766 protein-coding genes, 5 tRNA genes and 2 pseudogenes (1 of these 773 cut by a window edge) are annotated in these 922,746 nt (G+C 63.7%); 394 read left to right on the top strand and 379 right to left on the bottom strand.

The window, feature by feature from the left end:
• Positions 1 to 284: 284 nt before the first annotated feature.
• Complete coding sequence (locus OPIT5_19720) at positions 285 to 443, bottom strand: hypothetical protein (protein AHF94537.1); 159 nt, start codon at positions 441 to 443, stop codon at positions 285 to 287.
• A 266-nt stretch (positions 444 to 709) separates the two neighbouring features.
• On the opposite strand from OPIT5_19720, the gene OPIT5_19715 reads away from it, so the two are divergent.
• Entirely contained in the window at positions 710 to 913 is a 204-nt protein-coding gene (locus tag OPIT5_19715; protein AHF94536.1) for a hypothetical protein, read from the top strand.
• A 132-nt stretch (positions 914 to 1,045) separates the two neighbouring features.
• Here OPIT5_19715 and OPIT5_19710 read toward each other — a convergent pair whose 3' ends face one another.
• Entirely contained in the window at positions 1,046 to 1,306 is a 261-nt protein-coding gene (locus tag OPIT5_19710; protein AHF92136.1) for a hypothetical protein, read from the bottom strand.
• A gap of 111 nt (positions 1,307 to 1,417) precedes the next feature.
• On the opposite strand from OPIT5_19710, the gene OPIT5_19705 reads away from it, so the two are divergent.
• Together OPIT5_19705 and gltA are read left to right on the top strand one after the other, a co-directional pair.
• Positions 1,418 to 2,179 (top strand): hypothetical protein, encoded by a 762-nt coding sequence (locus OPIT5_19705; protein AHF92135.1) that lies wholly within the window; start codon positions 1,418 to 1,420, stop codon positions 2,177 to 2,179.
• A gap of 100 nt (positions 2,180 to 2,279) precedes the next feature.
• Complete coding sequence (gene gltA, locus OPIT5_19700; GenBank protein AHF92134.1) at positions 2,280 to 3,590, top strand: type II citrate synthase; 1,311 nt, start codon at positions 2,280 to 2,282, stop codon at positions 3,588 to 3,590.
• Between the two features lie 210 nt (positions 3,591 to 3,800).
• Here the strand turns inward: gltA and OPIT5_19695 are convergent, their stop codons facing one another.
• Both OPIT5_19695 and OPIT5_19690 read right to left on the bottom strand, forming a co-directional pair.
• Positions 3,801 to 4,409, bottom strand: a complete 609-nt coding sequence (locus tag OPIT5_19695) for an isopropylmalate isomerase (protein AHF92133.1) — start codon at positions 4,407 to 4,409, stop codon at positions 3,801 to 3,803.
• Between the two features lie 132 nt (positions 4,410 to 4,541).
• On the bottom strand, positions 4,542 to 5,960 hold the full coding sequence (locus tag OPIT5_19690) for an isopropylmalate isomerase (protein ID AHF92132.1): 1,419 nt from the start codon (positions 5,958 to 5,960) through the stop codon (positions 4,542 to 4,544).
• A gap of 157 nt (positions 5,961 to 6,117) precedes the next feature.
• On the opposite strand from OPIT5_19690, the gene OPIT5_19685 reads away from it, so the two are divergent.
• The gene (locus OPIT5_19685; GenBank protein ID AHF92131.1) at positions 6,118 to 7,080 is read left to right on the top strand and encodes a LysR family transcriptional regulator; all 963 of its coding nucleotides are present in this window, start codon (positions 6,118 to 6,120) and stop codon (positions 7,078 to 7,080) included.
• On the opposite strand, the gene OPIT5_19680 is transcribed toward OPIT5_19685, so the two are convergent.
• Positions 7,065 to 7,382 (bottom strand): L-rhamnose mutarotase, encoded by a 318-nt coding sequence (locus tag OPIT5_19680; protein ID AHF92130.1) that lies wholly within the window; start codon positions 7,380 to 7,382, stop codon positions 7,065 to 7,067. The two genes, OPIT5_19685 and OPIT5_19680, sit on opposite strands and share 16 nt — an antisense overlap.
• Positions 7,383 to 7,405: 23 nt before the next feature.
• Entirely contained in the window at positions 7,406 to 8,449 is a 1,044-nt protein-coding gene (locus OPIT5_19675) for a GTPase (protein AHF92129.1), read from the bottom strand.
• A gap of 172 nt (positions 8,450 to 8,621) precedes the next feature.
• Between OPIT5_19675 and OPIT5_19670 the strand changes: the two genes are divergently transcribed.
• Both OPIT5_19670 and OPIT5_19665 read left to right on the top strand, forming a co-directional pair.
• Positions 8,622 to 9,158: a diguanylate cyclase gene (locus OPIT5_19670; protein ID AHF92128.1), complete on the top strand. Its 537-nt coding sequence runs from the start codon at positions 8,622 to 8,624 to the stop codon at positions 9,156 to 9,158.
• A gap of 240 nt (positions 9,159 to 9,398) precedes the next feature.
• On the top strand, positions 9,399 to 10,751 hold the full coding sequence (locus OPIT5_19665; protein AHF92127.1) for a beta-glucosidase: 1,353 nt from the start codon (positions 9,399 to 9,401) through the stop codon (positions 10,749 to 10,751).
• Between the two features lie 115 nt (positions 10,752 to 10,866).
• On the opposite strand, the gene OPIT5_19660 is transcribed toward OPIT5_19665, so the two are convergent.
• From OPIT5_19660 to OPIT5_19640, 5 genes are all read right to left on the bottom strand, one after another.
• Positions 10,867 to 11,406 (bottom strand): 50S ribosomal protein L9, encoded by a 540-nt coding sequence (locus OPIT5_19660; protein ID AHF92126.1) that lies wholly within the window; start codon positions 11,404 to 11,406, stop codon positions 10,867 to 10,869.
• Positions 11,407 to 11,462: 56 nt separating this feature from the next.
• Positions 11,463 to 11,966 carry a single-stranded DNA-binding protein gene (locus tag OPIT5_19655; protein ID AHF92125.1) on the bottom strand — a complete coding sequence of 168 codons (504 nt, stop codon included), beginning with the start codon at positions 11,964 to 11,966 and terminating at the stop codon, positions 11,463 to 11,465.
• A gap of 98 nt (positions 11,967 to 12,064) precedes the next feature.
• Entirely contained in the window at positions 12,065 to 12,361 is a 297-nt protein-coding gene (locus OPIT5_19650; protein AHF92124.1) for a 30S ribosomal protein S6, read from the bottom strand.
• Positions 12,358 to 12,942, bottom strand: a complete 585-nt coding sequence (locus tag OPIT5_19645; GenBank protein AHF92123.1) for an aminoacyl-tRNA hydrolase — start codon at positions 12,940 to 12,942, stop codon at positions 12,358 to 12,360. Before OPIT5_19645 ends, OPIT5_19650 begins: the two co-directional genes overlap by 4 nt.
• 81 nt (positions 12,943 to 13,023) lie before the next feature.
• Positions 13,024 to 13,734, bottom strand: coding sequence for a ribosomal 5S rRNA E-loop binding protein Ctc/L25/TL5 (locus OPIT5_19640; protein AHF92122.1), 711 nt, complete (start codon positions 13,732 to 13,734; stop codon positions 13,024 to 13,026).
• Positions 13,735 to 13,908: 174 nt separating this feature from the next.
• Between OPIT5_19640 and OPIT5_19635 the strand changes: the two genes are divergently transcribed.
• On the top strand, positions 13,909 to 14,415 hold the full coding sequence (locus OPIT5_19635; GenBank protein AHF92121.1) for a deacylase: 507 nt from the start codon (positions 13,909 to 13,911) through the stop codon (positions 14,413 to 14,415).
• 18 nt (positions 14,416 to 14,433) lie between these two features.
• Here OPIT5_19635 and OPIT5_19630 read toward each other — a convergent pair whose 3' ends face one another.
• From OPIT5_19630 to OPIT5_19575, 12 genes are all read right to left on the bottom strand, one after another.
• Positions 14,434 to 16,044 (bottom strand): radical SAM protein, encoded by a 1,611-nt coding sequence (locus tag OPIT5_19630; GenBank protein AHF92120.1) that lies wholly within the window; start codon positions 16,042 to 16,044, stop codon positions 14,434 to 14,436.
• Positions 16,045 to 16,209: 165 nt separating this feature from the next.
• Positions 16,210 to 16,974 carry a hemin ABC transporter ATP-binding protein gene (locus OPIT5_19625; protein AHF92119.1) on the bottom strand — a complete coding sequence of 255 codons (765 nt, stop codon included), beginning with the start codon at positions 16,972 to 16,974 and terminating at the stop codon, positions 16,210 to 16,212.
• A gap of 125 nt (positions 16,975 to 17,099) precedes the next feature.
• Positions 17,100 to 18,182 carry a heme ABC transporter permease gene (locus OPIT5_19620; protein AHF92118.1) on the bottom strand — a complete coding sequence of 361 codons (1,083 nt, stop codon included), beginning with the start codon at positions 18,180 to 18,182 and terminating at the stop codon, positions 17,100 to 17,102.
• Positions 18,183 to 18,432: 250 nt separating this feature from the next.
• On the bottom strand, positions 18,433 to 19,392 hold the full coding sequence (locus tag OPIT5_19615) for an ABC transporter substrate-binding protein (protein AHF92117.1): 960 nt from the start codon (positions 19,390 to 19,392) through the stop codon (positions 18,433 to 18,435).
• A gap of 61 nt (positions 19,393 to 19,453) precedes the next feature.
• Positions 19,454 to 20,353: a HutZ protein gene (locus tag OPIT5_19610; GenBank protein AHF92116.1), complete on the bottom strand. Its 900-nt coding sequence runs from the start codon at positions 20,351 to 20,353 to the stop codon at positions 19,454 to 19,456.
• Positions 20,354 to 22,475: 2,122 nt separating this feature from the next.
• Positions 22,476 to 22,568, bottom strand: coding sequence for a hypothetical protein (locus OPIT5_19605; GenBank protein ID AHF94535.1), 93 nt, complete (start codon positions 22,566 to 22,568; stop codon positions 22,476 to 22,478).
• A 927-nt stretch (positions 22,569 to 23,495) separates the two neighbouring features.
• A complete protein-coding gene (locus OPIT5_19600) occupies positions 23,496 to 23,627 on the bottom strand; it encodes a hypothetical protein (protein ID AHF94534.1) in 132 nt (43 codons plus the stop codon).
• Between the two features lie 476 nt (positions 23,628 to 24,103).
• Positions 24,104 to 25,246 (bottom strand): AraC family transcriptional regulator, encoded by a 1,143-nt coding sequence (locus OPIT5_19595; GenBank protein AHF92115.1) that lies wholly within the window; start codon positions 25,244 to 25,246, stop codon positions 24,104 to 24,106.
• 769 nt (positions 25,247 to 26,015) lie between these two features.
• A complete protein-coding gene (locus OPIT5_19590) occupies positions 26,016 to 28,028 on the bottom strand; it encodes a cell division protein FtsH (protein AHF92114.1) in 2,013 nt (670 codons plus the stop codon).
• Positions 28,029 to 28,100: 72 nt separating this feature from the next.
• A complete protein-coding gene (locus OPIT5_19585) occupies positions 28,101 to 29,273 on the bottom strand; it encodes a tRNA(Ile)-lysidine synthetase (protein ID AHF92113.1) in 1,173 nt (390 codons plus the stop codon).
• Positions 29,274 to 29,430: 157 nt separating this feature from the next.
• A complete protein-coding gene (locus tag OPIT5_19580; GenBank protein ID AHF92112.1) occupies positions 29,431 to 29,682 on the bottom strand; it encodes a 50S ribosomal protein L31 in 252 nt (83 codons plus the stop codon).
• 39 nt (positions 29,683 to 29,721) lie between these two features.
• The gene (locus OPIT5_19575; protein AHF92111.1) at positions 29,722 to 29,847 is read right to left on the bottom strand and encodes a 50S ribosomal protein L36; all 126 of its coding nucleotides are present in this window, start codon (positions 29,845 to 29,847) and stop codon (positions 29,722 to 29,724) included.
• Positions 29,848 to 30,343: 496 nt separating this feature from the next.
• Here OPIT5_19575 and OPIT5_19570 point away from each other — a divergent pair, with 496 nt between their 5' ends.
• The 5 genes from OPIT5_19570 to OPIT5_19550 all read left to right on the top strand — a co-directional run bounded on the left by OPIT5_19570 (position 30,344) and on the right by OPIT5_19550 (position 36,737).
• Entirely contained in the window at positions 30,344 to 31,627 is a 1,284-nt protein-coding gene (locus tag OPIT5_19570) for a seryl-tRNA synthase (protein AHF92110.1), read from the top strand.
• A 224-nt stretch (positions 31,628 to 31,851) separates the two neighbouring features.
• Positions 31,852 to 32,583, top strand: a complete 732-nt coding sequence (locus tag OPIT5_19565) for a multidrug ABC transporter ATPase (GenBank protein ID AHF92109.1) — start codon at positions 31,852 to 31,854, stop codon at positions 32,581 to 32,583.
• Between the two features lie 140 nt (positions 32,584 to 32,723).
• A complete protein-coding gene (locus OPIT5_19560) occupies positions 32,724 to 33,440 on the top strand; it encodes an ABC transporter permease (GenBank protein ID AHF92108.1) in 717 nt (238 codons plus the stop codon).
• Positions 33,441 to 33,482: 42 nt separating this feature from the next.
• Positions 33,483 to 35,435: an ABC transporter gene (locus OPIT5_19555; protein ID AHF92107.1), complete on the top strand. Its 1,953-nt coding sequence runs from the start codon at positions 33,483 to 33,485 to the stop codon at positions 35,433 to 35,435.
• Between the two features lie 72 nt (positions 35,436 to 35,507).
• The gene (locus OPIT5_19550; GenBank protein AHF92106.1) at positions 35,508 to 36,737 is read left to right on the top strand and encodes a hypothetical protein; all 1,230 of its coding nucleotides are present in this window, start codon (positions 35,508 to 35,510) and stop codon (positions 36,735 to 36,737) included.
• 162 nt (positions 36,738 to 36,899) lie between these two features.
• Here the strand turns inward: OPIT5_19550 and OPIT5_19545 are convergent, their stop codons facing one another.
• From OPIT5_19545 to OPIT5_19485, 13 genes are all read right to left on the bottom strand, one after another.
• Positions 36,900 to 38,135: a PUA domain containing protein gene (locus OPIT5_19545; GenBank protein ID AHF92105.1), complete on the bottom strand. Its 1,236-nt coding sequence runs from the start codon at positions 38,133 to 38,135 to the stop codon at positions 36,900 to 36,902.
• A gap of 322 nt (positions 38,136 to 38,457) precedes the next feature.
• Entirely contained in the window at positions 38,458 to 39,129 is a 672-nt protein-coding gene (locus OPIT5_19540) for a PhoU family transcriptional regulator (protein AHF92104.1), read from the bottom strand.
• 206 nt (positions 39,130 to 39,335) lie between these two features.
• Complete coding sequence (locus OPIT5_19535) at positions 39,336 to 40,208, bottom strand: phosphate ABC transporter ATP-binding protein (GenBank protein AHF92103.1); 873 nt, start codon at positions 40,206 to 40,208, stop codon at positions 39,336 to 39,338.
• A complete protein-coding gene (locus OPIT5_19530; GenBank protein AHF92102.1) occupies positions 40,202 to 41,299 on the bottom strand; it encodes a phosphate ABC transporter permease in 1,098 nt (365 codons plus the stop codon). Before OPIT5_19530 ends, OPIT5_19535 begins: the two co-directional genes overlap by 7 nt.
• 53 nt (positions 41,300 to 41,352) lie before the next feature.
• Positions 41,353 to 42,996: a phosphate ABC transporter permease gene (locus OPIT5_19525; protein ID AHF92101.1), complete on the bottom strand. Its 1,644-nt coding sequence runs from the start codon at positions 42,994 to 42,996 to the stop codon at positions 41,353 to 41,355.
• A gap of 69 nt (positions 42,997 to 43,065) precedes the next feature.
• Positions 43,066 to 43,884 carry a phosphate-binding protein gene (locus OPIT5_19520; GenBank protein ID AHF92100.1) on the bottom strand — a complete coding sequence of 273 codons (819 nt, stop codon included), beginning with the start codon at positions 43,882 to 43,884 and terminating at the stop codon, positions 43,066 to 43,068.
• Between the two features lie 40 nt (positions 43,885 to 43,924).
• Positions 43,925 to 45,223 carry a porin gene (locus OPIT5_19515; protein ID AHF92099.1) on the bottom strand — a complete coding sequence of 433 codons (1,299 nt, stop codon included), beginning with the start codon at positions 45,221 to 45,223 and terminating at the stop codon, positions 43,925 to 43,927.
• 252 nt (positions 45,224 to 45,475) lie between these two features.
• Complete coding sequence (locus tag OPIT5_19510) at positions 45,476 to 48,064, bottom strand: ABC transporter permease (protein ID AHF92098.1); 2,589 nt, start codon at positions 48,062 to 48,064, stop codon at positions 45,476 to 45,478.
• A 183-nt stretch (positions 48,065 to 48,247) separates the two neighbouring features.
• A complete protein-coding gene (locus tag OPIT5_19505; protein AHF92097.1) occupies positions 48,248 to 48,928 on the bottom strand; it encodes an ABC transporter in 681 nt (226 codons plus the stop codon).
• Positions 48,929 to 49,023: 95 nt separating this feature from the next.
• Positions 49,024 to 52,176, bottom strand: coding sequence for an acriflavine resistance protein B (locus OPIT5_19500; GenBank protein ID AHF92096.1), 3,153 nt, complete (start codon positions 52,174 to 52,176; stop codon positions 49,024 to 49,026).
• A gap of 26 nt (positions 52,177 to 52,202) precedes the next feature.
• The gene (locus tag OPIT5_19495; protein ID AHF92095.1) at positions 52,203 to 53,354 is read right to left on the bottom strand and encodes an RND transporter; all 1,152 of its coding nucleotides are present in this window, start codon (positions 53,352 to 53,354) and stop codon (positions 52,203 to 52,205) included.
• Positions 53,351 to 54,313: a beta-lactamase gene (locus OPIT5_19490; protein AHF92094.1), complete on the bottom strand. Its 963-nt coding sequence runs from the start codon at positions 54,311 to 54,313 to the stop codon at positions 53,351 to 53,353. Before OPIT5_19490 ends, OPIT5_19495 begins: the two co-directional genes overlap by 4 nt.
• A gap of 50 nt (positions 54,314 to 54,363) precedes the next feature.
• Complete coding sequence (locus tag OPIT5_19485; GenBank protein ID AHF92093.1) at positions 54,364 to 55,788, bottom strand: RND transporter; 1,425 nt, start codon at positions 55,786 to 55,788, stop codon at positions 54,364 to 54,366.
• A gap of 142 nt (positions 55,789 to 55,930) precedes the next feature.
• Here OPIT5_19485 and OPIT5_19480 point away from each other — a divergent pair, with 142 nt between their 5' ends.
• The 12 genes from OPIT5_19480 (at position 55,931) to ureC (ending at position 69,218) form a co-directional block, all read left to right on the top strand.
• Entirely contained in the window at positions 55,931 to 56,653 is a 723-nt protein-coding gene (locus tag OPIT5_19480) for a chemotaxis protein CheY (protein ID AHF92092.1), read from the top strand.
• Positions 56,650 to 58,026: a histidine kinase gene (locus OPIT5_19475; protein ID AHF92091.1), complete on the top strand. Its 1,377-nt coding sequence runs from the start codon at positions 56,650 to 56,652 to the stop codon at positions 58,024 to 58,026. Before OPIT5_19480 ends, OPIT5_19475 begins: the two co-directional genes overlap by 4 nt.
• Before the next feature lie 54 nt (positions 58,027 to 58,080).
• Positions 58,081 to 58,806 carry a GDSL family lipase gene (locus OPIT5_19470; protein ID AHF92090.1) on the top strand — a complete coding sequence of 242 codons (726 nt, stop codon included), beginning with the start codon at positions 58,081 to 58,083 and terminating at the stop codon, positions 58,804 to 58,806.
• Between the two features lie 329 nt (positions 58,807 to 59,135).
• Positions 59,136 to 60,143, top strand: coding sequence for a hypothetical protein (locus OPIT5_19465; protein ID AHF92089.1), 1,008 nt, complete (start codon positions 59,136 to 59,138; stop codon positions 60,141 to 60,143).
• A gap of 256 nt (positions 60,144 to 60,399) precedes the next feature.
• A complete protein-coding gene (locus tag OPIT5_19460; protein ID AHF92088.1) occupies positions 60,400 to 61,650 on the top strand; it encodes a branched-chain amino acid ABC transporter substrate-binding protein in 1,251 nt (416 codons plus the stop codon).
• 309 nt (positions 61,651 to 61,959) lie between these two features.
• Positions 61,960 to 63,666: an urea ABC transporter permease gene (locus tag OPIT5_19455; protein ID AHF92087.1), complete on the top strand. Its 1,707-nt coding sequence runs from the start codon at positions 61,960 to 61,962 to the stop codon at positions 63,664 to 63,666.
• 324 nt (positions 63,667 to 63,990) lie between these two features.
• Entirely contained in the window at positions 63,991 to 64,923 is a 933-nt protein-coding gene (locus OPIT5_19450) for an urea ABC transporter permease (GenBank protein ID AHF92086.1), read from the top strand.
• 53 nt (positions 64,924 to 64,976) lie between these two features.
• Positions 64,977 to 65,747, top strand: a complete 771-nt coding sequence (locus tag OPIT5_19445; protein AHF92085.1) for an urea ABC transporter ATP-binding protein — start codon at positions 64,977 to 64,979, stop codon at positions 65,745 to 65,747.
• Between the two features lie 86 nt (positions 65,748 to 65,833).
• Complete coding sequence (locus tag OPIT5_19440) at positions 65,834 to 66,532, top strand: urea ABC transporter ATP-binding protein (protein ID AHF92084.1); 699 nt, start codon at positions 65,834 to 65,836, stop codon at positions 66,530 to 66,532.
• Between the two features lie 45 nt (positions 66,533 to 66,577).
• Entirely contained in the window at positions 66,578 to 66,880 is a 303-nt protein-coding gene (locus tag OPIT5_19435; GenBank protein ID AHF92083.1) for an urease subunit gamma, read from the top strand.
• A gap of 168 nt (positions 66,881 to 67,048) precedes the next feature.
• Positions 67,049 to 67,378, top strand: a complete 330-nt coding sequence (locus OPIT5_19430) for an urease subunit beta (protein AHF92082.1) — start codon at positions 67,049 to 67,051, stop codon at positions 67,376 to 67,378.
• A 64-nt stretch (positions 67,379 to 67,442) separates the two neighbouring features.
• On the top strand, positions 67,443 to 69,218 hold the full coding sequence (ureC, locus tag OPIT5_19425; GenBank protein AHF92081.1) for an urease subunit alpha: 1,776 nt from the start codon (positions 67,443 to 67,445) through the stop codon (positions 69,216 to 69,218).
• A 9-nt stretch (positions 69,219 to 69,227) separates the two neighbouring features.
• Here the strand turns inward: ureC and OPIT5_19420 are convergent, their stop codons facing one another.
• Positions 69,228 to 69,989, bottom strand: coding sequence for a histidine kinase (locus OPIT5_19420; protein ID AHF92080.1), 762 nt, complete (start codon positions 69,987 to 69,989; stop codon positions 69,228 to 69,230).
• Entirely contained in the window at positions 69,986 to 72,001 is a 2,016-nt protein-coding gene (locus OPIT5_19415; GenBank protein AHF92079.1) for a histidine kinase, read from the bottom strand. The genes OPIT5_19420 and OPIT5_19415 overlap by 4 nt, the downstream gene beginning before the upstream one ends.
• A 292-nt stretch (positions 72,002 to 72,293) precedes the next feature.
• Between OPIT5_19415 and OPIT5_19410 the strand changes: the two genes are divergently transcribed.
• The 18 genes from OPIT5_19410 (at position 72,294) to OPIT5_19325 (ending at position 98,588) form a co-directional block, all read left to right on the top strand.
• Entirely contained in the window at positions 72,294 to 73,199 is a 906-nt protein-coding gene (locus tag OPIT5_19410; GenBank protein ID AHF92078.1) for a hypothetical protein, read from the top strand.
• A gap of 19 nt (positions 73,200 to 73,218) precedes the next feature.
• Complete coding sequence (locus OPIT5_19405; protein AHF92077.1) at positions 73,219 to 73,437, top strand: hypothetical protein; 219 nt, start codon at positions 73,219 to 73,221, stop codon at positions 73,435 to 73,437.
• A gap of 94 nt (positions 73,438 to 73,531) precedes the next feature.
• On the top strand, positions 73,532 to 75,832 hold the full coding sequence (locus OPIT5_19400; protein ID AHF92076.1) for a Crp/Fnr family transcriptional regulator: 2,301 nt from the start codon (positions 73,532 to 73,534) through the stop codon (positions 75,830 to 75,832).
• On the top strand, positions 75,829 to 77,553 hold the full coding sequence (locus OPIT5_19395; GenBank protein ID AHF92075.1) for a cyclic nucleotide-binding protein: 1,725 nt from the start codon (positions 75,829 to 75,831) through the stop codon (positions 77,551 to 77,553). Before OPIT5_19400 ends, OPIT5_19395 begins: the two co-directional genes overlap by 4 nt.
• Positions 77,546 to 77,920: a hypothetical protein gene (locus OPIT5_19390; GenBank protein AHF92074.1), complete on the top strand. Its 375-nt coding sequence runs from the start codon at positions 77,546 to 77,548 to the stop codon at positions 77,918 to 77,920. The genes OPIT5_19395 and OPIT5_19390 overlap by 8 nt, the downstream gene beginning before the upstream one ends.
• 107 nt (positions 77,921 to 78,027) lie before the next feature.
• A complete protein-coding gene (locus OPIT5_19385) occupies positions 78,028 to 79,137 on the top strand; it encodes a transcriptional regulator (GenBank protein ID AHF92073.1) in 1,110 nt (369 codons plus the stop codon).
• 94 nt (positions 79,138 to 79,231) lie between these two features.
• On the top strand, positions 79,232 to 80,083 hold the full coding sequence (locus OPIT5_19380) for an anchor protein (protein ID AHF92072.1): 852 nt from the start codon (positions 79,232 to 79,234) through the stop codon (positions 80,081 to 80,083).
• Positions 80,084 to 80,112: 29 nt separating this feature from the next.
• Positions 80,113 to 80,856 carry a hypothetical protein gene (locus OPIT5_19375; GenBank protein ID AHF92071.1) on the top strand — a complete coding sequence of 248 codons (744 nt, stop codon included), beginning with the start codon at positions 80,113 to 80,115 and terminating at the stop codon, positions 80,854 to 80,856.
• 127 nt (positions 80,857 to 80,983) lie between these two features.
• Positions 80,984 to 81,706 carry an N-terminal cleavage protein gene (locus tag OPIT5_19370; protein ID AHF92070.1) on the top strand — a complete coding sequence of 241 codons (723 nt, stop codon included), beginning with the start codon at positions 80,984 to 80,986 and terminating at the stop codon, positions 81,704 to 81,706.
• A 166-nt stretch (positions 81,707 to 81,872) separates the two neighbouring features.
• Positions 81,873 to 85,517, top strand: a complete 3,645-nt coding sequence (locus OPIT5_19365; protein ID AHF92069.1) for a glycoside hydrolase family 2 — start codon at positions 81,873 to 81,875, stop codon at positions 85,515 to 85,517.
• Between the two features lie 449 nt (positions 85,518 to 85,966).
• Positions 85,967 to 87,010, top strand: a complete 1,044-nt coding sequence (locus tag OPIT5_19360) for a GntR family transcriptional regulator (protein ID AHF92068.1) — start codon at positions 85,967 to 85,969, stop codon at positions 87,008 to 87,010.
• Positions 87,011 to 87,057: 47 nt separating this feature from the next.
• Complete coding sequence (locus OPIT5_19355) at positions 87,058 to 87,780, top strand: hypothetical protein (GenBank protein AHF94533.1); 723 nt, start codon at positions 87,058 to 87,060, stop codon at positions 87,778 to 87,780.
• A 41-nt stretch (positions 87,781 to 87,821) separates the two neighbouring features.
• Positions 87,822 to 91,208, top strand: a complete 3,387-nt coding sequence (locus tag OPIT5_19350; protein ID AHF92067.1) for a hypothetical protein — start codon at positions 87,822 to 87,824, stop codon at positions 91,206 to 91,208.
• 29 nt (positions 91,209 to 91,237) lie between these two features.
• Positions 91,238 to 94,597, top strand: a complete 3,360-nt coding sequence (locus OPIT5_19345) for a hypothetical protein (GenBank protein AHF92066.1) — start codon at positions 91,238 to 91,240, stop codon at positions 94,595 to 94,597.
• 13 nt (positions 94,598 to 94,610) lie between these two features.
• Complete coding sequence (locus OPIT5_19340; protein AHF92065.1) at positions 94,611 to 95,375, top strand: N-terminal cleavage protein; 765 nt, start codon at positions 94,611 to 94,613, stop codon at positions 95,373 to 95,375.
• A 75-nt stretch (positions 95,376 to 95,450) separates the two neighbouring features.
• Entirely contained in the window at positions 95,451 to 96,236 is a 786-nt protein-coding gene (locus tag OPIT5_19335; GenBank protein ID AHF92064.1) for a sugar phosphate isomerase, read from the top strand.
• Between the two features lie 37 nt (positions 96,237 to 96,273).
• Positions 96,274 to 97,524 carry a polysaccharide pyruvyl transferase gene (locus tag OPIT5_19330; GenBank protein AHF92063.1) on the top strand — a complete coding sequence of 417 codons (1,251 nt, stop codon included), beginning with the start codon at positions 96,274 to 96,276 and terminating at the stop codon, positions 97,522 to 97,524.
• A 230-nt stretch (positions 97,525 to 97,754) separates the two neighbouring features.
• Positions 97,755 to 98,588, top strand: coding sequence for a 5-carboxymethyl-2-hydroxymuconate isomerase (locus tag OPIT5_19325; GenBank protein AHF92062.1), 834 nt, complete (start codon positions 97,755 to 97,757; stop codon positions 98,586 to 98,588).
• Between the two features lie 9 nt (positions 98,589 to 98,597).
• Here the strand turns inward: OPIT5_19325 and OPIT5_19320 are convergent, their stop codons facing one another.
• Positions 98,598 to 98,948, bottom strand: coding sequence for a hypothetical protein (locus tag OPIT5_19320; GenBank protein ID AHF92061.1), 351 nt, complete (start codon positions 98,946 to 98,948; stop codon positions 98,598 to 98,600).
• Positions 98,945 to 99,184 carry a hypothetical protein gene (locus tag OPIT5_19315; GenBank protein ID AHF92060.1) on the bottom strand — a complete coding sequence of 80 codons (240 nt, stop codon included), beginning with the start codon at positions 99,182 to 99,184 and terminating at the stop codon, positions 98,945 to 98,947. The genes OPIT5_19320 and OPIT5_19315 overlap by 4 nt, the downstream gene beginning before the upstream one ends.
• Positions 99,185 to 99,328: 144 nt before the next feature.
• Between OPIT5_19315 and OPIT5_19310 the strand changes: the two genes are divergently transcribed.
• From OPIT5_19310 to OPIT5_19275, 8 genes are all read left to right on the top strand, one after another.
• Positions 99,329 to 100,012 (top strand): PTS sugar transporter subunit IIA, encoded by a 684-nt coding sequence (locus tag OPIT5_19310; GenBank protein AHF92059.1) that lies wholly within the window; start codon positions 99,329 to 99,331, stop codon positions 100,010 to 100,012.
• 313 nt (positions 100,013 to 100,325) lie between these two features.
• Entirely contained in the window at positions 100,326 to 102,386 is a 2,061-nt protein-coding gene (locus OPIT5_19305) for an NADH dehydrogenase (GenBank protein AHF92058.1), read from the top strand.
• Positions 102,383 to 103,399: an NADH dehydrogenase subunit 1 gene (locus OPIT5_19300; protein AHF92057.1), complete on the top strand. Its 1,017-nt coding sequence runs from the start codon at positions 102,383 to 102,385 to the stop codon at positions 103,397 to 103,399. The genes OPIT5_19305 and OPIT5_19300 overlap by 4 nt, the downstream gene beginning before the upstream one ends.
• 5 nt (positions 103,400 to 103,404) lie before the next feature.
• Positions 103,405 to 104,046, top strand: coding sequence for a hydrogenase (locus OPIT5_19295; GenBank protein ID AHF92056.1), 642 nt, complete (start codon positions 103,405 to 103,407; stop codon positions 104,044 to 104,046).
• 172 nt (positions 104,047 to 104,218) lie between these two features.
• Positions 104,219 to 105,751, top strand: a complete 1,533-nt coding sequence (locus tag OPIT5_19290) for an NADH dehydrogenase (GenBank protein ID AHF92055.1) — start codon at positions 104,219 to 104,221, stop codon at positions 105,749 to 105,751.
• A 9-nt stretch (positions 105,752 to 105,760) separates the two neighbouring features.
• Complete coding sequence (locus OPIT5_19285; GenBank protein ID AHF92054.1) at positions 105,761 to 107,296, top strand: hydrogenase; 1,536 nt, start codon at positions 105,761 to 105,763, stop codon at positions 107,294 to 107,296.
• A gap of 162 nt (positions 107,297 to 107,458) precedes the next feature.
• Entirely contained in the window at positions 107,459 to 107,959 is a 501-nt protein-coding gene (locus OPIT5_19280) for a GxxExxY protein (GenBank protein AHF92053.1), read from the top strand.
• A 143-nt stretch (positions 107,960 to 108,102) separates the two neighbouring features.
• A complete protein-coding gene (locus tag OPIT5_19275; protein AHF92052.1) occupies positions 108,103 to 108,915 on the top strand; it encodes a hydrogenase in 813 nt (270 codons plus the stop codon).
• 22 nt (positions 108,916 to 108,937) lie between these two features.
• Here OPIT5_19275 and OPIT5_19270 read toward each other — a convergent pair whose 3' ends face one another.
• Positions 108,938 to 109,780 (bottom strand): Zeta toxin family protein, encoded by an 843-nt coding sequence (locus OPIT5_19270; protein ID AHF92051.1) that lies wholly within the window; start codon positions 109,778 to 109,780, stop codon positions 108,938 to 108,940.
• A gap of 51 nt (positions 109,781 to 109,831) precedes the next feature.
• Positions 109,832 to 111,052, bottom strand: coding sequence for a glycosidase (locus tag OPIT5_19265; GenBank protein AHF92050.1), 1,221 nt, complete (start codon positions 111,050 to 111,052; stop codon positions 109,832 to 109,834).
• Between the two features lie 160 nt (positions 111,053 to 111,212).
• Between OPIT5_19265 and OPIT5_19260 the strand changes: the two genes are divergently transcribed.
• The gene (locus tag OPIT5_19260) at positions 111,213 to 112,298 is read left to right on the top strand and encodes a LacI family transcriptional regulator (protein ID AHF92049.1); all 1,086 of its coding nucleotides are present in this window, start codon (positions 111,213 to 111,215) and stop codon (positions 112,296 to 112,298) included.
• A gap of 26 nt (positions 112,299 to 112,324) precedes the next feature.
• Here OPIT5_19260 and OPIT5_19255 read toward each other — a convergent pair whose 3' ends face one another.
• On the bottom strand, positions 112,325 to 113,044 hold the full coding sequence (locus OPIT5_19255; protein ID AHF92048.1) for an N-terminal cleavage protein: 720 nt from the start codon (positions 113,042 to 113,044) through the stop codon (positions 112,325 to 112,327).
• Between the two features lie 18 nt (positions 113,045 to 113,062).
• Positions 113,063 to 114,046, bottom strand: coding sequence for an anchor protein (locus tag OPIT5_19250; GenBank protein ID AHF92047.1), 984 nt, complete (start codon positions 114,044 to 114,046; stop codon positions 113,063 to 113,065).
• Positions 114,047 to 114,188: 142 nt separating this feature from the next.
• Here OPIT5_19250 and OPIT5_19245 point away from each other — a divergent pair, with 142 nt between their 5' ends.
• From OPIT5_19245 to OPIT5_19235, 3 genes are all read left to right on the top strand, one after another.
• On the top strand, positions 114,189 to 116,645 hold the full coding sequence (locus tag OPIT5_19245) for a hypothetical protein (GenBank protein ID AHF92046.1): 2,457 nt from the start codon (positions 114,189 to 114,191) through the stop codon (positions 116,643 to 116,645).
• A 6-nt stretch (positions 116,646 to 116,651) separates the two neighbouring features.
• Entirely contained in the window at positions 116,652 to 120,083 is a 3,432-nt protein-coding gene (locus OPIT5_19240) for a hypothetical protein (protein AHF92045.1), read from the top strand.
• Positions 120,084 to 120,185: 102 nt separating this feature from the next.
• A complete protein-coding gene (locus OPIT5_19235) occupies positions 120,186 to 121,019 on the top strand; it encodes an IclR family transcriptional regulator (protein AHF92044.1) in 834 nt (277 codons plus the stop codon).
• Between the two features lie 598 nt (positions 121,020 to 121,617).
• On the opposite strand, the gene OPIT5_19230 is transcribed toward OPIT5_19235, so the two are convergent.
• The 4 genes from OPIT5_19230 to OPIT5_19215 all read right to left on the bottom strand — a co-directional run bounded on the left by OPIT5_19230 (position 121,618) and on the right by OPIT5_19215 (position 125,424).
• Positions 121,618 to 122,823 (bottom strand): hypothetical protein, encoded by a 1,206-nt coding sequence (locus OPIT5_19230; protein AHF92043.1) that lies wholly within the window; start codon positions 122,821 to 122,823, stop codon positions 121,618 to 121,620.
• Between the two features lie 69 nt (positions 122,824 to 122,892).
• Positions 122,893 to 123,585 carry a hypothetical protein gene (locus tag OPIT5_19225; GenBank protein ID AHF92042.1) on the bottom strand — a complete coding sequence of 231 codons (693 nt, stop codon included), beginning with the start codon at positions 123,583 to 123,585 and terminating at the stop codon, positions 122,893 to 122,895.
• A gap of 170 nt (positions 123,586 to 123,755) precedes the next feature.
• Positions 123,756 to 124,403, bottom strand: a complete 648-nt coding sequence (locus tag OPIT5_19220) for a transaldolase (protein AHF92041.1) — start codon at positions 124,401 to 124,403, stop codon at positions 123,756 to 123,758.
• Positions 124,404 to 124,500: 97 nt separating this feature from the next.
• The gene (locus OPIT5_19215; GenBank protein ID AHF92040.1) at positions 124,501 to 125,424 is read right to left on the bottom strand and encodes a carbohydrate kinase; all 924 of its coding nucleotides are present in this window, start codon (positions 125,422 to 125,424) and stop codon (positions 124,501 to 124,503) included.
• Between the two features lie 223 nt (positions 125,425 to 125,647).
• Between OPIT5_19215 and OPIT5_19210 the strand changes: the two genes are divergently transcribed.
• The 5 genes from OPIT5_19210 to OPIT5_19190 all read left to right on the top strand — a co-directional run bounded on the left by OPIT5_19210 (position 125,648) and on the right by OPIT5_19190 (position 132,538).
• Positions 125,648 to 126,538 (top strand): AraC family transcriptional regulator, encoded by an 891-nt coding sequence (locus OPIT5_19210; protein ID AHF92039.1) that lies wholly within the window; start codon positions 125,648 to 125,650, stop codon positions 126,536 to 126,538.
• Positions 126,539 to 126,969: 431 nt separating this feature from the next.
• Positions 126,970 to 128,091 (top strand): transcriptional regulator, encoded by a 1,122-nt coding sequence (locus tag OPIT5_19205; protein AHF92038.1) that lies wholly within the window; start codon positions 126,970 to 126,972, stop codon positions 128,089 to 128,091.
• Positions 128,092 to 128,195: 104 nt separating this feature from the next.
• Positions 128,196 to 129,005 (top strand): hypothetical protein, encoded by an 810-nt coding sequence (locus OPIT5_19200; protein ID AHF94532.1) that lies wholly within the window; start codon positions 128,196 to 128,198, stop codon positions 129,003 to 129,005.
• Between the two features lie 137 nt (positions 129,006 to 129,142).
• Positions 129,143 to 130,291: a hypothetical protein gene (locus OPIT5_19195; GenBank protein ID AHF92037.1), complete on the top strand. Its 1,149-nt coding sequence runs from the start codon at positions 129,143 to 129,145 to the stop codon at positions 130,289 to 130,291.
• A gap of 222 nt (positions 130,292 to 130,513) precedes the next feature.
• On the top strand, positions 130,514 to 132,538 hold the full coding sequence (locus OPIT5_19190; GenBank protein ID AHF92036.1) for a hypothetical protein: 2,025 nt from the start codon (positions 130,514 to 130,516) through the stop codon (positions 132,536 to 132,538).
• Positions 132,539 to 132,612: 74 nt separating this feature from the next.
• On the opposite strand, the gene OPIT5_19185 is transcribed toward OPIT5_19190, so the two are convergent.
• Positions 132,613 to 133,698 carry a LacI family transcriptional regulator gene (locus tag OPIT5_19185; protein ID AHF92035.1) on the bottom strand — a complete coding sequence of 362 codons (1,086 nt, stop codon included), beginning with the start codon at positions 133,696 to 133,698 and terminating at the stop codon, positions 132,613 to 132,615.
• 153 nt (positions 133,699 to 133,851) lie between these two features.
• Between OPIT5_19185 and OPIT5_19180 the strand changes: the two genes are divergently transcribed.
• From OPIT5_19180 to OPIT5_19165, 4 genes are read left to right on the top strand one after another with little or no spacing between them, the layout of a single operon-like run.
• Entirely contained in the window at positions 133,852 to 134,574 is a 723-nt protein-coding gene (locus OPIT5_19180; GenBank protein AHF94531.1) for a hypothetical protein, read from the top strand.
• 24 nt (positions 134,575 to 134,598) lie between these two features.
• Positions 134,599 to 135,288, top strand: coding sequence for an N-terminal cleavage protein (locus OPIT5_19175; GenBank protein ID AHF92034.1), 690 nt, complete (start codon positions 134,599 to 134,601; stop codon positions 135,286 to 135,288).
• Between the two features lie 33 nt (positions 135,289 to 135,321).
• Complete coding sequence (locus tag OPIT5_19170; GenBank protein ID AHF92033.1) at positions 135,322 to 137,547, top strand: hypothetical protein; 2,226 nt, start codon at positions 135,322 to 135,324, stop codon at positions 137,545 to 137,547.
• Positions 137,547 to 138,872: a hypothetical protein gene (locus tag OPIT5_19165; protein ID AHF92032.1), complete on the top strand. Its 1,326-nt coding sequence runs from the start codon at positions 137,547 to 137,549 to the stop codon at positions 138,870 to 138,872. Before OPIT5_19170 ends, OPIT5_19165 begins: the two co-directional genes overlap by 1 nt.
• A 170-nt stretch (positions 138,873 to 139,042) precedes the next feature.
• Here the strand turns inward: OPIT5_19165 and OPIT5_19160 are convergent, their stop codons facing one another.
• The 3 genes from OPIT5_19160 to OPIT5_19150 all read right to left on the bottom strand — a co-directional run bounded on the left by OPIT5_19160 (position 139,043) and on the right by OPIT5_19150 (position 153,805).
• Positions 139,043 to 150,379, bottom strand: a complete 11,337-nt coding sequence (locus OPIT5_19160) for a hemagglutinin (GenBank protein ID AHF92031.1) — start codon at positions 150,377 to 150,379, stop codon at positions 139,043 to 139,045.
• A gap of 68 nt (positions 150,380 to 150,447) precedes the next feature.
• The gene (locus tag OPIT5_19155) at positions 150,448 to 152,184 is read right to left on the bottom strand and encodes a peptidase S24 (protein ID AHF92030.1); all 1,737 of its coding nucleotides are present in this window, start codon (positions 152,182 to 152,184) and stop codon (positions 150,448 to 150,450) included.
• 523 nt (positions 152,185 to 152,707) lie between these two features.
• A complete protein-coding gene (locus tag OPIT5_19150; protein ID AHF92029.1) occupies positions 152,708 to 153,805 on the bottom strand; it encodes a lysophospholipase in 1,098 nt (365 codons plus the stop codon).
• 9 nt (positions 153,806 to 153,814) lie between these two features.
• Between OPIT5_19150 and OPIT5_19145 the strand changes: the two genes are divergently transcribed.
• The 5 genes from OPIT5_19145 (at position 153,815) to OPIT5_19125 (ending at position 161,476) form a co-directional block, all read left to right on the top strand.
• The gene (locus tag OPIT5_19145; protein AHF94530.1) at positions 153,815 to 153,937 is read left to right on the top strand and encodes a hypothetical protein; all 123 of its coding nucleotides are present in this window, start codon (positions 153,815 to 153,817) and stop codon (positions 153,935 to 153,937) included.
• 46 nt (positions 153,938 to 153,983) lie between these two features.
• Complete coding sequence (locus OPIT5_19140) at positions 153,984 to 154,835, top strand: IclR family transcriptional regulator (GenBank protein ID AHF92028.1); 852 nt, start codon at positions 153,984 to 153,986, stop codon at positions 154,833 to 154,835.
• Between the two features lie 25 nt (positions 154,836 to 154,860).
• Positions 154,861 to 157,467, top strand: a complete 2,607-nt coding sequence (locus OPIT5_19135) for a hypothetical protein (protein AHF92027.1) — start codon at positions 154,861 to 154,863, stop codon at positions 157,465 to 157,467.
• A 181-nt stretch (positions 157,468 to 157,648) separates the two neighbouring features.
• Positions 157,649 to 159,163: an arabinose isomerase gene (locus OPIT5_19130; GenBank protein ID AHF92026.1), complete on the top strand. Its 1,515-nt coding sequence runs from the start codon at positions 157,649 to 157,651 to the stop codon at positions 159,161 to 159,163.
• A 45-nt stretch (positions 159,164 to 159,208) separates the two neighbouring features.
• Positions 159,209 to 161,476: an alpha-L-rhamnosidase gene (locus OPIT5_19125; GenBank protein AHF92025.1), complete on the top strand. Its 2,268-nt coding sequence runs from the start codon at positions 159,209 to 159,211 to the stop codon at positions 161,474 to 161,476.
• A 140-nt stretch (positions 161,477 to 161,616) separates the two neighbouring features.
• On the opposite strand, the gene OPIT5_19120 is transcribed toward OPIT5_19125, so the two are convergent.
• The 3 genes from OPIT5_19120 to OPIT5_19110 all read right to left on the bottom strand — a co-directional run bounded on the left by OPIT5_19120 (position 161,617) and on the right by OPIT5_19110 (position 164,404).
• A complete protein-coding gene (locus tag OPIT5_19120) occupies positions 161,617 to 162,672 on the bottom strand; it encodes a stilbene synthase (protein ID AHF92024.1) in 1,056 nt (351 codons plus the stop codon).
• Between the two features lie 11 nt (positions 162,673 to 162,683).
• The gene (locus OPIT5_19115) at positions 162,684 to 163,265 is read right to left on the bottom strand and encodes a hypothetical protein (protein AHF94529.1); all 582 of its coding nucleotides are present in this window, start codon (positions 163,263 to 163,265) and stop codon (positions 162,684 to 162,686) included.
• 446 nt (positions 163,266 to 163,711) lie between these two features.
• Entirely contained in the window at positions 163,712 to 164,404 is a 693-nt protein-coding gene (locus OPIT5_19110; GenBank protein ID AHF94528.1) for a hypothetical protein, read from the bottom strand.
• A gap of 535 nt (positions 164,405 to 164,939) precedes the next feature.
• Here OPIT5_19110 and OPIT5_19105 point away from each other — a divergent pair.
• The 7 genes from OPIT5_19105 (at position 164,940) to OPIT5_19075 (ending at position 173,279) form a co-directional block, all read left to right on the top strand.
• A complete protein-coding gene (locus tag OPIT5_19105; GenBank protein ID AHF92023.1) occupies positions 164,940 to 165,962 on the top strand; it encodes an ABC transporter substrate-binding protein in 1,023 nt (340 codons plus the stop codon).
• A gap of 165 nt (positions 165,963 to 166,127) precedes the next feature.
• Positions 166,128 to 166,892: a short-chain dehydrogenase gene (locus tag OPIT5_19100; protein AHF92022.1), complete on the top strand. Its 765-nt coding sequence runs from the start codon at positions 166,128 to 166,130 to the stop codon at positions 166,890 to 166,892.
• Positions 166,893 to 167,005: 113 nt separating this feature from the next.
• The gene (locus OPIT5_19095) at positions 167,006 to 168,523 is read left to right on the top strand and encodes a lantibiotic ABC transporter permease (GenBank protein ID AHF92021.1); all 1,518 of its coding nucleotides are present in this window, start codon (positions 167,006 to 167,008) and stop codon (positions 168,521 to 168,523) included.
• A gap of 68 nt (positions 168,524 to 168,591) precedes the next feature.
• Entirely contained in the window at positions 168,592 to 169,533 is a 942-nt protein-coding gene (locus tag OPIT5_19090; GenBank protein AHF92020.1) for a sugar ABC transporter permease, read from the top strand.
• Between the two features lie 187 nt (positions 169,534 to 169,720).
• Positions 169,721 to 171,199 (top strand): mannitol 2-dehydrogenase, encoded by a 1,479-nt coding sequence (locus tag OPIT5_19085; protein ID AHF92019.1) that lies wholly within the window; start codon positions 169,721 to 169,723, stop codon positions 171,197 to 171,199.
• A 468-nt stretch (positions 171,200 to 171,667) separates the two neighbouring features.
• Positions 171,668 to 172,636: a DeoR family transcriptional regulator gene (locus tag OPIT5_19080; protein AHF92018.1), complete on the top strand. Its 969-nt coding sequence runs from the start codon at positions 171,668 to 171,670 to the stop codon at positions 172,634 to 172,636.
• Positions 172,637 to 172,841: 205 nt separating this feature from the next.
• Entirely contained in the window at positions 172,842 to 173,279 is a 438-nt protein-coding gene (locus OPIT5_19075) for a thioesterase (protein AHF92017.1), read from the top strand.
• Between the two features lie 227 nt (positions 173,280 to 173,506).
• On the opposite strand, the gene OPIT5_19070 is transcribed toward OPIT5_19075, so the two are convergent.
• Both OPIT5_19070 and OPIT5_19065 read right to left on the bottom strand, forming a co-directional pair.
• On the bottom strand, positions 173,507 to 176,254 hold the full coding sequence (locus tag OPIT5_19070) for a serine/threonine protein kinase (GenBank protein ID AHF92016.1): 2,748 nt from the start codon (positions 176,252 to 176,254) through the stop codon (positions 173,507 to 173,509).
• Between the two features lie 190 nt (positions 176,255 to 176,444).
• Positions 176,445 to 177,146, bottom strand: a complete 702-nt coding sequence (locus tag OPIT5_19065) for a peptidase (protein ID AHF92015.1) — start codon at positions 177,144 to 177,146, stop codon at positions 176,445 to 176,447.
• 291 nt (positions 177,147 to 177,437) lie between these two features.
• Between OPIT5_19065 and OPIT5_19060 the strand changes: the two genes are divergently transcribed.
• On the top strand, positions 177,438 to 179,228 hold the full coding sequence (locus tag OPIT5_19060; GenBank protein ID AHF92014.1) for an apolipoprotein N-acyltransferase: 1,791 nt from the start codon (positions 177,438 to 177,440) through the stop codon (positions 179,226 to 179,228).
• 181 nt (positions 179,229 to 179,409) lie between these two features.
• Here the strand turns inward: OPIT5_19060 and OPIT5_19055 are convergent, their stop codons facing one another.
• Positions 179,410 to 180,456: a LacI family transcriptional regulator gene (locus tag OPIT5_19055; GenBank protein ID AHF92013.1), complete on the bottom strand. Its 1,047-nt coding sequence runs from the start codon at positions 180,454 to 180,456 to the stop codon at positions 179,410 to 179,412.
• A 151-nt stretch (positions 180,457 to 180,607) separates the two neighbouring features.
• Here OPIT5_19055 and OPIT5_19050 point away from each other — a divergent pair, with 151 nt between their 5' ends.
• From OPIT5_19050 to OPIT5_19025, 6 genes are all read left to right on the top strand, one after another.
• Positions 180,608 to 181,354 (top strand): anchor protein, encoded by a 747-nt coding sequence (locus OPIT5_19050; GenBank protein AHF92012.1) that lies wholly within the window; start codon positions 180,608 to 180,610, stop codon positions 181,352 to 181,354.
• Positions 181,355 to 181,423: 69 nt separating this feature from the next.
• Entirely contained in the window at positions 181,424 to 182,212 is a 789-nt protein-coding gene (locus OPIT5_19045) for a hypothetical protein (GenBank protein AHF92011.1), read from the top strand.
• Between the two features lie 119 nt (positions 182,213 to 182,331).
• Entirely contained in the window at positions 182,332 to 183,966 is a 1,635-nt protein-coding gene (locus OPIT5_19040) for a beta-glucosidase (GenBank protein AHF92010.1), read from the top strand.
• Positions 183,967 to 184,111: 145 nt separating this feature from the next.
• Positions 184,112 to 186,718: an alpha-galactosidase gene (locus OPIT5_19035; GenBank protein ID AHF92009.1), complete on the top strand. Its 2,607-nt coding sequence runs from the start codon at positions 184,112 to 184,114 to the stop codon at positions 186,716 to 186,718.
• 60 nt (positions 186,719 to 186,778) lie between these two features.
• Positions 186,779 to 187,492: an N-terminal cleavage protein gene (locus OPIT5_19030; protein ID AHF92008.1), complete on the top strand. Its 714-nt coding sequence runs from the start codon at positions 186,779 to 186,781 to the stop codon at positions 187,490 to 187,492.
• Between the two features lie 385 nt (positions 187,493 to 187,877).
• A complete protein-coding gene (locus tag OPIT5_19025; GenBank protein ID AHF92007.1) occupies positions 187,878 to 190,349 on the top strand; it encodes an alpha-L-rhamnosidase in 2,472 nt (823 codons plus the stop codon).
• A 273-nt stretch (positions 190,350 to 190,622) separates the two neighbouring features.
• On the opposite strand, the gene OPIT5_19020 is transcribed toward OPIT5_19025, so the two are convergent.
• From OPIT5_19020 to OPIT5_19005, 4 genes are all read right to left on the bottom strand, one after another.
• Complete coding sequence (locus tag OPIT5_19020; GenBank protein AHF92006.1) at positions 190,623 to 192,941, bottom strand: isochorismate synthase; 2,319 nt, start codon at positions 192,939 to 192,941, stop codon at positions 190,623 to 190,625.
• A gap of 253 nt (positions 192,942 to 193,194) precedes the next feature.
• The gene (locus OPIT5_19015) at positions 193,195 to 194,784 is read right to left on the bottom strand and encodes a methionyl-tRNA synthetase (protein AHF92005.1); all 1,590 of its coding nucleotides are present in this window, start codon (positions 194,782 to 194,784) and stop codon (positions 193,195 to 193,197) included.
• Between the two features lie 71 nt (positions 194,785 to 194,855).
• A complete protein-coding gene (locus tag OPIT5_19010; GenBank protein ID AHF92004.1) occupies positions 194,856 to 195,497 on the bottom strand; it encodes a hypothetical protein in 642 nt (213 codons plus the stop codon).
• Between the two features lie 83 nt (positions 195,498 to 195,580).
• The gene (locus OPIT5_19005) at positions 195,581 to 196,411 is read right to left on the bottom strand and encodes an oxidoreductase (protein ID AHF92003.1); all 831 of its coding nucleotides are present in this window, start codon (positions 196,409 to 196,411) and stop codon (positions 195,581 to 195,583) included.
• Between OPIT5_19005 and OPIT5_19000 the strand changes: the two genes are divergently transcribed.
• A complete protein-coding gene (locus OPIT5_19000) occupies positions 196,410 to 196,517 on the top strand; it encodes a hypothetical protein (protein ID AHF94527.1) in 108 nt (35 codons plus the stop codon). The two genes, OPIT5_19005 and OPIT5_19000, sit on opposite strands and share 2 nt — an antisense overlap.
• A 91-nt stretch (positions 196,518 to 196,608) precedes the next feature.
• Here OPIT5_19000 and OPIT5_18995 read toward each other — a convergent pair whose 3' ends face one another.
• Entirely contained in the window at positions 196,609 to 197,559 is a 951-nt protein-coding gene (locus OPIT5_18995) for a cysteine synthase (GenBank protein ID AHF92002.1), read from the bottom strand.
• Positions 197,560 to 197,717: 158 nt separating this feature from the next.
• On the opposite strand from OPIT5_18995, the gene OPIT5_18990 reads away from it, so the two are divergent.
• From OPIT5_18990 to OPIT5_18955, 8 genes are all read left to right on the top strand, one after another.
• Positions 197,718 to 198,776: an iron dependent repressor gene (locus OPIT5_18990; protein ID AHF92001.1), complete on the top strand. Its 1,059-nt coding sequence runs from the start codon at positions 197,718 to 197,720 to the stop codon at positions 198,774 to 198,776.
• Between the two features lie 110 nt (positions 198,777 to 198,886).
• Positions 198,887 to 201,208: an iron transporter FeoB gene (locus OPIT5_18985; GenBank protein ID AHF92000.1), complete on the top strand. Its 2,322-nt coding sequence runs from the start codon at positions 198,887 to 198,889 to the stop codon at positions 201,206 to 201,208.
• Positions 201,209 to 201,354: 146 nt separating this feature from the next.
• Positions 201,355 to 202,383 carry a LacI family transcriptional regulator gene (locus tag OPIT5_18980; GenBank protein ID AHF91999.1) on the top strand — a complete coding sequence of 343 codons (1,029 nt, stop codon included), beginning with the start codon at positions 201,355 to 201,357 and terminating at the stop codon, positions 202,381 to 202,383.
• Positions 202,380 to 203,435 carry a LacI family transcriptional regulator gene (locus OPIT5_18975; GenBank protein ID AHF91998.1) on the top strand — a complete coding sequence of 352 codons (1,056 nt, stop codon included), beginning with the start codon at positions 202,380 to 202,382 and terminating at the stop codon, positions 203,433 to 203,435. The genes OPIT5_18980 and OPIT5_18975 overlap by 4 nt, the downstream gene beginning before the upstream one ends.
• Before the next feature lie 47 nt (positions 203,436 to 203,482).
• A complete protein-coding gene (locus tag OPIT5_18970) occupies positions 203,483 to 204,220 on the top strand; it encodes a hypothetical protein (GenBank protein ID AHF91997.1) in 738 nt (245 codons plus the stop codon).
• Positions 204,221 to 204,395: 175 nt separating this feature from the next.
• Positions 204,396 to 205,202 (top strand): hypothetical protein, encoded by an 807-nt coding sequence (locus OPIT5_18965; GenBank protein ID AHF91996.1) that lies wholly within the window; start codon positions 204,396 to 204,398, stop codon positions 205,200 to 205,202.
• 133 nt (positions 205,203 to 205,335) lie between these two features.
• Positions 205,336 to 208,758: an alpha-galactosidase gene (locus OPIT5_18960; GenBank protein AHF91995.1), complete on the top strand. Its 3,423-nt coding sequence runs from the start codon at positions 205,336 to 205,338 to the stop codon at positions 208,756 to 208,758.
• A 35-nt stretch (positions 208,759 to 208,793) separates the two neighbouring features.
• Complete coding sequence (locus tag OPIT5_18955) at positions 208,794 to 209,543, top strand: N-terminal cleavage protein (GenBank protein ID AHF91994.1); 750 nt, start codon at positions 208,794 to 208,796, stop codon at positions 209,541 to 209,543.
• Between the two features lie 296 nt (positions 209,544 to 209,839).
• Here the strand turns inward: OPIT5_18955 and OPIT5_18950 are convergent, their stop codons facing one another.
• Positions 209,840 to 210,742: an AraC family transcriptional regulator gene (locus OPIT5_18950; GenBank protein ID AHF91993.1), complete on the bottom strand. Its 903-nt coding sequence runs from the start codon at positions 210,740 to 210,742 to the stop codon at positions 209,840 to 209,842.
• Between the two features lie 538 nt (positions 210,743 to 211,280).
• Between OPIT5_18950 and OPIT5_18945 the strand changes: the two genes are divergently transcribed.
• The 4 genes from OPIT5_18945 to OPIT5_18930 all read left to right on the top strand — a co-directional run bounded on the left by OPIT5_18945 (position 211,281) and on the right by OPIT5_18930 (position 217,432).
• Positions 211,281 to 212,807 (top strand): fucose isomerase, encoded by a 1,527-nt coding sequence (locus OPIT5_18945; GenBank protein AHF91992.1) that lies wholly within the window; start codon positions 211,281 to 211,283, stop codon positions 212,805 to 212,807.
• Positions 212,808 to 212,908: 101 nt separating this feature from the next.
• On the top strand, positions 212,909 to 213,889 hold the full coding sequence (locus OPIT5_18940; protein AHF91991.1) for a ribokinase: 981 nt from the start codon (positions 212,909 to 212,911) through the stop codon (positions 213,887 to 213,889).
• 257 nt (positions 213,890 to 214,146) lie between these two features.
• The gene (locus tag OPIT5_18935; protein AHF91990.1) at positions 214,147 to 215,109 is read left to right on the top strand and encodes a fructose-bisphosphate aldolase; all 963 of its coding nucleotides are present in this window, start codon (positions 214,147 to 214,149) and stop codon (positions 215,107 to 215,109) included.
• A 214-nt stretch (positions 215,110 to 215,323) separates the two neighbouring features.
• Positions 215,324 to 217,432, top strand: coding sequence for a glycoside hydrolase (locus OPIT5_18930; GenBank protein AHF91989.1), 2,109 nt, complete (start codon positions 215,324 to 215,326; stop codon positions 217,430 to 217,432).
• Between the two features lie 172 nt (positions 217,433 to 217,604).
• On the opposite strand, the gene OPIT5_18925 is transcribed toward OPIT5_18930, so the two are convergent.
• From OPIT5_18925 to OPIT5_18895, 7 genes are all read right to left on the bottom strand, one after another.
• The gene (locus OPIT5_18925) at positions 217,605 to 219,686 is read right to left on the bottom strand and encodes a heparinase (GenBank protein ID AHF91988.1); all 2,082 of its coding nucleotides are present in this window, start codon (positions 219,684 to 219,686) and stop codon (positions 217,605 to 217,607) included.
• 13 nt (positions 219,687 to 219,699) lie between these two features.
• On the bottom strand, positions 219,700 to 221,895 hold the full coding sequence (locus tag OPIT5_18920) for a hypothetical protein (protein AHF91987.1): 2,196 nt from the start codon (positions 221,893 to 221,895) through the stop codon (positions 219,700 to 219,702).
• A 94-nt stretch (positions 221,896 to 221,989) separates the two neighbouring features.
• Entirely contained in the window at positions 221,990 to 222,829 is an 840-nt protein-coding gene (locus OPIT5_18915; GenBank protein AHF91986.1) for a hypothetical protein, read from the bottom strand.
• A gap of 211 nt (positions 222,830 to 223,040) precedes the next feature.
• Positions 223,041 to 224,126, bottom strand: a complete 1,086-nt coding sequence (locus tag OPIT5_18910) for a LacI family transcriptional regulator (protein ID AHF91985.1) — start codon at positions 224,124 to 224,126, stop codon at positions 223,041 to 223,043.
• A 39-nt stretch (positions 224,127 to 224,165) separates the two neighbouring features.
• Complete coding sequence (locus tag OPIT5_18905) at positions 224,166 to 224,873, bottom strand: N-terminal cleavage protein (protein ID AHF91984.1); 708 nt, start codon at positions 224,871 to 224,873, stop codon at positions 224,166 to 224,168.
• A gap of 126 nt (positions 224,874 to 224,999) precedes the next feature.
• Positions 225,000 to 225,572, bottom strand: a complete 573-nt coding sequence (locus OPIT5_18900) for a hypothetical protein (GenBank protein ID AHF91983.1) — start codon at positions 225,570 to 225,572, stop codon at positions 225,000 to 225,002.
• A 20-nt stretch (positions 225,573 to 225,592) separates the two neighbouring features.
• Entirely contained in the window at positions 225,593 to 225,967 is a 375-nt protein-coding gene (locus tag OPIT5_18895; GenBank protein ID AHF94526.1) for a hypothetical protein, read from the bottom strand.
• A gap of 321 nt (positions 225,968 to 226,288) precedes the next feature.
• On the opposite strand from OPIT5_18895, the gene OPIT5_18890 reads away from it, so the two are divergent.
• Both OPIT5_18890 and OPIT5_18885 read left to right on the top strand, forming a co-directional pair.
• Positions 226,289 to 227,560 (top strand): hypothetical protein, encoded by a 1,272-nt coding sequence (locus OPIT5_18890; protein AHF91982.1) that lies wholly within the window; start codon positions 226,289 to 226,291, stop codon positions 227,558 to 227,560.
• 38 nt (positions 227,561 to 227,598) lie between these two features.
• A complete protein-coding gene (locus tag OPIT5_18885) occupies positions 227,599 to 229,380 on the top strand; it encodes a beta-galactosidase (GenBank protein ID AHF91981.1) in 1,782 nt (593 codons plus the stop codon).
• A 323-nt stretch (positions 229,381 to 229,703) separates the two neighbouring features.
• Here the strand turns inward: OPIT5_18885 and OPIT5_18880 are convergent, their stop codons facing one another.
• From OPIT5_18880 to OPIT5_18865, 4 genes are all read right to left on the bottom strand, one after another.
• The gene (locus OPIT5_18880) at positions 229,704 to 230,633 is read right to left on the bottom strand and encodes a cell envelope protein TolA (protein AHF91980.1); all 930 of its coding nucleotides are present in this window, start codon (positions 230,631 to 230,633) and stop codon (positions 229,704 to 229,706) included.
• Between the two features lie 14 nt (positions 230,634 to 230,647).
• The gene (locus tag OPIT5_18875) at positions 230,648 to 231,082 is read right to left on the bottom strand and encodes a biopolymer transportern ExbD (protein ID AHF91979.1); all 435 of its coding nucleotides are present in this window, start codon (positions 231,080 to 231,082) and stop codon (positions 230,648 to 230,650) included.
• A 176-nt stretch (positions 231,083 to 231,258) separates the two neighbouring features.
• On the bottom strand, positions 231,259 to 231,945 hold the full coding sequence (locus OPIT5_18870) for a flagellar motor protein MotA (GenBank protein ID AHF91978.1): 687 nt from the start codon (positions 231,943 to 231,945) through the stop codon (positions 231,259 to 231,261).
• A 219-nt stretch (positions 231,946 to 232,164) separates the two neighbouring features.
• The gene (locus OPIT5_18865; protein ID AHF91977.1) at positions 232,165 to 232,530 is read right to left on the bottom strand and encodes a hypothetical protein; all 366 of its coding nucleotides are present in this window, start codon (positions 232,528 to 232,530) and stop codon (positions 232,165 to 232,167) included.
• 199 nt (positions 232,531 to 232,729) lie between these two features.
• Between OPIT5_18865 and OPIT5_18860 the strand changes: the two genes are divergently transcribed.
• The 3 genes from OPIT5_18860 to OPIT5_18850 all read left to right on the top strand — a co-directional run bounded on the left by OPIT5_18860 (position 232,730) and on the right by OPIT5_18850 (position 235,277).
• Entirely contained in the window at positions 232,730 to 233,026 is a 297-nt protein-coding gene (locus OPIT5_18860) for a hypothetical protein (protein AHF91976.1), read from the top strand.
• 106 nt (positions 233,027 to 233,132) lie between these two features.
• Positions 233,133 to 233,792, top strand: a complete 660-nt coding sequence (locus OPIT5_18855) for a peptide methionine sulfoxide reductase (GenBank protein AHF91975.1) — start codon at positions 233,133 to 233,135, stop codon at positions 233,790 to 233,792.
• 93 nt (positions 233,793 to 233,885) lie between these two features.
• A complete protein-coding gene (locus tag OPIT5_18850; protein ID AHF91974.1) occupies positions 233,886 to 235,277 on the top strand; it encodes a hypothetical protein in 1,392 nt (463 codons plus the stop codon).
• A gap of 9 nt (positions 235,278 to 235,286) precedes the next feature.
• Here the strand turns inward: OPIT5_18850 and OPIT5_18845 are convergent, their stop codons facing one another.
• Positions 235,287 to 236,642, bottom strand: a complete 1,356-nt coding sequence (locus OPIT5_18845; GenBank protein AHF91973.1) for a hypothetical protein — start codon at positions 236,640 to 236,642, stop codon at positions 235,287 to 235,289.
• Between the two features lie 220 nt (positions 236,643 to 236,862).
• Between OPIT5_18845 and OPIT5_18840 the strand changes: the two genes are divergently transcribed.
• The 4 genes from OPIT5_18840 to OPIT5_18825 all read left to right on the top strand — a co-directional run bounded on the left by OPIT5_18840 (position 236,863) and on the right by OPIT5_18825 (position 239,525).
• Positions 236,863 to 238,191, top strand: coding sequence for a trigger factor (locus OPIT5_18840; protein AHF91972.1), 1,329 nt, complete (start codon positions 236,863 to 236,865; stop codon positions 238,189 to 238,191).
• Positions 238,192 to 238,295: 104 nt separating this feature from the next.
• Positions 238,296 to 238,922 carry a Clp protease proteolytic subunit ClpP gene (locus tag OPIT5_18835; protein ID AHF91971.1) on the top strand — a complete coding sequence of 209 codons (627 nt, stop codon included), beginning with the start codon at positions 238,296 to 238,298 and terminating at the stop codon, positions 238,920 to 238,922.
• 76 nt (positions 238,923 to 238,998) lie between these two features.
• Positions 238,999 to 239,232 carry an addiction module antitoxin RelB gene (locus tag OPIT5_18830; protein ID AHF91970.1) on the top strand — a complete coding sequence of 78 codons (234 nt, stop codon included), beginning with the start codon at positions 238,999 to 239,001 and terminating at the stop codon, positions 239,230 to 239,232.
• Positions 239,229 to 239,525 (top strand): plasmid stabilization protein, encoded by a 297-nt coding sequence (locus tag OPIT5_18825; protein ID AHF91969.1) that lies wholly within the window; start codon positions 239,229 to 239,231, stop codon positions 239,523 to 239,525. Before OPIT5_18830 ends, OPIT5_18825 begins: the two co-directional genes overlap by 4 nt.
• Before the next feature lie 141 nt (positions 239,526 to 239,666).
• On the opposite strand, the gene OPIT5_18820 is transcribed toward OPIT5_18825, so the two are convergent.
• From OPIT5_18820 to OPIT5_18790, 7 genes are all read right to left on the bottom strand, one after another.
• Positions 239,667 to 239,852, bottom strand: coding sequence for a hypothetical protein (locus OPIT5_18820; GenBank protein ID AHF94525.1), 186 nt, complete (start codon positions 239,850 to 239,852; stop codon positions 239,667 to 239,669).
• A 215-nt stretch (positions 239,853 to 240,067) separates the two neighbouring features.
• A complete protein-coding gene (locus OPIT5_18815) occupies positions 240,068 to 241,057 on the bottom strand; it encodes a transposase ISSod13 (GenBank protein ID AHF91968.1) in 990 nt (329 codons plus the stop codon).
• 26 nt (positions 241,058 to 241,083) lie between these two features.
• Complete coding sequence (locus OPIT5_18810) at positions 241,084 to 241,443, bottom strand: LysR family transcriptional regulator (GenBank protein AHF91967.1); 360 nt, start codon at positions 241,441 to 241,443, stop codon at positions 241,084 to 241,086.
• A complete protein-coding gene (locus OPIT5_18805) occupies positions 241,425 to 242,405 on the bottom strand; it encodes a glycosyltransferase family 1 (GenBank protein ID AHF91966.1) in 981 nt (326 codons plus the stop codon). Before OPIT5_18805 ends, OPIT5_18810 begins: the two co-directional genes overlap by 19 nt.
• A 170-nt stretch (positions 242,406 to 242,575) precedes the next feature.
• Positions 242,576 to 243,268 carry a hypothetical protein gene (locus OPIT5_18800; protein AHF91965.1) on the bottom strand — a complete coding sequence of 231 codons (693 nt, stop codon included), beginning with the start codon at positions 243,266 to 243,268 and terminating at the stop codon, positions 242,576 to 242,578.
• Positions 243,269 to 244,259: 991 nt separating this feature from the next.
• Complete coding sequence (locus OPIT5_18795) at positions 244,260 to 244,859, bottom strand: ParB domain protein nuclease (protein ID AHF91964.1); 600 nt, start codon at positions 244,857 to 244,859, stop codon at positions 244,260 to 244,262.
• Positions 244,856 to 246,049: a phosphoadenosine phosphosulfate reductase gene (locus tag OPIT5_18790; GenBank protein AHF91963.1), complete on the bottom strand. Its 1,194-nt coding sequence runs from the start codon at positions 246,047 to 246,049 to the stop codon at positions 244,856 to 244,858. The genes OPIT5_18795 and OPIT5_18790 overlap by 4 nt, the downstream gene beginning before the upstream one ends.
• Here OPIT5_18790 and OPIT5_18785 point away from each other — a divergent pair.
• A complete protein-coding gene (locus tag OPIT5_18785) occupies positions 246,048 to 246,146 on the top strand; it encodes a hypothetical protein (protein ID AHF94524.1) in 99 nt (32 codons plus the stop codon). The genes OPIT5_18790 and OPIT5_18785 overlap by 2 nt on opposite strands.
• Positions 246,147 to 246,394: 248 nt before the next feature.
• Here OPIT5_18785 and OPIT5_18780 read toward each other — a convergent pair whose 3' ends face one another.
• From OPIT5_18780 to OPIT5_18770, 3 genes are all read right to left on the bottom strand, one after another.
• A complete protein-coding gene (locus OPIT5_18780; GenBank protein ID AHF91962.1) occupies positions 246,395 to 247,747 on the bottom strand; it encodes a hypothetical protein in 1,353 nt (450 codons plus the stop codon).
• Positions 247,748 to 247,788: 41 nt separating this feature from the next.
• Entirely contained in the window at positions 247,789 to 248,166 is a 378-nt protein-coding gene (locus tag OPIT5_18775) for an NADH-quinone oxidoreductase (GenBank protein ID AHF91961.1), read from the bottom strand.
• 92 nt (positions 248,167 to 248,258) lie between these two features.
• Entirely contained in the window at positions 248,259 to 249,356 is a 1,098-nt protein-coding gene (locus OPIT5_18770; protein ID AHF91960.1) for a beta-lactamase, read from the bottom strand.
• A gap of 235 nt (positions 249,357 to 249,591) precedes the next feature.
• Here OPIT5_18770 and OPIT5_18765 point away from each other — a divergent pair, with 235 nt between their 5' ends.
• From OPIT5_18765 to OPIT5_18755, 3 genes are all read left to right on the top strand, one after another.
• The gene (locus tag OPIT5_18765) at positions 249,592 to 249,912 is read left to right on the top strand and encodes an ion tolerance protein CutA (protein AHF91959.1); all 321 of its coding nucleotides are present in this window, start codon (positions 249,592 to 249,594) and stop codon (positions 249,910 to 249,912) included.
• Positions 249,913 to 249,941: 29 nt separating this feature from the next.
• Complete coding sequence (locus OPIT5_18760; GenBank protein AHF91958.1) at positions 249,942 to 250,097, top strand: hypothetical protein; 156 nt, start codon at positions 249,942 to 249,944, stop codon at positions 250,095 to 250,097.
• Between the two features lie 180 nt (positions 250,098 to 250,277).
• The gene (locus OPIT5_18755; protein ID AHF91957.1) at positions 250,278 to 250,946 is read left to right on the top strand and encodes a membrane protein; all 669 of its coding nucleotides are present in this window, start codon (positions 250,278 to 250,280) and stop codon (positions 250,944 to 250,946) included.
• Here the strand turns inward: OPIT5_18755 and OPIT5_18750 are convergent.
• Entirely contained in the window at positions 250,936 to 254,745 is a 3,810-nt protein-coding gene (locus tag OPIT5_18750) for an urea carboxylase (GenBank protein ID AHF91956.1), read from the bottom strand. The genes OPIT5_18755 and OPIT5_18750 overlap by 11 nt on opposite strands.
• 74 nt (positions 254,746 to 254,819) lie before the next feature.
• On the opposite strand from OPIT5_18750, the gene OPIT5_18745 reads away from it, so the two are divergent.
• Positions 254,820 to 255,185: a S23 ribosomal protein gene (locus OPIT5_18745; GenBank protein AHF91955.1), complete on the top strand. Its 366-nt coding sequence runs from the start codon at positions 254,820 to 254,822 to the stop codon at positions 255,183 to 255,185.
• Positions 255,186 to 255,248: 63 nt separating this feature from the next.
• Here OPIT5_18745 and OPIT5_18740 read toward each other — a convergent pair whose 3' ends face one another.
• The 14 genes from OPIT5_18740 to OPIT5_18675 all read right to left on the bottom strand — a co-directional run bounded on the left by OPIT5_18740 (position 255,249) and on the right by OPIT5_18675 (position 271,261).
• Positions 255,249 to 255,932, bottom strand: coding sequence for an urea carboxylase (locus OPIT5_18740; GenBank protein AHF91954.1), 684 nt, complete (start codon positions 255,930 to 255,932; stop codon positions 255,249 to 255,251).
• A gap of 26 nt (positions 255,933 to 255,958) precedes the next feature.
• Positions 255,959 to 256,762: an urea carboxylase gene (locus OPIT5_18735; protein AHF91953.1), complete on the bottom strand. Its 804-nt coding sequence runs from the start codon at positions 256,760 to 256,762 to the stop codon at positions 255,959 to 255,961.
• A 119-nt stretch (positions 256,763 to 256,881) separates the two neighbouring features.
• Positions 256,882 to 257,313, bottom strand: a complete 432-nt coding sequence (locus OPIT5_18730; GenBank protein ID AHF91952.1) for a CopG family transcripitonal regulator — start codon at positions 257,311 to 257,313, stop codon at positions 256,882 to 256,884.
• A gap of 113 nt (positions 257,314 to 257,426) precedes the next feature.
• Positions 257,427 to 258,788 carry a glutamine synthetase gene (locus OPIT5_18725; protein ID AHF91951.1) on the bottom strand — a complete coding sequence of 454 codons (1,362 nt, stop codon included), beginning with the start codon at positions 258,786 to 258,788 and terminating at the stop codon, positions 257,427 to 257,429.
• Positions 258,789 to 258,854: 66 nt separating this feature from the next.
• Positions 258,855 to 259,664: a creatininase gene (locus OPIT5_18720; protein ID AHF91950.1), complete on the bottom strand. Its 810-nt coding sequence runs from the start codon at positions 259,662 to 259,664 to the stop codon at positions 258,855 to 258,857.
• 142 nt (positions 259,665 to 259,806) lie between these two features.
• Positions 259,807 to 260,697, bottom strand: a complete 891-nt coding sequence (locus tag OPIT5_18715; protein ID AHF91949.1) for an ABC transporter — start codon at positions 260,695 to 260,697, stop codon at positions 259,807 to 259,809.
• A gap of 86 nt (positions 260,698 to 260,783) precedes the next feature.
• A complete protein-coding gene (locus OPIT5_18710; GenBank protein AHF91948.1) occupies positions 260,784 to 261,857 on the bottom strand; it encodes a nitrate ABC transporter permease in 1,074 nt (357 codons plus the stop codon).
• Between the two features lie 152 nt (positions 261,858 to 262,009).
• The gene (locus OPIT5_18705; protein AHF91947.1) at positions 262,010 to 263,023 is read right to left on the bottom strand and encodes an ABC transporter substrate-binding protein; all 1,014 of its coding nucleotides are present in this window, start codon (positions 263,021 to 263,023) and stop codon (positions 262,010 to 262,012) included.
• 312 nt (positions 263,024 to 263,335) lie between these two features.
• Complete coding sequence (locus OPIT5_18700) at positions 263,336 to 264,148, bottom strand: hypothetical protein (GenBank protein AHF91946.1); 813 nt, start codon at positions 264,146 to 264,148, stop codon at positions 263,336 to 263,338.
• A 104-nt stretch (positions 264,149 to 264,252) separates the two neighbouring features.
• Positions 264,253 to 264,720: a hypothetical protein gene (locus OPIT5_18695; GenBank protein AHF91945.1), complete on the bottom strand. Its 468-nt coding sequence runs from the start codon at positions 264,718 to 264,720 to the stop codon at positions 264,253 to 264,255.
• A 35-nt stretch (positions 264,721 to 264,755) separates the two neighbouring features.
• Entirely contained in the window at positions 264,756 to 266,186 is a 1,431-nt protein-coding gene (locus OPIT5_18690; GenBank protein ID AHF91944.1) for a multidrug transporter, read from the bottom strand.
• A gap of 27 nt (positions 266,187 to 266,213) precedes the next feature.
• Positions 266,214 to 269,363, bottom strand: coding sequence for a multidrug transporter (locus OPIT5_18685; GenBank protein AHF91943.1), 3,150 nt, complete (start codon positions 269,361 to 269,363; stop codon positions 266,214 to 266,216).
• A gap of 69 nt (positions 269,364 to 269,432) precedes the next feature.
• Positions 269,433 to 270,623, bottom strand: a complete 1,191-nt coding sequence (locus OPIT5_18680) for a hemolysin D (GenBank protein ID AHF91942.1) — start codon at positions 270,621 to 270,623, stop codon at positions 269,433 to 269,435.
• A 65-nt stretch (positions 270,624 to 270,688) separates the two neighbouring features.
• Positions 270,689 to 271,261, bottom strand: a complete 573-nt coding sequence (locus tag OPIT5_18675; protein AHF91941.1) for a transcriptional regulator — start codon at positions 271,259 to 271,261, stop codon at positions 270,689 to 270,691.
• Between the two features lie 163 nt (positions 271,262 to 271,424).
• Here OPIT5_18675 and OPIT5_18670 point away from each other — a divergent pair, with 163 nt between their 5' ends.
• On the top strand, positions 271,425 to 272,330 hold the full coding sequence (locus tag OPIT5_18670; GenBank protein ID AHF91940.1) for a LysR family transcriptional regulator: 906 nt from the start codon (positions 271,425 to 271,427) through the stop codon (positions 272,328 to 272,330).
• 1 nt (position 272,331) lies between these two features.
• Here the strand turns inward: OPIT5_18670 and OPIT5_18665 are convergent, their stop codons facing one another.
• From OPIT5_18665 to OPIT5_18645, 5 genes are all read right to left on the bottom strand, one after another.
• Positions 272,332 to 272,901 (bottom strand): nitroreductase, encoded by a 570-nt coding sequence (locus OPIT5_18665; GenBank protein ID AHF91939.1) that lies wholly within the window; start codon positions 272,899 to 272,901, stop codon positions 272,332 to 272,334.
• Between the two features lie 32 nt (positions 272,902 to 272,933).
• On the bottom strand, positions 272,934 to 274,337 hold the full coding sequence (locus OPIT5_18660) for a transporter (protein AHF91938.1): 1,404 nt from the start codon (positions 274,335 to 274,337) through the stop codon (positions 272,934 to 272,936).
• Between the two features lie 28 nt (positions 274,338 to 274,365).
• Positions 274,366 to 277,479 (bottom strand): acriflavine resistance protein B, encoded by a 3,114-nt coding sequence (locus OPIT5_18655; protein AHF91937.1) that lies wholly within the window; start codon positions 277,477 to 277,479, stop codon positions 274,366 to 274,368.
• 163 nt (positions 277,480 to 277,642) lie between these two features.
• Positions 277,643 to 278,773, bottom strand: a complete 1,131-nt coding sequence (locus OPIT5_18650) for an RND transporter (protein ID AHF91936.1) — start codon at positions 278,771 to 278,773, stop codon at positions 277,643 to 277,645.
• An 84-nt stretch (positions 278,774 to 278,857) separates the two neighbouring features.
• On the bottom strand, positions 278,858 to 279,439 hold the full coding sequence (locus OPIT5_18645; GenBank protein AHF91935.1) for a MarR family transcriptional regulator: 582 nt from the start codon (positions 279,437 to 279,439) through the stop codon (positions 278,858 to 278,860).
• Positions 279,440 to 279,666: 227 nt separating this feature from the next.
• Here OPIT5_18645 and OPIT5_18640 point away from each other — a divergent pair, with 227 nt between their 5' ends.
• Complete coding sequence (locus OPIT5_18640; GenBank protein AHF91934.1) at positions 279,667 to 280,638, top strand: acetyl esterase; 972 nt, start codon at positions 279,667 to 279,669, stop codon at positions 280,636 to 280,638.
• Positions 280,639 to 280,774: 136 nt separating this feature from the next.
• A complete protein-coding gene (locus OPIT5_18635; GenBank protein ID AHF91933.1) occupies positions 280,775 to 281,176 on the top strand; it encodes a flagellar motor protein MotB in 402 nt (133 codons plus the stop codon).
• Positions 281,177 to 281,776: 600 nt separating this feature from the next.
• Here the strand turns inward: OPIT5_18635 and OPIT5_18630 are convergent.
• On the bottom strand, positions 281,777 to 283,165 hold the full coding sequence (locus tag OPIT5_18630) for a hypothetical protein (protein ID AHF94523.1): 1,389 nt from the start codon (positions 283,163 to 283,165) through the stop codon (positions 281,777 to 281,779).
• The gene (locus tag OPIT5_18625) at positions 283,162 to 284,151 is read right to left on the bottom strand and encodes an AraC family transcriptional regulator (GenBank protein AHF91932.1); all 990 of its coding nucleotides are present in this window, start codon (positions 284,149 to 284,151) and stop codon (positions 283,162 to 283,164) included. Before OPIT5_18625 ends, OPIT5_18630 begins: the two co-directional genes overlap by 4 nt.
• Positions 284,152 to 284,275: 124 nt before the next feature.
• Here OPIT5_18625 and OPIT5_18620 point away from each other — a divergent pair, with 124 nt between their 5' ends.
• Positions 284,276 to 284,389: a hypothetical protein gene (locus tag OPIT5_18620; protein AHF94522.1), complete on the top strand. Its 114-nt coding sequence runs from the start codon at positions 284,276 to 284,278 to the stop codon at positions 284,387 to 284,389.
• On the top strand, positions 284,386 to 285,168 hold the full coding sequence (locus tag OPIT5_18615; GenBank protein AHF94521.1) for a hypothetical protein: 783 nt from the start codon (positions 284,386 to 284,388) through the stop codon (positions 285,166 to 285,168). Before OPIT5_18620 ends, OPIT5_18615 begins: the two co-directional genes overlap by 4 nt.
• Positions 285,169 to 285,209: 41 nt before the next feature.
• On the opposite strand, the gene OPIT5_18610 is transcribed toward OPIT5_18615, so the two are convergent.
• Complete coding sequence (locus tag OPIT5_18610; GenBank protein ID AHF91931.1) at positions 285,210 to 287,498, bottom strand: ATPase AAA; 2,289 nt, start codon at positions 287,496 to 287,498, stop codon at positions 285,210 to 285,212.
• Positions 287,499 to 287,562: 64 nt separating this feature from the next.
• A complete protein-coding gene (locus OPIT5_18605) occupies positions 287,563 to 288,264 on the bottom strand; it encodes a haloacid dehalogenase (protein AHF91930.1) in 702 nt (233 codons plus the stop codon).
• A 91-nt stretch (positions 288,265 to 288,355) separates the two neighbouring features.
• Here OPIT5_18605 and OPIT5_18600 point away from each other — a divergent pair, with 91 nt between their 5' ends.
• From OPIT5_18600 to OPIT5_18575, 6 genes are all read left to right on the top strand, one after another.
• A complete protein-coding gene (locus OPIT5_18600) occupies positions 288,356 to 289,540 on the top strand; it encodes a hypothetical protein (protein AHF91929.1) in 1,185 nt (394 codons plus the stop codon).
• Positions 289,541 to 289,567: 27 nt separating this feature from the next.
• Positions 289,568 to 290,425 carry a polyamine ABC transporter ATP-binding protein gene (locus OPIT5_18595; GenBank protein AHF91928.1) on the top strand — a complete coding sequence of 286 codons (858 nt, stop codon included), beginning with the start codon at positions 289,568 to 289,570 and terminating at the stop codon, positions 290,423 to 290,425.
• A 152-nt stretch (positions 290,426 to 290,577) separates the two neighbouring features.
• A complete protein-coding gene (locus tag OPIT5_18590) occupies positions 290,578 to 291,594 on the top strand; it encodes a mammalian cell entry protein (protein AHF91927.1) in 1,017 nt (338 codons plus the stop codon).
• A 238-nt stretch (positions 291,595 to 291,832) separates the two neighbouring features.
• A complete protein-coding gene (locus tag OPIT5_18585) occupies positions 291,833 to 292,459 on the top strand; it encodes a hypothetical protein (GenBank protein AHF91926.1) in 627 nt (208 codons plus the stop codon).
• Between the two features lie 109 nt (positions 292,460 to 292,568).
• The gene (locus OPIT5_18580) at positions 292,569 to 293,381 is read left to right on the top strand and encodes a LuxR family transcriptional regulator (protein ID AHF91925.1); all 813 of its coding nucleotides are present in this window, start codon (positions 292,569 to 292,571) and stop codon (positions 293,379 to 293,381) included.
• Positions 293,382 to 293,463: 82 nt separating this feature from the next.
• A complete protein-coding gene (locus tag OPIT5_18575) occupies positions 293,464 to 294,621 on the top strand; it encodes a glycosyltransferase family 1 (protein AHF91924.1) in 1,158 nt (385 codons plus the stop codon).
• A 3-nt stretch (positions 294,622 to 294,624) separates the two neighbouring features.
• Here OPIT5_18575 and OPIT5_18570 read toward each other — a convergent pair whose 3' ends face one another.
• The 6 genes from OPIT5_18570 to OPIT5_18545 all read right to left on the bottom strand — a co-directional run bounded on the left by OPIT5_18570 (position 294,625) and on the right by OPIT5_18545 (position 302,084).
• Positions 294,625 to 294,750, bottom strand: coding sequence for a hypothetical protein (locus OPIT5_18570; GenBank protein ID AHF94520.1), 126 nt, complete (start codon positions 294,748 to 294,750; stop codon positions 294,625 to 294,627).
• Positions 294,723 to 297,965 carry an acriflavine resistance protein B gene (locus OPIT5_18565; GenBank protein AHF91923.1) on the bottom strand — a complete coding sequence of 1,081 codons (3,243 nt, stop codon included), beginning with the start codon at positions 297,963 to 297,965 and terminating at the stop codon, positions 294,723 to 294,725. The genes OPIT5_18570 and OPIT5_18565 overlap by 28 nt, the downstream gene beginning before the upstream one ends.
• A complete protein-coding gene (locus OPIT5_18560) occupies positions 297,962 to 299,212 on the bottom strand; it encodes an RND transporter (protein ID AHF91922.1) in 1,251 nt (416 codons plus the stop codon). Before OPIT5_18560 ends, OPIT5_18565 begins: the two co-directional genes overlap by 4 nt.
• A 465-nt stretch (positions 299,213 to 299,677) precedes the next feature.
• On the bottom strand, positions 299,678 to 300,658 hold the full coding sequence (locus tag OPIT5_18555; protein AHF91921.1) for a dienelactone hydrolase: 981 nt from the start codon (positions 300,656 to 300,658) through the stop codon (positions 299,678 to 299,680).
• Positions 300,659 to 300,813: 155 nt separating this feature from the next.
• Positions 300,814 to 301,872: a hypothetical protein gene (locus OPIT5_18550; protein AHF91920.1), complete on the bottom strand. Its 1,059-nt coding sequence runs from the start codon at positions 301,870 to 301,872 to the stop codon at positions 300,814 to 300,816.
• 32 nt (positions 301,873 to 301,904) lie between these two features.
• A complete protein-coding gene (locus tag OPIT5_18545) occupies positions 301,905 to 302,084 on the bottom strand; it encodes a hypothetical protein (GenBank protein AHF94519.1) in 180 nt (59 codons plus the stop codon).
• 397 nt (positions 302,085 to 302,481) lie between these two features.
• Between OPIT5_18545 and OPIT5_18540 the strand changes: the two genes are divergently transcribed.
• Positions 302,482 to 303,696, top strand: a complete 1,215-nt coding sequence (locus OPIT5_18540; GenBank protein ID AHF94518.1) for a hypothetical protein — start codon at positions 302,482 to 302,484, stop codon at positions 303,694 to 303,696.
• A gap of 214 nt (positions 303,697 to 303,910) precedes the next feature.
• On the opposite strand, the gene OPIT5_18535 is transcribed toward OPIT5_18540, so the two are convergent.
• Positions 303,911 to 304,048, bottom strand: coding sequence for a hypothetical protein (locus tag OPIT5_18535; protein ID AHF94517.1), 138 nt, complete (start codon positions 304,046 to 304,048; stop codon positions 303,911 to 303,913).
• On the opposite strand from OPIT5_18535, the gene OPIT5_18530 reads away from it, so the two are divergent.
• The 8 genes from OPIT5_18530 (at position 304,047) to OPIT5_18490 (ending at position 315,668) form a co-directional block, all read left to right on the top strand.
• Positions 304,047 to 304,778, top strand: coding sequence for a hypothetical protein (locus OPIT5_18530; GenBank protein ID AHF94516.1), 732 nt, complete (start codon positions 304,047 to 304,049; stop codon positions 304,776 to 304,778). The genes OPIT5_18535 and OPIT5_18530 overlap by 2 nt on opposite strands.
• 359 nt (positions 304,779 to 305,137) lie before the next feature.
• The gene (locus OPIT5_18525) at positions 305,138 to 305,293 is read left to right on the top strand and encodes a hypothetical protein (protein AHF94515.1); all 156 of its coding nucleotides are present in this window, start codon (positions 305,138 to 305,140) and stop codon (positions 305,291 to 305,293) included.
• A gap of 446 nt (positions 305,294 to 305,739) precedes the next feature.
• Positions 305,740 to 306,057 carry a hypothetical protein gene (locus OPIT5_18520; protein AHF94514.1) on the top strand — a complete coding sequence of 106 codons (318 nt, stop codon included), beginning with the start codon at positions 305,740 to 305,742 and terminating at the stop codon, positions 306,055 to 306,057.
• A 586-nt stretch (positions 306,058 to 306,643) separates the two neighbouring features.
• Positions 306,644 to 307,897, top strand: a complete 1,254-nt coding sequence (locus tag OPIT5_18515; protein ID AHF91919.1) for a transposase — start codon at positions 306,644 to 306,646, stop codon at positions 307,895 to 307,897.
• 155 nt (positions 307,898 to 308,052) lie between these two features.
• A complete protein-coding gene (locus tag OPIT5_18510) occupies positions 308,053 to 311,556 on the top strand; it encodes a sugar-binding protein (protein AHF91918.1) in 3,504 nt (1,167 codons plus the stop codon).
• Between the two features lie 129 nt (positions 311,557 to 311,685).
• Positions 311,686 to 312,159, top strand: coding sequence for a membrane protein (locus tag OPIT5_18505; protein AHF91917.1), 474 nt, complete (start codon positions 311,686 to 311,688; stop codon positions 312,157 to 312,159).
• Between the two features lie 267 nt (positions 312,160 to 312,426).
• Entirely contained in the window at positions 312,427 to 312,786 is a 360-nt protein-coding gene (locus tag OPIT5_18495) for an acetyltransferase (protein AHF91916.1), read from the top strand.
• Positions 312,783 to 315,668, top strand: a complete 2,886-nt coding sequence (locus OPIT5_18490) for a uridylyltransferase (GenBank protein AHF91915.1) — start codon at positions 312,783 to 312,785, stop codon at positions 315,666 to 315,668. The genes OPIT5_18495 and OPIT5_18490 overlap by 4 nt, the downstream gene beginning before the upstream one ends.
• Positions 315,669 to 315,674: 6 nt before the next feature.
• On the opposite strand, the gene OPIT5_18485 is transcribed toward OPIT5_18490, so the two are convergent.
• From OPIT5_18485 to OPIT5_18465, 5 genes are all read right to left on the bottom strand, one after another.
• On the bottom strand, positions 315,675 to 316,682 hold the full coding sequence (locus tag OPIT5_18485; GenBank protein AHF91914.1) for a dehydrogenase: 1,008 nt from the start codon (positions 316,680 to 316,682) through the stop codon (positions 315,675 to 315,677).
• 68 nt (positions 316,683 to 316,750) lie between these two features.
• Positions 316,751 to 319,069 carry a heparinase gene (locus OPIT5_18480; GenBank protein ID AHF91913.1) on the bottom strand — a complete coding sequence of 773 codons (2,319 nt, stop codon included), beginning with the start codon at positions 319,067 to 319,069 and terminating at the stop codon, positions 316,751 to 316,753.
• Between the two features lie 61 nt (positions 319,070 to 319,130).
• Positions 319,131 to 320,564 carry an MFS transporter gene (locus OPIT5_18475; protein AHF91912.1) on the bottom strand — a complete coding sequence of 478 codons (1,434 nt, stop codon included), beginning with the start codon at positions 320,562 to 320,564 and terminating at the stop codon, positions 319,131 to 319,133.
• 31 nt (positions 320,565 to 320,595) lie between these two features.
• A complete protein-coding gene (locus tag OPIT5_18470; protein ID AHF91911.1) occupies positions 320,596 to 321,360 on the bottom strand; it encodes an N-terminal cleavage protein in 765 nt (254 codons plus the stop codon).
• A gap of 33 nt (positions 321,361 to 321,393) precedes the next feature.
• Positions 321,394 to 322,185 carry a hypothetical protein gene (locus OPIT5_18465; GenBank protein ID AHF94513.1) on the bottom strand — a complete coding sequence of 264 codons (792 nt, stop codon included), beginning with the start codon at positions 322,183 to 322,185 and terminating at the stop codon, positions 321,394 to 321,396.
• Between the two features lies 1 nt (position 322,186).
• Here OPIT5_18465 and OPIT5_18460 point away from each other — a divergent pair, with 1 nt between their 5' ends.
• Together OPIT5_18460 and OPIT5_18455 are read left to right on the top strand one after the other, a co-directional pair.
• The gene (locus tag OPIT5_18460; GenBank protein ID AHF94512.1) at positions 322,187 to 322,285 is read left to right on the top strand and encodes a hypothetical protein; all 99 of its coding nucleotides are present in this window, start codon (positions 322,187 to 322,189) and stop codon (positions 322,283 to 322,285) included.
• Positions 322,286 to 322,473: 188 nt separating this feature from the next.
• Positions 322,474 to 323,391 carry a LacI family transcription regulator gene (locus tag OPIT5_18455; protein ID AHF91910.1) on the top strand — a complete coding sequence of 306 codons (918 nt, stop codon included), beginning with the start codon at positions 322,474 to 322,476 and terminating at the stop codon, positions 323,389 to 323,391.
• Here the strand turns inward: OPIT5_18455 and OPIT5_18450 are convergent.
• The 4 genes from OPIT5_18450 to OPIT5_18435 form a co-directional block, all read right to left on the bottom strand.
• Entirely contained in the window at positions 323,384 to 325,516 is a 2,133-nt protein-coding gene (locus OPIT5_18450) for a glycoside hydrolase family 42 (protein AHF91909.1), read from the bottom strand. The two genes, OPIT5_18455 and OPIT5_18450, sit on opposite strands and share 8 nt — an antisense overlap.
• Before the next feature lie 76 nt (positions 325,517 to 325,592).
• Positions 325,593 to 328,940: a glycoside hydrolase family 2 gene (locus OPIT5_18445; GenBank protein ID AHF91908.1), complete on the bottom strand. Its 3,348-nt coding sequence runs from the start codon at positions 328,938 to 328,940 to the stop codon at positions 325,593 to 325,595.
• A 70-nt stretch (positions 328,941 to 329,010) separates the two neighbouring features.
• On the bottom strand, positions 329,011 to 329,766 hold the full coding sequence (locus tag OPIT5_18440) for an N-terminal cleavage protein (GenBank protein ID AHF91907.1): 756 nt from the start codon (positions 329,764 to 329,766) through the stop codon (positions 329,011 to 329,013).
• A gap of 110 nt (positions 329,767 to 329,876) precedes the next feature.
• Entirely contained in the window at positions 329,877 to 330,728 is an 852-nt protein-coding gene (locus OPIT5_18435; protein AHF91906.1) for a hypothetical protein, read from the bottom strand.
• 88 nt (positions 330,729 to 330,816) lie between these two features.
• Here OPIT5_18435 and OPIT5_18430 point away from each other — a divergent pair, with 88 nt between their 5' ends.
• Together OPIT5_18430 and OPIT5_18425 are read left to right on the top strand one after the other, a co-directional pair.
• Positions 330,817 to 331,884 (top strand): LacI family transcriptional regulator, encoded by a 1,068-nt coding sequence (locus tag OPIT5_18430; protein AHF91905.1) that lies wholly within the window; start codon positions 330,817 to 330,819, stop codon positions 331,882 to 331,884.
• Positions 331,885 to 331,942: 58 nt separating this feature from the next.
• A complete protein-coding gene (locus OPIT5_18425) occupies positions 331,943 to 332,032 on the top strand; it encodes a hypothetical protein (protein ID AHF94511.1) in 90 nt (29 codons plus the stop codon).
• A gap of 21 nt (positions 332,033 to 332,053) precedes the next feature.
• Here OPIT5_18425 and OPIT5_18420 read toward each other — a convergent pair whose 3' ends face one another.
• The 5 genes from OPIT5_18420 to OPIT5_18400 form a co-directional block, all read right to left on the bottom strand.
• Positions 332,054 to 333,721: a sialate O-acetylesterase gene (locus tag OPIT5_18420; protein ID AHF91904.1), complete on the bottom strand. Its 1,668-nt coding sequence runs from the start codon at positions 333,719 to 333,721 to the stop codon at positions 332,054 to 332,056.
• Positions 333,718 to 334,518, bottom strand: coding sequence for a hypothetical protein (locus OPIT5_18415; GenBank protein AHF91903.1), 801 nt, complete (start codon positions 334,516 to 334,518; stop codon positions 333,718 to 333,720). Before OPIT5_18415 ends, OPIT5_18420 begins: the two co-directional genes overlap by 4 nt.
• Before the next feature lie 27 nt (positions 334,519 to 334,545).
• Positions 334,546 to 336,639, bottom strand: coding sequence for a hypothetical protein (locus tag OPIT5_18410; protein ID AHF94510.1), 2,094 nt, complete (start codon positions 336,637 to 336,639; stop codon positions 334,546 to 334,548).
• A gap of 109 nt (positions 336,640 to 336,748) precedes the next feature.
• Entirely contained in the window at positions 336,749 to 337,666 is a 918-nt protein-coding gene (locus OPIT5_18405) for an anchor protein (GenBank protein AHF91902.1), read from the bottom strand.
• Positions 337,667 to 337,696: 30 nt separating this feature from the next.
• Positions 337,697 to 340,459, bottom strand: coding sequence for a hypothetical protein (locus OPIT5_18400; GenBank protein ID AHF94509.1), 2,763 nt, complete (start codon positions 340,457 to 340,459; stop codon positions 337,697 to 337,699).
• A gap of 99 nt (positions 340,460 to 340,558) precedes the next feature.
• Here OPIT5_18400 and OPIT5_18395 point away from each other — a divergent pair, with 99 nt between their 5' ends.
• The gene (locus tag OPIT5_18395; protein AHF91901.1) at positions 340,559 to 341,683 is read left to right on the top strand and encodes a LacI family transcriptional regulator; all 1,125 of its coding nucleotides are present in this window, start codon (positions 340,559 to 340,561) and stop codon (positions 341,681 to 341,683) included.
• Positions 341,684 to 341,713: 30 nt separating this feature from the next.
• On the opposite strand, the gene OPIT5_18390 is transcribed toward OPIT5_18395, so the two are convergent.
• Positions 341,714 to 344,761, bottom strand: coding sequence for an FAD dependent oxidoreductase (locus OPIT5_18390; GenBank protein AHF91900.1), 3,048 nt, complete (start codon positions 344,759 to 344,761; stop codon positions 341,714 to 341,716).
• A 160-nt stretch (positions 344,762 to 344,921) separates the two neighbouring features.
• Between OPIT5_18390 and OPIT5_18385 the strand changes: the two genes are divergently transcribed.
• The 4 genes from OPIT5_18385 (at position 344,922) to OPIT5_18370 (ending at position 349,655) form a co-directional block, all read left to right on the top strand.
• Complete coding sequence (locus OPIT5_18385; protein AHF91899.1) at positions 344,922 to 345,977, top strand: transcriptional regulator; 1,056 nt, start codon at positions 344,922 to 344,924, stop codon at positions 345,975 to 345,977.
• Positions 345,978 to 346,055: 78 nt separating this feature from the next.
• Positions 346,056 to 347,180: an autotransporter gene (locus tag OPIT5_18380; protein AHF91898.1), complete on the top strand. Its 1,125-nt coding sequence runs from the start codon at positions 346,056 to 346,058 to the stop codon at positions 347,178 to 347,180.
• A 37-nt stretch (positions 347,181 to 347,217) separates the two neighbouring features.
• Positions 347,218 to 348,960: a hypothetical protein gene (locus OPIT5_18375; protein ID AHF91897.1), complete on the top strand. Its 1,743-nt coding sequence runs from the start codon at positions 347,218 to 347,220 to the stop codon at positions 348,958 to 348,960.
• Positions 348,957 to 349,655 (top strand): hypothetical protein, encoded by a 699-nt coding sequence (locus tag OPIT5_18370; protein ID AHF91896.1) that lies wholly within the window; start codon positions 348,957 to 348,959, stop codon positions 349,653 to 349,655. The genes OPIT5_18375 and OPIT5_18370 overlap by 4 nt, the downstream gene beginning before the upstream one ends.
• 181 nt (positions 349,656 to 349,836) lie before the next feature.
• Here OPIT5_18370 and OPIT5_18365 read toward each other — a convergent pair whose 3' ends face one another.
• The 7 genes from OPIT5_18365 to OPIT5_18335 form a co-directional block, all read right to left on the bottom strand.
• Positions 349,837 to 351,597 (bottom strand): alpha-amylase, encoded by a 1,761-nt coding sequence (locus OPIT5_18365; protein ID AHF91895.1) that lies wholly within the window; start codon positions 351,595 to 351,597, stop codon positions 349,837 to 349,839.
• Positions 351,598 to 351,780: 183 nt separating this feature from the next.
• Entirely contained in the window at positions 351,781 to 352,005 is a 225-nt protein-coding gene (locus OPIT5_18360) for a hypothetical protein (GenBank protein ID AHF91894.1), read from the bottom strand.
• A gap of 231 nt (positions 352,006 to 352,236) precedes the next feature.
• The gene (locus tag OPIT5_18355; GenBank protein ID AHF91893.1) at positions 352,237 to 353,370 is read right to left on the bottom strand and encodes a sugar ABC transporter ATP-binding protein; all 1,134 of its coding nucleotides are present in this window, start codon (positions 353,368 to 353,370) and stop codon (positions 352,237 to 352,239) included.
• Positions 353,371 to 353,540: 170 nt separating this feature from the next.
• A complete protein-coding gene (gene malG, locus OPIT5_18350) occupies positions 353,541 to 354,443 on the bottom strand; it encodes a maltose transporter permease (GenBank protein ID AHF91892.1) in 903 nt (300 codons plus the stop codon).
• A gap of 182 nt (positions 354,444 to 354,625) precedes the next feature.
• On the bottom strand, positions 354,626 to 356,362 hold the full coding sequence (gene malF, locus OPIT5_18345; protein AHF91891.1) for a maltose transporter membrane protein: 1,737 nt from the start codon (positions 356,360 to 356,362) through the stop codon (positions 354,626 to 354,628).
• A gap of 14 nt (positions 356,363 to 356,376) precedes the next feature.
• The gene (gene malE, locus OPIT5_18340; GenBank protein ID AHF91890.1) at positions 356,377 to 357,564 is read right to left on the bottom strand and encodes a sugar ABC transporter substrate-binding protein; all 1,188 of its coding nucleotides are present in this window, start codon (positions 357,562 to 357,564) and stop codon (positions 356,377 to 356,379) included.
• Positions 357,565 to 357,681: 117 nt separating this feature from the next.
• Positions 357,682 to 359,385, bottom strand: coding sequence for a porin (locus OPIT5_18335; protein AHF91889.1), 1,704 nt, complete (start codon positions 359,383 to 359,385; stop codon positions 357,682 to 357,684).
• A gap of 121 nt (positions 359,386 to 359,506) precedes the next feature.
• Here OPIT5_18335 and OPIT5_18330 point away from each other — a divergent pair, with 121 nt between their 5' ends.
• The 5 genes from OPIT5_18330 to OPIT5_18310 all read left to right on the top strand — a co-directional run bounded on the left by OPIT5_18330 (position 359,507) and on the right by OPIT5_18310 (position 364,371).
• A complete protein-coding gene (locus tag OPIT5_18330) occupies positions 359,507 to 360,523 on the top strand; it encodes an AraC family transcriptional regulator (GenBank protein AHF91888.1) in 1,017 nt (338 codons plus the stop codon).
• 116 nt (positions 360,524 to 360,639) lie between these two features.
• Positions 360,640 to 361,560: an aldose 1-epimerase gene (locus tag OPIT5_18325; protein AHF91887.1), complete on the top strand. Its 921-nt coding sequence runs from the start codon at positions 360,640 to 360,642 to the stop codon at positions 361,558 to 361,560.
• A gap of 9 nt (positions 361,561 to 361,569) precedes the next feature.
• Positions 361,570 to 362,139, top strand: a complete 570-nt coding sequence (locus OPIT5_18320) for a preprotein translocase subunit TatA (protein AHF91886.1) — start codon at positions 361,570 to 361,572, stop codon at positions 362,137 to 362,139.
• Positions 362,140 to 362,185: 46 nt separating this feature from the next.
• Entirely contained in the window at positions 362,186 to 363,130 is a 945-nt protein-coding gene (locus OPIT5_18315) for a transaldolase (protein ID AHF91885.1), read from the top strand.
• Between the two features lie 332 nt (positions 363,131 to 363,462).
• Positions 363,463 to 364,371: an AraC family transcriptional regulator gene (locus OPIT5_18310; protein AHF91884.1), complete on the top strand. Its 909-nt coding sequence runs from the start codon at positions 363,463 to 363,465 to the stop codon at positions 364,369 to 364,371.
• On the opposite strand, the gene OPIT5_18305 is transcribed toward OPIT5_18310, so the two are convergent.
• The 5 genes from OPIT5_18305 to sucA all read right to left on the bottom strand — a co-directional run bounded on the left by OPIT5_18305 (position 364,358) and on the right by sucA (position 373,125).
• Positions 364,358 to 365,482: a cytidyltransferase gene (locus OPIT5_18305; GenBank protein ID AHF91883.1), complete on the bottom strand. Its 1,125-nt coding sequence runs from the start codon at positions 365,480 to 365,482 to the stop codon at positions 364,358 to 364,360. The two genes, OPIT5_18310 and OPIT5_18305, sit on opposite strands and share 14 nt — an antisense overlap.
• Positions 365,483 to 365,585: 103 nt before the next feature.
• Positions 365,586 to 367,355, bottom strand: coding sequence for an ABC transporter (locus OPIT5_18300; protein ID AHF91882.1), 1,770 nt, complete (start codon positions 367,353 to 367,355; stop codon positions 365,586 to 365,588).
• A 108-nt stretch (positions 367,356 to 367,463) separates the two neighbouring features.
• Positions 367,464 to 368,852: a dihydrolipoamide dehydrogenase gene (locus tag OPIT5_18295; GenBank protein AHF91881.1), complete on the bottom strand. Its 1,389-nt coding sequence runs from the start codon at positions 368,850 to 368,852 to the stop codon at positions 367,464 to 367,466.
• A 158-nt stretch (positions 368,853 to 369,010) separates the two neighbouring features.
• Positions 369,011 to 370,267 (bottom strand): dihydrolipoamide succinyltransferase, encoded by a 1,257-nt coding sequence (locus tag OPIT5_18290; protein AHF91880.1) that lies wholly within the window; start codon positions 370,265 to 370,267, stop codon positions 369,011 to 369,013.
• A 110-nt stretch (positions 370,268 to 370,377) separates the two neighbouring features.
• Complete coding sequence (gene sucA / locus OPIT5_18285) at positions 370,378 to 373,125, bottom strand: MFS transporter (protein ID AHF91879.1); 2,748 nt, start codon at positions 373,123 to 373,125, stop codon at positions 370,378 to 370,380.
• A 233-nt stretch (positions 373,126 to 373,358) separates the two neighbouring features.
• Between sucA and OPIT5_18280 the strand changes: the two genes are divergently transcribed.
• From OPIT5_18280 to OPIT5_18270, 3 genes are all read left to right on the top strand, one after another.
• Positions 373,359 to 373,613: a hypothetical protein gene (locus OPIT5_18280; protein AHF91878.1), complete on the top strand. Its 255-nt coding sequence runs from the start codon at positions 373,359 to 373,361 to the stop codon at positions 373,611 to 373,613.
• On the top strand, positions 373,610 to 374,035 hold the full coding sequence (locus OPIT5_18275; protein ID AHF91877.1) for a translation initiation factor SUI1: 426 nt from the start codon (positions 373,610 to 373,612) through the stop codon (positions 374,033 to 374,035). The genes OPIT5_18280 and OPIT5_18275 overlap by 4 nt, the downstream gene beginning before the upstream one ends.
• Before the next feature lie 183 nt (positions 374,036 to 374,218).
• Complete coding sequence (locus OPIT5_18270; GenBank protein AHF91876.1) at positions 374,219 to 374,935, top strand: chromosome segregation ATPase; 717 nt, start codon at positions 374,219 to 374,221, stop codon at positions 374,933 to 374,935.
• A gap of 170 nt (positions 374,936 to 375,105) precedes the next feature.
• On the opposite strand, the gene OPIT5_18265 is transcribed toward OPIT5_18270, so the two are convergent.
• The 8 genes from OPIT5_18265 to OPIT5_18230 form a co-directional block, all read right to left on the bottom strand.
• Complete coding sequence (locus tag OPIT5_18265) at positions 375,106 to 376,080, bottom strand: magnesium transporter (protein ID AHF91875.1); 975 nt, start codon at positions 376,078 to 376,080, stop codon at positions 375,106 to 375,108.
• Positions 376,077 to 377,045: a magnesium transporter gene (locus tag OPIT5_18260; protein ID AHF91874.1), complete on the bottom strand. Its 969-nt coding sequence runs from the start codon at positions 377,043 to 377,045 to the stop codon at positions 376,077 to 376,079. The genes OPIT5_18265 and OPIT5_18260 overlap by 4 nt, the downstream gene beginning before the upstream one ends.
• A gap of 199 nt (positions 377,046 to 377,244) precedes the next feature.
• Positions 377,245 to 377,994: a glycosyltransferase family 1 gene (locus tag OPIT5_18255; protein ID AHF91873.1), complete on the bottom strand. Its 750-nt coding sequence runs from the start codon at positions 377,992 to 377,994 to the stop codon at positions 377,245 to 377,247.
• Positions 377,995 to 378,105: 111 nt separating this feature from the next.
• Complete coding sequence (locus tag OPIT5_18250; protein ID AHF91872.1) at positions 378,106 to 378,828, bottom strand: transcriptional regulator; 723 nt, start codon at positions 378,826 to 378,828, stop codon at positions 378,106 to 378,108.
• Positions 378,829 to 378,974: 146 nt separating this feature from the next.
• Positions 378,975 to 380,888 (bottom strand): membrane protein, encoded by a 1,914-nt coding sequence (locus OPIT5_18245; GenBank protein ID AHF91871.1) that lies wholly within the window; start codon positions 380,886 to 380,888, stop codon positions 378,975 to 378,977.
• Between the two features lie 74 nt (positions 380,889 to 380,962).
• Complete coding sequence (locus OPIT5_18240) at positions 380,963 to 381,247, bottom strand: hypothetical protein (GenBank protein ID AHF91870.1); 285 nt, start codon at positions 381,245 to 381,247, stop codon at positions 380,963 to 380,965.
• A 49-nt stretch (positions 381,248 to 381,296) separates the two neighbouring features.
• Positions 381,297 to 381,767 carry a ribonuclease P gene (locus OPIT5_18235; GenBank protein AHF91869.1) on the bottom strand — a complete coding sequence of 157 codons (471 nt, stop codon included), beginning with the start codon at positions 381,765 to 381,767 and terminating at the stop codon, positions 381,297 to 381,299.
• Between the two features lie 42 nt (positions 381,768 to 381,809).
• Positions 381,810 to 381,947, bottom strand: a complete 138-nt coding sequence (locus tag OPIT5_18230) for a 50S ribosomal protein L34 (protein AHF91868.1) — start codon at positions 381,945 to 381,947, stop codon at positions 381,810 to 381,812.
• A gap of 220 nt (positions 381,948 to 382,167) precedes the next feature.
• On the opposite strand from OPIT5_18230, the gene OPIT5_18225 reads away from it, so the two are divergent.
• Both OPIT5_18225 and OPIT5_18220 read left to right on the top strand, forming a co-directional pair.
• Complete coding sequence (locus OPIT5_18225) at positions 382,168 to 383,034, top strand: hypothetical protein (protein AHF91867.1); 867 nt, start codon at positions 382,168 to 382,170, stop codon at positions 383,032 to 383,034.
• Positions 383,031 to 383,759 (top strand): SAM-dependent methlyltransferase, encoded by a 729-nt coding sequence (locus OPIT5_18220; protein ID AHF91866.1) that lies wholly within the window; start codon positions 383,031 to 383,033, stop codon positions 383,757 to 383,759. Before OPIT5_18225 ends, OPIT5_18220 begins: the two co-directional genes overlap by 4 nt.
• A 158-nt stretch (positions 383,760 to 383,917) precedes the next feature.
• Here OPIT5_18220 and OPIT5_18215 read toward each other — a convergent pair whose 3' ends face one another.
• Entirely contained in the window at positions 383,918 to 384,295 is a 378-nt protein-coding gene (locus OPIT5_18215; protein ID AHF94508.1) for a hypothetical protein, read from the bottom strand.
• Between the two features lie 94 nt (positions 384,296 to 384,389).
• Between OPIT5_18215 and OPIT5_18210 the strand changes: the two genes are divergently transcribed.
• The 6 genes from OPIT5_18210 to OPIT5_18185 all read left to right on the top strand — a co-directional run bounded on the left by OPIT5_18210 (position 384,390) and on the right by OPIT5_18185 (position 389,431).
• Positions 384,390 to 384,677, top strand: a complete 288-nt coding sequence (locus tag OPIT5_18210) for a hypothetical protein (protein ID AHF91865.1) — start codon at positions 384,390 to 384,392, stop codon at positions 384,675 to 384,677.
• 55 nt (positions 384,678 to 384,732) lie between these two features.
• Positions 384,733 to 385,668 carry a hypothetical protein gene (locus OPIT5_18205; GenBank protein AHF91864.1) on the top strand — a complete coding sequence of 312 codons (936 nt, stop codon included), beginning with the start codon at positions 384,733 to 384,735 and terminating at the stop codon, positions 385,666 to 385,668.
• A 29-nt stretch (positions 385,669 to 385,697) separates the two neighbouring features.
• The gene (locus OPIT5_18200; protein AHF91863.1) at positions 385,698 to 386,408 is read left to right on the top strand and encodes an N-terminal cleavage protein; all 711 of its coding nucleotides are present in this window, start codon (positions 385,698 to 385,700) and stop codon (positions 386,406 to 386,408) included.
• A 199-nt stretch (positions 386,409 to 386,607) separates the two neighbouring features.
• On the top strand, positions 386,608 to 388,545 hold the full coding sequence (locus tag OPIT5_18195) for a hypothetical protein (GenBank protein ID AHF91862.1): 1,938 nt from the start codon (positions 386,608 to 386,610) through the stop codon (positions 388,543 to 388,545).
• 233 nt (positions 388,546 to 388,778) lie between these two features.
• Positions 388,779 to 389,003, top strand: a complete 225-nt coding sequence (locus OPIT5_18190; GenBank protein ID AHF91861.1) for a hypothetical protein — start codon at positions 388,779 to 388,781, stop codon at positions 389,001 to 389,003.
• Entirely contained in the window at positions 389,000 to 389,431 is a 432-nt protein-coding gene (locus OPIT5_18185) for a hypothetical protein (GenBank protein ID AHF91860.1), read from the top strand. Before OPIT5_18190 ends, OPIT5_18185 begins: the two co-directional genes overlap by 4 nt.
• Positions 389,432 to 389,545: 114 nt before the next feature.
• Here the strand turns inward: OPIT5_18185 and OPIT5_18180 are convergent, their stop codons facing one another.
• The 3 genes from OPIT5_18180 to OPIT5_18170 form a co-directional block, all read right to left on the bottom strand.
• Positions 389,546 to 390,235: a glycosyltransferase family 1 gene (locus OPIT5_18180; GenBank protein ID AHF91859.1), complete on the bottom strand. Its 690-nt coding sequence runs from the start codon at positions 390,233 to 390,235 to the stop codon at positions 389,546 to 389,548.
• Positions 390,236 to 390,395: 160 nt separating this feature from the next.
• A complete protein-coding gene (locus tag OPIT5_18175; protein ID AHF91858.1) occupies positions 390,396 to 392,390 on the bottom strand; it encodes an alkaline phosphatase in 1,995 nt (664 codons plus the stop codon).
• A 40-nt stretch (positions 392,391 to 392,430) separates the two neighbouring features.
• Positions 392,431 to 393,159 (bottom strand): hypothetical protein, encoded by a 729-nt coding sequence (locus OPIT5_18170; protein ID AHF91857.1) that lies wholly within the window; start codon positions 393,157 to 393,159, stop codon positions 392,431 to 392,433.
• A gap of 143 nt (positions 393,160 to 393,302) precedes the next feature.
• Here OPIT5_18170 and OPIT5_18165 point away from each other — a divergent pair, with 143 nt between their 5' ends.
• Positions 393,303 to 393,728: an endonuclease gene (locus OPIT5_18165; GenBank protein AHF91856.1), complete on the top strand. Its 426-nt coding sequence runs from the start codon at positions 393,303 to 393,305 to the stop codon at positions 393,726 to 393,728.
• Between the two features lie 21 nt (positions 393,729 to 393,749).
• Here OPIT5_18165 and OPIT5_18160 read toward each other — a convergent pair whose 3' ends face one another.
• Positions 393,750 to 394,295, bottom strand: a complete 546-nt coding sequence (locus OPIT5_18160) for a hypothetical protein (protein ID AHF91855.1) — start codon at positions 394,293 to 394,295, stop codon at positions 393,750 to 393,752.
• A 313-nt stretch (positions 394,296 to 394,608) separates the two neighbouring features.
• Here OPIT5_18160 and OPIT5_18155 point away from each other — a divergent pair, with 313 nt between their 5' ends.
• From OPIT5_18155 to OPIT5_18145, 3 genes are all read left to right on the top strand, one after another.
• The gene (locus OPIT5_18155; GenBank protein AHF91854.1) at positions 394,609 to 395,496 is read left to right on the top strand and encodes a sugar kinase; all 888 of its coding nucleotides are present in this window, start codon (positions 394,609 to 394,611) and stop codon (positions 395,494 to 395,496) included.
• 279 nt (positions 395,497 to 395,775) lie between these two features.
• Positions 395,776 to 395,979 carry a hypothetical protein gene (locus tag OPIT5_18150; protein AHF91853.1) on the top strand — a complete coding sequence of 68 codons (204 nt, stop codon included), beginning with the start codon at positions 395,776 to 395,778 and terminating at the stop codon, positions 395,977 to 395,979.
• Positions 395,976 to 397,382 (top strand): hypothetical protein, encoded by a 1,407-nt coding sequence (locus OPIT5_18145; GenBank protein AHF91852.1) that lies wholly within the window; start codon positions 395,976 to 395,978, stop codon positions 397,380 to 397,382. The genes OPIT5_18150 and OPIT5_18145 overlap by 4 nt, the downstream gene beginning before the upstream one ends.
• A gap of 74 nt (positions 397,383 to 397,456) precedes the next feature.
• Here OPIT5_18145 and OPIT5_18140 read toward each other — a convergent pair whose 3' ends face one another.
• The 6 genes from OPIT5_18140 to OPIT5_18115 all read right to left on the bottom strand — a co-directional run bounded on the left by OPIT5_18140 (position 397,457) and on the right by OPIT5_18115 (position 403,303).
• Positions 397,457 to 397,918, bottom strand: coding sequence for a hypothetical protein (locus tag OPIT5_18140; GenBank protein ID AHF91851.1), 462 nt, complete (start codon positions 397,916 to 397,918; stop codon positions 397,457 to 397,459).
• On the bottom strand, positions 397,903 to 399,978 hold the full coding sequence (locus tag OPIT5_18135; GenBank protein ID AHF91850.1) for an excinuclease ABC subunit B: 2,076 nt from the start codon (positions 399,976 to 399,978) through the stop codon (positions 397,903 to 397,905). Before OPIT5_18135 ends, OPIT5_18140 begins: the two co-directional genes overlap by 16 nt.
• Positions 399,979 to 400,138: 160 nt before the next feature.
• On the bottom strand, positions 400,139 to 400,540 hold the full coding sequence (locus OPIT5_18130; protein AHF91849.1) for a hypothetical protein: 402 nt from the start codon (positions 400,538 to 400,540) through the stop codon (positions 400,139 to 400,141).
• Positions 400,541 to 400,678: 138 nt separating this feature from the next.
• Complete coding sequence (locus tag OPIT5_18125; protein AHF91848.1) at positions 400,679 to 401,314, bottom strand: nucleoside-triphosphate diphosphatase; 636 nt, start codon at positions 401,312 to 401,314, stop codon at positions 400,679 to 400,681.
• The gene (locus tag OPIT5_18120) at positions 401,289 to 402,470 is read right to left on the bottom strand and encodes a riboflavin biosynthesis protein RibD (GenBank protein AHF91847.1); all 1,182 of its coding nucleotides are present in this window, start codon (positions 402,468 to 402,470) and stop codon (positions 401,289 to 401,291) included. Before OPIT5_18120 ends, OPIT5_18125 begins: the two co-directional genes overlap by 26 nt.
• 71 nt (positions 402,471 to 402,541) lie before the next feature.
• On the bottom strand, positions 402,542 to 403,303 hold the full coding sequence (locus tag OPIT5_18115) for an inositol monophosphatase (GenBank protein AHF91846.1): 762 nt from the start codon (positions 403,301 to 403,303) through the stop codon (positions 402,542 to 402,544).
• A 518-nt stretch (positions 403,304 to 403,821) separates the two neighbouring features.
• Here OPIT5_18115 and OPIT5_18110 point away from each other — a divergent pair.
• A complete protein-coding gene (locus tag OPIT5_18110) occupies positions 403,822 to 404,658 on the top strand; it encodes a TatD family hydrolase (GenBank protein AHF91845.1) in 837 nt (278 codons plus the stop codon).
• Between the two features lie 31 nt (positions 404,659 to 404,689).
• Here the strand turns inward: OPIT5_18110 and OPIT5_18105 are convergent, their stop codons facing one another.
• Positions 404,690 to 405,757 (bottom strand): phospho-2-dehydro-3-deoxyheptonate aldolase, encoded by a 1,068-nt coding sequence (locus OPIT5_18105; protein ID AHF91844.1) that lies wholly within the window; start codon positions 405,755 to 405,757, stop codon positions 404,690 to 404,692.
• 130 nt (positions 405,758 to 405,887) lie between these two features.
• Here OPIT5_18105 and OPIT5_18100 point away from each other — a divergent pair, with 130 nt between their 5' ends.
• Together OPIT5_18100 and OPIT5_18095 are read left to right on the top strand one after the other, a co-directional pair.
• Positions 405,888 to 406,136 carry a regulatory protein gene (locus OPIT5_18100; protein ID AHF91843.1) on the top strand — a complete coding sequence of 83 codons (249 nt, stop codon included), beginning with the start codon at positions 405,888 to 405,890 and terminating at the stop codon, positions 406,134 to 406,136.
• Entirely contained in the window at positions 406,133 to 407,899 is a 1,767-nt protein-coding gene (locus tag OPIT5_18095; GenBank protein AHF91842.1) for a transporter, read from the top strand. Before OPIT5_18100 ends, OPIT5_18095 begins: the two co-directional genes overlap by 4 nt.
• Before the next feature lie 321 nt (positions 407,900 to 408,220).
• On the opposite strand, the gene OPIT5_18090 is transcribed toward OPIT5_18095, so the two are convergent.
• The gene (locus OPIT5_18090) at positions 408,221 to 410,134 is read right to left on the bottom strand and encodes a hypothetical protein (GenBank protein AHF91841.1); all 1,914 of its coding nucleotides are present in this window, start codon (positions 410,132 to 410,134) and stop codon (positions 408,221 to 408,223) included.
• A 190-nt stretch (positions 410,135 to 410,324) separates the two neighbouring features.
• On the opposite strand from OPIT5_18090, the gene OPIT5_18085 reads away from it, so the two are divergent.
• The 3 genes from OPIT5_18085 to OPIT5_18075 all read left to right on the top strand — a co-directional run bounded on the left by OPIT5_18085 (position 410,325) and on the right by OPIT5_18075 (position 413,732).
• Positions 410,325 to 411,821 (top strand): autotransporter, encoded by a 1,497-nt coding sequence (locus OPIT5_18085; protein ID AHF91840.1) that lies wholly within the window; start codon positions 410,325 to 410,327, stop codon positions 411,819 to 411,821.
• Positions 411,822 to 411,944: 123 nt separating this feature from the next.
• Positions 411,945 to 412,781, top strand: a complete 837-nt coding sequence (locus OPIT5_18080; GenBank protein AHF91839.1) for a biofilm PGA synthesis protein PgaB — start codon at positions 411,945 to 411,947, stop codon at positions 412,779 to 412,781.
• A gap of 204 nt (positions 412,782 to 412,985) precedes the next feature.
• Positions 412,986 to 413,732, top strand: coding sequence for an N-terminal cleavage protein (locus OPIT5_18075; GenBank protein AHF91838.1), 747 nt, complete (start codon positions 412,986 to 412,988; stop codon positions 413,730 to 413,732).
• Positions 413,733 to 414,368: 636 nt separating this feature from the next.
• Here OPIT5_18075 and OPIT5_18070 read toward each other — a convergent pair.
• Positions 414,369 to 416,063 carry a gamma-glutamyltransferase gene (locus OPIT5_18070; GenBank protein AHF91837.1) on the bottom strand — a complete coding sequence of 565 codons (1,695 nt, stop codon included), beginning with the start codon at positions 416,061 to 416,063 and terminating at the stop codon, positions 414,369 to 414,371.
• A 148-nt stretch (positions 416,064 to 416,211) separates the two neighbouring features.
• Between OPIT5_18070 and OPIT5_18065 the strand changes: the two genes are divergently transcribed.
• Positions 416,212 to 418,182, top strand: a complete 1,971-nt coding sequence (locus OPIT5_18065; protein AHF91836.1) for an ATP-binding protein — start codon at positions 416,212 to 416,214, stop codon at positions 418,180 to 418,182.
• Between the two features lie 108 nt (positions 418,183 to 418,290).
• Here OPIT5_18065 and ggt read toward each other — a convergent pair whose 3' ends face one another.
• The gene (gene ggt, locus OPIT5_18060) at positions 418,291 to 420,039 is read right to left on the bottom strand and encodes a gamma-glutamyltranspeptidase (GenBank protein AHF91835.1); all 1,749 of its coding nucleotides are present in this window, start codon (positions 420,037 to 420,039) and stop codon (positions 418,291 to 418,293) included.
• Positions 420,040 to 420,295: 256 nt separating this feature from the next.
• On the bottom strand, positions 420,296 to 420,952 hold the full coding sequence (locus OPIT5_18055) for a LuxR family transcriptional regulator (protein AHF91834.1): 657 nt from the start codon (positions 420,950 to 420,952) through the stop codon (positions 420,296 to 420,298).
• Between the two features lie 175 nt (positions 420,953 to 421,127).
• Here OPIT5_18055 and OPIT5_18050 point away from each other — a divergent pair, with 175 nt between their 5' ends.
• The 3 genes from OPIT5_18050 to OPIT5_18040 all read left to right on the top strand — a co-directional run bounded on the left by OPIT5_18050 (position 421,128) and on the right by OPIT5_18040 (position 423,323).
• Positions 421,128 to 422,486: a multidrug transporter MATE gene (locus OPIT5_18050; protein AHF91833.1), complete on the top strand. Its 1,359-nt coding sequence runs from the start codon at positions 421,128 to 421,130 to the stop codon at positions 422,484 to 422,486.
• Between the two features lie 109 nt (positions 422,487 to 422,595).
• Positions 422,596 to 422,781 (top strand): hypothetical protein, encoded by a 186-nt coding sequence (locus OPIT5_18045; protein ID AHF94507.1) that lies wholly within the window; start codon positions 422,596 to 422,598, stop codon positions 422,779 to 422,781.
• A 191-nt stretch (positions 422,782 to 422,972) separates the two neighbouring features.
• Positions 422,973 to 423,323: a hypothetical protein gene (locus tag OPIT5_18040; GenBank protein ID AHF94506.1), complete on the top strand. Its 351-nt coding sequence runs from the start codon at positions 422,973 to 422,975 to the stop codon at positions 423,321 to 423,323.
• 43 nt (positions 423,324 to 423,366) lie between these two features.
• Here OPIT5_18040 and OPIT5_18035 read toward each other — a convergent pair whose 3' ends face one another.
• Complete coding sequence (locus tag OPIT5_18035; GenBank protein ID AHF91832.1) at positions 423,367 to 424,092, bottom strand: glycosyltransferase family 1; 726 nt, start codon at positions 424,090 to 424,092, stop codon at positions 423,367 to 423,369.
• Positions 424,093 to 424,203: 111 nt separating this feature from the next.
• Here OPIT5_18035 and OPIT5_18030 point away from each other — a divergent pair, with 111 nt between their 5' ends.
• Together OPIT5_18030 and OPIT5_18025 are read left to right on the top strand one after the other, a co-directional pair.
• Positions 424,204 to 425,088, top strand: coding sequence for a phytochrome sensor protein (locus OPIT5_18030; GenBank protein AHF91831.1), 885 nt, complete (start codon positions 424,204 to 424,206; stop codon positions 425,086 to 425,088).
• 328 nt (positions 425,089 to 425,416) lie between these two features.
• Positions 425,417 to 426,100 carry a hypothetical protein gene (locus OPIT5_18025; GenBank protein AHF91830.1) on the top strand — a complete coding sequence of 228 codons (684 nt, stop codon included), beginning with the start codon at positions 425,417 to 425,419 and terminating at the stop codon, positions 426,098 to 426,100.
• A gap of 512 nt (positions 426,101 to 426,612) precedes the next feature.
• Here the strand turns inward: OPIT5_18025 and OPIT5_18020 are convergent.
• Together OPIT5_18020 and OPIT5_18015 are read right to left on the bottom strand one after the other, a co-directional pair.
• Positions 426,613 to 429,636, bottom strand: a complete 3,024-nt coding sequence (locus OPIT5_18020; GenBank protein AHF91829.1) for a glycoside hydrolase family 42 — start codon at positions 429,634 to 429,636, stop codon at positions 426,613 to 426,615.
• A 58-nt stretch (positions 429,637 to 429,694) separates the two neighbouring features.
• A complete protein-coding gene (locus OPIT5_18015; GenBank protein ID AHF94505.1) occupies positions 429,695 to 430,678 on the bottom strand; it encodes a hypothetical protein in 984 nt (327 codons plus the stop codon).
• A gap of 180 nt (positions 430,679 to 430,858) precedes the next feature.
• Here OPIT5_18015 and OPIT5_18010 point away from each other — a divergent pair, with 180 nt between their 5' ends.
• A complete protein-coding gene (locus OPIT5_18010; GenBank protein AHF94504.1) occupies positions 430,859 to 431,386 on the top strand; it encodes a hypothetical protein in 528 nt (175 codons plus the stop codon).
• 390 nt (positions 431,387 to 431,776) lie between these two features.
• Here the strand turns inward: OPIT5_18010 and OPIT5_18005 are convergent, their stop codons facing one another.
• Together OPIT5_18005 and OPIT5_18000 are read right to left on the bottom strand one after the other, a co-directional pair.
• Positions 431,777 to 431,956 (bottom strand): hypothetical protein, encoded by a 180-nt coding sequence (locus tag OPIT5_18005; GenBank protein ID AHF94503.1) that lies wholly within the window; start codon positions 431,954 to 431,956, stop codon positions 431,777 to 431,779.
• Between the two features lie 1,350 nt (positions 431,957 to 433,306).
• A complete protein-coding gene (locus OPIT5_18000; GenBank protein ID AHF91828.1) occupies positions 433,307 to 434,500 on the bottom strand; it encodes a transcriptional regulator in 1,194 nt (397 codons plus the stop codon).
• A 271-nt stretch (positions 434,501 to 434,771) separates the two neighbouring features.
• Here OPIT5_18000 and OPIT5_17995 point away from each other — a divergent pair, with 271 nt between their 5' ends.
• Entirely contained in the window at positions 434,772 to 435,959 is a 1,188-nt protein-coding gene (locus OPIT5_17995) for a glycerate kinase (protein ID AHF91827.1), read from the top strand.
• A gap of 124 nt (positions 435,960 to 436,083) precedes the next feature.
• Here the strand turns inward: OPIT5_17995 and OPIT5_17990 are convergent, their stop codons facing one another.
• The gene (locus tag OPIT5_17990; GenBank protein ID AHF91826.1) at positions 436,084 to 437,577 is read right to left on the bottom strand and encodes a peptidase S1; all 1,494 of its coding nucleotides are present in this window, start codon (positions 437,575 to 437,577) and stop codon (positions 436,084 to 436,086) included.
• Positions 437,578 to 437,580: 3 nt separating this feature from the next.
• Between OPIT5_17990 and OPIT5_17985 the strand changes: the two genes are divergently transcribed.
• Complete coding sequence (locus OPIT5_17985; GenBank protein ID AHF91825.1) at positions 437,581 to 440,211, top strand: leucyl-tRNA synthetase; 2,631 nt, start codon at positions 437,581 to 437,583, stop codon at positions 440,209 to 440,211.
• Between the two features lie 302 nt (positions 440,212 to 440,513).
• Here the strand turns inward: OPIT5_17985 and OPIT5_17980 are convergent, their stop codons facing one another.
• Positions 440,514 to 441,071: an elongation factor P gene (locus tag OPIT5_17980; GenBank protein ID AHF91824.1), complete on the bottom strand. Its 558-nt coding sequence runs from the start codon at positions 441,069 to 441,071 to the stop codon at positions 440,514 to 440,516.
• Between the two features lie 221 nt (positions 441,072 to 441,292).
• Here OPIT5_17980 and OPIT5_17975 point away from each other — a divergent pair, with 221 nt between their 5' ends.
• The 4 genes from OPIT5_17975 to OPIT5_17960 all read left to right on the top strand — a co-directional run bounded on the left by OPIT5_17975 (position 441,293) and on the right by OPIT5_17960 (position 445,068).
• Entirely contained in the window at positions 441,293 to 441,553 is a 261-nt protein-coding gene (locus OPIT5_17975; GenBank protein AHF91823.1) for a 30S ribosomal protein S16, read from the top strand.
• 152 nt (positions 441,554 to 441,705) lie between these two features.
• Positions 441,706 to 442,392 carry a tRNA (guanine-N1)-methyltransferase gene (locus OPIT5_17970; protein ID AHF91822.1) on the top strand — a complete coding sequence of 229 codons (687 nt, stop codon included), beginning with the start codon at positions 441,706 to 441,708 and terminating at the stop codon, positions 442,390 to 442,392.
• Entirely contained in the window at positions 442,389 to 442,754 is a 366-nt protein-coding gene (locus OPIT5_17965; GenBank protein AHF91821.1) for a 50S ribosomal protein L19, read from the top strand. Before OPIT5_17970 ends, OPIT5_17965 begins: the two co-directional genes overlap by 4 nt.
• A 325-nt stretch (positions 442,755 to 443,079) precedes the next feature.
• Entirely contained in the window at positions 443,080 to 445,068 is a 1,989-nt protein-coding gene (locus OPIT5_17960; GenBank protein AHF91820.1) for a transketolase, read from the top strand.
• 386 nt (positions 445,069 to 445,454) lie between these two features.
• On the opposite strand, the gene OPIT5_17955 is transcribed toward OPIT5_17960, so the two are convergent.
• Positions 445,455 to 445,685 carry a hypothetical protein gene (locus tag OPIT5_17955; GenBank protein AHF91819.1) on the bottom strand — a complete coding sequence of 77 codons (231 nt, stop codon included), beginning with the start codon at positions 445,683 to 445,685 and terminating at the stop codon, positions 445,455 to 445,457.
• Positions 445,686 to 445,982: 297 nt separating this feature from the next.
• Between OPIT5_17955 and OPIT5_17950 the strand changes: the two genes are divergently transcribed.
• The 8 genes from OPIT5_17950 (at position 445,983) to OPIT5_17915 (ending at position 453,434) form a co-directional block, all read left to right on the top strand.
• Positions 445,983 to 446,528: a hypothetical protein gene (locus OPIT5_17950; protein ID AHF91818.1), complete on the top strand. Its 546-nt coding sequence runs from the start codon at positions 445,983 to 445,985 to the stop codon at positions 446,526 to 446,528.
• A 326-nt stretch (positions 446,529 to 446,854) separates the two neighbouring features.
• Complete coding sequence (locus tag OPIT5_17945) at positions 446,855 to 447,421, top strand: Fur family transcriptional regulator (GenBank protein ID AHF91817.1); 567 nt, start codon at positions 446,855 to 446,857, stop codon at positions 447,419 to 447,421.
• 649 nt (positions 447,422 to 448,070) lie between these two features.
• The gene (locus OPIT5_17940) at positions 448,071 to 448,646 is read left to right on the top strand and encodes a hypothetical protein (GenBank protein AHF94502.1); all 576 of its coding nucleotides are present in this window, start codon (positions 448,071 to 448,073) and stop codon (positions 448,644 to 448,646) included.
• Positions 448,647 to 448,674: 28 nt separating this feature from the next.
• Positions 448,675 to 449,097, top strand: coding sequence for a chemotaxis protein CheY (locus OPIT5_17935; GenBank protein AHF91816.1), 423 nt, complete (start codon positions 448,675 to 448,677; stop codon positions 449,095 to 449,097).
• 195 nt (positions 449,098 to 449,292) lie between these two features.
• A complete protein-coding gene (locus tag OPIT5_17930) occupies positions 449,293 to 450,261 on the top strand; it encodes a transposase ISSod13 (protein AHF91815.1) in 969 nt (322 codons plus the stop codon).
• A 160-nt stretch (positions 450,262 to 450,421) separates the two neighbouring features.
• The gene (locus OPIT5_17925) at positions 450,422 to 450,946 is read left to right on the top strand and encodes a hypothetical protein (protein AHF91814.1); all 525 of its coding nucleotides are present in this window, start codon (positions 450,422 to 450,424) and stop codon (positions 450,944 to 450,946) included.
• A gap of 161 nt (positions 450,947 to 451,107) precedes the next feature.
• Positions 451,108 to 451,830: a histidine kinase gene (locus tag OPIT5_17920; protein ID AHF91813.1), complete on the top strand. Its 723-nt coding sequence runs from the start codon at positions 451,108 to 451,110 to the stop codon at positions 451,828 to 451,830.
• Positions 451,827 to 453,434, top strand: coding sequence for a histidine kinase (locus OPIT5_17915; GenBank protein AHF91812.1), 1,608 nt, complete (start codon positions 451,827 to 451,829; stop codon positions 453,432 to 453,434). The genes OPIT5_17920 and OPIT5_17915 overlap by 4 nt, the downstream gene beginning before the upstream one ends.
• Here OPIT5_17915 and OPIT5_17910 read toward each other — a convergent pair whose 3' ends face one another.
• From OPIT5_17910 to OPIT5_17845, 13 genes are all read right to left on the bottom strand, one after another.
• Complete coding sequence (locus OPIT5_17910; protein ID AHF91811.1) at positions 453,435 to 454,889, bottom strand: anchor protein; 1,455 nt, start codon at positions 454,887 to 454,889, stop codon at positions 453,435 to 453,437.
• A gap of 308 nt (positions 454,890 to 455,197) precedes the next feature.
• Positions 455,198 to 455,380: a hypothetical protein gene (locus OPIT5_17905; GenBank protein ID AHF94501.1), complete on the bottom strand. Its 183-nt coding sequence runs from the start codon at positions 455,378 to 455,380 to the stop codon at positions 455,198 to 455,200.
• Between the two features lie 361 nt (positions 455,381 to 455,741).
• Entirely contained in the window at positions 455,742 to 456,032 is a 291-nt protein-coding gene (locus OPIT5_17900) for a LysR family transcriptional regulator (protein ID AHF91810.1), read from the bottom strand.
• A gap of 1,673 nt (positions 456,033 to 457,705) precedes the next feature.
• A complete protein-coding gene (locus tag OPIT5_17890) occupies positions 457,706 to 458,593 on the bottom strand; it encodes an anchor protein (GenBank protein ID AHF91809.1) in 888 nt (295 codons plus the stop codon).
• Positions 458,594 to 458,881: 288 nt separating this feature from the next.
• Positions 458,882 to 459,889 (bottom strand): transposase ISSod13, encoded by a 1,008-nt coding sequence (locus OPIT5_17885; protein ID AHF91808.1) that lies wholly within the window; start codon positions 459,887 to 459,889, stop codon positions 458,882 to 458,884.
• 781 nt (positions 459,890 to 460,670) lie between these two features.
• Positions 460,671 to 461,315, bottom strand: a complete 645-nt coding sequence (locus tag OPIT5_17880; protein ID AHF91807.1) for an anchor protein — start codon at positions 461,313 to 461,315, stop codon at positions 460,671 to 460,673.
• Positions 461,316 to 461,384: 69 nt separating this feature from the next.
• On the bottom strand, positions 461,385 to 465,695 hold the full coding sequence (locus OPIT5_17875) for a hypothetical protein (protein ID AHF91806.1): 4,311 nt from the start codon (positions 465,693 to 465,695) through the stop codon (positions 461,385 to 461,387).
• 87 nt (positions 465,696 to 465,782) lie between these two features.
• Positions 465,783 to 465,935 carry a hypothetical protein gene (locus OPIT5_17870; protein AHF94500.1) on the bottom strand — a complete coding sequence of 51 codons (153 nt, stop codon included), beginning with the start codon at positions 465,933 to 465,935 and terminating at the stop codon, positions 465,783 to 465,785.
• Positions 465,936 to 465,947: 12 nt separating this feature from the next.
• A complete protein-coding gene (locus tag OPIT5_17865) occupies positions 465,948 to 466,799 on the bottom strand; it encodes a hypothetical protein (protein AHF94499.1) in 852 nt (283 codons plus the stop codon).
• Positions 466,800 to 467,352: 553 nt separating this feature from the next.
• On the bottom strand, positions 467,353 to 468,090 hold the full coding sequence (locus OPIT5_17860) for a hypothetical protein (protein AHF91805.1): 738 nt from the start codon (positions 468,088 to 468,090) through the stop codon (positions 467,353 to 467,355).
• 299 nt (positions 468,091 to 468,389) lie between these two features.
• Positions 468,390 to 468,698, bottom strand: a complete 309-nt coding sequence (locus OPIT5_17855; GenBank protein ID AHF94498.1) for a hypothetical protein — start codon at positions 468,696 to 468,698, stop codon at positions 468,390 to 468,392.
• 596 nt (positions 468,699 to 469,294) lie between these two features.
• The gene (locus OPIT5_17850; GenBank protein ID AHF91804.1) at positions 469,295 to 469,621 is read right to left on the bottom strand and encodes a transporter; all 327 of its coding nucleotides are present in this window, start codon (positions 469,619 to 469,621) and stop codon (positions 469,295 to 469,297) included.
• A 90-nt stretch (positions 469,622 to 469,711) separates the two neighbouring features.
• Entirely contained in the window at positions 469,712 to 470,452 is a 741-nt protein-coding gene (locus tag OPIT5_17845) for an RNA polymerase subunit sigma-24 (protein ID AHF91803.1), read from the bottom strand.
• A gap of 650 nt (positions 470,453 to 471,102) precedes the next feature.
• On the opposite strand from OPIT5_17845, the gene OPIT5_17840 reads away from it, so the two are divergent.
• Positions 471,103 to 471,210, top strand: a complete 108-nt coding sequence (locus tag OPIT5_17840; GenBank protein AHF94497.1) for a hypothetical protein — start codon at positions 471,103 to 471,105, stop codon at positions 471,208 to 471,210.
• 130 nt (positions 471,211 to 471,340) lie between these two features.
• Here the strand turns inward: OPIT5_17840 and OPIT5_17835 are convergent, their stop codons facing one another.
• Complete coding sequence (locus OPIT5_17835; GenBank protein AHF94496.1) at positions 471,341 to 471,469, bottom strand: hypothetical protein; 129 nt, start codon at positions 471,467 to 471,469, stop codon at positions 471,341 to 471,343.
• Positions 471,470 to 472,048: 579 nt separating this feature from the next.
• Here OPIT5_17835 and OPIT5_17830 point away from each other — a divergent pair.
• Positions 472,049 to 475,639, top strand: a complete 3,591-nt coding sequence (locus OPIT5_17830; GenBank protein AHF91802.1) for a hypothetical protein — start codon at positions 472,049 to 472,051, stop codon at positions 475,637 to 475,639.
• A gap of 73 nt (positions 475,640 to 475,712) precedes the next feature.
• Complete coding sequence (locus tag OPIT5_17825; GenBank protein ID AHF91801.1) at positions 475,713 to 477,623, top strand: glycoside hydrolase; 1,911 nt, start codon at positions 475,713 to 475,715, stop codon at positions 477,621 to 477,623.
• 42 nt (positions 477,624 to 477,665) lie between these two features.
• Here OPIT5_17825 and OPIT5_17820 read toward each other — a convergent pair whose 3' ends face one another.
• From OPIT5_17820 to OPIT5_17810, 3 genes are all read right to left on the bottom strand, one after another.
• The gene (locus OPIT5_17820) at positions 477,666 to 479,654 is read right to left on the bottom strand and encodes a sodium:solute symporter (GenBank protein AHF91800.1); all 1,989 of its coding nucleotides are present in this window, start codon (positions 479,652 to 479,654) and stop codon (positions 477,666 to 477,668) included.
• 23 nt (positions 479,655 to 479,677) lie between these two features.
• Entirely contained in the window at positions 479,678 to 480,367 is a 690-nt protein-coding gene (locus OPIT5_17815; protein AHF91799.1) for an N-terminal cleavage protein, read from the bottom strand.
• Positions 480,368 to 480,458: 91 nt separating this feature from the next.
• Entirely contained in the window at positions 480,459 to 480,746 is a 288-nt protein-coding gene (locus OPIT5_17810; GenBank protein AHF94495.1) for a hypothetical protein, read from the bottom strand.
• On the opposite strand from OPIT5_17810, the gene OPIT5_17805 reads away from it, so the two are divergent.
• The 14 genes from OPIT5_17805 to OPIT5_17740 all read left to right on the top strand — a co-directional run bounded on the left by OPIT5_17805 (position 480,745) and on the right by OPIT5_17740 (position 501,781).
• Complete coding sequence (locus OPIT5_17805) at positions 480,745 to 482,034, top strand: hypothetical protein (protein AHF91798.1); 1,290 nt, start codon at positions 480,745 to 480,747, stop codon at positions 482,032 to 482,034. The two genes, OPIT5_17810 and OPIT5_17805, sit on opposite strands and share 2 nt — an antisense overlap.
• Before the next feature lie 17 nt (positions 482,035 to 482,051).
• Entirely contained in the window at positions 482,052 to 482,762 is a 711-nt protein-coding gene (locus OPIT5_17800; GenBank protein AHF91797.1) for a lipolytic protein G-D-S-L family, read from the top strand.
• Between the two features lie 112 nt (positions 482,763 to 482,874).
• Complete coding sequence (locus OPIT5_17795) at positions 482,875 to 484,980, top strand: acetylesterase (protein AHF91796.1); 2,106 nt, start codon at positions 482,875 to 482,877, stop codon at positions 484,978 to 484,980.
• 53 nt (positions 484,981 to 485,033) lie between these two features.
• Entirely contained in the window at positions 485,034 to 486,308 is a 1,275-nt protein-coding gene (locus OPIT5_17790) for an MFS transporter (GenBank protein ID AHF91795.1), read from the top strand.
• Between the two features lie 153 nt (positions 486,309 to 486,461).
• Positions 486,462 to 487,262 carry a hypothetical protein gene (locus OPIT5_17785; protein ID AHF94494.1) on the top strand — a complete coding sequence of 267 codons (801 nt, stop codon included), beginning with the start codon at positions 486,462 to 486,464 and terminating at the stop codon, positions 487,260 to 487,262.
• Between the two features lie 130 nt (positions 487,263 to 487,392).
• A complete protein-coding gene (locus OPIT5_17780) occupies positions 487,393 to 488,514 on the top strand; it encodes a transcriptional regulator (protein AHF91794.1) in 1,122 nt (373 codons plus the stop codon).
• A 206-nt stretch (positions 488,515 to 488,720) separates the two neighbouring features.
• Positions 488,721 to 491,165 carry an alpha-L-rhamnosidase gene (locus OPIT5_17775; GenBank protein ID AHF91793.1) on the top strand — a complete coding sequence of 815 codons (2,445 nt, stop codon included), beginning with the start codon at positions 488,721 to 488,723 and terminating at the stop codon, positions 491,163 to 491,165.
• Between the two features lie 54 nt (positions 491,166 to 491,219).
• Positions 491,220 to 491,687: a transcriptional regulator gene (locus OPIT5_17770; protein ID AHF91792.1), complete on the top strand. Its 468-nt coding sequence runs from the start codon at positions 491,220 to 491,222 to the stop codon at positions 491,685 to 491,687.
• A complete protein-coding gene (locus OPIT5_17765) occupies positions 491,684 to 492,157 on the top strand; it encodes a transposase TRm2011 (GenBank protein ID AHF91791.1) in 474 nt (157 codons plus the stop codon). Before OPIT5_17770 ends, OPIT5_17765 begins: the two co-directional genes overlap by 4 nt.
• A 91-nt stretch (positions 492,158 to 492,248) precedes the next feature.
• A complete protein-coding gene (locus OPIT5_17760) occupies positions 492,249 to 493,337 on the top strand; it encodes a beta-lactamase (GenBank protein ID AHF91790.1) in 1,089 nt (362 codons plus the stop codon).
• A gap of 22 nt (positions 493,338 to 493,359) precedes the next feature.
• Entirely contained in the window at positions 493,360 to 497,583 is a 4,224-nt protein-coding gene (locus tag OPIT5_17755) for an acyl-CoA thioesterase (protein ID AHF91789.1), read from the top strand.
• A 55-nt stretch (positions 497,584 to 497,638) separates the two neighbouring features.
• Positions 497,639 to 498,496, top strand: a complete 858-nt coding sequence (locus tag OPIT5_17750) for an AraC family transcriptional regulator (protein AHF91788.1) — start codon at positions 497,639 to 497,641, stop codon at positions 498,494 to 498,496.
• Positions 498,497 to 498,607: 111 nt separating this feature from the next.
• On the top strand, positions 498,608 to 500,173 hold the full coding sequence (locus OPIT5_17745; GenBank protein AHF91787.1) for an alpha-N-arabinofuranosidase: 1,566 nt from the start codon (positions 498,608 to 498,610) through the stop codon (positions 500,171 to 500,173).
• A gap of 120 nt (positions 500,174 to 500,293) precedes the next feature.
• Complete coding sequence (locus OPIT5_17740) at positions 500,294 to 501,781, top strand: glucose-inhibited division protein A (GenBank protein ID AHF91786.1); 1,488 nt, start codon at positions 500,294 to 500,296, stop codon at positions 501,779 to 501,781.
• A 750-nt stretch (positions 501,782 to 502,531) separates the two neighbouring features.
• Here OPIT5_17740 and OPIT5_17735 read toward each other — a convergent pair.
• Positions 502,532 to 502,605 (bottom strand) — tRNA-Gln (locus OPIT5_17735).
• A gap of 165 nt (positions 502,606 to 502,770) precedes the next feature.
• Between OPIT5_17735 and OPIT5_17730 the strand changes: the two genes are divergently transcribed.
• The 3 genes from OPIT5_17730 to OPIT5_17720 all read left to right on the top strand — a co-directional run bounded on the left by OPIT5_17730 (position 502,771) and on the right by OPIT5_17720 (position 505,208).
• Entirely contained in the window at positions 502,771 to 503,280 is a 510-nt protein-coding gene (locus tag OPIT5_17730) for a peptidylprolyl isomerase (protein AHF91785.1), read from the top strand.
• Positions 503,281 to 503,371: 91 nt separating this feature from the next.
• A complete protein-coding gene (locus tag OPIT5_17725; protein ID AHF91784.1) occupies positions 503,372 to 504,106 on the top strand; it encodes a polyphosphate glucokinase in 735 nt (244 codons plus the stop codon).
• 88 nt (positions 504,107 to 504,194) lie between these two features.
• Positions 504,195 to 505,208: an inositol monophosphatase gene (locus OPIT5_17720; protein AHF91783.1), complete on the top strand. Its 1,014-nt coding sequence runs from the start codon at positions 504,195 to 504,197 to the stop codon at positions 505,206 to 505,208.
• A gap of 328 nt (positions 505,209 to 505,536) precedes the next feature.
• Here the strand turns inward: OPIT5_17720 and OPIT5_17715 are convergent, their stop codons facing one another.
• The 6 genes from OPIT5_17715 to OPIT5_17690 form a co-directional block, all read right to left on the bottom strand.
• Complete coding sequence (locus OPIT5_17715) at positions 505,537 to 506,523, bottom strand: integrase (GenBank protein AHF91782.1); 987 nt, start codon at positions 506,521 to 506,523, stop codon at positions 505,537 to 505,539.
• 118 nt (positions 506,524 to 506,641) lie between these two features.
• A complete protein-coding gene (locus OPIT5_17710; GenBank protein AHF91781.1) occupies positions 506,642 to 507,355 on the bottom strand; it encodes a nucleotide pyrophosphohydrolase in 714 nt (237 codons plus the stop codon).
• A 92-nt stretch (positions 507,356 to 507,447) separates the two neighbouring features.
• The gene (locus OPIT5_17705; protein AHF91780.1) at positions 507,448 to 510,279 is read right to left on the bottom strand and encodes an autotransporter; all 2,832 of its coding nucleotides are present in this window, start codon (positions 510,277 to 510,279) and stop codon (positions 507,448 to 507,450) included.
• A 176-nt stretch (positions 510,280 to 510,455) separates the two neighbouring features.
• Positions 510,456 to 511,250 (bottom strand): LuxR family transcriptional regulator, encoded by a 795-nt coding sequence (locus tag OPIT5_17700; GenBank protein ID AHF91779.1) that lies wholly within the window; start codon positions 511,248 to 511,250, stop codon positions 510,456 to 510,458.
• 23 nt (positions 511,251 to 511,273) lie between these two features.
• Complete coding sequence (locus OPIT5_17695; protein ID AHF91778.1) at positions 511,274 to 512,875, bottom strand: PhoH; 1,602 nt, start codon at positions 512,873 to 512,875, stop codon at positions 511,274 to 511,276.
• 204 nt (positions 512,876 to 513,079) lie between these two features.
• On the bottom strand, positions 513,080 to 514,177 hold the full coding sequence (locus tag OPIT5_17690) for a 3,4-dihydroxy-2-butanone 4-phosphate synthase (protein AHF91777.1): 1,098 nt from the start codon (positions 514,175 to 514,177) through the stop codon (positions 513,080 to 513,082).
• Between the two features lie 182 nt (positions 514,178 to 514,359).
• Between OPIT5_17690 and OPIT5_17685 the strand changes: the two genes are divergently transcribed.
• The 3 genes from OPIT5_17685 to OPIT5_17675 all read left to right on the top strand — a co-directional run bounded on the left by OPIT5_17685 (position 514,360) and on the right by OPIT5_17675 (position 519,601).
• Positions 514,360 to 515,457, top strand: coding sequence for an aminotransferase (locus OPIT5_17685; protein ID AHF91776.1), 1,098 nt, complete (start codon positions 514,360 to 514,362; stop codon positions 515,455 to 515,457).
• Between the two features lie 280 nt (positions 515,458 to 515,737).
• Complete coding sequence (locus tag OPIT5_17680; protein AHF91775.1) at positions 515,738 to 518,599, top strand: DNA topoisomerase III; 2,862 nt, start codon at positions 515,738 to 515,740, stop codon at positions 518,597 to 518,599.
• Positions 518,600 to 518,635: 36 nt separating this feature from the next.
• Positions 518,636 to 519,601 carry a tryptophanyl-tRNA synthetase gene (locus OPIT5_17675; protein ID AHF91774.1) on the top strand — a complete coding sequence of 322 codons (966 nt, stop codon included), beginning with the start codon at positions 518,636 to 518,638 and terminating at the stop codon, positions 519,599 to 519,601.
• 179 nt (positions 519,602 to 519,780) lie between these two features.
• Here OPIT5_17675 and OPIT5_17670 read toward each other — a convergent pair whose 3' ends face one another.
• Complete coding sequence (locus OPIT5_17670; GenBank protein AHF91773.1) at positions 519,781 to 520,338, bottom strand: DNA-3-methyladenine glycosylase; 558 nt, start codon at positions 520,336 to 520,338, stop codon at positions 519,781 to 519,783.
• A gap of 34 nt (positions 520,339 to 520,372) precedes the next feature.
• Between OPIT5_17670 and OPIT5_17665 the strand changes: the two genes are divergently transcribed.
• Positions 520,373 to 521,776, top strand: coding sequence for an MFS transporter (locus tag OPIT5_17665; protein ID AHF91772.1), 1,404 nt, complete (start codon positions 520,373 to 520,375; stop codon positions 521,774 to 521,776).
• A 336-nt stretch (positions 521,777 to 522,112) separates the two neighbouring features.
• On the opposite strand, the gene OPIT5_17660 is transcribed toward OPIT5_17665, so the two are convergent.
• Genes OPIT5_17660 through OPIT5_17645 form a run of 4 tightly spaced genes read right to left on the bottom strand, consistent with a single transcriptional unit; the run spans position 522,113 to position 525,051 of the window.
• Positions 522,113 to 522,964, bottom strand: a complete 852-nt coding sequence (locus OPIT5_17660) for a hypothetical protein (GenBank protein ID AHF91771.1) — start codon at positions 522,962 to 522,964, stop codon at positions 522,113 to 522,115.
• Entirely contained in the window at positions 522,954 to 523,838 is an 885-nt protein-coding gene (locus OPIT5_17655; GenBank protein AHF91770.1) for a hypothetical protein, read from the bottom strand. The genes OPIT5_17660 and OPIT5_17655 overlap by 11 nt, the downstream gene beginning before the upstream one ends.
• On the bottom strand, positions 523,835 to 524,746 hold the full coding sequence (locus OPIT5_17650) for an ABC transporter ATP-binding protein (protein AHF91769.1): 912 nt from the start codon (positions 524,744 to 524,746) through the stop codon (positions 523,835 to 523,837). The genes OPIT5_17655 and OPIT5_17650 overlap by 4 nt, the downstream gene beginning before the upstream one ends.
• Positions 524,747 to 524,775: 29 nt before the next feature.
• Positions 524,776 to 525,051 carry an acylphosphatase gene (locus OPIT5_17645; GenBank protein ID AHF91768.1) on the bottom strand — a complete coding sequence of 92 codons (276 nt, stop codon included), beginning with the start codon at positions 525,049 to 525,051 and terminating at the stop codon, positions 524,776 to 524,778.
• A 212-nt stretch (positions 525,052 to 525,263) separates the two neighbouring features.
• Between OPIT5_17645 and OPIT5_17640 the strand changes: the two genes are divergently transcribed.
• The 4 genes from OPIT5_17640 to OPIT5_17625 all read left to right on the top strand — a co-directional run bounded on the left by OPIT5_17640 (position 525,264) and on the right by OPIT5_17625 (position 528,578).
• Positions 525,264 to 526,052 (top strand): hypothetical protein, encoded by a 789-nt coding sequence (locus OPIT5_17640; GenBank protein AHF91767.1) that lies wholly within the window; start codon positions 525,264 to 525,266, stop codon positions 526,050 to 526,052.
• A gap of 222 nt (positions 526,053 to 526,274) precedes the next feature.
• Entirely contained in the window at positions 526,275 to 526,694 is a 420-nt protein-coding gene (locus tag OPIT5_17635) for an Mn2+-dependent serine/threonine protein kinase (protein ID AHF91766.1), read from the top strand.
• Positions 526,687 to 527,631 carry a protein phosphatase gene (locus OPIT5_17630; GenBank protein ID AHF91765.1) on the top strand — a complete coding sequence of 315 codons (945 nt, stop codon included), beginning with the start codon at positions 526,687 to 526,689 and terminating at the stop codon, positions 527,629 to 527,631. The genes OPIT5_17635 and OPIT5_17630 overlap by 8 nt, the downstream gene beginning before the upstream one ends.
• A gap of 272 nt (positions 527,632 to 527,903) precedes the next feature.
• Complete coding sequence (locus OPIT5_17625; GenBank protein AHF91764.1) at positions 527,904 to 528,578, top strand: prolipoprotein diacylglyceryl transferase; 675 nt, start codon at positions 527,904 to 527,906, stop codon at positions 528,576 to 528,578.
• 39 nt (positions 528,579 to 528,617) lie between these two features.
• On the opposite strand, the gene OPIT5_17620 is transcribed toward OPIT5_17625, so the two are convergent.
• Positions 528,618 to 529,520, bottom strand: coding sequence for a 5'-3' exonuclease (locus tag OPIT5_17620; GenBank protein ID AHF91763.1), 903 nt, complete (start codon positions 529,518 to 529,520; stop codon positions 528,618 to 528,620).
• Positions 529,521 to 529,638: 118 nt separating this feature from the next.
• On the opposite strand from OPIT5_17620, the gene OPIT5_17615 reads away from it, so the two are divergent.
• From OPIT5_17615 to OPIT5_17600, 4 genes are all read left to right on the top strand, one after another.
• Positions 529,639 to 530,049, top strand: coding sequence for a redox protein (locus tag OPIT5_17615; protein AHF91762.1), 411 nt, complete (start codon positions 529,639 to 529,641; stop codon positions 530,047 to 530,049).
• A 190-nt stretch (positions 530,050 to 530,239) separates the two neighbouring features.
• The gene (locus OPIT5_17610; GenBank protein ID AHF91761.1) at positions 530,240 to 530,500 is read left to right on the top strand and encodes a 30S ribosomal protein S20; all 261 of its coding nucleotides are present in this window, start codon (positions 530,240 to 530,242) and stop codon (positions 530,498 to 530,500) included.
• A 19-nt stretch (positions 530,501 to 530,519) separates the two neighbouring features.
• Positions 530,520 to 530,621, top strand: a complete 102-nt coding sequence (locus tag OPIT5_17605; protein AHF94493.1) for a hypothetical protein — start codon at positions 530,520 to 530,522, stop codon at positions 530,619 to 530,621.
• 344 nt (positions 530,622 to 530,965) lie between these two features.
• Entirely contained in the window at positions 530,966 to 532,636 is a 1,671-nt protein-coding gene (locus tag OPIT5_17600) for a 30S ribosomal protein S1 (protein AHF91760.1), read from the top strand.
• Between the two features lie 168 nt (positions 532,637 to 532,804).
• On the opposite strand, the gene OPIT5_17595 is transcribed toward OPIT5_17600, so the two are convergent.
• The 5 genes from OPIT5_17595 to OPIT5_17575 all read right to left on the bottom strand — a co-directional run bounded on the left by OPIT5_17595 (position 532,805) and on the right by OPIT5_17575 (position 538,336).
• Positions 532,805 to 533,497, bottom strand: coding sequence for an N-terminal cleavage protein (locus OPIT5_17595; GenBank protein AHF91759.1), 693 nt, complete (start codon positions 533,495 to 533,497; stop codon positions 532,805 to 532,807).
• 31 nt (positions 533,498 to 533,528) lie between these two features.
• Positions 533,529 to 535,706 carry an alpha-L-arabinofuranosidase gene (locus OPIT5_17590; GenBank protein ID AHF91758.1) on the bottom strand — a complete coding sequence of 726 codons (2,178 nt, stop codon included), beginning with the start codon at positions 535,704 to 535,706 and terminating at the stop codon, positions 533,529 to 533,531.
• A gap of 66 nt (positions 535,707 to 535,772) precedes the next feature.
• Positions 535,773 to 536,666, bottom strand: a complete 894-nt coding sequence (locus OPIT5_17585) for a hypothetical protein (GenBank protein ID AHF94492.1) — start codon at positions 536,664 to 536,666, stop codon at positions 535,773 to 535,775.
• A 165-nt stretch (positions 536,667 to 536,831) separates the two neighbouring features.
• Positions 536,832 to 538,073 carry a transcriptional regulator gene (locus tag OPIT5_17580; protein AHF91757.1) on the bottom strand — a complete coding sequence of 414 codons (1,242 nt, stop codon included), beginning with the start codon at positions 538,071 to 538,073 and terminating at the stop codon, positions 536,832 to 536,834.
• 146 nt (positions 538,074 to 538,219) lie between these two features.
• Positions 538,220 to 538,336 (bottom strand): hypothetical protein, encoded by a 117-nt coding sequence (locus tag OPIT5_17575; GenBank protein ID AHF94491.1) that lies wholly within the window; start codon positions 538,334 to 538,336, stop codon positions 538,220 to 538,222.
• A gap of 14 nt (positions 538,337 to 538,350) precedes the next feature.
• On the opposite strand from OPIT5_17575, the gene OPIT5_17570 reads away from it, so the two are divergent.
• Together OPIT5_17570 and OPIT5_17565 are read left to right on the top strand one after the other, a co-directional pair.
• Positions 538,351 to 540,579, top strand: a complete 2,229-nt coding sequence (locus tag OPIT5_17570; GenBank protein ID AHF91756.1) for an alpha-galactosidase — start codon at positions 538,351 to 538,353, stop codon at positions 540,577 to 540,579.
• 301 nt (positions 540,580 to 540,880) lie between these two features.
• On the top strand, positions 540,881 to 542,569 hold the full coding sequence (locus OPIT5_17565; GenBank protein AHF91755.1) for a heme ABC transporter ATP-binding protein: 1,689 nt from the start codon (positions 540,881 to 540,883) through the stop codon (positions 542,567 to 542,569).
• On the opposite strand, the gene OPIT5_17560 is transcribed toward OPIT5_17565, so the two are convergent.
• Complete coding sequence (locus OPIT5_17560; GenBank protein AHF94490.1) at positions 542,559 to 543,635, bottom strand: hypothetical protein; 1,077 nt, start codon at positions 543,633 to 543,635, stop codon at positions 542,559 to 542,561. The genes OPIT5_17565 and OPIT5_17560 overlap by 11 nt on opposite strands.
• 158 nt (positions 543,636 to 543,793) lie before the next feature.
• Here OPIT5_17560 and OPIT5_17555 point away from each other — a divergent pair, with 158 nt between their 5' ends.
• The 3 genes from OPIT5_17555 to OPIT5_17545 all read left to right on the top strand — a co-directional run bounded on the left by OPIT5_17555 (position 543,794) and on the right by OPIT5_17545 (position 548,128).
• Entirely contained in the window at positions 543,794 to 544,480 is a 687-nt protein-coding gene (locus tag OPIT5_17555; protein ID AHF94489.1) for a hypothetical protein, read from the top strand.
• Between the two features lie 137 nt (positions 544,481 to 544,617).
• Complete coding sequence (locus OPIT5_17550; protein ID AHF91754.1) at positions 544,618 to 545,283, top strand: N-terminal cleavage protein; 666 nt, start codon at positions 544,618 to 544,620, stop codon at positions 545,281 to 545,283.
• Between the two features lie 85 nt (positions 545,284 to 545,368).
• Positions 545,369 to 548,128 (top strand): laminin G domain-containing protein, encoded by a 2,760-nt coding sequence (locus OPIT5_17545; protein ID AHF91753.1) that lies wholly within the window; start codon positions 545,369 to 545,371, stop codon positions 548,126 to 548,128.
• A gap of 29 nt (positions 548,129 to 548,157) precedes the next feature.
• Here the strand turns inward: OPIT5_17545 and OPIT5_17540 are convergent, their stop codons facing one another.
• Positions 548,158 to 548,901 (bottom strand): hypothetical protein, encoded by a 744-nt coding sequence (locus OPIT5_17540; GenBank protein AHF94488.1) that lies wholly within the window; start codon positions 548,899 to 548,901, stop codon positions 548,158 to 548,160.
• A gap of 105 nt (positions 548,902 to 549,006) precedes the next feature.
• On the opposite strand from OPIT5_17540, the gene OPIT5_17535 reads away from it, so the two are divergent.
• Positions 549,007 to 549,624, top strand: a complete 618-nt coding sequence (locus tag OPIT5_17535) for an HNH endonuclease (protein ID AHF91752.1) — start codon at positions 549,007 to 549,009, stop codon at positions 549,622 to 549,624.
• A 175-nt stretch (positions 549,625 to 549,799) separates the two neighbouring features.
• Here the strand turns inward: OPIT5_17535 and OPIT5_17530 are convergent, their stop codons facing one another.
• The 4 genes from OPIT5_17530 to OPIT5_17515 all read right to left on the bottom strand — a co-directional run bounded on the left by OPIT5_17530 (position 549,800) and on the right by OPIT5_17515 (position 554,229).
• Positions 549,800 to 551,086, bottom strand: a complete 1,287-nt coding sequence (locus tag OPIT5_17530) for an N-acetylglutamate synthase (GenBank protein ID AHF91751.1) — start codon at positions 551,084 to 551,086, stop codon at positions 549,800 to 549,802.
• Positions 551,087 to 551,313: 227 nt separating this feature from the next.
• Entirely contained in the window at positions 551,314 to 551,967 is a 654-nt protein-coding gene (locus tag OPIT5_17525) for a hypothetical protein (protein ID AHF91750.1), read from the bottom strand.
• 80 nt (positions 551,968 to 552,047) lie between these two features.
• Entirely contained in the window at positions 552,048 to 553,103 is a 1,056-nt protein-coding gene (locus OPIT5_17520; GenBank protein AHF91749.1) for a hypothetical protein, read from the bottom strand.
• 52 nt (positions 553,104 to 553,155) lie between these two features.
• Positions 553,156 to 554,229, bottom strand: a complete 1,074-nt coding sequence (locus tag OPIT5_17515; protein AHF91748.1) for a LacI family transcriptional regulator — start codon at positions 554,227 to 554,229, stop codon at positions 553,156 to 553,158.
• Between the two features lie 146 nt (positions 554,230 to 554,375).
• Here OPIT5_17515 and OPIT5_17510 point away from each other — a divergent pair, with 146 nt between their 5' ends.
• From OPIT5_17510 to OPIT5_17500, 3 genes are read left to right on the top strand one after another with little or no spacing between them, the layout of a single operon-like run.
• Positions 554,376 to 555,137, top strand: coding sequence for an anchor protein (locus OPIT5_17510; protein ID AHF91747.1), 762 nt, complete (start codon positions 554,376 to 554,378; stop codon positions 555,135 to 555,137).
• Between the two features lie 22 nt (positions 555,138 to 555,159).
• Positions 555,160 to 556,452, top strand: a complete 1,293-nt coding sequence (locus tag OPIT5_17505) for a hypothetical protein (protein ID AHF91746.1) — start codon at positions 555,160 to 555,162, stop codon at positions 556,450 to 556,452.
• Positions 556,449 to 557,198 (top strand): N-terminal cleavage protein, encoded by a 750-nt coding sequence (locus OPIT5_17500; GenBank protein AHF91745.1) that lies wholly within the window; start codon positions 556,449 to 556,451, stop codon positions 557,196 to 557,198. Before OPIT5_17505 ends, OPIT5_17500 begins: the two co-directional genes overlap by 4 nt.
• 196 nt (positions 557,199 to 557,394) lie before the next feature.
• Here OPIT5_17500 and OPIT5_17495 read toward each other — a convergent pair whose 3' ends face one another.
• Together OPIT5_17495 and OPIT5_17490 are read right to left on the bottom strand one after the other, a co-directional pair.
• Positions 557,395 to 558,048, bottom strand: a complete 654-nt coding sequence (locus tag OPIT5_17495; protein AHF91744.1) for a DNA repair ATPase — start codon at positions 558,046 to 558,048, stop codon at positions 557,395 to 557,397.
• Positions 558,049 to 558,250: 202 nt separating this feature from the next.
• Positions 558,251 to 559,294 (bottom strand): LacI family transcriptional regulator, encoded by a 1,044-nt coding sequence (locus OPIT5_17490; protein ID AHF91743.1) that lies wholly within the window; start codon positions 559,292 to 559,294, stop codon positions 558,251 to 558,253.
• A 183-nt stretch (positions 559,295 to 559,477) separates the two neighbouring features.
• On the opposite strand from OPIT5_17490, the gene OPIT5_17485 reads away from it, so the two are divergent.
• From OPIT5_17485 to OPIT5_17465, 5 genes are all read left to right on the top strand, one after another.
• Positions 559,478 to 560,434, top strand: coding sequence for a lipase (locus OPIT5_17485; protein ID AHF91742.1), 957 nt, complete (start codon positions 559,478 to 559,480; stop codon positions 560,432 to 560,434).
• 275 nt (positions 560,435 to 560,709) lie between these two features.
• On the top strand, positions 560,710 to 561,435 hold the full coding sequence (locus OPIT5_17480; protein ID AHF91741.1) for an anchor protein: 726 nt from the start codon (positions 560,710 to 560,712) through the stop codon (positions 561,433 to 561,435).
• A 35-nt stretch (positions 561,436 to 561,470) separates the two neighbouring features.
• Positions 561,471 to 562,274: an N-terminal cleavage protein gene (locus OPIT5_17475; protein AHF91740.1), complete on the top strand. Its 804-nt coding sequence runs from the start codon at positions 561,471 to 561,473 to the stop codon at positions 562,272 to 562,274.
• Between the two features lie 193 nt (positions 562,275 to 562,467).
• A complete protein-coding gene (locus tag OPIT5_17470) occupies positions 562,468 to 564,351 on the top strand; it encodes a hypothetical protein (GenBank protein ID AHF91739.1) in 1,884 nt (627 codons plus the stop codon).
• A 136-nt stretch (positions 564,352 to 564,487) separates the two neighbouring features.
• Entirely contained in the window at positions 564,488 to 565,888 is a 1,401-nt protein-coding gene (locus tag OPIT5_17465) for an MFS transporter (GenBank protein AHF91738.1), read from the top strand.
• 85 nt (positions 565,889 to 565,973) lie between these two features.
• On the opposite strand, the gene OPIT5_17460 is transcribed toward OPIT5_17465, so the two are convergent.
• Positions 565,974 to 566,132, bottom strand: a complete 159-nt coding sequence (locus tag OPIT5_17460) for a hypothetical protein (GenBank protein AHF94487.1) — start codon at positions 566,130 to 566,132, stop codon at positions 565,974 to 565,976.
• 241 nt (positions 566,133 to 566,373) lie between these two features.
• Between OPIT5_17460 and OPIT5_17455 the strand changes: the two genes are divergently transcribed.
• From OPIT5_17455 to OPIT5_17445, 3 genes are all read left to right on the top strand, one after another.
• Positions 566,374 to 570,024, top strand: a complete 3,651-nt coding sequence (locus OPIT5_17455; GenBank protein ID AHF91737.1) for a pyruvate-flavodoxin oxidoreductase — start codon at positions 566,374 to 566,376, stop codon at positions 570,022 to 570,024.
• A 64-nt stretch (positions 570,025 to 570,088) separates the two neighbouring features.
• On the top strand, positions 570,089 to 570,514 hold the full coding sequence (locus OPIT5_17450) for a hypothetical protein (GenBank protein AHF94486.1): 426 nt from the start codon (positions 570,089 to 570,091) through the stop codon (positions 570,512 to 570,514).
• 331 nt (positions 570,515 to 570,845) lie between these two features.
• Entirely contained in the window at positions 570,846 to 571,376 is a 531-nt protein-coding gene (locus OPIT5_17445) for a hypothetical protein (protein AHF94485.1), read from the top strand.
• A gap of 100 nt (positions 571,377 to 571,476) precedes the next feature.
• Here OPIT5_17445 and OPIT5_17440 read toward each other — a convergent pair whose 3' ends face one another.
• A complete protein-coding gene (locus OPIT5_17440) occupies positions 571,477 to 573,564 on the bottom strand; it encodes a heparinase (GenBank protein ID AHF91736.1) in 2,088 nt (695 codons plus the stop codon).
• Between the two features lie 61 nt (positions 573,565 to 573,625).
• The gene (locus tag OPIT5_17435; GenBank protein AHF94484.1) at positions 573,626 to 573,790 is read right to left on the bottom strand and encodes a hypothetical protein; all 165 of its coding nucleotides are present in this window, start codon (positions 573,788 to 573,790) and stop codon (positions 573,626 to 573,628) included.
• Positions 573,791 to 574,729: 939 nt separating this feature from the next.
• On the opposite strand from OPIT5_17435, the gene OPIT5_17430 reads away from it, so the two are divergent.
• Positions 574,730 to 574,921 (top strand): hypothetical protein, encoded by a 192-nt coding sequence (locus OPIT5_17430; GenBank protein ID AHF94483.1) that lies wholly within the window; start codon positions 574,730 to 574,732, stop codon positions 574,919 to 574,921.
• Between the two features lie 81 nt (positions 574,922 to 575,002).
• Here OPIT5_17430 and OPIT5_17425 read toward each other — a convergent pair whose 3' ends face one another.
• Positions 575,003 to 575,740: a hypothetical protein gene (locus tag OPIT5_17425; GenBank protein AHF94482.1), complete on the bottom strand. Its 738-nt coding sequence runs from the start codon at positions 575,738 to 575,740 to the stop codon at positions 575,003 to 575,005.
• 153 nt (positions 575,741 to 575,893) lie between these two features.
• On the opposite strand from OPIT5_17425, the gene OPIT5_17420 reads away from it, so the two are divergent.
• From OPIT5_17420 to OPIT5_17410, 3 genes are all read left to right on the top strand, one after another.
• Positions 575,894 to 576,976: a LacI family transcriptional regulator gene (locus OPIT5_17420; GenBank protein ID AHF91735.1), complete on the top strand. Its 1,083-nt coding sequence runs from the start codon at positions 575,894 to 575,896 to the stop codon at positions 576,974 to 576,976.
• A gap of 92 nt (positions 576,977 to 577,068) precedes the next feature.
• The gene (locus OPIT5_17415; protein ID AHF91734.1) at positions 577,069 to 578,364 is read left to right on the top strand and encodes an MFS transporter; all 1,296 of its coding nucleotides are present in this window, start codon (positions 577,069 to 577,071) and stop codon (positions 578,362 to 578,364) included.
• Between the two features lie 43 nt (positions 578,365 to 578,407).
• The gene (locus OPIT5_17410; protein ID AHF94481.1) at positions 578,408 to 579,277 is read left to right on the top strand and encodes a hypothetical protein; all 870 of its coding nucleotides are present in this window, start codon (positions 578,408 to 578,410) and stop codon (positions 579,275 to 579,277) included.
• Here the strand turns inward: OPIT5_17410 and OPIT5_17405 are convergent.
• Positions 579,274 to 580,308, bottom strand: a complete 1,035-nt coding sequence (locus OPIT5_17405; GenBank protein AHF94480.1) for a hypothetical protein — start codon at positions 580,306 to 580,308, stop codon at positions 579,274 to 579,276. The two genes, OPIT5_17410 and OPIT5_17405, sit on opposite strands and share 4 nt — an antisense overlap.
• A 148-nt stretch (positions 580,309 to 580,456) precedes the next feature.
• Between OPIT5_17405 and OPIT5_17400 the strand changes: the two genes are divergently transcribed.
• The 8 genes from OPIT5_17400 (at position 580,457) to OPIT5_17365 (ending at position 591,402) form a co-directional block, all read left to right on the top strand.
• On the top strand, positions 580,457 to 581,290 hold the full coding sequence (locus OPIT5_17400; protein ID AHF94479.1) for a hypothetical protein: 834 nt from the start codon (positions 580,457 to 580,459) through the stop codon (positions 581,288 to 581,290).
• Between the two features lie 125 nt (positions 581,291 to 581,415).
• Entirely contained in the window at positions 581,416 to 582,606 is a 1,191-nt protein-coding gene (locus tag OPIT5_17395) for a hypothetical protein (protein AHF94478.1), read from the top strand.
• A gap of 11 nt (positions 582,607 to 582,617) precedes the next feature.
• Entirely contained in the window at positions 582,618 to 583,916 is a 1,299-nt protein-coding gene (locus OPIT5_17390) for a hypothetical protein (GenBank protein ID AHF91733.1), read from the top strand.
• On the top strand, positions 583,913 to 584,512 hold the full coding sequence (locus OPIT5_17385; GenBank protein AHF91732.1) for an N-terminal cleavage protein: 600 nt from the start codon (positions 583,913 to 583,915) through the stop codon (positions 584,510 to 584,512). Before OPIT5_17390 ends, OPIT5_17385 begins: the two co-directional genes overlap by 4 nt.
• 105 nt (positions 584,513 to 584,617) lie before the next feature.
• A complete protein-coding gene (glpK, locus tag OPIT5_17380; protein ID AHF91731.1) occupies positions 584,618 to 586,126 on the top strand; it encodes a glycerol kinase in 1,509 nt (502 codons plus the stop codon).
• A gap of 328 nt (positions 586,127 to 586,454) precedes the next feature.
• Positions 586,455 to 587,099 carry a hypothetical protein gene (locus OPIT5_17375; protein AHF91730.1) on the top strand — a complete coding sequence of 215 codons (645 nt, stop codon included), beginning with the start codon at positions 586,455 to 586,457 and terminating at the stop codon, positions 587,097 to 587,099.
• 101 nt (positions 587,100 to 587,200) lie between these two features.
• Positions 587,201 to 589,618 carry a hypothetical protein gene (locus tag OPIT5_17370; GenBank protein ID AHF94477.1) on the top strand — a complete coding sequence of 806 codons (2,418 nt, stop codon included), beginning with the start codon at positions 587,201 to 587,203 and terminating at the stop codon, positions 589,616 to 589,618.
• 203 nt (positions 589,619 to 589,821) lie between these two features.
• Positions 589,822 to 591,402 (top strand): 2-nitropropane dioxygenase, encoded by a 1,581-nt coding sequence (locus OPIT5_17365; GenBank protein ID AHF91729.1) that lies wholly within the window; start codon positions 589,822 to 589,824, stop codon positions 591,400 to 591,402.
• Here OPIT5_17365 and OPIT5_17360 read toward each other — a convergent pair.
• Complete coding sequence (locus OPIT5_17360) at positions 591,365 to 592,513, bottom strand: LacI family transcriptional regulator (GenBank protein ID AHF91728.1); 1,149 nt, start codon at positions 592,511 to 592,513, stop codon at positions 591,365 to 591,367. The genes OPIT5_17365 and OPIT5_17360 overlap by 38 nt on opposite strands.
• 174 nt (positions 592,514 to 592,687) lie before the next feature.
• On the opposite strand from OPIT5_17360, the gene OPIT5_17355 reads away from it, so the two are divergent.
• The 8 genes from OPIT5_17355 (at position 592,688) to OPIT5_17320 (ending at position 608,262) form a co-directional block, all read left to right on the top strand.
• Entirely contained in the window at positions 592,688 to 594,811 is a 2,124-nt protein-coding gene (locus tag OPIT5_17355) for a glycosyltransferase family 1 (protein ID AHF91727.1), read from the top strand.
• A gap of 47 nt (positions 594,812 to 594,858) precedes the next feature.
• Entirely contained in the window at positions 594,859 to 595,572 is a 714-nt protein-coding gene (locus OPIT5_17350) for a hypothetical protein (protein ID AHF91726.1), read from the top strand.
• A gap of 31 nt (positions 595,573 to 595,603) precedes the next feature.
• Positions 595,604 to 597,715: a raffinose synthase gene (locus OPIT5_17345; GenBank protein ID AHF91725.1), complete on the top strand. Its 2,112-nt coding sequence runs from the start codon at positions 595,604 to 595,606 to the stop codon at positions 597,713 to 597,715.
• Positions 597,716 to 597,727: 12 nt separating this feature from the next.
• Complete coding sequence (locus OPIT5_17340) at positions 597,728 to 598,453, top strand: N-terminal cleavage protein (protein AHF91724.1); 726 nt, start codon at positions 597,728 to 597,730, stop codon at positions 598,451 to 598,453.
• A 77-nt stretch (positions 598,454 to 598,530) separates the two neighbouring features.
• Positions 598,531 to 600,561, top strand: coding sequence for a sodium:solute symporter (locus tag OPIT5_17335; GenBank protein ID AHF91723.1), 2,031 nt, complete (start codon positions 598,531 to 598,533; stop codon positions 600,559 to 600,561).
• Positions 600,558 to 604,046 carry a hypothetical protein gene (locus tag OPIT5_17330; protein ID AHF91722.1) on the top strand — a complete coding sequence of 1,163 codons (3,489 nt, stop codon included), beginning with the start codon at positions 600,558 to 600,560 and terminating at the stop codon, positions 604,044 to 604,046. The genes OPIT5_17335 and OPIT5_17330 overlap by 4 nt, the downstream gene beginning before the upstream one ends.
• Positions 604,043 to 605,368, top strand: coding sequence for an acyl-CoA thioesterase (locus tag OPIT5_17325; protein AHF91721.1), 1,326 nt, complete (start codon positions 604,043 to 604,045; stop codon positions 605,366 to 605,368). The genes OPIT5_17330 and OPIT5_17325 overlap by 4 nt, the downstream gene beginning before the upstream one ends.
• On the top strand, positions 605,365 to 608,262 hold the full coding sequence (locus OPIT5_17320; GenBank protein ID AHF91720.1) for a hypothetical protein: 2,898 nt from the start codon (positions 605,365 to 605,367) through the stop codon (positions 608,260 to 608,262). The genes OPIT5_17325 and OPIT5_17320 overlap by 4 nt, the downstream gene beginning before the upstream one ends.
• 20 nt (positions 608,263 to 608,282) lie before the next feature.
• Here OPIT5_17320 and OPIT5_17315 read toward each other — a convergent pair whose 3' ends face one another.
• Entirely contained in the window at positions 608,283 to 609,176 is an 894-nt protein-coding gene (locus OPIT5_17315) for a histidine kinase (protein AHF91719.1), read from the bottom strand.
• Between the two features lie 195 nt (positions 609,177 to 609,371).
• On the opposite strand from OPIT5_17315, the gene OPIT5_17310 reads away from it, so the two are divergent.
• The 6 genes from OPIT5_17310 (at position 609,372) to OPIT5_17285 (ending at position 616,361) form a co-directional block, all read left to right on the top strand.
• On the top strand, positions 609,372 to 610,454 hold the full coding sequence (locus tag OPIT5_17310) for an oxidoreductase (protein AHF91718.1): 1,083 nt from the start codon (positions 609,372 to 609,374) through the stop codon (positions 610,452 to 610,454).
• Positions 610,455 to 610,594: 140 nt separating this feature from the next.
• The gene (gene fucU / locus OPIT5_17305; protein AHF91717.1) at positions 610,595 to 611,032 is read left to right on the top strand and encodes an L-fucose mutarotase; all 438 of its coding nucleotides are present in this window, start codon (positions 610,595 to 610,597) and stop codon (positions 611,030 to 611,032) included.
• Positions 611,033 to 611,204: 172 nt separating this feature from the next.
• Complete coding sequence (locus tag OPIT5_17300) at positions 611,205 to 612,251, top strand: aldehyde oxidoreductase (protein ID AHF91716.1); 1,047 nt, start codon at positions 611,205 to 611,207, stop codon at positions 612,249 to 612,251.
• A 90-nt stretch (positions 612,252 to 612,341) separates the two neighbouring features.
• On the top strand, positions 612,342 to 613,313 hold the full coding sequence (locus OPIT5_17295) for a sugar ABC transporter substrate-binding protein (protein ID AHF91715.1): 972 nt from the start codon (positions 612,342 to 612,344) through the stop codon (positions 613,311 to 613,313).
• 119 nt (positions 613,314 to 613,432) lie between these two features.
• Positions 613,433 to 614,998, top strand: a complete 1,566-nt coding sequence (locus OPIT5_17290; GenBank protein AHF91714.1) for a sugar ABC transporter — start codon at positions 613,433 to 613,435, stop codon at positions 614,996 to 614,998.
• 256 nt (positions 614,999 to 615,254) lie between these two features.
• Complete coding sequence (locus tag OPIT5_17285; protein ID AHF91713.1) at positions 615,255 to 616,361, top strand: ABC transporter permease; 1,107 nt, start codon at positions 615,255 to 615,257, stop codon at positions 616,359 to 616,361.
• A gap of 77 nt (positions 616,362 to 616,438) precedes the next feature.
• Here the strand turns inward: OPIT5_17285 and OPIT5_17280 are convergent, their stop codons facing one another.
• The 5 genes from OPIT5_17280 to OPIT5_17260 form a co-directional block, all read right to left on the bottom strand.
• Positions 616,439 to 617,236, bottom strand: coding sequence for a hypothetical protein (locus OPIT5_17280; protein ID AHF91712.1), 798 nt, complete (start codon positions 617,234 to 617,236; stop codon positions 616,439 to 616,441).
• 336 nt (positions 617,237 to 617,572) lie between these two features.
• Positions 617,573 to 618,868, bottom strand: coding sequence for a histidine kinase (locus OPIT5_17275; GenBank protein ID AHF91711.1), 1,296 nt, complete (start codon positions 618,866 to 618,868; stop codon positions 617,573 to 617,575).
• Positions 618,869 to 619,064: 196 nt separating this feature from the next.
• A complete protein-coding gene (locus OPIT5_17270; GenBank protein ID AHF91710.1) occupies positions 619,065 to 619,823 on the bottom strand; it encodes a ribonuclease H in 759 nt (252 codons plus the stop codon).
• A gap of 49 nt (positions 619,824 to 619,872) precedes the next feature.
• Positions 619,873 to 620,913, bottom strand: coding sequence for a ribonuclease HIII (locus OPIT5_17265; GenBank protein AHF91709.1), 1,041 nt, complete (start codon positions 620,911 to 620,913; stop codon positions 619,873 to 619,875).
• A 38-nt stretch (positions 620,914 to 620,951) separates the two neighbouring features.
• Entirely contained in the window at positions 620,952 to 621,044 is a 93-nt protein-coding gene (locus OPIT5_17260) for a hypothetical protein (GenBank protein AHF94476.1), read from the bottom strand.
• On the opposite strand from OPIT5_17260, the gene OPIT5_17255 reads away from it, so the two are divergent.
• From OPIT5_17255 to OPIT5_17240, 4 genes are all read left to right on the top strand, one after another.
• A complete protein-coding gene (locus OPIT5_17255; protein AHF91708.1) occupies positions 621,043 to 621,864 on the top strand; it encodes a beta-lactamase in 822 nt (273 codons plus the stop codon). The genes OPIT5_17260 and OPIT5_17255 overlap by 2 nt on opposite strands.
• Before the next feature lie 282 nt (positions 621,865 to 622,146).
• Positions 622,147 to 622,395 carry an exonuclease VII small subunit gene (locus OPIT5_17250; GenBank protein AHF91707.1) on the top strand — a complete coding sequence of 83 codons (249 nt, stop codon included), beginning with the start codon at positions 622,147 to 622,149 and terminating at the stop codon, positions 622,393 to 622,395.
• 99 nt (positions 622,396 to 622,494) lie between these two features.
• Positions 622,495 to 624,585 carry a 1-deoxy-D-xylulose-5-phosphate synthase gene (locus tag OPIT5_17245; protein ID AHF91706.1) on the top strand — a complete coding sequence of 697 codons (2,091 nt, stop codon included), beginning with the start codon at positions 622,495 to 622,497 and terminating at the stop codon, positions 624,583 to 624,585.
• A 115-nt stretch (positions 624,586 to 624,700) separates the two neighbouring features.
• The gene (locus OPIT5_17240) at positions 624,701 to 626,059 is read left to right on the top strand and encodes a sun protein (GenBank protein AHF91705.1); all 1,359 of its coding nucleotides are present in this window, start codon (positions 624,701 to 624,703) and stop codon (positions 626,057 to 626,059) included.
• A 50-nt stretch (positions 626,060 to 626,109) separates the two neighbouring features.
• On the opposite strand, the gene OPIT5_17235 is transcribed toward OPIT5_17240, so the two are convergent.
• From OPIT5_17235 to OPIT5_17215, 5 genes are all read right to left on the bottom strand, one after another.
• Positions 626,110 to 627,450, bottom strand: a complete 1,341-nt coding sequence (locus OPIT5_17235; GenBank protein AHF91704.1) for an MFS transporter — start codon at positions 627,448 to 627,450, stop codon at positions 626,110 to 626,112.
• Positions 627,451 to 627,790: 340 nt separating this feature from the next.
• Complete coding sequence (locus tag OPIT5_17230; GenBank protein AHF91703.1) at positions 627,791 to 629,710, bottom strand: sodium:solute symporter; 1,920 nt, start codon at positions 629,708 to 629,710, stop codon at positions 627,791 to 627,793.
• Positions 629,707 to 630,927 carry an N-acylglucosamine 2-epimerase gene (locus tag OPIT5_17225; protein ID AHF91702.1) on the bottom strand — a complete coding sequence of 407 codons (1,221 nt, stop codon included), beginning with the start codon at positions 630,925 to 630,927 and terminating at the stop codon, positions 629,707 to 629,709. Before OPIT5_17225 ends, OPIT5_17230 begins: the two co-directional genes overlap by 4 nt.
• Before the next feature lie 96 nt (positions 630,928 to 631,023).
• Entirely contained in the window at positions 631,024 to 632,040 is a 1,017-nt protein-coding gene (locus OPIT5_17220; protein ID AHF91701.1) for a hypothetical protein, read from the bottom strand.
• 37 nt (positions 632,041 to 632,077) lie between these two features.
• Positions 632,078 to 632,959: an anchor protein gene (locus OPIT5_17215; protein AHF91700.1), complete on the bottom strand. Its 882-nt coding sequence runs from the start codon at positions 632,957 to 632,959 to the stop codon at positions 632,078 to 632,080.
• A 156-nt stretch (positions 632,960 to 633,115) separates the two neighbouring features.
• Here OPIT5_17215 and OPIT5_17210 point away from each other — a divergent pair, with 156 nt between their 5' ends.
• From OPIT5_17210 to OPIT5_17170, 9 genes are all read left to right on the top strand, one after another.
• Positions 633,116 to 634,252, top strand: a complete 1,137-nt coding sequence (locus tag OPIT5_17210; GenBank protein ID AHF91699.1) for a GntR family transcriptional regulator — start codon at positions 633,116 to 633,118, stop codon at positions 634,250 to 634,252.
• A complete protein-coding gene (locus OPIT5_17205; GenBank protein AHF91698.1) occupies positions 634,233 to 635,009 on the top strand; it encodes an N-terminal cleavage protein in 777 nt (258 codons plus the stop codon). Before OPIT5_17210 ends, OPIT5_17205 begins: the two co-directional genes overlap by 20 nt.
• A 75-nt stretch (positions 635,010 to 635,084) precedes the next feature.
• Positions 635,085 to 636,674, top strand: a complete 1,590-nt coding sequence (locus tag OPIT5_17200) for a hypothetical protein (GenBank protein ID AHF91697.1) — start codon at positions 635,085 to 635,087, stop codon at positions 636,672 to 636,674.
• Positions 636,675 to 636,686: 12 nt separating this feature from the next.
• Positions 636,687 to 638,000, top strand: a complete 1,314-nt coding sequence (locus OPIT5_17195; GenBank protein AHF91696.1) for an N-acylglucosamine 2-epimerase — start codon at positions 636,687 to 636,689, stop codon at positions 637,998 to 638,000.
• A gap of 156 nt (positions 638,001 to 638,156) precedes the next feature.
• Positions 638,157 to 638,987 (top strand): oxidoreductase, encoded by an 831-nt coding sequence (locus OPIT5_17190; GenBank protein ID AHF91695.1) that lies wholly within the window; start codon positions 638,157 to 638,159, stop codon positions 638,985 to 638,987.
• A 5-nt stretch (positions 638,988 to 638,992) separates the two neighbouring features.
• Positions 638,993 to 639,853 (top strand): hypothetical protein, encoded by an 861-nt coding sequence (locus tag OPIT5_17185; GenBank protein ID AHF91694.1) that lies wholly within the window; start codon positions 638,993 to 638,995, stop codon positions 639,851 to 639,853.
• 77 nt (positions 639,854 to 639,930) lie between these two features.
• Complete coding sequence (locus OPIT5_17180) at positions 639,931 to 641,019, top strand: oxidoreductase (GenBank protein ID AHF91693.1); 1,089 nt, start codon at positions 639,931 to 639,933, stop codon at positions 641,017 to 641,019.
• Between the two features lie 231 nt (positions 641,020 to 641,250).
• Positions 641,251 to 642,063 carry a disulfide bond chaperone gene (locus OPIT5_17175; protein ID AHF91692.1) on the top strand — a complete coding sequence of 271 codons (813 nt, stop codon included), beginning with the start codon at positions 641,251 to 641,253 and terminating at the stop codon, positions 642,061 to 642,063.
• A 106-nt stretch (positions 642,064 to 642,169) separates the two neighbouring features.
• Positions 642,170 to 642,781, top strand: a complete 612-nt coding sequence (locus OPIT5_17170; protein ID AHF91691.1) for a crossover junction endodeoxyribonuclease — start codon at positions 642,170 to 642,172, stop codon at positions 642,779 to 642,781.
• 182 nt (positions 642,782 to 642,963) lie between these two features.
• Here the strand turns inward: OPIT5_17170 and OPIT5_17165 are convergent, their stop codons facing one another.
• Entirely contained in the window at positions 642,964 to 644,217 is a 1,254-nt protein-coding gene (locus OPIT5_17165; GenBank protein AHF91690.1) for a porin, read from the bottom strand.
• A gap of 367 nt (positions 644,218 to 644,584) precedes the next feature.
• On the opposite strand from OPIT5_17165, the gene OPIT5_17160 reads away from it, so the two are divergent.
• Both OPIT5_17160 and OPIT5_17155 read left to right on the top strand, forming a co-directional pair.
• Positions 644,585 to 644,773 (top strand): hypothetical protein, encoded by a 189-nt coding sequence (locus OPIT5_17160; GenBank protein AHF91689.1) that lies wholly within the window; start codon positions 644,585 to 644,587, stop codon positions 644,771 to 644,773.
• Positions 644,774 to 644,910: 137 nt separating this feature from the next.
• The gene (locus tag OPIT5_17155; GenBank protein AHF91688.1) at positions 644,911 to 645,363 is read left to right on the top strand and encodes a hypothetical protein; all 453 of its coding nucleotides are present in this window, start codon (positions 644,911 to 644,913) and stop codon (positions 645,361 to 645,363) included.
• A 129-nt stretch (positions 645,364 to 645,492) separates the two neighbouring features.
• Here the strand turns inward: OPIT5_17155 and OPIT5_17150 are convergent, their stop codons facing one another.
• On the bottom strand, positions 645,493 to 646,524 hold the full coding sequence (locus OPIT5_17150) for a hypothetical protein (GenBank protein ID AHF91687.1): 1,032 nt from the start codon (positions 646,522 to 646,524) through the stop codon (positions 645,493 to 645,495).
• Positions 646,525 to 646,640: 116 nt separating this feature from the next.
• Here OPIT5_17150 and OPIT5_17145 point away from each other — a divergent pair, with 116 nt between their 5' ends.
• The 6 genes and pseudogenes from OPIT5_17145 (at position 646,641) to OPIT5_17120 (ending at position 651,837) form a co-directional block, all read left to right on the top strand.
• Entirely contained in the window at positions 646,641 to 647,762 is a 1,122-nt protein-coding gene (locus tag OPIT5_17145) for a peptide chain release factor 1 (protein ID AHF91686.1), read from the top strand.
• A gap of 16 nt (positions 647,763 to 647,778) precedes the next feature.
• On the top strand, positions 647,779 to 648,741 hold the full coding sequence (locus OPIT5_17140) for a protein-(glutamine-N5) methyltransferase (protein ID AHF91685.1): 963 nt from the start codon (positions 647,779 to 647,781) through the stop codon (positions 648,739 to 648,741).
• A 67-nt stretch (positions 648,742 to 648,808) separates the two neighbouring features.
• Entirely contained in the window at positions 648,809 to 649,363 is a 555-nt protein-coding gene (locus tag OPIT5_17135) for a peptidoglycan-binding protein (GenBank protein AHF91684.1), read from the top strand.
• An 84-nt stretch (positions 649,364 to 649,447) separates the two neighbouring features.
• Positions 649,448 to 650,029, top strand: coding sequence for an NUDIX hydrolase (locus OPIT5_17130; protein ID AHF91683.1), 582 nt, complete (start codon positions 649,448 to 649,450; stop codon positions 650,027 to 650,029).
• A 202-nt stretch (positions 650,030 to 650,231) separates the two neighbouring features.
• Positions 650,232 to 650,434 (top strand): annotated as a pseudogene (locus tag OPIT5_17125) (hypothetical protein).
• Positions 650,431 to 651,837 carry a hypothetical protein gene (locus OPIT5_17120; protein AHF91682.1) on the top strand — a complete coding sequence of 469 codons (1,407 nt, stop codon included), beginning with the start codon at positions 650,431 to 650,433 and terminating at the stop codon, positions 651,835 to 651,837. Before OPIT5_17125 ends, OPIT5_17120 begins: the two are co-directional and overlap by 4 nt.
• Positions 651,838 to 651,925: 88 nt before the next feature.
• On the opposite strand, the gene OPIT5_17115 is transcribed toward OPIT5_17120, so the two are convergent.
• A complete protein-coding gene (locus tag OPIT5_17115; protein ID AHF91681.1) occupies positions 651,926 to 652,525 on the bottom strand; it encodes a Ni/Fe hydrogenase in 600 nt (199 codons plus the stop codon).
• Positions 652,526 to 652,944: 419 nt separating this feature from the next.
• Between OPIT5_17115 and OPIT5_17110 the strand changes: the two genes are divergently transcribed.
• The 3 genes from OPIT5_17110 to OPIT5_17100 all read left to right on the top strand — a co-directional run bounded on the left by OPIT5_17110 (position 652,945) and on the right by OPIT5_17100 (position 656,402).
• Positions 652,945 to 653,829 (top strand): acetylglutamate kinase, encoded by an 885-nt coding sequence (locus OPIT5_17110; GenBank protein AHF91680.1) that lies wholly within the window; start codon positions 652,945 to 652,947, stop codon positions 653,827 to 653,829.
• A 73-nt stretch (positions 653,830 to 653,902) separates the two neighbouring features.
• Positions 653,903 to 655,117, top strand: a complete 1,215-nt coding sequence (locus OPIT5_17105; protein AHF91679.1) for an acetylornithine aminotransferase — start codon at positions 653,903 to 653,905, stop codon at positions 655,115 to 655,117.
• Positions 655,118 to 655,484: 367 nt separating this feature from the next.
• Positions 655,485 to 656,402, top strand: coding sequence for a phosphoribosylaminoimidazole-succinocarboxamide synthase (locus OPIT5_17100; protein ID AHF91678.1), 918 nt, complete (start codon positions 655,485 to 655,487; stop codon positions 656,400 to 656,402).
• A gap of 183 nt (positions 656,403 to 656,585) precedes the next feature.
• Here OPIT5_17100 and OPIT5_17095 read toward each other — a convergent pair whose 3' ends face one another.
• Positions 656,586 to 657,176 (bottom strand): hypothetical protein, encoded by a 591-nt coding sequence (locus OPIT5_17095; GenBank protein AHF91677.1) that lies wholly within the window; start codon positions 657,174 to 657,176, stop codon positions 656,586 to 656,588.
• A 118-nt stretch (positions 657,177 to 657,294) separates the two neighbouring features.
• Positions 657,295 to 657,468 carry a membrane protein gene (locus OPIT5_17090; protein AHF91676.1) on the bottom strand — a complete coding sequence of 58 codons (174 nt, stop codon included), beginning with the start codon at positions 657,466 to 657,468 and terminating at the stop codon, positions 657,295 to 657,297.
• 244 nt (positions 657,469 to 657,712) lie between these two features.
• On the opposite strand from OPIT5_17090, the gene OPIT5_17085 reads away from it, so the two are divergent.
• Positions 657,713 to 658,477 (top strand): hypothetical protein, encoded by a 765-nt coding sequence (locus OPIT5_17085; GenBank protein AHF91675.1) that lies wholly within the window; start codon positions 657,713 to 657,715, stop codon positions 658,475 to 658,477.
• On the opposite strand, the gene OPIT5_17080 is transcribed toward OPIT5_17085, so the two are convergent.
• Positions 658,410 to 659,336, bottom strand: coding sequence for an AraC family transcriptional regulator (locus OPIT5_17080; GenBank protein AHF91674.1), 927 nt, complete (start codon positions 659,334 to 659,336; stop codon positions 658,410 to 658,412). The two genes, OPIT5_17085 and OPIT5_17080, sit on opposite strands and share 68 nt — an antisense overlap.
• A gap of 108 nt (positions 659,337 to 659,444) precedes the next feature.
• On the opposite strand from OPIT5_17080, the gene OPIT5_17075 reads away from it, so the two are divergent.
• From OPIT5_17075 to OPIT5_17010, 14 genes are all read left to right on the top strand, one after another.
• Positions 659,445 to 661,145 (top strand): hypothetical protein, encoded by a 1,701-nt coding sequence (locus OPIT5_17075; protein ID AHF94475.1) that lies wholly within the window; start codon positions 659,445 to 659,447, stop codon positions 661,143 to 661,145.
• A 71-nt stretch (positions 661,146 to 661,216) separates the two neighbouring features.
• Positions 661,217 to 661,996: a hypothetical protein gene (locus OPIT5_17070; GenBank protein ID AHF94474.1), complete on the top strand. Its 780-nt coding sequence runs from the start codon at positions 661,217 to 661,219 to the stop codon at positions 661,994 to 661,996.
• Positions 661,997 to 662,015: 19 nt separating this feature from the next.
• Positions 662,016 to 662,606: a hypothetical protein gene (locus OPIT5_17065; GenBank protein ID AHF91673.1), complete on the top strand. Its 591-nt coding sequence runs from the start codon at positions 662,016 to 662,018 to the stop codon at positions 662,604 to 662,606.
• A 21-nt stretch (positions 662,607 to 662,627) separates the two neighbouring features.
• The gene (locus OPIT5_17060; protein ID AHF91672.1) at positions 662,628 to 664,127 is read left to right on the top strand and encodes a hypothetical protein; all 1,500 of its coding nucleotides are present in this window, start codon (positions 662,628 to 662,630) and stop codon (positions 664,125 to 664,127) included.
• Positions 664,124 to 665,392 (top strand): Alginate lyase, encoded by a 1,269-nt coding sequence (locus tag OPIT5_17055; protein AHF91671.1) that lies wholly within the window; start codon positions 664,124 to 664,126, stop codon positions 665,390 to 665,392. Before OPIT5_17060 ends, OPIT5_17055 begins: the two co-directional genes overlap by 4 nt.
• A gap of 63 nt (positions 665,393 to 665,455) precedes the next feature.
• Positions 665,456 to 668,767, top strand: coding sequence for an alpha-mannosidase (locus tag OPIT5_17050; protein ID AHF91670.1), 3,312 nt, complete (start codon positions 665,456 to 665,458; stop codon positions 668,765 to 668,767).
• Between the two features lie 114 nt (positions 668,768 to 668,881).
• Positions 668,882 to 669,331, top strand: coding sequence for a hypothetical protein (locus tag OPIT5_17045; GenBank protein AHF91669.1), 450 nt, complete (start codon positions 668,882 to 668,884; stop codon positions 669,329 to 669,331).
• Between the two features lie 17 nt (positions 669,332 to 669,348).
• On the top strand, positions 669,349 to 669,762 hold the full coding sequence (locus OPIT5_17040; protein AHF91668.1) for a hypothetical protein: 414 nt from the start codon (positions 669,349 to 669,351) through the stop codon (positions 669,760 to 669,762).
• A gap of 432 nt (positions 669,763 to 670,194) precedes the next feature.
• Positions 670,195 to 671,247, top strand: coding sequence for an ethanolamine utilization protein EutJ (locus tag OPIT5_17035; GenBank protein ID AHF91667.1), 1,053 nt, complete (start codon positions 670,195 to 670,197; stop codon positions 671,245 to 671,247).
• Positions 671,244 to 672,134, top strand: coding sequence for an ABC transporter permease (locus OPIT5_17030; GenBank protein ID AHF91666.1), 891 nt, complete (start codon positions 671,244 to 671,246; stop codon positions 672,132 to 672,134). Before OPIT5_17035 ends, OPIT5_17030 begins: the two co-directional genes overlap by 4 nt.
• A 14-nt stretch (positions 672,135 to 672,148) precedes the next feature.
• Positions 672,149 to 673,123: a branched-chain amino acid ABC transporter permease gene (locus OPIT5_17025; protein AHF91665.1), complete on the top strand. Its 975-nt coding sequence runs from the start codon at positions 672,149 to 672,151 to the stop codon at positions 673,121 to 673,123.
• A gap of 9 nt (positions 673,124 to 673,132) precedes the next feature.
• Entirely contained in the window at positions 673,133 to 674,767 is a 1,635-nt protein-coding gene (locus tag OPIT5_17020) for an ABC transporter (protein AHF91664.1), read from the top strand.
• A gap of 31 nt (positions 674,768 to 674,798) precedes the next feature.
• Positions 674,799 to 675,353: a hypothetical protein gene (locus OPIT5_17015; protein ID AHF91663.1), complete on the top strand. Its 555-nt coding sequence runs from the start codon at positions 674,799 to 674,801 to the stop codon at positions 675,351 to 675,353.
• Positions 675,354 to 675,625: 272 nt separating this feature from the next.
• Complete coding sequence (locus OPIT5_17010) at positions 675,626 to 676,762, top strand: RNA methyltransferase (GenBank protein AHF91662.1); 1,137 nt, start codon at positions 675,626 to 675,628, stop codon at positions 676,760 to 676,762.
• 199 nt (positions 676,763 to 676,961) lie between these two features.
• Here the strand turns inward: OPIT5_17010 and OPIT5_17005 are convergent, their stop codons facing one another.
• The 4 genes from OPIT5_17005 to hemE all read right to left on the bottom strand — a co-directional run bounded on the left by OPIT5_17005 (position 676,962) and on the right by hemE (position 680,877).
• Complete coding sequence (locus tag OPIT5_17005; protein AHF91661.1) at positions 676,962 to 677,768, bottom strand: 5'-nucleotidase; 807 nt, start codon at positions 677,766 to 677,768, stop codon at positions 676,962 to 676,964.
• 26 nt (positions 677,769 to 677,794) lie between these two features.
• A complete protein-coding gene (locus OPIT5_17000) occupies positions 677,795 to 678,133 on the bottom strand; it encodes a zinc-binding protein (protein AHF91660.1) in 339 nt (112 codons plus the stop codon).
• A 65-nt stretch (positions 678,134 to 678,198) separates the two neighbouring features.
• Positions 678,199 to 679,671 carry a protoporphyrinogen oxidase gene (locus OPIT5_16995; GenBank protein AHF91659.1) on the bottom strand — a complete coding sequence of 491 codons (1,473 nt, stop codon included), beginning with the start codon at positions 679,669 to 679,671 and terminating at the stop codon, positions 678,199 to 678,201.
• A gap of 171 nt (positions 679,672 to 679,842) precedes the next feature.
• Positions 679,843 to 680,877 carry a uroporphyrinogen decarboxylase gene (gene hemE / locus OPIT5_16990; GenBank protein AHF91658.1) on the bottom strand — a complete coding sequence of 345 codons (1,035 nt, stop codon included), beginning with the start codon at positions 680,875 to 680,877 and terminating at the stop codon, positions 679,843 to 679,845.
• A gap of 199 nt (positions 680,878 to 681,076) precedes the next feature.
• Between hemE and OPIT5_16985 the strand changes: the two genes are divergently transcribed.
• The 3 genes from OPIT5_16985 to OPIT5_16975 are packed head-to-tail and all read left to right on the top strand — an operon-like array spanning position 681,077 to position 684,393.
• A complete protein-coding gene (locus OPIT5_16985) occupies positions 681,077 to 681,760 on the top strand; it encodes a PhoB family transcriptional regulator (protein AHF91657.1) in 684 nt (227 codons plus the stop codon).
• Positions 681,757 to 682,872, top strand: a complete 1,116-nt coding sequence (locus tag OPIT5_16980; protein AHF94473.1) for a hypothetical protein — start codon at positions 681,757 to 681,759, stop codon at positions 682,870 to 682,872. The genes OPIT5_16985 and OPIT5_16980 overlap by 4 nt, the downstream gene beginning before the upstream one ends.
• A 57-nt stretch (positions 682,873 to 682,929) precedes the next feature.
• The gene (locus tag OPIT5_16975) at positions 682,930 to 684,393 is read left to right on the top strand and encodes a hypothetical protein (GenBank protein AHF91656.1); all 1,464 of its coding nucleotides are present in this window, start codon (positions 682,930 to 682,932) and stop codon (positions 684,391 to 684,393) included.
• A 19-nt stretch (positions 684,394 to 684,412) separates the two neighbouring features.
• Here the strand turns inward: OPIT5_16975 and OPIT5_16970 are convergent, their stop codons facing one another.
• Genes OPIT5_16970 through OPIT5_16955 form a run of 4 tightly spaced genes read right to left on the bottom strand, consistent with a single transcriptional unit; the run spans position 684,413 to position 687,666 of the window.
• Entirely contained in the window at positions 684,413 to 685,480 is a 1,068-nt protein-coding gene (locus tag OPIT5_16970) for a glycosyltransferase (GenBank protein ID AHF91655.1), read from the bottom strand.
• A 22-nt stretch (positions 685,481 to 685,502) separates the two neighbouring features.
• Positions 685,503 to 686,627 (bottom strand): glycosyl transferase, encoded by a 1,125-nt coding sequence (locus tag OPIT5_16965; protein ID AHF91654.1) that lies wholly within the window; start codon positions 686,625 to 686,627, stop codon positions 685,503 to 685,505.
• A 32-nt stretch (positions 686,628 to 686,659) separates the two neighbouring features.
• Positions 686,660 to 687,406, bottom strand: coding sequence for a glycosyl transferase (locus OPIT5_16960; protein ID AHF91653.1), 747 nt, complete (start codon positions 687,404 to 687,406; stop codon positions 686,660 to 686,662).
• Positions 687,403 to 687,666, bottom strand: coding sequence for a hypothetical protein (locus tag OPIT5_16955; GenBank protein AHF91652.1), 264 nt, complete (start codon positions 687,664 to 687,666; stop codon positions 687,403 to 687,405). The genes OPIT5_16960 and OPIT5_16955 overlap by 4 nt, the downstream gene beginning before the upstream one ends.
• 99 nt (positions 687,667 to 687,765) lie before the next feature.
• Here OPIT5_16955 and OPIT5_16950 point away from each other — a divergent pair, with 99 nt between their 5' ends.
• On the top strand, positions 687,766 to 688,056 hold the full coding sequence (locus tag OPIT5_16950; protein AHF91651.1) for a transcriptional regulator: 291 nt from the start codon (positions 687,766 to 687,768) through the stop codon (positions 688,054 to 688,056).
• A 41-nt stretch (positions 688,057 to 688,097) separates the two neighbouring features.
• The gene (locus OPIT5_16945; protein AHF91650.1) at positions 688,098 to 688,874 is read left to right on the top strand and encodes a PhoP regulatory network protein YrbL; all 777 of its coding nucleotides are present in this window, start codon (positions 688,098 to 688,100) and stop codon (positions 688,872 to 688,874) included.
• 5 nt (positions 688,875 to 688,879) lie between these two features.
• Here OPIT5_16945 and OPIT5_16940 read toward each other — a convergent pair whose 3' ends face one another.
• The 6 genes from OPIT5_16940 to OPIT5_16915 form a co-directional block, all read right to left on the bottom strand.
• Positions 688,880 to 690,031 carry a glycosyl transferase gene (locus tag OPIT5_16940; GenBank protein AHF91649.1) on the bottom strand — a complete coding sequence of 384 codons (1,152 nt, stop codon included), beginning with the start codon at positions 690,029 to 690,031 and terminating at the stop codon, positions 688,880 to 688,882.
• Positions 690,028 to 691,146, bottom strand: coding sequence for a glycosyl transferase (locus OPIT5_16935; GenBank protein ID AHF91648.1), 1,119 nt, complete (start codon positions 691,144 to 691,146; stop codon positions 690,028 to 690,030). The genes OPIT5_16940 and OPIT5_16935 overlap by 4 nt, the downstream gene beginning before the upstream one ends.
• Before the next feature lie 81 nt (positions 691,147 to 691,227).
• Positions 691,228 to 692,247 carry a hypothetical protein gene (locus OPIT5_16930; GenBank protein ID AHF91647.1) on the bottom strand — a complete coding sequence of 340 codons (1,020 nt, stop codon included), beginning with the start codon at positions 692,245 to 692,247 and terminating at the stop codon, positions 691,228 to 691,230.
• A 204-nt stretch (positions 692,248 to 692,451) separates the two neighbouring features.
• Complete coding sequence (locus OPIT5_16925) at positions 692,452 to 693,381, bottom strand: nucleoside-diphosphate-sugar epimerase (protein AHF91646.1); 930 nt, start codon at positions 693,379 to 693,381, stop codon at positions 692,452 to 692,454.
• 41 nt (positions 693,382 to 693,422) lie between these two features.
• A complete protein-coding gene (locus OPIT5_16920; protein AHF91645.1) occupies positions 693,423 to 694,769 on the bottom strand; it encodes a lipid A biosynthesis acyltransferase in 1,347 nt (448 codons plus the stop codon).
• Between the two features lie 110 nt (positions 694,770 to 694,879).
• Positions 694,880 to 695,527, bottom strand: coding sequence for a hypothetical protein (locus OPIT5_16915; GenBank protein AHF91644.1), 648 nt, complete (start codon positions 695,525 to 695,527; stop codon positions 694,880 to 694,882).
• A gap of 230 nt (positions 695,528 to 695,757) precedes the next feature.
• Between OPIT5_16915 and OPIT5_16910 the strand changes: the two genes are divergently transcribed.
• Positions 695,758 to 696,675: a glycosyl transferase family 9 gene (locus OPIT5_16910; GenBank protein ID AHF91643.1), complete on the top strand. Its 918-nt coding sequence runs from the start codon at positions 695,758 to 695,760 to the stop codon at positions 696,673 to 696,675.
• Here the strand turns inward: OPIT5_16910 and OPIT5_16905 are convergent.
• From OPIT5_16905 to OPIT5_16895, 3 genes are all read right to left on the bottom strand, one after another.
• Positions 696,672 to 696,944: a hypothetical protein gene (locus OPIT5_16905; protein ID AHF91642.1), complete on the bottom strand. Its 273-nt coding sequence runs from the start codon at positions 696,942 to 696,944 to the stop codon at positions 696,672 to 696,674. The two genes, OPIT5_16910 and OPIT5_16905, sit on opposite strands and share 4 nt — an antisense overlap.
• 290 nt (positions 696,945 to 697,234) lie before the next feature.
• Positions 697,235 to 699,163, bottom strand: a complete 1,929-nt coding sequence (locus OPIT5_16900) for an amidophosphoribosyltransferase (protein AHF91641.1) — start codon at positions 699,161 to 699,163, stop codon at positions 697,235 to 697,237.
• A gap of 358 nt (positions 699,164 to 699,521) precedes the next feature.
• Positions 699,522 to 699,932: a peptide chain release factor 1 gene (locus tag OPIT5_16895; protein ID AHF91640.1), complete on the bottom strand. Its 411-nt coding sequence runs from the start codon at positions 699,930 to 699,932 to the stop codon at positions 699,522 to 699,524.
• Between the two features lie 3 nt (positions 699,933 to 699,935).
• Here OPIT5_16895 and OPIT5_16890 point away from each other — a divergent pair, with 3 nt between their 5' ends.
• From OPIT5_16890 to OPIT5_16845, 10 genes are all read left to right on the top strand, one after another.
• Positions 699,936 to 701,033 (top strand): ATPase AAA, encoded by a 1,098-nt coding sequence (locus OPIT5_16890; GenBank protein ID AHF91639.1) that lies wholly within the window; start codon positions 699,936 to 699,938, stop codon positions 701,031 to 701,033.
• Between the two features lie 96 nt (positions 701,034 to 701,129).
• Positions 701,130 to 702,062 (top strand): hypothetical protein, encoded by a 933-nt coding sequence (locus OPIT5_16885; protein ID AHF91638.1) that lies wholly within the window; start codon positions 701,130 to 701,132, stop codon positions 702,060 to 702,062.
• A gap of 179 nt (positions 702,063 to 702,241) precedes the next feature.
• A complete protein-coding gene (locus tag OPIT5_16880; GenBank protein ID AHF91637.1) occupies positions 702,242 to 703,318 on the top strand; it encodes a von Willebrand factor A in 1,077 nt (358 codons plus the stop codon).
• Between the two features lie 20 nt (positions 703,319 to 703,338).
• Positions 703,339 to 705,558, top strand: a complete 2,220-nt coding sequence (locus OPIT5_16875) for an aerotolerance regulator BatB (protein AHF91636.1) — start codon at positions 703,339 to 703,341, stop codon at positions 705,556 to 705,558.
• Positions 705,559 to 705,803: 245 nt separating this feature from the next.
• A complete protein-coding gene (locus OPIT5_16870) occupies positions 705,804 to 708,497 on the top strand; it encodes a hypothetical protein (protein ID AHF91635.1) in 2,694 nt (897 codons plus the stop codon).
• 86 nt (positions 708,498 to 708,583) lie between these two features.
• Complete coding sequence (locus tag OPIT5_16865; GenBank protein ID AHF91634.1) at positions 708,584 to 709,777, top strand: transcriptional regulator; 1,194 nt, start codon at positions 708,584 to 708,586, stop codon at positions 709,775 to 709,777.
• A 101-nt stretch (positions 709,778 to 709,878) separates the two neighbouring features.
• On the top strand, positions 709,879 to 710,631 hold the full coding sequence (locus OPIT5_16860; GenBank protein AHF91633.1) for a hypothetical protein: 753 nt from the start codon (positions 709,879 to 709,881) through the stop codon (positions 710,629 to 710,631).
• Positions 710,632 to 710,781: 150 nt separating this feature from the next.
• Positions 710,782 to 711,693, top strand: coding sequence for a hypothetical protein (locus OPIT5_16855; GenBank protein ID AHF91632.1), 912 nt, complete (start codon positions 710,782 to 710,784; stop codon positions 711,691 to 711,693).
• A 72-nt stretch (positions 711,694 to 711,765) separates the two neighbouring features.
• On the top strand, positions 711,766 to 713,238 hold the full coding sequence (locus tag OPIT5_16850; protein AHF91631.1) for a sodium:melibiose symporter: 1,473 nt from the start codon (positions 711,766 to 711,768) through the stop codon (positions 713,236 to 713,238).
• Positions 713,235 to 714,869, top strand: coding sequence for a hypothetical protein (locus OPIT5_16845; protein AHF91630.1), 1,635 nt, complete (start codon positions 713,235 to 713,237; stop codon positions 714,867 to 714,869). Before OPIT5_16850 ends, OPIT5_16845 begins: the two co-directional genes overlap by 4 nt.
• A 455-nt stretch (positions 714,870 to 715,324) precedes the next feature.
• On the opposite strand, the gene OPIT5_16840 is transcribed toward OPIT5_16845, so the two are convergent.
• The 3 genes from OPIT5_16840 to OPIT5_16830 form a co-directional block, all read right to left on the bottom strand.
• Positions 715,325 to 716,302, bottom strand: a complete 978-nt coding sequence (locus OPIT5_16840) for a hypothetical protein (protein AHF91629.1) — start codon at positions 716,300 to 716,302, stop codon at positions 715,325 to 715,327.
• 49 nt (positions 716,303 to 716,351) lie between these two features.
• A complete protein-coding gene (locus OPIT5_16835) occupies positions 716,352 to 716,480 on the bottom strand; it encodes a hypothetical protein (GenBank protein AHF91628.1) in 129 nt (42 codons plus the stop codon).
• A 315-nt stretch (positions 716,481 to 716,795) separates the two neighbouring features.
• Positions 716,796 to 717,794, bottom strand: coding sequence for an oxidoreductase (locus OPIT5_16830; protein ID AHF91627.1), 999 nt, complete (start codon positions 717,792 to 717,794; stop codon positions 716,796 to 716,798).
• A gap of 303 nt (positions 717,795 to 718,097) precedes the next feature.
• Between OPIT5_16830 and OPIT5_16825 the strand changes: the two genes are divergently transcribed.
• Positions 718,098 to 718,715, top strand: a complete 618-nt coding sequence (locus OPIT5_16825; GenBank protein ID AHF91626.1) for a flavin reductase — start codon at positions 718,098 to 718,100, stop codon at positions 718,713 to 718,715.
• Positions 718,716 to 718,894: 179 nt separating this feature from the next.
• Positions 718,895 to 719,374: a PTS glucose transporter subunit IIA gene (locus tag OPIT5_16820; GenBank protein ID AHF91625.1), complete on the top strand. Its 480-nt coding sequence runs from the start codon at positions 718,895 to 718,897 to the stop codon at positions 719,372 to 719,374.
• A gap of 136 nt (positions 719,375 to 719,510) precedes the next feature.
• Here the strand turns inward: OPIT5_16820 and acnA are convergent, their stop codons facing one another.
• Positions 719,511 to 722,213: an aconitate hydratase gene (gene acnA, locus OPIT5_16815; GenBank protein AHF91624.1), complete on the bottom strand. Its 2,703-nt coding sequence runs from the start codon at positions 722,211 to 722,213 to the stop codon at positions 719,511 to 719,513.
• Between the two features lie 171 nt (positions 722,214 to 722,384).
• Positions 722,385 to 722,858 carry a peroxiredoxin gene (locus OPIT5_16810; GenBank protein ID AHF91623.1) on the bottom strand — a complete coding sequence of 158 codons (474 nt, stop codon included), beginning with the start codon at positions 722,856 to 722,858 and terminating at the stop codon, positions 722,385 to 722,387.
• A 391-nt stretch (positions 722,859 to 723,249) separates the two neighbouring features.
• Here OPIT5_16810 and OPIT5_16805 point away from each other — a divergent pair, with 391 nt between their 5' ends.
• Entirely contained in the window at positions 723,250 to 724,773 is a 1,524-nt protein-coding gene (locus OPIT5_16805) for a hypothetical protein (protein ID AHF94472.1), read from the top strand.
• A 172-nt stretch (positions 724,774 to 724,945) separates the two neighbouring features.
• A complete protein-coding gene (locus OPIT5_16800) occupies positions 724,946 to 726,076 on the top strand; it encodes a sugar ABC transporter ATP-binding protein (GenBank protein ID AHF91622.1) in 1,131 nt (376 codons plus the stop codon).
• A gap of 57 nt (positions 726,077 to 726,133) precedes the next feature.
• Here the strand turns inward: OPIT5_16800 and OPIT5_16795 are convergent, their stop codons facing one another.
• Positions 726,134 to 726,559: a ubiquinol-cytochrome C reductase gene (locus OPIT5_16795; GenBank protein ID AHF91621.1), complete on the bottom strand. Its 426-nt coding sequence runs from the start codon at positions 726,557 to 726,559 to the stop codon at positions 726,134 to 726,136.
• Between the two features lie 15 nt (positions 726,560 to 726,574).
• Between OPIT5_16795 and OPIT5_16790 the strand changes: the two genes are divergently transcribed.
• From OPIT5_16790 to OPIT5_16775, 4 genes are all read left to right on the top strand, one after another.
• A complete protein-coding gene (locus OPIT5_16790) occupies positions 726,575 to 726,766 on the top strand; it encodes a hypothetical protein (GenBank protein ID AHF91620.1) in 192 nt (63 codons plus the stop codon).
• 88 nt (positions 726,767 to 726,854) lie between these two features.
• Positions 726,855 to 727,136: a septum formation initiator gene (locus OPIT5_16785; GenBank protein AHF91619.1), complete on the top strand. Its 282-nt coding sequence runs from the start codon at positions 726,855 to 726,857 to the stop codon at positions 727,134 to 727,136.
• Positions 727,137 to 727,243: 107 nt separating this feature from the next.
• The gene (locus OPIT5_16780) at positions 727,244 to 728,281 is read left to right on the top strand and encodes a UDP-diphosphatase (protein AHF91618.1); all 1,038 of its coding nucleotides are present in this window, start codon (positions 727,244 to 727,246) and stop codon (positions 728,279 to 728,281) included.
• 89 nt (positions 728,282 to 728,370) lie between these two features.
• Complete coding sequence (locus OPIT5_16775) at positions 728,371 to 728,976, top strand: XRE family transcriptional regulator (GenBank protein AHF91617.1); 606 nt, start codon at positions 728,371 to 728,373, stop codon at positions 728,974 to 728,976.
• Between the two features lie 83 nt (positions 728,977 to 729,059).
• On the opposite strand, the gene OPIT5_16770 is transcribed toward OPIT5_16775, so the two are convergent.
• Complete coding sequence (locus tag OPIT5_16770) at positions 729,060 to 729,749, bottom strand: oxidoreductase (protein ID AHF91616.1); 690 nt, start codon at positions 729,747 to 729,749, stop codon at positions 729,060 to 729,062.
• Between the two features lie 136 nt (positions 729,750 to 729,885).
• Here OPIT5_16770 and OPIT5_16765 point away from each other — a divergent pair, with 136 nt between their 5' ends.
• A complete protein-coding gene (locus tag OPIT5_16765) occupies positions 729,886 to 730,959 on the top strand; it encodes an integrase (protein AHF91615.1) in 1,074 nt (357 codons plus the stop codon).
• A gap of 194 nt (positions 730,960 to 731,153) precedes the next feature.
• Here OPIT5_16765 and OPIT5_16760 read toward each other — a convergent pair whose 3' ends face one another.
• Positions 731,154 to 731,519, bottom strand: coding sequence for a hypothetical protein (locus OPIT5_16760; GenBank protein ID AHF94471.1), 366 nt, complete (start codon positions 731,517 to 731,519; stop codon positions 731,154 to 731,156).
• A 1,025-nt stretch (positions 731,520 to 732,544) separates the two neighbouring features.
• On the opposite strand from OPIT5_16760, the gene OPIT5_16755 reads away from it, so the two are divergent.
• On the top strand, positions 732,545 to 732,931 hold the full coding sequence (locus OPIT5_16755) for a hypothetical protein (protein AHF94470.1): 387 nt from the start codon (positions 732,545 to 732,547) through the stop codon (positions 732,929 to 732,931).
• 425 nt (positions 732,932 to 733,356) lie between these two features.
• On the opposite strand, the gene OPIT5_16750 is transcribed toward OPIT5_16755, so the two are convergent.
• The 30 genes from OPIT5_16750 to OPIT5_16605 all read right to left on the bottom strand — a co-directional run bounded on the left by OPIT5_16750 (position 733,357) and on the right by OPIT5_16605 (position 750,282).
• Positions 733,357 to 733,662 (bottom strand): hypothetical protein, encoded by a 306-nt coding sequence (locus tag OPIT5_16750; protein ID AHF94469.1) that lies wholly within the window; start codon positions 733,660 to 733,662, stop codon positions 733,357 to 733,359.
• Positions 733,652 to 734,044 carry a hypothetical protein gene (locus OPIT5_16745; GenBank protein ID AHF94468.1) on the bottom strand — a complete coding sequence of 131 codons (393 nt, stop codon included), beginning with the start codon at positions 734,042 to 734,044 and terminating at the stop codon, positions 733,652 to 733,654. Before OPIT5_16745 ends, OPIT5_16750 begins: the two co-directional genes overlap by 11 nt.
• 37 nt (positions 734,045 to 734,081) lie before the next feature.
• Complete coding sequence (locus OPIT5_16740; protein AHF91614.1) at positions 734,082 to 734,270, bottom strand: hypothetical protein; 189 nt, start codon at positions 734,268 to 734,270, stop codon at positions 734,082 to 734,084.
• Between the two features lie 11 nt (positions 734,271 to 734,281).
• On the bottom strand, positions 734,282 to 735,043 hold the full coding sequence (locus tag OPIT5_16735; GenBank protein ID AHF91613.1) for a hypothetical protein: 762 nt from the start codon (positions 735,041 to 735,043) through the stop codon (positions 734,282 to 734,284).
• Entirely contained in the window at positions 735,040 to 735,240 is a 201-nt protein-coding gene (locus OPIT5_16730) for a hypothetical protein (protein ID AHF94467.1), read from the bottom strand. The genes OPIT5_16735 and OPIT5_16730 overlap by 4 nt, the downstream gene beginning before the upstream one ends.
• Complete coding sequence (locus OPIT5_16725) at positions 735,237 to 735,560, bottom strand: hypothetical protein (GenBank protein AHF94466.1); 324 nt, start codon at positions 735,558 to 735,560, stop codon at positions 735,237 to 735,239. Before OPIT5_16725 ends, OPIT5_16730 begins: the two co-directional genes overlap by 4 nt.
• Before the next feature lie 83 nt (positions 735,561 to 735,643).
• Positions 735,644 to 736,801 carry a hypothetical protein gene (locus OPIT5_16720; GenBank protein ID AHF91612.1) on the bottom strand — a complete coding sequence of 386 codons (1,158 nt, stop codon included), beginning with the start codon at positions 736,799 to 736,801 and terminating at the stop codon, positions 735,644 to 735,646.
• Positions 736,782 to 737,240 (bottom strand): hypothetical protein, encoded by a 459-nt coding sequence (locus OPIT5_16715; GenBank protein ID AHF91611.1) that lies wholly within the window; start codon positions 737,238 to 737,240, stop codon positions 736,782 to 736,784. The genes OPIT5_16720 and OPIT5_16715 overlap by 20 nt, the downstream gene beginning before the upstream one ends.
• A 3-nt stretch (positions 737,241 to 737,243) precedes the next feature.
• Positions 737,244 to 737,570, bottom strand: coding sequence for a hypothetical protein (locus tag OPIT5_16710; protein AHF91610.1), 327 nt, complete (start codon positions 737,568 to 737,570; stop codon positions 737,244 to 737,246).
• Positions 737,571 to 737,594: 24 nt separating this feature from the next.
• Positions 737,595 to 738,881 (bottom strand): hypothetical protein, encoded by a 1,287-nt coding sequence (locus OPIT5_16705; GenBank protein AHF94465.1) that lies wholly within the window; start codon positions 738,879 to 738,881, stop codon positions 737,595 to 737,597.
• Between the two features lie 4 nt (positions 738,882 to 738,885).
• Positions 738,886 to 739,452 carry a hypothetical protein gene (locus OPIT5_16700; protein AHF94464.1) on the bottom strand — a complete coding sequence of 189 codons (567 nt, stop codon included), beginning with the start codon at positions 739,450 to 739,452 and terminating at the stop codon, positions 738,886 to 738,888.
• On the bottom strand, positions 739,449 to 740,420 hold the full coding sequence (locus tag OPIT5_16695) for a hypothetical protein (GenBank protein AHF94463.1): 972 nt from the start codon (positions 740,418 to 740,420) through the stop codon (positions 739,449 to 739,451). Before OPIT5_16695 ends, OPIT5_16700 begins: the two co-directional genes overlap by 4 nt.
• A 2-nt stretch (positions 740,421 to 740,422) precedes the next feature.
• Positions 740,423 to 740,719: a hypothetical protein gene (locus OPIT5_16690; protein ID AHF94462.1), complete on the bottom strand. Its 297-nt coding sequence runs from the start codon at positions 740,717 to 740,719 to the stop codon at positions 740,423 to 740,425.
• Between the two features lie 5 nt (positions 740,720 to 740,724).
• Positions 740,725 to 741,021: a hypothetical protein gene (locus OPIT5_16685; GenBank protein ID AHF94461.1), complete on the bottom strand. Its 297-nt coding sequence runs from the start codon at positions 741,019 to 741,021 to the stop codon at positions 740,725 to 740,727.
• Positions 741,022 to 741,129: 108 nt separating this feature from the next.
• Positions 741,130 to 741,945: a hypothetical protein gene (locus OPIT5_16680; GenBank protein ID AHF94460.1), complete on the bottom strand. Its 816-nt coding sequence runs from the start codon at positions 741,943 to 741,945 to the stop codon at positions 741,130 to 741,132.
• A 47-nt stretch (positions 741,946 to 741,992) separates the two neighbouring features.
• Complete coding sequence (locus OPIT5_16675) at positions 741,993 to 742,151, bottom strand: hypothetical protein (GenBank protein ID AHF94459.1); 159 nt, start codon at positions 742,149 to 742,151, stop codon at positions 741,993 to 741,995.
• Between the two features lie 949 nt (positions 742,152 to 743,100).
• A complete protein-coding gene (locus OPIT5_16670; GenBank protein ID AHF94458.1) occupies positions 743,101 to 743,274 on the bottom strand; it encodes a hypothetical protein in 174 nt (57 codons plus the stop codon).
• 173 nt (positions 743,275 to 743,447) lie between these two features.
• On the bottom strand, positions 743,448 to 743,966 hold the full coding sequence (locus OPIT5_16665) for a hypothetical protein (protein AHF91609.1): 519 nt from the start codon (positions 743,964 to 743,966) through the stop codon (positions 743,448 to 743,450).
• Positions 743,966 to 744,337: a hypothetical protein gene (locus OPIT5_16660; GenBank protein AHF94457.1), complete on the bottom strand. Its 372-nt coding sequence runs from the start codon at positions 744,335 to 744,337 to the stop codon at positions 743,966 to 743,968. Before OPIT5_16660 ends, OPIT5_16665 begins: the two co-directional genes overlap by 1 nt.
• 23 nt (positions 744,338 to 744,360) lie before the next feature.
• Entirely contained in the window at positions 744,361 to 745,101 is a 741-nt protein-coding gene (locus OPIT5_16655; protein ID AHF94456.1) for a hypothetical protein, read from the bottom strand.
• A gap of 7 nt (positions 745,102 to 745,108) precedes the next feature.
• On the bottom strand, positions 745,109 to 745,261 hold the full coding sequence (locus tag OPIT5_16650; GenBank protein AHF94455.1) for a hypothetical protein: 153 nt from the start codon (positions 745,259 to 745,261) through the stop codon (positions 745,109 to 745,111).
• Positions 745,258 to 745,758: an RNA-binding protein gene (locus tag OPIT5_16645; protein AHF91608.1), complete on the bottom strand. Its 501-nt coding sequence runs from the start codon at positions 745,756 to 745,758 to the stop codon at positions 745,258 to 745,260. The genes OPIT5_16650 and OPIT5_16645 overlap by 4 nt, the downstream gene beginning before the upstream one ends.
• On the bottom strand, positions 745,755 to 746,093 hold the full coding sequence (locus tag OPIT5_16640) for a hypothetical protein (GenBank protein ID AHF94454.1): 339 nt from the start codon (positions 746,091 to 746,093) through the stop codon (positions 745,755 to 745,757). Before OPIT5_16640 ends, OPIT5_16645 begins: the two co-directional genes overlap by 4 nt.
• Entirely contained in the window at positions 746,090 to 746,443 is a 354-nt protein-coding gene (locus OPIT5_16635; GenBank protein ID AHF91607.1) for a hypothetical protein, read from the bottom strand. The genes OPIT5_16640 and OPIT5_16635 overlap by 4 nt, the downstream gene beginning before the upstream one ends.
• A complete protein-coding gene (locus tag OPIT5_16630; GenBank protein ID AHF94453.1) occupies positions 746,440 to 748,275 on the bottom strand; it encodes a hypothetical protein in 1,836 nt (611 codons plus the stop codon). Before OPIT5_16630 ends, OPIT5_16635 begins: the two co-directional genes overlap by 4 nt.
• Positions 748,272 to 748,529, bottom strand: coding sequence for a hypothetical protein (locus tag OPIT5_16625; protein ID AHF91606.1), 258 nt, complete (start codon positions 748,527 to 748,529; stop codon positions 748,272 to 748,274). The genes OPIT5_16630 and OPIT5_16625 overlap by 4 nt, the downstream gene beginning before the upstream one ends.
• A 90-nt stretch (positions 748,530 to 748,619) precedes the next feature.
• Positions 748,620 to 748,693, bottom strand: a tRNA-Gly gene (locus OPIT5_16620).
• Positions 748,694 to 748,789: 96 nt separating this feature from the next.
• Positions 748,790 to 748,875, bottom strand: a tRNA-Tyr gene (locus OPIT5_16615).
• 112 nt (positions 748,876 to 748,987) lie between these two features.
• Positions 748,988 to 749,761, bottom strand: a complete 774-nt coding sequence (locus OPIT5_16610) for a DNA repair protein (GenBank protein ID AHF91605.1) — start codon at positions 749,759 to 749,761, stop codon at positions 748,988 to 748,990.
• Positions 749,758 to 750,282, bottom strand: a complete 525-nt coding sequence (locus OPIT5_16605) for a hypothetical protein (GenBank protein ID AHF91604.1) — start codon at positions 750,280 to 750,282, stop codon at positions 749,758 to 749,760. Before OPIT5_16605 ends, OPIT5_16610 begins: the two co-directional genes overlap by 4 nt.
• Positions 750,283 to 750,403: 121 nt before the next feature.
• On the opposite strand from OPIT5_16605, the gene OPIT5_16600 reads away from it, so the two are divergent.
• Complete coding sequence (locus tag OPIT5_16600; protein AHF91603.1) at positions 750,404 to 751,243, top strand: dihydroxynaphthoic acid synthetase; 840 nt, start codon at positions 750,404 to 750,406, stop codon at positions 751,241 to 751,243.
• Positions 751,244 to 751,454: 211 nt separating this feature from the next.
• Here the strand turns inward: OPIT5_16600 and OPIT5_16595 are convergent, their stop codons facing one another.
• The 3 genes from OPIT5_16595 to OPIT5_16585 all read right to left on the bottom strand — a co-directional run bounded on the left by OPIT5_16595 (position 751,455) and on the right by OPIT5_16585 (position 754,394).
• A complete protein-coding gene (locus OPIT5_16595; GenBank protein AHF91602.1) occupies positions 751,455 to 752,147 on the bottom strand; it encodes an amidotransferase in 693 nt (230 codons plus the stop codon).
• 449 nt (positions 752,148 to 752,596) lie between these two features.
• On the bottom strand, positions 752,597 to 753,745 hold the full coding sequence (locus OPIT5_16590) for a hypothetical protein (GenBank protein AHF91601.1): 1,149 nt from the start codon (positions 753,743 to 753,745) through the stop codon (positions 752,597 to 752,599).
• A gap of 301 nt (positions 753,746 to 754,046) precedes the next feature.
• Entirely contained in the window at positions 754,047 to 754,394 is a 348-nt protein-coding gene (locus OPIT5_16585) for an XRE family transcriptional regulator (GenBank protein ID AHF91600.1), read from the bottom strand.
• Between the two features lie 353 nt (positions 754,395 to 754,747).
• On the opposite strand from OPIT5_16585, the gene OPIT5_16580 reads away from it, so the two are divergent.
• Positions 754,748 to 755,026: a twitching motility protein PilT gene (locus OPIT5_16580; GenBank protein AHF91599.1), complete on the top strand. Its 279-nt coding sequence runs from the start codon at positions 754,748 to 754,750 to the stop codon at positions 755,024 to 755,026.
• Positions 755,023 to 755,418, top strand: a complete 396-nt coding sequence (locus OPIT5_16575; GenBank protein AHF91598.1) for a twitching motility protein PilT — start codon at positions 755,023 to 755,025, stop codon at positions 755,416 to 755,418. Before OPIT5_16580 ends, OPIT5_16575 begins: the two co-directional genes overlap by 4 nt.
• A gap of 346 nt (positions 755,419 to 755,764) precedes the next feature.
• Here OPIT5_16575 and OPIT5_16570 read toward each other — a convergent pair whose 3' ends face one another.
• Positions 755,765 to 756,553, bottom strand: a complete 789-nt coding sequence (locus OPIT5_16570) for a cysteine protease (GenBank protein AHF91597.1) — start codon at positions 756,551 to 756,553, stop codon at positions 755,765 to 755,767.
• 318 nt (positions 756,554 to 756,871) lie between these two features.
• Here OPIT5_16570 and OPIT5_16565 point away from each other — a divergent pair, with 318 nt between their 5' ends.
• Together OPIT5_16565 and OPIT5_16560 are read left to right on the top strand one after the other, a co-directional pair.
• Positions 756,872 to 757,075 (top strand): hypothetical protein, encoded by a 204-nt coding sequence (locus OPIT5_16565; protein AHF91596.1) that lies wholly within the window; start codon positions 756,872 to 756,874, stop codon positions 757,073 to 757,075.
• Positions 757,072 to 757,470, top strand: coding sequence for a twitching motility protein PilT (locus OPIT5_16560; protein ID AHF91595.1), 399 nt, complete (start codon positions 757,072 to 757,074; stop codon positions 757,468 to 757,470). Before OPIT5_16565 ends, OPIT5_16560 begins: the two co-directional genes overlap by 4 nt.
• Before the next feature lie 75 nt (positions 757,471 to 757,545).
• Here the strand turns inward: OPIT5_16560 and OPIT5_16555 are convergent, their stop codons facing one another.
• From OPIT5_16555 to OPIT5_16545, 3 genes are all read right to left on the bottom strand, one after another.
• The gene (locus tag OPIT5_16555; GenBank protein ID AHF91594.1) at positions 757,546 to 757,953 is read right to left on the bottom strand and encodes a twitching motility protein PilT; all 408 of its coding nucleotides are present in this window, start codon (positions 757,951 to 757,953) and stop codon (positions 757,546 to 757,548) included.
• Positions 757,953 to 758,189 carry a DNA-binding protein gene (locus OPIT5_16550; GenBank protein ID AHF91593.1) on the bottom strand — a complete coding sequence of 79 codons (237 nt, stop codon included), beginning with the start codon at positions 758,187 to 758,189 and terminating at the stop codon, positions 757,953 to 757,955. Before OPIT5_16550 ends, OPIT5_16555 begins: the two co-directional genes overlap by 1 nt.
• 112 nt (positions 758,190 to 758,301) lie before the next feature.
• Positions 758,302 to 759,249 carry a hypothetical protein gene (locus tag OPIT5_16545; GenBank protein AHF91592.1) on the bottom strand — a complete coding sequence of 316 codons (948 nt, stop codon included), beginning with the start codon at positions 759,247 to 759,249 and terminating at the stop codon, positions 758,302 to 758,304.
• Between the two features lie 219 nt (positions 759,250 to 759,468).
• Here OPIT5_16545 and OPIT5_16540 point away from each other — a divergent pair, with 219 nt between their 5' ends.
• Positions 759,469 to 760,857: a transposase IS4 gene (locus tag OPIT5_16540; GenBank protein ID AHF91591.1), complete on the top strand. Its 1,389-nt coding sequence runs from the start codon at positions 759,469 to 759,471 to the stop codon at positions 760,855 to 760,857.
• A 1,706-nt stretch (positions 760,858 to 762,563) separates the two neighbouring features.
• Positions 762,564 to 762,719 carry a hypothetical protein gene (locus OPIT5_16535; GenBank protein ID AHF94452.1) on the top strand — a complete coding sequence of 52 codons (156 nt, stop codon included), beginning with the start codon at positions 762,564 to 762,566 and terminating at the stop codon, positions 762,717 to 762,719.
• A gap of 461 nt (positions 762,720 to 763,180) precedes the next feature.
• Here the strand turns inward: OPIT5_16535 and OPIT5_16530 are convergent, their stop codons facing one another.
• The 3 genes from OPIT5_16530 to OPIT5_16520 form a co-directional block, all read right to left on the bottom strand.
• Positions 763,181 to 763,330 (bottom strand): hypothetical protein, encoded by a 150-nt coding sequence (locus tag OPIT5_16530; GenBank protein ID AHF94451.1) that lies wholly within the window; start codon positions 763,328 to 763,330, stop codon positions 763,181 to 763,183.
• A gap of 2,447 nt (positions 763,331 to 765,777) precedes the next feature.
• Positions 765,778 to 765,873, bottom strand: a complete 96-nt coding sequence (locus OPIT5_16525; protein AHF94450.1) for a hypothetical protein — start codon at positions 765,871 to 765,873, stop codon at positions 765,778 to 765,780.
• A 2,262-nt stretch (positions 765,874 to 768,135) separates the two neighbouring features.
• Entirely contained in the window at positions 768,136 to 768,285 is a 150-nt protein-coding gene (locus tag OPIT5_16520) for a hypothetical protein (GenBank protein ID AHF94449.1), read from the bottom strand.
• An 839-nt stretch (positions 768,286 to 769,124) separates the two neighbouring features.
• On the opposite strand from OPIT5_16520, the gene OPIT5_16515 reads away from it, so the two are divergent.
• Positions 769,125 to 769,259: a hypothetical protein gene (locus OPIT5_16515; GenBank protein AHF94448.1), complete on the top strand. Its 135-nt coding sequence runs from the start codon at positions 769,125 to 769,127 to the stop codon at positions 769,257 to 769,259.
• A gap of 13 nt (positions 769,260 to 769,272) precedes the next feature.
• Here OPIT5_16515 and OPIT5_16510 read toward each other — a convergent pair whose 3' ends face one another.
• Positions 769,273 to 770,253, bottom strand: coding sequence for a transposase (locus OPIT5_16510; GenBank protein ID AHF91590.1), 981 nt, complete (start codon positions 770,251 to 770,253; stop codon positions 769,273 to 769,275).
• A gap of 61 nt (positions 770,254 to 770,314) precedes the next feature.
• Here OPIT5_16510 and OPIT5_16505 point away from each other — a divergent pair, with 61 nt between their 5' ends.
• Entirely contained in the window at positions 770,315 to 771,427 is a 1,113-nt protein-coding gene (locus OPIT5_16505) for a lytic transglycosylase (protein ID AHF91589.1), read from the top strand.
• A 97-nt stretch (positions 771,428 to 771,524) separates the two neighbouring features.
• On the opposite strand, the gene OPIT5_16500 is transcribed toward OPIT5_16505, so the two are convergent.
• Complete coding sequence (locus tag OPIT5_16500; GenBank protein ID AHF91588.1) at positions 771,525 to 772,043, bottom strand: peptidyl-prolyl cis-trans isomerase; 519 nt, start codon at positions 772,041 to 772,043, stop codon at positions 771,525 to 771,527.
• Positions 772,044 to 772,302: 259 nt separating this feature from the next.
• On the opposite strand from OPIT5_16500, the gene OPIT5_16495 reads away from it, so the two are divergent.
• From OPIT5_16495 to OPIT5_16485, 3 genes are all read left to right on the top strand, one after another.
• The gene (locus OPIT5_16495) at positions 772,303 to 772,821 is read left to right on the top strand and encodes an HIT family hydrolase (protein AHF91587.1); all 519 of its coding nucleotides are present in this window, start codon (positions 772,303 to 772,305) and stop codon (positions 772,819 to 772,821) included.
• A 90-nt stretch (positions 772,822 to 772,911) separates the two neighbouring features.
• The gene (locus OPIT5_16490; protein AHF91586.1) at positions 772,912 to 773,892 is read left to right on the top strand and encodes a PhoH; all 981 of its coding nucleotides are present in this window, start codon (positions 772,912 to 772,914) and stop codon (positions 773,890 to 773,892) included.
• A 36-nt stretch (positions 773,893 to 773,928) separates the two neighbouring features.
• Positions 773,929 to 776,538: a phosphohydrolase gene (locus OPIT5_16485; protein AHF91585.1), complete on the top strand. Its 2,610-nt coding sequence runs from the start codon at positions 773,929 to 773,931 to the stop codon at positions 776,536 to 776,538.
• A gap of 187 nt (positions 776,539 to 776,725) precedes the next feature.
• Here the strand turns inward: OPIT5_16485 and OPIT5_16480 are convergent, their stop codons facing one another.
• The 3 genes from OPIT5_16480 to OPIT5_16470 all read right to left on the bottom strand — a co-directional run bounded on the left by OPIT5_16480 (position 776,726) and on the right by OPIT5_16470 (position 781,375).
• Positions 776,726 to 778,006 (bottom strand): RNA methyltransferase, encoded by a 1,281-nt coding sequence (locus OPIT5_16480; protein AHF91584.1) that lies wholly within the window; start codon positions 778,004 to 778,006, stop codon positions 776,726 to 776,728.
• A gap of 208 nt (positions 778,007 to 778,214) precedes the next feature.
• Entirely contained in the window at positions 778,215 to 780,401 is a 2,187-nt protein-coding gene (locus OPIT5_16475; protein ID AHF94447.1) for a hypothetical protein, read from the bottom strand.
• A 155-nt stretch (positions 780,402 to 780,556) separates the two neighbouring features.
• Complete coding sequence (locus OPIT5_16470) at positions 780,557 to 781,375, bottom strand: indole-3-glycerol-phosphate synthase (GenBank protein AHF91583.1); 819 nt, start codon at positions 781,373 to 781,375, stop codon at positions 780,557 to 780,559.
• Between the two features lie 297 nt (positions 781,376 to 781,672).
• Here OPIT5_16470 and OPIT5_16465 point away from each other — a divergent pair, with 297 nt between their 5' ends.
• Positions 781,673 to 782,179, top strand: a complete 507-nt coding sequence (locus OPIT5_16465; GenBank protein AHF91582.1) for a hypothetical protein — start codon at positions 781,673 to 781,675, stop codon at positions 782,177 to 782,179.
• A 44-nt stretch (positions 782,180 to 782,223) separates the two neighbouring features.
• Here the strand turns inward: OPIT5_16465 and OPIT5_16460 are convergent, their stop codons facing one another.
• Together OPIT5_16460 and OPIT5_16455 are read right to left on the bottom strand one after the other, a co-directional pair.
• A complete protein-coding gene (locus tag OPIT5_16460) occupies positions 782,224 to 783,051 on the bottom strand; it encodes a histidinol phosphatase (GenBank protein AHF91581.1) in 828 nt (275 codons plus the stop codon).
• Between the two features lie 78 nt (positions 783,052 to 783,129).
• Positions 783,130 to 783,217 (bottom strand) — tRNA-Leu (locus OPIT5_16455).
• A 4-nt stretch (positions 783,218 to 783,221) separates the two neighbouring features.
• Between OPIT5_16455 and OPIT5_16450 the strand changes: the two genes are divergently transcribed.
• Both OPIT5_16450 and OPIT5_16445 read left to right on the top strand, forming a co-directional pair.
• The gene (locus OPIT5_16450; GenBank protein ID AHF94446.1) at positions 783,222 to 783,341 is read left to right on the top strand and encodes a hypothetical protein; all 120 of its coding nucleotides are present in this window, start codon (positions 783,222 to 783,224) and stop codon (positions 783,339 to 783,341) included.
• 670 nt (positions 783,342 to 784,011) lie between these two features.
• Positions 784,012 to 784,998 (top strand): phospholipase A, encoded by a 987-nt coding sequence (locus tag OPIT5_16445; protein ID AHF91580.1) that lies wholly within the window; start codon positions 784,012 to 784,014, stop codon positions 784,996 to 784,998.
• Positions 784,999 to 785,034: 36 nt separating this feature from the next.
• On the opposite strand, the gene OPIT5_16440 is transcribed toward OPIT5_16445, so the two are convergent.
• The 3 genes from OPIT5_16440 to OPIT5_16430 form a co-directional block, all read right to left on the bottom strand.
• Positions 785,035 to 786,081 carry a ribokinase gene (locus OPIT5_16440; protein AHF91579.1) on the bottom strand — a complete coding sequence of 349 codons (1,047 nt, stop codon included), beginning with the start codon at positions 786,079 to 786,081 and terminating at the stop codon, positions 785,035 to 785,037.
• A 90-nt stretch (positions 786,082 to 786,171) separates the two neighbouring features.
• A complete protein-coding gene (locus OPIT5_16435; protein ID AHF91578.1) occupies positions 786,172 to 786,555 on the bottom strand; it encodes a hypothetical protein in 384 nt (127 codons plus the stop codon).
• Between the two features lie 143 nt (positions 786,556 to 786,698).
• On the bottom strand, positions 786,699 to 787,472 hold the full coding sequence (locus OPIT5_16430; GenBank protein AHF91577.1) for a sugar phosphate isomerase: 774 nt from the start codon (positions 787,470 to 787,472) through the stop codon (positions 786,699 to 786,701).
• 237 nt (positions 787,473 to 787,709) lie between these two features.
• On the opposite strand from OPIT5_16430, the gene OPIT5_16425 reads away from it, so the two are divergent.
• The 4 genes from OPIT5_16425 to OPIT5_16410 all read left to right on the top strand — a co-directional run bounded on the left by OPIT5_16425 (position 787,710) and on the right by OPIT5_16410 (position 794,872).
• Positions 787,710 to 788,129: a hypothetical protein gene (locus OPIT5_16425; protein AHF91576.1), complete on the top strand. Its 420-nt coding sequence runs from the start codon at positions 787,710 to 787,712 to the stop codon at positions 788,127 to 788,129.
• 203 nt (positions 788,130 to 788,332) lie between these two features.
• Positions 788,333 to 789,649, top strand: a complete 1,317-nt coding sequence (locus OPIT5_16420) for a transporter (protein ID AHF91575.1) — start codon at positions 788,333 to 788,335, stop codon at positions 789,647 to 789,649.
• Positions 789,650 to 789,733: 84 nt separating this feature from the next.
• Positions 789,734 to 791,581: an RND transporter gene (locus OPIT5_16415; protein AHF91574.1), complete on the top strand. Its 1,848-nt coding sequence runs from the start codon at positions 789,734 to 789,736 to the stop codon at positions 791,579 to 791,581.
• An 81-nt stretch (positions 791,582 to 791,662) separates the two neighbouring features.
• Complete coding sequence (locus OPIT5_16410) at positions 791,663 to 794,872, top strand: heat-shock protein Hsp70 (GenBank protein AHF91573.1); 3,210 nt, start codon at positions 791,663 to 791,665, stop codon at positions 794,870 to 794,872.
• A 112-nt stretch (positions 794,873 to 794,984) separates the two neighbouring features.
• On the opposite strand, the gene OPIT5_16405 is transcribed toward OPIT5_16410, so the two are convergent.
• The 5 genes and pseudogenes from OPIT5_16405 to OPIT5_16385 all read right to left on the bottom strand — a co-directional run bounded on the left by OPIT5_16405 (position 794,985) and on the right by OPIT5_16385 (position 798,969).
• Positions 794,985 to 796,574 (bottom strand): hemolysin D, encoded by a 1,590-nt coding sequence (locus OPIT5_16405; GenBank protein AHF91572.1) that lies wholly within the window; start codon positions 796,572 to 796,574, stop codon positions 794,985 to 794,987.
• Positions 796,575 to 796,891: 317 nt separating this feature from the next.
• Positions 796,892 to 798,076 carry an AraC family transcriptional regulator gene (locus OPIT5_16400; GenBank protein ID AHF91571.1) on the bottom strand — a complete coding sequence of 395 codons (1,185 nt, stop codon included), beginning with the start codon at positions 798,074 to 798,076 and terminating at the stop codon, positions 796,892 to 796,894.
• Positions 798,077 to 798,105: 29 nt separating this feature from the next.
• Positions 798,106 to 798,439, bottom strand: a pseudogene (locus OPIT5_16395) (plasmid stabilization protein).
• A complete protein-coding gene (locus tag OPIT5_16390; GenBank protein AHF91570.1) occupies positions 798,436 to 798,687 on the bottom strand; it encodes a hypothetical protein in 252 nt (83 codons plus the stop codon). Before OPIT5_16390 ends, OPIT5_16395 begins: the two are co-directional and overlap by 4 nt.
• 90 nt (positions 798,688 to 798,777) lie before the next feature.
• Positions 798,778 to 798,969, bottom strand: a complete 192-nt coding sequence (locus OPIT5_16385; GenBank protein AHF91569.1) for a hypothetical protein — start codon at positions 798,967 to 798,969, stop codon at positions 798,778 to 798,780.
• A gap of 232 nt (positions 798,970 to 799,201) precedes the next feature.
• Between OPIT5_16385 and OPIT5_16380 the strand changes: the two genes are divergently transcribed.
• Together OPIT5_16380 and OPIT5_16375 are read left to right on the top strand one after the other, a co-directional pair.
• Positions 799,202 to 799,969, top strand: coding sequence for an N-terminal cleavage protein (locus OPIT5_16380; protein AHF91568.1), 768 nt, complete (start codon positions 799,202 to 799,204; stop codon positions 799,967 to 799,969).
• Positions 799,966 to 800,889, top strand: coding sequence for a hypothetical protein (locus OPIT5_16375; GenBank protein ID AHF91567.1), 924 nt, complete (start codon positions 799,966 to 799,968; stop codon positions 800,887 to 800,889). The genes OPIT5_16380 and OPIT5_16375 overlap by 4 nt, the downstream gene beginning before the upstream one ends.
• 10 nt (positions 800,890 to 800,899) lie before the next feature.
• Here OPIT5_16375 and OPIT5_16370 read toward each other — a convergent pair whose 3' ends face one another.
• Positions 800,900 to 801,001 (bottom strand): hypothetical protein, encoded by a 102-nt coding sequence (locus OPIT5_16370; protein ID AHF94445.1) that lies wholly within the window; start codon positions 800,999 to 801,001, stop codon positions 800,900 to 800,902.
• 268 nt (positions 801,002 to 801,269) lie between these two features.
• On the opposite strand from OPIT5_16370, the gene OPIT5_16365 reads away from it, so the two are divergent.
• Positions 801,270 to 804,449 (top strand): hypothetical protein, encoded by a 3,180-nt coding sequence (locus tag OPIT5_16365; protein AHF91566.1) that lies wholly within the window; start codon positions 801,270 to 801,272, stop codon positions 804,447 to 804,449.
• Positions 804,446 to 806,356: an endo-beta-mannanase gene (locus OPIT5_16360; GenBank protein ID AHF91565.1), complete on the top strand. Its 1,911-nt coding sequence runs from the start codon at positions 804,446 to 804,448 to the stop codon at positions 806,354 to 806,356. The genes OPIT5_16365 and OPIT5_16360 overlap by 4 nt, the downstream gene beginning before the upstream one ends.
• A 23-nt stretch (positions 806,357 to 806,379) precedes the next feature.
• Here OPIT5_16360 and OPIT5_16355 read toward each other — a convergent pair whose 3' ends face one another.
• A complete protein-coding gene (locus tag OPIT5_16355; protein ID AHF94444.1) occupies positions 806,380 to 807,642 on the bottom strand; it encodes a hypothetical protein in 1,263 nt (420 codons plus the stop codon).
• Positions 807,643 to 808,072: 430 nt separating this feature from the next.
• Here OPIT5_16355 and OPIT5_16350 point away from each other — a divergent pair, with 430 nt between their 5' ends.
• Complete coding sequence (locus OPIT5_16350; GenBank protein ID AHF91564.1) at positions 808,073 to 810,097, top strand: sodium:proline symporter; 2,025 nt, start codon at positions 808,073 to 808,075, stop codon at positions 810,095 to 810,097.
• 272 nt (positions 810,098 to 810,369) lie between these two features.
• Here OPIT5_16350 and OPIT5_16345 read toward each other — a convergent pair whose 3' ends face one another.
• The 3 genes from OPIT5_16345 to OPIT5_16335 form a co-directional block, all read right to left on the bottom strand.
• Positions 810,370 to 810,900 carry a hypothetical protein gene (locus OPIT5_16345; protein AHF91563.1) on the bottom strand — a complete coding sequence of 177 codons (531 nt, stop codon included), beginning with the start codon at positions 810,898 to 810,900 and terminating at the stop codon, positions 810,370 to 810,372.
• Positions 810,901 to 810,984: 84 nt separating this feature from the next.
• On the bottom strand, positions 810,985 to 811,731 hold the full coding sequence (locus OPIT5_16340; GenBank protein ID AHF91562.1) for a transcriptional regulator: 747 nt from the start codon (positions 811,729 to 811,731) through the stop codon (positions 810,985 to 810,987).
• Between the two features lie 274 nt (positions 811,732 to 812,005).
• Positions 812,006 to 813,037: an exosortase gene (locus OPIT5_16335; protein ID AHF91561.1), complete on the bottom strand. Its 1,032-nt coding sequence runs from the start codon at positions 813,035 to 813,037 to the stop codon at positions 812,006 to 812,008.
• Between the two features lie 424 nt (positions 813,038 to 813,461).
• Between OPIT5_16335 and OPIT5_16330 the strand changes: the two genes are divergently transcribed.
• Positions 813,462 to 814,778 carry an enolase gene (locus tag OPIT5_16330; protein AHF91560.1) on the top strand — a complete coding sequence of 439 codons (1,317 nt, stop codon included), beginning with the start codon at positions 813,462 to 813,464 and terminating at the stop codon, positions 814,776 to 814,778.
• A gap of 188 nt (positions 814,779 to 814,966) precedes the next feature.
• Here the strand turns inward: OPIT5_16330 and OPIT5_16325 are convergent, their stop codons facing one another.
• Complete coding sequence (locus OPIT5_16325; GenBank protein ID AHF91559.1) at positions 814,967 to 815,173, bottom strand: hypothetical protein; 207 nt, start codon at positions 815,171 to 815,173, stop codon at positions 814,967 to 814,969.
• Between the two features lie 181 nt (positions 815,174 to 815,354).
• Between OPIT5_16325 and OPIT5_16320 the strand changes: the two genes are divergently transcribed.
• The 5 genes from OPIT5_16320 to OPIT5_16295 all read left to right on the top strand — a co-directional run bounded on the left by OPIT5_16320 (position 815,355) and on the right by OPIT5_16295 (position 819,193).
• A complete protein-coding gene (locus tag OPIT5_16320) occupies positions 815,355 to 815,921 on the top strand; it encodes an anthranilate synthase subunit II (GenBank protein ID AHF91558.1) in 567 nt (188 codons plus the stop codon).
• Between the two features lie 56 nt (positions 815,922 to 815,977).
• Complete coding sequence (gene nrdR / locus OPIT5_16315) at positions 815,978 to 816,475, top strand: NrdR family transcriptional regulator (GenBank protein ID AHF91557.1); 498 nt, start codon at positions 815,978 to 815,980, stop codon at positions 816,473 to 816,475.
• Between the two features lie 560 nt (positions 816,476 to 817,035).
• Positions 817,036 to 817,545: a hypothetical protein gene (locus tag OPIT5_16305; protein ID AHF91556.1), complete on the top strand. Its 510-nt coding sequence runs from the start codon at positions 817,036 to 817,038 to the stop codon at positions 817,543 to 817,545.
• 102 nt (positions 817,546 to 817,647) lie between these two features.
• Positions 817,648 to 818,826 carry a hypothetical protein gene (locus OPIT5_16300; protein AHF91555.1) on the top strand — a complete coding sequence of 393 codons (1,179 nt, stop codon included), beginning with the start codon at positions 817,648 to 817,650 and terminating at the stop codon, positions 818,824 to 818,826.
• A 241-nt stretch (positions 818,827 to 819,067) separates the two neighbouring features.
• Positions 819,068 to 819,193 (top strand): hypothetical protein, encoded by a 126-nt coding sequence (locus tag OPIT5_16295; GenBank protein AHF94443.1) that lies wholly within the window; start codon positions 819,068 to 819,070, stop codon positions 819,191 to 819,193.
• A 269-nt stretch (positions 819,194 to 819,462) separates the two neighbouring features.
• Here the strand turns inward: OPIT5_16295 and OPIT5_16290 are convergent, their stop codons facing one another.
• Positions 819,463 to 820,254, bottom strand: a complete 792-nt coding sequence (locus OPIT5_16290) for an N-terminal cleavage protein (protein AHF91554.1) — start codon at positions 820,252 to 820,254, stop codon at positions 819,463 to 819,465.
• A gap of 156 nt (positions 820,255 to 820,410) precedes the next feature.
• Between OPIT5_16290 and OPIT5_16285 the strand changes: the two genes are divergently transcribed.
• Entirely contained in the window at positions 820,411 to 820,677 is a 267-nt protein-coding gene (locus OPIT5_16285) for a transcriptional regulator (protein AHF91553.1), read from the top strand.
• A 386-nt stretch (positions 820,678 to 821,063) separates the two neighbouring features.
• Here OPIT5_16285 and OPIT5_16280 read toward each other — a convergent pair whose 3' ends face one another.
• The 6 genes from OPIT5_16280 to OPIT5_16255 form a co-directional block, all read right to left on the bottom strand.
• The gene (locus OPIT5_16280; protein AHF91552.1) at positions 821,064 to 823,349 is read right to left on the bottom strand and encodes an AMP-dependent synthetase; all 2,286 of its coding nucleotides are present in this window, start codon (positions 823,347 to 823,349) and stop codon (positions 821,064 to 821,066) included.
• Between the two features lie 36 nt (positions 823,350 to 823,385).
• A complete protein-coding gene (locus OPIT5_16275) occupies positions 823,386 to 826,805 on the bottom strand; it encodes a membrane protein (GenBank protein AHF91551.1) in 3,420 nt (1,139 codons plus the stop codon).
• Between the two features lie 100 nt (positions 826,806 to 826,905).
• Positions 826,906 to 827,676, bottom strand: a complete 771-nt coding sequence (locus tag OPIT5_16270; GenBank protein ID AHF91550.1) for an AMP nucleosidase — start codon at positions 827,674 to 827,676, stop codon at positions 826,906 to 826,908.
• Positions 827,677 to 827,956: 280 nt separating this feature from the next.
• Positions 827,957 to 828,355 carry a 30S ribosomal protein S9 gene (locus tag OPIT5_16265; GenBank protein AHF91549.1) on the bottom strand — a complete coding sequence of 133 codons (399 nt, stop codon included), beginning with the start codon at positions 828,353 to 828,355 and terminating at the stop codon, positions 827,957 to 827,959.
• 9 nt (positions 828,356 to 828,364) lie between these two features.
• Entirely contained in the window at positions 828,365 to 828,796 is a 432-nt protein-coding gene (locus OPIT5_16260; GenBank protein ID AHF91548.1) for a 50S ribosomal protein L13, read from the bottom strand.
• Between the two features lie 156 nt (positions 828,797 to 828,952).
• The gene (locus OPIT5_16255; protein ID AHF91547.1) at positions 828,953 to 829,702 is read right to left on the bottom strand and encodes a hypothetical protein; all 750 of its coding nucleotides are present in this window, start codon (positions 829,700 to 829,702) and stop codon (positions 828,953 to 828,955) included.
• Between the two features lie 204 nt (positions 829,703 to 829,906).
• Here OPIT5_16255 and OPIT5_16250 point away from each other — a divergent pair, with 204 nt between their 5' ends.
• Entirely contained in the window at positions 829,907 to 830,308 is a 402-nt protein-coding gene (locus tag OPIT5_16250; GenBank protein AHF91546.1) for a hypothetical protein, read from the top strand.
• A gap of 78 nt (positions 830,309 to 830,386) precedes the next feature.
• Here OPIT5_16250 and OPIT5_16245 read toward each other — a convergent pair whose 3' ends face one another.
• The 7 genes from OPIT5_16245 to OPIT5_16215 form a co-directional block, all read right to left on the bottom strand.
• Positions 830,387 to 831,109 (bottom strand): UDP-N-acetylglucosamine diphosphorylase, encoded by a 723-nt coding sequence (locus OPIT5_16245; GenBank protein AHF91545.1) that lies wholly within the window; start codon positions 831,107 to 831,109, stop codon positions 830,387 to 830,389.
• Positions 831,110 to 831,156: 47 nt separating this feature from the next.
• Positions 831,157 to 831,233, bottom strand: a tRNA-His gene (locus OPIT5_16240).
• 122 nt (positions 831,234 to 831,355) lie between these two features.
• Positions 831,356 to 833,323 carry a peptidoglycan glycosyltransferase gene (locus OPIT5_16235; GenBank protein AHF91544.1) on the bottom strand — a complete coding sequence of 656 codons (1,968 nt, stop codon included), beginning with the start codon at positions 833,321 to 833,323 and terminating at the stop codon, positions 831,356 to 831,358.
• Positions 833,324 to 833,359: 36 nt separating this feature from the next.
• Positions 833,360 to 833,893 carry a hypothetical protein gene (locus OPIT5_16230; GenBank protein ID AHF91543.1) on the bottom strand — a complete coding sequence of 178 codons (534 nt, stop codon included), beginning with the start codon at positions 833,891 to 833,893 and terminating at the stop codon, positions 833,360 to 833,362.
• A 37-nt stretch (positions 833,894 to 833,930) separates the two neighbouring features.
• Complete coding sequence (locus tag OPIT5_16225) at positions 833,931 to 834,122, bottom strand: hypothetical protein (protein AHF91542.1); 192 nt, start codon at positions 834,120 to 834,122, stop codon at positions 833,931 to 833,933.
• A 53-nt stretch (positions 834,123 to 834,175) separates the two neighbouring features.
• Complete coding sequence (locus OPIT5_16220; protein ID AHF91541.1) at positions 834,176 to 835,027, bottom strand: rod shape-determining protein MreC; 852 nt, start codon at positions 835,025 to 835,027, stop codon at positions 834,176 to 834,178.
• Positions 835,028 to 835,126: 99 nt separating this feature from the next.
• A complete protein-coding gene (locus OPIT5_16215) occupies positions 835,127 to 836,143 on the bottom strand; it encodes a rod shape-determining protein Mbl (protein AHF91540.1) in 1,017 nt (338 codons plus the stop codon).
• Between the two features lie 217 nt (positions 836,144 to 836,360).
• Between OPIT5_16215 and OPIT5_16210 the strand changes: the two genes are divergently transcribed.
• The 3 genes from OPIT5_16210 (at position 836,361) to OPIT5_16200 (ending at position 841,726) form a co-directional block, all read left to right on the top strand.
• The gene (locus OPIT5_16210) at positions 836,361 to 838,595 is read left to right on the top strand and encodes a type II and III secretion system protein (protein AHF91539.1); all 2,235 of its coding nucleotides are present in this window, start codon (positions 836,361 to 836,363) and stop codon (positions 838,593 to 838,595) included.
• On the top strand, positions 838,592 to 840,346 hold the full coding sequence (locus OPIT5_16205) for a secretion system protein E (protein AHF91538.1): 1,755 nt from the start codon (positions 838,592 to 838,594) through the stop codon (positions 840,344 to 840,346). The genes OPIT5_16210 and OPIT5_16205 overlap by 4 nt, the downstream gene beginning before the upstream one ends.
• Before the next feature lie 75 nt (positions 840,347 to 840,421).
• Positions 840,422 to 841,726, top strand: a complete 1,305-nt coding sequence (locus OPIT5_16200; protein AHF91537.1) for a secretion system protein — start codon at positions 840,422 to 840,424, stop codon at positions 841,724 to 841,726.
• Positions 841,727 to 841,789: 63 nt separating this feature from the next.
• Here OPIT5_16200 and OPIT5_16195 read toward each other — a convergent pair whose 3' ends face one another.
• From OPIT5_16195 to OPIT5_16180, 4 genes are all read right to left on the bottom strand, one after another.
• The gene (locus OPIT5_16195; protein ID AHF91536.1) at positions 841,790 to 842,650 is read right to left on the bottom strand and encodes a hypothetical protein; all 861 of its coding nucleotides are present in this window, start codon (positions 842,648 to 842,650) and stop codon (positions 841,790 to 841,792) included.
• Positions 842,641 to 842,910: a hypothetical protein gene (locus OPIT5_16190; protein AHF91535.1), complete on the bottom strand. Its 270-nt coding sequence runs from the start codon at positions 842,908 to 842,910 to the stop codon at positions 842,641 to 842,643. Before OPIT5_16190 ends, OPIT5_16195 begins: the two co-directional genes overlap by 10 nt.
• A gap of 125 nt (positions 842,911 to 843,035) precedes the next feature.
• Positions 843,036 to 844,658 carry an alpha-isopropylmalate/homocitrate synthase family transferase gene (locus OPIT5_16185; protein ID AHF91534.1) on the bottom strand — a complete coding sequence of 541 codons (1,623 nt, stop codon included), beginning with the start codon at positions 844,656 to 844,658 and terminating at the stop codon, positions 843,036 to 843,038.
• Between the two features lie 114 nt (positions 844,659 to 844,772).
• Positions 844,773 to 844,862, bottom strand: a complete 90-nt coding sequence (locus OPIT5_16180; GenBank protein AHF94442.1) for a hypothetical protein — start codon at positions 844,860 to 844,862, stop codon at positions 844,773 to 844,775.
• A 180-nt stretch (positions 844,863 to 845,042) separates the two neighbouring features.
• Here OPIT5_16180 and OPIT5_16175 point away from each other — a divergent pair, with 180 nt between their 5' ends.
• Both OPIT5_16175 and OPIT5_16170 read left to right on the top strand, forming a co-directional pair.
• Positions 845,043 to 846,500: a transporter gene (locus OPIT5_16175; GenBank protein ID AHF91533.1), complete on the top strand. Its 1,458-nt coding sequence runs from the start codon at positions 845,043 to 845,045 to the stop codon at positions 846,498 to 846,500.
• A complete protein-coding gene (locus tag OPIT5_16170) occupies positions 846,497 to 847,600 on the top strand; it encodes an RND transporter (GenBank protein ID AHF91532.1) in 1,104 nt (367 codons plus the stop codon). Before OPIT5_16175 ends, OPIT5_16170 begins: the two co-directional genes overlap by 4 nt.
• A 52-nt stretch (positions 847,601 to 847,652) precedes the next feature.
• On the opposite strand, the gene OPIT5_16165 is transcribed toward OPIT5_16170, so the two are convergent.
• The 3 genes from OPIT5_16165 to OPIT5_16155 all read right to left on the bottom strand — a co-directional run bounded on the left by OPIT5_16165 (position 847,653) and on the right by OPIT5_16155 (position 849,991).
• On the bottom strand, positions 847,653 to 848,654 hold the full coding sequence (locus tag OPIT5_16165; GenBank protein AHF91531.1) for a phosphohydrolase: 1,002 nt from the start codon (positions 848,652 to 848,654) through the stop codon (positions 847,653 to 847,655).
• Entirely contained in the window at positions 848,647 to 849,288 is a 642-nt protein-coding gene (locus OPIT5_16160) for an isochorismatase hydrolase (protein ID AHF91530.1), read from the bottom strand. The genes OPIT5_16165 and OPIT5_16160 overlap by 8 nt, the downstream gene beginning before the upstream one ends.
• 121 nt (positions 849,289 to 849,409) lie before the next feature.
• Entirely contained in the window at positions 849,410 to 849,991 is a 582-nt protein-coding gene (locus tag OPIT5_16155; GenBank protein ID AHF91529.1) for a hypothetical protein, read from the bottom strand.
• A gap of 52 nt (positions 849,992 to 850,043) precedes the next feature.
• Between OPIT5_16155 and OPIT5_16150 the strand changes: the two genes are divergently transcribed.
• Positions 850,044 to 850,706: a metallophosphoesterase gene (locus OPIT5_16150; GenBank protein AHF91528.1), complete on the top strand. Its 663-nt coding sequence runs from the start codon at positions 850,044 to 850,046 to the stop codon at positions 850,704 to 850,706.
• 287 nt (positions 850,707 to 850,993) lie between these two features.
• Here the strand turns inward: OPIT5_16150 and OPIT5_16145 are convergent, their stop codons facing one another.
• Positions 850,994 to 852,163 carry an FAD-binding protein gene (locus tag OPIT5_16145; GenBank protein ID AHF91527.1) on the bottom strand — a complete coding sequence of 390 codons (1,170 nt, stop codon included), beginning with the start codon at positions 852,161 to 852,163 and terminating at the stop codon, positions 850,994 to 850,996.
• On the opposite strand from OPIT5_16145, the gene OPIT5_16140 reads away from it, so the two are divergent.
• The 5 genes from OPIT5_16140 (at position 852,144) to OPIT5_16120 (ending at position 860,374) form a co-directional block, all read left to right on the top strand.
• The gene (locus OPIT5_16140; GenBank protein ID AHF91526.1) at positions 852,144 to 853,832 is read left to right on the top strand and encodes a polymerase; all 1,689 of its coding nucleotides are present in this window, start codon (positions 852,144 to 852,146) and stop codon (positions 853,830 to 853,832) included. The genes OPIT5_16145 and OPIT5_16140 overlap by 20 nt on opposite strands.
• 227 nt (positions 853,833 to 854,059) lie before the next feature.
• Positions 854,060 to 856,882 (top strand): alpha-L-rhamnosidase, encoded by a 2,823-nt coding sequence (locus tag OPIT5_16135; protein AHF91525.1) that lies wholly within the window; start codon positions 854,060 to 854,062, stop codon positions 856,880 to 856,882.
• 293 nt (positions 856,883 to 857,175) lie between these two features.
• Positions 857,176 to 857,979, top strand: a complete 804-nt coding sequence (locus tag OPIT5_16130) for a 3-ketoacyl-ACP reductase (GenBank protein AHF91524.1) — start codon at positions 857,176 to 857,178, stop codon at positions 857,977 to 857,979.
• A 204-nt stretch (positions 857,980 to 858,183) separates the two neighbouring features.
• A complete protein-coding gene (locus OPIT5_16125) occupies positions 858,184 to 859,011 on the top strand; it encodes a type 11 methyltransferase (GenBank protein AHF91523.1) in 828 nt (275 codons plus the stop codon).
• Between the two features lie 178 nt (positions 859,012 to 859,189).
• Positions 859,190 to 860,374, top strand: coding sequence for a lysine 2,3-aminomutase (locus tag OPIT5_16120; protein ID AHF91522.1), 1,185 nt, complete (start codon positions 859,190 to 859,192; stop codon positions 860,372 to 860,374).
• A 93-nt stretch (positions 860,375 to 860,467) separates the two neighbouring features.
• On the opposite strand, the gene OPIT5_16115 is transcribed toward OPIT5_16120, so the two are convergent.
• The 4 genes from OPIT5_16115 to OPIT5_16100 form a co-directional block, all read right to left on the bottom strand.
• Entirely contained in the window at positions 860,468 to 862,129 is a 1,662-nt protein-coding gene (locus OPIT5_16115; GenBank protein ID AHF91521.1) for a ribonuclease BN, read from the bottom strand.
• Between the two features lie 34 nt (positions 862,130 to 862,163).
• Positions 862,164 to 863,009, bottom strand: coding sequence for a hypothetical protein (locus OPIT5_16110; protein AHF91520.1), 846 nt, complete (start codon positions 863,007 to 863,009; stop codon positions 862,164 to 862,166).
• Between the two features lie 222 nt (positions 863,010 to 863,231).
• Positions 863,232 to 863,495: an acyl carrier protein gene (gene acpP / locus OPIT5_16105; protein AHF91519.1), complete on the bottom strand. Its 264-nt coding sequence runs from the start codon at positions 863,493 to 863,495 to the stop codon at positions 863,232 to 863,234.
• A gap of 32 nt (positions 863,496 to 863,527) precedes the next feature.
• Positions 863,528 to 864,316 (bottom strand): 3-ketoacyl-ACP reductase, encoded by a 789-nt coding sequence (locus OPIT5_16100; protein AHF91518.1) that lies wholly within the window; start codon positions 864,314 to 864,316, stop codon positions 863,528 to 863,530.
• Between the two features lie 360 nt (positions 864,317 to 864,676).
• Here OPIT5_16100 and OPIT5_16095 point away from each other — a divergent pair, with 360 nt between their 5' ends.
• Entirely contained in the window at positions 864,677 to 865,222 is a 546-nt protein-coding gene (locus OPIT5_16095; GenBank protein ID AHF91517.1) for a GDSL family lipase, read from the top strand.
• Positions 865,223 to 865,318: 96 nt separating this feature from the next.
• On the opposite strand, the gene OPIT5_16090 is transcribed toward OPIT5_16095, so the two are convergent.
• The 4 genes from OPIT5_16090 to OPIT5_16075 form a co-directional block, all read right to left on the bottom strand.
• Positions 865,319 to 865,585, bottom strand: coding sequence for a hypothetical protein (locus tag OPIT5_16090; protein AHF91516.1), 267 nt, complete (start codon positions 865,583 to 865,585; stop codon positions 865,319 to 865,321).
• 21 nt (positions 865,586 to 865,606) lie between these two features.
• Positions 865,607 to 869,263, bottom strand: a complete 3,657-nt coding sequence (locus tag OPIT5_16085) for a hypothetical protein (protein ID AHF94441.1) — start codon at positions 869,261 to 869,263, stop codon at positions 865,607 to 865,609.
• A gap of 101 nt (positions 869,264 to 869,364) precedes the next feature.
• Positions 869,365 to 870,138 (bottom strand): N-terminal cleavage protein, encoded by a 774-nt coding sequence (locus OPIT5_16080; GenBank protein AHF91515.1) that lies wholly within the window; start codon positions 870,136 to 870,138, stop codon positions 869,365 to 869,367.
• Positions 870,139 to 870,225: 87 nt separating this feature from the next.
• On the bottom strand, positions 870,226 to 871,329 hold the full coding sequence (locus tag OPIT5_16075) for a LacI family transcriptional regulator (protein ID AHF91514.1): 1,104 nt from the start codon (positions 871,327 to 871,329) through the stop codon (positions 870,226 to 870,228).
• Between the two features lie 225 nt (positions 871,330 to 871,554).
• Here OPIT5_16075 and OPIT5_16070 point away from each other — a divergent pair, with 225 nt between their 5' ends.
• The 7 genes from OPIT5_16070 to OPIT5_16040 all read left to right on the top strand — a co-directional run bounded on the left by OPIT5_16070 (position 871,555) and on the right by OPIT5_16040 (position 879,463).
• Positions 871,555 to 873,387 carry an anchor protein gene (locus tag OPIT5_16070; GenBank protein AHF91513.1) on the top strand — a complete coding sequence of 611 codons (1,833 nt, stop codon included), beginning with the start codon at positions 871,555 to 871,557 and terminating at the stop codon, positions 873,385 to 873,387.
• An 87-nt stretch (positions 873,388 to 873,474) separates the two neighbouring features.
• Positions 873,475 to 874,047, top strand: coding sequence for a sugar-binding protein (locus tag OPIT5_16065; GenBank protein AHF91512.1), 573 nt, complete (start codon positions 873,475 to 873,477; stop codon positions 874,045 to 874,047).
• A 13-nt stretch (positions 874,048 to 874,060) separates the two neighbouring features.
• Positions 874,061 to 877,057, top strand: coding sequence for a hypothetical protein (locus OPIT5_16060; protein ID AHF91511.1), 2,997 nt, complete (start codon positions 874,061 to 874,063; stop codon positions 877,055 to 877,057).
• 148 nt (positions 877,058 to 877,205) lie between these two features.
• On the top strand, positions 877,206 to 878,228 hold the full coding sequence (locus OPIT5_16055) for a glycosyl hydrolase family 43 (protein AHF91510.1): 1,023 nt from the start codon (positions 877,206 to 877,208) through the stop codon (positions 878,226 to 878,228).
• Positions 878,147 to 879,010, top strand: coding sequence for a hypothetical protein (locus OPIT5_16050; protein AHF91509.1), 864 nt, complete (start codon positions 878,147 to 878,149; stop codon positions 879,008 to 879,010). The genes OPIT5_16055 and OPIT5_16050 overlap by 82 nt, the downstream gene beginning before the upstream one ends.
• Before the next feature lie 49 nt (positions 879,011 to 879,059).
• Entirely contained in the window at positions 879,060 to 879,209 is a 150-nt protein-coding gene (locus tag OPIT5_16045; protein ID AHF94440.1) for a hypothetical protein, read from the top strand.
• A gap of 77 nt (positions 879,210 to 879,286) precedes the next feature.
• Entirely contained in the window at positions 879,287 to 879,463 is a 177-nt protein-coding gene (locus tag OPIT5_16040) for a hypothetical protein (protein AHF94439.1), read from the top strand.
• 26 nt (positions 879,464 to 879,489) lie between these two features.
• On the opposite strand, the gene OPIT5_16035 is transcribed toward OPIT5_16040, so the two are convergent.
• Together OPIT5_16035 and OPIT5_16030 are read right to left on the bottom strand one after the other, a co-directional pair.
• Entirely contained in the window at positions 879,490 to 880,896 is a 1,407-nt protein-coding gene (locus OPIT5_16035; GenBank protein ID AHF91508.1) for a fumarate hydratase, read from the bottom strand.
• Positions 880,897 to 881,180: 284 nt separating this feature from the next.
• On the bottom strand, positions 881,181 to 881,600 hold the full coding sequence (locus tag OPIT5_16030) for a hypothetical protein (GenBank protein ID AHF91507.1): 420 nt from the start codon (positions 881,598 to 881,600) through the stop codon (positions 881,181 to 881,183).
• 131 nt (positions 881,601 to 881,731) lie between these two features.
• Between OPIT5_16030 and OPIT5_16025 the strand changes: the two genes are divergently transcribed.
• The 3 genes from OPIT5_16025 to OPIT5_16015 all read left to right on the top strand — a co-directional run bounded on the left by OPIT5_16025 (position 881,732) and on the right by OPIT5_16015 (position 886,465).
• Complete coding sequence (locus tag OPIT5_16025) at positions 881,732 to 882,703, top strand: magnesium chelatase (protein ID AHF91506.1); 972 nt, start codon at positions 881,732 to 881,734, stop codon at positions 882,701 to 882,703.
• A gap of 28 nt (positions 882,704 to 882,731) precedes the next feature.
• Positions 882,732 to 883,967 (top strand): hypothetical protein, encoded by a 1,236-nt coding sequence (locus tag OPIT5_16020; protein AHF91505.1) that lies wholly within the window; start codon positions 882,732 to 882,734, stop codon positions 883,965 to 883,967.
• Positions 883,968 to 884,110: 143 nt separating this feature from the next.
• The gene (locus tag OPIT5_16015; GenBank protein AHF91504.1) at positions 884,111 to 886,465 is read left to right on the top strand and encodes a transglutaminase; all 2,355 of its coding nucleotides are present in this window, start codon (positions 884,111 to 884,113) and stop codon (positions 886,463 to 886,465) included.
• Between the two features lie 152 nt (positions 886,466 to 886,617).
• Here OPIT5_16015 and OPIT5_16010 read toward each other — a convergent pair whose 3' ends face one another.
• From OPIT5_16010 to OPIT5_15975, 8 genes are all read right to left on the bottom strand, one after another.
• Positions 886,618 to 887,025: a hypothetical protein gene (locus tag OPIT5_16010; GenBank protein ID AHF91503.1), complete on the bottom strand. Its 408-nt coding sequence runs from the start codon at positions 887,023 to 887,025 to the stop codon at positions 886,618 to 886,620.
• Positions 887,022 to 887,483, bottom strand: a complete 462-nt coding sequence (locus OPIT5_16005) for a universal stress protein UspA (protein ID AHF91502.1) — start codon at positions 887,481 to 887,483, stop codon at positions 887,022 to 887,024. The genes OPIT5_16010 and OPIT5_16005 overlap by 4 nt, the downstream gene beginning before the upstream one ends.
• 69 nt (positions 887,484 to 887,552) lie before the next feature.
• Positions 887,553 to 888,353: a hypothetical protein gene (locus tag OPIT5_16000; GenBank protein AHF91501.1), complete on the bottom strand. Its 801-nt coding sequence runs from the start codon at positions 888,351 to 888,353 to the stop codon at positions 887,553 to 887,555.
• A 28-nt stretch (positions 888,354 to 888,381) separates the two neighbouring features.
• Positions 888,382 to 889,173 (bottom strand): ABC transporter permease, encoded by a 792-nt coding sequence (locus OPIT5_15995; protein ID AHF91500.1) that lies wholly within the window; start codon positions 889,171 to 889,173, stop codon positions 888,382 to 888,384.
• Positions 889,170 to 890,237, bottom strand: coding sequence for an ABC transporter (locus OPIT5_15990; GenBank protein AHF91499.1), 1,068 nt, complete (start codon positions 890,235 to 890,237; stop codon positions 889,170 to 889,172). Before OPIT5_15990 ends, OPIT5_15995 begins: the two co-directional genes overlap by 4 nt.
• 223 nt (positions 890,238 to 890,460) lie before the next feature.
• On the bottom strand, positions 890,461 to 890,856 hold the full coding sequence (locus tag OPIT5_15985; GenBank protein AHF91498.1) for a glycine cleavage system protein H: 396 nt from the start codon (positions 890,854 to 890,856) through the stop codon (positions 890,461 to 890,463).
• 159 nt (positions 890,857 to 891,015) lie between these two features.
• Positions 891,016 to 892,134: a glycine cleavage system protein T gene (locus tag OPIT5_15980; GenBank protein ID AHF91497.1), complete on the bottom strand. Its 1,119-nt coding sequence runs from the start codon at positions 892,132 to 892,134 to the stop codon at positions 891,016 to 891,018.
• A 110-nt stretch (positions 892,135 to 892,244) separates the two neighbouring features.
• Positions 892,245 to 892,748 (bottom strand): hypothetical protein, encoded by a 504-nt coding sequence (locus OPIT5_15975; protein ID AHF91496.1) that lies wholly within the window; start codon positions 892,746 to 892,748, stop codon positions 892,245 to 892,247.
• Between the two features lie 18 nt (positions 892,749 to 892,766).
• Here OPIT5_15975 and OPIT5_15970 point away from each other — a divergent pair, with 18 nt between their 5' ends.
• Positions 892,767 to 892,856, top strand: coding sequence for a hypothetical protein (locus OPIT5_15970; protein ID AHF94438.1), 90 nt, complete (start codon positions 892,767 to 892,769; stop codon positions 892,854 to 892,856).
• Between the two features lie 268 nt (positions 892,857 to 893,124).
• Here the strand turns inward: OPIT5_15970 and OPIT5_15965 are convergent, their stop codons facing one another.
• The 5 genes from OPIT5_15965 to OPIT5_15945 all read right to left on the bottom strand — a co-directional run bounded on the left by OPIT5_15965 (position 893,125) and on the right by OPIT5_15945 (position 899,516).
• Positions 893,125 to 893,802, bottom strand: a complete 678-nt coding sequence (locus OPIT5_15965; GenBank protein AHF91495.1) for a membrane protein — start codon at positions 893,800 to 893,802, stop codon at positions 893,125 to 893,127.
• Positions 893,803 to 893,849: 47 nt separating this feature from the next.
• Positions 893,850 to 896,243 (bottom strand): outer membrane protein assembly complex, YaeT protein, encoded by a 2,394-nt coding sequence (locus OPIT5_15960; protein ID AHF91494.1) that lies wholly within the window; start codon positions 896,241 to 896,243, stop codon positions 893,850 to 893,852.
• 7 nt (positions 896,244 to 896,250) lie between these two features.
• The gene (locus tag OPIT5_15955; GenBank protein AHF91493.1) at positions 896,251 to 897,699 is read right to left on the bottom strand and encodes a DNA helicase; all 1,449 of its coding nucleotides are present in this window, start codon (positions 897,697 to 897,699) and stop codon (positions 896,251 to 896,253) included.
• An 84-nt stretch (positions 897,700 to 897,783) separates the two neighbouring features.
• Positions 897,784 to 898,584, bottom strand: a complete 801-nt coding sequence (locus OPIT5_15950) for a pseudouridine synthase (GenBank protein AHF91492.1) — start codon at positions 898,582 to 898,584, stop codon at positions 897,784 to 897,786.
• 98 nt (positions 898,585 to 898,682) lie between these two features.
• Positions 898,683 to 899,516, bottom strand: a complete 834-nt coding sequence (locus OPIT5_15945; protein ID AHF91491.1) for a short-chain dehydrogenase — start codon at positions 899,514 to 899,516, stop codon at positions 898,683 to 898,685.
• A 100-nt stretch (positions 899,517 to 899,616) separates the two neighbouring features.
• Between OPIT5_15945 and OPIT5_15940 the strand changes: the two genes are divergently transcribed.
• The 5 genes from OPIT5_15940 (at position 899,617) to OPIT5_15920 (ending at position 907,012) form a co-directional block, all read left to right on the top strand.
• Positions 899,617 to 900,009 carry a 30S ribosomal protein S30 gene (locus tag OPIT5_15940; GenBank protein AHF91490.1) on the top strand — a complete coding sequence of 131 codons (393 nt, stop codon included), beginning with the start codon at positions 899,617 to 899,619 and terminating at the stop codon, positions 900,007 to 900,009.
• 397 nt (positions 900,010 to 900,406) lie between these two features.
• Entirely contained in the window at positions 900,407 to 902,533 is a 2,127-nt protein-coding gene (locus OPIT5_15935) for a membrane protein (GenBank protein AHF91489.1), read from the top strand.
• Between the two features lie 123 nt (positions 902,534 to 902,656).
• Positions 902,657 to 903,262: a hypothetical protein gene (locus OPIT5_15930; GenBank protein ID AHF91488.1), complete on the top strand. Its 606-nt coding sequence runs from the start codon at positions 902,657 to 902,659 to the stop codon at positions 903,260 to 903,262.
• A 349-nt stretch (positions 903,263 to 903,611) separates the two neighbouring features.
• Positions 903,612 to 905,120 (top strand): hypothetical protein, encoded by a 1,509-nt coding sequence (locus tag OPIT5_15925; GenBank protein ID AHF91487.1) that lies wholly within the window; start codon positions 903,612 to 903,614, stop codon positions 905,118 to 905,120.
• A 506-nt stretch (positions 905,121 to 905,626) separates the two neighbouring features.
• Positions 905,627 to 907,012, top strand: a complete 1,386-nt coding sequence (locus OPIT5_15920; GenBank protein ID AHF91486.1) for a membrane protein — start codon at positions 905,627 to 905,629, stop codon at positions 907,010 to 907,012.
• 88 nt (positions 907,013 to 907,100) lie between these two features.
• On the opposite strand, the gene OPIT5_15915 is transcribed toward OPIT5_15920, so the two are convergent.
• From OPIT5_15915 to OPIT5_15900, 4 genes are all read right to left on the bottom strand, one after another.
• A complete protein-coding gene (locus OPIT5_15915; protein ID AHF94437.1) occupies positions 907,101 to 907,820 on the bottom strand; it encodes a hypothetical protein in 720 nt (239 codons plus the stop codon).
• 21 nt (positions 907,821 to 907,841) lie between these two features.
• A complete protein-coding gene (locus OPIT5_15910; protein AHF94436.1) occupies positions 907,842 to 910,100 on the bottom strand; it encodes a hypothetical protein in 2,259 nt (752 codons plus the stop codon).
• Positions 910,101 to 910,159: 59 nt separating this feature from the next.
• Complete coding sequence (locus OPIT5_15905; protein ID AHF94435.1) at positions 910,160 to 911,041, bottom strand: hypothetical protein; 882 nt, start codon at positions 911,039 to 911,041, stop codon at positions 910,160 to 910,162.
• Between the two features lie 293 nt (positions 911,042 to 911,334).
• Positions 911,335 to 912,375, bottom strand: coding sequence for a LacI family transcriptional regulator (locus OPIT5_15900; protein AHF91485.1), 1,041 nt, complete (start codon positions 912,373 to 912,375; stop codon positions 911,335 to 911,337).
• 111 nt (positions 912,376 to 912,486) lie between these two features.
• Here OPIT5_15900 and OPIT5_15895 point away from each other — a divergent pair, with 111 nt between their 5' ends.
• The 5 genes from OPIT5_15895 to OPIT5_15875 all read left to right on the top strand — a co-directional run bounded on the left by OPIT5_15895 (position 912,487) and on the right by OPIT5_15875 (position 917,513).
• The gene (locus tag OPIT5_15895; protein AHF91484.1) at positions 912,487 to 913,776 is read left to right on the top strand and encodes a deoxyguanosinetriphosphate triphosphohydrolase; all 1,290 of its coding nucleotides are present in this window, start codon (positions 912,487 to 912,489) and stop codon (positions 913,774 to 913,776) included.
• Between the two features lie 177 nt (positions 913,777 to 913,953).
• Complete coding sequence (locus OPIT5_15890; protein ID AHF91483.1) at positions 913,954 to 914,784, top strand: permease; 831 nt, start codon at positions 913,954 to 913,956, stop codon at positions 914,782 to 914,784.
• The gene (locus OPIT5_15885) at positions 914,784 to 915,242 is read left to right on the top strand and encodes a hypothetical protein (protein AHF91482.1); all 459 of its coding nucleotides are present in this window, start codon (positions 914,784 to 914,786) and stop codon (positions 915,240 to 915,242) included. The genes OPIT5_15890 and OPIT5_15885 overlap by 1 nt, the downstream gene beginning before the upstream one ends.
• A 207-nt stretch (positions 915,243 to 915,449) precedes the next feature.
• Positions 915,450 to 915,770 (top strand): hypothetical protein, encoded by a 321-nt coding sequence (locus OPIT5_15880; protein ID AHF91481.1) that lies wholly within the window; start codon positions 915,450 to 915,452, stop codon positions 915,768 to 915,770.
• Positions 915,771 to 915,860: 90 nt separating this feature from the next.
• Positions 915,861 to 917,513, top strand: coding sequence for an ABC transporter (locus OPIT5_15875; GenBank protein AHF91480.1), 1,653 nt, complete (start codon positions 915,861 to 915,863; stop codon positions 917,511 to 917,513).
• 233 nt (positions 917,514 to 917,746) lie between these two features.
• Here the strand turns inward: OPIT5_15875 and OPIT5_15870 are convergent, their stop codons facing one another.
• Positions 917,747 to 918,853: a dehydrogenase gene (locus tag OPIT5_15870; protein AHF91479.1), complete on the bottom strand. Its 1,107-nt coding sequence runs from the start codon at positions 918,851 to 918,853 to the stop codon at positions 917,747 to 917,749.
• Between the two features lie 117 nt (positions 918,854 to 918,970).
• On the opposite strand from OPIT5_15870, the gene OPIT5_15865 reads away from it, so the two are divergent.
• From OPIT5_15865 to OPIT5_15850, 4 genes are all read left to right on the top strand, one after another.
• Positions 918,971 to 919,756: a gluconate 5-dehydrogenase gene (locus tag OPIT5_15865; GenBank protein AHF91478.1), complete on the top strand. Its 786-nt coding sequence runs from the start codon at positions 918,971 to 918,973 to the stop codon at positions 919,754 to 919,756.
• Positions 919,757 to 919,826: 70 nt separating this feature from the next.
• Positions 919,827 to 920,255 (top strand): mucin, encoded by a 429-nt coding sequence (locus OPIT5_15860; protein ID AHF91477.1) that lies wholly within the window; start codon positions 919,827 to 919,829, stop codon positions 920,253 to 920,255.
• A gap of 139 nt (positions 920,256 to 920,394) precedes the next feature.
• Positions 920,395 to 921,312, top strand: a complete 918-nt coding sequence (locus OPIT5_15855) for an aminotransferase class IV (GenBank protein ID AHF91476.1) — start codon at positions 920,395 to 920,397, stop codon at positions 921,310 to 921,312.
• Between the two features lie 250 nt (positions 921,313 to 921,562).
• Positions 921,563 to 922,609, top strand: coding sequence for an exosortase (locus tag OPIT5_15850; protein AHF91475.1), 1,047 nt, complete (start codon positions 921,563 to 921,565; stop codon positions 922,607 to 922,609).
• A 77-nt stretch (positions 922,610 to 922,686) separates the two neighbouring features.
• On the opposite strand, the gene OPIT5_15845 is transcribed toward OPIT5_15850, so the two are convergent.
• Positions 922,687 to 922,746, bottom strand: the 3' portion of a protein-coding gene (locus OPIT5_15845; protein AHF91474.1) for a hypothetical protein. The gene runs 1,458 nt beyond the window's last position; only the last 60 of its 1,518 coding nucleotides appear in the window; the start codon falls outside the window, past its right edge — the gene reads right to left on this strand; it ends in the stop codon at positions 922,687 to 922,689.

Genomic DNA, 922,746 nt, shown 5'->3' with positions numbered 1-922,746 from the left:
CGGGCTGCGGGCTGCGGGCTGCGGGCTGCGATTATAATCTGATCGTAACCGGCATATTTGTCAAGCACTTCCGCAATTTTCTCCGCCGTGTTCTCCGCCGCAATCCTCACGCAACCCGTGCCCGCAACCCGGCGGGCGGGAGCGGCGAGCGGCGCAGCGTGGCGGTGGTTGGCAGGCAGACGGTGGTTCACGGCAAAGCACACACTCTACCAGAATCCCCGGCAGGGGGGGAAGGGGGGTAAAACCCTGTATATGATTCGCACTAATGCTTAGTGTTTCTTTCGCTAGCGTTTGTCGGCAAGCCACATCCGCAAAAAAAACGCTCCCGGGTGAAAAGCCGTCCGAAAAGTTTTTTTCGGGTTTTCCGGATTTTTTTTCCCCTTTCTCCGCTTTTTGCCGTTTTGGTTTTTGGGAACTTCTAAAAATTCCCAAGAACCGGACAAAACAGGTCACAGAGCGGCGCAGCCGCAACCGAAAGGAGGAAGAGAGCTTCATAAAATTACACAGAGGGCACAGAGCTCGGACACAGAGGGCACGGAGGTCTGTCCGGCTGAATGTGGCGTTTATCTGTAAATCCCGGGATTTTTAGTTAATTGAAAAAGAGCCGGTACGGAAGGGATGAGGGGCGTGGAGTCGTTTGGACCTCCGTGCCCTCTGTGTCGGAGCTCCGTGTCCTCTGTGACCAAAATGAATTTCCAGATCCTCCCTTTTGCCGCTCTGGAGCGGAAAGCGGCAGAGGACTGCCGCACTCCAGGGCTGGCTTCGCCAGCAGCCGGAATCGTTCTCGTTCTCTTTCTCGTTCTCTTTCTCCGGTCCGGGTTCGTTCTCCTTCTCTTTCTCCTGCTCGTTCTCCGGATCGTTCATTCTCCTGCTCCGGCACTCGCACGGCACGTCGCAGCACGAAAAAGAGTAAGAGAAAGAGAAGGAGTACGAGAAAGAGTACGATCCGGAGAACGAGTAAGAGAACGAGAATGAGAACGAACGGGAGCGAGCGTTTGGCAGAAAAAGCCCGCGCCACGACGCTCCGCGTAACATTCGCCATTGATCATCCCCCGTAACCGGCCTTCGCCTGCAACCGCCGGATTTCCTCGAACTGTTTTTGCGACATCAGCCGGCGCGGCAGACGCGTTTCGGCCTCGGCGAGGAGTTTTTCCCAGTCCTCCCCCGTCACCGGAGCATAGGTTTCCCACGGCGTGTGGTGGCCCTGCTTGCGCTTCCACTCGATGTTGCCGCCGTGAATGATCACGCGGATCTGGTACTTGCCCTCCTCGGGATCACGCACCCACCAGCCGAATTCCATACTCATGACATCTGGCTACGCAGCCGCCTTCGCCTCCGCCAGCGCAAAAGCCCCCCTCCCCCCCCCGAATCCTTTCGGCTTGTGCAATCCCGCCCTGGCTGGCGATATCGGCCGACCATGATCTGGCTGCGGCGCGTTTGCGTCTACCTCGGCATTACCCTCTGCGCGACGGCGACAATGACGGCGGAAGATTTCGCCCGCGATCTCTCGCGCCTCCACGTCGACCGGCTCGGCGGCCTCGACGCCATCCGCCGGCTCACCGCCATGGAAGTCACCGGCGAAACCCGCATCGCCGGGCAGACCCTGCCCTTCCGCATGGTCGCCGCCCGCCCCGACCGCGTCTGGATCGAAACCCGCGCCCCCGGCTCCACGCTCGTCAGCGGCTACGACGGCAACGACCCTCCCTGGCAACGCGACCAGCCCGACCAACCCGCCCGCCGCCAGTCCGCCTCCGACGCCCGCGAATTCAAAGGCGACGCGCAGTTCGACGACCTCCTCATCGAGCCCGAACGCCGCCAGATCTCCCTCGACTACCTCGGCATGAACGAGCTCGACGGCACCCTCTGCTACCAGTTGCTCGCCACCGTGCGCTTCACCGACCAGTACTCGCTCTTCGTCGACGCCCGCACCCTCCTCATCGTGCGCCGCGATTCGGCCCGGCGCGACCGCACCGGCAAGCCGTTTGTCATGCGCATCCTCTACTCCGACTACCGCCCCGTCGCCGGCGTGCAGCAACCCTTCCGCATCCGCGCCTTCGCCGGCCAGGAGCTGTTGCACGAAACGATCATCACCCGCATCACCCCCAACCCGAAAATCCCGGACGGGCTTTTTTCCATGCCGGACGCCTCCTCCCCCCGCGCCGGTTCCGCACGTCGTTGACCCCGCAGACCGCGCGACCGCCTCTCCGACGCAAATTTGCACGGTTTTATGGCGAACTTTTCTTTGCAAGTGGTGGCAAATTGACTCTCTTTCGCGGCATATGGCCAACGACCAGACCGCAACCCTGACACTGGAAGGAAAAGAACTGAAATTGCCGATCATCGTCGGTACCGAAAACGAGAAGGCCTTCGATATCTCGAAATTGCGTTCCGAAACCGGATTTATCACCTACGACGACGGCTTCGGAAACACCGGTTCCTGTCACAGCAAGATCACCTACATCGACGGCGAAACCGGCATTCTCCGCTATCGCGGCTACCCGATCGAGCAGCTCGCCGAACACTCCGGTTTCGTCGAATCCTCCTACCTCGTCATCAACGGCGAACTTCCCACGCCCCGCCAGCGCGCCACCTATTCGCGGCTCCTCACCGAAAACGCCCCGCTGCGCGAGGGCATGATCCGCTTTATCCAGAGTTTCCCGCGCGACGCCCACCCGATGGCCGTGCTCTCCGCCACGCTCAACGCCCTCGGCGCCTACTACCCGCACCTCGCCAGCAACAATCACCAGAACGACCTCGAGCACTTCGAGGAGACCGTCGCCATCGCCATCTCCAAGGTCCGCACCATCGCCGCGCACACCTACCGCGTCGGCAACGGCCAGCCCTTCAACTACCCGCGCCCCAACTTCGGCTACTGTGAAAACTTCCTCCACCTGATGTTCTCCGAGCCGTGGAAGGAATACATCCCCACCGCCGAAGTCGCCCAGGCGCTCAACCTCTTCCTCCTCCTCCACGCCGACCACGAGCAGAACTGCTCGACCTCCGTCGTGCGGATGGTCGCCTCCGCGGGCGCCAACCTCTTCGCCTCCGTCTCCGCCGGCGTCAACGCCCTCTGGGGCCCGCTCCACGGCGGCGCCAACATGGCGGTCATCCAGATGCTCCGCGAAATCCACGCCACCGGCGACGACGGCACCCGCTTCATCGAGGCCGCCAAGAACGGCCAGGGACACCGCCTGATGGGCTTCGGCCACCGCGTCTACAAAAACTACGATCCGCGCGCGAAGATCATCAAGGCCAGCTTCTACAAGGCGCTCGGCTCGCTCGGCATCAAGGACGACCCGCTGCTCAACATCGCCATGAAGCTCGAGGAAGTCGCCCTGAACGACGAGTACTTCCTCTCGCGCAAGCTCTACCCGAACGTCGATTTCTACTCGGGCCTGATCATGCGCGCGCTCGGCATCCCGGAGAACATGTTCACCGTGATGTTTGCCATCGGCCGCATGCCCGGCTGGATCGCCCAGTGGCGCGAAGTCGCCGCCAACCCGAAACTCAAGATTTACCGCCCGCGCCAGATTTACAACGGCCACACCCGGCGCGACTACGTGCCCCTCGACCAGCGCAGCAGGGACTGACCGCCGGTCTTGACGGAGCGGCGGCATTCCTGCCGCTGCAGACGACGCGCAGCGTCGCCGGTCAGGTCAATCAGGTGAGGGACGGACGGGCGGCCGGTCGGTCAAGGTGAACGGCGAGGCACGGGGCGAGGCGCTGACGCGCCTCGTCGCAGCGGCAGGAATGCCGCCGCTCCGCAAGGCCTCCACCGACGGCGATCTGCACCGCCCGCTTCAAGCCGCCAGATACGGCAGCGTGGTGGCCAGTTCCAGGACCTTCGGCTTGCCTTCGATCAGTTCGCCGATGGCGTCCCAGCGGCCGTTGACGAGCGCGTCACGGGCGCTCTCGCGCTGGGTCACGGGCACGCTCCGGCCGCCGAAACGCACCTCCAGCTTCTCCACGTCGACGACGATTTCGAGTTGAGGATCGGCCTCGATGGCGGCGGCGATTCGGGCGATGTCCTCGCGCTTCGCGTTCACGCAGGGGATGCCGAGCGTGGTGCTGTTGCCGAAAAAGATCTCGGCGAAGTTTTCGGCGATGACGGCGCGGAAACCGGCCTTGTGGATCGCCTGCGGAGCGTGTTCGCGGGAGGAGCCGCAGCCGAAATTCGCGCCGGAGAGCAGAATCGTGGCGCCCTTGTGCTCGGGCTTGTCGATCGGATGCGCCGGGACGACGGGCTGGCCTTCGGGCGTGTGGCGGACGTCGTAGAATAAAAATTCGCCGAGCCCGTCGAAGGTGACGCACTTCATGAAGCGCGCCGGGATGATGCGGTCGGTGTCGATGTCATTGCCGGGCACGAACACGCCGCGACCGGTGACCTGGGTGATTTTTGCGAGAGCCATTTTTCAAGAGTGATTGATTGTTTTGTTAACCACGGATTTCACGGATGGACACGGATTGGGGAACCATGAGTCCCTTCATTCTCTGTATCCGTGAAAATCCGTGTAATCCGTGGTCGATCCTGTTTGCGGGTTTCAGTTGCTGGCGACCTCGAAAACCTCGCGGGCGTCGCTGACCTTGCCGGTGATGGCGGCGGCGGCGACCATGAGCGGGCTCATGAGGATCGTGCGGCCGGTGATGCTGCCCTGGCGGCCCTTGAAGTTGCGGTTGGAAGACGACGCGCAAAGCTGGTCGCCGATGAGCTTGTCGGGGTTCATCGCCAGGCACATCGAGCAGCCGGCGGCGCGCCATTCGAAGCCCGCCTCGACCAGCACCTTGTCGATGCCGAGCGATTCGCAGATCATGCCCACGCCCTGCGAACCGGGGACGGCGATGGCCTTGACGCCGGGAGCGACCTTCCTGCCCTTCACGAACTTCGCCACTTCCTGGAAATCGGAAAGGCGGCCGTTGGTGCAGGAGCCGAGAAAGGCGACGTTGATCGCGGTGCCCTTGATCGGGGCGCCGGGCGTCAGCTTCATGTAGGCGAGCGCTTCCTCGATGGAGGCTTTCTCGTCGACCGCGGTCGCTTTTGCCGGATCGGGAATGGTCTCGTTGATTGCAATGCCCTGGCCGGGATTGATGCCCCAGGTGACGGTCGGCGCGATCTCGGCGGCGTCGATCCTGACGACGTCGTCGTAGCTGCAACCGGGATCGGAAGCGAAGGACTTCCAGCGCTCGACGGCGGCCTCCCAGGCGGCGCCTTTCGGCGAGTAGGGACGACCCTTCAGGTACTCGAACGTGGTGGCGTCGGGATTGACGTAGCCGACGCGGGCGCCGCCTTCGATGGACATGTTGCACACGGTCATGCGCTCCTCCATCGAGAAGTTGTCGAAGGTCGTGCCGGCGTATTCGTAGGCGAAGCCGGTGCCGCCGTTGACGCCGAGCGTGCGGATGATGTGCAGGATCACGTCCTTGGCGTAGACGCCGGGCCGGAGCTTTCCGTTGACCTCGATGCGGCGGACCTTGAGCGGCGAGAGCGCCATGGTCTGCGTGGCGAGGATGTCGCGGATCTGCGTAGTGCCGATGCCGAAGGCGACCGCGCCGAAGGCGCCGTGCGTGGAGGTGTGCGAGTCGCCGCAGGCGATCGTCGTGCCGGGCTGCGTGATGCCCTGCTCGGGGCCGACGATGTGCACGATGCCCTGCTTGCCCGTGGCGCGGTCGAAGAAAGTGATGCCAAACTCGGCGCAGTTTTTCCGCAGCTCGTCCATCATGGCCTGGGCCAGCGGGTCGGCGTAGGGCTCGACGAGCTGGTCGGTCGGCACGATGTGATCGACCGTCGCAAAGGTGCGGTGCGGCATGACGACCTTGAGGCCGAGGTCGCGCAGCATGCCGAAAGCCTGCGGGCTCGTCACCTCGTGGATGAGGTGCGTGCCGATGAGGAGCTGGGTCTGGCCGTTGGCCAGGTTGCGCACGGTGTGCGCATCCCAGACTTTCTGGAACAGTGATTTAGCCATAGGAAACAGATATCGGGAGTGTGTGCGGTCGTTGCGGTCGCGGTGTTGGTCGTAACAGTGGTCGTTCGGCGGCGGCGAAGCCGTCGTGGTCAACTGACAGGAGAACGATCCTACCAGAACGTTGCGTTGCCGGGAAATACTTGTTTGCTCGCCGGTGATGCCACGCGAGTATCAATTCCCGTTCGAGTTGCGCCATCTGGTCTATTTCCGCGAAGTGGCGCGGTTGCTGCATTTTCGCAAGGCCGCCGAGTCGCTGGCAGTGGCCCAGCCCGCGCTCAGCCGGCAGATCGCGCAACTGGAACAGGCGCTCGACGCCCCGCTTTTTCTGCGTTCGCGCCGGCGCGTGGAGCTGACCGCCGCCGGCAAGGCGCTGGCCGAGCGGATCGAGCCGCTGCTGCGCTCGCTCTCGCTCGTCCCCGGCGAACTCCAGGCGCTGGCCGAAGGCGAGACCGGACACCTGCGGCTGGGCTTCACCGGACTGGCGATGGCCACGGTGCTGCCGGGGATTTTGCGCGAGTTTCACAAAAAACATCCGCGCATCCGGCTCGAACTGAACGAATCCCCCACCGCCACCCAGCTCGCCGCGCTCAAGGCGGGCGAGATCGCCTGCGGTTTTTTCCACCCCGACGCCACCGCCACGCCCGGCGTGCGCACGCGCCTGCTGCTGCGCGAGCGCAACGGCGTGGTGCTCCCGGCCGAACATCCGCTGCGGGCGCGCGAGGAACTGCGGCTGCGCGACCTCGGGGACACGCCGTTCGTGCTGTTCCCGCGCACCCACAACGCCGGTTTTTACGATCGCATCCTCGCGGCCTTCTCGCGCGCGGACACGACGCCGCGCGTGGTCGAGGAGGTGTGGCCGCGCTCCAACGCGATCGGCCTCGTGCGCGCCGGCATGGGCGCCACGTTCATGTGCCCGTCGGAGGCGCGCCAGCTTCCGCCCGAAGTGGTTTTCCGGCCGCTCGCCGGGCCGGCCCCCGAAAGCCGCCTCGTCATCGGCTGGCGGGCGGCGGCGGAGAGCGAACCGGCGCTGGCGGCGTTTCTCGACGCGGCCAATATCGGGCATCCCGGCGAACGCGAAAAACCGCCCCCTCCCGCCGCGCCCGGTCATTCCTCGAGGTGAAATACCTCGCGCAACTCCGTCGACACGGGGCTGTCGTCCGCGTTCGAAGGCATGAGTTCGCGCATCGATTTCCACCAGCGCCGGCAGACGTCCGTGCGCGCCACGTCCGCCCAGCGTTCCTCGCTCTCGATCTCCACGTAGCCGAAAAGCTGGCGCGTCTCCGCGTGCAGGAAGATCGAGTAGTGGCGAGCGCCGTGCGCCCTGAGCGTGGCCGCCAGCTCGGGCCAGATCGGCGAATGGCGTCGCTCGTATTCGGCCTCCTGGCCGGGATGCACGGACATGACAAAAGCCTTGCGAATCATGGCCGCGGACTTTGCCGGAAAACTCAGCCCTTGGCCAGCTCTCCGCGCAAGCGCGACATCCGGCGCGGCTGGCCGCCGTGCGCGATCACCTGACGGCGCAGTTCGGCCAGGAGGACGTCGATGCCGTCGCCGGTCAGGCACGAGATGCCGACGGGTTTGATTTTGTGGCGCCGCCGGAATTTTGCACAGTGGGCGGCCGCGCCTTCGATGTCCATTTTGTTGGCCACGACGATGCGCGGTTTTTTCAGCAGCGTGCGATCGTAGGCCTTCAGCTCGGCGAGCAGCGTGGCGTAGTCGTCGCCGGGTTCGCGCTCGTCGGTGCCCGCCATGTCGATGAGAAACATCAGGAGCGTGCAGCGTTCGATGTGACGCAGGAAACGGTGGCCGAGCCCGCGGTTCTCGCTGGCGCCCGCGATCAGCCCGGGCACATCGGCGATAAGCAGGCGGTCGAATGTATCCGCATACTCGATCACGCCGATCTGCGGATGCAGCGTGGTGAAGGGATACGGAGCCGTCTTCGGCCGTGCCTTCGTGATGCGTCCGGTCAGCGAGGATTTGCCGGCGTTCGGGAAACCGACGAGACCGATGTCGGCGATGGACTTGAGCACGAGCCGGTACGTGCCGCCCGCGCCGGGCTGGCCGTCGTTGGCGCGGCGCGGCGCCTGGTTCGTGGAGGATTTGAAGTGGTTGTTGCCCCACCCGCCGTTGCCGCCCTTGCAGAGCACGATGCGCTCGCCGTCCTCGATCACCTCCGCGACCGTCTCGCCCGTTTCCTCGTCGATCACGACGGTGCCGAGCGGCATCCTGAGGATGGCGGACGCGCCTTCGTGGCCGTTGCAATCGCTGCCGCGGCCGTATTCGCCGTCCTTCGCGTTCCAGTGCGGCTTGTATTTGTAGTCGATGAGATTGTTCGTGTCGTCGTCACCGAGGAGGACCACGTCGCCGCCCTTGCCTCCGTCGCCACCGTTCGGGCCGCCCCACGGTTCGTACTTCTCGCGCCGGAAGCTGACCGCCCCGCGACCACCGTCGCCGGCTTTGACCTTGATGACACACTCGTCGATAAACATCGGCGGAAGCGTGCAGAAACCGCCGCCCTTGCCAAGTGCCGCGCCGAAAGCCCGGAAGATTTCCTGCTCCCGACGAATAAAACCGCTTCACATTTGCGCCCCCGGTTCCAGGATCGGTCTCGCCATTCCCCGGCAATACGCTCTCCCGATAACCCTTAACCCCCTCGTCCCCATGATCATGGTCGAAACCTCCAACCTGGGCGCCTGGCTTGCCAACCAGCGCGGCCAGCTCCTGCTCACCATCCTCGATGAAGTGCGCGATTTCATTTTCGTCAAAGACACGAAAGGCAACTTCCTCTACAATAACCGGGCTCATCTCGAAAATCTGGGCCGGACCCAGGAAGAGACGCTCGGGAAAAACGATTTCGACCTGTTCCCGAAAGAAATGGCCGAGGGTTTTTTCTTCGACGAGACGCGGCTTTTCGAGACACACAGCCCCGTCATCAAGGTGCAGGAAACGGTCAACGCCCGGGGCGAGCTGTTTTTTGTGACGGCGCTGAAGCTGGTCGTCGGCAACCCGCGCGGCGATATCCTCGGCCTTGTCGGCATCGTGCGCCGCCTGCTCAGCAACGATCACGGCGGTCTGGAAAAAACCCACCGCGACATCCTCGAAGTGCTCCGTCGCGAACCCGGCACCACGCCCGCCCAGCTCCGCGCCTTCGAACTTTCGCTGCCCATGTTGCTCTCGCGTTGCCGACGGGAGAATTGAGCATCGGGATACAGAAGCTGAAACCGCTAAAGGACGCTAAAAATCGCTAAAGGAGAACAGATTGATCAGGGAATCAGGAGACCGGCCCTTCACCTGCCGGGTAAAGACATCCGTCGGGTCATCCTGCCCGGCTATGTTTTAGCGTCCGTTAGCGCCCTTTAGCGGTTCCCTCTGCCGCGGTTTTCAGGTTAAAAAGTGTTTCGCAGAACCTCCTCTTGTGGTTCCTGATTCCCTCCCGCCATGATAAAAACGCGTCCGCTCTCCTTCCCGAAAAACTTTGTCTGGGGCTTCGCCGCCGCTGCTCCCCAGATTGAAGGCGCCGCCTTCGAAGACAACAAGGGTCCGTCCGTCTGGGATACCTTTGCACGCCAGCCGGGCGCCATCCACAACGGCGACAACCTCGACGTCGCCTGCGACCACTACCATCTCTACAAAAAAGACTTTGCGCTGATGGCGAAACTCGGCGCGAAACACTACCGCCTCTCCATCGCCTGGCCGCGCATCTTTCCGACCGGCGCCGGCGCCGTAAATCCGAAGGGGCTCGATTTCTACAAGCGCCTCCTCGACTCGATGCACGACCACGGGCTCACCCCTTGGGTCACGATGTTCCACTGGGACCTGCCGCAAGCCCTCGAGGACCAGGGCGGCTGGCGCGTGCGCTCCACCGCCGACGCCTTCGCCACCTACGCCGACACCCTCGTCAAGGCGCTCGGCAGTCGCGTGAAACACTGGATCACGCTCAACGAAATTCTCTGTTTCACCCGGCTCGCCTACGGCATCGGCGAGAAGGCGCCCGGCAAGAAGGAAAGCGAGGCGGTCGTCAACCAGACCTACCACACCGCGCTCCTCGCCCACGGCCACGGCGTGCGGGCCGTCCGCGAGCATGGCGGACGCGGCGCCCGGGTCGGCCTCACCGACAACTCCTCCGTGCCCGTCCCCGTCACCGAGACCGACCGCGACATCGCCGCCGCCCGCACCGCCTTTGTCGCGGACAACATCCGCGTCCTCGATCCCATCTACCGCGGCCACTACTCCGCCACCTACCGCCGCATCACCGGCAAGAATGCCGCGAAGTATCAGAAAAAGGACTTCGATCTCATCTCCCTGCCCACCGATTTTCTCGGGCAAAACATCTACACCGGCTACTTCGTGCGGGCCGGAAAAGGCGGCAAGCCGGAAGCGCTCCCCTACCCCGCCAGCTACCCGCGCGCCGATGCCCCCTGGCTCGCGCACACGCCCCAGGCGATCTACTGGGGCCCGCGTCACGCCGCCGAAATCTACGGCGCCAGCTCGATCTATATCACCGAAAACGGCGCCGGCTACGACGACCTCCCGCCGGTCAAGGGCGAGGTGCATGATCTCCACCGCCGCGATCTCGTGCGCAATTACCTGAAGGAAGTCCACCGCGCCATCGGCGACGGCGTGCCGCTGAAGGGTTATTTCCTCTGGTCGTTCATGGACAACTTCGAGTGGCAGGATGGCTACAACCGCCGTTTCGGCGTCGTGTACTGCGATTTCAAGACACAGAAACGCACGCCGAAGACCAGCGCCCTCTGGTACAGCCGCGTCATGGCGGAGAACCGGATCGTGTGATACCGAAAGAGCGTTCCGAAGGAGCGGCGGCATTCCTGCCGCTCCCGTGCACAAAAAAACCGCCGCAGGCGGCACGGGCCCTCTGCGGCGGTTTGCTGAAAAACGGACTGGCGTCTTACTCCGCGCCGGCGGCTTTCTTCGACTTGCTCACGCGCTTCGGCTTCGGAGCTTCCTCGGCGGCGGGCTGCTCCTCGACGATCGGATTCTCCGAAACGACATCGAAACCGAGTTCGACGGTCACGTCGTGGTGCAGCTTGATCTTCACCTCGTGCTTGCCGAGGGTCTTCACCGGAGTGAAGAGGTGGATCTTGCGGCGGTCGATCTCGATGCCGGCCTCGACCAGCTTCTGGTGCAGGTCGACGGCGGTGATCGCGCCGAACATCTTGCCGCCTTCGCCGGTCTTCACCGCAAAGGCGATGGCGGTCTTCTCGATCCGCTTGCCGAGTTCCTGCGCGCCGGCAAGTTCGCTGGCCTCGCGCTCGGCGCGGCGCTTGCGGAGCGCATCGACGTGCTTGCGGTTGGCAAGATTGAGGGCGACGGCGTATTTCTGCGGAAGCAGGAAATTGCGGGCGTAACCGGCGCGGACTTTGACCTGGTCGCCCTCGGATCCGAGGTTTTCGACCGGCTTGAGGAGCAATACTTCACTGTATGCCATGGGAGTGTCTTTTGTTGGATTTGTTTAAGTTGAACGGTTCGTAACTGGCGGGTTGTTCAGAAGGGAACGTCGTCGTCAGCGATATCGGCGGCGGGTGCGGCCGGAGGCGGCGTGGAACGGGACGGGGCGCGCGGCGGGGGCGAGTGACGCTCGACCGTCTGGTCCACGCCATAATCGTCTCCGCCGGACGAGCCGGCGGGAGCGCCGCCGCCGCCAGGACCGCCTTCGCGGCCGCCGACAAACTGGAAGCTCTCCAGCACGACCTTGATCTTGCTGCGCTTCTGCCCGGAGGTCTTGTCCTCCCACTGATCGAACTTGAGCCGGCCCTCGACGAGGACGGACCGGCCCTTGGTCAGATACTTGGAGATGACTTCGCCCTGCTTGCCCCAGGCTTCGATATCAAAAAAGTTGGCTTCCTCGCGGGTCTGTCCCGATTCGTCCTTGAACTGGCGGCTGACGGCGAGGCCGAACTGGCAGATGGGCGTGCCCCGCGGCGTGACCCGCAATTCGGGATCGCGCGTGAGGTTGCCGAGGAGGATGACTTTATTGAAACCGGCCATGGTGTTCTGTGGATGCTGGGGCGGAGGCCGTGAGGCCCGCTTGCGGACGGCGACAGGCGCCGTGCCTGCGCGCGGGCGGCGACGAAATTCCGCGCGGGTTAGTTGTTTTCGATAAAAGTGCGATAGACGCTGCGGTTGAGGCGGAGCCGTTCCTTGAGGGCGGCGGGGGCGCTGGCGGGCGAGGTGAAGCTGACCTGCACGTAGTGGCCGGAAACCAGCTTCGGATTGGTGACGCGGATGAAGTCCTTGAGGCCAAGGTCTTCGATGGCGGTGACCTGGCCTTCGACGGCGGCGATCTCGGTTTTGACGCCTTCGATCAGTTTTTCGATGGTGTCTTCGGTGCCGCGGTTATCGAGAATGAAAGTCGCGCGGTAGTTGCGGGTGTTGGTGCTCATGTGATGGCTCTGCGGTTCAGAATGTTCATGGCCCGGTCGGGCCCCTCGTCGATGAGGAGCCGGAGGCCGGATACGTAGCGTTCGAGATTTTGTTCGAGGAGTGTTGTCTGTTCAGGTGTGAATCTGCCGAGGACGAAGTCCTTCAGGTCCATTTCGCGCGGAAGCTTCGGGCCGATGCCGAGGCGGTAGCGGACAAAACCGTCGCCGAGGCACTGGAGCAAGCTGGCCACGCCGTTGTGGCCGCCGGCACTGCCGGTGACGCTGACTTTTACGAGACCGAGGTCGATCGTGAGGTCGTCGTACACCGCGATGACGGCGCTGGCGGGGATTTTGAAAAACCCCGTGAGCGCCTGCACAGCGCGCCCGCTGTCGTTCATGTAAGTGAGCGGTTTGGCGAGGAGGACGGTGCGTCCGGGGACGGGGTCCCAACGGGCCACCTCCGCCTCGGCCGAACGGCGCTTCTCCCAGGAGAGACCGGTCTGGCGGGCGAGCGCCTCGACCACGATCCAGCCGATGTTGTGGCGGGTGGATTCGTAGTCGCGGCCCGGATTTCCGAGGCCGGCGACAAGCGTGATGGACATGACAAAGAACGTCGTCGCGGCCGGCGATGGCGGGCTTCCCGTTGCAGGGAAACGCGGCGCGTCGCCGGGGCGGCGGATGGATTATTTCTTGGCGGGCGCGGCGGCCGGGGCCTTGGCTCCAGCCGCGGGAGCGGCGGCCGCGGCGGCGGGTGCCTTGGCTCCGGCAGCAGGAGCGGCAGCGGCTGCTGCGGCGGCTCCGGGAGCAGGGGTGGCGGCGACTTCTTCCTCGACCACCTGGCAGGAAACGATGACGTGACCCGGAAGATCGCGCAGCTCGACGCCGGCGGGGGCCTTGATGTTGCCCACCTTGATGGATTCGCCGGCCTTGAGCTCGGTGACGTCCACCTCGATGTGCGGAGGCAGGTCCTTGGGCAGGCAGCGCACGCGCAGGGTGTGGGCGTTGATGTCGAGCACGCCGTTCTGGTTCTTGACGCCGAACGACTCGCCCGTGAGGGTGACAGGGACGTTGATGTCCATCTTCTCGTCGGCCTTCACTTCCTGAAGGTCAACGTGAAGGAAGCGGTCGGTGATGGGGTCGCGCTGGACTTCCTGGAGGAAGGAGAGCGCCTTTTCGCCCTGGTCCTTGCGGACCAGCTCGATGATCAACGAGCGGCCGGCCAAGGACTTGAGGAGTCGGGTGAACTCGGGAGCGTCGACGGCGAGCGTCTGGGGACTGGTATGCTTTCCGTAGAGGATCGCCGGGATCTGGTTGGCCTTGCGGACGCGGCGGGAGGCCGATCGGCCTGTCTGCGCACGGGGCGTGACGGTGAGGATGTGTTGTTCTTTGCTCATGGTTTTCGTTCCCCCTGTCCCTCCGGAATTGGAGGCAGGCGTAGTGGAAAAGGGGCGGATGCAACCGGGACCGGACCGTCTTGGCAACCAAAACTTTTTCACCGCATGAGAGGGAGAGATTGACGCCAGACCCCGACAGGAGACCATCGACCTTTTTTTCCCGACTTTTGCGATATGAAATGGTTTCGCCCCCGCATCGTTCTCCCCGGCTTCTTCCTGCTCGTTTCCGGCGCCGCTTCCTGTTTCGGCGGGATCGCGCCCGAATCCGTGACGGTCGGCGCGGGAAGCATGGAAATTTTTGATTCCCGGCAGACGACGGTCTTTACGGCAGAAGCCCGGTTCGCTCCCGTATTTTTCGATCTGAAACCGTGGATCGGCGGCTTCCTGACCACCGACGACGCCTGGTACCTGGGCGCCGGCCTCGTCTGGACGCTGGAGAAAAACGACCGGCCATGGTTCGCCGGCGTGGGCATCGGGGCCGGCTATTATGAGCAGGGCGACGGCAAGGACCTCGGCAGCCATTTCGAGGTGCTCAGTTTTGTCGAATGCGGCTACCGTTTCTCCGGCAACGTCCGGCTCACCCTGCGCCTCTCCCATATTTCCAACGCAAGCACGGCCTCCACCAATCCGGGGACCGAAATGCTCACGCTGGGCTGTACGGTGCCGCTGGGCGGGAGGTAACAGCCCGGCGGCGGGGAATCAGGCGCGATCCGGTTGGCCGAGCACCGCCTGCAAGGCGTGCAGCAACCGGTCGCTCCAGTATTGGCCGGCCACCGTGAGGCTCCACCTTTCGCCGCCGCCGGACGAGTCGCCCGCGGCAGGCTTCTCCAGCAGGCCGGCCTCGCTCCACTGGACGAACAGCCGCTCCGCCGAAGCGAGCGCCGCGGCGCTCACACCGGACCAGGCGGCCGGGACGAGCACGCACGCCTCGATCTGCGCGGAGAGGATTTCTTCCCACGCCGCGTCGGGCGTCGCGCTCCGGCCCAGGCAGTTTTTTTCGCCGGCCTTCACGGCGGCAAACCAGGCGTCGAGACCCGGCGTATTCACGAAACCATGACCGCCCCAGCGGCCGCCCGCCCCGCACCCGAGCGGCACGATATCGCCCGCGCCCTTGGCGAGCCGGTTGTAGACGCTCCGTTCCCGCGCACCCGGCCGCGCCCAGTGCCAGCGCGACAGCCGTCGCCAGCCGGCGATCCGCAATCGCTCCACCCCCCGGGCAAACCGCCGCGCCATCACCGCCTCGTCGGCCGGCGCGGCCCGCCCCGCCTCCGCCAGACGGGCCAGCGGACTGCCGGGGAAAACCTTCAGCCGGTAGAGATCGAGCCCGGCCACGGATTGTTCCGCGATGGCGGTTTCGAGATCGTGTTCCCAGCCGGCATCCGTCTGGCCGGGCAATCCGTAGATGAGATCCACGATGACCGGAGCCTCACCCGCCGCCGCGCCGATCTCGCGCAACCGGTCGAGCAGCGGCCCCGCGTCGAGCCGACGCCCCATCGCCCGGCGCACGTCGCCGTCGAAGGTTTGCACTCCGAGTGAAAACCGCGTGGCGCCGGCCGCGCGGCAGGCGGCGATTTTTTCCGCATCGAAGGTCGATGGCCGCCCCTCCACCGTGATCTCGGCGTCCGCCGTTACCGGAAATTTCTGGCGTATGCGCAGGATCGCCGCCGCCAGCGCCTCCGCCGGCAGGTCGCCCGGCGTGCCGCCGCCAAAATAAACCGCCTGCACCGGCGGACGGTCCGGCAGCCCGGCCAGCGGAGCGGCGGCGAGATCGATCTCGCACAGCAGCGCGTCGCGGTACGGACGCCAGTCCGCCGGATCGGCGTAGCGGTAAAAGGGGCAAAACACGCAGCGTGCGGCGCAAAACGGGAAATGCGCGTACACGGCCACCGGCCGGTTCGCCGCCTGCGGGCGCGCCGTCGTCGCCACCACCTCGCGCCATGCCAGCGCGGACGGCGAAACGCCGATGCCCGGACCGGTGCGAGGACGGTTTTTTTCCTTCTGTTCGGCGATTGCCTTTTCCAGCGAAGCGAGCGCGCGGAGCGCATGCGGCGGCAGCGTGGCCTCGATGGCGGCACGGGCCGCCGGATCGTCTTTCGCTGCCTGCAACGCATCAAAAATCCGGATCGCATGCGCGGGCATCGCCGCCTTCATCGCGGCCACCGGATCGACCTCCGGCGGCGTGGCCGGGGGCTCCGGTTTCTTTTCCGCGCGGTGGCGCGGCAACTCCGGCGCGTCAAATGCTCCGGTCAGCGGATCAACGCCCGTGCGGGCAAAATAACGGTCGAGATCGGGGGAGGTCGTCGTGGTCATGGTCGAGGGAAGGGAAAAGGAGGCGCTGAAGTGGCATGGGCTTCCAGCCCATGGGCGTTGCCTCTTCGCGTGGCACGGGCTTCCAGCCCGTGTTCCGGAGGGCGACGCTTCGCGCCGGCCACGGGCAAGATACCCGTGCCACGAAATACGGCCGTAACCGGACTTTCATGACACGGCTCCCGGGCCGAGGATGAAATGCGGCGGACAACCCGGCAGGGTGATCTGGCGCGCGTTGATGTTAAAAACCCCGCTCACCAGTTCCGGTGTCAGCGTGGCCTCGACCGGTCCCGCCGCCGCCACCCGGCCGGCCCGGATCACGAGCACGTCGTCGGCATAGGCCAGGGCGAGATTGAGGTCGTGCAGGATCGCCACCACCGTGACGCCGTCATCCGCCAGCCCGCGGGCGAGGGCGAGCGTGGCGTGCTGGTGCGAGGGGTCGAGGTTCGAGGTGGGCTCGTCGAGCAGCAAGGTGCGTGGCTCGCCCGTGTCCTCCCAGATCTGCGCCAGGGCCCGGGCGAGATGGACACGCTGTTTTTCGCCGCCGGAAAGCGTCGTGTAGGTGCGATCGCCCGCATGCGCCATGTCCACCCGCGCCAGTGCCTCGCGCGCGATGTCGTGATCACGCGCCGTCTCGCCGTTCGGCGAATGCGGCATCCGGCCGAGCAGCACGACTTCGCGCACCCGGAACGGAAAACTCAGCAACGACTCCTGCGGCAGCACCGCGCGCCGCCGCGCCAGCTCGATCGCCTTCCAGGTGCGCAGCGGCCGTCCGTCGAGCGAGGCCTCGCCCGCGTCGGGCGCGAGTTCGGCCGAGAGCACACGCAGCAGCGTGCTCTTGCCGGCGCCGTTGGGCCCGAGAATCGCCGTGAGCCGGCCGCGGCGGATCGCGCAGCTGACATTGTCGAGAATCGCCCGCCCGCCGCGACGCACGGTGGCGGCAGCCGCGACGAGATCGACCGACGCATGACCGCCGCCGGAATCCTCCTCCCGCCTGTATTCCGGCTCCTGTAGTCCTTGTTTCATTTCAGCTTTCCGTGTTCGGCTTTTCAGTTTTTTCAGCCCGCCGCCTGCCGGCGGTTGCGCAAGAGGCTGAAAAACACCGGCGCGCCGATCGCGGCCGTGATCACGCCCACGGGCAGCTCGGCGGGAGCGGCCAGGGTGCGCGCCAGGGTGTCGGCCGCGAGGAGCAGCGCGCCGCCGAAAATCGCCGAGGCCGGCATCACGCCGCGGTGATCCGGCCCGATGATCCCGCGCACCAGATGCGGCACGATCAGCCCGATGAAGCCGAGGCCGCCCGCCACCGAGACGCCCGCGCCCACGCCGGCCGCTGTCGCGAAAATCAGGATACGCTTGGTGCGTTGCAGGTCCACCCCGAGGTGCCCGGCCTCCGTCTCGCCGAGCAGCAGCGCATTGAGCGTCCGCGACTGGCGCATCACCAGCCAGAGCGCCCCGAGCAGCAGGGGCGCGGCGGCGGCGAGCTTGGGCCAGCTCACGTGGCCGAGGTTGCCGAGCGTCCAGAACGTGAACTGGCGGAGCTGGTCGTCGTCGGAAAAAAACAGCACCAGCCCGATGACCGCGCCGCCGAGGGCGTTGATGGCGATGCCCGCCAGCAGCATCAGGCCCACGACCGTGCGCCCCTCGACCACGGCGGCGCGGTGCATCAGCCAGGTCACGGCGAGGCCGCCCGCCAGCGCGCAGACCGGCAGGGCGAACAGCCCGAACGCGGCGGAAAACCCGGCGAGCAGCCCGGCGGCGAGTTTCAGGTAAAGCACGCTCCCGAGCGAGGCGCCGCTGGTCACGCCGATGAGTCCGGGGTCGGCCAGCGGATTGCGAAACAGCCCCTGCATTGCCGCGCCACAGACGCCGAGGATCGCCCCGATGGCCAGCCCGCCGACCGCCCGCGGCAGGCGGATTTGCCAGATCACCGTGCGCTCGGTGCCGGACAACGGCTCGCCGGTGCGCAGCAGCGCGTCAAAAATCCGTGAAAGCGAAATCTCCACCGCGCCGAGCCGCAGCGAGAGCAAAAACAGCGCCACCACCAGCACCAGACCCGCCACGAGAAAAATCCGGCGAAACACGGCCGGGTCCGGCGACGAGGCCGCCGGGCTTTCGCTGCGAACAGCCAGGGGAGGTGTCACTGTATTTTGCAAGGTGATACAGAAAAGTATGGATTTCCCCGGCAATCCGGAGCCATGGATTCCGATCCGGTTAGCCGCGAAAGGGCGCAAAAATCCTGACGCGCATGGAACCCTCCATCGCGCTTATAAGCGCGCGGGAGATTTACGACGGACAGAATGATCTTTGCGCCCTTTTGCGGCCATTCCTCCGCCTGCGGCGCAGCCGCGCCGGTTTTTCTGGCATGTTTTATGGGCATCTCTTCCGGTTGGTTCAGAGCGTGCGGCCTGTCACCGGGCACCGCAGGACGCCGCCGGTTCCGGGCTCCGTGCCGGCTTTCGCGGCGCTCGCGGCAGTCGCGGCCGTTTTTGAAGCAGCGGCTTCCGTCGTCGGGAAAAAGAGCTGCGAGATTTCCGCCGCCGCGTCGCCGAGGCGCGGGCCGAAAACGAGATGATAACCGAGGTCGAGCGCATGCACGCGCCCCTCGCGGCCCGCGCGCGTTTGCCCGAGCCAGTCCGGTTTGGGATGAGCGGCCGCGGCCGGATTGACGCCGTAGAGCACGATATCCGGATCGCGGGCAATCAGCGCCTCCGGGCTCACCGACTTGTAGTTTTGCACATCGGCAAAAACATTCTGCCCGCCGGCCAGGGTGATGAGCGCGTCGGCCGCCGTCCCCTGCCCCGCCGCCTGGGCGGTGGAATCGCTCGCGCCGAGGAGAAAGGCGACCTTGGGCGTGCGGCCGGCCGCAGCGGCGCGTTTTTGCACGGCGTCGATTTTTTCGCGGAGAGCGGCGGCGACCTTGGCCGCCTGCTCCTCCCGGTGCAGCGCGTTGCCGATCTGCGAGATCATCTCGACCGCCGCCTCGGCCGAAGGCCGGGAATCGACGTGCAGGAACGTGATCCCGGATTTTTCCAGAATCGCGACCTGGCTCTCCGGCCCCGTGCCGCGGGCGGCCACGATCAGGGTCGGATTTTGCGAGAGCACGCCTTCCGCGCCGATCGTGCGGAAGTAGCCGACGTCCGGCAGCGCCTGCGCTTCTTTCGGGAACACGCTGGAAGTATCGCGCGCCACGACCTCGTCACCGGCGCCGAGCGCATAAACGGTCTCCGTGACCGCGCCGCCGAGCGTGACGATGCGAGCGGCTTCGGCCGTTGCCGGAAACGTAAAGGCCGACACACAGAAAGCCGCCAGCAAGGCCAAGGGAAGCCGGAGGCGGCAAAGCGAATTGAGCATGAATGATGTCATTGGATTATAAATACGTTTTGCGGATGATCTGGCATCCGGTTGTTGGCGGTCAGCCTTTCCTGACCGCGTGCCCCACGTCATTGACATGGCTGAGTTGGGTCCAGTCGGCCGGATTGACCTCGTATGCCTGGCCGAACCCGGCGACGAGCCGGCCGCGCTCCGGAGTGAGCTGGAAGAGTTCGAAATCCACCATGGTTTCGAGGTGCTCCATCACCGGACCGAACTTTTCTTTCAGGATCGGGAGGATTTCGGTGAAACGTCCGGCATCGCGAGTCACGGGAGCGGCCGAACTGGCAAACGTCAGGCGGCGGCGGGCGAGAAGCTGGCGGGCGGAGGATTCGTCCTCGATCAGGAACACGCTGGCGCGCTTCGTGGCGCGGATGTTGTGCGTATGGTGCGAGAGGCCGCTGATATAGACGTAGAACGAGCCATCCACAAAAACCGCCGGGGCGACGGAGGCATCCGGTTCGCCTTCGGCAGAAACGGTGCCGAGGATGACGGTCCTGAAATTCTCGCGGAGAAAGGCGGCGGCTTCACGGGCGCGCCCGAACGCATCGCCGCCTGCAGGCCGAACGGGCGCGGAGGCATGCGCGGTGCCGGCCGTGTGCCCGGGAACCTGCGGCACGGCGGCACCGAGCGCAGTGGCCGCAGCGATAGCCATGTCAACGAGCACCGGATGGGCATCGGCCGGGCTGGAAAGCGGTTTGGCAAAACCGATAAAGATCGCCCGCACCTCGCCGGAGGGAAGCGTGGCGTCGAGGTAGATGCCGTTCTGGTCGATGCCGGTCAGAGTGGCGGCGATGGCCTCGGGCAGATTGCCGTAATGACGGACATAGCCGAGGTTGGCGCTGGCGTGATCCTCGTTCATGTGCCCGAGGATGCGGTCGAGATGCTCGGGCTTGAAAAAAGGTTCGGCGGAAGGATGGGGAGCGGTGGCAGTGGTGGTCATGCGAGTCGTATGGGAAGTTACTGGTGATACGGTTATATGAGCGTGATCACGCTGATATGGGTCGATGGAAACGGGAAAAGAGGAGCGGCTGCAGCCGCTCCTCTGAATCAATGCTTTATATGTGAAAGTTCGTTTTCAGATGTGGAAATCAGGCTTTGCGGCGACCGCGAAGCAGGCCTGCGGACAGCGCCAATAGAGCAAAGAGGCCAGCATAGGTAGAGGGTTCCGGAATTGCAGTCGTGATAACCAATTGAGGCCGTATTGACTCATCCGGGTTCCTGTTCGCTGCAAGTGCCGGGAAAATTGCCGTATTCGTTGCGTCACGAACCGACTCGGACTGGGTCAATAACAGTCCGTAATTCGCCAAGCTACCATCAAGCCATTCCTTGACTGTCGAGGTAACGTCAATCTCCAGCCAGTATCCAACGCTGGAAATATCTGATATCGAAGCGACAAGCGAGTCCGGAGCAGGCTGATTGCTCCAAGTAAGTGTTGTTTGATCCCAGCCAGCCGTAAGCGTATAGAAATCGATTGCGACCGGATATTCCTCCGATGGGTTCAAGCCAAACCCGATGGCAGAATTATCCAATACATACAAGCGAAGCGTCGCGCTTGAGACTGAAGCTGCATCTATCGCAGAAACAGATGAAAGATCATATTGGATATATGCATTCATGCTGTGCGGAGATGCAACTCCTGTATTGGTAGGAGCTATAAAATCCGGGTACAAGTCATAAAATACCCAACCAGTCAAGAATTCATAGGCCATGGTGTTTTGGCTGGCTCCCACAGTATACGTAGCGGCCTGGATGGCAGGAGCTGTGCCATTCGTAGCAACTACAACCCCTGCGCATGAGAGCATAAAAGCCACATTTCTATAAATACAATTTAAGTTCATAAGTATTCGATTCAGAAGTAAAAACCAAGTGTAAACTAACGATTCCAGCGCCGACGAACAATTGTGCTCGTCAAAACTATAAATCCCAAGACTGCCGCCCAAGTCGAAGGCTCGGGAATGGCAGAAAATACTGTGCCTTGATCAAGCTGTAACGCGTAAAGCTGAGAATGCTGTACACCAGTAAACGAAATATTGAACGACTCCACATTTTCGATGTCGCTAAAATCCCACTGAAGAAGATATGTATTATTATAAAGCGACTCTTCGCCTGAAGGCATAGTAACAGTACCATTATACTGCTGATAAATGACTGCACTATAGCTTGCCGTCAGAGTGTAAGCTGTGCTATCGCCCTGCACATAATAAATCAATGCGGGCAACTCATGATTAAAGAAATCATAGGTCCAAGCCTCACCGATCTCGATTTGGAATACGACATTAGACAAATCATCTATCGCCGTAGAGGTGACAGCCAGAGTCCCTCCCTCATTGTTAACATCTCCGGAAAAACCACCAAAGTAGATCGAACCACTGGCGGGATAAGGCCCACCACCGGTGCCGTTGCTAACCTTGAGCAATTCAGCGGTGCCAGTACTGCTGCCTTGGGAGGCGACTCCATTCGGCCAAGCGGCTGAGCCGGGGAAGCCTGTAGCAAAGCCTACACCAGTTGTGCTCAGGTCTGTCCACACGTCGTAAGTAGACCCCGCCCCTAGGTTGAGGGCGAGGAAGTGATCGCCGCCCGTGGCCGAATAGGCCAGCGAGGCGCATGTCAATGAAGCAGCGATCGCTGCAAGTTTTGTTATTGATGACTTCATAGTATTCTTCCGATTTATGATTATGGAGTATTCCCAAAAATGGGAGTGATGCTCCGAAAGAGACATGCGATTGCATGCAAAATCCTTCCAACGAGATTATGGAACGTTACCCATAGCGATCAGGAATATGATAGTCTCCGGTACCGCCACATGCCACCAAGCAGAACCAAGCACCCGGCAACATAAGAGAAAGTGGCTGGTTCGGGAACGGCCGCTACCGACGCATAGATGTCACTTTGATCAAGTTGCATCGCATATAGTTGTGCATGCTGAACACCGGTAAAATTAATGGAAAATGACGCAACAACCCCTGTGACAGCACCAAAGTCCCACTGTAGCAAATAATTATTTATATAGACTTGCTCCTCTCCACTCGGCATGGTAACAGTACCGTTATCAACCTTGCTTATTACTGATGCATATGTTGCCTCCAGATGATAAACTGAATCATCTCCTTCGATGGTATAAGTAAGCTCCGGCAAGACATGATCAAAAAAATCATAGGTCCATGCCTCGCCGATTTCTATCTGGAAAACGACCGTCGCGAGATTGTCAACCGGCGTATCATCCACAATACCCAATGTCCCTCCATTTTCATTTATATTGGGAGAAAGTCCTCCAAAATAAATAGATGCCGATGCCGCATAAGGACCTCCTGCATTATTCGTACCATTTGATATTTTCATCAACTTTGCCCCTCCCTGCTCGGTACTACCGGGTTGAGAGTTTTGGGGCCCCCACATGGTCGTTCCCGGAAACCCACCAGTCCCGGAAAGAGCAACACTCGAAAGATTGGTCCATTTATCAATAGTTGAAGTGCCCTCCAAGCTGACGTCGATAAGCTGCTGCCCGGCTTGGTATGCGGCAGATGCTGTGGAGACTCCCAGCGCAACAAAGACTAGCATCCTACACATGAACCCCATACCGTTTATCCTACCCAAACAATCAATATACTTTTTCATAAACCCCCAATTATATTAATAATAATATGCTTCAGACAAAAATCAATATTTGGCTCCCGGTCTGTGAGTAGGGTCATCATTTACCCTAGCAACTTCTGACCATAATCGCATGTCTCTCAATTGGCTGCAGGACATCAGTGACACATGCCCATCAAGGAAAGTCACCGCTGCACGTCCGCCCAGCCTATATGATATATAGCCGTATTCTCCATCTTTCGCTGGATCATCAGGGACCCCCATGATATCTTCGCTCCCTGCCCAATAAACCGATGCCTGTAGCTGCCAATATCCGGACTTAAGGTCCAAGGCGCGGTTAGCTGCAGAGCAAAAAACGATAAGCCCTTGAGGAAGGGATGCCTGTTCTACTCTGGTCACAGGATCATCTTCAATTAGCTCGCTCGAGCTATCACCGCCGACAAATCTTGTATTCATACCAAAACTCGGGCCTAAACTCAGATAATAATCTTTCATTCCACCCGAGGGATTTTCGGCAACCACTTCATCATACCGTTCAGCCTGTTCATTGATATATAAAACTGCCTTAAATCGATCCCCCAAATATGGCCGAAGACGGTGGGGCCATCGATGATTGGGTTCATTCATGGAAACATCTCCGCCGCCTTCGCTTGTCGCTTTGCCATCGCCATCATAACCCTTCATCAGAACACCACGATTTTCATCGGCTGCCACCATATAGGCAGTCATGAGCTGTCGCGCTGCCGACACTTCCCTAGCCTTGTAAGCCTGCTTCCGACAAGCAGCCACGGTTGGAATAACTATCGCCGCCAGTATTCCAATGATCGTGATGACTGTCAGTAATTCGATGAGTGTGAACGCAGCACAACCGGGGCAGGCGTGTTTGGTTGGCCGACTGGTGACCGTTTCCGACCGATATCTTTCCCGAGTGATGAGCATCCGCTTTTTTGAGACTGAGTCCCGATACTAGCAGATAATCCCGCCCATTTTCATCCGGTTGCTTCCGTTTTTTTTGTTATTTTTTACGAACGGCAGACCGAAAAAGGAGAAAGTGTCCTCTGAGCCGACAGACCGGGATACATCCTGCGTAAGTCAGCCCCTATCGGCGAGATGAAGCCGTCTGGACCCGGCGGCGGTGTTCGCCGGGAGGATAGCCGAATAGAGCCCGGAAGGTGTGGTTGAACTGCGCCAGGCTGTTGTAGCCCACGGCCATGGCCGCCTCGGTGACGTTGCAATCGCCGCGTTCAAGGAGGCGGGCGGCGTGCTCCACGCGGATGCGGCGCAGGTAGCTGGCCAGCTTTTCCCCAAACTGGCGGGAAAAAAGATGGCTCAGGTACGAGGGGCTGACACCTGCCGCCGTCGCAATCTCCGGGAGGGAAACGGCGTCGGTGTAGTGCGTGCGGATAAAGGCGACCGCCCGTTCCACCGCCGGATGCGGCCGGGTGCCTGTGCTTCCGATCTGCACCACCTCCGGCGCGTCTCCCGGATCACGGGTGTCACCGGCGCGATTGTCGCCGGTCGCGCGAAACGTGCCAACCGGGCACGAAGCGCCTTCGGGAGCGGCTTCCGGGTGGATCAGGGTGAGCAACTCCAGTAACTTGGAACCGTACCAGACTTCCTGCATGAGACCCCGGTGCGCCGTGCGCAGGGCCAGCGTCAGGGCGCGTAACTCGGGCGAAGCGGGCGCCGGACCCAGCATCGGCCAGGTGTCGACCGGCAGCGGGCCGCCCGGATGCCCGTACCGGTGACCGGAGCCGGCAGGGGGTGTGTGCCCCAGCACGGCATGGATCATGTCGAGGCGAAAACGCCAGAGCAGGAAATGCGCGGCCGGCTCTCCGGTCCGCGCCACGCGGAGCCCCGGGACGGCGACAAAGGCGGCAAACCGGTCGGGACCGAGGACACACTCGCAGGCCGCCGGAGGGAGCTCGCCACTGCCGCTGTTCTTGCCGGAGGCGGCAGCAAGGCACGAACGGGAGCCCGGACCGGTGTCGCCCGGCACGAGCCGCCAGCGCGTACTCCCGGAAAGACCGATGGCGACCAGAAAATCGCAGGCCTCGCTCCCGTTACCACCGGAACCGGGTGCGGACGGAAAAGAAGGACAGGAGCGGATGGTCGGCGTCTCGTCGGACACCGGTACGGCCGGAACGAAGTCCGACCCGATCAAGCGACACTCCTCCAACTGGTGGCCGTTGTCGCTGGCCCGGGTGAGCACTTGCCGGGTGGTTTCCATGGTAGTTTCCAAATCGGTTACGGTTTCGCCCTCCTGTTTGGCTCTCCGGCAGTCGAACGCAAGACGAGAGTGAGACCTAATCTCATTTTTAATAAGCAGACATTAGAGCGGTTCAATTAAAGCTGTAGCCGTTTTTAACCACGGATTTCACGGATTATCACGGATTCAAACCATGCCTTGCCGCTTCCTTCTTATCCGTGTGCATCCGTGATATCCGTGGTTCTGTTTTCAGGATCCTGTACGGCTACAATTTTTAAAAAAATGCTCTAACAAATGGATAAATTTCAGGATTCCGATCCGGTTGGCCGCGAAAGAGCGCAAAGGGTCTCTTTTGCAGGGAAACTCTCCCTGGCGTTTATAAACGCCACGCAACGCTTCATCGGCATGGAGACTTTTGCGTCTTTTCGCGGCCATTTCCTCCGGTCCGTTTGGCACAATCGCTCCGGCCTTCTTCCGGCTTCCGGATTCCGGATTCCTTCTTGCAGTCATTACACCAATTTCCCGAAGTCCCGGGATTTTTTACACAAAGATCGCGAAGGTCGCGAAGAAGCAGCGGGAAGAGGTTTTGCGGTTTTTGGTTCTTCGCGTTCTTTGCGAGCTTTGTGTAAAAGCAGGATCGGCAGGAGCACCGGGTATTACGCTCTTTTACGTCTCTCCCGACAAAAATCCGGTTTCACCCGAAGGAGGCGGAGCGGGTCTCCCGGGCACCGAAAAAGACGCCCCTGGTGGCGGCGTCTTCTTCAGTGTGTATCCAAATAACGGACACAACGGCGGCAGCGCGTCAGGCTGGCGTGGGCGCGGGGGCGCCGAGAGCGTCGGGGGCGGTGGTCTCGCCGGTTTTCTTCGGCGCGGGCTTGCCGTCGGAGCCGGTCGGCGGGATGGCCGGCGGGCTCGTGCGGATGACAGGCGAACGGATTTCGCCGAACTCCACGATCTCCTGCACGTGCTTGCCTTCGATCGTCTCGTACTCGAGCAGCGCCTCGGCGATCTTGTCGAGCGAGGCGCGATGCTCGGTGATGAGCTTCGTGGCGCGTTCGTACTGATCGTCGATGATGCGGCGGATTTCGGAGTCGATCTTCTGCGCAGTGGCCTCGCTCACGTGCGAGGTGCGCGTGATGTCGCGGCCAAGGAAAACCGTGTCCTGGTTGTCGCCGAGCGCCAGCGGACCGAGGTCGCTCATGCCCCAGTCGCACACCATGCTGCGGGCGATCTTGGTGATCTGCTTGATGTCGCCGGCGGCGCCGTTGGAGATGTCGTTCATCACCAGCTCTTCGGCAATGCGGCCGCCGAGGCCCATGGCGATCTGGTTGAGCAGGCGTTTCTTGTGCTGCGTGAGAATGTCCTTTTTCGGGATGAACATCGTGCTGCCGAGCGAACGGCCGCGGGGGATGATCGTCACCTTGTGGACAGGCAGGATGCCGTCGTCGAGGAGCGCCTGCACGAGCGCGTGGCCCGCCTCGTGCCAGGCGGTCATGCGCTTTTCCTCGTCGTCCATGGCGCGGCGGTGCTCGCGGCCGAAGAGGACTTTTTCGCGGGCGTCGTCGATGTCGATACGCTCGACTTTTTTCTTGTTGCGGCGGGCGGCGAGGAGCGCGCCTTCGTTGAGAAGGTTGGCAAGGTCGGCGCCGGAGAAACCGGAGGTGCCGCGGGCGATCTCGGTGAGGCTGACGTCCTCGCCGAGGTTGATCTTGCGGGCGTGGACCTTGAGTATGGCCTCGCGTCCGACGAGATCGGGCAGGTCGACAAACACCTGGCGGTCAAAGCGGCCGGGACGCAGGAGCGCCTGATCGAGCACGTCGGGGCGGTTGGTGGCGGCGATGATGATAACACCTTCGGAGGTGTCGAAGCCATCCATCTCGACGAGCATGGAGTTGAGCGTCTGTTCGCGTTCGTCGTTGCCGCCGCCGAGGCCGGCGCCGCGCTGGCGGCCGACGGCGTCGATTTCGTCGATGAAGATGATGCAGGGCGCGTTCTTGCGGCCCTGTTCGAACATGTCGCGCACGCGGCTGGCGCCGACGCCGACGAACATCTCGACGAAGTCGGAACCGGATACGCTGAAGAAGGGCACATCGGCCTCGCCGGCCACGGCCTTGGCGAGGAGCGTCTTGCCCGTGCCGGGAGGGCCGACGAGCAGGATGCCTTTGGGAATCTTGCCGCCCATTTTCTGGAATTTTTTCGGGTCGCGCAAAAACTCGACGACTTCGGAAATCTCCTCCTTGGCCTCGTCGCAGCCGGCGACCTGGGTGAAGGTGATCTTCTCGCGGTCGCGGTTGAGCAGCTTGGCGCGGCTCTTGCCGAAGGTGAGCGCGCCGCGGCTGGCGTTGCGGAGCTGGCGCACGAAAAGAAAATAGAGCAGGCCGATGAGGAGGACGATCGGCACGAAGTTCGTCAGGAAACTCGTCCAGAACGTGGTGGCGGGGCGCTCCTCGAAAACCTGTGATTTTTGCAGGATTTGCAGATTGTTATCGATGAGCGTGCCTTCGGCGCGGAAGGCCTTGGCCTTGCCCTTGCCGTCCGGAGAAACGGGCGCGACGCTGTCCTTGAATTCGCCGGTGACGACGACCCAGCCGATACCGCGGATGACGCCCTTGGCGATGTCGCCGTTGGCAGCGTGGTCCACGACCTGCTGGATTTTCAGCTCGGAACTGGCCTTGGGGTTGCCGGGGTTGAAATAGACAACCGCGAAGAGCGCGGCGAGAATGGCGGCCCAGATAAAGAGCACTTTCGGCTGAAAGCGGTCCGGAGGCTGGTTTTTCAGCGGGCGCCTTTTGGGTTCTTTGTTTGAGTCAGACATTAAGTAAAAGTTCGGGTTTGGGACTTGGGCAAACGGTGCAGGTTCCCTCTGGCAAGTCAACGTGGCCAGCACTTAATGACGCGGCCGGCCGCGCACCGAGGCCTTTTGCCAGGCGAGGTGTTTTTGGCGAATTATCGCAAAACCATGTTTTCCAAGACTAAAGCGGGTAGGCTGCGCGGCGGCGACTTTATCCAGTAATAAATCAAATCCCTGTCGGGAGAGATCTGTCGGCGTCGGCAAGGCGGCGAGCCAGCCGTGCAGCACGCGGCGGAGCACGGCACGCGGCGCGCCGGCGAGCGGCGCGAGCGGCAGGCGGCCGTCGGCCGCGGGAGTGGGAGCGGAGAGCCGGGCGGCCCAGTCCTCGAGCGCGGCGTTGTCCTCGTCGAGTTGCGCGCGGGTGAGCGCGGCGCCGGCGAGCGCGTCGCGGCCGTGAGCGGCGGCGAGCCAGCGCGGCAGGACGTCGAGACGGATGCGGTTGCGAAAAAAATCGCCGGCGCCGTTGCTCGCATCTTCCCGCCAGGTCGCGCCGGCGGCGGAAAGCGCGGCGACCAGGTCGGCCTTGGAGAGCGTGAGAAGCGGACGCAGGTGCACGCGACCGGTCCGGCGGCCGCCGATGCCCGGAAGCGCCTGCACGGGCCGCGGCGCGGCCAGCCCGGCCGCGCCGCTGCCGCGCGCGATCCGCATGAAGAGTGTCTCGGCGATGTCGTCGAGCTGGTGACCGAAAAACAGGCAGCGGATGCGGCGGCGCGAAAGTTGCGCGGCAAAAAAACCCATCCGCGCCTCGCGGGCCGCGGCCTCGCTCACTTTTTCGTTCGCGTTTACGCCACCGTCCCCCCTCGCCCCCCCCTGCCCTGCTTGCGAGTCGCGGGCACGTCGGGTCATCGGCAGGTCGCGCGCACCCGCGGCATACGCGACGCCGAGCGACGCGCAGACGGCGCGGCAAAAGCGTTCGTCCGCCGCCGATGCCCGTCCGCGCAGGCGATGATCGAAATGCAGGGCGAGCAGGCGCCCCCGCCGTTCCGGCCAATGAGCCCAGAGCAGGAGCAGCAGGGCCAGCGAATCCGCCCCGCCGGAAAAAGCCACCGCCCAGCGCTCGCGGCGCGCTCCGGCCCGGCCTGCCTCACCCGCCTCCGCCGCCGCGGCAAACGCCAGCACCGCCGGATGCAACCGCTCGCGCGGGAGCACGGCCGCGAGTCGGGCGGCGATGGCTGGCCAGCGATTCCGGTTGGAAGTGCGAACGGACATGGCGGGACGGATAAAGGAAATCCCGGTGGCAGGAAAACCGTCCGGATCAACAGGCTCCGGAGCGGCCCGGGCAACTCACAAAAAAACGCCCGGGGCAAAAGGCACCCGGGCGTCCGAAAAAACAGGAAGTCGTCCTGGAGTCCTGAAAAGCGGGGGCTTATTTCTTGCCGCCGCGACGGAACTTGGAGGTGAACTTCTCCACGCGACCGGCGGTGTCCACGATGCGTTTCTCGCCGGTGTAGGCGGGATGCGAATCCATGGTCACATCGCGCAACACGACGTGGTACTCTTTTCCGTCGATCTGCTCCTTGCGGGCCGACTTCATCGTCGACTTGGTCAGGAAGCGCTTGCCGGTGGCGACATCGAGGAAACAGACGTTGTTGAGAACGGGATGACCTTCAGCTTTCATGATATTATAATTCCCTGATAATTGGCCGATTGCGGCGGATTAACCCTGGCGGGCCTTGTAACGCGGGTCCGTCTTGTTGATGACGTAGATGCGACCTTTGCGACGCACGACCTGGCAGTCCGGGTGACGCTTCTTGGCAGACTTGATGGAGGAGACGACTTTCATAAAAAGGTCCAAAACACCGATCCGCGCTCCCCCTGTCAAACGGAATATTGGAGCGATTCGAAGGCGATTCTGAAAATACGTTTTTTGAACAGAAGAAAACGAAGGGAACGAAGATAAAATAAAGCGGGATAAGCGCCCTTGGGGAACTTCTAAAAATCCCCAAGAACCGGACAAAACAGGACACAGAGGACACGGGGCGCGGACACAGAGAACACGGAGGGCAGGATGACTCCGCAACAAACAAACGTTCCCTTCAGCCGGACAGCGCTCCGTGTCCTCTGTGTCCAAAATCAATTTTTAGAACCTCCCCTTGGTTGTTCTTCGTTCTCTTTGTTGCCTTCTGTTCAATTTCTGGAGGTTTCCTTAAAACCATTCCCGGATGCCTGGTTCCCCGCGTCGCCGGCTCCGTCCGCCTCCGGTGTTTCCGCTTTTCCACTTGCTGGTTCTCCCCGCCCGTCGTGAGAGTGGACCCTTTCAGGACACACTTACACGCGCCATGCTCGATCCGAAACTCCTCCGCGAATCGCCCGAACTCGTCCGCGCCGCGATTGCCAAAAAGCATCTCGACGTCGATCTCGACGCCCTCCTCGCGCTCGACTCCGCCTGGCGAGCCCAGCTCACCGAGGTCGAAAACCTGCGCGCCCGACAAAAAGCCGCCAACGCCGAAATGGCGAAGCTGCCCAAGGGTTCGCCCGAATTTATCGCCAAGGTGCAGGAAATGAAAACCGTCTCCGCCGCCGTGAAGGCGCGCGAAGCCGGGCTCGACGAGATCGGGGCCCGCCACAAGCAGGCGATGCTCACCCTGCCCAACCTCCCGCACGCCAGCGTGCCCGAAGGCCGCACCCCCGAGGAAAACGTCGTGTTCTCCACGTGGGGCGATCTCGCCGCCATCCCCGCCGCGGCCGCCGGCTCCGCGCGGCCGCACTGGGAAATCCCCGGTTTCGAAAAACTCTTCGACTTCGCCCGCGGCGCCAAGGTCACCGGCGCCGGCTTCCCCTTCTATGTCGGCGACGCCGCCCGGCTCGTGCGCGCGCTGCTCCACTTCTTCCTCGATGAAAACGGCAAGGCCGGCTACGAAGAGGTCAACCCGCCCATCTTCGTCAACGCCGCCAGCGCCACCGCCACCGGGCAGCTTCCCGACAAGGAAGGCCAGATGTACGAGGCCCCGGCCGACGGTTTCTACGCCGTGCCCACCGCCGAAGTGCCGCTGACCAATTTTTTCCGCGACGAGATCATCGACGAAGCCGCCCTGCCCGTCCGCCGCTGCGCCTACACCCCGTGCTTCCGCCGCGAGGCCGGCAGCTACGGCAAGGACGTGCGCGGCCTCAACCGCCTGCACCAGTTCGACAAGGTCGAGCTCCTCAAGTGGGTGCATCCGTCCACCAGTTACGACGAGCTGGACAAGCTGCGCGACGACGCCGAAAGCCTCCTGCGCAAACTCGGGCTGCCCTACCGCGTGCTCCTCATGTGCGGCGGCGACCTCGGCTTCGCCCAGTCGAAAAAATACGACCTCGAAGTCTGGTCCGCCGGCCAAGGCCGCTGGCTGGAAGTGTCGAGCTGCTCCAATTTCGAATCGTTCCAGGCCCGCCGCGCGCAGATCCGCTTCCGCGGCAAGGACGGCAAACCCGAACTCGTCCACACGCTCAACGGCTCCGGCCTCGCCGTCCCGCGCGTGCTCGCCGCCCTGCTCGAAAACAACCTCCAGCCCGACGGACGCGTCAAGGTGCCCGCCGCGCTCGTTCCGTATTTCGGCAAGGACTACGTGACCTTCCCGGCCTGACGTATCCGCCCGGCGGAGCGGCTGGCTTGTTTCAGACAATCCGCCGCCGGACGGGACGACAGTCCCGCGGGACCGGATCGGGCGCATTGCTCCCACCCTCGCCCCCGTTTCAATCGCCATCCGCTTGCCATGTTGATACGTTAGCAAAAATAAGCTGGAACCTTCGTCCGCCTGTGCTTTCCCATCCGTCCTTCTGTTTTCCTCTCTCCCCCGTTCTTCCAACCATGATTGAAGTCAAAGGCCTGGTGAAAAACTACGGCGCCAAGCGCGCCGTTGATAACGTCAGCTTCCGCGTCCGGCGCGGTGACATCCTCGGCTTTCTCGGCCCCAACGGAGCCGGCAAGTCCACCACGATGAAGATGATCACCGGCTACATCACCCCGACCGCCGGCACCGCTCTGGTCGCCGGGCACGACGTCCGCCAGGACCCCGTCGCCGTCAAGCGCGCCATCGGCTATCTCCCCGAAAGCGCGCCGGCCTACGGCGAGATGACCGTCGAGGAGTTTTTGCGTTTTATCGCCGAAGCCCGCGGTTTCCGGGGCCGCGACGAACGCCAGGCGAAGATCGACCGCGCCATCCAGCTCACCCGGCTCGGCAGCGTCCGCCACCAGACGATCGAAACGCTTTCCAAAGGCTACCGCCAGCGCGTCGGTTTTGCGCAAGCCCTGCTCCACGACCCCGCCGTCCTCGTCCTCGACGAACCCACCGACGGACTCGACCCCAACCAGAAAAACGAAGTGCGCACCCTCATCCGGTCGATGGCCGCCGAAAAGGCCGTGATCCTGTCGACCCACATCCTCGAGGAAGTCGAGGCCATCTGCACGCGCATCATCATCATCTCGCAAGGCAAGCTCGTCATCGACGAGACGCCCGAAGCCTTCCGCGCCCGGCAGCCCGGCGCCCGGCTCGACGAGATTTTCCGCACGCTCACGGAGGGCACGGAAGGCAAAAGCTGAAACGCCGAAACCGGTTCCTCCCGCTTTCAGCCGTCCGGCGTTTCCCGCCCGTTGCCGCCTCCTCCATTGCCGTTTTTCCCGTCCGCCACAGCCTCCTCCTTTCAGCCTTTCAGTTATCAGCTTTTCAGCTTTTTCCCGCCATGATCTGCCCAGTCTTCAAACGCGAATTCCTCGGTTACTTCCGCTCGCCGGTTGCCTATGTGTTCCTGATCGTGTTCCTCGTGGCCTCGGTCGGGCTCGCCTTCTTCATCGGCAATTTTTTCAAGAACAACACCGCCTCGCTGGAGAGCTACTTCATGTTCCTCCCCTGGCTGCTGCTCTTCTTTGCGCCCGCCGCCGGCATGCGCCTCTGGGCCGAGGAAAAACGCAGCGGCACCCTCGAGCTTCTCTTCACGCTCCCGATCACCACGCTCCAGGCCGTCGCCGGGAAATTCCTCGCCGCGTGGGCGTTTCTCTCGCTCGCGATCCTGCTCAGTTTCCCCATGGCCATCACCGTCGGCTACCTCGGCGATCCCGACTGGGGTGTCATCGCCAGCAGCTACCTCGGCGCCGTCCTCATGGCGGGCGGCTATCTCGGCATCTGCTCGCTGACCTCCGCCCTCACCCGCAACCAGGTCATCAGCTTCGTCCTCAGCGTCATCATCTGCCTCGTGCTCGTCCTCCTCGGCTGGAGCGTGTTCAACGGCGCGCTCGGCTCCTTCCTGCCCGTCCAGGCCGTGGACTTCGTCGCCAACTGCGGCTTCATCCCGCACTTTGACCCGTTCACCAAGGGCATCATCGATCCGAAGGACCTGATCTACTTCCTCTCGCTCATGGGCTTCACGCTCTTCCTCAACGTCATCGTCCTCGAACGCTGACCGGCTGCGCCGGAGTCACCCTTCCACCCACCTTTCCCAATCATGAAAACCGGAAGCAAAATCATCGCCGTCCTCCTCGTCGTCGTCGCGCTGATTCTCGTCAACTACCTCGCCTCGCGTCTCCCGTTCCGGGCCGATACCACCGCCGGCGGCGTCTACACACTCTCGCCCGGCACGAAGTCGCTCCTCGGCAAGATCGAGGAGCCGGTCACGCTGGACTTCTATTTCTCGCGCGACATCGACGGCCTGCCCACCTCCTACAAAAACTACGCCTCCCGCGTCCAGGAACTCCTCCGCCAGTACGTGCGCGCCTCCGGCGGCAAGCTCACGCTCAACGTCATCAACCCCAAGGCCGACTCCCCCGAGGAAGAACGCGCCGCCGGCGCCGGCCTCCAGCCGCAGACCATCCCGACCACCGGCGAAAATGTCTACTTCGGCCTCGTCGCCACCCAGGCCGACTTGCAGAAAAACATCCCCGTGCTCAATCCCCAGCGCGAGTCGTTCCTCGAGTATGACATCTCCCAGCTCGTCCACAGCGTGCAACTCATTGAAAAACCCAGGCTCGGCCTCATCACCAGCCTGCCCCTCGCCGGGCAGCAGCCCAACATGATGATGATGATGCAACAGCAGCAACGCGGCACCCCGCCCCAGTTCATCTACACCGAGTGGGAAAACGCCTACACCATCGTCCCCATCGAAGCCGCCTCCACGGAAACACTCCCCGACAACCTCGCCGCCCTCGCCATCATCCACCCGCAGGGCATCCCGGAAAAACTCGAATACCAGATCGACCAGTTTCTCCTCGCCGGCCATCCGGTGTTCCTCGCCGTCGATCCCGGCTCGCAATACTTCCGCCGCTCGGGCGGCCAGATGGCGATGATGGGCATGCCCCCGCAAAACATCTCCAGCGATCTCCCCCGCCTGCTCAAGGCCTGGGGAGTGAGCTACAACCCGGAAAACGTCGTCGGCGACCTCAAGCTCGCCACCCCGATCAACACCGGCCGCTCCGTCGAGCGCTACCCGGTCTGGCTCAGCCTCGTCCAGGACAACCTCGGCCATGACGCCCAGCCCACCGCGCAACTCAGCTCCCTGCTCTTCGCCGAGCCCGGCAGCTTCACCGTCGACACCGCCGGCAGCGGACTCGCCGTCACCCCGCTCGCCGAAACCAGCGACCAGGCCGGCGACGTGCCCTCCTTCACCCTGCAAATGGCCCAGCCCGAAGATGTGGCCAAACAGATCATCCCCTCCGGCAAAAAACTCCTCGCCGCCCAGCTCACCGGCGTATTCAGGACCGCCTTCCCCGACGGCCCGCCGAAGGCCGACAAAAAAGACGACGCCGCCGACAAGGACGGTGAAACATCCGACGACGACGCGGACAAAACCGCCGCCGCCGACAAGCCGGACAAAACCGCCGCGCCGGAAAAGCCCGCCGCTCCCGCGCTCAAGGAAGGCAAGTCCACCGTCATTCTCGTCGCCGACACCGACTGGCTCTTCGACGATTTCAGCATCCGCCGCTCCAATTTCCTCGGCACCGAAGTCGCCGAACCGCTCAACGACAACCTCGCCCTCGGCAGCAACATCGTCGACGCCATCGCCGGCGCGCCCGATCTCATCTCGCTGCGCGGCAAGACCAATGTCGACCGCCCCTTCACCGTCGTGCGCGACATGCAGGTGGTCGCCCAGAAAAAATACCAGAGCAAGCTCTCCGAACTCGAAGTCCGCCTCAACGACGTGCAGTCGAAGCTCAGCCAGCTCATGGGCAAATCCAACGAAGGCAACCGCCTCGTCGCCACGCCCGAGATGCAGAAAGCCATCGAGGATTTCCAGAAGCAGGAGATCGAGATGCGCCGCGAACGCCGCGAGATCCGCCGCTCCCTTCGCGAAGACATCGACGCCCTCGAATACAAGCTCGCCGCCGTGAACCTCTTTTCCATCCCTGCCGCCATCGTCATCTGCGGCCTTCTCTTCTACCGCAGCCGCCGCGGGAAAAGCTGAAATTCCCGCACCTCCCGCCACCGCATCCATCCTTTCAGCCTTTCCGTTTTCAGCGTTTCAGCTTTTTCCGCCATGAAGCTCAAGACCCTCCTCCTTACCGTCCTGATTCTCGCCGCCCTTTCCGGAGCCACCTGGTTTGCGACCCGCCCGCAAAAACCCGCGACTCCCGAAGGCAACGGGAACGTCGGCGCACCTGTCGCCCCCGCGGCGAAAATCGCCGGGGCCACCCGGGTCAGGATCACCGACGACGGCAAGACCGTCGAACTCGCCCGCCAGCCCGACGGCACCTGGCACGTCACCAGTTATTACGACCTGCCCGCCGACTTTTCGAAACTCACCCGTCTCGTCGCCGACCTCACCGGCGCGAAGATCGACCGCTTCGTCTCCGCCCGCCCCGAAGTCCTCAAGCGCCTCGAATTCAACGGCACGCAGATCGCCTTCTACGGCGCTGCCGACGCCGCGACCGGGGCCGCTCCTCTCTGGTCCCTCGACCTCGGCCGCACCGCCGAGTCGGGCGGCGGCCGCTACATCCGCTACACCGGCGAGGACAAGGCCTACCTCGCCAAACTCAACCTCTGGCTCGATACCGAATCGAAAAACTGGGCCGACAGCGCGCTCACCACGCTCAAACCCGCCGACATCGCCAAAGCCGAATTCACCTTCCCCGAAGGCGACCCGCTCACCGTCACGCGCAAGGACAAGGACGCGCCCTTCGAGGCCACGCCCGCCCGCGCCGGCCACACCGTCAAGGGTGATGCCATCACCACCCAGCTCAACAACCTCACCGGCCTGCGCCTGAGCAACACCACCGGGCCCGATGCGCCCGATGCCGTCGACGCCCGCAACCATGCCCGCACCGTCAAGCTCACCACGTTCGACAACCGCACGCTGACCATCGCCCTCGGCCGCCGGCCCGCCGAACCCGCCAAACCGGCTGCGAAACCCGAAACGGACAAATCCGCCGACAAGGACAAGGCGGCCGGTTCGGGCGAGACCCCGGCAACCGGCGAGCAGACCGCGCCCTCTTCCGATGCGGATCAACCTGCCGACACGCCTGCCGCCGCCGAACCGGGCAAGGAAGACACCGGCAAGCCCGCCGGTCCGGTGTATGTTTTTGTCACCGACACCAAGGCCGACGCGCCCGTCAATGCGCTCATGAAAAAGCGCGCGGTCGAGGTGTATGAATTCGTCTACACCAGCCTCCCGGCCAAAGCCGACGATCTCCTGGCGCCGGAAGAGCCGAAAAAAGAAGCGCCAAAGCCGGGAACTCCGGAAGCCGGCACCGCGAAGCCGGATCAATAACGTGGCACGGGCATCCCTGCCCGTGAGCGTTGCCTCTGCGCGTGGCGCGGGCTTTTTCCGCCAAACGCCCGCTGACGGCGAAGCCGCCGGGATTGGCAAGAAAAGTGGCACGGCCAACGCGTCCCCGCGTGTGGCTTGCGGGACGTCCTTGACCATCCCCTCTCACACCACCCGCGCCCAGAGCACCTTCAGGTAGCGGCTTTCCAGGCAATTCGAATACACCGGGTGATCCGTCCCCGGCCCGGTCTTCGCGAAAAACTGCAACCGCCGTCCCAGCCGGTGCGCCGCCTTGATGACGTGCTGCTCGAAATCCGGCTCCTCCAGCAGTCCCGAGCACGAACACGTGACAAACACCCCGCCCGGTTTCACGAGGCTGATGGCGAGCTGGTTCAGGTCCTCGTATTTTCTCCGGCCCTCGGCGTTGCCCGGATTCTCGCGGGTGAAAATCAGCTTGGGCGGGTCGAGCACCACGACATCCCACGACTCGCCGTTCTGCTGCATCTGCCGCGCGTACGCGAAGGCATCCGCATGGACAAAACGGATACGCGCCTGGTTGAGGTTGGCGTTGCGTTTCGCCTGCGCGATGGCCGCCTCGTCGAGATCGACCGCCGTCACCTCGCCCGCGCCGCCCGTCACCTTGGCGTTGATCGAAAACCCCGCCGTGTAGCAGCACAGGTCGAGCACGCGCGCCTCCGGTGTCACGAGTTGCGCAATCGCGCGGCGGTTGTCGCGCTGGTCGCAGAAAAAACCCGTTTTGTGACCCTCCGTGAAATCGACTTCGTAACGGATGCCGTGTTCGCGAATTTTGACCAGACGCGGCGCGGCGGCGTTGGTCTCGTTGAACCACGACGGCTTGATCCCTTCCAGGCTGCCGAGGTCGTGGTCGACATGGACGCGGGCGAACGTCGTGCCCGCCTGTTCGTGCAGCAGCGGCAGCCACTCCGGCAACCGCCGCGCCATGCCGAACGACGTCACTTCGCACAGGAGCGTCTCGCCGTAGCGATCGACGATCAGCCCGCTCAACCCGTCGCCGTCGGAATTGACGAGCCGGTACGCATCGCTCACGTCATCGAGCCGGAATACCTCGCGGCGCAGCGCCACGGCGCGGCGGATGGCCTTTTCGAAATACGCCTCGCCCAGCTCCGCCTCCGCGCCGTGGGCGACGACGCGCAGGACGATCTTGGCGCGGGGATTGTAGAGCCCGGCGCCGAGTTTTTGCCCGGCCTTGTCGTAAACGGTGACGAGATCGCCCGGCCGCGCATCGCGCGATACCTCGCCGAGCAGCCGCGGGAAAATCGCCGGCTGGAACGTGAAATATTTGAGCTGCGCCCACGGCGTGGGGCGTTCGGCAGGCGGGACGGAAGCGGGTGGCGCAGGCGGTTGTTCGGCAGGCGGCATGGATGGAATGCCGGAATTTGAACCAAATCTGCACGCAGGCGGTCGAATCAAAATCCCGGTCAACCGCCAAAGAATCCGCCAGAGCGCATGATTTCCCTCGGTGTCGATGCGTTCCGGATTCAAACCGGAACGGCCACAAAAAACACGAAATTCCCTTCTGTGCGACGAGAATCTCCCGCGCGCTTATAAGCGCGATGGAGGATTTCATCCGCGGCATGTCTTTTCGTGTTTTTCGTGGCCATTCTTTCTCTCCCTTCGGTTGCGGCACAGCCAATCCGTGCAATCCGTGGTCAGGAAGCTGGCAGTCGCGCCATCCTTGTTTTCAGGCCTTCTTTTTCAGCTCCCCGTCGTGCCGGACGTCGCGGGCCTGGGTGAGGAAGATCATCTCCTCGGCGATGTTGGTCGCGTGGTCGGCGATGCGTTCGATGGACTTGGAGATGAACATCAGCTCGAGCGCGCGGCTGATCGTGTCGGGACGCTCGATCATGAAACTGCTCAGTTCCCGGTAAACCTGCTTGTTCAGGATATCCACTTCCTCGTCGCGCCGGATGATCTCGACCGGTTTCTGTGAATCGGTCTCGATGAAACAGTCGAGCGCATCGCGGAGCATCGCCGTGGCGAGGCCGGCCATGCGCGGGATGTCCACGTAGGGCTTGAGCGGCGGTTCGACGGCGAGCTTTTTCACGCGCTTGGCGATGTTGGAGGCCTCGTCGCCGACGCGTTCGAGATCGTGCGAGGCTTTCATGCCCACGATGACGAGCCGCAGCTCGGTGGCGATGGGGGCGCGCAGGTTCATGTAGCGGATGGCCTCGTTGTCGATTTCGATCTCGAGGTGGTCGAGTTCGTCGTCGCTCGCGATGACCTTGCGGGCGAGGTCGATATCCGCATCGACGAGGGCCTTGATCGCCTGGTTGACCTGGCTGATCGCCAGTTCGCCCATGAGCAACAGGTGCGAGCGGAAGGATTCGAGTTCGGTGTCGAAGAAGCGTTTCATTTGAAAAGTTTTTTGGTGAACCAGAGAGGCACAGAGAACAAACACGGAGAGTTAACCACTGATGCACACTGATGGACACTAATAAGAGAAGAGGAGAATGGGGCGGCAAAGGGAGCCTGGATGCGTCACATTTTTATGGGTACTTCTTTCTCCGGTCATTAGTGTGCATCAGTGTGCATTAGTGGTTAAAAACGGTTTTGGTTTTTTTATCCGAAGCGGCCGGAGACGTAGGCTTCGGTTTGCGGGTTGGAGGGGTTCATGAAGATCGTGCGCGTGTCAGCGTATTCGATGAGCCGGCCCATGTAGAAAAAGGCCGTCCTGTCGGAGCAGCGGGCGGCCTGCTGCATGGAGTGCGTCACGATGATGATCGTGTAGTCGTTTTTCAGTTCGTGGATCAGCTCCTCGACCTTGGCTGTGGCGATGGGGTCGAGCGCGGAGCAGGGCTCGTCCATCAGGATGATGTCGGGCGACACGGCGATGGCGCGGGCGATGCAGAGGCGTTGCTGCTGCCCGCCGGAAAGGCCGAGGCCGCTCTCGTGCAGGCGGTCCTTCACCTCGTCCCAGAGCGCGGCGCCGCGTAATGATTTTTCAACGACTTCATCGAGCTTGCTCTTGGACTTCACGCCCTGGATGCGCAGTCCGTACGTGATGTTTTCGTAGATGGATTTGGGGAAGGGATTCGATTTCTGGAACACCATGCCCACGCGCTTGCGCAGCTCGATGGGATCGACGTCGGAGCCGTGGATATCGTGCCCGCGGATGCAGATCGAACCGCCGCCGATGCGCGTGCCGTCGATGAGATCGTTCATCCGGTTGAGGCAGCGCAGGAGCGTGGACTTGCCGCAGCCGGAAGGACCGATGAAGGCGGTGACGCGTTTTTCCTCGATGCGGAGGTTGATGTCGAAAAGGGCCTGTTTCTCGCCGTAGTAGAAGTCGAGGTGGTCGACATCGATCAGCGTGACGGCCGCGCCGGCGGCGCGGGGGGCCGGCGGACGGATGACCGGCCGCGAATCGGTCGCGGGAGCCCCGGCGGGGGCGGAGGCGGAAACAGGAGAGGTGGTGGTCGTGGTGTTTACCATTGGTAGCGGCCGCGGAGTTTGTTGCGAAGAAGGATGGAGCTGGTCGCGATGAGGCCGACGAGCAGGAGGAACACGAAGGCGGTGCCGTATTGCACGCGTTCCGTGTATTCGTTTTGCGGAATTTTCGAGGAGACGACGTAGATGTGGTAGGGCAGCGCCATGACACTCTGGAAGAAGAAGTCGCCGATCCTGTCGACCTCCCAGGGAAGTTTGTCGCGGACGACATAGGCGGCGGTGAACATGATCGGCGCCGTCTCGCCGGCGACGCGGGCGATGCCGAGAATCGACGAGGTGAGGATGCCGGGCATCGCGTACGGCAGGACGTTGGTGCGGATCGCCTGCCACTTCGTGGCGCCGAGTGCGAGCGCGCCTTCGCGGAAGCCGCGGGGCACGGCCTTGAGCGCCTCCTCGGAGGCGGTGATGACCACCGGCAGCACCATGAACGCGAGCGTGAACCAGCCGGCGAGCAGCGAGACGTTCCAGCCGAAAAAGATCACGAAGAGCCCGAAGCCGAAAAGCCCGAACACGATGGAGGGCACGCCGGCGAGGTTGATGATGGCGAGCCGGATGAAGCGGACAAAACGGCCGTCGCGCGCGTATTCGCTGAGATAGATCGCGCTGCACACGCCGAGGACGAGGGCGATGGTCATGGAGCCGATGGTGAGGAGCACGGTGCCGACGATGCACGGCCAGATGCCGCCGGCGGAGTGGGCGTAGCTTTCGGAACGGACCGGCGCGGGCGCGGTCTGGCCAGCGGCCAGCGCCTCGGCTTCGCGACGCTTGCCGAATTCGCGAAACTCGCGGTCGCCCATCTGCTGTTTTTTCCCGTCGAGCTCGAAGACGTGCAGCGTCTCGGGCGATTCGGCGAGAAAGGTGTTGGTGAAATACGGGAAGGAGGACGTCGCCCGGAACGAACCGAAGACGGTGCTGCTGCCCTTGAAGATGATGTCGGCAAAGATCAGCGCCCCGCAGAGCAGCACGGTGTAGGTGGCGATGCGGAAGATCCAGAAAAGCCCGCGCTCGGCGGTATCCAGCGCGCCGGGCCGGGCAGCGAAAGGATTGGGGGAAGAGACTGGTGATGGCGGGTTCAAGGATGAAGGTGTTTTCAGGATGGGCCGGAGCGGTCCGGTCCGGCCGGTGATTTTCAGCCGATGGAGATGCGGTATTTGCGGACGATTTTTTGCGCAAGCCAGTTGATCAGCAGGGCGAGGAAGAAGAGGACGAGGCCGACGACGAAGAGCGCGCGGTAGTGGATGCTGCCGCGCACGACCTCACCCATTTCCTGGGCGATGATGCCGGTCATGGTGTGCACGGGCTGGGTCACCACGCCGAGGCCCGCGGTGAAATCGGGGATGGCGATGCGGTTGCCTGCGCAAAGGAGCACGACCATCGTCTCGCCGATCACGCGGCCGAAGCCGAGCAGCGTCGCCGAAATGATGCCGGAGAACGACGCGGGCACGATGATGCGGATGATCGTCTGCAGGCGCGTGGCGCCGAGCGCGAACGAGGCTTCCTTGAAGGCGCGGGGCACGTTGTTGAGCGCGTCCTCGGCCAGCGTGAAGATCGTGGGCACCGCGATGAGTGCGAGCAGGCAGCCGGCGGTGAGCGCGTTGAGGCGCTCGGCGAACGGGAAGCCGGGCACCCAGGAAAGCCATGACACGCCGGAGAGCACGCGCAGCGCCTGGCCGAGAACCGCGATGCCGAAAAAGCCGAGCACCACGGAGGGGATCGCCGAGATGAATTCGATGGCGGGTTTGACGATCCGCTGCTCGCGCACGGTGGCGATCTGGTTGATGTAGATGGCGGCGCCGACCCCGAACGGCACCGCCAGGGCGAGCGCGATGGCGGAGACGAGGAGCGAGCCGGTGAACAGCGGCAGGATGCCGTACCAGTCCTGCCAGAAACTCGCGGTCAGCCAGCGCGTGCCGGTGAGGAAGGCGGTCAGCGATTTCCAGGCGGGAACGGGCGCGGCGGCGTCCCAGGTCTCGAGGCGGTGGAGCACACCGGGAAAGGTCTCGAGGTACTGGCGCGTGAGCTCGGCAAAGCGCGCCATGCGCTTGTCGAGCGCGGGGGAGGACATCGCGGGCGGCTGCGCGACGATCTCGCGGAGTTGTTCCGCAAGCGTGGCGGTGGCCTCCCTGAAGGCGGGAAGGGTGCCGGTGAGGAGCGCCGTCTCGGCCGCGAAGTCGATGGTCTCGGTCTCCACGGCGGCAGCCTCGGCGGTTTTTCCGGCGGCGAGGAGCTGGGCGCGTTCGGTGAGACGATCGGCGTTGGTCAGTTGACGGGTCTTGATCGCGACGGCCGCGTCGGCGAGATCGGAAACGAGGCCGCGGACGGGATCGATGCCGTCCGCAAAGCGGTTCGAGAAATCGTCGAAGGGCGCGAGACGGGCGTTGGCCTCGGCCAGCGAAAGGGGGGCGGCGGATGCAGGCGCGGTGAGTTCGCGCACGGCCTGCATGCGCACGTCGGAGAGATAACGGGTGAGAGCGGTGTGGCCTTCCCCGATCTCGCGCATGCCGTCCACGTATTCGAGGCCGGCCTGGCGGTAGATGCGGAGGTTGTCGCGGTTTTGCGTGAAAAACTCCGCGCCTTCGCGAAAGAGGAAGAGGGTGATGAGCGCCAGCACCACGACCGCCATGATGGCGTTGCCGCCGAAGAAACCCCGGATGCACTCGTCGAGCGTGAGCCCGAAGAGACGCGTACGCGCCTTGTTGATGGCGAAGGCGCGTGGAGCGGTTTCAGCGGCGGAAGGTCCGGATGGCGGTGGCGGCGTGAGGGTGGCGGGCATGCGCAGGTTTTTATGAGCCTTGCGAGCCCCGCGAGAATTTCGCGGGGCTCATGATGGATCTGCCGTCGTTCAGCGTATCGGCACGAACCCGATCTTCTCGGCGATCTGCTGGCCCTTGTCGCTGAGCGTGAACTCGAGGAATTTGGCGGCTTCGCCGGTGGGCTCGCCGTTCGTGTAGTAGAACGTGGGGCGGGCATACGGATACTTCTTGCCCTGCACCTCTTCCTTGCTCGGGGTGTGGCCTTCGATGGCCACGACCTTGATGCCGGGGGCGTTGATGTAGGCGAGGCCGACATAACCGATGCCGTTGGCGTTGCGGGCGACTTCGGAGACGATCTGCTCGTTGCCGGCCATCTTTTGCGAGGAGGCGGCATAGTCGCGCTTCTTCATGGCGAGTTCCTTCCAGTCGGAATAGGTGCCGGAGGAGGTGTTGCGGGTGTAGACCGAAATCGCGCCGGGCGTGCCGCCGACCGCGGACCAGTCGGTGACGTCGCCGGTGAAGATCTGCTCGACCTGGCGTTTGTTGAGGCCGGTGACGGAGTTGTTCGCGTTCACGATGAGCGCGATGCCGTCGTAGGCGACGATGGTGGGCTTGAGCGTCACGCCCTTGGCGCTGGCGCCGGTGATTTCGGTGGCCTTGGCGCGGCGGGAGGACATGCCGATCTGGGCGGTGCCGTCGATGATCGCGGAGATGCCGGTCGTGGAGCCTTCGGCGGCGATCTCGAACGAGATGCCGGGATGCTCCGCCTTGTATTCCTCGGCCAGCATGGGCACGAGCTTGGCGCCGAGCGTGTCGGAACCCTTGATGACGAGCTTCTGGGCGGAAGCCGATGCCGCGCCGGCGACGAGCGCGAGGGCGGCGGTGAAAAGAGTGATGGATTTTTTCATGACGTTAACAGTGATTGTAGTTTTGTAGCCTTACGAAGGTTCAGAAGTTGACCTGGAGCTGGGAGCGGATGCCGGAGACGGTTTCATCCGAGCCGGCGGCTCCGTTGATGGCGCCGCTGGTCTTGCCACCGACGTAGCCGAGCTGGAATTTCACATCGGTGCCGACGAAGTAGTAGTTCACGCCGGCGTAGTACTCATCCATCTTGTTGCGGAAGCCGGAACCGGCGGCGTACTTGATGCCGTCCGAAGCGCGGATGCCGCGTCCGTCGGTGTCGACATGGCTGTAGCGCAGGACGAGCTCGAGCTTGTCGGTCAGCAGGTACGAGGGCTGGATCCAGATGCCCCAGGGCGAGGCGTCGTCGGTGGCGCCGTAGGCGCCGTTGTCGACTTTGCCGGCCAGCACTTCGCCCGCGAGCGTGAAGCGGCCGATGGTGGTGGTGCCGTAGAGCGACGCGATGGTGAGATCATCACCCTGGCCGCGGCCACGCGGAGCAGCGCCGGCCCATCCACCCTGGTCGGGCAGGTAACCGAGACCGGCCCCGATGGTCCAGGTGCCGGAGGAGAACTTGCCGCTGTAGCCGGCGTTGACCCAGAAGGCGGGCATGTCGTTGTTCCAGAGATCGCTCTCGTCGTCACCGGTGGTCTTGTCGCCGGAATCGGTGCGCTCGGGATTGGTGATCGCCGCGCCGTAGAAGAAGCCGGTGGCCTTGCCGGCGGCGGCGGCGGAATTGAAGTCGGCGAAGGCGCCGATGCGGTAGCTGGCGGCGCCGAGGCGGCGGCCGTTGTTGTCCTCGACAAAGAAGCGGGTCGCGGCGGAGCGTTCGATCGCCTTCAGGCTGCCGGACGAGGTGTACTCTTCATAACCGACGTTGACCTTGCGCAGGCCGAAATCGAGGGCGAGGTCCTGGTCGAGGAATTCACCTTCCCAGCGAATGAAAGCCTTGTCGAAGCTGCCGTCGCCGGCGAAGTCGTAGTTGACTTCGGCCGACCAGGCGGGGCCGAGTTTGGCGCTGGCGCCGACGTAAATGCGGCGGAGGCCGAAGTGGTTGTTATGGGCGGAATTGTTGCTGTCGGTATCGAGAGCGTAATATTGCGCCTGGACGCGGCCGGTGATCTTGAGGCCGGTCGTGGACTTGCCACCGGAGACGGTGGAAAGGATGGAGGCGTCGGCCTCCTTGGTGAGGTCCACGCGAATTTCTTCGGCTTCCTGGTCGGTGAGGACACCTTTGCGGACGAGCGCGTCGAGGAGCGCGCCGCTGTCGCTGGCCAGAGCCGCCGTGGTGGTGGCGAGGGTGGCTGCGCCGAGGAGCGCGAGCCGTTTGGAGAGAATCGTAACCATATGTGTGGTGTGTTCCGGGTGTTGGTTTCTGGTTTGGCGCCAGCCCCGGACTTGCCGCGACTGGCGCGGACATACCTTCACAGGGAAATGTTACGATTCTGTGGCGGAATTGTTACGAAGGAGTGATAAAGAGGCCTTGGGCAGGTATTGGAGCGGCGGCGTCCCCGCCGCCGGACGGGGCAACTGCTCCGCAGGATCGGAAGGCGCGCTGTCGCGCGTCCGGCGGCGAGGACGCCGCCGCTCCGACGCGCCCTACTCTTCCTGCCGCAGCACCGCCAGCGGCGGCTGGCGCGTGAGTCCTCGGCCGGAAAGCAGCCCCGTGAGCACCGCCAGCGCGGCAACGCCCGCGACCGCCCCGGCCAGCAGGCCGGCGGGGAACGCCGGCGGCGCGGCGAAAACGAAGCGGGCCAGCGCGACATTGGCGGCCATCGCCAGCGCCGCGCCGGTCAGCGCGCCAAACAGCCCGAGCGCCGCGTACTCCGCGATCTGGATGCGCATGAGCTGCGCCCCCGACGCGCCGAGCGTGCGCAGGAGCACGATCTCGCGGATGCGCTGGCTCCGGCTCGTGAGGACCGCGCCCGCCAGCACGATGATGCCCGTGCCGAGCGTGAAAAACGCGATAAACTGCACCACCGCCTCCACTTTGGAAAAGATCGAGTCGAGCGTCTGCATGACCATGGCCAGATCGATGGCCGAGACGTTGGGCAGGGCCTGGGTCACGGCCTGCTGCACGCGCGCGGAATCGGCTGCGGTGGCCGTGCGCACGGCCATGACGTGAAACTGCGGCGCGCCCTCCAGCACGCCTTCCGGAAACACCACAAAAAAGTTGGGCGACAGTTGCCGCCACTCGACTTCGCGCAGGCTGGTGATGCGCGTCCGCATCGGCACGCCCTGCACGTCGAAAACCAGTTCGTCGCCGAGCCCGAGGTGCATGTCTTTCGCCAGGCCGGTCTCGAGGGAGATCGGGATAATGTCCTCGCCGCCGGCGTTGCCGGCAAAACGGCCGGTAAACTCGCCCGCGACCTGTTTTTCGGAAGCGGCCAGCGCGCCGCGATACGTGGAACGGTACTCGCGGCGGAGCGCCCAGCGCGGGATGTCGTTGCCCGGATCGCGCAGCACGTCGGCCACCGGCACGCCCTTGATCGAGGCGAGCTGCATGGTGACGATCGGGGCGGAGTCGCGAATCTCCGCCCCCTGCCCGCGCAGGATTTCCGTGAGCGGCGCCACCTGGTCTTCCTGGATGTCGAAGAGCATCAGGTTGGGGCGGTCGCGACCGTCGCTGCCGGAGAGCTGCGCCACCAGCGTGCTGCGCGCGAGCCCGAGCGTGAGCAGCAGGCAGGTGCCGAGGCCGAGCGAAAGCAGCAGGAGCAGCGTGCGGTTGTTGGGGCGATAAAGATTGGAAATGCCCTGCCGCCAGGCGTAACCGCCGGCAATCCCCGGCAACAGGCGCACCGCACGCCGCGCCGCGAGCATCAGCAGGCGGGCGATGCCGGCGAGGACGCCCAGCCCGGCGAGCAGGCCGCCGACGAAGCCGAGCGCATGCGTCCAGCGTCCGGTTTGCCAGAGAGCGAAACCGAAGACGGCGGCCACGATCAGCCCGTACACGCTCCAGCGCAACGGATCGAATTGCGGGGCCGGCGGCTCGAACGCGGCGCGCAATGCCCGGAGCGGCGGCACCCGGCGGACGGCCAGCAGCGGCAGCAGCGTGAACAGGAAACAGATGCCCAGCCCGGCCAGAAAACCACGCGCGACCGCCGGCCAGGAAACGAAAAACTCCACGTCCACCGGCAGCATCGCGTGCAGCGTCGTCGGCAGCGCGAGTTGCACGGCCACGCCGAGCGCCGCGCCGAGTCCGGCCCCGAACACGCCGAGCGCCAGACCCTGCGCGAGGTAGGCGGCAAAACATTGCCGCGAACTCGCGCCGAGGCAGCGCAGGATGGCGACCGTCGCCAGCTTTTGCCGGATGTGGACGTGGATCGCGCTGGCCACGCCGATCGCGCCGAGAAAGAGCGAGATGAAGCCGGTGAGGCTGAGGAAGGCGTGGATGTTCTCGATGGAGCGGCCGAGTTGTTCCTGCCGTCCGGAGACGGTCTGCAAGCGCAGGCGCAGCTCCTCGAGGCGGGGACGTTCGGCGCGGGCGAGCGCATCGACATCGGTGCCGGGCGGGAAACGGAAAAAGGCGCGGTGCCGCACGAGCGAACCGAAGCCGAGCAGGCCGGTTTCGGGCAGCGAGGAAAGCGCCACGACCACGCGCGGCGAAAGCGTGGCGACGGACATGGTTTCGCCGGGGATCTGGTCGAGCGCGCCGGCGATGGCATAGGTCTTGCGGCCGAGCCGGATCGGGTCGCCGACCTTCGCGCCGAACTGCACGAGCAGGGTTTTCTCGACCAGCGCCGAGCGGCCGTCGGCCAGCAGCGAGGACGCGCCGGCGGCGGGGGTCGCGGGTTCGGTGACGATATCACCATAAAACGGATACGCGCCTTCGAAGGCGCGGATGGTGGCCAGCCGCGTCTGCCCGCCGGATTGCGGAAAGGTGACCATCGAGGAAAACATCGCCTCGCGTGCCTGTTCGCTGCCGGGGACGCGGGCGGCGAGGTGGTCGAGCGCGGCGTCGATCTCCGGCGACCAGCCGCTGCGCGAGGTCACGGCGAGGTCGGCGCCGAGGAGCGAGCGCGCCTGCCGGTCGACGGCGCGGCGGAGGTTGTCGGCGAGCGAGCCGATGGCGACGAGCGCCGCCACGCCGAGCATGATCGCCGTGGACGAGAGAAAGAGGCGGCGGCGGGCGGTGCGCGAATCGCGCCAGGCAAAGAGGAGCGGGAACATCCGGGAAGTTTTAAAAATTCATTTTTGAACAGAAGGAAACAAAGGTAACGAAGGTAAAACAAAGAAGATTCTGAATAAGAAGTTATTGAATTTAATAAAGTTAACAGGAGTGACGCAGTAAGCCTCCTTGGTTGTTCTTCGTTCTCTTCGTTGCCTTCTGTTCAATTTTCAGAACCTCCCATCCGTGTAATTTTTTTGTATTTAATCTACCACGACACCGTCGCGCAGGCGCAGGCTGCGCTGGCAGAGGGAGGCGAGTTCGGAGTCGTGGGTGACGAGGACGAGCGTGGTGCCGCGTTCGCGGTTGAAGCCGAAAAGCAGCTCGATGACGGAGCGCGACGTGGCGTGATCGAGGTTTCCGGTCGGCTCGTCGCAGAAGAGGATGCGCGGCGTGTTGATGAAAGCGCGGGCGAGCGCCACGCGCTGCTGCTCGCCGCCGGAAAGCTGCACGGGATAATGGTCCGTGCGGGAGCCGAGCCCCACGCGTTCGAGCAGGGCGCGGGCCTCGCCGGAGCGTGCGCCGGCCTGACCGCGCAGTTCGAGGGGGACGAGCACGTTTTCGAGCGCGGTGAGCGTGGGGATGAGCTGGAAGTTCTGGAAGACGAACCCGACGTTTTCGTTGCGCACGCGGGCGCGGCCGTCCTCGGAGAGCGCGCCGAGATCGGCGCCGGCCAAGGTGACGCGTCCGGCGCCGGGACGGTCAAGGCCGGCGCAGAGGCCGAGCAGCGTGGTCTTGCCGCTGCCCGAGGGGCCGACGATGGCGAGCGTTTCCCCGGCATGCAGCGCAAAGCTCACATCGCGCAGCACGGTGAGAGGGCCGGCGGCGGTGGGATAGGTCTGGGTGAGTTGTTCGACTCTGAGGACGGGTTGTTCTTCGCTCATGCGTGCAGGGGTTCAGGAAATGCCGGCACAGGGTATGTTGCCAGCCCCGTGTGCAGATTGACGGCGGTTTTTCTCCCGCAGGGGCGCACCGGTCACTATTTTCCCGATACAGGCAGGCCGGAGGCGGCGGGCGGTTCGTACGCTTCCTGCGGTTTGCGGCGACGGAGGCGCTCCACCAGGCGGTCGAAGTACAGGTAGACAACCGGCGTCGTGAAGAGCGTGAGCAACTGGCTCAGGGCGAGGCCGCCGACAATGGCGTAGCCGAGCGGCTGGCGGAGTTCCGAGCCGTCGCCGTGCCCGAGCGCGAGCGGGATGCCGCCCAGCATCGCGGCGATGGTCGTCATGAGGATGGGGCGGAAGCGTTTCATGCAGGCCTCGAAAATCGCTTCCTCCGACGGCAGCCCGCGGCCCCGCTCGGCCTCGATGGCGAAGTCGATCATCATGATGGCGTTCTTTTTCACGATGCCGATCAGCAACAGGATGCCGATGATGGCGATGACGCCGATGTCGTGGCCGAAGGCCCAGAGAGTGAGCAACGCGCCGAGGCCGGCGGAGGGCAGCGTGGAGAGAATCGTGAGCGGATGGATGAAGCTCTCGTAGAGCATGCCGAGGATGATGTAGATCGTGACGACCGCCGCGAGGATCAGCCAGGGTTGCGAACGCAGCGAGGACTGGAACGCCTGCGCCGTGCCCTGGAAGCTGCCGGTCAGCGTGGCCGGCGCGCCCATCTCGCGGACGGTCCGCTCGACGGCAGACACGGCGTGGCCGAGCGCGACGTCGGGCGCGAGGTTGAAGGAAATCGTCACCGCCGGGTACTGGCCGAGGTGGTTGATCGAAAGCGGTTTCGAGGCGGCGGTGTCGAACTTCACCAGGGCGGAGAGCGGCACCTGCCCGCCCGTGAGCGGGGAGCGCAGGAAGAGGCGGTCGAACGTCGAGGGATCGGTCTGGAGCTCGGGCGGCACCTCGATGATGACCTTGTACTGGCTGACCTGCGTGTAGAACTGCGTGACCTGGCGCTGGCCGAAGGCGTTGTAGAGGGTGGCGTTGATGGCCTGCGTCTGGATGCCGAAGCGCGAGGCGGCCTGGCGGTCGATCTCGACGCTGAGGGCGGGCGCGGTGGATTGCTGGTCGGAGGTGACGTCGCGAAGCTCGGGGAGTTTTTCCAGGCGGTCGAGAATGCGCGGCGCCCAGGCGTTGAGCTCGTCGAGGTCGGCGTTGCGCAGGGTGTACTGGAACTGCGTCTTGGAAGAGATGCCGCCGACGTTGATATCCTGCTGCGCCTGCATGAAGAGGGTGATGCCCGGGATGCCGGCGGTGGCCTTGCGAAGGCGGGCGATGACATCCCAGGCGGAGTCGCGTTCGCCGCGTTCCTTGAGCGTGATCCACAGGCGGCTGTTGTTGGCCGAGGAACCGCCGCGGCCGCCGCCGCCGATGCGGCTCTGGAAAGCGAGCACGGCGGGATCGGCCTTGATGATCTCGCCGACCTCGAAGGCGCGCCGGCTCATGGCCTCGAACGAGATGTCGGGCGCGGCCTCGATGGTGGCGTTGAGGAAGCCGGTGTCCTGCTGCGGAAAAAAGCCCTTGGGCATCTTGATGAAGACGAGGGCGGTGACGGCGAAGGTGAGGAACAGCGAGGCGAGCGTGAGGCGCTGGTGCCGCAGGACGATGCGGAGGGCGCGTTCGTAAAGGCGCTCGATGCCGCCGAAGAATTTTTCCAGGACGGCATAAAACCGTTCGCGGAAGGTGCGGCGCGGGGAACCCGGCGCGGCGGGCTCCTGGTGGCGCAGGAAGCGCGAGCACATCATGGGCACGAACGTCAGCGAGATGAAGCCGGAGACGAGCACGGCGATGGTGACGGTGACCGCGAATTCGCGAAAGAGCCGGCCGACGATGCCGCCCATGAGGAGCACGGGGATGAAGACCGCCACGAGCGAGACGCTGATGGAGAGAATGGTGAACCCGATCTCGCTGGCGCCCCGGAGCGCGGCGTCCATCGGTTTCATGCCCTCCTCGATGTAGCGGTAGATGTTCTCGAGCATGACGATGGCGTCGTCGATGACGAAGCCGACCGAGATGGTGAGCGCCATGAGCGAGAGGTTGTTGAGGCTGTAGCCGAGCAGGTGCATGACGGCAAACGTCGCCACGATGGAGATGGGCACGACGGCGCTGGAAATGAGCGTGGCGCGGAGGTTGCGCAGGAACAGGAACACGACGCCGGTGACGAGCGCCATGGTGAGGACGAGGTGAAACTCGACTTCCTGGACGGAGGCGCGGATGGTGCGCATGCGGTCGCTGAGGACATCGATCCTGATGGCGGGCGGCATGGCGGCCTGGAGCTCGGGGATGAGCTCGCGGATGCGCTCGACCGTCTCGATGACGTTGGCGTCGGATTGCTTGCGGATGATGATGCCGACGCCGCGCTTGTTGTTGACGAGCGCGGCGGAGCGGACGTCCTCGGGCCCGGCGATGGCGCGGCCGACATCGCGCACCCGGATGGGGGCGCCGTTGCGATACGCGAGAATGAGATCGTTGTAGGGCCCGGCGTCCAGCAACTGGTCGTTGGCGTAGATGGAGAGGCTCTGGCGGGGGCCGTTGAGGCTGCCCTTGGGCGAGTTGACGGTGGAGGAGGCGATGACGCCGCGCACGTCCTCGAGACCGAGGCCGAGGGAGGCGAGCCGGGCGGGATCCACCTGCACGCGGATGGCGGGTTTTTGTTCGCCCATGATGTCCACCTGGGCGACGCCGCGGAGCTGGGAGAGCTGCTGGGCGACGACGATGTTGGCGTAGTCGCTGACCTCGGTGAGCGGGAGCACGTCGGAGACGACGCTGAGCAGCATGATGGGCGAGTCGGCAGGGTTGACCTTGCGGTAGGTCGGCGGGTTCGGCAGCTCGGTGGGGAGCTGGCCGCCGGCGGCGTTGATGGCGGACTGGACCTCCTGCGCGGCCGCGTCGATGTTCACATCGAGGTCAAACTGGATGGTGATGGAGACGCTGCCCAGCCCGCTGGAGGAAGACATCTGGGTGATGCCGGGGATGAGCGCGAGCTGGTTTTCCAGCGGCGTGGCCACGGACGAGGCCATGGTCTCGGGGCTGGCGCCGGGAAGACTGGCGGAAACCTGGATGGTGGGGAACTCGACCTGCGGGAGCGGTGCGACCGGGAGAAAGGGAAACGCGACGAGACCGACCAGAAAGACGCCGATCGTGAGCAGCGCGGTGGCGATGGGCCGCTTGATGAACGGCGTGGAGATGCCGGAATGGCTGCCGGTGTCGGGCTTCATGGCTTTTTCTCCTCCGTAACGGGAGCGACGGACGCGCCGGGCTTGAGCTTGCTCTGCCCGTCGCGGACGACGCGATCCCCGGGTTCGAGGCCTCCGATGATCGTGAAGCCGTCAACGGTGTAACCGGGTTTGACGGGGCGGGCCTCGACCGTGTGGTCGGCCTTGACGACGTACGCGAAGGGGCCGTCGAGGCCGGGCTGGATGACCTCGGTGGGGACGACGATGGCGTCCTTGCGCGTCGCCACCAGCACGCGGGCGGAGACAAACTGGCCGGGCCAGAGCGAGAGGTCTTCGTTGGCGAAGGTGGCCTTGAGGCGGAGGTTGCCGGTGGTGGTGTCGATCTGGTTGTCCACGAGGGCGAGCCGCCCTTCGGCGAGCACGCGGCCGTCGTCGGTGACCGCCTGGGTGAGGAGTTCCGGCGAATCGGGCCGGAGGTGGGCGCTGAACTCGTCGAGGTATTGCTGGGGAAGCGTGAAAAGGACCGAGACCGGCTGGAGTTGCGTGATCACGACAAGGCCCGCGCCCTGGTTGGCCGTGACGATGTTGCCGGCGTCGAGAAGGCGGACGCCGGTGCGCCCGGCGATGGGAGCGCGGAGAGTCGTGAAATCCAGATCGAGCCGGGCGGCATCGATCGCGGCCTGGTCGGCCTGGAGGATGGCGATCAGCTGGGATACGGTCGCTTCCTGCTGCTCCAGGAGGCGGCGGCTCTCGGCATCGCTTTCGACGAGAGCGCGCACGCGGGTGAGGTCGAGGCGGGCGTTGGCCAGGAGGGCTTCGTTCTGGGCCTTTTTGGCGAGGACCTGTTCGAGGGTGGCGCGGTAGGGGCGCGGGTCGATCCGGGCGAGGACGTCGCCTTCCTTGACGGACTGGCCCTCGGTGAAGTTGACCGTGTCGAGGGTGCCGCTGACCCGGGGGCGGACGGTGACGGTGTTGAAAGCCTGCACGGTGCCGAGGCCGGAGAGCCAGACCGGCACGTCGCGCCGGGTGACTTCGGCGAGCACGACGGGGACGGCGCGGGCCGCGTCGTCGTGGCCGTTGCCGTTGGCCGCGCCACCGGCCCCGGAGGGCCTGGCGGCGGAGTGACGCCAGGCGAAAAAAGCGCCGAGGGCGACGACGAGGACGAGCAGGAGGATCCAGCGGGTTTTCATTGTGGTAGAGCAGCGGTAACGGAGGCGAATTCGACGGGGACCCAGGCAAAGGCGTCACCGGCCTCGCCGGCGCGGACGTGACCGAGGCCGGGGAACGGAAGATGCGCGCCGGCAACCAGGAGTTTCCCGGAAACGGCGAGCGCGAAGGTTTTCTTGCGGGTGGCGATGGCCCGGGCCTGGTCGGTGTCAAAGGAGATGGCGATGTCCGGACGGGCGAACTGCGTGGCCTGGCTGTGCACGATGTCGCCCCAGACGAGGAGGCGCTGGCCGCGGGATTCGACGAGGTAGCTGGTGTGCCCCGGGGTGTGCCCGGGCGTGGCGATCGCCTCCACGTGCGGAAGCACGGGGCCGGCGGCATCGTGCGTCCTGAACCGGCCGGCGGCGATGTAAGGCGCGAGGGCGGCGCGGGCGCGCGCCGCGGCGGATTCCGGGGCATCGCCCAGCCAGTAATCGGCTTCGGGCCGGGACACGAGGACGGTGGCGCCGGGGAAAACGGGCTGGCCGTCGGTCGCGAGCAATCCGCAGACGTGATCGGGATGCAGGTGGGTGAGGATGACGGTATCCACCTGATCGGGACGGTAGCCGGACGCGGCCAGGTTTCGGGCGACCTGCCCGAGCGTGGGCCCGAGAGCGCCGCCTCCGCCGGTGTCGAAGAGGATGAGGCCGGCGCCCGTGTGGACGAGAAAGGCGTTGACCGAGGTGGCCATGGCCGGCGCGGCGGGGACGAAAGCGCGGTCGAGGAGGTCCTTTATCTCCGCCGGGTCGGCTCCGGTGAGGAGCCCGGGGTTCTGGTTGGAGTAACCGTCCGAAAGCGCGATGACCTCGAAGTCTCCGAGAGCCATCCGGTAGTAGCCGGGCGCCTGTTTTTTCTGCTGCGGGGGCGGCTCGGCCAGCGCGGCGACGGTGGCGGAGGAGGCGAGAAGGAGGGAAAGGACTCGGCGGAGAAGGTGTTTTTTCATCGGGATCGGCGGCAGGTTTTCCGGTAGCGGCGCAGGCAGGCGGCGGCAGGTCACCAGCCGCCTCCGAGCGCCTTGACGAGGATGACACTGGAGACGAGTTGCTGGCCGCGAAGTTGCACGGCGGCGCGTTCGTTGACGATGGCGGTGCGCTCGGCGTCGGTGACGTCGAGGTAGCCGACCTGGCCGGCGCGGTAACGCTCGAGGACGAGGGTGGCGGCCCGGCGCGAGGAAACCACGGCGCGGTCGATGACGACGCCGCGCTCGCCCAGCCGGCGCAGGTCGGAGAGGGCGGTCTCCACTTCCTGGAAAGCGACGAGCACGCTCTGGCGATAGTTGGCGAGGGCCTCCTCCCACACGGCCATGGCCTGGCGATAGCCGGCGGTGTTGCGGCCTCCATGGAAGATCGGGAGCGAGATGCCGGGGCCGAGCGACCATTCGCGGCTGCTCCGGCTCAGGAGCGAGTCGAGGTCGTTGCTGCTGTAGCCGGCGGAGCCGAAGAGCGTGATGGTCGGGAAGAAGGCGGCCTTGGCGACGCCGATGCCGGCGTTGGCGGCTGCGACGCTGCGTTCGGCCGAAGCGACATCGGGACGGCGTTCGAGCAGTTCGGAGGGCAGGCCGAGCGGGATGGCGGGCACGGCGGCGAGGGCGGCGGCGGGATCCTCGTCGAGTTCGAAGCCTTCGGGCAACTGCCCGCACAGCACGGCGAGGGAATGGCGGAGGGCCGTACGGTTGCGGTCGATCTCGATCAGGCTGTCCTCGGAGGTGGCGAGTTCGGTCTCGGCCAGGCTGGTGTCGAGCAGGCCGCTGGCCCCGAGGGCGTGGCGTTGTTGCACGATCTCGAGCGAGCGGCGGCGGCTTTCGACGTTGCGGGCCACGAGGGCGCGCTCGGCATCGAGAGCGCGGAGCGAAAAATACGTGTGGGCAACGTCGGCCTGCACGCCGAGCAGGACGTTGTGATAATCGGCTTCGCTGGCGGCGGCGCGGGCGCGCGCCCCTTCGTCGAGCCGGCGGACCCGGCCCCAGAGGTCGATTTCGTAGCTGAGGTCGAGCGGAAGCGTGAAGGTGTTGTCCGTATACGCAGAGGCGCCGGTGCGGCGATTGGGAGCGGTGCGACCGCGCTCGGCCTCGGCATTGACATCGAGTTGCGGATACAGTGCGGACGAATCGATGCGGGCGATGGCTCGGGCCTGGTCGCGGCGGGCGAGGGCGGCCCGGATCGTGGGACTGGCGGCGGTGGCCTGCGCCGCCAGGCGGTCGAGGACGGGATCGTTGTAAACGGTCCACCATTCCCCCTTGGGCAGGTGATCGCGCGGCGCGGAGACCTTCCACGGCCCGGGCTCGGCCCAGGCGGCAGGCGCCGGGGTGTCGGGTTTCCGGTAATCCGGGCCGACGGCGCAGCCCGAAAGGGAAATCAGGACAATAATGGACGGAAGCAGCGCGTGGCGGGAAGACATGGGACGATGGCGAACGCCCATGATAGCACGGCCCTGGCCCGAAAGTATGGCAGGGAGATGGTTTTTTGTAGCGAAGTGTTGCGGTTCGCCCGGTTGACACACTTTGCCACAATTTTCTCCGCGCAGTCGCCGCGTCCATGTGCCAGGCATGGAGGAACGCCGCATGGATCCGCTTCCCCATATAGCTGTCGTCGATGATCACCGGGACATCCGTGAACTCGTGGGCCGTTACCTGGGCCAGCACGGATACCGGGTGAGCACGATCGAGCATGCGGCGGCCTTCCGGCGACTCCTGGAACACTGCACGCCCGACCTGCTGGTGCTCGACATCATGATGCCCGGCGAGGATGGACTGGCCCTGTGCCGGCATCTGCGCGCCACCAGTCCGCACCTGCCGGTGATCTTTCTCACGGCGATGGCCGAGGATGCGGACCGGATCGTGGGCCTCGAAATCGGCGGCGACGATTATCTGGTCAAACCCTTCAATCCGCGGGAGCTCCTCGCGCGCATCAAGGCCGTGCTCCGGCGCGCCCGCGCGCTGCCGCCGCCACGCAGCGCCTCCCGGGCCGGCCGTGTGCGCTTCGGCGACCAGGTGCTCGACGCGAGCCGGCGCGAAGTGATCAGCGCCGACGGCGTGGCCACGCCGCTGAGCACGGCGGAGTTTCGCCTGCTGTCCGTGTTGCTCGAATACCCGGGCATGGTCCTCAGCCGCGACCAGTTGCTCGATCTCACCATCGGCCGCACGGCCATGGCCTGGGATCGCAGCATCGACAGCCAGATCAGCCGGCTGCGTCGCAAGATCGAGCCCGACCCGAAGGTCCCCGTCCTGATCAGGACGCACTGGGGCGACGGCTACTGTTTTACCGGAAAGGTCTCGCCCGAATGAAACCCTTCTGGATGCGAAGCCTCACGAGCCAGTGGATCGCCCTGATGCTGGCGGCCCTCGTGCTCTCGCAGGTGTTTTTTTTCGTCATCTACCGCAGCGAGCGCGTGCATGCGCTGCGCGAGGTGCAGCGCGACGATTTTTTCACCCGCACGGCCTCGGCGGCGCGCCTGGTGGACACCACGGCCGAATCGCTGCATCCCGAAATCCTGCGCGCGACCGGCACCATCGTGGCGCGCTACTGGCTGTCCGCCGAAGCTCCCGACGACACGGCCCTCTGGCAACAGACCGCGCGCAGCCAGCTGATGCGCTCGTGGAATGCGGCCGGCCGCGGGGTCGCCGAGGCGGACGTGCCGGTGATCGCCGGTGCGACGTGGACGATCCTCGGTCCGGCAGACTGGGCGGGAGAACGCCCGGCGCGTTTTTTGCAGCTCGATGCCTGGAACGGCTTCGGCCTCGCCCTGCGCACGCAGGACGGGCAGTGGCTCAACTGCGTCTACGCCAAACCGTGGGCGACGTCGGGGCCTCTTTCCTTCTATTATGTGTCGTTCATCATCACGGCGCTGCTGCTGTCGCTGGCGGCGGTGCTCGCGACGCGCCGCGTGGGGCGTCCGCTCGGGCGCCTGACCCGGTCGGCCGAGGCGCTCGGGCGCGGCGAGGAGGCGCCGCTCCTGCCGGAGGAGGGCGCCGACGACATCCGGCGCACGGCGGCGGCGTTTAACCGGATGCAGCTGCGCATCCGCCGCTTCGTCGAGGACCGCACGCGGATGATGGCGGCGATCAGCCACGACCTGCGCACGCCGATCACCTCCCTCCGCCTCCAGGCGGAATTTGTCGAGGACTCCGCCATCCGCGAAAAGCTGATCTCCACGCTCGACGAGATGAAGGCCATGACCGAGGCCACGCTGGCTTTCGCCCGGGAGGACGCCACGGTCGAACCCACGCGCACGGTCAACATCGACGCGCTCATCGAAAGCCTCTGCGACGACTTTGCCGACCTCGGCCAGAATGTGACGGCGACCGAAGTCAGGCGCATCGCGTGGCGTTGCCGTCCGGATGCCTTGCGCCGGGCGCTGCGCAATGTGATCGAAAACGCCGTCCGCTATGGTGACTGCGCGCGCGTGCGGATGTCGCCGACGGAGGAGTGGCTGGATATCCAGGTCGATGACGACGGGCCCGGCATCCCCGAGGAAGATCGCGAACGCGTTTTCGCGCCCTTCGTGCGGCTGGAGCGTTCGCGCAACCGCGCCACCGGCGGCGTGGGACTCGGGCTGGCCATCGCGCGCACGATCATGCACGCGCATGGTGGCGAGATTGCCCTCGCCAACCGCGAAGGCGGCGGCCTGCGGGTCGTGTTGCGCCTGCCCCGCGACTGAGCAGGAAGAGCGATCCGGCCGGGTGGCTCGACATTCCGGCGAGGTTGCTCACTCATGCTCTGCATGTGGTCAGCAACTGACGGTGTTGTTCGCGGTCCCGGCCTCCGCCGCGGACTCGCGTTGTTTTTCCTCGTGCTCGCGGCGACGGGCGGCGCGGTCCGGCCCGGCTCCGCGCAGCCGGCGACAACGCCCGCGACCCGCACGATCCTGTTTTTCGGCGACAGCCTCACCGCGGGCTACGGGCTGGAGGACCCGGCGACGCAGGCCTTCCCGGGGCTGGTGCAACAGCGGATCGAGGCCGCCGCGGCAGAAAACGCACCGGCGCCGGCCGGCGCCTGGCGCGTGGTCAACGCCGGCCTGAGCGGCGAGACGTCGGCGGGCGGGCTGCGCCGGATCGACTGGATACTCCGCCAGCCGGTGGACGTTTTTGTGCTGGAACTGGGCGGCAACGACGGCCTGCGCGGCCTCTCCCCGGAGATGACGAAACAGAACCTGCAAGGCATCATCGACAAGGTGCGCGCGAAAAATCCGTCCACGCGCATCGTGATCGCCGGCATGCAGATGCCGACCAGCATGGGCGACTACGCCCCGGCCTTCGCGGCGGTTTTCCCCGAGCTGGCGAAAGCCAACCACGCGACCCTCATCCCGTTCCTGCTGGAAGGCGTCGGCGGCCGGCCGGAACTGAATCTCGACGACGGATTCCATCCCAACGCCGCAGGCCACCGTCTCGTGGCCGACGTCGTCTGGAAGGCGCTCGAGCCGGTGCTGCGCGAGCCGTAGCAGGAGCCGGAGACCGGCGACCGGCGGCACTCGCGTTCGCAGCGACAACACGCAGCGGCGGAGAAATGCTGTTTCTGCCTCACGGTGTGCGACCTGCATCCCGGCCCCTCCCGCGTTTCCGGGTCCGCCCGCAACGGGCCTCCATGCCGGTTTGAGTGCTTTATCATACTAAGTATCATTCAGTTGAATTTTTTTCAAAAAGCCGGAGAGGCTGGCATCATTCTGGCTATGGGAATGTTGCCCGTTTCGCCAGGTCCAGTGGTTCCGGGATTTTTCCGAATCATCGGACAGGGACGTCGGGCAGACCAAAAAAAACCTGAACCATACCTATGAAAAACTGCCTGAAATTAGCCGGCCTCGGTCTCACCGCCGCAGCCGTAGCAGCCCCGGCCTTCGCCGAAGTAGCCATCAACGAATACCTGTCCGTCGATGGCTATGCCGTCGCCGCAGGCCTGATCACCGACAAGGATCCCGGCGCGGGGAAAAAGACCTCGACGCTGTTCAACTCCGGCGCCGAGCAATATGATTCCGCCAAGTTCGGCATCACCGGGAAATACCAGGACTTCACCGGCTACGTCAGCCTCCTCTACGTTCCGGGCCGGGATGACGAAAACGATTCGGGCATTCTCGACATCTACGCTTCGTGGACAACGGGCGATTTCACCATCACTGGCGGCAAGTTCCTGAGCTACCTCGGTTACGAATCGTTTTATCCCGTCGCCATGACGCAGATCTCCTACGCCTTGGTCGCCGGCATTCCCGGCTACCACACCGGCGTGAAGGTCGATTATGCCGGCAAGGATTTCGCCGTCGGCGTGGCGGTCCTCGACTCGCTGCAAGGCGGAGCGGACGGTTTCTTCGAGGGTGATGGCGATTTCAGTGATGTCGGCTTCGAGGCTTACGTCAGCTATACCGGCATCGACAGCCTGACGCTGTTCCTCGGCGTCGGCTTCGACACCGGCAACAACGATGGAATTAAAGGAAATCCCGATCCGGATCGTCCTCTCGAAGGCAGCCAGTTCGTCCTCGACTTCTGGGCCAGCTATGCGGTCAACGAGAAGCTCACCCTCGCCGGTGAATTCGCCTACGCCGAAAACCAGGCCAACTATTCCTGGCTCGTGCTCGCCCAGTACGCCTTCACCGACAAGGTGTCCGGCATTGCCCGGATCAGCGGTGTCGACGGTTCGGATGGCAACGACGACGGCTTCAAGTACACCGTCTCCCCCACCTACGCCTTCAACAAGTACCTGAGCGTTCGCGCTGAAGTTTCCTACACCGACTGGAAGGACAGCGACAGCGAATGGTTCTACGGCGTGCAGGCTCTCTTCCAGTTCTGAGCGCGGTATCCGTACCGCCTGGACATTCCGGGCGGCAGCGTGCTTCTTCCGCGCCTCTGCCGCCCTCCTGTATGACCGCCGCGCGCGGGCTTTCCTTGTGACATCCTGCGCGCGGCCGATTTTTCCCGGCGGCTGTGCCCGCAACCACAGCCGCTGTCATTCTGCCAGTTTTGTATCCATGCGCCCTTCACCCCGGTCAGGAAACCACCACCTGCCTGTCTGAAACCAACATCTGTAAAGTTCCGAACCTGAACCTATGACCGCAAAAATGAATCGCATGCCCGGCTCCCGCGCTCTCGCGCTCGCCGCCGCCGTCGCCGCCACCACCGCGACCCTCGCCACCGCTCCGCTCGCCCAGGCCCAGGACACCGTCAAGGTCGGCGTCCTCCACTCGCTCAGCGGCACCATGGCCATCAGCGAAACGTCCCTGCGCGACGTTCTCCTGTTCACCTTTGACGAGATCAACGCCGCCGGCGGCGTGCTCGGCAAGAAGATCGAACCCGTTGTCGTCGACGGCGCCTCGAACTGGCCGCTCTTCGCCGAAAAGGCCACCCAGCTCCTCGAACAGGACAAGGTCGCCGTGACCTTCGGCTGCTGGACCTCCGTCAGCCGCAAGTCCGTGCTCCCGGTTTACGAGAAGAACAACGGACTCCTCTTCTACCCCGTGCAATACGAGGGCGAGGAGCTTTCCAAAAACATCTTCTACACCGCCGAGGCCGTTAACCAGCAAGCCACGCCCGGCGTCGATTACCTGCTCGGAGAGCTCGGAAAGAAAAAATTCTACCTGCTCGGTTCCGACTACGTCTATCCGCGCACCACGAACCTCGTCCTCAAGGAGTACCTCGCCAGCAAGGGCATCCCCGAGTCGGCGATCATCGAGAAGTACACGCCCTTCGGCCACACCGACTACCAGCAGATCGTTTCCGAGATCAAACAGTTCGCCGCCTCCGGCGACGCCTGCGTCGTCTCCACGCTCAACGGCGACACCAACGTCCCGTTCTTCCGTGAACTCGCCAACGCCGGCATCGACTCCGCCGACTGCCCGGTGATGTCGTTCTCCGTTTCCGAGGACGAATTCCGCGGCCTGCCCACGAAGGACCTTGTCGGCCACCTCGGAGCCTGGAGCTACTTCATGTCGCTCGACACTCCGGCCAACGCCGAGTTCAAGAAAAAGTTCTTCGCCTGGCTCGAAAAGAGCACCGTCCCCGGCATCGAGAAAAAAGGCCGCGTGACCAACAGTCCCATGGTGCTCTCCTATGATGGCGTCTACCTCTGGAAAGCCGCGGTCGAGAAGGCCGGCTCCTTCGATGTGGACAAGGTCCGCGAGGCGCTGGAATCCGGTGACATCGCCTTCGACGGTCCCGGCGGCAAGGCCACCGTGCAAAAGAATCACCACGTCACCAAGAACGTCTATGTCGGCGAGACTCTCCCCGACGGCCAGTTCAAGATCCTCAAGTCCTATGAACAGGTCTACGGCGAACCCTTCCTGAAAGGAAAATTCAAGTAAGAAGGAGGAGTGGCGCGGGCGTCCCGCCCGCATCAGATGGCATGCACAGAGGCATGCCGCTACGTAGGCCACAGGCCTCGACTTTTCCAGCCGGAAAAGGCCTGTGGTGACGACGCGAAGCGTCGCCCCCCGCGCCCTCTCTTCCTGCCATCCCGCACCTCCAGTTTGGGGAATGAGATCATCTTGTTTCCCTGGTTTGTAGTTGTTGTTGCACGGGGACGGGCTCTTCCAGACCCGTCCCCGTTTTTTTCCCCGATCTCCGGCGCCAGGCGCGCTACCTGCTTGTTGTTCCGTGTTCCGTCATTGACCGTGATTTTTATCCGTTCCATTCCCCGCCTGTTTTTCCTTCTTCCGGTTGCGATTCTTTTCGCGAGCCGGGCTTCCGCCGAAGACAGCGCCCTCATCCGTGTCCTGCTCGCGCCGCCCGCTGAACAGCCCGCGCAAATCCGTTCCCTGCTCAACGAGGAAGACGCCCGCATCCGCCCCACCCTCGAGGCCTGGCGTTCCGGCGAGATTTATATCCACACCACGCCCGACGGGCAACGCATCCCGTTCACCCTCTCCGCCACCGCCAACCCCGACGGCACCCGCAATGCCCTTTCCATCGAAACCGGCCAGCCGCTCACCGCTCCGGCCGACCCCGCCGCCGCTCCCGATGCCGAACCTGCTCCCCTCGCCTTCCAGGCCAAGGCGGTCACCTCCATCGAGACCAATGCCGCCATCCGCCGCGCCATCCGCGATGTCAGCCAGGTCGTCGATCTCGCCGATCCTTCCCCCGCCGTCCGCCGCGCCGCCGCCGAGCGCCTCGGCATGACGCAGCGGCCCGACTACCTCCCCCTCCTCGAAACGCGCCTCACCCGCGAAAAAAAACGCGCCGTCCGTCGCGCGCTCGGCGACGGCGTCGCCCTCATCAACCTGAAAAACGGCAACGACACCGAAAAGATCGCCGCCATCCAGCAACTCCAGGCGAGCCACCACCTCGGCGTCGTCACCCAGCTCAAGGAGATCGTCGCGCGCGGGGACGTGCGACCCGCCGACCCCACGCTTTCACCCGCCCTTGTCCGCGCCGCCCGCACCGCCATCACGTCCATCGAACATCACTACATGTGGGTCAATTTCTGGGGCACCGCCTTTCGCGGCCTCAGCCTCAGCTCCGTGCTTCTCGTCACCGCGCTCGGCCTCGCCATCACCTACGGCCTGATGGGGGTCATCAACATGGCGCACGGCGAGATCATGGTCGTCGGCGCCTACGCCACCTACGTCACGCAAAATCTCTTCGCCGGCTGGTTTGGCGCCAGCGGCGCCGGTTACAACTACTACTTCCTCGCCGCCCTGCCTATCTCGTTCCTTGCCGCAGCGCTGGTCGGGCTCGTCCTCGAACGCAGCGTCATCCAGTGGCTCTACCGCCGCCCGCTCGAAAGCCTGCTCGCCACCTGGGGCGTGTCGCTCGCCCTCCAGCAGGGTTTCCGCACGGTCTTCGGCCCGGCCAATGTCCAGATCAACAGCCCCGCCTGGTTGCGCGGCAACATCGAGATCGCCGACCTCACCCTCACCTACAACCGCATTTTCGTGATCGCCTTCGCCGTCGTCGTGGTGGCCGGCGCCTGGCTCCTGCTCAACCGCACGCGCTTCGGCCTCTACATCCGCGCCGTCACGCAAAACCGCGCCATGGCCTCGTGCATGGGCGTGCGCACCGAACGCGTCAACATGCTCACCTTCGCCTTCGGCTCCGGCCTCGCCGGTCTCGCCGGTGCCTGCCTCGCGCAGATCGGCAATGTCGGCCCCGGCCTCGGCCAGTCGCACATCGTCGACTGTTTCATGGTCGTCGTCTCCGGCGGCGTCGGCAGCCTTGCCGGCACCGTTTACGCCGCGCTCGGCATCGGCTCCATCGACCAGATCCTGCAACCCTTCCTCGGCGCCGTCATGGGCAAGATCCTCGTCCTCGTCGCCATCATCCTCTTCCTGCAGTGGAAACCCGGCGGCCTCTTCCCCACCCGCAACCGCAGCCTGGACTGAAAACATGGGCCCGCCAGCCGGCCCCGTGAGACCCGTAAAAGCACCGTACCACTTGTGACTCCCGCGCGCACCACCTCCTCCCTCTTCACTCCGCTCCAGTGGACCGCCTTCGCCGCCGTCCTCCTCGTCCTCGCGGTCATCCTCCCGGTCTGCAACATCGCCTTCCCCTCCGGCCACACGCTGCACGTCAGCAACTTCACGCTCAACCTCTACGGCAAATACGCCACGCTCGCGATCCTCGCCCTCGGCATCGATCTCCTCTGGGGTTTCACCGGCATCCTCAGCCTCGGCCAGGCGCTCTTCTTCGCGCTCGGCGGCTACGCCATGGGCATGTACCTCATCCTCATGATCGGCAAGCTCGGCCAGTACAAGAACGACATGCCGGACTTCATGGTCTTCCTCGGCTACGAAAAAATCCCCCTCCACTGGCAGCCCTTCTACAGTTTCACGTTCGCGCTGCTCATGGTCTTCGCCGTTCCCGGCGCGCTCGCCTGGGTCTTCGGCTACCTCGCCTTCCGCTCGCGCATGAAGGGCGTCTACTTCTCCATCCTCACCCAGGCGCTCACCTATGCCGCCGCGCTCATGTTTTTCCGCAACGACTTCGGCTTCGGCGGCAACAACGGGCTCACCGATTTCAAAAAAATTCTCGGTTTCGACATCAACGACGCCGCCACCCGCCGCGGCCTCTACATCGCTTCCATTCTCACGCTCGCCGCCGTTTTCTTTTTCTTCCGCTGGCTCACCCGCACCAAGGCCGGCCAGATCCTGCAAGCCATCCGCGACGGCGAAAACCGCGTCCGGTTTTCCGGATACGACACCGGGCGCTACAAACTCTTCGTCTTCGTCCTCGCCGCCATGACCAGCGGCCTCGGCGGCTCGCTCTACGTCGCCCAGGTCGGCATCATCAATCCCTCCGAAATGACGCCCGACAAATCCCTCGAGGCCGTCGTCTGGGTGGCGGTCGGCGGACGCGGCACGCTCCTCGGCCCCATCATCGGCGCCGTCGGCGTCAACGCCCTCAAGAGCTGGGCCACCCGCGCCGCGCCCGAGCTCTGGCTCTTCATCATGGCCGCGCTCTTCATCGTGGTCGTGCTGCTCCTGCCCGGCGGCATCGTCAGCATCCCGGGGCGCATCCGAGCCTGGCTCTCCCGCCGCCGCAGCGGCACCCCTGTCTCCGAACCCGCCGCTCCCGTCGACAGCACGCCGCCCGTCGCCACGCCCGCGAGCGCACCCGGCCACAAACCCGGCTCCACCTGAATACCGGTTCCCGTTTCAGCTTTTCAGTTTTCAGCGTTTCAGCTTTTCCGAAAATGGTCCCGCTCACCACCCATCCGCGCCCCGTTCTCCTCACTGTCGAGGACGTCACCAAGACCTACGACGGCTTCCGCGCCATCAACGGACTCAACTTCTACCTGGATTCCGGCGAGCTCCGCACCGTCATCGGACCCAACGGCGCCGGCAAATCCACCTTCTTCGACCTGCTCACCGGCCGCGCCAAGCCCGACACCGGCAAGATCGAATTCGGCGACACCGATCTCACCGCGCTCGACGAATGCGCCATCAACGGACTCGGCATCGGTCGCAAGTTCCAGACCCCTTCCGTTTACGTCCAGCTCACCGTCTGGGACAACGTCCGCCTTTCCATCCGCGCCAAACGCGGTGTCTTCGCCTCCCTCACCCGCCGCGTCCCCCGCGAACACGCCGATCGCATCGACGAGCTCCTGCGTCTTGTCCGCCTCGATACACAATCCTCCCGCCTCGCCGGCGAACTCTCGCACGGCCAGAAACAGTGGCTCGAGATCGCCATGCTCCTCGCCCAGGAGCCCCGCCTCCTCCTCGTCGACGAACCCGCCGCCGGCATGACCGACGAGGAAACCCACCGCACGGGCGAACTCCTTGTCAGCCTCGCCGAAAAACACAGTCTCGTCGTCATCGAGCACGACATGACCTTCGTCAAACAGATCGCCCAGGGCCGCAAGGTCAGCGTCCTTCACCAGGGCAGCATCCTCTGCGAAGGCAATTTCGACGACGTCCAGCAAAACCCGAAAGTCCGCGAGGTTTACCTCGGCCGCGGCAAGTGAAATCTCCAGCAATGCCACCCGTTTCCGACAACCCTGAACTGCGGACCCCGAACACTGAACCGGCGACATCGTCGTCCCCGCCGCCCGTGCTCGCGCTCGCCGGCGTCGAGGCCAACATCGGCGGCTCCCGCATCCTGCGCGGTGTCACCCTCGACGTCCGTCCCAGCGAGGTCGTCTGCCTGATGGGTCGCAACGGCGTGGGCAAGACCACCACGCTGCGCTGCATCATGGGCCTGCTTCCGGTTCGCGCCGGCACGATCAGCCTCGACGGCCACGCCCTCAAAAACCAGCGCACCGACGTCCGCGCCCGCGCCGGAATCGGTTACGTCCCGCAAGGCCGCGATATTTTTCCGCACCTCACCATCGAGGAAAACCTTCGCGTCGGTCTCGCCGTCCACGGCCGCCTCGGCGCCGCCGGCCAGCCCGACCTCGACCGTGTTTACACGCTCTTCCCTGTGCTCAAGTCGATGGCCTCCCGCAAAGGCGGTGTCCTCTCCGGCGGACAGCAACAGCAGCTCGCCATCGCCCGCGCCCTCCTCACGCGCCCGAAGCTCCTCATCCTCGACGAACCCACCGAAGGCATCCAGCCCTCGATCATCGACGAAATCGGCGACACCCTGAAAAAACTCAAGGGCGAGCTTTCCATTCTCCTCGTCGAGCAGTACGTCGATTTCTGCCGCGACGTCGCCGACCGTTTTTATGCGATGGACCGCGGTGCCATCACCTACGCCGGCCCCATCGCCGCCCTCACCGACGACATCGTCCGCGAACACCTCCAGGTCTGATTCCCATATCTCCCATAGCTCCCATCCCTCCCATATCTCCCATCCATGCACCTGACGCCCCGCGAACGTGAAAAACTCCTCATCGTCGTCGCCGCCGACCTCGCCCGCCGCCGACAGGCGCGCGGCCTGAAACTCAACTACCCGGAAGCCATTGCGATCATCACCTACGAGATCATCGAAGGCGCCCGCGACGGCCGCAGCGTCGCCGATCTCATGAGCCACGGCACCACGCTCCTCAAACGCGACGATGTCATGGAAGGCGTCCCCGAGATGATCCACGACGTGCAAGTCGAAGCCACCTTCCCCGACGGCACCAAACTCGTCACCGTCCACAACCCGATCCGATAAAAGCGAAGGGTCGAAACCCTGAAGACTGAAACCCAAACCACCAAACCAACCACGGATTACACGGATCTCACGGATAAAACCTTCGCAGTGTCGAAGCGTCGCAGGATCGAAGTATCGAAACTCTGATCCGTGAAATCCGTGGTTAAAAAAACGCACCGCCCTGTTCCCATGATTCCCGGAGAAATCATCACCGCTCCCGACGCCCCTCCGCTCGAGGCCAATCAGAACCTCGCCACCGTCACGCTCGACGTGGCCAACACCGGCGACCGCCCCATCCAGGTCGGCTCGCATTTCCACTTTTACGAAGTCAACCGCGCCCTCGCCTTCGACCGCGCCGCGGCCCGCGGTTACCGCCTCGACATCCCGGCCGGCACGGCCGTCCGCTTCGAGGCCGGCGACACCAAAACCGTCCACCTCGTCGCCCTCGCCGGCGCCCGCGAGGTCTACGGTCTCAACGCCCTCGTCAACGGCCCCCTTTCCCCGACAGCCGCCCCATAACTCCCATTACTCCTACATCTTCCCATATCTCCCATCCTCCGCCCTCCATCCTCCGCCCTCTCCCATGAATCTCTCCCGCCGCCAATACGCCGAAATGTTCGGCCCCACCACCGGCGACCGCATCCGCCTCGCCGATACCGACCTCTTCGCCCAGGTCGAGCGCGACCTCATCGCCGAGGCTGCCGGCGGCTACGGCAACGAGATCAAGTTCGGCGGCGGCAAGGTCATCCGCGACGGCATGGGCCAGTCGCCCACCGCCACCGACACCGAGTCGCTCGACCTCGTCATCACCAACGCCCTCATCCTCGACCCGCTCCTCGGCGTCATCAAGGCCGACATCGGCATCAAGCACGGTCTCATCGTCGGCATCGGCCACGCCGGCAACCCCGGCATCCAGTCCGGCATCGGCTCCGCCTTCCCCGATCCCGTCACCGGCAAGACGAACCCCATGATCGTCGGCGCCTGCACCGAAGTCATCGCCGGCGAAGGTTGCATCGTCACCGCCGGCGGCATCGACACCCACATCCACTTCATCTGCCCGCAACAGATCGACGAAGCCCTTTCCTCCGGCATCACGACCATGATCGGCGGCGGCACCGGCCCCGCGCACGGCACCCTTGCCACCACCTGCACGCCCGGCGCCTGGAATATCGCCCGCATGCTCGAGGCAGCCGAAGCCTTTCCGATGAACCTCGGCTTCCTCGGCAAGGGCAACTGCGCCACGCCCGCGCCTCTCCGCGAACAGGTGCTCGCCGGAGCCATCGGCCTGAAACTCCACGAAGACTGGGGCACCACCCCCGCCGCCATCGACACCTGCCTCGGCGTCGCCGACGAACTCGACGTGCAGGTCGCCATCCACACCGACACCCTCAACGAGGCCGGTTATGTCGACGACACTCTCCGCGCCTTCAAGGGCCGCACCATCCACACCTACCACTCCGAAGGCGCCGGCGGCGGCCACGCGCCCGACATCATCCGCGTCTGCGGCGAGGAAAACGTCCTCCCCTCCTCGACCAACCCCACGCGCCCCTTCACGGTCAACACCATCGACGAGCACCTCGACATGCTCATGGTCTGCCACCACCTCGACAGCAAGATCCCCGAGGACGTCTCCTTCGCCGAATCGCGCATCCGCCCCGAGACCATCGCCGCCGAGGACCGCCTGCACGACCTCGGCGCCATCTCCATGATGTCGTCCGACAGCCAGGCGATGGGCCGCATCGGCGAGGTCATCTGCCGCACCTGGCAGACCGCGCACAAGATGAAGACGCAGTTCGGCACGCTCACCGGCAACCTCCATCCCGCCGCCGACAACTTCCGCATCCTCCGCTACCTTGCCAAGTACACGATCAACCCCGCCATCACGCACGGCATCGCCCACATTGTCGGCAGCATCGCGATCGGCAAACTCGCCGACCTCGTCATTTTCAAGCCCGCGCTCTTCGGCGTGAAACCCGAGCTCATCCTGAAGGGCGGCTTCATCGCCAGCGCCAACATGGGCGACCCCAACGCCTCGATCCCCACGCCGCAGCCCATGTTCTACCGCCCGCAGTTCGGCGCCTTCGGCCGCGCCCTGACCAGCACCAGCCTGACGTTCGTATCCGAATCATCGTTACATGCTCCCGGCGGCCTCCTCGCCGGCAACCCGCTTCGCCTCTCCCGCCGCCTCGAACCCGTGCAACGCTGCCGCGCGATCACCAAACGTGACATGGTCCACAACGACGCCCTCCCGAAAATCGAGGTCGACCCCGAGACCTACACGGTCAAGGCCGACGGCGAGCACCTCACCTGCGAACCGGCAAAAGTGCTCCCGCTCGCCCAGCGCTATTTCCTGTTCTGAGGCGCCTCTTCACAGTCCCGGCATCACCTGCCGCAAGGCGGGAATCTGACGCTCGCTCACCACAATCTCGCTGGCCGGCGTATCGTTCATCACCAGCAACAGCCCGCGCCGGAACCACGGGCGGATTTCCCGCACGTGCGCGAGGTTGACCAAAGCCTCGCGCCGGGCGCGGAAAAACGGGCTTCCCTCCAGCCGGCTCTCCAGCTCGGCGAGCTGAAAACTCACACTGTACGACTCCGTTTCCGTCCGGGCCTTCACGATCCCCTGGTCAATGGAAAAATACCGGATACCCTCCACCGGAAGGAGCAACACGCGGCCTTGCCGGCGGCCCACGATCTGGCGCAGCGGCAGCTTCACTTCACCGGCGAGCCGCGCAACCGCATGGCGCGCACGTCCGCCATCGTCCGCCCAGGCGTGCAGACGGCGGGCGCGTTCCACCGCCAGCGCGAGGTCCTCGCGGTCGACCGGCTTGAGCAGGTAGGCGAGCGCGTGTTCCCTGAACGCGCTCATCGCGTACTCGTCGTAGCCCGTGACAAAAATCACCAGCGGCAGCGGCTGCCCGGCCGGCAGCGCGCGCAGGGCGTCGAGGCCGTTGAGACCGGGCATCCCGATATCGAGAAAAACGAGGTCGGGCCGCAGGCTTTCCACCATCGCCACGACGGCCAGGCCATCCGCCGCCTCGCCCGCAATTTCCAGGCCGGCCTCGCCGGCGAGCAGGCGGCGCAGGCGGGAGCGGGCCGAGGGTTCGTCATCTGCGATCAGAACTTTCATGCGGTGGCGGGAAGGGCTTCGTCGGTGAACGGAATCATCAGCGTGGCCCGGCAGCCCGCCGGAGCGAGCGCTTCAAGCGCAAACGAGGCGCGCCCGCCATAGAGGGCTTCGAGCCGGCGTCGCACGTTGGCCAGACCCACGCCCGGCGAATCGGGACGCCGCGGCGCGGCAACAACGGGGTCGCGGACAGCGTCCGCGGCGTTGCCGACCCCGTCATCCTCAACCGTAAGCCGGATGTGACCGGCATCCTTCGACGCGGCGATCCGCAGGTGTCCGGCGCCGAGCTTCGGGCCGAGCCCGTGTTTGAGCGAGTTTTCCACCAGCGGTTGCAGGATGAGCGACGGAATGGCGCGGGTCACGGTTTCCGGATCGATCTCGAAACTCACCCGCAAGCGTTCGCCAAAACGCGCCTCCTCGATGTACAGGTAGCGGCGCAGGAAATCCATTTCCTCCTGGACGGAAACCAGCGGCCGGGTCGAGTGGGCGAGCACGTGACGGAATACCTGCGCAAGCCGCAACGTCATGGTCTCGGCGCGGGCAGTGTCCGTCACGATGAGGTCGGCGAGGGTGTTGAGCGAGTTGAAGAGAAAATGGGGATTCACCTGCGCGCGCAACGCCCGCAATTCGGACTCCACCACCTGCCGGAGCAGGAACTCCTCGCGGTGGTGTTTTTCGAGCAGGGCACGTTCATGGCGCAGCGATTCCCGGCGCGAACTGATCCGGGTGGCGACTTCCCGCAAAAACCCGATCTCGTGCGTGACGAGGCCGCGGCGTTTTCTCCCGGGAGCAATCGCCAGCACTTGGGTCAGTTCCCCGCGATCGGGGACGGGGACCAGCAACTCGACGCCGGCCGTCGGCAGCAACCCGTGCAAAGGATCGCCGGGCGCCAGTTCGACAAATCCGCGGGGGCACCGCCGTGGAAGCGAGACCGCGAGCCCTTCCGAAACCGTCACCACCCGCACGTCCTCCAGGTCCAGCACCTCGCGCGCGGTGGCGGTGACGGCCTGCCCGATTTCCTCCTCGTCCCGAAGGGCTGCAAGCCGCTCGCGCAACTGATCGATGACGAGCCCGTAATCGGGCGGGGGGAAAATATGGCGGTCAACCAGCCGGTTGAGAATCCGGCCGAGCGCAATGGTTCCGGCGGACAGAATCGTCACCGCCAGCCCGGCGAACAGAATCCGGACCGCTTCCGGCCCGTCCGGATCGGTCCACAGCCATACGCCCCCCTTCGCCTGCGAGAACACCGCGATCACGCTGGCAACGATCGCGGTCATGACGATGAAGAGGCTTTGATGGATGAAGCAGTCGGCGAATCGAAACTTCGAATACAGGAAAAGCGCTCCGCACAGGATGACCAGCGGCGCCAGGGCGATCAGCAACGACAGCGTATCGGTGACGCCACCCGAGGGGCACACGGCGCGCAACCCGAGCCCGAGGGTGAGGATGAGGATCCCCGCCAGGACAAGTCCGAAAGAGACCCGGATGACCCGGGGCAGCGATTCCGTTTTCCGGATGCTTCCGCTGATGACCAGCATCCCCGCGCCGCTCGCGGCCATCACGAAACGAAACGACTCTTTCAGTTGCGCCAGCGGCACCGGAAACCACCCGCCCCAAGCTCCGGCCAGATACGTGACGAGGTAAAACAGCGCCGCCAGCAACGCGACGCCTTGCAGCAGCCGCAGGCCGATCCGCTCCCAGGGGCGCTGCACGTAGGGCCGCCAGATCGCCATCATCGGCACGATCCAGATGATCGCGCCCGCCATCTTCATCGCCTGCGCCAGCAGCAGCCAGCGGTCTTCCGGGGAGGCGCCGAAGACTTCCAGCAAGCTGGACGTGATACCGCCCAGGCTCCACATGAACGCGCACAATGCCAGAATGACATTGGCGCGCGGCGCAACCACGGCGGAGCCGGCACGCAGCGAGAGTGTCAGGAAAATCGCCGTCACCAGCGTGGCGCAGATCAGCGTGATCAGCTCCACGCCGGTGAAGATTGCCGGATCGGTTGGTTGCATCGGTAGCGCGCCCCAGAGAGGCGCCGGCCAGCATCCGGGCGACGTCCGCCCGAAGTCAAATTTCCCCGTCCCGGCGCGGAAAAATCGACCCGGGCGCGGAGGACAGGCCGGACGGAGCGGCGCCTGGCGTCGTCACGGCGACAGGGATATCGCAGTTCCGTAGAGCCCTGTTTTTCGTTCCGCGCTGGCGTCCATTTTTTCCGCGCCCGGCCGAAAGCAGACGCGCCGGAACGGTCCGCGTTGGGTTTCCCCCGCCGCCGGACAAAGTCACCGCATCCGAATTTTTCCTGTCATGAAAATCCAGCACATCGCCTTCGGGCTCACCGCCGCCACCGCGTTGTCCACGGTCGGCCTTTTCGCCCAGGCGCCTTCGACCACGTTCCTCTCCGATTTCGGCTCGGTCGAATTCGTTGCCTCCGCCGGTTTTGTCGCCAACGCCGACACCGTCACCGGCGGCTCGAAAACCGGCGACGTCGATATCAGCCACTTCCGGATCACCGCCATCCAGCCCTATCGGCTGTCGCCGGCGATCACGCTCGAAGGCGGCATCCACGTCGACTACCTCGACATCAACACCAGCAGCGCGGCCGTGGCGCTGCCGGATGAACTGGTTCAGGTTGCGCTCGTCATTGGCGCCACCTGGCAGATCAACCCGGACTGGGAGCTCCTGGCCAATGTCCGCCCCGGCCTCTATGGTGACGGCGAAGTGAGCGACAGCGATCGCTTCAACGTTCCGTTCAACGTCATGGCGCGCTGGACCGTGAATCCGGCCCTCGCGCTGGTCTTCGGCGTGCGCGTGAATCCGTTTGCGGACGACGTCGTGATGCCCGTCGCCAGCCTGCGCTGGCAGATCAACGAATCGTGGCTGCTCACCGCCGGCGTGCCGCGCACCGAGATCGCGTACGCGGTGAACGACCGTCTCTCGGTTTTCGGCGGAGTGGGTGTGAACGGCGGAACGTATGCCACCGACGATCCCGGCATCCAGGCGCCGGCCGGCCGCAATCTGCGTAACACCAAAGTCGATGTCAGCGAGTTCAATGCGAGCGTCGGTGCGACCTGGAAACTGACGCCGCGCCTGTCCCTGCGGGTCGAAGGCGGCTACGTTTTCGAACGCGAATTCGATTATTATGACCGCAATGTGAAGGTCGAACCCGACGACGCCGCGTTCGTCTCCCTTTCGCTGACCGCATCGTTCTAGCAGTTGGCAGACACCTCCGATGATTACGCCCGTTCACCCGCCGGACCTGTCACTGGCCGAGCTTCTGGCCCTCCGGGATGAACTGGTCGAACTGGCCGCGACCCTCGACCTCGGCGGACGCTACACCAGTGCCTCGAGCGCGCTGACCCTGTCGCACTGGCTCGGCGCTCTCGCCGCCGGCAAGGAATGCGTTCGCGGCCACAAGACCGTGCTTCCCGGAGTGAAACAAGCGGGTTGACCCGATTTCGTTCATACAATCACGCGCCACAAAACTCGCACGGTATTTGCATACGGAATGCAACTTGCTACGCTTGCGTCCGTCCGCATTCACCGTGATTCCCGCCGGCTCTTCTTCTACCACACCGCCGCGGCCAGCCGCCTCCCCGCTCTCCGGAGGAAGCGTTGCCGTTGCCTCTCCCTTGTCATCCTCGGCCGCCGCCAGCGGGCCGGCCGCTGCATCCGCCGCGTCCGCGCTCGCCTCGCCCGGCAAATCCGTCGCCCTGCTCGGTCCGCTCCTGCTGCTCACCTTCCCCATCTACTGGGTGTTCGCCCGCAGCCCGGAAACGCCCGTCGGCCCCGGCACCTGGGCGCTCGTGTTCATCTCCGCCCTGGCCAACGTCATCGTCATCGCCTACCACTACATCATCCCCGCCCATCCGAAATTCCTGATGGTGCCGTGGCGGCGCCGGATTCTGCGGATACACATCCTCTCCGGCAGCATCGAACTCGTCGCCGGCTTCACTGCCTGCGTTACCGGCAATGTCCCCGCCGCCCTCGTCACGGCCTGCGCGGCGCTGTTTTTCCATGTGCCGTCGGCGTTTTTCCAGACTCCCGGCGTGTTCGGCAGCAAGGCCATCATGGTGCCCTCGTACCTGCTGTGCATCGTCACCCACGGTTTCTGCGCCGGCATGCTGCTCGCCCATCCGGAATCGCGTATGTGGGCGGTGAATACCTTTCTCGTTTTCAACATCTACGTCTGGTGCCGCATTTATTATTACATCTTCGACATGCTGAGGCTCTTCAGCCCGATGAAGTACTCCATCGCGATCCTCGCGGCCGGCGCCACCATGATCCCCGCCCTCTTCGGCTCGCTCGGCTTCCTCCTGCTGGTCACCTTCATCGGCGCCTACATCCTGCTCTACCGCCTCGTCTTCATCCGCACCCCGGCCGAATACAACGACTTCGTTCGCGAAAAAGCGCGCGACAGCACCCTGCCCCCCGACTCCGCCCATCTCTGGAGAGCCGCCACCCTTGCGGACTCTGCCGGCGAGGATGCCGCCCGCAACTGGTTCGACGGACTCGATCGCGACCATGACGGCCAGCTCGACGGCGAGGAGCTGCAACAGGCGCTCGCGCCCTGGGGCCTGTCCGCCGCCGCAGCCGCGGCCTGCGCCGACCGCCTGCTCGCCTCCGGCCCGGTCGATTTCGAGCGCTTCCGGCGCGATCTCTGGAGCATCGGCGCCATCCGTTCCCACGCGCTCCACGCCATCGCCGTCGAACGCGCCGTCACCGACCGCGACAAGGCCGGGCTCGTTTTCCGTCACCTCGACATCGACGGCGACGGCCTCCTCGGCGCCACCGAGCTCGACCTGCTCCTCCTCGAGTGGGGCCTGCCCGAATCGGAAACCGACCGCTACCTCGCCCGCACCGACCGCGATGCCGACGGCCGCATCACCTTCGCCGAATTTCTCCACAAGATGGAGCCCGTCTGGCGTTACATCTACCACGACGTCTTCCGCGCCACCTGGACGCGCCGCCCCCGCGAGATGATCGGCCGCGGCCTCTCCGCCGTCCTCGATGCCCGCAAGACCGACGCCCTCCGCGAGCGGGTCAAACGCGACCTCCTCCGCCGCGTCCCCTTCCTCGCCGGTGCGGGCGACGAACTCATCGGCGACCTCGCCGCCTCGCTCGTTTCCGAAACCTTCCCGGCCGGCGCCACCCTCGTCACCGAGGGCTCCGAGGGCGACAAATTCTACCTCGTCGCCGCCGGCCTCGTGCGCGTGAGCAAGGCCGGCGAAATCCTCGCCGATCTCGGCCCCGGCGGCTGCATCGGCGAAGGCAGCCTGCTCACCGACGAACCTCGCTCGGCCACCATCACCGCCGTCCATCCGTCAACGCTCTTCGCCCTCACCCGCGCCGCCTTTTCCTGGCTCACGGAAAATCACCCGCACATCCGCGCCCAACTCCGCGCCCTGCACGAAAACCGCCGCATCGACATCAACACCCGCGCCCTCCGCCGGCAACTCGCCGGCCGCGTCCCCTTCCTCCGCGACCTCAACAACACCGCGCTCGTGGCCGATCTTGCCGACGAAATGCAGCCGGTGTTTTTCAAGGGCGGCGAAACCATCCTCCGCGAAGGCGAACCCGGCAACAGGTTCTACATGGTCGCCACCGGCGCCGTCCGCATCAGCCGCAAGGGTGAGACTTTCGCCACCCTCCACGCCGGCGGCTGTTTCGGTGAAGGCGCGCTGCTTTCAGCCTCCGCCCGCCGCGCCGCCACGGCCGTCGCCGATGGCAACACCCGCCTCTTCTCGCTCGACCGCGAGGCCTTCGAAACGATCCTCGCCCGCCACCCCGCCGTCCGCGAAACCCTGCTCGCGCTCAATCGTTCCCGCGTATCCTCCACCCCATGACAACATCGCCGGCCACCCCAGCGTCCCCCTCCTCGCCCGCAACCCGCGCGTCCCGCCGCCCTGTCCGCGTGCTCGTCCTCGGCGGCGGCTACGTCGCCATCTGGCTCGTCAAACAGCTCCGCCACGCCGTCCGCCGCGGAGAGATCGATCTCATCGTCATCGACCAGAACAATTACCATACCTTCCACGGCCTCGTGCCCGAACTCCTTGTCGGCAAGATCCAGGCCGCGCAGATCATCTCGCCCTCGCGCCGCCTCTTTGCGCCCGGCCACTTCATCTGCGCCGAGGCCAATGCCATCGACACCGCCCGCAAGCAGGTCCACTTCACGCGCCACCTCGACGGCCGCCCCGGCACGGTCGATTACGACCATCTCGTCGTCAATCTCGGCTCCGTGGACAACCTCACGCGTTACCGCGGCGTCGGCGAGCACACCCTTCGGCTCAAGAGCTATCTCGATTGCCTGCGCGTGCGCAATCACCTGCTCGCCATGCTCGAACTCGCCGAGCCCGAGACCGATCCCGAAGAACGCCGCCGGCTCCTCCACTTCGTCATCGCCGGCGGCAACTACGCCGGCATCGAGGTCGCCGCCGAACTCGCCGGTTTTCTCGACGACCTCGCCCGGCGCGATTTTCCCGGCATCCGCCGCGACGAATGCCGCATCACCATCGTCCATTCCGGCAACGCCATCCTCCCCGAACTCGGTCGCCGCTTCCCCGCCCTCTCGCAACACGCCGCCGCCGTCCTCGGACGCCGCGGCGTCACGCTCCGCCTCGGCGTCCGGCTCAAGTCCGCCACACCCGTCGCCGCCCTCCTCTCCGACGATTCGCAGCTCGACACCCGCACCATCATCTCGTGCACCGGTACCGCGCGTCATCCGCTGCTGGATACGCTTCCTTTCGCGCGCGACGACCACGGCCGCCTCGTCACCGATCCCTTCGGCCGCGTGGATGCCGCGGCCTGTGTCTGGAGCGCCGGCGACTGCGCCGCCGTCCCGATGAAAAACGGCGAGACCGCGCCCGCGCTCGCGCTCTACGCCATGAAAGGCGGCGCCACGGTCGGGCAAAACCTCCTTCGCACCCTGCGCGGCCGGCCGCTCCGCCCTTATGCGTTTACCGGCATGGGCGACTGCTGCGTGCTCGGCGCCGGGCAGGCGGTCGGCCAGCTTTTCGGGCTGCCGCTGAAAGGAATCCCGGCCTGGCTCGTGTGGCGCTCCTGCATGATCGTTTACCTGCCCGCCTGGTCGAAACGCGTGCGCACCCTGCTCGACTGGATCACTGTGCCGCTCTTCGGCCGCGAGATCACCAGCGTGCAGAGCTCCGGGCAAACCGGAGTCACCCGCGAACTCTACGAACCCGGCCAGGTCATCATCCGCCAGGGTGACATCGGCCGCTCCATGTACCTGATCCAGTCCGGGAGCGTCGAGGTGCTTGCTCCCGGCGACGCCGGCCACGCCGGCGGTTCACAGGACGGCCAGCCTGTCGCCATCCTCAGCGCGGGCGACCATTTCGGCGAGATTGCCGTCCTGCACGACGTGCGTCGCACCGCCACCGTCCGCGCGCTGGAGCCGGTCGCGCTGCTCCGCATTTCGCGCGACGAAACCCGCCAGCTCGTTTCTTCGTTCAAGCCTTTCGCTGCCGTCGCCGAACCGCGAACGCCGCCACATTCCCCGGCCCCCGCGCCTGCCTCCGGCAACCTCCCGGCCGCTTCCGATCATGAGTGAATCCGCCATCCACCTGATCCTCTTCGCCATCGCCGCGCTTACGCTGGTCGCAGGCGTCGCCGCCCTTGCCCCGCGGACGGTCTTCGCGCGTCGTCTGCCGGCCGATACATTTGGCGCGGGTGGCTGGCTCGTCCTGCGTCACTGGGGCGTGCTGGTCGTGATCTGCGGCCTCCTGCTCTTCTGGGCCGCGCGCGATGCGACGGTCCGCCACCCGCTGCTCCTCGCCGTCGGCGCCGAAAAACTCGCCTTCGGCCTGCTCGTCCTGCGCCGGCGGACAACGCCGCTCGGCAAACTGCTCCTCCCCGGCGCCCTCTGCGACCTGCTCGCCTGCCTCCTCTTCCTCCTTTGCTGGCTGGCGGCACGCTGATTTATATCCCTCAAGAGCAGCGATCACATGGGTGCCACGCATCAGAAATAACGATGTTCAAAAAATCGGCTTGCATTTGACTACCAAAATAGAATTTTGGCTATCAAATGAACCCTGCCGAGACTCACTCCAAGCTCGATAATATTTTTTCCACCCTCAGGAACCGGATTGCAGACGGCCACTGGTCAATTGGCAGTCAAATACCCACCGAAATTGAACTGGCTGCCGAATTCGGCTGCAGTCGGTCCACGGTCAGCAAGGCCATTGCCCAGCTTGTCCACGCCGGTCTTGTCGAGCGTCGTACCAAAACCGGCACCCGCGTCCTGCGCAGCACCCCGTCCGCCTCCCGTCCTGAAATCGAACTCGATGCCTTCGCTTTCATTTATCCCAGCGATCAGCACGACGGCATCTGGCGCACGCTCAAAGGATTTCAAGACGCCGGCCGCAAAGCCGGACGCCGCATCGTCATGCTGCCCAGCGGCACCGATTATCAGAAGGAGATGGAATTCGTTGGCCGCCTCTCCGAGTTCGACGTCAAGGGCGCCGTGGTTTTCCCGCTCCTGCCCACCCCCGAAGACGTCGTCAATTTTTCACGCGCTCTCATTGCCTCGCGCCTTCCGATCGTCCTCACCGAAGTCAGCCTTCCCGCCATCGGCAGCCCCACGATCATCGTGGACGCCTTCCACGCGGCCTGCACCGTGACACGCCACCTGATCGAGCGCGGGATGCGCCGCATCGGCTTTCTCGCCAACTACGCCAACATCCCCGCCGTCACCGATGAATACCGGGGCTACCTCTGGGCGCTGGAAGAAGCCGGCCTCACGCCCCCGCCCGGCGGCGTGGTGCTCGACCCGGAAGTGCATCCCGACTTCGAAAACCCGTTGCGCGAATCCACCGATCTCGGCCATCGGCTCCTCGCCTCCGCCAACAATACGCTCGACGCCGTCGTCTGCGCCAACGACTACCTTGCGCTCGGCTGCCTTTACGCCGCCCGTGAACGCGGCCTCCAGGCCCCCCGCGACCTGCGCCTGGCCAGTTGCAACGACTACGGACTCACCGGCCCCGACGGCCTCACCCTGACCACCTACAAGATTCCGCGGGAGGAAATAGGCCGTCGCAGCTTCGAGATGCTCGATCAAATCGTATCCAGGAAACCACTCATTCACCACGAGGAGACTGTCCGGGGAACTCTCATCGCCGGGCACTCAAGTGCTTGATTCCCCACACGCCTTTTTTTCCCCCACACGCCTGCCATCGCCTTTTTTCGTTCGCCCAAACCACTGCCATCACAAGCCAACCCATATCAAAATTATGACTATAAAAACCCGCACCCTCGCCGTCCTGTCCGCCCTCGTCTGCGCCACGACGCTCGCCCAAGCCGACGCCACGCTTACGAACCGCTATGAGTTCAACGGCACTCTCAACGACTCCGTCGGTACGACCGGCGCCGCCGCCAGCGGAACCGGAACCTACTCCGAAGCCCCTGGTTTCGGCGGCGGCACCCCCACGGGCGCCACCAACCCCAGCCAATCGCTTCAGGTCGGACAAACCACCGACGTCCGCTCCGGTTTCACCATCAATAGCGCCGCCTATTCCGGGACAGGCTCCATCAGCCTCTGGCTCCGGTCTGATCTGGCCGCAACTACGAACAGTCAGGCGGACTACGTGTTCAACCAGGGCGGAGATTGGCAGAAAGGAATCAGACTCTTTCTCCGCGACAATAATAGCAACCAGCTCCGTTTCGCCATTGGAGACACGACCATCGGCACCTGGTCGGCGGGGGTGACGCAGGACACCTGGTATCATGTCGCCGTCACTTGGGACACGGCCAACACAAGCGCATTCTTCTATGTCAACGGTGCTCTCATCGGTAGCAGCACCAGCGTTGCCGCCAGCAAGTTCGCCACCACCAATATCAACGTCGGCAACTGGAGTTTTCCCGCCGGGACCAGCAGCAGCTATCTCGAGAACCAATTCAAAGGCGCTATCTACGACTTTCAGATATACTCGGGGCTGCTCGACGCCGGGCAGGTGGCCTTCCTCGCCGTCAACCCCGGACTCGCCATCGCCGTCCCCGAACCCGGCACCCTCGTACTTTTCCTCGGTAGCGTCTCCTTGGCCTGGACCGTAGCTTGCCACCGTCGCCGCACCCGCCGGGCCTGATCCCCTTTATCTTCACATCCTGTCAAGCCATGAACATCCCTCGCCTTGCCGCCATCCTGACCGGTATCCTTTGCGCCAGCACATCCGCCCATGCCACCGCTACGCTGACACATCGATACGAGTTCAACGGTAACCTGAATGATTCCATCGGCACCGCCAATGCCATTGCCGCCACCATTGATGGTTTGCCGGCAGCGTTGGCTTACGATGCCGCCCGCCCGCCCGAAGCCTCCGGTCCGGTCGCTTCCATTCAGATCGGGCAGGCTGCCGACAGCGTATCGGGATTCACCATTCCCGTTGTGGCATTGTCCGACGTGGGTTCGCTGAGCTTTTGGTTCAAGGCAGACCGAAGCAATGCGGGTGAAGGCGCGGATTACCTCCTCAACATGGGTGGCACCTACAACAAAGACCTCCGCATATCCATCGCAGCCGACAAAGACCGGGTGGAGATCAATGTCGCAAACACCAACACCCAACTCGGAAAAATCACCGAACATGCTTGGTATCATGTCGTCGTCACATGGGACAAGACCGCCCAAACGGCCAATCTCTATTTCAATGGTGCACTGGCCAAGAACAGGACGTGGGATGATCCCGCCCGTTTTTCCCTGGCCCCAGGGCGTGTAGGCAACTGGGCATTTTCACCCAAATACACCAACAATCAGTTCAAGGGCTCCATCTACGATCTCCAGGTATACTCCGGGCAACTCGACGCCTCCGAAGTGAAGCAACTTTACGCTGCGCCTGGCAGCGTCATCGGTTCCGTTGACTGACGCCAACAGGACCAGGTGACATACTCCCATAGAGGCAATTGGCCCCACTGCTCCGGCAAGAATTTCGAACGGAGAGAAAAACATCCCCATCACGAACACCTGAATCGACATTCCCGATACCCAACCGATGAAAACGTTACCTCACAACAAACAATTCGTCAGGCTTACCCGGAACCCCGGTTTTACATTGATCGAGCTCCTTACCGTGATCGCCATCATCGGCGTGCTGGCAGGGCTTATGTTGGCCACGCTCGGACGGGTCCGGAGCCATGCCCGCTCCACACAGTGCAAAAGCAATCTTCGCCAGATCGGTGTGGCTGCAGGGATGTATTCTGTCGATGACCGGGGATACATCGTGCCTGCGTTTGATCCGAGTGATCAAAACAACAAGCCGCTTCATAAAAATCATTGGACCGGATTGCTCGCCGCTTACATGGGGCGAAGTGCGACGGGTGATTTTTCCGGCTATCGGGAAGTCCCTGTATTCGTTTGTCCGGGCAAGGAGGGAGGATTTGGTTATGGGCATAACTACTTCTGGTTGAGCAAGGGCACGGGTGGTGTGCTGGCCGGGAGGATGAACATGTCGCAGGCAGACAATCCTTCCCGCACCGTATTGTTCACGGACCAATATCATGCCGATACGGTCGCATGGCGCGGCTTTGTTCGCCCGGCTGCGTGGGGGACCTGGAAAACACCTGACGATTATACCGTTTCCTTTCGCCATTCCGGTGACACTTGCAATGTTGTCTGGCTGGACGGGCATGTTTCTTCCGAGTCGAAAAATAGCAAATTCGCCAAATCAGATGATGTCTGGCGACTCTGGTCCGGACAGACGGAGCATTACCAGTAACTGACTGGCGGGTCCGGGGAGCGCACGCGTCTCGCGTGTTGTGTTCGGCGTCTCGCCGAACAGCTTCGGGCCGAGAGGCTCGGGCGGGACGCCCAAGCCGGCACACGAGACGCGTGCGCTCCCCGGACCACCTGCCGCGTCATACCAGTTAATTTACCCAAGGCCTATGAAGTCCCTTTCCCTCTACATTGTTTTGTGGCTCACTTTCGCTTGCGGAGGCGCCGCGTCTGGCGTTGTGCCGCCATTTTATCCGGAGCCCACGCCTTTGCCTCCCGCGTCCACCGCCATCACCCCGCGGGAGATCAAAGTGGCGTTGCCGGACGGCACGCGGATCGTCCCTGGTGATTTCAACGAGACCCGCTCGCTGAACGGGAACTGGAAACTTTCCCGTCTGGAACAGTCGGCTGCTCCCTTTGGCGAGCCCACGGCGCGCGACAGGGAATATGAAAAAACCGACTTCGACGATTCCGCCTGGGACGAGATTCCCGTGCCGTTGGACTGGTATCGGCAATACCCCAGGTTTCGCTCCAGGTCGCAGCCCTACGTCAAGGGCACTTATCGCCGCGCCTTCGACTTGTCCGGAGATGACCTCGCCCGGGGCAAACGGGTGCTGCTGCATTTCGGCGTCATCGGCTACGACGCCACGGTGTTCGTCAACGGTCGCGAGGTCGGCCGGCACAAGGGCGATTTCACGCCCTGCGAGTTCGATGTGACCGACGCCGTCCGCGCCGGTGAAAACCGGATCGCCCTCCGCGTCCTGACCGACTTCGGCCCCAACCGAGGCGACGTGCCGCTCGCCACCCACGTGTATGGCTCCCAGTGGGGTTTTGACGACATCAAAGGCGGCCTCTGGCAGTCGGTCTCCCTGCGGCTGGAGCCCGCCATCCGGTTCCGGCAGATTTTCGTTACCCCGGTGCTCGCCGACGACTCCCTGCGCATCGACTATGTGATCGACAACCGGACCGGCCGGGACGCCATGCTCGGCCTGGGCTTCGCGGTGAGCACCGCGCTCAAGGCCGATCCCAACCGCCTGAACGCCGCCGTCGGCCCGGGCGCGGTCTCGCTCAAGCCCGGCGACAACACCGGTTCGGCCACGATCAGGCTGGACCGCCCCGTCCGGTGGTCGCCCGACGAACCGTTCATGTATTACCTTAACGGATACATTCGGGCGCGAGACGGTCAGGTTGTCTCCGCCCGCGCCGAACGCTTCGGCTTCCGGGATTTTCGGATCATCGACGGCAAGTTCCACCTGAACGGCACGCGGATCTACCTCTTTGGGGAAAACTTCTCCTCCGCGACATACGGCGGACGGGGACGCACCCCGGAGGAAGACCGCGAGCAGCTCCGCGGCCGGCTGGCGCGCTTCAGGAGCCTCGGCGTGAATATCCTTCGCCCCGCGCACATGCCGCCCGTGCCCGACGCCCTTGAACTGGCCGACGAGATCGGGATCATGATCTACAACGAGTGGGGCTGGTCCTTCACCAACAGGATCGACGTGCCGGCCTTTCAGGAAAACAACGACCGCGAGCTGGCCGAGTGGCTGGCCCGCGACCACAACCACCCCTCGGTGGTCATGTGGAGCACGGGCAACGAGGTCATCCACAAGGACCGGCCGGAGATCAGGTGGCTGCTCGACCGCCAGGTGGACCTCGTCCGCCGGCTCGACCGGCAGGGCCGCCCGGTCGGGAGTTTCTCGGGGTCGGCGAGCTGGTTTTCCTACGGCACCGAGCCGCTCAACACGGACTTTCTCGACCTGCATGATTACGCCGGGTTTTTCCGGCCGTCGTGGACGGTCTTCCGTTCTGTCATGGACAAGAATTACGCCGGCTCGCTGGAGCACTACGGCCGGGAGGGCCGCGACCTCGGGATGCCCTATGTCATCTGGGAGTGCGTCGGCTTCTCCTGGGGCGGCCTGTCGGACCCGGAGTTCAGGCTGAACGACATCGAGGCCTACGCCAGATACGCACGCGCCCCTGCCAGTTGGGGAAAGCCCAACGGCATCGGCCTGGCGGGCACCATCGGCCTCGCCGCCGCGCTCGATCCGGAACGCGGGCTGCCCTACGGCCGGGCGAAATTCGGGCACCGGCTGCTGGAGCAGGTGCGGCAGGACCTCCGGGTCGACGGCTTCGCCCCCTGGTTCCTCTCCGACACCCTCGAGGCCGCGACCCTGTGGAATCAGCCGGTCCTGCCCGGCATCCGCAACGCAGCGGGCCTGCCCCCGGTGAATTTCTTTTCCGGCGACACCGACGAGGCCGAGCTCTTCGCCGTCAACAGCACGCCGGAGCCCCTGCGCGACGTCCATTTCCGCGTGTGGCTGCGGACGCCCGCAGGGGAAGATGTCGAGCTGGGCCGGTTTTCCCCGGGAGAGATAGCCCCCTGGCACAAGGCCGTCCTGCCGGTGAAGCTCTCGATCCCCCCGGTGTCATCTCCCTGTCCGCAAATCCGCATTACGTTGAACAACTCCGCGGGCGGCGTCATCGGCCGGAATTTCTACAACGTCGGCATCCGGGACCGCACGCTGCTCGCCGAACCCCTCGCCGTGGCGGAAACCGTCGCGCTGCTCGACACCGGCGATGCCGGCTCCGTGGACCGCACTGCGGGCATCCTCACCGCGTTGTCTGTGCCGTTCGACACCGTGCCCGTCGCCCGGCTTTCCTCGCAGCACACGGCCGCGATCCTGCCCGCCGCCTCGCCGGGCCCGGGCGGAGTCGCCGTGGACCACCGCGCGCTGCGCGCGTGGGCGCGGGAAGGCGGCAAGCTCCTCATTCTGGAGCAAGCCCCCTCCGACCGCAGCCTCCTGCCCGGCCTGAAAGTTGTCCCCTCCCATCTGGCCTACGTCGATCTGGCCATCCCGGAGCATCCGGTTTTCGCAGGGCTTTCGCAGCGGGATTTCGACCAGTGGAACAGCCCCGACGCCGGCTACGTCATCGACGCGGGCATTGAGCCTTTCACGACCAATGCCATCGCCGTGCGCGCCCCGCAGCTCTCGTCGAACAAGATCGAGAACGCCGTCATGGAAGCCACGGTGGGGCGCGGGCGGATTTTCTGGACGCAACTCAACGCCACCCGGCTCTGGGGCGTGGACAGCTCCGCGTCGCTGTATTTGCGAAACGTGCTCGGCTACATGCTGGGCGGCGCTCCGGCCTATGCCAAGGTGAAGCCGCTGCCGGAGAGCGGTGGCCAGCTTGCGGTCATCCCGGCCGGCCGCGAAATCTTTATCGACCTTTCCGCGCATGCGAACCAGGGCTTCGCCGATGACGGGAAGCGGGGGGGCTGGACTGCCCAGGGACCCGATGACTTTGCCGGCATGCCCACCGGGCTGCAGGAGTTGCGAGGCGTGCCGTTCCGGATCATCGACCCCGCCGCCAACGGCGGAAAATCCTGTCTGGTTCTCCGCGGCTCGGAGCGCCCCGGATTTCCGGCGCGGATCGATGGCCTGCCGGTGAACCGGAAACTGACCCGCCTCTTCTTCCTCCACGCCAGCGCGTGGCCGGGAGACGATGTCGGCCGCTACCGGCTCCACTACGAGGACGGCACGCACCACGACTACCTGCTGGTAAACGGGCGCAACATCGGCGACTGGCGCGCCCCCCGCGAGCTGCCCGAGGCGACTCCGGTCATCGTCCGGGGCAACCGGCAGGGAACGGGCCTGGTCGGCGTTTACCGGGCCGTGCTGGAGAACCCTCATCCGCAAAAGAAAATCCTCACCATCGATTTCCTCTCGTCCGGTTTCGACAACACCATCGAGTGGCTGCCCGGCATCGCTCCGGTTCCGATCCTGGTGGGCATCACCGGCGAACTGGCCCCGTAAGCGCAGCGGCTTTTGGTCTGGCCGGGGAAGCGGCGTTCGCAGGATCAGTAGCGCCGGCGCTCGACCGGGTGCGGCGCTAGCCCCTGCCCTGCCGCGCCTCGCTCGGCGTCTGCCCTGTGCGTTGCCTGAACACCCTGCAAAAAGTCGGCGTGTTCCGGTAACCGCTCAGGCACGCCACCGCGTCGATCTTGTAGCCGGTGGTTTCCAGCAGCGAACGCGCCTGCTGCTGTTTGCCCTGCCGCTTTCTTACCTGGGTGACAGTTGGCGGGCAAAAAACGTCGTGATGCCGCCCAATATCGCCGGTCGCGTCTAGAAACCTTCCTCTTCTCAGCCACCTCGCCCCCCCCCGACACCTTGCTGAGACATCAGGCAAAAGGGAGACTGCCCCGCTGACGAAACACTTTTGTGCTTGCTACATCATCAAAACAACCTCAACTGTTATAACTGTAATGCGATATCTGGATTCAATATGCCCCCCTGAATCACTGAGTGACTTCCGGCGCAACAGCACCGCCGGGATCCATCGGGAGCTTGCGCACTATCTTCAGGGGAAAATCGAATCCGGCGCGCTCCAGCCCGGCGAGAAACTCCCCTCCGTGCGGGAACTCGCCCGACTCTGGGGAACGAACATCTTTTCCGTCAAACTGGCGACCGACTCGCTGGTCAACACCGGGCTCCTGAACAAACAGCAGGGAAAGGGAATGTTTGTCGCCGCCCAAAATGGCGAAGTGCTTCGCGTCGGGATCTACATGTCGAAAGCCCCCGACTCCTTCTCCTTTTCCGACATCTCATTTGCCTTTGCCTTGCGCGACATGCTTTGCGCGAGGCTTCAGCGGCAAGGCATCGAATTTGTCCTTTATGACGACTACCGGCCAAGTGAAGAGCACCTGAAACCGCCCGCGGAACTGCAGGACGCGATCATCTCCAGCCGGCTGCAATCTGTTATAGGAGTTATAGTCAGATCCTATGATCAGAACTGGTTTAATCGTCTCCCTATCGGGAAAATCCGCATGATGCGGGACCCCCTGATCGATTTCGATGGCATCGCGGCAAAGCTCAAGCAGCGGGCTTGCCAACGCGTGGCGATGATTGCCCCGGCAGGCATACCCAAAAGAGAGGCGGACAGCTTTCTTGTCACCGGCCTGAAATCCGTTGGCGTGACGATTCGTCCGGACCGCCTGCGCCTGATCGAGGAAAGCGAAATCTCCCGGCATGGCTGGGGGGAAATCGGTTACCGCAACACCAGGGAACTGCTCTCCGCCAAACGCCGTCCGGATGCCTTGATCGTTTACCCGGACAACACGGTTCAGGGCGCGATTCAGGCCATCCTGGAATCAGGGATCAAGGTTCCCAAAGACCTCTTCGTTTTTTTCCACCGCAACGTGGAACTGAGTTATTACTGCAACTTCGACGCCGACTATATCGACGTCTCCATCTCGGACATCGCCGACAAGTTGATCCAACGCATATCGGACGGCGGCGAAAAACCCTGATCCCGCCAAATCCCCAAATTCCGTCAAAAAACCAAAATCGCCCTGCCATGAACCCAACATCAAAAATAAACCGTAAGACCCCGTGCGCCGCCGCCCTCCTGATCGGCCTCGTCACGTTTTTACTTCTCTCCGCCACCACTCAAGCGGCAACACCGCCCAGCCTGAACTGGAATGGCGATACCGGTGTCTATAGCTTTACTGTCGGCGGGAGTAGCACGAACAATTCGACTCCGGGCATGAAGATCACCCTGCCCGCCTACACGGAACTCAACCAGACCGGTTGGGAGCTAACCTCCTTCACTTGGCTGTCCAGCAGTGGCACAAGTGCCGCCCCTACTGGTCGCGGCTATGTTCTGATTTTCGACGATACCTTCGACCCAAATGGGAAGCCCCCCTCGACGGTTAACACTTCGACCACTGGCTTGATCGCCACTAGCGGTGAGTGGACGAAGGACTCCACCAAGATATATCCCTTTACAAACCGTGTGGTTTTGGAAGCAGGGGCATCTTATTACTTCCTGAACAACCAATCGGTCACCACCGCCCAAACGCCCGCGGCTCCCTATAATTACGGTTTCAATAATACGGCTACGATAGCAAACGTTGAGCGGTGGAACTTGAGCGGCGGCAATTGGATAGCAACAGTTGGGGCGCCCAATTTTTCGATGACGCTCACTCCGGTGATCTCCAACGTTCCGGAACCCGCGACGGTCACCACGGTCCTTGGTCTCGTCGGCATCGCTTGCTTTCTGTTCAAGCGCCGCCGCTGACCCGGTGACGTTCACGCGCACCTCCCCCCCCGCTACCCGTCATGATTTCTCCGCGTTCCTCCCGGCTACGCAGTTTTCTCGCCCTTGCCCTCGCCTCCGTCGGCATTTCCGGGATACCCATCATTGCCCGGGCGGCGGCTGAGGCCACGGTGCTCCGCGCCGAATACGACCCGCCTCTCCGGTGGGTCGCGTGGAACGCGGAGGAAATCGAATCCATCACGACCAACTCGGATGACCAGAAGCGCTCCACCAAGGGGCTCCTCAATGGTAAAACCAAGACCTGCACATTTTTCAAAAAACTCGAAGGCAGCGTCACTACCATCCGCTTCAAACAGCCCCGGCAAATCGGTCGTCTGGCCTTCTTGCAAGGAGGCTCTGAAAACTGGGCTCTGCCCCGCCAACTCACCGTCATCTTTAATGGCGACGAAGCGAATCCCCTGCGCATCGAACTCCAGAACGCTCGCGGCAAAATCCAGGCCATTCCCCTCAACCGCGCCGTCCGCCAACTCACCGTCCGCGTCGAAACCACATGGCGTGAATCCGGCAAAAGCATGACTTGGGGTGGCTTCTCCGGCATCGGCGAGGCCGACATCGCCCCCGCCGAGTGGTCCCTGCTCGAGAGCCCCCTTCAACCGCAGCAGACCCGGCTGCGCCTCAGCGTCACCGCCTCCGCTCGCACGCAGGCCAGCCTGACGGCCATGATCGACAACCGTATCACCTACGACTATCCCCCGCTCGACATTCAGGCTGGCACGCACGACTACGTCATCGATCTCGGCAAGCTCACCGAATCCGAACCCTACGACCTGCCCGCCCGCGCACAGCATCTGGACAAACTTATCCTGACAAGCACCGATCCCGATACCGCGCTCAAGATAGAGACTGTCACGCCGCTTGAAGCCGCGCTGCCCGAGGCCCGCTGGGACCCGCTGCCCCCCATCCATTTTCCCACGCGCCTGGTTGATGGCGAAACGTGGAAGGAAGGACACAGCTACCATACCGCCGGCCGCTTCGGCAACACTCCCTACAACGGACTCCTCACCGAACTCGTCGGCGCCTCGTGGTTCCGCGCCTACTCCGCCAATGCCGGGCAACTCGCCCGTCGCCAGGAATTCGACTTCTATGCCGATGGCCAGCAGACCGACGACACCGGGCGCGGCGAGGAGCTTTGGAAGATCAACATTCGCAAAACCGACGCAGACTCCGAGAAGATCAATGTGAACTGGACCACCATGAAAGTGGACCTGAAGATCGAAAATGACACGCTTCACTACATCTATGGCGTCCTTGCCCCCGGCTTCCTCGTCGATTCCCCCCGGGTCCTCAACCTTAGCTCCCGGGGCGGCGGCAACATCCCCATCCGCAGTGGCGCACCCGACGAGGAAGAGGACCGCTTCCAGACGCTCTCCTCCACGTCGGACTCCGGAGGATTTCCCCGGATCGGCCCCGCCGCCATCCTTACCAGCCAAGGTCTGCTGACCAAGCCGCAGGACATCCGGGACCTGAATGAGCCCTGGTTCGTGGGCATCTGGGGCATTGGCGATGACAACCCCACGTTCTGGGGAGACAAGGCCGTGGCCGTGCTCTTTAGCAGCGACGCCCAAGACCCTGTCAAATGGACCGCAGCGGGCCTCCGCCTGCCGCCCGGACGCTGGGCCATCAGCACCGCCTTCCATGGCCTGCTCAATGACAACTGGGACGCCGCGTTGCTCGCGGACCGCGCCCGCCTCCTCACCCGCTTCCTCCGCACCTATCCGGTAGACTGCCGCGAGTATTACAAAGTCGAGGACGACACCGTTCGCATTTTCAACGAATTCACCTACGAACGCTGGGGCCGTCCCGACTGGCAGGCGTCCGACTACGCCCCTATCCCGCCGATTTACAGTTGGGGCAAGGATTCTCGCGGCTGGCCCGGGATTCCCGGTGGCGCAGGCGTCTCGCCCGCAACCATTGCCTCTCCGCGTGGCACGGGCAACTCCCCCTCGGACATTCACACCCCCTTCGGCCCCTGGCGCTGGCAAAACGGCAACACCCTCGCCTACACGCTCCCCCGCTTCGCCACTCCACACGCCGCCTTCCCCCGCCGTCCCGAATTCGAAGACATCATCACGAAGGCCGAGGATGAGGTCCACGCCGTCATGACCGGTGCACCCGCGGATGGGAACGCCTTCCGGCAATACAACAACCACCCGTGGCATCTGGCCTACTTCAAGCGCTGGTCCCACGGACTCCTCGGCGGCAGCTTCTTCGGCGAGCAAGCCCGCGGCGATATCCTCGACGTCGCCCGGCCACTCGTCCACCGCATGTATGAACCCTCATCGTGGATTCCCCGCAAAGAACGTTTCAGCGGCGAACCCTACTACATCCGCGGCTGGCGCGACCGTCGCGCGCTGCCCGCGATGTTTGGCGATCCCAACTCCAATGTCGGCCAGGCTGCGTATTCACTTTATCTCTACGCCAAATACAGCGGTGACTGGACGCTGGTCGAAAAACTCTGGCCGCGCGTAATGGACACCCTGCGCATCTTCGAAGTCCTCAACGATTGGGCCGTCCCCCAGACCACCTCGCGCGAAGCCGTCAAATACGGCTCCATCGATATGGACACCATCGCCTATGCCGGCGTCGCCGCGATGGGCCGCATGGCTGAGGTGCTGGGCAAAACCGAGGACGCCGAACGCATTGCCTACCTCCAGGCCAAGCTCGCGGCCGCCACCGCGCTCCGTCTCAACTTCGCCCGCTATCTCGACCCGGAAAAAAAATTCCCCCGACTCTACGGAGCCGGCTTTGCCGAAGACGGGCCCTCCATCGAGACCGCCAAGGCCGGTTGGGGTGTGGGCCTGGATCACATCGCCATGTGCCTCACCTGGACCGGCGAGTTGCCCGAAATGTATTCCTTCCTTTTCAACGTTCTCGGTGCCGACTTCATGAGGGAATTCCAGTCCGACTTCATGGAAAAATATTTCCCGGACTGGCGCACCATGCCCACCAACACCGGGCGCAGTGCGGCCCATATCGCTGCCCGCAGTTACCTGCCCGACTGGCCCGCCGACAAAATAAAAGAGGACATCAACATCTGGCTGAAACACATCAAAAAAGGCCAACCTCCCTATACCACCGCCGGCATGATCGGTGCCTGGAGCGGCCACGACACCGGCGTCTCGCTCATCAACTGGGAGCCTGCCCGGTTCGTCTCCAGCACGTGGGAGCAGGCTCGCCGCCTCCTCACCGTCGAACTGACCGCGGACAAACCCTTCACCCTTGAATTCGCCGCGCCGGGTCGCGTCGCTGCCGTCGTTCTTGATGGGAAGCCGTTGCCCGCAAACGCGCTCACGCAGTCGCCCGCGCTCAACGCCGCCAATCCCGCCGCCCTTCACTACCGCCTGCAACTCCCGCGCGGCGGCAAGCTCTTGGTTACCTTTCACCCATAACCCGCCACACCCGTCCCCACTCGCCTCTCATGATGCCCCTCCGTTTCATCCGATTATGCCTCCGGCCTGACGCATTGACTGCCAGCGTGGCGCTCTGCCTTTGCGTTGCCCTGATGCCTGTCCACATCAGGGCTGCGGGTAATGCCCCCCCCCCCCTTCAGGCTGAATCCGAACTCCCGCTCAGTTGGGTGGCCTGGAATACGAACGAAATCAAATCCATCGTCACCATTCCCGCCGACCCAAAACGTTCCACTCGCGGTCTCTTCGACGGCAAACCAGAGACCTCGACACGCTTCAACAAACTCGAAGACGGCGGCGTCACCATCCGCTTCAAACAACCCCGCGACATTCAGCGCCTCGCTTTCGTGCAAAACAGCCGCGCCAATTGGGCGGCACCCCGTCAGCTTACCATTATTCTCAACGGCGACGCGACCGCGCCCCTCAACGTTGAACTCAAAAACGTTCGTGAAAAAATCCAGGCCGTTTCCCTCAACCGCAACGTCCATTCGCTCGAAATCCATGTCGCCTCCATCTGGCGCGGTTCCGGCAAGAACGCGGACGGGGGTGGTTTTTGCGACATCAGCGAAGCCATCATCACTCCCGCCGAATGGTCACTGCTCGAAACTCCGCTGCAATCCCACCAGACCACCCTTCGCGTCAGCATCACCGCCCCCGTTCGCACGCAGGGAAAACTGACGGCCATGATCGACAGACGTATCATCTACGATTACCCAGCGCTCGACCTTCAGGCAGGCACACACGACTACACTCTTGATCTCGCCAAACTCACCGAATCCCAACCCTACGACCTGCCTCCCCGTCCCCAGAATCTGGGCACACTTGCGGTGATAAGCACCGACCCCGATGTCGCGCTCGAAATCAAAAGTGTCACTCCGCTTCAGGCCGCGCTCCCCGAATCCAAATGGGCACCGCTGCCGCCCATCCATTTCCCCACCCGCCAAATCGATGGCGAAACGTATCGCGAAGGCATCAGTTACAACACCGCCGGACGCTTCGCAAACACCGCCTACAACGGACTCCTTACCGAACTCGTCGCCGCAACGTGGTTCCGCGCCTACACTGGCAATGAACGCCAGCGCACCCGCCGTCAGGATTTTGATTTCTATGCCGACGGCCAGACCGCCGACGCCACCGGACGCGCCGGCGGCGAATGGAAAGCCCGCGCCCGCGAGACCTACGAGGATTCCAAAAAAATCGAGGTCAACTGGACCACCATGAAAATGGACATGGGCGTTGAGAAAGACACCCTCCACTACACCTACGGCATCCTTGTTCCCGGGTTTCTCGTTGATTCACCCCGTCCCCTCAACCTCAGCTCACGCGGCGGCGGCAATCTTCCCGTCCGCAGCGGCGCGCCCGACGAGGACGAGGACCGTTTCCAAACTCTCTCCTCCGCGTCTGGCTCCGGCAAGATCTCCCGAATCGGTCCCTCCGCCATCCTCACCAGTCGGGGGCTTCTCAACAAGCCGCAAGACATCCGCAACCTGCAAGAACCCTGGTTCGTGGGCATCTGGGGCATCGGCGGACAAAAACCTTCCCCGACCTTCTTTGGCGACAAGGCCGTGGCCGTGCTCTTCACCTCCGACGCCCGCGGCCCTGTTCAATGGACAGCCTCCGGCCTTCGCCTGCCGCCCGGACGCTGGGGTGTCAGCACCGCCTTCCACGGCCTGCTCAACGACAACTGGGACGCCGCGCTCCTCGCAGACCGCGCCCGCCTCCTCGCCCGTTTCCTCCGCACTTATCCGGTGGATTGCCGCGAGTATTACAAAGTCGAGGACGACACCGTTCGCATTTTTAACGAATTCACTTACGAACGCTGGGGCCGGCCCGACTGGCAGGCGCCCGACTACGCCCCCATCCCGCCGATTTACAGTTGGGGCCGGGATTCACGTGGCTGGTCAGGCATCCCAAACGGTGTTTCAGGAAAAAATGCTGTCCGCGAAGTCAAGACCCAGATCGGCCCTTGGCGCTGGCAAAACGGCAACACGCTCACCTACGAACTGCCCCGCTTCGCCGCGCCTCACGCCGCGTTCCCGCGCCGTACCGAATTTTCCGGTACAATCGAGGCGGTTGAAGCCGGGATCCATGCCGTTGCGACCGCAGAACCGCACACCTATTACAACAACCATCCGTGGAAAGCCCCCTACTTCAAGCGTTGGTCCCACGGACTCCTCGGCGGCGGATTTTTGTCCGAACAAGCCCGGAACGAGTTGCTGGGAATCGCCCGCCCGCTCGTCGTGCGCATGTATGAACCTTCGTCGTGGATTCCCCGCAGAGAACGTTTCACCGGCGAACCCTACTATGTCCGCGGCTGGCGGGACCGCACCGCGTTGCCCGCGATGTTCGGCGACCCCAACTCCAACGTCGGCCAGGCCGCGTATTCAACCTACCTCTACGCCAAATACAGCGGCGATTGGGCGCTGATCGAAAAACTCTGGCCGCGTATCATGGACACCCTGCGGATTTTCGAGGTTCTCAACGACTGGGCAATCCCGCAAACCACCTCGCGCGAGGCCACCAAATACGGCTCCATTGACATGGACACCATCGCATACGCCGGCGTCGCCGCGATGGAACGCATGGCCGAGGTTTTGGGCAAGACCGACGATTTTGAGCGCATCGCCTACCTCCGCGCAAAACTCGCGGCATCCACCGCGCTCCGCTTCAACTTCGCCCGCTATCTCGACCCGGAGAAAAAATCCCCCAGACTCTACGGAGCCGGTTTTGCCGAGGACGGCCCCTGCATCGAGGTCGCCAAGTCCAATTCAGCCAGTGGCCTTGATCACATCGCCATGTGCCTTTCATGGACCGGCGAAATGCCCGAAATGTTCGGCTTCTATTTCAACGCCCTCGGCGCTGATTTTATGAGAGATTTCCAGGCCGTCTTCATGGACACATATTTTTCCGACTGGCGCGAGATGCCCACTAACCCCTCGCGCACGGCAACCCACATCGCGGCCCGCAGCTATCTCCCCGACTGGCCCGCCGCGAAAATCCAGGAGGACATCACCATCTGGCTAAAACACATCAAACGCACCGCGCCAAAATACGACGCGGGCGGCATGATCGGTGCCTGGAGCGGACACGACACCGGCGTCTCGCTCATCAACTGGGAACCCGCCCGATTCGTATCCAGTGATTGGATTCAAAATGAAAGGCGTCTTGTGGTTGATCTGGTCAACGACAAGCCCTTCGTCCTCGAATTTGCCGCGCCCCGCCGTGTTGACTCTGTTCTCCTGGACGACACGCCGCTGCCCGCCTCTGCCCTCGATAAAACGCCTGCGCTCAATGCCGCCAATCCCGCCGCCCTGCATTATCGCCTCCAACTTCCACGCGGCGGGCAAATCACGATCACCTTCCACCCGTAACATCCCCCCCGCCATGAACACCAACCCGATGCCACTACCCCTTCTTACTGACAGGAGACGGAGCTTCGCTCCGTCTCCTGTCAGACCTTCACGTGAAGGTCTCGGCCTTGCCCCGGCCCATGCCGCCTTCACGCTCATCGAACTCCTGACCGTCATCGTTATCATCGGCATCCTCGCTGCCATCATCCTTCCCGTGACCGCAAAGGTTCGCGAGAAAGCCCGCTCCGCAAAATGCCTCTCCGCCATGCGCCAATGGGGCGTGGCACTGCAAATGTATTTGCAGGACAGCAAAAGCATTCTCCCGGAATCCCACTATGGCGGTGCAAACCTCCACTCCACCCTTTCTCCTTATCTGGCCATGCCCAAAAATCCGACGCCTGCGCAAATTGCAGCTCGCGGTATAGGTTGCACGACGGACAAGTGGAAGCACGGTTTTAACGATCCTCTCAGCATGAACCCTCTTTCCAATGTGACGGAGCCAACCCGGCAGGTTTACGGCATCGATATATTCCAAATACGGGACCTTCGCTGGCTTACGACCGGCCTCTTTAGCGGCAAAAGCGATGCAAAGGCCCTCGGCGACGCCGTTCCGAAAGCGCATTCGGGGCGGGTCAGTGTGCTGTATGTTGCCGGCAACGTGGCTTCAAAAAAATGTAGCGAAATCATGTGGGGCGATGTCACCCGCGGTGCCGTTAACATGCGTAAGGTAACGCGTGACCCGTATTGGACTCCTGCCGACGATACGACGCCGATAGGCAGTCCCGAATTCGATCGCTGACATCCATCAAGCAAGCCGCCACGTCATCTTCCTGCCCTCCCCCCATTCCGCTCTGTTTTTGAAAAAATCTCACCGATGAACACACCAACCTCCTTCGATCTAGCCCGCAAGCTGGGCATCAAAACGTATTCGTTTCGCACGATCAAAGAGATCCCCGACCTGATCGCCGCCGTAAAAAAATGCGGTGTGGATGGCGTCGATCTCTCGGCCTGCCACGTCAATTACGACGACGTTGCGGAGCAGGAAAAACTGATCGGTCTTTGCCGCGAGTCGGGGATTCGCATCTCCGGAATCGGAGTCACCAATTTGAAAAACGACGAAGCCTTCAACCGCCGATTCTTCGCCTTTGCGCAACGCTCGCAGTGCGGCCTGGTGAGTTGTTCATTTGAACCCCAGGACCATGAAACCGTCATAAAAATGGTGGAACGATTCTGCGGCGAATACGGCGTGCACGCCGCCATCCACAATCACGGCGGCAGGCATTGGCTCGGCAATCCGACCGCCCTGCGCTATGTATTTGAGAAGTGTAGCAAACAGGTCGGCCTCTGTCTCGACACCGCCTGGTGCCTGCAAGCGGCGGGAAATCCGATGGAGTGGCTGGATATGTTCGGAGAGAGATTGTATGGCGTCCATTTCAAGGACCTCGCTTTCACCCGCGAAGGCAAATGCCAGGACGTCGTGGTGGGGCAAGGCGCACTGGATTTGCCGGCCTTCATCGAAAAATTCCGCAAGCTGCCATTCGACGGGTCAGTCGTGGTTGAGTTCGAGGGAGAAGACCCGGTGGAACAAAGCGCCCGTTGCGTGACGGCCATTCGCGCGGTTCTTGCCGGGCAACCAGTCCCGTCCTGCGCGAAAGCGTAACCCGCTCCGCTCTTTCAAAATCATCCCCAACTCACCCATGAATCGTCGTTCCTTCCTCCGCTTCAGCTTCGCTGCCACACTCGCCGGATCGCTCGCCGGATCGCTCACCGCGATTGCCGAAAAAACGGGACGCCGACCACGCATCCTTTTGCGCAATGCCTGGCAGAGCATGAATATCGGCGACATCGCGCATTATCTCGGACTGCTCGAACTGCTGGAAAAATTCAGGATCGATGCCGAGGTCCGCCTTTGGCCGAGCAACCTCGGGGATGGCGCCGACGCCCTGCTCGCCCGGCGTTTCCCCAACGTCATCGTGGTTTCAAACAAGAAGGACATCGCCACCGCGTTTCAGGAGTGCGATTTTTTCCTGCACGGCTCCTCCGCCGGCTTTGGGGCGTCTGAACATGCGGCGCGCTGGCATCGGGAAACCGGCAAACCTTTTGGCGTCATCGGCGTGACGCTGGTCGGGCGCGTTGACCAGAAGAAGATAGATACGGCGAGCAAGGCGGACTTCATTTTTTTCCGCGAAAGCATCTCGCTGAAGAAGGCGCGGAATCGCGGGTGCACCGCGCCGATCATGGAGTGGGGCCCGGACACAGCTTTTGGCGTCGTCACGCTGCGCAACGACAAAGCCGCCACCGCGTTTATGAGCGAGCACGGGCTGGAGGAGGGGAAGTTCATGTGCTGCATTCCGCGCTGGCGCATAACGCCGCACTGGCTCATCGGCGCCCACAAGGTCAACGAGGCCAAGCAGAAGCGGAACGAGGAAATGAAGGAGCACGATCACGCGCAGTTGCGGGCGGCGATCATCGCCATCACCCGCGAGACGGATTTGAAGGTGCTTGTCTGCCACGAGGACAAAACGCAGATCCAGCTCGGCAAGGAGATGGTTTTCGATCCCTTGCCCGACGACGTGAAGAAGAAAGTCGTCTGGCGCGATCATTTCTGGCTTACCGACGAGGCGCTCAGCACCTACGTGCGCAGCGCAGGGCTGTTCGGCAACGAAATGCACAGCCCCATTATGTGCATCGCCAGCGGCATCCCTGCCGTTGTCTGCCGCTTCGAGGAGCAGACGCAGAAGGGTTTTATGTGGCGCGACATCGGCCTCGACGAGTGGCTTTTCGATCTCGACAAGCCTGACGAGGTCACGCGGATCGTGCCGACCGTGCTCGCGATTGCCAAAGACCCCGCCGCAGCGAAAGCCAAGGCCGCCAAGGCGCGCGAAGTCGTGCTGGAGAAACAGCGCGAGGAGATGGCCGCCCTCACGAAGTCCCTCGCCCGCGTATAAACCCACATCCATTCACCCGCCCATAAACCTCCGGTCGAATACGAGGGTGACGATGCCGTAAACGCAACCGCCCGCTGCGTGGAGTCGATCCGATCGACGTGGGCGGGGTGACTCTGGCGAGGATTCGGGAAAAACCTGATCCGGACAGCCGGTGAGCAGGTGAGCGTGGGCGGACATGCACCCGAACAAGAGCTTGTCTGCCTCCCCCGCCTGTATCCTGCTCTTCCCTCATGCGCATTATCCGCCACCTTTCTTCCGATGGCCCGGCATGGGCCGCGCTCCGGCCCGACGGTTCGGCCCTCGCTATCGACGGTGATCTTTTTTCCGACAATCCCGGCCACGGCGCCGTCGATCCCGCGCGGCTCGTCACGGGCCGCGTCGTCACGCCCGGCAAGCTCCTCGCCCCCGTCCGGCCGCCCAACATCCTCGCCATCGGCCTCAACTACCGCAAACACGCCGAGGAGGGCGGCAAGGGCGTGCCCGAGCGCCCCATGCTCTTCCTGAAAGCCACCTCCTCCCTGCAAAATCCCGGCGACCCCGTCGAAATCCCCGTCGCCTGCGCCAGTCACGAAGTCGATTTCGAGGCCGAACTGGCCGTCGTCATCGGCCGCCGTTGCAAGAACGTCAGCCGCGAGGACGCCCTGTCGTATGTTCTCGGATACACCTGCGCCAACGATGTCTCCGCCCGCGACTGGCAGCAGCGCCTCGGCGGCGGCCAGTTCTGCCAAGGCAAGAGTTTTGATACGTTCTGCCCGCTCGGCCCGGTGCTCGTCACGCGCGACGAGATTCCCGACCCCGGCGCGCTGAAACTGCGCGCGCTGCTCAACGGCGAGATCATGCAGGACTGGACCACGTCCGACATGGTTTTTGATGTGGCCACGCTCGTCTCCTTCCTGAGCGGCAGCAAGACGCTGCTGCCCGGCACGGTGATCCTGACCGGCACGCCGCACGGCGTCGGTTTCGCCCGCAAGCCGCCCGTCTTCATGAAGCCCGGCGACACCATCAGCATCGAAATCGAAAAAATCGGCACCCTCACCAACCCGGTGATCGCCGAGCCGGTGTGACGCGGTGTGTCATCGCAAGCGCAACTTGAGATCGGTGGCGATCACAAGACGGCCGCTCCAGGTCTCGACCGGCTCGTTCCGGAAAAGGCGCAGCACGTGGCCCTCCAGCGCAGTCATCCCCGGTTCCTTGAGCCGGAGGAGCAGGATTCCTGCATGCGTTCCCGGGGTGAAGCGTCGCGCATCCGAAAAATCCAGATCTTGCGTCACCAGAAACCGGCCTTCGCCCTGCGCGCCCTGCCAGACCGCATCGTCGGGGCAACCGCAGAGATTCTCGTCCGCAACCGTGTCCGTATCGTGACCAAGCTGCCGAAGGGCAACCGCCAAGGATACGGGAAGATTTTCGTCGAGTTTGATTTTCACGCAACGGCGGGCAGTTGCGGGAGAGGGATATCTTCTTCGGCCGATGCTGCAGCGAAGGCAATGACCGCCCGCATTGCTTCGTCGCTCAGGCCCGGAAAATTTTTCAGGATATCTTCCACCCGATGACCCTCCGCCAGGCTCGCCAGGACCGTTCTTACAGGCACGCGAGTTCCCTTGATGACGAGTTGTCCTCCGCACACGCCGGGATTGCGTTCAAACCAAGCTGCATAGTTCATACGCGCATACTGTCCCGTCCTTTTGCCACTTGGCAACAGCAGTATGCCACCTTCCACCGGAGACCGCTACGTTCTTGCGAACCGGCCAATAATTTCCGAACCTCGGCTCCCTCACTCTCAAGGGGCCGTCGCGCCGTTTCCCGGATGTATCTCAATCTCATACAAGTTGCCGAATCGTTCGGAGTTTCCGAAAAAACCGTCGAAGACTGGATTGAACACGAGGGGCTCCCCAACACCCCGGATCGCGGCCGTCTCCTTTTCGACCGCACGCAAGTCGCCAACTGGGCCGCTGGTCGCGGTCTCGCCGCCCGCACCGGCTTTCTCGCCCCTTCCACCCCCGCGGTTTCTGCCAGCCTGCGCCTGGAACCCCTGCTGCGCGCCGGCGGCATCTGGCGCGACGTTTCCGCCGATGGCCTGACCGGCGTGCTCGACCAGGTCGTCGCCACCCTGCCCGGCGCCACCGATCCGATCCGCCGGCTGATCGTGCAACGGCTCCACACCCGGGGCGGCATCACCTTCGCTCCCATCGGCGACGGGCTGGCCATGCCCCACCCGAGCGCCCGCGTCGCCCTCGGGCGCGACTCCGGCACCCTCGCCCTGTTGTTGCTTCGCGAGCCGCTCGCGCTCTCCGAAGAGGCCCCTGACGGCGTCCCGATCACCCGGCTGTTTTTCTTCATCGCCCCGTCGCCGCGCGCGCACCTCGATTTTCTCGGCAAACTCTGCCGCCTGCTCGGGCGCGGCCCGCTGCGCGCCGCCGTGCTGCGCGGCGCAGAGGATGCCGAGATCCACGCCACCCTGGCCGAAGCGGAAAAGGAGGCCGGAGCTTGAACACCGCAATGGCCCTCACCGTGGCACGGGCTTCCAGCCCGTGTTCCGAAGTGGCGCGGGCGTCTCGCCCGCTTTCGTGGTGGCGCGGGCGTCCCGTCCGCAATCCGGAGGGCAGAGGACAGAGGCCGGAGGCCAGACAACCGGCAGCCGGAACCGGCCTTCTGTCCTCTGGTCTCTGGCCTCTGTTCTGCGGGCGTCCCGCCCGCTTCCCCGCACGGGCAGGCAACCCGTCCTGCTGCACAGACACGGGCCGGAGGCCCGTGCCACTCCGGAGCGGGCGGGACGCCCGCGCCACATTCCCCGCAAGCCGCCCATGATCACCGGCCTCCTCCTTTCCCTCGCCTTCCTCTCCCTCGTCGCCGCCATCGCCACGGCGTGGCGGCTGCCGCGCGGCGACTGGCTCACCCTTAACCTCGTCGCCTGCGCCGCCGGTCTCGGCGCGGCGCTTTCGATCCTCTTCGGCCCGGCGGGAGCAGGCACCGGCACGGATGCGGCGACCATGGTATGGCAATGGCGAAGCGCATTTCCCCTCGCCGGCGAGATCATCTCGCTCCGCCTCGACGGCGTAAGCGCGTTGTTCCTCGCCCTGCTCGCCGTGGTCGCCGGCGCCGGTGCCGTCTACTCGCACGAATACTGGAGCGACGAAGACCACCCCGACTCCGCCCGGCGCAGCCGGGTCTGGTGGAGCGTCATGGTGCTCTGCATCGGTTTCGTCCTGCTCAACGCCAACGGACTCCATTTCCTCATCGGCTGGGAACTCTTCGCCGTGGCCAGCTACTTCCTCATCACGCTGGAACGGCAGCGTGACGACGTGCGCGCGGCCGGCTGGCTCTACCTTGCGGCCTCCCACGCCGGCACGCTTTGCCTGTTCGCCTTCTTCGCCCTGCTGGCGGCGCGCACCGGCTCCTGGGAACTCGGCCCGATGCGCGACCACGCCGCCACCGGCGACGCCGGCCTCGCCCCGCTTTTCTGGCTCGCTCTCGCAGGCTTCGGCCTGAAGGCCGGGCTTTTCCCGCTCCATATCTGGCTGCCGTCGGCGCACGCGAACGCGCCGAGCCACGTGTCCGCGCTGATGTCGGGCGTGACGATCAAGATCGGCGTCTACGGACTGGTGCGTTTCAGCGGCTGGCTGCCCGTCCCCGAGGCCGCCGGCTGGGTGCTGCTCGGCGTGGGCGCGGTCAGCGCGCTGCTCGGCATCGCCTTCGCCTTTGCCCAGAACGACCTCAAGCGGCTGCTCGCCTACTGCTCGGTGGAAAACGTCGGCATCATCACCATCGGCCTCGGCGGCGGCCTGCTCGGCGCAGCCCACAATGACGCCGCCTGGGGACGCCTCCTGCTGGCCGGCGCGCTGCTGCATGTGTGGAATCACGGCCTGTTCAAGGCGCTGCTGTTTTTCGGCGCGGGCAGTGTGCTCCACGCCACCGGCACCCGCGAGATGAGCCGGCTCGGCGGTTTGTGGAAACGGATGCCGTGGACGGCGGCGGCGTTCGCGCTGGGCGCGGCGGCCGTGTCGGCCCTGCCCCCGCTCAACGGCTTCGTCAGTGAATGGCTGCTCTATCTCGGACTGTTCGACGTGGCCACCGGCGGCAGCGTGGCCATGTGGGCGGCGATGCCGGCGGTGCTCATGATGGCGGTCGCAGGCGCGCTCGCCCTGGCCACCTTCGTGAAGGCCGGAGCGACGGTCTTTCTCGGCGCGCCGCGTTCCGACGCGGTGGCGCATGCCCACGAATGCGGTCCCCTCATGCGCGGCTCGATGGCCGCGCTCGGCGGATTGTGCGTGCTGCTCGGGCTGATACCGGTGCTCGTCTGGCCGGCGGTCTCGCGCGCCGTCGGCGCGTGGCATCCGGCATGGGCGACGGAGGCCGCGGGCGCGCACCCGGCGCCGCTGGCGACACTCGGCCTCGTGCATGTCGCCCTGGCCATTCTTTTCGCCGGCGCGGGCGTGTGGCTGTGGCGTCGCGTCCGCGCCGGCCGCGGCGCGCCCGGCGAGGCGGATGCCGCGACGCTGCGGCGCGGCCCGACCTGGGATTGCGGATACGCCGCGCCGACGGCGCGGATGCAGTACACGGGCGGATCGTTTTCCGGCATCGTCGCGGAGTGGTTCGCGTGGATTTTCCGTCCGGAGCGCAGCCTGCGGCGTCCGCACGGCGTATTGCCGGCGCAGGGCGGGGCGAGCCTGACGGAGCGCGTGCCGGAAACGGTGCTGGAGCGCGTCATCGGCCCGGCGGCCCGCGGCGTCATGCGCATCAACGCTGCCGTGCGCCACCTGCAACACGGCCGGTTGCAGTTCTACATCGCATACCTGTTATGCGGCCTCGCGGTGCTGGGCATCATCACCTGGCTCGGCGGAAACGCGGGAGGAAGCGGACAATGACAACCGTTCTCTCCACCCTCCTCGACCTCGTGCTCCGGCTGGCGTTGTGGCTGCTGGTCGCCCCGCTGCTGCCCGGTATCGTCAACCGCGTGAAGGCGTGGGTCGCCGGGCGTCGCGGCCCGCCGCTGCTGCAACTCTACTACGACCTCGCCCGGCTCTGGCGAAAGGGCGTCGTGCTCAGCGACCTCGCCTCGCCCGGCTTCATCGCGGGGCCGGCCATCGCCTGGGTCGCCCTGCTCGGGGCGGCGCTGCTGATGCCGCTGGGCCCGGTGGGCGGCGCGCTCGATTTTCGGGGAGACGTGCTGCTGTTCGTTTACCTGCTCGCGGTCGCGCGGTTTTGCACGGCCTGGGCCGCGCTGGAAACCGGCTCGGCCTTCGAAGGCATGGGCGCGGCGCGCGAGGTGAGCTTTGCGGTGATTGCCGAGGCGGCGCTCATCACCGCCATCCTCGCGCTCGCGGTGCAGAGCGGCAGCGTGGCGCTCGATGCCATGCTCGACCATCCGCCGGGCGGCGGCGCGCTGATGCTCGCCGCGGGCCTGTTCACCGTGCTCCTCGCCGAAAACTGCCGCGTGCCGTTCGACGATCCCAACACGCATCTCGAACTCACCATGATTCACGAGGCGATGATCCTCGATCACAGCGGCCCGCCGCTCGCCATCATCCTGCACGGCGCGGCCATGAAACTGCTCCTCTTCGCGGTGCTGCTGCCGCAGACGGTGCTGCCGATGGGCGAATGGCCGCCGCTGGCGGCCGCCGGCATCCTCGCCGGATCGGTGCTCGTCGTGACGATCGGCGTGGGTCTGGTGGAATCGCTGCTGGCGCGGCTCGCGTTCCGGCAGGTGCCGCTGCTCCTGACCACGGCATTCCTGCTCTGCCTCTTCGCGCTGCTGCTCGCCCTCCGGAGCGGCGGCATTCCTGCCGCTGCCGACGACGCGCTGCGTCGCCCCGTGGCGACAACGGCAGGCGTCCCGCCCGGTCATTCCGACAACCCCATGGAAGGAGGCGCCCGGTGAGCGGCATGAGTTCGACCGCCAATCTCCTCATCGGCCTCGCCATGGGTCTCAACCTCGTGGCGCTGGCGAGCAGCCGGCTGCCCGGCGTGATCCGCGCCGTGGCCGTGCAGGGCATGGCGCTCGGCGTGCTGCCGCTGCTGCTGGAGGCGAAATTCGACTGGCGCGTGGGCCTCGTCGCGCTGACGACCGTCATCGTCAAGGGGTTTGTCATCTCGCATCTGCTGCGGCGGGCCATGCGCGCCGCCAGCATCGAGCGCGAGATCGAGCCGCTCATCGGCCAGGTGCCGTCGCTGCTCCTCGGCACGGCGGGCACCATCGCGGCCGTGGCGTTTGCGCGGACGCTTCCCCTGCTGCCGGAACATGCGGACACGCTCCTCGTGCCCGGCGCGCTGGCTTCCGTGCTGACCGGGTTTGTGCTTCTCATCGGCCGCACCAAGGCGATCTCGCAGGTATGCGGTTATCTGATACTGGAAAACGGCATCTACCTGTTCGGCCTGCTGCTCCTCCACTCCACGCCCCTGCTCGTGGAATCGGGCATCCTGCTCGATCTCACCGTCGGCGTGTTCGTCATCGGCATCATCGTGGACCGCATCCAGCGCACCTTCGACTCGCTCGACACGGGCAAGCTCACTGCGCTGAAGGAATAAAAAATGAACCACGGAGACACAAAGGTACGAAGAAAAACCACGGAGGGGATTTTTTGTATTTCCCGAAAATCCTTTCCCGACCGTCGTTTCGTCCGACCCATCAACGTATCTTCCGGACCCCGCCTCCTTCGTGGTCCCTCCGTGTCTCCGTGCCTCTGTGGTTAATTCATCCATGCTCGCCCACCTGCTCATTCTGATCCCTTTCGCCGGAGCCGCATTCGCGGCGGCGTGGCCGGGAAAAAATTCGCAGGCGCGCACGTGGCTGCTGCCGGCGACCGCGCTGGCGCACGCGGTGCTGGCGCTCTGGCTGCTGGTCAATCCCCCGGACGTGTCGCCGCGCGCATGGCTCGGTTTCGATGCGGTGGCGCGGGCGACGCTGCCGGCGGTGTCGCTGCTGTTTCTCGCCTGCGCGGCCTACGGCGTCGCCTACCTGCGGGCGCGGGCGGAGCGGCCCAACCGCGTCTTCGTGACGTTGCTGCTGTCGTTGCTCGGGCTGTTGAGCGCGGGGTTGCAGGCGCGACATCTCGGATTGTTGTGGATCGCCACGGAAGCGCTCACGCTCGCCACCGTGCCGCTGCTGCACTTCGCGGACACACCGCGGGCGTTCGAGGCGACCTGGAAGTACCTGCTCGTCGGCGGCACGGGCATCGCGCTGTCGCTGCTCGGTTCGTTCGCCCTCGGCTACGCGTCGCTGCACGGCGGCGGCGCGGGCGACCTGACGTTTGCCGCGCTCGCGGCCCAAGGCGCGAACCTCTCGCATCCGTGGGTGCTGATCGCATGGGTGCTGCTGCTCGTCGGCTACGGCACAAAAATGGGGCTGGCCCCGATGCACACATGGAAGCCCGACGCCTACGGCGAGGCCCCCGGCATCGTCGGCGCGGTCCTCGCCGGTGGCGTGACGACGGTGGCTTTCATCGCAATCCTGCGCGTGCGCGCCGTCGTGGACGCCGCCGGCGCGGGCGAAGTGGCCGGACACACGCTGCTGGCCATCGGACTGTTCTCGATGCTGGTCGCCGCGCTCTTCCTGCTCGGCACACGGGATTTCAAGCGGATGCTCGCGTATTCGAGTGTCGAACACATGGGCATCCTCGTCATCGCCGCCTCGCTCGGCGCGGCCGGCGTATGGGCGGCGCTGTTTCACGTATGGGCCAACGGCCTGACCAAGGGCGCGCTGTTCCTGAGCGCGGGCAACCTCCGGCGCGCGGCGGGCGCGAGCACGCTGGACGCCGCGCGCGCCATGTCGGCAGTGACGCCGCTCTCGGCGGCGGTCTTCGTCGCGGGGATGTTCGCCGTGACGGCGTGCCCGCCCTTCGGCCCGTTTTTCAGCGAACTGCGCGTGGTGCTGGCGGCCTTCGCAGGCGGACACGGCCTGACCGGCGGCCTGCTGCTCGGCTGCCTGCTGTTCGCGTTTTTCGGAATGTCGCGCGTGGTGTTCGCCGTCGTCTATGGAAAGACGGAGACAGACGGCGACAAAAAGCCGCCGGCGCCGCTGGTTCGCGAAACCGCCGGCGTGGTGGCCCCGCCGCTCGCGCTGCTCGCCCTCTCGCTCTGGCTTGGCCTGGCCACGCCCGCCGTGCTGCGCGATGCGTGGACGGGGGCGGTGGCGGAGCTGGTCCCGCCCCAAACATCCGCCAGCGCGCCTCCCCCCCCCGGCCACATCAGTCCCATTGGTCACATCACTCCCATTGCTCCCCTCAGTCCCTGAACCCGCGCCATGAGCCGCTCCACCTCCTTTGCCCTGCTCGCCAACGCCACGAGTCTCCCGCTGGCGGAAGTCCCCGAATGGCCGGTCGCGGAGTTTGTGCAACGCACCTCCGGCGAACTCGCCCGCGGCGCGCGGCTGTGCGCCTGGTTCGGCGTGCCGGAGGACGAGCGGACGCGGATCGTATCCGTCATCGCTTTCGATGCCGACAACACACTGGCCGTCGCCCGCAGCACGCCGCTCGCTCCCGGCGAGAGTTATCCGGCGCTGACGCCACGCCATCCACAGGCGCACCTTTTCGAGCGCGAGCTTTACGAGCAGCACGGCCTCGTACCCGCGGCGCACCCCTGGCTGAAACCCGTGCGCCTGGCCGCGGCAACGGACGCCGGCGTTCGCGACGGCGCGCCGCGCAACGGCGAATTTTTCCGTGTGGACGGCGGCGAGATTCACGAAGTGGCGGTCGGCCCGGTGCATGCCGGCGTGATCGAGCCCGGGCATTTCCGTTTCCAGTGCGCGGGCGAGGAAGTGCTGCACCTGGAAATCGCGCTCGGCTACCAGCACCGCGGCGTCGAGGAAGCCCTCGCCGGCGGTCCGCACCGTGCGACGATGGCACAGCTCGAAACCGTGTCCGGTGACACAACCATCGCCCACGCCACCGCCCACGCCAGCGTGCTCGAAGCCCTCGCCGGCGACGGAGGGGCCGAAGCGCCGCTGCGTGCCCAGTGGCTGCGGCTGATCGCGCTGGAACTGGAACGCCTCGCCAACCACACCGGCGATATCGGCGCGCTCGCGGGCGACGTGGCATTTTTGCCGACCGCTTCGGCCTGCGGAAAAATCCGCGGCGATTTTCTCAACCTCACCGCGCTGCTCTGCGGCAACCGCTTCGGGCGCGGACTCGTGCGGCCCGGCGGCTGCCGTCACGACCTCGAACCGGCGCGCGCCACGCAACTCGCGGAGCGGCTCCGCGCCGCGCTGGCCGACGTGGAACAGGCTGCCGCCTGGCTCTGGGACGCCGCCTCGGCGCGCGCGCGTTTCGAGGGCGTGGGCACCGTGACGGGACCACAGGCCGCGGAATCCGGTCTCGTCGGTCTCGCCGCCCGCGCCTGCGGGATCGTGCGCGACGTGCGTTACGATCATCCGGCGGGCTGGCACCGGCTCGCCCAGGCGCCGGTCGCGGTGTGGCCGGGCGGGGACGTATTCGCGCGCGCCCGCGTGCGCTGGCTCGAAATCCAGCGGTCGGGACAACTGATCCTCGAACAACTCGAATCGCCCGCCGAGGGCGCCATCCGGACCCGCGACGAAACCGGCGCCCCCCTGCCCTCCCCCGCTCCCGACTCGCTGGCCGTGACGCTCGTCGAAGGCTGGCGCGGCGAAGTCTGCCACGTCGCGATTACGGATGCCACCGGCCGCTTCCGCCGTTACAAGATCGTCGACCCGTCCTTCCACAACTGGACCGGCCTCGCCCTCGCGCTGCGCGGCCAGGCGATCTCCGATTTCCCGATCTGCAACAAAAGCTTCAACCTCTCCTACTGCGGCTTCGACCTGTGAAAACCTGACAGAATTTAACCACAGAGACACAAAGACACAGAGAAAGCACCGAGTGCAGTCATGAGATACAAACGCTACTTTCCCCCATTTCCTCTCGTTGGTTTGCCCCCTGTGTCTCCGTGCCTCTGTGGTTAATCTGAAACTGCCAGAAAGATTTTTCTTATGATAACATCACATGACGAAATTCAACGAACCAAGCTGAACGAACTGAGCCACCGGGTGATCGGCCTTTGTATGGAAGTTCATCGTGAACTTGGCCCCGGGTTGCTGGAGTCGGCCTATGAAGAAGCATTGGCCCACGAATTGGCCCTGGCCGGCCTGAATTTTGAACGGCAACGGGAAATGCCTCTCGTTTACAAGGGAGCGAGACTCGACTGTGGATACCGCCTCGATTTCATCGTGGAAAAAGAGCTGATCATTGAACTGAAAGCCGTCCAGTCACTGGAACCGGTTCATCATGCTCAACTCCTCACTTATCTGAAACTTGAACGGCGCTCGCTCGGCCTGCTGATCAATTTCAATGTGCCCACCCTCAAAGACGGAATCAAACGAGTGGTTGCCGGAAGCCTTTTCAAAAACGAAAAACGTATCCGCTCCGATTTTGGACAACTCGCCCTGTTCCTGTGCGCCTCGGCCCTACTCTGGTTCAGATCCAGATTCTAAAACCAAACCGGAGGTCAACCACAGAGATACGAAGGCACAGAAAGCACCAAGCGTATTCATGAAAACCAAACACTTCCTTTCGTCATCTCTTCTCTGTGGTTTGTTCTCTGTGTCTCCGTGTCTCTGTGGTTAATTTCCAATCCATGTTCGTCCTCGACACCATCGCTCATCGCCTGAAACGCGGCTGCGCCACGATGGCTTGGCCGCAAGGGCCGGCCCCGGCCTTGCCCGACCGGCATGGCGGCGCGCTGCGGATCGACCCGGCAAAATGCGACGGCTGCGCGGACTGCCTGCCCGCGTGTCCGACCAACGCCATTACGCGCACCGCCGATGGACGGCTCGCGTCGCTCGACCTCGGCCGCTGCCTGTTCTGCAACGAGTGCCTCGAAGCTTGCCCCGACGGCGCCATCGTGCCGACCGGCGACCACCGCATGGCCGTGCGCCGGCGCGACGACCTCGTCCTCGCTCCCGATCCCGGACGCGAACAACTCCGCCTTGCCGAAGCGCTCGATGCGAAACTCAAAAAACTCTTCGGTCGCTCGCTGAAACTCCGCCAGGTCAGCGCCGGCGGTTGCAACGCCTGCGAGGCCGACGTCAACGTTCTCGGCACCATCGGCTGGGATCTCTCCCGTTTCGGTATCCAGTTTGTCGCTTCGCCACGCCACGCCGACGGCCTGCTCGTCACCGGCCCTGTTTCCAAGGGCATGGAACTCGCGCTGCGCAAAACCTGGGACGCCGTGCCCGATCCGAAGCTCGTCATCGCCACCGGCGCGTGTGCGATTTCGGGCGGACCCTTCGCCGGCAATCCGCAGGTGCTCGGCGGCGCGGATACGACGGTGCCGGTCGATCTCTACATCCCCGGCTGCCCGCCCCACCCGCTGACCATTCTCGACGGCCTGCTTCGCCTGCTCGGACGGCTGGAAAACGAAAAACGACAACCCGTGCCGGTCGCCTGACAAACCGGCAGCCGGAATCCTCTCACGCCCGCCCGGCGGCGATTTCCTCGGGGAGAAATTCCCCGTTGGCTTCGAGGATGCGCCGGGCCTTGGGCGCCAGTTGCTCGGCCGGCACCTCCACGACCTTGCCGTCCCGATACTGGATGACCGGCAAGCCGAAACGCAGATTTTCGAGCACCGCATCGGCGTAGGCCTTGCGCATGGCGCGCATCGAGGCGCGGGTCTCCGCGGAACGCCCATACATCGCGCGTGCCTCGTTCATTTCACCGGAAGAAGCTTGCTCGTTCATAAAGGAGACACTGGCGGCCTGCTCGATGCGGTCAAGTACGATGGCGTCCGCTATGTCCAGTCGGCCATTTTCTTCTTCTGCCACCAGATGAGGATCTTCCTGTGTGTTTTCGTAAAGCCGCCAGTGGTCGAGCAGCGGGCGATAAAGCGTCACCAGATTCCGGATGCCGAGATGAAAACGCCGTTGCTGCACATCATCCGGGATGTCGTGCCCGCCCTTGTGCACACGCTGGCGGACCCGGTTGCGGGTGACGTCGAGGTCGGGAATCCACAAAAAATCGAGCCGGATGCGGTACCCCGCCACGCGTAGCTCGCGCAACAACGGCGCATAGGCGCGACCCGCCAGGGTCGTTTCGAACGAGAACGATGCGCGCCTCGCCGCCAGTTCCCGCAATCGCGCCAGCATCAGACGCCCCGCCTCGAAAGCGACGCTTTCGGGCGCGAAGGGCGAAAGTCCGGCGGCGATCAGGTCGGCGTTCACGAACTCCCGCGTCTGCATTTCTTCGGGCAGGAAACGACGCACGTAGGTGGTTTTCCCCGCGCCGTTGGGTCCGGCGATGATGAAGAGGTCGGGCATGACAACACCGACTCTGGTCATGCCCCGCCTTTATGGCGAGCCTGCTCTCGCTCACACCTGTTTCCGGTTCGCCCGGATGAGCGCGAGCCGCTGGTCCACGGCGCGGCGCGTGGTCAGCGCGTCCCCGGGCGTGTTCAGGCACCAGTCCACGAGCTTTGCCGTCGTCGTGCGCGCCACATAGCAGCGCGTGTCCGACGCACCGTAATAGAGCAGGATCGTCTTCGCCTTGTCGGGCAGTTGCACCCAGCCGTTGGTGAATGTCACGTTGGACACGTCGCCCACGCGTTCGCCCTCGTACGGTGCGAGAAAATGCCCGCCCGGCCGCGCGATGATTTTTGAAGGATCGTCAAGCGAGCTCATGAACGCGTAGAGCACGTAGCGCAGTCCCGCCGCGCAACCGCGCACGCCGTGCGCCATGTGGAGCCAGCCTTGCGGTGTCTTGATCGGCGCGGGGCCCTGGCCGTTTTTCGACTCCTTGATCGTGTGATAGGCCCGCTCGTCGATGATCTTTTCCGGACCAGTTTTTCCGGTCGTGATGTCCTTGCAGAGCGTCCAGCCGATGCCGCCGCCGCTGCCCACGTCGATAAACCCGTCCATTGGCCGCGTGTAGAACGCGTAGTGGCCGTCCACATACTCGGGATGCAGCACGACGTTGCGTTGCTGCGAGGCGGGTGTGCGCAGGTTCGGCAATCGCTCCCATTTCTTGAAATCGCGCGTGCGCACGATGCCGGCCTGCGCCACCGCCGAAGACAGGTCGGACGGCGCGGCCTTCGGGTCGCGCGACTCGGCGCAGAACACGCCGTAAATCCAGCCGTCCTCGTGCGGCGTGATGCGCATGTCGTACACGTTGGTTTCCGGAGCGATTTCCGGCAGATCGACCGGCTCCGGCCAGAAACGGAAACCGTCGATGCCGTTTTTCGACTCGGCGATGGCAAAGAAACTCTTGCGGTCGTAACCCTCGGTGCGAACGACGAGGCATACCTTGCCTTTCCACAAAAACGCGCCGGGGTTGAGCGTCGCATTGATGCCGAGCCGTTCCATGAAAAACGGATTGGTTTTCGGGCTGAAATCGTAACGCCATTCGAGCGGCGTATGGCGGTCCGTCACCACCGGATAACGGAAGCGCTCGAACACGCCGTTATCCCAAAGCGGATCGACGGGATTCTTGCGGCGCAGGAAAGCCTCGTGCGCAGCGCGGACTTTTTTGACCCGGACCGTGAAGGCGGCGGGCGTGGATGAAGATTTCGGGGTTCGGGATGCGGATTTGCTCATGGGCGGCATGGTGAGGGAAACGGATTTAACTTCCCGTAGCTGCCGACGTAAGTCGGCAGGCCGCCAGCCGGAAATCCGGTTACTGCCTTTCCCGTTATGCAACGCGTTGCGCAATGGGATTGCCGCTTTCGGACGAATCCCTCTGACTGGAGTGACATCCATGCCGCCCGCTCCCGACCGCACTCATCCGTCCGACAGCGCCCACGTGCCGCTCTCTGCGATTGCGCGCGAGGCCGGCGTCGCCACCAGCACGGTCTCCAGGGCACTCCGCGGCGACGCCCGCATCGGAACAAAAACCCGCCAGCATGTGCAGGCCGTGGCGCAACGTCTCGGGCACCGGTCGCATCCGCTGGTCTCCGCCCTCATGGCGCAGGTGCGCAACCGCCGCCCGCCCGTCGCGCGCTGGAATCTCGCCTGGCTGGATTTTCGTGATACGCCGCAGGACTGGCGCGCCAACCTCGTTTCGGCCGCGTTTCACAACGGCGCCCGCGCCCGGGCCGAAGCCTCCGGTTATGCGTTCGAGCGCGTGTGGACACGCGATCCACGCCTGTGCAATCATCCGGACGGTTTGTCCGCGCGGCTCACCGAAGTGCTGCTTGCCCGGGGCGTGCGCGGACTCCTTCTGCAAGGCTTCAGGGAAGGAGCGGACGGTTCCGCCACGGCCATTCCCGTGGATCTTTCAAAATTTGCGATTGCGGGAGTCGGCACGGCCTTCCACTCGCCCGCGCTCCACTTCGCGAGCAACGACCAGCACCTCTCCACGCAGCTTGCCGTGCGAGAACTCCGGAGTCTCGGTCATCGCCGCATCGGTTATGTCGGCGAACCGTTGACGGAGACGGTGGTTTCTCACCGGTTTGTCGCCGGCTATCTGGCCACGATGCAGCAGGAGTTCGGCCTCCGTCCGCTCCCGCCGCTCGTCACGCTTGCCGACGACATTCTGGTCGACTGGGTAAAAAAGCATCGTCCGACGGTGATCATTTCGACGGAGCCTCACATCCCGCGGGTGCTGCGTGCCCACGGGTATTCGGTGCCGCAGGACATCGGTTTCGCCCACCTGCACGTGGCGGAGGACGACGCCGTGACGACCGGCATTTGCCAGCAAAGCGAGGCCGTCGCCGCCGCCGCGACCGATCTGCTGATCGGCGCACTGTCGAACAACGAAACCGGCGTCCCCGCCCACCCCCGCGGCCTCCTCATCCCCGGCCGCTGGCGCCGGGGTAAAACGGTGAGAGACCTGCGCGCGTAATCCAGTGCATCGAGGCAACGCCTTTCTTACGGTTTGATCAAAAACAACGAGCGCCGGTAAGCCTGGTCGCTGTCGAGTCGCGCCTTGGGCAGTTGCTCCACGTGTCCGTCAACGAACACCACAGCCACCTTGCCCGTGCCGCGATCGCCAGGTGAATTACTCACTGCAATGCCATTGGCCCAATTCCATGTCTCGATAAACCAACTGCCAACCGGAGGTGTTTGCGTAGTTGTTTCCCCTGCTGCCGCCAAGACCGTGCGCGACGGACTGTTGGTGATTTGATGCAGGGTAATTTCACTTCCATCCGGTTTGAAAATTTCCCGGCTTGCTCCGTAATCTCCCACATTATGGTGACGGTCGGCAGCCAGCGTCGGGTCCACGTAAACCTCGTTGATCGAGTATTCCGTGCCCTTGTAGTCCACAAAACGCTTCCGCCCGGTCGTCGGGAGATATGTATTCAGACCCTTTTTCCAATCGGGGTAGCCGATGCCGGTATCCGTCCAGAGCGGTTCCGTAAACCCCGTGCCCTGTCCTAGCGGAGGAAACCGGTCCTTGTTATCCGCCAAGTAAAGCTGCACGGCCTGTCCGATGGATTTGAGGTTGGAGAGGCTGCGCGTCATGCGGGCGGTTTCCCGCACTTTTCCGACCGTGGGAATGATGATGGCCGCCAGAATGCCGATGATGGCGATCACCGTGAGAAGCTCGACGAGCGTGAAAGCGCGGGGGAGGGGGGGCGGGGGCTTCATTGCAGGAGGAGAGGGGGATCAAACCTGGCGGCAACGCCGACGCAGACCAACGCCAATCGCCAGGACGCCAAGGCCCAGCAGAACGGCCGCCGTCTTCGGTTCGGGGATGAAGGAGTTGGAGGTAATGCTCACATCCGTCAGCGTGATGGAGTCGAAGATGTTTTGATTGGAAAGCGTAATGGCAAAGGTGTCGAAGGTGGTGTAGGTTGAGGCCACGGACCAAGTGTGGCTGTAACCACTCAGCCCCCCGACTTCGAACAAGATACTCAGGGAGCTCGCATCGGTACGCGTGATCGTATAGGTGATGTTGTATTCGGTCCCGGATACAAATGTCCTGGCTGTGCCCGTTGTGCCGCCTGCCCCTCCCCCCGTGACCTCGGTATGGGCGCCATTGTTTCCAAGGGTAGCACTATCACCTGTTCGGGCACGGAGCCCTCCATCGAAAGGAGACTGAGTGGTGTTCACCCGTGGACGCACAGCGACCCGATAACCGGTGTAGCCACTGAAGGGACTCCCCGTGCCCCCCGTGCCTCCGAGGCCATCGGCGGATATCCGGCTGCCACCCGAATCATAAAGACCGAAGCCGAAGAGATTGGCCCCCCATGTGGAAGGGGTCCCCGTAAACGTCGCCGAAAACTTCAGGGACATGCTTACCGAATCGCCAACATTCGACAGGCTCGCCGGCGTGAAATAGGTGAGGACGTGCCGAACCGTGTCCGCAGTGCCGTCATTCGTGGTGAACTGCACGCCGTCGGTCACGGGGGTTCCAGGGCTGGTGGCGGAATACCAGACATCGGGCACGATGGTGGTCGCCTGCGCGAGAGGCAAAGCGACGAGGGCGGCGAAAATTGAGGCCAGGCCCCGGGAACGGCTGCAACTTTGGACGGGAGTTTTCATGGTGTTGAGTGAACCTTGTGGGTAGTGTTTACAATATACAAACGTTATCAAACTTTTGAGATTTCCTTCCGGGTAAGAGAAGGTCATGCGCAAGATAGCGCACATAAAAAACCTGCGAGTCAATTGTTTTTCGCTTTATTTTTAGAAAATCCAAACAAATATCTATTTCTGTTCTTATATTCTAAACACTAAAGCCGACATTTTCTTTTCCCTCCTCCCCGAATCTCTCCGGGACGCCTTTCCAGCCATGCAAAACCTCACCCTCGAAGTCTCGCTCAAGCCCTTCTACAATCTCGACGACGCGGCCACACTCGCCACCTGCGCCGAAGCCTTCCGCCAATGGGATCACCTCGCCCGCCACGCCTCCGCCATTTCAATTCTGTTCTGGGCTTCCGACGGCTCCGAAATCCTCGACTACACCGGCGACCTCGATGCCGAAATGGAATGGGCGCGCTACGTCGGCAACAGCAACGCCCACCTCGACAGCATCCCTACTGACCCCGAAAAAAAGAGCCTGCACTCACGCGCCTGGCTCTATCGTCCCGATGCCCGCCCCATCACTTACCGCCGCCTCTCCACGATCGCCCGCGCCTGGCGCGAAGCCGCGGCCGCCGCCCCCGCCACCAAGGGCAAGCCTTTCCGCGTCGGCCTCGCCTTCGATCCGGGCGGCGAATTCGCGCCCTCCGATTTCAAATACAAACGCCATCGCGAGATCTGCCTCTCCGACACCATGGGCAAGGCCAGCTTCGTCTGCTGCTATGGAATCCTGAATTCCGATACACGCCGCTACGCGGCCTTCCCCGAAGGCATCCCGCAGGACACAAGCATCGGCACCTTTCTCGGCCGCCAGTTTCGCCTTCTCGCCGCCGACATCGGGCTCGACTACCTCTGGCTTTCCAACGGCTTCGGCTTCGGGATGGAAACATGGCTCACCATCGGCCCGCTTTTCGACGGCACGATATTCACCGCCGCCGTCGATCCGCAAAAAGCCCGCGACACCCGCGATCGCATCCTCGCCTTCTGGCACGATCTCCGCAATGAACTGCCTCAGCACATTGGTATCGAAACGCGCGGTACCAATCTCGGCACGGCCACCGATCTCGCCAGCGACGCCACGCCCCTTCGCGAACTTTACGAGGGCAAATTCAACTTCGCCCCTCCCCCCAACTCTCCCTGGGCCGCCATCAACGGAGACTTCGGCATTGAGCTGGCCGGTTACATGAGCCGCATCGCCGAGCTGCCGCCGGAACGCACCGGTTTTCCCTTCCGCTACTACATCCATGACCCCTGGTGGCTCAATTCCCCCTGGCTCGACCGCTACGAAGGCCAGCCGCACGACATCTATCTGCCGCTCGCTACCGCCCGCGTCGCCGCCGACGGTCGCATCCAGACAGCCGATACACTCAACCTCCTCAGCATCGACGACTCGCACGGACGCATGCCTGAAACCGTTCCCAATCAATCGACGCCACATCTCCTCCGCGCCTGGGCCGAACGTCCCGACGCCCCCGGCCCCTTCGTCTGGCTGTATCCTTTCGATGAAATACACGATGCCATGTTTGGCAGTCAGCCCGCGCCCGGTCGCCTGTTCCACATCGACTGGTTTGTCCGCGAAGCCATCAACGACGGCCTGCCCCTGAATACGGTCATCAGCACCCGGGCCTTCGCCGCCCTTGCGGAACGCCGCGCCCTCGACGTGCTCGCCGGTCGTGTTCTCGTCACGCCAGCGCCCCTCGATCCTGCCTCCGAACAGCGTCTTCTCGACCGGGCCGACGCGGGCGGGTCGCTGCTCGTTTACGGTCCGCTCGACGCCGCCCCTGTTCTCCGATCCCGGCTTGGACTTGCGCCCGCCGCTCCCCTTTCGGGACGCCTCGACATCCAGTCCGCCCTGCCGGTTTTGGACTGTTTTCTCACGGACCCAGAGCGAACAAACCATTACGAGCACCGCTCCATTGCCTCCGCCGGGGCATTGACCGAGACCACTGCGCCGAACGCCGAAACGCCTCCGGTTGTCGCCGTGCGAGGCGGAGAATCACGCGCGCTGTCCGCGCACTTCCAGACGCCCGCCGGTGGCCTTGTCTGGTGGCTGCGCGCCCCCTTGCCTCTTACCATCACAAAAGGCTCCCATCTCCCCGTTCCCGACCGCAGAGAAGACGCCTTCCCCTTCTCCGAACTCGTCCGGCAGGCGATCACCCGCTTCGGCTGGCATATCGGCTGCTCCGCGGTTTCACCCGCCCAGCGACGCCCCATCCTTGGCATCCATCGTCATGCCAATGCCTGGTTTTTCTCTGGATACACACCCGACACCACGGTGGAGCTTGTGCTGCGAACCCCGTTTGGCGTCCCCTTGCTGGTTGGCTGCGAAACACTCCTCACCGAGGGAGGGGGCGCCTACCGTCTGCCTCGCGCCTGGCGCCACGAATGCCGGGTCTTTATCGACGGACAAACCACCGGCGTTGCCGGCTGCATCGAACGCCACCCCGCCCAGGTCGGCGTCACCCGCCGCCTTCGGGTCTCCGGTCTGCGCGACGCCACCCTCCGCTTCTTTCCGCCACCCGACGCCGGTCCCGTCACCGCCTTTGTCAATCTTCAATGGCCCTTCATATCCGGAGACACGGCTCCCCTCAAAACCATACACACGCCACACGGTACCATGCTCGAAACATCGGCCACGGTCTCCGGCGACATTTTCCTTTCCTGGTAACTCCATATGTATTCAAAATTCAAATTCAGAATGAAATCCCCCGTTATCCTCCTGCCGCTCCTGTCCGCACTCGCCATCGCGCCCCCTGCATCGTCCTTGCCGTCCGGACATCTTCAGCCGGTTTCAGACTCCGCCACCTTTTCCCTCGGAAAACACGCCGCGCTCGTGGCGCAGCCCGACGGCATCCTCCGCTTCGCCGATCTCACCCTGCTCCTCGATTACCGCGAAGCCGGGCGCGGCACCCAGCAAAACTCCGCCGGAGCCATTGCCGCCGCCCCCGGCCACCCCCGCCGCGATGGTGACCGCTTCTGGATACTCGAAGCCGACTTCAAGCCCAAGACCTCCCCCGCGCCGCTCGCCCTCCGGGAAACCCTCGAACGCAGCGGCCCCGGCTCCTTTCGCCTCACCGTGACACTCTCGGCCGTCCACGACGGCACCGCCGTGAACTCCCTCCGCTGGACCGTCCGCCTGCCCGCCGCTTCCTTCGCCGGAAGAACCCTCACCCTCGACACCCGTAGCATCCAACTCCCGGATACACCAACCGGTCGTTTCGACCTTGCCGCCGCCCGCACCGGGACCATCGGTATCCCCCTTGAAAACGGCACCCTCGAACTCCGCGCCCCCCTCCGCGCCCTCGTCGCCGACAACCGCCACTACGACCAGAGCCACTTCAGCCTCATTCTCGAACCCCGCGACCCACCCGACTCGACCGCCACCCGCACCTTTACCTGCGAACTCGCCTGGCGTCCCCACACCTTCGAGCCGCTCGACTTTCGTGTCACCGCCAATGTGGACTTCGCCGACGACGTGGCCGGCGACCGGGCCGGCGGCTGGACAGACGAAGGCAAGGACCACGACCTGCGCGCCTTCCCCACCGGTTCGCAAATCTTCGCCGGCATCCCCTTTTCAATTATCGACCCCGCCACGAACCACGGACGAGCCGCTCTCGCCTTCGCCGGCCGCCACCGCGACTATTTTTTGAAAACCGCCGAAGTCGCCCCGCCCGCCACCGCTCTCCGCACCCTGTATCTGCTCCACGCTTACGCCTGGGATCACCCGCAGCATGAACTCCTCGGCACCCTTGTCGCCACCCATCCCGACGGCACCACCACGAAAATCCCCGTGCTCGCCCACCGCGACGCCGGCAACTGGACATCTCCCCATGACGCCCCCAACGGTCTCCTTGCCTGGCGCGGCTCCAATCCCCGCTTCAGCGACATTGGCCTCTACCTCTCCCGCTTCGAACTCCCCGGAAAACCCGTTACTCACCTCACCCTCGAAGGTTCCGGACGTGCCGTCTGGATGATCGCCGGAATCACCGGCAGTCCCGACTCCCTCCCTCCCCTTCCCACCGCCGCCGCCAAACACCTCGTCCTCTCCGCCGGCCCCGACTGGCAGCCCCTCGCCTTCGAACACGACGTCGAACCCGGCAGCATCCTCGATTTTTCCCACCTCCTCGACGCTCCCGCCGGTAAACACGGCCCCCTCGTCATTCGCGACGGCCGTTTTTATTTCGAGAACCAGCCCGGCCAACGCGCCCGCTTCTTCGGCGCCAACCTGAATTTCCAGACCAACTACATCGATCGCAGCCTCGCCGACCGCCTCGCCCTCCGCCTTGCACGCATGGGCTACAACGCCGTTCGTATCCACCACTTCGATGCACTCCTCCTCAAGCCCGGCGCTGCCAGCAGTCACGACATCGACCCGGAAAAACTCGACCGCCTCGACTACCTTGTCTCCCGCCTCAAAGCCGCCGGCATCCATGTCAACATCGACCTCTTCAGCACCCGCTTCTTCCCCGCGGGCGAGATCGACGAACTCGACACCCGCACCCGCAACGGCATCAAGCCCGCCGTCGCCGTCTCTTCCTCCGCGCAACGCGCATGGGGACACTTCGCCCGGAAACTCCTCACCCACCGCAACCCCCATACCGGCCTCACCTGGGCCGAAGACCCCGCGCTCGTCGGCATCTGTCCCGTCAACGAAAACGTTCTCTCCGCCACCTGGACCTCCGACGCCTCCATCGCCCAACTCTACCAGCAACGCTTCGCTGCCTGGCTCGCAGCCCAGGGCCTTGGCAAACTCTCCGAACGCGACCGTTCCCTCGCCTTCGCCCGCTTCCTCTCCGAACGCCAGCTCTCCTCTCAGGCCGCCCTCGCCCGTTTTCTCAAAAACGGCATCGGCACCCACGCCCCGCTCACCGATATCAACCACCGCGACTACAAACCCCTCGCCCTCGTCCGCGACCATCTCGACTACGTGGACGTGCACCGCTACTGGGACCACCCCCGCTTCGTCGGCGCCTTGTGGGATCTCCCCTACCTCCACCTCGACGAACCCGCCCTGGCCAAGGACGCCGAACTGCCGCGCCAGCTTTTTCCGACACGCATCGCCGGACTTCCCTATACGGTAACGGAATTCAACTACACTTTCCCCAACCGCTACCGCGCCGAGGCCGGGCCGCTCTTCGGAGCCTACGCCGCGTTTCAGGATTGGGACGGCATCTGGCGTTTCGCCTACAACGGCGGCCTGGTGAACCACCTCACCGAGCCCTCGTCCATCGTCAGCTTCAACAGCTCCAACGACCCCGTCGCAACGCTCGCCGACCGCCTCATCGCCCTGCTATTCCTTCGCGGCGATGTCCGCCCCTCGGAAAACCTCATCGCCTTCGAGATCAATCCCTCCACCGCCTTCGCCTCCCCCGAAGCACTCGGCTCGTATTCCGATGATTTTTCCCGACTCGGCCTCGTCACCGGCCTCGGCACGGTCGTCACCGGCAACTATCGCGATACCGGACGCAAGCTCCTCGCCGCCGTCACCGAACCCGGCGGACACGGCACCCTCGACGTTCCCTCCTTCGAGGAAACCCCGCGACTCCCGCAACAGATCCTCGCTGCCGACGTCCTCCCGTCCGACCGCTTCAACCCCGCCACTCGCCGCTACCGCAGCGACACCGGCGAACTCGACCTCGACGTCACTGCCGGCCGCTTCTCTGTCGTCACCCCACGTACCGAAGCCTTCATGCTCACCCGCTCCGGCGAAGTCGGCGGAACCGTCCTCCACGTCCGCACCGACGGCCCCGCAATGGTCTCCGTTTCCGCCATGGACGACCATCCGCTCGCAACCAGCCGCCGTCTGCTGCTCCTGCACCTCACCGACGTGCAGAACACCGGGACCCGCTTCCGCACGCCGGAACGCAAGATCCTTGAAGAATGGGGCTCCACTCCGCTCCTCGTCCGCCGAGGTTCCGCCGACGTTACCCTTACCCTTGCCGCACCGGCGAACGCCTCCATCGCGCTGCATGCCCTCTCCACCGGCGGCAAACGACTTTACACCCTCCCCGTCACTCACGTGGATACCGCCCTGACCTTCGCGCTCCAAACCTCGCAAGGCAGCCATCCGCCCGTACTCGCCTACGAACTCGAAATCACTCAATAAGCAGGCTCGAACACCTCGTTACACAGGGACAAGGCTCGACGCTCCCCATTCATTTAGATTTCAGCCTTTCAGCCATTCAGTCCTTCAGGCTTTTCTTTGCGTATGCCCGTCGTCCTCACCCTCGACAAAAGTCTCAACCTTCTTGAAGCCGTCCTTCGCGCCGAGGCCGGCATCGGCACGCGCGCCCTCGCCCAGCAACTCGGCATCAACGTCGCTACCGCACACAACATCGCCATGACTTTTGTTGCGCGCGGTTATCTCCGGCAGGACGAAACCACGCGCCTCTTTTACCCGGGCATGCGCCTCATGCACCTGGGCAACCACCCCACCTACCATCAGTTCCTTTCGACGGCCTCCAGCGGCGTCGTCCAGCGTCTTGCCGACGAACTCAACGAAACCGTGCAACTCGTGGTCAACGACCAGGGCCGCTTCCTCAACCTCGCCTACGTCGCCGGCCAGCAGGCTCTCGCGGTCAACGACCTCAACGAGATCAAGCTGCACAACGCCCACGCCACCGGTTACGGCAAGATGCTCCTCGCGCACGCCAGCCCGGCCGTGCTGGAAAGCTACCTCACCCGCCACGGACTCACCCCGCACACCCCGCGCACGATCACCGACCCCGCCGCCTTCGCCACGGAACTGGCAAAAATCCGCGAGCAAGGCTTCAGCCGCACCTGCGACGAATTCAGCGAAGGCGTCAGCGCCCTCGCCGTCCCCGTGCACGATGCCTGGGGGACCGTCTTCGCCGCCCTCGGCGCCAGCGCCCCGACCATGCGCATGAACAAACCCGGCTACATCGACACGATCCTGGCCGGACTCCGCCAGTCCGCGGCCGAGATAGAAAAACTCTGGGACCACGGCTCGCAACTCCCCGCCAGCGACGCGCCCCCCGGCAACCGTCGCGGACGCCCCCGGAAAAACGCCGCCAGCCGCTGAAAACCGGTACCCGCCCCCCTCCCTGCACTCCGGCCGCGGACGCGAAACCGTCCTCCGGAGGCATCATACCAAAGCCCCAAAGCCTTCAGATTTTTACACAAAGGCCGCAAGGAGCGCAAAGGCTTGCCAGTTATCCCCTTCCCGTCCTTTGCGATCTTTGTGTAAAATCAAAAACATTCGGGACACTGGCATCAGAATACGGACGGGCGGCGACAATCCGGACACGTCTCCCCGAAGATGAGCACCCAATCTTCATCCTCCCCGGAAGCAGGCGGTACAAACACCTGCCCGGACGCGCCTCCGGCCTCTCCCGGCAAGCTCTTTCTCACTTCGCCCGTGCGTGGATCGAACCACCCTGTATCGACTCCCGCCGCGGAATTTTCCGGCCAGCCAGGAATCGCATCCGCGGATACGTGAAGCGACACTCGCCGTGTCTCGGTAATTGGTGAGCCTGAACTGGCCTTCGTCGAACCGGAGAAAAACATAACGCGCGGGCCGGACCGGACGCGGGTTGGCAGGGTCTGGCGGCGTTTCATGGCAGCAAACCGTGAAACCATGATCAGACTGCATTTTCGCCGCTGCTCATTGTTTCATTGTTTCATGCCGTCGCCTCCAGCAGGTGGGAAACGGGAGTCAGCGCGAGATCGCTGCGTCCGTACACGAAGGTGGTGTAACAGATGTAGCGGTCACCGTAACAGAATTGAGGATGCGGATGCGCGTGGTAGCGGGGAAGCGGCTCCGGGGGATATGGCATGTTCGTGACAATGTCCGCGGTGCGGCCGGTGGCGCGGTTGAGGAAGGCGACTTTGGCGGGGCCGGTGCGGGGGCCGGGGAAGCAGTCGGCAACGACAAGGGTTTCGTCGGCCGAGGTGTGGGCATGCGAGACGTAGTCGAGGGGCCAGATGTTTTCGGGGTCGGGATTGCCGGCTGGCCCGGAGGTGGTTCCGGGTTCGGACTCGGGATTGGGAATAAAGGGGTTCACGCGCATGACACCACGGCCGTAGTGGATGTACCAGACATGGCGGCCGTCGGCAGACCACCACTCGTGGCCGTGCATGTGGGCGACGGCGGCTTGCGCGTCGGGGTAGAGGGGGCGCAAGGGGTGGCCGCGGCGGAGGAGCCACATGCGGTTTTCGTAGTTGGGACACTCGCCGGTCACAGGATCGGTAGAGGAGTCCTGGTTGACGAGGATGAGGTCCGCGTTGAGGGGATCGGGGCAGAATTGGGCGTGGTTGTAGGCGCGGGTTGGCCTCGCCCAGATTTCGACGGAGGCGCCGTCGAGGGGGGCCTGGCCGACGAACCATTCGCGACCGATTTCGGCGTCGATGGCGAGGGCCTTGCGGTCGGCGGAGAAGGTGAGGTGGGTGGCGATGCGCCAGGGACGGCGGCCGCGCACGATTTCGGCGGGGAGCCGGTTGACGAGTTCGGGGCTGGCGTCTACCAAGGGGCCGCATTTCCAGATTTCAGGCCCGGTGCACCAGTACGCTTCACCGGTGCGCAGGTCCACGGCAGGGGAGGCGTCGAGGAACTGGGTTTCGGGGTAGTGGCGGATTTCCTGTCGTTCAAAATCAACGACAGCAAGGGTGCGACCGTAGTTGGCGTTGCCGGCGGGAGGGAAGCCGCAGTAGAACCACAGGTAGCGGCCATCATCGGTGAAACTGGGGTTGGTGTAATAAAACGACTGCTGGAGCGGCGCCACGCGCCGCTGGAGAACAAAGCTCTCCACGCCGGACAACGGATCGCACCACGGAGTGAAGAGAGAAGACGTTTCGACGGAAAAAGCGGCGGGCAATGGATGGTTCACGCGGGAGAGATGATAGGTAGAGAGTGAGGAACGGGAACTGCCGGCCTGGCAAGCGGCACGCGAGGGCAGCTATTCGCCGAACCAGAACATGGCTTGGGGGGTGCCGGGGGTCGGCCGGTTGGGGACGTTGAGGAGGGTCTGGTCGGTGAGAGCGGCGACGTGGCCGTCGAGGTAGAGGATGTTGGCCTTGCCGTTGTGGGGGGTTTCGGGGGGTTTCCCGGTGCCGATCAGGGCGTTGTAGTAGGTGGGGTCGTTGTCGCTGTCATTGCCGTCCCCGGCGCACACGGTCCGCGAGGGGGCCTGGAAGTGGTTGTAGTCCCTGGCGACGCGCTGGTTGGTGGCCAGTTCGCGAGTGAGGTCGCGGTTGATGGAGTAGGTGCGGTGCGCGCGTTTGTTTACCTCGATATCGTTTTTAACCATGAGGGGTTTGAGCCTGATTTGCACGGGGCAGCCGAAGGCGGCTCGCAGTTCGTATTTTCCCGCAGCTCCGTAGTCCTGCACCACGGCATCAATCCATTGTGTGGGTCCGTCCGGCGGGATACGTCCGCGGTTGTCTTGCACAGAGAGCATGTAGAGGTTGAATACTTGCCGAAGGTTGGAGGCGCATTGCGCGGCGTATGCGGTCTCGCGGACTTTGCCTACGGTGGGGATGATGATCGCGGCGAGAATGCCGATGATGGCTATGACCACGAGCAGTTCGACCAGCGTGAAACCACGACAGAAACCGTCAGCTCTGATCCGGATACGGCAGGATGTTTTCATAGGGCGGGTAACAGGCGATGAAGGGGAAACGGAGGATTTTTTCGTCTCGGGAAAACGGGTGAACTCCCGATAATGTATTTTAAAGATACAATTAGGGTCAAATCATTTCTGCCCGGGAAAAATCAGAGGCCGTCGTGCCGGAATCCATCCGGTACGACGGCCGGCTGTTTTCAATAAACGCTCAACGCTTCCCAGTCGCCATGGAAACCGGCCGCGGCTTCGTCGACCAGCGGCTGGCTCAGGAAGGAGGCGACATCCCGACCCCACACAAAGCAGGAACGGACGCCTTGCGCGGCATACACCGGAAATTCGGTTACGTCGTAAATGCCGACGCACAACTCCGCCGCGGATTTTTGGGCGTCGATGATCCGTTGCATCCTGACCACCTCCTCCATCTTGCTCGCCAGTCCCCGCTTCTGGAGCATGCCGCCGTACGGAGCGACAAAGCGCGCTCCGGCGGCCAGCGCAAAGACGAGCCACGAAGCCGTGGGCACGATCGTCGCCATCACCTGATGGTTACGCTTCGACAGGGTTGCGATTACCTCAAACCCGGCTCGTGTCGCCGGCACCTTGATCCGCATTTTTTCAGGATCGATGGCGAGAAAGGTTTCGGCCTCTTTCAGCATCCCGGCGGCAGAGGCGTCGCGCAACTGATACCAGGCGGCAGGCGCGATCCGGCACACTTCCCGGAAAAATTCGAGCGGCGGGCGCCCGGCCTCGGCCACAACTTTGGGATTGGTGATGACTCCGGAAAAAATCCCCGCAGGGAAATGTTCCTCGATCAGTTTCAGGTCAGCGCTGGCGAGCCATATTTTCATAGGAAGGTCGGAGTGAATGTCGGGAGTCGTTGGATGGTGGTGTCGTGCCGGCGGATGACAGAAGTCCGCAGGTCGGGTTACGGAAGAGCGGGGAGGATCACGGCGGCTTCATGCCGAGGACGCCATCCGGCGACGCCACCACGCTTGCGGCCACCGCGCACGCGGTTCGCACCGCCGCGGCAAAACCGGCTCCGCCATCGAGCGCAGCCAGCAAGGCTCCGTTAAAACTGTCGCCGGCTCCGATGGTGTTGACCACGCGCACACGGGGCGCGGGGACATCGAAACATTCGCCGGACAACGCGGGTATCCAGCGGGCTCCTTCGGCTCCGCGTTTGACGACAAGGTGGCCGGAAAACACCCGCCGCACGCGCCGGATCATTTCGTCTGGGTCGGCAGTTCCGGCGATTTTTCCAAGTTCGTATTCGTTCGCGAGAAGGAGCGAAAGGGAACCCAGCACCGGTCGCAGACTTGCCAGCGTCCAAGGGCGGCCGAGAATGGGACCGGTATCCAGCGCGGTAAACGCGCCGCGTCGGATGGCCCCGCGAAAGCCCCGTGCGATCGACGGGAGCGGAGGATGCGGAAAGCCGCAAACCAGTATCCACGAAGGCATTTCCTGCCACGTCGCCAGGCCGGATGGCATCGCCACGGGCTGGCCCGGATGAAAAAACGTTGCGCGCCCATGCCGCACATTGGCGGCGGTGACATTGACGGCCGTCGACGCCCCGGCCGTCCTGGAACCGCCTGCCACGCGTACCTCGCAGCCTGCCTCGTCAAGCCAGGAACGGGCAAGCCGGCCGGCGGCATCCGGACCGATCCGGGTATGCAGTTCAACACGGGCGCCACAACGCGCCGCGACCCAGGCCGCGTTGGCGCCATTGCCCCCGAGCGTCATGATCGGCGCCCGGGACAACAGGACGAGATTGTCCGGCGTCGATTCGGTGTGCCGTGGCCACTCCGGCAATCGCTTCACGCCGGGAAACACGATATCGACAACGGTATTTCCTGTGACGAGGAGGCTCATGGGATGCTTGCGGCCGTTTCCTGAGACCGGCAGGTTCCCCGATCATCCCGTCCTTCGCCGGTTGACGGACTGCCGGACGAGTCTTGCGGACTGTCGGCACTCATGTCGTAAACGGACGGATCGGCGGGCGGGTTCATGGGGATGGCGGATACGTTCGCAAAGCATGCCCGAATACGGCGGTTTTGTCTTTCCGTCCGTTGACTTAATTTTATGCTCCATTGATATGATCGAGCGCAAACGATGGAGCGACCTTGTCGGGGCCAGTGACTGGTTTCACCTCGCAAGAATCCGGTTTTTTTCAGGCCGCCTCTCGAAAATGCACACTCACGATTTTCCTGAACTCTTCTTCGTGGAAGAGGGTTCGGGACTTCACGAGATCAACGGACAGAATAAAAAACTATTCCACGGTGATCTCGTTTTCGTGCGTGCAAAGGATTGCCATCGTCTGGAGACCCGAAACGAGCGGAACGACGAGGGATTCGTCCTGATCAATCTGGCCTTTTCTCCAGCCCTGCTCCGCGATCTTTCCCGCCGCACTCCGGAAATCTCCATGCTGTTTCCTGCACATGACAAATTGCCCGTTCGCTGGCAGCTTTCCCCGACACAGGCCGAATGGTTTCGCGAGGAAGTGCGGCATCTTGCAGACGGGGGACGGCGCCGGCTGCCGGTCGAATTTTTCCTGCTCGGAATCGCCTTGCAACTCTCCTCCCGCGCCGCCGATCCCTTGATGATGGCGAGACCGGCGACGGCTCGCGATGATATCGCGCCTTTCTCCGCTCCCCTCCCCGACTGGCTGGCGCATGCCTGTACGGAAATCGGACGTCCGGAAAACTTCGCGCGAGGCGTTCCGGCATTCGTAAAACTGGCGGGCCGCGGACCCGAGCATGTGGCGCGCACCTGCCGCGCCCTGCTTGGCCAAAGCCCGACCGAACTGGTCAACCGGATACGAATCGGACATGCGGCGCGGGAGTTGCGGCTCGGCGAGAAACCGGTGACGGAAATCGCACTCGAATGCGGATTCGGCAATCTGGCCCATTTTTACGATCTGTTCCGCGCCGCCCATGGCCAAACGCCGCTGCGCTACCGCCGGGCCCACCAGCACGCCATGCTGTGACCGGCGATGTAATCGCTATTTCATGACACTGCTGACCGGTTTCCGCGCGCGAACCAGGTAACGGTGCAACGTCTTGCGTATCAGCCAGGACGCTACCAATTCCGATGCCGACAAGGAAAAATGATGCGCCGCAGACACCGGCTTGCCCAGCCGGTGGGCCGTGCCCGGAGCCACCGTCAGCGTCTCCCTCTCGCAATGATTGTTTGCAGGATTTTTTCGATTGTTCTTGGCAAATGTATCTTTTTAAGACAACTTGAGGATCGTTCCCGTTTTTCCATGCCAGTTTTCCCCGAAATCCCTGCACTCGTCGACTCCGCCTGGCCCGGCTGTTTCTGCCCGTCGCTCTCCTTTTCACACTGCTCGAAAGCTCTGTCCGCGATTCACCGCCCGACGGAAGATTGCCTGCATGGCCCGGACCGGAGGATTTGTTGATGATCATGGATCCATCCACCGAACTCCGGAATATCGACGAGGCCACCCGCTATCAGGCGGCCAAAAACATGCTGCGCCGCAAGGTCCTGAGCGGCGAGGTCGGGCATGGCGAGCAACTCCAGCCCGAGCTCGAACTGTGCCGCGAGATCAATCTCTCGCGCACCACCGTGCGCAAGGCCATCGCCGATCTCGTCAACGAAGGGCTGCTCGTGCGTTATCGCGGACGCGGCACGTTTGTGAACATCCGCCGTTCTCCCGTGCAGAAAAAGCTGCTCGCGCTGCTCCTCTGCCAGGCCGCCAACGTTTCCGGCGCCTACGACCTGCTGACCCAGGGCGCGCGCCAGGCCGCCTCGAAACTCGGCTACCAGCTTCTCCTCGCCAACTCGCAGAACGAGGAACAGGCCGCGCTCTCGCAGGCGATCATGCTCAACGAACACAAGGTCGCCGGCACGATCGTCGTGCCGCTCCAGACTCCCGCCCCGGATGTCTCCACCGAACAGGTCATTCGCGCCTTGGTGCGCACCGGCCAGAAAGTGATCATGGCCGACGGGTATTCGGGCAGCGACGACGTTCCCAGCGTATGCAGCCAGAACCGCGAGGCGATGTACACGCTCACCAGCCATCTGATTGCCCGCGGCTACCGTCGCATCGCCTTCCTCACGAGTTACCGCGTCGAGGTTGTCCAGGAACGCGAAGACGGTTTCCGGCGGGCGATGGCGGAGCACGGACTGGAAATCCCGCCGGAGTATTTTCTTGAAGTCGGCAGCCGCGATCCCGCGCGGCAGGGCATCCAGGAAGTCGATGTCTTTATGGCCATGCGCAAGCGCCCGGAAGCGATCGTATGCCTGCATGATCTGATCGCGCTCAATGTCATCCGGCGCTGTGAAGAACGCGGCTGGAGCGTGCCGCGCGATGTGGCGGTCACCGGCTTCGACGATCTCCCGCAGGCGGCAAGATCGGATCCGCCGCTCACCACCATGCACCAGCCTCTCAGGGCGCTCGGCACCCGCGCCGTCGAATTGCTCGTCCAGTGCCTGCGCGAAGAGCCGCTGCCCGTCCTTCACGAACGCCTGCCCTGCCGGTTGATTGTCCGCCAGTCCTGCGGGTCCTCTTCCGCCTGACACTCCCGGCTCTCCCGTTCACCCCATTTCCCCTCCCCCGTTCCTGACCTCGTCGAATCCCATGACCGCCAGATAACCCGAAACCGCCAAATCCTGATACTATCATGAAAACACCCAAAACCCTCGCAGGCCTCCTCGCCTTGCTCGCCGTCAGTCTCTGGCCGACCAACGCCAACGCTCAAACCATCCTCAATTCGGGCACCCTGTTGCTGGAAAATGGCCGTAACGTCACGATCGGCGAGACGACCGGAACCTACCAGGGCACCGTCACTGGTATCGGCGGTAATCTGACCGGTGCGGCATGGGACGGCTCCACCACATATTACCGCTTTGGTGCCAGCTTTGCGGCCAACTACAATACCACCACCCTGTGGCGGTTCAATGACAGCAGTGGGCTGGGCATCGGCACCATCGCAAACACCGCCGGGACGGAAACGCTCATCAACAGTGCGGAGCTTCGCCTGACGCCGGGACAAAGCGCGACCACCGGAGGCACTTTTTATGTCGCGCCGATTATCGCGGACTGGACTCAGCCTGCGTCCGCATCAGGTGCCGACGCGCCCCTGCCCGCCATCGACACCAGCAGAGCTGTCAGCGCGACTATCGCCTCGTTCACCTCGGGAACGCAGTTCACCTTTGATGTCACCAGTATCGTACAAGCGTGGATTAGCGGAGAACTGATCAACTACGGCTTTGCTATCTATACGCTCAACACCGGAACCAATGGCACGACTGATCCGGGTTCTTTTGTTTCCCAGGTGCACAACGAATACCGTGCCAATCTCGGGCAGAGGCCGCAGTTGTTTATCGACTACACAACCTATGCCGTCCCCGAACCCTCCACGTTTGCCATCCTCTTCGGGGCAGCCGCCATCGCGTTTGCCGCCCTCCGCCGCTCCCGCCCTCGCGCTTGATCCGCCTCTCCTCCCCATGCGTCCCCCCCGCCCCCCCCTGTCCGTCAAAAGACACGGGGGGCAAAAATCCAGTATCCCCGCCGCTCCCGCCTTCGTTTCTCCACCCCGCCTCATCCTTTCCCCGTAAGCATCTCACCATGAAAAATCGCACCACCGTATTTGCCCGCCTGACGACGGCCCTCGTCCTGGCGATCACCGTCGCCGCCCCCGCCTTCGCGCAGACCGGTCCCGCCGGCAACGCCGCGCAACTCAACCGCCTCGTCGACGAACCCGAAAAACCCTACCGCCACCAACTCTTTTACGACGGCCTCGATATCGACCCCGCCACCAGTTACAACGTCACTTTCCGGGCCAAGGCTTCCGCCCCGACACGCCTCGCCGTATCGACAAAAAACAGCCAGCCGCCGTGGGCATTCTTCGGAGTGCGCGAAAACATCGAAATCGGCACCACCTGGGAACTCCACACGCTCCCCTTTCGTGGTGCCGGAGCCATCCCCAATGCCTCCCGCCTGACCTTTAACTTCGGCAATGCCGACGCCGTAAAAATCTGGATCGCCGATGTCGCCATCACCCCCGCCGGGGGCGGCGCTAACGTGCTTCCCGACGGTCAGTTCACGAAAAAACTCGGTGACTGGCGCACCCGCGGCGGCGCCTGGGTGCCCGACGGCACGCAGGCCGGCGTTTACGAAGTCACCCTTGTTCCCGCCGCCGACGGCGCAGCCGCGTCCGCCCCCACCACGACGACTCCTCCCGCCTCTCCGGCCGCCACTGCCGTTACCAATAGCAATGCCCCCGCCGGCAATGCCGTGCAACTCGACCGCCTCGTCGAGGAACCCGAAAAGCCCTACCGCCACCAACTCTTTTACGACGGTATCAACCTGGACCCTTCCGCAAACTACACGGTCACCTTTTGGGCCAAGGCCTCCGCTCCGACACGCCTTGCCGTATCGACAAAAAACAGCCAGCCCCCCTGGGCCTTCTTCGGAGTACGCGAAAACATCGAGATCGGCACCACCTGGGAACTCCACACCCTGCCCTTTCGTGGAGCCGGAGCGATCCCCAACGCCTCCCGCCTGACCTTTAACTTCGGCAATGCCGACGCCGTAAAAATCTGGATCGCCGATGTTGCCATCACTCCCGCAGGTGGCAGCACCAACCTCGTGCCCGACGGACAATTCACCGGAAAACTCGGCGACTGGAAAACCCGTGGCGGTGCCTGGGTGCCCGAAGGCCGTCAGGCTGGCGTCTATGATGTCACCATCGCCCCCGCCGCCAGCGTGCCGTAAAGCCCGGCATTTAAAGTGGCATGGGCTTCCAGCCCATGATGTGGCACGGCCATCCTGGCCGTGTAGCTCGAGGGCCACAGGCGTCTCTCCTTCATTTTTGTAATACCAGACAAGATACAAAACAGAAATTCCCGATCCGTCCCGCCCCGCCAGGTTCCCGCATCCCCTTCTCCCTCCGGTTGCGACTTCGGCGTCCCGGACAATTCAAGACGAAAAACGACGATGGAAAACCCGATTAACAAACGACCTCTCGTATCCTCCTTATTCGCAGTGACGCTTTGTGCTTCCGCACTCGCCGCCGCCACCAGCGACATTTCGGCGGAGACCGATCCGATTGTGCCGCTAAAAATCGCCGGACAAAACTACGTTTCTCCCGACGGCAAAGAGGTGAAATTCTGGGGAGTTAATCTGGTTTCGTTTTACCCCGAAACGCCGGAAAAGGCGGAGGCCGTGGCGCGGAATTTGCGCTCGCTCGGCGTGAACCTGGCGCGGCCGCACCACAATTTGCGCCGCAGCCTCGACTGGAACCCCGACCTGCCCAGCGGCGCGCTTGTCACTTACGAAAACAATTCACGGACGTTCGAGCCGACCGCGCTTGACCGTTTCGACGCCATGAACGCCGCGCTACGCCGCAATGGGATTTACCTCGCGCTCTCCGCACACTTCACGCGCTCGTTCCTGCCAGGCGATGCGGACATCCTCTCCACAGCCGACGCCGCTGACAACGCGGCCTGGAGCGCGGCCATCGAAGAGCTGCGCAGACGTCACTGGTCGCAAGCGTTTGACGAATGGAAATTGCTCCCCGTCATCGACGAGCGCGCGGCACTTCTCACCGAGGAATTCATCAAAAACCTGCTTGTGCACAAAAATCCGTACTCAGGACGTGATTACGCGGGCGATCCGCAGGTGCTCAGCATCGAAGTGGTTAACGAGCATTCCATCGAATACGCGATCATCTGCGGCCACAAAATGCCCGCCTACTGGCAAACGCGCCTCGAAACACGCTGGCTCGAACACGCCGCCGCGGCGGGCGTGGCGGACGCTGTCGAGAGCGACCTGTATACTCCCCGCACGGACAAGATCATCCAGGCGCGATCCGCCTTTCTCACCGCGCTCGACGAGGTGTATTTCGAACGCATTCGCGCCGCCGTGCGCTCCACCGGCTGCACCGCGCCCATGACGTTCTCGAATTTGTGGCGCGGCGATTCCACGGCGGATATGCACGCCCGCAAAGCCGATTTCGTCGAACACCACGCCTACATCGATCCGCTCGTCGTGCGGGAAATCGACGACGGCTTCCACCTCGCCGCCCGCAGCGCCCTCGCCGGCAAGCCCTACTTTATCGGCGAACTCAACCAGGCCGAGGGCGAGAAAAACATTTTTGTGCAATCACCGCACCGGACGATGCTGCCGCTGGCGTCGGCGGCCTACGGTTCGCTGCACGACTGGTCGGGCCTGGTATGGTTCGCCTGGATCCATGGCGAGGAATCCCGCATCGGCGACGACGGCTGGGCCGTCTATGAGCGGCGCCGCTCGAACCTCGGCGGCATGGTCGCCGACGGCATGATGCTCGACCACATGCGCACCGCCGGAATGATCTACCGGCGCGGCCTCGTCGCCGCCAGCCGCACCCCCGTCACCCTCTGGACGGACGCCCCTTTCCATGCCGGCGGGTACAACGACCTGATGCGCGGCAAATACGACTATAAACCCGGCTGGCAGGACATTCACGCCATCCGCCGCGCCTACGGTCCCGTTCCCGATTCGCAGCCGGCAGCCCCCTGGATGGCCGCCGCCGCGACCTCGCCGCTCGTTTCCGACACGGGCGAGATCGTCAAGGATGTAACCCGCAAGCAACTGACCGTCGCCGCTCCGCAGACCGAAAGTTTCAGCGGCTTCCTCGACGGCAAGGCGCCGACCGGCCTGAAGCACCTTTCCCTCGCCGCTGCCGATGGCAGCTTCGCCACGGTCATCGTCGTTGCCGACGACGAGGGCAAACCGGTATCCGAAGCCACACGACTCGTGATCAGCCGCACCGCCATCGCCGCCGACGGCAAGGAAACCGACAACGCGCCCGCCATCCGCCTCGCCGGGATCGCGGCGCCTTCCGGCGGAGCAAAATGGACGTTCACGATCACCCGTCCGCGTTCGGAGGCGGGCAAGACCCTGCCCGCACCCTTCGATGCGACAGGTTCCCTAGCCCTGCCCGAACCGGACTGGCACGAGGCCGAACTCGTCCTGCGTTAACCGTACGACGATTTTCCCCGCTACAACTATTCTCGCCCGAAGGGAAACTTCGCACCATCGATGGCTATTTACATCTATGCACACACGCGTTTCGCCTGAATGAATTCTCCCTCGACCATCAGAATGCGCGGCACCCGCGGGATGCCGCGCTCGTTGGAGTTCATCAGCGAAATCAACAAATCCACCCCGGCCGCGCCGACCTGCGTCGAGTTCTGATCGATGCCGGAAACCCACATCCTGTCATGGGCAGGAACCGAGTCCATGTTAACCAGGCTCACCGCTACCTCGGGTGCGTTGCTTCTGGCATCGCGCGGTATCCATTCCAGCACCTCGGGGCCGGTGGTCAGAATGACGTCGGGCCGATGCGTTGCCCGCCATTTGCCAAACCGTTCGCGTGTCCAGTCTGCATCCAGCAGCATCGGAACCTGCTCAAGATCCCGAAACAGGCTGCAAGCGGACAGATAGCCGCCACGCCAGTTATGCCGCACCCGGGAATCCTGGTCCTCCTCCATCGCAAAACCGATGCGCCGATAGCCCTGCTTGCGGAGCTGTTCGACCAGCAATTGCATGGACTGAAACTGATGACTGCACGCGCGCGACAAGGCAGGCGACGGCAGTGAATAGCCCAGTTCCACGGCGGAAAACCACTCCCACGGGAAATCCTGAAACATCATCCGGGAAACAGGCAGCGGAGCGACGATCACCCCGTTGATGCCCCGGTTGCGAATCACATCGCCCAGACGTCTTTCGCTCATGCCCGGCTCGTTGAGCCAGAACTCCTCGAGCTTGTATCCGCATGCTTCCGCCCGCCGCGCGGCTCCCTCCCGATAGGCAACCTGCGTGGGGAATTTTTTCCATCCCTGGCGTGTGGCATGCGCCGTCAGGTAGGCGACCGTTGCGGGACGATGCACACGCCGCCGCGCGCGGATTTGCGCCATGACGCGTCCCACTTCGGGATCCGGCTGATAACCGAGCCGCGCCGCGATTGTCCGTATCCGTTCGCCGGTGGCCGCGGCGAGAGCGGGATGATTGCGCAACGCCAGCGATACCGTCATGCGCGAGACTCCCGCCGCCTCCGCCACCTCCTTCAACGCGATCCGCGGCCCCGCGCTCTCCTCGCTGCCACCGCCATTTCCGGCCGACTGTTTCCCGTTGTTCATGACGAAAGGCAGCCGAGCCTGTTCTCATGATTTTTACAATAAAACTCCGCCGGCATTGTCCCTTCATTTTTCCCCGGACAGCGTCTCTCCTGCAACGAATCGCGACCTCCGCGTCGCAGAGCACCCAACCACAAGCCGAACCCGCAAAATACCATGAAAACACGCGCCCGCCATACCCGCCGTCCACTCATCCTCTTCGCTCTCTCCACCGCGCTCCTTTTGCCCACTGCTGTCCACGCCGCCTTTACGGCCAGCATCCGCGCCAGCGCCCCGACCGAGGCGGAATCCTCCGTGTATGTCGTCACCCCCTACTCCAACCCTACGGGAGTCGCCTCCCGCGCACTCAGCGGGGAACGTCGCATCGGCCAAACCTTCACCGCCACTGAAAATCTCCTGCTCGAAGAATTGGTCACCCGCCTCTGGTCGGCCAACGATGCCGCCAAAAATGCCGAATTCAAATTCGAGCTCTTCGAGTTTTCCGGCCTTGCCCCCACCGGCACCGCTCTTTTCTCCGAAACCGCAACGCTCCCGGATTCCGCCACTCTCACCAGCAAAGGCACATGGCTCTCTCTCACCGGAATCAACGCCAGCCTCACTGCCGGGAAAACCTACGGATTTGTCTTTAGCTGGATCTCCTCCGGCCCCCAGATCCAGTTCATGGGCAGCAACAGCACCACCTTCTATACCGGTGGAGCCTTTATCTCCGCAGATGACGCTTCTTCCGCCTTCAGCACGGCGGGGGATGCCAAGGACATCACCTTCGCCCTCATCGGCACCAGCCAGATTCCCGAACCCTCCACCTGGGCGCTCATCATCGGTCTGTCCGGCCTCACGCTCGCTATCGTTCGGCGTATACGCAGTCATCGCGTTTCCTGAATTATCCTCCGTTCCCCCTGCATCATGAAATCGCCCCTTCTCCGCATTAGCCGCACCGTTCATTCCCACCGGGCAGCCTTCACCCTGATCGAGCTCCTCACCGTCATCGCGATCATCGGCATCCTCGCGGCTATCATCATACCCGTGACCGGCAAGGTCCGGGAGAGCGCTCGCGCCGCCACCTGTGCCGCCAACCTGCGCCAGATCGGCTTTGCTACCGGCCTCTATGCGGAGGACAACAAAGGCTGGCTGCCCGGCCACACTCCGCTTCCCGGATCGAACGACCCCGGCCTCTACGGCGGACAACGTGCCTACTACAACAACAAGCCCGGACAGGGAAACCTGACCCATTTTGTCGCCAGCTACCTCGGCTACCCCGCATGGGATACCCTTCCCTCCGGAGAGAATCGCATCCTTCCTCCCTTCCTCTGCCCCTCCTGGCGGGCCATCCGCGGATCAGATGGTGGCAAGGTTTTCACACTCACCACCGACCTCTATGGCGACCAGACCTGGAAAAAACCCTTCGGAGAATTTGGCAATACCAGCCCAAAAAATGCCGCCATGCGGCTCACCGACATCGACACCCCATCGGTCCGCAAGATGATGTGGGATGCCTCGAAAACAAACGACACCGATTACATCCCGCAACCCGCTCACGGCAACAAGCGCAACGTCCTCTACTTCGACTGGCACGTAAAAAGCGAAAAACAATAAATACACTCCGGAACGCCCGATACGTCATCTCCCATGTTCTCTCCCGGACGCATCGTCCCGATCCTCTTTCCGGCAACGCTTGGCGCGCTCCTCGCCACGCTTCCCGCTCCCGCCTCCCCCCTGACCATCACCGCCGGCTCCGACTGGGCGCCCTGGGAACATTCACTCGAAATCGAGCAGGGTGGCGTTTTTGATTTTTCCCGCTACGTGACGGCCGACGCCCCCGCCGGACGTCAGGGCCCCCTCATCGCCACCCCTGACGGGCACTTCGCCTTTGCCGAAGCCCCCGCCCGACGTGTCCGCCTCTGGGGTGTCAACCTCTGCTTCGGAGCTCTCTACCTTGAAAAAGACGAAGCCGACCGACTCGCTGACCGCCTCGCCCGTTCCGGCTACAATACCGTAAGGTTCCATCACTACGACGGCCTGCTTGTCCGGCGCGGTGGCAAATCCTGGGAACTCGATCCGCAAAAGCTCGACCAGCTCGATTACCTCTTCGCTGCGATGAAAAAACGCGGCCTTGCCATCAACATCGATCTTTTCTCCACCCGCGGCTTTCATCCCGACGAGATCACCGGATTCGGCATCGACGCCGCCAAAAAGGGCCGACGGATGAAATTCATTTTCAAAGGGCTCGTTCACATCTCCGAACCCGCCTTCCAGTCCTGGGCGCGGTTTGCCCGAAACCTGCTGTCACACAAAAATCCCTACACCGGCCTCACCTGGGCCGAGGACCCGGCCCTGATCGGCATTTGCCCCGTCAACGAAGATTCTCCCTACGCCCGCGTCGCCCGCGAACCCGATCTGCGTCCCCGCTACGAGAAGGCCTTCGCCGCCTGGCGCTCCCGCCCTGAAAACCGCAAGGACATTCCGGCCGATGAAACCGGACCACAACGTGAAGCCGCCTTCAACCGGTTCATTTTCGAGGAAAGCATCCGCTCCGACGCCCGCATGGCCGCGTTCCTGCGCTCGCTTGGCACCCGCGCTCTCATCACCGGATCCAATCACCGCGCCGCCCAAGGTCTCACGTATGTCCGGGAACACTACGATTACGTCGATAATCACCAGTACTGGGATCACCCGCAATTCCCCAAAACCTCATGGCAGCTCCCCTTCGCTTATCATCAGGGCAGTGCCATCACCGGTTTCGCCGATTCCGCCACCCCGCCTTCGGATGCCTCCGCCGGAGGCGCCTGGGTTCCGCTTGGCATCGCGCCCACCCGCGTTGCCGGAAAACCCTTTGTCATGACCGAGTTCAATTACGTCCGCCCCAATCGCCATCGCGCCGAGGGTGGTGTCATCATGCCTGCCCTTGCCGGGCTTCAGGACTGGGATGCGCTCTATAATTTTGAATACGCCATGACCCGTGAAGACGCCCTGCGCGGAGGTATCGGAAATCCCTTTTCCCTCGCCTGTGATCCCGTCGGCCTCATCGCGGACCGCCTTTCCGCGCTCCTGTTTCTGCGCGGAGACATCGCTCCCGCCCGCAATCTCGTCGCCTATGCGGTGCAGCCGGATGAAGCCTTCGCCAACCGCAACCAGCCCTTCCCCGACACCTTTCGCCGTCTCGGCCTGGTCACCCGCATCGCATCCCGGACCGGCTCTCCTTCCGATGTTCTGGCCGCCACCCGCGCAAATGCCGTCATCACCGGCGACATGCAGACTGCCCCCGGCACACCCGGCAGGTCATTTTTCTCCGTCATGCCGGGACTCGCGCACAACCTGCAGCGCGCCGGCATCCTGCCCGCCGGTTCCGTCAATGCCGACGCCACCCGTTACCGCAGCGATACCGGCGAGATCGAACTACACACCGACACCGGCACGATGAAAGTCGTCGCGCCCCGAGCCGAGCTCTTCGTCCTGCCTTCCTCCGCCAGGCTTGAGGGAAAGCATGCCACCGTCCGGAATGGCGATACTTTCGCCACCCTTTCCGTGATCTCGCTGGACGACCTTCCGCTGGCGCAAACTCGCCGCCTGCTCGTTGCCCATCTCACCGACGCGCTTCCTTCCGGCATGCGTTTCTCGGGTGAAGATCGCACTCTGATGGAGACATGGGGCAAACTTCCGCACCTCGCGCACCGGGGCTCGGCCAGCCTCGACCTCATCCTTCCGGATGGCGACTGGCATGCCTGGACAGTCGATGCCACCGGCAAACGGGTTCGCGAGCATCCGGTTGCCCGCACTGCCAGCGGCGCCTGGAAACTCGACGTCTCCACCGTCACCCCGGACGGCGTCCAGTTCGTCTATGAACTCGTCCGCTGATGCCCGACACCGATCTCACCACCTTTCTCGATGCCCCGCTTTTCACGCCCTGGCGTGATCCCTGCAGTGGCATCACCAGCTACATCCTCGGCGACGGTCCTGGTCGACGCCTGGCTGCGCATCAGCAGAGTTTTTACTACACCAGTCCGAGCCTGTTTGTCGGTCACGATGCCGCGAACAGTCCAAAACCGCTCCGCTACTGGTTTTATTGTTTCAATCCGCCCGAAGGCAGTGCCGCCTTCGGACGCACACTCGGCTCGCTCGATCTCGTCACCGGAAAACTCCGTCACTATCCGGAGACGTCGTTCAGCGAGGCCTCGCCAATGCTGGATACCCTCACCGGTGACATCTACTGGGCCAATCCCAACGGCATCCGGAAGCTGTCGCATCCTGACCCTGCTGCCGACAACCAGGCGTCCGCCCAATCCGCGCTCGTCGCCCGTTTCTCCGCCTCCCTGGTCGCCGGTCGAGAGGTTCGCCGTTATGCCACTCACCTTACCCTGTCCGCCGATCGCCGCGCGCTTGGTATCGACACCCGCATCGGCGATGAGTGTTTTGTGGGACAAGCCCTGCTCGATGGCTCCGGGCAGATCGAAATATGGGAAAAACTCTCCGGCGACCACACCTGGAATCACGGCCAGTTTCATCCGCGAATTCCCGACCTGCTCCTCTTTGCCCAGGATTTCCGTACCGATCCGGTCACCGGCCAGACCCGCCGTTACCAGAACCGCATGTGGACGATACGACGTGGCCAGAAATCAATCCCGGTCTATCCGGAAAACCCGTTATCCAACCGCCCTCCCGAAGAAGCGCAGGCCTACCGCAAGACGGCCACGATTTCCCATGTCGCCGACCTCGCCCGCACCGTTGTAACCGATCCTCGCGCCATGCACGGACACGAATGGTGGTCTGCCGACGGCGATCATATCTACTACATCCACTATCAGACCGGCATCGAACGTATTCCGCTCGCCCGGGCTGGCGCTGCCGATGCCGCCAAAGCCACCGAACTTGTCTGGCCGCATCGCACGGTCAGCCATGCGCACGCCAGCGCTGACGAAAAACGGATCGTACTCGATGCCTTGCCGCCCGATGCGCCGGACACTCACCATGTCCGCTTCGTCAATCTGGCCACTCGTCGCACGGTGGATATTGTCAGCCGATATCCCGCACCTGATCCCGAACTGCGCCGTTATCACGTTCACCCCCATCCGCAATTCTGCGCCGACGACCAGCTTGTCTGCTACACCACCACGGTCCTCGGCCGCGCCGATGTCGCTTTCGTACGCGTCGCGGAACTGGTCTCAGCTACGGAGAGTGTCTGATTTTGCTTTCTCCGGCAGCCCCGGCCAATTCCGGACAATGGCTCCCGGCGGCAAGTGCGGGAGCACAGATCTGCGTGCCGGTGGAGTCGACCCACCCTGCACAAAAAGGGCCGGATCCGGACGTCCCCTGACATCGTCCGGATCCGGCGGGCAGGTCAGCCAGCTCCTTTTCAGGGGACAAATTCCCAGGTGTCGGAATCGGCGGGCGCCTGTGTGGACGGCACCGCAAACGACGAGCTGTCGATACGATTCGTGCCGAGGACCCTGAACAATGCATCGAAGCCACGACCCGTCATCGACTCGATGATGATCGAATTGTAGAAGCTCGCATCGTTGCTGATGTAGCCTCCGACCAAGCGGTCATTCAGGGTGATGCCGGTCAGATCCTTGGCCTTGCCGATGAGATTGCGCACCTGGGCGAGATTGACCGAGTCGGAATCGATGTTGAGAAACGCGCCTGTAATCGCCGGAGTGGCGTCGTCAGGATTGCTGTTGACGATCTTCGCCGCGGCAAGGTTCACGGTGCCGCCATTGACCCGGTCGGTGGAAGAGTCGATGTGGGTCAAGACCAGTTCGTCACCGGCGAGATAACTCACCGAACCGTTGCCGGCGGTGGTCTTCGCACCGGGAGCCATCACGATGTCGTCCGTGGCGGTGACGGTGATCGAACCGCGGCCGTTGACTTCGAGGTCGGCATTCTGCTGCACGGAGTCGTCCGCGTTCAGCAAGATGCTGCCGCCGCCGAGGGCGGTAACGGGAGCATTGACGACGATGGTGTCCCCGTTGCCTCCGGTGTCGGTCGTGATGAGGGCGATACTGCCGTTGCCGGAATTGATGACGGGAGCGGCGACGGTGAGCTGGCCGGGCGTCCGCACGCCGATGTCGCCGAGCGTGGTCTGCACGCCGTCCAGGATGAGGCCGGCGGAGAGGTTGTTGATGTACACGCCGCCGGTACCGCCCGAAGCGGTGAGGCGGCCGGTCGTCACGTCGAGCGCATTGGCCGCCTCGCCCACGCCGGCGGTTGCCGTCAGGGAGAGGTTGGCTGCGGTGATGTTGCTGGCGTCGTCGTTACGGGCGTCGCGAATCGCGCCGCCGGCCGCGGCCAGCGTCACGGTCGCGCCGGGGGCGGTGGCTTCGATCGTGGAGACGTCGATGTTACCGGCCGCGGCGTTGATCGTGATGTTGCCGGATGGCGTGACCGCCGAAATCACGTGAATGCCCGAGTTCTCGTCGATGTGGATATCGCCCGCGCCGGTGGTGGCGACGAGAGAATCAACCGAGGTGTCGAGCGCGCGGGTGCCGGCGGCGCCGATCGCGCCGATGCCATCGGCGGCGGTCAGCGTCAGCGCCTTCGCGGTGATCCGGGTGGCGTTGTCGTTGTCGTCGGCGATGTAGCCGCCGGCCGAAATCGCAACGTCACCGTTGGCCGCGCTGATCTGCGTGAGGATGATATTGTCGCGCTCGGCGAGGTTGATCCCTCCGGTCGTCGAGGAAGCGGCAAGCGTGTTGGCCGCGATGTCAAGCGCGCCGGTGACGCCGATGCCGGCGCCGGCCTGGAGCGTGAGGACGTCGGCGACAATGTCGGTGCCCGCATCGGAAGGCGTGCGCTGGTTGATGGCGCCCGCCGCGACGAGGGTGACGTCACCGCTGGTTCCTTCGCCGGCCGCCACATAATCCACGACGATATCGCCGCCGGTCGAGGTCAGGTCGATGCCGTTGGCGCCGGCATCGGTCGCGGAGACCACGTTAACCGCGCTGATCGTGCCGCCGGCGGCGACCGTGATCGGGCCGTTGGCCGTCGTCACGCTGGTGAGCTCGATGGCGTCCTGCTCGTTGACGTTGATCAGGCCGACGTTGCTGACGGACGCGGTGAGCGAATCGACCGCGGTGTTGATCGCCGTAGTCGTCGTGCCGATACCGGTGACGGAGCTGGCGACGAAGTCCTTGCCGCTGACATGCGTGACGCCGGCCGCACCGGTGATGGAACCGGTACTGGCGGTGAGCTTCACATCACCGTCCTGCGCGGCGATGCCTTCGGTGATGACAAGGGAACCGGCGGACTTCACGACGATGTCGCCGCTGCCGGCGTGCAGGCCGGAGAGAGCCGGCTGGCCGAGGTTGGGCGTGACGCCGCCGATGGTGAGGTTGCCCGTCAGGTCGGTCACGTAAATGCCGCCGGTGGTGGTTTTGGCTTCGAGGTTGTCGACCGTCGTTTCCAGGGCATTCGCGGCGGAGCCGATGCCGGTGCCGGCCGTCATGGCCAGGTGGGCGGCGGTGATGTTGCTGCTGGCGTCGGCCGCCGCGTCGGTGATGGCGCGACCGGCCGAGAGCGTCACGGTGTTGCCTGCGCCGGCGGCGGTGATGGTGGTCACGTTGAGGTTGCCGGTGGCGCTGGCCAGGGTGACGTTGCCGTCGGGCGTGGTCACGGAGAGCACGTCAAGATTGTCGTCGTCGGTCACGTTGATCGCGCCGGCCGCGGTCACGGTGGCAGTGAGGCTGTTGACTGCGGTGTCGAGCGCGCGGGTGGCGTTGGCTCCGGTGGAGCCGATACCGTTGGCCGCGACGAGCGTGAGGGCGTTGCCGCTGATCTTTGTCGTGTTGTCGTTGTCGTCGTCGATGCGGTCGGCGGCAGTGAGCGTGATGTTGCCCGAGGTGGCGCCGGCCGTGATCGTGCCGGCACGGATGCTGCCGGTCGTCGCGGTGAGATCGATGGTGTTGGCCGCGGCATCGGTGGCGGAGACCACCTTGACGGCGTCGATGCTTCCGCCGGCCACGACCTTGACCGGGCCGTTGGCGGCGCTCACGTCGGTCAGCTCGATGGCGTCCTGTTCGTTGATATCGATGGAGCCCGCACCGGTCACGGCCAGCGTTGCGCGGTTGACCGTGGTGTCGAGGTCGATGCCCGCGGCGGCCGTGGCGGTGAGATTGTCGCCGGTCACGCGGCCACCGTCGCGGGTGGTGAGGGTGCCCGTGCCGGTGTTGGCGGTGAGCGTCACGTCGCCGGAGCCGGTGCCGGCATCGACGGTATCGATCACGATGCTGCCGCCGTTCGTCGCGGTGAGCGCGATGTCGTTAGCATCGTCATCGGTCGTGGAGACCACATTGACGGCACGGATGTTGCCGCCGGCGGTGACCGTGATCGGGCCGTTCGCCGTGGTCACGTTCTGGAGCCGGATGGCGTCCTGCTCGTCGATGGTGATGGCGCCAGAGCCCGTGACGGCCAAGGTCGCCCGGTTGACCGTCGTGGTGAGGTCGATACCGGCGGCGGCGGTGACGTCAAGGTGGTCACCGGTCACGCGGCCACCGTCGCGGGTAGTGACGGTGCCTGCACCGGTGTTGGCGGTGAGCGTCACGTCACCGGAGCGCGTGCCGGCGTTGACCGTGTCGATCACGATGCTGCCGCCATTCGTCGCGGTGAGCGTGATGTCGTTGGCGCGGCGGTCAGTGACGGAGGTCACATTGACTGCGGTGATCGTGCCGCCGGCGGTGATCGTGATCGGGCCGTTGGCGGTGGTCACGTCGGTCAGTTCGATGGCGTCCGCTTCGTTGAGGTTGATCGAGCCGGCGCCGGTGACGGCGGCGGTGAGCGTATCGACCGCGGTGTTCAGAGGCGTAGCTGTCGTGCCGATACCGGTTGCGGAGGTGGCATTGAAGTCCTTGCCGCTGACATGCGTGATGCCGGTGCGGCCGGTGATGGAGCCGGCGGTGGCGGTGAGTTTCACGTCGCCGTCGTCCGCCGCGATGCCTTCGTTGATGATGATCGAATCGGCTGCTTTCACCACGATGTCACCCGCCGTGGCCCGGAGGCCGGAGAGTTCGGGAAGGCTGAGGTTGGGCATGACGTCGCCGATCGTGAGGTCGCCGGTCTGGTCGGTCACGTAAATGCCGCCGGCGGCGACTTCGGCTTCGAGGTTGTCCACTTTCGTCTGCAGCGCCTTGTCGGCGGCTCCGATGCCGGCTCCCGCTCCCATGGCGAGGTTGGCGGCGATGACGTTGGCGTCGTCCTCGTCAGTCGCGTCGGTGATGGCGCCGCCGGCTCCGAGGGTCACGGTGTTGCCTGCGCCGTGGGCGGCGATGGCGGTCACGTTGAGGTTGCCCGTAGCGCTGGTCAGCGTGACGTTGCCGTCGGGTGTCGTCACGGAGAGCACGTTGAGATCGTCGTCCTCGGCCACATTGATGACACCGGCGGTGGTGACGGTCGCGGTGAGCGCGTTGACAGCGGTGTCGAGCGCGCGGGTGGCATCGTCCTCCGGAAGATCGAGGCCGACGACACCGATGCCGTTGGCGGCGGTGAGCGTGAGAGCATTGCCGGTGATCTTCGTGGTGTTGTCGTTGTCGTCGTTGATCCGGCCGGTCAGGGCGGTCAGGGCGATGTTGCCCGATGTGGAACCGGCAGCGATGGAGATGACCCGGATGTCGCCGGTGGTAGCGGTGAGCGTGATGTCGTTGGACCCGGCGTCGGTGGAGGAAACCACCTTCAGGGCATCGATGGAACCGCCGGCGGTGACGGTGATGGAGCCGTCGGCAGCGGTCACGTCGGTGAGTTCGATGGCATCCTGCTCGTTGATCCGGATCAGTCCGGCGTCGGTGACGGCGGCGGTGAGCGTGTCAACCGCGGTCTTCAGGGGCGTCGTATCGGTTCCGATACCGGTCGCCGCGGTCGCGTTGAAATCGGCGGAGCTGACATGCGTGATGCCGGCGCGGCCGGTGATGGAACCGGCGGTGGCGGTGAGCGTGACGTCGCCGTCCTGCGCCGCGATGCCTTCGTTGATGATGATCGAATCAGCCGCCTTCACCACGATGTCGCCCGTCGTGGCCTGGAGGCCGGAGAGCGCGGGGAGAGCGAGATTGGGTATGACATCACCGATCGTGAGATCGCCGGTCTGGTCGGTCACGTAAATGCCGCCGGCCGCGACTGCGGCTTCGAGGTTGTCCACCTTCGTCTGCAGCGCCTTGTCGGCGGCTCCGATGCCGGCTCCCGCTCCCATGGCGAGGTTGGCGGCGATGACGTTGGCGTCGTCCTCGTCGGTCGCGTCGATGATCGCACCGCCAGCGCCGAGGGTAACCGTGTTGCCCGCGCCGTCGGCCTGGACGCGCGTGATGTTGAGGTTGCCCGTGGCACTGGTCAGCGTGACGTTGCCATCGGGTGTGGCCACGGAGAGCACGTTGAGGTCGTCGTCCTCGGCGATGTGAATCGCGCCGGCAGCGGTGACGCTGGCGGTGAGGTTGGTGACCGCGGTGTCGAGCGCGCGGGTTCCGTTGGCGCCGGTGTCGCCGATGCCGTTGGCGGCGGTCAGGAAGAGGTCCTTGCCGGTGATCTTCGTGGCGTTGTCGTTGTCGTCGTCGATGCGACCGGTGGCGGTGAGCGTGATGATGCCTTCGGTTTCACCCGCGGCGATCTTGCCGACCCGGATGTTGCCACCGCCGTTGGCGGTGATCGTGACGGTGTTGGCGGCGGCGTCGGTGGACGAGACGACCTTGACGGCGTCAATGCTGCCGCCGGCCACGACCGAGATGACGCCGTTGTTGGCGGTGATGTCGGTCAGTTCGACCGCGTCGGTTTCGCGAAGGGTGATATTGCCGGCATCGGTGGAGCGGGCGGTGGCCTTCGCGACCTTCGTATCGAGTTCGATGTTACCGGTCGCGGTGGCGATCAGGGTGCCGCCGGTAACGTTGGTCGAGACACCGTTGTCGTCGATGATGTCACCCTCGCTGGTCAGGGTGACCGTATGCGTTTCGGTGGTATCGACGATGGCGGAGGAGAGTTTCAGATCGCCGGCATTGTCGAGCAGGATGTCGCCCGCTCCGCTCACGCCGGTGACACCGTCGATGGTATCGATCGTGAGAACGCCGCCGTCCTTGTCGTTGACGAAGCGGACGCCGCCGCCCGTGCCGCCGAAGGCGGCGAGGCGATCGACCTCGGTGTTGACGGCGTTGGCGACGCCGATGCCGTTGGCGGCAATGGCGACGAGATCATTGGCGATGAGCGTGCCGCCGCCGCCGAGGATGCCGCCTCCGGTGGAGGTCAGCGAGATGCGGGTCGGGCTGATGACCTCGCCGAGGACGTTGATGTCGCTGACAGCCCTCACGACGATTTCGGTGCCGGCGCCGACCGCCTCGATGTCACCGAGGCCGAGCTTGCCCGGAGATTCGAGGTAAACGCTGCTCTTGTTGAAGGTCTGGATGTTGACCTTCGAGGCCTCGACGCCGAGCGGCTGGGAAGCGGTGCCGATGATGTTGCCCGAAGCGGTGAGATTATAGGCGGTGACGGCCTGGGAGCGGACGAGTTCGCTGGCGTCGCGGGCGATTTCCGCCGCGGTGAGGGCGGCCTGGGCGATGTTGAGCGCGGTGTTGGTGGCCTTGAGAGAGGAGGTGCTGTTGGCCAGATCCGTCTGGGCGGTGAAGTAGGCGGCGCGGGCCACGTCGAGCGCATTGGCCAGATCGGCCACCTTGCTGTCCTGGGGACTGAGCGTGCTCAGGTTGTAAGCGAGCATGGCGGCGTCGGCGAGCGAGAAGGCCAGCGCCACGGCTGCTTCCGCCACGGAGGCGCCACCGTCACCGGAGAACGGAATGGCCTGGGCGCCGGCAGCCGGGAAGCTGGCCGCATCCTTGGCGACCTGGGCGGCGGCCCGGACGACGGCGAGAGTGTTGTAGATCGCCTGGTAGATTTCGAGTTTGGTGTTTTCAGTGTTATAGGTGCGCTGCGTCTGGTTGAGCTCGTTGAGGAGCAGGCGCTCGATCGACTGGGCAAGCGAAACGGTCTGCGCATAGACGTCGCGCATGCCGGTGAGGCTCTGCACGGTGGTGAGATCCGCGCCGGCCTCGGCGACCTTGCCGGTGTAGTCGGCAATGGCCATGTCGCGGATGAGTTCGGCGACGTACTCGGAGGGAGTCTTGCCCATCAGGGTGACGTTCTTGCCGATGATGTTGGTCGCGGAACCGTTGCCGTCGATGATGAGGCCGTTCTTCGATTCGACGTACACGTCGCCGACGTCATAGCCGGCATCGAGGAGACCGATGGTGATGTGCGAACCGGCGACGAGACGGATGCTGCCTCCGTTGGTCGTCTTGAGGTTGCCGGCGATGATCACGCCGCTGTTGCCCGGGAGGACGTTGTCCACATACGAGGCGTCGAGCGTGATGCTGCCACCGCCGGGGACGATGATGGTGTCGTTGGGATTCAGGAAGACGATGTTGCCTTTCTGCGCGATCAGCACGAGCGAGCCGCCCGCATCCATGGTGATGGTGCCGCCGTTGTTATCCAGGATGTAGATCGTGGGGGCGGTGATGTTGACGCCCGCAGCGCCCTTGCCGGTGAGCGAGGCGCTGTCCACCGACACGGGGCTGAGGTTGGCAGCGCTGACGCCGCCGGTGCCGCCGCTGGCGGAGAGGAAGCCGACATCGAAGGAGAGCGTGCTGTTGACGCCGACACCCTGGGCGCCGGCGATCTCGAGCGTCTTGGCCTTGACGTTGGGCACGGAGGTCGAGGTGCGCGCATCCTCGATGGCTCCTTCGCTGCTCAGGGAAACCGTAGCGCCGGCGGCCTCGATCGTGCCGAGCTGCACATCGCCCTTCGCGGTAATGCCGATGTTGCTGCCGGCCGCCTTGGCGGAAGTGAGACGGAGGACGGCGGGATCCGTCGAATTCAGGTAGAGCCCGCCATCGGTGGTCTCGGCCGTGAGTTGGCCGACGGCGATTTCGACGGCATCGGTCGATGTGCCAATCGAACGGCCCCTGATGTCGAGCGAACTGCCGACGATGTTGCGGGTGTTGCCATTGCCGTCGGTGATGTTGCCGCTGACGCTGAGGACGACGGCGTTGCCCTGGGCAACGATCTCGCCGAGAGTGGCGTTGCCGAAATTGGCAACCTTGACCGCACCGCCAGTCGCCTGGGCGGAGAGGAGGCTGATGTCGCCGCTGTTGCTGAGGTAAATACCTCCGTTGTCCGCCCTGGTGGCGAGGCTGCCGGAGACGGCGGTCGAGAGCGGAGAGGCATCGGTGCCAATGGAGCCGCCCGCATGGAGATCGGCCGAAGCGGCGGTGACGTTGACCGTACCGTCGGGATTGTCGCTGCTGCCGAGCAGGCTGCCGCTGGTGGCGAGCTTGACGGCGCCGGATGCGGAGACGGTCTTGAGCAGAAGATCACCACCCTGGGCAGCGACTTCGACGGCGCCGCCTGAATTCGCTGTCAGGGTCAGGTCGCTGCTGCCCTGCTGCGAAATATAGGAACCTCCACTGGTGCTGGTGAGGTCAAGCGATTTGACGTTGGTCAGGACCGGGGCTGCCGAGGAACCGATGTTTGTGCCGGCGACAAGCGTCGCATCATTGGCGACAATCGGCGTGCTCCCGCTCTGGGTGATGGAACCGAGTGCCTGGAGGCGGAGAGACTGCGCACCGAGGTTGAGACCGCCGACCATGATCTGGCCGCCCGAGTTGGTGAAATCGAGCGACGGCGCGGAGTCCGCCGTGAGCGAAAGCGCTCCGTTCGTCGGATTAAAGATGAGCGAGCCGCCCTGCTGGGCAACGTTGACGGCTCCGTTGTTGGTGCTGACGAGGAGCGAGGAAAGCGTGTTTTCCTCTTTCAGATAAATGCCCTGGCCAGTCGTGGCGGAGCGTGCCTCAAGTGCGGATACATTGGTGCCGATCGCACCGGTGCCGGCCGCGCCAATCGCTTTCTGCGCGTTGAGAACGGCGGTATCTGCAATGATGTTCACCGCCGTGCCGTTGTTGTCGATGATCGAGCCCTGCTTGCTTTCCACCGTGACGGCGCTGCCGTTTGCCGTGATCGAGCCGAGCCTGATGTCGCCGCTGTTGACGACGACAGAAACCTGGCTGCCGGCGCCGGACGCAGTGATGTTGCCGATCGTGAGGGCGTTGCTTTCCGTCAGGTAAATGCTGCCGCCGGAAGAGGCATTGAATGTCTCGACCATGGAGTCGATGGCGTTTCCGGCCTGGCCGACATCACCGGCAGCGTTCAGGGTGAGGGTGCGGGCGATGAAGTTGTTGGTTTCGGACGCGTCGTAAATCGAACCGCCGGCCGAGGTGAGGGTCAGTTCGTCGGGCGAGACGATTTCGTCGGTCAGGAAAATATCGCTCGCAGCCGAAATCCTGATGTCGTGGGTGCCGGCGGAACCACCGATGCCAAGCACGACGTTGCCGTCACCATCGATCAGGGGAGTGACGCCGCCTTCACGGACGGTAATCTTGCCGAGGCGAATCTGTCCTTCCTGATCGGCTACGTAGAAGCCGCCATCCTGGGTCGAGCCGGTGAGGACGGTGACATGGGTCTTGATGGCGGAGCCGGCCGTGCCGACGGCCTGGTCGGCCACGAGGTTGGCAGCCCAGCCGGTGATATTGGTCCCGGAGCCGGAGGCCGTGATGGAGCCATTCTGGGCGGTGAGGATGACACGGGTGGCGTCTTCGTCTCCCTTGTCGCCGCCTGTGTCGATGGTGCCAACAGCGACACCGCCGGCGGTATCGGTGATGACGATATGGCCGAAGTTGGCGTTCGCATTGAGGGTGCCGGCGTCAATCCTGAGCGCATTGCCTTCGGCGCCGATGGTGGCTCCTTGCCGGGTGGTCGTGAGGTTGAGGGTGCCGGCCGTGATCTGCCCGCTGCCCGACGTGGTGATGTTGCCATTGCTGGCCGCGAGGGCGGCCGTGCCGGAGGTCGTTACCCCGGCGGAAATACCGATGGAGGAAGCCTGATTGATCGTAATGGCGCCGCTGCCGGCATTGATCGTGCCCGCGACGGAGACGGCGCCGGTATTGCCGATATTCACCGCGCCGTTGCCGGTCGTGATGGCACCGACTGCCGTATTGTTGAAATTGATACCGGTCGAAGTGAAGGAGCCGCCATTGGTGTTGATGGCCGCGCCGACGCTGACGGCGCCGGAGCCGCTGGCCACGCCACCGCCCGTGGCGTTGTTGGCGTTGAGCGTGAGGTTGAGGGCGCCGCCGGTGGACGTGAGGGCGTTGTTGATGAAAATGCTGTTGTGGGCGTTGAGAGTGAGGCTGCGCGCGTTGATGCCCGTATAGGTCAATGCGGTAGCGAGTGTGATGTTACCCGCTTCCGATCCCTCATCCCCCGAAGTGGTGATGGCGACGTTGCCGCTCGCCAGTGCACCAAGAATGAGGTCGACGCCGAGCTGGGCGCCGTCGGCGGTGGAGGCAAAGGGATTGGCGGTGTCGATGCCGATATTGGTGCTGCCGGCAACGATGGTGATATTGTGCGGATCGATCAACCAGAGGCCCGCAGCGCCGTTGGCGGCGGAGACATCGGGCGTGGCGCCGATGGAGAAACTCTCGTAGCCGCTGGTTTCCACAAAACCGCCGTCGCCGGCGAGCGCGCCGCCGCGGGCGGCAAGCGTGGCGCCGGTGGCGATACGGGCAGAGTTTTCACCGACGATCCGGATGGAACCGCCGTCGCCGTTCTCGCCGGCGCTGGCAGTGGTCACGCTGTCGGCGCCGACCGCCACCACCTGGCTGGCGTGGAGATCGATCGAGCCGGCGTCGCCGTGGCCAAGGCCGTCGGCGGTAATGGTGCCGAACTGGCCGACGTTGCCGCCGCGCAGTTCCACCGACCCGGCGGCAGCTCCGTTTGCGGCAGAGGACACCGAGATGGAGCCGGTATTGATGACGTCACCGTCGCCGCGGGCGACCAGTTGCACGGAGCCGCCGAGACCGGCGATCGAGGTGGCCTCGACAATGCCGGTGTTGTTGACCACGGAGGTGACGATATCACGCGCGGCGTCGCCCGTGAGAACCACCCGGCCGCCGGGAGCGCTGATGGTGCCGTCGTTGCTGACGGTGCTGGCCAGCGTCCGGCCGTCGGGGCCTTTCACGCTGGAGGCGAGTTGGCCCGAAACGTCGAACTTGACGAGGCCGTCGCCGCCAAAGTCGACCGTGAAGCGATCTCCGGAAGCCAGGGCCACCTGGCCCATGTTGGCGACGATCAGGCCGGAGTTGTGCACGCTCGGAGCCACCAGATAGACGAAGCCGTTGTCACCGACGGTGATCTGCCCGCGGTTGATCACGAACGACGGATCGGCCGCCGGATTCTGCGCAAAGTTATATTTGCCCGCCATGAAACTGGCGTTGCTGATATCGAAGGTGCTCGCCATGAGCCCGGCCACATCGACCCGCGCACCGGCTCCGAACAGGATGCCGTTGGGGTTGACGAGGAAGATGTTTCCGTTGGCGGTGAGGGCTCCCTGGATATTGGACGTCTCTTTGCCCGTGACCCGGTTGAGCGCGACCGCCGCCGCTCCCGGCTGGATGAAGCGGACGGATTCGCCCGCGCCGATGCTGAAGCTGTTCCAGTTGATGATCGCCTTGTCCGAAAGCTGGTGAATGGAGGTCGAGGCGCCGTTCGCGGAGATGTTCGCGCTGCCGGCAACCACCTGGCCGCCTCCCGGTCCGGCGTAAGCCCGGATCTGGCCCAGAAGCGTGAGCGCACTCATGAAGACAGCGGAGACGAAACGGGTTTTGTGATTCTTTCTTGTCATAAAAATGTAGTCAAAATTCAGATACCCTGGTGATCAGGTGATGTGATACGTACAGCGGGCGGGTTTTCCTAGAACGTGTAGATGGCCTGGGCGTAGCAATAAACGCTGTCCCCGCTCCTGGGGCCGAGGGGCACGCCGACATCCACGCGTACATCGAGGTGCTCCAGAAGGTTGACGCGCACGCCGGCGCCCGTGCCGGACAGGCGTGTCCATTCGTCCTGACCGATAACCGGTTTTTTCGTGTGGACCTCGCCATGGTCGATGAATGCCGCGAGCTGGTAGCGGCTGGAATTCGGGAGCACGGAGAAGCGGGCTTCCAGATTGACGACAAAACCGTCGTCGCCGGCGTACACCGACTGGGGATGACCGCGAACCGAATCCGCACCGCCGATGGCGAGTTGCTCGCCGGCCACCAGGGAATCGAAGCCGTACTGCGCAAACAGACTGCCGAGCAGGTACAGCCGGGGGTGCAGGCTCTGGAGGCGGGTAACACTGGCGGTCAGCTTGGTGAAACGGTTGTCCGCTCCGGCGAAGCTGCGGCTGGACAGGGGATCGTCGTTATCCATCGCCCCGAGAATGTCGCCCAGGCCCTGATGGATGTGCAGGGAAACGAAGGTGCGTCCATAGAGATCGCGGTGGTCGAGGTTGATTCCGGCGCGGAGCTTGCGGATATGGTCCTTGCTGCTGGTGCTGCCGAGCATGTCCTGCTCCGAATCGCGATACTCGAACCAGCCTTCGATGTTGATCGAGGTGCGCGTGGAAAGGATAAAGTCCTGCGACAGACCCGTCCCCCAGGACAGATTGTCGCCTTCGATTTCCAGAGCGCTGAATTCATTGCCGACGCCGTAATTGCCCATCGAGAAATAGCTGCTGAACTTCGTGCCGGAAACGCCGAGAGGCGTCTCGTAGGCCGCCTGTCCGAAGTAGAGATTGTCGCCGTCGAGCGAAAATACGCCGAAGATGCTCAGCGCATCGCCGTGGCCGGTGAAATTGGGCAACGTCACGCTCGGGATGACGCGGTATTCACCCGTGTCCTCGCTGCCAAAATTGTCGATCTCGATGGAGCCGGTGATACGCCTGTCTTCCTTCACGTTGATATCGAGATCGGTGGAGCCGACCTCCCGGCCGGGTTTCAGGGTGGAGCTGGCCGTGATGCCGGAATTCCGGTTAAGCAGCAACATCGCCCGCTCCATGTCGGCGAGCTTGAACGGCTCTCCCGGCGTCACTTTGTCGAGCAGCGTCCGGCGCACCCGGTCCGCACTGAAACGACGGGTGCCGTCGACGGCGATCTCTCCCACCCAGCCCTCGAGAACACGGAATTCGAGGATGCGCTGCTCGCCGATTTCCTGCTTCGGGATGAGGACCCGGGTCAGAACGTACCCGCGGGAATGGTACCACGTCTCCACACGGGCGGCCAGAGCCTGTAACTGGCCGAACGAAAGTTCCTTGCCCAGATCGGCAGCCACCAGTGCCCGCAATTCCTCGTCGGTAAAAAGCGTGTTGCCCGTAAACCGCACACCCTTGACCAACAGACGCACTTCGCTTTCGCCTGCCGGCGTCGCCGGTGATCCGGAGTCGGCCGGCGGCGGCACATTCACCGGCGAGGCAGGGCTGTGTGGAGCGATGGGCATCGAAACGCCTTTCTGGAATGCGCCTTCGGCCCGGGGAACCTGAACCGGAACTGTCTGCTGGGCGTATCCGCAAATGGCCACAAGAGAAACGGCCAGCGTTTCCGGCAACCGCCGGAACAGCGCAGACCGATTGCAGAAATACGGACGGGGATTCTTCGATGAGACAGATAACATAAAATGATCCTGGTCTGCCCGGAGCGGGCGGGAAAAAGGAGGCGGGGGTTGTGGGGGAAAGGAGATGATTGTGGGGGAAGGAGATCAGAGTGCTATTTCCTTGCACAGGATCCGTCCAATCGGGCCGGGCCAGACACGTCCGGGCATCCGGCGTGAAGCCTCCTGGCAAGAGGACATGGTCGACGGAATTCCGCAAAGAAGGACTGGACAGAGAGAGCTGGAAGGCACGCGCCGCTTATTCTGGTCCGGTGCGAACGTATAAAGCCGATTTCGGTGAAACCGGCAATCGGATCGGCCAATCGCTGAAAAATTCCGGTGAAATTAATGGAACCTCCCGATGCCTGGTTTCCAACCACTTCACCGCAAGTAATGCAAAATTATTACAAAATTCACCCAGCCTGCGGCAGAACTACCGGAAACCGGGGATGGCCGCAAAAGCACCGACAGGGCACAGGATTCCACTGGCGTCCGACATATGCCGGCCCCCCCCCCCTTCCCTGCCCTCGCCGGCTGCTTCAGCGGTCTACTTCTGCAGCGCCGCCATCGCCCGTGTCAGCCGTTCCGCCATTTGCGCGAAACCGGCATCGTTCGGATGCACCGCCACCTTGTCGAACAGTGCCGGGTCGTGGTCGATCAGTTCCGGACCGTTCACGAGCACCATATGCGCGTCGCCTCCCGCCACACGTGCGGCCACGATCTCGCGAATGATTTCCCGGTAATCCTCCAGCGAATACTTCGCCGATTTCGGCCGCCACGACGGGGGAACCCATAAGGGCGTGATCACATACACCGGCGCATCCGGGTGCCCGGCACGCAGGCGGCCCAGGAGTTCGGTCATGTTTTTTCGGAAAACCGCAAGCTCTGTGCCGCCCTGCCAGTTGTTCACTCCGATCGCCACGGAAAAGACGTCGGCCTTCACGCCCGCCAGAAAATCTCCGTCCTTCGCCAACGCCGAGCGGCCGCCAATCCCCTCGTTGATGACCTGCCAGCCCTTCGCCTCCGCCACCTGAAACGGATATGAACCCGCCACCGAACTCGCCGTGAACCCGTGCGTCACCGAGTCGCCAAACGCCACCCAGCGCACCGCCGGACGCGCCGCCGGTTTTTGCCAACGCGCGCTGGAACTCACCTCCACTCCGAGCACATCCACGGCGTCGCCATAAGGTAAAATCAGCTCGTAATCGTGAAACGCCTTCTCGCCCGAAAGCGTATCCGGAACCGGCAACCGCACCGCCAGTTCCGCATCATAAGGCAGCTTTTTTCCGTCCACCTGCGGGCGCGTGAAAGACCACGCCGCCGTATCTCCGCGCCCGTCGACCCGCCAGAAACCGATGCTGTTGCACGCCGGCCCGACATGCCGTGCCGAATAACGCAGCCGCACCGTCACCGCCGCACTGTCCGTGCGAAACCGCACCCGCGCTCCCGGCGCATCCCAACGGTAGCCGCGCGCATTTTCCAGCACCCGATCCACCCGCGCCTCACCCGAATCCACGTCACGGATGACCTTCAGACAATCACTGAACTCGATCCGCGAATCGGCCGCGGCCACAAAATCGGCCGAAGCCGCCGTGGCCCCGGAACTCACAAGGGAAAAGCAGGCGCACATGAGGAATCTGTTCATGGGATAAGGATGATGTTCTTTATTCAAGAACGATTAATCGGATGCCTTGCCAAAGACAAATTTCCACTTGTTTCGTCAATATTCTTCTTGTCTGCCTTCCTGTTTTTCATTTTTAAAATTCAGATGTTCTAAATTAAAGAACACTTATTTTCTTCGCTGCACTTCCGATTTTCCCCGAATGACCACCGTCCTCACCCTTGAAAAAAGCCTTCACGTCCTCGAAGCCATCGTGCGCCACCCCGAGGGTATCGGCACGCGTCCCCTCGCCCAGCTTCTCGGGATCAGCGTGGCCACCGCGCACAACATCGCCACCACGTATACGCGTGCCGGATACGTCCGCCAGGATGAAACCACCCGTCTCTTCCACGCGGGCGTCCGGCTCATGCTGCTGAGTCGCCACCCGTCGTACCTGCGTTCACTGACCAACTCCGCCCGCGCCGTCGTCCACCGCGTCGCCGGCGAGCTCAACGAATCCGTCATGCTCGTGACCAGCGATCACGGCCGGCTGATCAATCTCGAATACGTCCCCAGCAAGCAGGCGCTCCGCGTGCAGGAGCCCGAGGACATGAGCGGCGTCGCCCATGGCACCGCCTTTGGCAAACTTCTCCTCGCCTGGTTTTCCGCTGCCGATCTCGACAGCTATCTCCGCCAGCACGGGCTTCCCCGCCACACCGCCAGGACCATCACGCACGAGGCCGCCCTGCGTCGCGAACTCGCCGCCATCCGCGAACAGGGTTTCAGCGAGACGCACGACGAACTCTGCGAAGGCATCAGCGCCCTGGCCGTCCCCATCCGCGACCCGTGGGGCACGGTGTTTGCCTCCCTCGGCGCCAGCGCGCCCACCGTCCGGCTCAACGAACCCGCCCAGATCCGGCTCACCCTCGACGGCCTCCGCGCCGCCGCCGCCGAGATCGAAACACTCTGGGCCCACAGCAATCCGCCCGTCGCCAGCGACGCCCCGCCCGGCAACCGCCGCGGAAGGCCGCGAAAAAATCCGAAAAAAAATCCGGCCTCTTCACCCGAACTCTGAACGCCAACCTCTGAACGCCAGACCCATGTCCACCATCGCACCCGTCACCTCGGTCACGCCCGGCGCCGGCCGCCGTTTCCGCCGGCTCATCCTCGAACTTTCGCCGAAACCCTTCCGCGATCCGTCGCCCGCCGGCACCGAAGCCGTCGCCCGCGAGATTCTCTCGCAGTACCACGCTCTCCTCCAGAGCGCCGATGCCCTTTCGTTTCTTTTCTGGACGGCCGACGGCTCCGAAATCCTCGACTACCGCGGCCGTCCCGATGACGAAATCCACTGGGCCCGCTACATCGGCATCGCCAACGACGCCCCTCCCGGCACCCTGCCCGGCACTCTCCACGGCACCGCCCGCGTCCCCTACTGCGACAACCCGCCGCCCCCTCCCCTCACCTACGGACGCCTGCGCGACATCATCGCCACGCTCCGCCGCAGTGTAGCGGAAACCACGGGAAAACCCGTCACCTTCGGCACCACCTTCGACCCCGGCCCCGAGTTCGCCGAATCCGATTTCAAGTACAAACGGCACCCCGAGATCAACAAAGGCGCCATCATGGGCCACAAACAGTGGCTCCACTGCGCCTCCAGCCTGCACGCCGACGATACCGCTTACGCCGGTTTCCCCGACGGCATCCCCGAAGGCACGCCGCTCGGCACCTTTCTCGGACGCCAGGCACGCCTCTTCATGCAGGACACCGGTTTCGACTACATCTGGTTTTCCAACGGATTCGGCTTCTCGCTCGATTCCTGGAATTGCACCGGCGAAGTTTTCGACGGTGAACGCTTCGACACCTCTGGCGCTCCCGCCGTCAACCGTTCCATCCTGAAATTCTGGCAAGATTTCCGCGCCGAGTGCCCCGACCATCGCGTCGAGACGCGCGGCAGCAACCTCTCCACCGCGATGGATCTCGCCGCCCATGCCTCTCCCGTGCGCGATATCTATACCGGCGGCTTCAACCTCATCGCTCCCGTCAACTCTCCCTGGGCCGCTCTCAATCACGATTACGGCCTCGAACTCGTCGGCTGGATGTCCCATATCGCGGAACTCCCCGGCGAAAAAGGTGGCGCGGGCGTCCCGTCCGCTTCTCCCGGCTACCCCTTCCGCTACTACATCCACGATCCCTGGTGGCTCAACAGCCCCTGGCTCGACCGCTACGGACGCGAACCGCACGACATCTACCTCCCCCTCGCCTGCAACCGCATCGGCCCCGATGGCGCGATCGTCCCGCCCGCCTCCCTCTCGCTCCTCACCATCGACGACTCTCTCGGACGCCTCCCGCGCGAGGTCCCCAACGAGATCACGCCGCACATCCAGCGCGCCCTCGCCGATTTTCCCGATGCCCCCGGGCTCCTCACCTGGGTGTACCCGTTCGACGAATACCATGACCAGACTTTCGCCACGCCCAGCCGGGCCAGCGAAGTCTTTTTCGGCGACTGGTTCATGCGAACCGCTGTCAATACCGGCCTCCCGCTCAACACGGTCGTCTCGGCGAAAAACTACCTCGCCACCCGCGCGGCCAAACCCGGCCTCTACGCCGGCACGGTTCTCGTCACTCCCGCCCCCGATGCCGGCACGCCCCTCGCCGCCGCGCTTCTCGAGCATATCCGCACCGGCGGCTTCCTCCTCCTCTACGGGCCTCTCACCCATACCTCGCCCGAGCTCCTTTCCCACCTCGGCCTCCGCACGGGAGCCGCGCCTCTCGACGGCGAACTCACCCTCGAAAGCGTGCTCGCGCCCGACGCCCACCGCGACGGCTCCGCCTTCCCGCAAAAGCTCAATTACCGCTCTCTCCTCAACGGCGGCCCCATCGACACCGACCGGGCCGACCGTGGCGCGGGCGTCCCGCCCGCAACGTGGCATGGGCATCCTGCCCATGATTCCGGCGTGGCACGGGCTTCCAGCCCGTGTCCCGCGGGCATCCCGCCCGCCTCCGTCGAAACCCTGGCCACCGTCACCGGTCCCGCCGGCGACACGCGTCCCTTCGCCGTCGCCGCCTGCGACGGCCGCCTGCTCTGGGTGCGTGGCGCACTCTCCGAAACCGTCAAAAAAGGCGGCGCTCATCTTCCCAAGCCCGACGATCCCGCTCAATGGGCGCACCCCGCACGCCTCATGCGCTGGGCGCTGGAAAAACTCGGCTACATCATCCGCTTCGACAAAAGCACGCCTGCGACCAAAGATCCGCTGATCCTCTGTGCCCGTTCCCGCGGTGGCTGGGTGTTTTCGGGATTCACCACCACTACGACAACCACCCTCCGCTGGCGATTCCCCCAAGGCGTCCCCGTCCCCACCGGAACCGACGTCCATCTCACTGGCACCGGCACCGTTGGCGAGACGCACACACCCGCCGCCTGGCACCGCGAATGTCGCATCCTCGTCGAGCAGGCCGGTCCCGGGGACGTGTCCTGCCGCGAGCACTACTCAGGCGAGATCGGCATCACCCGCCGCCTCCGCATCAGCGGCCTGAAAAACGCCATCGTCACCTTCCTGCCCGACACGGATTTTCCACCCGATGCCGTGCGTATCCAGAAAGACGAAGGCTACCTCGGCACCGGCCCGGCCATTCCCTTCCGCCGCACCGCCGAAGGCTGGTGCGTCACCACCGAACCCGTCACCGGAGAAATCTTCTGCTCCTGGTAAAAACATCTGAACAGAAGTTAAAAAGATCACGAAGGCACTCCCGTTCCCGCTCTCCGCAACGAGTGCCAAACTCTTGCAGATTAAAAAATCTCTCGTTTGCCGTCTGTCCATCCCGACAACCAGAGCCGCCTTCGTGACCTTCGTTATCTTCTGTTCAAAAAATCCTTTTCTCTAAAATCAAATGAGCACCACCAACACCACTCCCGCTCCCCTTTCCACCGCACCGGCCCCGCGCATCGCACGCCTGCATCCGTTGACTGCCCGCGCCGGCCTCGTCGGCATCGGCCATCACGTTTACTGGCCGCAATTCCCCGGGCTTCTCGACGAGATGATCCGCAAACAGGCCCACGTCCGCCAGCGCATCGAATCGCATGGCGTCACGGTCTCCGACTTCGGCATGCTCGACACCGCCCAGGCCGCCTACGATGTCGTCCCGCGTATCAAGGCCGCCGACATCGACATCCTCTTCGTGGACATGGTCACCTACGGCACCTCCTCGACCTTCGGCATCCTCTGCCGCGAGATCAACGTGCCCATCGTGCTCGTCGCCATCCAGCCCCTCGCCGCGATGGATTATCCCAACGGCACGACGTTCATGCAGCTCTGCAACGACGACTTCTGCTCCGTGCCCGAGTTCACGGGAGTTGCCATCCGCTTCGGACGCAAACCGCCCCCCGTCATCCTCGGTCACGAAAAGGACGACCCCGTCGCCGAAGCCGAACTCAAAAGCTGGTGCGGCATCGCCAAGGTCCTTCACTCGCTCCGCAAGGCCCGCCTCGGTCTCATGGGTCACGTTCTCGAGTCGATGCTCGACATGCACACCGACCCGACCGCCATCACCGCGGCCTTCGGTCCCCACGTCGTCCTCGTCGAACCCGGCGACATCCACAAACACTACCGCGCGCCCGACGCCTCCGCCGTTGAAAAGTGGAAGGAAAAAATCCTCGAATTTTTCGACACGCCCGATCCGAAGTCCGATCCGCTCACCGAAAAACTCACCGCTGCCGACCTCGACACCGCCGCCCGCGCCGCCGTCGCGCTCGAAGGCCTCATCGCCGACAAGAAACTCGACGGCCTCGCCTACTACTACGAAGCCGAGCCGGGCAGCGAACTGCGCACGCTCGTCACCAACCTCATCGTCGGCAACTCGCTGCTCACCGGCGCCGGTTTTCCGATGTGCGGGGAGTTCGACATCAAGACCTGCGTGGCGATGATGATCATGGACCGCCTCGACATCGGCGGCAGCTTTGCCGAGTTCCATCCCGTCGATTTTGCGATGGACAGCGTTCTTGTCGGCCACGACGGCCCCCACCACATCAACATCGCCGCGAGCAAACCCGTCATCCGCAGCCTCAAAAAATACCATGGCAAACCCGGCAGCGGCGCCGGCGTCGAGTTCCAGATCAAGGAAGGCCCGATCACGATGCTCTCGATCGGCCAGAAAGCCGACGGCAAGTTCAAGTTCGTGATTGCCGAGGGCGAGTCCGCCCGCCGCCCGATTCCACCGACCGGCAACACCAACACGCACGGCATTTTCAAGCCCGACGTGCGCACCTTCCTCAAACGCTGGGTCGCCGAAGGCCCCACGCACCACTTCGCGCTCGGCGTCGGCCACCATGCCGCCGAACTCGTCGAGATCGCCAAAATCCTCAACCTCGACTACGCTGTCGTCACGCCGCTCGAACGCGAATTGTAAAACCGGTTTGCCTCCATCCCGCACCGGACCCGCATCCCTCGCCCCATGACACCCATACCAACCGACGGCGCTCAACTCCTTCAACTGGCCAGGTGGATTGGCATGCCGGAACCACTACGGGCGCGCCATGCGCCGCTCTTCCGACGGGAATTTTCCATTGCTGCCCACATCCGTTCGGCCCGCCTCGCCATCTGCGGATTAGGCTGCCACGAAGCCTTCATCAACGGGCAACGTGTCGGCGACCATGTCCTGGACCCGGCGCAGACGGATTACGACATCCGTACATTTTTCGTCATGCACGATGTCACCCGCCTGCTTCGCCCCGGGGCCAACACCCTCGGCGTGATGCTCGGCGACGGCTGGTTCAATCAGGATCTCGTCTGGCGCCGCGATATGTCTTACGGAACCCCCCGCCTGATCGCCACACTGGAGGTTCACCTGAAAGACGGCTCCCGGTTTACACTCATCACCGACGAAGACTGGCGCTGCGCACGCGGTCCCATCACCAGCAACAACCTCTACGCAGGCGAAAATTACGATGCCCGCCTGGAGCAGATCGGATGGAACGAAAACGGATTCGACACGGCAAAACCCAGGCACGCCTCGCAATGGTTTGCCTCCGAAATCGTTCCCCCTCCCGGCGGACGGCTTGAGGAACAAACGATTCCTCCGATGAAAACCATCGAGGAAATCCGCCCCCGTACGATCCACGAACCGCAACCCGGCTACCGCGTCGTTGATATGGGGCAGAATTTTTCGGGCTGGGCGCGCATCCGCGTCACCGCCCCCGCCGGGACCTGCATCCGGTTGCGCTTTGCCGAGGCTCTTTTCGAGAACGGCATGGTGGACACCGCCAGCACCGGTGTCTTTGCCACGGGCGTCGAGCAAATCGACACCTACATCTGCAAGGGCGGTGGCCCGGAGGAGACCTGGGAGCCAGGGTTTACGTATCACGGATTTCGTTACATTGAAATTGTCGGCTGGCCCGGCCCGCTCCCCGCCAACGCCGTCACCGGCATCGTCGTCCACACCGCGCTGGCGACCGCCGGGGCATTCACCTGCCCGGACGAGCGCCTCAACCAACTGCAACGCATGGCGCTCTGGACGCACCGCAGCAACCTCCACGGTTTCCCCGAGGATTGCCCGGCGCGCGAACGCTGCGGCTGGCTGGGCGACGCCCACCTCGTCTGCGACTATTCCTTCTACACCTTCTCCGGCGCAGCCTTCTGGGAAAAATATCTCGGTGACATCGAAACCACCCGCCACCTCAATGGCGGACTTCCCCTCATGATCGCACCGGGCAGGCGCTCGGGCGGAGCGGCCAGTCCCGACTGGATGGTGGCCCTGATCCTGATCCCCTGGAGCCATTATGTTTTTTACGGAAACCGCGCGATACTCGAACGTCATTGGGACGGCATGCTCGCCGTCATGGCTCATCTTGAGAGTCTCTCTGTCGACGGACTGCTTCCCCATGGCCTCGGCGACTGGTTTGATCCCGGCGTCAGCGCCCAGCCCCGTTACACACCGCCGGTCCTGACCTCCACGCTTCTTTTCGGTCAATGCGCCCGCATCATGGCGGAAGCCGCCGCGCTCCTCGGCCATCAACAGGAAGCCCGCCGCCATGCCCGGCTGGTGGATGCAATCCGCGCCGCGCTCCATAAAACCCATTACAACCGCGCCGATCACACCTTTGGCTCGCAAACCGCCGACGCGATGGCGCTGCAACTCGGCTTTGCCCCTCCCGGCGAGGAGCAAGCCATCGCCGACAGCCTGGCCTGCGACGCCCGTGATACGCACGCCCTGCATGTGACAACAGGCATCATGGGCATCCGCTACCTCTTCGAGGCGCTGACCCGCCACGGGCATGGCGATGTCGCCCTCGCGCTGATGCACCAGGACTCTTACCCGAGTTTCGGAGACCTGATCCGGCGGGGAGCGACCACGTTGTGGGAATACTGGGGGGAGGCGGAAGTCGATGCCCGGCACGGCGCCCGTTCGCTCAACCACCCGATGTTCGCCGGATACGGTAACTGGTTTTTCAATACCCTGGCCGGCATCCGACCCGATCCCGGGCATCCCGGCTTCAAACGCTTCTTTCTCGAACCCCATCCCGTCCCCGGCCTGCAATGGGTAAACGCTCATCACGACTGCCCCCACGGACGCATCGTCAGCAACTGGAAAAATGAATCGGGCAAATTTTCGTGGGAGGTGACCGTCCCGCAAGGAACGGTGGCCCTCGCCCGGCTGCCGTGGACCGGAGAGTCTCTTGAACTGGCGGCAGGCGGTCACAAAATCGTTCGCACCGCCCCATGACACTCCGCGACATCCCTGGAGGAGCGACGCACGAACGCCCGTCCGGCGATCTTTTCCTCCCGGCGTGTCCGGCCGCCAGTGTTCCGGTCCTGCTTATTCACGAAGGCGCTGTCTGTCCGGTGATCCGGGCGGCAGCGATGTCAGGTAGGTGCGGATACGCCGAAACGGCAACCGTGCGCGCTGAAACCGGCACCGAAACTGACCAGCCACCAGTCTTCCGCCGGCCCCGGCTTCCCTCCGGCGAGCGCTTCCTCGAGCGCAAACAGCACGGACGGACTGCTCATGTTGCCACATCGCCGCAGTACCGCGCGTGTCGCATCGAGGGGATATCCGGGCACCGCCGCTTCGATCGCCTGGATGACATCGCGCCCGCCCGCATGAGCGATGATGCGGGTAATCGACCGCTCTCCCGATTGCGCCGCCTCGGTCGCGAACAACCGTGACACTGCGCTGGCCGCCAGCTCCGGCACGGAGGCGTGCAGCAGGTTGCGAAGCTTGCCGTCGCGCATTTCGAAACGGATGCGATCCCGGTGTTGCGGCTCGTGCAGCGAAGAAAACCCGTCGCAACGCAATCCGCAAGGCCCCGCCGTGTCGCGCCAGAGGGTGGCGGCGGCGCCATCGGCAAAAAGACAACTGCTGAGCAACACGCCCGGATCGTCATCCAGATAAAAGGCCGCCGAACATACCTCCACCGCGACGCAGGCCACCACCGCTCCGGGACGCGCCGCGAGCACACCCTGCGCCGCTCGCAGCGTGGGAATCGCCGCTGCGCAACCGAGCCCGGCGAGATCTTGCAGAAAAACATCGGAACGCAGACCCGCCTGCTCCGCGACATAGCTGCTCACGCCAGGGCAAAGGTAGCCGGTGCAGGTGCACACGAGCAACGCATCGAGTGCATCGGCGTGCAGTCCCGCCTGCTCCAGCGCGCGCTTCAGGGCGACGCCAGCCAGCCGCGGCGCGGCGTCGCGGAAGATGGCGTTGAGCTCGTCGGGAGTGCGTTCGAAAATCCGCTCGATCTCCGGCATCGCAAAGTGCCGCGTGGCGATACCCGAATCCCCCGTCAGCACGGATCGCAAAATCAACTGCGAACGCCGTTGCAGCCGGTGATAACGGTCGGAGGCGCGGACGATATCCCAGCACTCCCGTTGGGTAAAGGAATCGGACGGAAGGGCGGTGGCGAGAGCGTGAAGATGCACGTAAAATACGATTAACGGAGCAGGCGGTAAAAGGCGTTGAACGGCGCGCGGGCGCGGACGAGAAGCACAAGCAGACGTTGCCCGGCAGGGTGCAGCAGCAAGGGATGCAGGCATTTCGCAACGGCAAACCGCCGGCGGAAACGACTCCGGTGCGCCTCGTGAATTGTCCGGGCCGTGTCCTCCCAGGACACGACACCCGCCGCCCAGGCCACCAGCGGATCGACCGCCAACGATGCACTCGTAAAGGCCAGCGCCATGCCATGACCGGTGAAAGGAGGGATCATCGCGGACGCATCGCCCAGTTCCACCTGACGCACCTTTTCTGCGGGCTCCGGCCATCCGAACGCCAGTCCTGCGACTGCGCATTCCGACTCCGGGCGACGTTCCGCCGTTTCCAGACGCGCAGCCAGAGCGGCAAGGCCGGCGGCGCGCAGCGCATCCTCGAGAAATTCCTCGCGCGAACCCGCGCCGACGGCGCTCCGGTGAAAGAGACCGCACACATTGGTCCAGCCCTCCCCGACCGGACAAAGCCCGACATAAGCGCGACGCCCGAGGTGCAGCTCGAGATCGCCGTCGAGACGCAGACCGCGCACGTGGCATTTCCATCCGACCCAGGGTGACGGAGAGGCACGGCGACGTCCGCAAGCCCACACGCGCCCTGCCTCATCCGCTGCGGGATCCATCCGTGTTCGTGTAACCAGGCGGCCGCCAGCCGCGACGAATTCCTCGGCCATTCGTGTATCCAGAGTGTAGCGACTGATTCCGAGAGCCGCCGATGGCAGCCGCTGCCCGCCCGCGAAACGATCCCCGCAATACCAGCGCACTTCGCGATGCCGCAGCGCATGGGCCAGCAAATCTTCCGGGATCAGCCTTGCGGCAATCGCCTCATCCAGCCCGCTGATAAACTCACCGCAAACGCGATGCCGCGGATAATCGCCTGCCTCGAAAACCGTCACCGGCACGCCGGCCTGTCGCAGCCCGAGCCCGAGGGAAAGTCCCGTCAGCCCTCCTCCGACAATCTCGATCTGTCGCAACGGGCTCATCGGTGTTGTGCCGGTCTGGCGGCCGGGTTTTCCCGTTTCTCCGCAAGGAATCGGCAGCTTCCCGATACGGTATGCGCGGTCCGCCAGCGCCAGACATCCCGCCCGATCCCGAGGGATTCGGCCAATTCACCGTGGCGAAACCCGGCCGTGATGCTCACACGACCATCGTGACGTGTGACCGGGTGCGCTCCGATCAGGGGACAGACAAGGGCGAACAACCCCCCGGTGAGCCGGCAACGCAGCGGTTCGCTGGTGAGCACAACCCGGGCATGGGACGAAAGCCGTTCGCCGAGCCAGCGCAGTTGCGGCGCATCGAGGTGGTGCAGGAAGAGATTGGCGATCACGACCGGGTAGTCGCTCCACGCCTCGAAAGCGAACAGGTCGGTCCGGTGCCAGCGATACCGGGCATCCCACGCCGCAGGCCGCCCGCAACGATCGAGCCCGTCCACCGGAAACCCCCTGGCCTGCAACCCGGCGCCGATCTCCCCGCCTCCTGCGCCGAGCTCGAGCACGCGCTCACCGGGGTGGAGAAGGCGTTTCAGGCCTCGCTCGAACCAGCGGCGACTGCCAAGGAGGCGGTTGAGGACACGCAGGTCGCGCCGCGAATGCCGCGCGGCAGGCGACCCGTCGGGGAGCGAATCGAGCAATTCGGGCTGGAGCCTGCGTTCCATACCCCACCATGCGAACAACGGACCACAGAGCAACCGGCGCGTGCGTTTGGATTCGTGTAGGTGCCGGGCAAAAATGATGCTGGCCAGCGTCCCGCCCCGCAGCCTTCACCCGTCGCCGACTCCGCAATGGGCAACACCACACGCACGGTATTTTCAAGCCCGACGTGCACACTTTCCCCAAACACCGGGTCGCCGAAGGCTCCATACGCCACTTTGCGTCAGGCGTCGGTCACCACGCCACCGAACTCTTCGAGACCCCCAAAATCCTCAACCTCGACCACGCTGTGGTCACGCAAGGAGTCTGCACGATGACTGCCGAACGAAGGCACGCTGGGACCGGGGGACCATTCCCCGGGAAGCAAAATCACACGATTATGCCCGGAAATTTTTCTCGAAAAATGCCGCTTGACTTTTTGCTCAATAAACGGTCATTTGCTCATCGTAGTTTCCGAACCTCCGGTTCCGACCCGCCGCAGCCCCTGCTCCTCCGGCCCGGAACCGGCCAACCCGACCGCCACCCAACCCGACAAAAAATCCGTTAGCCCTTCCCGCCATGCACCACGCATCCTCCCACGCTCCTGCGTTCTCCCGCTCCGCTGCCGCGCGCCTCTCCGCGCTTGCGGCCGCCTGCGTTACCGCCCTCGCCCTCACGCTGCTTGCCTGCACCGCCCCCTCCGCCCGCGCAGCCGATAAAGTCGGTTTCGCCAACCGCACCCTCAACGGCGCCTACTTCAACGCCCTTACCGAATACTTCAAAATCAACGCCAAGGCCGCCGGTTTCGATACCGTCACCACCGACGCCAAGGCCGACCTCAACAAACAGGTCGCCGACGTCGAGGACATGCTCTCCCAGGGCATCAAGTACCTGGTCCTCAATCCGCAAGACCCCGTCGGTGGCGCCCGCATCGCCAGGATCGCGCAGCGGCGAGGCGTTCCGGTCATCACCGTCGACAGCGATATCGCGGACGACGCCCCGGTGCTCACCCGGATCCTCGGCGCCAATTTCAAGAACGGCAGCCTCGTCGGCGAATACGCCGTCAACCAGTTCGGCAACAAGGAGATCAACGCCGTCATCATCTCCGGCAACCAGGGCAACCTCGTCGGCGAAGCCCGCCGCACCGGTTTCATGGTCGGCGTCATCGAAGCCCAGCTCCGCAACACTAACCAGACCCGTTTCCAGGTCCTCACCCAGATGTGGGGCAACTGGGACCAGCAGGGCGGCCTCAAGGCCATGGAAGACGCGCTCGTCTCCCAGGGTGCCAAGGTCAACTGCCTCTTCACCGAGATGGACGACATGACCCTCGGGGCCATCCGCGCGCTCCGGGCCTCCGGCAAGCTCAAGAACGTTCGCGTGTATTCGCACGATGGCTACAGCAAGGGGCTCCTCGCCGTCAAGTCCGGCGACATCCAGGCCACCGCCATCAACGACCCCGAGGTCTTCGCCAAAATGGCCGTGGATGTCTGCAAGAAACTCGCCGGCGGCAACACGGATATCCCCGACGTGCTCTACACGCCCTCCATCCTCGTCACCAAGGACAACGTCGACAAGCACTACAATCCCGAGGCGCTCTACTGATCGACATCCGATCCCGGCGACGGCGGCCTCGACCCGGACCACCACGGGGCGCCGTCCCTCCCCTTTCTCCTTCTTCCCCGAAAACACCTTCACCTTTTCCCGTCGTCCCGGATCGCGGCCATGGCCGTGCCCTGCCGGGAAACCCGTTTCCGTCCGCAACCCGTCATGAGCCTCTTCAGCCTTCAGGATAAAATCGCCCTCGTCACCGGAGCCGGCAGCGGCATCGGACAACGCATCGCCGTGGGCCTCGCCGAAGCCGGCGCCTCCGTCGCCTGCCTCGACCTCTCCGCCAGCGCCGGCCTCACCGACACCGTGGCGCGCATCGAAGCGCTGGGCCGCCGCGCCCTCGCGCTCGCCGGCGATGTCACGCAGGAACCCGATCTCGCCGCCGCCATCGGGAAAACCGAATCCGGCCTCGGTCCGCTGGCCATCGCCATCAACTGCGCCGGCATCGCCGGCGACGCGCCCGCCGAGGACATGCCCCTGGAAAAATGGCGGCGCATGATCGACGTCAACCTCACCGGCATTTTCCTTTCCTGCCAGGCCGAGGCCCGCGCCATGCTTCCCCGCAAGAGCGGCAGCATCGTCAACATCGCCTCCATGTCCGGCCTCATCGTCAATCGCGGTGTCCTTCAGGCCCACTACAACACTGCCAAGGCCGGCGTCATCCATCTCACGAAAAGTCTCGCCATGGAATGGGCCGCGCGCGGCGTCCGCGTCAACGCGATCAGCCCCGGGTACACTGCCACGGCCATCACCCGGCGGCCCGAGGTGGCGGAGATGGTCCGCCGGTTCGAGGCCGAAACGCCTCTCGGCCGCATGGCATCCGTCGACGAACTCGTCGGCCCCGCCGTCTTCCTCTCCAGCGCTGCCGCCTCGTTCTGCACCGGCAGCAATCTCGTCGTCGACGGCGGCTTCGTCTGCTGGTAATACGTCTGTCATGACATCGTCGAAAGGTCGCCCGACACACCATTCCTGATATCAACCGTAAACCCTGAACGCCAAACCCTGAACCCTGCGGCGGCTCTGCCGCCGTCCTCCCCATGTCCACCGATTACGCCATCTCCATCGAACACGTCCGCAAGAGCTTCGGCGGCGTGCATGCGCTCCGGGATGTCAGCCTCCACGTGCGCAAAGGCACCATCCACGCCCTCGTCGGCGAAAACGGCGCCGGCAAGTCCACCCTCATGAAAATCCTCGCGGGCATCCACACCCGCGATGGCGGCATCATCCGCATCGACGGGCGCGACGTCGATTTCCGTTCCCCTCGCGACAGCCAGCGCGAAGCCATCGGCATCGTCCACCAGGAACTCGCCCTCGCCCCCGATCTCACCGTCGCCGAAAACCTCTACCTCGACAACCTCTCCCGCGGCTCCCTCTCCATCAACTGGCGCAAGCTCAACGAGTCCGCCGCCGCCGCCATCCGCGCCTTCGGCTTCGACATCGACCCGAAAACCCCCGTCTCCGAACTCGGCATCGCCCAGCGCCAGATCATCGAAATCGCCAAAATTCTCGCCCGCGACGTCCGCATCCTCATCCTTGACGAGCCCAGCGCCGTCCTCGCCGATCCCGAGATCGACGTCCTTTTCGCCAGCCTCAGACGCCTCCGCGAGCAGGGCGTCTCCATCATCTACATCTCGCACCGGCTCCAGGAAATTTTCCGCATCGCCGACGAGATCACCGTCATCAAGGACGGCCAGACCGTCACCACGCTCGACCCCGCCGCCTGCACCGAAGACGACATCATCACCAACATGGTCGGCCGCAAACTCAGCGCCCTCTTCCCGCCCAAAACCCCGCCCCCCCCCTCCGCTCCCGGCGAGCACCCGCTGCTCGAAATAAAAAACCTCTCCCGCCACCGCGTCCTCCGCGACATCCACCTGCGCCTCCGCGCCGGCGAAATCGTCGGCCTCGCCGGCCTCGTCGGCTCCGGCCGCACCGAGCTCGCCCGCTGCCTCTTCGGTATCGATCGTGCCGATACGGGAACGATCGCCAAAAACGGCGCGCCTCTCCGCCTCCCCCGCTCCGCCAGCCACGCCATGCGCTCCGGCATCGGCCTCGTCCCCGAGGACCGCAAGGGCCAGGGCGGCCTCCTCGAACTCCCCATCGCCACCAACGCCACCCTCGCCAGCCTGCGCAAGGTCACCCGCTTCGGTCTCATCAACCACCGCGCCGAAAACCGCCAGACCCAGGCCGCCCGCGAACGTCTCCATATGCGACTCGGCTCCATCCACGATCCCCTTTCCTCCCTCAGCGGCGGCAACCAGCAAAAAGTCATCCTCGGCAAGTGGCTCGATGCCGACTGCGACCTCCTCATCCTCGACGAACCCACACGCGGCGTGGATGTCGGCGCCAAGGCCGAGATTTTCAACCTCATCACCGAACTCTCCGCCCGCCGGCTCGGCGTGCTCATGATTTCCTCCGAACTCGTCGAGATCGTCGGCCTCTGCCACCGCGCCTACGTGATGTGCGAAGGCACGATCACCGGCGAACTCGCCGGCGACGAAATCACCGAGGAGGCCATCATGCGCCTCGCCCTCCCCAAACGCGCCGCTGCCTGATCCCGTTCTCCGTCATCTCCCCCCTCCCGCCCCCTCTCACTCTCTCCCGCCCACCTTTTCTCCCCGCCATGAACAAATTCAAACGTCTCCTCGCCGACAACACCCCCTTCATCACGCTCGTCGTCATGCTCGTGCTGGCGGGTTTTCTCTCCGAACATTTTTACTCCGGGGACAACATCACCAACCTCCTTCGCCAGAGCGTGCCGCTCGGCCTCGCCTCGCTCGGTCTCCTCTTCGTCATCCTCACCGGCGGCATCGATCTCTCCATCGGTTCGATCATGGCGCTCACCTCCGTCGTGGTCGGCCTCGCCATCCCCGAATTCGGACTCACCGGCGGCATCCTCATCGGGCTCCTCGTCGGGCTCGTTTCCGGCCTCGGCTCCGGCGTGCTCGTCGCGTGGTTCGGCATCGCGCCCTTCATCGCCACGCTCGCCTTCATGACGATCACCCGCGGCGCCGGCCTCATCGTTTCCAAAGGCCAGCCCGTCTTCATCGAGGTCGATTCCTTCAACGATTTCGGCATCAGCAGCTTTCTCGGAGTACCCGGCCCCGTTTACGTGCTCCTCGCGGTGTTCCTGCTCTGCATCTTCGTCGCCCGCAAGACGGTCTTCGGGCGCGTCGTGCTCGCCACCGGCTCCAACGAGACGGCGGTCCGTTTCTCCGGTATCCGCGTCGCGCCCTACAAGGCGGCCGTTTACGCGATCTCCGGTCTCGCCGCAGCGGCCGCCGGCATCATCTCCGCCTCCCGCACGGGCGTCGGCTCGCCCGTCCTCGCGATGGGTTTCGAACTCGACGTGATCGCCGCGGTGGTCGTCGGCGGAGCGCGTCTCTCCGGCGGACGCGGCACCGTCCTCAACACGCTCATCGGCGTCATCATCCTTTCCGCCATCTCCAATCTCATGAACCTGATGAACATCCCCGGCTATCACCAGCAGGTTGTGAAAGGCGTGATCATCATCTTCGCCGTCCTGCTCGAAGGACTACGCACGCGCCTGACCGCCCGCGCGTAAAAGCCGGGAAAACATTCAACACTTAACGCTCAACATTTAACACTCAACCAGCCGCCTGCCGACGTTCTTCATTAAATGTCAGGCGTTTAATGTTAAATGTTAGACGTTCTCCCCTCTCCTTCCTCCATTCCCTTCCCCTTTCCACATACCCTCCCGCTCCCCCTCCACTCTCCACTCACACCACGTCATGAAACTCACCAACGCTTCCCTCGCCTCGCTCCCCGCCGACGTCGCCCGCCCCGTCTATGACCGCGCCACCGTCAAGGCCGGCATCGTCCACTTCGGTGTCGGCGGTTTTCACCGCGCCCACCAGGCCATGTACCTCGACCGGCTCATGAACGCCGGCCTCGCCCTCGACCAGGGCATCTGCGGCGTCGGCATCATGCCGAACGACCTCGCCATGCGCGACGCCCTCCGCGCGCAGGACGGCCTCTATACGCTCGTCGTCAAGCACCCCGACGGACGCCACGAGGCCCGCGTCATCGGCTCCATCGTCGAGTACCTCTACGCGCCCGACGATCCCGCCGCCGTCATCGAAAAGATGGCCGATCCCGCCATCCGCATCGTATCGCTCACCATCACCGAAGGCGGTTACAACTTCCACCACGACACCGGCGAATTCAACCTCGACGATCCCGGCGTGCAGCATGACCTCCGGCCGGACGCCGTCCCGCAAACCGTTTTCGGCCTCGTCACCGAAGCCCTGCGCCTCCGCCAGCGGCGCGGCATCCCCGCGTTCACCCTCCTCTCGTGCGACAACATCCAGGGCAACGGCGACGTCGCCCGCCGCATGTTCCTCGCCTACGCCCATGCGAAGGACGCCGCCCTCGCCACCTGGATCGGGCAGCACGTCACGTTCCCCAACTGCATGGTCGACCGTATTACACCGGTCACTACCGAGGCCGACCGTGCCGATCTCCGCGAGCGCACCGGCATCGAGGATGCCTGGCCCGTCGTCTGCGAACCGTTCACCCAGTGGGTCGTCGAAGACCACTTCGCCGCCGGCCGTCCGCCCGTCGAGAAAGCCGGCGTGCAACTTGTCGCCGACGTCATCCCCTACGAGCTGATGAAGCTCCGCCTCCTCAATGCCAGCCACCAGGCGCTCTGCTACCTCGGCTACCTTTCCGGCTACCGCTACGCGCACGAAGTCGCGCAGGACCCGGCCTTCGCCGAATTCCTGCAAAGCTACATGGACGACGAAGGCACGCCCACGCTCCGTCCCGTCCCCGGCATCGACCTGGCCGACTACAAGCACACCCTCATCGCCCGCTTCGCCAACCCCGAGGTCAGGGACACGCTCGCCCGGCTCTGCGCCGAAAGCTCCGACCGTATTCCCAAGTGGCTGCTGCCCGTCATCCGCGAAAACCTCGCCAGCGGCGGCCCGATCGCCCGCAGCGCGGCGGTCGTCGCGAGCTGGGCCCGCTACGCCGAGGGCACCGACGAGCAGGGCCAGCCGATCAAGGTCGTCGACCGCCTCGCCGACCGGCTCACCGCCATCGCCGCCAACAACCGGGTGACGCCCGCGTGCTTCATCGAAAACCGCGCCGTCTTCGGCGATCTCGCGGACAATGCCCGCTTCCGCGCCGCCTACCTCGACGCCCTGCACCTTCTCCACACCGAAGGCGCCCGCGCCACGGTCGAGCGCTACCGGCATGCCGTCGCCTGACCCGCCCTGTCCTGTTTTACAGAAGATATTTTTGAACAGAAGATAAGAAGAGAACGAAGCTATTTTCCGTTTCCGCCACCCGCCCTGCATCCGAACCTTTTTTATGCCAACGCCTCAAAGCCTTCGGATTTTTACACGAAGGTCGCAAAGCGCGCAAAAGATTGTCTGTTATCGCCTTCGTGTCCTTCGCGAGCTTTGTGCAAGATCAAAGCCATTCGGGACACCCGTATTAAAGGAAAGAAAATGTCACCTCTGCCCAACCCACCACCCGCCGCCAGCGAGCCTTCGTTTCCTTCGTTATCTTCGTTATCTTCTGTTCAAATTTTCAGCTCTCTTATTGGTAGCTGTTTTCAAGCATGCCTCGGCCCGCCGGGTCCCCGGCTTCTGTGAGAAAATAATCCTTCCCTGCTTTCTTTCAGACTTCTGTAACCCGACCCGACAATCGCACACTCCCCTGCTCTCCTGATCATGAAAGACGTTCTCGACGCCAGCACCGACTGGCAGCAACAGCGCCGCCAGCTCACCATCCGCGCCGCGTGGCTCTACTACATCGGCTGCAACACCCAGGACCAGATCGCCACCCGCCTGAAGCTCTCGCGACCCGCCGTGCAGCGGCTCGTCGCCCAGGCGGTCGAGGAAGGTCTGGTCAAGTTCCGCATCGACCACCCGCTCGCCGACTGCCTCGAACTGGCCGGCGCGCTCGCCGAACGCTTCGGCCTCACCTACGCCGAAGTCGTGCCCGGCTCGGCGAAAGCCGAGATCATGAACGGCATCGCCATCGCCGCCGCCAACCGGCTGGAGCCGCACCTCGCCAGCCGCGACCCCATCGTCCTCGCCTTCGCCATCGGCCGCACGCTCTACGCCACCGTCTCGCAGATCCAGCGCATCGAACGCCCGCAGCACACGCTCATTTCCATCGTCGGCAACATCTCGCGCGACGGGCGCGCCGGCCCTTACGACGTGATCATGCGCCTGGCCGAGCGCACCTGCGCGGCCTGTTATCCGATGCTCGCGCCCGTCGTCACCCAGACGGCTGACGAATGCCGCGTGCTCCAGTCGCAACCCGCTTTTCAGACAATCCATCGTCTCGCCTCCGAAGCCCGCGCCGCGTTTGTCGGCATCGGCCACCTGCACGGCGACGACATCCCGCAACTGGCCGACGGTTTCATCACGAAGGATGAGCTCAAGATGCTGCACAAGCACCAGGCCGTCGGTGAAATCTGCGGCTGGTTCTACGACGCCGACGGCAAGATTCTCGAAACCGCGCTCACCGGCCGTCAGTCCGCCGTGCCGCTGTCCGCGCTGCCGCCCGGCGTCATCACCGCCGTGGGCGGTGGCCCCCACAAGGTGCAGGCCATTGCCGGCGCGCTCCGCGGCCGATTGGTCAGCGAACTCGTCACCGACGAGGCCACCGCCCGCGCCGTGCTGAAGCTGTAGGAGCGGCAGGAATGGCAGGCTGTCGGCCTGTGGCCTCGGTACCTGCCGCCGACGACGGCCACGCAGCGTCGCCGGTTCGGGTGTTCGTGGCTTCTCCGGCAAGGGGCGAGGCGCTTCGCGCCTCGTCGCAGCGGCAGGAATGCCGCCGCTCCGCTCTACCGGTTTGCCATCCCGCCCCCCGTGGGACAAGGATCGGCCCTTCGCCATGCTTACGCACCGTTCCACCGTCCAGGTCCGCTACGCCGAAACCGACATGATGGGCATCGTTTACCACGCCAATTATCTGCCGTGGTTCGAAATTGCCCGCACCGATCTGCTCCGGTATCACGGACTCCCCTACCGCGATCTGGAGGCGGAAGGTTTTTTGCTCCCCGTGCTGGAAGCAAACGTGCGCTACCTGAAATCGGCGCGCTACGACGACACCCTCGCCATCGTCGCCACGCTCGCGGAAAAACCGTCGCTGCGCCTGCGCATCACTTACGAGGTACGCCGCGGTGATCGCGGCGGCAGCCATGACAGCGACGGCGAACTGCTCGCCACCGGCTGGACAACCCACGCCTTCATCGACCGCGCCGGCAAGCCCGTGCGCCCGCCCGCCCGTTTTGTCGCGCGCATGAACGAGCTGTTCGCCGCCGGGTCGTAACGGATGCCACGCAGGCCGACGTGGCACGGCCATCCTGGCCGTGGACGGCGCTCCGCGCCGCAAACGTCCCCCCTCCCCCCCGACATCACGGGCTGGAAGCCCGTGCCACTCGCGGGGAGGCAACGTTCACGGGCAAGATGCCCGTGCCACATCGATCAGGTCGTAATGCAAGCGCATTACACGCGACGCCGGTTCCGCTCGCCGTGTGCCGTCAGAACGCCGGCAGATCAACCCGCCAGCTCCGTCTCCACCTGCCCGGTGGTGAGCTGCACGAGTTCATGCAACGAGGTGAAATGCTGCGTCAGGTCGAAGTCGCCGCCGAGACCGCCGACCAGCTTGTCGAACAGGTCGCGCTTCGTGGCTTTCAGCGCCTCGATGCGCTCCTCGATCGTGCCCGCCGTCACCATGCGGTAAACGAAAACCGTGCTTTTCTGCCCGATACGATGCACGCGGTCCACCGCCTGCGCCTCCACCGCCGGATTCCACCACGGATCGAGCAGGAAAACGTAGTCGGCCGAATGCAGCGTGATGCCCGTGCCCGCCGCCTTGAGCGACACCAGCATCGCCGCCGCGCCCTCCGCCCCCTGGAAACCCTGCACAGGCTTCAGCCGGTCGAGCGTCATGCCGGTGAGTTCGTAGCGCGGCAGGTCGGGGAACGCCTGGGCGAGCGCGATCTTCACGCGGTCGAGCAGCATCACGAATTGCGAGAAAATGACGACCTTGTGGCCGTTGGCGATCACCTCGGCGAGGCGCTCGACGAGCAGCGTGATCTTTCCCGAATCGGTCAGCGGCGCGTCCTTGATCCAGGGCAGCATGTCCGGATCGCAGCAAATCTGGCGCAGGCGCGTGAGGAGCGCGAGCAGGCCGAAGGATTTTTCACGCATGGCCGCGCCCACATCGTCACCGAGGCGTTGCAGGCCTTCGGCGCAGATTTTCGCGTACTCGCTGCGCTGCACCTCGGTGAGCGGGCAGATGAGCTCCATCTCGACCTTGGGCGGGAGTTCTTTCGCCACCTCGGTCTTGGTGCGGCGCAGGATGAAGGGCGCGAGCTGCGCGCGCAGGCGTTTCATCGTGCCGGCGTGGTCGGCGAGCAGCGCCGCCTCGAAGGCCGTGCGCGTGCCGAGCAGGCCGGGCAGCAGGTAGCGGAAGATCGACCAGAGATCGAGCTGGCGGTTTTCCAGCGGCGTACCCGTAAGGACGATACGGTGGGTGGCGCGGATGGCGAAGCAGGTCTGCGTGACCTTGGCATCCGGGTTTTTGATGAACTGGCCTTCGTCGAGGACGGCGTAGCCGAACTCGTACTCGTCGAGCAACGCCCGGTGTTTGCGCAACTGCGTGAAACTGGCCACCCACACGCGGGGCGGTTCGGTGTGGATCACGGAAAAATCGTTGCCGTTTTTCAGCACCTCGACGCGCGTGCCGGACCAGAAGCGCTCGATCTCCTCGCACCAGACGGGCACGACGCTCGCCGGACACACGATCAGCGCGGGCCGGTTGTTCGCCGCCGGGCGCGTCATGAGGAGCGCGATCACCTGGAGCGTCTTGCCGAGACCCATCTCGTCGGCGAGAAGGCCGTGGCAACCCTTGTCACAAAGGTGATGGAGCCACTCGACGCCGCGCCGCTGGTAGGGACGCAACACGGCGGGCAGGTCGGCCGCAGGCGCGGGGTGTTCGAGCACGCCCTGCCGCCAGGTCTCGAGTTCGGGCGAAAGCGTGAGCTTGAGCCGCGAGTCGTTGAAGAGGGAAAAAATCAGGTACGGAGGAATCTCGCCGGCGCCGGTGCGGGTCTCCTTCACGCTGCGCTGCCAGGCCGCGACCGAGGCGAGCTTCTCGACGGGCAGCGTCACGATGCCGACGCCGGGCAACATCGACGGCGCGCTGCCGCCGTTGCGGGTGACGAGCGCCACCTCGGCATCGGAGAGGAGGTGTTCGCCGGCGCGGAAGATCCAGCGCAGGTCGAGCCCTCCGCCCGCGCCGGCCGATCCGTTGCGGCGCGGCCCGGCCACGGCCTCGATGGTGATTTCGCGCGCGCCTGCCAGCAGGTTGGCGGAGGTGGCGCAGAGTTCGGTTTCGAAAAGTTTTTTCCAGGCCGGCAGCGTGGTCTTGAGGAAGTTCGTCACCTCCGCGACCGAGGCCAGCACATAGGCGCCGAGCTCCTGCGAGTAGGCGAAGTGGGCCCGGCGCGCGTAGGCCGCGAGGCCGATCAGCTTGGCGCGCTCCGCCGAGCTGGGCGGCTGGGCGCGGCCTTGCGCAGCGGCGCCGAGAGCGGGCACGCGCGAGCCGTCGTCATCCACCCAGAATGCCTCGAACCCCAGACCCTCCGCCCGCGTGGTAAAGGAAAGGAGCAGCGTCCGCGCGCCTCCCGGCGCGGGTGCCGGACCGGCCTGCGACGGTGCGGGACGTTGCGGATCCGGCTTCTGCGTTGCCGCGGGTGTCGAAGCCGACGCAGACATGCCGGAGGCCGGGGGCGACACCGGCGCAGGCGGAGGCGCGGGAGACGCGATGGCCGAACCGTTGGCCGCGACGGAGGCGGCGGGCGGCGCGGCGCGGCCGGGAGCGGGGACGGAAGCGACTCCGTCAACGGCAGGGTCGGCCGCAGAGGCCGCGGGAGAAAAAGGCGGGGCAGTTTCCGGCAGCGGCGAGATCTCGTCGGCGACGAGTTCCTCGATCTCGTGCAGGCCCGCGACGGCGAGGGCGCGGGAAGACTCCTGGTTTTCGGTCGAGGAACGCACCCGGAAGGTGCCGGCGGAACTCCATTCGATCACGGCATACTCGTCGCGCTTGTCGATGCGGCGGTGGATAATCGCATCCTTTTCAGTGAGTTCCACCTCGCGAACCTCACCCTCGCGATAAATGCGGTGGCCTTCCTCAAGTTGTTCACGGGTGAAGAATTCGTCCCAATCATGCTCCAGCTTGGAAAACCAGAACTCAAGGGACTGTGGGGTGTAAACGCGCTTCGGTCCGTGGGATTGCATCCGGCGAAAAGAAGAGAACGTAGAATGCCGGTTTGCTCCGGCAACCCCTATTTTGCGGACGGGTCGCAAAAGAATTGTAGCCGGCGTTGTTCCCGGGGATGCGCGGAGGGGTCACCGGTGCTCTCCCTTGCGCGGACAGCCCCTGTCAGGACCCGGCTTGCGCGGCGGCCTGCTACCGGGCGGACTCGTTTCACTCGCTCCGCCGGTTGCCGGCGAGGATGAGCAGAATGTGCAGCAGCGAACCGAGCGCGGCCACGAAGGCGGCCACATAGGTGAGCGCGGCGGCATCGAGCGTTTCGTTGACACCTTCCATTTCGTCGCGGCCGAGAATGCCGAGGTTGACGAGCTGGGCCTTGGCGCGGCGGCTGGCGTCGAACTCCACCGGCAGCGTCACGAGCTGGAAAAGCACGATCACACCGAGGGCGATGGCGCCGATCGTCAGCAGAGGGCCGCCCAGGGCGGTGCTGAAGAGAACGATACCGGCGATGATGATGAAGTTGGAGATGCCCGCCGCGATCTGCGTGGCGGGAGCCAGCGTCTGGCGGATGGTCATCATGGAGTAGCCGACCTTGTGCTGGATCGCGTGGCCCGCCTCGTGCGCGGCGACGCCGAGGGCGGCCAGGCTGGTGCCGTGGTAGTTGTGTTCGGAAAGCGCGAGGCGCTTGTGGATCGGGTCGTAATGATCGGTGAGCTGTCCGGGGACCTTGACGATCTGCACGTCGTTGATGCCGGCCGAGCGCATGACGGCCTCCGCCGCCTCGTAGCCGGTGATCCGTCCGCGCGAGGCCACCCGCATGTTTTTCGAGTAGGCGCTCTGCACGCGCATCTGCGCGTAGAGGCCGAAGAGCATGGGAACGATCAGGCAGATAATCCAGGGAAGATAGGCATTCATGGTCGGATGATGGAAATGAGATGGAAGTGGTGTGGCGAATGGCCGGACCGGTGCCGCCCGTCCGGGCCATGCGGTTTTCCGCCCGGCCGGGGACTACCCGGAAAACCGGGGAGGAAAGAGGCGGTAACAACGTGCCATCTTTGCGATCTGGCAAGTGGAACTTCGGGGTGTTGGAAAATCGGCCGGGAGTTATAGGGACGGCACAACGGGCTCCCCCGGGGGAGGGGGCGGATATTTATCCATGCGGTTTTCTTGACCTTGACGCGGCAGATGTCTCCAAACCCTTGCCAGATGTCAGGCTCGCCACACACCACCGGTACCGCCACCGCCTCCCCCGGGTTTCCCGACGAAACCGGTCTCGGCCCCCCCTGGTGGCAGCGGCACTCCACGCCTCTCGCAGCGGCGAGCGTGTTCATCGTCACCGTCCTCTTGACGATCCTGATGTTCCCCCCCGGGCGCGCGCCCGAAGCGGCCTACATTTTCGCGGCGCCCGCGCTTTTCTGGGCCTACCACTCGCCTCGCTGGAAACCGTGGCTCGCGGCGACACTCGGCTCCCAGGTCGTGGCCTGGACCTTTGTCCTCGGCTGGCTGCACAACGTGACGTGGCTCGGCCTGTTTTTGCTCGGGCCGGTCATCGGGGCGTGGGTCGGATCGTGGTTCGCGCTCGCCCGCTGGGTGATGCCGCGCATGCCCGGCCGGTCGACGCCCGTGCGCCTGCTCGCCATGTTCGGCCTGGCCGGCGCGTGGGTCGTCATCGAGTGGACGCGCACCTGGCTGCTCGGCGGTTTCCCGTGGGTGCCGCTCGCGGCCACGCAATGGGAGCGCGTCAGCATCCTCCAGGTGGCGGCATGGACGGGCGCCGGTGGCGTGTCGTTCGTGCTCGTCGCCGTCAACATCGGCACGGCCGCCTACGCGCACCGGCTGCTGCGCGAGAAGGCGCGCGGGTTGTCGCGGCGCTCGCAGGAATTCATGGCGGCGCTGTTTTTGCTGGTCGCCTGCCTCGCCGCCTTCATCCCGGAAGTGATCAATCGCGGCAAACGCGCCGTGCCGCTCGGCCGCGTGGCCATCGTGCAGCCCGCCATCCCGCAAACGCTCAAGTGGGACCCCGCCGAAGGCCCCGGCATCCTGAACGTGCTGCGCGAGGAAACGCTGGCGGCGGCGGCCACCCATCCGGATGTGATTCTCTGGCCGGAGGCCACCACGCCCTGGGCGACGCGTGGCGAGAAACCGATGCAGGACTGGGTCGAGGGGCTGGTGCGCGAGGCCGGCGTGCCGCTCGTCCTCGGCTCCATCGTCATCGAACACCCGCAGACGGAAAACGAGCAGTGGTTCAATGGCGTGCTGGTCGTCGACCCGAAGAACGGGCTGCACGAAAAATTTTATGCGAAACGGAAGCTCGTACCTTTCGGCGAATACGTGCCGTTTCGCCCCCTGATCGGATGGATCGGGAAATTCGTGCCGGTCGGCGACGACTTCAACCACGGCTCCTCCCCGGCCCTGCTGCCGGTCGTCCTTCCCGGGCGCACCGTGCAGATCGGCCCGCTCATCTGTTACGAAGACATTTTCCCGAACCTCGCCCGCCAGAGCGTGCTCGCCGGCGCCGATGTGCTCGTGGTCAACACCAACAACGGCTGGTTTGGCGAGGGCGGCGCGGCGCAGCAGCACGCGTCCAACTCCGTGCTCCGCGCCGTCGAGATGCGACGCCCCGTCCTGCGCGCCGGCAACAGTGGCTGGAGCGGCTGGATCGACGAATGCGGCGCCATCCGCGCGGAGCTCACCCGCACCGCCGACGGCGTGGTGCACGCGCAGGCGCGGAGCAGAGACACCGGGCGGGCCCGGAGTCGCGAAGGCGACGGCGAGCCCGGCACCATCTATTTCCGCGGTCATGCGACAATCAACGTCTCGGTCGACTCGCGCTGGGTCGGGCAATCGAGCGTGTATGTCCGCTGGGGAGACTGGTTCGCCGGCGTCTGCGCGCTGATGGGGGCGCTCGCCTGGCGGACGCTGCGCACACCGGCCGCCACTCCGGGAACCTCCCCGGCCTCGCGCTGGCTGCGCAGCCGCCGGGACACACCGTCCTGACTGATGTTACGCAGCACCCGGCAGTAAAGTGGCACGGGCTTCCTGCCCGTGGACGGCGCTCCGCGCCGCAAGCGCCCGTCCCCCCTCGGCCCACGGGCAAGGATGCCCGTACCACATGCCTGTCTGCCCGACATCAGATCCCGAATCGATCTGTAGTTGTAACCGCACACGCCCTGCTCTCTCACGCCCGTGCCCGCAGTGTTGGCCCGTCCGTCCACTCGCCGTCGATCATCGTGATCGTGGGTTTGGCCGGCAGCCCGATTTCGTTATGCAGCAGCGAACTCGCCACCATATCCACCGCTGCCCGTCCCATGCCCGGGTTGTCCTGCAACGTCCCCGCGACCTTTCCCACATTATTCGCTCCCACGTCCAGACTCGCATAACCCACATCCTCCGGCACCCGCAGGCCTCGTTCCCGCAACCACCGCAACAACTGGTGGCCCCACCCGTGAACCGTGATAACCGCATCCGGACGCTGCCGCCCGAACCACTCGAAAAACGGCGCCGGGTCCATCGGATCTTCCATGATCAGCACCGGCAGCCTCAACGCATGATAAATCTGTTGCCCGGCCAGAAAACCCGCCATCCAGATGTGCTCCATGTCATCCTCCCGGTAAATCGCCAGGCCGATCCTCCGGTAACCCAGCGCCCTCACCTTCGCGAAACATTCCCCCGCCCCGCGCAGGTGATGATGCACCACCCGGCGAACCTTCTTCTGGTCAAACGTGTAGCTGATTGCCACAAACGAAGCCGCCTCCCAGTCCAGTTCCAACGCCTTCATTCCCGTGACGGGCACAGGGGCGATGATTGCTCCGCGTATGCCGCGCGCCCGCATGATGCGCGCCACGTTCCGGGACCGGGCGCCCCAGGGCCCCAGCCACAACGCCTGCACACCGAAACCCAGCTCGCGGGCCCGTTCGCAAGCCCCCTCGTATTGCTCTTTCAATGACGGCGTGCGCAGCCAGTCATCCTCTTTATCGTAGGCATGCAGGTAGGCGATCACCTCGCCCGAGGGCCGCGCATGGACGGCGCGCTGGCGAACCTGCGTCATCAGGGCGTTGACCATGGCGCTCGGCCGGTAGCCGGCTGCCCGGGCGGCATCCAGCACGCGCTGCCTCGTCGCCGCCGCCACGCAGGGATGATGCCGCAAGGCATAGGAAACCGTCGCCGTGCTCAGACCGAGCCGCCGGGCCAGTTCGCGGATGGTGGGTGAAAAGGAATCACTCATGGGAAAAGAGGGGAAAACGGGAAATCTAACGTGTTAGACTTCGCTGCTCTTGTTTCCATCCGTCAACGGCCATTTACCGGAAACTGTTCCGAATCACGCCGCCTCAAGCCCGCGAAACGCGCTACTCCCACCTGAACAACATCCTTCCGTCATGAACCTCCTCCGCACCAAAACCTTGCTCACCGCCAGCGCGCTTCTTGCGACGCTTTTCACCGGCAGCCTGACCCGCGCAGACTCTTTGCCCGTCAGCATGTCCGCCGACACCTGGATTCGCAGTGACAACGCCACATTCAACGGCAACACTGCCCTGCTCGGCATCGGCCAGGTCGCAGGCGGAGGTGACCTCCGCTCCCTGCTGAGCTTTGATCTGGCGGGGGTCTCCCTTCCGGAAGATGCCACCTTCGTCTCCGCGTCATTGATGCTCTACTTCAATGGCCCGGACAGCACTTCGATCTCCACGACGCTGACAATCGACGTCCATGAACTGACGACCTCCTTCAGCGAAACGGCGGCGAACTGGAACAGCAACGGTACGACAGCCTGGGCCAATCCCGGTGGCGATTATGACAGCACGATTCTGGCCTCGGCCAACATCTCCACCAAGGCGCCGGCAGGCGCGGTCACCTGGAGCGACTCCTCTCTGGATTCTGTCGTCCAGACGGCGCTGACCAACGGCACGACGCTCAATCTCCTGCTCAAAGCCGGAAACGAAACCGGAAACACCGAGCGGCAATTACTCTGGTTTGCCTCGGGCGCCGACCACAGTGCCACGCGGCCAGTCGCCTATCTGGTCATCGACTACACGGTGATTCCCGAGCCCTCCACCATTGCCCTGCTCGGGGCGGCTGCAGCCCTGGTCGCCGCAACCTTCCTCCGCCGCCGCCACAGGGCATCCTGAATGATTCCCGGCAACCGTCTTACACCCGATCGCCTTTCCCGGCACACTGATTTTCCGTCTCCTTTCGTCATGATTTCCCGGATACTTTTCAGACACCACATCCCCTTGATTCGCACAAAAACCCTCGCCGTTCTTGTGGCGGGAGCGTTCGGCATCGCCGCGGGAACCGCAACGGCACGGGCCGACGCCTTTGTGCTCAACGACACCTTCACTCCGGGCCCCGGCACCGCGCCGGGCAATCCGGTCTGGGTGCCGCTGCAACCGGCTTCGGAATTCCGCTTCTGGTACGCCGCGGAAGCTGAAAGCTGGGTCTGGCAGGGCAGCGAAAAAGCCGACGCCAACTACCACATCCACCCGCTCCACGCCAAAAGCGTTCCCGGCCCGCAGACCCTGCGCCCGTGGCTCCATCGTTCGCTTTCCGACGGCAGCCCTTCCACCCAGGCGCTGCGCAAACCCACCCTCCGCGCGGACGTCGCCATGCGATGGGGCGACGACAAGGCCAGCGGACTCGCCTGGGCGCTCGCCCTGCTCAATGCCGACGGCAAGGGCTACGTCGCGGAAGTCGCCCGCTCGGGCCGCACCGCCCTCTTCCGGGTCGACGGCAGCCTCACCGATCCGGACGGATGGATTCAAATCGGCACCGGCCAGGGCGACTCTGGCAACCGTCAGGTTCTCAGCCTTTCCGTCATCGACGGCCAGGTTCGCCTCAACACGAGCCTGCGCCGCGGCATCATTGCCGCCGCCGCGGACTCGACCTATGAGACCTTCACCGGCATCGCCCTTTCCAGCTTCGTCAACGGCGGTGTGTTCATGGTGGTCTACGGCGTCAACCTCACCGGAGAACCCTCGGCCGAATAACCGGCATGCCCCAACCCCGCCCATAACAGCTCGCTCCCCCGCCAGGCACGAAGACAGAATCCGTCAGGACTCATCCTCCCCGCCTGGCGGATCCCTTGGAGTTCCCCACATTTTCCACCATGAAGCACCCGTTTTTCCATCTCCCCCTCTTTCTGATTCCCCTCGCAGCCGTTTCCTCGACCCTCACGCTGATTTCACCCGAAGATCATCTGATCGGGCCATCGGGAACGGAACGGCAGATCAGTATCAACATACTCAATACAGACGGCCCTGCGCAGGGAGGAGAATTGCGCGGCCTGCTTCGGCCCTATGAGGACAACGGAACACTTTCGCCCGACATCGTCGCCACCTTTACCGCTCCTGTTGCGCCGGCATCCGCGGCCAACGGCACTCAAACCGCAGGCGTCCTGACCGTTTCCCTGCCCACGCCCGGGCTTTATCAACTCGACATCCGCCATCACGATCACACCGGCCGTCAAATCGGTGGATACCTCACCACCCTGGCCTCCATCCCCGAACGCAACGGCCCCAACCCGGACGACTGGGGCGTCTGCACCCATTTTGCGCACGGCAAAGGCACCCTTCCCCGCTCACTGGAACTCGTGCAACTGGCCGGGTTTTCACGTATCCGGGACGAAGTCTATTGGCAGCATGTTGAACAGACCCCCGGGAAATTCGAATTCCCTCCCTACGCCGATGCGTGGATTCACACCGCCCGTGAACTCGGTCTTTCCCCCCTCGTCATCCTCGCCTACGGAAACGCCCGCGCCTGGCCGGATGAATTCGCCGGCAACAACGGTTTCCCGGCCAACGACAAGGCACGCGCCCTTTTTGTCCGCTACGTCCGGGAAATGGTCACTCGTTACCAAGGTGTCGTGAAACATTGGGAGGTTTGGAACGAGCCCCACTCATGGGGGAAAGCTTCGCCCGAGATTTACACTCCCCTGCTCAAGGAAGTCTATCCGGCGATCAAGGCGATCGACCCCACCGCCACCGTGATTTCCTGCGGCGGCGGAGGCGCTGGCGGCGGACCGGGCGGCGACTACATCTCCGGCGTCCTCAAACACGGCGGCCTCGATTACCAGGACGCCTTCAGTGTCCACCCTTACATGTCGCCCTACGATCCGGAAACCGGATACGGAGCCCAGGGCGCGCCGATCCCCCGTGTGAACGTCCCCGCGGTCTGGTCCCACCTTCGCCAATTCAGCGAACGGAATCCCCGCTCGGACCAAAAGCGCCTCGAAGTCTGGACCACCGAGATCGGCTGGCCCTCCCATCTCACGCGGCACCCGCCGGCCGGCGAGGTCGTCCAGGCCGCCTTCCTTACCCGCACCCTGCTCCTCTCCCGCCGGCACCCGGCAATGAAAGCCGTGTTCATCTACGATTTTCAGGACGACGGAAACAATCCACTCAACCAGGAGCACAACTTCGGCCTCATCACCACCGAATATGCCCCCAAGCCCTCCTTGGTGAGCATCGCGACGCTCGCCGGAGTCCTCGGCAACCGCCCGTGGGTCCGCAGCCTTGTCGAAAACGCACAGGTTCACGTCCACCAATACGGCCAGCTTCCCGACGGGGTCATCGCCGCCTGGGCGGTCGGCTTCGAAACGCAAACCGTGACCCTTGCCCTTCCTCCCGGCACCTACGTGCGGCGCGACTGGCAGGGACGGGGCACCCCTGTCATCGTCGGCCACACCGGACAGCTCGAAATCGAAGTCAGCCCGCTCCCCGTTTACCTGACTCCCCAACCCTGACCCTCCACCTTACATGCGGATTTTTTCCACCTTGCCGCATCTCACTTTTTTCATGCGCCTGTTTTCCATCCCCCCCTTTATCGCCGCCATGCTCGGCCTGCTGCCCTGCGCCCACGCCCTCTCGGGAGCGGAAGAAAGCCCGGCGATCCGCATGGTCCGCACCGACGATTTCTCGCAACTGCCCTCGTTCCAGGTTCGCAACGACACCGCCGCCGTCGTGGACGTCGTCGCCTCCGTCACGCTGGAAACCCCCGGCGGCGAGCTCACCACCCTCCCCCCGGTCAGGCGGACGCTCGCGCCCGGCGCGACCATCGATCTGGCCGCCGGTCCGGCCGGCTTCGCCCTCCCCGCGCCCACCGTGCTCTTTCGCGCCACCGTGACCACGGGGGATAAGACCGCGGAGTCGTTCTCCACCATCGTCGGCCGGCCGCAGCCGGTCGCCCGCGACGGCGATTTTTTCATCGGCATGAACGCCCATCTCCATCGCTACTCGCCGGAGGAACAGTGGCGGATGCTGCAACACATGCGCGACGCCGGGGTTCGCACCGTGCGGCTGGAACCCGGCTTTCGCACCCCGGATGAATCCGGCCGCTTTGCCATCGACCCGCGCATCGAACAATCCCAGCTCGCGATCGAGGCCTTTGGTATGAACACCCTGATGAGCCTGACCTTCTTTCCCCGGGAATACTACCTGTCCCCGGACAAGAACCGCATGGCCTGGGCCTGGGCGCGCCACCTCGGGGAGCATTTCAAGGGACGCGTATTCGATTACCAATACGGCAACGAAACCAATTCCGGCTGGGCCGGACACGGCGCGGCAGCGACCATGTCCGCGCACAACCAGGCCATGGCCCTCGGCACCCTTGCCGCCGATCCCTCCGCCCGCCCCGCCACCTTCGGCATCGCCGAGGCGCAACCTCACTATCTCGCCGAACTGCTCCGCAACGGCCTCTCCCCCTATATTCAGGCCGTGACCGTGCATCCCTACAGCGGCACCGCCGAGGCCGGCATCGCCAAGCTGGAGGCCAACCAGCGCGTCATCGCTGCCCATGCCGCCGCCACCGGACAACCCCCTCAGCAACTCTGGGCCACCGAGATCGGTTTCCACTTCCACGAAGGCGGCCCCGTCAATCCCGTCACCCGGCAACTCACCCAAGTCAACGGCTTCACCCTCGAACAACAGGCCGGCCAACTCGCCCGCCTCTACCTGCTCGCCCGCTCCAAGCGTATCGAACGCATCTACTGGTATAACCTCTACGGCAAAAACGACCGGGAAACCTTCTGGCTGCTCGACGAAAACTTCCTCCCCCGCCCCGCCTGGCACACGCTCGTCCACCTTTCGTCCTGGCTCAACGATTCCATCCCGCTCGGAGGCACCGTCAGCACCGAACCTGTTCAAAAACACCTCTTCCGCCGGGCCGACGGCACCCTCTTCCTCGCCGTCTGGGCGCTCCGCGACGGCGTCCGCGCCCCCCTCTCCCTCCTTCCCGGCGGCCACTACACCGCGATCGACGCCAACGGCCGCCCCGACTCCGCCAACACCGACGCACTCCAAAACCCGAGCCCCGAACTCACCCTCGGGGAGACGCCCCTGCTCATCACCGGATTCCCCGAAGACGCCTCCCGCCTTCTCACCGGCTACGACCACCTCGCCGTGCTGGCCAACACGCTCGACGCCCGCAACTGGAGCACCGCGCTGAACCGCTGGACGCTCAACCCCGGCGACACGGTCAGCATCCCCTGGGTGATCTTCAACTCCGGCGCCGCCCCGGTCACCGCCCGGCCCGTCGTCGTCAGCCGGATGCCCGGCTGGACCATCGAGCTGCCCGAACCCGTCGCGGTCGCCGCCGGCGAAACCGTCACGCGCGAAATTCGCCTCACCGCTCCCCGGAACGCCGTGCGAGGCGTCGAATATCGTTTCTCGTTTGCCACCGAAACCGAAGGCCCCCGACGCAGCTTGCCCTTCGAAACCCGCCTGTGGATCGACGGCCCCTTCCCCTATCGGGCGTTGCTCGCGGAATCGCCACAACAACCGCATTATCCGGTCCGCCTCCCCTTCGACGACGACAAGACGGAAAACTTCGGATGCCGCGAACTTCTCGCCCGCCGTGCCCCCGCCTCCATGACGCCCGATTCCATCGACGGCAACCTGTCCAAATGGACCGCCGACGAGTTTGTCACCCTCGATCAGGGGGGCCTGTGGATCCTCCGCGATCCCCAGCCGCCGGTTCGTGAAAACTGGTTTGGCCGCGTCGCCCTCCGCTGGGATGCCACCCACCTGTATTTCGCCTTCATCGCGCTCGACGACGACCTCAGCGTCGTGGACCTGACCAGCCGTGACTGGCGCGACGCCGACAACGTCCGCCTCTTCCTCAGCGCCGAACCCGATCCCGCCAAACGCTCGCGCACCATCACCGCGCGCGACCTCCTCCTGCTGATGACGCCCACGCGACAGTTTCACGACGAACCGCCCGCGCTCCTCGCCGCACCGATCGGCGGCCACGTCAGGCAAGACTTCGAGTCCCAGGTGAAGATTGCCAGTCGCGTATGGCAGGGCGGTTACCTGATCGAGGCCGCCATTCCCTTCTCCGCCATCGACGTCAAACCCGCCGCCGGCCTCCGGCTGGGGGCCAACGTGCTGGCCGACGACGCCGATCACGGCTTCCGCACCAACACCTGGATGACCTGTCTCCGGTCGGCCGACTACTGGAACAATCCGCAGACGCTCGGCACGCTCACCCTGCTGCCCTGACACCCTCTTTCGACATCCGGCAAACATCCCCTGCATTGCAAAACAAAAACCCGTATCGCCATGAAAAAGTATTCATACTCCAGATACACATATCAGACCCGCAGAATGTCGTCACAGGCATTCACTCTCATCGAGCTGCTCACCGTCATCGCCATCATTGGCATTCTTGCCGCCATCATTATCCCCACCGTCAGCAAGGTCCGCAAGACCGCCAAACGGGCCGTCTGTGCTTCCAACCTCCGGCAGATTGCGGCCGCGCACATCATGTACCGCAACGATCACAAGGGCAAAGCGCCTTTTTCTCCAACCCGGGACCCGCGCTTTATCATGAAAGGAGCCACTCCCGACGCTTTCTACGAACTCCTTCCCTACGTCGGTCTTCAGGCCATGTACGATACTCCGGCCAACATGTTGCGCCCGCCTCCGATATTCATGTGTCCGGAGTTTCGCGGAAACGAAATCGGCCAATGGAACCGGACCTCGGCGTCGGGAGATCTGATGGCCGGCTATTTCCTGAATCAATATGCCAAGCGTCCCGACACCAATTCGGCGGACGACTACACGGACGCCGACACCCCTCCGCGCCGCGTCATTGCGTCGGACATTAATTACTGGTGGGTCGCCAATCAGAGCCCCGGCATCACCAGCTTGGCCGCGCCGCACGACAACACCGGCTTCAACGCCGCCACCTGGGGTGGCAGCGTCCGCTGGATCAAAAAAGATTCTCTGGTTGGAACCGTGCAATGGGACTGGGAAGGACTGGACAAACACTAGGCAGACCCAATCCCGCCGTGCCTATCCGTCGCTCCCGGTGATGACACCGACCTCCGCCACCGAATGGGAATCCGGGCTGCATGCCATCACCCTCGATCGCGAAAACGGCATTCCGCTCCACCTTCAGCTTCGTGATGCGCTCCGGCAGGCGATCCGCTCCGCCCCGTCCTCGGTCGAAAAGGTGCCCTCGGAAACCATCCTCATGCGGACGCTGGGAATCTCTCAGGCCACCGTGCGCACCGCGCTCGAACGGCTGGTCCGCGAAGGACTCATCCGCCGCCAGCGTGGTATCGGCACTCTTCTCGTGCGTAACGTTCCCGCCCGAAACGTCTTCTCCGATAATGCGCTGGCGCCGCGCCCTCCTCCTGTGCGACAAACCGGAACCATGAACCCACTCTACCAGCGCAGCCGTCCCTCCTGCCTCGACATCCGGTGGGAGCCCGGCGCCGGGCTGATCTGGATGCAGGGCGAGACCCTGTTTTTCGAAAACCCCCGCAACCGCACCCTGCGGTTCCGCAAAACCTTTCACCTGCCCTTCGACCCCGTCTCGGCGGAACTGCGCGTTTTCGCCGACACACATTACCAGCTTTTCCTCAACGGAGCCCCCTGCGCACGGGGCCCCGGACGCAGCGATCCGACCTGGACTTATTACGATCACCTCGATGTCGCGCCCCGCCTTCACCGGGGTGACAACGACATCGCCCTGCTTGTCCTCTTCCAGGGTTTCGGCACCGGTTCCCGCATCAGCATCATGCAGGGCCTGCTTTTCCACCTGGTGATCCGCGGCGCCGACGGCGAACACCTCGCCATCGTCAGCGACCGCTCCTGGAAGGCCGCGCCTGCGGAGGAATTCCTCCGCCCCACCCCGCGGCTGCATGGCCCGCTCGGCTGTATCGAGGTCCAGGATACCCAACTCATTCCCGACGGCTGGCTGCGCCCGGGCTACGACGATTCCGGCTGGGCCGCGACGGACTACGTCAAATCCGGCCTCACCGTCACCCCGTGGTATCACTTTGTCCCGAGTCCGCTCCCCCTCCGGAGCGAGTCGGACGTCGAAACCCTCCCGCGCGCCCGCCTCGCCTCGGCCCACGGCCCCGCACCCGCGCCCGACGCACTCGGCCAGCCGCGCCCTGTCCCGGTTCCGGTTCCCGGCGACGGCGCGGTGTTTCCGGTCCGGCTGCCCGCCACCGCACCCGATACCGCGCACGTCGTCACCCTCGACCTTGCCCGCATCGAAAACGGCCTCCTCCGGCTGGAGATCGACGGACCCGCCGGCGCGGTGGTGGACGCCCTGTTCGCCGACTCCATCGCTCCGGGCGACGTCATTCCCAAACCCGAGCAGGCCCGCATCCTCACCGGGCGCTGGATTCTTCGCGGCGACCGGCAGACGCTGGAAGTCGCCTTCAACTGGCTGGCCTTCCGCCACGTGCAACTCTGGGTCTGGTCCCCCGGACCCGTCACCGTTCACCGGGCGTGGCTGCGCACGCTCTACTACCCGCTTCCCGTCGGCCAAGTCGAAGGCTTCCGGTGTAGTGACGACAGCCTTACCCGTCTCGACGCCATCTGCGCGCACACCGTCCGCCTCTGCTACCAGGACGGCATCGTGGACAGCCCCTCCCGCGAACAACAACAGTGGATCGGCGACGCCCGCCGCACCGCGATTTTCAATCACCACCGCTGGGGCGACGCCGCCCTGCACCGCAACCTCATCGAGCAGATCGGCCAGGGCATGGACTGGATGGGTTCGATGGTACCGCGCTATCCCTCGGGCAACCGCAACGTCAGCCCCATCCCCTCCTACTGCCTCGACTGGATCGGAGCCTTCGAGGAGTTTTATCAGTTCACCGGCGACGACAGCCTGCTCGCCCACTGGTGGCCCAATCTCCTGCTCGCCATCCGCTGGTTTTCCGCTTTCGAGCGGCCCGACGACGGCCTGCTCGCCCGCGTGCCGCACTGGATCTACATCGACATGGGGCGCGACGCCGCCGGACGCGGCATGGGCTCCGGCGAAGTGCTGGCCACGCTCAACCTCCAATACCTCTCCGCCCTCCGTGCCATCGCCGGCTACGCGAACCGGCTCGGCGACCAAGCCAGCCACGCATGGTTTGCAAGCCGCGCTGAACGCCTCGCCTCCTCCCTGCGCGAACAGTTCTGGAACGAGACGGAACATGGCTATGCCGACGCCATGACCGATGGCGTCCTGACTGAAGGCGTCTCCGAAGTCACCGCTGCCCATGCCCTGCTCTTCCTGGAATCCCCCGGCAGCCCGCGGGCCGCACAAATCATCAAGCGAGTTTTGGCCCGCGGCGGCAGCGATCCGGCCACGGTGGTTCGGGCCAGTCCGTTTTCCATCCACACCGTTTTGCAGGCGCTGCGCCTGCATGGCCGCGAACAGGACGCCCTCGACCTCATCCGCCAACGCTACCGGCCGCTGCTCGATGCGGGGGCGACCGCCACCTGGGAACACTGGGAACTGTCCGAACACGGACGCACGGACGCATCGTCGTATCCGCGCCACGCCTCCGCCTGCCACGCCTGGGGCGCGGCGCCGATGGCCTTCTTCACCGGAGTGGTCCTCGGCATCCGTCCGCAATCCCCCGGCTGGAAACAGGTGGAGATACGCCCGTTCTGCGGCGATCTGGAAGACGCATCGGGAGCCTGTCTCACTCCGCAAGGATTGCTGGAGGTTCGCTGGCATGTTCGCAGCGCGACCTTCACCCTGCACATCAAAGCCCCGTCCGGCATCGAAGGCACGGTCCTCATGCCCGACGGTTCCCGGCATCCCCTGCGCACCGGTCTGTTTACTTGCGAGAGCGCACCGGCAAAACACCGGGAACCGACAGGCAAGCCCCGCTGAGCCCGTTGCCGTTTGTCAGAGGCCAGAGACCGGAAGCCGGAGGGGAGGTTCTAAAAATACATTTTTAACCGCGAATGGACGCGAATGAACGCGAATCCAGAAAAAATGATGGAATGCATAATCATTTAGATATGATTTTATTGTGTTTTTATTCGCGTCCATTCGCGGTTGATTTGTCAGATTGGGAAAATGATTTTTTAGACCTCCCAAAGGTCTGAAATCTGCGATTCAAAATCTGAAATCCGACCCTCTGGCCTCTGGTCTCCGGCCCGGTCAGGACGATCCCGTCAAGGCGTCCTGCACGGCACGGAACTTGAGCTCCGTCTCCGCGTATTCGCGCTCCGGCTCCGACCCTGCAACAATGCCCGCGCCCGCGTAGATGCGGGCGGTCGCCCCGTCCACCAGCGCTGAACGCAACCCCACAAAAAACTCGCCGCCGCCGCGCGCGTTGATCCAGCCGAGCGCGCCGGCGTAGAGGCCGCGCGGGAAACCTTCCAGCTCGCGGATACGCGCCACCGCCGCCTCGCGCGGCGAGCCGCCCACCGCGGGGGTCGGATGCAGCCGCGCCAGCGCGTCGAGCAGCCGCACGCCATCCGGCAACACGGCGCGCACGGGCGTGTGCAGATGCTGGACGTTCGCCAGGCGACGCAGGCCGGGCGTATCCGGATATTCGGCACGCAGGCCGAGCGGAGCGAGACGGCGCAGGATGGAGTCGAGCACGAGCCGTTGCTCGCGCCGGTCTTTCTCGCTGCGCAGCAAGGCGCCTCCGGCGGCGGCATCCTCGCTTGCGCCGGCGCCGCGCGGCGCCGAGCCGGCGAGCGCCTCGGTTTCGAGCACGCCCTGGCTCACGCGCACCAGCCGTTCGGGCGAGGCGCCGATAAAACTCTGTCCGCGCCCGTTGGCCGCCGAAAACGCATAACAGTCCGGAAACCGCTGCCGCAGCGCATTGAGCACGCGCAGCGGATGGAGAGGCTCCGCTGCCACGACATCGCGCGCGCGGGCGAGCACGATCTTCTGGAACTCGCCAGCGGCGATCCGCTCCAGCCCGCGCGCCACCGCCGCGCGGTAATCGCCGACATCGGAAATGCGGAGCGTGGCACGGGCTTCCAGCCCGTGTCCGGAAGGTGGCACGGGCTTCCAGCCCGTGTCCGGAAAGTGGCACGGGCTTCCAGCCCGTGATTCCGGCGTGGCATGGGCATCTTGCCCATGAAGTTCCGGCGGCGCAGAGCGCCGTCCAGGAGCGGGATGCGGAGAGGCAACGCTCACGGGCAGGATGCCCGTGCCACTTTCCCGTCCACGGGCAGGATGCCCGTGCCACGTCATGCCACCAACCCAAGGCCATTCACGAAGTCCCCCCTTCTCCGGATTCTCCAGCGCGTACCGTACTGCATGCTGATAGTCTGCTTCGTCACGAATCAGGTGATCGTAATACTCGGGTTGCCAAAACTCACCCTTTCGTCCGAGAAGCCGATTCGCCCTGTTTGATGTAAAGGATTTCCATGAATGCAGGATGTCGTTCAGATGATAACCCTCATGCACTCGTAACACCACATGCACATGATTGGGCATGATGCTCCACGCATGAAGTTCATAACGCTTGCCCGCAAAATGCAGCAGTGTCTCCCGGACCAAGTCTGCAATCCGGGGATTTCGTAAATGGCATTCGCCCGCGCCCGAATCGAGAAATGCTTCGATTCGTTCCGAATAAAGATGGGCCAGTCGTTCCTGTTCGGAGTCGGAAAGCTCCCGTCCTTGCTGTCGGGCACGGGCCACGATGTCGTTCCGTTCCTCTTGCCATGCCGCCACGACATGGACCGGAAGTGCGTCGCCAAGACGGAAGGTTACGGCGTAGAATCCGCCGTCTCTCGTCCAGTGTGGCAGATAGGCTCCCTGACGGGTATCGACCTCGGAAGACACGGGCTGGAAGCCCGTGCCACGCGGAGAGGCAACGCTCACGGGCAGGATGCCCGTGCCACTTTCCTGAACACGGGCTGGAAGCCCGTGCCACGCGCCTTGCCTCTCCACCCGGTATTCGAAATTCGCAAACTTCCCGTGTGCCCGCCAGACGCGTTCCGTGAGCGCGGCGAGATCGGCATCGGGCGCGACCAGCAGGTTGGCCACGGCGGTCGTCACCCCGCCGGCCCGCGCCACCTGCCAGCGTGGCACGAAGACATGCGCGGCGGCAAACGGCTCGCCCGCCTCCACCTCGTCGTGAAACGTGAACGTCGTGAAAAAATGCGGTCCGCCGAAGGGCGCTTCCACATCGCCCACCGCGATTGTGTGCGCCAGTGTGTCGTCGATAAAGCGCTGCACCTGCGCGAAGCGTTCCGGCCCGTGCGCCGTGTACGCGACCGCGATCTCCGCTCCGGCGATCGCGCTCTCCATCCCCGGACGCTCCGTATAAAAATGCGGTTCGTCCGGCTCGAAAATCGACTCCAGCACCGCCAGCGGATCGAGCGCATCCACCGCCAGCGAAATGCTCACCAGCTTCGCCCGGCCATCGCGCGCCGCCATCTCCCGGCATTGCGCGAGAAACGCTCCCAGCGCCTCCGGCGTGGCATTCTCGGCGGGATGGATCGGGAGGATGGTCATTTTGCGAATCTCCGAAACGGAATTAACCACAGAGACACAGAGGCACGAAGCCCGGACGCCAAGGGAACTCCTGAAATTCCTTTTTTACCGCGAAGGACGCGAAGAGCGCCAAGTGCCAATGTCTCAATTTTTCTGGTCTTCGCATCCTTCGCGTCCTTCGCGGTTAATTTTTAAAACCTCCCTTTAGACGTTTCCCCTTGGTGAGTACCTCCGTGTCTTCGTGCCTCTGTGGTTAATTTCCGGGTTAACCCGGTCACTTCGATTTCGCATCCGTCTGCGGCCGCGGGAACAGGATCGCCGTCTCGGCCACCTTCGAGCCGGTGAGGCGATCGCCCCACACGAGTTCGTCACGCCAGCCGGCGCCGGCGGCGCCTTCAGGTCCGGCCGCCGGTTTGTATCCGAGGACACCGTACACCTTTTCGACCGTCGCGGGCATCACGGTGACGAGCAGCGTCACGCCCAGGCGCAGCGCCTCGGCCATGGTGGCGAGCGAGGTGCGCAGCAGGGCCTGATCGGCCGCTTCGGCGGACTTGCCGAGTTTCCACGGCGCACGCTGCTCGACGTAGCGGTTGGTCGCGGTGATGAAGCCGAAGGTACGCTCCAGCGCGATGTGGAACTGGAAGCCTTCGCTCAACTCGATCACTTCGGCACGCGTTTTCTCCCAAAGCGTTTTCAACTCGGTCTCGGGCGCGAGCGCGGCAGCGTCGAGTCCGTCCGCTCCGTCAGGGGCCGCCGCCGGAATCACGCCGCCGGCGAAGCGGTTGGTCATGTTGAGCGTGCGGTTGACGAGGTTGCCGAGGTTGTTGGCCAGTTCGGCGTTGTAACGGGCGAGGAACTGCTGGAGCGAGAAATCGCTGTCCTGCCCCACGCTCATCTCGCGGATGAGAAAATAGCGCAGCGCATCGACGCCGTACTGGTCGGCGAAACTCACCGGCTCGACGAAGTTGCCGGTGCTCTTGGACATCTTGCTGCCGTTGATCGACCACCAGCCGTGGGCCAGCAGCGAGCGCGGCGGCTCCACGCCGAGCGCCTTCAGCATGATCGGCCAGTAAACGGCGTGCGGCGGCACGAGGATGTCCTTGCCGATGACGTGGAAATCGGCCGGCCACACGCCCGGCTTGTCGATCACGGCGGAGTAGTAGTTGACCAGCGCGTCGAACCACACGTAGGTCACAAAATCCTCGTCGAACGGCAACGGGATGCCCCATTCGAGACGGTCCTTCGGACGCGAGATGCAGAGGTCGTTGAGCGGCTCGGCCAGAAACTCCAGCACCTGCTTCTGCCGGTAGCGCGGGAACACAAAATCCTCGTTGGTCCTGAGGAAATCGACCAGCCAGTCCTGGTAAGCGCGCAGCTTGAAGAAATAGTTGCTCTCGGTGATTTCCGTGACGTCGCCGAAAATCTCCGGCCAGGTGCCGTCGGGGTTGCGGTCCTTTTCCTGTAAAAACTGCTCCTGGCGCGTGGAATAAAAACCCTTGTACTCCGCTTTATAGATTTCGCCCTTGTCATGGAGTTTTTGCAGGAGCTCACGGACGACTTTCTTGTGACGCGGCTCGGTGGTGCGGATGAAATCGTCGTTGGAGATTTCGAGTTTGGCACACAGGGTGCGGAATTCTTCGGAGACCTCGTCGCACAGTTGCTGCGGCGAAATGCCGCGTTTCCGGGCGCTTTGCTGGACCTTCTGGCCGTGCTCGTCCACGCCGGTGAGGAAATACACCCGGTCTCCCATCGCGCGCCGGAACCGTGCAATAACGTCCGTCAGCACCTTCTCGTAGGCATGGCCGAGGTGCGGCGAACCGTTCACATAGTCGATCGCGGTCGTGATGTAGAATGTCTTCTTCATGCGTGGAAACCGTCCGAGGAAAACGGGCGGCGGACAAATGTCGAAGATTTTGCGGAAGACCCGCAAGGCGCTCAGCGCCAGGCGTAGTTGAAACTGATGCTGATGCGTTCGTCGTCACTGCGGTTGGCGGCGACCTCGTGGCGGAGCCAGCTCTCGAACAGGATCACGTCGCCGGCTTGCGCGGCGAACGTAGGGTGGGGCCGTTGCGCGGGCGGCGCGCTGGCGAGCCGGGGGGGCGCGGCCATGAAACGGTCGAGCCGCGGGTCTTCGAACTTGAGCCCCGGGCAGCCGGCCGGCGTGCGCACGTAATAGGTGCCGCTGATAAACGAAAGCGGATGCAGGTGAAGCGAATGCGCTGCGGTCGGCGGCATGATATTCACCCAGCAATCGGTCATGAAAACCTCCCGCCCGCGCAGGTCGAAATGGAGCGCCTTCGCGTAGGCGCGCACATGGCGGCCGATCTTTTTTTCGAGGTCGGTGAACGTGCTGGAAAAATGGTGAAGCTCGTTCATCGAGGCGTAGCTGGTGTAGCCGCCGGGGTAGTTTTTTTCGGACCATTTCCGGCCCGCGTCGTCGAATTCCCGCAGGCGCCCGCATTCGTCGGCGAGTTCGTCGTTGAGCCGGGCGAGGCCGTTTTTCTGCAACGGCGTGTGATAGATGAGCGTCGGAAACCAGGCGGTGACGGCGTGGGTGGCAGGTGGGATCGCGGACATGAGTGTAGCTGTTGGCGGTTGGTGTTGCGCGAAAAACGCCCGCCCTGCAATGCCGCACCTGCCGGAGGTGCGCCGGTCCGCAATTACCCGAGCAGCCGGATCAGCGACGCAAAATCGTCGTCCGCCCAGCCGCGCGCCTCCGCCTCGGCCAGCCGGGCGCGCACCGCGGCCAGCAGCGGAAAGCCCGCCGCCTCCGCCGTGCCGGCGGCCAGCCGCATGTCCTTGTGCATGTGTTTCACGGAAAACTGCGGGGCGAAATCCCCCGCGCGCAATTTTGGCTCCTTGAGCGTCACGAGGCCGGAATGGCCGACATTGCGCGCGAGCGCGCCGAAAAACGTGTCGTCGCCGATGCCGCCCCGGCGGGCGAGCGTGAGCGCCTCCGAAATGCCCTCCATCTGGATCGCAAGATTGAGGTTCATCGCGAGTTTCAGGATCGTGGCCTGCCGGTTGTCGCCGATGTGTAGTCGCGTGGCCGATACGAGGGAGAGCACCGGCTCCAGTTCGGCGATCAGCGCTGCGTCGCCGCCGAGATAAAAGACCGTCTTGCGCTCCTCCGCCGCCGGCTTGCTGCCGGTGAACGGCGCTTCGAGGTAGCGCGCCCCGGTGGCCGCGACCCGGTCGCGGAAACGCGTGCTGCTGTCGGGGTCGATCGTGCTCGACTGGACGACGACCTTGCCCGGCCCGAGCGCGGGCAGGATGCGGTCGATCACGCCCTGCACGGCCGGAGGATCGGCCACGACGATCTGCACGATGTCGGCGGCCGCCGCCACCGCTTCGGGCGTGTCGCGCCATTGCGGGAAATCCGGCTGCGGGGTGCGGTTCCATGCGCCGGCAAGAATGCCGGCCGCGTGATAGTGGCGAGCCCAGATGCCGCCGATGATGCCGAGTCCGAGAACACCGATTTTTTTGCTCATGATGATCGGTCCGGAATATAGCCCACGAAACACACGAAAGGACACGAAAAATCAAAAAGATCAAAAAACCGGAAACCCGGAAAACGGTCTGGCTGCGGCTGACTGACAGGACGTGCCTCCGGTCAACATTCCTCCCCGTATGACCGGTATTTTTTTCGTGTCCTTTCGTGTGTTTCGTGGGCCCGCTCCGTGAAAATTCACACCCGCACTTCCTGCCACGCCCGCTCGGCCAGCGCGGTCGAGATGTAGCGTTCGCCGCAACTGCAGGCGACGGTCACGATCGCCTTGCCCTCGAAGTCGGGGCGCGCCGCCACCTGCAACGCCGCCCAGACATTCGCACCCGTCGAGATGCCCCCGAGGATGCCCTCCTGCACGGCAAGCTGGCGGGCGGTGTTGAGCGCATCGTCGTCGGTCACGGCGATGATCTCGTCGATGATCGAGGTGTTGCAGTTCTTCGGCACGAATCCGGCGCCGATGCCCTGGATCACGTGACGGCCGGCCTTGCCGCCCGCGAGCACCGGGCTCGCCGCCGGCTCCACCGCGATGGCGCGCATCTTGCGACGCGACTTGATGACTTCCGCCACACCCGTGATCGTGCCGCCCGTGCCCACGCCGGCCACGAAGGCATCCACGTTGCCGCCGGTGGCTTCCCAGATTTCCTCGGCCGTGGTGCGGCGATGGATCTCGGGGTTGGCCGGGTTTTCAAACTGCTGCGGCATGTAGCCGCGCTCGCCGTGTTGCGCGAGGATGGCGTTGGCCTTGGCGATGGCGCCCGGCATGCCCTCCGAGGCCGGCGTGAGAACGAGTTCGGCCCCGAGCATCCGGAGCAGCACGCGGCGCTCCAGCGACATCGTCTCCGGCATCGTCAGGATGAGCTTGTAACCGCGCTGGGCACAGACGAAGGCCAGGGCGATCCCGGTGTTGCCCGACGTCGGCTCCACGATGACGCTCTCCGGCCCCACCTTGCCCTCCTTTTCCGCCGCTTCGATCATCGCGCGGCCGATCCGGTCCTTCACGCTGGAACACGGATTCATGAATTCGTTTTTCACATAAATCGTCCCCGGCAGCTTTGCCGCCATGCGGCCGAGCTTGATGAGCGGGGTGTTACCGACGGTGGAAACAATGTCCGGGAAGAGGGAGGATGCCATGACCGGCAACGTGGCCGGATGCATTCGCGAGGTCAATGCGGACGTCGCCGCCGGTGCCATGCCACGCCGGATGCGACTCCTGCGGATCACCGTTGCACAAATACGCTGCGCAGCTTTCTTTCCTCCAACGATTGACCACTTCCGAGAGCCGACCCGCCATGGCGATGCCTCCATCCCGCAGCAACGACAGTTCCGAGACGTCCGGACTTCCCGCCTCCATGCAGGCCTGGAAGCACACCGACCGTGAAACCGTCGAGGATGTGCTGCGCGCCATGCTGGAATGCGAATACCACCAGCAGACCGCTTCCGACGAACGCCTTGCCGGCCTCACCGGCGCCTCGCGCGAGGCCGTGCTCCACGCCCTTGCCCGCGCCCGCGAGGCCGGACTCGTCGCCACCGGCGACAACGCCGCCGCCACCCGCCCCACGCCCGCCGGCAGCGGCGGCCGGGGGCTCCTCCCGGCCGGTCGCGAGATCGCGCTCCTCATCATGCGCGCGCACCGGCTCGTGGAAACCCGGCTCGCCCGCGAATCCGGGCTGCAACCCGAACGCTGGCACGAGCTTGCCCATACCGCCGAACACCGTCTCTCGCGCGACGAAGTCAACCGCCTCGCCGACCGGCTCGACAACCCGCGCTTCGACCCGCACGGCGACCCCATTCCCACCCGCGAGGGCCACTGGCCCGGCGCCGGCGGCCGCCCCCTGCTCTCCTGGACGCCGGAGACCCGCGGTGTGATCGACCACGTCGAGGACGAGCCCCCCGCCCTCTTCGCCCGGCTCGCGCGCGCCGGCGTCTATGCCGGCATGCGTTTCACCCTCCACGACATCCACCCCGCCGGCTGCCGCCTCACCATCGAGGCCCGCAAGTTTGACCTGCCGCTGGAACTCGCCGCCATGGTCCGCGTCCGCCCGCCGCTCGATTCCGAAAAACCCGTCCCCGCCGGAGCCTGCCGCCTTTCCGACATCGGCCCCGGCGGCAGTGCCGACGTGCTCCTCCTCCTTCCCGGCTGCATCGGGGCGGAACGCTCGCGCCTGCTCGATCTCGGTTTTGTGCCCGGCAGCCGCATCGAGTACGCCCTGCAAAGCCCCTTCCAAGGTCCGGCCGCCTTCCGCGTCCGCGGCACCCTCGTCGCCCTCCGCCGCGAACAGGCCGACCAGGTGCTGGTGGCGGCAGAGCCGAAACCGGCGCCCGGAAACGCTGACGCGCTGAAAGGCTGAAATCCGGACCTCCAGGCAACCGGAACATCGTTCGACCCAACCAATCCTCACACACCACATCGCTCACTTCATTTCAGCGTTTCAGCATTTCAGTTTTCAGCATTTTCCGAATGTCCTCCGCCTGTCCGCCATCCGCCTGCTCCACCTGTGCTTCCGCCCCGCGCGCGGGCCTTGAACGGCTCGGCGTCAACCTCGACAAGTGGGACAGCGTCATCGCCCTGGCCGGCAACCCCAACACCGGCAAGAGCACCGTGTTCAACCGCCTCACCGGCCTGCGCCAGCACACCGGCAACTGGCCCGGCAAGACCATCGCCCGCGCCGAAGGCGGTTTTGCGTATTCGGACCGTCGTTACAAGATTGTCGATCTCCCCGGCACCTACTCGCTCCGTTCCGCCAGCCCCGACGAAACCGTCGCCCGCGAGTTTATCCTCTTTGGCCAGCCCGACGTCACCGTCATCGTCGTCGACGCCTCCTCCCTGGAGCGCAACCTCAACCTCGTCCTCCAGGTGCTCCAGATCACCGAACGCGCGGTGCTCTGCCTCAACCTCATGGACGAGGCCCGCGCGCACAACCTCGTCATCGACGCCCGCCGCCTCGCCGCCGACCTCGGCATCCCGGTCGTCCCCTGCGCCGCGCGCGGCGGCGAGGGCATCGATGCGCTCCTCGCCGAAATCCACGCGGTCGCCACCGGCGCCGTCACCTGCAAACCCTACCGTCTCCGGCTCGAGGTTCCCGGCCTGCGCGAGGCGCTCGACGACATCACCGCGCGTCTGAAAAAAAACTTCCCCGCTCTCGCCCATCCCGAATGGATCGGCCTGCGCCTGCTCGAAGGCGACCGCTCCATCGCCGACCTTGTCACCGCCGCCGCCGCTAACGCGGCGGTGATCGTTCAGGGTTCGGAGTTCAGTGTCCAGAGTTCCGAATCCCGCGTTCAGGGTTTCGACGAACTCGCCACTCCCCCCGGCCTCCCGACTCCACAATCGACAACAAACTCCAAACCCCAAACCCTGAACCCTGAACCGGGCGGCGAAGCCGCCGCCATCGTGGCCGCTGCCGAGGCCATCCGCTGGAAACTCCCCTCCAATTATCAGGACCGCCTCACCGAGGCCATCTATGCCGAGACCGCGCGCATCGTCGGCCGCGCCGTCGCGCGCAAGGGCGCCTCCCGTCGCCTCGACCTGCAAAATCGCCTCGACGCCCTGCTCACCGGTCCGTGGACCGGTTTTCCGGTCATGGGCATCGCCTTTGCCATCGTGCTCTGGCTCACGATCAGCGGCACCAATGTCCCCAGCGCTCTCCTCGGCGACCTGTTCCTCGGAAAGGTGTATCCGTTCCTCCACAACGTGGCTCACGCGCACCTCTGGTCCTGGCTGGCCGGGCTGCTCGTGGACGGCGTGTACCTCGCCACCGCCTGGGTCGTCAGCGTGATGCTCCCGCCGATGGCGATCTTTTTTCCGATCTTCACCATGCTGGAAGATTTCGGCTACCTGCCCCGCGTCGCCTTCAATCTCGACCGCCTCTTCCAGCGTGTCGGCGCGCACGGCAAGCAGTCGCTCACCATGGCGATGGGTTACGGTTGCAACGCCGCCGGCGTCATCGCGGCCCGTGTCATCGACTCACCCCGCGAACGGCTGATTGCGATCATCACCAACAATTTTGCCCTCTGCAACGGCCGCTGGCCCACACAGATCCTCATCGCCACGATCTTCCTCGGCGCGCTCGCGCCGGCCGGGCTCGCCGGGTTCACCGCCACCGCCGCGGTCTTCGGTGTGGCCGTCCTCGGCTTCGTCCTCGCCCTGCTCTCGTCGTGGCTCCTCAGCCGCACCGTGCTGCGCGGCGTGGCTTCGACCTTCAGCCTGGAACTCCCGCCCTACCGCCCGCCCAATATCCTGCGTACCCTGTACACCTCGCTGATCGACCGCACGCTCTTCGTGCTCTGGCGCGCCATCGTGTTTGCCGCGCCCGCCGGCGCCGTCATCTGGCTCGTGTCCAATGTCGCCATCGGCAACCAGAGCCTCGCCGCCTGGCTCGTCGAAGGGCTCGATCCGTTCGGCTGGTTCCTCGGCCTCAATGGCGTCATCCTGCTCGCCTACGTCATCGCCATTCCGGCCAACGAAATCGTCATCCCCACCGTGCTCATGCTGACGGTTCTCGTCACCGGCCATGCGGCTCCCGGCGGCGAGGCGGGCGTGCTCTTCGAGACGGACAACGACAGCGTGAAGACCCTGCTCACCCACGCCGGCTGGACAGTCCTCACCGGCGTGAACCTGATGCTCTTCAGCCTCTGCCACAACCCGTGCAGCACGACGATCTACACGATCTACAAGGAGACGCGTTCGGTGAAATGGACCGCGCTCGCCACCTTCATGCCCGTCGTCATCGGCTTCGTCCTCTGCGCCGCCGTCGCCCTCGCCTGGCGCCTGCTGCAATGACCGGAGGCCAGAGGACAGAAGACAGAGGCCAGAGGCTAGAGCCCGGAGGACAGATTTCAACGATGACGACTGCTGTTTTTCTGGCCTCTGTCTTCTGGCCTCTGTTTTTCTGGCCTCTGGCCTCTGGCTTCTGTCTTCTGTCCCCCATGCCTTCCGCCCGCCCAACCCAACGCGACATCGCCCGCGCCGCCGGCGTCACCCAGGCCACCGTTTCCCTCGCCCTCAACAACCACCCCCGCCTCTCCGCCGATATCCGCGAGCGCGTGCAGGCCATCGCGCAACAACTCGGCTATCGCCCCGACCCCTACCTCGCCGGCCTCTCCGCCTACAAAAAACAACTCCGTCCCCGCGGCTTTCAGGCCACCCTCGCCTGGGTCAGCAACTACCCGCCCGGCGGACGCGACTGGCGCGACATCACCACCTTCAAACACTACTTCGAAGGCGCCACCGCCCGCGCCGCCGAGCTCGGCTACCAGCTCGAGGCCCATGACCTCGCGGCTCCCGGCATGACGCCCGCCCGCATGGAGCAGATCCTCCGCGCCCGCAACATCCCCGGGATTCTCCTCGCTCCGCAGCCCGAACCGCTCATGCGGCTCGACCTGTCTCTCGACCGTTTCGCCAGCGTGACCTTCGGCTACTCGCTCGTTTCCCCGCGCCTGCACACGGTCACGCACCACCACTTCCGCTCCACCGAAACGCTTCTCCGCACGCTGCGCGCCCGCGGATATCAACGCATCGGCCTCGCTCTCGAGGCGGAAAACGAACTTCGCACCGAACGCATCCCCAGTTCCGCCTTTCTCAGCGAGCAGCTCGACTGGCCTGCCTCGCAGCGAGTCCCGCTGCTCAACGTCCCCAACCTTACCCGCGAGCGCTTCCTGTCCTGGTTTTCCCGTTACAAACCCGACGTCGTCGTCACGCTCTGGGATTTCGCGTATCCGTGGCTCGCCGACGCCGGCGTCCGCATTCCCGACGACACCGGCATCGCGCTCCTCTCCGTGCGTCACCGCGACGGTTTTTTCGCGGGCATGTGGGAAAACCCCGAAATCGTCGGCGCCCGCGCCGTCGAACTGCTGATCGACCTCGTCCACCGCAGCGAACGCGGCATCCCCGTCCTCCCTTCCTACCTCATGCTCGAAGGCACCTGGCTGGAGGGAAAAACCATCCGCTCCCGATGAACGCCCCCCGCCCCTCCCAGCGCGACATCGCCCGCGCCGCCGGCGTCACCCAGGCCACCGTTTCCCTCGCCCTCAACAACCACCCGCGCCTTTCCGCCGCGATCCGCGACCGCGTCCAGGCCATCGCCCGGCAACTCGGCTACCGGCCCGATCCTTACCTCGCCGGCCTCTCCGCCTATCGCCGGCAACGTCGCCATCCCGGCTTCCAGGCGACCCTCGCCTGGCTCACCGGCTTTCCCGACGGCGACCGCGGCTGGCGCGCCATCTCCACCTTTCTCCATTATTTCGAAGGCGCCAGCCAGCGCGCCGCCGAACTCGGCTACCGGATCGAAGAACACAATCTGGCGCGCCCCGGCATGACCTCCGCCCGGATGGAACGCATCCTCAGAGCCCGCAACATCCCCGGTATCCTTGTCGCTCCGCAGCCTCACCCCGGCGCGTGCCTCGATTTTCCCTTTTCCCGTTTTTCGTGCGTGACCATCGGTTACACGCTCGCCGCCCCGCGCCTCCATATGGTGACCAACCATGCCTGGCGCTCCGCCGACATGCTCATGACAGAAATCCGCGCCCGCGGTTATCGCCGGCCCGGTTTCGTCATGGAGGCCGAAGACGAACTGCGCATCAAACGCCTCTTCTCCTCCGCCTTCCTCCGCACGCAGCACGGTCTCCCGGCATCCCGTCGCCTGCCTCTCCTCGAAAAACGCAATCTCGACCGGGGCACCTTTCTCCGCTGGTACCGGCGCCACAAGCCCGACGTCATTGTCACGCTCTGGGATCTCGTTTACCCTTGGCTTGCCGACGCCGGCATTCGTGTTCCCGAAGAGGTCGGACTCGCCCTGCTTTCGGTACGCGAGACCGGTGACCCCTTTTCCGGCATGTGGGGAAACCCTTTTCTTGTCGGCGCCCGCGCCGTGGAACACCTTGTCGATCTCGTCCACCGCGGCGAACGCGGCATTCCCGAATCCCCGTCCTGCCTCCTCGTCGAGGGTTCCTGGCATGAAGGCCGCACCCTGCGCGCGGCACCTCAATCCACGGCCAGGTTATCAGTATAACCGTCGCCACATTTGGCAGACCCGCCGGCCGCGCTACGGTGGGTCCCATGCCCCCCGCATCCTCTTTCATTCGCCTGTGTTGCCTGTGCGGCGCCCTTGCCGTGGCCGGCGCGGCGACCGCCACCGCCGCCCCGCTGTTCGAGGACCCTTTCAACAACACCGCCAAAGCCGAGCGCTCCCTCGCCTCCATCGGCTGGTCCATCGCCAACACATCCTCGATTTCGGCCCCCCTCGCCATCCCCGCCAAAGGCAAGGGCAACGCCTTCGGCGTCCTCAGCGCCGCCCCCGGGACCGGTGACGGACAACCCGGCTACATCTGGACCTCGGTCGGCTCCGGCCAGATACGCATCTTCACCCGGCCGATATCCGGCCTCCCCCTCCTGACCGTCAGCTCCATCGGCACGATCACGTTCGATGCCGTCGTTTCCAATAGTGGCATTGTCAATACGCACATCCTCGTGCAGCTCGGCGGCAAGGACTGGTATCTTTCCGGTGTCGAACACCGCCCCGTTGCGGTCGGCAACCGCAAAAGTTTCTCCGATGCCCCCGACCCTGCGGCCGTCCGCCAGACGCTCGACTTCACGCCCGCCGCCGCCGGCTGGCAAAGCCTGACCCTGGCCGAAGACAGCCCCCTTGCCCTTGTTCCGGCCTCCGCCGACCTTCCCGCTGCCGCCCTCGTGACCGGCATCGGCTTCCTCGTCCACAACACCCGGGCCGACAAAGGCGGTGTCGTTGTCCGCCTCGACACCCTGGCCATCAGCGGCCGCACCGATGGAAAACCCTGAACACACGCGACTCCCGCCGAAAATACGTCCCCTCTCCGTTCCCCCCCCGGCTCGCAACCGGTTATCAGAATAACCATTCAAACCATTGGTTCCTCTTCCGAACCCCATACAAACCCGCACCAGCCCACCCGATACCAACCCTGAATCACCGACCGCCAGCCTCCACGCCTTTCATATGAATATGAACCACACACTCCACAAAACCCTGTTCCTCGCTGCCACCCTCGCCAGCCTTACCGCCACGGCGACAGCCGCGACCGTGCTCTACAGCCAGACCTTCGAGGCCTACGTCAATCCCTCGAGCGGCAATAATCAGGAGAAAAAATTCAACGAATGGGTCACCCTCACCAACCAGACCGGTTGGGCCTGCTATGACAACTCCACCGGCCTGCTCGCCGCTGGCGGCACGCCAGTCGTGCAGACGGGTTCTACCATTTACACCAGTGCCTCCACCAAAGGATTTACCTATCGATATGCGGCCCTCGATATCGCCCTCGCCGACTATCAAGACATCACCCTCTCCGTGGACACTGTCCAGACTTCCAGTACACAGCTAAGCCGCATGCGGTTTCTCATCCAGCTCGACAACGGCAACTGGTACGCCTCCACCACCCTGCTTCGTCCGATCAACAACTCCAGCTGGACGATACCGGAAGGCATCTCCCCCAACCTCGGCATCACCTTCACCACCGCCAAGGAAAACTGGTCCCTGTTCACAATGAACACAGACGACGCCGAGACGACCGACGTGAATGAAGCGGGCGTCGTACTGACCGCCCTCGACGCCGACCTCTCGGGAGCCAAAATCACCGGCGCAGGATGGTGGGTCTACACAGCAAGTTCCACGGTGATTACCCGCTTCGACAACTTCCAAATCGCCGCCACCCCCATCCCCGAACCTGCCGCTGCCGCCCTGGCGCTCGCCGGTTCCGCAATCTTCCTCTGCATCCTCATCCACCGCTGCCGCAGACCCGCGCCCTGACTCTTGGGTGCGAGAGCCATCCATTTTTCCAATTATTATTCAACGTTTAGCGCTCAGTTCCCGGCGTCTGATTTTCTGTAGTTTGCCTCTTGTATCTTACCTCCTTTCCTCCTTCCCCATACCCGCTCTCACCATGCATCGTACCCTCCTCCTCGCCCTTCCCCTGGTTGTCTTCGCCGCCGCCCGCGCGCAAACCACCCCTCCCCCCCACCCCCCGGATCCCCTCGACCGCGTCACCAGTTATTCACTACAAATCACTGAGGAGGCCAATGGCGATACCCGCGCCACCGACGACTGGTTTTACATGGGCTTCGTCCACGGCATCCCGCACCAGTTCGTACACATGGGCTTCAACAGTCGCCAAAGCACCTCGCGCGGCACCGCCCCCTTCCGCGGTGATCCCCTCCCCACACCCGGCGTTTGGCGCGATGCCCACGGCCTCCGCTATCACAGTCTCGCCTGGTCCGCCGAAAGCTTCGTCATGGCCCTCGACACTGCCAAAAAACGCGCCGTCAAAAATCAGAAACTCACCGAAGCCGAAGCCCGCCTCGCCGCCCTCCCTGAAGCGCAACCCCATCCCTCCGCTGGCAAACCCCTCATCCGCCGCGCCCGCATCAACCTCTTCGACCCCGCCACCCGCGAACTCCTCAACGACTACGTTCGCGCCCATGTCAACGCCTGGTCCGCCCCTACACCCGACCGCGCCACCGGTCCCCTCATCGACTACTGGGGCCTCGATAACGAATGGGAAGGCAACCACGACTACTCCCCCCAAGCCCGCGCCGCGTTCGCCGCCTGGCTCCGCGCCGCCTACAACAACAACATCGCCGCCCTCAACGAAGCCTGGTCCACCGACCTCCCCTCCGGTTCCGCTCTCTCCCGTCACCCCACCTTTGAAGCCGCTGCCAACAGTCCCGACATTCCCTCCCCCGCCGACTACGCCACCCGCCCCGGTGCCTGGCTCGACTGGATCACTTTCCAGAGCGAACACTTCACCGCCACCCTCGCCGAACTCGCCCGCGCCATGCACGATGCGGACCCGGAAAAACGCGGCGTCGTCCACAAGTCCACGCAACAGACGATCGAGATGCCGGTCACCAACCGCGCGCGCACCTTCGATCAGGAACATTTCGCCGAACTCATGCGCCCGATCAGCGGCGGCCTCCTCGGCGCCGACATGTACGGCAGCGGCGACCGCCAGGCCTACGAGCTGAACTATCTTTACAACGCCATCCGCCCCCTCGACCGCTCCCCCGGCTACGGCGTGTTTTTGCCTGAAACCAACAATCACAACGGCCCCGGCCATGCCTTTGCCTCGACCACCTGGCGCATGCTCGCCAACGGTCTCAAGGCCGCCGATTTTTTCACCCTCGGCTTCGCCGGCGCCAAAGACGACTGGGACAAGTTCGGCTTCCACAACTCCGCCACCGGCGCTCCCCGTGACAAACTCCACTACGCCGCCCGCTGGGCTCACATGGTCCATCGAACAGAAACCTTCTGGAAGAATGCCGTGCCCGCCGACGGCCTGCCTCGCATCGCCATGCTCCTGCCGCGCCGCGACGTGCTTCTCTCCGACAAGTCGCCCCGCTCCACTTCCCGCTGGGGTTATCCCCGCAACCACCGCTGGCTCGTTTACCGCTGGCTCCGCGAACAGGGCTACTGGGTGGACGTCATCCCCTCCACCAAACTCGATGCCGGCTACCTTCGCGCCTACGACGCCCTCGCCCTCATCGGCGCCGAGCATCTCGCCCCGGATGAAGCCGCCGCCATCACCCGCTACGTCCGCGAAGACGGCGGTACCCTGATTGCCGATACGCGCCCCGGCTATTACGACCCGCACCACCGCATCCGCGACCAACTCGCCCCCCTCCTCGGCGTCACGTTTGGCGGAAAAAGTGGAGCGGGCGTCCCGCCCGCTCCCGTTGCCCCTCCGCTTACCCGGCTCATCATCAACTCCGGTCACGCCCGGCAAACCCTCATCGCCGACACCTCTGTCACCGCCAGCGCCACCACCGCCCGTCCGCTCGCCACCGGATCGGCGGGAAAAGACCGTCGTCCTGTCGCCTTCCTCAACACGCTGCCCCAAACTCCAGACGCCAAGCCCCAAACCCTGAACGCAAAACCCGGCAGGGTCTTGTATTTCCCCTTCGAACTCGGCTCCACCATCCTGGAAAAACCGGCCGAGGCCATGAGCGCCTTCCTCCTCGACGGCCCCACCGCCGACCGCGAGGAATACGCCCGCCAGCAGGGCGAACTCGCCATCGGCCGCTGGCTCGGCGACCGCCTCCGCGAGGCCGGCCTTTCCCCCGCCATCGCCGCCGACAAGGCGCTCGCCGACACCGGCAATCTCCGCGTCGAACAACCCTTCACCGACAAGTCCGGCAACGTCGCCATCGTCATCGCCACCCGCGCCGATACCGAACCACGCCCGCTCCCCGCCGGCACCGTCACGCTCCCGCTGCCCGGCGGCCCCTGGACCACCGCCTGGTGGGCTCCCGCCGAGGATGACAGCTTGACCGCCCTCCCTGTCCGGCCCGTCACCGGCGACCGTTATGAAGTCACCCTGCCAGTCATACCGAGCGCCGGCGTTCTGTATCTGTTTCGCCAGTACTCCCCGGTCCTCTCCATTTCCCCTGTCGCATCCGCAACCCGCGCCGTTGACGGCCATACTGCCCGGCTCACCCCCGGCGCGCCCTTCCCGCTAACGGTGGAACTCATCAACACAACGGCCGCTCCTCTCCCGGCCGGCGTCCTCCGCGCCCAGGCGCTCGCCGGCTGGCAAATCTCTCCCGCCGCCACGGCGGACACTCCCGAGCTCGCTCCCGGCAAGAGCCACCAGGCGACTTTCACCGTCACGCCTCCGGCCGATGTCGCGCTGGTCAAACCCGACTGGCTCTATCCGCTCGTCGCAACGTGGCACGGGCTTCCAGCCCGTGAAAGTGGCACGGGCATCTTGCCCGTGTCCAATCCCCGCCCCGCCGCCATCCTCACCACCAACGTCGTCATGGACATCCCCGCGGAAAAAGCGCTCCACATCCTGACCGACAACGCCCACTACCCCGACACGTATCCCTACCGCACCCACACCGGAGCCACCTACCGCTACACGACACCTGCTGCTGACTCGCCTGCCTCCGCCGCCGTTTCCGACCCTGCCCGCAGCGACAAAAAGCTCCCTTCCGGCGCCGCTCTCACCAACGGCTTCAACAACAGGACGGGCCAGCGCAGCGCCGGCGGCCCCGGCCCTTACAACGCCTCCTATGCGACAAAAGACATCGCCGTGGACTTTGACCTGAAAGGCATCCGCTCCGTCCGCCGTGTCGTTATCAACGCCGGCCCCGGCGACCTGCTCCCCGTGCGACTCCTCCTCTCCACCAGCACCGATGGCGAATCCTTCACGCCGCAATTCACTCAACCCCTGTCCGTCGGCAATGCGGCCGTCCGCGAATACACGCTGACGCTCCCTGCTGCCGTTTCCGCCCGTCACGTTCGCCTCGCCGTCGAGTGGCCCCTCGCCGGCGGAACACTCGATGAAGTCGAAATCTGGGGCAACTAGTCCCCTTTCTTCTCACCCAAAACACAACATACGCCATGAATGCCGACAACGCCCCGATCCTTGCCACGACTGCACGCTTGTCCCGACAGACCCCGCTTCGCTTCGCCCGTCGGAGACTCCGCCGCGAAGTCCGTCACTCTCCGGCCTTCACGCTCATCGAACTGCTCACGGTTATCGTCATCATCGGCATTCTTGCTGCCATCCTGATTCCGGTGGTCAGCCGTGTGCGTGAATCCGCGCGCAAGGCCCAATGCATTTCCAACCTCCGGCAATGCGGCACGGCCATTCTGCTTTTCACCCAGGAAAACCGTTCCCGGTTTCCGGTGGGAACCGATTATGGCAAAGATGTCTTCGGCATCCGTGGGAGCGATGGAGGTTATTGGGGCTGGTATTCCTATATCGCACCCTACACCAACATGAAGCGGTCGGGGACAGCGAAAGTGAAAATCGTGCCGAGTTGTCCTGTCGAGCGCCCCGACCTTTCATCCGATTACCAATACTGGCACAACTACACCGGTTACAGCTGGAACAAACAACTCGGTTATGCGCAGGGAGGCGTGGCCTACTGCAAACGCCTCGAAAACATCTCGGCCCCCACTCGAACCCCCATGCTCTGGGAAGCACTGCAGTATTCGGAAGGCCAAAACCCCTACGATGGGGCGAAGTTTATTTTCCCTCACGGCAACACCGCCAACATCCTGATGGTCGACGGCCACGTCCTCCCCTTCAAACCGCAAGGCACCAATTCCAAAGCCGACTACCCCGAGTTCGTCTGGACTCCCTGAATCCTTGCGGCACGTCTCTTTGTTTTTCTATCCGGTTTCCGAAGCTCCACAGACCGACGTCATCTCTGCCGCCGAAACACCTTTGCCTGCCTGCATCTTCCGGCGGCGTTTTCCCATCTCTTCCTTCCATGCGGAAGATTCACTGCGGTCTTTTGCAAAAAGATAAGCGCGGAGCCATTGGCGATCCCTGGCGCTCAGGTTGTCAGCGATTCTCTTGAGTTCAGCTATCGACATGAACGATCACGGTAAGCCCCCGAAGTGTTCTGCCAGGTTTTTACTGACACTCTCCGGATTGCTCATGCCGGAGCAAAGCGCGCCGCCGCCCCTTCCCCCTTCCCGTCCGTCATGATCCGCTGCCGCCGTTGGCGAAACCCGGAAGGCGTCTCGCCTCGCAGGTCCAGGAACCGCCGGTTGAAATTGGAAAGGTTGTTGAAGCCGCAGGCGAAGGCGATCCCGGTGATCGTATGGTCCGTCTCCAGAAGTTGCCGGCAAGCCAGGCTGATGCGCAGCTCGTTGAGGAAATGGCTGAATGTCTTCTTCACCGTGCGGCGAAAGAAACGGCTGAAAGCCGCCTCGCTCAGCCCGGCAACCCGGGCCACGTCCGCCAGATAAATCTCCTGGTCCAGCCGTGCGGTGACATGGTCCAATACTTTGTTGATGCGGGCGGCTTCGCCCGGTTGCAGGGATGAACGATAGCCGGACGAGGCCAGAAAGCGGGCATTCCCGTCCCCGGCCGCGGTCTCGAGCAGGCCGAGCAGCGGCAGCAACCGGCGCTCGGCAGGCGTCTCCAGCAGGCGGGCGAGGTGATCCTGGATGCGGCTGCGGGTTGCCTTTCCGAAAACAAGGCCGCGCCGCGCACGGGTCAGCAATTCCCGGATATGCCTGGCTTCGGGCAACGTGAAAAAAGCCGGACCCAGGCAGTCTTCGCGAAACTGGAGCACCCGGGCCAACGCCCGTCGCCGCGACGAGGCGTCCATCCGGAAAAGATGCGGCAGTTCGGGCCCCAGCAGCACGAGGTGGCCATCCTGCAACTCGCCCGTCGCGTCGCCCACGATCCAGTGCCCGCGACCGCGCACGAAATGCGTGAGTTCGTATTCCGGATGCAAGTGCAGCGGGTTGCTGCATTCGCGCCCCGTGTAGGAGAGACAGGCGAAGGACATGCCCTCGGCATAAGGAATCTTTTCGAACCGGAGTTTCATCGGGAACACCCGGGCCTGAAATCAGAATTACCACAGAGAACACAGAGCGCAGACACAGAGGACACGGAGAGCCGTCCGGCTGTTTTCAAGGTTTGCCACAAATGAAAGTATTTGTAATTTAATGACATGAGTTTGATTAGGGGGGGGGGATACAATTTGCACCACAGAGATGGGGAGTGGGCGCAGAGAGCAATCCTGCAAAACCCTGAACAGGGATTGTATCTGTCGCCGGTAAGGATTGGCGGAGAGGAGGGGGCGTTTTTTTCTGATTCTGACCTCTGCGCCCACTCCCCATCTCTGTGGTGTAACAGGTTTGGTTTCTTTGGTTTTGGCTCGGCCAATCGGTGTCATTTTCAGAAGCTCTCTTCCCTCTTCGGTTGCGGCGGAGTCGCGCTGTGGTCTCTGTGATATAATTTATATGGGCATTCTATCGGTCAAAAAAGTATCATGTTTTGCCGATCCAGGCCAAGCGCAAAGGGGGGCCGGTCTGCTTGAATGGACGCCGCAATCCGGACGTTTCCGCAATCCCGTCATTCCCATGAATACCCGCATCCCGCCACCCGCGCTACCCGATCTCCCGTCTGAAGGCGTCGCCTCGCGCCTCCTCAAGGGCCTGTTCCCGCCGCCCGCCGTGAAGCCTGCGCGCATCGTCGTCCTCGGCTGCGGCACCGCCGTCCACTTCCCGTGGGACCATGCCTGCAAAATCTACGCCGAGGCCTCCGCGCAAATCAGGCAGGTGGTCCGGTCCGCCGGGCTGCCTGTCGAAATCGTCACCTGCGACGCCCCGTTCGAGGATCCTGTCGCGCTCGTCCGCACGCTCGACGAACTCCTCGCCACCAACATCGACGGCGTCATTCTCTTCCATGCCGCCTACACCTGCGGCGAGATCGGCTCCCACCTCGGCCGCTGGCTGCTCGACCACCCCGCGCCGCTCCTCAGCTGGTCGTGGCCCGATCCCGTCACGGGCGACGCCATCGTGGCCAACAGCCTGTGTTGCCAGAATTTCCTCCTCGGCATGATGGCCCGCCTGGGTGTGCGCTACGTGTGGATGCACGAGCCGGTGGACGCCTCGGCCCATCCCTTCATCGAACGCTTCCTGCGCAGCGCCCGCGCCAGGTCGCGCTTCAGGCACGGCAAACTGCTCCACGTCGGCGGCACGCGCGTCGAGGCGTTCTACGACGGGGAGACCGACGAACTCTCCGTCATGCGCCGCTTCGGCCTGCGCTTCGACCGCATCGACCTGCAAACCGCGCTCGACCGCTCCCGCAAGTTCTCCGATGCCCACATCCGCCCCCTCCGCGAGGCGATCCTCCAAAACACGCTCTGCACCAAGGTCGCTCTCCCCGACTCGCAGACCGACCAGACCCTGCGCTTCGGCCTCGCCATCCTCGATTACGCGCAGGAACGCGGCTACATCGGTTGCACCGTGAAAAGCTGGCCCGACCTCTGGTTCGCCTACCAGTGCTCCATTGATGGCGCCGTCTCCATGCTCAACGACTACGGCCTCTGCACCGCCGAGGAAGGCGAGATGAATGGCCTCATCTCCTCTCTCGCCCTCTGGGAAATCAGCAACGGCAAGGCCATCACCAGCATGATGGACCTCTCCGCCGCCAACGTTGCGAAAAACCGCATCGGGCTCTGGCACTGCGGAGCCTCGCCCACCCGCATGCTGCGCAAAGGCCGTACCTACGAGGCGCGCAAGCACGTCTGCCTCGAAAACGGCGACCCTTCCACCGCCGTCGGTCTCATGCTCGAATTTTTGCTGGAGCTCGGTCCCGTCACGGTCACCCGTTACCAGTCGCCCGATGCCGCCCGCTGCTTCACGTTCGAGGGCGACCTGCGCGATTGCGAACTCGCCTTCCGCGGCAACTACGGCGAGGTGGAACCGGTCGCCGGCCATACCGCGGCCGATGTCATGGGCTCCATCCTCGCCCACGGCATGGATCATCACTGGAGTTTCGGCTACGGCCACTGGGCTCGCGAACTCTCCATGCTCAACCACTGGCTCGGCGTCCGCGAACTGCCGCTCGTGCGCAGTCCGCAACTCCAGGGTTTTAGCCAATGATTCCTTAACCACTAATACACACTCATGGGCACTAATGGAAAATTCTGTCCGATTATTAGTGTCCATTAGTGGTTAAAATACAACTACACATCAAAAACGCCATGTCTCCCGTTTCGCCTCCGGATGCCCCTTACGATGTCGTCGTTCTCGGCATGAACGTCGTGGACGTGCTCACCGAAGTGCCCCGCTCCATCACTCCCGATGCCAAACACGAGGTCGAACAAATTCTCGTGCAAGGCGGCGGCCCGGCCTCGACCGCCGCGTGCCAGATCGCCGCCCTCGGCTGGCGCACGGCGTTTGTCGGACGCCACGGGGTCAACACCATCAGCGCCATCTCGGAGGCCGAGTTCGCCCGCTGCGGCGTGCATGCCGACCTCTTCCTGCGCGATGACCCCGCCGCCCAGCCCGCCGTGGCCATCGTCGAGGTGGACAGGGCCAGGCAGCAACGCACCGTTTTCTACTCCACGGCCGGCTGTCGCAAGCTCACCGCCGCCGATGTGCCTGCGGAGGCGATCCGCGCGGCGCGCGCCGTCCTCGTGGACGGCTACGAGACCGAGGCCTCGCTCGCTGCTCTCCGCATCGCAAAAAAAGCCGGCGTCCGCTCCGTGCTCGACCTGGAGACCGGAGACCCCGCCGTGCTCAAGGAACTGCTCGCCCTCGGCACCGATGCGATTTTGCCGATCTCCGCCGCCCGCGCTCTCACCGGCGCGGAGTCGCCCGACGATGCGTTGCGCGGACTCGCGCAATGGACCACCGCCCAACTCCTCGTGACCGATGGCGCCCGGGGCAGTTGGGCGCTCAATCCCGCCACCGGCGCAGTCCTGCATCAGCCGGCCTTCTCCGTCGCCGTGGTGGACACGACCGGATGCGGCGATTGCTACCACGCGGCCTGGCTCTCCGCCATGCTCTCCGGCTGGACGCTGCCGCTGCGCATGGAGTTCGCAAGCTGGACGGCCGCCTACGTCGCCGAGGCGCTTGGCGGACGCACGCATCTGCCCACGCGAGCCGCGCTCGCCGCCCGCGACCCGTCGATGCTCTCTCCCGCCCTGCGCGAACGCCTGTCCGCGTTCCTTTCCCGATAACCCGCATTCTGCAATGAACTATCCGGGCTAAAAATTGAACAGAAGGCAACGAAGAGAACGAAGAGCAACCAAGGACGCCTATCATTCATTCCTGTTTAACTTTCTTAATATAAATAGTTTTTGTTCATAGTCTTCTTTGTTTTTACCTTCGTTTTCTTCTGTTCAAAAATGAATTTTCAGGATGCCCCTCCTCCCCTCTTTTTTTCATCCTCCAACCTTTAGCCTTCAGGCTTTCAGCCCTTCAGCCTTTCTCCTCCATGCGCCTCCTTACCCGACGCTCCGACGTCATTGCCCGGCTCCACCACGCCGGCGAACAACACGCCCCCCTCCTCTGTCCCAACGCCGAAACCCCCGACGAGATGGAAGGCATCCTCCTCGGCGCGCAACGCCATGCCCGGGCCACCGGCGCCAGACAGGTCGCCATCGGCATCGGCTTCACGGGCGGCTATCCCGACCACCCGCAACTCGGCGGCCTCGCGCTTCCCGGTCGCGACCTCGCCGCCACCGCCGGCCACTGGCTGTATTGGCTCGACGGTTACGCCGGACGTCCCGGACTCTTCGACGAAGTCGAGGTCATCCCCTTCTTCGATCACGGCTGGGCGCCGCACGCTCCCGACCGCGAACTCATGGACGCCCCCTGGTTTCAGGACGCCGTGGGCATTCTCATGTTCGACGCCAGCGCGCATGACCTTGACGAAAACATTCGCCTCACCGCCGCCTTTGTCGCCCGTGCCGGCGCCCGGGTCGTTGTCGAAGCGTGTCCGGACAAGGTTTACGAACACGCCGAACTCGAGCGTAAACAGCTCCGGGAGGCCGATCTGCTCTCGCGACCTGAATCGGTGGAAAACTTCGTGTCTCGCACCGGCATCGATCTCATCGTTCCCAATCTCGGCACCGAACACCGCGCCACCGGCGCCGCCCCCCTGGAATACCGTCGCGACCTCGCCCGCGAGATCACCCGCCGGGTCGGTCCGATTCAGGCCCTGCACGGCACCAGCAGCCTCGGCGGCCGCCTCGGCACGGTCGGCGCGGATGGCATCTGCAAGATCAACTATTACACCGGCATGGCTCGCGCCGCCGCCACCGCCGTGCGAACCGCCCTCGACACCGCTCCCGATCCGCTCCCCGTCTCCCGCACCTGCGGCAGCTTCTCGCACCGCACCCGCCGCGAAGCCATCGCCGACAACATCGCCGGCGTTCTCGCCACGCTCCGCGCCTGATTCCCGGCTGTCGTCAAACCTGCGGGAACTTCCAAAAATTGAACAGAAGGCAACGAAGAGAACGAAGAACAACCAAGGACGTTTACCGTTCATTCCTGTTTAACCTTCTTAAAACAAATAACTTTTTGTTCAGAGTCTTCTTTGTTTTTACCTTCGTTTCCTTTGTTTCCTTCTGTTCAAAAATGAATTCACGGAACCTCCCCTGCTTCGCCCCATGAACCGTCCCCTTACTTTCCGTATCAACGGCCTCGTGCTCCGGTTTTACATCACCGCCGGCGAACCCGTGAAATTCACGGTGGACGCAGCCGGCACTCGCGCCTCCTCTCCCGGTTCCCCCTGGCTCAAGTGGGCGCGCCTCGTCGAGCTTCAGGCCGCCGGATACAACCCCGACGACCATCACGGCAACAAATACACCGGCACCTCGCCCGCCGACCTGTTACGCCACGTTTCCCATCGCAAGGCCAAGGGGCCGGAGGGCGGCGCGCGGCTCGAAGTCGTGCAGGCCGGAGGCGGCCTGCGCGTCGTCTCGCATTTTCACTTCATTCCCCGTCAGTCCGTCTTCCGCACCTGGACGGAGGTCCATAACACCGGGGATGCGTCGTTGCTGCTGGAATACGCAAGCAGCCTGGCCATCACCGGCCTTTCACGCGAGAGTGGCGGACGCTGGGCCGACAAGATGCGGCTGCACCTGCCCGACAACAACTGGTGCGGCGAATGCCAGTGGCGCTCGGGCCGGCCGGGGGACTTCGGACTGCATCAATTCTACGCCGCCGGGCGTCCCGGCTTCGGGATTTCGCGCATCGCGGTCTCCAACCAGGGCACCTGGTCCACCGCCGGCGCGCTGCCACTCGGCGTGATCGAAAACACCGGGAGCGGGCGGACGCATTTCTGGCAGATCGAGCATAACGGCTCATGGCACTGGGAACTCTCCGACATCGCCGGCGAACTCTGCCTGCGCGCCTCCGGTCCGACCTGGCGGGAGAGCCTGTGGTCGGAGCGCCTCGCGCCGGGCAAAACGTTCACCTCCGTGCCGGTGAGCTACGGCATCGTGGCGGGCGGCCTGCAAGAGGCGCTGCGCTCCCTCACCGGTGTGCGGCGGGCGATCCGTCGCCGTCATCCGGATACGGAAAAGCTTCCTGTCATATTCAACGACTACATGAACTGCCTCTGGGCCAACCCCAGCGAGGAGAAGCTGCTGCCCCTGATCGCGAAAGCGGCGGAGGCCGGCTGCGAGTATTTCGTGATCGACGCCGGCTGGTATGCCGAGGCCGGACGCTCGTGGTGGGATACCGTGGGCGAATGGCAACCCGTCACCAGCCGCTTTCCCCGCGGACTGGGCGCGGTGATCGACACGATCCGCGCACATGACATGGTCCCCGGACTGTGGCTGGAGATCGAGGTGATGGGCATCCATTGCCCCCTGGCAAAGACGTTGCCCGACGACTGGTTTTTCCAGCGTGACGGGAAGCGCGTGATCGACCACGGCCGCTACCAGCTCGACTTCCGCAACCCGGCGGTCCGTGCGCACGCCGACGGCATCATCGATCGCCTGGTGGCCGATTTTCGCATCGGTTACCTCAAGATGGACTACAACATCAACGCCGGCCCCGGAACCGACCGCGCCGCCGATTCACCGGGCGCCGGACTCCTCGCGCACAATCGCGCCTACCTGGAGTGGATCGAGGCCGTGTTCGGGCGCCACCCGCGCCTCGTGATCGAAAACTGCGGCAGCGGCGGCCTGCGCATGGACTACGCCATGCTCCGGCTGCATCCCCTGCAGTCGGTGAGTGACCAGTCCGACTACCGGTTGAACGCCCTGATTGCCGCTGCAGCGGCATCCGCCGTGGCGCCCGAACAGGCCGCCGTCTGGAGTTATCCCAAACCGGATGGCGACGAGGAGGAGACCATCTTCAATCTCGTCAACGTGCTGCTCCTGCGTGTTCACCAGAGCGGCTGTATCCGCGATTTGTCGACGCGCCGTTTCGCCCGGATCACCGAAGGGCTGGCGCTCTACAAAAAAATCCGCGCCGACATCCGCCGCGGACTTCCCTTCTGGCCGCTTGGCCTGCCGAAGCCCGGCGCCGGCTGGCTCGCCTTCGGCCTCGATTGCGGACGACGCCGTTATCTCGCCGTCTGGCGGCTGGATGGTCATGAGAAAACCTGCACGATTCCGCTGTCCCTGTCCGAAGCAGATTCGACGACGACGGAATGCATTTACCCGCTGGCGAAAAAAACGCGCTTCGCCTTCCGGAAGGGCGGACAGATTTTTTCCGTCACGTTGCCGCGCCGTTTCACCGCGCGTCTGTTCCGACTTGGCGGATGATTCAGGACAAGGCCTTTTCGATTGAATCCGGATCGGAATAAAGGACCGGGAGCCTGCCGCCATGAGCAGGCAGAATTATTCTTGTGGCAGGTTGTGACAATCCGGGAAGATTCCGAATCTTTGGTGGGATCGTCAACGTACGCTCTTCTCCACACAAGAGAGCCGCAGAGCACTACCGAAGGGGAAAAATTTCCGTTGTGAACGTAGCTTCGACACCGGTCTCCCCCTTCTCGACGTAGAATCCGCTGCGCTGGCCGGGAGGATAATCGGGAGATTTCCCCTGCCAGATCGCGAAGCGGCCCGGCGTGGCAATACGGACCCGCAGCGTGAGCACAGGAGAAAATCTTACGTCGATCACGGCTTCGTCCTCAAACAGGGCCCTCCGGACATCGCGCCAGTAACCGAACGGCTCCGGACGTCCCTGTGCGAATGCGGGGTCGGGCTGGAACCGGGAATCGAGGAGAGGCGTGCCTTGCAGATGCAGCGCGAGTCCGAGCAGCATAGCCGGAGGCGTTTGCCCCTCAGCAGCCCGGGTTGCAATGGAGACTTCGTCGATGAGCTTGTTCCCCTCGATCCTCAGTGTGCGGCGGGCGGAGGCGTCGGGCCGGTAGTCGGGCTGCGCGGCTGAAACGATGGCGCGACCGGCATCGAACAGGAGCAGTTCTCCCCGACGCCAAGGGACCTGCCCCTCGCCGTCGACGAGCGGGACGTTGTGATTGAGGCCGCGCCGGTAGTAGCCGTTGCTCATGGGTGAGCCGTAACCCACCGTGCCGGGGTCGTGCGTCACGTCGGTGCCATCGAAGGACGCCGACCAGTTGAGCGCCTCGGCCTGTGAATGCGAACGGTTGATCTGGCCGTAATGCAAAAAAACCTGCCAGGGGCCGCTCCGGAGGAGGGCAAAGCGGGAGCTTTCCATGGATACGGAACGCACCTCCGGGAGCGCTTCTGTCATCGCGTCCGGAGCGGTGCCGGCACCCGAAGCGACTTCGGCGGGCGGATCGACAAGGGTGTCCCACGAGCGATTGCCGGACGCCCGGACCAGGCCGACGGAAGTGGGAAATACGCGATAACCGCGGGCCAGCCAGCCGGAGGGAGCCACGGGAATGCGGGTGGTATCCGCCGGATTCGGCAACGTGCCATGGGGAAAACGGATCATGAGCGGGGCCAGCATCAGGTTCTGCACGACGGCAGCCTCGTGTTTCAAGCGGTCGCCGTGTCCGAGCAACCCGGCGACAAGAAAAAGCGGATACGTGGCCGCCACGATGTAATCGTTGTAACCCATCGATTGCTCATACCAGAGATAATCGCTGGTGACGCCGCGCCGAAGCTGGGCGCGAAGGCCGAATGGTCCGTCCACCACGCGGGACCACATCGCCTCGTCACCGGTGAGAAGCGCCACCGAAGCCTGCGAGGCGCGGTGCCAGACAGCGATGTTGTGAATGACCTGAAACGAGCGGTCGAGCAGCCCGGCTTGCGGCTTGAGCAGGTTGTCGCACCACGCCTTGAGACGTTCGGGCTCCACCTCGTCGCGCAGCAGACGGACGGCGTCGACGAAACGTGCCAGCCACACGGCATCCTCCAGGCTCTGGCAGCCGAGACGGGCATAATTGCCCTTGGGGTTTACGACCGGCCAGCGCTGGAGGTTCTCCGCGTAGAAATCAAGCTGCCCCGCGGCCCAGTCACGATAACGGGTGTCACCGGTAATCCGGTACAGACGGGCAGCCTCGGTGATCTGGTAAAGATGCTGCTCCCGGAATTTCATGACCCAGCCTCCGAAAATTTTCGGAGTCAACTCGACCTCGTGACCGCTGCGGCTGCGCAGCGTGTGGGTCTGCTCGCCGGGGATGTCTTCGGTCCAGACCAGGAACGAACCATCTTTGGGACTGACGAAATCGTGCGACCAGCCGGCGCGCCATTCGACGCGGTCACGGTTTTTCCGTATCCATGCATCGGTGACAGCCTGCCGTTTGCTCAGCCACTCACGCCAGGCGGGATCATCGGCAACGCGGACACGGGCGGCGGCCCAGTCTTCACGAGGCAACCGGATGAAGGCGCCATCGGGTTGTCTGATTTTGAGATCGGCGAACGCGCCCGAGGGATCGGGCTTCGGAAACTCCGGGAGCAGACGGACATCGCCCACCCACTGCATGGCGGCGGTGGGCAGACCGGCGCCGCCGGACGAAGCCCGGGCCAGGACGGCGAGACCCGGTGACAAAAAGACAGCGGCGAGGCGGATGATCACTCCGAAGTGCATAGGGCAACGACGATCACTCGCGCACGATTTCGTAGGCGAAGCGGGGTTTGTTTCCTGCGAGGGTTGCAGCCTTCAGGCGCCAGCCGGAGACAAGGTTGTTCCATTCCAGAGGCACCGCAGCGAGGCGGGTGCCGTCCATGTCCACCGCCCACGCCTGAAGCGTGGCGTCGGCCGGCAGGCGCAGGTCGATTTCGGCCGCGGCGCGTTCGACGAGGAGGGGCGGATGCCCCCGCTCTTCGAGAAGGGTGCGATCGGCCGACGAAAACCGTGCGCCGGAAGGCAGGGAATCGGAAAGCTGGAGCACGAGGATGCGCCGGCTCCCGGCGAGGTCATGGCTGTCGAGCGCGACAACCGTGACGGTGCAGGGCGTATCTGCCGTGTTGCGCACGGTGGCGAATTCGCCTTGCAGGCGGGCGGCGGCAGGAAGCACGAAACCTTCGCTGCGGGGCGTGACGAACCGGGCGGTGCCGGCCCTGGCATCAAGCGTGATCTGGCCGGTGTCGCTGCGGAAGGTGTGATCACCTTCGATGCTGCCGGACGGCAGATGGCCATCGGCAAGGAGACGCTCCGCAAGCGTGTCATCGGCAGGATAAATGCCCGTCCGGGGCGAAGCCGACGCCGACTTGGGGTCCACGACCACGGCGGCGAGATCCGGCACTTTTTCCCGGATGGCCGACGGACTGCCAACCAGCGAGCCGATCCGGGTGACCAGGCCAAGCCGGGAAAAAGCATCGTCAAAGTTTCTCTGGCGCTGGCTGAAGGCGGTATCGGGCTCGACGGCAAAGACGATCTTCCCGGCAGAGGGCTTGATGTCTCCCCGGAGAAACAGAAGGGCGGATACGCGATCGGCCAGCAGGCCGACGGGATCGCTGGCCAGGGAAAATCCGCCGGTTACGTCGCCGGCCGGAGACAGTGTCTGCGCGGTGCTGGCGTATTCAAAATTATAAAGCGCATCCCAGTCCTGGAGGCTGGCATAGGCGGGCATCAACACACCGCCCTCGGCACGATAACGATTGGGGCGCACAAAATTGAATTCGGTGACAGCGAAAGGTTTCCCCTCGATGCGGGTGGGCATGAGCGTGCGCGGAGCGCGGGCCAGGTCCCGCGTGGCGCTTTTCTGGTGGTACCGGAAGGGAAGCCTGAATCGTTGCCCCGGGAGAAACCCGGGATGATCCCAATACTGGTGATTATCCACATAATCGTAGGCAGAGCGCGGCCAGGCCAGACTTTGGAACGTCCTGTGGTTGGCGCCCGTGAGCGGCACACGAACGCCAAGATCACGCAAAAATGCGAAGAGACGGGCGTCGGTTTTCTGATGCGCCTCGATGAGAAAGCGCCCGAAGACGGCGCTGCGATTGGAGTCGGTGAGAAGTGCCCGGTGATCGTCGCGCTCCAGCCACGCGCCAAACTCCCGTTCATAGATGTGCTCCAGAAGGGGATTTTTTTCGATGACGGAGCTGTCAGTATCTTCGTTGACAGGACAAATTCCGATAAGGGCGGGATCCTCCGCCCAGGTCAGGCCGGTATGGGGATTGCGATGGAGCAGCAACGCGCGCGCGTAGGCGGCCCAGGCATCGAATGCGGCGGGGGAAAACCGGAGAGCCGTCTTGAAGAGCCGGGCAGCCTCGCCGCCGCTGAGACCGGCCGCGGCGTCGGGCTTGAGGCCAAACGAGATCATCTCCTGTGCGGAGAAAAGGCGCAGGGAGTAAAGGTCGATGTTGATGTAGAGCCCGCGTTTCTTGAGGGCGGCGAAGAGGTACTCGAGTTGGTCCAGACGTTCGGGGTCGAGCTGGCCCGATGACGCATAGTCTCCCGTGGCAGGATCGCGGGCGGCAAGGGCGCGGTCAATGTGGTGCAGCCGCACGGAATTGTAACCGGAGCGGGCGATCCGCTCCGCCACGCGGTCGGCGGTTTCACGGTCGAGATAGCAGGCGGAGGAAACGAGGTTGACGCCCCAAAAGCGGACGCGCACGCCGGGGCGGTTGGCGAACTCGAAATGACCGTCGGGAGTGACGACGACGGGCCCATGTTTGCCGGCGGGGGCGTCGTTCAGAAATGAAAAATCGAATACACTGCCGGGGACGATGGCGTTGGCGGGTTCGGCAAGCGGAGCCCAGGCGTCGCTCGCCGTGACGATGAAGGGTTCCGTAACGGAATCCTGCACCGTTGCGGCTGCCTTCGTATCGTCGGCAAGAGCAACCAGGGTCAAACAACAGAAGGCGAGGCGAGCGGACGCTTGATGCATTGTGGGGGCGGCGGGAAGATGAGGGTGACAGGGACAGGAAGGATGGACGAGGGGCCGGTCAGCTTCGCCCGGCGCGATGCCATCGGCGGATCCCCGCGATGGCAAGACCGGTCAGGGCAGCGACAAGCGCCTGGGCGGACGGTTCGGGAATGTTGGGCGCAAAGGTGGAGGTGATGGAAACATCATCGATACTGAGCGCCTGGTCCACACCCTCGTTGTTTTCATCGACCCAGCGAAACCAGATGGTGGCTCCCGAGGCAAGGGCCAGACCGGTGATGGAAGACGAAAGGGTCGTACCCGGTGCGACACTGCCGCCGGTCGAGGCCAGGGAAGCATAATTGGCTCCCGTGCCACTGTCGTACAGGCTGTTGAACGTCAGCGCGTCCACCGTCGTCCATATACCGGTGGTGAGTGAGGTGGCATCGAGAGAATACTGGAAGGTCAGGGCATCCGCTCCGCCGGTATTGTGCTGCCATTGCTGGCCGAAATAGCTCACCGCCAGTTCGGTGATGGTCTTGCCGGTGTTGTTGACGATCTGCACGCCGAAGGTGGTGAGACCGGTGTTCCCGGTCGTGCGATTAGTGCCGAGAGCGCCGCTGGTGCCGGAGGCGCGGGGGATATAAATGACGTCAGTTGGGGTTACGGCCATGTTGGTTGCCCGATACTGGGCAGGAGTACTGCCGTTAACGACAGCGTACCATCCGGCAATGCTGCTGTTGTCGGTCCACGCATAAGTGCCGGCGTCATTGATCATCGTATTCGCGCTCACGCCATTTTGTCCGGTCGTGAACGACTGCGAATAGCTGCCGTCGCCGGTGAGCGTGACCTGCGCATGAGCGGCGGTGAGGATGGCGAGAAATGCGAATAATGCGCGACTGAGGGTGAGGAGTGTTTTCATGATACGGGTTGTGTTGGTGGATTGGCGGGTAAATGGCCGAAGCCGGGGCCTGAGCTTCCGCAAGACGGACTCCCGGACAACGGTGCCGGCATTTATACAGATTAAACCTCCCTCTCGCCGGACCAGGTGCGACCACGCAGCCGCACCGGAACCGGGAATTCCTGCAAGGCCCGCTACGGCTACGGCATTCCCTGAAATTTTCTCCGGCGTATTACCCTGGCCGTGACGCCCTGCCCGCTTCGCGATTGCGGGGAAGCAGCGTGGTCCCGTCGCACCACGACCCCTCGACCAGCATGCAAACCTGCATGGCCGGGATGCCTGTTTCGAAGCGGTGGATCATGTCCACGACAAACTCCACCGCCTTGGCGCCGATGGCGCGCGGATTTTCACAGAGTCCGGAAAAGTGGCGATTGTCTTCCGGGACGGAAAGAAGAGCGAAACCGGTGTCCTGGGGAACGGATACGCCTGCCTCCGCCAGCCAGTCGCGAACGCACGGCCACATGGCAAGGACAACATCGGGGCGGTGACGGCGAAACCAGCCCAGGACGCGTTCGCGGGTGAGGTCGGCCTCGACGAGGGACGGAACGCGGCGGGCGGCAGGAAGGTGGTGGCCTTGTTCGCTCCGGAAAGCGGAGGACCAGTTGCGGTCGGAACGTTCGTCGGTTTCGACAGCCAGGGCGAGACCGGGACGCCGGTACCCGAGCGCGAGAAGCCTGCGAAAGGCCATCTCCATGGCCCGGAACTGATGCCAGGTAACAAGGTGAAGCCGGGGTTCGGCCAGCGTGTAGCCGAAGGTGACGGCGGAAAAATGATCGAAGGGGAAATCGTCGAGGCGGGAGCTCGGCTGAGGTTGGGGCGCCAGGAGGAGCCCCTGGATGCCGCGGGCCTGCAGGATGCCGGCAATACGCGCGGGAGTCATGCCGGAAGCGCGCAGATAATGGTCTTCGAGGCGATAGCCGAGTTCGGCGGCGCGGGCGGCGGCGCCGACGTGATAGGCTTCGAATGCGGGCCTGTTTTTCCAGCAGACGGAACCGTCGGCGTCATTGGAAAGCCAGGCGAGCGTGGCGCGCAGCTCCGGCGGACGAATGCGCTTGCGGTAGGAGGAGAGGCCGGAGAGGTACGGGTCGGGAGAGTAGCCGAGTTTGCGAGCGGCTTCGTGGACGAGCGCGACGGTTTCCGGTTTGATGGCGGGGTGGTTGCGCAGCGCGAGCGAGACGGTGGCCTGGGTGACGCCGGCGGCGCGGGCGATGTCTTTCTGGGTAGGGCGGCTGGAGGAGGGTTCCACGCTGCGAGGCATAGAGGTCGCCAGGCTGACAGCAAGCCTGCCGGGGGACGGCTACTCCTTGTTCAGCCAGAGGAGCGCAGGTTTGTCGTCGCCGTCGTTCCTGAAAGCGTCCACGGAAAGCCGGGCGGTGTGGCCATCGAAATAGACGAGGTTGGCCTTGTCGCCGTGGCGGTAGGCCACGATGTGCGTGGAGGAGGATGTCAGGGTCTCGAGCTCTTTCGTATAGCCGGTGGCTCCGTCCGCATAGAGTTGCCAGTCCAGACCGTCGGCGAAGGCCATGGTTTTCGAAGGACGCTGGATTTCCTCCATCCTGATCTGGCGCACGTATCCTTTCACCCACTCGCCGCCGCGGCCGTGGGCATTGCCCCCGTAGGTGAAAGCCTTGGGGTTGCCGAGCGAACGGGCCGTGGGACAGTTGAGGCTGTTTGCAAGCCGTTCGCTGGTGGCGCCGGTCCGCTCCTTGACGAGGTAGGCGAGAAAATCGGAATTCTGATACCAGTATATCGTCCTGGAAGCGTCATCCTTGTCGACGAGCAGGAGCGGCGCATAACCGCCTTTGTTGTCGTTGGCGTAAGCGATATTGGCCATCTGGATCTGGCGAAGGTTGCTGGCGCACTGGACGGCGCGCGCCGATTCGCGAACCTTGCCCACGGTGGGAATGATGATCGCTGCCAGGATGCCGATAATGGCGATCACGGTGAGCAATTCGATCAGGGTGAAAGCAGCGTGAGAATTTTCGGGAAACAGAGGGGGTTTCATCAGCCGGATGCTTTCCGGCCGCTCCCCGGCAGGCAAGGACACCGCCATTCATACAAATAAACATGGTTGGCGGACAGTTCGTGCGGGAGCGGCTTCGCCCCGTGGAACGGATAAACCCGGAACCGCTCACAACACCGCCGCCAGCCACGCCGGCAGCGGGCTGGCCTCGAACTGCCGTTGTCCGTTCCGCATGGTCAGAACCAGGCGATACGGCATCCGCGCCGAACTGTTGTCGAAAACGTGAACCTCCGGCACAAACAGGATCGCCGCCGCAAGGTTTTCGAGCGATTGCCGAAACCGGCGTTCGAGACGATCCGTCGGCACGTCGTGCCCGCCTTCCCGGACACGCTGAAAAACGCGGGCTTCGGAAAGCTGCGGACTCGCGATCCCGACAAAATAAAGCGTAACCCGGTAACCCGCTCCGATCGCCTCGCGCAGAAACCGGAGCTTCGCCCCTGCCGGATCGGAAAAAACCGTTTCGGTGACAAACGACCGGCGCTCCTTCACCCATTCCGCACGCACAGCGTCGGCCACTTCCGCAGCCTCGCGATTGGAAATTCCCAGCGCCGCCGTAATCCGGTCCGCATTCACAAACGGAAGTCCGCCGGATCCGGATTTGAGAAAAATTTCATAAAACGTCGATTTCCCCGCGCCGTTGGGGCCGGCCAGGAAAACCAGACGGGGGGCGCCTGTTGACATGCGGAAAGACAATTCGCCGGTCAGCCGACCGGAATGAACTGACGATGAGCAAAACGTCCCCGGCGCACCGTTCCGTCCGGCTGGCGTTCCACGACAAGCGCCGGATCATCCGGATCCGCTTCGTAAACCGGTCCGCCATGACGCGCGATCACGCTCCGGGCCTTTTTTCGCCCCGCTTCCGTTTGCGAAATGGTCACCACCCGGTCGAGATCGTCGACTCGACCGAGTTGCTTGACCTTGAGTGCGCTGGCTCCCGAGAGAACGGTGTCGAGCACCCGCCCCAACCTCGCCCAATGCTCGATCTGGGCGGTGGGCGGGCGGTCGGCCAGGGCCCCCGTGTTTCTGGCCTGGTGAATCAGTTCCGAATCGATACGAAGTGGAATGGTGGCTGCCATCGTAGCAAAAAGCTACGCGATCCGGATCGCCGAAGCAAGACCGGAAAAACCTTCCTTCGCTCCGCCACTTGGGAACTTCCGGAAATTGAAAACAAACCAACCGCGAATGAACGCGAGTAAAGATCCCCGGAGCAAGCTCCGGGGTATTATACCCAAAGGGAATAAATCACAAGAAACCTATATTCAAATAGTTATATATTTAATCAGTTTTCTGCATTCGCGTCTATGGCAGACTGTCGCTTCGCCCGGTACGCGTTCATTCGCGGTTAAAAATGTATTTCTGGAGCCCCCCGCTTATCTGTATCAATAACGCCGTTCTCGTTGGCCCGGCGGGATCAGGACAGGCTGGCCGGCATCATGCCTCCCGCCATTCTTTCTTCTCCTGTCGCTCCTGCGCCGGCCTCCGGCCTCGCCCTGTTTCCGCCCGCCATCGCGCTCACCCGCGGACCGCGACACCATTTTTTCGGGTATTACGAAAAATGCCCGTGGGATGCCTCCGGACGGCGGTTGCTGGCGATGGAATCGGCCTTCATGGACCGGCCGCCGACCGCGGACGATGTGCTCACACTCGGACTCGTCGATTCGCCCGCGGACGGAAGCGGCAGCGGCAGGTTCACACCCTTCGCCACCACCCGCGCATGGAACTGGCAACAGGGCTGCATGCTCCAGTGGCTCGGCGATGGCTCGTCAGGCCATGTGATTTTCAACGACCGGATCGACGGTCGTCCCGTTTCCCGTATTTTTAATATCGATACAGGCAAGGACCGCGTGATCGACCGCCCGGTGTATGCGGTCAACCGCAGCGGGACGACCGGCATATCCCTCAACTTCGCCCGCCTCCATCACCAGCGTCCCGGCTACGGCTACGCAGGTGTTCCGGATGCGTGGGTCGCGGTGAACGAACCGGAGGACGACGGGCTGTATGCCGTCGATCTGGCCACCGGAAAGAGCCGGCTGATCCTGAGCGTGGCCGCAGTGGCGCAGTTTCAAAGGGGACCGGATTTTGACGGACGCGTGCACCGGTTCAACCATGCGCAATTCGGGGCGGACGACCGCCGGTTTGCCGTGCTGCACCGGCGCAAGACACCGAAGCAGGAGGTCGGTTCCACCCGGCTGCTGACGCTCGATGTCGATGGCGGTGACCTGCGCTGCCTCACCGACCACGAGCTGGTTTCCCATTACGACTGGCGCGGCGACGACGCCATCCTCGCGTGGGCCAACCGCAACGGCAGCGGTCCGCATTATTACCTGTTTCACGATAACGACGAGGCCCCGGAGCGGCGCATCGAAATGATCGGCGACGGCGTGCTCACCTGCGATGGCCACTGCTCGTTCTCGCCCGACCGCCAGTGGGTGCTGTCCGACACGTATCCGGACAAGCGCGACCATCACCGCACGCTGTTTCTCTGGCACATGGAATCGGGAACGCGGATCGACATCGGGCGTTTTCTCTCGCCGCCGATGGAGTGGCAGATCCGCTGCGACCTGCATCCGCGCTGGGCGCGGGACGGGCGCAGCGTGTGCATCGACTCTATCCACGAAGGCACCCGGCAAATGTACCGGATCGATGTCAGTGAGATCGTTGGCAGATAGAAAATGATGTGGCGCAGGCGGCTCGCCCGTCTGATTCCTTGCTGCAACGGAAGCGGGCGTTTGGCAGAAAAAGCCCGCGCCACATTTTTATTTTCCTTATCATGCACACCCTTCGTCCTGTCTCCTCGCTCAACGGCCTCCGGGAGTTCGCGTTCCTCGGCGCGATCGACCCTGGTTCGTTTTCCCCATCGTCCGCCCCGGCGATCGCCTTTGAAAAGGCGCCCGTTCCCTCGGCCTTCGACGCGTTGCCCGCTCATGCCGGCAAGCGCGGCGCGGCGGTTTACCGCATGCGTTTTTCCGTGCCGGCCGGACGGCGTGCGCGACTGGAGTTTGGCGCCGTTTCGATGTGGTGCCGCGTCTGGATCGACGGCACGCTCGCCGCGGAGCATGCCTGCGGCTATGCGCCGTTCACCGTCGAGGTGCCGGCGCGGCGGGATGCGACAGAACGTGAACTGGTCGTCCTCGCGGACAACCGCTACGACTTCGAACGCGTGCCGATGCACGAGGAGTATTTCGATTTTTACCAGTACGGCGGCATCTTGCGCGAAGTGGCGCTGCATGTGCTGCCGGAGGGCGACGGAGCGTTTATCGACCACCTCCAGACCATCGTCGGCGCAGGTTATGCGGAAGGACGGTTCCGGCTGAACGTCCATCTCGCAGGCGGGAAAACCGGCAGCGTTGCGCTCGTCACACAGATCGACGGCGAGCCGGCCAACACTCACAAGGCGGTGCCGGTAAAGGATGCCGTGGCCACGCTCGACCTCGTGGTGAAGGCGCCCCGGGTCTGGTCGCCGGAGTCGCCGCAGTTGCACACCGTGCGCGTAACGCTCGTCAATGACAATGCGGGTAGTGCATCCTGTGATACGACCGAAATCCGTTTCGGCCTGCGCCATATCGAGGCGCGGGCCGGCAAACTCTGGCTCAATGGCCAGCCGATCAAACTCCGGGGCTACAACCGGCATGAATGGCATCCGAATTTCGGTCCCTGCACGCCGGCGCTCCAGATGATCGCGGACATCCAGCTCATGAAGGGGCTCGGCTGCAACTTCGTGCGCGGTTCGCACTATCCGCAGGACCAGCGGTTCCTCGATCTGTGCGACGAATTCGGCCTGCTCGTCTGGGAGGAAAATCTCGGGTGGGGCCAGCGCGAAAAAACCTTCGCGAGCGCAAAGTGGCGTGCCGATCACGCCCGCGCCTTGCGCGCGATGGTGCGCGCAAGCTGCAATCACCCGAGCGTCATCATCTGGGGGTTTCTCAACGAGGCGGGGACGGATGCCGATTATGTGCGACCGGTCTTCGAGGAAACGGCGGCGACGTTGCGCGCGCTCGATCCGTCGCGGCTGGTAAGCTACGCGTCGATGTTCGGCAAGGCGGACAAACATTTCGATCTGGCCGACCTGATTTCGCTCAACATCTATCCCGGCTGGTACGGCTGCGAGGGCGTTGAAAAACCGCTCGACCTGATCGCGCCGGCCATGCGCGAGTTTTTCGCGTCGATCGACGCCCGCGGGTTTGCCGACAAGCCGGTGATGATTTCCGAGATCGGCGCCGAAGGCCTTTACGGGTGGCGCGACGCGCACGACGACTTTTTCACGGAAGAGTATCAGGCCGACTACATCCGGCGCGCCTGCGAGGAGGCGCTGGGCAACCCGCGCAGCAGCGGCATCGCGCTCTGGCATTTCAGCGACGTGCGCACCTACGGTGGCGGCTGGTCGCTGAAGCGTCCGCGGGCCTTCAACAACAAGGGCACGTTCGACGAATACCGCCGCCCCAAGGCCGCGGCGCGCGTGGTGCGCGACGTGTTCGGCAAATCAGCCTGACGGCAGACCGGCCTGAATTTTACACAAAGATCGCAAAGGGCGCGAAGGAGCACATGGCTTCTCCTCCCCTTTGTCATGACCCGCCTTGGCGATCTTTGCGGCCTTTGTGTGAAATATCCGGGTAACAAGACTTCAATTTCCCGTTTTTGTGAAAAATTCTTAACCGCTAAATGACGCTGACGGACGCTAAAACCGGGCCCGGCGTGGACGAGTCCCCTTCCTCTGCATGGGAAAGGGCTTGGCTTTAGCGGATTTCAGCGTCCTTTAGCGGTTCCTTCGATCCGGAAAAAATTCATGTAATCCGCTGTCAACTACAAGCCGGCTCATCGCTCCTCGATCATGCGCAGCGTCAGCGAAACGGTGTCGCTCTTGCCGTCGGGACGCGGGCGCAGGCGGACGCGGCGCAGGGCACTCTCCACCGACCGGTCAAACTCCGCGTTGCCCGACGAACGCGTGACGCGAATCTGCGAGACCGTACCGCCGGCCGAAAGCATGAACGACACATCGGCCGACAGCGAATCACTCAGCCCGACCGGTTTTTCGTGGGCCCCCCGGATCTGCTGCGTCACCCAGGCAAAATAGCTGTCCATCGCATCCTGCTCCGCGCGCGACAGGACGTTGCCGCCGGCGCCGCGGCTGGTCGTGCCGGTGCCGTCGGCGAGGCCATCGCGAAAGCCTTTCGCATCGATTTTGCGCGGCGTCACGGCCGGCCGGCCGGCAGCCGGCGCCTGGGAAGCGCGGTTGGCCGGCGTGCGCGTGGCTCCGGGGTTGGCCTGCTGGAATTCCGTGTAGCTGACGGTCTTCCTGGGCTCGGGTGTCGCCGCTGCTGCCGGTTTGGGGGCAGGTTTATCGGCGGGCTTCGGTTGTTTTGCCGCAGGCGTCACGATCGTCGGCTTGTCCGCCGGCTTGATCGGGACGGGAGCCGGTATCGGTTCGGGCGGCGCCGGGGTCAGGGGCACGACGGCGGGGGGCGCGGGGGCCTGCGGCGGCGGGGCGACGGGCTCGGGGGCAGGCGGCTCGGGCGTGGGCGGGAGCGGCGGCGGTTTGTCGAACTCGATGCCTCCGGGGTCGCCGAGCCGGGGCGCTTCGGTGGCGTTATAGTCGTCGCCGGGTCCGGCCACGACCTCGAAGATCTTCGGAGCTTCCTCGGGCTTCTGGCTCGCCGCATTCCAGCCGATAAACACCGCCACCAGCACCACCGCCACATGCAGCAGCGCGGAGAGGGTGAAAGCGATGGGCGAGCGGGAGTTCACGGCACGATCCGGATTCAGGACCCTCCGACCTGGGTGTCGAAGCTGATCCGGTTGAGGTTCTGTTTCTGCAATTCGTCGAGCAGGCGGATGACGTATTGATAGGAAGCCTTCGAGTCACCGCGCACGCGCATGACCGGTTGCTTGCTCCGCGCGGCGTAAGTGCGGAGGCGGGTCTGGAGCTGGGTGAAGGTGACTGCTTCTTCGCCGATGAAATACTGGCCCCGCGCATCGACGGAAAGGAAAACGAATTCGGTCTGCGGATCGGCGGGCCGCTGGTCGCTCGGTGAAACGGTGGGCAGGTCGAGCGGGATCGTGCGCTCCTCGCTGTTGATGAGCGGCGTGGCGATCATGAAAATGATCAGCAGCGTGAACGCCACGTCGATGAGATTGGTGACGTTGAGCTCGGCGACCGCATGCATCGAGCGTCGGGTGCGAAAGGTACGTGCCATGGGCGGGAAGGGCTGAAGGGTCGGAGTTGGTAGTTGGTAATTGGTAGTTTGAAGTTTGAAGTTGGTAATTCGCAGTTTGTAGTTTTTTATTGATTACATTCGCGGGGACAAATTTCCAACTTCAAACTGCCAACTTCAAATTTCAAATTCCCGACTGCTCCCGGCGCAGCCGGGCATCAGCTTGATTCGAGTTCGATGCGGTCGGCCAGGGAACTGGCGAAGTTTTCGATCTCGGTGGTGAGTTGTTTGGTTTTTCCGAGGAGGAAATTATAGCCGAAAAGCGAGGGAATCGCCACCAGCAGGCCGGCTACCGTGGTGAGCAGGGCCGCAGACACGCCGGGGGCAAGCGTCTGGATGGAGGCCGTCTGCTGCCCGGCGACCGCGGTGAAGGCCTCCATCACGCCCCAGACCGTGCCGAGCAACCCCATGAAGGGCGCGCCGGTAACGACCGTGGCGAGGAAGATCATGCTCGATTCGTAACGCAGCACCTGACGCGCGATGGAGCGCTGGATGGCGTTTTCCGCATGTTCGAGCCGGGCGCGGGCGGCGGTCTCGCCGCGCTCGCGCAGGATCCCGTCAGCCCGCCAGTACGCGTCGATGGCGTCGGCGTACACATCGCCGTACGGGATGACGCGGCGGTTTTTGTACGACTCGGGCAGATCGAGCAGCGTGCGTTCGTCGCGCAGCCTCTGTTCGAAAACGAGATTCATCTCGCGGATGCGTTTCAGTTCGAAGTGCTTTCCGAACATCACCGTCCACGCCACGAGGCTGGCGAGGCAGAGGCTGAGCGTGATGATCTGTCCGACGAAGTCGGTGACACTGAAGACGTTGAAAATATTAACCGTGGCGAGAGCGGGCGTCATTGAAAGGCGGATGGTACCGGACAGGAAGGGTTGTGCGGAAGCAGGCGCACGTTCAACGGAAAATGCGGCGGATTACGAATGTCGGGTGGCGGAGGGCGGGAGCGGAAGCAGCGGGAGCCGGCGAACGGACACGAAGAAGCCCGGGAGGGTTCCCGGGCTTCTGACAAGCGCGAGGCGGGCTGGCCGCGCCCCGCGAAAGCGCAGACTGCGAGGCGGGTCTTACTGGAATACGTTCGGGAAGAACTTGATCGCCAGTTTTCCGATGATCGGCATCGGCGTCATCTTGCCCTGCGCGGCGGCGATCAGGCCCATGACCCAGAGGACCAGGAGAACAAGCATCCAGATCAGGCCGATGAAGGGAATCGCGACAAACAGCGAGGCGATGATGAACATCAGCATCTGGCGCAAATGGTAAGCGCCGAGCTGGGTCTTGTTCTTGCTGTGGAGGACGATCGCCACGATGAAACCGATCAGCGTGATGTAGCTGACGATAGCGACGGTTTTATCCTCGCTGCTGACGGCGGGAGCCGGAGGAACAGGTGCCTGGACAGGACCGGAATCGGGAGTTGTGTTTTCAGTGGACATAGGAATTCGGGAGTCTGGAACCGCCGACGTTGCCAATTTGTTGCGCCAAGTCAGCGAAAAAATCAGATACATCTGTAAAACCGATAATTGACGGATGAATCGACAATGTCGGCAGTTGCCTGCAAGACAGGTGTTCGCCGAAACCGGGATGTTTCCCGTCCGTTTCTTTTGTCCCGTACGCTTTTGGCCATCCGCGCGCATGCATCGTTTCATTCCCGATCCCGCCTCACCGCCTCCCCGGCTTCCCGATCCCGGGCATGCGGCCGCGATCAGGCGCTGGACGCGCGACTACCTGCGCCTGGCCGACGACGTGGCGGTGATCGTGAACGAACTGCCTTGCCTCGATCCGGGCTGTCCGCTGGTCCAGACCTCCATTGCGGTTTTCGAGACGGCGCCGGCCCGGACCCGCCACTGGACGTTCACCCGGCCGGCCGTGGCGGTGACCAGGGCGATGGTGCAGCAGACGCTCGCCACCCCTCCCCTGCCCCGCGCATGAAGACCGGCCGGAAGGTGTGTCGCGACTTGCGTGCGGAGGCGAGGTGAGTCCTTTTGCCGCACCGATGTCCCCGGTCTTCCCCGGTCACCGGCTGCCTGTCCGCCACATGAAACTCCACCGACTCTTTACCACGCTCCTTATGGCCCCTGTGATCCACGCCGCCGATACCGGCGGCACTCCCTCCGCTTCGGGTTCTCCCGACTCCGCTGCCGCCGCAGCCCCCGCCGGACCGGCGGCCACAGCCGTCACCACGGAAATCCTCGTCCTCGGCGGCGGCTGTTTCTGGTGCACCGAAGCGGCCTGGCAACTTGTCCCCGGCGTGAAAGCCGTGACCAGCGGCTACGCCGGCGGCCACGTGGCCAACCCGACCTACGAGCAGGTCTGCACCGGGACGACCGGACACGCCGAAGTGACGCGCGTGGAATTCGATCCGAAACAGGTCACCCTCGACCGGCTGCTGGATCTGTTCTGGACCATCCATGACCCGACCACGCTCAACCGGCAGGGGGCGGACGAGGGAACGCAGTACCGGTCGGTGATTTTCTACGCGACGCCGGAACAGAAAAAGATCGCCGAAGCCTCCCGTGACCGCGCCAACAAGGACTGGGGCGGCAAGATCGTCACCGAAATCACCCCGCTCGACACCTTCTGGCCCGCCGAGGCGTATCATCAGAATTATTACAAGGAGAACTCGCAGGAGGGTTATTGCCGCGTCGTCATCCGGCCCAAGCTCGACAAGCTGAAAAAGGAACTGGCCAGACCGTAGACCCGGCCGCGCCCGTTTCCGGCCCGCGGATTTCACGGGCCGGCCCAACTTGACGCTCGCCGGATGCGCCGGCGGTGTGCATACGCTGGGCACATGCTGTCCCCCCGCCGACCCGTTGCCGGACTCCTCGTCACCGTCCTCATCTCGCTCGTCCCCGTGCTTTGCCCCGCCCTGCGGGCCGCCGAAACCGTCCCGGACGACATGGCCCTCCCGCGGGCCGAAGTGCCGGATGCGCAAAACGCCCTCGTGCGCTGGCGCGCGCATTTCCCCGCCCTCCAGCCCGGCAATGACGGCATCTCGGGCCTGCTCATCGACCACCTCTCCCCGCTGCGCCCGGCCGTTGCCGACCCCGACGCCCTCCTCTGGCTGGACGGCGTCCGCCCGATCATCGGCGAACTCGGGCTGCGCGACGGCGAGGTGCTCCAGCTCCCCCGTATCGAAGGCCCCGATACCCCCTTCCCCGACCACGCGCCGCTTTACCAGGTCGCCGTCATCCGCGCCAACCTCGCCCGGCGCGCCTGGGCCGCCGGCGACCGTCCCGGCGCGCTGAAACTCGCGCGCGAAAACCTCGACTTCGCCCGCGCCTTCCTGCGCGCGCAGGAAGGCGTGATCGCCATGATCAAGGCCTCCGGCGTCTGGCAGGTGTCGCTCGACACCGTTTACTGGCTCGCGCGGCAGCCGCTCACCGCCGACGAGGCCGCCTCGCTGCAGGCTGACCTCGAAGCCGACGCCGCGCTGGCCCGCGAGACCATCGCCCGCGGATTTCGCGGGGAATACACGTTTTTTTACAAAACCGTCATCGGACGCATGCCGCAGACCCGCGACGCCGATCTGTTGTTGAGCAGCCTCGCCTCGCTCGCCATGCACCCGCCGACGCCCGTCGCTCCCGACGAGCAGCACCTCGCCCTCCCGCCCGAAGGCCGCGAGCCGCTGGATCGCGAGGCCACCCTGCGCGCCGGCGCGGAGGATATTCGCGGTTATCTGCGGGTGATCGAGCGGACCGGACGGTTCCCGCGCGGTTATCACACCGGCCACACGGCCGTCGCGCTCTCGGCCTGGTTGCGCGAACTCGGCGGGTTCTACACGTACGCGACCGACGAAGGGCCGTTTCTCCCGTCCGTGCTGGCCGAGGCCAACGCCGCCGTGCTGCATTCCGAAAATCCGGTGGGCAAGCTCTTCCTCGTGCTCAACACCCCGCAGTGGGAGCCGCTGATGGTGTCGATCTTCCGCCGCGAGGCCCAGCGCGCGGCGCTCGCCGGCATGCTCGCGTGGCGCCGCAACGGCCAGCCCGCGGCCTGGGATGTGCTCGTCCGGAAAGGGCTGCTCGCCGCCGAGCCGGTTGATCCGTTCGGCAATGGCGAGCCGCTCCGCAGCGATCTGCAAAAACCGCGCATCTGGAGCGTGGGCATCGACGGCGTGGACAATGGCGGTTTCGGCAACGGCGAAAACGTGGGCCAGCCCGACGACCTGGTGTGGCCGTGGTGACCGGCCCGCCTACGGCTGGTAGAGCCAGAACCGGCGCGTCTGCTGCTGCCACGCCAGGCACTGGTTGCGCCAGTTGCTCCGGAACGCCTCCAGGTTGACCTTCGCGCCATCGCGCCGGAGCGCGTCCCACCATGCCACGGAACCGACATGGATATTGAAGCTGCGGGCATCCTTGGCATCGAGCCGGACAAAGGGATTGGGAGGCGTGTACGTGCAGGCCAGCCGCATCATTTCGAAACTCAGCTGCGTCGGCTCCCAGGTGTCCCAGTTGGTGATTTCCACATAGAGCCCGCTCACCGTCTTGCCCTGCGCGTCCTTGGCCGTGATCTTGCGGAAGCCCACGCCGTTGATGCGGAGCGCGCCGAGATCGGTCGCGAGTTGTTCGGGGGTTTTGCCCTTGAAACTGATCGAGCGAAACGGAAACGCCTTGCCGAGACCGTGCCTGAAGCCGCTGTACTCGCACCCGAGCCCCACCATCGCGTAACCGATGACCGCCCCGAAATCCTGGACCAGCGGCGAGGTCGGCACGTAGGCGAGCCCCGTCTCCGGCCAGCGCATGGCGCGCCGCCAGCCGCGCATCGGCACGATGGTGAGCTTGCCCTTGGCGCGCGTCGCCTCCGGCACGGCCAGCATGCCCGGCGTCATGGCCGCGATCCGGGCGAGCTCGGCGATCGTCAGCCCGTGCACGTAGGGCATCTCGAACGCGCCCACCCCGCTCATCAGGCTCCGGTCGAGGGTCGGCCCGTCGACCTTCAGGCCGCCGAGCGGATTGGGCCGGTCGAGCACGATCACCTCCACCCCGTGCTCGAAACACGCCTCCATCGCGTAGCGCATGGTGACGTTGAACGTGTAGGAACGCACCCCGATGTCCTGCAAGTCGATGACGAGGGCATCCAGCCCCTTGAGCTGGGCCGCGGTCGGTTTGCGGTTGGCTCCGTGCAGCGACCAGACCGGCAGGCCCGTCGGCACATGCCGCACATCCCCGAAATTCTCCCCGGCCTTCACCTGCCCCGAAAGGCTGTGCTCGGGAGCGAACAGCGCCACCAGTTGGGTCTGCGGCGCGCGCCGCAGCACATCGATCGTGCTTTCGCCCCGCCGGTTGACGCCCGCCGGATGCGTGAGCAGCCCGATCTTCTTGCCCGCCACGGCCCGGAAGCCGGTTTCCGCCAGCACATCGATCCCCGGCATCACCGGCCAGGTCGCCGGAGCCGGCGCAGACAGGCCCGGCGCCGGAGCCGGGGGCACCGGAGCGGCCGGAGGCGGTGACGACGAAGCCGCCGGAGCGCCCGCCGCCTGCCCGGATTGGGCCACCGCCGCAGCCGCCGCCGGTTTCGCCTCCGGCTTCTTGCGGGCACTGCAGGCCATGAGCGCGAGCACCGGAAATACGACGACAGCAAGAAAGCGGATAATGGATGGGCGGGACAAACCGGACATGCGAAAGCCGCCCACTGTGAATCCGTCAGCCGATCCGTCGAGCAGGAACCTCCCCTTTTTCCTCCCGAATCCGGCATTGACCGTCCCGAATTCCGCCGCGTAGCGTGACCGGTTTCTACACTCGCAACCCGTTTCCTCTTTTCCAACACCCGTGAACATCGAAGTCCAGGACGTTTCCTCCACCCGCAAGAAGCTCGTCGTCTCGCTCGACGCCTCCGAAATCGACGCCGAACGTCAGGCCGTCGTCAGCGAAATCGCCCGCTCCGTGCGGCTTCCCGGCTTCCGCCCCGGCAAGGCCCCCGTGGCCATGATCGAAAAACGTTACGCGAAGGAAATCGACAGCGAGTTCAGGCAGAAAGTGCTCTCCAAAGCCTATCGCAACGCCCTCGAACAGCACAAACTCGAGGTTGTCCAGCTCGTCGATCTCGCCGGCGGCGACACCGTTGCCACCGGCGCGCCCGCCACGCTCACCCTCACGGTCGACATCCAGCCCGAATTCGAGCTCCCCGACTACACCGGCCTGCCCACGACGATCAACCCCGTCGACCCGACCGACGCCGAAATCGACGACGTGATCCAGAACCTCCGCACCGAACGCGCCGACTTCAAGGTCGCCGAACGCCCCGCGCAGAAAGGCGACTACGTCAAACTCTCCTACGAAGGCACCGTCGATGGCAAACCCGCCCTCGAACTCGTCCCCGACAAGCAGATCTACGCCTCCGTCCCGCAGACGTGGGAAGAAGTCGAAGGCGAACACGAAGGCCTCATCCCCGGCCTCGGCAAACACCTCGCCGGCGTTGCCAAGGACGACAAAAAGGACATCGCCATCACCTTCCCCGCCGAATTCACCGCCGCTCCCGCCCTCGCCGGCAAGACCGTGAACTACGCCGTCACCATCCAGGAAATCCGCGAGCGCGTCCTCCCCGAGCTCGACGAGGAATTTTTGAAGGCCCACCAGGCTGATACCGTCGACGCCCTGAAGGAAAACGTCCGCAACCAGCTCAAGCTCCGCAAGGAGAACGCCAACCGCAACGACCAGCGCCGCCAGGTCGCCGAGGCCCTCAACGCCAAAGTCGCATTCGAGGTCCCCGAAAGCCTCGTCGAGGCCGAGACGCAAAACGTCCTCCGCAACTTCATGGAGGAAAACCTCCGCCGCGGCGTCCCCGCCGAGCAGTTCGAGAAGGACAAGAAAGAGCTCTACGAAGGCGCGAAAAAAGCCGCCGCCACCCGCGTCAAGACCCAGCTCATCCTCGCGAAGATCGCCGGCAAGGAAGACCTCAAGGTCACCGAAGCCGACATCAATGCCTGGCTCTACCAGCAATCCGTGCGCAACGGCCAGCGGCCCGAGAAGCTCGTCAAGGAGCTCACCAAGGACCGCGAGCAGCTCCGCTCCATCCAGCAAGGGATCATTTTCGACAAGGCCCTTGAATTGCTCGTTTCCCGGGCTACCGTGACAACAACCAGTCCCGCCAAAGCCTGACCCGCCTCTGCCGCCGCCACCGCCGTTTCACACCGGCGCCAGCGGCGGCACCCGCATCCGGCCTCCGGCGGTCAAAACCACACCGTCCACCCAGGCACAACATCGTGAGCTACTACGTTCCCATCGTCCTCGAAAACACCGGCCGCGGAGAGCGGTCGATGGATATCTATTCCCGCCTCCTCAAGGATCGCATCATCTTCATCGGCACCCCGATCGACGATGGCGTGGCCAACGTGGTCATCGCCCAGTTGCTGTTCCTCCAGATGGAGGACCCGAAAAAGGACATCCATCTGTACATCAACTCTCCCGGCGGCGTCGTCACCGGCGGCATGGCGATCTACGACACGATCAACTTCCTCCAGTGCGACGTGGTCACCTACTGTGTCGGCCAGGCTGCCAGCATGGCCACCGTGCTGCTTTCCGCCGGCACGAAGGGCAAGCGGTTCGCGCTGCCCAACAGCCGCGTGATGATTCACCAGCCCAGCGGCGGCGCCGGCGGCCAGACGGCCGATATCGCCATCGCCGCCAAGGAGATCCTCCGCTGGCGTCGCACGCTCAGCGAGACCATCGCCCGCCACACCGGCAAGACCGCCGAGCAGGTGGACAAGGATTCCGACCGCGACTACTACATGAGCGCCCTCGAGGCCCAGGCCTACGGCCTCGTCGACCACGTGGTCGCCAGCACGCGCGACGCCCAGAAACTCGCCACCACCGAGGCCACCGCCGCCTGAAAACATTACCGGGATTTCTCCGGTTTTGAATCCTGCGTACTTGCCGCCAGGCGCGAATCCGGCAACGTTGCGCGCCATGCCGATGACAGTTGAACAGATTGTTGAGGAAACCAACCGATGGCCGGTTGATACCGTGGCCGAATTGCTGGATCGCATCACCTTGGCCCGACACGGCGGCCTGTCGGCAGAGCATGAAGCGGCCTGGGCGGAAACCGCCTTGCGCCGCGCCACCGAGCTGGATCGTGGCGAGGCGGTGCTCGTCCCGGGCCACGAAGTCAGTGCACGCATCCGCCAGATCGTTGGTCGATGAAGCCCCACGGATTTCATCGCGAGGCTGAAGAAGAATACGTCAAGGCTGCCGGGTATTACGCAAAAATCAGTCCGGATCTGGGCGAACGGTTTTACGACGAAATGGAACGGCTCATCGCGGAGGTATGCCGTTGGCCCCAAACTTATCGATACATTCGACGTCCCGTCCGTCGTCATTTTTCAACGCTGTTTCCTTACGGCATCCTTTATGAGGAAAAGCCTGATCATATTCGCATCGTTGCCGTCATGCCCTTGCACCGGGAGCCGGACTATTGGTTGCATCGGGTGGATTAGCCTCATTCCACGTTGGCCCCTTATGGCCCCCGATAACCAGATGTTACGCGGAGCGTCGTGGCGCGGGCGTCTCGCCCGCTCCCACTCGTTCTCTTACTCGTTCTCCGGATCGTACTCTTTCTCGTACTCCTTCTCTTTCTCTTACTCTTTCTTGTGCTGCGGCGCGTCGTGCGTGCGTGCGTCGTGCGAGTGCCGGAGCAGGAGAACGATCGATCCGGAGAAAGAGAAGGAGAACGAACCCGGACCGGAGAAAGAAAACGAGAAAGAGTACGAGAACGATTCCGGCGTGGCACGGGCTTCCAGCCCGTGAGCGTTGCCTCTCCGCAACGTCCGGAAACAAACGGGCGGCGCTGCGCGCCGTCCACGGCCAGGATGGCCGTGCCACGCCGACCCGGCGGCTTCGCCGCCAGCGGGCGAGACGCCCGCGCCACTTCCCCTCCGCACCGGCAGAACATTTAACACTTAACCCTCAACAAACGATCCCGTATCCGGTTTCCCGTTAAATGTTAAATGTTGAGCGTTAAATGTTGAATGTTCCCTATTCAGCCTCCGGCCTTCAGCGTCCCCGCCCCCTGCCAGAACGCCCGCGGCGTCTTCCCCGCATTCCGGTATCCCTCCTGCGGCTCCTCCCCGTTGTAGTGGCGCAGCCACTCCGCCAGTTTTTCCCGCAACCCGGCCAGCGCCTCCGGCGTCAGGTCTGCGCCGCACTGGTCCCCCCGCTGCAAACCCGGCAGCAGCGGCTGCACAAAACCGCTCGTGAACGCCTGCCTGAACCGCTCCATGAACCCGTTCATCGGCGGCATCGCGATCGCCCGCACCTCGTGCCGTATCCCCTGCATCCTCAGGTACGCCCCGAAGACATGCGCATCCCCTCCCCCATGATACACCCGGTTGCGGCTCGTCTCCACACACGCCACCTTCACTCCCTCCCGCCCGTAAAACGGCAACACCCGCCCGTGCAGGAAATCCACCGCCGCCTCCGTCGTGCCCTCGCCGTAAAGCTCCGCCATCGCCATCCCCCCGTACGTATCCACCGCCACATACGCATGCACCCACACCCGGCTCTCCGGCCCCGGCGTCATCACCGGGAAATGCGTCTGGCACACCCGCTCGCCCGGTCCCGCCGTCTCGCGTCCCCGCTCCCGCAGCGCCGGGTTGGCCAGCAGCAGCTTCCTGTAAAACCACTCCGACACCGGCCTGCCCTCCAGCAACGCCGCCTCCATCTCCGGCAACCGCCCCGCTCCCCGTCCGCATTGCACCCCGTGCCGCCGCAAGATGTTCGCCACCGTCGCCTGCGCCAGCCTCACCCCGTGCGCCGCCTGCGCCCGCTGGCGGATTTTCCCGTAACCGAGCCCCGGGTCCTCGCTCGCGATCGACACCACGGTCGCCACCACCGCAGGGTCCGTCGGCACCATCCCCTGCCACACCCGGGACTTCTCCCGCGCCGCCATGGCTGCCCGCCAGTCCGCAACAGCCGGGGACGACGACGGGGCGGATGGCGGCAGGAACGGCTCTTTGACGGGTGTTTTCATGGCGGCAAGGGAAGGTGCGGAGGGCATCAGGAAGGATCAGCGGCCGGCCCGTTTTCCCGTCCCGCTTTCCCGCCCGCGGTTTCCATGCTCTCCCGGATACGGTGCATTTCCCCCAGAATCACCTCCGCATGAAGCAGCAGCGCGACGCCTGCTTTCGTCAGCGTGCTGCTGCGCCAGAGCCGCCTGAACAACCGGGCCCCCAGGTCGTCTTCCAGCCAGAGAATATCCCGACTCACCGCCGATTGCGTCAGCCCCAGCAAGCGACCCGTCTCCGTAAAGCTGCCGACCTGCGCCAGCGTCCAGAACGCCAGCAGCCTCCGGCTGTCGATCACCCGGGCCTCACGGCGTCCGGTTGTTTTCATCCCGATCACCGGCAGATCACGCATGACGGATGACGAATGCCCCGAGCCCTCCGGCTGTTTCGTACCCACACACTGGTTACAAGCATCACCAGCCCCATCGCACCGGCCACCGTGCCCGGCTCAGGCACGGCCGTCAGGCTGGAGGCAACAACACGAAAACCCAGGTAGGAGTTCTCGAACGTAGCGGTGAAGTTGTTGCGCGCCGAGGAGGTGAGGCTGAGGTCGCCGTAGTTGAACGAGCCGCCACGCACACCACGTAAATTAGTATTTATAATGGCGTCGTTCCACTCCCAAACGTTTCCCCCCTGGTCAAAAGTCCCGTTCGGGTTCGCTGCGTAACTACCTGCATCCGTCGCCTTGTTCCCCGCTCCCGAATTCCAGTAGTTCGCGTCGCTGCCGCTGATCGTGTCTTTTCCCGTCGGATACAACGAATAGCTGTCCGCAGCCGGATTGTAATACGCGGCCTTGTACCACTCGTCCTCCGTCGGCAACGCCCAGCCTCCCGCCGCCCACGCCTCCGCATCCCGGCTCACGCTGGTATTGGCCGGATTCGCGGCCCCCCCAAAGTTGTACACCCCCACCTCCGTCTCCCCCGACGTCAGCCAGTTGCAGAACCTCGCCGCATCCCAGAAACTCACATACACCACCGGCTTGTTCTCCCACCCGGACGTCGCCGTGTACGTGTAGTTTCCCTCCGATCCCGAGCGCGTAATCCCGTAGCTCGCCATGTTCGTATTATACAGCGCATACGTGTCGCTCTGCGACGCCACCGCGTTCAGAAACGCCGCGTACTGCGCGTTCGTCACCTCCTTCGTCCCGATGTAGTAATCATAGGAGACGGCTCCGTAGCCGGTGCTGTCCGCGGAGTTGCCCCCGCTTATCTTCACCGTCTCGATCGGGATCGTCTGGGCGGTGGCCGTACCGGCTCCCAGCGCCGTCAGCGCCGCCAGCAGCGCGGCTGTTCCAGTCCTCTTGTGTGCGTTCATTGTACTTGTTGGTTTCTTGTTCGTTTTCACGACCGTGTTTTCACGGCCAAAGGCCACGCAGGGGCGCACTTCACGTGCGCCCGCGAATCGTATTTGTCGCTTTGTCCTGCAAACGGGCGCACGTGAAGTGCGCCCCGGCAACGTTCCCCGCTTATATCATTGACGCTTTATCATTCCGGTTTCGCCTGCACAAAGATGGCGGCTTCGGGCCCGACCTCTCCCACCGTCCTGTTCTTCACTATATACGTCGCACGGTATTTCCATTCCGTCAGCGCCTGCGGGAAAGGCGCAAGGTCTTCATGCGAGGCTCCCGTTATGTTCCCGATGATCTGCCACCCGCTCCCCCGGTTGACTTCCAGATACACGCCGTCCGCCCCTTGCTTGTGCCAGGTCACCTGCACCCGCGTGCTCCCGATCACCGCTGCCTTGAGGAGGGGGAACTTGCCGCTCCAGTCGGGCGGTGGCTTCGGCCCCACCACGATCCCCAGATCCCGCCCGATCGCCTCCGTATAGCCGGGGCTCGCCGTGATCAGCGCCACCACCCGCACGATCCGGTCCTTGATTCCGCCCGTGATCGTGCTGCCCGCCATCATCGGCAGCGTCTCGAACACCACGCTCGCTCCCTCCTCCCCGCTCAGCAGCGTGTTCTTCGCCGCCACATAGCTGTGCAGCAGGCTTTCCAGCCGCGTGACAGCCTTCTCGCTCTCGATCAGCGCCGTGTACTGCGTCTCCAGCTCCGTCACCTCCTCTTCCGCCAGGCCTACCTGCATGTAGACAAGCTGCAGGGTCGCCAGGAACTCCTGGTACCATTTGATAAAATCGTTCTCCCGAACGGGCATATAGGATGGATGGTGATTGGCCATGGTGACAGGAAATTAAGAATTAATAATTAATAATTGAGGGGGCGCGGAGCAGCCGGTTGCCGCAGGGAAACGGGCTGTTTACCGCAAGCGAGGCTCCGCCTCCCGCGAGCGGAGTGATATTTCCCGCGAGAGATCGCCCGTTTCCCGCGAGGGATGCGTCACTTCCCACGAGAGATACGCCATCTCCCCCGGGAAACACGCCCACTCTCCCGCGAGGGAACGCATCTCTCCCGGGAAACAAGACGCTTCTCCGGGGAAAGGGACCGCTGCGCAGGCGGAAAACCGTTTTCCCCGCGGCATCCGCGCCCTCTCTCCGGGAGAAGGCGCCCGGCGCGACGGTGCGCAGCCCCGGGTCGGTGCGGCGGTTGGAAAAAAGGGACGGTGTGACAGGATACATGGGAGGGAGACGGCCATCGCGCAGAGGCGGCTTTCCTTGTCTCCGCAGCGGCCGTTTCGGGTGACCCCTTGACAGGCTCCGGAAGCGCTTTGCCGGCTGCGAAGGCGCGAGATAACCACTCCTGCTCACGTCAACCACAATAACAACGCGAAACCGCCAAACCCCGAAAATATGTATATGTATTTTTTCACAAGTCGTTGCCCTGTCGCGACCGGTTTCCGGCGTCAGCATGAGCGAAACTCGAGTTTCATCGCCAGTGACTTGCGTCTGCCAGTCCGGCGCGGCCCGTTTTTCGCGAGATGGGCTGAGTGCCTGATGTCAAACGAATTAACCGGATATTTCACACGTTTCCGGACAATCATCACGGGACCCGGTCAGACACTCGCGGGAGTAGCCGGAAACCGGAAATCACACCGAGGGTACCGAGGAGGCACACGGAGCGCGGCAGCGCGGAGATGGCGCATCCGCAGGGGTGCGGCCTGGAGCGAAGCGCAAGGCCCCGGACTCTGTGCCTCCCCTCGATGCCCTCTGCGTAATTTTCAGAACCTCTCTTTAATTTCAAACGCTCTCCGGCATCACCCGTTGCCCCCGCCGTCACTCCCAGGCGCGGGAGAATTCCTCGTCGGCAAAGGCTTCGGCGAGGCCGGAAATCTGCCGCAGGCGCAGTACCTCGTCGGGGTCCATGTCGAGCTCCGTGCCGATGTGTTCGTTGGTCCAGTTGTGCTTTTTGAGGAGCGCCACGAGGCGCGCGGAAAGCTCCACCTGGTGGGTGCCGCGCGCCAGGTTGTGCCGCACGGTCGAGGTGACGCGGTCCTCCAGGCTCTTGTCCAGCCGCGTGACGGGGAGATAGCCTTTCAGGCTTTCCCGGATGTCGGCGTTGACGGCGCAGGCCACGGTGCGGTGAAAGCCGTCCACGACGACCCAGCGGTCGTCCTCCTTCTCGCCGGCCACGACCACGGGCATGGTCAGGCCGTCCTTGCGGATCGAGAGCGTGAGCAGCTGCATTTCGGGCGGAGCCACCTTGTTGGGGTTGTAGTCGTTGCCCTTCACCTGGCCGGCCGGCACGAGGGAGACGTTGAGCACGGGATGGGGCAACCCGACAAACTCGTAGAGCTGGCGGGAAACCTCGTTGTAGATGCGCACCTTTTCATCGAAGGGCGCGTTTTCATGTTGTTTCAGCAATTCGCGTATCATCGGTTTGAATACTTGAGGATGAGGGCCTGCTGCTGCTCCATCTCCCGCTTCGTCTGGCTGAAGGAGAGGCCGGTGCACCAGTAGTCATTTTTGAGGAGAACCTTGCAGATGCGCCGCCAGGAGGGGGCTTTTTTGCGGGCCTCGTCCACGGGACTGGCGGTCTGGGGGATGGGCGAGACGCCCTGTTTGGCCCACCAGGCGAGGAACCTGCCGATCTTTTTCCCGTAGTGGGCGCTCAGGTGGGGCGGCATCGTGCCGAGGAGAAACCGGGCGTAGATCTCGTAGGTGTACCCGGCGGGGAGGTTGACCCGGAAATTGCCGAGGGCGGTACGGTTGTACTGCGTGTAGCGGTTGCCGAAATTGGCGCCTTCCACCCGGCGCACGATCTTCGCCCAGGTTTCGGGTTCGAGGATCTTGAAGAGGTAAAGGCCCTTGCGCTGGTCGTCGCCGTAGGGTTGACAGAGGCGCTGCTGGTGGAGGGAGACGCCGGCCAGGTGCATCAGGTCGTAGATGCGGTTGTAGTCGTAGCGCTGCTTGCCGTTGGCGATCCAGACATCCCGCGTGCGCCAGTCGTAGAGGGGGTAAAAGTTGTAAAGGTGGCCGGTGATCGCCGTGCTCCACGGCTTGCCGTGAAAGGTCGTCTTGGTGGTGTGTCTGATGGTGCGGAAGCGGTTGAGACTTTCGTCGGAACGGATGCCGACGAGGCAGACGACGTCCCCGCCGCCGCCGAGCCACTGGCCGAACTCCGGAACAAATTCCTCGAACTCCATCCCCTTGCGGAAAAACGGGAAAAACGCCGGGTCGGTGATCACGCCGGGGTGGTCGGGGTAGTCGCGCACCCACTCGTCGCGCCGGTCGGGGTCCCAGCAAAGCCAGTGCGGCTGGAACTGGCTGACGGCGTTGCGCAGGTGGATCGGCAGGCAGACCCACCACGCTTTCACTTCGGGGCGGCCAGCCATGCGCATGAGGTAGTCGACCGTGTGCCGGTACTGGCCTTCGAGATCGATGATAAGCGTCTGCACGGGCAGGCGGCCCAGCTCGCGGGCGGCGTCGATGGCCATGTTGAGCAGCACGCCGCTGTCCTTGCCTCCGCTGAACGATACATAGACATTGGCAAAATGCCTGTAGATGTAACGCAGCCGTTCACGGGCGGCCTCGAACACATTCTGTGTCGTATAGATTTTGGCCATGGAGGTGTGGTACCTGAGAGACAAGCCGCTGCCGGGAGACGGCAGCGGCGACCAGCAAGCACTGCCCGTGACGGGATTTCCCGTCGAGTCATTTTGATATATCCCGGCAGCTTTTATATACACCCCTGACAATCATCCGTCAGGTGAAATCCGGATATACACATAACGCGTTCTCTTCAATCCTCCGGAGCCAGAGCTTCCGCGCCTGCCTTCATCGACACCCGGCTGTCCAGCCCGAAGCCGGGCATTCACGTGCGCCCCTACGGGTCGATCTGCGTAACTTCCGTCATTCATGAATCGAACGGGAGGAAGACGCGTGGCGAAATCTCCCCCGCCCCCGCCGCCTTACCGCCCCTTTTTCTCCGTCAGCGGCAGCATGACGCCGCGGCGGAACAGCATCACCTGGCCGGTGCTCGACGAGACCACCACCGAGATGCACTCCGTCACCACCGAGATCGCCGCCGCCGCCGCATGGCGGCTGCCCAGCCCGCTCGGCAACACATGATCGCTGTCCGCCGCCTGGATGAGGCTGCCCGCCGTCATCACCACGCCGTCCCCGCGCACGATGAAGGCGCCGTCGATCGTCGCGAATTCCTTGATCGTCTCGTCCATGAACGGATTCAGGATGTTGCGATCCTCCTCCTTGTATCCGTAGAATGGATTCAGGACGAGCGGCTTGGCCAGTTTCTCGACCTCGGGGGTGGCGCCCAGCACGAAGAAACAGCCCACGGGCTTGCCCTCGCGCCCTTCCACGCCGATCTCGGTGGCGATGGCGAGCACGCGCTCGAGCACTTCCGGCTTCACGTCCTCGGGCAGCAGCTCGGCATGCCCGCTCAGGAGCGTCTGGAACTCGCGCTCCACATCGACGATCACCACGGTGTCGAACTGGTTGCTCCCGGCCATGCCGCCCACGCAGCAGATGCGGTCGTTGAAGGAAATGAGGCCGCGGGTGAGCGCCACAAACATCGCGCTGCGCAACTGCGCCAGGCGCTGCTGGGAAAACGAACGCACCTGGATCACCTCGTGGCGGTCGTCATCGTCGTCGTCATCGAGATCCACGAGGTTGCGCGTGACGAGGATCGTCTTGCTCCGCGGAAACCACGAACCGGGCTGGATGCCGCCGACAAACGTGTCGCCAAAGACCATGATCGCCCCGCAGCCCGCGCCGCGCGCCACGCGGTCCGCCTCGCGGATCATGAGGCGGTTGACGCGGTTCTGGTGCGCCTGCACCGGCCGGGTGAGGATGCCGCCGAGGCCGGTGAGAAGCCGGTCGTAAAGCTCCGCGGGGTCCGCCGCCTGCACGAGCCCCTCGACCAGATCGGGCTCCTTCACGAGCCGGGCGATCGAGGCGAGCACTTGCAGGTAATCCCGCGCGCGGTCGTCCGCCAGGAGCAGGATCACGAGGTGGATGTTCTCGTCCTTCAGGCCGCCGTCGTGCCGGATGCCCTCGCTGCTCCGGCCGATGGCGATGAGGTAGCGCCGCTTCATCTTGACCCGCACATGGGGAAGCGAGACGCCCTGCCCCAGGTAGGTGGTCATCGTGCCCTCGCGCTGCAACAGGCTGCGCAGCACGGTCTCGCGCCGCAGGTCCGGATAACTCTTCGTCGCCACGGTCAGGAGCTCCTCGAGCGCCCCTTTCAGGTCGACGCTCTCCAGCTCCACAACCCGGCTGCGGGCGATGTATTTTTCCAGACGCATCGGAATGAGAAAAACCTTCCCGGATCAGCCTGACGCGGCGGTCAACGCTCCCATTCGAGGGCGCCCTTTTTCACCTCGTAGAACAGGCCGAGCACCAGCACGCCGAGGAAAAACATCACCGGGCCGAGGATCGGGATGTTGCTGGCCAGAAACTCGCGGTAGATGAACGCCCACGGCAGAAGGAACACGACCTCGATGTCGAACAGGATGAACAGCATCACGGTGACGTAGAACTTCACCGAAAACCGCGAGTGGGTCATGCCCTCGGATTTGACGCCGCATTCGTAGGGCTGGTCGGTGATGGCGTTGTTCCGCTTGCGGCGCTCGCCGATCAGATGGCTGAGACCGACGACCAGACCGGCGAGGCCGGTTGCGAGGATCACCTGGATGACAAAGGGCAAATACGCTTCGGAGAGCATGGTTGTAAAAGCCCGTAAACGTGCCGCCCCGCCCTCCGTGCTGCAAGGCCGATTTGGAAGAAGATGCGCAAAGGGCGTAACTCCAGGTGGTGTCAACGGAGTGCAGCCGCCCGGTCCCGCGTCGCCAGCGCCTCGTGCACCAGCGCCGCGATCCGCGGCAGGGTCGTGTAGAGATTCCCGGGGGCACCGGGGTTGCTCCGGGCGACAAATACCCCGGCGATGCCGTGCCGCCGGTCGATCCACGGGAAAAATCCCGTTGCCGCCGGGCTCGCCAGCACCAGCGCCTCGCCCTTCCCGTCCAGCACCAGCCGCCAGGCGCCCAGGCCATAAACGCCGTCAAACCGTTCCCCCCCTGCCCTCTCGGGATACGCCGGATGCGCCACCTCCGCGCCCCGCACCTGGTCGGCCTCCATCTCCCGCACGGCCTTTTCCGAAAGCACCCGCCGCCCCTCGAACATACCCCGGCCCAGCAGCATCCGCAAAAACGGCAGGTAGTCGGCCGCCGAACTGCGCGGGAAATTGTCGCCGCCGATGATCTTGTCGTAGTTCCAGAGCGCGAGACCCGTGACTGTCGATTTCATGCCCAGGGGGCGCGCGAGGCGTTCGCCGAATGCAGCGAGCCACGGTTCGCCGGCCACCTCCTCCACCGCAAAGGCCGCCGTCGCCATCCCGAGCGCGCCGAAATGAAAATGCTCCCCCGGTTTCTGCCCGGGGCTTTTTTTCGCAAGGATGGCCGGCAACCGCACCGGCGCGGCCGCATCCTCGCTTTGGGACAGGCTGATGAAGTTGAGGGTACCCGTATGCGAAAGCAGCTGGCGCAGCGTATTTTCCCCGCAAGGCCCCTTGAGCGCGGGCAACGCGGCCGAGACCGGTTTGTCGAGATCGAGCATCCCCGCGTCGACCAGCGCCAGGGCCGCCGCCGCTTCCAGCCACATCGATGCCGCGCCGATCGTCACGACGGTCGAGCGCGTGTGCCCGTTCCAGTAGCGTTCGTAAACGGTGTCGCCCTTCGTATTCACGATGAGGAGACCGGCCGAGGGGAAAGTTTTCCGTTCCAGCCATTGCCCGATCAAGCGTTCCACCGGTTTCCAGTCCGCCTCTGCGGAGGTGGCCGCCGCCGCAGGAGCAGCCGCCCTGGCGGACCCCAGGCCGGCGACAAGGAAGCAGAAGGAAAGAAAGACGGGCTTCATCGCACCGTTTCCGATAACCTGGCAGCGGCAAACTGCAACGCCCGATGGCCGGTTGACCCGGGTGGTCATCGGGAGCGATAAAAGTGGCACGGGCTTCCAGCCCGTGGACGGCCCGAAGCGCCGCTTTCCGGAACACGGGCAGGATGCCCGTGCCACTTCTCCGGCATCCACCACTTCCGGTTACCCCCCCGCGCCAGACTTGCCCGCCGCCCCGCCTTTGCGTTTGCTCTCCCGCATGCTCATCGCCTGGACCACCGTCGAACACGCCGCCGATGCCGACCGCCTTGCCGCCGGGGCGGTGCGGCTCGGGCTCGTCGCCTGCGCGCAGGTCGAGGGCCCTGTCACCTCGCATTACCGGTGGGAAGGCAAACAACAAAAATCCGCCGAATACCGGCTCTGTTTCAAATTTCTGCCCGGACAGCAGACACGGCTGGAAGCATGGCTCCATGAACACCATCCCTACACCACGCCCGAGTGGATCGTGGTCGCGGCGGACCACGTCGCAGAAAAATACTTGTCATGGGCCGTGGCCAACTCTACTTCCCAACCCTTTTAACGGAATCACATCCACTTTTCAAAAACGTCATGTCACAACACAACAGCCTCCAGGGCCCTCGCGGCATCGTCATTAAACGTAACGTCTTGAAGCGTTTCGAGCGTGTCGCGCTTCTCAAAAAGCGCGGCCAGTGGAAGGACGGCGAGCGCGTCATGGGTCTGCGCAAGACCAAGCCCGACGTCTGAGCCGCCCCTCTCTTTCTCTCTTTTTTCCGAAGCCGCACGGCACGCATCGGCATCCTTTCCGAAAGCAGGCAGTTTTTCCACTGCCTGCTTTTTTATTTTCCACCCGGACGGCGCTCGCTTCTGCTACCGCGCAACGCAACGTCCGGCAACCGGCTCCGGCTATCACACACCACGCAATCAATGTTCGACCTCGCGAAGAAGCTCATCGACTTCATCCTCCATATCGACGCGCACCTGAAGGAAATCGTGGCCAACTACGGCCTCTGGACCTATGGGGTGCTGTTTCTCATCGTGTTTGCCGAAACCGGCTTCGTGGTGACGCCCTTCCTTCCCGGCGACTCGCTGCTCTTCGCCGCCGGCGCGCTCAGCGCCCCCGCCGACAGCCAGCTCAACGTCCATCTCGTGGCCCTGCTTCTCTGGTTTGCCGCCGTGCTCGGCGACACCGTCAACTACTGGATCGGCAACCGCATCGGCCCCGCGGTCTTCCGCCGCGACGATTCCCTCTTCCTGCGCAAGAAGCACCTCGAACGCGCCCACGCCTTTTTTGAAAAGTACGGCGGCCGCGCCATCATCCTCGCCCGCTTCGTGCCCATCGTGCGCACCTTCGTGCCCTTCGTGGCCGGCGCCGGCAGCATGACCTACCGCCGTTTCTTCGCCTACAACGTGATCGGCGGCTTTGTCTGGATCTACGGGTTTACCTACGCCGGCTACTTTTTCGGCACGCTCCCTTTCGTGGAGAAAAACTTCAAGATCGTGATCGTCGCCATCATCATCCTCTCGGTCGTCCCCATCGTCTGGGAATTCTGGCGCGCCTGGCGCGAGAAACGCCAGGCCGCGGTCAGCGGGTAGCAACCGCCGCCGCCGTTTCCAGCACCAGCAGCGCCTCGCCGGCGTTCACCGGCTTGCCTTCGGCGCAGCGGATTTCGCGCACGACGCCGGCGCGGGTGGCGGCGATTGTCACCTCCATCTTCATCGATTCGAGAATGACCAGCGGAGTTCCCTCCGCGACCTCTGTCCCCGGCTCGACCAGAATTTTCCAGACATTGCCCGGAATATGCGCCGGAATCGCGACGCAGCCCTCCGGGATAAAATCGTCGCTCGCCTCGGCCGCGATTTCCGCCTCGGCCGAAAAGTTGAGCTGTCCGCTCTCCTCCCAGCGTTTCCGCTCGGCCTCGAACGCCTCCTGCTGGCGACGCTTCGCCGCGGCGATCGAATCGGCATGGGCGGCGAGAAACGTCCGGTAATCGCGCAGGCGAAAGGTCGTTTTTTCGATCTTCAGCTTTACGCGGCCGAGCGGCAGGTCTTCGCGGAATCTTGCGAGTTCGGCATTCGTCACCGGATAAAACCGGATCTGGTCAAAAAAGCGCAGCAGCCACGGCTTGCCCTCCGTGAAATCGGCCGTCTGCCGGTAGCGGTTCCACATCTGGCAGGTGCGCCCGATAAACTGGTAGCCCCCCGGGCCCTCCATCCCGTAAATGCACAGGTAGGCGCCGCCGATCCCGACCGCATTTTCCGGCGTCCAGGTGCGGGCCGGGTTGTATTTGGTCGTCACCAGCCGGTGCCGCGGATCGACCGGCGTGGCCACGGGCGCGCCAAGGTAAACGTCGCCCAGCGCCAGCACCAGATAACTGGCCTCGAATGCGATGCGGTGCACGTCGTCCACCGCATCCAGTCCGTTGATACGGCGGATGAATTCGATGTTGCTCGGGCACCAGGGCGCGTCCTTGCGGACGATCTGCATGTACTTGCGGATGGCCAGCAGCGTGGATTCGTCCTCCCAGGAGAGCGGCAGGTGCACGATGCGCGATGGCACCTCGATGTCGTCGACCGAGAGCAACTCGCCTTCGGCGCGGAGCAGGATTTCCATCAGCCGCTCGAGCGGCAGCAGCCGCGGGTCATAGTGGATCTGGAGCGAGCGGATGCCCGGCGTCAGATCGACGAGCCCCTGGACGTGGTTGCGCCGCAGCCATTCCTGCAACGCGTGGACGCGCATGCGCAGCGCGATGTCGAGGACGAGCGGTCCGTATTCGACCAGCAGGTACGCATCGCCGGCCCGGCGGTAGCAGACGGCCGGAGCCGCGGAGCGCTCGGGAATACGGTGAAGGATTGCCGGCTCCCGCCGGGTAGTTGGCAGTTGGTAATTGGTAGTTGGTGACAAAGATGCACCCGACAGTTGCTCCGCCTCCGATCCTCCGTTACCAACTGCCAACTCCAAACTTCCAACTCCCCGCCGCGCCAGCGGCGCCAGCGCCTCGATCTCCGCATCCTGCAGCATCACGCGCTCCCGGGCTTCGGCGGCAGTGAGCGCGACGAACCGCACCTTGTCGCCGGGCTTGAGCTGGCCGATTTTCCAGAGCTCGGCCTGCACGATCGTCACCGGACAGACAAAACCGCCGCAACTCGGGCCATCAGGCCCCAGAATAATCGGCATATCCCCGGTAAAATCGATGGCCCCGATCGCGTAGGCGTTGTCGTGGATGTTGGAGGGATGCAGGCCCGCCTCACCGCCGTCACGCCGCGCCCACTCCGGCCGGGGTCCGATCAGCCGCACGCCGGTGCGGGCCGAGTTGTAATGGACTTCGTAAGACGCGGAAAACAGGACGGCGATGTCGTCTTCGGTGAAAAAGTCGGGAGCACCGTGCGGGCCGTAAAGGACACCGATCTCCCACTCGCGCGTGAGCGGCGGGCGCAGCGCGGCGGGAAGGTGGACAGGCGAAACGTGTGACGTTTGAAATTTGAAGTTTGAAATTTGAAGTTTGGCGCAAGCGTGACGCCGGGGAGCGGACTCCGCCTGCGGGCCACCCATTTCAAACTTCCAACTGCCCTCATCCTCGCCGGCCCCGCCGGCGATCCTCAACACATCGCCCGTTCGCAACGCCCGGCCCGCATGCCCGCCGAAAAGACCGAGCGTGAACGTGGCCTTGCTGCCCAGGTAGTCGGGGACATCCAGGCCGCCCCGGATCGCGAGATACGCGCGCAAGCCCGGACCCTCGACCGCGCCGATCCGGAGCGTCTGGCCGGCGGCGACCACCACCGCCTCGTAATACGGAACCGGTTCCCCGTCCAGCGTCGCCGGCAGACGCGCGCCGGCCAGCGCGACGAGCGCGCCCGTGTTGAAGCGGAGCACGGGACCGTTCACCGTGATTTCCAGGCCGGCCGCCGTCATCGGGTTGCCGACGAGGCGATTCGCAAGGCGAAAGGAAAGGCTGTCCATCGGACCGGATGGCGGCACGCCCACATCCCAGTAACCGATCCGTCCCGGATACGCCTGTACGGTCGTCTGCGTGCCGCCTTCGAGCACGTCGACCGTCGTCGCGAGGTAAGGAAGGCGGTGCAGATAGTTCGTCGTGACTCCCCCCCTGCGAAAGCCCTCACTGGCCACGATCTGGCGCAGCCAGGAAAGATTGGTTTCGAGGCCGTGCAACCGGGTGACCGCCAGCGTCTCTTCCAGGCGGGCGAGCGCGTCGGCGCGATCACGCCCGGTCACGATGATCTTGGCGAGCAGCGGATCGTAAAAGGCGGAGACCTCGCTGCCGCGTTCGACCCAGGTTTCGATCCGCGCCGTGGGCGGAAAATGCACATCGGTCAGCGTCCCCGCTGCCGGCTGGAAGTTTTTTCCGGGGTCTTCGGCATAGACGCGCACCTGGACCGACGCTCCCTGCGAAGCGGGCACGAAACCGGAAAGATCGAGTTCACCGGCGGCGCAGCGAATCATCCACTCGACCAGATCGATGCCGGTGACCTGTTCCGTGACACCGTGCTCGACCTGGAGGCGTGTATTGACTTCGAGAAAGTAAAATTCGCCGGTGGCGTCATCATAGACGAACTCGACCGTGCCGGCGTTGCGATAACCGGCGGCGCTGCCGAGGCGGACCGCGCTTTCCAGCAGGCGGGCGCGCTGCTCCGGCGTCAGGCCGGGCGCGGGGGTCTCCTCGATCACTTTCTGGTTGCGCCGCTGTACGGAGCAGTCGCGTTCGCCGACGGCGACGACACGGCCGTGGCTGTCTCCGAAAATCTGCACCTCGATGTGGCGGGCATGTTCGACAAATTTTTCCAGGAAGATGCCACCCTCCTTGAAGTTGTTTTTCGCCAGCCGCCCGACGGCCGCAAAGGCGGCGGAAAGTTCGCCGGGATTGCGGATCAGCTGCATGCCGATGCCGCCGCCGCCGGCCGTGCTTTTGAGCATGACCGGATAACCGATGCGCGCCGCCTCGCCGGCCGCCTGGGCCTCGTCCCGCAGGAGGCCGGAACCGGGCAGGAGCGGGACGTTGTGTTTTTGTGCGATCTCGCGGGCGGCATGCTTGAGGCCAAACATCCGCATCTGGTCGCCTGTCGGCCCGATAAAAACGATGCCGGCCGCGGCGCAGGCGTCGGCGAAACCCGGATTTTCCGAGAGGAAACCGTAACCGGGATGAATCGCCTGCGCTCCGCATGCTTTCGCCACGGCCAGAATCCTGTCGGCATCGAGGTAACTCTGCGCCGCCGGAGCCGGCCCGATGTGAACCGCCTCGTCGGCAAGCCGGACATGGAGTGAATGTGTATCGGCATCCGAATACACCGCGACAGATGCGATGCCCATCTTGCGGAGCGTGCGAATCACGCGGCAGGCGATAGCACCACGGTTGGCGATCAATACCTTGGTAAACATGAAGGAGCAGTTGGCAGTTAGTAGTTGGTAATTGGTGTTGGCGGGGCAAGGGTCGGGGAGGCAAATATCCTGCCATGGCTAAATTCGCATTGGATGAACTCCGTGTTTACGGAATGGCTGAGGAACTGGCCGATATGGTCTGGGACGTCGTGATCCCATGGGAAGCCTTTGCGCGAAGCACTGTCGGCAATCAACTGGTCCGCGCAGCGGACAGCGTCGGCGCCAATATCGCGGAGGGATACGGACGGGCGTCGCCGGTGGACAATCAGCGATTTGTGCGAACAGCCCGCGGCTCGCTTTACGAAGTCCGGTATTTTCTGCGGCGCGCAGACAAGCGCCGACTGCTGACGAGGGATCAAAAACGGTCTTTGCATAAGCTGATGGATGAGCTGCCCCCTGCATTAAACGCATACCTTCGCTCACTGAAACCGCATGAGTAAACGCGTGTCATTACTTTTAAATTACATTTTTCCGACGACCAATTACCAACTTCGAACTGCCAACTACTCGCCTGTCGCCTCTCCGGTATCGGCCTCCCATATAACCACCTCGACAGGCGTAGGATTCCAGCCGTTGCAGGGGTTGTTGAGCTGGGGGCAGTTGGAGATGAGACAGACAACATCCATTTCGGCCCGCATCTCGACGTACTTGCCGCCCGCGGAGACACCATCCTCGAACTGAAGGCCGCCGTCCGGCGTCACGGGGACGTTCATGAAGAAGTTGATGTTGGCCGGAATGTCGCGCTTGTTGAGGTCATACGCGGCGCCGGGCCAGGAGGCGAGGCCGAGGAGGAAATTCTGCCGGCAGGCGTGCATGTATTTCGTGCGATGTCCGTAACGGACCGTGTTACTCTCGCAGGCGCAGGCGCCGCCGAGCGTGTCGTGCCGTCCGCAGGTGTCGGCGGTGATCGTGAGCATCACGCGGCCCTCGCCGGACATCAGCCGCGTGCCGGTGGTCAGATAGATCGATCCCTGCTCGCGGATCGTATCCTGCGCGCTGTAGCGTTCGGTAAAATCGTCGGCCCGGTAAAAAATCGTGTCGACCGCCTGGTTTCCCTCGAGATCGACGATGCGAAACGTCTGCCCCGCCCGGATCTCGTTTATCCAGAAATCGCCAGCCGGGATCTTGTGGCGATAGATGGCGTCTTCGGGGGAAAGCCGGCTTTCGGTGTAGTTGAGTGTGCTCATTGGAAATGGAAACGGATGGCGATGATTCAGAGGTAGAGAACTTCCGTGTTGTAAAACGCCCGCTCGTTTTCGGGCCGGTACTTCCGGCACCAGTCGTCGGCCGCCGGGGGATCGGAACGCCAGAGCTGAAGCTTCACCCGCTTCGGACCATACTCCGGAGCGGTATCCATCGGATGGTGACAGGTCGTCAGGATGACGAGCAGGTCCATCTCGGCGCGCAGGTCGATGAAGTCGCCTTCGCTCGCATTGCCCGGCACGAAGTGCATGCGACCTTCGTCATCGACCGTCACCTTGCTGAAAAAATTGACGTTGGCGATGAGGTCGCGGCGATTGAGCCCGTGCTTGCCAAGCTCGATCAGGAAATGATCGCGGCTGTTCTGGTGCCAGCGATTGCGAGCGGTCTGGTAATTTTTCTCACCCCATTTTTTCCGGACGAGAGCGGCGTTGTCATGGCCGCCGATCGCGTCATGCCACCCGACCGTGTCTCCGGTGATCGACATCATCACGCGGCCCATGTCGGACACCAGAATGTAGCCGGTGGTGAGCTTCGCCGTGTGCTGGCCCTTGAGCGTATCCGCCATGTTGTAACGGTCGATCAGGTCGTGACGGTTGAAACAGAGAAACGAGACATTGGCGCCGGCTTCGAGCGCGGTCAGGCGCAGCGTGGTGTGCCGCTTCACCGTCCAGGACCAGGCGGCCCCGCCGGGAAGGGTTTCCTCCAGCAGCAGGCGGTCGGACGGGATTTCGGCAAGCGGAGCTGGCGCGGGGCCGGCCGGACGCGGTGTGTCGAACGAGGTGCCCGACGGAGCAGGCGGTGTGAGCAGAGGCATGGCGTTCAGTGTTACGATTTATTCGAATCGTGTTACTGCACGATGAATGCCAGGCGTGAGCGATCGGACGGTTTTTGCGCATTTTTTTTGCGGGGTGGCTGTTTTTGGCCGCTGCTTCCTTACAGCAAGGGGGGGATGGTGGTGGCAGTGAGGTTGAGTTTGCCGTTTTTCACCCCGCGGCAGGTCACCAGTTCGTCAGTGAGTTTCTGGAGATCCTGCGCCCGCCCCTGGACGAGCAGCACTTCGAGGTAATTGTGGTGCTCGAGGTGCACGTGCATGCTGGAGACGATCATCAGGTAATACTTGTGCTGGATCGCGGCGATCTGCGACTGGAGACCTTTCTGGGTGTGATCGTAAACCAGGCTGATCGTGCCGGCGACCGATTCGGTGCCGAGCTGGCTGGCAAATTCCACCAGACCCTCGCGTGTCAATGCGGCCACCGCCTGCGAACGGCTCTGGTAACCCCGTCGCTGCACCATCGTGTCGAGCTCGGTGAGGAGACTTTCAGGAAGTGAAACGCTGAAGCGGACAATCTTGTCGGATCTGGACATCGGTGAAGTGGTGGAGTGGAAGTGGAAGCCGGAGTTTCGAAGTCGGTAACAGAAAACCGGACGCGCGGCCGGAGACAAACTTCCAACTTCAAAATGCCAACTTCCCCGTCGCGTCAAAACATCCTCGCGTAACGATCGATTTCCCACTGGCTGACCTGCTGGTGGTACTGGCGCCATTCCTCGTTCTTGTAGCGGACAAATTCGTCGCGCAGCCCCTGGCCGAGGACATGCGCCGTGAACGGATCGGCCGCAAAGGCTTCCACGGCCTCGTGCAGGGTCTGCGGGAGAGGGCGGATGCCGCGGGCCGCCAGTTCGGCGGAGGAAAGTTCGTACAGGTTGTCCTCCTGCGGCTGGCCGGGGTCGAGTTTTTCACGAATGCCCTCGAGGCCGGCGGCGAGCGCGAGCGCGGCGGCGAGGTACGGGTTGCACGAGGAGTCGGCGTTGCGGCTTTCGCAGCGGCCGCCGCCCATCGGCACGCGCACGGAATTGGTGCGGTTGTTGGTGCCGAAGCTGTTGAAGACCGGCGCCCACGAATAGTAGCTCATGAGACCGCGCCGCACGAGGCGCTTGTAGCTGTTGACCGTCGGCGCCATCGCCGCGCAGATCGCCGGGCCGTGGCGCAGGATGCCGGCGATAAAATGATAGGCCAGCGGCGTGAGTCCGAGTCCGCGCGGATCGTCGGACGGTGCGCAGGCGAACGCGTTTTTCCCGGTCTCCAGATCGGCGAGCGACATGTTGAAATGCGCGCCGTTGCCGGTCTTGTCGGGAAACGGCTTCGGCATGAACGTGGCGAGCAACCCTTCCTCGGCAGCGTAGTGCTTGGCCATCATCCGGAAAAACACGTAACGGTCGCACATGGTGAGCGCGTCGGCGTATTTGAAATCGAACTCGAATTGCGAGGGCGCGTCCTCGTGATCGAGCGAATAAAGATCCCAGCCGAGCCGGTTGATGGCGCCGGAAACCTTGTCCAGCCACGTGAAACGATTCATGAAGTGGCGCACGTCGTAACAGGCCTTGGCGAGCTGGTCGTCGGCATCGGGAATGGTCAGGCCGCCGCGTTCGTCGAGCTTCACGATATAGGTCTCGCACTCGATCCCGAGGTTGAACCCGAAGCCGAGCGAGGCGGCGTCGGCGAGCACCTTTTTCAGGGCGACGCGCGTGTTGATCTCGTAGGGCGCGCCATGAAACGTGTTGTCCGCCGGAAACCAGGCGACCTCCGGTCGCCACGGCAGGACGATGCCTCGGTCGAGATCGGGCAGTGAGGCGATCTCGTCGTCGTTGGGCGACTGGCCGAGGCCGTCGAGCGCGTAGCCGGTATAAAGCTCCGAGCCGTGGGCAAAATGCAAAAAATGATCCAGCGGCACGAACTTGCCCTTGGGCACGCCGTGAATGTCCACGTAGGCGCCTACGCAATACCTGACACCCTTGGCTCCGAGTTCGGTCTGGAGGGCGAGAATTTCCTGGTCTGATTTCATGATGGGAGTTGGAAGGTTGAAATTTGAAGTTGGTAGTTGGCAGTTGGTAATTTGTAGTTTGTAGTTTTATTTGGATACGTTCTGTTTTCGGGATTGAGCCTGGCTCCAGGGCGTGTCGAAAGGCGGGCGCTCGCGGAGGCCGCGGCGGACGAGGCGGGAAAGGTCGGTGACGATCTGGCGAAAGAGTTTTTTCCCCTGGGCGACGGTTGCCCGGCTCGGACAGCCGGTCACGCCGTTGGCGCTCGTGCGGTTGACCGGATGCGCGAAGACGAGGCCGGCGGTGCGGTCGGGATCGTCAGAGGTCCGGCAAAGGTCGGAGCGAACGAAATGCGGCGCACGCGCCATCATCAGCGCGGTCTCGGCCTGGTTGGCATGCCAGTCCTGCGCGTCGGCAAAAAAGGCGGCACGCACCCGCGGGCTGACCTCGGCGGTATCGAGCACCGCCACCATGAACCCGTCGTGCCGGCTGCGCAGGATTTCCAGCGCGCAGCGCAAGGGCGCGGCATTCGTCACGTGGCTGTTGACGAGAAAGAGACGCCGGAAGCCGGCCGCGAAGAGCCAGTCGCCGAGGTCGGTCACCAGCGCGATGAGCGTCTGCGGTTGCAGTGCCAGCGTGCCGGGCCAGCGTTGCGAGTGACCCAACGAGCAGCCGAAGGCGAGCGCCGGCAGGACCGGCACGCCGGTCGCCGCCGAAACCTCCGCGCAGACATCGGAAGCCAACGCCGTATCCATGCCGGTGCCGAGATGCGGGCCGTGCTGCTCGGTGGCTCCGCATGGCAACAAAACCGCATCCATGCCGGCGGCAGGCAGTGCGGCGATTTCCGGCCATGTGAGCGCGGACCAGAAGACGGGCGAGGATGGAGAACGGGCGGGCATGGTGCGATGAAATTTGAAGTTTGAAGTTGGCAGTTTGAAGTGGGTGTCTTGCGGAAAGCGCGACGAGCGGAGGCAAAGGGACAGGCAGCAGCCGTCGGCTCGTCGCCAATTTCCAACTACCCACTTCAAACTTCCTTTCCGTTTACTCCACGTCGTCTCCCACCTGCGTGAGCCGGACGATGGGCAGATGTTCCTGTTCGTGAAGGGCGGATTTCGGATGGATGAGTTCGTCGAGCCGGCGCCGGGTGGCGAGGAACTCGGGAGAATTGAGCTGGTCGAGCCGGCGCGGGCGCGGCACGGACACCTCGATCACTTCCTGCACCTCGCCGGGGTTGGCCTTGAGCACGAGAATGCGGTCGGCGAGGAAGATCGCTTCGTCGAGATCGTGAGTGATAAAAAGGATCGTCACGTCGACATTGCGCCAGATTTCGAGCAGGTGGGCCTGCATCTGCGCCCGCGTCTGGGCGTCGAGCGCGCCGAACGGTTCGTCCATGAGCAGGATGCGCGGGTTGGCGGCGAGCGCGCGGGCGATGGCCGTACGCTGCTTCATGCCTCCGGAAAGCTGCGCCGGGTACGAGTGGGCAAACTTCGTAAGGCCGACGAGATCGATCCACTGGCGCGCCTCGGCCTCCGCTTCCTGGGAGGCAGCTCCCTTCATTTCCAGACCGAACATCACATTCCTCTGCACCGTCAGCCACGGGAAGAGTGTGTAGCTCTGGAAGACCATGCCGCGATCCGGACCAGGGCCGCACACTTCGCGATCATCCACGAGCAACCGGCCGGAAGTCTGTTCGTCGAGTCCGGCGATCATCCGGATCAGGGTCGACTTGCCGCAGCCGGACGGTCCGATCACGCAGACAAATTCGCGGCGATGCACCTCGAACGAGACATCGCGCAGCGCCACGACCGGTCCCTTGTCGCCGGGAAACTCGCGGCCGAGGTTCTCGACCCTGAGCACCACGGGCCGTTCGCGGATCTTTGCGAAGCGGGCGGCGACGGCGGGGGTCTGGATGCGGTAATCGGGAAGGGTCATGCAAGATGGCAGTTGGCGATTGGGAGTTGGTCGTTGACAGCGGGCAGTTGGTTGCGCCGGACGGACGGGTTGTCGCCGGTTTTCGACTACAAACCGCCGACCGCTCCGGCCGCCCTGGCCGGTCTACCCGCATTGCGATTGAATTTTTTGACGAGCACGCCGTCGGCCTTGAGGAAACCGATGACGAGCGCACGCAGCCGGCTGCGGCGAGGGTTTTTCCAGGCAAAAAGACGCGTGCCGATGAAGGCCAGCACCTGATCCGTCGCCAGGCCAATGATGCCGATGATGACGATGGCCGCATACACGTTGTCGAAATTCCGGTACTTCGCTTGCTGGTTGATGAAGAAAGTGATGCCGGAACTCACGCCGATGACCTCGGCCACGATCAGGTACGTCCACGCCCAGCCGAGCAGGATGCGGAGGTCGTTGTAGAGATCGGGCAGGCTGGCGGGCACGAGCACGCGGAGCACGAGGTGACGGCGTTTCGCGCCGAGCGTCTGCGCCGCCTCCAGCAGGCCGCAGTCCACTTTCCGGACGGTGTTGGCGACGACGAGCACCTGCTGGAAAAACGTGCCGATGACGATGATGGCGATCTTCGGTTCGAGATGGATGCCGAAGATCGCCACCATCAGCGCGCCGAAGGCGGGCGCCGGCATGTAACGGACAAAGTCGACGAACGGCTCGGCCGTCCGCGACACCGAAGCGAAGGCTCCGCAGAGGATGCCGAGCGGCACGCCGGCGGCGGAGGAGATCACAAAACCCCAGAAGATCGTGCGCAGACTCATCCCGAGGCTTTCGTGCAGCCAGAGATCGCCGCGAAGGACCGGTTTTGTCGTGAAGGCCGTGTAGAGCGCCCGCCCTACCGCATGCGGAGCAGGCAGATAGATCGGATTGGCCCGATAACCCTTTGGAGCGCGCTCGCCCGCGAGCGTCGTGGCCGCGGCGGCCTCGGCAAATTGTTTCCGTTCGATCAGCGTCCCGACCCGCAGCCAGGCGACGTCACCCGCATCCGTGACCTTGACCATCGGATGCCAGATCCAGGGCACATAACTGACGGCGCTCCAGACCGCGAGCGGCAGCACGAAGGCGAGGATGCCGAGGAGGCAGCGCCGGCGCGGCGTCAGCTCCTTGCGAATGGAAAACCAGTGTGGACGGGACATGCGTGCTCGAAATTTGAAGTTTGTCGTTTGTAGTTTGAATTTTATAGTCGGCAGTTTGTAGTTTTTAATTGGTTACAGACGGCCGGTCATGCGACTCTGCCGGCGACCAACTTCAAATTTCCAACTTCAAATTTCAAATTTCCAACTGCCAATTACTTCCCGCCCGCCGCAGGCGGGGCAGCCAGCGCCTCGAGGGTCAGCGAGGGATCGAGGTAGGCGGCGACGTCCTGCGATTCCTTGTAGACGTCGTTTTTCACATTGAACTCGTCAGCGATCTTCGAGGAGCCGACGAGGGAGTCGAAACTGTCGGTCTTCGCGCTGAAAAACTTGCTGCTCTCGGCCAGCGTGAGCAGGCGGGTGCCGGGGAGAAACTTCGCGTACTCCTTCGGATCGATGCCGGCGCGGGCCGCCATGATCCGGATGCCGTCTTCCCGCGTCGCGGGATCGGCGAGGTAAGCCACCACCTTGTCCCACACCCGTACCACCTTGACCCAGTCGGCACGACGCCGGGCGAGGCTCTGCGGCGTCACCGCAATCATGTCGTAAATCAGGCCCGGTTCGTCGGCGCTGGTATACACGGCTTTCGAACCCGGCACGGCTTTGAGCGCCTCGCCGGAGTTGGGTTGCCAGGCGCCGATCGCATCCACCTGGCCGGAAGCGAGCACCTGCGGAGTCTGGTTGGTGGGCGTGGGCACGAGTTCGACATCGGACTCGGAAAGGCCGTTCTTTTTCAGCCCGTTGAGAAGGAGCAGGTGCACGACAAACCCGACCTCGATGCCGACTTTCCTGCCCTTGAGCTCCTTGAGCGAATTGATGCCCGGGCGGGCGACGATCATGTCGTTGCCGTTGGAATAATCGGTGACGAGGATGGCCACGTTCCTGGCGCCGCCCGCGCCGGTGACGAGCGCATCGCCGTTGGTCATGGTGACGGCATCGACCTTGCCGGCCGTGAACGCCTCCATCGACGGACCATATTCAAACCAGAGAAGGTCGACATCAACGCCGGCCTCCCGGAACCAGCCCTTTTGCTCCGCGATGGCGAGGGCGGTCCAGCCCGGCCAGTCGGAGTAGGCAATTTTCAGGGGAGCGGCGGCAAAGGCAGAAGCCGCGCAGAGAAGCGCGGATACGGTGCAGACAAGGAAACGAAACGTACGTGGCAGGCGCATAGATGACGTGATTTAGTGTTACGATTTTTACGTTTTGTGTTACGCACCTTTTCCTGAGCATGCCGTATGCCATCTGTGGGCGATGCCAAAAATATGACAGGAGAACGCTGCGGACCGGCGGAGCAGCCTTCATTTCCGGCAACGTCCATTTCCCGTAGCTGCTAGCTGCGAACGTGAGTTCGCAGGCCGCCGGGAGCAAAGCCGTCAGACGGCCACTCCCGCCATGCGGGCGGCACCGCCCTGGACGAGGCGGGCGAAGCTGCGGGCGCCGCCGTCATGATGTAGCAGTTTTCCCCGATCACGGGAGCCTCCTCACCTCTCTCCGGCGTCGGCGATGATTTTTTGCAAAACCTCCAGCCGCGGATACGGCTCATCCACCGAGGCGAGCGTGAGAAAGGCCGGCGGCGGAAGCGGGCCGGAAGCCGCGCCGGCGACCCGCTCCGGAGTGGCCGGCAACGGCGTCACCTCGAACGGGGCCGCGTAACGGAAACGGCGGAGGTTGCCCAGAAGCCGGCGCGATCCGGGCAGGCGGGCTCCGCGGCCGTTGGGGCGGCTCACCTGGATGATCACCGGCAACAGGTGGTGGCCCGATGCGAGATCGGGAGCGACCTGCAGCGGCAGTTCGTAAACCGCGGCCTGTCCGGCGGAGAGATGCAGCCGGAGTTTTGTTTTTTCGGCCAGGCCGAGACCCGGATGACGCAGGATGCGCACCTGCACGAGGCGCTGGCGCGACGTGTAGTTCTCAAAAAAGATCAGCAGCCGCGTGACACCGCCGGCCGGCACCTTGTCGTGAAGGAAAAACGCCGTGGCAGCGACACCGCAACCGGTGCACTTCAGGTCGAAGCCGAGCGTGCCGGCGAGAACCGAATGCGAGCGGGGCAACGGACTCCGGTCGCGCCAGGCCTTCCATACACACCACCAGCCCCGGAAGGCGGGCAGCCCGAAAACGAGCACCGGGATCCAGGCAAAAGCGGGATGATGGCGCCCGACAAGCGAGGCGCCGGCGATCGCCATGAGCGTCGCCAGAAGGGACAGAAACGCGACGGGCCAGCCACCCCGGTGGTACGGACCGGTATCGGGCACGGCGTGGACGGGCTCGGGACGGAGAAGCGCGGGAGAATTCATGGGAGGGTTAATCATTACGAATCAATGACGACGAACGACGAAGGGGCGGCGCAGGCGCAGGTTTGAGAAATCCGTAATCTGTGATTCGTCATCCGTCATGGTCTTCACTCCGACCGGTGTCGGTGAAAGCCGGTGCGCACGGCCATGATCAGACCGAGCAGGACGAGCACCCGCGAGGCGATGCCGTCCATGAAGTGCTGCGGACGCGCCACGGCGATGAAGACGTTGAAGGCGATAAAAAACAGCAGCCCGACAACCGAGGCGCGGAAGGGCGCATACTTCGCCCACCAGGCGAGGAGCAGGAAAAGAAGCCCGATGCCGAGCGTCACCAGGGCGGCCGCACGGAGGATTGAAATCATCGGATCGGAACTGGCCGTGCGGTAGTCCAGCAAGTCGAAGGATACCCACAGGTAAATCGGATACAGGGCGGTGAGGAACTGGACAAAAGCCGTGACACGCAGCCAGTCGCGGCCGGAAAAAAGCTGCTGCTCCTGCGCGGAACGAACCTGCGCCTCGCGCAGGATACGGTAGGGGTCGATGGAGGCGGATGAAGGTGGGCGGGCGGTGGACATGGCGAGGAGGGAGGTGGGCGGATTGATGGGAAATATCAGCTGTCGGCCGCAGGGGCGGCGGGTGCTTCGCTCCAGCCGCCGCCGAGGGCCTTGTAGAGATCGACGAGGCTGACGAGGTGGAGCGCGCGCGAACGGATCAGGCCTTGTTGCGCGGCGAAAAGATCCTGCTGCGCGGTGAGCACGGTCAGGTAGTCGGCCACGCCGCCCTTGTAACGCAGGTCGGAGAGGTCGTAGCGGCTTTGCCCGGCGGCAACCTGCGTTTCCTGCGCGGCGAGCTGTTCATCGTAGGAGGAGCGGGCGGCGAGGCCGTCGGCGACTTCGCGGAAGGCCGTCTGGATGGCTTTTTCGTAGGCGGCGATCTCGATGCGTTTCTGGATTTGGGCGACATCGAGCGTGGCGCGGTTGCGGCCGCCGGTGAAGATCGGCAGCGTGATCTGCGGGGCGAAGCTCCAGGTGCCGGAGCCGGCCTTGAAGAGGCCGTCGAGATCGGCGCTGCTGGTGCCGCCGAAGGCGGTGAGCGTGATCGACGGGAAGAAGGCGGCGCGGGCCGCGCCGATGTTGGCGTTGGCGGAGCGCAGGGTGTGCTCGGCCTGCAGGATGTCGGGCCGGCGTTGCAGGAGATCGGCCGGCAGGCCGGCGGGAAGATCGGTGATGAGGTTCTGGCCGGCGAGGGGGAGCGCGGCCGGCAGATCGTCGGGGAGGGGCGCGCCGACGAGGAAGGCGAGGCCGTTGCGCGCCTGCGCGAGGAGGCGCGTGTATTCGGCGATGGTGGCGCGGGTGCTGGCGACCTGGGCCTCGGCGGTGCGCAGGTCGAGCTCGGTGGCGACGCCGTTGTCGTAGCGATGTTTGATCAGGTTGTACGAATCCTGGACGAGCGCGAGCGTGCGGCGGCCGAGTTCGAGTTGCTCGTCGGCGGAGCGTTCGGTGAGGTACTGGGTGGCGAGGGTGGAAATGAAGGCGAGCTGCGCGGCGCGGCGGGCTTCTTCGGTGGCCAGCCAGGTTTCGAGCGCGGCGGCCCTGAGGCTGCGCACGCGGCCGAAGAGATCGATCTCCCAGGAGGCGGCGCCGCCCACGCGGTACTGGCTGGCGGTGTAGGCCCGGCCGGAGGTGGAAAGGTCGGCGGGCGTGCGACCACGGGTGCCGTCGGCGGCGCCGTCGAGCGTGGGCCAGAGGGAGGAACCTTCGATCCGGTATTGGGCGCGGGTCTGCTCGACGCGGAGGAGGGCGGTGCGCAGGTCGCGGTTGTTTTCGAGGCCGAGCGCGATGAGCGCGCGCAGGCGCGGGTCACCGAAAAACTGCGCCCAGCCGATGTCGGCCGCGCTGGCGGCGCCCGCGTCGGCGGAGGTGGCGGTGGCGGCGGGCCAGGCGTCGGGGACGGGAGCGGCGGGACGCTCGTAATCGGGCGCGAGCGTGCATCCGGCGAGGACCAGAGCGGCGGGAAGGGCGAGGAAGAGTGGGCGCTGCATGTGCGGGAAAGATGAAACCTGTGCGGGTTATTGCGGGCTCCCTGCGTTCGGGCCGCTGTCGGCGGGGGTTCTCTTGCGGCGGCCCTGGAAGACCCAGGTGACGACCACGAAGAACACCGGGATGAGGAAGATCGCGAGGACGGTGGCCGTGATGATACCGCCGAGGACGCTGGTGCCGATGGCGTTCTGCGAGCCGGAGCCGGCGCCGCTGGAAATGGCGAGCGGAAGCACGCCGAAGCCGAAGGCGAGCGACGTCATCAGGATCGGTCGCAGGCGCTGCCGGGAGGCGTGGATCGTCGCCTCGACCAGATCGGCGCCCTTGTCGTACGCCACCTTGGCAAACTCGACGATGAGGATGGCGTTCTTGGCCGAGAGGCCGACGGTCGTGATCAGGCCGACCTGGAAATACACGTCGTTGTTCAGTCCGCGTAACCAGACGGCCAATACCGCGCCGACAATGCCGAGCGGCACGACGAGCATCACCGAGAACGGCACCGACCAGCTTTCGTAGAGCGCCGCGAGACAGAGAAAGACAATGGCGAGCGAGATCGCGTAGAGCGCCGGAGCCTGCGCCCCGGAGAGCTTCTCCTCGTAGGAAAGCGCGGTCCAGGCGTGGGTGAAACCGGCGGGGAGCTCTTTCATGAGGCGCTCCATGGCGTTCATGGCGTCGCCGGTGCTCTTGCCGGGAGCGGCCGAACCCTGGATGGCGATGGAAGGCAGTCCGTTGAAGCGTTCGAGAAGCGGCGAACCGAACGTCCATTCACCTTCGGTGATCGCACTGACGGGCACGGGCTCGCCGCCGGCCCCGGGCACATACCAGCGCTCGAAATCCTCGGGCACCATGCGCCAGGGCGCGTCGGCCTGGAGATAGACTTTCTTGACGCGGCCGTGGTGCGAAAAGTCATTTATGTAGGTGGAGCCCCAGGCGGCGGCGAGCGTCTGGTTGACGAGCCCGAGCGAGAGGCCGAAGGAGGAAGCTTTCTCCTCGTCGATGTGAAGCCGGTATTCGGCCACGTCGTCGAAACCGTTGGGACGGGTGGCGAAGAGGACGGGGTCCCCGCCGGCCAGACCGAGAAGCCGGCCGCGAGCCTCCATGAGCGCTTCGTGCCCCTGGTTGGAACGGTCGATGAGCTGGAACTCGAAGCCGTTGGCCGTTCCCAGTTCAATGATGGCCGGTGGAGGGAAGGTATAGATGGTCGCTTCCTTGACGGTGGCGAAATGCGCCATGGCACGGCCGGCGATGGCATTGGCACGGTTGTTTTTCCCGGGACGCTCCTCCCAGTCCTTGAGCTTGATGAAACCGAAGCCGGCATTCTGGCCACGTCCGCCGAAGCTGAACCCGGCCACGGCCATGACCGACTGGACGGCTTCCTTTTCGTTGGCGAAGAAGTACTCCTCCACTTCGCGGAGCACGTCGATGGTCTGTTCCTGGGTCGAACCGGCAGGGAGCTGGACCTGGAGCAGGAGCACGCCCTGGTCCTCCTCGGGCAGGAAGGAGGTGGGCAGCCGCAGGAAGATCCAGGCCATGAGCGCGGTGATGCCGCCGTAGATGACGAGCGCCCGGCCCCAGCGGCGGATGGAGTGGCGCACGCCGGTGGCGTAAAGCGCGGTGCTGCGGTTGAAAGTGCGGTTGAACCAGCCGAAGAAGCCGCGCTTCTCCTCGTGATGCCCCCGGGGGATGGGCTTGAGCATGGTCGCGCAAAGCGCCGGCGTGAGGGTGACGGCGACGAACACCGAGAGCGCCATGGCCGAGGCGATGGTGATGGAAAACTGCCGGTAGATGATGCCGGTGGCGCCGCCGAAGAAGGCCATGGGCAGGAACACGGCGGAGAGCACGAGCGCAATGCCGACGAGCGCGCCCGTGATCTGGCCCATGGATTTGCGCGTGGCCTCCTTCGGCGGCAGGCCCTCCTCGGACATGACACGCTCGACGTTTTCGACAACCACGATGGCGTCGTCCACGAGCAGGCCGATGGCCAGGACCATGCCGAACATGGTCAGCGTGTTGATCGTGAATCCGCAAATGGCCATGACGGCGAACGTGCCGAGCAGCACGACGGGCACCGCGATGGTGGGGATGAGCGTGGCCCGGATGTTCTGTAAAAACAGATACATGACGAGAAACACGAGGACGATGGCCTCGATGAGCGTCTTGACGACTTCCTCGATGGAAAGACGCACGAAGGGCGTGGTGTCGTAGGCGGGCGTCACCAGGAGACCGGATGGGAAAAACTCTTTCTGCGAGTCGATGTACTCGTTGAGCAGGCGGACGGTTTCGAGCGCGTTGGCGCCGGTCGCGGGCTTGACGGCGAGGCCGGAAGTGGCGTGGCCGTTGTAGAAGGCGGAGATGGCGGCGCTCTCGCCGCCGAGCTCGATACGGGCGACATCGCCGAGGCGGACGCGGGAACCGTCCTCGTTGACGCGGAGAAGGACCTTTTCAAAATCCTCGGGGCTCTGGAGCCGCGTGCGGATGGTGATGTTGGCGTTGAGGCGCTGGCCGGGAATCGCGGGGGCGCCGCCAAACTGGCCGGCGGAGATCTGCGCGTTCTGCGCGTCGAGGGCGGCGGCAATGTCGGCGACGGAGATGTTGTAGTTGGTCATCTGGTCGGCGTTGAGCCAGATGCGCATCGAGTACTCGGTACCGAAAAGCGTGACGTCGCCAACGCCCTTGATGCGGCTGATCGGCTCCTTGAGATTGGCGGCGAGGTAGTCGGAGATGTCGTCCTTGTTGAGCGAGCCGTCCTCGGTGTAGAAGCCATAAACGATCAGGAAGTTGCGGACCGATTTTTTGACGGTGACGCCGAGTTGCTGCACTTCCTGCGGCAGGAGCGGGGTGGCGAGCTGGAGCTTGTTCTGCACCTGCACCTGGGCAATGTCGGGATTGGCCTCGTTGTTGAACGTGATGGTGATCGTGACGTTGCCGTCGGAATCGCTGCGCGTCTCCATGTAGCGGAGATGGTCGATGCCGGTGAGTTGTTGTTCGATGATCTGCGCGACGGTGTTTTGCACCGTCTCGGCCGAGGCGCCGGGATAGCGGGCGGAGATTTCGACCTGTGGCGAGGCGATGTCGGGATACTGGGAAACAGGCAGCGTGCGGATGGCAAGCAGGCCGGCGCCCATGAGGAGGATGGCGATCACCCAGGCGAAAACCGGGCGGTCGATAAAAAATCTGGCCATGATGAAAGTGCGGATTGCGGGATGCGGAGTGCGGAATTTTGCGCGTGGCGTACCGGGTGAGAGAGGCGCTCAGTTTTTCGATTTTTCGTCCGTTGCGCCCGCCGCCCCGGTTTTCGGCGTCCAGGGGACAGCGGTTACCGGAGTGCCGGTGCGGATACGCTGGAGATTGGTGACAATGACCTTGTCCCCGGGGTTGAGGCCGCCGGTGACGATCCACTGGTCGCCGTGCGTGCGGCCGGTTTCGATGATACGGTTCTCGGCCTTGTTGTCCGCCGTCACCACCCAGGCGGTGGGCTGGCCCCGATAGTTGCGGCTGACGCCCTGCTGCGGAGCGAGCAGCGCCTGCGGGTTGACTCCTTCCTCGAACCGGGCGCGCACAAACATGCCGGGAAAAAGATCGCCGCGCGGATTGGGAAAGAGCGCGCGCAGGGTGACCGAACCGGTGGTGCGGTCCACGGTGACATCGGAAAACTGGAGCGCCCCCGCATGCTCGTAGGCGGTGCCGTCCTCGAGAATGAGATGGACGGGCGCGCCTCCCTTCTCCGCGCCGGATTTCAGGGTGCCCTTTTCGAGAGCGCGCTTGAGCCGCGAGACTTCCGCACTGGGCTGGACGAGGTTGACGTAGATGGGATCGAGCTGCTGGACGGTCGCCATGAGCGTGGCCTGCGCGGCCTGCACGTAGGCGCCTTCCGTGACTTCGGAGAGACCGATCCGGCCGGCGATGGGCGAGGTGACCTTTGTGTAACCGAGATCGATCTCCGCCGAAGTGATCGCGGCGCGGGCGGCGGCCACGTCGGCCGTGTATGTGCCAACGGCCGCGACGGCGTCGTCGTATTGCTGTTTGCTGACGGCATTGACGGCGACGAGTCCCTTGAAGCGCTCGGCCTGGAGACTGGCGGTCTTCAGGTTGGACTCGGCGCGGGCGAGGCTGGCCTTCGCGCTGTCGAGCACGGCCTGGTACGGGGCCGGGTCGATCTGGTAGAGCAGTTCGCCTTCCTTCACGTCGGCGCCCTCGGTGAAATGGCGCTTTTGAACGATGCCGTTGACCCGCGCCCGCACCTGGGCGACGCGATGCGCCTCGGTGCGACCGGGAAGTTCGCGGGTCTGCGAGACGGCGGTGGTGCCGAGCGTGACGACGCCGACCTCGACGGCGGACGGCGGAGCGGCGGGGGCCGCGGCGTCCCGGTTTTTGCCGCAGCCGGCGGCAAACAGCGGAGCGGCGATGGCGAGAATGAAAAGAAGGGTGTGTTGGCGTGGCATATAATTCGATAAAACCGGTTCGGGCGAAGGGGCGTCGGGCAAAAAGTGGCGCGCGGATTCGGGACTCATGCGTGTGCGGCCTCCTCCTCCGGCGCAGCCGTGATATCGGAAGCCGAAGAACTGCCCGCTCCCGCGTTCTCCGTCAGTTGGGCAACCCGGGAATCGAGATGGTCGCAGGCCGTGCGCAGCACGGCGAATTCGGCCGGGGCGATCGGTTCGGCGAGGCGGACCATGTCGCCGACGAGATGATCGACAGCCGACGTGTAGTGTTTGCGGCCGGCGGGCGTCAGCCGGGTGAGAACCTGGCGGCGGTCGACGGTGCTGCGTTCGCGGATGATGAGGCCGGAAATTTCCAGCCGGGTGAGCACATCGGTGACGGTGGGCGGCCACATGGATGCCAGGCTCGAAATCTGTGTCGGGGAAAGCGGAGCGTCTTCGTGGGCAACGAGGGTGGCGAGGATCCGGAATCCGGTTTCGGTGAGTTTCTGTTTCGAAAGACTGTGCTTGAGAAAGGTGCGAACCCGGTGGGACGTGACGAGAAAGGCGAGCAGGGTGCGGCAACGGGGCTCGTGCTTGCCGGCGCATTTGAAGGCCCGGTGGCGGAGGGCATCCTGGATGGGGTCGATGGAGGGAGTCATGGTCGCGAGGCGGAATGAAGGGAGTGTTGCTGTCGATGAGGGAGAGGCACGCGGACGGGCCGGATCGCGCCGGAATACGGCAGGAGACTATCACCGGGCGGCGAAACGCGGAATTACTTTGTTTCTTGCATCGTGTTAGTCCGGGACTAACAGCAAGGGCACGATGGAACTGAGGCACCTCCGATACTTTGTGGCCGTGGCCGAGGAACTGAATTTCCGGCGCGCGGCGGAGCGGTTGCATGTTTCGGCGCCGACGCTGAGCGTGCAGATCAGGGATCTGGAGAGCCACGTCGATACGCGCCTGCTGGAGCGGGACACCACACGGGTGCGATTGACCGTCGCCGGCGAGGTTTTGCTGAAGGAAGCGAAGCGGCTGCTGGAGCAGATGCAGCAGATGGTGACGGCCACACGGGAGGCCGGCCGGGGACGGCAGGGGACGCTGCGGATCGGCAACGCCGGAGCGGTCTCCTACGGATTTCTCCCGACGTGCCTGAACATGTTCCGCGAGCGTTTTCCCGACGTCGACGTGACGCTGGAGGAAATCGCCTTTGACGAGCAGCACACCACGGCCCTTCGCGACGGCCGGATACAGATCGGATTCATCTTCGACCCCGAAGCGACCAGGCTTGTCGGCCTGAATCATCTCCAGGTCATCGACACGCCTTTCAAGGTGCTCGCCAGCGACGCGCATCCGCTCGCCCGGCAGCGGCAGATTTCGCTACGGGAGCTGGAGGGTGAACCGCTGCTGGCGGTAGGGCAGCCCGGAAGCACCGGGCACGCCGAGCATATGCTTGCGTTGCTGAAAGACCGGAAAATCAGGCCCGGGCCGGTGAAATCCGTCATGGGTCAGGAGGCGTTTCTCGCGATGGTAGCGGGCGGCCAGGGAGTATCGCTTGTGCCGATGGCGCGCAGCATCTCCACGCGGGAGGGGCTTTCCACGCTGGCGATCAGGGAGAACGGGCCGGACCTGCAATTCCAGTTGCACGCGATCTGGAAGGCGGACGAGACCTCCCCGCTGGTGAAGAATTTCGTCGAGGTGCTGCGGGATTTTCGCAAGCACCACGCGTGAATCATTCGTCGTGCCAGACCACGTGCTGCTCCAGCGGATGGCGCGGCGGGGGTGGCGGGATTTTTCCCGGCAGGGGATAACCGAGCGCCACGACGCCGAGCATCCGGTGCGTGTCGTCGAGGCCGAGCCAGGCGGCGAACTCCGCCGACCGTGTCACCGGCGGCGTCGCCCAGAATGAGCCGAGGCCGTGCCCGTGCGCCGAAAGCATCAGGTTCTGCACCGCGCAGCAGGTCGCGGCGATTTCCTCCGGCTCGGGTATCTTGCCGCCCGGCTCCACCCGCGCGGCCACCGCGATCACCACCGGCGACCGGAGCGCGAGGGCGGAGAGTTTGGCGCGCTTCTCCTCATTGCGGGCGGCGGGCGGCACGAGCCGGTCGTAAATCGACAGCAGGCCGTCGGCGAGGCGCTGGCGGGCGGCGCCGGCGAAAACATGGAAGCGCCACGGCTGCGTCATCCCGTGCGACGGCGCCCAGTGGGCGTCGGTGAGGATTTCCGCAAGGACGGATTTTTCGACGGGACGCGCCGCGTCCATCGATGCGGGCTTGATCGTGCGGCGGGTTCGGTAGGGCATGCGGCGGTTCCGGTGACGGAGCGGTGACCGGATTATTCGGGCAGTTCGTAACGATCGGAGGCGGCGATGGCACGCTGTATCGTTGCGACGGATACGAGATAGTTGTAGTTGGCCTGGAGCTGGTTGAGGCGCGCCTCCGTCAGGGCGGTGCGGGCCTGCAACTGGTCGAGCTGCGTGGCCGAGCCGGCGCCGTAACGGGCGTCGGCGAGGCGCAGCGCCTCCTCGGCCTGGTCGACGACCTTGCCGGCGGCGTTGGCGAGCTCGGTCGCTTCCTGCAGCGAGGAGAGCGCGCGGCGCACCTCGACCTCGACGCGAAGGCGTTCGGACTGGAACTGGATTTTCGACTGTTCGAGCTGCGACCGGGCCTGGCGGACACGGCCGCGCGTGGCGGCGCCGTCGAAGATCGCCCATGAACCCTCGACGCCCACGAGCCAGCCGTCCTGCGAATCGGAAAACGAGGCGGTCGTCTGGTTGCGGCGCACCTGGTAGCCGCCGACCAGATCGAACGTCGGGCGGTAGTCGGCCACGGCCACACTCACGCCGGCCTCGCGCGCGCGGGTGATCTTGTCGAGCCGCTGGAGCTCGGGACGGTCGCGGATCGCCTGCTCGATCGAGGCGGCGAGGTCGTAGGTGACGGGCGTGAATTCGAGCTTGCCGACAAATTCGGGAGCCTTGTGCGGATCGACCACTTCGAGGTTGGTGTAGCCGAGGACGCGGCGGAGCTCGTCGATGGCGATGCGGAAGTTGTTGCGCGCGGTGATGAGACCGGGCTGGGCATTGGCGAGCTCGACTTCGGCGCGGAGCACATCGAAGTGCGAGACGGAGCCGGCTTCATAGCGGTTGCGGGCGGTCTGGAGCTGTTCTTCGAGAAGCTCCACGTTCTGTTGCTGCACGGTGATCTGCTCGCGGGCGAGAAGCACGTCGTAGTAGCGCGTGCGCACTTCCAGCAAGGCATCGCTGATGACGGACTGGAGCGAGAGGATGGCCGCCTCGCGGACGAGCGTCTGCGCATCGAGCGCGGCGCGCACACCGCCGCCGGCGTAGAGTTTCTGGCGGACGGTGAGCGCGATGTTCCAGTCCTGGTCGCGGTCGCCGGGGTAGTTGGAAATTTCCTTTTCGTTGAGCCGGTAAGCGCCGTCGAGCGAGACGTGCGGGATGGCGTCGGCGCGGACTTCGATGATGACGCCCTCCTGCTCCTCGATCTGCTCGCGGGCGAGACGGATCGCGTAGTTGTGCTGGACCGCGAAGGCGAGGGCGGTGGGCAGGTCGAGTTTTTCCGGGATGTCGGGCGCAGGATCGGTCAGCGGCGCGGGTGGCGGGACCGGAGGCAAGGCGGTGGCGGCGGTGGCGGGTTCCGCCGCGGAAAGGCCGGAGGCCGAAGGCTGGAGGCTGACGAAGGCCAGCAGGAACAGCACGGTGAGTCGGTGGATTTTCATGAGACGGACGGTATAGCGAGAGGTGCGTTTACGATGCCGGGGCCACGTGTGCAGCCGGAGCGGCGAGATGTTCCTGGCGGCCGCCGCGGTCCTTGGCGATGAGGACGTAGAGCGACGGCACGATGAAGAAGGTGAAGAGCGAACCGATGGCCATGCCGGCCACGATGACGATACCGATGCTGTTGCGCGCCTCGGCGCCCGCGCCGGTCACGAGCGTGAGCGGGAAGTGGCCGATCACCGTGGCCATCGTCGTCATCAGGATGGGGCGGAAACGCGTGAGCGAGGCTTCACGGATCGCCGCAATCTTGGAAAGGCCCTGCAACTGGAGGTGGTTGGCAAACTCCACCATCAGGATGCCGTTCTTGGATACGAGACCGATCAGGGTGACGAGGCCCACCTGCGAATAGATGTTCATCGTGGTCGTCCAGCCGTCGGTGAAGTAGTGAAGCTGCGGGTTGGGCATTTTCAGCAGCGAGAAGATGAGCGCGCCGAACATGGCGAGCGGCACCGAACCGGCGAGGATGACGAAGGGATCGCGGAACGAGTTGAACTGCGCGGCGAGCACGAGGAAGATCAGGATCACGGCGAGGAGGAAGGCCGGGCCGAACTTGTTGCCTTCGACGCGGAGCTGGCGCGACTGGCCGGTGTAGTCGATCTTGTAGCCCTTGGGCATGACTTCGGTGGCCGTGTCTTCCAGGAAGCGGAGCGCTTCGTCGAGCGGACGCAGCGCCATGCCGCTGATTTTGACGGAATTGAGCTGCTGGAAGCGGTTGAGCGTGCGCGGCACGGTCGAGTCCTCGATCGTGGCCACGGTGCTGAGCGGCACGAGCTGGCCGGCGGGGCCGGTGACGTAGATGTTCCGGAGCTGGTCGGCGTTGAGGCGCTCGGAGCGGGCGACCTGCGGGATGACCTTGTAGCTGCGTCCGTCGATGTTGAAGCGGTTGACGTAGTTGCCGCCGACGGCGGCGGACATGTCCGCGCCGACCTGCTCGAGGTTGAGCCCGAGCGCGGCGACCTTGTCGCGGTCGATGGTGATCTCCGACTGCGGCTGGTCGATCTTGATGTCGATGATCGGCGGGAAGAGGAAGAGGTTGGCCTTGTTGGCGCGGTCGACGATTTCCCGGACGATGTCGAGGATCTGCGGGGTGTCGGCCGTGGAGGCCACGACAAACTCGATCGGGAACGTGCCGCCGCCCGGGAGCGCGGGCGGATTGATGGCGTTGTAGCGCACGCCGGGAATATGGCTGAGGCCGGCGACGACCTCGGGCGTGATTTCGAAGACCGAGCGTTTGCGCTCGCCCCAGGGCTTCAGCACCATGCCGCCGAAGGAACTGGACGGCTGCGTGATGAGGAAGGTCCGGGAGGTCTCGGGATGGCTCAGGAAAAACTTGTTGGCGGCCTCGGTGGAAAGCACCGCCTGGTCGAGCGTGCCGTTGGCGGGTGTTTCGGCGATGGCGAGGATGACGCCCTGGTCCTCGGCGGGAGCGAGTTCCTTGGGCGAGATCATGTACATCGGGATGGCCGCGAGCGAGAGGACGATCCACACGATGTATACGGCGGGGCGGGCGTTGAGCGTGCCGTTGAGGAGCACGCCGTAGCCGCGTTTGAGTTTCTCGAAACCGCGGGTGATGAGTCCGGCGAGGCCGCGATCGTCGAGGCCGGGTTTCAGCAACTGCGACGACATCATCGGCGAGAGCGTGAGCGCGACGACGCCGGAGATCGTCACCGCGCCGGCCAGCGTAAAGGCGAATTCGCGGAAGAGCGAACCGGTGAGACCGCCCTGCAAGCCGATGGGCGCGTACACGGCGGCGAGCGTGATCGTCATCGAGATGATCGGCGACACGAGTTCGCGCGCGCCGGCGAGCGCGGCCTCGAAGGGCGTCTTGCCCTCGTGCATGTGGCGCTCGACGTTTTCGACCACGACGATGGCGTCGTCGACGACGATACCGACCGAGAGCACGATGGCGAGGAGGGTGAGCAGGTTGACCGAGAAACCGAAGGCCTGCATCAGGAACAGCGCGCCGACAAGCGAGATCGGGATCGCCACCACCGGGATGAGCACGGAGCGGAAGGAACCGAGGAAGAGGAAAATGACGATGATGACGATGAGCAGCGTCTCGCCGAGCGTGGTGAATACCTCGTCGATGGCGTCCTGGATGTAGGCGGTGGCGTCGTAGGCGATGCCGCCGTCGAGACCGGTCGGCAGGTTTTGCACGATGTCCTCCATCTCGGTGCGGATGCCCTTGACGACATCGAGCGCGTTGGCGGTGGGCAGGGCGAAGACGCCGATGAAGACGGCGGATTCGCCGGAGAAACGCACGTCGGCGTCGTAGTCCTCGGCGCCGAGCACGACGTCGGCGATGTCGGAGAGGCGCACGATGGAGCCGCCTTCCTCGCGCATGACGAGGTCGCGGAATTCGGCGACGGAGCGCAGGTCGGTGTTGGCGGTGAGGTTGACCTGGACGAGCGAGCCCTTGGTGGTGCCGACGGCGGAGAGGTAGTTGTTGGCGGCGAGGGCGGCGCGAACCTGCGCGGGGCTGATGTTGAGCGCGGCCATGCGGTCGGGCTTGAGCCAGATGCGCATGGCGAAGGTGCGGGCGCCGAGGATGTCGGCCTTCTGCACGCCGGCGACAGTGGAGAGGCGGGGCTGCACGACGCGCACGAGGTAATCGGTGATTTCGTTGCGCTGGAGCGTGGTGGAATTGAAGCGCAGGTAGGCCGAGGCGAACTGCGAGTCGGTGGACTGGATGTTGATGACCGGAATCTCGGCCTCGGGCGGGAGGTCGCCGCGCACCTGGTTGACGCGCGAGTTGATTTCGGAAAGCGCCTTGGTCGGATCGTAGTTGAGCTTGAGGCGGACGTTGATGGTGGAGACGCCCTGCGAACTGGTGGACTCGATGTAGTCGATGCCGTCAGCGGCGGCGATGGAGCGCTCGAGCGGCGTGGTGATGAAGCCGCGGACGAGTTCGGCGCTGGCGCCGACGTAGGCGGTCGTCACGGTGATGGTGGAGTCGTCCATGCGCGGATACTGGCGCACGGTGAGCGTCTCCCAGGCCTGGACGCCGGCGATGATGATCACGAGATTGACCACGATCGCGAGCACGGGCCGACGGATGAAAATGTCGGTGAAAGCGGATTTCATAGAAAAGCTGAAACGCTGAAATGTTGAAAACTGAAATGGAGAATGCTGTTGTGTCTAAAAAAAGGATACAGGAAGCCGGGGCGCGGGCGAATGCAGCGTTGGCGTGGCAGAGTGGCGTTGGAAATTTCAGCTTTCAGCGTTTCAGCTTTCAGCTTTTTCTGTATCATCCTTCGCCGGGTTGCGGGTTGAGTTCGGCTTTGGGCGCGAGGTCGTTGTTGACGGTGATGGCGACGCCGTTGCGGAGCTTGAAGGCGCCGGTGGCGACGACGGTCTGGCCGGGTTCGAGCCCTTCGGAGACGGCCACAAAATCGCCGCGCCGCACACCGAGGCGGACAAACTGCTGGCGCACCACGAATTGTTCCTCGCCGGAGTTTTCGCCGGCCTTCTTTTCGACGACAAACACGGTGTCGCCGTAGGGGGCGAAGAGGACGGCCGTGGCGGGGATCGTCGTGAGCTTGCTCTTGTCGGGCAGCACGACGGTGACGTTGCCGAACATGCCCGGGCGCAGGAGCTCCCTCTCGTTGGCGATCGTGAGCTGCACCCTCACCGAGCGCGTGGCGAGGTCGATGTCGGGATTGATCGCGGTGATCTTGCCCTCGAACACCTGCTGCGGCCAGGCGTCGCTTTTCACGCGGGCGGTGAGGCCGACGGCGAGCTGGCCGAGCTGCTGCTGCGGGAGAGAGAAATCGACGTGAACCGGCTGCAACGACTGGAGCGAGATGACGGGCGTGCCGGCGTTGATGAACTGGCCGAGGTTGACCAGACGGATGCCGAGGCGGCCGCCGAAGGGAGCGCGGATGGTCTTCTTGCCGATGGTGGCGCGGATGTTGGCGACCTGGGCGGCGGCTTCCTTGGACTCGGCATCGGCGGCATCGAGATCGGCCTGCGAGTTGGTGTTTTTCTCGCGGAGATCCTTCGCGCGCTGGAGACTGATTTCGGCGAGTTTCGCGCGGGCTTCTGCGGCGGCGAGCTGCGCCTTTTCGACCGAGATATCGAGCTCGGCGAGGAGATCGCCGGCCTTCACGGATGCGCCGGATTCGAAGGCGATTTTCGTGATGGTGCCGGACACTTCGGAACTGAGGACGACGCCCTGATCGGCGGCGACCGAGCCGACCGCCTCGAGCGTGGGCTCCCAGTATTCCTCGAGGACCCCGGCAGTCGTGACGGTTTCGGGAGGCGGGGTCATTTTGGCGCTCGCTGCGATCAGCGTGCCGATCTGTTTGGCCTTGATGCCGGCAATCACGCCGAGGAGCGCAAGAAGAGCGACCAGGCTGAGAATTATTTTTTTAGCCATATGGAAGATTGAATATGCTGGAAGACGGATGAAAACGGGCCGTTTGTCGGCAGCCGGAAAGTGGAAGCGGCCGGGCGAGGCGGATCAGGATGCGGCGGCGGCAGTCGTGGCGACATCGCCGGATACAGCGGCGGATCTGTCCGTATCACGCGGTTCGATACGCATCGCCTGCTCCATGATTTTGCCGAGGAGATCGACCAGCGTGCGCCGTTCGGCGGTGGTCAGGGTGCTCATCACCGCCGCCGTCCGCCGGAAATGTTCGGGAAGCATGGAGCCGAGATGTTCGATGCCCTTTTCGGTGAGAGCCACCGACATCATGCGGCGGTCCACCGGGTCCGGGTGGCGGGTGACCATGCCATCGCGTTCGAGCGTGTCGATGAGGCCGGTCATGGTCGCGCGGGTCACCCCCGCCATGTCGGCCAGTTCAGCCGGAGTATGGGCGAGCGGGCCTCCGCATTTGTTGAAAAGCAGCATCAGCACCGTGAAACGTCCCGCCGAGAGATTGCAGCGCTGGAACCAGGAGTGACCGACATGCGCGACCATGTCGCCGCAACGCAGAAGGTGCAAATACGCTTCGGTGGCAGACGGATCCAGATCAGGAAAAGTCTTCGCCGCCTCGATCAGGCAGTCATAACGTGGTAGATCCTTGAGCAGCAAAAATGCCATTCGTGGTGAGTGGTTAAAATATCAGGGCCCTAACAATAAGGCGCCTAACTGAAAGGCAAGCGCGACGGCGGAATTTTTTGAAAAAAGCTGCCGGCACGGAGGTGCGGAGGTGTAAAAATCCGGCGGACCGGACAAAAACCGGATGGAAAATTTTCCCGATTCCGGTTTGCTCGCAGGCTCTTCCGTTTCTTCTCCTCGTCCGATCTCCGTTTCCCGTCCCACCCGCCATGCCCGTCATCGACAAACCGCTTCCCGAACTGAAACGCTACCGCGGCACCAACCCGCGGCCCCGTGACTTCGACGCCTACTGGCGCACCGCGCTGAAGGAACTCGACGCCACCGATCCTGACCCGAAGTTTGTGCCGACCCGGGCCATCGCCCCGCGCGGCGCCGAGGCGTTCGATCTCTGGTTCACCGGCGTGGGCGGCGCGCGCATCCATGCCAAATACCTGCGTCCGCTCCCCGGCAAAAAAACGGCTCCCGCGCCCGCCATTCTCCAGTTTCACGGCTACTCCGGCAACGCCGGCGACTGGGCCGACAAACTTTCCTGGGTCAGCCAGGGTTACTGCATCGCCTCGCTGGACTGCCGCGGCCAGGGCGGCTCCTCGGAAGACAAGGGCGGGGTGCAGGGCAACACCCTCAACGGCCACATCATCCGCGGGCTCGACGACCCCGATCCGCAGAAACTGCTCTTCCGTTCCATCTTTCTCGATACCGCACAAATGGCCCGTGTCGTCCTTGCGCTTCCGGAGGTGGATCCCCGGCGCGTCGGAGCCACCGGCGGCTCGCAGGGCGGCGCCCTCACGCTCGCCTGCGCCGCGCTCGAACCCCGCGTAAAGCGTGCCGCCTCCGTATTCCCCTTCCTCTGCGACTACAAACGGGTGTGGGAGATGGATCAGGCCAAGGACGCCTACAAGGAGTTGCGCGACTATTTCCGGCTTTTCGACCCGCGTCATGAACGCGAAGACGAAATCTTCACCAAACTCGGCTACATCGATTGCCAGAATCTCGCGCCGCGCATCAAGGCCGAGACGCTGATGTTCACCGGTTTGATGGACACCATTTGCCCGCCTTCGACGCAGTTCGCCGCCTACAACAAGATCCGCGCGAAAAAGAACATGGTCATCTATCCCGATTTCGGTCACGAGGGCCTGCCGGGACATTTCGACCGGATCTTCAATTTCATGGGGGAACTCTGAGGTACGCCAGCGAACGGTTCCGGGGGAGCAGCAGACACAAACAGATCCAGATCCTCGCTCCCCTTCCCTCTCTTTCACCGTTTTTTGGAAGTGGAAAAACCGCGCCGGACAGGTCAGGCTGTCCGCCATCCTTGCCATGAAAGTACCTTTCCGTCGCCTCGCGTTCACCCTCGTCGCCGTTCTTTTGACCGGCGGTTGTGCAACCCATAACGATGGCCGCATCACCAATCCCGACCAGCCGGGTCCGGCCATCGGCAATGCCGCCGGCGCGGTGGTGGGCGCGGTCGCGGGGAATGCGGCCGGCGCGGTGGTCGGCGTCGGCGAAGGCGTCGCCTGGCAAACGAAGGAAGTCTTCAACAACGATCACCAGGTCGTACGCCGGTGGCAGACGGTGACCACCAGCGACGGTCGCACGGTGCAGGTGCCGGTCGAGATTGCGGTGGACAAATATGGCGTGCCCCTCGCGGACAAACGCGCCGCCGCCTCGGCCGCCAGCACGGAGCGCCCCAGCGCCACACCGCCGTCGCAGAGGAAGTGAGCCCGGCCGTCCTTGCCGGCCAGCCCTTCGAGCCCCGATACAGACACCGGCCCGCGCCTTGCCGACGCGAGCCGGGTCACCTCTAACCGACACCTGTATATCCTATGGCACAACAGGAAGGAGCGCACCGCCAGTGCGGAGCGCCCTTCCGGAAGATCGGAAACCAAAAAAATTCAAGGGAGCCGCCGGCCTGTTCGTCATTCCCTTTCGGGACGGATGACCAACAGACCGGCCTGCGGCCCGGTGGCCACCACTCCGGACAACCTGGACCGCAAAGGCCAGGAAACCCGAAACAGCGCAACACGGGCTGCACTCCGAATGCACATGGGGATGTGTAAAAGGACCGGCGGCAGACGGCCGCGCCGGTAAAGGACAAAAGAACAGGACGGCATCGGGATGCTGCGAAAAAACGCGCATGCCCGGACCGGCAATGGAAAGAGCAATGCCGGTGCCAGCGGCGAAACGAACGAATGCCAAATCCGACGATATCCTTGCCAAAACCGGCGAACGGAATCGCCAGTCGCAAGGATTCCGGACCGGTGGAGACAATCCGGTTTGCCGGAATGACGGGGGAGCCTCTCGCCGCCTCCGGCCTTGCGTTTATAGCAGCGCCACCGGCTCCGGTGCGATCCTGCCGTCGAGCAGCCGCGCCCGCAACCGCATCGCCGCATCCTCAATCGGACGACGGCGCGCCTCGTGATAAAACCGCGGCCACGGCGCATCGATCCGCCCGCGCAAGGCCTCTTCCAGCCCGGCGCCGGCGGCGGCGAGCGCCGCGATCTCGGCGTCGAAGAGCCGGAAAATGATCTCCTCGATCCCGCTTTCGGCGCGCTCCGGCTCCAGTTCGAGATTGGCCGCCTGTTCCTCCAGCTGGCGAATCCAGTCCCACGCCTTGTCGGCATGCCGCGTGAGCTTCGCAAGCGCCGCCTGGCAACGCCGGAATCCCTCGCCCTCGCCCGCGGCGTCGAGCCATGTCATGCAATCGTCGATACCGCCCGCCGGCGGATGGCCTTCGTGCAGGATCACAGCCGTGTTGACCAGGGAATCAAGCGCGCCGTCGAGCGGCGTCACCTGGATGCGGCCGCTCGCGTAGCGGCTCCATCCGGTGGCGAACACGCCTCGCAACGCGAAGCGCGGCGTCAGCTCCACCCAGGCCTGCGTCGCGATCTGCCGGCGGCCGGTGTCAGGCAGGTTGGCGCCGGGACCATCCGCGCCCTTGTAGGCCGTGGCCGCCCACAAGGTGCAGCCGGCCGCGTGCAATTTTTCCACATGCGGGAGGCGGTGATGGTACGTCGCCGGATCGCGCGGATCACCCGTGTAGCCCCACACGACAAGGTCCGCATGCGGCGCCAGCCGGGCCAGCTCGGCCGCGCTCCAGCCGACAAACTCGTCGTGCCACAGCAGCGGCCGGATCCCCCGCCCCGCCAGCTCGGCCATGACGGGGCCGAGCTGTTTCAGATAAAGCGCCGCCGCTCCGTGTTTTTCGAGAAAAGCGCGGCTTTCCGGATGCGCGCCCAGCGTATAGACCTCGTCGCCGCCGAGATGGAACCGGCGCACGCCAGGCAGGAGCGCGAGCACATCGGTGACCATCCTCCGCACCAGCTCCGGCGCGCGCGGATCGAGCGGATGGAACACATCCGTACGGTGCGGCACCTCGCGCAGCTCTTCGTTGCCCGGCAACCGCAGCACGTTTTCCGCGTGCCCGAGGCTCTGCACCAGCGGGATGATCTCCAGCCCCAGCTCCGCACACCGGCCGGCGAATCGCCGCACCTGCGCCACCGTGTACGCCGTGCGTCCGCGCAGGCGCACATCGCAGGACCAGGGAAACATGTCCTCCCACTCGACCAGCACGGCGTTGAACCGCAGCTTCCGGAACAACTCCGGCAACTCCAGCAGCCGCGGGAAAGAGGGCGGCACACCTTTCAGGTCGAGATGCACACCCCGCACCGGCACGGCGGGCGAGGACGAGGAAAACAGGTCGGTGGTCATTCGGAAAAATCAGGAACCTCGTCCGCTTCCGGAACTGTTCCGGGAATGATCGGCGGACGCCCCTCGGCCAGATGGCGACGGTAGGCGGAGGGCGGCATGCCGATGGCGCGGCGGAACGCCTGGCTGAAGGAAAAAATCGATTCGAAACCGCAGAGACGCGCCACCTCCGATACGCTCATGTCCGTGCGGTGGATGAGCTGCACGCTCCGCGTCAGCCGCGAACGCCGCAGGTAGCTGCCCAGGCTCACGCCGAAACGCTCGCGGAAGAGCTTGCGCAGGTTGCTCTCCGAAATGCCGAGATGGTCCGCCAGATCGCCGATACGCAGCGCCTGGTCCATCCTCCGGTCCACAAAATGCGCCAGCGTGCGCAACATCGTGCACGCCTCCCGTTCGTCGCCGGCCGGTTCCGCGAGCGGCTCCACGTTCGCGCGCTCCGCCATCGCCTCGAGGAGACGGCCCATGCGTAGTCCCATCTCGAATACGGCGCGCCCGGAACGTTGCCCGGCGACCCAGGACCGGCCCGTCTCCGAAATCAGCGCGAGATCCGTCATTTCCAGGTGGCGCGGCACGCCCGCCGCCTCCGTCAGGCCGGAGTCTTCCGCCAGATCGAAAGTAAAAAACAGCCACGCAAACCGCTCGGCCGAAAATCCGAAGTAGTGGTGAAATTCCCCCGGCCGCAGCAGCAGGGCGGTCCCCGGCTGCAAGGCGTAAATCCGGTCCTCCACACAGACCCGCCCCTCGCCCGCGTAGGCCACCACCAGTTCGTACCGGTGATGCACGCTGAACGTCACGCTCATCGGCATCATCTCGTGCGGCCCTTGCCGTACGAAAAACAGGAAGTTGTTGGGCATCACCGCGCTCGACCAGTTCAGGCCGTGGTAGTGATCGGGCATGTCCACGATTCCGCCCACCCAGGAGGGCACGCCCGGGAGCGGGACAAAGGCGGGCGAACCGGACGCGGCAGGCGAGGATGAACGCTTCGACATGCAGACGGAGAATGCCCAAAACCCGGGCCGAATCAATTAAGTTTCTCAGTTTTATTCTTGCTTATCGATTTTCTTAAATTTTTACACAATACATCAAATTATCGATTCCTATTCATTTCTCCGGATGCTTTCCTGTTCCGCCGGCAGCCTGCTGCCCGTCACCGGCAACCCCCTCTGTCCCGACAGCCTTTCCATGGAGCCCGCCATCCCCGCAACCGTCAGCAAAACGAACTCATGAAAACATCGGTCTCATCCGTCCGCCGCATGCGCGCTTCAGCATGCTGTCTCCTCCTCGCCGGGCTTCTGCCCGCCGCCTCCGCCCTGCATGCGCAGACGCGCGACTATTCGGTCACGTTCACCACGCCCCGCACGCTGGCCACAAACACCGCCAGCTGGAACTACACACTCGATCAGGCCTATCCCAGCGGCGATCCCGGCAGCACGCCTGCCGGCATGTTCATCGCCCGCGGGCAAAGCAGCGACTCCGATCATTCCATTACCGTCATCGGAGGCGTCACCGCCTATGAGATTCACACGGTGGGACTCCAGACTGCCGACTTCGGCTTCTATCTCATGAATCTCGATTTCACCTCGCTCGTTCCCGATGAATCGATCACTGTAACCTGGAGCTTCAAAATTCTGGCCAACGACACCGACGACAGAATCAATCCTGACAACTGGAGCGTGAAGTTCGCGACCAGCGCAACCTCTGCCGGCAACGCCAGCTTCCCGGAGGTCGCCAGCATCTTCAGTTTCAACGATGATGGTTCCACCTGGACCACTGTCACCGGCCAGTTCGTCCTGCCGGCCAACACCAGCCTGACCCGCGGCGGCATCCTGATCAACGGCCTGGGCAGCGGCAGCATCTTCAGCACCCCTGACAGTGTCTACCTGGCCGATCTCGTCGTGACCATCACCTCCAACTCCACCATCCCGGAACCGTCCGCGTGGCCCCTGCTCGGCGGACTCGCCGCATCGGGCGCCGCCGGCTTGCTCCTCCGGAAACGCCGCCGCTGACCGTTGACCGGCCGTTTGTCCTGTCTGACGACAGCCGGCCGTCACGCGATACCGTCCGCTCCGGCCGCGGCGGCGATTTTCTCGCGCAGGTGGGTGGTGCGGGTACGGGCCTCGTTGTTGCGCACGGCCATCGCCCAGGCCGCGGGCTCGCCGACGACGTACACCTTTTTCTTGCCGCGCGTGATCGCCGTGTAGAGCAGGTTGCGCTGGAGCATCATGAAGTGCGCCTTCAGGAGTGGCACGATCACGACCGGATATTCGCTGCCCTGCGACTTGTGGATCGAGATCGCATAGGCCAGCGCCAGATCGCCCGCGTCGCCCCGCGTGAAGGCGTGCGCCTCGCCGTCGAAGGTGGCGTCGAACGTGCCCTCTCCGGCATCGGTCGCCGTCACCACGCCGATGTCGCCGTTGAACAGGTTCTTGTCGTAGTTGTTGCGGAGCTGGATGACCTTGTCCCCCGCGCGCAGTTCGCCGGCCGGCGTGCGCACGCCGCCGGTGTCACGGGCGCCGCGGGCGCGGGCGTCGGGGTTGAGCGCGGCCTGGAGCTGCGCGTTGAAATTGCCCACGCCTGCCACGCCCTTGTGCATGGGCGCGAGCACCTGCACGTCGTTGACCGGATGCGGCCATTTCAGGACGCGCGGCACAAACTCCGTGCACAGTTGCGTGACCTTGCGCAGGCAATCCTCGGCCGAGTCGGCGGCGATGAACACGAGGTCGCCCCAGGCCTGCACCGCCGACACGTCCGAAACCGTCGGCGGCAGCGTCGGGTCGCCGGAGTTGATGGCGTGCGCGGTCGTCACGATCTGGCTCTGGCCCTTCTGGCGGTAGATGACGTCGAGCCGCGTCACCGGCACATGCTGCGTGGCGATGATGTCCTTCAGGACGTTGCCCGCGCCGACGCTCGGCAACTGGTCGGTGTCGCCGACGAGCAGCAGGTGCGCGCGCGAGGGCACCGCCTGGAAGAGCGCCGCCGCCAGGCGCGTGTCGAGCATCGAGGCTTCGTCCACGACGAGGAAATCGGTGGCGAGCGGCTGGTGTTCGTTGGCGACAAAGCCGCCTTTGGCCGGGTCGTATTTGAGCAGGCGGTGGATCGTCGAGGCGAAGCCGCCCGTCGTCTCCGCCAGCCGCTGCGCGGCGCGGCCGGTGGGCGCGGCGAGGTGGAGGCGCACTTTTTTCGCCTTCAGGATATCGACGAGCGCGCGCAGGATCGTGGTCTTGCCCGTTCCCGGACCTCCGGTGAGTATCGACACCTTCGATACGAGTGCATTTTTCAGCGCGACGCGCTGCTGCGCGGCGAATTCGAAACCGGCTTTTTGTTCGGCCCATTGCACGGCGGCGTCGGTCCTGATCGGCGGCAGGCCGCTGCCGACCTTCGCGATGCGCACGACCGCGCCGGCGATTTTCTGCTCCGCGCGGTCGAGCACGGGCAACTGCACGAGCGCCGAGCCGGGCAGCGGATCGGCCACGCCGGGCGGCCAGTGGCGCACGAGCTGGCGCTGCTCGACGAGCGCGTCGAGCCGCGCCTCCAGCCGCCCGGCGGCGGTTTCGAGGAGCGGCGCGGCGTAGTCGACCAGATCGGCCTCGCGGAGCGCGGTGTGGCCCTCCTCCTGGAGCGTGTCCATCGCGTAGAGCAGGCCGGCGTCGAGCCGCGGCGGCGCGTCGTTGGCGAAGCCGAGGTTGATGGCGATGCGGTCGGCCGTCTTGAAGCCGATGCCGTCCACCTCGCGGGCGACCTTGTACGGCTCCTGCATGAGGATCGTCCGCGCCTCGGCGCCGTAGCGGTTGACCAGTTTCACGCACTGGCCGGTGGTGACGCCGTAGGTCTGGAGAAAGATGTAGAGTTCGCGAAACGCCCGCTGGTCGTCCCACGCCTTTTTGATGGCCCCCGCGCGTTTTTTGCCGATGCCGGGCACGTCGCGCAGCCGGCCGGAGTCCTCGCTGAGCACGCGGAAGGTGTCGGTGCCGAAAGCGTCCACGATCTTGTTGGCGTAGGTCTTGCCGATGCCGTGGACGAGGCCGCTGCCGAGGTATTTGCGGATGCCATACACGCTCGACGGCAGCTCGCTGGTGAACGACTCGATGCGGAACTGGTCGCCGTGCTGGGCGTGGCGTGTCCAGGAGCCCCGCAGATGGAGCGTCTCGCCGCACTGCACGCCGGGGAGCGCGCCGGTGATCGTGACTTTCGCATCCGCGCCGCTGCGCCCGTCCGCGCGAAACTCGGCGATCGTGTAGTGGTTTTCCTCGTTGAGAAAAATGATCCGTTCGAGCACGCCCGCGAGCGTGTCCGGAGCCGGACGGGAGGCGGAGGAATCGGGACGGGAAGCGGTCACGGGAAGATGAGATCAGGGATTCGAACAGTCACGCAGAGGCATAACTGTGCCTTTTTCCAGCCATCTACAAACCGGCGGTGGCTGTTTCCTCCGATGCCGCCACCCCGAGCGCTCCGCGGCCGACAGCCTCCAGTCCGTCGAAAACGCCGTCCGGCCCTGCCGCGCGCAACTCCTCCGCCGAATGCGTGCCGGTGGTCACCACAAAGCTCGCGAAACCGGCCGCGCGCGCGGCCTCCACGTCCCAGGGAGAATCGCCGACCAGGCACACCACCGACGGTTCGGTGTCGGCCGCCGGCACGCCGAGCTTGCGCAACTGCTCCAGCGTATACGCCGCAAGCTCCGGCTGCGGTTTCAGCCAGGGTGTGTCCGTCGCGCCGATGATGAACCGCAGGAACGGCGACAGCCCGAGATGCTCGCAAATGGCCCGTGCCGACGGGCCATGCTTGTTGGTAAACACGGCGCAAGTGACGCCGCGCGCCGTCAGCGCCTCCAGCAACTCCCGTCCGCCCGGCAACACATTCGCGCCTTCCAGCATCGTGCGGTCCCAGAACGGGCGGTAGATGGCCAGCCCCTCCGCCAGCCGGTCCTCCGGCACGAAGTTGCGCATGGCGTTTTCGAGCCCGCCGCCGATGGCGCGCCGGACCTGCGCCAGCGTCGGTGCCGGCAGGCCGAGCAGGGGGAGGGTATGCGAGTAGGCGCGGTGGATCGCCGGCAGGTGGTCGATCAGCGTGCCATCGAGATCAAAGAGAACAGTACGGAAGCGCATGCGCAGCATCTTACGCAGGCGCAGCCGCCACCGACCAGGCATTTTTTGCTTTGCTCTGCCCCGTGGACCGACAACCTTCGCCGCCAACATCATGGCCGAGTCCGCTACTATTACTGCGAAAGATTCCGCCTCCACCGTCGCTGCGCATCCGGCCTGCGCCCGCGCCGAAGCCCGGCTCGATGGTGACTTGTTGCGTGTGCAACTCGGCGGCCGCTGGCGTGTAACCGCCCCCCGGCCCGACCTCGAAACCGTTTTTGCCTGCGCCTGCTCCGCCAGCCCTCCGCCGCAACGCGTGAAGGTGGAACTCGCCGACGACCTCGAGCGCCTCGACAGCGCCCTCCTCCTTTTTGCCCACGAAATCCGGTGCTGGTGCGAACGCCGCAAGATCGAGTGCGACATCTCCGCCCTCCCCGCCGCGGCCATCGACCTGGCCGGCCAACTGGCCACCGCGACCCAGGCCAGGCCCGCCCGCGACCGCCGCGACCACTTCCTCACCTCGATCGGCCTCGCCACCATCGACACCTTCCAGAAGACCTCCGGCATCTCCACCTTCCTCGGCGAGTGCATCCTCAGTTTCGCACGCCTCGCCCGCCGGCCAAAAAAATTCCGCTGGGGCGACTGTTTTGACGAAATGCAGCAGTGCGGCGCGATGGCCCTGCCCATCGTCGGGCTCATCAGTTTTCTCGTCGGCGTCATCATGGCATACCAGTCCGCCGTGCTCATGCGGCAGTTCGGAGCCGACATCTATGTGGCCGATGCCGTGGCTCTCATCATGGCCCGCGAAATGGGCGCGATGATGACCGGCGTCATCCTCGCCGGCCGCACCGGCGCCGCCTTCGCCGCCACCATCGGCAACATGAAGGCGGGCGAGGAAATCGACGCCCTCAGCACCTTCGGCATCCGCCCCGTCGATTTTCTCGTGCTTCCGCGCCTCGTCGCCCTCGCGGCCATGATGCCGCTCCTCGCCCTCTATGCCAACGCCCTCGGCATCGTCGGCGGCATGGGCGTGGCCCTGGCGGTCCTCGACATCCCGCCCGTCGCGTACTGGAACGAGACCGTCACCGCTCTCGATCTCTCCGACATCAGCACCGGCCTGATCAAGGCCTCCTGCTTCGGCATCCTCATCGGGCTTTCCGGCTGCCACCGCGGCATGAACGCCGACCGCAGCGCCGCCGGCGTGGGCCGCGCCGCCACCTCCGCCGTCGTCATCGGCATGCTGCTCATCATCGTCGCCGACGCCATCTTCGCCGTCCTCTTCAACGCCCTCGGCTGGTAACCCGCAACGGACAACGTCACACCCGCCATGAGCACCACGCCAGCCAGCAACCCGACACCGGTACCGGACGCCAGCGACAGCCGGTCATCGCCGGACGCCCGCTTGCAGCGCCCGGGGGCCGTCGCCGGAGCGCCGCCCGCCATCGAGGCCCGCGGCCTGGACTGCGGCTACGGCGACCGGCCCATCCTCAAAAACATCAACTTCACCGTGGCTTCCGGCGAGATCGTCTTCATCGGCGGCAGTTCCGGCTGCGGCAAGAGCACGCTCCTGCGCCACCTCGTGGGCCTCAACCCGCCCCAGGCCGGCGACGTGTTTTTCTTCGGCGAATCGTTCGCCCGCGCCGACGAGCACCACCAGCGTGAACTGCTCCGCACCTTCGGCGTCCTCTACCAGAGCGGCGCGCTCTGGAGCTCCCTCACCCTCCGGCAAAACGTCAGCCTCCCGCTGGAGGAATACACCGATCTCGACGCCCGCGAACGCCACGCGCTCTCCACCTGGAAACTCTCGCAGGTCGGCCTCACCGGCTACGAGGACTACTACCCCGCCGAGATCAGCGGCGGCATGAAAAAACGCGCCGGCCTCGCCCGCGCCCTCGCACTCGATCCTGCCATCGTGTTTTTCGACGAACCCTCCGCCGGCCTCGATCCCATCACCTCGCGCAACCTCGACGACCTCATCGTCAACATCCGCGACACGCTCGGCACCACCTGCGTGATCATCTCGCACGAGCTCGCCTCCATCATGAGCATCGGCGAGCGCATCATCATGCTCGCGAAGGAGACGCAAGGCATCGTCGCCGACGGCGACCCGCGCCTCCTCGCCCGCGAAAGCCCCGACCCGCACGTCCGCGAGTTCCTCACCCGCGGCGAAGCACAAACAGATTAACCACAGAGACACAAAGACACGAAGAACCAGACCGGAGAAAGCCGCCCTCATGACATGAAATCGTATCCGAAATTTACTTACATCTCCCCCGGATTGGACTTTGTGCCTTTGTGCCTCTGTGGTCAATCTGCTGTCCCGAATCCGATATTCTCATGAAAACCAAGGTCAGTCCCGCCATCATCGGCTTCTTTGTCCTCGGCGCGATCGCGCTTGGCATCATTGCGCTCCTCTCGTTCGGCGGCTTCAGCTTCTTTCGCAAGCCGGAGCGGTTCATCGTCTATTTCGACGAGTCGATCCAGGGTCTCGATGTCGGCTCCCCGGTCAAGATCCGCGGCATGCGCGTCGGCCGCGTGGCGGACGTCCAGATCCGGCACTCCCCCGGCGGCTACCAGTCGTACGTGGCCGTCACGTGCGAAATGAACCGCGACAAGGTCGCCTCCGCTCGCGGCACCGAGCTCGACATCAGCGCCCGGGAAAAGTTCGAGCAGCTCGTCAACGATGGCCTCCGCGCCCAGCTCGGCATTCTCGGCCTCGCCACCGGCATGCTTTACGTGGAGCTCGATTTCTTCGACCCCGCCGCCTACCCGCCCGCTCTCCACGAGGGCCTCAAGTCGCCTTATCTCGAAGTGCCCGCCATCCCCTCCACCATCGCGGAATTCCAGGCCAACCTCAGCGACATCCTGCGCGAAGTGCGCAACATCAAGTTCGGAGAAATCGGCAAGGAGGTCCATCTGCTCATCGCCGACGTGCGCACCCGGTTCAACGAGGCCAACACCTCCGCCCTCGTCCAGGAATGGACGCGGACCGCCACCTCCATCCGCACCTTCGCCGAGTCCCCCGAACTGCGCCAGACCGTCGCTTCCCTCAACGCCGCCTCCGCCAAGCTCGATACCCTGCTCGGCGAAATCAGCAACGAGACCGGGCCGCTCGGCAAGGATGTCTCCGCCACGCTCGCCGACGTCCGCTCCGCCATCAAGGAGTTCACCGCCGTCTCCGGCACGTTGCGCCAGTTCATGGGCAACCAGCAGCATGTCGGCACCGAGGCGGGCAAGGCGCTGGCCCGGCTCAGCGAGGCCGCCGAAGCCATCGGCCGCCTCGCCGATTTCCTCGAGCGCAACCCCACCGCCCTCATCAGCGGCCGCCCGCCGGACTTAAAACTCAAAAATTAAGGGAATATCTAAAAAACCTGAAAATTAACCACTCATGAACCCTCATTCCAAATCATGAATAAACCGCTAAAGGACGCTAACGGACGCTAAACACAAACCGTTCCGGATTGTTTGGTTTTAGCGTCCGTTAGCGTCCTTTAGCGGTCCCTCTTCTGTTCCGGCCATTAACAAAACCGGTTCGGATGAGTATCCATGAGTGTCATTAGTGGTTAAAAAAGGAATTTTCCGCCCGTTCTTCATGAAAATCACATTCCGCGTCCTCCCGCTCCTCGCCAGCCTCGCGTTCGCCGTTGCCGGCTGCTCCATCGTTCCCAAGGCCCCGCCCGATCCCACCCGGTACTACGTGCTCGCCGTCCCGGAGCAGCTCCCGGCGTCGCTCTCCGGCAAACCCGGCGCGCTCACGGTCGGGCTCAAGCATGTGCAGATCGCCCCCTACCTCGACAACCGCGAGATCGTGCTCCGGATCGGCCCCAACGAGACGGTTTACCAGCCCTATGCCCGCTGGGCGGAACCGCTCGGCACCTCCATCCAGCATCAGGTCGCGCTCCGCTTCCTTCGCTCCGGCAAGATCAGCCGGCTTCTTCCCGAGCCGTTTCCGTTCGACACCCCCCGCGCCGTGGACGTGTCGATCCATGTGACGCGTTGCGAAGGCCTGCGCAAGCCGGACGGCAAGATGGTCGCCAGCTTCGCCGCCGTCATCGAGACGAGTGATCCGGCCACCGGCGCCCTCCTCTCGCGCCAGGGTTTCACCGCCCCGGAAACGCCGTGGGACGGCCGCGACCAGGCCGCGCTGGTCCAGGCCCTGAGCGAATCCGTCGCCAAGGTCGCCGACGCTCTCCTCGCCACCCTGCCCGGCAAGCCGTAAAGGCGGACCACCTCCGGACCCATTTTCGCCAATTCCCGGCAAAAGCCGCCCGGTGACAAAAAGTTCTGGCAAACAGAAGCGCGTGGAATAGACAGAAGCTGAAATGCTTATGGACATCGGGCAATTCAGCCTTGCCTGCCGCGATCTCTACACCCCCGACCTGACTCCCGGCCGTTTTATCGAACGCGGATTCCGTTTTCTGCGCCGGCTGGTTTCCTGCGAATTCATCGCCTGCGGCGTGCTCGACTGCCGCACCCGTCGTCTCGATATCGGCTTCGACCGGCATCACCCCGATTTCGGCCACACCATCCCCGCCTTCGGCCGGCTCATGGACCGGTATCCGCTCTACAACTTCGACCCCTCCACCAACGGCGGCCGCCCCTTTCGTCGCAGCCAGTTTTTCAGCAGCCGCCAGTTTCGCGACCTCGACATATATTCCGAGGTTTACCGCCCCCTCGGTATCGACAACCACTGCGCGCTGCACGTCCCGTCGCGACCCGGGGAGATTCTTTTTTTCGGACTCGAACGCGCCGGCGGCTCCGATTTTTCCGACGACGAACTGACGCTGCTCACCCACGCCCAGCCGCTCCTCGCCAACGCCCGCGCCCTCGCCTGCGGACACGCCGCCCTGCAACCCGACGAGATCGTCGATCCGCGCCTGCTGGTGCGCGCCGGCCTCACGCCCCGCGAGGCCGAGACCCTGTTCTGGATCGCCCAGGGCAAGAGCAACGCCGAGATCGGCGGCATTCTCGGTCTCAGCCTCTACACCGTGAAGGAGTACGCGGCTGCCGTTTTCGACAAGAGCGGCGTCGGCAACCGCCACGCCGCCATCGCCTGGGCGCGGCGCACCTGCCTGGAACTGCGGCAGAAAGACGCCACGCCGGCCGGGTTTGTGGACATCCCCGCGCGGGCAACGGCCTGACCTCCCTCCGCCGGCGCTCCCCCCCCTCCCCCTCCGAAGTGGGGTAACACCTTCGCCGCCTTTCCCGCTATCCTCGGCGGGTATGACTACCACATCCCGATTCCGGAATATCCTTTCCCGCATTCGCTCCGCTACCGTCGCGCTCCCGCTCGCGCTGGCGGTTCCCGCTCTCCACGCCGGGATTGTCGCTGTGGATACCCAGGTGCCGTCCAGCATGAGTGCCGGAGGCACCGGAACCGATCCGGCCCTTTACCTCGTCGGCCAGGACAGCTCCGTGACAGTGAATCATGCCGGATACGTCTGGCTCGGCGCCTCCACTGCCTGGAACCGGCTCATTGTCCGGAACGGTTCTTCCCTGGGATCGGGAGGCTACGTTTACATCGGCCAGGCCGAGGGGGCCGACGACAACAACGCCCATATCACCGGCAGCGGCTCCATCTGGACAGTCGCTTACGATCTCTACGTCGGGGGGGCGGGAGCCCGGAACAATCTCACCGTCGACCAGGGGGCGCATGTCAACATTGTCGAATACGATCTCATTGTCGGCTCCCAGGCCACAGGCAATGACAACAACGTGCTCGTATCGGGTCCTTCAGCCCGCCTCGATGCCCGGCTGCGGTTCATGATCGGGCTCCGGGGAAGCCACAATGTGCTGCGCGTGGAAAACGGCGGCCAGGTTTCCACCTCCTCCACGGACTTTTCCTACATTGGCCGTTACCAGGGCGCCAACCACAACCGTGTGGTTGTGACCGGACGTGATTCCCGCTGGGACCTTGCCGGCAACCTGCTCATCGGTGATGGCGGCAGCCACAATTCGCTTACGATCGAAGACGGAGGACTGGTCTCCATCCAGAGGGATCTTTACTTTGTCTACTTTTCCTCGTCCGCACCCGGAACGGACAACTTTGTGAACCTCGACGGAGGCTTTCTCGCCTTCAGCGGCGACAGGACCACCGACATCGAACGCCTCATCAACGGAGGCCACATTCGTATCCGTGACTCCGTTACCGGCGAGTGGGTGACCGGCACCATCGATGACTTCTCCTTCGGCCACTTTGCGGACGAGGCCGGGGCAGCGGCGTTCAGCGGCTACGAGGGCCTCGCCGGCTACACGCTGCTCACCAGCCTGGCGGCCGTGCCGGAGCCCGCGACGTGGGCGGCCCTGCTCGGATGCGGCGCGCTCGCCTGGGCCGCCTTGCGCCGGCGGCGGGCGCATTACCAGCGCCTCAAGGCCTTTTGATTTTTACACAAAGGCCGCAAGGACCGCGAAGATCAGGATCGGCAATCCTTCGCGTTCCTTGCGGCCTTTGTGTAAAACCGGAAGCAGCAGACGCGCCGCGATCACGCCGCCGCCTTGCGCCCGCGCCACCACTGCTTGAACTGCTCCATATAGAGATAGATCACCGGCGTGATGAAGAGCGTGAGCACCTGCGAGACCACGAGGCCGCCGACCACCGCGAGGCCGAGCGGCCGGCGTGATTCGGCGCCCGCGCCCATGCCCATCGCGATCGGAACCGCCGCCGCCAGCGCGGCAAACGTCGTCATCATGATCGGCCGGAAACGCACCACGCACGCCTGGTAAATCGCTTTCTCGGGCGAGAAATCCGCCCCCTGCTCGCGCTCCGCCGCCATCGCGAAATCGATCATCATGATCGCGTTCTTTTTCACGATGCCGATCAGCAGCACCAGGCCCACGTAGCCCATGATATTCAGCTCCTCGCCAAATATCCACAGCGTGAGCAGCGCGCCGAGACCCGCCGCCGGCAGGCCGGAAAGAATCGTCAGCGGGTGGATGAAGTCCTCGTACAGGATGCCCAGCACCACATAGATCACGAAGATCGCCAGCACCAGCAGCCAGCCGATGCCCGCCAGCGAATCCTGGAAAGCCTGCGCCGTGCCGAGCAGCGAGTAGCTGACGGACGGGGGCAGCACGTCGGTGGCCACTTCCTCGACCGAGCGCGTCGCGTCGCCGAGCGCGTAGCCGGGTTGCAGGTTGAACGAAAAGGTCACGGACGGCGATTGCCCGAGGTGGCCGACGCTGAGCGGGCCCACCGTGCGCTCGATGCGCACCATGGCATCGAGCGGCACGAGCCGTCCGCTCGTCGTGCGCAGATGGACGGCGAGCAGCGATTCGGGATCGCGCGCCAGGGCGGGTTCGGCCTCCATGATGACGTAGTATTGCGCCCGGTCCGTGTAGATCGTGCTCACCTGGCGCGCGCCGAACGCACTGTAGAGAGCGGTCTCGATCTGCGCGGGCGTGATGCCGATCCTGGCCGCGTGGTCGCGCTGGATGGCCACGCGCAGTTGCGGGCTGGTGATTTCGAGATCGCTGTTGAAGTCGGCCAGCGCGGGCAGGCGGCGGAGACGTTCGTCCATCACCTGGGCGACAGCGTAGAGTTCGTTGAGGTCGGAGCCGGAGATGGCCACCTGGTATTGGGCTTTCGAGGACATGCCGCCGATGCGGATCGCCGGGGGCACCTGCGGATAGGCGCGGATGCCGACGACCTGCGAGAGCTGCCTGCGCAGGTCGTGGACGACCTCGAAGGCCGAGGCGCGCTCGGAGCGGTCCTTGAGGCGCACGGTCATGCTGCCGCTGTTGGTGCCGGTGTTGCGCCCGCCGCCGATGGTGGACTGCACGGCATCGACCGCGGGGTGCGCGGCGACGACCCGCGAAGCCTCGTCCATGTAGGTGCGCATCGCGTCGATGGACGTGCTTTGCGCCGCCTCCACGCTCACGCTGATCAGCCCCTGGTCATCGGTCGGGATAAAACCCTGCGGGAGCCGGAAAAACACCAGCGCCGTGAGCACCACCGAAACGAGCGCGGTGCTCACCGTCGCCAGGCGATGACGCATGCACACGTTCAGGGTGCGTTCATAGAGATGCAGCGCGCCGTCGAAGAGGCGTTCGCAGGCGTTGTAGAATTTTCCGTGCGCCTCCGCCTCCGGCGGAGGGAGGTTTGGCGTCTGGAGTTCAGGGTCTGGAGTTGCCGGTTGCGACGCAACTGGTCCGACATGCGGTGTTGCCTGAACACCAGACTCCAGACCCTGAACCCCAAACTGAACCGGCGCAGCCGGTTTCGGTTTCAGAAACCGGCTGCACAACATCGGCGTGAGCGTGAGGGACACGAGCCCGGAGACGAGGATCGAGGCGGTGATCGTGATCGCGAACTCGTGCAACAGCAGGCCGAGCACGCCGCTCATGAACATCAGCGGGATAAACACGGCCACGAGCGACAGCGTCATCGAGATGATCGTGAACCCGATCTCCCCCGCGCCCTTGAGCGCGGCGTCGCGCACGGACATGCCCTTTTCCACATAGCGGACGATGTTTTCCAGCATCACGATGGCGTCGTCCACCACGAAGCCGACCGAGAGCGTCAGCGCGAGCAGCGAAAAATTGTCCAGCGTGAACCCGTAAAAGTGCATCACCACAAAGGTGCCGAGCAGCGCCAGCGGGATGGCCACGCTCGGGATCACCGTGGCCACGGCCGAACGCAGGAAGAGGAAGATCACCAGGATCACGAGCGCGATGGAGAGCAGCAGCGTGAACTCCACGTCGTGCACGGATTCGCGCACGGCGGTCGAGCCGTCGCGCATGATGTCGAGCCTGACGGAGGCGGGCAACTCGGCCTGGAAGGCGGGCAGCGCGGCCCGGATGCGGTCCACGACCTCGACCGTGTTGGTGCCGGCCTGTTTCATCACGGCGAGCATGATGTTGCGGCGCGAGTCGATCTCGCCGGTCTCCTTGTCCTGTTCGAAGTAGGTGCTGGCCTGGCGGGTGTTTTCCACGCTGTCGATGACCGTGGCCAGTTCGCCGAGGCGGACGGGCGTGCCGTTGCGCCAGGCCACCACGATGTCGGCAAACTCCTTCGCATTCTGCAACTGGCCGGTGGCCTTGAGCGTGAAGGTCTGGCGCGTGCCGTCGATCTGGCCGGTGGGCTGGTTGACGTTTTGCGCGGCGAGGGCGGCCTGCACCTCCTCGATGCCGATGCCGCGCGCGGCGAGCAGGCGCGGATCGAAGCGGGCGCGCACGGCGTATTTCTGGGAACCATACACACTCACGTCGGCGACGCCGCTGATCATCGAAATACGGGGCGCGAGCGTGGTTTCCGCGTAGTCGTTGACCTGTGACAGGGGCAGCGTGGGCGAGCTGAGTGTGATGTAGAGGATGGGCGTGTCGGCGGGGTTGGATTTGCGGAAGGAGGGCGTGCTCGTCATCTCCGTGGGCAGATTGCGCTGGGCGGCGGAGAGGGCCGTCTGCACATCCTGGGCGGCGGCGTCGATGTCGCGGTCGAGCGCGAACTGGAGCGTGATGCGCGTGCTGCCCAGCGTGCTGACCGAGGTCATCGAGTCGATGCCCGCGATGGTGGCGAGCTGGCCCTCGATGGGCGTGGCCACGGCGGAGGCCATCGTCTCCGGAGAGGCGCCGGGGAGATTGGCCCGGATCGTGATCGTGGGCATCTCGACATTGGGCATGTCGCTGACGGGCAGGGCGCGGTACGCCACGAAGCCGAACACGAGCAACGCCACCGTGAGCAGCGTCGTCATCACCGGACGCCGGATGCAGAGCTCGGGGAGATTCATCGGTTGTCGCCGGCCGCGCCGGGAACGGGTGTGACGATCGTCGTGGTGCTGCCGGCGTCCTCGCGGGCGGATGCGGACGCGGGCGGCGATGAACCGCCCGGCGCAGGGTCCGGCGCGTCGCCGTCCGGGTCCCCGGGGGCGGGAGCATCGTTGCGGATCACCACGCGGGAACGCGGCGTGAGGCGGATCTGGCCGTCGGTCACCACCGTCTCGCCCGGTGCGATGCCTCGGGTCACGACAACGAGATCGGTGTCGCGCCGGCCGGTGAGGACCGTGCGGATGTCGATGCCGTTGTCCTCTTTCACGACAAAAGCGAGGGAGCCGTTCTGCCCGTCCGTGACGGCGGCGGCCGGGACGACGGTGGCGTCGCGGATCTCGCCGAGGATGACCGTCACGCGGACGAAGACGCCGGGCCAGAGCGCGTGGTCCTCGTTGTCGAAGACGGCGCGCAGGCCGATGGTGCCGGTGGTGGCGTCCACGGTGTTGTCGAAATAGTCGAGGTGGCCACGGACCGTGCGGCCGGAGCCGTCCTGGAGACGGCCTTCGACGGGCACGGTGCCGGCGGCGAGCGCGGAGCGGACGGAGTCGAGGATGTTCTCGGTCACGGAAAACTCCACCGCGAGCGGCGCGAGCTGGTTGATGGTGAGCAGCGGGCGGGTGGCGTCGTTGGCCTTGACGAGCGAGCCCTCGCGCAGGGCGAGGCGGCTGGTGCGCCCGGTGAACGGCGCGCGGATTTCGGTGTAGCCGAGATCGAGGCGGGCGGTGTCCAGCTCGGCCTGCCTGGCGGCGACGGCGGCCTGGGCGGTGGCCTCGGCCGTGGCGTATTGCAGGTACGTTTCCTGCGAGACGAGGCCGCCGGCCACGAGTTTTTCGTAGCGGGCCAGTTCGCTGGTGGCGCGTTCGGCCTCGACCTTGGCCTGGCGAAACCCGGCCTCGGCGAGCTTGAGCCGGGCGACGAACGGGCGCTTGTCGAGGGTGACGAGGAGGGCGTTGGTCTCGACGGTGTCGCCATCACGGAAATGAACGGATTCAATCACGCCATCGACCTGGCTCTGGATGGCGACCGAACGGAGCGACTGGGCGATGCCGACGGCGTCATAGGTCACCGGCATGGTGCGGCGTTCCGCCTTGGCTGCGCGGATGGGGACGGGGGCGGACCCGCCGCCCGACGGGGGCGCGGCGCGTTTGCAGGAAGCGAGGGAGGCGGCGAGCGCGAGCCCGGCCACAAGCCAGACCGGCCGCGACATGAGGGAAAAACGATGAAAAAACAGCATTACGAGGGCAAAGACGCTGAGACCCTACCGCAGGCTACACCCCGCGCAATACAGCAGCGCGGCAATCAGAAAAAAAACAACCGCGTCCCGCCTCCGTTGCAAATTCCTCAAACGGAGCTTGGGCCGGGAGCGGCGCCGTCCCCGGCGCCGGACGTGCGCAGCACGCCTTGCCTGGTTGCCCTGGCGGACCTGTCGGTCCGTCGGGCGGCGGGGACGCCGCCCCTCCACAACGCACCGATCCCGACTGCAAATGGCTTCAGGGAAGTTCTAAAAATTCATTTTTGAACAGAAGGAAACCAAGGAAACGAAGGTAAAACAAAGAAGACCCTGAATAATAAGTTATTTATTTTAAAAAATTTAAACAGGAGTGAACAGTAAGCGTCCTTGGTTGTTCTTCGTTCTCTTCGTTGCCTTCTGTTCAATTTTTAGAAGTTCCCTTCAGTTGCCGTCGAGGTTATCGGCTCCGCCGCCGAGCTTCACCCACGCCCTGGCCGACGCTTCGCCCGGCAGCCAGACGGTGCGGACGGTGGCGGGCACAGGCACCGGCGGTTTCGCCGCCGGCGTGATGGCGTAACTGGCGCGGATGCCGAGCCAGCCGGCGGTTTTACTCACAGTCACGGGTTGCACCGTGCGGCCGGTGGCGGGCAGACGCAGGGCGACGGCCTCGCGGAAAAACGGCAGCACGATCTCCCGGCTGCGGCCCTCCTCGTGACCGGAGTTTTTTTCCCACGCCACGCACCAGAGCGCGCCGTTCTTGCGATGTTCCTCGAACAGGTCCGTGATGGCTTGCGCGCGAAATGGCTCGTCGCGCTCGCCTACGACCCACAGGCCGGGCACGGCGCGGGCGCGCTTGTCGAATTCCGTTTCGTAGTAACCGCCCTTGATCGCCGCGAAGGCGAGCGTGCGGTCGGGTCGCACGCAAGCGAGCCCGTAAGCCAGTTGCCCGCCCGCGGAGTGTCCCCACGCCAGCCAGGGCGCGTCGGCGACCTCGGGATGGCGGCTGTCGGAAGCGAGCGTGCGCAGCGCGCGCAGGAACGCGGCGCCGCTGCCGAGGTGCGCCGCGTGGTAGGGCGGTTTCCGGCTGGTATCGTCGTCGCTCTTGAAGGTGACGGCCACGATGCCGAACGACAGTTCGCGGGCGAGCGCCTGCCAGCGTCCGTCATCGGCCAGCCGCGCGCCGTCGCCATTCCAGCCCGGGGCGACCACGAGCAGGCCGCGCACCGGTTTTATGGTCGATCCCGATCCCTGCGCGTCGTCGATCCAGAGGCGAAAGGAAGCCGTATTGAAATTGTCATCACGCTTCGGTTTGATCGTGGTGGTCCACGAGCCGGCGTGCAGAAACGGCGCGGCGGCTAGGGTAAAAATCAGGGAGAAAAACGGGAAGAGAGGGCGCATGGTTTTTTTGACCACGGATTGCATGGAGGCCCACGAAACACACGAAAAGACACGAAGGCCGAACCCTTGGATTCTTTGTATTTTTTTCGTGTCTTTTCGTGTGTTTCGTGGGCCTCCTTCCGTGGAATTTATCCGTGGTTATCCGTGCAATCCGTGGTCGGGTTTTTGCCGGGACCGGCTCACTCCGCCGGCAGCCCCCAGGCCTCGGCGACGGGGCGCGAGGGGAGCGGGACACGGAGTTCGGCGGAGATTTCTTCGGCGCGGGCGGCGGGCACGTATTCGTGGGTGAGATAATCGCCAGCAAAGGTTTCCGTGACGGGCGCGGGCTGGCCGGTGCGGGCGGCGCGCAGGTTGTCCACCACCCACGTGAAGAACGCCCCGCTCAGGCGATCGATGGCCGGGCTGTTGTCGTGGCCGAGTTTGGGCTCGGCGTGAAAGATCATCGGATAGCCGAGCTTGCGCGCCGCCGTGAAAAACTGCCGCGCGGCAGGATAGCCCGCCTCGAGTTCGCCGGTCGTCACCAGCCAGCGCACGCCGGCGGCCTCGGGCACGGGCTGATCGTAGGAACTGTTGATATGCACGTGCACGGCGGCGAAGAGATCGGGCTCGCGCAGGGCGATGCGGTGCGCCCACTGGCCGCCGCGCGAGATGCCGTAGAGCAGCCAGCCGTTTTTCGGCAGCCGGTAATCGGTGATCAATCCGTCCACCCCGCTGCGCCACTTGCGGGCGATCCGGGTGAACTCGCGGTCGAACTGCCGGATCTCCTTGTTCTTCATTTCGTCGAAACTGCGCGACCGGTCGAAGGCGCCCTTGGCCGAAAAGGTCGTCCAGCTCACCACCGCCATGTTGCGCTCGAAGGCGAAGCGCGACACGCGGCTCGTCGTGCCGTCTTTCGCCTTGTCGAGCAGCACCTCGCGGATCGTTTCCGGATCGGATTGCCAGGTGCAGAACGCGAACACGCCGCCCACGTCCTCGCCGGTGCGGGCGCCGGGCGGCAGCTTGACGAAAAACGTCAGGTCCCGGTCATCGGTGCCGACGAGCTTGACGGTGCGCTCGTAGATGCCGCCTTCGGTGCGTTCGTCGGTGGCGGCGCGGGCCTCGCCGCCACCGGCACAGACGAGCGCAACAGGCAGCGCGAACAGGCGGGCGCTACGAAAAAGCTGGCCGTAGCGGGATTCACGTACAGAGGTCGCTGTCCGACCGCGCCTTCTGCCATGGACTATTATTTCGAGGGACATCTGCGCTGGGCATTGGGTTGGGAGACTCCCAATCACGCCGGAGCTTTTTTGGCAACACTCTTGCCATTGATGTGGCTGATTTCCGGCTGGCTGGCGCAGGCCCTCGAGTCGCGGGGGTCATCGCGCGGGAAGGGATTATGGATCACCGCCGGATGGGCGGCGCTCCTCGCGGTGGGGGCCGGCGAGGCGGCGCTCTGGTGGGCGCTGGCCAAGACGTATTCGCGCGGCGGCTGGATGGCCGTGGCCGGCGCGGCGCTGGTGTGGCTGTTGTCGGTCGCCTGGCGCTGGCGGCGTGGCGCGAAGGCGTGGCATGGGCATCCTGCCCGATTGGCAGAAAAAGTGGCACGGGCTTCCAGCCCGTGTCCGGAAAGTGGAGCGGGCGTCCCGCCCGCCGGCGTGACACGGGCATCCCTGCCCGTAAGCGTTGCCTCTCCGCGTGGCGCGAGCGTCCCGCCCGCTGGGGAAAGAAGCCAGAGGCCAGAAGCCAGAGACCAGACAATCGGCAGTCGGAGCCTGTCTTCTGTCCTCTGGTCTCTGGCCTCTGGCCTCTGTTCAGCGGGCGCCTCGCCCGCCGCTCCGCTGGCCTTCGCCCTCCGTATTGCCGTTGCCATGACGTGCCTGTTCGCGTCGTCCTTCGCCGGCCGCCTCGCGCCGGCCTACACGCGCGAGGACCGCTCCGCGCTCAATCGCGTGGACCTCTGGAAAGGCGGCCTGGAGCTTGTCGCCGCCAGCCCGCTGCGCGGCTGGGGCCGGGGACAATCGGGCGCGTCGTTCATGCACTGGACGCAGCCGATCGGCCGCGACGAAGGTTACCTGAGCATGGTCAACAGTTACCTGACCGTGGCGGTGGAGGCCGGGCTGCCGCTGTTCACGCTGCTGCTCGCCGCCGCGCTCCTCCCGCTGCTGCTCGGCCTGCGTGCGGCCGACCGGGCCTCCCGCGACCACCGGGCTGGCCTGGCCCGGCTCTGGCGCGGTCTCACCGCCGCCTGGGCGGCCTGGCTGGCGGCAATGATTTTCAGCAACCTGTGGATCATCCGCGGACTCTGGATCGTGCCGGGCCTCTGCGCGCTGGCGATCCTGGCTGCCGGTGCGGCTGGCCAGAGAGCAGAGGCCAGAGACCAGAGACCGGAGGCCAGAGGACGGAAGACAGACTTCGGCTGCCGTGGTCGCTGGTTATCCGGGCTCTGGTCTCTGGCCTCTGCTCTCTGGCCTCTGTTCTCTGTCTTCCGGCCTCTGGTTGCCGCCGCTCTCGCCTTGCTTCTTTCCCTCACCCTCTGGCTCGGCGGCGCGTTCCTTGCCCGCCGCTCCCCGCTCACGCTCGACCGCGCCCCCGACGGCACCGTCCTCCTTGCCCGCCGCGATGCCTCCCCCCCCTCCCCTGCTGCCGCCGGTCATCCCGCATTTTGCGAGGTCTGGCCCGATGCCGAGGTATTGGGAGAAAACTACGGCCAGGAACTCCGCCGCTGGATGCTCGCCGATGGAGGTCCGGCCCGTCTTGCCGTCCGGACTACGCCTGCCAACTCCGGCCTCCAAACTCTGAACCCTGAACCTCAAACCGGAAGCAGCCTTGCGGCTTTCGGTTCGGCCTGTTCCTCACCGGCTCTTGCCGGCCGCCGCGCCTGGCTGCTCCACCCGCGCGACCTGCCGCCGGAGGGCGTTACCCTCGCACCCGGTTCGCGCGTCTGGCTGGCCGGGGTGGATACTGAAGGCGTCAATCATGCCTGGTTTCAGTGGATCGCCGCGCAACCCGGCGCGGAGTTGCGCATCAACCACGGCTCGGCGACCGACATCCGCTCCCTCTGGCCGGAGGTCGTTCTGGAGTAACCGCGAAGGTACAGACGCAGGGAGAAATCGTCCCCGAAAGCTTCCCTGACACGGAATCCGTTTTGCCCGCTTTCTCCGCGGCCTGCCCTCTGTGCCTCGTGCCTCTGTCGCGCATCCGCTTTTCAGGTTCCTCTCGCCTGCCGTCCTGCCTGTCTCCATGAATTTTTCAGTTAGACAGGCTTGACCCATTTGCAATCTGGATTCATCTCCTTTGCTATACCTTGCGACTCCGGGCCTTCTGACCCCCAGCCGTTTTCCGGATAACCTCAGCCGCCGAAAACCGAAAGGAGATCATCCCCATGCAAAAAAGAACCAAAGACGATTCGATCGCACGAATCTCTATCATCATCATGAAATTATGTTTCATTCCACCAGTCACCCTGCGTGAAGAGATCATGATGCGACACCCGCAGGCCCGGGTGCAACTCTGTGCCACGGCGGCCGAAGTGTACGAACATTTGCGGCAGGAGCCGGTTGACCTGCTCGTCACCGGACTCCTGCTGGAGCAGGATCCGCTCACTTTCTTTTCCGGATGCCGGGAAAACGGGCGGATTCGCCGTATTCTGCTGGTGGGAGGATCGAATTGCCTGAATGCCTGCGCACAGCTACGTGACCGGGTGGACGGCATCTTTGACCAGCATGGAGCCGGTATTCCGCAACTGGCCGATGTCATCGATGAGACCCTGGCCGGCCGGAAGCATCTCGGGCCTTCGCTGGCGGAAGGATTCGACGCCATCCGGCTGGAGCAAAAAAAATCGGGCATCATCCTGACTCCCACCGAAGAGATCGTGCTCCGGTTGGCCGGCTTGGGGACCGAGGACGTACAGGCGGCTGATCTGTTGGGGATAGAGCCGAGTTCCTACGGCAAAGATTGTGAGCGGCTCTACAAAAAATTGGGAGTGGCGACCCGCGTCAGCCTGGCACTGAAAGCGCAGGACATGGGAGTGGTTTTTGTACGCAAGCAATGCCATTACGCTATCGGCCTGGAGCCGCTACTGGCGGGCAGGGCGCGCAGGCAAAGGGGAAAACGATCGGCCAGAATGGCAGCAGGATACCAAAAGAACACGGAATCGGATTTGTAACTATTCTATAAATAATGTCATCCGGAGGTTTTGTCCGGATTTCCGACAATCGTTGTCGGAAATTCGGGCAATATGGAAGCTTTCCTCCTGTGCATCGATGGCTTTCCTGCCCGGAATTCTCTCTCGCAACCGCATGAAACCAACAAAATTCCTCCTCGCTCTCGCTGCCGGTTTGGGACTTGCTCTCACCAGCATGTCGTTCGCCCGGGATATCTATTACGTTAGTGACTACCTCGCCACCACGGTGGCCACCATTGATGTCGCTGGTGAAATCGCCCAGATGGAAGCCGATGCCTTCGGCACTCCGTTGAGCCACGATGGCAACGCCGGTAATCCGACTCGCTATACCGGTAAGCCCTATGATGAAGATTTGGGAGCATACGTGTTTCCGTTCCGAAATTACCGATCAGAAGAGGGGCGGTGGATGTCTGCTGACCCTAGCGGATTTCCAGATGGAATTAACACATATGGATACTGTGAAGATATATTTAATGCCGTTGACCCTGATGGCTTAGCATCTGTAAAGATAGCAGGATTTGAAATTGATTTTGGGAATATCCAACTTCAAGATGGGAAATTATCTGTTACCCTAGAAAAGAAAGTCCCGGGCTCAGAATTTACAAATTCCACTCTCCAAGCGGTAGACGTGGAGTATTCTTTTTCAGGAACAGCAAGCATATCAGGAAAAGTCGCAGGGGTGGGAGTAAGCATTGATCCTACCATAAGCATGTCTTTTTCCGTAAATGTACCAGTCGAATATAAATCATATGTTCTCGCCAAAATTGAAGTGGGGATGGGGAGTGGCGGACCTTATGTTAGTTTTATTGGCGTTCGCGCAGTTGTCACAGAATAATAGTAAAATATCCTCGTAGTCATGAAAAGAATATTATTTTTCCTTACAGTACTTGCAGTAGCAGGCCTACCATCTTATGCTAACTCTGATATATTGAGCCTTTCCAAGATGGCAAACGACGGGAATCTATACTTCACTAAATCAAAATCTTTCGGTGTTGCTCTTAATATCGCTGAAGGAGTGATATTCCCTGTCGAAAAAATTGAAGAAGCACGCACTTATCAGGCAACTTGGGATGGGCTGGGGCTTCTTCCTGGCTTTATTATCAAAAACGATGCCAATGACGAAATCAAGTTGGTGTCACACAAAGAGAAAGGTGATGAAATTATTCTAACATTCTCCGTCAACGAGAAAAGCAGCATTAAAATCTATAGGATTACAAAAGACAGGCAGATGAATTATAATTTTGATCTGCTGGAAAAATAAAGCTGACATCAAAACCGATCTTGCCGACAAGGAGATATCACTAATGAAAATGGTCCACCGAAGGGAAGTGGGTGGAAGCTAAATGATAGCTCATACTTTAATAACTCTGTATCAAGTTCGTATTCAGGCGCAAAGGATGATAGAGCAACTCTCTGCTGCACTGTTATATAAACTTACAAGGTAATCAAAAAATACTCGAAGGAATATTGGGTAGGCAAACCGGTACCGAACCCGGTTGTACAAACCATTATTTTTTTTTTGGGGGGGGGAATTCTTGAGCGCTTGAAGCGATTTATGAAGGCAAGCCGTAAGGGCTCAAACCTAAATGTTTGATATTTTTTAAGGCCTCTCTGCTTTGCGGAGGGGCATTTTTTTCACAATCCCATGACCATACGCATCTTGTCATTTCTGCCATTGGCCGCTTGTTTACCACTTCTTCTGCAAGCAGCCCCCGACTGGCAGACGAACCCCTCCAGTCTTGGCAACGCCGGTCTCGACGGTGGTCTTGCACTCGCGCTCCCCATGGATAACGTCCGGAATCTTGCGCACATTTTTAGAGATAATAGAAGCGGGGGAGTCACCCTCGATGAACGAAAGAACTGAAAATACGAATGAAGGTATCGGCGGAGAAGCGGCGAGCAAAGATATGTCCGGCGGAGTGATCCGTGTGGATGAAGAGCTGATCAGGAGCCATCTGGACAAGGTGGTGGTGAGCACGGTGGAGCAAACGCTCAACGGGCTGCTTGAAGCGGAGGCCGAGCAGTTGTGCAAGGCAGGGCGCTACGAGCATACCGGGCAGCGTGTGGACACGCGTGCGGGCCATTATGAGCGTCAATATCAGACGAAGGCAGGAGAAGTGACGCTGAGGATGCCCAAGCTGAGGAAACTGCCGTTTGAGACGGCAATAATCGAACGCTACCGTCGACGTGAAAGCAGCGTGGAGGAGGCATTGGTGGAGATGTATCTGGCAGGTGTGTCGGTGCGACGAGTCGAAGACATCACCGAGGCGCTGTGGGGTTCGCGGGTGAGTCCGTCGACCCTGAGCGAACTCAACCAGAAGATCGCGGTGCAAATCGACACCTGGCGGGCTCGCCCGATCGAAGGCAAACACGCCTATGTTTATCTGGACGGCATCTGGCTGAAACGCAGCTGGGGCGGGGAAGTCAAAAACGTGAGCATCCTGGTGGCAGTCGGAGTGAACACCGAAGGCTACCGCGAAGTGCTTGCGGTCGAAGAAGGCACGAAAGAAGACAAAGCCTCGTGGCAAAACTTCCTTCGTCGCATCAAGGAGCGAGGGCTCAAGGCAGTGAAGCTGTTCATCTCGGACAAGTGCCTGGGATTGGTGGAAAGCCTGGCCGAGTTTTATCCCGAGGCCAAACACCAACGCTGCGCAGTGCATTTTTACCGCAATGTCTGGTCACTGGTGCCTGCCGGCAAGGTGCGCGATGTGGCCGCCATGCTCAAGGCGATCCATGCGAGCGAGGATCGGGCATCGGCCCGCACCAAGGCCGCGCAGGTAACCGCCAAGCTGCGCGAGATGAAACTGCCCGCGGCCGCACAACTGGTGGAAACCGGGATCGACGAAACGCTCAATTATTACGACTTCCCCAGTCAGCACTGGCGTTCATTGCGAACAAACAATCCGCTCGAAAGGCTCATGCGTGAGATACGCCGCAGAACGCGTGCGGTGGGAGCGTTTCCTGACGGCAACTCCGCGATGATCCTTGTGGCCGCACGCCTGCGGCATGTGGCAGGCTCGCAGTGGGGCCAGAAACGCTACATGGATATGACCCATCTGAACCAGACTTGCGTGATGGAAAACCAAACACGCGCAGCATGAATCTTGATGGAAGGCGGCTGCGCTACGGCCCGCCAAGCCGGGCCTGCGCGCAGCCGCCTTCCATCACTAAAACAACCATAAAAATAACATATAACCTTCCTCCGCTACCTACATGCTCAAAAAAATGTGCGAAACTTGACGGACACTACCTCCCCATGGGACCAGTTCCTGCTGCGCCAGAGTTCGGCCTGTCACTCCAGTTGATCCATGATGCAGCGAAGACCAAAACCACCGAGCACGCGCAGTATGCCCGCCGCAATCTCATGCGAAAGCAGGCCGGGATTGCGTTATTACCACCGAAGGAACCGTTGAAAAAGGGTGAGACGGACCCGAAAACTACCATCTACCGCTCGGGCTGGAACATTCCGCAACTGGTCAGCTACCTCTATCCCGCCAACCGCGACCGGCTGGTCTGGCAGCCGCCGGGCGGCGGGCAGGTCGAGTTTCTCCGCGACGACATGGAGGCCACGCCGCCCCGATTCAGCCCCGAAGGCTGGCATTGCAAGGAAATCGCCGCCGGCCACTACCGGCTGACCGACCGCGAGGGCTGGGTGTGGGAGTACAAAAACGGACTGCCCGCGACGCTGACCGCGCCTTCGGGCCGCCAGCTCGAATTTTTCCACGACAAGGGCCTGCTCGTCCGGGTGCTCCAGTACCTGAGCGCGGCGGAAAAAGGCACCCGCAAGGAGGTGCTGCGCGTCACCTGGAACGACCAGCGCAAACCGGTCCGCCTCGTCAGCGACCTGATGGAGCACCGGCTCACGTACGACAAGGACACCGGCCACCTCATCCGCTGGGATTCCACCTTTTTCACCCTCGCCAGCAACGCCGCCGCCGAGCGCAAGAGCGTCAACGAAACCCGCCCCGAGACCGATCCCGTGATCAACCTCGAAACCGGATCGCCCGCCCTGGCCGAGAACGGCAATGCGATGGGCGCGATGCATTTTCGGTACATCGAGGATGTGCTCGCCGTGATCCGTTATCCCGGTGGCCGCACCGAGCGGTTTCGCTGGGAGATCGAAAAGGGCCGGCTGCTCGACGACGGGCTGGCCACCTACGAACATTCCGGGGCCGAGCGCAGCGGCTACACCCTGAGCCGCACCGACCGCGCAGGCCGCAAGACGACCGTCCGCCACGACTACGCCAAATCCACGCTGACCACCACGTACCCCGACGGCAGCCGCGAGGTGACGGCCTACCAGCGCCGCGCCGCCGGCCGCGGCCTCCTGCGCGAGCGCACAGGTCGCGACGGGCAGGTGACCTACCGGGTGGACTACAACACCCGCCATCTGCCCGTGCGTATCCGCGAACTCGGCAAAGCCGAAATCCGCCAGGTGTACGACGAGCGCGACCGCCTCGTGGAAATCTGGCGCGCGCCGATGGGGGCGTTGCCCGGTTCAGAGTTTGGAGTTTCGGGTTCGGGGTTGTCGGCATCGGGATCGCCAGCGACACCCGCAACCGCCAGCAACCCCAAACCCGAAACCCTGAACGCCAAACCCGACGGCGAAGCCGTCGCCGTCGCCGGCCAGCTTGTCCGGCGTTTCCTCTACACCGGCGCGTCCCGCAAACCCTCGGCCATCCTCAATGCCGCCGGCAACCGCACGCAGATGGAGTACGACGAGCGCAACCAGCTCGTGCGCCTGGTCGCCGAAGGCGGGGCCGAAACCACTTTCCGTTACGATGTCTGGGGCCGGATGGTGTACCGCAAGACGCCCGCCGGGTTTATCGAGCAGGTCAAATACGACGACGAGGGCCGCCCCGTCGAACAGCGCGGGGAAGACGGCCGCATCGCCACCACCCGCTACGACAAGGCCGGCCGCCTGCTCCAGCGCACCGAGGCCGGCGTGGTGTATTCGTACCGCTATGACAACGCGGGCCGCCCGTTCGAGGTGCAGCGCAACCACCAGCCCTGGGGCAAGTGGGCCTACCTCGCCGAGGCCCTGACGCTGCCGGAGCCGAAAAAAGCCCCGTCCACCTGGCAGCCCGCGCCGGCCAGCGTGTTTTTGCAGGGCGTGAGTTTCACCGACGCGCGCGGGCACACGACGAAACGGTTTTACGATGCCGAGGGCCGGCTCGCCGCGGTCATCGACCCGCTCGGCCAGTGGACGATCTACCGCTACAACGCCGTGAACGAAGTCACCGGCTGGATCGACCCGCGCGGCAACGCCCTCTGGCTGGAGCGCGACGCCATGGGCCGCATCGTCCGGCAGGACAACGCGCTCGGCCAGACGCTGCTCTGGACTTACGACAGCGCCGGCCGCCTCGCCACCCGCGCCAACGGCGAGCAGACCGCCCGCTACCGCTACGACGCCGCCGGCCGGCTCACCTCCATCGACTACGGCCGCGGCCAGGTCGTCACCTACGAGCGCGACGGCCTCGGCCGGCTTGTCGCCGCCCGGACCGCCGAGATCACTACGCGCTACACGTACGACGCGCTCGACCGCGTGACGCGCGTGGAGCAGCACCCGCGCAACGGTCCTCCTTCGGGCGTCGCCTACACGTGGACACCGCACGGGCAGAAGGCCGCGATCACCATGCTTTCCGTCAATCCCTCCGATCCGTCCGGCCTGCTGAAACCCGGCAGCACGACGGTCAACCGTTACGACGCCATCGGCCGGCTGACCGGCATCGAACTGGATGGCACGCTCACGGCCCGCTACGTTTACAGCCAGGCGGCTCCCCGCCTGGAACTCAAGGCGCTCGGCAACGGGCTCAGCTACCGCTACGCTTACGACGATTTCGGCCGGATGGCCGCGCTGGAGGTCATGGGCCGGGACGGCTCGCTTCGCCAGCGTCTCCGCTACGTGTGGGACGAGCACGGCATGCTCGCCCGCCGCGTGCTGGAGAGGCCCGCGCCGGCGCCGGTTTCCTTCGTCGGAGTCGCCTTGGCGAAGCCCGCGCCGGCCGCCTTCCTGATGCCGTCGTCAGCCGCCGCAGGGTCCGCCGGCGGCGACAACGACGCAGCCCCGAAATCGCCTCCCGCCGCCGCGCCCGTTGTCGTGGAGCTCAACTACGGTTACGACGCGCTCGGCCGGCTCGTCACGGTCAACTCGCCGCAGGACCCTCGGCAAAATCGCCGCTACCGCTACGATGGCGCCGGCAACCTCGTGGAAAACCGCTCTCCCTCGCAATGGCTGCAAATGGAGTACGACGCCGCCAACCAGCTCGTGCGCAAGGCCGGTTTCCCCGGCGGCGCCGACGCGGCTGACGCCCCCTCCGGCGCCCCGGCCTCGGTGACGCAATTCCGTTACGACCGCGCCGGCCGGATGACGCAGGAAATCGAAGGCGACCAGGCCGTGCGCAGTTTCAGCTACGGGTATCTCGACAAGGTGATGACGGTGCAGCGCCCCGACGGGCGCGCCGCCGCCTATGCCTACGACGCGGCGGGCATGCTGGTCGGCAAGGCCACGCGCCCCGATGCCGGCGCCGCGCCGCAAACGGAGTGGTGGGTGTGGGACGGCCTCGCGCTGGTGCAGCGCGGCGACGAGGTGTTTGTCAACGAGCCGCACCCGGCCGGCGGCATGACGCTGATGAGCCGCACGCCGGGGGACGACCCCGCGCCTGCGGCCGGCATCGGCCGGGCATCTGTCGCCGACGCCTCCGCCATCGCCGACCCGACGCCCCGACCGGCGGCCGGCGCGGTCGAAGAGAGACTCTGACACGCGGGGAGCCGGAAGCAGCAGGGCCAGCGGTGTTTCGCCGCTTTTCCGGCAGGAAGAGGCAAACGGGATTCGACGTTCGCGCCGCAACGTGCACGTTAACATTCCTTTTCCAACATCCGACCTGCCATGAACCGTGTTATCCGCACCGTCTTTTCCACCCGCGCCTCCAACTGGGCCGCCCTTCCCGTCCGGCTTGCCGTCGGCTCCGTGATGTTTGCCCACGGCGCCCAGAAACTCCTCGGCTGGTGGGGCGGCAAGGGCCTGCAGGCCACCGCCGAAGGTTTCGCCAATGGCCTCGGGCTCTCGCCCGGCATCCTCTGGGCCTCGCTCGCCGCCGGCGGCGAATTTTTCGGAGGCGCGGCGCTCCTCCTCGGCATCGCCACGCGCTTCTTCGGGCTCGTCACCGGCTGCATCATGGCCGTGGCCATCGCCACCGCGCACAGCAAGGGTTACTTCGCTCCCTCCGGCATGGAATACCCGCTCACTCTCCTCCTCGGCTCGCTCTCCCTCATCCTCAGCGGCGGCGGCGCTCTCTCGGCCGACGCGCTTTTTTTCCGCAAGCGCACCACCACCATCACGATCAATCAGCCGGCCCGCTAGCCCGCTCGCGTACGCGGGAGTTCGCGGCGGAGGCGATCAAACATTTAGGGGAAGTTCTGAAAATTCATTTTTGAACAGAAGGAAACAAAGGAAACGAAGGTAAAAACAAAGAAGACGCCGAACAATAAGTTATTTGGTTCAAGAAATTTAAACAGGAATGAACGGTAAGCGTCCCTTGTTGTTCTTCGTTCTCTTCGTTGCCTTCTGTTCAATTTTCAGAAGTCGCCTAAAATGTTTCGGCCTTCAAACACCCAACCCGACCACGCCATGCCTGCCTCTCCCGCCCAGCCCGATCCTCACCCCGAAGTCGTCCACAACGCCGCCGTCTCCCGCTACGAGATCACCCTGAGCGACGGCGGCAATCCCGCCCTGCTCGAATACCACCTCCGCCCCGGCGGGGACGGCCAGCCCGACATCGTCACCTTCACGCACACCTACGTTCCCCCGTCCCTGCGCGGCCGGGGCGTGGCGGAGCGACTCGTGCGCACGGCCCTCGCCGACGCCCGCGAGGCCGGCGCCCGCATCGTGCCCGTGTGCAGCTACGTGGCCCGGTTCATCGAACAGCACCACGAGTTCGCCGACCTCCTTCACACGCCTCCCTCTCCTCCCCCCACACCGCCTGCATGAACGACGGACGCATCCGCAAACACGCCCGCGAACGCCTCGCCTTTACCGAAGACACGCCCGTCGCCAGACGGCTCGCCGCCTGCAAGCGTTTCCTGCGTCTGGAGAGCGCCATGATCCGCATGCGGCACGATGCCCGCGAATCCGGCCTCGCCATCGCCCGCGCCCGCGCCGACCTCGTCGATGTCGTGCTCTCGTACCTGTTCGACTACGCGCTCGCCGCCTGGGAACGCCGCGCCGGCAGCCTTCCGGCGCCCGTCGCGCTCGTCGCCCTCGGCGGCTACGGCCGCTCCGAACTCAGCCCGCTGAGCGACATCGACATCATGTTCCTTTTTCCGGCCAAGGTCTCCGCCGCCACCATCAAACCGCTCCAGCAGCATCTCGTCGACGAAGTCCTCTACATCCTCTGGGACTGCGGCCTCAAGGTCGGCCACTCCACCCGCACCATCGACGAAGTCTTCGCCGAGGCCAAACGCGACATCCAGACCAAGACCGCCCTCCTCGAAGCCCGGCTCGTCGCCGGCAACGCCCCGCTCTTCGACGGTTTCGCCGCCGCCTACCGCAGCTACTACACGACCGACGATCCCCGCGCCTACATCACCGCGCGCCTCGAAGACCAGGCGAACCGTCGCTCCAAGTACGGCGACACCGTCTTCATCCAGGAACCCGATATCAAGAACGGCGTCGGCGGCCTCCGCGACTACCAGAACATGCTCTGGATGGCCCGCGTGAAACTCGGCATCACCGAGGTCGACGAGCTCGAATCCCTGAAATATCTCCGGCGCAACGAACTCCGCGACGCCAAGCGCAGCTACGATTTTCTCCTCCGCGCCCGCAACGAACTCCACTTCCAGAGCAAGCGTCCCACCGATCTGCTCGACCTCGAAGCCCAGCCCCGCATCGCCTACGGGCTCGGCTACATGAACACCGACCCGCTCGCCCGCGTGGAGCAGTTCATGCACGATTATTACCGCGCCGCGCAGACGCTCTTCCGCGTCTCCCGCCTCGTGGAAAACCGCCTCTCGCTCAACCTCGTGCCGGGCGCTCCGTCCTCGCTCCCCCAGCCCGCCGGCGGCAGCACCGGCGGCCTCGTCGCCTCCTTCCTCGACATCGTCCGCGCCCGCCGTCACCAGCGCATCAAGCGCGTGGACGGTTTTATCCTGCGCGGCAACGAACTCACCGCCGAGCATCCCCGCATCTTCAAGGACGACCCCGTCCGCCTCATCCGCGTTTTCCGCCACTGCCAGTCGCTCAACGCCCAGCCCGATTTCTCCCTCCAGGCGCTGATCCACGAATCCCTGCCGCTCGTCACGCGCAAGGTCATCAACCACCCCGACGCCAACACCAGCTTCCGCTCCATCCTCCACGAAGCCGGCGCCGTCTACCCGACCCTCGCGCTCATGCACGAACTCGGCGTGCTCGGCCGGTTCATCCCCGAATTCGACGGCCTCACCTGCCTCGTGCAGCACGAATTTTATCACCGCTACACGGCCGACATCCACACCCTCAACGCCATCCGCCAGCTCGACATCGTGTTTCTGGAATCCGAACCCATCGCCGGCAAATACCGGCAGGCGCTCCACGAAACCGCCCACCCCACCCTTCTCTATCTCATTCTCCTGCTGCATGATATCGGCAAGGCTGTCGGCATCCGCGGACATGCCGAGACCGGCGTCACCCTCGCCATGCCCATCCTCGAACGCATGGGCATCGACGCCGCCGGTCGCGAACTTGTGGCATTTATTATCAAGAATCACCTCATCATGGCACGCTTCTGGCAGAACCGGGATGTTGATGATCCCGCCAGTGCCACTGCTTTTGCCGAACTCGTTCACGACGCCGAGCGTCTCCGCTACCTCTACGTCCATACCTTCTGCGACTCGCGCGGCACCTCCGCCGGGCTCTGGAACAGCTACAAGGACACGCTCCACACCACCCTCTTCCGGGCCACTCTCGAACAACTGACCTCCTCCGAAAGCCAGGCCGAGCGCAACTCCCACCGATTGCAAATGATCAAGCAGGAACTAGTCGCCAAAAATCTCCCCGGCGTCAGCGCGGATGAAATCAGCGCCCACTTCAACCTCCTTCCCGAGCGCTATTTTATCCAGACCGAGGCCGACGAAGTCGCGTTGCACATCCAGATGGTCAACCGCCTGCTCAAATCCATCACGCAGGCCGACACCGTGGCGGCGCTCCATCCCGTGATCGACTGGCACGACGACCTCAACCGCTCGCTCACCGTCGTCAACGTCGTCACCTGGGACCGCGCCGGGCTTTTTTACAAACTCGCCGGGGCCTTCAGCGTGGCGGGGCTCTCGATCCTCGCGGCCAAGGTCATCTCGCGCGCCGACCACATCGCGATCGACACCTTTTACGTGGCCGAGCCCGGCCGCGGTGTCGTGCAGAGCACGCGGGCGCAGGAGATTTTTGCCCGCACGGTCGAGGCGGCGCTCGTTTCCAACAAGGACCTTTATCCCGAAATCGTCGCCCAGGCCAACCGCCACCGCAGCCTGCTGCGCCCGTCCAGCCCGGCCGAGGCCTACCATGCCTCGTTCCCGCCGTCGGTGGAAGTGTACCACGAACTCAGCATGCGCCGGACGATCGTCGAAGTACAGACGCGCGACGAGATCGGCCTCCTGTTCCGGCTCGCGCGGCTCATCAGCGAACAGGGTTTCGACATCACCTTCGCCCGCATCGGCACCGAGCGCGGCATGGCGCTGGACACCTTTTATATCGAGGACAGCGCCTCGTCGCCGATCACCGCCGGAGCGAATGGCGCCGACGCGCCGGCCGACAACACCGCCCGGCTGCACGCCCTGCGCGACGCCGTCCTCGCCGAGATCGCCCCGCCCGCACCCGCCGACGCGGTCGCGGCGTCGGGATGAGGGGCCTCAGGCAGGCATTGCAGGAACACTTCTCGTCCGCGTATTCCCCAGCGGAAGATGTAACATTTTTTCCGGTTTCAACATCATGGATTCCATAATGGCGATGGTCGTTCTGCAGTTGGAGAGACGCCAGATGTCCCCAGGCAAGTCATTCCCGTCCAAGGCATCGACAAATTTCCGGAAAGCGGGCGCATAACCCATCTGTTCGTGATTGTCGCCGGCCGCGTCCGGGATGCGCATCGTCGAAGATGGGGCGGCCTTTTCTGTTCGCAGGAGTTGGCCTCGCGGGAATGCGCTCGCGGTATTGGGAAACTGGATTTCCCATGTCTGGTCGCTGTCTTCAATCACCAGGTATTCGCAATAGTCGTCGCCTGACGGAAACAATTCGAGATGACAGGTTCCGCCATGGGGCCACACCCCCTGCACACTCCAGTGGGGAGAGGGCGAATATCGGAAAAGAATCCCCGCTTCGGAAAAACAGGTGCCGGCATAAAACTGGACCGAATCGATCAGGTGAATCGCGGTGTAGGGAAAGATGTCTACATCCCGCCCGCGTCGTTCCATACGACCGCGAGCATGGTGCAGGGAAGACGGGAAATCGACGCCATCAAGGAGGGGCGTATGTCGGCGATTGAATACCGAATACAGGCGTCCACTGGCCTTCGTTTCGCACTCCAGCAGCCAGTCCAGTTCCGCCAGAGATATGGCCGGCGGTTTTTCCAGAAAAACATCCAGGCCGGCCTGAAGTCCGAGAGATGCCATTCTCGCATTGGCACGTTCGGAGGTCAGAACCATGACCGCGTCCAGCCCGGCAGACTTGATAAGATCCTCCGGCCTCGCATATATGCCGGCTTGCGGGAAACTCCGCGACGCCGCTTGCAGGTTTTCCGGCTTCAGATCGCAAAGCGCTCTGACTTCCACCTGATCGGAGAGGCGCCGGATGATGGGCGTGTAAACATCCCGCATGATCCATCCACATCCAAGAATGCCGATTTTGTGTCGTTGTGTTCGCATGGTAAATAATGTGTTTCCTGAAAAACTCCTGTTTCACAGATTTCAGGAAAGGAAGGGAATCCCCCCTGTCAGGATTTTGGCATGACCATGATCTGTTGTTTTCCGTTGATCCGGAAAATCAGACCGTGCGGGGGAATCGGGGCAGAATTCACAGATGGATTCGTGCTGACATTATCGATACGCCATGTGCCATCGTTCTGGCCCGGTTCGAGTGTGACGACTCCTGCTTTTTGCGTAATGGAAATGTCGGGAGCGTTTAATTCACTCCCGTGGAGTCCTGCCGAAATAACCGCCCCCTGCGCGTTGCGGAGAATGTAGGCGAACTGTCCTTTCAACTCGGCACTGTTTCCTGTCCACACGGTGCAGGAACCGTTTTCGTCGGCCAGTTCCGTTTTGCCATTGAAAACTTCCCGCGCGCTGAACTTCGCCGGGTTTTCGCGCGATGACTGGATGTTTATCGCAACCTGGAACCGGACGCGTTCGGCTCCCGGAGATTTCAGGGCGAGGTGGTAGCCGCGCTCCTGCGGGCGCGATCGTTTTTCGGGTTCGTAAAGCTCCGTCTCCACGATGGTCGGCGACACGGCTGACGATACCACGGAATGCAGGTTTTTGATTACGAGGCGACCGGGACCGTTGGTCATGACAAAACGCCCCTGGTCGTCTTCGGTGGCGGCCTGGTCGCTGTGCAGACGCCATTCGTATTCGTGAGGCCAAGGCGCTTCCATCTGATCGGAAATCACCAGGTAGCGTCCGTCCACCATGAGGAGATTCCGGCGCATCGTGGTCAGTCCGAGCGAATCATCGTAGGCGGCGGCAAAATCCGCTGTCCCGGCGATTATCCTCCGACCGAGCCAGACGTTTCCCATGCGGATGCGATCCAGTTTCTCATAGGGAATGTTTTTGAACGTGCTCCATGCAGTGCCTCCCCTTACCTGCCCGGTGCCATTGACGAGGATGGAGTTGTGCCAGGCAGTTTCCTTGATTGCGTAGCCCGTGTCGTTGGCAAGGAAGACGCCCTTGGAGAATAGAATAAACGAACCCGCATCGGGATGGGCATGACCGAGGGAGGGTTTCCAGTCGGGGAGCTGCCGCAAAAGCGAGGTCATGGCATGGCCGCCGGGAGGACCGGACTTGAAGGCGATGGCCGTGGCGCCGGGCGATTGCCAGTTTTCGCGCCAGTGGACGACTTCCATATCATCGAAATAGTGATACGGAGGATACAGACTCAGGTCGGCGGATGTCTTGCCCTTCTGTTCGGTGGGTATTTGCAGAAGTGAGCCAACGATGCCGTCCAGGCCGGCATCGCTTGCGCGGCGTCCCTCCAGGAAGGCATCCAACAGAGGATGGGGCTGCGCGCGATTGAGCAGGGCGGGGATGAAAGTCGGGATGCTTGTCGGATGCGTATGCCACGGACGATCATAGCCGCGTTGGGCGGTGATTCCATCCTGGTTCACTCTCGGTCCCCAGTCGGCAAAATCGAAAACGAAGTCACGATTCGGCAGGAAATTGTGGGCGAGATAGAAGGGCGCATTTTTGAGCGCAGACGTTTCGAAAAGATTTTCCCCGGTAATGCGCCAGAGCGCATAGGCGACGGGAACGGGGAATTGCATGGTGTAGCCCCAATAATTCATGCCTTCGAAAAACCAGCCATCGGGCGAAAGGGCTTCCAGACAGCGACGAAACGCATGGGCGGACCAATCGGCCCAAGCGGCAGCGTCGGCTTCCTCGTCCAGAAGAACAAGGGATGCGAGAAGCAGGCCGCTGACCGGAATGGAAAAGTGGTTTTGCTCATAGGGATAATGACGGATGGCAACCAGATCGGTGTACGTTTGGCGGGCCTGGGCAACGAGGCTGTTCCGTAAGGTGTTTTCAACTTCGGGAGGCACGCGGCCTTTCAGCATATCGTAAGAGATGGCAAGGCCGGTCAGCATCTGGCCGCAGAAAAGATCGGCATTGTCCCTGCTGCCAATATGGCGGATCGCGACGGGACCGGATTCCCGAATGAAGGGCAACCAGGCCTGAAGGCGCTCCAGATACACGGAGTCACCGCACAGGGCATAGGCGACGGCCAGTTTTCCAAGCACCGGAGCGGGCAGCCATCGTTCTTTCAGCCCGATGGGACGAGGAGCGGTTTTGAGTTCATCACCGTTTGAGCGGAAATAGTGTTTTCTCCACGACTCGTCGGTGCGGCAGCGGTTGATTGCGGACGGGAGGTCGTCTTCGGAGACGAAGAGCCGCGGATGTTTTCCACGTAGTTCCGGTTTCACGACGATCGTGCCGGCGGCAGGCTTCGCGCCAGCCGGCGCAGCTTCAGCGGAAACTTTCACCAGAGTCATTTTGAAGGCGGCCATGATGGAGATTGCGATGAAGACGGAACGGGGGAGCATAGGTAAAAGGAGGGTGAAACGGGCTGGAGTGTGGATTTGTCAGTCAGAGGAGAGGGCGCGTTTATTCGGGAGCGACGTAACCTTTGGGTCCGCCAAGTTTCATGAATTTGCCGTGCACGTAAAATCCTGCCACCAGAGCCAGCACGGCAAGCGTGGCGCCAATGGCAAACGTATGCCGGAAAACTCCGCCTGTCTGGTCGATGAGAAGTCCGACGCATGGAGCCAGCGTCATGTTGGCGAGGGCGGTGCACATACCGGCGGCGGAGGCGAACTGGGCAAAACGGGAGTGGGGGAAAAGACGCTGGGTCAGCGACGCCACGCAGGTGTAATAACAGCCGGATAACACACCGTGAGCGACCCATGCGGCGAGAAAGGATTCAGGCGTTGTCGCATGGAAACGTCCCCAGGCCATCGCCACGACGTAGCAGATCAGCGTGCCGATTGTCATGCGCAGCGGGTGAAAGGCATCCGCCGCCCAGCCCAGAAAGAAGGAAAGGCCCAGGGAAATCGAAAAGGTCATTGCGAGGTATTTCCCGTAGGTCTCCATGTCCACGCCCAGGCTTCGGGCATAGGGGAGAGCGAAAGTGTTGATCGGCAAAAATGCCAGTTGCGCGATCATTATGAGAATGAAAATCGAGAGGTAATAGGGATTGTTGAAGCATTCCTTCAGGTAGCATTTGGCCTCACGGAAAAAGCCGTGCAAAAGACCGCCGATACCGGAACGCGCGCTGCTTCTGCCCGGCATGAACGCGACGATAGGGAGAGGGGGATAGTCACCCTCTTTCACCTTGAAGCAGACCCACATGAAGGCGGCGCCGTAGAACACGCCGATGATGCACAGAATCAGAGTGAAATGTCCGGGCACCTTGCCCATGATCCAGTAATTGAAAATCATGCCGTCGATCAGGCTGACAGCGCGGAACAATCCGTAAAATCGCCCGAGCAACGATCCGGGCACCACATCGTTGATGAGTCCGTTGAAGACGGGCTGCGCGGCGACCGCGGCAAATTCAAACACGGCCCAGAACACCCCGAAACAGACGATGGCAACCACCGTCTCGCTTTGTCCCGGGAACAGACGGTGAACCTGTCGGGCAAGGATGGGCGTGAGCCCGATGCCGATCATGCCGAGAGCGGCGATGGGGGTTGTCACCAGCAGGAACGGAATACGCCGCCCCCAGCGTCCGCGATGGCGGTCAGATTTTACGCTGATGATCGGAGCAAGGATCATTCCGACAAGCGCCGGGAAGGAAATCATCAGCAGGCCGAAGAGGAAATTGGGGACCTTCAGATGATTCAGATACCACTGCGACATGGGGCCGACGGAGCGGTCACGCATCGACCAGGCAAAATCTCCGCAAAGTAACCAAAAAAAGATGACAACAAGCCCGCCGAATGTGTAGGTGAGCGTGCCTGCCTTCCACATGCGATTGGGCCTTATCGTGGGCGGATCGCCTGGTACAGCCGGAGCACAGGACAGTGGCGTGGAAGACATGGAGGAGCGGAAGGCGGAGGGGGCGACAGGATCACTGCCGGTTGTCAATCTGTTGGTCGAGATTGGTGCCGACGGGAATTTTGCCGACGCTCCAGTCGAAGAAAAGGGCCAGACGATAGCTTCCGGCGACAGGTTCAGCCGGTGTATTTTGTACGGTGCCGGCCTCGATAATAGCAGAATCTTCACGCATTTTCTGGTCGACTTGCATCATTGCCCAGACGCGGGAAACGGTGAGTGCGCCGGTAAGTGCTTCGTAGCGTTCGGGTGGAACACTCTGGAGGCCGAAAGGGCGTATGTTGCGCGTGGTTCCGGGATAATTGAGCCGCTGAATCTGTCGATTGAGCACCCACTCCGTGGTCCCTGTCCTTTTGGAGGCAGAGAGGGGATCCGTGAGGCATGGGACACGTCTCAAACCAGAATCGCCGCCTGCCGAAACATAAGGCGCGAGGTGTATGGCAAGATAAGCGACCTCGCTGTTCGTGAAACTGGCTTTGACTCCGGTGTTGAGGCCCCCGGAGCCTTCACCAATGGACGTGCCATCATTACGACCAGGCAGTTCACCGCGATGGTCGTCGGTGAAAAGCATGATCGCGACGCCGCTCTGGCGAAGGTTGGAAATGGTCTGGACGAGGCGAGCTTGTGTGCGGACTCGGCCAACCGTGGGAATGATGATCGCGGCCAGAATGCCAATGATGGCAATCACGGTAAGCAACTCGACCAGCGTGAACGCACTGCGTCCTTTATCCCTGATTATACTGGCAGGAAACGACGGGAAGCGGGCAATTCTGATGTTCATGGTTCGGGGCGGGGGATGATGGAATGCCGGCGGTCAGCATGATTGGCGGCAGTGGCGGATGCGTTTCATAACGACGGTGGCCAGGAGGATGCAGAGCGTTGCGAAAAGGACCGTGGCCGAGGGTTCTGGAATGGCGCTGGTCTTGACCATGGAGAGATCCGCGAACGTGGCGGAGCTTTGGCCAAAGTTGCTGGTAATGCTGATGCCGATACGATCATACGCCAATGTGACGGGTGAGGTGTCCAGCCAGGAACCTATGAGTGAATAGGAAGAAACACCTCCTGTGCCAATGAGGGACCAATTGACGAGAAGTCCGTCCGCCTCGCGTTTGAGGCTCAGCATCAGATTGTATGAACCGGCCGCGATTTCCACGCCGCCGCTATTGCCTCCGGTGATTGACGTGAGGATGCGAGTCCATCCGTCGCTACTGGTCGCGTTCCAGCTGCCAGTGCCGGTATTCTTTTCGTAAAGGTAGGTCGAATTGTCCGGACGATTGCCAACCATGTAGCCCAGCCAGCCGTTGTTATTTGTGCTGTCGTTGCTGTTAAAAAGTCCCCAGCGAAAGTTCCCGCTCCCTGTGTTTGGGGTGCCAGCAAAGGTAAAAGTCACCTGGCCGGAGAACGTAAGCGTGTCACCAATCGCGTCGAGGGTGGAACCGGCGGGCAGGGTCGCGCTCAGTGATTTGGACCCCGAGGTGACGGCAGGATGGTCGGTGTCGGAATCGGTGTTGGCACCGCTCCAGGAATCGAGCGCGGCGGCGCGGGCAAATGAGACGAGAGACAGGAGCAAGGCCGTGGAGACGAGGAGGCGGGTGGTGTTTTTCATAATGGTTTGGGTGTTGGCGCGGGGCGCGGTGATTTTGTGGATGACCGACGGGGCGGATGAAGTGGTTTTTGGGCTGGAGGGACAAGGGCGCTGCCGTTAACACAGTTTAATAGAGTGAAACCAAAATCGAAATCGGGTGCGGTGACAGAAGCGAAGAGCGGGCGTGTGAGACAGCGCGACATTGCGGCGGCAGCCGGGGTTCACAGGACGACCGTGTGCCTGGCGTTGAAAAATCATCCGGGGATTCCGGAGGCGACACGCGAGCGCATTGTACGTCTGGCGGAAGAGATGGGATATGCGCCGGACCCCATGCTGTCCGCGCTGGCGAGTTACCGCACGCGCAAGCGTCCGACAGTGTTTCACGGGACGCTGGGGTGGCTGGTGAATTCGTCGGGCGGATACGTGTGGGATTCGTTTTCGTTCTATCGGGATTATTTCGACGGAGCCCGTGATCGGGCGCGAAAACATGGATATGCGCTGGAGGTTTTTGATCTGAATGGAGAGGGGATGTCACCTGGACGCGTGGCGGCGATTTTGCGGGCGCGCAACATCGACGGGGTGTTGTTGTGCCCCCAACCGGAGCCGGAGGTGTCGATGGATTTTCCGTGGGAACAATTCTCGTCGCTAACTTTCGGATACACTCTGGCCAGTCCCCGGCTGCACACGGTGGCAGCCACGCATCATCGCAACATGGTGCGGGCGATGCGCGAGTTGCTAAACCGTGATTACAAACGGATTGGTTTTGTCTTCACGGAACAGCATGACATCCGCACAGATCGAAACTACTGGGCGGGATACCTGGCGGAGGAACTGTCCTATGAATTGCGGTTGCCGAAAGTGCCGCCGTTTATGGGATCATTTCCGAAAGCGGGGGAGGTGAGCGAAAAACATTTCAATACGTGGCTGCGCAAGCATCGCCCTGACGCAATCGTGACGGGAGACTTCCGGGCGGTCGAGCGGTTGAAGGAGATCGGATGCCGTGTGCCGGAGAATCTGGGTGCGGCTTGTGTGGCATTGCCATCGTGCGAAACGCGACTGGCCGGTGTGGTTGAAAATTCAATACATATGGGCGCGGTGGCCGTGGATGCGCTGGTGGCGGCAGTGCAGCGGGGCGAGCGGGGAGTGCCGGAGCAGCCGCAACGGATTCTCGTGGAGGGGTTGTGGCACGAGGGGGAGTCGTTGCGTCCCTGCGGGACCGTCAGGTAAAAACAGGAGAACAGGCGGCTTCGTCTCGTGGCGATACGGGCGGGGGAGCCTTCCGGGTCATGAGCCGTGTGCTCCGCGCAGGAATTCGCAAGATTTCTCCGGTCGGGAAACGCACTTCGGCCTCGGTAGTGCCGAAGTTCATTGTATAGACGAGCTTGTCTCCCGTTTCCCGGTTTTCGTGCCAGCGGATGAGCACGTGTTCGGGTTTTTCCACCCGATGCGGATGATCGGCCGGGAACAACCCGGCAAAAAACTGTTGGGCATACGCGCACAGGTTCTCCCTCCAGGCGGTCCCTTGCACGGAGGCAAAATAAACGGCCCGGCCTTGACCGTGGCGGTTTTCAATCACCATCGGCCAGCCGGTGGCGGCTTCGCGGGCGAGGATTCTGGCGCCGGCAGAGGGAAGCAGTTCGAACTGCTGCGTCAGGAACGGCGCAGGAAGGCGATGGCCGCCCCAGGTGAATTCGCCGGCGGGGCCGACGTCGCGCTCGATGACGCCAAAGACCTCCGAGAGCACGCGGCCCGGCGAACCTTCGGAGCGCACCACACCGTTGTCATCGAGAATCGCCAGGCGGGCCTCGGCAATCAGCGTGCCGCCCGCGGCGACATAACGGGCCAGCCACGCGGCCTGATCATCGGTGAGCGCAATCGCGGCCGGAAGCACCATCACGGGAGTCGCGAGGTCGGCCTCGGACAAACATTCGAGGCTGGCATTTTCGACGGCAAAACCGAGTGCGGTAAAGGCACTGTGCCAGCCCCGAAGCGAGCCGGACTGGTGGCCGGAAGTCCCCTTCAGGCAAACGTCGTGAACGACACGCGCACGGTAGCCGACGAGAATCTTGACATCGGCGGGCACCGGCCGCGAAGCCGTGATGGCGGCCTCGTTCTCGCGCAAGGTGCGGACCAGCGCGGCCACGGCGGCGGCGCGCGGACCGGGCGTGCCGTCGAGGCGGGTAAGCCCGCGCCCGCTGGCCTGGTAGCCGCGCAGGAAGGGACGCCAGCGCCAGAGTTGCATGGCCTCGGCGCCAGCGGCGATCGCCGCCCAAATGCAGAGCGCCAGCAGGGACGGTGACATCTCGGAACCCGGAGTGAGCACCGCCTGGGTGTGCGTTTGCAGTTCGTTGACGTAGTAGGGCTTCCCTGCGGCAACCGCCGCGGCGCGACTCATGCCATAGTAGTGCATGAGTTCCCACGGGCGGTCGCCGAGATCGCGGCCCCAGCTTTTCGGATAAAACGTGCCGCCGAAAATATCGCAGTCCGGAACGCGGGCGGTGGAAAACTCGTCGTTGTTGCGACCGGAGAGGCTCTGTTCGAGAAGCTGGCCCGAGGTGCCGTCGATGATGACGGGGCGGACCGGCGACCCGTCCGCCTGCCTGTCGGGATCGGCGGCGCGGGTCCAGGCAGCCCAGCGTGCGCAGATGTCGGTGAGGGTCTGCGAGCGGAAGTGTTCGTAATCGATGACAGGCAGCATGCTGCTCCAGACGCTGTACGGCGCGTCGCGGTCGGCGGGGTTGACTTCGGAAAAATCCCGATAACGGCGAAACCAGCGGCGGTTCAACGTTTCGATTTTGTTGTCGTAACGCTGGCGCAGCCAGTCCCGGTAGCGGGCGACTGTCCAGGGATCGTCACTACGGAAATGGGCCTCGTTGAAAATATCCCAGCCGCAGACGGCCGGGTGATGCCGAAGGGCCGCGACGCAGGTTTCGAGGTAACGTTTTACGAGAATGTCGACATCGGGGTGATTGAGATTGGCCCAGAAGCAGTTGTTCCAGCCCTTGAGGCCGCCGCTGGCGGCTCCGGCTCCGGGATCGGACAAGACCATGTCCGGCCGCATGAGGCAGTCGGGCGCGAATTCCTGCGACTGGTTCTGGCCGATGAGCTGGACGATGACGCGCAGGCCGAGCGACCGGGCAAGGTCGAGATAGCGTAACGTGTCATCGAATACGTATTCATCGGGCCGGGTGGCGAGCCACGAGTTGGCGGCGGGCCAGAGCGTGAGGGTGTTGAAACCGTGATCGCGCATGAGCCGCATGTCGCGTTCGATCCCGGTCCAGGTGTATTCCGGTTCGAGCAGATAGACGGCTCCGAAAGGATAAGCGGCGTGGCTTGAGGAAGAAGGATTCATGTGGCGCGGTCGTGGCGGGCAAGTGTGACGGGATCGGCAGGCGGCTGGCGCCCGATGGCGGGTGACGGGCGGGGCGTCATGGGATGATGCCGAGGAAGGTCTTGAGAACAGCTTCATCGGCGGGCGCCCCCTGTTGCCATGCCGTGTTGCCCACCCACCAGGCCCAGTTGTGGTGGAAAACGAGGGCCGGCACCCGTTGACCGTCGGGAAGCCTGAGCTCGGCGGCAATCCGGGCATCGGGCCGCAGTGCGCTTTTTCCGAGAAACGTGGCCAGAGGAGCCAGCGCGACGGGTGTCGCCGGAGCGGCGGCGGAGAGCGGGTTCCATTCAAGCAGGGTTTGCGCCATGCCGGAAATTTGCACGGGCGCCTTCCAGATGCCGCCGTCGTCCGCCATGTTGCGGACGCAGACGAGAATTTCGTTCGCCGCGCCCCAGCGGATGAGGTCGGAGGGGATGTTGTATTCGCGCGAGGCAGTCCACCAGTTGGAGCGCTCCTCGCCGGTATGGCCGATGCGGCGTCCGTTGAACCAGACCCAGTCGAAATCATCCACGGCCCCCATTTCGAGGCGAAGTTTTCGTCCTTCCCAGGCCTTGGGAATCACGACGGTTTTCCGGTGCCAGGCGTCGCCGATGCTGTATTTGAGCGAGCCGAGAAGAGTGGCCTCGCCCCAGAAACCGGGGACGTGCCTAGGTTCCCATCTGGCAATCGAGGGAGGATATTTCGGAGCGTTTTTCGAGTTGGCCGAGGGGGACGGCACGAGCGCCCAGTCCCATTGGCCGGAGAGATCGAGGCTGTCGGCCTCGGCATGCAGGATGTTTGCGGTGGCCGCAGGGGCGAAGAGGATGCCAAGGCGGGCGAGCGTGGCGGCGGGACCGTGTCCGGTGGCGGCGGAGCGGGCGTAAGCGTCGCGATCGAGGCGTCCGTAAAGCAGAACGGGGGCCTTGTTGTGCCGTTTCAACACGTCGAGAAGGCGGTCGTCGGCGTAGGAAACGTCGGTGATGACGGCGTCGTATCCGGAAATCAAAGCCGGATCGCGGATGACGCGGAGGCTCTCGAAAAGATCAGCGTGGACCTCGTTTTCCCGGAGCACGGAGAAAATGTCGCCCAGGGTGTTGAGGACGCCGGGGGCGGCGGCCTGCCGGGTGTTTTCAATGACGGCCACGCGCTTCGTGCCGGGAGCGGGGGCGGCGGGCCATGAAGTGCGTATCCAGTCTGCCATGCGAGGGAGATGGGCGACCTCGGGCTTCAGGTACCAGTCGTCGTCGGACATGAGCATCCCTCCCCCTCCCCTCGCGGAAAACGCGAAAGGACAAAAGCCGAGGCCGAGCTCGACGTGACGCCGGACGCGGGCCTCGCCGTTTTCCATCTGTTGCTCGGAGTCGTAACTCTTCAGCGTGAGCGCGGCGGCCTTGCGGGCCTGGTTACCCCCCATGCCGTAATGGGTGCCGGGAAAAACATGCGGGCCGACATACGTCGTCAGGGACTGGAAGTTCGTCGGGACGGGGCTGCGATCGAGATGGTTGCCGCCCATGATGTATTGGGAAACGCCGGTGGCGTCGGGGCGGGATTTGCGGAGGGCCGCCACGATGTCGCCGGTGAGCTGCTCCTGGAGATCGGCGGCCCAAAGGATAAAGTCCCAAAAACGCGGGTTTTCGGCATAGGCGGCATCCGCGTTGGCGTCGCCCTGAAAACCCGGAGGCAGGATGGTGTTGTCGTCCCAGTTTTCGCCGGGCTGGAGCGCATGGGAGGCGGCGTTGGGCGCGGTGCTCTGCGACCAGGCGGCGGCGAGGGTGGCGCGATCGTTGTTGTAGTGGGTTTTCAGCCACGCATTCCATTTCTCGACGAGCGTGGGGTAGGCAGTGATGCCTTTGGCGCCGCGTCCGAGCGGGATCTCGTTGCCGGGAACCTCGAAAGCGACGATATTGGGCACGTCGCGCAGGGTTTGCCCGAGACGATCCCAGCAATCGAGGAGAGCTTCCGTCCAGTGCCAGGCGTTGTGCTTTTCGGCGCCGACCTGCTTGACTACGGGCTCCTGTCCGGGTTTGCCACGCAGGAACCAGTCGGGGTAAGGCCAGTGGAGATCGATGCTGATGCCGAGCCCGTGGCGTTCGGCTTCGTTCATGATCTGGAAAAGCATTTCCAGATAGGTGGCGTCGAATTGTCCGCGAACGGGTTCGAGTTTGGCCCAGATGACGGGGAGCCGGATGCCGTTGAACCCGAGGGCGGCAAGGTAGTGCATATCCCATGCACGCTGGTCCTTGCCGGTGCCGGGCAGGTAAATCGCCCGGAAAAAATAGGGGGCGAACATACGGTAAGGCTGGCCGTCGGGGCGCAGGAAGGTGAGCGAGTCGTCGCGTTGCGTCCAGCGGCGTTGCACAGGCGTCAGGCGTTTCTGAAGGGTATCAATCCACGCGTCGGTTTGAGCCTGAAGAGCGTTGACGCGGGTCCGCCGAGCGGCGGATGAGAGTGACGTGTTTCCTGTCTCCAATTGGCGGAGTTCGGCAAGGCGCGTTTTTTCCAGAGTGGCGAGCGCGGCGAAGAGAGGATCGTTGGCGGAAATCTTCGCATGTTGCGCCAGGGATTGCCAGTAGTCGTGCTGTTCCTTAAGGGAGACAAGGTGTGCGGCGTCCCAAAGCAGGGCTTCGTTGCGGAGGCGCTCGATCCCGGCGCCACTATTGCCGCCAAGCGGTGCGCCGCGTTCGCGGAGCCAGCCAACCATTGTTTCCAGTTTCTGAATGCGCCTGGAACGAAGGTCGGAGGAATAAGTGCGGGCGTCGGATTCCTCGCGAAAAACAAGGGAAATATGGTCCAGCGAGAAAGCGAGGGGCAATTGTTTTTCAGATACGAGAAAGCCGATGGCATTGATTTTCCGGGCCTTCGCGGCGTCGAGCCCGCCGTCGGTGAAGAGGCAGGTGATCGTATTCTTTCCGGCAACAAGCGCGTAGGTGGATTGGGTTCTGGTTTTGTGAAGCACGAGCGAACCGTTGTCCTTCGCATCTTCGAAAAACTGGAGGGTGATTTCTCCGGGAGCATCGGCCGTGAGCTGGATCCGGGCACCCGCAAGTTTGCCGACGGCTTCATGCGGAAACACACTGCGCACAAGAACGCGGGGCGGTTTGCCGGGAATTTTTTTGCCGGGGGGAGGAGGAGCCAGTTCCAGACGGAGGGTTTGCGGTTTGGCGTCAAAACCGTCGTCCGCCGTGGCATCGACGGTGACAACGGCATTGCCGGACGCCTCGATGTGACGGACGAAGCCGTCATAAATGCGCGCGCAGGGCGAATCCCGGCCCGCCTCGGGAGCAATCCACGGGGCGAGTTGTTTTTCGGATACGGGAGCGCTGGCGGCGAATGCAGGCGTGATTGCCACGAACGGAAGCGCAAACGCGATAGCAATCAGCCAGTGGAGGGGATGCTTTTCAGGCATGGAAAAAGAAAAATGCGGGGAGAGAGGAGGAGCCAACGGAAGCTGTCCTGCCCGTTGTGGGCCTCCGAGCTCATTCATTGTAATACCAGAGCTGGCGATTGGCGGCTTCGGTTTTGGTGATGCTGAAAACGTTGCCTTCGTAGGCGACGACAAGGCAGCGCTCGCCGGGGGAGCGGTAGGCGAGCGCGCCGCTTTTGTAGACCCAATCGGGTGCGGAGCTGCTGTCGCGGCCCGTATACGCGACTTGCCAGTCGCACGAATCGGCAAAGCAGATGGTGCGCGAGCGGCGCGGTATGTCGGATATGCGAACCACCCTTTTCGAGTCACTATTCTCGTTTGAGTTGTAGTTGCTGCCGATGCTTGCCGTCGCGGCGGCCATCCATTGCGGGAATCCGGTGCGCGTCACTGCCGGGTATTTTGCGAGGCTGTTGTCGGGGAGGCTGCTGTCAAAGGGAGCGGTGATTCCGAGGTAGGCGCGAAATTCGTTGTTCATTCGCCAAGTGATGCGCCCGCCCCCCCCTGCCGGTATGTAACTGCACGGGACATAGCGTTCCTTGTGTTCACCGGCGTACATGATGTTGGCGAGTTGGAGTTGGCGGAGGTTGGAGGATGTGCGGGCGGCGTAGGCGCGCTGGCGAACGGAGCCGACAACTGCAATCACGATGGCGGCGAGGACACCGATGATGGCAATGACGCAAAGAAGCTCGATGAGCGTAAAGGCACTGGTATGACGGACGACGCGGCGGGCTTCACGTGAAGCCCTTGCCGGAGACTCCGCTTCGCTCCGTCTCTGGCAAACAAATACACGTTGTGAATGGGTAATCATGATGGGGAGTGGGAGAAAGTTTGACTGGACTTGAGAACGAAACCCGAGAGTCGCAAATGATCGCCCTCTGCCAGGTTTCAGGAATTGACCAACCTCCACGGGGGGAGAGATCAAACGCATCCAGTCCGCCTGCGAACGAACAGGGCCGCAATCAGAACCAGAACGCTACCGGCAAGAGTAATGGCACCGGGCTCGGGAATGACGGTGCCAGTGACAGTAATGTTATCAAAAAAAATGGAGGGACTTGAGCTGGTCCCGTTAAGCTGAACGTAAAAGCGGAACTCCACGGATTCCCCGGCATGGAGCGTTGTGCCGGCGATGGATGCGTACGATGATAACGGTGAATTGGCCTCGCTGGATTTGAATGCGGAAAAGGCATCGTAGGCGGCGCCGGCATTCACGGTATTGGCGCCTGCGCCAGGAGCCGTGGCATAAGACATTCCATCCGAAAACTCATTACCAGGATAAGCGTGGTCAGTTACGGCATAATCCCCTGCCAAAACAGGTCCTGGCGCGGCATCGGTTCCGAATCCGCCGATGGAGGAAAGAACCCAGAATCCCCGCCCATGGTCAGCAACCGAGGCGGTGGAGCGAAAGGTGAGGGATGACAAAACAACGTCGGTGTTTGCGGTGATAGTGAATGAAAAATAAGCGTTCCCCGTCATCGCCCTGGACAAAGTTAACATGGCATCGTCATCGCCAGTTCGCCCTGCTGAGTTGGCCTGCACTTTCAGTTGGTTGGACTCCCTGTTGATAGAGAGAGCACCACTGCTGGCGCGGGTGAGAAGCGTGACATCCACCAAGGCAGACGACTCCGTCGAGGCCTCGACGCCGGTGGAGTTGAGTGAGGCGTTGGTTCCCTGAAAATCAAATTGGGCGAGGGTGACCAAATCGGCGGCGTGGAGCAGGAACGGAGCGGCGAGGAAGACGCAGAGGCAGGTGATGATTTTGGGAGTTTTCATGGTCTCTCACGGTGTAATGAGAGAGTCGGAGTCGCGACAATTTTGTTGTGTATTCTGATACACACTGATTTTTCGACATCCGTTCCCCATGAAAAACGAAAAGGAAGATACAGCAGGCGGAAGACTAACACAGCGGGAACTGGCCCGGAAACTTGGCGTGAGCCAGGCGACGATATCGCGGGCGCTGGCCAAAAATTCGCGGCATTCGGCAGAGATGCGCAAGCGGGTGGCGGCGGAGGCGGAGCAAGCGGGCTACCGACCTGATCCGGTGCTGGCCAGCCTGAACGCCTACCGGCGCATGCGGCGTCCGATCACACAAGGACAAACCCTGGTGTGGTTTGGAGGAACACAGGAGGGAGATCGCAGCAGTTATGAGGCCATCCTTTTCCCGGCCGCGCGCACGCGGGCGGAGGCGCTGGGTTATGGCATGGAATATTTCTGGGAAAACGAACCCGGGTATTCGGCTCAACGCTACGAGCAGATATTCAATGCACGAGGAGTCGCCGGAGTGGTGTTCGGACCCCGTGCGCAACCGCATGCACGCATCGAATTGAAAATAGAGAATTTTTCCGCTGTCGCTCTGGGACGTAGCGTGGACTGGCCGCCTGTGGACCGCGTTTCCACGGATCATTTTCAGACGATGGAAATGTGCTATGCTGCGGTTCGTGACCGCGGATTCAGGCGCATCGCTTTTTCAATGACAGAAAGCTACAGCGAACGCGTGGCAGGTTTATGGGCGGGAGCATTCCTGAGACAGCAGATGCGTAACCCGAAATTGCCCAAAATCCCGCCCATGCTGGATGACGACGCCCATTCGGGAGGCAAATTCGAGGCGTGGTTCAGCAAATGGAAGCCTGATGCGATTATCACGATGGGCTGGCATTTCGGGTGTCTGGCGTCGCTGGAACGGATGAAGGTGCGTTTTCCGCAAGAGGTGGGGGTGGCTCTGCTGGTCGTGCCGGAGCACGAGGCGTTACTCGCCGGTTTCTCAGGCATTCATGAGCCGGTAGAGGAACTGGCGGCGTTTGCAGTGGATGTGCTGGTGGGACGGATACGCAACAATGAGCGCGGGGTGCCGAGGGATCGGCGCGTGCATTTGCTGCCGGGGCGGTGGTTTGAGGGAAGGACGTTGGCCCCCCTGCCCCTGCGGAGCTAGAGCAGTTCAAATGAAACCGGGGTCGGAATTAGAGGCACAAAGGTTTTTGCCGCGCAGGATGCTCTCCATCGCGCTTATAAGCACGCGGGGGATTCTCGCCGGGGGGATGGATTCTTTTGTGCCTTTTGTGGCCATATTCAAGGGGTGATTTCCGGGGGACGAGCGGTGTTCACTGGTTGTCCGGGGTGGCGGTGAGCGGCCAGTCGTCGGTGCGGAAGGGGGCGGCGGGGAGGCCGGCGGCGTTGACGAGGTTGACTTTTGGATCGTTGCAAAAGGCGTAGCGAACGGCAATCGGAGCGGAAACGGCGGGGGAGGTCAGGAGAATTGTCGTTTCTGTTTCGATACGCGCTTCGGCGGGATGGAAAACGTGGTCGGGGCCGGCAAGGAGAAACGCGGATGGGGAGGCGTTGTCCGTGGTGCGGAGTCCGCCGGCGGTGCCGGGTTGATAAGTGACGCGGGCAATGGGGCCGTCAAAGGTGGCGATGGCAAGGGTGGGGCCGTTGACAGTGAGCGTGTCGTTTCCATAGGCGAGGGATCCGGCGAGGCGGGCAAGGCGTTCGCCGACGGGACGTTTGTCGCGCGGGTGCTCTTTTGATTCGGGGCCGCTGACGTCAAGCGTGACAACAAGGCCGGTGGCAGGAAGGCGCTCGACGGCGAGCGCCTGCGCTTCGCGGAGTCCGGCGCGTTCGAGTCCATCGGGAGCGAAGCCGGGGGCGCGGTAGGCGGCGAGTTGCACGATGAGGAAAGGGAGGTCGCCGCGTCCCCAGGTTTCGCGCCAGGAGGTGATGAGGGCGGGAAGGGTTTCGCGGTATCGGGCGGCGCGGCGAGCGTTGGCCTCGCCCTGATACCAGAGGAAGCCACGAACGGGAACCTTCGTGACGGGTGCGATCATGGCGTTGTAGTAACCAGCGGGCTGGTTGTAGTGGCCAGGGCCGGGCGGTTGTTGGGGACGCTTGGGTTCGGGTTTCCCGGCTGACCTGGCGGCGGCTGCGCGGGATTTCCAGTCGTCGAGTTTTTTCTCCCAGCCGGCCTTTTTTTGGGGCCAGGCGGTGAGGTCTTGCCGCCATTGGTCGCGGTCGTCGGCGAAGGCGGGATTTTGGTTAAAAACGGAGAGCGGTATCCATGACTGGATACGAGTGGAGCCGCGCGAGGCGCAGATGACGGCGACGGGTACGCCGAGGTCGGCGTGGAGTTTGCGAGCGAAGTGGTAGGCGACGGCGCTCATCCAGCCGGTGGTCGCGGGCGAGGCGACACGCCATGCACCGGGGGCGTCCGCGAGCGGGGCGTCGGCGATGACGCGGGGGAGATTGTAAACGCGAACGTTGGGGTTGGCGGAGGCGTCGATGGTGGTGCGGGCGTCGGTGGTGTCCTTGACGAGCCAAGCCATGTTGCTCTGGCCGGAAGCGAGCCAGACTTCGCCGATGAGGATGTTTTCCAGGCGGAGGGGAGCGGGCGTGGCAGAGCCTGTGATGGTAAGGGTGCGCGGGAGGTGCGAGGCGGGTTGGGCGGGGAGCGTCACGCTCCAGTGGCCGGTGTCCGGATCAGCAGTGGTGGTGGCGGAGACGGGCGTTGTGCCCGGCGCGGAGGGGAGCAGGGAGAGCGTAACGGTGATTTTTTCGGCCGGGGCGGCGTTGCCCCATACGGGAATCGGGGTGTCACGCAGGAACACGGCGTTATTGTTGAAAATTGCCGGGAGTGTGAGGGTGGCACGGGCGGGCAGCGGCGCGCTTGCGAGAACGCCGGCCAGGAGCGCGAGGCAGAGGGCGACGCGAAAGCGGCAGCGGTGGCGGGGACATCGGAGGGTCGCGGGCATGGTTGCAGTCGCCGTTGCTGTCATTGTTCGATGCGCCCTTCGTAAACGAAGTGGTCGGTGAATTTGGCTTTGGCTTGTTGAGGGGTGAGGGATTCGATGTGGTAGTCGGCAAAAGCGAATTGGGCAGTGCCTCGGTAGCGGTAATCAATGGCGTCGTTGTCGGCGAGTTTGTCACTGAGTTTGATGAGGTCGGCGTTGAAATTGGTCCAGGTGACGCCGACTGTGCTTTTGTCTCTGTTGGTGGCACTGTTCACGATGGCGTCAAAAAAGAGGACGGCGTTTTTTGGATTTTCAATGGAGTCAAGACGGCGGCCATAGTTCGGTCTGCTCTTGCTTCCCGAATTGGTCGAAATGGCGTTGCTGTTGGGCGGGATATAGAGAACTCCGCCGCCTGCATACGCACAGCGTACCTTTACGCCTGGATTACCTTTTGAAACCGCCTTGGGATCGGAAAAGATGGAGTGGTAACTGGTGCCGATGCCACGCGAATTGGCTGACGCGGGCAACCAGGGGAGAAGCGGATGCCGGTTCCATTCGACCCAATCACTGTTGTCGTCCTGGAAGCTGACGGGGGGATAATAGTTTTTGTTTTCCGTGGCATAGGCGGCGAGCGCGAGCGCGATCTGGCGTTTTTGCGAGATGCCACGCGCGGCCCAGGCGGAGTCGCGCACGCGCAGTGTCACGGGAATAAGGATGCCGGCAAGGATGCCAATGATGGCGATCACCGTGAGCAGTTCGACGAGCGTGAAGGCGGGGGATTTTTTCTCACGCGGAGAGGCGATGGCGCGGAGAGGAGATGCTGTTTTTTTTATTGTGTTCATGGGGAGATGAGCGCGGGGGGGGGACGATTACGATAATTCCCGTGTTTGGCGGGCGAGTGCGGGGAGATTCATCTTGTGGTCGCCGCGATACCAATGCCGCCATTGTCCGGTCTCGGAGGCGGTGCGAATGGCAATGGCGCGGTCGAGCGCGGTGGCGGCGATTTCCAATTCGCGAACGACGCGGTCGGAGCCGGCGGCAGCGCCGGCATTTTTCGTTTCCGACATGGACGCATCGAAGGCGCGCAAGAGGCCGGACAGCCATTCGGCGAGGCCGATCATGATGGCGGCCTGGACCTCAAAGTGGTGATGGAAAAACGACGCGCGCCCCGGCGGGATGCGCGGCGCGATTTCGCGGGCGAGTGACAACGCCGCCGTCCATCCGCCGAGGGAGTGAGCCGTCCATTTTTTCAGGTTCCCCACTGTTTCGGGCGTGAAATTTTCCCGCCACAAATCCGGCGATTCTCCGGAGCGTTCGATGGCGTCGAGGCAGGCGATTCCCGACTCGCGCATCGCGCCGTCGTGCCAGAGGGCGCGATGGCCGCCATCCTCCGTTGGCAGAGAGGGGAATGCGTCATTGAATTTCTCATACAAACGGGCGGCGTCCCGCGCCGCCGCGTTTCCGAACTGGCGCTCGCACCAGGCGTTGAGAAACGGTTCGGGCTGGAATGCCGGAAAATCCCACGTGAGGGCGGCGGCGAGGCGGATGCCGAGGACGACCTCGCGGAGGTTGGCGACGTTGGTGATGGCGAGGGCGGTATCGCCGCGGGCAATGGCTTCGCCGACAACCTGGTGGATTTTAGCGGGCGGCACGCCTTGCGCGAGATGCGGGCCGCTGCGCCACACGGCGACATGATAATAGATGCCGTAGGCGTGGCCGGGACGGTGCGTGACGGAATAAAAATCGTCACCCCAGTGTTGCGCGTAGAAATGCTGGCCACCGGCGGCGCGCGGGGTTTGCAGCGTGTCGGCGAAGAGGACGATGGTGTCGCCCGGAAATTTCAGGAAGCCGGCGTTGTGCAGCGTGGTTCCCTCTTTCCATAGCGTGCTGGTGGAGACGAAATTGTCGTGGCCGAGCGCCTCGCGGACGATGGCGTGCTGGTCGGCGATGGCGCAGGAAATGAGCGCGCCGCGCGCCTCCATGTCGGCGGCCACCTGCGAATCGCTGTCCCAGACGGGCTGGTCGCCGCGCCCGCGCAAGCCGAGTTGCCAGACGACGCCGGGATAACGCGCCCAGCGGGCGGCGTAGTGACGCCAGGTTTCGCGCACGAGGTCGGGTTCGGTGACGTAGGAGGGCGGCGTGGGGCGTCCGCGCGCGCGCCAGTAACGTTCCAAGGCAAAGTGGCTGACGCCGAGGGGTTCGATGTGGTGTTGCGAGACGAACAGGCCGCGTTCGGTGGCGAGACGAACGAGGGTTTCCTCGGCGGGATTGGTGATGTCGAGAAACGAGGCCGGGATGAGCAGGTTTTGCTTCAGGCGCAGCGCGGTTTCGATGACGCGCATCATCACGTCGGGATGAACGACTTGGTGATAAAACGGGTAATCGATGTCGCGTGTTCCGCCGCCGTCGCGCCAGTCGCTGAGGAGATCCTCGTCGTTGATGAACCAGCCGCGATAGCGGAAGGTGCGCGGCTGGTCTTCGTGAATGCCCGGCGGCAGGTCCAGCACGGGTTGGCGGGCGGGCGCGTTGTCCGTCCAAAGATACAGCGGGTCAACACCCAGAAAGCGTTCGCAAAACTCATAGACAGCCCACATCGCTCCGCGTTCGTCGCTGCCGCAGAGGAAAATGGTGGCGTTGCGGCTGCCGTCCGCGCCCCGGTCGCAGGCGGCGGGGGTTGGTAAAATCTGGATACGGAAACGCTCGCAGGCGTCCGGTGCATCAAGCGTCGCGATGTCAATGCCGTTGGCAGCGGCGAAGGCGCGCAAGGCGGGGTTCCGGCTGGTGCCGGCAACGATGATTGGGGAGTCGTTGCCTGGGGAGGGGGGGAGGGGTCGAACAGCGTGGACGCAGCCGGAGATTTTTCCGAGGTCGGAGGCGAGATCGGCGACGGCGTAACGCAGGCAGGCGGGTTCGCCGGGATCGCAGTGAAGCGTGGGCTGCGTCGTGGTGTCACAGAGAATCATAAACGGAATCGGAGGGGGGGAGGGCTTCGCTTTCGTTTGCGAAGCCCGCGAATGGAATATGTGTGTCGTCCGGCGGATGTGGTTGTCGCAAGCGTGCCCTTGCGTGTGCTCAGCGGCGGCGGCGCAGTGTGACTGCGAGCATGACCGCGGCGGCGAGGAGCGTGGCGACCGACGCGGGTTCGGGAATGGTGCTGCTGGCAACAATCAGGCTGCCAGTGCCGCTGAATGCCGTGGTGCCAAAATGGTCGTTGAGTTGGGCGGCGGTGTAGGCTTCCCCGAGCGTGTTCAATGTGACCGAACCAAAGGTGAAGGATGGAACGACAAGGTTTTTGTTGAGAACGAGCGAGGTTACGGTGTTCACCGAGAACGCGCCGTTGATGAGGTTGAGATCGGAAGCGATGACAAGGGTGGCATTGCCTCCGAGCGTGCTGATGATGCCGGTGAAGGCGGTGGCGTCGTCAATGGCGAGCGTGTAGGTGCGGGCGGTGTTGTTGATTGAGAGCGTGCCGCTTCCAAGGAGGTTGGTGACGTTTAGGTAGATGTTTTGGTTGCTGTTGGTGCCGTTGAGGGTTGCGGTTTTCCCATCGAGAACCGTGAGGTCGGTAACGTTGAGCGTGGCAAGGGTGTTGCCGCTCCCGTCGCTGGCGGCGTTGCTGATTAGGGCGGTCCCAAGGCGGAGATCGGCGATGGTCGTAACGCGGCTTTTGAGGGAAAGGGTGCCCATGGCACCGCCGCCACCGCTACCGCCATCGCCATCGACGGTCAGGGAGGCGCCGGGAAAGGTTTGGTTGGCCTCGGTGGTGACATTGGGAGTGCGGAGGGTGTAGCCATTGGTGAAATAGGCGTTGCCGGGCGAGGCTTCTGCATTGTTGCTCCACAGGGCCGGAGTCGCCCAGCTTTCATTGACGGCGGCAGTGCGAGTCTGGTTTATATTGTCGGCGCGAAGCGCAGCAGCGGCAAGCAGGCCGAGTGCGGCGAGTGTCGCGGAGGTGAGGCGGATGGCGGATTTGGTGTTCATGATGTTCATGGTGTTTGGGTGGGTTTAAGCGTGATTGGGTTATTGAGTGATGACTTCATACCAGATGGTCCGGTAATCGGGTCCGATGTGAAAGGTGGCGGCGGGGCCATCGCGGGTGACGGGGACGGAGCGGGCGCGGCGTCCGTGTTCGTCGAGCGACCAGACTTCGACGGCGGTGACGCCGGGGGCGGGAGTGAGGGTGATTTTCGCGGGAATGCCCTCGACGAGCGTTGGGGCGCGACCCGATTCCTTGACGCTGTTTTTGGCTACGGGGTCGTGCCAGATTTGCCCGGTGTTTTCGATGTAGCCGCAGGCGACGAGCAGGGCGCGTCCGGGAGAGCCGACGCGGTCGCCGCTCATTTGGGAGACGGCAATGGTTGACCAGTCCTGGAGGGTTTGGCCGGGCGTAATGACGAGGCCGTCGAGGTCAAAGGAGCGTCCGCAGGCGAAGCCGATGGCTGCCTTGGTGCGAGGTGAGCGAATGGTGAAAATGCCCGCGTTGGGCGCGGCGTCCCAAGTGAGTGCGCCGCCCTCGGTGGTGATGGGTCCGGCAGACGGAGTGGCAACGGTTGCGGGCGGGACGCCCGCGCCACTTTTGTTTTCGGCGAGGGCGAAGGCGACGCGGTGGCGAAGGGCGTCGGTGCGGGTGGCTCCGGCGGTGATCGCCGAAACGTTGGGGCCGACACGGCGCATCTGGCGCAGGTATTCCTCCGGAGTGATGGTGGTGGTTTTGGTGGTGACACCCGCAGGGGCGTCGGTGTCGCCACGCAGGAAAAGGGCGGCGGCAATGGGAAGGGTCGCAAGCTTGAGGGGATGCTGGTCAATGTCGAACTGGCCGCGCTGGTATCCGGCGTCCCACGGCGCGGTGCCGTGCGCGTAAGAGTAAACGAAGATGCCGCTCCAGTCCTGGAACGCGCCGTAGGCGGAGATGATGGGGAAGGCCTCCGCGCCAAAGGTGTTGGGCGACGAGTGATTGTATTCGGTGAGCAGATACGGCTTTCCGGCAGCGCGGTAAAACGCGGGCGAGGCGGCGTAGGCTCCGCCGGGCTCGTTGACCATGGAGAGGTTTTGGACGATCCTGCGCCCGTTGTCCTGGGTTTGCGGGTGCTGCCAGTAGGCGTGGTGGTCAAGGGCGTCGAATTTCTGCTGGAGGGGGAGCAGGCTGTAGGCGCCGAGTTGTGAGCCGACGAGTATGGAGCGGATGCCGAGGTCGCGGCGGAGGTATTCGCGCATGTCGGTCCAGTAGTCGTCCTCGGTTTCCCAGAGGAAGCGGAGCCAGTCGTCGCAGGCGGCGGGCGAGAAGGTTTCAAAGCCGTCGCGACGGAGGTAGGCGAGGGCGCGGTGCGCCGAAGTGGGAGCGGCGGCGGAAGCGGCGGCGTTGGCGGAATTGTTGGCGTTTTCCGCGTCAACGAAGGCGGGGAGTTTCGCGGAGGAGCCGCCTTCGCGGAGCGAGATTTCCTGAACGCGGAAATTGTTCGAGGCGGGGCTGGCGGTGGCGCGGAGGTTGAGGGCGAGGCGGATGCCGGAGGCCGGGGCGTTTTCCTTATAGACGAAGGTGTTTTCGACGGTACGAAGGGTGTCGGTGGCGGGAATTTTTATGGAGAGGTGGGTGCGCCAGGGCGGACGCGCGTCCTTGATGTCGAGGATGAGTTCGGCGGGAGAATCGGCCTCGAGGGTGATGCGCAAGGTGTGGCGCGCGCCGGGCTTGAGGGAGACGGGTTGCAAAAGGGAGGCGCGGGAGTTTTTGGCAGCGTCGGGGAGGACGCGCAGGACGATGCCTTGCGGTTCGATGCCGGGGCCGGGGCTGGCGGGCGGTTCGAGGGCGAGCAGGGGGGAGGGGGAGGAGTTTTGGAGCGTCCAGTTTTTGGCGAGATTGGCGAGACGGTGATTTTTGAGGAGTTCGGGGCCGGTGGGCGTGGAATCGGCGGCGGCGGCGTTTTTCCAGGCGACGAGCGCGGCGGCAGGTGAGCCGTGGTTGCGGGTGAGCCAAGCGTTCCAGCGGGTGTTGAGTTCGCCAACGTAAAGCGGATCGAGCGTGTCGAGGTTGCCGCGCCACCAGCGTCCAACGACTCCGTTTTCGTTGTTGATTTCGACGATGGCCACGGCGGGGTCGTCGGCGTAGCGGAGCCCGGTGTAGTTGTTTTTGTGATGCAGGAGGTCGCGGGCGTATTGTTTCTGGAGGGCGATCATGCCGGGGACAAACATGTCGAGCGCCTTGTGGTATCTGGAGCCGGCGGGGAAACCGGGGTAGGTGCGGGAGACGTGGAGGTTGATGTTGGCGTAAATGCCGCGCGCCTTGAGTTGGGCGAAGAGGTAGTCGAGGCGGTCGAGTTGCGCGGGATCGAGGGTCTGGCCGTCGGCGTTTTCGCTCCAGATGCTGGAGCGGCGACCGGCGGCGTTGCGCAGGAGACCGGTCCTGTCCATGTGGTGGAAGCGGACGCAGTTGACGCCGAGGCGGGCGAGGCGGGCGGCGAGTTTTTCGGCGTCGGCGTGCTCGGGGAAATTGGCGGCAAAGGCGAGGTTGACGCCGAGAAAACGGATGCGTTGGCCGGTGTCGGTGGTGATGAAGTCGGAGCCTTCGGCGCGGATGTAGCCGTGTTTGCCTGCGGGGGCGTCGAGCCAGCCGGTGAGATCAGCGACGCTGGCGTCCGTGACGGCGGTGGGCGGAGAGTCCCAGGCGATGGTGAAGGGAAAGAGGCCGGGCGGGGAGGCGGCGTTCAGGAGGTTTGGGGAAATGCAACAGGCAACCAGTCCGCTGAACAGGAGGCGACAGACGAGAAACAGGGGGCGATGGGCGATCATGTTGGGGGGTGGTTTGGGTGCGAGGGAAAAGGTAATTGGAGATGCGCGGCGAACGATTTCTTTGTTGCGTATCCTGATACGCAAAATTACGCTGAAGGCATGAGTTCAGTTGAGAAAACACGGAAGAAGCTGGAGGGAAACAACAAGGCGAGTGAGGAAGAAGGGGCATGGGAAACGCCGAAACGTTGGACGCAACGGGAGTTGGCGCGGCGGCTGGGCGTGAGCCAGGCAACGGTGTCACGCGTGCTGGCCAAGGGGGGCAGGCATTCGGAGGAAACGCGACGGCAGATTATGGAGAAGGCCGGGGAGATGGGTTACCGGCCTGATCCGGCGTTGTTGAGTTTGAGCGCGTATCGTTGGAAACGGCGGTCAGCGACACAGGAGTCGCTGGCATGGTTCGGAGGGTTGCCGCCGGCGGCGAGCGGTTACGAGCAGTTGTTGTTTCAAGCGGCGCGGGCGCGGGCGGAGGTTATGGGTTACGGGATGGAGTATTTTTGGGAATATGAACCGGGGTATTCACCCAAACGTTATGCGCAGATTTTTAGTGCGCGTGGAATCGCGGGGGTGGCGTTCGGGCCGCGTCCGCGACCGCACGCGCGAATCGAGCTGGAGATTGGGCGGTTCGCGGCGGTGACTTTGGGACGGAGCGTGGACTGGCCTCCCGTTGACCGCGTGTCGGTGGACCATTTCCAGACGATGGAGTTGTGCTACTCGGCGGTGCGGGAACGCGGGTTCGTACGTATCGGATTTTCAATGACGGAAAATTACAGCGAGCGCACGGCGGGGTTGTGGATGGGGGCATTCCTGGCGCAACAGGTGAGGCATTATGGGACGGGAGCGGCGCGGGGCGTGGTCAAAATCCCGCCGTTGCTGGATGACGAGGCGCATTCGGGGGGGCGGTTTGAAACGTGGTTCCGCAAGTGGAGGCCGGACGCAATCATTACAATGGGGGAGGATTTTGGGTGTCTGGCGTCACTGCGACGGATGGGGGTAAGGTTTCCTGAGGATGTGGGTGTGGCGTTGCTGGTGGTGCCGTGTTATGTCCCGAAAGATTTTCCGAATCCGGGCGGTTTTTCGGGGATTCTGGAGCCAGTGGCAGGATTGGCGGCGTTCGCCGTCGATATCCTGGTGGGCCGGATACGAAACAACGAGCGCGGAATACCGAAGGATCGCCGGGTACATCTGCTGCCAGGCGCGTGGCATGAAGGGACGACGCTGCGGTGAGGCAGGCAAGGGAGGAGACCGGATTCGGGATCAATGGACACCGGTCGAAGACACCCGGTCCCGAAAATGCCGCTGTGCGGCGCCAGCTTCATTGATCGCCCGTTCCCTGATCCGGCTGGCGACAAGGTGCACCTGCCACAGATGATCCTGCCGCGTATCCACGCCGCAATCATTGCGCAGGCGGAGCTGCGGCTCGGCCCGGAGCGCGCGCCAGATCGAGCGCGAGGGAGCCAGCATCCGGTCCGGCGCCGGATGGGCCAGCAGCAACCCGGCCATTTCCAGCGCTTCGGCCGGCGTGATTTTATTTCCGGAGGCCAGCCGCTCGACAGTCAGGGCGATGGCTGTTCTCACATTCAGGATGGCATCCCGATTGGCCGCGAGATCCCGCAGCGTCGCCGCGCACCGGAACGTTCCGCAGCGGCGCAACAGCACCACCGCGAGCAACCAGAACGGGATGTCGATCTCCTGACCGTAAGCTCCGGTGTTTCCCGGCGAGGGCGGCGGACCCTCTTCGCGCTGTTCGATTGCCGCCAGCAGGCGCGGCTCGGCGCTCGCGTCGCCCCACATGGCAAGGATCGTTGCCGCATAAAAAGACGTATCCGCATTTGCTGACTCAAGCGCCGTCTCCACCAGACTGCGATGCGCTTCCGGATGCCGGAAAATCCGCCACAGGTACAGGCCCGGAGCTCCCGCCGCCAGCAATGCCGCCGCCTCTGCGGGCGTGATTTCGTCGCCACTGCGAGCGTCATCACCGTTGCCCCCGATACTTCCGGTCCTCTTGCCGCTTCCCTTGCAGCCCGGTTGCGCCTGCAACGCTGCCACATCCACCTCCCGCGAGCCGCATCCCGCGCCGGTCCGCGCTGCCCGCGCCGCGGCCACTCCGGCCACCTCGCCAAGACGCTGCATGTCGCGCTGCATGCGGACCGCGTAGGATGCCGTCGCATCCATGCCGGCGGCACGGCAGGCGATCCATACATTGGCCAGGCCGCGCGGCAGCATCACACGGTAGGGCAACGACGTTTCCAGCGGGTGCCGGAAAAGCCGGCATGCCCAGAAATAAAATACCGCCTCATCCTCCTCGAACTCGAAATCCACCGAGTGGGTGTCCGCGACCGCCCCCACCTTGCAAATCGCATCCGGGAAACGCTCGTGCGCCACCAGATCCGCCAGCGTCAGCGTGTAGTCCGTGATGATGTTGCGCGACTGGCGGATGCCCGGCAATGCCGCCATGGCCAGCGGACGATCCGCCGCCGTCCACTCCTCCCTCCAGTGCTGCGCCACGCCAAGCAACCGTGCCTGCGACAAGGCCTCGATGTCTGTCGCGTCTGTCCAGCCCGCATCGAAATTCCGTGCAACCACCTCCGGTTTTCCTCCGTCGCTCTCGCCACCGCTGCTGCCTTCGTTTCCGACATTTTTGAGGACCAGCGCCGCCTGGGTAAACGCCACCGCACGCCCATCACCGGGCCGCCCGCAGAAAAACTCCGCGCCCGCCAGCGCGCACAGGTCTCCGTCTCCGGTGCTGTCGACAAATGCCGTCGCCTCAAACCGCACCAGACCGCCGGACGTCGCGGCAACCACCGCCGAAACCCTCCCCGCAGCATCCCTCTCCGCACCGCACAACAGCGTGCCGCCGAGAAACCCGACACCGTATTTTTCAAAACACATCAGCAGCGCGATTTTTTTCCCGTCATGGTGCCAGCGCCGCGACGGTCCACGCTCTCCCTCCAGCAACACATTCATCTCTGCGGTCAGACGGTCTGTCTCCTCCTGCAACCCGCCCTCCAGTCCGTGAAAATACCCGCTGATCGCCGCGCCCGTGCCCGTCCCGCCGGGGAATGTGGCCAGATCCAGCGCACACACCTTCGCGCCCTCGCGCGCCGCGGCGATTGCCGCCAGCGCTCCGGCTGTCCCGGCGCCCGCGACGAGCACGTCGCAGACAATAGTCCGCACCGGCACAATGCCCTCCCCGCTCCCGTCAGCCATCGCCATCCTTGCCGCAGCCACCGACCGATCCGAAACACCGCCATGTTCCCCCGTCATTGCCGCCAGTTCCCGCGCGCACTGCACGCCCCAGGCAAACCGTTCGCCGATCGACGCCGCCGCCACCTCGCGAAACGCGGGACTTGCGACGCCTGCATTCCGTATCACTGCCACGCCGCCGGTGCGATCGCCCGTGACGCCGCCCGGGCAGCCTCCACTCCCGTTCTGCCAAACCGGGAACGGCTCCATCCCGCAATGGCTCACCACGACCTCGGTCCCCATCGGCACTGCCGCCCGCAATGCCGCGAGCAACCTGGCCACCTCGCGATGCCATCCGCCGCCCGCCGTCGTCCCGTTGCCCGTCCGCCAAAACAGCCGTCGCTCGCTCGCCCGCGCCGACTCCGCCAGCGTCACGCTTCGCGCCTCGCAAAACCTTCGCACCGGCTCCTCGTAGCGCGCCCACGCCCGCGACTGGAGCGCCACGCCATGATAACACGCGACAGGCTGCCGCCCGCCTGTTTCGCCCGCGCGCGCATGCGGCGCGGGTTTCCCCGCTCCGGCAGTCAACCTTTCCTCCCGGCACAGCCTGACGAGCACGCCCTCTTCGGACGCATCCAGCCAGCTCGTGGCGCACACCCGACGCAGCCCGGCCTTTGTTCCCAGCACCACGGCGCCGATCCTGCCACCGGGATCCGCTTCTCCGGGCCCGCCACTCCATTCCACCGCCACCGGCGTCGCATAAAACAATACACGTAATTTCCCCGCCTCCTGCGCCTCCAGCCATTCACGCGACAATGCGATCTCCGCAAACGCGCCATCGAGACATCCGTTGCGCACGGCTCCGCTCCGTTCGAGTCCGGCCAGCCACTCCAGCCACCGGGACCAGCCTTCACCGGCCGCCGCGCTTGCCTCCGCCCTCCCGACCCGATTCTCCAGAGCGCGGCTCGATTCCCGCAACAGCTGCCCAGTCGGTTCGACAACGAGCACCCGCAGACCTCGCGCCAGGAACTCCCTCACCGCCCCCGCTCCGATGTATCCGGCCCCCATGACACCGACATCGAAGACGCTGTCGAAAGCGGACCGTTCCCCGGAAGACAAACCATACGGCGAACAGGCGCAGACCCCGTCGGAAGAAACAGAAGGCTCGGGAAAACTCATGGTAAAATGGCAAAGGACGCCGCGCACCCGCGCAGCCACTCTCCGCTTGTCTCACGCCGGTTCCTTGACGTCACGTCGCCCCGTGTTCAACAAGTTGAGCATGGAAAAACGGATCACCATCCGGGAAATCGCCACCCGCGCCGGCCTGCACTACTCCTCGGTCTCGCTCGCCCTCCGCAACGATCCCCGGCTTTCTGAAAAAACCCGCATGAAAGTCCGGAAACTTGCCGCCAGGATGGGCTACGTCCCCGACGCCGCCCTCGGCGCCCTCGCCGCCTACCGCAATTCCCGCCGCCCCCATCCCGTCCATAGCGAACTCGCCTACCTCACCGACCGCGACGACGCCGGCGATGCCTTCGCCGCCATCACTTACCAGTACGCCCGGGACCAGGCCACACGCCTCGGCTACAACCTCCAGCGGTATCTCCTCACCGGCGGCATGCCCGATCTCAAGCGCCTGCATTCCATCTGGTGGAGCCGCGGGGTGCGCGGCGTCATGATCGGCCCCTTTCTCAACCCCGACCCCCTCGCCGAAGTCGCATGGGAAAAGTGGCCGGTGGTCGCCTATGGACATTCCGCGCCCCGGCCGGCCTTCAACCGCGCCGTGCTGGACCACTTCCAGAACACCCTGAGCCACCTCAACGTTCTTCGCGCCAAGGGCTACTCGCGCATCGGCTTCTGCCTCCTGCCCAGCATCGAAAGGCACACGGCCGGCCGCATCCATGCCGCCTGGCTCTACGATCATTACGCCCTGCACCCCAACGCGATTCCGACTCCGCTCGTTCTCGACCATGATCTGGAAAATCCGGATGAAATCGAAAGCTGGATACGATCCAACCGCATCGATGTCATCGTCGCGTATCTGGAACAATACGACATCCTCACCGCTCGAGGCTGGCAATTTCCCCGCGACATCGGTTTTTCCCTGCTCACCCGCAAGAGCTACCACACCGAGCCGCATGTGAAATTTTCCGGATTCAACACCAAGGCCGAGACCCTAGCCACCAACGCCATTCACTTCCTCGTCTCCCTCATCCACGAACAAGCCTGCGGCATCCTCGACACCCCGCGCCATTACATGATTTCCGGCGAATTTCACGAAGGCGAAACCCTCCGGAAATCGCCTCGAAAAACAAAACGGACGGCCCGCTTGTAGAAACATCACTCCCTGCTCAACAATTTGAATTGCGTGAGGGTTGCCCGACGAAATTCCGGGGGCATAAGGTTGCACACCATGAAATCACCCAATTCATCCCTCCCCGTCCCCACTATGCCCGCTTCGGGTTTTTCGATTACCTCCAGACTTGCGGTCGCGACCCTGATCGGGTGCCTGTGCATGGCACTGCAATCCGCGCAGGCCGCGACGAAGGAGTGGACCGCCTCGAGTTCGACCAATCTGGCCGGAGCCAGCAACTGGACTCCCACGGGCGCTCCCGCCACCTCGGACGAGGTTGTCTTTTCATCTGTCCCCAACACCAGCCTGACGACCGGCAACACACTGACATGGGGAGACCTCGTCTGGAATACCAACACCTCCGCCTCCATGGCGATTGCATCGGGCCAGTCCTCGAACCGTGTGTTCACACTCAGCGGTGGCGGCGGCAGCTCGGCAGCGACCGCTGCCGGCGGTGCGGCAGGCGACCTCATCCTGCTCGGCAGCAACGTGACCACTGCCACCCTGGTGATTTCCGGAACGACCAGCACGGAGGGCACCGGACGCTTACGCATGGCGGTGGGAGCCGATGGAAATTTCCACGTCAAAAACGCCGGCGCGGCCCTGACGATCACCGCCGACATCACAGGCAACTACAACCTCACCAAAACCGGAGCCGGCACGCTTACCCTTGGCGCAGCCAACACATTTGGAGCCGACAAGACCTTCACCGTGGAAGCCGGCACCGTGAACGCAAATCACACCGCCGCCCTCGGCTCGGGCAATGTGGCGGTTTCGGGCGGCTCGCTCACGATGAACGAGGCCGGCGTGGGGTCGATCATTCTCAAGGCGGACAAGTCTTTTTCCATGAGCGCAGGCACGCTCGGATTTTCCTTCGAAAGCGTCTCCAGCCACGATCAGATCATCGGCTCCGGAACCGGCACATTCAGCATCACCGGAGGAATCATCGACCTCACCAACAGCATCACCGACTACAGCGTGACCTACGCGCTTTTCAGGGACTTCAGCTCCGGGTCCGTCGCCAACCTGACGTTCATCAATTACGACAACGCCAACTACATCGCCAGTCTCGGCAACGATGGCGTGCTCTCGTTCAGCGCCATTCCGGAATCGTCCACCGCTGCGGCACTGCTCGGCGGACTTGTGCTGGCTCTCGTGGTCTGGCACCGTCGTCAGCAGGGCTGATATCCGCCCGGGCCCTCCCCTCAAATCCGGGTTCCCCATGAAACTCCCGTATCCGACCTGTTTCCTCGCAATGATATTTCCCGCCATCCCGGCGGGGCTGGCGGCAACGGCGTTTGCGAATCCCCCGACTGCTCCCGTATCAGCGCTCTGGACCGAATATGCAAAAACGCCCGACACCCATCCCGACATCCCCAACTGTTCGTATGCGGGATACCAATACGGAGAAAAATCTCTCCCGCACCTCGACGGGCCCGTCCACGACGTGACCCGCTACGGAGCCAGAGGCGACGGCGTCACCGACGACAGCGTCGCCATCCGCTCCGCGCTCCAGTCCGTCGACCCCGACAAGGGCGGCGTCGTGTATTTTCCCAACGGCAACTACAATGTCAGCCAGGCCCTTTTCGTTCACACCAGCCGCACCGTCCTCCGGGGCGAAAGCCAGAACGGAGTCGAAATCATTTTCACCCAGCCACTCAATCGCGCGTATGGCACCTTTGACCTCGTCACCAACGGAACAGCCATCACCCGCTGGAGCTACGAAGGCGGCCTCATCTGGTTCGCGCCCAAGGAACGCGGCACCACCTGGCGCCCCGAAGGCACCGCGCCCGACTCGCCCGTCGACCGGAAAAACTACCGCTTTCACTGGCTCGCCACCGGCGACATCGGCCGCGTATCCAGGCCTGCCCGGCGCGGCGATCGCACGCTCACCCTGGACCTTGCGCCCGCCGGCAGCGCCGCCGCACCGCGCCCCGGGGATATGGTGCTCCTCCAGCTCATCCACCCCACCGATCATTCCCTCGCCAGGCACCTCGCCGGCGATGGTCCCTGGGCGGCATCCTTCCCCTGGAACGGCGGTGCCGGCGCAGCCTGGGGCATGGCATGGAAAAAGCCCGAAAACCTGCGCTGGCCCGTCGAAGTCGCCGCATGGAATCCCGCCACCTCGACCGTCACGCTTCGCCAGCCGTTGCGTTTCGACGTGCGCTCCGAATGGCAACCCGTCCTCCAGCGCATGGGCCCGCTTCTCCATGAAAGCGGCATCGAAAATCTCACGCTCCGCTTCAACCGCGCCTACACGTGGGACAAAAAAATGCACCACAGCGAAGAAGGCTGGAACGGCCCTTATTTCAACAACGCCATCCATTGCTGGCTGCGCGACGTCACCCTGATCGACGCCGACAACGGCCCCAATCTCACCTGCGCCAAAAACATCACCCTCACCCGCTTCACGCTCAAGGCCAGCCGCCCCGAAACCCTTGACCACCACCACGGCACCCTCACCCGCTCCAGCAGCCACGACAACCTCATCAGCGACTTCCGCATCGAAAGCCGCCCTCTCCACGGCCTCAACATCGAATCCCAAAGCACCGGCAATGTCTGGATGCGCGGCATCATGGACCACGGTGTTTTCGATTCCCACCGCCGCGAACCCTTCGAAAACCTCCGCACCGATGTCACGCTCGTGACCAACGACGGCTCCCACGGCGGCAACGGCGGACCCGTCATGGGAGCACGTTTCGTCAACTGGAACATCCGCACGCCTGCCGACAACAACTACATGGTCGGCTGGGCCGATCTCACGCCGCACGGCGCCATCGTCGGCCTGCAAGGCTCTCAACCCACCTGGACCCGCCGCCCCGGCCAGAAATCCGACCGTGTCCCCGCCGGTGAACAATCCGGCTGCCGGATCGAAGGTACCGGCGAGGTTCCCGACCCTCCCAATCTTTACGAAGCCCAACTGCAACTCCGCCTCCAGACCCCCCTGCCGTCACCAACGCCATGAACACCACCCGCCCCACGCCTGCCGCCTTCACGCTGGTCGAACTCCTCACCGTGATTGCCATCATCGGCATCCTCGCCGCCATCATCATTCCCACCGTCGGCAAGGTCCGCGAGTCCGCCCGCGCCGCGCAATGCGGCAGCAACCTCCGCCAGATCCAGCTCGCCAACATCCTTTACGCGCAGGATCACAACGGCAAATTCGCCATGGCCGCACTCGGCGATGGAAGCGGCAGCGACCCCGAGCGCAAATGGTTTATCAATAAAGAATTTTACAGCTACCTTACCGCAAGAAATCCCAACTCGCCCAAGTGGCCGATCGAGTTTCTTTGTCCTACCAGCGTAGCCGCAGGCAATACGCCCGAGTTGCATCCCGACACCTACGCCGGTTTTTCCTACGGCTACAACGTGACCCAGAAAACCAGCGGCGAACGCCGGTTCACGCAAAGCGAAGTCGTCCGCCCGAGTTCCAGCCTGGCCTGGGCCGACGCCGTCGACTGGCTGATCGACTGGGACCACACCGACGACTACGACGAATCCGCTCCGACGACAAAAAAGACCAAGGCCGTTGCGTATCGCCACGGCGGCAAGCTCAACGTCGCCTACTGGGACGCCCACGTCCGTCGCCTCTCCCGTGCCGACGTTGTGGTAAACTCCGTATCTGATCCCAACATGACGCTCTGGTATGTTCTGAAATAACCGGCAGCGCCGCAACGCCCCCCCTGCGACATGTTCACCCGGGTAATACCAGCGTTCCGAGTGTTTTTGATTTTACACAAAGGCCGCAAAGGACGCGAAGAAGGTAACTGGCAATCCTTTGCGCTCTTTGCGACCTTTGTGTAAAAATCTGAAGGCTTTGGGGCTTTGGTATAAAGCCGCGTCAGGAATCCTTTTCCCAGTGATAAATCAGGATGGCTCCTCCGGGCAAGGCGAGCGGGAGAGAAAGCGGTTCCGGCGCGGAATGGTCTACGGAAGCCGACGAGTCCAAAAGCAGCGTGGCAGCGGCGGCCGGGAAAGAGTCCGGAAGCTCCAGGGCCGTGAGTTCGCGCGGGGCGGTGGATGTGTTGGCGAGGACAAGGATGGCGTCGGTCTCGCTCTCGCGGAGGTCGGCGTAGAGTCCGCGGCCTTCGAAGGTGAAGGCAAGCGGACGCCCGGCACGCAGGGCATCGCTGTCGGTCCCGGTACGCAGGCGGATGAGACGGCGATAGAGCGCGAGCAGGGACCCGGTATCGGATGCCGGCTCCGGCCGGGTGTTCAGGGTTTGGGATCCGGAGTTGTTGGCTGGCGAGGCGGTCTGGCTGGCGACGTTGATCGTCGGGTAGTCGGGATTGAGGGCGTGCCAAGGTTTGACCGCGGGTGAGGTGAAACCGGCGTTGGGCGCATCGGGCGTCCACTGCATGGGCGTGCGCAGGTCGGGGTCGGGTTTGCGGCCGGTCATGCCGATTTCCTCGCCGTAGTAGATGAAGGGGATGCCGGGGAGCGTGAACTGGAGCGCGGCGGCGAGTCGCAGTTTGGCCGGATCGGAAGAGAGCTGGCTGGCAGCGCGTTCCTGGTCGTGATTGGCAAGGAAAGTCGCCCAGGGGCGGGAACCATAGGCGTCGCGGGTGCGGGCAAGACGATCGCGGAGGATGCCGGGCGTGCCGAAAGACGCCGTGTCGATCGTGGCCCTGGCGAGGTCGAATTCGAAAGCGGTGTCGAGTCCGTCTTCGGTTACATAGCTGGCGGCTTGCGCGGTGTCGGCCCAGACTTCGCCGATGATGAAGGCATCGGGCTTGAGCTGATGGCACCAGGCGGTGAACTCGCGGAGCCAGCGTTTGGTTTCGGGGGTGTCCTGGAGGATGTCGCCGTCTTCGTACAGGTAACGGACGGCATCCAGGCGAAAGCCGTCCACACCGATATCCTGTAACCAGAATTTTGCGACGCGGCGATGATGGTCGGTGACGGCAGAGTTGCGGAAATTCCAGTCAGGCATGCCGGCATCGAAGATGCCGTAATAGTAGCGCGCCGGAGGCTCGTCCGGATTCGGGGTCTGGAGTGTGGAATCCGGGGTTTGGGCGGACGGCAACGGATGCCAGACGCGCTGGCCCCAGGGACCGGCGGAGGTTTCGGGCGTGGCAGAAAAACGGAAAAAATCACGTTGCTCCGCCGTGGCGTCGGGACGAAGGGCGGCAAGGAACGCAGGATGCTGCGCGGAGGCATGGTTGAGAACGAGGTCGATGATGACATGGATGCCTCGCCGATGAGCCTCCGCGACGAGGCGTCGCATCAAGGCGATGTCACCGTAATCGGGGTGCACCTCGAAGTAATCGGTCACATCGTAGCCGTGATAGCCCGGAGAGGGATTGATCGGGAGGAGCCAGATCGCGGTAACACCGAGGTCGGTGGTGGTGACGGGATCGCCGTCGTTGAGATAGTCGAGACGTTCGATGAGGCCTTGCAGATCGCCGATGCCGTCATTGGCCAGCGGACCAGTGCGGGCGTCGGCAAAGGACCGGACGAATATCTGGTAGAAAACGGCGGTGCGCCACCAGGGAGCAGAGGTGGCGGGCGGGGCGAGTTGGGCGAAGGCGGTGGCGGTAACGCCGATGATGACGGCGAAAAGGCCGGCGCAGCGGAAACGGGCACAACGGAAGCGCCGCATCAGACCGGCGGCGCGGAGCGCCGTCCACGGGCTGGAAGCCCGTGCCACTCCGGAGCGGGCGGGAGGCCCGCGATACGCGGAGAGGCAACGCTCACGGGCAAGGATGCCCGTGCCACGTCGGAGGCGGGCGGGACGCCCGCGCCACGAGAAGGAGCGGCGTGTTGTCTTCCCCTCCATGCGCAATCAGCTCTTCAACGTTTCGTTAATAAATTTCTCGAAGGCGGGCTGGTGTTTTTCGATCCACTCCTTGCAGGCTTCCTCCCAGGTGAGGCGGCGGCCTTTTTCGCCTTCGATCCACTTGTGCTTACGGATCTCCTGCTTCATGATGTAGGTCATCCGGTAAAACGGATCCTCCGTCATCATCGGGGGGACGGGAACGTAGTCTTCGGTTTCGAGTATTTTGCGCATGGTGGATCGGGTTATGGGAACTTCTAAAAATTGAACAGAAGGTAACAAAGAGAACAAAGAACAACCAAGGACGCAGACTGACCACTTCTGTTTAACTTCATTAAAATAAATAAATTATCATTCATGATCTTCTTTATTTTTCCTTCGTTCTCTTCGTTTCCTTCTGTTCAAAAATGAATTCCCGGAACCTCCCTTATGTATTCATAATTTGGATTCCCACCCCGGGGGGGATCAACGCACGACCTGTTCGGTGGCGGCATCGAAGAGGTGCGCCTTGGCGAGGTTGAGGTGAACCGTGAGTTCTTCGCCGAAGTCGAAGAGACGTTCGGTGTGCAGCCGGGCGATGAGGTTTCCGGTGGCGGTTTTCAGGTAGACATTGGTCTCGGCGCCCATCGGTTCGGCGAGATCGATGTGGGCCCGGATCGGAATGTTTTCGGGAGTGTGAGGGTGTTCGTGAATGTTTTCCGGGCGGATGCCGAAGATGACTTCACGATCGGCGCACTTCGCGGCACGCTCGGCAAGAGGACCGTTGAGGGCGACCGTGATGGCGGACGAGGCTGCCGGGCCGGCGGCCGCTTCGACGAAGGTGAGGACGCCGCCGCGGCGTTCGATCTTGCCGCGGAGGAGATTCATGGGAGGGCTGCCGATGAAGCCGGCCACGAAAAGGTTGTCGGGCTGGTGATAGAGGGTGAGCGGATCGGCCACCTGCATGATGATGCCGTCTTTCATCACACAGATGCGGTCGCCCATCGTCATCGCCTCCACCTGGTCGTGCGTCACATAGATCATCGTGGTGCCGAGGCGGGCATGGAGTTTGGAAATCTCCGAGCGCATCTGCACGCGCATCTTGGCGTCGAGGTTGGAGAGAGGTTCGTCGAAGAGGAAAACTTTCGGGTTGCGGACGATGGCGCGGCCGACGGCGACGCGCTGGCGTTGTCCGCCGGAAAGGGCGGCGGGTTTGCGGTCGAGGATTTTTTCGAGGCCGAGGATGGTGGCGGCTTCGGTGACTCGGCGGTTGATCTCGTCTTTCGGCGTGTGCGCGAGGCGGAGGCCGAAGGCCATGTTCTCGAAAAGCGAAAGGTGCGGGTAGAGGGCGTAATTCTGGAAAACCATCGCAATGCCGCGGTCCTTGGGGAGGAGGTCGTTGACCTCGATGCCATCGATATGGATGGTGCCGCCGGTGATTTTTTCGAGTCCGGCAATCATGCGGAGTGTAGTGGATTTTCCACAACCGGAGGGTCCGACGAGGACCATGAACTCGCCGTCCTCGATCTCGAGGTTGATGCCCTTGACGGCGCGGAAGGCCGGGTTCTTGCCGGAGGCGGGATAGGTCTTGTCGAGGTTTTTTATGGAAACAGTGGCCATGGCAGGAAGTTTTTTGAACAGAAGATAAAAAGGTCACGAAGGCCCGATTGCTTCATGGGTGTTTTTTTGAGAGTGCGTAACGTTTTGAGCGCAGAGGTGTGGAGAGTGACAATGCCTTCGTTATCTTCTTAACTTCTGTTCAATGGTCTGGTTCCGGAGGGATTATATTTTTATTCTTTCACTCCGCCGGACGTGAGGCCGGAGATGAGGAATTTCTGGCAGACGAGGAACATGATCGTGATGGGCAGGCCGGAGAGGACTGCCGTGGCGGCGAACTTTCCCCAAAGATAGTTTTGCTCGTAGAGGAACGACTGGGCGCCCACCGCAAGCGTCCATTTGCCCTCGGTCTGGAGAACGACGGAGGCGACCGGGTATTCGGAGATGTGGCTGATAAAACTGAGAATGAAGACAACCGCGAAAATCGGCAGACTCATCGGAAGCAGGATGCGAATGAAAGCCTGGAAGTGGGTGGCCCCGTCGATCTTGGCGGACTCCTCGATACTCACGGGGATGGTGTCAAAATAGCCTTTGATCATCCAGATATAGACGGCGACGCCGCCGAGGTAGGTGAGGATGAGGCCGGGGTGCGTGTTGAGTCCGAAAAAGGGGAGAAACTCTCCGATGAGCTGGAGCAGGGCGTAGAGCGCGACCAGCGCGAGGACCATCGGGAACACCTGGAGGATGAGGAGCGATTTGAGCAGCGTCTCGCGGGCATAAAACTGCATGCGCGCAAAGGCGTAGGCGCAGGTGCCGGAGAGAAGGATGATCATCGCGGAAGCGGAAAAGGAAACCTTGAGGGAGTTCCAGAACCAGAGGAGAACCGGTGTCGTGGCTTTGACCGTACGCGCGGTGCCGTCGGCGCCGATCTCCTCGTAAGGGATGCCGAGGACGTATTTCCAGTGCTCGAACGAAAAATTGTCACCGGTGGGAATGAGCGCGCCGAGGGCGAAGTTTCCCTTCCGGAAGCTGATCGCGATGATCATCAGGAACGGGAAGAGGATCAGCGCGATGAAGCCGATGAGAAAGACATGCGCGGCGGCGAGTTTGAGTCGGCGTTGGGTCGAGGCTTTCATGTTTTTTGATTAACCACAGAGACACAGAGGCACGGAGATCGAAGCACAGAGAGGAGTCGTGGAAATCCACCGGCACACTCTGCGAGGAGAAAGGATATCGCACGGGCAGACAGCGAAGTCCCTGTGGCAGGCAGTGGTGTTCTCCGTGTGGTTTGTCCTCTGTGTTTTTGTGCCTCTGTGGTTCATCCTTTGGGTGTGCCGAGGTTCTGTTTGCGGAGATTCCACCACGAGATCAGGGCGACGATGATGAAGATCACCGTGGCGATGGCGCTGGCGTAGCCGAAGTTTTGCGAGCTGTCGCGGAAGGCGATGCGGAAGGTGTAGCTGACGAGAATGTCCGTCTGGCCCGCCGGAGTCGCCGCGCCGACCATGTCGGGGCCGCCGGCCGTGAGAAGGTAGATGAGGAGGAAGTTGTTAAAATTGAAGGCGAACGAAGCGACGAGGAGCGGAAAGAGCGGCTTGAAAATCAGCGGAAGCGTGAGCCGGAAGAAGTCGTGGATGGCGTTGGAGCCGTCGATGGCGCTGGCTTCGTAAATGGTGTCGGGCACGGACTGGAGGATGCCGGTGCAGACGATCATCATGTAAGGGAAGCCGAGCCAGGTGTTGACGATGAGAATCATCAGTTTGGCGAGCGTGGGGTCGGCAAACCACCCGGGCTTGATCCCGAAGAGGGCGTTGAGGATGAGGTTTATCTCGCCGAAGTTCTGGTTAAAAAGCCCCTTGAAAATGAGAATCGAGATGAAGGCGGGGACGGCATAGGGCAGGATCAGCAGGGTGCGATAGGCGCGGCGGAAAGGGAGTTCTTTCCATTCGAGGAGAACCGCGAGAAACATGCCGACGGTGAGCGAGAAGGCGACGGAGCCGAGAGCAAAAACGACCGTCCAGATGAAGATCTTGATGAAAGGCCCCTGGATGCCCTTGTCGGTGAAAACTTTTGTGTAGTTGGCGAGACCGATCCAGGTGCGGTAACCGGGGCCGACGGGAGAGCCGACCGCGGCGGGAGCGCTGTCGGCTCTCCCGTCAGGTTCAGGGTTCAGGGTTTGAGGTCTGGAGCTATCCGACTCCGACTCTGGACGCTGAACTCCGGACCCTGAACTGCCGCCGGAGGCGGCGGGCGTAGCGACAACGTAGCGGCCGAGGGTGTCGTCGGGGCGGATGGTTTCGCCGGTGACGAGGTTTTTGAAGGTGTCGTCGGCCGGGTTGTGTTGCCAGAGCGGATGGCGGGGGGCGAAGTCGCGCAGGCCGGTGTTGGTGGCGAGGGTGCCGTCGGGAAGTTCGATGGTGACGTGCTGGAGGGCGGCGCGGAGCTTGATGATGTCGCGCAGGGCGAGGGCGGCGGCTTCCGGAGCCCCGGCCCCGGCGGAGACTTCGGTGGCAGGGATCGTCTCGGGCTTTTCGGGAAGCGCGACGGCAGCGGTCCGGTATGTTTTGGCAGGATCGGCGGAGGCGTCGGCGAGTTCGAGGATATACGCGGCATCGGCGCCTTCGCCCGCCCGGTAGAGCGTGAAGGGGTAACGGGCGTCGGAAGCGAGGTACGTTTCGTCCTGGAAATAGCGGACGACTTGCGGAAAGCGGAGGAGGTTGGCGGAGCTGTAGTTGGTAAAACTTACGTAAACGGTGTAGATCAGCGGGAAGATGACGAAGAGGCCGAAGCCGACGAGGCCGGGGAAGAGGTAACGCCAGGTGTAGGCGCGGGCGCGGACGTAGATCGTGACAGCAAGGGCGTCCACGAGAAGAAGCCCGATGCCGATGCCCGGGTAACCGGCCCGGTAGAGCTGCGCACTGAGGTAGAGGAGCGTGAGGCCGAGAAGCGAGACGATGCCGTGATAGAGGTACTTTTGCCAGGGGCGCATGCGGGAAATGGAGGGGAGAGAACGATGACCTTCGATTGCAGGGGTCCGTTTGCGAAGCCCCTGCAAGGGAACCCGGGCTTTTATTTTCCGTCCTTCATGCGGGCGGCGGCGTGGTCGAGGGCCTCCCTGGGCGTGCTCTGGCCGTTGGTCGCATTGCTGAGCGCGGCCTGAAGCGAGGACCAGAAGCGGCCCATTTCGGGAATGTTGGGCATGAGTTCGCCGGCATCGACACTGGCCTTGGTCGCGGCGATGGCGGGGTCCTTGGAGAGTTCCTTGTAGAAACTTTCGAGGGCCGGCACGCCGAGGGGGACGTCGGCGTTCATCGTGCGCAGGCCGTCGTCGGTGAGGAGATGGTTTTTCAGAAACTCCTCGGCAAGGTCGGCGTTGGGAGAACTGCGGTTGATCATCGCGCCGAGCACACCGACGAAGGGTTTTCCGGGTTTGCCGTTGGCCCCGAGCATGGGGGCGACGGCGAAGGGGATGTTGCTCTTGCGGAGATTGCCCCAGGCCCAGGGACCGGAAACCATCATGGCGAGTTCGCCGGAGTTCATTTTGGACTCCATGACGGAATAGGTGGTGCCCTTGGGCATGATGCCCTGGTTGATGACGTCCACGATCTGCTCGAGCGCCTTGATCGCGCCGGGGGCGTTCACGCCGACATCGTTGAGGTCGTAGCCGCTGGCGCCGCGTTTGTAGACGTAGCCGCCGTCGCTGGCGAGAAAGCCCCAGCTGAAGAAGGGCGTGCCGTAGTCCCACATGATGGGGGTGATGCCTTTTTTCCGGAGATCGGGGGCGAGCTTGATGACGTCGTCGAGGTTGGTGGGCGGGGTGCCGGTGACAAGTTTCGTGTTGTAGATGAGGCCGAGGGCCTCGAGCGACATCGGATAGGCCCAGATACGGTTTTTGTGGGTGAAGGCATCCCAGGCCTTGGGGAAGATTCTGGCCTTGGTGGCGGCGTCGATGTCGACGGGTTTCAGGATGCCGGCGTCGGCCCATTCGCCGAGGCGGTCGTGCGGCCACATGAAAATGTCGGGACCTTTGCCGGACTGCGCGGCCTGGAAAAACTTGTCGGTGACGCCTTCGGGGGCCTCGACCTTGACCGGGACACCGAGCTCTTTGGCGAATGTGTCGCCGACTTGCTGGAGGCCGCGGTAACCTTTGTCGCCGTTGATCCAGATGAGGAGTTTGCCTTCTTCCCAGGCGCGGGCGGCGGGGAGCACGGCGGCAAGCGCCGTGGCGATGCAGAGGAGTGTTTTTGCGTATTTCATAATGGAAAAAACGGATCGGGAATGCGGGGGAAAACCGGGGAGGAGGACGGGAAGCGCCCGCCGCTCTCCGGGAGGAGCGACGGCGGGCGCGTTACGGGATGCGTAGTCAGGTAATAACTACCACCAGGTTTCGGCCTGGAGGCCGAAGGTCCAGGAACCGGTGGAGGTGGCCTTTTCGCCGTTGGGCACGTACCAGCTCGGCATGCTGCCACCCCAGTAATAGTAGCTGGCGTAGGCGCGGATTTCAGGGCGCGACCAGAAGGCGCCCGAGGGTTTGATGACGGCAGCGACGGTGAGTTTGGCCATGGCCGACTGGTCGTCGTCCTTGAGCGTCCAGCGCACGTCGTTGGCCCAGTCGACGCCGAGTTCGGTCTCGATGCCGAAGTGTTCGGTGAACATGTAGATCGGGCGGACGGCGGTGGTCAGGAAGAGGCGGTCGGAGCCGGATTCGGAGGCGGATTTCCAGCCCTTGTCTTCCCAGTTGGCGACGGCGGCCCACATGAGCGAGAACTGGTCGCTGAACTGCCAGACGAGCTGGTTGGTGATCTGCGCGCTCCAGGCGTCTTTCAGAAAGTCGCTCGGCTGGCCGTTGGCGGTGTCGAGCAGGGGCACGTAGGCGCCAAACTGGTAACCGGCGCCGAAACCGTACTGGAGCGAGAGCTTGTTGTAGCCCTTGCTCAGCTCGTTGAACTGGATCCAGCCGAGCGCGAGGCCGACATCGTCGTCGGGAATGCCCTGCGTCGCGCTGGGCGCGCCGGAACTGTATTTGACGCCGCTGCCGCCGTTCACGTACTGCGGGGACACCCAGAGGGTGCCCTTGCCGCCGAAGAGGGACGGGAGGTCGCTCCAGCGGATGTCGATGATCTGCTTGGTGAGGCTGTACTGATCCTTGACCTGCGCGGTGTTGTCGGTGCCGCCGATCCAGGCGACCGCGAGCTTGCCGGGGCCGAGCTTGATGTTTTCCACGCCGCCACCGTAGCCGGAGGTGTCGAGGAAGTAGTAGTCGTAGATGTGGATGTCGTGCCGGTCGTAGAAGCGCTGGCCGGCCCAGAACTGCACGTCGGGGTTGGTCTTGAAGACGTTGCTGGCGGTGACGAAGGCCTCGCGGAAGAGCAGGTCCACGCCGTCGCCATTCTGGTTGGTGTAGTTGTTCTTGTCGCCGTTGTACTTGAAGGCGAGGGTCGTCTGGAAGCCGAACTTCACCGCGTTTTCGTCGGCCCGCGGCATGTTGTACTTGAAGGTCAGCTCGCCGTAGGTGTCGGGTTCGTCACCGAGACGGCCGGGGCCGATCTGGTAAAGGCCGTCCGGGCTGGTGATTTTTTCCTGGCCGCCGCCGCGCTGGTTGATGCCGTAGCCGGCGCGCAGATACGCATGCAGCTCGAAATTCCGGGTCACGTCCTCGGGGATGAGTTTTTCGAAAAAGCCCGGCGAGCGCACTTCCTCCAGCGACTGGCTGGTGGCCTGCTGGCCCTGTTCGAGGGCGGCGACGCGCTGTTCGAGGTTGCCGCTGCCGGCGGCGGGCACAGGAGCGCCGGCGGCGGGCGCGGCGACCGGCGGCGCGGGGGATTTTTCGAGGGTGGCGAGGCGTTTCTCGAGCTCGGCGATCCGGGCTTCGTACGCTTCGCGGGAGGCCTTGATCTCGGCGCGCAGGGCCTCGATGTCAGCGGAGCTTTGGGCAAACGCCGGCGTGCTGCCGAACGTCGTGCCCACAACGACAAGCGCAGCCATGAGGCAGCCGCGCGCGGTGTGGTTCCAGGGTTTGGGTTTCATGGTGGTTTGGAGGGGAGGAAGAGTGCGATCGGAACGCGGGAGCCGGGTCACCGGTCAGGGGGAGAAAAACCGGGCGGCACGAACAGCGGCCCGGGCGGCAGTTGTGAAGACGGGCAAACAGAAAGCCCGCAAGGTTTTGCCTTCAACGGCATTTCCTGCTCCATGTCCGATAATGCCAGGACAAAACCTAGGTCTCGCCCCGCGACTGATCCCGACACTCGGCAACGACGCCGTGAGGCGGGAGTTTTATCAATTGCTGCGCAGCCAGATGCAGGCGGTGGAAACCGGCCGGGCCAAGGTGCGGGTGCCGCACACCACCCACCTGATGCAGCCGCGCCCCGGCATGCACTACCACCTGCGCCCGGAGATTTTCCTGCAACTGCAGGGCGAGACGCGGTTTCGCTTCCCCGGTCGCGGCGAGGCGCTGAGCCTGCGTCCCGGGGAACTGGCGGTCCTCGCCACCGGCTTGCCGCACGGCGAGGAGGCGCGGCGCGGCCCGGGCGGAGAGGAGTTCCGCAACCTCGTGGTGGGTTTTTATTCGAGCTCGGTCAGCATGCACTTCGCGGCCGACGCCGGCGACGGGCGTCCGGATATCGAGCAGATCCTGTTTTTCCCGACCCCCGACCTGAAACGGCTGATCGATCTGGTGGATTACCTGACGCTGCTGGGCAACGCGTCCACCGCCGAGGCGGAAAGCGCCGTGCGCGGGCTGACGCTCGCCATGCTCGCCGTGCTCGGCGACCTCGCCCGCACCGAAACCCCGGAACTGCGCCAGGAACCGCAACGCATCTTCCAGGTGAAATGGCTGGTGCGCGACCAGCTCTACAACCGCGAGCTCAACGTCATCCTCGTGGCCCAGCGGCTCGGATGCTCGGCCGACTACCTCTCGCACCTGTTTCACAAGGAGACCGGCGAAACCCTCATCCACTACATCCATCGCCAGCGCATCACCGGCGCGGTGCAGGCGTTGGCCAACCCGGCGCTGTCGGTCTCGGAAATCGCATGGGCATGCGGGTTCTCCGATCCCGGGTATTTCACGCGGGTTTTCCGCAAGCACACCGGCCTCACTCCGCAAGCCTACCGCGCCAGCCGCCTCGATGACGAAAAACGCGAAAGCGACCGGCCCAAGACCATTTATCACGACCGCGTGGACTACTCTCCCGGCGTGGACCTGAAAAGCACGGGGTAAGCCGCCGCGCGATCGCCGGGCGTCGCCCGGAAAAGACACCCGTGCAAAAGAACCAAAAAACCCTTTGCGCCGCCGCCCCGCCGCGGGCAACTGTAGGGTTTTACTGTTTATCTATTATGGAAGAAGTTCCCTGGCTTGGGCAAACGTTGCGGCGGTGGTCGGTCGGACAGTCCACTTTTCTCGCCATTCCCGAACGCGGCGCCCGGCTCATGCACTGGCACGTCACGCTCGGCGACGGGACCGTGCGCGATGTCCTCCACTGGCCGGAAATCGACACGCTCGACGGCTTTCACTCCGTGCGCGGCGGCAATCCCATCCTTTTCCCCTTCAACGCCCGCAGCTTCGATCACGGCGACATCCAGTTCTGGCGTCACTCCGATGGCATCCGCCGCCCGATGCCCATGCACGGCCTCGCCCGCCAGGGGCGGTTCGAGATCACCCACATCGATGAACGCGGTTTCATGGCCGTCTTCGTCCCCGATGCGCATGCCCGGGAGTGTTACCCGTTCGATTACGATTTCACCGTCGTTTACCGCTTCGCCCCGCTCGGCCTCACCTGCGAATTCATCCTCAAAAACACGGGCAAGACGCCGATCCCGTGGAGCGCCGGGCATCATTTTTATTTCACCCTGCCCTGGGAAGAAGGCCGCACCCGCAGCGACTACCGGATCAGGATTCTCTCCGGCAAAACCGTCCGCCAGGACGCGCGCGGCCAGCTCGTGCCCGGCCCGGCGCTCAAGCCCGAAGAGTCGCTCGGCAACCCGGAGATCGTGGACGCCATCCACCTCGGCCTCAAGTCCAACACCGTCACCGTCCGGCCCGTCGCGGGCGGCGCCGGCATCACCCTCAAAAACGGCCAGGCTCCCGTGCCGCACCCGGAAGCCGCCTTTGTCACCTGGAGCCCCGATGCCGACGCGCCGTACTATTGTGTGGAGCCCTGGATGGGGCCGCCCAATGCTCCCGAAACGAAAGTCGGCCTCCACCACGTGCCGCCCGGCAAGAGCCAGAGTTACATCGTCGAGGTGGCGCTGGCGTAAGAACGGACTATGATCGTTGCCACCATGAGTCTGCCGGGTCTGACGCTGTTTTCCTCCCTGTTTCACTCCATCGCCACGGCCGCGGTGGCCTTCCCCGCCCCGCCCGTGTATCCGTATCCGCCATCGCCGCTGGCCGCATCCGGCACGCTGGCGTTCCTTGAAGGGATCGGCTCGATGGAGTTGCTGCTGATCTTCGTCCTCGGGCTCGTGCTCTTCGGCGGCAAGGGCTTGCCCAATGTGGCCCGCGGACTCGGGCGCGCCATGCGGGAATTCAAGAAAGCCACCAGCGGCGTGGAGGAAGAAATCAAGCGTGCCATGGAAGAGCCGCCGCCCCGCCCCCGCCGGCGCAAGCCGGTCAACGGCACCGCCGCCTCGCGCTCCGCCAGCCGCAGCCTGCCGGCTCCGGCCGCCCCCTCCGCCTCCTCCGCCCCCGCGGTCTCCGATCCGGTCTCCTCCGCCCCGGTCACGCCGGATGACGACTATCCTCCGACCGCCAATCCCGCTCCCCCGCCGGCATCGCCCCCGCCGCCCCCGGCCTCACGCTCCCCCGGCACTCCGCCCGACACTCTCCCCTTGTAAAACCACAACGACAACCCGCACCGCGTCCTCCGACGCCTGTCCGCATATGCCAAACCAACTCGATCAACTGAAGCAGTTCACCACGGTCGTCGCCGACACCGGCGACTTCGCCAGCATGAAGGAGTTCGCCCCGCGCGACGCCACGACGAACCCCTCGCTCATCCTCAAGGCCACCGGCCTGCCCGCCTACGCCGCGCTCCTCGACAAGGCCCTTGCCGATGCCGGCTCCGCCGCCACCCTTCCGCAGGTCATCGACCGGCTGCTCGTCGCCTTCGGCCTCGAAATCCTGAAAATCGTCCCCGGCCGCGTTTCCAGCGAAGTCGATGCGCGCCTTTCCTTCGACACCGAAGGCACCCTCGCCAAGGCCCGCGAGATCATCGCCCTCTACGAAAAAGCCGGCATCGGCCGCGACCGCGTGCTCATCAAGATCGCCTCCACCTGGGAAGGCATCCGCGCCGCCGGCCAGCTCGCGAAAGAAGGCATCCACTGCAACCTCACGCTCCTGTTCTCCTTCCCGCAGGCCGTCGCCTGCGCCGAGGCCGGCGTGCAGCTCATCTCGCCCTTCGTCGGCCGCATCCTCGACTGGCACAAGAAAAACACCGGCAAGGATTACGCCCCCGCCGAAGACCCCGGCGTGCAGTCCGTCACGCAGATCTACACCTACTACAAAAAATTCGGCTACAAGACCGAGGTCATGGGCGCGTCCTTCCGCAACAAGGGCGAGATCCTCGAACTCGCCGGCTGCGACCTGCTCACGATCTCCCCGGCCCTCCTCGCCGAGCTCAAGGCGGGCGACGGACCCGTCACCCGCAAGCTCGATCCGGCCAAGGCTCCCTCGGCCGATCTGGAGAAGGTCACATTCGACGAAAAATCCTTCCGCTTCGCGCTCAACGAAGACGCCATGGCCACGGAAAAGACTGCCGAAGGCATCCGGCTCTTCTCCGCCGACATCGTGAAGCTCGAACAACTCATCGCGAAAAAACGCGGCTGAGCCTGCCCGTGGCATGGGCATCCTGCCCATGAAATGGACACGGGCTTCCCAGCCCGTGTCCGGCATGCAGGGAGGCATGCTGCCACGTCCGAGCTATAGCCACAGGCCTCCGCGCCTGTGACTCCAGGCTGCAAGCATCCCGCCCGTGTAATACCGATTTTTAAAAACCTTCTGATTTTTACACAAAGGTCGCAAAGACCACAAAGGATCGTCTGTCAAGTTCTTCGCGCCCTTCGCGATCTTTGTGTAAAATCCGGAACCTTCAGGAAACCGGTGTAATCCCGATATTACTACACCGCCGCTCCCTCCCCCTTCCGATCCGTCCGCCATCCATGCCCCGCCCGCCGCCCGATTTTTTCCGCTACCTTCCCTGCCCTCCCGAAGCCGAAACCTGGGGGCTGGCCGTCACCGGCGGCGGACAACTTCGCAACGCCCCCGGTACCCCCTACCCGCCCGCCGGGCATCCGCCGGATCATGCGTTTGCCTGGGACTACGGCCGCGTGCTCCCCGCCTGGCAGATTGTGTTCATCGCCGCCGGCCGCGGCCGGTTCGAATCCCGCCACCAGCCCCTGCGGACCATCGGCGCCGGCACCGCGCTCGTCCTGTTTCCCGGCGAATGGCATCGCTACGCGCCCGACCGCCGCACCGGCTGGACGGAGCTCTGGGTCGAATTGCAGGGCCCCGCCTGCGCCCGGCTCGAAGCCGCCGGCGAATGGTCCGCCGCCTCCCCCTGTGTGGAGCTCGACCGTGCCCCGGCCGAAAGCCTCCTGCGCCGCATCCACGCCCTCCTGCGCGGACGCGACGACGCATCACCCGGCTTTTCTCCCGAATCGTCCGCCGCCGCCTGGGAACTGGCCGCCCGGGTGGCCGATGCCCGCCGCCGCCATCACCGGCACGAGAATCCGCCCTCCGCCATCACCCGGGCCGTGCGGCGCGCCGAGGACCTGCTGGCCGAGCGGCTCGACGCCCCGCCCTCGATGCAGGCTCTCGCCCGCGAACTGGACGTGGCCTATTCGTATTTCCGCCGCGAGTTTCGCCGGCAAACCGGCCTTGCCCCGCGCGCCTGGATGCAGCGTCTGCGCCTGGAAAAAGCGCGCCGGCTCCTCGGCAATTCGCGCGCCACGCTCGCCGAGGTCGCCGAGACGCTCGGTTTCAGTTCGCCCTACCACCTGTCCGCGGCCTTCAAGCGCGCCTTCGGCGTGAGCCCCGACCGGTGGCGCCGGGGACTCAATCCACCATAATGAACGGCTCGACGGGACGGAATCCCGGCAGCGCGCACGCGCGGTCGCGCCCCGCCGCATCGGGGAAAAGATAAAGCGCGTATCCGCCGTATCCGCCGCCGCAATACTTCCACGCCAGGGCGCCGGCCGCCGCCACGCCGGCGGACAGTTCCCCGTTGCCGGCTTCCGGATCGCCCGGCAGCGGCTCCATGCCCTCGCCGCGCTGCACCGCGTACGATTCGCGCACCGCCGCCGCGAGCCCTTCGTAGCTGTTCGCCCAGACCGCCTCGCGGGCCGTGCGACCGGCGCGCTCGATCGCGTCGTAATCGCGGGCCAACCCGGTCGCGCCCGGCGTGTCATGCGGCGTCCCCGTCCAGTAAAGCGCCATGCGGCCGCGCAGGAAATCGCCGCTGGTCTTGATCTCGAGATCCGGCCGCAGACCGCTGCGCCACACGCAAAGGCCCGTTTCGGCAATCACGGCCGGATCCTGCCAGCCGGTGCCGATCCCGAGTTCGGCGTCCACACCGTCCTTGCCGTTGAGCAGCGCCCACGCGCCGCTACCGCCGAGGCCGGCGTTGCGCTCGTACGGCCAGCTCCGCAACGACACCGTCGGCGTGATCGCGCAGTTGACGATCCATGCGCCGGCCCGCGCAAACATTGGCACGTCGAGCCAGCCGCCGGCGAAATCCACCCGCAACGGCGCCTCCTGCGGCGCGCGGATATAGCGGACGATCTCGGTCGTGGAGATCGGCGTGAACTGCGGCGGCGTTTTCGGCAGCACCACGTAACTCGCCCCGACCTGGTCGCAGAGTTCCCGTTTCAGCGGCGCGTACTTGTCGTCCTCGGTCACCGCGAGGACGTCGGGACGCAGCCGCAGGAAATCCTCGCGAAAATCGATCCCCTCCTCGTGACCACGGCCCACGACCACCTCGTCCACCATGTCGAGCGCGGCGATCAGCGCCGCCTTGTGCTCGTCGGGCAACGAACTTTTCCGCTGCTTGTGAATCCAGAGGACATCCGACGAGGCGAACGAGACCGTGAGATGCGAGCCGAGCGCCCGCGCTTCGCGGAAAAACTGCACATGGCCAGCATGGAGAATATCGTAACAGCCGGAGACAAAAACGCGTGTCATTCGCTTCTGTCGCTAGCAGTTCCGGACGGCTCGCGGGAGCTTTTTCTGAAAACAAAATCTCATCTGCCCTGTGCCGTCCGCTTATGACCGACGCCTGCCCCAGTCACGCCGCCACCGGCGGCATCGCGCCGGTGCTTTGCTGGTCGTAGAGCCCGCGGTAGAGCAGGCTGCTCGCATAAAGCTCGGCGTGGGGTCCGCGGGCGACGATGCGACCCTCGTTGAACAGCAGGATCATCGTGGCGTCCCGGATGGTGGAAAACCGGTGGGCGATCATCAGCACCGTCTTGCCCTGGACGAGCTTGGTCAGGCTTTTCTGGATCATCGCCTCGCTTTCGCTGTCGAGCGCGCTGGTGGCCTCGTCGAGGATGAGGATCGGGGCGTTACGCAGGAATGCCCGGGCGAGGGCCACCCGCTGGCGCTGCCCGCCGGAAAGCGAGGCGCCGCGTTCGCCGACGATCGTGTCGTAACCTTGCGGGAAGCTCATGATGAACTCGTGCGCGTGCGCATCGCGCGCCGCCTGCTCGACCTCCGCGCGCGTGGCGCCGGGACGACTGAGCAGGAGGTTTTCGTATATGGTGTCGTTGAAGAGAATCGCCTCCTGCGAAACGAGCGCGATATTGCCGCGCAGGTCGGCCAGTCGCATGTCGCGGATGTCGATGCCGTCGATCGTCACGCGGCCGGCGCCGGGATCGAAAAAGCGTGGCACGAGGTTGGCGAAGGTCGATTTGCCCGCGCCGCTCGGCCCGACCAGCGCGCAGACCGTGCCCGCCGGCAAGGTGATGTTCACGTCGGCGAGCACCGGCTCCTTCTTGTAGGCGAAGGTCACATGCTCGAAGGCGATGTCGCCGCGCAGCCGCCCGATTTTCACGGGGCTGGCGGGATCGGTGATCGAAACCGGCTCATTCAGGACCTCCTCGATCCGGTCGAGCGAGGCCAGCCCGCGCTTCATGTTGTTGCTCAGCTCGCCCAGTTTCTTGATGGGGCCGTAACAGGCGTAGAGCGCCACCAGAATCGCCATGAACGTCTCCCAGCTCAGCCGGACATGATAGGCGTAAACCAGGGTCATCGCGATGCCGAACGAGGAGATGATTTCGATACCGGGGCTGATCGCCTTGGAATATTTGACGATCTTCATCTGGTAGGTGAGAAGCTGGCGCGTGCGGGCGCCGAATCGGGCCGTCTCGCGCGCCTCGATGCCGAAGGCGCGCACCTCGCGGGCCGCGCCGAGATTTTCGCTCATCACATTGGTCACCGAACCCAGCTCGCGCTGAAGCTGGCTGGCCCGCCGGACGACTTTCTTGCCCGCGTACCGGATGGGCAGGACGCACAGCGGCACGATGATCAGGCAGACCAGCACCATCATCACGCCTTCCTCCCTGAACGCCAGCCAGCCCACATACCCCAAGGCGGCGGCCAGCGTGAACGGCTGCTGCACGAGGTCGTTGGCCAGGTTGCTCATCGTCGTCTGGAGCTGGTTGGTATCCGCCATGCCGCGCGAGATCAGGTCGCCGTTGCGCTGCCCCTGGAAAAACGAAATCGGCAGGAGTTGCAGCTTGCGGAAGAAATCCAGCCGCAACTGTTCGAGGATCCGCGTGCCGCAGTACTGGAGCAGGTAAACGTTGAGGTAACCCATGACGTTGCGGAAAATGAAAACCCCCGGAATCGATGCGGAGATCATGGCCATGTACCAGAGAGATACACGCGGGGCGGTGGCGTCGAACATCTGCGGCAACACCTTCTTCATCAGGTAAGGCAATGCGGCGCCGTTGCCGATGCCGGCAAGGATACCAAACAGGATCGCCCCCGCGAAAGCCCAGCGCACGGGTTTCAGATAACGGATGTAGGGTCGAAAACGGCTGAGGTCGGAGGCCATAAGTATCGTTTGAAAGCCGGACTTAAAAGCGCGTGCCGACACATGCAAGCCCCGTCAACGGGCAGCCCCCGGAGCTGTCCGGCGACACCGGTCAAAACCGGCGCGTTTTCAGATCGCGTGGAGCGCGCTCTTGCTGACGGCGAGAGCCGCTTCCTTGATCGCCTCGCTCATCGTCGGGTGGGCGTGGATCGTGCGGGCGAGGTCCTCGGCGCTGCCGCCGTATTCCATGTGCGCCACAATCTCGCCGATCAGCTCGCCGGCGTTGCGGCCGAGGATCTGCGCGCCGAGAAGCTTGTCCGTTTTCGCGTCGGCGATGATCTTCACAAAACCGTCCGTCGCATCGGCGCTGATCGCGCGGCCGTTGGCGGCGAAGTTGAATTTCCCGACGTTGACTGCGATGCCCTTCGCCTTCGCCGCATCCTCGCCAAGGCCGATGCTGGCGATCTCGGGATCGGTGTAGATGATGCCGGGAACAAAATCCCAGTTGATGTGGCCAGCCTTGCCGACGATCCACTCGGCCACGGCCACGCCGTCTTCCTCGGCCTTGTGCGCGAGCATCGGGCCGGCCACGACGTCGCCGATCGCCCATACGCCCGGCACGTTCGTGCGCAGGTGGTCGTCCACGACGATGCGCTTTTTCTCGTCGAGCGTGACGCCGATCGTGTCCAGCCCGAGGCCTTCGCTGACCGGGCGGCGGCCGACGGCGACGAGCACCTTGTCGGCCGGGATTTCGAGCGGCGTCTCGCCGCGCATGGCGGTGAGCACGCCCTTCGCATAGCCGGTGACCTTGGCGCCGGTCTCGATTTTCAGCCCCTGCTTGCCGAGGAGGCGGGTGTAGAGCCGGACCACGTCATCGTCACTGGACGCGGCGATTTTCGGCAAAAACTCGACGACCGTGGCCTCGGAGCCGAGGCGCGACCAGACGCTGCCGAGTTCGAGGCCGATGGCGCCGCCGCCGATGACCGCGAGTGTTTTCGGGACTTCGGGCAGCGAAAGCGCGTCGTCGCTGGAGAGGATCGTCTTGCCGTCAAACTTGAGAAAGGGCAGCTCGACCGGCGCGGAACCGGTGGCGATGACGATGTTTTTCGCAGTCAGCGTGGCGGGTTCGGCATCGTTCCCGTTCCGGACCTTGAGGGTGGAGGCATCGACAAACGTGGCGGCGCCGGTGACGACCGTGACCTTGCGGGCGCGGGCGAGCGCGGTCACGCCGCCGACGAGTTTCGCGACGACGTCGTCTTTCTTCTTGAGGAGCGCAGGCAGATCGAGCTCGACGGAGCCGAGTTTGATGCCGTGCGCGGCGGCGTGCTTTTGCGCGAAGGCGAAGTGTTCGGACGAAGCGAGGAGCGCTTTTGCCGGAATGCAGCCGACGTTGAGGCAGGTGCCGCCCAGCGTGGGGCGTTTTTCGACAAGCGCGACCTTGAGGCCAAGTTGCGAGGCCCGGAAGGCGCAGACGTAGCCGCCGGGGCCGGCGCCGATGACGATGAGGTCGAATTGCATGGTGGTGGTTTGAAGTTGGTAGTTTGAAATTTGTAGTTTGTAGTTGGTGGTTGGCGACGGACGGGGCAGGGCAGGGAAATGAGCGGTAAACAGGAGACAGGCCCGGCAACACGCCTTCACCGGTTTCTGATTACCAACTTCCAACTACAAACTTCCAGTTACAGATTCAGCAGAAGCCGGGTCGGGTCTTCGATGGCCTGCTTGACCTTGACGAGGAAGGTGACGGCTTCCTTGCCGTCCACGAGGCGGTGATCGTAGCTGAGCGCGAGGTACATCATCGGGCGGATGACCACCTGGCCGTTGATGGCGACGGGGCGCTCGTTGATCGCGTGCAGGCCGAGGATGGCGCTTTGCGGGGCGTTGAGAATCGGCGTCGAGAGCATCGAGCCGAAAATGCCGCCATTGGTGATCGTGAAGACGCCGCCTTCGAGATCGGGAAGCGTGATCTTTCCGTCGCGCGCTTTTTTCGCGAGGTCGCCGAGCTGTTTTTCGATGCCGGCCATGCTGACGGTGTCGCAATCGCGGATGACCGGAACCATCAGGCCCTTGTCGGTCGAGACGGCCACGCCCACATCGTAATAGCTGTTCTGGACGATCTCGTCGCCCTCGATCCGCGCGTTGATGCCGGGCACGGCCTGGAGGGCATGCACGACCGCCTTCGTGAAAAAGGACATGAAGCCGAGCTTGATGCCGTTTTTCTTCACAAAATCGTCCTGGTATTTTTTGCGAAGCTCCATGACGGCGCTCATGTCCACTTCGTTGAACGTGGTGAGCATGGCCGCCTGGTGCTGCGCCTGGACGAGGCGCTCGGCGAGGCGCTTGCGCAGCGGCGAGAGTTTCTTGCGCGTCTGGCGGCCGGCGGGGATTGCAGGAGCGGCGGCATTCCTGCCGCTGCCGGAGTCGGAGGCAGGCGCCGGCGCCGGGGACGGTGCCGCGGGCGGCGGAGGCTGAGGCGCGGCGGCAGCTTTCGGCGAAGACGCGGCGGCTTCGGCGGCGGCCAGCAGGTCGGCCTTGGTGACGCGCCCGCCCTTGCCGGTGCCGGGGACGGTGGCCGGATCGATGCCGGTCTCGGCGGCGATCCGGGCCACGGCCGGAGAAACGGGAGCCGCGGACGCGGCGGCTTTGGCTCCGGACGGCGCGGGCGCCGGTTCCGCGGCCGGAGCCGCGCCGGCGGTGACGTCGGTGTCGATGGTGGCGACCACTTCGCCGATCTTCACCTCGGTGCCTTCGGCCGTCCTGAGCGTGATCTTGCCGGCGGCCTCCGCCATGCCTTCCGACGTGATCTTGTCGGTCTCGAGCTCGAAGAGCGGCTGGTCGCGGGCGACAACGTCGCCATCGGCCACACGCCACTTGGCCAGCACGCCGGTCAGGATGGATTCGCCCATGGGAGGGATTTTTACGTCGATAGTTGGCATGGTCGGTAAACGGGTCGTTGGACGGGACAGAGATGACAGATGAGACTGATAGGGCAGATCCGCCGGGCTGAAAAGCCCGGGAACGGGTTTTCTGCCCATCGCCGCAGTTTTTATTCGGCAAAGGCCGCCTTGAGGAAGGCGTTGAGCTCGATCTTGTGGACAGCCAGCGCGCCGACCGCCGTCGCGGCGCCGGCATCGCGGCCGTAGTAGGCCGGCTTGCGTCCGAAAATGTCCTCGAGCTGCGGGGCGATGTAGCTCCAGCCGCCCATGTTCTGCGGCTCCTCCTGGCACCAGGCAAGGTGGGCGCGCGCGTACGTTTTGGCGACGGCGGCGAGCTTGTCCTTGTGCAACGGATACAGTTGCTCGACGCGGATGAGGGCCACGTCCTCGATGCCGTTGGTCACGCGGTAGTGATGCAGGTCGTAGTAAACCTTGCCCGAGCAGAGGATGACGCGGCGGGCGTCGGCCGGGTTGCCGAAATGCGGGTCGTCGAGAATCTCCTGAAAATGCCCGCTGGTGAAGTCCGGGAACATCGACACCGCGATCGGGTTGCGCAGGAGCGACTTGGGCGACATGACGATGAGCGGCTTGCGGAAATCGCGCTTCATCTGCCGGCGCAGGGCGTGGAAGTAGTTGGCCGGGGTCGTGATGTTGACGACCTGCATGTTGTCCTCGGCGCAGAGTTGCAGGAAACGCTCGAGGCGCGCGGAGGAGTGCTCGGCCCCCTGCCCTTCGTAACCGTGCGGGAGGAGCAGGACGATGCCGCTGGCGCGCTGCCACTTGGATTCGGCGGAGCTGATGAACTGGTCGATGACGACCTGCGCGCCGTTGGCGAAGTCGCCGAACTGCGCTTCCCAGATACAGAGCATCTGCGGGAAATCCAGCGAGTAGCCGTAGTCGAAACCGAGGACGGCCGCTTCGGAGAGCAGCGAATTGTAGACGCAGAACCTGGCCTGGTTTTCCGAAAGGTGGCGCAACGGGATGTACTTTTCGCGGTCCTCGTAATCGTAGAGGACGGCGTGGCGGTGGCTGAAGGTGCCGCGTTCGCAATCCTGGCCGCTGAGACGCACGGGGATGCCCTCGATGAGCAGCGTGCCGAAGGCGAGCGCCTCGGCGTAGGCCCAGTCCACGGGGCCGCCTTCCTTGTGCGACTGGATGCGGGCGTCGAGGAAGCGGCGGATTTTCGGGTTGGGGTGGAAACCGGGCGGCAGGTGCGTGAGGCCGGTGACCACGGTGTCGATCACCTCGGGCGTGACCGCGGTGGGCACGGGATCGTGATTGTAAGCGGGCTGGAAAACGGCGGTGGAGCCACGGAACTGGTCGCCCTTCTCGCCGGTCGCCGCGCGCTCGATGTCGGCGAGCTTGGCCTTCTCGAAGGCGGCGTCCATCGCGGCGGTGTACTCGGCCTTGATGGCGTCGGAATCGGCCTGGGTGAACGTGCCCTCCTCGACGAGGCGCTGCGTGTAGATCGTGGAAACGAGCGGGTGTTTGGCGATCTGCTTGTAGAGGACGGGCTGGGTGAAGGCGGGTTCGTCGGCCTCGTTGTGCCCGTGGCGACGGTAGCAGTACATGTCGATGACGATGTCGCGCTGGAACTTGACGCGGAACTCGAGCGCGAGGCGGGCCACCATGCAGACGGCCTCGGGATCGTCGCCGTTCACGTGGAAGATGGGCGCCTCGATCATCTTGGCGACGTCGGTGCAGTAGCGCGTGGAGCGGGCGTCGACGGGCAGCGTGGTGAAGCCGATCTGGTTGTTGATGACGAGGTGGACGGTGCCGCCGGTGCGGTAGCCGGAGAGCTGGGAAAAGTTGAGCGTTTCCGCCACGACGCCCTGGCCGGCGAAGGCGGCGTCGCCGTGTATCAGGAACGGACATACGCGGCGGCGCTCGACGGAGTCGCCCCGGATGCGCTGGCGGGCGCGGGCCTTGCCCTCGACCACGGGATCGACGATCTCCAGGTGCGAAGGGTTGGCGGCGAGGCGCACCTCGACGGTCTTGCCGGCGCTCGTGGAGAGCACGGCTTCGTAGCCGAGGTGGTACTTCACGTCGCCGTCGCCGGCCACGGTGTGCGGGATGTAGTTTTCCGAAAACTGCTCGAAGAGGACGTCGAAGGGTTTTCTCAGGATGTTGGCGAGGACGGAGAGGCGGCCGCGGTGGGCCATGCCGAGGACGAATTCCTCGACGCCGACCTCGGGCGCGTGCTCGATCATGGCGTCGAAGGCCGCGATCACCGTCTCGCCGCCTTCGAGCGAAAAGCGCTTCTGGCCGACGTACTTGGTGTGGAGAAATTTTTCGAAGAGCTCGGCCTTGTGGACGCGGCGGAGGATGCGGCGCTTTTGCTCCTTCGTGAAGGAGGGCGTGTTGTTGCACGACTCCATGCGGGTTTGCAGCCACTCGCGGGCGGCGTGGTCCTGCACGTGCATGTACTCGACGCCGACATTGGTGCAGTACGTGTCCTTGACCGCCTCGACGATGTCGCGCAGGCGCATCTGGCCGCCTCCCTTGAAATTGGTCAGCGTAAAGGACTCGTCGAGATCCTCCTCGCCGAGGCCGAAGGCGGACAGCGTGAGCTTGGGGTGGGGCGGCGGCGGCGGGCTGAGCGGATCGAGGTGGGCCTCGAGGTGGCCGTGCGAACGGTGGGCGTTGATGAAGCGGCCGACCTGGGCCTGCTTGTAGCTGTCGATGACCTTGATCCCGGCGGCGGGCGCGGCTCCGATGGGACTGCCGGCGTTGCCGAGGGTGAAACCCTGGAAAAACGCGCGCCAGGTGGGGTCAACCGAATCGGGATTGTCGAGCCATTGGGCGTAGGCGGCTTCAAGGACATCCGCATTGGCGCGGGTCGGGAGCGTTGGATTCATGATTGTCGTCGTAAAAAAACAAGCCGCGGCCGTCCGGAAGATGCGGTCGGGCGCGGATTCGGAAAGATGCAGGATGTGTGCTTGAGGTCGTTCGTAGTCATGCCCGTTGTTTTTGGGCACCCTTATCAATTACCGGATCGTATCTTTTCTCAAGTTCATTGCCCCTTGCTGCGTATAATGTGAGCGTAGCTGAAGCATTGTCCGCGAGACGTGATTATAAATTAATGACAAAAATGGAAACCGACATCAAGGAAGCACTCATCGCGCTACTGGAGGCCATCAGGAAATCGGATGGGCAGACCATCGGCACCCGTATGGCGCAACTGGATGATTTGCTGGCACGCGGGCAGACGGGCGGCCTGCACCCACAACTGGCGCATTTTCTTCAGAACCGGAGCTATGCGAAAGCGCTCATGTTTCTCGGCGGCGCCGGGGACATCCCGGCGGGCGTCTGTGGCGGAGGCCGGAAAGGGGGAGCTGGCGCATGAGCAGGAACGATCGAATCACCGGAAACGGCACAGGCAAGCTCGCCACCGACGGCGGGCAGGACCTCGGACAAAACCCCTTTGGCGCGCTCGCCGGCCTCGGCCTGCCGCCCGGCCCGCCAGCATCCGCCAAGGCGGAATTTCGACCGTCACCGGCCGGCGGCGAGGCTCCGAAGAAAAATCGCGGCCGCGTGGACATCCTCCGCACCAAGGCCGGCCGCGGCGGCAAGACGGTGACCGTGGTGCGCGGTTTTGTCGGCATCGGCCTGCCGGAGAAGGAACAACTCGCGAAAAAAATGCAGAAGGCGTGCGGGTGCGGCGGCACGGTCAAGGACGGGCAGATCGAGGTGCAGGGCGACAAACGCGAGGACGTCGCGCGGATCCTCGCCGAGGCCGGCTTCCGGCCCGTATTCGCCGGCGGATGACATCCTGCGGGAAATGCCCGCCAGGGGAGGGAGGGGGTTGCGCAACCCCCTCACATGGCTTGCATGATGCCCCGCAATGGTTAACCTGGCTCAACGTTTTGTCCGGAGCGGACCCTTCAGGCCTCGATCCGGCAATCCTGCCGCCTGCCTGATTCTCTCTCCTCCAAGCCCGGAAGCCCTTTTATGAAAAAAAACAGCATCATCACGATCATCGTCCTTCTGCTCCTCGCCGGCGCCGGCTTTTTCGGCTGGCAGAGCTGGCAAAAGAAGGCCACCGAGGCGAAGCAGACCGAGGCAACCGCCGCCGATGAACTGGCCGAACGTGAGCGCGCCGCCGAAGCTGCCCGCCTGGCCGCCGCAGAGGCCGAGGCGGCCCGCCTCGCCGAGCTCAAATCACGGAAAGATGCCGAGGCGGCCGAAGCCGCCCGCCTCGCCGCGGCCGAAGCCGAAGCACGCCGCGTCGCCGCCGAAAAGGCCGGCGAGGAAGAAGCCGCCCGCCTCGCTGCCGAGCAAAAGCGCCTCGCCGACGAGAAGGCCCGCGCCGATGTCGAGGCCCGCCAGCTCGCCGAACAGCGCGCCCGCGAGGCCGCCGCCGCCGAAAAAGCGCGCCAGGATGCCCTTGCCCGGGTTCAGAGCACCGGCGAGTTGAACAGCGGCCGGGCCGATGCCGACCGCGAAGCCGCCCGCCTCGCCGCCCTCCGGGCGCAGGAGGAGCGCGACCGCCAGCTCTCCGCCATCGCCTCGGTGCGCCCGGTCGACCGGATCGTTTATCCGCCGGAATACAAGGTCCGCCAACACTACAATCTGCAGGTGCTGATGGAAAACGAGCGCCGCGAGGCCGCCGCCAGAACGGCCGAGGCCGAGCTGGAAAGCGAGCACGCCGCGGCTCCGCAGCCGTAAGGGAGCGGCGGCATTCCTGCCGCTGCAGACGACGCGAAGCGTCGCCGGTCAGGTGTTTGGGCTATGATCAGGCAAAGGGCGAGGCGCGCCTGCGCCTCGTCGCAGCGGCAGGTACCGAGGCCGAAGGCCGACAGCTTGCCATGCCGCCGCTCCGTCGGGCGCCCGTCGGCTCACAGCCATTTTTTGCGCCGCATGTAGGCCAGCATCGCCAGCACGCAGGCGGCCGTGAGGCCCGCCGCGATCGGGTAAGCGTAACGGGCATGCAGCTCGACGCCTTCCATCGCCTTGAAATTCATCCCGTACCAGCCGCCGACCAGCAGCGGCGGGATCGTCAGCGCCGTCAGCGCCGTCAGCACGCGGATGCCGTCGTTGGCTTCGTGGCTCGATTTGTTGAGATAGATGCGAAACGACAGGATCAACTGGTCGGCCCAGGCCGCGGCATGCTGTTCGATGCGCCCGAGTTCCTCGGAGAGATCGCGCAGGTAGGGCACCATCACGGGGCGGATCAGCCGCCACTTGCGGCCGGCGAGCTGGGCGGCGACCTCGCGCTGCGGTTTCACGATCTGGCGCAGTTGCGAGAGCTCCTTGCGCAAGGCCACCACGTTCGGGAAAAGCTCGCGCGCGGGCGCATTGCTCAGGGCCGCCACCTCGATGTCGCGCAGGTCGCGGTTGAGTTCGTCGAGCGCGGGCTTGTAGGCCTCAACCATGAAGTCGAGCAGCGTGTGCGCGAAACGGTCGGGGCCGCGCACCACGGTCGGCAGTTTCACGGCGCGCTCGATGGCGAGATCGACCGGCCGGAGCGGCTGCCGGTGCAGCGTGACGAGAAAGTTTTTGCCGAGGATGAGATCGAGTTCGGTCGTGGAAAACTTGTCGGTCCTCGAATAGTCCACCGCGTGCATCACGAGGTAGAGGTAGTCGCCGTAGTCCTCGAGTTTGGGCAGCGGGGAATCGGTGGTGCAGTCCTCGATGACGAGCGGGTGAAAGGCGAAGGAGTCCTCGAGCACGGATCTGATTTCGGCATCGGTGGGCGCGGACAGGTCGATCCAGAGAATCACCGCCGGGTCCTGCCGCAGCGCGGCCAGCGCCTCCGGCGGCGGATTGCGCTGGTTGAAGCGGTTGTCGCGAAAAACGAGGGTCGTGATCATATCCAGCGGCGGCGGCGGCACCACCAGATCATCAGGGCGGTGCAGATGAGGGTGACAATCCATGCGCCGGCATAGCCGTAGTGCAGGTGGAGCTCGGGCATGTTTTCGAAATTCATGCCGTACCACGAGCCGATGAGGATCGCCGGCAGGCTGATCGCGGTGAGCGCAGTGAGCACCTTGATGCCCTCGTTGGCCTGGTAGCCGGACTTGCTCAGGTAGAGATCGAACGAGATGAGGAGCTGGTCGGCGTAGCTGGCGGCCGTCTCCTCGATGCGCACGAGATTGTCGCGCAGGTCGCGGAAGTAGGGCAGCATGACGTTGCGGATCACCTTCGATTCGCCGTGGGCGAGACGCGTGATGACCTCGCGCTGCGGGCGGATGACCTCGCGCAGGCGGGAGATTTCGGTGCGGGCGGCGAGCAGGCGCGGCGTGAGGTCGGCCGAATCGGGCGAGAGCACTTCCTCCTCGATGTCCTCGATCAGCGCGCGCAGGCGGTCGGTGATCGGGGCGTAGTTGTCGATCATCGCATCGAGGACGAGGTGGGCCAGCTTGTCGGAACCGCGGGCGGCGATGCCCGCGCCCTTGCTGCAACGCTCGATCACCGAGGCGACGGAGCGCAGCTGCGAACGGTGAAAGGTGACGAGAAACTCCTTGCCGATAAAAAAGTTCAGTTCGGTGGTCGCGAACTTGTCCGTCTGCGAGAAATCGACCGGATGGGCGACGAGGAACAGGTAGTCTTCGTAATCCTCGACCTTGGGCAGGGAACTGGGCGTCACGCAGTCCTCGATGGCGAGGGGGTGAAACGCGAACACGCCTTCCAGCACCGCCTTGATTTCCTCGTCGGTCGGCTGGTCGAGATCGACCCAGAGCACGAGGCCCTTGTCGGCACGGACGAGCCGCAGGGCGTCGAGATCGAGATCGTGGCCCACCAGCCTGCCGTCGGAAAAGATGAAGTTGTGGATCATACCTGCGCGAGCGCCAAACGAATGCCGGAGAGGGCGTGACGGCAAGCCCCGACAGGGAGGGGCGGCGTCCTCGCCGCCCGACGGACCCGGCAGGTCCGCCAAAAATGCAATCCTTGCAAAATCCGGGCGCGCTGACGCGCGTCCGGCGGCGGAGACGCCGCCGCTCCCTCTGTGCGCTGCGTAATGTGCTATCAGTTCGTCACCGTTTCCGCCGGCGCAGCGCGACGAAAGCCAGCATCGCCAGTCCGGCCAGCGCCGCATAGGCAGCCAGTTCGGGAACGACGGACACCGTTCCCAGAATCACGCCCGCATCACTTGCCTGCGTCGGGAAACCAGGCGCCCCGGACATCCCCCAGCCAAAGATCAGATCTCCCGTCCAGCCGGTGTCGAAGACACTTCCTCCCATGAGGGCGGCCGCTGCGCTCCAGTCCAGGGAAAAGGTCAGGTCAACAGGCTGTCCGACCTTCTCCTGAAGTTTGGTATAGCTGATGTAAAAAATCGCCCCGGTTGGAGAATCGATCCCCCCGACATCCCCGGTGCCCAACACGGCTGACCCTGAGGGCAAATCCTCCACCATGCTACTGAGATTGTCTGTAATCGTCGTCGTCCCCTTCCTGGTGTTTTCCCATGTCGTCACCGCATCCGGCGAGTCGCTGAGGAATTCCGTATAGGGGCCGATGATCCCGGACGAGGAAGCCCAGACGAAAATAACACTGTCGGCAGAACTGCCCGCCCATTCGGGCCAGGTACCCGTGATAGTGAAGGAGAGGCTGCTGGAATCGATATCCTGCAAGGTAATCGAGAGATCGGCGAAGGCTCCCGCAGCCGACAGGACCGTGGACGCAAAAACTGCGCCGCCGAGCCGGACCGGTTTCGCTATCAGGTTGAGAAAGCCGCCCTTGCGAGGTGAAACAGGCTGTGGATGCGGGTATGTGGTAGCGTTGTACATGTGATCGGAAAATAACACGTACGTTACCAGTTCCGCCTTCCTCGCGGTAGTCAGGCAAACACCTGATTTTTGGGGAAAGTCGAGGGAAAGCCGGCCTGCCGGCTCTCCGCTTCAGGCCGTCTCCTCGTTGGAGAAGACCTGCTGCACATCGTCGAGGTCGTCGAGGGCGTCGTGCAGCTTTTCGATGCCGGCGGCGACGGTGGCGTCAACCGGCACGGTATTCGAAGGGATGTAGGCGAGTTCGGCGCTTTCGGTCCGGATGCCGGCCTTGTCGAGGGCGGTGAGCACCTTGTCGAAAACGTGCACGTCGCAACGCACCTCGAAACCGTGCTCGCTGGTCAGCACGTCGTCGGCGCCGGCCTCGAGCGCCACTTCCATGAGCGCGTCCTCGGTGGTCTGGTCGGCGGCGATGAGGAACTGGCCGGCATGGATGAACTGGAAGGCCACGGCGCCGGTGCTGGCGAGGTTGCCGCCGTGACGGGAGAAAACGGAGCGGACATCCTGCGCGGCGCGGGTCTTGTTGTCGGTCGTCACCTTGACGATGAAGGCGACGCCGCCGGGTCCGTAGGCTTCGTAGGTGATGTCCTCATACACGACGCCGGGGAGTTCGCCGGTGCCTTTTTTCACGGCGCGGTCGACGTTGTCGGCCGGCATGTTGGCTTCGCGCGCCTTGGCGAGCAGGGTGCGCAGGCGGGCGTTGCCTTCGGGGTCGCCGCCGCCGGCCTTGGCGGCGAGCGTGATGTCGCGCGAGAGGCGCGAGAAGACCTTGCCCTTGCGGGCGTCGGTGACGGCTTTCTGCCGTTTGACTTTGGACCACTTGTTATGACCGGCCATGTTCGAACGAGTTTAGGGTTCAGGGTTTAAGGTTCAGGGTTGGGAGTTGGTTCAGAATCCGGAGATGAGATTGGACGTTTTGCGCCAACTCTGAACTCCAAACTCCAAACCCTGAACTGCGCGGAAATTTTGAAGCGCCGGGCGCTTCAAAACTTCCGCGGGCCTTTCGGCGTCACGTTCCTGACGGGCTTGGCGGGTTTGCCGCCGGGGCCGCGGCCCTTGCCGCCGCCGCCCGGAGCGGGGGCGGGGGCCACGGGCTCGTCGTCGGTGAGCTTGTTGACCACGATCTGCTGGCCGATGGTGAACAGGCCGTTGATCGTGGAGTACAGCGCGAGGGCGCAGGAGAAGTTGTAGCAGATGATCGTGAAGATCCACGGCATCAGCTTGAAGATTTTCGCCTGGGCATTGTCCACGGACGGCGATGGCGTGAGGCGCATCTGGAAGACCATCGTGGCGCCCATGAGGAGCGGCAGGATGTTGATCGGGAGCGTCATGAACCCGAGCGGGATGCGCGCGATGGTGTCGGGCGCGGAAAGATCCTTCGCCCAGAGGAACGACTGGAAACGCAGCTCGGCCGTGCCCTGCAGCATGGCGAAGAACGCCACGAAAAGCGGGATCGTGATGAGCACGGGCAGACAGCCGCCCATCGGGTTGACCTTGTGCTCCTTGAAAAGCGCCATCGTCGCCTGATTCTTCTTGTTGGGGTTGTCCTTGTACTTCTCCTGGATCTCTTTCATCAGCGGCTGCAATTTCTGCATGCGCTTGGCGGAGCGGGAGGCGGCGAGGGTAAAGGGCAGCGAGACGGTCTTGAGGAGCAGCGTCATGAGCACGATCGCCACGCCCCAGTTGCCGACGCCGGAGTGGATCCAGTTCATGAGCCGGTTCATGATCGGGGCGACGATGCCGCTCAGGAAGATGCGGTTGAAGAAGTACCGGTCGAACTGCATCACCTTGTCCTCGCGGTGCTCGAACTTCGAGAGGCGGGTGTACTCCTTGGGGCCGACGTAAAGCTTGCCGGCGATCGTGGCGGATTCTCCGGGCGGGATGGCGGAGAGGTCGACCTTGACCGACGCCGTGAGCCCGATGTTTTCCGCGCTGGAGCCGGGGATCGGCACGCCGAAATTCACGCGGCGCACGGTGACGCCGGCCGCGGGAGCCGCATCGGGCGTGTAGATGCTGGCGAAAAACTGGTTCTTGACCGAGGCCCAGACGACCGGCCCGGGCTGGTGCACCCAGGCCTTGGGCCGGGCGTCGCCGATGCCGAAATTGGTGAGGAAGCCGCCGCCCTTGAGTTCGTTGCGGTCGGTGAAATGCGGCTTGTCACCATCGTAGGAGGCGACGTTGAGATAAAATCCGTTGTCGGTGGCGCTGAGGATCGAGGAGGTGCCGAGGCTCAGGTTGACCCAGGTGGGCGGATTGGTGTGGTCGGAAATGTTGCGCAGCGTGGTGGTGTGCTGGATACGATAGGGATCGCCGCTGCCCTTGTCGTCGGAGGCGGGAGCGAGCGTGTAGCGGCGGGTGATTTCGAGGCGCTTTTCGAACACGGCCCGGTAAACGACCTCGGCCGGCGTGGCGCTGACGAGTTCGAAGCGAGTGCTCTGGTCGAGGCCGGGGATTCCCGTGAAGGCGAGAATCGGGTCGGCATGGATCTCGTTGAACACGTAGGGCGCGGGATCGTCCTTCGTGACCGGATACTTCTTTATCGCCACGTCGCGGACGGCGCCGCCGAAGTTGGTGAAGCGCACTTCGACAAATTCGTTGGAGAGCGTGGTGATGACGGCGTCCGCCTTCGGGCTCGCGAGCGCGGCAAACTCCGTGCTGGGCGGCGGCGGTGGCGCCGCCAGGACCGGCTCGGCGGGCGACGACGCATCGCCCGGGATGGTGGCCGGAGCGCTCGTCTGCTCCACGGCCGGGGCCGGCGCGGGCGCCGCGGACGGAGCGGAGACGGCCGGAGGTGTCTGGGCAGGCGGCGCCTTGGGTTGCTGGCGCGCGCCGTAGATAAAGACAGCGGCGGCCGCCGCAAGGAAGGCGAGCCCGATGGTCAGGTTTTTTTTGTCCATTTAACGAGAAGTAAGGCGAACGGTTGGAAAATTGTGGAAATGCGTCCGGGAAAAGAAAGGGTGCGCGGGAGGCGTCACGCCGCCGGGCGCGACACCCGGGAGCACACGGGGCGGCGTTCTCCCCGGGCCCGCGGCTCGCGGCGGGGCGGCACCGGATCGTCGCCGCCGGCGAAAAGCGGATTGCAGCGGAGCACCCGCCAGGCGGTGAGGCCCGTTCCGCGGATCAACCCGTGCACGCGCAACACCTCGGCGCCATAATGCGAACACGTCGGGTAAAAACGGCAGCCGCACGCAGGCCCGAAAATCGCGGGTTTCAGGGGCGAGAGCACGCGCTGGTAAAACCGGATGCCAAGCAGCAGCCCCCGGACAGGCAACCGGGCGGCAGTGCGAAAAAACCTGGCGAGTGATTCAGGCATCGGGTGGAGGAGCGAAGAGTTTCCGGCAGGCCCCGACGAACCTTTTTTCCAGTTCGTCGAAAACCGTATGATTGATCGCCCGACGGGCCACCAGCAGGACGTCATGACCGGGCGGCACCAGATCCTGGTGCTGGCGAAATGCCTCGCGCAGGCGGCGCTTGGCTCGGTTGCGGGCCACGGCATTGCCCACGGCGGCGCGGGAAGCGACGACACCGAGCCGGGCGGGGGCCGCCGGCACGGGAGAAACCGGCGACGGGACGACAGCCGGAGCCGGAACGGGCGGAGGCGCATCGGCATCCGGAGCCGGGTTTGCATCCGGAGCCGCCGCCGGCCGGCGGACAGGGTCCGGGCGGCGCGGCGCATGCCAAAACACAAAGGCGCCGCAATCGAAGCGGCGCCCGCGGGTGCGCACATGCTGAAAATCGCCCTGGCGCCGCAAGCGTTGCCCGGCGCGGAAGCGCATGGCGAGGAAAGACATCCGGGCCGTCAGCGTGAGCGGCGCGGCTCAGGCGACGGTCAGGCGCTTGCGGCCCTTGGCCCGACGGGAAGCGATGACCTTGCGGCCACCCCGGGTGGCCATACGGGCGCGGAAGCCGATCTTGCGGACGCGTTTCTTGCGGTGCGGACGGAAAGTGGGTTGCATGACGTTTAAGAGATTAAGAGTTGACCGAAGTGCCCGTCCGCCCGGCGCGTGTCAAGGGCGCATTCGGGGAGCGGCTCCGGATTTTTGCAGCCGGAAGTTTGTCTTCCTCCGGCCAGCCTGGTTTTGTCTGCTTTCGCCGTTCCGGCCGCCTGTTGCCATTTTTCCGCCTCCAGCCATTTGTTTCCGGCATTTCCGGCTTTGCCGGGCCGCCAAACCCGCCATGTCACCTTTGTCACGATCGTCCCCCTGCCCTCGCCTGACCGGCGGGTTGCAGTGGCTGACCATCCTCTCGCTCGATGCGCCGCTGGTGGCGTTGTGCTGGCAATGGACCTTTGCCCGGCTGCTCGGCGTCACGCTCCGGCCGGCGGAAATCGTCCTGCTCGGGATCAGCGTCTGGCTGGTCTACGCCGCCGACCGCTGGCTGGAAGGCTGGCGGGTGCCGCCGGAACACATCCACACCCGGCGCCACGCCTTCTATCACCGGTGGCGGACCCCCGCCGCCCTCGCCGGTGCCGCCGGACTGGCCGCGTGCGGGCTCATCACGTTCGTCTGCCTGCCGCCCCGCGAGATCGCCACCGGCAGCGCGCTGCTCGCCGTCACCCTCGCCTACCTTTGTTCGCACCAGCATTTTCACCGGCACCATCCGTGGCGGGTGCCCAAAGAGATTTGCGTGGCGCTGATTTTCTTCGCCGGCACCGCCTTTTTTCCCGCCTTCCGCGCGGGCGGCCGCCTGGAGCCGGTTCTGCTGCCGGGGGCGCTCTTCGCGCTGCTGTGCTTCGCCAACTGCGCGCTGATCGCCATCTGGGAAGCGGAAACCGACACGCGCCGCGGCGAGATGTCGCTCGCCCGGCAATGGCGGCGCGGCCACGACCGCCTGCGCCTGCTGCCGTGGCTGCCCGGGTTGCTCGGGCTCTCGCTCGCGCCCCTGGCGCGGGCGCCGCTCGGGCCGTTTCTGGCCTGCGCCGGCGCCTCCGGCTTCCTGCTGGCAGGCGTGGATCTGGTCGAACCGGCCATCGGCCGCGAATCCGCCCGCACGCTCGCCGATATCGCCCTGATGACGCCGCTGGTGTGGCTCGCGCTCGCATGAGCGCCTCCGCCCAGAACACGCCGGGAAAATCCGGCTTCGACCGGCTCGCCTCGCCGTACCGGCTGCTCGAATACGCCGCTTTCGGCCGCGCGCTGGAGCGGGCGCGTTTTTGTCATTTCGATCTGCTCGGGCAGCGCAGGCGCCGCCGCCTGCTCCTGCTTGGCGACGGGGACGGGCGCGGCCTGGCCCGCGCCTGCGAGCTGCTGCCGGAGACCCGCATCGATTCGGTGGACATCAGCGCCGGCATGCTCGCCCGCGCCGGTCGCCGGCTCCCGGAAGCGCAGCGCGGCCGCGTGTCGCTGCATCACGCCGACGCGCTCGCCTTTTCGTATCCGCCACAAGAATACGATGCGGTGGCGACGCTGTTTTTTCTCGACTGTTTCACGCTGGCGGAGGTGGCCGCGTTCGTCGCCCGGCTGCGCCCGGCGCTGCGTCCCGGCGCGCTCTGGCTGCACGCGGATTTCGCCCTGCCCGCCCGCCGTGGCTGGCGGCGGGTGCGGGCGCAGGCGTGGCTGGCGGTGATGTACGCGTTTTTCCGCTGGCAAACCGGACTGAGCGCCCGGCGGCTGCCCGGCAGCGAGGGCATCATCGAAGCGGCCGGGCTCAAAACAACCCGTGTCGCGGAGTCGCAACACGGGTTGTTGAGGAGCGTGGTCTTCGAACTGCCGGCCAGCTTTGCCGGACGGAATAACAGATCGGGGAAAACGTCGCGCAGCGCGATATGACTGTGATCTCCCCTGCCTGGTCCGGGCATCAGCGCACTGCCGGTGCCGCTGATGTTCCCCTTGTAACCACAGACAGGATACCGGCCTGCGCCTGCGCAGGCTGGACGGCGGCGTGCCCGGCGCGTGGCTGAATGCCCGACTCTAACGGCCAATGCTCTTCAGCCGTCTTCCTTCATGTTCTCTAGTTCAAGCATGACCCGGTGAACGAGCAGGGCGCTTCTCCTCACCTGGAAAGAATGATTCCAGTCCCAGTAGTTGTCCGGCTGTGACACGGAAAATCTGACATAGCAGAACCAGTTCATGGTCAGTAACAGCCCGTCTGCCACACTCGATTTGTGCGAGGTTTTCCCGCGAAAGATCCCAGCCAGCTCGTTGCAATTTACCCGCCAGTTCGTTCTGGCTCCAGTCACGTTCCAACCGAAGCCGACGGATGATCGGGCCGGAGCGATTGCGGCGCGTTGTTCCGGGACGAAATGGATTTTTGGCCCGAAGATTTTTTCTGGACGCGCCTGTATTAGAATTAGCCACGAGGCCATGATGTTAGCGATTTTGTTCCTCTATTTTGTGAACACATGTTAACAAAATGATTGACTTGAAATCTCTCCGGTTTCAAAACCGGCCAACCTCGTCATGAAACCCATCCTCCCCTCCCTCCTCACCGGTGCTGCGCGCTCCGTGATGTGCCTCGCCTTCGTCATCTCGGCGCAGGCCGCCGTCTCCATTCAGGATTCGGATGTTTCCGTGCCTGACCACACTTATCGCTTCAATCTGTCGGCTGACCAGCTGACGGGATTCGATCCGGGCGGAAGCCTGGTGTCCGCTTCCGGCACCACTCCTATCCGGTTCATTTGCTCCTCTTCCCTCAAAAAGAACCATTTCGTTTTTCCTCCAACCCCGTCCCCCTCTCTCCGGGGCTAACCGCCCGGCCTGCCGTTTCCCGATTCACCCGAGATTAGCTCAAACACAAAATACCATGAAATCCAAAAATATATCTATCATTATCCTTATTGTATGCTTCGGCCTCCACGTGCTTGCACATTCCGGCAGTCTTGGCGCTACCACGATTCTCACCGAGGACTTTATTCAGGATCGACCGACCACCAATCTCCCTGAGACCTCTTCATGGTACACATCAGGAAGTGCCAGCCGGATCACTTACGATACGACAAATGGCGGCAGCATTACCCAGACCGTCAGCGGGACCACCAGTCAGCTTCTCACCTATTTTACGGGCACGGACAATCCTGTCAGCCTCGGCGTCGGGGACACGCTGACCGTCAAATTCGATTTCAGTCTCTCCGGTTCCGGTGATTCCATAATGGCTTTTCGTATCGGAGTCCTGAACTCCCAAGGCTCGCGTATTGATTCTGATAATCAAGGGGTTGCCAATGCCGCGTTTAACGCCTATAGAGGTTATTCATTTCACCTGAACCCCGCGCCCGATGCATCCTCACCCTCTCCGCTTGTATTCTATAAACGCAACAAGAATAACACCAGTCTCATCAATGCTACCGGGGCCACCTCGGCCCTGACTCAACTGGGACAAGCCGGCGGAGCATATGCTACCCTTGCCGATGACACCACCTACACTGGACTTGTCACCCTCAGTCGCACGGATGATTCCCGGATCAGCCTCACCCTGAGCATTCTCGATGGCAGTGGCGTCACCCTCACCACCATGACATATAACGATACGAATGCCTCCGCTGATTACATGTCATTCGACACATTGGCCTTCGTCGGCATGGGTAGTTCCAGTCTCACCGGTTTTACCCTGGAAAACGTATCCATTTCCCTTTATTCGATTCCAGAGCCGCATGCCGCTGTGTTCGGTTTCGCAGCCTGTGTGTTCATCCTCACATTTGCCAAGCGGTTCACCTCTCCCGGGAAACGTGCTCCGCGTTCCTGATACGGTCTCAAAACAATGAATTACTCCCTATGCCTGCATCAATCTGTCCCACAACATCCGGCCATCGGCTGCGTGGCGCTTTTACGCTGGTGGAGCTTCTCGTCGTTATTGCCATCATCGGCATCCTTGCCGGGATACTGATTCCCGTGGTCGGAAAGGTGCGTATCTCGGCGCGCACATCACAGTGCAAATCCAACCTGCGTCAGATCGGCGTGGGCATTCACCTCTACATCAATGATAACAAGGGCAGTTTCCCGGGAAGATTCGCCTATGCCGTCACGGATTCCTGGTATAAGAAGGGTGTCACTCTCAACCGGTTCTTTTTCGATGTCCTTGCTCCTTATCTGGACTTGCCTGTTTCCGAAAGTGCCAGCGATGTCAAATATGCTCCTTCCAGCGTCATATGCCCCGGGTGGACTGTCGCCATGGCATCCGTTCCCCGGGACCCGTTGCGCCAAGTTTATGTGCTGAATCACAGCATCAAGGATGCAGACGGCAGCACATGGAGCCCCTGGGGGCATGAAAACAGCGGTCCGCCCCAACCGTTTTCCCGGCTGTCATCGGAGCAGCTTACCCGCTCATGGGCGCTGCAGGATGCCGATAAAAAATCCGTTGGCGATACGGTCGGCAATCTCAGCACGGTCCAGAACTCGCCGGATAAACCGGTCCATGACAACAAGCGCAACACGCTCTACTTCGATGGCCATGTGAAAAGCTCCCCTGTCCCCAACAATTTTTAGGGGTCCCCTCCCCCCTGTGGCTTCTCCTTGAGCATTCGCTCCGAATGGTGCCAGGCCAAGGAAGTTCTCCGTCTTGCGATGGAAAGGCGTCCCGTCTGGCGCCATTCACATTACTGCGCAACGCCTGCATCGACAGTCTTGTATGTTCCGCGCTGATACTCTTTGGGCTCAGCGCCTCCCCCTCAATTTGTATACTTGCATGATTCCTCCAATCGCAACCACCGTCTCCGTGGCGCTCTCCATCGCATTGGGCGCGTGCGCCCTTGCCATTTCGTCCGGCGAAGCGGCGTTCGCCGACGCCACGATTCAGGGCGTGGCACGCTGGCCGATGGTTTCACCTGTCGATTTCAGCAAACTGTCGGCGGCGGATTTTTCCGACGACGAACTGGATCTCATCGAGCCGCTCGCGCATTTTTCCACGTTTGCCAATGCCGTTGTCGAGGAGGGGCCGGACCGGGGTTTCTTCAACATCTCCGTCTGGAGGCGCGCGCAGGAGAACCGGACCTACAACGCACGTGTCATGGAAAACATCCTTTCGCTTGCCTGGTTCTACACTGCCGACCGCAAGTGGAATCCCTGGCGGGGAGACCCCGCCGTGCGCGTCCGTCTCGAAGCCGCGTTGGATTTTATCTCACGCATCCAGGCTCCGGATGGTTCCTTTTCCGAATACGGCCCGCAACGGTGGAACATCGCGGCCACCGCGTTCATGACCAAATTCCTCGGGCGGGCTCTCGAGCACCTTTCCGCCCCGGACGCCCCGCCTGTCAACAAGGAGGTGCTGGCCCACGCCCACAAGACTTGCCGCAAGGCGTTGCTCGCCGCTCTCGCCCGCGATGACTATTACGAGCGAGGGCTGCTCTATTCCAACCAGTACGGCAATATCTGGCCCGGCGGCCTGTCATGGTTTGCCATGCACGATAACGACAGGGAACTGAAGGCGCTATGGGAGAAACGCCTCCGGCAGAGCGCCGGGGATTTCCAGAGCCCCGCCGGTTTCTTTTACGAGCAGAATGGTCCCGATTTCCAATACACGCTTGGCACGCACGGGACCAATACGCGAAGCGCCTGGCCTCGCCTGCGTCACGACGCTTCGCTGGCCCGGACCTGGATTCGCAAGGAATCGGCCTGGTTCGAGTGGCTCGCCTACAATGCCGTGCTCCAGCCCGGCGAGAACTGGATCGCGGTCAATTGCGCCATCGAATCCCGCACCCGGCTCCCCTTTTTCCCGGGCACCGAAACGCCAGTGGCGGAGTTCGTTGACCACGCCCGGGCCTTTTCCCCCACGCGGGAGGAGCGCGCCGCCGGCATTGCCGCGACCCGCGCCCGCCTTGCGCGTGAATGGCCGCCTCGGATACGGCGCCTTCAGGTGCCCGCCTTTGATTCGTTTTCACCTTATACTTTTCTCGATCACCGTGACCCGGCCTGGTATCCGTCCCGGGTCGAACGTGACGCCGCCCGTGAACAATTGCCCTGGGCGGCTCGGCAAAATTTCAACCATATCCGGCACGACCCGCGCCAGAACAGCGCGTTTCTTTATCTGCGGCGCCCCGGTTGGTATGCCTCGTTTGCCTTTGGCAATCCGGCGTCCAGGCAACAACGCTATGGCCTGGGCTTTGTCTGGCGTCCTGACACCGGTATCCTGCTTCAGAGTCAATCACGCCAAAAATCACTCGCCTGGGGAACGTATGCGGAAAAGTCCGATTATCCTTTCGAAGCACTTTCCTTCGATGCTCGCATGGCCATCGCCAATCATCCTGTTTCTAGGCCATTCCCGCCGGCAGCCGACCTGAAGCAAGGTGATCTCGCCCTCGCGTATTCACTGTACGCCGAAGGAAAGCCTTCCGGCAGCAAGAAGGTCCTGTTTACCGATGACGGCATCGACGTGAGCATCGGCCTGTCCCGCAAGTTTGCGGAACACTTTCCCCTTGTCCTCGCCCACGGCGACACGATCACAATCAGGCCCGACGCCATTGTCGTCCGGCGCATGGAGCGGAATTCCCCCCTGCTCACCATTGCGTTTCGTGGAGCCAGCGGGATTCCCGTAGTTGCGGAAAATGCTACCCCCCTGCCGGGCCGACGGCTGATGCTGCTCAAGATACCGTCCGCCGGGCAACTCGACTACACGTTGCATTTTTGACAGATATTGCACGACACCCGGATCGGAGAATCTGCCTGTCGGCGAAGGCATGGGGATCGCAGTCATATCGCGCTGCGTGACGTTTTTCCCTATCTGTCGTTCCGTCCGGCAAGGCAGCGGCAGGTACCGGGGTCGCAGGCCGACAGTTTGCCATGCCGCCGCTCCCTCCGACGGCGGAGCAGCGGCTCCGGGCGGCGCTTGACCCTCCGGAGAGGGTGACTGATGGTAACATCATGCCAACCACAACGATCACACTCAAAGTAACAGAGAAGGAAAAAAAACGTCTGCAAGCGCAGGCTCGCCGGGCCAAAAAAAGCCTCAACGCCTATGTGCTGAGCAAGGTCGCGGGCGCTGATGTCAGCCGCAAGGGCAGGGTCGATTACGAGAAGCTTACCGCCCACCTCGCCGGGCGCTTCGAAGGTGAGGAAACATGGAGGCTCATCCCCGGCCGCGAATGAGCATCTACCCCGACACCTCGGTCATGATGGCTCTACACCTGCACGATGCGAACTTCCCGCAAGCGCAAGCCCTCATGCAAACCGCACACGGGAAAATCCTCTGGACCCCTTGGCAAAAAGTGGAATTTGGCAACGCCACCCGCGCCCTCATCGCACGCGGCAAACTGACCGTTGCCGACGTTCGCAACATTGAAGCGGCCATCCGGGCAATGGTGACGAATGGAGACATCCTTCCTCGCCCCCTTCCCGCTTACGCACTCTGGCAGCAAGCCGAAACGCTCTCCCGTGCGCACACACCGTCAACAGGCCTGCGCACGCTCGACCTGCTGCATATCGCCGCCGCCACCGTCCTCAAGGCCGCCCGGTTCTGGACGTTCGACATCCGCCAGCACACCGTTGCCAGAGCGGCTGGACTGTCGATCAGCTAGCCCGGAAACAGGAGGCGTTCGTGCCCGCTCCCTCCGCCGTCGGAATCGAAAAGAAAACCCGTGTCGCGGAATCGCAACACGGGTTGTTGAGGAGCGTGGTCTTCGAACTGCCGGTCACGCGCCCGCCCGGCGCTGGTGGCGACGGCGGATGACGGCGCCGGCCAGGAGCGCACCGCCGGCCAGCGCCGCCCAGGTGGCGGGCTCGGGGACGGCGGTGGCGGTGATGGAGAGCGCCTGGTATTGATCTCCGCTGGGCAGGAGGATCGCGTCGAAGAGGAAGGATTCGCCCGCGCCGGGTGTCAGGGTGGCGATATTGCCGGCGATGCTCTGGTCGAGCGGGAAGGTCGAGACGACATCGCCGTCGAGCAGGAACCGCACGTCCGCCGCCGAATCACCGTAGGTATCGAGATCAAGCGTCACGGAAAACGAGCCGAGTTCGTAAACCTGGTCGAAGGTGATGAGCACGAGCGCGACGTAGGCATCGATGGCGCTGCCGACGGTGCTGCCGTCACCGTAGTCGAGGACAGCCAGCGGGGCGCCTGTCAGAGGGTTATCCATGGCGGCGTCGATCCGCCACTTCTCGACACGCGAGGTTTCGAAGCCGTCGTCGTCATACGTCACTTCGTCGACGGTGTGGGCGTTGTTGAAGGAAAGGAAGCTCGTGTTGAATTCGCTGAGGAGCGTGCCCGAAGGCACACCGCTGAAGTCCTGGTCGAACGTGACCGTTTGCGCGAGAGCCGGCACCGAGGCGGCGGCGGAGAAGAGAAGCGCCGCAGGAAGGGCGCGAAAGAAGGTGGAGAGCATAAGAGTGTAAAAAAATCCGGAGATGGTGATGAGGGCGCGGGCGGTAAACGCCCGCGCCGTTTTTATTCACTGATGTTACGCAGATGGCCTTGACGTCTCGCCCGCGTTTCCGGGCGGCGCTTCGCGCCGTCAGCGGGCGAGACGCCCGCGCCACTTTTGTTCAGTACGATGCGCCGCCGTGGATGGCCTGCATCGCGAGGAAGAAGACGTCGGTGTTGTCCACCACGCCGCGGAAGAGGCTGGAAGCGCGGCCCGTCGCCGTGAGCGGGATATCCGAGCCGGTGTGCACGGCCTGGCTGCCCGGGACCTGACCGGTGACGAAGAAGTCGCCCGCCTGGTCGCGATTCACCGGGGCTCCGGGATAGGTGTTGAGCGGAGGCTCGCCGTTGAGCGGCTGCTGGCTGTCGCGCAGCGGGCGCGGGTTGGTCAGCCAGTCTTCGTAGCGGTCGCAGTTGGCGGCGTAGCCGACGAGCATGCGATAGTCGATGTCGGTCGTCTGCGGATAGCCGTCGTCGGCGAGCGTGTAGATCGGGAAGCCGGCGACTTCATAAGTGCCCACGACCTGGTCACGCAGGGTCGCCGCGCCGCCGCCCGCGGAAGCGAGGGCCTTGAGGTTGGCGTCGGTGACGCGGGAGGCGCCGATGATGTTGACGCCGGCGCATTCATGGTCGGCCGTCACGATGATGAGCGTGTCGGGATTGGCGGCGGCGAACTGCTTGGCCACGCCGATCGCCTTGTCGAACTCGATGGTGTCGGTGATCCAGCGTTCGGTGTCCATGTTGTGCGCCTGCTTGTCGATCGAGGCGCCCTCGACCATGAGGACAAAACCCTTGCGGTTCTTGTTGAGCACGCGAAGGGCGGCGTCGGTCATCTCCTCGAGCAGCGGCTGGTCCGTGAAGCCGTAATCGGCGACGACAGACTGCGTGGCGCCGGCCGGCGTGATGCCGCGGCGGCCATCGAGTTTGTCCTTGGCCACGTTCATGTTGGAGAAGGCGAAGAGGCCGAGGAGTTTTGTCGTGTCGGCCGGGATGGCGGCGAGCGTGGTGCGGTCGGGCGTGTAGACAAAGCCGGCATCCTCGAAATCCGACAGGAGATCGCGGGCGGGATCGCTCGTGCCGGGCGTGAGATTCCAGGCGGCGGCGAGTTCGGCGCTGATGGTAGAGCCGGTGGGACCCGAGCGGGCCGAGCCGGTCTCGCCGGCGGGCAGGAACCACTTGCGGCCGCCGCCGAGCAGCACCTTGAGGTTGGCGTTTACGGCCTGCTCGTCGAGATAGCCGTCGCAGATGCCGGTGCCCGCGCCACGGTCCTGGGTGTGGCTGCCGAAGGCGCCGGGAGTGGCGTCGAACACATCGGCCGTGGTCACGATGCCAAGGGACTTTTGTTGCGTGCGGGCGAGGTATTCGCCGATGAGCTCGATGCGCGGATTGTCGAACGCGTCGGTCGTGTCGTCGGGGAACACGCCCTGCTGGTTGTTGTTGCCCTTGTTGCCGGAGGAATAGCAGGCGGCGCCGGGCGCGGAGTCGGTGATGATGGAGTTGAGCGAGGCCGTTTTCACCAGCGCAGTGGCCGGCATGTCATCCATTTCGAGCGGGGCGAGCGATTTGCCGGAAACGATGCCGCGGTACATGATGCGCGCGGCGGAACGGTGGGCGATGCCCATGCCGTCGCCGATCATGAAGATCACGTTCTTCGCCTGGCGTCCGTTGACCGTGAAACCGACAACCTCGAAATTGCCCTCGGCCTCGACCGTGGTGTCGTCGTCCTGGGTGGCCACCACCTTGAGCGTGTGGACGCCGGGCGTAGTGTTGCTGTAGGCGCGGAGCGTGGGAGCCACGGTGTCGGCCGGGAGGCCGGGCGCGTTGCACGGGATGAATGTCACCGTGCCGGGCACCTCGACGTCATCGACGAGAAACTTCGCGCCGGTGATCGTCCTGCCTGCGTCCGGGCTGACCGTGGCCTGAAGATCGAAACGCTGATCGATGAAAAAGCGCGAGATATACGGAGCGCCGTCGTCGCCGTAGCTGAACTTGAGGCTGGGCGGCGTGAGGCGCGACACGACAGGCGCCGCGAGGGCGGCGGCGGGAGCCAGAGCGGCGCCGGCAAGCGCCGCGCCCGCGAGCCCGCGGATGAGGAAGGCTTTGGTTACGGTATTCATGAGGATTGCATGTATGTGTTGTCTGTAGTTTCCGGATACGTCAGCGCGCCGAAGCGACCGACGGGGAAAGGGAGGCGGCGGGTTCGGCCGGGGCCGCCGGGCTGGCGGCGACGCGGAGCGTGTCGCCCTCGGTGGGGGTCGGATCGAGCGCGAGACGGATGAACGAGACGCGTCCGTCCGGCTCCTCGCGGTTGCCGATTTCGAGCCGGCCGGTCAGCAGCAGCGGGCCCGGAGTCCAGGGCACCGCGACCTTGCGGGCTTCCTCGCCTTTGAGGGTGGAGCAGCAGAACTGCGCGGCGCGGGCGAACAGCGGCGAAACAAACGGCGCGGCGGAGCGGTGCTCCGGCGATATGCGCGTGCCGGGGACGTCCACAAAGACGACGGCCGGCGGCAGGTCGTCGCAGAGGCCGTATTCGGCTTCGTTGGTCGTGAACGCGTAGGGTGCAAGGATCACGCGATGCGGCACCGGCTGCTCCTGCTGCACCATGAAGCCCATGATGCGGACGCGTTTTCCGGCGAGCCCCCGGAGGCGGTCGGAAAGTTCGAGGCCGCGCGGTCCGACCGGTTTTTTGAAAAAGTCGGAGAACCGCAGATCGGTCACGCCCTCGGGGGCGGGCGGGAATTTTTCGTTGGCGACAAGCTCGGCGGCCAGCGCATCGGCCTGCCATCCGAGACTTTTGGCCGAAAGCGCGGCAGGAGCCAGAAGCGCAGCCGCGGCAAGAAAGACGGGAAGGACGGAAGCGGAGAGGCGACAACGGGAGTGGATCATACCGGCCAGTATGCCGCTCCTGTGTTACAAACAGGTTGGCTCCATGTTAAATCGAAGTGACAAGAAAGAGGCGCCGGAAGAGCGACATCATCGAAAAACAGGCTCGCCCCTCCCCGGCCCGCTCGCGCATCTCTCGATGCCGCATGAGCTGGTGGTCACGATTCCGTTCGGTTTTCGCGCGCACGCTTTCGCCCGTCTCCGGCGGCGATGCCGGCGAGCGTGCGGCGGCCGATCACCTGCGCCGGAAAGGGTGCGCCCTCATCGTGCGCAACTGGCGCAATCCGCGCGACCGCCGCGAGGAGATCGACCTCGTCTGCGACGACGGCGGCGTGCTGGTTTTCGTCGAGGTCAAGACCCGCGCCGCGTCCGCGCTCGTGCCCGGCTACCACACGGTTGACCGCAAGAAAAAGGCGATCCTCCGGCGGGCCTGCCGCGCCTACCTCGACCGGCTGCGGCCCGAACCGGCGCATTACCGTTTCGACATCGTGGATGTCGTCACCGGCGCCGCCGGGGAAATCGAGACTGTGCATCATTACGAAAACATACCGTTGTTCGAAGCGCGGCGGTAAACCGCCCATGCGAACCGGGTTTCACGCGTGCTCGCGCTGCGCCGGCCGCCGGCTGTCCAGCGGCAGCGGCGGATCGGCGAGGACGAGCGCCTCGAACCGCCGGAACTTTTTCTTCGAGAGTGCCGTGGCCGCCTCGGCCACCACCGGATGCCAGTCGCGCTCCTGCGCCGCCGCATTGACCGCGAGCAGGTGAAACACCGCCGGATGCGGACGGTATGCCTTCAGCAGGCCGCGAAGCTGTTTTTCGACGGAAAGGTGCATCCGCTCGCGAATCCGCATGCGCAGCGATTTCAACAACGCTTCCGGCGGCTCGGTGTTGTAGTCTTCCGGGTAGAACAGACTGCCGAGAAATCCGCCGATATAATAACCGGCCCATCCGGCAAGCGCTGGAGCCGCGATAATCCCTGCGAAGATGATGCAACCCAAAGCGAGAAGACTTTGCCCGGCCGCAGCGGCAATCGAGCCGGAGGCAAATGCTCCGGAAAACAACCTCCACGCCAGCACAAGCAGCCCCGCCACCGCCAACCAGCGCAACACGGTAACTGTTATGTGCAAGGATCTGTGCATCGGGAACAACGGGGACAATGCCGGAGTCTGTCCCCGCCGCCCCGGAAATCCACCCGAAACAGCCGCGGTTTGTTTTCCGGTGGTGCAGGCGTCTCGCCTGCCGTGGGAGCGGCGGCATTCCTGCCGCTGCGACGAGGCGCAACGCGCCTCGCCTCCGAACCATACGAACCGTGCGACACTGCGCGTCGTCCAGCGGTCTGGAGACCGCCGCTCCCACGGCGGGCGGGACGCCCGCGCCACTTCGGACACCGCTGCTCGCTGCCTGCCTTCCGCACTTGCCCCGCCGCCGCCCGGCGGCTGCGCTCGAAGCATGATTGATGTGCTTTGCGCCGGTTTTGCGTGCATGGATTTTTCGCTGACCGTTCCCCGTCACCCGGCGGCGGATGAAAAACTTCGCGCCGGTTCACTCGGCATCACTGGCGGCGGTCCTGCGGCCAACGCCGCCGTGCAGGTTGCCCGCCTCGGCGGCCACACGGCTTTTGCCGGATGTGTCGGCAACGATCTTTCCGGCGAACAACTCCGCCGCGCCTTCGCCGACGAAGGCGTCGGGACTTCCGCACTTGTCGCCACTTTGCCGCAAACTCCGCTCGCCGTCATTCTCGTCAAACCCGACGGACAGCGCAGCGTGGTCTCCCACCGTGAAACCGGCGCATGCCCGGAGCCGCCCTTCCCGCCCGCCCGCGTCGTCCTCATCGATGGCCATCGTCCCGAATGGACGGCCGGCCTGGCCGCCCATGCCCGGGCCTGCCCGGCGCCACTCGTGCTCGACGCCGGTTCGCTCAACGACGCCACGCGCGACGCGGCGCGGGTCGCCGATCATGTCGTGGCCTCCGAAGCCTTCGCCTGCGCCGCGCTCGATGGCGCGTCGCCGGATGAAGCCGGCCTGGAAAAACTCGCCGCCCGCCTGTCGCGGACCGATGCCACCTGGGTCGTGACGCTCGGTGCGCGCGGCCTCGTCTGGCGCCACGAGGGAAAGGCGGGGCGCCTGCCCGCCATTCGTGTCCGGGTAACGGATACGAACGGCGCCGGTGACGCCTTCCATGGCGGTTATGCCTTCGCCCTCGCCCGCGGTTTGCCGTTCGCCGAAATGCTCCGCTTCGCCAGCGCCACCGCCGCGCTCGCCTGCACCCGCCCCGGCGGCTGGCCTTCGTTGCCGCGAGCGGAAGAGGTGGAGCGGTGTCTGCGGGAGTACCCTATGTAGTTCTGTTTTGTTAACGGATGTTACGCGGAGCGTCGTGGCGCGGGCGTCTCGCCCGCATCGGGTGCCTCTCCGCTCCGACGTGGCACGGGCATCTTGCCCGTGAGCGTTGCCTCTCCGCAACGTCCGGAAATAAACCGGCGGCGCTTCGCGCCGTCCACGGCCAGGATGGCCGTGCCACGCCGGATGCGGGCGGGACGCCCGCGCCTGGAGTTTGGCGCTGACTAGTTTTGCAGCAGGAAAGGCTTGATTAAATATCTAGTTATAATACTAGTTTCCTTTATGGGCTATCCAACCAAAGTTCAATGCATCCAGCGCAAGGAAACCGCGCAGTATTACATCAACTTCCCCGCCCCCATCGCGCAGGCGATGGACTTCGCCAAGGGCGAGACGGTCGAGTGGACGATCCACGACAAGGGCCACCTGATCGTTTCCCGGCGCGAGGTTCCGCCCGATCCGGTCCCGGTAAAAAAAAAGCGTCGTTGAGCGAAGCCTTCGATTCCCTGCTCGACGGGCTGGCCCCCGCCTTCGGCTCGCCCGGGGATTTTACCCGGGCGCGCACCCAGTGGCTGGCCGGTCTGCTTAATCTGGGTCGCCACACGGTGACCGGAGCCCTGAGCACGGCCGGGGCGCAACACCGGGACTGGTCGGCGCAGTATCGCCTGCTGCAACGCCTGCCGGTCGATCCGGTCTTCGCGCACGTGCAACACGAGGCGCTGGCGGCCACCGATGCCGCCCGGCCCTGGGTGGTCGCGCTGGATGACTCCATCACCCGCAAAACCGGCCGCTGCATCCCCGGCTGCGGCTGGCGCAAGGATCCGCTCGGCCCGCCGTTCAACCTCAACTTTGTCTGGGGCCAGCGTGTGCTGCAGTTCTGCGCGGCCCTCCCCGCCGCCGACGGTTCGGCCCGGCTGGTGCCGGTGGACTGGCAGGAGGCCCCGCTGCCCAAAAAACCTTCGCGCCACGCCGATACCCGAACGCAGAAGGCCTACGTCGAGGCCCGCAAACAGGCCAACATCAACGAAGTCGCCGCCGGGCGGATGGCGCACCTGCGCACCGCGACCGCGCGCCCTATCCACTGGGTAAGCGACGGACGCTTCACCAACCGCACGGTGTTGCGCCAGCTGCCGGAGAACACCGTCCTGATCGGCCGGGTGCGCAAAGACACCGTGCTCTACGCGCCCTGCCAGGCGCGGCCCGGCAAAAAGGGACGCCCCCGCAAGTATGGCGACACCCTGCCCACGCCGGAACAGTTGCGCACCGACCAGACCGTCGGGTGGAGCCGGGTGCCGGCCTTCGCGGCGGAAAAGCGCCACGATTTCAAGATCAAAACACTGGGGCCGGTGCTGGCCCGTATCACCGGAGTCGATACCTTGGTCCGGGTGATGGTGATCGCCCCCCTGGGCTACCGGTTGAAAAAAGCAGGCAAGCTGCTCTACCGCCAGCCTGCCTGCCTGATTTGCACCAACCCGGACGTGCCGCTCGAAGACATCCTGCAGGAATACCTCTGGCGCTGGGACATCGAGGTGAACTTCCGGGATGAAAAGTGTCTGCTGGGCGTAAGCGAGGCACAGGTCAGGGAGCCGGAGGCGGTGCGCCGCCAGCCTGCCTGCGCGGTGGCCGCGTATGCCCTTTTGCTGCTTGCCGCGCATCACACCTATGGCGCGGACAAACTGCCCCCGTCGGTGCCCTTGGCCAAATGGCGCCGCCGCGAGCCCCCGCGCCGCGCCACCACCGGCTTGCTCATCAACCAACTGCGCGTCGAACTCTGGGCCCGCCACCTCCGCCGCGAGAGTTTATCCCACTTCTGCTCCCGCTCCTCCTCGAACACCAAGTCGCATAAACCCTCCACCGACCTCGCCTCCGCCCTGTTCTACTCCCATAACTGACTCTCCGGTCCGCCAAACTCCAGATGCGGGCGGGACGCCCGCGCCACTTCCCAAGCCGAAAGCCCGTGCCACGTTTATTCCCGCCGCCGCCTGATCTCCCGGCGCAGGCGGTCCGTCGCGGCGCCGGCGCGGGCTGCGAGGTCCCGCGAGGAACACCAGACGGCGCCGGCGGCCTCGACGGTGCTGCGCTCGGCCTGGTCGTCGGTCGCGACGAGACAGGCGGCAGGATCGGCGGAGCGGGCCACGAGTTGCTCGATCACGTCGTCCGCCGTCGTGCCGGCCGGCGTGTAGATGCAGGAAAATGACGGCGGGCCGGCCGGGTGTTCGACGACGAGTCCGGAGCCGCGCCCGTCGAAGACGACGGTGAGCCGCAGGGGTTCGGGGCTGTTGTCGTGCAGCGGCGCGAGAAGATCGACGAGCCGGGCACGGGCGGCGTCGCGGTCGCGCCGGAGCAGGGCGCGCAACTCCGGCCAGGCGTGCAGGAGGTTGGAGCCGTCGACGATGAGGTGTTTTGTCGCGCTCACGTTTTTTTCCATTTCTTGCCGACGGTCTTCGGGTATTTGCCGGGAGTCGCTCCCCGGCCCTTCCCCTTGCCGCCGGATTTCACGCGGGGCGCGAAGGCTTTTTTGAAATCGCCCGAACGCAGCGCCGTAATCTGGTCGCGCAGGACGGCGGCGCGCTCGAACTCCAGTTGCGAGGAGGCCAGCGTCATCTCGTCCTCCAGCTCCGCGATCACGGCGCTGACATCCTCCGCGCCTTCCGCCACCATCGCGGTGTCGTCGTCAGAGGAGCGGCCGCTGCCATCGTAAACGTGCAGGCTCGATTGCTGGGAACGTTTCACGCTGCGCGGGGTGATGCCGTGGGCGGCGTTGTAGGCGAGCTGCTTTTCGCGGCGGTGTCGGGTGACTTCGAGCGTGCGCAGGATGGAATCGGTGATCCGGTCAGCGTAAAAAATCACGCGGCCCTTTTCGTGGCGGGCGGCGCGGCCGGCGGTCTGGATGAGCGACGTCTCGCTGCGGAGAAACCCTTCCTTGTCGGCGTCGAGGATGGCCACGAGCGCGACTTCGGGCAGGTCGAGGCCCTCGCGCAGGAGGTTGATGCCGACGAGCACGTCGAAATTGCCGAGGCGGAGGTTGCGGAGGATTTCGACGCGCTCGATGGCGTCGATGTCGCTGTGCAGGTACTCGACGCGGATTTTCGATTCGCGCAGGAAACCGGTGAGGTCTTCGGAGAGGCGTTTGGTGAGCGTGGTGACGAGGACGCGTTCGCCGGCCTCGACGGCGCGACGCGCCTCGGCGATGAGGTCCTCGACCTGGCCTTTGGTCGTGCGGATGTCGATTTCGGGATCGAGCAGGCCGGTGGGGCGGATGACCTGCTCGGCGACGACGGCGGATTTTTCGAGCTCGTACTTCGCAGGGGTGGCGGAGACGTAGAGGGTTTGCCCGGTGATGGAGGTGAACTCGGCGAAGGACTGCGGACGGTTGTCGAGCGCGGAAGGAAGGCGGAAGCCGAAGTTGACGAGGTTCTGTTTGCGGGCCTGGTCGCCGTTGTACATGCCGCCGATCTGGGGGACGGTGGCGTGGCTCTCGTCGATCATGAGCATGAAATCTTTCGGGAAAAAATCGACGAGGCAGATGGGGCGGTCGCCGGCCTTTCGCCCGGCGAGGTGGCGGGAATAGTTTTCGATGCCGTTGCAGAAGCCCATTTCCTGGAGCATCTCCAGGTCGTAGCTGGTGCGCATGCGGATGCGCTGGGCCTCGAGGTACTGGCCGTTTTTCTCGAACTGGCTCACGCGCTCGTCGAGTTCGGCCTTGATGGCGGTGATGGCGGCCTCGAGCTTGTCGCGCGAGGTTACGTACTGATTAGCCGGATACAGATCAAACTGCTCCAGCGGGCGGATGATGTTGCCGGTGAGCGGGTCGAATTCGCTCATGGCCTCGATCTCGTCGCCCCAGAATTCGACGCGCAGGCCCTGTTCGAGGTAGGCGGGCATGATGTCGACGACGTCGCCGCGCACGCGGAAGGCGCCGCGCTTGAGGTCGTAGTCATTGCGCTCGTAGAGGTTTTCCACGAGGCGGGTGAGCAGGACGTTGCGGCCGAGCGGCGCGCCGCGGCGGAGCTGGATGCGCATGGCCTGGAAGTCCTCGGGCGAGCCGAGTCCGTAGATGCAGGACACGGAGGCGACGACGATGACATCGCGCCGCGAGACGAGCGAGCTGGCGGCGGAGATGCGGAGGCGCTCGATCTCGTCGTTGATGGAGGAGTCTTTCTCGATGTAGGTGTCGCTCGACGGGATGTAGGCCTCGGGCTGGTAATAGTCGTAGTAGGAAACGAAATACTCGACGGCGTTTTCGGGGAAGAAGTTCCTGAATTCGGAGTAGAGCTGGGCGGCGAGGGTCTTGTTGTGGGAGATGATGAGGGTGGGCCGTTCGCACTGCGCGATGACATTGGCCATGGTGAACGTCTTGCCCGAGCCGGTGACGCCGAGGAGCGTCTGGTGTTTGTTTCCCGCGCGGATGGAGCGGACCAGCGCCTCGATGGCCTGCGGCTGGTCGCCCGTGGGTGTGTAGTCGGCGTGAAGTTTGAAAAGAGACATCGGATCAATCACCCAATCGCCAGACTGGCTGCACTGCAACTGAAGGAAAGAATAGCCACGAAAAACACAAAAAAACACGCCGCGCATGGAGCCCTCCATCGCGCTTATAAGCGCGCGGAAGATTCTCGCCGGGCAGATGGAAATTTTGTGTTTTTTGTGGCTATTCCTCTTCGAGAGCGTCGATGTCGCTCATGAGGTACTTTTTCACGTGGAGTTTGGCTGATCCGAAGTTGATGAGCAAACCGGTCTCGATCCGTCCCGAACAAAGATAACCAAGAAGCTGGGCGATATGCTCATTAATCACCTTGCGCACGGCCTTGAGTTCCACGATCAGGCAGTTTTCGATAAACAGATCCGCAAAAAATTCTCCGAGCAGGGTTCCATCTTCGTCGTATACGTGCAGAGGATGCTGTTGTTTTACCTCAACCCCTTGCTTCCGGAGACGATGGACGAGTGCGTTCTCGTAGATTTTTTCGGCATGTCCGTTACGATGATAACGGTGGATGGCATAGCTGGTCTCGCGGACAACATCACAGAGCTGGTTGAGGGATTTTGTGTTCATGACTCGTTGGGAGAAATGACAGAAAGCAATGGCCACAAAAAACACAAAAGAACACGCCGCGCATGGAACCCTCCATCGCGCTTATAGGCGCGCGGAGGATTTTCGTCGGGCAGAAAGATTTTTGGCGCCTTTTTGCGGCTATCCCTCCGGCGGGTTTTCGCGGAGCCACTGCACGAGTCTGGCCCAAGCGAGACCGCGGTGGCTGCGGGCGTTTTTGAAATCGTCGCCGAGTTCGGCAAAGGTGCGGGCGGCGGGGTTGTCGGCGGCGGGCACGAACAGCGGGTCGTAGCCGAAACCGCCCTGCCCCCGCGGCTCCACCAGGAGGCGGCCGTGACAATGCGCCTCGAAGATCTTTTCGAGGCCGCCGGGACCACGCAGCAGAAGCACGCAGGTGTAGTGCGCCGCCCGGTCGCCGGCGACCGGGCGCAGAGTCTCGACGAGTTTTTGCAGGTTGGCGTCGCTGTCGCCCTGCGGGCCGGCGTAGTACGCGCTCTCGACGCCGGGCGCGCCGCCGAGCGCGTCCACGCAGAGGCCGCTGTCGTCGGCAAGCACCCACGCGTCGGGCTGGCCGGCGGCGGCGAGTTGTTGCCGGAGCGCAACGGCTTTCTTGCGGGCGTTGCCGACAAACGTGCCGGTGTCCTCGACCACCGGCGGCATGCCGCCGGACTCTCGGGCCGAACAGATTTTTAACGGAAACGGCAGCCCGCTGGCGGCGGCGAGCGCGTTCATCTCGGCGACCTTGTGCGCGTTACCCGAGGCCAAATGCAGTTTCATCGACGGAGAGTTTTTGCGGATAAACCATGCGGCCGCGCAGCAGCGTGTCCTCGCCGTGCCGCTCGTTGATCGTGTCGGTGAGGCGCACGGCCTGGGCGATGTTTTCCGTGCGCAGCCCGTTGAAGACGCCGCGCGCCTTCTCGTCGCCAAAGAGAAGCGGGGCGCGGTAGTTGAAGAGGTAATCGAGCTCGCGGTGGCGGAGCAGTTCGCTGAGCAGGCGCGCGCCGCCTTCGAAATAGACGCCGGTGATGTTTTCCATCAGGCAGCGGCGGCGGAAATCGCCAAAGTTGACCTGTTGCGAGGTCGAATCGAGCACCCACACCGTGACCCCCATCTCGCGCAGCTTGCGCACGTAGCCCATGCCGCCGTGCGGCGTGGTCACGACGATGGTGCGTTCCTTGTAACCATCGGAGTAGACCTTGGGGAGGTTGCGATGGACGACCGTGCGGAGCAGGCCGTCGAACACGAAGCGGATCGGACACCACTCGCCGCCTTCGGATTCGGGCAGGCGGGCGGTGAGTCGCGGATCGTCGGCGAGCACGGTCATCGCCCCGACGGCAATGGCGGGAAACAGCCGGCGCCAGCGGTGCACGTCGGCGCGGGATTCCTCGCCGGTGATCCACTTCGACTGGCCGGTGCGGCAGGCGATCTTGCCGTCGAGCGTCACGGCGATCTTGCCGGCGAGGAGCGGGCTGCGGGTGGTTATCCAGTGATTGAAAATGAGGTTGAGGTCGCGGCACTCGGGCTCGCAGACGTTTTCGATGACCTCGACGCCGGCCTCGCGCAGTTTCGCATAGCCGGCGCCGGCGTGGTCGGGATTGGGGTCGGTCGCGCCGACGACCACACGCTTGATGCCGGCGGCGATGATCGCGTCGCAACACGCGCCGGTGCGTCCCTGGGTGGAGCAGGGTTCCAGCGTGACGTAGAGCGTGGTGGCGGGCGTCGGCCGGCGTCCGGCGGCGGCATACCCGGCGAGGGCAACGCGCTCGGCATGCGCACCGCCGTCCTGCTCATGGAATCCCTCGGCCACGACGACACCGTCCTCGACGAGGAGCGCGCCGACCATCGGATTGGGATGGGTTTTCCCCCAGGCTTGCCGGGCAAGGGCGAGCGCGCGGCGCATGAAGGGTTCGTGCTGTGCAAGTTCAGGCTGCATGGAATTGGCAACAAAACGGAGCGAGGGAGGATTTGTCGAGGTTGCGGGATGCGCTCGCCGGATGCGCCGCGCTATTTCAGCGCCGCCACGACCTGCGCATGCAACTCCGGCCCGGCAGCGAGGATGGATTCGCCGCGCACGGGGTCACCGCCATGCCAGTCGGTGATGACACCGCCCGCACCGCGCACGATCGGGATGAGCGCGGCGATGTCCCACGGGTTCATGACCGGATCCGCCATGATGTCGGCATAACCGGAAGCGAGCAGCAGGTAGCCGCAGGCGTCGCCCCAGGTGCGGGCGAGCCGGACGCGCCGTTGCAGGGCATCGAAGGCGACGCCGTTCTGATAACGGGAGGGGTTGACCGGATCGCTCGTCAGGAGCGTGGCGTCCTCGATGCAGGCGCAGGGGCGGAGGCGGGCGGGGCGACCGTTGAGCATGGTTTCGCGTCCGTCGCCGATCATGAGCTGCCGCAGGACGGGCTGGTGGATGCAGCCGAGCACCGGCTGGCCGTGGTGCATGAGCGCGATGAGCGTGCCGAAAAGCGGCACGGCCGAGATGAAGGATTTCGTGCCGTCCACCGGATCGAGCACCCACACCCATTCGGCGTCGGGGCGGTCGTTGCCGAATTCTTCCCCGATGACACCGTGGTCGGGAAAACGTTTCGCGATCAGGGCGCGCATCAATTCCTCGGCGCCCCGGTCGGCGCGCGTGACGGGAGAGTCGTCGCCCTTGTGCTCCACCACGAGACCCGGGCTGGCGAAGAGCGGGCGGATGAAGTCGCCGCTTTTTTCTGCAAGTTCGATCAGGAAGGCGCGATAAGGTTCGAGGATCATGGCGGAAGACCGGCAGATGAATCACATCACCGCCGCCGGGAGCAAAAGGAAACCGCCCGCCGCCGGAACAAGAGCCCCCTGCCACCGGACGATCTCGGCGCCCGGAAGGCAGGGGGTCTTACAACACAAACAAAAATAACCGAGTGAAACATTGGCTCGATTACGGGGTTGTACGACCGCTCGAACAGCAAGAGGTGGCGTGAAAAAATTGTATCCCAGCGGCTCCGGCAACCTTTACGCTTACGCTCGCATGTCCTTGATTTGACGTTTCGTGCCAAAGGCTTGGGGAAGTTCTGAAAATTCATTTCTGAACAGAAGGAAACAAAGGTAACGAAGGTAAAAACAAAGAAGATCCTGAACAAGAAGTTGTTTGTTTTAAGAAGGTTAAACAGGAATGAACAGTAAACGTCCCTGGTTGGTCTTCGTTCTCTTCGTTGCCTTCTGTTCAATTTCTGGAAGTCACCTTTGGTGTTAAACGTTCTTCTGCATTTTTCCTGCGCTGCATATAACCCGGACGCATGTATTACGACGCCCACAACCACCTGCAGGACGAATGGCTCGCGCCGCATCTCGACCGGATCGCCGCGCAGCTTGACGCGTTGCCGCTCGGCGGCGCGGTCGTCAACGGCACCGGCGAGGCCGACTGGCCGCGCGTGGCCGCGCTCGCCCGCCGTTTCCCGTGGGTGCGGGCGAGTTACGGGGTGCATCCGTGGCACGCCGGCAACCGTTCGCCGGAGTGGTTTGCCGTGCTGAAGCGGCAACTCGCCGCCGATCCTCGTGCGGGCGTCGGCGAGATCGGCCTCGACCGCTGGATGCTCGACCGCGCGCGGCCCGACGACCCGCGACTCGCCGGCCTGCGTCGCGCTCCGCTGCCCGAACAAGGCGAGGTGTTTTTAAAGCAACTCGCTCTCGCCTGTGCGGAAAACCGTCCGGTGACCCTCCACTGCCTGCACGCGTGGGGCGCGCTCGAAGGCGTACTGCGCCAGGTGGCGCTGCCCGCGCGCGGCTTTTTGTTGCACGCTTACGGAGGCCCGGCGGAGATGGTGAAAACATTCGCGGATCGCGGCGCGTATTTTTCCTTCAACGGCGCGTTTCTCGATCCCCGCAAGGAGAAGGCGCGCGAGGTGTTTCGCAGCGTGCCGGCCGACCGGCTGCTCGTCGAAACCGACGCCCCCGCGATGCCCTTGCCGCTCGCGCGGCGCACGCACAGGCTGCCCCCCGCCGCCGACGGCACGCCGGTCAATCATCCCGGCAACATCGAGGCCGCGTATGCCGGTCTGGCCGAAATCCGCGGAGTCGAGCCCGCCGCGCTCGCCGCGCAGGTGGCGGAAAACTTTGCGCGGTTTTTCGGGTAATACCCGCGCACCCGATGTCTTGAGCGGAGGCTCACCCCCGTGCCTTCGCAAAGCGCGGGGCCAGCGCGGCGTGGACCTCGCGGACCAGCGCCTCGGTCGTGGCCCAGTCGATACAGCCGTCGGTGATGCTCACGCCGTAACGCAGGTTTTCCCGCGGCTGGGGGAAGGGCTGGCTGCCGGCCTCGAGATTGCTCTCCACCATCGCGCCGATGATCGCGTGGTTGCCCGCCACGATTTGCTGCACCACCTCGCGCACCACCTCGGGCTGGCGCTCCGGTTTTTTGGAAGAATTGTCATGCGAGGCATCCACCATCACGGCCGGGACGAGCCCCGCCTTGTCGAGCGCCTGCACGGCCTCGCCCACATGCGCGGCGTCGTAGTTGGGCCCGGCCTTGCCGCCGCGCAGCACCACATGGCAGTTGGGATTGCCCGCCGTGACGATCGCCGACGACTGCCCGTTGATGTTGATGCCGAGAAAAGTCTGCGGCTGCGACGCCGCGCGGATGGCGTTGATCGCCGTCGTCAGCGAGCCGTCCGTGCCGTTCTTGAAGCCCAGCGGCATCGAAAGGCCCGAGGCCATCTGGCGGTGGATCTGGGATTCGGTGGTGCGCGCCCCGATCGCCGACCAGCAGATCAGGTCCGCGATGTACTGCGGCGTGATCGGGTCGAGCAACTCCGTGGCCGTCGGCAGGCCGAGGTCGACCACCTCGCGCAGGAACGCCCGCGCCGCCCGCAGGCCGCGGGCGATGTCGTGCGAACCGTCGAGCCCCGGGTCCATGATCAGGCCTTTCCAGCCGACCGTCGTGCGCGGTTTTTCGAAGTATACGCGCATCACGACCATCACCCGGTCGGCCACATCCCGGGCCAGCACGGCCAGGCGCCGCGCGTAATCGAGCCCGGCCTCCGTGTCGTGAATCGAGCACGGGCCCACCACGAGCAGGAAACGGCGGTCCGCCGTGAAAACGATCCGGTGGATCTCCTGCCGCACCCGGGTGATAAACTCCGACTGCGCCTCGGAACGGGGATACTCGTTCACGAGCTCGGCCGGCGACGGCAGGAGGCGCGTTTCAACCACGTTGATATCGGATGTTTTTCGCATAAAGGGACGGAGCGTGCCGCATTCGCGGCCGGTCGGCAAGATTTCGCGCGACCGCAGGCATTCCTGCTCGCAAAACTGTTGCCCGCGGGCTCCGCCACGGCTTCGCTTCTCCTTTTCCGGACCAATTCCCATGCCTGTCTATCGCTACGTCCCGCTCAAATCGCCCTGCAAACTCTGCGGCACGGGATTCGATCGCCGGCATTCCGCGAACGAGCCCGCACTCACGCAGTGCCCCGTCTGCGGCCAGGCCGTGGCCCGCGAAGACATTCATACAATCAACACACCGAAACTTCTGAAGCCCTTGTCCGTCACGGATGCGAAACAAGCCGGTTTTACCGTCCTCAAACGCACGTCCGCCGGCGAATACGAAAAGCAATGACCGCCCTCCTCCGCCCTCGCGCTGCCGCCACCGCTGCCGCCTTCGCCATCGCTCTCCTCTCGCCGCTCCGGGCCACCTCTTCGGACAGCAAATCGCCAACCGCCTCGCCGGCAATACTCTCCGGGCCGGTCGTCGCCGCTGCCCCGGTGTCCGCATCCGCCGCCGCCACTCCGGCCGCGTCCGACACCGCCCCGGCCGATGCCAAGGAGGCCCCGCCCACGCCGCCGCCCTCCCGCCCCGCCCCCGCGCCCACCCCGCCCAAGCCGCCACCCGCGACCACCAGCACGCCGGACGAGCCCATCACCGATCCCGTGATCGCCGCGGTCGCGCTCGCCTCGCCCACGCCCGGCGGCGTCCCCCTCACGCTCGAGGACTGCGTGAGCCGCGCCCTCGACGCCAATTTCAACCTCCGCATCCAGCGCTTCACCACCGAAAGCACCCGGGAAAACGTGCCCGTGGCCGAATCCGTCTTTTCTCCCAATCTTTCGCTCTCCACCGCCTATGGCGAGAGCCGGGCCGACGCGACCAAGGCCAACGGCAACGACACCCGCCTCCAGGTTTCCAAAAAACTCGCCACCGGCGCCACCGCCGCCGTCAGCGGCGCGCTCGACCGCAGCCACACCAATACCCCCCCCTACCCCTCCGGTTACAACTCCGTGTATGGCAGCGATGTCGCCTTCTCCGTCAGCCAACCCCTGCTCAAGGGCGCCGGCACCACCGTCAACCGCGCCGCCATCAATCGCGCCCGCCTCGGCAGCGACATCGCCGACCTCGATTTCAAGAGCACCGTGCTCGACGTCGTGCGCGATGTGGAGACCTCCTACTACAATCTTCTTTATGCCCGCGGCCAGCTCGGCGTGCTCCAGTTCAGCCTCGATGTCGCCGAACGCCTGCTGCGGGAAAACACCAGCCGTCGCGACGTCGGTGTCGGCACCGATCTCGAGGTGTTGCAGGCCGAAGTCGGCGTCGCCAATGCCCGCCGCGCCGTCCTCGAGAGCGAACAGACGGTGAACAACCGCGAGGATGCGCTCGTCGCCCTCTTCGGCGCCCGGCCCGGCGAACTGGAAGTCGGCGCCCTCACCCTGCCCGACACCGCCATTCCCGACGTCTCCATCGACCGCTCCTACAAACTCGCGCTCGACAACTACCCCGACTACACCGCCACCCTGCTCTCGATCCGCCAGCTCCGGCTCGATGTGCGTGTGGCCGCCAACGACAAGCTCCCCTCTCTCGCCCTCGGGGGCGCCGTCGGTTACAATGCCGACGACGACAGCTACAGCGACGCCGCCGGCCACACGTTCAACGGCGACCGTTACAACTGGCAGGTCGACGTCACGGTCAGTTTCCCCTGGGGCATGAAGGCCGAACGCGCCCGCTACCGGCAGTCCGTGCTCGGCCTCACCCGCGAGCAGACCCGCCTGGCCCAGATCGAGCAGGATCTCCGCGTGGCCGTGCGCGCCGCCGTCCGCGCCGTCGACACCAACCGCGAAGCCGTCCGCATCTCCTCGCTCGCCACCACGCTGAGCGAGCGCCAGTACGAATTTGAAAAGGCGCGTTACGATTCCGGCCTCACCACCTTCCGCCGTGTGCAGGAGTCGCAGGAAGACCTCGACACCGCGCGTGTCAACGAGCTCCAGTCCCGCGTCAACCTGCGCGTTGCGCTTTCCGAACTCGCCCGCCTCGAGGCCAGTTCGCTCTCGCGCTACAACATCGCCGTGGTCGAGCCCGCCAGCAGCCGCCCGCAGACCACTGCGCAGAACTGAGAGCGCGACGTCATGACTGATGTCACGCGGATCGGCCTTGAAGTGGCGCGGGCGTCTCGCCCGCTTCCGACGTGGCACGGGCATCCTTGCCCGTGGACGACGCGAAGCGCCGCCGGTTTGTTTCCGGACGTCGCGGAGAGGCAACGCTCACGGGCTGGAAGCCCGTGCCACACGATCCGGCGGCTTCGCCGTCTGCGGGCGAGACGCCCGCGCCACACAGACCGGCGGCGCTTCGCGCCGTCCCACAGGCACTTTTCCGCCAGGAAAAGTCGAGGCCTGTGACTACGGTCGATCCGCGTAACATCAGTGAAATAATCCGGGCTACGCGCCGGTCGCCGCCAGCAACTCCGCCAGCGTCGCATACCCTGCCAGCGCCTTCGCCGCCGCCGCGCAACGTTCGCGCGAGACCAGCCCCGTGTTTTCCGCGAGAAACACGATGTAGGCCGCCACGTTTTTCGCATAGAGCAGCCTCGCCTCGTCGCTGATCGCATAAAACCGCGCGCGCTGCCGGTAGCCCGCCGGCGAGTGGTCGCCGAGCGCCGCCTTCTCCGCCCGGCCGTCGCCCGCGAGCACGTACAGGAAATTGTATTCAAACCAGAACATGTTTTCCGGACTCGCCGGCAGCGATCCGATCGCCGCCCGCGCCGACTCCGGCGAGGCGAACACCGCCGCCTCCGCTGTCTCCGCCGCCGCGCGCCCGGCCCTGGTCAGCGCGTCGATGACAAAACTCCGCGCCATCCGGCGCTCGGTCTCGTCCGTGCTGAAGCCGCCCGCCAGCGCCAGCTCCACCGTGAAGCGGTGCCAGTCTTCCCAGAGCGCCCGGTCGCCCGCATCCGTCGATGCGTGCAGCGCCCGCCCCATCTCGTAGGTGTAGCGCCCGCTCGTCTTGATCTCCAGGCGGCCGCCCGTCACCGCACCCATCACCTGATAGTTTTCGGCCGACTTTCCGGAGCCGGAATGGAAACCGATGCTCGCGCCGAACGCCCGGCACACCGCCCACTGCCTTTCGATCAGCGCGCGCAACGCCGCGTTGTCCGGATACGGCATGTTTTTCTGAAAACCGAAGGCCGGCGCCACAAAGTGGATCGTCATCCCGAGCGCCTCGCACAGCGCCAGCATGATCGCCGTCGTCTCCGGCGTGGTGAGTCCCGGCAACTCGTCGATCGACAACTCGCGCAGGTATGCGCGCCCCGCCTCCGTCGTGAAAAGCCGCTCGCGCGCGGCGCGGTACTTTTCGTCGCGCCGCTTCATTTTTTCCATCGCGGGCCAGACGGTGGCGAGCAGCAACGCGAACGCCCCCTCGTCGAGCGTTGCCACGCCGGTTTTTCCGTCGAACCCGAGCCCGCCCACCCGGGCGCGGACCGTTTCGACCAGCTCCGCCGGCACATGAGCCTTTACCCACTCCGCCGCGGCCTGCGGCGAGGCGGGCGCGCGCGTCTGCGCCAGTTCGGGCGACAGGTCGAACGTGATGTAGCTCGCCAGCACGCAGCCCGCCACGAGCGCATCCTCGCGCGCGTCGAATTTTCCCCCGATCGGCTGATGGTCGGCGTTAAAACTCCAGGCGATGCCGCGCCGGTGAAATCCGGTTTTCAGCTTCGCGAGCACGCAACCGTGGCTCATCCCTTCGACGCTCTGCCCCTGATGCCCCTCGGGCACGCTCGTGCCGATGAACGGGAACGGCACCGTGTCGAGCCGTCCGCCGAGCATGGCGTCGACATCGTAAACCAGTTCGCGCGGGATCGAGTTCTGGTTGGCCGTCACCCCGATGCCCAGCGCCGCCATCGCCCAGTCCACCGCCGGCCAGTGCAGCGTGGTGAACCGCGCCCCGATGCCCAGCGTGCTCCGCCCGAGCTGCGCGCCCGCCGTCGGGAAGATCGTCGAGCCGGCCTCGTGCTCCTGTATCCGGTTCTTGAGCACGAGGAGGTTCTCAAAGGTCGCCGGGAACACGCATCGCCCGTCCGCCAGCGCGGCGCCCTCCGCCAGCGTCGCCTCCGCATCGGCGACGCCCGCCGCCGGCGACAGCACCCAGGCGCAGTCGCCGTGCGCGTTTTCCGCCAGTTCCCAGAAACCCTGCGCGGTGGCGAAACGGCTCTGCGGATACCGCGTCACCGCCGGATCACCGGCGACGAGCTGGGCGCGCAGCGCAGGCCAGTCGAGGCAGAAATCCGGGCTGACGCACGGATTGGTGGCGATGCGAAGATCGTTGCGGAGGAGGAAATCGTTGATGGCTGACATGGTGAAAAGCAGGGAGACTGGCTCCAGCACGACCCCCGCCGCGCAAAATCGCCACTTCCCCGGACCGACAAACGTTTTCAGACGCGCCCGCGAAACCCCGCCGGGGAGCACGCCCGTCCCCGGGCGTAGCTCTACGTAACCCCGGCGGAATGCCCGCTGCTCCATTTACCGGCAACCAATCTGCCACATCATGAAATACAGCCATCTCACCGCCGCCGTCCTCGTCACGGGGCTTTCCTGCGGTTTCCTCAACGCCCAGACCACGCTCAACTGGAGCGGCGGCAGCGGCGGCGGTAACGCCAACATGTCCGGCACCGGTAACTGGACGGAAGGTATCAGTCCCGGCGCCGATACCGATCTCGTCATCGCCACTCGCAACGGGAGCGGTACCATTCCGACCCTCCTGACAGGCGCCGATTACACAATCCGCTCCATCTCCTTCGACAATGCTGCCGGTCGTTACGGCCCGGACGGTCTCCGCATCGGGCCGACCACGGCTTCCTCCGCGTCCACCCGTACGCTGACTTTCGGCACCGCTGACATCACTATCATCTCCGCCACCAACGAAGCCACGGTTACTTTCTGGCGGTATAACACCAGTTCGACCCTGACCATCAATCTGGGCTACACCGGCTACGGCGGCATCAACATCGACTCCACCTCCAGCGTCACCTTCAGCACCGCCTCCATCACGGGTACCGGCGGTATCGAAAAGACCGGAACCGGCACCCTCGTCCTCGGCACGACGAACACCTTCACCGGCGGGCTCACCATTTCCGAAGGCGTGGTCTCGATCGACAATGCCGCCAACCTCGGCTCCACGGCATCGGTCAACACCAACGGCGTGATCATCAACGGCGGCACCTTGCAGGTTACCGGTGGCACCACCGCTTCCTTTGCCAATCGTGGCTGGCGAGTTGGCGCACAGGGAGGGACCCTCGAAGTCGCGGAAGACGTGACCTTCCGCATCCTCGGCTCCATGCGCAATGTCTCGGGTGAAGACGGCGTTCTCGTCAAAACCGGCGCGGGCACCCTCTCGCTCGAAAACACCAGCACCGGCACTTCCGGGTATGCCCATACCGGCGGCACCGTCGTTTCCGCCGGCACGCTCCTCCTCAATGCCGGCGTCACCCTCGGGCGTGACGAGGGCGCCGGCGTCACCGTCGCCTCCGGCGCCACCCTTGCCGGCAGCGGCACGGTCGCCGGCGATTCCGTCCTGGCAGACGGCGCCATCGTCGACATCGGCACATACAGCGCCGGTGTCCTGTCCGACGCCATCGGCACCCTCGCCTTCACCGGCAACCTTTCCGTGGGCGACGCCTCCTTCTTCTTCGACCTCGCCACAACCGGCGCCAGCGACCTCGTGCAGCTCGCAGCCGGCGCCGTGCTCGACATCGGCAGCGGCGTCTTCGACCTCGACAACCTGCAACTCACCGCCCTCGCCGGTTTCGACGACGGCATTTATACCCTGTTCTCCACTTCCGAAACCATCGTCGGTACGCTCGGCGACACCCTCACCGGCACGCTCGACGGCCGCGACGTCGTCCTCGCTCTCGGCAGCAACGGCACCTCCCTCGTCCTTCGCGTCGGCGCCATTCCCGAGCCCGCCACCTTCGCCGCCCTCGCCGGCCTCGCTCTCTTCGGGCTGGCCTTCTTCCTTCGCCGCCATCCAGCGCGGCGGTCATAGCATCCCCGGACCCGCGCCTTCCGGCCGCTCCGGCGATGGCACGACGACGAGGCCACGTCGCCGGGTTGTCGCTCCGGTGCGCCGGGCGCGGGTCCCCTCCTATTTCACCACCTCGTTCTCCCTATGAAAAACTGTCCCGCCCGTCTCCTCCCGCTCCTCGCCAGCCTGGTTCTCGCGTCCGCCCCGCTGGCCGCGCAGACCGATACCGATACCGACACCGACACAACGCCCCCCTCCATCAACGAAGGCCGCATCATCGTCGCCCCGCCCGCGCCCCGCCCTCTCGGCATCGCCGTCTACACCGGTCCCGGCGCCTTCGCCTCCAGCATCGAAAACATGATGGTCAACATCCGCGCCATGCCCGAGGCCCGGTTTACGATGCTTGCCCCCGAACAGGTCGGCACCACCGACCTCGCCGCGTTCGACGTCATTGTCTTCTGCGGCGGCAGCGGCAGCGCCCAGTCCAAGGCCATCGGCGACGCCGGTCGCGCCAACGTGCGCAAGTTCGTCGAAAACGGCGGCGGCTACGTCGGCGTCTGCGCCGGCGCCTACCTCGCCTGCTCCGGCTTCGACTGGGGCCTCGGCATCCTCAACGCCCGCACCGTTTCCAGCAAGTGGCGGCGCGGCCGCGGCTACATGGATGTGGAGCTTTCCGATGCCGGCCGGGCCCTTTTCGGGCCGGTGAAAGACACCTTCAAGATCCGTTATGCCAACGGGCCGATCATCCGCCCGCACAACCGGACCGATCTGCCCGCCTACGAGGTGGTTGCCTGGTTCCGCAGCGAGATCGCGGAAAACGGCACGCCGGTCGGCGTGATGGTCAATTCACCCGCCCAGGCTACGACCACGTTCGGCAAAGGGCGCGTTTTTATTTCCAGCCCGCATCCCGAAAACACACCCGGCGTGCAGGCCATGATCCCGCGCGCCCTTTACTGGGCAGCCGGCAAGGACGCGCCCTGAACCGGATCGCGCAGACGGGGAATCCACCGCGCCCTTTCCGCAGGATGCGGGGACAGAAGACGAAGCCCATCACCGGGTTTCGTCTTTTTTTGTGGCCCGTTTTCCCGCGTCCCCATCGACGGCACAGACAGTCGCCCCGCACGACTCGATGCGTAGTTCTACCCGCCCCTGTCGGCACGCTCCCTGCAATGTAATAATCCTGAAATGAAAACAGCCATTCGTCCCGCTGCCACGCGCGCATCGAAGTCCGCCTTTACGCTCATCGAGCTTCTCACCGTCATCGCCATCATCGGCATCCTCGCCGCCATCATCATTCCCACTGTCAGCTCGGTGCGCGCTTCCGCCCGCCAGGCCGTCTGCGCTTCCAACTTGCGGCAGATTGCCACCGCTGTCATCACCTACGCCAACGACAATCGAGGAATCCTTCCCGGAAACCTCACCAGCGAAGGTGATTACGGTACGATTAATCGCGGCATCATTCCTCCCGGGGCCAAATCGGACGGCAAAACCATCGATGTTATTGTCAGCAAGGAAACGGACAATGCCCAGCTCAGCGGTGTCCTCAATCACTACCTGGATGCCGGCAAGTCCATGGGCATCTGGCGCTGCCTCGGCAATGAAGCCGGCTACCGGGCAAGCACCACCGGGGTCACCTACCTTTGTAACAATCAGGTTGATACATCGCCCACTTATTTCTTCGGCGCCTCCGGGAAATCTCCCAAGCGGCTGGATGGAGGTCTCATGGCCGATGCCACATCCGGCGTGACCGAGCTAACCCGGATATGGATGCTGTGTGATGCCGACAGCATCAACTATGGAGGCTATTCGGGCTACCCGGATGCAGGCGCCTCCAATGAGGTTCTCCCTGCTCACAAAGGTGGCCGCAACTACGCCTTCTTCGACGGCCATGTGGAATCGCGCAAGCTCGACAACCTTCCCGTCAATCCCTGAATCATCGTCGCTTTTCCCGCGCAGTATTCCCTTCCCTTGCGGCGGCCTTCACTCCGAAGGCCGCCTTTTTGTATCCGGATTCATGGCACAATCACAGGCGGGCTGCGCCGGAACCAGAAAACGGATGGCCACAAAAAGCACAAAAGAACACGCCGCGCATGAAACCCTCCATCGCGCTTATAAGCGCACGGGAGATCCCCGCCGGGCGGAAAGAATTTTCGTGTTTTTTGTGGCCATTCTCCCCGGTCTCCGGCCTCTGGCAGTTTTCCTTTCGCACCTGCTTCTCCCGTTAGATCTAATCCGGCTGGCCGCGAGGGTGCGTGAGAATCCCGTCACACATGAAGCCCTTCATCGCGTTTGTACCGGCGTCTCTGATGTTTTTATTTTACACAAAGTTCTCCTACAAGATCGCGAAGGCCACGAAGTTCCAGGTAACCAAACCTTTGCGGTCTTCGCGATCTTTGTGTGAAAATCCAGATGCTTTGAGTCGTCGGCATGGCGGCAACGCACGCGGGGGGACCACACAGGGCAGAATGATTTTTTCGCCCTTGTTCGGCCCTTCCTCCGGTTGCGACGCATCCACCCCGGCCTTCGCCGGCACGGATTCCCTTTCCCGTCCGTCGCGTCACCGGAAACTCAATACCCCATCGCCGTGTTCGAACGCCGCTGGTCGGCGAAGCCGCGCTTGCCGCCGTCGGGCAACAGCTCCACCGCAGTGAAGCCGCCAAAGGACTCCGTCGTCCCCTCCGTGCCGTCGCGCCAGCCGAACCGGCTCCGGAGTGCCTCCGCCACCACGTAGTCGGTCTCGCGCTCGGTCTCGAAACGGCTCTCCGCCGATCCGCCGCGCCGCGTCACCGGATGAAACCGCGGCGCGCCGATCGCCTCGTCCAGCGGACGCCCGTAGGCCAGATAGTCCAGCGTCACCTGCACCATCGCGCTGGGGATGCGGCTGCCGCCCGGCACCCCGAGCGCCGCCACCGGCCGGCCGGCCTTCACGAAAATCGTCGGAGCGATCGTCGTGCGCGGACGCCGCCCCGCCATCGCCTCGTTGGGGTTGCCGCGCGTGGTATTGAAATTGGAAAGACTGTTGTTGAGCACCACGCCCGTGCCCGGCGCCACGAGGCCCGAACCGAAGTGGTTGCTCTGCGACTGCGTGGCGCTGACCACGTTGCCCTCCGCGTCCATCACCACGAAGTGCGTGGTCTCGGCCGCCATCGCCTCGTCGGTCTCCGGCGCGGCGGGCTCCAGCGCCACCCGCGTCTTCGGCGCCGCCTGCCGGCGGATTTCCGCCAGCATCGCCGGCGCCAGCAACTGCTGCCAGCGCGACCGCGAATCCTCCCGGTCGCCCAGCACGGCGCGCCCGCGCGCATCGGCCTCCAGGTAGAGCCGCATCACCCGGTCCATCGCCGCCGGCTCCAGCACCGACTTGCCCGGCAGGCGCTCGTCGCCCAGCGCCGCCAGCGTCAGCAGGTAGACCCCGCCGCCCGAGACCGGCGGCGGGGCGGAATAAATATCCACCCCGTGAAACCGCACCGCCAGCGGCTCGACCGTCCGCGCCTGGTAGCGCGCAAAATCCTCCACGCGCATCGCACTGCCCTGCGCGCGCAAGGCCGCCACGATTTTTTCCGCCACCGGCCCCCGGTAAAATCCGTCCGCGCCGCGCGCCGCGATCACCTCCATCGTCCGCGCCAGGTCCTCGTTGCGCAGCTTTTGCCCGGTCTCCGGCGTCCGGCCGTCCGGCAGGTAGAACGCCGCCGCCTCCGGATTCGCCCGCAGCTTCGCCTCCTGCGCCCGGAAAAACTTCACCTGCGCCGCCCGCACCTCGAACCCTTCCCGCGCCAGCCGGATCGCCGGCGCCATCACGTCCACCCGCGGCCGCGCCCCCCAGCGCCCGTGCGCCGCCAGCACGCCCGCCGTCAACCCCGGCACTCCCACCGAAAGGGCTCCTCCCTGACGCTGCGCCAGCGGCGTGGCCCGGAACGCCTTTTCGTCCAGCCCCGCCGGCGCGGCGTCCAGCGCCTCCACCACGTAAACCTTGCCCGAACGTGCCTCCCGGTACACCAGCATCAGCTTGCCTCCGAGGCCCGAGCCGTAGGGCTCCGTCACGCCCAGCGCAAACGCCACCGCGGCCGCCGCGTCGATGGCGTTGCCGCCCGCCTGCAACATTGCCAGCCCCGCCGCCGTCGCATCGGGATGCCCGGCCGCCACCATCCCGTGTTTTCCCTCCGCCACCTGCACCGGCATCGGAGCCGCCATCGGGCGGGCGACCGCCGCCAGCAGGAACACGAGGGCGAAAAACAGGGCTCGGGCGTGGACATATCCGCGTTGCATGCCTCCACGTGACACCATTTCCCCTTTCCTCGCAAAACCCGGCTGGAGGGTATTTCTACGCCATGCCCATGCCGCAGCGCCCCTCCCGGATTCCCCGCAGCCGGGGTTTGCGCCCGGCGCGTCGTCGCTCTATCTGTTCCCCTCCGGAATGCCTTCGCTCGCCACCGTTCCCGCCCGGCTCCTCGCTGCCGTCCTCTTTGCCGCCGGTTGCCTGTTCGCGGCCGATCCGGTCGAGTTGTCCGCCCTCGACGACGACGAAGCTGCCGAGGCGTCCACGGGCGATCCCGGCGACGCCGCTCCCGATCTCTCTTCCCGCCTGAACGAAGCCGCCGCCGCCCGCGTGCGCGGCGACTACCGCCAGGCCTTCGACCTCTCCCGCGCAGGCATCGCCCGCGCCGAACAGGAAAAAAACACCCGCCTCCTCGCCGGCTTCCTCTACGTCCTCGCCCGCACCCACTGGAGCGTGGGCGACTACCCGGCCGCCATCGAGACCTGCCACCGCCTCCTGCCTCTCGCCGAAACGCTCGACGACCCCGACCTCCTCTCCCGCGCCCATGCCACGCTCGGCGTCACCTACACCAGCGCCCGCCAGTTCGACGCCGCCGAACGCCACTTCACCGACGCCCTCGCCGCCGCCGAACGCCTCGGCGAGCCCGCCCGCATCGCCTGGGTGCTCAACAACGCCGGCAACAACCGCCTCGCCCGCCGCGACTACCCCGGCGCTCTCGCCCTCCACTCCCGCGCCCTCGCCCTCCGCGAATCCGCCGGCGACGCCCTCGGCGCGGCCGATTCCCTCACCAACATCGGCACCATCGCCCTCGCCACCGGCGATCCCTCCGCCGCCCTCGCCAACTACGAGCGAGCCCTCGCCACCTACCGGCAGCACGACGAGACGCGGCGCATCGCCGGCGGCCACCGCCGCGTCGCCGCCGCCCTCCGCCGCCTCGGCCGTGTGGACGAGGCCGTGCAACATCTCCGCACCGCCCTCGCGCTCGCCGGGCCTCTCGGCAGCCAGGCCGTCCTCGCCGAGATCTACCGCGAACTCGCCCGCTCCCACGAATCCCTCGGCGAACTCCGCTCCGCGCTCCTCTACCAGCGCCGCTATGCCGAGGCCCGCGAAGCCCTGCTCGACGAACAGACGCGCCTGCGCGTCGCCGAGCTCAACGCCCGTTACCAGAGCGAACGCCGCGAGCACGAGATCGAGATGCTCCGCCGCGACCAGGAAACCGCCGCCGCCGAAATCCGCCGACGCCGCCTCCAGATCACGTTTCTCGCCGTCGCGCTGGCCGTCGGTCTCGGCCTCGCCGCCGGTCTCGTCGCCCTCCAGCGCGCCCGCCTCAAGGCCGAGCGCGCCGCCCGCGCCGCCCACGAACACGCCCGCGCCGAGGCCGAGCGCGCCGCCCGCCTCAAGTCGCGCCTGCTCCAGATCGCCTCGCACGACCTGAAGGCTCCCCTCGCCGCCCTCGGCGCCTCCGCCCGCCGGATCGAACAAAAACCCGGCGAGACCGCCGCCGTGGCCGATCTCGCCCGCCACATCCGCACCGACGCGCTCCGCATGGGCGGGCTCGTCCGCGAATTTCTCGATTCCGCCGCGATCGAGGCCGGCCGGCTCCAGCTTCACCGCGTCCCGGTCGATCTCGAAACCCACGCCCGCGACACCGTCGAAAATTTCACGCCGCTGGCCGAAGCCAAGCGGCAGCGCCTGAGCCTGATCACCGCCGCCGAGCCGCTCCCGCCCGTCCTCGCCGACGCCGGCCGCCTGCGCCAGATTCTGGACAACCTGGTAGCCAACGCCCTCAAGTTCACGCCGTCCGGCGGCCGCGTCGATCTCTCCCTCGGGCGTTCCGGCCGCTGGGTGTATGCGGAAGTGAAGGATACCGGCCCCGGGCTCACGCCGGAGGATTTTGCGCGGATGTTCCGTCCGTTTCAGCCGCTCTCCGCCGAGCCCACGGCGAGCGAGGATTCCAGCGGTCTCGGCCTCTTTATCGCGCGCGAACTGGTTTCGATGCACGACGGCATGCTCGAGGTCGAGGGCCAGCCCGGCCAGGGCGCGCTGTTCCGCGTCCTCCTGCCGCTCGCGGAGCCCCCCGCTCCCGAGGGGAGCGGGGGGAGTTTGTAGTTTGTAATTGGAAGTTGGTAGTTGGAAGTTGGTCTCCAGCCCGCGAAACAGGAAATCAACGACAAACTTCCAACTTCCAATTACAAACTCCCCCGGCGCAGCCGGCGCCTATTCCGCCACCGCCGCGCCGCCCGGACGGCGGCCGTCGGCCACGCCCGTGCGCAGGCCTGTTTCCGGATCGACCACGATCGTCTCCGCGCTGCCCTGCGTGCTCGCCGCTGGCGCCACATCGTTCGCGTACAGCCGGCGCATCCGCAGCGTGTGCCCCTTCGCGCGCAGCGCCGCCAGCACCTCCGGCGGCGCCAGACCGGCCTCGTGCGAGATCGCATCCGGCATCCACTGGTGGTTGAACCGCGGCGCAGCCACCGCCTCCGCCGGCGTCATGCCGTGGTCGATCAGGTTGGTCACGACCTCCAGCACCGTGTTGATGATCGTCGAGCCGCCGGGGCTGCCCGTCACGATCCGCACGCGGCCTTCGCGCACGACGATCACCGGTGTCATCGACGACAGCGGCCGGCGTCCGGGGCCGATGCTGTTGGCCTCGCCCTGGATCAGGCCGTAGGCGTTGGGCGTGCCGGGTTTTGACGTAAAATCGTCCATCTCGTTGTTGAGGAGGATGCCCGTCCCCTCGGCCACCGCGCCGGAGCCGTAAAGTCCGTTGATCGTGTAGGTGCAACTGACGGCGTTGCCGTCGGCGTCGAGCACCGAAAAATGCGTGGTCTCGGTGGATTCCGGCGGCGGCAGCGGACCGCCGCCCACGCGGCTGCTCGGCGTGGCGCGCTCCGGATCGAAGTCCGCCATGCGCCGCTCCAGGTAGTCACGGCGCAGCAACGCCCGCACCGGGATGTCGTTGAAATCGGGATCGCCGGCAAACTCCGCCCGGTCGGCATAGGCGCGCCGCATCACCTCGGCGAACAGATGGATTTTTTCCACGCTCGCCGGCTTCAGCGCCGCGATGTCGCGCGGTTCGAGCATCGTCAGCATTTGCAGCAGGGCCACGCCGCCCGAACTCGGTGGCGGCATGGCGAGGATTTCGTATCCGCGATAGGTGCCGCGCACCGGCGCCCGCTCCGCCGGCCGGTAGCCGGCCAGATCCTGGCGCGTGACGAGGCCGCCGTGTTTCTCCATGTCCTCCGCGATCAGCGTCGCCGTGCGCCCGGTGTAGAACTCGCGCGGCCCCTCCTCCCGCAAGCGCGCGAGGGTGGCGGCCAGGTCCGGCTGCACGAAGGTCTCGCCGGCCTCGTAGAGCCGGCCGTCGCGCAGGAAAATCCGGCGGGCGGCGGCGTTGCGTTCCAGCAACTCGCGGGTCGCGCGCAGCTCCGCGGCAAACTCCGGCGTGACCGTGAAACCCTCGCTCGCCAGCCGCCAGGCCGGCGTCACGGCGTCGGCCCAGCTCACACTACCCGAGCCAAACCGTTCCAGGGCCCGCGCCAGGCCCGCCACCGTGCCCGGCACCGCCACCGCCCGGAAGCCGATCGTGGAGGCGTCCGGGATGACCTCGCCCGCGGCGTCGAGATAAAGCGTGCGCGTGGATGCGCCCGGCGCGGTCTCGCGGAAATCGAGCGCCACCGCCTCGCCGTCGGCCTGCCGGATCATCATGAAACCGCCGCCGCCGATATTGCCCGCGCACGGATAGGTGACGGCCAAGGCCAGCGCCGTGACCACGGCCGCATCCACCGCATTGCCGCCCCGCCGCAACACCGCCGCGCCCTCCTCCGCCGCGAGCCGCTCGGCCGCGACGACCAGCCCCCGCCGCGTCTCCGCCACCTGCGGACCGCCCGCACCGGGCGCGGCCGCGGAGAGCGAATGGCAGGACAGGACCAGAAGCAGCAGGATCGGGCGCAGGGACAGATGCATGGAGACAAAAGGAAAAGGGGACTTCTAAAAATTGAACAGAAGGCAACGAAGAGAACGGAGAACAACCAAGGCCGTTTACCATTCATTCCTGTTTAACTTTATTATAATTAATAACTTTTATTCAGAGTCTTCTTCGTTTTTACCTTCGTTACCTTTGTTTCCTTCTGTTCAAAAATGAATTTTTAGAAATTCCCAAAAGTAAAAATCCCCGGAGCAAGCTCCCGGGCATTGGAGTGGCGGCGAGGACGCCGCCGCCTCAGCCCAGCCCGTTGCGCAGGCACCAGCGCACCAGCGACGGCACATCGCGCAGCCCGAGTTTGGCGAGGATGCGCGAACGGTGTTTTTCCACCGTGCGCGTGCTCAGGCCGAGCTGGTCGGCGACCTCCTTCGACAAAAATCCGCGGGCCACCGCGCGCACCACCTCTTTTTCCCGCTCCGAAAGCACCTCGGGCCCCACCCGGGGCAAGTCCGGCGCGCTGTCGTGCGACGGCACCGGCGGCGGCACCGCGGCCGAAAAAAACATGCCGCCCTCGAGCACCCGCTGCACGGCGCGCTCGATCTGGTCGAGGGGCGAGTTTTTGTCCACAAACCCCGCCACCCCCAGCCCCACCAGTTCGGCCGGCAGCCCGGCGTCCGGATGCGCCGTGAGCACGATGACCTTGATGCGGATGGCCCGCTTGCGCAGTTCGCGCACGATGTCGCGGCCGTCCGTGTCGCGCAGGTAGAGATCCACAATGAGCAGATCGGGCGGATTCGCGATGCAGGCCGCGAGCCCGTCCTTGCCGTCCTCGAAATCCAGTACCGTCGATCCGGGGAACCGGCGCGCGAGTTCGTCCTTCAGCAATTCGCGCAAGGTCGCGGTATCGTCGATCAGCACAAAACGTCTGCCTGCGGTTGCGACGGGAGCAGTCATGATGCACAACGTGCTTCGTCGGGCCGGCCGCGCAAGTGCGTTCGATGGCGTAGGATCACGCCATGCCCGCCCCTTGCCTGGTCCGGGAGCCCCGTTCCGGCTCGCGCCCGGCATTATCCCCCTCGCAGGGGCTTGCCGGAGGCGGCCGAATGCCTCCTGCTGGCGGGTCCTGTCCATGTCCACTGTCCTTAAAGAAGCCCGCGCCACCCTCGCGCTGGCCGTTCCCATCATCGTCGGCCAGACGAGCCAGATGCTCATCAACGTCGCCGACAGCGTGATGATCGGCCGCGTCGGGACCACCGAACTGGCCGCCGCCGCGTTTGCCGGAAGCGTTTTCAACGTGATTTTCCTGGGCGGACTCGGGCTGCTCGTGCCCGTGTCCCTTTTCACGGCCCGGGCGCATGGCGCGCGCGACCCGGCCGGCATCGCCTCGTGGCTGAAGCACGGCGTGGCTCTCGCCGCCTTCACCTGCGTCCTCCAGCTCGCCCTCATGCTGCCGCTGACCGGGCAGCTCCACCACTTCGGCCAGCCGGCGGAAGTCATCGCCATCGTCGGCCCCTACTACGTGCTGATCGCCCTCTCCGTGGTGCCGGCGATGCTCTTCCAGGCATTCCGGCAATTTGCCGAGGCGCTCGGGCGTCCATGGATCCCGATGGTCATCATGCTCGGAGGCGTCGGTCTCAACGTAGTACTTAACTGGATACTCATCTACGGCGAGCTCGGCGCCCCCGCGCTCGGGCTCACCGGCGCGGGCCTGGCCACCTTGCTCGCCCGCCTCGGCACGCTGGTTGCGATCATCGCATGGGCGCGCCGCGCGCAACGCCTGCGTGACGCCTGGCCGCGTGCCCGCCCCGGCGATGCCGGCGGACTCTGGCAACGCTGGACCGCCCGCCTGCATGCCGCCGGCTTCCGCGAGATGCTGAAAATCGGCGCTCCGGCGGCGGCCATGCTGCTGTTCGAGGTCACGGCCTTCACCATGGCGGCGTTGATGATGGGCTGGATCAGCGCACCGGCGCTGGCGGCGCACCAGATCGCGCTCACCTGCGCCGGAGTGACGTTCATGGTGCCGCTCGGCCTTTCGATGGCAGTGGGCATCCGCATGAGCAGCCTCGTCGGCGAAGGACGCCTGGCGGCGCGCCGCCCGACGGCGTTCGGCTCCCTCGCGATGAGTTGCGTCTTCATGAGCGCCGCGGCGCTGTTTTTCTGGCTGGCGGGCGCCACGCTCGCGCGCGGCTTCGTGCCCGAGGACCCGGAAGTCGTGGCCCTGGCCGCCCGGTTGCTGATCGTGGCGGCGATTTTCCAGCTTTTCGACGGCGCACAGGTCGTGGCGGTCGGGGCGTTGCGCGGGCTCACGGATGTACGTGTGCCGACGGCGATCACCTTTGCCGCCTACTGGTTGCTGGCCATTCCGGCGGGCTACTTCATTGGCGTGCGCGGCCCGGCCGGTGCGCTCGGCATCTGGGGCGCACTCGCCAGCGGCCTCGCCATCGCCGCCGTGCTGCTCGTCTGGCGGCTGGCACGGCTGACGCGATGAAAGACCGGGAGGCGTCGAAACACGGCACACCCGCCGAACCTCTGCTTTGGCGGTGAAGGGATTCTTGAAAAAATTCGCCATTCAGCCCAAAAACGTCACCTTTTGATGCATGAAAATCAACCCGGCGAAACTCAGGGAAAAAGCCTTGCAGATGCGGCGGCGTACCTCCGCCGAAGCCTGGGCGGATCACAATCAGCCTTACTACATCAACGGAGTGCTCGTAGAGCCCGCGAAAGAGAGTCGCTTGGCGAATGGGCAAGGGCGCACGGTCTTTTCTTTTCGGAAAATCCGCTGATCCGGTTCGGATCGCCCAAACGGCATGGCGAACATGATGTCGTCTTCGATGAAAACACCGGCCGCTGGTGGAAGATGACCCACGGAGGTCGCAACGGCCTCATAGGCGAATTTGACTGGTCCGATACTCCGCCATTTGAGGTTCTTGGCGTTTCGGCAATAGAGGCAACTCCGCTGCAGTATCTGGAAAGAATGCTGCTTCATAACGAAGAACTGGGCGGAACCATCGAGCTGGAAGGGTTGTGGCGGGAAGGTGACGACTGGAGGATCGCGATTTCGCAGGCCGACATCCCGGGACGCCCGGCAACGCAGGAGGAGATGGTGGAGTGCATGGCTGGCCTGGACTACCGGCTGATTGCCGGTGTGCATATCGGACGCACAGGCACAATGAGCTTCCTCAACATCGACCGGGGCATCGCGCTCTTCGATGCCCATCCCGGCAATTTTCGAATGAGCGACGAAGCCGATGTCCATGTCATCGATGCGATCATCCAACGCATAACCGGCAGGGAAGCCGACTTTCTGCGAAGCGCTTCCCGCTAGCGGGCACGTGCCTGCCAGCCAATACGACGGATGGATGCGCGCCTCATTTGTCGAACGACTGCGCGCGTATGCGGCTGGCTCGATGACGTCTGGTCCCCCACGTGAACAGAATCCCGGCACCGGCCAGCAACGCACCCGCAGTCGCCGGCTCCGGGATGACGGCCAGCGTGCCCTGGATGCGGATGTCCGCCTGTCTGTCCGACAGGGACCACGCCCCCGTCCAGCCGTCCACACCGAATTCCTGCGCGTAACTCACCGTTTCGCTCCCGGAAACAGCACCGTAAGCCTGCAACACGCTCGAATAACCATACTCCAGCGGCACGATCGCAAAGATGTACTCGCCCGCCCCGAGCGTCGTCACCAGATCGATCTGCACCGGGGTCGGCGTATCCGAAAAAACGCCGGGAGAAAACAGCACCGCATCCCCCGGGTTCACAACATCGGGATGGCCCGGATTGATGGGACCGGAAGCCGGAAATCCGTCCTCGCCGGCCCGCATGAAAACCGCCACGACCGGATTGCCGTCCGACGACAAGAACGTCACCGTGATGCCCGTGACCGTCAGCTCACCGGCAATCGAAAAGCGGATGCCCTGACTGTTCTCCGCATCAATCGTCAAACCCTCGCCGGCGGCAATCTCTCCCACCGGATTGGCGATCACCGTCTGCGCCCGCGCCACGACGGCGCTGGCCAGGACCAGGGAAAAAAGCGCCAGCCGGCCGGCGCGCAGAAAAAAGGAAAGCGGATTCCCGGATGCGTGGTAGTTCATCAACCTCCTGCAACTGGTTTGCCCGCGCATCGTCGCAACCGGTTTTCGATCAACAGCGATTTTTCACCGACGAACGACTGGCGGGAAACGCCGCCCGTGTTACCGTGACCGGTGCCAAAAATCCCGTTCGATTCCCCGACCTTCTGGCGCCAGGTGACCTGCTGGTTCATCGAGCGCCCCGTCGATGAAGCGGTCAATCGCCTCCTCGGCGCGCTGGGCCGGGCTCACCGGGCGGACCGCGCGTGGGTCATCCGTTACAGCCCGAAACTCACGCACTTTTCCAACTCCCACGAATGGGTGCGCCCCGGCGTGCGACGCTTCGTCAAGGAATTGCAGGACATACCTGTCGCCATGCTCGGCCCGCTGCACCGCGAAATCCTTGCCGGGCGGGATGTGTTTTACGACACCCGCTCGATGCCTCCCGGCACCGCGGCCCTGCGCGCCGAACTGAAACGCCAGGGTTCGCGCACCGTCCTGTGCATCCCGCTGCGGAGCCGCCGGCAACTCGTCGGGTTCGCCGGCTACGACGGTGTGCGCTCGTTCGTCACCTGGACGCCGGAGGACGCCGCCGCGCTGCACGAGGCGGCGCGGATCATCTCCGCCGCCATCGAGCGCTCCCGCACCGGCCGCCCTTCCGACGCGGTCACCGGGCAGGATGCGGACGCGCCCCGGATCTTTGTCCGTCAGGGCGAGAGCTCTTTCGCCCTGCCGCCGGATCAACTCCTCTACATCGAATCTGCCGGCGATTACACCCGGCTCGTTCTCTCCGGCGGCCGTCCGCTCCTCCAGTTGAAGACATTGACGATGTGGGAAAACGTGCTGCCGCCGGGGCATTTCCTGCGCATCCACCGCCGCTATCTCGTCAACAGAACCGCTATCCGGCAACGTCTCCATCTCCCCTCCGGCGACTGGCAGATCGGCCTCGGTTCCGGCCATCCACCGCTTCCTGTCGGGCGCAGCTATCGCCACCTCATACGGCAACAGTTTCCGTCGTAAGGCTCGCTTTGCCACACGCATCACCGGCGTTTCCCGCCAAAGGCGATGTCGCGCACGCTCCGTTTCCCGGGCAAGAAAACGCCCGGCCCGACGACGCCGATGACAGGAAGGCAAGCGGGCTAACAGTTAAACCGGCTTCGTATTCATTTTAATGCTACATCCGGACTACTATGCTATTGCACTTCACCGCTGCCCGGTGTCTGCTGACCACTCTCCCGGGCGGCCTCCCTGCCGCGTCGGCCGCCAAGCCGGATATCTCCCTCCGGAGAACACGGGACGTGCGGCAATCATGCCGCTGTCATGCAAAAACCTTTTGTATCCATACAAAATGACAATGAAATCCTCCATCAAGGCCATTCTCCCGGCCGTCGCCCGTTTTGCGGCCTACATTGCCGGAATCCTGTGCATTTCGTACCTGATCTACCGGGATGCCCGGAGCGGCCTGAACCGGTTTGACGAGACTTCGTGGGTGGAGATGACGCAACTGGTACTGCTCCTCGCCTCGACGGTGATCTGCCTGCGGATCTGGCGCGGCAGGTCGGAAATCCGGCACGCGGCCCTGCTTCTTGCGACCTTTACGGGGGTTTCCTTCATCAGGGAATGCGACGCCTTTCTCGACGAATATGTCTTCGACGGTTGCTGGCAGGTGCTCGTGTTTTCCACCCTTGCCATCGTATTTTTCCACATCTGGAAAAACCGTTTGTCCTTTCTGGCCGGCATGAAACTTTACCTGCCCACCTCCGCCTGCGGCCTGTTCATGGGCGGTTTTCTGACCACCTATGTGTTCTCCCGTCTGTTCGGCACCCAATATCTCTGGCGGACAGCGCTGCAGGAGGGTTACATCAAGATTGCCAAGACGATGGCGGAAGAAAGCACCGAACTCCTCGGGTATGCGCTGCTGCTCTTTTCCGTCATCGAGATGAGCATCCTCGCCCGGCAGCTCTTGCCAACGTCCTCGCAGGCTAGTGACTCCCGCAATTCCCGATCCGTAGAACCCCTCCGGAAATCATGAGCGCAAAAGAACAGTTGCCGGAGCCGTTTTGAACTCTCTCCAATGACGTTTCATGGAAAGAGGCGGAGGGGAAGGTACGATTTTTTGCGGTGCTCGGTGAAGCGAAGGTCCGGATTGACAGAAACCTCATGCAGAAGCGAAGGTCGAGATGCGTTCGTGGTTTCGAAAATAACCCGGGCGTCGCGAGGAATTGGAGATGCCGGGACGGATTGCCACCTGCATTGGCAAATCCGGTCCCATGCGAGCGGAGCGTTTCCATTTCCCCCGATCGCTCATGCCAAAACCCTGGATGCGTTCCCGTAAAAGGGATCTGTCATTCCGGAATACGGTTGGAGTTGGCACCGATATGTGGCGAAAGGCGGCCGCATGATGAATCAATCGGCGAGAAGCCGGAGAGTGCCCAGGGTCCGGGGATCATTCCAGTAGTTGAAATCCTTGAGATACGTCATGTGGGCATTCTTACGGAATGCCGTAATCGGAATCGTTGCTGAGCAGGTTGTAGCCAGGTACCCTCAAAACTGCAACAGGCGGACCTGCTGAACTCCCAGGGTGATCCGATCCAGATTAACAATCTCGCCCGTAATCAGGTCCGTAGCCTGCGTCGATGATCGCGGTATTCCTGATGTGCGGATGCTGGCGGTCACTTCGTGGCGGGCATAGTTGCAGAGATTTGTAAGATGTCGTCCTCCGGGAGCGGTGGCCGAGCGGTAGTGAACAAGCGGTGTGGGAGTCCCATTGATCAGAACTTGAACCGAGGGAAGGAGGTTGGCAGCGGTCAAGGCAGTGCGTATCTCGGCGAAGGAGTTTTGCTCGTAGGCTGCGATATCAATCACGCGATTTGGATGAAATTGGAGAGCCGGGCCGGTGTGGGGATGATTGTAGGGATCGTGGGTGAGATTCTGGCGGTCTTTGCGGTCATCAATCGTCCATATCTGAATACCGGATTTCTGGGCGGCGATGAGGCCGCGCAGGGCGTCAGCGGAAATGTTTCTGAAGGAGCCCGCGAGGATGACCTTTGTGCGGGCCGGGTCGGGGAGTTTGCCGTCGGCCAGATCGCGTTCCAAAACGTAGTCGGGCCGATGGCCGTTCAGGGTCACGCTTTCCCATAGCTGCCTCCAGGGTTTGTCTATGGAGGGGGTCCATTGACCCGAGGTATCACACAGCACGGGTGTCAAACCCCAGAGGATGGCGACGGGGCGGGCAGCCGTGTGGAGGGCATGGACTTCGGGTGCGAGGCGATTGAGGTCCATGGCGGCACGGCTGGCTGCGTCGAGAGCTTCGGCGCGTTCCGTGATGTTGTTGCGAGGCCAGTGTGTCCAGAGGTTGGACATGGCCTGGCCGTGAATGGCCTGCTGCCAGATGCCGGCATAAAAATGGTTCCACGGTATGTGCCGATCCCAGTGTCCGGGCGGAGGCGACGGGTAATCCTTGGACATGGGTTTGTAGGTGTCGCTGAACAGGTGAAACTCTGCATTGGCAGCGGGGGCTTCGGGGCGGGCTCCGGTCAGCAAATCGTAGAGCATGAGGCTGTGCTGCCAGCCAACAGAGTAATCGCTGCGACCGGTAGTGGCTTGAGTGCCAGACATGCGGTCGGCGCTGCTCACCTGGTTTTGGTCGAATCCATTAAAAACCCACCATGAATCGGAACCGTTGAGATCGGTGGTGCGGATGTTGGCGATCACGTCGATGCCCATGCGGGCGTTACCCGTGGTGGACTGGATCATCTTGGTGTAGGTAAAGGTGTGAGGCAGGGCGGTCTTGGCGATGCGGTTGACGTCGGCAAACCAGTTGTTGACGCGTTCCAGATTGAAGCGGCTCCAGTCAACGTAACGGGCAAGCTGGGGACCCGGGGTGGTAATGAATTTCTGTCCCCAAGGCTGGACGTGCGTGGTGTTGACGAAATCGGGAACGGGAATGTCGGCCCAATCGGCATAGCTGGCGCCCCAGCGCTGGTTGAGAGTCTTGATTGTGCCGTGGTGCCGCTGGAGCCAAGCGCGCCAGTTGGGCAGGCTTTCGGCCGAATAGCCGTTAAAGGCGGGTTCATTGGCGAGGTCGAACCCCAGGATGTTTTTGGCGGCGGTAAGATCGGCGAGGATGCTTTCGAGCGCCGTCTTGTGAATTTCCCAGGCAGCGGGGGCGAGCATGTCGTGGCTCATAAAACCTGTCCCTACGCGAAGAGCAGGCTGCTCTTTTCGTATCCAAGCCGGGAATATATGTCCGGAATAAAGGATGTCCCAGAACTGACCGTTGGCTTCCGCCTGTTCGGCGCGTTTCTGCTGATCGCGACCGGTGCGGGCGAGTTGACCGCGCGAGGGGACTTCCCAGTGGGGCCCTACGGTATGTCCGGTGAACGTGAACCCGAGCCCTTGCGTCAGATCATAGCGGGGGTCCTGCATGCCGACGAAATAGACGGGGCGATCATTCTGCCAAAATGCTCCGTTGCGAACCGTGAGGGTCGAGGTGTCCGGGACGATCCGAGGGGTTGCGAGGGGAGCTGTTTCTCCGCTTGCAAGCGAGACAAGGTGCGCATCCCAAAGTCGGGCCGTATCGAGAATCCAGCGCGCCTCGCTGTGGGCGAGTGCATGCAGGTCAACACCGACGGGCGCGGGTGAGGTCGATTCGAGAAGCAGGCGATGAAGCGCCAGCGGAGCAAGCCGGCGAAGGATATTGAGGCGGGCTTGTTCGTAAGGAAGACTGTCGGGAGACAGGTTTTGTCTGGAACGGAGGATGGACAGCCGGTTTGCGCGATTGTTGTTCTCCGTGATGAGCGTCAGAAGCTCGGCGGCCATGGCATCAACAGGAGCCGCGTCGCCATTGTCTGAGGCGGCGGGCTGGGGATCGACTTCAGGAGGTGTCCGGGCTCCGGCCAACGCGGCGGATTCGTCCCGCGTGAGGCGAAAATCCGCCAGGAACGACGCGGTGCGATTGATTCGAAGTTGAAATGGCCAGCTGACCGATTGTGTGCCGGCGGAGTTCTGCGCCACGAGGGCACCGTTGATCCAGAGCCGCTGACCGGATTTTCCAATACCGTAGGCGACATGGGTCCACTGGCCGGGGGAGAGGGCCGGCTCCGGGGTGGACACGCCGGCGAGCCATTTTTGATCGTTGTGCCAGCTGAGATGATCGGCCGTCACATGCCCTTCCGCATCGACTTCGATCCGGAGGGTGGAAAATGGCTTTTTGAGGTCTCCCGCTTCCACGAGCGCGTGTTTGTCGGGGAAGCCAATACTGATACCCGGGACCTTATCCTTGTTGGTGTGTCGTGGAATGGCGGTGACCGGGGCACCGAGAGGATGTATCCAGAAAGATATGATGCCGTCACTGATGTCAGTGAGTTCCAGATCAACGGTGACCACTCCGGAACCAAACCATTGGCCTGGGGCCTGAAGGGAAATCACCTGGGGAGATGCCTTGATGGCGGAGGAATCCGGGCGAGCGATGTCAGGATCGATGGATATCCCCTGGATGCCACCGGCGAAAGAAGCGCACGGGGAAACACCAAGGATAGTAAGGAAAATCAGTAAACGGGAATTCATTTGTAAGTAAGATCGGAGAAGCTGAATAAAAGATTACAGAGGCTTGGCCGGCGTTTGTTTATGGTTCATAGCCATGACCGGTGATGAGTTGGAGGAGTCCGGTCTGACCGGAGAGCGCTTGTGCACGCAGGCCAAAAAAGAAGGGGACGCCCCGCGGTTCTCCCGGATCGCTGGCCACGGGAAGCCCGTCGACAAAGAGTCGCCGGCCGGCTTTCCCCCATTGATAGGTGATGCGGGTCCATTGGCCGGCTTGCACGGGTTGATTGGTCTTTAGTGCAGTGCGCCAGTCTTTGCCCTCCCACGTGTAATGGGACGCGCTGACATTGCCGTTTTTATCAAGATCGATGCGCAGGGTTATGTAGGGTTTTTTCAAGTCTCCCGCGACAACGATGCTTTTGCCGAAGTCGGCTTTGTCGGGCCGCACCCAGACATCGATGGCACCGTCATTGATATCGCGTTTGCCGGTTTGGTAATCACGTGAGTCGAGAGGGGCGGGGGCTGCTTCTTGAGCGGGGCCACGCAGCACGAGGTCAGCCGACCAGGGCACGTTGGTATCGATGGACGCTTTGGAAGCGGGCAGGAGCTTGGCATCGACTTGCCACGCAGACTTGGAAGTCGCTGGAATGTCGGTATTAGCAAGGAGGTATTCGACTTCAAACGTGGATCGCAGCTTGTCGCCATTGCGGAAGACTCCCGGCAACTCCTGACCGGCCTGCGTCACGCGGGTGATGCGACCCAATTCTTTGGGCACGGACCATTCGATGGCCGTTTTGTCATCGGGTGTGCCCGCCCAGTGGACGTAACGTTTCGTATCGCCCTTGTGGAATTCGAGAAGAAACACATCCGGCTGACCGTCGAGGTGAATGCGCCGGGTGAAAATGTGACCGTCCATGACGCGGGAGGCGGTCATGAAGGCCAGCGCGGAGGGCTGGGGAACGAGCCAAGGCGGGCTGGTGAAAAGACCATAGCGGTGCTCGCTGTTGGCAGGATTGGAGCCATCGTTCCACAGATCGTAGTAGATATGGATGGGCATCTTCTCCATAGTCCCAAGGAAGAGTGACCGGGCGACCCGGGCAGCCATTCCTTCAACGCCGTGATGCGTGGCGCTGAACCCCCACTCGCTGCATACAATGGGAGGAAGGGTCGAGGTGTATTTGGCAAGGAGCTCACGTAGCTTGGCCATCTCTCCGACAAGCTCTTCGGGGTGATTACGCAGATAAGGATGAATGCTTACCGAATCTACGTAATCAAGAAGCCCTTCTTTCAGGCAGGCTTCGATATAGGGGAGGTCGAATCTGTAGGTGGATGGCCCCAGGATGACCACATTGGGGTCTGCTTTACGAAGGGCCGGGCTGACGGCTTTGACGAGTTGCATATACTCCTTCGGATCATTGCCAGGCCAGAACCCCCCGTTGTTGGGTTCGTTCCAGATTTCCCACACGATAGGCTTGCCCGCATAGCGAGTGACGAGAGCTTCGGCGTAACGCACAAACGCCTGCCTCCCTGCCTCGGTGGCAATGCGACGTTGTTTTTCATAGTGGTTGCTCTGATAGCAAAGGATGGCGAAGATCTTCAACCCGCGCTTGGTCGCGCCATTTACGAGAGCATCAGTTTCGGAAAAATCATATCGGCCTTTCTCTTTTTCCACGCTGTTCCAGAAGAAATCCTGGCGCACCCATTTCGCTCCGGTGCTCGCAAAGGCATCCAGTCCGGCATCATGATCAAAGAAATGGATATTAATGCCGAATGATTCGGGAACAGGAGTTTGCGCAGTGATTGTATTCCCGGCAATCGCCGGTGCAGATGGAGAAGTCTCGCGAGTGGGAATAGCAGACAGAGAGGTGGCAATGAGAGCCAGACAGGTTGCGAAAAGGAATCGCTTGATGGGCTTGCTTACAGTCATGATATAAAAACATACTCGGGCAACGATCACGAGTGGATGGCTTGCCCTTTATATTTATCGATTGGCGCATTGTGCGCCAGATGGTGAGGCAGGTGGAAGGGATGGGGAATTATTTCCTTACCCATACCTGATTCGTATTTCGCTCCAGATCATTATAGGAATGGTTTCCCACATGATTATCCATGAATAGAATATTGATTCTTGAACCATGCCGTTCGGTTCTGAAATATATGCTATTCATTCTCTCGGGTGCTCTGAAGAAATGGTTATTTTCTGCATCCATAACCAAAATAACACGAGAGGGTGGCTCAGATATGCTGGCGCGTTCCACTGCGGCCGTTTCATCGCCCGAGAATTGCTGCATTGCATAAGAAGCTCGGTAATAATCATTCCCTTGGCTTCCTGTTCCATTTTCATGGGGTTTGAATTCGAGTTTACCTGGACACTTGAAGACACCATCATAACAAATAAGGCGTTGCTGATCTGTACCCATTGTGCCGTAGGAATCCATCACCCGCCCGGTATAGGACGCTACAAGGGCCATCCAATAATCCGGCCATGCCTTTTTGGGCGGAGGGTAAAAGTCCTTGTGCTCATCCGCGTAAAGAGAAAGGGCGAGGCCAATCTGGCGTAGATTGCTTGCACAGGCTGCGGTTCTTGCCGTCTTTCGGACTACCCCGACCGTGGGGATCAAGATTGCAGCAAGAATACCGATAATCGCAATGACCGTCAGCAATTCGATCAGAGTGAACGCGTGGCCACGATGTGAGCGCCCAAAATGATTCCGGGGCGCTGGAATGGGAGCGTATAGGGTATGATCCATAGTTTGGGGATTTATAAGCTATATCCAGTCCAAAAGATTATTGGAGACGTTTGAGGAAGCGGAATTACTCGTGTTTTGTTCTGCCTCCAAAAGAAAATGTGCGGCAGGATACAATAGCGAGAAGCAGCACGCCTCCCAAAAGAAACGCCGTGGTCTTGGGTTCGGGGATAACACTGGTTGTTCCCTCAATCTTGAGATCCGAAAATCTGGCTGCCTCGGCACCCGCCTGCTTGGCCCCAACAACAAGCGTATCCAATCCGGTATAGACAATGCCGGTTTCCCCAAAGGAATAAGTGAGCACAGGGCTATAGTCCGGATGGGTATTACTTACGGAAACCGACAGACTCGAATCAGTAAGGCTGAATGTAATTGTACGGGGGGATGTATTTCTTCCAATTTTGACAGATCCTGCCAGCACCGTCCACGTGGAGCTGTCTGTTGCTGTTGCAGGGTTGTCGATAGAATAAAGAGTGGCGACTCCGGTCCGATCTACGTAAGCTGCATAACCTTTCCCCGTGTCGTTCAGGAGTCCGAGATATACTCCCATCGAAGCAACTCCATCCCCAAACACCCACGTTGAGTCAATCGAAATGGTTGCTGTCGCCAATACGGTGTTTGATGCCAGTAGGTTACCATCGTGAAGATCCTTCAGTATAAACGCACTGTTATCCGGAAGCCCGAGTGCCGAATCCCATCTGGCTGTGAGTTGTCGGACGTCACCAGTAGGGTTTGCATACCAGCCTGGATATGACCCCCAACCGCTGCGCGTGGTTTTAAAGTAATCCGAGGCTGCCGAGGGTGTGGTAGTTAGAGTGATGCCATTTTCGTATCTCAGGCTATTTTCATACAAGAATGAATCAGCATACGTGGCTGCCGAGGTGGCGAAAGCTAGCAAGCCTGCGGTTAGCAGCATAGTAGAGGGAGTTTTCATGATGGAGGTGAGTTTATGATACATTATCAGGTGGGATCGATGAGGGAGATGCGATGCTGTCGCCCTCCCGAAATTCAGGGTGAATGAGGATTTTTTTATTACGGGCGCGTTTGTCGGAGAGGAGGGCGATGACGTTGGCAGCGTATTTGTCGAGCGGGGTGGCGAGAGACGTGAGTTTCGGATACACCATGCGTGTCAGTTCGGTGCCATCCCAGCTCAGGACGGAAACGTCGTCGGGCACGCGAATGCTCTGACGGGCAAGGCCGAAAAGCGCGCCCATCGCAGTTGAATCGGAAATGGCAAACAGGGCGGTCGGCCGTTTGTCCGCCGAACGATTCCATATCGACTCGATGGCCCCGGTCGCTGCTTCGGACGCATTTTCCCAAAGATGTATCCCGCAATGGACGACATCGCTTCCGGCCAGGCCCAGCTCCCGGGAGATTTCCTTGAAGCAGCGGACGCGTTCCTGGACGTCTAGATTCTCTTCAGGTTCACCGACGAGGAAGGTGATGCGGCGGTGGCCGGCGGCGGCGAGGCGTTCGAGCCCCATTCGCACGAAAGCCTCGGCGGAGCCGGAAACGCTGTTGCATTGGCAGCCCTCCGGCGGACGGCCGAGGTGGACGCTGCGATAGCCTTGCTGCTGGAGCGAGGCGTGCAGATCGGTGGTCGTGGACGCGGAGAAGTTGTTGAAGAACACCACACCACCCTCGGACGGAGCAAAGTCGAGACGGTCCTGACAGGACTTCCAGTCGTCACCGCGACCAAGCGGGATGATGCTCATCTTGCCTCCGAGGATGCCCATCTGGCGATTGAGGGCGGCAAGGTGGGCGCTGTTGGAATGGCTGGGGAAATTGGGCAAAATGACCGCGAGTGTTTTGAGCCAGGACGCGCCGGTGTGGCGCTTGATGACCGTGCCAAGGGCGCGGCGGCGTTCGATGAGACCTTCAGCCACAAGTCCATCGAGTGCCTTGCGCACAGTGCCGGGGGCGATGCCGAGGAGTTCCACCATCTCGTTTTCCGGCGTCAGTTTATCGGCTTCGTCCGGTGCGAGCTCGATGAGCCGGCGCAACGAGTTGCGAAGTTGCACGTGGAGGGGGACGCCGTTGGAGCGGTCCAGGACAACGTCGCGGAGCTGCGTGGTCCAGTCGAAGGAGGAAGCGGCTGGAGCAGCGTCGGTAGCGGCGGATGTTGTGAGCGTGGATTCCATTACCGGAGAATCAGGGAAAAGTAGCGACAAAGGGAAGATCTTCGGGGAAGCGAGGCGGATGGCTGACGGAGGAAAACAGGTGAGTATTTCTATATAGAAATATTGTAATAGAGTTTTGCGAGGAAATTTTTATTCCTGATTTTCAAGATATTGATTCTCTTTGAGATAGGCCTATTTTTCAGAAATCGGGCAACCTGGATACTTGCTGTTGGAGATTGCTTTATTGCGTCGGCGCTCCCTCGCCTGAAAATGTTTTGTCCTGTTTTGCGCCATGCGCATCCTCATCGCTCCCGACAAGTTCAAGCACTCTCTCACCGCTCCCCGGGCGTGCGAAGTCATCGCGGAGGCCCTGCGCGGCAGGCATCCGGAGTGGTCCCTGGATTCCTGCCCGCTCACGGATGGCGGAGACGGTTTTTGCGACATCCTCACCCAGGCCGTCGGCGGGCGGCGGGTCGCAGTGCGCGTCGAGGGACCGCGCGGCAAAGGCACCGACGCCGGTTTCGGGATCGTATCGGTTTCCTCGCTACGACCGGAAATCCGCCGGCGACTCGGGCTGGCCGGCGATGCCGGCAACGACGCCACCGTCGCGCTCGTCGATCTCGCCAGCGCCAGCGGGATCGTGCTGCTGCCGCCGGAACAGCGCGACCCGTGGCGCGCCTCGACCTTCGGCACCGGACAGCTCCTGCAGGAAGCCATGCGCGCGAAACCCGCCGTCATCGTGCTCGGCATTGGCGGCAGTGCGACCGGCGACCTCGGCATCGGGGCGCTCGCCGCGCTCGGTCTCGAATTTACCGATACCGACGGCCGGCCGCTGTCGCCATCCTCGTGCGGGCTTGCTCCGGCACACTGGGAAAAAATCCGCAGCGTCCGCGCTCCGGCCGGTTTCCGGCCCGCCGGCTGGCCGCCCGTGTTCATCGCCTGCGATGTCACCAATCCACTCCTCGGCCCCGACGGCGCGGCCGCCGTTTACGGTCCGCAAAAAGGCCTCGCACCCGCCGACATCCCGGCGATGGACGCCGCCGCCGCCCGCATGGCGCGGCTGCTCTGCGCATTTGCCGGGCGGCCGCTCGCGCTCGCCGACACGCCCGGCACCGGTGCGGCCGGCGGCACGGCGTTCGGGCTGCTCTGCGTCGCGGGGCCGGAGCGGGTGCGCATCGTGCCGGGCAACGAATTCGTTTCCGCCTGGCTCGATCTCGACGCCCGGATCGCCGCAGCCGATCTCGTCATCACCGGCGAAGGCAGTTACGACGCCAGTTCGCTTTCCGGCAAGGGCCCCGGCGCGCTCGTCGCCCGCGCCCGCGAACTCGGGAAGCCGGTGCATGTTTTCTGCGGCCGGGCCGACACCGTCACCGGCGCCGATGCCGGCGTGCATGCCATCACGCCGCCCGGCATGCCGCTGGAGCAGGCGCTGCGCGAGAGCGCCGCAAATCTGGCGCAGGCCATACGCGAAGTGTTCTGAAGTGGCACGGGCATCCTGCCCGTGGACGGCGCGACGCGCCGCCCCCCCCCCCGATCATGGGCAAGGATGCCCATGCCACGCATCCGGAATCACGGGCAAGATGCCCGTGCCACACCCGCCGCCCCTACGGCTTCAGCACGTACAGCGACACGCGGCGGTCGCTCTGCGCCTCGATCAGCGTGGCGGCGGGGTTTTCCACGTAGGCGTCGTAAACCTTCTTGCCGGCTTCGAGGGTGGTGACGGATTGCCGGTTGATCTTCGTGATGATGTCGCCGCGCGAGAGCCCGGCCACCTCCGCCGGATAACCGCGCTGCACGCCGAGCACGAGCAGGCCGGTATCGTCCTCGAGCTGGTTTTCGCGGGCAAAGGCGCGCGACACTTTCCGCACGGTCAGCCCCCACTTCTCAAAAGCCCATTCCTCGCCCTGGCGGCTTTCGAGTTTTTCGGTGACGATCGCGTAATCCGTCGTCTGCTCGCCGCGTTTCACGACGAGCTTCACCGTGGAGCCGACGGGCAGGCTGGCGATGCGGTTGAGAATCGGCGGCAATTGTTCCGGGAAACGGCCGTCCACCGCCGCGCCGTCGAGCGACAGCACGATGTCGCTGCCGCGCAACCCGGCCTTCGCCGCCGGCGAACCGGGGTCGACGCTGTTGATCAGCAGGCCGGTGTTCTGTTTCAGCGCATAAAAACTCTCCAGGTCCTGCAACGCGCCCGGCACGATGCCGATGTAGCTGCGCGTGATCGCGCCGTCGCGGGCCAGCCCCTGCAGGACGCGGTGCGCCGTCGAGGCGGGGATGGCAAAGGCGAGATTGTCGGCGCCGAGATAACCGCGCGAATTGATGCCGACCACACGGCCGTCGTCGTCCACCAGCGGCCCGCCGGAGTTGCCGGGATTGATCGCCGCATCGGTCTGCAACCAGGTGTTGAAGAGACCGGTCTCGTAACCCTTGACCCCGCGGCTGTCGGAAAAATAGCGGCGATTGTTGGAGATGATGCCGCGCGTCACCGTGCGCGTGAGGCCGTGCGGCGTGCCGACGGCATAGACCGTCTGGCCCGGGTACAGTTGTTCCGAATCGCCAAATTCCGCCCAGGTAAACGTCAGTCCGCGGCGCTTCATCTCGTCGAGATCGAGCCGCAGCAGCGCGAGGTCCGTCCAGTGGTCCCAGCCGACGAGCTTCGCGTTGACGCGCTCCAGATTGGCCAGCGTCACGGAAAGCTCGACCGCGCGCGGACTGGCCACGTGGGCGTTGGTCAGGATCAGGCCGTCTTCGGACAAAATCACCCCCGAACCCACGCCGGCAATGAACCGCCGGGTCCCCGCCTCGAACGATTCCTCGCGCACATCGATGCGCACCACGGCCTCGAGCAGGCGGTTGAAACCCTTCGACATGCCGGCCGAGTTGACCGAGGCGGGCGCCTCCTCCGTCGCCGGAGCGGACACGGCCGCCCCGCCGGACAACGCCGCCGCTCCCCGGCCCCCGCTGCCGGCCGGCTTGCCTGTGCCGGCGCCGGCGCAGCCCCCGAAAAACAGCGCTCCGGCGACGGCGGCGGCCGCGCCAACCGCGCCGGTGCGCGTGATTGACCAGGCAGGGGATTCCTTCAACGTGGCGGGTTTCATCCGATGGCTACGCATTGCAAAGACTACGACTTCCTCACGATTGAGCCTCACTGGCAAACCTTCTGGGAAGAAAACCGCTCCTTTCGCGCCGGAAACGACACGTCGAAACCCAAATACTACGTGCTCGACATGTTCCCCTACCCTTCCGGCGCGGGCCTGCACATCGGCCATCCCGAAGGTTATACCGCCACCGACATCATCGCCCGCTACAAGCGCGCCCGCGGCTTCAACGTCCTGCACCCCATCGGCTGGGACGCCTTCGGCCTGCCCGCCGAGCAGCACGCCGTGAAAACCGGCACCCACCCCGCCAGCAACACACAGAACAACATCGTCAACTTCCGCCGCCAGATCAAGGCCCTCGGTTTTTCCTACGACTGGGAGCGCGAGATCGACACCACCGACCCCCGCTACTTCCGCTGGACGCAGTGGATTTTCCTGCAGCTCTTCAAACGCGGCCTCGCCTACGTGGACGAGCGTCCCGTGTGGTGGTGCCCCGAACTGCGCACCGTGCTCGCCAACGAGGAGATCGTGGACGGCAAATCCGAAGTCGGCGGCTTCCCGGTCGAACGCCGCAACCTCCGCCAGTGGGTCCTGCGCATCACCGCCTACGCCGAACGCCTGCTCGCCGACCTGAAGGACGTCGACTGGCCCGACTCCACCAAGCGCATGCAGGAAGCCTGGATCGGCCGCAGCGAAGGCGCGGAAATCCTCTTCCGCCTCGAGGACGAAACGCTCGGCGATCTCAAGGTCTTCACCACGCGCCCCGACACGCTTTTCGGCGCCACTTACATGGTCATCGCGCCCGAGCATCCGCTCGCGGACGCGCTCACCACGCCCGGCCAGCGCGAGGCCGTCGCCGCCTACCGCAAACGCGCCGCGGCCAAGAGCGATCTCGAACGCACCGACCTGGCCAAGGACAAGAGCGGCGTGCCCACCGGCTCGTTCGCGATCAACCCGGTCAACGGCGCGCGCATCCCGGTCTGGATCGCCGACTACGTGCTCATGGGCTACGGCACCGGCGCGATCATGGCCGTGCCCGCGCACGACCAGCGCGACTGGGAGTTCGCCAAAAAATTCGACCTGCCAATCATCCCTGTCGTCAACCCGCCCGCCGGCACCGAAACCGATCTCGACAAGGCCGCGTTCGAGGCCGACGGCGTCATGATCAACTCCGGCCCGTACGACGGGTTGCCCGTGGCCGAAGTCAAGAAACGCATCATCGCCGACCTCGCCGTCCGCCACCGCGGCGCGCCCACCGTCAACTACAAGCTCCGCGACTGGCTCTTCTCGCGCCAGCGCTACTGGGGCGAACCCTTCCCCATCGTGTGGGTCAGCGAAGCCGACTACCAGACCGCCCTCGCCGCCGCCACGCCCGAGCGTCGCGCCGATTTCCCGCAAACGCCCGTCACCTACACGGACCGCGCCGCGCCCGGTTCCGGGCCTGGTTCCGGCAACAAAACCTGGTACGCGCTCCCGCTCCCGGCCGCCGCGCTCCCGCTCACGCTGCCCGAAGTCGAGAGCTACCTGCCCAGCGGCACCGGAGAGAGCCCGCTGGCCAACGTCACCGGCTGGCTCGAAATCTGGCTCAACGCCGCCACCGGCGAAGCCGTCCCGGCCACCGCCCCGCGCCCCGAAGGCGCGGTCTGGATTCGCGCCCGCCGCGAGACCAACACCATGCCACAGTGGGCCGGCTCCTGCTGGTATTACCTGCGCTTCGTCGATCCGGAAAACGACGACGCCTTCGCCTCGCCCGAGTTGCTGAAATACTGGGGCGTGCCCGATCTCTACGTCGGCGGCGCCGAGCACGCCGTCCTTCACCTCCTCTACGCGCGCTTCTGGCACAAGGTCCTCTTCGACATCGGCGCCGTGCCGCAGGCGGAGCCGTTCACCAAGCTCTTCCACCAGGGCATCATCCTCGGCGAAGACGGCGAAAAGATGTCCAAGAGCCGCGGCAACACCGTCAACCCGGACGACATCATCCGTAGTCACGGCACGGATACACTGCGCCTCTACCTCATGTTCCTCGGCCCGCTCGAGGCGATGAAGCCGTGGAACCCCAACGGGATCGAAGGCGTGCACCGTTTCCTGCAAAAAGTCTGGCGTCAGGTCATCGACAAGGACGGCAACGTCAGCGCCGGGCTCACTGTCGACATCGACGCCATCGAGTCGCCCGAACTCGAGAAACTCCTGCACGAGACGATCAAAAAGGTCGGCGAGGACATCGAGAACCTGCGTTTCAACACGGCGATCTCGCAGATGATGATTTTCGCCAACGCGCTCCAGAAAGCGCCGACCGCGCGCCGCCGCACCGTGCTGGCGTTCCTGCAACTGCTCGCGCCCTTCGCGCCGCACCTGTGCGAGGAACTCTGGTCGCGCCTCGGCCAGCAGGGTTCGATCCTCGCCGCGCCCTGGCCGGTGTATGATCCGGCCAAGCTCGTGGCCACCGAACAAAAAGTCGTGCTCCAGGTGAACGGCAAAAAGCGCGCCGAGCTCCTGCTCCCCGCCGGAGCCACGCAGGAGGCCGCTCTCGCCGCCGCGCAAGCCGCGCCCGAGGCCGCGCCGCACCTCGCCGGCAAGGAGATCCGCAAGGTGATCTACGTCCCCGGCCGCATCCTCAACCTCGTGGTCGGGTAACATGACGGAGCGGCGGCATTCCTGCCGCTGCGACGAGGCGCGACAGCGCCTCGCCCCTTTGCATGGCGGAAAAACGGCACGAAATCGTGGTCTTTCCATGCCGCGGGGGGCGTTTCCGATATCCGCTTGCTCCGTCCGGCAAAAGCAGCGGCAGGTACCGAGGCCGAAGGCCGACAGCTTGCCATGCCGCCGCTCCGCAAAAACAAAAACGTCCGCAACCTCGCGGTTGCGGACGTCGTTTCGAAAACAGAAGCGGCGCCGGAAGGTGTTCCGGCATGCCGCGGTCCCTGCGCGGCAATTTCTCAGGCGCGGCCCATGTACGAACCGTCGGCCGTGCTGATCTTGAGAAGCTCGCCTTCCTTGATGAAGAGCGGCACCTGCACGACCAGACCGGTTTCCATCGTCGCCGGTTTTTGCACGTTGGAAGCGGTATCTCCCTTGATGCCATCGGCGCTCTCGGCGACCTTGAGCACCACCGACGACGGCAGGTCGATCGTGATCGGCTGCTCGTCCACGTAGAGCACGTCCACCTTGCCGTTGGCGGTCAGGTAGTTTTTGGCATCACCCACCTTGTCCTCGGAAAACTCGATCGTCTCGTAGGTTTCCGGGTCCATGAACGCGTAGGTGCCGCGGTCGGCGTAGCTGAATTCGAGCGTCTTCTTTTCGGTCGGCAGCACCTCGATGGTGTCGGTCGAGTTGAAACGCTGGTCGAGCGATTTGCCGTACCGGAGATTGCGCATCTTCACCTGCACGAAGGCGCGCAGATTGCCCGGCGTGCGGTGCTGGGTTTCCATGACGAGGTGGGGCTCGCCATTGTATTTGATAACCTGGCCTTTGCGGATGTCGTTGGCTGCGGGCATGTGTGTGTCGGTTGAATCTGAGGGTTGGTGTGACGGATTGGCCGTAAAAGGCTGACCGGTTAACCCGCCGCCCCCTCCGATGTCAACGGCCCATTGACCCGAAATCTGCCAGTGACCCGAAAACTTGAAATCATGCCGGAATTGACCGCTTGACATCCGGGCGGACGGACGGTGTTGTCGGCCCTTTTCAGAAATTCACAGCGTCTCTTTCCGTATCATCCATGGCTCTCAAAATCCGTCTTTCCCGCATTGGCGCCACTCATAACCCGGTTTACCACGTCGTGGTGGCCGAGGCCCGTTCCCGTCGTGATGGCGCCGCCGTCGAGCTTCTCGGCACCTACAATCCCCGCGCCGCCAAGGATGCCCTCACGCTCAACGTCGAACGCGCCGATCACTGGATCAGCAAGGGCGCCAAGCCCACCGACACCGCGCTTTCCCTCATCAAGAAAGCCCGCAAGGCCGCCGCTCCCGTCGCCGCCTGAGCCCCGGCCCGGCGTTTTTCGCCCGGCTCCCGTTCACGGCAACCTCCCTTTCAGGCTCGCCCGGCCGCATTTGTGCGCCCGGGCGATTTTTTTCACCGAACACCTGACACCCGCCTTGCGGGCCACCCGGCCCGGTCAGCCTTTTCCGTCCCATGCCGCTCCACATCGATGTCCTCACGCTCTTCCCGCGGATGCTCGACGGTTTTCTGGCGGAAAGCATTCTGGGCAAGGCCCTGCAAAACGGGCTCCTCTCCGTCACCACCCGCGATCTCCGCGACTGGACGACCGACAGGCACAAGACCGCCGACGACCGCCCCTTTGGCGGCGGCGCCGGCATGGTCATGAAGCCCGAACCCGTCTTCGCCGCCATCGAACAGCTCCAGACGCCCGGCTGCCGACGCATCTACCTCACGCCCGACGGCGTGCCTTTTTCCGAAAAAATCGCCCGCGAACTCTCCACGCAGACCCACCTCGTCCTGCTCAGCGGCCACTACGAAGGCATCGACCAGCGCATCCGCGACCACCTCATCGACCAGGAGATCAGCATCGGGGATTACGTGTTGACCAACGGCACCTTGCCGGCGGCCGTCCTCATCGACGCCCTGGCCCGCTTTATCCCCGGTGTACTGGGAGAGGAAAATTCGTTGACACACGAATCCTTCACCGGGAGATTGCTCGACTTTCCTCAATACACGCGTCCCGCCGAATTTCGGGGTATGTCCGTGCCGGAAGTGCTCCTTTCGGGTGACCACGGCAAAATCGAAAAATGGCGGCACGCGAGGCAGATTGAGAAAACGCAAAAAGTCCGGCCCGATTTACTCGATAACACAACATCATGAATCCGATCATCAAAGAGATCACCAGCGCCCAGGTGAAAACCGACATTCCGCCCTTCAAGGTCGGCGATGGCGTGCGTGTCGCCACCAAAGTCCGCGAGGGTGACAAGGAACGTATCCAGAATTTCTCCGGCGTCGTCATCGCCCGCAAGGGTCATGGCATCCACGAGACGTTCACCGTCCGCCGCATCAGCTACGGCGAAGGCGTCGAGCGCGTGTTCCCGGTCAACTCTCCCAACATCGCCGGCATCACCGTGGAGACGGTTTCGCAGACCATGCGCGCCCGCCTCTACTACCTGCGCCAGCGCACCGGCAAGGCCGCCATGGCCGTCAAGGCCGAGAAACGCGCCGCCGTCGCCAAATAAGCCGGCCCTGCGCCAGCCCGTCCTTTCCCAATGCGAGCCCTCCGCGGCTCGCATTTTTTTGTGGGTGAATATGGGAGTGGCGCGGGCGTCCCGCCCGCAACGTGGCACGGGCATCCTGCCCGTGAGCGTTGCCTCTCCGCGTGGCATGGGCTTCCGGCCCAAGCCTCCCTCCCCGCGCCCCGCTCTCCAAAAACTGTTCTCACACGCTTCGCCATTGCCAGCCGCCTGCCGGATCACGCACTTTTGGCATTCGTTCTTTTCCGGTCCGCTCAGCCCGGACCACAACCCGCCACCATCAACCGTCTCCCCCTTTCTCCAAACCGACATGAAACTCGATACCAACCTCCTCTCCCAGGCAGCCACCCAGGCCCGCGGCCTCGCCATCGACGCCGTCCACAAATGCGCTTCCGGCCACCTCGGCCTCCCGCTCGGCTCCGCCGAGATCGGCGCCACCCTCTACGGCGCGCTGCTCTCCCACAATCCGGATGAACCCCGCTGGCTCAACCGCGACCGCTTCATCCTCTCCGCCGGCCACGGCTCCATGTTCCTCTACACCTGGCTGCATCTCAGCGGCTACGACCTCCCGCTCGAGGAACTGAAAAACTTCCGCCAGCTCCACAGCAAGACCCCCGGCCATCCCGAGTTCCGCGAGACGCCCGGCGTCGAATGCACCACCGGCCCCCTCGGCCAGGGCATCGCCAACGCCGTCGGCTTCGCCGTCTCCGGCCAGATGGCCGCCGCCCGCTTCAACACGCCCGAGCACACCCTCTTCGACAGCCACGTCATCGCCCTCGCCGGCGACGGCTGCATGCAGGAAGGTGTCGCCCTCGAAGCCATCTCCTTTGCCGGGCACCAGAAACTCGACAACCTCATCGTCATCTTCGACTCCAACGACGTCACCCTCGACGCCATGGCCAACAAGACCCAGAGCGACGACGTGGCCAAGCGTTTCAAGGCCCTCGAATGGGACGTGCAGACCATTGACGGCCACGACCTCGCCGCCGTCGCCAAGGCCGTCAACAAGGCCAAGCGCGCCACCACCGGCCGCCCGCAGCTCATCATCGCCCGGACCACCATTGCCAAGGGCATCCCCGAAGTCGCCGGCACCAGCAAGGGCCACGGCGAAGGCGGCGCCAAGTTTGCCGACGCCGCCCGCGCCGGCCTCGGCCTCCCCGCCGACCAGCACTTCTACGTCAGCGAGGAAGTCCGTGCGTATTTCGCCGCCCACAAGAAGCGCCTCGTCCGCAACTACAAAAAGTGGCTCGCCACCTTCGACGCCTGGAAGGCCGCCAACCCGGAAAAAGCCGCGCTCCTCGCCACCCGCGACGTGCAGCCCGACGTCAACCAGCTCCTGGAAAAGATCCCGGCCTTCCCCTCCGACGCCAAGCTCGCCACCCGCGCCGCCGGCCAGGCCGTCCTGCAACCTGTCTCCGCCGCCCTCCCCCTCCTCATCGGAGGCAGCGCCGACCTCTACGGCTCCACGCTCAACTACATCGCCAGCGACAAGGACTTCGATCCGACCAACCGCTCCGGCCGCAACATCCGGTTCGGCATCCGCGAGCACGCCATGGCCGCCATCGCCAACGGCCTCGCCTACGACGGCATCTTCCGTCCCTCGGTCGCCACGTTCCTCGTGTTTGCCGACTACTCGCGCCCCCCGATGCGCCTCGCCGCGCTGGCCAAACTCCCGGTCCTCTACATCTACACGCACGACTCCGTCGGCGTCGGCGAGGACGGCCCCACGCACCAGCCGGTCGAGACGGTTTCCGGCCTGCGCGTCATCCCGAACCTCGATGTGATCCGTCCCGGTGATCCCGAGGAAACCGCCGGCGCCTACGCCGCCGCGCTTTCCCGCACCGACGGCCCCACGCTCCTCGCGCTCTCGCGCCAGGCGATGCCCATCCTCAACGACACCGCGCTCATCACCCGCCGCCAGGGCGTGGAACGCGGCGCCTACATCCTCGTCAAGGAGACGACCCCGCTGACGCACATCCTGCTGGCCAGCGGCAGCGAACTGCAACACGCCGTCGCCGCCGCCAAGGCGCTGGGCAGCGGCGTGCGCGTGGTTTCGGTCCCCTCCTTCGAGCGTTTTGACCGCCAGACTCCGGAATACCGCGAGAGCGTGCTCCCCGCCGACTGCCGCAAGCGCGTCGCCATCGAGGCGGGCGTCACGGGGCTGTGGTACAAGTACGTCGGCCTCGACGGCAAGGTCATCGGCATCGACCGCTTCGGCATCAGCGCCCCCGGCGGCACGGTCATGAAGGAGCTCGGCATCACCGCCGACGCCGTCATCGCCGCCGCGAAAGCACTGTAAGCGCTACTCCGGAGAAACAGGCGCACCGTCTTGCCTTTTGTGCCCGCAAAACCTCCCGCATTACCGGCGGGAGGTTTTTTGCGACCCGAAACAGGAAACTAACCTTTCTTGTCCGGGACCCCCTTGATGCCGTGCAACGTGCGGATCGCATTATCCGCATCGTTCACAGGAGGACACCCGTCCGCATACCACCTGGCCACGATAAGTGATACGCACTTGCTGCGCGTCATGCTTTGGCCCGCCCGTCGTGTATCAATAACGACAACCGCTTCTTTCGGAAGCACGGCGCTCACCTGAAGATTCGTATTCGCGACTTTGCCCATGCTTCCTGTTCGACAGGGCAACACGCTCCGACGCCATTGGGCCTTTCTGTCATCGAGCCGTGCTCATGCCGTTTGTCCGGTCTGCCTGCCGCCCGCGCGCCACGACAGGGCGCCTGACGGGCATTGGTCAATCTGCCGCTCGAGCTCCGCTGTCGTCGCCTTGTCCGGCCTGATCCACGGGCGCTCCTGCGGTTTGTAAACTTCCGGCAACGTCCGGGCGCAAACACCCGCGTGGGCGCATTTTTCCGGCTGCCAGATAATCGTGATTTCCCCGTTCGTATAGTCCCTGGTCATGGTGATTTCGGATTGAGGCTGGAACTGCCAAACTACGCGTCCTGCGTATATGCTGAATGTAATTTCCGAAACTTGCCCTCGGGGTAAAACTATTTCGTCCAGGTAAGGACCCGAATCGCACCCGGATCCGCCATCCAGCCTCTCCTGTATCGGGCATCCGCCGGAAAACTCACCCTGTGCATCCCGTATTCCGGTCCGGACGTATCTGAAATCCGGTTACCAACGTAGCCTGGCCTCAGGATACAGGGTTTTGCCTGGCTATCGGACATCGGCCGAAGCCGGTATGATTTTTCCAACATGCAATTTGACGATCTCATGAAAAATCATGGCGACCGATGCCGTCGCACAAGAGCTCACGCCACCGTCCCCGGCGGGCACCGCACCGCAAGTGGACTCGCGTTTCCCGCCGTGGTCCTTGCCGTGGCCGTGATGCTGTCCGGCGGCTGCACAGCCCCGCCCTCGATTCGCAAGGTGGAGGCCCCCAACGCCTGCGTTATCGACTCCATCCGCTACCAGGATGCCCTCGCCGTCAAAGACGCGTTCGGGGAAACCCGCTGGGCCGAAGTCGTCGCCGTGGTCTGGGATGCCCGGCCCACGAAACCCAGGCTCGGGCATGCGGTCTGTTTTTTCGAATACGCAGGCTCCACGCTCGTTTACGATCCCGGCTACGGGACCAGCATCCTGATCCGGGGCCGCATAGAAAAAAATCCGCGGACTCTGGCCGAACACTGGATCATGAAGGAACGCATCGTCGGCCGGTTCCCCTGGGATGGCTCCATCCTTAGTGTCACTCCTCTCGCCGGGACGCCGAGTGCGGCTGTGGAAACCTTGACGAATGCGTGACGGCGCCGGTCGCATGGTCCCGGTCACGCCCGCGATTTCCGGCTCCTCTTCCCGGGAGGAAGGTGAACCCGTATCCGTATTATACGACACCCCGGGCCGGAATCTCCGCCCGCGTCAAAAGGCCGCCGGCAGGGGCAGGGTTATGCCTGTATGGAATTTTCCGCCGGTTCCTGATAACCTCGGTATGGCTGAACATCGCCGGTATGCCCGATAGCATGCCGCCCGTTGCATTCAGGCCAACCGCCATGACGCCTGCATCACCATCACCGGCCAAGGCCGGCTTTCGCTCACGCCCGTGCGGTCTCCCGGTTGATGCCATTATTCTTATGTCCACGCAAAAAGACCATGAACGGCAGTCTTCCCCGACGCCCTCCCCTCCCGCTCCCTCCGCAGTGCCGGCCTGGCCGCGTCCCCGTTGTCTTCGTCGGCCAAGCCGGGATATTCCCCCCGGGATGATGGCGCGGCTGGAGGCAGCCTGCCGGCATCTCCGGAAATCCGGCCTTCGCATCACCGGAGCCCGCATTGCCATTCTCAAGATGCTGATGCGGCACGACGTGCCTCTCTCCAGCGAACAGATCACCCTGGCGCTGGGGCCGGAAACGTGCGACATGGTGACGGTGTACCGCACCCTGGCAACGTACCTGGAGACCGGACTGGTCAGGCGCATCTTTTCCGACAACGGCACCAGCCTCTGGCTCCTGGCGGATCGCACCGATGCCGCCTGCCATGTGATCTGCAAGGGCACTGGCGCGGTGACGACGCTCGATCCCGAATCCGCCGCCGAGGTGCATGCCCTGCTCGGGAAGGTGGAAAGGACGCTCCGGGAGCGCGGCTTTACGGAGATCACCCACATGCTCGGATTTTTCGCCCGGGCTCCGAAGCCCCCGGCCTGACCGGGCCGCCGGGCAGGGATGGCAGCCAGGCCGCAACCGGCAAACCCGGAGCCGGAGTCAGCCCGGCCGCCGGCGGATCATGCCGCCGGCACGCCGGGTCTCCGCTTTTTTCAACCTGTTCCGCCCAGGTGAAGACCAGAATCGCTCCCGGATTCGCCATTGTTGGCCCGGTGGTCACCGGCAGGCGGTCCAGGCCCAGCACGTTGCCCTGGCTGTCGGTGGCAACAAAGAGGCGCTTGCCCGCCGGGTCGAGCGCCGCCGCGCGGTAGCGGTTTTGCGAGTGGAACCACGTCACTTCATGTAGTTGGATTAGTACTACCGCGAGCCGCAGGCGGCCCGTCCTGCTCGCGCGGCTTGCTCCGGTCCATTCCTGTTCCGGACGGCGGGATTTTCCGCCGGAGGCCAGGCGCCGAAATATGTAACCGTAATATAACGACAACAGCCATAAACCAGCCCGGGATCCCGCCCGGTTTTCCATGTCCGAAATTGGCGAAAATTGCATGCTGACGGACATAAATTCAGATTTTTCCGGAAATCACTTAAATCAGCAACATGCTTTTATCTAAAGTATTACAACAAGTTTTTCTCCGGAATAAAGGGCGGGGACAGGGTTTTGCCTGGCTTCCCGGATACGCGGGTTCCCGGCATAATGAGCGGACACAGCACGCACAGTGCATCCTCCAACATCATGAAATCATTCAAAATCCTCCCGTTCGTCGCGCTGGCAGCCGCGACTCTTGCCTATGCCGCCGATACTCCGGCCTCGTCGCCGGATCAATCCGACAGCAACAAGACTATTCACCTGCAGACCTCCACCGCCGCTACACTCACTCCCGATCAGGAATTGTCAGGCGCCTACACGGGTGTTCTCGACAAGGATCATCCCACCGCCACCTGGCGTGTCGTCGCCGAGACTGGCGGCATCTACGGGGTCGCCATCCAGTACTCCTCCCTGAGCGTCCTCACTCCGGTGGTGCTCGAAATCGGCGGGCAGCAGTACGATCTCACGCTCAGGCCCACCCGGCGCACGCACCTGAGTCCGGAGTTCAGGGTAGAGGTTCCGAGCGGGGCTCCCGTCGTCATCCGCCTCTCCCTGCGTGAGGGTGTCACCGGTCCGGTGCCTGTGCAGATGATCTCCATCAGGTTTGACCCGCCGGAAAACCGCGCCCGCCCCGACCTCTTCATCAACGTGCCCGATCCCACGCTTGTTTCCCCCTCCTCGTAAACAGGTCCTGTCGCCCGCTGATCCTCTCATGAACACTTCCGCTCCCCTGCGCATTCTGCACGCAGATGACAGTCCCGTGATGCGCAACCTGGTGAGGCAAATCCTGGCCGGTTATTCCGCGCAGCTCGACTCCGTGGAAGACGGCCGGGAGGCGCTCGACCGGCTGCGCGTCGCGGGCTCCTGCTACGCCCTCGTCATCACCGACCAGCAGATGCCCCGGATGACGGGGCTGGAGATGGCGGAGCAGGCGCGGGCGCTGCCCTTCACCGGGGAAATCGCCGTCTTCTCGACAAACGTGACGGAGCGGGAGCGGGAGGGCTTCGCCAGCCTCGGCGTCCACTCCATCCTGAAAAAAAATTCGACGGCTGTCTTTTCCCTGCCGGACATCGTGAAGACCGTCATGGAACGCTCCGCTCCGGCGTATCCGGTTCCCGCACATACATCACCCTGACCAGGCTTCGGAAAACCCGCTGATGATGAAGTGCAGGCGGCACTCGCCGCCCGGGCCACGGGGGGATGACGCGAGGTTTTCCGGGACCGGAAATCCCGGCATGCCTGCTGGCGTCGCACGCGGCTCCCCAAGGGATTGTCCGGGCCTGGCTCCGGGGCAACGACCTCCGGGAACCGGCTCTTCTCCCCTTCTGAAATGACCTTGACAATGAATACACGACAACAGGAACCCGAACAGGATTCCACGAAAACAGCCACCGGAAGAGCAGACTGGCGAAAGCAGGTGACAGAGCTGGTCCAGCCGAAACAATCGAAGCTCAGGCCGGTGCCGGTCGAGCCGGAGGCGACCGCGCTGCTGCTGTATCTGGCCGAAATCCGGACCGATGCGAGCATCTGCTCCCTGCGGAAGGAAATGGAGTCCAGGACGGGGCGGCGGCTGTCACGGTGTACCGTGGTCAATCTCCTGCAAAAGCACGGAGTGGTGCTCGGGAATCAGGCGGGGGGCCTGTCGTCGCTGGAACAAAAGATTGTGAAAGGCGACCCTGTAAGCCCCGGCCAGAGGACGCAGGCCTTCAGGATGAACCCCGCGTTGAGCGAGCATCGGGGACCGGGCGAGGGAATCTCGCCGGGGGATGTGCTGGCCCAGTCAATCTTTCCGCTGTTGCCAGGCAGGCCGGACGAACAGGGCAAGTGGCAAGTGTGTGCCGTCGTGGATACATGGGGCATGGTGGCGTTTGTCGATTTGCAGCCCAATGCCACCCAGGACGGCGCGGTGGATCTGCTCCATTATCATGTGCTGCCGTGGTATGAGGAACAGGGGGCGCGGGTGCGCTGCCTGGAGACGAGCCGGGCAACCCTTTTTGCCGGAGACGCCAGAGAGCATGTTTACGAGGTTTATCTCAACCTGCACGGGATCGCGCACCGGCTGCGGGGACGCCTCCTGCCCACGGTGAACGGCTACATGGCACGGTTCAAGCAGGTGCTCACGAACAGATTTTTGTTCCCGCTTCGAAAAAGCATGGAAGGGTGCGTACCGCCTTCCTTCGGGACGGTGCGCACGCAGTTGATCCTGTGGGTGCGGCACTACAACGAGACGCATCCGTTGCCCGGATACCGAAACGAGAATCGCCCGCCGCTGACGTTCTGGCGCCAGCACCGGGGCTAGCCCCGCCCTCCCCCGCCGCCCGATGACGGCGGGAACATCAGGACACACCAGACCTGATGTATCGAAAAAACAGGCACGGGGCCGGGCCTGGCTGACTGCCCCCCCGTTCCCGAAATCCCGCCCCCCTGTGCAGCCGCCACGTCACATTGCTTTTTCCCCCATGAAGCAGCGAAAAACCTTTGCCGAACTGTACTGTGAGGACCGGCAGATAGGGCCGGAAGCGTATGAAGAGGCGGTGATCCGGGAGACGCTGCACCCGCCGGGCCGCCTTCTGTATCCGGTGATAAAACGTCTGCGCGGCGATTTTTTCGCGCCGGACCATGATCTGGCCCGGGCGGCCGGAAGGCTGCGCCGGATGAGGGACTTTCCGATGCAGGCGTGGGAATACGGGCATCACCCGAAAAATTGCGGATTCCTGCGGAGGGTGATGGGCGTGCGCATCTCGGTGGGGCTCTTCCGGGAGGTGATGCGCCGCGCAATCCATGCCCACCTGGCGAGAGTTCCGGGCCAGGACTCCGACCTCGAAACGCCCGCCGATGGCACGATCGCCCGCTTCATCATGGACCCGGCCGTCGTCAGTCTCACGCCGCGTGATCCCCCCGCCCACACCCGGGCATCGCAACCGGACCCGTCATCCCCTCGATCCCCTGCCAGCCAGGCCGGACGCAGCCCTCCCCGTTCGTGAATGGTCCTTCCCCGGCGGCACGACTGTAGGTCGCACGACACTACGCAGAACTGGCGTCTTGCCATGATCCGGGCGGGGAACTACATAACTGCATCGGGCCGCTCCTGCCACCACGCGGCCCGATTCCGACCCAGAGACCGCTACATCCCGCTACCACTGTCATGTCATCCGACACTCCCGTGCCACCTTCCTCCGTCACGCCTCCCGATAAAGCGCCGCCGCTAAAGGTGGTGATGGCGGACGACCATCTGATCCTCCAGGGAGGGATCATCGCGATGCTGGGCCAAGAGCCCGACATGGTGTGCGCGGGCCTGGCGCAAAACGGGGATGAAGCTCTCGCGCTGGTGCGGCGCGAGCGGCCCGATGTGCTGGTCGTCGATCTGAGCATGCCCGGGCTGCCCGTGCTCACCCTGCTCAACACCCTGCGGGAGACGATGCCGGCGGTGCGCATCGTCGTCCTCACCATGCACGCCACGCCCTTCGCCATGGGCGAGGCGTTCAAGGCGGGAGCCCATGCCTTCATGGCCAAGGACGATCCGTTCAGCGTGCTCATATCTTTCATCCGGCGCGTGTCGCGGGGCGAGTCGGGCCTGCACAGCAAGACGCTGGGCGAGGTCATCGGCGCACCGAAGATCACATCCCGGGAGCGCGAGGTGCTCGAAGGCCTCTCCCGGGGGCTGTCGGGGAAGGAAATCGGCGACCGCCTCGGGATCAGCCGCAAGACCATGGAGATGTACCGCACCCGGCTGCTGAAGAAGTTCAACGTGGACAAGGCCACGGAACTGGTGCGCGTAGCCCTCGAATCCGGTGTGCTGCGAATGACTCCGGCACAGCACTCGACCCCGCCCTTCACCACCGGCGGACGGACCGGACGCTCCCCATGACGGAGAAGGAGCGATTCCACGGCATCCGGATCGACTGGCGGGGCCAGCTCCGGGCCACGCTGGTGACGGCGGCGACCGTCGCGGCGAGCATGGCCTACAAGCGCCTGGTCGTCGGGAGCCCTTCGGTGGAGGACGGTTATCTGATGTTCTGGCCGGTGCCCGGCATCCTGCTGGCGTTGGTGATCCTGCGCCGGGGCGTGCATCTGGCGGTCGGGGTCTTCGCGGGCAGCCTCCTGGTCCAGGCACTCGTGATACCCTCGGCGGGGCGGGCGCTGGTCTATGCGCTGGACGAGGCGGCGTATGCCGCCCTGGCCGGCGTGCTGGTGCGGTGGTTCTGGCCCGTCTCCCGGCCGCTGATCCCCAGCGCGCGATTTTTGTCGATCATGCTGGTGGCGGGAGGCGTCGTGCCCACGCTCGTCACCTCCCTGCCCACCTGCTGGCTCGTGGCGGAAGCGCGGTTCGGGACCCTGCCGTTCTGGACCGGCTATACCCAGTGGTGCCTGGGCGAGATCAAGGGCACGCTGATCCTCACGCCCCTGCTGCTGTTGCTGACCCGCCGGGGCGCATTCCGGGAGAGCCTGAGCCGGCCGTGGGAGCTGACGGTGCTGGTCCTGGCAGAGGTTGCAGTGATGGTGTGGTGGGTGGTGCCGTCGATGGTGGACTCGCGCATCGTGATGGCGTCGGTCGCCGGCTGGGGGTCCACGATCCTGATCGGTTTTCTCGTCGTGGTGCGCTGCGGGGTGGGCGGCATCATCCTCGGCAATCTTGTCCTGGCAATCGTCATGGGGCAGATGCAGGTCCATATGGCCGAAGAAGGGATGGCGGTCACGGAGACGATGCTGATCGGATTCAATGCGGAGGTGTGCTTTGTGGCCGGCCTGGCGCTCATCATCGCGGGCGGTTTTTACGACTACCGGCGGGCCGAGCAGGCGCTGCACGAGGTGTCGGCCCGCATGCTCAACGCGCAGGAAGACGAGCGTCGCCACCTCGCCGCCAGCCTGCACGACGGCGCCAGCCAGACACTCGCCAGCGCGTTGATGCGGCTGCGCAACATCGTCGCGCCCGATCCCCGGCTGGCCGCCGACGCAAGGCTGGACCAGGTGGTGCAGGACATCGCCCGGGGCATCGCCGACCTGCGCCGCACGCTCACGGGCCTGCGCCCCGAAATGCTGGAGCAAAGCGCCTTTGCCGACGTGCTCGGCAACCATTGCGAGCAGGTGGAGGTGCGGTCGGAGAGCGAAGTGCTGTTTTTCGACGAGGCCGACGGCCTGGCGGACACCCTCCCGCTCGGCGTGCGCGAGCACCTCTTCCGCCTGGCGCAGGAGGCGCTCGCCAACGCCGTGCAGCACGGCCGGGCTCCGCACATCGAGGTCACGCTGGCCCGCCGCCCCGGCAAGCCGGACCGGCTCCGCCTCGAAATCACGGACGACGGCGCGGGCTTCGACCCGACGGCCAACGAGAAGCGCGACCGGCCCCACCTCGGGCTGCGCGTGATGCGGGAGCGCGCCCTGCTGATCGGAGCCCGGCTGGAGATCGAGTCGGCCCCGGGAGCCGGCACGCGGCTTGATATCGAGCTGCCGGTCTCCGGGGCAAACCCGGCCTGATCAGCCGCGGTCGCCGCGGCGCACGACCGCGCAGGCGAGCAACGTCAGCCCGGCGATCGCTGCATACGTCGCCGGCTCCGGCACCGCAGTATTCGCCACCTGCACCCAGAGGGAGTTATCCTGGACATATATCCGGGCTCCTTCCGCGCTGTTCCCCGTCAGGTTGAACAGAGTGCCGAGGTTGCTGGCATCATAATCCGCGCCGTAGACGATTCCCGTCGCATGAATGAGTTCATACGACCCGATGGCAAACCCGGTCAGCTCCACGTTCAGCTTGCCCTCCGCTGTCACGTGGGTGAGGTCGAGCACATCGCCCACGCCAAGAGTCATGGTCACAGTTACCTCGACATAGTCCTGCAACCCCTCATCCCACAGCGAATCCGTAAAGCTGACGGTCAGGTCGCCGATGCTGATGAAGCGTGTCGAGAAGTCGGCTCCCGCTCCGTCGAAGCGGAGGGTGGCGCCATCAAAAAACTGCGTCACGCCCGAGGTCGGAGAAGATTCGCCGCCGTCCGCAAAAGACGTGAGGCAGAGCGTGGCTCCGGCTTCGATGTCGATCGTGGAGTTGCCGGAAAAAACAATGGCCGGGGCAATGATGGCGTTCAGGCTGTTGTCGAGTCCCAGCCAGGAAGTGCCGCCATTGCCGGCCTTGACCGTGAGCGTGCTGCTGCCGGGATGCCCGGCGAAATCATGGTCGGGAATCCCTGTTTCTCCCCCCAGCACGAGCGAGGCGACCCTCATGGCTTCCTTGCCGAACACAACCATGCCGGGAGTATCGGCGGGATTGGTCGCGCCGGGCTGGACATTGCGGCCATCCTGGATAACGGAGCCGCCGCCGAGCGTCACATGACCGTCCTGGCCTGCGCCGACGACAAATGCCGTATCGAAACTGACGCCGGCATTATCGAGCGTGAGCGTGCCCGTTGACTCGAACTCCGGCTGCGACGCGACAGGAGACTCCCCCGGCACCAATAACCCCAGGAGGGCGCCAGCGTCGCCACCGACAAAAATGGCATTGGCGCTTAACTGGTTGTCGGTGATCGTCAGGCCACCTGTCCCTGCGGCCCCCGCCGACCCCGCCTTGTATCCCTCTTCGCCCGGGGTTCCTGATTCCGGGACATACGGCGTCGATATGCCCATCATCAGCAAGGGAGCGACGCCCGGGGAGCCGTTGCCATCGAGGACGGCAGTGGTCCCGTTGACAATGCTGACGAATCCCGAATCCGCATTGGGGACGCCGACGGAGCCGGAGCCGCCGCCATTACTGCCTGTCCAGTTCGCATCCTCCGGCCAGGAAGCGTTATTCTGGCCGATCCAGGTGCGGCTGGCAAAGGCCTGCGCGTCAAGGCCCGTGACAAGACCGGCGCCCAGGGCGAGCAGGCTGCGCAGTAAAATGCGCGAGCCTGCGATGATTGATGTTGATTTTGTTTTCATAGGATTGATGGAAAATTTCATATTCCGGATTCCGGAAGGGTGACGGCAGGGCGTAGCGGACGTGATGCGTCAACACGCGGTGCCGTATATTATCTTTGTAGTATGATTGTGGATGATATGCGGGCGCACAAGGGAGTGTCTCCGCAGTGAAACGGACCTGGATATCCGGGTGTTTATAATCTGTATTTCTTAACCACTAATGCACACTAATAGACACTAATGGTCCGATATCGGAATGATACAGGGCGGATGCGCAGCGCCTGTTTCATTCTGTTCTTGTTAGTGTGCATGAGTGGTTAAATCCTTTTGGGCTGCCCTGGTCGTTCAGCTCATTTTGCCGGTGCGGCCTGGACAAGGACGGCGGTTTCGGGGCTGATCTGGCCGACCATTCGGTTGTTGGCGACGAAAGTGGTGCGGTACTTCCACCCGGCGAGTGGGCTGAAGTCCCCGTACGACGTGCCGGCAGTGTTACCGGTGATTTGCCAGCCATCACCGCGATTGACTTCGTTCAATGCCCGGGTCGCGCCCGATCGCCCCGGTATAGCCGGGGCTGCGGAAGTCGTGGTGATGTTGGCAATGGTGATGTGCATGTGGCGCAAGTTCGATGCACACTGTGCCAGACTTTCCGAAATTTGGATAGATAGGCAAAACCCTGTAATAAACATAAGACCATTTAATACAATGGAATAGGATGTTAAATCATTACTTTTATCTTTCTTGTACCCGCGTTGCGAGTGATCGGGACGTCTGGCTGCATGGAGTCCCGCCGACGAATGGGAGCGAAACAGGAATCAAGGGATGGTGCCGGATATCGCCCGGCGAGGCACGGGGCGTCCGCTCCCGGGGCGGGTCGTGCCCGCGCCGCGGCTTTCGTTATTGTCCGGAGGACGGTGGGTCACGAAAGGCTTCCATGCTCTCCCGCGTCCGCTGCATTTCTCCAAAAATCGCCTCGGCATGCCGCAACAGCACCACGCCTGCTTTCGTCAGCGTGCTGGTCCGCCAGCCTCGCCAGACCAGCCTGGTTTCCAGGTCGCTCTCCAGCCTGGCGACCGCATGGCTGACCGCCGATTGCGTGAGCCGCAGCAGACGGCCCGCCTCCGTAAAGCTGTTCACCTGCGCCAGCGTATAAAATGCCAGCAGCTTCTGGCTGTCGATCGGTTCGATTTTTTGTCTACGGGTGTTCATCGTGGTCGATTGCAAATTGCGAAGGGTGGAGGGGCAGGATGATTTCCCCCGGGACCGAACAGGCGGGGAAGGAATGCGGCCTGACTTCCTATGTTCCGGTTCCATTCCTTCCCCGTATCCCTCACCTCTTCGTCCCGGGGGAAAAGTTGCTTACCGGTCGCTTCCCCGGCGTGTTGTCTTGCGTGCCGGGCGCCCCCGGCTTGCTCACCGGAAAATACGCCTGCCGGAAGGCGGGCGGTGCACGAATTGGCGACGGTGGCAGTGGTCGGCATAAAACGGCATACTTTGCCGGATTTTCCCGGAGAGCATAAGTCGGGGAAAACCCTGTATCTTTTTTAACTTTTTTGAATATAGCTATATGCGAAAAAAATAATATTCACACCAGGAGGTGACGAGGAAACCCGAAAAGCGGGAACCAAACCGGCAGCGGTTGGGAGTTTGGCGGTAAAATCATCCCGGTGTGATAACGTTCGCCCCTGTCTCGCTCCGGACAGAAGATTTAAACCCACTATATGAAACAATCAGCCAACGACTTACAAAAGTTACAGGGTTTTACCCGGCTGGATTTCCCCGAAAAAAACAGGCATACTCGAATCGTGCCATGGGATTTCCAAGAGTCGATGGCATGTCCGGGGACTCCCGGATCGGGGGGAAGGCAGTTGTGGTAGACAGCCTCCCCCCGGCTTTTCCCCGATTCGCGGTTGGTTTGCCGGATTGGGAAACGGGATTTCAAATCCCCCCCTTGACATTGAACGCTCAACGAAAGCACGGGAAACAGTCTGTCCGGTTCATGGAATCCCGCCAGCCGGCATCTCGTTTAATGTTAAGGGGACTCCTGAAAATTAACCACAGAGACACAAAGACACAGAGAAAACCGGACGAAGAGATTTTTTATATTTTGTATCTATCAATTTAAAAACGAGTTATTTTTCCCTGTTCCGTGAAACTTTGTGTCTTTGTGCCTCTGTGGTGAAAATCTGTTTTTTCAGGAGTCCCCTTCAGGGAGGATCTAAAAAGACATTTTTGAACAGAAGGTAACAAAGGCAACGAAGGTAAAACAAAGAAGATTTTTACCAATAACTTATATCAAAGCCCCACAGCCTTCAGATTTTTACACCAAGGCCGCGAAGAGCGCAAAGGATTGCCAGTTACCTTCTTCGCGTCCTTTGCGGCCCTGGTGTAAAATCAAAAACATTCGGGACACTGGTATAAAAAGACATTTTTGAACAGAAGGTAACAAAGGCAACGAAGGTAAAACAAAGAAGATTTCTACCAATAACTTATATCAAAGCCCCAAGGCCTTCAGGTTTTTACACCAAGGCCGCAAAGAGCGCAAAGGATTGCCGGTTACCTTCTTCGCGTCCTTTGCGGCCCTGGTGTAAAATCAAAAACATTCGGGACGCTGGTATTATTTATTCCAGTAAAGTTAAAAAAGAATAAACGGTAAGCGTCCTTGGTTGTTCTTCGTTCTCTTCGTTACCTTCTGTTCAATTTTCAGGGATGATGACCGGGGGTTGAACAAAAATAACATCATGAACCCGACAAAACTGTTCACACTTCCGCTTCCCGGCCTCGCCCTGGCGCTTGCCAGGTAAAACGGACCGGTTCCGGAGCCCTGGTGGCCGCCGGGGTTCCCCGGACCAGGGGCGCAATCATGCACCTCTGCGCACGCCGCGATAACGGCGCACGGCGGCAAGGGCCAGCAGCGCCAGACCGGCCACCGCCGCATACGTGGCGGGCTCGGGCACGGAAATGGAGCGCGGCGCCATGAGGACGGAGAGGGTTACGTCATACGTGCCGTAGTTATAATCGAGTTGATACTGCCCGCCATCGTAGGCGAACTGCCAGGTGTATTCGCCTGTACTAGTCAAGGTTTGCACCTCGTCACCGATCTTCAGCGTCTGCCAGTGGCCCGTGTTGAGCTTGCTGCTGTCGATCAGCACCAGCCTGTCGTCCTGCCGGAGGCTTTCCAGCGAGAGCAGGTTGAGCGTGCCGCCGTTCAGGAGGGTCGTTTCCGCTGTGATGAGGGCAGCGGTGCTGCCGCGCCAGCCGGTCAGATCGAGCGTGAGGATGCCTTCCTGATTTTGCTGGAATTTATCGGAGGCACGCAGACTGGATGACCCCAGCAGGGAAAACGTCCCTCCGCCATATTCGCTGACCTGGAGAATATCCGTATTCAGCACGGACCCGGAGTAGAGCGTGATCGTGCCTCCCGAAAAGGTGTGCAGGCCATAAGCGTTCAGGGTGGAGTTATGGAGTTCCAGACCGCCACTCACGCCAAGACAAACGGAACCCTCAACCTTGAGGGTGGTGACGGTTTGGTTCGTCATGACGGCGGTGCCCATGGAGATATTCACGTTGTCTTCGGCAGGTCCGGGCACGCCATTGCTCCAGTTGGCGGGGTCGTCCCAGTTGCCGCGGTCAGGGTTTTTCCACTGGGTCCAGGCTCCGGCGGGGGTGGAAACAGACAGCGCCAGCACGAGGAGGGGCAGGGCTCGCCGTAGCAGGCTGCCGTGTTTGGTTTTCGTTTTTGTAGTCATGGATAAAAAATCCGGGATCGGGTGTTTTCTGTCCGGCGTGTGGCGTTTCCGCTCAGGGGATGACGACGGCGTGGCGGTATGCATGTGGCTCGATTTTTTTCGTAAAACACCACATGCTATCTGATTTTCGCCAATAGAGGGAAGTAGGCAAAACCCTGTATCCTCCCCATTTATTTTCATAAACATCTGTCGACACGAATGTTTGCGGATTAATAATATTTATGGAGAACAAAATTTCTCCAAAGTTTCCTTTTTTGTTACGTGCCACGGCTCCGTTTCCCGATGCGCTCACCGGAGAATGCCGGCGTCGAGCGGTGAGTGTTTCCCCGCCTTCTGCCAGAAGGCCCGCGGTGTCAGCCCCGCGTTCCGGTAGCCTTCCTGCGGCGTCTCTTCGTTGTAGTGGCGCAGCCACTCTGCCAGTTCTCCCCGCAGCCGGGCCAGCGCCTCCGCCGGCAGGCTGAGGCCATACCCCCTTGCTTGCCGCCCCCGCCGCTGCCGCAGCGGCTCCACAAAGCCGCCCGTGAACGCCTTCCCGAATTTTTCCATATACCCGTTCATCGTCGCCTCCGCCCTCCCCCTCACCTCGTGCCTTATCCCCAGTACCCGCAAACACTGCGGGTACACCCCGGAAAAATGTTCCCTCCGGTCTCCGCTGTACACATGGCTCCGGCTCGTCTCCACGCACGCCAGCGTTACCCCCTCCCCCCGGTAAAACGGCAGCACCCGCTCGTGCAGGAAATCCACCGCCGCATCCGTCGTGGCCTCCCGGTAAAGCTCCGCCACCGCCATTCCCCCGTACGTATCCACCGCCAGATGCGCATGCACCCAGACCCGGCTCCTCATCCCCGCCTTCATCACCGGGACATGCGCCACGCACACCCGCTCCCCCGGCCCCCCTGTCTCACGCTCCCGCTCCTTCAGCGCCGGGTTCGTCGCGAGCAGCCGCACCAGATACCCCTTCGACACCTCCCTGCCCTCCAGCAAAGCCGCCTCCATCTCCGCCAGTCGCCCGCTCCCGCCAGGCACGCCCTCGATCCGCAGTCCGTGCCTTTGCAGCAGGCGCGCCATCGCCGCCTTCGGCAGCCTCACCCCGTATTCGCGCTCCAGCCTCGCGCTGATCTCCTCATGGCACAATTCCGGCGCTTCCCGCACCAGCGATACCAGCGCCGCCACCACCACCGGGGCCGTCGGCGTCACGCTCCGCCCCCCCCGGCTTTTCTCCGCTGCTGCAGGCGCGGCAGGGGCCGGAGCGGTGACGACTGGCGACGGGGATGTTGTCGGGCTGGAAGAGGTCATGGCAGATGCGGGCGGCAGTGATAATTACGAATGACAAATGACGAATGAAGGGGCGCGGGCGTCCCGCCCGCTGACGGCGAAGCCGCCGGGATCGGCAGGAAAAGTGGCACGGGCATCTTGCCCGTGTGCGTTGCCTCTCCGCGAGGTACGGAAACAAACCGGCGGCGCTCCGCGCCGTCCACGGCCAGGATGGCCGCGCCACGCCGGAATCGTTCTCGTTCTCTTTCTCGTTCTCTTTCTCCGGTCCGGATTCGTTCTCCTTCTCTTTCTCCTGCTCGTTCTCCGGATCGATCGTTCTCCGGCTCCGGCACTCGCACGGCACTCGCACGACACACGCACGGCGTGCCGCAGCACAAGAAAGAGTAAGAGAAAGAGAAGGAGTACGAGAATGAGTACGATCCGGAGTAAGAGTAAGAGAATGAGAACGAGTGGATGCGGGCGGGACGCCCGCGCCACGACCGGCAGCTTGCTCCGCAAATCTCCCCCGCCTGTCGCGCCCGGCATCGGATTCCGGTTTTCGGTTGTTGATTCATAGCTGGACACCCAACGCGCAGACGGGGGAGAAATCCGGTTCGAGGTTCGGGGTTCGGGTTCGGTTTGTCTGAAAAAACTCCGGGCAGGGAATAAACCAGGGTTTTGATCCTGTTCAGAATCCCTCTAACCTGGTTTCCCTCTCCCTGCCCGGAGTCGCCCTGCCGTCTCCGGCAAGGCGGTTCAGCCTTCTCCGGGTGCAATCAGGAGAGAGGACCATTCCCCTTTTCCCTCACCCGGAAAAACCGTCTCAGCGACGACTGCGACGCAGCGCCGCCCAGGCCATGATCGCCAGCCCGGCCAGCGCCGCATACGTGGACGGCTCCGGCACGGAACTGGTGGTGTACCACGTAAGGTTGCTGGTTGTATGGACGGACTGACCGCCGTTGAGCACATATCCATCCGCACCGGCAGTTTCCTGATAGCTATATTCGCCGTAGGTGCCATTGACGAGAATGTCCGCCCACTTGGCTGCAACACTCCCGTCATTATACGCGTTCTGCACATAGTCAAAATCCGCATTTACGCCTGCTGCCAGTTGGAACACCCGGATACGGACAGTGAATGTCTCACTGGAATTCAGCCATATCGAACCAATATTGGTTACGGCGGCGAACATCCCGGTTTTGGCCGAATAGTCTCCGCCCCACGTGTCGCAAAAATCGCCAGCCCCGATGAGGACATCATTCCCTTGGTTGATCGTATCCACGAATATGGCGGCGATGTAACCATCCGAACCATAGAACGAAGAGCCATCCTCCAATGTCAGCGGAGTCGGCGCATCCAGCCAGTCTTCCGAATTAAGGAAAGTCGGATTGCTTCCCACGTTTATCTGCGCCTGCACGGCGGTCAGGCCAAGGGCCAGAAGCCCCGCTAGTATCAATGTCTTTTTCATGATATTTATTATTGTTCAGTTTCCCCATCAGGTTCTCCTGATGGGGCGGAATTGTTCGTTTATTGCACTTTACTCCAGCCCGACATCCGTCGAATCCTCGACGACATTGAGCCTTGGCGCCCAAGGAAGGGCGGCGTTATGTTTAATCTGGAACCCTTCGCCGATATGGATCGTCGTGGGTGTATTACTCTCCGACCAGCGCCCACCTGCGGTGGGGAGATAGGTGTTCGCCCCCAACAAACCATTACTGCGATAGGTGCCTACTGTATCGCCGACGATAGGGCTGATGCCCAGTGCCACGGTGGTGGCTGCAATCGGCAGGGATGTACCCACGTTACGAGTCTCCCCGCTGGTCAGCGAGTACATGGCGGACTGCGTCGGCACAATCCCGACAAACGCTTTCGTCGAAGCAGCGGCTCCGGCATTGCGCACGGTAGCCACACTTCCCACCGGGAAAGCCATCGTGGCGGGCTGCCAGCGTCCACCTCCGGCTGCTATCCTGGTTGTGGTTGCCGATGTCCCGTCCGGATTGATGACGTTGATGCTGGACCCCACGGCCAGGTCGCTGAACAGGGTCACGGCATCGGTCACGCCTTCGGCCAGTTGGTTGGCGACCAGGCGCGTCTGGGTGCCCGGCACCGTCACCTCGTACCGTCCGGAGAGCACGGTGTTGTATTTGACCGTGTCGCCGGCCACGGGAGCCCCGCTGGCGTCCACCGGTTGCAGGCTGGTCGCCACGCGCCAGAAGCGGGCGGCGTCGGTCGTCGGATCGATGGCAACCGTGAAGGACAGGCCATCGGGGGCCACCGTCACCGTGTAGGTGCTCGGGTCAGCCACGCTCCACATGCCGAGGATGTCGGTCGTCGTCACGAGGAAGATTTTTTCCTCTTCCAGTTCCTGCGCCTGCTCCGGGTCCGCCGGGTCGCTGCCGATCTCGCCGCCGATGACGATGCCGCCGGGCGTCGTGGGATCGGGGATCACCACCACCGTATCCGGATCGATCACCGGCGGGATCGTCGGCAACGGCTGCCCCACCTTGATCGTGGCGCTGGCGCTCGCGGCTTCGGGCCAGGCGACCGTGATGGGGCTGCTCGTCGTCGTCTGCACCATGAGGGCGTTGGTGGCCCGCAGGGTGTAGGTGCCGGGTTCCGTGGCGATGTAGCCCGTCTGCCCGGTCACGTTTACGCTGCCCGAGGGCGTGTCGAGTATCAGGGCGCTCGCACCGGTGACGCTCCAGGTGATCGTCGCAGCGGGCTTCGGCTGCGCCGTCACCGTGTAGGTGTAGTCCCCGGCGGCGAGGCCGGTGAGCGGGTGGCTGCCGCTGGGCCCCCCCGAGCTGAGGCCGGGGCCGCTCACGGTGACCGGGCCGGCGTTGGTCGTGCTCCACGCGAGCGTGGAATCGAGCGGCGCGGGGCCCTGGTCGGGCGTGGCGGTGATCGTGGCGGTGGGCGCAGCCGGGTTGGCCACCGTGAAGCTGTCGATGCTGGCGGGCGCTAACACCGTGACCGTGACCGTCGCGCTCGCGGCGGATGTGGGCAGTGTCACCGTCCTGACCTCGTTGATTGTGTAGCCGAGTGCGTTGGCGGCCAGCAGGGCGTAGGTGCCGGATTGCGTGGCGGTGTAGCTCGTCTGCCCGGTCACGTTCACGGGGCCCGAGGGCGTGACGAGGGTGAGCGTGGCCGCGTTGCTGGTTGTCCAGGTGAGGGTGCCGCTGGTCTGCGGCTGCGCCGTCACCGTGTAGGTGTGGCTGCCTGCCGCCAGGCCGGTCACCGCCCGGTTGCCGCTGGCCCCCCCCGAACTGAGGCCGGGGCCGCTCACGGTGACCGAGCTGGCTTCCCCGGTCACCCAGTTTATGGTCGTGTTGAGCGGCGCGGTGCCCTTGTCGGGCGTAGCGGTGAACAGGATCACCATGGGCGGTTTCACGGTGGGGGGCGTGAAGCTGTCGATGCTGGGGGGCGCGGCGACGGTGATCGTGACGCTGGCGCTCGCGGGGCCGGGCAGGACCACCGTGATGGGGCCGCTGGTGACCGTGCCGGAGGCATTGGTGGCCTGCAGGGTGTAGTCGCCGGGCTCGGTCGCAAAATTTACCTCCTGCCCCGTCACATCCACGGGGCCCGATGGCGTCAGCAGCGTAAGAGAGGCGACGTCACCGGCCACGCTCCAGTTGAGTATCGCGTAGGGCGCTGTGTCGGCTGTCACCGTGTAGGTGTGGCTGCCTGCCGTGAGACCGCTCACGGCCTGGTTGCCGCTGGCAGCGGCCGAGTCGAGGCCCGGGCCGCTCACGGTGACCGAGGCGGCGTTGCCGGTGCTCCAAGTGATCGTGGAGGCGAGCGGCGCGGTGCCGCTCTTCGGGCTCGCGTCGATCGTGGCGGTCGCGGCCGGCGGATTGTCCACCATGAAGCTGCCGATCATCGGCGGCGCGAGAGTTTCCACGATGGCGACGATGCCTTCGGTGTAGAGGCGGTCGAAGTTCCACTCGAGCCCCTCGACCAGAGGGACCTGGCCCGTATCGACGCTGACAAACGCCCCGCTGATCGTGGTGACGTCGAACAGGTCGTATTCCGCACCCGCGACCGCCACGAAGCCGTCGCTGGCCGACAGAATCAGCCGGATCTGCGAGCTCTGCGGGTCGCCGAGGACGATCTCGCCCGCAGCGACCCGGCCGTTGACTCCCGCGGCCCCGAGCTCGAAAACGACGATGCCGTAGTCGGCGATCATCACCTCGTCCGCCGTCACCCGGCCGGTCGTGGACAGGGCCAGCATGTTGCTGTTGTTGCCCTCCGCACCCACATAGACGGCGTTGGCGGTGAGCTCGCCTTTAATATACAGCGAGTTGTAGTGGGAGCCGGCGTTCTTGCCGATGTAAACGGCCGCGCCCGTGGCGGTGACATTGGCGGTGTCGGCGATGCCGGTTGCGGCATCCCGGCTCAGGATCACCGCGGTGCCGGTGGTGGTTTCGCCGATCACCCAGTCGCCCTGCGACACGAAGCTCAGCCCGTCGGTCATCAGCCCGGTGCCGATCGCGTCCAGCGTCGTGAAGGCCCGGATGTCGCCCGCGTAGGCTTTGCCGGTATAGGTTTGGGCGCAATGTGCACCGATCACGAAGCGGTCGCCCTCCAGGCGCACCGAATGGCCGAAGCTGTCACCCGCCGCGCCGTCGGAGGCGAGGAGCTTCACGTCCTGCTCCACCGTGGAGCCGGTTGCTTTGCCGTCCAGCCCCTTGTAGTAATAGGCTGCACCCGAATCGACATCGTTGCCATCACCGTAAGCAGCCCCGGCCAAGGCGCTGTCGCCCGACAGGCTCACCGACTGGCCGAATTCGTCATACTCCGCGCCGTCGGAGGCGACGAGCTTCACGTCCTGCTCCACCGTGCCGCTCTTCAAGTCCAGCCCCTTGTAGTAATAGGCTGCACCCGAATCGACATCGTTGCCATCACCGTAAACAGCCCCGGCCAAGGCGCTGTCGCCCAACAGGCTCACCGAAAAGCCGAAGGAGTCATCCACCGCGCCGTCGGAGGCGACGAGCTTCACATCCTGATAGGTGGCGGTGGTGACGCTGGCAGGGCCGGTGTAGCCCGACGGGCGGCCCGTCTTACTGTCCAGCCCCTTGTAATAATAGGCCGAGCCGGCATTGCTCCCCTTGTCGTCATCCTGATAAGCCGCGACCAAGGCGCTGTCGCCCGACAGGCTCACCGAAATGCCGAAGTAGTCATTATACGCGCCGTCGGAGGCGAGGAGCTTCACGTCCTGCTCCACCGTGGAGCCGACCGCTTTGCCGTCCAGCCCCTTAAAATAATAGGCCGAGCCGGCATTGCTCGCCTTGTCGTCATCCTGATAAGCCGCGACCAAGGCGCTGTCGCCCGACAGGCTCACCGAAATGCCGAAGAGGTCACTCGCCGCGCCGTCGGAGGCGAGGAGCTTCACGTCCTGCTCCACCGTGCCGCTCTTCCCGTCCAGCCCCTTAAAATAATAGGCCGCTCCCGTATCGTTGATCGCATTGCCGTCATGATAATACGCTCCGGCCAAGGCGCGGTCGCCCGACAGGCTCACCGAAAAGCCGAAGCTGTCACCCGTCGCGCCGTCGGAGGCGAGGAGCTTCACGTCCTGGGGCACCGTGCCGCTCTTCCCGAAGAGCCCCTTGTAATAATAGGCCGCTCCGGCATAGGTCCCCATTTCGCTATTGCGGGGAGCCGCGGCCAGGGCGCTGTCGCCCGACACGCTCATCGAAAAGCCGAAGTTGTCATACGCCGCGGCGTCGGAGGCGGTGAGGATGGAGGCGCGGGCGTGGGGCGAGACGAGCGCGAGGCCCGAGCCGAGCGCTCCGAGTAAAAGCAAGGCGCGCCGGAGCGGGCCTGTAGTATTTGTTTTTGGTATTTTCATAGGTGCGGGAGGAAAGGAGGGGGAGGAAGAGCGGGGCGGGTGTGACGGGACGTAATAGCCACAGGGTGCTGTGTCGTGGTGTTTTGGTTACTGCAGTTTTGCGTGGACGGTGATCGTCAGATCGGGGCTCACCTCGCCCACCGGTTTGTTCCTCACGAGGTACGTGGCGCGGTAGCGCCACTCCGTGAGCGTCGGCGGGAACGGGCCTGCATCGGCATACGACCAGCCTTTCGTTTTCATTGTATCGGGAAGTTAATGACGTGTTTCGGTGTTGTCCGTTGTCCGCTCACCGGTTCCGCGGCCCACCATCGCCCAGGCCAGCAGCGCCAGCCCGGCGAGCGCGGCATACGTGGCGGGTTCGGGGACTTGAGACGTGCCCATCAGGAAATACGCCACGTTTTGCGCGAACCGGAGATTGTCGTCCCTGTCCGCCAAGGGCCCGCCTGCGCCCGCCTGCAGCACCACATCCGCGTCCATCACCACGAGGAAGTTTTCATTCGCTCCCCACAGTGAAACGGTGCCTCCGCTGGTCAGCGAATAGCCGGGCGCCCCGCTTCCGGGGGAAATCACTGTTCCGGAATAGGTATCGATAGTGCTCACGCCTTCCGTCAGATCCCATGCGGACGCGATGATCGTTTCCTCACGGTGCCCCATCAGGGTGTTGGATTCGTCGTAAGTGCCGCCGAGCAATGCGGCTATCTGGATGTTGCTCGTGGCCCATTGATAATCATCTCCGAGAACCAGCGTGCGCACATTGCTGTTCAGCAGGGAGGTGATCACCGCCAGTTCCGGGTCCGTGTAGGTGGTGGCCCCCCACCCGGGGAGCATGACGATAACCGCATCGGCGGTGGTCCCGAGTTCGAAGTCGGCCAGATTTCCGAGCGTGAGATTGGCTCCGTAACCCGCCAGGTAGTGGGCGATCGGTTCATTCGATAACTGGTCTCCCAACTCGGCATTGGGGAGATAGGGTGCTGCCGGATTCAGGACGGTGACCGTCCAGGCCTGCGAGGCGGCGGGCGTGAGCAGGGCCGTAGCGGCGGCGGCAGTGGCGAGCAGCGCCCGCCGGAGCGAGTCGCCGTATTTGATAGGTAGTTTGTTTTTCATTACATGAGTTCTCACGGTGAGAAAGGAAAAAGGAGGCGTGCGGATTTCAGCGGGGGGGGGAGGGTATGTAATTGACCATGCCGCCAGGCACTTCCGCGGATTTTCCCGCTCTATCTTTCATGCAAGCGCGCCCCGCGCAGGTGGCGGAAGCGGTGTGGTGCGTGGGATCGGCGGTGGCGTGCATGTGGCGCAGGTGCAGTGCGCACTTTGCCCGGTTTTTCCGGGGCCAACAAGCCAGGCAAAACCCTGTATTTTGTGTTATCTATTTGTAATACAATTAGATAATATATGATTTTCCTTCTCCTGATCTCTATTTTTTCAGGCAAGGAGGACCGCTCGAGGACGCTCGAATCGGACGGGGTGGTTTTAGCGAATCCGAGCCGGAACCGGCCACATGGGCGGGCGTTGCCGATCAGCCTGGCGATCCTCGCCCGGGCGCAGGGGCGAAGGAATGGGAGCATAAAGGTAATTCCGGTCATGCTCCCTCCCCTTCCTCCGGCCCGGAGGAAAAGGGAATCAGGCCATCCCGGTCTTTACCGGGGGACGCGGGCGATCACCGGTCATGCCTGGCCGGTGTTTCGTGCTCCGCAACCGGGGCCAGGCGGCGGTTCATCCCGGGCAGGGAACGGACCGGTGCTTCACGGATGAGACAGCGCGTGATACTGGCGGCCATCTTCTGCCTGGCCAGAATGCTTGTCAGTACCGGCCCCATCGTCACCCCCAGCGCCGCCAGCACGTAAACGGTCGGTACTCCCGTCAGCGCCCCGAAAATCGCCACGATGCCTCCAAATGCAGCCAGGAAAGCTGCCGGGTGGGCCAGCACTGTCCACAGCCCGATCAGGATCGGCAGCACCATCCATCCATTCGTCAGGCCAAACATCAGCCCCTGGATGAAGAATACCGGGGCGAAAAATACAAAATCCTTCCCGAACCTGAACGTCTGGATGTACACCGCCACCATCACGACGCCGATCTGGCCGGCAATCCAGGGCGTTGCTATGTCCAGGGGCATATCGGTCAATCCTTGGACGCCCATGACAAATAACCCCACGCTGCCTGCCAGCGCCCGGAACATATCCAGCCAGTTGCGCAGGTCCCCGAATGCCTTCCGCCGGTCCAGCCTGTAGTCCACGAGCAGTCTTGCCCTGGCCAGGCTCTTCTCCTTCCCTCTGCTTCCCGAGCGAACGCCGCTGCCGCCGCGATGCCGGGACAGACGCCCGATTTTCATCCACGAACGGGGAATCCAGAGCAGGATTATGGACAGAACGATGATGGTATAGTCGACAGTCACGGTTGTTGGCCGGTTATCCGGCGGATCAGGAAAAAAAGCGGGGCATCCCGGCTATCACACCGGGACGCCCCGCCCGACTCAGGAAACCCCTGGGCGACCAAGCCCCGGAGTTGCTACCGATTCGCCTGAACCGGATCGCGGGGCCAATCCTATCCGTTTTTCCCGAAAAACACCAGCCAGACAAAACCCTGTAATTTACGTAAGATAATAAAAAATAACAACTAACATTTTAAAAAAGGATGCCGGAAGGAAACCGGCATCATCGCCGGCTGTGGATAACGTCACTGATGTTACGTCATTCATCTTTTGCGGGTTTTCCGGTGATTGCGGTTGCCGGAGCCGGAGGCTCGCGGGCTCGGTCGCGGAGCGGAAAGCGGGTCGGGGCACCGGAACAGCTTGTTACGCAGCCGGCTGTCGTTGGCCGGAAGATTCTTGATGCGGGCGCGCAGGGCCGCTTCGTAAATGTGCCGGGTCGTGTCCCTGAACTGCACCCGGTCGCGGGTGCGGGTTTGAGGGAAGGCGGTGATGGGGTAAGCCCAGTTCCAGGCTATCTGCAGGTTCAGCAGCCGGTTGATACCGGCTCTGTTTTGCAGACACTCTGCTGGCAAATAGCGTAAGCCGTTGATAATCAAATTTCTGACCACCTTAATGCTTTACACAAACCTCCAGCAACTTACGGAGTGAATTTGAATCGAAAGAACGGCGTCTGTCTTGTCTCAACTCTGCGGGGTGGGTCACAAAAAACACCAAGGAATCTCACGGAGTTCGAATCCCGGCTTTCAACTCATCTGTCTCTCTGTCCGTTTTCTCCTAAACAAGAAATCGGGCGATTCCGATTCCACTCACTGAAAGAAGATTTTTACCGTGAGCCGGTGTCCGTGTAACCACATCCCCACCCTGTTGCCAGAGGGACTCATCAACGCGGTTCTTTGGATACTGCGCACGGGGAAGCACCGTGGCGCGATTTACCGGAGGACTACGGGGACTGGAAGGACACGCACCGGCTGTTCAGTTCCGTTGCGCTATCCTCTGGGCCGCCACCTTGTGACGACACACTCCAGCAGGTGACACGATAACAGATACCGTTGCCTGACATCATGAAAGGCCGGCTTCACTGCGTATCGAGGAATGCTTGATCTCCCGAGGCGCAGCCGGAGATTTTCGTCCCCTCCGGCCCTCTCTTGGCAAGATCCCGGCGGGATCGTTATTTGACGATGAGGTTGTTCTGCACGCCGGCCACACCCGTCACCCCAGCAGCGACGCGGCCGGCCTGGGTTTTTTGTTCGTAGGTGTTAACGAAGCCGCTCAATTGCACGACGCCCTTGTAGGATTCGACGCTCACATCGAAGCTCTTTACGATCGGGTCGTTCAGCAAGGCGGCCTTCACCTTCGCGGTGATGGCGCTGTTATCGACGTATTCACCGGTGCTTTCACCCGTGGAGGAGGAAGCGCAGCCCGTGGCGAAGAATAAAACGCCGGGGGCGGTGCAGAGGAGCGCGGAGAGTGCGATGGATTTAAAGGAATTTTTCATAACGAAAGGGATAGTAACCTCCGGTTGCCCGTGGTTCGTTTATTTCGGAAATATTTGTCTGGCGTCGGCGGGTGGTCGCGCATCCCGCGTTCATCTTCGCCCGAGCGTGAGGCCTTCAGGATAGCGCGCCGGCTCCAGCCACGCCATCGGCCGGGTGCCGGCCCCGAACTCGGGACATACCGCGGACAAGCACGCGCGGAGGTTGTCCCGGGCCCGGGCGATGCGGCTTTTCACCGTGCCGATATTGATGCCCAGCACCCGGGCGATCTCACCGTAAGCGAGCGTGTGACTCAGCGTGAGAATCGCGCGCTGCCGGTCTTCGAGCCGTGCCATGCCGACGGCGATCAATTCGGTGAATTCGTGCGTCACCGCCTCGCGGGGCGGACTGGGGGCGCCGCACTCCATCGAATCCAGCAGGGTGGACGAGCCCTCCTCGCCGACCGTGTAGTCGAGCGAGATCGTCGCATGGCGGTATCGGCGATGGAAATACCAATAGCGGTTGCGCGCCAGATTAAGGGCGACGTGGTGCAGCCAGGTCGCGAGCGAGGACTCGCCCCGGAAGGTGCCGAGACACCGGTGGGCATGGATGAAGACGTCTTGCACGATCTCCTCGGCGTCCCCGCGGTTTCGAAGCATGGAAAACGCGACCGAAAACAAGCGCACCCGGTGCCGGCTCACGATTTCAATAAACGCGGCTTCATCCCCGCCGCCAAAACGAACCACCAGGGCGGCGTCGTAAACGGCCTCCCGGCGTGATTTTTCAGCGCGCTCCTTTCGACCAGGAGAATCCGGGCGGGATGCAGGCGAAACCGAATCGGCAAAGGAAATCACGCCTGCAGCTTATTACATCCCGACGCCTGCGAACATGGGGTGATGTGCCCGTCCGTGAAGGGGGTTAACGCCGACGCGCCATTGCGCTGCCCTGGACTCTTCCCGCCGGCCACCCGTGGGTGATTCCTTGGCAAAGATCGTTGCGATCTCAGGCGACGCCGCAGTGATAGACAGACGCCGCCTTGCGCGCCCCGGAATTTCGCCGGCACTTTGCCGACAAGGATGCAACGGTATCGGAAATCCGATCAGCCATTCTGGCGGGGTGGACAGTCTCAATAAGTGTGAAAACGGGGAGCCTCATACGGAGCCCTCCCCTCGTGTCGTTTGCGGCCGAATCTCAGGCCTTTTCTGCTGACAAATAGCGTAAGCCGTTGATAATCAACTGGCTGCCCAATCGTGTGGTTTACACGAACCTCCAGCAACTTACGGAGTGAACTTAAGTGGAAAGAACGGCATCTGATTTGTCTCAATTTTGCGGAGCAGCGCTCACGGTCCGTCAAGGGATCTCACGAGGTTCGAATGCGGGATTCAACTCATCCGTCTCATTGGCCCACTTCACTGTCGAAGTAAATCTGCATCGCTCAGGTATGCCGAGAAAGTAATTTTTGTACCACTGAAATCCGGTTTCTCGTTTCAAGTTTTTGCAAGACATGCCCGACATGTTTCCCCACTATTTTCGGCCTCACATCGAGGATGGTCGCGATTTCGGCATTCCATTTGCCTCGACCAAACCAGTGGATGAGTTCCGCCTCGCGTGACAAAAAGTGCGCGAGAGGAAATACTCACGCAATAGCATCACCTGCTCCGCAGTGATCCTGACCTGGCAAAGCCCCGGCGTCAGATCAATCGGGGGAGCGTAGCGTAGTATCCTGTGCGAAGCGACTGGCCCTACCACATCGAGGAATTTTGGATCAACGAACCCGGCCTCACACCGAAACGCGGCACGCGGATCTCCTGCTCGCGCGGGGCGTGCGTGGCTTGGTCATCGCTCCGCTGCAGGAGGGCGCACGGGCGCATTGATCTCGACTGGAAACACTTCTCCGCCGTGCCGCGTGGTTACTCGCTGGCTGAACCCAAGCTGCACGTCGTGATTGACCATCAATTTTGCAACATGAAGCAGGCGGTGGAGCGTCTGCACGGGTCGGATTACCGGCGTATTGGTTTTGCTGTGGTTCCGGCAGGTGAAGCCCGATGCGATTGTGGTAGCGCATCAATCGCCTGCCAAGTGCGCAACTGGCCAAGGAGCAGGGCCTGCGCGTGCCGCGCGACGTGGGTCTGGCCGAGGTGTCGGTGCCATGACAGGACGCCACCATTTCCGGCATTGACGAGGATGAATCCGCCATCGGCGCGCATGCGGTCAAGACGGGCGTCGGGATAGATTCACCGCAACGAACAAGGCGTCCTCCGCCCCCTCAGCCTGCTGCTTGATGCTCGAAGGCATCTGGCATCGGGGAAAAACCGTGCGCAAAGTCCGGGACGTCCGACTAAAACCGGTGCCTCTATTCGCCGGGTAAGTTATCCGCATCGGTCAGGATTCGACTGCGATCATGGCAATTCTTTCCTTGCAGGCGCAAACGTTTGCGTTTCACATGCGCCATGCTTCCCATTCTTGCCCGATTTTGTTCACTTATCGTTCATTCCTTCCGGTTTCTTCGCCAAGTCCGGGTCCGGCAGTCCGGCGCCTGTCGGCTTCTGGCGGCCGGAGCAACGGCGATCCTCTTCGTGCCGCCTGGTCAGGGAGGAATTCCGGATAATGCGGCCGGGAGAGCTGCGGAAACGGCAAAAGATACCGCGGCACCCAACACTTTTTTGTTGGAACCCGAAAAATTCTCGGCACTGGGCGGCTGGATAAAAGACGGCTCGCACATCACGGCAGGAAACACCGGCGGCACGGCGTTCGCCGGATTCGCAATCACCACGCCGGGATCGTATCATATCTGGGCGCGCTCCCAAGATCGTCCTGAAAATCAACCCGCCACGCGACGCTTCCGACTGCGCATCAATGGACGGGACGCCGCCGTGGAATGCGGTGCGCACGGACACGAGAGTTTTTATTGGGAGAGGGTCGATTCGCGCTCGCTGGAGGCGGGCGTGCACGCGCTCGAAGTGAGAGATACGGCGCGTTTTTTCGGACGTCTGGAAGCGGTGCTCATAACGAACTCCGAATTGGATCCCAACACGGTGGAACGTGATTCGTTGAAACGCTTCGAACAACAGCCTGTCCAGGCCGTGCGCGCTCCGATGGTCGATGACGGGGTGGAAAAGATCACCCTTGAAAACGGAGCGGCGGGCGTGGCGGCAGAATTGCGCAACGATGACATCGTCCTGCGGCTGCGGCAGGCGCGCACGGCATCGGGACGCTCCTCCTTCGTTCGTGAAGTCGAGTTCCTGTCCGGTGAATTGAAAGGCAGAATCTGGCAGGCGGGACTGGAACCGCTGTACCTGCTCGGCAGCCGGAAATCGTCAGTGAGTTACTCCGCGTTCTCGCCGACCTGGCCGTCAACGGAGCAGGAAGACTGGCTGCTGGCCGGCCGGACCTGGTCCTTGCCGGCGGACGCCCTCGATGCGTTCCGGGCGGGGGATGCACGCACGCGGTTTTTCCCCGCCTCCATAAGAAACAGAAAAACGGATACGATCGAGCTGGTTTATGAAGCCGGACGAGAGGGGGAAGGCGGGGGGCAGGGCAACCTGGCGCAACGTGCGCTTGTCGTGTGGCATCTGCCTCGCAAGGGTTTTGCGGTGCGCATGGAGGTCGCGCTGAAACCGGAGAAGGCCGGGTTTTATTCGCTGGCATTCGCAGCCGGTGGCAGTGGCGGTTTTGTGATGGATGCCGTGAAGGCCACGCAGTTGCCGCCGTTGTTCCAATTCCGACGCGTGCCGGACGTGCCGCAGATGCTGACTTCGGCCACCACGCCGCATCCGATGGCGCTGGTGGAGTCATTGCTCGCTTCGGAGAGAGAGTCGGATTTGTCGTCGATCACTCATGGCGTGGTCGCGGATGTGGACGGGCTGTCGAAGGAGTGGTCAACACGACGGAACGCCACCTATGGTTTTACGCTGCGCGGACCAGAGGGCGGAATTCAGCCGGCGGTGTTTGCCCCGATTTTGGGAGGGGTCGGATCACGGGTCGCCAAGGGCGGCGAGTTGCGGTCGGCGTGGTGGATTGTCACGGCGCCGCAGTCGTGGGCGCAAACCATGCGCGAGGTGGACGCCTCGATCCTCGGGCTTCGCGATTATCGCGAACCGTGGCAACATTCCCTCACCGAACAGGCGCTCAATATCATCGACCTTATCAAATCCGGTCCGGGCTTCGGCTGGTATGACCGCCTGAAGGGACCGATGAATATCGAGAGCGCCGATACGGCCACGCACGCCGCTCCGCTGATGCTGCTCTCCGCGGCACGCCTCACCGGGGATATGGAATTTTTTGAACGACGCGGCCTGCCCGCGCTGGAGTTCTTGCTGAGCCGCCCAAGTATTCACTTCGCGCTTTCCACGAAAGGGAATTTCTACGTGACACGCGGAGAGGATACCCGTCTCATGTTCAAAAACCCCCGCCTTGGCACCGCCTTGTGGCAGGGCTTGAACGACTTGACAGGCAACCTCAACCCTTGGCTGCGCGAGCGCGTGGAGGCCCCGAAAAAACGCGTAGACGGAGCATTGATACCGGCGTGGTCAGACAAACTCGCACTCTACCGCGCCGTGCCGGACGAACGCTTGCTGCGCGAAATCACACGCGAGGCTGAATCATGGGCGAAACGCGCGTTTGAAAATCCGCCCAAAAAATCGCCCGGTATCATGCCCTTCTACAACGTCTCCTTTTATCCTTACTGGTGGGACTTGATTGATCTGTATGAGTTGACCGGATCGAAACCCCTTCTTGAATACGCAAAACAGGGGGCGTCCCTTACCCTGGCCGGGCAATGGGTGCATCCGGTGGTCCAGCCCGGCGAGATGACGCTTTATCCCGGAGGCAAGTTGACGGAGACGCGCATGGTTTGGTGGAGCGGCCCCGGTGCCGGACGGCTCGGCTTCCCCGCAAGCAAACCACACACTTCGTCAACGGTCACGTTTGACCTGCCCGAACACAAGGTGCCGGCCTGGTTGCCCGCCGCCGTGGGGCTGAGCCTCGAGCAACCCGCCACTTACTACAACGTCGCCGGGCAGGATTCCAACCTGAGCAACATCCAGATCACCGTGTGGGCCGCCAATCTCCTGCGCCTTTCCGGGATCACCGGAGACGATTACTGGCGGATGTATGCGCGCAACGCACTCATCGGCCGGGCCGCCTCCTACCCCGGCTACTACATGTCGAACTTCATGGATTTGCAGCACGATCCCGATTTTCCGAACAAGGGGCCTGATCTCACCGCGTTTTACTGGCACCATGTGCCGGTGCATCTGGCGATGCTCGTCGATTACCTGGTTACCGATGCGGAGGTTCGCACGGGCGGAGCGGTGCGTTTTCCGTATTCAAAATCCCAGGGCTACGTATGGTTTTCGTCGCGTGTGTTTGGCGGAAAGCCGGGTCGTGTTTTTGATGATTCGTCATGCTGGCTCTGGCTGGATCGTAACAAGTTTGGCGTGGATACGCCCAGGGTCGATTACCTTGGTGCACGCAGTCGCGACAAGTTTCACCTCATCCTCATGAATCAGGCACAGGGGGCGGTGGACGCGCGTGCGCTGGTTGATGTCGCTGCGCTTGGCATTGCAGAGGGAGCGGTGGCGCGGATTCGCGGCACAGATGATGGCGAACGTACGCTGGCTCCCGAAGCAGACGGGCGATATCCGCTGACCTTGGAGCGTGGAGGTTGGGCCGTGCTGACGTTCGATGCTACGGATGCGAATCCGTGGCCTTCTTACCCGCCGCTTGCGACAAAACCGGCAACACTGGTTCTCGAGGACAAGGCATGGGGAGAACTGCACGCATTTCGTATCCGTTCACCATTTGGAGTTGATTCGCTTTACGCCGGCCTGACAGGCGCGCCCGATGGCGCTGTCGTGACATTATTGCCGGAAGGGGAAAACCGTGTTGTGCCGCCGGTGCACGGTGCGCCTTGCGAGGTCAGTCTCGGCAATATCCCGATGTCGCAGGATATCCGTTTCCGGATTCGTCTGGAGCGAACCGGCGGGGCGACCATTGAAACTCCCGTTGTCACTCTGCCGGGCACTCCGGACGCGTTGTAAGTCAGGAAAGAAAAACATGGTGCTTCCACAAACAGCCATCTCCACATTCGACGTAAATCTGCCCGGCGGGCTATTGCTCGCGGGTGCGCAAAACCGGGCGGAATCCGACGGCGCCGCGGTCGTCGTGCATCACGAATGGGAGCGTGTTGACGACAACTGGATGCGTTGCCGCGCGCATGTGACCAACACGGGTTATGCGGATGTCGCCCTCGGCGACATCTCCCTCGTCTCGGGCGGACGCCTTGCGGGTGCGTTCGCGCGGTGGTCACGGGTGTTTGCGCAGAGCAACACGATGACCGGCGTGGTGGGCATCGCGCCGCATCCGGTCAACGACACCGTGGTTTCGGATGCCTGCATGGGCTGGAGCGATGCGCGGGGAACGACAGCCATGGTGGCGGGATTCGAGACGCCCGGAGACGCATCCTACACCATTCGTTCCACGATGGATGAACGGGGGGGCGCGGGCAACGATCTGGTGCCGGAGTTTGTCTGCAAGCGCGACGGAGCAGTGCTGCGCGCCGGGGAGAGGCTGGAGATTTCGCCGCTGCTGCTGGGCGTCGGCGAAAGTCTTTCATCATTGCTGGAAGACTACGCCCGATTTGTCGCGCATGCGATGGGCGCGGGAACCGTGACAACACGAGAGGCCGGGATGATGGTGCGCGGCTGGTGCAGTTGGTATTATTTTTATGGGACGGAATCGGAGTCCGACGTATTGCAAAACGCGCGCGCCTTGCGAAGCGAACTGTTCCAGAAAAACAGCGGTTTGCCCGAACCGTCTGCCTTGGCGCCGGTGATCCAGATCGATGATGGCTGGACCCTGCCGTTCAACGGACATCCGCGTGTGTGGGGCGACTGGCTGCCCGGCAGAAAATTCCCACGTGGCATGGCCGCGCTGGTGCGCGACATCCATGCTCTCGGTTTCCGAGCCGGATTGTGGCTTGCGCCGTTCAGCGTGGACAAGGCAAGCCGGCTTGCCGCGGAGCATCCCGACTGGATCGTGCGTGCGCACAACCCCGAAACGGGCCTGATGGACCCGGCGGGGCCGGGCCATGTTTTCGGCCTCGATCTCACGCATCCCGCCGTGCTCGCGTGGCTGCGCGAGACATTTACCCGCGTGTTTTGGGAGTGGGGTTTCGACTATGTGAAAATTGATTTTCTGATACACGGCGCGCTTTCCGGCCGCCGCCACGATCCTGGCGTCACGCCTGCCGAGGCATTCCGGCGCGGGTTGTCCGTGATCCGCGAGGTGGCGGACTTGCGGGGGGAAGACAGCCGTTGGGGACGGAAATTTATTCTTTGTTGCGGGAGCCCGTTGGGGCCGGCGATCGGTCTGTGCGACGGGATGCGAGTCGGTTACGATGTCGGCACGCGCTGGCATCTGCCGATGTCGATGGCCGACTGGCCGCATGGCAACTGCTGCATCAAGGCGGCGGCGTTTCCCGTGCTGTTCAGGCAATGGATGCACGGGCGCTTCTGGCAAAATGATCCCGACTGCCTTGTTGTCAGGGATCACTGCACGCCGCCGGAGCTGGCTGCATTCGCCCAAAACCGTTTCGTGACAGCACCGGTGCGCGCGGAGGAATTCGGGCTGGATCCCGAGGAGGCTGCATTCTGGGCGCGCGCTGTCTGGATGACTGGTGGCATGACGTTTTTGTCGGAGGCTCCGGATCGATTGGCAAAAGAGCGTCGTGATCTGGCAAAGCGGGTTTTTCAACCCCATGGGCAGACCGTTCGCGGAGTCGATTGGTATGAGGACCCCGAGGTGTGCGTATTGCAGAGTGTGTCGGGCCAGCCGATGTTCGGAGTGTTCAACATGTCCGATTCCGGAAAGAGGATGAAGTTGCCTCGCCGCCTGTTGCGGTGCGTGGCGTCGTGTTATCGCGAGTGGCTGACGGAGGAGTTGCTGGAGGTGGCGGGCACAGATGATGCGTTGTCCCTTCCTCCTTTGCCTCCCCATGCGGCACGGATCTGGATGGCGGTCTGAGGCACGATACCGGAGAACGCCGGATGGACTGCCGGCGTCCGGTTATTCGGATTCGTGAACCTGGCCATCGTCCTGAGCGTTGCGTTGCTTTTCACGGAGCAGGCGGACGAGGGCCAAAAGATCCTTGGTGCCACCCCACAGGAACCAGATGATGGTTCCTGCGCCGACCACTGCGCTGAGGAGGATGACGAACAGCCAGTAGCCTGCCCATGTGCTCTTGCTGAACCCGATGGTGAGACCGATCGTGGTCCCAAGGACAAACATCAGCGTCCAGAAGCCGGTCCAGCCGAGTTTGAAAAAATAGATGACGTTGTCGCCGCGTGTGAAGCTGCTGGTAAAGCCGAGCACGCGTTTCCAGCGCGGCAAACCGTCGGTTGCGGATTGAGAGGCTGCGGGGAAAACGGTGGGAGCGTCCTCGGCGATGGCGTATGGGCCGCGATGCAGGATGCGGTCGAGGTTGGCAGAAGTGCGGCAGGTGAGAAACGAGACAAGCACGTAACCGACGATGCTTGTTCCATAGGAAATCATGGCCAGCCAGGCGCCGTTGATCGGAAACTTCGGGGCAAGCGCGACGAACGCCGGCACGTGCGGCCAGGCGACTTGCAATGAAATTCCAATGACAGCCACGCTGCAACCGGCGATCATGGCCGTATAGGCACCCGCCGTGGTGCCGCGTTTCCAGTAAAGCCCACCAATGATCACGGATCCCGATCCGCCGAGGTAAATCGTGCCGGTGAGCAGGAAATACATGAACAGGTAGTCGCGCAGCGGGAAAAACGCGCTCCAGCAAAACGCAAATACTGCGACAAACACGATTGAGGCGCGTAGCAAAAACAGGTGGGCGCGTTGCGAGAGAGGCGGTTTTCCGTGGCGGAAGGGAAGCACGACATCCTGCACGAAGATCGATCCCCACGAGTGCAGGTAGGAATCGTCAGTGGCGACCGCAGCCATGGCCATCGCGGCAGCAAGCAATCCGATTACGCCCGCAGGCAGCAGCGCGACGAGCGTGACGGGAACCGTCATTTGCGTGGCGGTTTGCGCATCGTCGATCCGGGCGAGGGCGGCATGGGCGGATTGCTGGATCGGCTCGTAACCAGCGTGATGCAGCACGACGTAGGCGCCGATTGGCAGAATCATCAGCATGAGATAGGTGACGCCGTTGCGCCATTCGGCGAGTACGCGGGCCATCTTGGCCTCATGCGGGGTACGCGCAGAGGCATTGTATCCGGAAGTTCCCTGCCAGCCGAGGCAATTGTAAAATGCCTTGAAGGCAAAAATCGCAAAAAACCAGAAATTGAAGTCGCTGATTTTCGACTGGTCAAAGGGATCAAGCAGCGACTTACCGGGCTCGGTGGCTGACAAAGCTTCCACCGTGTGGCCCCAACCGACTTTGTAAAACACCACGCCCATCAACACCAGGAAAACGATGTTCATGAACTGCGCCTGGAAAAAATCCGTGACCATCACCGCCACCATGCCGCCAGCGAAAACCAGCAGGAGCGCCATGCCGAGAAACAGCCCCATGATAATGAGCAAGGTTCGCACCTCGACACCCGCGATGGAGACGGTCTGGGGTAATCCGCAAAAGTGGATGAAAAAATTGGCGACGATGCCAGGAAACACACCGTAGTTAAGGACTCCTGACACCCAGGTCATGATGCCGGCAAACACACGAAAACGGCGCGAGTAGCGCATCTCGAAAAACTGAGCCATGGTGAGTGCACGTGTTTCGCGAAAACGGTAGGCCACCCAGCCGCTCATGGCGATGACCATGGCAATCGGCGCGAGCATTTTTCCCCACCAGAACGCTGCAAATCCGGCCTGATAGAATTTCTCGAAATTGGCCACCAGGCTGGTCACGCCAAATGCGGCAATGCCTTCGGAGAGCGTGAGCAGATAACGTCCGGCGCAACGATTGGCAGCCAGAAAATCGGAAACACTGCGAGTGTAGCGGCGTATCCAGATGGCAATGATGGCAAGCGCGAGAGCGGCGGCGATGACGATGCTCCAGTCGAGGGAAGTGAGATTCATTCAGGCGTGCGCGGGAGGGATGGTTATTTGCCGGTCCAGAATGTGTGGCTCTTGTTCGTTTCCAATTCGGTGCCGGTGACGCGAACAGCCGCGACGTGGCCGTCCACGAAACAGACATTCATTTTCCCGCTGTGTCTTTCGTTCCAGGTTTGATTGGTGCCTTGGTTGCTGAGACCGCTGGACTTGAGCGAGTCGCCAAAAAATGCGGCCTTCGCAGGAACCTCGACCCTGTGAACCTGAATGAGTTTCCGGTCGGTGCCAGTGCTGTCCGTTATGGTGACGGTCGGTGAGAGGAGGTTGTTTATGCCATAGCTCCGTCTCGGGGGCTCGATGTCATCCTTGGCCTTGGGACATTCAAAAATCGTGCCCGTCAGATTATTCGGCAGCTCGTTCTGCCCGGCTGTGTTGTTCCGAATTGGAACCGAATACGCGCAGGGCCAGAGCGCCTCGTAAAAATAGGGCCTGCCAGTGGTTTGGGATGACAGCCCCTTGTGCTCGTCAGCGTAAAGGCGGGCGGCGACACCGATCTGGCGGAGATTGCTGATGCATTGGGCGTTGCGCGCGGACTCACGCACCCTGCTGATAACAGAGAGGATGATTGCCGCTAAAACGCCAATGATCGTAATCACGGCAAGCAGTTCCACCAAGGTAAACGCAGCCCTGGTTGTTGGCCTTGCAAATGGAGTTTTTTGAGGTGGCAGGGTGATGTTCATGGCAGCGAAAAATTAGAAACGGAGATGAGGAGGCGGGGAAATGCCGGAGTTTTTTGCCGGAAGCCGTGGAGCCCGGAATGAGAGGTTAGCGTCAGGCGACACGCAAACGTTGATCAAAACTATGGTCAAGAGCAAAACAAAAGGGAGGAGTGGAAAACAGCAGCAGCCTGCATCTCGTGGCTTTCCCCCAGACGAAAAATATCCACGCTTGAAACAAAAAAACTTGCAATATTAGCGCAAACGTTTGCGTTTCATCGGTCCATTTAATCTCTCTGTATCCCGAAAAACTCCAGTTGTTTTCTATGAATACCAGAACCACCACCATGACCACCACCCGAAACCCGTTCTCTGCCATGCTTGCGCTCTGTGCCTTGAGCATGGCGGGGCCATTCACCGTTTCCGCCGCACCGGAAACGCAACCGACACTCGCCACCGCCCCCGTCTCGGCCCAACCCGCCCTGCCCAGGTCGGCGGCGAGATTTTACGGGGCGACACCGCTCTCGCCCGCGTTTTTGCAACGCGACCCCGGCCCGCAATACTGGTCGCAAGCCCGCAAATGGCAGGGCGTCCCCGGCCTCACGCGCACGCACGGCGGACGCCTCTGGGCCACCTGGTATGCCGGCCCCCTCATGGAAGGCGCGGCGGGCAACTACTCCGTGCTCGTGACGAGCGACGACGACGGCGCGACCTGGACCGAACCGGTCGCCGTCTTCCACCCCTTCGGCTTCTTTGAGGCCAAGGCGCTCGACCCGCTGTTGTGGACCGATCCCGACGGCGGCCTCTGGTGGATACACAATCGCTGGCTGCAGGTCGATGGGCACAGCCAGTTGCGGACGGTCTGGACGTTCAAGGCGTCCGACCCGGAAAAAGCTTTCACACGCTGGTCGCCGCCGCAGTTTCTCGCCTACGGAGTCTGTATCAACAAACCCACTGTGCTTTCCGACGGCACCTGGTTTCGCACCGTTGTCCTCGGCCCTGAGGACCCGTCGCGGCTGCATTTTTACGTCTCCCGCAACAAGGGCAAAACTTGGGAATTCCTTTCCAAGCACACACCCTCCGCGCCGCCTGAAATCGCCAAGGCATGGTGCGAGCCGATGGTCATCGAACGCCGCGACGGCAGCCTCTGGACCCTCTTCCGCTCCGAAAGAAGCATCAAACAAATCGAGTCCTCCGATGGCGGCAAAACCTGGAAAAACGAAAGCGATTTCACCACTGAACGCGGCATCGACACGCGCTTTTTCATCACGCGCCTCCAGTCCGGGCGGCTCCTGTTTGTCGTCAACGACCACCCGAAATCCCGCGCCAACCTCACCGCCATGTTGTCCGACGACGACGGCAAGACATGGTCCCACAAACTCGTCCTCGACGAGCGCAACGCCGTCAGTTACCCGGACGGCCTGCAAACGCCCGACGGCAACATTTACATCATCTACGACCGCGGACGCTACAACAAGGACCAGCAGGAAATTCTCTTCGCCAAGTTCACCGAAAACGACGTGCTCGCCGGTCGCTTGGAAAACCCCGGAAGCAAACTCAAACAACTCATCAACCGCCTGGCCGACACGGGCGGCGGCGTGAAAACAAGCAGCGAGGCCAGCGCTCTCGCCAAGGAAAACAAGGCGCGCAACGACTCCGCCAAATCCACCCAGTCCCCCCGATCCAAATAACCGCTCCCCTCCTTGCCATGAAAATCCAAACCTTGTTTATGTTATTTCCGCTGTTGACCGGCGTGTTGGTTGCCGCGCCGGCGAACTCGCCCATGCTGGAACACCAGGAGGCGCAAGTCGTGGAAGTCCCCGGCCTGCCCAGGGTGCTGATACTCGGTGACTCGATTTCCATCGGTTACATCCAAGGTGTGCGGAAACAGTTGGACGGTCTCGCCATCGTGCGCCGTCCGCCGACCAACTGCGGTTCCACCAAAACGGGACTGGAATGCCTCGACGCCTGGCTCGGTGAAAAACACTGGGACGTGATTCATTTCAACTGGGGCCTGCACGACCTGCGTTACAACCCCGTCAAGCGCAAGGACGGAACCGAGGATCTCAAACAAAACGTATTGCCCGAAGACTACGAAAAGAATCTGCGCATTCTCGTCGCCCGCCTCAAGGCGGCGTCGGACACGCAGATTTTTGCGACCACCACGCCGATCCCGGTAAAGCAAAAACAGCGCCAGCCGCGGATTCCGGCGGACGTCGACAAATACAACGAAATCGCCCTGCGCGTGATGAAAGAATCCGGCATCCCGATCGACGACCTGAACGCAATCGTCAAGGGACGCGAAACGGAAGTGATGCCGCCGGAAGACGTGCATTTCACACGGGAAGGTTATGTCGTGCTGGCCACCGCCGTGGCGGACTCGATCAAAAAAACGCTCGCGACCAAGGCCGCGAAATAACCACGGGCAGGCGGGAAACCATCTCTCCCTCCGCATTCCCTCCCCTCCCCTCCCCCTCTCTCGCTCGCTCTCTCTTTCTCTATTCATGGTCATGAACATTCAGATACGTTTTATGTGCTATCTTAACTCCGCCCGTTTTCTGGCCATCGCCTGCGCCCTGTTCGCGCTGTCCGCAATCGGGCGGGCGGAGATTTGGTTGCCCACGATTTTTTCCGATCACGCCGTCCTGCAAAAAAGCGCGCGAACACCCGTCTGGGGTAAAGCCGAGGCAGGACAAAAAATCACCGTCACACTGAATCGCGCGACTGCCGACGCCACGGCGGACGCCTCTGGAAAATGGCGCGTTGACCTTGATCTGAGCGACAATGCGATCGGCGCCGGCCCGCACCGCCTGGTCGTGCAAGCGGGCGCATCGCGGAGGGAAATTGCCGACGTGCTGCTCGGCGAAGTCTGGTTGTGCTCGGGTCAGTCGAACATGGAGTTCACGCTCGGCGGCGCGCTCGGTGCGAAAGAAGAAATCGCGGGCAGCGACGACCCCGCGCTAAGGCAGTTTCGCGTTCCGAAAAAAGACGCCGTCAGACCGGCCGAAGATTGCGAAGGCCGCTGGGTGGTGGCGCATCCGGAAACCGCCGCGCAATTTTCCGCCGTTGCGTGGCATTTCGGCAAAAATTTACGGCGCGAACTTTCCGTTCCCGTCGGGCTGATCAATGCCTCGTGGGGTAGCACTCCCTGCGAACTCTGGATGAGCCCTGAAGGTCTCGCCGCCGACCCCGAACTACGCGCCACACGCGACAAGCTTCTGGCTTGGCGAACTGACATTTTGCCCGCTTACAAAAAGGAGTGGCGGGCATGGGCGCAAAAATACGAACGCAATGACGCGAACGCAAAAAACGCCACGCCGCCACCGGCCAACGACGCCAACAACGCCGCCGCGTGGCGCACGGTCACGCTTCCCGGCCAGCTGACGCCGGACGGATTTTCCGGCGAAGGAATTGTCTGGCTGCGGAAAAAAATCACGGTCTCCCCCCTCCCCCCCACCTCCGACGGACGTGCCCGGCCTTTCAGGATTTCGCTCGGCGGTATGCGCGGTTCTGAAACGGTTTTTTGGAACGGCAAACGAATCGGCGGCACCGATCCGGCGGTTCCCGTCAAACCGGTGCGCCATTACACGGTACCCGGACATCTCGTTCGTGCCGGCGCGGAGGCCGTGCTGGACATCCGGCTTTTCGTGCCCCTCGGCGACGCCGCGCTTGGGGAAAACGGCGGCGTGTTGCGCGCGGGTAAAACACCTCTTTCCGGCGACTGGCTGACGCGGGGGGAGACATCGTTTCCACCGCTTTCCGACGAAGCGCGAAACGCATGTCCCGCGCCGCCGGAAAATCCCGACGAGGCGGGCACGGGCGGTTTGGTGTCGCCCTATTCTCTCTTCTTCAACGGACTGATTCATCCGCTGATTCCCAACGCCCTGCGCGGCGTGATCTGGTATCAGGGCGAGACCAACACCGGCCGCGCCTTTCAATATCGCAGCACCTTTCCCGCCCTCATTCGCGATTGGCGCAAACAATGGGGGCGCGGCGATTTTCCGTTTTATTTCTGCCAGCTCGCCTCCTTTGGCATGAAGCACGACGAGCCGGGCCGGGCGAGCGAATGGGCGGAGTTGCGGGAGGCGCAAACATTCGCGTTAAAATTGTCCGAAACCGGCATGGCCGTGCTCACCGACCTCGGTGAGGCGGGCGATATTCATCCGCGCAACAAGGCGGAAGTCGGACGCCGCCTCTCGCTCATTGCGCTCGCCAATACTTACGGAAAAATGCTGCCGTTTTCCGGTCCGGTGGTGGCGTCCGTTGCCGTTGAGAAAGACACCATGCGTATCCGATTCAAAAATACATACGACGGCCTGATTGTCGCGCCGCTGCCCGACCGCTACCGGCCCAAGTCGCTGGAACCGGCGACGCTTCCGCTGCGGCGCCATGCCCCGGCGGGCGAACTGGAGGGGTTTATGATTTGCGGCGCGGACCGCCGCTGGCACTGGGCGGAGGCGCGCATCGAGGGCGACGATTCCGTGGTCGTGAGTTCCGCCTCGGTGCCGGAACCGGTCGCCGTGCGCTATGCATGGGCGGACAATCCGACGTGCAATCTTTACAACGCCGCCGGTCTTCCCGCCGCTCCCTTCCGCACCGACGATTTCCCTCTTTCGACCATCAACCGCCGTTTTTAATCCCGATCCCGACCCGGAGCCGCCAACTTTTTTGCGCGCATTTTTTTCAAGCCATGAAATCCCCTCCCTCCCCTCTCGCCCCGGTGCCGGCCGGCATCTGGAGTTATGCCTGGCTGGTCGTCGTTCTGCTTTTCCCGGTCGCGCTGCTCAATTACCTCGACCGCCAGATGCTCGCCACCATGAAGGCATCGATGGTGGCGGACATCCCGAGCATCGCCAACAAGGCGGACTGGGGGTTTGTTCTTGGTTGTTTCAAGTGGACTTACGCCTTTCTCAGTCCCTTCGGCGGTTATGTGGCGGACCGGTTCAGCCGGCGCTGGGTGATTATCACGAGCCTTTCGGTGTGGTCGCTGGTCACGTGGTGGACGGGACACGTCACCTCATTTCACGAACTCACGGTGACGCGCGCGCTCATGGGCGTCAGCGAGGCGTTCTATATTCCCGCCGCACTGGCCCTGATTTCCGAATACCACGCGGGCGGCACCCGTTCCCGTGCCATCGGACTGCATCAGTCAGGGATTTATCTGGGGCAGATTTTGGGCGGTTTCGCCGGTTACATGGCCGATTCGCCAGAGTTTGGCTGGCGATGGACGTTTTCAACCTGCGGCTTGCTTGGCGTGTTTTATGCCGTGCCGTTGCTCCTGTTTTTGCGCGATTCGAAAGCAGCGCCTGCCGTGCCTGTTGCGCCCGGCGCGTCCGCATCCGACGGTAGCGGCGGGGCGTTGCGCGGGTTATTGTGCAACCGCGACTTTATTTTACTTGTCATTTATTTTACACTACCGGCGATCGCTGGCTGGGTCGTGCGTGACTGGATGCCCGAGATCCTGCGGGAAAAATTCAATCTGGGTCAGGGCCAAGCGGGCGTCAGCGCAATCCTGTATGTGCAAATCGCTTCGATCATCGGTGTTCTCATCGGAGGTGCGCTCGCTGATCGCTGGATACGGCGCACCGTGCGCGGCCGCATTTTTACGAGCGCGATTGGCATGATGCTTTTTCTGCCCGCGCTCTTCAGCGTCGGCAACGCCCCCACGCTCCTGTTCGCAGTCGTCGGGCTGATTGTCTTCGGGCTGGGCTGGGGGTTTTTCGACTGCAACAACATGCCGATTCTCTGCCAGATCGTGCGTCCGCAGTGGCGGGCGACAGGTTATGGCATCATGAATTTGGTCAGCATCAGTTGCGGCGGTTTCGGCGACTGGGGTTTCGGCGCGTTGCGTGACCACAGCGTGCCGCTGAATTTGATTTTTGGCATCTTCGCAGGCGTGGCACTGTTGTCCGTTTTCGTCGTCCTGCTGATTCGCCCGCGCAAGGAGTCGGAAAATGCGGGATGACGTGTGCGTGGGGGGAGGAGAGATTCACAGGAAAAATTTATGAAGAATTTATGAAGAACGCGTGGGAAAGATCTTGCCATCAGGAACCGCAAACGTTTGCGTGTTCATTTGCCAATTCCGGCAAATTTGAAGATTCAAAATATCCTCCCAGCCATGAAAAACTCCTCAAAACTCACCATATCATGCCTCGTTACCCTGTTTATCCTGGGCTTCTTTGGCACGATTTCACTTCACGCCGACAGCGTTGACGTCACCGTCGCCGCCGATACCGACATCCGTAGAAATAAAGATGGCGCCAGCTCTGCCACAAGTGCGACAGCAACGACTTTGCGTGTGGGTTCCCAGAGAACCGCCAATAATTACACGAACGGACGCGCCCTCCTGTCTTTTGACCTCAACAGCTTTGTTCCCGCCAACGCCACCATCAACTCGGTGACACTGAACATCTATTATAATGGCGATACCGTAGCCGGGGAAGTATTGCAGTATGCCGGCCCCATCACTCTCGGTTTATACGTTCTCCCCGATGCGTTCACGGCTGGCCAAGCCACATGGGACAACAGCTCCACGGGCACTCCGTGGACGGCGGGAGCGGGTGGCCTGGCCGACACTGCAAGCGCACTGGCGACCGCCACTGGCTATGCAACCGTCACCGGCCCGAATAACCTTCTGAGCTGGTCCGGCACCGAACTTCTGGGGTATGTGAGCACACAATATGCATCCGGCTCGTTGGTTTCGTTTGCCATCAAATCGGATATCGAAAACAGTGAATATGGTGCTCCGACCTATCGCGGACTTTTGAATCTGTTTTCCTCCGAAACCGGCACCGCCAACAGGTTCCCCCGGCTCACCATCGACTACACCGTAAACCCGGTTCCCGAGCCTTCGACGTGGGCGGTCGTTTCGGGCGTTTTTGCACTGATCGCCGCCGTCCTTTGGCGTCGCTGCCGGTGATCCGGGTCGCTGTTTCCTCGCCGCCGGTCACACCTTGACAGCTCGGACGGTGGCGGGCGGGACTCCCGCGCCGCGCAAAGGTGACCGGAATACCGCACGCAAACCTTGATCATTCATTCAACCAGTCGTTATGTCCGTGTTCATGAGCAATCTTGAGACGTTTGACGCCGGCACTTCGTCCGCAGGCGACGCACCCGTGCCGCCGACTGTTGATCTGAAGGAACTGGCGCATGTGCTTAAACTGAGCATCGGCACGGTGTCGCGTTCGCTCAACAACCACGCGCTGGTCAGCGAAAAGACACGCAACCGCGTCTTCGAGGCTGCTCGCAAATACGGCTACGTGCCCAACAGCGCAGCGCGTCTCCTCAAGGCCCGTTCGACGCTCACGGTCGGCGTATTTTTCGCGCCCTACTACGGACCACAAGGCGAGATCAACCCGGCGGCGCTCAACGTCATCGAAGCGCTCCGCCGCCACATGCCCCGGCAAGGCATGGAGTTGCAGGTGCTCTACTACCGCAACGACGATGAATTGTGCGCACAGGCGAAAACGGTCAATGTGGGTATATTCATCGGACATTTCGAAGATAAATCCTTTGCGGCGGTGCATGCGCTGGGCCTGCCGGCAATCGTTTACACAAAACTCTCGTCATATCCCACGCAGGTGTGCGTATTGCCGGACGCGCGACACGCCGGAGCGACCGCCGTCCAGTATCTGGCTGCGCTGGGGCACCGGCGCATCGGCGTTGTGACCGGTCCGCTCAGGGAGACACCGTTTGCCCGTCATCGTGAGGGATTTGAACAGGCGCTGGCCGAATTTCGCATCCCGGCTCAGCCCGACTGGCTGATCGAATTGCCCGAATCGCAATGCAACAAGGAGGGTGCCGCCGAGGTGCTGTTGCCCTTGTTGAAAAAAAACAAAAACGCACGTCCTTCCGCCATCGTGTTTGCGTCCGACTGGTATGCTCTCGGCGGACGCAAGGCGGCAAAGGATGTCGGCCTCTCCGTGCCCGACGATCTCAGCCTGATCGGCTACGACAACCTGCAGGTCAGCGCCGAAGTGGAACCCGCACTGACGACGTTCGATGTCCATCAATCCGGTCTCGTGCAAACCATCACGCGCCTCGCCGCCCGGCTCGGTTCGCCGCAGGGCCGGAGGCTCACCGAGGCACAACGCGAAATCCTCGTCCTGCCCGATCTGATCAAGCGCGAATCCTGCGCCTGCCTCTGGCCGCCGTTGCCATCGACGAGGTAGAGGGAGGAGCCAAAAATTACACAGAGAATACGGAGAAGGAAGCGAAGATATCTGTCTGGCGGAGTCCTCGCAGCCGGACGCGCGTCAGCGTGCCCCTTCCGATCCTGTGGGACTGTCGTCCCGTCCGGCGGCGAGGACGCCGCCGCTCCGTTGCCGGGCGAATACAGGCGAAGCCCCTGCAATGCGGTTCAACATCTCTCTTTCCGATGAATCCACTCTATGAACGCAAACGCCCGGAATGTCTGAATACCATCTGGGAGCCTGCGACCGGACTGATCTGGATGCGCGGGGAAACGCTCTTTTTCGAAAACCCGCGCAACCGCACCCTGCGGTTCCGCAAGAAATTTCACCTGCCCTTCGATCCGGTTTCGGCGGAACTGCGGATCTTTGCCGACACACATTATCAGCTTTTCCTCAACGGCTGTTTTTGCGGACGCGGCCCCGGACGCAGCGACCCGACGTGGACCTGCTACGACCGCTACGATGCGGTTTCTTTCCTGCAACAAGGCGACAATACCATCGCCGCGCTCGTGCTTTTCCAAGGCTTCGGCACCGGGGCGCGCATCAGCATCATGCAGGGACTCCTGTTCCAGCTCGTGATCCGCGGCATCGGCGGCGAAACCTGCGTGGTGGCGAGCGATCCGACCTGGAAAGCGGCGCCCGCCGCCGAGTTTATCCGTCCCACGCCGCGCCTGCACGGTCCGCTCGGTTGTATCGAAGTCCAGGACACACGCCTGTCGCGGCCCGGATGGCACTTGCCCGATTTCGACGACTCCGGCTGGGCAGCCACCGACTACATCAAGCCCGACCTCGCGGTGACCCCGTGGTATCATTTTGTCGAAAATCCGCTCCCGCGACGCGAGGAGGGGGAGGTGGATGCCTGTCCGCGCGTGCGTCCTGCGTTTGCCGGTTTTGCCGCGCCGGAGATCGACGCGCTCGGGGAACCGCGTCCGTTCCCCGTCGCCGACACCGTGAACCCGGAGTCCCCGTTTCCCGCAAAAATTCCGAAAGCGGACACGCCGGCCACGGCGCGCATCGTCACGCTGGATTTCGAGCGAATCGAGGCAGGCCTGTTCCGGCTCGAAGTCGAGGGACCGCCGGGGACCGTGATCGACGCGCTGTTCTCCGACTCGATCGCACCCGGCGACATCATTCCCAAGCCCGAGCAGGCGCGCATCCTTGCCGGCCGCTGGATCCTGTGCGGCGGGCGGCAGACGCTGGAGGTGGCGTTCAACTGGCTCGCATTTCGCCACGTGCAACTCTGGATCTGGTCCGCCGCCCCCGTCACGCTGCACCGCGCGTGGGTGCGCACGCTTTATTATCCGCTGCCGCAGGTCGAGGGTTTCACGTGCAGCGACCCGCTGCTGACCCGGCTCGATGCGATTTGCGAGCACAGCATCCGGCTCTGCTGCCAGGACGGCATCGTGGACAGTCCCTCCCGCGAGCAACAGCAGTGGATCGGCGATGCGCGCAAGACCGCCGTCTTCAACCACCACCGCTGGAGCGACGCGAAGTTGCACCGCAATCTCGTCGGGCAGATCGGTCAGGGCATGGACTGGGCGGGCTCCATGGTGCCGCGCTATCCGTCGGGCAACCGCAATGTCAGCCCCATCCCCTCGTATTCCCTCGACTGGATCTGCATCTTCGAGGATTTGTATCAATTTACCGGCGACGACAGCCTCCTGCCGGAGTGGTGGTCCAACATCCTGCGGGCGATCCGCTGGTTTTCCGCCTTCGAGCGCGACGCGGACGGTCTGCTGGAGCGGGTTCCTCACTGGCTCTACATCGACCTCGGCGACGGCGACCGCCGCCCCGGAACGGGCAAGATCCTCACGACGCTCAACCTGCAATACCTCGCCGCCCTGCGCGCCGTCGCCGGATACGCGAAACGCCTCGGCGACGGCTCCGCCCTCGCATGGTACGAGGGCAAGGCCGCCCGGCTGGAGCAGTCCATCCGCGCCCATCTCTGGACCGGCCGGGGCTACGCGGACGCGCGTTCGGACGAGTGGTTTTCACCGGGTTTCTCCGAAGTGACCGCGGCGCACGCCCTGCTTCATCTGGAGCCTCCGGGCAGCGATCGCGCTGTAACGATCCTCGCTGAAGTCTTTCGGCCGGATTCGGCGGTGATTCCCTCCAGTCCGTTCTCGATGCATGTCGTGTTGCAATCACTACGGTTTCATTCGCAGGAACAGAGTGCGCTTGATCTCATCCGGCTACGCTATGCCCCGCTGCTAGCCGCAGGGGCGACGGCGACGTGGGAGCACTGGACGGTGTCGTGGAAGAATCCGGAAACCGGATACCCGCAATGCGCCTCTTCATGCCATGCCTGGGGGGCGGCCCCGCTGGCATTTTTCACCGGCACAATCCTCGGCATCCGCCCGCTCGCTCCCGGCTGGCAGCGTGTGGAAGTGCGTCCGTTTTGCGGCGACCTCGCGCATGCCTCCGGCGCATGCTTGCTCCCGCAAGGTTTGCTGAAGGTGCGCTGGGAAAACCGAGACGGGCGTTTCACGCTCCATGTCACCGTTCCCGAATCCGACTCGCCCTTGCAAGGTATCATCGCAATGCCGGACGGGCAGCGGCTTGCCCTGCGCACGGGAGCCTTTTCCTGCGCCGCCCCAGTCACACCTGCCGAGACCTGTCATGTTCATTAGAGCATTTTAAATAAAACTGTATCTATTTTGGAATAGATGGTTCAATTTTTCGGGATGAAAAGCATTTCTTTGGATTTGAGGCGCCGGATAGTGGAGACCTACGATGAGGGAGAGTGGACGCAGGAGGAGGTAGCGAAGCGTTTCCGGGTGTCGTTGGGGATGGTCAAGAAGCTGTTGATGCAAAGGCGCAGGACAGGGCAGATCGAAGCCAGGCACCGGTTTTCCGGAAGGAAGGCGCGGTTGTTGCCTGAACGCGGCCAGGAGCTGAAGGCGTTGGTGGCGAGGCATCCGGACCTGACCTTGGCCGAGATCAAGGAGCGCCTCGATCTGGTCTGCACGATTCCGGCGATCCATCAGGTGCTCGCGAAGCTGGGACTGACATATAAAAAAAGACGCTCCATGCGGCCGAGCAAAACCGCCCGGATATTGCCAAGGCGCGTCGCGGATGGAAACGCGGCCAGGGCGCGTTCGATCCGGCCCGGCTTGTCTTTATCGACGAGTCGGCGGCCAAGACGAACATGACGCGTTTGCGGGGCCGCTCGCCCAAAGGAAAACGGCTGGTCTGCCACGCCCCGCACGGCCACTGGAACACCACCACGATGATTTCCTCGGTGCGGCTGGACGGCACCACCGCGTGCATGACCATCAAGGGAGCAACCAACACCGAGGTCTTCCAGGCCTACGTGCGCGAGGTGCTGGTCCCCTCGCTGCGTCCAGGCGACATCGTCGTCATGGACAACCTCGGCTCCCATAAAAACGAACACACCCTCGCCCTGATCGAACAGGTCGGCGCCCAGGTCCGCTTCCTTCCCGCCTACTCCCCCGACCTCAACCCCATCGAGATGATGTGGAGCAAGGTGAAGGCCCTCCTTCGCAAGGCTCAGGCGCGTAATCACCCCGACCTCCTCAAGGCTGTCGCCTCCGCGTTACGCTCCGTCACTCCCCAAGACGCACTTGGCTGGTTCGCCGCATGCGGTTACAGTTTTATTTAATATGCTCTAGTGGGCACAACGGCTCTTCCCTTTTATTCACATGATCTCGAAGGCCGATCCCTCCCCCCAAAAAAATGCCGCCGGTCTGACCATTACCGACGCCCTGATCCCTTGGGTCAGCAAGGGCAATGTGGCCGGTCTCGTCTGGCTCGTGGCCGACGCGGATGGCGTGCTTGGCTGCGAAGGCATCGGTCACGCGAATCTTTCCGACAGGCGTCCCATGGATGCGGATGCCCTTTTTTGGATAGCCTCCATCACCAAACCGATGACGGCCGCGGCATTCATGATGTTTGTCGAGGAAGGCAGGATCGGCCTTGACGATCCGGTATCAAAATACCTGCCCGAGTGTGCCGACCTGAGAGTCAAGACGGCATCCGGCGAACTCCGCCCGCCCGCCCATCCGATCACGATCCGCGAAGTCCTGAGCCACACCGCCGGACTCACTTTTCCCTCGTCCGCCAAACCGCCCACGATCGACCGGCCCTCGCTCGCCGAGGCCGTCCATTACTACACGCGCGAGCCGCTGCTTTTTGAACCCGGCACCGATTTTTTCTATTCCAATGCGGGCATCAACACCGCCGGACGCCTCATCGAAGTGCTGAGCGGCCGGAGTTACGAAGACTTCATGCAGGAGCGGCTGTTCACGCCGCTCGGCATGGGTGACACTACCTTCCGGCCCGATACCGGCCAGCTCGCCCGCCTTGCCTCGGCCTACGGTTTCAATGCGGACAAATCCGCGCTCGTGGAGCAGACCTTCCCCCGGCTTCATGACCCGCTTGGCGACCGTGCCCGATACTATCTCGATCCGATGCCTGCCGGCGGCCTGTTTTCCACCGCCGCCGACACCGCGAAGTTTGGCCGCATGCTCCTCCGGGGCGGGGAGCTCGACGGACGCCGCTACCTTCGTCCCGAAACCATCGCGCTCATGGCGAGCCGGCAAATCCCCGCCCACGTGGACAACAACTACGGACTCGGCCTGAAACGCTTTTCCGATGACGGCATTTTCGGCCACAACGGAACCTCCGGCACGAACTTCTGCGTGAACACCAAGAATGGATTCGTCACTGTTTTTTTGATACAACGTACCGACTGGGAAACGGCCGGCGGCGACCGCATGCGCGCCGCGTTCCTGCCAGCTGCCGCCCGGTATAAAACCGCCGCCAAAAATCAATGTGGATAGACGCACACCCGAACGTTTCCTGATGAACACGCCAACCCTGCCTCCGTGGTATCACGCCTTTATTTTTGGACTGCTCGCTTGTCTTGCCTCTGCCGCACAAGCGCAAGCTGACATCCTGCCGTTTCCCGCGGTCAGCCACCGCGACGGCCTGCCGAATGTCACGGCCAGGATCAAGGCCGGTAAAACCGTGCGCGTGGCCTACCTCGGCGGGAGCATCACGGCGGCCAGCGGCTGGCGCGTGCTCACGACCGATTTTCTGAAACGCGAATTCCCGGCTGCGAAAATCGAGGAAATTTTCGCGGCGATTTCCGGCACAGATTCAGCCTTTGGCGCGTGCCGAGTGAAGCCGCAGGTCCTCGACCACGAGCCTGACCTGCTGTTCGTGGAATATGCCGTCAACGACATTGGCATGCCCGAGGAGCGGATCCGCACGACCATGGAAGGCATCGTCCGCCAGACGTGGCGCGCGAATCCCGACGCCGATATCTGTTTTGTCTACACGGTCAGCCAGACCCAACTCGCCGACTACGAGGCCGGCCGCGATTCCCCGACACCCCGCGCAATGGACGCCGTGGCGGACCATTACGGAATCCCGTCAATCCACCTTGGCGTGGAAGTGGCGCACCAGGTGACGGCCGGCAAGCTTGTGGCGCGAGGTTCCGCGCAGGGCAACGATGCCGGCGGGCGCGACAGAGAGGGGCGGATTGTGTTCACGGCGGACGGCATCCATCCGTTGCCGGCGGGACATCGTCTGTATGCTTCGGTGATCGGACCGGCATTGGCGGAAATGTTGAAACAGCCCGCACCGCCGCGTCCGCACACGCTGATCGCGCCGCTCACCGGCACGCCTTGGGAACATGCGAGCATCGGGCTTGTCGAGCGCGCGATGCGCACCGGCGCATGGGAGCAGATTCCGGCGGGCAGCGACATACGCACCTCCTGGCAACCGCCTGACCTGACCCCGCCGCTTTGGGTCGCGACCATGGCGGGGGCATCAGCCACGATCACGTTCGAGGGCGACACGGTCGGGCTGCTCGGCATGAAGGGGCCGGACAACGGGCGTTTTCGCGTCACGGTGGACGATCTGCCTCCGGTGACGGGAACATTTTTCGACGCCTTCAGCCAGGAAGGTCACTACCGGCTTTCGCCGTGGTGGTTCCCGCGTCCATTAAAACCCGGTCCACACACCTTGCGGGTAGAATTGCTCGACGCCGCCGTTGAGCCGATCGACAAGCCCGGCATCCTCAAGAAGCGCGGCTACACGCCCAAAGATCCGTCCGCATTTGCCGCAAACAATCTCTACCTGTGCGGCTTTTTGTTCCGCGAATCTTCAGTCTTTTCCGCTCCGCCCACGGTGCTTGAGTCCGGCTTCGACGCTCCGCCCGCCTCCGCCCGCCCGCTCACGTGGTGGCACTGGATCAGCGGCAACGTCACCAAGGAGGGCATCGCCGCCGATCTTGCCGCGATGAAGGAAGCCGGCATCGCGGGGGTGCAGCTTTTCGACGCAGGCATCTATCTGCCGGACGGCCCTGTGCGCTACGGCACCGACAACTGGCACGACCACGTGCAGTTCGCCCTCAAGACCGCCGCGGACCTCGGCATGGATTTCACGCTCATGAATACGCCCGGCTGGTCCGCCAGCGGCGGCCCCTGGATTACCCCCGAGCAATCCATGAAGAGACTCGTCCGGACCGAGACCGACGTCATTTCCACCGGCCCCGGCGAACCCGTGTCCGCCATGCTTCCCATGCCCCCGGTCCGGGAAAATTTTTATCGCGACATCGTCGTGCTCGCCGTCCCGGACGACGCCCGGATACCGCGACTCCCCGGCTGGGACCAGCGCATCAAGCTCAGCTCCAGGCCCGTCGCGCGCCCCGCGCACAAAAATAAAGACTCCGCTTCCCATGCCATCGCGCGCGACCTCATTCTGGACCTCTCCTCATCGATGGATTCTGGCGGAAACTTCCGTGCCTCGCTCCCCGCCGGCAAGTGGACGCTCCTGCGCTTCGGCTTCACTTCCACCGGCGCCCAAAACCATCCCGCCGTTCCCGAGGGCCACGGCCTCGAATGCGACAAGCTCGACCCCGGCGCCGTTGCGTTTCAATTCGAGCAAAGCATGGGCCGCATCATCCGTGACGCCGGGCCGCTTGTCGGGAAAACCCTCACGGGCATCCTCTTCGACAGCTTCGAGGCCGGTTTCCAAAACTGGACCGACACGCTCCCCACGCAGTTCACCGCGTTGCACGGCTATGACCTCGTCCCCCTCCTGCCCGTGCTCACCGGCCGCATCGTCGAGTCGCCCGAATTCACCGAATGCGTGCTCCACGATTTTCGCGTCCTCATCGACCACGGTTTCAAGGAAAACTATTTCGGCGTCATGCAGCGCCTGGCCCGCGAGCGCGGCCTCATCACCTGGGGAGAAGTGTTTGGCGGCCCGCTCAACCCCTCGGTGATTGCCCCGCGCGTCGATGTCCTGATGACCGAGTTCTGGCATCACGCCCGTTTTCCCGCGCGCATCAAGCTCCTCGCCTCCATCGCCAATATCCTCGACCAGCACATCCTCGCCGCCGAGGCGTTCTCCGCCCGCCCGGAGGAAGACGGATGGAAGGCCGTGCCCTCCATGCTCAAGCGTCCCGGCGACCACGCGTTCGCTTCCGGCGTGAACCGCGTTGTCCTCCACACCTACGCGCACCAGCCCTACGACAACGCCGCCCCCGGCTTCAGCCTCGGGCGCTACGGCACGCGCTTCGGCCGTTTCAACACCTGGTGGCCCTACCTGCGCGCATGGACCGACTACATCGCCCGCAGCCAGTTTCTCCTCCAGCAAGGCTGGAAGCACGCCGACCTTTTGCTCCTGCAAAACGAGGACATCGGCTACGCCTTCCCGACCAGCGAGATCAACCGCATCCCATCCGGCTATGACTTCGACATCGGTTACCCGAAGGACCTTGCCGCGATGAGCATGCGCGACGGCGTGCTTGCGCTCCCGCATGGCCCCGCCTACCGCGTGCTCGTGCTGCCCGGCATGGCCTGGGCGGCCGACATCAACACCCTGCGCCGGCTTGACGAATTTGTGGACGCCGGACTGGTCCTGTTTGGCAGTCCACCCACCACGCCCGCCGGCGTGAACGATTTTAGGCGGCGCGAGGAGTTTGATCGTCTCGTCGCCAGACTCTGGGCCGGTCTCGACGGGAAAAGCGTCACGCAAAAAAAAGTCGGGCGCGGTCTTGTCGTGCGGAGCGCCTCGGTTGCCGATGCGCTCCGCCTCGCAAACCTCGCCCGCGACCTCGCGTGGGAAAGCGAGAACCTTCCGTCGAACATGGACAGCGGCATCAACTTCATCCACCGCCGCCTGAAGGACGCCGATGTTTATTTTGTTTTCAACCACACCGGGGAACCGGTTGCCGACGACTTTGTCTTCCGCACCGCCGGACGCATTCCCGAGCTTTGGGATGCCGTCACCGGCGCGCGCGTGCAGGCCGCCGCATTCAGCGCCGGAGAAACCCGGACCGCCGTGCCGCTCCAGCTTGCTCCCTACGGATCCACCTTTGTCGTCTTTCAAAAGCCGCCCGCCGGACAATCCTCACGCCTCGCCGCCATTCCCTCCGGCGCCGAAATGCGCGCGGGCAGACTTTACACGAGAGAGGCCGCGCCTGGCATCGCGTTTGACGGTCCGTGGCAGGTGGCCTTCACCAACCGCAGTCTCGGCGCGCCCGAGTCGATGACCTTCGACACCCTCTCCTCGTGGAGCGAACACGCCGACGATGCCATCAAGCATTACTCCGGCACCGCAGTTTACCGGAAAACATTCACACTCCCGAAAAGCTTTTCCGCAAGCAATGGACTGACCGCCTTTCTCGATCTCGGACGAGTCGCCGACATCGCGTCGGCGCGTGTGAACGGACACGATGCAGGCGTGCTCTGGGTTGCGCCCTTCCGCGTCGATATTACCCGGCTCCTGCGTCCCGGAGAAAACACAATTGAAATCAGCGTGGCCAACACCTGGGTCAATCGCATCATCGGCGACGAACGCATTCCCGTTCCCTATGGCTATCAACCCAAGGGGACAAGCCGGTTCACCGACGGACGCCTACTGGAGCTGCCGGCGTGGATAAGCAATCCCGAGGGCGGCGCAAAAAATCCGCGCCACACCTTCAGCATGTGGAAGCACTACGACGCCGATTCCCCGCTGCTCCCCGCCGGCCTGCTCGGCCCCGTCAAAATCGAATGGCTCCGCGCCCTGTAGTGCGGAGCTCCAAGTCTGTCCGTCGGGTGTAACGGGGGAGAAATCATAGCTCCACATGCGATTAACCAAAACAGAGGGTTTTTGTGATGTGATCGACCGGCTGGTGGTGGACCAGGCGGCGTGTCCGTTGTTGAAGGAACAGGGGGTGCTCGAAGCGGGGATCACGCACGCAGGCAGCGGGTGGTGTTTTGTCCGGCCCGCACCGGTTTACGGGTTGGTGATTGCGACAATCTCGGGCACGGGTCTGGTCGTCTGCAACGATGGCTGGCAGGAGGCGGGCCGGGAAAGCGTTTACATCATGCCGCCTGGCATGGCGCACGGCTACCGGGTATGCCAGCGAGCGCGCGAATGGAAATACGCCTGGGCAAAATTTGAAACGACGGAAATGTGCCCGGAGCTTTTCCGGCACAAAACCCCGGCATTGTTGTCGGCGGCCTCCTATTCTCTGGAGGCGGCTATTGGGGGGCTGTTCACGGAAGTGACGCGGGGGAATTCGCCACAGCTGGTCGGAATCTGGTGCGACCTGATCCGGGCTTCGCTGACGAATCTCACGGACCGGCGGACCAGCTATTCACGAATCGAAAAACTGTGGGTAATGGTCGCGCGACGGCTTGAAGAGAATCGGGACCTGGAAACTCTGGCAGCGGAGGCGCATGTCAGCAGGGAACATTTGCGGCGGCTTTGCCAGCAACACTACGGTTGCAGTCCGCGTCACCGTCTGACGCAGCTCCGGCTGCGAAAATCCTGCGAACTGCTGCTGCTGACAGACAACACGCTCGAGATGATCGCGGAGCGGGTGGGCTTCAGCGACGCGTTTTGTTTCAGCAAGGCGTTCGCCCGGGAATACGGGGCGTCACCGTCAAAATACCGGGAAAAAGCGAGGGCGGCGGCCAAGGAATCGGGCATGGTGTAGAGCGTTGCGGTAAAATGGCGATGTGGATTTGGGACATGCACCGGGGCGGTTGGAACATGGCAGGATGCGTCGGAGGATGATAGAATCTGCGGCAACATGAAGTCCGTTACCATGCAATCCCCTCTCGCGCCTCCGCTCCGTCCCTCCGCTTGGCAGGCAAGCGTGGCTGTTGATGTGCGCGAGACGTTCGGCGTGATCGAGCCGGAGATTTACGGCCAGTATTTCGAGCATGTGCAGGAATCCGAACAATGCATCTATCCCGCCGTGTGGGATGACCGGTCGCCGCTGTCCGACGAGCGGGGATTGCGCAAGGACGTGGTCGCGGCAGCCCGGGAGATGGCCGTGCCGGTCGTGCGCTGGCCGGGCGGCTGTTTCGCGGACGTGTACCATTGGGAAAACGGAATCGGCCCGCGGGAAAAGCGGCCCGTGTTGCCGAACAGACACTGGGGCGGCACGGAGTCGCACCGGTTCGGGACCGACGAGTTTCTGGCATGGTCGCGGCAGGCGGGGAGCAAACCGTATCTCAACGTCAACCTCGGCTCGGGCACGCTCGACGAGGCGCTGCGCTGGCTGGAATATTGTAACGGCGACAAGGATACGGAACAGGGCAGGCGTCGCGCGGCGAACGGCCATGCGGAGCCTTACGCCGTGCGGTATTGGGGAATCGGCAACGAGACATGGGCTCCGTGGGAAACGGGGCAGATGGACGCGGCGACATATGCGAGGACGCTGGCGGAGTGGGCGGCGGCGATGAAAAGACAGGACCCTTCCATCAGGATTCTCGCGGTGGGTTCGAGTGCGGGCAACGATCCGGAATGGGACCGGAAGGTGCTGGCCAGCGCCGGCGAACTGATCGACTGCCTGACGCTGCACATTTACGCCAGCTCCACGCAGGATGTGGCGGATGAATACGACGCGGTGGTTTTCACGCCGGGTTATTTCGATTTCCAGATCAGGAAGATGCTGCGGGCGATCGACGAGGCCCGGGCCGAAGGCGTTTTGAAGAAGGAGGTGCGAATCTCGATCGACGAGTGGAACATCCGCCACTTCGCGACGGGCAAGGGGGAATTCCACGACAGCCTGCGGCGCAGGGATCCGCGCAACGTGGAGGACGCGATGTTTGTGGCGGGCGCGTTGAACGTGATGCTGCGGCATTGTCCGCGCGTGGCGATGGCGAATTACGTGTTCCTCGTGAACGGTCACGCGCCGTTGCTCGTCAACCGGGACCGGGTGGTCAGGACGCCCCTGTTTCATGTCTTCCGGCAATACACCAAATGGATGCGGGGAACCTCGCTCAGGACCATCACGCAATGCCCGGTCGTGAAGACTCCCCCTCCCCGCATGGGCGGGATGTCCGACACGGCGTATCCGGAAGGTTATGACAGGCAGGAGGCTTCCCTGCTGGACTCCGCGGCGGCATTGCACGACGACGGCACGATCGTGCTGAGCCTGGTCAACCGGCACCGTTCGGACCCGGCGGAGGTCGCGTTGAGGCTGCCCGCGGGCTATCGCGTGAAGCGCTCCTGGACGCTGGGGCACGAAGACCCCAAGGCAGCCAACGATTTTGAAAATCCCGACAGGGTGGTGCCGATCGAGAAGGACGCAGGCGAAACGGTTTCCTCGTGGATCTGTGCTCCGAAGACGGTGGTGCTGCTTTCCTGCGGCAAGGACAACTGACTCTCAATGAATCAAATGACCATGAATCCTGCAAAAAACGATGCCGCCGCGCAGACTGCGGCCCGGGAAAGAACGGAGTTGGAAAACGCGAAGGGCAGCGTGAGGGAACCGACACGGCTGGTGCCGGTGACGCATGAGCCGGACGTGCTGGTGATCGGCGCCGGTCCGGCGGGCATCGGTGCCGCGCTGGCGGCGGCGCGAAACGGCGTGAAGGTGCTGCTGGTGGAGCGTTACGGTTTTCTCGGAGGAAACCTGACGGCGGCGATGGTGAATCCGATGTTCACGTTTCACGACATCCATGGCGAACAGGTCATCCGGGGAATCGCGGGCGAGCTGGTAGAGCGGCTGGTGGCGTTGACCGCCTCGCCGGGACACGTGACGGACCTGACATTCGACAACGCCTCGATGACCCCGTTCGACCCGGAGGGGATGAAGCTGGTGTTGTTTGACATGATGGAGGAGGCCGGAGTGGAGCTTTTGTTGCACAGCACGTTTGTTGACGCGGTGGCGGAAGGCGGCCGGGTGCGGCATGTGATCGTCGAGAACAAGTCCGGCCGGCAGGCGATCCGTCCGAAATTCGTGATCGACTGCTCGGCGGACGCAGACGTGGTGGCGAGGGTCGGCGCACCGTTTGTGAAGGGACGGGAAAGCGACGGAGCGATGCAGCCGGTGACGCTCTTTTACCGGATCGGCGGGGTGAACTACGCCACCCTGCGTGGCTGGATGAAGGCAAACCGCGATCTGCTGAAGGACTCGCCGAGTGACGGGGAGATCGACTCGAACGGGACCCTGGCGTTTCTCGGGCTTTCCGATCTGGTGAAGAAGGCGATGCAGGCGGGCGAGTATCCTGAGGAAGCGGCGCCGAGGATTCTGATGTATCAACTTCCCAATGACGGTCAGATCGCGGTGAACTGCACGCGTCTGCAAGGGATCGACGGGACGCGGGTGGAGGATTTGACGAGGGCGGAGATTGCGACGCGGCGGCAGGCATGGCAGATCCATCGTTTTCTCCGCAAGCATGTCGGCGGGTTCGGGAACAGCTACATCGTCGATACCGGCGTGCAGGTGGGGGTAAGGGAAACGCGACGCATTGTCGGAGACTATACGATGACGGAGGACGACGTGCTGGCCAGCAGGGCGTTCCCCGACGGGATCGCGTGCGGGACGTTCGCGATCGACATTCATCCGCCGGATGGAAAGCAGCAGATTTTCACCGGTTCCGGCAGGGCTGTGTACGAGATTCCGTATCGCAGCTTGCTGCCTCAGAGCATGGATAATCTGCTGGTGGCGGGTCGTTGTATTTCGGCGACGCATCATGCGTTCGGTTCGGTCCGTGTGATGGCAACGGCGATGGCCGTTGGTCAGGGCGCAGGAACAGCGGCGGCGCTGGCGGTGAAAACAGGAGTGACATCCCGAGTGGTGAGCACTGGCGAAGTGAGATCACTTCTGCTGCAGCAAGGACAGTATTTGCTGAAAGCCGGTGCGCCATCGATCACGGAGGAAAATTTACGGTTGAAGCGCACACAGGGTGCGGGCGTGCGCGCAGGGCATCACAATCCGTTTATGAACCCTTCCTGCGGAGTGGAGACAGACAAAGAATCTCTTTGAAGCCGACTCCAGCAGAACGCATGACGCTTTGCGTTTACAGGCTTGTAATAGCAGCCTTGTCCGAGGCCGACCAGATCAGGCTGTTTCTGGAAATAAAGAAAGATTTTGAAGACCGCCCTGGAGCGCAAGTTGTGGCCATGCCGTGGACAACTCCAGGGCGCGGCAGCCTCTGCGGCCCATCGGTGGCCAACGCTCCCGGGCGGGAGGCATGGCTCCGGGTTGTCGCCTGTTCAACCTCCAACTGCCGGTCAAGGCACAGGAACGGAAATAGCCCGGCGCTGTTTCGCATGGTACCGGTCAACGTGCGGTGCGCTACGGCATCGGCTGACAGGCGAACGCTGCCACTTTTTCATCACGGTAGAGAGAAGTGTCGTGAGGGGAGAGCCGGAGGGGAATCGAGACTTCCCCCGGACTGCGAAACGAGCCGGCCTGTTCGCGTGTCCGCCAGACCGGAGGCTTGGACGGCTAGGGAGGCCGGAAACGAAGCCGTCCATTCGACAATGACTGGCGAGGCGCAGCCTCAATAAGCACCCCGGAAAAGGTAGTGAGACATAAGCTCGAAATCGGTCCCGGGTATAAAGCACGCCATGAATGAAACGCTGCCTTACACCCGAAAACCGGTCGTTCGGGAAACCAGATACGAACCTCGCCCCAAGGTGCTTTACACCTCGGTTTTTGCTTCCCGTTTAAAAACAAAAACTTCCGCAAGGTGTAAATCACCTCTGCGGAAGTTCGTATTTTGTTGAAGAGTGGCTGCCCGACATGGGTTCGAACCATGACTAGGCGAGTCAAAGTCGCCTGTGCTACCATTACACCATCGGGCAAAAAGTGCCTTTCCCCGAAGGAAAGGGCGCAGAGCGTGTTTGGCATTCCCGGGCCTCGTCAACAGGGAAAAATACCCCGCCCTCACAGCCGCCCCTATGCGCGCCTGCCGATGTTGCCGCTGATGTGGCTTGACCCGGCGCTCCGTTCCGCCCGGGTTTGGCAGGATGCCCAACGTCATTTCCTTTCATTACACGCTGCGCGGCCCCGATGGACGCGTCCTCGACACCTCCATCGGCGGACAGCCGCTCTCGTACCTGGAAGGCGCCGGGCAGATCATCGAAGGGCTCGAGGAGGCCCTCCGTGAACTCGCCTGCGGCACGCGGACCAGCGTCCACGTCCCCGCCGCCCGCGCCTACGGCGAGCGCGACGATGCCCAGGTGCAGCGCGTGCCGCGCAACCAGCTTCCCGTCGAAGGCGAAATCCGCGTCGGCGACCAGTTCCAGACCGGCCCCGAAGCCTGGGATCCCGTCGTCACCGTCCAGGCCGTCGAGGGCGACGACGTGCTCCTCGATGCCAACCACCCGCTCGCCGGGCTCGACCTGACGTTCGATGTCGAGGTGGTCTCCACCCGCCCCGCCACGCCCGGCGAGACCGAAAACCCCGGGCAGATCGTCGCCGGGCCGGATGGCCACCCGGGCGCCGGATGTGGCAACCCCGATTGCGGATGTCATTGATACCGGCCGCCGTTTTGTTTTTCCATACCGGCCTTACTCTCCGTACACCTCCTGCAACCGGCACACCCGCATACACATCTCTCCCTCCCGCATGAACGTCCTCGGCATTGATATCGGCGGCTCCGCGCTCAAGGGCGCGCCCGTGAACACCAAAACAGGAAAACTCCTCGCGCAGCGTCACCGCATCGCCACGCCCGACGCCCTGTCGCCCGTCGAAATGGCCGGCCAGATCTGCCAGCTCGCCGCGCATTTCAAATGGAAGGGCCCCATCGGCATCGGCTTCCCCGGGGTCATCCAGTCCAACGTCATCCGGACCTCCGCCAATCTCCACAAGGACTTCATCGACTGCCACGCCGGCAAGCTCTTCTCGAAAGCGACGAAGCAGCGCGTGGAGCTGGTCAACGACGCCGACGCCGCCGGCCTCGCCGAAGTCGCCTTCGGCGCCGGCAAGGGCAAGCGCGGCACGATCCTCATGCTCACGTTCGGCACCGGCGTGGGCAGCGCGCTCTTCCTCGACGGCCTCCTCTACCCCAACACCGAATTCGGCCACCTCCGCCACAAGGGGAAGTCCTACGAAAAATTCGTCTCGGCCGGTGCGCGGGAGAAGAAGGATCTTCCGTTCAAAAAATGGGCTCCCCGCGTCAGCGACTACATCAACGAACTGGAAACGCTGACCTGGCCGGAGCTGATCATCATTGGCGGCGGCATCAGCTCCGAGCACGCAAAGTGGTTCAAGCACCTGAAACTGCGCGCTCCCGTCGTGCCGGCCCGCTTCCTCAACGAGGCGGGCATCGTCGGCGCCGCGCTCAACGCCGCCCGCGCCTGACGCCCGCCGCGGCAGGGCGGATGATTTCTGCCCGCCCTTTCCGCGCAGGCTCGCCGGCGAAGCCGCAATCCGCATCGTCGGCCCGCACATGATGACTCCAGGACAGCTCCACCGCCTCCGTCGCCTGCTCTGCTCGCTCCAGGATTCCACGCGCGATGCCCTTGTCGCCGCCCGCCGCCGCCCGGCCCGCCATTTTGCCAAGGTCGCCGCCGTCACGTCGGCCGACACCATCTACGCCATCGACCGCGTCTCCGAAGCCGCCATCACCGCCTGGTTCGACCGGCACTGGCCCGCCGCCGAATGGCCCGTACAGGTCGTCATGGAAGGGATTGAGGACGACGACACCCCGCTGACGTTTCCGCGCGGCACACCGGTCAACCGCACGCTCCTGAAAGTGATCCTCGATCCGATCGACGGCACGCGCGGCATCATGTACGACAAACGCAGTGCGTGGGCGCTCGCCGGCGCCGCCCCGCAGCGCGGCGCGCGCACGCATACGGGCGACATTTTCGTCGCCGCCATGAGCGAGCTCCCCACGAGCAAGCACGCCGTCGCCGACCAGTTCAGCGCCGTGCGCGGCAGCGGCCTCGTCGCCGAGCGGATCGATCTCGCCACCGGACAACGCAAACGCTGGCGGCCGCGCCCTTCGCAGGCGCGCGATTTCGATCACGGTTTCGCCTCGTTCGCCCGGTTTTTTCCCGAAGGCAAGGCATGGCTCTCCACCCTCGAGGAAAACCTCTGGAAGCAACTTGGCGTTTTCGGCCGCAACGGCGGGCAGCTCGTCTTCGACGACCAGTACATCAGCACCGGGGGACAACTCTGCGAGCTCATCGTCGGCCACGACCGGATGGTCGCCGACATCCGGCCGATCGCCTTCGAACGGCTCGGCCTGAGCGGCGCGCTCGCCTGCCATCCTTACGATATCTGCACCGCGCTTCTCCTGCGCGAGGCCGGCGGCGTGATCGAGGACCCGCTGGGGCGTCCGCTGCGCGCGCCGCTCGATACGACCACGCCGGTTTCGTGGATCGCCTGGGCCAACCCGCACCTCGCCCGCCTCGTGCGGCCGGTGCTGCGGCGGTTGCTGGCCCAGGGGGGGATGTAATACCAGCGTCCCGAATGTTTTTGATTTTACACAAAGGCCGCAAAGGACGCGAAGAAGGTAACTGGCAATCCTTTGCGCTCTTTGCGAGCTTTGTGTGAAAATCTGAAGGCTTTGGGGCCTGGGTATAAATCCAGCCTCCGGGTCCGCATTCGTTCTCTTTCTCGTTCTCCTCTCCGGTTTCTTCTTCTTCGCCGCCGCCTCTTCCTCCTCTTCTTCTTTCTCCCGCTCACGAAGAGAGAACGAAAACGAGCAGGAGAAGGAAGGCAAACCGGAGAACGAGAAGGAGAACGAGAATGAATCGAGCTCCCCCCCCCCCGCGGGTGGGCGCTTATGCCCGCGGATGCGCCTTGTCGTAGATGTCGCGAAGGCGGGCGACGCTGACGTGAGTGTAGATCTGGGTGGTGTTGAGGCTGGCGTGGCCGAGCAGTTCCTGGACGAGGCGGAGGTCGGCGCCGGCGTTGAGCAGGTGCGTGGCATAGCTGTGCCGGAGCTTGTGCGGCGAGAGATCGAGCGGGAGGCCGGCCAGCGCAAGGTAACGTTTCAGCATGAGCTGCACCTGGCGGACGGGCATGCGCGTGTGCGCCGGCGTCACCAGCACCGGGGCGGCGTGCGAGGTGTCGCGGGCGTATTCGTTTTTCCACTTCACGAGCACCGCGAGGGCGATTTTCCCGAGCGGGCAGAGGCGCTCTTTTTGACCTTTGCCGAGGACGCGCGCGACGCCGCTGGTGAAATCGATCCGGCCGTAGTCGAGCGCCACGAGTTCGCTGACGCGCAGGCCGCCGCCGTAAAGAAGCTCCATCGCCAGCCGGTCGCGCCAGGCGATGAAGGGGGTGATGCCGGAGACGTTTTCGAGCAGGCGCTGGGGGCCGGTGAGCAGGAGCTTCATCTGCTGCTCGGTGAGAAATTTCGGGAGCCGCTTTTCGAGTTTGGGAAGCGCGAGGCCGATGAGCGGGTTGCGGGTGACGCGTCCGTGCCGGAGCCAGTATTTGTAAAACGCGCGCAGGCCGGAGACGTGATTGTGGAGCGTGCGGCGGTCGAAACGGCGCTGTCCCTCGATCACGAAGTCGCGGAGATCGCGCGGCGTGAGGGAGTCGGGAGCGAGGTCATCGGGGGCAGCGGAGCCGGCATCGGGATCGGCCGGTTTGCGCAGGCCGGAGGCGACGAGCCAGCGATAAAAATCCTCGAACGCCTGGCGGTAGTTGCGAACCGTATACGGCGAATAACGGCGTTCCCGGGCGAGGTGATCGAGAAAAGGAGTCAACCACCCGGCGACGATGGCGGGCGGCACGGCTGGCTGTTGGGCGTTCCCGGTCACGGCGGTTTTTTAACCACTAATGGACACTAATAAGAGAAAGGCGGAGGAAGAGAGAGAGGGGGGGGAAGATGCCATGTCTTCGTCATTTTTTTCCGAATACCATTTCGATGTCTGGCCATTAGTGTCCATTAGTGGTTAAAAAGGTTTGGTTCTGGTCCCGGACCTTCGCCTCGACGGCGGTTTTTATCCGGTCGGTTTCGCGGCGGAGGGCGCCTTCGGGGTCGAGGCCGCGCTCGCGGGCGGCGGCGGCGAGCTGGAAAAGGTGCCGGCCGAGGCGTTCGTCGTCGAGGTGCGCGGCGACGGCCCTGATCTGCGCAGCGTCGGCGGCGTCGCCGACGGGCAGGTTTTTATTCCCGACGCCGATCTTCCCGATCTGTTTCCAGATGGCCTCGGCATACATGAGCGCAGGCAGGCGCGGCGGCTGTTCCTTGAAGAGGCCGGATTGCGCAGGGCCGTTCTTTTTTTCCTGCGCCTTGATCTCCTCCCACTTCACGAGGACGTCGGCGGCGGTGCCGAGTTTGCGGTCGGCGCCGAAAACATGCGGATGGCGGCGGATGAGTTTTTCATTCACCTCGCGCGCCACGTCATCGAGGTCGAACGCGCCGGTTTCGGAAGCGATCTGCGCGTGAAAGATGACCTGGATGAGCACGTCGCCGAGTTCCTCGCGCATGTGCGGGAGATCGTGCCGGTCGATGGTGTCGATGAGTTCGCTGACCTCGTCGATCAGGCAGCGGACGAGGCTGGCGTGGGTTTGCTCGATATCCCAGGGGCAGCCGCCGGGGGCGCGGAGGCGGGCAATGGTTTTGCGGAGGTCGTCGATGGCTGCGCTCATGGGCAAGAAAGCAGCGGATGCGGCGACGGGTCGCAAACGGAAAGCGCGCCGACGGCGAGACGCAGCCGGGCGGGCTGGCCGGCCCGCAAGCGTTACGGCAGACCGGCGGACGGGTAGCGGCGCGGGTGACGGAAGCGGCGGAGGCCGATGACGAGGGCGAGCGCACCGAGGCCGGCGAGAACGGTGCAGGTTACAGGCTCGGGAATGGCGGAGAAAATCACATAACCGGCGGAATCCAGACCGGAGGCGAAGTAGCCGTCGAGGCGGATGAGGGAGAGCTGCGAAATGGCAAGGCCGGCGCTGGACGAGAAGCCGAGGGAGTCGGAGCCGACATTGAAGTTGAGCAGGGTGAGCGTGTCGGTCCAGCCGAGCGCGGAACTGTCGAGGAAGGTGAGCGTGGTGGCGCCGGAATGGCCGGCGCCGAAATCGAGGATGGAGCCGGCCGTGAGGAGGAGCGTGCCGAGCGTGGTGGAAAACCCGTCGAGATCGAGCGTGCCGCCGGCCAGGGCGAGTGCGCCGTGGGCGGGCAACGCGCCGGCCGCGCCGAGGCGCAGCACGCCCGCCCCGACCGTCGTGCCGCCGGTGTAGGTGTTGGCTCCGGTCAGAATCGTGGTGCCGTCGCCCAGCTGGCTGAGCGCGCCGCTGCCGCTGATGGTTCCGGCGAAGGTCAGGGTGTCGGAACGGTTGAAGGCGAGGATGCCGCCGTTCGTCACATTGCCGGCGATGGAGCCGTCAGTCCCGCCGTTGCCGACCTGCAGGGTGCCGCCGGTGATGGATACCGGCTGCGTGGAGGAAAACGCCCGGTCGATGATCCAGGTGCCCGCGTCCTGTTTGGTGAGCCTGCCGCTGAAGGTGGTCGAGCCCGTCACCGCTTCGGAATAAAGCTGGCTGCCCGTCGCGCCGCCGAGAGTGAGCGTCGAACTCGTAGAGGTGCCGATGTCGAGGTCGCCGTCGATGGTCGAGCCGATGCCGAGTGTCACCTTGTTGATTTTGCTGGCGGCCATGACCACGTTGCCGTGGATCGTGCCGGTATTGGTGACAGTGCCGGTGATGTTGGTGAACCGGACGCCGCCATTGATGGCGCCGCTGTTGGTGAGGGTGCCGGTGACGGAAATGGACAAACCGGTGTCGAGGTTGAAGGCGACGCCGGCGTTCTGCGCGTTGGTGGCGAGGGCGCCGGTGAGGGTGCCGCTGTTGATCACCGTGCCGCCGCCGTCCACATACACCCCCCAGCGCCGGCCTTCGATGGTGGAACCGGCGTCGTTGATCACGGTGCCGTTGCCCCATCCTTCGGCCCCGCCGAGGCTGGTCACATACACCCCGGCCCTGCCGCCGGTGACGCTGGTGGAGCGGATGGTGCTGTTGCCGGTATTGTGGACGGTGTGGTTGGCCGAAGCGTTGTTTTCGACATACACGCCATCACGGTAACCTTCGATGAGGCTGTTCCCGCTGTTCTCGAGCGTGGCGGCACGCGGGGCTCTGGTCGAGACGCCGAGCCAAACCCCGTATCCCCACCCCGACCCCGAGCTGCGGATGGTGCTCCCGCCGCTGTTGGTGACGGTGCCGGATTCGAGGTACACGCCGGCGTCTCCTTCGATGAGACTCCCGCCGGTGTTGACGAGCACGTTTTGCGTGCCTCCGCTGAGATACGCGGCGATGCCGCCGGGAGCGAGAATTTGTCCGCCGTTCTGATTGGTCAGATGGACGCCGCTGTCATTGATGATACCGGCAGGGCCGCCGGGGGTGTCTTCATAGGTAATGCTGATGCCGATGGAGGCGTCCACACCATTGCCGCGGGAGGACGAGATGACGCCGCCCGTGTTGGTCAGGTAATTCATGTCCGGGTTGGAGATAGCCACGGCGGCTTCGTAGGAAGCCTCGCCGGTGCGGATCGTGCCGGTATTGGCAACGTTGCCTCCGCCATCGGTGATGTAGACGGGCAAGCCGCCGACAAGCGTGCCCTGGTTGTCCAGCGTGCCGCCGTCCTGCAGACGAACGTTCTTGTTCAGGACGATGCCCGGATCGATGGAGAGAGTGGAGGCGGCGCCGGTTACCCGGGCATAGGCATTCTGGGCATAGGGACCGAGCGCCTGATCGTTGGCGACGACGAGCGTGCCGCCGGAAACCGTCGTCATGCCGGTGTAGACACTGGCCCCCGAAAGGGTAAGCGTGCCCGCGCCGGTCTTCGCGAGAGCGCCGTTGCCGGAGAGGGAAGTTGAAATGCCGATGTCGTGGCCGTTGGTGTCGATGGAGGCGCCGCCGGCCTGGATCGTCACACTGCCCGCCGGGAAGCCGGAAAGGAAATCCGCCTCGTCTGCGGTGGCGCGCAGGATGCCGTTGTCGAACGTGATCGCGGCCGCGCCCGGACCCCGGACGATCTGGCCGGTTTCGAGGACGCCGGCGTCCGAGAGGATGAGCGTGCCCGAGGACCCGGCAAGTGAACGGCCCAGCCAGGTCCTGTTCGTGCCGGTGGTCACGAGGCCGCCGTTGATCGTCAGGGTGCCGGTGCCGGCAACGCCGTCGCCGATCGTGAGTTCGCCGGCCTGCCAGAAGCCGGCGCCGCTGACGGTGACGGCGCCGGTCGTGTCGTCGCCGATCGTGCTGGAATCGCCGACTACCAAGGAGCCGTCGATGACCAGGATGCCGGGATTGGTCCTGCCGATGGTAACGCTCCTGGCCTCGGCGGCCACGTCGGCGCCGATTGTGATCGTGACGGACGGGGAACCGCCGATGGCGACATCGTCCGCCGCAGTCGGCACGCCGCCCTGCCAGAGCGAGGCCGTCTCCCAGTCGCCGCTGGCGACAGTCCCTATGCTGGCGGCGGAAACGGGAGGCGGGGCGGGAAAGAGACAGATGACGACGGCAGAAACCGCGAAAAGGCGGGAGAAGGATGTGGTAGTACGGAAGCTCATGCCGCCCATCATATTTGTTTCTAGGAAAACTGTCTTCCCTCTGATGAGAGGGAGATCTGCCGTTTCCCTGCATCCCCCCCCTCCCTCCGACGCGGCGGGGCGCAATGATCCGCTCAGCGCATCATCCGGACCATGCGGCCGGCCTCGGCATGCGAGACGGACGCACCTGCCGCGACGCGACGCCGGGCTCAGCCGCGACGGCCGAGCCAGAGGGCCATGAGACCGATGCGGCCACTGACGCCGTATTTGCGCAAAATCCCGGTGATGTATTTGTGCGTGGTCTTGGGCGACTGCCCCAGCTCGGCGGCGATCTCCTTCTCGCTGCGCTCGGTGAGCAGGAGGCGGACGATGCGGTGTTCGGCGGCCGAGAGCGGCGCGCCGGCGAGCAGGAGGCCGTGGCTGAGCATCAGCTCCCGCTGGAACCACTTGAGCCCGCGCAGGGCGTAGCCGACGAGTTCGGCGTCGGCCGCCGTGAAGCGCTGGTTGGTCCCGCAGCGGTCGACGAGAAAAAACGATTCGGTGTCGGCGTTGACGGGAAAGCCGACGAACAGGCGGTCGGTGATGCCCGCCGCCTGATAAAATGCCCGGTAATGCGCCGTCTGCCGGAAGGCGTCCATATCCACGAATCCGTCGTGAAGCCGGTGCACGCGCAGCCGCCCGACGCCGGCCACGAGAGCCCGGGTCGTCATGCCGGGGTCGGTGTCCTGCTCCACCTGTACCCGACGACTGAGACTCCGGATCGAGGGCGCCAGCCGCATGTGACGGACCACCAGTCCCCGCCAGCCCCGCTGGGCATCGCGGCGGGCGGCAGCCCCGCGCGCAAGCCGCGCGGCTCCCACCCAGACGACATCTCCGGCGTCGAGCCAGCCGGAGAGTTTCCCCATCAGGTGAAGCAGCGCATCATCCGTCCGCGAGGCGGGAAAATCCGCCAGTTCGTCCCAGAGCGTGTGGATGGCCTCGCGCTGCGGGTCGGTCAGGGACATGAGGCGGAGTAGTGTTTTTTTTGCTACAACAGGTCGGCGGCGAGTTCGGCGAGGCGGGAGCGTTCGCCCTTCGTCAGTTTCACGTGCGCGGCGAGGGCCTGGCCTTTCATCCGGTTGTGGCAATAGACGAGCCCGTTGCTGCGCGCGTCCACGTAAGGGTTGTCGATCTGCGCGGGATCGCCGATGAGGATGATTTTCGAGCCTTCGGAAATGCGCGTGATGACCGTCTTGACCTCGTGCGGTGTGAGCTGCTGCGCCTCGTCGAGGATGAAGAAGCGGCGGGCGATCGAGCGGCCGCGGATGAAGCACAGCGCCTCGATCTCCACGAGCCCGCTCTTGATGAGGCGCTCGTAGGGTTTGGCCGGGGCGGCGACTCCGCCGGAGCCGTTGCCGTTGTGGTGGCCGGGAGCCGAAACGGTCGCCGGCGCCGGAACGGCCAGAGCGGCGGCGCCCGGCACGCCATCGTGATGGTGCTTCTGCTTTTTCTTCGACGCCTTTTTCGTGGCAAACTGCGGCTCCTTGGGCGGCTTCGAGGGGATGAGCACCTCGAGCGCATCGAAGTAGGGCTGGAGCCAGGGTTTCATCTTCTCCTCCATCGTGCCGGGGAGGAAACCGATGTCCTTGCCGAGCGCCATCACGGGGCGCGAGATGGAGACGCCGTCGTAGCGCGAGTGGTCGTCGTGCGTCTGGTGCAGGGCGGCGCCGATGGAGAGCAGCGTCTTGCCGGTGCCGGCCTTGCCATAGCAGGTGACGAGCGAGATGGTGTCGTCGAGAAGCGCGTCGAGCAGGAACTGCTGCTCGAGGTTGCGCGGACGGATCGGGATGCCGCCGGGAGCTTTTACGAACTCGGGAAGCTTGAGGCGGCGGACCACGCCTTCGCCATGATAGCGGGCGGGCATCGTCTTGCCCTCGGCGGAGCGGAGCAGGATGTATTCGTTGAGGTACAGCGGGCCGGGCGGCTGCACGTCCTGACCGGTGGCGGCGGCCTCCTGGCCGAGATCAAAAAAGCCTTCGGAGCAGAAACGCTGCAGCTCGTAGATCGTGACGGGGACGACGCGGTAGGAGACCTCGTCGTCGGCCAGCGCCGCGGGGACCTTGTCGTTGAGATAATCCTGCGCCTCGAGGCCGACGGCGCGGGCCTTGAGGGCGACGTTGACGTCCTTGGTGACGAGGATCGTGGGCGGCGGCCAGGCATCCTTGACGAACAGCGCGGCGGCGATGATGCGGTTGTCCTTTTTCGAGAGGTCGGGAAGGACGGCGCGGAGGATGCGCATGCCGGGCGCGTCGTGGAGCGCCGGGTCGGCGAGCCACGGGTTGATGATCACCGAGAGCGTGCCGCCGTTCTCGAGCCGCACGCCCTCGTGCATGGAGCGCGAGTCGGGCAACAGCTCCGAGAGGATGCGGTGCACGCGGCGGGCATTGCGGCCGCGCTCGGTGGACTGTTCGACCTTGATGGCATCGAGTTCTTCCAGCACTTCCACCGGGATCGCGAGGTTGTTATCCTCGAACTTGAAGATCGACTGGGGGTCGTGCAGCAGGACGTTGGTGTCGAGCACGAAGGTCTTGGCCTTCGCAGAGAACTTGAGCCGTGATTTTTGGGCGATGGCCCCGCTCAGGTGTTCCATGTTGTGGATAACGTGTGAATAACCGTGCGCAGGTTGCGCGGGTTGTCGATGGCGGACTGCAAATTTTTGAAAAAACGGAAAACAGGTTCCGCAATTGCAGGATTCATGCCGAACCGCGCCCTGTAGCTGCGAACGTGAGTTCGCAGGCAATAACAAGTTCGCAGCTACGCCGACCGGGTACGCGCCCCGGCACCCGGGCGTTTTTCAGAGCGCCACCTGATCCACGATTTCCAGGCCGTGGCCGTCGAGGCCGACGACACGGCGGGGGTTGTTGGTCAGGAGGCGGATCTTTTTCAGGCCGAGCGCCGAGAGGATCTGCGCGCCGATGCCGTAGGCCCGGAAGTCCATCGACTGGCCGTCCGGGCGGCCCTCGAGGCGGCGGACGATGTCCGCGCCGCCCTGGCTGTGCTCCATGTAAAGCAGCACGCCGCGGCCGGCGCGGGCGATCGCCTCGAACGAGGCGGTGAGCGAATGGTGGCTGTCGGAGCCGCGCAGGCGGAACACGTCGCCGAGGATGTTTTCGGCATGCACGCGCACCAGCGTCGGTTCCGCGTCGGGCGTGCCGAGGGCGAAGGCGAGGTGATGGCGACCGTCCAGCCGGTTGCGGAAAACGTGCAGCGTGAAATCGCCGAACTCGCTCGGGAAGGGCCGGGTGAAAATGCGTTCCACGAGCTGGTCGCGCTGCGACCGGAATTCGATGAGCTGGGCGATGGAAATCATTTTCAGCCCGAACTTTTTCCTGAACTCGATCAATTGGGGCAGGCGCTGCACGGTGCCGTCGTCGTTGACGAGTTCGCAGAGCACGCCGCTGGGGTGCAGGCCGGCGAGCGTGGCCAGATCGACGGCGGCCTCGGTGTGGCCGGCGCGTTCGAGGACGCCGCCCGGGCGGGCGCGGAGCGGGAAGACGTGGCCCGGCTGCACGAGCTGGTCGGGGCGGGTTTCGGGATCGGCGAGGAGTTTTATCGTGTGCGCCCGGTCCCAGGCGCTGATGCCGGTCGTGATGCCCTCGGCGGCGTCCACGGTGACGGTGAAATCGGTGCGCTGCACCTCGCGGTTTTGCTGCACCATGGGGCCGAGGCCGAGGCGGCGGAGCTGCGGCTCGATCGTGGGCACGCAGACGATGCCGCTGCAGTAGCGGATCATCATGTTGACCGTTTCCGGCGTCACCTTCGAGGCGGCCATGATGAGGTCGCCCTCGTTTTCGCGGTCCTCGTCGTCGGTCACGATGACGAGTTTGCCGGCGGCGATGTCCTGGATCGCGGCTTCGATGGAGTCGAAAGGAGAAGGCGTGGTGTCGGCCATGTCGGGAAGGTGCGGAGAATCCGCGAGCAGTCCCGGGTTGTCAACGACCCCGGGGAGGACGGGCCGCCGTTCCCGTGCATTCGCGCCTTGTCTCCCGCGGCCCTTCTCCGCTTGTCTTGGCACTTTCCTGTCCGCGTTCCCGCCGTTTTTTTCCAGCCGCCACGATCTTCCTTTTTCCATCCATGAGCTACAAACTGTTCATTCCCGGCCCCATCGCCGTATCCGACAAGACGCTCCGCGCCATGGCCCAGCCCATGATCGGGCACCGCAGCACCGACTTCGTCGCGCTCTACAACTCCATCCAGCCGGAGCTCCAGGCGCTCTTTTATACGAAGGACCCGGTGTACCTGTCCACCAGCTCGGCCTGGGGCGTGATGGAAGGCGCCGTGCGCAACGTCACGAGATCGACCAAAAAAGTGCTCAACTGCATGAACGGCGCGTTCTCCGACAAGTGGAACGACGTCTCGAAGCGCCTCGGCCGCGCCACCGGGTTCATCAAGTCCGAGTGGGGCCAGCCTGTCGATCCCGAGGCGATCCGCCGCGAACTCGCCACCGGCGAGTACGACGCCATCACCTTCATCCATAACGAGACCTCCTGCGGCTGCATGAGCGACATCGACGCGATCATGAAAGTCGTCCGCGAATTCCCGGACGTGATCTCGATCTGCGACACCGTCAGCTCGTTCAGCGCCCTCCCGATCAAAAAGGACGAACTCGGCATCGACATCTTCATCACCGGCTCGCAGAAGGCGCTGGCCCTGCCACCCGGCCTCGCGCTCATCTCCGTGTCGAAGCGCGCGCTCGAACGCGCCGCCACCGTCAACGACCGCGGCTATTACTTCGACCTGCTCGAATTCCAGACCAACCACGAGAAAGGCATGACGCCGAGCACGCCCACCATCGCGCTCATCTACGCGCTCCGGTCCAAGCTCGACGACATCAAGGCCGAAGGCGTGGAAAACCGCTACGCCCGCCACGCCCGCCTGAACAAGACCGTGCGCGACTGGGCTTTCGGCAAGGGCTTCAAGCTCTTCCCGAAGGAAGGGTACGGCTCCGTCTCGCTCAACTGTTTCGCCAACACCCTCAACGTCGACATCGCCGCCTGGAACAAGATTCTCAAATCGGAGCACCACCTCGTGATCGACGGCGGTTACGGAAAACTGAAAGGCAAGACCTTCCGCATCTCCAACATGGGTGACGAGACCGACGAGACCATCGCGGCGCTCATCAAGGCGCTCGATGCCGCTCTCGCCAAGACGCCCGTCCTTGCGACCGCCTGACGGGATCGCCGGCGGCGAAGCCGCCGGATCGACGTGGCACGGGCATCCTTGCCCGTGAGCGTTTGCCCTCCGCAGAAGTGGCACGGGCAGGCATACCCGTGCCACCCCGGAATCATGGGCCGGAAGGCCCATCACCACCTTGCGGCGCTGCGCGCCGTCCACGGCCAGGATGGCCGTGCCACCGGGCTCGCCGGCCCCCCCCGGTTACCCCCTGTTTTCGCTCCGCCGAAAAACAAAACCTTGTCATCACCGCACCCGCTCCCTAACCGCTCGCCCCTTCATGAAGTCACTTGTCATCGCCGAAAAGCCCAGTGTGGCTGCCGATCTTGCACGCGCCCTGGGCAAAGTGCCCAAGCAGGGTGATGTCTATGAGAACGACACTTACGTCATCAGCTCGGCCGTCGGCCACCTGGTCGAGCTCGAGATGCCCGAGGACATCGACAAGAAAAAGTACGGTTTCTGGCGCCTGGAGACCCTGCCCATCATTCCGGAAACGTTCGGCCTCAAACCCGTCGAGTCGTCCAAATCCCGTTTCGCACTCCTCAAAAAACTCCTCGCCCGCAAGGACATCGACCAGGTCATCAACGCCTGCGACGCCGGCCGCGAGGGCGAGCTCATCTTCACCTACATCTACCAGCTCGCCCGGTCGAAGCTCCCGGTGAAACGCGCCTGGATGCAGACCATGACGCCCGAAGGCATCCGCACCGCCTTCGAACGCCTCCGCGACGGCCAGCAGATGGCCGGCCTCGCCGACGCCGCCCGCTGCCGCTCCGAAAGCGACTGGCTCGTCGGCATCAACGGCACCCGCGCCCTCACCAAACGCATGTTCGGCTCCCGCGCCGGCAACGTCGCCTCCGTCGGCCGCGTGCAGACGCCCACCCTCGCCATCATTTTCAACCGCGAGCTTGAAATCCGCAATTTCATCCCCCGCGACTACTGGCGCGTCACCGCCACCTTCCAGGTCGCCAAAGGCAGCTACGAAGGCGTGTACCAGCGCGCCAACTACAAGAAGGCCGAAGGCGACGACCAGGACCGCATCGACCGCATCTGGCAAAAAGCCCTCGCCGAATCCGTCCTCGCCGCCTGCCGCCTGGGAGAAAAACCCCTCGCCGCCGTCCGCGAGGAGAAAAAAGCCGCCACCCAGGTCGCCCCGCGCCTCTACGATCTCACCACGCTCCAGCGCGAGGCCAACAACCGCCTCGGCCTCCCCGCGCGCCGCACGCTGCAAATCGCGCAGGCCCTCTACGAGAAGCACAAGATGATCACCTACCCGCGAACCGATTCGCGGGCGCTTCCCGAAGACTACATCCCCACCTGCCGCGAGACCCTGCAAAACCTGCAAGGCGACCTCGCCCCCCACGCCCGCAAGGCGCTCGCCGACGGCCTCGTGCGGCCCAACAAGCGTATCTTCAACAACGCGCAGATCAGCGACCACTTCGCCATCATCCCGACCACCTCCGGATCGACAGGAAAAAACCTCGACGACATGGAAGCCAAGGTGTTCGACATGATCGCCCGCCGTTTCGTCGCCGTCTTTTATCCGGCGGCCGAGTTCGACGTGACGACGCGCATTTCCACCGTCGCGCCCGGCCACGATTTCAAGACCGAGGGCAAGGTCCTCACCAGCGCCGGCTGGCTCGCCGTTTACGGCAAGACCGCCATCGACGACGAAGATTCCGGCCAATCGAAAACCGAAAATCAGAAATCGAAAACCCAGGCCCCCCTCCCCGCGCTCTCGCCCGAGGACAACGCGCAGGCCCGCACCGCCGACGCCGTCCTCCACTCCGAAACGACCCGGCCTCCCCCGCGCTACACCGAAGCCACGCTTCTCTCCGCCATGGAAGGCGCCGGCAAACTCGTCGATGACGAGGACCTCGCCGAGGCCATGAAGGAGCGCGGCCTCGGCACGCCCGCCACGCGCGCCGACACCATCGACGGCCTGATCAACCAGAAGTACATCGAGCGCAACCAGCGCGAACTCGCCCCCACCGCCAAGGCCGAGCAGCTCCTCGAGTTCCTCACGGCAGTCAAGGCCGAGGCGCTCACCCAGCCTCGCATGACCGGCGAGTGGGAGTACAAACTCCGCCAGATGGAGCACGGCAAATTCTCCCGCGACCAGTTCATGCGCGAGATCGTCGAAGTCACCAAAGGCATTGTCGACCGCACCAAAAATTTCGAGGAGACCGACGAAAACGCCCGCGAGACCGACATCGTCTCGCCCACCGACGGCAAACCCCTGCTCGAAACCCTGCGCGGCTACCGTTCGCAGGACGGCGCGCTCACCATCTACAAGGTCATCACCGGCCGCAAGATCGAGGAAGCCGAAGTCCGCCGGCTCGTCGCCTCCGGCGAGATCGGCCCGCTCGACGACTTCGTCTCTCCGCGCACCGGCAACCGTTTCCCGGCCAAACTCCGCATCGTTCCCGATCCGAAGGATGCCGACAAAAAGAAAGTCGAGCTCGATTTCGGCAACAAGGTCGACCTCGGCGAACTCACGCCGGTCTGGACCGATCCCGCCACGGGCGCCGAACTCTGCGAGGCGCCCACCAACTACATCCTGCGCCAGCGCGATCCCGGATCGGAAACCGGCTGGAAACAGACGTTCTCCGTCGGCCGCATCATGTGCAAGCGCCCGCTCGCGCGCGACGAAGTCATCACGCTCGTCACCACCGGCAAGAGCCCGCTGATCGAAAATTTCACGTCGAAGTTCGGCCGTCCCTTCAAGGCGTACCTCGTGAAAAACGGAGCGAAAGTCGGCTTCGAATTCCCGCCGCGCGAGGCCAAGGCCGGCGCCGACGGCAAGCCCGCCGCGCCGCGCCGCAAGGCCAAGGCTCCGCTCGATCTGGCAAAAGCCCGCGTCCTCGGCCCGAGCAAGGCCCACACCGACGGCACGCTTTACGAGACGGAGGACGCCTACGTCGTCGCCAAGCCCGGCGCCGAAGGCGAGCTGCGCACCGTGTTCGAAGTGAAGCGCAACCTCTGCCAGAAAGAGCTTCCCGCCGAAGAGATCCAGCGTCTCCTCTCCGACGGCAAGACCGGCCTGATCGAGGATTTTGTCTCGAAGCGCGGCAGCAAGTTCAGCGCGTACCTCGTGCTTTCGAAGACGAAGACCAAGGCCGACTTCGAATTCCCGCCGCGGTAACCGTTTTTCCCGAGCCCGTTTTTCACTCCCGTCACCATGCGAATCCTCACCGGCATCCAGCCTTCCGGCACCCTGCATATCGGCAACTATTTCGGAGCCATGCGCCCCGCCATCGAAGCCCAGGAACGCGGCGAATCGTTTTACTTCATCGCCAACTACCACTCCATGACCGCGCTGACCGACCCGGAGGCGCGCCGCCGTTACACGCTCGGCGTGGCGCTCGACTGGCTGGCCTGCGGTCTCGATCCGCAAAAGTCGGTTTTCTGGAGGCAGAGCGACATCCCGGAAGTCAACGAGCTGATGTGGATTCTCGGCACGCTCACGCCGATGGGTCTCCTCGAACGCGCCCACTCCTACAAGGACAAGACCGCCAAAGGCATCGCGCCCAACTTCGGTCTCTTCGCCTACCCGGTGCTGATGGCGGCCGACATCCTGCTCTTCGACACCCACGTCGTGCCGGTCGGCAAAGACCAGAAACAGCACGTCGAGATGACGCGCGACATCGCCATCAAGTTCAACCAGACCTACGGCGAGACGCTCGTCGTTCCCGAGCCGGAAATCCGCGACGACGTGGCCGTCATCCCCGGCCTCGACGGGCAGAAGATGAGCAAGAGCTACGACAACACCCTGCCCATTTTCGGCGACGAGAAGGTGCTGCGGAAGCGGATCATGAGCATCGTCATGGACAGCCGCACCCCGGCCGAACAAAAACCCGATGCCGACAGGAACATCGCCATCCAGCTCCTCCGTTTCGTGGCGCCGGCCGACGTGGCGAAAGGGTTCGAGGAGCGCCTGCGTGCCGGCGGTCTCGGCTACGGCGACCTGAAGAAGGCGCTGTTCGAGCACTACTGGACTTATTTCACGCCCTACCGCCAGCGTCGCGCCGAGCTGGAAGCCAACCCTGATCACGTCGAGGCGGTGCTGCGCGCCGGGGCCGCCCGCGCCCGGGAGGCGGCGGCGAACGTGCTGGCGCGCACGCGCAAGGCCTGCGGCCTGGCGTAACCGTTTAGCAACTACGGCGTTTGACGGAGCGGCGGCATTTTTCTGCCAATCCCGCTGCGACGAGGCGCGTCAGCGCCTCGCCCGGTGCCTCGCCGCCCGAACCGGCGACACGTTGCGTCGTCTGCAGCGGCACGTACCGAGGCCGAAGGCCGACAGCTTGCCATGCCGCCGCTCCGTCGCTAAGCGGATACGCGGCTTGGCGTAACATTGCAGGAGCGTACGAACCGCCACGGCTTTGCCGCCCACTCGGGGCCGGCGTAGGCCACGCCGATCCGCGGGGTCGCCTGCACCTCGCCCGCCGGCACGGCAAGGCCGTCGTCCTCGAGCCACAACCCCGTCGCCGGTGTGGCCGGCCGTGTGTTGAAACGCGCCCGGTCGATGCCGAGCGCCCGCGTCAGCCGGCCGGGGCCGTTGATGCCTTCGAGCCCGCGAATCAGCACCGCAGCGGGCCAGTCGCGCGGACCGGTCACGAGGTTGAGCATCTCGTGCACGCCGTAACAGAGATAAACGTACCAGTGGCCGGCGTCGCCAAACATCACCCCGGTGCGCGCGGTACGGCCCTTGCTGGCGTGGCAGGCGCGGTCTTCCGGACCGTGGTAAGCCTCGGTTTCGGTGATCCGGCGGGCCAGGCGCACGCCACCGGCGGCGTGGACGACGAGGTGCTTCCCCAGCAGCCAGCGCGCCAGTTCAACTGTATTTTCCGAACGCAGTTCTTTCGCTTTAATGATGCGGGACATCAGGTATGGGTGGACGCCGGTTTTTCCATCCCGTGTGAACGCAACCCGCACCCTGACGCAAGCCCGCAAGAAATCGCTCGCCGACAATTTCCGGCTCTGCACCGCCGACGGCATTTACGCCGTGCCCCTCGTCATGATGACGCTGCCGGTCAACGTGGTGCTGGCGGCGCTGTTCACCAAGGCGATCCCGCTCTCCACGGCGGCGCTCGGGTTCATCACGTCGCTGCCGTTCATGTGCAATTTTCTCCAGCTCGCGGTGTCGCCGCTGCTGGCGCGGTGGTTTCCCGCAAAAATGATTTCCATCGGCACGAGCGCGTGCGGCACGGTCTGCTGGGCGGCGTTTGCGGTGATGCTGTCGTTCCTGCCGGGCGACAATCCCGAGGTGGCGGCGCGGTGGATCGCGGGGTGGTTTTTCGTGACGAGTTTTTTCGCGGCGCTGACCGGCGTGGGCTGGAACTCGTGGGTGCAGGAATGGGTGCCGGTGCGGCTGCGCGGCAAATATTTCGGACGGCGCAACCGGCTGCTCCAGATCGCCAACATGGCGTTCCTGCTGCTGGCGGGGTGGGTGCTGGCGAAGTGGGACTATGCGATCCCCGCGTTCCAGACCGTGATCGTTTTCGGCATCGGGCTGCGGCTGCTTTCGCTGCGCGCGCAGTGGCGGATGGAAACGCAGCCGCGGACCCGCGCCGCGGTGCGCACGGGGATCTTGCGCGACCAGTTGTGGCTGCTCGGGCAGTCGCGGTCGTTTTTGCTGTTCATCCTTTTCGGGGCGGTGTGGTCGTTCGCGGCCAATGTGTTCGGGCCGTTCTACCACAAGTTCATGCTCGACCGGATGGGGCAGTCGGCGTTCGACATCGGGCTGATCTCGACCTTCGGCGCGCTCGGCGCGGCGCTCTCGATGCCGGCGTGGGGACAACTGATCGACCGGTTCGGCAACAAGTCGGTGATGGCGGTGTCGCTCATCCTCTGGCAGGTGCAGAATTACCTGTGGTGTTTCCTGACGCCGGGCATGGATGCGTGGCTGTACGGAATGTGGATCTGGGGCGGCATGACCAATGCGGGGTTCGTCCTGGGAATGTTCACGCTGTTGCTGAAACTCATCCCGGCAGGCGCGAAGAATCTGGCGATCGGCGCCAACCTGGCGCTGACGTCGCTGGTGGCGGCGATCGCACCGATCCTCGGCGGCGCGGCGCTGGAGTGGGGATTGTCGCGCGAGGGGGCGGACCCGCTGGCGGTGTACCATGCGTGTTTCGCGGTGCAGCCGACGATCGCGCTGGCGGGGGCGCTGCTGCTGCTGCGGATCGAGGAGCCGGCGGCGGCGGCGTTTTCGATCGTGGTGGGCGCGATGCGCAACGTGCGCATGCTGAGCGGCGTTTTCGGCTTCGGCCCGCTCATCAACTACATTTTCTACAAGCCGCGAAAGCCGGAGAAAAAATGAAGGGAACTTCTGAAAATTGAACAGAAGGCAACGAAGAGAACGAAGAACAACCAGGGACGCTTACCGTTCATTCCTGTTTAACCTTCTTAAAATAACTTATGTTACGCAATGCGCTGTGGCGCGGGCGTCTCACCCCCATTTCCGGGCGGCGCTTCGCGCCGTCAGCGGGCGAGACGCCCGCGCCACTTCAAGGCCGTCTGCGTAACATCCATTAAAATAAATAACTTTTGGTTCAGAGTCTTCTTTGTTTTACCTTCGTTACCTTCGTTTTCTTCTGTTCAAAAAGAATTCCCGGAACCTCCCTGCAGGAGCGGCGGCGGGGACGCCGCCGCTCCGTTACGACCCTTCCGCCGGCGGCGCAGGCGGCGGCTCGACGACGCCCGGTCCGGGATCGAAGCGCTGCGCAGCCGGGATATTCAGCTCGCCTTCGAGCTCGCGTATCCGTTCGAGCACGACATTGGGCATGGCGTACATCGCGGCGTCGCCTTCCTTCGGCAGCGTCGGGTAGAGTTTTTTCAGCCAGTCGTACGCCTCCTGCTTGCGGCCCACGCGGCGGAGGAGCTCGGCGTAGATGCGGTAAGCGTACTGCGGCGCGTCGGGCTGTTCGGTCGCTTTCAGGTACCAGGTCGAGGCCGTGGCGGGGTCCTTGAGGCGGTTGAGGTAGATGTTGGCGATCTCGATGTAGAGGAGCGGCTCGCGCGGGTGAAAGCCGAGGCCGGTCTCGAGGAAACTCACGCCGACGCTGGACTGCTCCTCGTCGAACTTGCGCTTCACGGCGTCGGGCACCTTGTCCCAGCCGCCGGCGTCGTCGATGCGCCAGTTGGGCATGTCGTAGGCGATCATGCGCGAGCCGTTTTGCCAGAAATAGATCGGGCGCGGGTCGATGGCGGTGACGAGCTTGATGTACGTCTGCGTGGCCGGCAGGTCGTTGTTTTCCCAGACGCTGTTCGTTTTCAGCCAGAAGAAGTCGGCGACGATGGCCTGGAAACCGCCGAGCAGGCCGACGGTGATGCCCTGGCCGAGCGCGCCTTCGAGCGACTTGAACTGGAAGCCGGGCTGCTGGGCCCGGATCTCCTGCCACGCGGGATCTTCCAGCGGGCGGACGGCGGCGCCGGCGAGGGCGAGTCCGGCCAGCACGACCAGCGCGGTGCGGAACGGACGGAAGGCGGTGGGGGCGTTAAATTTCACGGCTGCGGAAGCTGTAGACGGCGAGGAGGCCGATCACGACAATGTAGATGAGCCCGTAGCCGGCCACACGGGCGGCGACCTCGGGATTGATGCCGGCCCCCTGCCCGACCTGGTCGGCCAGGTTGAAGAGCTGGAAATTGGGAAAAATGTAGCTGAGCACCCGCACGCCGAGCCGCAGGAAAACGTTGGCCACATTGCCGTAGGCGTCGCGCGCGAGGTATTGCAGGTGGCAGATCACGAGAACGAAAAACCCCGTGACCACCGTGTAGAGGTTGGTGTTGGAGAAGCTCGCGATCAGCAGCACGATCATCGTGAGCACGCCGAACTTGATCCACTGGAGCAGGCCCACCAGCAGGATGTCGCCGTAGTGGATAAAACCGCCGGCGGGGATGACATCGGGCGAAAGCGTCGCGATGATGGCGCGTTCACGGAAATAGAGCAGGCCGATCATGAGGCCGATGGTCACGACGCAGAACACGCCGACGACGGCGAACACGCCGAGGAATTTCCCGAACACGAACTCGGCGCGCCAGATGGGCTTGGCGAGCAGCGTGAGCGCGGTGCGGTTTTCGATCTCGCTGAAGAAGAGCTGCGCGGTCGTCGCCACCGTGAGCACGGAGCCGAAAAACACGAGCGCGCCGAAACCGAAGTCGGCGATGAACTTCAGCTCCGAGGAGCCGAAGTTGAACTCGCGGAAAAACTGCGCGCTCGCCACCAGCGCGATGGCGAGGATGAGCAGGAAGTTGAAGAGTTTTTGCCGGACGGCCTCCAGAAACGTGTTGCTGGCGATCAGCCCGAGTCGCGACAGCGAGAAGGGGACGCCGGCGCCGGCCGGATGGCCGGGGGAAGAAGGGGTTGTGGTGGTGGTGCTCATGATTTTTTCTCTTCGGAACGGGACGGAAGGGAGGCGCGGGAGACCTTGCTGAGGAAGAGCTGGTCGAGGCGGGCGCGCGGTTGCTCGATGGCGTTGAGCCGGTGGCCGCGCTGGCCGAGCCACTCCCGGAAGGCGGCGAGGTCGGAGTCGGAGAACGTGTCCACGATGAGCGCCTGCTGGTCGCGCTTGCCGACGAGTTCGCTGACGTTGCCTTCGAGGATGAGCTTGCCGCGGTCGAGGATGGCGATGCGGTCGCACACGTCCTCGATCTGGGCGAGCAGGTGCGAGGTGATGAGGACGGTCTTGCCCTGCTTCTTGAGCTTGAGGATGAGTTCGCACATCTCGGCCGAACCGACGGGATCGACGCCCGCGGTGGGTTCGTCGAGGACGATCAGCCGGGGATCGTGCACGAGCGCCTGGGCCAGGCCGATGCGCTGGAGCATGCCTTTCGAGTAGGTGCCGACGCGGCGGTGCGAGGCGCCGGAGAGGCCGACCCAGTCGATCACTTCCTTGACGCGGTCATTGAGCTGCGCGCGCGGCACCCGGCAGACGCGGGCGTAGAACCGCACGAGCTCCGCGCCGCTCAGGTAGCGGTAGAAATACGGCGCCTCGGGCAGGTAGCCGACGTTGCGCCGCGAGGACACCTGCTCGCTCGGCACGCCGAACACGCGGCATTCGCCGAGCGTGGCCTCGAGCAGGCCGAGGATGACCTTGATCGTGGTGCTCTTGCCGGAGCCGTTGGGCCCGAGCAGGCCGAAGACCTGGCCTTCGGGAATCGTCAGCGTCAGGTTGTCGACGGCCCGGAGTTTCACGCCGCGGAGGCTGATGGGAAAGTCCTTCGTGAGACCGCGGATCTCGATCGCAGGAACCGGGGAGTTGGCGGGTGGTGTGGCGGGAGTGTCGCTCATTATTGCAGGGTGCGTTATGTGATCCGGATTTATCTGATCCGGAAACCGGAAAACTGTGCGGAACGTTCGCGGCCCGAACGCTCGATCTTGCGGATGTAGCCGTGCAGACGCTCGTCGATCGCCCGGAGGAAGGCGTCGATCTCCTCGCGCCGGCCTTCGGCCTCGAGTTCCACGCGGCCGTCGTCGAGATTCCTGACTTCGCCGGCCACCTCGAATTCGCGGGCCACCTCGAGCGTACTCTGCCGAAAACCGACGCCTTGCACGCGGCCGCTGAAATACACCGTCTCGTGACGCACGTTGTTCATTCGCTCGGTAAATGGATGAAGGGGAAGATCGGAACGGGATCGTGTGTAACCAGGTGAGAATGTTGCCGTGGATCAATCCGTAAAATCATATTTTGCAGCATAACAAAGGCAGTCAACCCCCGGGATGGGGTCGGCCGGTGAATCAATCCGGCATTTGGCGTTGCGTTCGGGACCATCCCGGACAGGCTTGTTCCCGTTTCCAACATCCCTGAATGAGCGACTACAACACTGACGGATTCTCTGACGGCGAATGGCAGGATCGCGGAGATCTGGTGTGGAACGAATTTGACTGGGAGCGCTACCTGCGCGATCAGGACGAGAACATCCTGCGTTATCTCGCCTGCTACGAGAAGCTCCGGAAACACCCGCAACGCCTCGACGAGGCCGCCCGCCTCATGGGCTGGGACATGGAGGAGTGGAACGGTGAAACCGACAAGGTCGCGGTGAGTGCCTCCGGCGATGCTGCCGGCGACGACTCCGGTGCCGGCCCCGACCCGGCAGCCTCCGGCGAACCGGACGGAGAATCCGGCGGCGAGGCCGACTCCGACGACGTGATTCCCGGGATGGACGATGACGACGAACCGTACACGTTGCACAAAAATCCGGTCTTCATCGCGACCCGCGCCATTTACCTGAGCCTTTCCCGGAGCTGGGCGCGCCTCGCCGGCGATCCGGCCAACGTCCCGCAGGGTCTCGCCGTCAGCCACCTGCACGCGCTTCAGGCTGGCGAGATGCAGTCCCTCCTCGCGATGCAGGCGCTGGATTTCGGGGATTACGCGCTCGCCATCAGCTTCTTCAAGCGGGCTCTCCACGAGCTCAATGCCACGATGGCCAGCCTCGGCAAGGTCAAGGCCGATGCCTCGCGACTGCTCCGCGGTTACTGCGCCGGCGCTATGCCCCGGCTCTTTGACCTGCGCGAGATCTGGCTGCGCGTGATGGCCGGTTGCCGCCACGAGCTCTCCCATCCTTCGGAAGACGACGATTTCGAAGACGAGGAGTGAGCGGTGCGGAGGCGACCGGGCGGACCGGGGGCAGCTCAAGCGGATGTCTGTCAACCGGTGGACTCCGATGAACGGAAGGGATTTTCCTTCGCAAGGGGCTGACATCGGTTTGAGTCGCGCCTGGGCAAGAATGCCCCGGCCATGCTGTCGCGCTTGCCTGCCGCGTCCTCCGCGCTTTTGCTCCCGGTCCCGCGTTCCCGAATCCACGTCACATCACGCCACATGCACGAAGTCAAAGACACCCGCCGCGCCACGGTGCGCATCGGCTACGACGGCCGGGTCCACAAGACCTTTCGCGGGCACCAGGCGCGGGAGCGTTTCGAGCACGAGGTGAAAGTGCTCCGCCACCTGGAAGAACGCGGCTGCGATTTTGTCCCGAAAATTCTGGAAGCCGATCCCGCCCGGCTCCTGCTCGTCACGGACAATTGCGGAGGCCGCGTCGATCACCTCGCTCCGGAACGCATTCCGGAAATCTTCGCCGAACTGGAAAACTACGGCGTGCGGCACGAGGACCCGTTCCTGCGCAACATCACCTACCGCCGCAGCGACGGACGTTTCTGCATCATCGATTTCGAATATGCCACCCTCCTCGATGGCCCCCACGCCGGCCAGTCACTCAAGCCGCCACCTCCCGATGCCTGACCCGCTCGCCCCGAACCCGCCGTCGCCGCTTGTCCGGCCGGCTCCCGCTGGCCCGACGACGGCTTCCGCCGCCGTCACCGCCCCTCCCGCGCTGCGCCTCCACTGGTCGGGCATGACCCACCCCGGACGCTTCCGTGCCAATAACGAAGACAGTTTCCTCGCGCTCAATTTCGACGCGCACGAAGTCCGTTTTCTGGGCAAAACCGGCGACGCCTCGCTGCGCGGAGCCGATTTCGTCTTCGCGGTGAGCGACGGCATGGGCGGCGCCAATGCGGGCGAATTCGCCAGCAAGATCGCCGTGACCGAAATCACCCGGCTCCTGCCCCGCAGTTTCAAGGTTTCCGCGCTCGGCCTTTCCGGCGGGTTTCAGGATATCCTCGCCGAACTCTTCGAGGCCATCCACCGGTCGCTCGTCAATCTCGGCCACAGTTACGAGGAATGCGCCGGCATGGGCGCCACGCTGAGCCTCTGCTGGGTCACGCCCGAATGGGTCTGGTTCAGCCACATCGGTGACAGCCGCATCTATTACCTGCCGAAAAAAGGCGGCATCACCCAGCTCACGCACGATCACAGCCATGTCGGCTGGCTGCGCCGCACCGGCAAGATCACCGAACACCAGGCGCGTGCCCATCCCGGCAGGAGTTCGCTGCAACAGGCGCTCGGCGCCGGCAACCAGCACATCGAGCCGCACATCGGCGCCGTCGACCTGCAACCGGGCGACCGTTTTGTGATCTGTTCCGACGGCCTCGTCGACGGGCTCTGGGACGGCACCATCGAACGCCTGCTCCGCGAGCCCGCGCCCGCCCAGGCCGCCCTGCCGCCGGCGCGCCTGCTCGTCGAGGAATCCGTCGCCGCTTCGGGACGCGACAACTGCACCGCCATCGTCATCGAAGCCGTGGCCGCCCCCCCGCCCTCTCCCCACCCTGAATCGACTTGAATCGAGTTAACTCGACTTAAGTCGACTTAAGTCGATTCCACTCGATCCGAGCCGGGCCACTCTGCCAACCGCCATGATCCCCCCCCCCCCCTCCCCTCGCCTGGTGGGTCCACAACATCAGCCCGTTCCTCGTCGAATTTTCCGACGGCATCGGCATTCGCTACTACGGGCTCGCCTACGTCGCCGGTTTCCTCGCCGGACTCGGGCTGCTCACCCTCTATGCGCGCCGCCGGCTCACGCCGCTCACCTCCGCGCAGATATCCAGCCTGATCATGGCGCTCGTGGCCGGCGTGTTTGTCGGCGGGCGGCTCGGCTACTTTCTCTTTTACCAGCCGCAGGCCCTGCTGCGCGATCCGCTGGAGCTCCTCCGCGTGTGGGACGGCGGCATGGCCAGCCACGGCGGCTTCCTCGGCGTGGCGGTGGCGCTCGTCTGGTTCGCGCGCAGCACGGGCAACCGCGTGCTCCATCTCGGCGACCTCGTGACCAGCGTGGCGCCGGCCGGCCTGATGTTCGGCCGCATCGCCAACTTCATCAACGGCGAGCTCTGGGGTAAAATCACCGACGTGAAATGGGCGGTCATCTTTCCCGAAAGCGCCCCGCCGCTGACGGCCTTTGCGATGATCCCGCCGCGGCACCCGTCGCAACTTTACGCCGCCTTTCTGGAAGGCGTGCTCCTGCTCGCGCTGATGCAGCTCCTCGTCTGGAAAACGGACTGGCTGCGCACCGCGCCGGGCCGGCTGAGCGGCGTGTTTCTCGTCGGCTACGCCCTCGCCCGCTCCGTCAGCGAGATTTTCCGCGAACCCGACGCCAGCCTGATCCTCGGCCTCAGCCGCGGCACGTTTTATTCGATTTTCGTCTTCGTCGCCGGGGCGATTCTCCTGCTGAGAAAAAATACGCTGCCGCTGGAAATCCCGGCGGCAGGGCCAGCCCCGAAAACCCGCCCGTAGGTTCCATCCGTCTCATGGGCCCATCGGCGGCCCCATGATTCAGAACAGCTCCGGCTGCTCGTACCGCGAGCGCGCCTCGGCAAGCGTCGAGCGCATCTCCATCTGCTCCAGCCAGCGCAACAGCGCCGGCAGATCCGCCGGCGTCGAGCCCGCCGCGCACCCCTCCGCCGACGGCAATGCCGCCGCCAGTTCGAGGTTGAGCGTGGTCAGCCGCCGGTTGCGCCGCAGATCGTCGGCGCGGGCGACGAGCACCTCGCGAAAACGCTCCGGCTTCACCTCGCCCGCGCGCGCCAGCAGCGCCTCCAGCGAACCGAATTCCTGCAGCCATTTCGACGCCGTTTTCGGCCCCACGCCCGGCACCCCCGGGATGTTGTCCGACGTGTCGCCGACGATCGCCAGGTAGTCCGCAATCTGCTCCGGCGGCACGCCGAATTTTTCCCGCACGCCGGCCACATCCAGCCGGCGCCAGCCGAGTTTCGGATTGGCGGTCGGCGGCGGCAGGAGCATGGTGATGCGGTCGCTGACGATCTGGGCGAAATCCTTGTCCGAACTCACCACCAGCACCTCGTCGCCCGCGCGCGCCAGCGCCACCGCCCGCGAAGCCAGCAGGTCGTCGCTCTCCACGCCATGCTGCTCGATGGCGGTGATGCCCATCAGCCGCGTCACCTCCTTGACCGGCTCGATCTGCTTCGCCAGCGCCTCGGGCATTTCCTCGCGATGCGCCTTGTATTCGGGCAACAGCACCAGCCGGTCCTGCGAACCGCCGAGATCGAAAAACACGCACACGCCCGACGGCCGTTCCTGGTCCATCAGCTTCCACAACGATTTCACCCAGCCGTGCAGCGCATTGGTCGGGAACCCGTCCGCGCGGGTCAGTTCGGGAATCGCGAAGAAGCAGCGGTATGCGAGGTTGAATCCGTCAACGAGAAGCCATTTTGCCATCGCCCCAGCCGAGCGCAGGGCCCGCTCCGTAGCAAGCCGCGCCTTCATGCGCCCGTCCGGGAAGGCCGTCAGATTTCGCTTTCCACCGTGCCCCGCCGCGTCTGGCATGCCCGGCACCATGGTCAAGATTACCGGCGAATATCAGGGACAACTCCACTGCACCGCGATTCACGAACCCTCCGGCGCGCTCATCAACACCGACGCTCCCCGCGACAACCAGGGCCGCGGCGAGGCGTTTTCCCCCACCGATCTGGTGGCCACCGCCTTCGCCACCTGCATCGCCACCACCATGGCCATCGCGGCCCGCAAACACGGCCACGATCTCGGCGCCTTCCGCTATGAAGGCACCAAGGAAATGACCACCGATGCCCCGCGCCGCATCGCGCGCCTGACCGCGCGTTTCTGGCTTCCCGCCTCCGCGAGAGCAGTCCCCGAAGGCGTCCTCGAACGCGCCGCGCATGGTTGCCCCGTCCACCACAGCCTCGCGCCCTCGGTCGAGAAAATCATCGAATTCATCTGGGCCGAATAAAAATTCGGCCCACGAAACACACGAAAAGGCACGAAAAGTCATGAGACCTCGATTGTCCTGTCCGCTTTTCGTGTCCTTTCGTGTGTTTCGTGGGCCAATCCCTTGAAAAACTCGCCCGCCGGCCGAATCCGCCCTTGACTCGCCTCTCCGGGTTTGGATTGCTCTACGGCTTTCATCCAAAGAACACGCCATGGCCAACACCAAATCCGCCATCAAAGCCGCCCGTAAAACCGAGCGCTTCACCACGCGCAACAAGGCGGTCAAGACCCGTCTCAAGACTCTCCACAAGAAGTTCGCCAAAGCTTCCTCCGGCGAAGACAAGGAAGCCGCCCGGACCGCGGCCATCGCCTGGGCTTCCGCCATGGACAAGGCCACCAAGTCCGGCGTCGTCCACAAGAACGCCGCCGCCCGCGCCAAATCCCGCGTGTCGAAGATCGTTTTCGCCAAATAAACGAGCGCCCGACAACCTCTTGCCAGTTTTTCAAAACCCCGCCGGCTTCCGTCCGGCGGGGTTTTTCTTTTTGTTCCGGAGTGGCGCGGGCGTCTCGCCCGCCGACGGCGAAGCCGCCTGACCGGCGTGGCACGGGCTTCCAGCCCGTGGACGGCGCGAAGCGCCGCCTCCCTGCCTCCACTCCCGGAGCGGGCGAGACGCCCGCGCCACTCCGGGGCCTGTCCACCTTTTGAGATACGCCCTTCCCCCCCTACTCCCGCTCTGCTTTTTGCGCTTGCACGTCCCCCTTGCAAGTGACCTGCTGACCGCTTGCGGCATTCACTACCGCCCGGACGAAGTCCGCCGCAACGCTCCCTCGTCCGGTTCTTCTGTCAGATCAACCTTCAACCACGACCGCCCGTCCACGGGTGGTTATCCCCGGAAGGCCGGTGTCACGGAGCAGACGCGGGCCTCCCGTCACATACCATGAGTTCTGTAATGCAAGAACTGCTCGCCGAATCCTCCTTCGACAATCTGAAGGAAGGCTCCATCGTTCCGGGCGTCATCACCGAAATCCGCCAGAACGAGGTTGTCGTCGACATCGGCGGCAAATCCGAAGGCGTCATCCCCGCCAACGAGTTCATCGATATCGGCGAACTGCAGATCGGCTCCACCATCGAGGTGTACGTCGAGAAGCTCGAATCCAAAAACGGTCTCCCCGTGCTCTCCTTCGACAAGGCCGAGCAGAAGAAAAACTGGGAGAACATCCTCACCAAGTTCCCCGAAGGCTCCGTCGCCGTCGGCCGCGTCAAGGCCAAGGTCAAGGGCGGCCTCATCATCTCCATCGGCGTCGACGCCTTCATGCCTGCGTCGCACATCGACATCCAGCCTCCCAAGAACCTCGACCAGTACGTCGGCCAGACCTACGACTTCAAGGTTCTCAAGATCAACCAGGAGCGCAAGAACATCGTCCTCTCCCGCCGCGAGCTCATCGAGCAGCAGCGCAGCGAGAAGCGCCGCAACCTCCTCGAATCCATCGAGCCCGGCCAGGTCCGCAAGGGTGTCGTCAAGAACATCACCGACTTCGGCGCGTTCATCGACCTCGACGGCATGGACGGCCTCCTCCACATCACCGACATGTCCTGGGGACGCATCGCCCACCCGAGCGAAATGCTCAAGCAGGGCGAGGAAATCCAGGTCATGATCATCGAGGTCAACCGCGAGAAAGAACGCGTTTCCCTCGGCCTCAAGCAGACCACCAAGAATCCGTGGGACGAGATCGAACAGAAATTCCCCGTCGGCGCGAAGATTCACGGCAAGGTCGTCAACCTCGTCCCCTACGGCGCGTTCATCGAGATCGAGCCCGGCGTCGAAGGTCTCGTCCACATCACCGAGATGTCCTGGACCAAGCGCATCAACAAGCCCTCCGAAGTGCTCCGCGTCGGCCAGGAACTCGATGCCGTCGTCCTCGGCATCCAGAAAGATGACCAGAAGATCTCGCTCGGCCTCCGCCAGCTCGAGCCCAACCCGTGGGACATGGTCCGCCACAACTACCCGATCGGCGCCCGCGTCCACGGCAAGGTGCGCAACATGACCACCTACGGCGCCTTCATCGAACTCGAGGAAGGCATCGACGGCATGGTGCACGTTTCCGACATGAGCTGGACCCGCAAGGTCAACCACCCCTCCGAAGTCCTCAAGAAGGGCGACGAGGTGGACGCCATCGTTCTCGACGTGGATGCCAGCCAGCAGCGCATCAGCCTCGGCATGAAGCAGCTCGCCATCGATCCCTGGAGCGACATCGACAGCTTCTTCAAGATCGGCGACGTCGTGAAGGGCACCGTGACCAAGATCACCTCCTTCGGCGCCTTCGTGGACCTGAAGGACGGCATCGACGGTCTCGTGCACATCTCGCAGATCAGCGAGGAGCGCATCGACAAGGTGAAGGACGTGCTCAAGCCCGGCCAGGAAGTGACGGCCCGCGTGATCAAGATCGACCGCGACGAGCGTCGTCTCGGCCTCTCGATCAAGGCCGCCAACTACTCGCCCGAGCAGCTCGCCAGCGAGACGGCCGCCTACGAGGCCCTCAACCGCGACAGCAGCGGCGACATGATGAACCTCGGCGACATCCTCGACGCCGCCGCCGACAAGAAATAATCCTGTCCCGTCCATCCGCAGCGGCGGCCCGTCCCCGGTCCGCCGCCAGCCATTCCCGAACGCCCGGCCCGCCCAAAAGCGGCCGGGCGTTTTTGTGCAGGGAACGCCAATCTCCCGATCCGCCTTCGGGCGAGAGACTCCGTCCTTTGTCTGGTGCGCAGCCGCACCTCATCGCCCTTGCCAAAAAAGCTTTCCGGCATCGGACGTCTTGTCTTGCGGGATTTTTTCAAACGCCAGCTTTGTCACGTGCCCATCCACATAGAGCACGTTGTAATTCCTGTCGTGCCGCGCCTCCACCCGGGCCACCGCAGCCGCATCCCTGAAACGTTCCAAACCCGCGACCTCGTTGGGATGCTCTATCAGCAGACACACCTGGCTCGGAGCATTGATTCCGGCCGGGTTGATCGGATGGGCCTGACGTCCATCGGGACCGGTGCTGGCAATCGCGTGGATTTCAAGGTCCTTGTTCATGCCATAACTCACGTTGGCGGCACCATTGCGCACGTCGGCATCGGAAGGACAGGCAAACACCGAAGTCCGTATCTGCCCTTTCGTTTCGTTGGTGTAGTCCTGTCCCGCGAGCAATCTGAACAGCGCATATTTCCACGTCTCCGTCGTATCGCCTGTCTTGTAAATCGGCGGCAGCAATCCGTTCCTGTTGTCGGATGCGTAAAGCGAGAACGCTCCCCCGAGCTGACGCATGTTGCTCAGACAATGCGCGGCGCGAGCGGTCTTCCTGACCTTGCCAGCTACGGGCAGGATAATGGCGGCCAGCACTCCGATAATGGCAATCACCGTGAGCAACTCCACCAGAGTGAAAGCTCGTCTGGCAGTCGGTCGGTTCTTCGGGGTCGTATTCATGGTTTTGTCACAAAATCCGGCTTGAGCAGGGTTAGCGGGCATCCAGTTCGATGGCGGTCATCGAGTGGGCGGGCAACGTGTGCAGGAGGGTTGCGCCCTGCAACGTCAACTCCGCTCCGGAAACCACCTCGCGCACGCCTGTCACGCTGGCGAGCGAAGGGCCGTTGACCTCCCAATAGCGGGCGGTCCCCGCAGGAACGAATCCCCTGATGTCAAACGTGGTGGCGATGGACTGATCCGGACTTTTGTTAAAAACGACAACGTAGAGTTTCCTTCCGTCGGCCGAGAGGCTCGATGAAGCCGTGACGAGTTCCGTTGCCGGAGCGATTTCACGGGTGACCACCTCCAGCTCCAGAAGCCTGAATTGCAGTTTCCCGTTGAGCCGATGTGGCGCCGCGCCATCGGGGTTGTCAGCGCTGCCGCCGGCGTCCGACACAAGACTCACGCGCAGGTCGATGCCCTCGCTGTCGGTACGCGGCACGAGTTCCCCCTGGAGCGGCGACCACGCGCCCCGGCTCTCGGCCCCGGGAATCGTGCGGCGGGATGTATCCGAAAATTCGTCACGAGTGTCGGCAAGCGTGAGTCCGAGACGCTCGGCGCGTTTCCCTGAACCGGGTGTCCGGTGATACTGGCATTCGTAGGTCAGCCGGTAGCCGACATCTTCCGCAGTGCCGAGCGTCGCCAGGGGTATCGTGGCCATGACAGGATGCGCCTCGCCGGAAAAATCCTTCAGGTCAAAAACGATCACGCTCCCGTCGGGTGAGATGCGCGACGAATAGCCCGGCCCCGAGACGGATTTCAGCAAGCCTGCAAGCGGCACCGTGCGCAGTGTCCGACGCGGACGGTACTCGATACCCCGCGCTTCCGCCACGCCGCGCCATCCGGCGACATCGAAATCGGCCCGTGGTCCGGCGACCGTAACGTCGACCAGAGTTTCACCAAAATGCTGTCCCCAGAGCCGGATCAGTTCGTAGGCGGGCCGGCGTTCCTTCAACACGCTGCCATCGGGTTGTTCACGCACCTGCAGCATGCCCCAGTAGCCGTTATAGAACTGCCAGTAACTGGACATGAGCACCGTATTCTCCGGCTTCAGGAACACGCGGTAAAGATCCGCGCATTGCAATGCGGCCCCGTAGCTGAGACGCCACGGCGTGGGGTCGCTGCCGCCCGCCGGTTGCACGAAACCCGCGTTGAATTCGGTAATCGCCACGGGCAGGTCGCGTCCGCACTCGTCACGGATCATTGCCTTGTATTCCTGGATACGATGTCCGATCTGGTCGCCGACCGCCATGCAGGCACGCATGAGCATGTCGGCCGGTTGAACGGGCAAATCGCGGTTCAGGGCCGGAGCATAAAAATGGAGGATGACGAAATCCGCCGCCGCTCCGGCCACCCGCACCACCTCGCGGTTCCATGCGGAGCGCGGGTTGTCGCCGGGACCTGGCACCGTGACGATGCCAATCCTGACGGACGGGTCGATGGCGCGCATGGCCGCCGCGCAGTCGATGGCGTAGCGCGCATACGTGGCGGGGGTGAACTGGCGGCGCGGCTGCACGGCGTGGTTGCCGTGGTCGCTCTCGTTGCCGAGTTCGAAATAACGGACCCCATACGGCTCGGGATGCCCCCACCCGGCGCGCTTCATCGCCCATGGATATGCGGGAGTGGCCGGGGCATTGAGATACTCGACGAGCTCGGCCGCGTGGCGTGGCATTTCCTCCGCCGGGAGCACATAGTCGCTCACGGTGATGATCGGCTCGGCGTCGAGCTCTCGGCAGATTGCCAGAAAGTCATCAAGCCCGAACTGCCAGTCGCCACGCTGCTCGCGGGGGCCGACCGTTTTGCGCCAGTCAAAATTGTGCACAAGGCAACCTCCGGGATAACGCAGTGCCTTGACTCCCGAGTCGCGGGCATGGCTCATGAAATCCGGAGACGGACGCGCCGCCCTCTCGTCCCATACGCCGTCCCCGGTACGCAGGAGACGGGTACGCGTGGCTCCTCCGTGGATACGCCTGGTGTCGGCAGCCTCCAGGTTTCCGTGGCCGAAAACCAGCGGATTCACTGGTCCCGGGACACGGGCTGCATTGATGGACACCGTGGCCGAGGGAGCATCAACGGTCCCGTTTTCCTCGCCAGCAAAGAGAACCGGCGGACAGGTGAAAGCAGCGAAGGCGCAGCTGGCTGACAACAAGGTTGCCCGGCAGGAGTACATGGAGGTCACGGCGAAAATGGAAAAGTAATGATAGAATAATACGTAATGGATTTTCACATTGTCCGTTCATCCCCGCCGGACGTGACGCCACCGGATGCCGGCCACCAGGATCGTGAGTCCGGAGAGCAAGGCCCAGGTCCGGGGTTCCGGGATGTTGCCGGTGCTGATGCGCAACTCGTCGAGATAGACGTAGCCGGTGGTGGCATCGTTGCTGAAAAACTGGAAGGTGCTTCCGGCGACCCCGGATGTCGTGGAGATTGACCAGGCGCTGGACGCATTCCCTCCGAGACCGAGTTGTTCGATGCCGTTTACGCTGACGCTCGTGTATTGCTTTGTCGATTTGTCGATGCTGATGGAAAAACTCAACCATGAGCCCGCCGTGTAAACGAACGCCGAACCATCCCCGTTTTTAAAGGAGAGCGTGCTGATCGTCGTGGTTTCGAGTGATGTTTTGTAGCGGAGCGTGAGCGCGCCATTCTGGTCGGCGGCAATCCAGGCCCAGTAGTTTTTCGAGCTGTCGTAAGTCGCGCTCTGGTCGCCAAAGAGAATGCCTGCGTTACCCCCGGCAAGGTTGAAGGACGCCTTGAAGGAAAGAGTGAAGGTGTCGTCGGCGGGCATGGCGGAGGCCATGTTGAGATACGCAGTCACTTTTCCGCTGGACGTGTTGTCCCAGAGCCGGAGGTGCTGGCTTCCTGCCGCCGGTGACAGGTTGGCCGTCACCACATCCACATTGGTTCCGCGCGTGGCGCCGTTGAGAGGTTGCACCGTCCACGCCGTGTTGGTGATGGAATCGATTTTTCCGTGAATCGTCTGGTTGAGCACGTATTCGCCGGTTTCGAAACCCGAGTAATAGTCCGCCCGGGCAAGGGGCAAAAATGCCAGCGCAGAGACTGCGGCGGCGATGGAGATGCGACGACTCAGGAGAGACGAGACGTGCGGGGAGGTCGTTTGGGTGGTCATGGGTTTTATAGGTCTATGGTGGTTGGTGATGATGCGGCCATGCGTATCGCACAGGCACAGACGTCGGGAACCGGTCAGAGAGGCTGCCCGGCAAGGAATCGGAGGGGAGAACGGAAGCCGTCCGGACGAACCGGAAACGGCAACGGGGAAGTCTTGAGGAATAACCTAACCGCTGGCGCGGATAACCAGACTGCCCGCGATGAGTTCTTCGGGTATCGTATCCGGTGATGATTGTAATGATACATCCGGGGTGGCATTGGATGCGGCGACTTGTGCCTCCAGCAACCGGAACGCCCGTTGTCCGATTGTCTCATAGGGCACATGGTAGGTTGTCAGCGGAATGCCTCCGGGAGGATCGATCGTAAGGTAATCGTCGATACCCGTCACTCGCAGGTCGTCGGGTATGCGCAGGCCGAGCGCAAGCGCCGCCCGGATCATGCCGAACGCGAGAAAATCGTCGCCGCACACCACCGCATCCACGGATCCGTCTTGTCCGGCGGCGCCGCCCGGTCCCACGCGCTCCAGATAAACGCGTGCCATGCGGGTCGGTTCCTCGAGCGGGTCATCGAAGTCGATCCGCATGCCCTGCTCCAGCGTCACCCCGTCGGCGCGTTCTTCCAGTCCGGCTTCACGCAGTGCCCAGCGATAACCCTGATGGCGATCACGCACGTAGTTGGCCCAGGAACGGTTGCTGAAAAAGCCTGTCCGCCGCGCTCCGCTGTCGATCAGGTGGCGGGTCATCGTGTAACCGGCGTGAAAGTTGTCCACGCGCACCGAGGCGCAGCCGGAGCCGGAAAGATTGGCGGCCGCCCCCACGAGAGGGATAGGCGGGTTCATGATCGCCTGCGCAAACTGCAACTGCGCCTGCATCGTGGGCCGTAGCGGTACGACGACCGCACCCTTGACATCGAACTCGGCAAGGCGCCGTACGAATTCGAGCTCCTTGTGATAATCCGTTCCCGTGGTCAGCGTAACGACGCGGCGCACCTGACGCAGCGCCTCATCCTGAAAACCGCGCACGATCCGATGGATGCCTTCATGCCTCACGCTCGGGTAGATCATCGCGAACGCATCCAGCTGCACCGCCGGAGCTGCGGCGGCGGACGTACCCACCGCGAATACGGGGGCGGTTTCGACATTGCTCACCACACGCATCCCCATCCGTTGCCTGCGCTCGATCAATCCCGACTGCACCAGCAAGGCCGCCGCCTTGTTGATCGTCGCCGGGCTGCACGCGAACTCCTCCGCCAACTCCGCTTCAGTCGGCAACCGGTCATCGACCTTCCATACGCCATCGAGAATCTTCTGACGCAACTCGGCATGGACCGCATCCACCTTGCTGCCCTTGCCGGGCCTCGTGTCCGAGGTGTTCCTGTTGCGTCGGGAGTATGTCGCCGGGGTGTCCATGCCGGTCGACACTGGGGCAAACAATGCATGTGTCAACAATAAATGTTTATTTTCTTAAAAAATCATTCAATTCAAGCCATTCTCTCCTGAAAAGTTTGGTGAATCCTGTCACTCGTCACTCAAAATAAATGTTTTTAACCATCTCCCTATATCTCTTCATTCCCTTCCTCGTTCATTTCCGTCCCTTCATCCATCGCGGCTATTCCCTTCACCACAACAAGCTCGCTCTCCACGCCCCCCCGCTGCCAAGGTGCGGGTTTCATTTTTTTCGCGCATCATGCCCATCCAATACCACAAGGACACCGCCACGTTCTTTCTTCACGCCGGCGCCACCACCTACGCCCTCAAGATCACGGAGCACAACATCCCGGTGCATCTCTACTGGGGTCCCTCGCTCGCCAACAACGCCGCCGGCTCCGGACCGGGCGACGAGGTCGCCCCGCTTCTCCGCACCGGTGACCGTGCCTTCTCTCCCACCTTCGCCGGCGCTCCCCGCGGCATCAGCCTCGACACCCTCCCGCTCGAATACCCGGTCCACGGCACCTCCGACTTCCGCGAACCCGCCCTCGAAATTTACCAGCCCGCCACCGGCTCCCGCATCCTCGACCTCCGCTACAAGGCCCACCGCATCACACCCGGCAAACCCGCGCTCCCCGGCCTCCCCGCCACCTTCACCCAAGCCGATACCGACGCCGAAACGCTCACCCTCGTCCTCGCCGACGCCCTCACCGGCCTCGAAGTGGAGCTCCTCTACACCGCCTTCGCCGCCCACCCCGTTATTACCCGCTCCGCCCGCATCATCAACAACGGCAAGGCCCCGCTCGAAATCCGCCGCGCCCTCTCTGCCTCGCTCGATTTTTCCTCCACCCACGCCGGCCACCGGTTCATCCAGCTTTCCGGCGCCTGGGCCCGGGAACGCGATGTCATCGCCAGCCCGCTGCGCCCCGGACGCCAGACCGTGGACAGTCGCCGCGGCACCAGCAGCCACCAGCAAAACCCCTTCATCGCCCTCGCCGAACACGGCACCGACGAAAACCGCGGCGACGTCTACGCCTTCAACCTCGTCTACAGCGGCAACTGGATCGCCCAGGCCGAACTCGACCCCGTTCACCAGGTCCGCGCCCAGATCGGCATCAACCCCTTCGACTTCGCCTGGCAACTCGCTCCCGGCGACACGTTCCAGACGCCCGAAGCCGTCCTCGTCCACGCCACCGACGCCGGTCTCGGCGGCATGTCCCGCGCCCTGCACCGCTTCTACCGCGCCCACCTCCTCCGCGGGCACTGGCACGACAAACCCCGCCCCGTCCTCCTCAACAACTGGGAAGCCACCTATTTCGATTTCAACGCACAAAAGCTCGAAAAGATCGCCGCCACCGGCGCCGAGCTCGGTGTCGAACTCTTCGTCCTCGACGACGGCTGGTTCGGCCGCCGCGACGACGACCGCAGCTCCCTCGGCGACTGGGTCGTCGATCGCAAAAAACTCCCCGGCGGCCTCGACGACCTCGCCCGCCGCATCAACGCCCGCGGCCTCTCCTTCGGCCTCTGGTTCGAACCCGAAATGATCTCGCGCGACAGCGACCTCTACCGCGCCCACCCCGACTGGTGCCTCCACGTCCCCGACCGCGCCCGTACCGAAGGCCGCCAGCAACTCGTCCTCGACTACTCCCGCGCCGAGGTCCGCAACGCCATCTACGACGCCATCGCGAAAATTCTCCGGTCTGCCCCGATCACCTACATCAAGTGGGATATGAACCGCCACCTCACCGAGATCGGTTCCGCCGCGCTCCCCGCCGCGCAGCAACAGGAAGTGGCCCACCGCTACGTTCTCGGCCTCTACGAAGTCATGGAACGCTTCGTCACCGAATTCCCGGAAATCCTCTTCGAAGGCTGCTCCGGCGGCGGCGGCCGCTTCGACCCCGGCATCCTCCACTACATGCCGCAAATCTGGACCTCGGATAATTCCGACGCCATCAGCCGCCTCCGTATCCAGTACGGCACTTCACTCGCCTATCCACTCGACACGATCTCCGCGCACGTCTCCGCCGTCCCCAACCACCAGGTCGGCCGCGTCACGCCCCTGCGCACCCGCGGTGACGTCGCCTTCACCGGCACCTTCGGTTACGAACTCGACCTCGGCCTCCTTTCCGACGACGAAAAAGCCGAAGTCCGCCGCCAGATCGAATCGTACAAAAAACTGCGCCCGCTCTTCCTCACCGGCGACCTCTACCGTCTCGTGAGTCCTTTCGAAGGCACGCGCACCGAATCCGCCTGGCTCGTCGCCGCGTCCGATGCCAGCGAAGCCCTCGTCACCCACGTCACCGTGCTTGCCGAAGCCACCGCGCCGCACCGCTTCCTCCGCCTCCGCGGCCTCGACCCGCAAAAAACCTACCGCGACACCGCCACCGGCGAAACCTGGTCGGGAACCGTCCTCCACCACGCCGGCCTCCCCCTCCCCGCCGCCACGGCCGACTACACCAGCCACCAGTGGCATCTCGTCGCCGAGTAAAAAAGAACCGCTCATCTCCGCTAATTTTCGCTCATCCAGACCACCAGACCAACGACGGACCACCCCGGATAAAAACAGGGGTACCGCAGCCAATCCCGTTGTCTCTATGACAGCATCTCAACATCTTGTTTTGAGCAGAATCCTGAACTGCTGAAGAACGCTGAAATCCGCTAAAACCAAACCCTTTTGTTCCGTCCATACCCGGTTCGGTTTTAGCGTTCTTCAGCGTTCTTTAGCGGTTCCCCTCCCTTGCCTTCATCAGTGATCATCCGTGTCCATTAGTGGTTAAAAAAAAGCCGCCATGTCCGACGAACCGAAAATCATCTTTTCCATGATCCGCGTCTCGAAGAAAATCGAGCGCAAGGAAATCCTCTGCGACATCTCGCTCTCCTTCTACTACGGCGCGAAAATCGGCGTCCTCGGTTTCAACGGCTCCGGCAAGTCCTCGCTCATGCGCCTGCTCGCCGGACGCGACACCGAATTCGACGGCCACCTGCACTTCGAACCCGGCTACACCGTCGGCCTGCTCGAACAGGAACCGCAACTCACTCCCGGCAAAACCGTCCGTGAATGCGTCGAGGAAGGCGTGGCGCACCTCAAAGCCCTCACCGACGCCTACGACGCTTCCTGGGACGAACTCGCCGAAGCCCCCGACGACGCCGCCCGCGACGCCATCGCCGACAAACAACAAAAACTCCAGGAACAGATCGACCACCTCAACGCCTGGGACACCGCCGCCCTCGTCGACATGGCCATGGACGCCCTCCGCTGCCCGCCCGGCGACCAGGTCGTTGACAACAAAATTCTCTCCGGCGGCGAGCGCCGCCGCGTCGCCCTCGCCCGCCTCCTCCTCCGGAAACCCGACATCCTCCTCCTCGACGAACCGACCAATCACCTCGACGCCGAAAGCGTCCAGTGGCTCGAGCAACACCTCTCGCGTTACGAAGGCACCATCATCGCCGTCACCCACGACCGCTACTTCCTCGACAACGTCGCGCAGTGGATCCTCGAACTCGACCACGGCCATGGCATCCCCTGGAAAGGCAACTACAGCGGCTGGCTCGAACAAAAACAGCGCCGCCTCGCCGTCGAGCAACGCACCGACAACCGCCGTCAGAAAGCCATGGCCCGCGAGCTCGAATGGATCCGCCAGTCCGCCCGCGCCCGCCAGGCCAAGTCGCAGGCCCGCATCAACGCCTACGAGTCGATGCTGAAGGAGAACACCACCGAAAAAGAAAAGGAGTTCGAAATTCTCATCCCCGCCGGCCCCCGTCTCGGCAACCTCGTCGTCGAAGCCGACAAGGTCGGCAAGGCCTACGGCGACAAACTTCTCTTCGAAAACCTCACCTTCGCGCTTCCTCCCGGCGGCATCGTCGGCGTCATCGGCCCCAACGGCGCCGGCAAGACCACGCTTTTCCGTCTCATCACCGGTGCCGAAAAACCCGATACCGGCGAACTCCGCGTCGGCCCCACGGTCAAGATTGCGCACGTCGACCAATCCCGCGACAGCCTCCCCGATGGGCAAACCATCTACGAAGCCATCAGCGACGGCGAAGAAACCTTAAAACTCGGCGGCAGCCGCGAAATCAACGCCCGCGCCTACTGCGCCCAGTTCGGTTTCACCGGAGCCGACCAGCAAAAAAAAGTCGGTATCCTCTCCGGCGGCGAACGCAACCGCGTGCACCTCGCCCGTCTGCTCAAGAGCGGCGCCAACCTGATCCTCCTCGACGAGCCGACCAACGACCTCGACGTCAACTCCATCCGCGCCCTCGAGGACGGCCTCGAAACCTTCGCCGGCTGCGCCGTGGTCGTCTCGCACGACCGCTGGTTCCTCGACCGCGTGGCCACGCACATCCTCGCCTTCGAAGGCGACAGCACCGTCCACTGGTTCGCCGGCAACTACACGTCCTACCTCGAAGACTACCGCCGCCGCAAAGGCAAGGACGCCGACCAACCCCACCGCATCAAGTATCGCAAGCTCACGCGGTAATCTTTCCGCTTTCGACGCCGCGGCATCCCGCGCCGCTATTTTCACCTGCACCCTTTCCCCAGCCGTGCCACCTGCCATTGGTAAGCAATGTCTTGGGTATTGACGGGATTCCCCGTTCATTCCGGTTCAGTTGCTCCATGACCAGGTCCACCGCGTTGGCTGCGACCTGCGCATACTCCTGTTCGACGCCAGCGCCCCCGGTCTCCGCCGATCTCAACAGCGATGCCCAGCGCACACGCGGCATCCGCGACTCCATTGACGCCGGCCACGGTGCGATATCACTGCAAAGCAGCACATCCGGCTCCTCCCTCAACAACCACTCCTTCACCCCCTCCAGGCTTCGCGGATCCGCCATCAGCAAAAACAACCGCTCCGCCAACCGTCTGCCTTTCTGCGTGCCACGGCATGGATGATTCTGGAGAAATGCCGCTTCATACGCTCCAAGGTTCAGGTCATGGACGTGCTTCCGCACGAGCGCCGCCGGACGCCGAAACCCCGCCGCCGCCAAGGCCCTCATCGCCAGCGTCATCCCCATAAAATGATTGTGCGCGGAAAGATGAAACCGCACCGGCCACTCTGCCAGGCCGATCTTGGCTACGGCCACACGCGAGAAATCCGCCGTTTCGATTCCCGTCGGCGGATGCGATGCCGGAGCAAACACCAGCCCGTAAATGCCGCGTGCGAACAGCACATCCAGCAAACGCGTCAACGGCATGTGCTCCTGGTGTGGCCAGAATTCCTCCACCGAAAAACCAAGCTGTTCCGCGCGCTCCGCCACTCCCCCGTATACCCAGTGAAAATACAGGCTCTCCCGTGTCGATTCCCGCGACTGCTCCGGCCAAACCAGCGCCAGTACCTCGCGTTTCTCATCCATCCGCGCCGCGCGCACATGAGCCATCAAGGACATCAGGCGGGGATCCGTTGCATAACCCAGCTTTGCCGCCACCGCTGCGACCCGTTTTTGCATTTCGGGCGACACATTCGCGTGCTGCCTCAGCGCATAGGAAACGGTGGACAACGACACCCCGGCCTTACGGGCAATCTGGCGAAGCGTGGGACGTGGCATGGTTTAAGGACCTTGCGGAATGCCGCCAAGGCAGCGTCGGGGGGCATTTGCGGCAAGCCTGCTGGCGAAAATCTGAACGCGTTCGACTCAGTGGCCATTGTTAACTGCTGGCAAGCCTGCAATCCATTTTTTCTCACCCGCAAAACCCACATATTCATATGAAAACGCATATCAAAAAACTCCTCACGTTGGCCGCGCTCACTGCAATGATCACCCTGACCACCGCCACCGCCCGGGCGGCCACCGTCATCGGCAACCTGGATTCCTGGACAACCGCCTCCGGCACGGCTGCCACCATCAACAACGTGGGCAGCAAGGCAGTCGGATTCACCATGGGGGCCGACAGCTATCTCGTCACCGACATCCAGCTTCGCCTTACCGTGGATGCATCGAGTGCCCCGACCGCCATTTCCGTGGAACTCTGGTCAGTCAACACCGGCGGAAAACTCGATACCGCCCTCGCCACATTCATCACTTCGGACGCCATCTCTGCCGGCGCTACCAGCAACTTCACCTTCACCTCCACCAACGCCGTCACGCTGAGCGCCAACACCACCTACTATATCGTGCCCCGCGTTGCAGACGGATCACTCAGATGGACAGTCGGCAACCCTTCCGTCCTTCCCACCGGCGCGGGAGCCACGGCCATTCCAAACACCCTTTGGGGTTCCCTGGCCGGTGGCACCAGCCCTTCCTCCTGGACGAGCACCAGCGCGAACCAGAACTGGTACAAGATCACCGGTGCTCAGGTGGTTCCGGAACCCGCCACCACGGCCGTCCTGGCAGGAGCGGGTATCCTTCTTTTCGCCATTGCCTGTCGCCAATTCAGGCATCGTAACCGATAATTCGATACTTTTTAGTGTGGGACGGCACGGCGCCTGCGAGCGATTCATCTTTCCCGCTGCCGTCCCCCGAGCCCCCCTCGCCCTCTTTCACATCAGCCATGAACCCCGCGCCACACCCTCCCTCGCCCGTCAGCCCATTGGTTCGTTTCACCTGTCCGCGCCCGCGTGCCTTCACGCTGATCGAACTTCTTACCGTGATCGCGATCATCGGCATCCTGGCCGCGATCATCATTCCGGTGGTCGGCAAAGTCCGCGAAACCGCTCGCAAAACCAGATGCCTCTCGGCCACACGCCAGATCGGCATCGCCTTTCTCGCCTACGCAGGAGACCACAAAGACGCCCTGCCCGTCCAGACAGCCTCCTCTGTCAACACCGATCCCCAAAGCTGGGTTTACCAAATCAGTCCCTACACCAATGGATACGCCGTCTTTGCCTGCTCCGAATACCGTGCCAAAAAAGGGGACCCGATTCCCACCGCCCACCGCCTCTATAACGGATTTGTTTCCCGGAAACAAATCCCCGCCAACCCAGCCCCCACACGGATCACTCAATCTTCGGCCCCCGGTCGTGACGTTCTCATGACCGAACAAAACGTCAGCGCCAGTCTGGACTCGTCGAGCATCATTGACTGGCCCAACGACCCGAAAGTCTGGTGGCACTACCCGCATTCCGGCAAAGGAACTCCGGTGGATGCCACCCGCCCCGACAACGTCACCCGTTGCGTTCTCTACGTGGACGGTCACGTCAACCAGCGTCCCGCCAATATCACCAACGAAAACTGGACCTGGCCCGCCAACAACTGACGCCCGCCCGTCTCCCTCCCTCCTCCCTGATTTCCCAAAAGTCCCGCAACCGCCAAAACGGTTTCGATTTTGTATCTTGTTTCAAATGACAGAACGGAAAAACAACATTCGCCGAATCCTGCCAATCCTGGCAGCCTCTTTTATCCCCCTCTGTGCTCCCGTCACCTCATCCGCCGAAGACGTTGCCGACAAAACACGGGTGTGGGCCCATTACACCCCCTGGCATACACCGCTCAACTCATCCATCACGGTTCCCAACTACTACAACTACCCGCTCTTTCGCTCCACCGGCGACAACCGGGCCGACTGGGCCGAAGAATTTCGCCAGGCCAAGGCTCAGGGAATCGACGGTTTTCTGGTGGATGTTGTCTTCAGCAAAACCAGGGACTTCACCAGCTACAGCGACACCCTGCACGAAATGCTCAAGGCCGCCGAAGGCAGCGATTTTCTCGTCGCACTTTGCCTCGACGTGAAAACCACCGTCGCGCGCCAGGTCAACGAACTCGACCGCATGCTCCGCCTCTTCGGCGACCACCCCAACTACCCGCGCCACCACAACAAACCCGTCGTCGCCACCTACACCTGGTCGCAATGGACACCGGACGAATGGCAGACCATCCGCACCCGACTCCACGACAAAGGACACGACATCTACCTCGTCGCCCACGTTGCCAGAAGCTACCAAAAGCAGACCCGTGAGTGGCTGGCCACCCAGCTTGCCAACGCAGACGCCGCCTATGCCTTCGGTTTTCGCGGCCTGGACGGCATGCCCCGCGACTATACCGCCGGTCTGATCGCCACTGTCGCGGACGAAGTGGGGAAACCCTGGATGCCGGCCATGGTCCACGGCTACTACGGCGCCTGGCTCAACGGACGAAACGATTTCTACCAACCCCACCAGGGCTTCGACCAGTTGCACAAGACCTTTGAACTCGTCCGCCAAGGCCGCGACCACTGGCTGCACTTCACCACATGGAACGACCACGATGAAACCAGCCTCCTTCCCATGCTGTTCACCACGGCCAATCCGCTTCTTACCAAAGCCTATGCCGACAACTTCAAAGGCATCGCCCCTACCTCGCCGCTGCCCGAAGTCTGTCTCGCCTGGCACCGTGAAGTGATCCCCGGCACCCTGTTGCGCATCGAAGCCATCAACCTCCCCAGCCTCGCCCGCGGCCCCGTTTCCGTAAAAGGCCGCCTGCTGGACCGCGACGGGGAAACCGCCGCCGTTCTCAACACTCAAGACCTTAACCCCTCCGAATTTGACCGGACCGAATGGCTGGTCCCCACAAGCCGTCTCGCCCGTTCGCCCTTCCTTGTCCCGGAAATCACCATCAGTAGCCCGGGATTTGAACACACCACCGGGCTTCCACCCATCCTGCTCGTCAACGGCTGGCAGCAAAACGCGGTGACCGTAAAAGTTCCCGTCCGCCAATACCTGAATCTGCAAAACACCCTGACCATCCGCGCCACATCCCCCGAAACAATCGAAGCCAGCGTCACCTTCGAGGCCGGGGTCGCCGGAGGAATCGCCAGCGCCACACTTTTTCGCAACGACCGCCCTGTCGCCCCCATCAGCCCGTCAACCCATGGCAAAACCCTGATGAGCCTCTACCTCAAAGGCGCGCAGGACTACACCATCACCACCGATACCGGCGAGTTTCTGAACGCCGTCAGGAAATTTTCCGAAAAAACTTCTCCTGACTTTTCCATCGCGCCCGGCTCGCTGGCCTCCCGCCGCGCACAAGCCTGGGCTCCCTCCGGAGTTCTCTGTGCTGTAAGACCCGATACACAATTCACCTTCACCTCGCCCGGGAAGGAGCCCCTGCGCATGACAGCCCGCGAGCTCGCCACGAAAGAACTCCTGCACTACGGAAATCTGCAGGTAGAGTTTTTCCCGGCAGACCCGACCATCCAGAATCATGCTCCGCTGAATATCCGGAAGGGGAACTACACGGTGTCGCTGCTCAGCCCCGCACAACGGGTTTCCGACATGTTTTACGTACGCTACGAAACCACGGACGGACGGGTTGCCCTCTCGGACATCATCTATCCCTTTGCCCCCAAAAACAGGCTGTTGCCGGCAACCGTCGTGGAAACCTCGATCAACCTTGAAACCAGCTCAGGCGCGAGCGGCATGAAAGGAGAATCCGAATACCTCTCCAAAGACATCCCCTTTCGCACCCCATCGATTGTTCCCACACAAATACCGCCGGAGTCCATTCGTTCCGGACACTGGAATTTCGATGGCCACGGACGCGACGCTCTGGGCGACATGCCTGTAACCATCCCGACGTCCCGGTTTTCGGAACAAGCCGGGAGACCGGGAAAATTCCTCGATCTGGACGGTAGCCAGCCGGTCAGGATGCGCCTCCGCACGTGGCCCATCGGCAATGCCACCGTCGACTTCATGCTGAATCCCGACCCCGGCCCCGTCGCCGTCCAGTCGATCATCGGCAGACGAGGCTGGAGCGACGCCGTCAACATCAACCTTTTCCCTGACGGTCGTGTAGAGGTCATCCGTGACGGCAACGAAACTGTTCCCGTTGAAAAACTCGTCAGCAAAACCTCACTCCCGTTCGGCCAATGGAGCCGTCTGCGTGTGACCAACGACAGCACATGTCTCCGCATTTACATCAACGACCGACTCGACGCCGAGGCCCCGATCCGTCCGGCCCGCAGTTACGGCAACTCGACCTGGTTTGTCGGCGGCGGTTACAAGGACTACGCCAACTATCGCGGCAAGATCGACGACCTGACTGTCAGCGGCGCGGCCTTCGCGCCGGGCAATCCGGCATTCCCGTCCGACATCCCGGAGCATGCTTCTCTTCCTCGTCGTCCATAATGCTCCTAACGCCTCCGCCTGTCCTCATCTCACGAAACCCCTTTACCTCCGCCCGTCCACCCCTCCTCGGCCGGACCGTACAATCTCCACAAAAACTCTATACACTCCCTCGCGTGCGTCATCGTAATCAGGTGCCCGCCCTCCAGCCATGCATCGACATCTCCCGATGGCAGAAGCACGCGATCCCGTTTCCCGTGTAACCGGAGAACGGTTACGCCCGACTCCCTCGCCGCCTGCACATCAAACCCCTCCCATCGGAAAATCGCCCGGCACATCGCCCGCACGAAACACGGATCGCTTTCCACATACATCCGCACCGCCTCGCGCACTACATCCCGTTCGGCTTCGCGTAACCCGCCCGCCAGCGACTTCAGCAGGTTTCCCGTCACCACCTTCACCCAACCGCCCGGGAGCAGCCCGGCCAGCGGACGAAGCGCCGCCAGCACGCGGCTGACCTCTTCCTTGCGCACCGCGCTCGCCACCAGCACCAGTTGCCGCACCCGCCGGATTTTCGCGATCTCGCATGCCACCATCCCGCCCAGCGACGTGCCGACCACCACCGCGTCATCGCCGATCCCGGCCTCGTCCACCACCCGCCGCGCCACGGCCGCGAGCGACGTTTCCCCGGCATACGCCGGCCAGTCCAGAAAAACGCAGTCCGGCAACTTGCGCCAGGATCCGGCATACATCCGGTTGTCAGCACCCATGCCCGGCAGCACGTAAATCATGTTCATGACAAAGCCGCGCTGCTTCTTCCGGGTCAATCCGGACATGCCTCGATGCGTTCCGCTACCGGGAATCCTGCCCCGCGTCCCTCAAACGCTCCTCACGCCTCTCTTGACACCGTTGCCAGAGGTCTTTAGCCGAATGGCCCCGATATGGAGGCCGTGCTCGAACAACCTGTGCTGGTTCTGAATCGCCTTTGGCAGGCCGTGAACGTCATCGGCGCCAAACGGGCCTTCGCGCTTCTCGCGCGAGGACACGCCAACGTCGTCCACCATCACGAGGACGACTTTCGCGTGTTCAGCTTCATGGACTGGATGGATTTCTCCCGGCACAACCCCCCGGTCGAGGAACTCGACATGGTGCACACCCCCCGCACCGTCATCCGCCTGCCCCGCGTCATCCTGCTCACCTGGTTCGACAAACTGCCGCGCAAGGAGGTCAAGCTGACGCGCAACAACGTCTTCGAGCGCGACAAGGACACCTGTCAGTATTGCGGCCAGATTTTCAACCGCGAGGATCTCAACCTCGACCACGTCATCCCGCGCGATCGCGGCGGACGCACCACCTGGGAAAACATCGTGTGTTCGTGCATCCCGTGCAATTCGCGCAAGGCCAACCGCCTGCCGCACGAGGCCCGCATGCGGCTCATCCGCAAGCCCGTCCGCCCCAAATGGCGCCCGGTGATCTCGCTCGTCCTCAGCAACCAGCAGCGCGAACGCTGGAAAGACTTCCTCGATCTGGCTTACTGGAACGTCGAGCTGGAGGAGTGATACCGGCATCCCGCCTCCCCCGGCATTTTTACACGAAGCTCGCAAAGGACGCGAAGAAGCAACAGCCACAGGAAGAGGTTTCCGACTTTCGTCCTTCGCGCCCTTTGCGTCCTTTGTGTAAAATCAAAACCACCAGAGGTGCCGGAGTAACCCGGAAGACACCGGGAGTCCGATCCTACAACCCCTTGCGCAGCACCTTCGCATTCCGGCCGCTGTCCTCGTAACTCCGCAGCCGCGCCTCGGGCAGGATCGACTTGTCCGCCTCCTCGAAGCCCATGATCGACGTGAAGAACGAAAAACTCTGCGTCGAAAGCGCCACCACGGTCTTCGCCCCCCGCTCCTTCGCACGCAGGCAGGCGTAGTCCACCAGCTTCCGGCCCACGCCGCGATTCTGGTAAAAAGGCATCACGTAAAGCGAACCCACTTCGGCCAGTTCCGGCCGGTCCGTGTAAAACCAGAGGGTGACGCAGGCGATGATGTTCTCGTCGATCTCGTAAACGAAAAACTGGTCGATGTTTTTCTCGATGGCCTGCTGGGTGCGGTGCAGCAGCTCCTCGCGGCGCACGGCCGCCCGCGTGAGGCTCCAGATGAAGCGCGTGTCGCTTTTGCGCGCCTGGCGGATCTGCTGGTAATCGTTGCCGTAGATCAGCGTGCCGACGCCCTCGTTGGAAAAAATCTCGTTGATCAGCCCGTCGTAGGCCCGGCCGTCCACGATGTGCACGCGCGGCACCCCCGCGGCGATGGCGCGCACGGCATGGGTCGCCTTGCTCCGGCATTCGCCGGCGATGCGGCCGGCCCCGGCCGGTGTCGCGAGGAGCTGCCGCAGCGATTCCACAGCGATATCGCGGCGTACCTCGCCATCGATTTCGAGCCCGCCGCGCGGCACCAGGTAAATGATTTTCGAAGCGCCGAGCGCCTCCGCGACCTCGCTCGCCAGCAGGTCGGAGTTGATCCGGAACGGCCGCCCGTCCGGCGCGTAGCCGACCGGCTGGATGATCGGGAGGATGGCGGCGCCGAGGAGGTGATCGACAAACTCCTTGTCGATGCGATCCACCTTGCCGGTGAACTGCTGGTCCACACCGCGGATGATGCCGACGGGAAGCGCGCGCACCGCATTGGTGATGGCGCACTTCAGCGCGTTCTGCGTCAGGCCTTCCATGATGAGTTGCGAGACGCGGGCCGAGGCGCGGACGGCGAGGTCGAGCGTGGCGGCGTCGGTGACGCCGGTGCCGTCGTGGTTGGAGATGGGGATGTGGCGCGCCACCGAGAGTTCCCCGATCTGCCGGCCGATGCCGTGGACGATCACGACCCGGATGCCGAGGCTGCGGAGCACGGCGATATCGACGAGCAGGTTGCTGAAATTCTCGTCGGCCACGATGGAGCCGTCGACGGCGATCACGAAGATCTGCCCCTGGAAACGCGGCACGTAGTTGAGGATGCCGCGAAGGTCGGCGGGCTTGATCGCGTGCGTGCCGGAGGCGACCCCCGCGGCGGGCGCGGAGGCGGCCGGGCTGGCGGAAGCGGAGGCCGGCGGATGGGCGTTACCGTTGCTGCTCATTGTGGATCATTGACGTGTGCGACGCAGGAAGCGTGACCGGGAGTTGTCGGCGAATGCGGCCCCCACGTCAAGGAAGCGACTGCCGGCCCCTCCTGGGCGCGCACCCTCCCCCTCTCTCCATGCCGGGCGGCTCACCGGACGACCCAGTTCCACGCAAAACCGTTGCTCGCCGCCATGAGGCGCACGTCGTATGTCACCCCGGGCTTGAGGGTGCCGGCGGGAAGGGTGACAAGCACCGGTTCGTTGCGCGAGCGGACGGCCAGTTCGCCCTCGAGTTCCTCGAAGGTCGGGAGGATGACGATGGCGTTTTCCTTGATGTAGACCTCGGCGCCGCCAAGCACATCGCGATCGCTCGCCACACGGCAGGAAAAACGGATCTGCACCGGCGCCACCGCCGTGACCTCGGCGGGCGTGCTCACGGCGGCGACGGATTCCGGCAGGCGCGGCTCGATGCCGATGATTTTCAGCAGCCCCTCCGGCAGCCCGGCCGGGATCGGGGTCGGCATGGCACGGCCGATAATAAAGGCGTCCGGAGGCAACTCGTCGCGCGGAGGCGCCGGGTGCTCGGCCTCGAGGACAAGGTGCTGGTGGCTGTCGGCGCGTCCGGCCTGGGCCTGGGCCGGTTCATAGGAGGGCGCCTCCTTGCGATAGCGCAGCGAGATCCAGGTGTACGGCACGATGCAGACCAGGATCGCCAGCGCGACCCACTTCATGGGCCAGGGCTCGCGGGTGCGTCGGGCAGAGGTGGCAGGTTCATGGTCGGAGCGGTCGGGAGGAGTCGGCACGGCACGAAGCCAAAACGCGGATACGCCCCGGGCTCAAGAGCGAACCCGGGGCGAGGCGAAACCCTGCCCCGGGGCGATCCTCACTCCGCCGCCTCGCGGCGTTTCCTGAGCTGGGTGGTGAGATAAAAATCCTGCCCCGCCTCGCGCCAGGCGGTGAGCCAGAAAGCGGCCAGGGCGCGGCCGCCTTCAAGCAAACGCTGCTCGATGAACGCCCGTCCCTTGCGCGTCGCGGGCGGAGCGTTCAGCTCGCCGGCTTTCTCCAGTTCGTAGAGCGGCACGACCTGTTCGTGCTGGCGAGCCAGCCAGGCGAGCGCCGCCTCGAACACCGGATCGCGCCCCCCCTCCGGCCTCTTGCCGCCAGCGGGCAGCGCCAGGGGGTCGGCGCGAAGCGCGCGCGGCAACAGGTCCGCCGCCGTGATCTGCGCGGCGGCAAGGTAACCGCCATCGATCCACGAATGCAGCGTGCGCCGCGTGGTGAAACCGCGCGGATTGGGCACGCCTTCCGACCAGCCGTTGAAGTGCCGGGTCGTGTGCAGCGGCTGCGCGCCGTCGCCGAGGTAGTGGCCGAGCAGGCCCATCTGGTAAACGACGTTGGCCCGGGCGTTGGCGATCTCCTCCGGCGTGCCCAGCGCTTCGTAAGCCTTCAGGTAGGTGAAGGCGGATTTCACCCGCGCGTAGTTTTCCGCGATCGCCCACGGCAGGAAACCGACGAGATCCTGCGTGCGGTCCTTGTCCCTGGCGCCGGATTTCGGATACGCCGACGGATGCGCCTTGCGGGCCTCGGCGAGTTGTCCGGCAAACACCTGCCGGAACTCGCTCAGCTTCGCCAGCGGCAGGCCGCCCTCGACGGGATATTCGATGTCGAAAAAATGATCCGGCGCCTGCGCGTGGCGAAGCGGCCCGTCCTCGACATTGCGCCAGCGGTCGGGCTCGCCGGCGAGGAAGGCGATGCGCTCGGCGTTGGCCGGCTCGCGGACAAACGCCGGAAACTCCGGCGGCAGCCCCGCCAAGGCGAGCTGGTTGACGATCCGGTGCCCCTCATAGTCCCACGCACCGGCCGGCGCGGGCCAGAATGAACACGCCAGCGCCAGCACCCACAGAACACAGCCGGGAGAGAAAAGGAACAGACGATGCATAACGGGATTATTCCAGCACCTCGCGTGTGAGGCACGCACATCTTTATGCGAATCAGGCGGCGAGGTCGGCTTTTGTCTTGTTTCCCCCCTTTTGCTGCGTCCGCACGCTTTTCCCGTCGACCCAGGTGGCGTCGATCATCACCCGCTGGGGATGCTCCGGCACGCCGCGCTCGTTGCGGTGCAGCATGCTCACCAGCAGGTCCACGGCGGCGGCGCCGATCACGGGACCGTTTTCGTTCATGCCCGACAGAAACGAATTGTCCGACGTGATGGTCGGCACCACGCCGATTTCCTCCGGTATTTTCCAGCCTCCCTCCTCGATCCACGCCTGCATGTCCGCGAGATCGGTGACGATCACCACATCCGGACGCTGTCTCCTGACCCACGCCTGAAGCTCCGCCGCCGTCGGCGTTTCCATGACCAGCGGCGGCACCACGCCGCGCCGCTTTCCGCGCTGCGCCTCGAACGCCCAGAACGCCGCCGACCACATCCGGTTCACCCGCTCCTCGCAAAACGCCGACGCCGCCAGCCCCGGCCGGCGATAGCCGAGAGCCGTCAATCTCTCCAGCAACGCAATCATTGTCCGGTAAGCGTGGCTCGTCACCGTGTGCAGTGCCGGCGATTCCAGCGTGAACCCGAACGTCACCGCCGAGAATCGCGACAGGTCCGCATCCAGCCTCGTGTGCGACTCCGGCTGCGGCACCCACAAAAGCCCCTGCACGCCCCGCGCCCGCAACACCCGCAACGCTGCGTCCGGACTGTGCCCCTGTTCCCGTATCCAGAATTCCTCGACCTTGTAGCCCAGCGCGTCGGCCCGCCGCCGCGCCCCCTCGAGATACTGCGGGAAGGCGTGGTTGCTCCGCCACCCGTCGCGCGTCGGCCAGTTCGTCACCCACGCCAGCGTGCCCGTGAAGCGCGCCGCTTGCCGTCCGCGCTGGTAAGCGGACAAACCCGCCAGGTAAGGATCGGGCCGGTAGTCCAGCTTTTCCGCCAGTTCGCGCACACGCCGTCCCGTCTCCGGCGCGATTTTCGGATGCCCGCTCAAGGCCCGCGACACCGTGCTGTGGTGCAGGCCCAGGCTCCGCGCCAGTTGCTGGATGGTCACCCTCCCGGAAGCAGAATTCATGATCACGTAACCAGCAGATAATCAGCCGGTGCACAAGCGTGCACCACGAAGCGTTCGACCTCTTCCGGTTCCCCGGGCATCGTTGGTCCGGACGTTTTTCTCCCCGTCCTGCCCGCAACCAGAACAATCCGAACAACGCTCTCGCCATGAACACCGCCCGCCTCCTCACGCTCGCCCTTGCCGCCGGCCTCGCCGCCGCCACGCTGCCGGCTGTCACCCTCGTCACTTACGATTTCGAAGACACCGGCGACCTCCTCAAACCCGATGCCGCCAGCATCGCCACCGGCGTCAGTGCCGGCGCGATCACACTCAACAATCTCGGGACCGGAACCGGTAGCGGCTATTATACCTACGGCAGCAACCGTGCCATCACCCTGCTTCCCGGCACTGCCCAAACCTCCTATTCTGTTTCAACCGTTCTCTCCAATGCCACTTATCTGTCCATCAAACTCACGGTCGAAGAGGGCTACAGGCTCTCAATCGACACGCTTTCGCTTCAGGCCGCTGCTGGCGGCTCTGCCGGCACCCATCGCGCCTTCTATGTATTTTCCGATCTCACCCAATTCACCGCTCCCGTCGGAAGTGCCTACGCCAATGTCCTTCTCTTTGACCGGAGGAACCAATCCGGTTTCCCCGGCACTCTGCCCATCCGCAGCGAAGGGCTGAAAGACTACTCCGTCACCCTCACCGATTCCGCCTTCAAGAACATCGCCGGTGGCACCGAAGTTGAATTCCGCATCTATATCCAGACCGATTCCATCGATCGGTCCGTTGACTTCGGCAACATCACCCTTACCGGCACCCTCACCCCCATTCCCGAACCCGCCACCAACGCCCTCCTCCTCGCCCTCGGCGCTCTTGCCGTCGCCGGCCTCTGCCGCATCCGCTCCCGCCACGACCGCAGTTGAATTTCCCGACCGGAACCCCGCCATGAACGGCCATTCCCCAAGTTGCACCACCCTCGTCCGCGCCGGCCTTGCCGCATTTCTCATCGCCGGGATCGCGGCCAGCGCAGCCGTCGCCAACGTGCAGCCAGCCACCGATGCGACGGCAGCCGACGCAACGGTGGCCGACGCACTGCAACGCCTGGATGCCGCGTTTGCCGGTGTGGTTCCGTGGATTCTCAGCCTGGCCGACGAAAAAACCGGCGGCTTTTTCGAAACAACCGGACTGAAACAGCAACGCGAGGAACACCCCTACGCGGCGGATATCCAGTCCACGTATTTCGCGGTGCTGATGCTGAACGACGCCGGGCAACTGGCCGGACTGCCCCCCACCCGGAAAGACGCCCTCGTGCGGTTCTTCCAGTCGCGTCAGGATCCGGAAACCGGATACTTTTCCGACCCCGCGTATCCGGAAATGAAAGATAGCACGCGGACGATGGGCCGCGCGCTTCTCTTTTCCGTCAACGGACTCCGTCATCTCGGCGCCAAACCGCTCCATCCGTTGCCCGGAGAGCACGGGCCCGGGAAATCGGCGGTGACGGCGGCCCCCCCTCCCCCGGCCATGGCGGGAATCGGCCTCCTGTTTGTGCGCAAAACGGCCGCTGCCGCGGCCACCACCCCGGCGGTCCCCGCGCACCTCGCCTCGGTCGAAGCCTTCCGGGAATGGCTGGACGCGCGCCCGTGGGACAATGCCTGGACCGCCCTCGACCAGCTCTCCTCTCAGGCCCGCCTGATTCGCGCCCAGGAGCCCGCCTTGCAGCGCGCCCTGGTCGATGAAGCCTTGCGCAACATCCGCGCCCGCCAGAATCCCGACACCGGGCTCGTCAGGGGAGGCTCCATGAGCGTGCGCCTTTCGGGGGCGTTCAAGTTCGTTTCCTTCTGCAACAACGTCGGTCGTCCCGTCCCCCTCGCCGCCCGGCTCCGGAAAAGCACGCTCGCCTGGTATCGGAGTGAACCGGTGACGGACAAAATCTTCTTCATCCGCAACGCCGCCGAAATGCTGGCCGCGCTTGTGCGCCAAACCGGACTCCCCCTCACTCCGGAAGAGTTTCGCACCGTCATCGACACCTCGCTGACCGAACTCACCCGCTATCGGTGCCCCGACGGAGCCTTTTCCAGCTTTGTCGGCCGCTACTACATTTCACCCAACGATCTCTACCTGTCTCCCCGTCGTGTTGCCCGCGCGGGCGCGCAAAGCGACATGAACGGAACCGCAAACGCGTGGGCGATGCGCAAGGCGCTCCACCGGCTGGCGAATTCGTCTCCACCCTCACCATGAACCCCACACACAAAATCCCCCGTCTCCGGTCCGCCCGCCTGTCATCCGTCGTGCGCGGATTCACTCTGGTCGAACTCCTGACCGTGATCGCCATCATCGGCATCCTCGCGGCGATCATCATCCCCACCGTTTCCAAAGTGCGCTCCACCGCCCGCGCCGCGAGTTGTCGCAGCAACCTCCGGCAACTCGGCGTCGCCGGTCTCCTTTATGTGGAGGAAAATCGCGGCAGACTGTTTCCCTACCGCGGCGACGACCAGGACAAAGGCTACAACTGGCTGCTCCGCCCCTGGGCCGGAGGCGAAACCGGCGACCAGGGATCGACCGCCACGCTACCCCTCTTCATTTGTCCCGCCTCGCAAATCCCGGTGCCGGCGCGCATCAAGTATCCGAGATTCACCTACTCCATCAACAAGACCCTTGCCGCGGTCAACGCCACCACGCCCGAACCCCGCCTCGACGCCGTCCCCGACCGCTCGCAGATCATCTTTTTTGGCGATGGAGCCCAGATTTCCTCCTTGTCCTCCAAAAGCGCATCCCACGGTTTTATCTGGAACGCCCGCCCCATCCCGTCCAACCCCGACGCCATCCTTTCCCCCGCCACGGACCCCGATGCCGATGACGACGCCAGCGCCGGTTATTTCCGCTACCGTCACAACGGCCTCTGCCAGGCGGTGTTTCTCGATGGCAGCGTGCGCGCCTTCAAACCCGGCGAGATGCGCAACCGCAACTACTACTGGCCCTACTGACCCCGCCCCGCCCAGGACTCCCCCCCCCGGAAAACAGTCTCCATCACCCAACCACACCTCGCGTCTCGCCCGGCCAGCGTCTCTTCCCGCTCTCCAGGTTCACGCAAAGATCGGAATCGGCCACGAGGCCGACGGCCTCCTCGTTTACGTGGACAGGGAAGCATCCGCATCCGCCGGCCCGGTGTCTGCGGGCGCCTTACGGGCCGGCTTGCAGGTTTTTGATAAACGCCTCCGACTCCCGGATCGACGCCTCCATGTCGGCGATGAGCCGCGAGATGTCCGCCTGAAGCTCGCGATTGGTCGAGTCAAGCGAAGCGAGGGCGCGGGCGTTCAGGTTATGCTTCAGAAACAGCACCTGGTCGCGGAACGTCGCGAGCACCGGGTCCATCCGCCCCGCGGCGCGGCGCATCAACCGGATCACGTTGTCGTAGCTGCGCCGCGTCGTGTCGAGCTGCCGCTGGCTTTCGGTCCGCAACGTGTCGTTGGTGTATTGCCTGATCTCCTGCCGCCATTCCTTGAAAAGCGCATCGGCCACGCTCTCCACGGCGTCGATCCGGGAACGCACCTCACCCGCGCGCTCCTCGCTTCGTTTGTATTCGCGATTCAGCGACTCGTATCTGCGCTGAAGTTCGCCCCCGTCGGCCTTCGTCACCGCCAGGAACTGGTCAAGCGCGCTGGCGAACTGCTCCTTCGCCTCCGACTGGGCCTCCCGGGCCTTGTCCACCCGGTCTACCAACTGGTCGCGCTTGGCGTAGCCGAATTTCTCCAACGTGTTGTAGTAGGCGGAGGAGCAGCCGGCGGCGAACAAGGCGACCGCAAAAACGGGACAGGCAAGAAGTGGTTTGATCATAGGTGTGGGCGTTGGTCATGCAGTAATGTCCCGGGGTTTGTCTCAATGCAACTACCCCGGGATTGTCGCTCCCTGTGATTCCCTTACGTTATCGCGCGGCGCGATCGGGCGAAAGTTTGCCTGCTTTCGCCGTCGACAAGACACGCGGCGCCCCCATCGACCCCGCGTCGCGTGCCCAAGGCGGCCAGTGGCCAGCCGGGGATCACTGCCCTCGCACGCTCTTCCCCTCCACCCACGTCGCCTTGATCATCACCCGCTGCGGATGCTCCGGCACGCCGCGCTCGTTGCGGTGCAGCATGCTCACCAGCAGGTCCACCGCCGCCGCCCCCATGACCGGACCATTCTCGTTCATCCCGGAAAACCACGAGTTATCCGACGTGATCGGCGGCACCAACCCGATTTCCTCCGGGATTTTCCAACCCGCTCCCTCCAGCCACGCGCGCACTTTCCCGTGATCCGTGGCGATCACCACCTCCGGACGGTGCTTGCGCAACCACCCGAAAAACCCCCTTTCGTCCCCGCCATCCAGCCGCTCCATCAGCAACGGCGGCACCACGCCCCGCCGCCGGCCGCGCTCCGCCTCGTACGCCCAGAACCCCGCCGACCACATCCGGTTGACCCGCTCCTCGTGAAACCACGACGCCGCCAATCCCGGCCTCCGATAACCCAGCTCGCGCAACTTCTCCAGCAACGCAATCATCGTGCGATACGGATGGCTCGTCACCGCGTTGAGCTCCGGCGCCTCCAGCGTCGTGCCGAACGTCACCGCCGAAAACCACGAAAGATCCGCATCCAGCCGCGTATGCGACTCCGGTTGCGGCACCAGCAACAGCCCCTGCACACCCCGCGCCTGCAACACCCGCAACGCCGCCTCCGCGCCGCGCCCTTGCTCGCGTATCCAGAATTCCTCGACCTTGTATCCCAGCGATTCCGCGCGCCGCCGCGCCCCGTCGAGATACTGCGGAAACGCGTGATTGCTCCGCCACCCGTCGCGCGTCGGCCAGTTCGTCACCCATGCCAGCGTGCCCGTGAAATGCGGAGCCCGCCGCCCCTGTCGGTATGCGGACAAACCCGCCAGATACGGGTCCGGCTGGTATCCCAGGGCTTTCGCCAGCTCGCGCACCCGCCGCACCGTCTCCGCCGCGATCCCCGGATGCCCGCGCAACGCCCGCGACACCGTCCCGTGATGAAGGCCCAGCCGCCGCGCCAGTTGTTGGAGCGTGACTCTTTCGGACGAGGATTCCATGTCTCCACACGCATCAGACAATCAACGATTGCACAAGTGTGCATTACGAACCGTTCCACTTTGGGCTGCCTTCTGCCATGCTTTGTCCCGACACTCCTCCTTGACCGCAAGCCGTCGTCCTGTCCCCGTCACAATCCTGGCATGAAAACTCCAAGCATCACAATGGGAAATATACTTTCCCGGATGACACTTCGCTCCCGTTTCCCCATCCCTGCACTCCTTGCGGTCATAATCGGGGTTTGTTCACATGGGCACGCGCAAGAATCCGCTGCCGTGCCAAAGCCAACTCTGGCAAATGTGCCCTATGGCCAACACGAACGGCAGGTGCTGGATTTTTATCAAGCGACGCCGGATCAGGCAGGCAAGGCCAACTCCGGCAAGACGCCGCTCCTGTTTTTCATCCACGGTGGAGGCTGGATGACCGGAGACAAGGCCAACCCGGACTTTCTGGCCAAGTGCACCGAATCCGGGATTTCGGTCGTTTCGATCAACTACCGCCTGATTCCGGATGCCAGCGCCGCAGGGATCAGCCCCCCGGTGAAGGCATGCCTGGACGATGCGGCGCGCGCGCTCCAGTTCGTGCGCAGCAAGGCGGATGAATGGCGCATCGACAAGGAGCGGATCGGCGGCTGCGGGGGATCGGCCGGCGGGTTCACCGCCCTGTGGCTGGCCTTTCATCCCGATACGGCGGAGCCGGCGAGTCCCGATCCCGTTTCGCGCGAGTCCACGCGCCTGCGCTGCGTATTGGCATTCGTCCCACAGACTTCGCTGGATCCCCGGCAGATGCAGGCATGGATTCCGAATATCCAGTACGGCAACCACGCCTTCGGACTGGGCAGCATGCAGGAATTTCTCGAAAAGCGGGAAAGGCTGCTTCCCTGGATTCAGAGGTTTTCTCCGTATACGCTGGCAAGCCCCGGTGATCCGCCCGTACTGCTTTTTTACGACAACCCGCCCAACCTCGGCCAGCCTTACAAGGACCCGCCGCATTCGGCAAACTTTGGCGCCGGTCTGGCAGAAAAACTCGAGGCGGCGGGAATCGAACACGAGATCAACTACAACAATGACTACTCCCGCATGAAATGGCCGGATTTGTTCGGCTTTCTGCTGGAGAAGCTCAAGCGCAACGATACCAGGTGATTCTCTCCCTCAACAAGTGGTGGGGACGTTCCGCCGATGTTTCGGGCGGAGATGGTTGAGACGCAAAAAGAGATTTGGAAGGTAATCCTGACCGGAGAATGCCTGTTCCCCGGAAAATCCCTGTTTTCACAACTATCTAACAATCAACGATTGCACAAGTGTGCAATATGAACCGTTCGACCTGGCGCCAGCCATCGTCATGTTTTCCTCCGGCACTCCTTTCTGCACACAAGCTGTCACCCGCCATTCATCCTAACCGCATTCCCCGTATCGATATGAACATTACCCGCAAACTCCTTCCGGCATTCGCCGTCGTGCTCTCGGTCGCCACGCTTCCCGCCGCCACGCTCGTCACGTGGGATTTCGAAGGCAGCACCAACAGCGCCATCCTGGAATCCTGTACGGCCATCGAAGGCATCACGGCTTCCGCCGTCGGGACCCACAATCTCAACAACGTCCTCCGCAACAACACCAGCTATGTCTCCACGGCGATCACCGTCTCGCCCGCCACGGCGATCACCACCGGCTACAGCTTTCCCAACACCTTCACCAACGCCGCGTATCTCTCCTTCTCTCTAACGGTCGCCGAAGGTTACACGCTTTCCATCGACTCCGTCTCCCTTCAGGCCGCGTCAGGTTCGGGTAACGCATCCGACTCGAGTGTCCGCGCTTTTTATGTCCTCTCGTCCCTCACCGGATTCGGCAACGAGAGTGACAAGATTCTCCTTCAGGGATCGAATGCCGATGGCCTTCCAACCCGTGCCGACGGTACGCTAAAGGACTTTTCCACTCCTCTTTCGTCTTCCGTTTACCAGAGCATCGTCGGCGGCACCACGGTCGAGTTTCGCATCTATATCCAGGCCGCTGGCAACACGCAAAACCTTGAGTTCGACAACTTCACCCTCACCGGCTCCCTGACCGCCATCCCCGAGCCCGCATCAGCTGCTCTTCTCCTCGGCCTGATTGCCTGCGCCGGTTTGCTTTTCATCCGTCGTCGTTAATGTCATAAACTCCCAAAAAACAACCTCGCCCCGCCATGCACTCCATCATCCGCCAATCCCCGCGTGTTTCCCGCGTTCGCGCCTTCACGCTCATCGAACTGCTGACCGTCATCGCCATCATCGGCATCCTCGCCGCCATTATCATCCCGACGGTCGGGCGTGTGCGCGCCTCGGCACGCACCGTCACCTGCAAAAGCAACCTCCGCCAGATCGCCATCGCCGCGCTGATGTTCGCCGACGAACGCGGTTTTTATCCGCCATCCCGCGCCGTCCAGAACGGCGGCAGCGGCGTCGCCGCTTCTGACAACAACAACGCGGGCTCCCTGCTCTGGCCGCAAACCCTGCGCCCCTACCTCGGCTCGAAAACACAACTGAATGCGGACAAGATTTACGGCACGGGCAACGCCGTCGGCGTCTGTCCGGGGCGGCTCTACATACCCCCGGTTGCGGAGGAAACCAACCTCGTTTCGTATGCCGCACACCCCGCAATCATGGTGGACGACAGCAAGGACAGTGCGGGTATAGGCAAAAAGCCCCTGCGGCAAGGCGCGGTTCCACGTCCCACCCAGGTCATCCTGTTCGCCGACGCCGCGCAACAGACTCAGGGCGGCGCGCAATCCAACTTCTACAACGTCACCGAGGCAACCAGCACCGTGGCCACCGATTCCTCCGGTGCCACGCCCATCGCCACCAGCAGCGACGAACCCGACCCCACCTCCAAGGCCATTTTCCGCTACCGCCATCCGGGCGACACCATCAACGTCGCCTTCGTTGACGGCCACGTCGGCCAGTTTAAAAAAGGCGAAATCCTCGGTCGCAACGTCCACATCGGCTATTGAGAAATCGAGAATCAAGGGAGCCTCCCGAAATTCTTCCCCCAATCCGATAAACTGGCCGCGAACGGGCGCGAACCAGACACGATATTATCCTGTTAAAATAATCATATACATACCTCCTGTCTTCTCCTGCCGTCACGAATTCGCGTTCATTCGCGGTTAAAAATGTATTTTCAGGCTCTCCTCTAATTCCCACATGCGCCTCCTGTCCGTCCTCTCCCTCACCACGCTCGCCGTTTGTTCCGTCGTATCGGGCGCGTCCTGGTCCCCCGTCCCTCCGGTTGATTTTTCCAAAATCTCCGTCGCCGATTTCAGCGACGATGATCTCGACCTCGTCACTCCGCTCGCCCACTTCGCGCAGCTCGCCAATGCCGTGCGCGAAAACGATCCCGACCTGGGTTTCATCGACCTCGTCGTCTGGCGCAATGCCAAGGACAACCAGCCCTATAACGCCCGGATCATGGAGAACGTTCTTTCGCTCGCCTGGTTCTACACCGCGGATCGCACGTGGAATCCTTATCGTGGCCATCCTGCCGTCAAGGCACGCCTCGAAGCCGCGCTCGACTTCATCGGAAACATCCAGGCTCCGGATGGTGCCTTTTCCGAATACGGCCCTCAAAAGTGGAATCTCGCCGCCACCGGCTTCATGACCAAATTCCTCGGCGAAACCCTTGAGCTTCTCGCCATCGCCACCGCGCCCGACGCCTCCGGCGGCCCCGTGCCCATTGACGCCTCCGTCCTCGAGCGCGCCCACGCCACGCAGCGCAAGGCCCTTGTCCGCCTGTTCTCCCGCGACGACTATTACCGGCATGCCACCATTGTCACCAACCAGTATGGCAACGCCTGGCCCGGTGGCCTGGCATGGCTCCACCTGCATCCCGACGACGCCGAGATCCGCGCCCTTTGGGAAAAACGCTTCCGCCAAAGCACCGCCGACTTCCAAAGCACCGCCGGTTATTTCTACGAGGCCAAGGGTCCGGATTTTGGATACACTCTCGGAACGCATGCCTCCAACACGGCGGGAGCCTGGTTCTATCTGCGTGGCACGCCCTTCGCCGATCAGCTCATTGAGGAGGAAAAACACTGGTTCGAGTTTCTCTCCTACAACACCCTGCTCCAGCCCGGCGCCAACTGGTTCGCCGTCAATCGCGCCATCGAGACCCGCCAGTCGCAGCCCGTTGTTCACCCGATCAACACGCCCATGGCCGAATTCATTCCGGAAGCGCGCGCCCTTTCGCGCACCCGTGAGGAACAGGCCGCCATCCTGCGCCAAACACGCGAACGCCTGACCTCCGGCTGGCCGGGAGTCGCTCCGCTCAAGGTGGGCGACTTCTGGGCCTACACGCCCTACGTTTTCCAAAAGCGCCGCGCTTCCGCATGGTATCCCGACCAGGCCCAGCGCGACGAAGCCCGCAAGCAATTGCCCTACCTGGCCCGGGACCGCTTCAACCATTTGCGACGCGATCCCCGGTACGACGCCCAATATTACTACACCCGCCGGCCCGCCTGGTACGGCGCCTTTGCCACCGGCGCCCGCGCCTCCAGAAAACAACGCCTTGGCCTCGGCCTGCTCTGGCGCCCCGACACCGGCATCCTGCTGCAAGGCCAGGCGCAAAACGATCAGCCATCCTGGGGCACACACGCGCCCGGGGCGTCACTGCCATTTGAATACGAAGGCATCAACGCCACCCTCGCCATCGCGGGCAAGCCCGCGCCCGCCCCGCTTCCGCTCGCCGCCGACCTTCCCGACGGCGATGTGGCCCTCTCCTATCCGCTGGGTTCCCAGGGAGACAAAATCGTGACGCTAAAGGATTCCGGCATCGACGTCCGGATCACGGCCAAAGGCGATTTTGAAGAGCGTTTCCCCTTCATCCTCACCGCGAACGACACGCTCAAAATCGACGGTGACAAAGTGACCCTTCTTCGCGCCAACCGGAAGGCCCCCCTGGTGGAGCTCGCTTACACAGGCGCCAGGGGCAAGCCCCGCGTCTCGGAACAAAACGCCCCGCTGCCATCTCGACGGCTGGTCACGCTCAGCATCCCCGCGACCGGCTCGCTCGTTTATTCGCTGCGATTCTGAGCCCGGCGTCTCCTCCTGACGCCGGAACCGCCTCGCGGTCTTTCGCCGCCCTCCATCGCGCAACGCGCTCCCGTGCGTGAATGTATCATCGTGCACCCTGCGCCGTGGGTGAATCGCGCCAACGCCATCAACCATTATGACACCCGTCACCGCCGACAACCCACCCTCGTCGCCGCCTGCCGCAAAAACCTGGCGCTCCGGCACGCTCGTCTACACCAGCGGCGGCCTCGTCGTGCTTTTCTGCTGGCTCCTGTTCGGTGACTTTGCCTGGTCCATGCGCGACCGCTCCGTCGGCCCCATGGCGCAATGGTACCTCAACCACCTCAATGTTCCCAACCTGCTTTTCGGGCTGCTCATCAGCTCCTTCCCCGCGCTCATCGGAGTGACGCTCGGGCCGGTCATCAGTGTAAAATCCGACCGGCACCGCGGCAAATGGGGACGGCGCATTCCCTTCCTGATTGTCACCACGCCCATCGCCGCTTTCGGCATGATCGGCATTGCCGTCACCCCGATCGTCGCCCACTGGGTCCACGGGCACTTTCCCGAACAGAGCGAAATGGTCGTGGCGGTTGTCTGTTTCGGCGTCTTCTGGGCAGCCTTCGAGTTTGCCACCATTGCCGGCGGCGCCGTCTTCGGAGGACTCATCAACGACGTAGTTCCCAAGGAACTACTTGGTCGATTTTACGGACTTTTCCGCGCCATCAGCCTCATCGACGGCATGATCTTCAATTACTGGATCATGGGAAAAGTGCCCGGTCACTTTACGCTCATTCTCTGCCTCATCGGCGTATTCTACGGCATCGCCTTCATGTGGGCCTGCCTAAAGGTGAAGGAAGGGAGCTACCCGCCGCCTCCGCCTCCTGCCACGTCTGCCCAATCGGGTCTGGCCGGCCGAGCCGGAGGATGGTGGCGTGAAACCAAGCGCTACCTCAAGGAGTGCTTCACCAATCCCTATTACCTTTCGGTTTTTATATTGCTGAAGGTCGCGATGATGGCCTTTGGCCCGATCAACATCTTTGCGATTCCCTACGCCCGCAGCCTTGGCGTGGACATGGAGGTTTACGGAAAATACCTTGCGCTTACCTACCTGATTTCCCTGAGCCTCTCGTTCTTCCTCGGCTGGATGGCGGATGCCTTTCATCCCCTGCGCATGGCCATCGGCACATTGGCCGGTTACGTCGTCGTGATGCTTTTCGGCAGCCTTTACGCAACCACGGCCACATCGTTTCTTGTCGCCTGGGTCGCGCATGGCGTCCTTTCCGGCTGTTACTTCACGAGCGCCGCCTCACTCGGCCAGCGGCTTTTCCCTCATGAGAAGTACGCCCAGTTCGCCTCCGCCGCCAGCGTCTGCACGGCGTTTGCCAACATGGCGCTCGCCCCGGTGATGGGGCTCATCATCGATGGCAGCGGCGGCGTGTTTCGCTACACCTTCGTCGTTGCCGGCGTGCTGGCCGTCCTTGCCCTCGTCGCCGGCCTTTATGTGCACGGCAAATTCATGAAGCTCGGCGGCCCCAGGGGTTACGTAGCTCCGGAGTAGGCCGGTTTCCTTCCGATCCATCCTCTGGTGCGCGGGATGACAATTCTGCCCGCCCACGGACCACCGTGTGCCGGCGTGCCACCCGTCAAGGATGCAGGGGGCTGTCCAGGTTCTTCTCGCCCCTGACATCACCCCGAATCTGCACCTCCGCCCATGCGCAGGCCCGCTCCGCCTTTATGGCCGAAGCTTTCGCCGGTTTTTCCCTGACCGCATCCTGCTGCAAGAAATCTACCATGTTCATCATCCGTTCTCTTATTATAAGAAAAACTTAAAAAGTGCGTGTTGCCGTTCATCATCCGGCCTGCGCTTCTCCTGTAGAAACCGCCCCCGGTGATCGGTTCCGTGCTACCCCTCCGCAAGAAATGCACAGGCTTGCACAACGCTCGCCGAGTAGCGCGGCCCCCCCGGGAGTATGGTGGCCCCCATAGAGGACAGAACGACCAATTCAAGCAACCACTGCCCCCTGTACGACAAACACGCACGACATGATCAAGACCATCTCTCCCCTGAAAGCGACACTCGACGCCAACGAAGCCGTAGCCTCCGTTGCCTACCGGATCAGCGAATTTTTCGCGATTTATCCCATCACGCCCTCCTCGCCCATGGGCGAGTGGGTCGACGAGTGGTCCGCCGCCGGCAAGAAAAACCTCTGGGGCCACCGCCCCGAAGTCATCGAGATGCAGTCCGAAGGCGGCGCCGCCGGCGCCCTCCATGGCGCCCTCCAGGCCGGCGCCCTCGCCAGCTCCTTCACCGCCTCGCAGGGCCTCCTGCTGATGATCCCCAACCTCTACAAGATCGCCGGCGAGCTCCACCCCTTCGTCCTCCACGTCACCGCCCGCTCCCTCGCCACCCACGCCCTCTCCATCTTCTGCGACCACGGCGACGTCATGGCCTGCCGCCAGACCGGCTCCGCCATGCTCTTCGCCTCCAACGTGCAGGAAGCGCAGGACTTTGCCCTCGTCTCCCATGTCGCCACCCTCCGATCTCGTGTTCCCTTCATGAACATCTTCGACGGGTTCCGCACTTCCCACGAAATCCAGAAGATCTCCCTGCTTTCCGACGATGACATCGCCGCCCTCCTGCCCCAGGACAAGATAGCCGAGTTCCGAAAACGTGCCCTCACCCCCGACGCCCCCTCGATCCGCGGCACCGCCCAAAACCCCGACGTTTATTTCCAGGCCCGCGAAGCCGCCAACCCCTACTATGCCTCCGTCGCCGACATCGTCCAGGAGACCTTCGACGACCTCGCCGCCCGCACCGGCCGCCAGTATCATCTCTACGACTACGAAGGCGCGCCCGACGCCGATCGCGTCATCGTTGTCATGGGCTCCGGCGCCGAAACCTGCGCCGAGACCGCCGCCGCCCTCAACGCCGCCGGATCCGGCAGCAAGACCGGCGTCCTCAACGTCCGCCTCTACCGTCCCCTCGACGCCGCCGCGCTCATCGCCGCGCTGCCGAAAACCGTCCGCCGCATCGCCGTCCTCGACCGCACCAAGGAACCCGGCGCCCTCGGCGAACCCCTCTTCCTCGACACCATCGCCGCCATCGCCGAATCCCCCCTCGCCGGCAACGTCACCCTCATCGGCGGCCGCTACGGCCTCGGCTCCAAGGAATTCACCCCGGCGATGGCCAAGGCCGTGTTCGACGAACTTGCGCTGACCACCCCGCGCCGCCGCTTCACTGTCGGCATCAACGACGACATCTCCGGCCTCTCCCTCCCCTACGACGAACACTTCAGCGTCGAGACCGACGACACCCGCCGCGCCATTTTTTACGGACTCGGCTCCGACGGCACCGTGGGCGCCAACAAGAATTCCATAAAAATCATCGGCGGCGACACCGAGCTCAACGCCCAGGGCTTTTTCGTCTACGATTCCAAGAAGAGCGGCGCGATGACCATCTCGCACCTGCGTTTCGGCCCGAAACCCATCCGCGCCCCGTACCTCATCACCCAGGCCGACTTCGTGGCCGTGCATCACTTCCCCTTCGCCGAGAAGATGGAAGTGCTCGCCTGCGCCCGCCCCGGAGCCACGCTCCTCCTCAACACCCCCGGCGACGCCACCAAAGCGTGGGACATGCTCCCCCGCGAGATGCAGCAGCGCATCATCGACCTGAAGCTGAAAGTCTTCGCCATCGACGCGCTCACCGTCGCCCGCGCCGCCGGCATGGGCGGCCAGATCAACACCGTGATGCAGGCCTGCTTCTTCGCGCTCAGCAATGTCATCGAGCGCGACGCCGCCATCGCCGCCATCAAGGCCGCCATCAAGAAATCCTACCTCCGCAAGGGCGAGGCCGTCGTGAAGAAAAACTGGGCCGCCGTCGATTCCGCCCTCGCCGCCCTCCACACCGTCGAAGTCCCCGCCGCGCCCACCAACCCCCACGGCCGTCCGCCAACCGTCTCTCCCGCCGCGCCCGATTTTGTCCAGCGCATCACCGCCCGCATGCTCGCCGGCGAAGGCGACCTGCTCCCCGTCTCCGCCTTCACGCCCGATGGCGGCTGGCCCACCGGCACCGCCGCCTGGGAAAAGCGCAACCTCGCTCCCGACATCCCCGTCTGGGACGCATCGATCTGCATCCAGTGCAACAAGTGCGCCACCGTCTGCCCGCATGCCGCCATCCGCGCCGCCGTCTACCCGAACAGCGCGCTCGAAGGGGCGCCCGGGACCTTCAAGAGCGTCCCCTTCCGGAGCGGCGCGACGAAAGACCACGCCTTCACCATCCAGGTCGCGCCCGACGACTGCACCGGCTGCTCGCTCTGCGTCAAGGTCTGTCCCGCCAAGAGCAAGACCGATCCGGATCACAAGGCGCTCAACATGGCCGTGCAGGCCCCGCTGCGCGAAGCCGAGAACACCAACTTCGACTTCTTCCTCAAGCTGCCGCCCCCGCCCGTCGAGGTGTTGCAGGATACCGTCAAGGGCGCGCAGTTCCGGAAACCCCTCTTCGAGTTCTCCGGAGCCTGCGCCGGTTGCGGCGAGACGCCGTACGTCAAACTCCTCACGCAGCTCTTCGGCGACCGCCTCCTCATCGCCAACGCCACCGGCTGCTCCTCCATCTACGGCGGCAACCTGCCGACCACGCCCTACTGCACCGACCGCCACGGCCGCGGCCCCGCCTGGAGCAATTCGCTCTTCGAGGACAACGCCGAATACGGCCTCGGCATCCGCGCCGGCGTTGACCAGCTCGCCTCCCAGGCGCGCCAGCTCTTCGACGAACTCGCCGCGGAAAACAAGCTCCCCGCCGGTCTCGTCGAGGCCTTCCGCGCCGCCGACCAGAAAAAGGAGGCCGGCATCAACGACGCCCGCACGCAGGTCGCCGCGCTCAAGCCCATCCTCGCCGACCTCGCCGCTGCCGGCGGCGACGCCGACCCGCGCATCAGTCGCCTCGCGCAGCTCGCCGACTACCTCGTCCGCAAGAGCGTCTGGATCCTCGGCGGCGACGGCTGGGCCTACGATATCGGTTTCGGCGGCCTCGACCACGTCCTCGCCATCGGCACCAACGTCAAGGTGCTCGTCCTCGACACGGAAGTCTATTCCAACACCGGCGGCCAGCGCTCCAAGTCCACGCCGCTCGGCGCCATCGCCAAGTTCAGCGCCGCCGGCAAGGAAACCGAGAAAAAGGACCTCGCGCTCATGGCCGCGACCTACGGCCACGTTTACGTCGCCCGCGTCGCGCTCGGCGCCAAGGACTCGCAGACGGTGCAGGCGCTCCTCGAAGCCGAGGCCTACGACGGCCCCGCTCTCATCATCGCCTACTCGCCCTGCGTCGCCCACGGCTACGCTCTCGGCGATTCGCTCGACCACCAGAAACTGGCGGTCGACACCGGCTACTGGCCGCTGCTCCGCTACAATCCGCTGAAAGCACAGCAGGGCCAGGCTCCGATGACGCTCGACTCCCCGATGCCCAAGGAGTCGCTCGACAAGTTCAAGGCCAGCGAAAACCGCTACCAGCTCCTCTACCGCCTGCATCCGGACCGCGCCAAAAAATTCGCCGAACAGGCGCAGGCATCCGTCGCCTCGAACATCGAGCACTACAAACAGCTTACCACGCCGCCGCCGGCCCCGCCTGCGCCCGGTGTGGTGAAAGAAAAAACCACGACTCCGCCACCTGCGGCCGTCCCTGCGGTCCCGGCGAAGTAGCCGGCCTTTCCCTCGCCTCTTGAGTCCCTGCCAGGCCCCGCCGGTCCCTCCGGCGGGGCTTTTTATGTACTCTCCGCAACCGTGGCGCGGGCGTCCCGCCCGCCTTCCCCACGGCACGCCCCCGTACTTCACCCTCGTCTTCATGTCCGGAAAAGACAGTGTGACTGCAAGCAACAGCTCCCCGATCACTCCCATGAAAACCTGGTTCAGAATAGCCGTGCTCCTCTTTACCTGCATCGCGTACACCGGCTGCCAATCCAGAGGGAACATTTCGCCCGGGGATCAGGGAGCGATAACACAAGCGACAAGAAGTCCGGAAATTTCCGATACGAAAAAATCGAAAATCCCCGCATGGCTTGGCGACGCCGCGGATGCCTTTTGGGAAACCACCTGTGAAGTGGCGGCAGTGTCAGCCGCCATCATCGTCCTGGCTGCCGGTGCGAGCTTTTACATTCTGGCGGCAAGCAACGCTCACTTCACGGTCAAATAAACAGCCGGCGGCATGTATCCGGAGAGGAAGGAACCGCTAATGGATTTCGCCAACGGGCGAAATCTTGAGAGTGAAGCTGCGACTGATCGTCGCAGCGAGAAACTGTCGGGGTCCGCTTATCGCGGACCGGGAAAACTCGATTCAATGGCCTGCGATCAGCAGGCCCCGGCAGTGTGCTCCGGAGGCGATCAGCCGGAGGGGTGTTTGAAGATTTCGCCCGTTGGCGAAATCCATTAGCGGTTTTCCTCCCGGCCCGGATTCTTTTCCGGTTTCTCCCGGGAAATCCTCTCGCGGCGTGTCTTCCTTCAGGCCATACACTCTCACGCTCGCCATGAACATTTCCCTCCATCCCGTGTTCCCGATTCTCGCGTGCGCCCTTTTCCCTGTCACCGCAGCCGGCTCAGGCGACCTCCCCGGCTCCTCTGCCGAAGCCTCCGCGTCACTCACCGCTCCGTTCGTCGAAAAACTGACGCTCCCCGAACTCTCGCTGGCGAAAAAACCCATCAATCCACTCGCCTGCTCCCCGTTGTCCTCTTTCCCCTCCCCCGGATCACAACCGGCAACACCGCCACCACTCATCGTTCCCCGCCAGGATGTCCCGCCCCCGCTGGCACGGATGCGCATCATCAGGCCCGCTGAACCGGGCTCACTGTCCCGCATGCCCGTCCTCCGTCCGAATCCGGATATCGACTACAAACTGATCATCCGTCGCGGAAACATGCCGGTCGACTACACGCTCCTCACCCCGCCCCCGGATCCGTCCGACTACCGGCTCGAGATGCAGGACCTCGACCCGCAGCCGGTTCTCTGCGACACGCTCCTCCAGCAGCTCTCCGGGTTGCAGGAAACAAACCATCCGTAAAACCCCTCGCCCGCAGGGTCGCTCCTCCTCCCCGGCACCCGTTACCTTGCCGGGGAAAGAGTCTTTGCGAGCACCTTCCCCGGCATCCGGCAGCGAGCGTCTATTGCACAGGGGACAATTCGGTCGTGAAAGTCGCCTCGTCCGCCCGGCCTTCTCTCTCGATGTAGAAGCCGGCGCGTTGCGCAGGGCGCGGTGTGTCGGGCGAGGCGCCCTGGTAAACGGTAAAACGCCCCGGCGTCGCCACGCTGACCCGCAACCGCTTTCCGCCGGCCAGTTCGACCACGAACTCCGCCCGGTTCTCGAACGTGGCGGAGCGGACGTCATTCCAGTAACGAAACGCCGCGGGCCGGTTCCGGGAAAACGCCGCCGTTGCCACCGGTTGGAAATCAGCGGGCAGCGTCACCTTGCCTTGCAGGTGAAGAGCCAGGCCGAGAGCACCGCCTGCCTTCCCGTCTTTTCCATCCCTTCCGTCTTTTTTCAGCCGGACAGTCGCTTCGTCGATCAGCCGGGCGCCCTCGATCCGCAACGTGCGGCGGGCGAGCGCGCCGTTGCGGTAGTCGGGCTGCTCCGCCGTCATCACGCCGCGCGCGGCATCAAACTCGCGCAACTCGCCCGGCTTCCACGGCTGCTGCCCTTCGCCGTTGATCAGCGGCACGTTGTGGGTGAGCCCCCGCTTGAAATAGTCGCGGTGCAAGGCCGACGCGTAACCCACCGTGCCCGGATCGTGGGTCACGTCCACGCCGTCGAACGACGCCGACCAGTTCAGCGCCTCGTCCTGCGCGTGCGGACGGCCCACCTGGCCGCAATGCAGAAACACCTGCCACTTGCCTTTCGCGAGCAGGGCGAACCGTGACCCGTCCATTCGGCGCGATTCGACCGGCGGCATCTCCGCGCTCCCCGGTGCTTTCCACGGCGGATCAAGCAACGTGTTCCACGAACGCACGCTCTCCGCCTGCTTCAGGCCGAGCGTGGTGGGCAGCACCCGGTAGCCGTCGCACAACCACGTTGACGGTACGCGCGGACGCGATGTGGCATCGGCCGGATTGGGCAGCGTGTTGTCCGGAAAACGGATGGCGAGAGGAGCCAGCAGAAGGTTTTGCACGATCGCCGCCTCCTCGCGCAATGCATCGCGCCGTCCGAGCAGGCCGGCAAACGTCAGCAACGGCTCGACCGCGCTCACGATGTAGTTGTTGTAGCCCATCGACTGCTCGTACCAGAAATAATCCGTCGTCACGCCGCGGGCCAGTTGCGCCCGCAGCCCGTATTGGCTCTCGACCGCCTGCCGCCACATCGGCCCGTCGTCGAGGAGCAGCGCCACCTGCGCCGACGCCGACCGGTGCCAGGTCGCAATGTTGTGGATAGCCTGATACGAATCGTTGAGCAGCGTGGCCTGCGGCCGGAGAAGTTTTTCCACCCATGTCTGCCAGCGCGCCGGCGTCACGCCTTTCCAGTCGCGCAGCAACCGCGCCGTATCCGCCAGCCGGATCAGCCAGATCGCCTCCTCCAGACTCTGCCCGGCCATCCGCGCCCCGTTTTGCAGCGACCAGCCGAGATAATTTGCCGCATAAAAATCGAGCTGCGCCGCCGCCCATTCCGCGTAACGCTCCTCACCCGTCAACCGAAAGAACGCCGCCGCCGTATTTGCCGTCCGGATATGTCTCCCGCGGAAAACGTATACCCACCCGCCCATGATGGCGGGGGTGATGGCGACGTCATGGCCGGCGCGGCTTTTGAGCGTGCCGGTTTCCTCGCCGGGGATTTTCTCCGTCCAGACCAAAAAGGACCCGTCCTTCGGGCTGACGAACGCGTGCCACCATCCGGCGCGCCATTCGGCACGATCACGATGATGCGCCATCCAGCGGTCTGCTTGCCGTTGTTCACCCGCCAGCCAGGTTTTCCATCCGGCGTCCTTCGCCACCCGTTCGCGGGCGCCGGCCCAGTCCTCTTGCGGAACACGGTAAGGCGAGCCGTCCGGCTGCAGCACCTTCAGTTCCGGGAACGCCTTTTCCGGAAAAGGCTTCGGGAAGACAGGCAGCTTGTCGGAATCTCCCACCCAGGAAGGCTTCACCTGCTCGCTCGCAAGCGCCCCCCGGACAACGCCTGCGACCAACAGCAGGGATGAGAAACCGGCGCAAAAAGAAACCTGAACGACATGACGGCAGGACGAGGGGATGCGGAGGGAAAACATTACACATTACGGAAGGATACAGCGGAAGCGGCAGGTAACCCAGACGGGCCCGGGAACCTTGTTACTCTCCACGCCAGAGGAGACGGTCGATCGCCTCGGTCGAAGAAGCAGCCGGGAATCCTTCGAGTTTCCGGCTTTCCACATGGCCATCGGCGAACGCGACGCTGATGGTACCTCCGTGTGGATCCTTGTACCCCGGCGCGTCATCCAGGATGGTGGACGGCACATCAGCGGAGCCGGAAGTCCGGCCTGGTTTCCACCAGTGGTCACTGTGGAATTGTAGCTATTAAACACTTCCGCAGAAGTGGAAGGGGAAGATGATTTTGATTTCGAGCCCATACTATTGTGAGGGGAGAGATTGAACGCCGACGATCATGGTTCTCGGTCCTGATTATCCGGCGGCGCCGTGTTTTCACCACAAGCAGAATATTCCCGATCAGGTAATACTTCAGGAGAATATGTATTTACCATATTATCTATACGCCATGAACCACGTGCCGAATAAATGGCATTTCTCAATGTGCCCAACGTATAATTGTATATTAAAGTCAATTCATTTATATCATCAGCAACAGGAACTGTAATATGCCATGTATTACCCGTTTTTGGAAATTCGTCCAGAACCGCCAGCGTGGAAGCTTCTATACCCAAAGAACATCGCCCCGATGCCAATAATGAGAAGAGTAAAGTTGAGTTTCCTTTAATATACAAGTCAGCACGACCCAATGGGGGCTCTTCGCCGATGGAGCAGACAGGGTGTGTAAACCAATCACCATCGACGTAGAGTCGAAATGTATTGTCGGGAATCCAGGTAAGATCGAAAGTTAATATTTTCGAGCTACCGCTCAGACTAGCGGAAAACTGTGGTACCTCCCGATAAGATTCATACCAATTAGCTTCTGTATTTACATGACCTCCCGAAAACGTGTCTGAATATACAGGATTAGGTAATGCAGCCAGATAAGCTAATCCAGGAATACCTCCAGCAAATCCGCCGACTGCCGGAGAAGGTGAAACTTCCCAATTATCCCAATCATCCCTTGTAATAGCGGTGTACCCCGCAATTGCTAGAGGTGGAGACGAAGCGAAAGTGACGTTTTGTGTCGCCGTATCACGAAGCCGGATATTGCATATTCCCGACCCACACTGCGCCGCCTGTGTCTCCATGCCGACCGTCGGGATGATGATCGCGGCCAGAATGGCGATGACGGTGAGCAATTCGATCAGGGTGAAGCCACGAACGGCCGGGAGATGCCGACGTGGCTCATGGAGCGCGGAGGGGATGTTTTTCATGGTGTCAGGAAATGTGTGCATTGGAATAACCCTTGCGGGGAGGAAATCGGGGAGAACGATCTGAACGCAGGCCAACCTGCCGTGATTGACAACCAAGCCAATGACACGGATTGCGCTCACATGAGCGTGAACCATCGCCGGTGGATCATTTACCCCACCAGAGGATGTGACCGACGTAATCGACCGCGGACGATGTGGTCGAGAGAGGGAAATTGCTACGTGAACGGCTTTCCACATGACCATCGGCAAACCCGAGGTTTACCGTGCCGTCATGGGGATCCAGGTAGCCCGGACAATTGGCCGTCGTCGTGCCGTCCATGTCAACCGTGCTGAAACCGTCCTTGCCATCCGCAAGGATCATGGTCTTTGACGGCACTTCGACCTCGGAGATGTTTTTCCGGGAGTCATTGTTGTTAATGATCTTCCGGTTTGTGCTGTAGGTGGGAGCCGTATCGCGTAATCCTCCCAGCCTTCGTGCGGATGGGCATCCTAAAATCGGACTGTCATCCTTCAATGCCCCGTGAAATCCGGGTATGTAGGCAGTACCGAGAGGGTTGCCATTATTGTCATTGCCCGTGATGAGCAACGTCCATCGTTTGGGGTCGCTGGTGCCCTGATAGCTGTAGGGAAGCATCCCCTTGTTGTCCTCGGTGTACATCAGAAATGCCAGGGAGAGTTGCCGGAGGTTGGAGCCGCACTGGGCTTTGTAGGCGCTCTGCCGGACCTTGCCGACAGTCGGGATGATGATCGCGGCCAGAATGCCGATGATGGCGATGACCGTGAGCAGTTCGATCAGCGTGAAGCCGCGAACCACCCGAGAGCAGTGACGCGGAGCATGGAATGCGGAGGGGATGTTTTTCATGGTGTCAGGGAATGTGTGCATTGGAATAACCCTTGCGGGGAGGAAACCGGGGAGAACGATCTGAACGCAGGCCAACCTGCCGTGCTTGACAACCAAGTCAAAGACGTGGATTGGGCTCACATGAGCCCACCAGACTCCACTCCCCCGCTTCGGAGCGATACAAGCACCCGGCCTGTGCTGAAGGACATCGCCCGGCTCGCCGGGGTGCATCACACGACGGTCTCGAAAGCCCTGCGCAACAAGCTCCGCATCCCCGCCGCCACACGCGAGCGCATCCAGGCCATCGCCCGCGAACTCGGTTACCGGCCCGATCCGGTGCTCTCCGCGTTGCGCACCTACCGGCGCACCGGCACGCCCCAACCCCGCAGCCAGTTTTCGATGGCGTTTGTCACCGCCTTCGACACGCCCGACCGCTGGCGCGAGGCTCCGGTGTATGTACGCGCTCATGCCGGCATCAAGGCGCGCGCCGCCGAGCTCGGTTATCATTTCGAAGAGTTCTGGTTCGACCGCGACCACATGACGCCCCGCCGCGCCACCCAGATCCTGCGCACCCGCAACATTTCGGGCCTCATCATCGCGCCGATCCCCCGTCCCGCGCCGCTCGAACTCGACTGGCGGCACTTCGCCTGCGTGTCCATCACCTACTCGTTGCTGGCCGTATCGATGCACACCGTGTGCAACCACCACGCGCACACCTTTCGCCTCGCCTGGGAACGCCTGCGCGCGGCCGGTTGCCGGCGCATCGGGCTGGCCGTCCGCGACAGCGGCAACGAACGCGTGTTTCGCGCCTGGTCCGCCGGAGCCCGCGACGAAGCCGCGCGCATCCCCGTCCGGGAACGGGTGCCGCCCTTTCTGCCCGACGGCGTGCGCACGCCTTTCGACCGCAACAGTTTTCTGGCCTGGTTTTACAAATACCGCCCCGACGCCGTGCTCACCTTTGTCCCGATCCTGCCGGTGATCGACTGGCTGCGGGCCGAAGGCATTCGCGTGCCCGAAGACGTCTCGGTCGCCAGTCTCGACTGCCCCGAAGCCGATGGAAAAATCAGCGGTGTTTATCAGGGACCCGAGGTCATCGGCCGCGCCGCCACCGATGTGCTGTCGGGCCTCATCCAGCGTCACGAAGTCGGCCTGCCCGCGCATCCGCAGGCCACCTTCATCTGCGGCACCTGGGTCGAGGGAAAAACCACTCGACCGGCGGCTTCCGCCCCTGGAACGACGCAAGCCGTTTCCGGAAAAACATCCCCGAAAAACCGCTGAATCCGCCACTGTCTAAAGCGGAAGCGTCCATTTTTTCATTCCGGAATATCTGCCAGGCTCGGGGCGACCGGAAGAACGTCCGGCGTCCGCTCATGTCAACCGCCTCCGTCACTGTCTCCGCCACCGCGCCCGCCGTCCCTGTATCCGCCTCCGGAACACGTCGTCTGCCCTGGATCGTGGTGCTTCTTTTCCTGGGGTCGTTCCTCAATTACCTCGACCGCCAGACGCTTTCCATCCTCAAGCCGACCATCAAGACCGCGCTCGCCCTCGACGACTCCGGCTACGCGTTCCTCGTGAATGTTTTCACTTTCTGTTACGCGGCTGCCTACATCGGCAGCGGCTGGGTCGTGGACAGGATCGGCGCGCGCAAGGCGCTGACGATCTTCGTCACGGGCTGGTCGCTGGCCACGATCGGCTGCGGACTCGTCTCGTCGTTCTTCGCTTTCGCCGCGTTTCGCGCGCTGCTCGGCATCATGGAACCGGGCAATTACCCCTGCACCATGCGGGCGATGACGCTCTGGGCTCCGCCCGGCCGCCGCGCAGTCCTGATGGGGCTGGCCGGCGCCGGCGGCACGATCGGAGCGGTCGTGGCCGCGCCGATGATCGCCTCGCTCGCCACCTGGTTTTCCTGGCAGATGGCCTTCATCGTCCCCGGCCTCCTGGGGATCGGCTTCGCCGTCGCCTGGTGGTTCGTTTACCGTGAACCACAGGAACTGACCGGCGTCGCCGTCGCCCATCCGGCATCATCCCCTCTTGCAACCGCCGCCGAACCGCCTGCGCTCGCGTGGTCGAAGCTCTGGACGCAGCGCAGCCTGTGGGGCATCGTGCTGGCCCGCTTCATCAGCGATCCGGTCTGGTATTTCTGCCTGTTCTGGATGCCGGGCTATTTCCAGGAACAGCGCGGGCTCTCGTTGCAGGCTTCCGGCATGGTCGGCTGGATTCCGTTTCTCGTCGGCAACCTCGGGGCGCTCGGCGTCGGTTTCCTCTCGGACCGTCTCGGCCGCCGTCTCGGCGATCCGATGAAAGCCCGCCAGCGTCTCCTCATGATCGCCGCCTGCTTCGGTCCGCTCGCCATGCTGGTGCCCCATGCTCCCGGCATGACGCTCACCCTGATCCTGTTGAGTCTGGTCGCTCTCGTGTGCCTCGTCTGGCTGCTACTCCTCGGCCCGCTGGTCGCCGACACATTCCCGGCCGGCAACGCGGCCAGCGTGTGGGCGATCTCGGGTGCGTTCGGGGCGATCGGCGCAATCCTGTTCAACTATGGCGTAGGCCGCATCAGCGGCGCTCTGGGCGTCGAGCGAATGTTTCTGGTCATGGGAGTGTTGCATCTGGTTGCGGCCGCGCTCCTGAAAGTTTGCGTGCGACCGGTAAAAGCAGGGGAACCCTGACGAAAGACTGGCTTCCCTCCCCGCCAGCGGAGAACCTTCCGCCATGCCTCCTCCCGAGCAAACGACATCCGCAGCGCCTGACTTCCTGTCAGAGCTGGAGGCGTTCTTTTGCGACATCGAACAGGCCTCGGGGATTCGCGTATGCTTTCACGACTACGGTTATTTTTCCCATCTCAAGCTGCCCGGCCGACGTTACCAGCACAATTCGCCCTTCTGCCTCAAAATCAAGGAAGACGTGGTGGGCGCCCGCCGGTGCCGCAAGTGCGATATCGATGACGCCGTCGCCGAAGCGAATGAAAACGACGAACCGTTCATCCGCTTTTGTCATGCCGGCATCTGCGAGGCCATCGTGCCTCTGAAAAATCACGGACAACTGGTGGCCATCGTTTTTTGCGGCCAGGTTTTCCTCGACCGGAAAATCCCCCCGCCCCGTGTCCCCGGGGAAATTCATCGCACCGTGCCGGTGGTGCCGGAAACCAGGCTGCTGGCGGCGGCGCGTCTGATCGCGCGTTTCCTTTCCGTCCGCCAGCCGGTCATCTCGGCACTCGCCGATCTGCAGCCGCCCTCCCGGACGGGAAACCGCAAGATCGCCCAGGCGATGATCCTCCTGGAAAAAAATTTCGCCCGGTCGGTCTCTGTCGGCGCGATCGCCCGGGAAGTCGGCCTGAGCGTTTCGTACTTCGAACACCTCTTCAAAAAGGAGATGTCGATGAGCTTCACCGCCTGGCGACATCATCGCCGCCTGCGCGAGGCCATGCAACTGCTCGAGGTCACCGATATCAAGGTATGCGAGATTGCCAGCCGGGTGGGTTTTGACGATCCGTCCTATTTCCACCGGCTGTTCAAGACGAAGACGGGCATCAGCCCGCAGGCGTACCGCAAGCGCGCGTCGCGGACGCCCGACCCTCGCTAGAAACCGACCGAGGCCAGCGGCACGCTTCCCCCGGCCAGCGTGTCGGCCGGAGCGGAGTCGGTGTTGATGCAGCCGCTGACCAGCACGCGTTTGCTGGCTCCATGCGTCCGCTGCTCGGTCCAGCACTTGTTGCCGCTGCCCACCGAAAATGTGCAGCCCGTGATGGTGATATCATGACATCCGCGGGTGCCGGTATCCTGAAACCGGAGCGCCTGGGTCGCCGTGTTGAATTCGCAGTTCGCGATGTGAATCTTGTTGGACGATCTGAAATTGATCCACGTCGATGTCGTGCCCGGACCGGAAAACCACACGTTGCTGATCCAGCACTGTGTCTGGTACTGGAGATCGAGCGCAATTCCCGTGCTGGCGGAAAGAATGCTGTTGGTGATGAACAACCCGCCGGGAACGGTCGCCGCCGTGGGATCCTGCGAGGAGTCCCAGACCGTCACGATGCCGTTCACTCCGCCGATCACCCGGCAAAAGGTAAAACTGACAAAATCGGCATTCGTGAGGCTGACGACATTGGTGACGCGCCCGTTGCCGTTGAATGTGATGTGCTCGAAATGGATATCGTGGGAAAGGTCGGCATTCGTCGCCGGGTTGCCGGAACCGGCCGTTGAAACGAGATTCGTCAGCGTTGCCGTGGCCCGGAGGATCACGCCACCCTCCATACCCTTGGCCATTTTTTCCCCGACAATTCGCACCCGGCCATCATGCGGGATCACGATTTCCGCCCCGCAATTGTAGATGCCCTGCCGGAGGATCACCTTGCCGCCTCCCGCTGCCGCGACGGTATCGATGGCTTGCTGGAGTTCCACGTGGTCATTGCTGCCGTCCACGATGTAATCCGCATCGGCCGGGCCGACCACCACGGTCATGGCGACGAGAGACGGACACAGTGCCGGCAGGGCCAGCCCGCAGAGACGCGACAGGAAACGCAAACCCGTGTGTGCAGCGCGACGAAACAACAAACGTTCGAGGATGTGATCATTCATACGCTGTCCAGTATAGGGAGAAAGGATCACCAGCATAAATGGAGCGTCTTGCCGAAAACAATGAACGCACCTGCTCATGCGACCCGAATCCCCTTGCGGAGCCTCCCGGCCGTTCCGGCAAAAAAGCTGAAACATCCATATTCCCCGACAGGCGCCTCTATTTTTTCCGGCGACGAAGCGACGTATGCTTCAGGCGACCCGGCACTCCGCCGGTCCTTTTCTCATCATGAAACATTCACTCCGCATCCTCGCATTCTCCGCCGTCGTGTCAGGCGCCATCACTGCCGGCGCCCCGACCGGTCTGGCCGCTCCGCTGCTGAACGAGAACTTCGAATCCGTCTCCCCGGGTGCAGCGCCCGCCGGCTGGACGGTTACGGCTCCGGAAAACACGTCCGTCGCAGTCACCGATACCGTTGCCAGCGGCGGCGAGCGCAGCCTTCGGTTTGACGACAATGCCGAGGTATCAGGATTTCCCTCCGCCGTCGCCGGTTTCACTCCGGCAAGCACGGGGATCGTCAGCGTGAGTCTCGATATTCGTGCCTCGGCCAACAACCGTGACTCCCTCTACGTCAAACTCCGCAATACCGACAACCAGGAGATCGGCGGCGTGCGGTTCGGCCTCAACGGAACCTTCTCCTGGCAGCTCGACACCGGCGCCTGGCAAAACTCGACTGTCACTTATGCCGCCGACCAGTGGTACTCGCTCAAGATCGACTACAACCTCGACACCCGCACGTACAGCGCATGGGTGAACGACAGCGTCGTCGTCACCGATACCGCCTTCCGCACCATCGCGAACAACTCCGGCGCGGCCAGTCTCCTGTTTCAGAGCATGGCCGGAGTGGCCAGCTACACCGGCAGCGCCTGGATCGACAATCTCGAAGTCAGTGTCACCACCATCCCCGAACCTTCGGCCACCGCCGCGCTGGCCGGCGGCGCCTGCGCCCTGCTGCTCCTGTCCGGCCGCCTGCGCCGGCGGAGCCGATCGCCCGGCACCATCTCCTCCCTGCAACGCTGAACCCGCCCTGCCTCCCGCCTTCCAGGCCGGTCCGGCATCGCCTGCCGGATTTGGCCGGGCCGCACGGAACCTGCTTTGTTCCCGCCCCGACGGGCGTACCAGCAGGCCCGGCCATCCATCCTTTAATGAAATCTGTCGTCTTCTCTCTGGCCCTGACCATGTCCCTGCTCCTTTCCGTTCTTGCCGCATCCCCGCCTGCACCGCGCCTCCCCGAGGCGAGACAGCCCGTCGACGGTGTGGTGCATGCCGACCATTATCCTGACATCCATGCCGCGGTCACCGCGCTCGGAGAGCGGGGCGGGGTTATCGTGCTGGGAGCCCGGACCTACACCCTGATCAGGCCGGTCAAGCTGACGCGCCGCGTGGTTTTTCAGGGCGTCATGGACGCCAAGGCCAGGGATGCCTCGACCAAAATCATCCCCGCCGACAATTTTTCCGGGAAGTGGCTCTTCGAAACGGTGACCAAACCGGCCGAAACCAATCCCGACCTCAATGCGGACCTGGGGTTTTATGACCTCGTCGTCGTCGGCACGCCTGCCATCGGCGGCATTCACGCCGCCAACGGCGATGTTCTTCGCATCGAACGCTGCCGTTTCGCCTACATGCGCACCTGCGTTGAAATCACGCAGGATACCGCGCTGCCGCGGCCGTTTCCCGCCCGCATCGTTCCCGGAGGCCTGTTCATCAACAACTCGATCTTCCAGGCCACCGACGTGTGCCTGAATCTTGAATACGCCACGCAAAACCGGATCATCAGCAACTGGTTTGTCAGCAACTCCGGCGTGGTGCTCCGCCTGCTCAATACCAACAAGACGTGGTTTGTCGCCAACGAGGTCAACCAGTTCACCCGCGCCGCCATCCTGCTCGAGGACGATGGCGGCGGCGGCAATCACGTCCACAACAACATCATCGCCCTGAACTGGATGCACTCCAACCGGCCCGACACCTGGTTCATCGAGACCGTCAACGGAGACCGGATGCACAACAACCTCATCGCTGACAACGTGCTCCAGGGCACCGCCGGCGTAAAATTGCCGCCGATGGAGAAAGACCGCGGCAACCGTTTCGAGGGCAACACCGGCGGAGCCGCCGCCCGCACCGGGAATTCCGGCACGGCCACCCTCGCCGCCGGCAAAAAATCCGTCGTCGTCCGGCACGGCCTGATGCAGGCGCCCATCCACGTTTCCGTCACACCCGCGGCCGAGTCTTCCTCCTTCTGGGTCGACAACCGCACGGCCGACTCCTTCGAGGTGCATTTCAGGGAAGCACCCGAGCGGGCTCTCGGCTTCAGCTGGAGCGCACGCGTATTCCCCTGATCAATACCGAAATGTCCTCTTTTCTCCCCATGCCATTCGCTGTCGAGCAACACACCACCGCCCGCACCGTTGCGCCACCCGCGCTCCGCCGGCAACCGCGTCCCTTTCTCGTGCCGCGCGCCGATGTCCCCTGGGCCTCCGCCATGGTTCTCAATCCGGCCATCTTTCGCCGTGCCGGAGAAAAACGGATACACATGCTCTTTCGCGCTTCCGGTCCCGGCAGTCCGTTTGCCGGCCGCGCCGCCCCGCTGCCGTATCCGATCTGCCTCGGTTATGCGTGGAGCGATGACGAGGGAGACACGTGGACGCCCGACTTTTCCGCACCCGCGCTCTACCCGCGCCTTCGTGCTACGTTTGAAGAACTCCACGTGGAGCTGCCCTCCGGCCGCCATGTTCCCGATTACGCCAACGGGTGCATCGAGGACCCGCGTCTTTTCGACTTTGACGGTGGCGTTTACCTGAGCGCCGCCTGCCGGATTTTCCCGCCCGGCCCTTACTGGTTGCATGACGATCCCATGCAATGCGCGCCCGCCTGGGCTCGCCAGCCCGATGCTCCCGGGGGGCGGGCCGTCCGCGAGAATCTCACCGTCACCGCGCTCTGGCGTGTGGACCTCGACGCCTTGGCCGCCCGCCGGTATGACCGCGCGTTCGTCTATCTCGGACCGCTGAGCGATCCCGGGCGCAGCGACAATCGCGATGTGTTTCTCTTTCCCGAAAAGCTTCCGATCGATGGAAAACCTGCCTGCGTGATGATCCACCGCCCGCGCACGCCGCGTCCCTACTCCGCCGATTGTCCCGACAAGCCTGTCATGTTCATCGCGGCCGCCCGTTCGCCCGAAGACCTCGCGACCCGCGCCTTCCTCGATCAGCCGCTGGCCGCACCGTTGCTCGACTGGGAAGCCAACCGCGTCGGGGGCAGCTCTCCGCCGCTGCGTATCGATGCCCGCCGCTGGCTTCTCCCCTATCACGGCAAGAAGGACGACATCACCGGCTACACCCAGAGTTTCATGATCCTTGAAGACGTGCCCGATGGCCTTCCCGTGCTTCGCCATCGCGCCGCCGCGCGCCTCTTCCACGCAGAGGCCGATTGGGAACGGGAGGGAGAATTCACCATCCCGTGTGTCTTTACCTGCGGAGCAATCCGCTCGGGGGACGATCTGCTCATGACGTATGGCGCTGCCGATACCGTCTGTGGCGTCGCCCGGATCAACTTCGCCGCTCTGGTCCGCTTCGTCGAAACATTCGACCCGCAGGGAGAATCCCTCCGGACGAATGGAAATCTCCATAAATCCGTCATTCACGACTCATGAAAAAAACACGCCTGTCCAACACCGGCTTCACACTGATCGAACTTCTGGTCGTCATCGCCATCATCGGGATTCTCGCCGGGATCCTCATCCCTGTAGTCGGCGCCGTCCGGGGAAAAGCCCGCGCCGTCCAGTGCATTTCCAACCTGCGGCAACTCCAGACGGCCTTCATTCTCTTTGCCCAGGAAAACAACGAACGCCTTCCCTACGAAACCACGGCAACCGACACCGATGAACTGGTGACCGGACAACGCTGGCACCGGCGCATCTACCCGTGGCTCGTCTCGCACGACAACGATGCCGTCTGGCCCCGCGGCGCGGAAAAAATCTACCTCTGCCCCGTCGACGAGACTCCCTATTACGGACTCAGCTACGGTTTCAACACGCTGCTCAAAAACACCCGCCTCTCCGGCATCGCCACCAACCCGCTCCTTCTCGCAGACGCCGGCAACTTCCGTATCGAGGAAAACATTGCCGATGCCGTCATCGAATACCGTCACGATGCCGTCGCCCACGCCGTCCGTCTGGACGGATCGGTGCTCAAAAACACCGCGTTTCCCGACGCTGCGAAAGAACCGCAGCTCTGGAACCCGCAGTGAGCCGCCGGCCTTCCCGCCATCAACCACACCTGACTTGTTGCCCCGCCGCGATCATGCCTATCCTGTGGCATGAGCACATCCCGCCCCGCCCGCCGCCCGCGCCACATTCTCGCTCTCGACCAGGGCACCACCAGTTCGCGCGCCATCGTTTTTGACGACACCGGCGAAGCCGTCGCCATCGCCCAGAAGGAGTTTGCTCAAATCTATCCGCAACCCGGCCACGTTGAACACGACCCGCTCGAAATCTGGGCCACGCAGAGCGCCACCGCCGTGGAGGCGCTCGCCCGCGCCGGCCTCTCCGCCAAGGCCATCGCCGCCGTCGGCATCACCAACCAGCGCGAGACCACCCTCGTCTGGCGTCGCGACACCGGACAACCCGTCTACAACGCCATCGTCTGGCAGGACCGCCGCACCGCTGACGCCTGCGAACGCCTCCGCAACGACGGCGTCGAGCCGCTCGTCACTCAAAAAACCGGGCTCCGCCTCGACCCGTATTTCTCCGCCACCAAACTCGCCTGGATTCTCGATCACGTGCCCGGCGCCCGCGCCGATGCCGAAGCCGGCCGCCTCCTCTTCGGCACCGTCGATACCTGGCTCCTCTGGCAACTCACCGGCCGCCGAGTCCACGCCACCGACATCACCAACGCCTCCCGCACTCTCCTCTGCAACATCCACACCGGCGAATGGGACGACGACCTGCTCTCCCTCTTCCGCATCCCCCGCTCGCTCCTCGCCGAAATCCGCAGCAGCTCCGAAATCTGCGGTCACGTCGCGCCTCACCTCTCGCCCGCCGGCGTCCCGATCGCCGGCATCGCCGGCGACCAGCAGGCCGCGCTCTTCGGCCAGGCCTGCCGCACTCCCGGCATGGTCAAGAATACGTACGGCACCGGCTGCTTCCTGCTCATGCACACGGGCGAAAAAGCCGTGGCCTCGCGTAACAACCTGCTCACTACGGTCGCCTGGCGCCTCGACCGGCCCGGCGGCGGCCGCACCGCCATCGAATACGCGCTCGAAGGCTCCGTCTTCGTCGGCGGCGCGGCCGTCAAGTGGCTGCGCGACGAGCTCCAGCTCGTCCGTACCGCCCGCGAACTCGACGAACTCGCCGCCAGCGTGCCGGATGCCGGCGGCGCGTTCCTCGTGCCCGCCTTCGCCGGCCTCGGCGCGCCGCACTGGGACCCGTACGCGCGCGGCGCGCTCGTGGGCCTCACCCGCGGCACCACCCGCGCCCACATCTGCCGCGCCGCGCTCGAATCCATCGCGCTGCAAAGCGCCGATCTCATCACCTGCATGGAGCGCGACAGCGGCCTGCGCCTGCGCGAACTGCGCGTGGACGGCGGCGTCGCCCGCAGCGCCACGATGCTGCAATTCCAGGCCGACCTGCTCGGCGCCACCGTCATCCGCCCGCGCCAGATCGAGACCACCGCCCTCGGCGCCGCCTTCCTCGCCGGCCTCGCCGCCGGCGTCTGGGAAAACCGCGCCGCGCTCGATCATATCTGGAAAGCCGATACGGAAGGAACCTTCAGGCCTTCGCGCCCGCAAACCGATATGGATGCCCTTCGCCGCGGCTGGTCCCGGGCCGTCGAACGAGCCAAAGGCTGGGCGCTGCCCATATGACCGGAAAGGTGGCCGGCACGCCGCCAGCGCCAAACCCGTTGGCGGTTTCGACGGGACGCACGCGGCGAACCGCCGCTCCGGGCCACACGTACGCCCCCTGTTGAGCCGCATCAGGCTGACATAACGATAAAAATCGGGCGTTCTCTTATTATTTCCGGTCAGCAGAACCGTGATTCCTGTCCGCCGATTCCTCCCTCTTCCGCGATGAAGAATCTGCTGATTCGCCCCCTAAAACCAAGCATTCTTCCCGGACTTCACCGTTCAGGCATGAATTTTGCTTTACAAAATCAGTTTTGTTAAAAATTCTTAAATTTATCACTTATTAGATATGGAAACTCAGCACACCCGTCGCGGTTTTACCCTGATCGAACTTCTCACGGTGATCGCGATCATCGGCATTCTGGCCGCGATCATCATCCCGGTCACCGGCAAGGTTCGTGGCGCCGCGCGCAGGGTAAACTGCGCCAGCAATCTCCGGCAGCTCTGCCTGGCTTCCCAGCTCTTCACCCATGACAACCGGGGAAGGGTGATCACCTCCCCTTTCGTTACGGACGACGGTCAGGGAGGCACCGTTTACTGGTTTGAACAGCTCTACACCTACCTGAAGCCCAATCCGGAAGAGAAAAAAACCACCCCGCTTTTCCAGTGTCCGTCCGATCGTGATGCCCTGGAGCAGTACGCCACAAATCCTTTCGCCGGCCAGTGGAAAACGATTTCCTATATCCTGCTCAAGCCCGACAGGACCATCAGCCTGGAATCGGAACTGGGACAACTCACCCGGGTTCCCCAGTTTGCCGACGCCGTCACCCCTGATACCAACGACTATCTGAGTGACGCGAAATTCGAGAATTGCGTAAAAGGCGGCAGGCCCGAATGGATGCATGGCAACGGTATCAATGTGGCCTACTGGGACGGACACGTTGAATATGTCGTCGATCCCTCCTGGACAAAAGTCTTCCACGTGAACAACTGACAGGCTTGATGGATCGGCCAGGCAGACAGGGACGCGCCCCTGCACGGCTCCTGTCCATTCCCGTCCGTCCACGACATCCGCCCCTTCTTCCTGTCCTTACCGTGAATCGCCCGAACCGAAGCCTGCGTTCCCTCCTGTCAGTCTTTTCCGTTCTTGCCGCTCTCCCGTCCGTTCCGGCCGCCTCCCGGGAGCCGTTCGAGAATGCCGCGACAGGCACGCAGGCCGTCGTTTCCGTCGCCACCCTGCAAACCGCCACCCGCGACGCCCGCGCCACCCCGCCCGACGTCCTTTTCCGTCAGGCGCAGGGCTCGAAGCCCGTCATTTCCAGTATCCGGCCGCCGGTCGAATGGACCGCCTGGCAACTCGCCCATCTCTGGAACCGCGAACGCGACCAGGCCGCAGCCGAACGCGCCGCCGCCATCCTGGGCGGCCTCGCCTCCCGGCCGTTTTCCGAACCGCCGGTCAAGGGTCACAGCGAGGGCCAGTTCATCCCCTACCCCGCCGTGATCGCCTTTGCCCTGGTGCGCGAGGCGCCCGTCTGGCGCGAGAACGGCTCCACGCCCTTCCGGCGAGCCGAAGTGGACGCATGGCTGCGGAGGTACAGCGCCGCATTCCTGAAACTGATGGACCAGCCCGGCATGGTCACCAATTACACGCCGTTCGGGCTGCGCCACGCCGCGAGCCTCGCGCTCGTGCTCGGCGACCGTCCGCTCCTGCTGCGGTGCGAAGCCCTCGCCCGCCAGCTCGCATGGGACCCGGTTTTCTGGGATGCCGACAACATGTGGCAGGAAGGCACCGTCTCCTACGCCCGCCAGGTCACCGGCAACCTCAGGCTGCTCATCCCCATGCTGCAGGCCGCCGCCGACTCCGGCCTCGCGCCGGTCGACACCGCGGGGCTGAGCGATCTCGCCGCGCGGCTCCGGATGCTCGAAGTCGTCCAGAACGGCTTCACCATGCCGGGCGGACGCGCCGTGCCGGTCAACGACACGCACTGGACGCCGTTGCCCGGAGCCTCGCCCCGTGCTCCCCAAACCCGCGCGTATCCGGATTTCGGGCACTTCATCCTCGCCGGCTCCGACATGGAGCTGCACCTCTCCGTCCCGCGGCTCACCGGCGGCGGGCGCTACGGCGGCGGCCACCTCCACGACAGCCGCCTCTCCCTCCAGCTCTGGGCGCACGGGCAGGAAGTGCTCCCCGACGCCGGTTATCCGTTCCAGCCGGCCAACAACCGCTACTTCCACATGTCGCCCCTCGCCCACAACACCTCCGTGGCCGAGCCCGCCGCCCTGCAGCGGCCGCGTGGCCCGTTCGGCCCCTGGGGCGGCCACTGGGCGCGCAGCGCCCTGCTCGATTACGATGACGGCACGGCCTCCGGCGGACAGGTCAGCGCCATCACCGCCGCCTCGCCCGGTCCGGCCTTCGAGGGCATCACACGGTCGGAACGCACGCTGATCCAGGTGCGGACCGGACCCCGGTCCGGTTACGTTGTCGACGCATTCTGGCTGCAAGGCGGCGCGGTCCACGAATCATACCTGCGCCAGACTGAAGACGAGGCTGCCGCGCAAACGGTCTCCGCTCCGCTGGTCGCGGCTGGCGAGACAATGGCCGCCGTGTTGCGCGGCACCGCCTCCGCGGACAAGGGCTGGCGCCACCTGCTGCGCTCGCCGCAACGCGTGGACACCCGCAGCGATTTCAACGTCACCTGGACCGGGGAAAAAAGCGGCGTCGCCATCCGCATGTTTCTCGCTCCGCAGGAAGGTTCGACGAGCTGGCTCAGCCGGATGCCACGCGTGCGCCCCACCGCCCAGGATGCAGCGAAGAAGGACAGTTTCCCCGGCTGGCATCTTTATCGCCGCCGCGAAGTGCGCTCATCGGAGATCACGCTGTGGGCGGCCATCCACGAACCGGTCGCAAAAGGCGAGCGCCCGAAAATCGATGGCATCACCTGGGGACGCTCCGCAGACGGTTCGGCGGTGCTGGCCAGGATCGACCTCGCCGGAGGTCGCACCGACTTCTGGATGCTCGCGCTTCCCGATCGTCCCGCCGCTATCGGCGAATGGAGCCTGCGCGGCCGGGCCGCCGGCGTTTCAACGGCGGCCGATGGCGGCGCACAAAACGCCTGGCGCTGGGCCGCCGCCGGCACCGTTCTCGCACGCGGAGGCTCCACGCTGGTTTCCGGTCCGCACGCCTCGCCCGTCGACGTGCTCTCGCTCACCCGCCTGCCCGCTCCCGCCGACGCCAGCCCGGAAAACAACGGAAACGCCACGCTCCGCGTCGCCGGCACCTTGGCGCGTCCGCCCTCGGGCTGGTTGCTGTTGCGATTTGCCGACGGCAGCGGACGCGGCCTCAAGGTCGACGCCGCGCGGCCGGGTCCTGATGGCACCACGCTTTTCGATATCACCGGCGACCCGGGCATGGAAATCGACCGCGCCGGCATGCGCCGGGTGGCCTTTCCGTTGCTGACGATTCCAGGCAAGACCACGGTCCGGGAGGCGGGAGCGGGTTTTGTCACGCCCTGAGGCACGGTTGAGCATCCTTTCCCGTCATGCTGCCTCCTTCGATCGACACATAATAATATCTACCTGCCATCAGTAGCTCATGGAATACCACTGTTTCCAGGCAGATGCCCCTTCCTTTGAGCCCCTGCAAGCGGTTTAAGAAAGCAGCCGCCACGCTGGTTTTCTCCCCCTGGAGTCGACTCCGGGGAGGATAGAACAATCATATGTCACACCCGATTATCATTCAGGGCGGTATGGGCGTCGCCGTTTCGGGCTGGCGTCTGGCTCGCACCGTATCGCAACTTGGCCAGCTGGGCGTCGTGTCCGGCACGATTCTGGCCGTCGTGCTCTCGCGCAGCCTGCAACAGGGTGACATCGACGGTCACCTGCGACGTGCCCTCGGCCAGTTCCCCGTCCCGGCGATGACGGCCCGCATCCTCGACCGCTATTTCATACCCGGCGGCAAACCCGCCGGGAAACCGTACCTGGCAGTGCCCATGCCATCCGTGACGCCCTCGCAGGCCCTGACGGAACTCACCGTGGTCGCCAATTTCGTGGAAGTCTTTCTCGCCAGGGAGGGACACGACGGCGTGATCGGCATCAACCTGCTGGAAAAAATCGCCTTCCCCACGATGGCCTCACTCTACGGGGCCATGCTCGCCGGCGTGAACTACGTGCTCATGGGCGCGGGTATCCCGCGAGCCATCCCCGGCGTGCTCGACCGCTTCGCGCGCGGCGAGGCCGCCGAACTCGACCTGCCCGTCGAGGACGCCGAACCGGGCGCGACGGCTCGCGTCAGGTTTGATCCCGCGGAGTTTTTCGCAGCCTCGTTTTCCGCGCAGCCTGCCTCTGCCGCATCTCCGGCGCCGCCGACGACTCCGCCCGCGCTCGATCGTCCTTATTTTCTCGCCATCGTGAGCTCTGCCCCGCTCGCCACGACGCTGGCCCGCAAGGCCAACGGCCGCGTGGATGGTTTCGTCGTCGAAGGCGAACCTGCCGGCGGTCACAACGCCCCCCCGCGAGGCGCCCTGCAACTGAGCGACGATGGCGAGCCCGTTTACGGTCCGCGCGATGTCCCCGACCTCGCCAAAATCCGCGAACTCGGCGTGCCCTTCTGGCTGGCCGGAGCCTGCGCCCGGACCGGCCGGCTGGCGGATGCGATTGCCCAGGGCGCGACCGGCGTGCAGGTCGGCACGGCCTTTGCCTTTTGCCGGGAATCCGGGCTTTCCGCCGACATCAAACGCCGCGCCTGCGCGCTCAGCCGTGAAGGTCGCGCCGGGGTGTTTACCGATCCTCGCGCCTCACCCACCGGGTTTCCCTTCAAGGTGCTCCAGCTCGGTGACACGCTCTCGGACGCTGCGCCCTATGCGGCCCGCAAACGTATATGCGATCTTGGATACATGCGGCAGACCTGGCGGCGTCCGGATGGTTCTCTGGGGTATCGTTGTTCCGCCGAGCCGGAAGCGGATTTCGTGCGCAAGGGCGGCGCTGCCTGTGAAAGCGCGGGACGCAAATGCCTCTGCAATGCGCTGCTCTCCGCGGTCGGCCTCGGCCAGCGCCTGTCCGGCAAAACCGCCAGCGCCTCCGGCGATCCCCTCGCCGAGGAATTGCCCCTCGTCACCGCAGGCGCCGATGTGGCCGGGATCGCCCGCTACCTGCAACCGGGGGCGGACAGTTACGGCGCCGCCGACGTGGTGCGCATGCTTCTGGAACCGGTGGGCGGAAGCGGCCGGTTCGATGAATCCGCGGGCGGCAACGGGGAATCGATCATCGACGCCCCTGTCGCGCACATGACGCCCGCTTGACGAGATCGGCCATCACCCTGCGGGCGGCCTGCTCCGGCGTGGCGGGAGCGTGCGGGTTTTCCATCAACTCGATCGCAGCGTCGAGGACGGCGTCGGCCATCGCGTCGTGATGGACATCGAACGTGGTCAGCGCCGGCTTCAGGCCGGCCGCGGCGGGCACGTTGTCGAAGCCCGCCAGACTCACGTCGTCCGGCACGCGCAACCCTGCCGCTCCGGCGGCACGCAACCCGCCCATCGCCAGCCAGTCCGACGCGAAAACGATCGCCGTGGGCCGCTCGGCCGCGGGCTTCGCCAGCAAAGGCGCCAGCGCGGCCGCGGCGCCGGCCTCGTTGAGTGCCTGCGGCGCGAGTGAAAACCGCCACGCTTCCGGTGACTCCAGCCCGAACTCCTCCGCCGCCTCCGTAAAACCCCGATGGTAACCGCGATGGTGCAGCGCCTCGACCGGTCCGGCGACGAGCGCGATGCGCGCATGGCCGAGCGCCGCCAGGTACTGGGTTATCTGATACGCCGCGGCCGCCGTGTCCACCGTCACGCCGATCTGGCGCGGAGCGGCGGCCGGGCTTTGCAGGCACACGACCGGCAGCCCCCCGTCGCGCAATACGGCGAGCGTTTCATCATGGAAATGCCCGTAGGTGATCGCGACATCGAAGGCCTGCTCCGCCACGTGCGCCGCCAGGTCTGCCGCGACTTCGACGGGCGGCTGCGTGTCCGTCAGTTCGCGCACCGCAAGCGCGATCCCGCGCGCCGCGGCCCGTTCGCGCAGCGCCTGCAAGGTCGCCAGCGCCGCCGGGTTGATTTCGTGATTGGGTCCCGGATACGGAGAGAAAAGCACCTCGACACGGAGCCGCGGATGCGACTTGAGCCGCCGGGCCGCCGCGTCGGGCACGTAACCGATTTCCCGGGCCGCCGCCATGACCCGCTCGCGTGTTTCCACGTCGACGCCGTAACGGTTGTTCATCGCCCGCGACACCGTGCTCACGCTCAGCCCCACCGCCGCCGCCAGTTCGCGGATGCCTGGCACACGCCCGCCATTCACGGTGGAGCCGCCGGATTCGGTCGTGGCAACCAAAGTGGCAGGCGTGCGGGAAATGCGTCGGGAACGGCGAATCACGATGCGAGAAACAACAATCCACCCGGCCCGACAGCGCAAGTGTGTTGTCTCTAAATTTTAACTTTCAATTATCCAACGAAATAAGATTCGGAAACGTTTTCCTTCTTGATAAAAAGGAAATGTTGTCGAAAACGTTTCCTAAATCCTGTTTTCCACCCGCAACCCCTCCCGACCATGACAACCATCATCCCTGCCTCCGGACGTTTTTCTCCCGCCGTGCGTGCGGTTCCCGCCGCATTCGCGTTTGTGCTTCTGGCCTCTGCAATCGCCGTCCCCGCCGGCCGCGCCGACAGCATCTGGAACGGTCCTTCGGGAGACGGGACATGGAGTACGGATGCCAACTGGACCCCCGCCACGGCCCCTGTTTCCGACGCCTCCACGGTGCTGGAATTTGCCCATACCGGCTCCGCCTGGACGGCGACCAACGACATTGCGGGGGATTTTTCCCTCAACATTCTCCGGTTCAGCGGCAACAGCGCCGGTACGATCAACATTGCCGCATCCGCCGGCCAGAAGCTCGTTTTCACCGCCAACGGCGCTCTCCTCCCCCAGATCCAGTTCAATTCGGCCAGCAGCGCGGACAGAACCATCGCCGCCCAGCTCCGGCTCGATGCGGACACCTCGATCACGAGCGCCGGCGCCAATGCCGGCAATCTCTGGCTTTCCGGCACCATCAGCGGCTCCGGAGCCCTGGTCGTTGATTATTCCTCCAGCGGCACCGTCGTCCTGAATGCCGCCAACTCCACGTTTTCCGGCGGCGTTGTCCTGAACAGCGGGCGCCTCGCCCTCAACAACAACACCACGCTCGGCAGCGGTGACCTGACCCTGAAAGGCGGCCTCCTGCGGACGACCGGCGGCAGCGACCGCTCGCTCGCCAACAAGCTCAACTTCGCGGGTAACGTGACGATTTTCAGCGCGGCGGCCACGCGCAATCTCGCCTTCACGAACGGCGGCTCCCTTCAGGGTTCGAATGCCATTCACACCGTCACGCTCGATAACGCTGCCAACACCCTCACGCTTGGCGGCGCGTTTACCGGAGCCGGCAACGGGCTGACCTTCGCCGGCAGCGGCAAGGTCGTCCTCGGTAACGGCTCCACGGATACGGCGGCCAACACCTTCACGGGCGCGACCGCCGTTTCCGCCAGCGGCGTCACGCTCACGCTCGACAAGGCGGACGGCACCGACGCCGTCGCCGGCGATCTCGCCGTCTCCGCCGGCTCCGTCGTCTGGGCGCGCTCCAACCAGATCGCCGACACCGCCGGCATCGCCGTCACCGGCGGCACGGTGCGGCTCGATTCCGGGCTGACCGAAACGGTCGCCTCGTTATCGCTCGGAGGCGGCACGTTCGCCGTCTCCGGCGGCGCGACGCTTTCGAGCGGCGCGGTGGCGGTCACGACGGGCGCCGGCACGCGCTCCATCGGAGGCGTGCTCGAAACAGGCGCCGGCGGCCTGTCGATCACCCATGACGGCAGCGCGAGCATCCTGAACGCGCTCTCGCTTTACGACACCGCCACCTCCGCCTCCGGCGTTCTCAGGCTGGGCGGAAACCTGACCTACACCAACGCCACCGGCGTCGACTCCGGGGCGCGAATCATCCGCGGCGCCGGCAACGGCCACATCGACCTGGGAGGCGCCGACCGCATCTTCACGATCAACGACGGCGCGGCCGACGAAGATTTCGAGATCACCACCGGCATCAAAAACGGCGGCCTCACCAAAGCCGGCCTCGGCACGCTGGTGCTCTCCGGCGGCAGCGGGTCGATGGACTATTCCGGCGCAACGACTGTCGACGCCGGCCGTCTCGTCCTCACGACCAGCCTGCCCTCCAGCAACGTCATCGTGCGCGCCGGCGGCATTTTTGCCGGAGGCGGCGCCACGGGCGGCGTTGTCGGCCAAAGCCTCTCCTTCGATGACGGCGGCAGATTTGCGGTGTCGCTGGCTCCGTCCTCGACCACCTCGGTGCTCACTCTCAAGGTCGGCGGCCCCGTGACCATCGCAGCCGGAGCCCTGCTCGATATCTCCTCGCTGGCCGGTCTCGATGCGCTCGCGTTCGACACCCAGCTCATCCTTCTCGAAAATACCGGCACAGGTTCGATCGCCGGCAGCTTCCTTGGCTATGAGGAGGGACGGATTTTCACGCTCGGCAACAACACCTTCCTCGCCAGCTACCAACTCGGCGCAGGCGGCAACGATTTCGGCTTCCTCGTGACTGCCGTTCCCGAACCCGCCGCCCTCGCCGCGCTCCTCGGGGCCGGCATCCTCGCCGCCACCGCCGTGCTGCGCCGCCGCAAACGGTAATTTGTCCCGCGCCGTCCCGCTCCCGTCATTCCCTTCCGATCCCTTCCATGAAACCCGTCCGAACCCTCCTCCTGTTCTCCGCCCTGCTGGCCCTTCAGCCTTCCGGGCTTTTCTCCGACACCCTCCGCCTCACGCCGGCGCAGGATGCCTTCGTGCGCAGCGACAACAGCGTATCGGAAAATCCCAGGGCGCTCGCCGTCGCCAACCGCGGCGAAGGCAACATCCGCCGCACGCTCCTCCAGTTCGAACTCGCGCCGGTCATCCGCTCGGGCCGCTCCGTGAAGTCCGCCACGCTCCTGCTCATACCGCTCTCCCGGATCGGCGATGCTGCCGCGGAACCCGTTCCCTTCGCCGTATGGGGCGTGACCGGCGTAAAACCCGCGGCGTGGGACGAAAAAACCGTCATCTGGGAAACCTCTCCCCTCGCAGCGGCTTCCCTCGAGGTTGTCACCAGAACCGCCGGCGCGGTGCGCCTTGGTTCGACAGAGGTCGATCTTTCCGAAGCCCGCGCCTTCGAATCGCGTGAACCGTTCCGGCTCTCGCCCGAGCGTCTGGCCGGTTATGTCAACTGGGCGCTGGCCCGCGGCGGCAGTTCCTCGCCACTCCCCGCCGCTCCCGCGCTCGGCGAGCCGCTCCCGATCATCACGCTCGTGGTCACCAGCGAAGGCGGCAACAAGGCACCGGGCGCCGCCTTTTATTCCAAGGACAACCGCCCCGAGGCCCGCGCCGTTTATCCCGTGCTCGAACTGATCCTCGAATAATCGCAGCCCGGCCCGCCCGTCACCCGCACCCATGCCCGCCGTCGACACAGAACCGCAAGTCCTCGTCCTCGATCTCGCCGCCCGTCTCCCGGTCGCAGGCGACGAAATCGTATTTATAATTTCGTTACATAACGCCGTACCACGCGCCGATGGCCTGCTTGCGGCGGCGCCCGTCATCCTCCCCGCATGGAGCACCTGCTGCTATTATGCCCCGTTCCAGCGCCATGCGATCAATCCCGACCTCGACCTCTGGCCCGAAGGCTACAATCAGTGTCACCCCCTTCCGCTCCGTTCCGCCGACGAACTCCATCATGCCAAACGCGGCGGCATGTTCGCTCTCTTCGAACTTGCCGAGGGTGATTATCTCGCGCTTCTCCCGCTCGCCGGCATGAGGTCAGTCGCCTGGCTCCAGGGCGACGTCGATGCCGCCGCCCTCTGTATCGAGGCGTCGCACTACGGCGCCCCCGACGCCACCTTTACCGGCGAACTCCCCCTCCTTGCCTGCGCGCGCGCCTCCAGTCCTTACGCCGCCTGCGCCCGCGTCTGGGAAATCGCCCTCGCGCACCCGGCCATGCGCGGCGTCGGCCGTCTCCGCCGCGACAAACATTACCCGGAGGTTTTCGAGTATCTCGGCTGGTGTTCGTTCGAGGAGTTCAAGCTCGACATCAACGAACGCATCATCACCGGCGCCCTCCGCGCCCTCGCCGCCTCTCCCGTGCCCGTACGCTGGGCCCTGATCGACGACGGCCACATCGACGACGGCAGCCGCGCCACCGACCCGCTCATCGAAACCCGTGAAGGCGCCGCCGACGGTCCCGGCCAGGTCTCCGCCGCCCTGCACGCCCGCTGCCTGCACAGCGCGCATCCGCACCCGGAAAAATTCCCCCGCGGCTGGGCTCCCGTGCGCGCCGCCGCCGACGCCGATCCGCGCCTGCGCTGGCTCGGCCTCTGGCTCAACCACAACGGCTACTGGGGCGGCATCGCTGCCGATCACACTCTCGGCACGGACATCGACAGTCACCTCGTCCCGCTCGACGACGCCCCCGATTCCGCAAAACTCCCCGGCGAACAGCCCGGCGACGGTGATGTCTTTTACGAAGCTTTCACGAAACCTGTTTACGAGGCCGGTTTCGATTTCCTCAAGGTGGACAACCAGGCCGCCAATCTTCGCAAGTACGCCGGATCATCCAACGTCCGGAACGCCGTCGTTGCCGCCGCCGGTTGCCGCCACGGACTCGAAAAATCCGTCGCCGCGCATTTCGAGGCCGTCATCGGCTGCATGGCTCACAACAACCTGTGCATCCTTCATCAACCCGTGTCGCAAGTCATGCGATGCAGCGAGGACTACAAGAAGGAGGACGCCTGGCGCGCGAAGCACCATCTGCACAATTCCCTCGGCAACATGCTCTGGATGGGCCAGACCGTGTGGGGCGATCACGACATGTTTCACAGCAGCGACCGCGTGGCCGGTCCGCTCATGGCGCGCAGCAAGGCGATCTCCGGCGGTCCGGTTTATCTCTCCGATCATCCCGACGATTTCGTCCGCGAGCTGATCACGCCGCTCCATCTTTCCGACGGTCGAATCCTGCGCCCGCTCGCTCCGGCAGTTCCCACGCCCGAGAGCGTATTCATGGATCCTTACGAGGACAACGAGGCGTACCGCGTGATCGCCCCGCTCCCGCACGGCTGCGCCGCACTGGCCGCCTATAATCTCACTCACCCCGGGAAAACCGTCCGCGGCGCATGGCACATGGACGATCTCCAATACCGCGACGCCATGCTCCCGGCGAGTGGCGCGGGCGTCCTGCCCGCTTCCGAAAACCACCCGGTCCTCCTTTACGATACCCTTGCCCGCACCGCCCGCCTTCTCCCGGCCGACGATCCCGCCGTCACCTTCACCCTCGCACCCCTCACTGACGCCTTCGTGATTCTCTCACCTGTCATTCGCGGCTGGGCGCTGGTGGGAAACCCCGAAAAATACCTGCCGCCGGTCTTCGTCACCTGCTTCGAAATTGCTCCCGACGCCGGCTCCGTCACGCTGACCGGGGCCGAAGCCGGTCCTGTTCTTGTCTGGCATTCCGCTGCCGGTCTTCTTCGTATCGACCTCCCCGCCGGCGGTCAGCCTTTCACCCTGACTCCATAAACCCGACTCCCCATGAAAAACGCATCCCGCCCCCGCCAGGGTTTCACCCTGATCGAGCTCCTCACCGTCATCGCCATCATCGGCATCCTCGCCGGCATCATGATCCCGGTCGTCGGCAGTGTCCGGAAAAAAGCCGGCATGGCCACGTCGATGAGCAATCTCCGCCAGCTCGGCGCCGCCACCCAGATTTTCGTCACTGAAAACAATCAGAAACTCCCGGTATATGACGGTGACTCGAACACCGGCCACTACTGGCTGCACGAACTCTGGAAAATCCTCCATCCGGGACGTCCCTTGCCCTCGATGCCCCCCTCCCCCGATACCTATGATCGTTTCATGGAAGTTTACGGTCGCACTGTCTTCGTCACTCCATTGATGGAAAAAAAAGACGCCTGTCGTTCGTATGGATACAATGCCTACCTGAGCCAATACACCACTTCGGGCATACGCACTACGCCCGCGACGCCACTCCAGTTCAGCCAGATTGCCATGCCATCAAGGACGGTGCTGATCGGGGACTCCTACAGCATCAATCTGGAAATGGGGAAGGCTGCTCCGCGCAACGATGGATGGGTTTATTGTGTGTTTGCTGACGGTCATGTCGACCGGCTTCGTCCACCTGAAAGCGGAAATGATTTCCCGCCACCCGAGCAGAAGCGCATGCCTTACAGCCAGGCATCCATGTTTTGGCGGGGAGTGGATCGCAGTCCCACCGGCACCGCTCTCACACCCTGGTAGTCGTATTTCCCTTCATCGTCATTTTCCCGTTTTCCAGCATGGCGCTCGCCTCCCGGTGCCCTTGCTCTTCGTTTTCCATGCATCTGACTCCCTTCGACTGGTCCATCGTTATCGCCGCCGCCATCGCTCTGGCCGGCGTGGCGCTGTGGATACGTCGCTACACGCGCAGCGTCTCCGATTTCCTCGCCGCCAACCGTTGCGCCGGACGCTACCTGCTCACGCTTTCGGAAGGCATCGCCGCATTCGGCGTCACCAGCATCATCGCCAACTTCGAAAAATTCTACCAGGCCGGCTTCGCTGCCTACTGGTGGGGCATGATGCTCGCCCCTATCGCCATGGTCGTGGCCATGAGCGGCTGGGTCGCCTACCGGTTCCGCGAAACGCGCGCGCTCACCATGGCGCAGTTTTTCGAAATGCGCTACTCGCGCCGCTTCCGCATCTTCGCCGGCGTGCTCACGTGGGTGTCGGGCGTTCTCAACTACGGCGTGTTTCCCGGCATCGTCGCCAACTTCTTCATCCACTTCTGCGGGTTGCCGCAAACGCTCACCATTGCCGGCGTCGAGGTGCGCACGCTGCTTGTCATCATGGCGCTTTTCCTCGGCATGGCGCTCCTGCTTGTTTTCGGCGGCGGCATGGTCGCTGTCATGGTCACCGATTTTTTCCAGGCGCAGTTCCTCAACATTGTGTTCCTCGTCCTCATGGCCGTCGTCTTCTACAAAGTCGGCTGGGGACACACCGTCGAGGCGCTCTCCGCCACCGCCCCCGGCAAGTCGCTGCTCGATCCCTTTGACCAGTCAAAAATCAGCGATTTCAATTTCTGGTTTTTTGCCATCTTTGCCTTCAAGGCGTTTTACAACTGCCTCGGCTGGCAGGGGACCTCCGGCTACAATGCTTCCGCGCGCACCCCGCACGAAGCCAAGATGGCCCGCGTGCTCGCCGAGTGGCGCAACGGCGTCACCTATCTCATGCTCATGATCCTGCCCATTGCCGCTTACGTGGTCCTGCATCACGCCGGCTACGACGCCGTGCAGCAATCCGCGCAAACCTCCCTCGCCGCCATCGGCGACCCGCAGACCGCCACCCAGATGACCGTGCCTGTCACCCTCGTCGCCCTGCTGCCCGCCGGCATCGTCGGGTTGCTCGCCGCCGCGATGGTCATGGCCGCCGTCGCCACCGACGACTCCTACCTGCATTCGTGGGGCTCCATCTTCGTGCAGGATGTCGTGCTTCCCTTCCGCCACGGCAAGCCGCCGCTCTCCCAGCGCGCCCACCTCTTCCTGCTGCGCGCCTCCATCGTGTTTGTCGCCGTGTTCGCGTTTTGCTGGAGCGCCTTCTTCCCCCTGCGCGACTACCTCTTCATGTATTTCCTGCTTACCGGCACGATCTATCTTGGCGGCTCCGGAGCGGTCATCATTGGCGGCCTTTACTGGAAACGCGGCACCACTGCCGGCGCGTACACGGCGATGATTTCCGGCTGCGCAGTGGCGATCATCGGTATCACGCTGCAAGCCGCCTGGCCGCACATCCCGGCCCTCGTCGCGCTCGCGCCAAAGTTTCCGGTCAACGGCGCCTGGCTCGCCATGATCGCCTACGCCACCAGCATCGTCAGCTACGTCCTCGTCTCGCTCGCCACCTGCCGCGAACCCGCCAATCTCGACCGCATTCTCCACCGCGGCCAATACGCCCTCGCCAGCGAGGCCGTCTCCGTTCCCGATCTCGCCGGGCTGCCTCGCTGGAAACGTGTGCTCGGCTTCACCCGGAACTTCACCCGCGGCGATAATGCCATCTACCTTTTCAAACTCGGCTGGACCGGCTTCTGGACGCTCATCTTTGTCCTCGGCACGATCCTCGGGCTGACGATCGGCTTCAGCAAAAACGTCTGGGCCGGCTTCTGGCTCTTCGTGATCCTCGTCAGCGCGATCGTCGGCACGGGCACGGTCATCTGGTTCCTGTGGGGCGGCTCGCGCGACCTCGTCGCCCTTGTCCGCCTTCTCCGTGAGAAACAGCGCGACGCGTCCGACGACGGGCAAATCCACGAGACAGAAACACCCGAAAGCCCGAAAACAGAAAAAAAACATCCGCCGGTCGCTCCTCTTTCCATTCCATGAAAACCATCCTGCAACGCATCCTCTGCCTGACAGCGCTTTTCCTTTCCGCTTTCGGCCTCCAGCCCTTCGGCCTTTCTGCGGCGACACCCGCGCCCCGGACCCTGCTCGTTCTCGCCGGCGAATTCCAGTTCACCGGCGGCTGGTTGCAGGAGACACGCGGCGGCTCGTTCGGCCCGCGCATCCTGCGCGCCTCCGGCTCCGATCTCAACGCGTTTACCGCCATCAACGTGTCATCGGCTGGCAACTACACCATGTGGGCGCGCGCCGTTGACTTTGTCCACACCCGCCAGGGCGACCGCCGCTACGCCGTCGCCATCAACGGCACCCGCCTCCCCGGCGAGGCCGGCCGGCACGGGCACGACGAATGGGCTTGGGAAAAACTCGGCACCCTCCCGCTCCCCGCCGGCGACACCGCCATCGAGCTGATCGACGTCACCCGCTTCTACGGCCGCTGCGACGCGCTCCTTTTCACCACCGACGCCACGCTCGACCCCAACGCGCTCTCCCGCGCCGCGCTGCTCCGCCACCGCGTCACCCCGCTCGTCCTCAAACCCGCCCCCGTTTCCGGTCCTCCCCGGATCGCCGACAATGTCCGCGCCACCGCGGGCCATGCTGCGCCCGCCACGCCGGTCGCCACGCTCGCCGGCGACCGGATCCGCATACGCTTCGTTTCGCAAGACGGCTCCGTCCGCCGCATCACCGAGGTTGCCACGCCCGATGCCCCCGACGGCTGGATTCCCCTCCCCGGCGACCCCGACTCCGGCAACGATCCCGAAAGCCTCTTCATCCTCCACACCGCGGAAAACACCCTCGAAACCGGCCAGATCAACCCCCGCTGGCGCAACCCCGCCAACGCCCTCCGCGTCCGCGTCGGTGGTCGCGACTACACGACCGGGGCCGACGCCGACAATCCCTGGCGAGCCGCCCCCCTGACCACCCTCACCGCCCGCTCCGCCCACGCACTTCCTGACGGCGGCGCCGAACTCGCCTTCGCGGACGACACCGGCAAGATCACCGCCCGCTCCGTCTGGCGCGTCGCCCCGGGACGTGGCGACTTCGAAGTCACAACCACCCTTGCCGCCTGGGCCGACGGATACTACTCGGTCGTCTCGGCCCCCTTCGCCGCGCACACCCCCGCCGACGTGACGTTCAATCTCCTTCCGCCGCTCTACCAGTTCCAGCGCCGCCCCGTCGGCGCCAAGATGGTGCCCGACACCGTCACCCCGCAACCGCTCTCTCTCATCGAACTCCCGCCCGATGGCGCCCTCCCCGCTCTCACCCTCGGCGTCGCCGCCTCGCCCGCCGGCATCCCCTTCGAATGGCCGCACGTCCGCAACGCCCGCTATGGCTTCGCGCTCCAGGCCGACGATGGACGCCTCCAGCCCGCCGTCTTTCAGCCCGTCCTCGGTTTCGAGGATTCCCGCTGGCGTGCCGGCGAAACGCACACCCTGCGCTGGCGCGTGTTCGCCCGCGCCGGAGACTGGCGCGACACCCTCGCCTACGCCACGCAACGCATCTTCAACGTCACCGACTACCGCCACCCCGTCGAGCAATCCATCACCCGGGCCGCGCGCAACATCTTCACGCTCATGACCGATGAGGACGCCGGCGGCTGGGACGCCCGCCTCAAGGGTTTCTGGAACATCGAAGCGCCCGGCACCGTCACCCACTCCGCGCCTCTCGCCGTCGTTTCCGCCGCCGTACTCGCCGACGACGAGGCGCTCTATGTCTCCCGCGCCCTGCCCACCATCGAATACACGCTCACCCGCACCGCCGCGCATTTCGCGCTCGAAGTGCCGAAAACCCAGCCCGTTTACGCCGATGAAAAAGCCGTGCGCCTCGCCACCCCCAGCCGCTACTATGGTGCCGCTTACTGGCAGGGGCTCGACTCGCTTCTCGGCCCCGGCGCCAACCCCTGGCTCGCCGACCTCGCGCGTCGCGCCGCCCGCGCCGGCTCTGTGCAGCACTGGATTCCAAAATTCTCCGACACCCTCGCCCTCTATCGCCTCGAACCGCGTCCTGATCTCCTGGATACGGCCGTCCGCCAGGCCGCCGAGTGGGTGGCCCGCGAGATCGACGGCCGCAAGACCGGCGACATCGGCTACGCCCCCTTCTACAACCACGACTTCATCCCCGTCTGGTGGGATCTGCTCGCGCTCCACGAACTCACCGGCGATGCCCGCTGGCTCGAGGCCGCGCGCACCGGCGCCATGCTCACCGTCGCCGGCCTCCGCTCCCAACCCGCGCCGCCTGCCGGCAACCTTGCCGCGCCCGAACTCATCCACAAGGGCAACGATTTTATCGGCAACACCCACCTGTGGTGGCGCGGTGGCAAGCCTTTCCGGCTCGGCTGGCCGCGCCAGCCCGGCGACGTGCTCGAACACACCGTCCCGGCCTGGATCGTTTCTCCCGTCGGCCTCAGCCTCGAACAGCCTTCCACCTTCTTCGCCGGTGCCAGCCGCGGCGAAACCGAAGGCTTCCAGACGATCCTGATGTCCAGCTGGACGCCCTCACTCCTCCGCCTCCACGCCCTTACGCGCGATCCCGTTTACCGCGACTCGGCCCGCAACGGCATCGTCGGCCGCTTCGGCAACTATCCCGGTTACTACCTGCGCGGCTTCACCGACCTCCCCCAATCCGCCCGCTACCCCTACAAAGGCCCGGACGTCACCAGCATTTATTATCACCACATCCCCCCGCATCTCGCCTTCACGCTCGACTGGCTCTTCGCCGAGGCCGAACTGCGCTCCGGCGGCGAAATCAAGTTCCCCTGGGCGCAGCAGGCCGGTTACGTCTGGTTCAACAACCGCGTCTTCGGCCAGGGCGGTGGCGAGATCTTCGGCGAGCACGACGCCCGCCCGCTCCTCCCGCACGGCGTCACCGTGGACGACCCCGGCCTCAACTGGATCGCCGCGCGTACGCCGGAGCGCTTCTGGGTCGTGCTCATGAACGACGCCTCCGACGCCCGCCCCGCCCGCGTCCAGCTCGACGCCGCCGCGCTCCGGGTGGACACGCAGCAACCCGTGCTCGTCCGCACCGCTGCGCCCGGCGCCTCCGCCACCGAACCGGCCCCATGGACGCCCTCGTTGACCGTTCCTCCGCGAGGCCTCGTCGCCCTCGGCTTCGCTTCCACCGCCGCGCCGGAAAAGGCCGCCGCCCTCCCGCCCGTCACCGCCGGGCCCATCTCCGCCGACCTCGGCGGCCCCTGGGAAACGCTGCACGCCTGGCGCATCCGTTCTCCCTTCGGCAAGGATTCGCTCTACCTCTGCCTCACCGGCCGCCCCGCCGAAGGATCGAAGGTCGAACTTCTCATCGATGGCGACACCCCCGCTACTCCACGCGTCGTGGACCGCTTCCCCTTCGAACTTACCGTGTATCCGTGGCCGGTGGAACGTCCCGCGAAATTCCGTCTCCGCCTCACCACTGCGGACGGCCGGCAAACCGTCACCGATGACCTCACCCTTTCCGGTACCGCCTCCCGATGAAACGAGATCTCCTGCACATCGTTTTCCGTCACGCTCTCCCCATGCTCGTCGCCTGCACCCTGACTGCAGCGGAAACCGTCGATGCAACCCGTTCGCCGGCGCCCTTGCCGACGGTCAATCTCCGCGCCGGTCTTCCCAACATCCAGGCCAAAGTACAGGTGGGCCAACCGGTACGCGTGGCGTATCTTGGCGGGAGCATCACGGCGTCCTGGGGATGGCGCACCCTCACGACTGATTTTCTGAAACGGGAGTTCCCGCAGACGACGGTGGAGGAGATTTTTGCCGCCATCCCGGGCACCGGTTCGGATTTTGGAGCATGCCGTCTGGAAACGCAGGTGATCGAGTATCGCCCGGACCTCCTCTTCGTGGAGTTTGCCGTCAACGATTCCGCTGCCACCGAAACCCGGATACGTGAGGCGATGGAAGGTATCGTCCGCCAGACGTGGCAGGTAAACCCGTCGACCGATATCTGTTTCATTTACACCGTCAGTCAGGATCAGCTCCCGGACTACGAAGCCGGACGCAGTCCGGAAACAAGCCGGGTGATGGATGAAGTGGCCGCGCACTACGGCATCCCCTCCCTCCACCCTGGAACCGAGGTGGCGCGACTCGCCACCGCCGGGAAACTCGTGATGCGCGGGTCATCCCAAGGGCTCGATGCGCTGGGACGTGACCAGGACGGACGCACCGTGTTCACCTCCGACGGCATTCACCCGCTGCCAGCGGGACACCGCCTGTACTTTTCAATCATCGGTCCGGCCCTGAAACAGATGATGACCCCTCCCGCCGGCACCTCCCCATCCTCCCGGCCGCATGCCCTGCCCCTGCCTCTGACAACGGCGCCGTGGGAACACGCAGGCATCGTCCCTGTCGCCTCCGCCAGCCGTTCCGGTGCCTGGGAGCAAATCCCCGCGGGTGACAAACGCACCGCCTGGCAACCGGCCCAACTCACGCCTCCGCTCTGGCTGGCGACGCAACCGGGAACATCGGTCACAACTCCCTTCAAAGGGACTGCCATCGGACTGCTCGGTATGAAAGGTCCCGACAATGGCCGCTTCCGCGTAACGGTGGACGATCTCCCGCCGGCAACCGGAACGTTTTTCGATTCGTTCAGCGTGGAAGGCCACTACCGGCTCGCGGTGTGGTGGTTTCCGCATGCGCTTGAGTCCGGCGCGCATACAGTGCGCGTGGAGCTGCTCGACGAGCAAATCGACAAAATCCCGATATTGAAACGCCGCGGTCACTCGCCAAAGGATCCGGCTGCGTTCACGCCCCATCAGCTCTATCTCTGCGGATTCCTGCTCCCCGACGCGCGGCCATGATGCCCGAAAATCCGGAAACCGATCTCGCCCCTCACCCCACCCTTCCCATGCGCCACCCTCTGCCTCGCTTCCTGATTTCATTGGGCGTCTTCCTCCTGGTTGTGAAGACGGCGCACGCGACCGGCTCCGATGCGGACAACCCGACAGTGTTTGCCTCCCGGTTCGTCGTCCTCATCCGCGACACCGATCCGCAGGTCGCCATGCGCCCCGCTGGCGTCAAGGCCGTCAGCTACAATGTCCCCACCTGGCTTGCGCACGACAAAGGCCGATCCGACTACGCCGCCGTCCAGCGCGACGCCGCGATCGCAGGCGACGGCTTCGACGACAGCATTCTCGATGCCGCGGCCGACGGTCGCACCGCCAACCTCTTCGCCGCCGGTGAGGTGGTCTCCCTGCGCGCCACCCGCTCCACCACCGGCGCCGACGGCATCACCCGCTGGGAGTTTCCCGAAGACCCCCGCTTCACGCTCACCGCCACGCTCACTCCGCCCGCCTCCGGGACCGCCGAGAGCCTGCCTCTGCTCACCTTCACCCTTGTTTCCAAAATCGGTGCGTATTTTTCGGTCGGGTACACCGGAGCACCCCGCGTCGAATCCGCCGATCTGGCCGAAATCTGGCAGCCGCTCATCTGGACGGAAAAACGCGTGCCCGACCGCTCCTTCCTCACGCCTGCATATCTCTGCCCGCTTCCCGCCGCCCTCGTCCGACACAAGGATGGCCGCACCACCGGCGTCATCGCCGAACCCGACGAACTGCCCTTTCAACCCCTGCCTGCCTTCGCCAACAGCCGCTTCGGCATTGCCACGCGCGACCGCGATGGCGCATTTCGCGGCATGCTCTTCGCTCCCGTGCTCGGCGGTCCCGGTTCGCATCGCTCCCCCGGCGAAGCCTTCACCTTCAAAGTCCGCCTCGTCGAGGCCCGCGCCCCGATTCCCGACGTCTTCGAGCACCTTGCGCGCGACCTCTACGGATTCCGCGACTTCCGCCACAACGCCATCGGCTCCCTCAACACCACGCTCGACAACATGCTCGCCTATGGTCTCAGCCAGTGGTCGTGGTTCGTCCGCAAGCTGAAAGGCTGCGCCTACTCCACCGACGTTCCCGGTGCGGTCAAGAACGTCTCCTCGCTCAACCCGATCAACATGGCCATCGTGGCCGACGACCGGCGTGCGTTTGACGAAATCGGCTACCCCATCGCCGAGTTCATGCTTTCCCGGGAAAAAACGCTCTTCAGCCTCGACCCCGACCAGAAAATCCAGAATCCCTCGCGCGCGCTCAAGGGCCCCGCCACCACCGCCAGCGAACTCGCCGCGCTCTACGGCCTCAGCGGCGGCCGCAGCCCCGCCCTTCTCCATCTTGCCGGGCAGGTCGCCGCCCGCGGTGGCCCCGCCGGCGACTGGCGCCAGATGCTCGCTTTCTGGGAAAACACCGGCGACCGCATTTTTCTGGAAAAAGCCGTACGCGGCGCCGACACGTATCTGGAACGCCGTTACACGAAACCCGCGACTTCCTTCATCGATCGCGATGCCGGCGAACTCTTTTTCTGGACTTCGCATGCCCCGCACTGGATCGAACTCGTGCGCCTCCACGAGGCCACCGGCGACCGCCGCTATCTCGATGCCGCCCGCGAAGGCGCGCGCCGTTTCGCCATGTATATCTGGATGTGTCCCCGCGTGCCCGACGAGGAGATCACGGTCAACGAAGGCGGCCTCGCCCCCATGTACTGGTATCTCCGGCGCAAGGGCCACGAACAGATGCAAGCACCCGAGGAACGGGTGCCCGCGTGGCGGCTCTCCGAAATCGGGCTCACGCCCGAGTCATCCGGCACCTCTGCCGGGCACCGCGCCATTTTCATGGCCAACCATGCGCCCTGGATGCTCCGTATCGCCGCGCTCACCGGTGACACCTTCCTGCATGACATCGCCCGCTCCGCCATCATTGGCCGCTATCTCAATTTCCCCGGCTACCACATCAACACCGCCCGCACCACGATCTACGAAAAAGCCGACTACCCGCTGCGCCCGCACAGGGAGCTCAGCGTAAACTCATTTCATTACAACCACATCTGGCCTCAAATGAGCATCCTGCTCGATTATCTGGTGACCGACGTGCGCGCCCGTTCCGGCGATCGAGTGGTGTTCCCTTCGCGTTACATCGAAGGCTACGCCTACCTGAAGAGCCAGTTCGTTGGCGACCGTGCCGGGAAGTTTTATTCGTTACCCGAAGCCTGGCTCTGGATGCCGCGCGACCTCGTCAAAACCGAAGGCACTGTCGAACTCAACCACCTCTCCGTCCGCACCGGCCATGCCATCGGCATCGCCTTCACCAACGAGTCCGGCTCGCCCGTCCGCGCCACAGCAGTGATCGACCCTGCGCGCGTGTCCGGCCTCTCCGGTACGACACTCCAGGCAGAGCACTGGATCAACAACGCTTCCTCCCGGTCTCTTGCTGTCCGCGACGGACGCCTCGCACTCGATGTGCCTGCCCGCGGCATCGTGGCGGTCGTGATTCCCGGCGTGACCCCGCGCCCCGGCTTCGCCCGCGATCTGCAAACCGCCGCCACCACTCCTCCCGCTCCCGGCAGCGTATGGGAAAACGATTACGTCGAAGACAAAACCGGAGGCCTGCGTGCCCTCGTTCTCGATTTCGGCAAAAACCTCACGACGCTCTTCGCGTATCTGCAGGAAGACGATTCGCAGGTGAAGGAGGCCACGCTGACCGTGACGTTCCCCGACGACAAAAACAGGGAAACGCAGCGCCTTGCGGATTCCTCCTACCCTTGGGAATTCACGCTCCCGTTGTCCGGCGACGTCGGCCGGGTTGATCTCCGGCTCACCGTCATCCGCCCGGATGGCGCCACGGAAACGGGCCAGACTGTCACCTTGTCCCGGTAAGCCACCTGTGCCGCGCATTTCTATCTGCGCATTTCCGTCGTCCCGCGGTGATACCCATCCCGGAACACCTTCGGCGCCAGCCCGTACACCCGCTTGAACACCCGCGAGAAATGATACGGGTCCGTGAATCCCACTTCCTCGCCGATCTCCTTCAGCGGCAGGCCGGTCGTCACCAGCCGCTCCGCCGCGCGGTTCATTTTCAGCCGCACCAGCATCTGGTACGGGCTCTCGTTGCCGTAGCGCCGGAACAGCCGCGTCATGTAGGCGATGTCGAGATGACAGGCCCGCGCCAGTTCGCCGGCGCTCGCCAGCCTGAGGAAATTTTTGCGCAACGCCGCCCGGCAACGTTCGTACGCCACCAGCGAGGCCGCGCCCGCTCCCTCCTCCGTCCGCAACGGGTTCGCCATCGCATGCCGCACGATCAGCTCCCCCAGCAATGCGCAGATCCGCGCCGCGCCCGGTCCCGCCTGCTCCCCCGCATCCAGCAACTGCTCGAACCATTCCTGGATGACATCGGCCCGCGCCACCTGGATCGTGCCCGCCCTCTGCAAATCCGCCACCAGCGCCGGGGCATCGCGTCCTGAAAAATCCACAAAATACTTCACCATCGGATCGTCCGGATCGCTGCAAAACCAGTGGGGCGTGTCCCTTCCGTAGCTGAACAGCGAGCCCCGGCAAAGTCGCGCCTGCCGCCCCGGAAGATTCAGCCAGCCCTTCCCCTGGCTCACAAACTCGATGGCCTGAAACGGGAAATGCGACCTCTCCACCACGTAATCCGGCGCGCACTGTTCCCAGCCCCCGCAGGCCACGGCCACGCCCGGCGCGTGCGACGGGGCCAGGTCCGCAAAAAAATGCCGGTGCCGCCCGATCCGGGGAGAAATAAAACCTGGCGGCGGCTGGGTCTGGGCGGACATGGGAAAACCGCAGCATCCGGGACCCCCATTACAGGTCAAGGATATCCATCAAGCGGTCATATCCGGCAATTCCATGTCCCGCCCTGCGATGTTACGCTGATGCTCGCTTCCATATCCGGTTATCCGGCCCCGTCCCGACGAACCGGCGGACCCTGCCACTCTCCGTTACCACGTGAATCCATCAAATCCTTCACCATGATTTCCCTTCCCGACCAGATGAACGCTGCCGTGCTTCCCGGCAACAGCACCACCCGACTCCAGGTCCACCGCGTCCCGTCGCCCGGCCACGGCGAGGTGCTCCTGCGCATGAAGTGCTCCACCATTTGCGGCTCCGATATCCGCTGCATCTATCATGAACATCTCGGCAAGGGTCCCGAAGGCTACCAGGGCGTGATCGCCGGCCACGAGCCTTGCGGCCAGATCATCAAGGCCGGCCCCGGCTGCCGCCGCTTTCGCGAGGGCGACCGCGTCATCGTGTATCACATCTCCGGATGCGGCGTGTGCAACGACTGCCGCCGCGGCTACATGATTTCCTGCACCAGCGAGAAATACCGCCGCGCCTACGGCTGGCAGCGCGACGGCGGCATGGCCGAATATCTGCTCGCCGAGGAAAAGGACCTCGTCCACCTGCCCGGTGAACTCTCCTACGCCGACGGCGCACAGGTCGCCTGCGGTTTCGGCACCGTTTACGAAGGGCTCGAAAAGATCGGCATCAGCGGCAACGACGCCGTGCTCGTCACCGGCCTCGGCCCCGTCGGCCTCGCCGCCGGCGCGCTCTGCCGCAAGCTCGGTGCGCGCAAGATCATCGGCATCGACGTCATCGACGAACGGCTGAAAATCGCCCGCGACCTCGGCCTCTGCGACGAAGCCCTCAAGTCCAGACCCGACAACGTCGCCCAGGTCCGCGCCCTTACCGGTGGCCACGGCGTGGAGCGTGCGGTCGAATGCTCGGCCAACGCCTCCGCCCGGGCCACCGCCATCCGCGCCACCCGCAAGTGGGGCCGCATGGTCATGATCGGCGAGGGCGGCGGTATGGAAATGAATCCCTCGCCCGACATGATCCACGACCAGAAAACGCTCTACGGCTCCTGGGTCACCTCGATCTGGAGGATGGAGGAACTTGTCGAGCGCCTCGTGCGCTGGAATCTCCATCCCGCCGATCTCATCACGCACCGCTTCGCACTCGACAAGGTTTCCGACGCCTACGCCCTCATGGCCAGCGGCCGCTGCGGAAAAGTCGCCGTCTGCTTCGACGAGGAATTGACGGCCGCCGGCTGACGACCGCCGACTGGCGTCGGCGGGGAAGTTGGGAGTTGGTAGTTTGAAGCGGGTGACAATCCGCAAGCGTCCGCCCGGGACTTCCCCACAAACTTCCAACTTCAAACTCCCAACTTCAAAATTCAAACTTCCATCTCCACATGCTCAAAGGTATCTCCCCGCTCATCAGTCCCGACCTCCTCGCCGTCCTCGCCCGCATGGGGCACGGTGACGAAATCGTTCTCGCCGACGCGCACTTCCCCGGCGAGAGCTTCAACGCCCGCGTGCTTCGCGCCGACGGCCTGCGCATCGCCGGCCTGCTCGACGGCATCCTGCCGCTCCTCGAACTCGACTCCTACGTGCCCGATCCCGTCGTGATGATGGCCGCGGTCGAGGGCGATGCCCTCGATCCCGCCGTCGAGGCCGCCTACCTCGCGCCGCTCCGCAAGCACGCACCCGAACGCGCTACGATCACCCGCATCGACCGCTTCGCGTTTTACGAACGCACCCGCTCCGCCTTCGCCGTCGTCATGACCGGCGAGACCGCCAAATACGGCAACATCCTCCTCAAGAAAGGCGTCACGCCGGTCGCCCGATGAAAATCACGCAAACACTTTTTAACCACTGATACACACTGATGCACACTGATAAAACCACAGAATCCATTTATGGTAAACAGACTGATTCATTAGTGTCCATTAGTGTGTATTAGTGGTTTTTTACACCGATCAAGCAGCCATTGGATTCGTCATTATCTTCCCCTCTTCCGCCATGCCCGCTCTCCCCTCCTTCACCCGCAACGCCCCCGACGCCATCGACCCGGCCCTCGTCCCGCAGCGCACGCTCGCCGGCGGCGCCCGCATGCCCGGCATCGGCATGGGCACCTTCGGCTCCGATCATGCCGCGCCCGGCGAAGTCGCCGCCGCCGTCCTCGCCGCGGCCGAGCTCGGCTACCGCCACTTCGACTGCGCTGCCGTTTATGGCAACGAGCAGGAAATCGGCGAGGTTTTCTCCCGTATCCTCGATACCGATACCGGCATCCGCCGCGCGGATCTCTGGATCACGTCGAAACTCTGGAACGACAAACACGCCGAGGCCGACGTCATCCCCGCCTTCAAAAAATCGCTCACCGACCTCGGTCTCGATTACCTCGATCTCTACCTCGTCCACTGGCCCTTCCCCAACTTCCACCCGCCCGGCTGCGACGTCGCCTCACGCAGCCCCGATGCCCGCCCGTATATCCATGCGGAGTTCATGAAAACGTGGCGCCAGCTCGAAACGCTCCATGACCGCGGACTCGTCCGGCACATCGGCACGTCCAACATGACGATCCCCAAGCTCCGCCTCCTCCTGCGCGACGCCCGCGTGCTGCCCGCCGTCAACGAGATGGAGCTGCACCCGCATTTCCAGCAGCCGGAGCTTTTCGATTTCGTCCGTCGCGAGGGCATCGTGCCCGTCGGCTATTGCCCGCTCGGCTCTCCCGGCCGCCCCGAACGCGACCGCACGCCCGAAGACACCTCGCCGCTCGAAGACCCCGTCATCCTCCGCATCGCCGCCGCGCACGGCGTCCACCCCGCCGCCATCTGCCTCAAGTGGGCCGCGCAGCGCGGGCAGACGCCGATCCCGTTTTCGACCAAACGCCGCAACATCCTCGCCAACCTCGCCGCCGTCACGGGCGACCCGCTCACCTCGCAGGAAATGGCCGACATCGCCGCCGCCGACCGCCGTTGCCGCCTCATCAAGGGCCAGGTTTTTCTCTGGAAAGAAAACCAGGATTGGCGTGACCTCTGGGACGAAGACGGCATCATCCGCGCCTGACTCTCCCGCTTCCGGTTTCCCCTCCCCTTCTGTTCTCTTTCACGCTTTACCCTGGCACAAAATACATCGAACCGCATATCCGCCAAACCCATGAAAACTCCATCCCGCATGCTCGCCCGCCTGGCACTCGCCGTATCCGCGCTCCTCACACCTGTCGTCTCCTCCGCCGCCGATTCCGGCAAACCGCTCACCATCGCCGTCGTCGGCAAGGCCACCACCCACTCCTACTGGAAATCCGTCGAGGCCGGCGCCCGCAAGGCCGGCGAGGAACTCAACGTGAAGATCGAATGGCAGGGCCCGCTCGACGACTCCAAGGTCGCCGACCAGATCGCCATCTTCAACAACCTCGCCACCTCCGGCATCGACGGCATGGTCTTCGCCCCGTGCGACGACAAGGCCCTCGCGCCCCACGTGCGCACCGCCGCCCGCCGCGGCCTGCCCATCTCCATCATCGACTCTCCCCTCGCCGCCAGACAGGGGCGCGACTACATCAACTACGTCTCGACCGACAACAAGGCCGCCGGCAACACCGCCGCCGACACCCTCATCAAACTCGTCGGCCCCCAACCCGCTTACGGCGGCCAGGTGCTCATGATCCGTTTCACCGAAGGCTCGGCCAGCACCCGCCAGCGCGAGGACGGTTTTACCGAGCGGCTCGCCAGGGACGGCGCCTTCAAGATCGTTGCCCAGCAGTTCACCGACGGCTCCATGGCCGGCGCCCAGCGCGTGGCTGAAACGCTCCTCGGCAACTACGTCAAAAACAACAAGCTCGAACTCGACGGCATCTTCGCCCCCAACCAGCCCTCGGCCGAAGGCACCTACAATGCCGTCAACGCTCTCCGCAAAAAAGGCGTCGAGGTGAAGGCGCGCTTCGTCGGCTTCGACGACTCCGCCCTCCTCCTCCAGGGCCTCGACAACGGCGTGATCGACGCGCTTGTCGTGCAGGCCCCTTTCCAGATGGGCTACCTCGGCGTGAAGTCGGTCGTCGCCCACATCAAGGGAGAACCGGTCGAGGCGCTCGTCGACACCGGTGTGACCGTGAAGACCAAAGACAGCAAGTAGCCGCCGGTCACCGCTGCCGGAACCATGGGAGACAGGGGAGATATGGCTCCCCCCTCCCCCTCCCGCCTTCTGCCTCCCGAACCATAGCTCCCGTATCTCTCATTTCTCCCATAACTCCCATGAAGCCCGCCGCCTCCTCCACCAGCACCGCCCCCCCTCTCCTCACCGTCACCGGCATCCACAAACGTTTCGGCGCCACGCATGCCCTGCGCGGCGTCGATCTCGCGGTCGAACGCGGCCAGGTGCTCGCCCTCATCGGGGAAAACGGCGCTGGCAAGAGCACGCTCATGAAAGTGCTCTCCGGCGCGCATGCCGCCGACGCCGGCACGATGACCCTCGAAGGGCGGCCCTACCTCCCCAAAAATCCCCTCCACGCCCGCTCGCTCGGCGTGTGCATGATCTACCAGGAACTCGCGCTCGCCCCCCACCTCAGCGTGATGGAAAACATTCTCCTCGGCATCGAACCCGTCCGCGGTCCGCTGCTCGACTGGAAGACCATGCGCGCCACCGCCCGCCGCGCCCTCGACGAAGTCGGCGCGCCCGACATCGCCCCCGAGACGGTCACCGGCGACCTCTCCGTCGGCGGCCAGCAGCTCGTCGAGATCGCCCGCGCCGTCGCCGCCGGCTGCAAGGTCCTCGTCCTCGACGAACCCACCAGCTCGCTCACGCAGAAAGACGTGCAGGCACTCTTCGCCCTCGTCCGCCGCCTCCGCGACAAGGGTGTGGGCATCGTCTACATCAGCCACGCCCTCGAGGAAGTCGAGGCGCTCTGCGACCGCTTCTCCGTCCTGCGCGACGGCCAGAGCGTGGGCGGCGGCAAGGTCGGCGAAGTCCCCGTGGACCGCATCATCGCGATGATGGTCGGCCGCGAAGTGAGGGACCTCTATCCCCGCTCCGCGCGCACGGCCGGCGAAGTCGTGCTGCGAACCTCCGGAGTATCCGGAGAAAAACTACCCAGGCGCGCCAGCCTCACCCTGCGCCGCGGCGAGGTCGTGGGCATCGCCGGCCTCATCGGCGCCGGCCGCACCGAGATGCTCCGCACCCTCTTCGGCATCGATCCGGTGACCGGCGGGAAAGTCGAGACCCTCACCGCCGCTGCCGCCGCCGGCGTCACCGGTGACACCCCCGCCGCCCGCTGGCGCCAGGGAATCGGCCTGGTCAGCGAGGACCGCAAGACCGAGGGCCTCGCGCAAAACCTCTCCATCGCGGAAAACATCACCCTCTCCCGGCTCGAAGGTCTCGGCCCCTGGCGCTTCGTCACCCCGTCCGCCCAGCGCGCCGCCGCCGCGCCCTGGATTCGCGACTTCCCCATCAAGTGCGAATCCGGCGACCAGCCCGTCGAAGCCCTCTCCGGCGGCAACCAGCAAAAAGTCGCCATCGCCCGCCTCCTTCACCACGACTGCGACGTGCTCCTGCTCGACGAGCCCACGCGCGGCATCGACGTCGGCTCCAAGGCGCAAATCTACGCCTGGATCGACCGCCTCGCCGTCGGCGATCCCGCCGCCGGCCGTCCGCCCAAGGCCGTGCTCGTGGTCAGCAGTTACCTCCCCGAACTGCTCGGCATCTGCGACCGCATCGCCGTCATGACGCGGGGCGTCCTCGGCGAAGCGCGCCCCGTCTCCGAATGGACCGAACAATCCCTCATGCTCGCCGCCACCGGCCAGACCGCCCGCGGCGAACACTGAACCCGTCCGGTTTCTCTTCATCAGCCTTCCTGCCGAACTTCCGACTACGGATGAAACCGAAGAAATGAATGGCCACAAAAAACACAAAAAAACAAGCCGCGCATGCAGCCGTCCATCGCGCCTATAGGCGCACGGGAGATTCCCGTCGGGCAGAAAGGGCCTTTGTGTTTTTTGTGGCCATTCCTGCCCGGTCATCAGTCCACCAGAATCAGACGCCAGAAAGAAAAATCCCCGACCCTGCATCTCCCGCCTTTTCATGAACAAGACCCAACCTGCCACTCCCTCCGTCCCCGCCTCCTCCGCGAAATCCGCCGGCCTGAAATCCGCGCGCCTGCTCAACCTCCTCGGGCGTGTTGCCGCTCTGGTTGCCGTGTACCTGTTTTTCGTCGTGCTGACGCCCGGAACCAAGGGCTTCACCTCCGACGCCAACACGCAACTCATGTTGCAGGACATCGCTGTCGTCGCGATGGCCGCCATCGGCATGACCCTCATCCTCATCGCCGGCGGCATCGATCTCTCCGCCGGCTCGGTCATCGCCCTGGCGATGATCACCACCGCGTACATCCTCGATCTCGGGCCGGCCGACAACAAGCTCGTGCTGCAACACCCCGTCCTTCTCCCGATTCTGGCGCTGCTGGGGGCGACGGCTGTGTCCGCGCTCATCGGCCTGTTCAACGGCCTGCTCATCACGTACCTGCGGATCGTGCCCTTCATCATCACGCTCGGCACGATGCAGATGGCGCGCGGCCTCGCCAAACTCGTGGCAGGCGAGCAAAACATCTACCCGCCCGCCGAGGTTCAGGATCTGTGGATCTCGCGTCTGCTCGAACCCGCGCCCACCGTTTTCACCTGGCCCTTCCTCCCTGCCGGCGTGTGGCTCGTCATCGTGATGGCCATTCTCACCGCGCTTTTCCTGCGCTACACGCGGCTCGGGCGGCATATCTTTGCTATCGGCTCCAACGAAAAAACCGCCGTCCTTTGCGGCGTGCCGGTCGCACGGACCAAAGTGCTCGTTTACGTGATCGGCGGCTTTTTCGCCGGTCTGGCCGGCGTGGTGTTTTTCGCCCGGCTCGGCTCGATCGGGCAGCCGACCGAGGCGATCGGCTACGAACTCTTCGTGATCGCGGCGGCGGTCATCGGCGGCACCAGCCTGCTCGGCGGACGCGGCACCATCCTCGGCACGATGATCGGCGCCCTCATCATCACGATCCTGCGCAACGGCGGCGTGAAGATGGGCTGGCCCCAGTACACGCAGGAGATCGTCATGGGCGCGGTCATCATCGTGGCCGTGGCGATCGACAACCTCCGCAATTCGCCGGGCGGCGTGATCCGCAACCTCCGCCGGATCTTCGGCGGGCACTAGCCTGCATTACGGAGCGGCGGCGGGGACGCCGCCGCTCCGATGGCAATCATGGGTGATCGATCGGGGGGAACAAACGATTATTTCCGGCGGCTGCTGCGACTGCGTGAAGGTTTTTCGTCTTCATCGTCGTCACCATCCCCGGACTCTTCTTCTTCGTCCTCCTCGTCCTCATCCTTGTCTTCGGACTTTTCCTCGTCGTCTTCCTCCTCCTCGTCCTCATCCCACTTGAGGGATTCGTCGCCCTTGAGAGCTTCCTCGTCGGCGTCGTCGATTTCCGGGAGATCCTCGTCGTCGATGTCTTCCTCGCCGGTGGCGCGCTCGTCGCTGTCCTCGTCGGCATCCCAGCCGGCGGGCGTGTACTCGAGGATGGCACAGAGCTCCTCGAAACAGTGGATCGCCTTGCCTTCGATGAAGCTGGCGTTCTGGTCCTCGCGGATCTCGTCCTCGACCTCATCGACCGTGAGCTTGGACTCGAATTCGAAGATGTCGTTGAGCAGCTTGACGCGGCACCGGGTGAGGTGGTCGAGGAGGTCGGCGTAGGGGCCGTTTTCCTCGTCGAGAACATCGGCCAGGGCGAAAAGCTTGTCGTCGGATTCGACCAGCGAATCCTTCACCCGCTTGAGGCGGACGCGGCCTTCGCCGGCATCGCGCTCGATGCGGAAGGCGATGAAGGCCGCCTCGAGCAGATCTTCATCGAAGCCGTAATCGCGGAGGGGTTCGACGAGTTCGAGAACATGCGCCACCTGGCGGGGGTCAATGATGCTCAGCCCGTCAACATCCCAGCGCACCGGGTCGCTGACTTCGTCGACCCACCAGTTGTGATCTTCGCCAAGACGAACGATGCACCAGTCGAGAGCGTTGGATGATTTTGCCATAAATTGTGTTTTTTTAGCGTGGTTCCCGGGGGAGCCAAAATGCCTCGCGCGACGCGAGTCAAATCACGAAAGCAGGTTTCTTCAAATTTGAGGGAAAGACGCGGATCAAAGGGTGAAAAGCAGGTTGAATTCGGCGCGCAGCGTGCTTCGGGCAAGTCGAAAAACAAGCATAAAAAACCGACAAATTACGAATGACGGACGATGAATTATAGATCTGATGTTACGCATGCCTGGGAAGTGGCGCGGGCGTCCCGCCCGCAGACGGCGCGGAGCGCCGCCCCGGGAGGCACCTCCCGCAGAAGCGGGCGAGACGCCCGCGCCACGACGATCCGTCCGTCATTCCAGCAGGCGGACGCGGCGTTCCTTCCGGGGGAATTGCAGGGTGACGACGGTGCCGACGTGCTCGCGGCTTTCGATGCCGATCTGGCCGCCATGCTCGCGCATGATGCGCTGCGCGATCATGAGACCGAGGCCGGTGCCGTCGGCCTTGGTCGTGTGGTAGGGCTGGAAGAGCTGCGCGAGGTCTTTCTGGCGGATACCGCTGCCGCTGTCGCCAAAGAGCAGATAGACGTAGTCGTCGTCGGCGCGCGACTTGATGCGCAGGCGGCCGCCGGGCTTCATGGCCTGCACGGCGTTTTTGATGACGTTGAAAAATACCTGCTTGAGCTGGTCGCGGTCGGCCATCACGCAGGGGACGCCGGGAGCCATTTCGGCGTCGATGACGATGTCGCGGTCCTCGAGTTCGCGCTGCTGGAAGTGGAGGACTTCGCCGAGGACTTCCATCAGGTCCGTCTCGGCGAGATCGGGCGGGCGCGGGCGGATGGCTTCGAGGAAGTGGGTGATGATGCCGTCGAGCCGGGCGACTTCTTCCTGACAGATGCGGATCGATTCGGCGACGCCGGCGGCGGCGGCTGACGCCGCCGGTTTGGAGTTTGGTGTTTCGGGTTTGGAGTTGTCGGCAGAGGCGCGACGTTTGCGTGAACTCTGAACCCGAAACCCTGAACCCTGAACAGCCGCCGTGTCAGCGGCGGTGGCGGCGGCCTTCCGGAGTTTTCGCTCGATGAGCTGGAGGTGGATCGTGAGCGAATTGAGCGGGTTGCCGAGTTCGTGGGCCACGCTGGCGGCGAGGAGCAGGATCGAGGAGGTCCGTTCGCTCTCGATGCGTTCTTCGGTGGTCTGCTTGTCGCGGGTGATGTCGGAAAGGATGACGGCGAAGCGGGGCGCCGGGTCCTGCCCGGAATCGACACCGTCGGGGTGAAAGGGCACCATATAGAGGCGCACCGTGCGGGATTCGGGATAGGTCAGCTCGAATTCGCGGGTGACGACCGGGGCGGTGCCGTCGAGCGAGGGTTCGAGCGAAGGACGCAGGCCGGGGACGAAGCGCCAGAGGAGATCACCCTGCAAGGCGTTGCCGGAGACGCCGACGAGGCGGTGGGCGGCGGCATTGGCGTACTCGATATGACCATCGGCATGGATGACGAGAACGCCTTCCTGGAGGATGTTGAAGATGCTCTCGAACAGCTCGCGTTCGCGGGCCAGCCGCTGCGCGAGGGTCGCGAGGCTGGCGGTATCGAGCTTGTTGATCTGCCCGAGAACGCGGTCGAGGGGGGAGTGTTTTTTGGCGGCGGACATGGGTTCAGTCTCTTGCGGTGACGGGAAGCTGTGGACGGGAGTTGGTAATTGGCAGTTGGTAATTGGTAATGGGTGGTGGCGGCTGATGTTCCGGTGCATCGACTACCGCCGGGAGCAGCAGTCCCTTGCCCGTTGCAAACTGCCAATGACAAACTGCAAATTTCCAACTGCAAACTTCCCCTGACGCCGGCCGGCGTCAGGCTTCGAGAAAATCCATTTGCGCGGGGTCCACGCGGCCGGCGAGGAGTTTGCGCAGAAACAGCTCGCGGTGTTGCGGGCTGCGGCCGAGGCGGAGGACGGCCTCGCGGTGCTCTTCCGTACCGTAGCCCTTGTGCTGCGCGAAGCCGTAGCCGGGATGCGTGGCATCGAGTTCGGTCATGAGCCGGTCGCGGGTGACCTTGGCGACGATCGAGGCCATGGCGATGCCGAGCGAGCGGGCGTCCCCCTTGACGACACCGGTATGCGGATAGGGGAAGCTCTTGAGGGGCAGGCCGTCGATGATGATGCGGCAGGAGGCCTGCCGGCTCCAGGCGGCAAGCTGCTCGGGCGTGGAGAAGAGGTCGGGCTCCTCCATGCGTGTAAACGCATCGGGCGGATAGATGCCTTCGAGCGCGCGGCGCATGGCGAGTTTGGTGGCGCCGAGGATGTTGAACTGCTCGATCTCGGAAACGTCCGCGACACCGGGGGAGACCCGGATGGCGTTTTCGGCGACGAGCGTCTCGAACTCGAAGGCGAGCGCTTCGCGTTCGGGCGCGGAAAGTTGTTTGGAGTCGTTGATGCGGGTGGCGTTATGCGCGGCCCAGCGGCTTTCGAGAAACTCGCGCGTTACGAGCACCGCCGCCGCCACGACCGGGCCGGCAAGCGCTCCGCGACCGGCTTCGTCCACGCCGATCAGCCCGGTGTGGCCGGCGAGTTGCCGGAGATCGAAGCCGCGGAGCTGGGGACGTTTGGGCATGGCGTGCGTTGTCCTTTCGGTTGGGCGGTGATGCGGCCGGCGATGCGGGTCAGGCCGGTTTGCGGCCGATCGACCTGAACTCGACGCGCTCCTTCGGTTCGGGGAGCGGGAGTTCGTCGAGCTTGCCGGCTTCCTTCACGATCTCCCAGGCGGTGCGGAAATGCAGCTTGGCGAAGTCGCCGAGCGCGCGGGCGCCGAATTTTTCCATGATGGCGAGGCCCTGCTTTTTCACGAGGGCGCTGGCGCCTTTTTGCAGGGGTTCGCCGAAGCGTTGCGAGAGCATATTCATGATCCGCACGTATTCGGCACGGGCGACGATGGACGCGGCGGCGACTACGGGGTCTTCTTCGGCCTTGGTGCGCATGCGCAGGTCGAAGCCGGCGGGCGCGCCGCCGAGGCGGGTGAGTTCGCGTTGCACGAGGGGTTGTTCGCTGAACTGGTCGAGCAGACCCCACGGCACGGGTTTCTCGCCGAGCGCCTGGAGGAGGGCCTTGGCGTGCTGCCAGGCGAGCAGCTTGTTGAGGCTGGCGCGAGGGCGCGCCATCAGTTCGTTGTATTTCGGCATGCCGCAATAAACGGCGCGGGCCACGACGCCGGGCGTCTCGCGGATGAGGCGGTCGAGTTCGAGGATGCGGTTGCCGGTGATTTTTTTGGAGTCCTGCACGCCGGCCTTGCGCCAGGCCTCGATGGCGGATCTTTCCGCGATCACGGTGGCGGCGACGACCGGGCCGAAAAAGTCGCCCTTGCCGCTTTCGTCGAGCCCGGCGTGGGCCTCGAACCAGTCGGGATGGAGCACCTCGTCGTAGCCGAGTTTCGGCGCCCCGGTGACCTCGGGTTCGAGCACGTCGCGCACGAAATCCTCCGTGCCCTTGCCCGCGATGACGACCTTGCCGCTGGTGTAGGCGGAGAGGTTGAGCTTGAGGTGGTCGGCCTTGTAGGCGAAGCGCGTGTACGCGACCTCGAACGGCATCCAGTGACGCGCCTTGCAGATGTCGTGCAGGATCTCCATCTGCGCATCGTCGAGCTTGATGGTGTAGCTGGAAATTTTCTTCGGAGCCTCGTCGTCGGCCGAGGCGGGCTTTTTCGGCATAGCGCGCCATCGTGCGGGCCGGCCCGCGGCGGTAAACCTCAAATCTGCGCCGTGGCAACGGCGGGCCAGGCGGACGGGCTCCGACTTTTGGCTTCCGGCCACCCGCCGATGCCGTCTGACTTCACCTCCATGAGGATTTCGCTCGAAGACAATTTTACCGACGTCATCGCCAAGGCGCAGCGCGGCCTGGGCATCACCGACGAAAACCTCGCCGCCCGCGCGGGCATCGCCGCGCATGACCTCCAGGCCGTGAAAGGCGGCGATCCCATCGTGGCCGTCATCCGCCGCATCGCCCGCCACCTGAAACTCTCGCCCGACGCGCTCGAGGACCTTGCCCTCAGGAAGTGGTACCCGCAACAGCCCGCCTTCCCGCGCGGCTTCGCCATGTTCAACACCGCGTTCGGCGACATGACGGTCAACAGCTACCTCGTCTGGGACCCGCGTTCGCGCGAGGCGGCGGCCTTTGACACCGGCGCCGACTGCTCGGCCATGCTTGACACCATCGCCGCCGAAAAACTCCGCGTGGGGCACCTGTTTCTCACGCACACGCACGAGGATCACATCGCCGACCTCGCCCGCCTCGCCGCCGCCACCGGCGCCGAAGTCTGGTCCCACGAACGCGAGACGATCGACCACCCCGGCGCCCGGAACTTCAGCGAAGGCGCCTGGTTCCACGTCGGCGACCTCGCCATCAAGACGCTGCTCACTTCCGGTCACTCGCCGGGCCTGACCACCTTTTATATCACCGGTGCGAGCTGGCCGCTCGCCGTGTGCGGCGACTCGATTTTCGCCTCCTCGATGGGCGGCAGCCCCACCCACTACGCCGACCAGCTCCGCAACAATATCGCGAAAATCCTCCCTCTCCCCCGCGACACCGTGCTCGCCCCCGGCCACGGCCCCCTGACCACGCTCGCCCAGGAAAAGAAGCACAACCCGTTTTTCGCAAAATAAAGGGGAGTCTGAAAATTAACCACAGAGACACAAAGACACAGAGAAATACACAAAGGGAGATTTTTTATTTTTTTCGTATCTTGCAGGCATAAAACAGATTTCGTTGCTTATTCTCTTTTTCTGAAACTCTGTGTCTTTGTGTCTCTGTGGTTGAAAATCTGTTTTTTTAGAGGTTCCCACAAGAGGAGGCCGCAGCATTCCCGGCCCGACGCGCCCCGAGTTCCTTGCGTTCCGGCAAAGACAGGTTGAAAACCGCTCCCCCGCCCGCCAACTTCCGCCCTTGTGGACAAAAAACCCGCTGAAACGCCTTCATTCGAGCAAGCCATGATGCGCCTGGAATCCATCGTCGAATCGATGGAAACCGGCGATGTGCCGCTGGCCGACCTGCTCGTGCGTTTCGAAGAAGGCAGCAAACTGCTCAAGGTTTGCGAAGCCCGCCTGAAAGAGGCCGAACTCAGGATCGAACAACTCAAGAAGCAGAAAGACGGCTCCGTCGCCCTCGACGCGTTTCCGCTCGACCAGGACTCTTGACAGAGGACCGCGCGCCACTCTCTTCCGCTCCTCCGGCCTCGCGGCCCTCTTCGCCTCCCGCACTTTCCATCCAGCCACACCTTTTCCGCATTCCCGCCAATGCAAGCTCCCGCCGGAAACCCGGCCACATCCGATTCTCCCGCTCCCGCCCTTCTCCCCGGCATCCGTTCGCCGGCCGATGTCAAGGCGCTCGCGCCCGGCCAGCTCCCGCAACTGGCGCAGGAAATCCGCGACGAGATCATCGCCGTGACCTCACGCAACGGCGGCCACGTCGGGCCCAATCTCGGCGTCGTCGAGCTCACCGTCGCCCTGCATCGCGTGTTCGACACCCCGCGCGACCAGTTCGTCTTCGACGTCGCCCACCAGGGCTACGTCCACAAGCTGCTCACCGGACGCGGAGGCGAGTTTTTCCGCAACCTCCGCCAGACCGGCGGCGCCAGCGGTTTCCTCGCCCGGCACGAGAGCGAACATGACGCCTTCGGCGCGGGCCACGCCGGCACCGCCCTGAGCGCCGCTCTCGGCATGGCCACCGCCCGCGACCTGCGCGGCACCGGCGAGCACGTCGTCGCCCTCTGCGGCGACGCCGCCTTCACCTGCGGCGTCACCCTCGAGGCGCTCAACAACGTCGTCAGCTCCACCCGGCGCCTCGTCGTCATCCTCAACGACAACGAATGGTCCATCGCCCGCAACGTCGGCGCGATGGCCCGCTACCTCAACCGCCTCAGCACCCACCCCACCTACAACAAGATTCACGGGGATCTGGAAAAATTCTTCACCAGCCTGCCCGGCGGCCCCGACATGCACCGCCTCTGGATGAAGTGGAAACGCGAGACGAAAGACTTTTTTGTCGAGTCGAGCCTTTTTGAGAAATTCGGCCTCCGCTACCTCGGCCCGATCGACGGGCACAATCTCGACGAACTCGTCAAAAACCTCGAATTCGCCAAAAACTGCGACGGGCCCGTGCTCGTGCACGTGCTCACCAAAAAAGGCCGCGGGCTGGCGGCGGCGATCAACTCGCCCGAAAAATTCCACGGCGCCAGCCCCTACGATCCCGTCACCGGCGAGAGCCGCAAACCCGCCCGCTGCCCGGAGGCTCCCTCCCTCCCTCCTCCCCCCCCCGCGTGGCAGGAAGTCTTTGGCCGCACCCTCGTCCGTTTCGCACGCGAGGATCGCCGCATCGTCGGCATCACCGGCGCGATGCCGAGCGGCACCGGCCTCTCGCTCCTCGCATCGGAGCTGCCGCAGCAGTTTTTCGATGTCGGCATCGCCGAGGAACACGCCGTGATCTTTGCCGGCGGCCTCGCCACCAAAGGCATCCGTCCCGTCGTCGCGATCTACTCCACCTTCCTGCAACGCGGCTACGACCCGATCATCCACGACATCGCGCTGCAAAACCTGCCGGTGACCTTCTGCATGGATCGCGCCGGCCTCTCGCCCAACGACGGCCCCACGCATCACGGCCTCTTCGACATCGCCTGGCTGCGCTGCGTGCCCAACGCCGTCGTCATGCAGCCGAAGGACGAGGATGAACTCGTGGACATGCTCCACACCAGCCTTCATCTGGAAGGCCCCGGCTTCATCCGTTATCCGCGCGGCGCTGCCGCCGGCGTGGCGATCAAGGAAACGCCCGCCGCCCTCCCCGTCGGCAAGGCCGAAGGGGTGCGCGACGGCGACGACATCATGATCTGGGCGCTCGGCAACATGGTGGCCGACGCGCAGGAACTCGCCGACCGGCTCGCCGCCGAAGAAGGCATCTCCGCCGGCGTGGTCAACGCGCGCTTCGTCAAGCCGCTCGATCGCGACCTGCTGCTCGAACACGCCGCGAGCGTGCCGCTCCTCGTGACGATGGAGGACCACGTCCTCGCCGGCGGCTTCGGCAGCGCGGTGCTGGAGACGCTCGCCGCCGCTGACGCGGCGGCAGTTCAGGGTTCAGGGTTCAGGGTTTCGGGTTCAGGCGAGCGCCGCTCCTTCGCCGACAACGCTGAACCCGAAACTCCAAACTCCAAACCGGCGGCGTCAGCCGTCGCTGCCGTGGAACGCATCGGCTGGCCCGACTGTTTCATCGGCCACGGCAACGATGTCGCCACCCTGCGCGCCGGGCACGGCCTGGATCCGGAGAGCATCTTCCGCCGCGTGGTCGCCCGCTGGCGCCACCTGCAGGGCGCAAGCGTCGAAAGCCCGGCAAGGTAGTCCCGCCCCGCTGGTTCCATCCCCTATCTCCCATACTTCCCATCTCTCCCCTATCTCCCATTCCTCCAACCTCTGCGCTTGCCAGCCGCCCCGGACCGCGAAGCGTGGAGCGCACATGGAAACTGCTCCTGTTACCCGCACCGATTCCTGGCTGACCGCCGCCCGCCTCCTCACCCGCTGGCTCGATGAAAACGCGCGCATCGATCTCCTGCTCGCCGAACTCCCGCCCTCGCTCGGCCGTGCCGGTCGCGCGCGCTGCCAGCATCTCCTGCTCGGCGCGCTCCGCCACCTCGGCCGTATCGAAGCCGCCGTGACACCGCTCGTCGAACGCATGCCCCGCCCGGAAGTCCAGGCGGTGTTCCTGCTCAGCGGCTTCGAGCTGATCGACGGCAGCCGCAGCGACGACGAAGGGTTTGTGGCCAAAGTCGTCCATCATGCCGTCGAGAAAACCCGTCAGCTCGCCAGCCCGGCCGAGGCGCGGATGGTCAATGCCGTGGTCCGCAAGCTCGCCGCCACGTTCGCCGCCGCGACCGCTCCCGGCCGGCTCGCTTCCGCACCGGCGCTCGGCGAATTTTATTCGCACCCCGCCTGGATGGTGGAGCGCTGGCTCGCCCGGTTCGGCGCCGAGGCCACGCGCGCCTTGCTCGAGTGGAACCTGCGGCCCGCGCCCGTTTACGCGCGCTGGCGGCATCCCGAAAAAAACCTCCCCGCCGATGCCGGGACCGCGCTCGTGCCGACCTCGTGGCCGCAGTTCTACGAAGTGCGCACCAGCGAATGGCCGCGCATCGAGGCGATGCTCCGGACGGGCGACCTGTTTTTGCAGGACCCGTCCACGCGCCACGCCGTGGATCTCCTCGCGCCCCTCCCCGGCGAGACGATCCTCGATGCCTGCGCCGCGCCCGGCGGCAAATCCCTCAAGATCGCCGACCGGATGCGCAGCGGCCGGATCATCTCGGTCGATCTGCCGGGTCCGCGCCAGACGCGCCTGGAAGAAAATCTTTCCCGCGCCCCCGCCGGCGTGCAGATGGAGCGCGTGCCGCTCAACCTGCTGCAAGGCCAGGCCGGCGCCGCTCTCGGCAAACTCGCGCCGGGCGGCTTCGCCGCCGTGCTCGTTGACGTGCCCTGCTCCAACACCGGCGTGATGCGCCACCGGGTGGACGTGAAGTGGCGGTTGCAGCAGACCGATTTCGCGAAGCACGCGCGGCAGCAATACGAGTTGCTCGAAGCCGTCTCGCGCCACGTCACCCCCGGCGGCCGGCTGGTGTACAGCACCTGCAGCCTGGAGCAGGAGGAAAACGAGGCCGTCGTGGAAACATTCCTCCAGAAATGCGGCGGACAATTCCGCCTCGAGGAAACGCGCCTCCTCCGCCCCTGGATCGACGGCCACGACGGCGCGGGCGTCTTCCGTTTCCGCCGGAGCGGAGGCCAGAGGCCAGATGACAGAGGCCGGAGGCCGGAAGCTCTTCAAATCTGACCCCTTGTCCTCCGGGCTCTGGCCTCTGGTCTCTGGTCACCTGGCCTCTGTCATCCGGTTTCCGGCTGCGGCAACCGCCGCCCGAGCGCCCAGGCAAAAACCGCCAACGCGGCCGCCAGCACGTAGAGCGTGCGGCTGTGGCCGGGCACCGCGTAGTAGATGATGCCCGCAAGCAACGGCGTCACCGCTCGCGCCAGCGATCCGAGCCCGCGGTAGATGCCGAGCACGCGTCCCTGTTCCTCCGCGCCCGAGTACAACGAGATCAGCCCGGTTGTGGCCGGGTTGACCAGGCCGGCGCCCGTCGCCAGCAACGCGGCGCCCAGATACAGGAAAGCCGGATGCCCGGCAAAACCGACGCTGACCAGCCCGGCCGTCGTCAGCAGCAGGCCGCTGCCGAGGATGCCCGTTTCCGGCACGCGGTTGAGCAGCTTGCGGACGATGTAGCCCTGCGTGATGATCGAGCAAAGGCCGAGAAAACCCATCACCATGCCGTTTTGCCGGGCCGTGTAGCCAAACCGCTCCGCGCCGACAAACACCAGCGAGGCCTCCATCGCGACGAACGCGAGCGCATAGATGAAGGCCACCAGATTGACGCCGCGCACGGACGGATTTTCGAGCCCGAGGATGGCGCGCACGGGATTGCGCAGGCGCGGCTCGGCGGCCCGGCCGCGGGCGTCGGCCGAAAGGGTCTCGCGAAAACGCGCGCGAATCCAGAACAGGTTGGCCGTGCTCAGCAGGAAGGCGACGAGCGCCGGCATCGAAAACGGGTTGACGCCCCAGGCCGCCAGCGAGGGGAAATGCGCGAGCAGGTTGATCTGCGCGGCGCCGGCGCCGACGAGCGGACCGGTGATCAGCCCGAGGCCGAACGCCGCGCCCACGATGCCCATGGCCTTGGCCCGTTCGGCGCGGGTCGTCACGTCGGCGACGGCGGCGGTCGCCACGGAGAGGTTGCCGCCGAAAGCGCCGCCGAGGAGGCGGGCGAGGAGGAAAATCCAGAACGAGCCACTGAGCGCCCAGAGCAGATAACTGGCCGTGGTGCCGGCGACCGTGAGCAGGAGCACGCCGCGCCGGCCGCGCCGGTCGGAAAGGCCGCCCCAGAACGGCGCGAAAACAAATTGCAGGAGCGAGAACAGCGAACTGATCACGCCGCCGAACAGCACCACCGTCAGGTTGTTGGTATTGCCGAGCAGGCCGGCGAGGACTTCGAGCCGGTCGAGCAGCCAGCCGAGGAGCCCCGCCTTGCCATCGACCGCCAGGTAATGGCCGAGCAGGTCCGGTGCGAGCGGGAAGATGATCGAGAACCCGATCAGGTCGATGTAGAGCGTCAGGAAAATGACCCCGAGGGAAAGTGGACGGCGTGGCGGCGGTGGCAGGTTGGCGTTCGTGAGCACGGGAGCCGAAACCAGTTAGCGAGGATTCGGCCCGGCGCAAGGAGGAGCCGCGGCCGGAGTGCCTGGATCCGGCCTGCAACCAGGTCATCTTTTTTTACATAATTTATTTATATTTAAATTTTTATGAAATATAAATGAAACAGAAAATTACAGGGACGAGAGGCGGAAAACATCGTTTTTGTTGTCCGGCAAAGGCAAAACGAATCGCAGACCGGCCCTCTGATGAAAACGGGAGAGACCTCGACAAGCGGTTTGCTCCGGCAGATCGGGGACACAGCGCCGGGAGGCCGAAAGCGTAAAGAGATTCCGGTGGCCGCAAGCTGCCGGAGGGCGCCCCCCCTCACGGACTGCCGGATTCGGAAGCAGCGGGCTGCGGCGGGATTTTCAGGGCGTCGAGCCCGGCTGAGTGTTTTTCGTTTGTGCAGGCGAAACTTCCGTGTCGCTGCATTCGCTCCGGATCAAGACGGTCGATATGCCAGTTGAATGCTTTTTTGAATACAAATCCCGTAATAATTCCCGCGCATCCGGCTCCCGATGCAGCCGTGTAACGGCCGATGAACAGCTCGCTGAGGGCCACGATCATCGACGTCATCATGGCGACCCCGATCAGTCCGATCATCAATCCGCACAGGATGCCATATCGGGGCGGCACGGCGCCGGGTCCCTCGATCCGGGCTACTTCCGCGCGGACGGGGCCCCAGAGCCCGGACGGACGCGCGCGACGGTAAAACTCGACGAGCTGTTCCCGTTTCGTCGCCGGGGTCAGCAACGAGACGACGATCCAGGCGACCGTGGTCACGGCGATGCCGGCGGCGGCGTGAAGCATGCCCGCCGTATCCGGACTCGGCAGCGCCCAACGTTCCTGCCACCATGTCCAGCGACCGAGGACCACTCCGATAATGACGTAGATGACCGGACCGCCGAAGGTGGCTGTCACCCATCCCCACACGTTGGCGCGCCACCACCACCATTGCCCCCAGCCGAACGAGGCGGCGGCTCCGGCCAGGCCCGCGACCGTGATGGCGATGCCGATCAGGGAGCGGCTGTTGAACACGACAACGATAGAGAGGCCGACGATGACCAGCGTGAACGCGCGGCCCAGCCACAGCGAGAGTCGCGGGCCGGGATCTCCCCCAAGGGGACGGTAGATGTCGTTGATGATGGTCTGCGAGGCGTAGTTGAGATGCCCGCTGAGGGTGGACATCACGCTGGCCAGCACGGCAGCCAGCGTCAGACCCAGGGCACCGGTCGGCAGGAAGGAGCCGAGCATGATGCCGTAAGCCTGCTCCCGTTCGCCGGGAGCCGCGTCGAAAATTTCCGGCCGCAACGCGATGACGCCCATCGCGGGAAGCGTCAGCGCCAGCAGCACGAGGGTCAGGCAACCGTAGCCCCAGATCATGGATTTGGCAGCTTCCTTGCTGTTCTTGCAGGAGAACAGCCGCTGGCCGTCGAGCGCCACGCCGCCGTTGCTGCCGATGGCGGGCACGATCAGCCAGAGAAACACCAGCAGGGGCGTCAGCACGCGGTGGTCGCCGGCAGGCGTGGCGGAGAGGATCTGCCCGGCCCGGGCCGGATCGGCCGCGCTGATCGCCCCGGCCAGGCCGGAGGGGCCGCCGAAGTGCCAGAGGACGGCGCCGATCATGAAGAGGCTGGCGAGAATGATCACGGCTGTCTGTAACACATCCGTGAATACGACGCCGAGGTATCCGGCCACCCACACGTAGATCAGGACCGGGATGACGACCAGGGCGATGGTGAGCCACTCCGACTGGAAACCGAAAAGGGGTCTGAAAATCATGTGCGCGCCGAGAATGCCCGCGCCGATCCAGGGCACCATCGCGATGGTGACGCTGAGAAACGAATTGACGATGCGCACCATCGACGCACTCCGGCCGCCGAAACGGATCGAGGCGAACTGCGGGCCGGTGGTGATGCCCAGCGCCCTCCATCTGGCCGCAAACAGGAGCGCGCCGATCATCATCGTCATCCCGAAACGCGACAGGTAAAACCAGCTCACGCTCAGCCCGACTACCGCGGCCATGCCGCAGTAGGCCGGCGCCACGTCCGAGTTGATCGCGGTGACGGCGGACGACATGCCATTGACCCAGGCAGGCACGCGGCGTCCGCCGAGATAATACTCATCCTCGCTGGTCTTTCCCTTCCGGAAATAGCGCACGGCGACCAGCCCGACCATGAGCGTTGCCACCACATAGACGATGACGATAAGGGAATCTATCCACGAAACATGGAGGTCGTTCATGAGGCGGCCTCCTGCTGTGCCGCGTCCGGAGTGACGAGGCGGTCGATAAACCAGCCCAGATAAAGCTGCATGCGGGGCAGGTGAAACGCCCCTTTCCAGCAACCGCCCTTGACCGGGGAGGAGAGGCGGCCGTCGCGATGCAGGTAACCGAACCACTCGCCGTATTCGGGATCGGGGAAATGAGCCATGGCCCACCCGTAAACCTGATGAAACCGCTCCAGGTGATGCGCCTCGCCGGTGAGGCGCCAGGCCATCAGGGTGGCAATGGCAGCCTCGTTGTGCGGCCACCAGAATTTCATGTCGTGCCAGTATTCGGTGCAGGGTTTGCCGAGGACGTCGCGAAAGTAGAGGAGCCCGCCATACTCGTTGTCCCACCCGCGGCGCCAGCTCCAGTCGATAATCTTGCTGCCGAGGCGGACGAGACCGGCATCGTGCGGCCGGCGGCGGACGGCTTCTTCGAGGATGAACCAGCCGGCCTCGATGGCGTGGCCGGGACAGAGGAGGCGTCCTTCGGGTGTGTCGATAAATTCGCCATCCGGGCCGACGGTTTCGAGCACGGCCTCGAACTCCTCCTTCACAAAGTGGTCGCGGATGCGGTTCACGCATCCTGTGGCGAGGCGGTCGGCCAGGCCGGTGGTGTCGACCTTGCGGAATTCCTGGGCGGCCCGCAGCACGGCCATGGGACCGGCGAGACCCTGGGAAGGCCGTGTGCCGGGTTCCCATTTGGGAGGAAATTTCGGGGATGATGTATCGGGATCAACAAGACAGGTTTCCAGGGTGGCGACAAGGCGCGCGGCGTCGTCGAGATCCCGCGGGGCGCCGGTGACGCGCGCGAGGGCAGAAAACGCCATGGCGGCAAACACTTCGCTGAAAAAGTAGCGGCGTTTGCGCAGCGGGCGTCCGGTCCGGTCGAGCAGGAAAAACATCCGGCCGTCGGTGTCGAAGGCGTGGCGCCGCAGGAAATCGGCCCCGTGCCGGGCGAGTTCCAGCCATTCGGGCCGGGCTTCGATGTCCGCGTAAAGCGTGGCGAGCAGCCAGACGAAGCGTCCGTGCAGCCACACCGGCTTGTCATCGCCGTAGGCCGAGCCATCCCGGTCCAGATAAAACCGGTAGCCGCCGTGCTCGCGGTCGATGCCGTGGCGGAGCCAGAAGGGAAGAGTGTCCTCCAGAAGAGCCCGCCGGTTTTGGTCCCGAATGCGTGAAAGTGTGGCGTCCATGTCGCGTCTGGCCGCCCGGTCGGCGGCCGGTGTAACTATTGTGTGGATACTGGTTGCTTGCGGTTTCCCCGGCCGGCGAGCCGGGCGGATTCTGTTTCAGGTCAGCACTTCTTCGGCCATCTCCTCGTCGGGAACGGCCGGGGCGGACTGTTCGCCGCTTCCGGTATTCCAGCGCGAGAAGGCCGCGTACCAGTCGCGTCCGGCCTGGATGCGCCCGAGAAAATGGCCGTATTCCCAGGTGATGGTGCGGGTCACGTAGCGCGCATTTCGCCGGTATTGCTCCTCCATGCGTTCGACGGGCGCCGGCGTCAGGACGAGGAAGGACGGGTCGGACGATTCACCGAGCGGGCCGAAGCGCGGGTCGATCACGAACGTCTCGAGGTTGTGCCAGAATTCCACGCCATGTTTCCGGTAAACGGGAGCCAGCGCGGCGAAATAACCCTGGGAAGCGGCGGCGGTGATACCGCGTTCGCAGCCGACGCCGTCCTGCATCGCGACGATATCGCAGATGCGGGTTTCGAGCAGCGCATCCCACCAGGCGGCCACGACGGCCGGCGGCCGGGCGAGCGAGAAAAACGGGGACGTCATCACCGGCAGGTCGGCGATCTGCCTGGCGTCCTCGTAGACGCCGGACATGAACTCGACGAGAGCGTCTGTCCGCGGCGGCACGGAGCTGGCGTCGTAGTCCGGTTCGTTGGAGATGTAGAAGCCGGCGAGCTCCGCCATGCCGGCATAGAGCTCGAACTGCTCGGCATAGAGCGTGCGATAGATGTTCCTGTCCCGCTTCATCATGCGGACGAAGTCGGCGTCGCTTGCCGTGAAAAAGTGTTTGTTCAGATAGCCGGCGAGGAAAACCTTCATGCCCGTTTCCCCCGCGGCCTGCATGAAGGGCGTGAGCACGTCGCGTTCCTGGAAACAGGGATAGATGCGGGAGTGGTAATAGGGCTGCCCCCAGAGCATGGCGCGCGCCGGTATCACGGTGTCGATACCGGCCGCGCGCATGTCGCCAAACTCCTCCTTCCATCGGTTGATGTCCCAGTCCAGCAGACGCTCGTCCTGGTGGGTACGGAAGGAGAAATCGACAAACGTGCCGGTAATTTTTGCGCTCGTCATGGAACGGATACGGGAAGGGTTTTGCGCGGTGCCGGTGTTACCGCAGGTGACCGGAGGCGGAAACGCGACCCGCGCGTCTGCGGAGGAACCACGCTCCCGAAAGTGCGACTGCGCAGAGCATCAGGCCGGCGGCGGCGGGTTCGGGAATCACCGCCGGGGCTATATCGGCAAAGGTGGTGCCGATGCGGATTTCGTCGAACGCCGCCGATGTGCCGGCGACCAGACCGATACGCTCGAAACTGATGTCGGCGCCGGTGTTGGTGAGAAGGGCGGCGCTGACCGACGGGGCGACCGGGCCGGGCGTCGGATTGACGTACATGTGCACGGTGTCGGCGGCACCGGAGTCGGTATTGAACAGGATCTGGACGGCGATGAAGTAAGTCTGCCCGGAAACGAATACGTCGTCGGCCTCGCTGACGACGTTGCCCAGTTCCGCGTGGCCGAGCGATGAGCCGAAACTCATGATACTGCCCCCGCCTTCGGCACCGAACGTGCTCAGGCGCAACTGTGCGAAGCTGCTTGTATCCGGCTGAAAGAGAAATCCGATCCAGAGTTCGGTCACCGGATTGCCGGCGTTGCCGAACGGAAGTCCGCCATAAGGAGCAACGGCGATATACCGGTTGGGGTAAGCGCCCGCGGCCGAGACAACGGCATGATTCCCCGTGGCGGAAAGGCCGGCATGATCGAGATTCCCCGCGCCGACCGTGGCGTTGGCCTCTCCCCCGGAAACCGGAGCGGCGCCCCAGGCGAATCCGCCAGCGAGCCAGCCATCGCCGCCCGCCTGGCCGGACAGGGCGTCACCGGACGTGTAGTCGAAACCTTCGTAAGCAATCAGTGCGGCCTCGGTGCGGCACGGCAGCGTCAGCGACGCGAGAACGAGTCCTGCCAGGACTCCGGATGTGATGAGAGACGTTTTCATGATTTCAGCAAGGGCTGTGCGGAGGCGAACCGTGGTCGGGGAATTTTCTCTCGTCAAATAATATTATCATATATTTTTTAGATAGAAATAAATGAAAATTTAAATTGACGAACCGGATTATCTCTCGTCTTTTCCGGTGCAACGACATCATGCCGCATGCGTCTTGATCTGAAAATCGACATACAAACCGCTGACTCGACGGACATTCAGCTGGAGCGCCAGCTTCGCAGGCTGATCGAGGAAGGTACCCTGAAGCCGGGCCAGCGCCTGCCTTCGGTTGCCGACATGGCGCGGGAGTTACGGGTATCCACGGTGTCATTGAACCGCGCGCTCTCGCGCCTGGCCGCTTCGGGTCTGGTGGATCGCCGTCAGCGCCGGGGCTGTTTCGTGGCCCAGGGGCAGAAGCTGATGAATGTGGCGGTCGTGATGGAATCCAGCCTTTCGGACGAGCCGGCCTGGTTTGCCCGCACGCTGATGAACCACCTGCGTCTGGAGGGCAGCCGGCTGGGCTGGATCTGCCGCATGTACGATGGTGCGTGGAGCTTTCGCCGGCAGGAGGGGGAGCGGGTGGATCCGGTTTTCAACCAGTTGATGACGGATCTCTCCAATTATTCCTTCACCGGCATCATCGACCTGAATTCGGTGTTGCAGGGGGGCAACCTGCCGGTGGAGGACCACAAGCTGCCGGTCGTGCACTGGGGAGTGGAGAGCGAGACGCCCGATGTGTTGCTCGACTACCGGGATTTTGCCTGGCAGAGCGTGAGGCATCTCGCTTCCCTCGGGCGGAGGCGCATCGCCTATGTCAGGAGTTTTGCCGAGGCGGAAAACGACCGTCTCGACGACCTCGAGGGGTTATCCGCCGCGGTGCGGGAACTCGGTTTGCCCGAGCCGGAAATTCTCCAGTTGCAGGTCGATCGCGGCGGAGCGTCGTTCGAGCGGGAGGGTTACCAGCGCGTGTTGCAGGCGGCTCCGTCCTGGAGCGGCCGGGCCGATCGGCCGGATGCGTTGATCGTATCCGACGACATCGCCGCGCGTGGCGTGGCTCTTGCTCTGGTGAAGCGCCAGATATCCGTTCCCGACGATATCGTGGTGCTCACCCTGGCCAACAAGGGCATAAACCTTCACTACGGTGTGCCGGTTCTTCGCTACGATGTAGATATAAAGGAAATCGCCTCCCGGCTGTTGTCGCTCCTGATGCGGCGGACGCTGGGCCAGCCGGAACCGCCGCTGCCGGTCCGGCTGAAGGGCACGCTGCCGGCAGCGCCCGCAACCAATGGACAAGAAACACCATAGCACACGTATTCATTTTATCCGGACAGAATTGTCCGGAGTTTATCCGGGAATTTCCCGTTTCGGAAGAAAAGCATCAGGGGCGTTCACCCTGATCGAACTGCTCGCCGTCATCGCCATCATCGGTATTCTGGCAGCCATTATCATCTCGGGGCTCGGCATGGTGCGCAGCAAGGCGGCCAAGGCCGTCTGCCTCGGCAATCTCCGCCAGTTTGGCGTCGCCCTGGCCTTGTACGAGGCGGATCACAAGCAGTTGCCCAACGGCTCCGGGAAGTTGTGGGATGCGGGAGGCTATACCCTGCGGGATTTTCCCGCCTATGATTATTTGGGCGACGAAGAACTCGTCTGGACCAGACCGGACAGCGTCTACTCTTACCTGAGCACCTACCTCGATAACCGGAATGTGGGGGTGTGCCCTGCCCTGAAGACGACGGGAGAGAGTTCATATTTCGGGGCCGTCAGGGCCAAGGCATGCTACATATGGTACATGGGCGCCAGCGTGTACGGACGGCGCACGACGCTCGCTGATCCACTCGATCCGGATGCGGTCGCCAGCGGCCTGGCGGATGCCTCCCAGGAGCAGAATCCCTCCCGGGTCTGGCTTATGGCGGAGAGGACAAATCCCGACGTCCCCAACGGAGACGCCGAAGGAATCGGCCCGCACGGGAACCACCAGGGCAACATGCTGTTCGCGGACGGGCATGTCGCTACCGGCATGCCTGTTTTCCGTCCGACCAGCCAGAAATCTCCCTACCGCTGATTTTCCCTTTCCATGATGACTGCCAAAACCGTGTTCCGCTGATTTCCCGCCCCCGCCGGTTCCGCACTTTCTCCTATGCCAACAAACATCCCTGCCTCCCGCCCGTTTCCCGGCGGCTTGCTGCTTGCCTGCCTGTTCGCCACTGCGTCACCGACATCTGCCGCCGCTGCCGCCGGGAATGTCTCGCCCGAAAAACTCGCCGCCATCGATGCGTGCCTCACGGTGATCCGTGACGCGCAGGTGCCCGATGGCCTGATCCGTCTGCAGAACGAGGGCGACAAGCTCTGGGCGGTTCCTTATTTTTCCAACATTGCCGTCATGGGCGTGCTGGCGGCCTGGGAAGTCCGCCCGGTAAAAGAGGATCTTGTCCTCGTCGAGAAGTGGCTCCGCTGGTACGCCGCGCACCAGAATCCGGATGGCACCGTCAACGACTATAAAGGCACGCTGTCGCAGTACGCTTCCACCGGCGATTTCGATTCGACCGACTCCTACGCGTCGACTTACCTGCAAACCCTGTGGCGCTACTGGAAGGCCACAAAAAACGAGGCTGTCGCCAGGGAATTGCTGCCGGCGGCCCGGAAATGCCTCGACGCGATCGGGCTGACGCTGGATCCCCGCGACGGGCTCACCTATGCCAAGCCCTCGCACGGTGTGAAATACCTCATGGACAACATCGAGGTCTGCGTCGGCGTGGATGAAGGCGCGCGCTTCTTCGAGGCGCTCGGTGATCTGGCATCGGCGGCCCGCGCACGCGAGATCGAGAAAAACACGCGGGAAGGGCTTCGTAAGTTCTGGTCACCCAAACATGGATACTATGGCTGGTTCGGCGATCCCTTTGACGGCTTTGTTTTCGAACTTGAAAAACACTACCCCGACGGCCTGGCCAATGTCTTCGCCGCATCCTACATCACGCCGCCGGACGAGAAATTTTACCCCATGCTCAGGGAGTCCCACGGGCCTGCCTCGGGCGGCGCGTACTGGCTCACCGTCGTGCGCCGTCTTGGCTCTCCGTATGAAATCAAGCATTACGAGCGGCTCCTGATCCGGAACGTGCCGGAAGCCATGAAACCCGGCGTCGGCAATGTCTGCGACGCGGGCAACAACATCATGGCCCTGCTTGGCGGAGATGCCATGTGGCCGCAGATCCGGATCGACTGGACCCGGCCCGCGCCTCCTCCGCCGGTCCCCGTGGCGCCGGCCTGGAAAGGCCCGGTGGCGGAGTTGCCGGCGACCAGCATCCCCGCCTGGTCCGTTTACAAGTCGAAGGGCGACATCGCCTGGGACGGTGCCCGTGCCGACCTGACTTTCGATATCGAAGACACCGGTTGCTACGTGCAGTACGCGCTCCCGTTCCGGACGCTCGCCGACTTTTCCGACGTCAGGAGTATCTCTTTTGTGCTGAACCTCGTGATGGAGACTCACGGCGCCGTCGTTGGCGTGTCACTGGTCGACCAGGACGGTGACGTCTGGGATCTGCCGGTGACGCCGAAAAAAGGCCGCCAGGAAATCCTGCTCGGCCAGGTCGTCCGCAACAAATGGTGTTTCCCCACGGCCAATGGCATCGCCGATCTCGATCGCATTGCCGGGCTGCGTCTGCAGGTCTCGTCCACCGACAAACAGGTGAAAGGCAAAGTCACCTTTTCCGGAATCAGGCTTCACAAGTAAACGCTCCCCGTCGTGCCATCCTTCTCTCCAGTCCGGTTTGCCTCAGGCGTCTCCTTGTGTTTCGCAACGGACGATGGCGTCGCCGGCGTCGGGAGCAGGACGCTGGCGGACTGGAAGGTCGAACTGGGAAACCAGCTCGACCGCACGCTGGCCTTCTGGACGTCTCCCCGGCTCCGCGACGAGCGCCATGGCGGCTTCCTCGTGTTTCTCGACGAGGAGTTGCGACCGACCGGACGGACGGAGAAAAACCTGATCGTCCACCTGCGCATGCTCTACAACTACGCGCTCGCCCTCCATCGCTGTCGCGAGCCGGCGCGCAGGCGGGAGCTTCAGGCGGAGTATGAGCGCCAGTTCCGTTTTCTGGTCGTAAAATTCCACGACAAAAAGGACGGCGGATGGCACTGGGAGCTGAATCGCGACGGCAGCGTCGCGGACCCGTCGAAAGTCGGCGTCGGCGAGATCTACGCGATCTATATCCTCGCCGAGCTTTTTCGCATGATCGGCGATCCGGAGGCCCGGGAGTATGCCCGGAAAACCTTCGAGCTGATCGAGGCTCGCTCCGCGGATCCGCTTCACGGAGGTTATTTCGACCGCCGCGACCTGCCGCCCGCCCATCGGCTGAATCTCCGCAAACAGAGCGCCACGCACCTGCACATGATTCTGGCCCTGGCCCGCCTTTACCGGTCCAGCCCGCGGGATATCTACCGCCGCCGCGCGCAGCAGCTCATCGACATCATGTGCACGCGCTTTCACGCGCCCAACGGCAACGGCTATTATGCACTGACCCGGGATTTCCGGCCGATCGAAGACGCCCGGCCTTGGGAGAACGGGCAATTCAACACCATCACCTGCTACGGGCACAACATGGAGATGCTCTGGTATGTGCTCGACGCCGTGCAGACCTTCGGAGGAGAGCCCGCCAGCCTTCGACCTTGGTGGGAAAATCTCATGTCAGGATTTTTTGAATACGGACTTCGCGACGGCGTCGGCGTGAACTACATCGGCCCGCCCGATGGCCCCACCCGGGATACCCGCATCCTCTGGTGGAGCCAGAACGAGGCCATGATCACGCTGATGCGCCTCTACGAGGTGACCGGTGAAGAGAACTATCTGCGCCATTTCGAGCGGATCACCCGCTGGAGCTTCGACAACATGGCCCGCGACGGCACCGGCTGCTGGTTTTCCGTCGTCGATATGGACGGACACCGCCTGACCGGCGAAAACTACCGCGGAGGCACCAACTGGAAGGTGGATTTTCATGTCGTCCGGGCGCTCCGTCTCTGCCTCCGCTCGCTCGACCGCATTATGGCTGCGCGGGCCCCCTGAAAGGCGACGACGCAACTCCCCGACACTTTTTCTATGCAACCACGCATCGGTATTATTGGTTGCGGCGGGATCGCCGCACATCACGCAAACGCCTGTCGCGCAAACGGAGCGACGGTGACCGCCTTGGCCGATCTTCATCGGCCGGCCGCCGAAAAGATGGCCTCCGGCCTGCCAAGAAATCCCCGGGTCTTCGACACTGCAGATGAACTGATCGAATCCGGCCTGGCCGACGTCGTCTGCATCTGCACGCCACCGGCGGATCACGAGCATATCGCGGTCGCGGCACTCGCCCGCGGCATCCATGTCATCTGCGAGAAGCCGCTCGCGCACACCCTGGAATCCGGTCGGCGCGTGCTGGAGGCGGCGGAGCGTTCGTCCGCCCTGCTCATGCCCGGTTTCCGGCATCGCTTTCTGCCCGCCATCCGCCGCATCCGGGAACTGGTCGTGGCGGGGGCCATCGGCGAAATCGTTTACCTGAACAATGTCTTTGCCGGTCCGGCCTCCTTCCTGAAAGACCGCTGGTTTGGCAAACGCGCCATTGCCGGCGGAGGGGCGCTGATGGATACCACCAGCCACTCGGTGGACCTTTTCCGCTTCCTCTGCGGCGAGATCGGCGGACAGCGCGGGTTCACGCATACCTCCCTGCCGGGTATCGATGTCGAGGATACCGGTATCCTGATCGTCAAATCGGAACAGGGTGCCGTCGGTGCGTTCACCGCGTCGTGGATCGCCGGCACGGGATCGGCGGTCATTGACATCATGGGCACGAAGGGCCGGATCTTTTTCGACTACGACCGCGACACGGAGATTCGCGTGCTGCCGGCCGAAGGAGGAGAGCCGCAGATTATTGCCGTCAAATCCAGCTTGGGTTTCGTCGAGGAGATGGCTCACTTTTTCCGTGCGATTCGCGGAGAAGAGCCGCTCGGCTGTACCGCCCGCGACGGCCTGCGCGCCCTGGAAATCATACAGAACGTTTACACCGCCTGAATCCCGTGAAGAAAAAAATCGGTTTTATCGACTACTACATCGACGAGTGGCACGCCAACAACTACCCGGCGTTCATCCGTGATTCCCGTTTCAGTGACCGGTACGAGGTCGCTTTTGCCTGGGAAGCAATCTCGCCCCTTGGCAAAAAGCCGTTGGCAGACTGGTGCCGGGAGCAGGGAGTGCGCCCTGCGAAAAACGTGGAGCAGGTCGTGGAAACGTGCGATTGCCTGATCGTGCTTTCGCCCGACAACCCCGAGCAGCACGAGGCACTCGCGGATTTGCCTCTCCGCAGTGGCAAGCCGGTCTATATCGACAAGCCGTTCGCGCCCTCCCTGGAGGCAGCCGCCCGGCTTTTCTCAAAAGCCGAAGCCCACGGCACACCCGTGATGTCCTGCTCGGCGCTGCGTTTCGGGTCCGCTCTGGAGCAGACGCTGGCGCAAGAGGTCGGGGATGCGACGGTCCATTTCGCAGCGACACGGGGCGGCGGCATTTTTCCGGTCTACGCGATCCATCAGCTCGAAATGCTCGTCATGGCGCTGGGCGTGGGCGCGCGTCGCGTGATGCATTGCGGCAATCTCCGGTCCGATCTCATGCTGATCGACTATGCCGACGGACGCCGTGGCGTCGTCAACCTGATGGACGGGCATCCCTTCCAGATGTCGTTGCGCTACGGTCAGGACAAGTCTGCCGTGATTTCGCAGATGGATGATTTTTTCCCCCGCTTCATCGATGGCATGCTGACGTTTTTCGATACGGGAGAAAGTCTGGTCCCAAAGGAAGAGACACTGGAAATCGCCGCACTGATCGAGGTCGGCAACCAGGCCCTGGCGCATCTGGACCAGTGGATACCGGTGCCTTCACGGTGAACGACGCCGGACGCCTTCCTCCGTAAGGAGAAAGCAGAAAACGCAGCCCGCATGCTTCTCCCTTTTGTAGCTTTATTATGAATACACATCCTCTTCGTGTTCTGGTGGCCGGTTGCGGCCACATGGGTACGTCGCATGCCCGCGCCTATCATGCGTCTTCCGCGTTCTCGATCGCGGGCCTGGTCAGCCGGGGAGAGGAAAGCCGGGGACGGCTTTCCTCCGAATTCGGAGATATGTATCCGACGTTTGGCGACTATGAAGACGCGCTGCGCCGGACACAGCCGGACGCGGTTTGCATCAGTACCTGGCCGGATACGCATGCGGCCTATGCGACGCTGGCGCTGGAGCGAGGCTGCCACGTTTTTCTGGAAAAACCGCTGGCGGCCACTCTGGCCGATGCCGAACGGGTGATCGCTCTTGCCCGCAAACATGGACGCAAGCTCATGCTTGGCTACATTCTCCAGCACCATCCGTCCTGGATGCGCTTCGTGACCGAGGCCAGGAACCTGGGGCGGCCGCTGGTGATGCGCATGAATCTGAACCAGCAGAGTTCGGGCGGCGAATGGAAAACCCATCTGCAAATCATGCAGTCGATGCCGCCGATGGTGGATTGCGGCGTTCACTACATCGACGTGATGTGCCGCATGACCCGGAGCCGCCCGGTGCGTGTCCACGCCATCCAGGCGCGCCTTGACGACGGGTTCGGGTTGCCGGACGGCCAATGCAACTACGGTCAGTTGCAGGTGGTTTTCGCTGACGGCTCTGTCGGCTGGTACGAGGCCGGATGGGGACCGATGATGAGCCGGACCGCCTTTTTTGTAAAAGATGTCATCGGCCCCCGCGGCAGCGTGAGCATCGCGGCGGAGCGGCACGAGTCGTCGGACGAGGTCAACGCGCACACCAGAACCGGGGCTTTGCGGATTCATCATGCCAGCCTGGGCCCGGATGGCCATTTCGCGCGTATGGACGAAGTCATCCCGACCGATGACGAGCCGGACCACGATGAACTCTGCGCGCGGGAGCAGGCGTTTTTTGCGAAAGCAATCCGTGAGGATCTTGATCCCGGTGAGCACCTCGAAGCCGCGCTTTACAGCCTGCAGGTGGTACTGGCGGCCGAGGAATCGGCCCGCACCGGCCGGGTGATCACGCTCGATAATGCACGTTAGCGCCCAGGCGCGCCGAATCCCGCAGCACGTCCCCGCAGACGCCAAAAGGACGCTTTCTCCACTCCACGGGCCAGAAATTCCGCCGGATAATCAGTGGCAGGGGCAGCGCAAATGCAACAAGGCGGGGCAGCATGCCTCCTCCTCGAAAAGGCCTCTGCTCCTTGTCCGGGGCACGGGAAACGCTATCGTCAGACGGTACGGGGCAATCCTTGCTCCGCACCCGTTTCATTCATGTCCGCATCCACTCCCGTCGACCCGTCCGAATCCGGCATCGAGCTGCGCACCGATTTTGTGCGCGGCCGCAACGCGCTCGTCGCCCGCGCAGTGTTTACCGAGCTGTATGTCGATTATTACCTGCACCTTGGAAAGTGGAACCTGCACCCCGCCGAAAAGATCGACGCGATGTTCAAACGCGCCCTCGCCGGCTTCGTCCTGCACTGCGCCTCGCGTCCGTGGAACGAGATGACGGCATGGACGATCAACTTCCAGTCGCCGCTCGTGAACCTGTTTCTCACCGGCGACAACGAAACCGGCGCCGTGACGGGCCGCGCCTTCACCGAGGACGTGAAGGTGCTGCCCGAAAACCTGTTTTACGCCGACGTCGTACGCGGTCGCCAGCCGCGCCGGCGCAGCACGGTGAGCTTCCGGGGCGAGGACCCGCTGGTGGCCGCGGAGGCGTTTTATGCGCAAAGCGAGCAGCGCCCCGCCCGGTTTTTCCAGCTCGACGAGGAAGAATTCGCCCTGGTCGGCGAACACCCGGATTGCGATGCGGCGTGGTTTGCAGACCTCACGCCCGAACGCGTGCGCGACCTCGCGCAGACCGAAACCGTCGCTCCGCTGGAACGACGCATCTACCGCTGGCATTGCGGCTGCAACCAGCGGCGCATGATGGAGGTGCTCGACCCGGTCATGCGCAGCGACCCCGACAGCCTTTTCGGCGATGCCGAGACGATCCAGATGCAATGCCCCCGCTGCGCCGCGCGCCACACGATCACCCGCGAGGCGATGGAGGCCTTCGTCGCGGGCGATCACCGGGCGGAGTAGACCCCGCGCCGCCCGCCCGGCCTGCCCTTCCCTCCCCTTCCCGCGGCTCTCCCGCAAACTTCAAGCTTCCTTGCCGCCTGCCATCCGTGCTTGAACTGCCCGCCTCATGGCACGGCTTTCGGTCAGACAGATGTGGGCGGCAAAACTGGCGGGCAAACCGCTGCCGGCTCCGTCCGCGGTGCCGTCCAACGGAGCCGCCACCGCGGCGCAGGCTGCCTTCACCGCGCACCGCGTGCCGTTCAGCGGCCAGGTGCTCGGCATCGATCCCTCGCTGCGCGGCACCGGGCTCGCCCTGGTGGAATTTGCCCCCGGCCGTTCGCCCGTGCTCCTGCGCTGCCAGACGCTGCGGGTCCCGGCGCGGGTGCCGATGTCCGGCGCGCTGGCGGAAATTCACCGGACGGTGACATCGTTCATCGCCGATTTTTCCGTGCGCCACGTGGCGCTGGAGCAGACGATCTATGTGCAGAACTTCCAGACGGCGCAAATCCTCGGCGCGGCGCGCGGAGCGGCCATCGCAGCCGCGGCGGTGATGGGAAAAGACATTTTCGAATACGCGCCGCTCCGCGTAAAACAGGCCGTGGTCGGCGCCGGCCGGGCCAGCAAGGAACAAATGGCCCGCACCGTCATGGCGCTGCTCGGCCACGGCCGCCCGCTGGCAAGCGACGAAGCCGACGCCGCCGGCGTGGCGCTCTGCCACGCCTACACCTGGCGCGAATGACACGCGCCCCGCTCCTGTCGGTCCGTCACCGATCCCCAACTACAAACTGCCAATTTCCAACTACAAACCTCCCCGGCTCCGCCGGCCCCAAAAAAAATCGCCGGCCAGAGGGACTGGCCGGCGACGGGTTTTCAGGGATGAGGGAAGCGGCGGTGTCTGGCACAACCGGAAACCCGGCGTAATCAGAACGACAGTTCGGTGCGCAGGCCGAGCACGAGAGCGTCGCGATCACGGTCATCGGCGAAGGCCGGGTTGATCACGTACTGGATGTCCCCCTGGACGGACCAGTAGCTGGTGATCTGCGCGCGGTAGGTGAGCTCGATCGTGAACTCGTTCTTGTTCTGCGCGTCTTCGGCGGCGGCATAGTCGCGGCCGAGTTTTGTCCACGAAAGAGCGGCGCCGGCCACGTCGTCCGGACGGCTGGCGAAGGGCGCGAACCAGTTGATGCCGGCGTCAGCGTAGATGAAAACCGTGGCCACATCCTGCTGCGGGGTCACGCCCGCGCGCCAGAACGCGCCGAGCTTGACGGTCTCCGCATCGGCCATGGCGAGGGCGAGGTCGTGCACCACGTACACGTTGTAGACGGTGGACTCGGTGCCCTCGCCGCCGTTGTTGAGACTCTTGAAGTCTTCGAAATCCTTCGTGTGCAGCGAGCCGCCGAGCCTGAAGGTCGAGGGTTTGCCCGCGATGTCGAAATTCACCGCGCCCTCGGTGAAGACGAGGATGCCGCTGCTCGACAGGCTCTTCCAGTCGAAACCGTGGTTGCCGTGCTCGTCGTCACCGGGGCCGCCGAGGTAGATGCCGGTCTGCCAGGAGTAGCTTTCGTTGGGCGTCCAGTTGAACCAGATGCCCGGCGAGGCCACCGGATACGCCGCGTAGGCGCCACCCTTGAAGGCCGGCGACGGGCCGACGATGGACGGCATCGCCCCGAAGGAGGAATTCATGAACAGCCCGGAATATTCGGAGCCCATAAAATCGTCGTCGGCCGCGATCTGGCCGATCTTCAGGTCATAGATGCCGTCCTTGAAACTCTGCTGGTAAAAGACGTTGAACATGCGCCAGCCATCGCCGGCGAAGTTGCCGCTGGCCGGGTTGGCGGAGCCGGTGTCGGCGAGTTCGCCGCGGCTGTCGCGCGATTCGCGGGCATGACCCTGGACGACGATTCTGGCCGTTGCCGGGCCGCCGAAAGCGCCGAGATCGACCTCGAAGCCGAAGTCGAAAAACACGTTCCAGAGGTTGCCGTGCTGATTACCCCCGGTCGGGATGTTCCAGGCTTCTCCGGTCACGGTGAGCCAGGGCGTGATGCCCTGCTCTTCGAGCCAGATGCGCGGACCCCATTTGGCGAGAGGGGCGTCCGAAACGGCTTCTTCCTGGGCGATGGCCGGTGCGGCCAGAACTCCTGCAGCGAGCAAGGAGACGAGTGCTGGTTTCTTCATTGGTTTTTACAGGTTGAGGGAGAAAAACCCGCCGCATTCGCACTGGCTTGAACATAGGGACCAACAAACCGGCCGACTGGACCAACAGGCTTTTCGAAAGCCGAGGCTTATGAACATGAGACTCCATATCAAATCATAACCCGATGGCATCCAATATATAATGATCTCTTACAGGCCCGTTCAGAATTCGTTCACGCCCATCCCTGGCCTCTCCCGACAGCAAAACGCACCGCGCCGGCAGACCGGAGCGGTATCTCATTGTCTTATTGAGACTGCGACGCAATCACAAACAATTAAAAATTAACAACTTATGTTGACAGGCAGAAGGCATTCCCTACCTGTTGAGACTGTAAGGAGAATTCACACCATGAGCACTACAACCGTTACCAAATCCTGCGCCTCGTGCGCTCACTGGAAATCTGCCGGCGCCAAGGGCGAATGCCGTCGTCATGCCCCCCAATCGATCATCTTCAAGGTCGAACCGGGTGTGCAGTACGACGCCAAGTTCCCCGTGACCAAGGCCGAAGACTGGTGCGGCGATTATACCGGCAAGTAAGCCGGTTCTTTCCTTGGCGGGAAACCGTCGGGAAAACGCCACATTCTGCGAAAAACAGGGTTTCCGGAAAAATCCGGGCCCTGTTTTTCTTTTGACCTGCGACTGAGAACAGGTCTCAGTCTTTATGTTTTGCAGTCATGAAACACGAGGCACCGAAAAGCGCGACCACCTTTACCATCACCGACAGCGAGATCGACGAAGTGCTCGGTCCTGTCGCCCGGGCGCTGCCTTCGCAAGCCGACCTGATTCTCGACATCCGCGAAGCGGCCCGCGCCCGGCGTCATCCGGGCTCGTGCGTGCGGTGCTTTTTCCAGCTCGCCGCGGCGGCCGCCCCGCAGCCGGCCTGGCTGGAAAAACTGCGCACCTGGCTCGAACAGAATATCGAAATCGTGGCCCGCAATGCGGATGCCTCCGGCTCCGGCAGCGCAGGCAGCGACGGCGACGAAAACGGCCGTGTGCTGGAACTCCTGCCGCTGGAACTCTCCGGTGAAGACCTCGAGACGTACTGCCAGGAAGTGATGGAGCGTTTCCACTACGATCGCGCCCACCCGGCGCCGGCGGTGGAAATGGAATTCCGCTACCGGACGTAACGGAGCGGCGGCATTCCTGCCGCTGCGACGAGGCGCGTCAGCGCCTCGCCCGGTGCCTCACCGTCCGGACCGGCGACGCTTCGCGTCGTCAGCAGCGGGATTGGCAGAAAAATTCCGCCGCTCCTGCTCCTACAAAAACGTCTCCTGATGCGGTCCGCCCTTGGCTGCGGCTGCCCGCGCGACGTCCTCGGGCGTCGGATTCAGGTGGCGGGGCGGTTTCGACACGCGCCGCGCCACGGCCGCCTCGCGGTCGGCCACGATCCGGTTGCATATCGCCTGGACGTGCAGCCGCAGCCACTGGTCGGTGCTGGAGCCTTCGGTGTAATCGGCCGGGCCGTAGTGATCGATACGGCCGTCGGAGCGCAGCCGGTCGTTCTGCGCGAACTCGTCGGGGCGCTTCGGATTGTAAACCGCGTAGCCGCGACCGCCGCCTTTCTTGACCACGGAAAAGCTCGGGATATCACTCGGCCCGTCGGCGATGTAGATCATGTTCTGGAACGGGATGCGCCGGTCCTCGGGGCTGATGTTGGCGTTCACGTCGATCGCCGGGTTTTTGTTGGTGCCCTTGTTGATCTCGAAAAGCGCGCGGGTTTTGGTGGTGTTGTCGATCACCATGCCGATCTGCGCGATGAGCGCCTCGGTCGCGTTGAAGTCGTCGAACTCGCCCTGCCGCAGGAAACCGGGCCGGAGCGGATTTTCGATAAACTCGCATCCCCACACGCCGTCGATGTGGCCGGCGATGGCGCTGCCGCGGATCATCTCCGCCAGCCCTGTGCTCACCACGTAGTGTTCGAGCTGGATCTCGTGTTTCCCGTACTCGGGACGCTCCCGCACCCAGTCGCGCGAGCGGGCGAAAAACTCCGGGATGCCGGGATAAAAACGGATGTCGCCGCCGCACTCGCGGAGCACGCGGTTGTTGAGCCCGGGCATCTCGCCGGCCAGCACGCAGGTGAGCAGGTGGTTGAGGTAGGCGATCTCGCCCGAAAGGTGGTAGCCGCGCCGCTTGTAGTGCTCCACGAGGCTGTTGGTCTCGGCCCAGAACGTGGTTTCGTTGACGCCGTAGCGCCGGAAGAGCGGCGCCTGCATGTATTCCGGGATGAGCGTCTTGTCGAAATCCCAGATGCACGCGATGATGTTTTGAGTGAAAAGCGTCGTGGCCATTGGCGGAGAAATGCGGATTGCGGAATGCGGAGCGCGGGCTGAAAAAAGGCCGCGTCGTGCGTCATAACCGGTTGCATTTGCTGGCCCGTTATTCCGCATTCCGCAATCCGCATTTCATGCCGTCTCTTCCCGACATTTCCCTTTTCCGCCGCCGTGCCGACGAACTCGACGCGCGGATGCGCGATCCCGCCTTTTACACCGACGCCCGCGCCGCCGCCGAGGTCACCCGCGAGCACCAGCGTCTGTCGCAGCTCCTGGCCGACCACCGCGCCTGGCAAAAAACCGACGCCGAAATCACCGAAGCCCGGGCTCTCCTCAAGGACCCCGCCGCCGACGCCGACCTCCGCGAGCTGGCCGAGGCCGAACTGCCCGAGCTGGAGGCGCGCAAGGAGACCCTTTTCCGCGAGGTCCTCGCCGCGATGATCCCTCCCGAGCCGACCGATTCCCGCAACACCGTCTTCGAAATCCGCGCCGGCACCGGCGGCGAGGAAGCCGCGCTTTTCGCCGCCGAACTCGCCCGCATGTACCAGCGTTACGCCGAAGAGCGCGGCTGGACCGTGGAGCCCACCGGCACCAGCCCCAGCGAACGCGGCGGCTTCCGCGAAGCGAGTTTCCTCATCCGCGGCCAGGACGTCTACAAGCAGCTCAAGTTCGAGAGCGGCGTCCACCGGGTACAGCGCGTGCCGCTCACCGAAGCCAACGGCCGCATCCACACCTCCACCGTCACCGTCGCCGTGTTGCCCGAAGCGGAGGAAGTCGACCTGCGCATCGACCCGCAGGAACTCGAGATCACCGTGCAACGCGCCAGCGGTCCCGGCGGCCAGGGTGTCAACACCACCGACTCCGCCGTGCGTATCCTCCACAAACCTACCGGCATGATCGTCTATTGCGCCGACGGACGCTCCCAGCAAAAAAACAAGGCCAGCGCCATGGCCGTGCTCCGCGCCCGCCTGCTCCAGAAAAAGCAGGACGAGGAAGCGGCCAAATACGCCGCCCAGCGCCGCGGCCAGATCGGCACCGGCGACCGCAGCGAACGCATCCGCACCTACAATTTCCCGCAAAGCCGCCTCACCGACCACCGCATCGGCCTCACCCTCTACAGCCTGCCCCAGGTCATGGAAGGCGCACTCGACGACGTGGTCGAAGCCCTGCGCAAGGCCGAGTTCGAGGAAAAACTCGCCGCCCTCACCGGCCAACCGTACGACCGCCGCCGCTCCGCCACCGCGGACGACGACTGAACAGTCTCCCGCGCCCATGCTGACCCTCCTCGACATCCTCCAGAAAACCACCGCGTTTTTCACCGACAAGGGCGTGCCCTCGCCCCGGCATGACGCCGAGTGCCTGGTCGGCCACGCGCTCGGCCTGAAACGCATGCAGCTCTACCTGCAATTCGAGCGTCCGCTGAAAGAACCGGAGCTCGAAACCATCCGCGCCCTCGTCCGCCGCCGCGCCCGGCGCGAGCCGCTCCAGCATATCCTCGGCGCCGTCGAATTTTCCGGTCTCACGCTCAAAACCGATCCCCGCGCCCTCATCCCGCGACCGGAAACCGAGTACCTCGTCGAACTCGTCATCGAACGCCTCTCGCCACCGACGCCTCCCCCTCCTCCCGCGGCTTCTTCCGACATCCCGGCTGCCGATGCCGTCGCTCCCTCCGACGCCCCGCCCTCCGCGCCGTCCGCATCCGCCTCCCCCCTCCGCATCCTCGATCTCGGCACCGGCACCGGCGCCATCGCCCTCGCTCTGGCCCGCCGCTATCCTGACGCCTCGATCATCGCGACCGATACCAGCGACGACGCCCTCGCCCTCGCCCGCGAAAACGCCGCCGCGCTTTCCCTTGCCGGCCAGGTGACGTTTCTCCGCTCCGACTGGTTCGCTGCGCTCCCGCCCCCGTCACCCGCCACCGCGTTCGACCTCATCGTTTCCAATCCGCCCTACCTTACCGACGACGAGGTCGCCGCCGCCGAGCCGGAAGTCCGCGATCACGATCCGCGCGCCGCGCTCGTGGCGCCCGAAGCCGGCCTCGCCGACCTGCGCGTCATCATCGACCAGGCCCGCCCCCGTCTCGCCCCCGGCGGACTCCTCGCGCTCGAAACCGGCATCGCCCATCATGACGCCTTGCTCGCCCTCGCCGACGAGCGCGGTTACACCGCCATCGAGTCCGTCCGCGACCTCGCCGGACGGCCCCGGTTCTTCTTTGCGAGGGCTCCAAATCCATAAAGTTACTTCTCTGCTTGAATTACCCGCCTCCTGCGCCTACCGATTCACTCCCAACTCTTACACCTTCATGGACACTATTTCTCGCGACAGTAACGGCTCCAGCTACCTTCCGGTGGCCGGCGTCATCCTTGGCGTCATCGGCCTTGTGCTTGGTGGCGTTGCTCTTGCCAAAGTATCCACCATCAACAAGCAGCTTGTCAGCCATGGTGATATCGCCTCCCGCGCCTCCGCCGCGGAGGACCAGGCGCAGAATGCTACCGCCCTTGCCAGCCAGGTGGACAAGCGTGTCGACGGAGTCCAGCGCGACACGGCCACCGCCTTCCAGAATGCCGGCGCCGCCATCCAGGACATCCGTGGCGAGATCGTGAAACTTCAGGAAGCCGTCTCCCGCCGCCCCGCCCCCGCCGCAGCCGCGCCCACCGCCGGTAACCAGCAGACCGGCTCCGCCGCCCGCACACCCGCCGTCGCCGGCGCCGACGAGTACATCGTCAAGAGCGGTGATACCGGCACCAAAATCGCCACCGCCAACGGCGTGAAACTCGCCGACCTCATGGCCGTCAACCCCGAGGTCAACTGGAACCGCCTCCACGTCGGCCAGAAACTGAAGCTTCCCCAGCGCTGATCTCCCGCCCTTTTAGCCACAAGATTCGCGTCGAAACCATTTTCGCCTCCCCTCTTCGTCGAGGGGAGGCTTTTTTGTGTGCCGATGCAACCGCCCGAAGAACTCGCCACCACACCGCTTCCGCCCCGCTGGGAACGCCTCGACCAGCGCACGCTGGCGAGCACCCGCGTCTTCGATTTGCAGAGTGTGCGCTTTCGCCACCCGCGTCGCGCCGTGGAGCGTGATTTCGTTGTCATCGACGCACCCGACTGGGTCAACATCGTCGCCCGCACGACCGACAACCGCATCGTCCTCGTCAACCAGTTCCGCTACGGTTCGGACGGATTCTCGTGGGAGATCCCCGGAGGCATCATCGAGCGCGGCGAGGATCCCGTCGTCGCCGGCCTGCGCGAGTTGCAGGAAGAAACCGGCTATGGCGGCGGCAAGGCGCGGCTGCTCGGCAGCATCCGCCCGAATCCGGCGATCATGAACAACCATTGCCACTTCGTGCTCGCCGACGGCGTCGAGCCGCTGCACGCGCAGGCCTGGGATGCCGACGAGGAACTCCAGATGGCGCTGCTCCCGGCCGACGACGTCTACACGCTCGCCCGCACCGGCGGTATCACCCACAGCCTGACACTCTGCGCTCTGTTCCTGTACGAACCGCTCCGGCACGCCGTCCCGTAGCCCGCATATTTCACACGTTTTGTTTCCGGAAACGGGACCGCTTGCGCTGTAGGGGCTTCGCTTGCGAAGCCCGCGAACGGGATGGGAGGCTTCGTCCGGCTGGCGCGGGCGCCGCAAGCGGCGCCCCCTGGAGTTTGGCGCTGACTAGTTTTGCAGCAGGAAAGGCTTGATTAAATATCTAGTTATAATACTAGTTTCCTTCATGGGCTATCCAACCAAAGTTCAATGCATCCAGCGCAAGGAAACCGCGCAGTATTACATCAACTTCCCCGCCCCATCGCGCAGGCGATGGACTTCGCCAAGGGCGAGACGGTCGAGTGGACGATCCACGACAAGGGCCACCTGATCGTTTCCCGGCGCGAGGTTCCGCCCGATCCGGTCCCGGTAAAAAAAAAGCGTCGTTGAGCGAAGCCTTCGATTCCCTGCTCGACGGGCTGGCCCCCGCCTTCGGCTCGCCCGGGGATTTTACCCGGGCGCGCACCCAGTGGCTGGCCGGTCTGCTTAATCTGGGTCGCCACACGGTGACCGGAGCCCTGAGCACGGCCGGGGCGCAACACCGGGACTGGTCGGCGCAGTATCGCCTGCTGCAACGCCTGCCGGTCGATCCGGTCTTCGCGCACGTGCAACACGAGGCGCTGGCGGCCACCGATGCCGCCCGGCCCTGGGTGGTCGCGCTGGATGACTCCATCACCCGCAAAACCGGCCGCTGCATCCCCGGCTGCGGCTGGCGCAAGGATCCGCTCGGCCCGCCGTTCAACCTCAACTTTGTCTGGGGCCAGCGTGTGCTGCAGTTCTGCGCGGCCCTCCCCGCCGCCGACGGTTCGGCCCGGCTGGTGCCGGTGGACTGGCAGGAGGCCCCGCTGCCCAAAAAACCTTCGCGCCACGCCGATACCCGAACGCAGAAGGCCTACGTCGAGGCCCGCAAACAGGCCAACATCAACGAAGTCGCCGCCGGGCGGATGGCGCACCTGCGCACCGCGACCGCGCGCCCTATCCACTGGGTAAGCGACGGACGCTTCACCAACCGCACGGTGTTGCGCCAGCTGCCGGAGAACACCGTCCTGATCGGCCGGGTGCGCAAAGACACCGTGCTCTACGCGCCCTGCCAGGCGCGGCCCGGCAAAAAGGGACGCCCCCGCAAGTATGGCGACACCCTGCCCACGCCGGAACAGTTGCGCACCGACCAGACCGTCGGGTGGAGCCGGGTGCCGGCCTTCGCGGCGGAAAAGCGCCACGATTTCAAGATCAAAACACTGGGGCCGGTGCTGGCCCGTATCACCGGAGTCGATACCTTGGTCCGGGTGATGGTGATCGCCCCCCTGGGCTACCGGTTGAAAAAAGCAGGCAAGCTGCTCTACCGCCAGCCTGCCTGCCTGATTTGCACCAACCCGGACGTGCCGCTCGAAGACATCCTGCAGGAATACCTCTGGCGCTGGGACATCGAGGTGAACTTCCGGGATGAAAAGTGTCTGCTGGGCGTAAGCGAGGCACAGGTCAGGGAGCCGGAGGCGGTGCGCCGCCAGCCTGCCTGCGCGGTGGCCGCGTATGCCCTTTTGCTGCTTGCCGCGCATCACACCTATGGCGCGGACAAACTGCCCCCGTCGGTGCCCTTGGCCAAATGGCGCCGCCGCGAGCCCCCGCGCCGCGCCACCACCGGCTTGCTCATCAACCAACTGCGCGTCGAACTCTGGGCCCGCCACCTCCGCCGCGAGAGTTTATCCCACTTCTGCTCCCGCTCCTCCTCGAACACCAAGTCGCATAAACCCTCCACCGACCTCGCCTCCGCCCTGTTCTACTCCCATAACTGACTCTCCGGTCCGCCAAACTCCAGCGGGCGCCGCAAGCGGCGCCCCTGCATCGGCACGGCGTCGCCGGTCCGGCCCGCCTGTCGCCTCTTCACAGCGCAAACGCCAGCAACCCGCCCGCCGCCACGAGACCCCCGGCCACGCGGGCGATCACCGTCCGTTTTTGCAGAGCCATGCCAAGCGCCAGACCGGCCGCATGGAGTATCACGGTAGCCACTACAAACCCCGACGCATACGAAAATGCGCTCGCCGACGCCGGCATCTCCGCGCCGTGCGCCATGCCGTGGAAAATCGCAAACAACCCCGTCACCGCCATCCCGGCCGCAACCGGCAGCCGCACGGCGAATGCGATCAGCAATCCGAGCGCGAGCAACGAGGCCGCGATGCCCTGCTCGACGCCCGGAATGACAAACCCGGAAATCGCCACCACCGCCCCCGTCACCATCAGACCGACAAACGCCGACGGCACCAGCCAGCGCGCGCGACCCCCGAGAATCGCGGTCCAGAGCCCCACGGCCGTCATCGCCAGCAAATGATCCCAGCCGGTGAACGGATGTGCGAACCCGCCGCCGAAGTCCCAGGTCAGTTCATGCCCGCCGTCATGACCGGGATGGGCCTGCGCCAGCGCAGGCAGAACGACGAGACCAACAAGCAGAAATACGGAACGAAGCGGGAAGCGGGTGATTTTCATGGGAACGGATAGACACCAGCCGGAGAGCAATTTCCGGGCCAGCCTGTGTGGCGCGGGCGTCCCGCCCGCCGACGGCGAAGCCGCCGGATCGCCGTGGCACGGGCTTCCAGCCCGTGTTTCGTTGAGCGTCGAGGAGAGGTTGTCGCCACGTCCGTGTCGGACGCGCCTGCGCGCCCCTGTCGGCCCCGCCCTCTCCGGAATCTCGCTGTCCCCGGTGAGATTAGTGTGGAAAAACCGGCCGCACCCGCTTTACGCATGGACCCTGTTTTCCAGAACGTGAGCGTTTCCACTTCCGCCGCATATCAATCCGCCACAAAGCACCGCTTTGCAGCCACCGGCGTGTCCTCGTGACCGACGCGCATCCCCCTCCCCTCCCGCTCGCGCGCCAAGCCTTTTTTCCTATCCAGAAACCCGACCTGATGAACGTTGCCGAAATCACTTCCAAGGCGAAGGTCCTCCTCGAGGCCCTCCCCTATATCCAGGGCTTCCGCGGCTCCACCTTCGTAGTCAAATACGGCGGCAGCTTCATGGACGATCCCGATCCCGCCGTGCGCAACCGCGTGGCCTACGACATCGCCTTTCTCGCCGCCTGCGGCATCAATGTCGTCGTCGTCCACGGCGGCGGCAAGGCCATCACACGCGCCATGAAGGAGTCCGGCATCCAGGCGCAATTCGCCCGCAACGGCATGCGCATCACCGACGAAGCCACCGTCGGCATCGTCAAGCGCACCCTCAACGATGTCGTCAACAAGGATGTCTGCGATGCCATCGCTCTCGCCCGCGCCCGCCCCAAGGGCCTCCCCGGCGACACGGTCCTCGTCTGCGAAAAACTCACCATCGACGACGATGGCAACCCCGTCGATCTCGGTTACGTCGGCGAAGTCACCGAGGTAAAGGTGAAGCTCATCAAAAAAGAAATCGCCGACGGCAACATCCCCGTCATCTCGCCCGTCGCCGAAGGCCTCGACGGCAAACCCTACAACGTCAATGCCGACCTCGTCGCCAGCCGTGTCGCCGCCGCCATGCGCGCCCGCCGCCTCGTTTTCATGAGCGACGTCCCCGGCCTCCTTGCCGACCCGTCCAATCCCGATTCTCTCATCTCCACTCTGCGCATCGGCGACGTCGACGAGCTCAAGCGCACCGGCGTCATCGACAAGGGCATGCGACCGAAAGTCATGAGCGCCGTCCGCGCCCTCAACGAAGGCGTCCACCGCGTCCACTTCATCGACGGCCGCCTCCCCCACTCTCTCCTTCTCGAAATTTTCACCGACCGCGGCATCGGCACCGAAATCGTCCACACCTAGGCCTCCGCCTTCGGTTCCGTCAGTTTCAGATCAGAAATTCCGGAAACCGGATTCCCCGCATTCTGCACTTCCCATGTCCACCATCACGCAAGTCCGCACCACCACCGCCGAGCTCTACGATGCGTATGTCCTCAGGAACTACGGTCGCCCCGCCCTCACGCTCACGCGCGGACGCGGCGCGCACGTGTGGGACGACACCGGACGCGACTACCTCGACTTCACCTCAGGCATCGCCGTCAGCGCGCTCGGGCATTGCCACCCGCACTGGGTCGCCGCCGTCCAGCGCCAGGCCGCCGAACTCATCCACGTCAGCAACCTCTTCCGCAATCCCAACCAGGGCGAACTCGCCCGCCGCCTCGTCGGTTACGCCGGCCCCGGCCGCGTCTTTTTCTGCAACAGCGGCGCCGAAGCCAACGAGGGCCTGATCAAACTCGCGCGCCTTCACGGCGTGAAGCGCGCCGGCGGCGAGGAAGGCAGGATTTTCAAGATCATCTGCGCCAAAAACGCCTTCCACGGCCGCACCTACGGCGGCATGAGCGCCACCCCGCAGGAAAAAATCCAGCACGGTTTCCGCCCGCTCGTCCCCGGCTTCGCCTTCGGCGAACTCAACAACCTCGCGTCCTTCGAAGCGCTCGTCGACGACCAGACCGCCGCCATCTTCATCGAGACGATCCAGGGCGAGAGCGGTATCAATCCTGCCACGACAGAATTCCTCCACGGCCTGCGCGACCTCTGCAACCGCCACAACCTCCTGCTCCTCCTCGACGAGGTGCAATGCGGCATCGGCCGCACGGGCAAGTTCTACGCCTTCGAGCATGCCGGCATCCGGCCCGATGCCATCGGCATGGCCAAGGGGCTCGGCGGCGGCATGCCCATCGGGGCGGTCTGGATCGGCGAAAAATCCGCCGATCTCTTCCAGCCCGGCATGCACGGCACCACCTTTGGCGGCACCCCGCTCGCGTGCGCCGCCGCCCTCGCCGTCCTCGACGTGATCGAGAAAGAAAACCTCCTCGACGCCGTCACCCGCCACAGCCCGGCGTGGCACGCCGCTCTCCGCCAGCTCGTCACCGATTTCCCGCAAAAGGTCGCGGCGATCCGCGGCCAGGGTTACCTCGTCGGCATCCAGCTCACATCCGATCCCGCGCCCTTCGCCGCCGCCCTGCGCGAGGCCGGCCTGCTCGTGCCGCTCTCCGGCAACAATGTCTTCCGCCTCCTCCCGCCGCTCACCGCCACGCCCGCCGAGCTCGCCCGCAGCATCGGGATCATCCGCAGCGTGCTCCAAGGCTGATCTCGCTTCGTCGTCCCCGGTAACGCGAAGCCTGAACTCCATTTTTTGAATCACGGATTTTCACGGGGCGGCAGAGCGGCAACCGAAGAGAGGGAGACCGCTAAAGGTCGCTAACGGTCGCTAAAAACCGGACAATCGGAAAAATCCGGTTTAGCGTCCGTTAGCGTCTTTCAGCGGTTTATTCAAAATGATCCTGTTCCATAGGGAGATCATACGCTTTGGCGCACGATTTTTCAGCATAGTTTCAGAGACAAGATAAGTACTTCAAAGAAGAAGCTTTCATCCGTGTAATCCGTGGTCAGGAAATCCACCCAAAACACTGGCAAAACCCGCGCACTCCTTTTTTCTATCCGTTTTCCATCATCCAATGACCTCTGCCGAAATCGCCAACGCCCTTCCCGCCCAGGCCGTCACCTCTATCGACGGACTTCCGTTTCCGAAAATCGCCACCGGCAAAGTTCGTGAGAACTTCGATCTCGGCGACGCCCTCCTCATCGCCGCGAGCGACCGCCTCTCCGCGTTCGACGTCATCCTCCCGGACGGCATCCCGGGCAAGGGCATCATCCTCACCCAGATCAGCAACTGGTGGTTCGCCCAGGCCGCGCAGGCCGGCATCATCGAAAACCACCTGCTCCCCGACCAGGCAGCCGAGTTCGCCCGCCGCGGCATCACCAGCCGCGACATCCAGCTCCGCTCGATGATCGTCCGCAAGCTGAAGCCCCTCGCCATCGAATGCATCGTCCGCGGCTACCTCGCCGGCAGCGGCTGGTCCTCCTACAAAAAGACCGGCGAAGTCTGCGGCCACCAACTGCCCGCCGGCCTTCGCCAGGCCGAACGACTCCCCTCGCCGCTCTTCACCCCCACGACGAAAGCCCCCAAGGGCGAACACGACGAGCACATCAACGACGAACAAGGCGCCGCCATCGTCGGACCCGGACTCTACGAAAAGGTCAAGACCGCCAGCCTCGCCCTGTACCAGCTCGGGCACGACAAGGCGGCCAAGGCCGGCATGATCCTCGCCGACACGAAATTCGAATTTGGCACCGACGCCGCCGGCAACCTCGTCCTCATCGACGAAATCCTCACGCCCGACTCCTCGCGCTACTGGCCTGCCGACGAATACGCCCCCGACCAGTCGCCGCCGAGCTACGACAAGCAGTACGTCCGCGACCACCTCCTCGCCATCAAGTGGGACCAGAAGCCCCCCGCGCCCGCGCTTCCCGCCGAAGTCATCCGCAACACGCAGCAAAAATACCTCACCGCGCTGAAAAACCTGCTCGGCTGATTCTGCCGATGCAGGGGCGTCGCTTGCGACGCCCGCGCCAGCCGGATAAAGCCCCTGCAGGACAGAGGCGCGTTCATGCGGCACCTGTCTGGCGGAGCGGCGGGGACGCCGCCGCTCCATCGCCAAACGGATACGGCACGCGCGTCCCTGCAATCCCGGCCATTTCGGGATACCGGCGGCCTGTCACATCATGCCATCTCCCCCGCCCGGAGTGACTGGCGCTGGGGGCGCATCATCGTCAGCAGTCCTGGCATCCCGAAACGCTTTCTGAAGATCATCCCAGGACTGGCGCACTTTCGCCTTGGCGGCATCCCATGTCTCCGCGGACGCATCGCCGAGATCGGCGACGCTGGCGCGGAAATTGTCCGCCGCCTTGTCCAGCCCCTCGCCAACGGCGGATGTGCCATCGGATGCCTTCGACTTGAGTCCGGCGATCGTGGTATCGGCCTCGTCCGCCACCTTGTCGAGCTTCGCCTTCAGCGCGGCACGCTCGTCCCAGGTAGCAGCATCGAGGTCATTGATACCCCCTTTCAGGGCATCCTTGGCGTCGTTATAGAGTTCCTTGCTTTTGTCTTTCGTAGCGCTCCACGCGTCCTGTGCGGTCTCCTTGGTGGCATCGACCACGTCCCGGGTTTTTTCCGACAAGGTCGGTTTGTCCGAGGGAGCGGTCGGCGGAGGCGCCGGATCGGAGTTACGATTGCAGGCGGAAGCGAGCAGCGCGGCGCCCAGGAAGAGCACGCCGGGCAACAGTCGTGTAACGGTATGTTTTTTCATTTTCTGTGTCAGGGTTGGTGAACGGACAGCGCAGGACCGGCCCGCGCTGCGTATGGCGGGAACACACGCGCCGTTGCGGCGCGTGGCAGAATGAAAAAGCGGCTTTGCCGAGCGGCCGCTAGACCGGCGGCTTGCCGCGAACAGCCCCGGCAATCGCCGAGACAATGAGCAACACGAGGAAGATGAAAAAGAGGATCTTCGCCACTTCCGCCGCCGCACCGGCGATTCCGGTGAAGCCCAGAATACCTGCGATCAGGGCGATGATAAAAAAGATGAGAGTCCAGCGTAGCATGGTAGTCCTTTCGTTTCCTTTTCGGATTCAGGGGAGATTCCCGGGCAGGTGAGTCTTCCTGACTGATACGCAAAGGACGGCGGAAACGCAAACGCGCCAGACAAAAGCTGTTTTCACGTCTGCACGCGGGTTTGCCTTTGCGACCCCGGCCCCGGCCCTGCAACCTCCGCCCCTCATGAGTCGGGAAACCTGTTATCGTTGTTTCTGGCCGAAGCCGCTTTGCTGGTGTCCCTCGATCCGGCCGATGCCGACGCGCACCCGGTTTGTGTTCCTCATGCACCCCAAGGAATGGAAGCACGAAAAAGCCGGCACCGGGCGTCTCACGCACCTTTGCCTGCCCGACAGCGTCATCCATATGGGCATCGCGTTCGACGAGCACGAGGAGGTGCAGGCGCTCATCAGCGATCCGTGCAACCACGCCGTCCTGCTCTATCCCGGTCCCGATGCGCTCAACCTTTCGCTTCCCCAGACCGCGCTCACCGCCGACACACTCGCCTGCGCCGGCCGCCGCCTCGTGGTGTTGCTGCTCGACGCCACCTGGGCCTGTGCTCGCAAGATGCTCCGCCTCAGTCCGACCCTCCAGCGCCTGCCGCGCATCATGTTCACACCGACCGCGCCGAGCCGTTTTGTCATCAAACAGCAACCGCAGGAGGGCTGCCTCTCCACGCTGGAAGCGACACACGAACTCCTCCTCGTCCTCGAACGCGCCGGGCTCGACACCTACGCGGAGCCGGACCAGCTCCTTTCGATTTTCCAGCGCATGCAGGATTACCAGATCACCTGTGCCGAGGATCCGGCGCGCGGCGGGTATCGGCGCCGCCCCTACACGGCCCCCGGCGAACGCAAACGCCCCGAAGGCCGGGGCGCCAACCGTCGCAAGTGGATCAGGCCTTCTCCGGCCACCGCACCTGCCACCGCCCCGGCTCCGGTGCCCGCTTCCCTCATCGCCCTCCCGCCAGCCGTAACTCCGGCGTCGCGTAGGCATGTTTCCGATACCGGTGCGGAGTGACACCGAACCGCCGCCGGAAGATTTTGTAGAAATGCCCGAGGTTCTCCAGGCCGCAGTCCGCCGCGATGTCGATGATCTCGCGTGAGGTCGTATTCAGTTCGTGGGCCGCGTAAGTCATCCGCGCCTCGTTGAGCACATCCGTCGGCGTCTTTTTCAGCAACCGCTGCACCTCCCGCGCCACATGTTCCGGGCTGCGTCCCGCCAGCCGCGCCAGTTCTGCCGTGCCGCCGCGAAAATGCTCCGGCTCCTGAATCCGCTTGCAAGCGACAGCCAGCCATTCCGGCAGCGCCTGCCGGGAATGCCGCGCGTTCACCAGCAACGCCATGACCCCGCTCAGGAATGCTTCCGCGCTCAACGCATCGCGTGCGCCTGCGTCGAGGTCATGCGCCATCGCGCGCAACCGCTCCACCTGGGCGGCATCGAGCTCGAACTCGCGCTTGCGGTGATCCGGTTCGGCAAACCACCGTTCGCCTTCACTGTTGCCACTACTATTGCCCCCGCCGCCAGCAGTCCTCCTTCCACGGCCCCGCATCCTGACCTCCGGAAAATGCCTCCTCCGCAACCGTTCCCACAACTCGCAGGCGAAGGCAAAATTGGCGAACCGCACAAACTCTCCCGGCCCCTTGCGTGCCGCCGAAAACCCGTGCGAGTCCTCACGCCGGATCAACACCAGCAGTCCCGGAAACAACCGCCGCTGTTCCCCGTTGATGACATGCACCCCCTCCCCCTCTTCGACCCAGAATACCTCGTGAAAAACATGTGTGTGCAGCGACGTGCGCACATCAATCAACGGATACTGCCACCATGCGAACCGGCACACATCGGAGGGGAAACGGAAAGAGTAGTCGATACGAGGCATGAGAGCTAAAAATCACCTGCCGAGGCAAGAAAGTCCGGCATCAATATAGCGTAAAAAAAAGCCGGTTAATCGGAAGATAAAAATCTCCGAACCGCGTAATCTGTTTCCATGAAACCACCCCCCGCCCTGCTCCTCCGGTTGTGCGCCGGATTCTCATTCACCCTCGCCTCCAGCCTGTTCCTCCACGCTACAACCTACACATGGACTGGAGAGGGAGACGATACCCGTTGGAATAACGTGGAAAACTGGGACGCCAACGGCGTTGCCCAATCCGGCACGGAAACCGGGATCATCCTCGCGAAATCCGGCAGCTATACCGTCACGCAAAACAGCGGCGCCGGGATGAGCTTCAACCGGCTCGTTATCTCCTCCGAAAGTGGCGTTGTTACGATTGCCGGGACCAACTCCTTTTCAACCAACGCCCCCACCGCCGACGGCTTTGCCGAACTCCAGTTGAACAACACCAACACCTCCAGTTGGAGCAACCAGCTCACGCTCAACCGTACCCTCCACTTCACGGGAACGGGCACAGGGCAGATGACCCTCAACGGCGTGGTGCAAGGCACCCAAGGCATTGTGGTGGATGCGGCGGGTGTTCTCGCCCTCACGAAAACCAACACCTTCCAAGGCGGTCTCACCGTCAAACGCGGGACCGTCACCCTGACGACTGCCGCCGCCGCCGGCACGGGCGCGATTACGATGGAAGGCGGCACGCTTCGCAACAGCACCAGCTCTGGCGTCGCGATGACCGAGCTCAATCAAGCCCTCAACATCTCCGGCAACTTCACGCTTGGGTACAACGGTACCCAACGCGGCTTCACCTTCACCAAGGCCGTCACCCTCACCGGCACGGACGCCCTGCGAGGCATCAACCTCATTGCCCAAAACAAGGCGACCGACCTGCTCATTCTCAACGGCGCAATTGGCGACGATGGCGGCAACAACGGCCTCAAATTCAGCAGCACGGGCACGGTGCGTTTCGGCGGCGCAGCCTCCAACACCTACACCGGCCAGACCCTGTTGTGGGGTCAGAATGTCAATCTCGTCCTCCAAAAAACCGACGGCGCAACCGCCATTGCCAGAGACCTCTATATCGGACACGGCACCGTCACCATCGAAACCGGTACACAGCGGGTCGGCGGCAAATTTTACTCGACCGACTATGCCACCAGCGACCTGCAAATCAACTCCGGCGCCACGCTCGCCGTCGCGGGCGAAACCGGTCTCGCCACTCGCTCCCTGACCACCGACAGCACCGGCGCCGCCGGCACCCTTTTGCTGGAAAGCTCCGCCACCCTCCACGTGAGCGATTACTGGACCGATCAGGAAAACGGCTTCTCCGCCGGACAACGCATCGCCGCCGCCGCCGCGCTCACCTGGGTCGGCTCCCTCACGCTCGATGGCGGCGCAACCCTCAACTTCGATCTCACCGCCGATCCGTCCGCATCGGACGGCATCATCCTGACCGGCGATGCCAGCGTCATCACCTTTTCCGATACCACCGGACTCGCCCCCGTCATCATCAACCTGAACGCGCTCGACGGCGCCGCCCTGGCCTCCGGCACAACCTATACGCTGCTCAGCGTCACCGGAGGCTTTGTGAACCTCGACGAACAAAACCTCGCCGAGCGCCTTACCCTCAACGCCAACGGCCTCGAAGGCACCTTTGCGCTCACCGCCAACGCCCTCACCTTCACGGTCACCTCCGCGATTCCCGAGCCCTCGACTTGGGTTTGGATTACGGGTGCTTTTTCCCTTCTGATCACCGTCGGACTCCGCAAGCACTTGCGCGATCTCCACATCAATTGACCGCCATCGTCTCGCGCTTATCCGGCGCGTTTCGCTCACCACCCAAACCCTGAACTCCAAACCCCACTATCATGATCATCAGGCCACGACCTGTTCTTCTTTCCCGGAGCCACAGCAAGGCGGCGTATCCGGTAAAAACTTCTCCAGGAGAGTCCATTACCCTGACCGCGTCCGCCGCCGCCTTTACTCTCATCGAATTGCTCACGGTAATCGCCATCATCGGTATCCTCGCCGCCCTCTCGCTTGTTGCCATCGGCCAGGTCCGCGAATCGGCCAACACCGCAAAATGCGCGGCTACCCTCCGATCTCTCGGCCAAGCCAACCTTCTCTGGATCGACGACCACAAAGGGACGCTCATTCCGTTCAGCCCCTCCGGCCAAGCCTGCTGGTCCAAATATCTCATCGACCAAGGTTATTTTTCCAAAGACCGCTTCAGCCTGCTTTGTCCCAGCCACGCGAAAAATGTCGCCGCTTTTGCCGACACCATAAAACCCCGCAGCTACCACCCGATCACGTTTATCTGGAAAGTCGGTACCACCAACGAAGATGGCACCACGACTTACGACGGCGGCGCCGCGCGCCTGTTCTCCAGCATTACCGTGCCCAGCAGAACCATCATGTTCACGGAGATGCACATCACCGATGTAACAAGCAGCGCCTTCGACCGGGAAAGGCTCTTCAACGGTGTCGGGAGCGACATTGTGCAGCCGGCGAACGGCAGCGTCGCCATGCGCAGCTTTCACAAAAATTACGGCAAGAACTTCGTGTTTTTTGACGGTCACGTGAAGTTTCTGAGCAACGAGCAAGTCATTGCCATGCGCTCTTCCGGCAAAGACCCCACCAGACCCTGACCCTCTTTCTTTTTCCGCCATGCGCATCCCCCTCCTCATCGCATTCACGTTCCTCGCCACTCTCGCCGCCTCCGGTCCAGCGCGACTCGCCGCCGCAACACCAACCTCCCCCCTCCCCTCGCTCGGCCTGCCTGCCGAAGGCAAGTGGAACTTCCACAATGGCCCGGAATATCCTGGCGCGAAAGGCAAAGTCACCCTCGCCGCTAACACCGACCCCGCGCTCGCCGACGATCCTCTCGTCCAAACCCTCGCCACCCTCTCCTACGACTTCACCAATGGCGGACGCTATGTGGCCGCTCACACCCCCACCGATATTCCCGATGGCACTGAAGAGATCCGCGTCCGCGTCACTTCCGCCGCCGCCGGTCCCGTCTCCATCCGCATCACGGATGCTACCGGTCAGACTCTCACCCTCCAGACCGCCTATACGCAGGAAGGTGAATGGCAGACCCTCCGCTTTCCCCTGACCGGGAAAATCAAAAACCACTTTGGAGGCAAAAATGACGGCAATATCCATTTCCCCATAAAAAAACTCGCCCTCCTCGTTCACAAAGGAGGACGAGCTACGCCAGCCGGCTCCCTCACCTTCACCAAATTCACACTCCTCTGATCCTCTCCCCCGTCACTCCACATGAGAAACCTCGCCACCCCTCTCCTCGCGCTGGCACTCACGCTGACCGTCGCCCACGCCCAAACCCCGGGCGCATCCAATAAAACAATACGCGACGACCGCATGGGCACCGGCGTCCATTTCCAGCAAGGCGACAACCCCAACTGGCGCGACTACGACCTCGACAAAATAATGCCCCTCCTCGCCGACTCCGGCATCGCCTGGCTGCGCAATGCCATCTACTGGGGCCAAGTGGAAAAAAACAGGGGCGTTTATTCCATCCCCCAAGCCAGCCTCCGCTGGATCGAGCGTGCCAATGCCGCCGGCCTCAAGATTTCCATTACATTCAATGGCGGCAACAAACTCTACGCCGACCACTTCGACCCCGACGCCTACGCCAAGGCCGCCGCCTGGGTCGCCAAAACCCTGCAAGGCAAAATCCATGCGATGGAAATCCTCAACGAACCCTACCAGAAATCCTACGCCGGATACTACAAAGGCACCTGGAACGGTATCGAGAAAGACGGTTCAGTTTCATCATGGGTAGGCAAATACGTGAAACTCATCAACACTGCTGCTCCAGCGATCAAGGCCGCCAATCCCGACATCAAAGTCACCGGCCTCGGCAGCGTTGCTCCCGTCAACTTCCGCCAGATCGCAATGGGCATCGTCCCCGAGGTGGATGGCATTGCCGACCATCCCTACAGCTACCGCCTCGTCCCTGAACTCGTCCCTTGGGCCGCGCAGCCCACCATTCTCAAACGCGACGGTATCGCCACCGCCGACGAGAAAGGCACCTTCGCCTCGCAAATCCGCATGTATCGTGAACAGTCCCGAAAGTACAACGGACCCAAGGAAATCTGGCTCACCGAATGGGGCTGGGCCACACACCAGGAAGCCAAGGCGAGCGACATGAACGCCGGTTTCACCGAGAGCGCCCAGGCCAAATACATTCTCCGCCGCTACGTCGAAAGCATCGGCCTTGGTTGCGCGCGCAGCTTCCAATACGACTTCCGCGACGACGGAGACGACCCCTACAACGCCGAGCACAACTGGGGACTCCTCCGTCGCGACTACACTCCCAAACCCTCCTGGTACGCGGTCCAGCGTCTCGCCCGTTCACTCGACAACGCCACACCGGATTTCAGCAAAAAGATCGAGGTTGAATTCTTCCCCGTGCGTGGACGCAACGACGTCCATCCCTTCACGTGGGATGGTGCCCGGCTCGCCACGCCCGGCTCGATAAAATCCTACCCGTTCACCACCCGCGACGGCGCCACGAAAATTTTCCTCTGGTCCGCCGAGCGAGCCGATGGCGACACGAAGCCCCGACTGTGCGACATCGAAATCACTCCGGCCCTTCCCGAAGGTTTCACCGCGTCTTTCTACAATATTTTTGAGGATAAAACAGAAACGTATCCGGTTGAGACGAAAAAAGGCCGTTCGATGATAAAGCTCGTGAGCATCCACGACTCGCCCATCTGCCTTTCCATCCCCGTATCCGTGAATCCAGACAAATGACTCTTCGCCACGCCCTTCTCTTCATTGCCGCCCTGACGGCGTTCCTGCCTTTGCAGGCCGCCAAGCCCTCCCCCGGGCCCGTGCTCATCAATCTCGACTACGACGACCTCATTGCGATCCGCGAGGATCTCCGTTCCCATCCCGACACCAGTCCCGCGCGCCATGCTTGCGCCAGACTCCTTGCAGAAGCCGACGCCGTTCTCCCGAAAAAAGCACCCAGCGTCCTTGATAAACAACTTGTTGCCCCTTCCGGGGACAAACACGACTTCTTCGCCATTGGTAACTACTCCTGGCCCAATCCCGAGACATCCGACGGCCTGCCCTACATTCGCCGTGACGGACAGCGTAATCCCGAAGCCCGCGGCCCCAAATACGATAAGGGCGCCTGGGACGCCAACGCCCGCGACATTACCACCCTTTGTCTCGCCTGGTTCTACAGTGGCAACGAAAAATATGCCGCCAAAGCCACCACCCTCCTGCGCACCTGGTTCACCGATCCGTCCACCCGGATGAATCCGAATCTTAACTACGCCGCCTCGCAACCCGGCGTTCACGACGGACACTACATCGGTATCATTGAAGGCGTCGCCCTCAGCAAGCTCATCGACTACGTCCAGCTCCTCACCCTCTCCGAATCCTGGACCTCCGCCGACAACACCTCTCTCCAGTCCTGGTTTAGGGAATTCAGGATCTGGCTGTTAGAAAGTCCCTTCGGCAAACGGGAGCGGGAGATGGGCAATAACCACGGTATCTGGTATGCTACCCAGGTCGCAACCTGCTCCATCTACATTGGCGAAACCTCCGACCTTGCACCTGTCTATGAACGGGCGCGCCGCCACATCGCCAAACAGATTGCTTCCGACGGATCCCTCCCGGCTGAACTCAAGCGGACACGTTCGCTCATGTATACACGGTACACCCTGCAGGCCTTTATCGCTCTCGCCCGCTGCGGAGAACTCACCGGCCACGACATCTGGCACTACAAAACGCCCGAAGGTCGTGGAGTGGAAAGTGCCTTTAATTTCGCTGCACCCTATCTCTCCGGAGCCAAGGAATGGACATGGCCCCGAATGGGAGACAAACCCGATTACCCGACCTCCACCGAAATCCTGCGCTGGCCAGCCAAAGTTTACCGGACCCCTGCCCTTCTCGGCGCGATCCGCATGATCGATCCTGTCGCAGGGCAAAACAAGCCGCTGGATGGCAGCCTCCCTGATCCCGCAAACCGCATGCTTTGGCTCCTCGGCAAGAATCCCTCCTGGTAGCCTGGAGACCAAACTCCTTGGGCACGGCATCTCCAATACAAGTAGTCACAGCAATCGTCCGAAATGTCCCTCAACACCGAATGGCGCCCCCGAATCGAGGCCTGGATCAAGGCCCTCGACCAGCTCGTCTACGCTCCCGTCGCTCCCTTGGCCCTGGAGGCATTTTTCACTTACGACCAGCTCACGGCCGACGAGGCCATGTGCCGCGCCTTCTCGCCCATCGCTCCCGGCACGCGCTGGGGAGCAAAGTGGCAATACGCCTGGTTTCGCGGGCAAATCCCCCCCCTCCCCCCCTCCCCGGAAACCAACGAACACCCCGTCCTCCACGCCGGCCATCCCACCCCGCAATTCGGCGGCGACATGTTCGGCGAGTGGCGCGTCTTTATCGACGGCGCCGAAATCGGCTCCCGCGACTGGGCGCACGTTTACCTGCCTGTGGCGCGGGCTTTTTCCGCCAATCGCCCGCATTCTTCAACCCCGGCGGGCGGGACGCCCGCGCCACTTCAATTCCTCGCCGAGGCTTTCGGTGGCCCCACCCGCGCCGGCGCCGGCGGCGGTCCGGCGCTTCACGGCGTACCCACGCTCCCCGAACCGCCGCCGCAACAGCGTATCCTCCCCGACGTTACCGCCGGCTTCTGGCGCGAGGACATTTTTCAGCTCGCGATGGATGCCCGCACGCTCCTCGATCTCCGCGACCAGCTCGACCCCGATTCGCTCCGCGTCGCCGAAATCGACGCCGGCCTCCGCGACTTCACCCTCATCGCCGACCCCGAGCTTCCCTGGCCGGAAATGCGCTCCACTCTCCTGCGCGCCCGCGAACGCCTCGCTCCGCTCCTGGCCTGCCACAATGGCACCACCGCCCCCACCCTCTTCTGCATCGGCCACAGTCACCTCGACATTGTTTACCAGTGGCCGCTCAAGGAAGCCGAGCGCAAGGTCGCCCGCACCTTCGCCAACCAGCTCGGCCTCATGGAGCAGTATCCGGAATATCGTTACCTCCAGAGCATGCCCGTGCTCTACGAGATCGCGAAGCGCCTGCACCCGCGCCTCTACGCCCGCGTGAAGGACGCCGTGCGCCGCGGGCAGTGGATTCCCGAAGGCGCGATGTGGACCGAAGCCGACACCAACCTCCCCGGCGGTGAATCCCTCATCCGCCAGTTCCTCTACGGACGCCGTTTCTTCCGCGACGAGTTCGGCGTCGAGAGCACCTTTGCCTGGCTCCCCGACACCTTCGGCTTCACCGGTTCGCTGCCGCAGATCATGGCCGGTTGCGGCATCGAGCATTTCGGCTCCTCCAAGCTCTTCACCGTCTTCGCCGAAGAAGGCGATCCCTTCCCTTACACGACCTTCTGGTGGGAAGGCATCGACGGCACCCGCGTTTTCTCGCATTTCGTGCCCAGCTACGGCATCATGACCAACCCGCGGTCGATCGATACCCAATGGAAACAGAACCCGCAAAAGGACGGCATTCGCGCCCGCATGGCGGTCTATGGACACAGCGACGGCGGCGGCGGCTGCGAACGCGCCCATCTCGAGTATCTCCGCCGCCTGGCCGACCTCGAAGGCGCCCCGCGCTGCCGCCATGCCACGCCCGCCGAATTCTTCGAATATCAGGAAAAACAGCCCGACCCTCTCCCCGCCTGGACAGGCGAAATCTATCTGCCCGCCCATCGTGGCTGCTACACCACACAGGCCGCCCTCAAGCGCGGCAACCGTCGCTGCGAAATGATGCTCCGCGAAGCCGAACTCTGGTCAGCCGTCGCGTATATCTTCACCCGCCGGGCCTCCTCTCCTCATGCCTGGCCCCGCGCCGCTCTCGAAACCGCCTGGAAAAAAACGCTCTTCAACCAGTTTCACGACATTCTCCCCGGCTCTTGCATCGAACGCGCCGCGCAGGAAGCCCGCGAGTTCTACGACAAATCCCTCGCCGAGGCCACGGCGGTCGCCAATACCGCCATGGCTGTGCTGAGTGAGTGGCACGGGCTTCCGGCCCGTTCGGTCTCACAGGCTTCCAGCCCGTCTGGTCCACAGACTGTGGACGCGACGCCTGTGCCACGACAATCCGCCCTCCTCTTCAATTCACTTGCCTGGCCCCGCACCGAACTCGTTGCACTGCCGCCCGCATTCCCTGCCGATGCGCTCCCGCCCGCCACACCCACACTCCGGCTGGACGGCACCACCTGGGTCAGCGCCACCGTTCCCGCCTGCGGCTGGACCGACCTTGCCACCGCGGTCACCCCACTCGCCGATCCGTCGGTCCGATCCGACCGATCTCCGTCCACCTCCTCCCTGATCCTCGAAAACACCCTCTACCGCCTCGTTCTCGATCAACTCGGCCGCATCACGAGCTGGCATGACAAGGCTATGGGCCGCGAACTCGCTGCCGCCCCGCTCAACGATTTCCGCATGTACCGCGACACCCCGCGCGTCTGCGATGCCTGGGAGATCGAGTCCCACTACGCCCGGCAACCCGTCGATCTCACTCCCCCCGCCGCTACGCCCGCCACCGTCGAACTCCTCTCCGACGGCCCGCTCGCCACCGTCCTCCGCATTCGCCGCCGCCTGCACGATTCCGACCTCGATCAGGAAATCCGGCTGGCCCGCAACTCGCGCCGCATCGAATTCCGCACCCGCATCCGCTGGCACGAAAAACACAAGCTCCTCAAAGTCGCCTTCCCGCTCGCCCTCACTGCCCACGAGGCTCTCCACGAAATCCAGTTTGGCCACCTTCGACGTCCCACGCATCGCTCCCGCAAGGCCGACCGGGACCGCTTCGAGGTCTGCCAGCAAAAATGGAGCGCCCTCGCCGAGGAAAATCGTGGCGTTGCCCTGCTCAACGACGGCAAACACGGCATCAGCGCCGAGCAAAACACGCTCGCCCTCACGCTCCTGCGCGCCCCGCAGGCGCCCGACATGCACGCCGATCTCGGCGACCACGAATTCACCTACGCTCTCTACGCTTGGGACGGGCCCTTCGTCGGCAGCGGGGTCACGCAGGCCGCCCTCGAACTCAACGCCCCGCTGCGCTTCGCGCCGGACATCCGGCCACCGGATGTTCGACATTCGACGCCGGATGCCGGATGTTCAGGCGTTTCACTCTTCTCCTGCGATGCCCCCAACATCATTCTCGAGACCGTAAAACTCGCCGAGGATGACAGCGGCGACCTTGTCCTGCGCCTCTACGAATCCGCCCGCGCCGCCACACGCTGCCGCCTGCGCATCGACCTCGCCGCCACCTCCTTCCATAGCGCCTGCGAGACCGACATGCTCGAAAACCCGCTCTCCGGCCGCGCCCTGCCCCTGCCCGACGCCGCCGGCCTCGGCCTCGATTTCCGTCCCTTCGAGATCAAGACCCTCCGCCTGCGCCCGGCGTGACCGGTCTCCTTCGTCATCCGTCGTCCCGCCGCGGCAGATCTCCACCTCGGGACTTGCCACCTCCGGGCCAACCCCCTTGATTGCGCCAACCGTCGACCAGACGGCGCCTCTATCATGCAGCCCACCGACTTCACACCACCCACCAGTGTCGATGACCAGCCCGAGCTCGGCGACATCAAGATCAACCACACCGTGATCGCCAGCATCGTGCGTCTTGCCTCCCTGCAGGTCCCCGGCGTGGCCGGTGTCGGCGGAGGCATTGTGGACGGCATCACCGAAATCTTCGCCAAACGCGAGGCCGACCACCGCGGTGTGCGTGTCGCTGAAAACAGCGAAGGCGCCTACGTGATCGAGGTGCGCCTCATCATCGCCTACGGCTCCGAAATCGGCAAGACCGCCTACGACGTGCAACTCGCCGTCCGCAAACAGATCATCGCCATGACCGGCCAGGACGTGGCCAAGGTCGATGTCATCATCGAAGGTGTCCGTCTCCCCGGCGACAACGCCCCGTCAGCCGCCGGCAAGGCCGACGAAGCCTGGCCCGATCTTTCCACCGACGCCTGATCCCCCATCCCTCTGCCATGTTTTCCTCTCTCGAAAGCTTCGCCCTCGGCATCCCGCTCTCCTTCCTCCTTCTGTCGGCCAGCGTGTTGCTGCTCCTCCTCGCGCTGCTGCTCCGCCAGCGCACGCTCGTCCTTTCGGACAAGGAGACCGGCAAGCTCGAAATCTCGAAGCATGCCCTGCACCGCCTGCTCGAAGCCTGCTGCCTGCAACTCAACGGCGTGGCCGGCGCCCGCGCGGAAGTCTCCCGCAAAGGCGACAAGTTCGACACCGCCCTCCGCCTGAAAATCCGCCCCAACGCCAAGCTCGACGCCATCCAGGGCTATCTCGAACAGGAGATCGGCGAAATCTATCGGCAAAACCTCGGCATCACCGAAATCGGTCGCGTCGAGATCAAGGTCGTTGGCGTCGTCGCTCCGAAAAAGGATTTCTGAGCGCACCGGCCAGGATGGCCGATTCATCGAACGCTCACGGTTGAGCGTTCAGCGTCAGCGTCTTCCGACTCTTTCTGCTTTTCGTCAATTGAACGGTAGCAAGGTAACGCTACCACCGCCCCGCCCCCGGAAACTCCCCCTCGCCCTGGTCCGGACCTTGCTACATCCTGCGGCAGTTATGAACCGTTTGACAGAACCGCCGGCTCCCTCCTGATAATTCGCCTGCCGGTCACGATCATGATCCGGCTTGCTGCCACGCCTGCCGGTTCCGGCCTCGCCCGCACCCGCAACCATCCGACTCATCCTGCCACGATGCTTCCCCTCCGACCGATTCCCTTCCCGACCGGCCTGTTATCCGGCCTGCCGCTCGCCCTCGCCGTCGTCCTTTTCACCGCGCCCTTCCTGCCGGCCGCCGCCCGGGCCGCCGAGCCGATCAAGGTCGGCGAATACAATTCCCTCACCGGCAAGGAAGCCAGTTTCGGCCAGTCCACCCATCGCGCCATCGTCCTCGCCGTCGAGGAGATCAACGCCGCCGGCGGCGTCCTCGGTCGCCCCCTCCAGCTCGTCACCGAAGACAACCAGTCCAAGGCCGGCGAATCCGCCACCGCCGTCCGCAAGCTCATCTCGCGCGACAAGGTCGTGGCCGTGATCGGCGAGGCCACCTCGGGCCGCTCGCTCGAGGCCGCCCCGCTCGCCCAGCGGGCGCGCATCCCCATGATCGCCACCGCCGCCACCAACCCGAGAGTCACCGAAACGGGCAACTACATTTTCCGGACCTGCTTCATCGACCCCTTCCAGGGCACCATCATGGCGCGGTTCGCCCGCGACACCCTCGGCTTCAAACGCGTCGCGCTCCTCACCAGCGTCTCCTCCGCCTACAGCGTGGGCCTGTCCAGATTTTTCCACGAACGTTTCACCGCCGACGGCGGCACCATCGCCGCCGAACAGAAATACTCCGAAGGCGACAAGGATTTCCGCTCCCAGCTCACCGCCATCAAGGCCTCGGGCGCCGACGCGGTCTTCGTTCCCGGCTACTACACGGAAGTCGCCCTCGCCGTCCGCCAGGCCCGCGATCTCGGCCTCGCCATCCCCTTCATCGGCGGCGACGGCTGGGAAGCCCCGCAACTGCTCGAAATCGGAGGCGATGCGTTGAATGGCTGCTACTACTCCGCCCATTTTTCCCCGCAAAACGCCGCCCCCCTCGTCCAGGCGTTCGTCAAAAACTACCAGGCCCGCTGGGGCGGCCTCGTCCCCGATGCCTTCGCCGCCCTCGGCTACGACGCGATCCATCTCCTCGCCGACGCCATCAGGCGCGCCGGCACGACCGACGGTCCCGCGCTCCGCGATGCGCTCGCCGCCACGCAAGATCTCGAAGGCGTGACCGGCGCCACCACGTTCGACGCGCAACGCAACCCGACCAAGGCCGCCTCCATCATCACCATCGCGGACGGCAAATTCCGCTTCGACCGGACCATCGCCCCTTGACCGAATTCCTCCAGCAACTGCTCAACGGTCTCTCGCTCGGCGCGATCTACGCTCTCATCGCGCTCGGCTACACGATGGTCTACGGCGTGCTCCGCTTCATCAACTTCGCTCACGCCGACGTGTTCATGGTGGGAGCCTTCATCGGGTACAACTTCGGCGGATTCCTCCCTGCGGGCACGCTTCACGGCGGCGCCCTCGTCCTCCTCGCCGCAATGGCCGGCTGCGCCGTGCTCGGCATGCTCATCGAGCGCCTCGCCTACCGGCCGCTCCGCAACGCCCCCACGCTCAACGTCCTCATCACCGCCATCGGCGTGTCACTGTTTCTCGAATACACCGGCCAGGTCGTCTTCGGCGCCTCGCCGCGCACCTTCCCGCCGGTGTTCCCCGCCACCGGTTTCCGCTTCGGCCCGCTCGTCGTATCGAGCAACCAGCTCCTCGTCATCGCCGTCGCCGGCGCGCTCGTCATCGCGCTCCAGCTCGTCATCTTCAAAACGAAAATCGGCATGGCGATGCGCGCCGTCTCCCTCAATCCCCGCGCCGCGCAGCTCGCCGGCGTCAACGTCAACGCCGTCATCTCCTTCACCTTCGCGCTCGGCTCCGCTCTCGCCGGCGCCGGCGGCGTCCTCTACGCGGTCAACTATCCCTCGATCGACCCCCTCATGGGCCTGATGCCCGGCATGAAGGCCTTCGTCTGCGCCATCCTCGGCGGCATCGGCAACATCCCCGGCGCCGCCCTCGGAGGCATCGTCCTCGGTTCGGTCGAGACGTTCGTCGGCGGCAGCGAATTTTCCACCTGGAAAGACGCCATCGCGTTCGCCGTCCTCATCGCGCTCCTCCTCTTTCGTCCCTCCGGCCTGCTCGGCAAACCGCTGCCCGAAAAAGTCTGATCCGCCCCGCCGCCATGCCGCCCGCCCTCCGCCATCCGTTCAACGCCCTCCTCGCCGCGCTCGTCGTCGCCCTGGTCGCGGCGCGCTTCGCCGGCGGCCTCGACCCGTACTTCCTGGATGTGCTCACCGGCGTCGGCATCAACATCATCCTCGCTGTCTCGCTCAATCTCGTGAACGGCTACACCGGCCAGTTCTCGCTCGGCCACGCCGGCTTCATGTCGGTCGGCGCCTACCTTTCGGCCGCTATCACTCTCTTCATCGGCGACCGCCTCCTCGCCGGCGGCGACACCGGCCTCTCCGCTTTCGCCGCCACCGCGGCCGGGCAAAACCTCCTCTTCCTCACCGCCCTGCTCGCCGGCGGCCTCTGCGCCGCCGTGGCCGGCCTGATCGTCGGCGGACCCTCGCTGCGGCTGCGCGGCGACTACCTCGCGCTGGTCACCATCGGCTTTGGCGAGATCATCCGCGTGATTTTCCAGAACACCGAAACCTTCGGCGGCGCGCTCGGCCTCAACGGCATTCCCGACTACACCAACATCTTCTGGGTGATCGCTTTCGCCGCTCTCACGATTTTTGTCGTCGTCTGCCTCACCCGCTCGACCTGGGGCGCCGGATTCCGCGCCACCCGCGACGACGAGATCGCAGCCGCCGCCGTCGGCATCGACACCACCCGCTACAAAATCATCGCCTTCGTCGTCGGCGCGTTTTTCGCCGGCATCGCCGGCGGCCTCTATGCCCACTTCAAGATGACCATCGTCCCGACCGGTTTCGATTTCGCGCGCAGCATCGAGATCGTCGTCATGGTCATCCTCGGCGGCATGGGCAACACCCTCGGCGTCATCCTCGCCGCCATCCTGCTCACGCTCCTGCCCGAGTTTCTCCGGCCTGTCGCCGAGTATCGCATGATCATCTACTCGTTCCTCCTCATCGTCCTCATGATCGTCCGCCCGCAGGGCCTGTTCAACCTCCGCTTCGGACGACACCGGGCCTGACCTGCCGCCGTGGATACCGCACACCCGAGTCCTCCGCCACCACCCTCGCCGCCCCCGTTGCTGGAGCTGGACAAGGCCACGGTCCGTTTCGGCGGCCTTGTCGCCGTCAATGCCGTGGACCTCGCCCTGCGCGAAGGCGAGTTGTGCGGCGTCATCGGCCCCAACGGCGCTGGCAAGACCACGCTCTTCAACCTCATCTCCGGCGTGTACCCCGCCAGCGCAGGCGCGGTGCGGTTTGCCGGTCGTTCTCTGGCCGGCCGTCGCATGCACGAGATCGTCGCGCTCGGCATCGCCCGCACCTTCCAGAACATCCGGCTTTTCGGCAGCCTCAGCGTTTTCGACAACGTGCGCGTCGCCTGCAACCTGCACCGCGCCACCGGCCCGTTCCACACCCTGCTCCGCCTCCGCGCCTTCCGCGCAGATGAAACGGCCATCACCCGGCAAGTCGAGACGCTCCTCGACATCTTCCACCTGCTCCGCCTCCGCGACGCTCCCGCCGGCAGCCTCCCGTACGGCGAACAGCGCCGCCTCGAAATCGTCCGCTGCCTCGCCACCCGCCCCCGCCTGCTGCTGCTCGATGAGCCCGCCGCCGGCATGAACCCGTCGGAGAAAATCGAGCTCATCCGTCTCATCCGGGAAATCAAGGACCGGTTCAACCTGACGATCCTGCTCGTGGAGCACTCGATGCGCGTGGTCATGGATGTCTGCGAGCGCATCGCCGTCCTCGACCACGGCGTGAAAATTGCCGAAGGCGCCCCCGAACAGATCCGGCAGGACCCGGCCGTCATCGAAGCCTACCTCGGCCACGAATCCGCCCGGGAAACGGCGACGTTCCCGTTGCCGGACGGGGCGACCGTCCCGCCGGTTTTCGAAGTGACGCGCGGACACGCGTCCGGCGACGGAAACGCCGCCGTTCCGGCGGGCCGCATGAAAACCATGCTGACCGTCTCCGGCCTTTCCGTTTCCTATGGAGCGATCGCCGCCCTGCACGACGTGTCGCTCACAATCCCGCACGGCGCGATCGTCACGCTCGTCGGCGGCAACGGCGCCGGCAAGACCACGACGCTGCGCACGATCTCCGGCCTCCTCCGCGCCCGCGCCGGAAGTATCATTTTTTCCGATACCGATATCACCCGCCTCCCGCCGCACCGGATCGTTGATCGCGGGCTCTGTCACGTCCCCGAAGGCCGGATGATTTTTGCCAACCTCACCGTCGCCGAAAACCTCGCCATGGGCGCCTGGCTCCAGACGGATGCCGACCGCGTGGACTACAACCGCGAGTACGTTTTCGACATCTTTCCCCGCCTCAAGGAACGCCTCGCGCAGGTGGCCGGCACGCTTTCCGGCGGCGAGCAGCAGATGCTGGCGATCGGACGCGCGCTGATGGGCGACCCGAAATTCCTGATGCTCGACGAGCCCTCGCTCGGCATCGCCCCGCGCCTGATCCGGACGATTTTCGAGAAGATCGCGGAGATCAACCGCGAGCGGGGCATCACGATCCTGCTGGTGGAGCAAAACGCCTCGCTCGCCCTGGAGATTTCCACCCACGCCTGGGTGCTCGAAACCGGCCGGATCGTGCTCGACGGCCCGAGCGCGCGCCTGCGCGAAGACCCCCGCCTGCAGGCCGCCTACCTGGGCGGTTGACCCCGACGGCAAACCGGCCATTGTTTCACCCATGCCCGCCACACAAGCACCACCGCTCACGCGCCACGACTATGCGCTCATCCCGGTTGGTTCGCCCAACTATCAGCTCATCGAAGGCGATTTTGTCATGGCTCCCTCACCCTCCTCATTCCATCAAGATATAGCAGGCAACCTCTACCTCCTGCTTCGCAATTACTTGCACTCCAATCCCGACGGGAAGGCCTTCATGGCGCCGATCGACGTCTATCTCTCCGATCTCAACGTCTACCAGCCCGACGTGCTCTTCATCCGGAAAGAAAACCGCAGCATCATCAAAAAGCATGGTATCGAGGGCGCGCCGGATCTCGTCATCGAAGTCCTCTCGAAAACCAGCGCCAAATACGACCTCGGCCCCAAGCGCGCTATCTACACCCGCACGGGCGTCGAGGAACTGTGGATCGTCGATCCCGACCGCCGTATCCTCGCGCTCTACCGGCTTGCCACCGACTCCGAAACCCCTGCCGCCACGTACAAGGCGGCGGATACCTTCAGCAGCACGCTCCTCCCCGGCCTGACGATTTCCCTGAAGGAAGTCTTCGCAAGCTGATCCCCCCGCTGTGGCACGGGCATCCTTGCCCGTGAGCGTTGCCTCTCCGCGTGGCGCGGGCGTCTCGCCCGCCGACGGCGAAGCCGCCGGATCGACGTGGACACGGGCTTCCAGCCCGTGTCCGGCATGCAGGGATGCATGCCGCCACGTCCCCGCCTCTCTCCGCAATTCGCTGTTGTTCCCGCTGCCCGCTCCGGCTTCTGTCCCGGGTGACTCCGTGCCGCCCTCCGGTCCCGGTCATCTCCATTCACCGTCCTTCACCGCCTGCCTTCATGTCCGCTCTCTCCCAGCGCGCCGCGCTCATCATCGACAAGATTTCGCCCGACAACCCGGCGGACCATGCTCTCCGCCGCGAACTCGGCCAGCTCCGCCACCTCTCGCCCGCCGAGCGCCGCGACATCGCGCACGCTGTTTTCAGTTACTTTCGCTGGCTCTCCTGGCTCGACGATGCCGGCGCCCGCCCCGCCCGGATCGCCGCCGCGCTCGACCTCCAGCGCCGCTTCGACGCCGATCCCGCCGCCATCAAAAAAGAAACCCTCGCCGTCCGCGCCGTTCCCGCCTGGGTGCTCGACGAAATCGACTTCCCCTCGCCCGACGCCCGCACCGCCTGGCTCCGCGCGCTCCAGAGGCCTGCTCCGCTCTGGATTCGCGCGCAGCGGGAATTTGCCGAAAAACTCCCCCGCGCCCTCGGCCACTGCGAACCGGCGCCCGCCTCCTCCCTCCTCACGGCGCCCACCGCCTTCCGTTATACCGGCCCCAAGGATCTCTTCCGCACCGACGAATTCAAACAGGGTCTCTTCGAAATCCAGGATCTCGCCTCGCAACTCGTCGGCCACGCCTGCACTCCGCAGCCCGGGGAAACCTGGTGGGACGCCTGCTGCGGCGAAGGCGGCAAGACGCTCCACCTCTCCGACCTGATGGACAACCGCGGCCTCATCTGGGCGACCGACCGCCACACCGGCCGCCTCGCCACCCTGCGCAAGCGCGCTTCCCGCGCCCACGCCTGGAACTACCGCGCCGTCCCCTGGAACGGCGGCCCCGTCCTCCCCACCAAAACAAAGTTCGACGGCATCCTCCTCGACGCCCCGTGCAGCGGAACCGGCACCTGGCAGCGCAACCCGCATGCCCGCTGGACCACCTCGCCCGACGACGTCCGCGAACTCGCCGCCATCCAGCAGCAACTCCTCGCCCACGCCGCCCCGGCGCTCAAGCCCGGCGGACGCCTCGTCTACGCCGTCTGCACGCTCACCCGCAGCGAGACCACCGCCATCGCCGACGCCTTCACCGCCGCGCACACCACGGATTTCGAACCACTCCCGATCCCCGGCGCCTCCGATGCCCGTCTCACCCTCTGGCCTCACGAGCACAACGCCAACGGCATGTTCATCGCCGCCTGGAAACGCCGCTGAGCGCGCTCTGTGGCGCGGGCGTCCCGCCCGCATCCGTTGCCTCTCCGACCGGGAGCGCCGGCATCCTGCCGGCTATCGTTGCCTCCCGGCGCCATCAGCACGGTGCCGGCAAGGATGCCGGCGCTCCCGGTGCCGCGGGCGTCCCGCCCGCTCCGGACGGCATGCCGGGACGCATGCCGCTACGTCGTTGCCACAGGCCTCACCCCTCCGCCACGCCCAGCCGCGTATAATCCAGCACACTGTGACTGATCACTCCGGCTGCCAGCGCCGCCTTGTCCGTAAGCTGGCCGGGAGGAGAAACATCCACCGCATCCGCATACACGAAGCGATGCGTGCCGTCATCCGCCGCCGGGCTGAAAAGCCCCGGCGTGCGCACCTGCGCCGGGATCGTCCGCCGCACCGGCGTCTCCGCACCGCAAGGATGCGGGAAATTGACATTGTGCACCACAAACGGCGCCGGCGTTTTCGTTTGGGGAGCCAGCAGCGCCTCCGTCAACCGCACCGCATGCGCGACCGACGCCGCCAGCGTCTCCCGGAGAACGGCGTCCATCGGCTCGCCCTTTTTCAGCCGCCCGAAAGCGGCTGTGTCCAGTTCTTGCGAAAACGCGATCGCTGGCAGTCCGTGAATCGCCCCCTCCCACGCCGCGGCGATGGTGCCGCTCGCCATGATGAAACCGAGCGCGGTGTTGCGCCCCAGATTGATGCCGCTGACCACCGCCCCGACATCCGGCGTAGTTTTTCCTTCAATACGGGGCAGCAGATGGGCCAGCGCGATATTGACGCAATCGGCGGGCGTCCCGTCCACCGTCCAGGACGGACATCCGAACCCGCGCTCGACCGCTTCCGACGTCACCGTGCGATGCCGCGACTTTCCCGCGCCTGTCCAGCTTTGCTCATGTTTCGGAGCCACGACGTAGAGCGTATGCCCCGCATCCCGCAGCGCATGGATCAGTTCGTGGAAAAACAGACTGTCGATGCCGTCGTCGTTGGAAACAAGAAGTCGCATGGAAAATGTGAAATCCGCAATTCTGCCTATCCCGGAGGCCAGCCCATCTGGCGCTTCGCGAGCAGGTGCACGTGCAGGTGCGGCACGCTCTCGCAGGCATCCGGACCGTGGTTGATGACGAGGCGGAAACCGCGTTCGAGGCCGAGCTTTTTCGCCACCACTCCGGCCACGAGCAGCAGGTGCCCGAGTGTGCCCTCGTCCGCCACCGTCGCCTCGCCCACGCGCGGGATCACGGTTTTCGGGATGATGAGCAGATGCACGGGCGCCTGCGGCTCGATGTCGTGGATGACGATGCACCGGTCGTCCTCGTGCTCGATTTTGGCGGGAATTTCCCGGTCGATGATACGTTGGAACAGCGTTTTCATGGAAAAGAAAGGCGGGATCGTCAGAAAAAAAGCAGGAAAAATGCAGGAAAACAGGCCCCCGCGGATTACGCAACCACGCGCCGGGCCAGTTTTTCTCCTGCGGCCACGCAGGCGCTCACCGCGATGCCGTCGCGGACCGGTCCGCCGACCAGAAGCCCCGGATGCGCGGTTTCGGCAGCCTCGATCACCGTGTGAAATCTCCCGTAACCGAGATTGTACTGGGGGATCGCGTGCGGCGTGACGCGGTGCTTCACGTACACCGGATCGCCCGATACGCCGAGCAACTCCAGCAACTCGGCGCGCACGATGCCCATGAGCGAAGGCAGCTCCATCCGCGCCAGCTCCGGCCGCTGCACCCCGCCCGCCAGCACCGTGAGCGCGATATGCCCCGCCGGTGCCCGGCCGGGAAACAGCGTCGAGGAAAAGAGCACGCCGAGCAGATTCCGGTTTTCTTTCGACGGCGCCAGCATCCCGAAACCGTCGAGCGGATGCCGCACCTGTTCACGCCTGTATCCGAGAAACAGTGACGCCACCGGCGGATACTCCACCTCCGCCAGCGCCGCCAGCGGGTGTTCTCCGTTCGCTCCGATTTCCAGCCGCGCCAGCGCCTCGCCCGGCAACGCCAGGATCACCGCCGCCACCCGCTCCGTCAGCCGCCCCTCGACACCGCTTGCGCCCTTTTCGTCCTTTCGTTCCCACACCACCTCCCAGGCGCCTCCGCGGGCCACCGGCGGCACCAGCCGCACGACACGCGCTCCCGTCTCCACGCAACCGGCCGGCAACCGCTCCGCGAGCGCGGCGGGGATCGTCTCCAGCCCCTCTGCAAACGAAAAAATCCTCGCCCGCGGCGGGCGCGGTTTTTCTGCCGGTCCTGCCGGCCGGGTGGCGCGGCGCGCCTTCGCCGCGGCGATCCCGCCCCGGATAAGGGAGCCGTGTTTTTGTTCCAGTTCCCACAGCAACGGAAACGCATACCGGGCCGAAAGTCTCTGCGGATCCCCCGCGTAGATGCCGGAGACAAATGGATCGACCGCATAATCGGCCAGTTCACGCCCGAAATGCGCCGCGGCAAATTCGCCCAGCGGCAGATCCTCCGCCCGCGGGCGGGGCCGCCAAAACAGGTCGCCGAAAATCCGCAGCTTCCCGCGCAACGAAAGCAGCGGCGTGGTCACCGCCGACACCGGCGACGACGGCGCCGCCAGCGGACGGCCGCGACGCACGATAAACCGCTTTTTCGCCGCTGGCTGCGCATACTGGCGGGCCTCCTCCAGTCCGAGCTCGGCGAGCAGCGCTGCGAGTTCCGGTTTGTTGTCGAGCAGCGAGTTGGGCCCGGCCTCGCTCAGCCACTCGCCATCGCGTTCGCTGCGAATCAGCCCGCCAGGCCGCGGGGACGCTTCGAAAAGCCGCACCGGATGACCCTCGCGCGCGAGCCGCCAGGCTGCGGTGAGCCCGGTGATGCCGCCGCCGATGACGGCGACAGGCAACCGCGCCTGCGTGTGTGTGTGTGGTGGTGGCGGGGGGGGAGGGAGGGAGGCAGACATGGCAGATTTGTTACCTGAATCAATTACGGGAGGTTCTGAAACAGATTTTTAACCACTAATGGACACTAATGGCCACTAATCCGAACCAATGTAACCAACGGCAAATCAACCTGTTTTCCATTAGTGTCCATTAGTGTCCATTAGTGGTTAAAACCCGTTTTTCGGGGAGATTCACCGCCACCCCGTCACCGTATCGACCAGCGCCTCCATCGCCTCGATTTTTGCCTGCGGCGTGATCCCGTGCCCGAGGTTGAAAATGTGCCCGTGCAGCCCGCGCATGGAGTCGAGCAACCTCGTGGCCTCACACCTCACGATTTCCGGGGTCGTTTGCATGAGCACCGGATCGAGATTCCCCTGCACGGCCACGCCCGCCGGCGCCAGCGAACGCCGGACCGCCGCCAGGTCATTGGTCCAGTCGATGCTGAGCACCCGGATGCCTGTCCCGGCCTGGGCCGCCACGTGCGGCGCCGTGCCCTTCGCATACAGGATCACCGGAAACCCGGCCGGCAGCGCGGCGACGATCCGTCGAATCCAGCAAAGCGACGCCGCCTCGTAATCCGGCCCCGCGATGATCCCGCCCCACGAATCGAAAATCTGGATGGCATCGACGCCGGCTTCGATCTGCATCCGGAAATACACAACCAGCGCGTCGGCGAGTTTTTCCAGCAACGCATCGAACGCGGCCCGGTCGGTGTAGAAGAGCAGTTTGACGCGCCCGAAATCATCGGAGCTGCCGCCTTCGACCATGTAGGTGGCAAGCGTCCACGGCGAGCCGCCGAAGCCGAGCACGGCCTTCGCATCGCCGACCTCTCGCCGGATGAGCCGGAGGGCGTCGGCCACGTAGCCGAGCCGTTCGGGCACGGCCTCCGCCGGGGCGAGCGCCTCGACCTGCGCCCGCGTTTCGATCCGTCCCGCCATTTCGATGCCGCCGGTGTCGCGAAAAGCGTAAGCCTGCCCCAGCGCTTCGGGAATCACCAGAATGTCGGAAAACAGGATCGCCGCATCGATCCCCGGAAACCGCTGCAACGGCTGGAGTGTGACCTCGGTGGCCAGTTCCGGCGTGCGCACCATGTGCAAAAACGACGACTGCGCCTTGAGCACCCGGTATTCCGGCAGGTAACGCCCGGCCTGCCGCATCACCCAGAGCGGCGGACGTTCGAGCGGCTGGCAGGCGCAGGCGGCAAGGAAACGGTCGCGGGAAGTCATCGGGAAAACGTCCAACCCAACGCAATCCACCCGGACGGGCGAGGAGGAAAACCCGGCATACCTGCGATCACCGCATTCACCAACATGAATGAATTGTCATCTCCGGTTCAGGGAATGTTAATGCATAAATGTTACATTATCTGCCGCATCACCATGCGGGCCCGGTGCACACGCCCGGGCCTCCCGTAACCTGTCCGTCATGAGAATCCTGGTCGCAGAAGACGAAAAACCCATCGCCCGCTTTGTGGCCAGCAGCCTCAGGGAGTCGGGATTCTCCGTCGATACGCTTCACCGCGGCGACGAAGTCCTGCCGGTGCTCGAAACCACCCCCTACGATGTCCTTGTCCTCGACATCATGCTCCCCGGACGCGACGGCCTGAGCATCCTCCGGGAAATGCGCCAGCGCGGCATGACTCTCCCCGTTCTCCTGCTCACGGCGCGCGGCAGCACCGAAGAACGGGTCGAAGGCCTCAACCTCGGCGCCGACGATTACCTCGTCAAGCCCTTCGCCGTCGACGAACTCGTCGCCCGCCTCCATGCCCTTCTCCGGCGCAGCAACGACTCCAGCCGGCTCACCGTCCATCGCGTCGCCAATCTCACGCTCGATTTTGTCAAACGCATCGCCCGGCGCGGCGATCGCCGCATCGAACTCAGCACCCGGGAATTTGCCCTTCTCGAATGCCTCATGCGCTCGCCCGGCCGGGTCGTCACCCGCGCCCGCATCTGCGAATACGTATGGGATTACCAGTTCGACCCCGGCACCAACATTGTCGACGTCTACGTGCAACGCCTCCGCCGCAAGATTGACGACGGAGAGGATGTGAAACTCATCCACACCCGGCGCGGCTTCGGCTACTACGTCGGAGAGGAGGAGTCGTCATGAACCTGCGCGGCATGCGGCAATGGCCCCTGCGCTGGCGGCTTTCCCTGTTCATCGCTCTTCTCACTCTCCTCGTGCTGGCGGTGTTTTGCAGCGTTACCGGCGTGATGCTCTACTACGAACAGATCGACGTCCTCGAAGACGTCATGACCAACGCCACCGAAGAGGAAATCGAAGACGAAGCGTGGGATGTCCTCGAAGACCTGTTTTCCGCCTTCGCCTGGGCGCTGCCCGTCGCCATGCTGCTTCTCGGCGCCGGTTCCTGGTGGATGCTCCGCCGCGAACTGCGCTCGCTCCAGGGCATCATCGCCGCCACCGGACGCATCGATTCCCGCTCGCTCGGCGTCCGCCTGCCGGCGCCGTCCGGCCCGCGGGAAATCATCCGTCTTACCTCCGTGCTCAACGACATGCTCGCCCGCATCGACGGAGCCTTCCGCCAGACCATCCGCTTCACTGCCGACGCCTCCCACGAACTCCGCACGCCGCTGACCATCATTCGCGGCGAACTCGAAACCGCCCTCCGGCGCAGCAACGGCAACGTCATCCCCGCCGCGACCGCCGCCGGCCTGCTCGAACATGTGCAGCGCCTCTCCGCCATCACCGAACAGCTCCTGCTCCTCACCCAGGTCGATGCCGGCCGCCTCACCCTCGCCAAAACCGGAATCGATCTTGCCCGCCTCGTTGAAGACGTCCTCGAAGATGCCTCCATCCTCGCCGAACCTCACGGGATCACGCTCGAAACCGACCTCGACCCGCATATTTCCATCGAGGCGGATCCCGCCGCCCTCCGCCGCGTGCTTCTCAATCTCGTGGATAACGCCATCAAATACAATCACTCCGGCGGCCGTGTCACCTGCACCCTCCGTCCCGGGCATGACACTCCGGATCGCAACGGCGCCATCATCGAAATTGCCAACACCGGCGCCGGCATCCACCCCGGTATGGAAGAGAAAATCTTCGACCGCTTCGTGCGCATTGACGAATCCCGTTCCCGCGACACCGGCGGCAGCGGACTCGGCCTGAGCATCTGCCGTGAAATTATCACCGCCCACGGTGGCCGGCTCCACTGCATCACCGACCGCCCCGGCTGGACACTCATGCGCCTCGTCCTCTGACCCTCCCGCGAGCGCCCTTCCGACCCTCTCCCCTGGACACAAACAACAACACACATCATGAAAACAAAACTCGCCATCCTGCTCCTCGCGGCGGCCGCCTGTATCGGCACTCCGGCTACAGCTTCCGCCCGCGATATCATCATCCCGGCCGACAGCCTTCCGCAGGCGGCCCGGAACTTCATCGCCACCCATTTCCCGGGAGCCGCCATCTTCCGCGCCGAAAGGGATGACGACAGCTATGACGTTTACCTCAACAACAACATCGAAATCGAATTCACCCTCGCCGGCGAATGGGACAACATCGACGGCAACGGCCGGGCGCTCCCCGACAGCGTCATCCCTGCAGGCATCCTTGCCTATGTCCGGGCCAACTATCCTTCGGCCTTTGTCGTCGAGATCGACCGCGAACGCTCCGGCTACGAAATCGAACTCTCTGACCGCCGCGAACTGAAATTCGACAAAAACGGCGCTCCCTCCGGCAAACCCGGCAGCGGGGGAAGCGGCGGGAAACCCGGGACCCCCGTACCCTCCGCCCCCGTCATCTCCACGGACGACGCGCTGACCCTCAACGTCGGATCGATGGTCGGCCCCGGACACATTCCTCTCTCCGTTTCGAGCGAGGCGATTGCGGCCGGTGCGCGTTTCCATGCCAAGGGCCTGCCCAAAGGGCTGAAGCTCGACCCGCACACGGGTCAGATCACGGGCCAGGTCACCGCCAAGCCCGGCCTCTACACGGTCAGCTTCTGGACAAAGCAGCGGTCGGTCAAAAGCGCCGAAAGCCGCCTGGTCATTGCCGTGAACCCCTTCCCGGTCGCTCTCACCGGCACCCGCGAGGTTCTCATTGAATCCGCCGCCACCTCCGTTCCCGTCGGCAAGCTCGTGCTCACGGTCAATGCCAAAGGTTCCTGGACCGGCAAGCTCACCCGGGATCGCAAGACGCATTCAATCCGGGGCACATTCGCCTCCGTGGCCGGGGACGATTCGGCCAGCAACCCGCTCCCGCTCGTCATCAGGCGATCGCGCATGGCGCCGCTCGTCATCGAAGCCGGCGATCTCGGGATCGATTCCGACGGCGAAATCAGCGTTGTCGTCCACGACGGCAGCGACATCGCCTCCGGCGACGATTCCCTCGTCGTCTCCTCCGTGCGCACCTGGACCGGCAGCTACACCCCCTCCCTCGTCCTCGTGCCGGATGGCACCGAAGCCGGACCAGACCCGTTGGCGAGCACGCGGGTAAAAATCAGCGTCAAAAACAGACTGACCCTGAAAAGCACCCTCCCCGACGGAGCCAGGGTGTCCGCATCCGCCTCCGGATCGGCCACCGGCCGCTACGCCGTATTCGTAAATCCCTACAAAGCGGAAGGCGGCTGTCTCGCCGGCAACCTTCAGCTGGCCGCTGACCTTCCCCGTTTCGATCCCGACGTCAACGAACTTGTCTGGCAGCGCCCCGCTGCCCAGAAAGACAAGTACGCCCCCCAAGGCGGCGAAGCCTGGACGCGTGAAGTCGCGCTCGCGGACTGATACCGGCGAGGGGCGCCCTTTATCCGGCGCCCCGCGCCTGTCGCAAGGCACGACGGATCGCCAGTTTTTCGAAGGCGAATCGCGCGATCTTCCACGGGTTGCCGCAACGCAGCGCATGCCTGCTCCGGATATACACCTGTGACCGTGTCCTGACGGAGCCTTCGTGCAGTGACTCCGCAAGACGGCTCACAACCGAAAACAGGTTGTACTCGCAGAGCACGCGACGACGAGCTTCGAGCAGCGCGGAAAGGTGCCTGGAATGAAGATTGTCGCGAAGGGTCCGCCGGATGATTTCTGCCGCTCCGGCGGGATTGCGGATATCGATCGTCACAAAACTTTCCTCCGGAAAATAGTCCGCTGCATTCGGGCAACCGTAATAGAACGGCATGGATAGCCCGAGAAACGGGTCCGCCAGCTTTTCCGTCCAGTGATGGCAGGCCCGGTGATTTTCGACGGCCAGGTGATACCGGTAGGGATCGATCGCCTCCGCCTTGTCTTCGATAAAGCGGACGCCGTGACCGAAAACATCCATGTGCGGAAGCAACCCGCGCAGAGTCTGGACGAACTCGTAACGGGCGCGGTGCAGCGTGTGACGCTGGCGCTTGTCGGAACAGACGGTCGCGAGATCGGCCGTCTTTCGGGGAGCCCCCGACGAGGCGATGGCATCGAAATCGCGTATCGCCGTTTTGCCTGCGCCGTAAAACCAGCGCAGGCCCGGCTGGCTGAAAATCGCTCCGGGATGACGGATCACCCAAGGCTCCTGGCTTGTCAGCACATGCCCGAACTGGTTCAGGAAATCGTCGCCGTAGCATTTGACCGAGGCCGGTTCCGTGGTGACGAGCAGCGTGTTGCGCGGATGGCAGGCAAGCGGTTCGCTGCGCACGGAGTGGCGTTCATGTGCGATCGCCGGCAGATCGTCATAAACGACGAGCCAGTCGTAACGGCGTTCGTCCGGATCGAAGCTGAAATCGCAGCGCCCCCACGATCCGCTCCGGCCGGGAAACTGCCGGAGCCAGACGTCGGCTCCGGATCCGACGCGTCCTTTGGCCATAAACTTTACACGGAGCCGGTATTGCAACAGGTGCATCGGGAATCGACAAAAGCCTTTATCATCGGCGGTTCCCCTCCTGCTCCGCCATCAACGACCGGTAAACGTCCTCTGTCGCGCTTGCGGTCTGTGTCAGCATGAATTCGCCGGGCAATGCGCCCGGAGTTTGCGGGCGAAGCAGCAAGGCGCGCGTGCGCGCCGCCGCCCCGTTCACGTCGCCGACTCGCACCAGACCCTGCGGAAACATCGCGCGCAGTTGTTCACCCACGCCGCCATGATCGTAGGCCACCACGGGCTTGCCGATCGCCATCGCCTCCAGCGATATCCGGCCAAACGCCTCCGGACGGGTCGAAAGCGAAAACACCACCCGCGCCATGGCCATGATCTCGCGCAAGTCGTTCCGGTGTCCGAGAAACGTGATACGCTCCGCAATCCCGAGCCGCTCCGCCAGCGCCCGCAGTTCCCGCTCGTACGCCTTCTTCCGGGGATGAGCCTCGCCCGCCAGCGCTCCCTGCACGGGCAACCCCCCGGCGAGCAACCCTGCCACCAACCGGAAAAAATCCTCCTGTCCTTTCCAGCGCGTAAGCCGTCCGGGCAAGAGAAGCAACTCACGCCCGTCCAGTCCCGGGTATTCCAGTCGCCACCTCGAGAGCCATTCCCTGGAGGGACGAAAATCGCGGGGATACCTTTCCGGGTCCACACCCCACGGAATCACCCGGATACGATCCGGCGCCGTGCGCGGATAATTTTCCCGGATATAGTCGCGAACACTCGCCGACACCGCGATCACCCGCTCGCCGCGTGTCATGATTTCCGAATACCGGTTGACCGAATAAAACCCGTGCACGGTCGAAACCAGCCGCGGACGCGCCACCGGGTTCATCTTTCCCCACGCCAGCCAGGTCAGCCAGGCCGGGACCCGCGAATGAACATGCACCACGTCGGGCCGCTCGTGCTCGAACAGCCGTCGCAAGGGGCGCACCTGCAACAGCGACCACAGCCGCTTCCAGTGAACCGGCATCGTCACATGACGGCTGCCCGTTTTCTCCAGCGCCGCAACCAGCCGCCCTCCCCTGGAAACCACCAGCGAATCGTGGCCCCGCCCTGCCATGTGCCCGGCAATGTCCAGCACGCCGGCCTCGACGCCCCCGGAATCCAGTGCAGGGAGTATCTGGAGAATTCTCATCGGAGAAAGCGGACGTGGGAACGCACTGGCGTTCACCGCCAGTATTCGGCTACCCATGACGCCGGTTTCACCCGATGGTGGAGTTTGCCGTCATCGAATCCTCCGATGACTTCATCCGGATTCGGCCGTCCGTGGAAGGCGATGATCGAGCAACCCCGGGGACGCCGGGGTGCCATGAACAGATTCAGCGGAAAGGCGGGACGACAATGGCGCTTGAAACTGCGCACCCACTCCTCCGGCCAATACGCCATTCGGGAACGGATACAATGCGTCAGGTATGTCTGCGACGGGTGGAAAGCTTCCAACGCCCGGTCCCTTTCGCGCCGGAACTGTTCGAAAATGAACCCGCATTTGCCGCCCTCGAACCGGAACACCGAGGAGTTGCCGATTTCGGGACGTTTCCGGAATAACGTCTTGTGCCATTCGATCCAGTTGTGGATGATGGGAATGCTGCCGGGCTTCCAGGTAAAAAACCGCTCCAGGTCGCCTGTGATGACAATATCCAGATCGAGAAAGAGACAGGAACCCTCCAGCGGCGCCTCCGGCCCGAACAGGCAGAGTTTGCGCCAACCCGTGCCGATTTTCTCCGGAGGCAGGTCGACTGGCGGGATGGGCAAGGCCTCGATCTCCGGATCGAGACCGACGGGATCATCCGTGAAACAGACGAACCGGTGAGGAGACGGCAAATGGCGGGCAACCGCACGGCGGAGGCGGTTCACGTATTCCGGGCCGTAGAGCGAACCCCACTTGAGCGTAACGATCGTCCGTGAGGCGCTCACAAGATGGCTTTCTCCCGTTTGGCAGCGAAACCGCTGGTCCGGTAGGGTTGTTCACTGATCGGCAGGGCATCAATGCGAGCGGCCAGAACAGCGCTCTCCCTCCGCCCGGTCAGCATATGAGCCAGATGCGTATAGCTGCACCCCAGCGCGATGGCGGCTCGCCGCCAACTCCAGCCCTTGCGCCGCAAGGCGGTTATCCGTCGCGTATCGTGAAGAGTGCGGTGAGTGACACCCGCCCGTTTTTGCGCTTCGTTATCCATGCCGTTCCAATGAAAATAAGAAAACTTGTTAAACCAAACCCGCCTCCCCAGAATGACACAACAAGAAAACTCGTATATTCGGCGATTTTGCGCCGCCTGATGGCCGAACGCAGCCTGACGCAAGCCGACATCGCTTCGATGGCAGGTGTTACCCAAAGCAACGTGTCGTTATGGCTGAATGATGCCCTACCCAGGGCAGACGCGCTCCATTCCCTCGCCACAGCTCTCGGAGTCAGCATGGAGTTTCTCCTCACGGGAGAAACCGGCGGGCAACCCCCGGCCATCGCAGCCGTCCCGACCCGGTCGGGCAACGTCACCGAAATCCGCCGGCTGGCCAGGGAAACCCGCGCCGCCCTGGCCGCCCTCGACGATGCCCTGAAAAAATTTTAGCCTCGTATGGTTTCGGAAATCATAATTCTGCTTCTCCGGAAATGTGCTTTTCGTCTCCCGGGATCCCGTCGCCGCAATCACCGCCGCATGGCGGCATCCTGGAACTGCCGCCTCCTTTCGCCTATGGCGGGAATCGGACCTGCCATGTGCATCCGGCCGATCCCGCCCTGTGTGTCAAAGTCGCCTTGCCTGATCGCACGCCGGAGCTCAAGCGGGCCGGCGCTCCCTGGCCGAAACGGCTCCGGCCCCTCGACGCCTTTGATGAAAACCGCGAGGAGCGGGAGCAACTGGCGGCCATCGGAGAGCGGGTAAGTTCCGCGGAGCGGCATCGCTTCCCGGTCTGGCACGGCAGCGTGATGACCAACCTCGGGCCAGGCGGGGTAACGACCCTTTACCGGGATGCGGATGGTAACATCTCCCACACTCTGGAGTGGCACATCTGGGAGGAGGGTTTGAGCGAGCGAATCAGGGAAATCGTCAACCGGTTTGAAGCTTTCTGGATCAGGGAAACCCCTCCTTCGCGCGCCTTGCTCCTGCACAATATCCTGCTGGTCCAGCCGGATTCCCGGCCCGCCTATCTCGCGGTGATCGACGGCCTCGGGTACGCTTCCTTTTTCCAGCCCGAACGGCTGGTGAAAGGGTTGGCCAGGAAAAAGGCGGCGAGGCAGCTGCGGGATTTTCACCGGCGGATTGACCTGCTGGTCCGGCACCGTTCAGGGGAGATCGGGGGCAACGATGTGGTGCGTCATCTGCGCCGCCGGCTGAAAGAGGCCGGGGCTTCTTTTGACGGGCCCCGCAACGAAATCCTCCGCAGATAATCGCATCACAAGCGGCTGTCCGTCCGGCATGCGCCGTGCCCCTCGCCCGCCAGCCCGCGGTAAACCTCCAGCGTCGCCTCCGTCATTCGCGCCAGCGTGAACTCCGGCGCCACGTCCGCCGGAGTCTCCGGCTGGAGCAACAGTTCCTGCGTCCGTCCGGTCGCCGCCCTCACATCGCCCGGCGTCACCAGGCCGCGCGGGAACATCACCCGCAACTGCTCGGCCACGCCACCGTGATCGTAGGCCACCACCGGCCTGCCGAGCGCCATCGCCTCCATCGACACCCGCCCGAACGCCTCCGGCTGGATCGAAAGCGAAAACACCATCCGCGCCATCGCCATCACCTCGCGCAAGTCATTCCGGTGCCCCAGAAACGTGACGCGTTCCGCGATCCCGAGCCGCCCCGCCAGCGCCCGCAATTCCCCCTCGTACTCCCTTTTGCGCGGATGGGTCTCGCCGGCCAGCACGCCGTGCACCGGCAACCCCTGGCGAAGCAGGTTCGCGACGAGTTGAAAAAAATCCTCCTGCCCCTTCCATCGCGTGAGCCGGCCCGGCAGCAACAGCACGTCGCGCCCGTCCAGTTCCGGCCTTTCCCGCCGCCATCCGGCCAGCCACTCCGCCGAAGGCGCGAAATCGCGCCCGTACGCCTGCGGGTCCACCCCGCGATGGATCACGGTCAGCCGCCCCGGCTCGCGCACGGCCAGCGCGCGCGGCCAGTTTTTCCTCACGTAATCCCGCACGCTTTCCGATACCGCGATCACGCGTTCGCCGCGTGTCATGATCGCCGAATACGCGTTGACCGAATAAAAACCGTGGACCGTCGAAACGAGCCGCGGACGCGTCGCCGGGTTCATCTTTCGCCAGGCCAGCCACGCAATCCAGCCCGGCACCCGCGAACGGATATGCACGACATCGGGCCGTTCGCGCTCGAACAGGCGCCGGAGCGGACGCACCTGCAACAGGGATGACGGATGCTTGCGATGGACCGGCATCGTGATCTGACGCCCGCCCGCTGCTTCCAGGTCTTTCACCAGACGTCCGCCATGGGAAACCACCAGCGCCTCGTGCCCCCGCGCGACCAGATGAGCGGCAACCTCCAGCGTGCCGCGTTCGACGCCGCCGGAATTCAGTTCGGGAAGAATTTGGAGCACCTTCATTTCAGTGAGGGACCGCTCTGGTTCCGCCTGGCCAGCGACTCAAACAGCTCCAGGTACTGCCCGACGACCGCTCTCCGGGAAAAACCCTTTCGCCACTTCTCCTCGCCGTTGCGAACCAGCCGGGCGCAAAGCGCCGGGTCGGACCTGAGCTGCACAAGCCGGTCCCGGAGTTGCGGGACCGAGTCGATATCGAAGAGCAGGCCATCCACACCGTCTTCGACCAGCCACTCCGGTCCTTTCGCCCGGGAAGCAATCAGCGGCTTCCGGTGTGCCCAGGATTCCATGACCACATTGCCGTTCGGCTCATAACGGGAAGGGAAAACGGAAATGTCGCAGGCGCTGAACAAGGCTGCCACATCCCGGCGCCATCCCAGAAAACGCACCCGGTCCGCAAGGCCCAATCCGCGGGCCAGTTCACGCAACCCGGCTTCCAGCGGTCCCTCGCCGGCGAGGAGAAGGATCGTTCCCGGTACTTCCGCCATCGCCTTGAGCAGGGTGTCATGCGCCTTGACCGGATGCAGACGCCCGAGCGCCAGCAGCGCCGTGTCTCCCGGCCCGATTCCGAACTCCCGGCGCAAATCCTCCCGTGCGCGGCTTGCGTCGCCGTCCGTTTGCGGAGTTTCCCCGAAATTCGGAATCAGGCTGCTGGCGTTTGCCGGCCAGCCGGCAGCGCGAATATGCGCGACAAGATCAGGGGTGATGCCCACCAGATGGTCGCAGCGCCGGTAGTATCTGATTTTGTAGTACCCGCCCAGGCGCCCCACCACCGGGCAATAGCCTCGCGGCGCCCGTCGCGAGGCCCGGTTCATCCAGGTCAGCGCGGCATCCGGCGCGAAACGCTCGAACGTCGCCTTCAGGGCACGCCGGGCTTTCCACTCCCGCCATCCGCCGAACCGGATCGGGACCACTTCCACGTGCGGGTACTTTGCGAAGAGCCGTTCCCGTTCGGCATTTGGCTCGATAACCAGGCACTGGGGCACCCCGGCCTCGGCAAAGGCCAGACCCAGCTTCTCGAAGAAGGTTTCCGCCCCTCCCGGCCGGGTGGACAGCATCATCTGCAACAGGCGCGGAGGCGACGGTTGCAGCGACGAAAACCCGTGAGAGGAGGAACACATTTCCAAGGAAGCAGAATTATGGTTTCCGAAACCATGCGAGGTTAAAATTTTTTCGGGTTTTTCTGCTCCGTGCCCACGACCTCAGTAATCGGCCCAGATGTAATCGTGGCTGAAAGGCTGCCCCGTGGTCCGCTCGACGATATACTGCGCAACTCGCTCGCTGGAAAAATGCTCCCGGTAAAAACGCCGCCCTTCCGCCGCGATCCGGCGACGCAGCGCATCGTCCGCCTTGAGCTGCCGGATTTTCGCGATGAGTTCTTCCTGCTCTTCAAAAAAAATCGCCCGGTCCGGTCCGATCAGGTCCTGCATCCGGCAGGCATTGTGGATGAGCGGGACAATCCCGTTGCCCATCAGCTGGGCAAGCCGGGCCGAGGAATAGAGATAATCGCCTTCCTGCCGGTTCAGGTTCAGCCCCATGCGCGCCCGGGCCAGCACCGCATCATAGTCGTGCCCCCAGACATTCGGTTCGCCGAAGTAGCCATACGTCCTGAACACGATATTGCTGCCCTCGAAAGCCTGCTTCAGGGCCACCACCGTTTCCTTGCGCCGTGTGTGCTCGTCGCTGTTTCCGCAGAAGAACAGATCGTAGGGCAACTGCTCTTTTTCCGCGTTATTCAGGTGCTCCACCGCCGCATCCGTGGGGTTCGGCATGTAGTGGATGGAGGCCCGTTTTCCCCGGAACTGGTCCAGCCCGGGGCCCGCCGTCGTAATAAAAATGGTATCCACTGAATCGGTACGATGATGGATGGCCTCGACATTGTGCGGGACAAAGAGCGGATCCACGTTCCTGTAGGCGATACGGACCTCCGGCAATCTCCGCCGGATCTCCCCGAGGGTGGCGTTGGTGATAATATCGCAATGGCCCAGCAGGATCATCTCCGGCCGGAAATTACCGGCGACTTCGACCAGCTTGCGATTTGCCGCCCTTTTTCCCAGATCACGCCAGCCAAATGGCGCCAAAAAGGAGGCCAGGTCACGGTCGCTGAAATGCAGGACATGGTGAAAATTACGGACCAGGCCGTTGTACAGCTTGTGCTCCGTGCTGACCCGCGCCTTCCCCCAACGACGTGTTTGCGCATAGCCGACCTGTAAAATTCGCATGATCCCATCGGACCTCCCCTGTCGCACTTGGCAAGCCCTCTTTCCCGGATCACTCCAATCCGGAATAAATGGCCCACGAAACACACGAAAGGACACGAAAAAAATACCCGGGAAAAGAATGCTCCAGGTCGATCCGGCAGGTGAAGAGAAAGTCAGGTCTTTTGTTCGCCTGATTTTTTCGTGTCCTTTCGTGTGTTTCGTGGGCTAAAAAAATCGTTGCGTGACGATCTCCGCGCACCGCCCGGTTTCGTGGAGCAGTCCCGGCGGTTTCCGCAGGGCGCGTCCGCCCGCCTGCCAGTCTGCGAATCGGGTCGCATAGCCCGCCGCCACGAGTTCATCCACGGATCGCGCCACACGGTCGTTTGCCCGCAACCGTGGCACCGGCAACACGCCCGTCCGGGCACCGGCCGTCACCGCCTCATGGATCATCGAGACACTGTCTTCCGTCACCCACGCCTCGCTTGCCTTCGCCAGTTGCTCCGGCAGCCAGCCGGGTCCCGTTTGTCCGTGCGGGGCGAACTGCGCCTGCGCGCCGGCGGCCCGCAGCCGCTCCAGCGTATCCACCGGCGTACGACGCGAGTCTCCGATCGTCCATGACAGATCCGGGCGGGCGGCCAGCACAGCGACCACCGCCGGCACGAGCGCCGCCATATCCCAGCCGTGATGCTTCGACGGTCCGCCCAGCAGGAGAAGCCCCCGCGGCTCCTTTGCCGCCGCGATCTCTTCCGCCGTCCTTTCCGGCAGGCGATTGAGCGCGCCCAAGGTCGGCACGATTCGCTCGCGCCCTCCGCTTGCCCCGTCGGCGAGGGCACCGCGCAGGTCGTGCCGTGGCGCAAAACACAGGTCAAACAGCCACACCGGCAGCGACGGCTTCATGATGACCACCGAAGGCGCCCCGAAGCGCAGCGCCGCCAGCCACAGCGGCAGGTGCGTGGAATGCCCCGCCGCGATGACGAGCCTCGGCGCGCCTTCGCCCTCCGCCCGCGCCGCCCGGATGCGTCCGCACAGGCTGGCGCCGGGGGCAAATCGCACCACGTCCACCGTCGCCGCCGTCTCACCCCCGAGTCGCCGCTGCACGGCCTGCGCCAGGCCAATGCTCTGGTTCTCGTGACCCGGCCGGCCATCGGAAAGCACCCGGATGCGGCAGGGTTTCCGGTTGTGTCCCGTCTGCGTGTTCACGGGGCAACGGCCTCCTGTCCCGACGCCGGAATGATCACGGAAAAATCCAGTTTCCGGCAGGCCTCCTGCACCGCCAGGCACTCCTTGTCCACGATCACGAACTCCAGGGGCAAAGCCGCGGCCTCGTCAATCGCCAGCAACGCTTTCGCAAGGACCGGGATATCCGCGCAGGCCGTATCCAGTATATGGGTGCAAGCTCCGGCCGGCAGCCACGCCGGCGCCGGGTTTCCCGCCGGCAGCACATATTCCCACAAAAGATCCCCGGCCGCAGCTTTTGGCAGTTGCGGAGCCCGGGCCGGATCGCGAACCCAGACGAGCGCACGGCGCGGCCTGGTCCAGGCCGCCGCGATCGCGTCGCGGGGCAGCCGGCCGCTGAGCGAGGCGGGGTTGTCCCGCCGCACCCGCCAGCGGTCCTGCAACCAGAAAACGTCTTCCGGACTTTCCCGGATCACTTCCTCCAGCAGGCGCATGCAGGCCGTCGTCGAGGAGGTGCTGTCGCCCAGCCGGTGAAATTTCAGCCGCCAATGGCCCGGCGCTGTCGTGCGCATGGATACGCCGAAGATCGTCGCCCCCGTGCGCCGCGCCATCAGAGCCGGCAACGGCGTGCAGCTCGTGAGGCGCCCGAAGTAGGGAACGATTTCGCCCGCCCGCTCCACCCGCTGGTCCGAGAGCACGCCGAGCCAGCCCCGCCGGCGCAAAAACGCCGCCATTTCCAGAGGACCCGAATGTTTTTCGAACAGCACCATGCCCATGCGCTGCCGGGCATCCTTGACCCGCCGGTCGAGCATCGGGTTTTTGATGAAACGGTAGATCGTCCCTGTCGGCCGGTCCGGCACCAGCAACGGAAACATCTGCGACAGCGCTTCCCAGTTGCCCATGTGCGGCAGGATGCCGACCGCGCCTCCAGCGTCTGCGGCCAGAATCTCCGCCATCAGCTCCGGGTTCGCCACGGTCACCAGCCGGCGCAATTCGTCTTGCCGGATTTTCACGCACCGCAGGGCCGAAAGCAGATTGGCGCCGCTGCGCCGGAAAACCTCGCGCGTCATCGCATCGATTTCGGCGAGGGTTTTCTCGCCGGCAAAAGCGATGCGGAGATTGCGCCGCACCGTCCGTCGCCGGCTGCCGAGCAATCGCCAGCACCCGTCACCGATCGCCTCGCCCCAGCCCGCCACCGTCGCCGCCGGCAGCAAGGCCAGCGTGCTCTCGCAAAGTTCGTACCCGGCTGCCTCCAGCCACCAGCGAAAACGCTTCAGAAGGCCGGCGGTCCGGCGCAGCGAACGGCGGCGGGAGCGCCCGAAAGCGCCCGGTGCTCCGTCGAGGTCGGGTTGGGAGGTCTCTGACATGGAAAACGGATCATGCTGGAAGCCGCCACCCGTCCCGCAAGCGAAGTTTATTCTTTCAAGGAGGATAACTGGCAACGATGCCCGCGGACGCCGCCCGGGCTCCCGTGCCGTCACGCGCTGCGGGCGACCTTCCGGCGTGAACTGCGCCGGGCCACCTCGCGCCGGCGGTAGAGTTGCGGGTTGAGCGCCGGGTCGTTGTACATCTTGAACTGGTAGTAAACGGCAAAGGTGCGCCGGCCGGCGATCACGTCCTCCAGCAGGGTGGCGAGGCTCTCCGTCAGATCGTCACGCTGGCGGACGATACGCTCCAGCTTCGCCGCGCAGGATTCCCGATGGGCCGCCTCGACATCCGCGCGCCGCGTTTCCTCCGCCATGTGATATTCTTTCAGGGCGAGAATGGATAACCGGTCGATAATCATGCCCGGTGTTTCCGAATTTCGCGGGCATCCCGACTCGGGCGGTTCCAGCGCGATCACCAGCGCCTTGTCCATCTCCTCGATCATGTCATTGCGCCTCTGGTTATAGCGATCGATCGAACGTTTGGCCTGATATACACGCTCGAAGCCGAGATCGTCGCGCCGGGCCACGTCTTCCTCGTGCCATAACTGGAAATTATATAAGTGATTCTGTACCACCAACCGGTCAAACTCATCGCCCGCAGCCTCGACCGCCGGCGGGCAGGCGCCGTGCCAGCGCACGGTCAGCTCGGCCTGGAGAGCGGCGATTTGTCTTACATTAAACGGACGCTGAAAAGCCATCCCCTGTCTAGTGGCCGGATCGTGCCCGCTATACAAGTCCGGCCTCTGCTCACAGCGGCCTTTTGGCATTATAAACAGGACCTTTGTTTCCACGCCGGAGGCAAAGTGCGAAAGCGCACGTGACATCCCGGAACAACTTTCTTTCCTGGCACCGCATCATGCCATCGTCTCCGGCTTCCGGAATAGCACCCAGCCCTGTAAAAAGCCTCCTCGCCATCCGGCTGACAGCCATGGGAGACATTATACAACGCATCCATGTCACCGCCGCCCTCGCCCGCCAGTTGCCGGAGTGCCGCATCACCTGGTTGGTCAGGGACCGCTTCGCCCCCGTCACCCGGATCTTCGCCTCCGTGCACGACACGATCCCGTGGTCCCGCGAGGCCGGCCTCCGGGGGTTTTTCGATGTGTGGCGGGCGTTGCGCCGACGACGCTTCGACGTGGTCTGGAACATGCATGGCATGTTGCGTGACTCGACCATGGCCCTGTTCGCGCGCGCGCCGGAGAAATGGATGCAGCGCAGCCGGCGCTGGCCACAACGGCACTTCGGCTTCCGGCAACTGGAGATTCCTGCCGCGCTGCACGATGCGCACGTTGTCACCCGCCAGCAGATTTATCTCCAGGCTCTCGGCCTCTCCACCGCGATTCCCCATCCGCTCGAGCTCCGGCCCGGCCCGGTCTTCGACTGGCAGCCGTTCTTTTCCGGCGATCCGCTCCGCACCTTCGTCATCTGCACCGACAGCAGCAAACCCGCCAAAAACTGGCCCGGTTTCGAAGCACTCACCCATCTCATCCTCGAACGTATTCCGGAGAGCCGCGTCGCCTGGTGCGCCGGCCGGCAGACCGCCCTCCTCCGCCCTCCGCCCGCCGGCCGGTTTCTCAATCTCACCGGTGTCTCCCTCGAGGAGACGGTCGCCCTGATCCGGCAGCCCTCCGTTTTCATCGGCAACGACACCGGCCCCACCCATCTTGCCGGAGCGGTGGGCAACCGCGTGCTCGCGCTCTTCGGGCCGACCTCCCCCCGGCGTTACGCTCCCTGGCCCGTCGGAGGGCCGCGCTCGCAAGTGCTTGTGGCGCCTGACCGGCGGCTGGAGCGGCTGGACCCGGAAACCGTTTTCGCCGCGCTGGACGAACTGCGCCACCGCGGCTAGCGCGGATCCTCGCCACGCATCATCCGGCGCGCGCGTATCGCGCAAACCACTACGGCGATTCCCGGCGCCCACACGGCTCCCAGAAAAAACGCCAGCATGCGCGCTCCCTTGAGGGCCAGTTCTCCCGCGCCCGGCTCCGCCATGCCGAGCAGGAGCTTGCCCACCAGGGGAAACACCACCGCCCCGAGCAGCGCTCCGCCCGCCGTCATTCCGGACACGATCGCGAAAGCCAGGCCGAGCAGCGATTTCCAGGGCAGGTTCCTCAGCATGACCGGGCAAGGACAAAACGGAGACGGAGTGAACCGTAGCGGCAGGCTTTTGCTGCCGGTCTGGCTGCCGGATTCGAAGCTCGCAAACAGCAGGCGGAGCCCGGAGCGGCGGCATTCCTGCCGCTGCGACGACGCGAAGCGTCGCCGGTTCGGGCGACTCGTAACGGCAAAGGGCGAGGCGCAACGCGCCTCGTCACAGCGGCAGGAATGCCGCCGCTCCAGCTACTACGCGGGCGAGACGCCCGCGCCACTTCCATCCATGAGGCTTCGCGTAACATCACTTCATCACTTCAGTAACTGCGCCCCTGGCTTTTTTCGTAGTAGTTCAGATACGCCTGGTTCACGACATGGAAGCCGCCCGGTGTCGGGTATTTCCCCGAGAAATACCAGTCGCCCGGATGGTTCGGCACCGCGGCGTGCAGGTTTTCGATGGTCTGGAAAATGATCTGGAACTCGCCCCGCCATTCGATTTCGCGGGGGCGCACCAGCTCGGTGATTTTTGCCGAGATCTCCTCAGCCGAAAACGGCTCGTAGATCTTGCGCACGTGGTTGACCGGCTCGCCGGTTTTCACTGCCTCGCGGCAGAGCGTGTAAACCTCCTGCAACACGTCGCCCTTGCCGCGCTCCTTCAACAACGCGACGGCCGCCTCGAAGGCCACGAACTTGCCGATCTCCGACATGTCGATGCCGTAGCAGTCGGGATAGCGGATCTGCGGCGCAGTCGAGGCAACGACGATTTTTTTGGGATTGAGCCGCGAGAGGATGCGCAGGATCGAACGGCGCAGCGTGGTGCCGCGCACGATGGAATCGTCCACACACACGAGGTTGTCCACACCGGGACGAAGCGAACCGTAAGTGATGTCGTAGACGTGGCTCGCGAGGTGGTTGCGCATGCCTTCCTGGCCGATGAAGGTGCGGATCTTGATATCTTTCGAAACGACTTTCTCGCCATGCGGCCAGTTGCGGAGGATGAGGTCGTCGAGCAGGTCTTCGGTGAGCGCGTTTTTCTGCGCGGCCTCGATGATGGATTTTTTGACGATGTCGCGGCGGCGTTCGCGCAGGGCGTGGAGCAGGCCGTAGTAGGCGACTTCGGCAGTGTTGGGCACGTAGCCGAAAACCGTGTTGCCCCACTCGTGATTGACGGCGTCGAGCACCTGGTCGGCGAGGCGGCCGCCGAGGGCTTTTCTTTCCTCGTAGATTTCGAGGTCGTTGCCCCGGGAAAAGTAGATGCGCTCGAAGGAACACGAGGCGCGCGGCAGCGGCTCGAGAAACTGCGTGGAGGTCATCACGCCGTTGCCCTTGATGACCATGACGTGGCCCGGCTGCACCTCGCGCACGTCGGCGGCTTCGCCGATGTCGAATACCGTCATGAGCGGCGCGCGCTCGGAGGCGAAGGCGATGACCTCGTCGTTCTGGAAATACCACGCGGGGCGGATGGCCGACGGGTCGCGGGCGACGAAAGCGTCGCCGTTGCCGATGAGCCCGCAAAGGGCAAATCCCCCGTCCCACCCGCCATCCCGGCCGCCAGCCGACGAGCGGGTGATGACGCGGGCGAGGTCGAGTTCGTCGCTGATGCGGTGGGAGATTTCCTCGCCGGGCAGGCCCTGGTCGCGGAGGGCGCGGTAGAGGTCCACGTGCTCCTCGTCGAGGTAGAAGCCGATTTTTTCGAGGAGCGCCTGGGTGTCGGTCGCGAAGATCGGATGCTGCCCCATCTTGATGAGGCTGTCGTTGAGCTCCGCGGTGTTGGTCATGTTGAAGTTGCCGCACAGCGCGAGGTTGCGCGTGGGCCACGGGCTGCGGCGGAAAAACGGATGGCAGGCGGAAATGTTGTAGCCGCCGCTCGTGCCGTAGCGGAGGTGGCCCATGAGGAGTTCGCCGCCGAAGTCGAAATGCTCCCTCACCGTGTCGGTAAACTCGGGGTGGATGGTGCCATCGGCGACCTTGCTGTTGTACTGGCCGAGGAGCGTCTTGAAGATCTTGTCGAGGGGATTGGCCTTCACGCAGCGCTCGCGGAACATGAAGGGGTCGCCCGGGGGGACGCCCATTTTCACGCAGGCGACGCCGGCGCCGTCCTGACCGCGGTTATGCTGCTTTTCCATCAGCAGGAAAAGCTTGGTGAACCCCCACAACGGCGTGCCGTATTTTTGCTGGTAGTAGGAAAGCGGCTTGAGAAGCCGTACCATTGCAATGCCGCATTCGTGGGTGATTTTATCGCTCATCTGTTCAGGATCGGGTTCGCTGGAAAAGGGTTACGAAAAATCGACAGCGTCCGTGGCATGCATGGGGGCGACCGGCGGGGCGGGCGGGATGCGGGCCGGCGGAGTCCCGGTGAGCGTGGCGTGCGCGGCAACCGTGTCGCCCGCTCGGGGCGGCTGCGTTGTCCTCGGGACTGACAATGGCGTTGATGTTCACGAGCCGGTTCGTCTGTAAAAAGCCAACGATGACGACGCGAAGACGGGGGCGGTCAAGGCTTTTGCCCGAACTCTCCGGCCGGTGCCGGGATACGTGCCGGAAGCCGGGGATCCCGGGGCCGGTCCCGAAGTATCCGGAGCGGCGAGGACGCCGCCGCCGGCAGGATCACTCGCCGTCGCCGCCTGGCGTCACCCGTCCTCGCAAGGCCCTCACCTGGGCCCGGCTGCGTTTGGCCGCGACCATCCGCATTTTCTGCGCACGGCTGCGACCGCGTGTCTGGCGGCGACGTTTTTCCACGGCCTGCTGCCGGGCCAGCTCGGCCGCGCGCAGGCGGGTTTCCAGCTTCTCGCAAAGCTCGGTCCAGGCGGCCTCGCGGTTGGCCGCCTGCGAACGTTCGCGCTGGCAACGCACCTCCACCCCGGTCGGCGCGTGACGCAGGCAGACCGTCGAGGACGTCTTGTTGATTTTCTGCCCGCCGGGACCGGAACCACGCACGAAACGCTCCTCCACATCGCCCGGCAGCACGCCGAGCGCGTCGAGCCGCTCCTGAATTTGCGATTGTCCTGAAACGTCCATGTTGTGTTCTGGCTCCCCTGCGGGCGCCGGTTTTTGCACTACTCATGGAAACTCTTCGCCCGTCCGCGAGTCCAAAGCCGACTCCCTGCTCTGCCCAGCCATCTTCATATCATGACACAAACGACTAACGGTTCCGACTGGTCCCGGAAAATCCGCGACGAAATCAGCAAGGCCGTCATCGGCCAGGATGCCGTCATCGAACGCCTCCTCGTCTCCCTGCTCGCCAACGGACACGTCCTGCTCGAAGGCATGCCCGGCCTCGCCAAGACCCTCCTCGTCAAGTCCCTCGGCACCGCGCTCGGCGTGCAGTTCGAACGCATCCAGTTCACCCCCGACCTGCTCCCGAGCGACGTCGTCGGCACGATGGTGTTTTCCCCGAAGGACGGCGCGTTCACGCCGCATCACGGCCCGATTTTCGCCAACCTCGTCCTCGCCGACGAAATCAACCGTGCCCCCGCCAAGGTCCAGAGCGCCCTGCTCGAGGCGATGCAGGAACGCCAGGTCACGATCGGCGGCACCACACACCCGCTGCCGCAACCCTTCCTCGTCATGGCCACGCAGAATCCGGTCGAGCAGGAAGGCACCTACGCGCTCCCCGAGGCGCAGACCGACCGCTTCCTGTTCAAGCTCATCGTGGATTATCCGACGCTCGACGAGGAAACGCAGATGATGGCCCGCTGGGGCCAGGTCACGCGCCAGCCCGTGCTCGATCCCGTGTCGGGCGGAGCGGAGCTGGTCGAACTGCGCGGCGCCGTGGACCGCATCCACGTCTCGCCCGCCGTGCAAGGCTACATCCTCGCCCTCGTGCGCGCCACCCGCGACCTCGCCCGGCCGGTGAAGGGCCGCACGCGCCACCTGAGTTTCGGCGCCTCGCCACGCGCCTCGCTCGCACTCTACCAGGCCGGCCGCGCCCTCGCGTGGCTGCGCGGCGAGGATTACCTGTCGCCGCAAATCATCCAGGAGATCGCGCCCGACGTGCTCCGCCACCGCGTCGGCCTCACCTACGAAGCCGAGGCGGAGGACATCACCGCCGATGCCATCGTCGCCCAGGTCATCGCGCAGACCGCCGTGCCGACGGCGACCAACGGAGCCAAAAACTAGCCCGCCGCCTCCCGCGTCGCCGGTCACTGCCAGCCGTAACCTCCCATCGCTCCCATGGGCTCCACAAGTCCCGTAACAGATTCCCGATCGCCCGCCATGCCAGCCGCCCTCCCCGCCGCCCCGCTCGCGCTCCTGCGGCGGCTCGAGTGGCGCGTGCGCGGCGCTGTTGAAAATGTCCTCGGCGGCGAATACCGTTCGGCCTTCCGCGGACGCGGCATGGAGTTCGACCAGGTGGTGAAGTATGAATTCGGCGACGACGTGCGCGACATCGACTGGAACGTCACCGCCCGCCTCGGCGAGCCCTACCGCAAAAAATTCGTCGAGGAACGCGAGGTCACCGTCCTCATCGTTTTCGAGGACACGCCCAGCCTGCAATTCGGCTCCGGCCCGCAATCCAAGCGCGAGGCCCTGCTCGAACTCGCCGGCCTCCTCATGCTGCTCGGCGCCGTCAACCGCGACCGCGTGGGTTTCGTCCATGTCACCCCGCACGGCCACACCCTCCAACCACCCGTGCGCGGACGCGGCGCCATCCACCACGCCGCCGCGCAACTGTTCGGCTTTCCGCCGCCCCCGCTCGATGCCGCGCCGACCGACACCGCGGATCCCAAGCTCCGGACGGCGAACGCCCTCCGCGACTCCGCCGCCACCCTCACGATTCCCTGGAAACACATCCGCCGCGCCGCGCCGCGCCACAGCATGCTCGTCTGGCTCGGCGACTTCGCCCCCCGTCCCGCTCCCGAAGGCTGGCCGGCCCTCCGCCAGCGTTTCCAGACCCGCGGCTTCCGGGTCGACGATCCATGGGAACGCGAACTGCCCGCCACCGACCGGTTCGCCGCTTACGACCCCGTCTCCGGCCGCCTCGTCACCCTGGAAAACTCCTCCGCCGAACGCGCCGCCCACGCCGCCTGGCGCGCTGAACGCGAGGCCGCCTGGCGCGCCCTCTTTCCAGCCGCCTCCAGCCGCCTCGTCGTCGGCACCGACGAAAGCCGCCTCGACGCCCTGATGCGCTTTTTCACGGCCAAGCCGTGAAAAAGAATTAAGAATTAAAAATTAAGAATTAAAAATGAATCAGAACAGCAGCTCTCCGGTTCGGCATGAAGCGGGCAACACGGACCATCTGCCAACCGTCACCCTCCCCATACATCACCGGCGCATCCGCGCCTCCCCTCCAATTATTAATTTTTAATTCTTAATTATTAATTCCTGCTTTGAACTACACCTTCCACTCGCCGCTCTGGCTTCTTGCCCTGCTCCTCCTCCCGCTCGTTCTCCGGGCGCGCGGGCGCAGCAAGATCGTGGCGTGGATCGTGCCCTTTGCCGCCGCCTGGCACCGTCCGTCGCGCGTCAGTTCCTCGCGCCTCCCTGTCGCCTGCGCCGTGCTCGGCCTCGTCCTTCTTGTGATCGCCCTCGCCCGCCCGCAACGCATCGAGGATCGCCGCACCGTCACCGGCCAAGGTTACGACCTGATGCTCGCGATCGACCTCTCCACTTCGATGCTCGCCGAAGACTACGAAAAAAACGGCGAGCGCCTCAACCGCCTGCAAACCATCCGCCCCGTCATCCAGGCCTTCATCGACCAGCGTCCCAACGACCGCATCGGCATCGTCGTCTTCGCCGGCCGCTCCTACACCCTCGCCCCGCTCACGCTCGATCACGACTGGCTCGCCCGGCAGGTCGACCGTCTCAAGACCGGGCTGATCGAAGACGGCACCGCCATCGGCGACGGCCTCGGCGTCGCCCTCTCGCGCCTCGAACAGGCCGCCCACACTGAAAACGGCCGCCGCGCCGGCGCCTTCGTCATCCTTCTCACCGATGGCGCCAACAACCGCGGCGCGCTCACCCCCGCGCAGGCCGCCGCCATCGCCAGATCGCGCGGCATCCCCGTCTACACCATCGGCGTCGGCAGCAACCAGAGCAGTGTCCCCTTTCCCGTTTTCGACGACCAGGGCCGCAAGATCGGCTACCAGCGCGCCCGCGTCGACCTCGACGAAAACTCGCTGCGCTACATCGCCTCCGAAACCGGGGGCCGCTATTTCCGCGCCGACCACACCGGCACCGTCGAATCCGCCTTCAGGTCGATCGACGCCGCCCGCAAGATCGAATTCCAGGCAAAATCGCACCTGCTCGCCACCGAGCTCTTCGCCGGGTTTGCCGTCCCCGGCGCCGTCCTTGTCCTCCTCGGCGCGCTCACGGCGCGCAACCGCGCCCGGTTTGGAGTTCAGGGTCCAGGGTTTGGAGTTGGCCAAGCCCCGCTCCCCGCCACCACCCGCAGCCAACAATCCTGAACTCCAGACATCAACGAAGCGTGACGTTCCTGCACCCACAACTCCTCTGGCTCCTCGCGATTCCCGTGCTCCTCCTCACCGGCGATCTCCTCCGTCGCCGCCGTGCCGCCCGTGCCGCCGCCACCACGCCCGCCAAAATCCTCACCGCCCTCGCCGGCCCCCGCACCCTCCGCCTCTCCCCCTCCCCCGCTCCCGCCCTCTCCCGCGCCGCCGCCCTTCGCTGGCGTCTCGCCCTCGGCCTCGCCTGCGGCGTCCTCGCCCTCGCCCGGCCGCAATGGGGCCGCATCGAGGAACCCGTTTTCGAACAGGCCCGCGAAATCCTCATCGCCGTCGACCTCTCGCGCTCGATGCTCGCCGGCGACATCAAACCCTCGCGTCTCGAACGCGCCCGCCTCCTTATCCAGAGCCTGCTCGGCCAGCTCGCCGGCGAACGCGTCGGCCTCCTCGTCTTTTCCGGCACCGCCTTCCTGCAAAGCCCGTTGAGCAGCGATTATGAAATCCTCCGCGAGTTCCTCCCCGAACTCGGCCCCGACTACCTTCCGCAAGGCGGCACCAACTACGGCGCGCTCCTCCAGTCCGCGCTCGATTCCTTCAGCCAGGAAAGCAACGCCGATCGTTTCCTTGTCATCCTCAGCGACGGCGAAGCCGATCCCGAAGCCACGCCCGCCTGGCAACCGCTCGCCGACACCGCCCGCGACCGCGGCATCCACATCATCGGTCTCGGCCTCGGCACCGCCGAAGGCGCCATGATCCCCGACGGGCACGGCAGCTTCGTCAAGGACGAGCGCGGCGCCGTCGTCCTCTCCCGCCTCGAGTCCGCCACCCTGCGCGAACTCGCCGACAAGACCGCCGGCGCCTACACCGACGCCAGCCAGTGGATCGATCTCTCCGCACTCATCCGGAACACCGTCGCCCGCGGACAGAAAGGCGAATTTCACGAAAGCTCCCGCGCCCGCCTCATCGAACGTTTCCAGTGGGCGCTCGGCCCCGCGTTTGCCCTCCTCCTCTGGAGCCTCTGGCGCGAATTCCCCGTCCATCCTCGCCCCCGGCGTATCACCCTTGCCAGTACGACGGCCGCCGCCTTCGCGTTCGTCCTTTTCTCCCTGCCCGCGCCCGATGTCCGGGCGCAGCAACCGGAAGCCGGAAACCAGGAACCGGGGGCCGGGAGCCGGAAGGCCGGCGACAAGACGCTTATCACCAATCATCCCGTCACGCCCCCGGGCCCCCCTGTCGCCACGAAACCCGACTCCGGTCTCCTGCCCCTGACCTCCGGCCTCCCCGCCGATGACGAACACGCTCCGTCCGCCACCGTCGATTCCACAAAAACCTCCGCCGCCCTTTCCCGACTCGTCACCCGCCTCGCAGACCAGCCTTCGCTTTCCGCCAAGGATACCGCCGCCCTTGCCGAAGCCACTCTTGCCTGGGGTCAGCCCCTGCACGCCCAGGGCAAACCCGTGCCCGGCGGCCCCGTTGACGATGCGCTCGAAGCCATCCGCCGGGCCGGGAAAGCCGAGCCCCGCTCCGCCGACTGGCAGAAACTCCGCACGGCGCTCGAAGACCTGAAACAAAAGCAGCAGCCGCCGCCGCAGGACCAGCAGCAACAGGGCGACAAGCAAAACCAGGAAAAAAACGACCAGCAGCAGCAGTCGCAGAAAAATCCGTCCGGCGCCGACGGCCAGCAGGGCGACAAAAACGAGGACAGCGACAAACAGGACCAGTCCTCTTCCGGTCAACCCGGCCAATCCGGTGACTCGCAAAAATCCGGTTCGCCCGACCCGTCATCGGCCAACCCGTCCGGTTCCGACAATCCGTCTTCGCCCGCCCCGTCCCCCGACCGGCAACCGCCTCCGTCCTCCGCCGACACGGCCAACGACAAGGGAAAAGACAACGACAAGCCCCGCACCGGCCAATCCGCCTTCGGCGACAAGAACGACAAGGACAAAGACAAGCCCGAAGACAAATCCCCGGCGCAGGGGCAATCGCCAGCCCGGCCCGAGCCGTCGCAACCCGAATCCGGGTCCGGCCAGGCGGCGCAGCCGATTCCTGCCGACGACAAAAATACGCAACGCGTCGGCGGCGTCTCCACCGCCGGCTCCGCGCTCGACAAAAACACCGATCCCAACCTCCTCGTCCCCCTGCAACGCCTCGAGCGCCTCAAGGACGCCGATTCGCCGGCGGAGCTTTTCAACCTCATGCAGGACCCGCAACCGCAGCCCGCCAAACCCGGCCGCAACTGGTAACCGCGATGCCGATCATCATGCCACAGCCTCCCTTCTTTCCCCGGCACGGGCTTCCGGCCTGTGTGGCGCGGGCGTCCCGCCCGCTTCCGATGTGGCACGGGCATCCTGCCCGTGAGCGTTGCCCCTCCGCGTGGCCCAGGCATCCGGACCGGACCACGCACCGGAAAAATGCGGCGCCTCGCGCCGTCCACGGGCGATTGGCGGAAAAAGCCCGTGCCACATCCCGCCCGTCTCTGTCTTTCGTCATGCGCATCCGAATACCGCTCCGCCTCGCGCTCCTTCCGGTCGTTTTCTTCCTGCTCGCCGCCGCTCCCGCCGCCGTCGCGCAAACCGTGCGCTGGGAACCCTCGTCCGGCACGCTCGCCCGCGGTCAGGAAAGCAGCCTCAACCTCGTCTTCGAAAACTGCGAACCCGACGGCGAAATCAGCCTCCCCTCCGTGCCCGGACTCACCTTCGGCCAGGCAGGCATCAGCCAGCAACGCTCCTTCAACCTGAGCTTTGGCGGCTCCTCCGGTACCCGCAGTTCCACCATCTCCTTCACCTGGCCTGTCCGCGCCACCGCCGCCGATGAAGTCCGCATCCCGTCCTTCACGGTCAAGACCAACCGCGGCAACATTGCCGTAGCATCGGCCACCTTTGCCATCACCGAAGCCACCGTCGGGCGCTCCGGCCTGCCTCTCGGGGAAGTCGCCGACGCCCGTTTCGACCTCCCGCAAAAAACCCTGTGGGCCGGCGAAGTGTTCCCGCTCACCCTCACCCTCACGGTCGCCATCACCGACAACCGCTTCGAACCCCAGATCCGCCCCACTCCGCCCGACTGGGACGAAACACCTCTCATCGTCGAAGACTGGAATACGCCGCAGGCTTCCCGGGAAACCGATGCCAACGGACGCACCTCCATCGTCGTGAACTGGAACCGTCGCGCCATAGCAACCCGGACCGGAGCCATCACGCTCAACACGGCCAGCAAGGAAGTCGGATTCCCCACCGGCCAGGATTTTTTTGGACGCCTTCTCGGCAACACCAACATCATCAGCACCAAACCCGCCAGCCTCACCGTCAAACCCCTGCCCCAGCCCGCCCCCGCCGGCTTCACCGGAGCCGTCGGCGCCTTCACGCTGACCTCGAAAGTCGTCCCCGAAAAATGCGCCGTCGGCGAGCCCGTCACCTGGACGCTCGAACTCACCGGCACCGGCAACTGGCCTTCTGTCACCGCGCTGCCACCGCGCGAGGTCTCCCGCGATTTCCGCGTCGTGCAGCCCCGCGCGCAAAAGACGCCCAAAGAAAACACCCTCTTCGAGGCCACGCTTTCCGAAGACGTCATCCTCATCCCCACCCGGCCCGGCAGCTACACGCTCGGCCCCGTCGAGCTCTCCGTTTTCGATCCGCAAACGGGAGCCTACAAAACCCTCCGCACCGATCCCGTCACGATCGACATCACCGGCAGCGCCCCGCCGGGTGGCGCGGGCGTCCCGCCCGCATCCGGCACCACGGCCCAGACCCCGTCTCCCGATAGCAAGGCTCCCGCAACGCCGGACTCCCGGCCCCGGACCCTGAACGCACCGCCGGTCCCGCCGGCCGCCATCCCGCGTGATCCCCTTCCGCCCGCCTCGTCCGCCTTCACGCCCGTTTCGGGCCGCACGCTCACGATCTGGCTCCTTGTCGTCGCGCTCTGGCCCCTGCTTCTCTGGGCCGTCTTTGCCTGGCGCCGCGCCCGCGCCACCGACCCTCTTCGCCCCCGGCGCGAAGCTCGCCAACGCCTCGCCGAAACCCTGAATGCGCTCCGCCAGGCCGCCGCTCCATTCCACGCTCCCCATTCTGCCCTTCTTCTCGCCTGGCAACACGACGCCGCCCTCCTCTGGAACATCCCGTCGGCCGCGCCGCACGCCCGCCATTTCCCCGACGCCGAGTGGGCCGCGCTCTGGCAGGAAACCGACCGCGTGCTCTATCGCCGCGAGGCCCGCCTTTCGCCCGAGTGGCTCGACACCGCCGAACGCGCCCTCGCCACCACCCGCCTCCCCCGGTTCTCGTTCTGGCGTGTTTTCCGCCCGGGCAACCTTGTGCCGTTCCTGGTCCTCACCGTCGCCGCCGTCACGCTGGTTTCTGCCACTCCGTCAAGTGCCGCGGGCGTCCCGCCCGCCCCCGTTGCCTCTCCGACCGGGACCGCCGGCATCCTTGCCGGCCTCGCGCTGAAGGCACCGGGAGGCAACGATAGCCGGCAGGATGCCGGCGCTCCCGGTGTCGCGGAGGCTGCCTACGCCGCGGCCGACTTCAAGACGGCCGAAGCTGCCTGGCGGGAACGCCTCGCCGCCGTTCCCGCCGACTGGTCTGCGCGTCACAACCTCTCGCTCGCCCTCGCCCAGCAGGACCGCTGGCCCGAAAGCGCCGCGCAGGCCGTCGCCGCCTTCATCCAGCACCCGTGCAGCGAACCCGTCCGCTGGCAGCTCCACCTCGCTCTGGGCAAGGCCGGCTACACACCCGCCGAACTCGTTCCCTTCACGAGCGACAGCCCGCTGGCCAGCCTTGCGGAGCTGCTCCCGCCTCCGCTCTGGCAATACAAACTCGCCGTCGGCGTGCTCCTCGTCGCCCTCGCCCTGGCGCTCGCCCTTGCGCGCGGCTACCGCCATCTCCGCCGCTGGTCCGCCATTGTCGCCACGATCGCCTTCATCGGCGGCGTGCTGGCCATCGCCGCCGCCGCGCTCTCGCTGCATGTTTACGGAAAACTCGGCGATACCGACGCCGCTGTCGTCTGGCGCGCCACTACGCTCTATTCGGTGCCCACGGAAGTGGACGAAACACAAAAGACCACGCCCGTCGCCGCCGGCACGATCGTGGTCATGGAAAAAGACTACCTCGGCTGGCTCCGCGTCCGTTTCCCCAACGGCCAGACCGGCTGGCTCCGCACCGAAAACCTCACGCCGCTCTGGCGCGCGCCCTGAACGTAGTTCACGCCCGGCATCTGCCGGAGGAGACGGGGCAACAGACTGTTCCGGAACACCGGGTCACTGTTGTTTTTAAAATAACAGTGTCCCGGCGTTCCGGTTCCGGTCATTCATTGCCACCGTTTCTTCCCATGACCCTGATCCCCCAGCACTCGCTCAGCAGCCAGACCGCCGATCGCCTCAAGGCTCTCATCGCCCAAAATACCTGGCCCGAATGGCTCCCCGGCGAACGCTCCCTCTGCCAGTCCCTCCAGATCAGCCACACCACCCTCCGGACCGCGCTCAGCCAGCTCAAGCACGAGGGCATCATCGAAGCGCGCCACGGCGTCGGCAACCGTATCGTCGCTTTCCCGGCACTCGCCCCCGCCGCGGCAACCGTGGCGTCCCCTTCCTCTCCCGCGCCTCCCCTGCCCTCTCCCAGTGTCGGCCTCGTCACGCCCAACGCCGTGGGCGAACTTCGCCCGTTCTCGCTGTGGATAGACACCTTTCGGGACGTTCTCTTCGAATCCGGCTGGCGGCTCAGGCTCTACGAGGGCGCCCACTATTACCGGACCAACCCCGCTCCCGTTCTCGAAAAACTCGTTCGCCAGAACGCGCACACCTGCTGGGTCCTCGTGCTCTCTTCCTCCGCCATGCAACGCTGGTTCGAGACGCGCCGGATTCCCTGTGTCCTTGCCGGCACCTGCCACGAAGGCATCGATCTCCCTTCGGTCGACCTCGACCACCGCGCCATCAGCCGCCACGCCGCCGGCGTCCTCCTCCGCGCCGGCCATCGCCACTTCGTGCTTCTCAATCCCCAGTCCCGCCTCGCCGGCGACCAGCAAACGGAGATGGGGTTTTTCGAAGGCATCCGCCAGTCCCCGCACGCCGAAACCGCCACCGCCAGCGTCGTCTATCACGACATCGATGCCGCCAGCATCGAGAAATGCCTCGTCCGCATCTTCCACGCCCAGCCCCCGCACCGCCCCACCGCGCTCATCATCACCAACCCGTACGCCTACCTCTCCACCTTCACCTTTCTTACCGAGCGCGGCCTTCGCGTCCCCGACGACGTGTCCCTCATCTCCCGCGAGGACGACCCCTTTTTCTCCTACCTGAAACCCGCCCCGGCCCGCTACCTCAACCAGCCCGAGGTCTTCGCCCGCAAACTCGCCACCCAGGTTCTCGGCATTCCGACCCGTCGCCCCGTCGCCCGGCGACATCTGTATCTGCTCCCCAAATACTACGCCGGCCGTTCCGTCGCCGCTCCGCCCGCAACCCGCACTGTTACGGAATAAACAACACCCCATTCCCGTTGCCCGCACCCGCCCGCCACGCTCCCTTGCTCCCTGTCAACTGCCCGATCCCCATCCAAACGCCAACCTGCCGCCGCACTGCCATGAATACCCGCCGACATCCCCTCTCCCCGCCAACCCTGCGCCCCGGATACCGGCTTCCTCCGGAAGCACGCACCGCCTTCACGCTCATCGAACTTCTCACCGTCATCGCCATCATCGGCATCCTCGCCGCCATCATTATCCCGACAGTTGGCGCTGTCCGCGAAACCGCCCACGCCGCCCGCTGCGTCTCCAACCTCCGCCAGCTCCAGCTCGCCAACATCGCCTTCGCCAACAACAACCGCGACGGCGCTTACGTTCCCTGCTCCGTCATCCCCGAGGACGGCACCTCCTCCGACCGCGTCGCCTGGTATGCCAACACCGACTACACCCGCCAGCTCGGCATCACCCGCGATTTTGACGCCAACCGGTCCAACACCGCCGTGAAAGAAGGCTGGCCCAAGGCCCTGCTCTGTCCCAAGGCCACCCTCGGCGACGGCTGGATCGCCCGCTCCTACGCCTGTAACTACAGCAGCCTGCCCGGCAGCATCATGTCTCCCGGCTCAAAAATCATTGTGACCATGGCCGAAATCCCCCGGCCCTCCCGGGTCATCGCCTTTGTGGATGCCCTCGGATGGTCCATCAAATTCGAAAGCGGCCTGGGCGAATACCACGGGGAAGTCGATGGCTCCTCCAACACCGTCGCCTTGCGCCACCGCGACGCCGCCAACGCCGCGTTCTTCGACGGCCACGTCGAGCGCCTCGACAAAACCCGCCTCACCACCGATGCCACCCTCTGGCTGATCAGGGAATAACCGCCCCGCTCGCTCTCTTTCCTCTCCCCGCCTCACCCATCTCACGACGCTCTCCGGCGCGCCGCATGGTTTCTTGCGCGCCTGTTTTTGCCGGTTTCCCGCCCGCCGGCCCACCGGCCACACCACGATCAAATCACCATCACAGACATCATGAAAACACGCCATTCCGTTCCTCTCCTCGCGATCGCCGCCACCGGCATCCTCGGCCTCGCCGCCCTTCCGGCTTCGGCTGACACCGTCTTCAGTTTCGGTCCGACCACCTCCTACGTGGATGCGGACACCACTTTCGCCCGGACCGCCACCCGCACAGGTGTCAGCCCCGGCCCCTACACTTACCTGAATGCCTTCAGCGATACAAATCCGCTCAGTCCGTCGTCCGGTTATTCCGGCCCCGTGTTCTACGGAGGCTACGCCTTCACAAGTTCCTCGGTGCAAGGTTCGACTCCAGCAGGGACGATTCTCAATAATTGGTCGCTTCTCGGCAGCAACGACGTCTTGCGCATCTACGCCAACGTCAGCACCGGCTGGGCGGGCAGCACCCTCGGTTTCGCCTCCGTCTATCTCTTCAAACAGGCCGATTTCGCCGCTCCCTGGAACACAGGCTCTTTCAACCCCGACGGCTTCAGCGTCACCTATCGTGCCTCCGGTGCGGACGGCGCGTTCGTCCCCACCGGCCGCTGGCTCGTGCAGGTTGGCGCCAGCTACTACGTGTCGGAGGCGACCATCACCGCCGCCCACAACACCATTTCCACTGTCTCCCTCTCCGGCGCCGCGCTCGGCTCCACCCGATGGGCGGCCTACGATCCCGCCACCTCGCTCAACTTCGACCAAAGCACCGCCAGTTTCACCGCTATCGAACTCACCGCGGTCACTGCCGTCGGCCTCTACTTCGAGCAGGACGCTTACCTCGGTACGTCGGCCACGTCGGGCGGCCTCCTCGCCCTCTCCGCCTTCTCGGTCACCGGCACCGTCACGCCCATTCCCGAACCCTCGACCCTCGCCCTGTGCGCCGGCCTTCTCTCGCTGGCGGCGCTCGCCGGCCGACGCCTCGCCCGCCGCTGATCCTCCGGCGAATCCGGAAAGGCGGTGCGCCCGTCCCGGGCCGCCGCCACTCCCCGGCGTATCCAGTCACACATGACCGATCATCCCACTCCCGCCGGCCCCGCGCGCGGCGGCCACCACGAAACGCGCCCGGAAGACCGCGTCCCGTGGCGCGAAAAACTCGGTCTCGGCCTGGGCAACGCCGCCGCCGGCTGCCCCGCCACGCTCCATACGCTGATCAATCCGATCTTCAACATGACGCTGGGCATGAGCCCGGCGCTCATCAGCACCGTCCTCTTCATCCAGCGCCTGTGGGACGCCTTCACCGATCCCCTTATCGGGCAATTCTCCGACAACTTCCGCTCCCGCCGCGGACGCCGCCTTCCCCTGATGGCCGCGTCCGCCCTGCCCATGTCGGCGCTCTTTTTCGCGCTCTGGTGGTTTCCTCGCGGAGCCGGCGAGACGTGGCTGTTCTTTCACCTCCTCGTCGTCTCCCTCGCGTTCTACTCCGTGCAGACGTTTTATTCGATGTCGCTGATGGGCCTGCGCATCGAGGCCACCGACGACTACCACGAACGCACCCGCGTCGCCATGATCGCGATGGTCTTCGGTTTTGTTTTCCAGATATCGAGCCAGTGGCTGTTTCCCCTCACGCGTCTCGAAATCTTTGGCGATCCCGTCACCGGCCTGCGCAACGTGATGCTCGTCGTCGCCGCGATCTACCTTCTCCTGGCGCTGCTTCCCGTCTGGCTCTGCCGGGAACGCAACTACGAACGCGTCGCCGCCCGCCAGCCCCGGCTGAAACTCCGCGAAAGCCTCCGCCACGTCTGGCACAATCCTCCCCTCAAGCGCGTCGTCGCCTCGCGTCTCATCGAGAGCTTCGGCTACAACATCGTCGGCATGTTCGCCGTGTACATGAACAACTACTACGTTTTCGGCGGCGACCTTCAGCGGGCCGCGTGGGCCTACGGTTTCATGGGCTCGGCGTTCATGCTGTCGGCCGTCGGCTGCTCGGTCTTCGTTTATCCGGCCTTGTCGAAACGCCTCGGCAAGAAACGCACCTTCCAGATCGCTGTCTGCGTCCTCATGGCCGGGTGCCTCGCCAAGCTCGTCGTTTACCAGCCGGGGCTTCCCTGGCTCCAGCTCGTCGTCCTCGTTTCCAACGGAGCCGCCATTTCCGGCATCGCACTCATGGGCGCCTCGATGCTCGGAGACATCGCCGACTACGAGGAGTGGCGCACCGGCCGGCGCAACGAAGCCTTTCTCGCCTCGATCCTCTCCTGGTGCGACAAGGCCGGCAGCTCGCTCGGCTCCCTCATCTGCGGCTTCATCCTCGTCTGGATCGGCTTTGACGCACAGACCGGAGCACAAGGCGCGCGCACGCTCGGCCTGATGAAGTTTTTCTATTTTCTCATGCCGTTTGCCGGAGCCCTCGCCGCCTTTTTCATCATGCGCAACTACGAACTCGACGAAGACAGGGTTTACGAAATCAAGGCCGAGCTCGCCCGCCGCCGCGCAACCTCATCCCCCCTCCCTTCCACGCAACCCGCCTCCCCGCTCCCATGATCCGCTGCCGTTTCCTTCCGCTCCTCGTCCTCGCCCTGGCACCCGCCCTGTCCCCGGTCCGCGCGCAATCCGCGCCGCCGCCGTCACCGGCGGACCGGGAATGGCGGCAATCCACCGTCAACCGCCCCCGACGCGTCATCGTGAACAACGACGGCAACGAACCCGTCATGATGCTCCGCCGCCCCTCCGCCGAAGACCTGCTCGCCCGCCGCATCGCCCCGCTCGCCGGCACACAGGTGGACAGCCTCTTTTATTGCACCTGGAGCTCCGGCTTCGGCCTCTTCACGCACTTCACCCGGGTCGGCCAGATTTTCACCAGCCAGGAAAACCGCCACGCCAACAACCAGATGCAGGCCCTGCTCGACGCCGGCATCGATCCGCTGCGCGTGGTCCGGAAATTCACCCGCGAACACGACCTGGAGCTTTTCTGGTCCATGCGGATGAACGACAACCACGACGGCTACGCCGACAAGTACGGCCCGGCCCTCTTCGAGGCCAACCGCCTCAAGATGGAGCATCCGGAATACCTCCTCGGCAAACGCGGCGAACGGCTGCCCTACGGCTCCTGGTCGGCTGTCAACTACGCCCGTCCCGAAATCCGCGAACTCGCCTTCCGCTACATCGAGGAAGTCTGCCTCCATTACGACGTGGACGGCGTCGAACTCGATTTTTTCCGTCACCCCCTGTTTTTCCCTTCCACCACGCAAGGCCGGCCCGCCACCGCCGGCGAACTCGCCATGATGACCGACCTGCTCCGCCGTGTCCGCGCCATGACCGACGCCGAAGGCCGCCGCCGCGGACGCCCCCTGCTCATTGCCGTCCGGGTGCCCGACTCCGCCACCTACTCCCGCGCCATCGGGCTCGACCTCGAAACCTGGCTCTCCGGCGATCTCGTCGATCTGCTCGTCGTCGGCGGATACTTTCAACTCAACGACTGGGAGGAAAGCGTGACGCTCGCCCGCAAACACGGCGTCAAAATCTATCCTTCGCTCGACGACGCCCGCGTGCCCGACACCGCCGACACGCCGCCGCACCGCTCGACCCTGCGCATGACCGATCTCGCCTACCGCGCCCGCGTCGCCAACGCCCTGGACGCCGGCGCCGATGGCGTCTATTTCTTCAACCAGTTCAACCCCCGCCGCCCGATCTGGCGCGAAGCCGGCGACCCCGCGCTGCTGGCCACGCTCGACAAGGATTACTTCGCCTCCGTGCCCGGCGTCGGCGCCACGCCCATGCGCAGCAACCTGCCGCTCGGCCCGTATCAGACGATCGAGACGCTGAATCCCGGCGCCCCCCGCCTGCTCGCGCCGGGGCAGACCGCCCGCGCCCGCATCCGCCTCGCCGAATCACCCGCATCGATGGAGCGTCCTCCGTCGTTTTCACTTTGTCTCCGCATCAAAAATCCGGATACAAAAACAAATGCTCCCGTCGCCGGGCACACGCCCGAAATCCGCTTCAACGACATCCGGCTCGACAATCCCGCAGCGGAAGGCGAGTGGCTGGTTTATCCCGTAACACCCGATCTGGTTCGCCGTGGTCCCAATGAAATCCGCGCGACGCTCCCCTCTGCTGCCCCCGCCTCTCTGCAATGGCTCGATCTGATGATGAAGGTGCGGCACACCCGTAATTGACCGGAAAACCGCACCCGCCCGGCGGCCTGACTCTTGCGCCAGCACCGCCGCGCGTTCGCGATTTATCCGTTGTTCTGGTGGAGCCTGCGATCACCGCTCCGGCGGCGACTGGCGCATCTATGCCGCCGACGAGACGCTCGCGGAAAAACTGCAACGCGACGGTGTGCTGCCGCCCGGCTCCGTCCCGGACAGCGGCACGCAACAGGTTGAGCGAAACGGGCCAGATCGGGCTCCGCACGGAGCCCGGACATCCTCAAGGTCGTGACTCCGCGCGGCGAACGCTTCGTGCTTCCGCCAGATGCCTCTCTCGCGAGCGACCGGGTCGGTCATGCGCAACGGCTCCGCGTTCGGCACGGTTGACGGTCGTGGCGGTGGACGGAGCAAGGATCGCCGATAGCGACCGCCTCTGGCTCCCGGATTTCCTGCTGAACAAGGCCGGATGAGCGGAGCCGGCCTCACTCCGCCACGCGAGTCGTCCGGATCTCGCAGGTGCGGGCGCATTTGGCCCCGTGGCACCCGCCCCAGGTGGCCGCCACCGCTCCGATGGCGAAAGCGACAAAATAGCCAAGCGAAAGAATCGCCAGCGCCTTGGCCGTCGCTTCGGCCGCCTCGCGCGCCTTGGCTTCCGCCGCATCCTTCGCAGCGGCGAGATCGGTTTTCAGCCGCTCATACGTCGCCGTCCAGTCCGCGACCGCTTTGTTGGCGGCAGCCTCGCTCAGACCGGCCTCCTCGACGAGGACTTTGACCAGGGCGGTGCGGTTCACATCCCTGTTCTCCTCCTGCATCGGATTAAAAAACCGGGCCACGGCCATGCCCACCTCTCTTTTGGCGCGGATGGAGGTGTTGGCGGTCTCGCCCGCAGGGCGGCTGCCCACCGCTTCGTCGGTGAAGCTGGCGAAGGCGCCGTCGGATTGCTTGAGCGCATCCCTGGTTATGTCGGCCGCGCCGCTCGCGATCGCCGCCGCCGGCTGGCCGGCCAGGGAGAGGCCGCCGCCTACGATTTTGGATAAATCACCCAGCGCCCAGCCCGCGCCGGCGGAAACAAACAAGACTCCGGCCACGGTGGCCGCGCTCCAAACGATAAAACCGTGCAACCAGGCGGTGGCGCGCACGCCCGCCGGCGTAAAACGGCCGGCCACCCAGCCGCCAAACCAAAGCGAGACGACGGCGCTCAGGCCCTGCACGATCAGGGCTCCCGCACCCAGGGAGGCGATGGGGGTCGCGTCCGTCAGGGGGCTGTAAATGGCAAATCCCAGGCCCGCCCCCAGCAACATGAACAGCACCTCCAGCGCGATGGCCGCGATGAGACCGGCAAAGATGGCGGGCCAGGAGACGGAGCGGAAAGCATGGCCCAGGTTATTATAATAAGAGGTGGAATACGGGGCGGACGAGACGGGAAGCTCCGAGGGAGAAACAGATGGAATGAAATTCATAAAATAATTGGACAATTTTCGCTAAACTGAATTTTCAGGTGCGGCGGTTTTACCTGCCCAGGAGTTTGGCGATCACGAAAATCAAACCCGCGCCGAGCAGGCCGCCGCCGAGAAGCATATAGACAAGCGAATAGCCGATTGCGGCGACGGGAGGGAGGATGTAGGCGATGTCATGCATAAAACAATGTTCCATGTTAAGGTTTGTGGTAAGGACTGAACGGGACTGAGCCCAGGTTAGCCTATAAAACCAGGAGGCGATATGGGGTGTAACCCTAGCGGCGCCTGATCGCCGCCCTCTCCCTCCCCGCCACCACCCTCGCCAGCCGGTATCGTCAGATGCGCGCGACGCGCAAACTTGATCCCCGACCTTCCCTCCCTTCGACCTTCGACGCCTGCAACGCCACCTGCTCCACGATCTTCCAAGCCGTGGCCGCCGAGGCCGACGGCGCAGCGCGGATTGTTCGAAAGCAACCGGATGAACGGAGCCGGCCCCTCAGGCCAGCACCGCCGCGCGTTCGCGGGTGATCGACCACTGCATCGGCTCGCCCTTCGACCAGCGGCCGAACTCGTCGAGCATCAGCCGGCCCATGCGGCGGCATTCGCCGTTTTGCGAGCCGGCGATGTGCGGCGTCAGCACCACGTTGGGCAGCGTCCACAGGAGTGACTCCGGCAACGGCGGCTCCTTCGGGTACGTCACGTCGAGCAACGCCGTGATCTCCGGCCGCTTCGCCAGCGACGCGATCATTTCATCCTCGCGCACCACCGCGCCGCGCGCCGTGTTGATAAACGTGGCGCCGGCTTTCATCAGTTCGAAATGCTGCCCGGTGATCATGCCCACCGTCTCCGCCAGCCAGGGCGTGTGCAGGCTGACCACGTCGCACTGGCGGAAAATCTCGTCGAGCGACACCAGTTCCACGTCCAGATCGCGCGCCTGCTCCGGCTTCACGAACGGATCGTAGGCGAGCACCTTCAGGTCAAACGGACGCAGCCGGTCGCGCACCAGCCGGCCGATCATGCCGAGCGAGATGATGCCCACCTTGCTGCCGTAGCCGCCCGCGCACGGGATGCGCTCCGGGTAATGGCCGAGCCGCTTCGCCCCGAGCGCATAGCGCCAGGTGTTTTTCAGGCTGAGCAAAATCGTCGCCAGCGTGAACTCCGCCACCGGGATGGCGTTCATCGCGTAGGCGCTGGCCACCGTGATGCCGCGCTCCCAGAACGCGTCGCTCGTAAAACCGCGGATCGAGCCGGCCCCGTAAAACACCGCCTCCAGTTTCGGCGCCGCTTCGAGAAACGCCGCATCCATCCTGGGGGCGCCCCAGCCCGAAAAGATCACTTCCACGTCGCGCAGGATCGCAGGGTCGGCCGCCACCTCCGCTTTCGTCAGCGGCCGGGGGGAAACCAGGTCGACCAAGCCGGCGATTTCGGCGCGCATTTCGTCACCGTAAATCAGCTCATAGGCATGCGAATCGAGAACAATCAGACCTTTCTTCATAGGGATGCGTAGCACGCACAACACTCCCGCTGGCGGCAGATAACAATCCCTTTCTTCCGGCATCCGTTTTCAGACGCCCGTAACGAGCGGTTTTGTCCAGAAGAGAAAGCTGCCGGGCCGGATTTTTTACCGCGAAGGACGCGAAGGCCACGAAGAGCCATCAGGATTCTTCTTCGCACCCTTCGCATCCTTCGTGGTAAAAATGGATCGTCCCGGTTCGGGCGCGGCCAGCCGGATACCGGGTTCGCGCCAGGCCACTCCCGGAGCTTGCTCCTCCTCCCGCGCAACCCTAAAACCTCCGCCATGTTGCTGGATTTCTCCTCCCTCGAACCGAAATACGCCTACGCCTGGATGGTGAGCCTCATCACCCCGCGTCCCATCGCCTGGGTTTCCTCCGTCTCCGCCGACGGCAAAACCAACCTCGCGCCGTTCTCGTTTTTCAACGGCGTGACCTCCAACCCGCCCACCCTGCTTTTTATCCCGGTCAACAACCGCGACGGCAAAAAGAAGGACACGGTGCTCAACATCGAGGCCGTGCCCGAATTTGTCGTCAACGTGGTGCCGCAGGCGCTCGCAGAGCCGATGAACAACACCGCCTCGCTCCTCCCCCACGGCGAGAGCGAGTTCGAGGCGTTCGGCATCGAACCGGCCGCCAGCCTGCACATCCGCCCGCCGCGCGTCGCCGCGGCCCCGGCGGCGTTCGAGTGCAGGCTCCACCAGATCGTCAACGTGGGCGAAGGCCCTCTGGCCGCCCACATCATCATCGGCCGCATCCTCTGCGCCCACATCAGCGACTCCGTTCTCGACGAGCGCGGCCGCGTCGATCCCGCGAAACTCGACACCATCGGCCGCATGGGCGGCGAGGATTACGCAGGCACCCGCGAGCGTTTCACCGTGAAGCGCCCCGACCGGAAAAGCTGACTTCGCAACGGCTTCCCGCAGCTCCCGCAAATATCGGATGACGCCCCTTGCCACGGGGCGGGTCCGGGTGTCAGTTTTTTCCGTTTCATCCGTCCGTTTCAGCCTTGCCTTCCCGGCAAGGCGGGCGTCGTTTTTTCGACCCCTCCGCGTAAACCACCATTCGACCAAGGGAGCCGCCCATGCCTGTCCGCCTGTCAGAACTCGTCGACGCCTCGTATATCTCGCTGCAGGTGCAAAACACCCGCCGCACCGCCGCGCTCAACGAGGTGGCCCGATTGCTTGACGGACACCCTGAAGTCCTTAATTTTCAGGGGTTTTACAACGAGCTGCTCGCCCGCGACCGGCTCGATACGACCTGTCTGGGCAACGAAATTTCGCTGCCGCATGCCCGCACCGAGCATGTGCGCCGCATCGTTCTCGCCATCGGCCGGAGCAACACCGGCATCATTTACGAAAACGGCAACCAGAACGTCCGCCTGATGTTCGTCCTCGGCACTCCGAAAAACAACCCCACCGAATACCTCCGCATCGTCAGTACCCTGTGCCGGATCGCCAAGGATCCGGCCAACCGCGAGGCGCTCATGAATGCCTCGACCCCGGAAGAATTCGCCACCGCCCTGCTCGCCGCCGAAGAACGCCTGCTGGCCCCGGTGGCGTGAGGCCTGCATCCCGATCCGGACCTGCACTGTCCGCAGGGGCGCACTTCACGTGCGCCCGTTGATGATCATCGGAGCTTCGTTCTGCAAACGGGCGCACGTGAAGTGCGCCCCTGCAGGTGCCGTCGCTCCTTGGCTCTCAGCCCTGCGCCACGATCTGGCGCAGCACGTAGGGCAGGATGCCGCCGTGCTGGTAATAATCGATCTCGATGGGCGTATCGATGCGGCAGCGCACCGCAATCGTGTCGACCTGACCGTCCTTCCGCGTGATCTTGAGCGTGAGGTCCTGCTGCGGGCGGATCGACGAATCGAGGCCGATGACATCGTACGTCTCCGTGCCGTCGAGCTTCAGCGTCTGCGCCGTGTCGCCTTCCCTGAACTGGAGCGGGAGCACGCCCATGCCGACGAGATTGCTGCGGTGGATACGCTCGAAGCTCTGCGCCACCACGACTTTCACGCCGAGGAGGTTGGTGCCCTTGGCCGCCCAGTCGCGCGAGGAACCGGTGCCGTATTCCTGCCCGGCAATGACGATGAGCGGCGTATTGCCCGCGGCCTTCCAGGCCTGGGCGGCGTCGTAGATGGAGGTTTCCTGGCCGTCGGGGCCGAGGGTGTTGCCGCCTTCCTTGCCGCCGAGCATCAGGTTCTTGATGCGGACATTGGCAAAGGTGCCGCGGGTCATGATGCGATCGTTGCCGCGGCGCGATCCGTAGCTGTTGAAATCGGCAAAGGCCACGCCGTGTGCCTCGAGGTAGCGGCCGGCGGGCGAGGTCTTCTTGATCGCGCCGGCGGGCGAGATGTGATCGGTCGTCACGGAGTCGCCGAAAATGCCGAGGGCGCGCGCGCCGGTGATCGGCTGGATGGTGCCGGGCGTGAGCGAGAAGTTTTCGAAGAAGGGCGGCTCCTGGATGTAGGTCGAGTCGCGGTCCCACTCGTACACGTTGCCCGTGGTCGAGGGGATTTCGTTCCATTTCGGGTTCTGTGCGGCGAAGTCGGTGTAGAGGCGGCGGAAGACTTCGGGCTTGAGCGCGGCAGAGAGCTGGTCGCGCACTTCCTGGAGCGTGGGCCAGAGGTCGCGCAGGTAAACGGGCTGGCCGTCCTTGCCGGTGCCGAGCGCGTCGGTGGACATGTCGACATCGACGCGGCCGGCGAGCGCGAAAGCGACGACGAGCGGCGGCGACATGAGGAAGTTGGCCTTGATGTTCTGGTGGACGCGGGCCTCGAAGTTGCGGTTGCCCGAGAGGACGGAGGCGGCGACGAGGTCGTTCTTGACGACGGCTTCCTCGATGGCCGGGTCGAGCGGGCCGGAGTTGCCGATGCAGGTCGTGCAACCGTAGCCGACGGTTTCGAAGCCGAGCTGGTCGAGGTAGGGCTGGAGGCCGGTTTTGTCCAGATAGTCGGTGACGACGCGCGAGCCGGGCGCGAGCGAGGTCTTGACGAGCGGATTGACGGTGAGGCCGCGTTCGACGGCCTTTTTCGCCAGCAGGCCGGCCGCGAGCATGACGCTCGGGTTGGAGGTGTTGGTGCAACTCGTGATCGCGGCGATGAGCACGCTGCCGTGGCCGAGGCGGGTGTCGCGCACCTGCGCGGCGACGGTGGAGAAATCTTCGTATTTTTTCCCGAACCCGTTTTCGGTGACGGGGCGTGAAAAGGCGGTGTGGAATTCGCTCTTGAGGCCGGAGAGCTCGATGCGGTCCTGCGGGCGCTTGGGGCCGGCGACGCTGGGCGTGACGGTCGAGAGGTCGAGATCGATGTCCACCGAGTAGTCGATGTCGCCTTTTTGCGGGATGCCCCAGAGCCCCTGGGCCTTGTAATAGGCTTCGTAAAGCTCGACGTGCTCGTCGGTGCGGCCGGTGGCGCGCAGGTAGGTGGTGGATTCGCCGTCGATGGGGAAAAAGCCCATGGTGGCGCCATACTCGGGAGCCATGTTGGCGATGGTGGCGCGGTCCACGACCGGGAGCGCGGCGGCGCCGGGGCCGTAGAATTCGACGAATTTGCCGACGACCTTGGCCTTGCGCAGGAGCTGCGTGACGGTGAGCGCGAGGTCGGTGGCGGTGACGCCTTCGCGGAGCGAGCCGGTGAGGTGCACGCCGACGACGTCGGGCGTGAGGAAATACACGGGCTGGCCGAGCATGCCGGCCTCGGCCTCGATGCCGCCCACGCCCCAGCCGACGATGCCGAGGCCGTTGATCATCGTGGTGTGCGAGTCGGTGCCGACGAGCGTGTCGGGGTACCAGACGTTGTTGGCGTCGCGGAGCACGCCCTGGGCGAGGTATTCGAGGTTGACCTGGTGGACGATGCCGATGCCGGGCGGCACGACCTTGAAGGTGTCGAACGCCTGCATGCCCCACTTGAGGAACTGGTAGCGTTCGCGGTTGCGGGTGAATTCGAGCTCGAGGTTTTTCTGGAACGCCTCGGCCGAGCCGGCGAAATCGACCTGCACGGAGTGGTCGACCACGAGATCGACGGGGACGAGCGGCTCGATGATTTTCGGGTCCTTGCCGAGCCGGGCCACGGCGGAGCGCATGGCGGCGAGGTCGACGAGCAGGGGCACGCCGGTGAAATCCTGGAGGACGATGCGGGCAACGACGAAGGGAATCTCCTCGGTGCGTGGCGCGCCGGGCCGCCAGGTGGCGAGGTCGTGGATGGCCTGTTCGGAAACGCGCTTGCCGTCGCAGTTGCGCAGGAGCGATTCGAGCACGAGCCGGATGGAAACCGGAAGTTTTTTCACGTTGGCGACGCCGGCCTTCTCGAGCGCGGGGATCGAGTAGAAGGAGTGGCTGGCGCCGTTGGCGGAGAATGTCGCGAGCGTGTTGAACGGATTCGGGAGCGGCTGGCTGCTCATGTGGTCGTGGTGGTCAGGTGGTCGGTTGGTCGGGTCGTCGGATTGTCAGATTGTCAGCAAAAGATCGCGGGTCGGGTCGGTCGGGGCACGAGCCCCGTCGGGCTCATGGCGTCCGGGTGTGACCGGGAGGGCAAAAAGCAGGTCGTGTGCCCTTCCCCCCCCGCGGCCGGCTCAGGCGGCGAGCGCGGCCTTGATGGCTTCGAAGTTCGGCAGGTCCTTCGGCGTGGGCGTCTGCTCGGCGTACTTGATGACGCCGTCCTTGCCGATGACGAAGGCGGCGCGGGCGCTGACGCTGCCGAGGCCGTTGAGATCGGCGAGGAGGGTGCCGTAGGCGGTGGCGGTTTTTTTGTTCAGGTCGGAAGCGATCGTCGTGGTGATGTGGTTGGCCTTGGCCCACGCCTCCTGGGCGAAGGGGCTGTCCACGCTGATGGCGATGACCTTGGCGCCGAGTTGTTCGTAAGCGCCGAGACCGTTGGAGACGTCGCACATCTCGCTCGTGCAGACGCTGGTGAAGGCGAGCGGGAAAAACAGGAGGACGACCTGCGACTTGCCGAGGTAGTCGGCGAGTCTGATATCCGCGAGGCCTTCAGCGTTCTTGGATTTGAGAGAAAAATCGGGAGCCCGGGTGCCGACAGCGATAGCCATGATGATGCGTGATAAAGGTGTGGTTGATGTGTGATGTGGTCTGGTCAATCCCGGCCGGAAGCCTCGCGGGGGGCCGGAAACAAAGGACACTAGACCTCCGCCATCCGGGCGGGCAAATGGTTTTTGGTGATCGCCCGGGTGGCAGAAGCCCTGCTTCCGGAAAAACATGTCCGGCCATTAGTAACGCTGACGAAGAGACGAACCCACATGATCCGGAAACGCGTCTCCATTCTTTTGCGGCAACCTGGAATTCCCTCCCCGCGTGCATCCCGGCTTTCTCCGGAGTTCCAGTCCTCACGGTGTTTCCATGGTGTTTCGATGATAACAATATACCTGCCGCCTGCCGGAAAACGCACTCGAACCTGATCCCGATTGCCCTCACTATTGCAACATGAACCCGCGTCCCCGCCTCTCCGTTCTGGTGCCGCTGTGCGTGTGTGCCTGTTTGCCATGGTCCTCGGTCAACGCCTCCGCCACCCTTCCCCCATCTCCACTGCCGGTTGTCTCCGCCGCAGTTGAACAAAAAACCGCCCCCGTTCCTGACACCAAACCACATCCGGTTCGCAAAGACAGGCTCGTGGCTACCTTTGATTCGCTCCAGGTCGAATACTCCTCCGGCCAGGAAGCTTATGTCCGTGCCATCGAGAAAGGAATCAGCCTGATGAATGCGGCTGCCCTGGACAAGGTTGGCAAGGGTAATCAAAGCAAATTCCCGGAGCCTCCTCCTGCGCTTGGCATTCGCGACCTGCGAGAAAATCGTGCGGCTTACCTCCTGCGCATCGCCATTGAAAGCGGCATCCCTGCGGCTACGGAAAACCAGCGTCTCCTCTTTGACCTGTTCACGAACGCGGCCGATCAGGAAAAAATGGCGGAAATGCGGCGCCTTTTCCTGAAGCCGTTTTTATCCAGGAAAATCGATATATGGGATCGCGACGCCCTGACGCAGCGCCTCTCCTCCGGCGAGTCCATTGACGGTTTTTCCTACGACGCCGCAACCAACACCGGAACCTTTGATTTCGCAGCCAGCTACCAGACTCCTCCCTACCCGGAACTGGAGAGAAGCCCAACGGACCTTCCCGCATTCAGAGCGGCTGACTATGTTGTCCGGAACGGGATTGCCGGGTTCTCGCCGGAATTTCTCGACCAGTTGCAAAAAGCGGATTCCACCCCTCGCTTCGTCAACCTGTTTCGTGTCAATCCGGGTGGTCCGGCTATATCGAAACCGATGCATTTCCCCGTCATCCTCACCCGCGAAAACAGAGGCGCGCCACCCGAAGAAACCGTGGGCGAGGCTCTGGAAGCCATCGGCCAACTCACCGACCTTGCCGATCAGTTTTCACTGATGATCGAACGCGGGCTAAGCTACATGACCCTCCGTACCGTCGCTTATGTGGGCATCTTCGAGAGCTACATCGGAACTGCGGATCGCGAATGGTTCTGTCAGGGCGCGGCCGACTACATCGCCTGGAAAACCATCTCGCGGCAGGCGGGAAAAGATATGGCCAGCCATTTTTGTGATCTCGACAGCGAACTCGCCCAATCGGCTTCGGAACTGGCGAACGTTGATATCCTCCACGGCTGGCCTGCTCCCGAAAATCGCCCTGCTCCTGAAACCGGAGAGCATGAAGCAGCAATAAAAACCGGGCAAGAGAAGGATGAGAGACCGGGCACCGTCAGTTACAGCACCTGCGGCGCCGTTGCCGCCCGCGTGTTTTTTCTGATTGCCGCCCGACATGGCGATGACGCCGTCAAAACCTTTCTCGCCGGAGTTTCCGCGACCCCGCGTGACCGGACGACCACGGCAACGATTGCCAAGGCACTTGAAGACACCACCGGAGAAAACCTGGCTGCACTCATCGCAGAGACCCGCATTCCTCTGTCCACATTACCAGTATCTTCCGGGACCAAATCGTGATCCACGGCCCTGCGTCCCAGCCCCGTTAATCGCGCTCAACTACGAGTAAGTTCATTCAAAAATCTGCCCTCACACCTGTTCTCTGATTGCTTGGGCGTTGACTCTTCTCCGGCAGGCCAGCTTTTTTGACTTTTTTAATCTCTCTTCCCCTCCTCCAACCAACACACTCCCCATGGCCAACGTAGTCATCAAGGACCTTGTCAAAATCTATCCCGGAAGCGGCGGACCCGATGTGAAGGTCGTCCACGGAATCAATCTGGAAATCCGCGACCGTGAATTCATGGTCCTGGTCGGCCCCTCCGGCTGCGGCAAGTCCACGACCCTGCGCATGATCGCCGGTCTCGAAGAAATCTCCGGCGGCACCATCTCCATCGACGGCCGCGTCGTGAACAACGTCCTGCCCAAGGACCGCGACATCGCCATGGTCTTCCAGAACTACGCGCTCTACCCCCACATGACCGTGTACGACAACATGGCCTTCGGCCTGAAACTGCGCAAGATGCCCAAGGCCGACATCGACGTGCGCGTCCGCGAGGCCTCCGCCATGCTCGGGCTGGACCCCTACCTCAACCGCAAGCCCAAGGCCCTCTCCGGCGGCCAGCGCCAGCGCGTCGCCGTCGGCCGCGCCATCGTCCGCAAACCCAAGGTGTTTCTCTTCGACGAACCCCTCTCCAACCTCGACGCCAAGATGCGCGTCTCCACCCGCACCGAGATCTCCAAGCTCCACGCCCGCCTCGGCGCCACCATGATCTACGTGACCCACGACCAGGTCGAGGCCATGACCATGGGCGACCGCATCTGCGTCATGAAAGACGGCTACATCATGCAGGTCGCCGAGCCGCTCGCCCTCTACAACCGCCCCGACAACCTCTTCGTCGCCGGCTTCATCGGCAGCCCGCAGATGAACTTCTTCAAGGGCACGCTGCGCAAGGCCGGCAACGCGCTCGAGTTCGTCGAGAAAAACGACAAGAAGCCGCCCGTCACGCTGACAATCCCCGAGCCGCTCGCCTCGAAAGCCGTCGGCCATACCGGCAAGGACGTGGTCCTGGGCGTCCGCCCCGAGCACGTCGAGGACACCGCCGTCGTGCCGAATGCCGACCCGAAACGCACCGTGGAGGCCCACCTCGACGTCTCCGAACCGATGGGTTCGGAAACCTACCTCTATCTGGACACCGGCGGCACCAACTTCGTCGCCCGCGTGCATCCCACCGACCAGTACGAGGCCGGCCAGAACGTGAAAGTCACCTTCAAGATGGAAGAGGCCCACCTCTTCGACGTCGCCACCGAGCAGGTCATCCGCTGACGCGACAACAGCGGAGTGGCGGCGTCCTCGCCGCCGCTCCAATGCTCCGCTGTTTTTTTATTTCTTCCCCAGCGCGACGATGGTCTCGAACTCCTCGCGCGACAGCGGCATGACCGACAACCGGCTCTGACGCAGCAACGCGATATCGGCCAGCGATGGCTCGGCCTTGATCGCCTCCAGCGTCACCGGCCGGGCCAGCGTCCTGTCCGCCTCCAGCTCCACCGCGACCCAGCCGCCCTTCGCCTCGTCGGGCTCGACCGTCGGGTCGGGGAACGCCGTGCGGCTCACGCGCGCCGTGCCCTGCACGGCCTTCGTGGAAACGCTCGCGTAGAAGAGCACGCGGTCGCCCTTGCCCATCGCCTTGAGATTGTTGCGCGCCTGGAAATTGCGCACGCCGTCCCACGTCGTGCGACCGTCGCGGACGAACGTCTCCCACGCGTAGGATTCCGGTTCCTGTTTAACGAGCCAGTATCGGGTTGTCATGATCGGCCACTACGAATGCATTTCCTCCGCATGGATGCAAACGACTCCTCACCTCCGCCACCGGCGCCCTCTCCCGCCCTGCTCCCTCCGACTCCGGAAGAAGAACGGCAGGCCCGGCGCGCGCGCCTGATCATCTGGCTGTTCATGATCGTGAACATCGTCGTCATCGGACTGCTCTTCTGGCGCCGCCAGTCCGCCAGCCCCTGACTCTCCGCAAAACGCTGTCGGCCGCTCACCCTGCTATTTACAGAACGCCACTTTTGCGCCACCTTCCCGCCTACCACCGACAATCGACATGGGCTTGCGTCACGTTATCACTGCCATTTACACCACGCTGTTTGCAGGCGCGCTTGTCCTTGCCGGCGTGTTTTTCTGGCAGACGCGGCTCGAATACAAAAGGCACCGTGAAATCGAGGCCCAGACCCGCCAGCGCCTGGCCGAGGCCGAAACCCGGCTCGCCGAACAGGAAAAAATCCTGGAACGTCTGCGCCGCGATCCCGTCTTTGTGGAAATGGAAATCCGCCGCCGCCTCGGTTACGCCAGACAGGACGAGACCATTTTCCGGTTTCCCGAATAAAACCGTCCGCGCCTCGCCGTGAAGGTCCGGTTTTTGCTGGCAGTCCCGGTCTGCGTCCGCCGCTCCTGCTCCCGCCACACTTTTTCATATCACGTATCCAACTCTTGATGACATTTTTCCGCTCCCGGCTCCGGCTGGCAACCGCTTTTCTCGCAACGTCCTGTGCGGCTCTTGCCACGCCCGACGATGCTGCCGCGTCCGACCCCGCAACGCCCGCCAGGACTGAAATCGTCCGGGCCTCCGATCCGCCCGATGCTCTCGACGCGATTGTCCTCGGTATCGTCGAAGGCGTGACCGAATACCTCCCGGTTTCCTCGACCGGCCACCTCGTCATCGCCAACCACTTCCTCGACCTCGAATCCACCGTCCCGCTTTACGACGGCGAAGGCCAGATGCTCTGGGCCAAAAAACCCTCGCCCAGACACCCCGAAGGCGAACCCCTCACCATCAAGGCCGCCGCCGATGCCTACGCAGTGATCATCCAGGCCGGCGCGATTGCCGCCGTCGGGCTCATTTACTGGCGACGGCTCCTGCAAATCGCCCGCGGTCTCTTCGGGAACAGCCCCGATGGCGTGCGACTGCTGCGCAACATCGTTCTCGCCTGCATCCCGCCCGGACTCGCCGGCCTGCTGCTCGGTGATTTTATCGACAGCCATCTCTTTTCCATCCGCACGGTGGCGTGGGCGCTGGTCGCCGGTTCCGTCCTGATGGTGGCGGCCGAGTGGTGGCGCAAGCGCCAGCCGCGGCGGATCGTCGAATACACCGGCGAGGACCTGAAAGCCGGCCAGGCGCTTTTTATCGGTTTCGCCCAGTGCCTCGCCCTCTGGCCGGGCATGAGCCGCTCGATGGTCACGATGGTGGCCGGCTATTTCACCGGCATGCGGCCGGCGCGCTCCGCCGAATTCAGTTTTCTGGCCGGGTTTGCCCTGCTCTCCGCCGCCGCGCTCTACAAAAGCTGGAAAGCCGGCCCTGCCGTGATCGAGGTGTTCGGCTGGAGCAACACGCTGCTCGGCATGCTGGTGGCGACGATTGCCGCAGTCATTGCCATCAAGGGCTTTGTCGGTTACCTTTCGCGTCATGGCCTGGGCATCTTCGCCATTTATCGCCTGGCTCTCGCCGCCGTCCTGTTTGTCTGGTTTGTATAAACGCGCCCGATGTGTAAAATTATCGACTTGCTGCGCCGCCCGACTGTTTTATTCTCCTTGCTGATTACCACTGAAATCTTGTCGACAAGATGATCAACGCTCCGACCGAACCGAGAAAATGGCGCATCGCGTCGCAGTTACGCGAGGCCCGCATGCAACAAGGGTTCTCCCAGGGACAACTGGCCAATATCATCCATGAGGCCGGCCTTTCCTATTTCAAGGTCACGCATATATCGCGCCTGGAATGCGGCTATATTGATGCAACGCTGACCGAGGTTCGCATCATCGCCACGATCCTCGACGTGTTGCCCGACTGGCTGATCGGCAAGGCCAAACCCGCGGCGCCCCCGAGCGGCAGCCTCGTCGCTTCCGGCAACGGCACCAGCCCCGCGGTCTCCTCCTCGTCGGGAGGATCGGCGGCTCCGCACCGGCCCTCCGGCCTGGCGGCGACGGCTGCGGCCAAACCGGCTGCCCCTTCCGGCTCCACGGGTCCCGTCCCCGGCGATCCCGACTGGCCCGACCTGGAAATCCTCAAGCGCGGCGATCTCTCCGCCGATACGTTCAAGCAGCGTCTGAACGACGGTCTCGCCCGCGCCCAGACCATGCTGCATCGCAGCGGTCTCCCCGCCGCGCCCTGGCGCGCCTGGCGCGATTTCGACCGGCAGGCCCGCGAACTCCTCGGCCAGCTCGCCTGAGCGGGAGGCGCACCGGCGCTTCCGTTCGCCGTTTGTCCGGTCCGGGTTGCCAGCCTCCCTCGCCGTCGGCGCGCCAGCCCGGCTCACTCGCCCACGGTAAGCTGCCGGCCATTGTCCTTCGGGCCGAGCTGCAACAGGAAGGGCGCCGCGATTTTTACCCACGCATCGGGATCGGGGTAAGCGGAAGCCGCTTCCTCGCCGAAACTCTGGCGCAACATGGCGGTGTCGATGATTCCCGGGTTGAGGGGCACAGCGGCAAGACCGGCCGGCAGTTCGGCAGCCAGCGCGAGCGTCATCCCCTCGATCGCCCACTTGGAGGCGCAATAGGGAGCGACGTTGGCATCGACCGAGCGCCCCCACCCCGAGCTGAAATTCACGATCACGCCGCTGCCGCGCGCGATCATCGCCGGGAGAAATGCGCGCGCGAGGTTGGCCGGTCCCTTGATATTTACATCGATCACGCGGGCAAACTCCTCCGCCGGCACCTTCCAGAGCGGAGCGGGCGAGTTGATGAGCCCGGCGTTGTTGAGCAGCAGGTCGGGCGCTCCGTGCGAGGTGAGCAGGGTTTCGGACCAGACCTCGACCTTGCTGGTCCCGGCGACGTCGAGCACATCGAAACGATGCGGAGCCCCGTGGGCAAAACGCAGGTCGAGAATGCCTTCGGCCGAACGACCGCAACCGATCACGGTGTGGCCGAGCCGGATGAACTCCTCCGCCAGAGCTTTTCCCAGACCGCGCGTGACTCCCGTGATGAGGATTTTTTTTGTATCCATTGCGCGTGAAAGCGTGGTGCGGCTGGAGAGAATCGAACTCTCGACTCAACCGCAAGAATAAAAATGTTGGTGGTAATGAGGTAGTTACGAGGGAAGATGTTGCGTCCGTTTGGCTCGCTTGCTGCCATGTGCTGCCATGCCCGCCGACGCATCCATTTACAAACGAGGCAACCGCCCCAACTGGTATATTTCCTACTTCGACCCCGTTTCCCGCAAGCGGGTGCATCGGGTCACACCCTTTCGCGTCGATGATCCGGCCGGACACCGGAAAGCCTTCGATATGGCCGTCGAAAAATCCGTTGCAGCAAAGCATCAACGCCAGTTTGTTAAAAAAGAAGCGTGGGAAAATTGGGCAGAGGATTTTTTGCGCGCTCACTATCTCCACCCCAAAACCCTCCAGCGAATGCTGAATGGCTGGAAACCGGTGCATCGCTACCTCGCCGAAAAAGGCATCTCCATTCCCGCCGCTCTCACCTACCAGCATGTTTGCGATTACGTACCTTGGCGCATCGGCCAGGGACGCCGATCCCTCAGACCCATTCACCGCAATACCGCCCTGTTCGACGTGAAAACCCTTGGCGTCGTCATGCGTGAAGCCGTGCGCCGGGGCTACGCTCAGGGCAACCCCTGCCACCGCACCGGCCTGAAACGCGCCAGCCCAAAGCAGAAGCCGGAAATAACCAAAGATGAACTGGCAAAAATCCGCTCCGAACTGGCGAAGCGCGAAGCCCATTTGCCGGTCACTCAACGCTGGATGACGGTCTGCTTCGAGGTCGCCATTCATCAGGGATGCAGGCTCACGGAAACCGCCGTCCCGATGGAAGCCGTCGATCTGGACGCCAACACGATCCGGTTTTCCGCCAAGGGGCGAGGCGACGAGGGACGCAAGGTTTTCACCACTCAGCTCCACCCCGGCCTGAAGCCGCTGATCAAGGAATTGCAGGCGGCTGGCGCGCAGCACCTGTGCCAGTTGCCGAAGATGGCCAGTAAAGACTGGTGGTTGTTTTTCCGGGAAGTGGGCTTGGGCCATCTCTGTTTTCATTGCACAAGAGTAACGGTCATCACGCAGTTGGCGCGGGCAGGAGTGCCGATCCAGCAGGCGATGCGTTTCGTAGGCCACGCCAGCGCGATGGTGCATCAGATTTACCAGCGGTTACAGGCTCCGGACCTGTCGGCGGCAGTGGCTGCTCTTGGTGGTCTTTCCGCTTAGGGTACTGGTGAGACGCGACAAACCCGGGATGCGCAAACATCCATTCCGTGAGCCGCTTTGCGGTCGAATAACGGCCGCAAAACGGCGAATCTTTCTGCCCTCGTGATGCCTTGCGCATCGCCTGGATTGTCCAGCGCGAAACGCCGATGGCTTCAGCTTGGGCGGCGGCGGTAGCTAGCAGTTTTTCGGGCATGTCAGGCGGCTGATGCGGCGGCTTCGCGGGCGGCGCGACGGGCGAGGTATGCCTCATGCTCCGCTTTTTCCTTGTGATAATTTTCCACCCTTGCGGCGGTCGCCTCTTCTTCGGTGTCAAACAGTAGCTCCGTCAGAGGCGCGATGGTCGGAATAACGGGACCAGTCATATACCGGGTATCATTCCCGGTGTAACCGTCATCGAACCCGGGAGCCTTGGTAACAGTCTCGACCTTGCGGGCACCCATCAGGATGCGCAGCAGGCTGTTGATGTCGGCCGTGGCGGGGATGACAATATCTCCGTGCAGGCTAATGCGCAGCATGGGCGCAGTTTCTTTGGCGGGAGCGGTGTTTTTTTCAGTCTTCATTGCTTTGGTCGGTTGTCTGGTCGGTATTTGATTTTCTATTACATTGAACCTCCCTCGCGCCGGGGCTTTGCCGACCAGAGCAAAGCTCGCCGGCGCGGGGAGGGAAAATCAGGTCCCCGGCTGCGGTGTGGGCCGTTTACCGTCGCAGGAGCACGACGGTGCAGCCGGGGAAAATTGGATTTCGATATGCCCCACGCCCCGGAATAACTCATGCAAGCGAGTGATCAGCGCTTGATGCCTCTCGGCACTGGTATGCTCCCTCTGTGCCACGGTAATCGTCCAGAAACTGTGCGGCTCACAATGCGCGTGCGGGTGATGGCTTCCCTGGCGCAGTTCTGTCCCTTTGGCGGTGAATCCCCTGCGGGGAGAGCGGCAAGGACATCCGTTGACGATTATTAACCCGCTATCGCTCAAGTAGCGCCTCAGTGACCGAGGGGGGATGCCCAGTTTCGCGGCGATCCGCTTCCGGGTGGCTAGTTGTTCTTCTTGGCCCATGTCCTTCGAATGCGGTGCATCGTGGTGCATTTGCAACCAAAAAACGAATCGGGGTGCTAACAATGCTATGTTAATGATGTGATATGCCCAAAAAAACTGGTCAGCTTAGCGTTCGCGTTTCCTCTGATCTCCAGTCGGGATTGGAGGCCATCGAAGCCAAACATCACATAGGTCAAGCGGAGATTGTCCGCGGTTTAGTCGCCGCCGCAGTCGCGTTTTTCAATAAAGAAGGGTGGTTTTCGTTTCCGGTAAAAATAACTCCGGAAATTTTCCAAAATCCAGAGGGCTCGACAGCAGCCCCGGCGGAAGCGAGTGCCGGAAAATCGCGAGTGTCTACCTCCGACAAATGGGTAGAAAGTGTCCCGTCTGGCGAGGATTTTGATACCTCGCCAGCAGTAACATCAGCTCGGAACAAAGGTATCCACGCGAAAGAGCGCATTCGCAGAATGGCGACCGAAGGACGTGTTAAGGTCGGGAAAACCCGGAAATAGCCGCCTGATGTACGATTTCACAACCGGAGAACCAATCGAATGAAGTCCACCCCAGAGCAGACAGCCAAGCGGCGTGAATTGAAGGCGCTGACAGAGGAGCTTGCCGAATTGTTGCACAAGCAATCTCCGGATGTGCCGGAACATGCCATTGCTCACCGCGCGAACGAGCCGGTCAAAGAGGGGGAAATCTCTTATGACGACTATTTCACGCTGGTACACGATGTCCGCTCCATTCCGGCCAAGCAGACAGGTGGCAAGGTGATTCTCCGGTTCAGGCGTCGGCGCTGGAAGGCGAAACGCATACGAGGGGATCAGTTGTGGCAGATATGGGAACCCGGCTATGCAGCGACAAAACCGGAGGCGGTCGAAGAGTTGCTCCCCGTCTTGCGCGAACTGGTCACCAAGGCGCGACGGAGCAAACCATAATAACACCAATGAAAGACCGTTTCGATGATGGATTTTGGGCGGGCCTTCTTGCCCTTCTCGCTGCCTTTGTTGCAGGCGCTTTGGTGTGGCTGGGGCTCAGGCCCAAACCTGAACCGGTCCCTGATCCGGCGCAACCGATGCCGTCTCCCGGATCGGGACGCCGTGAGATTGGTTTTCACACGGCACTAAAACCACCGGACTCCGACGAATCAGACACGCGGCAATGAGTGCGAACGCACCGGCCGCAACGGCAAAGACAGCGATTCGCCGGGGCGTTACAGACTGTGAATCCGGTTTCATTCGTCTTTATTTGTCCAGCGCGTGGACAATAGCAACATCGCACTTGTGACGTTGCCGGCGTGACACGCCGGCGCCGGGTCACGATCGAGCGGTCACAAAAAAGCCCGCCGGAGCGGGCTGGCGATTCAGGCGACGGCGGCCTCTTCCCGGTGAACCTTGACCTTGGTTCGGGCGGCGACGGCGGCGGGAATTTTTACCCGAGCTTCCTTGCAGATCGACTCGACGGACCATGAACGTGGTTCGGGAATGCGCTCGATGCCGAGCACTTCGCCGTTTTCCGCCACATCGACAAGTACAAGAGGGGAGTTTTTGACGGGCACGGTGTGATCGACAGGGGTTCCCGGCTTGAATTTCAGGTACAGCCGATCCCCCAATACCGCCATCGTCGGCAACGCGTTGTCGGGAACCTTCCATTGTTTCTCAGTTTTCATTGTACGTCGTGACTACCCAGCAGTTGTTATCCAGGACTTCCCCTACGACAACCACTTTCCGGAAAATTCGCTGCCCCTTCTTGTTCACGATAGTAATCGCTTTGTGAAACGTGAATTTGTCCCCGCCGTGTTTGCCGATTTCCATCGTCGGGACTGCCTGCCCTTCACGAATCGCTTTTTCAACCATTTCTCTCGTGATGGCACGATCAGAGAGTTCCCGATCAACGGCATGTTCCGTGTGATGGATTTTGTACGGGCGGGGGATTGGCGCGGCACGGGGGACGGGAGGGCGTTTGCCTTTCCCTCCTCCTCCGCCGCCGCGTCCCGGAGCAATCAGCCAGGTTGCGAGTCCGGCCAGTGCGAAAATGCCGAAGATGTTCATCGTCTGCGCCCCCCGATGCCAAAAGCGGCGGCGGGTGTCAACGGCGGTGGCGTCTGGCGCGGGAGACCTTGCGGCCGGCGAGTCTGTAAACGTTGTTGCGCTTGCGGCAGCGTTTGCGGGCCGTGGCATAACCCCCGGCGCGGCCGACGATCTTTGCGGCGCGCTTCCGGGTGGCAGGCTTGGCGAGCGGGATTTTCCGTTTTCTGGTTTTGGTGCGTTTTTTCATGACGGGAAAAATCAGGATCTGGCGAGGGCCTTGCCGAGCGCGCCGGCAATGCCCTTTTGCGTGGCAAGTCCGGCCATCGCGTCGATTTCGGCACGGATGGCCTTCACGTCCTCGTCAGAGGTGCCGTATCGGGATTGCAGCGACGCCAACGCGTTGCCGACGCCGGTTTGCAGCCGGCCAAGGTTCAGCCGGTAGGCAATGGCGGCGACGGTGAGCACGGCGGAAACAATACCGCCCGCCCAGGCATACCAGGTGCGGCGGCGAAGCTCGTTTGCCAGTTCGAGGTTTTTGGCGGCCTCCGCTTTGGCCTCTGCGCTCAACTCGCCAAGAGCCTTCCGGGTGGCTTCGAGGTCTCGGGAGAGTTTGAGGTTGTCCGATTCGGCCGCGAGTTGCCGTTGTTCGGCCGCTTCGCGTTTTGCTGTCTCTTCGCTCAACAGGCCGCGCACGATGTCCATCGCTTCGGCCTGAGCGGCCGCGCTGATCGGCTTCCGCTGGTTGAGCAGGGAGACGGCGTTGTCATTGGTCCGGCGCGCAACCTCCACCGGTCGCGAATCCTCTGCACGCAAAAGCGCCGCCTGGGTTTTGACGGTTTCGACCTGGGCGGCATCGACAAGGGCGGCTTCTTCCGTCGCCTGCTTGCTCTCGGCCTTCTCCAGGCGGGCGGCGGCGGCTCCCTGCCCCCATGTCCACGGTTTCCACAGTGACGACTGATGGCCGGACACGCATCCGGCGAGAGGCAGGGCAAGAGCGAGGATGAGGATTCGTGTTTTCATTTGGTGGCGCGGTGACGACGGCGGAGACGGAGGATGAGGCGATGCGCGGCCGTTGCGGCCTGCACGGCGTAGTAAGTCCCGGCAGCGAGGCCGGAGAAGGCGGCGGCGAGGTGTGCCCAATCGGACGGCGTGAGCGCGCCGATGGCGCTGATGGCAGTTCCGGCCAAGGCGGCGAGATGATGGGTGCGGTGCGTCATTTGCGGGAACGGGGAAGGAAAGGCGCGACGTGGTTGATGATGAAAGCGACGATGGCGCCGCCAATGAGCCAGCGGAGCCAGACGGGGACGGCGAGAGAGACGCCGTTGCCGATGCCGCCGAACACTTTGGACGTGCTTTCTGCCAGCGCCTCTTTGGTTGCGTCCCAAAGGTCAAATTCGGGAGCCGGCGCGGCGGCGGCGCTGCCGTAGTTGTCGGCCGCTTTCAGTTCGTCGGGAGTGAACAGGGACGGGTTTTCCTTCCGGAATCTGGCGACGGCATCCAGATAGGCAGTCCGCTGTTTATCCGTCCATTGATCCATCGGAAGGTCAGCAAGTCCGGTCGATTCCCGGGCATATTGTGCGACAAGATCTGTGGCTGCGCTCATGGTGTAGTGTTTTTGTGTTACGCGATGGGTTCGAGAATTCGCCCCCACGAAAACACAAAGCGGATCGTGAGAGTGAAAAAGGGTGCCTTGTCGAAAGGCGCGTCGAGAATGACGCGGTAGACGCAGCGGTTGCCGTACCAGTACCAGCCTGACCAGATGCCGACCGCCCGGATTCCGTTTTTGCCGAGGCCGTTTTCGCCGCCGACGAATTGCCATCCGAGGACGCACCGGTAGCTCCCGGACACGTAGGGTTGATGCGCGTTGGTTGTGCTGTCCGACACGTCGCCGGGCGGTCCGTAAACATCCGAGGCGGGATCACGCAACGGCGTGGTCGCTTCGGCTCCGGAGGCAAGGAACAGGTGCCAATCCCTGCCGGGGTGGAAATAGGCGATGTCTTCCACGCCCGCCGTCCCCGTCAGGTCGGCGATGCCGTCGCCGGGTGCGTCAACATCATGGTGGGCGGTGTCGATGGTGACATACAAATCGACCACGACGCGGTAACGCTGGTTCGGCGTCAGGGCATCGCCACCGCCCGGGATGAGGTCACGGCCAAACAGCTTGTTCGGATCGCCGTTTGACCAGCCGATTTCCGTATAGGCGACATTTGCGGTTTCGACCGGACCGAGGAACGTGTGACGGTAACGCCAGGTGGAAGTCGGACCGTCCCACACCGCCGAATTGTCCAGCGAATTGTCGGGATCGAGCTGGCGCAGATGGTCGTCCAGCCTCGTCTGTTCGACATGGTAGATCGTGCCGACCTGATCGACATGATCGACGCCGCCGCCCTTCGTGACGTTGACCGTGACCACCGCGGCCGACGTGTATCCGGTAATCCGGCATTCTAGGCCGGAATCCAGCCGCATCATGCGACCAACATCCGACGCCGCGAAAAATGACGTATCCACTCCGTCTTTACGGGCGCGCAACTGGTTAGGAGTTGCGGCGAGGTAGCGGAAGAGCGTGCCGTCGCCGGGCGTGCGTTTGGTGGGGGTTATTCCTTTGCCGAGGTGGCAATACCGGATAAGTTCGTGCCACCAGACGGTGGCAATCATGTCCATGCCGCTATCCAGAATCAGGTTTTTGGTATTCCGGTGGGTGCGGACAACCTTGCCGTTTTCGAGGATTTCTCGTCGATAGGAAACGGTGCATCGGGCGTTAAGTGCGTGAATCGACATAGGAGGCGGAAAGGAGTGAAACGGTGGCTGTGGTGGCGGCGGTGAAAGCCCGGTCAACGGGCACAGGAGGCCAGTACGTTTGCGCGTAGCTGGCCGACAGGAGCGTGACGCCCGCGTTGGCAGTGTGGGCGTGTGCCGGGCCGTCGATGATCACGGGCGGGAAATAGGTCTGCGCGCAGGATGCGGAGAGCAGCACAACCGAGGCGGCGGCGGCGTCCGAATGCGACGGGCCGTCGATGACCATCGGCGGGAAATACGTCTGCGCGTAGCTGGCCGAATGCAGCGACACACCGGCCGCCGTGGTCTCGCCCATGCGCGGGATTGGCGTCAATGCGGCATCCTGCGCAGAGACTCCCGCCGTCGCGTACAGAATCACACGCCGCACACCGAGCGGCGGACGTGTGTAGAGGCGCGGAGTCGGGCATGCCTGGATGTTCATTTGTCAAGCCCATACGCGGCGGGGATGGTCGGGAGTGATGCGGCCGGTGTCCGGCGCGACATGGTTGCCCCATGTGCGCAGGTTCAGATGCCAGCCGGGCAACGGGAGGATGAGCGGTTCCGCCTCCGGATCGTCGGACGGGATCACGTCGGACAGCGGGCCAATGAGATCGAGTGCGAAGCCATCGCCCGACGTGAGCCATTGCAGCGCGCCGGAGTCGTCGGGAGCGAGGTAGTCTGCGAGGATTTCGCGGGCTTCTGCTTCGGTCGGGAATCTGTAAAACAAATCCATGTATTCGGGATGAGGTGACGTGCTCATGGTGGTAGGCATGAGCCGACGCGGTTGTTGAGTCGGCTAGGTGATAGTGGTGAGTGCGGAGAGTTGGGCGGCGGTGAGGGCGTGGGGATAGAGTGCCAGTCGGCGGATGTATCCGTAAGATGCCTCAGTACCATTGTAACCCGTGCCGATTCTCATTTTGTTGAGGGGATCGACTTGGGCCGTCGCGGTAGTGGTTCCTGTGACTCCATTCGTTGCATAATTCCAGTTCGCCCGGCCGCCGGACCATGCCAGCGCGTTGCGCGCAATCGCACCGTCCAGCAAGCCGCCGATTCGGATTTCCCGAGAGTTTGGCGACACGGCGGTGTAGAGCCTAATATCGTTACTCCCGGAATTCCGGTGGATTTGCCAGCGATTGCCCCCGGATGAGCCATCGAAATCCAGTATCGTTTGATTGCCCCCTGTGTTCAGAGGCAGCATCCATTCCACGAAAACCGTCCCTTCGTTTTGCGCATATGCGGCGGCAAATGCAGAGGAATCGAGTATGGAGATATCAGCCGCTCGCGTCGCGGCAGCCCCCGCCGTGGGGATGTAACTGGAGGGGAATGCACCTGCCTCCATCTGCGACCGACTGAAGACGATTCCGGAAACACCATCGGTCGCATAGAGCGGCAATCGGTTGGTGTATGAAACGGGGAGCGGCACAACGATGATACTGCCCGTTGCGCTCACGGCATTGGCTGAGGCAGTAATCGAAATACGCCAAAACTCTCCCTCGCGCTTGATACGGTAGACGGACAGGCCGGGCGAGACATAGGAGGGTTGCCCGGTCGCTAAATTGACAGTCAACCAAAAATCAGGAGCGAAACCGGATGACAGCGTAAATTGAGCGAACTGATACTCTGCCGCCTTTACCCAAATTGAGCAGGTGTAAATCGTACCGATGGCGGTCGGCATATTTCCTATACGTGCCCAGTGTTGGAGCGAGGGGTTCGCAGTCGGGATCAGCTTGTATCCATCCGGCCCTGACTCAAATATCATATTTTCATGGCCTGACGACGCGCCCGGGTTCGCTGATTGATATACAATGTTTGTCCGCGCCCCTTCCACGCGAAATCCGTCGCAAAGACCAGTAAGCGGATCGAAGTCGAACGCAGGGACATCCGGACCGAGCGTCTCAAACAGGCAAGCCGCGTTGATTCGCGTCGCGGCCGAAGCGCGGGTAAACGTGATCGGGCCGCCAGCCGCGCCGGGCGGGTTGAGATTCGGATTGCCCACGAAATCACGCCAGAACGACGCGCCCGCGGCCCATGACGGGATGCGGGGCGTGTAGAGCCGGGGCGTGGGCTGTGCCTGGATGTTCACGCGGTCAGGCAGTGAAAATCGTCTCCGAGATGCGCACGGAAACGGCGTTCGCGTTCGGGTTGCGCACAGAGACCGGGCCGGAGGTTTCGTGCACGATGCTGGTTTGCGGCCAGATGTTCAGCATGACATTGCCGGCCGCGTCCAGGAGTTCGACCGAAAGCGTCGTATCCAGATTGGATACAAGGATGCTCTTCCGCTGGATGTCCGAAGCCTCGTAACGGCCTGCAAAATCAACCTTCGTGTTCGGTCCGATTGCACCGTCTGCGCGGGCGTGATCCCGGGTTTTGGCCGGCACGACGGATTGCCGGTTGTCGATGAACGCAGTGAAGCCAATCCACAGCTTGACCGGCATCCGTACGCCTTCCGGACTTTGCAGTTCGATGCGCTCAAACGTGCCGTCGAAAATCATGCCTTGCCCTGCCCGCAGGATACTCGGCGACATGTCATCAACCTTCAGTTCGACCGGACCGCTGGCATCGACCACATAAAGAAATTTTCCCGCAGCGTTCAGCGCGGTGGGTTGTCCGTGCGGAATGATCAGGTTATAGACGTTGCTGTGATGTTGGATCATTTGGAGCCGGTTTTACGCCGGGCAGGCGTGACGTTTTTCGTGCGTTTGCCGCTCTTCGCGGCGGATGAAGCGGGGCGCGGGGTTGGTCCGGCCTGAGTCGGCCGGCCGAGAGCGAGAAAAGCGATTCCGAGAGCGGCGGCGGCTCCGATCCAATATTTGTTTTCGGCGAGTCCGGGGCTCTGGTTTTGCGCGAATTTCTCCGCCATGCCGCCGATCAGGCGTTCGCTGGTGGCGTTTTCATCCTGCGATTGCGCCCGGGCGGAATTGATCGTTTCGAGCGTGACCGTCTGCATGTGTTCGACGGCACGCGAGAGCGTATCGAATGCCTTGTCGTTGCCGGTGGCTACGGTGTCCAGCGCCTTGCCTGCCGTGTTGCTGACCAGCGCAAAAGCGTCCGCTGTCGTCGCACGGTTGGCATCCAGGGCACCCGAGAGGGCGTCCCCGGCAAAACCGAGAGCGCTGCCGACAACGGATTCATTGGATTCGAGCGCCGCCGTCGCAACTGCGCGACTGTCGGCGCTGGCGGAGCGGGTGGCATCGAGAGCATCGGCCGTCGTTTTGTCCACAAGGTCGAATGCGTCGGATGTGACCAGCACGTTTGCCGCAAGGGCATTTTCCGCCGTCCTAGACTGCGCATTGATGGCGCTGTCAGCAGTCAGGTACTGCGCGGCAAGAGCATCGCTGGCGAGACCCATCGACGCATCAACGGCGCCGTGGTCTGTCGTCTGCATGACGATGGTGTTGTTGTTGCCCTTGAGCCCCTGAATGCTCCCGGAATTGTCCGTCAGGCTTACGCTCTGATCGACGGTGTTTTTCGACCCCGACACCGATACAGCCTGATCCTGTGCATTGGCCGCACTGGCACCCTTGCCGCTGGCAGCGAGGCCGAGAGCGCCATCCGCAACGTTGTTGCTCTGGTCAGTGACCTTCGTTGACGCGTCCGATTTCGATGACGAAAAGAGTCCCATGTTCAGCCTTTCTTTTTGCGGGAGCGGGAGGGAGTCGGTCCGCGGAGGAGTGCAAACAGCAGCATGCCGGCAGCTACCAGCGCAGCCAGGGCGATGCCGATCTGTACCGCCAACACAGACCAGTTGACAGCGGCCGTCGCGGCCGCTGTCTCGGCAGGCACATCCTGTGTTGTCGTGGCCTTGCCCGATCCTACGACCTTGCTGCCGATATTGATACTCCCGCCCAAGACGTTGCCGGGAGCGGCCGCGTCCCCGCCTCCGAATAATGAGGACGCAATTCCTGCGATAGCTGGTAACATGGGAATCAGCGACGGCGGGCGATTAGAACGATGGAGATCAACGCCACGACGCCGACCGCCACAAAGGCGATCCAGTAGCCGGGCGACAGCTTGGAGCCGGTCCCGGTCGCAGGCGTTGCGGCCTGCGATGTTCCGGCCGCTGCCTGGGTGGCGGCGAGCTTCGCGGCGTTTTCGGCCGCTTTCTGGTCAACCTTGCCCTGGACAAGAGTGGTCGCGATTTGCGTTCCGGTATTGAGGACACCGGAAAACAGGTTGGAAAAAAAACCGGAAGTTGAGGCATCCGCCCCGGAAGAAGTAGCCATGAGTAATTGCGCCGCCCGCGCCTGGCATGGCGCGCCGGCCGGTTACAAGGCCGACGGCGCGATGACAGGCGCGGCGCGAACGGTGAAGGTTTCGGATGGTGGAACGAATCAGGCGAAACTGCCCGTCAGGGATTCGTCGATGACCGTGATGGTCTGGCCGGCAGCGGACTCCAGTTGCAGGTTGAGCGTTTCGCTCGCCATCAGCCATTCGGTCCGGCCGATGATGTCCGCCACGTACGCATATTTGAATTGCGTCGGGTCCATGCCGTAGCGGTCAAGCAGGGTGTTGTTTTCGACCCTGGTGGCGTCGTGAATCTTGAGATTGTCCGCGACGATTTCGAGATCGGTGATATTCGAAGGACCGTCGAAAAACAGACGAGCGATGCGGTTGCCGACATACTTGTCCGTGATGTCGTACTGACCCGCGCCGGCGTTGTAGGTCGTGCGAAGCTGGCGCATGATGAACTTCACCAGCGTCTTTCCATCAGCGGAGAAAAGATGGCCGTTGTCGTAGACTTGGATGGCTTCGATCCGCACAATGTCGGTAGGTTCTGCCTGCGTTTTGAGTTCGAGGCTGAACGTGAAGGACTGTTCGCCGGTCGTGTCCCAGGCGGTACGGATCATCGCGTCAACGTCCGTCTGCCACGGCTCCGCAAAATGGATGGAGAGCGCGCCGGCTGTGTCCGGATGCTTGTTGAACGCGTTGATTTTGAGGATTTCGGCAGCGAACAGGGAGCGGATGTCCTTTTTGTTCACCATCAGGCGGACGCGGCCGATGACCGAATCGGCGGCGACAAGCGCCCCGTTCAGGTAGGTAAAAAAGACGAGGGTGTGATAACGCGGGCCGACCCGGAGGGAGCCGGTTGCATTGCCGCCAGCCGTCACGCCTTCGATGCCGAGGATGGGATTTACGATGAGAGCCATGATGTTTGATCCGTGGTAACGGTTTTGTAGTTATTATTCCGTTACTCTCAGGCGCTCGCGCCGGGGAGCTTGCTGGCGTTGGTGGTGATGACGGCGGGGATTTTCCCGCGGTAGGCGACGCCTACGACGATGCCGGCCGCGAAGCCGGCCCAGAACTGGCCGGATTTGAGTGCGGCCGTGACTGTGGAGGTGATTTTCTTGATCATTGGTTCGGTGAACGGGTGAGCCCCTTGTATCCGCCGTTTCCACACAGGGCGAAAGCTCGCCAATCGCCCGCAATCGCCCGGAACCGGATGAAACCGCCCGGAAATGCCGCAAAATGCCCTGAAATCACCATGCACCGGAACCACTCCACCCCGTCCCCCCAACCACAAACGCCGTTATCAGGCGGCGCGCCTGGCGCGCTCCAGGCGTTTTCGACAAGCGGGTGTGGCGCACTTTTGCCGAATGGACAGCGGACGGCCGCAACCGCACGCGCACAAGCGGACAAAACGTGACTGTCCGCGGGCGCGCACCGCCCTCGCAATCACGCGAGCCATCGGCACCGGCACGCCGTTGCCCACGGCCCGGTATTTGGCCGATACCGACAGCCCCGGCAGGTCGAAATCTCGCGGCAGGCCCTGCAATTCGCAAAAATCCGCCCATCCGCGCCGATCCGGCCGGGACGCTTCCGACGCAAGGCAAGTCCGCTCTAGGTGCCGAAACGTGACGGCTCGATCGCAAACGGCCATCGAGCCGTCACACGTTCCGAAATGAAACGTCCGCAGCCGGTTTTGCCGGCATCCGCATTCCGATGCGTTCAGGTTGAACCGCTGGACGGAATACCCTTCCACCATGAGATGATCCACGCCCGGCACGTTTTCCATCAGCCACCAATCCGGCCGCGCCTCGTACACCACGCGGGAGAATTCGTGTAACATGGCGACGCCGTTCCCGGTCGGGGGACAACGCCGCGCCCGCGAAAAATCCTGACACGGCGGTCCGCCGATCACGCCAGCAAACGCTCCGGGCGGAGGGTGGAAATCCCGCACGTCGCCGCCCCACACGAGGTCAGGCCCGCGCACCACGCAAAACCCCTCCGCCTCGAATCCGCGTCCGAGCAGGTCCGCGCCGGGAAACACCGATAGTACCAGGTTTTCGTGTGACACTGCCGCGTTAGAGTTTAGCCGGCGTGACACGCCGGCATGTGACGGCGCCGGCACCGTCACGCTCCGGACTGTCACGCTCCACAAATGGGCCAAGAGCGGCGATTGCCGCCTTCAACCTCGCCACGGGTTCAGCCATATTCGTCGGGTCCAGCTTCAGCGACTTGACCACCGCTTCGCTCATTTCCAACGCGCAATCAATGCGAGGTTGAATGTATTCCGGTTTTTGTCCGATCGGGTAAAATTTCCTGCATTGGCTGCATTGTTTTTCCATCGGAGCATTTCCCATCGTCACATACAAAACCGGAGCGCCACAGCAGCGTGATGAGGGCGGGGGAAGAGAGATTGTCACCGTGTTCATGCTCTCACCTTTCGCAAAACGGCGGGTTGGTAGCGTGAGGGCTTGAAATAAAACATGTGAGGCGGGAGCGTCACCGCCCCCATCAGACCTTCATCGTTGAACTCTTCCGCCCACGCTTTTGCCGCCTTTTTTGTGGTGGCGAACAGGGCGAGGGATGAACAATTGGCGCGGATCAGCGGATGCACCTGCGGTCCGTACTGGCTGATGAAAAAGCACCGGTGTCCTTCGTGCCTTCCTTCGGAAAAACACTGATGGAAGCGGTCATCCCATTTGTTCACGTGCGCATCCGCCAACTCCATGAAGACGGCACAACGCTTTGCCCGCCAGAACATGGCTTGCAGGCGTTCCGGATCGGGTGTCTGCCATGACGCGCATTCCGCCGGCCACGGCTCGCGAGGCTTGTGCATCACAAGCGTGCCGATGCCAGCGCGGCGGAAATCGGCGGCCCATTGTTGGGCGACAAAGGTTTTGCCTGAACCCGTGCCGCCGATGATTGCGCGGTGAATATCGTCCATTACTTGCGGAAGAGCGATTGCAAGGCGCGATTGACGAGGCCGGGGCGGACTGCATCCGGTTCCGGATTGCGCGGCCGGAAAAGCAGCGCCACGACCAGGAGGAACGGCAGCAACAACAGCAGCCAGGTAGCATCCGGCCGTACCACGGCGATGATGAAGCCGACCAGCGCCAGAAACGCGCCAGGCAGGATCAGCGCGAGGGCATGGCGCGAGAACATCCGCCAGGCGGGTTCCGGCGTGATCAGGATTTGCGTGACGGGTGGCAAAACCTCCACGTCAACAAACGTGACATTCGGAGGCGTGCCGGCCGTTTTGGTGGAGTCGGCCGGTGCGGCCGCATCGTGTTTCTTTTCGGTGTTTTTGTTGCTCATGGCGTGATGCGTTGAGGTTGGCGTTACAGGAAATCCTGTTGTGAAATGATTGGTTCGACCTGGCGCGGCGGCGCGGCGGGCGAAACGGTTTTTTCGGCCGGCTCGCATTTCATCCAGGCGCGCACCTGTGCTGCGGTTTTCGGCTTGCGAAACACGGTCAGCAGGTAAGCCAGCACGGCAAACGCCACGGCGACCCACCCCACGATCTGCACATCGGAGGCGCGCACCTTCGCGGCGATGGTGCGTTTCAGGTTGCGATGGGCGCCCGGCGGCGGCTGCGCTTCCTCGTGTTCGCCAGTGGCGAATCCAGTGGCCGTGTAAACGGCGTTGGCGAACACTTCGGCCGCGTCTTCCGGCGCGAGCGCGCCGTCATCGGCCGGGGTGTCAGACGCCGTGGAATCATCGGCGGCGTCATCGTCACTGTCATCCGGCAACGGAGACGGGTCCACGTCCGGAATGAAGCTGGCGGGTGGCGGCGGTTGCGTCTCAGTGCCGGGCGTTTTGCCCTTTTTGCCCTTTCGGCCGGCAAAAAGATTTTTCCAGCGGCCGAGGCTGTCTTTTTCGTGCCGGAATTTGGTCGGGTCAAACGGGCGATTCAGTGAATCGACTTCGCCGGCCGCATCGGATGCGGGTGTTTGCGCGGGTGGCGTGGCAGAGGGCGTTTCCTCGCCGGTTACAGGCGGCATTTCCGTGTCGAGCAATTCGGAGGATGCCACCGTTTTCGCCTGGCTGGCAGGCGGTGTGTTTTCGGGTTCGTTTTTCATCGGGAAATCAGGGGAAGACGGGCAAAATCAGGACGGCGAAAATCGCCTCACGCCATGCGAGGTCAGCAGGGAGACCGTTCGTCCGGCCGCTACGGTAAATGCCATGCACGCGGTCGCGTTCGTGGCGGGTCATTTGGTGTTTGCTGGCGAGCATTTTCATTTGTCCAAGGCGATGCCGATGACGGCGGCGGGATGGTGTGCGTTGATGCCGTAGCACTCGCGCCAGCCGGGAATGTTGTGCGGGGCGGTGTTTACACCGAAGCTGGTGATTCGACCCTTCAGACGGTGTTGTTTTCCGTATCCAAGCGAGAGGACAACGGCGCGGCTGATTCGGCAGGTGCGCTCATTCCAGCATGGACCATAGATACGGTATTCGTTTCGTTTTTCCCCACGCTTGAACGCCTCGAAAAATTCCCGTTTCAACGGAATGAAGAGCGGTTTTTCGGGAAGAACTACAGGGGGCTCATATTTCCCATCGAAGAGCCAGTAACCAACGCAAAGGATGTCGATTGGTTTGGTCGAAATGTCCGCCTGCGAAAAACCGAATCGTTTAATTGGCAATGGAGCATACGAGAGCAGGACCGCGCCTGTTTCGGCGTTCGCTACATAATGCCCGTGTGAAGAGAGTACTTTTCGAGTGAGGAGTTTTGTTTTCATGCGGCAAATTCGGCGGGCATTTCGACGGCGGTGCGGCGGGCGATGTGTACGAGATGCGCAGCGTACTGGCTGCGTGAATACCCGCACCGGATCAGCGTTTGCAGCGTCGTGGCAACGTTGCGGCGTTTGATTTTGGTGTCGAAAGCGAGGTTTTTCCGTCGCCGTGAACTGGCGTAGCTCGCGCAGAAACGCCGGTACCAGGTGGCGTTTTTAGACACGGCGACGCGGATCATGCCGCCTTCGTTCGTGCGGATGCGTTGCGGCACTAGCACCACTTCGAGGCAGGAGCTTTCAAGTTCTGCCAAAAGATATTCGTAGGCGTTGCGCAGGTTCATGGTGCGGTCTCCGGGGAAAGGTTGTCCGCCGTGCTCGCCTTCATCCCAGGCATTGCGGTTAACGCCGGTCCGGCGAGCATGGCAGAAAGTCGGGAAAGGATTCGCTCCATCGCCTTTTCGGGCGTGCTGGCGAGATCGCTGATGTTCACGTGTTTCAGCGTGTGCTGTCTGTTTTCGACGACTTCGACCACGGCGAAGCCGTCTTCCGACGTGCGAAGCACATCGACGCGGAACACTGTGCAACGGCCGGCCGTGTCCGGATTCGGCCGAATCCACAGCGCAGGTGTGCGTTTCAGCGGCGGGCGGGGCGCAGGGGCGGACGTGGGGATTCCTTGGGTCTCGTTTTTCATGTGTTGGCGGTGGTTTCGATTGCCTCCGAGACCGGCCAGGCGGTCTCGAAACTTCCCGGATTTGCATAAAAATCCGGTTCAAAATCGGGATTCGGCGGTGTCCACGCATCGGCGGGACAGTTGATGTGACCGTGTGGACTCTGATCCAGGCATCCGCCGCCGGAACGCTCCCCGTCTTCGAGACGGGCAAGCCGAAGGCCACCCATATAACTCTCTTTAGTATAGTGTCTTATGCGCCTAACGAGCGGATGATTGCGAACGGCCGCGAGGTCAAACACGTTGCCCATGACCATGACGGTCGGCTCTTTCACCCGATCCGGGCCGACTGTCGGCATGCACCGTTTCACGACCGTGCACACGTCCGGCTGGTCTTCGGCGTCCCGGAAGTGCGAGCGGCGCATTTCCTCGCGCAGCGCCTTCAGTGTCAGCCGGCGCTGGCGGGTGGCGGCCTCGCTTTCACCCGGAAACGGTTTCGTCGTCGGGTTGGCATCCGGATCGCGGACTTCCAACCAGATTCCGCCGTCGCCGGATGTCGTGTCGCGGGCCAGCATGAGGCCGGCAGCGGCGCGGGCTTTGATCCGCTCCCGCAACATGCCCATCGGCTCTACTAGCCGCATTTTCCGGGTGGCTTCGTAAAGCGCCGCAAGCTCACTCGGCCGCGAACGGGCCAGTTCGACCATGTCGCCCGGCTTCGTGGCATACTTGCAGCACTCGCGGGCGTTTTGAATGTATTTGCCCGCATCCCAATGGAGTTTTTCGCCCGCCCGTTTCCAAAAACCGTGGACCGAATTGATGACCATTTCCCATTTCGCCTCCGACATAAACGGGGCGTTTGGATGCACCAATACGACGCAATGGGCATGCGGATGGTAAAAAGTATGCCGGCCTTTTCGGGTGATTTCGCCACCGTTTCGGATGCCCTTCGCATCGCGTTTGCCGTCTTCGAGTGTGCCAAATTCGGTGGCGCGAAACACGATTTCCAGCGGGAAGCCCCATTTTTTGAAATGGCCATTCAGCTTGGAAATGCGGCGATGCAGCCAGCGAATCCGGGCGCGGAGCGTATCGACCTTGCAGCGCTCTCCGGTTGTAAATGTCCAGAATCGGTAACGCCAGGGATCGAACAGCGAGAGGAAGTGCTCCAGCGCCGCCAGCTTCCCTGCGCGGGCCATCGCCGCCACGTAGGGGTTTAGCATGATGCGGCGGAAAGAGGGCAATTCCTGCACATGTTCGCTGTGCACATGGAAACGCCATAGCTTCCACTTGTCGTCTCGCATCGCCTCAATCCCGCCATCGCGCAGGCCGTTGACGATGGTGTAAGCCTGATCCAGCAAACGCTCTTTTTCGGCCAGACGTTTTTCGTATTTTTCCGGGCTTACCAGTGCGCCGGTCTCGCCGTCCATCAGCGAGAAAAACGTCTTCTCAACCCCGGCATACCACTTGAAAGAACGCGTTTCCTCTAGCGTCTCGACGTAATCGGTTTCATCCGATTCGGAGATGTCGTAAAGAGCCCCGGTCCCGGAAATGCCCACTTCCGGAGCGCGGGAAATGTGCCGGGCCGTGTGCCGTTTCGTGTTTCGGGCGGCGGCAATCGCCTGCGCCAAATGGGCGTTTACGTCGAAACCGGCCAATTCGTCGTGACGCTCGGCGGCGTCGATAAACGCCTGTTCGCGTTCCGTTGCCTCTGCGATAATACACCGTGTGAGCGTTTCGGAGGCCGGTTTCAGCCATGCCAAACGCCCGGCGCTTTCGGCCAGAAATGCCGTTTCGCTGGCAGTATTTCGGGCGAGAATCGCCCTTGATTTCGCCTCGCGGGCGGCGTCCCGGGCGCTCATGACGCTCCCTCCGGTTCCGCCTGGTCCTTGATCCCGGCCAGCCGGAAAAGCTCTTCTTCCGGGACTTGATAACGGCCGGACGAAAACGCCGGCAGCGTGCGCACGCGTTTATTCTTACAGGCTTTCCAGAACCATTTTTCGCTTCGGAAAATGCCCCATTCCGCCAGAAGCGCGGACGCTTCCTTCGGCGTATAGGAGCGGCGCGGACGCGGGCAAACGGCTTTGCCGCCTTGGAGTTGGGCGGCGTTCATCAAGCCCGCCCTCCATCAGCAGCGATTTGCTGCCATTTTGCTGCCAATCCCCTCGCCTGCCAGCTAACTAGCAGTAAATCAGCAGCTTGTAAATGGTGCGGCTGGAGAGAATCGAACTCTCGAGACCACTTTGGAAGAGTGGAGTTTTACCACTAAACTACAGCCGCAAAAACAATGACCGGTTCATGCGCATCCATTCCGGCGCTGTCAATCCCTCCCTCTCGCCACTCCGGGCCGAAGCCCGTTTTTTTATTTCGGGAAAGTGGTGGTAGGACCTGGATTCGAACCAGGGAAGGCGTAAGCCAGCAGATTTACAGTCTGCCCTCGTTGGCCACTTGAGTATCCTACCGAAAAAGGGAACGGCAAATCTCCCGGCGATCGTCCGGACTTCAAGAGTTTTTTTCGCCCGATCATCCTTTTGTCTCCCTCCCCTCCCCCGCATCCGCGGCTGCGCCGCGTCGTCAGATCATCCCGGCCTCGCGAAAGCTGAAAAAGCCGCGCCCGGCCGGATCCGCGTCGCGGTGGCCGACGATGACGTGGTCCACCAGTTCGATCTGCACCACCTCGGCCGCCGCCCGCAAACGTCGCGTCTGCTCGATGTCGGCCTTGCTCGGCATCGGGTCGCCGCCCGGATGATTGTGGACGAGAATCACCCCGCACGCCGATTCGCGGATCGCATCCCGAAACACCTCCCGCGCGTGGCACAGCGCCTGGTTCGCCGTCCCGGAGGTGATCTCCACGCAACGGATCAGCCGCTTGCGCACGTTCAGGCACAGCGTCCAGCACTTCTCGACCGCCAGCCCCTGCACCCGCGCCTGCATGAACGCCGCCACGGCGGCGCTGTCACTCATCAGCGGCGCTTCCCCCACACCCTGGCAAAGGATGCGCCGCGCCACTTCCATCACCGTCACCAGTTGCAGCGCCTTGACCGGACCGATGCCGCGCAACCGCCGGAAATCCGCCGCGCTCCAGCGCGTCAGCCCGTGCAGCGACCCGGCCTCTTTCAGCAGACGCGTGGCGAGCGTGATCACATCGTGCCCGCGCGTGCCGCTGCGCAACAGCATCGCCAGCAGTTCGACGTCGCCCAGCGAACCCGGCCCCAGCCGCGCCAGCCGCTCCTGCGGACGCTCGCTGCTCACCAGGGCGCGCAACAGATTGGACGAAGACGCTGCTTCGGAACCCGGCGCGGGAGCGGACACCCGTCCCGGTGCGACCGTGATGACACCGCCGTTCATTTTTCGTCTCCCCGGGTCGTGCTGCCCGCCGCCGGAAGGACACTCGCCGGTTCGCCAGCCTCGGCGTCAGCGATTTTCTGGATGTAGCGGCAAAAATCCGGGTCTTCTCCCGGCAGCAGGACCGGCAGCAACTCACGGAAATCCTGCCGGCGGCACCACTCGTGCATGTAGTCGTCCCACGATTGCCACAGACGCGCGGTTTGCGGGCTCATGTCTTCCTCGTAAACGAGCAGGTAGGCGCGTTCGAAAAGCGCGATGAGGATTTCGAAGATGACGTTGCGCCGCTCGATCTGCTCGGGCGTGAGCCCCGGCACCGACCGGCGCGTGACGAGTTGCAGATCGGCGTTGCCGAGCACGAGCTGGAGAAACTTGGCGTACTCGTCGGAAAGCTGCAGGTAGAGCTCCTCGTCATCGTTCTGCCGTTCCTTGCGCTGCTCTTTCAGGAAAACAAAAATGGCAAACGGCAAGCCGACGATGGTCACGATGTAACTGAGCGCCTCGAGCCATTCGAGTAGTGTCATGATGAACCGGACTTTTGACGAAACCGCCCTCGCGGCGCAATCTGGCATTTGCGGCGGCCGGCCTCGCTGTCCGCCGATATTGACGCTGGCGAAGAGCGGCGCACGCTCGGCAGTTTCCTCTATGACGAATCTCCCCGACTGGAAAGCCACCGGCACCTGGAAAGACATCCTCTACCACAAGGCCGACGGGATCGCGAAGATCACCCTCAACCGCCCGGAAAAGCGCAACGCCTTCCGCCCCGAAACGGTCTTCGAACTGCACAACGCCCTCATCGACGCCCGCGAGGACACCTCCATCGGCGTGGTGCTCCTCACCGGCGCCGGTCCGCACACCGACGGCAAGTACGCGTTTTGCGCGGGCGGCGACCAGAGCGTGCGCGGCCACGCCGGCTACATCGGCGGCGACGGCATCCCGCGGCTCAACATCCTCGATGTGCAAAAGCTCATCCGCTCGATGCCCAAGGTCGTGATCGCCCTGGTCGCCGGCTACGCCGTTGGCGGCGGGCATGTGTTGCACGTGGTCTGCGACCTGACCCTCGCGGCCGACAACGCGATTTTTTCCCAGGTCGGCCCGCGCATGGGCAGCTTCGACGGCGGCTTCGGCTCCAGCTACCTGGCCCGGATCGTCGGCCAGAAAAAGGCGCGCGAAATCTGGTATCTGTGCCGCCAGTACAACGCGCAACAGGCGCTCGACATGGGCCTGGTCAACACCGTCGTGCCGGTTGCGGATCTGGAAGCCGAAGGCGTGAAGTGGGCGCGCGAGATTCTCGGCCACAGCCCGCTCGCGATCCGCTGCCTGAAAAGCGCGTTCAACGCCGACGTCGACGGCCAGGCCGGCCTGCAGGAACTGGCCGGCAACGCCACCCTGCTCTACTACATGAGCGACGAGGCCAAGGAATTTCACCGGGCCCAGCAGGAAAAACGCAAACCCGACGCGCGGAAGTTTCCCTGGCTGCCGTAACGGGCGCCCGCCCCCTCCCCCCGGGCGGGCGTAACTGTCTGGCGACGACGACGTGTGACGGAGCGGCGGCATTTTTCTGCCAATCCCGCTGCGACGAGGCGCGTCAGCGCTTCGCCCGGTGCCTCGACGTCCGAACCGGCGACGCGTTGCGTCGTCTGCAGCGGCACGTACCGAGGCCGGAGGCCGACAGCTTGCCATGCCGCCGCTCCGCTCACGACGCCATCCGCCCCAGCAACCGGTTCAGCAGGCCTTTGGCCCCCTCCGCGGCAAACGGTGTTTGCCCGAGAATTTTTTCGGCATCCTGCACATAGCGGTCCGGCGTCAGTTCGGCGGCGCATTCCCCACAAATCCGCTCTACCTCGGACAGCCCCATCTCGAGGTGAAACTGCAACCCGAGCACCCGCGAACCGATCGCGAACGCCTGGTTGACGCAGCCCTCGCTCGAGGCCAGCCGCGTCGCTCCCGTCGGCAGGTCAAACGTGTCTCCATGCCAGTGAAACACCAGCGACTCTCCGTCCGGAAAAGCCAGCGGCTCCTTTTCACTGCCCGCCACCGCCCGCACCGGCAGCCAGCCGATCTCGCGTTCGGCGTTCTGGTAGATCCGGGCTCCGAGCACGTCGGCGATGAGTTGCGCGCCCAGGCATACGCCGAGCACCCGCGCCCCGGCGTCGATTCGCGCGCGGATCGCCTGCTTTTCCGCGCGCAGCCAGGGATAATCGCGGTACTGGTAGATATTCATCGGTCCGCCCATCACGACGAGCCAGTCGCACGTCGCCGCCTCTGCCGCCGGCAACTCGCCCGCGTAAAATCGGGTACAGGAGAGTTCATGCCCGCGAGCGAGCAGCCACGGCCCGATCTCCCCGAGCCCTTCAAACGGAACATGCTGGAACCAGTGAATTTTCATGAGATGGAGACAGGAATCAAAACCCGTCCGGCACAGGATGCAATTTCCGTACCGGCTCCACGCCTCCCGGGAAGGATCCGTGCCGGCATCAGTCCGGGATTCCAGGCAGTTTTGACCTTACACACGGATGTTACGCGGAGCGTCGTGGCGCGGGCGTCTCGCCCGCTTCGGGTGCCTCTCCGCTCCGGCGTGGCACGGGCATCTTGCCCGTGCGCGTTGCCTCTCCGCGACGTCCGGAAACAAACCGGCGGCGCTTCGCGCCGTCCACGGCCAGGATGGCCGTGCCACGCCGGAGCGGGCGAGACGCCCGCGCCACTTCCCCTCCGTCGCGTAACATCCGTTACACAAAGATCACAAAGACCGCAAAGACAACGAAGTTGATAATCACCAATTTTTTGCGTTCTTTGTGGCCTTCGTGTAAAAATCCGGACCTTTCGGGCTGCCGGCGATCAGAACGCAGGCGCCAGGATTTCGACCCACCGGACGAACACCTCCGAGTACTCCTCGACGATGTCCCACCAGCCCCGCCCCGGGAAACGGCCCGTATCCTCCTCGAACGCCGTCAGCATCGTCGCGCCTTGCGGCGTGAGGATCCGGAGAAAAATCTCCGCCGCGACCGGAAACCCGTACTCGATGTCGCCCACAGTCAAACACGTCACCGGAGCGGTCGCCGTGTTACGCACCGTCGAGGCGGCATGACTCACCGGCAAATCCGCCGCGCCGATGCTCCCTCCGGCCAGCAACGCCCCCGCCGCGTCCCGGTGGCACGGGAACACCTCGACCCGCGCGCCCGCGTTGTCCTGCCCGAACAACCGGATGCCGAAATCCACCACTTCGGTGGCGATGAGCTGATTGGCGTTGGGGCGGATAACATTGCCCGGATCGGCCTCTGTCCCGCTTCCCTTGTTGTAACCGAAACTGGCGGCGCTGTCGCCGGGCTCGCTCCCGTTCACACCACCGAGCAGGTCGTATCCGAGTTCAAACGTCGACCTGCCGGTGGCGGTGTCGCTGCAAGGCCGGACTTCCGCCCGAAACAGCAGATAGCGACACCCGCCTCCCGGCATTTCCCCGCGTATCATTCTCCAGGATACAGCGCGCGGCGCCGACACGTCGTGCAGTTTCAGCACCGACTTTGCCGCCACATGGTTATCCGGCGGCGTGGTGAAAAACCGCAGCCACACTCCCGCTTGCCCGAACCGGGGCTCCCGCCCGTCCGAAAAATCCAGAGAACCGTCGCCCGCCCCCGGCTTCACCGCGCCGCCCGCGCCCGCCTTCCACTTGTCCTTGAACTTGGCATCCATCCCCGTATCGCCCGTCACCCCCTGATCCCGCTGGAGCGTCGCCACCAGCCATGCATTCCCGTCGCGCCGCATGATCGCTCCCTGCAAATCGGCGGTCAACTGGTCGAGCACGCGCCGCGCATCGTTCCCGGTCTGCAATTTGCCGGACGAGCGATTCCAGACGCCGAGCACATGGCCGGTTATCGTCAGGAGGCCGGTCACCAAAGCGGCCGTGATTCCAAGGGACACCAGCAACTCCACAAGCGTGAACCCCGTCGATGCGCTTCTGTTACCTTCTGTTATCCTGACAACTTGCACAATCGTTCAACCCTGCCAACGAGGTCGTCCGGGGCAATTAAAAATTTTCGCGCATGAAAAATAACCCATGTGGCGGGCAAGTGGCCCCCCCCGGACCACTGCCAAGAGTGTAATCGGCAATGGTGGAGGCATGGACATCTTTGGCCATGAAGTGGCAGGGTTCCTGCCTGTGTTCCGGAAGGCGGCGCTTCGCGCCGTCCACGGGCAGGGATGCCCGTGCCACTTATCATTTCCGATTACACCCCAACGCCAGCGTGCCGACCGTTTGCCCCTCGTAATACACCTGCATCCGTTCCATACCCTATGCCTCCTGCCCGTCTCTTTTCGCCCTGATAGTGCCACGGCCGCCACGGTCCGTCCTCCGTCCCCGCTTCGGCACGGGCCGCACAAGATCGTCCAGCGTCATGCCTGCCAGATCCTCGCTTCGCCCGATCCGGTCGAACTCTTCCAGCAGTCCGAGCACGTCCAGCACCTTGAGCAGCCGCGCCAGTGCGATCCGCCCGGTCCGCTCGAACATCACATAGGTCGGCAACCTGAGACCCGCCCGCTCTGCCAGTTCCGCCTGGCTCCACCCTCGCCGCAACCGCCGCTCCCGCAGCCTGGCTGCCAAGGCGGATGCCACCTCGGCTGAGGATTTTATCGTTATCATTTTATCTAAAAAAACTGAAAAACAGCGAAAAGCGATATCTTTTTATCGGAATAAGGAAGTCTGTATGGCTACGAAATTCGCATCCGTTACCCTGAATTCAGAAATAGAAACCGCTAATGAACGCTAATAGACGCTAATAATGAGCAGGTTGAAAAACAAATCGGGTGCCCGGAGTCTTCACCTTCCGAGTGAAGGGAACCTCTGGTTCCTTTGGCTCATCACTTCCGGATTAGCGGAGATTAGCGGTTCCCATTATTACGGCTTTCAGGGTTACAGTACCAGTTCTTGACTCCGACGGTTTCGTATCTACACATAGCTACATGCCGTCCATACGTTCCCGATCCAGACCCCTGATGCCCGGCGAACCCGTCGCAGCACCCTCTGCTCCAACTAATCGACGGATTATCAAGATCTTCAAGCATGGTGGTTCGCAGGCGGCCCGTCTGCCTCGCGAGTTCCGCCTTCCCGGCACCGAAGCCTTCATCTCGCGGACCTCGAGCGGCGCCCTCCTTATCGAACCCCTGACCTCGGATGCGGAAGAACGCCGTCGGCGTTTTGTAGCGCTGGCAGGTTCCTGTCCCGATTTGCCCGACGTCGCTCCTCATGCCATCCCCGATATTCCGCGCGAATGAGCTACATGCCTGATACCAACGCTCTCTCCGCGTACATGCGAGGAGATCATGCAGGCCTGAGAAGGCGGATGCAGGCGGCGTTCCCGGAGCTCTGCCTGTCCGTCATCGTCCTGGCAGAAAGGGAATTCGGGGTGACCAAAGGCACGAGCGAATCAGCCCGCCTTCGCCTCGCCGAGCTTGCCAGCCTCCTGCCGGTCGAGCCCTGGACCCGGGAAGATGCGCACCATTATGCGGCCATCCGGCATGATCTGGAATCGAAAGGACAGGGAATCGGTCCCTTGGATACCCTGATTGCCGCCCAGGCCAGAAGACTGGGAGCCACCCTCGTTACCCGCAACATACGGGAATTCGGGCGTGTGGACGGCCTGCAAGTTGTAAACTGGCAGGATTGACCGGGACCAAAGATCGCCTGCCGGACGAGGCGCAGGGCACCTCACCTCAAGCCGGCGATGCTTTGCATCGTCTCCACATGTACGGGGGCATGTGCCTACGGCTACCGTTCTGTTTAATACCAAAGCCCCAAAGCCTTCGGATTTTTACACCAAGGCCGCAAAGAGCGCAAAGGATTGCCAATTACCTTCTTCGCGTCCTTTGCGGCCTTTGTGTAAAATCAAAAACATTCGGGACGCTGGTATAAAATGCCCTGAAGCCGGACTCCTCTCCTTCCCCCTGATTTCCCCCTGATCTCTCTTCCGGACACCGTTCACCCGAGCCCTGTGGATTGGCCCGGTCCGCGGGCTACGAGACAGGCGCGGCGGAGACGGTCACTTTCATAACGTTCAGGGTCGTGGGAGCAAAGGTTGTCACCAAGGCCACATCGGCGGCATCGCGCCCGTAGGCGACGACGATCCGGTTGCCGCGAGGCTGGTCCTGGGTGGCGTCGAAGGTAAACCAGCGTCCGTTGACGTAAGCCTCGAACCAGGCATGCAGATCCATCGGATCGAGCTCGTGCAGGAAGCCCACGACCATGCGCGCCGGAATACTCAGGCACCGGCACAGAGCGATGCCCAGATGGGCAAAATCGCGGCACACGCCCTGCCGGGTTCGGACCGTATCCACCGCCGACGTGGAGGCATCGCTGGTACCATACTGATAGTGAATGTTTTTGTTGATCCACGCGCGAATCGCCTCGGCGCTCGGATAGCCGGGCACGGTTTGCCCGACAATCTCCAGAGCCAGGTCCCCCATCCGGTCCGACTGGCAATAGCGGCTCGGCAAAAGATAATGCAGCACATCCGTCGGCAGGGTCTGCACCGGCATCGCCGACGCTGCCGGATCCACGTCGATCCGGTCCTGGACATCGGCCCGTACTTTTACGGATACCCGGAACTCGCCGGGCGGCATCACGAGCCGCTGGCAAAGATTCCCGTACAGGTCGGTAAACTCCACCATCTGGACGCGCGGGCCGATGTGGTAATGATCCTCCATGATCCACTGCGCCCACCCGCTCCTCGGACGCAGCATGAAGAGAGCGGGCACGTCGGACTCGTTCGTGTAGGTGATGTCACAGGTTGCATCGAGAATCATCGTCGGGAAGGGCTTCGTCGCGGCCGCAATTACCCGGCAACAGATGGAAGAACCTCGGAAATAGCAACCGGCCAGGCCGCTCCCTGCAATGAATTCCCCCGGTTGATCCCAGGGTAACAGGCTCCGGGATACCGGATTCCCGGCCTTTCTGTAGCCATCCTCCCCCCTGTTCTCCTGGTTTCCCTCGCAGCAACCCCCACAATCAGCACCCGACGGTCAGACCGCCTGGCTCGTCCCCGCCTCCCCGCCCCCCTGGAAACAAAGGGAACCTTCCCTCATGCTTGCATACACATCAGATTCGTATTTTATGTGTATGCGATGAAACGAACCAACATTGTTCTGGACGAAAACCTGATCAGGCAGGGCTTGAAACTGACCGGGATAAAAACGAGAAAAGAACTTGTAAATCATGCCCTTACCCAGCTAGTGCGTCGAGAGAAACAGACGGGGCTGCTGGACTTGCGCGGCAAGGTGAAATGGGAAGGTGACCTGAACGCCATGCGAAAGGCCAGGGTGGAATGAAAACCCTCGTGGATTCCACGGTCTGGATCGATTTCCTTCGCAATAAAACGACTCCGCAAACGGAGCGTCTGACCGAACTCATTCTAAACCGGGACGACCTTTGCCTTTGCGGATTCGTCCTCACGGAAGTGTTGCAAGGCATCCGCGACGAAAAGCAATATGTGGCGGTCAAACAGCAATTCAGCAACCTGCTCTACCTCTCCGACGATGCTTCCACGTTTGAACTTGGCGCAACGATTTACCGCAATCTGCGGCGTCAGGGAATCACCATCCGGAACTCCATCGACTGTCTGATCGCGGCAACCGTCGTTCAACACGGCGTGGGTTTGCTGGAAAACGACCGGGATTACGAATTCATTGACCAACATTACCCGCTGAATCGATGGACGGTCTGACATGAAGCGGGCGGAAGCGCCACGAGAACGGGAACGGGGTCAGGCCAGACCCCCTCCGCCCTATGGCATCCTGGATTACAGAAATGGGTTGAGGGTGTTGACGCCCGAGCGCCGGAAATCGTCAACGTTTCGGGTCACGATGGAGAGTCTGTGCTCGATCGCGGTCGCGGCAATGAGACCGTCTGAAACCGGGAGTGGTTGATGAGGAGACAGATGCCCCCATCGGTCGGCGATAGCGGCGGTTATCGGAAGGATGCGTTCGGCATAATGGGTTTCGAGGCCGGACAACCACCGCTCGAGGCTTCCGGCCGCGACGGGATCCTTGAGCCGGTGCAGCTCGATGCCGCGGCGGATCTCCCCCAAGGTAATTACACTGAGGCAGGCTTCTTCCGGCGATATCCCGGACATCCATGCGGCAACGCCAGGGTTGCACTGCGGCTTCCTCAATTCGGATATGACACAAGTATCAATGAGGCAGGCCATTAAAGAGAAATGTCGCGAGGAAGGTCAGTGCTGCGCGTGAATGCGATGGATTCGTCCCGGGGGATGCTGCGCAGGTATTCGATGAAGTTGCGCCCGGGAGCCGGCGTGCTGCCGACCAGCGCGGCACGCAGCAAGCGCCGGTGTGCCTCTTCGACAGACACACCTTGTGCCGCTGCACGGCTGCGCAGTTTCTTGACGACGGATGGCTCGATGTCACGGACGAGTAATTGTGGCATGGGCAACAGGTGCTATCATTGATAGCACCTGTCAAGGGCGGCATTGAGCCGGAGTGACGATGGAGAACGGAAACGGAGAGAACGGAAACGGGGTCAGAGAACGGAAACGGGGTCAGGCCGTTGTTTGTTGATTTCTCAATATTCCATGGCGTGACAGGTAGCTGCGTACCGACGCCGGTTTGCCAAGGTGCAGATTCGCGGCAAGCCACGGGATCGGCGCGCCCGTTTCCTGCCGGATCTGGTAGGCAAGCGTTACTTTCCATGGCAGGTTTTTCGGCCGGCTTTTCAGATCATCCTGATTCTTGCCTCCCAGACGCAAGTGCTTGTGCAAACTCTCAACCCACGCCAAACGACGCAGTTCCTGAATCTCTTCCTGCTCCATTCCCGGGTTCAACGACAGCCGCGCATGATCCTTGGCCACGGCTTGCCGCCACACGGGCGTGCCGATTGCCCAGCCTTTCGACAACCCGACCAGCCCTTCCCGTTCCCAAGCAGCCTCATCACGTCCGATCTCGACAAGATGGGCCTCGTAGGCCTTCCACCCCTCTGTACTGTCATCCCAGCCTCCTCTCGCCTTCAGCCACTCTGACGCCAGCATACCTCGCTTCCGGGATCCCCGGATGAACCGCACCAGACTGCTCCACCGGTACGCGCCCACCTGTTCAGGAGTTACGATTTTAGCTCTGACCGGATTAAGGTGGATGTAGTCGACAACTCGCCCGACGATTGCCTCGTCTTCCAGTAAAATCGACTTGTAGCGTCCCTGAAACAGATGGCCGCTTTCTTTCCGGAAACGGTTAAAGCGCGTTGCCAGAGTACTCTGCAACCAATGCATTCCTTCTACCAATGTGGGATCCGGAGTGCCCAGCGCCAGATGGTAGTGGTTGCGCATCAGCACCCAGGCATAAATTTCCCAGCCAAACTTCTCCACCGCCTCGAACAAAACCCTCAAAAAAGCCTCCGCCGTTCCCGGGCTTTCGAACAGATCCCTCCGGTAATTCCCCCGGTTGATCACGTGGTAACACGCCCCGGCATACTGAATTCTCAGCTTTCTGGCCATGCCTCACATTCACGCCAATCTCCTTCATGGCAATTCAAAATCAACAAACAACGGCCTGACCCCGTCGGCTTGCCCCAACAAACAACGGCCTGACCCGAATGGCGCTTAGATAAGGGGGGATACCGTTGAAGCGAAGGGGGGATGAAGGAGAGGAGTGTGTTTTCATAATTTCTTGATATTCAAGTTGAAACGTGCCTTCTTTTGGTTAATCATAATGGTTTGAAAACCAAGACGTTATATTTGCCGGGTTTTTCGCATCATTTGTGTGGCAGCCGTTCACGGAGAGCGGCCGGCAGGCTGTCGCTGGCGACGGGGCAGTTGGGAGGGCTCAGCGAGATTGGCGGACGTTTTTTGACGGCCGATGTGTTCTCGAAGGGGCAAGGTTGCCGGGACCGGGTGTTCAGCACCCGGGTGACATTCTGGACGTTTTTGTCGCAAGTGCTGGACCGTTCGTGCTCGTGCCGGGAAGCGGTGAGGCGGGTTCAGGCATGGTACTCGGGCAGAGGCCTGGGTGTTCCCGACGGGGCGACCGGCGGTTATTGCCAGGCACGCAGACGCTTGCCTCTGGAGGTATTGCGCAAGGGATTCGCTTCGGTCAGTCTGTGGATAAAGCAACGCCACCGTGACGCTTACCTTTGGCGGGGCCACCGGGTCAAGGTGATCGATGGCACGGGGATGAGCATGCCGGACACAGAACAAAACCGCCGGCAATGGCCTTATGCCGGACAGCAGAAGCCCGGATGCGGTTTTCCGGTCGCCCAGCTGGTAGGAGTGTTTTGTCTGGGAACCGGCAGGCTGGTCAAATTTGCGACCAGCGCATGGAAAAACCACGAGATATCCCTGGCCCGGCAACTGGTCGGATGGGTCCACAAGGGCGAAGTCCTGCTCGCTGACCGGGGGTTCTGCGGATGGGGACTGATCGCCCTGTTTGCACGCAAGGGCGTCCCGGTCGTTTTTCGCCTGCACCAGGCCCGCAGGGATAACGCCGGCATCAGCAGATGGAAAAAACCCCAGCGTCCGGAAACATGGGAACGGTGTCTGTGGCGGGAACTGCCCCGCGAACTGGTCCTGCGGATCGTCCGTTTTCAAGTCGGGGTTCCCGGATTCCGGACCCGCCAGATCGCCCTGGCCACTACCTTGCTCGACCCGGCACAATACCCGGACCACGAACTGGTTGCCCTGTATATGCGCCGGTGGCGGATCGAGCTTTTTTACAAAGACATCAAAATCACCCTCGGCCTCGATATCCTGCGCTGCCTGACACCCCAAATGGTCGAAAAGGAGATCTGGATGCAGGCCATCGCCTACAACATGGTTCGCGCATTGATGCTCGAAACGGCCATCACTCATGATGTTGACATCGAAAGACTCAGCTTCAAGGGCACCATCGACACCCTGCGCTCCTGGCTCCCCCTGCTCCTGCCGGCCAAACCTCGCAAAAACCGTCGCCTCATCCATCTCATCACCCTCCAGATCGCTTCCGACCCAGTCCCTCTTCGCCCACTCAGGGCCGAACCCAGAACAAAAAAACGCAGACCCAAAAACTTCCAGTTCATGACCAGTCCCAGACATATCATGATCATCTCCGCTTCCAGACGTAAAAAATAACGACCAGCCCCCTTATCTAAGCGCCATTCCGGCCTGACCCCGTCGGCTTGCCCCCCCGTCGGCTTGTCCCAACCCCCTTGGCATCCCCATCTGCGTAACCACGGGCTGGGCCATCTACCGGCCGCCGGAAGACGAGAAGCGAGGAATAGCCTCAACGGTGGCGGCGCGCTGCCGGGCGACGAGCCGGAGCGGGTGGCGTAGATTTGTTGCCAGCCTTGTTGTGAGGTTGGTAAACAAAAACATACTAGGAAATCCCCGATTACCTAGCGAGCGGAAGCCCGATCGGCCCGCGAACAATAAACGGATGATTTGGAGGCATTGAGGAAAGCCTTATGCGCGCAGACGGAAAAATCCATGTATTTGCGAACCGCTAGGCCACGAAGTCCATAGCCCCTGCCCCTCCCGGCCGCGCTCTTTGCGGTCTGTTGTTATTTTAGTCGGTGCTGAAGAACCTCGGTTTAGGCCGGGCAAGGTTGAGGTTTGACGATCAAATCAATATTCTATCAGTTAATAGGTTGATGTATTTTTCAGCACCGACTATTTTAGAGCAACAGATTTCTCAGAAGCAATCGCTTCAACTATAAAGCTTACTTGCACCCCTGGTTTTCCATTTTTGGTCGATGGAGTAATCATGACCAATGTTCTCGAGTCAGGCCATCCATCAACATTACCCGAAAACAGAATTTTGGTGGCAGCTCCATCTTTTCGTGTTCCGAGAAGTAGAGGGAAACGTACCATTTTCCCTGATTTAACAGCTTCCAGCTTATCCTTTGGATACTTAATTGCAGAAGAGGGACCCGTTGTAATTAATCCTTCAAAATCTCCAACTTTTGCCAATAACGCAGTACCACTAAAATTCAGTATTTTTACCGACTGTGACGGGAACGAGTCAATGGAATCATCTATAGCAATGGCTTTGACCTGTGCCCCGGTGGTTCCAGCGACGGCAGGGGTGTAAGCAAATAATACAAGAGCTCTCTTAGCCGACTGTGGCCATGAAACCTCTGTCACCCGAGTAAATGTTGGTTTTTCCAATGTTCCTGTCGTATTTCGAGTTCCAAATACCAATGGGCCAGCAGAAGCACGGGCGATCATTTCGGAACGTCGGTTTTCCATGAATCGCAGAACCAGACCATCAGAAGGTCCATGTAAATAATAAAGCTCCGCAGGCATCTGAGATGCCGCACCGGGTAAAGCTAGGACGGTAAATGCTGCCCGGTTGGATGAATCCTCTGGAATCGGCTGAGAAATCAAAATCCTCTCACCGCCGAAGAAAAACAGAACAAATAGACTTATAAGTCGTCGAATGTGAGCCATCGGAAAGAAATTATTTTAAACTTACGGCCAAAATAAAAATACGGAGCGGATGGGGGATTGGGTTCCAACGCATCAAGGCTCGAATCCACCATCTCGGGCAGGCGCTGCACCACTGCCTCACACCAAGCTCTTCCCTCAATACTATCCGTCATAGGATTTCGAACATCCCCGTAAGCTCGGATCATAAAAGTGTCAGTGCGCGGAGTCATAAACGGTGCTATAGCGTTCACAACATCTGCTTGAGTCAGAGCAGCCGATGTTCCCATAAAATTCGTTGAGAGACTGCCATTTGCAGGAGCACTATTGATACCTGCAGCTACAATAGCCCTTTCAATAACGCCATCATCAATAAATCGGGCTAATGTTCGATAAGGTCCGTTCGATGCCGTATGAATTTTTATCTCATTAACGATTTCCGCTGCCAGTCTCTCTATCTCGTTTTCCTCCAACTGCCGTCCCCCGCTATTAATGGAGTCAACATCATCAAGCGGGTCAGTAGCAGATCCCAAAAGTGGTTTGGTCAACTGTTGTGCGCCATGGGGTAACCGGAAAAACGCATTATCCAATGAAATACCTCCAGAAGCAACTCCTTCATGTTCCCAGCCGAGGAGCTTGGAGCCTAAAATAGCTTCCCAAGCCTGAATAGATGTAGAATTAATATTAAATGAGCCTGTTTGCAACAAATACATCGCAGCCCTTTCATAATTCTGAAGATCTGTGGGACTAATCGTGGCACTGCTTTCAGGATGATGGACCTTAATGTAACGATTAGGCAGCGGCTTATTACTCTCAGGATTCCATTCTGCGGTGGACGCAAACCGAGGAACGGTAGAAATAAAATACCTATCATAATAATTATTATTTGTCCCCCATGTATTGCCTAATTCGTATGGAAGAGTTTCCTTTGCATGAACAAACATTCCCAATGATGTGATCTCTTGGCGAGGGAGATCAAAAAGCACGATCACATCTGGGGAAGTAATTCCTGTAAATTCGGTGGAAAGGGCTAAAGATGCATTATTGGCAGCAGGGTCATTTTGCCAAACCGCAGTGGCATTAGGCTCATAATAGGCCGTTCCTTGTAAAGTTCCGCGGCGAGGATCTGCTTGGGGAGAAACGCTGCCATCTCCACTTGTCCATACTCTGAGATCTTCATTCAGCTGAAACCCATAGCCAAATGATGCCGCATTGGAATTGCTAATTCCATTTCCAGCAGAGTATGCAATCTGAGGATCATATGTCTGAATATCATCTGTTGAGGCCGCTACCCTAGTCATCTGAAGCACCACCACCAAGTTATTAACGGCAGGTATATTATTTACAGTAGATATTTCAGTTGGTGTACCCGTCACGGCAACGGTCGTACTTATAGTATCCTGAGTTCCACTACTTCCCGCAACTAGCAGACTCCCCGCGGAACCTGAAACACGCTTAATTTCACCGGCAGTCCAAATCAATGAAGGATCAATTTCAACAACGAATGGAGATGGCAATACAGTACCAAGCCCGACCCCTGGATATGCTGTCCCTAAATCATCAACCAGATCAACACTTCCCGGTAAATTGGTTATCTCCATCTGGAATTTATTAACACTACCGGGAAGCTGAACATCCGCCGCATAGGGATTCCATAGCTCAGCATCAATAATATAATTCAACATAATATCCGTTCCAGAAATCGAATACCAGAAACGGATACCAAATTCAGTCAATACTGGATAGGCTGGGTACCTATCTCCAATAGTAGGGCTATCTGGATTTGGGGTATACGTTGCGACAAAACCAGTTGATGGAGCTACACGGGCCTGCTGAAACGGAAGGAGAGCTGGAAGTCGAGGATTGGCAATATCGGATAAGTCTTCTTTAAGCCGTCCATCCGTAGTCGTTGCCGAAACATCTGCCAGTACCCCTTGGCTTAAGGTTGTCACATCGTGGAATTTCTCTTTCCATACTGTCAATGTAGGAGCACCGGAGATAAATAAAAGCTGCCGCCCCTGCAAAACGTCAGGCAATTTATTATCATATATATCAAAAGATGATCCAAATAGATTCGTCCTATCAAGCCTAGTTCTAGGTAACGCAAATTGAGCAAGTCGATTTCGTTTTTCATTGGGTGCCCCAGACCAATTGTCACCCTGTCCACTACTTCCCGTACCATCATTATTATACGAAATGCTTGTACCAGCGTTTAATGCTGCACTGGCTTTGATTCCCTCATCACTCACCCAATAGGCGTAATTCCCTATGATGACATCACTTCCAGTAGATCCTGCGCCAGGGACTGCACTTGGAGGTACCCGTATAGGTTGCTTTTCGAGACGGATTCGATAGTCAGAGTTAGCGACACTGTTATCCCATACAAGGAAAACCCACGGTGCACTTGCCGTATCATCATAAGCGGCGGTTCCAGTTCCCGGTGCTAAAACAGCTGTCAGCGCATCATTAACGGCGGAGTTCGTTGGATCTTCACCCTTGCTCACAAGCCATACGAGTGGTTCGTCTTTAGTTGGAGTTTCATCCCAGATTCCCGTAATAAATCGCTCTTTGACTACATTGCTAACGAGATCACCTCGTCCTGTAGCACGCCGATCAGGCCCCGCATGCTTCTGCAATTGCCCGACAGCGATGTTAAGAGCCATAATAGCATTTTCGCGTGCTTTAGCTATCTGCTGCGAGTTGTCAGCGACCTGCGTTTCTACGCGACTGAAAGTAGCCAAAGCGACTAAGATGAGAACCAGAAACGCAACCAGTACAATTGTGACCAATAAGGCGAATCCTCTGTCGGATCGCAGCTGAACATGAGAGTCATGAGGATATGCGTTCATTTTGTTCATAATGCCGTAGCCTTGATCTCAATTCGACGAGTATAGACTTGCGAATTTTTCTCAACAATGCCCCACCAATCGTCTGTAGTCTGAAGATGGTTCTCTTCATAAGCCTGCAGAAGCCTAGCTCCCTCCGCAGTTAAAATTCTAACCATTACTTCGGCGACCGTTGGATAACCATAAGATCTATTTCCCGGAGTATACCCATACGTCGGTTGATTTTTCGAAGTATCCATTGTCACCGCCAATAAACCTCTAGTTGCAGCCGATCCAACTCGACGATCTACAGGGAATATTTCAATCAGATTAGGAGGTGTCGATGAATCAGGTTCGTAAAATCGGATCCCAAAATCGACAATATCGTTAGCAAGCAATTGCTGCGCATTAGGCATCCGTATATTTCCTGCGTTAGACTTCCGTTTTTTCGGATTTCCTAGCGTCTGTGGATTGACCAATGACCAACCATCATCTTGTGCATTGTATCCGTTCACATCTGCAGTAAAAAGATCATAACCTATCTCGAAAGTTGAACGACCTGCCACAGAAGAATCCATTGGCGAGACCTCTGAACGAAATAATTGATATGTATATTGGATATTGGGAGCCGTACCTAATCCAACACGAATTATCTGATAAGCGATTGCTCTTGGCGCCGACACGTCCGTCAACTCATCATTTTCATCAGAAGGGATGGTAAAAAATCGAAGCCAAACACCTGCCTGCCCAAATTTACAACTAGCAAGATCATATTCATGATCAACGTCAATCGTATTGGGCTTCAAATTAGTGCCACCTGTCCAATCAGCCTTGCTATAAGCTGAATCACCTGCAGCTGTTGTTTGGGCACCTTGTATGCTTGCTGCCAACCAAACATTATTATCCCTTTGAAAAACGGCAGCTTGCAGATCCTGAGTAATCTGATCCAGAATCAACCGTGCCTGATTTCCAGCAGCCAGAGATCCAGATGTACGGCCCCACACATTAATCACATTGATCGTAACAATTAGCATCGATGCAACAAGTAAAGCGGTGATACCGACAGCGACAAGAAGCTCAACGATGGTAAAGCCTTTAACCACCTGAGATCGGCCAGCACGAAGCGAATATAGGTTACCAGTAAAATTCATCGGGTAATTGCCATCGGCACAAGCAATACATTTTTCTGATCGTTTTGTGTATTACGCTGGCCATCGGGCCTGAATGCCGGCCAGCGTAAGCGAAGAGTAAAAGCCAAGTAACCTGCCTCGTTATCATCGACAGGACGAGAGATCGCCTCGTTTCGAATAAGCACTATTTCAAAAAACTTCAAGGCATCCTCCTCAGTGGAACTCAGGCTTGAATCAGGATCCCAGACAGAACTGGCATTGTAGAATCCAACTTTATCCCCCCCCCTACTCGCAAACAAGATACTGTTATCTGCTGAAGGATCATAGGTGGCGTTAGAATCATCCGCTGCCACGTCAGAGGCAAACTTTAGTGCGTTTTGTATGCTTTGTGCTCCTAAAAAAGGCAACCTTTGCAGCTCAGCTTGAATTGTTGAGACAACCCGCGTAGCATCATCGGTATCCCTTACATCAGCAACCGATTGTGTTATAGGAACCAACAATCCAATAACAGTGACAACAGCGAGAGCAAAAATACCCACAGCAACGACAACCTCAACCAAGGAAAAAGCCCTAGATCGAGATACTTTATTACAGTACACAAAATCAAATATCATATTATTAATTATCAAATGCCGTTGAGTCAGTCAGAAGAGTCAATACGCCATATGAACTTAGAGTTGCTCCGCGAATATAATCTGGGTTAAGAAGCCTTATACCTGTTGCAGTGCGTTCACCAGCCGCCAAGATGAGCTTCCCCCCTGTTGCAGTAGTCCCCCGCGCTGAGAGTGAATAAACCATTTTATAAGTGCCAGTGATATTATTCAGTGTGGCACTGGATCCATCAAAACCTGTTGAGTAGCGACTTGCTGGCCATGAACCGCCACCAAGGGGGGTAAGTGCGACTTGGGCAGCGGTAAAAGTACCCGACGTCGGAGGAATCAGAAAAATTCCTTGAGGCAACATTATTTGTTCACCAACAGGCTCCCAGTTGGAACCGGACTTCACAGCAATTCGAAACGCCTGCAGAAAACCAGTAGATGATGGGTCCGAATCTACAAAGAGACCTGTTTCTTCTTGGGCTAAAGCCGCTCTGCCACGCACTCCGGATAGCAGACTGGATAACAATCCCTGTCCTCCTTGCAGGGCGGCACTGCGGTCGCCCCCTTTCGCAAGAGCCATGCCGATTCCTCCAACCAATACGGCAATCAGCCCTATAACGACCAAAAGCTCAATCAAGGTAAAAGCTCGGTTTTTCGTATAGTTAGTAAGAATCATTTTATTTAATCCATTGCTCCGACCTAGAGTGCCTAGTATCTACTTCCAACTCATAACAGCGCCCTTGGGACTTCCGTCTTTACCTGCAGAATAAAAAATCACCCCAGCACGAACACCATCGGTCGGAATATCTCTATCAGTTCCACCGCTTGTCGGGGTAAAGCTGCCTCCATCCTTTGCATTAACTGTTAATGAACCACTAATATCGTCCAACTTGATGCGTCCATCACCCGTAACATCAATAATGATGCCAATTTCTGTATTTCCGAATGCATCTTGAATTTTCGCATTAGCAGTTGTTGTTGAGCTAAGTTCGGCATCACTTAGGGAATAAAAGCTGATTTTCTTTTTATTGCCATTAAGATTAGCGTCAGTTGGTGTACCACTTCCGCTCAAAGTCTTGCCTGTTAATGTTCCCGCAAATTTTTCTGCATCAGCATTGTCGGCCAGAATATAATTTCCAGTAGTGGGAGTGGTGGAAAAATTGGGATAATAGCCATACTCTTGCTTGAACATCTCAAACGCAGCCCCCCATTGGCTAAACTGAGTTTTTGTTTTCGCTTTTCGGGCTGAATTTCGTACGGCGCCTACAGTCGGAATCATAATTGCTGCCAAAATTCCGATTACAGCTATAACCGTCAATAGTTCAATCAATGTAAATCCTTTATATCGCATGTATTTTTTTGTATCCATAGTCACAGGAAGTTATCGGTTTACGTAAATATTATCAATGTTATCAGTATCAGCGTAATCAACTACGCCTGCAGAAGTTGGATCACTTGCTTTTCTCTTTCCATCAGGTCCTGTCGAAAATAAAACATAAGATGGGTTATTCCACGTTCCTGGATTCGCTTGGTCTTTATAGCAATACATATAACGGCGCCCCCACGGATCAAGAAATGCATTAGCTACAGATACAGCGTTTGTCGCTGCAGGATCCGGCAAATTTTCCGTTTCCAAAGTAAATCTCCCAAGCTCAACAAAATTTTTTCCGCTTATATTTTTCAAGGTTGGTCCCAGCTTTCCTGATAAAGCATTCAAGAATTGTGCAGCAGGGTCGCCCACCGTGATCGTTACTGTTGTAGCAGCTGTTCCGGGATCAGGTCCTGTCTGTGGATAATCTCCGTATTGCCGTTTGTAGTTTTCTAAGGCCGTAGCCAATGCCGACAGTTCTGTCCGGGCCTGATTGATCGCCGCCCGCTCGTTTACGCCTTTGGTGATACCAAAGGTGATTCCGGCCAGAATGCCAATGATCGCGATGACGGTCAGTAACTCGATCAATGTAAATGCATTGCGATTGTATCGAGTGCAGTCGGAATCCGCTCGGCGAGCGGGGAGCACGCGGGTAGAAAACCTCGGACTGGAAGTCGGGTAGCGCATAGGGGGGAGGTGAAAGGCTCCAAGAAAGCCATCCTCCGGTGCAGCGCAATCGCAAAGATGAGCCGACCGGAAAAGCTGAACCGCTGAAAGGCTGAAACGCTGAAATCCGGACCGGTGACCCGTCCCTTTGGGCGACCCTGCCAAGACAGGCTCCACCGCCGGACATGTGGACGACCGGGGAAAGCAAATGAGGGGTGTGGCAGGGGATGGGTTCATGAGCGGTTACCCTGAAAAACACGCGAGAGCCGGAAAACTTAAAACTTTTCGCAAGTGGACAGCGTCAACCCGGATTTCCCGGTCTTCGATTTTTCAAAGAACAATTTGATTATCAGCAGCTAATAAAGAATCCAAACCGTAACCGCGAATGAACGCGTACCGAGCGAAGGATTGGCCGCGAAAGGGCGCAAAAATCCTGGTGCGCATGAAGCCCCCCATCGCGCTTATAAGCGCGCGGGAGATTCTCGCCGGGCCGGGTGATTTTGCGTTCTTTCGCGGCTAACCGGTTCGGATCCTTACCGCTTCAGCCCATGCTCGAGCCGCCGGCGCAACGCCTCGAGCTGGTCGAGCGTTTGCATCGACAGAATTTTCGTATCGGCAACATCCTGCCCCAGGAGCCGCTGGAGCAACTGGATCTGCCCGATTAACACACCCTCATGCCGACCTTCTTGCCGGCCCTCCATTCTGAACTGTTCTGCGATAGTCATGGCTTTGTTCCGGACGGGTTCGTTCTCAATTTCGAAAATCTTCTCCCGAATGCTCTCCAAGTCAATCTCCCCCACCCCGAAGATGTAGTGGAAGATGCGTTCCAGGGCATCGGGCGGCAAGCGCACCATCAACGACTGGTCCCAGACCGCATCGCTCATCAGCGAATCCTTTCCCTGACTGCCGGCCTTGAGCACACGCAAGGTCATAATCCCCAATGGCGTTCCCCAAATCTTGTCGAACGGAATCTCCGCCAACTGGATCAGGCGAAATGTAAAGGCCGGGATAAACTCCGCGACATCCTTCGCCATTTCGTCGGCAAGAGCGAAGAGATCGGCGAAACGCGGCGAGAGAGCCCACCGCCGGTTGTTCTGGGCAAGAATGACAGGAAGCACCACCGGCAAGGCTCTGGCATCAGGATGCTTCTCCACGAATTTCTGCAAAAATGCCGCAATGTAGGTGAGCAATCGCAACGCCAGCCAGCGCTCCGGCGTACTCTGGTGCTCGAACAGCACATAAACGAAAACGTCTTCCTTCGGCTCTCCCGGTTTGCCTCCGTCCGCTTCCCACCGCCCGATCCTGAAGACCAGATCGCTCTCCCGCTTCCGGAGCTTTTTGCTGATGTAGCTCCCTGACACCAGCCCGACATCCCCAAAATCCAGCCAGCGCTTGACCGCAGGAGGAAACACCCCCTCGAAGAACGCAACCGCACTGGGAATATCTTCGAACCCGGCCTTGACGAGTTTGTCGTGCGGCTGATGGAGGGATTCATCACTCATGACCCCGCACACGCTGCCTGATCGATCAGGTTACTCAATGCTATTGCATGCAATAAGATCAAAAAATTGGCCGATGACCCCCCCCGGCATTCCCACAACCCGGACCTGTCATCGTCGCCCCTGCGGATCCGGCCCGGGCAAAAACCGCGGTTGCGCCCGGGCCGAGGCTGGGGCATCGGTGTGGACCCTGTTTTTTCCCTGCGCCACCACGATGCTCTCGCGTTGTTTCAGTCTCTCCTTCGGCCTCTGCCTGCTCCTCCCTGCCGGCCTTTCCTCGCAGGATCTTCTTGATGACTACGAACTGCCTTCCGACGAAGATATTGCGGAGTTCGCGGAGGCCGTCCGGGCGCACCTGCCCCCGGAGACGCAGGAGGCGGCCGAAACGGCTCTCAACCGCGCCGTGGAGCAGGCATTGCAGGACGGCACGCTCGAAGACCTCGCCCGGCTGCGTCCGCAGGCGGAAGCGTTGCTCAACCAGGCGCGCCAGTATCCGTGGGCCCAGCCTTATGCGGACTGGCTGCTGGCCCGGCTCGATTACCTGTCGATGGCCGCCGAAGCGCTGGCCCGGGCGCGGCTGGCCTCACCGACCCGCCCCACCGAAACCACCGTTCCGGGAACACCCCCTCCCCCGCCCAAACGCCGGCCGACGGCGGCGGAAATCACTCGCGACCTCGACGCATGGAAAACGCGGCTGGCCGCTCGCCCCGCCCCGGCGAGGGCCGGCAAATGGGTGGACGAGGTCAAAACCGTTTTCACCCGCGAGGGCGTGCCGTCGGAGTGGGTCTGGCTGGCCGAGGTGGAATCGTCCTGGAATCCCGAAGCACAGAGTCCGGCGGGGGCGCGAGGCCTGTTCCAGTTCATGCCGAAGACGGCCGAGCACATGGGGTTGTCGCTCGATCCGGAGGACGAACGGCTGCAACCGGAAAAGAGCGCGGAGGCGGCGGCGCGTTACCTGAAAAGGCTTTACGGGCGTTTTTCGTCGTGGCCGCTCACCCTGGCGGCCTACAACGCGGGCGAGGGACGCGTGGCGCGGCTGTTGCGGAAAAAGGAAGCCGGCTCCTTCGAAGCCATCGCCGATGCGTTGCCGGTGGAAACGCAGATGTACGTGCCCAAGGTTCTGGCCACCGTGGAGTTGAGAGAAAAAATCGATCCTCTGACGCTGCCGGGACCGAAACCGAAATCATAAAAGAGCCCACGAAACACACGAAAGGACACGAAAAGACAGAAACCGGAATTCCGGGTATTTTTTTCGTGCCCTTTCGTGTGTTTCGTGGGCAAAAAAATCAGCTCTTCGTCTCGATGCGGACGGTTTTCACCGCGATGCGCTCGATCGGCGTGCTCTTTTCGCCGCCGCCACCCGACTTCGTCGGCACCGTGGCGATTTTTTCGAGGACATCGTCGCCGGCCACGAGTTCGCCGAAGGCGGTGTACTGGCGGTCAAGGAAGCGGGCGTCGCCGTGGCAGATGAAAAACTGGCTGCCGGCGGAGTCAGGGTTCGCCGCGCGAGCCATCGAAATGACGCCGCGGACGTGCGACTTCGTGTTGAACTCGGCCTTGATCTTGTAACCGGGGTCGCCGGTGCCGGGGAGGCCGCGCGCGCCTTCCTTCGTGTTGGGGCAGCCGCCCTGGATCATGAAGCCCTTGATGATGCGGTGGAACGCGGTGCCGTCATAAAACCCCTCGCGGGCGAGTTTTTTGAAATTCTCGACGGTCTTCGGCGCGACGTCGGGCCAGAAGGCAATGGTGATGTCGCCATAGGCGGTGGAGATGACGGCGACTTCCTGTTCGGTGGTGTTGCTCATGGTATGGAAAACCGGGAGCGAGAAGTCTCCGCGCCCGCGCCGCAAGGCAGAAGTCGAAACCGGCTCGACACGCCGGTTTCAAGTTCAGGGTTCAGAGTCCGGGGTTCAGGGTTATTGTTGGCAGCCGCGTTGCCCGAACCGGAAACCCCAAACACGGAACTCTGAACTTCCGCCCCGCCACCGGTCGGTGGCGGAGCGGGCGGGGGGTCCGGCTTTGACAAGCCTCCCGACGGGCGTTTCTCTGCCCGGGTTCTTCACTATGCAGCAACTCCATCCTTACTGGCGCATGGATTACATCGAGGCGCCCCGTTCGCCTGCGCTTCAGCGCCCGTTCACCGAGTTGCCTGCCCTCGGCGACGACCGCGCGGCGTTCATCGTTTACCGCAGCCCGCTCTCGTACCTGATGCTCAACCGGTTCCCGTACAATCCCGGCCACCTGCTCGCCATCCCGTTTCGCGAGGTCGGCGACATCGAGGACCTCTCCGCCGAAGAACGCACCGACCTGTTCGACATCATCGTCCACGGCAAACGCCTGCTCCGCACCGTGATGCACCCCGATGCCTTCAACATCGGCTTCAACCTCGGCCGCGCTTCCGGCGGCAGCATCGACCACCTCCACGGCCACATCGTGCCCCGCTGGAACGGCGACAACAACTTCATGCCCGTCCTCGGACAGACCCGCCTCCTCCCGCAGGCCCTCGAACAGACGTGGGAAAAGCTGGTGGCGGCGGCACAGCCGACGCCGGAAACACTGAAAACCGAAAAGTCGAAAAACTGACTCCAAACCCGCCGCCCACCCGTCCCGCCATCGCCCGCCAAAGCCCGAGTTTCAGCATTTCAGTTTTTCAGCATTTCAGTTTTTCCGACAATGCCGTCCAGAACCCTCCACTTTCCCTCCGCCCGCCATCTTTCCCGGCTCTATGCCGGCCGCACCGACAACCTGGCCCACGCCGAACATGCCCTCGGCGTCACGCTCGTCACACGCGAGGACTGGCTGCGCGTCGAGGCGCCCGCCGACGAGGCCATCACGCGGGTCGAACACCTGTTCCATTTTCTCAATGAAGCCTGCTCCCAGGGGATGCAGGTGCGTTCGCCGGACTTCACGCGCTTCGTCGATCTCATCGCCCGCGATGGCGGCGAACCGCTCCGCGAACTTTTCGCCCGGCCGCTCGTCGTGGCCACCCATCGCAAGAGCATTGTCCCCAAGTCGCTCGGGCAAAAACTCTATCTCCAGTCCATCCTGCGCCAGCCGCTCACGTTCGGCATCGGCCCGGCCGGCACCGGCAAGACGTATCTCGCCATGGCCGCCGCCGTCTCCGCGCTGATCAAGGGGGAGGTCGAGCGCATCGTCCTCACCCGTCCGGCCGTCGAGGCGGGCGAGGCGCTCGGGTTTCTCCCCGGCGATCTTCGCGAAAAAATCCTCCCCTACCTCCGCCCGCTCTACGACGCCATGCACGACATGCTCGACATCAGCGAAGTCGAGAAACTCACGGAAAAAGGCGTCATCGAAATCGCTCCCCTCGCCTACATGCGCGGCCGCACCCTGCCGCACAGTTTCGTCATCCTCGACGAGGCGCAAAACACCACGCCCGAGCAGATGATGATGTTCCTCACCCGCCTCGGCGAGGAGTCGCGCATGGTCGTCACCGGCGACATCACGCAGATCGACCTGCCCCGCGCCCGCCAGTCCGGTCTGGTCGAGATCGAGAGCATCCTGCACGACATACCCGAAATCGCATTTCACCATTTCAGCGGGGCCGACGTCGTCCGCCATCCGCTCGTCCACAAGATCATCGACGCCTATGAACGTTACAAAAACCCGATCACGGGCGAAAAAAACGACTCGTAGGAACCGGCCAGCCAAATCTCTCCCCGTTTTTCAAACATGAGTCTTTTCAAAAACCTTCGCCGCCTCTTCACCGGAGCGCCCGCGCCGCGACGACGAAAATCCGCAGAAAAATCCGGGTTCGCCAACTTCCTCGAATCCAGCCGCCTCGTCGCCGGCATCATTTTCGCGTTCACCGTCGTCTCGATCGTCCTGATCAGTTTCGTCGGCGTCAGCAGCCACACCCTGCCCGTCCTCCCCAACCAGGTCGCCTCCACGCGCATCGCCGCCAACGAACCGTTCAGCTACACCAGCACCGTCCGCACCGAACGCCTGCGCGAGCAGATCAGCGACCGGGTGGCGCCCATCTACCGGATCGATCCCGAACCCCTCGCCCGTTTCGAACTCCACCTCCGCGCCTTCCACAACGAGCTCGAACGCATCCGCTCCCTCCCGCCCGCCGAACGCGGCGCCGCCCTCGAAAAGGCCGTGGCCAGCTTCAACGCCCGGGGTACCCATCGCGTGAGCACGGCCGATGCCGCCGAGCTCCTCGGCGTCGAGACCGGCCACGCCCTCGCCGCTCTTTTCGACTCCGGCCTGTCCACCCTGCGCGCCATTTACCAGGGCGGCATCCACGACGGCGCCTCGCTCTCCCAGAGCCGCGTGCCCGACGGGTCGGTGGCCGTTTTCCAGGTGCTGCGCAACGATGACGAGGTCATCTCCAGCCGGGTCGAGTCGCTGGAGGAGGCGCTCACCTTTCTCCGCATCAATCTCGCCGCCGAGATCACCGACCGCGAGCGCTCGCTGGCGCTCTTCCGCATCCTCCGCGGCGGCCTCATCCCGAATCTCGTCTATGACGACGCCGCCACCCGTCGCTCCCAGGAACGCACCCTGGCGACGCTCCAGCCCGTGGTCATCAAGGTCGCCCGCGGCGAGACGATCATCGAGCCCGACACCCGCGTCACTCCCGAGCAGTACGAGATGCTCGTCGCCTGGCGGCACCATCTCGTCGAGACCGGCACCCTCGCCCGCGACGAGGGCCTGCAACTCGCCGGCCGCCTCCTGCTCGTGTTTGCGATGGTCATCGCCAGCATCCTCTACATCCGGCTCGAGGACGCCGAGACGCTCCGCAGCAACGGCCGCCTCGCGCTCCTCGCGCTCGTGGTGGTCATCAACCTGGCCCTGGTGCGCGGCGCTTTCGCGCTCGGCAGCCTGCCCTTCTTCCTCTCCAACACCGCCGCGGCCTCCGTGCTTCCCTATGTCGCCCCGGTCATCATCGCCCCGCTGGTCGTCGCCATCATGATCGATGCCGGCTCGGGCATGTTCATGGCGCTGCTCATCGCCATCTTCGCCAGCGTCATCTACGGCAACCGCGTGGACATCCTCGTCCTCGCTTTCGTCTCCTCGATGGTGGCGGTGTTCGCCGCGCAAAACACGCGCAAGCGCAGCAACGTCGTGCGCGCCGCGACCTGGGCCGGGCTCACCATGGCGCTGGCCGTGCTCCTCCTCGGCCTCTTCGACCGCCTCCCCTGGCTCGTCATCGCCAAGCAGATGGGCGCCAGCCTCGCCACCGGCATCGCCAGCGGCGTCATCGTGGCCGGCCTGCTGCCCGTCCTCGAAGCCCTTTTCAAGCGCACCACCGACATCACGCTGCTCGAGCTCACCGACTACAATCACCCGCTCCTGCGCCACATGCAGATGGAGGCGCCCGGCACCTACCACCACTCGCTCGTCGTCGCCCAGCTCGCCGAAAACGCCGCCTCGGCCATCGGCGCCAACCCGCTCCTCGCCCGCGTCTGCGCGCTCTTCCACGACATCGGCAAGACCAACAAGCCCGAGTATTTCATGGAAAACCAGGTGGACGGCGTGAACCCGCACGACGACAACAACCCGTCCCTCTCCGCCCTCATCATCAAGAGCCACGTCAAGGACGGCGTGGACCTCGCCCTCAAGTACAAGCTCCCCCGCGCCGTCATCGACGTGATCCAGCAACACCACGGCACCACGCTGATCCGGTATTTTTTCCACCGCGCCGTGACCAAGGCCGGCACCACGTTCACGCAACCGCCCTTCCACCTGCGCGGCTCCGGCGCCACGCCGGCTCCGTTCGCGGCCCGCGGCACCGCCTCGCCAGTCGGCCCCGTCCGGCCCGACTCGCGCGATCCCTTTTCGCCAGGCGCGGGACCCGGTCTGCAACCCGCGCCCGTCTCCGAAACGACCTACCGCTACGACGGCCCCACGCCGCGCTTCAAGGAGAGCGCCATCATCCATCTGGCCGACGGCATCGAGGCCGCCTCGCGCTCGCTCCGCCGCGTCACGCCGCAGCACCTCGGCGAACTCATCGAGCAGATCGTCAACGACCGCATCGCCGACGGCCAGCTCGACGACGCGCCGCTCACCTTTGCCGAGCTGACCGAGATCAAGGAAAGTTTTTCCCACACCCTGCTCAACATGCTGCACGGCCGCGTCGCGTATCCGAAAGCCGATGACACCGCCGCCGCCGAAACCGCCCGCGACAACGGCAAGGCCGGCCGGGATGCCGCCGCGGGAGACAGCGAGGACGAGGACGGTGAAACCCGCGAGGCCAAGGCGTCGCCCGCCCGCGAGACTCCGCCGTCCGCCACCGCTCCCGCCGGCAGCGGCAAACCGCAAAAACCGCCCGTGGTGTAACCGGAGCGGCGGCATGGCAAGCGGTTGAAGTGGCGCGGGCGTCCCGCCCGCTCGGGAGTGGCACGGGCATCTTGCCCGTGTTCCGGAGTGGCACGGAGGCGGCGCTTCGCACCGTCCACGGGCAGGGATGCCCGCGCCACTTCAGCAGCGGAGAGGCAACGCTTGCGGGCGTCCCGCCCGCGCCAATTCAACCGCGGCGGCGGAAGGCCGCCACGTAAAAACCGTCGGTGTCGTGCCGCTCGGGGAGGATCGTGAGGCCGCCGCACGCATCCGGCGCGAAACCGAAGGTTCGCACCGGCGGGCGCACCTCGAAAACGTCGCCGTGCGCTTCGAGAAAACCGGCCGCCACACGGCTGTTTTCCTCGTCGCACAGCGAGCATGTCGCGTAGACGAGCAGCCCTCCCGACCGCACACGCGGCGCGTGCCGGTCGAGCAACTCGCGCTGCCGCCGGGCGGCGCGGGTGATATCCTCCGGCGTGGTGCAATGCATGAGATGCGGCGCGCGCCGCCACGTGCCGGTGCCGCTGCACGGCGCATCCACCAGCACGCCGTCGTAACCGCCGCCTTCCGTCGCTTCGCTCTCCGCCGGAGGCAGTGTGGCGAGCGTGCGGATGTTGGCGAAGCCGCCGCGTTGCGCCCGCCTGCGCAGCTCGGCAAGCGCGGCGGCGCGGATATCGTGCGCTTCCACGCGTCCCTGCGGGCCGAGCAGCTGCGCGAGTTGCAAGGTCTTGCCGCCCGCTCCGGCGCACGCATCGAGCCAGCGTCCGCCCGGCGCCGGCGCGACGGTTTCGAGCAGGAGTTGCGAGCCGAGATCCTGCACCTCGACCCGGCCGTCGCGGTAGCTCTCCGTCGATGTCACCGCCGCATCGGGCGGCAGCCGCCATGCCGTCGGCAACGCCTCAAAACGCTCCACCGGCCAGCCTCGCCCGGCCAGCTCCGCCTCGACCGCAGCGACCCCGGCGGGCGTCGCCGTCTGCAACCGCAGCCAGAGCGGAGCCCGCGAGAGCAGCGCGGCTGCGGTGGCCGGAGAAGCGGCGGGCCGCCCCGGTTCCAGCGCCCATGCGGGGAAAAGCTCGCGCGGCACGGACTTCCCGTCCGTGAGGTGGCAGGGGCATCCTTGCCCATGTTCGGGGAGGCGGCGCGGCGCGGCGTCCGGAATCGCAGGCGATTGGCGGGATTGACAGAAAAAGCCCGTGCCACGCGCGAAGGCGGCGCGAAACGCCGCCGTATCCGGTGTAGCCGCACAGGCCGTGGCGACGAGCGCGATGAAGTCGTCGTCATGCTCCGGCCACACGCGGCGCAGCCGGGCGGCGGTGAAGGCCAGTTCGCAGTAAAGCCGGCGATCGCGCCCGCCGAAACGGCGGTCGGAGAGCGCATCTTTCAACCGCTCGGGAAATCGCCGGTCGAGCGGCAGCAGCCGCGACCGGAGTTGCAGGAAGACACGCTTCTGGTTCGCCGCGACGCTCATGGGAGATTGAATCAGGGGAGGTTCCGGAAATTGAACAGAAGGCAACGAAGAGAACGAAGAACAACCAAGGACGCTTACCGTTCATTCCTGTTCAATCTTCTTGAAATAAATAACTTCTTATTCGGTGGGGGGTCTTCTTTGTTTTTACCTTCGTTTCCTTTGTTTCCTTCTGTTCAAAAATGAATTTTCAGAAGTTCCCCTACGTCATTCAGAACGTCGTCATGTCCACCCGCACGGTGAAGCTGAAATCGTCGCCGCGTTCGTCGCCGCGGGAAAGCCCCACCAGCCAGGTCAGCGCCCAGACGCGCGTCAGTTGCTGGCGAAGCCCGTAACGCTGGCGGGTGAACCGGCTCGTGCGCGCATCGTAGCGCCAGCTTCCGAGAAGCGACCAGATCTCGTTGAACCGGTAGCCGGCATCCGCGGTGTACTCCTGGATCGGGTCGGCCACGTCTTCCAGGTAGTGCTCGCCCACGCGCAACCACCAGAGATCGGCATCGCGAATGGTCAGGCCGCTGTTGATTTCGTTGGTCGAGAAGCTGCTCGTGTCGAGTCGCTGGTAGAGATCGAACTGGAGCCAGCGGGCCGGGCTCAGGCTGAGGCCGATGTGGAGATCGGAAAGATGATCGTCCGCGCCGGCCGGCAGATCGCTGAAATGGTAGTCGGCGGCGAGGGCCAGCTTGACGAGATCGCGCGAGCCGTAGACGGGGTCGCGGGTCTGGAGCGTATTGTCGATACCGATACGCAGGGTGTTGGCGGCGGAGAGGCTGTCGATGTTGCGCTGGTTGCCGAGGCCGAGCGGCTGGAGGTACGTGTCGAACGGCAGGTCGTCGATCGGCGGGATGTACTGCGAGCCCTTGTCGGCATCCGGGATGTAGCGGTAAGAGAGGCGCGGCGTGACGAGGTGGCGGAGGCCGTCCACGCCCCAGACCGGGCTCTTGATGTCGTCCCAGGTGGAGCTCGCCCGCATCTCCATATCGAAGCCGACTTCGCCGAGAAAGCGCGCGTAGTCATCGCGCCCGCCGGTGGCGCGCTGGTAATACGTGGCGCGGCCGCCGACGACGGGCGACAGGCTCAGCCACTCGCGCGGGCTGAAGGGGCGCGTCATGGAATAATAGATATCGGCCCGGTTGGTGCGCAGGGTCTTGTCGTAGCCGACGGGCGCCTCGGGGCCGGTGATGCTGGTCTGCTCGAGGACGGCGATGCTGGCGTTGAGCCGGTGATAGATGCCGGCGCCGAGCGCGATGGGCAGGCCGTCGAAACGGATTTCGGGCAGGCGCTGCTGCATCGGGAAATAATCGTTGGCCTGGGCGCGGAAAAAGAGCGAGACGGTGTGGTTGAGGCCGGTCTGGTAGAGTTCGCCGAAGGTGTCGGGCACCTGGTCTTTCCGGAACAGGTCGCGCCGGAAATCGCGCGTCACTTCGGAGTCGGACCAGTAGTTGACGCGGGCGTTGAAAGTGACCGAGGGGGCGAGGATCTGGTGGTGCTGCCATTCGACGAAGCCGCGGTTGGAGTGGATGTCCTCGCCGACGACGTCATCGCCGGTGTCGCCGAAGTCATGGATATAACCGGTGCGCAGGCCGCCCGAAGCTCCGCGTCCGGGAGGAGCGAGCAGATTGCTGGCGAGTTCCGCAGCGTCGGGCGCGGGGGCCTTGCCGTCCTTCTTTTTCTTTTCCGCCGGAAAGGTGTCATAGGTGGCGACCGGGCCGATGAGCACGCCGCGCTTGCTGAACAGGCCGAGATCCGCGCCGGCGCGAATGCCCTTCCCCACGGGCGGGGCGAAGGTGACGTTGAGCTCGGCGCCGAGCGTGGACGAATAGCCGACGCCCACATCCGTGTAGCGGATGGCCGGCTCGGGCAACGCGAGCGAAAAGCCGGGCACAGGGATGCCGAGCGTGTCGCCGAGCGCGAGTTTGCCCTTGTCGACCGTGACCGACGTATCGCGCTCCCAGGCGATTTTCGGCGCGGAGAGGATCGGCACGAGCGGCTCGGTTTCGCCGTATTGCACCTGCGCGCCGAAGAGCGTGGCCGCCTGGGCCGTGCCCGTCGCCCGGTCGCCGCTGACATAATAAGGGAACTGGCCGCCGCGAAAATGGCGCACGTCGAACTCCTTCTTCCCGACGTTGAAGTACACTTCCTCGGCGAGCAACCGCGCGCCTTCGTGGGTGAACACGACGTGGCCGCGAGCGGCGGCCAGTTGTTCCTTGGTCCGGTAAATGATCTCGTCGGCGGTGAGGATGACGCCGTCCTGCGTCAGCCGGGCGTCGCCGGAAAACACCACGCCTTCGGGCGTGATCCGGGATTCTTTGGCCGTCAGTTGGGGCATGTCGGCGCATACCCGGGGTGACAGGGCGAGGCAGACGAGCGGGAGCGAGGCAGTCAGGAAACGACGGATCACAATCGGCCGAGCAAAGCGGAGCGGATGCGGCAATCAAGCCCGCATGTAACCGGTCTGGCTGTCCGGGGGTTGGAAAGGCGGACAGCCGGTGCTCCCGCCGGATGGCTGGCGGGCTGCCGGGTCCCCCTCCTCCCGGCCGGTCCGTCCGCCCGTCTTCATCCGCGAAACTCCGCGATCAGCGCGGCCGGGTCGGGCGCCTTCATCAGCGCCTCGCCGCAGAGGATCGCATGCGCGCCGCACGCCCGCGCGCGGGCGGCGTCGGCCCCGGTGAAGATGCCGCTCTCGCTGACCGCCACCACCTCGCGCGGGAAACGCGGGATGAGCCGTTCGCTGAGCGCAAGATCGGTCTTGAAGATCGAGAGGTCGCGGTTGTTGACCCCGATGATCCGCGCGCCATGCCGCAGGGCGCGATCGAGCTCGGCCTCGTTGTGGATCTCGAACAGCGCATCGAGCCCGGCGGCGCCGGCGGCGGCGAAAAGCGTGGCGATATCGGCATCGTCGAGCGCGCGCACGATGATGAGGATGGCGCTCGCCCCGGCCTCGCGCGCCTCCAGCACCTGCACCGGGTGCACCATAAAATCCTTGCGAATGCAGGGCCGGGCCGGCGGGTTTTTCGCAAAATGCGCCGTGACCTCGCGCAGGTCGTCGAGCGTGCCGCCGAAGTACTTCGCGTCGGTGAGCACGGAAAGCGCATCCGCCCCGGCTGCCTGGTAGCGGCGCGCCTGGTCGAGCGCGGATGCGCCCGCCCGGATGTCGCCGGCGGAGGGCGAACGGCGCTTGATCTCGGCGATGACGGCGAGTTGTCCGTCGGGCCGGCGCAGCGCCGCGGCAAACGACGGCGGACGCGGCAGGCGGGCGTCGAGCGCGGCCAGTTCGTCGAGCGACACCGCGCGCAGGCGCGGCGCCACTTCCTGCCGTTTCCACGCCATGATCTCGGTGAGTTTGTCGGGTGTTGCCTGTTTTCCGGAAGACATCCCGGAAATTACCGGCCAACCCGGCCCGCGGGCGCAAGACGCAAGAAAGAGAGGAGAAAGGGACTTCAGAAGTCGAGACCGCTAAAGGACGCTAAAAGTCGCTAAAGGAAAACAGATTGATGGTGAGATCAGGAGACCGGGACATTCACCTGCCGGGTGAAGGCATCGTCGGATCATCCTGCCTGACCCTGTCCTGGTTTAGCGTCCGTTAGCGTCCTTTAGCGGTTCCCTCTGCCGCGGTTTTCAGGTTTAATCGAAAATCGGGAATCAAAAATCGAAAATCCGCGCCCGCCTGCCATGCCGACCGCACCGAGAGACATTTTTATCCGCAACGCCCACTCCCGCCTCCGGCTCGACCGCCGCGCAGTGACCCGTGCTCTCCACTATCTCGACGCCCATGCCGGCCGCTTCGAAGGCGGCCCGCCCGCTGGCGAGCTCTCGCTCGTATTTCTCACCGACGCCGCCCTCGCCCGGCTCCACGCCGATTTCCTCGACGATCCCTCTTCCACCGACGTGATCACCTTCGAGGCTCCGCCCTCCCTCTCACCCGGCGATTCCGCCGGCACCGGCGCGGCCGGCGAGGTGTGCGTTTCCGCGGACACCGCCGCCCGCTATGCGGCGGAGCACGGCCGCGATTTCTCCGAAGAGCTCACCCTCTACCTCGTCCATGGCTGGCTGCACCTCGCCGGTTACGACGACCTGCAACCGGTCAAAAAACGCCGCATGCGCGCCGCCGAGAAACGCGCCATGACCCTCCTGCGCGAAGCCGGCGCTCTCCCCGCATTTTCCCTCAAGCCGGCATGAGCAGGGGCTTCGCTTGTATCCGTTGAGCGTAGCTGCGGGATCGCTCACCCCTGCAACGAAGCCAGCGCGTCGGCGATCGACACGCTCCGCCGCTTGCGATCGAGAAACCAGCTCACCTCCCGGTAACCGGCCGCCTCGAGCAGACGAAGCGCCTCCTCGTAGCTGGCGCCCACGCGTTGCGGGCGGTGCGCATCGGCGCCGATCACCACCGGGATGCCGCGCTCCGCCATCATCTGCAGTTGCTGCGGGCCGGGATTCATCTCGGGCAACGCCTTCTGGAGTCCGCTGGTGTTGAGCTCCATCGCCACCCCGGTCGCCGCGATGCGGTCGAGCGCCCGCTCGATAAAGGGACGGATGCGGGCAAAATCCCACTGGGCCGGGTTCTCGTTCTTGATCAGGTCGGGATGCGCCAGCGTGTCGTACAGCCCGGTCTCGGCCGATCGCGCGAGGTGGTCGTAGTAGAGTTGCTGATACGCGAAAACGTCGCCCTTGAAATAGAGCCTCCGGTAATCGCCCACCTGGTAGTGCACGGAGCCGAGCACGTGGTGCAGCGGCGCGCGCGCGTGGAGTTTTTCCAGCCACGGCTCGACGCCCGGGTAGAAGTCGCTTTCCAGCCCGAGCCGCACATCGACGCGGCCGGCGAACCGCTCGCGGGTCCGCGCGATCATCTCCACATAAACCTCGAATTCCCCCGGTGACATCCGCACGTCGGCCGACCACCCGTCGGGCAAGGGGCTGTGGCAGGTGAAGATGATCCCCCGCAATCCGCGCGCCTCGGCGGCGGCGGCGTATTCCCAGGGTTCGCCGATGGCGTGTTTGCAGAGCGGCGTGTGGCAGTGTGATTCGTAGAGCAGCGCAGTGGCTTCGGACATGTCTGGATGTGGAAAACTCCCGGGCCGAAATACCGTTTCGGCATCCCGGCAATGCGTCGCATTCTCACGCGACTTGAATGGTGCCCGGAGTGGGGGTCGAACCCACACGCCTTTAAGGGGCGGCGGATTTTGAGTCCGCTGCGTCTGCCAATTCCGCCATCCGGGCACGGATGGAAACTCCGGACGCTAGAAACGCCCGCTTCCTTGTAAACCGCAAAACCATCGTGCTTCCTTTCCGCCGGTTTTTCTTTCCCGGCGGGAGACCGGAAAACAAAATATCATTTTCATGATTTTGTTTTCAAACAGGTTACAAAAAACGGGAAAATATCTTCCGCTTTTTTGAACGTTTGCCGGAGCACCGCGTCTTTCCCCGCAGCAACAATTGTTGCCTGGTTCTAGTTATTGGTTTGCTGGTTGAGGCGGCATCGGGGTGGTTCCCGGTGCCGCCTCTGGTTTTCAGGGTTACGCGGATTGACGGGAACAGGAGGGAGACCGCTGAAGGTCGCTAACGGACGCTAAAATCAAACCATCGGGAAAGCCTGGTTTGGCGTCCGTTAGCGACCTTCAGCGGTTTATTCATGGTTCGGGATGAGTAACCGCACAAAAATCGCTTCCGGCATTGTCCTTCACAACGGGCTCGTCTCACTGCCGGTCATGCATCTCGCGTGCTCCCGTCCCTTTTTCCGCCCTGGTCTCGCCCTCTTGTGCAGCCTTCTGCCCCTGCTCTGCCCGGGGGCCATCCGCTCCACCCTCGAGGCGCCCGCCTCTGCCATCGCCGGCAGCGAGCCGGTCATCCTTTCCCTGTTGCTGACCAACGGTGGAGACAGCGCCGTCACGCAGCCCGTGCCTGCCTCGCTCGGCCTGGTCGCCCGGCTCGGCCAGCGCGCCGACGCCGTCACGCTCGCCCGCAGTGCCGACGCGCCGGCCGAGGTCACCCTCGCCCCCGGCGCCTGGGCGCGCATCGCCTACTCCGGCATGCTGCCGCCCGGCATGACCGGCTTCATCGTCGTGCAGGATACCAGCGGCGCCTCGGGCGCGGTGGCGTTGCAGGTCAGCGCCGAAGCCGCTCCGCCAACCTCCGCCGCAGAGACGGCGGGGGCCGTCGCCGGCTCCGCATCCGCCCCTGCCGGCGACGCCTCTCCCTCCGGCGCCGGAGCGGCCACTCCCGGAGGTGGCGAAGCCGGAGCCGCCGGATCACCACGCCGCTCCGCCCGCGATCTCGGGCTGATGGCCAACGAGCCCATTTATTTCTCGGTCGGCGGGGGCGGCGGTCGCAATGCACGGTTCCAGTTCAGCCTCAAGTACCGTCCGTTCGGCCCCGGTGACGACACGGTCGGAGGCGAACACTGGTGGCAGGATGTCTACCTGGCCTACACACAGACGTCGGTCTGGGACCTGCACTCGGATTCGAAGCCGTTTTACGATTCCAGCTACCGGCCTTCCATTTCGTATGCGCGCCATGACGCCGGCTCCCGCATCCTCGGCGGCCGCTTCGGCTATGCCGGCGGGTTCGAACATGAATCCAACGGACAGGACGGCGACGAAAGCCGGAGCATCAATATCCTGTTCCTCCGCCCCGAACTGCGCTGGGGCGACCTCGAGGACAAACGCTGGCAGGTCACCTTCGCCCCCAGGCTGTATTACTACCTCGACGACGGCGAAAACGACGACATCGACACCTACCGCGGCTACGGCGACTACTACCTGTCCGTCGAGTGGGCCGACAATCTCAAGATCGCCACGACCACGCGCGTCGGCAGCGGCGGCCACGCCAGCATCCTCGTGGATGTTTCCTGGCCGTTTGCCCGGATCAACGACCTCATCCCCATCGGCTGGGCGCACGGTTACCTGCACTTCCAGTTCTTCACCGGCTGGGGCGAAACGCTCCTCGACTACAACCGCCGCAGCGACACCCAGTTCCGCCTCGGTTTCATGCTGGTGCGGTAGCCTGGATTTTTACTGACGGACCGCCGGGCCGCCCATTCACCGCCAGCACTCGCCCGGGCAAAGCCCGGACACGAGGCGGCCGGCCTCGAGATTGATCTCCTCCCAGCGATGATCGGGAATGCCGGGCCCGAGGTGCTGCACGCACTCCGCGCCGAGAATCGATCCGAGCGCGCCGGCGCGGGCGATATTCCAGCCACGCAGCCAGCCGGACAAAAATCCCGCCGCCCAGGCATCGCCGGCGCCCGTCGTGTCCACCACCTGCAAGGCCGGGCGCGGCTCGATGTGGTGCAGCTCTGCTCCACGCGCCACCCAGGCGCCTTTTTTGCCCACCTTCACGGCCGCCGTCACCGGCCCGAGCGCGGCCAGCCGGGCCGCGAGTTTGCCGTAATCGGGTGACGGGCCGGCATCGGGAAACAGCGCGCGGATCTCGTCCTCGTTGGCAAACACCGCATCCACCCCCTTGCGGATGTGATCGAGCAGCCATTCGCGGGAAGAGTTCACCACCTCGAATGACGCCAGATCGATGCTGATCGTGCAGCCCGCCGCGCGCGCGGAGCGGAGCACGGTGTCGGCCAGCGCGCGGTTGAAGAGCAGATAACCTTCGACATGCGCATGGCGGCACTGGAAAAAATCCGCCGCCGAAATCTCGCCCGGCCCGAGCGTCATCGCGGCGCCCAGACAGGTGCGCATGGTGCGTTCGCCGTCGGGCGTGATCAGCGACAGGCAGCGGGCGTTGGCCAAGTCCGCGTACTTGAAACGTGAATCGTCGCCGCCGAGCTGCCGGAAGTGTTCGCGGTAGGCCTGCGCGGTGGTGTCGGAACCGAGCTTGCCGATAAAGGTGACCCGCAGCCCGAGCCGCGCCGCCGAGCTGGCGGTGTTGGCGGCCGCCCCGCCGGACGCCGTCGCCGGCAGGGCCGGCAACCGCGAGACCAGCCGCCCCATCTCCTCCGCATCCACGAGCTCCATCCCGCCCTTGGCGCCATGCACATGCCGGAGAAACACATCGGGGACGCGGGCGAGAAGGTCCATGATCGGCGAACCGACACCGACGAGATCGAAACGAAAGGGGGAAGACGTGGGCATGGCGGGGAAACGGAGTGGCGGACGTTGCGGGTGCGGGCAGGAAAGCGGGGCGGCGATGCGAAGCGGAAGAAAAAGACGCGCCGGTCTTCGTCAGTTCATCACATTGATGTTGGTAACGAGAACCGGATCGTCATCGATCTCGATAATGATAGCGTAATCGCCCGGTTGCGCAAACGAGAGATTGCGGATTTCGTTGATCAGATTGATCCGCTGGAGCGGGCCCTGCGACTGGAATTTGCGATCGATCAGCGGCTGCGGATTCGAGGGATCGAGGCCCATCGAGATGCGGATCGCGTGTTCGCCGGCCGGCACGTCGCTGAGCGAGAGGAACCAGACCATGAACGGGTGCGTCACCGGGAATTGGCGCGAGCGGATGTTGGAGAAGATGCCGAGGATGGTGTGCTTGCCCGTGGCGGGGTCGATGTGGACGCCGTCACAGGTGAGCCAGGCGAGAACCTGCGGTTTGGAATGCATGGTGCGCCGATGGTGCTCGGCCTGCGGGGAACGGAGCAAGCCGGAATGCAGAGGACAGAAGCCAGAGGCCAGAGAGCAGAGGCCAGAAAGGTAGCTCTGTCTTCTGGCCTCTGGCTTCTGTCCTCTGCTCCGCTCTGCTCCGTTCACGCCAGCCACTGCTTCAGCGTTTCCGCATCGCGCAGGAACGCCTCGGGGGTATCGCCCGCCACAAACTCCAGCAGCGCGAAACGTTCGCGCCCGCCCGGCGTCGGCGATTTTGCGAGCTCGGCGAGATACGCCTGCCACCGCTCCGCACCTTCGGCCAGCGGGCGGCGGTCGGCCGAAGTCGGCCACCAGTGGAAAACATGGAGGTTACCCACCCGCGGCAGCACCGCTTTCAGGCCGCGCAGGGCCGGCGCCGCTTCCTCGCCGTTGTGCGGCTGCCAGCACGTGAGCAGCGCCGGGTGGTTGACCTCGGCGAGAAGCTGCCGGGCGGATTCGTTCGTGTCCGTCAGCGAGCCCGCATGAAACTCGGTTGACACCGTCACGCCCCGGGCGGCGGCGAGGCCGGCGATGCGTTCCAGGTCGGCCACGATGCGCGCCCGCTCCTGATCCGATACTTCGGCCGAGGCTTTCCCGCCCGGCCACACGCGGATCGTCGGCGCCCCCAGTTCGAGCGCCGTGTCGAGCACGCGGGTGAACGGCAACCCGTCGCTTTCACTTTGCCCCGCGCGATAATAGCTCCCGTAAGCCGCGACGCGCAGCCCGGCCTGCTCCGTGAGTTCGCGGACTTCGCGGGCACGCGCCAGATCGCCGTGCGGCACATGCACATCGCCGCCCCACTCGATGCCGGCCAGACCGGCCTGACGCACCAGCGCGACGATGTCGGCAGGAGCAAGTTTGCGAAACGTAACCGAAACCAGACCGGGCAGAATCATGACGGGAATCGAAAACCTCATTCCCCGCTCCCGACAATCCTTAACCCGCCCGCCGGGCGGGAGAAGTTGGGAGTTGGTCGTTTGAAGTTGGTAATTTGAAATTGGTCTTCGATCACGTCGTGCCTTCCGGTTTCCGGCCACCAATTACCAACTGCCAACTACCAACTTCAAATTTCAAACGACCAACTTCAAAAAAACCCGCAGGGTTTCCCCGTTCATCCGCGTATAACCCGGCCTATGAAAACACTTCCGGTCCTCGCGCTCGCCCTCGCCCTGATCGCCCCGTTCGCCTTTGCCGTCATCGACTCCGGCTCCGCCGACAGCAAGGCCGCCGCCTCCCCCGGCGACACCGCCTCCTGCCACTCCGGCGGCATCTGCGCCGCGCCGCCCGCCATCCCGGCAACCGCCGCCGCAGCCGTCACAGCCGTCGCAGACAAATCCGGAGAGGCTCCCTACCCGCTCACCACCTGCGTCATCTCCGGCAAAAAACTCGGCGCCATGGGCGAGCCCGTCACGTACGTTTACAAACAGAAAGACCAGCCCGACCAGACCGTAAAATTCTGCTGCAAGGGCTGCATCGGCCCGTTCAACAAAAACCCGGCTCCCGCCCTCGCCAAAATCGCCGACGCCCGGAAAGCGGACGCCGCCACCCGCTGAGATGCGTGGCGCGGGGGTCCCGCCCGCAAGCGTTGCCCCTCCGCTCCGACGTGGCACGGGCTTCCAGCCCGTACGCGTCGCCTCTCCGCAAAGTGGCATGGGCATCCTTGCCCATGAGCGTTGCCTCACCGCGTCCTTCCATTCTGCGCTGTGCCCTCCGGTATCCGGTTCTTCTACCCTCTTCATTGATTCGCCACTCTCCCATGCGTCCAACGCTTGTCACCTACACGCTCCTGTCACTCTCCGGCCTCTGGCCGGTCGCCGCGCCTCTCTCCGCCGCCGCGTCTGAAACGGATGACATCTCCCCCGCCGTCGCGCCGCTCACGCTCCCGGCCATTTTCGCCGAACTGCGCGCCCGCCACCCCGCGCTGACGGCCGCCCGTGCCGCCGCCGAGGCCAGCCGCGCCCGCGTCGACAGCGAAGGCGCCTGGATGGACCCGCGCCTGCGCGTCGAGTTCATGCGCGACAACACCAACCGCTTCACCACCTACAACGACCTCGAATTCGGCCTGACCCAGGAAATCCCCCTCAGCGGACGCCCCAAACTCCGCGCCCGCGCCGCCGCCGCCGAGGCCACGGTCGCCGACGCGCAATCCCTCCGCAGCGAGTGGCTCCTCCTCAACCAGGCCCGCACCGCCTTCACCCGCCTCGCCGCCACCGACGAACGCCTCGCGCTCAACACACAACTCCGCGCTCTCCTCGCGCAAACCCGCGTCCTCGTCCGCCTCGCTTACGAAACCGGCCAGCGCCCGCAAACCGATCTGCTCGCCCTCGACACCGACCTCGCCCGGCTCGACGCCGAACGCACCGACCTCGACTCCGCCCGCTCGCAGGACGCCGCCATGCTCAACGCCCTTCTCCTCCGGCCTGCGCAGACCCCCGTCGCTCCGCTCACGCTCCCGCCGCCCGCCCCGCCCTCCCTCACGCTCGCCGACGCCGTGGCCCGCGCCCGCGCCCGCAGCCCCGACATCGCCGTCGCGCTCCGCGAAACCGCCGCCGCCGACGCGCGCCTCGCCCTTGCCCGCAAGGTCAACGCCATCGATCCCGAACTCATGATTGCCGCCCGCCACATGAACGGCTCGGGCGAAGCCATCTACGCTTACGACACCGGCATTGCCTTCAGCATGCCCTGGTTCAACGCCCGCCGCAACCGCGCCGAAATCCGCGCTGCCCAAAGCCAGCTCGCCTCCCCCCGCGCCGCCGCCGATGCCGGCGAAGCCGAGATCGCCGGCCTCACCGCCGCCGCCCACGCCCGCACCGCCGCCACCGCCGCGCAGGTCGGCCGCTACGAAAACGAACTCCTCCCGCTCGCCGCCGCCGCCACCGCCGCCGCCCGCCGCGATTACGAAACCGGCCGCGCCCCCCTGCCCTCCCTGCTCGACGCCGAACGCGCTACGCTCGACACGCGACAAAAACTCGCCGACATCCGCGCCGACCACGCCCTCGCCGCCGCCGAACTCGCCTTCCTCACCGCCAGCGACCTGACACTGCCGGACAATCCGGGAAAAACCGGCATGTAACTATTTCCCCGATACCTTCATCCCATTTCTCCCATCCCTCCTCTCTCTCCCATCCCTCCCATCATCGCCACTCGCCCTCTTCCAATGTTCCGCACCACCCTCACGCTCCTCGTCACCGCCGCGCTCGCGGCCGCCGGCGGCTGGTTCTTCGCCAGCCAGCATTACCATGCCGCGCACCTCGCCGCCCACGCATCCGACGGCGCTGCCGGCAACCCGGCTGCCCGCAAGATCCGCTTCTACCAGTCGCCGATGCACCCCTGGATCACCTCCGACAAACCCGGCAAGTGCACCATCTGCGGCATGACGCTCGTCCCTGTCTATGAAGGCGAACAAGGCATTCCCGCCGGTGGCAACGTCGTCACCCTCGCCGCCTCGTCCGCCGCCGTCATCGGCGTGCAGACGCACGAAGTCACCCGCGGCCCGCTCACCCGCACGCTCCGCCTCGCCGGCACGATCGAGGCCGACGAATCCCGGCAGAAAATCATCGCCGCGTGGACCGATGCCCGCATCGAGCGTATTCACATCCCCACCACCGGTGTCGTCGTCACCGCCGGCCAGCCGCTCGCCACCGTCTACAGCCCCGACCTGCTCACCGCCCGCCAGGAATTCCACGCCCTCGCCACGGCCACGCCGGACTCGCCGCTCGTCGCCGTTGCCCGCGAAAAACTCCGCCGTCTCGGCCTGCTCGATACGCAAATCGATGCGCTCGCCAAGGCCGACGCCGTCTCCCGCGACACCGAAATCCTCGCACCGCTCTCCGGCACCGTCATCGCCCGCGCCCCCGCCGCCTTCGCCGGCGGCTATGTGAACGCCGGCGACGAGCTTTTCACGCTCGCCGATTTCTCCACCCTGTGGGCGCTGCTCGACATCTACGAACCGGACCTCGCCGTGCTGGACCGTGGCGCGGGCGTCCCGCCCGCTCCGAAATCCAAAATCTCAAATTCCGAATTTCAAATTCCGGCCTCCTCCCCCGCAAATCACGGGCAGGATGCCCGTGCCACCGCCGACCTCTCCCAGACCGTCACCGCCACCCTCACCACCCCGGCCGCCCCCGGCCGCACCTGGAACGCCCCGATCACCTACATCGACACCAACCTCAACGAAACCACCCGCACGGCCCGCGCCCGCGTCGAACTGCCCAACACCGACGCCGCCCTCCGCCGTGGCCAGACCGTTTACGCCACACTCGCGGCCACGCTCGCTTCCGACGCGCTTCTCGTCCCCCGCAGCGCCGTCCTCTTCACCCGCGACCAGCCCGTCGCCTGGGTGGCCAAAGGCGGCACCGCCTACGAACCACGTTCGCTCCGCCTTGGCCGCGCCGGCGACACCGCCTGGGAAGTGCTCGCCGGCCTCGCTGCCGGCGAACACGTCGTCACCGAAGGCGCGCTCCTCGTCGACGGGCAGGCGCAGATCAGCAGCAGTTCCGCCGCCGCTGATCCGGTTCAGGGTCCGGAAGCCGGAGTTCAGGGTTCAGGCAATGTTGCTCCTGGCACGGTCCCCCCCGCCGGCGACAACTCCAGACTCCAGACCCCGAACACCCGACTCACCGACGAAGTCGTCCATGCCGCCGCATCTGCCAGCGAGGCCCTCGCCTCCGACGATCTCGCCGCCTGGAAAAAGATCGCAACTACTGTCCCCGCGCTCGCCGCCTCCGCCGCCGCGGCTTCCGATCTCAAAACCGCCCGCGCCGCCTTCGAACACTGGAGCACGCAACTCGCCGATCAGGTCCTCGCCCTCCCGCCTGCCGAACGAACCGCGCTCGGAGTCCGCATCTACCAATGCCCGATGACTCCCGAACTCGGCACCGGCCGCTGGCTCCAGCACGCCACGCAACCCGCCCTCCGCAATCCCTTCTTCGGCTCCGACATGCTCGAATGCGGTGAAGAAGTCCCGGGAAAAGCTGAAACGCTGAAATCCGAAACGCTGAAATAAAACCAGCCTGACCCCTCACCCATACCACAACCGAAGTCTGATTTCAGCTTTCAGCGTTTCAGCCTTCCAGCTTTTCCAAAAATGATTTCCCGCGTCATCCACTGGTCACTCCACAACCGCTTCCTCGTCGCGGCTGCCTTCATCGCCCTTTGCGCCTGGGGTTTTGTCGCCCTGCGCACCGTGCCCGTGGACGCCATTCCCGACCTCTCGGAAAACCAGGTCATCGTCTACGCCGACTGGCCCGGCCGCTCCCCGCAGGAAGTCGAGGACCAGATCACCTACCCGCTCTCCGTCTCGCTCCAGGGCCTCGCCGGGGTGCGCACCGTGCGCGCCACCTCGATGTTCGGTTTCTCCTTTCTCACCGTCATTTTCAACGACGATATCGAAAACTACTTCGCCCGCACCCGCGTCCTCGAACGCCTCAACTCTCTCGGCGACGTCCTCCCCGACGGCGTCGCCGCCCGCCTCGGCCCCGACGCCACCGGCCTCGGCTGGGTTTACCAGTATTACCTGAAAGACGAGTCCGGCGCGCACGACCTCGGCTCGCTCCGCAATCTCCAGGACACGTTTGTCCGCTACCAGCTCGCCTCCGTCCCCGGCGTATCCGAAGTCGCCAGCATCGGCGGCTTCGTCCGCCAGTATCAGGTCGAGGTCTCGTCCCTGAAACTCAAACAGTACGGCCTCATGCTCGGCGAAGTCATGGACGCCGTCGCCGCCAGCAACCTGAACGTCGGCGGCAAGACCATCGAGGAAAACGGCGCCGAGTTCATCGTGCGCGGCGTCGGCCTCGTCACCGCGCCTGCCGATCTCGAAAACATCCCCCTGCAAGCGCGCGACGGCACGCCGCTCTACCTGCGCGATGTGGCGCACGTGCAGATCGGCGGCGACTTCCGCCGCGGCGCGCTCGATGTCGACGGCCGCGAAGTCGTCGGCGGCATCGTCGTCATGCGCTACGGCGAAAATGCGTATCAGGTCATTCATGACGTGAAGGCGCGCATCGCCGACCTCGGCAGCGGCCTGCCGGCCGGCGTCACTGTGGAGCCGTTCTACGACCGCAGCGATCTCATCCAGCGCGCCATCGATACCCTCAAGGGCGCGCTCGTCGAGGAGATCATCCTCGTGACGCTCGCGCACATCCTCTTCCTCTTCCATTTCCGCTCGATCCTCATCGTCACGCTGCCGCTGCCCGCCTCGATCCTCATCTCGTTCATCCTGATGAAGGAGTTTGGCATCCCTTCGCACATCATGTCGCTGACCGGCATCGCCATCTCCATCGGCGTGCTCGTCGACGCCGGCATCGTCATGACGGAAAACGTCATCCGCCACTGCGAACGCGCCGAGGAGCACCTGCGCCGCCGCCTCACCCCGCCCGAGGTTTTTCAGGAAACCCTCACCGCCGCCACGCAGGTGGGCCGCCCCATGTTTTTTTCGATGATGATCATCATCCTCGCCTTCGTGCCGGTCTTCCTGCTCACCGGCCAGGAGGGCAAACTCTTCCATCCGCTCGCCTACACCAAGTCCTTCGCGCTCCTCGCCGCCGTCGTCCTCGCCATCACCGCCGTCCCCGTTTTCTGCACCTGGCTCGTGCGCGGCCCGTTCAAGCCCGAAAGCGAAAACTGGCTGATGCGCGGCCTCCTCAAAATCTACGAGCCTGTCCTCGATTGGGCGCTCGTCTGGCGCAAGACCGTCCTCGCCTGCGCCTTTGTCCTGCTCGCCTTCGCCTGCGTCCTCGCCTTCGGCCTGCCGCGCGACCTCCGCGAACGCCTGCCCGCCCCGCTCGCCGCGCGCACGCAAGGTTTCGGCGCCGAGTTCATGCCCACGCTGGAGGAAGGTTCGCTGCTCTTCATGCCCGTGCTCCTGCCCGCCACCTCGCTGACCGAGGTGAAGCGCATCATGTCGTGGCAGGACCGTGTCATCCGCGAGCACCCGGCGGTCGCCTCCGTCGCCGGCAAGCTCGGCCGCGCCGAGACCGCCACCGACCCCGCGCCCGTCGAGATGATCGAGACCACCATCATGCTCAAGCCGCCCGCCGAATGGCCCGCCGGCATGACCAAGCAGCAGATCGTCTCCGAACTCGGCGAACGCCTCACGCAAGTCCCCGGCTACGTCCCCGGTTTCCTGCAACCGATCGAGAACCGGATCCTGATGACGAGCACCGGCATCCGCGCGCAGGTCGGCGTCAAGATCTTCGGCGACGACCTCGACGCCATCCAACAAAAAGCCTTCGAGGTCGAGCGCGTCATCGCGTCGATCCCCGGAGCGACCGGCGTCGCTCCCTCGCGTTCACAGGGAAAACCGTATCTGGAAATCCATGCCAACCGCGACGCGCTCGGCCGTTACGGCCTGCGGATCGAGGACCTCTTCCGCTACGTCGAAGCCGGCCTCGGCGGCGTATCCGTCACGACCACGATCAAGGGACGCGAACGCTGGCCCATCCAGGTGCGCCTCGAGCGCGCCGACCGGGACGATCTCGAAAAGCTCGGCGAACTCCTCATTCCCACGCCCGCCGGCCCCTTCGTGCAGCTCCGGCAACTTGCCGACATCCGCCGCGTGATCGGCCCGAGCGAAATCTCCTCCGAAAACGGACGCCTCCGCGTCTTCGTGCAGGCCAACGTGCAGGATCGCGACCTCGGCAGTTTCGTTCACGATATCCGGGAGCGCATCGAGCGCGACGTCCGTCTCGATCCCGGCATGACGATCGAGTACTCGGGCCAGTACGAAAACCAGATCCGCGCCCGGCAGACGCTGGCCTATGTTTTCCCGGTGGTGATCGGCATCATTTTCATCCTGCTCGTGATGACCTTCCGCAGCGTGAGCGAGGCGGCGCACGTCATCCTCGCCGTCCCCTTCGCGCTGACCGGCGGCGTGATCCTGCAAGCGATCCTCGGCTACAATTTCAGCGTGGCGGTATGGGTCGGTTACATCGCGCTCTTCGGCACGGCGATCCAGACCGGCGTGGTGATGGTCGTCTATCTTGAGGAAGCCGTGGCGGCCAAACTCGCGGAAACAGGAAAAGAGCAGCTTTCCCATGCCGAACTCATCGACGCCATCAAGGCCGGCGCCCGACTGCGCCTGCGTCCCAAGGTGATGACGGTGGCGACGACGGTCGCCTCGCTCCTCCCGATTTTCTGGAGCGTGCGCACCGGTGTGGAAGTCATGCGCCCCATCGCCGCTCCCGTGGTCGGCGGCATGTTGTCGTCGCTCGTCCACATCCTCGTCGTCACCCCGGTTATTTTCGCGATGCTGCGCGAACGCCGCCTGCAACGGGCGGACACCCGCGCAACGCCTTAATCCGCTAACCTTACGTCGGAATCCGGATTCACCGACTCCCGAAAACGTCCGATCCGCCTGGTCATCGGCCCGAAGCCGGCCGATTGAACCGCCCCCCCTGACTCGTCGCGATCTATGCCCCCCGCGGCAGCAGGAACAGCAGCACGGAGAGGAAATGGCAGGTGCTGCCGCCGAGCACGCAGGTGTGCCAGGCCGCATGGTGATACTTCAGGTGTTTCAAGGCGTAGAAAATCAGCCCGCCCGTGTAGCACAGGCCGCCGGCGAGCAGCAGCCAGAGGCCGCCGTCCGGCACCGTGTCGAGCAACGGCTTGAGCGCCACGACGATCAGCCACCCCGCCACCAGATACGCGATCGTCGAGGCCTTGCGGAAACGTCCGCCGAAGAAAAACTGGAAGACTGCCCCGCCTCCGCAGAGGCCCCAGACCACGCCGAACAGCGACCAGCCCCACGGCCCGCGCAGGCTCGTCAGCAGGAAGGGCGTGTAGGTGCCCGCAATGAGCAGGAAAATCGCCGCATGGTCGATGCGCAGCAACAGGCCCTTGGCCCGCCCGCCGGCCCGCCATCCGTGATAAAGCGTCGAAGCGGTGTAGAGCAGCAGTAGTGTCAGGCCGAATACGGTGAAACTGGCCACATGCCAGGCATCCCCGCGCAGGCTGGCGAAAACGATGAGCAGCGTGAGCCCGACGATGCTCAGCGCCAGGCCGATGCCGTGCGTGATCCAGTTGGCCCGCTCCTCGCCGCGGCTGAAATCCGGCAGCGCCGCCGCAGCAGCCGTCCTTGCCGGCGCCGGGCGCGCAGCGCGCTCGCGACGCCGCTTCACCGCGCGGTCGGCGACTCCGTCCAGCCAGCGGATAAAGCCGACCGGACGCGGGCTCTCGAACTTGCCCGGCTCCCACTCCTCTCCCTGCGCATACACTGTCTGCGGGATCACGCAGGTGCGAAACGTCCAGTCAGCCACCGGCAGGCCGAAAAACCCGGAGATCGATTCGTTGCAATCCGTCACGGCGTGATGCCGCAGGTGGAATCCATAGACCGGCAGCCAGAACCATTTCCAGCGCGGGTGCTTGATGAGCGGCTCCCAGCTTTCGAACGGCCAGTGGTTGATGGCGTGCAGCACCTCGTAAAGCGTCAGCGAACTGGCGAGCGCGGCGAACCCGGCAATGAACCACGGGAACGACGGCATCAGCCAGTGCAGCGTCACGAGCACCGGCGTCATGATCGCGGCAAACGTGGCGAACGAGTACCACGGGAAAAACGACGCCTCGTGCTGCTCGGGTTCGACGATGGGGAATTTGTTTTCGATAAACAGCACGCCGGTCCCGTCGCGCGTGCGCCGTTTCGCGATGCGGGTCAGTCCGTGGTGCAGCGTGTGCTGCCGGTAAAAATAGCGGAACAGCGGCACCGCCGGTTTGTGCAGCACGTAACGGTGGAAAAAATACTCCACAAAACAGTTGAGCAGGCTGATCCCCAGAAACGCCGCCACTCCCTTCCAGAGCGGGCCCACGAACTGGGCGGACCAGATCGACGGAAAGAAAAACCACAGGGCGGCGAACAGGCCGCCAAGCGTGAGCGCGATCGTCAGGATGAACAACGGCAGCGAGAATTCCTCGTGCTCATGGTCGTGGTGATGATGCGCGGGCTCGCCGTGATGATCGTGAGAATCATCCGAAGCGGAACCGGAATGAGAATGGAACGCGGACATGAAAGCGGCGTTATGATGTTTAATGACTCCCCACAGCGCGTCGCGCGATGGGCGGGCCGCTTTGAACCGTAGAATTACCTTTTATCTATGGCACCTTTGGTCTGGCCAGGCGAACCACTCCGCCAGTTTTCCCGCGTTTAGCAGCCAGCGTAATTCACGGAAAATGCCGCCCCCTTGCCCATAAATCGGCAAACGCTTCGGCATCCAGGCCGTCGATAACAGAGCATGCTGTGCCGGAAAGAATTAGCGCATCGGCGCCTCCTTCTCCTTGTCCGCATGTCTCCCGTTTGCGAAATCGGAACGGTTTTAGCCGCCCATCATGTCTGTGCATGCAGTTTCTTGCGATACTTGAGCGGAGTGAGTCCGAGGGTTTTCCGGAAAACGGTCGCCATATACTCCGGCGAGGCGAACCCCGCCGCCTCGGCCACTTCAGGAATCGGACGGTTTGTCCCGGACAGCAGTGCCTTGGCCCGCTCCACCTGCACATGGCGGATCTGATCCGCCGGTGTGCGGCCCATGACGTGGAGAAAGTGGCGTTCGAGCTTGCGCCGTGACACGCCCGCATGTTGCGCCACCTCATCGACGAGCAACGCGCGCCCCGCATTTTCGCGGATGTAACCGAGCGCGCTCGTGATGACCGGATTGGTGATCGCCAGTGTGTCGGTCGATTGCCGCGTGCGCACGCCGACAGGCGGGATCCGGGTGCGCCGCTCGCGGGCCGGAATCCGTTTCCCGGCAAGCAGTCGTCCCAACCGCTCGGCGGCCTGGTATCCGATTTCTTCCCACGCATGCACGATCCCCGAGATCGGCACGTGGCCGACCTCGCTGAAAATCTCGTCGTAAGCCAGCAACAGCAAAGCCACCTCCTCCGGCACCTTGATCCCCACGCGCCGGCAAGCATGTATCACCTCGCGCCCTACGCTCCAGGAGAAGATGGCGACGGGCTTGGGCAGCGAACGCAGCCATGCGCCCAGCGCGTCGATATCGATACTCCAGTCGGGCGCTCCCCATGCGCGGTTTTGCGCCTCGTAGCTGGCGCATTCCTTGATGCCCGCCGCACGCAACGCGCCCGTGAAATAGCGATGAGTCTCCCGGTCCCAGTCGTTGCCCGCCAGGTCGATGTAGGCGAAGTGGGTGAATCCACGCTCCGTGAAATGTGCCACGGCCATTTCGCACGCAGCCTTGCGGTCGATGCAGACCCGCGGAAAATCCGGAGCATCGGGAAGCACCGCATCGGAGACATTCACCACAGGCGGACCACATCCCGCGAGTTCCTGCGCCATGTCCGGAAACCGGATGTCGGCGATCACCCCGTCGCCTTTCCATCCATGCGGCAGGTGCAGCACATCGGCGGAACCGTGCGGTTCGACGAGCAGATTCCAGGGCGAGGCCAGCATGCTCTTGTAGCGATTGATCCCGAGTATGAGATGCCGTGTCCACTGGCATGCGGTGTCGATGAGCAGAGCGACGTCGAGATCAGTCTGGCGGCGGGGATTTTTCACGTGTTGGTCAAAACACAAAGTGCCGGGACTCAATCCGCAGAAGGTGGTTCAAGCAGACGGGAGGGAAGATTGCGGCGACCGTGAAGGAGCCTGAACAGCAAAACGGCATTTTCCGAACAACGATAAAATACTAGATGCGCATCAAAGGGGGGCCACACGCCATGAACGTATATCTGCCAGTTCAGGGTGTGAAAAATAGCGTGGCCTGCCTTGGCCGGGAATACGTTGCAGGGATTCCACACTTCGGATGACAGCCTCAAGATAACGGCGGGCGATGGATTCACCGGCTGTGCGCCAATACCAGGCATACGCGATTTCAAAATCGGCCGTGAAGTAATCCGACCGGAGCAATTCGCGGATCATTTGAGGGACGCGGAAGACGTTTCGATACGGTGCGCGATATCACGCAATTCGCCCGCATGAAATGCTGTCTGCCTGCTGCGAACCGCGGGCAACAAGGCCGCTTCAAGCTCGGGGCTGTCGGTTTCATAATCCGTAACGGCAGGCACCGCGTAACGTGATTTCAAAAAAATGAGAAAATCATACGTTTCCTGTATCAACGATTCCGGTACGTTCTCCATTTCCTGGAGCATTGCCTCTTTTGTGCTCATGGTGGCAAGGTAGAGCGCTTCTCCAATGAGGCAAGAATCATGATGACCGACACTCCAGACGCTCAAACGCCGCGACAAGATCGCGGCGCTTCATGCGACTTCCAATACCTCTTCTTTCCTGATCCCCGGGATGTCTTCAGACGCAAATGTTTCAAACAGATCGCGCAGATGTATTTTGAGGTCGTCCATGTCCTCGCCCTGCGTCCAGTGGTCGGGGTAATCGTTCAAATATCCGGGAAATCGTCCGTCCGATTCTTTCCACCAGGTAAACCGCGTTTTCATCCTGTTCACCATGGCGCAATCCGCTGGCAGGCGCGCGCCATTTTCTTTTTCAGGCGCATGGATGAAAACATGGGGGAGGGGGGGCGCAACCAACCTCGGTAATTCGGCATGGATGGTGTCGTGTCAAAGAGGATGTGTCGTATTTTTAAATAAAAAAGACGCGATTTCGCCTAGAATATCGGAGAGAGAATTGATATCCTCTCCGGGTAATCCGATTGATCCCCGATCCCCGATGTCTCCTCTCTCTCATGCCAGCCTCCCACTTTTCCACAAGGTATGCCGCCGCCCAGCCAAGGACACGGCGGCGTTCACTTTGATCGAGTTACTCGTCGTCATCGCCATCATCGGCATCCTCGCCGGGCTTGTGCTGATGACACTTGGCAAGGTGAGACAGAGCGCACGCATGGTCCAGAGCTTGAGTAATCTCCGTGCCATCGGCGTCGCAGTCGCCGGATTTATTGAAGATAACAGGGGGCATTTTCCTTCGTTGGGAACGGATACCTATGCCACGCCTCCCCGTTGGTCCACCCGGATTCAACCCTATGGCCTGCCATCGGACGGACTGCTTATCCCAAATGGATCGGGCAACCAAGACAAAGGCAGCCCTGCCTTGTATTCCCCCTTTTGGGAAACATCCAGGTCCACGAGAGAGTCGTCCGATATTTACTCGTCCGATTACGGTGCAAATGTGGGGGTTTTTTATAAGCTGAACGTGGCATATGCGGACCGAAACAAGAACCTTGGTTTTGGCATTGAATTCTCACGAATCGCAAATCCCTCACGCCTGATCACGGTGGCATCATGTCGAACCGGTAGTTCGGCAAAAAGCGGATACTGGGCTTTCTGGCCGTCTGATGTGATTGCAGATCCCGTCGGAAATGTCCGTGGAATTGGGGATTGGGAAACGGGCAAAGTTCAAGCCATCTTTGCCGATGGTCATGTCAAGGCGATCCCCGTGACGGAGTTCCGTAACACCGTGCAAACCTTGCTCAGTCAATGAACAGTCGCGCACACCTCGCTCCCGTCTCACCTGTCTCCCGCAACCACATGAAAGGAAACTACAACATCATGAATAATAACATATCCCAAACAAGCTGGCTCTGGCGCTCCCTCGCAATGTGCACCATCAGCCTTGCTTCCGTCGCCATGACACAAGCCGCCCTCACACCGCTTTCAGATCCGTTTGATACGCTCGACACAGCGACATGGACCGCCAGCGGCACCGCTAGCGCGAATATTCCCTTTGTGAGTGGCACGCCCGCCCTGCTGAGGATGAACGCCAACACAACGAACGGCGACTATTCAGCGCTCACCTCCGTGCGGGATGACTTTAACCCGTTCGCAAACGGATCGCTGCAAATCTCGCTGAGTGGAATTACGCTGGGCACCAACAACTACAATACGGCCTATGCGAGAAGCACGTTTTATGTCGCGATAGGGAATACGACTGGAACCCCCATTCCGGCGGCAGGCAGACTGTCATTGACCATCGATTGGCAGAAAGGTGGCACCGCAACAAATCCAGCCACGCGGGCACTCCATCTCTTCGATGGAGGTACGGACCTGACTATCGGTGGACTGAGCGACATCCCGACCGATGTTGTCTGGTCCATCGACGGCCAAGCGAAAACATGGTCGGTTGTTCTTACGGGCGCGACGTTCACCTCCGGCTCATTCGCAGAAAAAGACACGGCGAGCGGTTCATTCTCCAACTTCACTGCCGCCGATGTTACTGCCGGCTCCCACCTGTTTTTGGGAACAAAAGCCAATGCTTATGGCATGAGGGCGTGGAGCACACTGGACGGCGTATCTGTAACAGCCACAGCCGTTCCTGAACCCTCCTCCGCAGTGCTGCTTGTCGGCCTCGTGTCCGCAGGGCTGGCCGGAGCGCATATCTGGCAGAAACGTAACCGCCGTTAAGCCGAATAGTTCACACGCGACCGGCGATGGCCACCTGTCTCCACAGGCCGCGACTTTTTCCGACAAAAAAGTCGCCTGTGGAGATGATGCGCACCATCGCCGGTTCGAACATACCTGCGCACCGCCCCGGCTAACCGGGCCCAAATCCATGTCTTCATTCACCCTTCTCTCAATCATCACACCACTGGGCAGCCAGATTGACACTCCGGTCCGGCAACAAATCACCGACTCCGATCTGCCTTCGGCGAATGCAACCGCCAACTTTGTGGCAGCGTGCACTTATCTTTATAAGTGCGAATGCGACTGACCTTTCTTACGCCTGTGGAGCACCCCTTTCGCATAAAAACCCGGCGGTTCCCAAGCCAATCTTTCCGACATTCATGTATTCATTTTTCCAACACTTGGCATTTGTCACCACAATCTCCCTTGTTCCGCTCTGGACTGTTTCTGCCGGGACCACGATTTACTCGGAGAACTTCTCAAGAGAGGGGCTGTTTAATGAAAATGGAACAACGGATACAGGTTTTTACAAGGGCTGGAGCACCGCAGGCATTCCAAACAGTGACAACAAGGGGTATGCGCTTGCCCGGATTTTGAGCGACGGGGGACGCCGGTGTCTGAGTGTGCAGGATTTTCGCTGGGCGGGAAACCCTCCCGGAGCCGAGGCAACGACTCCGCAGTTTTCCGCCGGTCATTATTGGCGCCTTGAATTTGTTTTCCAGTGGCGCCCTCATCCAACGCAAAATCACCAGGACAAAATCGAGGCAACGGTGACATTGCTCAATGCAGCCGGGGAGGCATTGGTGCATTTGCCATTCCGCTCGTCGGGATTGACGCCAATGACGGTCACCGGGCCGGGGAATGTCCCTCTCACGCCGGGCGACTGGTATCGGGCGACACTGCTAAAGGCCAATCTGAACGATGATCGTTTTGATCTCGCAATAGAATGCGTTGAGCAGGGAAAAGGCGAGGCGCATTCGCTGGCGCCAGGAGTCAGGAAAGACCTGCCAGCCCAGGCCACGCTGCGCCCCGGGAATGGCGGGGACACGTTTGCGGCCATCCGCTTTAGTGCTGTGTCGGGGTATGGTAATATGGGTACGTTCAACGTCGCCGAACTCAAGGTGTCCGGTGCCGATCCGTCCGCCAAGCCACGCAAGGACGTCGGGTCACGCACGCTTTCCACCCTCTCTTATACAGCCGTGTTTCAACCCTCCGGTTCGGTGGATTTATATGCTCGTTTCAAGAGAGACAAAGCAGGGAAACAGGAAACGCCGGGCATTTTTGCAGGCGGGATTTCAGGTTATCGCCTTGGGGAATGGAGTTCTGATGGACATGTCCCCGAGATCGTAGTGCGCGAGGGACGTAGCGAGGTGGAATCGGAACGGGACGAGGCGATAGACTTTTCCGAAATCGCCACATCCGTAACCGGAAAAAGAATACAATGGCCCGAGGTCGAGCTTCGATTCCTTCCACGTAAAGGAGAAACGAAACCGGTTGTCATCCGCTGGACACTCGCGCCTGACGTTGCCCGGATGGAGCTTGAGGTTTCACCGGACAATGAACCGGGTGCCGGGGATGAAGGCGGGGCCTCCTTCCAGTTCGTCCGGTCGGGCGGAGCACAGTTTGTCGAAGAGATCAAACCGGCGCGCTGGTTGCGAAATCCCGCCGGAGGCGTGCCCGGGCAGGAAACCAAGGGAATGGCACAAGTCTTTCAGTCGGGATCTGTCGTTTGGGCCATCGCCAATGATTACGGTTTCAGGAAACTGATTGAGGACGATGATCGTGTGAATTTTCAGGTGAGGAAGATCCGGGTGCCTTGGATGCGCAGCCGGTTGCGTGGTTCGGCGGCATTCGCATTCGGTGCGGACTCTTCTGTTGTGGCGTCGCAAGCGGTTGCTGTCGCCGCCCATGACTGGCTGGCCTTTAATCTGAAAAGCGAGTCTCCGTTTTATATTTATGACGAAGTGCGTCCGGTCGTGCTGAGAGGAGCGGTCTCCAATCTGTTTCACGCGCCGCAGCGGGCGGATGTTTCCTGGCGCGCGGTTGATTATGACGGTGTTGTTGTTTCAGAGGGAAACGAAGCGCATTGGCTGGCTCCATTCGAGGTGTGGCAACCGGAATTGCGCATTACACCAAGGGCGGCGGGACCGCTTTATCTTGATGCGGTGGCGCGGACAAATCGTGGCACGGAATTTCAGCGTGTCAGCCTGGGCGTAATGCCCCGGCGCGAGTTTACGGATGGCAAGGAGTCGCGTTTTGGCATTTCCGCCTATCGTGGGCGTGTTGGAACCAATGGGCACACCGAGTTGCGCACAGAAGACCAGTTGCTCGATTTAATGCACCGGGCAGGGATTCGCTGGCTTCGTCAGACCGATGGATGGGAGCTTGCACGAAAAAAAGGGTTCCACCTCTGGTATCACAATAATGTGCCCTACAACCAGGCGACGGACGATTATTTCCAGGGGAAAAAATCCTGGTTGAGTGATGAAACCGCGCGCTTGGGGTTCATCGATTCGAATGTTAAAAACACCGGCCAACGTGGGGCTGCGGTGTTGGAATTTACCAATGAGTGGAATCTGCATGGCGGGGAGAAAAAAGCGGTTCGGGCGGAGAAGTATGCGAAGGACTGGTTGCCTCTGCTGCGGAAAAGCCGGGACAAGCTCGCCCCCGATATTTTGCTGGGCGGCGGCGTAGTGGCCAATGGAGACATTCCCTTTCTCAAAAAGGTCTTCGATCTTGGCGCATGGAACGACTTCGATCTGCTCGTCTTCCATGCCAGCGGCGTTCCTCGTTCTCCGGATACAGACGAGGACGTTTACTGGAGTTACCTGCAAACGCTCAAAGACATCAGAAAGGCGTTGCGGATGTTTGGGGAAAAGGAGCTGTGGATGTCGGAATTTTACGCACCGAGCGCTCCCAATTCGAGTGTGAGCAACAACGAGCGCATCGCAGCGGAAGATCTCGTTTTGATGGTGGGGCTCGCTATCGCAGCGGATGTGCGAGGAATGATGTATTATTGTCTGGATGACTTTGACCGGCAGGACCGGATTGCGACAGCAGGGGAGATCGGCGAGCCGATCCTGCGTGAGAATTATTTCGGGTTGTTGCGCCGTGACTGGACACCGAAGGCGGGCCTCTGGGCCTACGCCAACTGCGCGTGGTTATTTGAGGGAGCGAGGTTTCTGGGCGACGCCCGGTTGCCAGGTAAAACCGAGGGTCTGGTGTTCGAGGGGAAACGCGGCCGCTTTGCTCTGGTCTGGGACCGGAGCGAGGGTTATGTGCGGCACGAGCGCAGCGTGGATCGCAATTTCCATCGTGAACCGTGGGAGAAATTCTGGACGCTGGAGGCGGATCTCCGCCTGCCGGTGAAGGACCGGGCAACCGGATTGACGGTGGTCGATACCGTGGGCCGGCCGACAACTGTGAGCCCCGCCGCCGATGGTGCCGCCACGATCAAGGTAAGCGGCGAGCCGGTGTTTGTTTTCGGGGTGGAGTGGCAAATCGAGCGAGGCAAGTATTCCAGGCTGTTTTACCCCGAGAAAGGGGAACCGGAGCGGTGAGCCTGATTAAGCTGGATGCGGACAGTTATCTGACAGATGGGCACGGCGCCCGCTTCATCCCCGTCGGGGCCAACTACTGGCCCGCGTCGTGTGGTGTGGAAATGTGGCAGGCGTGGCCCGAGAACGAAATCTTCGCCGATCTCGATCTCATGGTGTCGCTCGGGTTCAACACCGTGCGGTTCTTCATCCGCTGGCCGGACTTCGAGCCGCGCCCCGGTGAATATGATGCCACCATGCTGTCGCGGCTGTTGCGATTCCTCGATGCGTGCGTCGCACGCGGACTGCACCCTCAACCGAGCCTGTTCGTCGGCTGGATGAGCGGCGGCATTTTCTGGCCGTCATGGAAGGGCGCTCATCAAAACCTCTTCGCCGATCCGGAAATCATCGAACGCGGCGCCGCCTGGGCGCGCGTCATTGCCACGCACCTGAAACCGTTTGCCGCCCATCTTTGCGGCATCGACCTGGGCAACGAACTCGACGCACTCCCCGAATCCTCCGCCGCCGAGCCCGCGCAGGTCCGCGAATGGTGCCGCCGCATGACCGGCGCCATCCGCGATGTGTTGCCCGGTGCGTTGATCCTCTCCGGTTGCGATCACCAGCAAATCATCACCGACACCGGCTGGCGTCTGGGCGACAGTGACGCGGGCGTCCCGCCCGCTTCGGCGGAGTGGCAACGGGACGCCCGCGCCACAACCGCCGCCCAGCCCGGCATCGACGTGCTCACCATGCACGGTTATCCGGTGCCGACGTGGCATCCGGTGCCGTGCGGCGGATTGGCTGATCCTCTCACCCAATCGCTGCTGCCGTTTTATGTGAAATGCGCCCGCGCCTTCGGCCCGGTGATGTTGCAGGAATTCGGCACCATCCTGACCAGCCCGGCCGCCGCACCCCATGCCGATGCATATCTCCGCGCCGTCCTTCCCGCCTGCCGTGACGCCGGCGCCAACGGATTCCTGTGGTGGTGTTTCAAGGACATCACGGCTCGCATTCATCCCTATCTGAAAAACAACTTCGAAAGCCAGCTTGGCCTCGTCGATGCCGAAGGGCGCGTGAAGGAGGGGTTGCGATATTTTGTGGAGTTTGCGCGGGAGCAAGCCGGACGTAGTGCGGAGCTTCAGCCCGCACACCGCGCGCCTGAGGAGGAACGAAACGCCAATGCCAGCTCCAACGCAGGCGCGTTCGGGTTAAAGCGCCGAACTACGGCCGGCGGCGAGGACGCCGCCGCTCCGACAGTTCATCTGTATTGGCCCACCCATTACTACGATCGTGATGCACCGCAAAACCCCGGCAACCGGCCGCGCGAAACCTCGCGGCGGCTCATCATCGCGAACCATCTTCTGCAAACAGCCGGCTTCCACACCGGAATCGTACGCGGAGACCGGCCCATCCCGACACCGGCGGAGGGCGTGCGACGCATTGTTGTGGCCAGCTCATTCCCGACTCTCGGCGAGATCGAAAGCCTGCGCTGCTGGGTCGAACAGGGCGGACACCTGCTCTGGCACGGCCCCGATCCGCTGAACTGGGCAGCGGAAACCACCCGGCTGACCGGCGCCATGATCGCGGATTACCATGCAGCCGTCCCGACCACGGTATCGCCAGACCACACCGTTTATCATCTTGGACGTTATCCGCGTGGGTTGCGCCTGGCTGTGGCACCCTGCGGTGCGCAGGTATCGTTCGTCGACGCCGACGGTTTGCCGATGATTCTGGAGCGGCGCCTGGGCAAAGGTCGCGTCACCACGGTCCTCGCCGATGTTGAGGGCAGTATTCTGGCCTGCCGGAATGTCCCGGCAACAGGCTCGGCAGCCCCGGACGGTGACTGGTACCTGACTCTGCTGACAGACAATGCTCCCCCCTCCTCATCGTCGCCCGGCCAATCTTCACCATGCGGCGCGAGCGCGGGCTGAAAGGTAGTGACGAGAGGTAATCCTCAGATGGTCAGCCGTCGCGGCCGACGGCGGAAAATGACGGTCGCCACGAGCGCGCCCATACCGCCGAGAAGCGCAAGGGCCGCAGGCTCGGGGATGGCCGAGGTGGCAATGGTGAGATCGTCGAACTGGAGAAATTCGACATCGTAAAACGTCTTCTCGTAACCGAAACCGGAAAGCACGAGGAACGCACCGTCGTCGCTCATGGAGACAACCGAGTAGTCGGAAAAGAGGCCGGAGAGAATGGCCGTATCGACGCCGGCATCACCGTAAATGAGATCGTTCATCCCGAGGACAAGGATCGTGTCGTCCCCTTCCCCGCCATGGATCAGGTTGTCGTCGCCGGCACGCCCCTGGATGTAGTCGGAGGTAGCCCCTCCCCAGATGGGCATGCCTGCAATTTGCTGTGCGATGCCCAGGCCACTCGCTCCCCACTCGATCTGGAAGAAGGTGTTATCGGCGCTTTCACGAAAGAGGTTGTAGTGAGCCATGTCGCCGGCGCCATAGGCAGGGAGAACGTGGAGGGTCTCGTCGAGATAGCCGGTGCTTCGGGTCCAGCCTTCGGGAAGGACGGCGGAAGCGAAGGAATCGGGAATCTCCTCGTCCGTGGCGGCACCGCTGGCGCCGAGAATGTAGCGGTTGCCCCAGGTATCGGTGACGAAGTAACGCAGGATGGGAGCCCCTCCGGACGAGTCGCCTTCGCGCGCCCAGAAAATCATCTCCTGGTTTTTCTCGTTGGAGCTGAACTTGATCGTGCCCGGCGGCGGAGTGACGGTGGCAAAGGCGGCCTGCCAGGGGTTGAGCATGCCGGGAAAGGTGGAGTGATCGTAGGGCCACATGGCGCTCTGGATTTGCGCGATGAACTTCCAGGTGTAGCCGCCGATGGTCTCCACCTGCACATCGCCGGCTGGCGAACCGGGACTGCCAAAGGTGTTTTCGGCGTTGAACTCGGGATTTCGCGGGGTGTTTTTCAGGTAACCGGCCGGCGGGGTGAAGTCATCCCATTCCTCGTCGGTGATGCGATTATCCCCGTAGTCGATCCAGACGCGGGTATAGCCGGTAAAGCTGTCGTAGTATGCCTCGGTGAGGTCGGCAATTTCGTAGCCCGCGCGGGCAGGGACGCCGACAAGGAAAGCCGCAAGACCCAGGATAACCGGGAGACTCCGGGCCGAAATCCAGCAAGTGGGCCGGGTCAACAAATCGCGAGAGAAGCAGAAAAGCGCCCTGGCGACATCGACGGAAAGGCTGCGTGCAGTGGTCTTCATGGGGTGCCCTTATCCGCCTTCTGCAATTTCCTGTCACACAAGCCTGCTCCAAACAGGCAAATTTTTTAACGAAAGCGCCCACGGACACACAAACGGTCAAAGGCATCCTTCTTCCCTCCCGTGTCATCCCTTCCCGGAGAGATCCGGAAAGTTTTCTGATGACGGATACAAAAGGTGTCGCGCAATGATGGCAGGGAAAACCTGCCGCCGGATTGCCGAGGGCTGACCGATGACCGGATGGTCCTGCAATTGCCAAAGCCCGCCCTAATGCAGTCCATAAGTGGTACCCTTAAAGTTCCGACCTCCCTGCAAAACGCGCTCGCTCCCCGGGCGTTTCCTCCTTTGAGATTGTCAGCTTCGCCATCCGCCCGGCTGCCTTGCCTTCGTGGATGCGCTCCCTCCTCATGTTCTCACTGCTATCCTGAATCGCATGCACTTCATCGACTGGCTGGTCATCGTCATCCCGCTGCTCATTATCCTGACGGTCGGCATCGTCACCCATCGCTACATGAAAAGTGTGGCGCACTTCGTCTCCGGAGGCCGGGTGGGCGGGCGTTACCTGCTGGCCGTCGCCAAGGGCGAAATGCAGGCCGGCGCTGTCGTGTTTGTCGCCATGTGGGAGGTGTTTGCCCAATCCGGATTCGTCCCCACCTGGTGGGGCTGGATCACGGGTCCGGTCGGACTCGTCGTCGCCATCTTCGGCTTCGTGATCTACCGCTTCCGCGAGACCCGCGCCATGACCCTGGCCCAGTTTTTCGAAATGCGCTACAGCCGCAATTTCCGGTTCTTCACCGGCATCCTCGGCTTCGTGGCCGGCGCGATCAATTTCGGCATCATCCCGGCCGTCGGCGCGCGGTTCATGGTCTATTTCCTGCAACTGCCGCCGGAAATCGCCATCGGCTCCTTCGCCCTGCCGACTTATGTGCCGCTCATGGGCATCTTCCTGGCGATCAGCCTCACGCTCACGATCTCCGGCGGCCTGATTACCCTCATGGTCACCGACTGCATCGAGGGCATCTTTTCCCAGCTCATGTACATCGTGATCATCATCGGCGTCCTCTGGATGGTGAGCTGGTCCGAGATGGCGACCGTGCTCGGCAACAAACCCGAAAACCACTCGATGGTGAATCCTTTCGACGCCTGGGCGGTGCAGGACTTCAACCTCTGGTATGTGCTCATGGGCGTGTTCCTCGGCACCTACGGCACCATGGCGTGGCAAAACTCCAGCGCCTACAACAGCGCCGGCGCCACCCCGCACGAAGCGCGCATGGGCGGCCTCCTCGGGCGCTGGCGCGAATCCGGCAAGGCCGTGGTCGTTGTCCTCCTCGCCGCCGCCGCGCTCACCTACCTCTATCACCCCGACTTCGCCTCGTCCTCCATCGCCGCCAAGGAATCCATCGCCAATATCAGCCAGCCCCAGATCCAGAAACAGATGACGATCCCCGTGGCGCTCTCGCACATGCTCCCCATCGGCGTCAAGGGCGCGCTCTGCGCCGTGCTCCTGCTGGGCATCTTCGGCGGCGACTCCACTCACCTCCACTCCTGGGGCGGCATCCTCGCGCAGGACATCATCCTGCCCCGCCTCAAAAAAGCCCCCTCTCCCGAACAGCACATCAAGCTCCTGCGCCGGTGCATCATCGGGGTGGCGATTTTCGCGTTTTTATTCGGAGCGTTCTTCCGGCAGACGGAGTACATCGTCATGTGGTGGACGGTCACCACCGCCGTCTACGTCGGCGGCGCTGGCGCGGCCATCATCGGCGGCCTCTACTGGAAAAAAGGCACCACGGCCGGCGCCTGGGCGGCCGTCATCTCCGGCTCGGTCCTCTCCGGCGGCGGCATCCTGGTTTACAAGATCTGGGACGACCACGTGTTCTCGACCGCCATCAACCGGGTGCTCTCGCTCGTCGGCGTCCCCGGGTTGCCGGCCTTCGGACTCAACGGCGCGCAGATTTCGTTCTTCTCCACGCTCATCGCCATCGCCCTCTATATCAGCGTGTCGCTGTTTACCTGCAAAAAGGATTATCCGATCAACAAGATGCTTCATCGCGACGAGCTCCCCGTCGATGCGGACGGCAAGCCAATCATCCCGAAGCGCAAGTGGACATTCTCCCGCGTCATCGGCGTGGACGAAAACTTTTCCACGGGCGACAAGTGGATCACCGGCAGTCTCTTCGTCTGGGCCGTGCTCTGGTTTAGCGTGATGCTCATCGGCACCGCGTGGAATCTCGTCGGCCAGGCCGGCTGGGTTTCGTGGATCAAGCCATGGACCAACGCCGGCTGGCTCGGTTTCTGGCACGTGACGGCCATCGGCTTGCCCTGTGTGATCACCGTCGTGACCGGCATCTGGTTTACCTGGGGCGGCCTGCACGACATCCGCAAGCTCTTCCGGTCGCTGGCCGGCTACAAGATCGACGATTCCGACAACGGCACCGTCGAACAGCACAAGCCGTACTGATGGTCGGTCAAAGGTCAAAAGTCTGAAAGTCGAAAGTCATTCACTGGCCCGCCGATGCGGGTCATTTGAGTATCGGGTAATATCAAAGCCCCAAAGCCTTCAGATTTTTACACAAAGGCCGCAAAGAGCGCAAAGGATTGCCAGTTACCTTCTTCGCGTCCTTTGCGGCCTTGGTGTAAAATCAAAAACATTCGGGACGCTGGTATAAAATGCTTTGCGAGGCGGACCCGCTGGCGACCTTCGACATGCGGCTTTTGACCTGCGACTGATCGCTACAGCGACAATCCCTGGGGCGCCTTGTCGATCTCGCGCTGGAGCAGCCGGACACCCTCGTCGGCCGCCGGGTTGGCCACGCTGACGAGCTTCCAGTCCCACGGCTTCCATGATTCGCGGCGCCACTCGAACGTCGTCTCCGTCTCGCTCTGCTGCGAGTACTGGATCATCTGCTGGGCCAAGGGCGAACCGTTGCCGTTGAGCCGGATCACACTCGTCACGGTGGCGGCCTTTTTGTCATCGGAAAAATGGACCTGGTGCGGATGACGGCTGATCGTGCACACCATGAACTGGCGGCGCATGGCCCGGGCGATGGCGATGACTTCATCGCGCGCGAGGCCCCATGAATCCTTGTAGTCCGGGGCGATGGTTTCGGCCACATCCTCGAAATCGTTGTCCTGAACCCCGTCGACGAGCTTGTTCCACTGGCGCTCCACGCCCCGTGCCGGGCTCAGCCAGGGCAAGCCCATAAAAACGGCGAGCAATACAACAATGACGACAATGGTAGCGGAGAGGCGACGGGTACTCATGAAGCCCAAGCAAAGGATGAAGCCCCGCAAACTGAAAGCGAAAACCCGCCCGTGCCGGCGCAAGCCTCCTCCCCGCCGTTCACCTCACTTCACTGCGGCCCAGACGCGTTGCACGTCATCGTGGTCTTCCAGCGCCTGCAAAAACTCGCCCACATCGGCCCGCTGCTCGTCGGTGAGTTCGGGAAACTGCTTGGCCACGTGGCCGATCTCGCTCGTGACGACGGTCCAGCCGTTGTTCGCCAGCCAGGTGGACACCGCATGCACATCGGCGCGACCGCAGGTAAAACGCGCGCCGGACCGGTCCTCCGGGATGTCATCATTCTCGGCGTGCGCCAGCGGCGCGAAATCCTCGGCGCCCGCCTCGATCGCCACCGCCTCGAGATCGATCTCCCCGCCGCCCGCCGACGGAACCGCCGTATGCGCTTCCACAATACCGACGTGGTCGAACAGAAACTTGTTGCTCCCCGCCTGCCCGAGCACGCCCTTCTTGAAGAGCACGCGGATCTCGGGCGTGGTGCGCTGGACGTTGTCCGTGTAGGCCTCGACGATGACCGGCACCTTGTGCGGCGCGTAGCCTTCAAACGTCACGGAATCCATGCTCATTTTCTCGCCGCCGATGCCTGCGCCCTTGTTGATGGCCCGTTCGATCACGTCGCGGGTGACGCTCGCCTTGCGCGCCTTTTCGACCGCGGCAAAGAGCCGGGCATTGGCCGCAGTGTCAGGCCCGCCGAGCTTGGCGGCGACGCTGATTTCCTTCACCAGCTTGCCGACGAGCTGACCCTTTTTGTTGTTAACGATGGCGCGTTTCGCGTGGAGCCATTGACGTCCCATAAGAAATGACAATCGCTATCCGCCGGCGGCCCCGCTTCAACCGAAAACCGCAGCGGCGCCCTGGCTCGCGGTAAAATCGGAAGGGGTGGAATGCCGGATTGGCCGATTGGCAGTAAAAGTGGCACGGGCATCCTTGCCCGTGGACGGCGCACAGCGCCGCCTTCCGGAACACGGGCTGGAAGCCCGTGCCACTTCATGGGCAAGGATGCCCGTGCCACCTTCGCTTCCGATACCCCCTGGCTCGCGATACCGGCTTCCGTCGCGTCCGGCCGTTTCAGCCCGCTTCCGTCGCTTTCGTCCCGGCTGTTTTTGCCGGTTGCTTGCGCCAGGACATCCAGCCGACCAGCCCGAGGCCGGCCCAGAGCATGATCGTGCCCACGATTTCGTGCATCGCGTGGTAATGCCCGGGGAACTTCGGCGCCAGCAGGCAAATGACGAGGATGCGCAGGAGGTTGAAGAAAAAGCCCGACGCCACCCCCGCCACCGCAAACACCAGCAATTTCACCGCCGGCTGCCGGCTGATGCCGCCGGCCAGCAACGCGAGCAGCGCGCTCGACGTGATCAGCCCGAAGCCGTTGCACTCCGTCGCCACCACGAACGATTGCGACCCGGCCCGCAACATCAGTTGCGGCGCGTCCGGCTGCCCGAAAACACTCAGCCCCGACGTCACCCCGATCGCGTCGAGAATCCGCGCCGCGTTGACCCCCGCCAGTTGCCGCAGCGGCCAGTCGAGCACCGGAAACAGCAGCACGATCACCAGCAACGCCGACACCCCGACCACCAGCGGCCGCAGGAACAGCCGGTAGGGCATGTCGCCAAACAGCATCCGCAAGGAGCCCGCCAACCCCAGCGCCATGCCCGGCAACACCAGCAATGGCCGCCCCCACCACCGCGCCACCGCCACGCACCCGAACGCCAGCGCCAGCAACAGCAGCGCGCTGTTGCCAACCTGCCCGCGCACGCGCAATTCGCGCCGGTGCAGCCAGCCGACAAGCGCCGCCGCCGCTCCGAGCAGGATGATCCCCTGCATGATCTGCTGCCGCGCCGCCGCCTCGGTCGCCACCCACCGCGTCACCGGCCAGAACACGATCGCCGTGCACACCACCAGCACCCACGCCAGCCGCGGTTGACCGGCGACAGCGACAGAAGTTGCCGCCCGAACGGAGGAGGAGGAGGACGCCGCTCCTCCCGCATCCGCGGTCAGACCTGTTGCGCCCGCCGCGCCGCGATCCCGGCCGGCCGGAGACGCCGGCAAGGAGCCGGGGCCGGAGGTGGACGAGGGTGAAGGTGTGGCAGAGGAAGACATGAAAATCAGTTGACCGCGGATTATCCGTCCGGGTCCGAAAAAATTGCAGCGCCCCTGGCGGAATTACGAATGACAAATGACGAATGACGAATTTTGAAACCCGTTCCGGATTTACAGGGACGCCGGAGCGCTGCGGCGCAAGGATGCATCCCTTCGTCATCCATCATTCGTAACTGATGTTACGCGGAGCATCGTGGCGCGGGCGTCTCGCCCGTATTTCCGGGCGGCGCTTCGCGCCGTCAGCGGGCGTTTGGGAGAAAAAGCCCGCGCCACTTCAAGGCCTTCCGCGTAACATCAGATTCGTCATTTCCCCCCTCCTTTCCCGTCCGTCCAACCCCTGCGCACCCTGGAGCAACGCATGCGCGGTCTTTCGGCTTCCCTCCCGCGCACCGCGCCGCTTTGATCGGCCCTTCCTTTAATCCGTATGAGCAACACCACCATCACAGGCATTAACGCCCGCGAGATCATCGACTCCCGTGGCAACCCGACCGTTGAAGTTGACGTCCGCCTCGCCTCCGGCGTGGTCGGACGCGCTGCCGTCCCCTCCGGCGCCTCCACCGGCGAACACGAAGCTCTCGAGCTCCGCGACGGTTCCCTCACCGCCAAACAACTCCCCAAGGGTGTCGACGGCAAGAAGCGCTACGGCGGCAAGGGCGTCCTCGCCGCCGTCGGCAACGTCAAGGGCATCATCGCCCCCGCGCTTGTCGGCTACGATGTGCTCGACCAGGTCGGCATCGACCGCGCCATGCTCAAGCTCGACGGCACCAGGACCAAGTCGAAGCTCGGCGCCAACGCCATCCTCGGCGTCTCCCTCGCCGCCGCCCACGCCGGCGCCGCCGCCCTCGGCCTCCCCCTCTATCGCTACATCGGCGGCGTCAACGCCAAGGTCCTCCCCGTTCCCATGATGAACATCATGAACGGCGGCGCCCACTCCGACGCCCCGATCGACTTCCAGGAATTCATGATCCGCCCGGTCAACTTCGACACCTTCAGCGAAGCTCTCCGCGCCGGCGCCGAAGTTTTCCACGCCCTCAAAAAGGTTCTCAAGGCCAAGGGCCTCTCCACCGCCGTCGGCGACGAAGGCGGCTTCGCCCCCAACCTCGCCTCCACCACCGACGCGCTCGACGCCATCGCCGCCGCCGTCAAGGACGCCGGCTACAAGCTCGGCAAGGACATCACCCTCGCCCTCGACGTCGCCTCCTCCGAGTTCATCGACAAGAAGACCGGCAAGTACGTCTTCAAGAAGAGCGACGGCCGCCAGTTCACCGGCGACGAATTTGTCGCCTATTACAAGGAGCTCACCGCCAAATACCCGATCGATTCCATCGAGGACGGTTGCGCCGAGAACGACTGGAAGACCTGGAAAAAGCTCACCGACGCCATCGGCGACAAGGTGCAGCTCGTCGGCGACGATCTCTTCGTCACCAACGTGGACTTCCTCCGCAAGGGTATCGAGCAGGGCATCGCCAACTCGATCCTCGTCAAGGTCAACCAGATCGGCTCGCTCACCGAAACGCTCGATGCCGTCGAGATGGCCCACAAGGCGAAGTACACCGCCGTCATCTCGCACCGCTCCGGCGAGACCGAGGACGTGACCATTGCCGACATCGCCGTGGCCACCAACGCCGGCCAGATCAAGACCGGCTCCGCCAGCCGCAGCGACCGCATCGCCAAGTACAACCAGCTCCTCCGCATCGAGGAAGAGCTCGGCGCCAGCGCCATCTACGCCGGCCGCCTGTAATCCGGCACCGGATACCGGCTCCGGCCGTCACTCACCCGCAAAGGCGGACCGTTTCCGGACGGTCCGCTTTTTTTGTGCCCGCGACACAGATGGTGGCGCCGCCCCCCGCACGGCGGGATGAGTTTCCGGTCCGCGCGCCGCCAATCCTCCTGTCCAGAGCCCGGATCAGGCACGCTCGTCCGGTCCCCTCACACCGCGGTCTTGCGCGTGAACAACGCCGCATCGATGACCGACCAGATGGCGATGATCCAGCCGAGCAGGAACACCCACAGCACGGCGGCGAGCACAAACATGATGACCGCCATCAGCGGCCGCCCTTGCAACAGTTGACCGAGGCCGGGGATAAAAAGGCTGGCGAGAGCCGCGAGAACATTGCCTGCAGAACCTTGTGCCATGCCCCACCGGTAGGCAAATGCCGCGCCCGCGCAAGCGATTCACATTAATTTATCTCCCGCCCGCCCTCCGCATGCCTGCGCGCCGCGCTTGACCGCGCCCGCAGAAAGGAGAATACTTTCGGGTTCGCGGCATCCGTTCGCCGGCCACTTTTGCCGCGACCTGTAAACCACCGTATCCACCGTGCTGCTCGTCATCGACAACTACGACTCGTTCACCTTCAACCTCGTCCAGTACTTCGGACAACTGGGCGTCGAGCAGCGCGTTTTCCGCAACGACGAGATCACGCCCGCCGAGGCCCTCGCGCTCAACCCCGACCGCGTTCTCATCTCGCCCGGCCCTTGTTCGCCCGCCGAAGCCGGCGTCTCGCTCGACATGATCGGCGCCTTCGCCGGGAAAAAACCGCTCTTCGGCGTCTGCCTCGGCCACCAGTCCATCGGCCACTATTTCGGCGGCAAGGTCGTGCGCGCCGACCGCCTCATGCACGGCAAGACGTCTCCGATCCTGCACAAGGACACCGACGTCTTCCGCGGCCTGCCCCAGGGCTTCGCCGCCACCCGCTACCACTCGCTCCTCGTCGAGCGCGCCTCCCTGCCCGACTGCCTCGAAATCACCGCCGAGACGAAGGAAGGCGAGATCATGGGCCTGCGCCACAAGACGCTCCCGGTCTGGGGCGTGCAGTTCCATCCCGAATCCATCGCCACCGAAGGCGGCATGAAAATCCTGGAAAATTTCCTCACACTCAACTGAACCCGCCCGCCTTTCCCTGCGGAAAACGCGCTGGCTGATTTTCAGCATTTCCCAATATGCGCTGTCCCAAGTGCACCTCCATCGAAGACAAGGTCATCGACTCCCGCATCAGCCGTGAAGGCACGACCATCCGTCGCCGTCGCGAGTGCCTGGAATGCGGCCACCGCTTCACCACCACCGAGACGCTCGTGCGCGAAGGCATCGTCGTCGAAAAACGCGACGGCCGCCGCGAGGATTTCGACCGCGACAAACTCCTCCGCGCCATCCGCGTCGCCTGCCAGAAACGTCCCATCGACGCCGAACAGATTTCCATGCTCGCCGAAGACGTGATCGACATCCTCGAAGCGCAGTACGACTCCGAAATCCCCTCCCGCGCCATTGGCGACGCCGTCATGCAACAACTCCGCAAGATCGACCAGGTCGCCTACGTCCGCTTCGCCAGCGTGTACAAGGAATTCCGTGACGTCTCCGAATTTATGGAAGAAATCAGCACGCTCGGGACAAAAGCCGGGAATGAAAAAACGGAAACGGAAAACCTGCCGCCCTCCCCCTGACCTTCCCACGCCTCCGGAATACCGGTTACCGGAGGATCGCTGCCGCCCCGGACGCCGCTCCGGTTTTTCAGGGAGGTTCTAGGAATCAGAGATTACACAGAGTTCACAGAGGAGGCGCAGAGTTTTGGGAGGACAAAACGACTCCGCACCTTTTCCCGCTAACAAAAATTTTTTTATTTAAAATAAATGAATTACAAAAACATCCCTTCGCAGAAAAAACGCCCTTCAGCCGGACAGGCCTCCCCAAACTTTGCTGGCAGGCCCACCCGCTGCGCGGGTGCCCGGTCCAGCCAGGCCTTGCGCTTCGCTCCAGACCGCACCCTGCGGGTGCGCCATCTCCGCGCTTTCGCGCTCCGTGTGCCTCCTCTGTGTCCTCTGTGTAATTTTTAGCAGTTCCCTTCAGTCTCACCCGCCAACCTCTCAAAGCCTCCGGATTTTTACACAAAGATCGCAAAGATCACAAAGGTTTGGCTTCCTGAAACTTCGCGGTCTTCGCGATCTTTGTGTAAAATCAAAAACATCAGAGACACCGGTATCAGCCTCCATCCGCCTTTTCACGAATGCCCGCCCTTCCCCGCGACCAGTTGCGCCGCCTCTATTTCATCAACGCCCTTTTTGCTCCGCTGACCGGCCACGACCTTTATCTGGCCCGGCAGATCCAAGAGGCCATCGCGTTCAGCCTCGCCGAACTGGAGGAGCAGACGCGCGAACACCCCGAGTTCGCCACGCGTTATGACGCCGCCTTCACGGCCGCCGCCGCCCGCCTGCTCGGACGCTTTTTTCATGACCAGCGCCCCGACCACGGATTTTTTCACTGGGATGCTCTCGCCACCGTCACCTCCGCCACGCCGCTCTTTGCGCGCGCCGAGCTGATGGCCGGACTCAAACGCCTCGCGCCCTGGCGAGAGTCGACCCTGCTCGTCACCAACCTACGACCGGCGTTTTTGCCGAAGGAAAAACGCTCCACCCCTCGCCGACAGCGCGACTACGCCGAGGCGCTGCGCTACGTCCAGGACCTCGCCGCCCGCCGCACCCACCCCGACGCCAGCCTCCAGTTACTGTTTTTGTGACCGTCGTGGCGCGGGCGAGACGCCCGGGACATGCGCCCGGCGCAACGCGCATCGGCAACAAAGTTTTGCCGGCGTCGGGCAAACCCGCTGGCATCCCGGCCAATGACCTCCCCTCACGACCAGCCCGCCCTTGGCAAACCTTCGCCCGCCGCCATACCCGGCGCAGCCGCCGCAAACGCGGCCCCCCGGTCGCAGCCGACGAAGACACCCGAGGCCCCCGCCCCCGGGAGGTCGAAGGCGACGAGGAAGGCGGCGGGCAACGGCGGCAGGCACGACAGGATATTCCGCCATGCGTTTTCCCTGCCCGTGGTGGCCCGGCAGTTTCTGAAAAAATGGCTGCCGCGTGAAATGGTCGCGCAGATCGACTGGAAGACGCTCCGGGTCAGCCCGGTATCCGGCATCAACGAAGCCCTGGCTGAACGCCGGGAGGACATTGTTTACCGGATCGGCGTTGCCGGAGGAACGGTGCATTTTTATATCCTGGTCGAACACCAGACGAAGATCGACCGGTTCATGGCGCAACGTTTCGCCGAGGAGACGGTTCTGGTCTGGCAGCAGGACACCCGGGACCGCGCAGAGGCGAGAGGCACGGCGCAGGCGGAAAGCCACCCCGAATCGGAAAAACTCCCGCTGGTGGTGCCCATCCTGTTGCACCCCGGCCCCGGCAAATGGGGAAAAATCTGGCGACTGGCCGACCTGATCGACGTGCCCCCGCACATGGAAAAGTGGGCGCGCACCTTCATGCCCGATTGCGGTTTTATCGTCGTGGAACTGGCCGGTCTCCCGTTCGAAAAGCTGGCCGACGGCCACCTGGCCCGCGCCATTCTCGGCGCGCTCCAGGGCGAGCGCCTCGGCATGATGAACATCCGCAAAATCTCGCGCCTGATCGACGAGCTTTTCGCCGACCCCGACCAGGCGGCGACCAGAGCCGTCGCCAACCAGCTCTGGACTTATCTGCTACATAGTTCCGAATTGAAAAAACGGGAAATCGGGAAGATTGTTGTCGCACACGTTCCGACCGAACATAGGAAAATATTCATGAGCACCGCAAAACGACTTGAACAGGAAGGCATCCGCAAAGGTATCCGCCAAGGCATCAAACAAGGTCTTGAACGCGGCCTTGAACGTGGTCTTGAACGCGGCGAACTGATCGGGCGCATCCAGGCGATGCAGGAGATCCTCGGCAAGAAAGTGGCGCCGCGAAAGAACCTCATCGGCAAACCTCTCGCCCAACTCAACGCCCTTCTCGAACACCTGCGCGCCGAACACCAGTCCCGCTAGCCCGCGCCCCGCGCCATCCACGGCCCGCCAGCCCGCCAACCCCGGCGGGCTTTTTGTTGCTCCGGAGGCAGTCCGGGAGCGTCCAGCGAGTCCAGAGTGTCCAGAGTGTCCAGAGCCCATATCCCGTCATCCGGAGTCCGGCATCCGTCAAACAGCCGCAGTCCGATGCTCGGTCCACTGCCTTCCGCCTTCCGGCCCTCTGCCGGGCAACGAGCCCGACACCTGCAGGGATACCCTACAGATGTCTGGAATCGTTCTCTTTCTCTTGATCTTTCTCCTGTCCGGACTCTGGACGCCAGAGAAGAGAGCGCGGACAGGAACGAGGAAAATCCGGAATCCGGAAGAGAAAAAGAACGAGCAGGAGTAAGAGAACGATCTCGGCGTGGCGCAGGTGTCCCGCCCGCAACCGTAGCTCCCAACGTGAGTTGGCAGACCGAATACCGGTCACTGCCGATTCAAACCGGAAACGCGGAAAGAAATGGACCACCGGCGCACGCTGCCAGCCCCCCTATAACAACGGGATGGACCGGCCCCCATAGAGGCAAATGCGGTATTTGACGTTTACACGACACCGTCGTGCGCCAGTGGAAATGTGGGGAAATTCATAGCCTCCCGCCAAGGAGGAGAAAACAAACCTCAAGTGCCTGTTCCGGCTACTGCCGTACCATCAGCACCGGCATTGTTCTCCTCGATCATTTTGCGAGTGCTCGTGATGGTTTCCTTGATCACTTTTGTCGCGGTGCCATCTGTTTTGATCAGATCACCATTGGTGTTGTTGACGGTAAGGTTCCTGTACCACTGAACATTGCCACCCAGGAACACGATGTGTCCGCCAGCATCCTTATAGACGCCCAAGGTCTTTGACCACTTGCCATCGGTTGCAGCAAGAATGCCGCGGGTGAAGGCGATGGGGGTGGTGGATGAATCCGTGGCGATGAGGCCAAGGGTCACACCGTAAGCGGCGTTGATGTCGCTGAAGTTTGCCTCAAACTTCTGCTTGGTGGTTCCGTCGATAACCGTGGAGACTTTTTGATTCTCGGTGCCTTTGGTGGTTGTGGTGTCACCTTGGGAGACCCAGATGGTGCCGTCGTTCAGGCCACCGCCCACGGCAAGAGCAGCCGCAAATGCTTTCACTGTTTCGGTGCCGCCCGTGCCCACGTTGGTTCCGAAAGTGGCATCGGCGGCGACGCTGACTTTGTTGGGGAGGGTGTCCTGGTTGTCTGTCGCAAAGATCAGCGCGGCTTGGCCGATCTGTCGCAGATTGCTGGCGTCAACTATGCGGCGGGCCGTCTCACGGACTTTGCCGACGGTCGGGATGATGATGGCGGCGAGGATGCCGATGATCGCGATGACCGTCAGCAATTCGATGAGGGTGAACGCCGATGCGCGGGAGCGCTGGCGGAGGGGGGATGTTATTTTGTTATGCATAGGTTTACGGGTGGGAAAACGGATTTTGAGGATTAATTAGTACGCTACGTTGTAGCGTGTTTTTTTACAAAGACCGGGGAAAAGGTATCAAATGAGTCATTCCATCACGCTACGCTGTGGCGTTCGCGTCAAGTATTTTTTACGCCATAATATGGCGTGCCTCCCGGGAAACCAAAAAATGATCCGCTGAACGCCCTCCTTGTTCGCTTGGGAGAAAACGTCCGGCGTGCCCGCTGGAACCGGAACCTGACCCAAGAGAAACTTGCCGAGCTGGTGGACCTGCATCCGCGCGTGCTCCAAAAAATCGAGGCCGGGCAGACCAACATCCTCGTGACGACCGCCATGCGCCTCCAGGCCGCGCTCGCGTGCCCGTGGGAGGAACTGATGCCCCCGATCACCCCGCGCTTCACCAAGCCGAAGTGACGCCTGCCACGCAGCTGCGAACGTAAGTTCGCAGGGAATCGCCCTCCCCCCCGGAGCCTGTGAACTTACGTTCGCAGCTACATGGCAGGCGCTCCTTCGGATGAAAGATGCAGGCCAAAGCTCCGGACTACGTCAGCAATCCAGCCCTTCTCCGTATCAGTGTCTATTGGTGTCCATGAGTGGTCTAATACCAAAAGCCCAAAGCTTCCGGATTTTTACACAAAGGCCGCAAAGAGCGCAAAGGATTGCCAGCTATCTCCTTAGCGACCTTTGCGATCTTTGTGTAAAATCAACAACAGGTATAAAAAGACCTGCTTCCCGGTTTTCGTGTCTTTTCGTGTGTTTCGTGGGCCATCCCTCCGGTTTTGGCTCTGCCAATCCAGGGGCTACGCCGCTCCCGTCGCCAGGTCCTTGCAACCCTTCAGGTCGAGCTTGCCCGAACCGAGCGTGGGCAGCGCGCCGGGCACATGCACGATGGAGCGCGGCACCCAGAGATTGGGCAGACCGGCGGCGGCCAGTTTTTCACGCACGGCCTCGAGCGTGAGTTCCTGCGTGGTCAGCAGCACCAGCGCCTCGCCCTTGGTCGCATCGGGCACGCCGACAATCGCGACCGGCGGACCGTCCGCCGCTTCCAGATCGAAAAGCTCGATCAGTTTCTGCTCCAGCGTGCCGTGCGGCACCATCTCGCCGCCGATCTTGGAAAAACGCGAAAGGCGGCCCTCGATGGATAGAAACCCCTCGTCATCGAACCTCCCGAGATCACCCGTCACAAACCAGCCGTCGTGAAACACCTCCGCCGTCTTGTCGGGCGCGTCGAGGTAGCCGCCAAAAACGTTGGCGCCCCGCAGGCAGAGGATGCCGGTCCTGTCCGCAGGCAGGACGGACTTCGTATCGGGGTCGATGATACGCGCTGTCATCCCCGGCATGAGGCGGCCGACCGTTCCGTGGCGTTTCCCGTTCTGCGGCTCGGCGGTGGCCGTGGTTTGCGGAGGGTTGGGCTGGTTGACGCTGACGATCGGCGACGTTTCGGTGAGGCCGTAACCTTGCAGGATTTCGAGATTGAATTTGTCGAGAAACGCCGCGTGCAGGTCATCGGGCAGTTTTTCCGCGCCGGACACGAGGACTTGCAACGAACGCAGGTCCGCCGATGTCGCCCGCTTGAGCAGCGGACGCAGGAAGGTCGGCGCGCCGACCATTGCCGTGACTTCCTCCTCGCGAACCGTGTCGGTGATTTTTTTCGTGTCGAGCGGGCCCGGCACCGTCACCGCCCGGCAACCGCGCAGCATCGGATACCAGAGCGTGACCGTGAATCCGAAGCTGTGAAACATCGGCAGGCAGGCGAGCAGCCGCGTGGTATCGGGCAGGATCGAGAGCGAGGAAATCTGCCAGCAGTTGGCGAGGATATTCCGGTGCGTGTACACCACGCTCTTCGGCTCGCCCGAACTGCCGCTGGTGAAAAGCAGGCCGGCTTCCGCATCCCCGCCGTGTTTCGGCAAGCCGAGCAACCAGGCGATCCATTTGTTGGGGACGATCCATGCCGCCACGAGCCAGGGGAGCACCGCGCGGGCGCCGCCGGTCGCCTTCATTTCGGCGACAAAATCGAGCGTTTTTCCGGCCGCCCCTTCCGGCCACGGGAATTTGGCCAGGCGGGCGCGCATGGCGTCGGCCGTAATGACCGTCCGGATACCCGCGAGCCGCAGGCTGCTTTCGATCGCGGCGGGGCCGGCGGTGAAATTGAGGTTCACGGGCGTCTTGCCCGCGCAGAGCAGGGCGAGGTTGGCGATCGTGGCCGCTGCGCCCGGCGGCAGCACCACGCCGACACGGCGCTCGTCCCGCAGCGTGCGGCGGAGACGGCGCGAGTACGCGGCGGAAGCGGCGAGGATTTTCCCGGCGCTGTAAACCCGGCGCTCGGCCGCGGTGCGGTCGACGAGCTCCACCGCCCACGGCCGGCGCGCGAGGCCGCGCACGATCTCGCGCCCGAGGTGCCGCTTGATCTGCGGGCGTTCGTTGAACGCCTCGTAACCGAGATCGAGCAGCGCCTGACGCACGACGGCCGCAGTGGCCTCTGCCGCCGGAACCGGTTGCCCCCATGCCACGAAAACGTGAGTCCGCATCAGCCGGGGTGATTTGAAAAGATAACGGTTTCCCGAGAAGGAGAAGGCCGAACCCCACAGCCCGTCATGCGCCACGGGCACGACCGGCACGCCGGCCTTGCGGGCCATGAGTTCGAAACCGCGTTGCAGCTTCATGAGCTGGCCGGTGCGCGAGATCGCGCCTTCGGGAAAGAGCAACACGAGTTCGCCCGCCTGGAGCGCGCGCGTCACGCGGCGGGTGGCTTCGAGCGCGTTGGAGGGTGAGACCGGAATCGAACCCGCCAGCCAGTTGACGATCCGGAACATCCACGACGCCTTCGCCATGTCTTCGTGCGTGAGGAAGCGGATCGGGCGCGGGCACGCGAGTTGCAACACGATCACGTCGACGTACGAAAGATGGTTGGCGAGCAGCAGCGCGCCGCCGGCGGGCAAACGGTCCGCGCCGCGGGTGCGCACACGGTAGAGCAGCCGGGCAAACCAGAATACCGGCCGCGTCAGCAGCCACGGCGCATGCGAGCGGGTGAAAAGCGGGGCGCCGCGGGCGGGCCCGGGCGAGGCGGACGGGGTGGATCGGGACATCGGTGTGTTGTCGGGTCTGGATGTGTCGTGTCAGAATCAGGATTCGGGCGTGTTGTCAGTCTCCGATGCAGTGTTGTCGGGATTATGGGAAAGCTCGTTCTCCTCCACGATCAGATGCCGGAACCGGTGATACGAAAAACCGACCCAGAGCAGCACGAGGCCGAGGACGACAAACGCCGCGATGCGATGCAGCGTCGAGTGCAGGTCCACGAAAAACACCCGCGGCACGCACAAGGCCAGCCCGGCCAGGCCGAGCAACCGCCAGGGGCGCACGCGCACCAGCAGCCCGGTCATGAACAGGGCAATCGCCACCAGCCCCCACGCCACAGTAACATACGGGGCCAGCGCGCCTTCCTGTTTCCAGGCGGCGAGAAACAACAAAAACAGCGCCGCCGCCCCGGCCAGCCAGCGGAGCCGGTCGCGTCCGGGTTTCGTCATCGGGTGCGGTCCGCCGGAGACAACCAGCGGAAGGGCTACGAACGCGATCGCCAGCAGCGCGACCGCGAGCAATCCGGGGCCGACAACGGAAACCTCTCCGTCCGTCACCCTCACCAGCGCGCCGCAGCAGGCGACCGCCGCCAGCGCCACGGACGCCCACCGCGCCGCCGCCACACGGCCGGCACGCAGCACGACCACGGCCAGCGCCAGCGCCGCCAGCAGCGCATAATCCGTCCCCTGACCATCGAAGCAGCGCACCGCCGCCAGCCATGCGCCCGCCACATAGACAATCGCCTGCACCGGCGTGACCGCCCGGCCCCAGCCGGCCTCCGGCAAGGGACGCCGCGCCTGCCACCACGCCGGTATCCACGCCGTCGCTACGGCCAGCGCCGCGACCGCCGTCTGCGCGGGCGTCGCCAGCCAGTCCGGAATCCCGCCGATCTGCCACAGCGCGCCGGCCCAGAAACCCCAGGCCGCCGCCAGCGCCGGCAACACGCCCGGCCGCCACGCCAACCGGCTGGCGACGATCGCCAGCACTGCAAACGCGCCCGGCAGATACCACCCGGCGGCGAGCCCCGCCGCCGCGCCCCAGGTCACCAGAAATGCCAGCGCGGTTTGCAACCACTCCTGCGCGCCCGGCAACGGCGCGGCGGCGCGGCTCGCCGCGTGCCGCGGAGAACCGCGCAACAGCAGCGGTATCGACCACAGCAATACGGCGGCGGCGGCCTCCCACCACCGCGAAATCCAGAGCAGCTCCTGCACTCGCCATGTGACGACGGCGCAGAGCGCCGTCCACGTCGCCAGCGTCGTCAGGCGGCAATGGTCGCCCGCTCGCGGAGCGGTCGCGGCCAACGCCACGGCCAGCGCCGTCGCCAACACCAGCGCGTTGCCCGGATGAACGAAGGACAACAGCCCGGGGGAAAACAGCACCTGCGATCCGCTGAAAATCGTCAGCGCCCAAAGCCACGGAGCGAGGCTCGCGAACCGGCCGGTCGCCCGGCGCGCCAATCCCACGCCGGCCGCGAGGGTGGGCAGCGCGACCGCCAGCGCGTTGGCCAGGAGGTGTTCGTTCCCGTCTCCGGACCAGACCATGATGCAGAGAACTCCGTGTGCGAGCAGCGCGAGCAGTCCGCCGGCGACACCCGGCCCCGGCGTGCGCCGCAGCCGCGCGGCCAGGATTCCGGCGGCGGCAAACGCGATGAGTGCGGCCGCTCCCCATGCGCCCGGGTGCATCCAGGCGACCGCCACCGCTGCCGCCACCGTGGCGAGCAGGGCTCCCGCCATTTCCACCCACACCCCTCCCGTGCCGCGCCCGCGTCCGAGCTCGGCGAACAGCAGCGCGAAACCCGTGACGAACACCAGCGCCACCACCGCCGCGAACGAGACGACCGCGATGCCATCGACCGCGTGCCGCACAAAATACCCGTAGGCCACCAGCGCGAGCAGCGCCGTCCATACCGCGAGGAACCGCGAACGCAGCCGCCGGGCGATGGCGAACGTCACCCAGCTTTGCACGAGGAGCTGGATCGCCATCATGCGCCCCTCGCCCACCTCGATCATCCAGAGTGCGAACAGGCCGGTGGCCTTGGCCGCGAGAATGGCCGCCACCACGTCGCCCGGCATCCGCCACTGGCGCAGGACGACCAGCACCGCCATCACCGCCGCCGCGACGAGATAAAATGCAGCCAGGTGCTCGCGATACAGCGTGAACGCCGTGAGAAACCCGAGCCCGAGCGCGAAGCTGGAATTGAGGCCCTGAAAGAACCGCTCGCCGTGCGACACGGCGGAGACGGCATACGTATCCGCAGCCGGGCCGGGCCGGCGCCAATCGCGCGCAAAATGGAGCAGCAGCATGCCGGCGAGAAACGCCCACGGCCAGAATGCGCCGGGGCCTCCCCCTCCCTCGACGCCCCACCCTTCGCCGCCCTCGACCGCGCCGCGCGCCAGCGGCATCCACGAGCCGCGCCACACCAGCGCGTACACCGCGTACGCGCCCGGCATCGCGACGACCGACGGGCCTTCCCATTTTTTCCAGCGGTGAAACATCACCCCCGCCACGGCCAGCAACGCCGCCGTGACGAGCGCGAAATCGGGCAGCCCCCGGGCCTGCGCAAACACAGCGGACGCCAGGGCCAGGGCCGTCGCCATCGTGGCGACCAGCGACGAGCGCCGCCACACCGCCGCTCCGGCCATGAGCAGCGCGGCGGCCAGTTGCCAGCCGGTCGCCGCCGCCGGACTGTCGATCACCTTGACGGCCGGAAGCGCATACGCCGCGAACGCGCAAAAGTACACCAACGCCAGCCCCGCGCCGAAAACGACCGCCCCGAACTTCGGGATTTTGCGCTCCAGCCAGAGTCCGCCCGCCGTCACGCCCAGGCTGACGAGCAGCAACTCGGCAAACTTCACGGCGGGCGGCGTGTTGATGGAGATATAGGCGCCGAAAAACGCCACGCCGATCACCGCCAGCAGCGCACCGATCCGCGTCGCCCACCAGGCGCCAAGCCGCACTTCGGTGCTCGTGTCGCCGCCGTCGCCCCCCTCGCCCGGCGAAGGCGGCCAGAGCTGGAGCATTTGCAGCCAGGGTTTCCAGACCGGCGGCGAGGGCGGCGCCGGCTCGGGCATGCGGGGCGGGGGCGGCACGGGCGCTGCTTCCGGCACAGTGGCCGTGGCACGGGCATCTTGCCCGTGATTCCCGGTCACATGGCCAGGATGGCCATGCCACTCAAGCCCACGGGCTGGAAGCCCGTGCCACGCCTCGGGCGCCGGCGCGGGCGGCTCTTCCGTCGCCGGCGCAGGCAGGGGCGGAGGCGACACCGGCATCGGCGGCGGGATGGCCACCGGCCGTTCTTCCGCTCCCGCAACCACCCCGGACTGCCCCGCCAGCCCGGCCGCTTCCGCGAGGGCCTCCGCTGTGCAATGCGCCTCCAGTTCGGCAAGGCGCCGCTTTACCTCGGCAAGGTTGTCTTCGAGGTAACCGAGACGCTTTTTGAGCAATTCCACATCGTAGCGCACATTCATGGCAGGAGTGACCTGGAGGGCAAAGGAAGCGGGGCCGGTTGTCGAGCGTCCGGAAAAAGGAGCGGTGGCAGGAGGCCGCCCCCCCTCCCCCCCCCGGAATTCAGAACCGCAGGTGTTTCACCGTGAGGCCGTCGTTGATCAGCTGCTTGAGCGAATCGATGCCGATGCGCAGATGATCCTCCACATAAACTTCATCCACCTTGAGGTCGCTCGCGGCCGTCTTCACCCCCTCCGGAATCATCGGCTGGTCGGAAACGAGCAGAAGGGCTCCGGTCGGGATCTCGTTGAAAAAGCCCGTCATGAAGATCGTGGCGGTTTCCATGTCCACCGCCATGGCCCGGATGCGGCGCAGGTACTCCTTGAAGGCATCGTCGTGTTCCCACACGCGACGGTTGGTCGTGTAGACCGTGCCGGTCCAGTAGTCGCGGGAATGATCGCGAATGGTCGTCGAGATGGCCTTTTGCAGGGCGAAGGCCGGCAAGGCGGGGACTTCGGGCGGAAAATAGTCGTTGCTCGTGCCCTCGCCGCGGATGGCGGCGATGGGCAGGATCAGGTCGCCGAGCTCGGCCGGATGCCGGATGCCGCCGCACTTGCCGAGAAAGAGCACCGCCTTCGGCCGGATCGCGCTGAGCAGATCCATGACCGTGGCCGCGGACGCGCTGCCCATGCCGAAATTGAGGATCGTGATGCGACCCGCCGTGGCGCTCGAGACCGGCTTGTCGCGACCACGCACCCGCACGCGATGCCACATGGCGAAGAGTTTCACGTAACGCGAAAAGTTGGTGAGCAGGATGTAGTCGCCAAACTCGTCGAGCGGCACGCCGGTGTAGCGAGGGAGCCAGTTTTCAACGATCTCGTGACGGGTTTTCATGGGCGTGGCGAGGGAAGAGCAGGACGAGTTGTCCACAAAACACACGAAGGGGCGCGAAATCAAAATATTATGTGCTGTTACCCGGAGGGTGATGTGGCACGGGCTTCCAGCCCGTGTGGCCGGGAGGAGGGGACGCTTGCGGCGCAGAGCGCCGTCCACGGGCAAGGATGCCCGTGCCACTTTATTGCCGTCGCCGTAACATCGGTACAAAAAAACCGCCTTCGCACGGAGACGAAGACGGTTTCGAAAGGGACAGGGCCTTGCAGGGCAGGCGGATTGATCAGCGCTTGGAGAACTGGAAGCGCTTGCGGGCGCCGGGCTGGCCGGGCTTCTTGCGTTCCTTGGCGCGAGGGTCGCGCTTGAGGTGTCCGGCGGCCTTGAGGGGTGCGCGGAGCTCGGGGTTCATCTTTTGCAGGGCGCGGGCGATGCCGTGCGCGACTGCACCGGCCTGGCCGGCGACACCGCCACCGTTCACGTTGGCCGTGACGTCGAGCTTGTCTTTCAGCTCGACCGTGAGGAGGGGCCGGTAGGCCTGCTTGGAAAAATTCTCGTGAGAGAAGTAGCTGTCGAACTCACGGCCGTTGGCGATGAGTTTGCCGGTGCCTTCGGTGATACGGACGCGGGCGGTGGCGGTCTTGCGACGGCCGGTGCCGATAAAAACAGTGGTTTCAGCGCTCATGGACTTGGGTTAGCGGACGGAAATTTTGACGGGATTCTGGGCCTCGTGGGTGTGGCTGGCCCCGCTGAACACGCGCAGCTTCGTGAGCATGGTGCGGGCGATGCGGTTCTTGGGGAGCATGCCCTTGACGGCGTGCTCGATGATGAACTCGGGGTGGCGTTCACGCATCTGCTGGAGAGAGCGGTAACTTTCGCCACCGACGAAGCCGGAGAAAAACATGTACTTGTTCTTCTCTTCCTTGACGCCGGTGAGGGCGACCTTGTCGGCGTTGATGACCACGACGTAGTCGCCGGTGTCGATGCTGGGCGTATAGGAAGCCTTGTGACGGCCGCGCAGGATGTTGGCGGCTTTCACCGCGAGACGACCGAGCACCTCGCCCTCGGCATCGATGAGATACCACTTGGGCTGAACCGTCTCTTTTTTGGCGAGGAAGGTTTTCATGTATAGAAAAGGGGTGAGTGCTAGTTTTGCCGGAGCCGGTGTCAATACCGGATCCTGGAATTTTGCAGGCACTCGCAAAAAACCCGCCTCCGCACAGGAGCGGAGGCGGGTTCGCGGGAGAGATATTCCGGATCGGATTCTCGCTACCGGCTTCGATCAGAAGCCGACCGTGAGGCTGGCGGAACCGACGATGTCGGCGCCGTTATTGATGGCGTTCTCGTTGACGTCGTTGTAGCTGACACCGACGGTCAGGACCGCGCGATCGGAGATCTTCCAGGGAGCGGCCACGCCGATGCTCCAGTAGAAGTAATCGTGGATCTTGGTAGCCGGACGGTCTCCGCTTTCGCGGAGGTTGGAGTTGCCCTTGACCCATCCGAGGGTGGCGCTGAAGTCAAGCGAGGTGCCCAGCTGCTCGAGCGGGAGGCTGTAACCGACACTAGCCTGAAGGGTGGTGGCCTCGTACTCGAAGTTGTAGAAGCCGTAGAAGCTCGTGCTGAGCAGATCGGCAACCTTGCCGGACACACCGATATACGGCTCGACGGAGTTCGGGTTGTAGCCCGCAGTGTCGGTGAACGTGTAGAAGGTGCTACCGACGTCGAGGCTCCAGGTGTCGTTCAGGGCGAACTTGTAGCCGCCGAAGAAGTCGAACTCGGTCCACTCCTTCGAACCGCTGCTGCTCTCCTTGAAGGGCATGGCGGCCCAGACACCGAGATAGGCGTCACCGTAGGTGGCCTTCAGCGAGGGATGGAAGGTCCAGTCGGCCTGCTCCTGGCCGCGCCAGATGTACTCGTTGACAACGGTGGCATCGAACGTGAATTCGAGAGCCGGAGCCGTGGATTGCTGCGCCTGGGCATACACCGAACCGCTGGCCACGAGAGCCGCGATGAAGAGTGCTGTCTTTTTCATATTACTACCTGGTTTGTTGGTTTGTTGGTTTGTTGGTTGTGCCGTCTTGCGACAACACGCGGACGACGAAGAGGGATTTGCCGGTTTGTGGCAAGCCTGTTTTGGCGGTGGCGGGAATGCGCATGAGCTTTTGTTCGCAGCGAGTTACAGGCGATCTGCAGAATACGCTTTCCTGTACGGCCGGTCTGTTTTCCAGTATCCGTCATGCCTGCACTCCGTTTCGTCAGCGCGCTGCTGGGCGCGGCCGGTGTCATTCTCGGTGCCCTGGGAGCCCATGCCCTGCATGCCACCCTGAGCGCGCGCCACAGCGCAGATTCATGGGAAACTGCTGTCTTTTATCATCTTGTCCATGTCGTCATGATCCTGGTCGTGACGGCGGGAACAGGGAGCGCTCCGCCCGCGAAGGAGGGCAGCGAACGCCTCCGCACGTCCGGGCCGGCCGGGTGCTGGCTGGCGGGCATCCTGCTGTTTTCCGGTTCGATCTATGTGCTCGCCCTGGGTGGCCCCCGCTGGCTCGGGCCGGTCACGCCGCTGGGCGGCCTGTTTTTTATCGCGGGCTGGCTGTGGGCGGCAGCAGGCATGCTGCGGGAAAAACGCCGCGCCTGAACCTGCAAGCTTCCGGAGCCCGGGCCGAAATTGTCCTGACGGGGCGGACGAGGAAACCCGGCCGCCGGCCGATCCCCCTCAATCCCGCCGGGGGAGAAAGGTCAGGTTGCCGCGGGCGCGTGCGATGGTCGCCGCAGGCAGATAGCCGGTGAAGGGGGTCGCCGGCATGACGAGCGCGCGCCTGCCGAGGATCGAGCCGGGATTGAGCACGGCGTTGCAACCGGCTTCGGCCTGGTCGCCGAGGAGCGCACCGAACTTTTTCAGACCGGTATCGACCGCCACCGGTTCGCTCTCTGCTCCCGGCCCTGCCCCTCCCGGCACCCGGACGGTGACAGGACGCTGGTCGAGGCGGAGGTTGGAACAGATGACCCCCGCGCCGAGATGGGCGCGGTTGCCGAGAATGGAATCGCCCACGTAGTTGAAATGCGGGACCTGCACACCGTCGAGCAACAGGCAGTTCTTGAATTCGCAGGCATTGCCGAGCACGCAGCCGGCACCGGCGATGACGTTGCCCCGGATGAACGCTCCCGGCCTGATTTCCGTGCCCGGGCCGATCCACGCCGGACCGATCAGCGTGCAATACGCGGGCAGTTTTACTGTCGGGTCGACCCACACCGTGCCCTCGATCCGCACGGCGGGCGATGCGCCGGCTGCCACCGGTGGCGGAGAGGCGCCAGGCTGCAACGAGGCAAGCGCCGGTCCGATCTGCCGCAGCCATTCCCAGGGAGCAGCGTCAGGACGGAAAAAAGCCGAAAAATGCCCGAGCGAGGCGGGAAGCGCGAAAAGATCGGAAGCGTGCATGCGCGGTACGGAAAACCTGATTTTTCCCGCAAGGGCAGGGAGAAAAATGGGGCGGCCAACGGGATTCGAACCCGCGACCCCAAGATCCACAATCTTGTGCTCTAACCAACTGAGCTATGGCCGCCGTAAAAGCGAAAGGGCCGGAAACTCACGACCCGGTTTCCCGCTGTCAATCCCTTCTTCGCAATAATCGCCGGGAACAGGGTGAACCGGGTTCCCAGGCCGTAACCGCCCCGCCGCCGTTGTTCAGGGGACACTCGCCACCGGCTGCGTCCGCTTCTCGCTCCAGGTTTTCAGGATCGCCCCGGCAATGGGCGCGGCGTAACGGCCGCCGCCGGTGTCCTCGTTGGGCGTGTCCCCTTCCAGCATCACCGCGATAGCGACCTGCGGGTTTTCCACCGGGGCAAACCCCACAAACCAGGCAAAATTCAGCGTGCCCCGCGCCCCGTCCGGCAAAGTCACACTCTTCTGGGCCGTTCCCGTCTTGCCGGCGATCCGCAGGCCGGGAATGTGGAACAGCGGGGTGTTCAGGATGCGGGCCGTGCCGGTCAGGGGAACCATCTGCATCCCGCGGAGCAATTCATCAAAACCGGCGCGCGGAAGATCGAGCGGCGCGCTGTGCTGCCGGGGCCGGGATGGATCGTGCAGAATCGTTGGCTGTGTAAGCATCTCGCCGCGCGCCAGCGATGCGACCAGGCAAGCCATGCCCAGCGGCGTCACGTTAACATCACCTTGGCCGATAGCCATGTTTGCAGTATCCCCTGAAAACCATGATTCCATCCGGGCTTTTTTCTTCCATGCCGGATCGGGGATCAGCATGGCGCCTGATTCGTGGGGCAACTCGATGCCGGTGCGCCGGTCCAGGCCGAAGCGTCGCGCCTCGGCGGCAATTGCATCGGGCCCGGCCCGGATCCCGTATTCGTAAAAAAAGGTGTTGCAGCTCTTCTCGATGGCCTGGGCGAAGGTGATCGTGCCGCGGTCCCGGTGGTTGCGACAGACAAAGGTGCGTCCGCCGACGCGATAATAACCGGTGCATTCGACCGTGCTCTCCGGCGTGATGACGCCGGTCCGGAGGCCGGCCATCGCCGTCACCAGCTTGAAGGTGGAGCCGGGCGCGTAGGTGCCGCTGATGGCGCGATTGCTCCAGGCTCCCTGTGCCTCGATTTTTGCACTCGCGGCAAACGAAAGCCGCGGGGAAAACTCGTTGAGATCGTAACCGGGCATGCTCGCGAGGACAAGGGTCTCGCCGGTCCGCACATCGAGCGCGACCGCGGCGCCCTTGAGGCCGGTGTCGCGCATGGCCTTCTCGGCGGCGATCTGGAGATCGATGTCGATGCTCGTCATGAGGTCGCCGCCCTGGACCGGCTGGCGCCGTTCGAGCGCGGGATCGACGCGGTAGCCGGCCGGATCCACGAGATGGATGCTGCCGCCGGTCTGGCCCTGGAGCCGGTCGTCGAACCGCAGTTCGAGTCCGTCTTTCCCGATGGTGCCCTTCATGCGGAAGGTCGTCAGGTCGGAGCCGGGAAAACTCTCGTCGACGGAAAGGTCGTCGTTGATCGAAACATACCCGAGGACATGCGCCGCCGCCGCGCCGTAAGGGTATCGGCGGACGCTCGACGTGTAGAGCTGGAGCGACGAGACGACGGGGAGTTGCTCGATGACGCGCGCCGCTTCCTTGTCCGTGAGATCCTCGACGAGCACATAAGGGAGGATGCGTTGCTGGTCGTAGTGACGGGTCAGGTCCTTCGCATTGACGCGGTCCTGGCGGCCGAGGATGGCGTTGATCTTGTCGAGATAGCGCTGGACGACCGAATAACGGGCGATGAGTTCGAGTTCGGAGGAACTGGGAAGATTGCGATCATCGGCCTCGCGGTAATTTTTGCGGATGACGAGGTATTCGCGGCGAAATTCCTGCCGGAGCTCGTCGAGCCAGAGCGTGACGGCGAAACGCGGACGGTTGCCGACGAGCAGGCGGCCTTCGCGATCGTAGATGTTGCCGCGCGGACCCGGCACGAGAATGCGGCGCTGGTTTTGCATCTTTTCCTGCTCGCTGTACTCGCCGGCGCGGAGGAGCTGCCGGTAGGCCAGACCGACGGCGAGCACCAGGACGAGCGCGGCGACGATGTAGTTGAAAAACATGACACGCGGATTGTAGCCGCTGAAGGCCTGGACGAGGCCTCCGGATCCGGGACGTTTTTCAACAGGCGATGGCATGGGCAGAGTGCGGCGGGCGAAAGGAGACCGGATGGGTCACTGGAGAAGATGCGGTTGTTCCGTCCAGTTGGCGTCCAGCAGCTCGATGGTCCGCAGTTGCAAGGCGAAGTACCACGGCGCGACGAGCACGATGACGACCTGCGAAAGCACCAGATCGGCCATCCAGCGCATCCAGCCGATGGCAGGATCGGGCCACGAGGCCGTGAAGAGGATGCCGAGGACGAGCATGAAGGCGAGGTTGAGAAACAGCGCCATGACCACGCCCACCAGCGTCTCGCGTACCGGCAGGCGCGGCCGCAGGCAACCGACGCACACGTGCGCGGCTGCGAACAGGAACGCATGGAGGCCGAACGGCACCGGCGTCATCGCGTCGCAAAACAGGCCGATCAGGAAGGTGAGCCCCAGGCCTTCGCGCGGCCCGGCCCGCAGGACGGGAAACACGACCAGCAGCCCGCCGACCCAGACGCTCATCCCGAACCGCACCAGCACCTGGTTCAGTTGCCCCGCCAGCCACAGCAACAGCAGGGCGGCGAACAGGAGAATGGCAAAACGACGGAGTCCGGATGGCACGACGGGAAAGGCTAAAGGCTGAATACCTTCATTATCATCAGGGTGTGGATACAGGCAGGAGGTTTTTGAAATCGTTTTTTGACCACGGATTCCACGGATGGGCACGGATAAAGTGGCCCACGAAACACACGAAAAGACACGAAAGCCAAACCATCGGATTTATTGTATTTTTTTCGTGTCTTTTCGTGTGTTTCGTGGGCTTCCTTCCCTGGAATTTATCCGTGTTCATCCGTGGAATCCGTGGTTGGTTTGCGTGTTGATTTCGGGAAATTTTTTCAGCCTTCAGTTTTTCAACCCTTCCGGCTTTCCCGCGAGCGGCACGAGCACGGCGACCTCGTCGAGCCGGGCGAGACGCGGATCGAGCGTCACGCGGCCGGTCTTGAAAAGACCATCGGTGCCCGGCTCGACCGTCGTCACCTCGCCGATGACGAGTCCGGGCGGGAACACACCGCCGATGCCCGCCGTGAGCAGGCGGCGCGGGTTGGCGGGGGTTGCAAAAATATCCAGCGGCACAAATTCCAGCACGCCGCCGGGCGGAGCCAGCGGCAGGTTGGTGCCGCCCTGGTAGCTCACCGGATGCGTGTCGCCCTCGAACACCGCGGCAATCCGCACGCCGGGGCTGCTCAGCAGTTCGACGACGGAGGTGTAGGCGTGCACTTCCGTCACGCGCCCCGCCACGCCGCCGCTGTAGATCACCGGGGCGCCCACCGTGATGCCGTAGTTGGCGCCCTTGCGGATCACCATGCGTTGCCAGAACGCGTTGAAATCGCGCCTGACCACCCGTGCCGGCTCCGTGCGCCAGGAGGGCCAGGAGGGCAGCCGCAACAGCGCTTCCAGCCGGGCCTGCGCGGCAAGCAGGGCGGCGTTTTGCTGCAAGGTGATCTCGTGCGAGGCGTTGAGCCGGGCCTGGTCGCGACCGGCCTGGATGAGCTCGTTTTTCGAACGGGTTTTCAACGCCCAGAAATCCTGCAGATCGCGGATGATCGACGTCGTCGCATCCACCGGAGCCTGCATTTCGTAAAAACTGATTCGCGCGAACCGCTTCACCACCATCGGCACCACCAGCCACGCCGCCAGCACGACCCCGAGAACGAGGAAGGGTCGGGCCTGGTCAAAACGGCGTCGGTCGGACATGGCAGCGGGGGGGGCCTCGGCGAGGGTGGCTTGAGTCGACTTAAAGCGATTCAACCCGACTTAAGTCGAGTTGAGCCGGCGGCGGCGCCTCGGGGGGACTCAGACATTCTGCAACACCCAGTTCAGGTCATTGAGGACGGCGCCGGTGCCGTTGGCCACGGCCGAGAGCGGGTCTTCGGCCACGATCACGGGCAGGCCGGTGCGCTCGCTGAGCAGCCGGTCGATGCCGCGGATGAGGGCGCCGCCGCCGGCCATGACGAAACCGCGATCCACGAGGTCGGCCGAGAGCTCGGGCGGGCAACGCTCCAGCGTCGAGCGCACGGCGTCCACGATCGAGGAGATCGGGTCGCTCATCGCCTCGCGGATCTCCTGCGAGGTGATGTGGATCGTCTTGGGCAGGCCGGCCACGGAATCGCGGCCCTTGACTTCCATCGCAAGCTCCTCGTCGAGCGGATAGGCCGAGCCCACACGCACCTTGATCTCTTCGGCAGTGCGTTCGCCGATGAGCAGGTTGTAGGCCCGCTTCATGTAGTTGACGATCGCGCTGTCGAGCTCGTCGCCCGCCACGCGTATCGACTTTGAAAATACAATGCCCGAGAGCGAGATGATGGCGATCTCGGTGGTGCCGCCGCCGATGTCCACGATCATGTTGGCGGCCGGTTCGTCGATGGGCAGCCCCACGCCGATGGCCGCGGCCATGGGCTCGGGGATGGTGATGACATTGCGCGCCCCGGCGTGCGTGGCGGAGTCCTTCACGGCGCGCTTTTCCACCTCGGTGATGCCGGAGGGGATGGCGATCACGACCCGCGGCGCCACGCGCAGGGCGTTGTTGTGCATCTTCTTGATGAAGTAGCGCAGCATCGCCTCGGTGACATCGAAATCGGCGATGACGCCGTCCTTCATGGGCCGGATGGCGGTGATGTTGCCGGGAGTGCGGCCGAGCATGCGTTTGGCCTCGTCGCCCACCGCGCGGACCTTGCGGGTGGTGGTATCGAGCGCCACCACGCTCGGCTCGCGCATGACGATGCCCTTGTCCTTCACGTAGACGAGCGTGTTGGCCGTGCCGAGGTCGATACCGATGTCGTTGGAGAAGTATCCGAAAAGGGACGAAGCCATATTGCAGTGTAAATAAGTGAATACCGTGCGGTTGAACGGTGGGTTCTGCGGGAGGAAACGGGCGCGCTCCCCGGGTGTCAAAGGGGAAACGCAGGGAGAGAGCCCGGACGATGAAGGCGGACAGGCGGCGTTTTGCGTTACATTCACGCAAGACGCCGGATTTTCGTTCGACACTCGTTGTAGCCAACCGCACGTTGGCAGCGTCTATCTGCCTTCAATGCGCCTGTCCCCTCTGTTTCCACTTTGTTCCAAACCTCTGATCGTCATCGCTCTCGCCGGCCTGTTTCTCCCGGCGATCGCCCAGGAGGTGCCGCCGACGCCACCTTCCGGGAACATCCGGCGCCCGGCGGTCGAAGCGGCCCCGGCGGCCGGCAATGACAACGACACCGTCGGCCCGATCGTTCTCCGTGACGATTCCCTCCTGCAGGTCCTCGACCTGATCGAACGCTGGACGGGCCGCACCGTCCTGCGCACCCAGAACCTGCCGGCCCCCACCGGCTACTCGCTCACGCTCCCGAAACCCGTGACCCGCGCCGAAGCGGTCCTCGCGCTCGAGACGTTGCTCAACCTCAACGGCGTGGCCATTATCCCGCTCGGCGACAAATTCCTCAAAGTTGTCCCCAACCAGATTGCCCGCGCCGAAGCCCCCGAATACATCGACGGCAGCGCGCTCGACCAGCCCGCCAGCAGCAGGATCGGCAGCAAGGTGTTCCAGCTCGAGTTCCTCCGCGCCGGCGAATTCGTCCCGCAAATCGCCACCCTGCTCAGCCCCAGCCTCAGCACCGCGCCGGTCGTTTTCGAAAAGAGCAACGCCTTCCTCATCACCGATTCGATCAGCACGCTCCAGCGCATCGAGACGCTCATCAGGAAACTCGACAAACCCGTCACCTCCGGCCTCGTCACCAAGACCTACACGATCGAATTTGCCAAGGCCAGCGACCTGGTCACCAAGATCAAGGCCTTCCTCACTCCGGAACTCCTCAAGACGATCGGCTCCGCCACCAGCTACAATGCCGATGACCGCAGCAACCAGGTCATCCTCATCAGCGATCCCCGCGAGCAGAGCTTCTTCGACGACCTCATCGAGCGTCTCGACGTGCGCGCCGATCCCAATACCCGCAGCGAGGTGATTGGGCTCAAACATGCCGATGCCACAGAGGTACAAACCATTCTCAGTTCACTCATTACAGGCCAAGCCAACGCCAGCCGAACTGCCGGCCAGCAACAAACCCAGACAGGGCGTACCACATCCGGCTCCCGCACCGGTGCCAACACAGCTAACCCTGCCACCGGCCAAGCGACCACCCGGACCGGCACCGCCGCTAATGTGCCCACTGCCACGCCCGCTGTTTCCTCGCTCGGCAATGTCAGCGAGCAATTCAGCGAAACCGTTTCCGTTGTCGCCGACGAACGCAGCAACTCTATTATCATTTCCGGCACAGGCGATGACATCCGTCTGGCCCGTGAACTCATCGACAAGATCGACGTCCTTCTTTCCCAAGTTCGCATCGAGGTCGTCATCGCCGAAGTCACTCTCGACAATGATTCGACCAGCGGTATCGACAGTCTCGGTCTTCGCATCGAAAACGGTGTGCTCACCGGTATTTCCTCGCAATTTTCCGGTGGTTCGATTGCTGGCGTGAGCGGCGATTTCTTCCAAACCTCCAAAAACGACGCCCTCGCCGGTATCCTCAATTTCGGTACCACTCCTCGAAAGAATAATACCACGATTCTGTCAGTCCCCACCATTGTCACCTCCCATAATCAGGAGGCTACTGTCTTTATCGGAGAACGCCGTCCCATCATTTCCGGCACGACCACCTCAACCGATTCCCTCAATACCAGTTCCACCATCACTCAGCAAGAGATCGGCATAACGCTGATCGTAACACCCCTGATCGGCCCCAATGGGTCAGTCCAGATGACAATCGAGCAGACTGTGCAGGATGTCTCGGGAACAGTCCTGGTCGATGGCAACGAGCAGCCGATCACCACCGAACGTAACGCCAAATCCTTCCTCAGTGCCCACAGTGGCGAGATCATCGTCCTTGGCGGAATGCAGCGCACCAAAAAGGGCAAGACTACCAGTCGCCTTGGACCGATCCCCTTCATCGGCGACCTGTTCGGCACACGCACCTCGACTGACCAGCGCACCGAAATCATTTTCTTCATCCGCCCCACAGTCCTGACCAATACTCCGATCGACAACGTCGAAGCCCTTGCACAAGTCGACCGCAGTCCCCACGCCGACGAAATCCACAAGGTCATCGACAATCGGCCTGCCGCCGCGCCCATTTACCGTGGCGCTACCACCGTCACCCGCGCCAGCCATCCTCCCTCTTCCACCAACCCGGTCCCGACACCGCCAACGACACCCGTGATGCCGGCGGCCCCCGCCGCCTCCACGCGGTCCACCGACTCCACCAACGCCAACGACGCCTCTCGTCCATGACACCCGCCGCCGCCACCCTCACGGGCCTCCCGTCCGGGCTTGACGAACGGCTCCTCGACGAGACCCGCGCCGCCATCGCCGAGGCTCCCCGCGACCAGAAGCCCGATCATCTTGCCGCCGCCCTCGGTCTCGCGCCCGAGGCCCTGCTCACGGAGCTTGCCCGCGCCACCGGTCTGCCCGCCATCGCCCTGCCCACCGTCGCCACCGCCGAACTGCGCACCCTCCCCTCCCGCCTCGCCCACGACTACCAGCTCATCCCCATCCTCGACCCGCAGGCCGAAAAGGAAATCGCCCTCTCCGGTGAAGCCAACGGAGCCGACCCCGCCCTGCCTCCCGACGCTCCCGTGGCCTCTCTCCATCTGGCCACACCCTGGCCCCCCGATCTCCAGATCATCGACTGGATCGCCACCTTCACCCCGCGACCCGTCGTCTGGCACCTCTCGCTCGCCGAGCGCGTCCGCCAGCTCATCGTCGAAAACTACGGCGTCGGCTCCGGCAGCCTCGAGGATTCCGACGACGACCTCCCGCTCGCCGCCGCCGCCGAAACCGACCTCGAAGCCGATGCCGACGCCGCTGTCGTCCGCTTTGTCACCGACGTCATCAGCCAGGCCGTCACCGACGCCGCCACCGACATCCATTTCGAACCGCAGGAAGAACAGCTCCGCATCCGCTACCGCGTCGACGGCCTCCTCGTGCCCGTGCCCGTGCCCGACAACCTCCGCCGCTACCAGGACGCCATCATCTCGCGCGTCAAGATCATGGCGCGGCTCAACATCTCCGAAAAACGCCTCCCCCAGGACGGCCGCATCAACTTCCGGGCGGGCAACACCAACCTCGACATCCGCGTTTCCACGATGCCCACCATCTACGCGGAATCCATTTCCCTGCGTCTCCTCAACCAGCGCAAGATGGCCTACACGATGGAAAAGCTCGGCATGCTCCCCGACGAGCAGCGGCAGATCGACCACGTCCTCCAGTCTCCCCACGGCATCATCCTCGTCACCGGTCCCACCGGCTCCGGCAAATCCACCTCGCTCAACGCCTTCCTGCGCAAGATCAACTCCCCCGACCTGCGCATCATCACCATCGAGGATCCCATCGAGTACGAAGTCCCCGGCGCCAACCAGATCCAGACCCGCGCCGAGATCGGCCTCACCTTCGCCAGCGCCCTGCGCCACACCCTGCGCCAGGACCCCGACGTCATCATGGTCGGCGAAATCCGCGACCTCGAGACGGCCGAGATCGCCATCCGCGCCTCGCTCACCGGCCACCTCGTTTTCTCGACCCTCCACACCAACGATGCTCCCGGCGCCATCACCCGCCTCATCGACATGGGCGTGGAGCCCTTCCTCGTCGCCTCCTCCATCGAGCTCGTCATCGCGCAACGCCTCGTCCGCCGCCTCTGCCACGACTGCGCCAGGCCTGCCGCCGTCGATCCCCTGACCATCCGCGCCGACCTCGCCGCCATCGGACTCGAACCCTCCGACGCCGACGGCGTCACCGAGCTCATGCAGCCTGTCGGCTGCCAGAAATGCCGCGGCACCGGCTACCGCGGCCGCATCGGCGTTTTTGAAATCTTCCATCCCAAGCCGCACCACGAACTCATCGTGAAACGCGAATCCAACCGCGCCCTCACCGACCGCGCCCGCGCCGCCGGCATGCGCACGCTCGCCCAATCCGGCTGGGACAAGGTCCGCGCCGGCCTCACCACCCTCGACGAACTCGTCCGCAACCTGAGCACGAACGAATAGCGGACAACCCGGCACGACTTAAGTCGATTTGACCCGACTTGAATCGACTCAAGTCGCACCAACACCCACCCGCCCATGCCGACCTTCACCTACACCGCCCGCGACGCCTCCGGCGCCGCCACGCAAGGCACGCTCGAAGCGCCCTCGCGCCGCGATGTGCTGCGCCGGCTCCAGGCCCGCGGACTCCAGCCGGTGCAGGTCAACGAAGACGGCAACGGCCATGCCCGCAAATCCGCCGCCCCGGCCCGGCGCACGCCGGCCGCCGCCTCGCCTTCCTCCAAAGCGGCGTCCGCTGCCAATTCCCGACCCCAAACCCGCAACTCCAAACCCGCCGCCCTCGCCTCGCTCACCCGCCGCGAACGCATCCCCGCCTTCGAATCGCTCGCCGACCTGATCCGCAGCGGCATGTCTGCCGGCGAGGCCGTGCGCCTGCTCGCGCTCCGCCTGCAACACCCGAAGCTGCGCGCGCTCTTCGCCGACCTCTGGTCGCGCCTCGGCGAAGGCCAGAGCCTCTCCGCCGCGCTCGCCGCGCACCCGCAGGTCTTCGACCCGCAGTCCATCAACCTGATCGCCGCCGGCGAAGCCACCGGCAACCTCCGCGAAGTGCTCGAGCGCCTCATCAGCCATCTGCAGGAGCAGAAGGAACTGCGCGCCAAGATCGCCACCGCCATGGCGTATCCGGTTTTCATCTGCCTGCTGGCGACGGGCGTCATCCTGTTTTTCCTGTTTTTCCTGCTGCCGCGCCTGCAGACGCTGCTCGGTTCGCTCGGCGGGAAACTCCCGCTCGCCACGCAACTCCTCGTCAGCGGGTCGCAGTTTCTCATCCATTACGGCATCTTCATCCTCGCCGGCCTCGCCACCGCGGCTTTTTTCGCCTGGCGCTGGCGGCGCACCGAAGCCGGCCGGCGCGAGAGCGACGCCCTGCTCCTCCGCGCGCCCGTCATCAAGGGTTACGCCGCGCGCAACACCGTGCTCAACTTCGCCCAGACGCTCGCCGTGCTGCTGGAGAACGGCATCACCACGGCCGACGCACTCCGGCTCACCGAGCGCACGGTCACCAATCTGGCGATACGCGAACGCCTGCACGACGCGACCGACCGGGTGCTCGAAGGCGAAAGCCTTTCCACCGCGCTCGGGCGCACGGAGGTTTTCCCGGCGCTGATTCTCGACCGCCTTTCGGTGGCGGAGCAGACCGGCAACCTCGCGCCCGGTCTGCGTGACATCGCCCGCACCTGCCGGGCCGAGATGGAAAAGTGGCTGCAAACCTTCATGCGCACGATCTCCGGCGGCGTGCTGGTGGTGGCGTTTTCGTTCGTGGCGTTTCTCGCCTACGCGATCGTGTCGGCGGTGTTCCAGGTCAGCAGCAGCCTGCGATTCTGAAGGAGCGGCGCAGGCACCTGCTCCCGCATCCGGACAGCAGGCATGATCCGGGAAACCGCGAAACTATCCGTCTTCCCGATTGCCGCCGTAATGCCGGGTCAAGGCGCGGCGGGCGGCGGGATTTGCGGACAGCATTTCATCCACGCCGACATGAGGAAGGATACCCCCCGGTTTTCCACGATGCCTGACGAGCGCCGAAAGATTTTCCGCCGGCGTCACAAACTTGCCGGAGACGGGATCGAGGTAAAGGCAACCGGCGTCTTCGGGTGGCAGCCGCCGGACCAATGCGCGAGCATCGTCAATGGCGCGCAGCCAGATCTGCTTCAGGGCGGGAAGATCGGGCGAGGTTTCCAGCCGCAGGTTCGAAAAATCTTCCGGCTGGTAGCGCCCCTTGCGCGCCAGCATTTCAACCAGCATGGCAGGGTTGTAGCCGGGGTCCTTGCCCACGGCCGCCCAACACAGGGCTCCGAGCGAGAGATGCTGCCGGTGGACGTAAATCGTATCGAGAAAATCCCGCGGTTCATCACGGCCGGCCAGCGCGAGAATCTTGTTGATCGAAAGGTCCACGGGGTGCAACTGCCAGCCAACGTCAGCGTTTTCGACGGGCGGGAGAAAGCGCCATGCGGAATCGTGAGCCCATTCCACTTTCGTAGCCGCTCCGTCCTTGCCAACCAAGGCCCGGACAAACCCCGGCTGGCTGAGAAGCAGGTTGATCCGGTAGCCTGCGGCGAGAAGCACGGCCCGATCGGCCTGAAAGCTTTGCGCGACCAGAGTCTCTTCGTCGTGAAAGTAGTCGAGGTCGTTGGTGTAACGCGGGGAATCCGGCCCGATGTGGATGCCCGCACCGCCCGCGAGGTGACTGGCCGGCGACCGGTTCCCGGATATCAGACGGGCAATAGTCTGCTGGGGGGCGGTTAGTGGCATAAAAAACGTTCGATGCGCGCGGCGGCTTGCCAAGCGTTGCGGTTGCCGTTGCGGCGGAGTTGCTCGACCGCCCAGCCCACGTTGTCCGTGGTAATGGTGGTCTCGCCATACGACCAGAAGCATTGCGTCCGGAAATCCACCCACGCCTTGCGGGCCAGGCGCACGGCAATCATCCGTCGCGCCTGGGCTCGCGAAAGCGTGCGCCGGGCAGGGAGCAAAGGCGATTTCGATGGCGTACGCGTGAGCATGGTGAAAAACATTGGCCGCAAACTTGGGCCTTCTCAAGGGCAGGTTTGCCCTTGTCGCATAAAGTCCCCCCGCCTGCGATGTTTCGGCGGCATGGAGCGCCGTCATCCCGGACGGGAGCCCGGCCCTTGCCGCCGGCTCATCCCGACGTCAGCAGCTTGTAGTTCACGGCATCGATCAGCGCCTCCCAGGAGGCGTCGATCACATTCTCGCTCACACCGACCGTGCCCCAGATATCGCTGCCGTCGGCCGACTCCACAATGACCCGCGTGCGGCTGTTGGCGCCGTTGCGGCCTTCGAGAATGCGCACCTTGAAATCACGCAGCACCACGTCCTTGATCTTCGGATACACACTTTCCAGCGCCAGGCGCAGCGCCTTGTCGAGCGCGCCCACCGGGCCGTTGCACTCGGCCACGGTATGATACGCCTTGCCGTCGATCGTCAGCTTCACCGTCGCCTCCGCCACGATCCGCTCGCGCTCGCGCTCCACAATCACGCGATAGCCCCCGATCTCGAAAAACGAACGCGCCTTTCCCAGCGCGCGCGCGAGCAGGAGCTTCAGCGAAGCGTCGGCCGCCTCGAATTCGTAGCCGCGAAACTCCAGCTCCTTCAGTTGCCCGATCAGCGATTTCATTTCAGGGGCCTTCTCGTCCAGATCGAAGCCGAGCTCCTTCGCCTTCATCGCGATGCTGGACCGCCCCGCCATGTCGGAAACCAGCACCCGGGTGCGGTTGCCCACCAGCGCGGGATCGATGTGCTCGTAGGACGATTTTACCTTTTGCGCGGCGTTGGCATGCAGGCCGCCCTTGTGCGCAAACGCCGACAGGCCCACATAGGGCGTCTTGGTATCGGGTTTCAGGTTGGCCAGCTCGTCGAAATACAGCGAGAGCTCGCGGAGCTTTTTCAGGTTGCTCGCGCAATTCGCCGTGCGGCCCATCTTGAGGAAGAGGCTCGGCAGGATCGTCACGAGGTTGGCGTTGCCCGTGCGTTCGCCGTAGCCATTGATCGTGCCCTGCACGAGCCCGGCGCCGGCTCCGACGCCCGCCAGCGAGAGCGCCACGCCGAGCCCGGCGTCGTTATGGCAGTGCACGCCCACCTTGTCGCCGCCGAATTCCTGCACGACGCGCGTCACGATGGTCTTGAAATCATCGACCAGCGTGCCGCCGTTGGTGTCGCAAAGCGTGAGGCAGCTCGCGCCCCCCCGCATCGCGGCGTCGAGCGTGCGCAGCGCGTAGTCGGGGTCGGCCTTGTAGCCATCAAAAAAGTGCTCGGCATCGTAAACCACCTCGCGGCCCTGGGCCGTGAGCCAGGCCACGGAGTCGCCGATCATGGCCACGTTCTCGTCGAGCGTGGTGCGGAGGATTTCGGTGACGTGGAGCGTCCAGGTTTTTCCAACGATCGTCATCACCGGTACGCCGCTGTCGAGGAGCGTGCGGAGTTGCGCGTCCTCGCTCGCCCGGACGCCGGCGCGGCGCGTGGAGCCGAAAGCCGCGAGGCGGGCATGCCTGAGCCGGAGTTTGGCGGCCTCGGCAAAAAACGTGATGTCGCGCGGATTGGAGCCGGGGAAACCGCCCTCGATGTAGTCGACGCCAAACTGGTCGAGTTTTTCCGCGATGAGGAGCTTGTCCGTCACCGAAAAGCTGATGCCTTCGCCCTGCGTGCCGTCGCGCAGGGTGGTGTCGTAGATCCTGACGGGAGCGGGAACGGAGCGGGCCGGGGTCGTGGTTCCGGACGCGGTCCTGGGCGTGGTGGTGGTCGTCATAAAAAATCGGTGGAAAACGTGCAGGTTGCGGTTGCGGGAAAAACAAAAAACCCCGGGCGGCAGGCCCGGGGAGCAGGAAAATCGGCGTAGATATCAGGTAAAAATCGGGTGCGTTTACGCCGCATCATCCTGCCCGGGCTGGCGGGCAATAATAATGATATCGGCAATAATTCGGGTGGTCGTCATCGGCAACAGGATGCCCATGAAGCAAAATCGCGCCGCCGCTGTCGAGGCTGTTTTTCCCCGCTTCCCGGGAACGGTTTTCCCGCGCGCCGGTCTGCGATCGTCTCCCTTCGGAGAAAAGGAAACGGCCACTTCAGCCTTTCTACTTGGCAACCCGGCAGCGATTAACTGCCCTGTTACCTTTCCCGATTGCGTCTTCCCATGAAATTTTCCGTTCCTGTCAGCCCGCTGGCTTTTTCTCTCGTGCTCCTTGCTCCCGGCGGGATCGCTCCCATCGCCGGGGCGACTGCGCCGGTCCCCCCCCCCTCCCCCCCGGCTACCGCTGCCGCCGCTCCCGCGGCGGACCCGGTCGTCGATTACCCGGAAGCCTGGATGCCCGAACTCGCCCGCATTCTCGACCAGGCCCGCGCGCAGGCCCCCCAGCTCATCGTCAAGGGCATCGAACAGGAGGAATCCGTCGCCCGTCTCCAGCAGGCCAAGGCCGCCTATTACCCGCGCCTCGGCCTCACCGCCAATCTTGGCTATCGCAAGGAATACCGCAGCGAAGGCGACGATGTGGACAATCTCGGCCTCAATTTCAACCTGGCCCTGCGCCGCCCCATCTATCACTGGGGCGCCATCGAAGCCCGCATCCGCCAGGCCCGGCTCGATTACAAGAACGAGGAGCTCGAGCGCACCCTCACGCTCCGGCGCATCCACCGCAGCATCCGGGCCGATTACCTCTCGCTCCTCGTCAACCAGGCCGCCCTCCGCAACGCCCGCCTCCGCCGCCAGATTTTCGAAGAACGCGCCGCCACCCTCCGCACTTCGCTGGAAGCCGGCAACCTCAGCACCGTCGAGGCCGAGCAAAACACGCTCAACCTCAACGAGGCCATCATGAACATCGAGCAACTCGAAGCCGGCCAGGAACGCATCCTCGCCAGCTTCAAGCGCAACATCGGCTGGCAATCCCCGCTCGCCCTCTCCACCCCGCTCCCCCCCTTGCCGACGGACGACATCCTCCGCTGGATTTCCTCCCGCCACGACGAGACCGGCGACACCTGGATCGAGGAAACCGGCGAGGCCCGCAAACGCCGCAACCTCATCGAACGCGAAAAGGCGGAACTCGTCCGCATCAACGCCGCCCAGCGCCCGCTCCTCAATTTCGCCACCAGCGTCGGCTACGGCCAGACCAACACCTCCACCCGGGACAACGTGGACACCACCACCTGGTTCATCGGCGTGGACGTCAACTGGAACATTTTTGACGGCTTCGAGACGAGCCAGCGCAAGCGCGAATCCAACCTGCGCCGCCGTCGCATGGAGACCCAGTTCAATGCCTGGGAGGCCGAGTTGCGCGCCCAGTCCGACGCCGTCCTCGACGATCTTTCCTTCCAGGCGCGCCGTCTCGCGCTCCAGCAGCGCCGCTACCAGCTCGCCGGCGATGCCTGGACCCGCGACCAGCGCGACCACGCCGAAGGCCGCCTTGCCGCCACCGCCTTCCGCGACCGCCAGCTCGCGGTCTACGAAAGCGAGCTCAATATTCTCCAGGCCCGCGCCGCGCTCATCATGGGAGTCACCGACTACCTCGACCTCACCGCGCCCGGCCTGCGCGACACCCTCACCGCCGCCACCGCCGGCAACCGCGCCGGCCAGCTCGCCGCCCCCGTCACCCGATGAAACGCTTCCTCCTCATCCTCCTCGTGCTCGCCCTTGCCGGCGGCGCCCTCTGGTTCTGGCTCGGCGGGCGCACCCGCGTCACCGTCACCGCCGTCAAGCGCGACACCGCCGTCGATGCCGTGCCCGCCATCGTCAACGTCCGGCCCGCGTTCAACGTCACCATCAACAGCGAGGTCGCCGGCCTGGTCCTTCGCTCCAATCTCAAGTTCGGCAAGATCATCAAGGAAGGCGAACTCCTCATCGAGATCGACCCCACCACGCTCCAGATCGAGGTCGAACGCCTCACCAACCAGATCGACACCCTGAAAGCCCGGTTCGAACTCAACCTCGACCAGCAGGTCGCGCTCGAACGCCGCAAGGAAGACCTCGAAACCTGGGAACGCCAGTACCGCGAAGGCACCCTCCCCGAACTCGAAATCAAACGTCGCCGCCGCGACCTCGACCTCTTCGTCGAGTCGCAAAAAAAGGACCAGATCGACCGCGAACAGCAGCTCCGCGAACTCGGCACCCAGCTCAAGCTCAAGCAGCAGGATCTCGACAAGACGAAGCTCCTCGCCACCACCACCGGCACCGTCACCGACATCTATGTCTACCCCGGCGAACTCGTTTCCAACCGCAGCCCCGTCGTCCGGCTTTTCAGCGACGAGATCGTCGTCGAGGCGCGGATCAACGAGGAAGATTTTTCCGGCATCAAACCCGGACTGGAAGCCTGGGTCCGGCTTCTCACCTACGGCGACACCCTTTATCCCGCGAAACTCGTCCAGGTGCTCCCCGATGCCGACACCGAAAACCAGCAATACCGCGCCTTTCTCGAAGTGAAGATCGATCCGGCGCGCCTCCTGCCGGGCCTCACCGGCGAGGCCAGCATCGTGCGCTCGCGTCGCCCCGACTCGCTCGTCGTGCCGCGCCAGGCGGTGTTCAACGGCGCCGTGTTCCGGGTCGAATCCGGCACGGTCCGGCTCGTGCCGGTAAAAACCGGTTTCCGCGGTCTCAACCAGGTGCAGATTGTCGAAGGGCTCAAGGAAGGCGACGAGATCGTCGTCTCGGGTCTCGACAACCTGAAGGACGGCGACCGCGTGGACGTGACGACGCGGCCGTAGGGGCGGGTTGCGGTGGCCTGACGGAGCGCCTTCTCCGGGGTCGTCGGCGACGCTACTCCACCGGCCGTGTCAGCAAAGCCGTGTTCAGGCCGGGCAGGCGTTCGGAAAACTCGCTGGCTTCGTCGGCCTGGCGCAGGGCGCGCTGCACCATGCCCATCTTGGCGTCGAGGTTGTCGATCATGGAGACAAACACCGCCTCCGGCGTCGCCGCGTAAACCGCCGCGCCCCACTCCGGCTCGCCCTGATGGCTGAGGATGATGTGCTCCAGCCGCTCCAGCCGGTCGGCGTCGAGCCGCGCCTTGATGCCGTGCTTGCGCGCGAGCGCGTAACCGAGGACCACGTGGCCCTGGAGGATGCCGCGACGGCTGCGCTTCGTCGCCAGCGTGCCCTGGTACTCGATCGTCTTGCCCGTATCATGAAGCAGGATACCGGCCATCGCCAGGCTCGCGTCCACTTCCGGATACAGGGGCAGCAGCGCCCGGCACGCCCGCGCCATGTGGATCGTATGCTCCAGCAGGCCGTGACGGTAGGCGTGGTGCATCGCCACCGCCGCCGGCGCGTAGCGGAAGTTTTCGCCGATCTCCTCGAACACGCCGCGCACTGTCATCCGCAATTCGTCGTGCGCGATGCCGTCGATAAACCCGGAAAATTCGGTCCAGAGTTCGTCTCCGTTTTCCGGACACGTCTCGACGAGGTTTTCGATCAGCGCCGGATCGGCGGCGAGATCTTCCTCCGACAGGACCTGCGCACGGCCGAGGCGGGGCGAGAAACGGCCCTGAAAATGATCCGAACGCCCCTCGATCCGCAGCACCGCGCCTTCGCCCGCCGTTTTGAGCGGCTCGAAGAGCGGGCCGTCGTTAAAAATCGTGCAGGTGAACGAGCCGCCGCGATCGCCGAGCTCGATGCTCAGAAACGGGTTTCCGTTGGAGGCGGTTTTGGTTTGCAGCTTCTTGAGGACAACCAGCGCGGCAAACGGCGCGCCGGGCGTCAGATCGGGCGACTTGAGCTGGCGGACCGTGAGCAGCGGCGCGGAGGGAGAGGAGGGTTCAGCCATGAGTTTTGACGAGTTGGGTCCAGAATTTGAAAAAGGGATGCGAGGCTTCCCGGAGGATCGAATAAAAAACCGTCTCGACCGGCAAGAGGTGAGCGCCCGCGCGATCGAGCGCCCGCAGGCAGGCCCTGGCGTCGTCGGGACGACGCGCGCCGACGGCGTCGGTCAGGATGGTCACCTGCAAGTCCGCGCCGATGGCGTCGATGGCCGTCTGGTAAACGCAGATGGAGGTTTCGAGGCCGCAGAGGATGACGTGCTCGATGCTGCGATCGCGGAATGTTTCGAGCAGCGCGGTCTCTTCCGCCAGCGCCGAGAAGGCGGACTTGCCGGGCGCGGGCGCATCGGGCGCGAGAGCGCGCGTGGCGGCGTCGGTGGGGCCGAGTTTTTCCGGGAGTTGTTCGGTAAAGAAGACCGGGATGCCCAGGCCGCGGGCGGCGGCGAGCGCCAGCCGGCAGCGGCGCAACATCGCCTCGCCGCCGGCGATGGTTTTGAGGAAGACCGGTTGCAGATCGACCGCCAGCAGCGCAACGCCGGGCAGCGGTTCGGGCTCCGGCGCGACGGCGGATGACGGCACGGAGGCAACGGATTTGACGGCGCGGGCCGGTCTGGCGGAGGGACGTTTGGCGGATTTTGTCATGGGAGAGGAATGGAAATGGCGAAGCGCAAGCCTGCGCGGACGGAGGCAACATTGAACACCGCACATCGAACACTGAACACTGAAACGATGGAAGAGAGGAACGGCATTTTATTCACCGATGTTACGCAGGCAGGGAAAGTGGCGCGGGCGTCTCGCCCGCGCCACTCCCGCCACGCCCGCCGCCGACCAGCGCGGCGAGCTGTTCCTGGATCGACAGGAAAAACTCCGGATTCAGATCCGTGACTGCCGGGATTTCATAAAGCTGCTTCGACTTCGCGTGCTCGTAGATCGAGCGCGCGCCCCCTGCCGCGGAGCCCTTCGGGCGCAGCACGCGTTTGCGTTCCAGCATGAGCGCAAGGACCTGTACCATGCGCACGGTTTCTTCATCGGCCTCGCCCAAGGTCGCGGGATCGGCGAGGGTCAGAAAAAGGCTTTCCGCCGTCAGCTTGAGTTCGCGCTCGGGGTTCTCGTTCTGTTTGCGCGGCTTGAACAACTGCACCCACCGGCACGCCACGGGGCCCGGCGCGGTAAAACCGCCGAGTTCGGATTCCAGCACATCATAACGCACCACCTCCGGCGCTCCCGGTTCGGGCGGCGTTTCCGGCCGCACCAGAAAACTCGCCACCCGCTCGCCTTCGGCAAATGCGCGTCCACTGACAAAACAGACCGGGGCGAGAGGTTGCAGGTTCAGTTCCATGGCCATAGGGGTTTCGTGTTTACTTCCCCCCGCGCCGGACGCTAGCAAATTTCCGCTCATGAACGGTCGCATCATCGCCATCGGCGACATCCACGGTTGTTATCAGGAATTCGCCGAATTGCTCGACCGTCTCTCCCTCACGCCTGCCGACCAGGTCGTGCTCCTCGGCGACCTCGTCAATCGCGGACCCGACAGCTCCCGGGTCATCGACCTTGCCCGCAAGTGCCGCGCCCTCTCGCTCCTCGGCAATCACGAGGGCCGGCTGCTGCTCTGGAAGCGCACGGGCGACCGCTCCGGCCTCAAGGAGGTCGATCTGCCCACCATCGAGCTGCTGCGTCCCGAAGACTGGGCTTACCTGCAAACCATGCAGCTCACGTATTACATCCCGGAGCTCAACACGGTGTGCGTCCATGGCGGATTCCTGCCCAATGAACCCTGGCAAAAACAGCCGGCATCGGTTGTCACCCGGATCCAGGTCATCGACGCGGCCGGTCGTCCCCGAAAACGTTCCGAGGCGCCCGAGGCTCCGCTCTGGGCCGATCTCTGGAACGGCCCGCCGTTCGTGATTTACGGCCACACGCCGCGTCCCGATGTCTACAAACTGAAATGGTCCATCGGCCTCGACACCGGCTGCGCGATGGGTGGCCTGCTCACGGCCTACATCCTTCCCGAAAAACGCCTCGTGCAGGTCAAGGCCCGCCGGCGCTACTACCCGGCATGAGGTTGGGATCGGGAAAACGCTGCACATTGAACGAATAACTGATGTTACCGCGAAGCCTCATAGTTGGAAGTGGCGCGGGCGTCTCGCCCGCTTCCGGGGTGGCACGGCCATCCTGGCCGTGGACGGCGCGAAGCGCCGCCGGTTTGTTTCCGGACGCCGCGGAGAAGGCAACGCTCACGGGCAAGATGCCCGTGCCACGCCGGAGCGGAGAGGCACCCGGAAGCGGGCGAGACGCCCGCGCCACTCCGGGGCCGTCCACTTTTTGAGATGCGGGGCGCGGCCGCGGCTCAGTACACGTCGCGCTGGTAGCGTTTGTCCTTCTTCATCTGCTTCACGTACTCGCCTGCCTGTTCGATGGTCATGCCAGCCTGCTCGGCAATGATGTCGTGGAGGGCCGTGTCGACGTCCTTCGCCATGCGCTTGGCGTCGCCGCATACGTAGAAGTGGCCGCCATTGCGGATCCAGTCCCAGAGCTCGGGAGCGGCGGCGCGCATCTTGTCCTGCACGTAAACCTTGAGGAGCTGGTCGCGCGACCAGGCGAGGTCGAGCTTCGCGATCTGGCCCTTGGCGAGGTAATCCTTCCATTCCTCTTCGTAAAGGAAATCGGTGGCGGAGTGCTGGTCGCCGAAAAATACCCAGTTGCGGCCGGTGGCGCCGACGGCCACGCGATCCTGCACAAACGCCCGGAACGGCGCGATGCCGGTGCCGGGGCCGACCATGATCGCATCCTTCGAGGTGTCCTCGGGCGGGCCGAAATGGGAATTCGACACGAACACCGGCACCGGCGTCTCGCCGACTGTCACGCGGTCGGCCATGAACGTCGAACACACGCCGGCGCGCTGGCGTCCGTTGGTCTGGTAACGCACGATCGCCACGGTGAGGTGGATCTCGTCGGGAAACGGTTTCGGGGACGACGCGATCGAATAAAGACGCGGCATCAGCTTGCGCAGGTGGTCGACGAGCTCCTGCGGCGTCAGGCGGGCGCTCGGGAATTCCTCCAGCAGGTCGAGGTATTCGCGTTCGGCGAGGAAGGCGGTGAGCACTTCTTTCGATTCGGGACCGAGCAATCCTTCGAGTTTCGCCTTCTCCGCCGGTTCGGTGGCCCTGGCCGCGAGCGTCTGGATAATCTTTGCAGTGGGGCTGCCAAGGGCGAGACGGGACGCGAGCACTTCACGCAGCGGGAGAGGCGCCGGGAGCTTCAGCATGGCAGGCGACACGGGTTCATCGCCGGTGGCGCCGAGCGCCTTGAGAATGCCAGCCACGTCTTCGGGGCGGTTGGAGGGGAATATGCCAAGGGAGTCGCCGGCCTTGTAGACGAGCCCGCTGCCGGTGAGGCTGACCACAAAATGGCGGGTTTCCTTGCCCGAACCGGGTTTGCTGAGCAGGCGGTTCCCGGTGATGCGAGCCGGGAACGGGTTGTCTTTTGTATAGGAGGAGGTGGCGGCAGGAGCGGACATAAACAGGTTAAAAAAAAGCAATAAATGCGCCAGCCTCCGGCACGCGCAAGCATTTGCTGCCGGCATTAACGCAGGTAGATGTCGGTTTTATCCTGCCCGGTCCGGACGTCTCCCGGCGCGCACTTTCCACTTTCCCGCGACGGGGAAAATGCATTCCCTCGCCGGCGTGGTCCACTCTCACTCTTCCGCAGCCAGCCATCATGAGTCCGGCGCCTTGCGAACTTTCCGGGGCGAGGCCAAGTCCGCCCGTCCGTCCCATCCCTTGGAAACCACGCTCCTGATCGTGGTTGCCGCTTACCTCTGTTTCCTGCCCTGGGCTCTCGGTACGATGTATGTATGGGGGCAGAGCATTGCGTTCGGCCTGGCCGTCGCGGGCTTCGCCCTCTCCGTCATGAAGCGCAAATACGAGGCTTCCATCTCCCCCACCGGCGCGAGCATCAATCTCGTCATGTGGCCTCGCCTCGTGCGTTTTCCGGTTTTCTGGCTCGGGCTCGGGTTTCTGGTCTATATCGCCATCGGCGGATTTAATCCGGCGTACTACTACAACAGCGACGTCCGTGGCTGGTGGCTGACCACCGGCACGCCGGTCAAGTGGCTGCCGGCCGGTGTCGAGGCGCCCTTCGCCGGGATGAACGCATGGCGCGTGCTACTCGTCTACAGCGGCATCTGGCTGCTGGCATGCGCGATCTGGGTGGGTTTCACCCGGCGTTCGACCGTCGTCACCTTGCTGACGATCGTCGTCACCAACGGCACGGTGCTGGCCGTGATCGGCATCCTCCAGCGGGTCACGGAAGCCAAAAAGGTGCTCTGGTGCATCAGCAAGCCCGGCCTGTCCTTCGTCTCCACCCTTCTTTACAAGAACCACGCCGGAGCCTACTTCAACCTGATCGTCGCCGCTTCCTGCGTGCTGATGGCCTGGCACTTTCTCCGGGCCTCCCGGCGCATGCAGCGATCGAGCCCGGCCCCGATCTTCGCGTTCTGCGCGATCATCGGCACGCTGCTCGTTTTCCTCTCCAACTCGCGCACCGCCGCCATCCTCCTGGCCGGTTTCATCCTCATGATCGCCATCGGCTACCTCGTCTGGCTGCTGACCGGCAAGTCGGAGGCGCAAAACCGCATCGTGGGCCTGCTCGTGCCCGGCTGCTTTGTCATCCTGATGATCGTGGCCGGCCAGTTCCTCAACGTGGAAAACTCGCTCCGCCGCATCGAACGGCTCTTCAAGGAAGACCAGGTGCAATCCGTCGAGTGGCGCACCCTCGCCCGAAAAGCCACGTTCCGGATGGCCGGGGACAACCCCGTCTACGGCTGGGGAGCCGGCAGTTTCCGCCATGTTTTCCCGGCTTACCAGAGGGACTATCCCGAAATCTACAAACGGGGAAAACACGTTCTCCGCTGGGAGTACGCCCACAACGACTACGTCCAGGGTTTTGCCGAACTGGGCGTCATCGGCCTGCTGTTTCCTGCCTCGATGCTCGGCTACTGGATCGTGTCTTTCATTCGCCGGGGAGTTCTCTGGCGTATCCCGATGCTGATCGGCGTCGCCGGCCTCGGGCTGACGATGGTGCACTCCTGGGTGGATTTTCAGGCCCACAATCCGGCCGTCCTCGGCACCTGGTGCCTGCTGTGGGTGATCTACGGCCGCTGGATGCAACTCGAGCCGGCGGAGTGAAAATCCCCGGAGCAAGCTTCCGGGGCATTGGAGCGGCGGCGTCCCCGCCGCTCCACCAAGCCGATGCAAGCTTCGGGGTATCAGACCCCATGAGAATGAAAAAGAGAAGGCATCCGCTGGCCTGATTCTGCTAAAACAAAACCCGGAAATGAAGGCCCGCCCTCCGGGAAATCTGCGAGGATAGCATCCGGAAAATCACACGCCTCGCGCCTATCACGCCATCCACCATGTCCGCCCGCTCCGCATCCGCTCCCCGACTCGCCGATTTTCGCTGCGAGTTTTTGCCCAACCCGCTGGGCCTCGACGAGGCCGCCCCGCGCTTTTCCTGGAAACTCGCCGACTCCCGCACCGGCGCCCGTCAGACCGCGTACCGGCTCCAGGTCGCCGTCGCCGCCGACGCAAGCGGCGGCACCGCGAATTTCGACGCCAGCGCTCTCGTGTGGGACTCCGGCCTCGTCAAGTCCGCCGACTCCCACCTCGTCCCCTGGGCCGGTCCCGCCCTCGCTCCGCACACCCGCTACGTCTGGCGCGTCACCGTCCATGATCACCTTGGCCAGCCGGTCACCCTGAACCCGGCCGCCGGCACGCCGTGGTTCGAGACCGGTTTCCTCTCCACCGACGAAGCCGCGTGGCAAGGCGCCCGCTGGATCAGCCTCGACCGCCCCGCCCCCTCCGGCGACGAACTGCTCCCCTGCCCCTTCCTCCGGAAAACCTTCACCCTCGACGCGGCCCCGCGCTCCGCGCGTCTCTACATCACCGCCCGCGGCCTTTTCGAACCGCATCTCAACGGCCAGCGCATCGGCCGCGATGTCCTCGCTCCCGGCTGGACCGACTACAACAAGCGCATCGAGTACCTCGCCTATGACGTCACCGCCGCTCTCCGCGCCGGCGACAACGCCCTCGGCGCCATTCTCGGCGACGGCTGGTATGCCGGCAACCTCGGCTGGACGCAGGCCCCGAAACACCGCCACCACTACGGCGCCGAACCCGCCCTGCTCGCCGCCCTCCGCATCGTGCACGCCGACGGCTCCGTCGGGTGGATCGTCTCCGACGAGACCTGGCGCGCCACCACCGGGCCCCTCCTGTTTTCCGATCTCTATCACGGCGAGAGCCATGACGCCCGCCGCGAACTCGCCGGCTGGAGCGAGCCCGCCCGCCCCGGCCACTTTGCCCGCGGCTGGACGCCCGTCGCCACGCCGCGCCTCGCTCCCGTCCTCCTCAACGCCAAGGCCACGCCGCCCATCCGCGTCATCGAGGAATTGCCCGCGCTCGCCGTCACCGAGCCCGCGCCCGGCCGCCACACCTTCGATCTCGGGCAAAACATGGTCGGCGTCATCCGCCTGCGGATACGCGCCCCGCGCGGCACCAAACTGACGATCCGCTACGCCGAAATGCTCCAGGCCGACGGCACCGTCTACACGGAAAACCTCCGCTCCGCCCGCGCCACCGACACCTGGATCGCCCGCGGCGGCCCCGGCATCGAAACCTGGACTCCCAAATTCACCTTCCACGGTTTCCGCTACGTCGAGATCACCGGCCTGCCCGGCAGCGGCGGCGGGCGCGGCGGCCGGGGGGACCGGAAGAAAAAGCTCCCGCCGCCCGACACCGTCACTGGCCTGGTCCTCCACAGCGACATGCCGCGCACCGGCGACTTCACCTGCTCGCACCCGCTCGTCAACCGCCTCCAGGAAAACATCCGCTGGGGCCAGCGCGGCAACTTCCTCGACGTGCCCACCGACTGTCCGCAGCGCGACGAACGCCTCGGCTGGACCGGCGACGCGCAGGTCTTCGCCCCCACCGCCGCCTTCAACTACGACGTCGCCTCTTTCTTCCGCAAATGGACGCGCGACCTCGCCGACGACCAGGATGCCGAAGGCGCCTACCCCGACGTCGCCCCCGACGTGCTCGCCTCCATGTATCCGGGCCGCAAGAACGGCAACGCCGCCTGGGCCGACGCCGGCGTCATCTGCCCGTGGGTCATGTACCGGCATTTCGGTGACACCCGCATCCTCGAGGAAAACTACCCCGCCATGGCGCGCTGGATCGGCTACCAGGAAAAGACCTCCGACGGCCTCCTCCGCCCCGACACCGCCTACGGGGACTGGCTCGCGCCCGACGCCACCGAATGTTCCTGGGCCGCCACGCCCTGCGACCTCATCGGCACCGCCTATTTCGCGCACACCACCGCGCTCATGGCGCGCATCGCCCGTATTCTCCAAAAGACCGCCGACGCCCGCCGCTTCGACGCGAAGCACGCGAAGATCGTCCGCGCCTTCAACCGCGCCTACGTGACCGCCGACGGCCGCCTCGCCGGCGACGCGCAGACGGCCTATCTGCTCGCCCTCGCCTTCGACCTGCTCCCGGCCAGACTCCGCCCGCGCGCCATCGCCCATCTGGAGCGTTGCTTTGCCCGTCGCGGCGACCGCCTCTCCACCGGCTTCGTCGGCACGCCGTTGCTCGGCCCGGTGCTCTCCGCCGTGGGCCGCACCGACCTCGCCTACACGCTGCTCTTCAACGAGGCGTATCCGTCGTGGCTGTTCACCGTGAAAAACGGCGCGACCACGATGTGGGAGCGCTGGAACAGCTGGACGCCCGACAAGGGTTTCGGCGAGGTCGGCATGAATTCGTTCAACCACTACGCCTACGGCGCGATCGGCGAATGGCTCTACTCGACGGTCGCCGGCATCGCGCCCGATCCCGGAGTCGCGGCCTACCGCGAGTTCCGCCTGCAACCGCACCTCGACGACCGGCTCGCGCACGCCGCGGCCACGCTCGAATCGCCGTGGGGCCGCATCGCCTCCGCCTGGAAGCGCACCGCCGGCGGCAGGACGCTGCGCTGGGAAGTGGAAATCCCCGCCAATACCCGCGCCACCGCGCTCCCGCCGCTGCCCGCCGGCGCCGGGCTCGACACCGTGCAGATCGACGGCAAGCCGTGGAAGCAACATCCCGGCGCCAGCGCCGCCGATCCGGTCGACGGCCGCCCGGCCATCGCCCTGGCCGCCGGCCGCTACACGATCACGTTCGCCGTGCCGGCCGTGAAGAAAAAGTAACTGAAGGGAACTTCCAAAAACTGAACAGAAGGCAACGAAGGACAACCAAGGACACTTGCCACTTGTTTTTTAACCTTGTTAAAATCAATAACTTCTTGCCCGGACTCTTCTTTGTTTTACCTTCGTTGCCTTTGTTTCCTTCTGTTCAGAAATGGATTTTCAGATCCTCCCTGAAGGGACACGCCGGCGATCACCACGCCTCATCCGCGACATCAGCACAAAGCCGATCCCGCCGCGTTCGCACGGGGTATTGCGGTTGAGTTCGGCCGCCGGGTTCCTTTTACGAACCACCCATGTCTTCTTCCTCCAAGCCCTCCTCACCCGCCGTCCGGTACGCGCTCGTCACCGGCGCCTCGCGCGGCATCGGCCGCGGCATCGCTCTCGAACTCGCCAAGGCCGGCTACCGCATCGCCGTCAACTACGCCGGCAACGCCGAGGCCGCCCACGACACGCTCGCGCAAATCCGCGCCCTCGGCAGCGACGGTTTCACCGTGCAGGGCGACGTCTCCGTCGCCGCCGATCGCGAGCGGCTCGTGGCCGAAACCGTCGGACAGTTTGGCCGTATCGACCTGCTGGTGAACAACGCCGGCGTCGCCCCCAAAGTCCGCGCCGATATCCTCGAAGCCGGCGAAGAGAGCTTCGACCGCCTCTATTCGATCAACCTCAAGGGCCCCTACTTCCTCACCCAGCTCGTGGCGAAACAGATGCTCGCGCAGGAACGCGACGCCGAGGGTTTCCGCGGCCGCATTGTCACCACGACATCCATTTCCGTCTACACCGCTTCCACCAGCCGCGGCGACTACTGCATCGTCAAGGCCGGCCTCGCCATGATGACCAAGCTCTTCGCCGACCGTCTGGCCAACGACGGCATCAACGTCTACGAAGTGCGCCCCGGCATCATCGCCACCGACATGACCGGCGCGGTGAAAGAAAAGTACGACAAGCTCATCCTCGAGGACGGCATCACCCCGATCCGTCGCTGGGGCACGCCCGAGGACATCGGCCGCGCCGTCCGCGCCATCGCCGAGGACCGTTTCCCGTTCTCGACCGGCGCCGTCTTCGACGTCGACGGCGGTTTCCACCTGCAACGGCTGTAAACGGGAGCGGCGGCATTCCTGCCGCTGCGACGAGGCGCGACAGCACCTCGCCCCGCACGCGCGAAAATCGTACGAAATCGTGAGATCTTCACACCCGCGTGGTGCTCACCGTGCACGCGTCCTGTCCGGCAAGGCAGCGGCAGGAATGCCGCCGCTCCGTTTTGCCTTTCCATCCGCGCCTGCGGGCAAAACGCTCGCGGGCCTATGAGCAGCAGCCCGCCGGATTTTTCCGCCAACATCGAACGTTTCACCGGCTTCGCCGATCATTACGACCGCTTCCGGCCCTCGCCGCCCGCCGTCCTTGCCGATCTGCTCGGCCAACTCGCCCGCCTCGGCACCGCGAAGCCGGCCCGCGTCGTGGACATCGGTTGCGGCACCGGACTCTCCACCCGCTACTGGGCCGGCCGCGCCACCGAAATCATCGGCGTCGAACCGACCGATGCCATGCGCACCCAAGCCGAGTCCCACGGCGGCGAAGGCATCGTCTACCGGAAGGGGTTTTCGCACGCCACCGGCCTGCCGGACGCCTGCGCGGACATCGTCACCTGCTCGCAGGCGCTGCACTGGATGGACCCGCTGCCGACGTTTCGCGAAGTGGCGCGCATCCTGAAACCGGGCGGCGTCTTCGCCGCGTTCGATTACGACTGGCCTCCGGTCACGACCTCGTGGGTGGCGGACAAGACCTATACGGAGACGGTCAAAGCCGTCGGCCGGCTCGAAGGCCCGCACGGTATCAACGACGGTCTGCACCGGTGGGACAAAGCCGGGCACCTCGGCCGCATGCAGGAGAGCGGCGCCTTTGCCTGGGTGCGCGAATGCACGGTGCAGCACACCGATGAAGGCAACGCCGACCGACTCGTCGGTCTGCTCCTGAGCCAGGGTTCGGTGCAGTCGTTGCGCAAAAAGCGTGTCGCCGAGATCGACCGGCTCGCGGACCATCTGCACGAAGTCGCCATCCGCGAACTCGGCTCCGGACTGCAGCGCTGGTTCTGGAGCTCGCGCATCCGCATCGGCATCCGGGCCAGCGAGTAAGATGCCGCGGCGACTCGCGGGGCGCGTGGTCACAGGCGGCGCTGCCCGGGCGCCGCTCCGCAGGCGCGTCCCTCCCCCAACCGCACCCGCCGTTTGACACCGTTCGCGCACCGGCCAGGTTTCCGGCATCCGTTTTCATTCCATTCCGCCTCCATTCCGCTGATCCGACGACCCACCGATGGCCTACACCGAAGACCGCTCCGCCTGGTTTGATGGCCAGGGACTCTGGCAACACATCCCGGCATCCGACTGGAAATCCTGGACCTGGCAGCTCCGCAACCGCATCACCCGGCTGGAGGAACTCGAACGCTACATGACGCTCACGCCCGACGAGCGCGCCGGCGTCCTCTTCGCCAGCAACAAGCTCTCGCTCGCGATCACGCCGTATTTTTTCAACCTCATCGATCGCGACGACCCCGCCGACCCGCTCCGCCTGCAGGTCATCCCGCGCGCCGGCGAGAGCCAGCTCCACGCCGAGGAGATGCTCGACTCGCTCGGTGAAGACGAACACTCCCCCGTCCCCGGCCTCGTGCACCGTTACCCGGACCGGGTGCTGTTTCTCGTCACCGACCGCTGCGCCAGCTACTGCCGTTACTGCACGCGCAGCCGCCTCGTTTCCAACGCGCAGGACTACAATTTCCATCCCGAATACGAACAGGGCCTGCGCTACATCGAATCGCACCCCGAGGTGCGCGACGTGCTTCTCTCCGGCGGCGACCCGCTGCTCCTCGCCGACCGCAAGCTCGACCACCTGCTGGGCCGGCTCCGCGCCATCCCGCATGTCGAGTTCATTCGCATCGGCTCGCGCATCCCGGTGTTCATGCCGCAACGCATCACGCCCGAACTGTGCGAGGTGTTCAAAAAGCACGGTCCGATCTGGATGAGCATCCACGTCAATCATCCGCGCGAATGCACCGCCGAGCTGCGCGATGCCTGCGAACGCCTTTCCTTCGCCGGCGTCCCCCTCGGCAACCAGAGCGTGCTCCTGCGCGGTGTCAACGACGACCCCGACGTGATGAAGGCGCTCGTCCATCGCCTGCTTCGCATGCGCGTGCGGCCCTATTATCTTTACCAGATGGACCTCATCACGGGCGGATCGCACTTCAAGGTCGATGTCCGCCGCGGTCTGGAAATCATAAAAAGCCTGCGCGGGCACACGACCGGGTATGCGATTCCCCAATACGTGATCGACGCTCCCGGCGGCGGCGGCAAGGTGCCGATGAATCCCGACTACATCGAAAAAATCACCGACGACGAAGTGGTCTTCCGCAACTACGAGGGCCACACCTTCCGTTATCCGCTGACCTCGACGCTCGTCCCGGACAAGACTCCCGCCGGTCTCGCGGCCGCCCCCGCCGTGTAGCTCCGGATTACGCCATACCGACGATCCTTGGTTTTACGTAGGGCGCACTTTACTGTGAAGTGCGCCCCTGCATAAGGGCCTCGTCGCGGCGGATCACCCGCGGGCGGCGGGCATCGGGCTTTCGGCGATGAGCTCGTCGATCGTTTTCGTAAAAAATTCCAGCTGCCGCTGCGCCTTCAGTTCCTGGTCGTAGCGTTGCACGATCGGGTCGGCATCGACCAGCGCCGGGCCGGTCGGGTCGCCGCCGTGGTCGTCGTCCAGTTGCTTGAAATCGGCCAGCGTCATCCGGTTGAGCGGACGCGCCGGCTGGTAGCGCAGCTCCGTGTCGGCGCCCTCATCGGACGGCGGCACCGGCGAAAGCAGCGCCATCTGCACGAGCCGGTTGAGGCACTCGTTGAGCACCTGCGTCGGCACGCCCAGTTGCGCGCCCAGGTCCGATGCGGTGCAAGGCGGCAGGCAGTCGCGGAAACGTCGCCCGATGCGCAGGAGCACCGTCAGCGAAAGCCGCTCGCGCATCGATTCGGCCAGCGTGTTCCAGGCCGCCTGGCTGTTGCGGAAATGCACGTTCTGCACCGCGTAGCTGACCTGCCCGCCAAGCAGGATGAACAGCCAGAAGATATACAGCCCGAACATCAGGATCGGCAGAATGCCCAGCGACCCGAAAAAGCTGCGCTGCTGCACCACTTTCGAGAGATAGAGAAAGGCGAGGTAGTTGTTCGCCACGACCAGCGCGGCCACGACCGCCGCTCCGATCGCCGCACCGCGCCAGAGCACACGCGTGTTGGGGATAAACTTGTAGAAAAGCGTCAGCACCGCCACCAGCATCACGATCGACAGCGAGGGCAGCATCCAGCTCAGCAGCGGGGCGATCGTCTCGCCCAGGCCGAAAGGCATGTTTTTCTTGAAAAAGTTGAGGTACGCGCCGGCCGAAAGCGCCGTCACCGTGGCGAAAAAAAGCACCGCGCCGAGCGTCAGCACCGTCCAGTAATAGACGATGCGCATCGTCCAGCTCCGCCCCCGCCGCACGCCCCAGATTTCATTGAACACATTCTCCACCGTCGTGAAGAGCTGTAATACGATCACGATCAGCGTGACCACGCCGACGACGCCCGCCGTGCTCGATTTCGAGCCATCGATAAAACCGTCGATCAGCTTCACCAGTTCCGGGTTGACCTCCACCTGGCCTTCGCCGGCAGCGGCGTCGGCGGACGTGTCACCCGTCGCATCGGCCGGTTCGGTCCCCGCTCCTTCGGCGGCGGAATCCGGTCCCCGTACCGCCGGCGTGGCCGCCGCCTGGCTGGCGCGGGCCTGCTGCGCCACCCCGCGGGGCCGCAGGTGCAGCGTGGCCGCGCTGACGATATCGCTGCGCACCGGCCGATCGATGACGGCCTCGTCGGCATCCTCCATGTCAAACCCGTCCTCCAGTTGCTCGTACTGGGTCACCTGCGGGGCGATGAACCTGATGATGCGGTTGAGGGTGTTGACCGCCAGATGCGGATCCTGCCGGTCGAGCACGAAGCCGGCCACCAGCATGGCGATGGCCACGAGCGGGCCGAGGCCGAGCATGGAGGAAAAACTCAGTGCCGCGGCGCGGCTGAAAGCCTTGGTCTCGACGATGCCGGTAACGGTGATCGAAACCACGCGCAGGACGGCGTAGATGCGCCCGCGCAGGGAACGGTCCGTCAGAAAATCCGGTCGCCAGATCTCGTGCCGGTAAATACGCGTGCAACGATGGATGAGCGTGGCGGCGGACATGGTGTTTTGGTCGGGCCGGCCGGACAGCCGGACATCAGTGGAAGATCCGGATCACAAAAATGATCGTGACGACGAGACCGGCCACGCCGGTCACGAGCACGCCCAGGATATGTTGCCACGAGACCGCGACAATCAGGGCGAGGGCGGAAAGCGTTCCCAGGGCGATGGCCGGGATGCCCGCCGTGCCGAGGGTCGCGAAATAGAAGAACCCGATAAAGCCGACAAAAAGCGCCGCCCGCAGCCGGGTGAGGCCGTGCGCGAAGTTGAGGCGGCAGGCGAGCAGGATGGCGAGGATCAGGTCGGCGGCGGCGAAATAGCCGAGCGGTTTCGTGCCGAGCGCCGCGAAGTCGCCCTTGAGCAGGGCTCCGCCCGAGTAAGCGGTAAACCCGATGGCCGTGACGACGAGCATGGCGATGGCGCCGATGCGGCCGATCATGGTGGCGCGAGCCTGGGCCACTTCGGGCGGCGGCAGCGTGGACGCGCCCTCCTCGACGCGCCCCTCGGCCGCGGCCAGCATCTGCTGCACCGTGATGGGCTTGGTCGTGAGATCCGCCTCGTTGAGGCTCTGGATCTTTTCCTTCTTTTTGACGCGGAGCACCTTTTTGGAAGGATAGAGAATCTCCGCCAGGTCCGGATTGTCGCCCGTGGCCACCCATTGCTCGGTGGCCGCCTCGTAGTAGAGCGTCTCGCGGGTGACTTCGCCGTTCTCGGCGAGGGAGGTCATTTGTTCGAGGGTGTAAGGCCCGCGGGCCTCCTCTTCCGATGGCTGGCGAATGTAGAATTCCTGCGTGGACATATGGGGAGTGAAGGGGGAAACGGTGTGTATCGCGTCCGTTCCCGCAAGTGTGTTTTCAGAGTGGTTTTCCCGGAGCGGCGGCATTTTTCTGCCGATCCCGCCGCAGACGAGGCGCGACGCGCCTCGCCCCTTGCCGAAGCAAGCCACGAAATCCCGGACCGGCGACGCTTCGCGTCGTCTGCCCCTCGACGGGCTCGGAGCCCTGAGCCTGTCGAACGGGCAGCGGCAGGAATGCCGCCGCTCCAAAAAAAAGCGCCCCGCCGGGAAAAGCGGAGCGCGCGGGAAACGGGAGAGAAGACGAACGGCTCAGGCCTGCGCAGCCTTGCCGTTGATGTAGTCAACCACCTGGCCGACGGTGCGGAGCTTCTCGGCATCGGATTCGGGGATCTCTCCCTTGATCTCGTCCTTGAATTCCTCTTCGAAGGCCATGATCAGCTCGACCGTGTCGAGAGAGTCCGCTCCGAGGTCATCCAGGAAAGATGCCTGCGGGGTAATCTGCTCTTCGTTCACGTTAAGCTGATTAACGATGATTTCCTTAACGCGTTGTTCGATGGTTTTTTGGTCAGCCATGTGGTGTGTAAAACTAGAAACTGCGGATGGGGTCACATCGACATGCCGCCGTCAACGGTAAAAACCTGGCCGGTGATGTAACTCGCCTGCTCCGAAGCGAGAAAGGCCACGGCATGAGCGATGTCCGCCGCTTCGCCAAAACGCTGCATCGGGATCAGGGACGTGGCGGCTTTCTGCACCTCCTCGTTGAGGACGGAGGTCATGTCGGTCTTGATGAAACCGGGGGCGACGACGTTGGCGGTGACGTTGCGCCGGGCGAACTCCTTGGCCACGGACTTGGTGAAACCGACCATGCCGGCCTTGGCGGCGGCATAGTTGGCCTGGCCGGCGTTGCCCATGAGGCCGGAGACGGACGAGATGTTGACGATACGGCCCCAGCGGTTGCGGCACATGGGCCAGCCGATGGCCTTCGTCCAGTGGAAGCAACTCGTGAGGTTCGTGGTGAGGACGGCGTTCCAGTCGTCCTCGCTCATGCGGGCGAGCAGGCCGTCGCGGGTGATGCCCGCGTTGTTCACGAGGATGTCGATCTTGCCGAATTCCTTTAAAAACGCCTCCGCGGCGGCGGTGACGGCGGCTCCGTCCGCCACATCGACGGCGCGGGCCACGGCTTTTCCGCCGATCCCGGTACCGGCGGCGTTGATGCCCGCGGCGACCGCGCCGCAGGTTTCGGCGGATTTCGAGACGCAGATGACGGTGTGGCCCGCGGCGGCGAGGACTTCGGCGATGGCCTTGCCGATGCCGCGGCCGGCGCCGGTAACGAGGGCGGTGCGCTGCGGCGCAGGTTGTGCGGACGAATTTTCGTTGGCGGAGGTGGTGGACATAGGGCGGTTCGGTTCTGGAAAAAAGTACGGGATTCGTTCGGGAAAAAGCGAAGGGGTGAGGGATGTTGCGGAGATTGTCGAGCCCTTCGCCTGCGCCCGGCGGAGGTTCCGGACTTTTCGGGGGACCGGAACTTTCGACATTGTCGAACGGGACGAACGGATGCTTTGATAGCGGCGATGCATACCCTGCGTATCCTCCCGCTCCTCACCCTTCTCGTCATCGGCTCCGCGGCAGCCTCTGCCCAGCCCTCCGGCTCCGGCGCCGTCGAGGCCAATCCGGCCGTCGTGCCGGTGACGCGCAACACCTGGGTCGAACAACACAAACGCCAGGTCACCACGGCCAAAAAGGACGGCGCCGACGTGATGTTTCTCGGCGACTCGATCACCGCCGGCTGGGGCGGCAACGGCAAGGCCGTGTGGGCCGAGCGCTACGCTCCCCTCAAGGCGGCCAATTTCGGCATCGGCGGCGACCGCACCGAACACGTGCTCTGGCGCCTGCAAAACGGCGCGCTCGGCGGCGGCATCAGGCCGAAGGTCGTGGTGCTCATGATCGGCACCAACAATACCGGACGCGACAGCGCGGAACAGATCGCCGAGGGCGTGACCGCCATCGTGGCCGAAATCGGCAAACGCGCCCCGCAGGCGAAGGTGTTGCTCCTCGACGTCTTCCCGCGCGGCGAAAAACCCGACAACGACCGCCGCGCCAAGATCGCCGCGATCAACGCGATCATTGAGAAACTCGACGACGGGCGGCGGGTGTTTTTCCTGCCGATCGGCCAGAAATTCGTGCAGCCCGACGGCACGATCAGCAAGGCGATCATGCCCGATTTCCTGCACCTGAGCGCCCCCGGCTACAGGATCTGGGCCGATGCGATCGACGCGAAACTGGGCGAGTTGCTGAAATAGGCTGCCCGTTCTTCCTGTGGAGCGGTGCGCAAACGTTGCGTTTCCGCTCTTTCCGACCCGGCGCGATCCATTTCGCCAGCCGGGTCTTTTGTTTTTTCACACGGGAAACAGCGTCCGCACCAGCGCCTGCACGTCGCCGACGTCTTTTTCCGGTACGAAGATCGCCAGTTTCGCACCTTCGGGGCTCATCGCCAGGGCCAGTTCGATCGTCCGCAGCGGCCGCTCCAGTGCAGAGTCGTCATGCTCGATCTCGAACGGTACTCCGGCTTTCTCCAGCGCCTCCAGAATCCGCTTCGCCTCGTGCGGTTCGAACGAACCGACCTGGTGCCACACGATTCCGGTTTTTTCGTTCGATGGATTCATGGGCAAAGTATAGGTCCCGGCTCACCGGAAGCCAAGCCCGGTTTGGTCTTCCGTCAGCAATCCGGGACATTTTCCTGAAACGGGCCTCCCGGTTCCGTAACCATTATCCCGATACCTGTCTCCCTGCAAGGCGCTCTGGTACAGGCTCATGGTGAGTTGCAGCGGCGAAGCGGTCATCGGAATGACGAGACGCCGGATCGTCGTCAGGTCCGATGACTCCAGAGACGCAGCGGCGCCGGAATCCCAGTCGAGAGCGAACGTCTTGCCGCCGGCGATGAACGTGAAGGAGCCCGGCTGACTGGCGTCCAGCACTTCGCTGATGTTGTCGGCGGTCGTGCTGTAAACGGGAAGATTGAGTTTCAGGCCGGCCGGAGCGGGGCTGACGCTGACCGTCAGCACAGGGCTGGCCGGAACGGTGAAATCATAGGTCCATGTGATGGTGCGATCGGTCCCGTCGGCATCGGTGCTCTCCGTGACCTCATAAAGGAGGTCGGGAACCAGCCATTGACCCGTCGCGTTGTTTTTCCGCCCCGAAGAATAGAGGCTGCCTCCGTTTTCCCAAAAAACCGAGGAATGCGCAAAATGAGCCTCCTGGGTGATGGCTCCGGGCGGAGACTGGCTGTTCTGCGAAGAGGAAATGATGGCGCCCGTTTCGGGCGACCACACACATGTTGGCCCTCCTCCCAATTTGCCGGCGACCGTGGCCTTCCCTCCGGCAACGGAGTGAAACACCACACCATACAGGCCATCCTGTTTCCAGGCCATCAGACCGGGAAGATTGCTCCAGGTCCGGTTGACGGCGCTTTCGCAAGGCAGGGCCGCCGAAACCGCGGTTTGCGGGAGCCGGTAAGCATGATCGAGCGCCGCCCCCCAGGTGCCAGCCGGGTTGTTCAGGCCGGTGAACCAGTTATCCCGCCGGGAGGGCGCAAGCGCCCAGTTCAGAAACTGGACGGCCCATGTGTCGTTGGTGATCTGGTGAGCCACCTGACCCGGCCACGTGGCCGGCGGGATCGACAGATTGTGCCGGGTGAGGGCGAGCGGAAACTCGAAGCGCGCCATGCTGATGCCGGGATAGCTGATCGCGGCCAGACTGATGGAAGCCACCCGGCAGTTCATGGCGGTCGGGCCGACGACCCGTCCATCGGGCTGGGGCAGCCAGAAAAAGGACTTGAACGTCAGGTTATCCTCGATGGCCGCCCTCATCGTCTCGACGAGCGCCTCATCGTGCCCGGGAAGCTCCCGGTACCGGTCGTAAGCCTCCACCAATACGTAAAAATTCATCGAATCGTAGTTTCCGTCGGGCCCGTATTCCTCCAGAAAATACCCGGCGGGGTGCTGGCCGAATTTGCTGTTCGTGCCGTAGCCCCCCTCGACGTAAACGGTCATTTGTTGTTCGAACCAGCGGAGGAACCGTGGTTCGCCGGTGGCGAGCCAAGTATAGAGATGGCCCAGCATCACGTGTCCCCACTGGTTGGACTGGAAGCCCTGAAAATCCGCCTGTTTGCTGCCGAGCGCGACAAGACCGTCCTTCCAGATGGCACCGGCCTCGGGAGGCAGGGCTCCCTGGAGAAGATAACAGGCCTGGGCCAGCGCGTAATAGGCGAAGAAGGCATGGGTGACCGGATAACTCTGCGAGTCCATGCTTCCTTCCCGAAGCAGGTGCGCGCTGTCCATCGACGCGAGATGATAGAAGGCGTAGAGGATCGATCTCCGGAGGAGGTTGGCGTTCCCGTAAGCCGGATTGGCGGAAACAGGCACGGACCACGCTGCCGCCAGCGGCAATGAGTCGAAGGTCGAAAGCAGGCTGCCGTAGTGGAAAGTCTCCCACGACGGAGGAGAGCTGCCGGCAGCCACGTTGGCTCCGAAGAAAGGGTTCTCCGGATCACTCACCACCTGGTTGGCTATGCCGGACTGCAAACCGCTCAGAAAGCCGTACTGCCCGTACGGCAGCGCTTCCCGCATGGCATCCGCCAGCGTGGCGGGCACGGAAGCAGGGAATGTGAGCGCGACGGAATAATCGTTGTTCGCCTGATAATCCGCCCACATCCAGTCACGGGCCCGCTGCTGGATCGGCCCTGCCGTGAGGATGCCGCCAGCGGCTTCGCGGGTTCCACCCGCAAGCTGGATGGCGCTGGCGGCATCGGGGCAGAGCAAGCCGGGGATGCCATCGAAAACAAGAGTCCGGTTGAAACCGGCGGGGATGTGAAGACGGATGACGCCGGGCTGGGAGGGCGTGGAAGGCGGGACCAGTGCGGAAGAGACCGTGAGTTCGTAGCGGGAAAGCGAGGCATTCCAGACATCCGTGCTGCTGCCTCCTCCGATACTGCCGACGGGATCGGAATACGCCGGGCCGGCATACAGCCCGATTTCCGACGAAGTCGTCCCGCCGTAGACATACATTTTGAACGAGGTCCAGGTACGGGGCAGGTAGAGGTAATAATCCTGTGCCGCAGGCGTGGCGGGAAAGCCGAGCGACAGCTCACCCCGGACGCCCCAGGCTTGCACCGTATCGGGAAGACCGATGGCAAAAACATCGTTGGAACGCCCTCCGATGACGCTCACCGTGTAGACGCCGGCATCGCCTTCCGGAATGGACAGCACCACGCTGCTGCTCCCGCCCGGGCTGTCCGTCAGGTCGGCATGCGAAACGACCCGACCCGAGGGATCCAGCACCTGGGCGAGTGCAACGGGACGCGGCTTGATGGCCTCTTGCGCCGGGATCGTCGTCGCGCGGGCAATATACACCGCCCGCAGGCCTCCGGCGGGAGCGGCGGCCAGCATGCCAAGCCCGCGCGTATTGCCGCCGAGGAAATGGATGCGGCCCTCGTGGACCGTCGGGAAACGGGTGGTGAAGTCAGGATGCGTGGCAAAGGTCGTGCGCTCGGTCTTGCTGAGCCGCGCTTCATCGATCGTGCCGGTGAAGGGATCTATCCCCGTTTGACCGGCCTCACCGATGGAAACGGGAAACACGCCGGTGTCGTAGGTAAACGAGGCGAAGGTCCCGGCAGCGACCGGCGACGCCGCATCGTAGCCGCCGAATTCGTCCTGCAGATAAAGCCGGGCAACCACATCGGAACCGTCCTGACGGATGGAGAAGGCGACATGGTACCAGCGGTCACGCTCGATGGATCGTCCCAGGTCGTGAAACAGTTTTCTGGATACGCCGGCCGCATCCCTCAGCTCCAGGCAGAGCCGGGCGTTTTCTCCGGTGTCGTCGTCCGTAAAATAAAAGCTGACAGGCTGCCGGCTGCCGGCGCGCCGGAAGAGCACCTGCCGGTTGGCCCAACCCGAGCCGGAAGGCGTTTCATGGGGCAGGATGGAGGCATCATCAAACCGCACCCAGATTTCGAAAGTCTGGATGGAGGGATTGGCAGGCTGGGTGTAACTGTCGAGATAAAGCCGGCGATTGTCCGTCGTGCCTTGCGGATGAAACCCGGTCACTGCCCGTCCGAGGAGCCCGGGGACGCTTTGCAGGTCGCCGATACCGGTGGCGGTCAGTTGCAGCGCGGGGGAGCCGCCGGCGTCCGCATAGGCGGAAGGCGGGTTGGCTGTCTCATCGAAGCGCCACAAGGCAAGCGTGTCGGTATCGACCGCGTAAGACACGGCTGCGCGAAGAAGGCCGGGAATCGACAATACCAGCGCGCCGAGCAGGCAGGGGGCGAAAGTGCAGGGTTTCATGGGGGCAGGGTTGCGGCCTGACAGGCCGGGGTGACAGGTGGAAGAGAACGCAGGAATCCCGGGAAGGAGGAACCGGCATGCAGAAGGAAGAAAGCGGGCGATCAGGATTCCGGCATTTCGGTCACGCCCAGCTTTGTACCATTGCGGAGGTCGCTTTCCCGCGGATCTCCGTCTTTGGTTACGTAGGCCCAGTACTGCATGAAGAGGCGTCCGTCCTTCTCGTCTCCGTCAACGTAGGCCACGTGGCCGTCCAGAAAACCGCAGTTGATGGAACGCTTGCCTCGATGCCGCAGCGGAATACGCGTCTTCTTCTTATCCGAGTCGCTGTTTTTCCAGTCAGAACCGAAATGATCCCATACGAGGGGAATACGCGTCGGTTGTGTGCGCAGCCCGAAGTTGGTCGGCGTATTGGTGGCTATTTGCCTGACGCCATAGTCCACGTTGAACGCACTGGCATCTGTCTGAGTCGGGTGAATCAGTCCGGTCATCTTTGCGGCGGGACAGTGTTCGATTTTTTCGCGTATCCCCTTGTTGTCGGACGTCCAGAGATAGCGCGGCCCCGGCTTGTAGTAGTAGCGCAGGAGATAAAAGCCCGGGAGGTTGTGGTTTTCGGATTGAGCCAGCCATTCATTCGGCGTGTCTGGCCCGAATGCAACCGGCAGCGAGCGCATTTTGTGCTCGTTCATGAACAGGATGTAGGCCGTCGTCAGTTGCCGCACGTTGCTCTTGCATGTCGCATCCGCCGCGCTGAGACGCACGCGCCCCACCACGGGGATGATGATGCCGGCCAGAATGCCGATGATCGCAATCACGACCAGCAGCTCGACCAGGGTAAACGCAGACAGGGGGGGACTCGATGTTTTTCGGGTATTCATGGGATACAGGTTGGGAAATTTTTCGGGGGGAGCCGGGGAAAGCAAAGACGGGGCAACATCGCCGGCCGGCACCGGCGCTGGCTGCGCTCAGGAATCCGGTGCCGGCGCGCACGACAGCCGCTCGACCAGACGCGTGCCCACGCTCACGTGGCGCACCATCATCGACGGATTCTGCAGGCGCTCGTAAAGAAGGTTGACCGCCACCCGTCCCACCTCGTCACCCGAGAGCGACACGCTGGTCAACGGCGGCACCGAGTGCTCGCAGGTGTCGATGTTCATGTAGCCGACCACGCTCAGATCGCGCGGCACCTCGATGCCATAGCGGCCGGCCAGAGCCAGCAGGGCGAAAGCGTACGTATCCGTTGCGCAGACCACGGCGGTCGGGCGCTCGCCCTTCCCGAGGGCCAGGAGATTTTTCAACCCCTTCTCGATCACCTCCGACAAAGTCTCCCGTCCGTGATCACGCGTCGGAACCTGGATATACGCCGGGTCTTCCACGCAGCCGAGGGAACCGGCATATTTCCGATATGCATCCATCCGCTCGAAGTGCAGAACGGACGGCGCTTGTCCCAGATCATCCACCGACAGAAACGCGATCCGCCGGTGCCCCAGCTCCCTCAGGTAACGAAGAATCTGGTACGTCGCCGCGTAGTTGTCGCACATGACAGAGAAGATCGACCGATCCTCGCTGCTGTTCATCAGCATGATGACCGGGACAAGCTCGTTGAGTTTGCGAATCCAGGTGTCGGACGTGGTCGGGCTGGGCTTCAGAATGACGCCCTGCACGCGATTCTCGGCAACCATCGCCGGAATCGCCCCGCGCGCCACTTCCTCTCCGCAGGTGGCAAAAAGCAGATGACCGTTGTTGCGGTTTACCCCGTCCTCGATGCCAATCAGAAAATGCTGCAGGAACGGATCGGCGGTCACCCGGGCCAGATTGGGTGAATCCACCAGGTAACCGATCACCGCGACATCATTCGACGCCTGCACGGTCGCCTGTGCGGCCGGAGCACGACGGGTATAACCCAGCGACCGGGCGGCCAGCAGAACCCGTTCCGCCAGATCCTCCGCGACGTCAGCCTTGCCGTTGAGCACGCGGCTCACGGTGCCGATCGACACGTCCGCCTTCTCGGCAACGTCGCGCAGGCGGGGTTTGGCAGCAGGGATAAAAGAATCAGCCTTCATTTTCATATAATTTCATGTATTTATTTTAAAGAAGGTCAAGCATAGATATGACCATTCTCCTCAATTTAGGCCACCCGGTGGCATTTTCCAAGGAAATACCAATCCCATATTTTGTTAGTAAACAGCTTCTTATTGATTTTACCTGAAATTCCATATTTTTCCATGAAATTTTCATTGATTTCCATTAAAAATATCCCACGATTCAGATGAACCCGACAAAAACCCATCCTTATGCAACTACCCATCTGCCCTCCTTCCGGCGTGGCTTCGCTGCAATCGCATTGCCGCCGCCTCTCCGCCCTCACGCTGGCCACGTTCTCCCTTCTGGCGGGAACCGGACGCTTGCACGCCGATGACATTTCATGGAATGCCGCTACCGACGGCTTGTGGAGCGATGCCTCGAACTGGTCTTCCGATCCCGTCCTGCCCGGCGTGGAGGACACCGTCACCATCGCCGCCACCACCGGCGGCACCGATCCCTACACGGTGACCTTCGGCACCGGCACAGAGGCCGATGCGACGCTCACGGCCGATGTCTTCAAGCTCACCCTTGGCGTCGCCGGCGCGCCCCGCGCCACCCTTCATCTCAAGGGAGGCACGCTCACCGCCGACGTCGGCGAAGCTCCCGCTTCCGGCAACAGCACGCCTCCGCTGACGATGACCAATGCCGATCTCGTCGTCGATACCGGGGCCACGCTGCTGCTCCGTTCCGGGCCCGGTGGCGGAGGCAACGGTTTTCGCGGCCTCGTCATGACCGGCAACGCCACCGCGACCATCAACGGCACCGTCAAGGTACAACCTTCCGGCGGCGCCACCGGCAGTGTTGGCGGCGGCCTTCACATGTCCGGAAGCGCCGGCCAGACCAACACCGTCACCATCGGCCGGAATGCCGTTGCCGAGTTTGGTTACACCTACGTCGGGCCCGGTGGCCAGTCCGCGCAAAACCACGTCATCGTTGACGGAGGTTCGTTGAAGGTCCGCGCATTTGAACTCGGACGCGGGGGAACGGACAACACCATCAGCGTCAAAAATGGCGGAACCTTCACCGAAGGCGGTGGCGGAGCCAGCATTGGCGGTGCAAGCAACAATACCGGCACCGGCCATCTCATCATCGGTGAAATCGACGAAGGAGGAGCGATCCTCTCCGAAGGCACGGTCACCATGACATCCGGCCTGACTGTTGGCGCCGGCACCGCGAGCGGCAATGGCACCGTCACACTCAATGCGGGCAGTTTCTCCATGACCACCTCTGCCGCGCGCACGGTCACGCTCGCCAGCGGACCCAAAACTACCGGCACCCTCAACATCAAGGGCGGCACGATGAACATTACCCGCAGCCAGGGCGATCACACCCTGCGTCTCGCTCCCGGCTACGTGGACGAAACGAGCACCGGCACCGCCACTATCAACTTGTCCGGCGGCGCGCTCAACGTCGACAAGTTCGTCAGCCAGACCGTTGCCGGAACCATCAACTTCACCGGCGGCCTCTTCACCGTGAAGCAGGCCACGGTCTCCAACGGCAAGGCTTTCACCGTCGGCAACGGAACCGATGCCGCCACGTTCCGCCTCGTCACCGCCACCGGTTCCGGCGACCACACCTTCGCCGACGGTCTCGTCATTTCCGGCAACGCCCGCCTCGAAGGCTCGGGCAGGATCGGCACCGGCCTTGCCTCCGTGTCCGGCACGCTCGCCGCCAGCGGCACACTCGAGTTTGCCGACGGCCTCACGCTCTTCGACGGCTCCACGATCGACCTCAACAACTCCTCCGGCTCCCTCTTTATCTCGGGCGGCGATCTGACCATCGCCGATGGCGCCACCATCAACATCCGCCTGACCGATTTCACGGATGGCAATCCGGTCACGCTCTTCACCGCCTCCGATTCGATCGCGGGGACTGCCCTCGACAACGTGAACTTCCTCTTCAACGGCGTCGCCACCACCGGATCATGGAGCGGCGCCGACTTCCTGATCACGGCCGTCGCCGTCCCTGAACCCTCCACGGTCGCACTCGTCCTTGGCGGCCTCACGCTGCTCGCCTCCCTGGGCGTTCGCCGCCAGCGTTGATAGCAACGGACAACACGCGGCACTCGCCCGAATGCGAGTGCCGTCTTGTCCGGTTTCCTTCACCTTTCCAACCCGTCCATCCCTGTCATGCAATTTCCCCGTATCGCCGTTGTCCTCGCCTCGCTCCTTGCCTCGTCCGCTTTCTCCGCCGCTCCGGCTCCCTCCGACAACGGCAGCCTTCTGCTCAGCGGTTTTGAGGACCCGGTCAAAAACGAGTGGAAGCACCAGACCCGCGCCGACCTTGTGCCGTTCAAGGCCGAAACCTTGCCCGACAAGGTCAAGGAAGGCGCCCAGTCCGCGAAATGGACCGACCTCGCCCGACACAAATGGATCGCGCTGATCAACACCCCGTCCGACTGGTCCGCGTGGGAGGCGCTCAGCCTCTGGATTTATGCCGAGACCGCCAACGGCCAGAAAATCAACCTCGTTGTCGGTGCGCCGAAAGAGGGAGCGCAGGAAGGTTATTACCTCCATCAGCTCACGATCGACTGGACCGGCTGGCGCCAGATCGTCGTCCCTTTCAAAACCTTCAAACCCAACCGCGCCCCCGCGCCCTGGAGTGCCGTCAAGGTGCTCCGTTTCACCGCCGGAGGCTGGGGAGCCGAACCCTTGCCCGATACCGTTCTTTATCTCGACGATCTCCGCCTCATCCGCCGCTGATTCCTGATCCCCCATGCCAACCCCGCGTCTCCTGCTCCCGGGCCCGATCCTGCTGGCCATGCTGACCAGCCTCGCCCTCGCCGATGTCAATGCCTCCGGCCTCAACGAACGTTCCGACGCCGGCTCTTCCGCCTGGCTTCAGTCCGACGCCTCCTCCGCCGTCTCCAGCGACCCGCTGGTCCCGCCCGATGTCGCCCGCCGCCTGCCCCTCGCGCAACGCGCCCGCATCCACGCCCTCGGCGGCGGCGTGCGCGGTTTCGGCATGCTCGCCGAATATCCGGCCAGCCAGCCGCCCGGCGAGATTGTCGTCGCCCGCCGGACCACGATCCCTTCCCCCGGCAAGGAGCCCTACGCCCCGATTGCCCTCGCCCGTGTCTTCGACCCCGCCGGCAACCTCGTCGCCGTCGAGGAATTCACCGACCAGGCAACCCCTCTCGAAATCCGTACGCTCAAGCCAACCCTGAACCCCCAACCCCAAACTCCAAACCCCACCGGCTCTGCCGGTGCCGGTGGCGTCTGGCGCGTCTCCTTCAGCGGCGGTCGGGCGGGCGACATCGTCGAACTCCGCCTTCCGCCCACCGACACGTGGGGTGTCCGCGGCGAGATGGCGCTCGGCATCATTCCCGCCACCCTGCCCCGCCCCGCCTGGCTCTGGATCCCTCCGTCCTCGGTCAAACTCCTCATCGGCATCGAAACCGGCAACACTTCCGGTATCGAGCTCCAGACTACAAACGGCGACGGTTCCTCCGCCGCCGTACTCGCCCGTCCCGAGCCCGACCCGCTCAAACGCGCCGGCCGGCTCTTTCTCGCCGATCTCCCTCCCGGTCTGCCCGGCTCCGTGACCCGCCTTCTCCTCCCGGCCCGGTTCGGCGGCGCCATCGTGGTGGAAGGCGCGCCCGGCCTCCTCTGCCCCACTCCCGCCGCCGCCCTGCGGCTGCGCGGCGGCACGGTCGAGAGCCACGGCGTCCTCACCGCCGGCCCCCTTCAGGCCCGCGCCCGCGACTGGATGGTCGCCAACGCCCCCAAAGTCGACCGCCAGCTCTCCATCACCTTCCCGTCTCCCGGCTCCCTTCCCGCCGATCTCCCCGACCCGCAACTCCAGGCGCTGATGTTCGGCAAGTATGGTTTCGCGAATACGCTCGCCCATACCATCAAACTCCAGAACGCGCACCTCGACCCTGCCGATCCTTTCCTCGGTTCCTTCCGCACCGAAAATCCCCCGCGTGGGACGCCCGACTGGACCCGTTTCTGGATGCCCGTCAACGGAGTCAATTTCCCGCCTGCCGCCCTCGCCGCCGCCGTCACGTTCCCCTCCCCCCTCAACGCTGCGCGCCGCAACGAAGACCTCATCCGCCGCGCCACTCTCGGCGCTTTCGCCAATTTCATGTCGATGCAGGGCGACGACATCCTCAGGGAAGGCAGTCTGGAAAAGACGCGGTACCCGATGACCCATTCCTTCTTCATCTACCCGCCCGCCCTCGCCCAGGCCTGGCACGGCCTTCGCGATCTGGTTCCCGACGACGAAGCCCGCGCCATCTGGCGCGCCGGTCTCGTCGCCGTCGGCGACAAGCTCGCCGACTACCAGGGCTACCAGTCCAACCAGTGGAGCCACATGATTCTCGGCCACCTCGAGACATATCTGGGCACGGGCGAAAAACGCTTTCTCGGCTACTTCGAACGCCTCGCCACCGCGTTCTTCGACGGCGCCTTCGGTCCGGACAACAAGTTCGGCCAGCATCCTGCCGGCTATTTTCTCGAAGAGTACGGCCCCGACGGGAACTACGACCATCTCAGCGCCTACTGCCTGGTGACGGCGTGGTATTATTACCGCGAACTCCCCGAGGCCAACCCCGCCCTCGTCGAAAAAATCCGCGCCGGCATCGAGAAAAACATCCGTTTTTCCAGCTTCTTCTGGCTGCCCGATCCCGGTCCCGCCGGCGGCATCACCAGCCCCACCGCCTTCAACTGCCGGACCACGTCCGCCATCGCCGGACTCGGCTATCCCGGCATGATCATGGCCAAATCCGACTTCCCGCTCGGCCTCGCCCGCTTCCGGCTCACCCGCCCGCCTGTTCCCGGCAAAGGCATCGGCATGGCCTCGACCTTCTCCTACATCGCCAACACGGATGAATGGGCGCACGCCATCATTCGCGACGGATTGCGCCGCGGCCCGACCGGCTACGACGCCGCCGGCGGCACCTGGGTGCCGCACATCTACAAGACATACTCACAACCCGTTCGCGTATCCCCGGCTCCGATACCCGTTGAGGAGACAGGCGGCACCTGGACGCTCCCCGGCCTGCTCGCGTGGAACCGTTCCGGCCTCTACGGCGCCACCTTTTACGATGTCGCCGGAGCGACCCGCACGCTCAACGGCTTCGCCGGCGGCGGTCCCGATGCGCTCTGGACCGGGGCCACCGGCGCCTTTCTCCTTGGCACTGCTCCCGGGAAACCGCAAAGCGGCCCCGTTGTCCGCATCAAGGACGCGCAGCCGCAAAAATCCGCCGAAAGCCTGACCTTCTCCTGTGTGTACGGAACGGATACCGGCGGCGCTTTCTTCTACAGCGGCAAGGAACGCGCTTCCCTCGACCCCCGCACGGTCGTCGAAGGCCGTCATTACGATATCGGGGCCAAGCTCGACACTCCCTTTGCCACCCTCGCCTGGACTTACGATCTGCCTGACGACAACACCCTGGTGCTCTCCGTCTCGCTCAACGCCCAGCCCGCCGCGCGCGAAGCCTTCGTCAACCTCCCCCTTCGCACCGTCGAGACGACACGCCTCCGCCTCGAATCACCCAACTCGCTTCTGGTCGAAGTCATCGGAGAAACCGGCAGCGTCCCCGTCCCGGCCGTCCGCATCACCTGGCCTGCCACTGCCTCCGGCCGTTTGCAGCCCTCGGTCCACAAGGACCTGCAACGGCTGGTCATCCCGCTGCCTGCCGACGGCAGTCCGCTGCCTCTGCGCATCATAAAAATGCAGGATAACCCTGCAGGAGCAGGGCGAGGATAATGCCGGTCAATCGCTGCGAAGATCACTCTTCCGGCCCGGGTGGAAAGACGTCGCCGCCCGGTCGCCGCGGCACGTTGGCGGACATCTGCAGCGCCAGGGTATTCGCCGTTGCACTGAAACGGAGAGAAACCCGTATTTGGAATATCCGATGAACACGCTGTTCCATTTTGGAGAAATCGCCGACGACAACGGCTTTCGCATGGAGGGCTACTGGCTCTGGTGTCCGTCCGTCATCCGCGGACCGGAGGGACGCTGGCACATGTTTGCCTCGCGCTGGCCGGCGTGGCTGCCGATGCATCCGGGCTGGCTGACGCATTCCGAAGTGATGCGGGCCACCGCCGACAATCCCGAAGGTCCCTACGCCTTCGCCGAAGTCGTCCTGCCCGCGCGCGGTCCGGAGTACTGGGACGGACGTGCCACGCACAATCCGACCATCCGGTTCCATGGTGGACGCTATTATCTCTTCTACACCGGCATCACCTGGCCGCTGCCGCCACCGAAACCGGGAGAAACGCCGGGCACGCGCGACCCGTTGTGCATCGTCGCCCGTGCCGCGAAACGAGTCGGCGTGGCCTGGGCGGATTCACTGGAAGGCCCGTGGCATCGCAGCGAACAACCGCTGCTGCCGACCAGACCGGGGACGTTCTACAGTTTCCTGACCTCCAACCCTGCGCCGTGGATCATGCCCGACGGACGCGTGATGATGCTGTTCAAGTCGCGCGAGTATCGGGCGAACGGCTCTCACAGCGACATGCACATCGGACTGGCCGAGGCGGACTCGCCGGCGAGCCCCTTCCGTGTCGTCGGCGACGGCCCCGTGTTCGATGAGTTCGGCGAGGTCGAGGATCCGTTTTTCTGGCACGACGGCGAGGTGTTTCACGCTGTCGCCAAGGACATGAGCGGCACCCTCGCCGGCCAGCCGGGCGCCGGAGTGCATGCGGTCTCCGACGACGGCCGTCGCTGGCGGCCGGGAACTCCGCAGGTCGCGTGGCGAAAGGAAATCGTGCGCGCGGGCGGCGTCCGCGAACAGATCGGCAGCCTGGAACGTCCGTTCCTGTTGATGAACGAGGCGGGGATCCCTACACACCTTTGCGCGGCCGTGTCCAACGGATCGTCGGGTTTCACCGACGCCAGCGTCACACAAAACCGCGTTATCTCCCTGGAGTCATGAGCAATTCATTGTTTGGTCCGGACACGGCTTTTGAGTGGCGGGGCTTCGAAGGACGCGAGGGCATCGTCGATGGCCGCGCTCTCAAGGTCGTCGCTCCGCGCACGCCGTTGCCCGGCCGTCCGTGGGCCTGGCGGCCGGAGTTTTTTGATGCGTTCGCCGACGCGGACGAGCAACTCGTCGCCCGCGGATTTCACCTCGTTTATCTCAACGTCGTCGATCACTACGGCTGCCCGAAAGCGATCGCACATGGCGACGCGGCGTATCGCTTTCTCACCGACAGCACCCTTCCCGACGGATTCCGTCTCGCTCCCCGGTTCGCCTTCATCGCGCTGAGCCGCGCCGGACTCTTCGCTTACAACTACGCCATCACCTTCCCCGAACGCGTCGCCTGCATCTACGCCGACAATCCCGTCTGCGATTTCAAAAGCTGGCCGGCCGGTTTCGGCGTCGGCCCCGGCAGCGCGGGTGACTGGCAAAAGTGCCTCGCCATTTACAGCTTCGCCGACGAAGCGCAGGCGCGGGCGTATTCCGGTAATCCGGTGGACCGGATCGACGTCATCGCACGCGCGCGCATTCCCGTTCTTCAGGTCATCGGCGACGCCGATGAAACCGTCCCGGTATCGGAAAACGCGCTACGCATCGCCGCCGCCCTGCGGGCCGCCGGTTCGCCGTATGAGGAAATCGTCAAGCCCGGCGGCCTGCATCATCCGCACGGCCTGCCCGGCAATCCCGGCCCGATCGTGGAGTTCGTCATGCGACACACGGTATCCGTCTTATCATGACAAAATTCACCGCAAAGAACAAAAACTGGAATCCGGAGTAGCAGGCATAGTGGATAATCCTCGCGTTCCGGAATCGCTCACCGGGCGGAAACGCGGAGTTTTCGGTCTGGATTTCCATCGGCGTGGCCAGACCGAGTTCGATCCGGGCGGCGTCGTGGGCGCGCATTTCCGCCTTCCATTCATGAAACTCCTCGAATGAGCCGAGCCTCGGGCCGTGGAGTGTCCGGATCCCGACGCAAAGCCTCGATGTAGTACGCTTTGGCCTCGGTGAATTTCATGCCCTGCAAATGCATCGCCGCAGACGGATTTTGTCAACCCGACGGCCATTCCACCGGGTGTTTCGTGATGTCTCATGCAATCACCACAAAACTCCCGGATTTTTTACACAAAGTTCGCAAAGAACGCGAAGTCCCTGAAAAACAATTCTTTGCGCCCTTTGTGATCTTTGTGTAAAATCAGTCGCAGCAAAGACACCGGTATCAGCCGCCGCCGGCCAGCGAGCTTTCGCCGGGTTTCGTCATCGACATCGGTTCCAGCGCGGCGTCGAGCGTGGCGGCGTCGAGCAGGCCTTTTTCCAGGACGACTTCACGGAGCGTCTTGCCGGTGGCGAGCGCTTCCTTGGCCACGGCGGCGGCGTTGTCGTAGCCGATGTGCGGGTTGAGCGCGGTCACGAGCATGAGCGAGCGGTCCACGAGTTCCTTGCAGCGCGCTTCGTCGGCCTCGAGCCCGGCGACGCAGGCGTCGGCAAACTGGCGGGCGGCGTTGCCGAGGATGTGGATCGACTCGTGCAGCGCCTGCGCAATGAGCGGGATCGTGACGTTGAGTTCGAAATGGCCGTCGCGCCCCGCGATGACGACCACCTGCGAGAGGCCCTGCGTGTAGATCGCCGCCTGCACGAGCATCTCGCTCATCACCGGGTTGACCTTGCCCGGCATGATCGAGGAACCGGGTTGCGTGGCGGGGAGTTTTAACTCGCCGAGGCCGCTGCGCGGGCCGGAGCCGAGGAGGCGGATGTCGTTGGCGATCTTGGTGAGGCTGGCGGCGATGGTCGCGAGCAGGCCCGCGACCTCGACGGCGTCATCGCGCCCGCCCTGCGCCTCGAAGTGGTTGCGCGCCTCGATGAAGGCGAGGCCGGTTTCCTCGTTGAGCACGCGGATCACCGCCGCGGGAAAGGCCGGATGACAGTTGATGCCGGTGCCGACCGCGGTGCCGCCGATGGCGAGTTCGAGCAGGGCGACGATGGCCTTGTCCACGCGCTCCACGGATTTCGAGGCCTGCGCGGCGTAGCCGGAAAATTCCTGGCCGAGTGTCAGCGGGGTGGCGTCCATCAGGTGCGTGCGGCCGATCTTGACGATGTGCGCGAAGGCTTTCGCTTTCGCGTCGAGCGCATCGCGCAGGTGCGCGAGGGCGGGGCGCAGGTGCGTCTGGAGGGCGTGGGCGACGCTGACGTGGAGGACGGTCGGGATGATGTCGTTGGACGACTGGCCGAGGTTGACGTCGTCGTTGGGGTGGATCGGTTTTTTCGAGCCGACGGGCTGGCCGGCGAGCTGGCTGGCGCGGTTGGAAATCACCTCGTTGGCGTTCATGTTGGTCGAGGTGCCGGAGCCGGTCTGGAAAACGTCGACCGGGAAATGGACGCTGAGCTTGCCCTCGGCGATCTCGCGCGCGGCCTCCTGGATGAGTTTCGATTTTTCGGGCGAGAGGCGGCCGAGCTCCTCGTTGGCGCGCGCACAGGCGAGCTTCACGAGGCCGATGCCGCGGATGAACCCGTCGGGCAGAGGGCGTCCGCTCACGGGGAAGTTGAGCACGGCGCGCTGGGTGGAGGCGCCGTAGAGGGCATCGTCGGGGACCTGCATGGGGCCCATGGAGTCTTTTTCGGTTCTCATATGCGGAAGGCGGGAATGATTGGAAACGGAAGTCGCCAACATGACAAACGTTGGCCTAACTTGCGAACCTCGAATGCAGATGCACACAGGTGAGACCGTTTCTCAATCAATGAAAGCGAGTAACGGCAGGTTGTTTTCCGGCGGCATTGGCAGGCGACGCGAGCAGGACAACGGCAGCAGGAAGCGGCGCCGTCCCCCGACGCGGGCGCGATCCGGAGAAGGAGTAAGAGAACGAGAATGAGAATGAGTGGTTGCGGGCGAGACGCCCGCGCCACATCCGCCTGTCACTCGCCGATGAGCGTCACCACGAGCCGGCGCGTGTGCGGGGCGCGGCGGTGTTCCCAGAGGTAGAGGCCCTGCCAGGTGCCGAGCAGGAGGCGGCCGTCGGCAAACGGGATCGTCTCGGCTGTGCGGGTCAGCGCCATCTTGATGTGGCCCGGCATGTCGTCGGGGCCTTCGGCGGTATGGCCGAAATGCGGGTCGTTTTCGGGCACGAGGCGGTCGAGCCAGCCTTCAAGGTCGTGGCGGGCGGTGGGATCGGCGTTTTCCATGAGGACGAGCGAACAGCTCGTATGCTGGCAAAACACCGTGGCGAGGCCGCGGGCGAGGCTGCTGCGGGCGAGTTCCTGTTCCAGTTCGCCGGTGATCTCGTGCGTGCCGGCGTGGCGGGTGCGGACGGTGAGCGTGGTCTGGTAAACGGGCATGCCGGCGAGCTTGCGCAACGTGCGGGAAAGGAGCAAGGAATGGCGCCGGAAGCACCCTTCACCATGAAATCTTCCGCATCGTTGCAGGCTTCCCTTTGACGGGTGCGGAAACCGCTACCACATTTCCGCACATGAGCGATTTTTTCTCAGGAGCCGAAGTCGGCGCCGCCAAGGAAGTCCTGGACCAGTTGCGCGCCAACATGCGCCTTACGGTCAAGGGCAAGGATGACGTGATCGAGCAGGCCCTCGTCTGCCTCGTGGCCGGCGGCCATCTGCTCATCGAGGACATGCCCGGCGTCGGCAAGACCACCCTCGCCTACTCGCTCGCGCGCTCCATGGACTGCGCGTTCTCCCGCATCCAGTTCACCAGTGACCTGCTGCCGAGCGATGTCACCGGCGTGGCCATCTACGACGAGACGATGAAGGAATTCGTCTTCAAGAAAGGCCCCGTCTTCGCCAACGTCGTCCTCGCCGACGAAATCAACCGCGCCACCCCGAAAACCCAGTCCTCCCTCCTCGAAGTGATGGACCGCGGCAAGGTTTCCGTGGATGGCGAAACGCATGCCGTGGGCGCGCCGTTCATGGTGTTCGCCACGCAAAATCCCGTCGATTACGAAGGCACCTTCCCGTTGCCGGAAAGCCAGATGGACCGTTTTCTCGTGCGGCTGCACATGGGTTATCCCAACCCGGCCGACGAACTCGAGATCCTCCGCGCGCCCCGCACCTCCTACGACAGCATCGCGCTCAACGCCGTCGTCTCGCGCTCCGACGTCCTGCAACTCCAGGCGCTCGCCACCCATGTTTTCATCGAGGACAGCGTGCTCGACTACGTGCTCAAGATCATCAGCGCCACGCGCACCGAATCCGAGTTCAAGTCCGGCGTCTCCGTGCGCGGCACGCTCGCCCTCAAACACGCCGCCCAGGCCCGCGCGCTCCTGCACGGACGCGACTTCGTCATCCCCGAGGATGTGCAGGCGATGGCCATCCCCGTGATGGCGCACCGCCTCGCGCTCGTGCGCCCCGGCTCCGACGCGCTCGAGGAGCGTCGCACCATCACCAACGTCCTCAAGCGCATCATCGGCGCCATCGCCACACCGGCATGACGGCCTGAGCCTCCTGATCCCGCCCGCCGTGCCTTCCACCGTCACCGATTCTCCTGCCGCCGCCCGCGCCGACGAACCGCCGCCCTCCGTGGTCGTGCCCCATGGTCATGTCGCGCCGGTGACGCCCCTGCGCGAACAGGATGACTGGCAGGGGGTGAAACTGGCTATCCGGCGCGACCCCGCGCAACGCTGGCGACGGCACCTCTGGTCGCTGATCTTTCCTCCGAAAAGCCTCAGTCACCGCCTGCTCCCCACGATCCCCGGCGTCCTCCTGCTCCTCGCCGCCGCGGGCATCGGTGTGGCCGCCTACAACACCGCCCAGAACACGCTCTTCATCACCCTCTCGCTGATGATTTCGTGCCTCGTCCTCAACGGCGTCATCTCCTGGCTCAACGTCCGCCAGCTTGGCTGGCGCCTGCAGGTCGCCACGCCCTGGCGCGCCGGGCAGGACCAGGTGGTGGGCCTGGAGATGCGCAACGAGAAACGCCACATCGCCACCTACGGCCTCTCGTTTGACCTGCGTGCCGAGCCCTCCGGCGCGCGCACCCGGCTGGTCCTTCGCCAGCGCCTCGATCCGCGCTCCCAGCTCCGGCTCGAATGGGTACTCCGCCCCACCCGGCGCGGCCGGGAACGCATCGAGCTCGTCAGCATCGGTTCGCTGTTTCCCTTCGGCTTCCTGAACAAGACGATCGGCAGCGGCATGTCGCGCGAAGTCATCGTGTGGCCGGCTCCCGCCGACTATCGCCGCCACGCCATCGGCGGCGCCTGGCGCGCCCTGCCCGGCGAGCGCAGCCGCCACAGCGGACAGAGCGGCGAGGTCGTCGGCGTGCGCAAGTACATCGCCGGCGACTCCCAGCGGATCGTCCACTGGAAGGCCACCGCCCGGCTGCGCGGCGTGATGGTCAAGCAGTTCTCCAGCGAAGGCAGCGAGGGCGTCACCCTCTGGTTGCAGACGCCCGCCGAAACCTGGTCGCGGCCCGACCAGTTCGAGGTGCTGGTCAGCCTTGCCGCCACGCTCGCCGAAGACCTTTTCCGCAACGGCCGCCTCCTCGCCGCCGCCGTCAACGACGAGGCCCCCCGCCCCATCCGCAAGCTGCGCGATCTCGAACTCTTCCTCGACCAGCTCGCCGTGGTCGAACCCGTGCCGCCCGCCGCCGCCGGCTCGGAAGCCGCCTCCCGCCGGCGCAATCTCCTCACCTTCCAGCCCGAAGGTCCGCGCGGCGTCGGCGCCTTCATCGACGGCATCAAGGCGGCGTCGGCGTAGTTGAAATCAATTACGAATTGCAAATGACGAATGACGAATTGCCAAGGCCCCCCCTCTCCCCCTCTGCACACACCACCACCTTCCCTGTATTTCGCCGTATCTGAAATTCGTAATTTGAAATTTGTAATTCGTCATTTCCCCGCATGATCCGCCGTCCCCAGTTAAGCATCGACGAGCTCCACCAGGTCCGCTGGCTCCTGGGCGGCATTCTCATCGTGCTGTCGGCCTGGACGGTGTCGTTCATGGATGTGAGCGCCACGCTCCTGCTCGGCATCATTTCGATCGCCGTGCCCGTGGCCACGCTCACGCCGGCGCTTGCCGCCTGGGTGCCGGCGTGGATCCACCGGCTCGTGTTCCCGCTCGTCGTGGCGTTCCTGCTCTGCGACATGTTCATCACGCGCCAGTACCTGCCCGCGCTCATCCGGCTCGACCTGATGCTGCTGCTCTACCGGGGCGTCACCCTGCGGCGGCGGCGCGAAGACCTGCAACTCATCGTCCTCGCCCTGTTTCTCGTCATCGTCGCGGGCGTCATCACGGTCTCCCTCGCGTTTGCCGTGCAGATCCTGCTCTTCATGGCCTGCACGCTGGCCCTGCTGCTCGTGCTGACGATCACCGAAGTCATGCCGGAACCGCCCGCCCGCTCCGGCGTGCCTCCGGCCTGGGTGCATGTCAACTGGAGCCACCTCGCCCGGCGCCTGCTCCAGGTCAACAACTGGCGGGCGACGATGATCGCCGGCGTGATCTTTTGCGCCGTCGTCGGCCTCTCCGCCGTGCTGTTCCTCACGCTGCCGCGCTTCGACATCAACAGCTCGATGTTCATCGACAAGCTGATCCCCCCCAAATCCAAAACCGGCTTTACGGAAAACGTGCGGTTCGGCGATGTCGTCAATCTCCAGGAAGATCGCAGCGTGGCCCTCAGCGTCGATGTCTCGGACCGGTCCGCCGTGCCCGCCATGCCTTACTGGCGCATGCTCGCGCTCGACCAGTACAACAGCCGCGACGGTTTCAGCGTCTCCGAAGGCCTGCATTCCGAGATGCGGTCCTGGCCCGGCAAGATGCAACAGTACACCGGCGCCGCCCCGCGTCTCGACCCCCGGCGCCGCGTCACCTGGACTTTTTACATGGAGCCCGGCGTCAGCCGCTACCTCCCGATGCTCGGCGATTTTTTCCTGCTCACCTTCAACGAGGAACAGTCCCTGAGGAAAAGCGATGTCCTGCGCATGTATGCCCTCGCGCAGGAAAGCCAGCGCATGATCCCCTGGCGCGTCGACGGCATGGTCGAGGACAACAGGCTGCGCGATGCCGCCTATGCCGCCCGCTGGAAACAGCTCTCCAGCCCCGACCGGCCCATCGAACCCGACAGCACCGAACGCCTCGGACGCCGCGGCTGGGGCTGGCGTGGCGATTCCCCGCAGGATTTTTATCCGGACGAATACGAGGACATGCCCGGCAACTACAGCGATGAGATGCTCGGCCGCCCCCCCCCGCCGCCCGATTACCTGCGGCTGCGCATTTTCAGCCGTTCCAGCCTCGCGCAGCTCTACGGCGCCGTGGTCGAAATCGGCCCGCCCGACGATGGTGACGTGTCCGCCTTCATCCAGCGGGCCAGCAACTGGCTCCAGCAGCGCCACGGCTACTCGATGCAATTCACGATCGATCGCGGCGAACGTGGCGAACGCGGCGAGCGCCGACGCTTCTGGCCGGATCCTCTCGTCACCTGGATGACCTCGAAGGAAAACGGCCACTGCGAGATGTTCGCCGGCTCCATGGTGCTGCTCGCCCGCGCCGCCGGCATCCCCGCCCGGCTTGTCACCGGCTTCAAGGGAGGCTCCTGGAACAGGACTTCCGGACACATCAGCATTCGCAATTCCGACGCCCACGCCTGGTGCGAGATCTTTGACGAGAAGGACACCTGGCTGCGTGTCGATCCCACGCCCGGCTCCAGCATCCTCCCGCCGGCCGATTCCGACGACACCGCCCTCGCCTTGAATCATTTTTCTCTCGAAACCGAAACCGGCTGGGCTTCGCGAACCGACAGCCTGCGCGTTTTCTGGTACCGGCGGATTGTGAGTTTCGACCAGACCTCGCAGCTCGAGATGATCCGCATCAGCAAGGAGATCATCGAGACCATGTCGCGCGAATGGCGCGAACGTATCGAAAAAACCCTGCGCACGCTCCTCGAGCGCGCCCGTCAGCCCTGGACCTGGTGGCAGGTCGGCATCATCGCCGTCTGCGCTGTCATCGCCGTCGGTATCATATGGCTGTGGCGTGAACTCGGCATCGGTCTGTGGCTGCGTTCACTGCGCGGCGCCGATCCCGTGCGGCGCGAAGCCAGCCGCTGGTTGCTGCGCCTGCAGGATGCCCGCGGCCCGTTCGCCAAAGGCGTCGCCAGCCGTCTGCTGCGATTGCGTTACGGCGACAAAAAAACCTGGCGCGAGCCGGCCACCCGCGTGTTCCGCGACGCCCGCCGCGCCGTGCGCACCCTCCGGCGGACGTGAGGAGTGGCAGTTTGTAGTTGGTAGTTTGAAGTTGGTAGTTGGTGATTTGAAGTTGGTAGTCGCCAGTTGGTGATGGCGCCCGCACTTCGTAGCAAAAAACCAACTACCAGTTTCAAATTGCCAACTTCAAACTTCTAACTTCAAACCTCACCCTACCCGTTCGCCCGCAATATCTCCCGCGTCACGCCATTGGAAACCGCCAGGAAGATCGCAATCGCCAGGTAGGCGCCGCCCAGTGCGGGATAACCGTACAAAAAGACCTGCACTTCCGGCCGGAGCAGACTGGTGGAAAAGAAAAAATACGAAAACGACAGCAGCAACCCCGCGCCGCTGATCGCCGCCACCACCACCATCACCCGGCGCGCCCAGTCCTTCCCTGTCATCAGCGGCAGGGCCAGGATGGCGATGCACAACGGCCTGAGAATATCCAGGAGCAGAAACACGCCGGACCCGACGAGGATCACGATCAGCGCATCGACAATCGCGAGCGCCAGCAGGAACGCGGAGATCGTCCGCAGACGCCTCCGCCGGGTCGAATATCTGGCTTTGGTACGGCTCACTTTTTCTTCTTTGCGACCGCCCTGGTCCTGGCCGGAGGCACCACGACGACGGGGCAGGTTGCTTTTTTCAGAACCGCCTGGGTGGTGCTGCCGATGATCAGGTTGTAGAGCGCGGTGTGGCCATGCGCGCCGAGGACGATCGCATCGACCTTGCGCTTGCGGGCCGTCTCCACAATGGCGGGCGCGGCCGGGCCGTTTTCGAGAATCGCCGCCGCCTTGAAACCGCGCGCCTCCGCGGTCTTGACCAGATGCTCGAGCTGACGGACGGCGGTCTTCCTTGCGAGGGCGATGGTCTCGTGGAGCATTTCGACTCCCACGCCGTAATCGGTCGTCACTATCGGCGGCGTCAGGCTGTGCAGGAAAAACACACGGGCGCCGGGCGTGGCGAGCTTTTCGACGGTGGCAAGCAGGGCGCGGGTGGCACCCGAGAAATCAACGGGGACGAGGAGGGTTTTCATAACACCGCCAATATTACCCTTCATTCTCCAAAGGACAAGCCCCGGCTCGCTTCCTGCCGGCTGCATTTTTCAGCTTCCGGTACTCGCGTATCGCCTCAACCCGAGTCGCCAGACCAACAGCGCCAGTCCGAAAAACACAAACCCGGCTGCCGGACTCGTCCATTGCCATGCGCGCGACGAACCGAGGGGATCGGCCCGCGACAGCACGCCGACGACCGGAAAGTACGTCACACAGCCCAACGGCACCACCAGCGTGAAAAACCGCCGCAGCCACCCCGGATAAATCGCCAGCGGATACTGCGCCGCCGCTACGCCGCCGTAGGTCAGCACGTTCATCACCTCCAGCGACTCGACCGTCCAGAAGGCCAGCGTCGCCTGCACGATCAGCAATCCGAGGAACAACGCCACGCCGCCCGCCATCGCCGCCAGCAGCAGCACGATTTTTTCCGGTTGCCAGCCGAGGCCGAGCGCCAGCCACCCCCACCCGAGCACCGCCAGCCCTTGCGCGATGCGACCGAGCCGGCGCAAGGTGAACTCGCGCCCCAGCACCTGCAGGATCGTCGAGCGCGGACGCACGAGAACGCGGTCGAATTCCCCGCTTTTCACCAGACTCCCGAAATCGTCAAAACCCCGCCCCGCGCCCTCCGCCAGCGCCCACGCCACGTTGACCGTCCCGTAGAACACCGCGATCTCCGCCAGCGACCAGCCGCCCAGCCCGCTGAAGCGCGCGAACAGCGCCCGGATCGCCAGAAATTCCACGACCGGCATCAGCGTCGTGCCCGCCAGTTGCATCGCAAACGACGCCCGGTATTGCAATTGTCCGCGCCACGAAATGCCCGCGTAGCGCCAGTAAAGTTTCCAGCCGTTCATCGTGGTCGTTCTCCCCGTTGCATTGAGTTCAGCCTCCCTGGATGACGACCCGCCGCATCCCCGCGGCCAGCAGGCCGCGGCCCGTCAGCACCAGCACGACAATCCATATCCACTGATGCGCCAGCGCCGCCCACGCCGAGCCACCCGCGAGGTCGCCAAGCCACACGCGATGCGGCGTGTCGATCAGCCCGCGAAACGGCAGCGCCGCCAGCGCCGGTTGCAGCCAGTCCGGCAAGAGCGGCAGCGGCACGAGCTGGCCCGAGAGAAAAATCACCGCCACCGGCATCAGGAACTGGATGCCGTCCGCGCTCAGCGTCCACAGCATCGAAAGGTTCATCAGCACGGTGAACGCGCTCGACAACGCCACGGCGCCGGCAATCGCCAGCATCCACAATCCGGCCGCCCCGACCGATGCCGGCGGCTGCATGCCGAGCAACAGCAGGGCCACCACGAACATCGGTATCGCCCGCAGCACGACAGGCGCCGTCTTCAGCGCCACCGCGCGCGCAAACCAGCCCGCATACAGGTCGACCGGGCGCAACAGCTCGGTCGCGAGGCCGCCCGAAGCGACGAGCGCCTTCACGTCCGGGTCCACCCGCCACGGCAACAACGTAAAAAACGCCTGCCCGAGCCACGTGTAGGTGACGACCTGCGCGAAATCGAGGGGCGGCGCGTCTTTTGCCGATGCGTAAAATGCCCGCATCACCGCCACCACCAGCAGCCCGAAAAACAGTTGCGTGACCAGCCCCGCCAGCGCCGCCGCCCGGTAGTGCAGCAACAGCAGGAAGCGCGTCCTCACGATGGCGAGCAGCGGCTTCATCCTGTGCGGCCTTCCCTGCCGTGGTCGCTGCTGCCGGTGTCGCCGCGCGCGCCGCCCGCATAAATCCGCGCCACGATTTCCTCGATGGGCGGGTTTTCCACGAACAGATCGCGCACGGCATGGCGCGCCGTGATGCGTGCGATCAGGTCGCCGGGCGGCACGGTTTCCGGATCAAACGCCAGACAGATCCGCCCGCCGTCGTGGCGCACCACCCGCGTGTGCGGCTCCGCCAGCAGCGCCGCCGCCGGCTCCGGATCGCCACCGCCCGGCCTGCCGTTGGGCTCGTCCGCCAGGTCGAGGGTCAGCCAGCGCTCGCGCCCGAACCGGCGCCGCAGGTCGGCGAGCGAACCGTCGCTGAGCAGCCGCCCGTCCGCGATGACCATCACGCGGGTGCAGAGCGCCTCGATGTCGTCCATGTCGTGGGTCGTCAGGATGACGGTCACGCCGCGCTCGCGGTTCAGCCGGCGCACAAAATCGCGCACGGCGAGTTTCGAGGGAGCGTCGAGCCCGATCGTCGGTTCGTCGAGAAACAGGATCGGCGGCGCGTGCAGCAACGCCGCCGCCAAGTCGCAGCGCATGCGTTGCCCGAGCGAGAGCTGGCGCACCGGCACATCGAGCAACGTCTCCAGCGAAAGCAGGGCCACCAGTTCGTCGCGCGCGGAGGCGTAGCGATCCGGCGGCACGCGATAGATGTCGCGCAGCAATTCAAACGACTCGATCACCGGCAAATCCCACCACAACTGGGTGCGCTGGCCGAAGACCACGCCGATCTCCGCGACGTGGCGGCGCCGTTCCCGCCACGGCACGCGGCCGCGCACGAGGCATTCGCCGCCATCGGGGACGAGGATGCCCGACATGATTTTCACCGTGGTGGATTTCCCCGCGCCGTTGGGGCCGATGTAGCCGACCAGTTCTCCCGGTTGCAGATCGAACGACACACCGTCAAGGGCACGCACCTCCCGGTGCCGCCGCGCCACCAGACCGCGAACAGCCCCCCGCATGCCCGCCGTACGCTCGGCGATGTGGAAGACCTTTTGCAGATTCCGGACGACGATCTGTGGCATGGGGCCGCCAACAAACGGAAAACGCTTCGGCCCGGGTCAAGAACGGAATGGGATCAAGCGACAGCATCCGCATGAAAAGCGACGACAGGGCAGATCGCCGCATTCGCCAGCGCCCGTCGTTCCTCTCATGGCTCCGGAGGCGCTCCGGCATCAGACACCGGCGGAGGCGGCGGGATGGCGAGCCGGGGAGGAATTCGGTAATCCGGATACGCTTTCCCCCGCCTTACTCGCCGATCGCGGCGGTGTAGGCGGTGGCGTCGAGCAGGGCGCCGGGCGCAAGCTGGTCGAGCGGGGCGGCGAGTTTCACACGGATCAGCCAGCCCTCGTCGTAGGGGGACTGGTTCACCCGTTGCGGTTCGGCATCGAGATCGGCGTTGATTTCGACCACCGTCAGCGCCACCGGCGCGTAGATGTCCGAAGCCGCCTTGACCGATTCCACCACGCCGAACGATTCACCCGCCGCGAAGGTCGCGCCGACTTTCGGCAACTGGACATAGGTGATGTCCCCCAGGCTGGCCTGGGCATAATCGGTGATGCCGATGGTCGCGGTGTCGGCGCCGGTCGGCTGCAGCCACTCGTGCGATTTCGCGTAGAGGAAGGAGGCGGGTACGTTGCTCATAGAAACAGATTGGTGGAGAGGCCCACGAAACACACGAAAAGACACGAAAAGAAATACCTCAAAAAGAAGAGAATGCCCGGGGCGGCTCAATGGACCGGAAGCAGGGTGAATTTTTGTTTGTCTGCTTTTTCGTGTTCTTTCGTGTGTTTCGTGGGCAATTCATGACCGGAGCGGGACGAAGGGCGGTTTCACGGGGCGCAATGCAAGCCGCGTGCCACGGATGTCCACTTCCAGCGGCGACTCCGCCAGCGAGGCGTCGACCAGGGCCGAGCCGATGGCCGTGTTGAGCACCGGCGACAGCGTGCCGGAAAGGACGCGGCCGGCGACCGTGTCGCCGCCTGCGGCCAGCACCGGCGTATCCGCTCTCGCAATACGCCGGTCGTCGAGGCGGAACCAGACGACGCGTCGCCGGCTGCCGGCCAGCTTCTCGGCGCGCAAGGCGCCGGAGCCGACAAAGGCGGCGCGTTTGTCGAGCTTGACCGTCCAGCCGAAACCGGCGGCGAGCGGAGAGATCTCCGGAGAGAGTTCGTGGCCGTAAAGCGGGTAGCCGGCCTCGAGGCGAAGGCTGTCGCGTGCGCCGAGTCCGGCGAGCACGAGTCCGTGCGGGCGACCGGCTTCGAGGAGCGCCTCGGCCAGTCTCACGGCCTCGTCCGCCGCGTGGTAGAGTTCAAAACCGTCTTCGCCCGTATAGCCGGTGCGGCTGAGCAGGCAGGGCACGCCGGCCACCGCGCCTTCGCCGAAATGATAGGTGCGGATGTCGTCGAGTTTCGCATCGGTCAGCGCCTGCACGATGCCGGCCGCACGCGGGCCCTGGATCGCGAGCAAGCCGTACCCGGCCGACCGGTCGGCAAGGGCGACATCAAAATCGCCGGCCGCGGCCTGTTCGCGCAGCCAGGCAAAATCGGCGGCGATATTGCCGGCGTTGACGCAGAGAAAATAATCCTCCGGCCCGCGCATGTAGATCAGCAGGTCGTCGATCACACCGCCGTCGGCATCACACATGGGCGAGTAGAGGATGCGGCCGGGAAAGAGCCGCGAGACGTCGTTGGTCACCACGTGATCGAGAAACCGGGCGGCATCGGGGCCGCGGACATCGAATTCACCCATATGGCTGACATCGAACAGGCCCGCTGCCTGGCGCACCGCCTTGTGCTCCTCGAGGATGCTGCGGTACTGGACAGGCATTTCCCATCCGGCAAAATCGACCAGGCGCGCGCCATGCCGGGCGTGGAAATCACGAAGCGGGGTGCGAAGCAGGGAGACGGACGCGGCAGTCATGTGGTAGCGGTCAGGCGTGCGGTTGGAAAAGGAAACTACGGCGATTCGAAAAAAAAGCGGCAAGCGCGTAAATGCGCCTGCCGCCGGATTGGCAAAAAATTGCTGGCGGGTTACTGGACCGCGTAGGTCTTGATGATCGATTCGATGGCTTTCTTGTGGTCTTCGGAACTGATCTGGCCGGCGGCAAGCATGGCGTCGGCCGACGTGACCTGGGAGGCCATCTCGGCAAACCGGTCCTTGCTCGCATCGGCCGCGTCGGGCCGGAGATTGACGACAAGGTGGTCGGGCGTGAGATCGGTCATCGCGCCGAGATCGTAATCGATACCCCAACGCAGGTAGTTGTTCTCGTATTCGTTGGGCATCGGCAGCAGGAGGGCGTCCTGCGCGACGTAGCCGGGTTTCTGGAAGTCGATGCGGTAAACATCGCTGCGCGGGAGGCGCACACGGAAAGGAGTCTGGCCGACGACTTCTCCGTTGATGAGAGCGGTGGCTCCCGCCGGAATGGTCTGGACGGTGACTTCCTGGGTGCGGCCTTTGGTAAAGATCGCGCAGCCGGTGATGACGACCGCCGCGGAAGCGACGAGAGCGGAGAGGAGAAGTGAGCGAATTTTCATCGAGGGGACGAAGGGGATGTGATCTACCGGGCGAAGAAAGTTTTCATCTTCGGCGCGGTCAAGAGCAATAAGCCGCAGAAGTTGCAAAAAGGCACGAACAGAAAGTGACGCCGGCAGTACCGGGATTGACGGAGCGGCGGCATTCCTGCCGCTGCGACGAGGCGCGACGCGCCTCGCCCTTCGCCGATGCAAGCTGTGGATTTCCCGATCCGGCGACGCCTTGCGTCGTCTGCAGCGGCAGGAATGCCGCCGCTCCGGTTGACTGGCGAGGCGGCCGGGGGGGCGCTCCCAAAAAAACCGCAGCCTGCAAGGCTGCGGTTTGGGTGAATGCTGTTTGCGTTTGTGCCACCCGATCCGGCTGGCGGCCGGTGCCGGGTTACTTGCCGGCGGGGAAGGCGATGCCGGTGCTGCCGCCGGTGTTGGCGGCAGGGGCCGGAGCCGGTGCCGGCTTCGCGGCCGGAGTGGCGCTGGGGGCGGTCCCGCGGCCCTTGTTCACTTCGGCGATCACCTCGTCGGTGATATCGTAGGAAGGATCGAAATAGATCACGGGCGAAATGCCGAGAAGCGAAGGTCCGGACTTGTCGATGAGGATGGTGGCACCCTTGCGCTTGGCGATGTCGGTCGCCGTCTTGCCGAGCTTCTCGAGCATGACTTCGCGGAATGCCTTGATGCGCTGCTGGAAGGAGTTGCGGGCGTTCTGGGCGAAGTTCTGCACTTCGGCCTTCTTCTTGTTGATCTCCTCGCCTTTGGCCTGGAAGTCGGCCTGGAGCTTGTTCTTGGCGTCGGCGCTGAGCGTCGGGCTCTGCGCATCGGCCTGGATCTGCTTGAGTTGCTCGACGAGCGCGTTGCCTTCGTCGTTGAGGCGCTTGATCTCGTCCTGGGCCTTCTTTTCCTCGTCCTTGAGCTTGTTGTTCTGCTCTTCGGTTTCGTAGTGGCCGTCGTAAACCTTGGCCATGTCGATAAAGAAGATCTTGGGGGCCGGCTGGGCACTGACACCTGCGGCCACGAAGCCGAAGGAAGCGAGTGCAATGATGGATTGAATGAGTTTCTTCATGATATTAAGATCCGGTAAGGAGGTGCGGGAGGTGGATGACAGCGAAATCAGAAACGGGTGCCAAAAGAAAAGTTAAATTGTCCGCCGCTGTCGTTGAATCGGTCGCTGGTGATGGGGATGCCGTAGTCGAGGCTGAGCGGCGCGCCCATGATCATGATGCGGATACCGAAGCCGAAGTTGTCGTTGTAATTCGAGGGATCGAAATCGTAGGCGTCGCGGTTGACGAAACCGGCGTCGTAAAAGATGGCAAAGCGGAGGGGCTCCACGATGTCAAAGGTGTACTCGATGCTGAGCATGCCGTAGGACTTGCCGCCCATGGGCTCGCCGTTGCCGCTAGTGCCCGACGGGGTGTGATCGTAAATGCCGTCACCCTGCTTGGGGCCGACCTGGCGATACTCGAAGCCGCGCAGGGTGCTGGGACCGCCCAGGAAGTACTGGTCGAAGTAGGGAACGTAATCACCGTCGAGCACGCCGACGCGGCCGATGACGGAAAGCACCTGGTTGAGGGTCTCGAAGGTGGGAATGTACTGCGAGGCGCGCAGTTCGAGGCCGTAGTAGTCGGCGTCGCCGCCGAGGGCGCCGCCGGCGTAGGTGGTGGTGAATTCGACGCGGTTGCCCCGGGAGGTGTTGATGAGGCGGTCGCGGGTGTCGCGCAGGAGCGTGAAGGTGAGCTTGGAAACGTCCTGCTTGCCTTCCTCCGCCTTGAGGTTCCAGGGCGCGTCGCTGTCGATGTCCTTCATCTCGACCTGCTCGATGGTGTAGCCGATCTTGCCTTCGATGAGCTCGATCAGGCGCTTGCGGAGGTAGACGTTGGCGCCGATGCGCACTTCGTTGTAGAGCTGGTTGTTGTAGTCGGTCGAGGTGCGGTAGAGGGAGAAACCGAGGGCGAGTTCGCGTTCGAGGAACCAGGGTTCTTCGAACGAAAGGATGGCCTCGTTGGAGCGGGAGCCGACCTGGAGGCGGAGGCGGAATTTCTGGCCGTCGCCCTGGAAGAGCGACTTGCGGTGGAACAGGTCGAAGTTGGACTGGGAGACTTCGGCGAAGAGGATGACGCTGTCGAGCGTGCTGAAACCGGCGCCGAAGGTGAGGTTGCCGGTGCGGCCTTCGCGGACGGCGATCTTGAGATTGCGGCGGCCGGGGATGTTGGTCGCCTCGGGGGTCATGTTGACCTCCTCGAAGAAGCGGGTGTTTTCGAGGCGGAGCTTGGAAATGTTCATCCGCTGGATGTTGAACACCTCGCCGGGGCCGATGTTGAGTTCGCGCAGGATGACGATGGACTTGGTCTTGGTGTTGCCCTCGAGCTTGATGGACTCGACGTAGTACTTCTCGCCTTCCCGGAAGGAGTATTCGAGGTCGATGGCTCCGGTGGTGAGATTGGGGCGGCGGATGACCTGGACGCGGGCGTCGATGTAGCCGTCCTTGCCATAGGTTTCCTCGAGGTTGCGGGCGTCCTTGTCGATCAGCGAGGGAGCGAAGATCTTGCCGGTCGTCTGGCGGAGGACGGCGCGGAGCTCGTCGGTGGTATAGAGGGTGTTGCCGGTGATCCTGATGTCGCCGACGTGGTACTGGCGTCCTTCGACGACGGGGATGGTGATGACGAGTTTTTTGGCGCTCGGGTACTCGTAGCGGATTTTTGCCGGATCGATCTCGACGTCGAGCAGACCTTCCTCGCGGAAGGCGTCGCGGAGTTTTTCGAGGTCCTCGTCAAAGGCCTCGTCCCGCAGGCGGCCGGTGTCGGTGATCCAGGAAAAGATGTTCCACTTGCGGGTGGTCATGACCTTGCGGAGCTTCTTGGTCGGCAGGTGTTCGTTGCCGGTGAAGTCCACGCGCTTGATCTTGACCTTCTCGCCTTCGCTGATCTGGAAAACGATGGTGCCGAAGCCGCTGTTGCGGTCACGGTCGATGGTGTAGTTGACGGTGGCCTGGTTGTAGCCGGATTTCTGGTAAAACTCCTTCAGCTTCTGGGCGTCTTCCTTCACCTGACGCTCGTCGAGGGCGAGGTTGGGCCGGGTCCTGATTTCCCGTTCGAGGCGCTTGCGCTTGATCTTGTCGATGCCGGTGAAATCCACGCGGAGGACGCGGAATTTGGGCGTGAGCTCGACCTGGATATCGACAAGGCCGCCGGAGCGGGTGTCGCGTTTGAACTCGATGAGCTCGAACTGGCCGGTGCGGTAAAGCGCGCGGATGTCGCGGTCGATCAGGGCCTCGTCGACGGGACCGCCTTCGGTGAGTTGCATGTTGGCGCGCACGACCTGCTCGTTGACGTTGGCGGTGCCGACGAATTTCACGGTGATCGTGCCGACACGGGCATCGCTCGCAGGCGGCGTGACCGCGATGGTCGGAGGCTGCGCGGGCGCCTGGGCAAACGCATCCGGAACGATCGTCGACAGGAAGGCGAGCGCGCACGCGCTGGCGAAAAGGAGGCAGGACACGTAGCTCACAAAGGGGTTACGGAGTGTAGTTTTCAAAGCGCGTTATGTTCTTCAGGAATGTCAAAGTCGTTTCCCCTACCTCGCCGTTACGATTCTTGGCAACGTATAACTCCATCTTGTCGCCAGCTACCTGAAATTTGTCGTCGGCGTCCCTGGGCCGGGAGAGCATCAGGACGACGTCGGCATCCTGCTCGATGGAGCCGGATTCGCGCAGGTCGGAGAGGCGCGGCGTGCGGCTTTCCTTTTCGGCGGAACGGTTGAGCTGGGCGAGGACGATGACCGGCACGTCGAGCTCCTTGGCGAGGGCCTTCAGGCCGCGCGATGCCTCGGCAACCTGCTGTTCACGAGGGACCTTGGGGTCGGTCGGACTGATGAGCTGGAGGTAGTCGACGATGATCAGGCCGAGGGGCTGGCGGGCGGCGAGGCGGCGGGCCTTGGCGCGCAGTTCCATGATGGTGAGCGCGCTGCTGTCGTCCACGAAGAGGGGAGAGTTGGTGAACTCGTCGGCGACCTGGAGGAGGCGCTGGTGGTCGTCGCCGTTTTTCGAGAGCAGGCCGTCGCGGAGCAGGTGCATGTTGACGCGCGAACGGCTGCAAAGGAGACGCAGGGCGAGCTGCGCGGCGGACATTTCGAGCGAGAAGACCAGCGTGGCCACACCGGCGCCCTTGAGCGGGAGCGCGGCGTGCTCGGCGATGTTCATCGCCAGCGACGTCTTGCCACAGGAAGGGCGGCCGGCGAGGACGATCATTTCCTGCTTCTGGAGGCCGAACATGAAGCGGTCGAGGTCCTTGAAACCGGTGGAAACGCCGGTGAGCTCGCCGCGTTTCATGAACATCTTGTTGACCACCGTCATCGCTTCGCGGGTGGGCTCGCGCATGGAGCGGGCGCCGTCGCCGACGCGCTCCTGGGTGACGCGGAAGATATCCTGCTCCACCTTGTCCACGAATTCCTGGAGGCCGCCGGTGTACTCGTAACAATTTTCCACCGCATGGGTCGCCGCGCGGATGATCTCGCGGAGCAGGTGCAGTTCGCGGACTTTTTCGATGAAATAACCGGCCTGGGCCGTGGTCGGGATGCTGCCGCTGATCCGCGTGAGGTAGGCGTAGCCGCCGATCTCGTCGAGCTGGCGGCTGGTCTTCAGCTCCTCGGCGAGCACGGCGAGGTCGATGGCGGAGCCCTTGTTGTAGAGCTCGATCAGCTTGGAAAAGATGACCTGGTTGGCCGGAACATAAAACGACTTCGCGAGCACCTTGCCTTCCAGGCAGCGCGAGATGACGTCGCCGCCATCGAGCAGGCAGCACGAAAGCAGGTACTCCTCGGCCTCGACCGAGTGCGGCGGCACGCGGCCGACGAGCGCGCCAGGAGCGCCGGAAGCGCCGTCGCTGCCGAAGCGATCGCCGCGGTCGCGGTCATCGCGACGTGGTCGGCGCAGGCTGCGGGCTGAGGCGGAGGAGTCGTCGGGCATCGGTTCGGCAGAGTCGGAGGAAAAAGGAGGCGAGATACGAGGGGACGAGCGGGAAGGGTGCAACAGGAACTTGTCGGCAGTTGTTCACAACGCGCCGATCAGCGTCAGCGTCCCTTCCGCCAGCCCCATCCGCTCGCGGGCGAAGGTCCGCAGGTCCGGCGCCAGCGGAGCGCGCAGCACCGGCGGCAGGCCGGGGCCGACTTCCGAAAAATCGATCTCCGCACAGTGCAACGCCTGCCGTGGCAGGTGCAGCCGCGCCGCCAGCGCCGGCGTGTAACCGGTGTCGATAAAATCCAGGTAGATGCGCTCGTCGGGGCCGTAGATCTTGTCGCCGGCCACCGGCGCGCCCAGCCAGCGGGCATGCGCGCGGATCTGGTGTTTGCGGCCCGTCTCCAGACGCACGCGCACCAGCGTGAATCCGCCCCCGCGCGCCAGCATCGCAAAATGCGAGACCGCCGGTTTCCCGTCCGGCCGCACACAGGTTTTTACATAAACCGGGCTCGAGATGTCGTCGCCCAGCGGCTGATCCACGGTGATCTCGCCGGCCGCCGCCACGCCTGTCGCGCCGGCTGCGCCCGTCGCCGGCAGATCGCCGTCCAGAATCGCCAGGTAATTTTTCCGCACGCGGCGCTCCTGCATCGCGCGCTGCAACCGGCTGGCCATCCGCTCGTCTTTCGCAAACACCACCACCCCGCTGGTCTCCCGGTCGAGCCGGAAGACCAGATGCGCCTTCTCCAGCCCCTTCGCCTCCCGCACCGCTCCGGCGAGGCTCGACCACGGACCGGCCTTCGATGGATGGCAGACCACGTCACCGGGTTTGTCGATGACCAGCAACCGCTCGTCCTCGAACACCGTCCATACCGCGATTTCCTCCGCCGCGATCATCCGCACGCGCGCCGGGTCCGTGCTTTGCGGGCGCGGCGGCCATGCGCAGGCGCGCACGCCGCGCCAGGGAATTTCCGGCGATCCGCTGCCGTCGTCGCTCATGATCCGCCCGTCCCCGGCTCCGTCCCGCCCGCTCCGCCCGGCGCGTTGACGCGGCGCATCCGGTAACGCGCCAGCACGCGCTCCGCCGCCCGCGCCACCCACCGTTTCGGCAACACCTGCACCAGCGCCGCCACCAGCCGCGGACGCCAGCCCGGCACACATAAAGACCGCCCCTTCGCCAGCGCGCGTAACGAGCAATCCACTACGCCCGCGGCCGTGAAGGCCAGCGCATCGCCCGCCGCGCCCTCGCGCAACCCCGCCCGGCGAAAAAACTCCGTCGCCACCGGTCCCGGGCACACCGCCAGCGCGCGCGCCTGTCCGCCGGCCGGGCGGGAGGCGCGCAATTCCGCGTCGAGCGCGAGCGTCCAGTGCAGGACGAAGGCCTTGGTCGCCCCGTAAGTCGCGGTATAAGGCGTGGGCATGAATCCCGCCAGGCTCGCCACCGTCAGCACCGTGCCGCCCCGCTCCGCGATCGCGGGCAGCAGGCGCGCCGTCAGGTCCACGACGGCGCGCACGTTGACGTCGATCATCTCAAGCTGGTGCTCGCGACCGATTTCCGCCACCCGGCCATAACCGCCGAAACCGCTGTTGTTGATCAAGAGAATCTTTCCCGGCCGCGCCTGCTCCTTCAGCCCGCGTAATACCTGCTCCGCCGCCCCGGCCAGCGAGGCCGGATCGGCCAGATCGCAGGCGATGTGGCGCAGTTCAAGCTGCTGCAAAAATATGTCCGGATTGCGCCTCGACAGATTGAAAAACGCCAGCTCCGGGCACACCCTGTGCAAACGCTCGATGAACACCCTGCCGATACCAGACGAGCCACCCGTGACAATAACGGTCGAATATCGACCCGTCGCACGGCGTACGATGGCAGGAACAGATGGCGAGGAGGGCATGAATCTTGGTCAGGAAAACCAACGAAAACATGAAGTCATGAACAGACATACCGCCACACAAAATGAAGCCCGCGAGCTGATAGTATCCGGCATCCACCTCGAGTTGACGCCATCGCTGAAAACGTTCGTCCAGGAAAAAGCCGACAAACTGTTCCGTCACGAGGAGCGCATCCTGCGCATCCGCATCGAACTCGAATGTGACCAGCAAACCCGCGATCCCGGCCAGCGCTTCATCGCCAAGGGGCACATGCAGATTCACGGTCCCGAACTCAATGCCGCCGTCGTTTCCGGCGAATGCCACAAGTCGGTCAACATGCTCGTCGACAAACTCGACCGGATGCTCCGTCGCCGCTCGCGTTTCATGAAAGTGCAACGCCACCGCACCAGCACCGTGCAGCTCGCCGAAGCTGCCACCGCCGCCATCGCCTGAGAAGGCCCCGTCCCGCGCCGCGCGCCCGCCGCGCTCCGCGAGGCTGCCGACAGACATCACCGATACCGTTTCTCCCAAAAGCCCGCCGCCTCCTGACCCGGCGGGCTTTTTCATGGACCACGGATTCGGCGGAGCGGCGGCGTCCCGCCGCCGGACGTGCGCCACGGAGCCCCCCGTCACAAACAGCGTGACGCCTGCCCCGCGCCTCCGCCATGCTCGCCGGCGCATGGCCAACGTCTCCTGGCTCAATTGGATCGACCGGATCGACTGGAAAACTCTGCGGCACCGGGTGCAGGCCGAGTGGATGCGCCCCGACCCCGCCCGCGCGGCGCGGGCCACGGCGGCCTTCATGATTTCGTTCCTCGTCACCTGGCGGTCGGGTTATCCGCAAGTCGCGATGTTCGCCGCCATGGCCGCGCAAAATCTCGCGATGGTCGATGTGAAGGGCGACTACCGCGCGCGCTTCTGCCTGCTGCTCGCCATGCTCGTCATCATCACCGGCAGCGTCGCGCTCGGGGCGTTCGCCTGGAGCGGCGGATGGCCGGTCGCCCTCGCCGCCACCGTGCTGATCGCCATCGCCAGCGGCCTGTGGCGGCATGTCAGCAGCGACTACGGGCCGACGATCGCCGTGGTCTCGGCGCTCGTGTTTTTCATCTCGCTCGCCGGCGAAGCGCACGGCGGCCGCGTGCTCCCGGCCACGCTCGCCACGCTGGCCGGCGGCGGCTTCGGGCTGCTCCTCCAGGTCGCGCTCTGGCCCTGGCGCGCCCAGCATCCGCTCCGCCGCGTCGTCGCCGACAGCTGGCTGGCGCTGGCCGACCTGTTCGAGACGATGTCCACGCCACCCGATGCCGTCGCGCCCCCGCCCGCCGACGCACCGGCGCGCGCCCGGCGCGCGCGGCAGGCGGCCGATGCGGAAGGCGCCCTGCGCGTCGCGGTCGACAACGCCGACCGCATGCTCGCCACCGCCGCCGCCGGCTCCGCCGGACGCCGGCACGTGGCCGGGCACCTCGTCGAGCTCAACCTCTGGGCCGCCCGCGTCGCCATGGCCGGCAACGCCGTCGCCACGCTGCTCGACTCTCCTCCCTCCTCCCCTTCCGCGTCCCCTCCGGCCTCCGCCGCATGGCAGCGCCAGCTCGCCGCTTCCGCCGCTCCTCTTTTCACCGGCCTGGCCAATCTCGGCCGTTCGGTGGCGCTCGCCGTGGTATCGCGCCAGCCTGGCCACCTCGCCACCTGCGAAATCCGCCTGCGCCGCCTCGAGGGCATCCTGCAAGCCGTGGGGGCCCGCGCCCATGCTCTCTCCGCCCGGCACCCCGAGGCCGCCCACATGACCGACCTGTTGCGCGCGCTCGGGCAACGCCTCTCCGCCCTCGAGGAAGCCGTGCGCGTCACCGTCGAACGCGCCGGCGAGCGGGCGGCGTTTCCGCTCGAACTGCTCGACCTGAAAACCTGGCAGCTCCGCCCGCTCGCCGCCACGATCAACCTCAAGCCTCGCCCCGATCCCGTGCTCGTGCGTTTTGTCCTGCGCCTCGCTGTGCTGCTCGCCGCCGGCACCGGCGCGTTTTACTGGCTCGACCTGCCGCACGGCTACTGGCTCCCGCTGACCATCGTGGTGGTGCTGCAACCCGATTACGGCGCCACCCGCGCCCGCGCCGCCCAACGCCTCGCCGGCACGGTGGCCGGCAGCCTGTTCGCCTCGTTCCTGCTCTGGCTGCGCCTGCCGCCCGGCGTGGAGCTCGGCGCGGTGGCGGTCAGCGTTTTCCTTTTCTGCTACCTGGTGCGCCGCCACTACGCGGTCGCCGTATTTTTCGTGACCGTGTTTGTCGTGCTGCTCATGGAAGCCTCCGGCGTGCAGACCGCCGGCATCGCCCTGGAACGCACGGGGGCCACGCTCGCCGGCGGACTCATCGCGCTCGGCGCGGCCATGCTTTTCTGGCCGGTGTGGGAGCGCGACCGCCTGCCCCCGCTCATCGCCGGCGCGCTCCGCGCCAGTCGCGATTACCTCGCCGCGCTCGTCGACCGGCTCGCCCGCGGCGGCGGTGTGGACAACGCCCTCGTCCAGGCCAAGCGCGCGGCCGAGACGGCCAACGTCACGGTCTTCACCTCGCTCCGCCGGCTCTACGGCGATCCCCGCAACCGCCGCGAGCGCGTGGAGCTCGCCGCCGCCCTCGCCAACGGCACCCAGCGCCTGACGCGCATCGCCACGCTCTTCATGATGCACGTGCGCAGCGGCAGCGAACCCGGCGCGTTTTCCCCCGCGCAGGAACAGACCGCGCAAGTCATCCTCCGCGCGCTCGATGCGCTCGCCGGCGAAGTGGCCCGCGGTTTTCCGGGCACGAAAAACCCGCCCGGGTCCGGTCACGGCAGCAGCCCGACGACGCGTCCGCCCAACCTTCTCGCCGTCCACGCGCTCGCGCTCGACACCCTGCAACTCCCGCCCGAGCAGACGCCCGACGGCTGGGCCTCCGCCAGCCTCGGCCGCGCCGCCGCCGAAGTCCGCGGCATGATCGCCGAACTCGACGCCTGACCGCATGGCGCCGGCATCCCGTCCCGCTTCCGCACCCGCAACCTTCCCCGGCAAAAAATCGGTTCCTGCATCCGGTTACTGTTGATTCTCCCGACAAGCCCCTTAGCCCTCTCCGGCAACGCCATGAATACCCTCGCTTTTATGGACTTTGCCCTGAGCTGGTGGGACAGCCTCGACCTCGCCAAACAGATTTTTTACGGCATCGGCCTGCTCGCCGGCCTGCTCGCCCTGATCCTCGCCGTGCTCGCCATGGTCGGCTTCGAGGGCGGCGATGTCATCGATGCCGTTGACGATTTCGGGCACGGCGGCGGCGGTGGCATTTTTTCCGTAAAACCGCTCACCGGCTTTTTTCTCGGCTTCGGCTGGGGCGGCGGGATCGCGCTCGACGCCGGCTGGCCTGTCGGCGCGGCCACCCTGACCGGCGTCGTTGCCGGCGGCGCGCTCATGTCGATCCTCGTCGTGATGATCCGGTTCGTCATGTCGCTGCACACCGACGGCACCATGCGCATCAACGAAGCCGTCGGCCTCGTCGGCACCGTCTACCTCACCCTGCCCGCCGCGCACGGCCCCGGAGGCCAGATCACCCTCAACCTCAATGGCCGCCAGGAAACCCTCTCCGCCGTCTCCGCCACGGAAGAAGCCATCGCCAGCGGCGCCAAGGTCCGCGTCACCCGCGTCATCGACGCCCGCACCGTCGTCGTCGAACCCTTCGCCTCCAATGCAGAATGAAGAATCCGGGAAGGATCTGGAAATACGTTTTTGAACAGAAGGAAACGAAGATAACGAAGGCCTGAAACAAAGAAGTCCCTTGAAATAAAATATATAATATCCTGATTTTGATTAAATTACAAACTCCTCTTCGTTGGTTTGATCTTTGTTTCCTTGGTTATCTTCTGTTCAAAAGATCTTTTCTGGAAGTCCCCTGTAGAATGAAGAATCGCCAAACCATCCCCAACCCATCGCAACCGAAGCTCCGTCCCATTCTTCATTCATCATTCTCCATTCTTCGTTAGCTCACCGCGCCCTTTTCCTCCACCATCAACTCACTGCAACCACCTCACCCGACATGCTCGCTGCCATCTCCTCCGGTCTCATCATCTTCCTCGGTCTCGCCCTCGTCTTCGTGTTCATCATGGGCATGGCGATCATCTCGCGTTACCGCATGTGCCCGCCCGACCGCATTCTGGTCGTGTACGGCAAACTCGGCAACCAGTCGTCATCCCGGTGCTTTCACGGCGGCGCCACCTTCGTGATGCCCTTCGTGCAGAGCTATGGTTACCTCGACCTCACGCCCATCAGCATCGACATCGAGCTGCGCGGCGCGCTCTCCAGCCAGAACATCCGCATCGATGCGCCGGCATCGTTCACCATCGGCGTCTCGACCGAGCCCTCCGTCACCCAGAACGCCGCCACCCGCCTGCTCGGGCGCACGATGGACGAAGTCAAGCAGCTCGCCTCCGAAATCATCATGGGCCAGATGCGCGTCGTCTTCGCCTCGATGACGATCGAGGAGATCAACGGCGACCGTGAAAAACTCATCGCCTCGATCACCAAGGGCGTCGAAGTCGAGCTCCACAAGGTCGGTCTCCGGATGATCAACGGCAACATCCGCGACATAAAGGACCAGTCCGGCTACATCGACGCGCTCGGCAAGGAAGCCGCCGCCAAGGCCATCAACGACGCCCAGATCCGCGTCGCCCAGGAAAACCAGCGCGGCGCCACCGGCCGCGCCGAGGCCGAGCGCGACCAGGCCATCCGCGTCGCCAGCGCCCAGGCCGAAGCCCGCAAGGGACAAAACACCGCGCAGATGGTCATCGCCCGTTCCGATGCCGATCTCGCCGCCGAGCAGGCCGAGGCCACCCGCCGCACCGAAGCCGCGCAGAAAGTCGCCGAAGCCCGCGCCCTCCAGGAATCCTACAAGGCCGAACAGGAAGCCGAACTCGCCCGCGCCGACCGCGAAATGGCCGCGCAGAAAGCCGACCAGATCGTCAAGGCCGAGATCGAAAAAGAGCGCATCCGCATCGATGCCGAAGCCAAGGCCGCGCAGGCCGAGATCATCCAGAAAGGCCAGGCCAACGCCTGGGTCATCCAGAAAGAAGCCGAAGCCGAAGGCGTGCGCCGCGTGGCCGAAGGCGAGGCCGCCGGCATCCGCGCCAAACTCGGCGCCGAGGCGAGCGGCATCCAGGCCAAGCTCACCGCCGAGGCCGAAGGCACGCGCGCCCTGCTCGATGCCAAGGCGCAGGGTTTCGAAAAACTCCTCCGCGTGGCCGACGACACCGCCGGCGCCACGCAGCTCCTCATCGCGGAAAACATCGTCCGCATCGCCGAGGTGCAGGCCGGCGCGATCAAGGGCCTGACCTTCGAAAAGGTCGTTGTCATGGGCGGTGGCAACGGCGCCGGCGGGTCCGCGACCAATGGCCCCGGCCAGTTCGTCAACGACCTCTACAAGGGCGTGATCCCGCTCAACGAAATCGCCAAAAGCGTCGGCCTGAATCTCCCCGCCTTCCTCGGCACCAGCGCCGCCGCGCAACCCAAGGCCGACGACGCCAGATCCGCCCCGCCCGCTGGCCCCGCGGACAAGCCGTAGAGGCGCACTTCACGTGCGCCCGTTCGCGGTTGAAGCTGCGACAAACGCGATGGTGGCATGGGCATCCTTGCCCATGATTCCGGCGTGGCACGGGCTTCCAGCCCGTGTTCCGGAAGGCGGCGCTTCGCGCCGTCCACGGGCGATTGGCGGAAAAAGCCCGTGCCCCTTTTTCTGCCAATCCATGCTTGCCGTTTTCCCGCCGATTTCACGGCGAGTTCATACGATTTTCATAATCCGCGCCCATGCTCGCGGGCATGGACACTCCTCCGCTCCCCGATCCCTCGCCCTCCGTCTCCCGCCCGACCTCGCCGGCGCCTTCCGCCTCATCCTCTGGCGCCGTCCCGCCTCTGCCCACGCCGGCCGGGACGGGCGGCGGCGCATCGGCCTCGTCCTCCGCCGCGCATCCGGTCATCGCCGGGATCTGCGGGTGGCTCCGCCAGCGGTCCCTCTTTTTCCGGATCCTCGGCGCGGGCCTGGTCGGCCTGCTGCTTCTCATCCCGCTGGCGATGGTCCGCTCCACCCTCGAAGAACGGCAGGCGCGGCACAGCGAAGCCGTCGGCGAGATCATGGACACCTGGGGCCGCTCGCAGGAAATCGCCGGCCCCGTGCTCGTCGTCCCGTATTCATGGAAAACGGACGGCGAGGAGGTCCATTTCGTGAACGGCAAACGCCAGACCGGGAGCGTCGAAAAAACAGCGCACGGCGAAGCGTGGTTTCTGCCGGAAACCCTCGCCATCGAGGGCCAGCTCGACCCGTCGTTGCGCAAGCGGAGCATCTACACCGCCGCCGTTTACTCGACGCACCTGCGCGTCAGCGGCCGGTTTGCCGTGCCGGACTTCGGCTTCGTCCGCGAAAGGGACGTGACGCCTCACTGGGAAAAGGCCCGGCTCTGTTTCATGATCAGCGACCTGCGCGGCGCCCGCGAAAACCTCGTCGTGAAATGGGGAGGCCGCGGCGCCGACGACACCGGCGGTAATGCGCTTGCCACTACATCCGGAAACGGCGGCGGAAACACCGGCGACAGCCCTGCGGCCGTCGCCCTCCCCCTGCAGCCCGGCCCCGGCATCGAAGGCATGGCGTCGGGCGTGCACGCGGCCGTCACCGCGCCCTCCGCAACCACGGGGCCGCAAGCGTTTTCGCTCGACCTGCGCCTCAACGGCAGCGGCCGGATCGACTTCGTGCCGCTCGGCCGCCAGACCCGGGTCAGGCTCGCCTCCGCCTGGCCCGATCCGGGTTTCTCCGGCGCCTGGCTGCCGATGACCCGCGAAGTGGGCGCCGACGGATTTTCGGCCGAGTGGCAGGTATCGTGGTACGGACGCAATTTTCCCGAAAACGGACTCCTCTCCGGCGCGCGCGACCTGCCGGGCTTGCCTGGCTGGAGCGATTCGGCGTTTGGCGTGGAGCTCCTGCAACCGCTCAACGCCTACCGCGTCACGGAACGCGCCATCAAATACGGCGTGCTCTTCATCACCCTGGTGTTCACGACATTTTTCATTTTCGAAGCGGCCTGCGGAGTGCGCCTGTCCGCGCTCAATTACCTGCTGGTCGGCACGGCGCTCTGCCTCTTTTACCTCGGCACGCTGGCGCTGGCGGAGTTCGTGGCGTTCGGCATCGCCTACGGCCTGGCGGCGGCGGCCTCGACTCTCCTGATTGCCTGCTACAGCCGGCGCATCCTCGACAGCGGACGCCGCGCCTGGATCGTCGGCGGGTTGCTCGGCGGCGTTTACGGTTACCTGTACTTCGTGCTGCGGATGGAGGATTTCTCGCTCCTCGCCGGCACGGCCGCGCTCTTCGTGGTGCTGGGGGCGATCATGTACGTGACGCGCAAGCCCCTCGCTGATTCCGGCCGGTCTTCTGCGATCAAGCGACAATACGGCGGCAGCGAGGGATAATCCGGACCGTCGCTTTCGCCGTCTTGAAAAATCGTGGCCGTTTCAGCAATCGGCGTGATCCGGAGCTGCGAAAAGGCCCGATGCGACCTCATTGCGCACCTTGGGAAAAAAGCTGATCGTTGTCCCAGAGGTCCTTGAGTCCGGGGCCGGGCATGAGAAGGGTGTGACCGTCGGCGAAAAGGACGAATGCCTTGCCTTTCTGGAAATCGGCGGGCGGCGGGATGCGGTTTAGCCAGGTCGACGACCAGACCTCGTTATGGAACCACCGGTTGTTGGACTGAATCGTGCCCTCGGTGATGAACAGGGTGCGGCTGGGCTGCTCGAGCCCCGAGAATGTCACGACACGTCCCGCCGTCTTTCCATCGGGGTCGGGGCCGATGTTGCCGTTGCGCGCCCATGTGTTGGTCGTCTGCAGGTCGTAACCTTTCGACTGGTAATAACGAATCATGGCCGGATTGCCGAAGACTTCATTTTTGTCGACGAGGGTGATCGATCTGGCGGTGCCGGCATAGCCGTCGCGCACGAGAAGGTGGGTCCATCGGAAGGGGGTCAATACCTCCCCGTTCAACTGGTAGGGAGCGATCTTGTCCTTGTTGTCGTTGGCGTAGAGAGCGTGCATGGTGAAGCACGAGCGGAGGTTGGCGGCGGCCCTGGCATTGAGTGCCGTGGCGCGGACCGCGCCCACCGTGGGGATGATGATGGCGGCAAGAATGCCAATGATTGCGATGACGGTGAGCAATTCGATCAGGGTGAAACCCTGTGAATCAACGGTGGCAGCAGGTGACGGGCGGTGTTTCGAGGTGTGCATGGTGGATGAGGTTTTGATATTTTATGGGTAGGCAGGAAGCGGGCGGTGGAAGGCACCGTTGCCGAAGGTGCCGATGAGAATGCGGTCATTGACAGGCAAAACGATGTTGACGGGGCGGAACGGGATTTTGCGTTCGGCATCGAGGTCGATCCACTTGCCGCCATTGTCAGCGGAGAACCAGACGGTATCCCAATCCGAGCATGCGATTTGTCCGGAGCGGAGGCGGTCGAGGGAGAAACTGACGAGTTGGCCGTCAAACACGCGCTGCCAGGTCGTACCGGAATCGTCGCTACGCCAGAGACCGCGTCGTGAAACGCCGGCGTAAAAACGTCCGGCAACCGATGTATCCGCCACGGCCATCACCCAGGGGCGGTTTTGCAACGCTGGATTGAGGGCGGTGTTGTGACCGGGTTTTTCGGCGGGGAAGGCGATGCGCTCCCAGCGGGAATTGTCGGCAGGACCGCGTCGCCAGAGTTCGTTGGTCCTGCCGTTGACGGCGAGCAGCGAGCCATCGGGACTGACGGCGATTTCCGAACCGCGATAAAGCCATATCTGGTTGTTGAAGAAATCTTCTCCTTCGGGCAGCCCTTCGCCGGACCATTCCCACGAGATGCCTCCGTCGCGGCTGCGCCACGGCCCGCTTTGGCCGGGGGTGATTTTTCCCGAAACAGCGAGCCAGACTTCGTCCGGATTTTTCGGGTGCACGGTGATGGAGTGGCAGCGTCGGTCCGTCATGTCGGGCAGGTTTTTCATCGGCGAGAATCGCCATGTCTCACCGGCGTTGTCGCTGAGAAAAACCTGTGTGCATTTCCATTCGCCTCCAGGTGTTCCAACGGCGACAATCTTGTTCGGATTTTCCGACGACAGATCCAGCCACTTGATATTCGAAGAGTTGAAATTGCGTCCGCCAACTTTCCGGTAACTGACGCCGCCGTCTTCACTGCGAAAATAACCATTGTCGGACATGCCGAGATGGATGCGTTGGGGGTTGGCGGGGTCGGCAAGCAAGGTGTGAACGAAGGTGGATTCGATGCCGTGAATGGTCAGTTGCCATGTCTCGCCGGCATTGGGGGATTGGTAAAGTGAATACCAATCGGTGAAGAACCAGTGGTGCGGGTCGCGCGGGTCAACGCGCACCCAGCCGAGCGCCCGTCCGAAATCATTGCCGCCCGGGAAACGTGCCCAGCCGTAATCGGGTTCGATGAGTTTTTTGCGCTCAACTTTTTCCCATTTTACAGCGTCGGCAGGAGAGGAAGCGAGCAGGGGCAAACGGTAAAAGGTGCCGCGTCCCGAGGCGGCGAGCACAAAGTCCGGACCGGTGTCGATCGCGTGATAATAAATGTCGCCCATTGAGGTCGGGATGGGTTTGTCGAGATTGGCGCGGTCGATGTTGAGTCCATTGGCGAGTTCTGTCCAGGAGCGTCCGTCGTCGCTGGTTTTTATGATACGGTCATTGAAGATGGCGTAAAAGCGGGCGTGGTTTTGGGGATCCTGAACCATTTTGGTGGGCTGGACGTCGGAGACCTTCTGCCAGGTTTCGCCGAAGTCCCGACTCTCGAAAAAACCGCCCTCGAAGGTGCCCGCCACCCAGCCGGCAGTGCCGATTTTCCCGCCGCGCGCCCAGAGCCAGACGCGGCGCGGGTCGCGGCGGTCGACGAGCAAACCGGTCGCACCCACATCTTTCAATTTTTCGACATGCCTCCATGTATCGCCATTATCACTACTTTTGTAGAGACCGCCGCCGCCGGTGGCGATGAGGAGGTTGTCCGGAGCGTCGGGCTGATGAACGATGAGCGGGCCGTCGAAGCGCCCGAGGATGTTGCCCCAGAAGGGGGCGCCGGTGATGACGGTTTTCCATGTATTGCCGCCGTCATTACTCCGGTAAACGGTTTCCTTTTGCATGCGTCCGGAAAGGGCGGCGAGGAGGATGTCGGCGTTGCGCGGGTCAACGTGCATGGAGCGTGTGTCGAAGTCGGCGCGGCGTTTCGGGAGGCCGCCGTGAATCATCCGCCAGGTGTTGCCGCCGTCGTCGCTGCGAAACATGCCCGAAATGTCCACGTAGGAATAAACGCGATTCGGGTCGCTGGGGCACAGGATGATTTCCTGGAGCCAGCCGCCGCCGCCGATGTAGGCTGACTGCCATTGTCCGTAGCGGGGCATTTCGGGGATCGCACGTGTGTCCGGCGCGGCCGCGGCGGTCGCGCCAAGCAGTATCGCAACAGGCAGAGCTGGCAGGACAGGCAGGAGCAGGCGGGCGAGGTTTGTCGATGTGACTGGCATTCTGGCAGGAGGAAAAAAGGTTGGAGGGAGAGAGAAGGCGGGAAGGAGAACGCTGCTCGTCACCGGCGGGTATGACGGCGGTGCCGGAAGATGGCGCCCGCCGCGACAAGCGCGCCCGCGAGCAACGCGACATTCGCCGGTTCGGGAACGGTGCTGAGGGTTTGGGTGAGCGTGAGACTGGAAACGCCGCCGGCGATGTTCGTGCCGCTGGAACTGAAACCTATCCCTGTAATCGGTATCGAGGACGTCCAGGTGTATGACCATTCGGCGGTTTGATCTGCGCCCCACGTGGCGACGAAGGAAACCGTGCCGAAGTTGTTCGTGCCGTTGTAGCCGCCTTCGGGGGTGAAATCGAGGGTGATGGTGATGCTCGCGTCGGCGTCGATGTTGCCTGGATCGTTGCTGTTTGTGGTGCCTGCCCCGCCGAAAAAGTTTGCGCCGCTGTCACTGGTCCGATGCAGGAAGGTGCCGTAGCCGTTAAGGTTGCCGGTGCCGCCGTTGAAGGTCTGGTCGATGCTGGACGAGATTTTGTCGGAGGGGATGTAGAGGAAACCGGCGGACACCCAGGTGCCGGCGGTTGGTTTTGCAATATTGGCGGTGAGGGTGAATTTCCCGTCGGCAGTGCCTCTGGTGTTATTGATATAGGAACCAAGATAGAGATAAGCGGAATTGTCGTTCCGGGTGGCGCCGCCGATGGAGCCGTCGGCTTTGAAGGCGGGGGAGGCATACCATGTGGCGGTGCCGGCCACGGGGGTGGCGGAGGTGAGGGCGGATGCGAAGGTGCCAGGGGTGGTGCCGGCGAGGGATGCGGAGCCGCTGCCGCCAAAGGTTTCGTGGACGAGCGTGACAGGGGCGGCGGTCGCGGTGCTGGCGAGGGCGGCAAGGGTGGCTCCGGCAAGGAGTGGGGTGAGTGCGGGTTTGCGGTGGATTCGGGTATTCATGATGGTGAATTTTTGACGTGATTTGGAGTGATTCAGGTGGATCGTCCGGTGGTGTGCCGGATGCCCGGAGGGGATTCAATGGGCCCGGAATTCACATTGTAGAAAAATCAATGGCGTCCTGATCGTTCGCAAAGCGGTCCTGAAGAATCGCAACATCCCCATGCAGGGGTGTGGCGCGGGCGTCCCGCCCCCAACGTGGCATGGGCATCCTGCCCATGATTCCGGCGTGGCACGGGCTTCCAGCCCGTGTTCCGCGGGCGTCCCCCACCCGCTTCTGCGGAACAGGCTTCTCTCTATTTTTGAATGCGTACGGAGCGACCTTCGCGCCAGATACCCTCGATGAGCAGATGGCGCTGGCAGGCGGGGATGCCGCGGACGTTGGTGTGCAGCAGGCTCACAAGAAGGTCGATGGCGGCGGCGCCGATCTCGATATCGTTCTGGTCCACACCCGCATGAAATCCTTTTTCAGTCGGCACGTAGAGGCTGGCCGCGCCTACGTCGTCGGGGATGCGAAGTTTGCCGGTTCCGATCAACCAGTCTGTCGTAAAAAAGTGATCCGTGATGATCGCGTCGGGACGCCAGCGTTTCATCCATGCGTGCAGGTCGGCGGCACTGCGTTTTTCGTGATGTTCGAAAAAGAGCGGCGCGAGCGGGGTGAGGGTTTTGTGCGCGGACACTTCGGCCAGATAACCCCCGAGCCAGTTCTCGTCCACGCGATGGTTGGTCATGCTGCACACAAACAGTCCGATACGCCGGTAACCGAGCGCGGCGAGCTTCTGAACGGCGAGTTTGGCGGCCCGAAACTGGTGATTGACGACAAGATGATGCTGCGGCCAGGCCAGCGAATAACCGATGGCCACGGACGTGAAGTGCGACCAGTCGATTTCGATCCGGGCGTCTATGCGCGTCTCCGGCTGCGGGGCGACAATGATGCCGCGAATGCCACGCGCCTGGAGGATCCCGCTCATGCGCTGCTCGTTCATGCCGGGCGTGCGCAACAGGAACTCCTCGATGCGATAACCGAGTTCGCCGGCGCGTCTGATCATGCTTTGCCGCATGTGAATGAAGTGGTGATCGGGGTGAAAATGGCTCTCCGCGTCATTGACCAGGCAAGCGAGCGTGCCATGGAACGAGGAGGGTTTCATCGCGGTGCGATACACGGAGAGGGCGCTCACCATCGGATCGGGCACGTAGCCCATCCGGGCGGCAGTCTGCTCGACGAGGGTGCGCGTCTCGGGGCGGATGCGGGTGTCGCCACGCAAGGCAAGCGAGACGGTGGTGTAGTGGAGTCTGGTTTCGCGAGCAATGTCGCGCAGGGTAATGCGGCGTTCCATGGCGTGTGGTTGTCGCACGCGAGTGGCGCGTGGCGGTGACCGAGAATGGATATCTCTTCTCATTTGCCAATAGCGGGGCAGGCTTTTGGTCTGGCAGTATTTTCCGAACCCATGACCAACACCTTCTACAACGACTTCGACCGGGAAACCTGGGGCGGCGAGCGCAAGATCGACTACCGCACCCCCTTCCAGATCGATCGCGACCGCGTCATCCACTCGCACTCGTTCCGCAAGCTCCAGTCGAAGACCCAGGTGTTCCTCTCCGGCGAATACGATTTTTACCGCACGCGCCTCACCCACTCGATGGAAGTCGCCCAGATCGGCCGCTCCATCTGCACCTGGCTGCGCTCGCGCGAAAGCGGCCCGCTGCGCGACGATTTTTACATCGACCCCGATCTCGTCGAGGCCATCGGCCTCTCGCACGATCTCGGCCATCCTCCCTTCGGCCACGCCGGCGAGCGCACGCTCCAGGAACTCATGGCCAGCCACGGCGGCTTCGAAGGCAACGCCCAGACGCTCCACCTCCTGACCGACACCATTTACCAGGACGGCAAATCCGTGCGCGGCATGCAGCCCACCCGCGCCTTCATGGATGGCGTGCTCAAATACAAAAAACTCTACGGAGAATACCCCGCCGACCGTCCCCGGCCCGAGCACCATTTCCTCTACGACACCCAGGCCGCCTGTCGCGATTTTGTCTTCGGCGCCCGGCCCCTCCCGGATGATCTCCGCACGGGCGGCGACGGGCTCGCGCTCAACCGGTTCAAGAGCGTCGAGTGCCAGATCATGGACTGGGCCGACGACACCGCCTATTCGCTCAACGACATCGTGGACGGCGCCCGCGCCGGTTTTCTCACCCAGGAAACCATCGAAGCCTGGGCCGCCGACCAGGCGATGGACGTCCGGCAGCAGCAGTATTTCGACAAGCTCATCGAGTTCATCCGAGGCGGAAAACTGGAGCGCGTGTTCGCCGCCAAGGTCGGCGACTTCATCCAGGCATGCGCGCTCCGCGAGCGCGCCAATTTCATGTCCGGCGCGACCCACCGCTACCGGTTCGAACTCGTGATCAGCGACACCGCGAAACGCGAAGCCGCGTTTTACAAAAAACTGGCGCTCGACCTCATCTTCCGCAGCCCGCAACTCCAGCAAATGGAACACAAGGGACGCCGCGTCCTCCGCGAGCTCTGGCAAATGTGCCAGAATAACTACGTGAGTGGCGAGGCCCGCCCGTTGATGATTTTGCCGACCCGCGTCGGCGCCCTGCTCAAGGCCGAAACCACCGACGCCGGCCGGGCCCGCCAGATCTGCGACTGGCTCGCCGGTCTCACCGACACGATGATCGTCCGCACCTACAAGCGGATGACTGATCCGGACTTCGGCTCGATTCGCGACCTCGATTGAGAAAATCTGCCGGATCGGGCAACGCCCGAAAAACACCTGCGCCGGAGATGTGCGGTCCGGCCGCTCCGCGAGCCTTTTCCCGGTCCGCCGGTAAACATTTTTTCCGCAATCGGTGCGCAATCATGCGGCTTGCGGTTCCCCGCCCGCGACACCGACGATGACGGCTTTCCGTTCTCCGTGACACCACTGTTCTTCACCATCGCCATCGCGCTGATCTCGATTTCAGCCGGCGCGCTCGGTTCGCTCGTCGGCGTCGGCGGCGGCATCATTGTCGTGCCCGCGCTCACGCTCCTCATGGGCGTGGATATCCAGCACGCCATCGCCGCGTCGATCATCTCGGTCATCGCCACCTCCAGCGGCGCGGCCTCGTCCTACGTGCGCGAACGCATCACCAACATCCGCCTCGCCATGGTCATGGAAATCGCCACGGCGCTCGGCGCGCTGTGCGGCGCGTTTCTCGCCGCTGTCGTTTCGGGGCGCTGGCTCTACCTCCTGTTCGGCGTGGTGCTCTGTTACACCGCGTGGTCGATGTCGCGCAAAAGCAAGGGCCACGTCCGCGAGCCCGTGCCCGATCCCTGGGCCGACCGGCTGAAGCTGCACGGCTCCTACTTCGACCGCGCCGAGGGCCGCGAAATCTCCTACCGCGTCTCGCGCTCGAAACTCGGCCTCGTGGTCAGCTACGTCGCCGGCGTGGTCAGCGGCCTCCTCGGCATCGGCGGCGGCGTGCTCAAGGTGCCCGTCATGAACCTCGCCATGGGCCTGCCGATCAAGGTCTGCACGGCCACGAGCAACTTCATGATCGGCGTGACCGCCGCCACCAGCGCGGCGGTGTATTTCATGCGCGGCGACATCAAGCCCTTCATCGCCGCCCCGGTGGCGGTGGGCGTGATCATCGGCGCGAAAATCGGGGCGAGGCTGCTCGGCCGGCTCAAGGGCAACGTCATCCGCGTCACCTTCGTCGCCGTCCTCGTCATCTCTGCCGTGCAGATGCTCTGGAAAGGGATTTGATGAAAATGAAAAACCGGAAACACACCTCCCCGGCTCCGCTTGCCCCCCTCCCCCCCTCTGTCCATCCGGCCTCCGTGCGGGTGGAGTTGCTCATCAGCGAAGTGCTCCGCTGGGGCGTGTGGATCAGCCTCGCGCTGCTCGCGATGGGCACGCTGCTCTGCTTTGCGTATTCGCACGATTACGGTCCCGGAGGCGGCACCGCCGCCGACCTGCGCCGGCTGATCGTCAGCGAGGAGGCGTTCCCGCGCACCCTCGCCTGGCTCGGCGAGGGCCTGGCCCATCTGCGCGGACAGGCGATCATCGTGCTCGGCCTGCTGCTCCTGATCGCGACACCCGTCGTGCGCGTGATCATCTCCATCGGCGGTTTTGTGATGGAGAAGGACCGCCTCTACGTCATGATCACATCCATCGTGCTGCTGCTCCTGCTCGTGTCGTTCGTGCTCGGCAAGGCCGGGTGAAACGACAAGCCGGTATAGCCACAAAAAACACAAAAGAACACGCCGCGCAGGAAACTCTTCATCGCGCTTATAAGCGCGCGGGAGATTCTCACCGGGCAGAAAGACATTTTGTGTTTTTTGTGGCTATTCCAACCCGGTCTGGAGCCCGAAAATGCCCTGTTCGCAGCGTTTGACGCCGTGCCTGTACGTGGCTTAGGTTCCCTTCCCATGATCGACCTCATCAAAAAAACGCTTCTCGCGGGCGTAGGCGCCGCTGTCGTTACCAAGGAAAAAGTCGAGGAATCCCTCAACGATTTCGTCCGCCAGGGCAAGGTCACCGCCAACGATGCCCGCATCATGGCCGACAAGATCGCCGAGCAGGGCCGGCGTGAATTCGAGGAGGTGAGCGAAAAACTCGGCGCGAAAATCCGGGATCTCACCTCCCGCGAATCCTCCGCCCTCAAGGAGCAGGTGGCCGCGCTCGAGCAGCGGATCGCCACCCTCGAGGCCCGCCTTGCCGAGCCTCCCTCCCGCAGCGGCGAACCGTGAAACCATGACGAATCACGAATGACAAATTACGAATGGCCTGACCCCTTTTGTGCGCCGCCCCGGTCTGCCATTCGTCATTCGTAATTCCCCATGAAGCCGCTCGGCCTCATCCACAACGCCGTCCGCGCCAAGGAGATTTTCTCCGTCCTCGCGCGCCACGGCTTTGCCAATCTCCTCAACCAGGTCGATCCGCAAGGCGGCTGGTGGCAGCGGCTCGTGCCGCAGCCCGCCACGCGCCGCACACTCTGGGAACGCACACGGCTCGCGCTCGAGGAGCTCGGCCCCACCTTCATCAAGGCCGGCCAGATCATGAGCATGCGGCCCGACGTGCTCCCGCACGGCCTCATCCTCGAACTGCGCAAGCTCCAGAATTCCGTCACTCCCCTGCCCTTCGAGGAGATGCGCGAGGTCCTTGTCGACGAGCTCGAACTCGAGCCGCGCGAAGTGTTCGCCACGTTTGACGAAACGCCCATCGCCTCCGCCTCGCTCGCCCAGGTCTATTTCGCCACCCTGCCCGACGGCCGCGAGGTGGCCGTGAAAGTCCAGCGCCCCAACCTCTCGCGCAGCGTCCATACCGATCTCGACCTGCTCGCCTGGTTTGCCGGGCAGCTTCACCAGCGCGTCCACGCGTTCCAGCCCTACGACCTGCCCGCCGTCGTCGCCGAGGTCCGCGAAGGCCTGTTGCGCGAACTCGATTTCCGCAACGAGGTCCTCAACCAGCAATACTTCAACACGCTCAATCCTCACCCCGAAAAAGTCTTCGCGCCCGCCGTCGTCGAAGAGCTTTGCGGCGAACGTGTCCTCGTCATGGAGCGCATCAATGGCGCCTCCGTCTCGGCCGCCCGCCTGACACGCGAGGAGGCGCAGCGCATCGCCGCCAACGGCGCCGAATCCATCCTCCACCAGGTGCTCGTCATCGGCTTTTTCCACGCCGACCCGCATGCCGGCAACATTCTCATCACGCCCGACGGGCGCGTCTGTTTTCTCGACTGGGGCATGGCCGGCAACCTCACCCGCCGCCTGCGCCACGGTCTGGCCGACCTGCTCAGCGCCGCCGTCGGCCAGGACGCCGAGCGGATCGTGCAGATCGCCGCCGAGCTCGGCAGCCCCTCCGGCCGCGCCGACCTCCGCGCCATGGAGCGCGACGTCACGCTCGTCCTCCGGCAGGATTTCAACACCGCGATCAACCACGTGCAGATCGGCCGCGTGATGCTGAAGCTGCTCTTCATTTTCGGGCAAAACGGCATCAACATCACCCGCGACTACTCGCTGATGGCCAAGGCCGTGCTCTCCATCGAGGAGACGGCGCGCACGCTCGATCCCTCCTTCGATCTGCCGCGGCTTGCCCGGCCCATCCTCAGGGAACAGCAGCGCGAGCGCACCGGGCCCCGCGCCATGCTCCGCGAGACGCGGCAGTTTCTGCACACGCTGGCGACCGGCGCGCGCGAGCTGCCGTCGGGGATCTTCCGCATCATCCGCCGGATGGAGCGCGACGACCTGACGATCAAGTTCCGGCATGAAGGCCTCGAGGACCTGGACGACGCGCTCAAGACGGCGAGCAACCGCATCACGCTCGGCGTCATCATCGGTTCGCTGATCATGGGTTCGTCGCTGATCGTGACGGCGCGCGTGGGGCCGAATGTATTCGGTTATCCGTTACTCGGCATGGCCGGCTACCTGCTTTCGGCGCTCTTCGGCTGCTACATCGTGTGGGATATTTTCCGCCACGGCCGGCACAGGTAGCGCGGCAGCGCCCAATCGAAAATTCCCCAAGCCGTTCGTTCATCCCGGATTCAGAAGTTGAAACCGCTAAAGGACGCTGAAGGACGCTAAAGGAGAACCGGTTGATGATGGAATCGGGAGACCGGGGCCTTCACCTGCCGAATGACGGCATCGTCGGTCCTCCTTCCTGACCATGTCTTTGTTTAGCGTCCGTTAGCGTCCTTTAGCGGTTCCCTCTGCTGCGGTTTTCAGGTTCAGAGCGTCACCACCCCGCCGCTGCGGGCGGAAGCGTAGACGGCATTGATAAGCTGCACCGCGGCGCGCCCGGCGGCGGCATCGACGAGCGGGCGGCTCCCGGTGCGGATGGCCCGGATGAAATCGCGAAACTGCGCCCGATGGGCATCGCCCCACTTCCAGCCCGATCCGGCCTCGCCGGCCGGCACCGGATCGGCCGCCGCATGGCTCACCGCCGACTTCGTCCCGCCGGTCGCCACCTGCAAGGCATGCGCCGTCGCATGGCCGCCGGAGAGCGTTTCGCGGCCCTTGATCGCGAGCGTGTGCAGTTCGTCACCCTCGATGATCGCCGTCCCCTCCGTGCCACTGACTTCGATGCGCGCCGCGAAACCGGGATACGTCGACGTGCTCGCCACCAGCGAACCGATGGCGCCGTTGGCAAACGTCAGGGTTGCCGTCACGACGTCCTCGACCTCGATCCGTTCGTGGGCCGCCGTCCGCATCTGCGCGTAAACCGTCTTCACCGGGCCGCACAGCCAGAGCATGAGGTCGAGCGTATGGATGCCCTGGTTCATGAGGCACCCGCCGCCGTCCAGCTCCCAGGTGCCGCGCCAGTCGCCGGAGTCGTAATACTCCTGCGTGCGATACCAGGGAATGCGCACGTCGGCGAGAATCACCCGCCCGAGCTCGCCACGCGTGATCGTGCCATGCACAAGCTGCGTCGCCGGGTCGAACCGGTGCTGGGAAATCACCGCCAGTTGCCGCCCCGCCGCCAGCGCGGCCCCGGCCAGCGCGTCGCACGCCGCCACCGAGACATCCATCGGCTTCTCCACCATCACATGCTTGCCCGCCGCCAGCGCCTCCGCGCCCAGACGCGCATGCAGGCCGCTGGGCAGACAAACCGTCACGGCATCGATCTCCGGATCAGCCAGCAACGCCTTCCAGCCGATCGTCTTGAGGTTGAACTCCGCCGCCAGCTTTTCCGCCCGTTCGGGCACTTCATCACAACAATAGACGAGACGGGCATCATCTGGAAGCCCTTGCAGGGCCTTGATTTGCGTGGGAGCGATCGAACCGCAACCAACGAGAGCGAAAGTGACCGGCTGTCCGGCGGGCGCGTTTTTCATAGGAGAGGGGATGAAAAGTGGTGGGCGTTTTGGCGCCGCATACAACTGAAAATTGATTCACAACGGGTTTCTGTGCGCGAACAGAGCGTACAACTAGCGTGCATGCTTCTATTCATAATGAGCAGCACTGATTATCTTTCCTCTCTCTTTTCCCTGAAAGGCCGCGTCGCGGTCGTCATTGGCGGCACCGGCGAGCTTTGCGGTGCGATGGCCGAAGGGCTGGCCGGCGCCGGCGCCCGCGTCGTCCTCGTGGGCCGCAATCAGGAAAAAGCGCAGGCCCGCATCGACCGGATCACCCAACAAGGTGGCGCCGCGACCTTTATCGCCGCCGAGGCCAGCGACAAGAGCCAGCTCGAAGCCCTGCTCGCCAGCGTGCTCGCCAGCCACGGGCAGGTTGATATTGTCGTCAACGGCGCCGGTATCAACTCGGCCACGCCGTTCCTCGATATAACCGAGGAAGAGTGCGATCGTATCCTTCGCGTTAATTACAAAAGCGTATTTCTGGGCTGCCAGGTCTTTGGCAAGTACTTGCTGGAACGTGGCAAGGGCGGATCTATTATTAATCTTGGTTCCATGTCGGGCCTTGTCCCCCTGTCGCGTGTGTTCACCTATTCGGCCAGCAAGGCGGCCGTTCACAACCTTTCGAAAAACCTCGCCCGCGAGTGGGCGCCGCAAGGCATCCGGGTCAACACAGTCGTCCCCGGTTTTTTCCCCGCCGAACAAAATCGCAAGGTGCTCACCCCCGAGCGCGTCGCTTCTATCATGGGCCATACGCCCATGAAACGATTTGGGGAAGCGCGCGAACTTGTTGGCGCGACGCTCCTTCTTTCCAGTGATGCCGGCGCCTTTATCACCGGTTCCGAGATCGTGGTCGATGGCGGTTATCATGCCATGACGATTTGATAATATTTTTGCAAAAAACTCCGGTTTCATATTGCAAACCGCGTATTCAGTATAATTGTTCGCCTTCGTTATGGTTATACAGAAGATCAAGGAACTTGAAGAACTGAAAGCCCGCGCCGCCAAGCTTGCGGCTACCATCGATGCCGAGCGCACTGCCGAACTGGCAGCGCTGCCTGGCAAATATGGCTATAGTGATATCAACGAATTCATCAAGGCGCTGAAACTGGCTGTCGGCGTCCGTGGTGCCCGTGGCCGCAAGGGCGCCAAGGCTGCCAAGGCCCCCAAGGCCGCCGCTACCGGCAAGCGCACCCGCGCCAAGATCACCCCCGAGCTCAAGGAGCAGGTGAAGGCCGCGGTGCTTGAAGGCAAGAGCGGCAGCGAAATCGCCGCTGCGTTCGGCATCTCGCTCCCCAGCGTGCAAAACATCAAGAAAGAGTTCGGTCTCGTGAAAGCCCGTGAAGCCGCTCCCTCCGAGGGCGCTGCTCCCGTGGCTTCCTGAGCATTGATATTCCGGCGAGTTTTCATTGTTTTTCCTCCAGCGCTCCGCGGATTTCTTCCGCGGAGCGCTTTTTTTATTTTGCGGCAAACCGCCGGCGGGCGTTGGTGAGAGAAGGCCGCTTTTCCGGCGGCCTCTTTTCATGAGCACACCTTTTATACAAGCCAACACCAACGGACGGCTCCATCGGGCCGACGAGCCTTCCATCTCGCCACTCAATCGCGGTTTCCTTTATGGAGACGCGGTTTATGAGGTATGGCGCACCTATCACGGCGTCATTTTCGCCTGGGAGGAACACTGGCAGCGGCTGGAACGCTCGGCGGCGGCGCTGCACCTGACACTGCCCTTTTCGGCCGCCGCCATCCTTGGCGAGCTCCGGAAAACAGCCAGCGCCTTTCGCGCCGCCAGCAGGGAACAGGGCGATCTTTACCTGCGCCTGCAGGTGACGCGCGGCGCGGGACCCATCGGACTCGACACCGCGCTGGCCGACCGGACGGATTTCGTGATCCTCGTGCAACCGGTGCCGAAACTCAGTTCCTCGCAGCTCGAAACCGGCCTGAAACTGTCGCTCGCCACCGGCCTGCGCCGCAACCCGCCCGATGCCCTCGATCCGGCCTGGAAAACCGGCAATTACCTGAACAACATCCTCTGCCTGCGCGAGGCGCGCGCCCGCGGGGCGGACGAGGTGGTCATCACCAACCAGCGCGGCGAGATCACGGAGGCCGCCGTGTGCAACATCGCGTTCGTGCGGGGCGGCGAACTGCTCACACCGCCGCTGGAAGCCGGCATCCTCGCGGGCATTACGCGCGGACTGCTGTTCTCCGGCATCGCCGCGCAGGCGGGAGTCGGGATCCGTGAAGAGGTGATCCGGCCCGCCGACCTCGCCGGGATGGACGAGTGCTGCCTGCTTTCCACGACCAAGGACCTGCAGCCGGTCGGCGCGATCGACGGGCATCGTTACCGGACCGGCGCGGATACGGTGACGCGCCGGGTCAAGGCCGCTTTCGCCGCCCACGCGCGCGGCGTGGCCGACCGGCGGCGCCCTGAACTGGCGGCCTGACCGGCAAACGTGGCACGGGCATCCTTGCCCGTGGACGGCGCGAAGCGCCGCCTTCCGGAACACGGGCTGGAAGCCCGTGCCACTTCATGGGCAAGGATGCCCATGCCACCTTCACGTCCGACTTTCAGTCCGACTCCCCCCCCTCTCCGCCTTCACACCCCGAAGCTTGCACCTGGCGCCTTTCTGCGGCTGACTGGTCGCTTTCCCGGTTCCATTCCGTTCACGCACTCCCGTTCACGTTCGCCCGTCCATGCAGGCCTTTCTCAAAAAATCCGCTGTCGCACTCTCCCCCGGTTTCTTTGGCGCGCTGCTCGTGGCAGCGGCGTTCATGGGCTTCATCGCCTGGGACCAGTCGCACTGGTGGAGGCTGAAGGAGGATTACGGGTTCGGCTGGCTCGTGCCGGCGTTTGTCGCCTTTGTCGTTTATGACCGCTGGCCGCGCATCAAGACCGCCGCCGCCGCGTGCATGGCGCCGGACAGCCCTCGCGCCACCGGCGGCGCCCGGATCACGCTCGGCGTCGTTTTCACGCTCTCCGCCCTGTTCGGCATCCTGCTGTTTTTTGCCGGAGCCTTTTACCGCGCCGGCGCCGGCGCCTCGTATCCCGGCACGCTCGCCATCACGCTCGGCAGCGCCGGCATCCTCTTTGCCCTGCTCTTCCTCAACACCCCGGCCACACCTTCCGCCAGACCTTCCCGGCTGCTCGACGACGCCCGCGTGCAGTTGCTCGCCCTCTTCGTGTTTCCCGTGCTCGTCTGGCTGGTCTCCGCCCCGATGGTCTCCGTCGTGGAAAACAACCTCAGCCTCTTCCTGCTCAACCGGGTGACGTCGGTCGTGTTTTTCGTGTTCGACATCCTCGGGCTCCAGATCGAACAACAGGGCAACGTGCTCGTCCTGCCCAAGGGCCAGGTCGGCGTGGCCGAAGCCTGCTCCGGCATCCGTTCGCTCACCGGCTGCCTCTTTGCCGGCTCGTTCCTCGCGGCCGTGTTCCTGCACAAGCTCTGGAAAAAAATCGCGCTGGTCGGCTGCGCCATGCTCTTCGCATTTTTCACCAACCTGCTGCGCGGCATTTTCCTCACCGCCTGGGCCTACAATTACGGACCCGAGGCCATCGAAGGCACCGTCCACGACACCGCCGGCTACGCCGTCCTCGGCCTGACCGTCATCGGCCTCCTCTGCCTGCTTCCGCTCTTCAACCTCAGGATCAGCTTCTCCGACGATGACGCCGACAGCAGCGGCGACGACAACGGCAACAGCAACGCCGGCGGCCCCGCCCCGACCCCCGCCCCGCAGAAATAAAGAACCCCGGGGCCAAGCCCCCCTCCCCCGCGCCGGGGAGCGGCGGCGTCTCCGCCGCCGGACGCGCGCCAGCGCGCTCAATCCCGCGGGACTGTCGTCCCGTCCGGCGGCGAGGACGCCGCCGCTCCACCCGACCG

It is taken from the genome of Opitutaceae bacterium TAV5 (assembly GCA_000242935.3).
GTDB lineage: Bacteria > Verrucomicrobiota > Verrucomicrobiia > Opitutales > Opitutaceae > Geminisphaera.
Note: the sequence above shows the minus strand (reverse complement) of the source record. Positions and strands in the feature narration are given on the sequence as shown.

Excerpts from the sequence above, each read along its gene's own strand:
- OPIT5_19710 (AHF92136.1), bottom strand. The coding sequence starts at position 1,306 with ATGAGTATGGAATTCGGCTGGTGGGTGCGTGATCCCGAGGAGGGCAAG.
- OPIT5_19705 (AHF92135.1), top strand. The coding sequence starts at position 1,418 with ATGATCTGGCTGCGGCGCGTTTGCGTCTACCTCGGCATTACCCTCTGC.
- gltA (AHF92134.1), top strand. The coding sequence starts at position 2,280 with ATGGCCAACGACCAGACCGCAACCCTGACACTGGAAGGAAAAGAACTG.
- OPIT5_19695 (AHF92133.1), bottom strand. The coding sequence starts at position 4,409 with ATGGCTCTCGCAAAAATCACCCAGGTCACCGGTCGCGGCGTGTTCGTG.
- OPIT5_19690 (AHF92132.1), bottom strand. The coding sequence starts at position 5,960 with ATGGCTAAATCACTGTTCCAGAAAGTCTGGGATGCGCACACCGTGCGC.
- OPIT5_19685 (AHF92131.1), top strand. The coding sequence starts at position 6,118 with ATGCCACGCGAGTATCAATTCCCGTTCGAGTTGCGCCATCTGGTCTAT.
- OPIT5_19680 (AHF92130.1), bottom strand. The coding sequence starts at position 7,382 with ATGATTCGCAAGGCTTTTGTCATGTCCGTGCATCCCGGCCAGGAGGCC.
- OPIT5_19675 (AHF92129.1), bottom strand. The coding sequence starts at position 8,449 with ATGTTTATCGACGAGTGTGTCATCAAGGTCAAAGCCGGCGACGGTGGT.
- OPIT5_19670 (AHF92128.1), top strand. The coding sequence starts at position 8,622 with ATGATCATGGTCGAAACCTCCAACCTGGGCGCCTGGCTTGCCAACCAG.
- OPIT5_19665 (AHF92127.1), top strand. The coding sequence starts at position 9,399 with ATGATAAAAACGCGTCCGCTCTCCTTCCCGAAAAACTTTGTCTGGGGC.
- OPIT5_19660 (AHF92126.1), bottom strand. The coding sequence starts at position 11,406 with ATGGCATACAGTGAAGTATTGCTCCTCAAGCCGGTCGAAAACCTCGGA.
- OPIT5_19655 (AHF92125.1), bottom strand. The coding sequence starts at position 11,966 with ATGGCCGGTTTCAATAAAGTCATCCTCCTCGGCAACCTCACGCGCGAT.
- OPIT5_19650 (AHF92124.1), bottom strand. The coding sequence starts at position 12,361 with ATGAGCACCAACACCCGCAACTACCGCGCGACTTTCATTCTCGATAAC.
- OPIT5_19645 (AHF92123.1), bottom strand. The coding sequence starts at position 12,942 with ATGTCCATCACGCTTGTCGCCGGCCTCGGAAATCCGGGCCGCGACTAC.
- OPIT5_19640 (AHF92122.1), bottom strand. The coding sequence starts at position 13,734 with ATGAGCAAAGAACAACACATCCTCACCGTCACGCCCCGTGCGCAGACA.
- OPIT5_19635 (AHF92121.1), top strand. The coding sequence starts at position 13,909 with ATGAAATGGTTTCGCCCCCGCATCGTTCTCCCCGGCTTCTTCCTGCTC.
- OPIT5_19630 (AHF92120.1), bottom strand. The coding sequence starts at position 16,044 with ATGACCACGACGACCTCCCCCGATCTCGACCGTTATTTTGCCCGCACG.
- OPIT5_19615 (AHF92117.1), bottom strand. The coding sequence starts at position 19,392 with ATGCTCAATTCGCTTTGCCGCCTCCGGCTTCCCTTGGCCTTGCTGGCG.
- OPIT5_19610 (AHF92116.1), bottom strand. The coding sequence starts at position 20,353 with ATGACCACCACTGCCACCGCTCCCCATCCTTCCGCCGAACCTTTTTTC.
- OPIT5_19605 (AHF94535.1), bottom strand. The coding sequence starts at position 22,568 with ATGATTTTTTTGATCATGTCTTGCCGGAGCTTACTTATACCATCGAAG.
- OPIT5_19600 (AHF94534.1), bottom strand. The coding sequence starts at position 23,627 with ATGAACCCAATCATCGATGGCCCCACCGTCTTCGGCCATATTTGGGGG.
- OPIT5_19590 (AHF92114.1), bottom strand. The coding sequence starts at position 28,028 with ATGTCTGACTCAAACAAAGAACCCAAAAGGCGCCCGCTGAAAAACCAG.
- OPIT5_19585 (AHF92113.1), bottom strand. The coding sequence starts at position 29,273 with ATGTCCGTTCGCACTTCCAACCGGAATCGCTGGCCAGCCATCGCCGCC.
- OPIT5_19580 (AHF92112.1), bottom strand. The coding sequence starts at position 29,682 with ATGAAAGCTGAAGGTCATCCCGTTCTCAACAACGTCTGTTTCCTCGAT.
- OPIT5_19575 (AHF92111.1), bottom strand. The coding sequence starts at position 29,847 with ATGAAAGTCGTCTCCTCCATCAAGTCTGCCAAGAAGCGTCACCCGGAC.
- OPIT5_19570 (AHF92110.1), top strand. The coding sequence starts at position 30,344 with ATGCTCGATCCGAAACTCCTCCGCGAATCGCCCGAACTCGTCCGCGCC.
- OPIT5_19565 (AHF92109.1), top strand. The coding sequence starts at position 31,852 with ATGATTGAAGTCAAAGGCCTGGTGAAAAACTACGGCGCCAAGCGCGCC.
- OPIT5_19560 (AHF92108.1), top strand. The coding sequence starts at position 32,724 with ATGATCTGCCCAGTCTTCAAACGCGAATTCCTCGGTTACTTCCGCTCG.
- OPIT5_19555 (AHF92107.1), top strand. The coding sequence starts at position 33,483 with ATGAAAACCGGAAGCAAAATCATCGCCGTCCTCCTCGTCGTCGTCGCG.
- OPIT5_19550 (AHF92106.1), top strand. The coding sequence starts at position 35,508 with ATGAAGCTCAAGACCCTCCTCCTTACCGTCCTGATTCTCGCCGCCCTT.
- OPIT5_19545 (AHF92105.1), bottom strand. The coding sequence starts at position 38,135 with ATGCCGCCTGCCGAACAACCGCCTGCGCCACCCGCTTCCGTCCCGCCT.
- OPIT5_19540 (AHF92104.1), bottom strand. The coding sequence starts at position 39,129 with ATGAAACGCTTCTTCGACACCGAACTCGAATCCTTCCGCTCGCACCTG.
- OPIT5_19535 (AHF92103.1), bottom strand. The coding sequence starts at position 40,208 with ATGGTAAACACCACGACCACCACCTCTCCTGTTTCCGCCTCCGCCCCC.
- OPIT5_19525 (AHF92101.1), bottom strand. The coding sequence starts at position 42,996 with ATGCCCGCCACCCTCACGCCGCCACCGCCATCCGGACCTTCCGCCGCT.
- OPIT5_19520 (AHF92100.1), bottom strand. The coding sequence starts at position 43,884 with ATGAAAAAATCCATCACTCTTTTCACCGCCGCCCTCGCGCTCGTCGCC.
- OPIT5_19515 (AHF92099.1), bottom strand. The coding sequence starts at position 45,223 with ATGGTTACGATTCTCTCCAAACGGCTCGCGCTCCTCGGCGCAGCCACC.
- OPIT5_19505 (AHF92097.1), bottom strand. The coding sequence starts at position 48,928 with ATGAGCGAAGAACAACCCGTCCTCAGAGTCGAACAACTCACCCAGACC.
- OPIT5_19495 (AHF92095.1), bottom strand. The coding sequence starts at position 53,354 with ATGAAAACCCGCTGGATCCTCCTGCTCGTCCTCGTCGTCGCCCTCGGC.
- OPIT5_19490 (AHF92094.1), bottom strand. The coding sequence starts at position 54,313 with ATGAAAAAACACCTTCTCCGCCGAGTCCTTTCCCTCCTTCTCGCCTCC.
- OPIT5_19485 (AHF92093.1), bottom strand. The coding sequence starts at position 55,788 with ATGGGCGTTCGCCATCGTCCCATGTCTTCCCGCCACGCGCTGCTTCCG.
- OPIT5_19480 (AHF92092.1), top strand. The coding sequence starts at position 55,931 with ATGGATCCGCTTCCCCATATAGCTGTCGTCGATGATCACCGGGACATC.
- OPIT5_19475 (AHF92091.1), top strand. The coding sequence starts at position 56,650 with ATGAAACCCTTCTGGATGCGAAGCCTCACGAGCCAGTGGATCGCCCTG.
- OPIT5_19470 (AHF92090.1), top strand. The coding sequence starts at position 58,081 with ATGCTCTGCATGTGGTCAGCAACTGACGGTGTTGTTCGCGGTCCCGGC.
- OPIT5_19465 (AHF92089.1), top strand. The coding sequence starts at position 59,136 with ATGAAAAACTGCCTGAAATTAGCCGGCCTCGGTCTCACCGCCGCAGCC.
- OPIT5_19460 (AHF92088.1), top strand. The coding sequence starts at position 60,400 with ATGACCGCAAAAATGAATCGCATGCCCGGCTCCCGCGCTCTCGCGCTC.
- OPIT5_19450 (AHF92086.1), top strand. The coding sequence starts at position 63,991 with ATGGGCATGTACCTCATCCTCATGATCGGCAAGCTCGGCCAGTACAAG.
- OPIT5_19445 (AHF92085.1), top strand. The coding sequence starts at position 64,977 with ATGGTCCCGCTCACCACCCATCCGCGCCCCGTTCTCCTCACTGTCGAG.
- OPIT5_19435 (AHF92083.1), top strand. The coding sequence starts at position 66,578 with ATGCACCTGACGCCCCGCGAACGTGAAAAACTCCTCATCGTCGTCGCC.
- OPIT5_19430 (AHF92082.1), top strand. The coding sequence starts at position 67,049 with ATGATTCCCGGAGAAATCATCACCGCTCCCGACGCCCCTCCGCTCGAG.
- ureC (AHF92081.1), top strand. The coding sequence starts at position 67,443 with ATGAATCTCTCCCGCCGCCAATACGCCGAAATGTTCGGCCCCACCACC.
- OPIT5_19420 (AHF92080.1), bottom strand. The coding sequence starts at position 69,989 with ATGAAAGTTCTGATCGCAGATGACGAACCCTCGGCCCGCTCCCGCCTG.
- OPIT5_19415 (AHF92079.1), bottom strand. The coding sequence starts at position 72,001 with ATGCAACCAACCGATCCGGCAATCTTCACCGGCGTGGAGCTGATCACG.
- OPIT5_19410 (AHF92078.1), top strand. The coding sequence starts at position 72,294 with ATGAAAATCCAGCACATCGCCTTCGGGCTCACCGCCGCCACCGCGTTG.
- OPIT5_19405 (AHF92077.1), top strand. The coding sequence starts at position 73,219 with ATGATTACGCCCGTTCACCCGCCGGACCTGTCACTGGCCGAGCTTCTG.
- OPIT5_19395 (AHF92075.1), top strand. The coding sequence starts at position 75,829 with ATGACAACATCGCCGGCCACCCCAGCGTCCCCCTCCTCGCCCGCAACC.
- OPIT5_19390 (AHF92074.1), top strand. The coding sequence starts at position 77,546 with ATGAGTGAATCCGCCATCCACCTGATCCTCTTCGCCATCGCCGCGCTT.
- OPIT5_19385 (AHF92073.1), top strand. The coding sequence starts at position 78,028 with ATGAACCCTGCCGAGACTCACTCCAAGCTCGATAATATTTTTTCCACC.
- OPIT5_19380 (AHF92072.1), top strand. The coding sequence starts at position 79,232 with ATGACTATAAAAACCCGCACCCTCGCCGTCCTGTCCGCCCTCGTCTGC.
- OPIT5_19375 (AHF92071.1), top strand. The coding sequence starts at position 80,113 with ATGAACATCCCTCGCCTTGCCGCCATCCTGACCGGTATCCTTTGCGCC.
- OPIT5_19370 (AHF92070.1), top strand. The coding sequence starts at position 80,984 with ATGAAAACGTTACCTCACAACAAACAATTCGTCAGGCTTACCCGGAAC.
- OPIT5_19365 (AHF92069.1), top strand. The coding sequence starts at position 81,873 with ATGAAGTCCCTTTCCCTCTACATTGTTTTGTGGCTCACTTTCGCTTGC.
- OPIT5_19360 (AHF92068.1), top strand. The coding sequence starts at position 85,967 with ATGCGATATCTGGATTCAATATGCCCCCCTGAATCACTGAGTGACTTC.
- OPIT5_19355 (AHF94533.1), top strand. The coding sequence starts at position 87,058 with ATGAACCCAACATCAAAAATAAACCGTAAGACCCCGTGCGCCGCCGCC.
- OPIT5_19350 (AHF92067.1), top strand. The coding sequence starts at position 87,822 with ATGATTTCTCCGCGTTCCTCCCGGCTACGCAGTTTTCTCGCCCTTGCC.
- OPIT5_19345 (AHF92066.1), top strand. The coding sequence starts at position 91,238 with ATGATGCCCCTCCGTTTCATCCGATTATGCCTCCGGCCTGACGCATTG.
- OPIT5_19340 (AHF92065.1), top strand. The coding sequence starts at position 94,611 with ATGAACACCAACCCGATGCCACTACCCCTTCTTACTGACAGGAGACGG.
- OPIT5_19335 (AHF92064.1), top strand. The coding sequence starts at position 95,451 with ATGAACACACCAACCTCCTTCGATCTAGCCCGCAAGCTGGGCATCAAA.
- OPIT5_19330 (AHF92063.1), top strand. The coding sequence starts at position 96,274 with ATGAATCGTCGTTCCTTCCTCCGCTTCAGCTTCGCTGCCACACTCGCC.
- OPIT5_19325 (AHF92062.1), top strand. The coding sequence starts at position 97,755 with ATGCGCATTATCCGCCACCTTTCTTCCGATGGCCCGGCATGGGCCGCG.
- OPIT5_19315 (AHF92060.1), bottom strand. The coding sequence starts at position 99,184 with ATGAACTATGCAGCTTGGTTTGAACGCAATCCCGGCGTGTGCGGAGGA.
- OPIT5_19310 (AHF92059.1), top strand. The coding sequence starts at position 99,329 with ATGTATCTCAATCTCATACAAGTTGCCGAATCGTTCGGAGTTTCCGAA.
- OPIT5_19305 (AHF92058.1), top strand. The coding sequence starts at position 100,326 with ATGATCACCGGCCTCCTCCTTTCCCTCGCCTTCCTCTCCCTCGTCGCC.
- OPIT5_19300 (AHF92057.1), top strand. The coding sequence starts at position 102,383 with ATGACAACCGTTCTCTCCACCCTCCTCGACCTCGTGCTCCGGCTGGCG.
- OPIT5_19295 (AHF92056.1), top strand. The coding sequence starts at position 103,405 with ATGAGTTCGACCGCCAATCTCCTCATCGGCCTCGCCATGGGTCTCAAC.
- OPIT5_19290 (AHF92055.1), top strand. The coding sequence starts at position 104,219 with ATGCTCGCCCACCTGCTCATTCTGATCCCTTTCGCCGGAGCCGCATTC.
- OPIT5_19285 (AHF92054.1), top strand. The coding sequence starts at position 105,761 with ATGAGCCGCTCCACCTCCTTTGCCCTGCTCGCCAACGCCACGAGTCTC.
- OPIT5_19280 (AHF92053.1), top strand. The coding sequence starts at position 107,459 with ATGATAACATCACATGACGAAATTCAACGAACCAAGCTGAACGAACTG.
- OPIT5_19275 (AHF92052.1), top strand. The coding sequence starts at position 108,103 with ATGTTCGTCCTCGACACCATCGCTCATCGCCTGAAACGCGGCTGCGCC.
- OPIT5_19270 (AHF92051.1), bottom strand. The coding sequence starts at position 109,780 with ATGCCCGACCTCTTCATCATCGCCGGACCCAACGGCGCGGGGAAAACC.
- OPIT5_19265 (AHF92050.1), bottom strand. The coding sequence starts at position 111,052 with ATGAGCAAATCCGCATCCCGAACCCCGAAATCTTCATCCACGCCCGCC.
- OPIT5_19260 (AHF92049.1), top strand. The coding sequence starts at position 111,213 with ATGCCGCCCGCTCCCGACCGCACTCATCCGTCCGACAGCGCCCACGTG.
- OPIT5_19255 (AHF92048.1), bottom strand. The coding sequence starts at position 113,044 with ATGAAGCCCCCGCCCCCCCTCCCCCGCGCTTTCACGCTCGTCGAGCTT.
- OPIT5_19250 (AHF92047.1), bottom strand. The coding sequence starts at position 114,046 with ATGTGCGCTATCTTGCGCATGACCTTCTCTTACCCGGAAGGAAATCTC.
- OPIT5_19245 (AHF92046.1), top strand. The coding sequence starts at position 114,189 with ATGCAAAACCTCACCCTCGAAGTCTCGCTCAAGCCCTTCTACAATCTC.
- OPIT5_19240 (AHF92045.1), top strand. The coding sequence starts at position 116,652 with ATGTATTCAAAATTCAAATTCAGAATGAAATCCCCCGTTATCCTCCTG.
- OPIT5_19235 (AHF92044.1), top strand. The coding sequence starts at position 120,186 with ATGCCCGTCGTCCTCACCCTCGACAAAAGTCTCAACCTTCTTGAAGCC.
- OPIT5_19225 (AHF92042.1), bottom strand. The coding sequence starts at position 123,585 with ATGAAAACATCCTGCCGTATCCGGATCAGAGCTGACGGTTTCTGTCGT.
- OPIT5_19220 (AHF92041.1), bottom strand. The coding sequence starts at position 124,403 with ATGAAAATATGGCTCGCCAGCGCTGACCTGAAACTGATCGAGGAACAT.
- OPIT5_19215 (AHF92040.1), bottom strand. The coding sequence starts at position 125,424 with ATGAGCCTCCTCGTCACAGGAAATACCGTTGTCGATATCGTGTTTCCC.
- OPIT5_19210 (AHF92039.1), top strand. The coding sequence starts at position 125,648 with ATGATCGAGCGCAAACGATGGAGCGACCTTGTCGGGGCCAGTGACTGG.
- OPIT5_19205 (AHF92038.1), top strand. The coding sequence starts at position 126,970 with ATGATCATGGATCCATCCACCGAACTCCGGAATATCGACGAGGCCACC.
- OPIT5_19200 (AHF94532.1), top strand. The coding sequence starts at position 128,196 with ATGAAAACACCCAAAACCCTCGCAGGCCTCCTCGCCTTGCTCGCCGTC.
- OPIT5_19195 (AHF92037.1), top strand. The coding sequence starts at position 129,143 with ATGAAAAATCGCACCACCGTATTTGCCCGCCTGACGACGGCCCTCGTC.
- OPIT5_19190 (AHF92036.1), top strand. The coding sequence starts at position 130,514 with ATGGAAAACCCGATTAACAAACGACCTCTCGTATCCTCCTTATTCGCA.
- OPIT5_19185 (AHF92035.1), bottom strand. The coding sequence starts at position 133,698 with ATGAACAACGGGAAACAGTCGGCCGGAAATGGCGGTGGCAGCGAGGAG.
- OPIT5_19180 (AHF94531.1), top strand. The coding sequence starts at position 133,852 with ATGAAAACACGCGCCCGCCATACCCGCCGTCCACTCATCCTCTTCGCT.
- OPIT5_19175 (AHF92034.1), top strand. The coding sequence starts at position 134,599 with ATGAAATCGCCCCTTCTCCGCATTAGCCGCACCGTTCATTCCCACCGG.
- OPIT5_19170 (AHF92033.1), top strand. The coding sequence starts at position 135,322 with ATGTTCTCTCCCGGACGCATCGTCCCGATCCTCTTTCCGGCAACGCTT.
- OPIT5_19165 (AHF92032.1), top strand. The coding sequence starts at position 137,547 with ATGCCCGACACCGATCTCACCACCTTTCTCGATGCCCCGCTTTTCACG.
- OPIT5_19160 (AHF92031.1), bottom strand. The coding sequence starts at position 150,379 with ATGACAAGAAAGAATCACAAAACCCGTTTCGTCTCCGCTGTCTTCATG.
- OPIT5_19155 (AHF92030.1), bottom strand. The coding sequence starts at position 152,184 with ATGTTATCTGTCTCATCGAAGAATCCCCGTCCGTATTTCTGCAATCGG.
- OPIT5_19150 (AHF92029.1), bottom strand. The coding sequence starts at position 153,805 with ATGAACAGATTCCTCATGTGCGCCTGCTTTTCCCTTGTGAGTTCCGGG.
- OPIT5_19145 (AHF94530.1), top strand. The coding sequence starts at position 153,815 with ATGATGTTCTTTATTCAAGAACGATTAATCGGATGCCTTGCCAAAGAC.
- OPIT5_19140 (AHF92028.1), top strand. The coding sequence starts at position 153,984 with ATGACCACCGTCCTCACCCTTGAAAAAAGCCTTCACGTCCTCGAAGCC.
- OPIT5_19135 (AHF92027.1), top strand. The coding sequence starts at position 154,861 with ATGTCCACCATCGCACCCGTCACCTCGGTCACGCCCGGCGCCGGCCGC.
- OPIT5_19130 (AHF92026.1), top strand. The coding sequence starts at position 157,649 with ATGAGCACCACCAACACCACTCCCGCTCCCCTTTCCACCGCACCGGCC.
- OPIT5_19125 (AHF92025.1), top strand. The coding sequence starts at position 159,209 with ATGACACCCATACCAACCGACGGCGCTCAACTCCTTCAACTGGCCAGG.
- OPIT5_19105 (AHF92023.1), top strand. The coding sequence starts at position 164,940 with ATGCACCACGCATCCTCCCACGCTCCTGCGTTCTCCCGCTCCGCTGCC.
- OPIT5_19100 (AHF92022.1), top strand. The coding sequence starts at position 166,128 with ATGAGCCTCTTCAGCCTTCAGGATAAAATCGCCCTCGTCACCGGAGCC.
- OPIT5_19095 (AHF92021.1), top strand. The coding sequence starts at position 167,006 with ATGTCCACCGATTACGCCATCTCCATCGAACACGTCCGCAAGAGCTTC.
- OPIT5_19090 (AHF92020.1), top strand. The coding sequence starts at position 168,592 with ATGAACAAATTCAAACGTCTCCTCGCCGACAACACCCCCTTCATCACG.
- OPIT5_19085 (AHF92019.1), top strand. The coding sequence starts at position 169,721 with ATGAAACTCACCAACGCTTCCCTCGCCTCGCTCCCCGCCGACGTCGCC.
- OPIT5_19080 (AHF92018.1), top strand. The coding sequence starts at position 171,668 with ATGAAAGACGTTCTCGACGCCAGCACCGACTGGCAGCAACAGCGCCGC.
- OPIT5_19075 (AHF92017.1), top strand. The coding sequence starts at position 172,842 with ATGCTTACGCACCGTTCCACCGTCCAGGTCCGCTACGCCGAAACCGAC.
- OPIT5_19070 (AHF92016.1), bottom strand. The coding sequence starts at position 176,254 with ATGCAATCCCACGGACCGAAGCGCGTTTACACCCCACAGTCCCTTGAG.
- OPIT5_19065 (AHF92015.1), bottom strand. The coding sequence starts at position 177,146 with ATGAATGCCTATCTTCCCTGGATTATCTGCCTGATCGTTCCCATGCTC.
- OPIT5_19060 (AHF92014.1), top strand. The coding sequence starts at position 177,438 with ATGTCAGGCTCGCCACACACCACCGGTACCGCCACCGCCTCCCCCGGG.
- OPIT5_19055 (AHF92013.1), bottom strand. The coding sequence starts at position 180,456 with ATGAGTGATTCCTTTTCACCCACCATCCGCGAACTGGCCCGGCGGCTC.
- OPIT5_19050 (AHF92012.1), top strand. The coding sequence starts at position 180,608 with ATGAACCTCCTCCGCACCAAAACCTTGCTCACCGCCAGCGCGCTTCTT.
- OPIT5_19045 (AHF92011.1), top strand. The coding sequence starts at position 181,424 with ATGATTTCCCGGATACTTTTCAGACACCACATCCCCTTGATTCGCACA.
- OPIT5_19040 (AHF92010.1), top strand. The coding sequence starts at position 182,332 with ATGAAGCACCCGTTTTTCCATCTCCCCCTCTTTCTGATTCCCCTCGCA.
- OPIT5_19030 (AHF92008.1), top strand. The coding sequence starts at position 186,779 with ATGAAAAAGTATTCATACTCCAGATACACATATCAGACCCGCAGAATG.
- OPIT5_19025 (AHF92007.1), top strand. The coding sequence starts at position 187,878 with ATGAACCCACTCTACCAGCGCAGCCGTCCCTCCTGCCTCGACATCCGG.
- OPIT5_19020 (AHF92006.1), bottom strand. The coding sequence starts at position 192,941 with ATGACCATCCTCCCGATCCATCCCGCCGAGAATGCCACGCCGGAGGCG.
- OPIT5_19015 (AHF92005.1), bottom strand. The coding sequence starts at position 194,784 with ATGAAGAAGACATTCTACATCACGACCGCGATCGACTATGTGAACGGT.
- OPIT5_19010 (AHF92004.1), bottom strand. The coding sequence starts at position 195,497 with ATGTCCGCGATCCCACCTGCCACCCACGCCGTCACCGCCTGGTTTCCG.
- OPIT5_19000 (AHF94527.1), top strand. The coding sequence starts at position 196,410 with ATGATGATCGGTCCGGAATATAGCCCACGAAACACACGAAAGGACACG.
- OPIT5_19005 (AHF92003.1), bottom strand. The coding sequence starts at position 196,411 with ATGAGCAAAAAAATCGGTGTTCTCGGACTCGGCATCATCGGCGGCATC.
- OPIT5_18995 (AHF92002.1), bottom strand. The coding sequence starts at position 197,559 with ATGGCATCCTCCCTCTTCCCGGACATTGTTTCCACCGTCGGTAACACC.
- OPIT5_18990 (AHF92001.1), top strand. The coding sequence starts at position 197,718 with ATGGCGATGCCTCCATCCCGCAGCAACGACAGTTCCGAGACGTCCGGA.
- OPIT5_18985 (AHF92000.1), top strand. The coding sequence starts at position 198,887 with ATGTCCTCCGCCTGTCCGCCATCCGCCTGCTCCACCTGTGCTTCCGCC.
- OPIT5_18980 (AHF91999.1), top strand. The coding sequence starts at position 201,355 with ATGCCTTCCGCCCGCCCAACCCAACGCGACATCGCCCGCGCCGCCGGC.
- OPIT5_18975 (AHF91998.1), top strand. The coding sequence starts at position 202,380 with ATGAACGCCCCCCGCCCCTCCCAGCGCGACATCGCCCGCGCCGCCGGC.
- OPIT5_18970 (AHF91997.1), top strand. The coding sequence starts at position 203,483 with ATGCCCCCCGCATCCTCTTTCATTCGCCTGTGTTGCCTGTGCGGCGCC.
- OPIT5_18965 (AHF91996.1), top strand. The coding sequence starts at position 204,396 with ATGAATATGAACCACACACTCCACAAAACCCTGTTCCTCGCTGCCACC.
- OPIT5_18960 (AHF91995.1), top strand. The coding sequence starts at position 205,336 with ATGCATCGTACCCTCCTCCTCGCCCTTCCCCTGGTTGTCTTCGCCGCC.
- OPIT5_18955 (AHF91994.1), top strand. The coding sequence starts at position 208,794 with ATGAATGCCGACAACGCCCCGATCCTTGCCACGACTGCACGCTTGTCC.
- OPIT5_18950 (AHF91993.1), bottom strand. The coding sequence starts at position 210,742 with ATGAAACTCCGGTTCGAAAAGATTCCTTATGCCGAGGGCATGTCCTTC.
- OPIT5_18945 (AHF91992.1), top strand. The coding sequence starts at position 211,281 with ATGAATACCCGCATCCCGCCACCCGCGCTACCCGATCTCCCGTCTGAA.
- OPIT5_18940 (AHF91991.1), top strand. The coding sequence starts at position 212,909 with ATGTCTCCCGTTTCGCCTCCGGATGCCCCTTACGATGTCGTCGTTCTC.
- OPIT5_18935 (AHF91990.1), top strand. The coding sequence starts at position 214,147 with ATGCGCCTCCTTACCCGACGCTCCGACGTCATTGCCCGGCTCCACCAC.
- OPIT5_18930 (AHF91989.1), top strand. The coding sequence starts at position 215,324 with ATGAACCGTCCCCTTACTTTCCGTATCAACGGCCTCGTGCTCCGGTTT.
- OPIT5_18925 (AHF91988.1), bottom strand. The coding sequence starts at position 219,686 with ATGCACTTCGGAGTGATCATCCGCCTCGCCGCTGTCTTTTTGTCACCG.
- OPIT5_18915 (AHF91986.1), bottom strand. The coding sequence starts at position 222,829 with ATGAAAACACTCCTCACCCTCAGTCGCGCATTATTCGCATTTCTCGCC.
- OPIT5_18910 (AHF91985.1), bottom strand. The coding sequence starts at position 224,126 with ATGCCTCGCAGCGTGGAACCCTCCTCCAGCCGCCCTACCCAGAAAGAC.
- OPIT5_18905 (AHF91984.1), bottom strand. The coding sequence starts at position 224,873 with ATGAAACCCCCTCTGTTTCCCGAAAATTCTCACGCTGCTTTCACCCTG.
- OPIT5_18900 (AHF91983.1), bottom strand. The coding sequence starts at position 225,572 with ATGTCAACAGGCGCCCCCCGTCTGGTTTTCCTGGCCGGCCCCAACGGC.
- OPIT5_18895 (AHF94526.1), bottom strand. The coding sequence starts at position 225,967 with ATGGCAGCCACCATTCCACTTCGTATCGATTCGGAACTGATTCACCAG.
- OPIT5_18875 (AHF91979.1), bottom strand. The coding sequence starts at position 231,082 with ATGGCACGTACCTTTCGCACCCGACGCTCGATGCATGCGGTCGCCGAG.
- OPIT5_18870 (AHF91978.1), bottom strand. The coding sequence starts at position 231,945 with ATGACGCCCGCTCTCGCCACGGTTAATATTTTCAACGTCTTCAGTGTC.
- OPIT5_18865 (AHF91977.1), bottom strand. The coding sequence starts at position 232,530 with ATGTCCACTGAAAACACAACTCCCGATTCCGGTCCTGTCCAGGCACCT.
- OPIT5_18860 (AHF91976.1), top strand. The coding sequence starts at position 232,730 with ATGCATCGTTTCATTCCCGATCCCGCCTCACCGCCTCCCCGGCTTCCC.
- OPIT5_18855 (AHF91975.1), top strand. The coding sequence starts at position 233,133 with ATGAAACTCCACCGACTCTTTACCACGCTCCTTATGGCCCCTGTGATC.
- OPIT5_18850 (AHF91974.1), top strand. The coding sequence starts at position 233,886 with ATGCTGTCCCCCCGCCGACCCGTTGCCGGACTCCTCGTCACCGTCCTC.
- OPIT5_18845 (AHF91973.1), bottom strand. The coding sequence starts at position 236,642 with ATGGCCTGCAGTGCCCGCAAGAAGCCGGAGGCGAAACCGGCGGCGGCT.
- OPIT5_18830 (AHF91970.1), top strand. The coding sequence starts at position 238,999 with ATGCCGATGACAGTTGAACAGATTGTTGAGGAAACCAACCGATGGCCG.
- OPIT5_18825 (AHF91969.1), top strand. The coding sequence starts at position 239,229 with ATGAAGCCCCACGGATTTCATCGCGAGGCTGAAGAAGAATACGTCAAG.
- OPIT5_18815 (AHF91968.1), bottom strand. The coding sequence starts at position 241,057 with ATGAAAACACCCGTCAAAGAGCCGTTCCTGCCGCCATCCGCCCCGTCG.
- OPIT5_18810 (AHF91967.1), bottom strand. The coding sequence starts at position 241,443 with ATGCGTGATCTGCCGGTGATCGGGATGAAAACAACCGGACGCCGTGAG.
- OPIT5_18805 (AHF91966.1), bottom strand. The coding sequence starts at position 242,405 with ATGAACGCACACAAGAGGACTGGAACAGCCGCGCTGCTGGCGGCGCTG.
- OPIT5_18800 (AHF91965.1), bottom strand. The coding sequence starts at position 243,268 with ATGGCCAATCACCATCCATCCTATATGCCCGTTCGGGAGAACGATTTT.
- OPIT5_18795 (AHF91964.1), bottom strand. The coding sequence starts at position 244,859 with ATGATACGCGAATTGCTGAAACAACATGAAAACGCGCCCTTCGATGAA.
- OPIT5_18785 (AHF94524.1), top strand. The coding sequence starts at position 246,048 with ATGGAGGTGTGGTACCTGAGAGACAAGCCGCTGCCGGGAGACGGCAGC.
- OPIT5_18790 (AHF91963.1), bottom strand. The coding sequence starts at position 246,049 with ATGGCCAAAATCTATACGACACAGAATGTGTTCGAGGCCGCCCGTGAA.
- OPIT5_18780 (AHF91962.1), bottom strand. The coding sequence starts at position 247,747 with ATGCGTCTGGAAAAATACATCGCCCGCAGCCGGGTTGTGGAGCTGGAG.
- OPIT5_18775 (AHF91961.1), bottom strand. The coding sequence starts at position 248,166 with ATGCTCTCCGAAGCGTATTTGCCCTTTGTCATCCAGGTGATCCTCGCA.
- OPIT5_18770 (AHF91960.1), bottom strand. The coding sequence starts at position 249,356 with ATGAAGCCCGTCTTTCTTTCCTTCTGCTTCCTTGTCGCCGGCCTGGGG.
- OPIT5_18765 (AHF91959.1), top strand. The coding sequence starts at position 249,592 with ATGCTCATCGCCTGGACCACCGTCGAACACGCCGCCGATGCCGACCGC.
- OPIT5_18760 (AHF91958.1), top strand. The coding sequence starts at position 249,942 with ATGTCACAACACAACAGCCTCCAGGGCCCTCGCGGCATCGTCATTAAA.
- OPIT5_18755 (AHF91957.1), top strand. The coding sequence starts at position 250,278 with ATGTTCGACCTCGCGAAGAAGCTCATCGACTTCATCCTCCATATCGAC.
- OPIT5_18750 (AHF91956.1), bottom strand. The coding sequence starts at position 254,745 with ATGTTTACCAAGGTATTGATCGCCAACCGTGGTGCTATCGCCTGCCGC.
- OPIT5_18745 (AHF91955.1), top strand. The coding sequence starts at position 254,820 with ATGGCTAAATTCGCATTGGATGAACTCCGTGTTTACGGAATGGCTGAG.
- OPIT5_18740 (AHF91954.1), bottom strand. The coding sequence starts at position 255,932 with ATGAGCACACTCAACTACACCGAAAGCCGGCTTTCCCCCGAAGACGCC.
- OPIT5_18735 (AHF91953.1), bottom strand. The coding sequence starts at position 256,762 with ATGCCTCTGCTCACACCGCCTGCTCCGTCGGGCACCTCGTTCGACACA.
- OPIT5_18730 (AHF91952.1), bottom strand. The coding sequence starts at position 257,313 with ATGTCCAGATCCGACAAGATTGTCCGCTTCAGCGTTTCACTTCCTGAA.
- OPIT5_18725 (AHF91951.1), bottom strand. The coding sequence starts at position 258,788 with ATGAAATCAGACCAGGAAATTCTCGCCCTCCAGACCGAACTCGGAGCC.
- OPIT5_18720 (AHF91950.1), bottom strand. The coding sequence starts at position 259,664 with ATGCCCGCCCGTTCTCCATCCTCGCCCGTCTTCTGGTCCGCGCTCACA.
- OPIT5_18715 (AHF91949.1), bottom strand. The coding sequence starts at position 260,697 with ATGACCCTTCCCGATTACCGCATCCAGACCCCCGCCGTCGCCGCCCGC.
- OPIT5_18710 (AHF91948.1), bottom strand. The coding sequence starts at position 261,857 with ATGTCCCGTCCACACTGGTTTTCCATTCGCAAGGAGCTGACGCCGCGC.
- OPIT5_18705 (AHF91947.1), bottom strand. The coding sequence starts at position 263,023 with ATGCGCCTGCCACGTACGTTTCGTTTCCTTGTCTGCACCGTATCCGCG.
- OPIT5_18700 (AHF91946.1), bottom strand. The coding sequence starts at position 264,148 with ATGAATTCTCCCGCGCTTCTCCGTCCCGAGCCCGTCCACGCCGTGCCC.
- OPIT5_18695 (AHF91945.1), bottom strand. The coding sequence starts at position 264,720 with ATGTCCACCGCCCGCCCACCTTCATCCGCCTCCATCGACCCCTACCGT.
- OPIT5_18690 (AHF91944.1), bottom strand. The coding sequence starts at position 266,186 with ATGCAGCGCCCACTCTTCCTCGCCCTTCCCGCCGCTCTGGTCCTCGCC.
- OPIT5_18685 (AHF91943.1), bottom strand. The coding sequence starts at position 269,363 with ATGGCCAGATTTTTTATCGACCGCCCGGTTTTCGCCTGGGTGATCGCC.
- OPIT5_18680 (AHF91942.1), bottom strand. The coding sequence starts at position 270,623 with ATGCCACGCCAACACACCCTTCTTTTCATTCTCGCCATCGCCGCTCCG.
- OPIT5_18675 (AHF91941.1), bottom strand. The coding sequence starts at position 271,261 with ATGACTCCCTCCATCGACCCCATCCAGGATGCCCTCCGCCACCGGGCC.
- OPIT5_18670 (AHF91940.1), top strand. The coding sequence starts at position 271,425 with ATGGAACTGAGGCACCTCCGATACTTTGTGGCCGTGGCCGAGGAACTG.
- OPIT5_18665 (AHF91939.1), bottom strand. The coding sequence starts at position 272,901 with ATGCCCTACCGAACCCGCCGCACGATCAAGCCCGCATCGATGGACGCG.
- OPIT5_18660 (AHF91938.1), bottom strand. The coding sequence starts at position 274,337 with ATGAAAATCCACCGACTCACCGTGCTGTTCCTGCTGGCCTTCGTCAGC.
- OPIT5_18655 (AHF91937.1), bottom strand. The coding sequence starts at position 277,479 with ATGAAATCCGCTTTCACCGACATTTTCATCCGTCGGCCCGTGCTCGCG.
- OPIT5_18650 (AHF91936.1), bottom strand. The coding sequence starts at position 278,773 with ATGGCTAAAAAAATAATTCTCAGCCTGGTCGCTCTTCTTGCGCTCCTC.
- OPIT5_18645 (AHF91935.1), bottom strand. The coding sequence starts at position 279,439 with ATGGCATTTTTGCTGCTCAAGGATCTACCACGTTATGACTGCCTGATC.
- OPIT5_18640 (AHF91934.1), top strand. The coding sequence starts at position 279,667 with ATGCCCGTCATCGACAAACCGCTTCCCGAACTGAAACGCTACCGCGGC.
- OPIT5_18635 (AHF91933.1), top strand. The coding sequence starts at position 280,775 with ATGAAAGTACCTTTCCGTCGCCTCGCGTTCACCCTCGTCGCCGTTCTT.
- OPIT5_18630 (AHF94523.1), bottom strand. The coding sequence starts at position 283,165 with ATGACCACCGACCTGTTTTCCTCGTCCTCGCCCGCCGTGCCGGTGCGG.
- OPIT5_18625 (AHF91932.1), bottom strand. The coding sequence starts at position 284,151 with ATGTCGAAGCGTTCATCCTCGCCTGCCGCGTCCGGTTCGCCCGCCTTT.
- OPIT5_18620 (AHF94522.1), top strand. The coding sequence starts at position 284,276 with ATGCTTTCCTGTTCCGCCGGCAGCCTGCTGCCCGTCACCGGCAACCCC.
- OPIT5_18615 (AHF94521.1), top strand. The coding sequence starts at position 284,386 with ATGAAAACATCGGTCTCATCCGTCCGCCGCATGCGCGCTTCAGCATGC.
- OPIT5_18605 (AHF91930.1), bottom strand. The coding sequence starts at position 288,264 with ATGCGCTTCCGTACTGTTCTCTTTGATCTCGATGGCACGCTGATCGAC.
- OPIT5_18600 (AHF91929.1), top strand. The coding sequence starts at position 288,356 with ATGGCCGAGTCCGCTACTATTACTGCGAAAGATTCCGCCTCCACCGTC.
- OPIT5_18595 (AHF91928.1), top strand. The coding sequence starts at position 289,568 with ATGAGCACCACGCCAGCCAGCAACCCGACACCGGTACCGGACGCCAGC.
- OPIT5_18590 (AHF91927.1), top strand. The coding sequence starts at position 290,578 with ATGAAAACCAAGGTCAGTCCCGCCATCATCGGCTTCTTTGTCCTCGGC.
- OPIT5_18585 (AHF91926.1), top strand. The coding sequence starts at position 291,833 with ATGAAAATCACATTCCGCGTCCTCCCGCTCCTCGCCAGCCTCGCGTTC.
- OPIT5_18580 (AHF91925.1), top strand. The coding sequence starts at position 292,569 with ATGGACATCGGGCAATTCAGCCTTGCCTGCCGCGATCTCTACACCCCC.
- OPIT5_18575 (AHF91924.1), top strand. The coding sequence starts at position 293,464 with ATGACTACCACATCCCGATTCCGGAATATCCTTTCCCGCATTCGCTCC.
- OPIT5_18565 (AHF91923.1), bottom strand. The coding sequence starts at position 297,965 with ATGAATCTCCCCGAGCTCTGCATCCGGCGTCCGGTGATGACGACGCTG.
- OPIT5_18560 (AHF91922.1), bottom strand. The coding sequence starts at position 299,212 with ATGTCGCGGCCGGTCTGGCTTGTGGCCGGGCTCGCGCTCGCCGCCTCC.
- OPIT5_18555 (AHF91921.1), bottom strand. The coding sequence starts at position 300,658 with ATGCAATCCGTGGTCAAAAAAACCATGCGCCCTCTCTTCCCGTTTTTC.
- OPIT5_18550 (AHF91920.1), bottom strand. The coding sequence starts at position 301,872 with ATGTCCCTCGAAATAATAGTCCATGGCAGAAGGCGCGGTCGGACAGCG.
- OPIT5_18540 (AHF94518.1), top strand. The coding sequence starts at position 302,482 with ATGACGTGCCTGTTCGCGTCGTCCTTCGCCGGCCGCCTCGCGCCGGCC.
- OPIT5_18530 (AHF94516.1), top strand. The coding sequence starts at position 304,047 with ATGAAATTATGTTTCATTCCACCAGTCACCCTGCGTGAAGAGATCATG.
- OPIT5_18535 (AHF94517.1), bottom strand. The coding sequence starts at position 304,048 with ATGATGATGATAGAGATTCGTGCGATCGAATCGTCTTTGGTTCTTTTT.
- OPIT5_18525 (AHF94515.1), top strand. The coding sequence starts at position 305,138 with ATGATGAAGATTTGGGAGCATACGTGTTTCCGTTCCGAAATTACCGAT.
- OPIT5_18520 (AHF94514.1), top strand. The coding sequence starts at position 305,740 with ATGGCAAACGACGGGAATCTATACTTCACTAAATCAAAATCTTTCGGT.
- OPIT5_18515 (AHF91919.1), top strand. The coding sequence starts at position 306,644 with ATGAACGAAAGAACTGAAAATACGAATGAAGGTATCGGCGGAGAAGCG.
- OPIT5_18510 (AHF91918.1), top strand. The coding sequence starts at position 308,053 with ATGGGACCAGTTCCTGCTGCGCCAGAGTTCGGCCTGTCACTCCAGTTG.
- OPIT5_18505 (AHF91917.1), top strand. The coding sequence starts at position 311,686 with ATGAACCGTGTTATCCGCACCGTCTTTTCCACCCGCGCCTCCAACTGG.
- OPIT5_18495 (AHF91916.1), top strand. The coding sequence starts at position 312,427 with ATGCCTGCCTCTCCCGCCCAGCCCGATCCTCACCCCGAAGTCGTCCAC.
- OPIT5_18490 (AHF91915.1), top strand. The coding sequence starts at position 312,783 with ATGAACGACGGACGCATCCGCAAACACGCCCGCGAACGCCTCGCCTTT.
- OPIT5_18485 (AHF91914.1), bottom strand. The coding sequence starts at position 316,682 with ATGCGAACACAACGACACAAAATCGGCATTCTTGGATGTGGATGGATC.
- OPIT5_18480 (AHF91913.1), bottom strand. The coding sequence starts at position 319,069 with ATGCTCCCCCGTTCCGTCTTCATCGCAATCTCCATCATGGCCGCCTTC.
- OPIT5_18475 (AHF91912.1), bottom strand. The coding sequence starts at position 320,564 with ATGTCTTCCACGCCACTGTCCTGTGCTCCGGCTGTACCAGGCGATCCG.
- OPIT5_18470 (AHF91911.1), bottom strand. The coding sequence starts at position 321,360 with ATGAACATCAGAATTGCCCGCTTCCCGTCGTTTCCTGCCAGTATAATC.
- OPIT5_18465 (AHF94513.1), bottom strand. The coding sequence starts at position 322,185 with ATGAAAAACACCACCCGCCTCCTCGTCTCCACGGCCTTGCTCCTGTCT.
- OPIT5_18460 (AHF94512.1), top strand. The coding sequence starts at position 322,187 with ATGGTTTGGGTGTTGGCGCGGGGCGCGGTGATTTTGTGGATGACCGAC.
- OPIT5_18455 (AHF91910.1), top strand. The coding sequence starts at position 322,474 with ATGGGATATGCGCCGGACCCCATGCTGTCCGCGCTGGCGAGTTACCGC.
- OPIT5_18450 (AHF91909.1), bottom strand. The coding sequence starts at position 325,516 with ATGAATCCTTCTTCCTCAAGCCACGCCGCTTATCCTTTCGGAGCCGTC.
- OPIT5_18445 (AHF91908.1), bottom strand. The coding sequence starts at position 328,940 with ATGCCTGAAAAGCATCCCCTCCACTGGCTGATTGCTATCGCGTTTGCG.
- OPIT5_18440 (AHF91907.1), bottom strand. The coding sequence starts at position 329,766 with ATGATTACCCATTCACAACGTGTATTTGTTTGCCAGAGACGGAGCGAA.
- OPIT5_18435 (AHF91906.1), bottom strand. The coding sequence starts at position 330,728 with ATGAAAACTCCCAAAATCATCACCTGCCTCTGCGTCTTCCTCGCCGCT.
- OPIT5_18430 (AHF91905.1), top strand. The coding sequence starts at position 330,817 with ATGAAAAACGAAAAGGAAGATACAGCAGGCGGAAGACTAACACAGCGG.
- OPIT5_18425 (AHF94511.1), top strand. The coding sequence starts at position 331,943 with ATGCTCTCCATCGCGCTTATAAGCACGCGGGGGATTCTCGCCGGGGGG.
- OPIT5_18420 (AHF91904.1), bottom strand. The coding sequence starts at position 333,721 with ATGACAGCAACGGCGACTGCAACCATGCCCGCGACCCTCCGATGTCCC.
- OPIT5_18415 (AHF91903.1), bottom strand. The coding sequence starts at position 334,518 with ATGAACACAATAAAAAAAACAGCATCTCCTCTCCGCGCCATCGCCTCT.
- OPIT5_18410 (AHF94510.1), bottom strand. The coding sequence starts at position 336,639 with ATGATTCTCTGTGACACCACGACGCAGCCCACGCTTCACTGCGATCCC.
- OPIT5_18405 (AHF91902.1), bottom strand. The coding sequence starts at position 337,666 with ATGAACATCATGAACACCAAATCCGCCATCCGCCTCACCTCCGCGACA.
- OPIT5_18400 (AHF94509.1), bottom strand. The coding sequence starts at position 340,459 with ATGATCGCCCATCGCCCCCTGTTTCTCGTCTGTCGCCTCCTGTTCAGC.
- OPIT5_18395 (AHF91901.1), top strand. The coding sequence starts at position 340,559 with ATGAGTTCAGTTGAGAAAACACGGAAGAAGCTGGAGGGAAACAACAAG.
- OPIT5_18385 (AHF91899.1), top strand. The coding sequence starts at position 344,922 with ATGGAAAAACGGATCACCATCCGGGAAATCGCCACCCGCGCCGGCCTG.
- OPIT5_18380 (AHF91898.1), top strand. The coding sequence starts at position 346,056 with ATGAAATCACCCAATTCATCCCTCCCCGTCCCCACTATGCCCGCTTCG.
- OPIT5_18375 (AHF91897.1), top strand. The coding sequence starts at position 347,218 with ATGAAACTCCCGTATCCGACCTGTTTCCTCGCAATGATATTTCCCGCC.
- OPIT5_18370 (AHF91896.1), top strand. The coding sequence starts at position 348,957 with ATGAACACCACCCGCCCCACGCCTGCCGCCTTCACGCTGGTCGAACTC.
- OPIT5_18365 (AHF91895.1), bottom strand. The coding sequence starts at position 351,597 with ATGCGGCGCTTCCGTTGTGCCCGTTTCCGCTGCGCCGGCCTTTTCGCC.
- OPIT5_18360 (AHF91894.1), bottom strand. The coding sequence starts at position 352,005 with ATGCGCAAAATACTCGAAACCGAAGACTACGTTCCCGTCCCCCCGATG.
- OPIT5_18355 (AHF91893.1), bottom strand. The coding sequence starts at position 353,370 with ATGGCCACTGTTTCCATAAAAAACCTCGACAAGACCTATCCCGCCTCC.
- malG (AHF91892.1), bottom strand. The coding sequence starts at position 354,443 with ATGAAAGCCTCGACCCAACGCCGACTCAAACTCGCCGCCGCGCATGTC.
- malE (AHF91890.1), bottom strand. The coding sequence starts at position 357,564 with ATGAAATACGCAAAAACACTCCTCTGCATCGCCACGGCGCTTGCCGCC.
- OPIT5_18330 (AHF91888.1), top strand. The coding sequence starts at position 359,507 with ATGCCAGGACAAAACCTAGGTCTCGCCCCGCGACTGATCCCGACACTC.
- OPIT5_18325 (AHF91887.1), top strand. The coding sequence starts at position 360,640 with ATGGAAGAAGTTCCCTGGCTTGGGCAAACGTTGCGGCGGTGGTCGGTC.
- OPIT5_18320 (AHF91886.1), top strand. The coding sequence starts at position 361,570 with ATGATCGTTGCCACCATGAGTCTGCCGGGTCTGACGCTGTTTTCCTCC.
- OPIT5_18315 (AHF91885.1), top strand. The coding sequence starts at position 362,186 with ATGCCAAACCAACTCGATCAACTGAAGCAGTTCACCACGGTCGTCGCC.
- OPIT5_18310 (AHF91884.1), top strand. The coding sequence starts at position 363,463 with ATGCCCCGCCCGCCGCCCGATTTTTTCCGCTACCTTCCCTGCCCTCCC.
- OPIT5_18305 (AHF91883.1), bottom strand. The coding sequence starts at position 365,482 with ATGACACGCGTTTTTGTCTCCGGCTGTTACGATATTCTCCATGCTGGC.
- OPIT5_18300 (AHF91882.1), bottom strand. The coding sequence starts at position 367,355 with ATGGCCTCCGACCTCAGCCGTTTTCGACCCTACATCCGTTATCTGAAA.
- OPIT5_18295 (AHF91881.1), bottom strand. The coding sequence starts at position 368,852 with ATGCAATTCGACCTCATCGTCATCGGCGCCGGCCCCGGCGGCTACGTC.
- OPIT5_18290 (AHF91880.1), bottom strand. The coding sequence starts at position 370,267 with ATGCCAACTATCGACGTAAAAATCCCTCCCATGGGCGAATCCATCCTG.
- sucA (AHF91879.1), bottom strand. The coding sequence starts at position 373,125 with ATGAATCCAACGCTCCCGACCCGCGCCAATGCGGATGTCCTTGAAGCC.
- OPIT5_18280 (AHF91878.1), top strand. The coding sequence starts at position 373,359 with ATGGAAACCGACATCAAGGAAGCACTCATCGCGCTACTGGAGGCCATC.
- OPIT5_18275 (AHF91877.1), top strand. The coding sequence starts at position 373,610 with ATGAGCAGGAACGATCGAATCACCGGAAACGGCACAGGCAAGCTCGCC.
- OPIT5_18270 (AHF91876.1), top strand. The coding sequence starts at position 374,219 with ATGAAAAAAAACAGCATCATCACGATCATCGTCCTTCTGCTCCTCGCC.
- OPIT5_18265 (AHF91875.1), bottom strand. The coding sequence starts at position 376,080 with ATGATCACGACCCTCGTTTTTCGCGACAACCGCTTCAACCAGCGCAAT.
- OPIT5_18260 (AHF91874.1), bottom strand. The coding sequence starts at position 377,045 with ATGATCCACAACTTCATCTTTTCCGACGGCAGGCTGGTGGGCCACGAT.
- OPIT5_18255 (AHF91873.1), bottom strand. The coding sequence starts at position 377,994 with ATGTACAACGCTACCACATACCCGCATCCACAGCCTGTTTCACCTCGC.
- OPIT5_18250 (AHF91872.1), bottom strand. The coding sequence starts at position 378,828 with ATGGCCGGTCATAACAAGTGGTCCAAAGTCAAACGGCAGAAAGCCGTC.
- OPIT5_18245 (AHF91871.1), bottom strand. The coding sequence starts at position 380,888 with ATGGACAAAAAAAACCTGACCATCGGGCTCGCCTTCCTTGCGGCGGCC.
- OPIT5_18235 (AHF91869.1), bottom strand. The coding sequence starts at position 381,767 with ATGCGCTTCCGCGCCGGGCAACGCTTGCGGCGCCAGGGCGATTTTCAG.
- OPIT5_18230 (AHF91868.1), bottom strand. The coding sequence starts at position 381,947 with ATGCAACCCACTTTCCGTCCGCACCGCAAGAAACGCGTCCGCAAGATC.
- OPIT5_18225 (AHF91867.1), top strand. The coding sequence starts at position 382,168 with ATGTCACCTTTGTCACGATCGTCCCCCTGCCCTCGCCTGACCGGCGGG.
- OPIT5_18220 (AHF91866.1), top strand. The coding sequence starts at position 383,031 with ATGAGCGCCTCCGCCCAGAACACGCCGGGAAAATCCGGCTTCGACCGG.
- OPIT5_18215 (AHF94508.1), bottom strand. The coding sequence starts at position 384,295 with ATGGCCTCGTGGCTAATTCTAATACAGGCGCGTCCAGAAAAAATCTTC.
- OPIT5_18210 (AHF91865.1), top strand. The coding sequence starts at position 384,390 with ATGAAACCCATCCTCCCCTCCCTCCTCACCGGTGCTGCGCGCTCCGTG.
- OPIT5_18205 (AHF91864.1), top strand. The coding sequence starts at position 384,733 with ATGAAATCCAAAAATATATCTATCATTATCCTTATTGTATGCTTCGGC.
- OPIT5_18200 (AHF91863.1), top strand. The coding sequence starts at position 385,698 with ATGCCTGCATCAATCTGTCCCACAACATCCGGCCATCGGCTGCGTGGC.
- OPIT5_18195 (AHF91862.1), top strand. The coding sequence starts at position 386,608 with ATGATTCCTCCAATCGCAACCACCGTCTCCGTGGCGCTCTCCATCGCA.
- OPIT5_18190 (AHF91861.1), top strand. The coding sequence starts at position 388,779 with ATGCCAACCACAACGATCACACTCAAAGTAACAGAGAAGGAAAAAAAA.
- OPIT5_18185 (AHF91860.1), top strand. The coding sequence starts at position 389,000 with ATGAGCATCTACCCCGACACCTCGGTCATGATGGCTCTACACCTGCAC.
- OPIT5_18180 (AHF91859.1), bottom strand. The coding sequence starts at position 390,235 with ATGCTCTCCACCTTCTTTCGCGCCCTTCCTGCGGCGCTTCTCTTCTCC.
- OPIT5_18175 (AHF91858.1), bottom strand. The coding sequence starts at position 392,390 with ATGAATACCGTAACCAAAGCCTTCCTCATCCGCGGGCTCGCGGGCGCG.
- OPIT5_18170 (AHF91857.1), bottom strand. The coding sequence starts at position 393,159 with ATGATCCACTCCCGTTGTCGCCTCTCCGCTTCCGTCCTTCCCGTCTTT.
- OPIT5_18165 (AHF91856.1), top strand. The coding sequence starts at position 393,303 with ATGAGCTGGTGGTCACGATTCCGTTCGGTTTTCGCGCGCACGCTTTCG.
- OPIT5_18160 (AHF91855.1), bottom strand. The coding sequence starts at position 394,295 with ATGCACAGATCCTTGCACATAACAGTTACCGTGTTGCGCTGGTTGGCG.
- OPIT5_18150 (AHF91853.1), top strand. The coding sequence starts at position 395,776 with ATGGGCTATCCAACCAAAGTTCAATGCATCCAGCGCAAGGAAACCGCG.
- OPIT5_18140 (AHF91851.1), bottom strand. The coding sequence starts at position 397,918 with ATGGAAAAAAACGTGAGCGCGACAAAACACCTCATCGTCGACGGCTCC.
- OPIT5_18135 (AHF91850.1), bottom strand. The coding sequence starts at position 399,978 with ATGTCTCTTTTCAAACTTCACGCCGACTACACACCCACGGGCGACCAG.
- OPIT5_18130 (AHF91849.1), bottom strand. The coding sequence starts at position 400,540 with ATGAACACAAAATCCCTCAACCAGCTCTGTGATGTTGTCCGCGAGACC.
- OPIT5_18125 (AHF91848.1), bottom strand. The coding sequence starts at position 401,314 with ATGAAACTGCATTTGGCCTCGGGTAACGCGCACAAGGTCGCCGAGATG.
- OPIT5_18120 (AHF91847.1), bottom strand. The coding sequence starts at position 402,470 with ATGCAGCCTGAACTTGCACAGCACGAACCCTTCATGCGCCGCGCGCTC.
- OPIT5_18115 (AHF91846.1), bottom strand. The coding sequence starts at position 403,303 with ATGATCCTCGAACCTTATCGCGCCTTCCTGATCGAACTTGCAGAAAAA.
- OPIT5_18110 (AHF91845.1), top strand. The coding sequence starts at position 403,822 with ATGTATTACGACGCCCACAACCACCTGCAGGACGAATGGCTCGCGCCG.
- OPIT5_18105 (AHF91844.1), bottom strand. The coding sequence starts at position 405,757 with ATGCGAAAAACATCCGATATCAACGTGGTTGAAACGCGCCTCCTGCCG.
- OPIT5_18100 (AHF91843.1), top strand. The coding sequence starts at position 405,888 with ATGCCTGTCTATCGCTACGTCCCGCTCAAATCGCCCTGCAAACTCTGC.
- OPIT5_18095 (AHF91842.1), top strand. The coding sequence starts at position 406,133 with ATGACCGCCCTCCTCCGCCCTCGCGCTGCCGCCACCGCTGCCGCCTTC.
- OPIT5_18090 (AHF91841.1), bottom strand. The coding sequence starts at position 410,134 with ATGTCAGCCATCAACGATTTCCTCCTCCGCAACGATCTTCGCATCGCC.
- OPIT5_18085 (AHF91840.1), top strand. The coding sequence starts at position 410,325 with ATGAAATACAGCCATCTCACCGCCGCCGTCCTCGTCACGGGGCTTTCC.
- OPIT5_18080 (AHF91839.1), top strand. The coding sequence starts at position 411,945 with ATGAAAAACTGTCCCGCCCGTCTCCTCCCGCTCCTCGCCAGCCTGGTT.
- OPIT5_18075 (AHF91838.1), top strand. The coding sequence starts at position 412,986 with ATGAAAACAGCCATTCGTCCCGCTGCCACGCGCGCATCGAAGTCCGCC.
- OPIT5_18070 (AHF91837.1), bottom strand. The coding sequence starts at position 416,063 with ATGCAACGCGGATATGTCCACGCCCGAGCCCTGTTTTTCGCCCTCGTG.
- OPIT5_18065 (AHF91836.1), top strand. The coding sequence starts at position 416,212 with ATGCCTTCGCTCGCCACCGTTCCCGCCCGGCTCCTCGCTGCCGTCCTC.
- ggt (AHF91835.1), bottom strand. The coding sequence starts at position 420,039 with ATGCATCTGTCCCTGCGCCCGATCCTGCTGCTTCTGGTCCTGTCCTGC.
- OPIT5_18055 (AHF91834.1), bottom strand. The coding sequence starts at position 420,952 with ATGACTGCTCCCGTCGCAACCGCAGGCAGACGTTTTGTGCTGATCGAC.
- OPIT5_18050 (AHF91833.1), top strand. The coding sequence starts at position 421,128 with ATGTCCACTGTCCTTAAAGAAGCCCGCGCCACCCTCGCGCTGGCCGTT.
- OPIT5_18045 (AHF94507.1), top strand. The coding sequence starts at position 422,596 with ATGAAAATCAACCCGGCGAAACTCAGGGAAAAAGCCTTGCAGATGCGG.
- OPIT5_18040 (AHF94506.1), top strand. The coding sequence starts at position 422,973 with ATGCTGCTTCATAACGAAGAACTGGGCGGAACCATCGAGCTGGAAGGG.
- OPIT5_18035 (AHF91832.1), bottom strand. The coding sequence starts at position 424,092 with ATGAACTACCACGCATCCGGGAATCCGCTTTCCTTTTTTCTGCGCGCC.
- OPIT5_18025 (AHF91830.1), top strand. The coding sequence starts at position 425,417 with ATGACAATGAAATCCTCCATCAAGGCCATTCTCCCGGCCGTCGCCCGT.
- OPIT5_18020 (AHF91829.1), bottom strand. The coding sequence starts at position 429,636 with ATGAATTCCCGTTTACTGATTTTCCTTACTATCCTTGGTGTTTCCCCG.
- OPIT5_18015 (AHF94505.1), bottom strand. The coding sequence starts at position 430,678 with ATGGAGAAGATGCCCATCCATATCTACTACGATCTGTGGAACGATGGC.
- OPIT5_18010 (AHF94504.1), top strand. The coding sequence starts at position 430,859 with ATGAATGCTTACCGAATCTACGTAATCAAGAAGCCCTTCTTTCAGGCA.
- OPIT5_18005 (AHF94503.1), bottom strand. The coding sequence starts at position 431,956 with ATGAAAATGGAACAGGAAGCCAAGGGAATGATTATTACCGAGCTTCTT.
- OPIT5_18000 (AHF91828.1), bottom strand. The coding sequence starts at position 434,500 with ATGGAATCCACGCTCACAACATCCGCCGCTACCGACGCTGCTCCAGCC.
- OPIT5_17995 (AHF91827.1), top strand. The coding sequence starts at position 434,772 with ATGCGCATCCTCATCGCTCCCGACAAGTTCAAGCACTCTCTCACCGCT.
- OPIT5_17990 (AHF91826.1), bottom strand. The coding sequence starts at position 437,577 with ATGAAACCCGCCACGTTGAAGGAATCCCCTGCCTGGTCAATCACGCGC.
- OPIT5_17985 (AHF91825.1), top strand. The coding sequence starts at position 437,581 with ATGGCTACGCATTGCAAAGACTACGACTTCCTCACGATTGAGCCTCAC.
- OPIT5_17980 (AHF91824.1), bottom strand. The coding sequence starts at position 441,071 with ATGCCCGCAGCCAACGACATCCGCAAAGGCCAGGTTATCAAATACAAT.
- OPIT5_17975 (AHF91823.1), top strand. The coding sequence starts at position 441,293 with ATGGCTCTCAAAATCCGTCTTTCCCGCATTGGCGCCACTCATAACCCG.
- OPIT5_17970 (AHF91822.1), top strand. The coding sequence starts at position 441,706 with ATGCCGCTCCACATCGATGTCCTCACGCTCTTCCCGCGGATGCTCGAC.
- OPIT5_17965 (AHF91821.1), top strand. The coding sequence starts at position 442,389 with ATGAATCCGATCATCAAAGAGATCACCAGCGCCCAGGTGAAAACCGAC.
- OPIT5_17960 (AHF91820.1), top strand. The coding sequence starts at position 443,080 with ATGAAACTCGATACCAACCTCCTCTCCCAGGCAGCCACCCAGGCCCGC.
- OPIT5_17955 (AHF91819.1), bottom strand. The coding sequence starts at position 445,685 with ATGACCAGGGACTATACGAACGGGGAAATCACGATTATCTGGCAGCCG.
- OPIT5_17950 (AHF91818.1), top strand. The coding sequence starts at position 445,983 with ATGCAATTTGACGATCTCATGAAAAATCATGGCGACCGATGCCGTCGC.
- OPIT5_17945 (AHF91817.1), top strand. The coding sequence starts at position 446,855 with ATGTCCACGCAAAAAGACCATGAACGGCAGTCTTCCCCGACGCCCTCC.
- OPIT5_17940 (AHF94502.1), top strand. The coding sequence starts at position 448,071 with ATGAGCGGACACAGCACGCACAGTGCATCCTCCAACATCATGAAATCA.
- OPIT5_17935 (AHF91816.1), top strand. The coding sequence starts at position 448,675 with ATGAACACTTCCGCTCCCCTGCGCATTCTGCACGCAGATGACAGTCCC.
- OPIT5_17930 (AHF91815.1), top strand. The coding sequence starts at position 449,293 with ATGACCTTGACAATGAATACACGACAACAGGAACCCGAACAGGATTCC.
- OPIT5_17925 (AHF91814.1), top strand. The coding sequence starts at position 450,422 with ATGAAGCAGCGAAAAACCTTTGCCGAACTGTACTGTGAGGACCGGCAG.
- OPIT5_17920 (AHF91813.1), top strand. The coding sequence starts at position 451,108 with ATGTCATCCGACACTCCCGTGCCACCTTCCTCCGTCACGCCTCCCGAT.
- OPIT5_17915 (AHF91812.1), top strand. The coding sequence starts at position 451,827 with ATGACGGAGAAGGAGCGATTCCACGGCATCCGGATCGACTGGCGGGGC.
- OPIT5_17910 (AHF91811.1), bottom strand. The coding sequence starts at position 454,889 with ATGAAATTTTCCATCAATCCTATGAAAACAAAATCAACATCAATCATC.
- OPIT5_17890 (AHF91809.1), bottom strand. The coding sequence starts at position 458,593 with ATGACTACAAAAACGAAAACCAAACACGGCAGCCTGCTACGGCGAGCC.
- OPIT5_17885 (AHF91808.1), bottom strand. The coding sequence starts at position 459,889 with ATGACCTCTTCCAGCCCGACAACATCCCCGTCGCCAGTCGTCACCGCT.
- OPIT5_17880 (AHF91807.1), bottom strand. The coding sequence starts at position 461,315 with ATGAAAAAGACATTGATACTAGCGGGGCTTCTGGCCCTTGGCCTGACC.
- OPIT5_17875 (AHF91806.1), bottom strand. The coding sequence starts at position 465,695 with ATGAAAATACCAAAAACAAATACTACAGGCCCGCTCCGGCGCGCCTTG.
- OPIT5_17870 (AHF94500.1), bottom strand. The coding sequence starts at position 465,935 with ATGAAAACGAAAGGCTGGTCGTATGCCGATGCAGGCCCGTTCCCGCCG.
- OPIT5_17865 (AHF94499.1), bottom strand. The coding sequence starts at position 466,799 with ATGAAAAACAAACTACCTATCAAATACGGCGACTCGCTCCGGCGGGCG.
- OPIT5_17850 (AHF91804.1), bottom strand. The coding sequence starts at position 469,621 with ATGAAAAATTCCTTTAAATCCATCGCACTCTCCGCGCTCCTCTGCACC.
- OPIT5_17840 (AHF94497.1), top strand. The coding sequence starts at position 471,103 with ATGCCCGACATGTTTCCCCACTATTTTCGGCCTCACATCGAGGATGGT.
- OPIT5_17835 (AHF94496.1), bottom strand. The coding sequence starts at position 471,469 with ATGCGCCCGTGCGCCCTCCTGCAGCGGAGCGATGACCAAGCCACGCAC.
- OPIT5_17830 (AHF91802.1), top strand. The coding sequence starts at position 472,049 with ATGCTTCCCATTCTTGCCCGATTTTGTTCACTTATCGTTCATTCCTTC.
- OPIT5_17820 (AHF91800.1), bottom strand. The coding sequence starts at position 479,654 with ATGAATCTCACTTCCCTCGACTGGAGCATCGTCATCGCCGCCGCTCTC.
- OPIT5_17815 (AHF91799.1), bottom strand. The coding sequence starts at position 480,367 with ATGAACATCACCCTGCCACCTCAAAAAACTCCATTTGCAAGGCCAACA.
- OPIT5_17805 (AHF91798.1), top strand. The coding sequence starts at position 480,745 with ATGGCGGGGCCATTCACCGTTTCCGCCGCACCGGAAACGCAACCGACA.
- OPIT5_17810 (AHF94495.1), bottom strand. The coding sequence starts at position 480,746 with ATGCTCAAGGCACAGAGCGCAAGCATGGCAGAGAACGGGTTTCGGGTG.
- OPIT5_17800 (AHF91797.1), top strand. The coding sequence starts at position 482,052 with ATGAAAATCCAAACCTTGTTTATGTTATTTCCGCTGTTGACCGGCGTG.
- OPIT5_17795 (AHF91796.1), top strand. The coding sequence starts at position 482,875 with ATGTGCTATCTTAACTCCGCCCGTTTTCTGGCCATCGCCTGCGCCCTG.
- OPIT5_17790 (AHF91795.1), top strand. The coding sequence starts at position 485,034 with ATGAAATCCCCTCCCTCCCCTCTCGCCCCGGTGCCGGCCGGCATCTGG.
- OPIT5_17785 (AHF94494.1), top strand. The coding sequence starts at position 486,462 with ATGAAAAACTCCTCAAAACTCACCATATCATGCCTCGTTACCCTGTTT.
- OPIT5_17780 (AHF91794.1), top strand. The coding sequence starts at position 487,393 with ATGTCCGTGTTCATGAGCAATCTTGAGACGTTTGACGCCGGCACTTCG.
- OPIT5_17775 (AHF91793.1), top strand. The coding sequence starts at position 488,721 with ATGAATCCACTCTATGAACGCAAACGCCCGGAATGTCTGAATACCATC.
- OPIT5_17770 (AHF91792.1), top strand. The coding sequence starts at position 491,220 with ATGAAAAGCATTTCTTTGGATTTGAGGCGCCGGATAGTGGAGACCTAC.
- OPIT5_17765 (AHF91791.1), top strand. The coding sequence starts at position 491,684 with ATGACGCGTTTGCGGGGCCGCTCGCCCAAAGGAAAACGGCTGGTCTGC.
- OPIT5_17755 (AHF91789.1), top strand. The coding sequence starts at position 493,360 with ATGAACACGCCAACCCTGCCTCCGTGGTATCACGCCTTTATTTTTGGA.
- OPIT5_17750 (AHF91788.1), top strand. The coding sequence starts at position 497,639 with ATGCGATTAACCAAAACAGAGGGTTTTTGTGATGTGATCGACCGGCTG.
- OPIT5_17745 (AHF91787.1), top strand. The coding sequence starts at position 498,608 with ATGCAATCCCCTCTCGCGCCTCCGCTCCGTCCCTCCGCTTGGCAGGCA.
- OPIT5_17730 (AHF91785.1), top strand. The coding sequence starts at position 502,771 with ATGCCCAACGTCATTTCCTTTCATTACACGCTGCGCGGCCCCGATGGA.
- OPIT5_17725 (AHF91784.1), top strand. The coding sequence starts at position 503,372 with ATGAACGTCCTCGGCATTGATATCGGCGGCTCCGCGCTCAAGGGCGCG.
- OPIT5_17720 (AHF91783.1), top strand. The coding sequence starts at position 504,195 with ATGATGACTCCAGGACAGCTCCACCGCCTCCGTCGCCTGCTCTGCTCG.
- OPIT5_17710 (AHF91781.1), bottom strand. The coding sequence starts at position 507,355 with ATGAGCGCAGCCATCGACGACCTCCGCAAAACCATTGCCCGCCTCCGC.
- OPIT5_17705 (AHF91780.1), bottom strand. The coding sequence starts at position 510,279 with ATGATGGGCGGCATGAGCTTCCGTACTACCACATCCTTCTCCCGCCTT.
- OPIT5_17700 (AHF91779.1), bottom strand. The coding sequence starts at position 511,250 with ATGTCCCTGACCGACCCGCAGCGCGAGGCCATCCACACGCTCTGGGAC.
- OPIT5_17695 (AHF91778.1), bottom strand. The coding sequence starts at position 512,875 with ATGGAACACCTGAGCGGGGCCATCGCCCAAAAATCACGGCTCAAGTTC.
- OPIT5_17690 (AHF91777.1), bottom strand. The coding sequence starts at position 514,177 with ATGGCCGACACCACGCCTTCTCCTTTCGACTCCATCGAAGCCGCGATC.
- OPIT5_17685 (AHF91776.1), top strand. The coding sequence starts at position 514,360 with ATGAGCTACAAACTGTTCATTCCCGGCCCCATCGCCGTATCCGACAAG.
- OPIT5_17680 (AHF91775.1), top strand. The coding sequence starts at position 515,738 with ATGAAGTCACTTGTCATCGCCGAAAAGCCCAGTGTGGCTGCCGATCTT.
- OPIT5_17675 (AHF91774.1), top strand. The coding sequence starts at position 518,636 with ATGCGAATCCTCACCGGCATCCAGCCTTCCGGCACCCTGCATATCGGC.
- OPIT5_17670 (AHF91773.1), bottom strand. The coding sequence starts at position 520,338 with ATGTCCCGCATCATTAAAGCGAAAGAACTGCGTTCGGAAAATACAGTT.
- OPIT5_17655 (AHF91770.1), bottom strand. The coding sequence starts at position 523,838 with ATGAGCACCACCACCACAACCCCTTCTTCCCCCGGCCATCCGGCCGGC.
- OPIT5_17650 (AHF91769.1), bottom strand. The coding sequence starts at position 524,746 with ATGAGCGACACTCCCGCCACACCACCCGCCAACTCCCCGGTTCCTGCG.
- OPIT5_17645 (AHF91768.1), bottom strand. The coding sequence starts at position 525,051 with ATGAACAACGTGCGTCACGAGACGGTGTATTTCAGCGGCCGCGTGCAA.
- OPIT5_17640 (AHF91767.1), top strand. The coding sequence starts at position 525,264 with ATGAGCGACTACAACACTGACGGATTCTCTGACGGCGAATGGCAGGAT.
- OPIT5_17635 (AHF91766.1), top strand. The coding sequence starts at position 526,275 with ATGCACGAAGTCAAAGACACCCGCCGCGCCACGGTGCGCATCGGCTAC.
- OPIT5_17630 (AHF91765.1), top strand. The coding sequence starts at position 526,687 with ATGCCTGACCCGCTCGCCCCGAACCCGCCGTCGCCGCTTGTCCGGCCG.
- OPIT5_17625 (AHF91764.1), top strand. The coding sequence starts at position 527,904 with ATGGCGCTCGTGGCCGGCGTGTTTGTCGGCGGGCGGCTCGGCTACTTT.
- OPIT5_17620 (AHF91763.1), bottom strand. The coding sequence starts at position 529,520 with ATGGCAAAATGGCTTCTCGTTGACGGATTCAACCTCGCATACCGCTGC.
- OPIT5_17615 (AHF91762.1), top strand. The coding sequence starts at position 529,639 with ATGGTCAAGATTACCGGCGAATATCAGGGACAACTCCACTGCACCGCG.
- OPIT5_17610 (AHF91761.1), top strand. The coding sequence starts at position 530,240 with ATGGCCAACACCAAATCCGCCATCAAAGCCGCCCGTAAAACCGAGCGC.
- OPIT5_17600 (AHF91760.1), top strand. The coding sequence starts at position 530,966 with ATGAGTTCTGTAATGCAAGAACTGCTCGCCGAATCCTCCTTCGACAAT.
- OPIT5_17595 (AHF91759.1), bottom strand. The coding sequence starts at position 533,497 with ATGAATACGACCCCGAAGAACCGACCGACTGCCAGACGAGCTTTCACT.
- OPIT5_17590 (AHF91758.1), bottom strand. The coding sequence starts at position 535,706 with ATGTACTCCTGCCGGGCAACCTTGTTGTCAGCCAGCTGCGCCTTCGCT.
- OPIT5_17585 (AHF94492.1), bottom strand. The coding sequence starts at position 536,666 with ATGACCACCCAAACGACCTCCCCGCACGTCTCGTCTCTCCTGAGTCGT.
- OPIT5_17580 (AHF91757.1), bottom strand. The coding sequence starts at position 538,073 with ATGGACACCCCGGCGACATACTCCCGACGCAACAGGAACACCTCGGAC.
- OPIT5_17575 (AHF94491.1), bottom strand. The coding sequence starts at position 538,336 with ATGAAACCCGCACCTTGGCAGCGGGGGGGCGTGGAGAGCGAGCTTGTT.
- OPIT5_17570 (AHF91756.1), top strand. The coding sequence starts at position 538,351 with ATGCCCATCCAATACCACAAGGACACCGCCACGTTCTTTCTTCACGCC.
- OPIT5_17565 (AHF91755.1), top strand. The coding sequence starts at position 540,881 with ATGTCCGACGAACCGAAAATCATCTTTTCCATGATCCGCGTCTCGAAG.
- OPIT5_17560 (AHF94490.1), bottom strand. The coding sequence starts at position 543,635 with ATGCCACGTCCCACGCTTCGCCAGATTGCCCGTAAGGCCGGGGTGTCG.
- OPIT5_17555 (AHF94489.1), top strand. The coding sequence starts at position 543,794 with ATGAAAACGCATATCAAAAAACTCCTCACGTTGGCCGCGCTCACTGCA.
- OPIT5_17545 (AHF91753.1), top strand. The coding sequence starts at position 545,369 with ATGACAGAACGGAAAAACAACATTCGCCGAATCCTGCCAATCCTGGCA.
- OPIT5_17540 (AHF94488.1), bottom strand. The coding sequence starts at position 548,901 with ATGTCCGGATTGACCCGGAAGAAGCAGCGCGGCTTTGTCATGAACATG.
- OPIT5_17535 (AHF91752.1), top strand. The coding sequence starts at position 549,007 with ATGGAGGCCGTGCTCGAACAACCTGTGCTGGTTCTGAATCGCCTTTGG.
- OPIT5_17520 (AHF91749.1), bottom strand. The coding sequence starts at position 553,103 with ATGCATCGTCTGTTCCTTTTCTCTCCCGGCTGTGTTCTGTGGGTGCTG.
- OPIT5_17515 (AHF91748.1), bottom strand. The coding sequence starts at position 554,229 with ATGAATTCTGCTTCCGGGAGGGTGACCATCCAGCAACTGGCGCGGAGC.
- OPIT5_17510 (AHF91747.1), top strand. The coding sequence starts at position 554,376 with ATGAACACCGCCCGCCTCCTCACGCTCGCCCTTGCCGCCGGCCTCGCC.
- OPIT5_17505 (AHF91746.1), top strand. The coding sequence starts at position 555,160 with ATGAACGGCCATTCCCCAAGTTGCACCACCCTCGTCCGCGCCGGCCTT.
- OPIT5_17500 (AHF91745.1), top strand. The coding sequence starts at position 556,449 with ATGAACCCCACACACAAAATCCCCCGTCTCCGGTCCGCCCGCCTGTCA.
- OPIT5_17495 (AHF91744.1), bottom strand. The coding sequence starts at position 558,048 with ATGATCAAACCACTTCTTGCCTGTCCCGTTTTTGCGGTCGCCTTGTTC.
- OPIT5_17490 (AHF91743.1), bottom strand. The coding sequence starts at position 559,294 with ATGGAATCCTCGTCCGAAAGAGTCACGCTCCAACAACTGGCGCGGCGG.
- OPIT5_17485 (AHF91742.1), top strand. The coding sequence starts at position 559,478 with ATGACACTTCGCTCCCGTTTCCCCATCCCTGCACTCCTTGCGGTCATA.
- OPIT5_17480 (AHF91741.1), top strand. The coding sequence starts at position 560,710 with ATGAACATTACCCGCAAACTCCTTCCGGCATTCGCCGTCGTGCTCTCG.
- OPIT5_17475 (AHF91740.1), top strand. The coding sequence starts at position 561,471 with ATGCACTCCATCATCCGCCAATCCCCGCGTGTTTCCCGCGTTCGCGCC.
- OPIT5_17470 (AHF91739.1), top strand. The coding sequence starts at position 562,468 with ATGCGCCTCCTGTCCGTCCTCTCCCTCACCACGCTCGCCGTTTGTTCC.
- OPIT5_17465 (AHF91738.1), top strand. The coding sequence starts at position 564,488 with ATGACACCCGTCACCGCCGACAACCCACCCTCGTCGCCGCCTGCCGCA.
- OPIT5_17460 (AHF94487.1), bottom strand. The coding sequence starts at position 566,132 with ATGATGAACATGGTAGATTTCTTGCAGCAGGATGCGGTCAGGGAAAAA.
- OPIT5_17455 (AHF91737.1), top strand. The coding sequence starts at position 566,374 with ATGATCAAGACCATCTCTCCCCTGAAAGCGACACTCGACGCCAACGAA.
- OPIT5_17450 (AHF94486.1), top strand. The coding sequence starts at position 570,089 with ATGTACTCTCCGCAACCGTGGCGCGGGCGTCCCGCCCGCCTTCCCCAC.
- OPIT5_17445 (AHF94485.1), top strand. The coding sequence starts at position 570,846 with ATGAACATTTCCCTCCATCCCGTGTTCCCGATTCTCGCGTGCGCCCTT.
- OPIT5_17440 (AHF91736.1), bottom strand. The coding sequence starts at position 573,564 with ATGTTTTCCCTCCGCATCCCCTCGTCCTGCCGTCATGTCGTTCAGGTT.
- OPIT5_17430 (AHF94483.1), top strand. The coding sequence starts at position 574,730 with ATGCCGACCGTCGGGATGATGATCGCGGCCAGAATGGCGATGACGGTG.
- OPIT5_17425 (AHF94482.1), bottom strand. The coding sequence starts at position 575,740 with ATGCACACATTCCCTGACACCATGAAAAACATCCCCTCCGCATTCCAT.
- OPIT5_17415 (AHF91734.1), top strand. The coding sequence starts at position 577,069 with ATGTCAACCGCCTCCGTCACTGTCTCCGCCACCGCGCCCGCCGTCCCT.
- OPIT5_17410 (AHF94481.1), top strand. The coding sequence starts at position 578,408 with ATGCCTCCTCCCGAGCAAACGACATCCGCAGCGCCTGACTTCCTGTCA.
- OPIT5_17405 (AHF94480.1), bottom strand. The coding sequence starts at position 580,308 with ATGCTGGTGATCCTTTCTCCCTATACTGGACAGCGTATGAATGATCAC.
- OPIT5_17400 (AHF94479.1), top strand. The coding sequence starts at position 580,457 with ATGCTTCAGGCGACCCGGCACTCCGCCGGTCCTTTTCTCATCATGAAA.
- OPIT5_17395 (AHF94478.1), top strand. The coding sequence starts at position 581,416 with ATGAAATCTGTCGTCTTCTCTCTGGCCCTGACCATGTCCCTGCTCCTT.
- OPIT5_17390 (AHF91733.1), top strand. The coding sequence starts at position 582,618 with ATGTCCTCTTTTCTCCCCATGCCATTCGCTGTCGAGCAACACACCACC.
- OPIT5_17385 (AHF91732.1), top strand. The coding sequence starts at position 583,913 with ATGAAAAAAACACGCCTGTCCAACACCGGCTTCACACTGATCGAACTT.
- OPIT5_17375 (AHF91730.1), top strand. The coding sequence starts at position 586,455 with ATGGAAACTCAGCACACCCGTCGCGGTTTTACCCTGATCGAACTTCTC.
- OPIT5_17365 (AHF91729.1), top strand. The coding sequence starts at position 589,822 with ATGTCACACCCGATTATCATTCAGGGCGGTATGGGCGTCGCCGTTTCG.
- OPIT5_17355 (AHF91727.1), top strand. The coding sequence starts at position 592,688 with ATGACAACCATCATCCCTGCCTCCGGACGTTTTTCTCCCGCCGTGCGT.
- OPIT5_17350 (AHF91726.1), top strand. The coding sequence starts at position 594,859 with ATGAAACCCGTCCGAACCCTCCTCCTGTTCTCCGCCCTGCTGGCCCTT.
- OPIT5_17345 (AHF91725.1), top strand. The coding sequence starts at position 595,604 with ATGCCCGCCGTCGACACAGAACCGCAAGTCCTCGTCCTCGATCTCGCC.
- OPIT5_17340 (AHF91724.1), top strand. The coding sequence starts at position 597,728 with ATGAAAAACGCATCCCGCCCCCGCCAGGGTTTCACCCTGATCGAGCTC.
- OPIT5_17335 (AHF91723.1), top strand. The coding sequence starts at position 598,531 with ATGCATCTGACTCCCTTCGACTGGTCCATCGTTATCGCCGCCGCCATC.
- OPIT5_17330 (AHF91722.1), top strand. The coding sequence starts at position 600,558 with ATGAAAACCATCCTGCAACGCATCCTCTGCCTGACAGCGCTTTTCCTT.
- OPIT5_17325 (AHF91721.1), top strand. The coding sequence starts at position 604,043 with ATGAAACGAGATCTCCTGCACATCGTTTTCCGTCACGCTCTCCCCATG.
- OPIT5_17320 (AHF91720.1), top strand. The coding sequence starts at position 605,365 with ATGATGCCCGAAAATCCGGAAACCGATCTCGCCCCTCACCCCACCCTT.
- OPIT5_17315 (AHF91719.1), bottom strand. The coding sequence starts at position 609,176 with ATGTCCGCCCAGACCCAGCCGCCGCCAGGTTTTATTTCTCCCCGGATC.
- OPIT5_17310 (AHF91718.1), top strand. The coding sequence starts at position 609,372 with ATGATTTCCCTTCCCGACCAGATGAACGCTGCCGTGCTTCCCGGCAAC.
- fucU (AHF91717.1), top strand. The coding sequence starts at position 610,595 with ATGCTCAAAGGTATCTCCCCGCTCATCAGTCCCGACCTCCTCGCCGTC.
- OPIT5_17300 (AHF91716.1), top strand. The coding sequence starts at position 611,205 with ATGCCCGCTCTCCCCTCCTTCACCCGCAACGCCCCCGACGCCATCGAC.
- OPIT5_17295 (AHF91715.1), top strand. The coding sequence starts at position 612,342 with ATGAAAACTCCATCCCGCATGCTCGCCCGCCTGGCACTCGCCGTATCC.
- OPIT5_17290 (AHF91714.1), top strand. The coding sequence starts at position 613,433 with ATGAAGCCCGCCGCCTCCTCCACCAGCACCGCCCCCCCTCTCCTCACC.
- OPIT5_17285 (AHF91713.1), top strand. The coding sequence starts at position 615,255 with ATGAACAAGACCCAACCTGCCACTCCCTCCGTCCCCGCCTCCTCCGCG.
- OPIT5_17280 (AHF91712.1), bottom strand. The coding sequence starts at position 617,236 with ATGGCAAAATCATCCAACGCTCTCGACTGGTGCATCGTTCGTCTTGGC.
- OPIT5_17275 (AHF91711.1), bottom strand. The coding sequence starts at position 618,868 with ATGTCCGCCGCCAAAAAACACTCCCCCCTCGACCGCGTTCTCGGGCAG.
- OPIT5_17270 (AHF91710.1), bottom strand. The coding sequence starts at position 619,823 with ATGCCCAAACGTCCCCAGCTCCGCGGCTTCGATCTCCGGCAACTCGCC.
- OPIT5_17265 (AHF91709.1), bottom strand. The coding sequence starts at position 620,913 with ATGCCGAAAAAGCCCGCCTCGGCCGACGACGAGGCTCCGAAGAAAATT.
- OPIT5_17255 (AHF91708.1), top strand. The coding sequence starts at position 621,043 with ATGAGGATTTCGCTCGAAGACAATTTTACCGACGTCATCGCCAAGGCG.
- OPIT5_17260 (AHF94476.1), bottom strand. The coding sequence starts at position 621,044 with ATGGAGGTGAAGTCAGACGGCATCGGCGGGTGGCCGGAAGCCAAAAGT.
- OPIT5_17245 (AHF91706.1), top strand. The coding sequence starts at position 622,495 with ATGCAAGCTCCCGCCGGAAACCCGGCCACATCCGATTCTCCCGCTCCC.
- OPIT5_17240 (AHF91705.1), top strand. The coding sequence starts at position 624,701 with ATGGAAACTGCTCCTGTTACCCGCACCGATTCCTGGCTGACCGCCGCC.
- OPIT5_17230 (AHF91703.1), bottom strand. The coding sequence starts at position 629,710 with ATGAACGACCTCCATGTTTCGTGGATAGATTCCCTTATCGTCATCGTC.
- OPIT5_17225 (AHF91702.1), bottom strand. The coding sequence starts at position 630,927 with ATGGACGCCACACTTTCACGCATTCGGGACCAAAACCGGCGGGCTCTT.
- OPIT5_17220 (AHF91701.1), bottom strand. The coding sequence starts at position 632,040 with ATGACGAGCGCAAAAATTACCGGCACGTTTGTCGATTTCTCCTTCCGT.
- OPIT5_17215 (AHF91700.1), bottom strand. The coding sequence starts at position 632,959 with ATGAAAACGTCTCTCATCACATCCGGAGTCCTGGCAGGACTCGTTCTC.
- OPIT5_17210 (AHF91699.1), top strand. The coding sequence starts at position 633,116 with ATGCGTCTTGATCTGAAAATCGACATACAAACCGCTGACTCGACGGAC.
- OPIT5_17205 (AHF91698.1), top strand. The coding sequence starts at position 634,233 with ATGGACAAGAAACACCATAGCACACGTATTCATTTTATCCGGACAGAA.
- OPIT5_17200 (AHF91697.1), top strand. The coding sequence starts at position 635,085 with ATGCCAACAAACATCCCTGCCTCCCGCCCGTTTCCCGGCGGCTTGCTG.
- OPIT5_17190 (AHF91695.1), top strand. The coding sequence starts at position 638,157 with ATGGCCTCCGGCCTGCCAAGAAATCCCCGGGTCTTCGACACTGCAGAT.
- OPIT5_17180 (AHF91693.1), top strand. The coding sequence starts at position 639,931 with ATGAATACACATCCTCTTCGTGTTCTGGTGGCCGGTTGCGGCCACATG.
- OPIT5_17175 (AHF91692.1), top strand. The coding sequence starts at position 641,251 with ATGTCCGCATCCACTCCCGTCGACCCGTCCGAATCCGGCATCGAGCTG.
- OPIT5_17170 (AHF91691.1), top strand. The coding sequence starts at position 642,170 with ATGGCACGGCTTTCGGTCAGACAGATGTGGGCGGCAAAACTGGCGGGC.
- OPIT5_17165 (AHF91690.1), bottom strand. The coding sequence starts at position 644,217 with ATGAAGAAACCAGCACTCGTCTCCTTGCTCGCTGCAGGAGTTCTGGCC.
- OPIT5_17160 (AHF91689.1), top strand. The coding sequence starts at position 644,585 with ATGAGCACTACAACCGTTACCAAATCCTGCGCCTCGTGCGCTCACTGG.
- OPIT5_17155 (AHF91688.1), top strand. The coding sequence starts at position 644,911 with ATGAAACACGAGGCACCGAAAAGCGCGACCACCTTTACCATCACCGAC.
- OPIT5_17150 (AHF91687.1), bottom strand. The coding sequence starts at position 646,524 with ATGGCCACGACGCTTTTCACTCAAAACATCATCGCGTGCATCTGGGAT.
- OPIT5_17145 (AHF91686.1), top strand. The coding sequence starts at position 646,641 with ATGCCGTCTCTTCCCGACATTTCCCTTTTCCGCCGCCGTGCCGACGAA.
- OPIT5_17140 (AHF91685.1), top strand. The coding sequence starts at position 647,779 with ATGCTGACCCTCCTCGACATCCTCCAGAAAACCACCGCGTTTTTCACC.
- OPIT5_17135 (AHF91684.1), top strand. The coding sequence starts at position 648,809 with ATGGACACTATTTCTCGCGACAGTAACGGCTCCAGCTACCTTCCGGTG.
- OPIT5_17130 (AHF91683.1), top strand. The coding sequence starts at position 649,448 with ATGCAACCGCCCGAAGAACTCGCCACCACACCGCTTCCGCCCCGCTGG.
- OPIT5_17115 (AHF91681.1), bottom strand. The coding sequence starts at position 652,525 with ATGAAAATCACCCGCTTCCCGCTTCGTTCCGTATTTCTGCTTGTTGGT.
- OPIT5_17110 (AHF91680.1), top strand. The coding sequence starts at position 652,945 with ATGAACGTTGCCGAAATCACTTCCAAGGCGAAGGTCCTCCTCGAGGCC.
- OPIT5_17105 (AHF91679.1), top strand. The coding sequence starts at position 653,903 with ATGTCCACCATCACGCAAGTCCGCACCACCACCGCCGAGCTCTACGAT.
- OPIT5_17100 (AHF91678.1), top strand. The coding sequence starts at position 655,485 with ATGACCTCTGCCGAAATCGCCAACGCCCTTCCCGCCCAGGCCGTCACC.
- OPIT5_17095 (AHF91677.1), bottom strand. The coding sequence starts at position 657,176 with ATGAAAAAACATACCGTTACACGACTGTTGCCCGGCGTGCTCTTCCTG.
- OPIT5_17090 (AHF91676.1), bottom strand. The coding sequence starts at position 657,468 with ATGCTACGCTGGACTCTCATCTTTTTTATCATCGCCCTGATCGCAGGT.
- OPIT5_17085 (AHF91675.1), top strand. The coding sequence starts at position 657,713 with ATGCCGACGCGCACCCGGTTTGTGTTCCTCATGCACCCCAAGGAATGG.
- OPIT5_17080 (AHF91674.1), bottom strand. The coding sequence starts at position 659,336 with ATGCCTCGTATCGACTACTCTTTCCGTTTCCCCTCCGATGTGTGCCGG.
- OPIT5_17075 (AHF94475.1), top strand. The coding sequence starts at position 659,445 with ATGAAACCACCCCCCGCCCTGCTCCTCCGGTTGTGCGCCGGATTCTCA.
- OPIT5_17070 (AHF94474.1), top strand. The coding sequence starts at position 661,217 with ATGATCATCAGGCCACGACCTGTTCTTCTTTCCCGGAGCCACAGCAAG.
- OPIT5_17065 (AHF91673.1), top strand. The coding sequence starts at position 662,016 with ATGCGCATCCCCCTCCTCATCGCATTCACGTTCCTCGCCACTCTCGCC.
- OPIT5_17060 (AHF91672.1), top strand. The coding sequence starts at position 662,628 with ATGAGAAACCTCGCCACCCCTCTCCTCGCGCTGGCACTCACGCTGACC.
- OPIT5_17055 (AHF91671.1), top strand. The coding sequence starts at position 664,124 with ATGACTCTTCGCCACGCCCTTCTCTTCATTGCCGCCCTGACGGCGTTC.
- OPIT5_17050 (AHF91670.1), top strand. The coding sequence starts at position 665,456 with ATGTCCCTCAACACCGAATGGCGCCCCCGAATCGAGGCCTGGATCAAG.
- OPIT5_17045 (AHF91669.1), top strand. The coding sequence starts at position 668,882 with ATGCAGCCCACCGACTTCACACCACCCACCAGTGTCGATGACCAGCCC.
- OPIT5_17040 (AHF91668.1), top strand. The coding sequence starts at position 669,349 with ATGTTTTCCTCTCTCGAAAGCTTCGCCCTCGGCATCCCGCTCTCCTTC.
- OPIT5_17025 (AHF91665.1), top strand. The coding sequence starts at position 672,149 with ATGCCGCCCGCCCTCCGCCATCCGTTCAACGCCCTCCTCGCCGCGCTC.
- OPIT5_17015 (AHF91663.1), top strand. The coding sequence starts at position 674,799 with ATGCCCGCCACACAAGCACCACCGCTCACGCGCCACGACTATGCGCTC.
- OPIT5_17010 (AHF91662.1), top strand. The coding sequence starts at position 675,626 with ATGTCCGCTCTCTCCCAGCGCGCCGCGCTCATCATCGACAAGATTTCG.
- OPIT5_17005 (AHF91661.1), bottom strand. The coding sequence starts at position 677,768 with ATGCGACTTCTTGTTTCCAACGACGACGGCATCGACAGTCTGTTTTTC.
- OPIT5_17000 (AHF91660.1), bottom strand. The coding sequence starts at position 678,133 with ATGAAAACGCTGTTCCAACGTATCATCGACCGGGAAATTCCCGCCAAA.
- OPIT5_16995 (AHF91659.1), bottom strand. The coding sequence starts at position 679,671 with ATGTCTGCCTCCCTCCCTCCCCCCCCGCCACCACCACACACACACACG.
- hemE (AHF91658.1), bottom strand. The coding sequence starts at position 680,877 with ATGACTTCCCGCGACCGTTTCCTTGCCGCCTGCGCCTGCCAGCCGCTC.
- OPIT5_16985 (AHF91657.1), top strand. The coding sequence starts at position 681,077 with ATGAGAATCCTGGTCGCAGAAGACGAAAAACCCATCGCCCGCTTTGTG.
- OPIT5_16980 (AHF94473.1), top strand. The coding sequence starts at position 681,757 with ATGAACCTGCGCGGCATGCGGCAATGGCCCCTGCGCTGGCGGCTTTCC.
- OPIT5_16975 (AHF91656.1), top strand. The coding sequence starts at position 682,930 with ATGAAAACAAAACTCGCCATCCTGCTCCTCGCGGCGGCCGCCTGTATC.
- OPIT5_16970 (AHF91655.1), bottom strand. The coding sequence starts at position 685,480 with ATGCACCTGTTGCAATACCGGCTCCGTGTAAAGTTTATGGCCAAAGGA.
- OPIT5_16965 (AHF91654.1), bottom strand. The coding sequence starts at position 686,627 with ATGAGAATTCTCCAGATACTCCCTGCACTGGATTCCGGGGGCGTCGAG.
- OPIT5_16955 (AHF91652.1), bottom strand. The coding sequence starts at position 687,666 with ATGGATAACGAAGCGCAAAAACGGGCGGGTGTCACTCACCGCACTCTT.
- OPIT5_16950 (AHF91651.1), top strand. The coding sequence starts at position 687,766 with ATGGCCGAACGCAGCCTGACGCAAGCCGACATCGCTTCGATGGCAGGT.
- OPIT5_16945 (AHF91650.1), top strand. The coding sequence starts at position 688,098 with ATGTGCTTTTCGTCTCCCGGGATCCCGTCGCCGCAATCACCGCCGCAT.
- OPIT5_16940 (AHF91649.1), bottom strand. The coding sequence starts at position 690,031 with ATGAAGGTGCTCCAAATTCTTCCCGAACTGAATTCCGGCGGCGTCGAA.
- OPIT5_16935 (AHF91648.1), bottom strand. The coding sequence starts at position 691,146 with ATGTGTTCCTCCTCTCACGGGTTTTCGTCGCTGCAACCGTCGCCTCCG.
- OPIT5_16930 (AHF91647.1), bottom strand. The coding sequence starts at position 692,247 with ATGCGAATTTTACAGGTCGGCTATGCGCAAACACGTCGTTGGGGGAAG.
- OPIT5_16920 (AHF91645.1), bottom strand. The coding sequence starts at position 694,769 with ATGTCAGAGACCTCCCAACCCGACCTCGACGGAGCACCGGGCGCTTTC.
- OPIT5_16915 (AHF91644.1), bottom strand. The coding sequence starts at position 695,527 with ATGGCTTTTCAGCGTCCGTTTAATGTAAGACAAATCGCCGCTCTCCAG.
- OPIT5_16910 (AHF91643.1), top strand. The coding sequence starts at position 695,758 with ATGGGAGACATTATACAACGCATCCATGTCACCGCCGCCCTCGCCCGC.
- OPIT5_16905 (AHF91642.1), bottom strand. The coding sequence starts at position 696,944 with ATGCTGAGGAACCTGCCCTGGAAATCGCTGCTCGGCCTGGCTTTCGCG.
- OPIT5_16900 (AHF91641.1), bottom strand. The coding sequence starts at position 699,163 with ATGAGCGATAAAATCACCCACGAATGCGGCATTGCAATGGTACGGCTT.
- OPIT5_16895 (AHF91640.1), bottom strand. The coding sequence starts at position 699,932 with ATGGACGTTTCAGGACAATCGCAAATTCAGGAGCGGCTCGACGCGCTC.
- OPIT5_16885 (AHF91638.1), top strand. The coding sequence starts at position 701,130 with ATGCCAGCCGCCCTCCCCGCCGCCCCGCTCGCGCTCCTGCGGCGGCTC.
- OPIT5_16870 (AHF91635.1), top strand. The coding sequence starts at position 705,804 with ATGCGCATCCGAATACCGCTCCGCCTCGCGCTCCTTCCGGTCGTTTTC.
- OPIT5_16860 (AHF91633.1), top strand. The coding sequence starts at position 709,879 with ATGAATACCCGCCGACATCCCCTCTCCCCGCCAACCCTGCGCCCCGGA.
- OPIT5_16855 (AHF91632.1), top strand. The coding sequence starts at position 710,782 with ATGAAAACACGCCATTCCGTTCCTCTCCTCGCGATCGCCGCCACCGGC.
- OPIT5_16850 (AHF91631.1), top strand. The coding sequence starts at position 711,766 with ATGACCGATCATCCCACTCCCGCCGGCCCCGCGCGCGGCGGCCACCAC.
- OPIT5_16845 (AHF91630.1), top strand. The coding sequence starts at position 713,235 with ATGATCCGCTGCCGTTTCCTTCCGCTCCTCGTCCTCGCCCTGGCACCC.
- OPIT5_16840 (AHF91629.1), bottom strand. The coding sequence starts at position 716,302 with ATGAATTTCATTCCATCTGTTTCTCCCTCGGAGCTTCCCGTCTCGTCC.
- OPIT5_16835 (AHF91628.1), bottom strand. The coding sequence starts at position 716,480 with ATGCATGACATCGCCTACATCCTCCCTCCCGTCGCCGCAATCGGCTAT.
- OPIT5_16830 (AHF91627.1), bottom strand. The coding sequence starts at position 717,794 with ATGAAGAAAGGTCTGATTGTTCTCGATTCGCATGCCTATGAGCTGATT.
- OPIT5_16825 (AHF91626.1), top strand. The coding sequence starts at position 718,098 with ATGTTGCTGGATTTCTCCTCCCTCGAACCGAAATACGCCTACGCCTGG.
- OPIT5_16820 (AHF91625.1), top strand. The coding sequence starts at position 718,895 with ATGCCTGTCCGCCTGTCAGAACTCGTCGACGCCTCGTATATCTCGCTG.
- acnA (AHF91624.1), bottom strand. The coding sequence starts at position 722,213 with ATGAGCAGCCAGCCGCTCCCGAATCCGTTCAACACGCTCGCGACATTC.
- OPIT5_16810 (AHF91623.1), bottom strand. The coding sequence starts at position 722,858 with ATGGCTATCGCTGTCGGCACCCGGGCTCCCGATTTTTCTCTCAAATCC.
- OPIT5_16805 (AHF94472.1), top strand. The coding sequence starts at position 723,250 with ATGAACCCGCGTCCCCGCCTCTCCGTTCTGGTGCCGCTGTGCGTGTGT.
- OPIT5_16800 (AHF91622.1), top strand. The coding sequence starts at position 724,946 with ATGGCCAACGTAGTCATCAAGGACCTTGTCAAAATCTATCCCGGAAGC.
- OPIT5_16795 (AHF91621.1), bottom strand. The coding sequence starts at position 726,559 with ATGACAACCCGATACTGGCTCGTTAAACAGGAACCGGAATCCTACGCG.
- OPIT5_16790 (AHF91620.1), top strand. The coding sequence starts at position 726,575 with ATGCATTTCCTCCGCATGGATGCAAACGACTCCTCACCTCCGCCACCG.
- OPIT5_16785 (AHF91619.1), top strand. The coding sequence starts at position 726,855 with ATGGGCTTGCGTCACGTTATCACTGCCATTTACACCACGCTGTTTGCA.
- OPIT5_16780 (AHF91618.1), top strand. The coding sequence starts at position 727,244 with ATGACATTTTTCCGCTCCCGGCTCCGGCTGGCAACCGCTTTTCTCGCA.
- OPIT5_16775 (AHF91617.1), top strand. The coding sequence starts at position 728,371 with ATGATCAACGCTCCGACCGAACCGAGAAAATGGCGCATCGCGTCGCAG.
- OPIT5_16770 (AHF91616.1), bottom strand. The coding sequence starts at position 729,749 with ATGGATACAAAAAAAATCCTCATCACGGGAGTCACGCGCGGTCTGGGA.
- OPIT5_16765 (AHF91615.1), top strand. The coding sequence starts at position 729,886 with ATGCCCGCCGACGCATCCATTTACAAACGAGGCAACCGCCCCAACTGG.
- OPIT5_16760 (AHF94471.1), bottom strand. The coding sequence starts at position 731,519 with ATGAAGACTGAAAAAAACACCGCTCCCGCCAAAGAAACTGCGCCCATG.
- OPIT5_16755 (AHF94470.1), top strand. The coding sequence starts at position 732,545 with ATGAAGTCCACCCCAGAGCAGACAGCCAAGCGGCGTGAATTGAAGGCG.
- OPIT5_16750 (AHF94469.1), bottom strand. The coding sequence starts at position 733,662 with ATGAAAACTGAGAAACAATGGAAGGTTCCCGACAACGCGTTGCCGACG.
- OPIT5_16745 (AHF94468.1), bottom strand. The coding sequence starts at position 734,044 with ATGAACATCTTCGGCATTTTCGCACTGGCCGGACTCGCAACCTGGCTG.
- OPIT5_16740 (AHF91614.1), bottom strand. The coding sequence starts at position 734,270 with ATGAAAAAACGCACCAAAACCAGAAAACGGAAAATCCCGCTCGCCAAG.
- OPIT5_16735 (AHF91613.1), bottom strand. The coding sequence starts at position 735,043 with ATGAAAACACGAATCCTCATCCTCGCTCTTGCCCTGCCTCTCGCCGGA.
- OPIT5_16730 (AHF94467.1), bottom strand. The coding sequence starts at position 735,240 with ATGACGCACCGCACCCATCATCTCGCCGCCTTGGCCGGAACTGCCATC.
- OPIT5_16725 (AHF94466.1), bottom strand. The coding sequence starts at position 735,560 with ATGGATCAATGGACGGATAAACAGCGGACTGCCTATCTGGATGCCGTC.
- OPIT5_16720 (AHF91612.1), bottom strand. The coding sequence starts at position 736,801 with ATGTCGATTCACGCACTTAACGCCCGATGCACCGTTTCCTATCGACGA.
- OPIT5_16715 (AHF91611.1), bottom strand. The coding sequence starts at position 737,240 with ATGAACATCCAGGCATGCCCGACTCCGCGCCTCTACACACGTCCGCCG.
- OPIT5_16710 (AHF91610.1), bottom strand. The coding sequence starts at position 737,570 with ATGCCTACCACCATGAGCACGTCACCTCATCCCGAATACATGGATTTG.
- OPIT5_16700 (AHF94464.1), bottom strand. The coding sequence starts at position 739,452 with ATGATCCAACATCACAGCAACGTCTATAACCTGATCATTCCGCACGGA.
- OPIT5_16695 (AHF94463.1), bottom strand. The coding sequence starts at position 740,420 with ATGGGACTCTTTTCGTCATCGAAATCGGACGCGTCAACGAAGGTCACT.
- OPIT5_16690 (AHF94462.1), bottom strand. The coding sequence starts at position 740,719 with ATGTTACCAGCTATCGCAGGAATTGCGTCCTCATTATTCGGAGGCGGG.
- OPIT5_16685 (AHF94461.1), bottom strand. The coding sequence starts at position 741,021 with ATGGCTACTTCTTCCGGGGCGGATGCCTCAACTTCCGGTTTTTTTTCC.
- OPIT5_16680 (AHF94460.1), bottom strand. The coding sequence starts at position 741,945 with ATGGCTCTCATCGTAAATCCCATCCTCGGCATCGAAGGCGTGACGGCT.
- OPIT5_16675 (AHF94459.1), bottom strand. The coding sequence starts at position 742,151 with ATGATCAAGAAAATCACCTCCACAGTCACGGCCGCACTCAAATCCGGC.
- OPIT5_16670 (AHF94458.1), bottom strand. The coding sequence starts at position 743,274 with ATGAGCGAAGCGGTGGTCAAGTCGCTGAAGCTGGACCCGACGAATATG.
- OPIT5_16665 (AHF91609.1), bottom strand. The coding sequence starts at position 743,966 with ATGGACGATATTCACCGCGCAATCATCGGCGGCACGGGTTCAGGCAAA.
- OPIT5_16660 (AHF94457.1), bottom strand. The coding sequence starts at position 744,337 with ATGAGCAACAAAAACACCGAAAAGAAACACGATGCGGCCGCACCGGCC.
- OPIT5_16655 (AHF94456.1), bottom strand. The coding sequence starts at position 745,101 with ATGAAAAACGAACCCGAAAACACACCGCCTGCCAGCCAGGCGAAAACG.
- OPIT5_16650 (AHF94455.1), bottom strand. The coding sequence starts at position 745,261 with ATGAAAATGCTCGCCAGCAAACACCAAATGACCCGCCACGAACGCGAC.
- OPIT5_16645 (AHF91608.1), bottom strand. The coding sequence starts at position 745,758 with ATGAAAACAAAACTCCTCACTCGAAAAGTACTCTCTTCACACGGGCAT.
- OPIT5_16640 (AHF94454.1), bottom strand. The coding sequence starts at position 746,093 with ATGAACCTGCGCAACGCCTACGAATATCTTTTGGCAGAACTTGAAAGC.
- OPIT5_16635 (AHF91607.1), bottom strand. The coding sequence starts at position 746,443 with ATGAAAAACGAGACCCAAGGAATCCCCACGTCCGCCCCTGCGCCCCGC.
- OPIT5_16630 (AHF94453.1), bottom strand. The coding sequence starts at position 748,275 with ATGAGCGCCCGGGACGCCGCCCGCGAGGCGAAATCAAGGGCGATTCTC.
- OPIT5_16610 (AHF91605.1), bottom strand. The coding sequence starts at position 749,761 with ATGAACGGCGGTGTCATCACGGTCGCACCGGGACGGGTGTCCGCTCCC.
- OPIT5_16605 (AHF91604.1), bottom strand. The coding sequence starts at position 750,282 with ATGACACTACTCGAATGGCTCGAGGCGCTCAGTTACATCGTGACCATC.
- OPIT5_16600 (AHF91603.1), top strand. The coding sequence starts at position 750,404 with ATGACGAATCTCCCCGACTGGAAAGCCACCGGCACCTGGAAAGACATC.
- OPIT5_16595 (AHF91602.1), bottom strand. The coding sequence starts at position 752,147 with ATGAAAATTCACTGGTTCCAGCATGTTCCGTTTGAAGGGCTCGGGGAG.
- OPIT5_16585 (AHF91600.1), bottom strand. The coding sequence starts at position 754,394 with ATGATAACGATAAAATCCTCAGCCGAGGTGGCATCCGCCTTGGCAGCC.
- OPIT5_16580 (AHF91599.1), top strand. The coding sequence starts at position 754,748 with ATGCCCGGCGAACCCGTCGCAGCACCCTCTGCTCCAACTAATCGACGG.
- OPIT5_16575 (AHF91598.1), top strand. The coding sequence starts at position 755,023 with ATGAGCTACATGCCTGATACCAACGCTCTCTCCGCGTACATGCGAGGA.
- OPIT5_16570 (AHF91597.1), bottom strand. The coding sequence starts at position 756,553 with ATGATTCTCGATGCAACCTGTGACATCACCTACACGAACGAGTCCGAC.
- OPIT5_16565 (AHF91596.1), top strand. The coding sequence starts at position 756,872 with ATGAAACGAACCAACATTGTTCTGGACGAAAACCTGATCAGGCAGGGC.
- OPIT5_16560 (AHF91595.1), top strand. The coding sequence starts at position 757,072 with ATGAAAACCCTCGTGGATTCCACGGTCTGGATCGATTTCCTTCGCAAT.
- OPIT5_16555 (AHF91594.1), bottom strand. The coding sequence starts at position 757,953 with ATGGCCTGCCTCATTGATACTTGTGTCATATCCGAATTGAGGAAGCCG.
- OPIT5_16550 (AHF91593.1), bottom strand. The coding sequence starts at position 758,189 with ATGCCACAATTACTCGTCCGTGACATCGAGCCATCCGTCGTCAAGAAA.
- OPIT5_16545 (AHF91592.1), bottom strand. The coding sequence starts at position 759,249 with ATGGCCAGAAAGCTGAGAATTCAGTATGCCGGGGCGTGTTACCACGTG.
- OPIT5_16535 (AHF94452.1), top strand. The coding sequence starts at position 762,564 with ATGAATTTTTATCTCATTAACGATTTCCGCTGCCAGTCTCTCTATCTC.
- OPIT5_16530 (AHF94451.1), bottom strand. The coding sequence starts at position 763,330 with ATGAAGATCTCAGAGTATGGACAAGTGGAGATGGCAGCGTTTCTCCCC.
- OPIT5_16525 (AHF94450.1), bottom strand. The coding sequence starts at position 765,873 with ATGTTTGGTTGGCAGCAAGCATACAAGGTGCCCAAACAACAGCTGCAG.
- OPIT5_16520 (AHF94449.1), bottom strand. The coding sequence starts at position 768,285 with ATGCATTTCTTGATCCGTGGGGGCGCCGTTATATGTATTGCTATAAAG.
- OPIT5_16515 (AHF94448.1), top strand. The coding sequence starts at position 769,125 with ATGAACGCGTACCGAGCGAAGGATTGGCCGCGAAAGGGCGCAAAAATC.
- OPIT5_16505 (AHF91589.1), top strand. The coding sequence starts at position 770,315 with ATGACCCCCCCCGGCATTCCCACAACCCGGACCTGTCATCGTCGCCCC.
- OPIT5_16500 (AHF91588.1), bottom strand. The coding sequence starts at position 772,043 with ATGAGCAACACCACCGAACAGGAAGTCGCCGTCATCTCCACCGCCTAT.
- OPIT5_16495 (AHF91587.1), top strand. The coding sequence starts at position 772,303 with ATGCAGCAACTCCATCCTTACTGGCGCATGGATTACATCGAGGCGCCC.
- OPIT5_16490 (AHF91586.1), top strand. The coding sequence starts at position 772,912 with ATGCCGTCCAGAACCCTCCACTTTCCCTCCGCCCGCCATCTTTCCCGG.
- OPIT5_16485 (AHF91585.1), top strand. The coding sequence starts at position 773,929 with ATGAGTCTTTTCAAAAACCTTCGCCGCCTCTTCACCGGAGCGCCCGCG.
- OPIT5_16480 (AHF91584.1), bottom strand. The coding sequence starts at position 778,006 with ATGAGCGTCGCGGCGAACCAGAAGCGTGTCTTCCTGCAACTCCGGTCG.
- OPIT5_16470 (AHF91583.1), bottom strand. The coding sequence starts at position 781,375 with ATGTCTTCCGGAAAACAGGCAACACCCGACAAACTCACCGAGATCATG.
- OPIT5_16465 (AHF91582.1), top strand. The coding sequence starts at position 781,673 with ATGCCGACCGCACCGAGAGACATTTTTATCCGCAACGCCCACTCCCGC.
- OPIT5_16460 (AHF91581.1), bottom strand. The coding sequence starts at position 783,051 with ATGTCCGAAGCCACTGCGCTGCTCTACGAATCACACTGCCACACGCCG.
- OPIT5_16450 (AHF94446.1), top strand. The coding sequence starts at position 783,222 with ATGGAAACTCCGGACGCTAGAAACGCCCGCTTCCTTGTAAACCGCAAA.
- OPIT5_16440 (AHF91579.1), bottom strand. The coding sequence starts at position 786,081 with ATGCCCACGTCTTCCCCCTTTCGTTTCGATCTCGTCGGTGTCGGTTCG.
- OPIT5_16435 (AHF91578.1), bottom strand. The coding sequence starts at position 786,555 with ATGCATTCCAAACCGCAGGTTCTCGCCTGGCTCACCTGTGACGGCGTC.
- OPIT5_16430 (AHF91577.1), bottom strand. The coding sequence starts at position 787,472 with ATGATTCTGCCCGGTCTGGTTTCGGTTACGTTTCGCAAACTTGCTCCT.
- OPIT5_16425 (AHF91576.1), top strand. The coding sequence starts at position 787,710 with ATGAAAACACTTCCGGTCCTCGCGCTCGCCCTCGCCCTGATCGCCCCG.
- OPIT5_16420 (AHF91575.1), top strand. The coding sequence starts at position 788,333 with ATGCGTCCAACGCTTGTCACCTACACGCTCCTGTCACTCTCCGGCCTC.
- OPIT5_16415 (AHF91574.1), top strand. The coding sequence starts at position 789,734 with ATGTTCCGCACCACCCTCACGCTCCTCGTCACCGCCGCGCTCGCGGCC.
- OPIT5_16410 (AHF91573.1), top strand. The coding sequence starts at position 791,663 with ATGATTTCCCGCGTCATCCACTGGTCACTCCACAACCGCTTCCTCGTC.
- OPIT5_16405 (AHF91572.1), bottom strand. The coding sequence starts at position 796,574 with ATGTCCGCGTTCCATTCTCATTCCGGTTCCGCTTCGGATGATTCTCAC.
- OPIT5_16390 (AHF91570.1), bottom strand. The coding sequence starts at position 798,687 with ATGAGCACAAAAGAGGCAATGCTCCAGGAAATGGAGAACGTACCGGAA.
- OPIT5_16385 (AHF91569.1), bottom strand. The coding sequence starts at position 798,969 with ATGAAAACGCGGTTTACCTGGTGGAAAGAATCGGACGGACGATTTCCC.
- OPIT5_16380 (AHF91568.1), top strand. The coding sequence starts at position 799,202 with ATGTCTCCTCTCTCTCATGCCAGCCTCCCACTTTTCCACAAGGTATGC.
- OPIT5_16375 (AHF91567.1), top strand. The coding sequence starts at position 799,966 with ATGAACAGTCGCGCACACCTCGCTCCCGTCTCACCTGTCTCCCGCAAC.
- OPIT5_16370 (AHF94445.1), bottom strand. The coding sequence starts at position 801,001 with ATGTTCGAACCGGCGATGGTGCGCATCATCTCCACAGGCGACTTTTTT.
- OPIT5_16365 (AHF91566.1), top strand. The coding sequence starts at position 801,270 with ATGTATTCATTTTTCCAACACTTGGCATTTGTCACCACAATCTCCCTT.
- OPIT5_16355 (AHF94444.1), bottom strand. The coding sequence starts at position 807,642 with ATGAAGACCACTGCACGCAGCCTTTCCGTCGATGTCGCCAGGGCGCTT.
- OPIT5_16350 (AHF91564.1), top strand. The coding sequence starts at position 808,073 with ATGCACTTCATCGACTGGCTGGTCATCGTCATCCCGCTGCTCATTATC.
- OPIT5_16345 (AHF91563.1), bottom strand. The coding sequence starts at position 810,900 with ATGAGTACCCGTCGCCTCTCCGCTACCATTGTCGTCATTGTTGTATTG.
- OPIT5_16340 (AHF91562.1), bottom strand. The coding sequence starts at position 811,731 with ATGGGACGTCAATGGCTCCACGCGAAACGCGCCATCGTTAACAACAAA.
- OPIT5_16335 (AHF91561.1), bottom strand. The coding sequence starts at position 813,037 with ATGTCTTCCTCTGCCACACCTTCACCCTCGTCCACCTCCGGCCCCGGC.
- OPIT5_16330 (AHF91560.1), top strand. The coding sequence starts at position 813,462 with ATGAGCAACACCACCATCACAGGCATTAACGCCCGCGAGATCATCGAC.
- OPIT5_16325 (AHF91559.1), bottom strand. The coding sequence starts at position 815,173 with ATGGCACAAGGTTCTGCAGGCAATGTTCTCGCGGCTCTCGCCAGCCTT.
- nrdR (AHF91557.1), top strand. The coding sequence starts at position 815,978 with ATGCGCTGTCCCAAGTGCACCTCCATCGAAGACAAGGTCATCGACTCC.
- OPIT5_16305 (AHF91556.1), top strand. The coding sequence starts at position 817,036 with ATGCCCGCCCTTCCCCGCGACCAGTTGCGCCGCCTCTATTTCATCAAC.
- OPIT5_16300 (AHF91555.1), top strand. The coding sequence starts at position 817,648 with ATGACCTCCCCTCACGACCAGCCCGCCCTTGGCAAACCTTCGCCCGCC.
- OPIT5_16295 (AHF94443.1), top strand. The coding sequence starts at position 819,068 with ATGTCTGGAATCGTTCTCTTTCTCTTGATCTTTCTCCTGTCCGGACTC.
- OPIT5_16290 (AHF91554.1), bottom strand. The coding sequence starts at position 820,254 with ATGCATAACAAAATAACATCCCCCCTCCGCCAGCGCTCCCGCGCATCG.
- OPIT5_16280 (AHF91552.1), bottom strand. The coding sequence starts at position 823,349 with ATGTCCCGATCCACCCCGTCCGCCTCGCCCGGGCCCGCCCGCGGCGCC.
- OPIT5_16275 (AHF91551.1), bottom strand. The coding sequence starts at position 826,805 with ATGAATGTGCGCTACGATGTGGAATTGCTCAAAAAGCGTCTCGGTTAC.
- OPIT5_16270 (AHF91550.1), bottom strand. The coding sequence starts at position 827,676 with ATGAAAACCCGTCACGAGATCGTTGAAAACTGGCTCCCTCGCTACACC.
- OPIT5_16265 (AHF91549.1), bottom strand. The coding sequence starts at position 828,355 with ATGAGCGCTGAAACCACTGTTTTTATCGGCACCGGCCGTCGCAAGACC.
- OPIT5_16260 (AHF91548.1), bottom strand. The coding sequence starts at position 828,796 with ATGAAAACCTTCCTCGCCAAAAAAGAGACGGTTCAGCCCAAGTGGTAT.
- OPIT5_16255 (AHF91547.1), bottom strand. The coding sequence starts at position 829,702 with ATGAAAAAGACAGCACTCTTCATCGCGGCTCTCGTGGCCAGCGGTTCG.
- OPIT5_16250 (AHF91546.1), top strand. The coding sequence starts at position 829,907 with ATGCCTGCACTCCGTTTCGTCAGCGCGCTGCTGGGCGCGGCCGGTGTC.
- OPIT5_16245 (AHF91545.1), bottom strand. The coding sequence starts at position 831,109 with ATGCACGCTTCCGATCTTTTCGCGCTTCCCGCCTCGCTCGGGCATTTT.
- OPIT5_16235 (AHF91544.1), bottom strand. The coding sequence starts at position 833,323 with ATGCCATCGCCTGTTGAAAAACGTCCCGGATCCGGAGGCCTCGTCCAG.
- OPIT5_16225 (AHF91542.1), bottom strand. The coding sequence starts at position 834,122 with ATGAACACGGATAAATTCCAGGGAAGGAAGCCCACGAAACACACGAAA.
- OPIT5_16220 (AHF91541.1), bottom strand. The coding sequence starts at position 835,027 with ATGTCCGACCGACGCCGTTTTGACCAGGCCCGACCCTTCCTCGTTCTC.
- OPIT5_16215 (AHF91540.1), bottom strand. The coding sequence starts at position 836,143 with ATGGCTTCGTCCCTTTTCGGATACTTCTCCAACGACATCGGTATCGAC.
- OPIT5_16210 (AHF91539.1), top strand. The coding sequence starts at position 836,361 with ATGCGCCTGTCCCCTCTGTTTCCACTTTGTTCCAAACCTCTGATCGTC.
- OPIT5_16205 (AHF91538.1), top strand. The coding sequence starts at position 838,592 with ATGACACCCGCCGCCGCCACCCTCACGGGCCTCCCGTCCGGGCTTGAC.
- OPIT5_16200 (AHF91537.1), top strand. The coding sequence starts at position 840,422 with ATGCCGACCTTCACCTACACCGCCCGCGACGCCTCCGGCGCCGCCACG.
- OPIT5_16195 (AHF91536.1), bottom strand. The coding sequence starts at position 842,650 with ATGCCACTAACCGCCCCCCAGCAGACTATTGCCCGTCTGATATCCGGG.
- OPIT5_16190 (AHF91535.1), bottom strand. The coding sequence starts at position 842,910 with ATGTTTTTCACCATGCTCACGCGTACGCCATCGAAATCGCCTTTGCTC.
- OPIT5_16185 (AHF91534.1), bottom strand. The coding sequence starts at position 844,658 with ATGACGACCACCACCACGCCCAGGACCGCGTCCGGAACCACGACCCCG.
- OPIT5_16180 (AHF94442.1), bottom strand. The coding sequence starts at position 844,862 with ATGGGCATCCTGTTGCCGATGACGACCACCCGAATTATTGCCGATATC.
- OPIT5_16175 (AHF91533.1), top strand. The coding sequence starts at position 845,043 with ATGAAATTTTCCGTTCCTGTCAGCCCGCTGGCTTTTTCTCTCGTGCTC.
- OPIT5_16170 (AHF91532.1), top strand. The coding sequence starts at position 846,497 with ATGAAACGCTTCCTCCTCATCCTCCTCGTGCTCGCCCTTGCCGGCGGC.
- OPIT5_16165 (AHF91531.1), bottom strand. The coding sequence starts at position 848,654 with ATGGCTGAACCCTCCTCTCCCTCCGCGCCGCTGCTCACGGTCCGCCAG.
- OPIT5_16160 (AHF91530.1), bottom strand. The coding sequence starts at position 849,288 with ATGACAAAATCCGCCAAACGTCCCTCCGCCAGACCGGCCCGCGCCGTC.
- OPIT5_16155 (AHF91529.1), bottom strand. The coding sequence starts at position 849,991 with ATGGCCATGGAACTGAACCTGCAACCTCTCGCCCCGGTCTGTTTTGTC.
- OPIT5_16150 (AHF91528.1), top strand. The coding sequence starts at position 850,044 with ATGAACGGTCGCATCATCGCCATCGGCGACATCCACGGTTGTTATCAG.
- OPIT5_16145 (AHF91527.1), bottom strand. The coding sequence starts at position 852,163 with ATGTCCGCTCCTGCCGCCACCTCCTCCTATACAAAAGACAACCCGTTC.
- OPIT5_16135 (AHF91525.1), top strand. The coding sequence starts at position 854,060 with ATGTCCGCCCGCTCCGCATCCGCTCCCCGACTCGCCGATTTTCGCTGC.
- OPIT5_16130 (AHF91524.1), top strand. The coding sequence starts at position 857,176 with ATGTCTTCTTCCTCCAAGCCCTCCTCACCCGCCGTCCGGTACGCGCTC.
- OPIT5_16125 (AHF91523.1), top strand. The coding sequence starts at position 858,184 with ATGAGCAGCAGCCCGCCGGATTTTTCCGCCAACATCGAACGTTTCACC.
- OPIT5_16120 (AHF91522.1), top strand. The coding sequence starts at position 859,190 with ATGGCCTACACCGAAGACCGCTCCGCCTGGTTTGATGGCCAGGGACTC.
- OPIT5_16115 (AHF91521.1), bottom strand. The coding sequence starts at position 862,129 with ATGTCCGCCGCCACGCTCATCCATCGTTGCACGCGTATTTACCGGCAC.
- OPIT5_16110 (AHF91520.1), bottom strand. The coding sequence starts at position 863,009 with ATGCCGCCGCTCCGGGAAAACCACTCTGAAAACACACTTGCGGGAACG.
- acpP (AHF91519.1), bottom strand. The coding sequence starts at position 863,495 with ATGGCTGACCAAAAAACCATCGAACAACGCGTTAAGGAAATCATCGTT.
- OPIT5_16100 (AHF91518.1), bottom strand. The coding sequence starts at position 864,316 with ATGTCCACCACCTCCGCCAACGAAAATTCGTCCGCACAACCTGCGCCG.
- OPIT5_16090 (AHF91516.1), bottom strand. The coding sequence starts at position 865,585 with ATGAATCCATCGAACGAAAAAACCGGAATCGTGTGGCACCAGGTCGGT.
- OPIT5_16085 (AHF94441.1), bottom strand. The coding sequence starts at position 869,263 with ATGAAACCCTGCACTTTCGCCCCCTGCCTGCTCGGCGCGCTGGTATTG.
- OPIT5_16080 (AHF91515.1), bottom strand. The coding sequence starts at position 870,138 with ATGAATACCCGAAAAACATCGAGTCCCCCCCTGTCTGCGTTTACCCTG.
- OPIT5_16075 (AHF91514.1), bottom strand. The coding sequence starts at position 871,329 with ATGAAAATGAAGGCTGATTCTTTTATCCCTGCTGCCAAACCCCGCCTG.
- OPIT5_16070 (AHF91513.1), top strand. The coding sequence starts at position 871,555 with ATGCAACTACCCATCTGCCCTCCTTCCGGCGTGGCTTCGCTGCAATCG.
- OPIT5_16065 (AHF91512.1), top strand. The coding sequence starts at position 873,475 with ATGCAATTTCCCCGTATCGCCGTTGTCCTCGCCTCGCTCCTTGCCTCG.
- OPIT5_16060 (AHF91511.1), top strand. The coding sequence starts at position 874,061 with ATGCCAACCCCGCGTCTCCTGCTCCCGGGCCCGATCCTGCTGGCCATG.
- OPIT5_16055 (AHF91510.1), top strand. The coding sequence starts at position 877,206 with ATGAACACGCTGTTCCATTTTGGAGAAATCGCCGACGACAACGGCTTT.
- OPIT5_16040 (AHF94439.1), top strand. The coding sequence starts at position 879,287 with ATGCCCTGCAAATGCATCGCCGCAGACGGATTTTGTCAACCCGACGGC.
- OPIT5_16035 (AHF91508.1), bottom strand. The coding sequence starts at position 880,896 with ATGAGAACCGAAAAAGACTCCATGGGCCCCATGCAGGTCCCCGACGAT.
- OPIT5_16030 (AHF91507.1), bottom strand. The coding sequence starts at position 881,600 with ATGCCCGTTTACCAGACCACGCTCACCGTCCGCACCCGCCACGCCGGC.
- OPIT5_16025 (AHF91506.1), top strand. The coding sequence starts at position 881,732 with ATGAGCGATTTTTTCTCAGGAGCCGAAGTCGGCGCCGCCAAGGAAGTC.
- OPIT5_16015 (AHF91504.1), top strand. The coding sequence starts at position 884,111 with ATGATCCGCCGTCCCCAGTTAAGCATCGACGAGCTCCACCAGGTCCGC.
- OPIT5_16005 (AHF91502.1), bottom strand. The coding sequence starts at position 887,483 with ATGAAAACCCTCCTCGTCCCCGTTGATTTCTCGGGTGCCACCCGCGCC.
- OPIT5_16000 (AHF91501.1), bottom strand. The coding sequence starts at position 888,353 with ATGAACGGCTGGAAACTTTACTGGCGCTACGCGGGCATTTCGTGGCGC.
- OPIT5_15995 (AHF91500.1), bottom strand. The coding sequence starts at position 889,173 with ATGAAGCCGCTGCTCGCCATCGTGAGGACGCGCTTCCTGCTGTTGCTG.
- OPIT5_15990 (AHF91499.1), bottom strand. The coding sequence starts at position 890,237 with ATGCCACAGATCGTCGTCCGGAATCTGCAAAAGGTCTTCCACATCGCC.
- OPIT5_15985 (AHF91498.1), bottom strand. The coding sequence starts at position 890,856 with ATGAGCAACGTACCCGCCTCCTTCCTCTACGCGAAATCGCACGAGTGG.
- OPIT5_15980 (AHF91497.1), bottom strand. The coding sequence starts at position 892,134 with ATGACTGCCGCGTCCGTCTCCCTGCTTCGCACCCCGCTTCGTGATTTC.
- OPIT5_15975 (AHF91496.1), bottom strand. The coding sequence starts at position 892,748 with ATGAAAATTCGCTCACTTCTCCTCTCCGCTCTCGTCGCTTCCGCGGCG.
- OPIT5_15965 (AHF91495.1), bottom strand. The coding sequence starts at position 893,802 with ATGAAGAAACTCATTCAATCCATCATTGCACTCGCTTCCTTCGGCTTC.
- OPIT5_15955 (AHF91493.1), bottom strand. The coding sequence starts at position 897,699 with ATGCCCGACGACTCCTCCGCCTCAGCCCGCAGCCTGCGCCGACCACGT.
- OPIT5_15950 (AHF91492.1), bottom strand. The coding sequence starts at position 898,584 with ATGATCGCGGCGGAGGAAATCGCGGTATGGACGGTGTTCGAGGACGAG.
- OPIT5_15940 (AHF91490.1), top strand. The coding sequence starts at position 899,617 with ATGAACAGACATACCGCCACACAAAATGAAGCCCGCGAGCTGATAGTA.
- OPIT5_15935 (AHF91489.1), top strand. The coding sequence starts at position 900,407 with ATGTTCGCCGCCATGGCCGCGCAAAATCTCGCGATGGTCGATGTGAAG.
- OPIT5_15930 (AHF91488.1), top strand. The coding sequence starts at position 902,657 with ATGAATACCCTCGCTTTTATGGACTTTGCCCTGAGCTGGTGGGACAGC.
- OPIT5_15920 (AHF91486.1), top strand. The coding sequence starts at position 905,627 with ATGGTCCGCTCCACCCTCGAAGAACGGCAGGCGCGGCACAGCGAAGCC.
- OPIT5_15915 (AHF94437.1), bottom strand. The coding sequence starts at position 907,820 with ATGCACACCTCGAAACACCGCCCGTCACCTGCTGCCACCGTTGATTCA.
- OPIT5_15910 (AHF94436.1), bottom strand. The coding sequence starts at position 910,100 with ATGCCAGTCACATCGACAAACCTCGCCCGCCTGCTCCTGCCTGTCCTG.
- OPIT5_15905 (AHF94435.1), bottom strand. The coding sequence starts at position 911,041 with ATGAATACCCGAATCCACCGCAAACCCGCACTCACCCCACTCCTTGCC.
- OPIT5_15900 (AHF91485.1), bottom strand. The coding sequence starts at position 912,375 with ATGGAACGCCGCATTACCCTGCGCGACATTGCTCGCGAAACCAGACTC.
- OPIT5_15895 (AHF91484.1), top strand. The coding sequence starts at position 912,487 with ATGACCAACACCTTCTACAACGACTTCGACCGGGAAACCTGGGGCGGC.
- OPIT5_15885 (AHF91482.1), top strand. The coding sequence starts at position 914,784 with ATGAAAATGAAAAACCGGAAACACACCTCCCCGGCTCCGCTTGCCCCC.
- OPIT5_15880 (AHF91481.1), top strand. The coding sequence starts at position 915,450 with ATGATCGACCTCATCAAAAAAACGCTTCTCGCGGGCGTAGGCGCCGCT.
- OPIT5_15875 (AHF91480.1), top strand. The coding sequence starts at position 915,861 with ATGAAGCCGCTCGGCCTCATCCACAACGCCGTCCGCGCCAAGGAGATT.
- OPIT5_15870 (AHF91479.1), bottom strand. The coding sequence starts at position 918,853 with ATGAAAAACGCGCCCGCCGGACAGCCGGTCACTTTCGCTCTCGTTGGT.
- OPIT5_15865 (AHF91478.1), top strand. The coding sequence starts at position 918,971 with ATGAGCAGCACTGATTATCTTTCCTCTCTCTTTTCCCTGAAAGGCCGC.
- OPIT5_15860 (AHF91477.1), top strand. The coding sequence starts at position 919,827 with ATGGTTATACAGAAGATCAAGGAACTTGAAGAACTGAAAGCCCGCGCC.
- OPIT5_15855 (AHF91476.1), top strand. The coding sequence starts at position 920,395 with ATGAGCACACCTTTTATACAAGCCAACACCAACGGACGGCTCCATCGG.
- OPIT5_15850 (AHF91475.1), top strand. The coding sequence starts at position 921,563 with ATGCAGGCCTTTCTCAAAAAATCCGCTGTCGCACTCTCCCCCGGTTTC.